Origin of the sequence: Kineothrix alysoides (assembly GCF_000732725.1) — a bacterium.
Taxonomy (GTDB): domain Bacteria; phylum Bacillota; class Clostridia; order Lachnospirales; family Lachnospiraceae; genus Kineothrix; species Kineothrix alysoides.
In genome coordinates, this window is sequence record NZ_JPNB01000001.1 from 173,015 (window position 1) to 1,095,760 (window position 922,746).

The following is a 922,746-nucleotide window of genomic DNA, read 5'->3' on the forward strand; positions in this document are numbered from 1 at the left end:
AGGAAGACCATATAAGCCAGAAGGAGCTTTCTGTCCGCTGTCATATGGATACTACCACGATGTCGAGAGCAATCGATAATCTGGAAAAGCTGGGGCTTTTGAATCGGGAAATCAACCCTGAGAGCAGACGATCCACTCTCATTTGCCTGACGGAAGAGGGAAGGGAAACGGCATGGAATATCAGGGCGGCTTTCGAGCGGTTAGAAGCCATAGTGAGCAAGGATATTCCCGGAGAGGATATGGAGATTTTTCACAGGGTTCTTTTGAAGGTTTGTGAGAATCTTGAGGAAAATTCATAAATGCCCCTCTTTTTTGGTCATAATATAGTTAGTGAGAAGAATTCCATTTTGTTCCACTTGCTGTTTCTTCAAGACGCTATAGCCCCTTTTTTCAAAAAAGGGCTTAGCGGTAATGGAAGCGTGAGTGCTGAAATTTTCTGCATTTGCAGATTGTTCAAGTTCATCGCAAATTGCCGAGGCGATTCCCTTTCCCTGATAATTCTTATGAACGTAGAGTCTGTCCAAGTATCCGGAACTATCTATATCTCCGAAGCCAACGATAATATCGTCTTCGATGGCGACAACGGCGCAATGCGCTTGAAAGGATGCATCCCACTTTTCCAAATCGATATTCCCGGTTGCCCAAGCATTCAGCTGTTCGTGTGTATAGTCCTTTGCGTTGACGCAATGGACAGTATTATAAAATAATTCAGAGATAGCCTTGCAATCTGTTGCCACATATTTTCTAATTATCATTTTTATATCCATGCCCCTTTCAAAGTCTGAAAACTTTATGCAGGTGTCCTTGCACACCATAAGCACAAAGCTCCGGTTGAAAGAATATAATTCTTTCAACCTTATACCCTGTGTCCGTTTTGGCGGACTTAAGATCAATAGTTGAAAGATATTTTCCCGATTTTTTATTTTTCCAGCGTTTCTGTAAATATAGCCAGAAGTATTTTATGCGGAACTTCCTGATGAAGATAAACTTGCAGCATTCCCTTTGGCGTGATTTTAAAACCCTCCAATTGAGGTATGTAACCGACAACGGCAGCAGCTTCCACATTAATATGGTCATTAAACATTCTTTTGTTTTGTCAAGTAGTCGATAACACACCCATACACATTTTTATATTGCTTTATAATAGCTGCAATTGATGACTGTTTACTAAAAATATAATATGACATACTGTTGACCATTTAATAATGTTATAATATTTCTAATAAAAAAGCGATATAAAATCTTTGGGAAATCTTCAGGGCGTGGAAGGAGCGTGGCATAAAAATGATAGAGATACCAGAAAGTCTAACGTTAGCAAAGCAACTAACCGATACGGTCAAAGGAAAGAAAATAACGGAGGTAGAAACCGAGCATACGAAGCATTCCTTTGCATGGTATACCGACGATCCGCAGGAGTATGCCGGAAAGCTTCAGGGAAAGACCGTAGGAGAAATCCATGGAATCGGAAGTATGGTGGAGATGGAAGCGGAGGACTATAGTTTTACGGTGGGAGACGGAACAAATATAAGATATTTTGAAAAGGGAGAAAAGCTTCCCGAAAGATATCAGATGAGGATAACCTTTGAGGATGAAAGCTCTCTCATATGTACAGTCCAGATGTATGGTGCGATGTTATTATTTCGGCCCGAGGAATACGATAATTTTTATTATCTCGTGGCGAAGGAAAAGCCCATGCCCGGAACAGAGGGCTTCGATTACCCATATTTCAAGTCGTTGAGAGAGGAGCTGAGCGGAAAGCTTTCCGCAAAGGCAATGCTCGCTACGCAGCAGAGGATTCCGGGACTTGGCAACGGCGTATTGCAGGACATCCTTCTGGAGGCAGGAATTCATCCGAAGCAGAAAATCGGCAGCCTGCGCGAAGAAGATTGGAAGCACTTATATTCCACAGTTACGAATGTTCTTCGGGAAATGACAGAAAAGGGCGGAAGAGATACTGAGAAAAATCTCTTCGGGCAGGTGGGAGGATACCGCACGAAGCTCAGCAAGAAGACACTTGGGGGCCCATGCCCTTATTGCGGCAATCCTATACAGAAGACGGCGTATCTGGGAGGTGCGGTATATTTTTGCCCCCAGTGCCAGCGCGCCTGATTTTGCCGGAGAATACGGAATATTATTTTCACATATTTTTCCCGCAGTTGTTGTACCGCGAGCTTGTATGATATATAACCTAAGGCCAGTACCGGTATTTTTGCCGGTGCGGCCTTTTTCTTCGCCGGAGGTAAATTCCTTTGTTTCAAGACCCGCAGGAAGTATAATGCTTCACCCCGGACTTCCATAGAAGAAGACAGGGAAGGAGGAATAAACACGCGGGAAGCGGCAGCAGGCTATAGTAGGTCTTACCCCTGTCCAATAAATTTAAAAGCGGATAGTATTGAATCAAAGAGTAAGGGATGATGAAAGTGCAAAATTGCAGAACCCTTTTTCCGTAAATATTCACCGGATACTTGCCGTATTCCCTCGCCCCATCCGTCAGCACATTCATAAATTCCAGGCCTTCCGTAGTAAAGAAGCATAGGGCGGCATAGATGAGGAAGATACCGGTAAAAACAGCCGTACCGCCAACCAGCATAAGGATCAAGGTGCCTATTTTCTGAACATCCCATGAAATGGTACTGTTTGCAATGCCGTAAGCGAACATGGCGATTGCCTGCAGTATTCTTCCGATGCGGGTGAATTCGAAGCGGCTGCCGAGAACCTGAAGGATTTCATTTCGAGGACGCACCATGACTCTGTCAAATTCACCTTTTTTAATCATCTCCGGGAACATATCGAAGCCTCTGGCAAAGGCTTCTGCCAGAGAGTACTCCATAAGGGTGATGCCAAAGCAAAGCAGGGCCTCGCTATAGGTGAAGCCTTCTACGCTTGAAAAGCGCCGGAACATAAAGTATATGCCGAGAAATACGTTGAAGGACACAAGGAACTGCCCGATGCAGGTGAGTAAAAAGGAAGTCTTATATTCCATAACGCTTTTAATATGTATGAGAAAATATTTGGCGTATAATTTCATTTTCATCGTCTCCTTTCAGCCGCCTTGCAGCGAGATGTGCTTCATTGCGAGGGAATTTAAAAGCTTTCCTATAAAAACAAGAATAAAAAGCCATAGGAACTGGAGCAGAATCGCCCTCCACATAGGAGCACCGATTAAATCCCCGCTGTAAATCCGAAGAGGCACGTTCTGCATGGAGGCGAAAGGAAGCAGCTCCAGTATGTTCCGAATACTTTCGGGAAAAAAGGGAAGCGGAATAATTGCCCCTGAGAAAAATTCTACCGTAGAAACAGCAGCGATGCGAACCCCGTCAGGCGATATTGTAAAAAAAGAAATCATATATACGAGCATGCAAAAAGCTACGGTTACCCCTACGCCCGTGAGCATGGTAAGCAAAAAGAGCATGAATGCAGGAATGTTTTCAGGAAGTATCATTCCATAAGGCGCAGGCAGAAAACCCGCAACAAGGAGTATGGGCATGCACCTTAAAACTGCTTTGGAAATTCTATTGGCGAGGCTTCTGGAAAACCACATATTGTATATATCGATAGGACGGCACAGCTCATAGGCGACATTGCCGTTTATAATGGAATCGAAGATTTCATTTTCCATGAGCCAAGCCATAAAAAGCGCGAGAAATGCCTGCTGCATCCAGATGTAGGCGGAGGTAGCCTGAAACGTCATCGGGAATGCATTAGGGTTCGCTTTATAGAAGGCGCGAAACATCAGAATTTCCATCCATCCCCACACGAACTGGGTAATGATTCCTGCGGCAGCGGCAGCTCGGTATTGAAGTCCCATGGAGAAGCGGAGGCGGAAAAAGGCGATATATTTTTTTATGCCGGCCTCCTTATATGTCGTAGGAGCGGTAAAAATCCGCCAGGGCCTCTTCAGTGCTTTCGAAATCCTTCCGGATATCGCTCAAAGTTCCGTCCAAGAGAATGCGCCCTTTGCCTATCAGAATGACTCTATTGGTCAACACTTCGATGTCCTGCATGTCGTGAGTTGTTAAAATGACAGTAGTGTTATTTTCTTTATTCAGTTGTAAAATAAACTCCCTGACAGCGAGTTTCGATACGGCGTCCAATCCGATGGTGGGTTCGTCCAGAAAAAGTATGCGGGGATTATGCAAAAGAGAGGCTGCAATCTCACAGCGCATCCTTTGACCTAAGGAAAGCTGTCTTGCAGGAGTTTTCAGCAGCTCCGAAAGGTTCAGCATGGAAGTGAGCCGTTCTAAATTATGGAGGTAGGATGCGGTATCTACCCTGTAGATTTCCTTCAGCAGCTCAAAAGAATCTGCAACGGGAACATCCCACCATAGTTGGGTGCGCTGACCGAATACGACACCGATGTCTTTCACATGCTCGATACGATTCTTCCACGGAATACGTCCATTGATTAGACAAGTACCGCTATCCGGTGTAAGGATACCGCTTAGAATTTTGATGGTTGAGCTTTTTCCGGCTCCGTTGGGGCCGATATAACCAACCATTTCTCCCTCTTCGATGGAAAAAGAGACATCATCCAATGCATGGACATATTCATAATCTCTGCGAAATAAAGCCTTGCATGCCGAATAAAATCCTGCATCACGTTTAGAGACCTTATAGGTCTTGCTTACATGTTCCAGTGTAATCATGTTTGCTTCCTCTTAGTAGTAATATAATTTACAGTTACTTATATCTTGCCAAGTCGGTTTATCATTTTGGATTTTGCCAAAAAGGCTGTGACAATTAACGAAATGGGCTCTAGTGTACCACAGACAGGGTTGCGCGTCAAGGCAGTATAATGATATAATTTCCAGTAATGGAGATCGTTACTGTTTACACAGTAGCTTAACACTTGCTGTTAAGCTGCGTAAGAACGTGATTCGAGAGATGATTTCTGCTTCGCAGAGCGAATTTAAATGCAGAAATCATGCGTTGCTGAGAACGGAGTGAACAGTAACGTCACATCTTACAGGCAAGGAGAAATGAAATGAAATACAAATATTTGCTATTCGATTTGGACGGAACCCTGACGGACCCAAAGGAGGGAATTACTACATCGGTACAATACGCGCTTAAGTCTTTTGGAATCGACGAGCCGGATTTGGACAAGCTGGAGCCTTTCATAGGTCCGCCTTTAAAGGACAGCTTCATAAAATATTACGGTCTTGATGAGGAGCAGGCAGAAACGGCGATTGTAAAGTATAGAGAATGGTTTTCTCCTACCGGAATCTTCCAGAATAAAATATATCCGGGCACAGAGGATATGCTGGCTGCGCTGAAAAATAAAGAAAAAGTGCTGGCAGTGGCTTCCAGCAAGCCAACCGTATTCGTGGAAAAGATTCTGAATCATTTCGAAATTCGCCAATACTTCGACGTCGTGGTAGGAAGTGAGCTAAACGGCGTCCGCGGAAGCAAGGAAGAAGTGGTAGAAGAGGCTCTTCGCCAGCTTTCTGCCAAATGTGCGGACGACAAGGATGCAGCGGCAGAGTCCGGAGAAGCAGAGACTGTACAACGGGAAATGGTGGCTGTAGCAGAAACCATATATATAGATAAAGAACATACCGCAATGATCGGCGACCGAGAATTCGATGTATTTGGAGGTAAGCAGCACGGCCTGACAACTGTGGGAGTGACCTTCGGCTATGCCGGAGAAGGTGAGCTGGAGGCAGCAGGAGCCGATTATATCGTGAACACAGTAGAAGAATTGAGGAGGCTTTTGATACAATGACACCCCAACCGGAATCTTCATTGAAAAAGACATGGAATATACTGATGCCCTTCGTGGTATATTTTATCGCCCACGATTTAGCGCAGGTACTGCTTGCGTTTCTTCTGAATATGAGCTTAGGCTTGGGAGGAAGCTACTCGGAATACATTTTCGCCCGCACGCAGACAGTAAACGCCGTCCTAAACGCACTTTCCCTGCTAATCGGTATGGCCTTCGTCTGGCCTATGGCTAAAACGGAATTCCGTTTTGCCAGACTGCGTCAAGAAGGGTTTCAGGCAACATGCCGGACATCCCTCGGGACAAATACGATAGCAGCCTACATTCTACTGGCAGTATTTGCGATAACGCTGGCGCTGGGAACCAACCTCTTACTAATGCTCACCGGAATTGCAGGGAAATCCCCATCCTATCAGGACGTAGCCGCCAGACAATTTGGAGTAGCCTTCGCCGCAGGCGTAATCATCTACGGCGTTCTATCCCCGCTTGCCGAGGAAATCGTATTCAGAGGTCTTATTTATAACCGAATGAAAAGGTACTTCAACCCCGTGCTGTCCATTATTATCTGCGGCATACTATTCGGTGGCTACCACGGCAATCTGGTACAAGGGATTTATGGCTGCATCCTTGGGATAGCAATTGCATTTTCCTATGAACTATTCCGAAGCTTTGCCGCCCCCGTCCTCTTCCATTCCTTAGCCAACTTAAGTGTATTCATTGTCGCTTACAGCAGCCAGGGTCTGGCAGGAATGATGACTGCGTTGAATTGTTCCATTTTTCTGATAATTTCCTTTGTGAGTCTCTTTTTTATGTGGAAACTAAAAAAAATTACCTAAAATTTTTCCAAGTTTCGAATTTTCCTAAAATAATGAATCCGGGAATACATAGAGATAAAATCCTAGTGTTTATCAAATGATTCCGGGATTTCCTGAAATAAACCCAAAGGAAAAAAGTGAGAAAATTTAATAAAAAATCTGACAATAATTAAGCAAACAATTAAATAGTCATATTATCAGACAATAGTAATGAAAATAATTATTTACAGCATAAAAAAATAGGTGTATAGTAATTGCATAGGTCGCAAAGAAGCGTAAAAGAGCTTTTTGCGTCCTTTTTTTGTTATAAACAAGCTGTGAACAAATATCTGTTATGCCCATCAAGGCCTATAGGTCATTGCAAAGCTTGCAACATGTGAAAGGAGAAAATATATGTTTGATGCGAAAATGTCCCTCCCGGAAGCACCTCTTTACCGTCCCGAATTCGAACACGATAACTGCGGTATCGGCGCCTGCGTAAATATCAAAGGCAAAAAAAGTCATGAAACAGTAGAAAATGCCCTTAAAATAGTAGAGAATCTGGAACACAGGGCCGGAAAAGATGCAGAAGGAAAGACCGGTGACGGTGTTGGAATCCTCACTCAGGTGCCCCATAAATTCATGGTAAAGGTGACCGCCCCTTTGGGAATTACACTTGGCGGAGAAAGAGAATACGGAGTAGGAATGTTCTTCTTCCCGCAGGAGGAAATGAAAAGAAACCAGGCCATGAAGATGTTCGAAATCATCGTGGAAAAAGAAGGCCTGACCTTCCTCGGCTGGAGGAAAGTGGAGACCATTCCTTCTGTGCTCGGGCATAAGGCTGTAGAATGCATGCCCTATATTATGCAGGGCTTTGTTAAAAAGCCGGCGAATGTAGAAAAAGGGCTCGATTTCGACCGTATGCTCTACATCGTGCGCCGCGTATTCGAGCAATCCGGCGACAATACCTATGTAGTATCCCTATCCAGCAGGACTCTCGTATATAAAGGAATGTTTTTGGTTGGACAGCTCCGTACCTTCTTTTCCGATTTACAGGATAAAGATTACGAATCAGCCATTGCTGTGGTACATTCCCGTTTTTCGACCAATACCAATCCAAGCTGGGAAAGAGCGCATCCTAACCGCTTTATCGTGCACAACGGTGAAATCAATACGATTCGCGGAAATGCGGATAAGATGCTGGCCAGGGAGGAGAACATGGAATCCGAGCACCTGAAAGGGCAGCTCCATAAAGTGCTTCCCGTAGTGAATGCTTCCGGCTCCGACTCCGCCATGCTGGATAACACTCTGGAATTCCTCGTTATGAGCGGTATGGATCTGCCCCTTGCGGTGATGATTACCATTCCTGAGCCTTGGGCGAATAATAAGACGATGAATCAGCATAAAAAGGACTTTTACCAATATTATGCCACCATGATGGAACCGTGGGACGGCCCGGCCTCCATTTTGTTCTCGGATGGGGATATTATGGGTGCTGTGCTTGACCGCAATGGTCTTCGTCCCTCCCGCTATATGATAACCGATGACGGACAGCTCATTCTTTCCTCCGAAGTAGGCGTACTGGATATCGACCCGACGAAAATCGTAGTGAAGGAAAGACTCCGTCCGGGCAAGATGCTTCTTGTGGATATGGTGAAGGGAGAGGTTATCGATGACGAGAAGCTAAAGGAAAAATATGCCTGTTCACAGCCCTATGGCGAATGGCTGGATAATAACCTCGTTACGCTGAAAAGCCTTCACATCCCCAATCAAAGGGTGCCGGAATTTACCGATGAAGAAAGACAGCGTATGCAGAAAGCATTCGGCTATGCCTACGAAGAGCTTAAAGCGAGCATTCTTCCCATGGCCAGAGACGGAGGAGAGGCCATTGCGGCAATGGGCGTTGATACGCCGCTGCCGGTATTAAGCAAGACTTATCATCCGCTGTTCCATTATTTCAAGCAGCTTTTTGCACAGGTAACCAATCCGCCTATCGATGCAATCAGAGAGGAGGTTGTCACCTCCACCACCGTATATATCGGAACAGAAGGAAATGTGCTGGAGGAGACTCCGAAGAACTGCAACGTGCTGCAGATCAACAACCCGATTCTTACGAATACGGATTTGATGAAAATAAAGAGTATGAAGGTGGAGGGCTTCAAGGTAGAAGAGGTGCCCATTACCTATTATAAGAATACAAGTCTGGAGCGGGCGATAGAGCGTCTTTTCGTAGAGGTGGACAGAGCTTACAGAGAGGGAGGAAATATTCTCATCCTTTCAGACCGCGGCGTAGATGAGAACCATGTGGCGATTCCGTCTCTGTTAGCGGTATCTGCTCTGAACCAGCATTTGGTCAAGACGAAAAAGAGAACAAGCGTAGCATTGATTCTGGAATCGGGAGAGCCGCGGGAGGTGCACCATTTTGCTACCTTATTAGGCTATGGCGCTTGCGCTATTAATCCGTATCTGGCCCAGGAATCCATTAAGGAGCTGATCGACAACAGGATGCTCGACAAGGATTACTATGCAGCAGTGGATGATTACAACAACGCCGTTTTACACGGAATCGTGAAAATCGCTTCCAAAATGGGTATCTCTACCATTCAATCCTACCAAGGCTCTCAGATATTCGAAGCTATCGGTATAAACTACGATGTTATCAATAAATATTTTACAAATACGGTATGCCGTGTGGGCGGAATCGCATTAAAAGATTTGGAAAAGCAAGTGGATGAACTTCATTCGGGAGCGTTTGACCCTTTAGATCTTCAAACCGATTTGACGCTGGATAGTTTGGGACATCATAAGATGAGAAGCGGAGCCGATGAGCACCTTTATAATCCGGCGACCATTCATCTGCTGCAGCAGTCAACGAGGTGCGGAGACTATGGTATGTTCAAGCAGTATACCCAGCTTGTGAACGATGAAAACTCCGTTAAAAACTTAAGAGGTCTTATGGACTTCAATTATCCGAAGCAGGGTATCTCTCTGGAGGAAGTTGAGAGTGTGGAGGAAATCGTCACCAGATTCAAGACGGGGGCAATGTCCTATGGTTCCATTTCCAGAGAAGCTCATGAGACGATGGCAATAGCCATGAACACGCTGAAGGGCAAATCCAATTCCGGCGAAGGCGGAGAGGACCTGGAGCGCCTGACTATAGGGCAGGACGGACTGAATCGCTGTTCCGCAATCAAGCAGGTGGCAAGCGGACGTTTCGGCGTGACCAGCCGTTATCTCGTCAGCGCCAAAGAGATACAGATCAAGATGGCGCAGGGAGCAAAACCCGGTGAAGGCGGTCATCTGCCCGGGGAAAAAATATATCCGTGGGTGGCTAAGACAAGGCACTCCACTCCCGGCGTAGGCCTGATTTCTCCTCCTCCCCACCATGATATTTATTCCATCGAGGATTTGGCGGAATTGATTTACGATTTGAAGAATTCCAATAAGGATGCAAGAATTTCTGTAAAGCTTGTTTCCGAGGCGGGAGTAGGGACGGTTGCCGCAGGCGTTGCCAAAGCGGGAGCACAAGTCATCCTCGTATCGGGCTATGACGGCGGTACCGGGGCGGCTCCTAGAAACTCCATTCACAATGCGGGACTTCCGTGGGAGTTAGGCCTTGCAGAAACTCATCAGACGCTTATAATGAACGGGCTGAGAGGAAAGGTGCGCATTGAGACGGACGGTAAGCTGATGAGCGGACGCGACGTGGCTATTGCGGCAATACTCGGCGCGGAGGAATTCGGCTTCGCTACGGCTCCTCTCGTAACTATGGGCTGCGTTATGATGAGAGTATGTAATCTGGATACTTGCCCGGTGGGTGTAGCGACGCAAAATCCGGAGCTTAGAAAGAACTTTAAGGGTAAGCCGGAATATGTTATGAATTTTATGAGATTTATCGCTACGGAGCTTCGGGAATATATGGCAAAGCTGGGCGTACGCACCATCGACGAACTGGTAGGGCGCACTGAATTGCTCAAGAGGAAGGAAAGCTTAACGAAGAGCCAGCAGCAGGTGGATTTGGCGCAGATTCTCGCTAATCCTTATGTAGGCAGTCAGGAGAAAATGACCTTCGACCCTAAGCAGGTATATGATTTCCATTTGGAGAAGACCTTGGATGAGAAGGTGCTGTTAAAGCAACTTTCCGGCGCGATTGCCAAGGGAACGAAACGAAGTGTGGAGGTCGATGTAAAAAATACGGATCGTGCGTTCGGAACGATTCTCGGATCAGAAATTACCAAGCAGCTTGGAGATAGTGTGGAAGAGGATACCTACCGCATTTTATGCAAGGGTACGGGAGGACAGAGTTTCGGAGCATTTATCCCGAAAGGCCTTACGCTGGAGCTGGTAGGTGACAGTAACGACTATTTTGCCAAGGGCCTGTCCGGCGGCAAGCTGATCGTTTATCCTCCGGCGGGAAGCAGCTTCAAGGCAGAGGATAATATCATTATAGGAAACGTTGCCTTATACGGTGCGACCAGCGGAAAAGTATTTATAAATGGTATGGCAGGAGAGCGTTTCTGTGTTCGTAACTCCGGAGCCAATGCGGTAGTAGAGGGCGTAGGCGACCACGGCTGTGAATATATGACGGGAGGACGCGTAGTGGTACTGGGACCTACGGGCAAGAACTTCGCGGCAGGAATGAGCGGCGGTATTGCGTATGTTCTGGATGAAAACAACGACCTGTACATCCGGTTGAATAAAGAGATGATTTCTTCTCACGAGCTGACTTCCAAATACGATGTACTGGAGCTTAAGGGAATGATAAAGGAGCATGTAGCTCTTACCAATTCGGCAAAAGGAAAGGAAATCCTCGATAACTTCAAGGATTATCTGCCGAAATTCAAGAAAATCATTCCTCATGACTATGAAAGAATGCTGACGACTATCGTGCAGATGGAAGAAAAGGGACTTAGTGCAGAGCAGGCACAAATAGAAGCATTCTACGTAAACAGTGCGAAGTAGGAAGGAAAGGAGGCCTATACGATGGGAAAACCAACAGGATTTATGGATTATAACAGGGAAGTTTCCAAGGAAACGGAACCCAAAAAGAGAATAAAGAATTTCGATGAATTTCATGAGCATCTGCCGAAGGAAAAGCAGAGAATTCAAGGAGCCAGGTGTATGGACTGCGGCGTGCCTTTTTGCCAGTCAGGTATGAACCTGGGCGGTATGACTTCCGGCTGTCCCCTTCACAACCTGATACCGGAATGGAATGACTTGGTATTTACGGGAAATTGGCAGCAGGCATACAACCGTTTGAAAAAGACGAATAGTTTTCCGGAATTTACCTCCAGAGTGTGCCCTGCACCATGCGAAGGTGCGTGTACCTGCGGACTGAATGGCAGTCCCGTGGCAATCAAGGAAAACGAATATGCCATTACAGAAAACGCATATGCTGAGGGCTATGCGTCCGCGAAGCCGCCTAAGGTGCGTACAGGAAAGCGCGTGGCGGTAGTAGGCAGCGGCCCGGCAGGGCTTGCGGCGGCAGACCAGTTGAATAAAAGAGGACATCAGGTAACCGTATTCGAACGCTCCGACCGGGTGGGAGGATTGCTCATGTACGGAATACCCAATATGAAATTGGATAAGAGCATCGTGGAGCGCAAAATAAAGATTATGGAAGAGGAAGGGGTCGTCTTCGTGACGGGAACGGATGTAGGCAAGGATTTATCCCCGGAAAGCCTGCAAAAGGACTTCCACAGAGTTGTTTTGGCCTGCGGCTCCTCCAATCCGAGGGATATTTCCGCTCCAGGCAGAGATGCACAGGGCATTTATTTCGCGGTGGATTTCCTGAAGGTGAATACAAAGAGCCTGCGGGATTCCAATTTGCAGGATGGAAACTACGTGAATACAAAGGATAAGCATGTGGTGATCATCGGAGGCGGCGATACGGGTAACGACTGCGTGGGTACATCTGTGCGCCATGGCTGTAAGTCCGTAACCCAGATAGAGATGATGCCCAAGGCGCCGGATGCGCGTACCGAGAATAACCCCTGGCCGGAATGGCCGAAGGTGTGCAAGACGGATTACGGTCAGGAAGAAGCGATAGCGGTATTCGGACACGATCCCCGCATCTATGAATCTACGGTAAAGGAATTCATCAAGGACAAAAACGGTCATTTGAAGAGCGTCAAAATCGTAAAGCTCGCCTGGGAAAAGGATGAAAAGACGGGCCGCATGAATATGAAAGAGGTTCCGGGGAGCGAGCGGACGCTTCCGGCGGACATAGTTCTTATTGCGGCAGGCTTTCTCGGAAGCCAGAAGTACGTGACGGAAGCCTTCAAGGTGGAAACCGATGAAAGGACCAACGTTAAGACCGTTCAAGGAGCATATGTGACGAATGTGAAGAACGTCTTTGCTGCCGGTGATATGCGCAGAGGCCAGTCATTAGTCGTATGGGCAATACGTGAAGGAATGGAGGCTGCCCGGGCAGTAGATGAAAGCCTGATGGGCTACAGCAATCTGAACGTGCAATAGGAATGAAAAAGAAACAGAAATAAAAGAGAAGCAGAAATGGAAAAACAGAAAAGAAATAATAATAAATGAAGAAATGGAAATATGAAATAAAATGAAGCAGTAAAAGAGGATATTTACCGGAAACTTAAGGTAAATATCCTCTTTGTTTAAGTTCCCATTGAAAAACCGGGATAAGTGCGATATACTGCTAATCGTGTACACAAATGATGGAATTATTTAAAGAAATCCACAAAAGCGGAAGGATATGAGCAAAGAAATGTCCGGTAAATTAATGCAGGATGAAAATAATATAAAAGTAACGGATATGGGAAAAAGTAATGCCATAACGGAGGGAGTAATCTGGAAACAGTTGCTCCTCTTCTTTTTCCCTATTTTATTCGGCACTTTTTTTCAGCAGTTATATAATGCGATAGACGCCATTATCGTAGGAAGATATGTGGGAAAGGAGGCGCTTTCTGCCGTGGGCGGAAGCACCAATACAGTGATTCAGCTAATCGTAGGCTTTTTTGTAGGTCTATCCAGCGGAGCCACCGTTATCATATCCCAATATTACGGAGCGAAGAGGCAGGAGATGGTGGGATATGCGGTACATACGGCAATTGCCTTCAGCGTGATTGCAGGTCTTGCTATGTCAGCAGCAGGTATCCTCACTGCACCGGCAGTATTAAAAGCTATGAATACACCGGAGGATGTGCTTGGGCCGTCAGTTACCTTCCTTCGGATTTATTACTTAGGGATGGTAGGGAATCTCGTTTATAATATAGGTGCGGGAATACTCAGGGCAGTAGGTGACGCCAAACGGCCTCTGTACTTTTTGATCGTGAGTTGTATGACAAACATCGTTCTCGACATGCTGTTTGTGGTAGGCCTCGGCATGGGAGTGGCAGGGGCGGCGTTAGCGACTATCATTTCCCAGGCGCTCAGTGCGGTACTTGTTATAATGCTGTTAGCAAGGACGAAGGATATGCACCGTCTGGTCCTTCGCGATATCCGTTTGGATAGAAGGATGTTAGCGAGAATTATTAAGATCGGATTTCCGGCAGGCATGCAGTCAATTATGTACAGTTCCTCCAACGTCATTATACAAGCCGGCATTAATTCCCTGGGAACGGATACTGTAGCGGCATGGACGGCCTATAGTAAGATAGACAGTATATTTTGGATGATCGTCAGCGCCTTCGGCATTTCGGTCACTACATTCGTGGGGCAGAACTATGGAGCGGGGAAGAAAGAACGGATGAAAAAAGGAGTACGGATATGTATGGCTATGACTTTTGCCGCTACCTTTTTGATTTCCTTTGTGCTATATTTCTGGGGAATATATTGCTATCGGCTGTTTACTACAGATACGGCGGTAATAAGGATAGGAGTGCAGATGCTGCGCTTTCTCGTGCCTGTGTACTTCACATATGTAGCCATCGAGATTCTCTCCGGTGCCCTGCGCGGCGTGGGCGATAGCTGGATTCCTATGATTATATGTCTGATAGGAATATGCTCGCTGCGCGTAATATGGCTTATGCTGGCGGTTCCGCTTCGAAAGAATATTTATACGATCATGTTCAGCTACCCGCTCACATGGGTAGTTACGACTATTCTGTTCGTCATATATTATTTGTTTTTCAGTAAAGTTAAAGGACGTCAAAAATAAAGTTCTATGGAAACACTTAAGGAATATTCATATTCAGCTTTAGGGCAAGCGACTTTACAATGCGTGTAGCAACCGGACAGACCTTTCCGTTTTCCAGAATGACCAGACAATTTTTAATATTTACTTCTTTCACGTGGGAAAGGTTAATAATGCACGATTTATGACATTGAAAAAATGATTCGTCCAAAAGCTTTACTATTTTCTTCAAGGAATAGAAAAGCTCGGTATATCCATTTCTCTTATAGATTCGAATCTTATGCGCTTCTACGGAAGTTTCAATGCAGTAAATATCGGGCAGCTTCATGGAAATGATACGTCCGTCGATTTTTAAGGCGATAGCCTTTTGAATAGTATTGGTAGGGAGCGTATATAGCTCCAGCGCTTTGAGAATACATTCGCGTATGCGGGAGGAAATATCCTTGCTGTCGCTTTTTATAATATAATCCATGGCTTCCACCTTGTATTTGAAAGAAAGATAGGAAAGCTCGCTGTGAACAGTGACGAACACGATAAAGCCCCGCGGATCATATTTCCTTATTTCTCTGGCAAGAGCGAAGCCGTCAATGGAAGTATTCAGATTAACGTCGAGAAAATATAAGGATGGAGTCTTATGCTCGGTCAAATAGGAGAGAAGCTGATAGGGTGAAGAAGTAGTGCAAACGATAGAAGCATCCATATCTTCAATCATGATTGTGTTGGATACCAATTTATTAAAATGCTGCAATTGATTTTCATCGTCATCACAAATGTATACTGGTAACATCATTCCCCCTCAGTAAAAGTTGATATTAATGATGTCATGATACGATATAATAATTGAATTTACTACTTCTTACAACAAATCTATGATAATATTTTCATATGGAAATAAGGTGAAAAAATAATCGTTTAAGAAATGGAATTGAGCGTTTATGAAAAATATGGTAATATAATATCGAAGTATGTTATAAATAGAATCACGAGATGAGACGAGGTGTATAGCATGGAACATATGCTTGCGAGTAAGATTACGGATTGGTGTTTGAAGCGCAATGAGATGTCGGAGACACAAGCCATAGCGGTTACCTATGGAATAGAATTAATCTTTAATTCTCTGTTCAAAATGATAGGGCTAATATTGATCGGACTCATTTTCGGTCGTGCATGGGATGTAATATTATCAATTGGATGTTTTTCTTTGTTGCGTTCTTGTGCGGGAGGAGTACATATGAAGTCGAGCCTTGGCTGCTTCTTATCCATGGCGCTCGTGAGTGTCCTTTCCTGTGTAGGCGCGGAGTATATCAGTTATCTGCCGGTTGGCGTAATGATAGCTTTAACATTAGGAATTATAGTAGTTAATAAATTGTATGCACCATTTTTTACTGAAAATAATCCGATTGAAGACGGTAAACTTATCAAAAAGAAAAATACAGGTGCAGTAATAATCTCTGTAATATTATTGGCAATCATATGGATTACGCCCATATGGAAGCTTAAAATGATATTGCTTATACCGGTAACACTGGAAACCTTAAGCATATTGCCGTGCTGGCACGGAACTAAAAAAGCGGCTCAGGACAAAGCTGAATAAAAGCCTGCACCGCAGCAAAAACTTGATAATAAAGCAAGCATATTATTACTTAGTGTCAAAGGGGAATTTTGAGAATTGTCTTAATGTGCTTGCTTTTATTATATCTAAATCAATCAACGCTTCTTTATGTACCAGTCTAAGTTCTGCGGAATTTTATATCTTTTTTTACCCTTACTATACCCATAATTAATTGCTTTAACAGGGCATGCATGAAGGCAGGACATACAAAATTCACATTTTTGTCCCCAAACCGGTTTTTGAGAGACCATGCGGATATTTTCCACAGGACACACCTTGCTGCATAATCCACAACCGGTGCAGGAACTGTCCAAGTTGGAAGAAAAAATATTGCCTCTTTGCCAAAGGACGCTTGTTTCTTTTTCATTTAATTTATATCCAAAACTATGCCATGGTCTTACAAAAAAAGGTTCAAAATTCCGATGTGCCTGTTTATCTATGATCATAGAGGAATATTTGTTCAATTTATCTGTCGCTTTATTAAATAATTTACTGATATTTTTTTCGTCAGGAAGCCGATTAACATCTGTTAATAAATTACTTTTGTTTATGAGTGCTATATTATTAGGCATCTTTATACGATAAGAGGCAGAAAGTTTCATATTTCGTGTATCTAATATTTTTTCAAGCTGAATAGTTGCAATCCCGTCATATCCCCCCATTGTATGGACTTCATATAAATAGGAAGTATTAATTAATACGCTGTTTAGAAATTTTTTGATGATATTTGGCAATCCCCAATAGTAAACCGGGAAAAAGATTCCAACACGGTCGGCGCTGAGTGCTCTTGAGTTATCATATTGGGCAATATTAATAAGCTGGCAATCTCCGATCCTGTCTGCCAGTGTTTTGGCGGCCCAATATGTATTTCCTGTACCACTGAAATAAAATATAATATTTTTCATACTTTTTATCCTTTTTAAATTTAGATTTGAATAAGGTTAATCATATCTGCAATCATTTTGTTGCGCTGTTTTTTTTCAAAGAAATTAAAAGAAGTATTTTCTTTGATAATATCAGCTTCAAGAAATGATAGTTGTATGGTGCTGGAAATCATATTTAAAATAATCATTATTTCGTCGTCATTTAAATTGCTGTTTATTGATTTTAAAATGGGAGAATAATATTCAATAGCCTGTTTTAAGGAATCCGCTTTTATACACCCTTCCAAACAAAATTTTATATACAATTTACTTATTTCTCCATGCCCGGCTAAAAAGTCTGCATATGATTGAAAAGACAGTACAATCATTTCTTTGGACTCGACGTTTTTCTTTAGGAAGCTTTTATTTTCTTCTCTAATACTATTCTCTATATATTGCTTTACCGCATCAACTAATAAGTCCTGTTTACTTTTGTAATGATAATTGATTAACCCGACTGCTACATTTGCTTTTTTGGCTATTTGGCTAATACTGATATTAGATGAGCCGGTTTCTTCGATTAACTCTATCACAGCATTTACCATATCGTTTTTTGTTCTTTCGGCTTTGTACATATATCATCCCCTCTTTCGAATTAAAATGTTATTTGATAATTGATGGTATTCTGAAATTGAATAGTATTCAATAATTGAATTTGATTCAATTATATCACTTGTATATTATCTGTCAACAAAGATACTATAAATTATTTTTAAACTTGAGTTTTAGATTCGGGTATATGATTACATATTGAGTACAGGTTTTATAGCGTTTCATTGGAAAAAATTGTATGCAAATACTATCGTCAGGATAATCTATACTTTTTTATTGCATAAATTTTTTTATAGTGATATATTTATAACATATAAGTTATAAATATATCACTATAGGAGAGTGCATTATGAAAGTGAAAATGAATACTAAACTAAGGCTTGTTATGGAAGTAATAACAGTGCTGTACTTATTTCTTAGCGCATTACTACAGAATTCAGATTTCAATATTCCGCTTTTACTGACTTTGATTTGGAGCGTGATATGGTTCCTAATCTTTTTACAAGGAAAAAGATTAGGTGGAATAAAGGATGAGCTGATAATTTCCATATTATCTAAAATAAATGGAATAGTGGTGTATTTCTTTATATTTGCGATTGGCACTTTGTGTGTTTTTCTTATAACACCGTATAATAGCTTTTTTATTTCAAAGGTTACGATCGGGATATATTTAATGCTTATACTTCTTATTGCAACTGTAGTCAGATTATTATTATTTATATATTATGATAAGAAGGGTATGTAAAAGGTGGCTATGTTAAATACAAAAATAAAAGAATACCGGGAAAAGAAATCAATGAGTCAAAATGAACTTGCCAAATTGGTTGGGGTAAGAAGAGAAACAATAGTCCATTTGGAAAACGGCAGATATAATCCTTCTTTAAAATTAGCAATGGATATAGCAAAAGTATTCGACACAACAGTTGAAGATTTGTTTGAATTTATTGGTTAAAATAATGAACTGGCGCTGTCATAGTGCAATCTATAACCATATCGGAGTATGGGACGGCGCTGCGGTTAGTGCGTGCATGGAAAAAGCGGTATAACAGTGAGATGTTATACCGCTTATCATTATTATTAAAATAAAAAATCTCAAACTGATTTTGAAGATTCCGATAGCTTTGCAATTTCTTAAAGCAACTGCAGTCCATTCTCCCTGGCAGCAGCCATCGTCTCGTCAGGCCAAAGCGAGCACTGAACCTCTCCAATATGTGCCTTGCGCAAAAAGAACATACAGATACGCGATTGTCCGATGCCGCCGCCAATCGTATAGGGAAGTTCTTCCTCAACGACTGCTTTTTGGAAAGGAAGTTTCACGCGTTCCGGACATCCTGCCTTTTCCAGCTGAGAAAGCAGAGCCTCTTTATCCACGCGAATTCCCATGGAAGATAGTTCCAGTGCGATATCGAGAACCGGATAATAAACAACAATATCTGCGTTTAAAGTCCAATCGTCGTAGTCAGGAGCACGCCCGTCGTGCCTTTCGCCGGATTCCAGCAAATCCCCGATCTGCATAATGCATACGGCTCCTTTGGCTTTAGAGATATAATATTCTCTCTCCTTCGGTGTGTTATCGGGGAACATGTTCTCCAGTTCCTGCGTTGTGATAAAGAAGATATCGTGGGGCAGTATCTCTTCTATATAATCGTATCTGATTGCCAGATACTTTTCCGTCTTGCGCAGTACTTTGTATACGGTACGGACTACCTCTTGCAAGGTTTCGATATTTCGTTCTTCTTTGGAAATAATTTTTTCCCAGTCCCATTGATCCACATAAATGGAATGAATATTATCGGTCTCTTCATCCCGACGGATAGCGCTCATGTCGGTATAAAGGCCTTCTCCGTGAGAAAAACCGTATTTTTGAAGCGCCGAACGTTTCCACTTGGCGAGGGAGTGAACGATTTCGGCTTCCGCATCACCCTGCTCCTTAATGCCGAAGGTAACGGGGCGTTCTACGCCGTTTAAGTTGTCGTTCAGACCTGATTCGGGGGTAACAAATAAGGGTGCAGATACGCGCAGCAGGTTCAAACGCTCGGCAAGAAGATTCTGAAAGAAATCCTTGACGGTTTTAATACCGATCTGGGTATCGTGCAAATTAAGTGCCGACTGGTAGTCTTTAGGAATAACCGGCTTGCTCATAAGTAATCATCCTCACTTTTTTCTTTATTATTAATCATCTTACATAATTATACACAACTAATATTTAACCGCGTTTTGGATGATAATGCAAGCGTTAAATACTGTGAAGCAATATTTTGTATATTAAATGTTACTGTTCACTCCGTTCTCAGCAACGCATGATTTCTGCAATGCAAAAATTTTGCATGTAAATTCGCCCTGTAAAGCAGAAATCATCTCTTAAATCACGTTCTTCTCCGAACCAATTCGATTGCTTCTTTGCCGGACATATGCTCGATATCCAGTTCTATCATGCAAAGCTGCGGGAGTGATTTGTCAATTTCCTGAAGGTGCCCTTGTGCCTGCTCGGGAGAATACCTTTTTGTCAATTTCTCGATAGCGCTTCTTTTCTGCGCTTCGTCCTCCAGGATTCTGGCTTTTCCGAAAGCGATGACGCTGCGAAAGTAAGTGGTATATTTCTCCGGTACCACACTGTCTTTATCGATAACACAGAAGGAGACCTTTTCATTTCTTACAATGGAATCTATCTTGTGCCCCGTTTTAGCACAGTGGAAAAAGATTCTGGAATCATCGTACACATAACTGAGCGGAACCGCATAAGGATACCCGTCGTCTCCGGATACAGCGAGAACGCCGGAGGTTCCCCGCTGCAGGACATTGATACATTCTTCTTCCGGTAGATTTTGTTTTTCTCGTCTCATTTCTCTAAACATATGACACCTCTTTCTTATTTTGTATTAATTATGAACATGCCGACAATGCAAATGGCGATTCCCGCCAATTTTTTCATGGAAAGGCCCTCTTTATAAAGAAGCCAGCCGACAAACAGCATAATAACTGATACACACATATTTGCAATCAGCGACCCCTTGCTGATTTCCCAGCCGTTTCGATACATCAGAAGATAGCCGCCCTCTACACCTAATACGGCGAGTCCCAGCAAGAAATTGGATAAATTCATCTTGCTCATTTCCATAATCAGGCTTTCTTTTTTCGTCAGAAAGAACAAAAGAATACTGGAAACAAGGGCCACTCCATAAGTAGCGATAAGGGCAAGGAACGGATTTACGTCGGAGGGCGTATTTTTGCTGAACGTATGATAGAAGACATTGGAAAGGATGACCAGTAAAATAGGCATAATATATAGATAATTCAAATTATTCATCGCCGCCCTCCAATTGCTTATACATCAGGACATGAAGGCAGTATTCGTCATAATAGGGTTCTCCTGACGTTACGTAGCCCTGTTTTTCGTAGAAGCCCGCCGCCCTTACCTGAGCCGACAGATATATTTTCCGGCCTCCGGCTAAGCGTATTTGTTCTTCGGCCTCCTCCAGAATATGCGCACCGATATTTTTTCCTCTGTATGCTTTGTCAACGGCAATACGGCCCATGGCATATGCCGATTTCTCCCTGTCAAAATAGTAGCGGCAGGTTGCTATTGGCGCTTCCCCCTCAAATAGGACGAGGTGGGTGGAAATGTCGTCGAGGTCGTCGAATTCATCGATAAATCCTTGCTCCTTTACGAATATGGATTCCCTCAGAAAGGAGGCTTCTTGTGGTAAATAGTTATAACTTTTTGTGATCATGATGAGATATGTTCCTTCATAATATAGTTGATTTATGCGTTACAAAAACAAAAAACATTCAAAAACAAACCTTCTGATGCGGGAAATGCACCATACCTACGGTTTGCCCCTGAATGCCTTATATGCTTTATCCGGTGACAAAGCATTAGCTTTTTCTGACAAGATTATACTAAAGTTAAATGGGAATGTCAATGAAACAGAAACAATAAAACGAAGGAGAAATATGTTTTTAATGGAAGAGGAGGTGGATTCACAAACGAAATATCTATAATATAGTTCTGGATTACCCCACAAAGCAGTTGCTGTTTATCTATATCTAAAAGACCCTGCAAATAAAGAGAATTCTTGTTACCCAGCCATTGCAAGAGAATTAAATATCTCAAGTAGCTTGCTTTTTGAAATTTTAAGGTAAACATAAAGAAATTACTGCGCAGATTAGGTGGGCTATGGTATAGCTCATCATAGCCTATACAAATAAGTAAACATTTTAACTGATTATGACAGAGGTAGGAAGTAAATTTTAAAATATTGTTGGAATTGAACCAATATGCTATATTATATTTAATTATTTAGAAAACATGGTGGGTATAATGGCATTATATCTGTACCCATAAAGTGAGTCTGTTATTTTAATAATTATAAACTGTATTTAAAAAGGTTAAGGGGAAAATTATGTCTATAAAAGCTAGAGTTATTATATTATCATCCATATTTGTTTTGTTATTAATTACAGCGATTGCGGCGGTGCTTCAGCTGTCAGAGAAGGGAAGAACTGTCGCGGAAAATGGAAGGATTGAGACGGAGAGCGGCAACGGGGATAATAATTCTGTAAAAGTATTAAATGTAACAAGCACTAACCAATTTTTAGTGGAGGATATGGAAGATTTACAGATAAACAAAGTATTTCAAATTGAAAACTATTATATTGACAGTAAGGCAGAGACGGGAAATTATTATTTTATAGATGAAAATAAGACTCTTTGGGGAGAGGGTAAAAATGAATATGGTCAGCTGGGGTATTGGAAGAAAGGCGAAGAAGATATATTTGAAAGAGAGCCTCATAAAATTGCGGAAAATGTCATTCATGTAGATCGGGGAGGATTTTATTTCACAATTTTTCTTACAGAAGAAGGTCATCTTTATGGAATGGGTGATAATCTAAATGGATTAATGGGCATGGATAATATAGAAGGGCGAGATTACTTCTTAAATCCGGGAAGTGTGGTGACAGAGAAGCCTGTTTTATTAATGGAGGATATTGTTTATGCAAGATGCGGAAACAGAAATATTGTTGCTTTGAAAAAAGATGGCAGTGTATGGTGGTGGGGAGAATTTCGTACAACTTCTTCCAAGAGTGGAAAAGAAGAGAAGAGTATTAGTTATTCCCAGCCGGTAAAAATGTTGGAAGGTGCACAGTATGTAACGTGTAGTTCTTTTTGTGCGGGAGCAATTAAAAAGGATGGAAGTTTATGGTTGTGGGGAAATAATACCTTTGGTTCTTGCGGCATAAATAGCGGTGAGGAAGATTTCATAAATGAACCTACTAAGGTAATGAATGAAGTAAAAATGGTTTGGTTTGATTCTATGGAGTTTAATTCTACCCAGACGCCAAGTATACATCAATATGGGGATAATCCTGAAAAATGCATATATCCATATGTTACTTTTGCCGAGAAAGAAGGCGGAGAGTTGGTTGCATGCGGATACGAGGTAAAAGGAAAAGGAAGCGTAGAAAGGACCTATACTTTATATGGTGATATTTTAAGGACAGGAGACGCGGTGAATGGGGAAGACTTTGAACCTGTAAAAGTGAGCTATTCAGAGGTATTCCAACCAATCAGCATTGCCCAAAAGGATAGGGACATACATCTGAAATTAAAAGGATGTCAGTATGGCTGGTTCCCGGAAGAACTTGGAGAATATTTGGATACCATAGGCATGAGATTTAAAGTAATAGATGGGGAATCGGAAGGAGAACAGGTATATTATTTTGTTACCTTAGATAATTATTTTACTTTTTATTTTAATCAAAGTAAGGAGCTTTACCGATTTAGTTCAACAGCTTATGGATCAAGAGATGGAAAAATACTCATTGGGATGAGGAAAGAAGAAGCTGAGAGGTATTTGGGAGAACCTATAGAAGAGGTGGTTAACGCTGATAATAATATATATTCAAATGTTATTTATCAGAAAGATGATGTTTGGTTTGAGATTGGATATGAATATGGGAGAATATTTTATATAAATGAAAGTAGAATAGAACCAGATATATGGTAGCTTTTAGGGAACGAATTATTCATTCGTTCCCTAATTTTTTTGTATTTAGTTTTTCTGCAAAGAGAAGTTTGATGCAAGCTACATATTGGCCGGATTGCTTTCACCGGCTGTAGCACCACGAGTATATACATAGTCTCCTGCATTTGGGCTCGTATAAGCAGAACCACTGGTAGAAACTACATTTAATGCCCGCCTCAGTTTAAAGCGATAGCAAGCAGCTCCAAGCGCAGACTCTGTAACAGATGTTCCAGACTTTGATTCGCTTTCACAGCTTGAGCGTCCGTAAACGGTATTATAAAGAAATGGAAGTAAATGTAACAACTTAGCAAAAGTGTCCTTCAATTTTTGGGGGACATTTTTTTATTATTATGAAGAAAAGCAATAATTCTCTTATATGGTAATATAATAAGACTATTTGAAAATAGCAGCAATATAAATTGAAGTACGATAACCCATGTGTTTTTTGAATATCGGATATAGTCGGTATTTAGAATATATCCAAGGATATAGCTTCCATTTGAAGTACTATATTCAATTTGTAGTTTATATAAGGAACTGTGTAGAATCAAACTATCTTCCTTAATGTAAATAGAAGAATCGTTTTGAGGATTTGAATTATTATTTATGAATTCTAAAAAGTTTTTAAAATCATCAGCAGGAATTATTAAATCAAAAGTAAATTCTCTGCTTACATTGCCATCTACTATTTTATGATTGTATCCTTTTATAGTAAGGGAAGAAAAATCAGAAAGTCCTATTAAATCTTTAAGGTCATCACTTTGTAATTTTGTTAGGTGGGCAGATCTAAGGAAAGATTTTTCATCAAATTTAAATGCTGCATAAATGTTAAAAATAAACAATGAGATAGTAAGTGTGGTGAGGAATATAAAGACCCTAAATAGTTTGCCCCTTTTTCTTATTTTCATTTTTAGGCTCTCTCCCATATTTACTATATTTCAAAAATTCACTCCATATTACCATGAATTTAGCTGAATAAGCAAATAGATAATACGATACAGAGGGTATAAATGTATTCTAAAATACATAGGGCATCCCCAACCTTCCCTACCAGTACCTAAAGCACTTTCTTCGGTACAACACTCATTAGCAGTTAAGGTTTCTGTGTGAACAGTTGTTCGATAAAACTATTGATAAACGCGAATGAATATGGTATCATAATACAAACGGGTGTTCGAGGGACGGTGACAAGATTTGATGAATTATAAGGTTTCAGAAGAGATGTGTGTAATGGAGAAGCTGGGAATCTTAACAGATGCAGCCAAATACGATGTGGCATGTACCTCCAGCGGTGTGGATAGGAAGGGCAGCGGAAGCGGCATGGGGAATACCGTTGCGGGAGGCATCTGCCATAGCTTCAGCGCGGACGGAAGATGTATCTCTTTATTGAAGATACTTTTTACAAATGAATGTATTTATGACTGCAAATATTGTATTAACAGAAAGTCCAACGATGTTGTCAGAACCTCATTTACGCCGGATGAGGTATGCGAGCTGACCATGGGATTTTATAAAAGAAATTATATTGAAGGACTTTTCTTAAGCTCTGGCATATTATATAATCCGGATTTTACCATGGAATTAATTTATCAGACCCTGTATAAGCTGCGCAGGGAACACCGGTTTCAGGGGTATATTCATGTGAAAGCGATTCCCGGCGCAGATCCGTTTCTGATTCAAAAGACGGGGCTGTTAGCCGATAGGATGAGCGTGAATCTGGAACTGCCGACGGCGGAGGGACTTAGCCGCCTCGCGCCTAATAAGCATAGGAAAAACATTTTAGCACCTATGCGCCAGATTCAAAATGGAATTGTATCCAGTAAGAACGAAATCGTTCTATATAAAAATGCACCCCGTTTTGTTCCGGCAGGACAATCCACCCAGCTTATCGTAGGTGCCACACCGGAAAATGACTATCAGCTAATGACTGTGGCAGAAAGCCTCTATGAGAAATTTGAATTAAAAAGAGTGTTTTATTCTGCCTTCGTGAATGTGAACGAGGATAAGGAACTGCCCGCTCTTCCCGGAGGGCCTCCGCTCCTTCGGGAACATAGGCTTTATCAGGCGGACTGGCTGCTTCGTTTTTATGGATTTAAAGCAGGAGAGCTTTTAAGCGAAGAAAGACCCAATTTCAATATTCTGCTGGATCCGAAGGCCGACTGGGCGCTGCGTCATCTGGAAATATTTCCGGTGGAAGTAAACAGGGCAGATTATCAATTGTTGCTTAGGATACCGGGAATAGGGGTGAAGAGCGCGCAGAGAATCGTAATGGCGAGGCGTAACGGTTTTCTTAGCTTTCTTGATTTGAAAAAGATAGGAGTGGTGCTTAAGCGGGCGCTCTATTTCATTACGTGCAATGGAAGAATGATGTATAACACGAAGATAGAAGAAGATTATATCACGAGAAATCTTCTTACGGTCAAAGAAAAGCTACCCTTTGACAAGGATGGAATTACCTATAAGCAGCTATCCTTATTTGATGATGTAGGTTTTACTATGCAGCCGGATATTATCGATACTCATAAAGCAGTGCTGGGGCAGATGTAACGGGGAGTGGAGGTGTGTGCGGTATGGAAGAGAAATATTTAATATGTGAGGATTCATTAGAGGGCATTTTTACGGGAATCTATAAAGCCTATTCCTTGAAGGCAGATCACAGCCATCTGCATATACAGATCGGGGAGGAGGAGAATCTGCGCTTATTTGCAGAATATATCCCTATAGAGCCCGATGCCGGAATGGCAGTAAAGGTATCCCGCACTATTCAGCGGGAGTTAGGCGAGGAGACGTATATGAATATATGCCGTGCGCTGGCTTCGGAGGACAAGCAGAAGGGAGAGGCTGTATACAAGACTGTGGTGTGCGGACTGCAAATGAAAAATGGCAGGCAGGTTATGGGCAATCTGGCGAATTCCTACGTGCATAAGGTGTTCGAACTGAGCCGGGGGACCAACAACGAGGTTCTTCATTTGATGGGATTTCTCCGATTCCAGGAGCTGGAAAACGGCATATTATTTTCCAGGATAGGGCCTAAGAACAATATAGTGACCTTTTTAGCTCCTCACTTCGCGGATAGGCTGCCTCTTACAAATTTTGTCATATACGATGAGAACAGGGGAATATTTGCTGTTCATCCCGCTTCAAAGGATTGGTATCTCGTTACGGATGCCGAAATCAGCCGGGAAGCGATGGAGAATTATTCGAAGGAAGAGCTGGAATATCAGGAACTGTTTACTTATTTCTGCCATAAAATAGCAATAAAAGAGAGAAGAAACCTGAATTTACAAAAAAGCATGCTTCCCTTAAGATTCCAAGAATATATGGTAGAATTTAGGAAATAATGATCAATATGCAGTTTAGTGAAGTAAAGAGATAAAAGATAAATTGTGCAACTTTATATATTTTGACGAATATTGCGGATTGGGAGTGGTCAATATGAAAAAAAATTTCAGCGGCTAATATTTCCATGAATCCAGTTTATAGAAATTTCACTTTACTTTTATAGTGGATAAGGTATAATACACAAGTAACTGCGAGAAAGATATTTTCATGAAAGGATTTTTCAAGGAAGGGTGATATTTATGATACATCGTAAAATAAGGTTGAGACCCGACGAAGTGAAAAAATTTGTGGCAGCGGCATCGAAATGTGACTTTGATATTGATATTGCTTATAATAGATACGTAGTTGACGCAAAATCCATCGTCGGAGTATTGGGATTGGACTTTAATCAGATTTTAACAGTTTCCTATTCAGGATACGATGATGATTTTGAGTCGTTTATGAGACATTTTGCCGTCGCATCCTGATTTCCGGGGCTCTAATCTTCTCTGGGAAACCGGAAATGGACGTTACTGTTCACACAGTAGCTTAACACTTGCTGGTAAGCTACGTAAGAACATGATTCAAGAGATGATTTTTGCTTCGCGGAGCGAATTGGCATGCAAAATTTTTGCATTGCAGAAATCATGAGTTGCTGAGAACGGAGTGAACAGTAACAAACGGACAATGGCAAATAATAAGGTAATGTTGTTTGACTCCCTATAAGAGATAGAGTAGACTATCTTTATGGGGAGTTTTTTATGTAACAGGAAAGTGCACCTGTTACATAAAAAATGGATGCGCAGCTACGCGCGCAGAACAAAAGCTGTGCTGCCGAAGGACTTGGCCGCTAGAGTATGCGAAGCACACTTTTGTTCTGTAATATCCTGAATAACTCGTTGGCAGGGAGTCTTGGAAATGGAACAGAAGGAAAAGGCAGAAATACATATATCCGTCCGCAACCTGGTGGAATTCGTGCTGCGGTCGGGAAATATTGATAATAGGAGGTCCACGGCGCCGGATCAGGCGATGCAGGAAGGCAGCCGGGTACACCGGATGATACAAAGGAGAATGGGTTCCGATTATCATGCGGAGGTAGTGCTGCGGCATCCGCATGAGATGGAGGAATATACGGTTGTCGTAGAGGGAAGGGCAGACGGGATCATAGACGGCACGGAAGCGACTCCGGTAACGGTGGATGAAATCAAAGGGACCTATCTGGAACTTAAAAAGATAAAGGAGGCCTTTACCGCCCATCTGGCGCAGGCCAAGTGCTATGCATATATTTATGCCGATAAGAACAAGCTGAAGGAAATTTGTGTCCGCATGACCTACTGTAATCTGGATACGGAGGAAATCAAATATTTTCATTCCAGTTATACCTTTGTGGAATTAAAGCGGTGGTTTGAGGATATCTTGATGCAGTATAAGAAATGGACTGACTTCGAGTTTCAATGGAAGCGAAGCAGGACGCAGTCCATCAAAGACCTTTCCTTTCCGTTTCCCTACCGAGAGGGGCAGAAGGAGCTGGTAACTTATGCCTATCAAAGCATTTACCACGGAAAAAAGCTTTTTATAGAGGCTCCTACGGGAGTCGGCAAGACGATTTCTACAGTTTTTCCTGCGATTAAGGCTATGGGTGAAGGATTAGGTGAGAGAATCTTTTATTTGACGGCGAAGACCATTACCAGAACCGTCGCCGACGGCACCTTCCAACTTTTGAGGGAAAAAGGACTTCAAATGAAGACGGTAATATTGACAGCTAAGGAAAAAATCTGCTTTATGGAGGAAACAGAATGCAATCCGGAATATTGTCCTTATGCAAAAGGGCATTATGACCGCATTAATAAAGCGATATACGATTTGTTGACCCATTCGGACAATTTTTCCAGAGAGGCGATTGAAGAGTATGCAAAGGCTCATCAGGTATGCCCTTTTGAGCTTTGTTTGGATATGAGTTTGTTTTCCGATGCCATTATCTGTGACTATAATTATGTGTTTGATCCACATGTGTATTTGAAACGCTTTTTTGCGGATGGGGTAAAGGGTGACTACATTTTTCTTATCGACGAGGCGCATAATCTGGTGGAGCGCGGCAGGGAAATGTACAGTGCAGTGCTTTGCAAAGAAGACTTTCTGAAATTAAAGAAGAGTGTAAAAGAGATTGACGGCAAAATGGAGCATCATCTCGAGAAATGCAACAAAGAGCTGTTGCTTTTGAAACGGGAGTGTACGAGTTATCGGATTGAAGAATATATCTCGCCCTTTGTCATGGCGTTACAGCGACTTAGCTCTGCGATGGAGACTTACTTGGAGGAGCAGGATGGCGGCCATGCGGTACATGAAAATGAAATAAGGGCAGAAATTCTAGACTTTTACTTTGCAGTATCCCATTTTCTCGATATTTATGAGAGGGTGGATGAGAATTATGTCGTTTACTCGGAGATGAGAGAGGACGGAAGCTTTATTTTAAAGCTTTTTTGTGTGAATCCGGCGGTGAATCTACGGGAATGTATGGCAAAGGGGAGAAGCACCATTTTATTTTCCGCAACTCTTCTTCCGATTCAGTATTATAAAGGGCTTTTAGGCGGCGATGGGGGAGATTATGAGGTATATGCCAAGTCGGTGTTTGACCCGGAGAAAAAGGCGCTTTTCATTGGAAGCGATGTGACCAGCAGATATACGAGGCGCACGGACATGGAATATTACAATATTGCCTCCTACCTTTATGAAATTGTGAAGAACCGTCATGGAAATTATATGGTCTTCTTTCCTTCACACGCTTTTTTGCAGAAGGTGTATGAGATATTTGAGCACTATTTTGCGGATAAAGGCAGTGTGGAATGTATTCTTCAGGAGGACCGTATGGACGAACGGGCGAGAGAGGACTTCCTGAGCCGCTTTGCGTGGAACGACGACTGCGATTTGGCCCAGATGATTCGTATGGACGTGGAGATAGAGGAGGAAAAAAGTCTGCTGGGCTTTTGCGTGCTGGGAGGGATATTCAGCGAAGGCATCGATTTGAAGAGAGACAGCCTGATCGGTGCTATTATTGTAGGCACGGGGCTGCCTTTGGTCTGCAACGAAAGGGAAATACTGAAGAACTATTTCGATGAAAAGGGAGGCGGCGGCTTCGATTATGCCTACCGCTATCCTGGCATGAACAAGGTATTGCAGGCGGCGGGAAGGGTAATAAGGACGGCGGAGGACGTAGGCTTGGTAGCGCTTTTGGACGACAGGTTTCTGAATCATTCCTATCAAAAAATGTTCCCGCGTGAATGGGAACATTTCGAAGTGGTTACGGTTGACGGGGTGGCAAAAAGGGTGGAACGTTTTTGGGATGGCTGGCTGTGAACACTCCGCTGCGCAGCATTTGGATTTCCTCCTTATAAGGAGGCAGCAGCTTAGACGGGTCTTTTTCCGAGGGAATATAAGGAGTCTCCAATATTTTGGGTATATCCGCAAAGGCAGAGTGATGGACGATGGAGTACAGTGCTTCGAAGCCGATATATCCATGCCCGATGTTGGTATGTCTGTCTTTGCCGGCGCCGCATGGATTCTTGCTGTCGTTGATATGCAGGACGGCGACCCTATCTTTTCCGATCAATCGATCCAGGCGATCCACACACTCGTCAAAGCCATGGACAATATCATAGCCTGCATCGTGCATATGACAGGTATCCAGACAAATCCCAAGTTTTTCATTGTGGATAACTTTATCGAAGATGGCAGCAAGCTCTTCGAAGCTTCTACCGATTTCAGAGCCCTTTCCTGCCATGGTCTCCAGGGCGATGGTACAGGGTGTGTCTTTATCTAATATCTCATTGAGGCCCTCCGCTATTTTGCGGATACCTGCATCTTGGCCCGCGCCCACATGAGCGCCGGGATGCAGCACAAGAACCTTGCTTTTCAATGCGGCAGTACGCCGTATATCCATCGAAAGGAAATCCAGGGCCAGCTTGAAGGTGTCGGTATTTATGCTGTTGCCAAGATTAATAATATATGGAGCATGGATGATAGAATCTGTGATGCCATGTTCCTTCATATACGAAAGACCTGCGTCTATGTTCAGTTCTTCTATTGCCTTGCGCTTCGTATTCTGGGGAGCGCCTGTAAATATCATAAAGGAGTTTGCTTCGTAAGAAGCAGCTTCTTTGGCGGAGCCGAGAAACATTTCCTTGCCCTTCATCCCTACATGTGAACCTATCTTTAACATATTTCCTCCTGTGTAAGCTTTAATAAAAAGAGCGTGCGAATGTCAGCCCTTTATTTGTTTTTTAGTAGTATAGCATCGAAGTCGAAAAAGGTAAAGTTAACATAACTTAAGAGCTGTTCAAGATTTATGTCGATGTCGAAAAATGAAAAATGAAATATTTTTTTGACAAATGACGTCAGAATTTAGAAGAAATGGAAGATGAGTCACAGATTATGACACGAACGTCACATGTGGATAACTCGGTGGAAATTGGGGATTTCTTTTCAAAATGTCTCAAAAAGCATTAGAAATCGTACAAGTTCTCCACATTTATATTTTTGCAAGAAGAACTTGAAAAATCAGAAAAAATACCAGTTTAGTCAAGAAGATTATGTGAAGCAAGAGAAAATATTGACCGAATTGGACATGCCGCAATTGTGGGTAAAGTGCTGATTGAACCCATAAAATATTATGTAAATCAATGCAGCGGGTAATGGAGGGGTTATGTTAAAATCGGGATATATATGCAAGGCTTTTCATGTTATAATATAGCAGTAATAAACAGATTATTCGACAAGGATTGGAGGACATAGAATGTGGGCTTATGAGAGTGTGTTTTATCAGATTTATCCGCTGGGTTTTTGCGGTGCACCATTTGAAAACGACGGCGTGCTCCGGTCTGGGATATTGAAGGCAATCGATTGGATTCCCCATATGAAGCGTCTGGGAACAAATGCAGTATATTTTTCGCCGGTATTCGAATCGGATACACATGGATATAATACGAGAGATTATAAACAGGTTGATTGCAGGCTGGGAACCAATGAAGACTTTAAACGGGTATGCAAAAGTCTGCATGAAAGCGGAATACGCGTGATACTGGATGGTGTATTCAACCATGTGGGAAGGGGATTCTATCAATTTCAAGATGTCATAAAGAACAGGGAGGCATCTCCGTATCTGAATTGGTTTCATATCGACTTGGGAGGAAACTCCAATTATAACGACGGACTTTGGTATGAAGGATGGGAAGGAAATTATGATTTGGTGAAGTTGAATCTAAGGAATGAGGAGGTCGTAAAACATCTTCTGGATTGTGTGGAATTCTGGATCGACGAGTTTGACATTGACGGGCTGAGGCTGGACGTAGCTTATTGTCTGGATCATGATTTCGTACGCAGGCTCAGGCGCTTTACGGAAAGTAAAAAGGAGGATTTTTTCCTTGTGGGCGAGATGCTGCATGGAGATTATAACCAGATGGTAAATGAGGACATGCTGCATTCGGCCACCAACTATGAATGTTATAAGGGACTTTATTCCAGCTTTAACAGCATGAATATGTTCGAAATCAATCATTCTCTGCTTCGTCAGTTCGGGCCGGAGAACTGGACGCTCTATAAGGGGAAACATCTGCTTTCTTTTGTGGATAACCACGATGTGACGCGAATCGCCAGTATCCTTACCAATGAAAAGCACCTCCCGCTGATTTACGCATTATGCTTTGGGATGCCCGGTATTCCTTGCGTATATTATGGAAGTGAATGGGGGGCAAAGGCACAGAAAAGCGAAGGTGACCCGGCGCTGCGGGCTTGCTTCGAAGCGCCTGCAGGCGGTGAACTGGTGGAGTATATCGGGAAACTCTCTGAAGCGAAGAAAAATTCCGAAGCATTGAATTACGGAGATTTCCGTTCTCTTTTGCTTACGAATAAGCAGTGCATATTTGAGAGAAAGTCGCAAAATGAAAGGGTGCTTGTGGCGATTAACGCCGACGGAGAAAGCTTCCGGGCACAATTTGACGCAGGCTGCCGTACGGCTTTTGATTTAATTAGTGGTGAGGAGCATGATGTTAACGGCGGAAGCGAGCTTCCTGCGTATAGTGCTTATTTTTGGAAGACAACATAATATACGTAAGCATCTGCAGAATGTAAGAGCACCTCAAATGTTAGACAAAACGACTAACATTTGGGGTGTATTTTAATTTGGGGCGCTTTTCTATAGGATAAGAATACTGGCATTTATTTTATTTTATCTTAAAGACATTAGTTATAAAAAAGGATATTGACATATCGGTTCATACTGTATATATTGTATATATACAGTATGAACAAGGGTGGAATGTTCAAGTGAAGAATGAAGACGTAGTGTGAAGTGTGAAATCGCAGTACGAAGAAAGAAGTGGCAGTACAAAGAAAGAAGCCGTAGTCCGAAGAAAGAAGCCGCAGCACGAAGGAAAGAAACCATAGCGTGAAGAATAAAACCGTAGAATAAAGTGTGGAACGAAAAGAGGTGAGAGAATTGGACATATTGATTAGTAATTCCGGTGGGCAGCCGATTTATGAGCAGATATGTACGCAGATTAAGAAGAATATCATAGCCGGAGAATTAAAGGAAGGTGACGCTCTTCCGTCCATACGATCTCTTGCCAAAGATTTACGTATCAGCGTAATCACTACGAAGAGAGCGTATGATGAACTGGAAAAGGAAGGATTTATTTATACGATAGCCTCCAAGGGGTGCTTTGTAGCGAAGAAAGACATGGAGTTTATAAGAGAAGAAAATTTAAAAAAGATAGAAGCGCATATGCGGGAAATTTCTGAGCTTGCGAGGTCGTCCGGATTAACGGGGAAAGACTTGGCGAAGATGTTTCAATTTCTGGAAGAAGAATAGCAAAGGAGTAAATTATGAATGCTTTGGAAATAACAAATTTAACGAAAGAGTACAAGGACTTTAAGCTGGATAATGTCAGCCTCAGGCTGCCGTCCGGTTGTATTATGGGACTTATCGGGGAGAATGGTGCGGGAAAAAGCACGATGATTAAGCTGATTATGAATGCGATAAATCGCGACGGCGGCGAGATAACCGTACTCGGTAAGGATAACCGGGCCGATTTCAAGGTGACGAAGGAGGATATCGGTATCGTGCTGGATGAAACAGGATTCCCGGAAATCATAACGGCAAAGCAATTGAACGCTATTATGAAAATGACCTATCAAAACTGGGAGGAAGAGACTTATTTTCATTATATCGAGCGTTTTTCTCTTCCCGGGAAAAAGCCTTTCAAGGACTATTCCAGAGGAATGAAGATGAAGCTGGCAATAGCGGCAGCGATGTCTCATCGTGCGAAGTTGCTGGTTCTGGATGAGGCCACCAGCGGGCTGGATCCCATTGTAAGGGATGAAATCCTAGATATTTTCCTTGAATTTACGAGAAAAGAAGAGAATTCCATTCTGATTTCCTCCCACATTGTCAGTGATCTGGAAAAGTTATGCGATTATATTGCTTTTCTCCATAAGGGTAAGCTTATATTCTGTGAGGAAAAAGACCGCCTTTTGGAAAACTACGCAATTCTGCACTGCAAAAAAACTGAACTGAATGGGTTGGAATGGTCGGCAATAAAAGGAAAAAGAGAAAACAGCTACGGAGTTGACGCACTGGTGGATCGTAAAAAGGTACCGAGGGGAATGAATATAGAAAATGCGTCAATTGAAGATATTATTTTATTTATGGTAAAAGGAGTGGATAAATAATGAAAGGATTGCTGTTAAAGGACTTTTATATGATATGGAAGCAGGCGAAGTTCATGCTTGCTCTTGTAATAATCTATATTCTCATTGGTGTAGTGAGCGACAGCTCATTTTGGACGGTATTCTCGGTAATATTTATGGCTATGCTGCCTATTACTGCATTAGGACTCGATGAGAGGAGCGGCTGGACCAGTTATGCATCGATGCTTCCCTTTTCCAAACATGATATTGTCGTAAGTAAATATGTATTCGGATTAATAGGAGTAGGGTTGTCAGTCCTATTGTATGCTGTTCTGACTATGTTGACTGGAATAGTCAGATATGGAAGCGTACAGATTGATTCTATTTTGCAGATGATTATGCCTTTATTTTCTGTTTCGTTCCTCTTTATATCAACCAATTTGCCGATTATGTTTAAGGTAGGAGTGGAAAAGGGCAGGATGTGGTATTTGCTGTCGCTGATGGTGATTATGGGAGGTTCCTCATTTATCATCAGCATTTTGGACGGTAACCCGGGTTTAGGTGCAATTTCGGGTTTTCTCAGCATAGATACACAGGCGAATCAGTTAATACAAAGCGCAAGCGTTCTTGGTGTCTGCACCATACTGTTGCTAGGCTCAATGAAGCTTTCGATCAATGTATTTGAAAAGAAAGATTTATAAGATTAATTCGGGAGTGTCTCGTCCAATCGCTTTCTGACTGCGGAGATTTCGCCGGCATCCGTTCGCCATATTTCATATTCACTCATGCCGGGAATGCCCATGGAAACGTGGGGATTGCGAAATCTCATTTCGCTTTCCACAATTCTTTTTCCTGACATATGAAAGGACGTGATGGAAGTTTCCTCAAGCAGAGTGCGGACAGCAGCTTCATCAATTCCTGCACCTGCTATAATGGAGATGGAGCCGTTCGCTTCTTTACTTAATTGTCTGAGTAAGTCAATGCCTTTCAGACAGGAGGATTGTTGGCCTGAGGTAAGGATGTTGTGAATGCCCAGCTCCTTCGCTTCTTCCATAGCCTTGAAAGGAGATTTACACATATCGAAGGCGCGGTGAAGGGTTATGCGCATAGCCCCGGCATGAGCTATCAGCTCCTTTAGTTCAGAAACTGCCAGTTCGCCGTCAGCGTTTAAGCATCCGATGACGATGCCGTCGGCGCCTGCGTCACGGAACATATCTATTTCCTTAATTATAATGTTCAATTCATGAAGGCTGTAAAGGAAATCCCCGAAACGAGGACGTATTAGGACATGGATAGGGATATCTACTGTTTCCCGAACTCGCTTAAATAGGGCGAGGGTGGGGGTGGTGCCGCCGATAATGAGATTGGAGCAAAGTTCCAGCCTGTCGGCTTTTCCTTTTTGCGCGTTAATGGAAGACTCAACGCTGTCTGTGCAGCATTCTAATAGGTATTTTTGTCTGAGGGGCATATGAACTCCTTCCCGATTTTCAAAATAAGATGGGTGATAAGAACAAAGGTGTGCTTCGTACATCCTTGTGCCCAAAACTTTGACAGCACAGCTTTTGTTCCGCGCGCGCAGCTGCGCATTGTTTGTCCGAAGGGCTTTTATGTAATAGGAGCACCTTCCTATTACATAAAAACAGATACAGCGAGCAGAAGTGCTTTACTGTATCTGTTTTGAAATTTTACATGTTTTCTTTGATACAGACATATTTTAGTCTTATACAGATGTACATGTTCTGGTTCTATACCGATTTATAGCGTTTATCGAACTTATCAGCACCGCATACATGGCGTTCACTGTCGCTTTCTGCAATAATATAGTCTCCTTCGCGGATGAAGATGACTCCCCGTCTGTTTTGAATAAAAGGGCAGACAATGGTACCGTCCGGCCTGGTAATTTGAATTAAGTTGTCAGGGCTGATCCAGCCATTTGTAATAACCTTGGTGTAGAGCTCGAAACCATCTTCCATACCTTTATTCAATTGGTATTGCTCTGCACTTACAATTAAGGATATTCGTTCATATTTTTTCATTGTTTAGCCTCCCTTATCTCATGTATACTCCCGTTCCTTATATTTATGAAAGAACCATAAATACGCTTTCCCTTATATATAGTTTAGCTTAATTTGAAAAAAAATACAATGCTTATTGACAACATAATATTATATGTTGTATAGTATGAATTAAGAAATGATAGTATATACCATATAATATTATATTCAACAATGGAATGAAGGAAGAATTTAAGAAACAGGAAGGAATAAAGGAGTGCAGAATCGGAAGGTTATGAGAAGAATATTTAGTATGATACGAAAGGAGTAGGTTAAATGGTATTTAATACAGGAGCGGCACTGCTTGACGCAATTGTACTGGCGGTTGTATCGGGCGATCCGGAGGGGACTTATGGATATAAGATAACCCAAGAGGTAAGGCAGGTCATAGAATTGTCAGAATCAACATTATATCCGGTACTAAGGCGGCTGCAGAAGGATGAGTGTTTGGAAGTATATGATATGGAATGTGCCGGAAGAAACAGACGGTATTATAAGGTCACGGAAAGAGGAAGGGCACAGCTTTCGTTGTACAAAAGCGAATGGAAGAAATATTCTCAAAAAATAAACGGAATGTTCGAGGGAGGAATCGTACATGAATAGATTGGAATTTATGCAGAAATTGGAATCGCTTCTTTCCGATATATCAGACGGAGAAAGGGAAGAGGCATTACAATACTATAATGACTACCTGAACGATGCAGGAGTAGAGAATGAACAGGAGGTACTTGAGTCCCTCGGTACACCTGAAAAAATAGCGAAGACGATTAAAGAAGGCTTAGGTGATAACGGAACAACCGGGGAATTTACAGAAACGGGATATAAAGATTATACGGCACAGCACGAAGAAAAAAATGAGGTAATAAAAAAGAAAGAAAAAAGCTCCCTTTCGGGCGGTATGATTGCGATAATCGCTATTTTATGTATCTTGGCTTCACCGCTGCTTGTTTCCATAGCGGGAGGTCTTCTGAGTGCCGGAGTGGGAATCTTTGTAGGTGTCCTGGGCTTTTTCTTCGGAATAGCGTTGGCAGGTATTCTGCTTTTCGTAACGGCTATCGTATTGCTCGTAATAGGAATCGGATGTTTATTCTATGCGCCGCTGGCAGGAGTTTGCCTGATCGGAGCGAGCTTGTTCGTCGGAGGCCTCTCTCTATTCTTCATCTGGCTTTCCGTTTGGATTTGCTTAAGGGCAATTCCGTGGCTTATGAGAGTAGTGTCGGACCTGTTCAGCAAGCTATTTAGAAAAAAGGGAGGTGAAAAGGCATGAAGAAATTTACGAAGATTTGTTTGATTACCGCATTGATTCTGATTTTGGTTGGGGGTACAATATGTGTAATAGGAGTTGTGAGCGGCGGCTGGAAGCAGGTGGATGAAATCGGAGGAAACAGCTCCTGGTCGAAGATGTTATACGGAGTATCACATGCCTATACCGGTAATTATTTCGATGATATAGAGGAATGGGCAGACGGCAAAGGGGACTGGATTTCCGATAGTACGGAGTATGAGAATTATGGTGATGGCTGGGACTTCGATATGGAAGGCTGGGGCTTTGATGATGCGCAGAACTGGGATTACGATGGAAAGGGAATTGCTGTAGGAAGTGATTACAGCCAAATCACTGTCGGTGAATCTGGTATAAAGACAATGTACATTTCGATTGGAGGGGCGGCGCTTTATATAAAGGAAGCGCAGGACGGGAATTTCGGAATCCAGAAAGAAGGCATGGGAATATATGAATATTATGAGGAGGACGGCGTGCTGCATCTGATAGGAAATTACAAGAACCGCGTAAATGATGGAGAGAAGGTCTATCTTTATATTCCGGAAGGCGCGCAGTTTGAGAAGGTGGCAATAGCGGAAGGCGCAGGTTTGGCAGACTTAGGAGAATTGGATGCGGATGAAATTGAATTGCAGATAGGTGCAGGGATGGCGACCTCGGATAAAATTAATTGCAGCAGCTTGAAGGTAGATATCGGTGCCGGAAAAGTGATTTTGGGCGGAGTGAAAGCGCAGGAACTGGATATGAATGTAGGAGTAGGGCATGCGTATTTGGAAGCTGATATCACGAAGGAAATAAATGTGGATTGCGGACTGGGTGCCGTAGAGTTGGTGCTTTCGGGTTCAGAGAAGGATTATAACTATAAAGCGAGCTGCGATGCAGGGAGTATTAATATAGGAGATAAGATATATGGTGCTCTGTCCAGCGATGCGTTTATAGATAACGACGCCGAGAAAGACTGTTCGCTGGAATGCGCTATGGGAAATATTAAAGTATCCTTTGAATAAGGAGATAAGCTGTTGTAAAGAAAAAAGAAATACTTTAAAATAAAAATAAGAAAAGGATGGTAATGATATGGATAACGATTATAAGAAGTTGACGAGGTCAAAGTTTAACAGGATGATTTCCGGTGTTTGCGGAGGACTTGGTAATTATTTGGGGATGGACCCTACGGTAGTGAGGCTGATCTGGTTGATTCTGAGCATAGCCAGCTTTGGAACGGGATTGATCATATATTTGGTCGCGGCTATTGTTATTCCGGAAGAAGATTAATCCTGCAATATTCGCAAGAAAACTAATATTTCGGTAATACAATAATATGGTTAAAGCCTTTTTAAGGGTATTCTCCGTGCAGGAGAATACCCTTAATGCTATTTACTGATAGTGAAGAACAGCCCTGACTTTTTAAGTGCCGGGCGCAGAGCCATATATACGGCAACGGATACGATGGAGGAGGTCACCGCATTGATAGAGGTTGCGGCGATGTTCCATGCGAGAGTGATTTCGGCAGCAGGCTTTCCCAGAATGAGCAGTTTGTAGTAATAGCCGATGAGAGGATCGAAGATTACATTGAAAAGGAGGCCGCTTACCGCTGCTAACACAGTCCACTTAAATACCTTTTTCGAATTGGTCTCGGTAGAAATCTTGCCGAATCTATGGGCAATGATGCCTGTTATAAAGCCGATGAAGAACTTGAGCAGGAAGGTCTTGGGAGCGTATACAACATAAATAGGGTCCATCAGGTCGCCGATCGTCATGCCGAGAGCACCGCCCAGGCCCCCGGATACCCCGCCGAGAAGCAAAGCGCCGATTACACATACGGCGTTGCCCAGATGGATTGAAGTGGCATCACCTCCGGGCAATGTGATTTTAATTTGTAAAAAGGTAAATACTACGTAGGATAAAGCTGCAATTAAACCGATAAATACAATTTTGTGAACCTTTTCATTTCTCATAATGGTTTCTCCTCCTATAATCTAGTTTCGCTATGTATTCATGTTTAAATCACATTATACTCAGAAATGGAGCTATAAAAAGTGCCATTTTAAAACTTTTTAACTAGGCCAGTTTGAAATTCCTTCGAGCTGCTTTTAGAACAAGAATCGATGTATATGAAAAAAAGAATGTGTGGTAGAATGGTATGGAAAGAAAAGAGTTTAGTGTGAAAAATAAATTTTTCACACGCAACTTTGTGCCTCGGCCCAAAGTTTGCAGGTTATGAGAAAGGCATGGTTATTAATATGAAATTAAACAAGGTTCATCATGTGGCAATTATTGTTTCCAATTATGAAAAATCAAAACATTTTTACGTGGATTTGTTGGGATTTGAGGTTATTCGTGAGAATTACAGACAAGAGCGCGGAGATTATAAGCTGGATTTAAAGTTAGGGGATATGGAGCTGGAGTTGTTTGGAATACCGGGAAGTCCCAAGAGGCCGAGTTACCCGGAGGCTTGCGGGCTGAGGCATCTGGCTTTTAAGGTAGAGAAAATTGAAGAGGTCATAAAAGAATTGAATGGACTTGGAATCGAAACGGAACCCGTCAGGACGGACACGTTTACGGGGAAAAAGATGACTTTTTTTGCTGACCCTGACGGACTGCCGTTAGAATTGCATGAATAGAGATAGAATCCCGTCCTTTATGCACAGAGTACAAAAGGAAGCAACTGGCAAAAAACAATAATAACGAGACGGGCAACCAGTTGATAAGTAATGTAAAAACAAAATATGCTTGTGTAACCGTTATTGGGATTCATTGTCAGACGCAAAATAAATGGTACAATAAACATCACAAATTAATTCTTCGTTTAGAGAATTAATAAAATGTATACCAGTGTTAATATCCGCTATGAATGGGGGGGGGTACTGATGATACAAATAAGCAAAGATATAAAGATAAAAGATGTAGCAAATGTCGTAAATGAAAAATCCCCGAGCTTTTCTGGTATTGTGAACCAGGAATGTAAGGGTACGTTATGGGTTGACAATATTGAAGAACCAAGAGTTGCAATTGCCGAGTCCTATGCAGTAGGAAGTTTTGCATTTCTTGGCACATATAAAACAAATGAAGACTTTTCAGATTTAAAAGATTTTTTGGAAAATGATTTATTTCATCACTTAAAGGAAAAGGGATATAAATGTTTTGAATTTTCTATTGAAAGTGAAAATATATACAAGAATATTTTAGAAATCTTTAAAAATAAATCAATCCAAACAGAAAAAGAATTCTCGTTCCGAGTCAATAAAATACCTGAAAAAAATCAGGATATTCCCAAAGGATATCAGCTAAGAAAAGTAGATGATATATTCTGGAATATGTTAACAGAAAATGAATTTGAAAATGAAGATTTATTAAAAGTTCGGTTGTTGGAATCATGGTACTCATTTGAAGAATTTAAGAATAAAAGTATTGCATATTGCATTATTTTAGATAGAAGAATCGTTGCTGTAATGGTTGGAACTGCATGTTTTAAAAATGTAATAGCAATAGATATTGAAACAGAAGAGAAGCATAGAAGAAAGGGGTTGGCTTATGCGATGGCGATAGAATTCATAAACGATTGCTTGAGAAATGGACTTATTCCACAATGGGATTGTGTTGAATCAAACCCCAATTCATACAATATGGCCGGAAAATTAGGATTTGAGAAAATAAATGAAAATACAGTCTATTGGTTCAATATTTAATGGAAAAGATTTATGATAAGCAACTTCTGATTCATTTCCTATTAGGAAAAAAGGTTAATATTTTCTGCAAAAATACTGAATAATACTTGACAAGACATGGATTATAAGATATATAATAAATAACAGTAATCATTACTATTATTGAGAAATATATCAAAATAATAATTAATTTAGGAGGTCAAAATTATGTCATTAATTGGAAAAGAAGTACAGCAATTTAAAGCGCAGGCTTATCAGAATGGAAAGTTCATTGAAGTTACAGAGGAAAATTTTAAAGGGAAATGGAGCATTGTTTGCTTTTATCCGGCAGATTTCACATTTGTGTGCCCGACTGAACTCGAAGATTTACAAAATAATTATGAGGAACTGAAGAATTTAGGGGCAGAAGTATATTCTGTTTCTACAGATACGCATTTTACGCATAAGGCATGGCATGACAGTTCAGAAGCTATTAAGAAGATAACTTATATTATGATTGGAGACCCTTCTCATGCATTATCACGTAATTTTGATGTTTTAATAGAGGCGGATGGACTTGCAGACCGCGGAACCTTTATTATTGATCCGGACGGCATTATTCAATCGGTGGAAATTAATGCAGGAAGTATCGGGCGTGATGCGGGTATTCTTATTGACAAGGTGAAAGCCGCTCAATATGTCAGAAAAAATCCGGGAGAAGTCTGCCCTGCAAAATGGAAAGAAGGCTCTGCTACGCTAAAACCAAGCCTGGATCTTGTAGGTAAAATTTAAGGAGAGATATTATGATACTAGATGCGGATATAAAAGAACAATTGGCAGAGTATCTTAAGCTTATGGAAAATGAGGTTCTGATTAAGGTAAGTCATGGAACGGACCAAGTTTCCAATGATATGGTGGATTTAGTAAATGAATTAGCTGCCATGTCATCCCAAATTAAGATAGAGCGTTCTGACTTGTCTAAAACGCCGAGCTTTAGTATCAATCGTGTTGGTGAAGAAACTGGAATAACCTTTGCGGGTATTCCTTTAGGTCATGAGTTCACATCTTTGGTGCTGGCACTTTTGCAGGTGAGTGGAAGAACCCCTAAAGTGGATGAGAAGATAATTGAACAGATTAAAGGAATTGTGGGCGAATATCATTTTGAGTCTTATATTAGTTTAAGCTGCCATAACTGCCCAGAGGTAGTGCAGGCTCTTAATGTAATGAGCGTGCTTAATCCGGGTATTACTCATACAATGATTGATGGTGGAGTGTTTAAAGATGAGGTAGAAAGCAAGAATATTATGGCGGTGCCTTCTGTTTATTTAAACGGAGAACCTTTTAGCACCGGGAGAATGGCGATAGAAGAAATACTTGCCAAACTGGGCAGCACTGCTGACATATCTGAATTCTATGACAGAGAACCATATGAAGTGTTGGTGATAGGCGGTGGTCCGGCGGGATCCAGTGCAGCCATCTATGCGGCAAGAAAAGGGATTCGAACCGGAATTGTTGCAGAGAGATTTGGAGGTCAGGTAAGAGATACCTTAGGTATAGAGAACTTTATAAGCATAAAGCATATTGAAGGCTCGAGGCTTTCTGATAATCTGGAAGCCCATGTAAAAGATTATAATGTAGATGTTATGATGCCGCAGCGTGCAAAAAGTTTAAAAAAGAAAGAATATGTAGAGGTTGAACTGGAAAACGGAGCAACTTTGAAAAGTAAAACAGTAATTCTTTCCACGGGTGCACGCTGGCGCAATGTCGGCGTACCGGGTGAAATTGAATATAAAAATAAGGGAGTTGCTTATTGCCCTCATTGTGACGGGCCTCTATTCAAAGGAAAGCGTGTTGTTGTCATTGGAGGCGGGAACTCCGGAATTGAAGCAGCCATTGATTTGGCAGGTATTGTAAATCATGTAACAGTTCTTGAGTTTATGCCGGAATTAAAAGCGGATGCGGTACTTCAAGAGCGCTTATATTCACTGCCTAATGTAACCGTCTATAAAAATGTTCAAACGAAAGAAATTATAGGAACCGATAAGGTAAATGGAATCACTTATATAGACAGGGGCACACAAGAAGAACATCACATTGAACTGCAGGGTGTGTTCGTTCAGATTGGATTGGTACCTAATACAGAGTGGCTGGGAGATAGTGTGGAGCGTAATCGTATTGGTGAAATCATAGTGGATAATCACAATGCTACTAGTATTCCGGGAGTATTTGCAGCGGGAGATTGTACCAACAGTCCATATAAACAGATAATTATATCTATGGGCTCCGGTGCTAATGCGGCGTTAGGTGCATTTGATTATTTGATTCGGAACTAGGGAATATTCTTTAATTAAAAAATAAAAGATAAATAAGAAGTAACTTTAAAGATTAGGACACCAAAAGTCCTAATCTTTTTATATTACAATAAATTCTTTCATCAAGGTGACAAAAGTCATCCCCAAAAAAGTGACTTCTTTCACTTTAGACCGTTTACTTGATTTGTTAATATACATAAGTAGAATAGGTGGACAGGAAACAAGGCGGAAAGAAGCAAAGAAAGAGAGGAAGCTTTATATATGGAGGAAACAGTATTAAAACTACAGGGATTAACAAAAAAATATGACAACAAACCGGTGGTAGACCATATTTCTATGGAAATAAAGAAAGGCGAAATTTTCGGACTTTTAGGACCTAACGGGGCCGGAAAAAGTACTACCATGAATATGATCTGTGCGCTGACCAAGCCTACGGCCGGTTCCGTCCGGATTTTTTCCAAAGAAATGAATACGGTCTTAAATACGCGGCAGATCAGAAGGCGTATCGGTTATATACCTCAGGATATTGCTATTCATGGAAATTTGAAGGCGTGGGAAAATGTAGAACTTTTCACATCGCTATACGGATTAAAAGGAAAAGAGTTAAAGGATGCGGTCGGTGAGGCTCTGGAATTCGTTGGCTTAAGCGAACACAGAAATGATTATGCCAAGAATTTCTCGGGTGGAATGAAAAGGAGGCTTAATATTGCTTGTGCACTTGGACATAATCCGGAGCTCTTGTTTTTTGACGAGCCTACGGTAGGAATTGACCCTCAGTCGAGAAATTTTATTTTAAAAAAGATAAAATACATTAACAGCCAAGGCGCAACCGTTATTTATACCAGCCACTACATGGAAGAAATTGAAGCAATCTGTACGAGGATCGCAATTATGGATAATGGAAAGATCATTGCGGTAGGCACGAAGGAAGAATTGGTTTCTCTTGTAACAGATGACTTATCGGCAAATATGTCTCTTGAGGAAGTGTTCCTTACGCTGACAGGGAAAAAACTAAGAGATTATGCGGAGGGGGATAAAGCGTGATGCCATGGGTTTTAATAAAAAATAATTTAAAATTGATGCTGAAGAATAAGTGGATTTTGTTTTTTATGACGGCACTGCCTCTTATGGTTATGGCATTACTGGCATCGGTTTTTGAAGATATGCTGGGAAAAGATACGGCCATTGAAAAAATAGCTGTCGGATATGCCATTCATATCGAAAATGAGGAAGAAGAGCAAAGCTTTCGGGAAGCTTTTGAAACTTTCGTAGAGGGCTGTGAAGAAAATGATATTTACCTGCAAGAATATGAAGCGACGGAATACAAAGACCTGTTGGAAAAGAAAGCAACGGATATATTTCTTCTTGTTACGGATAAAGAAATGATAATTTACGGTTCAGAAGATAAGAAGATAGAAACAATGGTACTAAACAGTGCGTTGGCTTCGTTTGACAAGATGATTCACAGCGTAAAGGTATTGAAAGAATATTTGACGGAGAATCCGGAAAAGGTACAAAATCTTAAGGAGACACAATTGCCGGATAAAGATTATATAAAGGCAGAAAGACTTGCTGTTAATCCGTTGCCTTCCGCTATGGACTATTACGGAATCATTGAAGTCGTTTATTTTGCATGGGCAGGTATGGTTTCTTTGTCGGTGGTCATTTCCAATGAAAGAAAAAATAAAATAGAAAACAGACTCCAGATCGCACCGGTATCAAAACTTTCTTTATATTTGGGGAAAGTAGTGCCCTGTGTGTTGGCAACAGCGGTAGAGCTTGGAATTACCATGGGATTATCCATAATGCTTTTTGGAGTGCATTGGGGGAAGATACCAGCTTCGCTCGGCATTCTTCTGCTTCTCTGCATAGCTTCCGGTACGGTAGGGGTGCTCTTGTTCTATCTCTTTAAAAGTGTGGTAGTAAGTATTGTGGCAGGCTATCTTGGCCTGATGACGATAGGATTTTTAGGAGGTACCTTTAATATGTATATGTATGCATATCCGGAACATGTGCAAAAGTTATCGGTACAATATTATGTTAATCGAACGCTTGTAGAGTACTCGACAATGGGAGACAGTGCATATGCTTCAGGCTGTATCACTTTTCTGACGGTAATCATTTTGATAAGTACGACGCTTGGCATGTTTGTTATGAATAAGAGAATGGAGGTTTAAGAAATGAGGGGATTTCATACGATGTTAAGAATAAATTTCAGGCTTTTATTCAGAAATGCAGGATACCTTTGCTTTCTTATCATACTTCCTATGACGGCGGTGGCGCTTTTGAATCTGAATGCGGCGACGACCACTGTATACGGAGACGATGCGCAGAAAATAGTTTATTTGAAAAATGAAGACGACAGGATAGAGGACATGACGAGCCTTAGACTGAATATAAAGGTATATGATCTTTCTGGTTCCAAATTGTCGTCGGACTTTCTTAATTCTTTACAAGGTATAGGATGCTATCAATTATATTGTTATAATTCTGAAGAAAGCAAAATGCCGGAAATAAAAGAAAAAGCAATAAAAGTGATGAACGAAAATACCATAGGGGCAGTTCTGGTAATTCCTTCGGATTTTGACCGCCTGATTTTAGATGGAGATTATGAGGACAGCGTATTTCTTTATTACGGCAATGAAGATGCGAGAGTGGATACATTGCAGAATTATATCAATCAATTTTTCCGCACCGCCAGTACTTTTTCGACAACAGCAGACGATGACAAAGAAGCTTTTGAAGAACTTTTGGCTCAGGCAAATAAAGAAGGGTTTCAGATAAGAACGGAAAGTGTAGGAAGCGGTACCAGCGTGGAATTAACCTCGGAACAATTAGGCTATATGTCCACGGTAAAATATAGTTGGGCGCTTGTCACTATGGCTTTTACGTTCAGTGGAGTTTTTGTCAGCAATATCGTTATTATGGAGCGGAATAACGGTGTATTCAAAAGAACAAAATTAAGCGGAATCGGTATGGCAAGCTATGGTCTGGTAAAATTTTTTTTAGCAATGGGAACAGTAATCATACAGATATTTGTAATGGGGGCAGGAATAAAACTTTTTGTCAAGACAGACTTTGGCATTAATATGGGACAGTATTTGCTGCTCACCTTTGGGTTGGCGCTTATTTTAAATACATTAAGTGTAGTAATCGGCATACTCGTTAATAATTTGCTGAATACCAGTTATATAGCATTTTTCTTGGCTACGTTTACTTTTACGCTTTCCGGGTTGTTTTTTACTGCTATGCCGGCGGATGGATGGCTTGCCAATGCGGCGCTCCTTACACCGCAGCGCTGGGGGATTAAAGCGGTGGAAACGCTGCTAACGGAAGGCAGTAATGCATTCGGCTCCTATGCTCTTGCCGTCATTGGTTTTCTTGCACTTATTTTATGCGGGGGATTTTTAGGGCTCAATCTAATTCAGAAAGAGGAACTATGATTTGACAGCCTGCAATTCTCATATATAATAAAATTAATTATATACAATAGTATAAAGTGGTGTTTTACAAATGACTAGAAATGATGGTGGGATATGGGAGACAGGATTCTGCTAAATTATTTTCCAATACTTAAATTTATATGTATGCTGGCGATTTCAGCGTATACTATTGTAAACGGACAGACCGATGACAGCCATCTAAGCAGTCAGGTCTGTCTAATTGCGCTTATTTTGCTCTCGGCTACAGCCTATGAATCCTTTATCAGATATAAGTGGCTGTGGCTTTTAGCGGAAGGGCTTCTGCTTTCGGTTACTTATCTCTATTTTAATCCTGAGTGTTTTTACCTTGCACCTTTTTTGGTATTGGATGCGGTGGTTTATTTAAACTTGAAATGGCCTCTTTTACTGTTTCCGATGATAGGATGCTTTTTCTCATATCATAATAGGCCTTTTTATTTTTTCTGCAGCCTGTTCGGTGCGGTCATTTATTTGCAGCATTATATTTTCCTTAAACAATATAGAGAGCGCATGGAATATTATGAGAAGGAAGAATATGAGCTGAAGGATACGATAGACAATCATGAAATAAAGCTGAAGGAAGAGCTTAGGGCAAACGGGCTTTATTATGAGAAGCTGATGCTGGAAGATAAAACACGGCTTGCACAAGTGCTGCATGATGAACTGGGACATAGCATTAACGGAAGCATTTATCAGCTGGAGGCATGCAAGGTGCTGCTTGATAAGGAAAAAGAAAAGTGTAATTCCATTATACAGAACGTGATAGATAGTCTTAGGATCAGCATGGAGGAAATCAGAATGATCCTAAGAAAGGAAAAGCCCAATAAAAAGCAGATGGCGATGGTGCAGCTTCACGCATTGAGCGAAGAATGCAAGGAAAGATACGGAATCGATATGGAGCTTTCCATACAGGGGGATGCGGGAAAGATATCGGATAAGCTATGGGAGATTATATTGGATAATACCTTTGAAGCGGTTACGAATGCCTTAAAGTATGCAAAATGCAGCCATATTAAGATTGAAATATGCGTGATGAATAAATTGGTAAGATGCAGTATATGCGATGACGGAAAAGGTTGCGACAAATTTGAAACGGGTATGGGAATGGAAGGTATGAAAAGGCGGACCAGAAGTGTCAACGGTACCATTGACTTTGAGATGACAAATGGGTTTACAGTAAAAATGCTGTTGCCTGCCGAAGAGCAGCAGGCATAAAATGACGTGAGGTATGGTATGGAGAAGATACGGGTAATCATTGCGGACGATTCTGATTTTGTCCGTGACGGCATGAATATTATTTTAGGCGTAGATGAGGAGTTTGAGGTGGCAGGATGTGCCGCCAACGGCAAAGAAGCGGTGGCCTTGGCAAGAAAAAGCAGGGCGGACGTCATTTTAATGGATATTCAGATGCCTGAAATGGATGGAATAGAGGCAACGGGTATCATTGTTAAGGAGAATCTGGGAAAGGTATTGATTTTGACGACCTTTGATGACGATGATCTGGTAGTCCGTGCCATTCAAAACGGTGCCAAGGGATATTTGATCAAAAACCATACGCCGGATAAATTAAAGCAGATGATAAAGTCGATAAACGCAGGCGTTAATGTGTTGGAAGAGACTGTGTTTGAGAAAATAGCGGAGAATAAAGAAATCCGTGGAGGACAAGGCTTTGAGGAGAAATTGTTTACGGAAAGAGAGCTGGAAGTAATAAAAGCCATAGCCGAAGGGCTGTCCAATAAGGAAATTGCGTCAAAGCTTTTTATCAGCGAAGGGACCGTCAAAAATTACATAACCACTATTCTGGAAAAAGGGAACCTGAAGCATAGGACACAGGTTGCCATATATTATCTGACAGGAAAAAAGTAATATTTGAAACTTAAAAATAGAGATATATACTTGGTTTCATATATTATTTGATTTATGATAATAAGTACGTATTAAAAACTTCAATTTACTTACGAAAGGGGTAAATTAATTATGAAAAAAGCAGATATGGTAATGAATCAATAATGTTCTATAGTTGCTTTATTCGATTATTGTATAAAAATACTACCATTCCACTTGTCCATATACTTTCGTAAAGGTGGTGGGTCGCGGAATACATAAGAGATTAGTATTATTGGTCAATAACTAAGTCTGAAGATTTATAGTGGCCATAATGTGATGTTAATGTAAATTCAGTACCCTTAATAAGTTTACTGATTTTTTGAATTGATTCTCGACTAAGCGCTTCGTCCATAGTAAAAGGATGAATATCCAATTTGTTGTTACTTATCTTACAGCTGTCTCCCAAAAATATATAATCATTATCTAATATATATATCATCGAGCCGGTTGTATGTCCCGGAGCTTTAACGCATCTTATTGTATGTTCACCGATTTTTATTTTTTGTTCATCCTTAAGCAAAATCAAGTCATCCAATCCTATGCCATCCGGCAATGAATTATTTTTGTTTCTTTCACGTTTTGTCTCGCCATTTACCATTTGTAATTCATCTTCTCCCATATATATGTTTGCGTCAGTAAACAAGCCCAAAGACGCTACATGGTCATGGTCAGAGTGAGTTAAAAATATATGTCTCACATCTGAAATATTTTCCTGCTGAATTATTTTCTCTACCGCCTTTATATCAGAACCGGCATCTATTAAGATATATCCGTCACTTGAATTGATAAAATACATGTTGCCGATTTTATTTTTGACAGCCAATATTTCTGAATCTTGAATCTTCCCTGTTTTTGAAGGTTTCATAAATAATACCGGATATTCATTAAACGGAATTATTGTTGCAGCCAGTAGGGCTAACGCAATAACAATTATCAAAATTATCATATTTTTCAATATTCTTCCTCCATACGATATTTTTTATTAGTATAGAACACTTTCAAAACTTAAAGTGTCACACTTGCGGCACTTATTTGTAAGCAGTATAATAGATGTTAACAGGAGCGTCAATACCTTAGGCGCAAGTGCTACACTAATCAAAAAGTGTGACACTACAATCTTATTAAGCTATTTCTTATTAAGCTATTTGTAGGAGGACTTTATATGAAAGAAACAAAAAATCCTATTGCGTTACAGTCAAAGAATTGGATTATAACATCACTGCTTGAACTTATGAAGAAATATAAGTACTCTGAAATAACTATAAAGGACATTACGAAGAAAGCTGATTTAGACCGACGTACATTTTATCGTCATTTTCAGTCTAAAGATGATGTGATTTGCGCATGTATTAAAACGATATGTGATGAATATATTGGCACACTACAAAGTGAAAAAAGTCCATCTGCATATACTACTGCAAAAATATATTTTACAATATGTCTGAAACATTTAGATTTTCTTATACTCATGAACAAGCATGGATTATCTGGATTTTTGTTTACAAAGTATAACGAATATATGCCTAGATTACAGGATAATGATGTCTCACCTGAGTTAAAATTAAATTACGGTGATCATATAACATATCTATATGCTTTTAATAATGGCGGGTTTTGGGCCCTAACATTAAAGTGGTTAGAAAATGGGGCAATTCAAAGTCCGGATGAAATGGCGGAAGTTATTTGTAAAATACTCCACGGCATGTTGAATTGTAACTTGACTGCGTAACGTTAGCTCAATTGTAAAAATTCTGGCATACTGTTTTTTTTAGGGCTTTTCCATTAAACTGCTTGTTGGGGAGTGCCTTCCCCCAACACTACGACTTCGGACTAACTTGGAATTGGATGGAAGAATTTATGCACTTGCAGGTTGCTAAAATGCACTTATAAGTTGGTAGATGTTAATTGATGGACTTATTATAATAATGTTTGACAATTACAGTATTATAATATTCCTATGGAGGTATATAATGAAAAAAATTATTTTAACATCAGCCGGCTTTGAAAACAAAAAAATCGAGCAAAAATTTCTTGATATGGTTAATAAGCCATCCAATAAAATAAGGGCAATATGGATACCGACCGCAGCTACTTATGATGCTGCAAAAGCTGTACTGCCAAAGTGCATGGACGATTTACTGAATGCGGGTATATCAGCTGAAAACATAAAGACCTATAATCTTGACTACGTAATGGAATATGAAGAATTGGCTGCTTTTGATACCGTTTATGTCTGTGGCGGCAATAGTAGATATCTTCTTGACAAAATGTATGAAGCAAATTTTGTAAGCCTGCTGGAGCGGTTCATCGATCAGGGGGGAATATATATTGGTGTAAGTGCCGGAAGTTGCATATGCGTGAACGGATTCGAAGATAACCTTGGATTTTTACCATGCACATTAAGTGTGCACTGCATAGAAGGCAATATATCCGGGGACATAGACATTAACCATACTTCACACATAAATCTAACAAATAGTCAAGCAATTATCATTGAAGAGGAAGAGCGCTATATTCTTGAATGATGGTATTTAATTTAAAAGCAAAATCGCTTTCAACTATTGATTTTGAGTCTGTCAAAGCGCAAATGGGGTATAAAAATGAAACTATCTGAAAAAATACAAATGTTAAGAAAGAAAAATGGGCATTCACAAGAATATATGGCAGAAATTTGTAATGTCAGCAGACAATGTATATCGAAATGGGAGGCGGATATAGCATTACCAAATGTTGATAAGCTTTTGATACTGAGTAAATTTTTTCGGGTTTCTATCGACGTTTTACTGAAAGATGATTTGACCATTGACGGCGCACAAGAGATTCACACATGTGGAAACAATGCTCTTCTTAATGAAAAAACAGGCTTATATGAAGGCGTCCTTATTAAGGAAAGTATAGAAAATGATTTGGTACTTGATTACCTTACGATCAACAAAGTAGAAATATGGAAGACTCAAGGAAATCCAAAATACTGGACGGCTATATATTTTACTTCGACAAACAGAGATTTTCCGAATTTGATATCAAAAGTAATGATTTCAGATGAGACAAAAGGCGGAAATTGGTTTGTTGATTTTAAGACGGGAAATATTAAATTTATTGTCTTCCGTAATAAGATTTTAAAATACACTATCGGGAATAGTATAGAAAAACAAGATGTTTGCGAAGAATGCAAGAAGATGGGTATTCCCTATGAGCAAATGCAATGGGCAGAATAAAAGGTGAAAATAGAGATATATACTTGATTTCATATATTATTTAATTTATAATAATTAAGTTAGTATTAAAAACTTCAATTTACTTTCGAAAGGGGTTGATTAAATTATGAAAAAAATAGATATGGTGATGAATCAATAATTTAATATTGAAGTATGCAGAAAGCTTTTGCTTTTTGCGTATAAGGAACCCTTTTGTAAACACTGTATAAACAGACTTGCCAATGGGCAAGTTTTTTTGTACCCAAAATTGGAGGAAAATCATTGAAAATGAAAGAAAATGGAACACAAATGCATGCTATTGTTTGTGAAGTTCAACGGGAATTATTCACGTTAATATGTGAACAGGGAGAGATTCACGCAAAATTACTGGGAACATTCTATAAAGAAAATAGCATGTTCCCAGTTATAGGGGATATGGTATTAATTTACTTTAATCAAAACGGAGATTCTATTATTGAAAAAGTCTATGAAAGAAAAAGCAAGTTTTCAAGAACAGATTTTTCAGGGCATGCGGCAAGTTATGTAAAAACAATAAAAGAGAAGGTGCTTGCGGCAAATTTTGACTATGTTTTTATAGTAGATTCACTCAATAAGAATTTTAATTTAAATCGTATTACAAGATTTGTAAGTGTAACATTGAAAAGTGGAGCAAAACCGGTAGTAATTTTAACAAAAGCGGATTTATGCAATAATGTGGATTATTATACAAAAAAGGTAAAAAGCATATCAGAAAAACTTGATATTTGCGTAATTAGCGCAATATCAGGAATCGGTATGAATCAGCTTGATTTTTATTTAAAGGGTGGCAATACAATTGTATTTCTTGGTTCATCAGGAGTCGGGAAGTCTACTCTTTTGAATGCAATTGCAGGTGAAGAACTGATGAAAGTCAGCAAGATACGTGAAAACGATTCAAAGGGACGCCATACCACCACCCACAGGCAATTGATAATGCTTCCATCAGGAGTCGCGATTGATTGACACACCGGGAATTAGAGAATTAGGCTTGTGGGATGCAAGAGAAGGAATTGATGATACATTTTCAGATATAACGGAACTTTTTGACAATTGTAAATATAGTAATTGCACACATACAACGGAACCTGGCTGTGCAGTAAAAAAAGCAATTGAAAATATGACAATTTCCAGTGAACGCTGGAAATTGTATTGTCAATTAAGAAATGAAAATGAATGGGGTAAAAACAAAGCTGTTAATATATGCAAACAAAAATTAAGAAATAAAATCAGCAGAACATAAAACAAGATAGTATTAATAATTTATGAGCCATAAAGCAATTATATTTTAGGAGGAATTTATGTTCAAATTAAATAATAATGATTTTAGTAAAATATTACCTTTAGTCAAATCTAAAAATGAAGTATCCGTACTTTCTGTTATAAAGGGTGCCATGCCAGGTGAAATATATGTAAATAGCATAGATGATCCGACAGTTGCATTGATAAAGACTTGTGAATGTAACTTAATTGCGGGTAATTCTAGTGATGTCAATTTTAATTCTGAAGTGTCTGTGGTAATAGATTTTTGGGACCAGTTGACACCTGATTCGAGTGAGTGGATAGATTTAATACCAACGATTCATAAAAATCCTTTCATTAGAAGATATAAAAGGAGGCACTATATATTATCTATTGATGATTTTAAGGAATGTGATCAACCTTTGGAAGATGGCTTTATAATTAAGAAAATTGACGTTGATTTCTTAAGGAAAACTTCTTACGAAAACTCAGAGAAACTGCTTGAATGGATTGCCGATTGGGGAGATGATGCAAGATTTGAAAAATATGGGGCAGGGTATTTTATACATAATGGAAATGTTATTGTAAGCTGGTCATTAAGTGATTGCAGCTTTGACAAAGAGATAACAATCGGAATTCATACAGATGAAAGATATAGAAAAAATGGATTCGGAAAAGCAGTTGTTTCTGCAGTCGTTAAGGATTGTTTTAATAAAGGTTACGAAAAAATAAATTGGCTTTGTGCAGATACTAATAAAGGGTCCATCGCTTTAGCTGAAAAATTAGGATTTAAATATAACAATAATTATTATGCTTTTTCGACATATCCTCCAATTGAGAATATACAAGATTTATCTGAAGCTGAATGGTTTGAATGGGGCGAATATTTGGAGAATGCCTCTAAAACAGAGGGCTGTTTGATATGGGATTCTCTGTATTGTTATATAAAATCGAATAACATTGAAAAAACTATTAGTATTATGACTACTATGGAACATAGTAAAATTAATGCGGATTATTCAAGGTTTAAAGATTATATTACTTATCTGCAAGGCTATGGTTTGTGTTCTAATTTCAGAAGCCAAGCTTGGCTGGATTTTCTAAAAAGAAATACTTAAGCCAAATATAGTATGTCTGATCGGTAAACTCGGGTATGTAATGGAGTACATAAAAGATGAATATACCGGAAAGTCCCTTTTTATCAACATTTTTTCGAAAGAATAGAATTCGAATTCCACCATAGCCGCTATGTATTTTTACCTTTTTCCCGGAGATACTATATAAAATGTCATTCTTGTTATTTGGGGTATCAATGAGCGGAACGCGAGGCGGTAGTTATATTTATGGATCGAAAAATTAGTTATGCAGAGTTAATCAGGCAGAAAAGAAATGAGACCTACGGATTCTTTTTTTACACACCGCTGTTTTTTCTTCTTTCCTTCGCAGGCTGGCTGTGGGAAGTATTGATTTATATGGGGATGGAGGGTGAGTTCGTCAACCGGGGCGTATTGTTCGGTCCATGGCTTCCAATCTACGGAACGGGAGGGATTATCCTTTCCTTTGTGCTGGGGAGGTATGAGTATAAGCCGGTGCGCGTATTTTTTATATCGATGCTTCTTTGCTCTGTATTGGAGTATCTGGCCAGTTGGATTCTGGAACGTACGTGGGGAATCCGCTGGTGGGATTACAGCAATGATTTTTTGAACATCAGCGGGCGAATCTGCTTATGGGGAAGCCTAATGTTCGGACTTTCAGGCTGGATGCTTATTTGCTATATCATTCCGTATATGCGGCTTTTATACCGGAAGATATGGAAAACGGAAAATGGCAGAAAGCTGCTGCAGCTCATATGCCTGGCGCTGATTCTTTTGTTTACGGCGGATGCGACGTTTGCGGCAGACTTTCCAAACATGGGCAAAAGTATTTCGTATGAAAGTCCGTCTTGACAAAACGGCTTTGGTTTACTATATTTAATATTAATAATAAGAAGCAGAATATAAAAAGGTAATGACAAAGAGGAGTACGCACAGCCCCTTAAAAGAGAGGACGGCCCACCGGCTGAAAGGTCGTCTGAAGAAAGGTATGCGGAAGGTAGCTTTGGAACCGGGAGGCCTAACCGTGCGCAGCGCCAAGTAAGTCTTCACGATTTATCCCCGTTACAGGATAGGACTCTGAGAATCATTTTCGGAATCCATGAGCGAAAAATAAAGGTGGTACCGCGTAATCTACGCCCTTTGTCGGTTGTTTGACCGGCGAAGGGCTTTTTATTATGTAATAGGGAATTCTGCCCTATGAGATGTTTCAATAATTGAGATGAGGAGAAGAGACATGAGCAAAGAATTGGCAAAGACCTATGATCCCAAGGGGATCGAAGACAAATTATATCAGAAGTGGCTGGATAAGAAATATTTCCACGCCGAAGTGGATAGGAGTAAGAAACCCTTTACCATCGTGATTCCGCCTCCGAACATTACGGGTCAGCTTCATATGGGGCATGCACTGGATAATACGATGCAGGATATTTTGATTCGTTTTAAGAGAATGCAGGGTTATAACGCACTTTGGCAGCCGGGAACAGATCATGCTTCCATTGCTACGGAGGTCAAGATTATCGAGAAGATGAAAGCGGAAGGCATCGATAAGAACGATCTGGGCCGCGAAGGCTTTTTAGAACGCGCGTGGGAGTGGAAGAAAGAATACGGCGGAAGAATTATCGGGCAGCTCAAGAAGCTGGGGTCCTCCTGCGACTGGGACAGAGAACGTTTTACTATGGATGAAGGCTGTAATAAAGCGGTTACCGAGGTGTTCTGCAAGCTGCATGAAAAGGGATGGATTTATAAAGGCAGCAGGATCATCAACTGGTGCCCGGTCTGTAATACGTCCATTTCGGATGCAGAGGTAGAATATGAAGAGCAGGATGGACATTTTTGGCATATTAAATATCCTATTATGGATGAATGCGGACAGCCCAGCGAGACAGAGTTTCTGGAGTTCGCAACAACTCGTCCTGAGACGATGTTGGGAGATACTGCGGTTGCAGTCAATCCGGAGGATGCAAGATATAAGCATTTAATAGGAAGAAAAGTTCTTCTCCCATTAATAAACAGAGAGATACCCATAGTAGGGGATTCCTATGTAGATGTGGAATTCGGTACTGGTGTTGTGAAAATAACGCCCGCTCATGACCCCAATGATTTCGAAGTAGGAAAAAGACACAGCCTGCCCGAAATCAATATTATGAATGACGATGCCACCATTAATGCAAACGGCGGAAAATTCGAAGGGCTGGACCGCTACGAGGCGAGAAAAGCAATTGTTGCCGAGCTGGACGAAATGGGACTGTTAGGAAAAGTGGAAGATTATTCCCATAACGTAGGGACACATGACAGATGCAAGACGACCATTGAACCCCTCATTAAAAAACAATGGTTCGTTAAAATGGATGAGCTTGTAAAGCCTGCAGTAGAAGCGGTAAAAACGGGAGAAATCAAGCTTGTTCCGGAGCGCATGGAGAAGACGTACTTTAACTGGACCGACAATATCCGTGACTGGTGCATCAGCCGCCAGCTATGGTGGGGCCACCGGATTCCCGCGTATTATTGTGATAAGTGCGGCGAGACGGTAGTTGCTAAGGCAGCTCCGGCTACTTGCCCGAAATGCGGCAGCCAGCATTTTACGCAGGACCCGGATACGTTAGATACGTGGTTTTCTTCCGCATTGTGGCCTTTTTCCACCTTGGGATGGCCGGAAAAGACGGAGGATCTGGATTATTTTTATCCGACGGATGTCCTTGTGACAGGATATGACATTATTTTTTTCTGGGTTATCCGCATGATATTCTCCGGCTATGAGCAGATGGGTGAAAAACCGTTTAATACGGTATTATTTCACGGACTTATCCGGGATTCGCAAGGGCGCAAGATGAGCAAGTCTCTCGGAAATGGAATAGACCCTCTCGAAATTATCGAGCAATATGGTGCAGACGCGCTCAGGCTGACTCTGGTTACAGGAAACGCGCCGGGCAACGATATGCGCTTTTACTATGAGAGAGTTGAGTCGAGCCGCAATTTTGCCAACAAGGTTTGGAACGCTTCCCGTTTCATTATGATGAATATGGAGGGAAAAAACGAAAGCCGGATTGCCGATGAAAGCGAAGCTTTATTTGAAAGTTTACAGCCGGTAGACAAGTGGATATTATCCAAGCTTAACCGCCTTATTAAGGAAGCGACCGACAACATGGAGAACTTCGAACTGGGAATAGCGGTGCAGAAGGTATACGACTTTATATGGGACGAATTCTGTGACTGGTATATCGAGATGGTTAAGCCCAGACTTTATAATTCCGACGATGAGGCCAGCCAGAATGCGGCGCTTTGGACCTTGAAGACAGTGCTTATTAACGCGCTCAAGCTGCTTCATCCTTATATGCCTTTTCTGACGGAAGAAATCTTCTGCTCTTTACAGACGAAGGAGGAGTCGATCATGATTTCTTCGTGGCCGGTATACAAGGAAGAATGGAGCTATACGAAGGAAGAGAAAGATATCGAGACGATAAAGGAAGCGGTACGCGGCATCCGGAATATAAGAACACAGATGAACGTAGCGCCCAGCCGGAAAGCGAAGGTATATGTGGTAAGCGAGAAGGAAGATATTCTCACCACATTTGAAGAAGGCAGATTATTCTTTTCCTCTCTGGCATATGCTTCTGAAACAATGCTCCAGAAGGATAAGCAGGGAATCGAGGATGATGCGGTTTCCGTAATGATACCGAATGCTGCTCTGTATATCCCCTTTGCGGAACTGGTAGATTTGGGACAGGAAATAGAGCGTCTGGAAAAAGAAGAAAAGCGCTTGCAGAGCGAGCTTAACCGCGTGAACGGCATGCTGAGCAATGAAAAATTTATTTCCAAGGCTCCGGCAGATAAAATTGCGGAGGAAAAGGAAAAGCTGGAAAAATATACGCAGATGCGGCAGCAGGTAGTATTGCGCCTGCAGCAGCTTCAGAAATAGGCAAAAAGGAGCAAAGAGTGAAGAACATTCATAATGAGTAAAGAACACTCATTGCGAGTAAACGACACTCAAGGTTATAAAGATGAGATCCTATCACGAAGCAGAGGAATATCTTTTAAATGTACCGAAGTTCACAATGTCAGCAGGGGGACCGTCATCCACATGGTTGACGCGAAAGAATACCCTTGAGGATACGGGCCGCTTTTTGGAGCTTCTGGGAAATCCCGGAAGCGGGAAAAAAGTAATTCATGTAGCAGGCACAAACGGAAAAGGTTCCGTTTGTGCTTACTTGTGTTCCATCCTTGGAGAAGCAGGATACCGCGTGGGAATGTTTTGCTCTCCGCACCTTGTGGAAATGAGGGAACGGTTTCGGATAAACGGAATCCCTGTGGAGGAGAATGTGTTTACGAAAGCCTTTGAAGCGGTGATGGATAAGATAGAGCGCATGAGAGAGGAGTTGGATAACCCCACATATCACCCGACGTTTTTCGAGTTTTTATTTCTTATGGGAATGCTTATATTTGAGGAAAAGGGCGTGGACTATATCGTGCTTGAGACCGGTCTGGGCGGCAGGCTGGATGCCACTAATACGATAAAAAGTCCGGTTCTTACGGTCATTACTGAAATAGGAATGGATCATACGGAATACCTGGGAGATACGGTAGGCAAAATAGCACAGGAGAAGGCGGGGATATTAAAACCATGCGCCCCGGTCGTATTTTGCGATAAAAGAAAGGAAGCTTCCGAGGTAATATTAAAAAGAGCGAAGATGCTCGGAATTCAAGCGTTTCCGGTAGCCGGCGGCGACTATATTAATGTTAATTTAACAAATAAAAGCATTGATTTTTCCTTTCATTCTCGTTATTATGATTATATTAGGCTCACAGTAACAACAAAAGCATTATATCAGGTGGAAAATGCCTCCATAGCGGCGAGGTGTATAGAGGTGCTCCAAGATCCCAAGGTTAGTCTGAAGCATTTGACGGAAGGAATTCGAAAGACCGTATGGGAAGGAAGAATGGAAGAAATAATGCCTGGTATTTTTTTGGAGGGCGCACATAACGAGGACGGAATCAGGGCCTTTGTTCAGTCGGTCTCAGCAGATTCATGCCAGGGAAAAAGGTACATGCTGTTTTCCACTGTTTCGGATAAGGACTATGAGTCGATGGTACGTATACTGGAAGAGAAACCATTGTTTGAGATGGCGGCGTTGACCAGACTGGACAGCGGGCGGGCGGCATCTACGGAGGTTTTACGCGCGGCGTTTGAGAGGTATGGCAGTGGAAGGTGTGAGGTGTTCGCCGGTTCAAGGGATGCGTTAGAATTTTTAATGGAGAGAAAAGAAGAGCGAGATTATATATATATTGTGGGCTCCCTTTATCTGGTCGGAGAGATAAAGGCGTTGCTAAGGAGGAGAACGGATGATTAATTTTGAGGAAGAATTGAAAAAGTTTCATCTAAGTCTGGAAGTGGAAGATGCAGAAGAGGCGATTTACAACCAGGATTTGACGGATATGGCAGACATCTTTGTGAAGATGATAAAAGATATAGAAGAGCATGAGACGACGGTACAGAGCAAGCCGAAGAATCACAATGCGATGTCTCGCATGGAAGAAGAATAGGGGGGGCGGCATGATCTGTTATAATTGTGGCTGCCGTTTATCTGAACATGATTTTTGCACCGGATGCGGGGCAGATGTGTCCATATATAAGAAAATTATGTATATATCCAATCGATTTTACAACGACGGGTTGGAGAAAGCAGGTGTGAGAGATCTTACCGGAGCGCTTACCAGCCTGCGCCAGAGCCTTAAGTTCAATAAGAACAACATTGAGGCGAGAAACCTGCTTGGTCTGGTTTATTTCGAAATGGGAGAAGTGGTGGCAGCGCTCAGCGAATGGGTAATCAGTAAAAATCTGCGTCCCAAGAAAAACATTGCGGACGATTATATCGACATGATACAGAGTAATCAGGCGAGGCTGGATTCCATCAATCAGACGATTAAAAAATATAATCAGGCACTTTTGTATTGCAATCAGGGAAGCTCGGATCTCGCAGTAATCCAATTAAAAAAGGTGCTTTCCTTAAATCCGAAACTCATAAGGGCCCATCAGCTCCTTGCGCTTTTATATATTAACGGTGAAGAGTGGGAAAAGGCGAGAAAAGAACTGAATAAATGTATTCAGATCGATACGAACAATACAACTACCATGCGCTATTTAAAGGAAGTAGAGAACATGCTCATTCCTGAAGAGGGCGTGAAGGCAGCTTCGAAAAAAAAGAGTCAGTCGAAGGATGCAGTAACATATCAAAGCGGCAATGAAACCATTATCCAGCCCTTAAACATGAAAGAGTCCAAAGGAGTTTCCACTTTCGTAAATATGGGGATAGGGATTGTGATAGGTATTGCGATAGCCTGCTTCCTTATTCTGCCGGCAAGGATTCAGGCAGCGAAGTCTACGATTAATGACGAACTGCGGGTGGTCAGCGAGCAGTTGGATGCGAAGACGGCGACCATCGACGAGATGGAGCAGCAGGTGAATAACTTGACGGAAGAAACGGCCAAGCTTCAGGAGGACCTGGATGGCTATGTGGGAACAGACGGCGCTTTGCAGGCAACGGATAAGCTCTTGCTCGCTTCCGGCGCTTACCTGAAGAATGCGGCGGACATAGTGACCGTTTCCGAATATCTGGATCAAATAGACTTAGAAAGTCTGGGAACCTCGGCTTCCGAATCCTTTACTGCTTTGTACGATACGTTGACCGGATTGATAGGACCGGAATTGGCGAAGACATATTTCGACGAAGGCTACAACGATTATCGCCAGGAGAAATACGCCAGTGCCATCCCTAAACTGGCAAAGGCTTACCAGTATGACCAGACAAACGGAGACGCGCTTTACTATCTTGCCAACTGTTACAGACGAAACGGCAATGTCGATAAAGCGAAAGAAGCCTATGCGAAGGTAATCGAGCTTTTCCCGGGTACGAAGAAGGCCAGTGAGTCAGGGACATATCTGGCGGAGATAAATAACGGGAATTAAAATATAGAATAAATAGAAACTTACCAAAGAGAACATAAGCGATTATGTTCTCTTTTTCTGCAATAGGGAAGTGTTCCTGTTATGAAAAAGTTCTTTGAGAAAACGAATAAATTCGACAAAAATGGACATGCTGTATTTTATGTATATACATAAAGGAAATATGTCATTTACAAAGAAAAGGAAGGAGAAGTGCATGGAAGAGAATTTTAAAGTGATTGATAATTATCTCATGGTAAGAATGCCTGAAGAAATTGATCATCACAAATCATCATACATAAGTGAAAATGCGGATCGGTTCATAATGCAGAATAGAGTGAGCAATGTAGTTTTTGATTTTGAAGATACGAGGTTTATGGACAGCTCCGGCATAGGAATTATCATGGGGCGTTATAAAAAGATTTCCTGCTTCGGCGGTAAGGTGTTTGCAGTCAATATGGATAACAGAATAAAACATCTTTTAATAATATCAGGTTTACATAAAATAGTGGAAATTATGGACTAGGAGGAACGGGATGAGAAATGAAATGACGATGGAATTTGATGCGATATCAGAAAACGAGGCTTTTGCGAGAATATCCGTAGCTGCCTTCATATCCTTTTTAAACCCTACATTGGAGGAGATGTCGGACGTAAAAACAGCGGTTTCGGAAGCGGTGACCAATGCGGTCATTCACGGTTATGACGGAATCGAGGGAGGTAAGGTCGTAATAAACTGCTTAATTGAAAAAGATGTATTACATATCGAGGTAATAGATAAAGGAAAAGGAATAGAGAATATTGAAAGAGCGATGGAGCCTCTGTTTACTACAAAGCCGGAGCTCAACCGCTCAGGTATGGGATTTCCTTTTATGGAAGCGTTCATGGATGATTTGGAAGTGATATCCGAGCCGGACAAAGGAACGATTGTGCAGATGAAAAAGAAAATCGGGTGTACCTCGTGGATAGAAGATGAGGAGTAGTCTATGGAGGAGGTTACAGTACTAATTGCCAGATCACAAGCCGGTGATAAAGAAGCGAGAGAAGTACTGATAGAAAAAAATCTGGGGCTGGTCCATCATATCGTGAAGCGTTTTCTCGGGAGAGGCTACGATGCAGAGGATTTGTTTCAAATAGGAAGCATCGGCCTTATGAAGGCCATCGATAAATTTGATTTATCTTTCGAGGTAAAGTTTTCCACCTATGCGGTTCCTATGATAAGCGGAGAAATCAAACGCTTTCTGCGGGATGACGGAATGGTCAAGGTAAGCAGGACGTTGAAGGAAAACGGGTGGAAAATCAAACAGACTGCCGAGAAAATATCATATGAGCAGGGAAGGGAAGCCACGCTGGAGGAAATCTCCAAACTCACGGAGCTGTCCATAGAAGATATTGTCATGGCTATGGAAGCAAATGTAGAAGTGGAATCCATATATAAATCTGTTTACCAGTCTGACGGAAATGAAATATTTCTGGTGGACAAGCTGCCGGAAAAAAGGGATGCTAACGAAAAACTGCTGAATCATATGTTGCTCGAGCAGCTTATGGGCGAGCTGGGCGAGGAAGAGAGGCAGTTAATTACCCTTAGATATTTCCAGGACAAGACGCAGGTGGAAGTAGCCAAAAAACTGGGTATCAGCCAGGTTCAGGTCAGCCGTATGGAAAAAAGAATATTGGTCCGTATGAGGGAAAGCCTTATATAGCGGCAGATGTGTAAAAGCGTAGTGGAAGTTTAGGTGGATGTTGCTGAGAACGGAGTGAACAGTAACAAATGGATGAAGCCGTAGGCTGAATAATAACATGCAGATATTGTGGTGTTATAGAGTATCGTATATACTACTATTTAGTAAAAAAGAAACGGAGGAAGGCACAAATGACTGCTTTTGATTATGTAGTAGTAAGTATTGAGGGGGATTATGCTAATTTAAAACGCACAGATGCGGAGGAAGATGAACTGAAGCTTGTGGCGAGAGCACTTCTGCCTGAGGCAATTGCGGAAGGTACAAGACTGCATTATGAATATATGGAATATACGATTGTAAAATAGTATGACCTCTTCGCATAATCTGCCATTTATTTGCAATAATAAGGGATAATGTCAATAAAGGAAGCAAGAAGCAAAGGAATAGCAGGTGAAGAAATGTCAGGAGAGACTCTTTATTTAAAAGCGGAACTTTGTACAGAGGTTACCGTAGATGATGTTTTTCTAAAAGATGTGGCTAAAGTATATTGTGCAGATCCTCATGTGACGGCGAAGGTAAAGGCGATCAAGATACACCGTTTCAGAGAAAAGGAGCAGACGCGCCAGGTGTTCAGCATTCTGAAGCTGATAGAAATGATACAGCAGGCTTGTCCGAACGTAAGCGTAGAGAATGTGGGAGAGATGGATGTGCTGGTAAAACGTGTGAATGTGAATAAGAATGAGGGTTTTATTGTCATTTTGAAAATTATTTTTGTGGCGGGCATCAGTTTTTTTGGCACAGCATTTACCATAATGGCGTTTCATAATGATATAGGCATTAACAAGGTATTTGGAAAAGTATATGAGCTCGTTATGGGGCAGGCAGCGGCGAACTATACGATTTTGGAGCTGGCCTATTCCATAGGGCTTGCTCTTGGTATCATCGTGTTCTTTAACCATATCGGAGGAAGAAGAATCACGAAAGACCCTACCCCCATCGAGGTAGAAATGCGTATTTATGAAAAGGACGTGAACAATGCGCTGATCGAAACTGCGGATAGGGAGGGGAAGACCATTGATGTTTCTTAAACAGCTTTTGCTGGGAATCATGGGGCTCAGCTTCGGCATGTTCGCCGCAGGAGGTGTATTCACCGTATTGATATCTGTTGGCCTGATTCCACGATTTGCGGGGAAAATGCATGTCAGCAGAAAAATCTTTTTATTCGAAGAAGCGGTTGTCCTTGGAACACTGACGGGAAATTTTTTCAGTATATTCGACAGATACGGCAGAATCGGGGATTTTATCATTAAAAATCATATCTTTGGAAAAGAGAACACGGAATCCATCTGGCACATGATAGGTACGGGAATCCTTATTATTTTTGGGCTGTTCGCCGGAATTTTCGTGGGATGCCTGGCTCTTGCGATTGCAGAAATGCTGAATTCCATTCCGATTTTTGCCAGAAGGATCGGTTTCCGGCACGGCCTCGGAGTAGTAGTGCTTGCCATGGCTCTGGGAAAGATAGCAGGAGGGCTTATCTATTTTATAAAGGCGGTATTTTTGTATGGGGGAACGTGAATTCTATCTAAGAATGCAGTCATTGAAAAATACTTAAGTATTACCAATTGCGTTTATGAATAAAATTGCTCAAAATCCGCATACTGGAAATATAATCGAAGCGAAATAGGCAAGAGGCAATTTTTTCAGAGAGGTTTGAGCATATGGAAGAACAGATAAAGCAGGAATATAAGGAATATGTCAAGGAGGTAACTCCTACCCACAATTTATGGTTGCAAATGATAAAGGCGTTTCTCGTGGGAGGAGTAATATGCATCATCGGGCAGTTCATTTTGAACTATTGTACGAATTCATTGGGACTGGATAAGGAAACGGCGGGAGGATGGTGTTCCCTTTTGCTGATATTAGTTAGTATTCTGCTTACGGGATTCAACATTTATCCGAACATCGTAAAATTCGGCGGTGCAGGGGCCCTTGTACCGATTACCGGATTTGCCAATTCCGTAGCTGCTCCTGCAATCGAGTTCAAGAAGGAAGGCCAGATATTTGGCGTCGGATGTAAAATATTTACGATAGCAGGTCCTGTAATTTTGTACGGAATATTTACAAGCTGGGTTTTGGGGTTGGGTTATTGGATATTGAAAGTAATGGGAGTAATTGCATGATAGCATGATCATTATAAAGAAGTGTGAAAAGAGAGGACGCCTAACCGTTAGGCGTCCTCAAATAAATTATCCCTGGTAATATTTTTCAGCCATTTCCCGCTCTTGTAATGCTTGATGACCCAGGGCCACTTCACGAATTCGTCGGTACAGAGCAGGAAATATACCCATAAGACGGGAAGCTTGAACACAAAGGCGGCCAAAAAGCCCAGAGGCACGGCATAACACCACATGTCGATGGTATCGCAGATAAATCCGAAACGGCTGTCGCCGCCTGCGCGGAAGACCCCGGCTATCAGGGTGGTGTTAACGGCGGCTCCCATTACATAGTAAGTATTGATAAGGAGCATGTATTTTAAATAGTGAAGTGCGGTTTCGGACAATGCGGCATACTTCAGGACGAAGGGAGCAGCCGCAAATATGAGAAGGCCGCCCGCAAGGCCGCTCAAAACGGTAAGCTTCATCAGCCTGCCGGCGTTAGCGCGGGCTTCTTCCAAACGGTTTTCCCCGATTTCATTTCCGAGTAATATACCGCCTGCGCTGGCAACGCCGAAACAGAGAACGGTGCCGAAGTTACGGATAATGCTGACAAAGGAATTAGCTGCAACCGCATCGGCGCCCATGTGCCCGATAATTACCGAGTACATGGAAAAAGCGACGCCCCATGACACGTCGTTGCCCAGGGCGGGCAGGGATAAGCGGATGAAATCCTTGAACAGAAGCTTATTGCGAATAAACATAAATCTCAGATTCAATTTAATATCTTTACTGAAATGCGATATGACGATACACGCTATCAGTTCCAGTACTCTGGAGATGGAAGTGGAAGCAGCAACACCTATAATGCCGAGCTTGGGCGCGCCGAACAGACCGAAGATCAACACGGCGTTCAAGAAAATGTCGAAGCTTATGGTCACGGCATTCAATACAGTTCCCACAACAACTCGTCCGATACTTCTTAAAATAGAAAGATATATTTCAATTAATCCCCAGCACAAATAACTGACGCTGATATAGCGCAGATAGTATGCCCCCAGTCCGATCAGCTCCGCATCGTCGGTAAATACGCGCATCATCAGGTGCGGGACCGAGAATGACATTACGGCGAATAATATGGAAATAGCAACCGAGAATCGAAGTGCGATTCCTTCTACCGCTTCGATGGCACGCATATCTCCTTTGCCGAAATACTGGGCACACAGCATGGTTGCCCCCGTACCCAGCCCGTAATAAACCATGAACAGAATGCTGGAATACTGCGCGGCAAGGGAGGCGGCAGCGATGGAGGACTGGCCCACATAATTGAGCATGACTACGTCCGCAGAGCTTACGGCTGCGCTTAAAAGATTTTGAATAACGATAGGAAGGACCAGTTTAAAGATTTTGTGATAAAATACGTTTTTACCTAAAGATTTCATAATGTTACGTTACTCCGTTTATTTTCGTGGTATTCCTTGCTATCTTACTATATAAAAGAGGTGTTTGTACATATTTAAATAAAATATGTATCACTTTTTATGTGCACGAATCGCTTGGCGTTATTCCAGATTTTGCAAAATAAATTTTATATTATCTTAAGGGTTTCCTATTGAGATTAAAAACATGTGGTGTTACAATAATAATGCTCTTAAAATACAGTGTGAATTTGAAAAAGTAAGGATTGAGAAAAATGGTAGTGTTTTCCGGGATGGAATTTCTGTTTCGCTTTTTGCCGATTTTCTTAGCCGTTTATTATATAACACCGCAGAAATACAGAAATACGGCCTTATTATTTGGAAGTATCGTATTTTATGCCGTAGGCGAGCCGTATTTCATCCTGCTCCTTTTGGCATTCGTATGGCTGAATTATATTTTGGCGAAAAAAATATGCTTTTACGAGACCGAGCATAGTGTTAAGAATAAGAAGAAGCTTCGTGAGAAGAAACTTCATAAGAGGATAGATAAGAAAAAGGGAAATAAATGGATGATTACAGCTCTACTGCTTGACGTAGGGCTGTTAGTTGTATTTAAAATTCTGGGTGCTTTTGCGGGGAACGAGGCTCTGCCCTTGGGACTCAGCTTCTATACCTTCAAGATGATTTCCTTCCAAATGGACATATACAGAAGAGATATTAAGGCGTTGCCGACCTTTAAACGCACAGCAGTTTATTTCATGATGTTTCCTCAGATTATATCAGGACCGATCATGCGTTATGACGAAGGGGATTTTACTCTGGAGAAGAGAACTTACTCCTGGGAGCGCATAGAGGAAGGGCTGCAGTATTTTGTATTAGGGCTTGGGACCAAGGTACTTTTGGCAGACCGTTTAGCAATTTTGGAAAAGGATATTCATACCATCGGCTATGAGAGTATATCCTCACCGCTTGCGTGGCTTGGAGCGGTTTCCTATTCCATGCAGCTATATTTTGATTTTTGGGGATATTCGCTCATGGCATCAGGGCTTTGCGTGATGCTGGGCTTTTCCTTCATCAAGAACTTCGATCACCCATATGCGTCGCGCAGCATCAGCGAATTCTGGCGGAGATGGCACATGACGCTGGGGAGCTTTTTCAGGGATTATGTATACATACCGCTTGGCGGCAGCAGGGAAGGAAAAGGCAATACCGTGAGAAACCTTCTGATCGTATGGCTGCTGACCGGACTTTGGCATGGAGGAAGCCTGAACTTCATTTTGTGGGGATCAGTACTGTTTGGGCTTATCGTTCTGGAGAAGTTATGGATTGGCAAGTGGCTGCAAAAATATCCGCTGGTTGGGAGATGCTATGTGCTCGTCCTGATTCCGATCACATGGATGCTGTTTGCGATAACCGACATCAGCCAGCTTGGGCTGTACTTAGGACGGATGTTTCCCGTTGCAGGGGGAGCGGGCGTTGCCGTCAATTCCTCCGATATTTTCAAATATCTGAAGATGTATGCCCCATATCTTACGGCGGGAGTTATATGGTGCATACCGGCAGCATACCGGTTTGTGGAAAAACATAGAAGGCATCCGGCAGTCATTGCAGGAATGGTCTGCATTTTCTGGTTATCCGTATATTTTACGGTAAGCATGGGTAACAATCCCTTTGCTTACTTGAAGTTTTAAGGGAATGGTGAGAGTATGAAGCGGATAAAAAAATGTCCGTTATTTCTTATCCTCGTAATAAGCAGTGTTCTTTTTACGTTGATAGGAATTATCGGAAAAAATTCCATATATAAGGACTATGAATATCATTTTGCAGATACGCCCTTTCTCGCCCTTACGCTGGAAGGAATCAGCAAAGGAGAATATCCGTGGGAGTCTTTCCGGTATGGTTCTGTAATAGAAGCAGTGTCGGGGGCGTTGAACTTGCCCATCGGAGGCGGGGAGGACGAGGCGCTGGAAACAGAGGCTCTTGTTGCCGAAGGGGATGCGGGAAGCTTATTTGAAGAAGCGATTCCGGCCGAAGATGCCGGGGAAGAGGCTGCGTCCGATGAAGAACGTGCGGATAGAACCTATGACTTTGTACAAGTGGGAGAGGAATATTTTGATGATGCGGTATTTATCGGGGATTCCAGAACCGTGGGCTTGTTCGAGTACGGCGGCATGGAGGAACGGTGCGATTTTTTTGCGAAGACGTCGCTTACGATATACGATGTGTTTACCGAGCCTATTGTAAAGGATGAGGAGACGGGAGATAAGATTACCATAGAAGCGGCATTGCAGAAGAAGCAATACGGAAAAGTATATCTTATGCTAGGCATCAACGAGCTGGGAACCGGCACGACGGAGACCTTTATGACGGAATATAAGAAGGTGGTGGGACGGCTCGAAGAGCTTCAGCCGGGTGCGATCATCTTTGCGGAAGGCATTATGCGCGTCGCCGGAACGAAAAACGAGACGGACCCGATATTCAATAATATGAATATCAATGAAAGAAACGAAGCGATAGAAGAAATTGCCGATAATAAGAAAATTTTCTATATTGATGTGAACGAGGTCGTATGCGATGCTCAGGGAAATCTGGAGAAAGACTATACTACGGACGAAATTCATTTGAAGGCGCAATATTACGAGAAATGGAAGCAATTTCTCCTGTCTAAGGGAATCATCAGAGAGGAAAAATGACAAGTTTCGAATATTAATTCTGGAATAGCAATTCTCGAATAATTTTCTTTTTTTTTCAAATAATACTATACATAACGAAAATAATCGTTACTGTTCGCACAGTAGCTTAACACTTGCTGTTAAGCTGCGTAAGAATGTGATTCAAGAGATGATTTCTGCTTCGCGCAGCTAATTTGAATGCAAAAATCATATGCTACCGAGAACGGAGTGAACAGTAATAAATAACCGGAAAGCGTGGGTATAGTATGAGTCAGGAAAAAAACGTTTGTTCCATGGGGAAGCAAAGTATAGAGCTGAAAACCCCGGTATATATAAGGGAAAGTGCCAGCATAGTAGGCACGAAAGAAGGACAGGGGCCTTTGGCGGAACTGTTTGATATGATAGGCGAGGACGATATGTTCGGCTGCGATTCGTGGGAAGAGGCAGAAAGCAGTTTGCAGAAGGATGCGGTATTTTTGGCGCTGAATAAGGCCGGAATGAAGAAGGAAGAGATAAGATATATCTTTGCCGGCGATTTACTGGGGCAGTCCATCGCCAGCAGTTTCGGGCTGGCTTCCTATGAGATACCGTTAATCGGAATGTACGGCGCGTGTTCTACCTGCGGTCTGACTCTGAGCATGGGAGCGATGGCAGTGTCCGGCGGATTTGCGGAGCATGTGCTCTGCGTAACTTCCAGTCATTTTGCCAGTGCGGAAAAGGAATTCCGTTTTCCTCTGGGGTATGGCAATCAAAGGCCGCTTTCGGCATCGTGGACGGTAACAGGAAGCGGAGCATTCCTGCTTAGCGGCGATAAAGGAACGAAGGCGAGGGCGAAAATTACCGGAATCACTACCGGTAAGATTATGGATTACGGCCTGAAAGATTCTCAGAATATGGGGGCCTGTATGGCTCCGGCGGCGTGCGATACCATTTACAATAACCTGAAGGATTTTGGAAGAAAGCCGTCCGACTACGATAAAATCATCACAGGAGATTTGGGAACGGTGGGGCAGCATGCGCTGCTTGATCTGCTGAACGAAAAGGATGTGGATATAGCCGGACAGCATATGGACTGCGGTATTGAAATATACGATGCCAAGGAGCAGGATACCCATGCGGGAGGAAGCGGCTGCGGATGCAGTGCGGTAACTCTGTCAGCCTATATTTTAAAAAAAATAGAAGAAGGCGTATGGAAGCGCGTATTGTTCGTCCCTACCGGCGCGCTGTTGTCTAAGACGAGTTTTAACGAAGGACAGACCGTACCGGGGATTGCCCATGGAGTGGTTATAGAGGCAATAGGTGAGGGCGAGGCATAAAAATAACTATTGAATATTATACCCATGGATTATATAATAGAGGATATGATTCATGGGAATTTTTTTGTGCATTTACTTAATCGATTAAGTAAATGCTGAAAGCATAAAATGGACGTTGATCGCATGGGAAATAATATTTATACCGGGGCGAATTATGAGAGATGGGGGAGAATATGAAAGATAGAAAGAGAATGTTTTTTACGGGAACGGTATGCCTGTTTATAGTGGTCTTTACGGGCTGTGGCCTGCTGCGGCAGGAAGAAGAGGTGAAAAATCAGATAACGATTCCCTCTTATGATGCCAGCGGTGCGAGTTTTGGGTATGTAAAGCGCGGCGATTTGGAAAATGCAGAGACCTTGTTCCTAAAACTGACGACTACGGAGGAGCACGAGCTTTACTTCGGCGTATCCGGCATCAGCATCGATAAGGTTTACATAAAAGAGGGAGACGGGGTAAGGTCAGGCCAGCTTTTGGCGGAGCTTCAAAGCGATGATATAAAGAATGAAATAGCTTCTTTGGAAGCGAAGAAGGAAACCATCGCCTTGGACATCCAGCATACCGAACAGCTTTTGGAGGAGACGAGGCAGAGGAAGGAATACATAGAAGAGAAGGAAGATGCGAGGCAGGAGTCAATAGGACGTTACCAATTGCAGCTTCAGCAGTTGGATAATGATATGCAGGAGACGGAGGGAGCGCGGAAAGAACAGGAAAGTAAGCTTAAAAAGTATCGGATTTATGCGGACATAGATGGTACAGTAGCGAGGGTTTCGAGCTATGGAGGAGGATTTTTATCGGATGAAAAGCAAGCCTTTCTGACCTTACAGTCGGCAGCCCGGCAGTTTTCCGGCAATACAAAAGCAGAGAACGATTTTGAAAGGGGGCAGAAGGTAATTCTTATATTGAATGAGGAGGAATATCCGGCCCAAATTCTTAGAGCAGAAAGGGCGGAGAGTGTTACCGAGGTAGATGTATGCCTTCAGGAGGGTTATTCGGTTCCCGAGGATTGTACATACGGAGAATTACTATGGAGTACAGGAGTGGTAAAGGACGCTTTATACGTTCCGAAGAATGCAATCGTGCCCGTGGGAGAGAAGAGTTATGTGTACAAAATGGGAGAGGACGGTTTTGCAAATCCTGTAGAAATACAGACCGGAACGGTCAATACGGACTATGTGCAAATAACAGCAGGGGTGGAGCAGGATGATACGGTAATGCTGTACGAATGAGCAAAAACCATATTTCAGAATCTTGGAATTTTATAATTAAATGGCGGAGGGTATAGATGTAATTATGGGGCTTATGGGATTTAAGGAGAAGAGTAGAGGGGTTTCTGGCAAGTATAGGAAGAAAGATAAAAAAGATATAACGGAGAGTGCGGCGAAAAATAAGCGGAAGATTTGCAAAAGTATATCTGTGTCGTCGGCAGCTTTATGTATCATCTTAAGTATGACAACAGTGTCATTTATAGGATGCGGGGAGCAGCAGCCGGTGCCGAAGCTTTTGGAGCCGGTGAAGGTGAGCCTTTCCGGCAGAATTGCGCAGCGGGAGAATATATGTGATATAAAGGCATATGCGGGGAGAGTAAAGCCTTATGCCGTAAGCTATGCTTTTCCCGATGCCTGTCTTGTGGAGGAGATACCGGTACGTCTTGGGGAATATGTGGAGGAGGGACAAGTGCTTGCCGTGATGAACTGCTCGGACGATGAAAGGCAGAGAGCGCAGATTGAGAGTGATGTTGCCTGGCTGGAGAAAGAGGACGAATGTCAGAGGAAGATGGACGAAACGGATATAACAGTCGCCCAGATGCAGCTTTCCATGGCGATATCCGAAAGCAAGGATACGAAGGAAGAGAAAAAGGCCATCGAGGATATGACAAAGGCGCTGGAAGCCGATAAAGAGGAAGCGGAGTATGAAAGCAGCTTAAGGCAGATAGCCATTGAAGAAAAGAGGGAGCAGCTGAGCCTTTATGCCCGGAAGACGGACAATGCCTGTTTAACGGCAAAGGAAAGCGGCTATGTAGTATATGTAAAGGAATTTTCTGCGGACAATGCTGCGGGAAGCGTGGAGTCAGAAGAAATTGTTGTCTTGATTTCCGATAAACAACAGGCTTACATATCGGCGGACATCGTGGATGCCAAGGTAAAGAAGGCGACAGAAATCTATGCGGAAATAGACGGGAAAAAATATGAGTTGGAATATCTTCCCTATTCGGATCAGGAAAGGCGAATAGCAATCAATGCGGGAATAAGCCTGGGAGCACGCTTCAGTACAACGGACGAGACAGCAATGGCAGAGCTGGTTGGAAAGAACGCGACGGTCTACCTTTTATCCAATCAGAAAGAGCAGGTAGTCTGCGTTGCGCCTGATTCCCTTTTCAGCGAAAACGGCGAGTATTTCATCTATGTACTGGAAAATGGACAGAAAATTAAGAGGAGCGTAACACCTGGCACCCATACGGTCAATGCGGTGGAGATAGAGGAAGGACTTATGGAGGGAGAAAACGTATATTATCCGATAAGCGATATGCCCGGCAATAAGCATACTATCGAAAAGGCAGAGGAAAGTACCTTTGAAATCGTGAAAAAATATGACCAGACCAATACGAGGCAGACTTCGTCCTTACGTGTCCTGGTAAAGCCTGAGAATGCGGTATTGCAAGAACTTAAGGTGAAAAACGGGATGGAGGTAGCAAAGGGTGATACGATAGCGATTCTGGCGGCAGGCGAAGGAGAAAGCAAGAGCGAGGCATATATGCAAGAGTTAGAGGAACTAAAAGCCTCATACGTCTTTCAGAGAACTCTGGATAATAAAGAAGCGGATAAAAGAGAGAAGCGCATAAGCGCCATGATAGAAAATAAAACGCAGAATACTTTTGAGTATAAGAAAACGGTGCAGGAGTTAAATAAAACAAAGCTTTCCATGGAGCTGGAGGACGCTCGTTACCAATATGAGACTGAGACGCTGAAACGCAATATCGAGAAAGCCGGAGAGCAATCGGGAATTATTGAGGTAACGGCAGAGGCGGCGGGAATCGTCACGGAAGTGACGGCCTCGCCCGAGGGATATTCCATTCCTAAGGATACCCTGCTTTGCAAGATAGCGGACCCCTCCTCTCTTTGTATCATGGTTTATACCGACGATAAAGAGGTAGTTCCCATGGATAGGGAGGTGACTGTGGATTTATATCAGACCGAGGAGGACTTGAAAGGGCGGGTAATCGGCTCTTATCAGGATGCGGCGAAGACAGTGTATAACGAAAAACGGGTGCTTCGCGAGAATAACCCTCAGATGACGAAGATTTCCTATATCTCACTGGAGGAAGGTATATCCTATGAAAGTGTAAGGTCCTTTGGTGTAAACGTGATCCTTTGGAGCGTGCCTGACGCGATTATCATAGATACCCGGGCAATTTATAACGAAAATGACAGAAGATATGTGTGGCTTATGGAAGAAGGTCAGATGAAGAAGCAGTACGTAACCATGGGCTACAACGAAGGTAATAGTGCCTGGATCATACAAGGATTGAGTGCAGGGCAGGAAATCATATTGGAGAATTAGGAGAAGGCGATGATTCGATTTGTATGGCAGAAATTAATACATAAAAAATGGTTGAATATGTGTACTTTTTTGGGGATTGTCTTATTGGTCAGCGTCGCTGCCGGAAACGTGCTCTATCAGGGAGCCGCGTGCAGCAAGCTGTTGCAGAACAAGTTCGATACCTACATCGGAGAGCATAACGCATATCCGGCCCTGGTAGAGGCTGCCTATCCTTTTGTCTATGCTGATAGGGAGGAGGAGGCGGTCGCTCAGGCTAAGAAGGTGTGCGAAACGGTAAGCGCGGCTATAGAGAACAAGCTTCCTGTTAAGGAAAATGAAAGAGTTATGCTATTTACTTCCGACAGCCTTTTAGGCATTCCTTCTTATCAGAGCAACGACTCTAAGCAAGACTACTTTTTCATCCCCAGCTATATGGAAAATATGGAGGAGCATACGGAGATATTAAGGGGTGAGCTTTTTGCCGAAGCTGCGGACGATGAGGGCATATATGAATGTATCGTAAATGAGAACATGGTCTTTAGCGACAATCTGTCTGTAGGGGAAGTGATTACCTTTCCGAAGACTCAGATGAAGGATGGAAAGGAGCTTAAAATCCGCATTGCAGGGATATTTAAGGAAAATGACAACCATGACAGTTATTGGGTAAGATTCCCTAACAGCTATGAAAACAATCTATTCCTTTCTCAGGCAGCCTTGGACGAAATCATGAGTGGCAGGGAGGCGGCCGCAATAAATATGAGCCTTACCTATGATGTGTTTCTCGATTACGAGAGTATGAGCTTTAAGCAGGCGAACAAAACGATAGCCGGCTTAGCGGATATAGCGGCTAAGCCTCCGGCAGTGAAGATGACGGTCAAGTCAGAACTGGGAGGGCTTCTTAGCAGCTATGTGGATGCACAGAATCAGGTAAAGGCAACGATGAGAACCTTACAGATACCGCTTCTTGTGCTGCTGATGGTCTTCCTGTATATGGTATCTTCCCATGTGTTTGAGATGGAGCAGAATGAAATCGCTATGCTAAAGAGCAGAGGCGTAGGCAACGGACAGATACTTGGCGTCTATTTCACGCAATCCTTCCTCCTCGCCATAGCAGGGGCGGTGTTCGGCATCCTGTTAGGCTGGGGCTTTGCCTCCCTTTTAGGAAGTGCTAATGCATTTATGGAATTTGTGGGAGGGCGGCGTTTGCGCATAGTGCCGGATATGGGACTTCCTGTCTCCGTACTGGCGGCGATTCTGGCAGCAATATTGTTCATGACACTGCCTGTACTCAGATATACGGCGCTCAGCGTGGTGGAAATAAAGCATAAGAAAAATGCAACGGAAAAGTCGCTCTGGGAAAGATATTATCTGGATGTGGCGCTGCTCGCCCTTTCCCTCTATATAAGATACAGCCTGCTGAAACAGCAGGAGTCTCTGGCACAGCAAATTATACGGGGAGAGAGCATGGACCCCGTTCTTTTCCTAAGCTCAGGGATCTTTATGCTGGGCTGCGGAATGGTCTTTCTCAGGCTGCTTAAGCTTGTGGTCAAGGCCGTGTACCACATCGGAAGAAGTCGGTGGAAGCCTGCAGTCTACGTATCTTTTCTGCAAATCATACGAACCGGTAAGAAGCAGAACTTCATTTCTGTTTTCCTCATACTCACCATAGCTATGGGAATCTTTTACGCGAATACGGCTCGTACCATGAATACCAGCATCGAGGAAAGGATTCGTTACGACACGGGAGCAGATATCGTAAGCAGTGAGCAGTGGAAGAATAATTTGCCCTTCGCAAAGAAGAATAAAAAGCTGGTAACCTATGAGGAACCGAATTTCCTCCGCTATGAGGAGTTGTCCGGGCAGGTGCAGGAGATGACCAAGGTCATTAGGGATACCGATGTGCGCATGTATTACGGCGATAAGGTATTCGAGAAGAATATGCTCATGGCGATTCACACGAAAGAGTTCGGGGAAACCGCCTGGATGAAGGAGAATGCTCTGGATAAGCATTGGTACTATTACCTGAACGATATTTCACAGGCAGCGGATGGCGTGCTGGTATCTTCTAATTTCCGCGATAAGATGGGAGCGCAGATTGGAGACAGCATCAAGTATACGCTATTCGACGAGCTGGGCAATGCAAGGGCTTTAGGCACCGCAACTATTTATGGTTTCGTGGATATATGGCCGGGATATTCCCCCTACCGGGAGGAAAGAACGGCGGATGGCAGTATCAGCTATACAGATAATTACTTAATTGTGGCCAATTACAGTCAGGTGGTAAGCATTTTTGGTGCCACGCCCTATGAGATGTGGGTTAAGACGGATAAGGGAACTGAGCTGATAAAGACTTTTGCTGAGGATAAAGGAATAGTGTTGACTAATGTAGTCGGCGTGAAGGACGAGCTGATACGGAGCAAAAATGACGCATCTGTTCAGGTGACCAACGGTCTGCTCACCATAAGCTTCCTCATCATACTGATTCTTTGTACCGTCGGCTTTTTAATTCACTGGATTCTGGTCATCAAGAAGCGAGAGCTAATGTTCGGAATATACCGTGCGATGGGGCTTTCCATGGGAGAAGTGAAATACATGCTCGTTCACGAGCAGATTTTTTCCTCTCTGACAGCGATAGCAGCAGGCGCCTTTGTAGGCTTCTTCGCCTCCTATCTCTATATTCCTCTGCTTATGATCGCTTATCTGCCTAAGAAGCATGCACTGGCTTTTGAGGTGGTGAGTGCTCCTCTCGATATGATAAGAATCGGCGGTGTACTTTCTGTTATGTTAACTATATGCTTCCTCATACTGGCGAAGGTAGTAGCCGGCATGAAGGTAGCTCAGGCGTTAAAACTCGGAGAAGATTAAGGGAAAGGCGGTAGGGAATGGAAGAAAAGAAAGTAATAATAAGCACTTCGGCGCTTACAAGAAAATTTCCTCTTGCCGGAGGCAGTGAGATTACGGTTCTTAACGGTATTGATGTCGAGATAGAGGAAGGAACGCTTACCATACTGAAAGGGCGTTCCGGCTCTGGAAAGACTACACTGGTCAATATTCTCAGTGCGCTGGATCTGCCTACGGAAGGCAAGGTGTTTTTTGACGGGAAGGAAATGAACGCCATGTCGGAGCATCAGAGGGAGGAACTTCGAAGATATCATATGGGTTATATTTTTCAAGCGGTTGCCCTTGTTCCCGTTATGAATGTATATGAGAATGTAGAGTTTTCCTTAAGGCTTGCGGGCTATGGGAAGGATAGAAAAGAACGCGTGGAGGAATGCCTTAAGAAAGTGGGGCTTGTGAAACGCATGTATCACATGCCCGAGGAGCTTTCCGGCGGTGAGCAGCAGAGGGTGGCGATAGCCCGGGCATTGGCTCATAAGCCCAAGGTGGTGTTTGCGGATGAGCCTACCGGGGCGCTGGATACAGATAATGGACTTTTGGTAGTAAAACTGTTTAAAGAGCTGGTGGAGCATGAGGGCGTAACGATCGTTATGACCACCCACGACCCCAGCCTGATGGAGCTTGGGGATGCGGTTTTCGAAATAGAGGATGGTGTGATTATTGGAAGAAATGATGATAGTTTGCGACGGATTGGTAAAAATATATAAGACGAACACGATAGAGGTCATGGCGTTGCAAGGACTTGACATGAACGTGGCAAAAGGCGAGCTGATGGCGGTGGTAGGCAACAGCGGCAGCGGGAAATCAACCTTTCTCAATATGGTCGGCGGCCTTATCAAGCCCTCGGCAGGGCAGCTTCTTGTGGATGGCAAGGATTTATTCCGCCTGAGCGAAAAACAGCTTGTGGAATACAAGAAAAATACGGTAGGATTCGTCTGGCAGAAGAATTCAAGAAATCTCTTCCCTTATCTGAGCGCAATCCGCAACGTGGAAGTGCCGATGCAGTTTTGCAGAGATAATAAAGCGATGAAAAGCGAGGCAAAGCGGCGGGAGAGAGCCTTGGAGCTTCTGGAGCTTGTAGGCATGTCCCATCGCAAGGACAGCCTTCTTCACCAATTATCGGGCGGTGAGCAGCAGAGGGTGGCTATTGCCATAGCCCTCGCCAACGGTCCAAAGCTTCTGTTAGCGGATGAGCCTACGGGAGCGGTGGATCAGAAAACCTCCCTGATGATTCAGGACATGTTCCGCATGCTGAACAGAGATTTGGGAGTAACTATTGTTATCGTTACCCACGATGTGAGTCTTGCCAAAAAGGTAGACCGGGTGGTCATGATAAGAGACGGGAAAATCAGCAGTGAGCGCGTCATGAAGCAAGGTTATTTAGACAGGATGAAACATTTGGACGTAAGCGAGCTGGAAGCGGAGAATATACAGGAGGAATTTGCGATACTCGACAGAGCAGGGAGAGTACAGCTTACCAAGGGCATACTGGAGCAGGCGGGAATCGAAGGAAATCGCGTGCGGATAGAGGTTCAGGACGGAAAAATTATAATTTCCGTTTAACATTTTTTCTGTGAACTCTTTGACTGTTTCAAACAATTCCATAACACGGTGTATTCAGCCCTCTGCAAACAATTTTCAGATATATTGCGGAATGTGATTAAGTCACGGAAGAAAGTTTTTTCTTATGCTACTATGTATTCATAAAAACAGCATTCTGCTTTGAAAGGGGTATGATTACTGATATGGAAAAGAAAAAATATGCAAAAACCGTAATTATAGGAGGTGTTGCCGGGGGCGCTACCGCGGCCGCACGCCTTAGAAGAATGGATGAACATATGGAAATCGTCATATTGGAGAGGGGGGAGTATATCTCCTACGCGAACTGCGGCCTCCCTTACTATATCGGCGATACGATAAAAGAGAGAGAGAATCTTCTGCTGCAGACGCCGGGATTGATGAAAAGGAGATTCAACATCGAGGTACGCGTACAAAATGAGGTAACGGCAATCCATAAGGAAGAAAAAACGGTAGAGGTAAAGAACTTAAAGACAGGAGAAAGCTATGAGGAAAGCTACGATGCTCTCATCATCGCTACCGGCTCTTCACCCCTTAAGCCCCCTATTCCGGGAATCGACGGGGCGAACATTTTTACTCTCTGGACCGTTCCTGATACGGATAGGATAAAGGAATATATAGATGTGAATAAACCGAAAAATGCAGCAGTCATCGGCGGCGGCTTTATCGGTTTGGAAATGGCGGAAAACCTTCATGCGGCAGGACTTAAGGTAAGCATCATCGAGATGCAGAATCAGGTCATGGCACCCATGGATTATGAAATGGCACAGCTTCTCCACGAGAATCTGGAGCTGAACGGAGTCGAACTGATACTGGGAGACGGCGTTTCTTCTTTCGAGAATAAAGGTGATGAGACGACAATTCATCTGACCAGCGGAAACGTGGTAGAAGCGGATATGGTAATTCTTTCTATCGGTATCCGTCCGAACAGCGCGCTTGCAAAAGAAGCAGGAATCATGTTAAATGCGAGAGGCGGAGTAATAACCGACGAATATATGAGGACTTCCGAGCCGGATATCTATGCGGTAGGAGATGTGATAGAAACGGAAAATCATACGTTGAAGGAAAGAACCATGGTGCCTTTGGCAGGACCGGCTAACAAGCAGGCGAGAGTACTGGCTGACGTGATGACAGGGACGGACAGAACCTATAAAGGAGTACAGGCGACTTCCGTTGCTAAAGTATTCGATTTGACGGCAGCAGCAGTAGGTGTTAACGAAAAGACATTGATTGGAAAAGGCCTGAAAAGGGAAAAGGACTATTATTCGATTCTGGTCGATCAGAAATCTCATGCCGGCTATTATCCCGGCGCAGTTATGTTAACTATGAAACTGCTCTTTGATAAAGAGGGAAAGATTCTGGGTTCACAGATTATCGGTGAGGATGGTGCAGATAAGAGAATCGACGTGCTGGCGACAGTTATGCGCCTGAATGGAACGGTATACGATTTGGCGGAATTGGAACTGGCATATGCGCCGCCCTATTCCTCGGCGAAGGACCCTGTGAATATGCTGGGCTTCGTGGCACAGAACGTGTTAGAAGGAAGGGTAAGCTTCATTTCATACGACGAGACGGACCGCATGCTGGCGGAGAAAATAGATGGTTTTACGGTCCTGGATGTAACGGAAGCGGTAGAGCGGGAGGTATTTTCCATCCCCGAATCCCACCATATTCCGCTGGGTCAGCTAAGAGAGCGCATGGAAGAACTCTCCAAGGATCAGTTGATTATCGTGTACTGTGCAATCGGCGTCCGCGCCTATAACGGAGCGAGGATATTGATGCAGAACGGTTTTTCTAATGTAAAGGTGCTTTCCGGAGGAATGACTTTCTACAAGTCCATGCATTACAAGGATAGAAACGAGAGTGCAGGAGGCGGGCAGCAGGAACTGAAGGCAGCACAGGAAAGCAAGGATGCCCCGGGAACGGAAGATATAATCGGAAAGGTAATTAAAAACGTGGATTGCTGCGGAATGCAGTGCCCGGGACCTATCATGAAGGTGAACGAAGCCCTTTGTGAAATGAAGCCCGGAGAAATCCTTCAAGTCTGCGCCACCGACATGGGATTTGTAAAAGATGTGGAGTCGTGGTGCCGCAGGACCGGCAATACGTTCCTTAAATCCGAGCCAAAAGAGAGCAAAACACTTAAGGAAAAAGGAAATGTGGTATTTATCAGAAAGGGTGCGGGGGAATGCAGGATAAAAGAAAACGCGCTCGCAGGCAGTGCAGCACAGGGAAAAACGATGGTAGTATTCAGCGGTGATCTGGATAAAGTGCTCGCCTCTTTTATCATCGCCAACGGAGCGGCGGCGATGGGACGTCCGGTTACGATGTTTTTCACCTTCTGGGGATTGAACGCCCTTCGCAAACCGGAAAAACAAAGCGTGAAAAAATCCTTCATCGAGAAGATGTTCGGAGCCATGATGCCTCGGGGCGTGAAGAAGCTTACGTTGTCCCGGATGAATATGGCAGGCATGGGAACGGCAATGATGAAGAAGGTAATGGCGGATAAGAATGTAGATTCTCTGGAAGAGCTGATGAAGCAAGCGATGGAAAACGGCGTGAAGCTGGTGGCATGTACCATGTCCATGGACGTAATGGGGATTACGAAGGAGGAGCTGATCGACGGCGTAGAGCTGGCAGGTGTGGCTTCCTATCTGGGAGATGCGGAAGAATCGAATGTGAATTTGTTTATTTAAATTTTGTTTGTCATAATTTTATTTGCTTAAATAAGGTTGAATTATAAAAAGAAAGGTTAAGGTAGAAAATATGAAAGAGATTAATTTGACGAAGGATAATTTTGATGCAGAAGTGTTAAGTTCCGATAAGCCTGTACTGGTAGATTTCTGGGCGCCGTGGTGCGGCCCCTGCCGTATGGTATTGCCTATCGTAGAGGAATTGGCAGAGGAACTTACCGACGTGAAGGTATGTAAGGTGAACGTAGATGAAGAGCAGGAGTTAGCAGCGCGTTTCCGCGTGATGACCATTCCTACGCTTATAGTATTTAAGGACGGCAATGCGGTAAATACCTCTATCGGAGCGAAATCCAAAGCTGAAATTTTAAAAATGTTGTAATTCTACAACAAAATATGATATTTCGGGATAAAATGTAATTCTCCAACAGTCCCTGGTAAATAGAATATCAGACGAGAGTCGTCAGTTTTTTACGGTCAGTGATAAGGATTTCGCCGCGGGAAAGCCGCACGAGTCCTTCGGATGAGAAGTATTTCAGCATCCGGCTGACCACTTCTCTTGCGCTTCCCATGTATTTTGCAATTTCCTCATGAGTCATTCTAAGGCTTAGCGTACCGGTCTTGGACGTTTCGTCCAGCAGGAAAAGAGCCAGCCTTTTATCAAAACTCATAAATAATATTTGCTGCATCGCCCACATGGCATCGGAGAAGCGTTCTGTCGCCTTCTTGTAGGCGAAGGCCTCCACATAAATATTCTCCTGCATAAGGGATAAAAAGGCGGCGGAATCTACCTGAAGGAGCTCACAGTCCGTTACGGCATCTATGGAGACGTCAAAGGTAATGCTTTGCAGGACGCAGGCGGCGGAAAGAATGCAGACACTGCCCGAGCGTATGCGGTATAAAGTAACCTCCCTTCCCTCCTCCGAGAGAATATAGACTCTGAGGGTACCGCTTTTGGGAAGCATTAGACCGACACAGTCAAGGTCTGCGGTATGTATGGAGCTGTCCTTCTGATAGCGGACAACGGAAGTATGATTTATGAAACTGTCCTTTTGCTTATCCGTCAGTTTATTCCAAAATGTTAAATGTTTTTCAAATAACAATATCTCGTTTTTATTAAGCATAGCGAACCGCCTTTCTCTGATCCGGTATACATTTGATATAGCGGTATCATATGATCGATATGACATATCAAATATATTTCTATCATATATTGTACACGGAAACGTGCCAATTCACAACAAATCAGTTGAAAAATCCGCAAAAGGCTAGTACAATTGTGTTACTGTTCACCCCGTTCACAGTAACGCATGATTTCTGCATGCAGATTCGCTACGCGAAGCAGAAATCATCTCTTGAATCACGTTCTTACGCAGCTTAACAGCAAGTGTTAAGCTACTGTGTGAACAGTAACGCAGAATTAACCGCGATAGCCGAGTTTGGCGAGAACCCGGTTCGCGGAAAGAGGAGATTTTTATGCGGGAAATGGAATTTAAGATGGAGCGTCAGGGGCTGCTTAAGGAGGGCGATTCCGTTACAGTGACGGAAGGAGTTCTTCCCAGCAACTATTATTATACGATAGACCCGGCGCTTGCTATGTCAGGTAACTATCCCTTCAATCAGCGGATGCTGGCAAGACAGGGCATGGTAACGCAGGTAATCGAGAACGACAGAGGCTTTTATGTGATGGCGCAGTTCGACGAGGGATAGCGTTATAGTGAATCGCGTTGCGGTAAATTATGTTGCAGTAAGTTACCGTAATGAGAAGCAGTGAAAGTAATAAAGGACTGAAATGCAATAAAAGGCAGTAAAAAATAAAAATAATAATATGTAACAGAATCAGGAGGAACGCATATGTTAAAAAAAGTATCTACAGATAAGGCACCGGCCGCGATAGGGCCCTATTCTCAAGGAATCATAGCAGGCGATATGCTGTTCGCATCGGGGCAGATTCCTATCGACCCGTCCACGGGCGATATCAAGGGAAGCGACATTATAGAACAAGCCGAACAGGTAATGAAAAATGTAGGAGCGATTCTTGCAGAGGCTAACACCGATTATACAAAGGTAGTAAAGACGACATGTTTCTTAGCAGATATGGCAGATTTTGCAGCTTTTAACGGCGTATATGAAAAGTATTTTACCGAGAAACCCGCACGTAGTTGTGTAGCGGTAAAACAACTTCCGAAAAATGTTCTCTGTGAGGTAGAGGTTATCGCATATCTTGGCTGATGCAGATGAAAGGCATATGGTTATAAGATGAATAATGTTATTTTGATCGGTATGCCGGGCTCAGGAAAGAGTACCATAGGTGTGGTACTCGCCAAGCGTCTGGGATACCGTTTTGTAGATTCCGACCTGGTCATTCAGGAGAGGACGGGAAAGCTCCTGCATCAGATTATAGAGGAAAAGGGAATTGACGGATTTATCCGCGTGGAAAATGAGGTGAATGAGTCCCTCGACATGGAGAAAACGGTCATTGCGACGGGAGGAAGTGCCGTTTACGGCAAGGAGGCCATGGTACACTTCAAAAGCATAGGAACGATAGTATACCTGAGGCTTTCCTGTGAATCGGTAGCCGATAGGCTGGGTGATTTGAACGAAAGAGGTGTTGCCGTTCGCCAAGGGCAGACGTTAGAGGATTTGTACGAGGAAAGAGTTCCCCTTTACCAGCGTTATGCAGATATCGTAATCGACTGTGAAGATAAAATGATAAAAGACATAGCAGCGGAGATAGAAGGTGCCTTGAAGAAATAAGAGACACAGCAAGGTCTATGAATAAAATATCGGGAGGACTGATCGGATAGGTTGGAAAGACAAGCTTTACAACTTTTAAAGTCAGTGTCTGCCGGATAGGACAGCGGAGTATTAACATGAAAAAAACAGCACTCACAAGCAGCCTGCTCTTATTTTTGGCAGCCTGCATCTGGGGCTTTGCTTTTGTGGCACAAAGCCTTGGCATGAATTATATGGGGCCTCTGATTTTTAACGGCACCCGGTTTTTTTTAGGGGGAATCGTACTTTTGCCCGTAGTATTTATGGGACAGAGAAAAAGAGGCGAGGAGAGAGGAAAGACACCTTTCTCATTTGCATTAAAGGGTGGCGTATGCTGCGGGCTGGTGCTTTGCGCAGCTTCCATATTTCAACAGATAGGAATTAAATATACAACAGTTGGGAAGGCTGGATTTATCACCACTTTGTATATCGTTATCGTGCCGGTTCTCGGCTTGTTCCTGCATAAAAAAGTGCGGGGAAGAGTTTGGATAGCCGCCGCAGTTGCGGTATGCGGACTTTATATGTTATGTGTGGGCGAGAACTTTTCGCTGGGAAGAGGGGATATATTTACTTTCATATGTTCAGTCCTGTTTTCTGTGCATATTTTGCTGATCGATCACTTTGCGCCGAAGATGGACGGGGTGGTATTGTCCTGTATTCAATTTTTCACGGCGGGAGCGATTTGTACTGTTATGGGCCTTATTCTGGAGCAGCCCTCGTGGGGGCAGCTTCTTGCAGGAATCTGGCCGCTTTTGTATGCGGGTGTCATGTCCTGCGGAGTAGCATATACCTTGCAGATCATGGCCCAGAAGAATGTGGAGCCTTCCATGGCTTCCCTCATACTGAGCATGGAGTCTTCGGTATCGCTGTTAGGCGGGTGGCTTATCCTTGGGCAGGCGTTGTCGCAAAAGGAGCTGTTTGGCTGTGCCCTCGTATTTTCAGCGGTGATCTTAGTACAGCTTCCGGAGAAGAGTCCGAAAGAAAGCGGAATATATAAAGAGGCGGTCTGATTTTCCTTATGCAGTATTGACCAAGCCTCGATGCCCCGTTACACCTGCGTTTGTTCAATGCCATCTAAGAAAAATTATTCTCGGAACTATGCACAGGTATTTAGAAAACGTTGTACTAGGAGGTAACCTCATGGATTGCGGTAAAGTGGGCAAATTGATTTACGATTTGCGAAGAGAAAAAGGAATGACACAGAAGCAATTGGCGGATGCCATGCACATCAGCGATAAGGCCATTTCGAAATGGGAACGAGGGATGGGCTGTCCGGACGTGTCTTTATTGCAGGAGTTATCGGGAATCCTGGAAGTTAACATTGAAAAAATTCTGCTGGGGGATTTGGAGCCTAACAGTGCTGAGGCAGGAAATATGAAAAAAGTTAAATTTTATGTATGTCCTACCTGCGCAAATATCATAACCTCCGCCGGAGAGGCGCAGATATCCTGCTGCGGACGAAAGCTGACAGCTCTCGTTCCTCAAAAGGCGCAGGGAGCGCATAGTCTGAATGTGGAGACTGTGGAGGAGGACTATTATATTACGTTCTCTCACGAAATGAGCAAGGAGCATTTTCTTAATTTTATAGCTTTTGTTACTTTGGACAAGATACTGCTCATAAGGCTGTATCCCGAGCAAAGCGGCGAAGTGCGTTTCCCCAAGCTCAGAGGCAGGGGAACATTATATTTTGGATGCAGCCGTCACGGTTTGTGGGAAGAAAAATTATAAAATATAGTCTTGACATGAGCAAAATTCAGTGATAGAATACAGAAAATTAAATAAATCCATGAAAACCGTTGAAGTGGAGATAAAAACAGATGTTGCCCTTACAGAGAGCCGGGATTGCTGAGAACCGGCAGAATGCAGTTTGTTAAATGGACCACGGAGGGCGCAGTCAAAGGCTACCAGCAGTACAGCCGAGTATTCAGCGACGTAAAGCACACGTTAGTTGCTGGGAATATGATAGTATTCCTTAAAGAGCAGGAGATTTCGGCATATATTAAAACTTTTAGAATAGATGCTTCTCCTGAATCAAGGTGGCACCGCGGATAGAGATTCTAATCCGCCCTTGACAATATTTTTATATTGTCAAGGGCGGTTTTTTTGTGTGATAGGAAAATGCTCCTAATTATATAAAAATGGATGCGCAGCACATTTTTGTTCCGTGCATAAGCGCAAATTCCCAAAACGTGTTACTCGTTGAAATGTGCAATAGCCCTGTTCATCAAAAAAGTAAAAGGAGGAACCCAATATGTACACACCAACCATGGAAGAAGCTAAGGCCTTTGCCAAAGATTACAAGATGGTCCCAATCAGCCGGGTCATTTATTCCGATTTCTGCACCCCGATAGAGGTGCTCAGAATATTGAAATCGGTAAGCTGCCACTGTTATATGTTAGAAAGTCTTGAGGATACGGATCAATGGGGAAGATACACCTTCTTAGGTTACGACCCCAAATTGGAAATCACCTGCACGGACAGGACAGTGCGGATCAGCACGGGCACGGAATTAGTTATAAAGGATGCGAATCCTGCCCAGTATATCAGGCAGATTATCGAGGAGAACAAAAGCCCGCGGATCAAAGAGCTTCCCACTTTTACCGGAGGACTGGTAGGATATTTTTCCTACGATTATATAAAATACAGCGAACCTTCCTTGAATCTCGATGCCAAGGACGAGGAAAACTTCAAGGACGTGGATCTTATGCTTTTCGATAAGGTGATCGCCTTCGATAATCTGAAGCAGAAAATGATCTTGATCGTCAATATGAAGACGGATTCTCATGAGGAAAACTATAAGAAAGCAATAAGAGAACTTAACGATATGGAGGCGCTTATTACCAAGGGAACTCCGGCACAGATACAGCCCCTTCGTATCAAATCCGAGTTTCGTCCGCTTTTTAAGGAGAAGGAATATTGCTGGATGGTAGAAAAAGCGAAGCACTATATCAGAGAAGGAGACATCTTTCAGGTGGTGCTGTCCAACCGGTTGGAGGCAGATGTGGAAGGAAGCCTCTTCGATACTTACCGGGTGCTTCGAACGACCAATCCTTCCCCCTATATGTTCTACTTCAGCAGCGACGATATCGAAATAGCAGGCGCTTCGCCGGAGACTTTGGTAAAGCTGGAGAACGGCAGCTTATACACCTTCCCCTTAGCCGGAACGAGACCCAGGGGGAAGACGGAGGAAGAAGATGAGTCGCTGGAAAAAGAACTGCTTGCGGACCCTAAGGAGCTTGCCGAACATAATATGCTGGTGGACTTGGGCAGAAACGATATCGGTAAGGTCAGCCGCTTCGGTTCGGTTCATGTGGAGGAATACATGTCCATCGAGAAATTCTCTCATGTTATGCATATCGGTTCTACGGTAAAGGGGGAAATCAGACAAGATAAAACACCCTTAGATGCGATAGGCGCGGTGCTCCCTGCAGGAACTCTTTCAGGAGCTCCCAAGATCAGGGCCTGCGAGATTATCAATGAGTTAGAGAATAACAAGAGGGGAATATACGGCGGAGCCATAGGATATATCGATTTCACAGGAAATATGGATACCTGCATCGCCATAAGGATTGCATTTAAGAAAAACGGAAAGGTATTCATCCGCTCGGGAGCAGGAATTGTGGCGGACAGCGTACCTGAAAAAGAATATCAGGAGTGCATCAACAAAGCGAAGGCGGTAATGAACGCCTTGGAAACGGCAGAAGGAGGAGTCTAAAATGATACTGCTAATCGACAATTACGATAGTTTTTCTTATAACTTATATCAGCTTATCGGCTCCATAGACCCCGGAATTAAGGTAATCCGTAACGACGAACTGACAATTCCCGAAATAGAGAAGCTGGATATCAGCCATATCGTTTTATCGCCCGGCCCGGGCAGACCGGCAGATGCGGGAATCTGTGAGAAGGTGATCGAGCATTTTGCAGGGAAGATCCCGATACTCGGCGTATGCCTCGGACATCAGGCGATATGCGAAGTTTACGGCGCACAGATATCCTATGCGAAGGAGCTTATGCATGGGAAACAGTCCCAGCTATCGGTGGAGAAGGACTGCAAGCTTTTTAAAGGGCTCCCTGAGATGATTAAAGCGGCAAGATACCATTCCCTCGCCGCAGTGGAAGAGACCATGCCGGAGGAGCTGCTCATAACGGCGAGAACCGAGGACGGAGAAATCATGGGAGTGAAACACAGAGATTTCGAAGTATACGGCGTGCAGTTCCATCCCGAGTCCATCCTTACGCCGAATGGTGAAACGATACTCCGTAACTTTTTAAAGATGTAAGCAAATCTTTAGCGAATAAGAAGCAAATAAGCATAAGACACGAATAACTATAAGCTCCGAATAATCATAAGACGCGAATAGCTATAAGCTCTGAATAATCATAAGACACAAATAACTATAAGACGCGAATAATCATAAGAATTGAATAAGCATAAGAACTGGCTCAGCATAGAAATCGAATGAGTATTAAAACTGAATAGAATAGCAAAAACGGAAGGGAGATAAGAAGATGATAAAGGAAGCGATTCAAAAGGTAGTAACTAAGCAGGACCTGAGCTATCAGGAGGCGGAAGCGGTAATGGATGAAATTATGAGCGGCAGTGCCTCTCAGATTCAGATGTCCGCATACCTGACAGCACTGTCATTAAAGGGAGAGAATATTGAGGAAATCACCGCTTCGGCAGCAGGCATGAGAAAGCACTGCATTCGCTTGCTTCACGATATGGAAGTATTGGAAATCGTAGGTACGGGGGGAGATAAATCCAATTCCTTCAACATATCCACCACCTCGGCAATCGTCGTATCGGCTATGGGAGTCCCTGTTGCCAAGCATGGCAACCGTGCAGCCAGCAGCAAATGCGGAGCGGCTGACGTGCTGGAGGCGTTAGGAGTGAACATCAATATCTCTCCGGAAAAGAGCAAGGAGCTTCTGGAGAAAATAGGAATCTGCTTTCTGTTCGCGCAGAACTATCATATAGCTATGAAATATGTGGCTCCGGTGAGAAAAGAACTGGGAATCCGCACTGTATTCAATATTCTTGGCCCTCTTTCCAATCCGGCGGGAGCTAATATGCAGCTTCTTGGTGTATACGATGAGGAACTGGTGGAGCCCATGGCGAAGGTGCTTGCCAATCTGGGAGTCAAGAACGCAATGGTGGTGTTCGGTCAGGACGGCCTTGATGAGATTTCCATGAGTTCCCCTACCACCGTGTGTGAAGTAAGAAACAACGAGTTCAAAAAATATACGCTGGAGCCGGAGCAGTTTGGTATGGTAAGATGTAAAAAGGAAGAATTGCTTGGAGGAACTCCCGAGGAAAATGCGCAGATTACGCTCTCGATTCTGAAAGGAGAAAAGGGACCCAAAAGGGATGCCGTAGTGCTTAATTCGGCTGCGGCGCTTTATGTGGCGGACTCCTCTCTTACCTTACAGGAGGCGGTTTGCAAAGTGCGGGAAGCGATAGACGATGGAAGTGCATTTAAGCAACTGGAACGTTTTATATCCTTATCTAATTCCTGATATCTGATTTGCGGCAGAAGGAATTACAGGAAGAGATAAAGAGAATATAGAAATCGATTCAAAAACTGGTTTTAGAAAAAGGAGTTCACAGTGTGAAAAATGAATTTTTCACACGCAAATTTGTCTCTGCGGCCCAAAGTTTGCAGGTTATGAGAAAGGCATGGTTATTATTATGATATTAGAGGAAATTGCGGCAAAGACCCGTGTGAGAGTGGAGGAGCAGAAAAAAAAGAGAGACATTTATTCATTGCGAAGGGACGCGGAGGCAATGGTCTCCGATATGGAAAAAAGAGGAGACTTTCCCTTTAAGAAGGCGCTATCTGCAGAAGGGATGTCCTTTATTTGTGAGGTGAAGAAGGCTTCTCCGTCGAAGGGTGTTATTGCTGAGGATTTTCCCTATCTGGATATCGCGAAGGAATATGAAGAGGCGGGAGCGGCGGCGATTTCTGTGCTGACAGAGCCCTGTTATTTCCTGGGCAGCGACAGCTATCTGGAGCAGATAGCATCGGCGGTGAAGATACCGGTGCTTAGAAAGGACTTTACGGTGGATGAGTATCAGATCTTCGAAGCGAAGCTGCTTGGTGCCTCCAGTGTTCTGCTGATTTGTACGCTTCTCGAGGAGAAGAGGTTAAAGGAATATCTGGAAATCGCGCATAATCTCGGATTGTCAGCCCTCGTGGAGGCACATACGGAGGCTGAGGTAGAAGCAGCGCTTCGCGCGGACGCCGGAATCATAGGGGTAAATAACCGGAATCTGAAAACCTTCGAGGTTGACATAACAACCAGCAATCGTCTGCGGAAACTTGTCCCCGAAGAAATCATCTTCGTATCGGAGAGCGGAATCAAGACGGCGCAGGATGTGGCAATACTTAAGCAGAATAAGACGGATGCTGTACTGATTGGAGAGACTTTTATGCGGAGTCCCGATAAGAAAAAGCAGCTTTCCATATTGCGGGGAGAAGAAATGTGAAATCGAAAATAAAGATATGCGGACTTACGAGGGAATGCGATATCGATTATGTGAATGAGGCTGGCCCCGAGTATCTCGGCTTTGTGTTTGCAGGCAGCAGGAGACAGATAGACGAAGCAGGGGCAGCACGCCTTAAGTCCAGAACAAAAAGCGGGATAGCCGCCGTGGGCGTATTCGTGAATGCACCCGCAGAGCAGGTGATCAGACTTATGGAGAACGGTATCATCGATATCGTACAGCTTCACGGGCAGGAAACGCCCTCCTATGTGGAAGAAATCAAGCGGCGGGCAAACGGCCCGGTCATCAAAGCAATTCGTGTTGGAGAAGAAGAATATCCTTCCGCCTTTTTCGAAGAATATGCCAATGCGGGAGCTGATTACTTCTTGTTCGATAGTGGTACGTCAGGGGGTGGCTATGGAGGAACAGGAGTGGTCTTTGATTGGAACCGGATTCCAAAGACACCGCTTCCATATTTTCTTGCAGGTGGATTGCATGCAAAGAATATAGGGACTGCTATTTCTCATGCACAGCCCTATGCGGTGGACATAAGCAGCGGCGTAGAGACAAACGGAGTAAAGGATAGAGATAAAATATTGGAAATCATAAGGAGAGTCAGAGATGTCTAAGGGAAGATTTGGCGTACACGGCGGACAATATGTACCGGAGACGCTTATGAATGAAGTGATTAAGTTAGAAGAAAGCTACGAGTTTTATAAAAACGATCCTGAATTTAATAGGGAACTCGACGATTTGCTTAAGAACTATGCGGGCCGCCCTTCCCTTCTGTATTATGCAGAGCGAATGACGAAGGATTTAGGGGGAGCTAAGATTTATTTAAAGAGAGAGGATTTGAATCATACCGGCTCTCACAAAATCAACAATGTATTAGGTCAGGTGCTCCTTGCGAAGAAAATGGGAAAAACGAGGGTCATCGCGGAAACCGGGGCAGGACAGCATGGCGTGGCTACAGCCACGGCAGCTGCGCTCCTGGGCATGGAATGCGAGATTTTCATGGGAAAAGAGGATACGGACAGGCAGGCGTTGAACGTATACCGCATGGAGCTTCTGGGCGCGAAGGTACATCCGGTCACAAGCGGAACGATGACGTTAAAGGATGCGGTAAACGAGACGATGCGGGAATGGACCAACAGAGTGAGCGATACCCACTACGTATTGGGCTCCGTTATGGGCCCCCATCCCTTTCCTACTATTGTCAGGGATTTTCAGAGCGTAATCAGCAAGGAAGCGAGAGAACAGATTCTGGAATACGAAGGAAAGCTGCCTGACGCTGTGGTTGCCTGTGTAGGCGGCGGAAGCAATGCCATGGGAATGTTTTATAATTTTATCGGAGATAAAGAAGTGGCACTGATAGGCTGCGAGGCGGCAGGACATGGGCTGAATACGCAGAAGCATGCGGCGACCATCGCCAAGGGAACGCTAGGCGTATTCCATGGGATGAAATCCTACTTCTGTCAGGACGAATATGGACAGATTGCGCCGGTTTATTCCATATCTGCCGGTTTGGATTATCCGGGAATCGGGCCGGAGCACGCCAATCTGCACGACAGCGAACGTGCGCAGTATGTTCCCGTTACGGATGATGAGGCGGTGGATGCATTTGAGTACCTGGCGAGGACGGAAGGCATTATATGCGCAATAGAGAGTGCCCATGCGGTTGCCCATGTAAGAAAGATAGCATCCACAATGAAGAAAGACGACGTGATTATTGTCTGTCTTTCCGGCAGAGGTGACAAAGACGTGGCGGCAATCGCCAGATATAAGGGGGTAAATATCCATGAATAATATTCGTATACAAGACGCTTTCGATCACGGGAAAGCCTTTATCGGTTTTTTGACCGGCGGTGATCCGTCCATAGAGAAAAGTGAAGAATTTATTATGAAGATGGTGGAAGCCGGATGCGATTTGATAGAAATCGGAATTCCTTTTTCCGACCCTATAGCGGAAGGGCCGGTAATCCAGGAGGCCAATATCCGGGCACTAACCGCAGGAACGACTACCGATAAGATATTTGAGCTGGCGAAGAATGTAAGGAAGAAGACAAAGGTACCCTTAGTGTTCCTTACCTATCTGAATCCTGTATATAAATACGGATATGAGAAATTCTGTGTAAAATGCGAAGATGCAGGGGTAAATGGACTGATTATTCCCGATATGCCTTATGAAGAAAAGGGTGAGCTTTTGAAAGTGGCCGGAGAGTACGGAGTAGATATCATCTCTCTCATCGCGCCTACCTCGGAAGAAAGGATAAAAATGATAGCGAAGGATGCGAAAGGCTTTATCTACGTAGTGTCTTCCATGGGAGTTACCGGGATGAGAAGCGAAATAAAAACGGATCTAGGAGCTATTTTGTCTTCCGTAAAAGAGGCATCGGATACGCCCGCTGCAGTCGGCTTTGGTGTCAGCACTCCCGAACAGGCGGAGAAAATAGCGAACATAGCGGACGGTGTTATCGTAGGAAGCGCCATAGTGAAGATCATAGGGAAATATGGCGAAGAAGCGGGGCAGCCTATTTTTGATTATGTAAAAAGTATGAAGGACGCCATCCGCTAAAACATCTTTGAAAAGTCAGTGCCTGGAAATGTAAGTATGTATAGTATGTAAGATAATTGCTGTCATTTGATTTATTGATACATAAGATTGGAGGGCTTTCTCCGCCGATATCTGCAATTATGTTACTATTGAAATCTAAGCAGATGATTTCATTTATTTTAATAAGAAGATTTCCTAATTTACATAGATAAAATGGCTTTCAGAGGATTTTTCATTATTTAATCAATAAAAAATAATCGAATTGCACATAATATTCCATAAATAATTTTAATAAAAGCCTATGTCCATATAGGACATTCCGGCGGTAAAGAAAGGTATGGTTATTTTATGGATTATGTCAATGCTTTTTGGGTGGGCGGACTTATATGCGCTTTGGTACAGATATTAATGGAAAAGACAAAGATGATGCCGGGGCGCATCATGGTGCTTCTCGTGTGTCTGGGAGCGGTCATCAGCGTATTTGGAATATATGAACCCTTTCAGGAATATGCGGGAGCGGGAGCTTCGGTGCCCCTTTTAGGATTTGGCAACGTATTGATGAAGGGAGTGAAGGAAGCGGTGGACAGCGCCGGCTTTATCGGCATATTTCAGGGAGGATTTAAGGCGGGAGCAGTAGGAACAAGCGCCGCTTTGATATTCGGCTATCTTGCGAGTCTTATATTCAATCCGAAGATGAAGAAATAAAACGCTGCTATTTCAGACTTCCATATTTCTGTGTATCAATTGCGGCTATGAAGTCGCAGGATGAATGGTGACAATGAATCAAATCTCTTCCCATAGAAGCTGGTTTTTTTCCATGAACTTTTGAAAAGCCTGATCCCAAAGCTGTTCCGGCGTTTTGTCCATAACGAAGGTATTCGTGGAGATTCCTGTCATCAAGGATGCCGTGTTCCCATCGTACTTTATCGTCAGAGTAAATGCCTTAAGCTGTTGCTCCCCGCCCTCGACAGCAGCGTCCGACATGATTTTCTTCATATGCTCGGGCAGAAGATGGAGTACAAATTTAAAGCTTAAGGGAGTGCGCTTTCCCTTTATGAGTTGAAGGCATATAGGGCGCATATCCTTCCATAAAGAGAAATCGTAAGGGCAGAGGGAGAAATCCTCCTGCTCTTCTTTCGTATAGAAATCCTTCTGGATGCGTCCGTCAATGCGAAACGTATTGTAGGTAACGATGGCGCCCTCCTCCAAGAGAAAATAATCGAAGCTTTCCGAGAGAAGGAGCTTATTCATGAAGTTTTTTAAGTCGTTGATTCGATAGGCTTTCATATCTTACCTCTTTTTAATGAAATTGTTTCTGTAATCACAAGCTATATTAATAATAGCATTACTGCTATTATAGTTGAAAACAAAAAGTTAATCTATATAATTATAAAAAAAGCAGAAAGTATCTTTACAAGAAAATGGTAAGCGTGTTATTATAAGTAGTAATCAATACTACGTGGAATGGTAATTGTTATACTGCATAGTGATTTGGCTTACAAATATATGCCTGCAGGGTATGCGGGCCGCGAAGAAAGGCATGGTTATTGATATGAGCTATAAAATCGTTGTGGACAGTTGTTGTGAACTGCCGGAAGAATACAAAAAGGATGCGAGATTCGAAATTGTTCCTCTCGGGCTTGAGGTAGGAGACTATCAGGTCATGGATGATGAGACTTTCAATCAAAAGGAATTCCTGGAAAAAGTTGCGGCATATCCCGGCTGCCCCAAATCCTCCTGTCCTTCCCCGGAAAGATACCGCGAGGCATATCATTGCGAGGCGCAGGACGTCTTCGTAGTTACCCTTTCCTCAAAGCTCAGCGGAAGTCATAATAGCGCAGTGCTGGGCAAGAATTTATATCATGAGAAATACGGAGATAAGAATATTTATATATGTGACTCCGAATCAGCGAGCTGCGGGGAGACACATATCGCATTAAAGGCCATGGAGTTAGAAGAAGCAGGCCTTTCCTTCGAGGAAATCGTGAAGGAGCTGGATGCGTTTAGGGATGCTATGCATACTTATTTTGTTCTCGATAATCTGGAAACACTTAGAAAAAATGGACGTCTTACAGGCGTGAAGGCTCTGGTAGCCTCGACCTTAAGCATAAAGCCCGTTATGGGCGCAATAGGGGGATCGATTGTTCAAAAGGGGCAGGCGATCGGTATTAAAAAGGCGCTTACCAAGCTGGCCGATATTCTGGCGAAGGAAGTTGTGAAGTCCGAAGAAAAGGTGCTTATGATCACACACTGCAATTGCCCTGAGCGAGCGGAGTTAATAAAGAGCATGATATTGGATAAGGTACGTGTCAAGGATGCTCTTGTGATGGACACCGCAGGCATCAGCAGCATGTATGCGAACGACGGAGGAATTATCGTCACCATTTGACAAGAAATGTTAATAGAGAAATTTTTTGACTGGGATGGCCCGGACAATGTTTTTATTAAAGGAATATGGACTCATCGAAAGTATGCGTTGCATTACATTTGATGAGTCCATTTTGTAGTAATTATTTTTAATTCAGCGGCAACCCGCTATTATTTTTGCCCTGCTATTTCTTTTATCGAAAAAGTGGGGTAGTATTAGGAAGGAGTTAGTATATGAAATTAAAGATAATAGGTTCCGGAGGCTGCGTCAGTATACCGAGACCGCTATGCCAGTGCAGTATATGTACGGAGGCAAGGAAAAAAGGCTTTCCTTATGCGAGATGCGGTTGCTCCTTGTATATAGAGGATGTTAATATATTGATTGATTCGCCGGAAGATATTGCGTATGCACTTAATAATGCTGATATAAAGAATATCGATTATATCCTTTACAGTCATATAGACCCTGATCATACCATGGGCATGCGGGTAATCGAACAATTGCGGCTGGACTGGCTGGCAAATTCGATTGGAACAAACTGTAAAAATCCGATAACCGTAGCTTCTCTGCCGCCGATTATCAAAGATTTAAAATGTCAGGGCACGAAATACGGTTCGGCATTGGATTATTATGAAAGTATGAATTTAATAAATATCCGGGCATTTTCGGATATTGATCTTGCTTCCCTGCATATAGACTTGGTACCGGTTGATGAATCCGCAAGGGTAACTGTTTTTGTTTTTACAGAGGGTTTACATAAAGTGATTTATGCTCCATGTGATGTAAAACCATTTCCTGAAAATGATATTTTTATGGATGCAGACTGCCTGATTATCGGAGACACAATTGTGGCCGATATATTAAAAGGAGGCTTTGTTCTCGGAAAAGATAATCCGCTCAGAGATGAGCTGTTTGTTATGGATGAAGTTATTGGATTAAAGAATAAGTATCATATTAAGAGAGTGATTATTACTCATCTGGAAGAGGATTGGGGAAAATCCTACGATGATTATAGAAATCTGCAAAAGCAATTGGATGGAATTGAATTTGCTTATGATGGTTTGGAGATTATTTTTTAGGGAGTCTTATCCTATATGTCAGAGGTGATTAATATAAATTATGATAAAATAAGTACCTGTTTAGAACAAGGATTGCAGATTAATATCAATGAGAATATTGCCGGAATGCTAAATAGTCAGGCATCTGTTGTTACCTTCCAGGCAAAAGAAGTAATTTTACATGAAGGCGAAAAGTCCTTGAATCTATATTATATTTTAAATGGAATTGTCAGGGGATATTATACTGACAATCAGGGAAATGATATTACGAAATGTTTTAGTTATGAAAATGGTTTTTTTTCATCAGAAGGTTTACGTACACGTGAATCATCCTCATTTTCGATTGAATGTTTAGAAATGTGTCAGTGTATTCGCCTTCCTTATTCTCTGATAGATGAGATAATACAAACGGACGATCATTTAAAGGAAATTTTTCATAGGTTATATATAATGGAAGTTGAAAAGTTAGAAAAGAGAGCAAAGAATCTTATCCTGATGAGTGCGGAAGAACGATATATTGACTTTTGCAGTCAATGTCCGGAACTTTTTAGAAGAATAGACTTACAGTATATTGCCTCCTATATTGGAATCAGGGCAGCTTCTTTAAGCAGGATACGGAAAGAAATGAAAAAATAAGTTACAAATTAACATAGGTGAATTACAGGCAGGCTTCTTTCTGCTATATTATCGGTAAAGAAAGGAGAACTGTTTAATGGAATATGTATTAATCACTGGAGGAACAAGCGGAATCGGTTATGAATTAGCTCGTTGCTTTGCCAATAACTGCTATGGAATAATAATTGCAGCATCGGATATGACAAGATTAGAAGATACAAAAGAGAAGTTAGAGAAAGAATTTGCTGCTCCGATACTAATATATCAGCAGGATTTGACAAGACTGGGAGCTGCTGCAAAGCTATACGAAAAGATAAAGAATGATAAATTAAAGATTTCCATACTGATAAATAATGCCGGCTTTGGTCTGGTTGGTGAAACGGCCGAAATTGATTTTCAGCAGGATGAAAATATGATGATATTAAATATGATTAGTCTGGTTGAACTTAGCAAATTATTTATATCTGATATGTATAAGCATGGGAATGGAAAAATATTAAATGTTGCTTCTACGGGTGCTTTTCAACCCGGCCCGTATACCAGCACTTATTTCGCCAGCAAAGCTTTTGTATTAAGTTACAGTCAGGCAATCCGCCATGAGGCGAAATGGAAAGGTGTTCAGGTCTGCACGTTATGTCCCGGAGCGACTAAGACCAACTTTTTTAATTATGAAGGAACGGCAACCCCTAAAAATGCGATGCCACCGGAAATTGTTGCAAAATATTCTTATCACTATTTGATGAAGAATAAAGATATCATGATTCCGGGTCTGATCAATAACATAATGAAATTATTTCCGGTAAAGTTAAAAAGCTGCTGGGTAGCAAGAATGAAGAGTGTAAAAAAAAGCGAATGACAAAAAGTCATTGACAATCAGTCAATCAAATAATATACTTATTATCGGAGGTGAAACATGAGGATTTCAAAGGAGCCAGAGGTTCGAAAACGTGAAATTGCAGATACTGCGATGAGACTATTTGCAGAAAAAGGATATGAAGCAACTTCGATAAAAGATATTGCCAAAGCAGTCAATGTTGTACCTGGTCTATGTTATAATTATTTTAAATCAAAATATGAATTATTTGAATATGCAATAACATTATATGCAAGCGAATGTACCGCTCCTTTAGTGGCAGTTTTAGAAAGGGATGAAGAATCTGTAGAGGCATATCTTGAGAAAATATTTGATATATTTATTAAGAATGACGGAAAAGAAAAGTACCATGATTTTTATCATAAAGACGGAAATCAATTGTTCCATAAACAGCTGGAAATAGTTATGAATGATAAATTTCATCCATATATGAAAAAATTTATCATTCGATTAAATGAGAGAGGTTTATTACATGTGGAAGATCCGGATACTGTTTCAAAATTTATCGTATACGGACAGGCCCCTATTATAAACGATGATTCTCTGATGCCGGAAGAAAAAGCAGAAAAGGTTATGTCAATGATTAAATTATTATTGGAATAATGAATACCCCAGAAAAATCTGGGGTAAAAATATGAAAAACGAATGAATAAGTATCAATGATTAACGGTCAATGACGAAGATTGACATGGAGGAGATTAGAAATGACAAATGCAGTATTAATAACAGGAGCAACAAGTGGTCTTGGTTTGGCATATGCAAGAGAGTATGCCAAGGAAGGATATAATCTTATTATTACCGGAAGAAGGAAAGAGAAGATTAAGGATAATGCAAACGATATAGAACATACATATCATGTTAAAGTTAAAGTATTAATTGTAGATTTAGCAAATCAGGAAGGATTGGATTATCTTCTCGATGAAATTAAGGATGATGAGATTGAGGTGCTGGTAAACAATGCAGGATTTGGACTAAAGCCGGTATTGGCAGAAACGGCAAGAGAAGAGATGGATAGAATTATGTTTCTGCAAATGAATGCAGTAGTTATTTTAACACAATGTATTCTTAAAAAAATGTTGATAAAAAATACCGGAACAATCATTAACATATCATCGGACGGTGCTTTTGCAGTAATGCCGCGAAATGTTTTGTATTCTTCAACAAAGCTATTTATTATTAATCTTACAGAAGGACTGCATATGGAACTGGAAAAGTCTAATATTAAGGTTCAGGTGGTATGCCCGGGTTTCATAGATACTGATTTTCATGAAAGTGCAGGAATGAATGTTATTAAGAAGAAAAAGGGATTCTTGAAATTTTCTTCACCGGAGGATATTGTCCGTATGGCGATAAAAGATTTGAAAAAAGGAAGAGTTGTATGTGTGCCTGGGATAGAAGCAAAGATAGTTCGCCTGATGGTTTATTTTCTTCCAAGAAAAATGTTTTATAAAATAGCAATTAATTTTACGAAAAAGAGAAATAAAAAAATGAATAGATAAATGCAACGTGGAATTGATATAAGGGCTGTCTTAGTGAATAGATGTGGTGTAATCCTGCAACTATTTATAGCTCTTCGGCGGATTGCCGGAGAGCTTTTTTAATGTCCATGGAATAAGAGGGAGAAGTACGGATTACCGTACCATCCGTAAGTGTGAGCTTGGTTAAGGTCACCTTTTTTAAATAGATAACATTCACCATGGAAGAGCGGGAAACGGCAGCATAATGAGTATAAGCGGCAAGCTGGGAATATAAGTTCGTAATAGAACTGAGAACACTTATGATGCTTCCATCCTTCAGATAGACGTGAACATATCTGCCATCTGCCTTTGCGTAGACGATATCATCCTCTTCCACATAGCGTGTAATCGTTTCACCACGCAGCTCTATGGTAGGCATGATTTGATTTTTCAGTGCGGACATTTGATCGATAGAAGCGGATAATTCTTCCTTTTTAATCGGCTTGTCCAAGAAAAAGATATTGCGCCTTTCCACTTCGGAGTAAGCGCAAAATAGTTCCCGATAATCGACGGAAGAGACGCACAGCACGATAGGTGCGGTTACGCCTGCATCGCGAAGCAAAAGTGCCAGCGCGGCACCGTTTGTCTCTCCGGAAGCCATATCTATATAAAAAGCATCATAGATCATCGGAGAACGCATAATTGCGGGAATGCTGCCGTAGGAGTCCACGTAGAGGACATTGTTATCCTTTGCCCGTTTATCGGCTTCCCGCTGTAATAGCCTTTCCATTTGCTTGCGATCGCCTACGTTGGCGTCACAGATCGCTATATGAAGTGTAAAGCTTTCCGTTTGCATGATGAGACCTCCCACTTACATAATCTTGATTTGAACCGGAGAATATAGAATCGCCAGAATAAGGATTATCTGCAAAAGCAGAATCGCAGGCATGCCGTAGACGAAATACCAGTGCCTTGTTTTATGGCGGAAAGCATACATGCCCAGTATACAGCCGATGCTTCCGCCGATAATTGCCATAATGAAAAGGGTAGATTCAGGAATTCTCCATGCTTGTTTCTTTGCCTTATATTTGTCTAGTCCCATGAGACATAAGCCTGTGATGTTCACAGCTGCAAAATATACGAGTAATAAGGTTATGACGTCCATGGGCGGAACTCCTCTCTGTAACCGTCTGTCGATGATTACAGACCGGTTTATTTGGTTTTGCTTGCTTCCTGCATCTTCATTGCGCGTACCTTGCAGGAAAGACCGAATAAATTGATAAAGCCCTCCGCATCGTGATGGTCATATAAATCGCCGGTAGTAAAGGATGCTATGCTTTCATTATAAAGAGAATAAGGGGAAGTTGTGCCGGCCTTGGTGATATTGCCCTTGTAAAGTTTCAGCTTTACTTCTCCGGTTACGTACTGCTGAGTGGATTCGATAAAAGCCTGCACCGCTTCGCGAAGAGGAGTGAACCATTTTCCTTCGTAAACGATCTGCGCCAGTTTATTACCCATATCCGTTTTCAATGCGTAGGTATCGCGGTCGAGGATAAGCTCCTCCAACTGCTGATGGGCTTCGTAGAGAATGGTACCGCCCGGGGTCTCGTAGACGCCGCGGGATTTCATGCCTACTACGCGGTTTTCAACGATATCAATAATGCCTATGCCGTGTTTCCCGCCCAGAACGTTGAGTTCGCGGATGATGTCCGACACCTTCATCTTCTTACCGTTTACGGAAACGGGGATGCCCTTTTCAAAGGTCAGGGTTACGTATTCGCCTTCATTGGGAGCTTTCTCCGGTGTAGTGCCAAGTACGAGAAGGTGCTCGAAGTTCGGCTCGTTAGCAGGATCTTCCAACTCCAGCCCCTCATGGCTGATGTGCCACAAATTACGGTCGCGGCTGTAAGAGGAATCGGCAGAAAAGGGAAGGTCGATGCCGTGTGCTTTGCAGTATTCGATTTCCGATTCGCGGGAATCCATCGTCCATTTATCGTTTCTCCAGGCAGCAATAATCTTCAGGTCGGGAGCGAGAGCCTTGATTCCGAGCTCGAAACGAATCTGATCGTTTCCCTTGCCGGTAGCGCCGTGGCAAATGGCAGTAGCGCCTTCTTTGCGGGCGATTTCTACCAGCCTCTTTGCAATAACGGGCCTTGCCATGGAGGTGCCGAGGAGATATTTATTCTCATATACCGCATGTGCCTGAACGCAGGGAACGATATATTCGTCACAGAATTCATCCGTAACATCTTCGATGTATAATTTTTCAGCGCCGCAGAACTTCGCCCTTTCTTCCAGGCCGTCCAATTCTTCGCCCTGACCGCAGTCAACGCATACACAGATAACTTCATAATCGAAATTTTCCTTTAACCAAGGAATAATGGCGGTAGTATCGAGTCCGCCGGAGTAAGCCAGGATAACCTTTTCTTTCATTATTATTGCCTCCAAATATGATTAAAATGTGAATAAAAACGATGCACAGTTGTGCGCGGAACAAAATTGCTATGCAAACAATATACAACATTATTTTCTGAAATGCAAGAGTGAATTTATGTATAAAAACACATACAAACCATAAAAATATGAATAAAATAAAAAAATGATTGAATATTATGCAAATAAGATGTATACTTATGCGAAAACAAAGATAAAAGTTGCTAGTGTGTCCGGCGAAATATAAAACAGTTGAGATTTCATAAGGGAAATAGTATTATTTACCTTATGTATAGTATAAACGAGTGGAGCGAGTAAAAGAAATTCATAAAAAACTTGTGTGAATTTGCCGGACGTATATTGAGAAGAAGAGGTGAGACGGATGAAAACGAAAATTTTTATCGACGGAAGCGAAGGAACTACCGGACTGAGAATACATGAGCGTTTTATGGGACGCGAGGATATTGAAATACTTTCCATTTCCCAGGAGCTTAGAAAGGATGAAGAGGAAAGAAGACGATTGATCAATTCCTCGGACATATCGATTCTTTGCCTTCCTGATGCGGCGGCCAGAGAATCCGTCAGCTTGATTGAAAATGAAAGTGTAAGGATCATCGATACTTCTACTGCACACAGGACGAAGGACGATTGGTCCTATGGCTTCCCGGAGCTATCCGCAAAGCATAGGCAGGCGGTGGAAAAGGGAAAACGAATAGCGGTGCCGGGCTGCCATGCTACGGGCTTCATTTCCTTATTGTATCCTATCGTTTCGGAAGGAATATTATCCTCAGAATATCCGATCAGCGGCTTTTCCATTACTGGTTACAGCGGAGGAGGTAAATCCATGATTGCCCAGTACGAGGATGAGAACAGGGCGGAGGAATTCGACTCGCCGAGGGAATATGCGCTTAGTCAGCAGCACAAGCATTTAAAAGAAGTGAAAAAAATAGCAGGACTTTCAAGAGAACCTCTGTTTTCTCCGATCGTTGCGGATTATTACAGCGGAATGGTTGTTTCCGTTCCGGTATATACGGAGTTTTTAAAGGGCTGTCATACGCCGGATAAGCTTCGGTTATTTTTTAATGATTATTATGCAGGACAGAAATTGATTCGCGTGATGCCTCAGTCGGCGGAGGAAGAAATAAAGGGAATGATGGCAGGCAACGGCTGCTCCGGCTGGGATGGTCTGAAGCTTTATGTGACGGGCAACGAGGAGCGGGCGGTGCTCACCGCACAGTTCGATAACCTGGGTAAAGGAGCGTCGGGTGCGGCGATACAATGCCTGAATATCATGCTGGGTTGTGAAGAAGAAAAAGGATTGAATTTGTGAGAGGTAAAAAGTTATGAGCGATAAGAACGAAATCGCCCCTGATATGACAATTTATAAAGGGAAGCCTTCCCCGGAAGGGCGGCTGCTTAGAGAGACAGCGGTTTACGAGCTTTTAGAGAAGCTGAACATTCCATATGAAAGGCTGGACCACGAGGCGGTGGCGACCATAGAGGCATGTCAGGGAGTCGATAAGATTTTGGATATAAAATTATGTAAAAACCTATTTTTATGCAATGCCCAGAGGACGAAATTCTATCTTCTGCTAATGCCCGGAGAAAAGAAATTCAGCACGAAGGAAGTATGCAGACAGATACAAAGCGCCAGATTATCCTTCGCCCCTGAGCAGTACATGGAAAAGTTTCTGAATATATCCCCCGGAGCGGTAAGTGTTATGGGGCTGATGAATGATAAGGATAACGAGGTGCGCTTGCTTATCGACAGAGAAGTTCTGGAATCGGAATATTTAGGCTGCCATCCGTGTGTGAATACCACCAGCCTGAAGCTTAAGCTGGCGGATGTCATATCCCGCTTCCTCCCATATACAGGGCACGATTATACGGTGGTCGAGCTGACTGACGATGAAAGCTAGGAGGAAAAGGGATGGTTCGGACAATGACAATAGAGGATTATGAGGAAGTGCATGCGCTTTGGATGAGTATCAAGGGGTTTTCCATACGCAGCATCGATGATTCCATGGAAAGTGTGGAACGCTTCCTTAAGAGAAATCCTGAAACCAGCGTAGTAGCGGTGGAGGACGGAAAAATCGTAGGCACTATTCTTTGCGGGCACGATGGGAGAAGGGGCTGCATGTACCATGTATGCGTACACGAATCCTACCGCAGAAGAAGCATCGGAGAATCTATGGTGGAGGCAGCGGTGAAGGCTCTTAAGGCGGAGCATATTAGTAAGGTATCGCTGATTGCCTTTACACAAAACAGCACGGGAAACGCTTTTTGGAGCCGTATCGGCTGGACGAAGCGCGAGGATTTGAATTATTATGATTTTGTTTTGGATGAAGAAAATACAGAATCTATTAACAAATAACAAGTGATCGGCAAATAAAGGATATGGACTTATGGCAATGCTTAAGGAAACATCCAAATTTGCAGGCACCGAAAACATGGAGGATTGAGATGGAGATTATTTCGGGAGGAGTAACTGCCGCAAAAGGATTCGAGGCAGCAGGCGCGGAAGCGAACGTTAAATATAAGAACAGGAAGGATATGGCACTCATATACAGCCAGATCCCTTGTAAGGCGGCGGGAGTGTTTACAAGCAACGTAGTAAAGGCAGCACCTGTCTTGTGGGATAAAAATGTAGTGACCACCTCGCCCTATGCGCAGGCAGTAATTATAAATTCTGGGATCGCCAACGCCTGCACCGGTGTAAAGGGCTACGAATACTGCAAGCAGACGGCACAATGCGCGGCAAAAGAACTGGGAATACCTGAGGACGCCGTGTTGGTGGCTTCCACCGGTGTTATCGGCAAGCAGCTTCCCATAGATAAGATAACGGACGGAGTGTGCAAGCTGGCACAAGGAAAGGAGCGCAGCGAGTGCGCAGGAACGATGGCGGCAGAAGCGATTATGACCACGGATACCGTTTCCAAACAGGCGGCCGTAACTATCGAAATTGACGGCGTGACTGTTACGGTAGGCGGTATGTGCAAGGGCTCCGGTATGATACATCCTGATATGTGTACGATGCTTGGCTTTGTGACTACTGACATTGCAATTTCCAAGGAGCTTTTGCAGGAGGCGCTAAGCGAGGATGTTCAGGATACCTTCAACATGATCTCGGTTGACGGAGATACCTCGACAAACGACACGTTGGTCGTGCTGGCTAACGGCATGGCGGGCAATCGGGAAATTGTGAGCAAGGATGAGAATTATTATAAATTCACACAAGCCCTTCATTATATCGACGAAACCCTGGCGAAAAAGATGGCAGGAGACGGAGAAGGCGCGACCGCATTATTCGAGACAAAGGTCATCCGCGCGGCATCGAAAAAGGACGCGAAAATACTTAGCAAGGCGGTAATTTGTTCCAGCCTGACAAAAGCCGCCATCTTCGGACACGACGCTAACTGGGGAAGAATACTCTGTGCACTGGGCTACTCAGGAGTGAACTTCGACCCGGAAAAAATCGAGCTTTTCTTCGAGGGCGATGACAAAAGGATGCAGATATATAAAGACGGGGCAGCGGTGGATTACAGCGAGGAAGAAGCTACGGCAATCCTTTCGGAGCCGGAAGTCAGAGTACTTGTAGATATGAAAATGGGCGATGCCGAAGCGACGGCATGGGGCTGCGACTTGACTTATGATTATGTAAAGATAAATGCGGACTACCGGTCTTAAGCGCGTATAAAAATGCGGCTCTCAGGCGATAGGACTGGAAGAAAAAGAGGGAAAAGCAGAGAGTGTGCAGAAGCGTAAGCGCGAAGTATCGGGCGAGCAGTAAGAATGAAAGCAAGGAAAAAGAGAAAATCAGGAGATGGAACAATGGATAAAGATATGACAGAGGTGTTAAAAAAAGCGGAGGTCTTAATAGAGGCTCTTCCCTACATACAGCGGTTTAACCGCAAGGTAATCGTAGTAAAATACGGCGGAAGCGCTATGAGCAATGAAGAGCTTCAAAGGAACGTAATCAAAGACGTTGCCCTGCTCAAGCTCGTAGGTTTCAAGCCGATTATCGTACACGGCGGAGGAAAGGAAATCAGCCGCTGGGTAGGAAAAGTAGGCAAAGAAGCAGAATTTGTAAACGGTCTTCGCGTTACCGACGAAGAGACCATGGAAATCGCAGAAATGGTACTATCCAAAGTAAATAAAAGCCTTGTAACAATGGTTCAGGAGTTAGGCGTAAAAGCAGTAGGCATCAGCGGTAAAGATGGCTGCCTCCTAAAAGTAGACCGCAAATATTCGGATGGCAAAGACATCGGCTTTGTAGGAGATGTCAAAGAAGTCAACCCCGATTTGTTGTACGATTTGCTGGAAAAAGACTTCCTTCCCATCGTAGCGCCTATCGGTCTGGACGATAATTTTCAGACTTACAATATCAATGCCGATGATGCAGCCTGCGCTATTGCCAAAGCGGTACACGCGGAGAAACTGGCTTTTCTTACCGATATTGAAGGAATATACAAAGACATCAATGATAAGGACTCCTTCCTCTCCCGTATGAAGGCATCCGAAGCGGATAAACTGATAGAAGAAGGCTTTATAGGCGGAGGTATGCTGCCCAAGCTGGCTAACTGTACCTCGGCAATAAGAAACGGAGTGAACAGAGTCCATATTTTAGATGGAAGAATACCGCACTGCCTGCTCCTCGAAATCTTTACCTATCACGGAGTAGGAACCGCAATCCTCCACGACGACGACCAGCTCAATGACGTACCGGTGTCGGAGTCATAATATTGTGTATTCCCAAAAACAGAAAGGAGCCTCCATTATGAACCAGTCAGGAATGAAAGAATATATTGAAGAAGCTGAGAAAGCGCTTCTTCATACATACAATAGATACCAAATCGTGCTCGATAAAGGCGAAGGTGTCCACCTCTACGATATCGAGGGAAAGAAATATCTCGATTTCGTTTCAGGAATCGCAGTGTTCGCTCTCGGATATTGCAACAAGGCTTATAACGACGCGCTGAAAGAACAAATCGACAAGCTCATCCATACTTCCAACTACTACTACAACGTGCCTGCAATTGAAGCTGCCAAAAAAATAAAGAAAGTCTCCGGAATGGACAGAGTATTCTTTACCAACAGCGGAACCGAAGCGGTGGAGGGAGCGATCAAGGCGGCCAGAAAATATGCTTATTTAAAGGACGGCACCACGGATCATGAAATAATCGCCATGGAGCATTCTTTTCATGGAAGGACAATGGGTGCGCTCTCCATAACCGGAACTCCGAAATACAGAGAACCTTTTCAGCCCATGATTGGAAATATAAAGTTTGCACAGATGAATGACTTTGAAAGTGTAAAAAATCTTGTAACTGATAAAACCTGCGCCGTTATATTCGAAACCATACAAGGTGAAGGCGGTATTTATCCCGCAGAGAAAGAATTCATGGAACAGATAAAGGCCCTTTGCGGGGAAAAGGATATCCTTCTGATTCTTGATGAGATTCAGTGCGGAATGGGACGTACCGGGGAGATGTTTGCCTGGCAGCGCTACGGCGTGAAGCCCGATATCATGATGACGGCGAAGGCATTAGGGGGCGGCGTTCCGGTAGGAGCATTCCTCATGACAGAGCGCGTGGCACAGCAATCTCTCACCAGCGGAGACCACGGAACTACCTACGGAGGAAATCCTCTGGCAGCAGCCGCAATTAATAAAGTGCTTGATTTATTTGAGGAGAGCCATATAATAGAAAATGTGAATTCGGTTGCGCCCTATTTGGAAAAGAAGCTGGATGAACTGATAGAAAAATATGATTTTATTAAGATGCGGCGCGGTGCCGGTTTCATGCAGGGGCTTGAATTTACGAGGCCGGTAGGGGAAACTATCCAAAAGGCGCTGGATAACGGTTTGATTTTGATAAATGCAGGAACGCACGTTATCCGCTTCGTACCGCCTCTTATTATAACGAAAGCGGACGTAGACAATATGATTGCGATATTGGAACGGAGCCTTTCATAAACGCGGAGGATTAGTATGAGTCTTAAAAAAAGACTTTTAGGAACAGCAGTGATTTTGTGTGCGGCGGCAGCCGTTGCAGTAATCGGTTTTTCAGGAAGAACGATCAGTCAGGAGAAAGAAGAAACGATTTTTGCCAAAAAAGAAGACACTATATATTTCTGGTATACGGATGAAGCGCTCACCGATTATTTACACAGCGCTGCGGTAGCCTACAATAAAGAACATGAGGTCCGGGTGATTCCGGTTCTTTCTTCCGGGCTGGAATATCTGGAGAATATAAATAAATCTTCCATTCAGGCAGAGAACGTGCCGGATTTGTATATTATCAGTAACGATTCCCTGGAGAAGGCATATCTTGCCGGCCTTGCTTCCCCTATAGACGAAGGGAAGTGGGAGGCCATTAAGGAAGGCTATCCCGATGCTGCCAGACTGGCGGTGACGTATAAAGGAGAGGTAATAGGCTACCCCTTCTATTTCGAAACGAGCGCGTTACTGTATAACAAGACTTATTTGGAGGATTTTGCTAAAGCGCAGATTGAGGCAGAAGCGGATGCGGCGCTGGGAGAAGAGACGATGGCTGAAATCCAGGCGAGTGAGCCGAAGGAAACGGATCAGGAAGCCGCCGGTGTATCCTTAGATGAGGGAGATATGCCCGATATCACAGATGGGAACACAGGCGAAGAGACCGTGGTAGATGCCGCTACGCAGGAAAAAATCGATGAGAGGATAAAGACGATTCTTCCAGCGACCATCGACGATATTTTGAACTTCGCTAATGAATACGACGCGCCGGAGCAGGTAGAAGCAGTCTTCAAATGGGACGTAACGGATATTTTCTATAATTATTTTTTTGCGGGAAATTATATGATCGTAGGCGGCGAGTCAGGAGACAGCACGGCGAACATGAATATTTACAATCAGGATGCTATCGATTGCCTGAAGGTATATCAGGATTTGAACCAGTTCTTTTCCATCGATACGAAGGAGATCAGCTATAAGGACATTATAGATGATTTCATCGCCGGCAAGATCGTATACACGGTGGCGACCACCGATGTTGTAGCCAAGCTGGAAGAGGCCAGGGAAAACGGAACCTTCGCTTACGATTACAGCATAGCTCCGGTGCCGGATATCAATAAAAACCTATTGACAAGATCTCTTTCGGTAACGAGCTGCGTGGTGGTGAACGGCTATTCCGATAAGCAGGATATTGCGAGCGATTTCGCGAAGTTCTTAACCTGTGAATATACCGATACGCTGTATGCGAGAACCGGGAAGGTAGCTTCCCGCTACGATGTGGATTACGGAAATATCAATCTTCAGGAATTCGTGAACGAATACGAGATTTCAGTTCCGATGCCCAAGATGATAGAAACAAGCAACTTCTGGGTGGAGTTAGAAATTGCCTTTGCACAAATATGGGACGGCGCAGATGTGAACGACAGGCTGCGAGAGCTGTCGGAGAAGATCATGACGCAGGTCACCGGTGAGCCTTATACGGAGACAGCCATAGAGGAAGCCGAGGAAGAGTCTGAACAAATCGAATATTTGGATGAAAACGCGCTCAGGCAGGAGGCTCAGGAGAGCGGCGAGAGTACAGGCAATACCGGCGATTGATTTAGGATTCCATTTTAGGTGTTCATTGAATATTTTTCCAATCATATGGGTAAGAATATCAGAGAAGAAGTTTTAAAAACTCTTTTGGTATACGGAGGACCCATATGATTGGATTTTTTATTGCACTTATTTCAGGCGCTTTGATGAGCATACAAGGTGTTTTTAACACGCAGGTTACAAAGGATTCGGGAATCTGGGTGGCCAACGCTTTTGTACAGCTTACGGCTCTCCTTGTCTGTCTGGGCGCATGGCTTCTTACGGACAGGTCATCCTTCGGCGCGCTGCTGAAGGTGGAACCGAAATATATGCTGTTGGGCGGAGCTATCGGAGCCTTCATCACCTATACGGTAATTAAGAGCATGGATATGCTCGGACCTGCGCGGGCGGTAATGCTAATCGTGGTGGCCCAGCTTCTTGTGGCATATGTGATAGAGCTCTTTGGCTGGTTCGGCGTGGATAAGCAGCCGTTTGAAATGCGCAAAGTGATAGGAATGCTCATAACAATTGTAGGAATTATTACTTTTAAATGGAAATAGGAAGAAAAGGCACTTGTAAATGCCGGATAATTATCTTACAATAAAACTACAGTCGCATAGAGGGGTCTTCCTCATACGGTTGAAAGCTTTACGAAAAGCTTTCAATATAGGAATATGAAAGGAAACTATGCGGATGAACAACAGAATAATAAATAGGATGAAAAGCGGTATCGCAGCCGGAGCTTGCAGAAGACTTCTTGTGCTTTTTCTTCTATCCCTTTGTCTGCTTACTGCCGGAGGCTGTGAAAGCAAGGAGGCGGTTCTCTTGGAAACGGAAGATCTCGTATACAATGAACCGGAACCGGCAAAAGAGGATGGGCAGGAAGAACGAGAGGCTGAGTCGGCAGCGAAGGAACAGATGGAGGAAGCCCATCTGTTTGTACATATATGCGGAGCGGTGCGAAATCCCGGGGTCTATGAGCTGGAACAGGGAAGTCGTATTTTTGAGGCAGTAGAGGCAGCAGGCGGATTCCGTGAGGACGCATGCGAGAATTATGTGAATATGGCACTGCAGTTGGAGGACGGCTGGAAAATCGTCATCCCGACGGTGGAGGAAAGCGAAGTCATGCTGGCGGCGGGCGACACATCAGAAGCTGCTTTTTCATACGGTTTGCCGGATGGTGCAGTCATTTCCGGTTCCGGGACGAAGGGAGCCGAAAGCGGGCTTGTCAATATCAATACTGCTTCCGGGGAGGAGCTTTGTTCTTTGCCCGGTATTGGAGAGAGCAGGGCGGACAGCATTATCGCATATAGGGAAAAAAGCGGCGGGTTTGCAAAGCCCGAGGATATTATGCAGGTGGAGGGAATCAAAGAGGGAATGTTCTCAAAACTGAAGGATAAGATTTGTGTCAAGTAAGCAGATATACTTTGGATAAATATTAAAAGGGGATAACGAGGTGTGAGATGAGCAAAAGGGTATTGGTAGTAGATGATGAAAAATTGATAGTAAAGGGTATACGGTTCAGTCTGGAACAGGACGGTATGGAAGTGGACTGCGCCTATGACGGCGAAGAGGCGCTTTCCTATGCCAGAAGTAAGAATTATGATATTATTCTTCTGGATATAATGCTTCCGAAGTTTACCGGCTTCGAGGTATGCCAGCAGATTAGGGAATTTTCCAATGTTCCCATTGTTATGCTGACCGCAAAAGGGGATGATATGGATAAAATTCTCGGACTGGAATACGGTGCGGACGATTATATTACCAAGCCCTTTAACATTCTGGAGGTAAAGGCAAGAATCCGTGCAATCATGCGTAGAACGGAGAGAAAGGAAAAGGCGGAGGAAGCAGCGAAGATCATAGAGAGCAAGGATGTAAAGCTTGACTGTGAAGGACGGCGGGTATACATTGCGGGAAAGGAAATCAATCTGACGGCGAAGGAATTCGAGGTACTGGAGCTCCTTATGCTGAATCCCAACAAGGTATACAGCAGAGAAGGCCTTCTGAAAATTGTATGGGGCGCGGATTATCCCGGGGATGTTCGTACGGTGGACGTTCACATCAGAAGACTGCGCGAGAAGATAGAAGTGAACCCGAGCGAGCCGAAATATGTGCATACAAAGTGGGGAGTAGGATACTATTATGCCTGACTTGACGGGGTCTTATCATGGAAATTAAGATAAAAAGTTTACTGCATCAATTGAAAATTCTTAAGAGTCTTAAGGCACGAATCTTTGTTATTGTTTTTTTGATAGGCATTATTCCGAGTTTTATTATACGTTTTGCCATATTAGAGAGCTATGAAGACCGTGCTGTCAGTTTGCGCACTTCGGATGTGCAGAACCAGCTAAAGATTATAGCTAATCATCTGATTACATACAACTATCTTAAGGACACCTCTTCAGAGGTAATAAGCGCGGAGTTAGAGCAGTTGTCCAACCTTTACGACGGGCGTGTAATCATTATCAATTCCAATTTGAAGGTAATAAAGGATACGTATGCGATCAGCGAAGGAAAGACGATCATTACCGAAGAGGTTATTAAATGCTTTAAAGAGGGTAAGGGCGTATCCAATTATGACAGGGAGAATGGCTACATTGAAATGACCACTCCTATCATAGAGACGTCTGGTGTTGCGCATGCGGAGGCTGGAGATTCCAAGACTTCCGATATTGTGAGCGGAGTGATGCTGACGGGTGTTTCCACGGACAGCATTATGACAACTATGGATATTTTGAATAGAAAAGCGTCGATTATGGGCATTCTCATGATGTTCATCATCTTTGTGATCGCTATGGTATTGGCCAATGTGCTGATAAAACCCTTTGACCGTGTAACAAAAGCAATCAGTGAGGTAAAAGAGGGCTTTACGGACGAACCCGTTTCCGTATCGGATTATCTGGAAACGGAGCATATCGTGGATGCCTTCAATCAGTTGATAAATCGGATGAAAGTGCTCGATACCTCCAGACAGGAATTCGTTTCCAACGTGTCGCACGAGCTGAAGACGCCCATCACTTCCATGAAGGTGCTGGCGGACTCGCTTTTGACGCAGGAGGAGGTGCCGGCGGAGCTGTATCGGGAATTTCTGGTAGACATTGCGGCTGAAATAGACAGAGAGGATAAGATCATTAACGATTTACTTGCTCTTGTGAAGATGGACAAAAAAGCGTCGTCCTTAAATATCAGCGTAGTGGATATTAATGCGCTGACGGAGATCATATTGAAGCGCCTCCGCCCTATCGCGAGAAAGCGCGATATCGAGGTGGTATTCGAAAGCAAGCGTCCGGTGGTGGCGGAAGTGGACGAAGTAAAGCTTACGCTCATCATTACTAATCTGGTGGAAAATGCTATTAAGTACAATAACGAGCAGGGTTGGGTAAAGGTAATACTGGATGCGGATTACCAGTTTTTTACGCTGGATATTATGGACTCGGGGATAGGAATACCGGAAGATTCCCTGGAGCATATTTATGAGCGGTTCTATCGTGCGGACAAGTCCCACTCGAGAGAAATCGGAGGAACCGGTCTCGGGCTTTCCATTGCGAGAAATGCGGTGCTTATGCATAGGGGCTCTATAAAAGTGTTCAGCGTAGAAGGGGAAGGAACAACTTTTACGGTGAAGCTCCCGTTGGGCTACATTTCAGCGTAGGAGGCGCATAAAACAAGATACGAAGTATGATGCCAAACACGGCGAGAACACTTGTTTCGCGTTTGCGGCAACTGTGAAGATAATGAGTGGAAAATGCTCAAAAAACAGTGATATAAGGAGAAGGTAATGAAGAAAAAGTTAATATTTGTGCTCATGATCTTCTGTTTATTTTTAACGGCGGCCTGCAGCGGAGAAGAGCAGGTGGATAAGAGCAGAATATATAAGATCTATGGTATAAATAAAAACGAAACAAAGATTTTTTTCAATGAATATGTAGCAGAGAATACGGAGGAGGAGGCGTTGATCGACGAGCTGCTGACACAGCTTGCAGCTACTCCTGAAAAACTGGAATACAAGGCTCCCTTAGCCGGTGAATTTAAGTTGTTAAGCTATTCTGTGGAGGAGGGCCAGCTCATCCTTAATTTTGACGAGCATTACAAGAATCAGCCGGTTACGACAGAGGTTCTGGTACGTGCGGCAATCGTCAGGACGATGACGCAGATAGAGGGAATCAGCCACGTTTCTTTTTATGTGAAAAATGATCCTTTGACGGACAGGGAAGGAAATGTGCTGGGGACGATGTCTGCGGATATGTTTGTGGATAATTCCGGAAGTGAGATCAACGCTTATGAAAAGGCGACACTTCGCCTTTATTTTGCGAACAAAGAAGGCAATAGGCTGATAGAGACGAACCGGAAGCTCATTTATAATACGAATATTTCCATGGAGAAGCTCATCGTCGAGCAGCTTATCGACGGTCCCAGCGAGCAGGTAAAGGGGGAGGTTTATCCGACCATCAATCCTGATACGAAAGTTATAAGCGTTACGGTAAAGGATGGAACATGTTATGTAAATCTAAGCGAGAATTTTTTAACTGTTGCAGGTAATGTGACCTCCGATGTAACCATATATTCTCTTGCCAATTCTCTTGTGGAACTGGCTAATGTGAATAAGGTGCAGATCGCGGTAGAGGGGGAGACGAATATTATGTTCCGGGAGAATACGAGTCTCGTTACCTCGTTCGAGAGGAATCTGGACATCGTTACGCCGGCGGAGTAGGTGAGCAGCTTATAGAAGGAGGAGGTTTATGCGAAGGCCTCTATGTCTGTTTTGCCTGACATTTGTGGTTGTGCTGGTTTGTTGTATGCGGTTTATACCGATGCCCGTCCCCGATTACGGAAGTCTGGATGGGCGGCAGCTTTTACTGGAGGGTCAGGTCTATCAAAAGGAGTACCGGGTATTTGAAGACGGTAATAGCGTCAAAAAGGTTCTTATTCTCTATCTCAAATCAATTCATATTCCGAGCAAGTCGGAGCATTCTATTAAAATTCCACAAAAAAGATTACACAATATTATATGTTATATGGAATCCGGGACGGAGCCTGCCATCGGAAGTACGGTACGAGTGGAAGGGACCGTACAGTGTTTTCGCGAGGCTTCCAATCCAGGAGAATTCGATGTGCGCGCTTACTACCGCATCATGAAGCTGGATTTTAAGCTGAACAAGGCGAGGTTAACAGCTCGCAGCCTGGAATATGACAAGCTGCGGGAGGGGTTGTATCTCATAAAAAAGAAGCTGGGAGTTTCACTGGATAACTGCTTTAATAAAGAGGATGCCTCCATTATGAAGGCGATGCTTTTGGGAGATACGGGCAATATGGATGAAGAAATAAAGGAGCTTTATAAGCGAAGCGGAATCATTCATATTCTGGCGATTTCCGGTGTTAAGACTTTAAACTTGGTATCCCCAGCCACCTCATAAAACCCCATGGATTGGGCATTCTTGCTAGTGTGTTTTGCTAAAATGCACATTCATAAAGAGTAAATATTGCGTGCATTTTAACCCATTGTCGCTTACAGATGTTCAGGGGGGGCAGAATCCAAGTAAATAAAATGGCAAAACTATACATCGTTCAGCAAAACTATGAACGATATAGCAAAACGTTAATTGTCTGGCGAGGGGATAGAATATATATTTTTGTTATAGAAACAAAGGGGGTAATCTGTTGATATCTTATGCTTTTGAAAGAAAATGCATCAGTGGAGATTAGGCAGCAAAATAGCGGCAGATTTGATTGTAAAAAATGGTAGTCTGTACTATAATAAAATGCATACATATCTTTAGGAGGTTGCTATGGGACTGATTGAAGAATTTCAGAGTAGCTCTCAGAATATTTTAGAAAAAAAAACTTAGACAAATTATAGCATGGTCTGGAAACGGCAATATTCTAGAAGATTCTACATACCAAGAGTTAAGGATGTTTTTTTCGGAGATTCCCACTGTTGTGTTAATAAAATATATAGATGAATGCCTAAGTAGCAGTGAGAAATTCGATGGCAATGGATACGTTTTACAGGATTTAATAAATGAGATTGGTAAACGATTAGGCTATTCGGTTATCCACGGAAGATTCAAAGGTAAGAAGGGGGAAAATGGATTTGATGGTTTATGGACTGCGCCAGATGGTTCATCAATCGTCATGGAATCCAAAACAACAGATATATATAGCATAAGCCTTGATACAATTGCCAATTATCGACAGCAATTAATTTAGGAAAGAAAAATAGATAAAGGAAATTCATCTGTACTTATTGTTGTTGGAAGATACGATAAGGGAGATTGGGTTAATTTAATTCGTGGTTCAAAATATGCATGGAATATGAGGGTGATTAGTGTAGAATCATTGCTGGCACTTCTTAATATCATGGAAGCCACAGAGTCTGTTGTTACGAAAAACCAAATTGTACAGCTGTTAAAACCACAAGAATTTACTCAATTAGATAGACTGGTTGAATTAATATTTCCACCAAAAGATTATGCTACTGTGGAGGAAAGAATAACAAATAAAGTATCAATAGTTGAAATTCCGCCATTACCAGATATGAACTTAAAGGTAGGCGCTTTCATAAAGACCGCCATGAGACAGTTGAGTGACAGTGGATATGTTTTTTCAAAGCAACAACTAGAAAAATTGACATCTAAAGAATGGAGTAAACAAACATTTAATACGAATTGGCCGTTCGTCCAGATATATAGTCCAAATGAGCATAATGGTATTACAGATGCAAACGGCAGGGTTCGTTATTGGACAGGTCTTTTTTCTTTTGGAGATGTTAAATTGTATGTTACAAAGGAATTATATTTAAAAGATCATAACAAAGAAAAATTTGTGGAATGGTATAAAACGTTAGAAGCCGCTCTGTGATGAGTGGCTTCTGTGTAATAAAATTGTGTAGGATAACATAATAAGAATATGATTTCCATCAAAATGGATTGGAAAGGCGGATGACATATGTTTACAAATGTAGCAATTAAAGAATTAAGTGCTGTGGAAGTAAATAACTGGACAAGTAATCAACACGAATTTCACGGGGTTGCAGCTTTAAAAAAATTATTTGGTTATAACCGTCAATATCTTGATGCGCAGTTTTTCTATTTATCCAATAATGGAACTGAAGTCAAAGAGAGTGGAGATCTGACTTGGTATGATGCAAGAGCAAATTCAATAGACCGCACAGAGTTTCGTTTATATTATACAGCAAATGGTGCAGTTCTTAGAGCACAGGCAGGACATACCTTAATTGTAGGATGCTGTAGTGATGGAAGTGTTAAAATTATAATTGTAAAAAAAGGGACGCAATTGATAAATTATATTATTAATTCTCTTGGGATGCCAATTGGGACTTCTTATAAATTTGTTAATGAAGCACAAGCGACGCAATTTGATGCTTTGTTATGATAAATAAGTTTTGAGGTGGTAAAGTGGATTGTTTAACAAAAGAACAACGCCATAAAAACATGTCGCATATAAAAAGTAAGGATACAAGAATTGAAGTTGTGTTGCGACATGCACTTTGGAAAAGTGGATATCGGTATAGAAAAAATTACAATGACTTACCTGGAAAACCCGACATTGCAATTACAAAGTACAAAATTGCAGTTTTCTGTGATAGTGAATTTTGGCATGGAAAGGATTGGGAAGTATTGAAATCACGTTTGAATAAAAGTAATAACTCGGAGTTTTGGATTACTAAAATAGCTCGTAACCGTGAAAGGGATGATGAAGTTAACAAAAAACTTTTATTTATGGGTTGGACAATCATTCGTTTCTGGGGACAGGACATTATAAAAAGTACAGAAGCATGTATTAAGGTTATTGATGAAACAGTGCATGATATTCTTTTTGGGACCGATGTATTTGATAGCGAAGATGATATTCTGACTGGAAAGGCGAAGGAGTGAAACGATGAAAGACTTAAATGAATTAGCATTAACATTGCAGCGTTCATACAAGGAAGAATTTGATTCAAAGGAGATTCTATTATCTGATTCCTTTAAAGAGACGTATGGAACTTTTTTGAGAAGTATATCGCAGGATATTGATTATACACAGCATACGGCAACAATTACCTCTGCAGGTAATTTGAAGATGTATATTCCGAATCAATGGTTTAGGGCAGCAGCGTTTATGGTCCCATATGTATCCGAAATAGTAGAATATAAAAAATTAGCTGAAAAGATTTTGTCAGAGAAGTTTGAATCGGTCAAAGATAAAAAGCAGTATTACTCTGACATGAAAAATACTAAAGACACTGATGCTATAGAAAGGCTGAGAAAATGGATTACTGACTATTGTGATATAAATGCTATTTCTGATGATGGGATTGTGGCAGAGCAATTAACTTCTTTTATATCAAATTATGAATGGTGGTTTGGTAGTAAAACTATTGATCGTGGAGATTATTACGTATCCCCAGTGTTAGCACTATTAGGTGTGGTGAATGCATCTCAGAGCTATATAGCAGATATTAGCTATAATTTAGCAACCCATGCGGAACTTGCAGTTGCTTCGGAAGAAATGTTAAAATCCGTTTCAGAAGAAGATGAAGAGGGAGAAATATTTGCTCCAGCTGAAATAATTAATAGTGAAGTTGAACGAAAAAAGGGTGGCATAAATGAGATTGTGTATGGTGCGCCTGGAACTGGAAAGAGTCGTTATCTGGCTGACAAATATAAATCGGCACCACTAACTCGCAGGGTAGTGTTTCATTCGGAATATTCATATTATGATTTTATCGGAGTGTATAAGCCCGTTCCTATTTATAAGAATTCAAATGATATTTTTAATACAATTGATGGACAAGTCTTTACACAGGGGGAACCATATATTGATTACCAATTTGTTCCAGGTCCATTTATCCGTGTGTTGGTTGAAGCTTGGCTGGATCCAGGCAGAATGCATACATTACTTATTGAAGAGATAAATAGAGCAGATGCGGCAGCCGTGTTTGGCGAGATATTCCAATTATTAGATAGAGATGTGGATGGAAACAGCGAGTATTCATTTGAGCCATCTAGGGATTTAAAAGAGTACTTGGCGTCAATAGTTGGCATGAAATTTTATATTGAGAAAGGAATTTCCATACCATCCAATATGAATATCGTAGCTACAATGAATAGTGCAGACCAAGGTGTAAAGCCGATGGATTCTGCTTTTAAGAGACGTTGGAATTTTCACTATGTTCGTATCAACATTAAAGGTGCTGTCCATGAAAATGCAAAAATCAGATATGCCGGAAGAGAATGTTACTGGGGTACATTAATCAGTATTATTAATCAAAAATTAGCCGGTGGTACGATACAATTAGAGGAAGATAAATTAATCGGACCGTACTTTATCAAGCCAGATGAGGTTGGAAAAAAACGTGCAATAGATAAACTTCTGTTGTATTTATGGGATGATGTGCTGAGACACTACAGGGATTCCTTTTTTAGCAATGAAATAAAAACATTTGCGAGCTTGTCAGAAAAGTTTGAAGAAGAAGATGTATTGGATATTATTCATCCTCCATTTGATATTGATATGCTCATTTCGGACAGTATTGAATTGAATGTAGAAGCGCAGATTGTAAATGAAGAGGAAGATGCAAACGAATAGGAGGTACAGGCATGGAGATGAGTCCTATTTGTCTGAGCGACTCTCAATTATACAGTCTATATATGTTTCCACAAATTGCAGAATATTTAAAGAATTATCCAGATATTTGCGTTGTTTATAACCACACTTTTCAATTTAAATTTACCGGAGTACTAATTATTAATAATCTTCCAGTTATTGTGTTTCCAAAGAATTACAAGATACAAGAATCCCTACAGATACAAATTGAGGAAGCAAGTATTTTGACAAGAACTTTGATTCGATATCGCAACGAACCAGTGCATGAGATCGAGGAGAATAGGTATTTGTTTGGAGATTCAGCAAATTGCAATGCACGAATAACAACTGCGATTCGGATCATTGAGGACTACAAAATGTATGGGTATCTTCACCGTAATCTTGAAACCTTTTCAACAACAAGAAAAGGAAAAGTCGAGTGGGCAAAAACGATTAATAAAACGATTCCAAGCATAAATCATGGACGCGTTGCCTATAGCAATCCTGTCATGAAAAGTAGCAGGGACGACAGCCGAAATACCATTTGTAGAATACACCGCTATATCGTTTCTGATGCAGTACAAATATGGGGGTGGTTAACTGGAATGCATATAGACTATGAAATGTCTGAAGCAACAATGCCGTGCCCTGCAGAAGATGGAATTTTTGTTTTGCAACAAGAATTAAGAAATGTATATGTACAAAGAGAGATTGGACTAATCAAAATGATGATTGCCTATCTTAGGGCAAAGGCAGGAGTGGAACAGAACTTCAATAAAGAGATTCTTGGAACACAATATTTTAGCTTTGTATGGGAGGCTATTTGTGGATATATGTTTTATAATAAATATCCAGTATTAAATTCTTTGGTCCCCCAGCCGGAATGGGAAAGTGATATTGTGGAAGGTAGAATATCACAAAGGCCAGATGTGTTTACTGTGCACAAGGATGTTCTCTATATTTTGGATGCAAAGTATTATAATTTCAATTCAAATCTTCCGGGATGGCACGATGTTGTTAAACAAATGTTTTATCGGCATACAGTAATGTTGAACTTAAAAACACCACATGGAAGACGAATGCTGCCAAAGAGTACAGAAGTTAAGAATGCATTTTTATTCCCAGGAAGCGAAAAAACATCTTTACAATATGTTGGGAAGGTTTTTGTTAAAGGAATTGATGATTTGGGGGAAGTCAAGGCTTTTGCGGTGAATCAACGTGATGCTATGAGAATCTATGCATACAGAAATGATGATGTTTATCGTAATGAAATTGTGAATCAACTTGCGACACAGTGCTAATTCACACATGAATCTATCTCAAAACCGCTTTACTTCAAGGGTGAAATGTGATAAAATCAGGACAAATTGACCTGAGATGGGGGACGAGATGAGTACAAACATATTAATAAAAGAAAAGAGAAACAAATTAGGCCTTACCCAGAAGGATTTTTCTGATGCACTAGGGATGGGAAGAAACGGAGAAAGAACCCTTAGAAGATGGGAAAATGGAGAGTCCTCTCCCTCAAATATTGAATTGAATCACGTGTTGAATTTTGCTTCTGAAGTTCCCTTTGAAAAGAAAAAAGATATGAGATTCAAGTTTATCGATTTGTTTGCGGGAATAGGTGGAATACGCATCCCTTTTCAGGAATTAGGAGGGGAATGTGTTTTTACATCAGAATGGGATAAGTTTTCTCAGAAAACTTACAGAATTAATTTTGGAGAAGAGCCATCGGGTGATATTACTAAAATCACTGATACTAAGGAACACATTGAGCAGATTCCGGATTTTGATGTATTATTGGCAGGATTTCCATGCCAACCATTTTCGCAGGCTGGATTAAAAAAAGGCTTTGCAGATACAAGAGGAACTTTATTCTTTGAGATTGAGAGAATCATAGAGAAAAAAAAGCCCAAAGCTTTTCTGCTAGAAAATGTTAAACAGCTGCGAGGTCACGATAAAGGAAGAACCTTAAAAGTGATTTTGCAGCACTTGGTAGCCCTTGGATATTTTGTGGATTATAGTGTGCTGAGAGCAGCTGATTATGGAGTACCACAGAACAGAGAGCGAATTTACATTGTTGGATTCGATAAAAAACAAATAGACATACCTAGCCATTATAGTTTTCCATATCCACAGCCGACGCATGAAATTACGAGGGTTGGCAGCATTTTGGAGACGAATGTCGACGAAAAGTACACTATTAGTGATAAACTGTGGGAAGGTCATTTGCGAAGAAAGAAAGAGCATCAGGAAAAGGGAAATGGCTTTGGTTTTTCGCTAGTGAATGCAGATTCCGAATATACGAATACAATTAGCGCGAGATATTATAAAGATGGAAGTGAAATACTGGTTGAACAGGAGGGATTGAACCCGAGAAAGTTGACACCAAGAGAATGTGCAAGATTACAGGGATTTCCAGAAGAATTTATTATTCCGGTGTCAGATACACAGGCATATAAACAGTTTGGTAATTCGGTGGCGATTCCTGTTATACGAGCTGTAGCAAAACAGGTAATTAGTGAAATGAATAGACTCAAGAAATAAGAGAAGTGGGACTGTTGTAAATGGTCCCACTTCCTTTTAGAGATTTTCGATTTTTAATAGAATATTATCAGTTTTGACTACCTTTTTTAAATCTTTAGAGAAATTAGCTATATCACGTAGAAAAGGTTTGTCATAAATGTTTTTCACATTAGTTACTGGATGTCCTTTTCCTGTTTTGCTCGAAAGCGCATCATATATATCATGAGGAATATAGATTGCCACAAACCCACGATGCTTATATTGACTTACACGGCTTGGATTCCATTCAGCAATGTCTTTAAACAGACCAAATCCAACAACTGGGGCAGCCATCTGTCCTGTACCACTTACAATTAATCTTTCCTTTGCATAATAGCTCTTTACCGATATGTACAAATTAAACGGTAAACCTGTAACAGCAAAATCTCCAAGCCACTTCCAGTTTTTTGGAAGCTGAGAGTAACGAGTTTCATCACAAACTGCTTTAATACCAATCTCGCAAATTTTTTCTGTTAGTGATCCAATTAAACTAACATCTTCCTTTAATCCAGCTGATGCAATTTCATCAGTAATGGAGTTACGAGCATTTAAAATATCATAAAGATGTTCATATTGCACTGAAGGTGGCGTGCTATCTTGTCCACTTCGAAGAAGCATTTCTTTAAATATTAAATCAGTTTGAGTAATTGATTTGTCGGTTTTGTTTTGAACACTCCTTAGTCTGTCTATAAATGGCATTTTTCATCCTCCGCAAATATATTCATATTATTATATCACGGAAAAAGAGATTTGAATATAGTGCTTAGAAAAGTAAATATTATTCCGAAATATTACAGCGAAAGAGGGAGTATCTGATTGACAAAACCTTATGTTCGGTTCATTTTTGAGGATGATGAAGAGAAAGCCAAACAGCAATTAACTGAAGAAATAAAGCAAGTTTTTAATAATATAAAAATTAAGCCGCCTTTGAGAACCATAGACATCAGCTAACTAATACGGTTGTTGTCGGAAATAATTTGTCGAATCTATTCTTTTGCTATTTTAATAATAAAAGAACTCCTTTTGGATTAGAATTGGTCTATCATAATTCTTTCTAAAAGGAGTTTTTTCTTTTAAGGCATGTACTTTTTAGTTCTTAATTGTGAGCTTGGCCCAGACTTTCGTAGCCGTCAATCACTCCAAATTGCCTAGTTGCATGAGCAGAGAAAAGCAGCACTGCATTGCCATACGAAACATTACCATAGAATAGGCAGCATTCTGAGTGTGAATGCTAGCAACCCACTTCTTAATAATATCTCTTTCTTCTTCTGATAAGGCGAGATTTTCAAATTGTATACAAAGCTCGGCTTCTGCTTTTGTGGCTTCCAGATAATCCTCATCATGCTTCAAATTTTGATACACATTATTATAATCACGTTCTTCAATATGGGTGTAGAGTAGGTGGAAGAAATCAGAATTCATCATTGATTCGCACCTCCTTTCTGACACCACATGTTACTGCAAAAATCAGAAATTATCCAGTCATAGAATCCACTAAAAAGCATAGCTGAATATATGGCATAGTAAACAAAATAGTATTTAGGGTAGCCTTCAATAAGACTGTGCTATTCGGAGGGGGAAAGGCTTTGAAAGATATCTATTTGCCCCTCCACATTTTCTTCCGGTTCAGAATCCAAAACACCTTCATCCAAGGTACCTTCCTGATTGAAAGTTCTTTTAGGAGCTTTATGTTTATAGAGGGTTTCCCATTTCAGGGGATAGTGCGATTTCTTATTATAAAAGATGAGTATTGCTTCAGCATAGCCTAGAGATCCAGCCCTGCGCTCTTTGGCAGTACGGCTGATTTCTTTGACGGACACACGCCCGAGTTTTTCCTTAAACACGCTATCTTTTATTGCGTCCCCATAAGCAAATATTAATCGTGCTACACCATTCATCATATTGGCACTAAGGGATTGCTGTGCCCCTTCCCATGTCCCAATACAAAGTCGTAGAACATGATCCAAGACGTGGAAGCCATATTTGTCATGAATGTTTTCCAGTGTTGAAACGGCACAAATGCCGTTGGGAGTAACGGTAGATGAAATGGTCATATCGTAGGATTCCACAAGGTCTTTTATAATCAGTTGTTTATCATTTTCGGCCTCTATATTTGCCATAAAAATTTCATATGGCAGCAGAGGTTTTACATATTTCATCTGATTGGCAAAGATATCTGCCTCATGGGAATATTCTAAATCGTCGTAAATCATGCACCACACGGGAGTCTCTCTTGAACCCGACACCAAAGAAATGATTTCTATAGTATGCTGACCGTTGAATACATAATTTACTCCGTCCCGACGGCTGACTTTTACGGGATTAATCTGATAAAGGTCAAAATGTGTAGCCGCCCGCTGTACATGATGCATTGAAAGATTTCTCTGATATTCCTGATTAGATACAAGGTTTTTTATTGGTATCTGTTCAAAGTGTACGTTAGGAACGTACTGTTGTAAATCGTCCATTACTTAGCCTCCTCAATTTGCTTTAATATAGATTTTATTGCTTCTTCTAAAATGAATAATTGTTTTGTTACTTTTGTTTTGGCAGAGGTAGAAATACTAGCAAAATCAGTAGTATCGCCAGAACGCTTTATGGAGCTTACCCAGGAAGGGATTGTCAGAGACAGGCTTGATATTTCTGCATCTGGGTCATATTTTGGAATTTTCTTTAAAGGAAGATTCACAGTCACTTTTATCCTTGGAACGGATACAGGTATTCGTTTCCATTGTAATTCGTGGCGGATTTCCGAATAGCCAATATGGTCCATTTTATTATTGGTAAAAATATCTCTAAGACACTTCAGATCTTCCTTTGGAAGTCTGGACAATTCCACGGTATTCTCATGAGAAACCTTGACTTTACCAGACAGAATCCTGGATGCAATGGCCGGTTCTCTTTGCTTTATGAAATCAACAGCAGATGCAAAGGCATCATATTTCATAACTGTTGCATGGGATATAGAAAAGTCTGAACCAATTATCCGGGCGGTTTCATGTTTATTGCATGCTATATTATTGCGAAAGACATAGGATGAATTCTGTGGCGAAGCATCTCGTTGGCGTATTTCTGATTCAGCTTGATATTTTTTCCCAATCAGATACTTCATCATTTCCATTACAAGGTCAGGACGTTTCAATTGCGTGGAGCAGATGTAGGAAATGGCATCCATTCGTTCTCTAAATTCCATCTGTTTTACATCAAAAGGGATATTCCATTTTTGACATACGCCATAACGTTTGTGACCGTCAATGATTAAACTATTCCATGTCAATAGGGGTTCATGACACCCATTATTAAAAATGTCCTCCTCTAGATTTGTATAATAGGCAGTATCACATGACTGAATAAGCTCCGAGAATTCGGTATCAATACGGAAGGTGAGTTGTTTTATATCAATCATTGGTGGGCACCTGTACAACTGCATTCAGTAATTCGTCAACTAAAACGCTATCCTTCATAGAAAATTGTGCAATTTTTGCAGTTTGGTTCAAAAATCCGTAGATTCGGTAGGAGCAGTCAGTCAGCCAATTGTTGTCAACACTTTTTAATGTCCGTATGAGGTTAGTACTGTAGAGTTCATAGCAGTTTCCTTCTGCAAGCTGATATTGTTTGATACGATGAGCAAGGTTATCTTCACGACAGCTTCTACGAATGGCTATCATTCGTGAAGAGGGGTTTACGAGTAACTGTATATATTCTGGGTCACCGAGCATATGTAATGTCATTTTATGAATGCGAATACGGTTCTTTTTTAAATCAATACAAAGGATTGGTTGTAAAGATGTCTGACTGTTCATGGGTTTTATTCTCCTCCTGTTCTTCGGGTGTTATTGGCTTTGGCTCTTTCCTTGGTTCTTGAATACCAAAGACGGTATATCCATCAAAGGTATTTATCTGCAGACTGCGTTGGTGCTCTTCCACAGGGATACCGAACTGGTTCTGCCATTCAGCAGGGTAGGTGGGCGTACGGGATGTTTTTAGTGGTTCTCCTTCTTTTGCTGTTTTCATGTATATTTCTGGAGTGGTTAAATCAAATATGAAGAGGAGTTCATCCCCGGATTGGATTAATTTGCCGAGCAGTTTATACTTGTAAGACGGATTCCAATTCATAAGAGATATTATTTTGGAAAAGAAAATACGGCAGGTTATTTGTTTAGGCCCACGTTTTTTACCATTGGTGATCCAACGGAAGGAATCCTTTTCATTTTCCGTACATGGCCGGATGCCAAGTTTCTTATCATCGGAATTAACCAATATCTGTACGAACTCAACATCTGGCAGCTTTCTGATACAGGCGGTATTGACGGATACCTTGTAGTTATGAAAGGCAAAGGATGGTTCAAACACGTGAGCAAAGAACTCGCCACGGACGACCTGATAACCTTCATAACTAAAGTCATTATCCTGTTGGATTTCCATATCTTTTGCAGAGGAAGGAGATATGGCAGTTTGTGAATTAATTTCTGATTCATTCATTGATAGTCTCCTTTATATCATTTATAATTTGGTGTATTTCCTGACCGACAATACTTATGTCAGTCACATTAATATCAGGACTTTTATACGGCTTACTTTCCATGGATGCCGACCATGTGGTATTCCCATAAAATTCAGCCAGTTCCTTTGCCTGTGCATGTGTGTAGAAATCCTTTCCAAATCCATTCATCCAGTTGGGTGGATAGGCCAGTATATTTTTCTTTACCCCTCTTGTGAACGGATTCATTCCGTTGTACAGAGAGCCATTAGAGTCTGTTTCTGAATTCCCGGTATTAAGCATATTATTGGGAATCAGAATCTCGGTCTCCTGAAGGTTAAAGATAAGTATGTTCTCGGATTCTTTTTGATGATGTACACCGATTACCCGATATTTGCATTCCTCCTTCCAATTCAAGAGTTCATACAATGTCGGAAGACAGGCAGCCCCCCTGATTGGAATGGGTACGATTGTATCATTATGAAGTCTACATGCCTGTACTCCGTTGCGGTTCTCTGTGCCACAGGAACGGACTGCAAACAATAACTTGTCCGGATGAATCAACATTTCTATACGCATATCTTTACCTATTTTACGAATGGCTTCCGTAGCTAAAATAAGAGTATCTCGTGAAAAGGTAACAGTGATTTTGTTCGAAGTATCAAAGAACTGTGCTCGAGCAATTTCATATCCCCTCAAGTCAAAATCTCCAGACTGTGCCTTGAATTCTACAGGAGCGGTCGGAAACTTTACGATCCCACCATCATATGCACTATACGAGGCATCCCTGTAATCATCCGGCTTAAAACCTGCCCATCGGGGATTGATGGAAACGAATCCTCTCAGCGGACCATTTGAAATCACATGGAGTTCCGGTAGAAATTTCTGATTGCCATACTTGGCATTATTAATCAGTCGCTGGACAGCAATGAAATCGTCGCGGGAAATGATGGATTCATGATGGTTTTTCATGAGATACTGATTTCTGTCCTGACGATTCTTCTTTGATTTATGATCCAGATAGTTAGGAGTCCATGTTTTTCTGGATAGGACATCGCCACAGTGTCGCTCATTCTGAAGAATCTGCAGTATGCTCCCGACTGCCCAGGAGGTATTTCCCTTTTTTGTCCGGCATCCAAGTTCTGTCAGGGTTTCTGCTATCTGCTTGCAGGTATAGCCATACAAATACATGAAGAAGATGAGCCGGACGACTTTTGCTTCTTCTTCATTGATGATGAGATTCCCATCTTCATCCTTGTCATAACCCAGAAGTGAAGGGGTAAGGAAGATACCTCGTTTAAAGCGCATTTCGATGGAAGCATTCATGATTTCACTTTTTGTATGGCTCTCTTCCTGTGCAAGTGTAGAAATAAATGATAGGCTCATCTCACTGTTGGGATTGAGGGTATATATGTTCTCTGTCTCAAAGAAAACACCGATTGGTGGCTGCATGGCAGCAAGCTGTCTGACATAGCCAATACAATCGAGAACATTACGGGCAAAACGAGACACGCTTTTCGTAACTACTAAATCAATCTTTCTAGCTCTGCAGTCATCAATCATTTTTATAAAAGCAGTCCGGTGCTGAAGGGAAGTGCCGGATATTCCTTCGTCTGCATAAATCCCGACTAAATTCCAATCCTCACGTTTGCTCACCATATCCATATAATGATTTTTTTGCAATTCATAGGAGGAAGTCTGCCTCGGGTCATCGGTGGATACTCTGGCATACACGGCTACCCGCTTTGCAGAAGTTGTATGATAAAAATCTTCTTTTGGTATGGCCGGTATCACGTCAAGGGCATCGGAATCCACGCCTTTATATCGTTCTCTGATTTTTGATTTTGGGTCTTTTGTATTTCCTAATTCTTTTTCATTTTCTATCATAATTTTCACCCTTTTCTGAAACATATGGGTTCATTATATTTTTTTCATAAACGAAAGAAAATAGACTACAGGGATATATGTAGACCTGTAGTCTATTTACAAGTGAATACAACTATGTTCTAATTTAATTTTTTTTGTGTCGATTTGGATTTTCATGAATTACGCAACCAATATTGCGCAGACTTATTTTGGTTGCGCTTATGATTTCAAAAATAAAGCGCCTTTCATATTTTGAGCAGTCTGCCATGAGCAAATCTATATCCGTCTGATACTCTGTTGGATTATAAAGCTGATTGCCATTAAGCAATTCATCGACAGTTACACCGAGAGAATCGGATATGCGTATGAGCGATTCCAGACTTGCTTGTTTGTAGGCAGTTTCGATATGGCTGATATAAGATATTGATAACTCCGTCATTTCCGCAAGCATTGCCTGTGTAATACGTTGTCCGCAGCGTATTTCCTTTATGCGTTTACCGATTAGTACAAAATTTACAGTCGTCATAATATTCACCTCCTTCCCGAATGATTGAAGGCGGGTGGAGATTTATCTCATTATGTATCGTCTGCCATACGGAATAGTTGTGATAATAAATTGCGTATGGTCTTGTAATATTACTTTGATTTCATTTTTACGATCGTTTGTTTCGATATCAGCTATGGGTAATACTTCTGTTTCATTCAAAATGTCAAAAAGTTTGTCTTTAAATTCATCATGTGTCATTATTTAATATCCTTTGTAAAAGTGGACTAATATCAGCCCCATTATATCATAAGTTTTTCGTAAACTAAATATAATTTAGGACTAATTTCAGTTCGGAATGGAAGGATATGTGATGGAGCAAAAAATCAAGCAGGATGACAAAATTCATATTGGAGAGAATGTCCGTGAGATTCGCCTACAAAGAGGCTATAAACAGACTGAAGTGGTGCGTCGAATGCAGTTAATTGGTGAAACCATGACTCGAGAAAGTTACGTTAAAATTGAACGGGGTATACAGCATATATCGGCATCTCAACTGAGGGCAATCAAAGAGGTCTTAAAAACAACATATGATGAACTGCTAAAGTAAAGGGGTATTTTGGCTGTTCGCAAGAAACACGCTTGATTAGGGGAAAGGGCGAGTGACATGAAAGAGTTTAGTTCGTTTGAGAAGTACGCAGGAGATTTACTTTACAATGAGATTTTCCAGAGATTGGATAGTTATATTTACGGCAACAAGGACAGACTGGATTTGGCCACATACGAGGTGCCTGCCCCAAGCTATGTTAAACTAGAGGATTTTGAAGTTATCAGTGCATGGTTTGATAATGCTCCGGGATACCAGTTGGTATTTGATCTTATCTGCTCCACAGAAGTGGAAGTAAGTGGACGTGGAAAATATGATTATGAGACAGATACGGCAACTCCCAGATTTGTGGTTTCGTGTATCGGAGTTTTGAAAGATGGATTACACGATGTCAGGATTACGAAGGTTGATACATATTGTGAAAAAAAGTTTGATTTACAAAAGAGACTTTCAAAGAATCTAGTCCCCTATGTCTTTGCTAAGAACCTGAATGAGATTGCTGAGGATTTTCTTGCAAGATATTGTCCGAAAGCATTACAAACACCAATGAAGCTTCCGCTTGATGAAATTATTAAGCATATGGGACTTAGGATGGTAGAAGCCAATATAACAAAAAACTGTGATATATTCGGACAAATCTATTTTTCGGATGCCGAAATCAATGTTTATGATAAAGAGAAAGATAAATATGTCCCAATGTCAATAAAAGCCGGGACAATTCTTGTTGACCCCGAAGTTTTCTTTATGAGAAATATCGGCTCTCTGAATAATACGATAATGCATGAGTGTGTGCATTGGGATAAACATAAAAAATATTTTGAACTGCAGAAACTGTTTCGGAACAAAGTAAGTTCAATCAGCTGTCATGTTGTGGAGGGAGTTCAACCGGAAGGAAAGCGTACCGATTTACAATGGATGGAATGGCAGGCCAATGCTCTGGCACCAAGAATACTAATGCCAGCTAAGATGACAAAAAAGAAAATTGAAGAGCTTCTTATACAGTATCACATGGAATACGGACGGTTAGGTGAGGCCGATATTATGGAAATGGTTATTATGGAGTTGTCGGATTTCTTTGGGGTATCCCTATTTGCCGCAAAACTCCGTGCCATAGACCTTGGATATGATCAGGCAGTTGGTGTGCTGAATTATTATGATTACAGATATCTTCCCAATTACTCATTTAAGCAGGGGGCATTGAAAAAAGCTCAGACATTTGTCATTAAGGTACAGGATGCCATATATGAAACTGCTTCAAATCCCGAATTTGCTGAAATGGTAGGGGATGGCACGTTTATTTATACAGGATGCATGTTCTGCATTAATCAGTCTAAATATATAGAGGAAGATGAAGATGGAAATGCCAGATTGACGGAGTATGCTAGAAACCATGTGGATGAATGTTGTATTAAATTTGATATAATAGAAAGAAAGAATAGCCGCTATGGAACGCAACATTACCGTGAGTGCTATTTATGTCGAGATATTATATCGGATTCTTTTACGGAAACTAAGTTTATAGATACTTCTGGAAATCAGGATGTAAAACAACGTGCCGAAGAATTAAAAAAACTGCGGGACATAACTGCAGAGATAAAAAGAATCCAAAAGGAGGTGCCACCTACTTTTGGAGCAGCGTTAATATATCACATGAGAAGAAGGGGCTATACTGTGGAGGCACTTTCTTCATCTTCCCTTATTGGACCAAAGACTATTCAAAACATGAGAAATCAAGATGATTATCCTTTTTCTCTTCCCGTAGTAGCAGCTTTGTGCATCGGAATGCATCTTCACCCCGTTTATAGTGAAGATTTACTTGGAAAGGCAGGAATCGGGTTGATAAAGTATAATGAAGAACATATCGTGTATAAGTATCTTTTGACTGAATACTATAAAGCTTCCATACACGAATGTAATGAGGTGTTGGCAGCGTATGATATGCCTGTCATGGGGACAGAGCGGTTAGTGGAAGCATAAATTAAAAATTTTTTCAAAGAACCGGAAACAAAACTTCCGGTTCTTTTTTTACGCAAAATGGGGTGTTATATGATTTGGCAAAAGTACCAGATCATTGAAACATCCCGTTTTTACGTTCAAGACCAGAAATTCTGCTTCCGGGAAATGAGTTTATTTCAGCAGTAGTATATAGCCATAAGTTAGCGCTGACTTAAATAAGACCCAGAAGAAAGGTTCAAAGATATGACTAAAAAAATTTATGTAATCAGTAAGTACCGTGGTAACACGGAAGAAAACATCCGAGTAGCAAAATTTGCAGGAGACATTATTATTGCCTGTGACAACATCCCGGTAATCCCACATCTGTATTTCCCCAATTTTTTGAATGACGATGTGCCGGAGGAAAGAGTCAAAGCCATTAATCTTGGTGTGGAACTCATGAAAGGGTGCGACCAGATATGGATTGTCGGAACGGAAATCTCAAATGGTATGGAATTTGAGATTGAAGCAACAAAGAAGTTAAGAATTCCGACCCGTCTGTATGATTTGAAGCTGGGACAGATTTATTACCGCAACTTATTGATTGATGATCGTGTGGATGACAGATACAGACAAATTGTCCGTGGTCTCAAATGTGAATAGGAGGAGAAGCCATGAAAAAGGAAGCATTAAGCAAAATTGCAGAAGGACACAAGCTGATTCAGGAAGGGTATCTCCTTCTGGCACAGGATAACAAGGGTATGACGTCTATTCCGAAAGCAGAGGAAGAACTGATGTCGGAAGGACCAGAGGTTACGGTCGAGGATGTCCGTGCTGTACTGGCGGTCAAAACCCGGGACGGCAAGACCCAGCAGGTCAAGGAACTCCTGAATCAAATGGGAGCGGACAAACTCTCCAGTGTTCCGAAGGACAAGCTGACAGAACTGAAGGCAAAGGCGGAGGTGCTATAGATGGGAGTTCATTCTCGTTTATCTCCCTCAGCGGCAAAGCAGATATTGAACTGCACTCCCTCGTTAACAACGGGGGAACGGTTCAAGGATGAGGAAAGCCCTTATGCAGCAGAAGGCAGTGCGGGGCATGCTCTAGCAGAGTATTTGGTAAAGCGATACTTGAAAATCCGTACCAGACGACCGACCTCCGATTATTACACGGAGGAACTGGTGGAGGCAGTGGAGGAGTATGTTGCTTATGTCATAGAGCAGATTGAAGAAGCAAAGAAAATGTGCAAATATCCAATTCTGACTGTGGAGCAAAGGGTAGACCTATCCATCTATGTGGAAGGATGCTTTGGAACAGCGGATATGGTCATTGTAACCGATACGAAAGTCCACATTATTGATCTGAAGCTGGGCAAGGGCGTGGAGGTATCTGCAGAGGGAAATTATCAGTTGATGATTTATGCTCTTGGGGTGGTGGCAACGGTAGAGATGCTCTTTGAGATTGAAACTGTGGAGTTGACGATTGTACAGCCCCGGTTATGTAATTTCAGTACGTGGGAAATGTCCGTAGCTGACCTGAAGCGGTGGGCAGAGGAAGAGTTCGTTCCAAAAGCAAAAATGGCACTCGCCGGAGAGGGAGAGTTTCATGCTGGGGACTGGTGCAGATTCTGTAAGGCACGATTCCAATGTAGGGAACGGGCGCAGGAGTACTTAAAAATAGCTCAAATGGAATTCAAAGACCCACCACTCCTTACAGATGAGGAAATGGCAGAGGTGCTACTTAAGACGGATGGTCTGAAAAAGTGGGTGGAGGAGGTTTACACCTATGCACAGAGCGAGGCTGCAAACAATCATAGGGAATGGCCGGGATTCAAACTGGTAGAAGGCAGGGCAAACCGTAAGTATACGGATGAAGAGAAAGTGGTAGAAGCCGCCAAATCAGCCGGATATACGGATGTTTTCAAACAGACACTCATCGGTATTACAGAGATGGAACGGCTGATGGGAAAGAAACAATTTAATGAAATTCTGGGAGGTTTGATATATAAGCCACAAGGCAAAGTTACCTTAGTCCCGGAATCTGATAAACGAGAACCTATAAACTTAGCAACGGCAAGTGATGACTTTGCCGAATGATTAGGAGGATTTAATTATGAGTACAACAAATAACAACGATGCAACAAAGGTAGTAATTCCATGCAGATTTTCTTATTTTAACGGTTGGGAGCCGCAGTCTATCAATGGGTCAGACCCTAAGTATTCCGTATCAGCAATCATTGATAAAAATGATACGGAGACCATTGCCAAGATTAAGGCAGCCATTGAAATTGCGAAAAAGGAGGCTCTTGCAAAATGGGGAGGTAAAATTCCTGCCAACTTGAAGCTTCCTCTTAGGGACGGAGACATTGACCGCCCAGAGAACCCAGAGTATGCCAACAGTTACTTCATCAACGCCAACAGTAAACAGGCACCTCAGATTGTGGATAAGCAGGTACAGCCAATTCTCGACCAGAGTGAAGTGTACAGCGGATGCTACGGTAGAATTTCCGTTACCTTCTATGGCTACAACAGTAACGGCAATCGTGGAATTGCAGCAGGATGGGGCAATTGTCAGTTCCTCAAAGCAGGAGAACCACTTGGTAGCAGAACAACCGCAGCAGCAGATTTTGATGCAGTTGATGGCGAAGATGATTTTCTCGGCTAATGAATAATATGAGAGGGCGGTTTTACAGCCGCCCTCTCATAAAACGGAAAGGATATATTATGGCAAAACAACTGGCAATAGATATAGAAACATATTCTGATGAAGACCTGATTTCAGGCGGAGTCTATCGGTATACGGATTCTGATAACTTTGAGATTCTGCTGTTTGCATATTCCATTGATGATGCCGAGGCACAGATTGTTGATCTTGCCTGTGGGGAAGTGATTCCACTTGTGATTGTAAAAATGCTGACTGATGATTCCGTGATAAAGACAGCTTTTAACGCTAATTTTGAACGTACTTGTTTATCAAAATATATGAGCATGAAGCTACAACCGGAAAGCTGGAGATGTACCGCAGTGCAGTCGGCAATGCTTGCCCTTCCTTTATCATTGGAGGCTGTCGGAACGGTCCTGGGACTGGATAAGCAGAAGATGTCTGAAGGAAAGGAACTGATTAAGTATTTCTGTTGTCCATGCAAAGCCACAAAAGTAAATGGCGGTCGGACAAGAAATCTCCCGGAGAATGCCCCGGACAAATGGGAGTTGTTTAAATCGTATTGTATAAGGGATGTGGACGTAGAAAGGCAGATACGAGCAAAACTGCAGAAATACCCTATATCTGATAGAGAGCAACAAATGTACTGTATGGATCAGAGGATAAATGACAGAGGAATTATGGTAGACAGAAATCTTGTGGAACATGCTATTACCTGTGACCTTCTGTATAAAGAAACGGCTACGAAAAGAGCCTATGAGCTTTCAGAACTGGATAATCCGAACAGTGTGTCTCAGTTAAAAGGATGGCTTCAATCGAGAGGTTTATCGGTGGATTCCCTTGCCAAGGATGCAGTCAGAGATTTGATAAAGGAGACGGACGGTGAGGTGGCAGAACTTCTTACGTTAAGGCTTCGGATGTCAAAGACATCGGTTAAGAAATATGAAGCCATAGACCGAGCGGTATGTCATGAAAACAGGGTACATGGATTGTTGCAGTTTTACGGAGCAAACAGGACCGGCAGATGGGCAGGACGCTTGGTTCAGATACACAACCTACCCCAGAATCATATCGAGGACTTGGAACTTGCGAGGTCTCTTGTGGAAACAGGACGATACGGAGATGTGGAACTTTTCTACGAAAGTACCCCAGAGGTATTGTCGGAGTTAATCAGGACAGCATTTATTGCAAAGCCGGGATGCAGATTTATCATATCGGATTTTAGTGCGATAGAAGCGAGGGTTCTTTCCTGGATGGCAGGAGAGTCATGGCGTATGGAGGTATTCACTACTCATGGGAAGATTTATGAGGCCTCCGCCTCTGCCATGTTCCATGTTCCGATTGAAGAGATTACAAAAACTTCTCCGCTAAGAGCCAAAGGAAAGATTGCAGAACTGGCACTCGGATATGGGGGTTCGGTAGGAGCGCTCACGGCAATGGGAGCGTTGGAGATGGGATTAAGCGAAGAGGAGTTGCAACCGCTAGTAAATGTTTGGAGAAGTGCCAATCCAAACATTGTTAAATTCTGGTGGCAAGTAGATGAGGCTGCAGTTACAGCAGTTAAGGAAAAGACAATAAAAAGAGTGGGAATGCTTACCTTTGAATATCAGGGCGGTATCCTGTTCGTTACACTTCCGTCAGGAAGAAAGCTGTCATACATCAAGCCTCGGATAGGAATTAATAAGTTCGGCAGAGAAGGGCTTACCTATGAGGGAATTGGGGAATCCAAGAAGTGGATGCGGATTGAAACGTATGGACCTAAGTTAGTAGAAAATGTAATTCAGGCCACAAGCAGGGATATCCTTGCGGAGGCAATGCTGAGGCTTGAAACCGCAGGATTTGACATTGTCTGCCATGTGCATGATGAGGTAGTACTGGAAGTGCCGGAGGGAACAGCATCGGTAGAAGAAATAAATGAAATTATGGCGGTTAATCTGGCATGGACTAAAGGACTGCCTCTAAAGGCGGACGGATTTGAAAGTCTATTTTATAAGAAAGAGTAGGGATGCTGATGTCTGGAAAAAACAAGGAAGGATATTCTGATCCGACAGCCACAGAGGCGTTGTGCAGAATCATGCAGGAAGAAAAACAAAGGTTGAAGGACATGTGCAACAGTTGTATGCACCGTTGGTATTGTGGTGCGGCATATAAAAAAGATACATGGTGTGGAAACCATACGGAAAGAGGGGGCAAGTTTATATGAAGCTATATGTATCGGTAGGAAACTCAAGAATGGATAAAAGATGGAATGGGTTGGAAATGGAGCTTAAGGATTTCGCTGACAGGCTTTCTCATACGAACCGTACTGCAGAAACCGTGGAGCAGTATAAAAAAATGACAAAGGCACAGCAGGACTCCATTAAGGACGTGGGAGGCTTTGTCCTTGGAAAACTAAAGGGTGGAAGACGTAAGAAAGATACGGTTGTATCCCGTTCAGCAATTACGTTGGATATGGATTACGGAACACCGGATATTATTGACGAACTGGAAATGCTCCATGATATGCATTGTATCGTTTACGCCACCCATAAGCATACTGCAGAGAATCCAAGGCTTCGAGTTATCCTGCCTCTTACAAGAGAGGTTACCCCGGATGAGTATGCTGCCGTAGCAAGGAAGATTGCTGATGCAATTGGGATAGAACTGTTTGATGATTCCACCTATGAGCCGAGCCGTCTCATGTATTGGCCGAGTACTTCCTCAGATGGAGAATTCATTTTCAAGGAAATTGAAGGTCAGGTTGTTAACCCTGATACGGTGCTGGCATCTTACACGGACTGGCATGATGCAAGTTCATGGCCGGTATCAACCAGACAGGAAACCATCGTAAATCGTACCATTTCCAAACAGTCTGATCCGCTTACGAAAGGAGGTATCATTGGAGCATTCAATCGGACATATTCGGTTACGGCAGCCATTGACAGGTTTATCCCGGATGTATATAGACCGAGCGCGATGACAGGCAGATATGATTATGTTCCGGCAGATTCCTCTGCAGGAGTCGTAATATACGAAGACCGCTTTGCATATAGCCATCACAGTACAGACCCCTGTTGCGGAAAGCTGATGAATGCATTTGATGTAGTACGTCTTCATAAATTCGGTGACCTTGATGCAAAGGCATCAGAGGATACAGATTCCGCAAAACTGCCTTCATTCAAAGCCATGCAGGAGTTTGCCTCCAAGCAGGAAGCTGTGAAGGAAACCCTGGTAAAGGAGAGGGAAAAGGCTGCCAAGTCGGATTTTGAAGATACGTCTAACGGTTGGCAGACAAAACTTGACATTGACCGTCAGGGAAAAATTAAGGATACTTTATCCAATATTGCGCTCGTTGTCAGATATGATAAGAATCTGAAGTCCATTGTATATAACCAGTTGAAGAACTGCGTGGATGTTGTGGGAGAACTTCCGTGGAAACAGGTTAAGAACGGATGGGGAGACACAGACCTCGCCTGTGCGAAGCTGTACTTTGAAAAGGTATACGGTCTGTGGTCTCCGTCAAAGTTCAAGGATGCCCTGCTTGCCGTTATTTCATCCGAGAGACTGTATCATCCCATCAAGGAATATTTTGAAACCCTTACATGGGATGGAGTGGAGCGGGTAGATACGTTGCTCATCAATTACCTGGGAGCAGAAGATACACCTTATGTCAGGGCAGTTACCAGAAAGACGATTGTTGCAGCTGTGGCAAGAGTGTTCGAACCGGGAATAAAGTTTGATTCCATACTTGTTCTGAATGGTCCGCAGGGTATCGGTAAGTCTACCTTTTTCTCCATCTTGGGAAGAGAATGGTATTCGGATTCCCTGTCTATCTCAGATATGAAGGATAAAACAGCAGCGGAAAAGTTGCAGGGGTATTGGATTCTGGAACTTGGAGAACTTGCCGGAATCAAAAAGGTTGATGTGGAAGTAGTAAAAGGCTTTGTTACCAGAACGGATGATAAGTTTCGTCAGTCATATGGTGTCAATGTAGAAAGCCATCCCAGAACCTGTATCATAGTCGGAAGCACTAACTCCGAGGGCGGATTCTTACGTGATGTCACGGGTAACCGAAGATTCTGGCCGGTTCATGTTAGCGGTAAAGGAAAGTATCATGCATGGGAACTTCGTGAGATTGACCAGATATGGGCAGAGGCAATCCATAAATATCATGAAGGTGAAGCACTGTATCTGACAGGCAAAGAAGCTGCAGAAGCATATGCTGCACAGCAGGATGCAATGGAGTCTGATGACCGAGAGGGTATCATCATAGATTATCTAAACCGATTGCTCCCTATCGACTGGGACAAGATGGACTTGTATCAGAGAAGGGCATTCCTTGGTGGCGGAGAGTTTGAAACAAGCGGATTAACAGGAGTTGTGGAGCGTGACCGTTGCTGTGTTATGGAGATATGGTGCGAGTGTTTCGGTAAAGAGCGACAGAATTTAAAGAAGATTGACTCCTATGAAATCGAGGGCATCATAAACAAAATAGGTGGATGGTCAAAGTACGAAGGGAGTAAATCTGGGAAGTCAAGGATACCCCAGTACGGGATTCAAAAGACTTTTTTCAGAGTTTCCGAGGAAACAGACGGAAACAAATAGACTGTTTCCCGATGTGTTTCATAAAGGGGTAAGCAACGGTAGTTGGAAACCATCGTAGCCCCTTGCCTTATAAGGGGTTGCGAGTTGTTGTTTCCTATGTTTCCTATTTTTACTATTGAGTATGTAGAAGTAATAGAAAACAGGCACGGATGTACGTGTATATACGCATATAGAGAGAATAGAGTTTTTAGGACAGGAAACAAAACAGAGAAACAAGGAGAAGTTATGCGAGAAAGTATTATAGAAAAGAAATTGGTGGATGAAGCAAAAAAACGTGGAGGTCTGGCTTTGAAGTTCACATCTCCCGGATTCGATGGAGTGCCTGACCGCATTGTTCTATTTCCGAAAGGGAAGATGGCATTTATTGAAATGAAGGCACTGGGCAAAACAATGCGTCCACTGCAGATAAAAGTAAAGGAACGATTGGCGCGGCTAGACTTTAGAGTCTACTGCATTGACAACAAAGAAATGATTGGAGGGATTTTGGATGAAATACAATCCTCATGATTATCAGTCCTATGCGACAGATTTTATTTTAAGCCATCCTGTATGTGCTTTGATGTTGGATATGGGTCTTGGCAAAACAATTATAACACTGACGGCTTTGTGGTTACTGGCTCTCGATTATTTTACGGTAGGAAAAATCCTTGTAATAGCACCAAAGCGTGTTGCTGAGGATACATGGAGTAGAGAGTTTACAAAGTGGGAGCATCTGTTCGGACTTACCATAGCAAAGGTGCTTGGTACAAAAAAACAGAGAGAAGAAGCACTTTCCATGAAAGCCAACATTTATATCATCAACAGAGAAAATGTAGTATGGCTTGTGGAGAATTATAAATGGAATTTTGACACCGTTGTGATTGACGAGTTGTCTTCTTTCAAATCCACAAAGGCTCAGAGATTTAAGGCTATGCGAAGGGTCAGAGGAAAGGTGACAAGAATTATCGGATTAACAGGCACACCTGCACCGAATGGCTTATTAGACCTGTGGCCGCAAATGAATCTGCTTGATATGGGTGAGAGACTTGGGAGATTTATCGGTGGCTACAGAGAACAGTTCTTTCTCCCGGATAAAAGGAACAGAGAGGTTATTTTTTCTTACAAGCTAAAGCCGGGAGCGGAAGACAAAATTTATGAACTGATTAATGATATCTGTATTTCCATGAAAGCTGTTGATTATCTTGATATGCCGGAATGCATTAGTAACAGAGTTCCCGTTACCTTAAATAAACAGGAGCAGGATTATTATGACACGATGGAACGAGACATGGTACTTTCACTGCCCGAGGATGAACTGGATGCAGTGAATGCGGCATCACTTACAGGGAAACTTCTTCAGATGGCAAACGGTGCTGTATATGATGAAAATCATAAGGTGGTACATATCCATGACAGGAAACTGGATGCGTTGGAAGACCTTATTGAATCAGCCAATGGAAAACCGATTCTTGTAGCATATTGGTATAAGCATGACAGAGAGAGAATTCTTGCAAGATTTGATGCAAGGGATATTGATACATCAAAAGATATATCGGATTGGAACGATGGCAAAATCCCTGTGGCACTGATTCATCCGGCATCAGCAGGGCATGGGCTTAACTTGCAGGATGGAGGATCAACAATCATTTGGTTTGGCCTTACCTGGTCGTTGGAACTGTATCAGCAGTTGAATGCAAGACTGTGGAGGCAAGGTCAGAAAAATACTGTAGTGATTGAGCATATCATAACAGCGCGAACGGTAGATGAAGATGTCATGAATGCATTGGAGAAAAAGGATATTAGCCAATCGGCACTGATGGATGCTGTGAAAGCAAGAATAGGAGGCAGGGATGAGAGCAGAAGAAGTATTTAGGGAATACCACAATATGAAAAAAGAACTGTCTGTTTTAGAGTTTCAGCTTCAACAGTTTAAAGGAGTCAATGAGGATGATCTGATAACTGCCATGTGCTTTTCACATCTGGAAGGTGATGAACGGGTACAGACAAGCAGTCTCTCCGACAAGACCGCAAAGGCGGCAATCAACTATAAAATGGTTGCAGAAAAGGAAAATGACGAGTGGTATGATTTCCTTTGGAGGAGATATCAGTATCTGAAAGAGGAGATAGATTTTTTTGAACATGGGGTACAGAATCTGGATGGGATTTTGGCTGATATTATGACAGATCTTCTGAAGGGAGATATGAGCTGGGATGATATTCAAAACCAGTATTGCATCAGCAGAATGATGATAACCAGATATAGAAAAAAAGCATTGGATAATCTGCAGAATTTATATAATCTGAGAGAACAACAGGTTGCAGATTACATTTTGGGATAGGAGGAGCTTATGTGTAGACGAGGAGAAATTTATAATATTGATTTTGGATACAGTGCCGATTCTCATAAGCAGAGTGGCATTCGGCCGGTGGTTATAGTCAGTAATAACAAGGCAAATATAAATGCGCCTGTGGTTACCATTGTTCCATTAACGGCAAGGGTGTGGAAGAAAAAGAATCTTCCCACTCATGTACAAATTCCTTCAGATAGGGAGACAGGACTTGTGAAACCGAGTATGGCTTTGGCAGAGCAGGTAGAAACACTGGATAAAAACCGACTTGGTGAAAAAGTAGGAGAAATCCGAGATGCTGATGTGATGAATCGACTGACAATTGCACTTCAGATACAGATTGGTGCGTATGAAGAATATAATTAATAACAAAGGCAGTGATGAAGGTCACTGCTTTTGTTGCGCTCGGCAATCAAATCAGGTAAAATCATATTTGAAAGAAATGGTTTCATGAAAAATTTGATTGAGTACTTGGGAAAGAGGTAATTCTTACTGATAATGAAGGAAACAAATACGGGAAAGATAAGAGTGTAATGACATGGCAGCTATGGATTATGATTACTTTGTAAAGCAGCTTAATTCAGGAATAAGCGTAGATGAGATTAGATTTGAGATTATAGGCGATACGGAGTACAACGACTGTTATATTGGTTACCAATCTCCCTATGAAAAGCCCTATTGGGCGGGATTGTGTGATATTAAGGATGGCTGTGAATTTCGTACGGCTAAAGAACTTGTAAATGCAAAAATCTATCGAGGGAAGTCAATAAAGGAATTGTGGGATAGGATAGAGCTTATTACGCTAGCAGGTGTATGTCTGGAAGATTGGTTGAAATATTTCCTCCATGCTGACTTGTCGTAAACAACTTACCCTATTTTACCGATTTGTATGTTACTAAGATGTTACTAACATGTGATTGAATCATCATTTTCTATGTGGTAGTATTAAGATGCATAAATGGAAGGAGGAACGAAAGACATTGTCTTTGGTTCTTTTTTTATGCCGTGGCAGTGCCTTTAGAATCCTTTCTCGCTGTCACGTTACATAGGATGGAGGATGATGTTATGCCAATGAAACCAAAACAACCATGTCGGCATCCGGGATGTCCGAACCTTACGGACAGACAGTACTGTGAAGGCCATAAAGATCTTCATCGAGGGGATAGGGACTGTAGCAGCAGACGGGGATACGACAGAAGGTGGCAAAAAGCAAGGAAACGATTCCTTGATGCACATCCATTATGCGTCATGTGTATGAAGCGGAATCCTCCAAGGTATGTTAAGGCAACTGTTGTTGACCACGTGATTCCGCATCGTGGAGATCCGATTCTTTTCTGGGATAAGAGGAACTGGCAACCTTTGTGTAAAACATGCCATGATAAAAAGACATGGAATGAGGATGCGAACCCTGAGTACAGATTTTAATTGTGTGAATGATGTTACACCAACTTTAAGCCTCGCGAAAATTACACGGACTGTTATAGAAGGAGGTGCAAGCACATGAAATTTGAATTCAGTAATGATGTTGTAAAGCTGATGGTTGATGACAGATATGTAACGTTAGCCGACAGCGAGGAAGAATTTAAACTTTGTATTCCCGTGGGGAATATCAAGAAGGCTGCGAAGTTCTTACTTGATTCCGTGGAAAGTACAAAAAAGATTGGTGCCAAGAAATAATCATGAGGTCCTGTGTAATATGCAGGACCTTTTGATTTTTCCCGGTAGTTACTATTCAGGGAGGCAGTCGTAGGGGCGGTCTGAATCTCGGCAACCCCACCGTCTGGAGACCGACGCCCCCTCAAACGTGAATTTTCGCATAATTCAACACGGGGGATAGGAAAGCGTGGGGATATTTTTCGCAGAACATAAATGAAACCAAGGCTTGCAAGGGATAAGGTTTCGTCAAAAAGTATATGAAAACCATAAATTTAAGGGATAAAAAAGCGCAAAAAGAGGTGCTTTTTTATCCTTTTTTTGTGCTGTCATTTTGAAAGGATGTGAGAGGACATGACAGAGTATCAGGCAAATCAGATACGGGAAATGAGAGAGCAGGGAATTGGGTATCGTTCCATTGGATTGACAATCGGTCTGTCCAGAGATGTGGTGCGCAATTTCTGCAAGACAAGAGGACTAGCCGGGTTTGGCTCGGTTCTAACAAAAAATATTCAGGAGCAGGTGATGCTTGGAAAAGCCTGTCTATATTGCGGAAAGGAAATATCACAACCAAAGACCGGACGACCAAAGAAGTTCTGCTCAGATTATTGCCGCCGAACATGGTGGAGAGGGCATCCCGAGAGAATACAGAAAAAGGACTCTGCTTTATATACGATGACTTGCACACGATGTGGCAGGTCATTTTTAAGTTATGGAAATAAAACAAGAAAGTACTGTAGCCATGAATGTTATATCAAGGCACGATTTTGGGAGGTAGAAGATGAAAACAGCGAAACTGCAAGTGCTTGCAATCAGTGATTTAAATCCTGCGGACTATAACCCGAGAAAGAAGCTGAAGTCGGGAGACAGGGAATATGAAAGTATTAAAAAATCCATTGAAGAGTTTGGCTTTGCCGATCCCGTGGTTGTGAATTCCGATATGACTATCATCGGTGGTCATCAGAGAATGACAGTGGCATCCGATCTTGGCTATACGGAAGTTCCATGTGCGATTGTTGATGTAGATAAAACGCAGGAGAAAGCATTAAACATTGCTCTGAATAAAATTACAGGTGAATGGAACAAGGAACTGTTGGCGGACTTGATTAAAGAATTACAGGAAGTCGATTTTGATATGGGCAAAACAGGATTCGAGCCACCTGAGATAGAGCAGCTGTTTAATTCCGTTCATGATAAGAAAGTCACGGAAAATGATTTTGATATGGATGCAGAGCTTGCCAAGCCAAATGTGGCAGAGGCAGGTGATGTATGGTTACTCGGAAAGCATCGTGTTATTTGTGGTGATTCCATATTGCCGGAGACATATGAAAGACTTATGGAAGGCAGTAAGGCAAATATGGTTCTGACTGATCCGCCTTACAATGTGAACGTAGAAGAGACTGCGGGAAAGATTAAGAATGACAACATGGCTGATGAAGATTTCTACAAATTTCTCTTTGCAGCTTTTGTGAATATGGAACAGTCAATGGAGGCAGATGCCTCCATTTATGTTTTTCATGCTGACACACAGGGACTGAATTTCCGTAAGGCATTTACAAATGCAGGATTTTATTTGTCAGGGTGCTGTATTTGGAAGAAGAATGCTTTGGTGCTTGGACGAAGCCCATATCAGTGGCAGCACGAACCATGTCTGTTTGGTTGGAAAAAGGATGGAAGGCATCAGTGGTATTCCGACAGGAAGCAGACAACTATTTGGGAGTATGACCGTCCGAAGTCGAGCAAGGAGCACCCGACCATGAAGCCGATTGCACTGATGGCATATCCAATTCAAAATTCCTGCATGAGTAACTGCATTGTACTGGATCCGTTCTTGGGAAGCGGTTCTACGCTAATTGCGTGTGAGCAGACTGGACGGATCTGTTACGGAATCGAGCTGGATGAGAAGTTCGTGGATGTCATTGTAAACAGATATATTGAGCAGAAAGGTTCTGCAGAAGACGTATTTGTCATCCGCAATAATATGAAAATTTCATATCAGAATATAGGGAAGGAAGTGGTTTATCATGAAACAGCTGACCTTTCTTGATTTATGTTCCGGTATTGGTGGATTCCGGCTTGGACTTGAAAGTGCCGGACATAAATGTATTGGCTATTGTGAATATGATAAATTTGCAAGAGCTTCTTATGAAGCCATGTATGATACAGAAGGAGAGTGGAAAGCAGATGATGTCACAAAACTTAAATCAGCAGATGTCCCTTATGCAGACATCTGGTGTTTCGGATTCCCATGCCAGGACATCTCCGTTGCCGGAAAGCAAAGGGGACTGGTCGGCAAAAGAAGTGGAATATATTTCAACATTATTGACCTTATCAAATGCAAAGAAGAGGATGATAAACCCACATACCTTCTTGTTGAGAACGTTAAGAACCTGCTATCAATTAATGCAGGGTTCGACTTTGCCACAGTTTTATCTGAAATGGACAAAGCGGGGTATGACTGTCGGTGGCAGGTGCTTAATTCAAAAGATTTCGGAGTCCCCCAGAACCGGGAGCGTGTGTTCATTATCGCAAATCTTAGAAGCAGAGGTAGACGAGAAATACTACCTCTCTGTGGAGAAAACGCAGCAACTCTTAACCAACTTATAGGTGGAATGCAGGGGTATCGTGTATATGGAACGGATGGAATCTCTGCAACTCTTTGTGGTGCGGCGGGAGGTGTCGGAGCAAAGACCGGGCTCTATTTGATGGGGAATTTAAACCCCAGCGGACATGGACAGGGCGGTAACGTTTATCATGAAGCCGGACTCGCACCGACCGTAACAGTCGATAAAGGATGTGGTACAAGAATCTTCATTGATCAGTGTAATCACGCTCCAAAACTAACTCAGACTGCACGATGTCTTACAGCAAGATATACTTCAGGGATAGTAAATCATTCAGCCATGAATTCTGCAGTTGTGGAAGTGCATCCTATGTTGACTCCGGACCGTTTGGAGAAACGTCAGAACGGAAGACGCATGAAAGAGGATGGAGAGCCAATGTTCACTTTGACCTCACAGGACAGACATGGTGTATTTATCTGCGAAAAAGTGCAGCAGGATGATGAGGTGGTTCTTCATGTGCGAAACAGCACCAAGCAGGGATTTGATGAAGCACATGTAGGTGATGGCATCAACCTTGCTTATCCTAGCAGCAAAACAAGGAGAGGAAGAGTCGGGAAAAAGTGTTCTCAGACTTTGGACTGCTCCGGACAGATGGGAACGCTTATGCGATGCGGTCGCATCAGAAGACTAACTCCGAGAGAGTGCTTTCGACTGCAGGGATTTACGGATGAGCGTTTTGATTTGGCATCGAAAGTAAATTCCGATGCACAACTTTATAAACAGGCAGGAAATGCAGTGACTGCAACGGTAGCTTTTGCAGTAGCGATGTCATTGCCGGAATCAAGAGAATAACTATAATGTGCTGGACTTTTCCTTCATTCAGAGTGATATATGTAGTACCACAAAAAATGAATGGAGGAATGGTCTATGAAAATTAAAACAACAGTAGCAAACAGGAAGGATGTTGTGAAAGCAATGGAAGAGATTATGGGTGAAAAAGCCAAGTATCTCGGTCCGCCGACTTTTGAATATCGGATTGGGGAATTTATGGTTGACCGAGAAGGGAATGTTGGGCATGAAGACGAACTTCAGACAAACGAAATAGAAAAGAAACTACTTGAGAGAGGTTTGGCAGAAGGGGAACAGCAGATGCTTGATATTGATATTCCGGTTGAGGGACACACAGCAGAAAGTTTGACTAACCTGATTTTCATGATTCACAGCAAACAGTATTTGATTGCAAAGTCTGTGGGGAGAGAAGTTCTGAAGATTCCGAATCATCTGGTGGAACGTCTGCAGACAGAAAAAACAGAAACCCTTGAGGATACGATTCAGATTATTAAGGAGGAAAGACCTACGGGTATTTCTTTTCTAGGAGAAAGAATTCGATTTGGAGGATTTCCCTTTGATACAGAGAAGACAGCCGCATTTTGCACACTTATGGCGATGATGGGGGCGGCTGCAAAAGAACAGCATCGGGTTCAGCCGACAGAGACAATCGAAGAAAATGAAAAATATTACATGCGGGTGTGGCTTGTCAGGCTTGGTCTTGGAGGAAAAGGTGGTAAGGAAGTCAGAAAGATTCTGCTTGAGAATCTGAAAGGACATACCGCATTTCGAACGGAAGCCGATAAAGAAAAATGGCTTGCCAGAAACGGTGGGACAAAAACAGAAGTGAATGGAGGGGATGCATAATATGGATAATATGAGATTCCCAAAGAGAGAGATAGTAGAGGGCATAAAGAAAGAATATCCTGAGGGATGCCGCATTATTTTGGAAAGCATGGATGACCCTTATGTAAAAATTCCTATAGGAACAAAAGGTACGGTATCAAGCGTGGATGATGTGGGAACAATTCATGTCCATTGGGATACCGGCCATCATCTTGGGATAGTTTATGGAGAAGACACCTGCAGGAAACTCCATATGGTTGAAATTATATGCTATGGAAAACGGGATAAATGGGATTCAAGGGAAGAAGCAGAGGCTTTCTTCCTAAAAGGAATTGCATCAAGCGAAGGAAGCGAGCGAAGCAGGTACACAGCCATTTATACCAAATTAAAAATGGGTATGGATGTATGCAGTGATGATGCATAGAAGTGAATGATTTTACAACCATGGAACATTTAGAATGCTCCTAATCAACAGGAGAGGGACAATACAGTACTGGCCTAAGGAGTTGGTGGTCATATTTATGGTTGTAAGGACAATTATAAAACGGAAATTTATGAATTCGTAGATAACTTGAATGAGGAAATTGACAAGATCCAATGCAGACTTTTCTTCCTTTGATAGCAGGAAGAATGATTTTCTGATGTAGTACCATGCGATGGGAATTAGCAAATATGAAGTAGTTGATTCGGAAAGTGACCTCTTAGGAGGTCTTTTTCTTTGTTGCAAAATGAGGAGGCGAGGACAATGGCGCAGAGAGGAAGAAAACCAAAACCAACGGCAATAAAGGTCTTGGAAGGAAATCCGGGAAAAAGAAATCTGAATACGAATGAGCCTCAACCCCTGAAAAGAGCACCGCGCTGTCCAAACTGGCTTGAGGAGGAAGCGAAGAAAGAATGGAAACGGATGTCAAAGCAGTTGGAACAGTTGGGCATTCTGACGGAAATTGATATGGCAGCCTTTGCAGGTTATTGTCAGGCTTATGCAAGATGGAAGGAAGCGGAGGAATTTATTACACAGCATGGAACCATCGTAAAAACCCCAAGCGGATATTGGCAACAGGTACCGCAGGTTTCCATTGCACAGACCTATCTTAAAATTATGCATAAATTCTGCGAGCAGTTTGGTCTTACTCCATCTGCCAGAAGTCGTATCGTATCTGGAGATGGAGAGGACAAGGCAAATGACGAGATGGAGCTGCTTTTGCTAAAAGGCGGTGGCAGGTGATGTTTGATAAACAAAAAGCAGATTATGCTGTGAATTTCATCAACTGCCTGAAGCATACCAAAGGAAAATGGAGAGGGGTACCATTTAATCTTCTTCCATGGCAGGATACGATAATTCGTGATGTATTCGGAACCGTGAAGGAGAATGGCTATCGTCAGTATAATACGGCATATGTTGAGATACCGAAGAAGAATGGGAAATCAGAATTGGCAGCTGCGGTGGCATTATATATGACCTGTGGTGACAATGAATGGGGAGCGGAAGTGTATGGCTGTGCTTCCGACCGCCAACAGGCATCTATTGTATTTGATGTTGCTGTGGATATGGTGGATCAGTGTCCGGCACTGAAGAAACGTATCAAACCCGTGATGTCAGTTAAAAGACTGGTATATAAGCCAACAAACAGCTTTTATCAGGTGTTGTCTTCCGAAGCATTTACAAAGCACGGTCTCAATGTTCATGCGGTAATCTTTGATGAGCTTCATGCCCAGCCAAACCGTGAATTGTTTGATGTTATGACAAAAGGCTCTGGCGATGCCAGAACACAGCCACTGTATTTTTTGATTACAACAGCCGGAACGGATAGAAACAGCATCTGTTATGAACAGCATCAAAAGGCAGAAGACATTATTTTGGGACGAAAGGTAGACCCAACCTACTATCCGGTTATTTTCGGAGCAAAGGAAGATGATGACTGGATGAGTGAGGAAATATGGTACAAATCCAATCCGTCACTGGGGCATACGATTGATATAGAAAAAGTAAGGAATGCATGTACAAGTGCAAAAGAGAATGCCGCAGAAGAAAATATCTTCAGACAGCTTCGCCTGAACCAGTGGGTGAAGCAGAGTACACGTTGGATGCAAATGAATAAGTGGGATACCTGCGCATTTCCAATTGATGAAAGTGAGTTGATTGGAAGGGATTGTTATGGAGGACTTGATTTGTCAGCTACTTCGGATATTACAGCCTTTGTGCTGGTATTTCCTCCGAGAGATGAGTCTGAGAAATATGTCATCCTGCCATTCTGTTGGATACCGGAAGACAATATAAAACTTCGGGTAAGACGAGATCACGTTCCCTATGATGTGTGGACGAAAGAGGGGTGTCTTCAGACGACTGAGGGAAACGTTATTCATTATGCTTTTATAGAGAATTTCATTGAGAAGCTGGGTGAAAAATATCATATTAAAGAGATAGCCTTTGACCGTTGGGGAGCAGTCCAGATGGTACAGAATCTTGAAGATATGGGATTCACGGTTGTTCCATTCGGACAGGGTTATAAAGATATGAGTCCTCCGACAAAAGAATTGATGAAGCTGACATTGGAGGAAAGAATAGCACATGGCGGTCATAAAGTCCTTCGATGGATGATGGATAATGTGTTTGTCAGACAAGACCCGGCAGGAAACATTAAAATGGATAAGGAAAAGAGCACGGAAAAAATAGATGCAGCAGTGGCAACCGTTATGGCTCTTGACCGTGCTATTCGTAATAAAGGGAATGGCAGTAGTGTATATGATGGCAGAGGGATTTTAGTGATATAGAGATTTTGAAGCGAAAACGGTATTTAAAGTATAGGAAGAATTTCTTGGGATTGCGTAGATTATTTAGAATGGTTAAGGGGTCTGCGTCCATTTAACTGGAAGTTGTCATGGCTTATGATACTATCAACAGCTTTTTGCAGATTCGGTGCGTGACCATGTCGGTGATAGTTTGTCCGGCCATGATGGCTGTGATAGATTACGCAGGATGAAAAGAAGGTATAATCCTGCTTCATAATATACCAATAGTGTCTTGTGTTTTTTGATTGTAGCGTGATACCAAATCCGCTGGCACTGACGATACGAAAATAACGCTGGTCAAGGTTTTTAATATCTTTCTCTGTAAACATATGGTTTTCCTTTGTTGGGTGATATTCGAGATAACGATAGATGGGTTATAGAGATTTACACAAAAATCATAACAGAATAAACAATGGATTTCAAGATAAAAATGCACTTCTTAGGAGGTGTGTTTTTGCATGTCAGGGAGGTGTCTATGATACTGATTAGCATATTAGGTTTCCTTTTGATTAGGGAAGCACTCAATCAGATGGAGGGATGAGCATGGGGATAAGGAGTTTGTTTGGTTTTTCAAGGACAAGGGATATGCCCACCAATACGGCAGGAAGCGGATATTCCTTCCTGTTCGGGAGAACAACGAGCGGTAAGCCTGTAAATGAAAGAACAGCCATGCAGACCACGGCAGTATATGCCTGTGTCAGAATTCTTTCTGAAACGCTTGCATCCTTGCCACTTCATGTGTATGCATATAAGGATAGCGGAGGCAAAGAGTTAGTTTACAGCCACCCGTTATACAACATTCTTCATGATGAGCCAAACCCGGAGATGACTTCATTCGTGTTCAGAGAAACGATGATGAGTCATCTTTTAATATGGGGAAATGCGTATGCACAGATTATCAGGAACGGCTCCGGGAGAGTGCTTGGACTGTATCCGCTATTGCCGGACAAAATGGACGTGGAGAGGGATGATAAGGGGAGGCTTTATTATATTTATGCCCGACAAAGTAATGAGAATCCAAACTTCAAGCGTCATGGGGATATCGTGTTGCAACAGGAGGATGTACTGCACATTCCGGGACTTGGGTTTGATGGACTGGTAGGGTACTCTCCCATCGCCATGGCAAAAAATGCGGTGGGGATCACACTTGCCTGTGAGGAATACGGTGCCAGTTTCTTTGCAAACGGGGCAAATCCAGGAGGGGTTTTGGAACATCCCGGAGTATTAAAAGACCCCAGTAAAGTGAGAGAATCTTGGAATGCGGTATATCAAGGGGCAAACAATGCCCATAAGGTGGCTGTATTGGAAGAAGGAATGAAATATCAGCAGATTGGAATACCGCCGGAAGAAGCACAGTTCTTAGAAACAAGGAAATTCCAGATTAACGAAATTGCAAGGCTGTACCGTATCCCACCCCATATGGTGGGTGATTTGGAGAAGAGCTCTTTCTCTAATATTGAGCAGCAGTCTTTAGAGTTCGTTAAATACACATTGGACCCTTGGGTTATCAGATGGGAGCAAAGCCTTCAGAAAGCACTGCTTCTATCCGGAGAGAAGGGAAAGTATTTCATCAAGTTAAATGTGGATGGACTTCTTCGTGGAGATTATGAATCCAGAATGAATGGATATGCAACAGGTAGACAGAACGGATGGCTTTCTTCCAATGATATCCGTGAAATGGAGGATATGAATCCCATCCCGGAGGAAGAGGGTGGCAATCAATATCTGATCAACGGAAATATGTGCAAATTAAAGGATGCGGGCCTGTTTGCCGGAAAGCAGAGTGAGAAGCAGGAAGAGCCACAACAACTAAACGGAAAGAGAGGAAAGCGATGAGACGAAAGTTTTGGAACTGGGTAAAGAATGAGGGCGAACTCGAAGAGAGGACGCTCTTTTTAAATGGTCAGATTTCCGATGAAACATGGTTCGGGGATGAGGTGACTCCCCAGTTGTTTAAGGAAGAACTGATTGCAGGGAAGGGCAATGTAACGGTGTGGATTAACAGTCCCGGTGGAGATGTATTTGCAGCTGCCCAGATTTACAACATGCTCCGTGATTATAAAGGTCATGTGACGGTTCGGATTGATGCACTTGCTGCATCGGCGGCATCCGTGATTGCAATGGCAGGAGAAACGGTGCTTGTGTCCCCTGTTGCCATGATGATGGTTCATAACCCTGCAACTATAGCAATGGGAAATACAATCGCTATGAAAAAGGCTATCGGTATGCTGTCAGAGGTGAAGGAGAGCATTTTGAATGCCTATGAGGAAAAGACAGGTCTTAACCGTGAAAAGCTGTCCCACATGATGGATGAAGAAACATGGTTCAATGCCAAAAAGGCTGTGGAGCTTGGCTTTGCAGATAGAATTCTGTTTGAAGAGGAACGGAAAGAAGAGAAGAACTCACAGAAAGAGCTGGCGCAGGATGAGGAAGAAGCGGAGAGATACAAAAGGGATGGGAAAAAGGCAATGAATATAATTCTTTCCCATGAGGAGGATGCCATGATGTATTCCCGGAAAGCAATGGATGCATCCATTCTATCCACGGTATCCGACAAGATGCCAAAAGATATGATACCCGTTAACCAGCTGGAAAAGAGACTGAGTCTCTTAACACATTAAGGAGGATTTGAATTATGAGTCAGGTATTAGAATTGAGAGAAAAGAGAGCAAAGGCATGGGGGGCTGCAAAGGCATTTCTTGATACAAAGAGAACAGATAAAGGTTTTGTTTCAGCAGAGGATGCAGCCACCTATGAAAAAATGGAGAATGATGTCATGAACCTCGGCAAGGAAATTGACAGGTTGGAAAGACAGGCAGTGATTGATGCGGAACTTGCCAAGGCAACCAGCATTCCAATTACCAACAAACCAAACGGCAGTGTGGATGGAGAAACCAAACAGGGAAGAGCATCGGATGCCTATAAGAGAGCGTTCTGGGACAGCATGAGAAAGAAGAATTTCTATGATGTACAGAACGCTCTTACTATTGGTACAGATTCTGAGGGTGGCTATCTTGTGCCGGACGAATATGAAAAGAAGCTTATGGAGGCACTTGAGGATGAGGTATTCTTTAGAAACCTTGCAACGGTTATCCATACTTCCGGCGGTGACCGTAAGATTCCGATTGTGACTTCCAAGGGAAGCGCACAGTGGATTGACGAGAACGGACAGTTCCCGGATTCTGATGATGCTTTTGGACAGACATCTATCGGAGCGTATAAACTTGCCACCATGATTAAGGTATCAGATGAACTTTTGAATGATTCCGTATTCAATGTAGAAACATATATTTCCAAGGAATTCGGAAGGCGTATTGGAACAAAGGAAGAAGAAGCCTTCTTTGTAGGAGATGGTACAGGAAAGCCGACCGGTCTTTTCCATGAAACAAATGGAGCTGATACTGGCGTGACAGCAGCTACAACGGCCATTACATTTGATGATGTGATGGACTTGTATTATAGCTTACGTGTACCATATCGAAACAAGGCTTCATGGCTTTTGAATGATTCCACAGTAAAGGCAATTAGGAAGCTAAAGGATGGAAATGGAAATTATATCTGGCAGCCATCTGTAAGAGAGGGAGAGCCGGACAGAATTTTGAACCGCCCATACAGAACTTCCATTTTTGTTCCTGAAATTGCAGCCGGAAACAGAGTCATGGCATTTGGTGATTATTCCTATTACTGGATTGCTGACCGCCAGGGTAGAAGTTTCAAGAGACTGAATGAGCTTTTTGCTACAACAGGACAAGTAGGTTTTCTTGCCTCTGAGCGTGTGGATGGAAAACTGATTCTTTCTGAAGCAATAAAGACACTTGATATCAAGGGTACAAAGACAGGGGCATAAAATTTTTCTGGGCATCGTAACGGGTGCCCAGAATTTTTAGGAGGTTCGTATGATAGTGACAATAGAAACCGCCAAATGTTATTTGCGTGTGGATTCTTCGGATGAGGATGAGATCATTCATAAAATTATATTGTCAGCGGAGAGCATTGTAATGGATGTGATGCGTATAGAAAAAGAGGATTTATCTGCACAATGCCCTGAAGTTTTAATAGCGGTGCTGTATGCGATGTCCTATCTGTATGAACATAGGGAAGTGGCGGATCATAAGGAACTGATATCCACCTTGCGAAGTCTTCTGTTTGGAGTACGCAGGGAGGTGTTCTGATGCATATTTCAGCTTTAAATGTCCGCATTGTTTTTCAAAGGAATGAAACACTGGTTGATACCATAGGAAATCATAGAAATTTATGGACGGATTACTTTTCCTGTTATGCAACGGTAAGCGGTCAAAGTGGGGATGAGACAGAGGAAGCTGGTCAGACGCTGGTGTCTGAAAAAGTCAGCTTTACGGTGCGATATTCCTCGGAAACTGCCACGATTGTTCCTGATGGATTTCGCATCCTACTTGCAGACAGAATTTATAACATCCTGTCTGTAGATAATATGGCTTTTAAGCATAACAGTCTAAAGTTTCGTGCAGAGCTTGTAAGGAGGTAGTCATGGGTAAGAACGTGTCGATAGATGATTTTCCGAGTATTGTAAAGCGAGAACTTGAGGAATATGCCAGTATGGCAGCCGAAGATGTAAAGAATGTAGTAACAGAGGTCAGTGAGCATACCAAGCAAGAAATACAGTCGAACGCTCCTGTTCTTACGGGAGCCTATAAGAAGAGTTGGAAGGTCACAAAGACAAAGGAAACGGCATCCTCTCTTGAAATGACGGTTCATTCCGACAGGCGATATCGCCTGACACACCTTCTTGAAAAAGGGCATGCGAAACGTGGAGGCGGCAGGACAAAAGCCATTCCCCATATTGCACCTGCGGAGGCAAATGCAGAAAAGGAGCTTCTTAGTGCGATTGAAAGGAGCCTTAAGTGATGACAAGGGAAAATGTGCCAACTATGTTGAAAGAGATGAGTCTCTCTTTTGCCTATGACCATTATGCAGAAGGGGAAGCTGTTAATCCTCCATTTCTTGTATACAGATATCCGAGAGCAGATAATTTTGCAGCAGACGGGGTGGCATATTTCAAACAGGATGTATTTCATTTGGAGTTGTATACAGATATCAAAGACCCGGAAATAGAAGCAAGAGTAGAAGCTGTGTTAGATAAGTATAACTTTTTCTATGAAAAGAGTGAAACTTGGATTTCAACAGAAAAAATGTATGAAGTCCTATATGAAATGGAGGTATAGAGATGGCTACAAAAAAGAATAAAGTAAAGTTTAATATCAGTAACGTGCATTATGCGTTGGTTATAGAGAATGCAGACGGTACGATTACGTGGGGAATACCCGTGGCACTTCCCGGTGCAGTATCCATTTCCCTTGATCCGCAGGGGGAACCGGAATCCTTTTATGCAGACGGCATTGAGTATTATGTCATTAATAATAATCAGGGCTACGATGGAGATTTGGAAGTTGCGATGATTCCAGAGGAATTCAGGACAGGGGTTCTTATGGAGATAACTGATTCCAATAATGTCCTTGTGGAGAATGCAAGCAGTGAGACAGGCAAATTTGCCCTGTTATTTGAGTTTGACGGTGATGTGAAGAAAATCCGTCACGTCATGTATAACTGCTCTGCATCCAGGCCATCCATAGCTGCAAAGACCAATGAAGACGGGAGAGAAGTACAGACGGAAACACTGACCGTTAAGGCAAGGCCGCTTGCCACCGGCTTTGTTAAGGCAAAGACCGGGGACAGTACCAAGGCCTCTGTTTATAACAATTGGTACAAATCCGTTTATCAGCCGAACACACCTGAGCCGGAAGAGCCGACGGAAGAACCAACATCATAATGGAGGGATAGGACATGGGTATGATGAAAGTAATTGAAATAGACGGACAGAAGGTGGCATTCAAAGCGAGTGCCGCCATTCCCCGTATTTACAGACTGAAATTCCAAAGAGATATCTACAAGGATTTAAAAGCCTTGGAGAAATCTATCGGCCAGTCGGATGAAAAGGAATCAAGTCTTGATATGTTCAGTTTAGAGATGTTTGAGAATATTGCATTCGTAATGGCAAAACATGCAGATGCATCCATCCCGGACAACCTGGAAGAGTGGCTAGATTCTTTTAATACCTTTTCCATCTATCAGATACTTCCACAGCTGATAGAACTATGGGGGCTGAATATTCAGACGGACGTTGCATCTAAAAAAAACTTCGTCCTTCCGAGCGGGAAATGACAACCCCGCTGTTTCTTCTAAGATGCACACAGTTAGGCTTATCGATGGCAGATTTAGAACTGCTGTCGATAGGTCTGATTAATGATATGTATGCGGAGAGTAGCAACGATGACTGTAATTATGCAACCCTTGCAACACAGGAGGACTTTGACAGGTTCTGATTGAGAAGCGTTCTATTGTTTGGTATAATTCAGGGGTAGTGAATGTTTTGTCTTTATTGGAGGCACTTATGGAAATAGAGATTATTGAAGGACATGACGGTTCATCCTACTTTTGGATAAAACCGGTAAGAATTGAAACAACAGAATCCATCAAGTGGGAAGATGTCAGGGAATATGATGAAGAAATATCAATTGAGGAAGGGGATGTTGAATGCTTCCTGGCATATTTCTTTTTAAAATACTATGATTCCAAACTGACCTATAATTACAGGAGAAATTTGGAATATGGAGATGAAGCAGAGAATAACCAATTCGAGTGGTATCTGGAACATAATTTCTACACGTATGAGACCATGAATAAGATGTTGGATGATATGAAAAAGACGGCCATTCTGTTGAGGGATCATTATGATGATACTTATCTGAATGAGATTAAATCCAAGTTTTCCATCTTCTATATGGTGGATGTGGATTCCGATGAATATGTGGAAGGAAAGAATACTTCTAAAACAATAGAGATGCATAGGGATGTTGTTATTGACTTTTATAATAGATTTATTGCAAGAATAAAGAAAATGATGGAAAATAATCCTGATTGTGATTTGCTTTCCATTATGGGACCATAGGGGTAATATTTTGTATGTGTGAAGAGACAGCATAGTGCCGCAGAGAAATGATTGGTTTAAAAGACAGAGCCTCATTTTAATGTTGATGATAGATTGAGTTTCTTTCGTGAACCGAATAATCAATATGATACAAAGGCAATCGTAATTAAAGATGATGACGGAGTAAAACTGGGATATGTACCGCAGATAATGTGATTTTTGCCAGACTTATGGATGCAGGAGAACAGTTATTTGGAAAGCCTGTGATCGAGGAATTAAAAGAAATGTGTCTGAGATTGGAAATAAAAGTTTTCTAGATGAATAGAACCCACTAGCACTTGCCGGAAATGGTAGGTGCTATTTTTATTACATGGGAGCGGACACGCTCCTTTTTTGTTGCAAAAACGGAGGTGACAGCATTGGCAAGTAAAAGAATACAGGGGATTACCGTAGAGATAGGTGGAGATACCAGTAAGCTAACGGCGGCACTTAAGGATGTGGACAGGTCATTGTCTACAACTCAGGGGAATCTCCGTGACGTGAACAGACTTCTCAAACTTGACCCGGGAAACACAGAACTTCTTGCTCAGAAGCATAAATTGCTTGCGGAGGCTATCAAAGAAACAAAGGAAAGATTGGCAACCCTAAAGACCGCAGCAGAACAGGCAAATCAGGCTCTTGCCAATGGAGAAATCACGCAGACACAGTATGATGCCCTCCAAAGAGAGATTATTGAAACAGAGGAGAAGTTAAAAGGCCTGGAATCACAGGCAGGAGCCTCTGCCGTTGCCTTGCAGAAAATAGCCAACGTAGGAACTACCTTTCAGAACATTGGAGGAAAAATAGAAGGGGTCGGTAAGTCATTACTTCCGCTGTCAACCGCTGTTGCAGGTATTGGAGTGGCAGGAATTAAAGTGGCATCTGACTTTGAAAAAGCCATGTCCGGGGTACAGGCCATAACCGGAGCAACGGGTTCTGATTTTGAAAAGCTGAGGGATACGGCTATCGATCTTGGCGCAAGTACTTCTTTCTCATCAGGGGAGGTGGCGGAAGCGATGACTGAGATGGCGAAAGCCGGATGGTCAACCACTCAGATTATTGATGGTATGGCAGGGGTATTGGATGCAACAGCGGCATCAGGAGAGAACCTTGGTTCAGTTGCAACCATTGTGGCTGATGCCATTACAGGATTCGGCCTTTCTGCAAAGGATTCGGCGACCGTAGCAGACCTTATGACACAGGCAGCAAATTCCGGCACCATCGGCATCACGGACTTGGGAGAGTCCTATAAATACATTGCACCAATGGCACAGTCAATGGGACTTTCCATTCAGGATGTTACGACCGCACTATCCGCCATGTCTATGGCAGGTATCAAAGGTTCACAGGCAGGTACTTCTTTACGAACAGTACTTGCAAACATGGCAAAGCCTTCAAAGACAGTAGCAGGTGCGATGAAGGAACTGGATATTTGTATCACAAACAGTGACGGTTCCTTTCAGTCCTTAAATGAGATTGTTACCATTATGCGTACCAAGTTTTCAGGACTGACGGATGACCAAAAAGCATATTACGCAACCGCACTGGCAGGTAAGGAAGGAATGTCAGGACTACTTTCCCTTTTGAATCTGACACAGGGTGAATATGATGCGTTGTCGACTTCCATGAATACCTGTAATGGAGTTGCTGGTCAGACAGCTTCCGTCATGCAGAATAACCTACAAAGCAAGGTGGAACAGCTTGGCGGAGCGTTAGAGTCATTAGCCATTAAGCTATCGGAGTATGTTATTCCGTTCCTTACAGATCTGGTTGTAAAGATTACGGCTGCAGTGGATGCTTTTACAAACTTAAGTCCTGGGGTTCAGAAAGCAGTGTTGGTGATTGGCGGTATGATAGCCGTGGCGGCTCCGCTTCTTATCATAATCGGTAAAGTCATATCAGCTGTGGGAACGATTATGACGATTGTTCCGGCAATCGGAACAGCCATTCATGCAGTAACGGCAGCATTTGGGGCATTGAATGCAGTCATGCTTGCCAATCCAATCGGTCTGATTATAGCCGCCATAGTAGCACTGATAGCTATCTTTGTTCTGCTATGGAATCACTGTGACGGCTTTCGTGAGTTTTGGATAAACCTGTGGGAGGAAATAAAGGAAACAGCCGTGGCAGTGTGGAATGCACTGAAAGATTTCTTTAAAGGAATCTGGGAGGCAATCGCTAATATTGCGAAGGGACTTTGGGAAGGACTGAAGTCCTTTTTTAGTGCCATCTGGGATGGAATCAAAGCCATATTCGAAACGGTTCTAAATGTAATTAAGGCCCTGATTACGGCAAGATTTGAATTTTATTTGATGATTATCACCACGACTCTTACTGTAATAAAGACTGTGGTAGAAACTGTATGGAATGCTATCAAAAATGTAATAGAAGTTGTTATGGCAGCCATTTCAAACTTTATCAGCTCGGCATGGGAAGGAATCAAAAATGTAGTATCCACTGTTCTTAATGCAATACGGTCAGTGATGGAAGGAACATGGAATGCCATCAAAAATGTAGTGACGAGTGCCATGGATGTCATCAAGAACGTAATTGAGTCTGTATGGAATGCCATTAAATCGGTAATTACAACGATTGTGGATTCCATAAAAGAAACGGTGACGACTACGTGGAATGCCATAAAGGATGCCGTAACAGTAGTCATGAATGCCATTAAGGATGTTACAGTCTCTATCTGGAATGCCATAAAGGACGCTATATCATCAGCTATTACAGCCATAAAGGATGTTGCAATTTCAGCATGGAATACCATCAAAGATGCAGTAGTGTCCATCATGAATGGAATTAAGGATACGATGATTTCAATTTGGAATGCCATTAGGGATGCTGTATCTTCCGTACTGGACGGTATTAAGAATGCCGTAAATTTGGTGTTTAATAGTATTGTATCCGGCATATCAAGTGCCATGTCAAATGTGTTTGGAGCAGTCCGGAATGGATTCAATAATGTAAAGGAACATATCCTTCATCTGGCTTCCGAGGCATGGGGGTGGGGCAAGGATATCATTATGGGAATCGTTGACGGTATCAAAAGTGCCATCGGTCATGTAAAAGATGCCGTCTGCAATGTGGCGGATACCATTAAGTCATTTCTTCACTTTTCCGTGCCGGATGAAGGTCCACTGACTGACTACGAATCATGGATGCCGGATTTCATGGGAGGTCTTGCAAAAGGCATATGTGACAGTAGAGGAATGATTCAAAAAGCAGTAAAGATGGTAACAGAGGATATGACGATTGTTCCATCCATTCAGGCAGTGAGCATGGAGAAGATGGGACTTGAAAATATAATGGAAAAAGTACCGGGAGCCATGCTCTATACAGGCGGTGTGAGTGAAAAAACAGAAGACAGCGCAGGAATCAACAGCCGACTGGATGCCATGAATCGGACACTATCAAGATATCTGCCGAAGATGGCTGATTCCAAGATAGTCCTTGATTCCGGAACTCTTGTAGGAGAACTGTCTGACGGACTGAACCGCCAGCTTGGAAAGGCATATCTATGATGAGAAAATTTAAGATTATGAATGGAGAAGGAAGATATTTTGACCTTAATTCAAAGGAATTCTTTTTCCATTCCATCGGGGGATTCGGGTATAAGGACAGTACCCAGTTTAAACAGATAGGAACGGATTTCATTCCACTTGAGGAAATCTTTTCTCAGGGAGAACTGAAAGGATTCATTTTCTTTGGAGGATTGAGAGCTTATCAGGAATACAGGGAGTTTACCAGATTTGTTAGGGCAACGCCCTTAACTCTTGTTTATCAGCCGGACGAAGAATACCGGGTTCCCGTAAGGCTTCTGGAAATAGAAAAAGGTGAACTCATGGATGGTGGAATCGGTCTGAACTGTGAAGTGTCTTTTATTGCAACAGGCCTATTTTATAAGGGTGTGGCTAAAAACAGTGACACTCTTTATATCGGTGGAAAGATATACCCTTATGTTTATTCGTATGCCTATGCCGACATTTCACAGAATACTCTGCTGATTGATTCAGACAGTTATGTGGACAGTCCGTGCAGAATCAGTATCTATGGTCCCTGTGTCAATCCTGTCTGGAAACATTACGTGGATAACGTACTTTATGAGACGGGAGCCTACAGCGGAACAATTCCAGATGGCAGAAAACTTGTAGTCGACACGACAACGATGCCGTACAGCATCACGGAGCGGGGAAGCGGAGATGAGATAGTAGCGGACAGGTACCAGATGTGTGATTTCACGACAGAGAGGTTTTTTCTGCTAAAGCATGGGTTGAACCGTATTTCAGTCGTACATGACGGATTGAATGCCGCCAATATGGTGGTGGAGGGAAAAATCAGCTATGAGACCGTATAACGTGGAAATTTTTACCCAGGGATTTGTAATGGTCGGTAATACCAATGTGAACGAAATGGCTTACAAAGAGGACTACCTTTCTTCTGATGAGAATTCCATAACCATAATAGCCATACCGGGTATACAGAAACAGGACTATATCCGCATCAGCAGAGGGAAGGAAGAATATGCAGGAGTAATTTCGGAAGTCACTTATGGAACGGCTTCCTCAAAGAAACTGCAACAGATATCCTTTAAGCCGTTGATGGAGTTATTGAATACGGATGTATTATTTGACACTACTTTACAGGGGGTGGGAACATTTGAATCTTTCATCTGTGACCGTATCCGAGAGATGTTTATTAACCATGAGGATTCTCTGCAGAATATCAAAGGGCTGACGGTAACAGCAGTGTCAGGGACTGTGGACTGGGGGCTTCACATTACTCCGTCCGATAAAGGCGGACATTACAATATCGTAAATTTATTAAGTTCCATCATCATTCCGGCTTTGACGAAGTATGGAATTTTAGTAAGAACGGAACTGGATGTACAGAATAAACAGGTCAATCTCAAAGTAGGGAAGATTGCAAGCGGAGTCATTATGATTGAAAGCGACCTTCCCAATATTATCAAAAAGAGTGTGACTATTAAAAGAGTGAACGCAGATGTGAACAAACTGGTGCTTCTGGATGCTAATGATTATGTGACTAAAAAGATTTACTACCTACATTCCGACCTTGGGTATGATACCAAGAATGAAGACAGAATCACCCCGGTAATCTGTGAGATGAAGTCACTGACCTATGAAGAAGGGAGCAGTTTTGACAGTGTTGCAATAAAGGCAGCTTATGATAAATTTGCAAACCTTGCCTATTCCAATCTGATAGAACTGACCATGATAAAGGGAGACAGCCTCATAAAGCCGGAAGAGATGGAATTCGGTCAGGTAGTAAACATCATTTCTGACGGAGTGAGCTACCGGAGCATTCTGACAGGCAGGGAGACAGGAAGTGAAACTAAATTGATATTTGGAACGGTAAGGCTTGACCTTACAAAGATTTTAAGGAGGAATGAGAATGGCCGCTAATATAGCTTTGAAAACATTTAAGGGTGGGAACGTTACACCACAGGATGATGCCATTATCCATGAGACATCCATTCCGGGAGCAGGTATTTTCAGAGGATGTGAAGTGTCCTATGCAAGAGGAAATGTGCTTCATATCTCGCAGGGGTTTGGTATGATTCGTGGAAGGTTCTTCGAGATGTATGAAACGGAAGTCCCAGTTAGGCTGGCTGATACAGGACAGACATTGAATGGGAGAATTTATCTTCATATGGATCTATCCAATGCGGATGAGCCAATTAAAATCATGACGGAAACAGCAGTCATCCTTTCCACTCTTATGGCTGACAATAACGTGAATTATAACAATTCATCCTATGATTTGGAACTGGCCAACTTCACGGTTTCATCAACGGAACTCACTGATTTGATCCAGGTATTCTCCCTGCTAAAGGGCGGGAGTGGAGGAGGTGGAGGAGTCAGTCTCGAAAGGTCAGTCAATTACAGCCTTGGAGATATGGTATCTAATGGCAGTGCTCCGGGATGGGCTACCCTGTACTGTACACAGGCGGGTACTACGGGAGTAGTCGAACCTATGGGGTATGTAAAGATTACGAAAGTCGGGGATAAGGTGTTGGACGGTACGGCAGTCTTTACTGCCCGAAACATAATAGGAGAGCTGGATGGATCATTATCGACATTGACCAAACTAGACAATCAGGTAGATGCTCTTACAAGACAGGTGGAGTCAGTACTCAGCAACTCTGGGAATCTGACGATAAAAATGACGGCATTGACTGATTATAGGGCACTTGCGGAGTATGATTCTAATGTCATTTATATGTGTTATGAGGATGCTAACACACAGAAGATTACCAGAATCTATCTGGGAGAGAATAAGATTTACTCCGATGGAGTGAAGGTGACGTATCAGATTGATACCGATTATGTCCTGTCACAGATAGTTGAGGATGGAGCAGATGCCGTTAAAACAGCACCGCCCGTGACACTGAACGGATATGAATTTATCGGTTGGAGACAAGACAACACGGCAGATGCAAAGGTATTAAAGGAACTGATTATTGCAACCGATGAACCTTTTTCCTTATATGCCGTGTTTATAAAGCAGGCTGAAGTATCGTTCTTTGCCAGTGGTGGCACGGGAGATATGGAGAATATCGAAACAGGAGTTCTTTATAATAATGGAAATGCATACGGAGAAAGTACCATACTGCCGGAGTGCAGCTTCAAGAAAACAGGCTATGCTTTTATCGGATGGACTTCCGATACCTTGACAGAACCTGTTCTTCCCGGAAGTACGGCTGATTTTTCAGAGGACGCTGTTCTTTATGCAAACTGGATTCAGGAGAAGTATGAGTTTGTATTTACGGGCAGTTATTTTGAATTTATTGTTCCGGCAAACGGGGTGTATAACCTTGATGTTTTTGGAGGTCAGGGAGGTTCTGTTGAATATCAGGAACAGACTGCGAAAGGTGGAAAAGGTGGGCATTCCAACGGATATGCATATCTGACAAAGGGAACTAAACTGTATATTGCAATTGGTGGTGGTGCTCCAAAAGTTGCGTCGGTTTCATATGGAAATTATGGATATAATGGAGGTTCATCAGGAAGTTCCTACGCAACAACGAATACTTCCTATCCTCAAAGTATAAATGGAGGAGGTGGCGGATGTACCCATATTGGGACAAAGGCCGGTGATTTGAAATCTGTCACGTATGCGAGCTTGGCAACGGTATTAATTGTTGCAGGAGGTGGAGGGGGTGCGTCCCTTCAATATGCCAAGGGAGTGAGCAATCATGGCGGAGCCGGAGGTGGAGAAAATGGAGAAAATGGTTCCGGCGGCGCACTTGCCGGAAGACAAACGTCCAATTCAGCAGCTACTACATCACTCTTTGGGTATGGAGAATCCACGAACTATTCCTACGGATATGCAGGAGGCGGCGGAGGTTTATATGGCGGTTCAGTGGGACAGGGTGGACAATCCGGGGCAGGAGGTTCTGGGTATATCGGAGGAGTTCCCAGCTTTTCAAGAAACAAAAAATATTATCCGGCAACCACGGAACAGGGAAAGAATGAAGGTAATGGAAAAGCCACGATTACCTATGTAGCATGCGTTTAAAGATTGTTAAGAACACCATAGGGGTGTTTTTTTATTGTCAAAAGGAGGACAAGAATATGTATTTTAAGGAAATGATCTGCAGGATGAATTATGTTTTTGCGGCAATCGGTCTTATGCTGGGGAGGTATTTAGGAGGTATGGACGGACTGCTGTATGCGCTGGTTGCCTTTGTGGTAGTAGACTATATTACCGGGGTACTGGTGGCAATCTACAAAAAAAAGTTAAGCAGTGCGGTGGGTTTTAAAGGAATTGCAAAGAAGATTATTATTTTCCTTCTTGTTGGTATTGCCCATGTCTTAGATTCTCAGGTCATGAACATGGGCTCAGCCATGAGGACTGCAGTTATCTTTTTCTATCTGTCAAATGAGGGAATTTCCATTTTAGAGAACGTAACCAAAATGGGACTTCCTGTTCCACAGAAACTGAAAGATGTCATGGCTCAGATTCAGGAGATCCGGAAGGGAGAAAAGTGATGACGGATGAACAGAAGAAATTTATAGAGCAGATTGGGAATGCCGCAGTGTCATATTACAAGACCTACGGCATTCTTCCGTCTTTGACCATTGCTCAGGCAATCCTCGAAAGTGCATGGGGAAAAAGCGGTCTGTCAAGAGACTGTTATAATTATTTTGGAATGAAGTGGACGAAAAACTGTGGCTGTGATTACAAGGAGTATTACACAAAAGAACAGAATGCAGATGGTTCTTATGTGACGATTACGGCAAAGTTCAGAAGATATGCCAACACCGAAGAGGGCATCAGGGGGTATTATCTGTTTCTTTCAGGCTATAAGCGGTACAGCAATCTGAAGGGGGTAACGGATTCTTCACTTGCCTGTGACCTCATCAGACAGGACGGGTGGGCAACGTCGCTTTCTTATGCCACAAATCTGAAGAACCTGATTAAGAACTACAATCTGACACAGTATGATGTAAAGGTAATCGGACAGGTTGTTGCTGTATCTAATGAGGTGTTCGCATATACCACAGGGAATTACAGAGTTACCGCATCCGCACTTCGTGTGCGAACCGGCCCCGGGACATCATTTGAACAGAAGAAGTTCGAAGAAATGACCGTAGTTGCACGGAATGTGAATAGGAAGAAAAAGACCACGGGTCTGGCATTTTATGTGAAAGATATTATTTTTACAGCACAGACCATTGAGAAAATATCACAAAAGGAATACTGGGCAAAGACACCGTCCGGATATGTCTGCCTGCAGAACGGTAACGGGGTATATGTGCAAAAGCGGTAATAAAATAGGCTGGGTGGAAATACTTCATCCGGCCTGTTTTTTGTTCTTTTAAGACCAATAATAAGAAGATGAAAGGTCGTTTTTCCACTTGCTATTATTGGTAAAAAGAGTGATATATGGTACTACCAAGGAAGAAAGGAGGAGGAAGGGTGCAGATAAAAATTATCGAAGGAAGCACGGTAAGAAAGGGAAAACAAAGAGTGTGTGCCTATTGCCGGGTATCCACAGATGCAGAAGAACAGGAAAATTCACTGGATAATCAGATAGCCTATTATAAAGGTTTCATACAGAGTAATCCTGATTATGAATACGCAGGAGTTTATAGTGACTTTGCCATATCGGGATATAAGGAAAAGCGTCCAGGCTTCCAACACCTCATGGAAGATGCAAGAAAAGGCAAGATGGACCTGATACTAACAAAGTCCGTATCCAGATTTGCAAGAAACACCGCCATCGTTCTAAAAGCGACAAGAGAGCTGAAAGAACTGAATGTCGGTGTTTTTTTTGAACTGCAAAATATTAATACCCTTTCTGGAGAAGGTGAGCTTATGCTTTCTATCATTGCGGCATTTGCACAGGCTGAAAGTGAAAGTGGAAGTATGGGAGCCAAGATGGTCTACAAACGAAAGTATGAAGCAGGAATTCCCGTGCAATATCTGGAGCGGTCTTTTGGATATACAAAGAATGAAGCTGGGAAGTTTGTGCCAGAATCGACGGAAGCAAAATGGGTCAAAAAGATTTATAAAATGGCAGCAGAGGGTTATACTGCAGCTGCCATTAAGCGTATTCTAAATCAGAATGGGGTGCTGACAGTTGGTGGAGTAAAATGGATTGATTCTACGGTATTTCGCCTGATTGAAAATGAAATTTACGAAGGCGACTATATTATGCAGAAAAGCTATGTGAATGAGGAACGCAAACAGGTCAAAAATCGCGGGGAAGTAAATGCGTGGTATATTACAGACGACCATCAGCCAATCGTCAGCAGGGAACTGTGGCAGAGGGCACAGGATGGCTTGAATCAAAAAAGGGAGTATCTTGCAACAGGTTCCATAGTGGAGGATTTTTCAGAAGAAAATTATCCCTATAGGAACAAAATATTCTGCGCAGAATGCGGACAGCCTTTGTATCACAGAATCTACAGCAATGGAAACAGACTATGTTGGGACTGCAGTGGAGTGAAACGGTATGGAAAAAAATACTGCAAGGGAATCAATGTACCTGATTCAGTAATCAGGGAATGGAACTTTGATGAGAATATTTTTATAAAAGTAGCGGATCGAAGCAAGGGCGTTAAGCAGTTTTCCTATACAAAGGAATCTTCATGGAGACGCAGAAATAAGCAAAAGGAGTATATTACAACAGCACCACCCTGTACACAAGACAACTATCCCTATATATCCAAAATCCATTGTGCCATATGTGGAAGTAAGCTGACAAGGCATATTCAGAAGGGAAATAAGGTCATTTGGATATGTGGCGGTTATAAGCGTAAAGGAAAAGCATTTTGCGAAGGAGTAAGAGTTCCCGATTCGGTAATCAGAAGGTTTGACATTACTACAGATGTTTATATATCAGAAAGGAAGGATAAGCATGGGAAAAAGCATTACGGTTATTCCGGCAAAAAGCCGGGCAGAAATACGGCAGGATGTCAGACAGACTAAAAAACTGAGGGTAGCAGCATATTGCAGAGTGTCTACGGATCAGGAAGATCAGATTCATAGCTTTGATGCACAGGTGGCTTATTATACAAAATATATTGAAACGCACGAAAAATATGAGATGGCGGGCATCTATGCGGATGAGGGCATTTCGGGAACCAATACGAAAAAAAGAGTGGAATTCAAGCGTATGATAGCGGACTGCGAGGCTGAAAAAATAGATATGGTTATTACAAAGTCCATCAGCCGATTTGCAAGGAATACGCAGGACTGTCTGATGTATTCGAGAAAACTGAAGAACTTAGGCATCGGTATACTCTTTGAAAAAGAGAATATCAACACAATGGATTCATCTGGTGAACTGCTCTTTACCATTTTAAGTTCTCTTGCACAGGACGAATCCAGAAATATTTCAGAAAATTGCAAATGGGGCATTCGAACAAAGTTTAAGAACGGGGAACTTCATCTTAATACATTTAAATTCCTTGGATATGACAAGGATGAAAATGGAAAGCTGGTCATTAATTCAGAGGAAGCAAAGACCATTCGGAGAATTTATAGAGAATTTTTATGGGGATTGAATCCGCAGGAAATAGCCAAAGAACTGGAAGATGACAATGTTTTGGGATGCCTGGGACAGACAAAATGGTATGCTTCAACAGTGCTTGGAATTCTAAAAAACGAAAAGCATATGGGAGATGCTTTACTTCAAAAGACTTACACCGCAGATTTCCTTACAAAGCGGCAAGTAAAGAACCAAGGCGAAATTACACAGGTTTATGTGAAGGACAGTCACAAGGGTATTATTGATAAAGAAACATGGAATGCGGTGCAGGAGGAACTGGAGCGGAGAAAAGTCTTTCGGGAAAAACATGGAGTTAAAAGTTATAACTATGGAGCGGAATGTAATCCATTCACAAATAAGTTATACTGCGATCTGTGTGGACATGTTTTTGGGAGACACACATGGAAAACAAGGGGAATTGCACAGTGGCAGTGTAGCAATCATCGCTCAGACGGTAAGCTGACTTGCAAAAATGAATTTGTGGATGTCAGAAATCTGGAACAAGGGTTTGTAAAGGCAATGAACAGGATAACAGCTAATCGTGAAAAGTATATGAAAAAATGGGAGAGGATGATAGAAGAAGGAACACCGCTTCAGAGAGTAAGGGCAAACCAGATGATTGAAATAACAGCAGAACCACCATTGGAGGCATATGTATCTGAACTTGCGCAGCTGACAGTCATAGAGGTCACAGTGTTTGGTGCGAAGGAGTTTGAATTTGAATTTATGGATGGAAGTAAAATTAAAATCTGATCCCCACTAAATTAATGAGTAGATATTATCGCTCTGAAATGGTATAATTTGGTATAGAACTTATACATTTTATCGAAAGGGGAAGAATTATGGCTAAATTTGTTATAAAGAAAGTGCAGGCGGGGTATACATTTCATTTGGTAGCAGGAAATGGAGAAACGATTGGAACCAGTGAAGCATATACTACAGAAGCAAATTGCAGAAACGGAATTGCAAGTGTAAAAAATAATGCAGGCAGTGCGGAGATTGAAGATCAAACTTTGAATGAAACAAAAAAGAATCCCAAATTTGAGATTTATAAAGATATGGCCTCAAAGTTCCGCTTTCGTTTGAAAGCATCAAATGGTGAAAAAATCTTAGCTTCGGAAGGGTATTCTAGTAAAGATGCTTGTAAAAATGGCATTAGCAGTGTTAAGTTAAATGCTTCCAACGCTTCAATAGAGATTGGATATTAATATTTGATGGCAACTCATATATTTATTTGAGTTGCCATTTCTAGGCTGAGTTTTTAGCAATCATATTGGGAAGGGTGTGTAATTTTGCAAAGAATATATGCCTATGATAAAATAAAAATTAGTTAATACTTTTATGTAAGTCTATGGGGGAATTATATGAAGGATTATGAGAAATGTGCTGATCATACAATAAAAAAGTTTGAATTAGTTAGTACCTATATCGAAGGATGGGCAAGAAAAATTCTTGGATATGGAGAATCAAAAGGTCTGGTATATATAGATTGTATGTGCAATCGAGGCAAGTATTATAGTGGAAAGAATGAACTGATTGAAGGGACTGCAATTCGTGTTGCAAAAAGTATTAACGAAATAAATAGTTATTTCAAAAAAGAGGCAATTCTGTATTTTAATGATTTAGATAATGAAAAAATCCAATGTTTGCAAACGGCTATAGAACAATTAGATCTAAATAATGTTACCATATTTTATAGTAATGAAGATGCAAATGATTTATTAAGAACATTTGCTGAAAAAGATTTTTTGAAACATAATACCTTAGTTTTTTATGACCCCTATGAAGCTGATATAGATTGGGTGGCATTAAGTCCATTTTTTAATATATGGGGGGAGGTTATTATTAATCACATGGTTTCTGATCCCATTAGAGGAGCAAAAACAGTAAAGAAGTCAGAAAAAATAGCCAAATACGAAAAAACGTATCATCATAGTATTGATGAAATTATTGCAGTAAGCGAGAAATCCAATAATAGAGAAGAATTAGAAAAGATGATAACGACAATCATTGATTCTTGTATATATTCGGGTAATAAAAAGTATTATATTGCTTCATTCCCATTTTATATTCAAACAAACCAGTTAATGTACAACTTGATTTTTTTTAGTTGGAATAAAAAAGGAACCATATTATTTAAGAAAATAGCGTGGGATACATTTGATGGACAATCAGCGGTTAAGCGCACAACTGCCTCAATAATGAAAGGACAGTATTGTCTTGATTTTGATACGGGAAATATAAAACAGGAATCAAAAAATGGTGTATACACCATTTATGATATTGCAAAATATGTTTATGATAAGTATCAAGGACGTGGTGAAGTTCAACTTAAAGAAATATATGCTCATTTAGAAAATCACCCTATATTTCCGTCAGATGGATATAAAATGCAGATAAGAAATGAACTTAAAGAAACATTTGGAGTAAAATTTACAAAAAATAGCGTTGTTCTTTAGACAGGGGATATTATGAATAAAACCAAAATACAGTGGACAGAAATGACATGGAATCCGGTAACGGGATGCACTAAATTATCAGATGGCTGTGAGAACTGTTATGCCGCTAGAATGGCAAAAAGATTAAAAGCCATGGGAAATCCAAGATATATTAATGAATTTGAAGTGACTGTACATAGAGACCTTTTTAATATGCCATTAACGGTTAGAAAACCTAGGATGATTTTCGTTAATTCAATGTCAGATTTGTTTCACAGTAGTGTTTCAGACAGGGATATTATAGAAATATTTAATACTATGAATGCAGCACAGTGGCACACATTTCAAGTGTTAACAAAGAGACCAGATAGATTACTAAGAATGGATCAAGCAGGACTGTTAAATTGGACACAGAATATATGGATGGGAACTACAGTAGAAAACGATAAGTATTTGGAGAGAATTAACTGTTTGAGACAAACAAATTCTGCAACTAAATTCCTTTCATGTGAGCCATTATTGGGAAGTTTAGCAACAATGAGTTTACAGAACATTGATTGGGTTATAGTTGGTGGCGAATCAGGTCCCAACTCTAGAGAAATTAAGAAAGAATGGGTAATCGAGATTAGAGACTTATGTAAAAAGGAAGGAGTACCTTTCTTTTTCAAACAATGGGGTGGAAGAAACAAGAAAAAAAGCGGAAGGGTTTTGGATGAGAAAACATATGATGAGTATCCATTATAGTTTTTTTGCAGAAAGGGTAAATTATGGCATCTGCATACCGAGAAAATTTAATAATCAAAGTAATTAATGAATCACACGCAAATGCATGGTCACAGGCTGTTAATGAATGGGAGATAACTGATTGTATAGAAGATGAAAGTTGTAGCCAAAGTTGTATTTGTGGTAAAGAAAATTTGCGCTACTTATATGAAATACATAATATGATAACCAACAACTACTTATATCCTATTGGTAGTTCATGTATAAAGAAATTTGAACGTGGAGATATGGTAGAAGAGACTTTAATTGCAGAGGATATGTTCAAACTACTACATGCAGTAGAGAATAATCACTTCATTGAATTGTCATCTGAACTATTTTCAAGAAAACTGTTAAGAGCCTTATATGATAGAGGCGCTTTTTTACCAACAAAACATAATAGTTATAATGAATTTAATGATTATAATTTTATGTTGGATATGTTTAATAAGAGGAGAATTAGTGAACTACAAGAAAAAAAGGCGAGAGCCATTATATTAAATTCCATTAAGCCATATTTGCAATCCGAAATAAGAAACAGAGTGAAACGATAAATAAGAAATACTGGCAAAACGGTCAACATAAAGAAATAAGTTAAAGGAGAGAAGATGGCAAAAAAGGTTTCTAATGAACAATTTTCAACATCGCAGTATGCAATATCAGACTATATTCATGATGCCGATGAACACTGGGGAAGTCATGAAGCAATAGTTAGAGTAATGAAAAATGGTGTGGTGGTATTTAAGCAAGAACTTAATGTTGTTACACTAATTGAAACAAACTACTCTTTTGTAGATATATTATGGCCAAAGAAATATGAGTCAATTTATTATGGTAAATATACAAACGAATATCAGGTTTTTGTTTATTTTTCAGGAATTCTCGAAATAAAGTGTACTGATAAGAAAAATGAAGAAATTGCGATTACCATAGATTGATGGTAAAAGAACGTAAAGAGTAGGTTGTTATTAATTAACTAAGGGGGGAGTCATGAAGTATAATATTATTAGGCCCATTGGAGCCGAAGGTGGATTTGGTCAGGTATTTGAGTGTGAAGATGAAAATAATAGAAAATTTGCAATAAAGAGTTTAAAGGATAATACGGAATTTGGGATTCAACGTTTTGAAAGAGAAGTTCGATTGCTAAGCCGACTAAATCATCCAAATGTTGTAAAACTAATTGCCAGTAACCTTGTTGCGGAAAAGAAATTCTATATTATGCCACTATATAAAGAAGGATTGTCATCGTTAATACCTCATATTTTTAATGATTATGGGAGACAATTGATAGTTATTAATTCTATACTAACAGGACTTCAATATTTACATTCAGAGGGTGTCATTCATAGAGATTTAAAGCCAGATAATATATTAGTAAATAGTAACTCTGATATTGTAATTACAGACTTTGGTCTTGGAATACAAATGAATTCGGCATCTTCAACGCTTACTAAAGCAACAGTTTTTGGAACATATAGATATTGTTCACCAGAACAGCAGATTAATAGTCATGATGTTGATTATCGAACTGATATATATGCAATGGGAAAAATAATCGAAGACATTGTAAGTAATTATGGAAATAGTAATAACATAAATCCAAGTATACGAATGATTATTGATAAATGTACCAAACAGAATAGAGAAGAACGATTTAGTAACATTGCTGAGTTACAAAAGTTTGTTAATGACGTATATAATCTACTAATGGGGAAAAGCGAATCTCAGCAGATAGATGACATGCTATTGAAAATAACAACAAATAGTGTGAGTCAGGAAGATATTTTTAAATTAGCTTTGAAACTTCAGGAACACACGGACAAGGAAAAAACAGAAACTTTTTTTTCTAATATTGACATGCAGTCTTATACAACTTTTGAAAATTCAAACTTGGTACTTGCACAAGGGCTTGTTAGAAGTATTTGTAAATACTGGAATCAAGGAGGTTGGCCGTTTAGTTATATAGATCTTATTACTGATTGTGGCTCAAAAATATTTCATATGTCAAGTGATATAGAGAATAAAGCGGAAGTTCTATTCTTAATAATGGATTTATCTATTTATTATAATAGATGGTATGCTATGGGGGTAGTAAAAAAATTATTTGCTGAAGTCTCAACGAATATTGCTTTACAAACTAACATAGCAATGAAATTAAGTTCGGAAAAGTTAGATATCCAGAGAATTTTTAGCGATGGCGAGTCACTTCCACCACTAATTTCCGGTGTTTATAGGTAGGTAATAATTAGAAACTACATTATAGTGATTTTAACATTCTATGAAAAGAAAGATACATATAAGAAGCAAAGTTACCCTATAAAAATGGAAGGGGTAGGGGGATATCCTAGTGGGGATATCTCCTTTATTTTTTTGGTAAAAGCTATATTGTTTTTATTATAAAGATTCAGACGGGCATGCATATTTCTATAATCGGGATGGGACTGTATAAACTGCTTATGAGCCTTAGGGTACCCAATAAATTAAACGTGTTTATATGCATAGGGGTGATCTGGTGCTATGGGATAATGACAGGAATGGGAGCGTCGGCGGTACGGGCTATCGTCATGTTCGGGTTGCATTTTGTCGCCCGCATGATAGGCCGGACTTATGACATGATGACCGCTCTTTCTCTGGCGGCTGTACTCCTTCTCATAGAACAACCCAGGTATGTGGAGCACAGCGGATTTTTATTTTCCTTTGGAGCGATTGCGGCGCTTTGCCTGCTTACGCCGGTGCTATGGGAGAAGGATAGGAAGCCGCGGGGGAGCGTCGGAAAGCTATGGAAAAGTGTCCATAGGATGCGGCAAGCGCTTGCTTCAGGCGCAGCGGTCGCGCTAGTGCAGCTTCCCATCCATCTTGTCTTTTATTATCAATTTCCGATCTGTTCTATTCTCATAAATCTTATTGTAATCCCCCTTTCAACAATTGTTATGTATAACGGAATGTTTTGCATGCTGACAGGAGGCTTTTTACCCGTTATTGCCCGGAAAGCAGCATATATCAATTCAGCTATTCTCTGGGTTTATGAAAAGTCCTGTATGCTGTGCGAAAAAGCTTCCTACGGAAATATCATAGCCGGGAAGCCGGAGCGCTGGCAGGTGGAGGTATATATTCTCATGCTTGTCATCTTATCTGCTGTGGGGAAAAAAATGTCCTCTTGGTGGAAGATACAGTGGATAATCGCAGCCCTCGCTTTGTTGATGTTTCGGCATGACGGCGCGCTTTCCATAACGGTCTTGGATGTTGGTCAGGGAGACGGCATATACATAAGGAGCGAGGCAGGAATGCACTATTTGATCGACGGCGGAAGTACATCGAAAAGTGATGTGGGGAATTACCAGTTACTTCCTTATTTGAAATCGCAGGGAGTGAAAAGACTGGAAGCGGTTTTTGTCACCCATGCAGACGGGGACCACTATAACGGGATAGAAACGCTTATGGAAGCCTCTGATAAAGGGGGAATAAGAATTTTGGATTTGATTCTGCCGGATATCGGAGAAAGTGCCAGGAGTGAAGCGTATGAGAAACTGATAAGGGAAGCGAAGGAACACCGCATCGATGTGAAGTATATGAGCAGAGGACAGTTTTTTGAAAACGGCGAAATGAGAGTTACCTGCCTTCATCCCTATGAAGATTATAATACGTTGGATGCGAATGAATATTCTCTCGTTTTATATCTGCGTTACAAAAACTTTCAGGCCCTCTTTACAGGCGATGTGGAGGGAGAAGGGGAAGAAGAGTTAAAGAGGTATATAGAAAAAAGCAGTATTTTGCAAGGCCCTATTTCTCTTCTCAAAGTGGCACACCACGGTTCGGGCAATTCAACGGGCGAAGACTTGCTTAAGCTTTTGGACCCGCAGCTTGCGTTAATTTCCTGTGCTGAAAAGAATAGCTACGGGCATCCCCATCCGGATTTGCTGGACCGTTTGGAAAATCAGGAATGTATAGTTTATATAACAAAGGATAAAGGCGCGATTACCGTACATACTGACGGAAGAAAGATAGCAGTCGAAACCTTCCGATGAGTTATCACCCATTATTTGCAGGGGAAGGCCAAATGTCCGATTTTCACATATATATTTATAATAATCCGAGGTCTGCCCACCTTTTTTGTACACCGGTATAGGCGCCCTTCTTACGAAGTATAAAGGGCTTAAGACCGATGGCGATTACTAATTTCTGTTTCAGGCTTTGTAAGGTATAGGGCTTTTTATGTGAAATATCATTATAAATCTTAAGAGCGTACTTTCTTGCGTTGTTATTTAATTTGGTATTTGCGGAATAATCGCTGTTGAACGGAACTTTTTCCGTTATTGTGCCGCTCAATATTGCACCTGAAAGGGTTACAAGGCTTTTAAGTATCTTCGATGTTTCGTACCCTCCATAATTCTCGTAGGTAGAAATGCACAGGGCGTATTTATTGACTGCCGGGTTTATTGCTACCGCTGAATTTTTAATGTATTTTTTAATACCATATCATCTGCTGGATTTTTTTAATGCTTCCGCATGAGTACGGCAGTTCTGCGGCAGGCAGTACTACGGAAGGTTTGACAGCGAAATAAAAGGTATTTATAATGAAGAAGTAAATACGACAGAAGGAGATATTATGCAGCGCATCAACGAAGATATTAAGACGGGACAATTGAAAAATATATATCTTTTATACGGAGAAGAGGCATATCTTCGCAAGCAGTATCGGGACAGACTTAAGAGCGCGCTGACGGATGAGGAAGATACGATGAATTATAATTATTTCGAAGGAAAAGATGTATCTCCTGGCGCAGTAATCGATTTGGCGGAAACCATGCCTTTTTTTGCAGACCGTCGCGTGATTATTATTGAAAACAGCGGACTTTTCAAACAGGGAGGCGAAGTCCTGGCGGAGTATTTGAATGAGCCTCCCGCAACGTCCTATTTTGTTTTTGTGGAGACAGAGGTAGACAAAAGGAGTAAACTCTTTAAAATGGTATCTGCGAAAAGCACCGCTGTTGAATTCCCCATTCAGAGCGAGGAGACGCTTCAAAAATGGGTGTTGGGTATGATAAAGAAAGAGGATAAGAAGATATCCGGTTCGGCGCTCCGTTATTTTATGGAAAAGACAGGAACGGATATGGAGAATATACGCAAAGAGTTAGAAAAGCTGATGTGTTATTGTATGGAAAAGGATGCGGTGACGGAGCAGGATATTGAGGATATATGTACGCATAGGGTGAGCAACCATATTTTTGATATGGTGAATGCTATTGCGGATAAGAAGCAGAAGGCAGCCCTGAATTTGTATTACGATTTGCTGGCGTTAAAGGAACCGCCGATGCGTATTCTTTTTTTGATTGCGAGGCAGTATAATATGCTTCTTCAAGTGAAAGAATTAAAAGTCAAGGGCTATGATAATAAAAGAATTGGGGAAAAGGTAGGACTTTTGCCTTTTATCGCTGGCAAATATGCGGCTCAGTCTTCCAAATTCAGCGGCGCGGATTTGAGGAGTGCGCTGGAGGCTTGTGTGGAGGCGGAGGAAGCGGTGAAGACGGGGGGAATGAATGATGTGATGAGCGTGGAGTTGTTGATTGTGAAGTATAGTGGGGTGGGGTGATTTTGTGTGTGGGGAGGGAGGTTGTGAGGGACTTTCTTCGGCAGCCTTTGGGTTCTCTTCCGACGCACGCGAACCCAAAGCTGCCGAAGAAAGTCCCCGCCAAGGTTACGGGATTACACAAAAAATCAGTAGAGAGCGGTGAAGCGGGAGGGTGGAGAAAGAGATGGGCTTGGAAGTAGAGGGGGAATCGAGTAAAAAATGGATTTTATTTTAAAAAATTATTTTGTTTGCTATTTTACATTCAAATATTGTGCACTTGCCCAAATTCACAGGTATTAAAAGTATGAAGTATTAGCATGAAGATATGGAGAATAAGAAAGGAAAGGGTAAAAAATGAGTAAGATTGATGAAGTCAGAGCGGAAATGGTAACGGCGATGAAGAATAAGGATAAGGATAGGAAGGAAACCTTGTCTATGCTGCTTGGAGCGCTTAAGAATAAGGCGATTGATAAGCGGGAGGATTTGACGGAGGCCGAGGAGTATGAGGTAATCAAGAAGGAGATTAAGCAGACGAAGGAGACGATGGAGCTTGCTCCGGAGGATAGGGGGGATATTAAGGAGCAGTGTAAAAAGAGGCTTGAGGTGCTTGGCGAGTTCGCTCCGGAGGAGATGAGTGAGGAAGCGATTCGGGGAGCAATAGGGGAAGTGCTGGCGTCTTTGGGAATCGAAAGTCCTTCTGCGAAGGATAAGGGCCGGGTGATGAAGGAGCTGATGCCGAAGGTGAAGGGGAAAGCGGATGGTGCCTTGGTGAATAGGATTGTCGCTGAGATTCTGGGGTAGAAGGTAATGGTTGCTGAGATTCTGAGTTAGAATGGAATTACTCTCTATGATGTATCCGTAAGTTCCTATGACATGGGACGGTATTACGGAGATAACCCGAACTGCAATAAGTGATAATGTAGAGAAGGAGATATTTTTGTATTTTTCGATGAAGAGGCGTGAAGCGCTGAGGCGTAGAACCGACACGGTCTTTTTTCAGATTTTATATAATATTATGTGTAGAAAAGTCTTTCTAAGGTGTTTTTTGACACCGGGGAAAGGCTTTTTACTTTTATGTAATAGAAAGTGCTCCTATTACATAAAAATGGATGCGCAGCTACGCGCGCGGAACAAAAGCTGTGCTGCTGAAGTACTTGGTGGCGGGAGTGTGCGAAGCACATTTTTGTTCTAACGTTCGGGAGTCAGAGTCCGTTTTATTGGACTTATAAAATGATATAATAAAAGAAAGGGAAGAGAAGACAAAAATATGTGCAAGCGAAAGGAATAGAAGGATATGAGAAAAGAGAAAAAGTGTGTAATTATTGAAAAGAAATGCTTAACAGTAACGTTATTATTTATAGCAGTTATTTTATTTTGTGTGAAAGGAACGGTGATGAGCCGGGAAAAGGATGGAGATTTGGCGGATAGACAGTATTATCGCGCAATAGAGAACGAATATATCGGAGAGATAAGGGAGGTGTTGGCGGAATACGGATATAAAAATTGTGGCATAACAATGACAAAGGTGACGGAGAAGGATATGCCAAATGAGTATACCGTTTTGATTCATCATAAAAGACTTCAGAGCTTGGATAAAACCGGGAGGGAGAGCATTAAGACGGAGCTTTCGGGCGTGGGATTTCCGGAGGAGGAGAGCCGGTTCTCCTATGTGTTTTTAGAGCTTGAAAATGATTAACCGAAAAAAGAGTGCGGGTTAAAGCGTAGAGAGTAAGGGTTAATGGTGGTAAAAGGACAGATTAGTAGCAGGAAAAGCATGACAAGTTGACGGCGGGGTATTATAATGATAGGAGCAGTGTTAAAATTTAAGGAAGAAGTGAGGATACATTATGCAGCATATACCCCAGCCACATGAGATTTACAGGCATTTTAAGGGAAATACCTATCAGATCATTACGATAGCAGAGCACTCGGAAACGGGAGAAATGCTTGTCATATATCAGGCTATGTATGGAAATTATAAGACTTATGCCAGATCTATGGATATGTTTCTGGAGAAGCTGGATAAGGAAAAATATCCTCAGGCAACGCAGGAATACCGGTTTGAAGTGGTGTCGATAGCGGCAAAAAAGCCGGAAATAGAACCTGCAGGAGAAGTGAAAAAGGCAGAAATAGAGTCTTTAAGAGAAGTAGTAAAAAAAGCAGAAATAGAGCGTTCAAAAGAAGTAGTGAAAAAAGCAGAAATAGAGCCTGCAAAGAAATTGGTAGAAGAACTGGCGATAGAACCGGAAGGGGTATTGACGAATGCAACGGCAATACAATCGACAGACGAAGAGGAAGAGCAAGCGCTGAATATTGATCCGCAAGTATTAAAATTCCTTGATGCGGACTCTTATGAGGAGCGGTTGAATATACTAACTGGCATTCATCACCGCATTACCGACGATATGATCAATGTCATGGCAATAGCTACGGATATAGAAGTGAAGCCCGGCGATATAGAGGAAAGGTATGTGGAGCTTAGAAATTGTCTCCTTAAGTTGGAGAAATTCGAATGCAACAGATTGCGCTAGGCATTTTTTGCATGTTGATTGCGAAGCGGTGGTTTAACAATGAGTAAAATACACTCATAAAGTAAAATACACTCATAGAGTAAAAGATATTTGTAGGAAAGATATGGTATTGAAATGAAGTATAGGAACATTACGGAGGGCAGTTTTTTGGAGCGTCCGAACCGTTTTATTGCCTATGTGGAGATAAACGGAAAAAAAGAAAAGGTTCATGTGAAAAATACGGGGAGATGCAGGGAGCTTTTGACTCCCGGCGCCACGGTCTATTTGGAAAAGAGTGACAATGGGGAGCGCGCCACCGCTTATGATCTGGTATCGGTAAAAAAGGGCGAGCGTATGATAAATATGGATTCGTCGGCACCCAATAAAGCGGTGCACGAATGGCTTCTGAAAAAGGAGCTTTTTCCAGGATTAAAAAATGTATATCCGGAAAAGGTCTATAGAAATTCCCGATTTGATTTCTATATAGAAACGGAGGAGGAAAAAATTTTCCTCGAGGTAAAAGGCGTGACGCTGGAAAAGGATAACGCGGTGTATTTTCCTGATGCCCCGTCGGAGCGTGCCGTGAAGCATGTGGGAGAGCTGGCGGAGGCAATAAAGGAAGGATATAGTGCGTATATTGTCTTGGTAGTCCAGATGAAGGAAGTGGATTTCTTTGCTCCGAATGTGGAAACCCATCCTGCCTTTGCACAGGCTCTTTTGGAAGCACGGGAGGCAGGTGTGAAGATTCTGGCCTATGACTGTGAGGTAACGCCGGACAGCATGGAACTTCGCGACCCGGTGCCGGTAGTATTGACTGAGTTGGACTTGATTGCGAAGCCGCTGCTTTCATGGTATGACAGGGGCAGGAGAATACTTCCGTGGAGAGAAAATCCTATGCCCTATTATGTCTGGCTTTCCGAAATCATGCTGCAGCAGACGCGGGTAGAGGCAGTGAAGCCGTATTTTGACAGATTTATCGGTCAGGTACCCGATGTGAAGAGCCTTGCCTGCTTGGAGGAAGAACGTTTGGTAAAGCTATGGGAGGGTCTGGGCTATTATAACCGGGTTCGTAATCTGCAGCGCGCTGCGAAGATAATTATGGAGAAATACGAAGGTATCATGCCGTCCGGGTATGAGAAGCTCATGGATCTTCCGGGAATCGGGAGTTATACGGCGGGCGCGATAGCTTCCATCGCTTATGGGAAGGCGGTGCCTGCGGTAGACGGCAACGTGTTGCGGGTACTTTCCAGACTGCGCATGGACGGAGAGGATATCCTTTCCCAGAAGACGAAGAGCAGGGTAGAAAAGGAGTTAGGTGCCGTAATACCCGAGGATAGGCCGGGCGACTTCAATCAAGCGCTGATGGAGCTTGGTGCTACAGTGTGCCTGCCAAACGGTGCGCCGAAGTGTATGGAGTGCCCTTGGAAAGGCTTTTGCAAGGCACATTTACAGGATAAAATCTTTGAATTTCCAAAAAAGAAATCGAAGAAGGAAAGGATCATAGAAGAAAAGACAGTGCTCGTCATCAAGGCTGAGGATAAGGCTGCTTTCGAAAAAAGACCGGAAAAGGGGTTGTTAGCTGGGATGTATGGTTTTCCTATGCTGGAAGGACATCGCTCGGAGGAAGAGGTGCTTTATTTCCTAAGGTCGAAAGGGCTTAGGGTTATCCGTATTCAGAGAATCGGAGAAGCAAAGCATATTTTTTCCCATAAGGAATGGCATATGATAGGCTATGCGATTAATATCGACGAGCTGGAAGCTCCGAAGGAGGGTGTAGCAAAAGCCGGCTGGATATTCGCCGATAAGGACGAGGCGAGAGAGCGCTATCCGATTCCTGCGGCCTATGCGTCTTACGCAAAATATCTGGATATTAAATTAGGCGTATGACGAGGAATGAAATCTGTTCTGTCTGTACAAAATAAGAACAGTATATTTTAATAGGCAGGCTTTTAGGATGAATATAGAAGGAATATGTTTCGTCGTTGGAATAGGGAGTATCCTGGCCGGGCTGCTGTTATTGGCAGCAATCGCGGCAGCAAAGAAGAAGATAGGGAATAATTTAAAAAAGGGCTTCTAAGGATGAAAAATCATAAAATCTATAAATTTTAATGGTTGGAGGAAGAAGATGAAGTTATTGACAATTGCAATACCCTGCTATAATTCGGAAGGGTATATGAGAAAATGTGTGGAATCTCTGCTTGTAGGCGGAGAGGATGTGGAAATCATCATAGTGGATGACGGTTCTAAGGACGGTACCGCAGCAATTGCAGATGAGTATGCAGGGAAATACCCGTCCATTGTACATGCGGTGCATAAGGAAAACGGAGGACATGGCTCAGCCGTGAACACGGGAATAGAAAATGCCTCCGGTTTGTTTTTCAAAGTGGTGGACAGTGACGACTGGGTAAAGGAAAGCGACTATATACAGATACTGGATACCCTGAGAGATTTGACAGGAGGAGAAAAGGTGCTGGATATGCTGATCAGCAACTTTGTCTATGAAAAAGAAGGTGAGAAAAGGAACAAGGTAATGCGTTATCATCACGCCTTGCCCCAGAACGAAATGTTTACATGGGACGACGTGAGATATTTCCGTAAGGGACAGTATATCCTCATGCACTCCGTTATCTTTCGGACGAAGCTTTTGAAAGACTGCGGGCTGAAGCTTCCGGAGCACACCTTTTATGTGGACAATCTGTATGTGTTCGAGCCCCTTCCTTTTGTAAAAAACATGTATTATCTGGACGTAAACTTCTACCGCTATTACATCGGGCGGGAGGGCCAGTCAGTAAACGAGACAATCATGATTTCCAGGATCGATCAGCAAATTAAGGTCAATAAAATCATGGTGGATTATATGGCGGAGAATAAGGCTAAAATCAAAGCAAACCGCAAAATGAAGAAATATATGTTCAACTATTTGGAAATCATAACGACTATTTCCTCCATACTACTTATCCGGGGAGGAAGCGAGGAACATCTCGAGAAAAAGAAGGAGCTTTGGGACTATATCAGGCAGAAGGACAGAATGCTTTATACGAAGCTTAGATACGGCATTCTCGGAAGCTCTATGAATCTGCCCGGAAAGGGCGGAAGAAAGATTTCGGTAGAAGGCTACCGCATTTGCCAGCGATTTTTCAAATTCAATTAATTAAAAAAACACCGTAGGTCTTAGTTGACCTGCGGTGCTGCTTTTTTACGGGCATGAGCTCTTTCCTTGTATGCCATGACAATATCATATTTGTATACAACGCCATACATGACAGCGGCCATGATGAAAGCGGTGACCACATCGAATAAGGAATGCTGTTTGAGGAACATGGTGGAAAGAATAATGGAAACACATGTAATTAACGAACCTCTGGTTACCCACTTTTTACCCGCCAGGCGGGGACTTTTTACAATGGCAAAATGAGCTCCAAGCGAATTATATACATGGATGCTGGGCCACAGGTTGGTAGCGGTATCCGTGCTGTACAGGTAAGTCGTCAAATGGGTAAAAATATTGTCTCTTGGCATGATGGCGGGACGTAAATGGTGTCCGTTGGGGAACAGTGTGGAAATAATGAGAAAAATGGTCATGCCGGTAATGAAGAATACGCAGGACTTGGCATAGTCCTCTTTGTTCTTGAAAAAGAAGTAAATGACTACTCCCGATACGTAAACAAACCATAAAAAGTACGGAATGACAAAAAATTCACAAAAAGGAATATAATCATCCAATGCCACATGAATGACACGGAAGTTTCTCTTAACGTGTTCCTCCAGATACATAAACCATGTCAGATAAATGACTCCATAAATCATGAGCGGTATCCCATGTTTATATTTTTCATAAAAAGTTTTCATTACGCACCTCATGCCCTCCCATGGCAGACTAAAAATCACATCATTAATTTTATTTTCTGTGAAATACAAGAGATAATGATACTGTCGGACTTCGCATATACTTCGCCGTCGGTATGTACCCAAAGCGGCATGGAGGCGGTAAGCCTTACCTTCGATGCCGTATAATGTTTTATTTGAGAAAATATGTAATGCTTTCCGAAAAATGCGGTAGGAAGAGCCAGCAACAAAACCGGTTTAGGCAGGTTTCCTACTACACATAAATCCAAAACTCCGTCAGCAGAATCTGCCGCCGGACAGAATTTAAAGCCTCCGCCCTCGTACTTGTGGATCATGAATGCAGTAAACAAAAAGCGGTCAAGGTGAATGGGTTCCTCTGCGTCGTCCAGATAGATGTCGCAGGAGACGGACCTTGCAGCAATCAATTGCTTTAAAGCAATAACGAGATAGGTAAGCTTTCCAAGCCCCAGCTTGTTTAATATATTTTTAAAACGGGAGGCCAGTGCTTCCTCACATACGGCAGCATCGAAGCCGATACCGCTGCTTACGGAAAAATACCGGGTGTCCGGTATCTCCTGTGCGTGAAGCCTGGAAGTTTCTCCCGGCGGATTATCATAGGTGAGCAGTCCAATGTCCATGGTGCGTGTAACCTTCCCTTCTATAATAGAGGAAAGAATCTCCAAAGGATCCTTCGGAAGCTGTAAATCTCTTGCCAAATCGTTGCTCGAACCGGTGGGGATATAGCCCAGCCATACACGATCGAAGTCGCTGATGCCCTGAAGCACTTCATTCATAGTGCCGTCACCACCAAGAATAATCAACTTGATAGGCTCTGCATCAGGATTATCGGCAAGAGGAGCGGTAAGCTTTGCAACGACCTGAGTAACATGCCCGATTCCCTTTGAAAAGACAACCTTATGTGATATTTCCTTTTCCTTGAAAATCTCTTCCAGTTCTGTCCACATCTGCCGTCCCCGTCCGGATTTGGAAGCGGGATTTACAATCACATAATACATAGCACGCCCTCATTTGCATCAAATATATACCGCTTTTTAATCAATCCTCATTTTATCAGTATTTTGTAAGGAAGTAAATAAGCCATTGGATATAATTTCTTAAATATTCCTTAATCTTAATGTGCCGTACTTAATCAGAAATAGGTAAGAAGTCGTTTCTTCAATTTGGGCTTTTGTAATATTGAATGAGAAGGTTACACGAAGTATATGCTTTATATCATGTCTTTAGTATTAATCAGGTCAAGTATCCTTTTGCACATAGTAGAACAAACGTGTGCAAAGTACACCTTCACACGTTAAAACAGCAAGGTTTTTCCTATAGTATAAAAAAGGAGGAAAAAAGGTAGCAATCGGGAGAACCCGGAATATATTTATAATAGTTAATAAGAAAAGGAAATGCTGATATGGCTATTAAGATATTTATTGATCAGGGACATAACCCCAGCGGGTATTTTAACAGCGGTGCGGAAGCAAACGGTTTGCAAGAATCAGAAATAAATTATCAGGTGGGGATTTATTTACGGAACCTGCTGAACAATGATCCAAGGTTTGAGGCACGTGTGTCCAGGCCGGAACCCAATACAGTACTAGGAACAAATAACACGACCAGCCTGGCAGAGAGAGTCCGCATGGCCAATGAGTGGCCGGCAGACTATTTTATCAGCATTCATTGCAATTATAGCCCCGATCCTGCTATCAATGGGACAGAAGTGTATATTTACCAATACGGTACGCAGGCTCAATGGCTGGCTGAACGGATCATGTATGGAATAAACCAGGTGACTGGAACGAGAAATAATGGAATCAGGGAAAACCCTTCCCTATATGTTTTGAGAAATGTAATTATGCCGGCAAACCTTGTCGAACTAGCATATTTGAGCAACCTTTCGGATGCGGAAAAATTACGTAATAACCCATACGGATTTGCCTATGGCATTTACTTAGGGCTGCTTCGGTACTTTGGCTTTGTCTGATGGATATTGGTGTGGAAGAATAGTTTCCCCTTTTACATGGAAAAGACGCTCGTCTTCGGATGGGTGTCTTTCTATTTATGTAATTAAGAAAGTGTCTCTATTATATAAACAATGGATGCGCAGCACACTTTTCTTCTTTGCCCGCAAAAAAGGCAGCGCATTGGGAATATTCCTTACGCTGCCTTTCTCTGGGTTATGATGAAACAACAGTTATTGTGTTGTGCCGTTTGTATAAAATTTTAGGAGTCAAATATGAGGATTATCTCAATACTATATTATTCCACCGGATAGATTTGGAAACTTGTTTATTTCCCTAAAGAGAAATGTGCGTTCCGATTGGCATTTTCTCTGTTTTTAACGCATTTTCAGACTTTAAACGTTAAAATTGTCACGGTAATAGGGGGGGATGAGAAAATATTAATAATTTTCATAGTAATCAAACCATTCTTGCGTTGTTCTGAAAACAGTATTGTAGGAATGTAAAGCCGGCGCAAAGATGCTGTACATTTTTAAATCCAAATTACCGATGTTTACTACATTATGCCACATACCGGCTGGAACGATTATTGAATAGCCCTCGGACGCGTAAGATTGAAGGTTAATGCAATTATAGCAGGAGCCCATGATGATCAATGCTTCACCCTTCTCGATATAAAAGAATTGATCAGAAGTATAATGGACATCCAGCCCGGTTTCCGTATCGACAGGCACGGACATAAGTGCGAATTGTATTTTTTTGCTGGTCCATCTTGTAGTATAAAAAAGAGTGTTATCTAAGACCTCTTGCCGAAGGTTGGTTATATAGGGAATGGAACCCTGATTTACATCATTTTGATTATCCGGAAGTCTTCCGGTATTGTTATCCATGCTGTTATGTTACTCCTTAAGGTTTCTTATAGTACTACTATATGTGTTTTGAGGTGTGAAGTGTAAAAGTCTGTCGAAAATCAATAAGTTTGAGAATATGATTTTTACAGTTTGGAATTTTTAATACATAAGAGAGGCGGGATGTGAATATTTGCCCTTTGTTAATAGCAGCTGAAACAGACTTATTCTGAAAGTCACATAAAGTATACAAAAAGGCTGTATATGCCTATAAATACGCAAGTATCTCTGAAATATTCCTTAATAGGATATTCTTTTTAAATGGTTTTCATTCTGAAAAAACTATGTTATACTTCAAGATGAACTTTAGCGGAATAAAGAGGACGGAGGAAAAGGATATGTATTCATTGGATGAAGTAAAGAAAATCGATCCGAAAATCGCGCAGGCGATCGTGGACGAGCAGAACAGACAGAATTCCCATATTGAGCTGATAGCATCGGAAAACTGGGTAAGCGAAGCGGTCATGGCAGCAATGGGGAGCCCGCTTACGAACAAATACGCGGAAGGGTATCCGGGGAAGAGATATTATGGCGGCTGCGATTGCGTGGACGTGGTAGAAAATCTTGCAATCGAAAGAGCCAAGGAATTATTCGGATGTGATTATGCGAACGTACAGCCTCATTCGGGAGCGCAGGCTAATCTTGCGGTTCAGTTCGCAATATGCGAACCGGGCGATACCATCATGGGAATGAACCTCGCTCACGGCGGACATTTAACACATGGAAGTCCGGTCAATATTTCCGGTAAATATTTCAATATCGTTCCTTACGGAGTTAATGACGAAGGCTTTATCGATTATGATAAATTGAGAGAGATTGCTTTGGAGACGAAGCCTAAGATGATTATCGCAGGAGCATCGGCATATGCGAGAGCCATCGATTTTAAGAAATTCAGGGAAGTAGCGGACGAGGTGGGAGCAGTGCTCATGGTGGATATGGCGCATATTGCAGGACTTGTAGCGGCAGGACTTCATCCGGATCCGATCCCATATGCGGATGTGGTAACGACAACGACCCATAAGACGCTCAGAGGCCCAAGAGGCGGTCTGATTCTGTGCAATCAGGAAGCCGCTGATAAGTATAACTTTAACAAAGCAATATTCCCCGGAATTCAGGGCGGCCCCCTTATGCATGTGATCGCAGCAAAAGCGGTATGTTTTAAAGAAGCACTTTCGGGAGACTTCAAGAAGTATCAGCAGCAAGTAGTGGATAATGCGCAGGCGCTTTGCAGCGGACTTCTTAACAGAGGTATTAAGATCGTATCCGGCGGTACGGATAACCATCTTATGTTGGTAGACCTTACGAACTTCGATTTGACCGGTAAAGAGGTTGAGAAGTTATTGGATGAGGCACATATTACTTCAAATAAGAATACGATTCCTAACGATCCGAAGTCTCCGTTTGTTACGAGCGGCATCAGACTCGGAACACCGGCAGTAACTTCACGCGGTATGAATACCGAAGATATGGATGCGATTGCGGAGGCCATTGCGCTGGTAATCAAGGGCGGAGAAGAGAAGATTCCGCAAGCAAGGGAAATTGTGCAGAAATTGACGGAGAAGTATCCGTTGGCTTAGTTTTTATTTTGTAAAGAGGGGGCATGTATCTTTTTTCACTGATACATGCCTTTGGCACGCTAAAAAAATATATATCAGTGAAAAACTATACGAAGGAGGAATGGGGAATGGGAAATAACGCAGGAAAATCATTAGTCTACACAAATGAAAATTGTATTGGGTGCAATAAGTGTATTTCTGTATGTCCGGTATTAACGGCAAATCATGCGGTGGAGGAAGACGGAAAGAGCAAGATTGTGGTGGATGGTAATGTGTGCATTAGCTGTGGAGCATGTTTCGATGCTTGCGAGCATGAGGCAAGAAGTTTTCAGGATGATACGGTACGCTTTTTCGAGGATTTGAAGAAAGGGGAGAAGATTTCGCTCTTACTGGCACCGGCTTTTCTGGCAAATTATCCGAAAGAATATGCTTCGGTATTGGGCGGTTTGAAAAAGTTAGGAGTAAATCATATTATCAGCGTAAGCTTCGGCGCGGATATTACCACATGGGGGTATATCAAATACATAACGGAGCATAATTTTACAGGAGGAATCTCCCAGCCATGCCCAGCAGTAGTCGGATATGTTGAGAAATATATACCCGAACTTATTCCTCAATTAGTTCCGATACATTCGCCGATGATGTGCAGTGCTATATATGCCAAAAAGTATATGAACATCTCCGATAAACTGGCGTTTATCAGTCCTTGTATCGCTAAGAAAAATGAAATAGAGGATCCGAATACTTATGGTCATATATCTTACAATGTGACGTTTGACCATCTTATGAAATACGTGAGAGAGAATCATATAACAGGTCCCGATGTTACGGATGAAATAGAATATGGTTTGGGTTCCGTGTATCCAATGCCCGGAGGTCTGAAAGAAAATGTCTACTGGTTCTGCGGAGAAGATGTTTTTGTACGTCAGATTGAAGGGGAAAAGCACATGTATAAGTTCCTTGAAAACTATAAGGAGCGGGTACGGAGTAACAAAGAATTGCCTTTTATGGTAGATGCTCTTAACTGCTCGAAAGGATGTGTATACGGAACGGCAATCGAAGAAGAAAAGGAAGCGTCGGAAGATAATTTATATATTCTGCAGGAAATAAAAGAAAAGAGCAAAAGAAAAAGAAGGAATCATCCTTTTGCTAAGGGACTGACAGAAAAACAGAGGCTGAAAAGGCTGAACAGTGCCTTTGCCAAATTAGATATCAATGATTTTGTAAGAAATTATAAGGACCGCTCCAAAGAAGTAATGATCAAAAAGCTGGATGAAAAAGAAGCCGATCAAATCTTCAGAAGCATGAATAAGCTGACCGCCCAGGATAGAGCGATCAACTGTTCCGCTTGCGGTTATAATACATGCCGGGATATGGTACAGGCTGTTTATAACGGCTGTAATACGAAAACAAGCTGTATTCACTTTATGAAAGATGAAGTAGAAAAGGATAAAGAGCGTGTAGAGAATCTTTCGGAAGAGATGCAGAAAAAGAATGAAATGATAGCGGTGAAGAACGAGCAGATTTCTGCTCTTATGGAAAGTCTTGTTTTTGATTTCGAACATTTGGATAAGTCTATCAGGGAAATGTCCGAGGGCAACAATAACAATGCGCAGGAAAGTACGGGCATTAACATGCTGATGATAGAAGTCGTGGAATTCAGCGAACAATTGAAAGAAGCGCTTGGCGCCATTGAAACCTTGGTGCAGGGGCTTCAGAAAAACAATGAGGAAATCACGAATGTTGCCGATGAAACAAACCTGTTATCTTTGAATGCGAGTATTGAGGCGGCAAGAGCGGGCAGCGCGGGAAGAGGTTTTGCCATTATCGCAGAGAATATCAAGAAGCTTGCGGATTCTTCTAAAGAGACGGCGAGTGACAGCGAGGAAAATCAGTTTAAAATCGGGGAAGCTGTTTTAAATCTGCAGAACAGAGCCGGACAGTTGATTGAAATTATCGACGGTGTAAATGCCAAGGTGACGAGTTTGGCAGCGGCAACGGAAGAAATTGCGGCAGCAACGGTAGAAGTAAGTGAAATTACGAATGTTCTAAAAAGAAAAATGGAAGAACTGGTTCAATAACCCAGTTCTTCCGCTATCAGATATACTTTAATGCGGCCTTTAATTCCGCTGCGGCGGGTGATGACGAGCTGGCTGCACATGCAGTCGTTGGAGAAGCAGTCCCCGCAATGTCCGGTTGCGTTGCAAGGCGTCTTTTTGTCGAGACGCTTCGCGTTAGCCGGAGCTGCAATATTACGTGTGCGCTTAACTCCGCCTTCCACGTCTGTGACCAGCTTGTTCATGCCTGCCAGAACGATTACGTTTTCCGGCCCGAAGGTTAAGAATGCCACGCGGTTACCGCGGCCGTCAATGTTTATTAATTCTCCTTGAAGGGTGATGGCATTGGTACTCATCAGATAATAATCGGCGAGCATCGTCTGCGCATATAACTTACGCTTTTCCTCATCGGGTACGGCGTCTCTGTCCAATAAAGAATAATTTTCTTTTTTTATCCGGTCCATGAGGCCGGATTCTTTTATTGTTTCACTTCCGCCCCAGGAAATTATGCTGTTTTCCGGAATGGAGGAAATGATTGCCTCTATGCAGGATGCAGAATCTTCAAAAAAATAACCCTCCATATTCCTTTTCTCTAAATTTTTGATAATGCTCTCCGCCGCCGATGCAAAGGCCGCCTGTTTGTGGGTCATATGTTTGCCTCCTTATTTATACAGATTGAGATATTCACGGTATTTATTATATTGCTGAAAAACTCCGGTCAGAAATCACGGTGTGGGAAAGCCTACGCCGAAGGCCGTACCGAGAGAAAGGCAGACAGACATAGGATGATTGGAATATCCCGCCGCCATTGCCGTCCCGTCATGGACCATTGTGAAATAATAATCCTTATTATATATTTCTTTCAGATAGCCGGAGAGATAATCCGCATAATTCGAAGAAATCAGACGCAACTTACCGTAACCGCCCCGGTTAGCGATGACACCATCCTTTACGTAATTGGCAATGCTTAGGATGATATGGGGATGAATGGTCAGCCCCAGCGTCTCTACTTCGAGGATGGTCTTCGCAATGGTTTCGAGAAAATGATTATTTAAAAGAACTGCTTCTTTTTTCTCCGTAATGGGGTCTTTGATATCCCATTCCACATGCTGTGACAAAGTCTTTTCTAAAATCACAACATCTTTGACCTGCCCATTTTCCACAGTAACATAGCAGCGCTTGATGAAGCTTTGCCCGTAGTCGAATATCAGGTTGACCTGTAACTGCGGTCCGCTTTCCAGATATGTCGCGCAGCCTCGTAATCCCGCATAGGTGGAATCTTTTCCGAGAATGATACGGTAGGGTGTTTTGTTAGAAAGGGCAAATACCTTTTCCATATAATATTTTAATTGCCCTCCTAAGGGCGGGCTGGCTAATCCGCCCACCAAGATAATCTGCTGCAGGCAACTCCAATAGTTCCAATGTTCGTCGGTCCAGTCCATGCGCGCTTTTCTGTTTTCGGCAGAGCCTTCCTTTAAACAAAGGAGAATGACGGCCAGACGCTCACCGAAGAGCTTCAGAATTCTGTGGGCCTCTGAGGAGACCGTAGGGCTGTCGCTCTCCAGACAAGTCTCCAAATAGAGCGGGAGTGATTTTTCCTCAAGTGAGGAAATGTCTATTTGTAATTTATCCGCGGAGTTCTTGATTTCGGTTATCAATAAATCAGTGGAAAAAATATCCTGCGCGCTTTTGCCGGAAAGACTCTGGCTTACGGAACAGTCCGGCATCTTGGCAATAAGTAGTTTGTTGACAGAGGCGTTCGGGGTAAGAATGCCTTCTATTAAAAAAGGGTTATGAATGGTGATTTCCTCCTTTAAAGATTTTTGCACTATAGTTATATTATACTCGATATGAGGGAGGCTGCAAGGAAAATAATGGAGGAGTGAGATAAAATGGCAGATTTTGACCGAATTATTGGAAATAAATGACTATAAAGCGGGCTGATGATTGTTAATTGATTAAAAATATTGATAAATATGTAACAATTTACCATAAAAGGAAGTAATATGAAAAAATATAAAACAATTTGATAAAATGTGTTGACAAATATGGACTTGTATCATATAATGTAGACATAACAAAAGAAATTTATATATAAAATACAAAAGAAAGAGAGGTATGGACCACCGAAAACGTTATTTTGAAAATACAAAAGAGTTGATTTACAAAAGAAGTAGTAGTCGAGTACATAAGAAAAAGTAACGCAGGACATAGGATGAGGTTATTGAAGTTATCTTCAATAAAGATTTATCGACCGTTACAGTACGGTAGTACGAAAGAAAAATGGAAAGAGTACGAAAGATAAAAAATGAAAAACTGGAGGTACAGACCATTGGATAGTATAGTTTAGGAGAGGGTATTGATCTTGACGATCGATATCCTCTTCTAAGTTATGCTTTGTTTTTGTCGAAAATGAAAAAATTATGGAAAAATCTGAACAAATGGGTTATGATAGCTATATATATCAAGTTGGAGTGGAATATGAGAGACAATAATAATGATTTTGATGAAAGAAGAGAATATAGGAAAAAGAGAAGAGTCCGCAATCAGGTGATATCTTATGTTTGCGTGATAATCTTTTTTGCTGCAGTGATTACGGGAGCAGCTATAGGGATTCGTACTCTTACCAAGAACATATCGGAAAAAAAGCAGGCGGAGGAACTGGCAGTTCAACTGGAGGAGATTTCCAATCAGGAGGAAGTCGCAGTAGCGCCGCCGGAGGCTGTTAAAGAAGAGCCGTCGGAAGAGGTGGACTGGCTGGAGGAAATGGTGGAGGCTTGTATCGCGGAGATGCCTTTGGAGGATAAGGTGGCAGGCTTGTTCATGATAACACCTGAAGCTCTTACCGGTGTGAGTCAGGCGATTAAAGCCGGCGATGGAACGAAGGATGCTTTGAATCAGTATGCTGTCGGCGGACTTATATATTTCAGCCAGAATATTAAGGATAAGGAGCAGCTGACACAGATGCTGTCGAATACGTCCAGTATGAGTAAATATCCCCTGTTTCTTGCGGTGGATGAAGAAGGCGGCTCGGTAAGCAGAGTGAGTGGGAGCAAGATAGAGGTTCCTGAGGTTTCGGATATGGCTGAGGTCGGAGCTTCGGGCGATACGAAGGAAGCGTATAATGCAGGTACGACAATTGCATCTTATCTTTATGAGCTGGGGTTCAATGTGGATTTTGCGCCTGTCGCGGATGTGGTGACGGATACGGGGAGCTCGGTAATCGGCAGTCGTTCGTTTGGCAGTGATCCTGCGACCGTGGGAAATATGGTAGCAGCTATGGTAGGAGGCCTTCAGGATACGGGGATAAGCTCTTGCCTGAAGCATTTTCCGGGAATCGGAGATACGACAGAGGATACCCATAAGGGAATGGCTTCTGCTGAAAAGAGTCTGGAGGATATGAAAGCGTCCGATTTCATTCCCTTTCAGTCGGGAATCGGGTCGGGAGCGCATTTTGTTATGGTCAGTCATGTGTCGGCGCCCAATTTAGTGGGAGATAATACTCCTTGTTCTCTGTCCGACAAGGTGATCACAGATGTTTTGCGCGGTGAATTGGGATATAACGGAATTGTCATAACGGACGCTATGAATATGGCGGCGGTTACGGAATATTACGCGTCTGACGAAGCTGCGGTCATGGCTATCAAAGCGGGAGCAGATATGATACTTATGCCGGAGGATTTTCAGGCGGCATATGATGGAGTGCTTGCGGCGGTAAAAGATGGAGTAATTGCGGAGGACCGCATCAATGAATCTCTCAAGAGAATCTATAGGGTTAAATACCGTGACAGAGTGGAACAGAGCGATGTTTCCGCAGATGAGTCAGCAGTGAGCGAGGGGGCAACGGGCGAAGGTGATGCTTCCGGTAGTGCGGGAGAAGAGCAGTTGGAGGAACAGCCGGCGGATGCGGGTGAATGACGAAGCCCCGGAAGAGAAATGGGAAAAGTTGAAAGATAGTCATTGATTCAAAATGGATAAGAGAAATTCATTGACAAAGAAATGAACTTATAGTATATTATTATTTGCCCGTCATTGATGGGCAGAAATGCGCGAGTGGCTCAGTTGGTGGAGCACGACCTTGCCAAGGTCGGGGTCGCGGGTTCGAGTCCCGTCTCGCGCTCTCTAGAAAAGCGTGGAAGTGTTGATAATTCAGCACTTCCACTTTTATGTGTGTCTAACATTGGGCAGACAGTTGTAGACAGCTTCTGCAATGCCGTACTCATGAGGTCATAGGAGGTCATAGGTTTTCTTCTCCAATTAATATTTTCTTTTAGTACCTAGTTTTATTTATAGGTATATGATATAATAAAATTCCGTTAATATTTTCCCTCTTTTCAGAATTGTGTACCCAATGATTTCATATATAACTATACATTTTTATATGTGATGATGTGAAATGATTTTAGCTATAATTAGAGACTATATTTTATCAAGAAAGGAGTTTTTTATGGAACGGCTGAAGGATTACGATAATCTATATCTATTGTATTGTAGGAGCAGGAATAAGGTTATAGCACCTTTTTTCTTCTTTCTGATACTTTTCGTTCTGGCATTTGCTACCTTTTTGGTGGATGGATTTCCCTTTGAACTGACGCTTGTTATGATGGGGATGATTTTCCCTGCAATTTTATTAGGTATTATATGGCCGATATTTAGCATCCGAATGAAGAAGTCTTTGAAGGCCTTTTCACCGCAACAGCTACATATAATCAATAATGAAATTCTTTCAAATACTATGTACGAGAAGCTGCTTGTTACCAGTCAGGCGGTAGTTAGTAATAAGTTAGGATTGGTTCTCGTTCCTATAGCGAATATAGTGTGGGTGTATACGGAAGTTGTTGTTGACAAGCTGGAGGATATTATCCCCCTATATAAGCAAACATCATTGATTATTGCATGCAGAGACCGGAAAAAATATATATTTAGAATAAAAAATAATGGAAAGGCTTTTCAATTTATTCAGGAAGAACTGTTGCGGCATCGGCAGGATATAGTGTTTGTCAATGAGCGTGGTATGGAAGAAATATATAAGAATGATATTAACCGTATGATTGCTTTTGGTCAGGAATGTGCCCGGGAGCGACAGAAGAAAATGCAGGAGAGCCAACTATGAATACATATTATTTGGATACGTTACCGGAGATCAAAAATAAGTACAAAGTGAATTTACAACCGGGGGAAAAGGTTGTATTTACTGCAAAACCGTATGGATTTGCTGCAGATACGGGGACACTTCTCGGTGACGATACCAGTCGTATCACCGTGACAAACCAAAGGATTCTTGCTGACAATACACTGGGTATCTGGGAGATAGACATCGTAGAAGATGTTGTGGATATGCGGAAAGAGAAAATTGGCAAATTCCTGGCGAAGCAGGAATTTATATTAGTTTCCATGAACAAGGAGCTGACTTTTGGTGTCGGCATACAAAAGCTAAATGGCTACCGGTTTCATTTCCGCAAGAAAGATATGGCGATGTTTGAGGGGATTATTGAGAAGATGGCCTAAAATCAATAAACTAATTCATCGGATAAGTTCAGAGCAAAAGAAAGGGCATTTTCGTCCTCTCCATGGAAGAAGGCTATCGTCTGCGAATAGAATCCATACGTATTCTCTTTCACATAATCCACCGGCGCCTTTAAGGGCCTCTTACGTTCCTACCCTATGAGCATCGAGAGGATTGGAGGCTTGATGATTCTGCAGGCAAAAGTGATGAGGAATTCATTAAGATCATAGAGACTATTTAGGCAAAGGTAAAAGAATTATTCAGATCGGACTTGTGAGAGTTTCATCAGTTCTAATTATTTTCTGTATTCTTTCTTCATAGTTTCCAGCATCGAATAAAATCTCCTATATTCCTCCATAACCTTATTACGGTTAGCAGCCTTCCGTCCTAGTCGGTCACAATACCCTAATAAGGCTATATCATTAATATCAACATTTGAAATCAACCCCTCTTTATCACTGAACGGAAGATCTTTTAAGATATAAAGCATATGCATGTGATATTTAACCAACAGACATACCTTTACAATGAAATCTTGTTCGGATGTAACCGCCTCCAGAAACTCTCTTGATAAGTCAGCTCCCACATTATCGTGATTGTAGGAAGTAATCTTTTCCCCTTTTATTCTGGTGGTATCCGGTTTTCCTATATCGTGTAACAAAGCTGCCCACATAAATGCCTTTGGATCACTGCTGTTTTCTTTCACTGCGGCAGCTTCATCCAATACCAGCATCGTATGATTCCAGACATTTCCCTCGGGATGGTGGGTTTTTGATTGCTCTGTGTCCTTTAATCTTCCTAACATGGAAAAAGGCCATTGCTTGAATCCCTCTGAATCATATAACTGGTTTAGATAATCAGAAGGTTTTTCGTTAGACATCAAGTGTTCTGTTATGGTATTAAATAATTCACTTCTCATTTCCATAATTGTTCGTCCTTATTTTAACACATTTTTCTATTAGTACATTCTTCTATAAAGGGAATAGATATAGTATTCTTGCTGTAAAGCAGTATATATTTATAAAAAATATAAAGAATGTTCCTGTCATTATAAGTAATGCCCCTGATGTCGTACATTTAATTATCAGTTTGAATTTTCTTTATATTGCAATTTGGCAAGTACTTTGGTAATTTTATTCTTCTTGATAGCGATGTTTGGCATAATGAATTATCTTAGGAAAAGGTCTGTCCGCGCAATTTGGAGTAACCAAAGAATATAATAAATATCAGTCTGAAATATATGGCTTGCCAACAGGAATTTCTCTTCCGGTATCTAGGGGCAGAGGAAAAAGCCTGAAAAGGTCAGTTTGTTAGGAATAGACTTCGTTCTCTTTTTGTGTTAGGATATGTCAAAAGATTCATGTTATATATTTTCTTGCATCTGGAGGTTGATCATAATGCCATTTGTAAAAGTGGAAATTATTAAAGGAAAATCAGCTGAATACAAAAAAATGCTGCTGCAAACGATTCATGAAGCACTCATGTTAACACTGGAGATTGAAGAGGATGATCGCTATCAGCGATTGTATGAGTTGGATTTTGAAAACTTTGAACGCAGGGCTGCAAAAACGGATAAATTTACACTGATTGAATTAAATCTGTTTCCCGGCAGAAGCAAAGAATTGAAAAGAAAACTAATTAAAGAGATTACAAGTTTATTAGGTGAGCGGCTTGAAATTCAGGCTGCTGATATTATTATAATAATGCATGAGCCCCCGCTTGATAATTGGGGATGTTATGGGGAGCAAGCCAGTGAATTAAGATTTAAGTATAAAAAAGAATAAATGCCAAGAAAACAAAGTCATCTATATTTACCTAACCGAAGGTTATTTATATTTTGTGCAGGAGATATAATATGGAATATAACAATATTGATAAGCTGTTTGTGGATTTTTTGGAGGATTATAATCAAGCCTTCTATGATAAAGACATAAACAAACTAAAAGAATTCTATGACTCAACTAATAATATCCTTATTTATTTTGATAATCATAAGAATAATGATACCTATTGTTTAGAGGAACATTTACACTTGATCTCTGATTTTTTTGAGAACGGAAAGGCAACGGAGTCTGGTGGAGTAGAACCGCTTATAATTGAGAATTTACACGTGTTTCATAAGATAGACTCGGCTTGCTTATGTTTCACAGCCAGATACAAAAGCTTCCCTGATCCCGCAATTAGAACTACTATGTATTTAGAGTGTATTTATAACGAATGGAAAGTAATGCATGTCCATTGTTCTTTTGAACCGGGAAAATAGCGTATTAGTGACTATGGATTTTGAGCATAACGAAGCTGATAAATTTTAGTTTGCTTGTCGCCCAAGTTATAGTCCGTAACTTATTATCTTGAAATTTTTGCACCATTACTACAAATGAAAAGACATAGCTTCTCTTCCAAGGGGGCTACGTCTTTCTTTATGCATTGAAGCGCGGTATTATAGCTTCAAAGTTTATTGCGCCGTACAGACAAACAGGAATTTCAAAAATATAAAAAAGTATACTGGAAGCCAAGAGGAATTAGATACGCTGTTTGATTAAAAATAAATAATGTTCCTATTTCCACAATAGCAGGGTGATATAAGTCTGGACTATGCGTTTGGTTCAGTATTTCTATCGCATATTGCTTCACCCGGCGTACCGGCATAAGTGAAAGGAGTCAAAATTATGAATGATAAAACTGTGGTATTAAATGCCAGCCTGGTAAATTATGATGGAAACGTTGATTACTCACAAATTGCATCTGAAGTGGTAATCTATGATGAAACGCCTGAACATAAAATTTTGGAGCGAGTTGACGGTTTTACGATTGTTGTAACGAAAGAAATGAAAGTCAGCGGTGAAATTATTAGAAAATTCCCTGATAGTGTAAAGATGATTTGTGAAGCCGGAACCGGATATAATAATATAGATTTGGATGCGGTACGTGAAAAGGGAATCATATTATGCAACATACCTGCGTATAGCAGTGAACGAGTGGCACATACAGCAATCCTTTTAATTTTGAATCTGGCAAGCTCCATGCAAAAACAGATACGTATGCTTTCCGAATGTAATCATGATAATTTCCATAAACACTTAATGGTAGATCATGTGGAATTGAACGGTAAAACACTGGGAGTTATCGGTTATGGAAATATTGCAAAAGAAATAATCAAAGTAGCGCAAGCACTGGGAATGAAAATTTTAGTGTCGGTCAGAACTCTCAGAGCAGATGTAGAGAACATCCATTTTACAACAACGGAAGAAGTTTTAATGCAAAGTGATTTTGTTTCTCTTAATTGTCCTTTAAACGAATCAACAAGACATATGATCAATGAAGAAACTTTAGCAATGATGAAATCGACAGCATATTTAATCAATACTGCACGGGGAGCATTGGTTGATGAGAATGCATTGATTTATGCATTGCAAAATAATGTAATTGCAGGCGCAGGATTAGATGTACAGGAAGTAGAGCCATTAGATGATGCAAGCCCATTGTATACAATGGATAATGTTATCATTACTCCGCACATGGGATGGCGGGGGTTAGAAACAAGACAACGTTTAGTTTCATTAATCCGGGATAATATCAGAGCCTTTTCCGAAGGGCAGCCTATTAACAGAGTAGATTAAAGCGTCAGCTTAAACGCATATCTTCTTGGTTGATATGAATTTAAAAGATAGTGCTTTCGAGTATTGTTATTTTAAGTAATTACGGATTAACAGAATTTCCATCTAATGGTAGAGTATAATAGCAAAAAGGCATGGCTTTCTGTTAAAAGAATGCTATGTTTTTTATGCAGCAAAATTGTTATGATTGATTTAAAGCGAATCACGCAGATAAACAGGAAGCCGTATTACAAATCAGTAGTATAGGGTTCAACATTAGAATCATGAGAATACCGCAGTAATTTTTATTATAAGAGCAGAGCGGGTCAAGCGGACAAACTGTAGCAGTAATATACTATCTATTATAAAGGAGGTGCATATCATGCATGCATGGGAAGCCATACAAAAATCATTGAATTTTATTGAATCAAATCTCGGTGAAGATATTGATATTGAGCAGCTTGCAAAAGAATCGGCGTTATCCCCTTTTTATTATCAAAGGTTATTCTCTCGTCTTGTTAAAAAACCGGTTCGGGAATACATGAAGCTGCGCCGATTAGCTTGCGCATGTGAGTCTCTTGCTGATAAACATCGCCGCATTTTAGATATTGCGCTGGATTGCGGCTTTGGGAGTCATGAAACATTTACAAGGGCATTCAAAGACGCCTACAAAATGACGCCGGAAGAATATCGCAAACAACCGGTAATGCTCAATCAGTTTGATAAGCCCGATTTATTGCTTAACTACACAATGATCGATGAAGGGGTTCCGCTTATCAGTGATGGACTTGTGCTGGAATTCAACCGCAAAAAGCTCCTGCAGCCAATTCTCTTTATGGGCGTGACGGGCATCATCCCCATTGAGGGGCAAATGCCGCTTGGCGAAGCTACAGGCGTAGATATGCCTGGTCAAGTATGGGAAAATTTTCACCAAGAAAAACAACTTATTCCCCGGATAGAGGGAGGGCATGAGTTGGGAGTTGCTTATCTTGGTGATGTACCTGAAGGCTATTTCACTTACTTTGCCGGTGCAGAAGTGGCGCAGGGAATAGACGATAGCCGCTTTGTCAAATGGGAGCTTCCTGCCAGAGAATATATTGTTTGTGGATTTGAAGCAGAAAATTTTGAACAACTCGTAACCGTAGCAATCAATAAAGCTGTAAAATATAGCGGGCTTTGGCTTGAAAAACATGGATTGACTATGGATGTTTATTCTCCTGAAATGTACTACGACAGTTCACCTGAAAGTAGTTACATGGAATTGTGGATGCCGGTATCAGAAAAATGCTGATAACGCGTAATTAATATTTGAAGTACTATATATATTACAAAGAATATGAAGCTATCAAATTTCAATTTGCAGATTAACCTATAAGAATTGGCGGCTAAAGGAAGAAATCTTTTTCGCCTGATTACTACAAAAAGGCATGGCTTTCCATTAAGGGGATGCTATGTTTTTTTATGCAGCAAAATATGTTATGATTGATTTAAAGCTAATCACGCAGATAAACAGGAGTTAGCCGGTTCGAATAACAATTGAAGAATTTCCGAATGGTACCAGATTTAGATTAAGAGGGATTATAGAATATGCTGTTAGTTGAAATAATTGTTTTATGTGTTCTGTTTTTTGGAATCTGCTATTTTAATACGGGTAATGATGAAAGAAATATCAAGAGCTATTATTCATATCCTGAAGAAGTACAGGAAATCGTAAAAAAGAATCCTGTGTTAAGGAACAAGATCAGGAGCGCGAAATCTATAGTGACATTCCTGTCAAATGTTGTAGTCTTTGGCATTGTAATATTTATATTTGGATTCTTTATTAAGCAACCATCTGTTTGGAATAACTTTATAAACTTATTGATTTTGGGGCAGTGCTTAAATGCGTTCGATTTTTTGATAATTGATATGATATGGTGGCGGAATTCTGCAAGAATAAGATTTACCGGCACAGAAAATATGGCGGAACTATATAGGAATCCCCAAAAACACTTTATCTCATTTTTAAAAGGTGTTTTGGTGTTTTTAATTGTTGCATTGATTGATGGAATGATATTATCACTTATGAACTAAACCCCAATTGGACAAAAGCTTTCCAAACAATGCGCAGCTACGCGTGCAGAACAAAAGCTGTGCTGCCGAAGTACTTGACTGGGAGAAGGGTGGTGAATAACTAATGAAGGGAACTTCACTGCCTATGATGATAGGGCTGTTTTTTCGTATACATCATCAAAGATTGTTTTCTAAATAATTTATCAGGTTAAAGTGATTTTTTATAATAGCAGATTTTTAAAAGCCAAGTCTCTCAACTTTTGCTATGCTCTGAGTAAGGAGGTTGAGATGATGAAACTGATTTATTTTTTTGACCATTATATTAAGCCTTTTTCTATGAAAGGTAAAAAATATGCCAATCCTGCCAATACAGGTATCATTGGAAATGGAATAAGTTGTATCAGAGAATATGACGTGAATTTCTGGTTTTACACAAAGGGAAACAAGTCGATTGTGTTTGATTCAGGACATTTGAATTTCAAACATATAGACAAGGAATTAGAAAAGATAGGCATAAATGGTAAAGATATAAAAAATGTCTTTCTTACTCACGCAGATGTTGACCACGCCGGAGGTGTTGATATAAACGGAGTAAATATTTTTCCTGATGCTATGGTCTATTTGGGCAGAAAAGAAGAATCCTATCTTAATAATACAACATACCGTTTTCAAAGATTACACATAAAAATAAATAACTGCGTAAAAATTAAAAATGGATATACACTTCTTGATGACATGCAGACAGTTATGGCTGGCGATATTAAAGTACAGGCAATCCATATCCCCGGGCATACATTGGGGCATCTCTGCTATATTGTTGATGATAAAATTCTCATAAGCGGAGACTGCCTTGCAATCAACCAAAACGGCGGATACAGTTTTTTTGAATTCTTTACACAGTACCCGGAAATGAATAAAAAATCCTTGCGCCGATTGAAAGAATTGATTTCACAGAAAAAGATTGAAATGGTATGTACCGGGCATAGTGGCTATTATACAGATTTGACATCTCTTTTTAGTCACATAGATGAATCGGCTAAATTCAGCAAAAGGTGTCCATTTGATAAAGATGCACCCTACAATTTATTCCAATGACATTCCTTTTAACTAAAATCTTTTTTCTGCTGTTATCGTAAGCAAAGATGACAAGTTTTCAATAAGAAGGCTTGTCAATTCTTCTTTTATTTATGCGAAGTTGAGGTACTTTACAAGAATCATGACAGCAGCCGGCAGTATTCTGCCAGATAACGGTTCTGTTTGGCAGATATAGTTTATAACCAGATACAGCAGAACCGGCAGAAAGTTCAGATAAAAAAGATGCATGTCTTTTCTATTTGATTTTTTAATATTACAATTAGTACAGATTATTTATATATTTTTTAGCGGGACAATAAGAGTACGAAAGGATTAATTATCAATGAACGATATTCGATATGCAAGGATATACTTAATGGGTACTATGGCCCAAATGATAATTATATGCTTGATTATTGCCATTTTGAGGACAAATGCAATTCAATATCCTAAAATATTGGAGATTATATTTCTAATAATAGGAGGATCATCTTCCGCACTATGGGGAATCATTATTTCTTTAAAAGCAAAAAGGGCAGAATCTCTTCATAGAATAATAAAAGACTTTTTTAAAATCAAACAGAGTGTACGACACTATGGAATAGTAGCGCTATTCATACTTATTATTTTTGGATTTCAGTTTTTTACAGGCAGCTTTTTGGACGGTACAAAGTGGTATTCGTTTTTTGTTTTTTTTATTGTGGCAATAGTTTTTGGAGGGATAGAAGAAATAGGCTGGAGATATACATTTCAACCTATCATTGAGCAAAAAGTAACTTTCGGGATTGCCAGTACTATTACATTTGTATCATGGTGCATATGGCACTATATGTATTTCTATTTGACCGATAGTTTACAAAGTATACAACATATTTCATTTATTATCGGATTATTGGGAAGCAGTTTTGGCTTGGGAGCAATCTATTATATTAGTAATAGTTTATGGCTATGTGTATTATACCATTGTCTTTTGAATGTATTTTCTCAAACAATGATGGTAAATGATTTAAAAATAGTAATTGTATGTAATGCGGTTTGTATAATACTTTCTATTGTTATGGTTAAGGGAAGAGGTGATAATAATGCGTGTTCAACTGCTAAAAGCTGATACCGATGATTGCTGTCAAATACATCAGATGCAAATAAAAGCGTTTGCATACTTGCTTGATAAATACCATGATTGTACTACAAATCCAGGTGCCGAACCTCTTGAAAGAGTTATACAAAAGATGGAGCAAACTTGTACCGACTATTATTTCATTCGGCTCGGCAGAGAAAATATCGGTGCAATTAGAATTGTAAGATTACATAACGGTGCACACAGAATCTCTCCAATGTTTATCTTGCCGGAATTTCAAGGTGAGGGGTATGCCCAACAAGTCATAAAGAATATTGAGTCTCTTTACCCGGACGCTTGCCGTTGGGAGTTGGATACTATAAAGCAAGAGCCGAAGCTATGTTATTTATATGAAAAAATGGGTTATGTAACAACGGGTAAAGAAGAGAACATACAGCCTGATATGACAATTATTTTTTATGAAAAACTAGTATGATATTTGTCAAAAGCAAAAAATCTTTTTCTGGCATTATTTAAAAGAGCATAGCGTTTTCAACAGGGGGATGTTATGTCCTTTTTATATCATAGGAAAGACCTTGCTGCTTTAATGCGTGAAGGTGTTACCCTTCAGGCCAACAATGCGCAGCTACGTGCGAGGAGCAAAACCTGTGCTGCCAAAGTATTCGGCCGCGAGAGTGTGCAAAGTATACTTTTGTTCTCTAGTAAAGCGTGGTATTATGGATTCAAGATTTATTCAGTCAGACAGATAAACAGGAAGTTGCAGTGCAGATTATTTATATTAGGAGGAATTAGCGTTATGGATGATGAACTGAAAATAAAAATGTACTCATTTACAGTGGATTGCAAAGAACCGCATAAATTAGCCCAATTTTATGCGGCGTTGCTCAAGTGGGAAGTAATGGTTATTGATGAAGATTGGGCATGTGTATACGCTCCAGGAACCAATCAGGGAACATATCCCGGTATATTGTTTCAACAAAACCCTGAGTATGAACCGCCTGTGTGGCCGGCAGAGCCTGAAGCTCAGCAGCAAATGGCACATATAGACTTCGCTGTTAATGATTTGGAAAAAGCAGTTCAATATGCGGTCCAATGCGGAGCAGCAATCGCAGAGGAACAATTTTCTAATAATTGGAGGGTTATGCTTGACCCCGCCGGACACCCTTTTTGCTTATGCCAAATGAGATCAATTATCGAGAGTGCTCATTTTGCGTTGTTATAAGAGAATAGTATAAGCATTATGTGAGGCTTAACAAATTCCTGTTTTTCTGTATCTAAAAAAATCACATGTGCCTTATTTTCTAACGTACTAATCGGCTTTTAAGCCTTGTTCATGTAAGAGTGGTTCCATTTGATTTCATGATAATTGTCCATTGGTACCGTGACAATAGAAATAAATTGCAGCCACACAATCCCCTGTTTGCTGAGTCTGCATTTCAGACTGTAGACAAAGGCTATTTTTTAATATAATATTATACACGTAAATATAAGCATGATATGTCATATCAATCAGAATTTTAGTGGAGGCTGATATGGAAGATAAGAAGCATCTGCCATTATATGGAATTGGACCGGCTTACGGAGTTACAATTATTATGCTGACTGTGATGGGGACTATTCTCTCTTCAAAAGGATTTTTCAGCAGCGGACAGTATGATTTTTTGAGGATACCATTGGCTATAATCGGTATTATTCTTATTGTTTACGGCGCTATCCTTTGGATAGCAGCGGTTGGGCTGGCTAAAATTGATGTAAATATCTCAGATAATTGTTTGGTTACGGCAGGAGTATACGCCTATGTTCGGAATCCAATTTATTCAGCATTTATGATTGCCTGTACAGGAGTACTCTTGTGTTTCAACAATCTATGGCTGTTAATCTTGCCAATGATATATTGGGCATTTATGACCGCCTTAATGAAGAATACGGAAGAAAAGTGGTTGAAGGACTTATATGGCCAGGAGTACATCGACTATTGCGAGCGCGTAAATCGATGCATACCGTGGTTTCATAGATAAATTATAAGGGTAGGAAATCTAACACACCATACGCCAGTTTCACTCATATTATTTCATTTGTCTCTTCATGAGATGTAATGGTAACAAAAAGAATATAAGCTTTACCATCTGGTATCGCTTTGCCCATTGTATTGGCGTCGGTGTTGCCTCAGGACCAGTAATTTTCGATACATAAAACCCTTCTAAAATTTAAAAAAATTTAAAAAAAGGCTGTACATATATAAACTGGTGTGCTATAATCATTTTAGAACGAAAGTTCAAATGTAAAATTCCCCTTTTACATGAGAAGGACATCCATCGCAAGGTGGGTGTCCTTTTTTCTATATACATATTTTCTCTTGTACAGGCATATAAAAGCATAGGACAAAGTACAAGCGGAGGCATGTTTATGTATGAGAATAAGTCGATTCGGGAGACCGGTCAAATACTGAAAAGTGATACGGAAAGAGGATTAGACGGCGCGGAAGCCGCAAGCAGGCTTTCGCAGTATGGGAAGAACAAGCTAAAGGAGAAAAAAGAAAAGACAAAAATAGCATTATTTTTGGAGCAGCTGAACGATCCGCTCATTTTTATTCTGTTCGTTGCAACAGCAGTTTCCATGCTCTTAGGGGAGATGGGAGATGCGGCAATTATCATTACGGTTATAGTCGTAAATGCTTTTGTGGGTGTAGTTCAGGAGGGTAAGGCGAGAAAAGCGATCGAGGCCCTGAAGAAGCTGACGAGCCCTCATGCCATCGTAAAGCGAAACGGGAAACAGAAGGAAATTGTAGCAGAAGACTTGGTGCCGGGGGATATTGTTTGTTTGGAAGCGGGCAGGCAGGTGCCGGCAGATCTTCGGTTGACGAAAACCATGAGCTTAAAAATTGAGGAGTCTGCCCTTACGGGAGAATCGGTGCCTGTGGATAAAGATGCCGGATATTTGGCGGGGGGTAAAACAAGCATAAACGAATGTAAGAATATGGCATTTATGTCAACCAATGTGACCTATGGACGGGGTGAAGGAATCGTGGTGGAGACCGGCATGGGCACGCAAATAGGACATATTGCTGATATGATCAGCGAGACGAAGGAGGAGATGACTCCTCTTCAGAAGCGTCTGGCAGATTTGGGCAAGGTACTCAGCGCGGTAGCAGTGTTTATCTGTGCGTTTTTGTTCCTCGTAGCGGTTTTGCAGAAAAGAGATGTGGGAGATATGCTGCTTACGGCTATTTCCCTGGCAGTGGCGGCTGTTCCCGAGGGGCTCCCGGCCATTGTGACCATCGTCCTCGCTCTCAGCGTATCCAGAATGGTAAAGGTAAATACAATTATCAGGCGGCTTCCTTCGGTGGAGACATTGGGAGCGGTAAATGTGGTTTGCTCCGATAAGACGGGAACCCTTACCCAGAATAAAATGGTAGTGAAGAAATGCTATGTGGATTCCAGGACATGGCCCTCCGACGCTTTGGACGAAAATAGATACCGAGAGCTGTTTCTGGGCTGTGCATTATGCAACGATGGGAATATTTCCGGAGGGGAAAGGATCGGTGATCCCACGGAGCTGGCCCTTCTCGACCTGGCCAAGCGGTATGGAATCACCAGAGAGGCTGCCGAGTCTTCCTATCCCAGAATAGATGAAAAAGCGTTTGATTCCAATAGAAAAATGATGACAACCCTGCATAGGGGCGTGGCAGGAAAGGTATCCTATACCAAGGGCAGCACCGAAGAAATATTAAAGCGCTGCAAGTATATGCAATCCCACGGCAAGAAGGTACCTATGACCGACTCAGGGAAACGGGATATTATGCAGGCGGTGGGACAGATGGCGGCAGAGGCCCTGCGCGTGCTGGCGGTAGCCATGCGGGAGGGTGCGCCGGATGCGGAGGAGAGAGAGCTCACCTTTATTGGCTTGGTAGGGATGATGGACCCGGCAAGACCGGAAGCGGCAGAGGCAGTGCAAGCTTTCAAGGAGGCAGGAGTAGATACGGTGATGATCACAGGTGATCATATCGATACTGCGTTCGCCATAGCGCGGGAACTGGGCATCGCTTTCCGCCGGGAAGAGTGCTTGAGCGGCAGTGAGCTGGAGCTTCTTACGGAAGAGGCGTTCGGGGAAAAGGCGGAGCACATCAAGGTTTATGCGCGGGTATCGCCTGAGCATAAAGTGAAAATAGTAGATGCCCTGAAGAAAAAGGGAAAAATTGTGGCAATGACCGGAGACGGCGTAAACGATGCCCCTTCCCTTAAATGTGCAGACATAGGAATTGCTATGGGAATGAATGGCACGGATGTGGCGAAAAATGCCTCGGATATGGTGCTGACTGACGATAACTTCGCAACGATCAGGAAGGCCATTGAAGAGGGAAGAGGAATCTATGAAAACATTCGCAAGGCGATTCTCTTTCTGCTTTCCTCTAATTTCGGAGAAATCATTACGATGCTTGCAGCGATTCTCGTAGGGCTTCCTTCTCCGCTAAAGGCCAGTCACATTCTCTGGATTAATCTGATTACGGACTCCCTTCCTGCGCTGGCACTGGGAGTGGATGAGAACGATGGAAAAGAGCTTATGAGGCAAAGGCCCAGAAAGAGCGAGGAAAATCTTTTTGCCAGGGGGGGGCTTGCCTGTACGCTTTGTTATGGAGTGGTCATAGCGACAATAAGCATTACGGCGTTTCTGCAGGTGCCATACGGAGAACTTCTAAGACAGGGACTCCCTGTCAGTCTTCCGAATATAGAATCGATGCTGAGGCTGCCTGAACTCTTAAATAAAGCACAGACCCATGCCTTTACCGTGCTTGGGATGAGCCAGCTATTTCACGCCATAGGCATGCGGGATGTGAATAAGTCGGTATTTCGTATGAATCACTTTTCCAATAGTTATATGATATTCGCCTGTGCGGTGGGAATTGGATTACAGGTTCTTGTAACGGAGATACCTTATTTCGTAGAACTGTTTGGAACGACAAGGCTGACACTGGCAGAATGGGGATGTTTGGCAGCATTGTCGTGTACGCCGCTTTTGGTACACGAGCTTCTGATTATAGGCGGAATTGCGGATCGTAAGCCGGTACCCGCGGCAGAGCCGGCCTTACGGGTTTGATTTATAGCAGGCAGTTATGCTATAATGTATTTCGGACATCAGGAGAAAGAATATGAATAACAGACAATATAAGACAAACGAATTGCTAAAGAGATTTATTCCTTATTTCAAACCCTACAGACAAACGCTTTTTATGGACTTATTCTGCGCGGCACTGACTACGGTGTGCGAGTTGGTGCTGCCGCTCATCATGAGGTATATTACTAACGAAGGATTGTATAATCTGGCCGCTCTGTCGGTGTGGACGATCGGCAGACTGGGACTTTTATATCTGGCTCTTCGCATCGTGGATTGCATCGCTGCCTACTATATGGCGAACATGGGCCATGTGATGGGTGCCAAAATAGAGACGGATATGCGCAAGGATGCCTACATTCATTTACAGAAGCTGTCGGATACCTACTATAATAATACGAAGGTCGGACAGATTATGGGCAGGATTACCAACGACCTGTTCGACGTGACAGAATTTGCCCATCACTGTCCGGAAGAGTTCTTCATTGCGGCGATTAAGACGATTACCTCTTTCATCATACTGGCGGGAATCAACGTGCCGCTGACGCTTATTATTTTCGTTTTCGTACCGATCATGATTGCAGTGTGTATGCCATTGAATTTCAGGATGAGGGGAGCCTTCAGCAAGCAAAGGAACCAAATCGGTGAGCTGAACGCGAGAATTGAAGACAGCTTGCTCGGTCAGCGGGTGGTGAAGGCTTTTACCGGTGAGGATGCGGAAAACGACAAGTTCGCCAAGGACAATGAGGACTTCCTCGATATCAAAAAGAATATGTACCGTTATATGGCGACCTTTCAGACGTCCACGAGGATGTTCGATGGAATCATGTACCTTGCGGTGGTGGTGGCCGGAGGTATCTTTCTGGTGAAAGGACTGATTGTGGCAGGCGATTTGGTGGCGTACATGCTGTACGTGACGACGATGATAGCGACCATAAGGCGTATTATTGAATTTGCGGAGCAGTTTCAGCGGGGTATGACCGGCATCGAACGGTTTCTGCAGATTATGGACGCGGATATCGAGATTTTTGACGAACCGGATGCGAAGGAAATGGTATTTACAGAGGGGAATGTGGTTTTTGAAAATGTGAGCTTCGAATATCCCGACGACCACAACATCATCTTCGAGAATTTGAACCTGCAAATAATAAAAGGAGAGAAGGTAGCGATCGTAGGGCCTTCAGGAGGGGGAAAGACTACACTTTGTAACTTGATTCCCCGTTTTTACGATGTGACAGGGGGCAGAATTACGATAGATGGAGAGGATGTCAAGAACTTTACGTTAAAGAGCCTGAGGAAAAATATAGGAATCGTGCAGCAGGATGTATATCTTTTTTCGGGAACAATATTTGAAAATATTGTATATGGAAAGCAGGGGGCCGGAAAAAAGGAAGTGATGGAGGCGGCGAAGAAGGCCGGTGCTCATGAATTCATCATGGAACTTAAGGACGGTTATGATACTTATGTGGGCGAACGGGGCGTGAAGCTCTCGGGAGGGCAGAAACAAAGAATCAGCATCGCCAGAGTATTTCTGAAAAATCCTCCGATCATCATTCTGGATGAGGCTACTTCGGCGTTAGATAATGAAAGTGAATTCGCTGTTGCACAGTCACTCTCCCGGCTTTCGGAAGGAAGAACCACTCTTACCATAGCTCATAGGCTTTCTAGTATACGTAATTCCGATAGGATACTTGTGCTGACAGAAGCGGGCATCGTGGAAGAGGGAAACCACGATACGTTGTTGGAAAATAAAGGAATTTATTATCAGTTCTATACGATGGCCAACGAATTGAAATAGTAAAACCTTACGTTTTAATGATAATTGAAAGTGTAAAGCATCGCGTGAAGCTCTTTAATTCTTGATATGGAGCGTCGATTTTTGTATAATAAAAACAGTTCAAGGCGCGCTGAACTAATACACTAAGAATAAAAATCCAATAAACAAGGAGACAAAAACCATGCTTCCTAGAAGAACATGTGTGATTGTGGGCGGTGCAAAGGGTGAAGGGAGCCTTCTTGCAGAAAAATATGCAGGCCAAGGGTATCTCATCGCTTTTATGGACATCGACAAAGAAGCAGGCCGTTCACTAAAAGAAAAAATTGAACATGGGTATGGAGGAAAGGTGTTTTTCTTCCATGGAGATGCAAACAGCGAGGAAGATTTAGAATTGTTTGCGGGTGCCGTCATCGGACAATACAAAAAGATAGACTGTCTGTACTATCGAAGAGATATTGCCGAGGGAGCGGACCAAATTGAAGAGTTGGTAGGCCACAATTTAAAAAAGGGAGGAACCATAGAGGCTTATCGCTGAGCAGTTATTAAGTCATAGATAAAAGGTATTAGGGGAATTGTGTCTGTAAGGCGGACAGAAAGGCGTTTTATATGAAGCTAACATTTATCGGGGCCGCTCATGAGGTGACGGGAAGCTGTCATCTTGTGGAGGTAAACGGAAAGTATATCTTGATCGATTGCGGAATGGAGCAGGGGATTCAGGTATACGAGAATGCGAAATTACCGATGGAGGAAGCACTGATCGATTACGTACTGCTGACACATGCCCATGTGGATCACTCGGGAATGCTCCCCGGGCTGTACGCAAAAGGCTTTAGAGGACAAGTACTGGCGACTGTGGCCACTACGGATTTATGCAATATTATGCTGCGCGACTGTGCACACATTCAGATGCACGAGGCGGAGTGGAAGAATCGCAAAGCGAAGAGGCATTCGGGAACGGAGCCTCATGAACCGATATATACGATGGCAGACGCTGATGGAATTATCAAACGGCTCGTACCATGTAACTATGACCAGATAATAGAATTGTGTGAAGGGGTCCGCATTCGTTTTACGGATGTGGGTCACCTTTTAGGCTCGGCAAGCATCGAAATATGGATGACCGAAAACGGAAGCACAAAAAAAATCGTATTTTCCGGTGATTTGGGAAATAAGAATCAGCCGCTGATCAAAGATCCGAAACGGACTGAGGAAGCGGATTACGTAGTAGTAGAATCCACCTACGGAGATAGGATACATTCCGAGACGAGGCCGGATTATGTGGCTGAGCTTGCACAGATTCTTCAAAGGACCTTCGATGCAGGCGGAAATGTAGTTATACCCTCCTTCGCGGTGGGAAGAACGCAGGAGATGCTCTATTTCCTGCGGCAGATAAAGGCGGAAAGGCGTTTAAAAGGATATCCGAACTTCCCGGTTTATGTGGATAGTCCGCTGGCAGTGGAAGCTACGGAAATTTTCCAGAAGAATGTGAGCAGTTGCTTCGATGAAGAAGCGATGGAGTTGTTCAATCAGGGAATCAACCCGATACGCTTTCCGGGCCTGCATCTGTCAATAACAAGTGACGAATCTAAGGCGATTAATTTCGACAGCACGCCGAAGGTCATTATATCGGCATCCGGCATGTGTGAGGCCGGAAGAATAAGGCATCATTTGAAGCACAATCTATGGCGGCCGGAGTGTACCATATTGTTCGTAGGATATCAGGCGAACGGAACGCTCGGAAGGACGTTGGTGGAAGGGGCTAATGAGGTGAGGCTTTTCGGAGAGACGATTGAGGTTCGCGCGAATATCAGCTTGCTAAAGGGTATCAGCGGACATGCGGATAAGGACGGGCTGATCGAATGGCTGCAAGGCTTTAAGAAAAAGCCGGAAAAGGTATTTGTTGTGCACGGAGAAAGCAGCGTTTGCGATGCTTTTGCCGAAGGTCTGGAAAGAGAATACGGAATTTCTTCCTATGCCCCTTACAGCGGCACATGTTTTGACCTCCTTACAGGTGAACTGATTTATGAAGCTTCACCGATACTTTTAGGTAAGAAGAAGGCGCACATCGTTTCTGACGTATTTACACGTCTTACGGCGGCAGGTACACGCCTGCTTGCCGTAATTAAAAAGAATGAGGGCGGCGCGAATAAGGATCTGGCACGCTTTGCGGACCAGATTAATTCGCTGTGCGATAAATGGGATAAATAGTGTATGGCGGTATGAAGGTATGGACCGCTATAAAGAAAAGACAAGGAGATAATTCGCGGATATGAGCCTGGCAGATAAAATATTTATTGATATGTGTAAGGATATATTGCAAAACGGAACGAGTACGGAAGGAGAAAAGGTCCGTCCCCGTTGGGAGGACGGAGCTCCGGCGTATACTGTGAAGAAATTCGGCGTGGTGAACCGCTATGATTTATCGAAGGAGTTTCCGATTCTGACCCTTCGCAGGACCGCATTAAAAAGCGCCACGGACGAATTGCTCTGGATTTGGCAGAAGAAGTCGAACAATGTAAAGGATCTGCACAGTCATATATGGGACGAGTGGGCAGATAAGGACGGATCGATAGGAAAGGCCTATGGATATCAGATGGGCGTGAAGCATCAATATAAGGAAGGGATGATGGATCAGATAGACAGAGTGATCTTTGATTTGAAGAATAATCCCTTCAGCCGCAGGATTATGACCAATATCTATGTGCATCAGGATTTGCATGAGATGAATCTGTATCCTTGTGCTTATAGTATGACCTTTAATGTGACGCAGAAAAAGGGAGCGGACAAGCTGACCTTGAATGCGATTCTCAATCAGCGCTCTCAGGATGTGCTGGCAGCGAATAACTGGAACGTAGTGCAGTATTCGGTGTTAGTTCATATGCTGGCACAGGCGTGTGATATGGAGGCAGGAGAACTTATTCATGTGATCGCGGACGCTCATATTTACGATAGGCATATACCGATTATCGAGGAGCTGATAAGCAGGCAGCCTTATGATGCGCCTGTTTTTACGCTTAACCCTGATGTTAAGGACTTTTATGAATTTACAAGAAACGACGTGAAATTAGAAAATTATGTGACGGGACCGCAGATAGAAAATATACCGATAGCGATCTAGTATATCATCCACAAATTAACTGGACCGATTACTTGCCTAAACTTCCGGCTGCAATATGTGAAAGTTTATCCAGCGTACTCAGTCCGGTTATTTGATGGATGATATACTGTACACTATAAATTGAATGATAAATGATGAAGAAGCAGATGGATACGGAGGATGAGCTGTGAATTTGATAGTTGCGGTAGACAGTAATTGGGCGATAGGCAATCAAAAGGAATTATTAATCAGGATTCCCAACGACCACAAGCACTTTCGCGAAGAAACGACGGGCAAGGTGGTGGTGTTAGGAAGGAAGACTCTGGATACCTTCCCGCAGGGAATGCCTTTAAAGAACCGGGTAAATATTATTTTATCTTCCAATCCTGACTACACGGTGAAGGATGCCGCAGTAGTACATAGCTTGGAGGAGCTTTTAGAGGAACTTAAGAAATACAGGAGCGAGGATATCTATATCATCGGGGGGGAAAGCATTTACCGCCAGATGCTTCCTTATTGTGATGTGGCGCATGTGACCAAAATAGAGCACAGCTATACGGCAGATGCTTATTTTCCCAATCTGGACGAGCTGCCGGAGTGGAAGATTACGGCGGATAGCGATGAGCAGACGTATTTCGACATTGCATATCAATTTATTAAATACGAAAAGGCTTCCGGAAAATAGTAAGCGAATTTAAATGCAGGAATCATGCGTTACTGAGGACGGAGTGAACAGTAACGAAAACAAATGCCGGCATGAATTATTGACTTTTACTTAAAAAAGTATAATAATGTATAGAAAATGAAAAAGAAACCGGCATTATAAGCTGAAGAGGAGAAGAACATGGAAAAGAAAAATCTGGACTGGGCAAACATTGGTTTTGGTTATATTGAGACAGATAAAAGATATGTCTCCAATTATAAGGACGGAGCATGGGATGCAGGCGTCCTGACAGAAGATTCCATGGTCACCATCAGCGAATGTGCAGGTGTGCTGCAGTATGCGCAGACGATATTTGAAGGAATGAAGGCATATACTACGGAGGACGGGCGTATTGTTACTTTCCGTCCCGATTTGAACGCTGCGCGCATGGAGGATTCGGCAAAGCGGCTGGAGATGCCTGTTTTCCCGCAGGAGCGTTTCGTTGACGCGGTAGTGCAGACTGTTGCAGCTAATAAAGCATACGTTCCTCCTTTTGGTTCAGGAGCGACATTATATTTGAGACCTTATATGTTTGGAAGCAACGCCGTAATCGGGGTAAAGCCGGCATGCGAGTATCAGTTCAGAGTGTTCGCCACTCCGGTAGGGCCGTATTTTAAAGGCGGTGTAAAGCCTTTGACTATCTGTGTCAGCGATTTTGACCGTGCGGCGCCGAATGGGACGGGACATATCAAGGCAGGGCTTAACTATGCGATGAGCCTTCATGCGATTGTATCCGCTCATAAGAACGGATTCGATGAAAATATGTATCTGGATGCGGCTACGAAGACGAAGGTGGAAGAGACCGGCGGCGCTAACTTCTTGTTCATTACGAAGGATAACAAGGTAGTAACGCCCAAATCTGACAGCATTCTTCCGTCTATTACAAGGCGTTCCCTCATGTATGTGGCAAAGGAATATCTGGGACTGGAAGTGGAAGAACGCGAGGTTTCTCTGGAGGAAGTGAAGGATTTTGCGGAGTGCGGGCTTTGCGGCACGGCAGCGGTTATTTCTCCGGTAGGAAAAATCGTGGATCATGGCAAGGAAATCTGCCTGTCCAGCGGCATGGGCGATATGGGACCAGTTACGAAGAAACTGTTTGATACCTTAACGGGAATCCAGATGGGTAAGATTGAAGCGCCTAAGGGATGGCTTGTGGAGATTGAATAAAGATTTTATACGGTGGTAACAACAGCAATAAAGTAACAGATATGGAAGTTGAGATTTGTGCTAAAGAATAAAATAGGTGTCTATGGGGGCTGTAGGATTAATGTGCAAACGTTAATATACGGCCCTTTTTTAATCGGGGGAAAGGATTTATTATAGTAAGGCATGAAAGTACTGCTTTTCCTATGACATAAATACGAGTGAAAAACATTCGTGTTGTCCTAATAATTTATTAAATATCGGGATTAAAAATGCAGGAAAGGGCAGAATGTGATATTCTTTATATGTAACAGAATTAAAAAAGCCGGCAGTAAAGCTATCAGAGAAGTCAAATAAATAATTCAAATAAGAATGTAAGATAGAATGCCGGACAAAAAGACGAGATAAGAAAAGGCAGGAAAGCAAAGTGCAAAAAATAAAACTATTACAGGAATACCCTTATTTATATGAGACCCATCTGCACACCTCACAAAGCAGTGCATGTGCGCGCAGTACCGGGGCAGAGATGGCGAAGGTCTGCAAGGAGGCAGGCTATACCGGAATTATTGTGACGGACCACAATTGGGGAGGCAATACTGCGGTATACCGGACGAAGCCATGGAGGGAATGGGTGAATGAATTTGTAAAGGGTTATGAGGATGCGAAGCTCATGGGTGATAAGATAGGTCTGGATGTCTTTTTCGGATACGAAGCAGGATTTCAGGGAACGGAATTTCTCATTTATGGGGTGGATAAGGATTTTATGTTAACTCATCCTGAACTGAGGCAGGCATCTGTGGAGGAGCAGTACATGCTGGTAAAGCAGGCAGGCGGTATGGTGATACACGCCCATCCGTTTCGGGAAGAATTCTATATTCCACAAATAAGGCTGTACCCTGATTATGTAGATGGGGTGGAGGGAATCAATGCCACTCACTCCAATAAAAAGAGCAAATCCCATTACGATCCGGCTTTCGATCAGAAGGCAATCGCTTACGCGAGAGAGAATCGCCTTCCGATGACCGCCGGTTCCGATATCCATATGACGGCGCTGCTGGGCGGCGGAGTTGCTTTTAAACGAAAGCTGGCAGATATTCACGACTTCATAAAGGCAGTATCGGAGGGAGAGGATTATTTGCTGACCAATGGTGACAAATGGTTTAAGAAGGATGGGGAGTTATATTTATGAGGTTTCTGCATACGGGCGATTTGCATCTTGGAAAAACGGTCAATGATTTTTCCATGATAGCGGACCAGAAGTATATTCTGGAGCAGATTACGGATATGGTAAAAAAAGAGGCTGCAGAGGCATTAGTGATTGCAGGAGATGTATATGACAGAGCAATTCCTCCGGCTGAAGCAGTGACGCTGTTAAATGATTTTCTTACGCAGATGGTGCAGCTTGGAGTTACGGTGCTTATGATAAGCGGCAATCACGATTCACCGGAACGTGTGAGCTTCGCGGAAGAAATATTGAAAGAAAAAGGGGTATATATAGCAGGAATATATAAAGACGGCTTAAAAAAGATTCCCTTCTTTGATGAATATGGGGAGGTAACCTTTGTTTTGTTACCCTTTATAAAGCCGGCTGTTATCGGCACCAGAACCAATGGGGAAGCGGTGGAGAAGCTGCTTGCGGCGGAGGAGAAAAAAGAGGGAACCCGCCGCGTGCTGGTCAGCCATTTCTTCGTTACCGACTGCGGCAGAGAGCCGGAGCTTTCCGACGGGGAGACGACGATACATGTCGGGGGACTGGATAATGTGGAGGCTTCGCTCTTTAACGGTTTTGACTATGTGGCGCTGGGGCATATACATAAGCCGCAGAGAATCGGCGAAAGACAGATTTATTATGCGGGGGCGCCGTTAGCCTATTCCTTTTCTGAGGCAGGGCGGCAGAAAACAGTGAATCTGGTAGAGATAAAAGGGGAGGGGGATATTACAGTAAAGCAGCTTCCTCTCACACCGCTGCATGAAATGCGTAAAATCAGGGGAAGAATGGAGGAACTGATGGCGGATGAGGTGGCGGAAGCGGCGGACCGGTTCGATTATATTCAGGCCCAGCTTGCCAATGAGGAGGAATTGATCGACCCGATTGGTACCTTGCGGAGCGTTTACCCGAATATCATGCAGATCGTGCTTATGAAAAACGAAAGCAGGGGAAATCCGGAATATGAAAGCAAGGCGGCGGAGAAACGCAAGAGCATTCCTGAGCTGTTTGCCGGATTTTATCAGATGGTGCGAAACGAAGAGCCGGATGAGGAACGCATGGAAATTATTCTGGAAACGGCAAAGGAGACGGAAGGAGAGCAGGAAATATGAAACCGGAGATTTTGATACTTTCCGGATGGGGACCGTATAGGGACAAGGTGGAGGTAGACTTTACCCGGTTGGAGGAGAGGGGACTTTTCCTTATTACGGGGGCTACCGGAGCGGGAAAGACCACTCTTTTCGATGCGATTACTTATGCTCTCTACGGGTACCTGAGCGGTGAGATGAGAGAAAAGAACAGCGTGCGCAGCGATTTCGCAGGTGCCGATACCGCCACCTTCGTGGAGCTTCTGATGCGGCATGGGGATAAAGAATACCGCATCTTGCGCAATCCTGAATACCTCCGCCCGAAGAGGAGACAGAGCGGCAGCGGAGAGCTTACCAAGGAAAAGGAAAACGCAGTGCTGTATATGCCGGACGGCAGCGTAATACAGGGAAGCAGCGAGGTGAACCGCAAGCTGCAGGAAATTCTCGTGCTGGACTATCGCCAGTACAAACAGATTTCTATGATAGCCCAAGGGGAGGTCGCCAGGCTTCTGTCGGCATCTCCTGCGGAAAAGACGAGAATTTTCAGAGAGATATTCTCTACTGCAGTATACGATAGATTTGCGGGAATCCTGCGCAGCCATTCCAATGAGCTGTACAAGCAGGTGATGGAATGCAGGCACCGCATGGAAGAGGATATTCATATGCTCTCCTCAAGTGAGACGGAAGATAATGAGGAACTTTCCGTTCTTTTATCGGGGGAAAGTTACCGTTATGATAAGATCATCGACTGCCTGGGAGAAGCACTTTCCGGGCATGAGGAGGCTTTTTCGCAGGCGAAGAAGGCATATTTGGCCGTGGAAAAGGAAATTACTGTTCTGATGGAAACGATAAGTCTTGGAGAGCAAATAAACGGTAAGCTTCTCAAACTGGAAAAGGAGAATGAAACGATCCGCGTCTTAAAGGAAAACCAGGATGAAATCGATAAAAAAACGATGGAACTGAAAAAAGCCAGGGCAGCGGCCGGGCTTAACGGAGATTATATTGGAAGTGAAAATGAAAAGAAGCTTCTAACGTCTCTGTTCCAAAAGGAGCAGGAGGGGAAAACGGAGCTGGAAAGGCTGACAAGCAGAACAGAGGAACTGCGCCCCCTTTATGATAAAAAGGATAGGATAACTGCGGCCTACGAAAGCAGGAATGTTTATGAAGGGAAAAAGAAGCTTCTGATAGAAATAACGGAGCAAAGGACGATAAAAGAGGAAGAGTTATGTAAGCTTCAAAAGGAATATCTGGAAAAGGAAACGGCGGCGGAAGGAAAAAAAGAAGCGTATGAAGCTGCAGATAAGATTTACAAGAGGGCAGCGGTTGGTATCGCGGCAAGGCTTTTGAAGGAAGGAGAGCCTTGTCCGGTCTGCGGTTCTTATGAGCATCCTCATATTGCAGAGATAACCGAGAATGTTCCTGATGAAGAAAAGCTGAAAGCTCTTAGAGATAACTATCAAAAGGCTAATCGCAGCCTTATGGAAATTCACGGAAAGACTTCTTCCTGTAAAGGAGAAGTTCAGGGGAGAATGGAGCAGGAAGAAGACGTAAAGAGACAGTTAAAGGAAGTCTCCACGGCGTTGGAAGGGATGGAGAAGGATGTTTTAGAAGTGGTGGATAAGATGTCTCATGCAGAATATGAGAAAATTGTTGTCCTATACCAAAGAATCCATGTGCAGATGGAAGAAAGGGCGGCAGCCTGCGGGAAGATAGCACAGGAAATCACCATCCAGAGAAAGCGGGCACAGGAAGCGCAAGACTCCTTTGAAGGAAAGTATAAAGCGTCGGGCTTTCCGGATTTTCAAAGCTTTAGGCAGAGCGTGAGAAGCAGTGCTCAAATAGAATTTCTGGAGAATGAAATCAACGATTATTATAGAAAAATAGAGGCTTCGGAGCACATGATCTCTCACCTGCAAGAAGAAACCAAGGGGGAAAAGCCAGCGGATATCGGGATACTTAAAGAGGTATTGAAAGAGAAACGGGAAGAAAGGCAGTCGGCGATTTCCTTGCAGAATAAATGGAATTACCGTTTGCAGGAGGTAAAAAAGATCAGGAAGTCCCTTCAGGAAAAACAGGAGCGCGTGCAGGGGTTGAACCGGGAATACGGAGCGGTAAAGGATCTGGATAATCTGGCATCAGGGAATAATCCGAAAAGACTTGTATTTGAGCAATATGTGCTGGCTGGATATTTCGAAGAAATCCTTCGGGCGGCAAATGTCAGGCTTTCCAAGATGACGGGCGGGCGTTTCGAGCTTTCCAGAGCGGAAGAAGTGAGCGACGGCAGGACGAAGGACAATCTGGAAATGCAGGTATTCGATTACTATACGGGGAAATGCCGTTCGGTAAAAACACTGTCCGGCGGGGAATCCTTCAAGGCATCCCTATCTCTTGCGCTGGGTATGAGCGATGTAATTCAAAGCTACAGCGGAGGAATTCGCGTAGAAACGCTCTTTATTGACGAAGGCTTCGGCTCTCTGGATGCGGAATCGTTGGAGCAGGCATGTCAGACACTCATGTCATTAGTGGAAAAGGATCGCTTAATAGGGATTATTTCCCATGTTCCCGAGCTGTCGGAGAAAATAGAAAAACAAATAGTGGTTACAAAAACAAATGTAGGCAGCAGCATAAAGGTTATGGTATAATATTTGCGGATATTTGGCATAACAGCGAACTGCGAATAATTGAGGAAGTATGAGGTATATCGAATGCAAAAAAACTATGATGTAATTATAATAGGCGCAGGCCCGGGAGGAATCTTCTGTGCATATGAGCTGGCGGATAAAAACAAGGATTTGAAGGTTCTGGTGGTGGAAAAGGGACGCTCTATCGAAAAGAGAAATTGTCCCAAGCGTGTGACCAGGCAGTGCGTAGGGTGTAAACCTTGCTCTATTACCACGGGCTTTGCAGGTGCGGGAGCATTTTCTGACGGAAAGCTGTCCTTATCTCCCGATGTGGGAGGCAATCTTCCTGCCATTTTAGGTTATGACGAGACGCTGAAGCTGATTGGAGAATCGGACAGCGTCTACTTGAAGTTCGGCGCAGATGAAAGCGTGTACGGTGTGGACAAGGAAAAAGAAATACGCGAAATAAGAAGAAAGGCCATCAATGCCAATTTGAAACTTATAGAATGCCCGATCCGTCACCTTGGCACGGAGGAAGGTTACAAGATTTATTCCAAGCTGCAGCATCATCTGGAGGAGGAAGGCGTTCATCTGATGTTTAATACGATGGTGGAGCAGATTCTCGTGGAGGAAGGCAAAGCGGTAGGAATCGTTACCGATAAAGGCGAATCCTATTATGCAGGAGAAATCGTTTCGGCTGTGGGCCGGGAGGGTGCGGACTGGTTCAAGGACAAATGCGATGAGATCGGCATTGAGACTACGCCCGGAACGGTGGATATCGGCGTTCGCGTGGAAGTACGCGACGAAGTGATGCAATTTTTGAACGAGAATCTGTATGAGGCGAAGCTCGTTTTATATACACCAACCTTCGATGACAAAGTGAGAACTTTCTGTACCAATCCTTCGGGAGAAGTTGCGACGGAATATTACGAGGGCGGACTTGCGGTTGTAAACGGACATGCATACAAATCCAAGGAGTATAAGACCAATAATACAAACTTTGCGATTCTCGTATCCAAGAATTTTACAAAGCCCTTCAAGACTCCTATCGAATATGGCAAGCAGATCTCGCAGTTGTCCAATATGCTTTGCGGCGGGAGAATTATGGTACAGACCTTCGGAGACTTCAAACGGGGCAGGAGGACTACGGAGGAGAGGCTTTGCAGAAACAACTTGATTCCTACGCTGAAGGATGCGGTGCCGGGAGATTTATCCCTGGTATTCCCTCACAGAATTATGGTGGATATTCAGGAGATGCTGGAGGCGTTAGATAAGGTGACTCCGGGAATTGCTTCGGATGAGACTCTGCTTTACGGCGTGGAAGTGAAATTCTATTCCAATAAGGTAGTGGTGGATAAGAACTTTGAAACAAGCGTGAAGGGACTTCGCGCGATTGGTGACGGAGCCGGTGTGACGCGCGGGTTACAGCAGGCCTCGGCCAACGGAATCAGCGTGGCGAGAAGTATATTGAAGGGGATGGAAAGATAAAGGTGTTTGGGTGTAATAAAAAATTATTAAAAAAAAGAAGCGGAATGAGTGGAGAATGCTCATGGAAGCGAGCAGCAGCCATCCTTATGATTGTGTGTTTTGCCGGACTGTTCAGTGCCTGCGGCAATAAGGATGAGAGCGGTACGAAATTCGTTCTGACTACCGGTTTTGGCAAGGATGAGATATTCCGCATAGAGACAATTTCCTGCAAGCTGCCTGAGATTATGGTGTACCTTACCAATTCCCAGAACCAGTATGAAGGAGTGTTCGGCTCCAGCATATGGGATGCGGATATCGAAGGAACGACCTTGGAGCAGAATGTGAAAGATACTGCTCTGGCGCGCATTGCTCAGATAAAAACAATGAATCTTCTGGCCAAGCAGCATGGTGTGGAGCTGTCCGAGCAGGAGATGGAACAAGTAACGGAGGCAGCCGGGATCTATTATAATTCTCTGAATGAGAAGGAGAAGGAATTGCTGGGAGTGACGGAAGAGACGATTACCACTCTGTACCGTGAATATGCGCTGGCGAATAAGGTTTACGGCTATATCATCAAGGACATCAACCCTGAAATCAGCGACGATGAAGCGAGGACGATTACGGTCCAGCACATTCTGATCAAAACCTATGCGCTGGATGGAACGGGAGCGAAAATTGAATATACGCAGACCGCCAGGGACGATGCTTACGAGAGGGCGCAGACAGTTTTAAAGCTTGCCCGGGAGGGCACTGATTTCGGAGAGCTGATCGAGAAATACAGCGAAGACAATAAAGGAACGTACTCCTTCGGTAAAGGAGATATGGAGAAAAGCTTCGAGGATGCGGCATTCAATCTGGAAACGGGAGAAATCAGCGGTATTGTGGAAACGGAATACGGATACCATATCATTAAATGTATAAGTACCTTCAATAGGGAAGAGACCGATGCGAATAAGGTGAAGATTGTGGAGGAGCGCAAGAAGGAGGTATTTGGCCAGGAATATGATACCTTTGTGGGCACGTTGACGAGGAATCTGAACGAAAGTCTTTGGAATAGCGTGACATTCATCCACGATCCGGAGGTGAAGACCTCTAGCTTTTTTGACATATACGGACAGTACTTTAAAGAATAAGTTTTAGTTTACAAAAATTTTAGAAATGCGCAAAACGGCTTGTATGCTGGATAAAACTTGTGTTATTAGCACTCATTTTTAATGAGTGCTAATTTTCTCTTGACTTTTTTTGGAGAGAGAATTAAAATTTCATTATGTGGCCGGGAAAGAGGTTTTTGCCGGTCAAAGTAGTTTAAAAATGAACAAAATCAGAAAGGAAAGTGACTTTTTATGGCAGCAAAACATGGTAGTTTATCAATCAATAGCGATAATATTTTCCCGATTATCAAGAAATGGCTGTATTCCGATCATGATATTTTTATGAGGGAACTTATTTCTAACGGATGTGATGCGATTACTAAGCTGAAGAAGTTGGAAATGATGGGAGAATGTACTTTGCCAAACGATTATAAGGCGAAGATACAAGTATTGGTGAATCCCGAAGAAAAGACTTTGAAATTTATCGATAACGGTATAGGAATGACGGCCGAAGAGGTGGAAGAATACATCAACCAGATCGCTTTTTCCGGTGCGACGGACTTTTTTGAAAAATATAAGGATAAGACCAACGAGGACCAGATCATCGGACATTTCGGTTTGGGCTTTTATTCTGCGTTCATGGTAGCGGACCAGGTGCATATCGATACTCTTTCTTATAAAGAGGGAGCAGCTCCCGTTCATTGGGAGTGCGACGGCGGCACGGAATTTGACATGGAAGAAGGAACGAGAACGGAAGTAGGTACGGAGATTACTTTGTTTATCAACGAAGACTGCCTCGAGTTCTGCAACGAATATAAGGCGAGAGAGATTATTAAGAAATACTGCGCCTTCATGCCTACAGAAATTTATTTATCAAAAGAAAACACGACGGAAACCCAGATTATCAAAGCGGATGAAAAGCTGGATACGGACACTGTATTGGAAGAGGTTGCCAAGGAAAAAGAAGAGGATGAGCAGAAGCTTAAAATAGCCAAAAGGCCGGAGCTTCTCAACGAGACGAATCCTCTTTGGGCGAGACATCCTAACGAGTGTACGAAAGAGGAATATCTGGAATTCTACCGCAAGGTGTTTCAGGATTACAAGGAGCCGCTGTTTTGGATACATCTGAATATGGATTATCCCTTTAATTTAAAGGGGATTCTCTATTTTCCCAAGATCAACACGGAATATGAATCCATCGAAGGTACCATTAAGCTATACAATAACCAAGTATTTATTGCTGATAATATCAAGGAGGTCATTCCGGAGTTTCTGCTTTTACTAAAGGGAGTGATCGATTCTCCCGACCTGCCGCTTAACGTCTCCAGAAGCGCGCTTCAAAACGACGGCTTTGTGAAGAAGATTTCCGACTACATTACGAAGAAGGTTGCGGATAAACTGGCCGGAATGTGCAAGACGGAGAAAGAGGAGTATGAAAAATACTGGGATGATATCAGTCCATTCATCAAATTCGGCTGCTTAAAGGATGACAAATTCTGCGAGAAGATGACAGATTACATTCTCTTTAAAGATTTGGACGGAAAGTACCTGACTCTGCCCGAGTGTCTGGAGGTCAACAGAATCGACACGGAGGATGCCGTAGATGAGAATGGAAATAAGGTGGAAGCTGAAGTTGTAGACGAAGATGGCAGCAAGGCGAAGACCGATATCTTAGATGAAGATGGAAATGTTGTGGATGAAAATGCCGGTGAAGAAGAGAAGAATGAAAAAGTAATCTACTATGTAACGGATGAAAAGCAGCAGAGCCAGTACATCAACATGTTTAAGAATGCCAAAATGGACGCTGTCATTTTGACTCATAATATTGACCAGCCCTTTATTTCCCAGTTGGAAGCGAAAAATGAAGGCATTAAGTTCCAGCGTATCGATGCGGATATCACAGATACGCTCAGGGCGAAGACCTCCAAAAAAGCGGAAAAGGAAATGGAAGAGCAGGCTGAAGAAATTGCAAAAATTATGAAGAAGGTCCTGAAAAAGGATGCTTTGACCGTGAAAATAGAAAAACTGAAAAACAAAAAGATTTCTTCCATGGTCACGATATCTGAGGAAAGCAGACGTATGCAGGATATGATGAAGATGTACTCCATGCCTGGAATGGACATGGGTATGTTCGGCAAAGAGGGGGAAACGCTGATTCTCAATGCGAGCCATCCTTTAGTGCAGTATGTTCTGGATAATAAAGAGGACGATAACGTAAAGATGATCTGCGAGCAGCTCTATGACTTGGCGATGATTCAGAACGCACCGCTCGAGCCGGAAGCGATGACTAAATTTATTGCGAGAAGTAACGACATCATGATGCTTCTTACGAAATAATTGAAGATAGTTTGATTTATTGATCGGGAAAAGCACCTGCGAGGACTTTTCCCGATTTTAATAGGGTGGGGAAAGAAAACTAAAATATTTCACAAGTGGCCGCTTTTTGGCATATAATGAGATAAATGAATAGATAGAGGTATTTCCATGCCTGTAAATATTATACATTCAGCGCAACAGGGGCCATTAGACAACACCTATGCCGGGGGTCTGAAAATAAGTGTGACCTCCACGCTGGGACCACTCCCCGTTCAGGGCGCTACGGTTTCGATTTCATATACTGGAATGAGCGATTCCATTATAGAAACTTTGGATACGGATGAGTCGGGACAAACCGAAGAAATAGATCTTCCGGCACCTCCGCTGGAATATAGTCTGGAGCCGGAAAGCAACCGCCCTTATTCCGAGTATGACATTCAAGTAAATGCACCCGGATATGAACCTATTTTGATAGCGGGAACACAGATATTACCGGATGTTTTGGCATTACAGCCAGTCGAGATGATTCCCAGAGACATCCCGGGAACGGAAGAGGAGATAGTAATTCCTTACCATACCTTGTACGGAGATTATCCGCCTAAAATACCGGAAGATGAAATTAAACCGATGGCCGAAACGGGAGAAATTGTACTTAGCAGAGTGGTAATTCCTGAGTTTGTGGTTGTACACGACGGCGTTCCCTCTGATGCTTCCGCCCCCAACTATTATGTCAGATATAAGGATTACATCAAGAACGTAGCTTCCTCGGAGATCTATGCCACATGGCCGGAGAGTTCGATTTACGCGAATATTTTATGTATTATGTCGGTGACTCTCAATAGGGTATATACTGAGTGGTATCGGAATCAGGGCTATAATTTTACGATTACGTCTTCCACTGCTTACGACCAAAAGTGGATGAAAGGAAGAAATATCTATGAAAATATCGATTATCTTGTAGATACAGTTTTTGCCAATTTCTTATCGCGGCCAGGGGTCAGGCAGCCGATCTTTACTTCCTTTTGTGATGGTAGTCGGGTGACCTGCAATGGACTTAGCCAGTGGGGATCGAAATTTTTAGGAGATGAAGGTTATACGGCGATAGAAATAATCCGTAATTATTTTGGAAATGATATGTATATCAATACGGCGGAAAGCGTCGCGGGCGTGCCGGCGTCGTGGCCGGGGTATAATTTGACAGTTGGTTCCAGCGGGGAGGCGTCGCTTCAGATTCAGCAGCAATTGAACCGCATAGGACAGAATTATCCTGCGATACCGAACGTAACGGCGGATGGAATTTATGGGCCGCAGACGGCAGAAGCAGTAAGGGTATTTCAGGGGATTTTCAACATTCCGCAGACGGGAATCGTGGATTATCCTACGTGGTATAAAATATCCAATATTTATGTGGGCGTAACTCGGATGGGAGAACCGGGGTAAACTATGAAGCGATGAGGTTTTTTGAATCTTAGGAATATTGTGAGTACTTCATAAGTTTGAAACCGGGATGGAAAAGGGAAAGGAGTAAGGACGAAAGAATGAAAAGGAGTAGAGGCAGTAAAAAGACGAAGATGTGTTGGAAGAGCTTGGATAAGGGGATCAGCCAGGCACTTGAGAACCGGCGGAAGGTAGGGGCAGCGAAGCAGAAGATTCGCCTGAAGGCGGTGAAGGAGAGGCAGAAGAAGGTGGAGAAGAGCATAGATAAGGCCGTTTTTGCGTTCTGCTCTGTGATTTGTCTCATTGCTGCCTGGATTGAGGTGAAGGAAAGAAGAAAATAATAGATTTTTAAGTTATGCAAAAAGAGAACGGCTGCTGTGCGCTGTAGTGCCGTTCTCTTTCCTTAAGGAAATTTCCATTCTTAGAGTGATTTTTCTTACAAGTTAATCCAAATTCAATTTTCTCCTCATCATATATTCCGTAAGGAAATATAAGAGCGTTCCTACGATGATTGAAATGATGCCCGAGCCGACAAGTATCAGCTTTATTAAAGTTCCGACAGCGGCCGGCGTCATAGTGTCGGCGGCATACGGATCGGAGATGATACCTAACAACGGGATATTCATCAGCATGGAGGAACTAAACTGTACGATGACATATTCCGCTACATACCAAATAACCGCGCCAGCCACTTTGTGCTTGGTAAACATCTGTCCGAGGGATACGGCAGAATACATCATCAGTATGGAGAAAAAGGTAGTAATGATCATTAGCAAAATAATGAATAGTACAAAGACGACTAAATTCCCAAAAACCTCTTCCATTACCGGCAAGACCTCTCTCTTTATTTCCTGCCATACATTTACAACCTCGTAGGTATTAATGTAATCCTTCATTGCTGCAATAAGGATGAAAAAAATACTGAAACATATAACGATTCCTGTAATAATGCTCCATATTACGCTGACGAACAGCTTGGAAAAAATAATATCCCTGGGAGATACCGGAAGGGTATTCGTAAGATAGCCTTCGTCCGTGTATACATTCTTATAAAAACGTATGGCGATGTACACAGCAACTGCGATGGAACCCGCCATTAGGGCCAAATAGTAAAACATGATGGCAACGACCATAAAGGTGTCCATGATTTCGAAGTCCAATTCCCAAAAGGGTGAAAGCAAGGAAACGGCTCCTATAAATGTTATGATAAGAAGAAAAACATTAATGGCCGCAGGAACCTTCCAGAAGGATTTCCATTCGTATTTAAATAATTTGCCTAACATGCAAACACCTCCCTGAAATAAGAGTCTATGGACCTGCCATATTGCTCTCTGATCTGATCTACCGGCAAATGAGAAAGAACCTGCCCTTCGCGGATAAAAATGACTTCATCCAGAATGTTCTCGATGTCGGAAATCAAATGGGTGGAGAGCAGTATGCTCGCATTCTCGCTATAATTGCTTATGATCGTCTTTAAAATATAATCTCTGGCAGCAGGATCCACACCTGCGATGGGTTCATCCAGAATATACAGATCCGCATTACGGCTCATGACAAGAATGAGCTGAACCTTTTCCTTGGTACCCTTGGATAAGGTCTTTAACCTTGCTTCAAAGGAAATGCCGAGCGATTGCAGCATGGTAAATGCCGTATTTCTGTTGAAGTCCTCATAAAAATCACAGAAGTAATCCACGATATCGCATACCCTCATACCGTCCTGAAGATAAGTTTTTTCCGGAAGATAGGCAACTCTCGCTTTGGTCTGGATTCCTGGAGCGAATCCGTTTATTGTTATGCTTCCTGCAGTGGGCGTCAAAAGGCCGTTCATCATCTTAATGAGAGTGCTCTTTCCGCTTCCGTTTGGTCCTAAAAGCCCGATGATTTTTCCTCGCGGTATCATGAGATTCATGTTGTTTACCGCCACCGTTCTGCCGTAACTTTTAGTTACTCCTCTGATTTCGGCTAAAAATTCCATATTTACTCCCCCTCTTTGGCTGTTTTTTCAATGAGATTCAAAATCTCTTTTTCCGAATAGCCCAGTTCCTTCATCATCTGAAAAAAGTTCTTAATACATTCTTCGGCCAAGTGTGCCTGCGTCTGATTGATCAATTCGATATCCTCCGTTACGGTGCGTCCGCTCGTTCTCTGTGTTACAATTAGACCGTTTCTTTCCAGTTCCGCGAAAGCTTTTTGCATTGTATTCGGATTGACGCTCGCTTCTGCGGCCAGTTCTCTGACACTCGGAAGCCGGTCGCCGGCTTTATAACGGCCTGAAATAATCTGCGTTTGTATTATTTCAACGAGTTGTGTGTAAATAGGTTTATCTGCATTTAATATCCACGCCATGTGATCCTTCCTTTCTTTCAATTTATTGGACAGTAGTTTGTCGGTAGTCGTTTGTACTACTGTATTACTTAATTAATACAATAGTATAAAAATATTATTTTGTCAACCTATAAATCACACTTAAATTGAATTTCTTCGCGCGGTTGCTAAAAGGGGTTTCTTAATGGTATAATTTAATAATGTAAATCTGGTGTGGGGTGAAATAATTTGAGGAAGGTAATGGGCGATTTATTAGAGGGCAGATTTGATTATGAGAAGCCGGAATGCAATCAGGAAACTTATGATAGCGGCATCTTAGACTTTTCATCCTTAAGTCTGGAGCTTTTCCTGAACAAAGGGGAGATGGAAGAGGGTTCCTTTATCATATCGGGGCCTGCAGATAAGCTTATGGAAGGGTACATATATTCCTCGGAGCTTAGAATGGAATCCTTAAGTAAGGAGTTTATCGGAGTAAAAGAAGAAATTGCATACCGGTTTCGTTCGGAGGGGATGAAGGAAGGGGATGTTCTTACCGGCCAGTTTTCCATCATATCCAATTACGGGGAGTACGAGCTTCCATACCGTATCGAAATTGTCTCCGGCACCGTGACTTCGAGCCTCGGTGACATCAAGAACATGTTTCATTTCGCCAATCTGGCTAAGGCGAACTGGGCGGAGGCGGTGAAACTTTTTTATTCCAAGGAATTCGAGCGTTTATTTACGGACGGTAACGACAGACAGTACTACGGAGCTTACAAGGGGCTTTCTGCGGTATACGGTAACGAGCAGAATGTAGAGGAATTTCTTCTCGAGATAAATAAGAAGCAGAAGGTGGAGTATATACTGAGCGAGACTGATATCTGCATCGAGGATCCCTATGATATTTCGGAGCACAGTCTTACGGTTACGCGAAATGGATGGGGACATACTTTTTTGAATATTGGGACAGAGGGGGATTTTCTTACCTTAGAGAAGGAAAAGATATCGGACGATGACTTTCTGGGGAATTCCTTTTGTCTAAACTATTATATAGACAGCGAAAAGCTGCATGCCGGGCGCAATTACGGCGCCATACATATCTTTAATTCCTGTGTCAGCCTGACGATACCCGTCTTAGCGGTTCGCAATATGGAGCATAAGCGGGCATTGGGAATCCGCAGGGAGAAGAGGAATCTCCTCTTGGTGCTGATGAAACATTATGACTCCTTCCGCATGAAAAAGATGAATGCACGGACATGGATGGCTGAGACGGAGAAGCTGGTGGAACGGCTTGCGGTGCTTGATGAGAAGGACATACAGATAAGGCTGTTCCGAGTACAGATTCTTATTACGCAGGAACGATTTAATGAAGCACAGTGGCAGTTAGAGCGAATCCAATCGGAGATTCGGGAAAACAGTTGTCCCCCGGAGATCTATTGCTATTACTTATATTTAACTACGCTGCACAATGGAGAGCCCTCCTATGTGGAGGAAGTATCGAGGAAGGTGGAGCGGATATACTATGACAATCCGAATAACTGGAGGATTGCATGGCTTATGCTGTATCTGTCGGAGGAATACGGCAAGAGTCCTTCCAGGCGCTGGCTGATGCTGGAGGAGCAGTACAGCAGAGGGGGAAGGAGCCCTGTTCTGTATGTCGAGGCATGGCATCTGTTAGAGCTTAATCCTACCCTCCTTTTGAAACTTGGCTCCTTTGAGATTCAGGTGTTGAGTTACGCTGCGAAAAGGGAACTTTTGACGCAGGACTTGATTTTGCAGGTGCGGTATTTGGCGCTGAAGCTGAAGTCCTATTCGGAAAGAGTTTACTATATATTAGCTTCCTGTTACGAGAAATTTCCGGATAAGGAGACACTGCAGGTCATTTGCACGTTGCTGATAAAGGGAAATAAGGCGGAGGGCCGCTATTTCAAATGGTATCGGCTGGGCGTAGAGGCGGAGCTTCGCATTACGAAACTCTATGAATATTATATGATGTCCCTGCCTGAAGATTATGACGGAACTCTTCCTAAGATTATTCTTATGTATTTTTCCTACCACAGTGAGCTGGATTATGAAAAGAACGCTTTTTTGTATTCCTATGTATATAAGAGAAGGGAAGAACAGCCGGAAGTATATTTAAATTACTGCGAACGCATTGAGCGGTTCGTTTTGGATCAGATACATAAGGGGCGGATGAATAAGAACCTGGCCTATTTATATAAGAATACGATATCGCCCCGAATGGTAAATGAAGAGGTGGCACAGAAGCTGGCCTATCTTATTTTCATGAACCACTTGACTATGGAAAACAAAGATATCAGACAAGCGATTGTAAGCTATTCCGTCAGCAGACAGGAATATAAATATCCGGTAGGCGGGGACGGAGCGTGGGTGCCTCTTTACGGCAGCGATTATAAGCTGCTTCTGGAGGATAAGGAGGGAAACCGGTATTGTGCCAGTGTACCCTTCCAGGTGGAAGCGATGATGCCGCCGGATAATCTGCTGCTTATAATCAGCCCTTATGTGACGGAGCATATGGGTCTTGCACTGCATATATGTGCAGGAGACAAGGCTTTTGTGGAGATTACGCAGGCAAATGAAAGGCGGTTTAGGTATATTGCTGCTAACGCTCATATGGCGGAACGCACCAAGAGCGAAGTAAGGCTTAAGCTGGTGCATTATTATTATGAGCAGGACTATATGCGGGAATTAGACGATTATCTGGAGGAGCTGCAGCCGGAGGTCATGGAGGAGAGGGAGAGAAATGAAATCCTTCGCCTTATGGTCATTCGGGGAATGTATGATAAAGCCTTTGAATGGGTAAAGCGTTTCGGTGCAGAGGGTATAGAGACAAAGACTCTCGTACGTCTGTGCAGCCGCCTGATATCACGGGACGGTTTTTTAGAGGATACGGCGCTGACCTATTGCGTTCATTATGCGTTTAAGAAGGGAAAGTATGACGGAAACCTGATTACCTATCTTGGTTATTTCTACAACGGACTGCTAAGGCAGCTGCGGGATATATGGAAAGCTGCGACGGCCTTTGACGCGGAGACCTATGAACTGTGTGAAAGAATTCTTGTGCAGATGCTGTTTGCCGGTTCCTTTGTGGGAGAGCGGATGGAAATCTTCAAAGCCTATGTATCAGGAGGCGCGAAGGCACAGGTGGAACATGCGGTTCTTTCCCAATGTGCTTTTGATTATTTTGTAAAGGACAAGCTGCCGGATGAGTTCATTTTTACAGATACCGTCAGGGTCTATGATAGAGGAGAGCGGCTTCATAAGGTATGTAAGCTGGCACTGTTGAAATATTATGCCGAGAATAGGCAGGATACCACGCCGAAGATAAACTCGGTAATTAAGAAGTTTTTATACGATATGCTGGATGAAAATATTTATTTTTATTTTTTTAAAGAGTATACGAAGGAAATCCCGATTATGAAGCAGTTTGCGGATAAGACGATGATTGAGTATAAGGTCAGGCCGGGAAGAAAAGCAGTTATCCATTTCATTGTGGAAAAAGGGGAGTTTACGGAAAAGGAATATAGAAAAGAAGAAATGCGGGATATGTACGGCGGTGTGTGCGTGAAAGCGTTCGTCCTATTCTTCGGAGAAAAGCTTCAATATTACATTACGGAAGAAGGGGACGGCAAAGAACAGCTTACAGAAAGCGCGTCCATCAGTAAGAGCGATATTTTGCAGGAGGAAGCGGAGGACAGATTCAGCATGATAAATGACATCGTAGTAGGGAAGACACTTCAAGACTACAATACGGTGGATTGTTTATTGGAAGAGTATTACGGGAAGGAGTATATGACCTCGCAGATATTTAAGCTGCGCTGATATGCGGGGATATAGGGGTTTTATAAGTTATGCTTTTGGAAAAAACAGAAGGAATTCTTAAAAAGAACAGCAGAAGAATCGCCATCGGCTATGACCTATGCGATTCCTATGCGCAGATTAGCTATTGTTTTCCCGACTCGGAGGAGCCCGAGACTCTTGCGGCGGTAACGGGAACGGAGCAATTCAATATTCCCTTGGTACTCTGCAAAAAAAATGGAGTAAACCAATGGTTTTATGGCAGGGAAGCTCTTAAGTTCGCTCAGGAAAAGGAGGGGGTATTGGTAAAAGACCTTCTAAGCCTGGCAAGAGAAGGGGAGTCTGTGGAAATTGATGGGGACAGCTTCGATTCGGTTGCCCTTCTCACCTTATTTATTAAGCGGAGCATGTCCGCCTTAGGGCTGGTGGCGCCGCCGGAATATCTGGAGGGAATCATGTTTACAGCAGACGACTTGGACAAACGGATGGTGGAAGTATTTTCTAAGGTAGCGGCGAACTTACACCTGAAAACGGACAAAATTTTCTTCCAGAGCCATGTGGAAAGCTTCTATTATTATACTATTTATCAGCCTAAGGAGTTGTGGACTTACGAGGCGTTGCTGTGCGACTATGACAACCGGCGGATGAAGGTGTACGCTCTTAACAGCAACAAGAAGACTACTCCAGTGGTAATGTACATTGATATCGAGCAGTACGAACAAATACGGCGGAAGGACCCGGAAGCATTAACTGAGATGGAGGAGGACGAGAAGCATCTATTGGACATGCAGTTTCTGGACATTGTGAAGGAAAAGTGCAAGGACAGAATCATATCCTGCGCCTACTTGATCGGGGACGGCTACAAGGAGGATTGGGCGTCGGAATCATTGAAATATCTTTGTATGGGAAGACGCGTGTTCAAAGGAAACAACCTTTACAGCAAGGGTGCCTGCTATGGGATATGCGAGAAGCTGACATGGAGCACAGAAGGGAAAAATTATGCTTTTCTCGGTTTGGATAAACTTAAGGCAAACATAGGAATGAAGGTGTTGCGAAGGGGATTGGATTCGTATTTTGCGGTTATGGATGCCGGAGTCAACTGGTTTGAAGCGGGGAAGGAATACGATGTGATATTGGAAGATGGCAGCGACATATCCATTATTCTCACGCCTCTTAACGGCAAGGAAGCACGAGAGATTCACATGACGCTGGAAGGGATTCCGGAGAGGCCAAAGCGAACGACAAGGCTTCGCATCACGATGGAAATGGCTTCGGAGAATCAAGTGAACGTAAGGGTGAAGGATATGGGCTTTGGAGAGCTTTTTCCTTCTTCCGGCGGAGAATGGGTAAAGACATTCGACATGGTGTAACTACAAAAGCGGGAGGAGAAGGACCTTGGGAAAAGTATTACTTTGTATAGGAAGATATGCGAAGTTGCCGTATTTTATGGAGAAAGCATACGTCAATGTCTATTCCGCAGAGGAGTTATGTTATTGTCTTATGCAGAACATTCATCTGATTGACAGAGAAATTATGGACGAGAATCTGGCGGACTGGCTGGCGAAGGAGTGCGGGGTGGAAGAACTGTCGGAACGTCTTTTGCACATGCTGAAAGAGGAATGCTCCATCGGCGATTTCATAGAGTGCATTCTGGACTTCGTAGGCTATGGTGAGAGAGAAGAAACTGAGAGGATAAAAGAAAATTTAAAAAGCGGAATCAGTCTTAGCATGTATGAGAAGAAAAAGATGAGAGCGGATTATTTTGCGCAAAACGGTAAATATATACTTGCGCTGAAAAGTTATGACATTTTGCTGGACGAGCTTCCGGAATCAGAAAGAGATTTGAAGGCCAAGGTATATCATAACAGAGGTACCGTTTACGCATTGTTCTTTCAATTCGCGGAGGCGGCAGAAAGCTTTAAACAGGCATATGAATGCGACGGCGCTGAGGAATCCCGCCTCGGATATCTGGCAGCCAACCGCATGAGGATGAACGAGACGGAATATGTGGATTTTATTGCAGGGCAGGAAGGGGATTATGGGCTGTCTTTGAAGGTGGAGGAGTTGTTTCAAGAGGCTAGGAGTCAGTTCGAGACTACCGAAAAAAGCAGAATGCTTTTTACCTTAAAGGTCTGTAAAGAGGAGAGAAATTCCATATCCTATTATGAAGAAATTGAGCGTATAACCGGTGAATTGAAGGAACAGTACAGAGAGAATGTTTCTGAATAGCGAAGGAGAAGTATGGGGCTGATTAAGAAGAACAAATTATTTCAGAAGGTTTCGGGCTGGAAGGCAAAAAGGGACGTAAGGCTGGAGGAATATGAAGACGCGAACTGGATGGAACTGGAATACGACAGAAAGTCGATTCAGGTTCATGACAGCGGACAGAGACAGGATTATATTAAGGCCTTTGCGGATCAGATAGCGGATGCGAAGTTGGAGCTTGAGAATCTGAACTTGGAATACAACACGGTTACTTCCTATTTAAAGGATATGGAGGAAATCGAAGCGCTTCCTGAGGAAGAAATGCGTGAGCTTAAGGCAAGCGCAGAGAAAATTGACAAACTGGAGAATGAGCGGGGCGTCTACCTTGGGAAAAAGAATCGTATGAGCGACGAGCGGTTTCATCAGGTGGAACGAATAGAGAAAGAAGCGCAGGAAGCCTGCCGTAAGCTTGCTTCGGCCGAGGAGGACCAAAACCGCATCAAACAGGATATGTTCCGGCTGGATGGAGAAAAGCATGCCTATTTATATAGAAAAGATGAACTGAGAAATATGATAGCGGATTCCAGAGGAATGGCAATTATCTGCGGCGCAGCCTTTGTCGTATGCTTCGCAGTGCTTCTCGTATTGCAGTATGGCATGGATATGGATACACAGCTGGGGTTTTTACTGACGGCAGGTATTGCAGCCCTTGTCATCACCCTTCTTTATCTGAGGCATACGGAAGCCATTAAGGAGCTTAAGAAAGTAGAGGCCGGCATTAACAGGATTATCCAGCTTCAAAACAGGGTAAAGATACGATATGTGAACAATACCAACCTTTTGGACTATCTTTATTTGAAATATCAGGTATCCAGTGCCAAGGAGATGAGTACCTTGTGGGAGAAATATAAGATAGAAAAGGAAGAACGTAAAAGCTACAGGCAGGCGGAGCTGGAGCTTGACGATTGCCAGCAGGAGTTGTTAAACATCTTAAAATGCTATCAGATTAAGGATCCCGCTATCTGGCTTCACCAGACAGCAGCGATTCTGGACAGCAAGGAAATGGTGGAAATACGGCATAGCCTCATTATACGGAGACAGTCGCTGCGCCGCCGTATAGACTATAATAAAGAGGTAATCATAGCCGGAGCCCAAAATGCGATAAAGGATATGGCTGATAGTTATCCTCAGTATGCGAGGGAAATTAAAGAGCTGACGGACAGATTTGGAGATATTTAGTTACTATTCAGCCTTACGGCCTTATAGCAGAGATATTTAACTTATGGAAATGTTTTGTCCTTGACAGTAAAAGCCGGGCATGATACTATGACAGCGTGCTGACAGTTTAGCAAGATGCAGTGTGACTATAGTGCAGTGCATTGGAAGAAACGTAAAGCACATTAGAAACTATCTATTGTTGTAAAAATGAGACGGATGAGGAGAACATAGTATGAAAAAGGCGATTGCACTATTATGCGCGGCAATGATGGCTGCGGGCGTGCTTACGGCATGCGGCGGAAGCGATTCGGGAAAGACTTTTACTGTAGGATTCGATGCGGAATTCCCCCCTTACGGTTATATGGATGAGAACGGTGAATACATAGGATTTGATTTGGACCTCGCAAAAGAGGTATGCGAGCGCAACGGATGGACCTTCGTAGCGCAGCCGATCGATTGGGATTCCAAGGATATGGAGTTATCCTCCGGTTCCATCGATTGTATTTGGAACGGATTTACGATTCAGGGACGTGAAGACGCTTATACATGGTCGGTACCCTATGTTGATAACAGCCAGGTGTTCGTAGTGGCGGCAGATTCCGGCATTACCTCTCAGGCTGACCTTGCCGGAAAGGTAGTAGGGGTACAAAAGGATTCCTCAGCCCTTGCAGCGCTGACCGGAGATGCTTCCGACTTAGCATCTACTTTTGAGGAACTTCAGCAGTATGGTGATTATAACGTTGCATTTATGGATCTGGAGCAGAATGCGATTGATGCTCTTGCCATCGATATCGGAGTAGCGAATTATCAGATCAGCTCCAGAGGCGACAGCTTCGTGATTCTGGGTGAGCAGCTCGCTTCCGAGCAGTATGGAATCGGATTTAAGCTGGGCAATGAGGAGCTTAGGGATAAGGTGCAGAAAACCTTGCTGGAAATGGCTGACGATGGAACTTTTATGAAAATTGCGGAAAAATACTCTGATTTCGGCTTGACAGAGAGCATTTGCATAGGAAAGTAACCGGTTAAAAAACCGCTGCAATATAATATATTCGGCAGCGGTTTTTTATGTAATAGAAAAGTGCTCCTATTACATAAAAGCCCTTCGGGCAAACAATGCGCAGCTACGCGCGGAACAAAAGTTGTGCGGCGGAAGTATTTGTTCGCGAGAGTGTGAGAAGCACACTTTTGTTCTTTTTATGGTATATTTATATATATGGCGGAAAATGGAGGCATTATATGAGCTTAGCAACGATTGTGTCACAACTTTTTAAGGGGATGGGAATAACGGTGGAAATCTTCTTTCTGACGCTGTTATTTTCTTTGCCGTTGGGGCTTGTCCTTTCTTTTGGCAGGATGTCCAAGAACGGAATATTGAAAAGTGTCAGTAAATTTTACATATCCGTTATGCGCGGAACCCCTTTGATGTTGCAATTGATTGTCGTATATTTCGCTCCATTTTACGTGTTCGGGCTAAAAATATCCTCCGGCTACCGCTTTATGGCGGTAATCATTGCCTTCGTACTCAACTATGCGGCTTATTTCGCGGAAATCTACCGCTCAGGTATCGAATCTATGCCTATAGGGCAATACGAAGCGGCGAAGGTACTGGGATATACGAGATCCCAGACGTTTTTCAAAATTATACTGCCTCAGGTAATGAAGCGGATATTGCCGCCGGTTACCAATGAAACGATTACGCTTGTGAAGGATACGTCTCTGGCGTTTGTACTTGCGGAAACAGAGATGTTTACCATCGCTAAGCAGATCGCGGCCAAGGAGACGAGTATCATGCCGTTGATGGCGGCGGGATTTTTCTATTATCTATTCAATTTAATTGTTGCCAGCTTCATGGAGTATTTGGAGAAGAAGCTGAACTATTACAGATAGGAAGGAGGGTGAAAGGAAATGAATCTGCTTGAAATCAACCATATGAAAAAGGGATTTGATGGTACGGGGGTGTTAGAGGATATTTCTTTGTCGGTGAAGGAGGGGGAAGTGGTATCCATTATCGGCCCTTCGGGTTCCGGAAAATCCACCTTGCTTCGCTGTGCGACCATGCTGGAGAAGATGGATGGCGGGGAGCTGAAATATATGGGTGAGGCTGCCGCATGGGAGGAAAGCGGAAAGTGTGTATATGCAGGGAAGCAGAAGCTTAAGGAGATACATAAGCATTTCGGCCTGGTATTCCAGAGTTTCAACCTCTTTCCTCATTACAGTGTTATGAAAAATATTACGGACGCGCCAATAAGCGTGGATAAAGTCTCCAAGAAGGAAGCGGAGGAGAGGGCTCTTAAATTGCTAAAGCAGCTTGGGCTTGAAGAGAAAAAAGATGCGTATCCCTATCAGCTTTCAGGAGGGCAGCAGCAGAGAGTTTCCATCGCACGCGCGTTGGCTCTGCAGCCTAAGATTCTGTTCTTCGACGAGCCAACCTCGGCGTTGGACCCGGAGCTTACCGGCGAAGTACTGAGAGTCATTAAGGAATTGGCAAAAGAGCATATGACGATGATTATCGTGACCCATGAGATGCAATTTGCCAAGGAACTGTCGGACCGCATTGTTTTCATGGAGCAGGGATTGATACAGCAGGAGGGAACTCCGGAGGAAATCTTTACTGCCCCCAACGAGCGCGTTAGGGAATTTATTGGAAAATTTACTGCATAATCCCCTTTTTTTCAGCACAATGGAAAAAATGATATGAGGGAAGACGGCGGTATTGATTTATAAAATTAACTGGTATATACTTCATAGTGATGATTTTGTATTTTGGTATACAATAATATTGTGTTTTTGTGCCTGATGGGGCAGAACGGAGGAAAAAATGAAGAAACTGGAACAGCTTTATGAAGGAAAAGCAAAAAAGGTGTTTGCAACGGATGATCCGGATATCGTAATCGTGGATTATAAAGACGATGCTACAGCCTTTAACGGTGAGAAAAAGGGAACGATTGCAGGAAAAGGCGTTATTAACAACAGAATGACGAACCACGTTTTCAAACTTCTGGAAAAGGAAGGCGTACCGACCCACCTTGTAGAAGAGCTGAGCGATCGGGAGACGGCCGTAAAGAAAGTAGAAATCGTTCCGCTGGAAGTAATTATCCGTAATGTGGCAGCAGGAAGCTTTTCCAAGAGACTGGGCGTTCCGGAAGGCACTCCGTTCAAAGAGCCTACCATCGAATTCAGCTATAAGAACGACGATCTCGGAGATCCGCTGATCAACAGCTATTTTGCAGTTGCTCTGGAACTGGCGACATGGGAGGAAATCGAAATTATCGAAAAATATGCATTCAAAGTAAACGAAGTACTGAAAGCATATTTTCTTCAAGCAGATATTAAATTGATAGATTTTAAAATAGAATTCGGCCGTTATCATGGAGAAATCATTCTTGCGGACGAAACATCTCCGGATACATGCAGACTTTGGGACGTTCACACGGACGAGAAGCTGGACAAGGATCGCTTCCGCAGGGATATGGGAAATGTAGAGGAAGCATACAACGAAGTCTTCAAACGTTTGGGGTTATAAAAAGATGCTGCAACGACGGATCGAAGGAGAGACAGGAGCAGATTTGGAAAATATTTCTGTAATGGGGGACCCGGATAAGCTAAGGGAAGAATGCGGCGTATTCGGTATATATGATTTTGCCGGAGGCGACGTGTCTTCTGCTGTTTATTACGGGCTTTTGGCGCTCCAGCACAGAGGGCAGGAGAGCTGTGGTATAGCGGTCAGCGATACCAAGGGACCGAAAGGCAAGGTGTTAAGCGCAAAGGAGATGGGACTGGTAAACGAATCCTTCACTCCCGAAATGCTGGAAAAGCTAAAAGGCGATATCGGTGTAGGACATGTGCGCTATTCCACTGCAGGAAGCAGCACGAGAGAGAACGCGCAGCCGTTAGTGCTTAACTACGTGAAGGGAACCTTAGGCTTAGCCCATAATGGTAACCTGATTAATGCACCCGAGCTTCGGCACGAGCTGGAGTATACCGGCGCTATTTTTCAGACCACTATCGATTCGGAGGTCATCGCGTATCATATTGCCAGAGAGCGTCTGAACACGAACACGGTAGAGGCGGCTGTCGGACGGGCCATGCAGAAGATCAAGGGAGCTTATTCTCTGGTAATCATGTCGCCGAGAAAGCTTATCGGAGCGAGAGATCCCTTCGGCTTTCGCCCTCTTTGTATCGGAAAGAGGGAGGACGCTTATGTATTGGCTTCCGAAACATGTGCGCTGGATACGATAGGAGCGCAGTACATCCGTGATGTGCTTCCGGGAGAGGTTGTCACGATTTCCCCTGAAAAAGGTATTGAATCCGATACCAGCCATTGCATAAGCGATAAAGAGCACAGCAGATGCGTTTTTGAATACATTTATTTCGCAAGACCGGACAGTTATATCGACGGAGTAAGCGTCTACAATTCCAGAATACTGGCGGGTAAATTCCTCGCCATGGATTCTCCGGTAGAGGCAGATCTCGTGGTAGGAGTGCCGGAGTCAGGAAACTGTGCGGCTTTGGGCTATTCCCTTCAGTCGGGTATTCCTTATGGGCAGGCGTTCGTTAAGAATTCCTACGTTGGACGTACCTTCATCAAACCCAAGCAGAAAAACAGGGAGACCAGCGTACAGGTCAAGCTGAATGCTTTGAAGGAAGCGGTTTCCGGAAAGAGGGTCATTATGATTGACGATTCCATTGTCCGCGGTACTACCTCCGACCGTATCGTGCGTATGCTCAGGGAGGCAGGAGCAAAAGAAGTGCATATGCGGGTAAGCTCGCCGCCCTTCTTATGGCCTTGTTACTTCGGAACGGATGTACCGGCAAGGGAGCAGTTGATTGCCTATAACCGTTCTATAGAAGAAATCTGCGAGGTGATAGGCGCCGATTCTCTGGCGTACTTAAAAGAAGAGAGATTGGAAGAAATGGTAAACGGCCTGGGCGTCTGCAAGGGCTGTTTCAGCGGAACATATCCGCTCGTTCCTCCCACGGAGGATATTAGAGGGGATTATGACATGTAAAATAAATGACCCGTGGAATTCGAGGAAGACTGCGAGTTTCACGGGTATTTTAGCGGAAAGAACAAATTGAAAAGTAAAAAGTGAAGAGAAAAAGGAGAAGCGGTATGAGCACAGATAGGTATCAAAGTCCTCTTTCAGAGCGTTATGCTAGCAAAGAGATGCAGTATATTTTTTCGCCTGATATGAAATTCAGGACATGGAGAAGGCTGTGGATTGCGCTGGCGGAGACGGAGAAGGAGCTTGGACTCAATATCTCTCAGGAACAGATCGACGAGCTGAAGACTCATGTGGAGGACATCAATTATGATGTTGCCAGGGAGAGGGAGAAAGAAGTGCGTCATGATGTCATGAGCCATGTGTATGCTTACGGCGTGCAGTGCCCCAAGGCGAAGGGAATCATTCACCTCGGCGCTACTTCATGCTACGTAGGGGATAATACGGATATTATCGTTATGACCCAGGCGCTTATGCTGGTAAAAAAGAAGCTGGTAAACGTGATGAAGGAGCTTTCGGATTTTGCGGACAAATATAAGGAGCAGCCAACCTTGGCGTTTACTCATTTTCAGCCTGCCCAGCCTACTACGGTAGGAAAGCGCGCAACGCTTTGGCTTCAGGAGTTCTGTCTGGATCTGGAAGATCTGGATCATGCACTTTCTCATATGAAGCTGTTGGGTTCTAAGGGAACTACCGGAACACAGGCTTCTTTTCTTGAGCTTTTTGACGGCGATCAGGAGAAAATCGATAGGATAGACCCGATGATTGCGAAGAAAATGGGATTTACGGAATGTTATCCTGTATCGGGGCAGACCTATTCCAGAAAAGTGGACACAAGAGTAGTCAACGTGCTGGCAGGCATTGCGGCAAGCGCTCACAAGATGTCTAACGATATTCGCCTGTTACAGCATTTGAAGGAAATAGAGGAGCCTTTCGAGAAGGGGCAAATCGGATCTTCTGCAATGGCATATAAGAGAAATCCCATGAGGAGCGAGAGAATAGCTTCTCTTGCAAGATATGTTATGGTGGATGCGCTGAATCCCGCCATTACCTCCGCGACCCAGTGGTTTGAAAGAACGCTGGACGATTCTGCCAATAAAAGACTTTCCGTTCCGGAAGGCTTTCTTGCGATAGACGGAATCCTCGATTTGTGTCTGAATGTGGTAGACGGCCTCGTAGTATACCCGAAGGTAATTGAGAAGAGACTGATGAGCGAGCTTCCTTTTATGGCCACGGAAAACATCATGATGGATGCGGTGAAAGCGGGAGGCGACAGGCAGGAACTGCATGAGAGAATCCGCACGCTTTCCATGGAAGCCGGAAAGAATGTGAAGGAAGAGGGCAAGGATAACAATTTGTTAGAGTTGATTGCGGCAGACCCGGCATTCAATATGACCCTTGGGGATTTGCAAAAGACTATGGACCCGACCAAATATGTGGGACGTTCCAGAGAGCAGGTGGAGGCGTTCCTTGTGTCTGTAATCGCACCTATTTTAGAAGAAAATAAAGAGCTGTTGGGTGTAACGGCAGAAATTAACGTATAAAGTATCGGGATGTATAGGCGTATTTTTAAGGCCGTAAGGTTTTAAGGATACGCTTTTTATACCGAAATATATGAGATAATAGGGAGAGTAGTTATGGGTGGATTTTTTGGAGTAGCATCGAAAAGTGATTGTATGTTCGATTTGTTTTTCGGAACGGACTATCACTCTCATCTGGGAACGAGGCGGGCCGGTATGGCGGTGTATGGGAAAAAAGGCTTTGACCGTTCGATTCATAATATTGAAAATGCGCCGTTTCGTACGAAATTTGATAAGGACGTGAATGAAATGAGCGGAAATATAGGTATCGGGTGTATTTCTGATTATGAGCCTCAGCCGCTGATCGTGCGTTCCCACCACGGGACCTATGCGATAGAGACGGTTGGAAAAATAAACAATATGGATGAAATCGTGGAGAAGATTTTCGCCACCGGGCATTCTCATTTCCTCGAAATGAGCGGAGGGGATATCAATGCGACGGAGCTGGTCGCGGCGGTAATCAACGAGAAGGATAATCTGGTGGACGGCATAAAGTATGCGCAGGAAATTATAGACGGCTCCATGACGATGCTGATTATGACCTCAAAGGGGATTTATGCCGCCAGAGACCGTTTGGGAAGAACTCCGGTTTCTATCGGAAGGAAGAAGGATGCTTACTGCATATCTTTTGAAAGCTTCGCCTATTTGAATCTGGGCTATACCGAGGAGAAGGAGTTAGGCCCCGGAGAAATTGTGATTATCACGCCGGAAGAAATGCATACTCTTGCAGCTCCGGGAACCGATATGAAGATATGTACCTTTTTATGGGTGTATTACGGGTACCCCTCCTCTTCCTATGAAGGATTCAGTGTAGAGGGGATGAGATATAACTGCGGTGCGCTGTTGGCCAAGCGCGATGATGTGAAGCCGGACATCGTAGCAGGAGTGCCGGATTCCGGGACCGCGCATGCCATCGGTTACTCCAACGAGTCAGGAATTCCCTTTTCCAGACCTTTCATTAAATATACCCCTACGTGGCCGCGCTCCTTTATGCCCACGATTCAGAGCCAGAGAAACTTAATTGCAAAGATGAAGCTGATTCCGGTGCACGATTTGATTCAGGATAAGAGCCTGCTCTTAATCGACGATTCCATTGTCCGCGGCACCCAGCTCAGGGAGACTACCGAATTTTTATATCAGAGCGGTGCCAAGGAGGTACATATCCGTCCGGCATGTCCGCCCCTTTTGTACGGCTGTAAATATTTGAATTTCTCCCGTTCCACTTCAGAAATGGACTTAATTACCAGACGGGTTATCAAGGACTTGGAGAGAGAGGGAAGATTTACACAACTAAGCGCCTATTCCAATCCGGAGACAGAGGAATATAAGGAGATGCTCGGGCGTATCAGTAAGGAACTGAATTTCACCTCCCTTCGCTATCATAGGCTGGATGATATGATAGAGGCGGTGGGCATCGATAGGTGTAAGCTGTGTACCTATTGCTGGGATGGAAAAGAATAAGGGGTAAAGCGAGTGAAAAAAGAAGTCTTTAACATGCTCGAAGCCCATATGCTATCTTGCATGAAGGACAGTGCACATGATAAAGCGCACATTTACCGCGTATTGTACGAGGCCTTGGATATCGCACAAACGCAACAGGATGTGGATTATGATGTTTTGATTGCCTCCTGCCTGCTGCACGATATCGGCAGACAGGAGCAATTTGAAGACCCGGCGCTGTGCCATGCGCGGGTAGGAGCAAAAAAGGCATACAGCTTTTTAGTGGAGCAGGGATTCTCCAAGGAATTTGCGGATAAGGTTTCCTCGTGTATTCTGACCCATCGATACCGAAAGGATAATCTCCCCCAAAGCATTGAGGCTAAGATTTTATTCGATGCCGATAAAGTGGATGTTACCGGTGCTATAGGCATTGCACGCACTCTTGTATACAAGGGGCAAGTATCGGAGCCGCTGTATTCTACGGGACCGGAGGGAGAAATTTTGGATGGAACTGACGATGCTTGTCCTTCTTTTTTTCAGGAATATAAGTATAAGCTGGAAAAATTGTATTCCGGTTTTCTGACGGAAAGAGGCGCTGAAATTGCGAGACAGAGGCAAGAGGCGGCTGTTGCTTTCTATGAGAGTATCCGGAGCGAAGTTAAGGGGTCTTGCCAAAAGGGCCTGGATTACCTGGACAGATACGTGGATGAATGAAGGCTGCAAATGAGTTTGCTTCGGGAAAATTGCTTTGAGGTAGTTGCTTTTGGGTAGTTGCTTTTGAATAGTTGCTTGAATAGTTGCTTTTGAGTAAATGCTTTGAGGTAGTTGTTTTTGAGTAAATGATTTGAGGTAATTGCTTTTGAGTAATTGTTTTTGGGTAGTTGTTTTGAAGCAATTACTTTTATGTAATTACTTTGAAAGAAGCTACTTTCTTACATAGCATCGGTCTTTATGATTTATTTTTTAAAACTCAATATAAGAACAGGTTATGTTACTCATAAATAATATTGATTTTATTTATGAGTAATTTTATTGTATAATTGTAAAGTATTCGGGAGGAGTAAATATTATGATGCCCCGGCATACTAGTGTATTGACTTGTTTCTAATGAGACTGGCAAAACTCTTAGTCGAAGGAGGAACGGGACCGCACATTTTATGGAACAAGGGAAAATTTAAGTTTGCAGGAGGAAATCGACTATGGTAAAGGCAGTTGTCGGCGCTAACTGGGGCGACGAAGGAAAAGGTAAAATTACAGATATGCTTGCACAGGAGGCGGATATTATCGTTCGTTTTCAAGGAGGAGCAAACGCAGGGCACACTATTGTGAACAACTACGGTAAGTTTGCGCTCCACACGCTGCCCTCGGGGGTATTCTACGACCATACGACCAGTGTGATCGGTAATGGAGTAGCCTTGAATATTCCGGTTCTTTTTAATGAAATCAAGTCTATTACGGATAGGGATGTGCCGATGCCCAAGATTCTGGTGTCGGACAGAGCCCAGATTGTAATGCCTTATCATATCTTGTTCGACCAATATGAGGAAGAACGGCTGGGTGGGAAATCCTTTGGTTCTACCAAGTCCGGTATTGCACCATTTTATTCTGATAAATATGCAAAAATAGGCTTTCAGGTAAGTGAGCTTTTTGATGATGAGCTGTTAAAGGAAAAAGTCGTGAGGATTGCGGAAGCAAAAAATGTGCTTTTGGAGCATCTGTATCATAAGCCTTTGCTCGATCCTGAGGAACTGCTCTTGACGCTTCACAGCTATAGGGAAATGGTGGAGCCATATGTCTGCGATGTATCCGCCTTTTTGGATCAGGCGATAAAGGAAGGTAAGACGATATTGCTTGAGGGTCAGCTTGGTACGTTAAAGGATACGGACCACGGCATTTATCCCATGGTGACATCTTCCTCTACTCTGGCTGCTTACGGCGCGATAGGGGCAGGAATTCCTCCTTATGAAATAAAAGAAATCATTACGGTATGCAAAGCATATTCTTCAGCAGTCGGAGCAGGTGCTTTCGTATCTGAAATTTTCGGAGAAGAGGCGAATGAACTCAGACTAAGAGGCGGCGATGGAGGAGAATTCGGTGCTACTACAGGACGTCCCCGCCGCATGGGGTGGTTTGACTGTGTCGCTTCCAAATACGGCTGCAGACTACAGGGAACTACCGACGTGGCATTCACGGTTCTGGACGTGCTGGGCTATCTGGATAAGATTCCTGTTTGCATAGGTTATGAAATCGACGGCGAAGTGACGACCCAGTTCCCCGTAACAGCGAAGCTGGAGAAGGCAAAGCCGGTACTTAAAACGCTGCCGGGCTGGAAATGCGAAACCCGCGGAATCAAGACCTATGAAGAGCTTCCGGAGAATTGCAGGAATTATATCGAGTTCATCGAGGAGCAAATCGGTTATCCGATTACGATGGTAAGTAACGGACCGGGAAGAAATGATATTATCTATAGAAAGAGTCTTTTACAAAGATAATAAAGTGCCGCATGACCGCAAAAAGTGGTCATGCGGCTTTTGGCTGAAGTGATCGTGGTATGTTCGCGGAGTCTTACAGGCGGGAAAAATAAATAGTCAAGCTGTTAGGGATATGGTACAATAAGGAAAACGAAACGGGCATGAAAGCGTAAGGGCAGAGGATGACGAATAATCTGGAATATTACAAGGTTTTTTACTACGCCGCGAAGCTGGGAAGTCTGACGATGGCGGCGGAGATGCTTTCCATATCCCAGCCGGCGGTAAGTCAGTCGCTGAAGCAGCTGGAGAGCCTTATCGGAGCGAAGCTCTTCGTCAGAGTCTCCAAGGGAGTAAAGCTGACGGCGGAAGGCGCACTTTTATATAGCTATGTGGCAAAGGGCTACGAGCAAATAGAGCTGGGGGAAAAGAAGGTAGCGCAGATGCTCAATCTGGAATTAGGGGAAATGCGCATCGGTGCCAGCGATATGACACTTCGTTTTTTCCTGCTTCCGTACCTGGAAAAATTTCATGAACAATATCCGGGAATTAAGGTCACGGTAACAAATGCCCCAACGCCTGAGACTTTGTATTATTTGCAGGAGGGGAAGATCGATTTCGGTGTGGTGAGTACCCCATTTGAGGCTGTATCCGGCATACAGGCAGTGCAGGTAAAGGAAATAGAGGATATTTTTATCGCAGGCCGCAAGTTCATCCAATATAAGAATAAAACGCTGGACTTGAAGGACCTGGAAACGCTGCCGATTATTTCGTTGGAAAAGAAGACGAGCACAAGAAGCTATATGGATAGTTTTCTCGAAAAAAACGGGGTAGTGATGAATCCGGAATTTGAACTGGCAACCAGTGATATGATCGTTCAGTTCACCCTGCGCAATCTGGGAGTCGGGAGTATTATGAAGGAGTTTGCAGCGGAGCATTTGGAATCGGGGAAGATATTTGCGCTTCGTTTTAATAAAATCATACCTAAGCGGCATTTTTGTGTCGTGACGGATACGGGGAATTTATTGTCCGCCGCCGCGAGAAATTTACTGCAAATGATATGCAGCGATAAAGAGGACAAATAAGAATAATTGCGAAAAGGCTTTAGGAGGAAATGACAGTGATAAATACAATTATTTTTGATATAGGTAATGTACTGACAGGATTTGAGTGGAAGGCATTTTTCCAAAAGTTCGGCTATTCGGAGGAAATACTGGACAGGATTTCAAAGGCTACAGTGGAGAGCGGAACATGGGCTGAATACGATAGAGGAGCTTTGTCGGATGAAGAGATTATGAATGCGTTCATCGCCAACGATCCTGGTATTGAAAGGGAGCTGAGGGAGTCGCTGGAAAATATTCAGGGAATGCTTATAAGATATGACTATGCGATTCCGTGGATAAAAGAGTTAAAAGGAAAGGGGTACCGGGTGTTGGTTTTATCTAATTTTGCCAGCCGCGCTGCCAGTGACTGCAAGGATGCCTTGGACTTCCTTGAATATGTGGATGGAGGAATCTTATCTTATAAGGAAAAATTTATTAAGCCTCAACCGGAAATCTATGAGTTGTTAATAGACAGATATCAATTGAATCCAACAGAGTGCGTGTTCTTGGACGATACGTTAGCCAATTTGACGGCTGCGGAGAAATTTGGCATTCATACAGTTCATTTTCAAAACAAGAAGCAGGCCGAGATGGAGCTGTCCAAACTGGGCGTTAAGTAGAAAAGTACACATGTTGTAATTCAGGGTTACTGTTCACACAGCAGCTTAACACTTGCTGTTAAGCTATGTAAGAACGTGATTCAAGAGATGATTTCTGCTTCGCAGAGCCAATTTACATGCAAAATTTTTGCATTGCAGAAATCATGCGTTGCTGAGAACGGAGTGAACAGTAACAATTCAGGAAAATGATGCACAGCTCACTTTTGTTTTATAATTTACAATGAATTCTGTGTACAATGGAAGTAAGATTTTGTACGAAAGATAACGTTTAATTGGAGGCTTATATGTTTAAATACTTAAAAGATAAACTAAGCAGGCACAAAAGCGATCCTTTTAAAAAAGAAGGTCTTAAGATATGTGCAATATACCTTGTAATCGGGCTTTTCTGGATTTATTTTTCCGATAGGATTGTCAATTACCTCTTTAAAGACGAACATGCCATTTTAAGAATAAATACCTATAAAGGGACGGCTTATGTGCTTTGCACGGCTCTGATTCTTTATTTTCTCATTTCGGACCTTCTGAGAAAGGTGGAGATAATGAAAAGAAAGCTGAACGAAAGCTATGACGAGCTGTCGGCTTCCAACGAAGAGCTGCAGTCCTATGTGGAGGAACTGACCGCTTCGGATGAGGAGCTGCGCACCCAGTACGATCAAATCGTGGAATACGGAGAAAAGCTTAGGGTAAGTGAGGAGAAATATAAATCTCTGATTACAGAAATGCAATTAGGATTGGCGCTTTACGCAGGAAATCCGGGAGATGATCTCTATCATTATAAAGTGGTGGATACAAACTACAGTCATGAAGTTTTAACGGGATTCAAACAGAAGGACATCTTAGGGAAATATTTCTATGAAATTCACGTAGACATGGAGCCGGAGAACGCTGCGAAGCTGATACATACCATTACCACCGGAGAGCCTACCCGCTACGAAAGACTTCAGAAAAAAACAAATTATTATTACGAAGTTATCGCTTATAGGCCTATGGATAATCAATTGGCAATTATTGTAAATGACATTACAAAGCGCAAGCAGGCGGAAGGACGGCTGAACTTCTTAAGCTATCATGACCAGCTTACTGGCCTATTCAACCGCAGATTTTTCGAGCAGGAATTGGTTGCTTTGGATAAGGATGAGAATTATCCTCTTATGATTACGATGATAGATATAAACGGACTAAAGCTGGTCAACGATTCCTTCGGGCATGCGACAGGTGACAAATATATTCAGATGGTGGCTAAGGTGCTCATTGAGGGTACGAGAGATCAGGACGTTGTGTGCAGACAGGCGGGTGACGAATTCATTATCTTCTCTCCGAAAACGGACGATGCACAAATGCAGAAGATTATTGAAGATATGAACGAGGCAGCCAGAAAAATGGATGTCAATTCTGTTCCTCTTTCGCTGTCCTTCGGTTACTGTGCGAAGAAAAGCAGCGATGAACCGCTGCCAGAGGTTATGAAAAGGGCAGAAAGATACATGTATAAGAAGAAGTTGTTAGAAAGCTCAAGCGTAAAGGGGAAGACTGTCTATACGATCATGACTACCCTGCATGAGAAGAATCCAAGAGAGGAGCAGCATTCCCGAAGAGTTTCCCAGCTTTGCGAGAAGATGGGCGTTGCGATGGGCCTTAGGGACGATGAGGTGAAGGAGCTTCGGACGGTGGGACTTTTACATGATATCGGCAAAGTAGCTATAGAAGAAGGAATCTTAAATAAGCCCGGAAAACTGGACGAAATGGAATGGGAAGAAATCAAGAAGCATCCAGAAATAGGTTACCGGATACTGAGTACGGTAAGCGATCTTTCGGAACTGAGCGAATATGTGCTTTCCCATCATGAAAGATGGGACGGAAAAGGCTATCCCAGGGGGCTGAAGGGCGAGGATATACCGCTTCAGTCGAGAATCATAGCAATTGCGGACGCATACGACGCGATGCGAAGCGAGAGAAGTTATCGCAAGGCGCTATCGAAAGAATATGCGGTCAGCGAGTTAGAAAAGGGAGCAGGAACTCAATTCAACGAGTCCTGTGTCAATGTTTTTATCGAACAAGTAGTGAAGGATGACGATATCTACGAGTGTGATTTGTGCAGCATATGATGAAGAGGAGTTTTTACTCCTCTTCATCCTTTAAAATATCCATGGAGGCGATGGTATGCTTGTCCTTGAACTTTCCGTAAAGCCATATGTAAATCCATAAGAGAATGGGCAGACCGATGGTCGCCACGAGGCAGGCTTGGAAAAGAGTGCCTGAGCCGGGGAAATCCAGCAGGGCAATTACAAAGGTAGCTACGTATAAAAGAACCAATAGGACTATGCAGATCCAAGCGGCAATCTGTTTCGATTTTTTCTTCATAGGAACTCCGTTTCTTATTTCATATTTTATACATAACATAGCACATTCCGCATGAAATGGAAATAATAAAAGTCCCCGAAAATGTATTTTTACATTTCCGGGGACTTTTTTAGGGGAGGATAAGTATTTTTTCTTATCTTGGGTAGTTATCAAAGGAGGGGGTTCCTTTGATAGTTTTATTATTGACGGCATTTTCGGCTTTATTCATAAAAAATAAAAAAAATTTACTTTTTTTAAAAAATATTATATACTATCAATAGTTTGGACATAGTTTTCTGTTTTTAACGGAATAGTTAACTCGGATTTGAAGAAAAATATATAATAAGCAGAAGGTGGTATTACAATGGCATTATTAAAACAGTGGCATGACATGGCCTATTCGGAAACAGCCAATAAAGGCGATTTACAAAGACTCTGGGCAGATTATTTTCAGAAAGAGAAAGAAATTTATACAAAGCTTCTGGAGAATCCCGAGGAAGTAGTAAAAGGTACCGTGAAGGAACTGGCTGAGAAGTTTGATGTTGATATTATGACGATGATAGGTTTTCTCGACGGAATCAACGAAAGTTTGAAGGTCGTGAACCCTATTGACGAGATGGAGGAGGACACGGAAGTTTCTCTCGATTTCGATAACGAGCTTCTTTATATGAATATGGTCGGTGCAGGTGCGGACTGGCTGTACGAGCTGGAAGAGTGGGAAGATATTTTCGATGAGGAAAAGAGAAAAGAGCTTTATAGAATACAGAAGGTTTCTACTACGATTGTAAAAGGCGCTAAGACATATCCTAACGATCCCTGCCCTTGCGGAAGCGGTAAGAAATATAAAAAATGCTGCGGCAAAAAATAAGAATGCTGCAGTAAAAATAAGTATGTCTCAGAAAAAATAAGAATATGCTTAAGCAAAAATAAGAATAAGTCTTTACAGATTAAAAAAAGTAGCATAGAATGATAATAAGCAATGAAATATGGATAATACAAGGAAGAGAAGAGTAAGGTGCGGGAACGTATCAGAGAGGGATACCTGCTTGCCAAGGCAAGCGGAGCTGGAAGTATTCCGACGGAAAGCATCCGAAGACCATCTCGGAGTGACCCCAATCAGGTCCGGCGGCACCGTTATCGCCGAATGAAGCGGCTTTGTTTTAAACAAGGCAAAAAGGGTGGAACCGCGTAAGACAGCTATACGTCCCTTACATCGTACATAGAGTGCGATGTAGGGGATTTTTTGTACGCCAAAATAAAAGGAGGAAAATGAAATGCAGGAAAGATGGAATGAGTTACAGCAGATTTTGGAAGAAATGACGATAATGAAGAAAAGGGAATACGCTTTGACCCTGACCGTTTGTGTTTTGGCCGGTCTGGTAATCGGAATGCTGATTTCACCGAAGAAAAGAGTGATGATCGGAAGCAATAATGGGAACAACACTGGAAACAATAATGTGAGCGGCTTAGATGCCGATGAGTTCTGCGACTGCGAAGATGATTGCTGCTGTGAGGAATAACTGAGGGCGGCGATAGGAAAGCAGTGAAGAAAGAATAAAGAAAACGAAATAAAAGAAGAGATGAAGAAATAAAAGAGATAGAAAAGCTGGAGAAGTAAAAGTAACAAAAGCAATAGAACAGATAAAGGAGTTGGAAATTAATGAAAATAACTTTAAAAGATGGGAGCAGTAAAGAATATGGTTCGCCGATGCGTGTTATCGATATTGCGGCGGACATCAGCGAGGGCCTTGGAAGAGCGGCATGTGCCGGAGAAATAGATGGTAAGGTTGTGGATTTACGTACTGTTGTGGAGCAGGACTGTGCGCTTAATATTTTGACTGCAAACGATAAAGAGGGGATAAGGGTAGTCAGACATACGGCTTCCCATGTGCTGGCGGAGGCGGTCAAGAGGCTATATACCGACGCGAAGCTGGCAATCGGGCCGAGCATCGACACCGGCTTCTATTATGATTTTGAGCATGAGCCATTTACAAGAGAGGACCTTGACAATCTGGAAGCAGAGATGAAGAAGATCATTAAGGAAGGGAACTCCTTGGAGAAGTTCACACTCTCCCGTGAAGAGGCGATAAAATTTATGGAAGAGAAGAGCGAGCCTTATAAGGTGGAGCTGATTCGTGACCTTCCTGAGGATGCGGTGATTTCTTTTTATAGTCAGGGCGATTTCGTGGATTTGTGTGCGGGGCCTCATCTCATGAGCACGAAGGGAATCAAGGCGTTTAAGCTTATTTCCTCCTCCGGCGCATATTGGAGAGGCAATTCCGATAATAAGATGCTCCAGAGAATTTACGGTACGGCTTTTAATAAGAAAGAAGAGCTTGCCGATTATTTGGAGTATTTGGAGAACATTAAGAAACGTGACCACAATAAATTGGGCCGCGAAATGGAGCTTTTTACTACGGTTGATGTAATCGGTCAGGGACTTCCGCTGCTGATGCCCAAGGGAACGAAGATGATTCAGACGATGCAGCGCTGGATTGAGGATGAAGAGGAAAAGCGCGGCTATATGAGAACGAAGACTCCTCTCATGGCAAAAAAAGATTTGTATGTGATTTCCGATCACTGGGATCATTACAAGGAAGGCATGTTCGTACTGGGAGATGAAAATGATGAGAATGCGGAAGTTTTCGCACTTCGCCCTATGACCTGCCCGTTCCAGTACTATGTATACAAGCAGAGCCAGAAATCCTACAGAGACCTTCCCTGCCGCTATGGTGAGACATCCACTCTTTTCCGTAATGAGGATTCGGGAGAGATGCACGGACTTACCAGAGTGCGCCAGTTCACTATTTCCGAGGGCCATTTGGTCGTGCGTCCGGATCAGGTGGAAGAGGAATTCAAGGGGTGTGTGGACCTGGCGAAATATTGTATGACGACTCTCGGTCTTCAGGACGACGTATCGTACCGTTTGTCCTTATGGGATCCGAACAATCAGGATCACTACCTTGGAAATGCAGAGCTTTGGGATGAGGTTCAGGATATGATGCGTACGATTTTGAATCACATCGGAATCGAGTATACGGAGGAAGAAGGAGAGGCGGCGTTCTACGGTCCTAAGCTGGATATTCAGGCGAAGAACGTATACGGCAAAGAGGATACGATGATTACGATCCAGCTCGATATGTTCCTTGCGGAGCGCTTTGATATGACCTTTGTGGATAAGGACGGTGAAAAGAAGAGACCTTATATTATTCACAGAACTTCCCTGGGATGCTACGAAAGAACGTTGGCATGGCTGATTGAAAAATATGAAGGAAAGTTTCCTACATGGCTCTGCCCGGAGCAGGTGCGTGTCCTTCCCATTTCCGAAAAATATGAAAAATATGCGCAGGAAGTAGAAGAAAAATTAAAGGAAAACGGCGTGCTCGCCACCATGGATAGCCGTTCTGAAAAAATTGGTTTTAAAATCCGCGAGGCGAGACTTGCAAAGCTTCCGTATATGCTTGTAGTCGGGCAGAAGGAAGAAGAGGATAAGACCGTTTCTGTAAGAAGCCGCTTTGCGGGTGATGAGGGAGTGAAGTCCCTGGAGGAGTTCGTGGAGCAGATTTGTAAGGAAATCAGAACAAAAGAAATAAGAAAAGAAGAAGTGCAGGAAGAAAGCAAATAGCCGTATATTTTCTATAAAAGAAAGCCATACTAACCATGGTAATATTTTTGTCTGATAGGAGGTTAGATGATGGCTCAGTTAGATTGTATAGTGGATAGTTGTGTTTATAACAAAAGCGAATGTTGCTGCAAGGGTGACATAATGGTAGGAGGAAAGCATGCGCATCACGAAGACGATACTTGCTGTGAAAGCTTTTCCGAGAAAAGAGGAGATTCCTATACCAGTGCGTTGGAGCATCCTTGCAAGACGATAAGCATAGACTGCGAGGCGTCTAAATGTGTGTATAACAGCAACTATAAATGCTTTGCCCAGCACGTGGATATTAAGGGCTGCGGCGCGTCCGATTGCAGGGAAACAGCCTGCGCTACTTTTAAGGAAAGATAGAATGTGGTAAAAAATCTCCGCAGAGAGAAAAGCTTCGCGGAGATTTTTTTTGCTGTAATTGTTACGGAATTGCGAATTTTATTACATTTTTTGTTTTTTCACTTGTATATAAGAAATATTTTCTCTATAATAGGAAAGTATAAAACGATTTTGTGGGAATTACAGGGGTTAGTATGAAGAATAAGAAAATAGCTGCTTTGGCAGCGGCAGGGACACTGACGATATTGGCAGTGTGCGGAACCTTCGCAGTGAAAACGGTTTTTGCAGCGGAGGAAAGAATATCGATATCCGGTTCGGAAGAGTCCAGGCAGACGATGCTTAAGGACGATACCGATACGGAAGCCTTAAAGGTATATAAAAAAGAAGTGTATAGTGAGGAAGGGTGCACGTTTCTCCTTCCGGAAGGATATGTTGCAAGTGATAGTATAGAAGGAATGTATATTTCGGAAAGAAGGCCGGTAGATTCTTCCAATATTTATTATTCCGTTTCCGAAGCGGCGGATGCAGAAACTCTGGGTGATGCTTTGGCTTCCGGCTCTTACAAGACAGAAGTGGAGAAACGCTTCAAGGAAGCTTACGGTGCGGAGGCGGTTATTGGAACTTACCAAATGCAGAAGCTTATGGTGGACGGATGTCCGGCATATAAGATCGAGCTTTCCTGTACCTTGGAGAATATGACGATGGAGCAGCTCATTTACATCATTGCAGCGGACAGAACATATACCATTACGTTTTCCCAGTCGCCGGACGATGAGAGGATGGAGGAATTCGCGCAGAGTGCCCAGACGATTCAGATGGTCTTTCAGGAAAACGAATAAAATTTAGCGCTTGACATACGAAAGAGTTAATGTTACACTATTTAAGCGTGTGAAGTACGCGGATAAAATCAAGCAGAGTATCCACTCTCACCCTATAGCGATCGGGCTCATAGGCGTTTATACTCCGAAATTTCCCGTCTGTGTGATATTTCACATAATGCGGGCAGCGAGGATGTACATTTGGTGGATAGTTATGCTATCCACTTTTTTATGCTTATTATTACGAGGAGGGCAAAACCATTAGCGATTTATTGATTAACGAACAGATTAGAGACAAGGAAGTACGTGTTATTGGCGAGAACGGGGAGCAGCTAGGAGTTATGACCGTAAAGGATGCTATGAAACTGGCTGAGGATGCGGAACTCGATTTGGTAAAGATTGCACCTACTGCAAAGCCACCTGTTTGTAAAATTGTTGATTATGGAAAGTTCAAATATGAACAAGCCAGAAAAGAAAAAGAAGCGAAAAAGAAGCAGAAGGTAATTGAAGTAAAAGAAATTCGTTTATCTCCGAACATTGATACCAATGATTTGAATACAAAGATAAGCGCAGCCAAGAAGTTCATAACTAAAGGTGATAAGGTAAAAATAACTCTTCGTTTCCGCGGACGCGAGATGGCTCATATGGCAAGCAGCAGGCATATTCTGGAGGATTTTGCTCAGACATTAGCAGATATTGCGGTTGTGGAGAAAGCTCCGAAAGTGGAAGGCAGAAGTATGACGATGTTTTTAACTGAAAAGCGTTAGTTCGTACAGTTAAAATATATAAAATTGATGGAGTATAGGAGGAATTGAATATGCCAAAAATGAAGACAAGCAGATCGGCTGCTAAACGTTTTAAATTAACAGGAACAGGTAAATTGAAGAGAAACAAAGCTTACAAACGCCATATCTTGACGAAAAAGTCCGCGAAGAGAAAGAGAAATCTCAGACATTCGGCTATTACAGATGCAACCAATGTTAAGAATATGAAGAAGATTTTACCTTATTTGTAATACCAATATTTTTTTGAGTCGTAAGGAGGACAATGAGACATGGCAAGAATTAAAGGCGGCGTGAATGCCAAGAAAAAACACAATAGAGTATTAAAGCTTGCAAAAGGTTACAGAGGAGCAAGATCAAAACAGTATAGAGTAGCTAAGCAGTCTGTTATGAGAGCTTTAACGAGCGCTTATTCAGGAAGAAAAGAAAGAAAGCGTCAGTTCAGACAGCTTTGGATCGCTCGTATCAATGCGGCAGCCAGAATGAACGGCTTATCTTACAGCAAATTTATGTATGGCTTAAAGCTTGCTGAAGTGGATATGAACAGAAAGATGCTGGCAGAGCTGGCAGTAAACGATGCAGAAGGCTTTGCAGCACTCGCAGAACTTGCAAAGAGCAAGATCGCGTAATAAACTTAAAGACATGATAAGTTCAATTGCTTAATGAAACGGTAATTGTATCATATAATGCGATTAAGATAAGAAATTTAGGCCCTGAGGATATGTTATCCTTAGGGTTTATTTTTATGTAATAGGAAAGAACACCTATTACATAAAGTATGGATGCGCAGCTACGCGCGAGGAACAAAAGCTGTGCTGCTAAAGCATTTGGTGGCAGGAATATATGAAGCACACTTTGTTCTATTAATGATTTACCAATAATTTGTAAAAATTGAGTAATTTCTGTTTATCAACAAGGTATATTCAGTGTATACTATAAAAGTAGCGGATAAATCATTGCAATCCGGTTACTGAAATTAGTATAAAGAACGAGGATGAAACGATGGATATATTAAAAGATTTAAAGCCCCAAAAGGTATTTTATTATTTCGAACAGATATGCCGTATTCCCCACGGATCAGGAAATATAGACAGATTGAGCGATTATCTGGCGGCTTTTGCAAAAGAGCGGAAATTAGTATGTATACAGGACGAGCTCAAAAACGTAATTATAATAAAGGAGGCAGCGCCCGGCTATGAGAAGGAAGCGCCGATTATTCTGCAGGGGCATATGGACATGGTAGCAGTGAAGAAGCCGGGAGCTGCTATCGATATGGAGAAGCAGGGACTGGAGCTTAAGTTGGACGGAGATTATGTCTATGCGGAAAATACCAGTCTGGGCGGCGATGACGGAATAGCGGTGGCCTATGCTCTGGCTATATTGGACGATGAAACGCTGAAGCATCCGAAGCTGGAAATCATCATTACGGTGGACGAAGAGGTAGGCATGGACGGAGCAAGAGGAATCGATGTGTCTATGCTGGAGGGAAAGCGGATGCTGAATATCGACTCGGAGGAGGAGGGAATCCTCTGGGCAGGCTGCGCGGGAGGCGCGCGAGTGGACTGGGAAGTGCCTGTCACCTGGGAGATGAAAAGCGGTAGCATATGCAAGGTGAGTATAAAAGGTCTGTCAGGAGGCCATTCGGGAGCAGAAATAGATAAAGAGAGGGGAAATGCCAACTGGCTGCTTGGGCGGCTCTTGGAGGAACTTCAGGATATCCGGGGCTTTTCTGTCGCACAGTTGGAAGGAGGTCTTGCCGACAATGCCATTCCAAGGGAGGCTTCGGCTACTGTGGTAGTGGATTGGGAAAAGGAAACAGAGCTCACAGACGTGATAAAGAGAGTGGAATCAGAGTTAAAGCAGGAGCTTCAGACGAAGGACACCGGAGTCTTTATCGAAGTGAAGGACCCGGCAAGCGGAAGCATCCGTTGTCTGACAGCGGAGTCTGTAAGAAAGGTTTCTTACCTGCTTTTTACCGCGCCGAATGGAGTGCAGGCCATGAGCGCGGATGTAAAAGGATTGGTGGAGACCTCTCTGAATATGGGAATTATTGAGCTTAGAGAGGAAGCGTTCAAGGCTCATTTTTCGGTAAGAAGCTCTTTGGAAAGTGCTAAGTGGGTATTGATCAGGCGGCTGAAACGTCTGGTGGAGACGGCAGGCGGAACACAAGGGGTTCAGGGAGATTATCCCGGCTGGGCATATCAGGTGGATTCTCCTTTTCGGGATATGGCGGCGCAGGTATACAGGGAAATGTTTGCAAGGGAGCCGGAAGTGAAGGCTATTCATGCGGGCTTGGAGTGTGGGCTGCTGTCGGCGAAGATTCCGGGGTTGGAATGCATATCCATAGGACCGGATATGAAGGATATTCATACTACGGAGGAACGTCTGAGTATTTCCTCTACGGAGAGAATGTGGAACTATGTGTTAGAGATATTAAAACAGAAATAAAGTTACCGGATAAAAACGAAAGAACAAAACGGGAGAAACGGAAGAACAAAATAGGAGAAGATTATGGATTTAAACAGAAAGAATGTGAAAAGTATAAGAGGCCTGATTATTTTCACGGCATTCATATGTCTTGCCGTATGGAGGATCGACGTTGTGTTACAAGGGATATTCTTTGTCATCGGTATTATAAAGCCTTTTCTATACGGCGGTGCAATTGCTTTCGTGCTGAATATACCCATGGGGGCGATAGAGAAAAGGTTATTTAGTAAAAATAAAAATATAAGAATTGAAAAAATGAAACGGCCTATCAGTATTGTGCTATCCTTTGTACTGGTAATTCTTTCCCTGGTTCTGGTGGGATTGATCGTAGTACCCCAAGTGACGAGGACCTTGATTGACTTGGGAAATAAGATTCCCCAGTTCCTCGTAGAGATGCAGGTACAGCTGGAGAAACTTTTTGCCGCACAGCCACAGCTTCTTTCTGTGCTTACAGAGCTGGAACCTGAACAGCTCAATTGGGATTCCATTATGAGCGGGACTATAGACTTTCTGAAAAATGGATTCGGAAGTATGCTGGCGTCTACCGTGACGGTGGCTTCTAATATTATCGGGGGAGTGGTAAATCTCTTTGTAGCCCTTATTTTCTCCTTTTATATCCTCGCTCAGAAAGAAAAGCTGGGAGACCAGATTCAACGTATCATGCAGGCTTATTTCAGCGAGAAGATATATAAGAAAATGATGAAGGTTTTTTCGTTGGCAGGAAGAACTTTCAGCAGCTTTATTACCGGACAGTGTACGGAGGCAATCATTCTTGGCTCCATGTTCGTGGTGTGTATGGTGATTTTCGGCTTTCCGTATGCGGTACTGGTGGGCGTACTTATAGCATTTACGGCATTGATACCGATTGTGGGAGCATTTATCGGGTGCTTTGTGGGAGCATTTCTCATCATGGTGGATGATCCGATAAAGGCGGTCTGGTTTCTCGTTCTGTTCATCATTTTACAGCAGGTAGAGGGAAATCTGATCTACCCCCATGTAGTGGGGAATTCAGTAGGATTACCTTCAATATGGGTGCTTATGGCCGTTACCTTGGGCGGCAGCCTGATGGGAGTAGCGGGTATGCTCATCTTTATTCCTATCGTTTCTACGGTATATTCACTGCTGCGCGAGGACGTTAATAAGAGGAACGAGCAAAAAATCATACAAAAGGCGGAAGTTGTTAAAAAATCAGAGGTTAAGAAAACGGAATCCAAAAAAAATAATAATTTGTAAAAATTATAGTTGATTTTATGACGTATAGCATATATAATAGTGATTGCGTCTCGGGGTGTGGCTCAGGTGGTAGAGCGCTACTTTAGGGAAGTAGAGGCCGCAAGTTCAAGTCTTGTCACTCCGATGCAAAAGCCTAGATTTTCTAGGCTTTTATTTTTTTGTTTTATATTTTCTATTGTCAGTTCTTAATTTTCATAGTGTTCGAACCACTTTTCCTTGGTTTCATAAACCGCGTTAGAGGAATACAAGGCCGGAGCAAAAACAGAAAACATCTTTAAATCGATCTGGCCGATGTTAATCACGTTATGCCACGTTCTGGCAGGGACTATTATGGCGTATCCTTCATATGCCTGTACCTGCATGGTAAGGCATTCTTGACAATTACCCATGACGACAAAGGCATTACCCCGTACGATATAAAATATCTTATCTGAGTTTTGATGCATATCTATCCCGATGTCAGAGCCCACAGGTACTGACATAAGTGGTATTTGCATATTTTTACTGGTCCACCTGGTAATAAAAAAGAGGTCATTAGCTATCGTATCCCGTCCCAAATCTGTCACATAGGAAGCAGTATCCTGTGTTAAGCTGCCAGAGTTTTGCCCTGTATAAATATCCATGTTATTATTCCTTGATATTTTCTATAGTATATATTATATGTATTTGCTGTATTTAGTGTTGCTATCTTTGAAACAGCTTTATTGAAGGGTTCCCGGCTTCAAGGAAGATGATTTAACAACAATTAATTGTATCCCATTGGAGAAATTGCATAAATATTATTGTTGTAAAAAACTAAAAATTGGCTAAAAAAGTTAACAAAATTGCATTGCATAGTTATTCGAAAAAGTGTATGATAAATAACGGAATAAATTGAATTTCTATTTGAAGTATTTAGTGGAAGGGAAGGAGAAATATGTGGTCAAGAAGTGAATTGAAGGGTAGAGCAAAATGGGTTTTAAAACAGTGTTATTGGAAAGCGGTGTTAGTCAGCCTTATATTGGCAGTAATAACGGGGGAGCTATTCGGTAACTCGGGGAGTAACAGAGAGATAAGCAAGACGATAAATGAAAATGGAGGAATGCCGTATTTAGCTTTTATTATTACTACGATTGTGGCAATTCTCATGGTCCTAGTTGTGATTGGAATTGTGATAGATATATTCTTTTTCGGTCCTTTGGAGGTAAATATAAGACGATTCTTTATTATTAGCAGGGTGGAACCGGCGGATTTAAATGAACTCGGTTTCAGTTTCAAAAATTCTTATATGAATGTGGTAAAAATACAGTTTTTGCGGGGATTGTTTAATTTCTTATGGTACCTTCTTTTGATAGTGCCCGGAATTATCAAGTTTTATGAGTATCGTATGATTCCTTATATTTTGGCGGAGAATCCGGAAATGGACAGCCAAGAAGTATTCAGACTCAGCCGTGATATGATGAACGGCGAGAAATGGAATACTTTTGTGCTGGATTTGTCCTTTATCGGATGGAGGATTCTGGGTGCGTTGACCTGCGGCTTACTTCTGGTATTTTACGTATGTCCGTATCAGAACCTGACTAATGTGGAATTATACGACGTGTTAAAGAACAAACTTTTCGGTTCTGCAAATGCGGAATAGAAGATAGGCCGGATAGGAAATAGGCATGATGGGAGACAGACCGGATAGAAATGCACGTGATGGGAGATAGACCGAATAAGAAATAGCCGGGATGAGAGATAGACAGAATACAACATAGACAGAATGAGAGATAGGCAGAACATAGATGGTTTAGGAAGTTACATAAAATTAAATGTAGTATATACGTAAGATAAACGGAGGAAGAAAAATGAAGCTCAGAACGCAAATTCTATTGTTGGTCAGCATACCGCTTTTGGCATTAGGAGCGATTACCTATGTGATAGGATCTCAGAGGATAACGGCTATAATGACGGATACAATAGAAAAAGGACTCATTTCGACAACAATAGCGGTAAGGGATACCATCAGCTCAGGAAGGGAAGGAGACTTTCGTCTGGATGAAAATGGGGATATGTGGAAAGGCGACAGCTTGAATATATCCCAGAGCGCAGAAGTCGTGGATGATATCAAGGAAGAAACAGGAATGGAAGTGACAATTTTCTTCGGAGATACGAGATATATGACCTCTGTGAAGGATGACAAGGGAGAGCGCGCCATAGGAACCAAGGCATCGGATAAGGTAATTGAGATTGTATTAACGGGTGGAAATGATTATTTTGCCCAGAGGGTGGATGTGGCAGGTGAAGAATTTTTTGCATATTATCTCCCTATATACAACGGCGATTCCAATACTCCGGTGGGAATGGTGTTCACCGGTATAAGTCAGGAAAAAGCAGAGGCCTCCATCAACAATATCCTCTATAGCTTATTGGGCATCATATTGATTTCGGTCGTTCTTTTCGTTGCTGTCGCATGGTTAATTTCCAATGGAATTATAAAAGGTGTGAAGGCCGGAGTCGGAGCCATCGAAGAGGTTGCAAACGGAAACCTGACCGTGAACATTGACACGAAGGCGATGAAGCGTAAGGACGAGGTGGGAGAAATGCTTACCGCGATAGCGAAGCTGAAGGAAGAGCTGGTGCGCTTAATCGGACAGATAGCCGATAAAAGCGGGCAGGTACATCGGGAGGCCGAGGTGCTGAGCAAGAAGGCAGAAAGCGCGTCGGAGATGATGGCACAGGTGGAGAAGGCTACTTCCGATATCGCGGCTGGCGCCGGTTCTCAAGCGGAGGAGACTCAGGAAGCTACGGAAAACATAGTGTTGATGGGCAGTATGGTGGAGGAAACGAACAGAGAGGTGGGCAGCCTCGCGGATAATTCCTCTCAGATAAAGGAGTCGGGAGACGCGGCTACGGATACGCTTCAGGAGCTGAATGACATTAACCATAAGGTTACGGAAGCTATTGGCATTATATATCAGCAGACGAATACGACTAACGAATCTGCAATGAAGATTAAGGAAGCTACCAGCCTGATTACATCCATTGCGGAAGAGACCAATCTATTATCCTTGAATGCGACGATAGAAGCGGCCAGAGCCGGGGAACAAGGCAGAGGCTTTGCAGTGGTTGCAGCTCAGATTCAGAAACTCGCCGAGCAGTCTGATGAGTCGGCAAGGCAGATTGAGACTATTATCAGCGATTTGATTCACGATTCTCAGGAAGCCGTGACGACGATGAATGAGATTAAGGAAATCATGAAGGAACAGAATATAAAGGTAACCCGCACAGATGATAACTTCGACGAAGTAAAGGCGGGTATTAGCCAATCAATGCTTAGCATCAAAGCAATTGCCGACCAGACGAAGAAACTGGATGAAGCGAGAGTAAAGGTGATCGACGGCGTGCAGAACCTGACTGCCATAGCGCAGGAAAATGCAGCATCTACGGAGGAAACCTCCGCTTCTGTTATGGAGGTGGGCTCAATCGTGGAGAACATCGCTGCCAGCGCAGGCGGGCTGGAAAAGATTGCGGATGAATTGAAGGAAAGCATTGGGACATTTAGGTTGTAAGAGAAATTAAGTAACAACTCGGACGTGATTAACGGACCGTGTGGTATATGCAGACACTCATTTTAGGGAAGGGAACCTGAAATGGGTGTTTTGTATGTGTGGGATATGTATTTGTGTATATGGGAATTTGTGTATATGGGAATTGGTGTATATGGGAATTGGTGTATATGGGAATTTGTGTATATGAGAATTTGTGTATATGAGAATTTGTGCATGCAGGAATTTGTATATATGGGAATTTGTATATATGGGAATTGGTGTATGAGGGAATTGGCGTATGCAGGAATTTGTGTATAAGGGAATTTGCGTATGTGGGAATTGGCGTATAAGGGAATTGGTGTATGCAGGTATTTGCGTATGGGAATTTGTGTATATGGGAATTGATGTATAAAAGAATTCGTGTATGCTGGTACCTACATATATGAAAGGTTGTGTATAGAATAATTGAGGATGAAGAGATTTATGTATATGTATTTCTATTTATGAGGCTGGAAGCAAATACTTTTAGGTGTAAATATAGGTTATAAAGTACAGGATGTTATATGATTAGGAGTGAGTTGTTTTTTATTGGTCGCTCGGTTATAATTTATTATGTAAAAGTTCGTGCAGCAGATGCGGAAAGTGGTGATTAAGGTGATTGACAAGGGGAAATTTCATGTTTTGAATTATGTGAAAAGAGAGGAATACCTAGGGAGCATGGAAGGAATGCGCTTTATGCTGAAAAAGAAGGGCGTGGGAGAAGAAACGAAATTAGAGACTATCATCTGGCCGGAGCCTTTGGGATATGCCAAAACGCCCGAAAGCAAGAAGCAGCATAAGGAGTTTGAGTTCAGCCAAGCAGGCTTGGAGGAAGCGATAGACTGGATGAATGAACAATATGAGCAGCAGAAAGAATTGTGGAATGTTATAAAGTAAAGCTTTTTATAGATAGGGGTCGGGTAATAACTTGGACAGGCTTTTGCGGAAAGGGTGAGTATGGAATTGAGAAAAGGAAAAGAAAATGGGTGTTGGACAAAGGGAGTACGTTCTCTTTGCATAGCGTCGGCATTTTTCATATTGCCGGTCTATGTGGTCGCTCGGTTATTGTTTAAGATAGCCGTTGTACGAGATAATGAAATCACATTTTTTAAACATCCGGCGGTAAGGTTTTTCATGGACGGCATCGGCGGTAAAATAGATGCCATCAAAAATAATAGGACTGAGGAGCAGCCGGAATCAGGCATGGGATTCAAATGCTTTCGACAGGAAATGGAAGCCGGGAAAGCATGGTTCCTTTCGCAAAAGAAGGAGAGAATTACGATAACGAGCTTTGATGGTCTAAAGTTGGCGGCATATTATCTGCCGGCAGAGGGAGATTCCGATAAGGTGATGATTCTGATGCATGGATATCGCAATAATGGATTAGGGGATTTCAGCGGTTTGGTGGAATTCTATCACGGTATGGGCTATCATCTTCTTGTGCCTCATCAAAGAAGTCATGGGGAAAGTGAAGGTAGTTATATTTGTTACGGCGTGAAGGAGCGGTATGATCTGAAGCAATGGGCGGAATATGTGGTTAGCCGTTTCGAAGGAAAATGCAGCGTCTTTTTCTCCGGTATCTCCATGGGCGGGGCTACGGTACTCATGGCAACAGATCTGGAGCTGCCGTCTCAGGTGAAAGCAATCATAGCAGATTGTGCGTTTACTTCGCCATGGGATACTTTTTCTCATGTGATGAAAATGGATTATCATCTACCGAAATTTCCTTTTTTATATGCAGCTGATTATGTATGCAGAAAGAGGGCGGGATTTCGTTTTAAAGAGTGCAGCACAATTTCGTGCATGAAAAAAAATAAAATTCCGGTATTGTTCATCCACGGCGGAAGAGACACCTTCGTGCCCACAGAGATGAGCTATAAAAATTACGAGGCCTGCGCTGCCCCAAAGGAAATACTAATTGTGGATCAGGCGGCTCACGGAACCAGCAACCTGGTGGAGCCGGAGGCTTACCGGAGTACGGTAATAGAATTTATGGAGAAATGGACCAATGGAAATTAAGGAACTGATACACTTTATAGGACTGCTGGAAAAGCTGAAATGCAATACGCGGCATTCGTGGACGACCAGCGGCAGAAAGGAAAGTGTGGCGGAGCACAGCTTTATGCTGACTGTTATGGCATACATGGTAAAGGATGCTTTTCCGGAAACAGATATAAATAAGGTAATTGTTATGTGTCTTTTGCATGATTTCGGCGAGGCTGTGACCGGAGATATTCCTGCTTTTGAAAAGACCAAGGGGGATGAAGACACGGAGGAGAAGGCGATTGATGGCCTGCTTAAAGAGCTGCCGGATAAGCAGAAAGCGGAAATGAGAGCCTTGTTTCAGGAGATGAAAGAGATGAAGACCCCTGAGGCGAAGTTATGCAAGGGGCTGGATAAAATGGAGGCGGTGCTGCAGCATAATGAGGCAGATATTAGTACGTGGCTGCCTTTAGAATACGATTTGCAGCTTAATTATGGGGAGAAAGAAGTGGCATTTTCTCCTTATCTTGTGGCTTTGAGGGAGCAGTTGAATGAGGATAGCAGGGAGAAGATTGTTAAGGAGAAAGGGGTAATGGAATAGGTAGTTGTAAAAGGGGAGTTTTGGGAGGCTTTTTAAGAATCGTGAGTTTTAGAAATGTCTATGAATATTGTTTGGTAAGGACTGTCAAGTAGGAGATACAAGGCAAAGAAAACTAAGCAGGAAATGTATGTGCGGAGTGTTGGATTAGAACATTAGGCAAGGAATATTAGACGAAGGAAGCTAGGCGAGGAATGCTAAGTAAAGGAAGCCAGGCGAGGAATGCTAAGTAAAGGAAGCCAGGCGAGGAATGCTAAGTAAAGGAAGCTAGGCGAGGAATGCTAAGTAAAGGAAGCTAAGTGAGGAATACTAAGTAAAGGAAGCTAAGAGGGGAATGTTAAGCAATGAATACGAAGTAAAGAGAGCTAAGCAAAGAATACGAAATAAAGAGAGCTAAGCAATGAATACCAAATAAAGAGAGCTAAGTAAAGAATATGAAGCAAAGAATACGAAGTAAAGAGTGCTAGGCAAGGAATACTAAGTAAGGAATACCGGGCAAGAAATATTAAGCAGGGAATGCGCAGGAGAAAAGGAAATGGATATTAAGTGCATTGCGTTGGATTTGGATAGGACGACTTTGGATGCGCGTGGGAGGTTATCTGAGGCGAATAGAGCGGCGTTGGAGCAGGCTATTGATAAGGGAATACATATTGTTGTGGCAAGCGGACGTTCCTTTTATACTTTGCCGGAGGAAATCAGGAGTTTTCCGGGAATTGAATATGCGGTGACGGGGAACGGTGCAGCGATGTATCATGTTCCTTCGGGAAGATGCCTTCATAAATATCTGATGGAGCCAGAGGATGTGCTTGCTATTATGAAGGAGACAGAAAGGGATGCCGTATCATATGAAGCCTTTATAGATGGAACGGCGTATGCGGGAAAGGAATATATTGAGAATCCGGAGGCCTTCGGTGCTTCTCCGCAAGCTGTAGAATATGTAAGAACGACGAGGCATTTGGAAGAGGATATTGTATCCTTTATAATGGAAAAGAAGGCAGAGTTGGACAGTATAGACATCATTGTTAACGATGAAAATCAAAAGCGGGATATATGGGAACGAGTGGAGAGACGAACGAATAAAGTTTACATAACTTCTTCGATTCGCCAGCTCATTGAAATCTCTCACCAGAATGCGGGGAAGCATTCCGGCATTGCTTATTTTATGGATTTGTTAGGATTAAGGCGCGAGGAGGTTGCAGCCTTCGGCGATGGAGATAACGATGTTGACATGCTTCTTCATGTGGGACATGCAATTGCTATGGAGAATGCTTCGAGGAGATGCAAAGAAGCAGCGGATTATGTGACGAGACGTCATGACGAGGATGGCGTGGCGTATGGAATGAGAGAAATACTGCGTGTGATTTGAAGGAAGTCAGAAATTAGGAAGAATAGGGAGACGAGGCGCTATGGATATAGGAAGTAAGAGGAATGAAGTCAGGGGAAGCGGAAAGAGAAATGAGGGACGTAGTAGTAATGGTGCTAAAGGGAAAAGTGTGCAGACAAAGAGTGGAAATAGGAGTGCAAACGTGAGCGGAAAAGGAGATAAGAGTAAATATAAGGAAAAAGGTAAGTTGGGGGATGAAAATAGGAACTGGGAAAAAAGAGGGAGAGATAATGGTGAGGGTTCGCGGGGAAATGAAGGGAAAGAAGGCAGAGCAGTAAATAGAAAAGCAAATGAAAAAGTGAATAGAAACGTAGATGGGGAGAGGGATAGACGAAGAAATGAAAGTGTAAATAGAGAGTGGGAAAAACGAAGCAGAGGTAACGGTGAGGGATTGCAGACAAGTGAAGGGAAAGCAGGCAGAAAAGGGAATGGAAGTACTGATAGGGCGTGGGAAAAGCGAGGGAGAGGTAATGGCGAGAGCTTGCGGACAGGTGAAGGGAAAGTAAGCAGGAAAGGCAATGCAAACGCTGATAGGGAGAGGAACGGGCGAAGAACTGAAAGCGTAAACGGAGAGTGGAAAGCACAAAAGAGAGGTACTAGTGATAGTTCGCAGATAAATGGTGTGAAAGGGAATGGTAGGGAGGATAGATCTAAAGATAATTGGAGGAAAGAAGGTACTAAAGGGGCCTCTGAAAAGGGTGGAAAGTTTAAGATGAAGAACAAAGACAGCCGATGCAAAGTGTCTGAAGAATGCGGCGGCTGCAAAATGATAAATGTGCCCTATTCCGAACAGCTCCTATGGAAGCAAAGGGAGACGGAAAAGCTTTTAAAGCCTTTTGTAAAGCTGGAAAGCATTATAGGGATGGAGGAGCCGGAGCACTATAGAAATAAGGTGAACGCAGCTTTTACACATGATAGAAAGGGCAAACCACTGTCAGGAGTATATAAAGAGGGAACGCATTATATCATTCCTGTCGAAGAATGTTTGCTTGAAAATAAAAAGGCTGATGAAATCATTGCTTCTATTAGAGAGCTTCTTCCTTCCTTTAAAATTAAGACGTATGATGAAGACACGGGCTACGGGCTTCTTCGTCATGTGATGGTGCGCGTGGGGTATACCAGTGGTCAGATTATGGTAGTGCTTGTGCTCGCTTCACCCATTCTGCCATCCAAGAACAATTTTGTGAAAGCCCTGCTCAATCTTCAGCCGGACATTACTACAATTGTCATAAACGTGAATGACAGGAAGACGAGCATGGTTCTGGGGGATAAGGAGCAGGTGATATATGGAAAGGGTTATATAGAGGATAGTCTAAATGGAAGATCTTTCAAGATTTCTCCCAAATCCTTTTATCAGGTCAATTCCGTGCAGACCCAGAAGCTCTATGGTAAGGCTATAGAATATGCCGGACTCATCGGAAAAGAGACGATACTCGATGCGTACTGCGGCATCGGTACCATCGGCATAATGGCAGCAGATAAAGCCAAGCAGGTAATTGGCGTAGAGTTAAATAAGGATGCCGTAAAGGACGCTATAATAAATGCCAAACAGAACAAAATATCCAACATCCAGTTTTATCAGAAGGATGCCGGTGAATTCATGGTGCAGCTTGCGGAGCAGGGGACGCAGATAGATACTGTATTCATGGACCCGCCTCGTGCAGGCAGTGACGAGGTATTCTTGAATTCATTGGCGGCGTTGAAACCTAAAAAAGTGGTGTATATTTCCTGTAATCCGGAAACGCTGGCTAGAGATTTGGAGTATTTGGTGAAGAAGGGGTATCGTGGAGTGACGGGAGTCGTGGTGGATATGTTTCCGTTTACGAATCATGTGGAGACGACGGTTCTGTTGCAAAGAAGAGATGCTGCCCCGGCACATTAAAGAACGGGTAGAACAAAAAGAAAATAGGGAATAAAGGGAAGACATTATAGTGCAATCATTTTAGGGTGATATAAGAATATCCCTTGGGCAGAGGGAGGAACATTATTTTTCTTCTACAAATGAAGAGTTAGGACAAGGATGTATTACTTCGAACCCTATTAGCTAATATATATTTAGAGAAAAGGTGGAAAGAGTATGGGGGATACTGAAATAATACTGCATTTGATTGAAAAAGGTGTAGAAAATGAATGGGTGGATTTCAAACAAGAATATTATTTAAAAGAGAAAAGGGCTGATTTAATTAAAGATATATGTGCGTTCGCCAATGGTGAAAGTATCGAAGATAAGTATATTATATTTGGTGTCAGTAATCAGGGATGTGAGATCTGTGGATTTTCAAGGGATTTAGAAGATGTTTCTGTTATAAACCAATTATTAGAAGAAAATGTAGAGCCTTTTATAAATATATCTATAGGTATGTTTAATTACAAGGGAAAAAATATTGGATATATTAAAATTCATGATAATAATAATAGACCATTGGTCCTATGTCAAGATTTAGTACAAGTTAAAATGATAAAATAATCCTCCTCTAACCTACCAGCTGTAAACCATCCTCGAGTGCCTTTTCATAAAGCTTTTCGAATTCATTGGGCGATATATAATCGCAATGACTATGGATTCGCTTTGTGTTGTAGAATGCTTCAATGTATTCAAATACTAACCGGTACGCTTGCTCATAATTACCGATTTTGAAGCGATTCAGCCATTCTCTTTTGATTAAGGAATGGAAGGATTCAATACAGGCGTTGTCCCAGGGAAATGCCTTTTTCGAATAGCTCCGCTGCATATTTGCAGTTGCTTTCCGATATTCGTTTGACACATACTGGCTTCCGCGATCGCTGTGCAGAATAAGCGGTTGTTCCGTGTTACGTCTGGCTTTTGCTTTGTTAATGGTATCAATAACGCATGCTACACCCATTGAATCAGATAAAGTCCATGCGACTATTTTTCTTGAAAATAAGTCCATAATGCTTGTCAGATATGTGAAGCCTTCTGTCGTCCAGATATATGTAATGTCACTGCACCACACTGCATTTGGACGCTCTGGGTTGAATTGCTCATTTAATATATTTTGAAGTTCATTGCTGAAATAGGAATCTTTGGTGGTAATTGTCCATGGTTTTACCCATTGAGCCCTGATTCCTAGCTGGGACATGTATTTGCCTACCGTGCGTTCAGAAATAATTTCGCCTTCTTGTTGCAACTTTTTTGCAATTTTCGGAGCGCCGTAGTTCTGTTTGGAATCATCGTAAATGTCCATGATCTTTACTTTAACAGCCTCTCTACGTTGCTGTGTATTAGAAGGCATACGGTTTTGCCATGCACGATATCCAGACCGTGAAACGCCAAGGATTTTCAGCATCCCGGAGACAGAAACCTGGCGATTAGCTTTCATGGCAGCGTCTGTCTTTTCGGAGACTTCAAGGTAAATGGCTTCTGTCATTTTCCCAGAATGCTGATGGCTTTTTTTAGTACGTCAAGAGCATCCTGAGTATCACGTAGTTCACGCTTGAGATGAGCGATTTCCTTCGCTTCATCAGAAGAATAATTTCCGGATCCACGGCTTTTAATGTCACCGGTTTCACGTAGTTCTTTTTGCCATCTGGAAAGAGTCTGCTGACTGATTCCCATATTTGTAGCACAACCGACAAGACCTAGTTCCTTGTGATCCTGATAATACTGAACTGCATCCAGCTTAAACTGCTTGTCAAAATGTTTCGGCATAATGAAATCCTCCTTAAGTACGATACCTCTATTGTATCATATTTTTCTATATAGGATTTTCTCATTTTGACTTGTACTATTTAGATTCTAGCACCACAGGTGTTATTAAGCGATAAATATTTATTTATTGGGTGTGTAAATAATAAGGTGGATTCTTCATTTGAAGCAGGGAATGTACAGATACAGTTTATCAATGAATCGGATATGACAATAGCATTTAAATGGGGATACGTAACTATAGAAAATCAATTTGCGAAAATTGATAGAATGATTTTTAATAAAGAGGGAATTCCACGGTTAGATGAAAAGCCATATGAATTGAAAGGAAAAACGCAGAAGTCAGAAAACTTTTTATTTGAATTTGGAAGCAGTGATTGCGTAACATTGAATTTTGATGAAGATGGGAATATGCGTTATCCAACAAAAGCAAAGGTGACTTTTATTGATCTCGAAGAGAATGAATATTCTTGTGCCTTTACAGACATTTCTTTGTTTGCAAAAGGTGATGTGCTTCATAAGGTAAAAAAAATTAGTTGTTTTAGAAGAAAGGATAGACAAACTTAATACGTTGTATTGTTCAAGATAATAAAAAAGTTATGTAAAATTTTAGATGAGGGAGATTTATACTTCTAGCTGGTTCAATCACTATACTGTTTAGGAAATAATAATTTCCCTAAATATCAGATTACATATGAGTTGATAAAGAGAGCCTTACCGAGGGAGGAGAAAATATTGGCTTTATTTCAACGGCATGGGTTGAGCGAGGCGTTTATCTGGCGAAAAAAAGAGTGATCAGAAAGATATATGTGTATCTAGGTAGCACACTCGAGGAATTGTGAAGTAATCGTTAAGCTTGAAAAGCAATAGAACGTAGTAATATCAATAGTTTAAGCCATTGAGTGTGTAGATGACATTCAATGGTTTTTTTGTTCATAGGAACATATCCAATGGATTTTTTGATTTTGTTGTGGTGAACTGGTGAGTATGATAATCCTGTTCTTGAAAGTACAAAAGATACCCTTGCATCTGTTCAAAATAAATTACCCTATGCTGTCACAGGAGGAACTGTTGCAAAGCTTATTTCTGAAAGAGTAAATAGTTTTAAAGATAGTATGGGGTTGACAGTCACTGACTACCAGACGAGTAGAATGGTATTTTGTTAAAACAAATCAGATAGAACAGTAAACAATCAAAATGTTAGATGGTTAAAAAACATTGATGGCACTCACACTATGATGGAATGTTACCAGAAAATTATTTTGTGAATATGGAATTGTAAGCAAAAAGGCGATTGCTACAGACCATTCATTTTCGGGAATCGGTTCTTATTGGCGTTTAGAAAAATCAAATAAAGAAGTATTTTACAAAATAATATAATTGTGATAAAATTATTTTAATAAATTTTAAGAGAGAAAAAAATGATATAGGCAATAGGAAGTTTTTTTCCTTTGAAGCAAAAGAAAAAGGTTTGCGATAATAATGAGTAGAATGTTTCCTGCACTAGCAGGAGTGATCCATGTGACAAAATAATTTTATAGGAAAGATCAAAGTGTTCCCCGCATATGCGGGGGTGTGAATAATCTCTATGAATTTTTTGTCTTTTTAACTGCTTCTAGTCAAAACCCAATTTAATTACTTTGGAGGAAAACCTATGCGTATAAAAACTAACCTATGGGGTAAGAAAAAAGAAAAAGACGGACAATACTACTGGCTCCCGCTTGAGCAGCATTTACTGGATACATCGAATGTCATGATCCAATTATGGAACCATTGGCTTAGCGAGGGACAAAGAAAATTTATTCTGCAGTCCATTTCTGATTCTGAAGAGAATGCTGGAGTAAACATCGTATCCTTTATAGGCTTAACGCATGATCTTGCCAAAGCCACACCCTGTTTTGCTTTGAGGCCGTCAGGGAACAACCAATCAGCAGATCTGGACAAAATACTGACAGAAAACCTGATAAGATCAGGATTTACCGGACTGGAAAATTGGAGCACAGAATTATCATCAAAATCCCCCCATGCCCTGGCAAGTCAGGTCTTACTGGATTCTTATGGTGTTGGCGAAGATATTGCATCAATTATCGGCGGACATCATGGAAAGCCGGTAGGCGATAAGAAGGAAATCAGTGTGCAGCTGGAGGCTTACACTGCGAACTACTATCAATATGACCATGACGGTGAATGCACTGAGAACTGGAAGAAGATGCAGCGTAAATTGTTTGAGTGGGCACTGGAGGAGGCCGGATATAAGAATGTTGATGCGCTTCCGAAGATTGAGCAGCCTGCACAGGTTCTTATACAAGGTCTTCTTATTATGGCTGACTGGATTGCCAGTAATGAGGAGTATTTTCCTTTGTTTCCGATAGATAAGGAGGAAGAGGAGTTTCAAGAAGAACGTTTGGAATATGGATGGGAGCGTTGGACCAAGACATATCCATGGATCGCTGAGTGCGTTGGTGGTGTTGAGGAGCAATACAACAAAAGATTTCAGTTTCACCCAAGAGAAATACAGCGGGCATTTTCTGAAGCCATTGATAAAACGCAAAACCCGGGAATTATTATACTGGAAGCGCCTATGGGTATTGGAAAAACAGAAGCCGCGTTATTGGGGGTTGAACAATTGGCGGAGAAAGGAAAGTGCTCCGGCATGTTTTTTGGCTTACCGACACAGGCGACCTCTGATGGCATTTTCCAAAGGATTGAGGAATGGATTGAAAAAATTGCCAGAGAAACGGGAGATGATAAATCTATTCAACTCGTGCACGGGAAAGCACAGTTTAACGAGACATTCCAGAACTTGAAAAATGCAGAGAATATTTATGCGGATGAGGGCAGTGTTGTTATCAATGAATGGTTTATGGGAAGAAAAACTGCCATATTAGATGATTTCGTTGTTGGAACTGTGGATCAGTTTTTATTGGCGGGATTAAAGCAGAAACATCTGGCGCTTAGACATTTGGGATTATCCAAGAAGGTCATCGTGATTGACGAAGTACATGCATACGATGCTTATATGGGAGAATTTCTATATCGGGTTGTCGAGTGGCTCGGTGCATACCAGGTACCGATAATCATCCTGTCTGCGACGCTGCCGGCATCGAGACGGACAAGATTAGTCGAAACTTATTGCAGGGGTATGGGGATGAAGAAGCGGAATATAAAGGCAGAATATACCGACTGGGAAGAAACAGAAGCCTATCCCTTGATTACATACACAGACGGTGACAGGGTCAGCCAGCTGCGGAATTTCCCGTTGGAAGACACAAAAGAAGTAAAAGTGGAATTGATTGGAGAAGATGATTTAGTAACAATCCTTCAAAGAACGCTTTCGAAGGGAGGGATTGCAGGGATTATTGTCAATACGGTGAAACGGGCGCAAGAACTTGCTGAGAAATTAGAGCACATATTTGGACGAGAAAATATCAGCGTACTGCACTCCGGCTTTCTGGCTCCCCACAGACGGGAAAAAGAAAAGCAGTTGCTAAATGAAATCGGGAAAAATGCCAAACGCCCCAAACTGAGAATTGTTATAGGAACACAAGTGCTAGAACAGTCGCTGGACATAGATTTTGATGTACTTTTTACAGATATTGCCCCCATGGATTTGTTGCTTCAGCGAATCGGACGGCTGCATAGGCATGCGGAAACGATAAGGCCGAAAGACCTGAAGGATCCTGTTGTGTATGTGATGGGCATACAGGGAATGGCGGAATTTGAGGAGGGGACGAGGACGATATATGGAGATTATTTGCTGACTCGCACACAATTAGTCCTTCCGGAAAAGCTGGTGCTTCCTGAGGATATATCCAGACTGGTTCAGAAAGTATATAAAGAAAATTCAAAGGAAGAATTAGATATCCCCGTATCAATAAGAGAAAAATATGAGGAAGTGAAAGAAAAAGACTGGTCAGAAAGAACGAAAAAGGAAAAAAATGCAGATGTCTTTCGCCTTGCGAAGCCGTATTACCCGGAGAGAGGCAGCCTGATTGGCTGGTTAAGGGACGGCATACAAAGTGATACGGAAGCGGCGGGACTGGCTAGAGTTCGGGATGGCTCTGATTCCATGGAGGTCATATTGGTCAAGAGAAAAGAAGACGGATTGTATCTATTGGATGATACCACAAATATCAGTGGCGATTTAACGCCCGCTCTTGCAAAGAAAATATCCCAACAGACGATTCGTCTTCCTCATATATTCAGCTTTCAAACGGATGATTTGATTCATGTATTAGAGGAACGTAATAAAGCTGAACTTTCTCACTGGCAAAGTGAACCTTGGTTAAAAGGAAGTCTGGGAATCATTCTTGATGAAGAGAATCGTGTCACTCTGATGGGATATAAGCTTCATTATGATCAACAATATGGATTGATGGTTGGAAAGGAGGAAGGATGAGTCAATTTAATTTATTGGATGAAAAATGGTTAATGGTTATGATCGGTGAGAAAGGAGAAACAGAAGAAGTATCATTAAAGGAATTGTTCGGGAATGCGCATCAGTATAAGCGGCTTGTCGGGGAAACACCCACACAGGATTTTGCAGTCTTACGGCTGCTGTTAGCCGTGTTAAATACGGTTTTTACCAGATTTACGGCAATGGGTGAGTGCTATGAAGGGGTGGCTGTGGATGCGGACACATTTCAAGTCAGGGAAGAAATCGATGAAGATGATATATTGGAATACAAAGAAGATTTATATATGACTTGGAAAGCTCTTTGGGAAAAAGGGGAATTTCCGGATATTGTGAATGATTATCTGGAAAAATATCGTCATCGTTTTTATTTACTCGATGAAAAATATCCTTTTTTTCAATTTCCGGAAATTGGAGAACCTGATTATCCCTATAGTGCAACGGATAATGGCATCAACAAATTAAATGGTAAGATTCTAGAGGGGGATCCGAGGAAACCCAGACTTTTTATGAGCCAGTATCAAACCGGATTACCGTATTCGGCTGCGGCCAGATGGCTGCTATATACCAACGGGTACGCACCTTCAAAGTCGGGAAATCCAGGCAAGAAGAAAAAGAGAGAATCTACAGGGGTTGCCTATTTAGGAAAGCTGGGCGGCATTTATGCCAGCGGAAAGAATCTCTTTGAAACCTTGTTACTGAACCTGAATCTTCCTGAGAATGCTTGTGTGCAAAAGCCAATATGGGAAGCGGAACCCAAAATCAATCAGTTCCAGGCAATACCGGATAATCTGGCCCAGCTCTTCACTTATCCCAGCAGGCAGCTGCTTTTAAAGGCGGATGAGGATCATAAGATTATTGAATACAGGCTGGATCTGGCTGTCAGCAATTTTGAATATGAGCCAAATTTAAAAATAGAACCGTTTACATTCTGGAGGTATGATACCAAGCTTGATGTCGGAAAATGGAAAGAAAAAGAGGGATTTGTGCCGAAACGTCATGATCCGGATAAGTATTTCTGGCAGGAGATGCAGACCTTTTCTTCCATTGAAGAAAAGAACTATAATCCGGGTATTATTGAGTGGCTTAGAAGACTGCAGGGAGATAAGCTTGTAACAGGTCTGATATCACTCAATGCAGTGGCGGAAAATTATATTCAAAAAGATGGTGTGGTAGACAGACAGGTATACGATCAGATTAATGAAAATATTGACTTATTGGACAAGCAGGAAAATGGCTGGCTGACCTGTATTGCAGAGGAGATAAAAAATACAGAGAAAGTCATTGGAAATACTGTGATTCGTTTTGCCAGGGATATTGATAAAATACGGAATTTACAAAATGGTGCCACGGAACAAAAAATAAAAACACAGATATTCTTTTCCATCGACCGCCGCTTTCGTGAGTGGCTAATCAGTATTTCACCGCAGGATGAGAAAAAAGAGCGCACACGGGAATGGAAGAACATACTGCGAGAAGAAATTGCTAAACAGGGAGGCGAATTAATACAGGAAGCAGGAAGCAGAGATTATCTTGGTTATTACACAGATAAAAACAAGAGCAAGCTGGAAAATATAGAAACGGCTTATATTAGGTTCAGAACAAATTTGAAAAGAGAATTGGGGGTGAGAGAATGAGCGAAAACTTATACAAAGTAACTGAAAGAATTCTTTGTAAACTGGGGGAGCGGCTGGAATTATCTGAGACAAGGGCTACTTTATCCCGTCTAAGAAATTCTATAGGCCGGGATATTTCAGAAACACTTGAAATTTGGCCGTTAGTGTTTGAAGAAGTACCGGTGGAATACTTAAGTAAAAACGGAATACCTACCCATGAGGAAAATGCAATAGTAGCCTCTTTGCAGTTGTATGCACTGCATCAGCAGGGAAAGAATAAATCTGTGCATGAATCTTCTTGTAATAGTATTGGAAAAGCCTTACATGAGATTAGGGGTATGGACAATACAACATTAGACAGGCGATTTAATTCACTGATTACTTCCGGTAATTTTAAAGAACTGACCACACATTTACGTCATCTCATCAGCATACTCAAACGAGAAGCGGATACAAAAATCGATTATGCTAAATTAGCAGGGGATTTCTATTGGTATCAGAGTTCGCCGGAATCTGCCAATCGCATGCGTATGTGTTGGGGACAAGATTATTATTTCTATCAAGTAAAAGAGAAAGAAGGAGAAAAAGATGCAGAATAATATTTATGTTGATTTACATGTGCTTCAGACTGTTCCGCCAAGTAATATTAACCGGGATGATACAGGCAGTCCCAAAACTGCCAGGTATGGAGGCGTTACACGGGCCCGGGTATCTTCTCAAAGCTGGAAAAAGGCTATGAGAAAATATTTCAAAGAGCATGAAGATAAAGAAACTCTGGGAATCAGAACAAAGAAAATTGTACATTCACTTGCAAAAGCTATTATGGAAAAGGAACCGTCAATGGATGAAAGCAGTGCGCTTAAGTTAGCGGAAGAGATTTTTAATAAAGCAAAAATATCTACAAAAGACCAGGAGGCTAAGGCACTTTTTTTCCTGGGTGGCAAACAACAGCAAATGCTTGCGTCTTATGGAGTGGAACACTTAGGCGATTTACAGGCGAAAGAGATTCAGAGTATCTTAAATGCAAATCAAAGTATTGATGTTGCTTTGTTCGGACGTATGGTCGCAGACGCGCCGGAATTGAACGTAGATGCAAGCTCACAAGTTGCCCATGCTATATCGACACATGAAATTGCGACAGAGTTTGATTTTTTCACAGCCGTTGATGATTTAACACCCGATGATCAGGCAGGCGCGGGTATGCTTGGAACGGTGGAATATAATTCTTCTACCTTATACAGGTATGCGAATGTGGCGGTGCATGAACTGAGTGTTCAGTTGGGAGACAATAAAGATGCGGTAATTGAGGCGTTAAAACTTTTTGTGAAATCATTTGTGCAGTCCTTACCATCAGGAAAGATCAATACATTTGCCAATCAGACGCTTCCTGATGCGTTAATCGTTTCTATTCGCTCGGATCGCCCGGTGAATCTGGTAAATGCCTTTGAAAATCCTGTTAAATCCCAGGGCGGATATGTAACCGGGTCTATTTCCAGGCTGAAAACAGAATTTGAAAAAATTGACCGTTTTGCGGAGGAACCTATTGCGACGTTTACAGTGGGTGATATAGAGGGACTGGGAGAAGGCAAGAAGAATTTAAATGAGCTTTTGGAGAAGGTTGGAGAAACTATAGATAGACTGCTATAGGTGAGGTTCATGATGAAAACAATTATATTAAAATTTTCGGGTCCGCTGCAATCTTGGGGAACTGGTTCTAATTTTGAAACCAGGGATACGGCAAGATATCCTACAAAAAGTGCAGTCATCGGGTTAATTGGCGGTGCCTTGGGGTATCGTCGGGATGAAACTGAAAAAATCCAAGAGCTCAATGAATTGTCTTTCGGAGTCCGTATTGAACAAAGGGGCACCTTGTTAAAGGATTATCATATTGCAAGGTCTGCAAATCAGACTTATGTGACAAATCGATATTACCTGCAAGACGCTGTTTTTCTGGCAATGCTTTCTCATGAAGATTCAAGTTGGATTGATACTGTGGCAAAAGCACTTGTTTCGCCTGTTTTTCCACTTTATATGGGACGGCGCAGTGTTCCGGTGGACAGTGAATTTTTTCAAGGAGTTGTAGAAAACGATTTATTATCTACCATTAAATCGTATCATTGGCAGGCGAGTGGGTGGTATCAGAAAAAGCTTTCACGAGAAAGTAAATTGAATAGGATTATGTTAGATGCTTATGTAGATGCCAGTTTATTAGATGATTCTTTACCGCCTATGTTTCAACGGGATAGAGTAGAGTCATTTGATTTGATGAATCGGAACCATAGTTTTAGGCCGGTAAAATCCATGCAAGTCGAAATTCAAACCGCAGAAATGGGCAAAGACACAGAACATGATGCTTTTCAAGGAATAGGAGGCGTATGATGTATTATATTTCGCGAGTGGAAATTGATACAGGAAACCGAAGAAAGATTTCGGAACTTACCCATTTAGGCGCATATCACAATTGGGTTGAGAAAAGCTTTCCCGAAGAATTTGCTACAGGGGAAAGAAGCCGTAAATTGTGGCGAGTCGATCAACTGAAGGGACGAAGCTATCTGTTGATTGTCAGCCAAGGTGAGCCGAATATGACACAATTGGAAGCATATGGAGTTCCTGGCACCGGACAATGTAAAACCTATGATGCATTTTTACAGGGCCTGACACATGGTCAGAAAATGTCATTTCGATTAACGGCCAATCCTGCAAGAGCGGCTAAGCAAGAGGCTCAAAGAGGAAAGGTTTGTCCACACACTACAGTTGAGAAGCAATTGGAATATCTGGAAGAACGAGCAGAGAGACTGGGATTTTCTTTGGTGGATTATGACTATCAGATTGTACAAAGAGACTTCCCGATATTGAGGAAAAAAGGCGGAAAAAGTATTAAATTAGCCAGGGCAATTTATGAAGGAAGTCTGATTATTGAAAATGATGAGATTTTTAGAAAAACCTTAACTGAGGGTGTGGGAAAAGAGAAAGCATATGGTTTTGGAATGATGACCGTAGTACCGTGAGGAAGATAGATGGATGAGATATCAGGAATTAAAAAACCGGAGTTACAGGCACTTCCGCGTGTGGGTGATAGAATAACATTTTTATATGTAGAACATGCAAAGGTTAACAGACAGGATGGCGCTATTACAGTGACGGACAGCCGGGGTATTATACGTATTCCGGCTGCAATCGTCGGAGTATTGCTGTTCGGACCGGGAACAGATGTTACACACCGGGCCATGGAGCTGATAGGAGATATGGGGACGAGTGTTGTGTGGACTGGAGAACGGGGCGTCAGGCATTATGCGCATGGCCGGGCTTTGTCTCACAATACCAAATTGCTGATAAAACAAGCAGAATTAGTCTCCAATGTCAGAACCAGGATATCAGTAGCACGGAAAATGTACCAAATGCGTTTTGAAAATGAAGATGTTTCAAATCTGACCATGCAGCAACTTCGGGGCCGGGAAGGTGCCAGAGTGAGAAGCATCTACAGGAAAGAATCAAAAGCAACAGGGGTTCCATGGACAGGCAGAGAGTATGATCCGAATGATTTTGCAGGCGGAAATCCAATTAATCAAGCTTTATCAGCGGCTCATACAGCGTTATATGGCTTGGTGTACAGTGTGATTGTAGCACTTGGATTATCACCTGGATTAGGATTTGTTCATACAGGACACGATTTATCTTTTGTTTACGACATTGCAGATTTATATAAGGCAGAGATTACAATACCAATTGCTTTTAAAATCGCATCAAAATCAGACGTGGAGAATATTGGAAGAGAAACGCGGCTGGCAGTACGTGATGCTTTTGTAGATGGCAAAATTATGGAGAAAATAACGAGGGATCTGTATAATATTATGGGGGAAGGAGAACAAGAGGTAATTGCTGATTTAATTAATCTCTGGGATGATAAAGAGGGTCTTGTGGAGCACGGTGTTTCGTACGAAGAATTTTCATAAAAGGGGGCTGTGGATATGCCTATGACGGTTGTTACATTGACAAATGTACCCAGTTCGTTAAGAGGAGATTTGACGAAATGGATGCAAGAAATATCTACAGGTGTTTATGTAGGAAATATAAATACACGAATCAGAGAAGAGTTATGGAAACGAATCATTGATAACATCAAACAGGGACAGGCAACAATGTCTTATGCTAAACGTAATGAAATAGGTTATGACTTCGTGGTTCATAATACAAAGAGAGAAGTGATTTATTACGATGGAATACCTCTGGTTTTTCTGCCAAAAGAATTAAGCGCTACGCCACTGCAGCAGTTGGGATTCAGCAATGCCGCTAAATATGAAAAAATAAAAAAGGCCAGACAACGCAGAAACGCTATAAGCGAAAATGAGAGTGAGAATTATGTGGTTGTCGATGTAGAAACAACAGGTATTAATTCAGAGAAAGATCAGATTATTGAGATAGCTGCAATAAAAATGGAAGGCAATGAGATGATTGTTTTTCAGGAATTGGTTAAAATTGAAAAAGGACTTCAAAGAGAAATATCTGAGCTAACGGGAATTACGGATGAAATGCTTGCTAATGACGGGAAGGATATAGATGTCGTGCTTGATGAATTCTTGGATTTTGTGGGAAAGTCAATTCTAGTAGGATATAATGTAAAATTTGATATCAGTTTTCTTAATGCTGGGTTAAAAAAGAATGGTAATGCAGTATTGACAAATAAAACGATATGTCTTTTACAAGAGGCGAAAAGGAAACAGAAACTGCTACGAGATTATAAGCTAAGTACTGTTTTAAAGAAATACAATATAAGTACAGAAGGTTTGCATCGAGCATATGTAGATGTCAAGGCAGAATATGAATTAGCGGTAAAACTAAATATTTTTTGATACTGTAAGATAGGTGAATGGCGAGAAATCAAGGATTTTTAAGTGTGTTCCCCGCGTAGGCGGGAGTGATCCCTGTCGCAATACTCTTCTTAAGTGTTTCCTGCGGTGTTCCCCGCGTAGGCGGGAGTGATCCTACACCCTATTACTTGCATGGATGTACCAAAATGTGTTCCCCGCGTAGGCGGGAGTGATCCCATCCATGAGCAGAGAAAAACTTTTAAGGGAAAGTGTTCCCCGCGTAGGCGGGAGTGATCCCAGTTGGATACTAACTCTAAAATGGTTATAGAGGTGTTCCCCGCGTAGGCGGGAGTGATCCCATGATCGCATTCGGTGTTTACTCGGACGTAGCGTGTTCCCCGCGTAGGCGGGAGTGATCCTGAAACAAATTTACCTGAAGAAGATGTATTGAAGTGTTCCCCGCGTAGGCGGGAGTGATCCCCAAGGCTTTACATGCTCGTTGTACCATTTATAGTGTTCCCCGCGTAGGCGGGAGTGATCCTACTGGCATTGCGGCTGATTGCATATTCCCTGAGTGTTCCCCGCGTAGGCGGGAGTGATCCTAATGCAGAACGGTTCATTAAGAGACTGGAAGGGTGTTCCCCGCGTAGGCGGGAGTGATCCTTTCCCATCATAGTTATTCAACGTGAAAACCATGTGTTCCCCGCGTAGGCGGGAGTGATCCCTGGAAACTGGCGCGAGTCTTGGCGCTCTCGGCGTGTTCCCCGCGTAGGCGGGAGTGATCCTGGAGAGTATCAACAATAACGCTACGCCGGAAGGTGTTCCCCGCGTAGGCGGGAGTGATCCTGCTAAAGCTTCAACTTTTGATGTAAGCTGTGCGTGTTCCCCGCGTAGGCGGGAGTGATCCTTGTTCCATCTGTCAAAACGTTCAGTCCGTGTGGTGTTCCCCGCGTAGGCGGGAGTGATCCTGAATGCAAGAATGAGCGATTTGGATGCCCTAGGTGTTCCCCGCGTAGGCGGGAGTGATCCTGCAGGAAACGCTTAAGAGGAGTATAGCAACGGGTGTTCCCCGCGTAGGCGGGAGTGATCCTGTCGGATATGCACTGCTGAAAGTACCATCCGCGTGTTCCCCGCGTAGGCGGGAGTGATCCTCCATGCTTGCTGGTAGTAATCAGCAATCTTGTGTGTTCCCCGCGTAGGCGGGAGTGATCCCGAAGCATTCCGCAAGCTCCCCACTGGAACAGCGTGTTCCCCGCGTAGGCGGGAGTGATCCTCGAAAAAGGAACAATGAAAGTAACAAAAGATGGTGTTCCCCGCGTAGGCGGGAGTGATCCTTGCATTTACAATCGTTGTTACCGTGGTCTTGAGTGTTCCCCGCGTAGGCGGGAGTGATCCTTTTAAAGGTGATCCGTGATGGATCTGAGAACGGTGTTCCCCGCGTAGGCGGGAGTGATCCTTGACGGTAGAGCAGTCAGAGAAGCAGCCATGAGTGTTCCCCGCGTAGGCGGGAGTGATCCTGTCCCGGCTCGACATCTTGCCCGATACAATACGTGTTCCCCGCGTAGGCGGGAGTGATCCTATCATGTACTTCTGTTTCACAATAATTATCTTGTGTTCCCCGCGTAGGCGGGAGTGATCCTCCGGACAACAATCGCATTCGCCTAATCCAGCAGTGTTCCCCGCGTAGGCGGGAGTGATCCTAAGTTGCCCCACCACCATTTCCAGCTTTATATGTGTTCCCCGCGTAGGCGGGAGTGATCCTTCATTTTTATAACAGTTCAAGTCCATTTTAATGTGTTCCCCGCGTAGGCGGGAGTGATCCCGGGTTTATGTGGCTTCGATCAGATATAGGCATGTGTTCCCCGCGTAGGCGGGAGTGATCCACAGGTATTGCAGACAGCCCCCAAACCAGCAAAGTGTTCCCCGCGTAGGCGGGAGTGATCCTAAAATCCGCCACAAGATTTCCATCTATGGTCCGTGTTCCCCGCGTAGGCGGGAGTGATCCCGCGCTCTTGCAGATATTCTCTGAGATAATGCAGTGTTCCCCGCGTAGGCGGGAGTGATCCTACCAGCCTTTTTATTTTTGTAGACATCCACAAGTGTTCCCCGCGTAGGCGGGAGTGATCCTCTCCGTTCTTTGCTTCCATGAAATCCATAGATGTGTTCCCCGCGTAGGCGGGAGTGATCCTAGTGGAAAAAGCTAAATGTAAATATTGTCAATGTGTTCCCCGCGTAGGCGGGAGTGATCCTATCACAAGAACTAATCAAAGGAGCAAGTATACGTGTTCCCCGCGTAGGCGGGAGTGATCCTCACCGGTGCCGCGCAGTTTCATATCCTCTTCAGTGTTCCCCGCGTAGGCGGGAGTGATCCTATAATGCAACAATCAGAAAATATACACATACAGTGTTCCCCGCGTAGGCGGGAGTGATCCTCTTAGGAGCAACATCATTCTTCCACCAGTCTGGTGTTCCCCGCGTAGGCGGGAGTGATCCTACCGAATGGGTATCTCAAACGGCACAATGTACGTGTTCCCCGCGTAGGCGGGAGTGATCCTGTGAAAGTTGTGTATGCCATAGTGACCGCCTTGTGTTCCCCGCGTAGGCGGGAGTGATCCTGCTGATAGTAGCAGTTGCAGGCTTAGTAGTCGGTGTTCCCCGCGTAGGCGGGAGTGATCCTTGTGGCCTATTTGTGTCACGGAGAGGAAAAGCGTGTTCCCCGCGTAGGCGGGAGTGATCCTAGATTATACGCAAATATATGCACAGTTCCATAGTGTTCCCCGCGTAGGCGGGAGTGATCCTCCAAGCAATCCAGAGGATATTCGCATGCATGGGTGTTCCCCGCGTAGGCGGGAGTGATCCTCCCCGTGGCGGCTTCCATTTCTTTCATCGTCTGTGTTCCCCGCGTAGGCGGGAGTGATCCTGGTGATTTTCTCACGCAACAACTTACCAATCAGTGCTCCCCGCGTAGGCGGGGATGATCCTATCCTCCGCGACCAGACGCCCAAGCACCGGGGGTAATCCTTAGGGGATAAGGTGGGGCCATATATCGGTACCGTGTTCCCCGCATGAGCGGGGGGTAACCTTAAGAAAAATGATATCTCTAATATCATTACACCAGAAAAGGCAAATGATATTGGCGGACCAATAGACGGGTAAATCCCCATAAAAGTTTACTATTTATTGCCACTTCTGATGGTATAGGTAAAAGCAGATGTTACTGGGGAAATGATTAATCCAATTACATCATTTCATTCGTTAATGCCTTAATTTAGATATCATGACGACAATGCTGTACAATATATTAATAATACTATTGTTGAATTGGAATTAGATAGCAAGTTAACTGCATTTAAAGAAAAATAAAATATAATAATATATCCTTATCACAGTATTTAATTATATATTATAATGTGATAACAGTATTATTTTGCAATATACATCAATACACTAGTTCATTGTAATATAGATATTGTGAATAAAGTGGAGGCTGAAGAAGAGAAAATAGATAAGGTAGTAAGCTCTATATTTAGATGTTTCTGGTGATTTCAAAGCGGTTTTTAATAAGGCACGGGCAGTTATTTATATGGCTGTCTTGCTGTATTATCACAAAAAATTGTATTTCGAGAAAAATGGGATTAGATGGAGTTATAAATTGTAAACATGATTTCTTTGTACTTCAATCGCAAGGTGCCAGACATTTCAATATGATAATATTAATCTAATCCTGAAGGGAGGTAGATTGATGAATGGGACTGGCAGAATGAACAATGCTGTAAACTATATGAATTAAACTTGGCGAATAAAATTCATATGAGAAATTAGCACAGATTGCATGTTGTTCGCAATACTATTTCTAAAGAATGTTTTCATTCATTACAGGTGTATCGTTATCTGAGTATATCAGACGTAGATGGTTGACAGCAGCAGCTTTTGAGCTGCAAACAAGTCTTTGCCAGTACATATATGTTGCTTTAGGGGAAACTGTGAATGCGAGAATTTCTTTTAGCTTGAAGTCTCCTTGGAGGCTATGGATGATTATTCATATCTACCATTATGAAGGAATGGAATTATCTGAATTTGCTATGTCCTGACACTTGCCATCAAAGAACCAAGAGGTCTTTATGGTATCATTTTTGTCTCCTCAACACATGTTGAGACAGTAGTATTGCTGTCAAGGGTGGCGAAATAGAGCGGATTGAAAAGGCTTGAAATAAAGGGTTCCATGGATTGGGATTTCTGCAGATTAATAAGAGCGGAAGTTTCGGTATTGGCTCTCTTATTTTTATTGCTTGAGTGAACATATCCATGACACAATAAATAGATAGAGTTGAGGAGACAGAAAGCTTATATATTTTACTTGGAAGTTTGAATACAAATTTTGCGGATTTTTATTAGACATGTATTTTGTCATTTCGTGACACGGGCTATTCTGTAAGCATGTGCATTGGAAAGAAGTGTGAGGTCACACAATATAGGTAACATTCTCCCCAATTTCTTGGTAAAGAGTTTCTCCTACAACTCAAGATTTCAAAGCAGGCTGATTGATGTAGTTATAACTCTTGCGGGCTTTAACAGCGTAAACGAAGCGTTCTTGCATTCTCGCTTCTCGCAATACCTCACGTCAATGACCAGAATATGATGGCTAAGCGACTTGTTTCTATGTATCTGGAAGTAACAGAGTGCATAAAGGAATTGTCTTCAGAAATAATGAAATTTAAAACGTAAACATTCATTATTGAGAGGAAAATCAGGAAAAATTGCACACAAATTTTCCAAAAGATAAAGACTTCTGCTAAGCTTGAACAGACAGTATGGAAACTTGAAAAATATATTGATGCTTGAAAGTAGAAAAATAGTAATGGAGTTAAAAAAATCTATGTATGTTATTTGGGACATTTGGAATCTGTACCAAGTACCGGATATGACATAAAAAATACAGTGACAAGGTACTCTCTGGATTTTGTGATGAAAATTTCGGACATATCTATCCAACATTTAAAATGATGCTGCAGGATGGGATGATTAAAATTGTTTTCAGGGAAAATAATGAAAAGAAAGTCCGATATGTAATAACATAAAAGGAAAAGCAGGAACTTGACATATGACTTTTAGAAGAGACTATGCTACAGCCAATACGTCTGAGTTTATACTAAAATTATTGTTTTCAGGCGCCAGCAGTAGAAAATGTAATCCGAATACTAGAGAATTATAAGGAACATCATTAAAAGAATAGACGAAGTATTTTGTAACGTAAAAGGATTTGGAACAAGGTATCCAGAAGATATCTAAGGAGTAAGCATGCTTTATCAAAGCGATGCTAAAAAACGGCATAATATACAGTGAGACTGTTATCCATTGGTGTAACGAAATAATAGAAGAAATGCAGCAATCCCAAGCTCATAAACACAAAAAAGAATATGGAGAATTGTATCTGGTAACAGTAGTAGCGTTATGCAACATATCAGTTATTTCATACGTCTAATCATAAACAAATTAAAGAAAGGAGATTTTATATGAATTTTGCTTTCATATTGATTTTAATATCCATAATAGCGATTATAATAACTTTCATATTAAATCTATTATTTAAGAAAACAAGATATGTGAAATATATACCGGGAATTGTATTATTTCCTTTTATAATATACAATTTTATTACCATGTATAGTGTAACGAGCGAGGGCTTTGAGTCATTAGGCAGATTTGTAATGGGAATCTTATTGCTGGCTGCATGCGCAAGTTCTCTTATTGCGTCAATCACTTTTGATATTATTCATAGGACTATCGGTCGAAAGAAGTAAAGTGATACATTTCTTCCGATTAATAATATGAGGAATTTTGCTTATTTTATAAATAAGGGGAGAATAGAAATGGGAAAATATGAAGTAGAGAGAAACTTTTTAAAATCTAATTTTTATAAATTGAAGAGTATTAAGACGGATAAAATGAAGGGATTGCCGCAGCCGGAAGGAATAAAGCGGTATAATCCCGATTCAAAAATAATCAGTTTACCTACCGTCAGTGCTGATATTCTAAAAAAACAGGACATTTTCCAATGTATTGAGGATAGGAGAAGTATTCGGCAATATAGTGAGGAAGCCATAAGTCTTGCAGAGTTATCATACCTTTTATGGGTAACACAGGGTATAACCGGAACAAATAAAGCGGGTTTGACTTTTCGGACAGTTCCCTGCAGCGGAGCAACACATACTTTCGAAACCTATCTATTCATAATGAATGTGGTTGGTTTAGAGAAAGGAATTTATAGATATTTACCAATGGAGCATGCGTTATTGTTCCTGTTTCCGCTGGAGGATATAGATAAGAAACTGGATGAAATTTCATTAGAACAGCCTTTTATTCCTCATTTTACAAAAAAATCTGCGATAACCTTTGCATGGAGTACGACACCTTACAGATCGGAATGGAAATTTGATGTGTCAGCGCATAAGAAAATATTAATCGACGTTGGACATATTTGCGAGAACCTTTATTTGGCCGGTGAATCTCTGGATATGGGCGTTTGTGCTATTGGCATATATGATCAGGATGCGGTTGATAATCTCTTGCAATTAGATGGGGATGAAGAGTTTATCATATACTTAGCAGCCGTTGGTAAAAAGAAAAGTAAACGGTGATGCTGACTTGGTGTTAATGTCAAAAAGCAAAGTTCCGAACTATGGCAAACCCACAATATCGTAACAATAAATGTTATAAAAATATAATGGAAGTGAAATATGATGATATTCGAAAAAATCAAACAAGAAATTATGGCTGACCCAATGAACGAATCCTATACCAAAATGGGAATTCCACCATTATTTAAAGCTTCTGTAGATGCTCGCATTGTCATAGTCGGACAAGCACCGGGACGTAAAGCAGAAGCAACTCAATTGTTCTGGAATGATTTAAGCGGTGACCGATTAAGAGAGTGGATGGGAGTATCCCGCGAGATATTTTATAATACGAATAGCATCGCTCATTTGCCTATGGATTTCTATTATCCGGGCAAAGCGAAAACCGGTGATGCCCCGCCTAGAAAAGGCTTTGCAGAAAAATGGCATCCATGGTTACTAGATGAGATGCCAAATGTTGAAATCGTAATTCTAATCGGCAGCTATGCACAGAAATATTATTTAAATAAAAGACGTGAGAAAAGTTTAACGGAAACCGTGAGAAATTTTCAAAAATATTTACCGGAATATTTTCCATTGGTTCATCCTTCTCCTTTAAATCTTGGCTGGCTGAAACAAAATCCATGGTTTGAAAATGATGTTTTACCTGTTCTAAAAGAAATAGTGGATAAGAACTTATAAGGAATCATTAATTAATTTGATGGCGAGTACCAATGACATCAATTCCATCAACTCGAGCCATGTGGAGAGTTTAATTCTAATGACCAATATTGATTTAAGGAGCAAGCAGGAATTTGACATATAATTATTTGGCATGAACTAAAGATAGACTTAATTTAAACCGCTGACATATTCCAATTTATCAGTGAAATAATGAGCATAAAGATGATTTGTGGCTTTAGGGGGAGTGAAGATTATGCAGTATAAGAGAAACCAGGTATCTAAATTGACAGGTATTCATATTGAAACCTTACGATATTATGAAAGCTTAGGTTTAATTCCATCACCCAAAAGAGACAGTAATGGTTATAAGCTATATACTGATGAAACAATAAAAATCCTTATTATGATCAAACAAGCCAAATCCTGCGGATTAACGCTTGAAGAAACCAAGCAGGCGCTGTCCCTCTTATCGGATATCGATAATATAGATTATAATATAATAGTTGAAATTATAAATCAAAAACCCAATGAACTGGATAAGAAAATAGAAGAGATAAACCGGTGCAAAAGCATATTAAACAAAATAAAAAATAATATTGACAATCACGTTGAATGTCCCTTGAAAAAATCTTTTTAAAACTCACTTGACAGTGTAGTATACTACAGGATTTATACTGAATCTAAGGATACCATTAATCAATAATTCTTTCAAAAAGAAATAAACAATCCGGGAGGTCAGTATGAATTTGTATGACACAATTCAAAACAGAATTTCTGTTAGAGAGTATCAAAACAAGAATTTTGACAGCATGACATTAGATAAAGTCAAGGCTTTGCTTTCACATATCAATCCACTATATAAAGATATAGAAGTAAGGCTTGAGCTGGTACATGAAGATGTAAAATCAGCAGGTATGGGTTTTATGAATGGATATATAAAAATTCAAGCCCCTTATTGTGTAGCAGCTATTTCAGAAAAAAGGGACGGTTACATGGAGAATATAGGTTTTATTCAGGAACAGGCAGTTCTTGAATTGACCGGCATGGGAATAGGCAGTTGTTGGCTTGGAACTTTTGATAACGAAGTGTTAAGACATCTTTTAAAGGTAAATGATAACGAGGTTATAACCAATGTCATTGCACTAGGCTATCCGGAAGAAAAAAGCTTCCGTAATGACGGCCTTAGAAAGCTTTTAGGAAGTAAGCGTAAAAAGGAGACAGAAATTGCTTTTTACAAAGAATGGGGAGAAGATGCAGCTATTTTTCTGGATAACAAACCCCTTTTAAGGAAAATACTGAAAGCTTCGATATTGGCACCATCGGGCGGAAACAAACAGCCTGTATGTTTAGTTTTTACCGAAGACTCGGTGCACTTCTTTGTAAAAAACAAAAAGGATAATATAGTGATAAACCCATGGGCTGCAATAGATGCAGGAATTTTCATTTCACACTTTTACTTTTGCTGCCTTGAAGAGAGTATTCACATAAATTTTTATAAAGATAGTTCAGAAGAGAAATTCAAAATCCCCTCTGATACGAGCTATATTATTTCGATGAAGTTAGATTATAAATATGATTAATAAACCCAACCGGCATCATGTCTGATAGGAATATTTAAATCCTTGGTTTAATAAAGATGGTGAGATAATATGGCTAAGAAATAAAAAAGATATTATACGTGATCTATATTATAAAATAGGATTGTAAAAAGTCATAAATTAAATATAATATGGTTAGAGCGTCAAAAGTCTTTTTTGCGCAAGCACAAATTTGTACAAAACACTACATGAATTTATTAAAAAATGATTCAGGATATAGCAAGAATCGGATTAAAAACGCTGATTTACTGTGTTTTATTCAGTGCTCAATATTGCTGATTTGTGCAAAATAATAAAAATAATGAACACTCTTTTAAAGATTATTTTTGACACTTGAATCATAATCTTGAATAATAATATAATAGAACAAGAAAACTTAGGAGGCCGACATGAAATACAATCCCTTTCTCAAGAAGACCCTTTCCATTTTGTTCTCATCCGTATTCCTATTTGCTCTCTGCGCTTGTGGACAAAGCAGTGTCAGCGCTCCGCCAACCACGGCTGCATCACCTGCACCAAATGTGACGGTTACGGAGAATCCTGCCCAACCTTCTGCTGAGAGTTCGCCACAGGCATCTGATGATATATCTTCTGCATATAATGATGCGCTTGCAGCATATAACAATTTCTTGGCAGGAAATATAAAAGCACAAGATTTAAATCATGAGATAAGTGATGGAGTCGTTAATATGAAAGATATTTCTTTAGAGCCGGATTTAAAAACTTATTACGCCTTATTTGATATGAACGGGGATGGAATACCGGAGCTTCATCTGCGTCCTATAGTGGGCGGCAGCTATGCTATTTTTACCTATCTCGATGGAGAAATTATTTTATGGCACGAAGGTTCTGATTATGAATCTCCACTAAACAACGGAGCGATTTTATACGAACGTGATGGTGCAGCACCAACTCACATAAATTATTATTATTTAGTTTTGGACTCCGATGGAAATGAGATTTCAAGAGTATATTTCGCAAAGTATCACAGCGTTGATGAAAGTGGTTTGAATGAAAGTGCTGATTATGATGTATTTATATTTGAAGATAAAGACGTTTCCGAAGAGGAATGGAATGCACTAGTCAATGAATATCTTTCGATACCATCTGACTTAATCATATGGAATGAAACATAAACACAATCCCCCGATTTTAATTAATCAGGGGACTTTTTTATCCATAAAGGTTTAGAAAATGCTGAATAAACAGATATAACAGATATTGTTATGGAAGTATTATGTAATTTAATGTAATATTATTTTTAGATTGGTAACCGGATATTTATCGAATATCTTAACTGCCGGCTATTAGCTGATGGGTAAGCGGCATTTAGTCAGGATAATGGGTTTGCAAATAGTTTGGAATATGTATTTGCAGAACTTACGGACGGAAGCTATGAGATGTTGGATAAACATATTGAAGAAGCATATTGCCGGTAACTGTTAAAAAGGAGGCTGATCATGCCTAAGTACATTCCCAAACCTACCGGAGAATACCGGGTGGGCATTTATAAAATGGATATGGTCGACAACAGCAGAAAAAACACATATCATATACCCTCCGGAAACCGAAAGCTTGCTATGTGGTTTTTCTATCCGGCGGATTCTGGGCTTACGGAGAAAATGCACTATGGTATAGAAGAAGACCTGAAGAAATTAAACATACCATGGGATGACAACTTTATAGAATGCTATGAAAACATAGAGCCGGTCAGGGGCAGTTTTCCTTGTATCATTTACAGTCACGGATATAATAGTAATTTATACATAAATACTGCATTTTGCGCGGATATGGCATCTCATGGTTATATAGTTGTCTCTATAAGCCATCCATACGAAGCGAGTACGATTTATTATCAGGACGGAAGCATAATTAATTTTCACGAACCTTTTGCAAAGATTGCAGAGAATCTTAGCATCGCGGAAAGTATAAGATATGCAGGGCTGAACCTTGACTTTATTTCGTCGTATAAGACTTTGGCAATGCGGCAGCAGCGTATTTTCAGGAATCATATAAGAGAAGCAAGAGACCATATTGCAGCATGGGCACAGGATAATAGCTTTGTGCTGGATAAATTAATAGAGCTGAACCAGGAAAGTGATTTTTTTCTAAGTAAACGATTTGACTTTGCTAAGGGAGTCGGTCTGGCAGGGCATTCTTTTGGAGGATGTGCTGCAGTGAACAGCTGTTATATCGATAAGAGATTTTGCTGTACATTAAATTTTGATGGTCAGGTTTTCGGCGCATGCAGTTTGCAGGATATAAAACGCCCATATATGAGAATAGGACAATCTTTATCAAAGTATGCGGCATTAACTCCGCTCGCTTATAGTTCGGCACCAGTTTATGATATATCCATTAAAAATGTGGCTCATATGGGTTACACAGATTTGATGTATTTGCCTCACAATAATAAAGGGATGGTCGGAAAATTACCAAATGATATTTTATTTAAAATAACTACACAGCTTTCGCATTTTTTCTTCAATAAATATCTGCGGGAAAGAGGGGATGTTGTTTTCCCTGAAATCAGCAGGAAATACGCTAAGCTTGAATCATTAAACTTATGTAAATAATGGAAGAGCTGATATGTTCTGACATCTGGAAGGCAGTTAAGTCTATAACTCCATTCTTTTGAGTCAAATTGGAAGCATAGCATTTGTATCTAAAAAGAATGATATCCGGAATATAACAAAAAGTATCAAGGGTCTGAAAAGAATGATTTTGGTGTCCAAAAAGAATGATATATGGAGTATAAACAGAAAGGATAAAGAGATGAAAACATTATATGTTACAGACTTAGACGGCACATTATTAAACACTCATGACTTTATAAATCCCTACAGCCTTGAAATAATTAATTCTCTGGTCGAACAAGGGATGCTTTTTACATATGCAACAGCGAGGTCTTTGGTTTCAGCATCGTCTGTTACAAAAGGGCTCTCTGTGAAAATACCGGTAATTGCTTATAATGGAGCTTTTATATTCGATGCTGAGACAGGTGAAATTATTGCATCAGAATTTTTCACAAAGGAAGAAACGGACCGGGTAACAGAGGTTTTAAAAAATTATGATATTAGTCCGCTGGTGTATTCCTTTGTGCAAAATGTTGAAAAGGTGTCTTGGGTGACAAGCAGTGAAAATGATGGAATCCGAAGATATTTAGAATTAAGAAAAGGAGACAAGCGTCTGCGTCCGCTTGATACGGGCAGTTCCTTATATGACGGGGATATGTTTTATTATACTTGCATAGGAGAAAAGGAACAATTGCAGCCTGTATACGAGATATTTTCGGACGATGACAGATATACTTGTACTTTGCAGCAGGAATTGTACCGTCCGGAATATTGGTGTGAGATTATGCCTAAGAAAGCGACTAAGGCGACAGCCATTCAGAAATTAAAGAAGCTATGGGATTGCGAGAGAGTGATTTCCTTTGGAGATGCGATCAATGATATTCCGATGTTTCGGATTTCAGATGAATGTTATGCAGTAGGAAACGCAGTAGATGAGTTGAAGAAGATAGCTACCGGAGTGATTGGAGGCAATGAGGAAGACGGTGTTGCAAAGTGGCTGAGAGAGCATGCCAAAATTTACGATACGATAAGGATAAATTAAGGAAAACAAACGGAAGACGAAAACAGGAAAGGATTCGTGCCTGTATGCACGATACCTTTTATATTTCCGCCCAGTGTTTTCCTGTAGAAATCCAGAGGTTCACTTTTGCGATTTCGCGCATGGATTCACCGGAAACCGCTGTCCTAACAATACGGAAGAATCAAAGCAATGAATTTACCTTCCCGGGGTACCGGCGAAAAAAAGCATTTGATTTCTGACCGTTTCAGCAAGAACGGGGGATACTCGTTCTAAGTGGGATAAGACAATGCGCTGTGTATTAGGCTGGGCATCCACAAGCCCCGATGCAATATTATTCGCCAGGTTATTTTTCTCCATATCGGAAAAGGATTCATACCTCTGAGTCGCTTGTGTGAAATTGTCCGGATTCGGGATTCCTTCACGCATAATTTCACCGGCGATATATCTGCCGTTTCCGCTGGATACCATAGATGCGGGAGACCAGTTCGGCTGTTTGTTGACGGGAATATTTCGATAATCAGGCCCCAGCCGATGACGTTGTGCATCCGAATAAATAAAGCTGCGCCCCTGTAATATCTTGTCATCTGAAAATTCCAGTCCGGGAACGAGATTTGCCGGATTAAGCGCCAATTTCTCTACCTGCTCGGCATAATTGTCGGGATTGCGGTTTAAAACCATCCGCCCAACGGGCAAAAGAGGATACATCGTTTCATCCCATACCTTGGTATCATCCAAAGGGTCGAAAGGAAGCAGCTTTGCATCTTCAGGATTCATGAGCTGTACACACAGTTCGTATTCTACGGTCTTCCCTTTTGCTATCCAGTCATATAGGTCACGGCCCGAAATGTTAGGGTCCTGGCATGCCAGCCACTGCGCTTCCTGCTGGTCAATGTATTTTTCCCCGGCTAAAGGGAACCAATGGTATTTCACATAGCGGCGGACACCCTGTGCGTTTTGCCAGACATAGGTGCTCACACCATACCCCTTGATATGGCGAAGACTCTTTACCGTTCCCAAATCTGAGAAAAACCACATCATCATATTCGTTGCCTCGGGATACTTGGCAAACAGGCTCCAAAGTCTCTCCGGATCAGGCAGATTATTCACCGGTGAGGGGGAAAGATGGCTGATGACATCCGGTACGTTAATGGCGTCCCGTATAAAAAAGACAGGGAGATGATTGCAGAGCAGGTCAACGATTCCTTCATCGGTATAAAATCTGGTGCTGAACCCGCGCACATTTCTTAAGGTGTCCGGCGTTCCCTGATTGCTCGCGGCGAGAGAGAAACGCACCGCTACCGGCACCCGTTGATTGGGCGCTTGCAAAAATCCGGCTTTGGTATATTCCCTCATTGAGTGAGTGGTGTAAAAATATCCGAAAGCGCCATAGCCTTTTGTATGGAGACGTCTTGGCAGTGTGGTGGAGAATACAAAGGTTTCCAAGGTCTCATGCAAAGCGGTATCCTGCACAAGCACAGGTCCCCGCACTCCAACTGTCTGGGAATGATAGACATCTGATTTCCCTGTTTGTGGAGATGTTGTGTTTGGGCAGGGGGGTGGGGAAGCCATCGGTTTACTGTTATTACAATTACATGGAAAAGATGATTGCGGTTGATTGCGATTCATTTGTTCGTTTTGCCTGCATGTGGTAGATCTAATATTTCCTTTCTCTGATTGAAAGTATTCGTTATTGTCCATTTTTGAGCCCTCCAAAGCGTGTCAAAAACACGAGGATAATATAATACAGTGTATTCATAGTTTCTAAAAAGAGTGTCATTGCATCTGCATGCTTTGACTTTCGTTATAATGGCGCATATAAAATAAAAGTAAATATGACAACTCAACGTTATCCTCCGGTATGCATTTATGGAACATACAGGGGGATATTTTGGTACAGAGTTCAGTTGAAGAAAGAGAATAGATTATAAAATTTTCATTTGGATGATAATATGCTATAATTTAGTAAAATTAGCATAAGAAATAGTCATATTAATTAAAAATATATTTAAAATATACAAATGGAGGGGACATGGAGATTAAATTCAAAGATCAATTATCCTTGGGGGTTGCATCGGCAGCAACTCAGATCGAGGGAGGCAACTGTGAACATAACTGGAATGATTGGTATGTAAAAGGAAATATCAAAGACCATTCCGATCCGGCCCGTGCAACCGACCATTATCATCTGTGGAAAGAAGATGCGGAGCTAATGGCTTTGATGAAGATTAAGCATTATCGGATGGGAATTGAGTGGGCGAGAATATGTCCAGAGGAAGGAGAAGCTGATGAGGAGGTAATTGCACATTATAGAGAGGAACTGCAATATTTAAAGGAACAAGGAATTACAGTTCTTCTTACAATACATCATTTCACCAATCCCATGTGGTTTGAGGGAAAAGGGGCCTTCACACAGAAAGAGAACATAAGATATTTCCTCGATTTTGTGAAGCTTGTTGTAAACGCATTCGGAGATCTTGTTGCTGAGTACATAACAATTAACGAACCTAATGTATATGCAACCAATTCTTATTACTTTGGGGAGTGGCCTCCCGGAGAAAAATCACTTTCGCGAGCGGTTTCAGTAATGTCAAATCTGGCAGTCTGCCATATTGAAGCCTACCGGATGATACATAGTATTCGTGAATCAATGGGGTATCAGGACACAAAGGTGAGCTTTGCCAATCATGTCCGCGTTTTTGATCCGCAGAATCCGGGAAATCCATGGCATTGTATTTGCGCTAAGCTATTGGATTGGTTTTTTCAAGGGGCTGTAACCGAAGCAATATCTACAGGCAATTTCAGATGGCCGTTAAAAAGATCAAGAGATATCTCCCATGGCGAATATCTGGATTTCATCGCAATTAATTACTATACACGGAGTACGGTATCGGGGTTTGGCGATGGGGTCAGGCAGGATGCACCGAAGAATGATCTTGGATGGGAGATTTATCCGGAAGGGCTTGTTCGTTGTACTGATCATATTTATCAGCTTTTAAAACGACCGATTTATATTACGGAGAATGGCACATGCGATAATCAGGATGCATTTCGATCAAAATATATCTATGAACATTTAAAAGTAATAAGAGAGTCTAACCTTCCGATAACAAGGTACTATCACTGGTGTTTTTGTGATAATTTTGAATGGGTGGAAGGAGAAAGTGCACGCTTTGGACTGATACATGTCAATTATGAGACCCAGAAAAGAACAATCAAAACCTCAGGCAGGTTTTATACCGGGATGATTGAAGAAAATGGTATATCGGAAGAATTATATAGGGAATATGTAGAACCGCTAAAATATCATTATTAATATAAATTAAATGAATGAAAATGGTATTAATAAATAGTAGGTAATTGCGAAACAAGTAAGTTGCGAGAACTTCATGCACAATAAATGAGAATTGTGAGGAAAGATTGTATGGAAGTTTTTTATGCTCTGGTTATGCAATACACGGTGCTGGCCAGGGAAGGAATCCTTTTCAGCAGAGGCTTCAAGGATTCCAATGTTTCAGCTTCGCAGCATAAAACGTAAAATCAAAAATTTAAAAAATCTTCCATACAATTCATTCTGAATTAAATTTTATAAATTGTACATGAAGTTATAAAAGTTATTGAGTTTCGCATTTGCTAATTAATAAAGATTAAAGGAGAATATGCTTTGATTACGATTGACGGAACAAGCTTTCGATTAGATACAGATTGTACAACCTATCTTATTAGCCAAACAAAGTACGGGCATTTGGAGCATATTTATTATGGAAATCTATTAGGCAAAGAGGATGGAGTGGATGTTCTGGCTCAAAAACGGTCCATTATGGTTGGCAGCAGTGTTCTTTACAACAGTGAGGATGATATATATAGTCTGGATGCTATGTGTTTAGAATGGTCGGACAATGGAAGGGGTGATTATCGCCATAGTCCAACGGAATTTAAAATGCCTGATGGCAGCTTTGTTACCGATTTCATCTATGAAAGTCATGAAGTACTGGCGGGCACTGTTGCAATGGAGACAATGCCTGCAGCCTATGGCGGCGATCAGACTCTGCTCATAGTATTAAAGGATAAGGCGTATCCGATTTTTATTGACTTATATTATACAGTATTTGAGCAAACCAATGTGATTAGCAGGAGAGCGGTTGTAAGGAATGAAGGAAATGTTCCTATCACAATCCGCCGTATCATGAGTATTTCTATGGACCTGCCGGATGAATGTTTTCAGATGTACACCTTGGATGGCGGCTGGATTAAGGAAGCAAGCTTGCATAAACGACCGGTTTCCTATGGAGTTACGGTAAATTCTTCCACAACAGGAGCGAGCAGTAATCGTCATAATCCTGCATTTTTATTGGCAGAAGCTGATGCAAATGAAGACTATGGAAGCGTATATGCCTTCAATATGATTTATAGCGGTAACCATTATAGCATAGTAGAAAAGAGTGAACGGGATTATGTTCGTGTATGTATGGGAATTAATCCTCATCTATTTGAATGGATACTATCTCCGGAGGAGAAGTTTGAAACACCGGAATGCGTGATGAGCTATAGCAGTCACGGATTCAACGGCACAAGCCATAATATGCATGATTTCATTAATGAGCATATCGTAAGAGGCGACTATAAGAAGAAGGAAAGACCGATTCTGATTAATAATTGGGAGGCACATTTTTTTGACTTCAATGAAGGAAAGCTATTGCGGCTCGCCAAGGATGCCAAAAAGCTGGGGATAGAACTATTCGTACTGGATGACGGCTGGTTTGGTGACCGCAATCATGATAAAGCAGGGCTTGGAGATTATAGAGTAAACCCTAAGAAATTACCGGACGGAATGAAGGCGTTTGCAGATAAAATAAGAGACATTGGGTTAGATTTTGGCCTTTGGTTTGAACCGGAGATGGTGAATGAGGACAGTGAGTTGTACAGGAGCCATCCGGAATATGCGATTAAACTGCCGAACCGTCATTCGGTTTTAGGAAGAAATCAGCTGGTGCTGGATCTATGTAAAAAAGAAGTTCGCGATTATATTGTAGAACAGGTCAGCAGCATTCTGGATGAAGCAAAAGTTTCTTATGTGAAATGGGATATGAACCGCCATATTGCGGAAACATTTTCTGAAGCCTTGAAAAACCAGGGGGAGTTCTATCACCGGTACATCCTGGGGCTATATGAGGTGTTGAACAGAATATTTGAGCCCAGACCCCATATTTTGCTGGAGAGCTGTTCCAGCGGCGGCAATAGGTTCGACTTGGGAATGCTTTGCTATAGTCCGCAAATTTGGGTCTCTGATGATACGGACCCTATTGAGCGGTTAAAAATTCAGACAGGTTTGTCCTATTTTTATCCGCAGTCCACTATGGGGGCTCATGTTTCTCAGGCTCCCCATCAGCAGACCTTGCGAGAGACATCCCTTGCAACCCGTTTCCACGTTGCATGCTTCGGATGCCTGGGGTATGAGCTGGACATAAAGTATCTGTCACCGGAGCAAAAAAAAGACATTGCAGAGCAAGTAGCATTTTATAAGCAGTACCGGAAGATTTTTCAATATGGAAGATTTTACAGGATTAAATCATATAAATCTAATAAGGTGATATGGGAAACGGTAAGCGAGGATAAGGAAACCGCGCTCACTGGCTTTTTTCAAACGTTAGCCACAGCAGCAGAAAGCAGCGACAAACTAAAGGTAATAGGATTGAAAAAAGGAATGTTTACCCTTCGGACAAGACCGCAAAAGCTTTATATCCAGCGTTTTGGAGGATTGATAAAACACGTTGCGCCTGTGGAGCTAAATCCCGATGGTGTAATTATGCGGGCAGTTAATCGCCATTATAGTCTGAGGGATTGCGTGGAAACCTACACCTGCTCTTCAGAGGCACTTGCAGCGGGAATACCGTTATGCGAGCAGTTTATCGGGACAGGTTATCATGAAAGTGTGCGAATGCTTGGTGATTTCGGGTCAAATATGTATATTATAGAAGCCGAAGACACGTTTCTATAATCAGATTGACGTCGCAAAAAGCGCTCCTTTTATCAGAAGTTTGAAAAGCAACTTCCGATAAGCTATATTACAGAGAAGGAAAATGAACAGCAGAAGTAGCATTTATATTCAACAAGTATGCATAGAAAAGAGGGTAACTATGACAGCAAAAACAAAAAGGAATCATAATCGTTATATGTTTGGCCTTGGAACTATTGGCAGAGATATGCTTTATACAATTGTAAGCATGTATCTTCTATTCTTCCTGACGGATATTTTGGACTTGCCGGATTCCACTATGTGGTGGATGACGGGAGCGATGACCGTACTTCGTATATTTGATGCGGTAAATGACCCTATTATGGGATTTTTAGTAGATAATACTCACTCACGATTCGGCAAATTTAAACCGTGGATTGTGATAGGAGGCATTCTCGGCGGTATTCTTACGGCGTTATTGTTCCATGATTTTGGACTAAAGGGAGCAGGATATGTAACAATGTTTGTAGTAATATATCTTCTCTGGGACTTAACCTATGGAGCCAATGATATCGCTTACTGGTCAATGCTTCCTTCTCTGACACTCGATCAAAAGGAACGTGAGAAAACCGGTTCTTTTGCCAGAATATGTGCAAATATCGGTTTATTTACAACCGTAGTTGCCATATTGCCTGTTACCAAAGCCTTGGGCGGAGATAAAAAAGCCTGGCAGATTACGGCAATCGCAATCGTCTTGATTACATGGGCATTTCTTATGTTTACAGTATTTGGAGTGAAAGAGGATAAGAATATTAAGGTTAAGCAAGAGTCCACTTCATTAAAGGAAATGTTCAAAATTTTATTCCAGAATGATCAGTTATTATTTACGGCTATATCAATGGCATTATTTATGATTGGTTATTGCACTACCACCGCTTTTGGAGTCTATTTCTTTAAATATGCTTTTAAAAATGAAGGAATGTACTCGGTGTTTGCTGCGATTCTCGGAGTCTCGCAGTTGGCAGCCTTATCTGTATTTCCCTTATTCTCAAAAAAGTACAGCAGAAAAACCTTATATGCTTCGGCAACTGTATTGGTAGTAGCCGGGTATGTTATATTCTTCCTTTCGCCAATGAATATGCTGTTTATCGGTGCAGCAGGCATCCTTCTTTTTACCGGCCAGGCTTTCATACAGTTGTTGATGCTGATGTTTCTGACAGATACGGTAGAGTACGGACAGTGGAAGCTGGGGCGCCGTAACGAAAGCATCACCTTCTCCGTACAGCCTTTTATAAATAAAATCGGGGGAGCAATTGCGAATGGTATTGTCGGTGTGACCTTGATTGTTTCCGGTATTAATGCGGCTGCGACACCGGAGGATGTTACGGATTCCGGACTGTTGATCATGAAGCTGGCAATGTTAATTTTACCGCTTATCTTCATTGTGACCGGTTACATAATTTATTATAAGAAGTTCAAGATTGATAAGCAGATGTATGATGAGATAATATCGGAATTGGCTGCGCGTGGTGAAATAAATAGAGAACAGGAGTGATGTTCTATGTTAACAAAAAAAAGTCGTATCAAAGATGTGTATGCAAATCCAATTGGACGGGACGTTATTGATCGGGTACTCTTACAAATGAATATAAGCAAAAAGGCAGTTACCAATCCGATTGTAGGTAATCTAAAGCTAAAGGTCTTGCCGAAGTTGCCGAAAAGCCAGCTGGATGAAGGTTTCTTGGATACTTTGCTTACTCTTTTAAACACGGAACAGGAAACAGCAAAGGACAATGAGGAGCAGATTTTAAAAGCTTGGTGGAAGGAAGCCGTATTTTATCAGATTTACCCCAGAAGCTTTAAGGATAGCAATGGAGACGGCATTGGTGATTTGCAGGGTATCATAAGTAAATTAGATTACTTAAAAGAGCTGGGGATTGATGCTGTTTGGCTTTCACCAATTTACGATTCTCCTAATGATGATAATGGGTATGATATAAGAGATTATCATAAAATTATGGCTGAATTTGGAACAATGGAGGACTTTGGCCGGTTATTGACCGAGGTTCATAACCGTGACATGAGGCTTATTATGGATCTTGTGGTGAACCATACCTCGGATGAACATGAGTGGTACCGGAAGGCCGTTCATGAACAGGATTCCAAGTATGGGGATTATTATATTTTTAAGGATCAGCCTAACAACTGGACATCATTTTTTAGCGGCAGTGCGTGGAACTATGTAGAAGAACGCGGGCAATATGCACTGCATTTATTCTCAAAGAAACAGATGGATCTCAATTGGGAAAATGAAAAACTGCGCCATGAAATCCATGATATGGTAATATGGTGGCTGGAAAAGGGTGTGGATGGATTCCGCCTGGATGTCATTAATTATATATCTAAGCGCAGCGGCTTACCGGATGGAAATGAAGGCATCGGCAAGCTTATGGGATATTATGGGGTAGAACATTATTTCTATGGACCTCGTCTCCATGAATATCTGCATGAAATGAAAGAAAAAGTATTTATCCCATATAATGCTTTTTCGGTTGGCGAAACTCCCGGAACAGGAATGGAAATGAGTAAGCTGTTGACTGCTGATTATCGAAATGAGCTGGACATGGTATTCTCCTTTGACCATCTGGAAACGCCGGGGCATACACGTTTTGATGACTATCAATATGACCTTAATTATATAAAAAGCTATATGATTAACTGGATGGAAAATTACGGGAATCATTGCCAGCCGTCGCTGTTTTATGAAAACCATGATAATCCGCGTATGATTTCTAAAATAAATCAAGACCCACAGTATCGGAATGTCTTAGGTAAGCTTTTGGCCGTAATACAGCTTACGCTACGAGGCACACCGTTTATTTACCAAGGGCAAGAGCTTGGGATGATCAATCAAGACTTCCGGTCTGCCTCGGACCTGCGTGATGTGGAGTCGCTGAATCTTTATGATGAGCTATGCGGCACCATGAAAAAAGAAGAGGCATTTGCGAAGATATTAGCCGGCTCCAGAGACCATTCCAGGACGCCGATGCAATGGAACGATCAGCAATATGCAGGCTTTTCTACCGGGAAGCCGTGGATTATGATGGATGAGGATTATAAGAATTGCAATGTGGAGGCACAGCTTCAAGACGAAGACTCTATCCTTCGTTTTTTTCAGAAATTGATTGCTTTGCGTAAGGAGCATAGAGTCATCTATTATGGAGATGTACTATTTACCAATCAAAAAGAAAAAGATCTATTCACCTATTATCGTAAGGATGAAACAGAAACTCTGTATATTGAGATAAATTTGAGTTCATCCGATAAGAAACGAACAAAATATCCCGAAGGGATTTGTCTGCTGTCGAATTATACAGGGGAATCATTGCCATTCCTGCGGCCATATGAGGCAAGTATATGGAAATATAATTAGTGAAAAAACCAAAGCAGAAATTAAAGAACCCTGCATAGCCAGGAAATTATTGAGTATGTAAGTTTTGAAGCGTTAAAGGATGACATGAAAGGAAAGGATATACACTTGAAAACGTATAATAAGCTGGTAAGAGACCGTATACCGGAAATAATCAATAAGGACGGAAAGAATGCGGTTTCTCATGTATTATCTGAGGAGGACTATATCGCTGAACTTGATAAAAAAATGATTGAAGAAGTAAATGAATATATAAAAGATAAGAATCTGGAAGAGATGGCAGATATATTGGAAGTTTTATATGCTATCTGTAAAGCTCGGGGTTATACCATTGAAGATTTAGACAACAAACGGAAAGAAAAGGCAGAAATACGAGGTGGTTTTCAAGAGAAGATATTTCTTGAGTATGTAGATGCGCATATTACCTCTAAGAAAAATTGAATGTCTGTAATTAATGTATTGAAAAATGGATTCTTATAAAATAGATTAATCGATAATATTTGCACAAAAGAAATAGTAAGGTATAATTAATCTTGTGGTATGATTTTTGTGTGAAAATAAACTAATGTATGAATTCGTTATAAGGCAGACGGCGGCAAACCGGAAAAATGAGCAAGAAAGGCAAAGAATTTTAAAGTTGCTGGATTGGGGAGATTAAAAATGTGGAAAAAAATTAAAAAAGCCTTGCTTCTAATATTTTGCTGTTTGATCATATTTTTTATACTTGCAGCAATATATCATTTTATCATGCTAAAAGTTGAAAAAATTAAAATAAAGAGCATTGGAACATCTGTTGCAGTTGACGGGTATAATATGAATGTTTACCTTGAAGGTAAAAAAACAAATACGGATGCTACTATTGTGCTGCTCTCCGGATCAGGCGTTGCTTCACCCATATATGATTATAAAATACTGTATTCTAAACTTACGGATGAATATCAAGTGGCAGTTGTTGAAAAATTTGGATATGGTTATTCAGACGTAAGCAGATTGCCAAGAGATGTCAAAACTTTAGTGGAGGAAGATAGAAAAGCCTTAAAAGGGGCTGGAATTGAGGCACCATATGTGCTAATGCCGCACTCTATGTCTGCATTGGAAGCTATCTACTGGGCGGATACTTATCCTGAAGAAGTAGAGAGAATTATCGGGCTTGATATGGCTGTTCCGGATTCTTATGTGAAAAGCAATATGGCAGGTATTACTTTTATGAAGACCATGACATACTTCGGAATGCATAGAATCCCAGTTTTCTGTTATGTAAATCAAGATGGTTTATCTGACGGCGAATATGAACAGAACAAATTATTAGTGTATAGGAATTCTTTAAATGCTGATGTATATGAAGAATGTAAAATGGTCTTAAATAATGCAAAAACTGTAGGGGAGTTACCTGTTCCGGATGTACCAATATTAATGTTTACAACTAATTTGGCTCAGGCATCCGGGTATGAAGGCTGGGTAAATGCTCAGGAAGATTTTGCTGAGCATGCGAAAGACTGTACACAGATTAAACTTGATTGCGGTCATAACTTGCATTATTACAAGTCGGATTATATCGTAGAAGAAATCAAGAAGTTTATGAAGGACTAGTGTCAAATTTGAAACACCTTTATTTTTTCTTGTAATTCTTCTATTTGTTTCCCCCTAATTCTTTTTGTTTGATTTCATCAAAATACATTTTAGTATCATATGCATGATCAGGACAAAATTCTGTACTATCTGATACATTTTCTCTTTCACATTCAGGACATTTGATAAGTGCCATTGAAATCATTAATTCCTTTCTTAAGCCTAATATACTAATAGTTATTCACTAATTGCAGTAACTATACCGTCTTCAAAATAAAGGTATCTATAATTTGAATAATACCATTGTTCTGTTGTTCCCCATTCATAAGTTGTTTTAGTTTTTTCTTAGGGTTTCCCCAATTTGATGGCAATACTTCATTAAAAACTTAATATTGATAGTTAGTAAAGACTAGTGTATCCTTAACTTAGCAAATCGGATTTTTGTGGAGAAATGATATTATGAGAATTTTAGTTATAAATGCTTGTCCACATAGAGGGAATACTTGGACATTAACAAAGTTTGTAGAAGAAGAAATGCTTAAATTTGACTCTACGGTAGAGTTTGACGAAATTTATTTGGAAGAGATTAGTATTCCTTTTTGTTGTGGTTGCAGTTTGTGCTTTCGTATAGGACATCATTTTTGTCCACATAATCAGTATATTCAACCTATTATGGATAAAATTTCTGAAAGTGACAGTTTTATCATTTCTGCATCTTGTTATCAGGGTGCAGTTCCTGCTATATGTAAAAATCTTACCGACCATTTAGCCTTTTTGATTCACAGACCAAGATATTTCAATAAAAAAGCTCTTGCAATTTCAACAACGGGAGGTGTATCGGCAGATAGTGTAACAAAGTCTATTGCCAACACTTTGCACGGATGGGGTATAAATCGTTGCTACCAATTGCCGATTGTAGCATTGAGTTGGAATGATTATCAACCAACAGAAAAGCATTTGAAATTAATAAGTAAAATTGCAAAAAAATTTTACAAAGATGTTAAATCTCAAAAAATGCATTCACCACATATTGGACCGCTTATACCTTTTAATTTATATAGGGCAATGTGTTATGATTACACACCTGATAAAGAATACCCAACACAGGATGGTGTTTTTTGGAAACAATATCAAGATATGACTTATGCAAAGGGCATTCCAATGCCGATACATAAAAGAGTTTTTGCAAATCTTGTATACTTAATAGGAAAAAAGCTATCTCCTAAGATGATCGTTACATATAAAAAATAGATATAGTTTATTTTAGTAAAATTCCAAGTTAATACAAAAAAGGTCAAAAAACTACTAACTATGAAATGCGGTTATATAGGGCAGACATTTTATGAGAATTCTCGCTCTGAAAGGGGCCGAATTCAAATGCCGTCTTTTTGACCATTTAAGGAAGTTAAGGCAGTAATACTGATGCAGTCCGATGCTTTCGAAAGCAAAAAGTAGGATTTAATCTGACAACGTTATGGATTGCATGCTAAAATTAGGGTCCATACCGAATATACATTAGAGAAAGATATCAGCTACGCCTCCATGAGCTCTGTAGTGATGAAAAGCCTTGCATGAACTGCTCCGCTTTGCTATAATGTCAAAAATATACCTACGCTACATTCAACTTACAAGACATATGATAAAAAGGATTTATGAGACCGATATGAGAAAAAATGAATCTTTTCCTCAAAAAGCAAACCCGCTGCTCGTTGCTCTGGCCGCTGCCATTATTCTGTTCGCCGTCTGCTTTTCTTTTATTTCGATGGTGCATAATAGTATAAAGCAGAGAGCGGTATTGGAAACAACTGACCGATATATGGTGTTTGAAAGTAAAGTCCAACGGCTGATTTATTCCAACGTTACGCTGCTTCAGGGCTACGAGGCTTATATTAAGCTGTATCCCGACTTGGACGCAGAGGCCTCCTACGATTATATGGATAAGCTTCTTTCAACAAACTCAGATTATATCCGCAATGTCGGCGTTCTAAAGGATACGACCATCATATGGAACTATCCGCAGGAGGACAATTCTGCGGCGATTGGGGTGGATTTAGCCGGGGTGAAAGAGCAGCAGGACCTTGTGCTGAAAGTAAAGAAAGAACTGAAACCTGTTTTACAGGGACCGGTGAATCTCGTGCAAGGCGGGTCCGGTTTCATCGTCAGGCTTCCGATTGTCAGGGAAGATACGGGATACTGGGGGCAAATTGCCATTGTGCTGAAGAGTGATAAAATATTGGAGGAGATTGAGTCCTACGCGAAAGAATCCGGGCTGGATATTGCAGTTTATAATCGTGAGAATAAACTCATTCCATTCCTGGGTTCGATAGATTCCGACACAAATTCTAAGCTCGAATTTGCCGTGGATCCGGAATTTATCGATTGGACCATTACGGTCAATTCGTCAAATGGATGGGGGGACAACTTATTGTGGTTTGCCCTGCTATTAGTTTTCTCCGTCTGTCTTTGCGCTTCCATGGGCCTTTTGATGTATAAATACATAAAATCCAATAATAAAATTGTTGTGATGTCAGTTTATGATTCTTTATCGGGTCTGTTCAACCGGCATTTTCTCAGTAAGTACCAAGCCACTGTTTTTGCGGCAGCAAAGCGAAAAGAAGGTAAATTAGGAATCCTGCTCCTCGATCTGGATCGTTTTAAAAAAATTAACGATACATATGGACATAGCGTGGGTGATCTGGTGCTTGTAGAGACAGCGCGCATATTAAAAGCAAGCGTCGGGAAAAACGAGACAGCTTTTCGCCTGGGTGGGGATGAATTCTTGTTAATATTGCCGGAAGTTGAGAATGCGGAACATCTTTTGCACGCAAGAGAAGAACTTCTCGATCGCTTTGAAAAGGAATTTAGTATCTCTGGCTATTCCATCAAAGTATCTCCCAGCATTGGTTATGCAATATTTCCGGAAGACGGCGATGACCTTGATGCGCTTTTTCATACGGCAGATAAGCTGATGTATCTGGAAAAGGCGAAAAGGCGATCAGACTGAATTGCGACTTTCTGAGCCATTACGGTATTTCATTTTAAGTATTTTATTTTAGAAATGGATGCGTGTTGTATCGGAATTTTAAATACTGCGTGGATATGGTAATGCAAAAATGGGATCATACAGAAAAGTGAACAGATTCATATTAAAATAGAAAAAATATTTCTACATATAGGAAGGTAATATATCATGGCAAATCGAAAGTTAATATTAAAGCAAGATGTTAGGGAAGCTCTGAATGCAGTAGGTGTCCGAAACGGTCAGACGCTTATGGTTCATACATCTTTAAACGGTCTGGGCTTTGTGTGCGGTGGCGCACAGGTTGTGATTGAAGCCTTGGAGGAGAGTGTGGGACCGGAGGGAACTATTATGATGCCTACCCAATCATGGAAGAATCTGGACCCGTCTGCCGGAGTTCACTGGGAGGAGCCGGAGGAATGGTGGCAGGCTATCAGGGATAACTGGCCCGCCTATAACAAAGATATTACCCCTACGAATACCATGGGAGCGGTAGCCGAGATGTTCCGCAAATGGCCCGGTGCACTGAGAAGCGCTCACCCGGCACGTTCCGTGGCGGCACTGGGACAGCATGCTGCTTATCTGACAGACAATCATGATTTATCTAATATTTTTGGCGAGGGTTCTCCTATCGGAAAATTGTATGAGCTGGATGCCAATGTTCTGCTTATCGGTGTCGGGTATGATAAGAATACATCGCTGCACTTGGCTGATGTTCGGGCAGAATATCCGGGCAAGCATTTTATTTCTGAAAGCAGTGCGATTTTGGAGAATGAGCAGCGAGTATGGAAGACCTATCAGACGCTGTATGTGGATGGAGAAGACTTTGAAAAAATCGGGGAGGACTTTGAAATGCAATACTCTGTACAAAAGTCTGTCCTGGGAAATGGAACCCTCCGGTTGATGCGCCAGCGGGATTTGGTGGACTTTGCGGTGGAATGGATTGAGAAAAACAGACGGTAAAGAGGTGCTGCACGTGGCAGGTATACAAACGCCATCGGCCATATGAGGCAAAACCGACCCCTGTTTTTGGATGTTTTCAGATTATGTGCGTGTAACGCTTTTTCTATTTGTATACAGACGAAATGCCCTGATAAATATCAGGGCATACTTCATTTTCCATTATACATTTTTTTTAATTGCAAGTCTACTATTTTTTTTCTTTTTTGTTAAGATAGTAAATATAAAAGTTACTATTCATACAGTAGCTTAACACTTGCTGTTAAGCTGCGTAGGAACGTGATTGAACAAAAGAGTATTTGTGTACTTCCGCAGCCAAATACATTAACAGCACAGCTTTTGTTCTGCGCGCGTAGCTGCGCATTTACATGTAAAATTTTCACATTGCAGAAATCATGCGTTGCTGAGAACGGAGTGGACAGTAACAATATAAAAGGAATGGGAAGAAGAATGGAGGACAAGCATGAGCCACAAAGGTCAGACAAAAAGATTACCGGGAGTTAGCCTGGAAGAAGAAACAAAAATGCTTTCAGATATTCTTGCTATTGCAGACGATAATTTGAACCGGACAAAAGCATTTGTTCAGAATTTGGCAGATGAATTGCATGAATTGAAGGAAGTATATGATGTGGAAGATAAAGAGGGGTTGGCACTGTGGTTTAATGCTGATGCCAGATTTCAGCAAGTTCGGCAGGAACTGCTTCGCATGGAACGAAGCAGGAAAAAGCCGTATTTTGGAAGAATCGATTTCAGCGATGCAAATCTGTTAAAACAGGAGTGCTATTATATTGGAAAGTCTGCGATCAGCAAAGAAGCTGCAGAGCTGATTGTCATTGACTGGAGAGCACCGATTGCATCGGTTTACTATGAAAAATCTCTTGGAGTATGTACTTACTCTGTAAAAGGAGAAGGAGCATTTGAGATAGAGCTTTCCAGAAAGCGTACCTATGAAATAGAAAATGATAGACTGAAGGACTTTTTCGATTCTGATGTAGTGGCAAATGACGAGCTGCTGACGAAATACCTTGCCAGAAATAAGCGGGCCGTTTTAAGCGAGATAATTGCTACGATTCAGCAGGAACAAAATGAAATTATCCGTAAGAAGCCGCAGCACAACGTTATTGTACAGGGCGGAGCCGGTTCCGGCAAAACAACCGTGGCGATGCACCGCATTTCCTATATTCTGTATAACTATGACTTGGAATTCAAACCGAAGGATTTCTATATTATTGGCAGCAACCGCATCCTCCTGAATTATATCACAGGTATTTTGCCTGATTTGGATGTTTACGGTGCTTCACAGATGACGATGGAGCAGCTTTTTATACGACTGCTGTATGAGGACTGGGACAAACAGAAGTTTACGGTGAAGAGCCTGAACAAGGGAGACAAACCTGCCTGTGTAAAAGGCAGCTTTTCCTGGTTCCATGATTTGGAAGATTTTTGCGGGAGATATGAGTGGAATTATATTCCGAGAGAGGATATCTTTACAGAAAAAAAACATCGCTTATTAATGAGCCGGGCCATGATTGAGAAGCTACTTAAGGAGTTTCATTTCTTATCACTTCCGGATAAACTGGACAAACTGACAGAACACCTTATGGCAAAAGCGGAAAATGAGATATATGGAAAATACCACACCTATCCGCTGGAAGAGCAGAAGGCACTTCTTCGTTATTATCAGACATATTTTGGAAAAAGGGAGTGGAAGGGTTCCATTTTTGAATTGTATGACAACTTTCTGCGTGAACAAAATGTGAAGAGAAATATGAGTTTGTCATTAGGAACGGAGCTTGATCTTTACGATTTGGCGGCACTTGCTTATTTGTATAAACGAATCAAGGAAACGGAGGTAATTCAGGAAGCCAGTCACGTTGTAATTGATGAGGCTCAGGACTTTGGGATGATGGTCTACGGAGCGTTAAAATATTGCCTTAGTAAATGTACCTATACCATTATGGGTGATGTGTCTCAGAACATCTACTTTGATTACGGGCTGACAGACTGGGAAGAATTGAGGAGTCTTATGCTTCCGGGAATGTTTGATTATTTCGGAATCCTAAAGAAGAGTTACCGTAATACGGTGGAAATCTCGAGTTTCGCAATCAATATCCTACAGCATGGAAACTTTCCGATATATCCGGTTGAGCCGATTATCCGCCACGGCAATGAAGTCCGGATTACAAAGTGTGAGGATGAAGAACAACTGGTTTCGGAGACTGCCGACACGATTTTGCAATGGCAGGAAAAGGAATATGAGACAATTGCAGTTATTTGCAGGGATGAAGAGGAAGCGGCCAAAGTATCGGAAAAATTGAGGAAAAGGGTGGAGCTTCGTGACTTTAATTCTGAAACAGAGGAGTTTGGAAGAGGCGTAATGGTTCTTCCGATAGAATATACCAAGGGATTGGAATTCGATGTTGTTCTCCTCTTCAACGCGGACGATAAGAACTATCCGGCTGAAGATGGTTTTGCGAAGCTGCTGTATGTCGCAGCTACCAGAGCACTTCATGAAATGGTGGTACTTTATTCAGGGAGGTTAACAGATTTAATCGCGGCTCCGGTATCGGAAGAGAAGAAGCAGAAATATCTTATGGAACAGCCAAAGCCGGTTATTCCGCTCATGCCCGAAGAACAGCCTAAGAGCAAAAAGGAAATGGAGTTGGAACTGGCATTGGATGGGCAGCGTGAGATGGAGCTGCGTAACCGGATCGGACCGAAGAGAATTGTAGTTCAGAATTCGGGGGCCGAGAAGATATCAGAGAAAACACAGGCGAAGTCCGGTATTAGAACGCCGATAAGAAAAATAGCCGCGAGTCAGAACATGAAAAGCAGAACGGAAAACTCTGAATTTGGCGGGATGCCGGATACTACCAGCCTAAGGCCATTAGGACATTCCAATTTAAATTTGTCTGTGCGCTGGCTGACCAGCAATAAAAGCTATGTTGAACTGACCAATTCCTACGGAGTGCTTCGGATCACGCCAATATCTGATGATACGGTTCGAGTCAGCTTTGCAAGGGAGCTATTTGATGATCTTGCGGATATTCCGGCAGAAATTGCGGCAACTTCCAGACCTGGCTGGAGTTTCAGAGAGACAAAGGACAGAGTGGAGTTGAGGACAGGAAAGCTGTATTTGTTCATTGATAAGAAAACAGGTGCGATTTCTTTTTATACGGCAAAAGAAGAGCTTCTTCTTGCCGAGAGCATTCGGCTTCCAAGGCAGATAGAGAAATTACCTAAAAATCAAACATGGACTTATTTTAACTGGTCCCCCAAAGAAATATTGAAGGCAAGGGGGCCGTCCGATAAGGAATGGCTTAACCTCAAGGATACCGCAAGATATATTTCTCTCGGTGCAAAATCTGAAAGACCGGCCTGTATTATTTCGAACAACGGATATCAAATACTGGTTCCGGCAGGCAGACGGACAATGTGCTGTACGTTATCGGTGTATGGTTCTTATTTACACACAGAGGGTGAGGAACAGATAGATTATTTTTTCCGGACTGCATTATAGGCGTATCGGATTCGAACGCTTATCGGTATAGATTGCACAAAGAGATTTTGTAAAGTCAGAAGTGTAATAGTCAGACTCTTGGATTGATGTTAAGATAAAGATTGATCCAAGAGAAGCAGCGATAAAAGGTAATGTATTAAAGGAATGAAAAGTCTAAAATATATCGTTATACCAAGGGACTGCCGGATAATTCGGTCATCGGAAATATCTGTATAAGGTATTGCGGGCTTCAGGTCGAATTGTACCGGAGATGAGGAAAAAAGATGTCCGCAGAAAACTTATGGAATTATACGAGGGTGAAGAGCCGGAGCAGAATATTACATTGACAAACAAATACTTCGGTGATAGAATTAAAATAATTCGAAGGAAGAAGTAAAAAAACGCAGAAAGGTGGATTGATATGAAGATTACAAAGGAGCAGTTTGAAACAGAGATTTTTCAGCATGTAGATCATATCAAGGAATTATTATCCACTAAGATGTGGCAAAATGTTCTTCTGGACTGTTCCAAGAATGAATTGTTTGTTCTGTGGCTGTTATTTCGCCAAGGGGAGGTGAATATGACACAGATTGCCGACTATGTTGAGATTCCGCTCAATACGGCAACCGGAATCATCAGCAGGATGGAAAAGCGTGGATTGGTCATTAGGGAGCGCAGTGAGCAGGATAAGCGCATTGTCACGGTTCGTATAGGAGAGGACGGTTTGAACCAGATACAGGCTGTATTGTCAGAATTCATGCATTATGCAGGGAAGATAGTGGATACATTTAGTTCTGAGGAGATGGATTTGTTCATCCGCATGCTTCATAAGTTGACAGATATCATGAGAGAGGAACGCAGAGAAGAGTCCGGAAAGCCAAAGATTAGGAAAATAATGATAGAATAGAGTCTTTTATATGAAAAACAGGAATGTATCGGGTACATTCCTTTTCTTAAAACAAATACTTCTTAATCGGAACTATTCGAGCGATGAAATATAATTAATACTATAAAAAACAATATAAAAAGATAGAAAGGAATTGGTGATTATGAAAAAACGGATTTATATTTTTACCGGAAAAGGCGGTGTAGGAAAGACAAGTGTGGCAGCAGCCCATGCGATGAAAAGCGCCGGAGATGGTCACAAGACGATTTTAATCAGTACGGATATGGCGCATAACCTGGGTGACCTTTTTGAAATTCAGCTGGGAAGGGAACCCAAATATATTACGGATAATCTGGATGCTTATGAAATTGACCCCGAGTATGTGATGGAACATGATTTTAGTGCTATTATGAAAAGCCTGAATGGATTTTTCCCGCAAGGGGAGGGGATAAGTCTTGCAGATTACGGAATGCTTCCCGGAATGGAAGAATTATTTGCCTTATTGAAGATTAATGAAATCTATCAGAACGGAGCGTATGAAAGAATTATCGTGGACTGTGCACCGACCGGAGAAACTCTAACTCTGCTTAAGTTTCCGGAGTTGCTTTCCTGGTATATGGAAAAACTGTTCCCGGTCGGAAAAGTAGCGGTCAAAGTATTATCTCCCATAGCAAAACAGTTATATAAAGTGGAACTGCCAAACCGCGCAGCGATGAACGATATAGAAAAAATCTACCTGAAGTTTTATGAATTACAGGAACTTTTGAAAAATAGGGAAACAACCAGTGTGAGATTAGTCGCACTATCGGAAAAAATGGTAGTGGAGGAGACAAAACGTAATTATATGTATATGAACCTTTATAATTACAATGTGGACGGTCTTTACATTAACCGTATTCTGCCGGACAATTTGGATAATCCGTTCTTTGATGAATGGCTGAAGATCCAGCGTAAATACAAGGAACAGCTTTATGAAAGCTTTGCCGCAGTACCGATATATGAAATCCCCTGGTATGACGAGGAAGTAAGAGGGATGAAAGCGGTTAACAGAATCTGCAGCGATGCACTCACGGGGGATGAAGTATTTGAAGTCAGGGAGATTACGCAAAGAGAAAGCTTCGAGCAGAACAGCAAAGGATATATGCTGAAGCTGTCGCTGCCATTCGTTGAAAAATCAGAGGTGGATTTATATCAGTCAGATAGTGAAGTGGTGATAAAAATCGGAAATTTTAAAAGAAGTATTCCTCTGCCCAATGTTCTCCGGACATATGTTGTTACATCGGCAAAGATGGAAAATGGGATACTGAACATTCAGTTTGAAAAAGGAGAGATGGATTATGAACAGTGATATGATGAATCGGATAAAAGAAGCCAAAATGTATCAAAAGAAAGCACTTTTTGCCCTGTTTCCGGAAAGCACGGCAGAACATATAGAAGCAATTGGCAAGGAATTGACCGCAATTGTTATGGAATGCGCAATTGATTTGATAAAGAGGAATGGTGAAAGCGGCAATACACAGGAGAACCAGAGCGAAGAGCATCGGAGTGAAGAAAAAGAATCCAAGGTAAAGAAGGTAAATATTGAATAAATGAATTTCATACGCAAATTTGTGCCTGCGGTCCAAAGCTTGCAGGTTATGAGAAAGGCATGGTTATTAATATGAGAGTAATATTATATACGGGAAAAGGCGGAGTCGGTAAGACCAGCGTTGCAGGGGCAAGTGCATTATTGCTGGCACAGACAGGGAAAAAAGTATTGGTTATGAGTACGGATATGGCGCACAGTTTGGGTGACAGTCTGGATGTAAAGCTCGGCAAGGAACCGAAAGCAGTCGCGGAAAATCTTGATGCCATGGAAATCGATGTCGTATATGAAAGTGAAAAAAGCTGGGGACACCTGAAAAACTATATGAAGCAGATGCTCACACTAAAGGGTGATGGAGGAATTGAAGTAGAGGAATTGCTCGTATTTCCCGGAATGGAAGAACTTTTTTCCATGTTCAAAATACTGGATTATTATGAACAGGGGCAATATGATGTCATTGTTGTAGATTGTGCACCGACCGGAGAGACGCTGTCTCTTTTAAAGTATCCTGAGATGCTTTCCGATTTTATGGCAAAGGTTCTTCCAATAAAAAGAAAAGGCGCAAAATATGCCGGTCCGGTAGTGGAAAAATTAATGAAAATGCCCATGCCTAAGGATAATGTCTTTGATGATATAGAATATATCATGGATAAGATGGATCGATTGCAAAAATTGATGCTGAATAAGGAGGCAGTCAGCCTTCGTATTGTGACAACACCGGAGAAGATAGTTATTCAGGAGGCAAAACGGAACTTTACCTGTCTTCACCTGTATAATTATAATGTAGACGCCATCATCGTAAACCGGATTTATCCAGAGGATGCGATGATGGGATATTTCAGCAAGTGGATAGTGATGCAAAAAGAAGGACTGGATGAAATCAGAGAAAGCTTTGCTGAAGTGCCTAAGTTCTATCTGGAGCTTCAAAAAGGAGAACTTCGCACGCTTCCGATTCTGGAGGAGGCGGGCAAAAAAATGTTTGCAGAGACTGATATAGCAGAAGTATTATTTTGCCGTGAGATTTTTAAGGTAATAAAAACACAAGATGGTACGGCATTAAAAATCTATCTTCCGTTTGCCGAAAAAAGTGAAATGGATTTAAGACAGAATGGCAATGAAATAATCTTATCTATTAAAAATCAAACAAGACGCTTTATTGTACCGCAGGAGTTTGGTAATAAGACCGTGAGCAGTGCTAAATTTGAGAATGGATACCTGATGATTCAATAAAGCGTGTTGCAATTTTGCAATAGGGGAAAGCTGCCGTGTTTGTATATAAGGGCTGTTATCGCTTAAGTTTTTATCATAAAGAAAGAGCCGATAACTTATGATTTACTCACATGTTATTGGCTCTGCGTCTTAGCGTCCGGCTCTTTGATAACTGATATATTTAATTCTTTTACTGAAATAATAGTTTCCTGTTTACATTTGGGACAATATAAAGGGAAATTTTCAAGGATTGTGTTTTCCCGTATTCTAAGCCTTGTTTTTTTAGAACAGACAGGACATAATATCCAATTTTCTTTAAGCATTATTAACTATTCACCTCCTTCTTTTTCTTATACTTAATGGTCAATCCCATAAAAAATGCGGCGGGTAAAGATACTGATCGCTATCATTAGTAATGCTGCCGAATAAAAAGGAAGATATGTGCCGCCTCCTATATGTTCAAAAACAAACCCATAAATGAATTGCCCCAAGGGACTTGTGCACATAACAATACACATAAAGCAGGAAACAACTTTTCCAATCAGATTGGATGGCGTTAACAGCTGCAAGTATGTCATCATCTGAATTTGAAATAATGTATGCAATGCCAGTAACAGACCTGAGCCAGCAAGCAAGATAAAGTAGATTGCCATAGATGTGTTCAGTGTCTGCAGAGCAAGTCCTTCAAAAAGGATACACAAAGAGCAGCCGATTAAGAGGGCCGGGCTTGCTTTTGCTTTTAGCTTTTTGGACAAGACGCCTGTGAGCAAGCCGCCCAGAACAGCACCGGATGCGATTACGCCCTGTGCGTAACCGTACAATCGGTTGGCGGTATCCGGAGCAAAGTTCAAATGTTGTGTAATTAAAACGGGAAGAGCTATCATTATCAATGAAGTCAGCAATAAATTGGAAGAACCGAATATAATAGATATTTTCCAGAGGAAAGGCTGCTCTCTGAACATAAATCTAAAGCTTTCCTTTAAATCACTAAGGCCGATATAAAATATATTTCCGGTTACTTTCTTTTTTTCAAACGGAATGCAAATAAAAATTTCCATTACCGCAGCCACGAAAAAGCAACCGATACTTGCATATAAAATAGGATTCAATCCGAAAACAGAAAATAGCAGACCTCCGATTACCGGTCCCGCCATGCTGGCCATGGAATTAATCATATCAACAATCGAATTGGCTTTCATGATATGTTCTGATTCTACTAAAGCAGGCACGCTTGCTTTAACGGCCGGCTGATATGCACCTTGTATTCCATATAGAATAATCATTGTGATTGCCATAAGCGGAACGATATCCATCGTACCGGACAATAAATAAAACAGAAAAATGAGGATTGCCGTACTAAAGTCCAAAGCTACCATAATGTTTCTTTTGTTGATACGATCAGCAATAATGCCGCCTACCGGAAATAATAAAATCATTGGGACGAAAGAGGCAGCCATAACGGTTCCAAACAGAGCAGAGGATCCTGTTTCATTCAGCAGGTAAAGCGGAAGGGCATACCTTAAGATCTGATTGCCGAATATGGAAATAATTTGACCTATCACAACGAGAATAAAGTCTTTTGATAATATTGTTTTTCTATGCATATGGTTGGTTCTCCTTTTCGTGGTTCTCTGTTTTCTTCTTTAGGAAATGCTGATGGTACTTCAGCATTTCATTCGCATTGTCCGGATTGTAATCCATGTGTTCTCCAAAGCCGTCCGGCATTATGCCGTCAAAGCGATACAACTTTTCAAGAAGTGTACACAATATTTCTAACTCTTCCGGAGTAAAGTTATAGAATATATGCGCTAAAAATTCATCGGTACGTTCGGAACACTTTCTGAAAGCTTGCTCTCCCTCCGGCGTAATTGTGATATCGACTGCGCGTTTATCCTGTTCGCTCGGTGCGATGGAGAGGTATTTCTTATTTTTCATAGCATCGACAATCTGTTTTGCGCTTTGCTTGGTTGTGCCCAGTTGCCGTGCGATATGATTGATTGTTGCTTTTCCGCCCGGTGCATGGATAATGGCCGGTATTGCCAGCATTTGACGAATAGTGATATTTTGCAAATGCTTGTCTCCCTGCATTTGTAATTTGTTCGTCACTGAGAATAATGTTACCAGAGTTCTTTGGGCGAAAAACAATTTTTTTGCGATATCCATATGATATGCCTCCTTCCATTTGGACATTATACTGTCTAAATGGAATCATAGTGTATTACGGTAATATTGTCAATATACTGTCCAGGATATTTTTAATTTTTTTATGCGAAAACCTTTAAACAGAAACGTTACGTATGCCTGGCTGGTAAATTGCTGCCGCAAGGTAAGCTGTTTGTGCTATTACAGCAGACATACCTGAAGTGACTATAAGTGATGATTGTCTTGAAGATATAAAAAGATGACTTATATTTTTGTCGTAAAACATGATATAATCAGTTAGACATAAATTACGCATAAAATAAACAGGAGGGCCTTATGTTAATTGATATCCATGCTCATGCGGCAGGCGATTACAGCACTGCAGATTCCATAAAAAATATGGCCGAAAAGTACGATATAGAGAAAATTGTTTTATGTACGAGTCCGAAGAATATTCAAAATCTTCAGAAGCCGCCGAGTATGCCACTTAAACAGAAGCCCGACAGCATATATATGATGAATCGGATGAACAGACTGGCGTATAACCACTTTTTCAAGGATAATGGTGATGGAAATCAATTTGTCCGTGAATTGAAGAATCAGCTTCCTGAACTGATCATCCAATTTCTCTGGGTAGACCCGCTTGATACCGGGTATATGGATAATCTTGAAAATCATATCCATACATATGAGCCAAAGGGAATTAAACTTCATCAGGCATGGAACTCTTTTAAAATTGACGGTACTGAATTTAAAAAGCTTGCAGATATTGCTACATCATATAATCTGCCGATATTCATTCATTTGTATTCCAAGAGAGAAGTCTTGAAACTATTGCGTTTTATAAAGGAAAACCAGAATGCCGTATTTATTATCGGACATTTGACCGGCGGCAATCTTTTCCGTGAAAGCGGTATAAATTTGAAAAATATTTATTTTGATACTTCAAGTTCTAATAGAATTCAGGGAAGTGATATTAAGGAGGCAATCGACGCTTTTGGGTATGAACATATCGTTTTCGGAACGGATACGCCTTATACAAGCTTTGACGAGCAGATATCCAGAATCGAACAGTTGAATCTGTCTGATAATGTAAAGGAGCATATTTATAGTCTAAATGCAAGAAATATTTTGGCTTTAGACTAATAGAAAGCCGACGCAGCCTGCCGGTAAAAGGGAATCTGCTTTATGCGGCAGTATTATTGGCTAATTAAGGTTTGGGGACAATGAAAATAATTAATATCGGCTTAAGCCGGTTATAATATTAGGGAGATAATTTGCTATTTTCGGAAGAAGTGAATTTAGAAGAAAAGAGAATGACAGCATTTCCCTGTATTATATGAAAAGAGCCTTTTGTCAAAGAATACCACATTATACCACAGGAAGAAGGCGGAACAGACACACATGAACATGCAGCTCCACTATGCTCAAGATGTCATGATCTTTTTGGCGATAACGCATCCAAGGGAAAAAATCTGATTCCTGTTGTTAAAAAATTTAAGGAGGAATGAAAATGTCCTATGTTGTTGATTTTAAAAATGTTTCTACGGTGGGTCTTGAGTCTTCAGCGGTAGGAGAGGCGCTTGCCGGTCTGCGTGCTAATGAAGCACGATACTATATGAACAAATATAAACACGAATTTACGGTTGTACCGGTAAGCGAGAGTCAGGAGACGCTTGATTATGTGAGTCGGATTTTAAAAAGAGAACGTGATATTGAATTTTCGGCAAAGCCTTTAGAAACATCATCTTTTCAAGTGGAAAACATAAAAATGGCCTTTGTTTTTTATGAGGATGGTCTGGCGGTCAATGTCATGTATACGGTGGATGACCCTAAGAAACGTGCCGTTGGTTTCAAACTTTCTGAAGGAATGGAGGTTCCGAAGGAGTTAGAAGGGAAGTTTAAGTTTGCCAGACAGAAATCGAAATTGGCCGGAACAATCCGCGGCTCATTTTTTGTAATTAAAGGGGAATATTAAAGTAAGTTAGCGATGTTATAAATGATACATTGCAGGAGCATAAGTGTGAAAAGAAATTCTAAGCTGATAAAATACATCATTTAAGAATTTCTGAAGTTTCAAGTGTGAAAAGAAATTCTAAGCTGATAAAATACATCACCCAAGAAATTCTAAAGTTTCACACAGAAGAAGCCTCTCTGAGTCTTCTTCATGGATTGTTTATGCCGCAGTACGGTATGTTTACAAGGTTGAAAGAGCTTCATACTTTCGACCGGAGATTTTGTGCTTAGGCTGTGCAAGCACACTTGCACAAAGTCTTCAGGCTTTGAAAGGAGTTGACAATAAAAATGACAAAAAACGAGATACTCGAAATCCTTCATAATTCAGGCAATGAAAAACGAAAACAGATGTATATAAAAAACGGTGCAGGTGAAAATACTTACGGCGTTTTACTGGGGGAATTACGGAAGCTGGCAAAACAATCAGGGAAAAATCATGAATTGGCATCAGAGCTTTGGCAAAGTGGAAACACGGATGCACGATGGCTTGCATGTATGCTGTTCGACGTGAAGAAACTGTCAACAGATGAAGCAAGGAGTATGGCTGCGGAATTAACGTATTCTGATATGATTGATAAATTCATTAGTGAAGTTGTCAGCAGCCATAAGGATGCAGATATTCTTGCTGAAGAATGGATGGACTCCGGCAAGGATAACTTAGGCAGGGCAGGGTGGAATCTGATCGTCCATAAAATATCTGCCGGTAAATTAACTGACCATGAGTTAGAGAAACTGCTTGCAACGATTGAAATTGAATTGCAAACTGCGTCCCCCGGGAAACAATGGGCAATGAATCACGCTATGTGTGAAATTGGGATACGTTATCCGCAATTTACAGAAAGATGCATCACACTAGGCGAAACGTTAGGAGTATATCGTGATTTGAAAGTTCCCAAAGGCTGTACTTCTGCTTATGCCCCGGACTGGATTGCAGCGGGTATAAGAAAGAAAAAGTAAAAACGCATTAACACGTTAATATATAAAACATCTTGCTTCCAAACATACGGTTTGTTATAATGTACATTATTTTAAAAGCATTCTTGTAGGTTAGGAATGCTTTTTATTATGCGATAGAAAAAAGCACACTTTTGTTCTATCTTGGGCGGGAAGTTATTTTAACATTAAAAAGGACAAATTTATGGAATGGATAAAGGAAGGATTAAGGCTTTTAATAAGTCGTTCTAACGAAGAACAAAAAGAATTCGAAAAGTACAACAGCATGCTTGTTCTAAACAGAATCCGCCTGATTTCTCTGGCTAATATTTTCCTGTCAATTTTTTGGGCGTATATGGACGTGACAATTATAAATAATGGTGCCGATAGGAGATATAGTGCAACCCTTATTGCTATGCATATTATTAGTGTGGTTGTTTCGGCTGTGTTCCTGATTTTCTACAAGTGGGTGTTTGTCAAGAGAAAGAGTACGAGTTACCGCATCATATACATTACTTCAAGGATATATGTATTTTTGTATATTCTTTTTGGGGCGGTTTCTTCCATCAACAGCCAAAGATATACCGGCAATATTTATTCTTATATGATACTGGCATTAATTGCGGCAATTGCCTTCACCCTAAAACCGTCTTTTATGCTTTTTGCATTCGCCATAAATCATATCATTTTTCTTATAGGTATCGGGATTCTTGGAAATGAAACGAGTCTGCTGCTTACAAAAGTGGTCAATTCCACAGTTTTGTCAGGAGCTGCATTTTTGCTTGGATTTATCTTTTACCGTCATAGGATGATGGAGTTTTTTTATAAAAAGAAGTTAATGGAAAACGAGGAGAACTTTAAAAAGCTTTTTTATGTAAACCCTTATCCGGTATTTATTACAAGGCTGAGGGATGGAAAAATTATAGAAGCAAATAAAAGAGCATGCAGCCTGATGGGAATTAAAGCAGAGAGTCAGGACAGTTTTAACGGAATTGACTGTTATATTACGGGTGATAGCAGACGGGAGCTTCAGGAAGAGTTGAAGAAAAATAGCAGTACTTTTAACCGGATTGTAGAGTATAACTTTAACGGCAAGAGGAAGTGGGTTACCGCGAATTATGAAATAATTGATTATCATGGCGAAAAGTCCATTTTAACAGGGATTATGGATATAACAGAAATCCGAAAAGCGGAGGAAGAATTGTCCCATTATGCTTCGACTGACTCTTTGACAGGAATTATGAACAGAAGAATAGGGTTTAAGAAACTGGAAGAGTTGTTAGAGGAAGCAAAAGAAGAATTTTTGGAATTTGTACTCTGTTTTTTGGATATCAATAATTTAAAGCTTGTAAATGATACCTATGGCCACAGCGAGGGTGACCGTTATATTCAAACCTTATGCGGGATGATTAAAAATAAACTGAAAGAAGAAGACATATTTTTCCGCATGGGTGGTGATGAGTTTATAATAGTATTTAAAAAGAAAAATAAAATTCAGGCTGAAAAAATCTGGGACGATATTATAAAACAGTTTAATGAAAGAAATCTTCAAGAAGAATTTTCTTATAATATTGCGGCAAGCCATGGATTATTTTATTTTTGTACGGGTATGGATATGGATGTAGAGCAGATAATTCAAGAGGCGGATAAACAGATGTATGCGGAAAAGCAATGGTTCAAGAAGATGGAAATTTCTTAAGTATTTTTTACCTTCCTTTTACCTCCTTTACACTTATGCTCCTTAACAATGTGATATTATGATATCAGTAGTGCAAAGGCGTTTTTCATTCGATTTGTAATATGGACATCTAAGAGGTAACAATGCTTAAGCCCGCAGCTTGAGCTTGAAAGCCGGGCGGTAACCCGTAAGGAAATTTTATGGCAGCTTATACACGTATGTTTTCGGGCTTGATATTGTCGGAGCAAAAGTTTTAACAATTTATGGTAAGCGGTAGAAGGAGAAGTGACTTATGAAGTTAAGCAGAGAAGAAAGAGCATGGATAATGGTCGATTGCGGCAATTCAGCATATTCCATGGCGGTTACAACTGCACTGCTGCCAATTATATTTGGCATGTTTGAAAATGTTAAAAGCAGTATGGATCTCGGATACTTTAATTCATTTGCGAGTATTCTGGTAGCCATTCTGAGCCCCATTTTAGGTACGATTGCCGATTACAAGGATAGGAAGAAACGTTTCTTTATATTCTTTACGTTTCTTGGTGTGTTTGCGACAGCCGGACTAGCATTTGTTTCTCCTTCAGGGGGACAATGGCGGATATTGATTCTCTTTTTTATTTTGTCAGCCATCGGGTTTGCAGGTTCCAATATCTTTTATGATGCATTTTTAGTGGATGTTGCGAGTAATGAAAGAATGGATAAGGTTTCGTCCCTTGGCTTTGCATTCGGATATATTTCCAGTATCGTTCCGTTTGGCATCAGTCTGGCATTGATATTCTTTATGGGAATGGATAAAGCGATCGGATATCAGCTCGGGTTTATTATTACGGCGCTTTGGTGGGGGCTTCTGACCATACCTATGCTAAGAGATGTGAAACAGAGACATTACATAGAACCGGAGCCTAAGCCGGTAGTTAACAGTTTTATGCGTTTGGCGGATACGTTTAAAAATATCAGGCAGCATAAAGTCGTAGTCATCTTCCTTCTTGCATATTTTTTCTATATCGATGGCGTGGATACAATTATTAAGATGGTGGTACCCTATGCTACTTCCATTTTAGGGGAGGGCGCGCTTGACACTTTCACTTTGCTCGGGATTCTGCTGATCATACAGGTGATTGCATTTCCCTGTGCGATTCTCTATGGTAATCTGGCAAAAAGGTTTTCAGCCAGGACGATGATTAGTGTCGGTATCATTACCTATATCATTTCTTGTGTTGCGGCATATTTTATATCTTCCTTATGGCATATTTTTATTCTGGGTGCCATGATCGGCTCTGCTCAGGGAGGGATTCAGGCACTCAGCAGGTCTTATTATGCAAAGATTATTCCTAAGAAAAAGTCGAATGAGTTCTTCGGATTTTATAATATATTCGGTAAATTTTCAGCTATTATAGGTCCTATGATAATGTCCCTGACAACAACGATTACCGGTAATGCAAGAGTGAGCATATTTGGGATTATTCCGCTGTTTATTATAGGATTTCTTATTTTTATTATGCTGCCAAAGGAACAGAAGTACAACTGCGAAATTATGGAGTGAAAAAGAAGATGGGTGCAGGGAAAGCAAAATATCTGGTGGTTATCTCCTATGATGCATTTTCGGAAGATAACTGGGAGAAGGCGAGCAGACTTCCGAATCTTTCTGAATTAATAAAAAACGGAGCGTGCAGCACAAAATTAAAAAGTGTTTATCCGACCCTTACTTATGTGGTACATACCACGATGGTAACGGGTGTCTATCCGGATAAGCATGGGATATATCATAATAACCCCTTCCAGCCATTTGTAGAGGAAAAGGAGCAGAGCTGGTTCTGGTTTAAGAAGGATGTCAAGGTACCTGCCATTTATGACGCTTTGAAAGAGAAGCGGATGAAATCGGCCGGAATCCTATGGCCTGTGACAGGCCGGGCTTCTATCCGTTATAATATACCGGAGATAAGAGCCATCAAAAAAGAAAATCAGGCCCTTAAGATTCTAAAAAATGGAAGTCCCCTCTTTAGCATAAGAATGGAGAAAAAATTCGGAACATTAAGACGGGGAATTGAACAACCTTATCTGGATAATTTTACAACGATGTGCGCAGTGGATACCATTAAAAGAAAAAAGCCTAATCTTCTTCTGGTACACTTGATTGACTTAGACGATGCAAAGCATGAATATGGCACGGATAGTCCGGAAATTGAGAGAGTACTTACTCGTATGGACAAGCGGCTTGGCGATATTATAGAGGCAGCAGAGAAAGCAGGAATCAAAGAGGACACGGTTTTTCTGGTCTTAGGTGATCATGGGCAGATCAATGTCAGATACAAGGTGAAATTGAATCAGTTATTGAAAGAAGAAGGGCTTATTTATGAAGAAAAAGGTGAGATGAAATGGAGAGCCTATATACAGAGTGCCGGCGGGGCGGCGTATCTGCATTTAAAGGAAAATGATGAAGAAGCAAGGCGGAAGGCCCTGAATATTCTTAACAAGGCCATAGCGGAGGAACGCTATGGAATAGAGCGGCTGTATACGAGAAAGGAGTTGGATGATCTACACGTAGCTTCTTTTGTGCCATACATGCTGGAAGCTAAGACGGGTTATTGCTTCGAAGACAGTCTGGATGGCGAAGTTGTCACCAATCTGGAAGAAAAAGGAATGAAGTATGCGACCCATGGGTATTTCCCTGACCGGGAAGGCTATCAATGCAACTTAGTGATATCGGGAGATTGTATAAAAAAAGGATATTCCTTAGGAGAAATCAGGATGGCGGATATAGCGCCTACTATGGCAAGTATTCTGGGAATTGATTTTCACGCTTGTGATGGCCGCCCGTTGAATGAGATTTTTGATCATTGCCTGGGGGTAATAGATTGTTAAAATGGACATAGCGATCGCCTGCACTTGTATTTTGCAAGCCTTTTACGGATCGCCGCGGGGGAATGATTGTTTTTTGACAAAAGATTAAGGCGTAGAACAGCTGTGATTTGACCACATTATTGATGGCATGAGAGTAAAAACTTTCATGCCTTTTTTTATAGAAAATATTTCTATTGCTGAAAAAAGAAGTAGACAATAGGAGGGATGAAGTGTATACTGAATAAAAACCAACCGGTCGGTTTTTATTGGAAAGGGGTGTGTGGTATGACAAAAAAATACAACTCACAGGCGACTATTGAAAACATATTGTCTGTTTCGGCAAAGCTATTTTTAGAAAGAGGATTTGATAAAACAAGTATGCAGAATATTGCTGAAACTGCCGGAATATCAAAAGGTGCAATTTATCATCATTTTCAGTCTAAAGACGAGATTATCAAAGCTGTTACTGATAAGCAGGCACAAGCCGTTGAGGCGGCAATGGATATCTGGTTAAGGGAGACTGACTCTTTCAACGGAAAGGAAAAACTACAAGCCATACTGGAAAAGAACCTTGACAGCCAAAATGCCCATTACTTAGATGATTTAATGAGTGCTCGCATGAAAAGTGCAGAATTTGTCTTAACCTATATGCAGGACTGTGTAAACAAGGATGCTTTCTTTATTTCTGAAATAATTAAACAAGGTGTAGCAGATGGTTCACTTATTACCGAATTTCCCGATGAATGTGCAGAAGTTTTTTTATTGTTAATGAACATATGGTGTGATCCTGCTGTATTTAACTGTGATAGTGAGAAATTATCGCAGCGTCTGGGGCTTTTACAACACATGATGAAGTCCATCGGAATAGATGTTCTAAGCGACAAGCTTCTCCAGGGAACATTGGAATTATTGCAAAAAATATACCTAAGGGAGAATAAAATCGGTGAATAAAAATTTAGTTGTAGAAACAGATAACCTTACAAAAACTTTTCTTGGGAAAGAGGTTATTAAAGGGTGTAATATGCATGTGGAAACAGGTATGATTTATGGATTTTTAGGGGCAAACGGAGCCGGAAAAACGACGGTTTTCAAAATGCTGTCGGGGCTGCTTACACCAACAATGGGCAAAGCGCGAATCTTAGGAATGGACATTATATCACAACGCGGCGGCATTTTGTCAGAGATCGGCACCATAATTGAAACACCTATATTTTATGAACATCTGTCAGCAACAGAAAATTTAGAAATACACCTTGCCTATATGGGTAAGGATAACAGCGATATAGTATCTGCTTTAGCAAAGGTTGGATTGAATGATACAGGTTCTCAGCCTGTTTCAACCTTTTCTTTGGGGATGAGACAGCGATTGGCTATTGCAAGGGCTATTATTCATAAGCCTAAACTATTAATTTTGGATGAACCTATTAACGGCCTTGACCCAATAGGAATAAGAGAAATGCGTGATTTCTTTATAGAACTCGTAAAAACACAGGGTGTAACTATATTAATTTCCAGTCACATTTTGTCGGAGATTGAGCACCTTGCGGATATCATTGGAGTAATCGTGAATGGGACAATAGTAAGTGAGGTTTCAATGACAAAAGTAAAGGCTGAATACCCCTCCGGTCTTGAAGCTTATTTCATGGATATAATGAACGGGAGGAGAGGACATGAGAACACTAATTAAATTAGAATTGAGAAGAAATAAAATCCAAACCTATGTAACTGCCAGCCTTATCATCACGATAACCATGTTGTGTTTTTTATATCTTTTCGCATATGCCCCTATGTTAGAACCGAACGATAAGGATATGGCAATCTTTTCGGGTTATGACAATCTTATTCCTTTGTTTGAAGCATTAAATATGGCGGTATTTTGCGTATTATCGGCTGTTATGTATTCAAAAATTATTATTGAGGACTATTCAGGCAAACGTCCGGTTTTACTGTTTTCATATCCGGTAAGCAGAAAAAAGATCATGCTGGCGAAGCTTAGTGTTGTATGTGTATTTACAACCCTTTCGATGTTCCTCAGTAACATTATTGTTTTTTTGATATTCGGCATAACTGAAAAATTTATACATCTCGTGAGTGGAAAATTTACGCTTTCTATTATGTTGCAAGTTGTTGAGACCACGTTGCTTATGTTATTAATTACCGCAGGTGCAGGTATTGCTGCCGCAGGAATAGGGTTCATTAAAAAATCCGTTCCGACTACCATCGTTTCAGCGGTGCTTATCGCTTCATTGTTGTGTAATGTTGTTGCTAACACAACTTGTAGCAGGATGGCTATGTATATATTCGCAATGGTAATGCTGTTTATTGGAATGGCATTCACAATAATTTTAATAAAAAGTGTAGATGCTATGGAGGTTGAATAAATGGAACGGACAATAGAAAGAGAAATAGATAATGGACTTGAAAGTATATCGTCGCAATTATATATTTTTAGTGTAGGGTTGGGTATTGCACTTGTAATTTTGGGAATTATTCTTTTTTTCACTAATAGAGTTTCGAAAGAAAAGAAGGGGATATCAAACAGCGGGCTGATTTGCTTTATAGTTGGTATTGTTGCTATTGTGAGTGGACTTGTGCAAATATAATCGGTGCTTAATACAAAGGTATAACACAATAAGCGGCTTTTGAGACTGCATTTCTTTACTATCTTACTGAAAAAGGTTAATATATTTTATGTCTTCTGCGTTTTATATACTAATATTATTATAATAAACAATTATATGGAGGTATATTTATGAATCATCTTTTTACACCCGTAAGAATAAAAAATATTACCGTAAAAAACAGAATTGCGGTTCCGCCAATGGTAGTTTTTACATGGGCGGATGATACAGGGCGTGCGACGCAGAAACATGTTGAGCATTACGAAGCCATAGCAAAAGGAGGTGCCGGACTCATTATCCAGGAAGCAACCTGCGTCAATAAAAACGGCCGCTTAGCGGATACACAGCTTGGCATTTGGGAAGATGGGCAGATGGAAGGACTCAAAAAGATAACGGAAGCGGTGCACCGCCATGAGACACCGATTCTGGTTCAAATACATCATGCAGGTGTTGTCGGCTTTGCAGAGAAAGTGGTTTGCCCAGGCGATTATGAATACATGGTAAAGGGACAGCTTAAAAAAGTCCATAAATTAACAATTGAAGAGTTACATGCAATACAACAGGATTTTGTTACAGCGGCAAGACGAGCGTCTCTGGCCGGATACGATGGGGTAGAGCTTCATGCATGCCATAGCTACCTCATTTCTCAGTTCCTAAATCGTGGAGTCAACCATCGTGATGATAGGTACGGACAGGAACCGGAGCTTTTTGCACTGGAAATCATCCGTGAGATCCGCCGGCAGACGCCACCGGATTTTATCATCGGCATAAGGCTGGGCGGGTTTGAACCGGCATTGGAAGATGGAATTGCATTTGCCCGCATATTTGAAGAAAGCGGAGTTGATTTTTTAGACGTTTCTTATGGATTTGTGCAGGAGACAACTCCTGTTGTACCAAAAGACTATCCATTTAAGGATATCATTTACGCCGCACAAAAGATGAAAGAAGCGGTTTCCATTCCGGTATTCGCGGTTAACGGCATCAATAATCCTGAACTGGCAGATAAAATTCTGGAGCAGACCAATGTTGATATGGTGGATATAGGACGTGGCACATTGGTGAATTATAACTGGGCAAATGATGCGAAAGAGGGCCGGGATGTTGGAACCTGCCTTTATTGTAAAACCTGCATGTGGCGTGTCGATCCGATGAAATGTCCCGGAAAACAGAAGCATCAGCGCAATCATCCTTCTATGAACGCCTTTTATGAAAATAATATGAAAAGCCCATTAAGCGGGAAAGTAGTAAAAAACTGATGACGGTCCCCTCTCTTATATGGAGTTGATGGTGGGTCATTAAAGTAAGTATCAAAGTACTTATCATAAAGAAGACATCAAATCCCATTCGAGTTGTCGTCAGGGTGTATCTAAGCTTTTGACCCAATACAATACATAAGCTTTCAAGCGGGAACTGAATGATTTCCATAGCCAGGATTGCGCCTAAACTAATAGAAGCTAAAATAAGACCCAGCATAAATGTCAACACTTTTAAAAAATATGATTGTATTATCAAATGATTAAAGATAAAGTAGACAAATAGATTAACAATATAGCCATTTGCTAGGGTTGCCGCGATTTGAATAATGTCGAGACGGTTTATGCAGGATTTTCTAAAAATAAGATAGAGAATAAAAAACATCATATTTAATAAGTTAAGTACGGTTCCGATCTCTAAATTAAATAATTCCGCCAAAGTCAAAGCAAAAGCATTAAGCATACTTTGACCGACTCCGGCCTTGATTTGCAGAGAAACGCCTAAGCCAAACATCAGAAATGTGAATACTGAGTATAAAAATTTTTTCATATTTTGTAAGAGCATTTTTCACCTCGTATAATGTATTTTCTGCTTTCTGAATAAATGTTACGATAAAAAAAGAGAATTCGATATGAGAAATATCATATATGGGAGAAAAAGAAGTGATTTTTGACAATGATATAACCTCGATTATATTTAAATATGGGACGAAAAGGACTTTTGCCAAAGATAGTAATATTTATAAAGTAAACAGCGGCATAACACGTTGCTATTTCCTTTTATCGGGCAGCGTTAAAATTTATATCGACCATAAAAACGGCAGGCGCTCAATCCTTGACCTTGTTGGAAGTAATGGCTGGCTGGGTGAGCTTTCCTTGTTCTGTAACGAATCGGATATAAAAGAAAATAAGGTTCTTCACGATGTCGAATGTTTGGAATTTGATATGGATGAATTACGAAAATTATGCGAAGAAAATGCAAAAGTTTCATTTTATTTTGCATCGTATATTGCAGAAAAATTATTAGCAAGAAGTTATAGAATGAGCGAGAGTCTGAATTATCCATTGGAAATCAGACTTGCTTCATTCATTCTTTTGCATCAGCAGAAGGGCGTATATAATATTCCCCACACCGATATTTCCGAATATATGAATGTCAGCTACCGCCATGTGCTGTACGTCATCAAGAAATTATGTGAGCAGGGAATACTTACAAAAGAAAAGGGAAAAGGATATATTATTTCTGATATGGAAAAACTGGAGCAGCTGCAGGATAAATAAAAGGACTGCAGGGAAGGCTATCAATGCAACTTGGTAATATCGGGAGATTGTATAAAAAAAGGATATTCTTTAGGAGACATCCGGATGACGGACATAGCGCCTACTATGGCGAGTATTCTGGGAGTTGATTTTCACACGTGTGATGGCCGTCCCTTGAATGAAATCTTTCATTCTTCCCTGAAGTAACAAATTATAAAAGTTGAACATGGCGGTTGCCGATAGGAATGTCGGCTGCCGCCATATAAATACAATTTTGAGGCCGCTAAGTATAAAACCACGCTTTTTGCAAATCATAATGGTATATAAAATTGTTATGTAAGGATGGTGAATTTATGGCTAAAGCGGGTATGAGAAGACCTGACCCAAGACAACCCCATGGAACAGAAAGCAACAAAAAAATGCAAATAACAAAGAACGAAGAGGAACCTGTTCCGGAGATTCAAGGTAAAGCAAAGGCAGGGCATAATAAGGCAAGTAATTTGCACGATAATAATCGAAGCAAATAAAAGCAAGCCGGATGGGTAAAGCCATGAAAGCATGACCATCGAGTTTGGGGAATGCTATTCATACTTTATCGGAAAATCCAGGGTCGAAAAATAATCCGCAGGCGATTCCGGCCGCCGTATCTGACGTACGGAGCCATCCTGGCAGAGCAGCAATTCGGCAGGCCGTAACTTGCCGTTAAAGTTATTTGCATGAGAATAGGAATAGGCTCCTGCGTCATGAAATATTAAAATATCTCCGGTTTCCACGTAAGGCAGACTTCTGTCTGTTGCAAAGCGATCTCTGTTTTCACATAAAGACCCCGTAATATCGTAAGTGTAATTACATGGTTCCTTTTCCTTGCCGGCAACGGTTATATGGTGATGATCGGTATATCTGGAAGGACTCATAAAGCTGTTGGTGGAAGCATCTAAGCCAAGGAAAGTTTTGCAGCTTTCTTTGATATGGAGAACCGAAGATACAAAATAACCATAAGGGCCGGTCATGAAAAGACCGAACTCGATATATAAGGGGAGAGGGGCCAGCCCGGCCGGTTTCAAAATATCCTCATAGGCTTTTTGGATGGCATGGCTCACGGCTTCAATATCCGCACCGGCGGCATTGTCTTTATAGGGGATTCCTAAGCCTCCGGCCAGATTAATAAATTCAAATTTTATACCGGTCTTTTGATAGATATCTACAACCTTTTCAAACAATGAACGGGCATTTTCTTCGAAATAATCTGTTTCGGTTCTGTGACAGCCAAACTGGCTGTGTAAACCGAAGCGTCTGATTCCTTTCTTTTTTAAATAAGCAATACCTTCTGTAAACTGTTCCTTTGAAAATCCGAACTTGTAATTATTGTAATCCAGTATTGTTTTGCCGCCGTATTCGATTACCCCGCCGGGATTTAAGCGAAAGCAGATAAGGTTTGAAATATTCCCATGCTTTTGCAGATAATCAATGTGGGAAAAATCATCCAGATTAACAATTGCTTCCAGACTGTTTGCTTTTTTGAATTCTGCGGCTGAAGTCACATTAGAGGTAAACATGATTTCTTCGCCATGAAACGAACAGGAATCGGCTAGAATTAATTCTGTTTCGGAAGAACAGTCCACGCCGCAGCCCTCTTCTTTGAATATTTGCAATAGGAAAGGATTTGGTGCGGATTTCACAGCAAAATACTCGCGGAAGCCTGCGTTCCAGGAAAAGGCTTTATATAGACGATGTATATTTTGGCGAATCGCTTCTTCGTCATAGAGATAAAAGGGTGTGGGATACTCGGTGATAAGGTCCTTTAAATCTTTGAAATCCAAGGGAAAAGTTTTCATGGTATATATTCTCCTTCTCTGCTCTGTGATATGATTATAGTAATCTTATCCGAGCCGGATAGAAAAAACAAGAATTTCAAAAGCCATCTGTACCGGTACAGATAACGCCCGAAAGGAGAGGGAAGCATGTACAAATATGCCCAAATAGCCGATTCCATCAAGGAGAGAATATACAGAGGTGACTTAAAGCCGGGTGAAAAGCTGCCTTCCATTCAAGCCTATGTCAGGGCATCCGGGTATAATCCGGATACCGTTCTAAAAGCTTACAAACTTTTGGAAGAAGAGCATCTGATATATTCAGCACCCAAAAGTGGTTTTTATGTAGTAAAATCCATGGGCAGGCTTTCAAACCCCAAGAATGAGATCGACCTGATTACGGTCAGGCCTCCGGATGCTATCAACCCTTATAAAGACTTTTATCATTGTATGGAAAAATCTATTTCCATTTATCAGAATAAGCTTATGGAATATGCCCCGCCTCAGGGAATGCAGGAATTAAGGGAGGCTTTGGCTAAGCACTTGATAAACTTCCATATCTTTACAAGGCAGCAGGATATTTTCATTACCAACGGTGCCCAGCAGGCATTATATATTCTGGCGGCCATGTCCTTTCCCGGGAACGGTACGAAAGTCATTGTGGAGCAGCCGACTTATGCGGTCATGCTTCAAGTACTCCGCTGCAATAAAATACCTGTCATAGGCATAAGAAGGACAAAGGATGGGATTGATTTAACGGAATTGGAAGCACTTTTTAAAGCAGGCGCTGTTAAGTTCTTCTATATTATGCCAAGATTCCAAAATCCGACAGGGTTTAGCTGCCATGAGAAACAGAAACAGGAAATCATAAGGCTGGCTGATCAGTATGGTGTATATATAGTGGAAGACGATTATCTGGCAGATTTAGAACTGGAGGAAAAGGCGGATTCCCTTTATGCAATGGGCGGGAAGGAACGGGTTATTTATATCCGCAGTTTTTCCAAAACTTTATTGCCGGGGCTGCGCCTTGGGATGGCAATTTTGCCGGAACCTTTGAAAAAGGAGTTTATGAATTATAAGCACAGCATGGATATAAATACTCCGGTCCTGACGCAAGGTGCCCTGGAAATATATTTGAAAAGCCGTATGTATAAATCACATGTGCTAAGAACGAAAAAGTTCTATAAGAATAAGATGGAAGTCTTAAGACGGGCATGCGAGCTCTTTTTTCCAAGTGATGTCAAATACCATATTCCCTCTACAGGTATTTATGCCTTTATAGAAACGGAGATAGGTGTTACGGAGAAGGTGGTGAACAGTCTGGCAAAATGCAATGTTAAGATAAATAGTATAAAAGACTGTTACATGGACGAATTTACCGCTTCAGAAGGACTGCGTCTGTGTGTATGCAACTGTGAGGATGAGGATTTAGTAAAAACGGTAAAATTGATGAGAGATGAAATAACAAAATATAAGTGATAAAAATGGAGACTACGAAACAACAAAGCCTTCACGGTTTGTAAGGAAAATGCAGCCGTGAAGGCAGGGAAACGTATCGGGGACCAATCTTTATAGTTTTGTAGAACTTCGTACAACCAGCTCTGTATGCAGGATTACTTGCTTATCCGGTACATGTGGGTTCAGTATTTTTTCGATTAGGAGTTCACAAGCTTGAAAGCCGATATCAAAACAGGGCTGTTCGATTGTCGTTAAGGGCGGATTGCACATCAAGGACAAGTCGATATTGTCGAAACCGATAATGGACAAGTCTTCAGGCACCTTTATACCCAGTTCGTTGGCAGCGCGGATTGCGCTGACTGCGAAATAGTCGGATGTACAAAACAAAGCATCCGGTCTGTTGGAAAGGCTTAAAATATGCCTTGCATGTGAAATCGCAGAATTGAAATTAATTGAAGAAATATGGGCAGTCCATTCGGGATTCATTTCCAGGCCGGCATTTTCTAAGGCCAGCCGATAACCCTTCTCGCGATGTCTCGCGTATTTGAATTTCATATTGCAATTTAAAAACCCGATTTTCCTGCATCCTATAGAAATTAAATAGTTCACCGCTTTCTGCGCAGCAGCCACGTCATCGATGCTCACATAAGATACGCCGTAAGTTTCGGAATATTCCGAGCACATTACAACAGGGCAGCGGAAGCTCAGCTCTTCCAATAACTTATTGTTGGGAGCGGAGGATAAAATGAGCATACCCGCCAAAGAATTATTTTTTAGAATGTTTAAATAATCATCACTTTCGGTATAATAATCTTTAGATTGCAGCAACAGTACATCATAGCCATTGTCGTGTGCTGCTTTTTGGACACCGTCAATGACAAGTGAATTAAAAGGGTTGTTAAAGTCAGGAACACACATGAGAATAACCCTGCTTTTTGAATTATTAAGGCTGGATGGAGCTTTGGGCTTAAATTGCAGTTCTTCCATTATAGAAATTACTTTTTCTCTGGTAGCTGGTTTTACAGTATCTTTATTGTTCAAAATTCTTGAGACAGTTGCAATGGAAACATTGGCTTTCTGTGCGATTTCTTCTATTGTTATTTTTGAATTTTGCGTCATAACAAATCCCCCATTTAAATTTTTATACTTTACTTAGTATAGCGAATAGGAAGTGAAATGTAAATAAAAATGTAAAAAATAATGTAAAAAATAATTCTTACATTACTTTAAAAAATGGAAAAGAAATAATATACAAAAATTTGAAAAGTTATTTATTTATAATTACTAAAAATTTTAAAAAACTAAATACACATTTGACAATTATAACAAAATAGAATATTATGAGAATGTAAATTTACAGAAATAAAATATTTTTACAGTAAAACGAGGTGTGCTATGAAATATGGAATAAGTTCGTATGTATGGGTTTCTCCTTTTTCCAGTTATACATTAGATCAATTGCAGCATGCGAAACATATGGGATTCGATATTTATGAAATCGGGGTCGAGAGTCCGGAAGTCATTGACATTGAATTGGTGAAGGAAGAAGCGGATAAGATAGGAATTGCGGTGCACATTTGCGGCGCCTTCGGCCAAAGACGAGACATAGGCTCTGATGTAAAAGAGTACAGAGAAGAAGGTATGCAGTATATAAAGACTCTGATCGATATGGCGGAGGTGACCGGTTCGCCTTATGTGGCAGGCCCTATGTATGCAGCAACGGGAAAGACCGGGGTAACAGGCGCCGGAGAACGTAAAAGGCAAAGAGAATATGTGCTTGAAAATATGAAATATATTGCAGAGTATGCCGCTTCCAAAAATGTAAAACTTGCACTTGAACCGTTAAACCGGTTTGAAACGGACTTTATGAATACGGTTTATCAGGGCCTTATGTTTATGGATGATTTGAAGCAGGACAATGTAGGATTTTTATTGGATACTTTTCATATGAACATTGAAGAAAAAGATATCCCTTCGGCAATACGGCTGGCAGGGAATAAGCTGTATGATTTTCATGCCTGTGCAAATGACAGAGGAACACCGGGAGAAGATCATTTCAACTGGCTGGAAATCAAAAAGGCGCTTGCAGATATTAATTATGATGGCTCTGTCGTAATTGAATCATTCACAACCGACATAAAAGAAATTGCAAGAGCAGTTTCTTTATGGAGACCGCTGGCCAAGGATCAGGATACTTTGGCGAGAGAAGGTCTGAAATTTTTAAAAAACACATTATAAGGAGAGAGAAGTATGAAAAAGAAAATGTACAAGAGAGTAGTGGCTTTACTGTGTGCATCCGTTATGGTCCTCAGTCTTACCGCATGTCAGAAGACTGAAAATACGGATAAGGCAGCGGATAACCAGCAGGCAGTAGAAACGAAAGAAGAAACGGGTAATAGTGAGCCTCAGACAGAAGAAAGCGGTGCAGGGGATAAGAAAGTATATGGTTATATTACGCCCGGCCCTGATACATGGTATCAGAGAAACGTAGAAGGTTTCCAGATGGGAGCAGAAAAAGCGGGTTATGACGTAGTGGTACTTAACTCGGATTACGATGCGAGCAAAGAAGTTGCCAATATCGACGCAATGATAAATCAGGGAGTTGATGGTGTTTGTATTTTCTCCTTTAATGAAAATGGAGCGAAAATTGCTGCAGAAAAATTTGCAGAGGCTGGAATTCCGGTAGTGGCTACAGACTCTTGTGCTACGGCGCTGGATGCGAAACAGGATATAGTTGCTGCAATTGATTTTGACTGGGTAGAAATGGGAAATAATTATGCGCAATGGATGGCAGATAATCATGCAGGTGAAAATTATGTTATTATTACCGGTAATTTCGAATCGGTACCTTGCCAGATGATAAATGAAGCAATGACTGCAAAATCCGAAGAATTGGGACAGAATGAGTGCATCGACATAAGAGAGGGCAAGTACGATCCCAGTGAAGCAGTAAATGTTGCACAGGATTTGATCGCTTCCGGCAAGGAATTCTCCATTATATATGTAATGAACGAAGATATGGCTGCGGCTGTTGTTCAAATGCTGGAAAACAATAATCTGCTGGATCAGTACACAGTAATCGCTCAGAACGGTTCTCCTGCCGGTCTTCCTCTTATTCAAAACGGTAAATTGAGCTATACGATTTCTTCTTCTCCCGGCTGGGAAGGGCTGGTATCTTTCCTTGTGCTGGACCAATATGTAACCGGCGGCAGCACAGCGGTGGAACAAGCAGTTATGCTGCCTATCATGCCTGTTGATCAAGAAAATATCGATGATGAATCGAAGGTAGTGCCATGGGAAGTCAATGATATTTATTGGGATTTGACCAATGAGTATTTCCCGGAATTAATGAAGTAATTAATGTGGTTAAGGAAAGGCAGTCATTGACTGCTTTTCCTTTATAAAGGAGATAAGATACATTGAAAAAAATACTCGAATTAAAGGGAATTAATAAATCATTTTCGGGCATACAGGTATTGCATGATGTCAGCTTGTCTTTATTGGCGGGAGAAGTGCTTTGCCTTGTAGGAGAAAACGGTGCCGGAAAGTCTACATTGATTAAAATTTTATCGGGTGCTGAGAAACCGGATAGTGGAGAAATCGTGTTATTTGATAAGCATTATGACAAGATGCAGCCGTCGGAGGCGATTAAGCTTGGAGTAGCAACGATTTATCAGGATGTGGATCTGGTAGATACGCTGACTGTTTCCGATAATATTTTTCAGGGTTCAGAAATTAAATTCGGAGGAATTTTCATTAACCGGAAGGAGCAGGAGAAGATTACGGGGCAACTGCTTGACCGCCTTAAGATTAGAATCAGCCCCGATACTCTGGTGGAAGATTTGTCTCCCGGACAGAAACAAAACTTACAGATTGCGAAAGCGCTGTATAAAGAAGCAAAAGTTATTATTATGGATGAGCCCACTGCGTCGCTGGGCGAAGAGGAAACGGCATCGTTGATGCAGCTTATCGGTCAATTGAAAAAGGACGGAATTGGAATTATTTATATTTCACATTATTTTGAGGAAATATATAGAGTGGGAGATCGTGCCCTCGTGCTGAAAGACGGGCATAGTATATGTGAACGCGTGCTAAAAGAAACAACACAGGAACAGCTGATAAAGGATATGGTCGGCAGAGATGCGTCAAACTTCTATCAAAAGGGGAATTTTGATAAGGGAGACAATGCCTTGGAGATAAAAAGTTACAGTGGGAACGGTCTGGTGAAAAATGTGAGCTTTTCGGTATCGAGAGGCGAAATATTCGGTTTAGGCGGTCTGGTGGGAGCAGGGCGGACTGAGTTAGTCAGAATGTTATTCGGTGCTGACAGACAGGAGTCGGGGAAGCTTTATCTGGATGGGAAGGAAATAACGCCTGCAAACCCTAAAAATGCAATTGAAAAAGGAATATGTTATGTTTCGGAAGACAGAAAAGGCGAAGGCCTTTTTTTGGAGCGTTCTGTAAAAGAAAATATTTCTATTACTAGAAATGAAAACAAGTTCTTTTTGAGCTTGAAAGAAGAATCAAAGCTTGTCGGGAATCAAATTGGACAATTGGATATTAAGGTTTTCAATCAACAACATGAGGTAGGAAAACTCAGCGGCGGAAATCAGCAAAAGGTAGTAATTTCCAGATGGATTTCCATGCAGGGGGATATATACATTTTTGATGAACCGTCCAAGGGCGTGGATGTAGGAGCCAGAGAGGAAATATACCGCCTTATGGAGGGACTGGCAAGGCAGGGTAAAATTATTATTATGGTCTCTTCTAATATGCCGGAGCTACTGTCTATGAGCGATCGGATCGGTGTAATGAAGGACGGAGAACTGACACATATTTTTAAGGCGGGAGAAGTGACTGAGGACAAGCTTTTAAAGGCCTATATGGGAGTAGAGGAAACGGGCGAACGGGAAAAGGAGACAGACAATGAATATAAAGATTAAACAAACATTACTCAGGTCGCAATGGCTGATTCTTTTAATGGTTATTTTACTGATTTCTGCAATAACGGCAATTATAAATCCCAGGTTTTTGATGGTGAACAATATTATGAATATCTTTGAGCAGATTGCTGTTTTGGGGCTGGTGGCAGCCGGGGCATCTATTATCATAATTTCGGGGAACTTTGATATTTCTGTAGGTGCCATTCTTGGACTCACTTGTTGTATTACGGCAATTTTAATCAACGAAGGAGTGAACGGAATTGCTGCGTCGGCAGCAGGTATCCTGGTGAGCATGCTGTGTACTTTATTAAACGGAATACTAGCAATACTGTTTAAGGCACCGTCCTTTATCATTTCATTGGCAACTACGAGTGTCTATACCGGTGCTGCACTTTTCATAACAAAAGGTGTGATTCGTACCGTATATGGAGAATTCGACTTTTTAAGCAAAACAAAGGTTTTAAGTATAATACCGTTGATATTTGTAATCAGTCTGATCGGTTATGTCATTGTACATATCATTTTAAAATATACACAAATCGGCAGAAGGCTGTTTGCCATTGGCTGTAATGAGAAATCCGCGTTTCTTGCGGGAATACGTGTTACTGGAAATAAATTGATATTTTTCGTGCTGAATGGTTTTTTCGTGGGTGTAGCTGCCGTTCTTTTGCTTTCAAGGGTCGGTTCAGCCCTCCCGTCATCGGGCGCGGGCATGGAACTGCAGGCTATGGGAGCAGTGGTAATAGGCGGGGTTCCCATCAGCGGCGGCAAAGGAAATATTATAGGTACATTTTTTGGCGTATTGCTTATGGGCTTAATATCCAATGTTCTTAATATTTTGGGAGTTAATCCGTATCTTCAAGAAATTGCTTCCGGAGCTATTATAATCATTGCTCTTGGTATCAGTGCGTTAAGGGTAAATTTACTGAATAAAAACTAAAGGAGGAAGGATAGATGTTTCATATTGGTATTATCGGATGCGGAAAAATTGCACAGGTCAGGCATATACCGGAATATATGGCGCAGGATGATGTAAAAATAGCGGGATTTTACGATGTCAGCCGGGAAAGAGCGGAGGCTTTGGCAAATGTGCATGGAGGAATGACATACTCTTCCTACGAAGAGATGCTGGAGAATCCTCAAATCGATGCGGTAAGCGTATGTGCTGCAAACAATGTTCATGCGGAGATTACGATAAAGGCACTGGAAGCGGGAAAGCACGTTCTTTGTGAGAAACCCATGGCAATGACTCTGGAGGAGTGCGAGGCGATGGTAGAGGCATCGGAGAAAACAGGAAAAATACTGATGATCGGACATAACCAGCGTCTTGCAAAGGCTCATGGAAAAGCAAAGGAGCTGATAGAAGCCGGGGCAATAGGAAAGCTGATCACCTTCCAGGCAATGTTTGTCCATAAAGGACCGGAGACATGGAGCATAGATGCGGGGAAAGATACATGGTTTTTCGATAAATCCAAGGCTGTCTTGGGAGCTATGGCCGATTTGGGAATACATAAAACGGATTTGATTCAATATTTGACAGGAGAAAAGGTGACAGAAGCCACAGCCGTTCTGACCACATTGGAAAAAACGGATGCATCCGGAAACAAAATAGGCGTAGATGACAATGCTTTTTGCATTTATAAGATGCAAAGCGGTATCGTTGGAACGATGACGGCCGGTTGGACCTGTTATGGAAATGAAAATAATTCCACGGTTATGTACGGAACAAAAGGAGTAATGAAGATATACAGCGATCCCGATTATTCGATTATATTGGAAATGAAAGACGGTGAGACAGTCAAATATTGTATAGATAAAATCCAAACAAACGATAACCAGACAACGTCAGGTGTTATAGACATGTTTGTAGATGCGTTAAGAACAGGAAAGGAACCGGAGCTGAACGGACAGACTGCACTGAATGCAATGGAAGCGGTTTTTGCCTGTGTAGAGAGTTCCAGGACAGGCAGAACTGTTCAAATAGAGAGATAAGAGATTATGATAGTGCTTTGAAAGGAGCAATAAATATGAAGTTAGGATTTGTAAGCGCGATTTTGGAAAAAGACAGCTTTGAGGAAATGATAGATACGGCGGCAGAGCTGGGGTTTTCCTGTGTGGAGGTTGCCTGCTGGCCCAGTGGCAAGGCGGAAAGGCGATATGCGGGAGTCAGCCATATAGACGTTAATTGTATGGAGGAAAGCTATATAGAACATATTAAGGAATATTGCAGGAATAAATCTGTTGAAATTTCTTCTTTGGCATTCTATCCTAATACGCTGGATGGTAATCCGGAAAAGAGAGAAGCAAATATTGCCCATCTGAAACAGGTCATTTTATTCAGCGCAAAGTTAGGCGTGAATATGGTAACTACTTTTATCGGCAGAGACCAGCATAAAACCGTGGAGGAAAATCTGAATATATTCGCGGATATATGGAAACCGATTATGGCATTTGCAGAAGAAAACAAGGTGAGAATCGCAATTGAAAATTGTCCCATGCTATTTGGTCCGGAGCAGTGGCCGGGTGGGCAGAATCTTGCTTCCACACCTGAGATTTGGAGAAAAATGTTCGAACTGATACCCAGCGATTATTTGGGAATCAATTACGATCCTTCTCATTTTGTTTGGCAGATGATTGATTATATTAAGCCTATTTATGAGTTTGCGGACAAGATATTTCATGTACATTATAAAGATATTAAGCTGTATAAGGATCGTTTGGAGAAAGTAGGAAGCATGGCATATCCGCTTGCCTATATGTCGCCGAAGATTCCGGGACTGGGCGATGTGGATTGGGGAAGATATGTCAGTGCGCTGTCCGATGTGGGATATGACGGGTATTCCTGTATAGAAGTCGAGGACAAGGCTTTTGAAGGAACGAGAGAAAATATCATAAAGAGTCTTAAGCTGAGCAAAAGATATATGGAACAGTATGTTATATAAGTCTTAATCAGATGTAAATATTATAAACTTTTATTTCATATATTTTTACTTGAAAATGGGCCGTTTCGGCTCATTTTTTATATAATGGGGAAATGCTCCTATTATATAAAGAACGGTTGCGCAGCATACTTTTATTTTATCTAAGGCATATTGCATCGAATGTTTGTTTGGTATATAATCATACATATATGAAAAGACCGGAAAGGGGTAATGGACATGGGAACTATTGATAAAAGTGATTTGTATTATGAAATTTACGGTGAAGGGCTTCCGTTCGTGATTCTGCATGGATGGGGGGTGGATCACAATATACTTTCTCACTGTATGGAATCTATGTTTGCTGAGTATCCTATGCCCATTCAGAGAATTTATATCGATTTACCGGGTATGGGCCGGTCGCCGGCAGATTCGCATATTCGTACGTCCGATCATGTACTGGATGCATTGGCGGCGCTTTTGGATGGATTGATACCCGGACAGCGTTTTCTTCTTATGGGTGAGTCGTATGGCGGCTATCTGGCCCGGGGAATGGTGAAGCAGAACGCATCCCGGATTGCAGGGTTAATACTGCTTTGCCCGCTCATGATTCCCGGGAATCGTCAGGGGAATGTGGAACCGCTGCGCGTGATGGAAAGGGACGAAGCCTTTTTGAGTACGCTCAGTGAGGAGGATAGGGCAAGTTTTGAATATTTAAACGTGATACTTACTGAAAGTGTCTGGAAGCGTTTCCGCGATGAGATATTGGAGGCACTGCGGCATCAGAACATTCATTTTCTTACTGAGGTGCTGGACGGAGCATTTTCCTTTGACGTGGATGAACTGGAAGAGCCTTTCGCAGCGCCGTGCCTGATACTCACAGGCAGACAGGATACCGAGGTTGGATGGCGCGATCAGTTCAAGCTCATGGATATTTATCCTAACGCCACGTTTGCGGCGCTCAACCGCGCGGGCCACAACCTGCAAATTGAGCAGCCGGAGCAGTTTCTGTCAATCATGCGCCATTGGCTGGGCGACAATAGAAAGTTATTTTACAAATAATTAGTATATCCATAGTTTGAAAATTTTTTTACGCAATAAAAACGCTATGGTACCATTGTCTGAAAAAGCAGTTGTCATAGAAAACAAGAATTTCTGCGATGGAGGGGCGATAATACATGGATGAAAATATCTCATGGTTTATGAATAAACAAGTTGAAAAAGCGATAAGTGGGTTAGAAAAACATAATATGAAAGGAATCTTCGTAAAAGATGAAAAGGAATTAATAGAAGTATTAAAAGAATTTATCCAAGAGGATTCTGTTGTTGGAGTAGGTGATTCCATTACTCTTTTGGAAACCGGAGTTTTAGATTTTCTGCGTGAAGGAAATTATATCTTTTTAGATAAATACAGAGACGGGATTACGAGTGAAGAGAAAAGGCAGATTTACATACAAAACTTTTCTGCAGACACGTTTCTTTGCAGTACAAATGCCTTGACAGAAGAGGGAGAACTTTACAATATCGACGGTAATGGGAGCAGGGTGGCACCGATGATATTTGGACCGAAGCAGGTTATAATAGTTGCCGGAATAAATAAACTGGTTAAAAATCTTGAGGAGGCTGAAAGAAGAGTCAGAAATTATGCTGCACCTATTGATGCGAAGCGATTAGGGAAAGATACCCCATGTACTAAGCTCGGTCATTGTGTAGATTGTAAAAGTCCTGACAGGATATGCAATGATTTTGTGACTATAACAGGACAGTTTGTTAAGGATAGGATAAAGGTAATTATTGTGGCGAAATCGCTGGGATTTTAATCTGTCTTTTTATAAGGAGAATATGACATGCCATTGTCATATTCTCTTTGCTATACTCTTTAAAAAGGAGGAACTGCTCATGAATAAAATGAATAATAATGAGGACAGATGCGAAGAATCTCATACTTTTCCGGTTTCAGATTCCTGGCATGTGATTGATGTGATTGATTATGGGTCGCAGAAGATAATAAACGGATTGCCGCAGTTTGGGTTTCATGATCATACCGGCGCCTGCTATATTGCAGAATATCACAGGAATTTTATAGGATTACTTGAGAATGGCGGTGCCGCATGGACGGCAGGAGAGGTAGAACCGGGACTTGCTCCCGTACACTTTAGCGTTTCACTGACACAGCCTAAATATATTTCAAGGGCATTTCAGCATAATACTCTGCTTGTTTCCGAAGATAGGTACATATATCAAATGGACTTATCCACGAACTGCTTCATAGCCCTTATTGATAAGGAGAAAGCCGGAATTGTCGACATAGGAAATGGTATATATGATCACAACGATGATATATGGGTAAACGATGTCAGAGGATTCCAGATTTTTCATTTTAGCTATGATGGTACGTTGATAGAAACGATAGGAAAAAAGGAGGCTGGTTTCCAAAAAGGGACGGTACCGTTTCATGAGGCTGGTTTCCACTGGATATATGATATGAGATTGGGGCATGATGGAAATCTTTATGTTCTTGATAGCAGGAACTATGCAGTGCGAAAGATCGACCCCAAGGCGGAAACAGTGACTACAATTTGCGGGGACGGGGTAGGAGGATATTGCGGCGACGGCGGCGATGCGAGGTACGCCCGCCTTGGAACGAATCCCGTGGAAGTATTCGATGGCCCCTGGTCCTTGTCGGTGGATGAGGATAATAACATAATCATCGGAGATACGTATAATCGGGCAGTCAGGGTGATTCAGTCCGGCACGAATATCATTACAACGATAGCAGACGACAGTGCCAAAACAGCCGACGGAAGAACGGCCGGATTTGAAAAAATATGCGGCATGGACTATTGGAACGGAATGCTGTATATTCCTGATTGGAGAGAGGAAACGCCAAACACCTTCATTATTTTGCAGAACAAAAGTAAGGCCTTTTCTGATTATAATTAGACAGGATAGTAGGAAATGGTGTAAATGTTGTATTTTTGTCAGTGCCTCATGATAAAAAGGCACTGACTTTTTTTGAACGAGTATTACTTTGAGAAAAGGGAATTATAATTATGAATGCTGGCACTGCGTCCTTCGTCCGTCAGCTTTGTTAAACCACCTGATAGCTTAATATAGCCCTCATGCTCTAGTAACTTGATAATTTTCGATGTGAACTCCTCAGTCCAGTGCAGATGTGCCGGTATGGTATCAACACCTGCTTTTGAGTCTTCTTCGGCACTGGACTCATGGTTAAACAGGTGGAAAAGAAGCATTGTTTTAGCAAATTCAATTTTCTGGGTCCTGCGTCTGAGCAATGAACCAATCAGTCCTCTGCGGGGAGCAAAAATAAAAACGGCCAGAAAAACCAATCCGGTCACCACTGCCATGCTGCCGGCGATGGAGACATCAAACAGTGTCGCGGCCTGATAGCCGAGGACTCCGTTGATGGCTCCGATCCCACCGCTTAAGATCAGCATATGTTTGAGATCATCCGTCAGCAAATATGCCGTTACGGGAGGTCCGATCATAAAGGCTACGACAAGCACCGAGCCCACCGCCTGAAATGCGCCGACGGTAGTTAAGGATACAAGTGTCATTAAGCCATAGTGCATCAAGGCCGGAGAGAAACCCAATACCGCGGCGAGCATGGGATCAAAGGTTGCTGCTTTTAATTCCTTAAAGAATATGATAATGGCGCTAAGGTTGATCAGCAACAGTGTTCCGGTTGTGTAGATTGCTTTCGCGCCAATATCTTTACCGCCGACGACCATGCGGTCGAAGGGGGCGAAGGCCAGCTCTCCCAAGAGCACCGAATCGGTATCCAGGTGAACGGAACCTGCGTAGCGGGTAATCAGGATGATAGCGATGGAAAAGAGCAGCGGAAAAACCACACCGATAGCGGCATCTTCTGCCAGGAGCCGGGTCCGGCTCAGCATTTCCGTCAGCCAGACGGTCATAACACCCATCAACGCCGCGCCCACGATCAGTAGCGGAGAGGAAAGGTCATAAGTGACAAAGAAAGCAAGCACTATTCCTAACAGTATTGTATGAGTTATGGAGTCAGACATCATAGACATTTTACGGAGTACCAGAAAAACTCCGGGAAGAGCACAGGCTACCGCCACAATGACAGCAATGATCTGAATTTCAATTTGAGGGGACATCCGGCTTACCTCCTTCCAGTTTATACAAAATTCTATTTCTTCTTCGCACATAGATCCGGTGCAGTATCCCTCTGCCCGGTGCAAACAGGACACTGATGACTACTATGGCGCTGATACAAATCACGATAGCCGGGCCGGTGGGCAGCTTGGGCACGAGAGAACTGGCGGCAGTACCGATAATGCCCGATACAGCGCCGAACAGCGCTGAAAGCATTACCATGATCCACAGTTTATTCGTCCACTGACGGGCAGCAACGGCAGGGGTGATTAGCATGGCGCTCATAAGGATAACACCTACAGCCTGTAAACCGATAATGATTGCAAGTACGATCATAAACGACAGCAGCAGATTCAGCCTTTTGGGTGAAAAGCCGAGACTCTGGGCGAAATCCGCATCAAAGGTAAAGAGTTTGAATTCCTTCCAGAACAGAAGTACCAATGCCAGCAATATCAGGCCGCAGATTACCATCAGGATGATATCCCGCTGCAAAAGTGTGGATGCCTGCCCGAAAATAAAACGTTTTAGTCCGGCTTGGTTGGAGTTGGGAATCTTCTGTACATAAGTAAGCATTACCAATCCCAATCCGAAAAAGACGGACATGACCAGAGCGAGGGCGCTGTCAAACTTCACACGGGTATATCGAACAATACTAACGATGAACAGCGTTGCCAGCAGGCCGGAAATAAGAGCGCCTAACAGCAAAATTTCCGTATTTTTACTTCCCAATAAAACAAAGGCCATGACTACACCGGGCAGAGCAGAATGCGATATCCCGTCTCCTAAAAGGCTCTGCTTTCTCAAGACTGCAAAGCTGCCCAACACTCCGCTGATCAGTCCCAAAAGAGCGGAACCCAGAGCGACGGTTTGAAAGGTATAGTCTGAAAACAAAGCAATTACACTGTTCATATCAGACCACACTCCTTAGAAGAGCGGCGGAATTGTGATAGGTTTTCCTCAGATTTTCTTCGTGGAATACCTCCTCCACAGGGCCGCTTGCAACTACGCGAAGGTTGATCAGGGTTACCCAGTCGAAATAATCCGGAACCGTTTGTAAGTCATGGTGGACAACCACTACGGTTTTGCCTTGCTCCTTCAACTCCTTTAGTAGGGCAACGATGGCCTTTTCCGTTTGAGCATCAACCCCCTTAAAAGGTTCATCCATAAAGTAGACCTCTGCCTCCTGAGCCAGAGCGCGGGCTAGGAATACGCGCTGCTGCTGACCGCCGGAGAGCTGGCTGATTTGTCTGGAAGCATAATCCTGCATGCCTACCTTCGACAATGTTTGTTTTGTCAGTTCTATATCTGATTTGCGGGGGCGGCGAATCCACCCCAGCTTGCCGTAGCATCCCATCAGAACCACATCCTGTACCGTAGCCGGGAAATCCCAGTCCACACTGCCGCTTTGCGGTACATAACCAATTTGATTTTTCAGGGTTCGTATACTGCCGCTTCCGTCAAGAAAGCGAACTGCTCCGGTAACCGGCTTCAAAAGTCCCAGCATAGCTTTTATCAAGGTCGTTTTACCTGCTCCGTTAGGGCCGATTACCGCCATCAATTTGCCCTTTGGGATCTTCAAGTCGATATCCCAAAGTACCGGCTTGGAGTCATAAGCTACGGTAAGGTCTTCTACCTCCACTGCAAAATTTTGTTGTTTTTTCATATTATTTCCTCCCATTATTTTAAAGCGTTTACAATCGTATCAATATTTGCTTTTACGGTCAGAATATAAGTTTCGGCTCCTGAATCAGCACCGCCCAGGGAATCAGAATACAGCTCTCCGCCTATGGCTACATCAAAGCCTTTTGCCTTTACTGCGGCTTGCAAGGCTTCAATGGTTTTGGGCGGTACGGAGGATTCCACAAAAATAGCCTTGATTTGTCTTTCTGCAATGAAATCTGCCAGGGCGCTCACATCGGACGTGCCCGCCTCTGCGTCGGTGCTGATTCCCTGCAGACCCCTTACTTCAAATCCGTATGCTTTGCCGAAATATTGAAATGCATCATGGGCGGTAACGAGCACTCGCTGTGATTCCGACAACTCCGTCACACGATTGCGGATGTATGTATCCGTTTCATCCAGCTCTTCCAAATAAGCTTCCAAATTGGCCTCGTAATCTGCTTTTCCCTTTGGGTCAGCCTGAGTCAGCCCATCCGTAACAGTTTTTGCCGCTTGCTTCCATAGGGAAACATCAAACCATATATGGGGATCGTGGACTGAACTGTCGTTTTCCCAGGCCAGAAGCATGGATTCATCCAATCCATTTTCAATACAAATGACAGTAGAGCCCTGAGTGGACAAATTTTCAAATATTTCACCCATCTTCCCTTCAAGATGCAAACCGTTATATAATACAACATCTGCTTTTTGCATTAGGGAAACATCTCCGGCACTGGCCTGATACAGGTGAGGATCGATGCCTGGTCCCATAAGACCATTGGCAGTGATGCGTTCGCCTCCGATTTCTATTGCTAAATCGGCCAGCATGGTAGTAGTAGCGACGACATTCAATTTATCCGTTGATGACTCCGCACTTTCTGCGGGAGCCGAGCAGCCCGCAAGTAATAGCGTCAAACTTAGAACTGCACCAAGAAGGCTTTTTATTTTTTTGTTCATGCGAATCCTCCTTAAACTCTTTTTGTGTGATTAATCCTCCGTCCGGTCTATATAGATTTGACAAGCGGCTTTATAACTAACCTGAACACGTTTTCCGTCCAAATCAAGGGTAAGCGGTCCTTCATATGCGGCAGCCTCAACAATGCGAACGGAGCTTCCTATGGTAATACCGGCCTCCTGTAAATAGTCCAGCAATTCCTTTTCCTCTGTTACACGCCGGATATGAGAGACGGTACCGACGGGAAGCAGATTCAAGGTCTGTAGAGGGTGGTGGTGGATCTGACCGTCAGAATGGGGAATCTCGCTGCCATGAGGGCAGTACGCAGGATAATTCAAAAAATTATCCAGCCGGGAAGTCAGTCGGGAAGGTGTAATGTGCTCCAGCAGCTCCGCATCTTCGTGAGCCTCACTCCATGAATAACCCAGATGACGCATTAGAAACACTTCCCAGAGACGGTGCCCGCGCACCAGTGAAATAGCAGCGCTCATTCCTTCCGCCGTCAGACAGGAACCCTTATAGGGTTCATAATGAATAAGCCCTTCCCGCTTCAGTTTCCCGAGCATCTCCGTAACGGAGGCAGGCGCAATCTGCAAGGCTTCGGCAATCTGCTTATTGTTCACTAATTCTTCCATTCCGCCAAGCTTATAGATGGTTTTTAAATAATCCTCTTTATTTGGTGTCATTTTATCTTCCTCCGTTTTAAACAAACAAGCCGTATGGATTTGGCTGCTAAGATGTTACAAATATATTTAGGTATACCTAAATTTAATTTAAATATATACCTAAAATATAAAAAATGCAAGTGATTTTTAAAAATGAATGGATTGACTGTAAGAATTGTTAGGGGCGGGAAATAACATTTCCCTTGACTAATTTATGATGATTAGTAAAAAGTGTTACGAATATGCTATAAAAAATAAAATATACAGAGAGTGATTATGAACTGGTTTCCGATTTATGAATATCATGTTATTTGCGTATGTCATCTGTGAAAATAAAAAAAGAGCAGGCGTAAGCCTGCTCGAAGGTTTGCGGTGCGACTTTATGACTCAGAAGAAGCAGCGGCGCTGTACTTTTCATATTGAGAGGTAAAATATTCGATCTTATGAGAAACCTTTAGTAAATGTCTTTGCATCTCTTCCAATTTTTCTTCTACACTTTTTTTATGCTCTTGCAGCATATCACATCTTTGTTTTAATGTGACTTCGCCCTCCATACTCAGCTTAACAAAATCTTTTATTTGTTTTATGGACATGCCGGTATTTTTAAGGCAGCAAATTAAACCGAGCCATTCCAAATCATCTTCCGAATAATGCCTGATTCCGCTTTCACTTCGTTTTACAAAGGGCAGTAAGCCTTCTCTCTCATAATAGCGCAGAACATGCGCTTTTAAATTTGTTTTTTCCGATACTTGCTTGATAGAATAGTCCATAAAAGTTATCCTCCCAATAATCACACTATTTTTTTGTTTGTTTAAGTGAAAAGGTAAAGTACAACACACAATTTACATTTTCATTTCACAAGTTTGTTTTCGTTTTCGTATTGACTTAAAGTTAACGTTAAGGTTTATAATTTTATCATACGTTATATTTAGCTGTTTTTCAATATAAATTTAGGGAGGTTCTGGAATGGAATCATTAAGAGATTGTTTTGAATTGCATAATGGAGTGAAAATCCCGTGTGTAGGTTTCGGTACATATCAGATAGCAAATGGAGAGTCTGCGGTATCTGCTGTGAGAAATGCCCTTGAATTAGGATATCGCCATATTGACACCGCGGCAGGGTATGGTAATGAGGAGAGCGTAGGCATTGCGGTAAGCCAAAGCGGTATCGATAGGGATGAGATTTTTATTACAAGTAAGCTGCAAAACCCGGAGCATGGTTATGAAAATACAATGAAAGCATTTGAACAAACTATGAAAAATCTGGATATGGATTATCTGGATTTATATTTGATCCATTGGCCCAATCCGGTTAAATTCAGAAACGAATGGCAGACAGCGAATGCAGGGACATGGAAGGCATTTGAGGAGTTGTATAAAGCCGGCCGTATACGTTCCATAGGAATCAGCAATTTTCATCCCCGTCATATGGATGAGCTTATGAAAACTGCAACGATTGTACCTATGGTAAATCAAATACGTCTTTGTCCGGGAGATACGCAAGATGAGGTAGTGAATTATTGCAAGGAACGCAATATCATATTGGAAGCATATAGCCCTCTCGGAACCGGACAGATTTTTGAAGTGCCTATGATGCAGGCTATTGCACAAAAATATGGGAAGACTATTGCACAGATAGGAATTCGGTGGAGTCTGCAGAAGGGATATTTACCTCTGCCTAAGGCAGTATCGAAATCCCACATAAGAGAGAATGCCGATATTTTTGACTTTGAACTTTCTGAACAGGATGTTCAGGCTATTTCAGATTTGAAGGGATGCTGCGGGTATTCTCAGAATCCGGACCTAACTACTTTTTAAAATATTTTGCAGGAAGGAATATATGTGATGTTGAATTTTGATTTACACATCCCTACGCGTATCTTATTCGGCAGGGATACACACAAGGAAATTGGTACTTTGTTGCAGCCCTATGCTAAGAAAGTGTTACTTCACTTTGGTGGAAGCAGTGTTAAAAAGAGCGGTGTGTATGATGCGGTAACTGCTTCTTTAAAAGAAAGTAATATGGAATTCATTGAACTTGGCGGTGTGGTTCCCAATCCCCGGGTATCCTTGGTCCGTGAAGGAATCGCCCTTTGCAGAAAAGAAGGAGTGGATTTGATTCTCGCTGTGGGAGGAGGCAGTGTCATTGACTCGGCCAAAGCCATTGCAATGGGTGCTTACTACGACGGTGATGTTTGGGAGCTCTATGAACAGCAAAATCCAATTACAAAAGCGCTGCCGGTTGCAACAATCCTGACAATCCCGGCGGCAGGCAGTGAGTCCAGTAACGGTACCGTAGTCACCAATGAAGAAAAACAAATGAAGCTCGGGTATGGAAGTATTCATCTGCGCCCTTTGCTCAGTGTCATGAATCCGGAATTGTTCTTTACATTACCCAAAAATCAAATAGCGAACGGCGTGGCAGATATGATGAGCCATATCTTTGAGCGCTACTTTACCAATACGGTACAAACCGATTTGACGGACGGATTATGTGAGACGACGCTGAAAACGATTATGAAAAATGCTATGCGGGTATTTTCGGATGCTCATGATTATGATGCATGGTGCCAGGTCGGGTTTGGAGGAACGATTGCTCATAATGATCTGTTGGGGCTTGGCCGTGAACAGGATTGGGCCTGCCACGGTATGGAGCATGAGCTCAGCGCTATCTATGATGTGGCTCATGGTGCAGGACTGGCGGTATTGACTCCGGCATGGATGCAGTATGTCTATAAGACGAATACTAATATGTTCGTACAGTTTGCGGTAAATGTAATGGGAGTGGAAGACAGCTACCGGGATCCGGATGCCATTGTAATGGAAGGTATCGCACGTCTGCGCGATTTCTATAAAAATATGGGGCTTCCGTCCACCCTTTCGGAGCTTGGTATTGACGAAAGTAAACTGGAAGTGATGGCAAAAAAAGCAACAGGAGATGCTTACGGCTCAGAGCAGCCCCTTGGCAACTTGAAGAAGTTATACTGGCAGGATGTGCTTGAAATTTATAAGCTCGCTAAATAAATATATAGGTAATTGCAAAACTGCCAGGCTGTGAAATGATATATAAAATTGGTCAAGGTTACGGGTTTCGCAATTGCCTGAAATATAATATAAAAGGAGAAAATTGATTATGAAAACTATTAAATTAGGACAATCGAATTTACAAGTGCCGGTGATTGCAGTCGGCTGTATGCGCATGAAAGATTTGAATAAAAAAGATGCTGAGCATTTGGTTCGGACAGCTTTAGAGAACGGTGCTAATTTTTTTGATCATGCGGATGTCTATGGCAGGGGAGCCAGCGAAGAAATATTTGCGGATGCCATTCATATGAACGATACCGTGCGCGAAAAGATTATTCTGCAATCCAAGTGTGGAATCAGGAAGGCGGAGAATACGTTTGATTTTTCCAAGGAGCATATATTAGCCTCTGTAGATGGAATCTTAAAACGCCTGAAAACCGATTATCTTGATGTTCTGCTCTTACATCGTCCGGATGCATTGGTCGAGCCGGAGGAGGTTGCCGAAGCATTTGACAAGCTCCATAGCAGCGGAAAAGTTAGAAACTTTGGTGTATCCAATCATAATCCCATGCAAGTACAGCTGCTTCAAAAATCGCTGAATCAGCCTATTGTAGCAAATCAGCTGCAGCTTAGCATCACCAATGCCACTATGATTTCGGCAGGCATCCACGTCAATATGCTGGACGATACGGCAGTTAACCGTGACGGAAGCATATTAGATTTCTGTCGTTTGAACGATATCACGATACAGCCGTGGTCGCCTTTTCAGTATGGATTCTTTGAAGGCGTTTTCCTGGATAATGAAAAGTTTCCGGAGCTGAATGCCAAGATTAATGAAATTGCAGCTAAATATGAAGTGACTAACACCACGATCGCATTGTCCTGGATACTTCGTCATCCTGCGCATATGCAGCCTGTAACAGGGACGATGAATCCCGAACGGTTAAAAGATTGTATAAAGGCAGCAGATATTTATTTGACCCGTGAGGAGTGGTATGAGATTTATCGTGCAGCGGGGAATATTTTGCCGTAAGCTTATTAATATATACGCTTTGGGTATATAGTTTCCTTATTATTTATCCCTCAATAGAAGGTTTAAGAAACCGGACTATTGGGGGATATTTTTTTGTCATAGGAAAGGACTTGCTGTTCTGAAGCATAAGACAAGGTTTGAGAAAACATGTTAAAAATACTAAGCCAAAATGATGGAAATGAGTTATAATAGTTTAATATGTTGAATGGGATATATGCAGCGGTATTATCTTTGATTGCTGGATTTTGCTGTTTGCGGTGGTGTATTTCTTTTCCGGCAGGTTCTCTGTCTGGAGATAGTCAGAAAATATTGAATAATGTGATTAGGTAACAAAAAGGAGTGTTAGAGATGCCAATTTATAAAGTTCTTGCGAAGAGTATACGGGAATTCAAAACGCCTTCTATTAAAGCGCCCGTATATGTTTCTTTCGAAGTGGTAATGGAGTGTATCATACCATTTATTATAGCAATGCTGGTAAATCAGATTAAAGCGGGGGGTGAATTCGGGGTAATTGCAAGATATGGCCTTGTATTGGTAATTATGGCCGCTTTATCCCTGACTTTCGGAACGCTTGCGGGAATGTCCTGTGCCACCGCCTCCAGCGGTTTTGCCCGCAATTTAAGAAAGGATTTATTTTATAGGATTCAGACGTATTCCTTTGAAAATATTGATAAGTTTTCTACGTCCTCTTTGGTAACAAGGATGACGACGGACGTATCCAACGTACAGAATGCCTACATGATGATTATCAGAACAGCGATACGCTGTCCTTTAATGCTTGTATTTTCGTTTGCCATGGCCTTTATTATGGGAGGGAAGATGGCGTTTATTTTCTTGTTTGTAACACCTTTGCTGGGAATAGGCTTGTATCTGGTCATCCGTAAAACTATACCTTTGTTCCGGAAGGTATTTCGCAAATACGATGCGCTGAACAATTCTATTCAGGAAAATGTAGCAGGGATGCGGGTGGTAAAGTCCTATGTCCGGGAGGATTATGAAAAAGAAAAATTCGAGAGAGCGGCGGAGGACGTTTGCGGGGATTTTACCAGAGCGGAAAAAATACTGGCCATCAACAGTCCTCTGATGCAGTTTTGTCTCTATACGGTTATGATATTTGTGCTGTATTTCGGCTCCTATACTATTATAACTTCGCGGGGGCTGGATCTGGATGTAGGACAGTTTTCTGCCCTGCTTACTTATAGTTTTCAGATTTTGAGCAGCTTGATGATGCTTTCTATGGTGTTCGTTATGATAACTATCGCCGGGGAATCGGCACATCGTATTGTGGAGGTATTAGACGAGGAGAGTACGATGAAAAGCCCGGAAGGGGGGCTGACTCTTGTAAAAGACGGAACTGTGGATTTTGAACATGTGAGCTTTAAATATTCTAAGGAAGCGGAGCGCATGGCCTTAGAGGGGATCGATCTGCATATAAAATCGGGAGAAACCATAGGAATTATTGGAGGAACCGGCGCTTCCAAGTCTTCTTTGATTCAGCTCATTTCCCGCCTTTACGATACGACCGAAGGCGTTGTGAAGGTAGGCGGTGCGGATGTAAGAGAGTACGACCTGGAAGCGCTTCGAAATCAAGTGGCGGTCGTATTGCAGAAAAACGTATTGTTTTCAGGAACGATAAAAGAAAACCTGCGCTGGGGAAATAAGGATGCTTCGGACGAGGAGCTGGAAGAGGTCTGCATGCTGGCACAGGCTGATGAATTTATATCTCGCTTCCCCGAGAAATATAACACCCGCATCGAACAGGGTGGAACTAATGTATCGGGAGGGCAGAAGCAGCGCCTATGTATTGCAAGAGCGCTGCTAAAGAAGCCCAAGATACTCATATTGGATGATTCCACCAGCGCGGTAGATACAAAGACAGATGCGTTGATTCGAAAAGCACTTAGGGAGTATATTCCCGAGACAACAAAAATTATTATCGCCCAAAGGACAGCATCTGTAGAGGATGCGGACCGCATTATCGTTATGGAGGGCGGTACAGTGCTCGCTATTGGTACCCATCAGGAATTGCTTGCAGGCAATGAAGTATACAGGGATGTCTATGTATCCCAGAATAAGGCAGGTGAGCAGAATGAAGAATAATAGAATTGTAAAAAAAGGCGTGCTGAAGCGTCTGATTAAAATAATGTTCGAGTTTTATCCGGTCATGCTGCCCATCGTAGTAGTATGCATTATTTTCAATGCAGTAATTTCTTCCATTCCATCTATATTCATGCAAAATATCATTGCCCTTGTGGAACGTTCCTGGCAAAATGGCGATTGGCAGTCGGTAGCAGGCCGGATTGGCGGTTTTGTGCTCCTGCTAACAGTCTGTTACATTCTTTCGTTGGCAGCATCTTTTGCCTATAATCGGATGATGGCGGTTATCACTCAGGGCTCTTTGAAAAAGCTGCGTGTGAAAATGTTCCGCGGAATGCAGGATCTCCCGATTCGTTATTTTGACTCAAATAATCACGGAGATATTATGAGTTACTATACAAACGACATCGATACCCTTCGTCAGATGATTTCACAAAGTATTCCCCAGCTAATGATGTCCGGCATTGTAGTTACGACTTTGTTTTGCATCATGATGTATTACAGCATTTGGATGACGTTTGTGGTTTTGCTTGGCGTAGTCATCATGTATCAGGTTACAAAAAAGGTGGGCGGAGGCTCCGCGAAATATTTCCTGCGCCAGCAGGTGGCGCTCGGTAGAGTAGAGGGCTTTGTGGAAGAAATAATGAACGGTCAGAAGGTCGTGAAAGTGTTCTGCCATGAGGAGGAAAGCAAGTCGGAATTTGACCGCATCAATGATTCGCTTTTTTCGGATGCGGAGCGGGCAAACAAATATGCCAATACACTGGGGCCGATACTGAATAATATCGGAAATATGCTTTATGTAGTAGTAGCTCTGACGGGAGGCTTTTTCCTACTTGCTAAGGTGCCTAATATGAGCTTTTCCGGATTAGCCTTCAGTATCAGCATTGTTGTTCCTTTCCTGAACATGACCAGACAGTTTGCGGGCAATATTAACCAAGTGTCTCAGCAAATTAACGCAGTTGTTATGGGATTGGCGGGAGCCTCCAGAGTTTTTGAGCTGATCGATGAGGAACCGGAGCCGGACGAGGGCAGCGTGACTTTGGTAAATGCCAGGGAAGTGGACGGAGAAATCGTAGAATGTGCTGAACGTACAAACATGTGGGCATGGAAATACCCCCACGGTGACGGCTCCGTTACGTATACGAAGCTGGCCGGAGATGTGAGAATGGAGGACGTAGACTTTGGCTATGTTCTGGACAAGACGATTCTTCACGACATTTCCTTGTATGCGGAGCCGGGGCAGAAGATTGCCTTTGTGGGTGCTACCGGCGCCGGAAAAACAACAATTACGAATTTGATTAATCGTTTTTATGATATAGCGGAGGGCGAGATTCATTACGACGGCATAAATATCAATAAGATAAAAAAAGCGGATCTTCGCCACTCCCTCGGTATCGTTTTACAGGATACCAATCTGTTTACAGGAACCGTTATGGAAAATATACGGTATGGCAAGCTGGATGCTTCGGACGAAGAATGCAGTGAGGCGGCGAAGCTGGCGGGAGCCCACGATTTCATTACCCGTCTGCCCCAAGGCTATGAAACACTTCTTTCCGGCAACGGAGCGAATTTGTCGCAGGGGCAGAGACAGTTGTTAGCTATTGCCAGAGCGGCCGTAGCGGATCCGCCGGCGATGATTCTGGACGAAGCAACGTCTTCTATTGATACCCGAACGGAGGCTATCGTTCAGCGGGGCATGGATGCTTTGATGAAGGGGCGTACTGTGTTTGTAATAGCGCACAGACTTTCTACGGTAAAAAATTCCGATGTGATCATGGTGCTGGATCAGGGGAGTATTGCTGAAAGAGGCAGTCATGAGCAGTTGATTGCGCAGAGAGGTAAATATTATCAGTTGTATACGGGAGCCTTTGAATTGGAATAGTGAAAGATAAATTAAGTTTAGGCACAGGAGGGATAAGAAATGCTGGAACGAAAAGAGGCAATTGTATTTTGCAGTAAACTTAAGAACGTGTACGAGGACTATCCCTTTCACGATCCCAATTGGACGGTAATGAGGCATAAGAAAAATAAGAAGGTATTTGCCTGGATATATGAAAAGGACGGGCATATATGGATTAATGTCAAGTGCAGCCCGGAGTGGAGAGACTTCTGGCGGGGAGCCTTTGAGGCCGTGCTGCCGGGCTATCATCTGAACAAAGAGCACTGGAATTCCATCATACTCAACGGAACGGTGCCCGATAAGGACATTCATCGGATGATTGAGGAAAGTTATGAGCTTACCCGTGGAAAAGGGTAGGAGGACATTTTTCAAATCATATGGTTTCGGTTCGTCCATTATTCACCCATCGGACCTTCAAAATATTGATTAAAAAAGAAGCGGAGATATATTCTATTTTGGAATATATCTCCGCTCCTTTTGAATTGCTCCCAACCTGATAAAATGGTACCTTTTCATTATAAAATCAATGTAATTATCAAAGAATTTAAGAAGTGAAGATACACGCAGGATTGTATTCCATAAAAATGAAAAGGATAAAAGAACATGAAAAAAGTAGAAGTAGAAGACTTGCGCTCCGCTCTGGAATTACTTCGTTCCATTCCCGGACAGTTAGTTGAGACAGACGTAGAAGTAGATCCCAACGCTGAATTATCGGGAGTATACCGCCATGTAGGCGCAGGCGGAACTGTAATGCGTCCGACCCAAGAAGGCCCCGCTATGGTATTTAACAGTATAAAAGGCCACGAAGGAGCCAAAATAGCCATCGGCGTGCTTTCCAGTCGTAAAAGAGTGGGATACCTGTTAGGCACTGAGCCTGAGAAGTTGGGATTTTTGCTAAAAGACAGCGTATCCCATCCAATCAAACCAATAGTAATTGAAAACAGCAAAGCGAAATGTCAGGAGATAGTGCATTATGCGGACGAGGAAGGCTTCGACATCCGCAGGCTGATTCCGGCTCCCACCAATACGCAGGATGACGCAGGCCCGTACATCACGCTGGGAATGTGTTACGCTTCCAATCCGGAGACCGGAGATTCCGACGTCACCATTCATAGAATGTGTTTGCAGTCCAAAGACGAAATATCCATATTCCTCCAACCGGGGGCCCGCCATATCGGATACTTCAGGGAGCTTGCGGAAAAAGAGGGGCGGCCGCTGCCCATCTCCATAAGCATTGGTGTCGATCCGGCAATCGAAATTGCTTCCTGCTTCGAGCCTCCCACCACTCCTTTGGGCTATGACGAGCTGCAGGCAGCAGGGGCACTGCGAAATAAGCCCGTGGAATTGGTACAATGTCTGACCATTGACGAAAGGGCGATAGCAAATGCGGAGTATATCATCGAAGGAGAGATACTTCCCTATGTAAGAGTAAGAGAGGATCAGAATTCCGGTACCGGAAAAGCCATGCCGGAATTCCCCGGCTACTGCGGGCCGGCAAATCCGAAACTTCCCGTCATCAAGGTGAAGGCGGTTACCACCCGTAGAGACCCTATTATGCAGACGTGTATCGGCCCCAGCGAGGAGCATGTTTCTATGGCGGGAATTCCTACGGAGGCAAGTATCCTTTCCATGGTGGAAAAAGCGATGCCGGGAAAATGCCTGAATGTTTACAACGCTTCTTTCGGCGGCGGCAAGTATGTGACAATTATGCAGTTTAAAAAGACGATGCCGTCGGACGAAGGACGTCAGCGTCAGGCTGCGCTATTGGCTTTTTCTTCATTTGCGGAATTAAAACATGTGATTTTGGTAGATGAAGACGTGGATATTTTTGATATAAACGATGTGATGTGGGCAATGACCACCAGATTTCAGGCGGATGTGGATTTAATTACGATTCCGGGCGTGCAGTGTCATCCCTTAGACCCCTCCAACGGACCGGAATACCATCCTGACATCCGCACAAGAGGAGTGGCATGCAAAGCGATTTTCGATTGCACTGTCCCTTTCGAGCAGAAAGACCGTTTTGAACGGGCAAAGTTTATGGAAGCGGACCCGAAGCATTGGCTGCCCGATATGTTCTGAATTCAAGCCTGCCCTTTTTTGGCGACGAAGTTCCAGAAGGTACGCGCGAAACCGGATAGCGGTCTATTCTTTATCTTGACCAGACCGATAGTGCTTCTGACCGACTCTTCCAGTGGAATGATGCGGATATTTTCATTCCGTGCATAGGTCACGGCGTGCCTCATCATAAGGGAAAGTCCTTGATTCTTAGCCACAAGCTCCAATATGTTTTCCATGCGCGTTCCGGTATATGTGACATTCGGCGTAAAGCCGCAGTTTTTGCAGGCTTGGAGACTTATATCGTAGAGCAGGGTATTCTTATTTAAGAGCATGAAGTTTTCTCCGGACAATTCGGATAGGGAGAGTTGTATGCGGTCTGAGAAGGGATGCTCCTTAGATACCACTGCAGCCATCTCATCCTCGAAAATAGGGATAGAGTCAAAGTTCTTATACAGTTTCTCAATCCTCATAAAGGCAAAATCGAACGCCTGCTCCTTAAGTCTTGTTAAGATGTCAATTCCTTCCATTTCCGATATCTCCAGCCTGATGTCGGGATAAGCGTTCTGGAAGTCGGCAATCAAACCGGTAATATTGTAGTGTGCCATCACCGGAATGCTGGCAATGGAGAGAACGCCGTTTGTCCAACCCGATCGGGCTGCCGCTGACTGGAGCAGATGCTTATAAACGGCCGCGATTTTCTCCGCGTCGGCCAATATCACTTCTCCTTCTTCGGTAAGCCGGATTTTACGGCGGCTTCGGTCGAAGAGCGAAAGTCCCAGCTCTTTTTCCAAGGAGATAACGTGCTTGGAAACGGATGACTGGGTGGTATATAGATTTTCAGCCGCCTCCGAAAAGCTTCCCGATTTGGCAACTTCAATAAAATAAAGAATATGATCGATATCCATGATGAATCCGTTTCCTTTGGGCGTATTTAAGTATTCCAATATGGAATGATTATAGGGTAACGGGAATTGTTTGTCAAATAGGTATATAGTATCATGAAAATAAAATGGGGAATTTATAATAGTAATGGATAAACTGCAGCAAGGAAATCGTATTGAGGGTAAAAAGCATGAGCTATCGAATTATTATTGCAGATGATGAACCAAAAATTATTCAGCTGATCCGCCAGTTGGGGCATTGGGAGGAATTGGGAATTGAAATTATAGCTGAGTGCCATGACGGCGAACAGGCGCTTCGCTGTATTTTGGAAAAACAGCCGGATTTCGTGCTGTCGGATATCAAGATGCCGGTGTTCGACGGCATTGAACTAATACAAAAAACGAGAGAGCACGATATGGATACATTGTTCGTCCTGCTTTCCGGATACCGCCATTTCGAGTATGCCCGCAGTGCCATCCAGCTAAACGTTATGGATTATTTGTTAAAGCCCATTGACGAAAAGCAGTTAAACGAGACACTGGACAAGGTATGCAGGCAGGTAGACCAGCTAAGGGGGCAGAAGGAAAGCCATCTGCGCCTTTCCCGCTTTGAAACGCAGAAGGGAGAAGAGCAACTTGCAGAGCTGTTCTGGCTGCTGATTGACAGGCAGCCGGAGGACGTGCGAGAGTTTGAAAAAATGACACCCCGGCAATGTAACGCTGCATATCATACGCAATTCGGTAGGGAATGCTATCAGGTGCTTTGTACCGTATCCAATCTGAGCGGAATGCTGGAGCAGAAGGATTCGCTTTTCAGCGAAAAGGTAACGGGCTTTATCCAAAGCTGTTTTAAGGATTTGGCGGTGTTCTATTACCATGCCACTTTTCAGGGACACATCATCCTTTTGAATTTCAATGAAAAGGATAAAAATGAAGTTAAGGAAGCCGTTTCGGTGCTTTATTATAACATTCAGGATTTGAGCGAGGCTTATGGCAATTTTCGCTTAAATATCGGTTGCAGCAGCATCAAATATTCCAACAGAGAACTGATAAAAGCCTTTCTGGAAGCCAATGCCACGGAATGGGGGAGGCTGATATTTTTGGGAAACAGCGTGATAGAATATGGACAGCTGGAGAAGCTGCCCAGCTTTACTCTTGCAGATTTGATATCGCCGGAAGAGGAAAGCCAGCTTTTGGACAGCCTGAAATATTTAAGAGAAGAGGAACTTAGCGATTTATTTGCCGAAGTATATAAGCGTGCCGGGAAAGTCAATAATGCCAATCCGGAAAGTATGAATCGGGCATTTTGGGGGATGTATTCGAAAATCATAAACAGTATATCTTTGGGAACAGAACAGGACCGGTTCCATGAACGATACTATTATGCTTATCTCGAAGGAAGGAACTTCCAGCAGGTAATGAAGAATTTATATGAGGTTCTGGAAAAGTTTGTAATAGAAGAGCAACAGAAGCTGAAGGAAAAGCTGGGAAAGCCCCTGGGAGAAGCTGTGAAATTCATAAAAAAGAACTATATGAACCAGATTTCGGCAGAGGATGCGGCAGAGGCAGGAAATATTTCCACTACATATTTAAGCCGTCTGTTCAAAAGCGAAATGAAAATAGGATTTACCGAATATTTGACGAAAATCCGCATGGAGGAATCCCAGAAGCTGCTGTCGGAGACGAATTACAGCATCAAGGAGATTGCCGTTATGGTAGGCTATACAGATGAAAAATATTATTCCAAGCTGTTTAAAAAAGGCATGGGAATAAAACCGACCGAATATCGCAGGCTGTACGGATAGAGAGGAGAATCCATGAAAAGAAGTATGGCGGTACAGTTTGTGATCATGACACTGAGCATATTGAGCGTGGTGCTGTTTCTGAACAGAGTCCCTTTTTTTTATATTTTATTTTGTTCGCTTTTGGAGGTAGTACTTCTTGTGTATAACGTATACGAGGCCTTTAAAACAAATCAGATGATGGAGTTTTTAGTCAGGGATAATAAACAGAAGATGAAAAAGCAGGTCTCCTGGGATGATGAGGAAGAAGAGAAGCTGAAAATTGTCCGGAGGAGAGTGGAGGTTTCGGCACTGCAAAGCCAGATCAATCCGCATTTTCTATATAATACGCTGGACAGCATACGCAGCAAAGCACTTTTGGACGGGCAGACGGAAATCGGCTCCATGACGGAGATTTTGTCCAAGTTTTTCCGCTACTGTATCAGTAACGATGACGGACTGGTAAAGATAAGGGAAGAGATCAATCATATCAAATCCTATTACTATATTCAGAAATATCGGTTTGAAGAGCGAATCCATATGGACTTTTCTGTGGAGGAGGAAGGGATTTACGATTTGTATATCCCTAAGATGACTCTTCAGCCCTTGGTTGAGAATGCGATGATCCACGGTTTGGAGAGGGTGGCGCAAAATGGAAGGATTCTGATCGAGATTATCAGTACGGAAAAGAAGGTAATCATTACGATTTCCGACAACGGAATAGGTATGGGTGCCGAGCAGCTGGAGAGGCTGAACCTTAGAATGAAGGGAGAGCTTATAGATGCTGGAATGCGCGGCAAAAGGCATAACGGAATAGCCCTTACAAACGTGAATTCCAGAATTAAAATTACCTTCGGGAGGGCCTATGGCATTCATTACCGTTCCATGGAGGGCAGCGGAACGGATGCGGTAATAACTATCCCCAGAATCGACGAATTCAAGCGGGTGCGATATGAGAAATTGTTGGATGACGATGCACTGGGCTTCTAGCCCTTTTAAGCGTCAGAGTAAGAAAGGGGCAGCTTATCTATGAGAGAATTGCTTCGAATCGCATATGGCACTCAGGATACGGATAAGAGCTACCGGCTCAGAGATTACAATATGGAAGTGTATGCGGGAGAGATTCTATATATTCAGGGATTGGCGGGGAGCGGCATCAAGGGTTTGCTGGAGCTGCTTCAGGGAGGCCGGCGGCTGACTGGCGGACAGATGTATATCGACGAGGAGCTGGTTACGGATTATGCCAAGGAGACGAAGGAAAAGTATGGGATATACACGATTACATCCGACGAGGATTTGGTTACGGACATGACGGTAGCCGAGAATCTGGAGGTGGTCAGATATCATCCACTGTCCATGAAGCTGTATAGAAAGAGGCGGACTGACGAAGCCGTAGCAAATTTTCTGCGGGAGGAGAAGATAGGAATTTCTCCCGATACGGTGTTGAACCGGTTGGACAGTGATACCCTTCCCAAGCTCAGCATGCTGAAAGCAAAAATGCACGGAGCGAGGCTTATCGTTCTGGACCTTATGGAGGACAACTACGGAGGCAGAAATGCGGAGGAAATACGCAGAATGATACAAAAGCTCAGGGAGGAAGGAACCTCCTTCCTACTTCTATCCGAGCGTTACTCCATGTTTGCGGAAATGGCAGACCGCATTCAGCTCATTCATCAGGGCAGAGATTTGATGGAATGGCACAGAATCGATGACGGGGTGCGCAATTATTTAAAGAGCGCTAAGATACATGGTTACGCGCCAAACGAGAAAGGCGGTTACGATTTTATAGGATTTTTTGACTATGAATGGAAAACAGAAATTTCGATTTGGGATTATTTAGAAAGATTTCAACGGGAGAACCCTTTATTATTCGATGAAATAATAGATGGATGCCTTCCTGAAAAGGGCAAAGGAACGAGAGATAAGACGGTAGTGATTCCGAGGGAGAGCTCGGAGCAGCTGGTAGGGAAGCTGAGCATCAGTGACAATATTATTCTGACAATTCCAGATAGAATCGGCAAAGGGCATTTAGGCTGTATTTCCCTAAAGCTGAAGAAGAGCATCACAGATGTGTTTTACCGCAAAATCGGTATTCCCGACAGCTTTGATCAGGTGAAGCAGCTAAGCCGTGTGCAGAGAAAAATATTGTCCGTATACCGGTATGAAATTGCAAGACCGAAGGTCATTTTGTTCGAAAATCCTTATTGGGGAATGGATGTAGAGGAGATCATGCAGTTTCGAAGCTATGTGGAAGATCTTTCCGAAAAGGGGATTAGGGTTATCTTTTTCTCCAAGGCGCTGGACGAATTGGAATATGACTGCGGCAGGATTTTTCTTAGGAAGGAAGGGGGATATTGGGAAGAACTGACGAGGGAGGGATAAAAATCTCCTCCTTTTTGCAGAAATTTCCACCCCGGATAAGAGAGGGCCTTTGCTACAATAACAGTGTCAGGAAACTATACATATTAAAGGAGGATATTCTTTATGAAAAAGAAGATTTTGGCAGCATTATTGACAACAACATTAGCTGTAACGGCCTTAGCAGGCTGCGGACAGAGCGCGACGGCCGAGGTCCCCGCAGCGGAGACAACACAGGCTCCTGCGCAGGAAGAAGCACAGGCCGCAGCAGAAGAAACGGCGGCGGATGCTGCTGCAGAGAGCGGGGCGGTAGCGTTAGCGGGCATGACCATCGGATATTGCATGCCGGATACTTCCGAAAGCTTTTTATCTTGGCTGTCCAACAGCGTAAAGGACCTTGCGGCAGCGGACGGAGTGACGGTTGACATCGCGGATGCGGCAGGAAGCGCTACGACGCAGATCAGCCAGATTGAAAACTTCGCGGCTTCAGGCACGGATCTCATTATCGTTATGGCGGTAGAGCCTACGGGAGTGACCGATGCTATTGAAAGAGCGCAGGCAGCAGGCTCCATGGTGATGGTGGCAGGCGGTGATACGGGAGCCTATGACGCGATTATGTTTACCGACCAGTATGAAGATGGAACGATGATGGCGGAAATGGGAGCGGCCTGGGTCGAGGCTACTTTCCCCGATGCGGAACCGGGAAGTATTGAAATCGCTCTTTTAGAGGACAGAAGCACGCCGGAAGCCAATAGCAGATGTGACGGTATGAATACGATTACAGATATCTGTGATAAGGTTACGATCGTGCAGACCGTAGGAAGCATTAAAACAAACGATGCTGCACAGGCGGCTATGGAAAATATCATGCAGACCAACCCAGAGATCAAGCTGGTGCTCAGCTATAACTCCGGCGGTGCAATGGGCGTTAACGAATTTGCTACCAGAGCTGGTTCTCCGGTAAAGGATGCCTCTCAGTTCGCAGTATTCGCCTCCGACCTCGATGAAGCTTCTATCGCAGCTATCGCTCAATCCGGCGATAACAGCTCCGTATTTCGCGGACTGATCAAGTTCGGTAGCGATGACCTTCCGGGAGATACTTATAACTTGGCGAAGAAAATACTGTTAAATGAGACATATGAGGTTGAAAATCCAGATCCGTTAACGAAGATTACCATCGATAACGTTGCAGACTATCAATAAATTATTACTTTATATCCATTTTAATAAAAGGAGGCTGTAGCGAATACGCCGCGGCCTCTTTTAGAAAAGAGGAATAATATGGAACCAATCCTTACACTTAAAAATATTACGAAATTGTACCCCGGCGTCAGGGCACTGGACGATTTTTCCATCGAATTCAAGCCGGGAGAGATACATGCGTTACTAGGAGAAAACGGTGCGGGTAAATCCACCCTGATAAAAGTAATCTCAGGGGCGATTGAGCCCACTGCCGGAGAAATTGTCTATAAAAATAAAACGTATAGCAGAATGACTCCTAAGATTTCCAGAGATAACGGGATCGAAGTCATTTATCAGGAATTTAATCTGGTGGATACGCTGTCTGCGGCTGAGAATATCTGCATGGGTGACAGGTTCGGCAGATTTGTGGACTTTAAGAAAATGGAAAAAATAGCTGCCGATATTTTTAAGCAGTTTAAGATAGATATCAATCCCAAAGCCTTGGTCGAGGGGATGACACCGGCACATAAGCAGATTGTGGAAATTTCAAAGGCGATTTCCAAAAAGTGTGAGCTGCTTATTATGGACGAGCCCAGCGCGCCTCTTACCGTAAAAGAAGTGGAGTGCATGTTCGACATCATAGAAGTGCTGAAGAAAAAGGGAATTACCATCATTTACATATCTCACCGCATGGATGAGATATTCCGTATTGCGGACAGAGTTACCGTGATGCGCGACGGGACCTTTGTAAAAACGTTATTAACAAAAGAGACCAATCGCGATGAGCTGATCAGCCTGATGGTCGGACGGGAGCTCAGCTCCGATTATCCGAAGCCGAAAAAGCATTATGACGAAGAGATTCTGCGTCTGGAGCATATTTACGGTAATGGAGACAGCAATATTTCTTTTTCCTTAAGAAAAGGGGAAATCCTGGGCCTTGCCGGTTTGGTGGGAGCGGGAAGGACGGAGCTTGCCAGACTGATTTACGGAGCAGATAGAATGGATTCGGGAAAAATCTATCTGGAAGGGAAGGAAATAAAAATCAAATCCACCTCCGATGCTATTCACTACGGAATTGGACTGATACCGGAGGATAGGAAGAATCAAGGCTGTTTTCTGGAGCAGAGCATAGAGTGGAATATTGCTTTTAATAATATTCGAAGATTTTCTAAGAGCGGAATCGTCAATCAGAAGCAAACAGAAGAGGCAGCGAAGAAATATGGGGAAGCGATGAGCATCAAAACGCCCTCTTACGTGCAGGATGTAAAGAACTTATCCGGCGGTAACCAGCAAAAGGTCGTTATTGCAAAGACTTTGGCGGCAAATTCCAGAATTATTATTTTCGACGAGCCGACTAGAGGAATAGACGTGGGAGCAAAGCAGGAAATCTATGAGCTGATGTGTGCCCTGGCAGACGAAGGAATCGGCATTATCATGATTTCTTCCGATATGGAGGAGCTGCTTGGAATGTCGCAGCGGATTATCGTGCTTGCAGAGGGAAAAAAGGCGGGCGAGCTTGAGAAAGAGGAATTCAGCCAGACTGCTGTTTTGAAATATGCATCGAGCTGTGGATGAAAATAAACAGATGCAAATAATAGAAAATGAAAAGTGTCTGCAAGGCGGACTGATAGGAGTTCAAATGAAAGAGAAAGTAATTAAAATATTAAAAAAATATACCATCATATTGGTACTGATTGGATTGATCTTATTTTTTTCCATTATCAATCCGGTATTCTTCTCCTTAACCAACTTTACGAATATTTTCGTACAGCAGTCCTACGTGATTATTGCGGCAATCGGCCTTGCGTTCGTCATGATAAGCGGCGGCATGGATTTGTCCGTAGGATATCAGATGTCTTTGGTCGGAGTCATTACGGCGGTAAGCATGATGTGGCTGAATCTTCCGGTTCTCTTTTCGGTATTAATAGGGCTTGCGATGGGAGTTCTTTTAGGCATAATCAATGGCGTGGCGGCAGTAAAGCTGAAGGTGCATCCTTTGATCATTACACTGGGTACGATGACAATTTTTCAAGGTACTTCTTATATTATTTCCAATTCCAACCCTATTTTCGGATTGCCCGACAGCTTCAAATTCTTAGGACAAGGCTATGTGGGGCCTATTCCCTTCAGCGTTATCGCAATGGTCATCGTCGCTTTTTTTGCCAGCTTCGTGCTGAATAAAACTTATTTCGGACGCTACGTATATGCACTTGGAAGCAATGAAGAGGCGGCACATCTTGCCGGTGTGAATACGAAAAAAATCAAAATATGCGTATTTATGATTTGTGGGTTCTTCGTAGCGCTTTCTGCCATCATTCTTGTCGGACGCGCAGGCTCTGCAACTTCCGCTACCGGCGTAGGTACGGAATTCACGTGCATGACAGCGGCAGTTTTGGGAGGAATCAGCTTCAAGGGCGGCAGCGGTAAGGTATGGGGCGTTATTACCGGCGTACTGATTCTCGGAGTTTTGTCCAGCGGCATGCAGATTATCGGACTGGGGACCTATCCGCAGTATATCGCGAAGGGCATCGTGCTTCTCGCGGCAGTTGGATTCGATAATTATCAGAAGAACACTAAAATCAAGAAAACCGAGAAAGCGGTGGAGGCGTAAGACAAACTATTCCATTAGTTATAGGTTGACGGGCAGGAGAAAGAGTGTGATATTTATATGAAAAGAAGAATCGTTATTGGTATGAGCGGCGCTTCCGGCGCTCCGCTTACCATAGAGCTATTGAAACAGCTTCAAAAATATAAGGAGAGTCTGGAGGTTCACCTGATTGTGACGAAAGGGGCGGAAATGACCCTTTCGCAAGAGACGGGGGCTACCTTGGATGAGCTTGGGCATCTGGCGACGGTAGTCCATGACAACCGCAATGTCGGTGCAGGCCCGGCCAGCGGAAGCTTTCAAACCATCGGCATGATCGTGATACCGTGCAGCGTAAAAACCTTGGCAGGAATTGTCAGCGGATATAGCGATAACCTTCTATTGCGTGCAGCAGACGTCACCTTGAAGGAGAGAAGAAGTCTCGTTCTGGTAGTGAGGGAATGCCCCCTCGGAACGATTCACCTGCGAAACATGCTGGAAGCGAGCAGGCTGGGTGCGGTGGTGATTCCTCCGGTATTGAGCTACTATAACCACCCTGAGACAGTAGAAGACTGCAATCGCCATGTCATAGGAAAAGTGCTGGACCAGTTCGGCTTAGAGGGTGAGGGCTACAAGCGTTGGGCAGGCATGGAAGACATGGGTGAGGAGAAAAGGAGCAAGGATATAAGCTTTAGAATCGTACATAACCTTATGGGCAGGGATATATCGGCGAAGGTGACCGTCCTTGCTCATGGGATGTCCGTGCTGCTGACGGGAGGAGAGGTGCCTCACGTGGGGGCTGTATCTCTTGCAGACGAAGCGGGGCAGATAAGAACCATCGGTCTGGATGGGCATAAAGAGCAAGTCGTAGGGGAACGCTGGGCCGGGGAATTGTACCGGATAAAAAAAGAACCTGTCAGCGTGACTGCGGGTATTCACTACGACAAGCTGACCAAAGAGCAGATAGAGTATGTGGTAAATGAGATGAATGAGATGCTGGAAGAGGTAAAAAGCATACTGCTGAAGCATCAGTCCGACCTCGGAGGGAGTTGCCTCGAACGAGATTATACAATGGAAAGGGGTGTCATTCAAATATGAAAAAATATAGTGATGAAACAGTAATGAAAATGATGGGACAAACGCAAAGCGTTTTTGTACACGGCGTATCGGTGGAGCTGAAGTGTGCGGAGGATGGGAATGGACCGGGAACCATTGACCCTAGAATACTTGAGCAGATGAAAGAACGGCGGTCCTCTGTGGCAGAAGAGGGTGAGCCGCCTATTGCAGTTATGCGTAAAAGGATGATTGGAACGAATTACAATCAGAATACATTTCCGATTTGTACAAAATATTTGGAAATAGATACCACCTGTGGAAAGGTTCCGGGGTGGATGTACTATCCGGTGAGAATGGAGGGAAAACGCCCTTGCTTTATGTACGTGCATGGAGGCGCATTTTTCGGCGGAAGCGTAATTACGGTAGAAAACGGCTGCCGGTTACTGGCGGAACGGTCGAATTCGATAGTATGCAACATCGATTACAGCCTTCCCCCCGAGACACCTTATCCGGTTCCGACGACCCAGATCTACGAGTCATTAAACTATTTGAGCAGTCATGCCTCTTTTTATCAAATCGATGAGAAGAATATCTTCATTGGAGGAGACAGTGCGGGCGGCAATATGTCGGCGGCAGTAACGCAGATGGATAGAGACAGAAATACGGGACTACTAAAGGGAGAGGTGCTGATTTATCCGAAATTGATATTCGCCAACGATTTGCTGGAGGGATATGAAAGAAATCTTAACGTATTCGAGCTGGTAGAAGAGGAACGGTCATACTTGGAGGAGTTAACAGGTATTGGTTCCGATGAATCCAATGAAAGAGATGCGGCCTTTTATGTGCAGGGACAGTATGATTTGAAAAACCCTTATATTAGTCCGATGCTTGGAAAAAAAGAAGGTCTCCCAAAGACGCTGATGATTCAGGCGGAATATGACGGTCTTCGTTTAGAGGGAGAATATTATGCAAAATTGCTGAAGGAATCAGGCGTACCGGTCAGAATGATTCGCTACTGTAATGTAAGTCACGGATTTGTAGATCAAATTGGGCTTCTCCCGCAGGCAGAAGCCGCAATCAATGAAATAGCAGCATTTATAAATGAATAACCGGGGTTTGTAACAGAAAGAGGAAGAGGAAACAAATGGTTACATTTAAAACAGAAAAAGTATCGCCTTATGTAACGAGAATTTTTGGAATCAATACAGAATTAATGTATTTGGTAGAAGGCGCGAAAAAAGCGGCACTGCTAGACACCGGAAGTGGCTTTGGGAGCTTAAAAAAGACGGTGGAACAATTGAGTCAAAAGCCCGTCATCGTGCTTTTGACTCATGGGCATACGGACCATGCTATGGGTGCGGGGGAATTTGACGAAGTGTATATGAATCATACTGACGATTATATTTTCGGACCACATGGGGATAAGGCTTTTCGATGGCAGGGTATGGAAATGTCACCTGACTTTTCGCTGCTAGATGAGGCGGATTATATCGAGACCGCCGATGCAGCAAGCTTTCATGACATGAAAGGCGGAGATTGCTTCGACTTGGGGGGCGTGCACATCGACATATTCGACTGCCCGGGGCATACCTCCGGCTCTGTGGTCATGCTGATTCGGGAAGAAAGGATGCTGCTGACAGGGGACGCCTGCAATTCTTTTACCTTCGCTTTTGAGGAGTATTCTCTGCCAATCGGAGAATATGAAGAGAACCTGAAAAAAATGAAGAGTGAGACTGACGGCAAGTATGAGCGCATTTTGCTGTCCCACGGAGACGGCAATGCTCCCATCGATATAATCGCGGGTGTGATTCAGGTGTGTGAAGATATTAAGTCTGGGAATGTGGATGACGTTCCCTTCGAGTTTAAGGGTACATCGGGTTATATAGCTAAAGAAATGAAGATTCCTGAAATGCTTCGAGCAGACGGAGGACATGGGAATATTGTGTATAATAAGGGGAAGATTTGAGGTTATTATTTTGAGGTAAATGCGTATACAGTTTTCTTTTCGTATGGATCCGGTATCAGAATAAAATCAATTTCAGAAAGCCCAAGAAAATCGGAGGCCATCATAGCCTCCGATAAATTATTTACAATCATAAGAAGAATCCTGCACTCCTTTTAGGAATTTCACATTTCCTTCCATCCAAAATCAGTTTATGAAACCATAGTATGATGTTATAATACTTAGAAAGTACAACGGCAATCGTATTTTGCCTGCAGCAAGAATTATCGGTGCTGCGAATACGGTAATCAACAAAGGGAGGAAGAAACCGGAAGATTTGCTGTAACTTTATACGGTAAGAATATATCGGGAGGACAGAGATTGAAAAAAGAATTTATTTTGATGGAGCAGGTGTCCTTCTCTTTTGGGCGACAGCAGGTTTTGAAGAAGGTCTGTCTCTCGCTGGAACAAGGTATTTCCTACGCTTTGATTGGGAAGTCGGGTTCCGGTAAAACGACAATACTGAATTTGATTGCCGGATTTTTAAAGCCTGACGAGGGAACTGTGAGCATTAACGGGACAAGGGTGTTAGGCCCAAGGAAGGAAACGGCATTTCTTTTTCAGGAGTTAGGGCTTTTTCCATGGCAGACGGTAGAGGAAGCGGTTGCTATGCCTCTCAAGCTGAGGGGCGGGAAGCAGGAGGCGAAGGAGGCTGTCTATCATCTGCTTGAGAAGCTGGGACTTGAAAAATACGGGAACAAGTATCCGCAGGAGTTGAGCGGAGGGGAGCAGCAGAGGGTAGCGCTTGCCAGGACCTTGATCGGAGGCCCTGATATTATCTTGATGGACGAGCCTACTTCCGCTTTGGATGCGGCAACCAAGGAGGAATTGCAGGGAGTGATCCGGGAGGAGCAGCAAAGGCGGGGGACGACGCTGTTTTTCGTAACCCACGATGTGGAGGAGGCAATGTGGCTGGGGCAGTATGTTCTCATCTTGAAAGAGGATGGCGAGGTGGAGCAAATAGAGAATCCCTATTATTTTAACAAGGATGCCAGAGAGCAGTTAGGATTTTATGAAGAATGCATCAAATTAAGACAGTTGTTAAAAATGGAGAAAGAAGGATAAAGAAAGCATATGGCTATTCGAACAAGGACCAAGAGGAGCGGGGGAATGTTTGTTAAGAATCAATGTTTAGGCTTTGTCAGCTTTCTTATTTTCTGGGAGATATGCCATCTGCTTTTAAATACTCATACAGTGCCATCTCCGTTGGAAACTCTTGCGTATATGCTGACAGTTCCGGGAAAGCTTGCACTTCATTGCGGTGCCAGCATGCTGAGGGTGCTGGCGGCAATTGGCATTTCGCTTATAATAGGAGTCCCGGCAGGTATGCTTCTGGGTGTAAATGAGACGTGCAAGAAACTATTGTCTCCTTTTTTATATTTTATTTATCCAATGCCGAAGATTGCATTTCTTCCGGTTTTTATGCTCTTATTCGGACTCGGCAATACTTCGAAGATAATTCTCATGATCTGGATTATCATATTTCAAATGATTTTATCGGTAAGGGATGGTGTAGAGCAGATTTTGCCGGTGCATTTTAAAGTGATGAACAGCTTTTGTGCTACGTCAGGACAAAGATACCGTTATCTGATTTTTCCGGCTATTCTTCCTCAGATTTTCTCGGGGCTGCGCATTAGCATTGGAATTACGCTGGCTTCTTTATTTTTTGCGGAAAATTATGCGGCCACATACGGCATCGGCTATTATATTTTAAGCGCATGGACGAAAATGAATTATGTGGAAATGTTCGGAGGGATTCTGGCAATCGGCTTTTTAGGAATCATATTATTCGATTTGTTAGATTCATTAGAACGTTTCAGCGCGCCGTGGCTAAAGAAAAATGCTGCGGAGCGCTGAGAGGATTTTTAATTATGGGAGAAAGGAAAAGTCGGTAAGCTCTTCATAAGTATAACTTTTACCAATCAGCTCCTTATTCCTGGTCCATTCGATGATATGATCGAATGGGTCTTTCGCAATGGGGCCTGCATAGGCGAAGGTTCCGCTTTGACTTGCGAGGTAACCGCTGATTGCTTCCGGGAACTGGTACTGAGCGAGCAGGTCACTGTATTTGGAAGCATCGGTTTCATTCATATAATCGATAGCAGCATTATAAGCGGAATAAAATGCTTTTATTGCCTCCGGCTTGCTTGCGATAGTATCCTCGGTAAACATAATGACACCGCCCTTTATACCGGCCTCTTTCGAGCTGCCTAGCAAATGAGCGCCCTGCGCGGCCAGCATTCCGGCCTGCGGCTCCGTGAATACGACTCCATCGATCTGATCAGACATCAAAGCCTCAGATCTGCCGGAGAAGGAAGGGATTTCTACGATTTCATATGAAAAGTTGTATTCAGCAGCAAACTCATCCATGATATATTCTAAAATAAAATTAGGAACGAGAGAAACTTTCTTTCCGCTTAATTGTTCCATGGATGTAATTCCGGAGTTGGGAGAAGAAAGTATTTTAAAGTCTTCGCTGATGTCCGAGGTGATTTTCATGGGAATGCCGTTATCTGCAAAAGCCGCGGCAGTCATGACATCACCGATGGCTGCATCGAGGGACTTGGCTTGAACCGCTGCATTACGGTCGTTAGGAGAGGAAAATGACTGCAAGGTCACTTTTAAACCGGCATCTTCGAAAAAGCCCATTTCCTGCGCCAGAATCAGGGGAATGGAAGATTCCGCAGGAAGGATGCCGACAGTTAACTCCTCACTTTCTTTTTCGATAGCCGCAGTATTATCAGCCGTATCTTTTCCGCAGGAAGCGAACAGAAAAAGTCCGGTCAACAATAAGGGCAGTGTAAATATTTTTTTCATAATAATATAAATCTCCTTTTCTGTATTTTCGTTATTTTTCACCCCAGAATTTCTTTAAATGCGGCCAGGTCCATAAAATACGGAACGACCATGCGATTCAAAAGGAGGGGATCTGTCTCTTGGGTATTTGGTCCATTGTTTGTAGTAAAGGCCAGAAGAAAGCCCTTTGACTTAAGCAGCGAAACGTTGCGATCCTCGAATAAACTGAAGGGATAGGCAAAGGTATCCTTTGCATTGACTATGGACTGAGCGTTACAGCGGTCCAAATCTTCGGAGAATTCTAAATCATCAGCCTCCATCATCCTGCCGACTGCGGCGCTTGACCTCGTATGGAATAAATCGGTATGGTTAGCGTATTCAAAGACGCCTGCCATCTCTTCCAGCTCATGTTGCGTCAGGCAAACGGATTTCTCGGGCATAAATGATATCTTTTCGCTGTTCAGCCAGCCTGTGACTACAAAGACAACACCATGAAACCCATATTTTTTCAAGAGCGGGTAAGCGTAACGGGCGATGGACTGATAGCAGTCATCGAAGGTCAATAATACGGACTTATCGGGTAACGTTGCTTTATCATAATAGTAATTCCTGACCTCCTCAAGCGTTAAGGTGTGATAGCCGTTTTCATACAGATATTCCATTTGCATCACGAAGTTTTCTAAAGTGATGAATAGCGGGGAGGGCAAATTATCTTCATAATCCTGCCTTACTTCAATAGGATGTGTCTGTTCGGGAGAGAACATAGTTCCCTCGCGGATCTCATGATATACAAGAGCCGTAAATGACATTGTGGTATACTCCAATCCGGTTTTGAATTTGTGAAAGCTTAAAACTAATCATAAAGTATAGCACAGAGAAAAATAAAATGATAGATTAAAATTTACTGATTAGAAGATTAGAAGATTAGAAGATTAGAAGATTAGGAGATTAGAAGATTAGAGCATTAGAAGATGTTACTACAAAGCCGAAGACTGGATAGTAACGAATCATTATAAGCCGTTAAAACATGAGCGTGCATGGGATTGATAGTATATTTAGAAAAAATAAATTTTATAGTGATGATTTGAAATTGACAAATAAAGGGGAAAGTTTTATAATTCAGTTAGTTTTAACTAACCAAAATTCGGTTTAAACAATTTGTATAATGCACTGTCCTTTTAAGATATAGGGCAGCAATAGATGATGAAGATAATTTAATGAGGTGGAATCATGAAAGAAAATGAAAAGAAAACCAACTATGGTAATTGGGTGCCGGACAATCTGATGCATAAAATGTGGATAGCAGCGGGCTTGATATTCCTGCTGTGGATTGTAAATTGGATTTTTTTAGGAAGTATGATATTTGCGGTAATTTTTGGATTCTTTTTCCTGCTTATGCTGGCAGTAAGTGTCTATATGCACAGATGCAAAGCTATTTTTGCTTTTGAAAAAGGCGGGCTTATGGGAGAAATACACGAATATCTTGTAAACCATCTTCCATATAACGGGGATGGAATTCTTCTCGATATCGGATGCGGTGCAGGCGCCTTAACGATACGCTGCGCGAAGCGTTTCCCGAAAGCTAAGCTTCAAGGGGTGGATTACTGGGGGAAGGAATGGAACTATGCGAATGAACAGTGCGAAAGTAATGCGGTGGTGGAAGGTGTTTCTGACAGAGTGTGTTTCGAGAAAGGAGACGCGGCGAATTTAAAATATCCGTCGGGAAGTTTTGATGCGGCAGTCAGTAACTTCGTGTTCCACGAGGTAAAGACACAGCCTGATAAACGCCTTGTAGTGAAAGAGGCGCTGCGTATCGTAAAGAAGGGCGGTGCCTTTGCATTCCAAGACCTCTTTGGTATGGAAGCTCTTTATGGAGACATGGAGGCGTTTGTAGAGGAACTGAAGGCAGAAGGAATCCGGGAGATTCATTATATTGCCGATATTGAGAGGCTTGACTTTGTCCCTAAGTTCGTGCAGGCACCGTGGATGCTGAAGGGGGTAGGAATCATATATGGAATCAAATAAGGGCATATGGAGATTATACGAGGTCATATTCGAATTCGATCTCATGTTGTAAGGGAATATCATTTTCTCCAATGAATGGAATTTCCGGTTTCAGCTTTCTGGAAATATCTAAAGCATTATGGTACAACCGTACCATGTCGAAGCCGCGTTTTTGATAAAACCGCATCGCATTAATATTGTCATTTGTTGTGATTGCGATAATTTTACTGCATTGATTTTGTCTTGCTACTGAAAGAATTTTCTTTATTAATTCAGTAGCAATTCCTCTGCCTTCAAGCAGACTATCCAAGGAGATTATCTCACAAAGATTGCCGCTTATTGTATACGTTAATAAAGCAATGATTTCTGAATTCTCATAAACTGCAATTCCGTCAACTTGTGTCATGTCAACAATATTTCCACGGATGATCATCTTTGTGGTCAGCCAGTGACTTGCAATAAATGAATTGATATCTGAACGATTTTCACTATTTATAAAAATATATTCCATACATTCCACCTTAAAACGTCTGTTCCCAATTAGCTTTGTTGTTTGCCCATGCTGAGTGGACTCCTCTGTCAAATTGCAGCTGGTTGAATAAATAGGCCGGAAAGCCTATGGAATAGCTATTAAGTATCAGCTTTTCCATTTGGTCAAAATATTCGTCAGTATAATATGCAAATTTATATTTCATATGAATTTCCCCTTATTCTGTAAGTGAAGCCCAAAAGTGTTATTTGTAAAATTTTATCACTGTTGTTATTCCTTAGTCAACTAATTCCGTCAGGCACCAACTCCGCCAGGAACAGTTTTCTTCGACGGGCAGGAGCTTCAGGAACTGCCGGAGCCGAGCGAATCATTTATCTGGAAGACGGGTTTATCAAAGAAGAACTGATTCTGGGAAAATACGACGAAGCAAGAAGGGAAGAAAGAGAAAAACGTGCGGCTGTCTTTATGAGAAAATGGTTAAAGGGAAATATTGACAAAAGTGATTTTCTGTAATAATGTTAGGTTATCATACAACTGACGGAAGTGGAATTAACCACATGAAGTATGACAATGATGTGCCGACCGTCTGGGCGAGTGCCCGGACTGACGGCACTTTTTTTGTGTAATTAGGAAAGCGCTCCTGTTGCACAAAAATAGATGCACAGCAAAGTGCACGGAACAAAAGCTGTGCTGCCAAAGTGCTTGGCTGCGAGAGTAGGTGAAGCACACTTTTGATTGGAGGATGTTCATATGAAAGAATGGAAATTACGCTACGGATTAAATCCGAATCAAGTTCCCGCTAAAGTATATACGGAGAAGGGAGAGCTGCCCTTCGAAGTACTAAACGGAAGCCCCGGATATATCAACTTTATGGATGCATTGAATGGCTGGCAGCTTGTCAGAGAGCTAAAAGCAGCTACCGGCTTGGCTTCGGCAGCTTCTTTCAAGCATGTCAGCCCTGCCGGAGCAGGAACGGCAACGCCTCTGCCGGATTCCCTTCTCCGGGCTTATCATTTAGGGGAACAGGAATTATCCCCGATGGCTATCGCTTACGTGCGGGCCAGAGGAACAGATAGGATGTCATCATACGGCGACTTTATCGCGCTGTCCGACGTCTGTGACATACAGACGGCTAGACTGATAAACAGAGAGGTTTCGGATGGTATCATCGCTCCGGCTTATACGGAGGAAGCCTTGGTATTGCTTAAAAACAAGAAAAAAGGGATGTACGTGATTTTGAAAATAGATGAAGAGTTTAAACCCGAAGGCACAGAGAAAAGGGAAATATTCGGCATTACATTCGAGCAGGAAAGAAACGCGGTAGAAATTACGCAAGAACTTTTAAGAAACATTCCAACAATAAGAAAGGAAATACCAGGAGAAGCCGTTCGTGATCTGTTAATTGCGTTGATAACACTTAAATTTACCCAGTCTAACTCTGTATGCTATGCGTTCGGCGGGCAAACGATCGGAGTAGGAGCGGGCCAGCAATCGAGAATTCACTGTGTCCGTCTGGCCGGTGATAAGGCGGATGTCTGGCATCTTAGGCAGCATCCCTACATATTGTCTTTGCCTTTTTATGAGAGAACAAAGCTCGTAGACCGTGATAATGCAATTGACCTTTTACTTAGTAAGGAACCGGAGGCCGTGACGGAGGGGGATAGCTGGAAACATCTTTTTACGGAGAAACCCAGGCTTCTTTCTTCCTGCGAAAGAAAGGAATGGTTACGGCAAATCAGTGGTATTTCGCTGGGCTCGGATGCCTTTTTCCCCTTCGGAGATAATATTGAAAGGGCCGTTAAAAGCGGCGTTTCCTATGTTGCGCAGGCAGGCGGTTCTATGCGGGATGATAATGTAATTGAGACTTGTAATAAATATGGGATTGCAATGGCTATGACCGGAGTAAGGTTGTTTCATCATTGATTTCACATACCGAATATTTTATGGATAAATTGTATGTTCAGCATATAAAGATTTATTGACAAGCACAGTAACCGCGAATACACTTATTAGGTGAACCGTGTTCAAGAGAGTGTCGTGGAAGGTGCTTAAAAAATCGGGTTATTAATGCAATGAGGTATAAATTGAATTAGGGGAGGAAGAGGGACGTGAAATATTTCGGAGAGGGATTAAGTGAGAAACATAAAGAACTTAGCAGAATTATTCGAAAGGAAGAGAAGCTTGAGCAGGCCAAAACGCTGTTTTTAGAGATTCATTCGAAGCTTAATTTGTCCGGAATGGAGAAGGCCGAAGAGCCAATTATTAATTCCGCGTCTGCCCAAACTTGTATGAGGGATAAGATTGAAAGAAAAGCGCTTTCAACGATTGATTTCCTTTCCGCCAAAGCGGACAGGGAGGATAAAAATGAGACAGATAATCTCCTGCGTGATCTAAGTAAAGAGGAATATGCCCTTATGCCTACGAACAAGGACGAGACGATTGCCTGGGTGCTATGGCATATCGCAAGAATTGAAGATTTGACCGTGAATATGCTTATAGCGGGCAAAAAACAGATATTCAATGAGGAATGGAAGAAAAGGCTGAATGTTTCCATCAGCGATACAGGAAATGCTATGTCCGATGACGAGATTATGGAACTTAGCCGAAATATTGATATTGATGAGCTGCTTCGCTACCGAAAAGAAGTTGCGAAAAGGACAAGAGAAGTCGTAATGGATTTGAAGGCTTCGGATATGAAAAGAAAAGTTTTGCCGGGTGCTTTGACAGACATTCAGGCAGTTGGCGGTGTGACTGAGCATCCGGATTCCATCTGGCTCTTGGACTATTGGGGAAAGAAGGATGTTGCCGGTATTCTGCTTATGCCCCCCACGCGTCATGTCATGCTCCATTTAAATGACTGCTGTAAATGGAAGGAGCATATCAGAAGTAAGAAGAAGATTTTTGCCGGCGATCAATTGGAGGAATAATATGGGAAAGAAAAAAAGGGAACATATTGTATTCGATCAGACGCTTAAGCCTAAAAAGAGCATTCCTTTTGCTGACGTAAATAAGAAGGGCGACGGGAAGCATAAAATAAGCAGGCAAAGGAGTGGTATGAGATGAGCAAATATAAATCTTTATGGGAATATGTACAAAAAAGTGGCAGTAAGTCATTTAAACTTACGTTTGATGAAATCCGGGATATTGCGGGAATACCGATAGACCATTCTTTTTTGAATTACAAAAAGGAACTGACGGAGTATGGGTATCAGGTAGGAAAAATATCTATGAAAGAGCAGACGGTTGTTTTTAATAAAACTGATTAAGAGGAAACAGATATGAATGCAGTCAATAAAACCCTATACATTCCTTTGTTCGGAAAAGCGGAGGTAAGTCGAAAAGGCATTATAATCAAAGATCCCAAGGCTGAAGAAATATGGAAACAGGAAGGCTTTGCGCTGCATGGAAAAGCGAAATCCAGGTGGCTGGCTTATTATATGGCTATGAGAGCGCGGGTATTTGATGAATGGACAAAGAATCAGCTTCAAAAATATCCGGAAGCAATCATTTTGCACATCGGATGCGGGATGGACAGCCGTGTTGAAAGGATTAATGCCTTCGAAAGGATTTGGTATGACATCGATTATCCTTCTGTGATACAGGAAAGAATGCAATATTTCACAGAATCCGATAATTACCGGATGCTGAGCGCCGATGCTTCCGACATAAAGTGGATAAACGGATTGGAAAAAGGGAAAGAAGCTATCGTAATCATGGAAGGTATAAGCATGTACCTTACGAATGAGGAGCTGGGTTCTTTGTTTCTGGCACTGCAAAGCCAATTCGCCAACGTACTTTTGCTTATGGATAGCTACACTGTTTTCGGGGCAAAAGCATCCAGGTTTAAAAATCCGGTAAATGATGTAGGTGCGAAAATCGTTTCGGGCATCGATTATCCGGAGGTTTTAGAGCAAAATGAGAGGATACATTTTGCCGGGGAGCTTGACATGACTCCGTCCGGGTTGGTTGATGAGTTAAGTGCTTTCGAACAAATATTTTTTAGGCTCATGTTCGCAGGGAAAGCAGCGAAAAGAATTTACCGTTTATATGAATATAAAATTATTAAATAGGAAAATAGGACGCGGGGAAGAGGCGGCATGTTAGAAATGGGGGAGGACAGTTATGTGGTATGGAATGGCATCTATGGAGGATATTGAGCAATTGAAGGCGGTGAGAATTGCCTACATAAACAGTGATCAAGGAGAAATCTCAGAAAAAGATTCAGCACTGATGATACATAATCTAACCATATATTTTGCAAAGCATTTACAAAAGGATTTAGTTGCTTTTGTAGCGAAGGAAGATGATCGAATCGTATCAACTGCATTCCTGCTCATCATTGAAAAGCCTTCCAATCCGCGTTTCATCAATGGGAAAATAGGGGAGGTGCTAAACGTGTACACAGAAGAAGCATACAGACGGCAGGGAGTTGCAAAGCAACTTATGAAAATGCTGATATCTTTTTCTAAGGAGAAGGAGCTCGACTACATAGAGCTTAAGGCGACAAGGGATGGCAGCCTTCTATATAAAAGTCTTGGTTTTACCGAGCAGATTTCACCCTATATACCTATGCGGTACTAGAAAAAGCAGATGATGCCTAAGATTCCAAGTTTGCTGATTCCAGGCTGCAGGATTTGAAAAAAGGAGAACATGGTTGTATGAGGTTAGACGGATTTGGAATCTTTGTGAAGGACATGGCGGTGATGGTGCGTTTTTACAAAGATGTGCTGAACTTTGAAATAAAGGAAAGTGAGAATACTTCGAATGTTTACCTTGAAAAAAACGGAACGCTCTTTCTGCTATATCGAAGAACTGATTTTGAGAAAATGACTAATAATCGTTTTCACTATGCGAAGAACATCAACGGTCATTATGAAATCGCGCTGAGCGTAGAAAATTATGCCGCGGTGGACAGAGCATTTGAAGAAGTTATTTCTAAGGGAGCGGTGCCTGTAATGAAGCCTACGACGGAGGAATGGGGGCAGCGTACCTGCTATGTTGCGGACCCGGAGGGGAACCTGATTGAAATAGGGTCGTTTACTGAGGGCGCTGACTGATAAAATATACAGTTTTGACGGGAAATATTATTGCGATGAACAGGCTCTGCGATTTAGGATATCAATCAGAGTTTTTGGATGAGGCAAAAATAAACAATACGGCAGAATTTGCCCATACCCTTATGAGAATACCCGTGTGACATAAAGAGTACAGAAATAAGGCAATACAAGATGCAAAATGAAAGGAAGTGATGAGATGAAAGAATTTGCAACAGCGGCTCTACCGTGGATAATTTTAGGGATTACAATTGCCGTTCTTGCGGTAAAAGTAAGTAAAAGAAAAAACGACGGAACGGAAGATGACGAAACGAAAGGCGACTGCACGTCTGAGGGGATGTGTCTGGGAATGTGCTTCGGTATGCTGTTTGGAACTATGGGAATGGTAAATTTGGGGCTTGGACTCAGTCTCGGGATGTTGATCGGCATGACAGCCGGAATGTTTGTGAAGAAATAGTATCAGGAGAATAAGTATTAGGAAGCGGTCAGTGACGGCGATTGCCATGTGGTCAGCGGCAGTTTTCTGCGCCAGCGGTGAAGCCAAGGTAAGCCAGACTGCGATGCAGGCCTGACATATTTTTCTAAATCGTATTCCAAAATTATGATTATTACTGTATAATAAGGGAATAAAAATCGGGAGGAGGATTTTGTATGAAATATTGTAGTAAATCATCGTTTGCAGCAAACCGGGAGGTTTGCGCAATAATCTAAAAAGCGAATCGCGTTGCGTTGACCTCCAAAGGAATTTCAGGCAAACTATTTGGAGGAGCAAATGAATCGTAAGAATAAAAAAATAGCATATACAGACGGTTATTATAAAAACCATGCTTGTGATAGTGTATTTACATGCAAAATATGCGGGTGGCTTGTTGTTCAGGAAGGAGCCGGAAGCAATCATAGGAACCATTGTCCTAATTGCCTTAACAGCCTGCATGTAGATGATGAGCCGGGTGACAGGGAATCTGACTGCGGCGGATATATGGAGCCAATCGGAGTATGGGTAAGGAAGAACGGCGAATGGGCGATTATCCATAGGTGCAAACAATGCGGGAAGCTTGTTTCGAATCGCATTGCTGCAGATGATAATCCTATGAAGCTTATGTCGATCGCCATGAAGCCTTTGACTTTTCCACCGTTCCCATTGGAAAAAATTGAAGAATTAACAAATCTGATGGGCGGAGAAGGCAGGATAAAGTAACCGTAAGAAGAAACGAAATACTCGCCGCTTTTACAGTGGCACTGCCAGGCAGGGAACTTGATTGAAGACAGGTTCCCTGCTGTTTTAATGTGTGAAAGTATTTCATTCTTATGATATAAACACGAATGGGAATGCCCTCAGGGTAAACAATATTCAGATACGGCTTTTATTCCAAACTTATTTATATATTTTTTATAAAAAATTATGACTCGGTTCTTGACAACATAAGCAACACACGTTATATTACAAATAGAACAGAATGATTTAGGCCTATAGTAAAAGGCCGGAGTGAATAGGTTGAAAAGATATTTTTTCAACATCCTGATTTATACGTGTGCTAAAGCACACAGATAGGAGTTACTATGAATATTTCAAAATTTACACAAAAGTCCATGCAGGCAGTAGAACGCTGCGAGCGGCTGGCATACGAATACGGCAATCAGGAGATAGAACAGGAGCATTTGCTTTACAGTCTTCTGACGATAGAAGACAGCTTGATTCTTAAATTGATCGAGAAGATGGAAATTAACAAAGACCATTTTCTGAACCGGGCGGAAGCGGCGGTTCAGAAGAGAGTGAAGGTTCAGGGCGGTCAGGTATATGTGGGCAAGGATTTAAATAAGGTGCTTATCAGCGCGGAGGATGAAGCGAAGCAGCTTGGAGATGAATATGTTTCCGTAGAGCATTTATTTCTTGCCATGATCAAGAATCCGAATAAGGAAATTAGAGAACTTTTCAGAGAATACGGAATTACGAGAGAGCGTTTTTTACAGGTGCTTTCTACCGTAAGGGGTAATCAAAGAGTTACATCGGATAATCCCGAAGCTACTTATGACACTCTGGAAAAGTATGGTCAGGATCTGGTGGAAAAAGCGAGGAACCAGAAGCTCGACCCCGTAATAGGAAGAGACAATGAAATCCGCAATATCATAAGAATTCTTTCCAGAAAGACGAAGAACAATCCGGTGCTTATCGGTGAGCCCGGCGTAGGAAAGACCGCGGTTGTAGAGGGCCTCGCACAACGTATCGTGAAAGGCGACGTGCCGCAGGGGTTAAAGGATAAGAAGATTTTTGCGCTGGATATGGGAGCCCTCGTCGCAGGAGCGAAGTACAGGGGAGAATTCGAAGAGCGTTTGAAGGCTGTCCTCGAGGACGTGAAGAACAGCGATGGTCAGATCATACTGTTCATCGACGAGCTGCATACCATCGTAGGAGCGGGGAAGACGGATGGAGCTCTGGACGCGGGCAACATGCTCAAGCCTATGCTTGCCAGAGGTGAACTGCATTGTATCGGCGCTACCACCTTGGATGAGTACAGACAGTATATCGAAAAAGATGCAGCGCTGGAGCGGAGATTCCAGCCGGTTATGGTGGAGGAACCTACAGTAGAGGATACGATTTCCATACTGCGCGGTCTGAAGGAAAGATACGAAGTGTTCCATGGCGTTAAAATAATGGATAATGCTCTCGTCAGTGCGGCTATTTTATCTCATCGCTATATTTCCGATCGTTTTCTTCCGGATAAGGCCATCGACCTTGTGGACGAAGCTTGTGCCATGATCAAGACGGAACTGGATTCCATGCCTGCAGAACTGGATGAACTGCGCCGGAAAATCATGCAGATGGAAATCGAGGAAACGGCTCTGAAAAAGGAAGAGGACAGGTTGAGCAGAGAGCGGCTTGCCGTCTTGCAGAAGGAGCTTGCCGAGTTAAAAGAGGAGTTTAACAACAGAAAGGCTCAGTGGGATAATGAAAAGGCTTCTGTGGATAAACTCTCCAAGCTCAGAGAGCAGATCGATGCCATCAACAATGAGATTCAGATAGCACAGAGGGATATGGACTTGGAGAAGGCGGCGGAGCTAAGCTATGGAAAGCTGCCTGCATTAAAGCAACAATTAGAAATCGAAGAAGAGAAAGTAAAACGCGAGGATTTGTCTTTGGTGCATGAAAGCGTCAGCGAGGAAGAAATTGCTAAAATAATTTCCAGATGGACGGGCATTCCGGTGGCGAAGCTGACGGAAAGTGAGAGAAACAAGACGCTGCATCTGGACGAAGAGCTGCACAAGCGTGTGATTGGGCAGGAGGAAGGTGTCACCAAGGTGACGGATGCGATTATACGCTCTAAAGCGGGGATTAAGGATCCGACAAAGCCTATCGGTTCCTTCTTGTTCCTGGGGCCTACCGGAGTGGGTAAGACAGAACTTGCCAAGGCTTTGGCAGCCTCGCTTTTCGATGATGAGAACAATATGGTCCGCATCGATATGAGCGAATATATGGAGAAGTTCTCCGTATCCAGATTAATCGGAGCGCCTCCTGGTTATGTTGGTTACGAGGAAGGCGGACAGTTGACGGAAGCGGTAAGAAGAAAGCCCTATTCGGTTGTTCTGTTTGATGAGATAGAAAAGGCGCATCCCGACGTATTCAATGTGCTGCTGCAGGTACTGGACGACGGACGCATTACCGACTCACAGGGACGCACCGTAGATTTTAAGAATACCATTCTCATCATGACTTCCAATATTGGTGCGGGATATTTGCTGGACGGCATCCGGGAGGATGGCACCATCGGAGAAGATGCGGAAAACATGGTAATGGGAGAGCTTCGTGCCCATTTCCGCCCGGAGTTCTTAAACAGACTGGATGAGACAATTTTATTCAAACCTCTGACGAAAGATAATATCGGCGGTATCATAGGATTGATTATGGAGGATCTGAACGAACGGCTGGCGGACAGAAATCTTAAGGTCGAGCTGTCGCCGGAGGCGGGACGTTACATCGTGGATAACGCTTATGATCCGGTGTACGGAGCAAGGCCGTTAAAGCGTTATATCCAAAAGTATGTAGAAACGCTGTCGGCAAAGCTGATTCTGGCAGATGCGGTAGGGGCGGATGACACGATAGAAATCGTTCTGGAAGATGGAGAGCTGAGAGCGAGAAGGAAATAATTTTCAGATAGAATAAAGGGTATCTCAAAATGATGTACCCCTCCTTGAAAGGCATAGTTTTATTTCTTAAACTGCCTGTTCTAAGGGAGGACAGCATTTGCGGGATACCCTTTTGTTCTTTAATAGGAAAATGTTCCTATTAAAGAAAGATAGATGCGCAGCTACGCGCGCGGAGCACACTTTCGTTCTATATCTTTTTTACGGGAATAGCCAGTTTTGCTCCTGTTTCGGGGAAGGCACCGTAGTTAAATTTCGGTATAGCGCCATTCTCATAGGAATATCCCAATTCAGTGGGATTATAGGTCTCATATGCTTTAAATACGCAGTCGATAGCAATTCCGAAATCTTTTTCATCTTCAAAAGGCTCCGACTTAAAATAAAGCATGATGCCGGAATCGATTTCGATGATTTCATATTTTTCCGGAATAGCAGTATTGTAGCTGAAAGGTACTTCTACTCCGGCAGCCGTAGAGGTAGTGCCTTCTTTTACTAAGAACTCCGGCAGCTCTACAATGGCGGCAGTGTCCGTTTTCTCAGGAATACTGTTCAGTATGCCCTCCCAATCGCAGCCATTCTCCTCACAGAAGGACCAATAATCATGAGCACTGGCAGAACGTAAAATAATTAACTTTCTTTTTGGTTTCTCAACCGGCGTAACCGTGCAAATCATAGTGTTTTTATCCATTTCCAATCTCTCCTTATGATTAAGATAGGCATGATATGAAGATACAGGATACTGGACGAACAAAGGGATAGCTCTTGGCGATTTTCGATATTCAGCGGGACCGATTTGAAAGCTTTTTTTAAATGCTCTGGTGTAGCCCTCATGTGTCTCATAATTGGTATCCAGCGCGATATCTACAATGCTGTCTTCGGTTTCCAGGAGCTTTTTTGTACTCGAAGTGAGCATTGTCCTTCTCACATATTCGTTCGGTGTCATATGCAGCAGTTCGCAAAAAAGTCGCTTGGCATGACGTTCTGAATATCCTATGTGTTCATACATTGCTTTCAGACTAAAATTTGATATGGCAATATTTTTCTTTATATAGTCCTGCATAGCCTGAACTATTTCAACTTTATTGTCTTGATTCATATCATTACCTTCATATATATTTTAGAAAAATTTGAGATTGTTTTCTTGACTTAAAAGGACAAAAGTACGTATGCGTTAAGATTGAGACTTATTGCCTCATTTTATTAACGGATTTCTGTATCACAATATTATAATTGGAACGTATATACGGAGGAGGTTAATCCCGTCTATGATCTTTTGTAAGAAATTATTGTGCATGCATATTTTTCATATGGATATAAAAAGTATATCATCGACTTAACGGCAAGTAAATCGTCCATATTTTTTAGCCTTTTGGACGGCCTGCGGTAATGTTACGGTTCATCCTTCGGCTGAACTGTAACGCAATAATTCCTACTCGGTTAATAGGATATTGACAAATGGACTATTCTTTTTTATTATATAATTCATAAAACATATTATTATAGTATGAAATGGAGAAAAGAGGACGCGCATGAGAATATCATCAAAGGGCCGCTACGCACTGGCTGCTGTGACGAATATGGCGCAGCGCTATGACAGCGGAGAATATGCAACGGTAATTAATATTTCAAAAGAACTCGGTATCTCAAAAATATATTTGGAACAAGTTTTTTCTCTCTTAAAGAGGGGAGGCGTGGTCACGTCCACGAAGGGGGCGCAGGGCGGCTATCTGCTTTCGCGCAAACCGGGTCAGATAACGGTATTCGAGGTATTGGCATCGGTGGAGGATTCCTTGTTCGAAAGGACGCAGGAAACCGTGGCAGAAAATGCCATGGATATTGAGAGTGCACTCAGAATCACGGTGTTTGACACATTGGATGAGGTGATAAGTGAAACCTCGCAGGGAATTACTCTCTTAGACCTTGTGAATGAAGCAGAAAAGCACAAAGGCGAACATGAGATTATGTTTTATATTTAAGGAGGTTTGTGTTTGTATAACTCAATCACATCCGCATAGATTTTCTGACTTTGGAAGGAGTATCGTTATGAGAATGACAATTGATAAGGAAAGACTCATTAAGGAATTTACCCGTCTGGTATCTATAGACAGTCCTTCTTTATTGGAAAGGGAGATGGGCGATTACCTGAAAAACAAGCTGGAGGAACTGGGCTTTACCGTAACGGAGGACGACGCAGGCAGTAAGCTGGGAGGAAACTGCGGTAATATATACGGTTTTTTGGAGGGCAGGGAAGAGTTAGAGCCGATTCTTTTCTGTGTCCACATGGATACGGTGGAGCCGTCCAGAGGCAAACAGGCAGTTTCAGGCGCTGACGGGATAATCCGAAGCAAGGGAGATACCGTGTTGGGAGCGGATGATTTTGCGGGAATTGCAGCAATTTTGGAAGCCTTGTACACGATAAAGGAGAAGCAGCTGGAGCATCGCCCTATCGAAGTGTTGTTTACGGTTGCTGAGGAAATATACTGCAAGGGTGCGAAGGTGTTCGATTACAGTAATATCAAATCCAAGGAGGTATACGTGCTCGACTTAACGGGAGACGTGGGCGCAGCCGCTTATCGGGCACCCTCGATTCTTTCTCTCAAGATAGAGGTTAACGGTAAAGCATCTCATGCGGGATTTGCACCCCATGAGGGCATTCATGCGATTCAGGCGGCGGCAGACGCCATTGCTAGGCTGAAGCTGGGGCATATAGACGATGTTACTACGCTCAATATAGGCGTGATACAAGGCGGACTTGCCACAAATATTGTGCCTGCGCTTTGCACGGTTGGCGGGGAGATACGCAGCTATTCCCATAAGAAGGCATTGAAAACGGCCCAGGAGGTAAAGCAAGAATTTGAGAAATCAGCAGAGGCTTTTCAGGCTGCGGTAAAGTTCGACGTGATTACTAATTGTCAAGCGTATGAAACGCCTAAGGAGCATCCTGTGGTTCGAAGATTCGAGGCGGCATGTGAGACTTTGAATATTCCGTTCTCTCTCCAGCAGACCTTCGGCGGCAGTGATAATAATGCGATGGCGGAGCATGGAATAACGGGAATCGTGCTCGCCTGCGCTATGAACCAGTGTCATTCCTGCGAAGAATACACGACGGAGGAGGAACTTGTAAGAATTGCAGAATTGACGAGAGTACTTATGACGAGTGAGGTGAATGAGGGATGAAGAATCCTTTGAACTACCAGATTACCGAATATGACTGCGGTCCGACTACCTTGATAAATGCTATGAGCTTTTTGTTCAGGCGGGAGCAGATTCCGCCCGATATTATCAAGCATATCATGCTTTTTTGTCTGGATGCTTATAACGAAAAGGGCGAGTTCGGGAAAAATGGAACCTCGCGCATGGCGATGATGTTCATAAGCGACTGGCTGAATCAGTTCGGAAAAGTGAAAAAGATTCCGGTCCAGAGCGAATATCTTACAGGAGAAAATGTCACTATCGGTGAAAACAGCAAAATCGTGTCGGCGCTGCAGCAGGGAGGCGCAGTGGTGGCCCGGGTGATGTACGGCAGCTGGCATTATGTGCTGCTGACGGGAATCGACGAAAAAAGGATATGCTTATTTGACCCTTATTATAGAAAAAAGCCGTTTAAGCAAGAGGAAATCGAACTGATTACGGATATGCCATATAGTTTTAACCGCCGGGTTCCATCCGGTATGATGAACGATGCAGGAAAGGGACCTTATGCCCTCGGACCGAAAGAAACCAGAGAGGCAGTCATTATTTTTAACAAAGAGACACAGAAGACGCCGGCAAGAACCATAGAATATTTCATATAACAAGGCAAAGTGGCAGCACTTAAGAGAGGGAAGAAAATGGTATTACTGATTATTGATACACAGAAGCTAATAACTAATAAAAGCCTATATGAATTCGGCACGTTCGTATCCGGCGTTAAGTCGCTGATAAAAAAGGCCAGGGAAAATGATGTCGAAGTAATATACGTGCGGCACGACGATGGCGATGGCGGAGAATTGGTAAAAGGAACGGAGGGCTTTGAAATTTACGAAGAATTCAAGCCGGAAGAAAACGAAAGAATATTCGATAAGAATGTAAACAGTGCATTTAAAGAAACCGGCTTGGAAGAATATCTAAAAGAAAAGGGCGAAAAGGAAATTATTATAGCGGGACTTCAAACGGATTATTGCATTGATGCATCTGTAAAATGTGGATTTGAGCATGGGTTCCACATTATAATACCGGCACATGCCAATACAACGGTAGATAATGAGTATATGACAGCAGAAAAAAGCTATGAATATTATAATGAATATATGTGGAATAACAGGTATGCGGAATGTATATCCTCGGAGGCGGCACTTGAAAGGATGAAAAGGCGATAGCAAGATGTACCATAAAATGGGCTGTCGCAGGAGCAATGACGTTAAATAAAAAAATAAACCAAAATTTTCAAAATAATATTAAAAACTTAAAAATTTTTATATAATAAACAAAAATGTTGTTCCGTAATTAATTATAAACGAAACTGCTCTCTGTCAAGTAAACGGTGAATAATGATAAACTCGGGATATGGTATCATAAACTAGACACTTAAATTAAGAAATTATGTGGAAATGGTATCATAAAGTATACACATAGTTGAGGGAATATTATGAAATGTGGTCTGCTTTATGGCAAGAAGGAGCTCTGATAAGGCATTTAAAATTGCTACAGCAAAACCGGCTCATGAAGATAGCATGTTCGTTTCAGGAATTTTGACGGACGTTCCTTTGATTAGAACTCATTATATCGCCAGGCAAATAAATAGCAAAAATACCGATAAAGTGCGTTTCCTGGGCATGGAACTGCACTTTATTCATGTTATGGACAAATCAAAAGGTTAACGTAAGAGAATCCGGAACTTCGTAAGGAACTAGGGCTATAAAAAAATTCCAGACCTTCCTCAAGAAAAAATACATAAAATCCTTTATATCTTTCCGGGTATATAACGCCCGTCCAATTTGAAGAATGAAGTTCATATTATCGACTTAACTTTGTGTATACAAAACTTTGAAAAGTCCAGACTTTCCCCCTATTCATGCGGGTATTTCACCCTATTTAACTATTGATTTTTCCATAATCTGACGGTATTCTATAAAAGTGTATATTTTTAAACGCTATAAATACATATTTATAGGAGATATTGTAGGTAAACTGTGTCACGCTGGATTGTGGAGTACGGATTCGGTACAAGTTTAAGGTGGCAATTGGTTTAAACTAAGGAGAAAAGGTATATGAGTCAGCATAAACCATACCGGAGATTTCTCACAATAGTGCTATCTGTTGTCATGGCACTGGGATCTATGCCCGCTTCGGCGGCAGCGGAGGAAATCCTTCCCGGTACAGGTGTTGAGATTATTTCATTTGGAGGATTGGAGAAGGCGGAGAGGGCGGTGCCACCAGGAACGGCTTTAGAGGATTTGGAGTTGCCGGAGAGTCTTACGGCAATGGTATGTCCTGCAATGGATACCAAGGATGGAGAGGAAGCACAGACAGCCGGGGCGATGGAAACGACCGTGCCGGTAACATGGGTTGCTTCACCGGTTTATGATAGTGAGAAAGCAGGAGTTTATATATTTATCGCTGGAATCGAAGGATTCGCGGTCAATGCCGAACTGCCGTCTATTACTGTGACGGTGGATGAAATAAATGAAGATAGTACCGCTCTTGATGAAGTGGAAGACAGCGCGGCAGCAGCGGAGGAAATCATCCCCCAGGCAAGTACTGAGCTGCAGCCCGTTGCAGTAATGGCGGATGAAATAAAAGGGAGTATTACAACCTTCGATGAACTGACCGACGATATTCGTTGGCAGAATACTATCGAGCCGTTTTTTCCGGCGACTCTTGCCGGTACGGTGGAGGGTAAAACGGTCCAAATTCCTATAACGTGGGAAGCCGATCACGAGTATGACACGGAATGTCCCCTTAAAGGGTTGTATGTGTTTACTGCGCAGCCCGCGGAAGGCTATACCCTAGGGAATGATGTAGAAGTGCCGCGAATCACAGTATATATCCCAATGACAACAGCGCATACGATGACGTTTTTTATGGCGGGCAGCCAAACGGCCGATACTTCGATTTCGATTACCAATGCAGACCAGCTTGCTGAAATCGCTACGCTGGTTAACTGTGGACGGCTGAAAAGTTTCTTGTTCAATGATGAAAGCGGTAAGGGTACACTGGCACTTCAAAATGATATAGATCTTTCGAATTATGGCAGGAATTGGAACGGCGGCAAAGGCTGGATGCCTATAGGATATGATCCGGGTAAGCCTTTTCAGGAAATTTTTGACGGAGGCGGATATAAAATTACCGGATTGTTTATCGAGACGACAGCCGGTAATCATTACTGCGGTACAGGATTATTTGGCTGTGTGGATGGCGGCACAGTGCAAAATCTTGGCATCATAGATATGAATATTACAGGGGGCGGCTACGCCGGAGGCGTAGCGGGATCAATTGCTTCCGGCAGCACGGTGCAGAACTGTTACGCTACCGGCAATGTCAGCAGTGAAGACTATGCGGGCGGCGTAACCGGTAGTGTTAACGGCAGCAGCACGGTACAGAACTGCTACTCTGCCGGCATTGTCAACGGTACAAGCTATGCGGGTGGTTTGGTCGGGATGACTGCAGGAAGCAGTACGGTACAGAACTGCTATGCCGCCGGTATCGTAAGCGGTTCAGACTATGTGGGTGGTGTGACAGGCTGGGCGGATGGTGCTGTATTGCAAAATTGTACGGGGCTGGGCAGCAGCGTTGCAGCATCTTCTGATATGAACATCGGGCGCATTACAGGGTTTCAAGGCAGCGGTACCTTCTCCGGCAATGCGGCTTTCAGCGGCATGATACTAGAGGTAAATGGCGCAAAGAAGACTGCTGTCGGTGATGCTGCCGGCAAGGATGGAGCGGACAAGAGCGCTGCAGAAATTAACGAAGAAAATTTTTGGACGGTTTCGTCCGGATTTACCGGAAACTGGGACACCTCGGTCTGGACAATTACAGCAGGCAGTTTACCCGGTCTTTTTGGCATGGCGGTGGACATGCCTATTCACATTGTGGACGGAGGGAATCCTAATTTTCCGGGGGCGGGCACGCAGGAAAATCCTTATCAGATTTCGAATGCTGCCCAACTGGCGAAGATGGCGGAATTGGTAAATGACCTGGGGACCAATCCAGTCTATGGGGGCGTGGGAATATATTATAAACTTACCGCAGATATTGATTTATCCGGCTATAATTCTGTCAATACCGCATTTAATGGCGGAAGGGGCTGGGTGCCTATAGGATATGGAGATTATAATACCTTTCAGGGAAACTTTGACGGAGACGGCCATAAGATTACCGGACTGTATATCAGGACAACAACAGGGAACCACTATGACAGTACAGGCTTGTTCGGTTCATTGTTCAAGGGCAAGGTGCGAAATATTGGTTTGGAAGGCGCAGATATAACCGGATATAACAATGTCGGAGGGATAGCGGGATATATCTATAATAACAGCCTGGTACAAAACTGTTATGCGATAGGAGCCGTTGCCGGCAATAACAATGTCGGCGGTGTTGTCGGTGTTGTCAGAGTTAACAGCAAGGTGCAAAGCAGTCATACAGTCGGAACGGTTACCGGCAATGAGCGTGTGGGCGGCTTAGCAGGTCTTGCTAAAGAAGCCGGTATCATGCAAAATTGCTATTCGGACGGTTTGGTTACCGGGGGGCAATGTGTGGGTGGAGTAGTAGGGTATATAGAAGCAGAAGGAAATGCGGAGAGCTGTTATGCCGCGGCTGCAGTGGAGGGGACACGCTGTATCGGTGGTGTAGCGGGCGCCGCTGATGGAAATGGGGCTAAGGTAAAAAACTGCTATAGCACCGGAGCGGTTAATGGAATAAATGACGAAACAGGCGGTGTGGCAGGCTATGTATATTATGGTACAGTGGAAAATTGTTTTGCCACAGGAACGGTTAACGGCAGTACTAAAGTCGGCGGTGTGGTTGGTGTTGTTAACCCTTACGGCACAGTTCGAAATTGTGCTGCTCTAAACTCCAGTATCAGCGGTAATTCCAAAGTCGGCCGGGTAGCCGGTGTTATTGCGGCAGCCGGTATTTCTTCCGACAATATAGCGTTCGGTGGCATGAAGGTCATGGAAAATAAAATTCCCAAGGCCGTTATTAATGATGCAAATGGAGTAGATGGTAAATCGAAGGACGCAGCAGATCTGAAAACATCGGCAGGCTTTCCTGAAGCTTTGAGATCCAATCCTTGGAGTTATGAGGAAGGAAAGTGTCCCGTCCTCTTGGATAGCGCCGGAAAAAATATCCTGCCTGAACAAAATACGGCGTTGCCTTATCACATTAGCGGACATTATTTTGCAGGCGGTGAAGGCACAAGTGAAAGGCCATATGAAATCGCCTCTGCCGCTCAGCTTGCAAAGCTTGCGGAGCTAGTAAATGCAGGCACATCTCCCTATGCGGAGACGGGAAAATATTATAAGCTTACCGCCAGTATTGATTTGTCCGATTACAGGAGCAGTGAGGGGTGGATACCAATTGGGGCTGGCGATACTGCTGCTTTTAAAGGGGTTTTTGATGGCGGCGGCAAGATAATTACAGGATTATATGCGAAACGGGCAGGAACATATACAGGCCTTTTTGGTTATGTAGAGGGCGGCACGGTGCGGAATCTGGGAATCGCAGGCGCCGGTGTCACCGGTGTTGCGGGTAGTACAGGCAACTATATCGGCGGCGTGGCAGGTATTGTCGATGGTAATGGAATGGTGGAAAGTTGTTATGTCACCGGTACTGTCAGCGGCGCGAGTAATGTTGGGGGCATAGCAGGGAGCCTTAACGACAGCAGCATCATACAAAACTGCTATACCACATGCAGGGTAGAGGCCATAGGAGACAATGCAGGCGGTGTAGCGGGAAATCTTGACGGTGGCGGTACCGTGCAAAACTGCTATGCAACCGGTACTGTCAACGGCGTAAGCGATATAGGCGGCGTAGCGGGAAGTATTGGCGGTAACAGTACGGTAAAAAATAGCGTTGGACTGAATTCCGGCGTCAGTGGTATAAACAATGTAGGACGTGTAGTGGGTTGTAATAATGGCAGCATGCTCTTAAATAACTATGCTTTCTCCGGCATGAGAAACGGCAGTGCTAAAACACTTTCCGACCTTGACGGAGAAGACGTGACTATTGCACAGATAAACACCGCAGCTTTCTGGACAAATGCAGGCAGCTGGAATATTTCAAGCTGGAATGACGCATCTATATGGGCGATTGCGGACAACAAGCTTCCGCTTCTTAAAAAGGTGGAAAATCCCCAGTCCGGCAGAGGGCTATATCTGACTGAGCGCGATATTTCCAAAGCTACTGTAACGATAAACGGTACTTACATCTATACCAGCAGTGAGATTACACCGGAGATTTCCGTTGTTTTTGACGGTGAAACGCTGAAAGAAGGTGTGGATTATACTATATCCCTCAAAGGAAACATCAATGCCGGAACTGCCGTGGCGACACTTAGCGGCCGGAACAACTTCAAGGGTACTAAGAATATAAATTTTACAATCGGCAAAAAAATGGTTGCAAAGGAAAACCTGGAATGCGACTTAACTGCGGTAGTATATAATGGTATGGAGCAGCCAGTTTCAGTTACCAGAAAAGATGGCCTGACCGGATTTGGCGATATTACAGTCAAATATGCCGATAAAATAACCGCCCCTGTAAATGCGGGGAAATATGCCGTAACGGTTGATATTTCAGAAGGATTAAATTATGAAGCAGTTGTCGGACTTTCGCTGGGGAATTATACTGTTGAGAAAAAGAAAGTCATAGTAAAAGCCGACGATAAAACTATAAAGGCAGGTAATCTATTGCCTGCGGCTACCTTAAGCTATAACGGTTTTATTGGAACGGACAGCGAAGACAATGCGCTTGCCGTAAAGGCCATGGCGGAGTATGATGCTGACGCATCTTCTGTGAAGGCAGGTACATTTCCGGTTAGATTCTCGGTAAATGCCGTTTTGAATGACACAGTTGGTGCGAATTATACGCTTGTTCATCAAAATGGTATATTAACGATAATGCCCGAAGAGATAATTCCTGAAAAAGAAGACGGACAACCCGTGAGTATCATAAGTACTGTGAGCGCCGCGAGTACTAAGGCGGAGAACCCGGCAAGAAGGCCGGAAACTCACGAAGTTATAGTAATTACCGACACCATGGTACTTGCAGCCATTGAGAAGGCACAGTTAGATGCTAAAATAAAGGGAAGCATTACAAAAAGTATGGAAGCACAGATTTTCTTAAAGGCTTCAGACACAGCAGGCTTTACTCTTGTTATAGAGCGCGCCGCACTGAGCCGGCTGGTAAGGGAAGGCAGACCATTTAAAATTTCCGGGCTTCCGGTTACTTTTCAATTTGATCTGCCGGCTTTAAAGGATGTCCAAAAGCAGAGTGGCGGCGACATTAGCATCTCTGTCAACCCGGCAGCTACAGAAGGGCTTCGCAGCACTTTTGATATCGAGATTACTTCGACCGAGAAAGGTAAGCCGGTGGTTATCAGCTCTTTGGGCAGTGGTTCCGTAATTATCGGTATTGTCGTAGGGCTTGGAAAAGAGGAATTTGGAGGTTGCCTTTACGGTGCAGCCGTAGGGGCAGATAAAAAAACCAGCCGTATCTCAAAATCCGTCTATGATGCGAATAGCGGCCGTGTGATATTTACTGCTAATCGTTTTCAGATTTATGGAATAGCTTATATGCCACTTGACGCAAAATTTATGGATATTTCTGACCATTGGGCAAAGGAATCCATCGATTATGCGGCAGGCAGAGGGCTGCTTGACGGAATCTCAGACACGAGGTTTTCTCCTGATTCGCCAATGACTCGCGAAATGCTGGCAGCAGCTCTTGGCAAGCTGTCCGGTGCGGATGTGAGTCGTTATAAGACCAGCAGCTTTACCGATGTGGCGGGAGATAAAGTGCATGCTGCATATGTCGAATGGGCATATAGAAAAGGTATTATGAAAGGAACCGGCAATAGAAGGTTTGCTCCTGAGCGTACCGTTACCCGTGAGGAAATGGCGGTAATTATGACAAACTTTGCCAGAGCTGCCGGCTATGTCCTGCCGGTGAAACGTGAAGCGGCTGCCTACGCAGACAATCTTAATATTGGTAATACCTGCAAAAAGGCGGTAAAAGCTGCGCAGCAGGCAGGCATTATGATGGGGGAAAGTGCAAACAGGTTCAATCCAAAATCTGGTGTTACCCGCGGAGAGTTTTCCGCAATATTATACCGTTATATCAAGCTGACAATCAGTCCGGACACCACTCAGGGATGGGCCTTGAATGATTCTGGACAGTATCTTTATTATAAGGATGGGAAAATCCTCACCGGTCGACAGGTGATCGATGGCGTGGAGTATAGCTTTGGAACCGATGGTACGCTTCTGAACGGGAATCTGCATTGACCGGATACGGACAGAAATTAAAAGCATTCGGAGGGACAAACGGTACCTTGACCTATGATCTAATAATATGAATAAAAAATAAATGTTAAAGCTTTGGTAAAAGATTTCGTGGATTTATAGTATAGTGCAAATAATTTGTAAGGTTACATGTCTTTATGGAAACTTTATGATTATATGGAGCGATAAACGGAAAAGAAGTGAATTTTATTACTGGCTTTTACAAAGGAGGAGCTATTGTGAAAATAGATGATTGATCTATTAGAGCAATAGCTTCCTTTTTCAAATAAACAGACCGAAATAAAGGTACATGAGAGGCATAAACACAAGTAAAACACACTAATTTTTTTTCCGATAAAGGATGCGCAGATGCGCGTGCGAAGTAAAAACTGTACGGCTGAAATATTTGGCTGCGAAAGTGTGCAAATCACACTTTTGTCTCTTGACGTTATTAATTATAGATCATATAATAATAAGCAGAACATTGTTCTGCTTATTATCTATCATGAACGGAAAGAAGGTAAATAAGATCAATGGCTAGAAAAAAGGTTTTATTTGGCGGAAAAAGAGAAGAAATTATTGAAATCGCTTTGCGCCTTTTCATGGAATATGGCTTTGAGCAGACCTCGATCAGAAGAATCATACAAGAAGCAGGTGGTGAGGTCGGCATGTTTTATCACTACTTTAAATCAAAGCAGGAGATATTCGACATTGCGGTGCAATATTATCTGGATAAGTATGTGGAGAGCTATAAGCAGATTGCCGAAGACCAAGATAAAAACATAATGGAGCAGTTGTCCGAGATGGCCGAACTGTTGAAGAAGGCGAGTATGGAATATGCAACACTTATGAGAGAGCAGAGTATGCACTGGACAGTGCAGCATGCGCTGCATGCCCGTACTTTAAAGTGCCTTGAGCCTTATATGGCAATGATTTTACAAAGAGGAATAGAGGAAGGCAGAGCAAGAAATGTGTTGGGATTGCATATCGATATTTTGACTGCCTGTGTTATTCATGGAATTGAAGGGATACTGCATGTACACGACGGAAAAGAGCTGAAGGAAGAAGATATGAAACAAATAGAGGAAGACGTATATAAATTTGTTGGGCATATGCTTCAAATATCTATGCAGAAAGCGGGTGAAACGGATGTCTAAAATTTTAATGATTAACCTGCCGTATTCAGGCCATACGAATCCGACATTGGGATTAGCGGCAGAACTTGTGAGACGGGGACACTTTGTAGGATATATTAATGCGCCGTCTTTCAGAGAAAAAATAGAAGCTACAGGAGCGATATTTATTCCCTATGATAACTATTCCAATGACCTGACGGACCAGCAGATAAAGACCCGTTGTTTTTTAGCTGCTTATAATACCGGTTTAAGGGTTGGGGAAGATTATGATTTGATTTTATATGAATTATTTTTTTATCTCGGCAAGACGCTTGCAGATACGTTGGGGAAACCATGTATCCGGCAATTTTCTATGTTTGCCTGGAATGAGCATGTGGTAAACACATTTATAAGAAAATCCCCGATGTGGTATGTATTAAGGCTGAAAGCAGTCAGAAAATTAATTACACGCAATTCTTCACATGGAATTAAAATAAAGTTCGATGAAATGATCAGCGAAATCAACCACAATATTCCTTCGTTAAATATTGTTTATACATCAAAAGAATTCCAGATTTTTGCAAATGAATTCGATGAAAGATTTCACTTTGTAGGACCTTCTATCGGAAAGAGAATCAGTGACATACATATTCCTTTTCATGAAATGAAGGATATTATAGTATATGTTTCTATGGGAACTGTGCTGGGGAAAAATAAGGATATATATCAAACTTGCATACGGGCTTTTCAGGGAGAAGACGTCAGTGTGATCATGTCTCTGGGGAAATATATTAAGCAGGAAAGCTTAGGCAGTATTCCTTCTAACTTCTATGTTTATGAAAGTGTTCCTCAATTGGAGGTATTGGAAAAGTCCTCTTTATTTATTACTCATGGAGGAATGAACAGTGTTAATGAAGCAATCTGTTTCGGTGTGCCGATGTTAGTTGCACCGATTGGCGGCGATCAGCCTACCATTGCCGACAGAGTAGAGGAACTGGGGATGGGACTGCGTATAAAAGGAAATAAAATTGGCCCGGATGGACTAAAGCGGCTTATAAACACAATAATAAAAGAAGAGAAATTCAGACAAAATGTTATGAAGCAAAGCATTTATATGAAGCAGGCCGGAGGCATTCATAAAGCGGCAGATCTTATTGAAGCGGAGATATCTGCCAGATTGCTTATTGAACAGGAACATTAATTGGACGGCGATGCATCATAAGAAAAGCAAAAAAATATTTGAATTCTATTATCCAAGATGGAAATATAACAGACAAATGGATAGAAAGAAGGATTGAGGAAAGCTATGAACTTACAGATTTTCGGAACCAATAAATGTTTTGATACGAAGAAGGCACAAAGATATTTCAAGGAGCGCGGTGTGAAGTTCCAGCTCATTGACTTAAAAGAAAAGGGTATGAGCAGAGGGGAATTCGTTAGTGTAAAGCAGGCGGTCGGCGGGCTGGAAGCTATGCTGAATGAAAATTGCAAGGATAAGGATACACTTGCTTTGATAAAATATATCGCAGAAGAAGACAAAGAAGCAAAAGTGCTGGAAAATCAGCAGGTGCTTTTAACACCCATCGTAAGAAATGGTAAAATGGCGACGGTAGGATATAAGCCTGAGGTGTGGAAGAACTGGGAATAGACCCGTTTACTCAGCCTATTCCCGCATTGTTCCAATCTGTACATTTTTCATCGGATTATTTTCTGACTTTGAGCTTTAATCTATATAGGCATCAATAGAAGCATGCTTTGCGGACAAAACTCTTTCTTTGCTATTTTTATATAAATAATTTTTAACTGCAAATAACAGTAATGCAAAGCAGCATGGGAATGCCATTCCCCAGAAATAGAATGTGTTGTTATAATCATATACATATCCTGAATAAACTGGACCAATCACAAGGCCAAAACCTTGCAAAGTCCCAATAATTCCGTAAATAAACCCTCTATTTCCTGTTTTATTTCCATACTCTACAAGCAGACTTTGCAAAGCAATATACATAGCCGATCCTGCCAAAAATTCAATAAAAATTATTCCTATAAATATATATGGATTAATAACAAATTTTAATATAATAAATGTTGTAACTTCAATAATGAGTGATATCAATACCAGCTTTTTACTTCCGATTTTATCGCATAATTTTCCCATAAATGGACCTGAAAAAGAAAAAACCAGGAAATTTAAGGATAATATAAAGGAAATATACGTTAATGGCATTTTTAAAATGGAATCCCCATAAATAGGAAAAATTGAAGTTAATGAAGAACAAATAAAATCTCCAAGCATTGCAAGGCATCCTATAACAATAAATTCAATTCCCAATATAGCTTTATATACATATTTTAGCTTTACATTTTCTTTTCTCTTTTGCTCCCTTATTATTTTGATTTCACTAATATTAATACTTAAAATAAACGCTCCGAATGCTGAAATTGTTGAAATAAAAAAAACTATTTTATAATCAGAAAATCCTGAAATTATAGTCCCGCCTACTAGTGGACCTATTGCACTGCCTAATGAGGAAAAAACACTATATGTTCCTATTTCTTTTCCTTTTTTTGATTCATTCACTAAAGCTCCTACAAAGGAGTAAATCAGAGGTGTTATAATTCCTATCACAAATCCTTCTAAGATATAAATAATAGCAATTATAAATGACTGCATAAAAAGTGTTTGCAAATAAAAAAGTACACTTAATCCAATTAAAGATAACATTAATAGTTTTTTATATCCAAAAAAATCTGCAATAATGCCCGCTGGTATTTGTAAAGCAGTACGCCCCAATCCATAAATTGAAAAAATATAAGAGATAGTGATTGTTCCAACTCCAAACATTCCGAAGTATGATGGCATAATTGGCGTCAACGATGTATAGCTTAAATTAAATAACATTCCGCAAATACAAATTATTAAAAAGGACTTATTTTCTGTAAATATATTTTTATTAAATGATTTCATTTCTATACCCCATATATGCTTTGCCGGCCTCAAAATCACTAGTTGAAAATGCTTTTCTTCCAACCTTCTCTTAACGTCCGTATAATAAGTATATCCATTTCAAGTCCTCAACAGGTTCCGATTCGTAAGCTATTGGAACATTATAACGTAACAATATGAGTTGTCCATTACTTCATCGAGTATATTTTTGCTCAAAAAAAAGCAGAAAATGCCGGCGATTATATGCTGCTTTTTCCGCATGATTATGACAAAATATTTATTCCTTTTCCACTGAAATATAATTATAAAATATTACAAGAAAACAGGAACATTTTTGTCATAAATGTTCCTGTTTTCTTCCTAAACGCTATGATTTGCACGGAAGCATTTTAGTCCTCTAATAAGTCTGGAAAACATATGAAGCTATTTTTAAACAAATCAAAAAGAGGAATACAGCAAGGTTCCCATGTCAGAAACAATTATAGGTACAGCTTCACAACCATATTCTCTTGCTTTGACTATAACTTTCATGAATCAAAAAATCCAATACATTCGTTTTCCGTCCTAAAATTAGGAAGCGCTATGTAATGAAAGAATAGGAAATATCTTAAAAAACATATTAAACATATATGAAATATTAAAAAGTGCCTAAACATAAACCTATTAATTGTCTCTAATTTAGATAAAATGACAAAATTATAAAAACCCTTCTATCTTTGATTGACAAATGAAAATTCAAAACATATAATACCAATAAGTTTAGTAGGAAACATTTGAAATTCCGGAAGGGAGAGAATAATTATGCAAAACAGAACAGTTGCAGTTAACAAAATCATACGTACCTCTATAGGAATGCAGTGTTGCTGTATTCCTTGTTGTGTTATGCAAAAATATAATTTCTCCGGGGGATAAAATGGTTGTATCATCTTGCGTATGCTATTAAGGCAGTCAGGATTATATGATCCTGACTGCCTTTTTATGTAATAGGAAAATGTTTCTATTACATAAAAAATGGATGCGCAGCTATGAACGCGGAACAAAGAAAGGAGTGTACGGTATGCTTGCCGTGTCGGCGGGCTAAGCGGTACAACAGATATAATATTATGGAGGACTACATTAAAATTAAAAATTTACATAAAACCTATCCTACACATGACGGACCGCTGGAGGTGTTGAGAGGGGTAGATCTTTCCATAAGGAAAGGGGAAATATTCGGGACGATTGGTTTCAGCGGAGCCGGAAAGTCCACGCTGGCCCGATGTATTAACCGGCTGGAAACGCCTGATAAGGGAGAGATTCTAATAGACGGCGTTGATATTTTAAAGCTGCCAAAACAGGAACTGCTCAAAGAACGGCGAAAAATCGGCATGATTTTTCAAACCTTTAATTTATTTGAGGCAAAGACGGTATATAAAAATATTTCATATCCGTTGGAAATCAGCGGCTTCCCTAAGGCGGAGATCAAACGGCGCGTTTTGGATACGGCAGAGCTTGTAGGATTATCCGATAAATTATCGGCCTATCCGGGAGGACTTTCGGGGGGCCAGAAGCAAAGGGTAGGAATCGCCAGAGCTTTGGTAAACGATCCTTACCTGCTGTTGAGCGATGAAGCAACATCAGCCCTTGATCCCCAGACCACGCTTCAGATATTAGAACTGTTAAAGGAAATCAACAAAGCGACAGGGATTACGATTCTGATGATTACACATGAGCTGGATGCCATCAAATATACGTGTGAGCGGATGGCGGTTCTTGAGGATGGACTTATTATAGAGTCGGGCTCGGTAAATGAAATATTCCATAATCCTCACAGCCGTACCGGGGAGCTTTTTGCAAAGGTATTCCTCGAATTTCAAAAAGCAGATAGCCTTATGAACGGTGAGGGAATATAACGAAGCCAGCAGAGAAAAACATTCGTAAAATAGAGAAGGAGTGGCAGCATGAGTTTATTGGATACGCCTCTTTGGGAGGTAATAAAAGGTTCCTTTGCGCCTGAGGTATGGGAACGCATAGCGCCCGCTATTTCTGAAACGCTTTATATGACAGCATTGTCTTCGATTATCATGCTTATTCTTGGATTACTTCTTGGGATTATGCTTACGGTAACAAATCCGAATGGGCTGGTGCCGATGGTAAGCCTTTATACCGGTTCGGGATGGCTGATCAACTGCCTGCGTTCCCTGCCGCAGATGATTATGATTATTTTAATGATACCAGTAGCCCGTCTGTTTTTTGGTAAATCTTATGGAACAAATGCCTGTATCATCGCCATTGCGGCGAGCTGCATACCGATGTATGCGCGTATAGTTGAAAGCAGTCTGCTGGAAATTGCCAAAGGCAAGGTGGAAGCTGCCAAATCCATCGGAAGCACAAATTTTCAAATTATCTTCCGAATACTGCTTCCGGAAACTGTTCCCTCCCTGATACGTGGATTTACGGTTGCGGTAATCGGAGTAATATCCATGACGGCTCTCGCGGGAATGTTTGGAGCGGGAGGTATAGGAGATATTGCGGTCAGGTTCGGTTATCAGCGCTTTCAGCACGATGTGCTGTTTGCGGCAGTGTACATTTTGATAATTCTTGTCCAGCTCGTACAGTTTATCGGAGATTTTACTTCGAGGAAGATACTCAGAAAGAGGAATCTGTTGTAAAAAAGGAAGCATTTATAACATGAAGCATTTATAGCATAAAAGATTTAAAACATGAAGCATCAAAATATGAAAGATTTAAAACATGAAGCATTAAATTATAAAGCTAAAAACGAGAAGTTAAAAACATGAAACCATAAAACAACAAATTATAAGAAGAGGAGAAATAACATGAGAAGATCTAACTTATTACCTTTAATGGCTGCAGCAATTCTTTCAATCGGAGTTTTTGCCGGCTGCGGAGCGAAAGCCGGCAATGCGGCGCAAGAGACGAAAGCTCCCGTTTCAGAGAGCACGGCGGACACGACCAGTTCAAAAAATACAGACGATTCAGAAAGCACAGACGGCAAAAATAACAGCGCCGAGGCAGAACAAAAGGAAACTGTAACAATTACGGGTATTGCAGATCTCGTACCTCATTCCGAGATTATCGAATATGTAACACCCAAACTTGCGGAGCAGGGTATTATCATTGAGCTCGTAGCTACATCCGCAGATGCTACGACCAATGAGAAAACGGCAAAGGGAGAGGTGGACTTTAACTATTTCCAGCACTATCCCTATTTGGAGGAGTGGAACACGACCAACGGTTTTGACTTAATCAATGCAGGTGATATCCATGTGGAGCCCATCACGGCATATTCGGATAAGTATACGAGTACAGAGGAAATTCCCGATAATGCGGTCGTTGCAATTCCTAACGACGGAACCAATGAATACCGCGCCCTGCGTATTTTGGAACAGAACGGTTTTATTAAGCTGAATGAGGAAACGGCTACCACATTGAGTGCTTCCCTGACTGATATCGAGGAATACATTCGTCCTCTGGAAATTGTTGAGCTCGATTCGGCCCAGATCATTCCGACCAAAGCGGACTACGACTTTTTCATTACCAATACCAATAAAGCTTTAGAGGCAAAGATAACTTCCACAAAGCTGTTCAGCGAAGGCAGTGATAGTCCATATGCGAACATTATTGCGGTTCGGGCGGAGGATAAGGATAATCCGGCAATCATAGCTCTTGTAAAAGAACTTCAGTCGGAAGATACGAGAAAATTCATCGAAGAAAAATATGAAGGAGCCGTAATACCTGCCAACCTCAGATAAGAAGGCGGTTAGCCGTTGCTATAAAGCCATGGGTCGAATAGTAACATTTAGATAGAATAAGGAGGTTTCACTTTGAAAAATTATGAATATATCGAATCTGCATTAATCCATGGCGGTATATATGGGGATGAACGCACAGGTGCGGTAAATACTCCGGTGTATCAGACATCGACCTATATGCAGGATGGATTGGGAAAAAACAGAGGATATGAATATTCTCGTACGGGAAATCCCACAAGAGAGGCGCTGGAATCGCTCATCGCGGAACTGGAGGGAGGAAAGGCAGGCTTTGCCTTTGCCTCCGGTATGGCCGCAACGACTGCGGTGCTCAGTCTTTTTCAGAGCGGCGATAAGATCGTGATATCGAGCAATGTATATGGAGGTACTTTTCGCGTATTGGATAAAGTATTTCAAAGGTTTGGATTTCAGTATGTCATTGCGGACACGACGGATTTGGAAGCATTTGAAGAAGCGCTCACGCCGGATGTGAAAGCCGTCTTAATTGAAAGTCCGGCAAATCCGCTTCTTACGGTAACGGATATCAGCGCCGTAGCGAAAATAGCAAAGAGTAAAGGTGCCTTGCTCATTGTAGACAATACGTTTATGACACCTTATCTTCAGCGCCCTTTGGAACATGGGGCAGATATCGTTCTCCATTCGGCTACAAAATATCTGGGAGGCCACAGCGATTTGATTGCAGGCTTGGCGGTAGTAAAGACGCAGGAGTTAGCAGAAAGGCTTCATTTCATACAAAATGCGACCGGAGGGGTACTGCAGCCCTTTGATTCTTTTCTCTTGATTCGCAGCATCAAGACCTTGAGTGTCAGAATGGACCGGCATGTGAGAAATGCCGTAGAGCTGGCGAAGCTGCTGCGGGAACATAAAGCTGTTAAGACAGTATATTATCCGGGGATTCCGGATTTTCAAGGGTATGAAATAAATAAAAGGCAGGCCAAGAGCGGCGGTGCCATGATATCTTTTGAGCTTCGTGAAGGTTATGATACTCACCGGTTTTTTGAAGAACTGAAGATTATTGCGCTGGCAGAAAGCCTGGGCGGAGTAGAATCCCTCGTATGCCATCCCGCAAGCATGACCCATGCCTCTATTCCGAGAGAAATCCGGGAAAAGGTAGGGATTACGGATGGCCTTATCCGGCTTTCCGTAGGCATTGAGAATGTAAAAGACCTTAGCAAGGATTTACAATCCGCAATAGAGAGGGCAAAGTTATGAGTTTATATCACTCCATGCAGGAATTAATCGGTAATACGCCCCTTGTCAGACTGAATTATCTTGGTTTTCCGGAAAAATTACAGATTTATGCGAAGCTGGAGCTTTATAATCCTGCCGGGAGTGTTAAGGACAGAATCGGAAAATATATGCTTGAAGATGCCAGAAATCGGAACGTATTAAGTCCTGGAGACACAATTATAGAAGCTACTGCAGGAAATACGGGAATAGGCATTGCATTTGCAGCCCTTAATCAAGGATATAAGCTGATTTTTACCGTCCCGGAGAAGTTTTCTCAGGAAAAGCAGACTTTGTTAAGAGCGCTTGGCGCAGAGATTATCAATACGCCGTTGGAGGAAGGAATGTCCGGAGCTATTAAGAAAGCGGAGGAGCTTCGTACGGCAATTCCGAATTCGGTAACGCTCGAACAGTTTAAAAATGGGAGCAATCCCTTGGCCCACTACGAAACAACCGGACCGGAAATATATAAGGACCTGAACGGAGACATCGATTACGTCGTTGCAGGAGCGGGAAGCGGCGGTACTTTTTCAGGAATACTGAAATATCTGAAGGAGAAAAACCCGGGTATAAAAGGTGTATTGGCCGATCCGATAGGCTCCACGATAGGGGGAGGAGAACACGCTGATTATGAAATCGAAGGGATAGGAAATGATTTTATCGCCGACACCATGGATATGAGCCTTGTGGATAAGGTAATTAAGGTAAACGACGCCGAAGCTTATGCGGAGGTAAAAAATATTGCCAAATATGAAGGAATTTTTGCAGGCTCGTCATCAGGGGCGGCACTGGCAGCAGTGAGGAAGCTGGCTAAGACCGTTCCTTCCGGCAAGATAGTAGTAGTTTTTCCGGACAGAGGAGACCGCTATTTCGGCAAACATATTTATGGCTAATAGGAAATTGCTTGTTCTGTCAATAAAGCAGGATTCGCGTAAAGGGAAAGGTATGGTCATTTTATGAAAAATAAATTTATTTTTGGATTTTTATCGATTGCAATCGGGCTTCTTATCGCATTAGGCCCCTTGACTATTTTTCCGGTTTGCGGGGTGCATGAACATTCCGAGGAAGTGATGAAATGCTTTTGGACCGCACGCGCAGAATTAGGAGTTGGTTTTTCGATTTCGATACTGGGCCTGCTCTCCATAATATCCGGCAATCCTAAGTTCCGCCTCGGATTAGCTGTCGCGATTTTATTAAATGGGATTCTGGCATTTTTGTTTCCTGCGGTTTTAATCGGCGTTTGCGGGAGTGCACGTATGAATTGCCGAGCGCTGACATTGCCTGCTTTATCCATTTTAAGCAGCCTTATTGTTATAGCGTCTATAATCCAGGCAGCTTACCTGCGTTATACCAATAAGGAAGGAACGGAAGAACATGGAAAGCAAACCGCTAACGACTAGAAGGCTGTCCGTATACAATTTGAGAAGTAATCCGTTTCGAACTGCCAGCCTTGTCTTTGTAGTATTGCTTCTCGCCTTTGCCACATTTGGAGGCTCCTTGTTGTCGCAGAGCTTAAAGAACGGTTTAGGAAGCCTAAAGGAGCGTCTTGGAGCTGATCTCGCCGTAGTTCCTCTCGATCATGAAGCGGATTACGAAGGAATTATTTTATCGGGCCAGCCGGAAAAGTTTTATTTCGACCAATCGATAGAACAGCAAATAGAGCAGGTTGAAGGAGTCAGCAAGGTTTCCTCCCAATTTTTTATATCTACGCTTGCGGCGGCATGCTGCTCCGTACCAGTTCAAGTAATAGGCTTTGACCCTGATACGGACTTTGTAATTCAGCCGTGGATTGCGAAAGTATATCACGAGGAAATTGGCGACGGGCAGATTATTGCAGGCAGCGATATCGTACTTAACGATACGGGAACCTTGAAATTCTTTGACGACACTTACAAAGTGGCAGCCCAGCTTGAAAGAACCTCCACCGGAATGGATTATTCTGTATATGCGAATATGAATACGATAAAGATGCTGGTCGCCGGAGCAAGAGAAGCGGGCATGAATCTGAGCGTGGATGTTTACGGTACGGACGTCGACCGTTCCGTATCCACAGTGTTGGTAAAAATAGAAAAAGGATATGACGCGGATACGGTCACCACAAATATACGGCGGCAGATTTCCGGAATAAGCATAGTGAAATCACAAAATGTCTTTGCTTCAACCGCAAATAACATGGATGTTCTGCTCGCTTTTATAAATACGATAACTCTCGTACTCTGGTTGTTAGCCATACTTGTTTTGGCGGTAATGTTTTCCGCGATGACAAACGGCAGGAAAAAAGAGCTTGCACTTTTACGGTCGGTGGGAGCCGCGAGAGGAAAGATATGTGGAATTGTTCTTACGGAATCTCTCCTCATAAGTATACTGGGAGGTACTTTGGGAACGGTGGCAGCTTCGCTTATTATTTTTCCGTTCAGTACATATACAAGGGAAAAATTAGGCCTCCCTTATTTACTTCCGAATGTGGCCGTAACACTGCGTTTATTGGGAATGAGTCTTCTTCTTTCTTTTGCATCAGGGCCCTTTGCAGCGACGTATTCGGCTGTAAAGGGAAGCAAAGCAGAAGCTTATATCTCCATAAGAGAAGGAGAGTGACCGGTATGGCGTTAGAAGTAAGGAGTCTTACGAAAGAGTATATAAGGGGCAGGGTTGCATTTCAGGCGGTAAATAATGTGAGTTTTGTCGTCCAGCCGGGAGATTTTGTTAATATTATAGGACGCTCCGGCAGCGGAAAAAGTACATTAGTAAATATGATAGCCTGTCTGTTAACCCCTACGAAAGGAAGCATTGAGATAGACGGACTTAACATTGTCTCCCTGAAGGATAAAGAGGCTTCCGCCTACAGAAATTCGAAAATAGGATACATATCCCAAGGGCAAAGCACTCTGGCAAGCCTTAATGTGCTGGATAATGTAAGAGTGCCGTTCCATCTGTCAAAAAGGGAGGGAACTTCTAAAGAAGCGGCATTTTCATTGCTGGAGCAAACAGGAATTTCGCATTTGGCAGCAGCTTTTCCAAAGCACCTCTCCGGCGGAGAGTTAAAGAGAGTTGCGATTGCGAGGGCATTGATTAATCATCCGGACTATGTGATTGCAGACGAACCTACCAGCGATTTGGATGTGCAGACAACGGCGGAAATTATGGAGTTGTTAAAAAATATTGCGGAAACGGGAACAGCGGTTATGATGATTACTCATGACATGGAGGCTTTGGGGTACGGGAGCCGTACCTTTGTTATGGATGCGGGAATTTTGACCGAGTGCGCAGGAAACCGGGTGTATATTTCGCATAAGCGGGGATAGGAGTTCCCGAATTGTCAAAATGAAAAAATCATGAAATAGGAGGATGCTATGGGAAACATAGATTTACAGATACCGGAGGTATCGATCAGGGAAATACGCCTGGGTTCCATTACGGGCTTTCAGGGGGGAGCGGAGGAACTGGTAAAAAGCTCCCGCTGCGGACTAAGGGATAAAAGCAGATCTTTTTCCCAGTGTCTTGGATGTTCCACATCGCAGGCAGCATGTATGGTTATTTTGGTTCAGGATGCGGCTGTTATCAGCCATGGTCCGGTAGGCTGCTCATCCTGCTTCCACGAGTTCGCATTTACCTATAGGGTGAATTCTCCCCTTCGCGGCATCGAAAATCCGACACAGCGCAAGGTTTTTTCCACCAATCTTCAGGAAACGGATACCGTTTATGGCGGGGGACAGAAATTAGCTAAGGGTATCCGGGAGGTTTATGAAAGAACGCACCCTAACGCTGTGTTTGTATTGACCACCTGCGCTGCAGGAATCATCGGCGACGACGTGGAAAGCGTGTGTAATGAGGCTGAGGAGGAGCTGGGTGTTCCTGTGGTAGCAATATTCTGTGAAGGCTTCCGTTCCAAGGTATGGACTACCGGCTTTGACGCCAGCTATCACGGCATTGCGAGAAAGCTTATAAAGCCTGCCAGAGAAAAGAGAGATGATATCGTGAATGTCATCAATTTCTGGGGCTCTGACATTTTTAAAGACTGGTTTGAAGCCTTCGGGGTAAAACCCCGGTATATCACTCCCTATTCCACTGTGGAAGACTTATCCAGAGCCTCCGAAGCCGCGGCGACCATTCAGATTTGTCCGACTTTAGGCTCCTATCTGGGAGCGGCGCTGGAGCAGGAATTCGGCGTACCGGAGATTAAGACGGCCCCGCCCTACGGCGTAGCCCAGACGGACCGCTGGTTCAGAGAGCTTGGGAAAATCCTTCATAAGGAGGAAGAAGCGGAACGGCTGATCGCCGCTAAGAAGGAGGAATACCTTCCTAAAATAGAAGAACTGCGGCAGAAGCTGAAAGGAAAATCAGCTTATGTGACGGCAGGAGCAGCCCATGGCCATGCGCTTTTGTCCTTGTTGGGCGAGCTGGGAATGAAGGCAAAGGGAGCTGCTATCTTCCACCATGACCCTCTTTATGACAGCGGCAGCGAGGAAGGCGATTTGCTGGCGCAGCGGGTAAAAGATTACGGGGATGTTCCCAATTTCAACATATGTAATAAGCAGGAATTCGAACTGGTAAATATGCTGAACCGCTTACAGCCGGATGTTTTGCTGGCAAGGCACGGAGGTATGACGCTTTGGGGAGCGAAGTTGGGAATTCCGTCACTGCTTATCGGAGATGAGCATTACAGCATGGGTTACGAAGGAATCGTGCGCTATGGAGAGCGCATCGTAGAAACTTTAGAAAATAGCGAATTTGTTAAGAATCTCAAAAATCATGCCATCAATCCCTATACGAAATGGTGGCTGCAGCAGGAACCGTATACTTTTTTAGAAGGAGGTAATGTGCAGTGAGCGGAATCATCGAACAGGAACGTTATACCTGCGCCATCGGCGCACTGCAAAGTGTGGTAGCTATTCCGAAAGCCGTGCCGATTCTTCATTCAGGTCCCGGCTGCGGCAATATGATTCAGGGGTTTTTCGAGCGCTCCACGGGTTATGCGGGAGGAAACACTTCTCCGTGTACAAATTTCAGCGAGAAAGAGGTTGTATTCGGTGGAATGGAACGCTTAAGGGAAATCGTATCCAATACGTATAAGGTGCTGGATACCGACTTGCAGGTGATTCTGACAGGATGTACCGCCGGTATCGTGGGCGACGATGTGGAGTCTCTGGCAGATGAATTCAGGGAGTTGGGAAAGCCTATCGTATCCGTGGAAACGGCAGGCTTCAAATGCAGTAATTTCGAGTCACACAGCCTTGTGGTGAACGCGATCCTCGACCAATACGTCAGCAAATTCGAGGATGAGAACCCGGTGCGCAGCGAAAAGAACACGGTAAATCTTTTTGCCTCTCTTCCCTACCAGGACCCTTTTTGGAAGGGGAATTTGAGAGAATATAAGAGGCTTTTGGAGGGAATCGGATTAAAAGTACATATTCTTTTCGGACCGCAGTCGGAGGGCGTGGAGGAATGGAAGAGGATTCCCAGAGCGAATTTCAACATTCTCGTGTCTCCCTGGTACGGACTTCCCATCGCAGAGCATTTGGAAAATATATATGAACAGCCTTTTACGCGCTTTCCGAACGTACCGATAGGAGCCAATGAAACGGAGCGTTTTCTGCGTCAGGTCATTAACTTTGCTAAAGGGCAGGGTACACAGATAGACGAGGAGGCGGCGGAGGAATTCATAAAGAAGGAGCGAGAGGCCTACTATGAGGAAATCGATAATCTTGCCACTTTCCTGCTGGAATTCCGCTATGGACTTCCGAACCATGTACATATTTTGCACGATGCAGGATATGTGGTGGGACTTTCCAAATTTTTGCTCCATGAGGTCGGTATTGTTCCAAAGGAGCAGTTTATTACGGATAATACGCCTGAAAAGTTCAAGGAACAGATAGTGACGGAACTTAGAAGTACTTCGGAGAAACGTGAGATTCCGCTCACCTTCGAACCGGATGCAGGTAAGGTTCAGGATGCGATACGCGCCCTAAGCCATCAGGGAAGAGGCTTGATCATAGGAAGCGGCTGGGATAAGGAGCTTGCGAGGGAAAAGGACTACGATTTTCTGTCTGCAGCAGTGCCTACGCCGTACCGGCTTGTGCTTACGACAAATTACGTAGGTTTCTCCGGCGGTCTCAGAGTTATTGAAGATATTTATGACAGGGTACTGTCGACATATCGGTAAAAGGGAAGAAGGTTGAATAAAAATGCGTATTCAGCTATTGATTTGAGTGCGCGTCGCAACGCGCAGATGGGTATAAAGATGAGAATTGCCTTTGCCAGCACTGACGGTACATGGGTGGATCAGCATTTCGGAAGCGCCCGCTATTTTCAGGTCTTTGACTTAAATGAGGAAGCATGTGAATTTGTAGAAGACCGCCGGACAGAAAGCTACTGCCGCGGCAATTGTGAGGGTGGTTTCGAGCATTTGCTGAAGGCGCTTAACGACTGCGATGCCATTTTCGTCGTGAAAATTGGTCAGGGAGCTGCTGCGTTTATGATTAGTCATGGAAAACGGGTATTTGAGGCATATGGTCCCGTGAAGGAAATTTTAGATAAGCTTTTAAAAGAAGGTTTGCTGGAGGAGAGGTGAGAATATGGCAAAGAGCTTCGATGAATTAGCTGCGGCGCATCCCTGTTTTGCGGTAGGCGCAAAAGTAAATAAAGGCAGAGTACACCTTCCGGTTTCTCCGGGGTGTAACATTCTTTGCCGTTTCTGCGACAGGAAGATTAATGATGTGGATGTCCGTCCGGGAGTGGCAGCAACGATCATTACCCCCGAAGAAGCCGTAGAGGTGGTGCGAAAGGCGGTAGAGCTATGTCCCGATATTACGGTGGCAGGAGTGGCAGGTCCCGGGGATACTTTGGCTACACCATATGCGCTTGAAACTTTCCGTCTGATTAAAAAAGAATTTCCCGACATTATCAAATGTATGAGTACCAACGGTCTTCTTTTGCCGGAATATCAGCAGGATATTATCGATGTAGGAATCGATTCCCTCACCGTTACGGTCAATGCGGTGGATCCGGCAATTCAGGCACAGATTTGCGGAGGAATCACATATAAAGGAAAAAGGTATGAAGGATTGGAGGCAGCCGAAATATTGATCCGCAATCAGCTTAGCGGCATTAAGGCCGTTTCGGATGCGGGAGTTACGGTAAAGGTGAATACGGTGCTCATACCGGAAATCAATGCTGACCACGTGGAAACGGTAGCTAAAACGGTTTCGGAAGCGGGTGCAAAAATTTACAATATCATTCCGCTCATTCCCCAGCACGAGTTGAATTGGTGTTCGGCTCCTGACTGTAGATTGCTTAGTGAGGTCAGAGGTCTTGCGGAGCAATATATCAATGTATTCCGCCATTGCCAAAGATGCCGCGCCGATGCGGCGGGCATACCCGGAGGGGAAGATTTCTCCAAGCTGATTTATATAAGGCCCGTTGTGCAGGAAAATACATTTTCTCACGGTTAAGAAATGATCATAGGATGCATTTCAGGAAAGGGGGTGGTGGCACATGGAATGTGAGTGTAGTATCCCGGACTGTTGCAGCACTTTAAAAAGAAAAGGAGAATTATTATGTCAGAGGAAACAAAAAAGGCGGCATACCGGTTTGACACCCAGAAGGTCAGAGCGGGATATGAGCCGAAGGATCACAAATATGCGGTATCGCCGCCTATTTACCAGACTGCATCTTATGACTTTCGAGATGTGGAGAATGCGAAGAACTTATTCAGCTTTAAAGAACAGGGATTCCTATATACCCGTGTAGGAAATCCTACGGTAGCAGTGTTAGAGGAGCGAGTGCGGGTGTTAGAAGGAGCTGCTGCAGCCATCGGCGTGGCCTCGGGGATGGCGGCTATCAGTTACACGCTGCTTAATCTTGCCGAGGGGGGCGGAAGAATACTGACTTCTCCTTTCCTATATGGAGGCAGCGCCGACAGCTTCAAGAAAATTTACCCCAAATTCGGTATTCACTTCGATATCGCCAAGAACCTGGAGCATCCGGAGAAGCTGGGAGAAGAAATATGGCCTGATACAAAGGCTATCTATATCGAGAGCATCAGTAATCCGAATACGGTATTGCTTGACCTTGATGCTATATCCAAGGTAGCGCACGAACACGGTATTCCGGTAGTGGTGGACAATACGGTGGCGACTCCGTATCTGTATCATCCTTTTGCACACGGCGCAGATATTGTCGTATACTCCGCTACCAAGGGCTTGAGCGGACATGGAAATCTCATTGCAGGCCTTATTCTGGAAAGCGGAACATTCGATTACAAAACGGAAAAGTTCCCGCAATTTTCTGAAAAGTATTATACCCTCAGAGACGAGAGCGGTACATACAGAAGCTTTCCGGAGGTATTTCCGGAAGCGCCCTTTACCGCCAGAATACGGTTTAATTATCTGAATTACTTCGGGGCGGCACTTTCTCCTTTCGATGCATATCTTTCCATCGTTGGTCTCGAAACACTCTCGGAGCGCCTCTCCAAGCAATCGGAGAACGCGCATAAGCTGGCATTATATTTATCCTCCAACGAAAAAGTAGAGTGGGTAAGGTATCCAGCGCTGGAAGAAAGTCCTTACCATCAGCTTTATAAGCGAGACTTTGAGAAGGGTGCAGGCGGACTTCTTTCCTTTGGTTTCAAAGGAAATGAGAAGCAGAAGGAAGCCTTTTTAAATGCGATAGAGCTGTTCCATTACCATGTGAACATCGGCGATGCCAGATCGCTGATCGTTAATTCCCCGCAGACCACCCATGGGGAACTTGATGATCAGGAAAAGGCGGCGGCCGACATACCGGAAAATCTGATTCGCATTTCCGCGGGGTTAGAGGATTCTGATGATTTGATTGCTGATTTGGAGCAGGCGTTCCAAAAAGCATTTTCCATAAACTAGTTGAGGAGGGAAAAGATATGACGATAGGAAAGAAAAGCAGTGCTGTTGTTTCACTTATTTTGGCCGGTGTGCTGGGACTTACCGCTTGCGGAGCGAAGGAGGCGGCGGTGACAGAAACGTCTGCATCTGCAGAAACGGCAAAGACGGAATACAAATATGGGAAGATAGATATTCCCGGCAAGGATGGAGCACTTTGCGGTGCACCGATCTATATTGCTTATGAAAAAGGATTTTTTGCGGAGGAGGGCTTTGATGTAAATCTGATTTCTGCCGATACCGAAACGCGAAAAATCGGGCTAAATAACGGAACAATTCCGATAGTAAACGGAGACTTCCAGTTCTTTCCCTCCATCGAGGAAGGGGTGAAGGTGAAGGTGGTCGACGGGCTTCATTACGGATGTATTAAATTCGTGGTTCCTAACGATTCTCCCATACAGACTGTGGAAGATTTCGCCGGAAAGAAAATCGGTGTTGACGAAATTGGAGGAACGCCCCATCAGGTTGCCAGCGTATGGCTGGAAAAAGCAGGAATTTCCGCAGATCCTCAGGATGGCGATGTGACCTTTCTGCCATTCTCCGACGGTAATCTGGAGTTGGAGGCGGTAAAGAGCGGAGAGATAGACGTAGCGGCTCTTTGGGATCCGCTGGGTTCCATCGCAGAGAAGAGCGGGGAATACAGGGTAGTGTTCGACCTTTCCACAGACCCTGCTTTTGCCGGAAAGTATTGCTGCTTCCTCTATGCATCTTCTAAGGTGCTCGAGGAGAACCCTGACGAAATCGCGGCACTGCTAAAAGCTTACAGGAAGGCGCAGGACTGGATTGCGAAGAATCCTAAGGAGGCGGTAGATATTATTTCGGATAAGAAATATTCAGCTATTGACGATAAGGAACTGGCACAGGAGCTTATCGTAAGCTATGCTTATCCCTCCACAGAGGACAGAGCGAATGGAACAGCCAAAATAGAAGAGGATGTAAAGTACTTTGTAACGGAACTTAAAAATATCGGATACTTAAAGACGGAGGATGCGGATGCATTTGCTGCGGAAATCTTTCAGAAGGTAGATGTGGATTAAGCGTTTATAAGCTTATTTTGGAGGAAAAAAGGTGAGTATATTAAAACAACGAGCGATACGATTGGCAAATAGCTCTTATGTTCAAAAGGATGCTTTGCCGTCACGGTTCAAACCGGGACGGCAGGGCGGGAACTATACACCTGCCATAGCATCATATATCGGTCTGTCTGCCATTTCACTTTCGGGATTTTTCATAGCGTTACTTGTGAATTTATTTTTTAGGCAGACGGCAGAAGCGGACATTAATACATATCCGCTTGGCTCTTCTATTTCCCTTACCGCTGATGAGGCGTATCGCTTCGTTCTGGCAGTACTGATACTCATCTATGGAGTGGCGGCAGTTTATTCTTTTTGGAGAGAGGAGCGCAGAAAGCAGTTCTTAAGCCGGGTGCCGTTCCGCTTTGTCATAGGCCTTGCATTATCATTATGGGATATTTTGGGAACGAAGCTTTTGCTTTTACCCCAGCCGTTCTTTCCCGGGCCATCGAGAATAATAGAATCCTTTCTGATGGAGGGAGACTATATTCTGCAAAATACGCTGTATTCTTTGCGGCTTTTTACCGTGGGATTCACGCTGGGCGTGGCTTTTGGCGTAGGAACGGGGATTCTGATCGGCTGGTTTCCGAAAATCTACTATTGGGTATACCCTGTCCTGAAAATTACCGGAGTCATTCCGGCGGTGGCATGGATGCCCTTTGCCTTGACACTTCTTCCTACACCTTTTTGGGCGGCAGCCTTTTTGATCGTTATATGTGCATGGTTTCCGGTGGCGTTTTTGACAGCGCAGGGCATTGCCAGCACACCTAAGATTAATTTTGAAGTGGCGCAGACCTTAGGGGCGAAGACACCGTATCTTGTCCTGCATGTGGCAATACCTCATGCGATGCCTCAGATTTTTACCGGCATATCCTCAGCTAACGGCTTTGCGTTTACAACGCTCGTTATGTCCGAGATGCTGGGGCAGCCGGGAGGGCTGGGCTATTATATCAACGCCTCTAAGGTTTGGTCGGCATATTACAAGGTGTTTGCGGCAATTATCGTTATGGCAGTTTTGTTTTCCGCCATCATGAAGGTAATCGGAGCAATACAAAGCCGCGTTTTGCGGTGGCAGAGGGGGCTGGTAAAATGAGCAGGGATATTCTTTTTGAAATTGAAGCGGTGGACCGTACCTATGTGGATGCCAATGACAACATGGTGGAAGCGCTTAAAAATATAAACCTTTCTATTAACAAGGGAGAGTTTATTTCCATCATCGGTCCTTCCGGCTGTGGCAAGACCACCCTTTTACGGCTTCTTGCAGGTCTGGATGTGCCGGAATCGGGGAAAATCCGGCTAAGCGGAGAAGAAATTGGAGGGCCCGACCCGACCCGGGGGTATGTGTTCCAGCAAAGCAGTCTGTTCCCCTGGTTGACGGTGGAAAAAAACATTGCCTCCGGCTTAATGGCGAGAGGGGTGTATAAGCAGAGAAAGGATGAAATTGCGGGGTACATAAAGCTGATCGGGCTTAACGGCTTTGAAAAGACCTACCCCCATCAGATTTCGGGAGGAATGGCACAGCGTGTGGCGATTGCCAGGGCGCTGATCAATCATCCGGTGGCGCTTCTTATGGATGAGCCGATGGGAGCCTTGGATGCCTTTACGAGGGCAGATTTGCAAGATAAGCTTTTGGAGCTTTGGCGGGAGAACGATACCACCATGATTTTGGTAACACACGATGTAGACGAGGCGCTTTATCTGAGTGACAGAGTTGTTATCATGTCGCCCAGACCCGGCAGGATAAGCGAAGTTTTGAATATTTCGCTGTCAAGACCAAGGCAGCGGAGCAGCGCGGATTTTACGGCGCTGAGAAACAGTATTCTCGAAAAGCTGCATCTGGTCAGTGAAATACAACAACCAGAATATACAATTTAAGGAGATTATGTCATGTCAGAAAAAAAGCAACTAAGACAGATTGCCATTTACGGCAAGGGTGGCATCGGAAAATCAACCACCACACAGAATTTGACGGCAGGTCTTGCGGAAAGCGGGAAGAACGTTATGGTAGTAGGCTGTGATCCGAAGGCCGATTCTACCAGACTGCTTCTGGGGGGACTTGCGCAGAAGACGGTGCTTGATACCTTGCGCACGAGTGGGGACGCTACGGAGCTTTCCAACATCATGCGCATAGGATTCCATGGAACAAAATGCGTGGAATCCGGCGGGCCTGAACCCGGAGTCGGATGTGCCGGCAGAGGAATCATTACATCCATAGGCTTATTGGAGAGGCTGGGTGCATATACGGACGATTTGGATTATGTTTTTTATGACGTTCTGGGAGATGTAGTATGCGGCGGCTTTGCGATGCCGATCAGAGAGGGAAAGGCAAAGGAGATTTACATCGTGGCCAGCGGCGAAATGATGGCACTCTATGCTGCCAACAATATTTCCAAGGGAATCGCAAAGTATGCGAGAACCGGCGGTGTACGCATCGGCGGAATCATCTGCAACAGCCGTAACGTGGATAGAGAGCTGGAGTTGCTTAAGGCTTTTGCCGAGGAGCTCGGTACTCAGCTCATATATTTTGTTCCCCGCGACAATGTGGTGCAGCGTGCGGAGATTCACCGGAAGACCGTAATCGAATATAGCCCTGAGGTAAAGCAGGCGCAGGAGTATCGCGCTCTTGCAAAGGCAATCGATGAAAATACGATGTTCACGATTCCCAAACCGATGTCTCAGGAGCGTTTGGAGGAGATTCTTATGGAGCACGGGCTTATGGATGCCATTGAAGATTATCATATTTAATTAATGAAGCGACTGTTCGCTGGCTGTTATATCATGTGCCTGCAAACAGTCGCTTTTTCTAAATCAGGAAATGATAAATCCAATTGACAAGTAGACAGGATTAGAATTAAACTGGTATACATAAAACAGTAAATAATGGCGGAGTCTGGCATTTTAGTAAGAAACAGGCTGAAGAAATAAAATCTTTGAACGTAAACTGTGCTTGAGAGGCGCGGGAAATCTTAAGGAAAGCCTCAGGACTTCAGAAGGTGTGAATGAAATGATACCGAACGATCCGGTAATGTTAGTTAGTTACGTGAATATGAAGCTGCGTGATTTTTATGAGGACTTGGACAGGCTGTGCGAGGACCTCGATATAGACAAATACGAGTTGGAAGAAAAGTTAAAATCCATAGAATATTATTATAGTAAGGAGAGAAACCAATTTGTCTGAACAGATAACGATTACAGTTCAAACAAAAAAAGCAGGAGAGGAAATGCATCTGCTTCATACGGTAGGGCGAACAGTACTGGAAACCTTGAGGGAAAGCGGAATCGAATTGCCTTCCCTTTGCAGCGGGATGGGAACCTGCGGCAGGTGTATGGTGAGGTTTATCGGTTATGCTCCTCTTCCCTCACAGACGGAAAGGGGCCGGATAGAGCCCGACAGGCTGCGGGAGGGGTATCGGCTCTCTTGTATGGCAAAGCCGGTGAAGAACTGTGTGATCCAGCTTCTTTTTAAAAGTGAGGAGAAGATTAAGGTGCTGACGGAAAGCACCGTGGGCAGCATGGAAGGTATGGGAAGAGAAGAGGACGGGGATTATTACGGGGGCTTGAAGCAGGGAAGTTCAGTTATCGCAGTGGATATAGGAACCACAACGATTGCTATGAGGCTGTTAGAGACTGTTTCCGGGCGGGTATGTGACACTTATACTTGCCTGAATCCTCAAAGGAGCTACGGCACGGACGTAGTGGAGCGGATTAGGGCCGGCAGTGACGGTAAAGCGCAGCAGCTTCAGGAGCTGGTAAGAGAAGCGATGAGGAAGGGAATGAATCAATTTTTCCAAAGCGCCGTCAATAATAAGTTATGTAAATCTAAACGAATGGCCATTGCCTGCAATACGACTATGGGGCATTTACTTATGGGATATTCAACGGATACCTTGGGCAAAAGTCCTTTTACACCAGTGAACATTGCTTTAACAATGTTTGATTTCGAAGGAGTTCCGGCGGCACTTCTGCCTGGAATCTCGGCCTTTGTGGGAGGGGATATCGTGGCGGGCTTATATGCCTGCGATCTTCATAAGGCGCAAAAAACGTGGATATTTCTGGACTTAGGAACAAACGCAGAGATGGCGATTGGAAACGGTGGGCGCATTCTATGTACTGCGGCAGCGGCAGGACCGGCATTTGAAGGAAAAGGCGAAGGGAATACGACGGGACCGGAGCGAATCGAAGCAATTTCCCATTTATTAAAGGAAGGTATCATCGATGAAACAGGGCTTCTTCAGGAGCCGTATTTCGAGTCCGGTATCGAAGTGAACGACATCTGCGTGACACAGAAGGATATCCGGGATATACAAATGGCAAAGGCGGCAGTGCGTGCAGGAATACATTTCCTGGAGGAAAAGTTTGCTGTTTCCATGCCGGAATACCGGCCGATAGAAAAGGTATATCTTGCGGGAGGCTTCGGCTTCTATATGGATAAAGAGGCGGCAGTGCGTGTAGGTTTGATTCCGCCGGAACTTGAGGATAAGTTAGAGGCAGCAGGAAATACGTCCCTCGCCGGAGCAGAGAAAGCGGCAAGGAAAATGTGTATGGATATCAAGGAAATGAGGGAGTTAGACGATATAATAGGGAATTGTGAAGTATTTAATCTCGCGGCTCAGGAGGATTTTGATAAAGTATATATAGAATATATGAATTTTGTTAGATTTTACAAATAGAAGGATAAGATGATATAATACGGTTACTATACAAATACTATTTCGATAAAACGCAAATTTTGCGGGGAGGCATACATGGCAAATATTTTTGGAAATACGGATAATGACAATTCGGCGGTGCTATGGGATTACTTATTCAATGTGGACGAGGGAAGAAAGAATCTTGGAGGGGAGATGCCGGTAATAGTTTATCGCATGCTGGAATATTCCATGAGAGATGTCCTTACATCCATGTACGGTAAGGAAAAAATGATAGAAATTATCAGAAGTGCAGGCGAGAAGACGGGCAGGGAGTTTTATTCCAGATGTCTGGACGGTTCTTTGCCGCTTAACGATTTTCTTGCTCAGGTACAGCAGAAATTGATAGATTTGAAAATCGGTATACTCCGCTTCGAAAAGTTCGATGAAGAGACAGGGCATGCGGTACTTACGGTAAGCGAAGATTTGGATTGTTCAGGATTTCCTTCGATTGGGGAGACCGTATGCAATTACGACGAAGGCTTTTTGGCAGGAATACTGAAGGCCTATACGAAGAAAGAATACATTGTGGTGGAAATCGATTGCTGGGGCACCGGCGAAAGGGTATGCCGCTTTGATGCAAAGGTGGTCCTCGATAAATAAAATTTTACTCAGAAGGGAAAAGGATGTCCATGGAGCAAAATGATACGGATGTTTTATTCGAATATTTAAGGAAAATATTGTTTGAGCGGAATACTCCCATGCTTTCAGCGCAAGAGGTATCTCCTGAGAGCGAGAAGCTTGTGAATGGAATGAATCTGTTTCATGACTGGCTGGAGGAAAATTTTAGATTTGCCAACGACATAGCGGAAGGGAACTTGAACGGAATAGAGCCCTCCAAGGATAATCCCCTTTGTGCTCCATTAAAAATGCTGCGTTCTAACCTTTCCCATCTGATGTGGCAGACGAAGCAGGTTGCAGACGGGGATTACAGCCAGCGGGTAGCAATGCTGGGAGAGTTTTCCACGGCCTTCAATACGATGACCATGCAACTCAAGCAGCGGGAAGCGGCATTGAAGGAGCACAATGCCCTTCTCTCACATATTACGGATAATATAGGAGAGTATGTCGCCGTTCTCGATGAGGAGACGAGGGAAAGCCTGTATGAGAATAAGGCTCTTGTAGATATGTCTATCGAGGAGCCGCGGCTTGCCGAGGACTTAAGATATAGCATCAGCAGATACGATATGGAAAGCAGCGGCCGTTCATGGGAGATAAGTCTGTTGTCTTCGGAGGAAGAAGGGCGCACCTTATATTATCATGTAGATTCGTTCTATATCGACTGGCAGGGAAAGAAAGCTATCGCCCATCTTCTTCGTGATGTTACGGAACAGAAGGAATGGGAGTCTTCTATCGAATATGCAGCGAACTCCGATGCACTTACCGGCCTTTTCAACAGACGCTATTGCATGGAAATGATGGAAAGGTATATCGAGAACAAAAGGGATTTCCTCGTTTGCTTTGTAGATTTGGACAAGCTAAAATATGTGAACGATACCTTTGGTCATTGCCACGGGGACGAATATATATTGACGATGGCAGCCGTTTTGAAGGAAACTGTAAGGAAGGATGATATTATCTGCAGAATCGGCGGCGATGAATTTGTTATACTTATGCCTAAATGTACGGAGAAGCACTCCAAGATGCGTATGAATCAGGCACGGAATCGCCTCTTGCGGTTAACCGAAGAGAAAAACTTGAAATATCCCATGAGCCTGAGCTACGGGGTAATAGCATGTGGTGAAAACAATACGCTCAGCGCGGAAGAGATTTTGGATGAGTCCGATAAAGAGATGTATTTATTCAAGCAGGCGCATCGAAGTGAGTGGAAGGCATAAAATAGATTCCTATTTTGCTGGTTTTTGACATATATATTATGAAGAAAACAATAGGAAGAGGCAGAACATTGCATTTTAAAGTTGGACTTAAAGAATGCGTTGTGGCGGGAGCTCTCGTTGCGGCGGCACTTTTGTTTATATATGTCAGAGATTATGGGAGCGGCGAGCAGACGGGCTCAGTAGCAGCTTTGAGTAATAAGATAACGGGACAGGTGAGGGACGAGGAGAAGGACAAGGGAAAGATTGCTTTGACTTTCGACGACGGCCCTCATCCTTATTATACGGAGCAGATATTGGATGGACTTAAGAAAAGAGGAATTAAGGCTACTTTTTTTGTGACCGGAATGAATGCGGAAAAATATCCGGAAATCATTAAGAGGATGTATGACGAAGGACATGTGATCGGAAATCATACCTTTTACCATACGCAGCTGACCAGCAAAAACCGAAAGGAATTCAAGGAAGAGCTGATACGTACCAACGCAGTCATCAGCGGAATCACAGGAGATGATGTGATCTACGTCCGCCCGCCTTATGGAAGCTGGGATAAAAAGTTCGAAACGGAGCTCAACATGTTTCCGGTATTGTGGACGATCGACCCGCTTGACTGGTGCTCCACCAATGTAGCTTGCATCACGGAAAATGTGGTGAAGAAGGCGGAGGAGAACGACATTATTTTGATGCATGATTATTATCCGTCTACAGTTACGGCAGCTTTTAACATCATAGATGAGCTTACCAAGGAGGGGTATAACTTTGTGACGGTGGATGAGATATTGTTTGATTAGGAGAGTTGTGCCATTTGAGATAAAAATTACAAAATAAGATTAATAGAATAGGATTATGGTATATTACCCCACGTAAGGTTGCCAATGTGGTACTTCTTCAAAAAGATGATTTGAGTTTAAAGAAGGTTATTTTAAAAGGAACAGTAATTAAATAAGACGGTGACTTGCCACAGTCTCATTTTTGAGCAAGATATCACATTTCTATTCGGATTTGTATAATTTTGCTATAAAATGTATTATTATGTTCTTTTTGTTTAAAGTTATTTACTGATAATGCAGGTTATGGTAAATTTTAAAAAAGATAAGCACTTATATACATTAATCGTCGGTTGGTCGCGTTATTAAATGTAAGGAATATAGCTCCGTCGTATCGTTTACAAAGGTAAACGGTATGGCGGAGCTATGTTTTGGGGATGCATGATGAATAACTATTATGTTTTGTTTGTTAAGACGGGATACGAGGAAAGTATTGTCAGGAGAGTAAAGGGAATGATAGATCCTAATATTCTTTTGCCTTTTATGCCCTATAAAGAAAAGATATTTTTATATAAAGGAAGTAGGATACTAAAATTGGAATTATGTTTTCCTGGTTATATTTTTATTGAAACAAAATTATCTCCTGAAATTTTCATTTTAGAAATTTCAACTATATTTAAACAAAATGGCTGGAAATTTAGCATAGTAAATTATGGTAGTAAAAACGATATAGTTATTCATAAAGAGGATAGAGAATTACTTCTGAAAATGCTTAATAATCAATTTTGCATAGAACAATCTAAAGGTTTCATTGTGGGAGATAAAATACGAGTAAAGACCGGAGCCTTAGTGGGAAGGGAAAGCTTAATTAGAAAAGTAAACCGACACAAGAGAGAAGCTTTGATAGAGTTGGATTTTATGGGAGGCAAAAGACAGATTATTGTAGCTCTGGAAATATTAGAAAAAGTTTAATTTACAAAGTTAACTAAAAAAGAAATTGATGGATTACAGTGCGAGAATGTAAGTAGAAATAGTTATAAAGGAGAAAAAGTGGAAGATATATTAGTATCAATCATAAACAAAGTAACAGAAAAGCACTATAATTCTATAAATTATAGTGATGGATTTAAAACTGATCTTGGTATAAGTTCATTGGAGTATTTTGAAATTGTAATTGATATAGAATTACAATACAACTTAACCTTGCCGGACGAATTGCTTTTATATGAAGAAAATATAACTTTTGGACAAATTATAGAAGGTTTAAAAGGACTACTACTATAATAATTTGAAAAGGAAGACTTAGAATGAAATATGAAATAGATAATATCTTTGAAGTTTTAGAAAAACAAAAAAATAATAAAAAAATTTCTTTTATCTATAAGGATGAGATAATAAAGTATAATGAATTATATATCAAAGCGATTAATATATCAGAATATATAAATTCTAAATCTGACATAATTACTATTTTTTTTGAAAACTCTATAGACTATATAGCTGCATTTTTTGCTGTTTTATATAGTGGAAAGATTGTATTACCAATAAATATAAATACTCATATTAACGAAATAGAGAATATTATTCGTAATACAGGTTCAGACTTAGTGTTAACAAACTCAGATTGTAAAAAGAAAATAGACAGTATTCAAATTGATATATTAGACATCGGCATATTAGATAGTAGTCATATGTGTGAGAAAGTATCCACCCCTCAAAATGAGATTGCAATTATTTTCCCGACCTCAGGAACAACAGGAATCCCTAAATATGTTCAAATTACTCATATAAATCTAATTTCAAACTTTTTAAGTGTTTTTAAGATATATAATCTTAAATCGCACGAAAAGGGACTGATGATGCTACCTTTTACAACGGCGTTTTGGTTATCTGTTGATCTTCTTCCCTCTATGTGGACAGGTATGTCAAACACCATTTATGATGGTGGTTTTAGCAGAAATAAATGCTTGTCATTGATTGAAAGGAATATGATAAATTATATTATTATGGTTCCCTCTTTATTCAGGATGATTTTAAAAGATGCTGCCCATGATAATAGTAGATTGGAGAGCCTTAAAAGAATAACATTGGGGGGTGAAAAAATTGCTGAAAAAGAGTTGTTAGAATTTATCAAGCAGTTTCCGAATATTGTTTTGATTCAGGGATATGGAATGACAGAAGCATCGCCGGTTATAACAACAACAACATATGATGATTATAATAAAAAAGTCGGTTCGGTTGGAAGACCGATTGATCAAGTGAAAATAAAAATCATCGACAGTGCGGGAAATGAATTACCAATTGGCAAAGAAGGAAGAATAACTGTCGCAGGTCCCAATGTTATGAAAGGATATTTAAATCAAAAAACGAGTATTATAAGCAATGGCTGGCTGGAAACAGGGGATATCGGATATTTGGACAAAGAAGAATATCTCTATATAACGGGAAGAGAAAAAAACATGATTATTGTAGGGGGGAGGAATGTTTTTTCGGAAGAAATAGAGAGTATTATAATGCAAAATGATATGGTTGATGATGTAAAAATATATGGAGAAATTAATCAAATTCATGGAGAAATTATTGTCGCTGAGGTTGTTTTTAAATGTTCTACAATGGATGAACAGGAAGCAATTGAAGAAATAAAGGAATACTGCAGGAAATTTTTAACAAATTATAAAATACCTAAAAAAATTATTATTAAAGAGATGATTGAAAAAACGATTACAAATAAAACAAAACGGTGAATCTAATTAAGCTAATTGGGGGAATAAGTGAATGGATAATATAAAAAATACAAATGAAGTTTTTGAATTTTTATTGAAAATTCCCAGGCTTAATTATAATTGCTTTCAAATGGCATTGGCCTATATATTACAGTTTTATCATCGAGAATATCAAGCTGTGTCGTTAGGTAATTGGGGATTTAAGTACAATCAGCGGATAGAATATACTGATTGTATCGGTAATGCAATTGATGAAGTATTTAGATATAAGATAAAAGATATTTTAATGCGTTACTACGGATCAGAACTTATAGGTTACGATCCTTCTGATGAGACAGCAGTAATTTATATGTTAAAGGAAGCGGGCTTGATATTAGTAAGAAGTGATTTATATTGGTGTCCTTGGAGTCTTGCATATTTGAAACATCACTTTAGCCATTACTATTTACTGGTGGGTTATGATAAAAAGAGTGAAGATTTCTATTGCTATGATCCATATTTAAACAATGGGAAAATAAATCAGGTGCCATTTGAAAAAATAAAGCCGGGTATTATTAGCTATGAGATGTTGTGCAGCACAAAGGGAAAAACAAAGAATGAAAACATAAAGGAAAACATTAAGAAGGATATCTATTCAGATATTACTAGTATACTAGACAAACAAGATCTAAATTCTCTTTATAATATTTATCAATTGGTAGATAGTATAAACTATAGATTTGAATTGGAAAAGGAAAATGCAGGTTTTCAAAAAGATTTTTTGGCAATTCCGATATTAAGCAAGATGAAGTTTATATATATAAGTAGATATGGGTATAGTGATTTACTGGAATATTACGGGAATAGCTTTAATAATAAAAAAATTATTGAAGCTGCTAATAATCTAACGGAGTGCGGAAGGCAGTGGAGAGTATGTCAGTCCTTACTTATGAAAGTATTTATACATAGTCACGATAAGGGGAAGGTAAAAGTGGTATCAAATTCAATTGCAAAAATTGCTGATAATGAAATTAGTATCGCAGAAGATTTGTTTAACTTGTAAATATTATTTGATAACAATATTTTCAAAAGAAAATAACAAGATAAAGCGAGTGTAATTTCATGATAGTAGAAAATAAAATTATTTTTCATAATTTATTTTATTATAAAAAAAGAAATACTGCTTTAGTCGTCTTTTTCAATCAGGCTAGAAAACATAGATGATTGCCTGTTCAAATACATAAATAGATTTCTCTTAAACAAATTTTATTATAGTTGGCACATTAGAAAATCTTAGTTCTTACCTACCGAATCATATTTATGGATTGATTACTTCTCGTATGACAGATTTTCAATTAAATAATTCTTGCAGAAAAAAATTATATTCTCTTTGGGAGAGACTTGATTGTGAGCCGCTATTTAACAAAGACAAATAGTATATTCGTTTGGAAAGTATCTTTATATAAAGGAAGGTTCAAATGAAAATGAATAAATATAACATCTACGAAATAATATCAAGCGTTTTAGGCGTTGATTTTGAATTTGTGAAAAGCATGGACGAAAATGAAGATTTAGTTTCTATGGGTATGGATTCAATTAAATTTATCAGCATTGTTGTCGCATTAGAAGAAGCCTTTGAGGTGGAATATCCTGATGAATGTCTTGTCATAACTCATTCCAACACATTAAATAAACTGGCAAGTAACGTATCAGAGGCTTTGGAGAAAAAAACGGAGGAACGGCAGAATGAATAGCTTACAAAATGCAGATTTACATATCGGTATAATTTGCTGTAAGGTGTATCTATAGGTTTTACAAGATGTGTCACTATATTATTTAAGCCTGCAAGGATTGAAGACTATATATACATTAGCAGAAAGTGATTATAAAGATGGAAAGAAGCAAAAAAAAAATACTACCAATAGCCACATCGCCAGTTATAGGATTTTTACATCATGCATATGATCTGGAAATACTGTTAACAAATAAGACATTCTTTTCGGTTTTTTACATGAATTACATTCATCTGAATTTTTTGAAGGATAATTTCTTTGATAGATACGCTCATTATTTGGATTTCTGTGGAGTTGACATAGATGGATATATTGAGACCCATGATTTTGAACAGAACGACCTCTGTGTAAGCGGTTCAAATATATGTGAACGTATCATAGGGCATATTGATAATGATTGGTATGTTGAAGTTGTAGTAGACGAATTCAGTATTCCAGATAGAGTATTTTATAAAAATCATCATTTTTTTCATGCGATGCAAATATTTGGCTATGGAGAAAATGAATTCTATGCTTCTGGATTTAGGGCAAATAATATTTATGGAAACCATACGGTTTTGTTTGAAGATTTTATGAACGCAATCATAAACGAAACGGGGTATAAAATAAAAAAAATAAAGGATATAGCCGTTGAACTGAATCCAATAGTGATAAGGACTAAATTGCAGGAATACCTAGATGCAGACGATTTGTCAATAAAATATCCTGAATATGCCATAAGAAATGGTGGGGCAGGAAAGGGACTGAAGTTCTATTGGGGTATGGATATATACAAAGGATTCTTTTTATACTTAGACTTACTTAATAAAGATAAGGCATATTTTGACATTAGACTTTGGCATATATTATGGGAACACAAGTCATGTATGTTAAAAAGGGTGATATACTTGACAGAGAAAGGCTATGCTGAATTAAAATACCAACAGAGTACCTACAATGAAATTGAAAGGTTAGCTTATATTATAAGAGGTAAAATGCTTAAATTTAAATTCTCTAAGAATAAAAAATTGCTTACAGATGTTAATGATATTTTACAAAGGGTGAGGGATATGGAAATGAAAGAAATAAAAGTAACTGTGAGTTTGTTGAGTAACTATAATTTTTGACGTACTTATATTAGGAGAAAGATAGATGCCTTTGTTTACGTTTATAATTCCTGCTTACAATGTGGAAGATTATATCGAAGAATGCGTTATGAGCATTTTGAAGCAAGATTTTAGTGATTTTGAAATTCTGATTGTGGATGATGGATCTACAGATAAATCGCAGGAAGTTTGCCGGAAAATGGCACGGCATGATAATAGAATTAAAATTTATACCCAAACAAACAAGGGGACATCAGAGGCTAGAAATATAGGAGTGATAAAAGCTAAAGGTGAATATATTATTTTTCTTGATGATGATGACTATTGGTTGGATAACATGTTGGCGGATTTAGCAAAGATGGTACTGCATCTTAAATGCGATGTGGTAGTATTTAATTATGAAATATTTGATTATTACTTGAATACCATAACTAAAGATAACTTACCCCTAAATATTTTTGGGAAAAATATAACTATGCATGGATTAGAGTATTTGGAAAGAATATTATGTGTAAAAAGGTTATATCCATGGTATCCGTGGTGCTATGCTATCAAAAGAAGACATTTAATTGATAATAAGCTTTTTTTTAAGCCGGGAATTCGGTTTGAAGATGTTGATTTGATGTTTCGGGTTCTTATAAACGCTAAAACAATAACTTGTTTTGATAAAGAAGTTTACCATTACCGCTTTAACCGTCAAGGAGCGGTAAGTGCAAGAAGCAATATAAATTTAAAGACAGAAAATGATAAGTTATTGGTTATAAAGAATAATATAGACTTTGTAAAGACATCTCAGATTAACAAAAAATTAAAAGTAATGCTTTGCGATAATTTCTCGTATTTATGGTTTATATCCCTTTCACTTCACTCACTATTTAAAAATGTTGATGAAAAACACACACATGAGAATTTATTAAAAAAATATATTTCTGTTAGTGTATATACAAAGAGCTTCTCGCTTCACCTAGTCCGCATTGCGGTGAAATTACTGGGTATAGAAAGAGCGGCTTTTCTATGTAGCAAAATTATAGGAATGAAATGATTGTCAAAAAGGGAAATAAGACTTTCGGGAGTTATCATCTCCTTATCGGTTGTCTTGAAAACTATCTGGCTTAATATGAACTTCCAATTAACATGAATAGATTTAATTTCATGGGGTAGGGAGACTGTCTTAAAGCTAGCCAGTGGAAGCAACTCCACCAGATTCGTATAGTATCGCTAAGAGGTATCCCCTGTAAAAGTGTATATATCAAGGGGCAACATTTTTTGTGAATCGGTCAACTGTTTTGTAATATTTTTAAGTTTTATTTCATAAAATAGCGGTCTCATCCGAACCGAAACCGCTACTCTTGATATAAATTTTTTTAATTAAGTGACATTGTTTTGTCATCAATTTCAAAATAATGAACAAGCGTATTAACAGCATCTGGAAGGGTTAAAATCTAAGAGTTAATTTTGACCATATAGTTGATGAAAAATATTATTAATAAAAGTCCTTTTAATATTAGAAAGTATCTGTGCTTTGTTTCCATGGAGATGATATATGGATTATAAAGAATTCTATAATAATAAAACAAATTGCTTTAGAAATGTTTCTTTGCCCGGCAAGAGAATACTGATACTATCGCCACATCCCGATGATGAAGTAATTGCATGTGGAGGTTCTATAATAAAATCATTAAAGGATAATGCAGTTTTTCATATTGTATACTTAACGAATGGTGAAAGGAAAATAACTGATAAAAATGATCCCTTTCAACGGAAGAAAGAAGCCCTAAAAGTATTGCAATATTTTAACGTTAATTCTTATGAATTCTTAAATTTAGTTGATCAAAATATTGAGATTAGTTCTGCGATAATAAATAGATTGACTAATATTATTGAAAATTTTAAACCAGACCTTATTTGCTTACCACACTTATTTGATATGCAATTAGATCATTTCATGACTAATATATTATTGTTTCATGCAATTAAAAACAAATTTACATTCCAATTTAACATATTAAAATATGAAGTTTGGACATTGCTGTCTCCTAATTTAGTAATAAATATTACGGACCAAATAGACAGTAAGAAAGAGGCAATGAGAATTTACGATTCTCAACTTTTACAATATGATTATATTAATCATATTGATATGTATGGAAGAGTCCATAACATGTCTAGAATTCTATGGGATGAAAATTTTGTATTATTAGAATATAAATTCAATATAAAGAACAAATTTAAAAATACAACACCTTGGACACATTCTGAGGCATTTATTACAATGAAATATAGTGATTTTATTAGTGAAATCGAAAATTTGAATGGGGTAATATAATGCAGATTTCTTGTGATTGCCATGAAATAAATATTGGTAATTTAGTTTTAGGAACCAATTTTAAAAAAGAAGTAATGGATTTGCGTAATGTAGAAAACATTCTAAGTACTTTTTTTCAAAATGGAGGAGTTTGTATTGATACGGCACGTAGTTATTGTGGAGGTGTAAGTGAAATTTTTATTGGAAGATGGCTTAAGAAAAATGCAATACGAGAAAATGTTATTATTTCAACGAAGGCCGGACATCCTGAGCAAGGAAACAAATTTCGTCTATCTAAAAAAGAAATTGAAATAGATTTACATTTAAGCTTAAAAGCATTGAAAACAGACTATATTGACCTCTTTTGGTTACATAGGGATGATCCCGATATTCCCGTAGGTGTTATTATAGATTATTTGAATCTTTTTGTTGCAGAGGGAAAAATAAAGTTTTTTGGTGCGTCAAATTGGAAATTTGATCGAATTCATGAAGCAAATGAATATGCCAGGAGAACCAATCAACAGGGTTTTTTATGCTCACAAATACAATGGTCCGTTGGTGTACCCATTCGTAGTATATATGATAATTATGGCATGAGATGTATGGATGCAGAAGATTATGATAAATATATGATAAGTGGATTACCAATTTTTGCATTTTCATCACAAGCAAAAGGTTATTTCTATTATATGGAAATCCAAAAAGAGTTTGGTTATCGACAAAAATGCTTTGATACTAAAGAAAATAGAGAAGTCTTTAGAAAACTTCGATATATTTCAGACAAATATGGCGTACCATTAACTTATCCAATTTTGAGCTTTATTCGCTCAAGCCCACTGAATGCAATACCGGTTATAGGATGTCGCACCGCTTCGGATTTGCTAGATAGTTTTTCAGCTATTAATTTTATACTAAAAAGTGAAGAATATCAATCGTTACTCAGTTTCTAAAGCATATTCAGTTTCTAAAGCATAATAGTGCTCGTTATGATTAATAAAGGGAAGTGTCTAAAACTTTAAATTTTAGGAGAAAAATAATATGTATAATGCAGCTCATAAATATCAAATTATTTGTGATAGAATAGATATTGGTAGCAATATGGATATTAAAAACCTGTTGTATAATCAAATCATTCTTATTACAGGAGGAGGCGGTTCAATTGGAAAAGAACTTTGCAAAAAAATCATTCAGTATAATCCAAAAAAAATTATTGTTTTTGATGTAAACGAGTTATCTTTATTTACTATGTCAAATGATTTTTCGGAAGAAATTGAGAAGGACATTATTACTTTGACATTGGGTTCTGTTTTAGATTATAAATTGATTGAGCATATTTTTCAAAAATATCAGCCCAATATTATTATACATGCTGCTGCTTATAAGCATGTACCAATAGCGGAAAAAAATCCTTCTGAAGCAATAAAATGTAATGTGCTTGGTACTCTAAATATGCTTAACGCAGCTATAGCATTTAGTATTAAGCATTTTATTTATTTGTCATCAGATAAAGCGGTTAACCCTAGCAGTGTTATGGGTGTAACTAAAAGAATTGGCGAAATATTGGTAAAATACTTCAATTCATTAACTTCAAGTTATTATACAATTGTTCGATTTGGAAATGTATTTCAAAGTAGCGGTAGTGTCTCGGAAATTTTTATTGAGCAATTGTTCGCAAAAAAGAAAATTACTATAACGCATCCGGACATGAAACGGTACTTTATGTCAATAAGCGATGCTGTGAGTTTAATACTTTCATCAGCCGTTTTATACAATGAGGGAGATCTTTTTTTGTGTGATATGAAGCAGTCTGTTAGAATAACAGACTTGGCAAAAGAAATAATAAAAATGCTTGGTATTGATTATCATGAAGTTGAAATACAATATACATCAGTTCGTGAGGGAGAAAGCTTATTTGAAGAACTTTGCTATTCGACTGAAATATTACGAAAATCCTCAATTGAAAACATTTATATCTGTGAGTCGCAAGAGGATTGTCACAATATTTTAGAGAGGGTATATGACCTTTTGCAACATTTATATGCAGAAGATCTATTAGATTATATTCGCAGAATCGTTCCACAGTATCAAATTGAAAAAAAACCAAATAGTAAGAAAAGAAATGAAGAGGCCGTTAATGAGTAAAAAATATAAACTTGGATGTAATTGGTCTCTAGCATTACGCAATTTGATAAAATCAAACTCTATAGATATTGATTATATAAAAGCCGGTGAGCAAAAAGACTTTAAAGAGAGAATGCATGAAATTCGTGATCTTCGTCCTATTTTGTTACACGGTGGAATTGGTTTTTCGCTTAGGACAGGTATGATAAGTTTGAGTCAGGTAGATTTTACCTATTTAAATAAACTAATTATGCAATGCGGTTCTCCACAATATGGTATTCATATTGCATTAACTCAAGATGAAAGTCGTGATATGTTCACAGATGAAAAAATATTTGCGAATATGACGTCGGTAATTAATGAATTTAAAAAAGCATTATCTGTACCTTTGCTGATTGAAAATACTCCAGATTGTCTAGTAGATCAGCGATTTTACAAATTTGTTCCTTACATTTTTCCAGACCAAATTAATAGATTATTGCATGATAATGATGTATCGTTACTTTTAGATATAACGCATGCAAAAATTACGGCAAGATTTCATGGATGGGATATCCATGGATATTTAGAGTCATTATTGTTAAACAGAGTGAAAGAGATTCATATTAATGGATGTGGAGCAGATAAAAAAGGAGTTCTTATGGATTCACATCAAGCAATGGAAGATGAAGATTTTGCATTATTGGATTGGGTTCTTTGCCGAACAAACCCCGAGATTATATCCCTTGAATATAATGGTTATGGAAATGAAAATGAAAGTACTATTGCTTCACAAATCAAGAAATTCTTTGATTTTTTTTGAAATAGAAATAATATGTAAAAATTAACAATAGAAAAAGTAATTTAATATTACTAAATGGAGGAAGTTATGGAACTAACTAACGATTTAGATATGTTAATTAAGCTGGCCATGGAATTACAATCAATCGCTCAAAATGGTTTAACATACACAAAAGATCATTACGATCAAGAACGGTTTGAAAGAGTGAGAGAAATATCTGCTCAGATCATGGCTATGAAAACTGGTTTTTCAATTGAAAAAGTTAAAGACTTATTTTGTAACGAAACAGGATATCAAACGCCCAAAATAGAAACGCGAGCAGCAATGTTTAGCGAAAGTAAAATATTACTTGTAAAAGAACAAGGGAAATGGGCTTTACCAGGTGGTTGGATTGATTACAATGAAACTATTGCCACAAGTACTAGAAGAGAAGTAAAGGAAGAAACAGGTTTAGATATTGAACCCTTGAGAATTATTGCCATACAAGATAGAAATAAACATAATTGGCCGAAATTTGCATACGGAATTTGTAAAGTTTTTATTCTATGCTCTATTGTAGGAGGTAGTTTTCAGCCGAACTTTGAGACTACAGAAAGTCAATTTTTTTTATTTGATGAATTGCCTATTTTAGATGAAGATAAGACTACCTATAGCCAAATTCAAATGTGCTTTGAAGCATTCTATAATGAAAAATGGGAAGTCATATTTGATTAAGAGGTGAAAATGACTAATAATGATTTGATCCAGCATATAAATTATTTAAAAGATAATAATATTTTTTATAGTAAATATTTTCAAGATCATGTCGATTGTAATACAATAGAAGAAATTTATTCAAATATGCCTGTAATTACAAAAAATATTATTGAAGATAATATAAGGGAGTACATTACAAAAGATTTTATGCCATATATGGACAGTAAAAGTTTAATAGATATTTTTCACGATGTGAAACACCTTTCTGGTAATTATGATCGGGAAATAATTGATAATGAAAAAAGATGGTTTCTTGAAAGTACTACTGGTTCAACAGGATATCCATTTACTGTATTGAAAACTTCAAGCGAAAAACTTTGGGAGTCAAAATATCTAATAGAGAAAAGAAAAACCATTGATTCAAATGCAAATATGAAAAATGGGTTTCTTCTTTTAGAACCAATAGATCCCATTTTAAAGAAGATAAGGTATAGATCTACACTCGAAATGGATATGCCACTAATTTTCAATCATTTAGTAGCTACGCGACCTAGGTGGATATTGTGCACTACATTAGTATTGCGAAAATTATATGAGTTCATTATAAACAATAATTTTGTTGATAAGGTCAGAGATTTAAGAATTTCATTTATTGAAACGACCAGTCAAAAATTATATGATTATGAGATAAAAGAAATTTCGGAATGCTTTAACTCAAGAATAATCAATCAGTATGGTTGTCGAGAGGTTTGGAATTTAGGCTATGATTGTTTGTATGGCAATATGCACACTAATAATCAGTATATTAAATTAGATTTAGTTGACAACAACGGCAACCTCATTGAAAAAAGTAATGCTTTAGGTGATGTTATTATTACAAGTAAATTGCATAAATCGTTTCCCTTTTTTAAATATTATCTGGGTGATGCGGCCACATTGAGTTATGAAAAATGTAAGTGCGGCAACGAAAGTCCTATTATTAATTTGTGTGGAGGAAGAGAAAAGGATAAACTAATCAATACTAAGTATTTTGGTACTGAAATATTCCGTAAAGTACTGAGGGGTATTCATTATAAATATAGTTACTATAATTTAACTAAAATAAAGATAATTCAAGATCAACCATATCATATTACAGTTTACTGTTTGGTAGATTATAACTATAGAAAAGAATTTAGAAAAACTTTTCTTGAAATAAGCTCATTCCAAATTGAAAATTTTGATTGTTTTCAAATTAGTTTTTTTTATACTTATCCATATTCAGATGAGAATGAAGGATTAAAACCGGAGATATTTACTAATATATTATAAGTGAATTACATATGCAAATTATGAAATTTTGTGTAGTGGCACTTAAGAGAGGCGGCAATGAAAGGTAACCTAAAGCTGATATGGCAGTTTGCAAGGAATTTTAAATCTTACTTTATACTTTTATATTTCTGTATCATTACCACGACCTTCATTGGTTCAGCATATCCCTATCTGTTTGGCAGACTGGTGGATGAAGTATTTTATGATAAAAATAGAAGCGTATTTATACAGATCGTGTTTTTATATGGTGGTTTGTTTCTTATAGGGCAGATTCTTCATTTTACGCTTAATATTACATGGGCGCATTTAATGACCAGATTTTTATTTACCGTAAGAAAGGCACTGTTTGATAAGACATTCAGCTTGAAAGCAAAGACATTATACGATATACAGACAGGGGATATTGTCAAGCGTATACGGGATGACACGGACGAGTTTATGCATTTTATTCATTGGAATGTATTGTATCTTAGCGCAGGGGTTATCAGTTTGTTGATTGCACTTGGGATGATATTTTATTTTAACGTGTATATAGGATTTGTGACAGTGACGGTTACTCCTCTAATGACATATCTGACCCGTCGGTTTGGTAATAAAGTAAAAGTGATATATACAAAAACACGGACAGAAGATGGAATACTGCAATCATGGCTTTATGAAATTCTTAAAGGAATGCGTGAGGTTGTAACACTCGCAGCCAGCAGTAGGATAATATTCCAGTTTGCGAAAAAGTACATAAGAATCATGCGTTATTCCATTGAAACAAACAGGATAGAAATCATATCGGAAAGGGTTGGAACAGGTGTTACGCTTGCGGCAAAGATGATTGTTTATATTTTGTGTGGCTATTTTATATGGCGTGAACAATTTTCGGTAGGTGCATTTGTTTCTATAGCTGCATATTTTGAAATTGTATCCGCCCAATTAACAGAAATTTCACAAAAATGGGTTGCGATACAAAACAATATGACAGGTGTTGAACGCGTCCGCTGGTTACTTGAACAGGAAAGTGAAGAACGCTATGAGACTCCCCTTATTGTTACCCACGGTGTCGTGGAGTTTAGACATGTTGATTTTGCGTACCAGCCAGGAATGGATGTTTTGCGTGATATAAATATAATTATAAATAATGGTGAAAAGGTTGCGCTGGTGGGGAAAAGTGGAGCGGGTAAAAGCACAATAGCTAATCTCATGCTGGCTTTTTTCCAACCGGATAATGGCGTTATCTATATTGACGGTCAGAACATTAACAACGTAAATTTGGAAAGTCTGCGCCGCCAAATAGGAATCGTTTGGCAAGATGCTTTATTATTTGATGGAACAATCCGGCAAAACCTTTTAATAGCCAGATCTGACGCATCAGAGGGTGAAATGGATGACGCATTACAAAAAGCAAATCTTTTAGGTTATATTAAATCCTTGCCACATGGCATTGATACAGTGGTCGGTAAAGGCAGTCAAGGGCTATCGGGTGGACAAAAGCAAAGATTGGCGATTGCACGTATTTTCTTAAAAAACCCCAAAATATTGATTTTCGATGAGGCTACAAGTTCATTGGATGCGGAGAATGAAGAAGTGGTCAAGGAGTCATGGAATGATCTGGCCGAAGGACGGACTGTGTTGATTATTGCTCACAGGCTTTCCACGATAAGTGATTCCGATCGCGTGGCAGTGCTTGCGGAAGGTCACTTGGCCGCTTGCGCTCATCATAGTCAACTTTTTGGTAATTGTGTGGAATATGATGAATTGTATGCCGCGCAATATAACAAGGAGGTAGTGTGAAGTCATATTCCTAGGTTTTAAACAAGTTAAAAAGAGCGACAGTATTACCGCCTTTAGAAAAGACTATGTAGAAATGGTATCAGGCTATCGCAGGAGGCGGAATGGTATGCCCTTCCCTTTCTAATCTTTTTCCCGGCACTCTCATTATTCTGAGGGGTAGCCCGGCCCAAGAGCATAGATGCTTAGCAGATTTAAAAACCGTCATATCAGCTCCATTTTCGGCGATGATGTAGCTGGCAGATTTTGTGGTAAAACCAGGGACATCAGAGGCAAGTTTTATTAGCTCAGTATAATAAGGCTGAGATAATCCGGAGATGCTCTCATCAAGTTTAGAAACAATGTGAGAGATATAATTCACATGTTCTCGGCAGAGTTTCATTTTTAAAGACTGGTCATTGGAAATCTCATAGCCTAAGATGGAAGCAATAACATCATCCGCTTTGTTCTTTGCACTGCGTAGTAAAAGAGATTTACAGTGTTCAGGATTGAAGGAGTCTGTGGAGAGAAGATAGTCAATATACTCGACGCAGAGCTGCCTAAAGAATCCGTAAGAACAGAAGCTAAAGAAATGTTAGAGATAGTAAGGGAGTTCTGAAGTCTCATTTTCTCGCTGGAACGGTCATTAACAAGTTTTGAACGATAGCGGAACAATCCACATGGCATCCTTATCATCAGTTTTCTGACCTTTGATTGCACGAATATATTTGGGGTTGGCAACTACCACATGAATATGTTCTTCAAGGACATTGAAGATAGGAATCCAATACTTGCCGGTTGAGTCCATGCAGACATCGGTGCAACGACTCCGTAGGAGCCAGTCGCGATAAGATTTAAGATTAGAATTAAAGGTGCTAAAGCGTTTCTTTTTGTAAGAAGTAACACCTTTAAAATCAGTAGTGGCAATACGGACGACAATGATTTTTTTGTGAACGTCCATACCGGCACAATTACGATGAACGATACGTAACATAAAAGCCTCCTTTCAAAAGAAGCAGGCATTGACTGGTTTCCCAGCATAATAAAACGCAAGGCTTTGCTAAAACAAAGATTAGCGACGTGTTTAAAACACACTGATTTGTGCTTGAAAAGGAAACCGGCACATGTTAGTGTGCGGACTTGAGACCGACCGGATGGAGGGTGAATATTCGACTCTCCCTCCCGTGTTCTGTAGTGTACCTGCTGGGGTAATTATACAAGAAAGGAATTTGCTGTAAAAGTCAGCAACACACTTCATTCGTATTTGTGTTGCCGCAAAGCGGCAAAATGTTAGTTAGTGTGAAAGAAAAGTAGGGGACAGCCAAAGTTGGCACTCTTTAACAAGCTGCCGTAAGGGCAACTTCTTAGATTGTTTGATAGTCTTTTCCTTCTGCTTTTCAACTAAGGTAACAGGCATATCAAGTTTGTAGAGATTGCTTGGATTCCATATTTCACCAGTAGAAAGCATCTGGTAGATAGCTGTGAGAATCTTCGGGCGATTGTAATAGTGGCTCTTTTTTTACCACAGCGTTTTGAGATGGATTCAAATTTTTTTGTAGTAAGGCGAAGTGCTGGATTTAACGGCTACATGGGCACATTGAACTTTCATAGTCATGCTCCTTTCGTAATAAAGTAAGAAGCCATTGACTGATCTGCCACACAATTAACCAAGGTGTTAAAATTCTTAGTGTACGGTCTTATAGAGCCACTTATTTGTGCTTGAATAGGCAGAACTTACACTGATTTATATGCTGTCTAAAACGAGAAAGAATTTACAACTCCTCCTCCCGTGCTTTGTAGCATAGCTTCTAAAGCAATTATTTTACGGAAGTTAAGGAAAGTGAATACTTTCGTCACTATTTGTACCGCCATAAAGCAGCGGAATGGAGATTAATATGAAGTCGAAAAAACGTCAGGCTGTGCGTCCAGTTATATATAAACGACTGATACCGTTGATGCCAAATAAACAGTATCTATCTGGACTGTTGGGCATAAAAGCAGGATTGCTTGTTACCGGTGCAATTACTCCTGTTTTTTATAAGCTGTTTGTTGATCAAGTGCTCATCAATAAAGAAATCATACTCATCTTCCCGGTGGTGACCGGTTATGTTGCTATGTTTGTCATCGATACAGGATTATTATTAGCACAGCGTGTAGTTACTAATAAATGTTTTCAACTTTTTTGTGCGCGTCTTCGCATAAATATATTGAAGATGTATGCGGCCATGCCTGCAAAAGAGTATGAGGCTTTCGACGTGGGAGATTTGAACACGAGGATGCAATCCGATATTAGCGCCTGTCAGGATTTCTTTGGTAATCAAATCGTTGGATATCTATATCATTGGGGTATTATGATTGTATATGGAGTAGTTCTTCTCTTTATCTCATGGCCATTAGCGCTATTCGGATTTGCTATGATACCGTTCTCTTTTCTGCTCACAAAAACCCTCAAGAAAAAAGGAGGAGAGATTTCAGAACAGTATCGTAATAGGTATGGTCAATATGAAGGGTTTGTTCATACATCATTACAGAGTTGGCGGGAAGTAAAAGCACTGAATAATGAAAGACAGGAGAGCGATAAGTTTTCGGCACATTGGGATGTGCTTTCGCCTCTATTTGTTAAACGACAGATATTTTGGTTTCTTAATCGAGGGGTTATAGCTTTTAAGGATTTGTTCATAACCCGCATGAATATCTATTTCCTCGGTGGATTGCTTATTTTGGGCGAGCATTTAAGTGTGGGCGGACTTCTTGTCTTTATGCTTTACTATGAAACTCTTTTTGCAAGCGTAAGTGCGATAATAGATTTCGATATATCTCTAGCAACCCAAAAACCATCTATTGACCGTGTATTAGAAATACTGAGACCGAGGAACGATAATGTTACTGCACGGACAAAAAAACTACAGGGCTTCCACGACATTTTTATATTAAAGAATGTTTCTTTTTCATATAATGAGATTATCAAAGTATTACATAACATCAATCTGTCTATAAAAGCTGGAGAACGCATTGCGGTGGTAGGAAAAAGCGGTAGCGGTAAAACTACGTTGGCAAAGCTGATCATGAATATATATGAACCAATAGACGGTGAAGTAACAGTAAATGGTATATTATTAAACACCCTTGAAAAGCAATCATTACATCGAATTATAGGAAATGTGGCGCAGGAGCCTTTTCTGTTTAATCTTACCATCCGCGATAATTTGTTAATGGTTGATAGTAAAGCTGATGACCGGAGGCTTGATGAGGCATGTCGAATGGCGCAGATTTATGATTTTATCCATTCGCTTCCTGATAAATATGATACTATAATTGGTGAACGCGGGATAAAGCTTTCGGTAGGGCAAAAACAACGGCTGGCTATTGCACGGGCTGGACTCGCCGACACTCCTTTTTTGATTTTTGATGAAGCCACAAGCGCTCTTGATTATGAAACCGAAGAATTGGTTCAAAAAGCGTTGGATGCTTATTCGCGCGGGAGGACAGTAATTTCGATTGCACATAGATTATCTGCTGTAAAATCCTGTAATCGAGTCATTGTATTGGATAATGGACATATTGTAGGTGATGATTCGCACGAGAATTTAAGTAAGGAGTGTGAGGTATATCAAACGTTATTTTTAAATCAGTAAAAAGACATGGTGATTGTTGTTTAACAACTTAATCTATCATAAACGAGTAAGTGGCTGTTTATTTTACAATAAATGAATATCCCTATTATGCGAGTGTGGAGTTTCATAATTTTTAATTTTATATTACGGAGGAGTTGCTTTATGGATACACTTTTTAAGATAGTTTTTGAAATTTCAGAAGAAAAAAATTATCAAATTACTGAGGAAACTGATTTAATAACCGATTATGGGTTTGATTCTTTAAAATTTATACTATTAATTTCTGAAATTGAAGAAAAGTATGAAATAGAGTTTGATATTGATGATATAGATATAGAGAAGCTTAGATCAATGAGCTTATTAACACAATTAGTAAATAAAAAAATTGGTGAAAAAGATAATGTATAGCATAACTTCTCATTTGAATTGCCTTCAATTTTGTTTATATAATATATGTAAAAAATATTATGTTGCTGATTATCTTATGTTTTGCAACAGCTGGTGTTTTTCACACGATAACACTAAGAATATATCCCAATCACTATCAATTCCTTTAAGGGATTATGAAAATGTATATTTAAAAGAATATCAAGGACTGTCTACAGAAATAATTTCTTTTGATTCTTCTAAAATGGAATCCGTTATACAATTAGTATCGAATAAAGATTCTGTGGAAATTGATGTAATTATTCATATTGATTCTTTTGAATGTCCGTGGCATAAAGGCTATCGGAAATTAAGTATACCACATTTTATTCAGGTTAAAGATATAAACTATAAACAAAAAAAAATCATATGTGATGATCCTTACTTTAATATGTTTCAAATAGAATTGCCATTTGAATATTTTCTATCAGGTTGTAAAACAATCCGTGTTCTTCGGCACAATCCTACTGATAGCAAAATTAGCTCTGATGTTATTTTGAATCATATCAAGGAAAGAACCAATATAAAGCAAATAACTGAAGATATTGTTTCTTTTGCCCAGAGATTATCAGAAGTAAAAACAACCTATGAATTATTTGATTATAGAGATGATGTTTTCTTTTGCTCTAACGTAAGAAATTTAAAATTTATTGCCGACAGTCGATATGGGTTAAGCTATTTATTTAATAACTTGAGTATGCTTAATGATGACAATAAAAAAAATTTGGTTAGTTTAGCAGATCAAATGAATATCTGTGGTTTATTATACGAAAAAATAAATAATTATTATATGAAATTATATTATAGAAATTCAGGTTTTCGGGTAAAACTTCAGTCAATACAAAATAAGTTTATTGAGATAGCTGATATTGAAAATATGATTTATAATCAATTAAGCCAGTTGGAGAAAAAACATGACTCTTCAAGCAATGTTATACAAATCATATCAAAACAACAATGATAAAGATGCAATCATTACTGACGAAAATTTGATAAGCTATAATGAACTTTTTAAAAAAGCTTATTTGATTAGTTCCTATATTTCGAAAGCTATGAATTTTAAAAAAAAAATTATTCCGCTATTATTTACTTCATCGGAATATTATATATACGGAATATTAGGAATATTGTATTCTAAGAATATTTTTATGCCTTTAGATATTACACATCCTATAGATAAATTACGAGATTGTCTTACATCATTAGAATGTGACTTTTTGATAGTTGACAAAAAAGTATCGCCTCATATTATTGATGCAATAAAAGAAATAAATATACAATTCATATTTATAGAAGATATACTCTCAAATAGGGAACCAGCATCTATAGTTTATAATCTTCAAGATTATAAAGAAGAGGATGATATATATATATATTTTACATCTGGTTCAACAGGTAAACCTAAAGCAATTTTAGGTGTGAACAGAAGTTTGCTTCATTTTGTTAAGTGGGAAATAAATGAGTTTAATGTAAACAATACGGATACATTTGCACAAATGACATCCCCTGCATTTGACCCATATTTAAGAGATGTTTTTACTCCTTTATGTTCTGGTGCTAAAATACAATTGGTAAATAGAAATATTATTTTAGTTCCAAGGCTGTTTGGTAAATTTTTGCATAACTCCCAAATTACTTATTTGCATACTACGCCTTCTATACTGAGAAGTTTAATGAATTTTACCTTTAATAAAGATTATTTTGAAAAACTAAGGTACATGTTAATTGCTGGCGAAGTATTGCCGCCGGATATTGTAAAAGCTTGGTATTCTAATTATGGCAATCATACAATATTAGTAAATCTATACGGCCCTACGGAAACTACGTTAGCAAAAGTATTTGCACGTATTCCAGATAATTTTTCAGATGAAATTGTTCCGGTAGGTAAACCAATCAACGATACTAATATTTATGTTATGAATGATGGTGCTGATACTTTTACTAAATATAACAAAGAGGATGTTGGGGAGATATATATTGAAACAGAGTATATGACACATGGATATTATAATGACAGTAATCATACATCTTTTAAAACTAATAATCAAAAAAAATGCTATGCAACTGGTGATTTGGGATATATAAAAGGAGGAAATTTATATTTAGTTGGCAGAAAAGATGAACAAAAAAAAATTGGCGGGGTTCGAGTAGATTTGAACGAAATTAAGAGTTTTATACTCAAATATAAAGAACATAAAATTGAAGATTGTATTGTTTTATATGAAAGTAATCTACTGATATCTTTTTATATTGCTTCTAATACAATAGATTTAAAGGATATAAGGAAATTTTTAGAAACTCGGTTATTGCCTATTCATATTCCACATAGATTTATAAAGGTTAATCAATTTCCAATGTCCATAAATGGAAAATTAGACAAGAAAAAGTTAATAGAGGAAATGCTATGATAAATTATATATAAGGATGCACCTACAACTACTAGCTTGGGGTTAATTTTGTTAATTATACTTTCAAATTCGAAATAATTTATATCTAAATTTTCATCCAGAGAAAAATAAAAAACTAACTGTTAAAAGTCAAGCCTAAAAGTGATTATTTTTGAATGAATTTTCCGAAAAAAAGCAGGAGCAAAACATCTCGGCTATGTAGGAAACATAGTGGAGAGTGTTGGCACAAATGGAAGTCTTGTTGTGGATTATGCTTATGGGCAGAACGTCTACAGTGACAACCAGTTCCTAAATGATTATCTGGAGAAGCAGCCTGTTTATGGTAAAATGGTAACGCTTGTAGCAGATGGAGCATACAGCGGGGAAGCAGACGTAAAAGCTGCAGCAGCGTATCAAATAAAGCTTGTTACAGCAAATTTCACCAGCAAGAAGCCGGCAGATATTTTTGCAGAGTTCCAATTCAGCGAAGATGGAACGGAATTACTGGAATGCATCGCTCAAAAACACCCGTATTATACGAGATATGACCCACCCAATAATCGTTGCGCCGCATATTTCAAAAGAGAAGACTGCGAGCGCTGCCCCTATGTGGAGCAATGCTGTCCCCGTATCCAGGGAAACCAGGCGATAAGGGCGCTTTCCTGGAAAGCCGTGAACCGGGCAAAAATGCTCCGTTACATGAAAACAGAAGAATTTCGTGAACTGGCCCATTTCCGAAACGGAGTTGAAGCAATTCCCACCCTGTTACGCAGAAGGTATGACGTTGACAAGATATCGGTGCATGGAGTAAAGCGAACCCGCCTGCATTTTGGGTTAAATATAGCGGCACTGAATTTCCAGAAGCTGTTGGACTATACAGACAGCTTAGAGTGGTATACGCCAAAAACAGAAGCAGCATAAATAAGACGAAAACACTTCCGGATTTATTCCTTCCTATCCAGTTTCTTTCTTCGCAAAAGTCAAATCGTGTTAAATTTTCAAGGTACAAACTAAAAATCAGGCTGTTTTAATATGCCTTTTGACACCCTAATCTTTATCAGAAAGAAATAAATGCTAATAGAAAAAATGAAGTTTGGAATTGCAAACCATATATTGATAAAGCATTAAACTCATATGATTTGACAAAAATTGAAGACGTACAAAATATTTTGGATATTGTTGACCAAGCTTTTAACGGAAGAATATTTCAAAAGTTTCTTGAAACTCTATTTGAAAAACTAGCAGAAGGTCATGCGGAAGGAAAAATAGTTGGATATACATATGTATATGAGAATTATAGAAATTATCTTCAAAAGGGATCTCTTTTCTAGGAAATTTACGCCTGTTTGATATATAATAACGATATAAAAGGAAGAAAGGGGTGTCCATTATGAAAGAAGTCCAGGGATACTACGATGGAAATACGGAACAGTGGAACAGGATATCCTGCCGATGATTGTCCGGTTTGTATGACATATGGTATACTTTTTAAAGTAATTCAAAAAATGTGTGATCTATTTGCATAGAAACTACATGGGGGAGAAGAACATGTTTTTATTTCAAAGGATTGAAGAAACCATGATGAGGTATACTGATGCCAGACATGCAGTAGGAGAATTTATTATTCAGGAGCAGGGAAATGCTTATAAGTATACCATAAGTGAAATTGCGGAACGTACCTACACATCAAAGGCGACAGTGGTCCGCTTTGCAAAGTCCATGGGGTATGACGGCTGGAAAGAGTTTATGAAGGACTATATTGCAGAGGTGCATTATCAGAGCCTGGTACTATGTCAAGAAAAAGTACAAGTTAAACGTGAACTTTTTTCATAGCCTTTAAAATTATCCAACTTTAATTCGATTTTCTTTAATTCCTGCCAAAACTTTTTTTCATATTTATCCGGTGAGAGATAGTCGCAATGACTATGTATTCTAACAGTATTATAGAATGTTTCTATATACTGAAATACAAGCCGGTAGGCATGGTCATAATCTAATATTTTAAAGCGGTTAATCCATTCTCTCTTTATCAGTGCATGAAAGGATTCTATGCAAGCATTATCCCATGGATATGCTTTCTTTGAGTAGCTACGTTGCATTTCTGCCGTTTCCTTGAAATAGTCACTACATACGTACTGAACGCCTCTGTCGCTGTGTATTACTAAAGGATTATCTATATTCCGAACCCTTTTTGCCTTCTTAAGGGCTTCTATTACCCACTTTGATTCCAGTGTATCACTTAATACCCAGGAAATAATTTTTCTGGAATATAAGTCCATAATACTTGTCAAATAAACAAAGCCTTCAAAAGTCCATATATAGGTAATATCCGAGCACCAAACAGCATCCGGTTGCTCTGGATTAAATTGTTCTTCTAATATATTTTTCAACTGGTCACTAAAGTCAGATACAGCTAAGAAAATTAAATACGCAATAAGAACATCGATATTAGTAATCTCTTTGTTTTCATTATCATTAACAGCTTTCGCATCAAATGCTCCAAGTGCTCAAATAAAAGAAGAATACTATCAGGAGTATCTAACCATCGCAAGTGAAATTAGCGAAGAGGTAGGAATCTCAATGAGAGTAATACCGGCCAAGGAATTTCAGGATGATCAATGAATAACACCAGAAGAGTTCCGCGCATCAATAAGTGGAAATTGAATCTGATCCTGCAATTCAAAGACTAATTGCGTTTTGTAAGGCAACAGCAGCGTATAATGATTATCGTGAAAATTCAAATATGATAGCACGGCCGACAGGTCCTATGTATGAACTCGATGGTAGGATTTATCCTGTATATAGTGACACGTACATACTCGACAATTTTACTCGTATAGGCATAGATATCTCGATTGATGAAGGACTAATAAACGCACGATTTAACATTGATACACATGGCAACCAATTATCTCATTACTGCAAAACGATTGGTGAAGGTGGGCCTTTTCTTTTGGTTCCTGCCACAGGTAGGTGGGCATCTGATTTTGATAAATCTCTCCAAGAACATTGGGGAGGAGCTTCAATTCGAAATTGTACCGTAAGTCGTGAAGAATCTAATGGTGATGAAGTGCATACTTACTTTACTATTATGGAGAATAAAATAACATTAAAATATAATAAGTGTGAATCATTATACATTAGTTGCATAGAAGACGTGCTAAGCAACTACATTTTTGATGCACGAATTGTTATGAATGGTTATAAGGGAATAATAAACGTGTGATATTGTTGACACAAAGAGTAAGTGTGGCAGTGGTATAGTATATTGACAAATTAGGGGGACAAAAATGGCTGAAAAATGGAAAGATAGGGATTTAGAATCAGGGCTTATCGTTTGGGGAAAAAATGGAGAAAATCAAAGTGATTTTTATGCGTGCTATGATGGAGATGGCAATGTACATTGTCATATGTATTATGACAAACGAACAGGAAGAAGAGAAGTTATTCATCGAGGCACATGTGCGGTTTGCCGTGACAAAAAAGGGTATCCTTTCGATAACAGAGACAAAAGATGATACTTATGTTCAAGTGAATGTACCGTAACTGTAAAAAGAATTTCATAGAGTGATCACTTTATAAGAGTCAATTCTATGAGACTTTTTTGCTTTATGGGGTGCATCCTTTTCTTATAACAGCTTTGGCCAATTCGCTCTAATGACATAAATTAATAAAAGCTACTATTAGAGAAATTTGATGGCGTTTTTAACAATTATGTCGTAAGTTGCTTGCATCCATTTTACATAGTAAATAATAGGCCAATTATTTCATATAAAATGGGTTCTAGGAATAAAAATATTGTACAAACCAAACCTGAAAATAAAAAATTTAGTCCTTACTTGACACCAGCCGACGACGGCCCTCATCCTTATTATACGGAGCAGATTTTAGATGGACTTAAGAAAAGAGGGATTAAGGCAACTTTTTTTGTTACCGGAATGAATGCGGAAAAATATCCGGAAATCATCAAGAGGATGTATGACGAAGGACATGTGATTGGAAATCATACCTTTTATCATACGCAGCTGACCAGCAAAAATCGAAAGGAATTCAAGGAAGAGCTGATACGTACCGACGCAGTCATCAGCGGAATCACAGGAGATGATGTGATCTACGTCCGCCCGCCTTATGGAAGCTGGGATAAAAAGTTCGAAACGGAGCTCAACATGTTCCCGGTACTGTGGACGATCGACCCGCTTGACTGGTGCTCCACTAATGTAGCTTGCATCACGGAGAAGGTGGTGAATAAGGCGGAGGAGAACGACATTATTTTGATGCATGATTATTACCCGTCTACAGTTACGGCAGCTTTTAACATCATAGACGAGCTGACGAAGGAGGGGTATAACTTTGTGACGGTGGATGAGATATTGTTTGATTAAGTGAACTGCACCAATTGAGATGAAAGTTACAAATTAAGATTAATAGGACGGATGAATAATAAATATCACATTCGTTTGAAATATGTATACTAAATGATTGAAAGTATAATAGAACATCATAATTCTGTTGTTAAAGTATATATTATACGATATCATTCCATAATTTTTATAATTATAGAGACATTTAAACAATTTAGTTAGTAAAAGAGCCCCCGTATTCAAAGGCTCTTACATAAATTTTATATTATATTAATCCGTTTTATCGCTACTTTTTTGTTAACCATATCCTCCCATGAACATATATACGTAAATTGGAAAACAACCTCCTCTTTCCATCTGTTATAGTCTCATAAATTAAGACATTTTTAGACTGGTTTGTGGAAAAAACCAGCTCATTTCGAAATACAATACAACATATTGTTGAATATCTCAATGTGTCGTTCTTCGTCCAGAATAATTCTATGTAAGATATCTACAATATTGGAATCCCGTATGGTATCAGCTTGGTATCTATATTTTTGAATAGCCGCTTCCTCTCCTTTGATGGAGTTAATGATGACTTCGGTGACCTCTCTTGGATAATGATTGTATGCCGGCGTCCAATAGGCTTTCTTACGGTTTTGTACACTCCATAAGCGCGGATCGGCTCCCATCTTATAGGCAAGTTCTGCAAACATATCTAAGTGGTGCATTTCCACAATACTGATTTCATGAAAACACATTGCAAAATCGGCGTAGATTGGATTAAGTATGACGCTGTTATAAAAGTAAAGGCTCACGGCGGTCATTTCCGAATTGCTACTGCCCACATTGCTCAACATAGCATACGCATATTCAGGATTATGGCATTCGGGCTGAATGGCGGGATACGGTAGATTGACGGAGATATTACAGGTAAAATCATTGTTCATAATAAAGGTCCTCCTATAGAAACTACATAGTAATATATACGTATATGAAGTAGAAAAAAGAATGCAAAAAAGGGCCATAGTTATACAAACAATTTGCGGCGCAACCTGTCTGTCAGGCATAACAACTGAATACGATGATAATTAAGCAAAAACCGGCACAAGAAACCGAAGAAGTGGAAATCAAAGGAAACGCTGGGCGCATGGTTTGATATTTACCAAATATCCACCTACTAAAACAACCTGGGTATCCTTGTTTATTGGAATATCCCAGTTCTGAACCAATTTCCCGAAGCGAAGCTTCTCCGGAAAGATATCTTTTGACAATAGTCAGTTTTTCTTCCGCTGAATATTTCCTACGTTTTGACATGAAAAATCCCCTAAGTAGATTTAGGTTATTTACCTTGTCTACTTAAGGGGAATCATATCAAATGGCCTGCGCTCTCTTTATTTATTTTATCCTATTATACAGATAAAGCGTATCTTATTTCTCTTTTTTTGGAATATTGTCTTTACCATAGTATGCCAAAAAGTAAAGCTCCTCTAATTCAGATACAAGAGGAAGTCTGGGGTTAGCTGTTGTACATTGGTCACCGAAGGCCAGATCTGCAAGTCCCGGGAGCTTGATGAGGAAATCTTTTTCATCGATTCCGTATTCCTTTAAGTTATTAGGAATTTCTAAATGTTTATTGAGATCTTCTACTTCTTTTGCCAGCATTTCTACGGCGTCAGCATTATTTTTCGGATTCCTTCCCAATTTTTTCATCAGTTCAAAAATCTTATCACCTACAATATAACTTTCATATTTCGGGAAGGATGTAACTTTAGTGGGGCAATCAACACCATTGTATCGTATTACATGGGGTAATAAAATTGCGTTTGCACAACCGTGAGGAATATGATACTCGCCGCCCAGCTTATGAGCCAGGGAATGGTTAATTCCAAGGAAAGCATTGGTAAATGCCATACCGGCAATAGTTGAAGCATTATGCATCTTCTCGCGTGCGACAGGACTCTGTGCACCCTTGTCATAAGACTCTCTTAAATACTTGAAGACTAAATCAATTGCATGAATTGCCAGTGCATCGGTATAATCGGATGCTACCACTGAGATATATGCCTCAATTGCATGAGTCAGCACATCCATGCCGGTCCAGGCGGTTGATTTCTTGGGAACGGTCATAACAAAGTCAGGGTCTATAATTGCAATATCAGGTGTCAACTCATAATCTGCCAGAGGATATTTCTTATTTTCTTGTTTATCCGAAATAACAGCAAAGGAGGTGACCTCCGAGCCTGTTCCGGAAGTAGTAGGAATTGCGACAAACTGTGCCTTTTTACCTAAGGTAGGGAATTTATAGGTACGTTTACGGATATCTAAAAACTTCAAGGACATATTCTTGAAATCTGCAGTCGGATCTTCATAGAATAACCACATGCCCTTAGCTGCATCAATAGCGGATCCGCCGCCCAGTGCAATAATTACGTCGGGCTTGAATTTATTCATTTCTTCTACGCCTTTCAGGATAGTATCAAGGCTTGGATCAGGCTCAACCTGGTCGAAAATCTCACTGTGTACATAATCAGGACGCTTTCTTAATTGATATAATACCTTGCTGACATAGCCTAATTGAGTCATAGATGGGTCGGTTACAATAAATGCTTTTGTGATGTTGGGCATTTTTGATAAATATGCGGTTGAACCGGACTCAAAATAAATTTTACTGGGTACCTTAAACCATTGCATATTATTCCTCCTCTTTGCTACACGCTTATAATTTACCAGATCGACAGCGGATACGTTATGGGTAGTAGAGTTACCGCCGTAAGAGCCGCAGCCTAAGGTAAGAGAGGGCATATTTGTATTATATAAATCACCGATCGCACCATGTGTGGAAGGTGAATTTACGAGGATACGGCCGGTTCTCATCCGAGCAGAGAAGGTCTTAATGACATCATCATCGTTGGAATGTATTACAGAGGAATGGCCCAGGCCGCCAAGCGCAATCATCTTCTCACAAAGCTGGAGACTCTTCTCCAGGTTCTGAGCCTTGATTACAGCGAGTACGGGGGAAAGCTTCTCTTTGGACAGAGGGTACTGCGGACCAACACCATCTAACTCCGTACATAAAATCTTAGCGTTTACAGGAATGCTAATTCCGGCCAGTGCTGCAATATCGAACGGTGACTTTCCGACAATGTCAGGATTAACGGCACCGGTTGCTGTATTAATTACCACGGGTTCCAGAAGTTTAATCTCTTCTTTTGTTGCGAAGTAGCAGCCATCCTTCTTCATCAGATCCACAACTTCAGCATATACGGGAGCCTCGATAATTACTGCCTGCTCGGAAGCACAGATCATACCGTGATCAAAGGATTTGGATAATATCAGGTCATTTACGGCACGCTTTAAATTTGCTGTTTTTTCGATAAAACAGGGAACATTTCCAGGCCCTACACCAAGGGCAGGCTTTCCGCATGAATAGGCCTGTTTAACCATTCCTGATCCGCCGGTAGCCAGAATCATAGATACATCGGGATGATTCATTAGTTCTCTGGTAGCCTCGATGGAAGGATATTCAATCCATTGTATACAGTTTTTCGGAGCACCGGCCTTGATAGCTGCCTCATATAAGGTTTTTGCGGCTTCCTTGGAGCATTGCTGGGAACTGGGATGGAAACCAAAAATAATCGGGTTTCTGGTCTTTATACAAGTTAAGCATTTGAACATGGTAGTGGAGGTGGGGTTTGTAACAGGGGTAACACCAGCAACGATACCTACCGGCTCAGCCACGATCATGTAATCTTCTTCTTCGTTATCTTCAATAATACCAACTGTTTTCTGATATTTGATGGAATGCCATACATATTCTGTTGCAAAAATATTTTTTGTAATCTTATCTTCGTAGATTCCCTTTCCGGTTTCTTCTACTGCCATTTTAGCAAGGACCTGTTGTTTTGCGAGTCCTGCAAGAGCCATCTCATGAACTATATTATCAACTGCCTCTTGATCTAGGGATAAGAAATCATTTAGTGCACCGAGTGCGTTTTTTACTAATTGATCAACATGCTCCTTGGGGGTGGGTTGCTGTAATTTATTAGACATAGATATCCTCCTTTTGATTGTTAAAAAATTAACATAATGGTTATGAGATGAATATAACAGAAAAAAATGTATTTGTAAATAGATTTGTTAAAAAAATAACAATTAAAAAATTATGAGTTTCCTTTTGATTTATATAATAACTTTTATAATATAAAAATATTTATGTTAAATGTAAAAATAATGGTACATGAAGTTCACGGCAGAACAAATGCTATGCGTAAGATTCAGAAAGGATACAATGATACCATCCGGTTGGCGTATTTATATAGTTTGTACGAGTGCAGCATCAACTCCAAAAGAGACCTTTCAGGATATCTTCCGGCAGTTTTATACTATTGTTATGCTAGAGTTTATTGGATTTTCAAGGGGAGATAGGGGTTTTTGCAAGTTATATAATTTCCCCCGCTATTTAATATTATATTTTAGATTAAAAAACGATAGGTTTAAAAACAATAAGAGCATGTAATCTTGTTTTTTGACAAAAACTGTGGTAAAAAGTAGATAACATCAAAAATCTGAGCTATAAGTTTATAAATTAAATGGGAATAAATCGAAATTATTCAACCAATAGAGAAGACATGGAGAAAATAAAAATCATGCTCACAATATACAATGTTTATATTGCAATCTTTTCGGGATGTTTGATTACTTTTTTGTTATCTCGTTTTTTAAAACCCAAGAAACAGACAATAACAGGCCTGCTTTTTTTCTTTTCTGTGTATGTTACACATGATTATTATTTGTCGGTATATGCGAATGGTTCTGAATACAAGTTAGTAGAATATATAGCTTACTATGTAGTAATATTGTTGGTTCTTATGATTTTTTTTGAAGGAAAGGGAATCAGCAATTTTATAACTGTATTTTCAATAGATTTTATCTTTCAGGTTACGGGAACAATCCTTGTTCTGGTTGTACTTTCTCCGATTACTTTCTTTGATGTTTATGAAATAGAAAGAATAACCGATACTCCAAATTTATTCAGCTTTCTTCTTGCTTTTGTTGTTTCTTTTATCTCATTTTTTCTGACGGGAATCATAGCAAAGAACCTATTTAAAAAGAATAACGGATTTACACGTTTTGTGTGTACGGGAATTACTTTGGTAAACTTTATCCCCGGATTTTTGAATTCCGGGAAAAGTGTATATTATGTGTTCCCGTTGTTTGTGATGATAATAGTTGGAAATATGACTTATCAAGAACTTAAGCTAAGAAAGAGTGAGAAAAGGGACAAATATTACTATGAACTAGAGGATGCCTTGCAGCTGGAACAAGAAGAACTTGCTAAAATAAGGCATGATGTTGCCAATCATATCACTGTTTTAAATTCTTCCAAGGACTCAGATTATGGTAACGAAGTACTGCGTGAAATAGATGAAAAGCTTATGAGCGGAATCTCGATTATAGACGTACTGATAAAGGAGAAACAGTTAATTTGTAATGAGAAAAACATTTTCTTTCATTATGAATTAGTCAATCTGTCTGAAAGCCGTATGGAAAGAGTGGATTGGATATGCTTGCTGGGGAATGCTCTGGATAATGCCATAGATGCCAGCGAGAAAGCCGGAGATGACAGAACTATAGAATTAAGCATGAAAAGAAAAGCATCTTACCTTGTAATATACATAGCTAATAGTAAGGATAAAGATGGAAAGCCTGAAAGTAACCATTTTATGACAACCAAGTTATCTGGACAAGGTCACGGATATGGAATCAGAATAATGAAAAAAACAGTAAGGAAGTACGGCGGACGTATCCGGTATGAGGACAAGGGGGACAGTATGCAGATGTATATTACCTTTCAGGCATGGGAGTAAGAAGGTTGAAAGAAAAGTACTTTCAATTATTGGTTTTGAGTCTGCTAAAGCGGAGAGGGGACATTTATGAAAAAGACAAAAGTACTGATATGTGATGATCAAGGAAAGGTTTTGACAGAGATTAGAACAATGCTGCGTAGAATATACGGAGATATGATAGAGATAGAAACCACTAGGATACCGGAACAACTTCTTGCGTGGTGGGAGGAGCATCCAGGCAGTGCGGCGGATATATTATTGATGGATATAGAGTATCCATACGCCGACAAAGACGGGATAGAAATAGCAAGGGAACTCCAGTTACGTTATCCAAGCCTAAAGGTTATATTTATAACAGGCCTGGTACGGTATGCGCAGGATATCTTTTATGCGATACCGAGCGGCTTTCTTGTAAAACCAATCGATGAGATGAAGATGAGGAATGTGATGGATAAACTTCTGGAGCAGATATCTTTATCGGAGGAAAATATTGTTGCTCTTAGGCGGCATGGCAATGTGGTGAAAATTGCGTCCGAATCTATACGTTATATAGAAAGTGATGGGCATAATATTGTCGTTTATACAAATGACTATGCTGAGAGCTTTCGCATGAAGTTATCTGATTGTAACAGCTTCCTGCCGGAGGAAAGATTCTGGAGAATCCATCAAAGCTACATTGTAAGTGCAAAGCACGTTAAAAAGATGACGAGTAAAGGGCTGGAGTTGTGGGATGGTATCCGGCTCCCGGTGGCAAGGAGTAAGTATAAAGATATCAGGAATAGATTGTTTAATACAATAGAGAGTCAAAAATAAGAAGGAATATAATACCAAATTTGAACAAAACACTGCCAATTTTGCCGGTTTTAAAAAGAATGGATGCATTAGAAAAGGTAGATTGATATAATCAGACGAAGAAAACTCTTACGGAAGATGTAAAAAAAAGTAATGGGTTGAAAAGCTATGCGATGAAATCAAGGAGGACGTTCTAATGAGAACAAGACAAGAAAAGAATTTGGTAAGCCGGATACTTGGACTGAGCATTGTGACGGCTCTTGCCCTCGGGTCAATCGGAATGCAGGTTAGGGCAGAAGAGGGAGAGAGTCCTTCGGAAATTAGTGGGCAGGAGATTGCAGGGCAGGAAACAAATGATTCCGCAACGGATATATTGGATTCCAGTGAAGCATTGGCAGCGGTGGCAACGTATACCAGTTTCTCGGAAGATAAGATTACAGGGGTGGTTACATTCGATCCAACGGTAACTTATTATGATATACAGGGAAATGAAGTGACCAGTGTTAATGCGGGAGATGAGGTGTATATGGAGATTTCTTATACAACGACTGGTATTCCCGCTGGAGTTCTTTATAGTACGACATATGAAGTTGGTTATTCTTCGGAAGTGGGTCGAACTGACTTAAGCTGGAAAGGAAATGATAGCGAACCTTTACCTTCATGGTATAAAGGAACTTCGGGAGGGTTATGGAAGCTGTGGATATCTCCTGGTATGCAGGCATCTCAAATTCATATGATTATAACTATGCATATACCTACTGAAGAATTTGCAGAAGGCTGGACGCCTCAATCAGAGCAGGAAGGCGGATTTTATTATAGGGAATTTAGTATTGATAAAGTAGTTGGATCGCTGACAATTAACGTAGGCACCGAAGGAGTAGAAGAACCCATAGGCCTTATCATAAATAACTCAAAGGTATTCTATTATGATGTGCAGGGGAATGCAATTACCAGTGCTAATCCGGGAGATGTAGTGTATGCAACTACTACTTGGGAGGTTGAGGGAGGAGCAAGAGGCTTGTTCATAAATTCTGCATTTGGCTCGACCACTAGCGGTAAAGAGGCTGTTTTGGAATACGTAGGTTATAGCCAGTACCCGGAATGGGTGTCGAATGATGTATTTGGTTTATGGAAAATAACTATATCAAAAGATATTAGTACTCCTAAGCTGGAATGTGCGGTACATGCGCGTCTGAGCGAAAAAAGTATTGATTTCACATGGCCGCCAGAGGGACAGCGTGGCTGGTGGACCGAGAATGACTTTGGGAAAGAGTTTTGGATAGATAATGAGGAAAAATTCTACCTCACTATCAACGGTGTAACTGGTAATGATAGTTCCCCTGTCTGGAAGCAAGAGATTATACAAGGCACAACTCCTTCAGAACCAATAACAGAAGGTGTTACCACCAATAGGGTACAAATCGCTGATGGAACAACTCTGGAATCAACCGTTGGCGGTGTCTATGCAGCGAACTCTGTGAATGGAATTGCTGTTACCACAGAATATGCGGCAGTAGCTTCTGCAGCAGGACTTTCTGCAGAGCAGATAGCGGCAGGAACGAATGTAAGATTCTATTTCTGTGATAGCTATAATAAAGCAGCGAAGGAAATGCTGCGCGGTGTTGCGGAATCATCAGGGAAACAGGTGGCAGCTTATCTTAATGCGGATTTGTACACCATCAGTAAAGCAGGCGCAGTAACAAGTGTAAGACAGACCTCTGACTCAGTAAATCTGGTGTTTGGTATACCGAATACATTTGTAGGAGAAGGCCATGCCTTTTCACTTATCTTAATTAAACCTAATGGTGAGACAGTAGTGCTAAATGATTTGGATAACGACCCGAGTACCATTACGGTAGAAACACAGTTTTTTGGAGCATATGTCCTTGTGTATTAAAGAATAGTAAATGGTTATTTTATGAGGTTGTGAGGGCGTAAATTTTCCTGTGTCTCAAATGACATCAAGTATCTGGAATTGAATTAGATATGTAAAATTCTTGTTAGTTATAGGTGAATTTTTGTGTCGAATTTATTTTCTTATTTTATAGTCTGTGCGGATAAAGAAATTTTATACATTTCTACATGAAAAGTAATCGATAATTGAAAAGCAACTTTTCGTGGACGCTGCCCACACCCGACCTCCGAAATAAAAATGGAAAATATGTTTATCTTGGAATATTCTGGTTAAACTATAATTATCGGTGAAATAAGATATATGTGGATCGGCAGGTAGCTTTGCGGGCAGCCTGCCGATTTTTTCTATTTACAGATATTCGCTAATCCGTTCACCATACAAGAGGAGAAGCTGACTTAAGACTAAGTCCCAGTTACGATAACGTTGCGTCCACTTCTTCTTTACATTCTGAGTCGCCAGGTACAACATTTTTTCCAAGGAAGTATCATTGGGAAAAACACTTTTTGTCTTGGTTACCTTACGAAACTGTCGATTTACTCCTTCTATGATATTTGTCGTATACATTATCCTGCGGATATCTTCGCTGAACTGAAAAAAGGGGCTTACAACATCCCAATTCTGTTCCCAACTTGCGATCGCATACGGATATTTTTTACCCCAGATTTCTTTCGCTCCTTCTAATTCAGAAAGGGCGGCTTCTTCGGTGGGTGCCTTGTATACTGCTTTAAAGTCAGACGCAAACTTCTTGATGTCTTTATAGGATACATATTTGAAGGAATTGCGCAGCATGTGGATGATACACCGTTGTACTTGTGCCTGCGGATAGGCCGCAGCGATTGCTTCTTTAAATCCGTTAAGTCCATCTACACAAAAGAAGAGCACTTCTTGGACACCACGATTCTTTAAATCATTTAACATACCCAGCCAGAACTTAGAGGATTCATTTGCCCCGATGTTGATGCTCAGGATGTCTTTGTTCCCATCTAAACTTACGCCTAGTACCACATAAGCTGCTCGATTCAGGATTCGTCCATCTTCACGGATTTTGTAATGGATCGCATCCATGAAGACGAAGGGATAGATTGGCTCCAAGGGACGGGACTGCCATTCTTTTACTTCGGGCAGAAGCTTATCCGTGATCTTGCTGACCATTTCGGCTGATACTTGAATTCCATACAAGTCTTCAATCTGATCATGGATATCGCGGGTGGTCATGCCTCTGGCATAGAGGGAGATGACTTTTTCCTCAATCCCCGAAATATCCCGTTGGTACTTAGGGACAATCTGGGGTTCGAATTCCCCATTTCTATCTCGGGGAATATCCAGTTGTACTTCTCCATACTGACTCTTTACGGTTTTGGGAGAATATCCATTGCGCTTGTTGTCCGAGTCCATATGCTCCTTATTATTTTTTTCATAGCCAATTGAAGCATTCATTTCCGATTCTAATAGTTCCTGCAGCATATCTTTAAAACTGTCCTTAAATAGGGCATAGATATCACTGGGACTATTAATGTCGTTATCAGCAATAATTTGTTGTAATTGGTCCTTTGCAATAGCCATATAAAAAGCTCCTTCCTGAAAAAGAATTATTTATCTAATTCTTTCCAGAGAGAAGCCATTTATTTCCAAAGACACAACTTATTTTACACTACCGAGGTTGTCGCCTTCACGATTAAAAAGATGAGGTGACAGCCTCTTTTGTAATCCTCGCTTAGAGCAATAATTATCCCTGATTCCTAATGTTGTTTAACATTTCTCCGGGTGTGATTCCATAGTACTTTTTAAATACCTTATAAAAATGCCCTAATTCTTTGTATCCGGTCATTTCGGCGATTTCTTTGATTGCAACATCCGTAAGTAAAAGTTCTTTTGCCTTTTTCATTCTCAGCCCGGTAATATAGCCGGAGAACCCGGCTCCGGTTTCTGATTTCAATACTTTACTCAGATATTCCTTACTGATATAAAAGTTTTCTGCGGTTTTTTCCAAGGATATATTTTCCGTATAGTTTGATTCTATGTATTTACATATTAGTTTTATATCGATTTTGTTCTTTTCTTTTTTCAGGTGTTCCATTTTCATAATAGCCTTGATGAACAGAGCTCTTATAGACTGTATCATTTCATGAAAGGAAAAATTGCTTGAAAAAACATAGGAACCGGCTTTTTCATCCATGATTTCATTGAAGGAATAGCCGCATTCCGAGATAAACTTTTGCAGCATATTATGGAAGTCAAAATGTATATAAATAGCAATATTTTTTGAGGGGCTGTCCCCTTCTGATCGTATAACTAAAGCTTCCAGTGTCTCAATTCTATTCTGTAACAAATCTAAATTATTAGCTTTTAAGGACTCATAGATAGAAGTCCTTAAATCGGTGTAGTCCGTAAACCAGCCGACATGTAAAACTCCTTGCAGGCTTAAGTCTTTTGTGCTGTCGGAGACTTGCTCCTGGTTTAATTCTTTGATGCAGCGCTCTAATTGGGCATTGAGTTCCTCTGGTTTAACCGGTTTTAATAAATAATCAATCGCCTGTAATTGTACAGCATTTCTGACGAATTGGAAATCGTCATAACCGCTAACAAATATTACTTTAGCATGACAGTCCCTTTTGCGTAATGTGTCAATCAGGGTCAAACCACTCATATTAGGCATTTTTACGTCAGATATGATAATATCCGGATTAAGGCTTACGACCAGTTCCAGGCCATATTCACCATCGGAAGCCTCCGCAATGATTTCAATTCCCAACTCGTCCCATTTGCCGATATAACGAAGGACATCCCGGGTCCAACTCTCATCGTCGATTAATATTGTCGTGTATTTTCCGTTTCGCATAATTCTTTCTTTCCCAGCAGTTTTGTTTTTATTGTTATCGTTGTGCCCTCATTTTGATTACTTTGAATTCTCAAACCATATTCAGGACCGGACATGATGCGGATTCTTGAATGAACATTGCTTAGTCCGATATGAGAAGAAGAGTTTAATGTTTCCTTATTGCCTGAATCTAATGAAGTGCGGATTATATCGAGTTGTGTGGAATCCATACCGAGACCGTTATCGGAAACAGTAATGATTAAGCTGTCTGATGCGATATCTTCATAAGCGTTAAGCTGTATTTTCCAATCCTCGTTTTTTTTATTAAGTCCATGCTCAAGACAATTTTCAACAAGAGGCTGCAGAATTAGTTTCGGTATATATGACTGCATTGCCCGTGGAGAGATTTCTGTCTCAAATTGAAGCCGATGGTCAAATCTGTTATTCTGTATTGAAATATAACTTTTTAAATAAGTAATTTCTTGTTCAAGCGTAACGGATTCCCGCTCGAAACTGATTGCATACCGCAGTATGTCACTTAATGCTGTTACAACGGGATATATATGCTCGCTCTTTCCTGACAGGGACATTCCTCCGATGACTTGCAATGTATTATATAAAAAATGAGGATTGATTTGTGCCTGCAAAGCTCTGAGCTGTGCGTTTCTTTTTTCTATTTCACGTTGGTATTCCTGAGTGACCAGTTCCTGATTACGGGTCATCATATTTTCAAAGCTTTCCTGAAGCAAGCCGATTTCATCATTTCGATTTATTGGAACATCCGCAGCAAAATTATGAATATCTGTTGTCTGCATTTTTTTGCTCAATGTAATGATAGGCTTACTGATTATTTCGGAAAATAAGACGGATAATAATGCCGCTGCAAGCAGAGAAAATATCATAATGATAAATGCGATTGTAACAGTATCTTTTAATTGATTCCTGATTAATTGATCAGGCACTATATAAAGCAGGTTTAATTTTCCCTTGTTAATTGATTCGTAAAAATAAAAATGATTGTTTTCAGCAAAAATACCGGAGGGCTCTTCTTTTATTCGCTGCATTATATCGATATAATTATTCTGAACTGATACATTTTGATAATTACCGAGTTCTGCGAGAATCAAATCCTCATCATTGAAAAGAATAGCGCTTTCACCTTCTTCGATATTCTTTTGTATGGTGTCTGTAAATGAATGTTTATTCAAACGGATAACCAATACTGCTATTTTTTTACCTGTAGTGAATTCATTAATTTGGTGCATTACAACGAAATCGGAACCGTCTCTTCTGACGACAATATTGGATTGTAAAGCAGTATCTCTTGAATTCCAGACTGTATCCATTTTATCCCATGTACCATTTTGGAAACTTTTTCGAGTTGCTATGTATCCGTCTCCGGTCAGATAATTATATATTTCAACGGAAATTATATTGGCATCGGTATTCAGCGCATCTTCAAAATTATTTCGAATATCAGGCAGAATACTGTCAATTGAATTGTTGCCGATCACCCAGGAAATAAGACCTTGTTTGATTTTCTTGTTGATTTCAAATGAATAGAACAAATCGGCATATCCGCCTAATTCCGTAGTTAGTTTATCGTTCATCCAATTCATGCCAAGGATTCTCGTTTGTATTAATTGATTTTGCATATTCTTTTGAGATATATTTAATGTAAAATAGGCCAGCAATAAAATAGGAATCATTGATATTAAGAGCATTGACCCCAAAATTCTTTTTTGAATGGATATTTTATGATTTAATATTTTAATGCGCTCTTTCTTCATGATATATACCTTCTCCGAGTTGGGATGTTTTAAGAAGTAAGCTCTTATCTCTGTTTTATATAGTGATTATTATATCCAAGCGAGTAAGAGATGTAAATAGATTTGCGTTTTATGGCAGGGTTTGATGTTAAAAATGCACAATATTAAAAATGTACAATAAGAGAGAACCGTTTATGACAATGAAATTTATCCAAAGAAATAATATAATTGCATTGTAACTTAGGCAAAGTGTTCAAAGTGAGAAGTTGTTTTAGAAGGAGGATTACTATAGTGAAAAAGAAATTAGTATCAATGATGTTGTTACTGGCCATGACGCTAACGGCATGCGGTAATGGCGGGGAAAATACTTCGGCTGACAGTAAAGCGGGCGAGGTGGAAGAAACGGCCTCTGTAGAAGAGGTTTCTTCAGAAACTGCTCCTGCTAAGGAGGTTGAGCTTAATATCATGATGAGCTTTCCTCAGTATATGGATCAATGGGAAGATTACTGCGACCAGTTTGAGGCGAAGATGCTGGCAGAAGAAAATGTTAAAGTTACTATAAATCTTGAGATGCCCAGCGCGGACCAATATGATAGTATTCTTCAGGCGAGGTTGACCGGCGATGATACACCGGACTTATTTACAATTCAGGCCAACAATATTCAAACATACGCAAATGCAGGATATTTAACAGATTTGACGAATGAAGAGAGCATTGCAAAAGTATATGATAATGTAAAAGAGACCGTTACAGTTGATGGGAAAGTAATGGGAGTTCCAATTGAAAGTACGGCATGGAGTGTTTTGTATAATAAGCAGATGTTTGAAGATGCCGGAATTACGCCGCCTGAAACGTTGGATGAGCTGAAAGCAGTTTGTGTGGCATTGCAGGAAAAGGGTTATACCCCTTTTATGTTAGCGTTTCAGGAACAGTGGGTTCCGCAGCTTATGACAGCGGTAACACTCGGCGGGAAAACGACAGGAGATATTCCTGACTGGTTGGAGCGCATGTATAAAGATGAAGCTTCCTACGAGGAGGTTAGAGAAATCTTTGATGTTATCAATTTGATCATGGAAAATGGTACCAAGCGTGCGATGGAAGAAGGGTCGGAAGTCGGAGCCGCAGATTTTGCCAATGGAGCCGCGGCAATGTTTGTTCAGGGAACTTGGTCGGCAAATACGATAATGACAACGAATCCCGATATGCAGCTAGGGGTATTTGCATTACCTGTCAACAATAATCCGGAATGTACCAGGATTAATCTCGCTACCTCTACGGTATTAGGAGTATATGCCAATGGTCTTGAAAAAGAAGTGGCCATAAAATTTGCAAATTATGTTTTAGACGATAACGATTCATCGGCATTGTTCCAGGCTTGTGGATTTAATCCGATCTCTTCCATTCATGCATTTGAAACGGCATCATGGGTACAGGATGCATATAAGTATGTGGAAGAGGGCCGTTCTTATCAGGATCTGGTGCTTCCATCTTCGGTAACAGATGAGCAAGGCAGGCTGCTTCAGGAATTGTATGTTGGAAGTGTGGACATTGATGGAATTATAGAGCGTCTTGACGGTGCATTTAAAGAAGCAAATGAACTTTCTAAATAAGAGTAAGAGTGTGTGATTTCTCAAGCGTGCGGAAACATCTCTGCACGCTTGAAATAACTTATTGGAAATACAGCACATGAAAAGAAGAGGTACTTTATATGCAAAGTAAAAGGAAACAAAATTTTAGTCTGATTATGTTTGCGTTGCCGGCCTTGGTCGTATATGCGGTATTCAAACTTTATCCGGCAGTTACCGGTATATTTTATTCAATGACAAATTGGAATGGGCTGAGTAAAGAATATGATTTTATTGGGTTGAAAAACTTTCGTGAGATGTTGTCGGATGATTATTTCTGGCAATCCGTGATATTTACGATTAAATATGTAGTAGTATTGCTGGTTATTGCAAATGTCATGGCTTTGGTGCTGGCGGTTACTGTTGAGTCGGTCAAAAAAGGAAAGGGATTTTTCAGGACAATTTTCTGCCTTCCTAATATGATAAGCATGATCATAGGCGGATACATGTGGCGATTTATTTTTTATAAAGTACTTTACTATATGGCAGATAATTGGGGATGGAAGTTCCTGGATCAGTCTTGGGTGGGAGATACCCGCTATGCGTTTCTGTCTATTATCATCGTTGCTTCATGGGGATGTGTCGGTTATCTGATGATTATATATATGGCAGGATTGCAGGGCGTACCAACTCATTTATTGGAAGCGGCTGAATTGGACGGAGCAAATGGATGGAAAAAGTTTTGGAATGTAACTTTTCCTCTAATACAGCCAGCGTTGACAGTTTGTTTGTTTTGGACGTTAAACTCATCCTTCCAGGTATTTGACGTTATTTATTCGTTGACGGGCGGAGGCCCCGGAAGGGCGACACAATCAGTTGCGGTTAATATTTATGAAGAGGCCTTCAGAGGAAATATAAGATATGGATATGCTACGGCAAAGTCAACCGTCCTGTTTTTAATTATCCTGATTATTACTGCGATTCAGCTAAAGACAACACAGAGTAAGGAGGAAGAATTATGAGAGGGAGCAGGAAACACTATCAGATATTTATCACGTTATTGTTAATCATAATAGGGTTATTCACAAGCTTTCCGCTGATATTGGCTTTCATTAATTCTTTCAAGTCAAATGGCGAGCTGCTCAGCAATGTGCTTTCGCTTCCGAGTAAATTATATTTTGATAATTATATAAGATCCCTGGAGAAGATGTCTTATTTCAGGAGCTTGGGAAATACGGTATTTCTCGCGGTCTTGGCTGTATTTTTTATGGCATTGTTTTCCTCGCTTGCCGGCTGGAAAATGTGCCGTACAAAAACACGTTTATCGAAATTTTTGTTTGCGATGTTTGTGTTTTCCATGCTTATTCCTTTTAGTTCCATTATGATTCCTTTGTATAAGGTAGTTTTAGCGCTGGGAATTAAGAATTCATTGATCGGCTTGGCATTGATATATGCAGGCTTGGGTGAAAGTATGGCAATTTTCATTTATTACGGATTTGTAAAAGGTATCCCTGTTGAAATGGAAGAAGCTGCGGCGATAGACGGATGTAATTCCATACAGACTTTTTTTCTGGTCGTATTTCCGATGCTGAAGGCAACAACTGCCACTGTTTGTATTACCAATATGCTGTGGGTATGGAATGATTTTCTTTTGCCCCTTATTATTATTTCTGATAATAAAAAGTACACGTTGCTGTTATCTACCAATACTTTATTCGGACAATACAGCAGCGATTGGACAGCTATTTTGAGTGCCTTGATATTAGCGGCATTGCCGGCAATCCTTCTTTATGTAATTTTCCAGAAGAATATCATGAAAGGTATTGCAGACGGAGCGGTAAAAGGATAAAGGTTACGAGTTTCGAGGTAGTTCGATAGAAGATGCAGATGAGAAGAGATTAATGTGAAAATTAAAATTTTCACAGCATAATTTATTATGCTTGCAAATCTTGTGCCTAATATGTGCCCGCACATATGGCCCAAAGTTTGCAGGTGTTGGAAAGGCTTGGTTATTAGAATGATAAATGGTTTTTTATATGCCAAAGGTAAAAAAATATTTAATGAGAACGGGGAAGAAATTCTCTTAAAAGGCTGGGGGCTCGGTAATTGGATGCTGCAGGAAGGATATATGTGGAGCATCGACAGTGAGCGCTTTGACAGACCGCGCCGTATAGAGCAGGTTGTGGAACAATTAACAGGAAAAAAATATGCAGATGCTTTCTGGGTAAAATTTCGGGAAAACTATATAACGAAATCAGATATTTTAAAAATGGCAGAGCTTGGATATAATTCTGTCCGCATACCGTTCATGTATCGGCTTTTTATGGAAGAGGGTCCGGGAATCCGTTATAAAAAAGAAGGATTTCGGTTGCTGGATAATTGTCTTTCATGGTGTGAGGAGGCGGGAATTTATGCCTTTTTGGACTTGCATGGCGCTCCGGGAGGTCAGACCGGTGCCAACATTGATGATAGTATAGACAATGTTCCCCGTCTTTTTATTGATTCGGACAGTTGGGATAAGGCAATCGATTTATGGAAAACGCTGGCAGAACGATATAAAGACAGAGCGGTAGTAGGCGGATATGATTTATTGAATGAGCCGATCGCACCACCAAATACAGGAAATGGTAATTTTGATTATTTATTTCCTCAATTGACATTATTTTATGAACATGCAATTGCTGAAATCCGTAAAATTGATCAAAAGCATATGGTAAGTATTGAAGGCGCTCATTGGGCTGCAGATTTAAGTATATTCACCAAAAAATTTGATGAGAACATGGTGTTACATTTTCACCGGTATGCGGAAATTCCTGATATCAAATGCTTAGAAAAATATATTGATAAATCGAATGAATTGGATGTGGCACTTTGGCTTGGTGAGTCCGGAGAAAATATAAATGAATGGTATGCCGCTATCTATCCGTTAGCAGAGTCCGCCGGTATTGGATACAATCTTTGGCCGTGGAAAAAAATGGATTGTACGAATTCTCCGTATTCTGTTAATAGGCCAAAGGATTATCAAAAAGTATTGGACTATATTGGAGGGGGAGTACATCCCGGATTTGAAGCTGCCCGGAGAATTTTCGATGAATATTTGGAGAACTGCAAATTGGATAATTGTGCAGAACATACAGAAGTGACTAATCATGTGCTGCGCCATGCGCCCTTTAGCATGCGGGCCAGTGACTTTGACGAATATCCCGGAAGCGGAACATCCTTTAGCGGATACAGCGCAGAGAATGCAGAAATCAGTTATAGAAGCGGCTGCGGGATGAAATTAGTGGAATTGGAAGCTGCTAAAGCGAAACGGTATGTGTTTGATTGTCAGTGGGATCGCTATGGGGTAATTCTAAGTGATAGCGAGTTTGTATGTTATACGGTTGAGTCGGGACAGGAAGTTTGTTTAAAGTTAAAATTTGCAAAAGGTTATTCGGGTGGAATGCTTGGAGTTGGCAGAACGGATGATAGCAGCTTGAAAGAATTCGAGGTAAAGCCGGAATGCACAAAGCTGGAAGTAAAGTTATCCGGTGGTTGTGGAGCTGTGAAGATTATATCTATGAAAGGTACGGTTTGTCTTGAAAAATTAGAATTTTTATCTGAATTTAATAGGGCGAAACAGGCGATATAAAAAACCAGATTAAGTTTTCCTCATGGCATTAAAAGGTGGAATAAACAGAACTAAAGCTGAAAGATCTTATTATTTATAAGACTTTCAGCTGTTTAGTCCTGCTTTGTAACTGTTAAAGGAATTCAGGACAAGCAGGCGGTCATCGTAAGATAAGAGCTGGTTTGAGTAAAAAGACGATTACAAAATACAATGTGCCCGGTATTCCCCCGGCGACATTCCCGCATATTTCCGAAATACCTTGGCAAAATAGTTCCCATTTGAAAATCCGGTTCTCAGCGCAATATCATGTATCAAATCCTCTGTATCCAACAAATCATTCATAGCAGCCTGGATTCGCAGGTTCGTCAGATAGCGGACCGGGGGAATCCCCTGCTCCGTTTTAAAGCTGCGTGTCAGATGCTCTTGTGAAATCCCCAGCTTCTGGGCTATTTCGTCTACACCTTCCAGGGTGCTGTATTCCTTCAACATAATTTGAAGCGCCAGATTCACCACGGAGTTTTGGACGCCGGCGGTAGAATGTTCCACCTCCCTCAGAAGACGGCATAAGAAGAGATACAAAAACTCCTGCCCTTCATATTTTTCCAACCGGTCTCCGCATATCAGCTTATGGTGCAGCTTTAAATATTGAGTGATCGGATGAGAGTTGGGGTCCAGAGAAAAGACGCAGCCACAGAGAGAGTCCAGCTTTTGAAAAAATGGAGCGGCAGTATTTCCATCGAAATGCAGATATAAAAACGTCCAAGGCTCAGCAGAGTCCTTGCCCAGATAATAGCGGGTCTTCTCCGGTATTCTTGTCAGAAATCCTACGCCTTCGGAAAGACAATATCTTTCTCCGTTTTTTTCAAACCATCCTTTTCCTGATAACGTATATTGAAATAAATATCCACGGTACGTGTCCCGTTTTTCATTCGAGAAATCATAGTCCTCACGGAAACGGGATTCAATGCCGCCGTCCATAATAATTAACGGCTGGTCGGCCATATCATCGGTATTCAGTAAACCAAAATGTCCAAAATTGTATTGCATCAAAAAAATACCCCTGCTTATCAAGAAACTATTCTTTTATAACCTATTACTTTCAACTATAATTGATTGGAAGAAGAAAATCAATAAGAATGAAAGAAGAATGACAAAATCAAAAAAATACCTGATTTGTTAAGGGCGGCGGTGTGAGAAATATATTTTTTATATCATAGGAAATACCTTGTTGTTTTAGCGTGTGAAGGTGCTGCCTCCTATGATATAAACACTCGTGTTACCCTTCGGGCCAACGATGCGCAGCTGCGTGCGCGGAACAAAAGCTGTGCTTACGTCCAAGTTTGCGGGTATTAAAAACATGGAGGAACAGTATGAATAAGAACAACTTTGCAGCACTTCCGCCGATGGGATGGAACAGTTATGATTACTATGATACGACGGTAAATGAAGAGCAGGTAAAAGCAAATGCAGATTATATGGCGGCCAACATGAAGGAATATGGATGGGAGTATATCGTAATCGATATTGAATGGTATTCCCATAAACCGGGCTCCATGAGAGATAAGTTCCAGTATATTCCGTTTGCAGGTGTAGAGATAGATGAATATGCCAGATTACAGCCTGACCCGGAGCGGTTTCCATCTTCGGCAGGAGGTACGGGCTTCAAACATCTGGCAGATTATATACATAGCCTGGGATTGAAATTTGGTATTCACATCATGCGCGGTATTCCCCGTACTGCTGCTCACGCACACAGTAAGGTACTTGGTACTGATTTGACCGCTGACATGGTGGCGAACCCGTCATCTATCTGCGGTTGGAATCCGGATATGTACGGTGTACGCAATATAGAAGCAGGACAGGCCTACTATGATTCACTGCTGGAGCTTTATGCGTCATGGGGAGTGGACTTTATCAAATGTGACGATATATGTAATACGAACATGTATGTGACGAATCAGTATTCTGCACGCCATGAGATCGAGATGCTTTCAAAAGCGATAGAACGCTGCGGACGCCAGGTCGTTCTGTCCTTATCCCCGGGGCCTGCCCTGATTGACAAGGCATGGCACTATGAGAAGCATGCAAACATGTGGCGCATTACAGATGATTTCTGGGATAACTGGGATTTGCTTAAGGATATGTTCCATAGATGTGAACTGTGGGAGAATCAAGTGTCTAAAGGCTGTTACCCGGACTGCGATATGCTGCCGCTTGGCTGGCTGGGAAAAGGTTTCGGAAAGGAACGCCGGACGGATTTTACCAAAGAGGAGCAGCGTACCATGATGACGCTCTGGTGTATCTTCGGTTCTCCGCTGATGCTCGGAGCGGAGATGACGAAAATGGATGACTGGACGCTTTCACTGCTTACGAACAAGGATATCCTCTCCATGCTTACGCCGGACTGCCGTCCGCATCAGCTTGCGCATGATGAAATGAAGGCGGTATGGACCGCATACAATGACCGGACAAAGGAACGGTTCATAGCACTGTTTAATCTGGCGGACGAGGAGATGGAGGTGTCCGTGGCTTTGAAGGATATTGACGAGACACTTCCGACAGGAGTTTCGCTGCTTGAATTGTGGACCCAAATAAGGACCAAGAGCAGTGATGGTAAGATTTCCTCCATTCTTCCGGCACACGGAAGCAGCGTATACAGGCTGGAATAATTGGGGGAAGCGGTTTTATAGTATATTTTAATATAAGGGATAAGGACTTAAATATTTCGACAGATGAAACGAGGAGGAAAAAGAGATGAAACTGGGTAAAGTGTCCGTAAGATGGCTGCTTTCCTTTTTAAAGAAGTACAGATGGCTTATGTTTTTGGGGCTTGCACTGACGACGGTAATTTCGGTTCTTGCAATTGTCAATCCCTACATAGCCGGCATGATCGTGGATGATGTTATTACGGGAGGGAATTATTCTCTGCTCCCGAAGCTTATTCTTGTTCTTTTGCTGGTGACTGCTGTGCGGGGTGTTTTAAGGTATTTTTATCAGGTGATTTTTGAGACATGCTCCCAGGGAGTCTTGTATGAGATGAGAGACAGGGTATACCGCAAGCTGCTGCAGGAGGACTTTGCCTTTTATAATAAGAAGAGAACCGGAGATTTGATGTCCAGACAGACCGGTGATATGGATGCAATCAGGCACTTCCTTGCATATGTCATTTATGCGGTCTATGAAAATGTGCTGCTGTTTGCGTTTGCTCTGGTTATGATTTTTACCGTAAATGTGAAGCTGGCTCTTTGTATGTTTGCTGTGCTTCCTTTTACCGCACTGACCACATACCTTCAGGCGAAGGAGGTCAGACCGGCTTTTCAGAGAAGCCGTAACTGTTTTTCCGCATTGAATTCCTTTGTGCAGGAAAATATCAGCGGTAACCGGGTGGTAAAGGCGTTTGCAAAAGAAGATTATGAAATCGGTAAGTTTAACAGACAGAATGATGAATTTCGTGCCGCACAGGTAAAGGCTTCCAAGATATGGATGGTCTATCTTCCTTTCTTCGAAATGCTGTCCAACGCGCTTACCATTATACTTATGCTGTATGGCGGCTATATGGTTATTAACGGTGAAATTACGCTGGGAAATATGGTGACGGTTAATGGATATCTCTGGATGCTGACCGTACCGCTGCGTATGGCTGGATGGTGGGTCAATGATATTCAGAATTTCCGCACCTCGTTGGAAAAAATATATGGCACCTATGTGGAGGAGCCGAACGTGAAGACTCCGGAAAACGGTACTATCCGCAAGCGTATGGAGGGAGCTGTGGAATTTAAGAATGTTTCCTACAGCGCCGATGATGAAGATATTGTAAACCATGTGAGCTTCAAGGCAGAGCCGGGACAGACCGTGGGGATTATCGGTCCTACCGGCGCGGGTAAATCCACGATTATGAACCTGCTGTGCCGGTTTTATGACACGACGGAAGGAGAAGTGCTGGTGGACGGCATCGATGTCCGGGAGCTGAATCTTTATGACCTGCGGGACAATATCGGAATGGCGATGCAGGATGTGTTCCTTTTCTCGGATACGATTGAGGGAAATATTGCCTATGCTAAACCGGACTGCCCGTTTGAGGATGTGAAGAAGGCGGCGATTATGGCAGATGCCAACCACTTTATTCAGCATTTGCCGGAAGGTTATGATACGGTAGTTGGTGAGCGGGGCGTGGGACTTTCAGGCGGACAGAAACAGAGAATCTCATTAGCAAGGGCTCTGCTTAAGGATCCGTCCATACTGATTCTCGACGATACCACCTCCGCGGTGGATATGGAGACCGAAAGCTACATACAGGAACAGCTTAATTCCGGAAAAATTAAATGTACGATATTCATTATTGCCTATCGGATTTCTTCCATAAAAGATGCAGATTTGATTCTGGTCATGGATGATGGAAGGATCATCGAAAGGGGAACCCATGAGCAGCTTTTGAAAAATCAGGGCTACTATGCGGAAACCTTCAAAAATCAGTATGGAGGATTCGGAACAGAAGAGGAGGTGGATAAGAATGGCACGAAATAAATACGATGTGGACGAAGTGCTGGAGGACCGATTCGATGTCAATCAACTAAAGCGTCTGGCCGGATATATCCGCCCTTATAGAAAACAGATGGCAGCAGTTATTTTCATGATGCTGACCGCCTCTGCGCTTGCCATGCTGATTCCACGGTTCCTCATGACAGTTATGGATGAATGCATTCCGCAGAAGGATATGAAGACAATAGGACTCTACAGCCTCTTCACCTTTTTGATTGCGCTGTATGTGTCGGTCAGCCTTCGGTTTAAAATAAAGATTACCAATGAAATCGGGCAGAATATTATACACAAACTGCGGTACGATATTTTTGCCCATTTACAGGAGCTGCCGTTTTCATATTATGATACGCGGCCTCATGGGAAGATTCAGGTTCGTGTGGTCAATTATGTGAATAGCTTAAGCGACCTGCTTTCCAATGGTATTATCAATACGATTACGGACTTATGTAATCTGGTATTCATTCTGTTTTTTATGCTGTGGATCAATGTACGGCTGACACTTATTTGCCTGTGCGGACTTCCGGTCCTGGTTCTGGTGGTGGTCTTAATTAAGAAGAAACAGCGGGTAGCCTGGCAGATTCAGAGCAACAAGCAGTCCAACTTAAACGCCTATCTGGCAGAGAGCATCAATGGAATCCGCGTGACCCAGTCTTTTACCAGAGAGAGCAGGAATACGGATATCTTCAATCAGCTGAGCAGAGGATATAGAGAGTCCTGGATGCGGGCGGTAAAGTTTAATTTCCTGATGGGGCCCAGCGTGGATATCATTTCCACGGTTACCACTGCTTTTATCTATGTGCTTGGAATACAGTGGATGCTTGGTGGGGACGGCGGAATTACGGTAGGTGTGCTGGTTGCCTTTACAGCTTATATCAGCCGTTTCTGGAATCCGATCAATACGCTCGCGAATTTTTATAACTCGCTTCTGACGGCGATTTCTTATCTGGAACGTATCTTTGAAACCATTGACGAAGAGGTGCAGGTCAAGGATGTGGAGGGAGCGATGGAGATGCCGCTCATTGAAGGAAAGATTCAGTTTAGGGACGTGGTCTTCGGGTATGAAGACGGGCAGATTATATTGGATCATATCGACTTCACAGCAAATCAGGGAGAGTCCTTCGCTATAGTAGGTCCTACCGGTGCAGGAAAGACGACGATTGTCAATCTGATCAGCCGTTTTTATAATGTAGGCTCCGGTGCGGTCTATATCGACGATGTGGATATTTCCAAGGTGACCATTCGTTCATTGAGGTCCCAGATGGGAATTATGATGCAGGACAGCTTTATTTTCTCCGGGAGCATTATGGACAACATCCGCTACGGTAATATGGAAGCCTCCGATGAAGATGTCATACGAGCTGCAAGAACCGTGTGTGCCCATGATTTTATTATGAAGATGGACAGCGGTTACCAGACGCAGGTAAATGAAAGAGGAAGCAGACTGTCTGCCGGACAGCGTCAGCTCATTTCGTTTGCCAGAGCGCTGTTGGCAGATCCTAAAATACTCATACTGGATGAAGCGACTTCCAGCATTGATACCGAGACGGAAATCGTGCTGCAAAGAGGACTGAAGGAGCTTTTAAAGGGCAGAACTTCGTTTATCATTGCTCACAGGCTTTCTACCATTCAGAATGCCGATTGCATCATGTATGTGGATCGGGGAAAGATATTGGAGCGGGGAACTCACGAGGAGCTTTTGGCTCTAAAAGGAGAATACAGCAATCTCTACTTATCTCAGTTCGACTTCTTAAAAAAATAATAAATATTATTGAAAGCAAAGGGTGACATACATCACAAATTTTCTTTTAGACAAGTGATGCACAGCTGCATGCACCAAGTAAAAGCTGTGCTGCCAGAGTATTTGGCCGCGAGAGTGTTCGAAGCACATCTTTGTTCGATTATTTAGGAGCTGTTTATTGCAGCTCCTATTTTAAATAACCAAAAGTCACATTGCGTATTTTCCTGATTTTTGCAAAATAAGCCGGATTCTATTGTGCTGGCTTAGAAGGATATGGTAATATTGAATTTACGACAGTTATTTTTATCCCTCATAAAAAAGTTTTCCTAAAAGGGGGCAGAAGGTTATGGATATATTTGAATATATGAGAAGTACAAATATGGAAAAAGAATCTCCGTTAGCGGCAAGGTTGAGGCCGAAGACCTTAGAGGAGGTGGTGGGGCAGCAGCATATCATTGGTAAGGACAAGCTGCTTTACCGGGCAATTAAGGCGGATAAGCTTAGCTCCATTATATTTTATGGACCTCCGGGAACTGGGAAAACCACGATTGCAAAGGTAATTGCCAATACGACCAGCGCGGAATTTACCCAGATCAATGCAACAATTGCCGGCAAGAAGGATATGGAAGCGGTAATAGGAAAAGCGAAGGATACCCAGGGAATGTATGGAAAGAGAACGATACTTTTCATAGACGAGATACACCGGTTCAATAAAGGACAGCAGGATTATCTTCTTCCCTTTGTAGAGGACGGAACCATTATTCTCATCGGAGCAACCACTGAAAACCCTTACTTCGAAGTAAATAGCGCATTGATTTCCCGTTCTATCATATTCGAGTTAAGGCCGTTAGAACGAGAGGCTATTCAGACGCTTATTAAGCGGGCGGTTTATGATGCGGACAGAGGAATGGGGGCCTACGACGCCATTATCGATGAAGATGCGGTAGATTTCCTTTCAGAGCTTTCAGGAGGCGACGCCAGACATGCGCTTAACGCGGTAGAATTGGGCGTTATGACTACACAGCGCGGCGAGGACGGCAAGATTCATTTGACCATGGAAGTTATGCAGGAATGTATACAACAAAGAGTGGTGCGGTATGACAAGACGGGCGATAACCATTACGATACGATTTCTGCATTTATTAAGAGTATGAGAGGTTCGGATCCCGATGCGGCTGTTTACTATCTCGCCCGAATGCTCTATGCGGGTGAAAGCGTGACCTTTATTGCCAGAAGGATTATGATCTGCGCCTCTGAGGATGTGGGAAATGCGGATCCGAATGCGCTTCAGGTGGCAGTCAGTGCAGCGCTTGCGGTAGAAAGGGTAGGGATGCCGGAAGCTCAGATTATACTGTCACAGGCAGTATCTTATGTAGCCAGTGCACCCAAAAGCAATGCGTCAGTCAATGCGGTTTTCGATGCGCTGCATGTAGTGGAGGAAACTGGAAATCTACCGATACCGGCCCATTTGCAGGATGCTCATTACAAAGGTGCTGCCAAATTAGGACATGGAACCGGCTATAAATATGCCCATGATTATCCAAACCATTATGTCAAGCAGCAGTATTTGCCGTATGAGCTTAATGGGAAGGAATTTTATAAGCCCTCCGGCAATGGATACGAGTTAAAGATAAAAGAGCATATGGCAAAAATAAAAAAAGAGGCTGAGTAAATGAATTTGAGAAAATGGGAGAATAAAGGAAAAATTAGAGGGAAAACAGATAATAAAGAAAAGGCAGATTGTAAAGAGAAGATAGAGAACGATGAGAAAATAGAAAAGTTAAATAACGAAGAAAAAATAGAGACCATAGGGAAATTAAGTAGCAAAGAGAAGTTGGAAAACGAAGAGAATAGAGAGATCACAGAGAAGTTAAATAGCGAAGAAAAGTTGGAAACCGAAGATCACATAGAGACCATAGAGAAGTTAAATAGCGAAGGGAAGACGGAAAGCGAAGAGAATATAAGGAAAATAGAGAACCTGGAGAAGTTAAACAATGAAGAGAAGTTAGATAACAAAGAGAAGTTAGATAACAAAGGGAAAGTAAGTAACAAAAAGCAGCCAGAAAGAAAAAAGAAAAATGCGTCTAAAACTTCATGGCTTATGATAAGTATTGCAGTAATTTGTGCTGCTGTATTAGTTGGCGGTGGATTTGCTGCTTACTCTTTTAACGAAAGACAGAAGGAAACGAAGGAAGCTGCGCTTTTAGTGATAGAGAAAGCGGAGGAAGAAAAGACGAAGGAAGCTGCAGAAAAAGAGAAGCAGAAGAAGGAGCAGGCAGGGAATATTTTCGAATCTGTCATAGAAGCCGGGCTTAATGTGTTCAATTCTATTAAAGAAAAGCCGGCCTCTGTAGAGATTAGGGAAGGGGAGTCGGAGGCGTTTTTGGAGGTGGAATCCTGCCTGATAGATAGTAAGACGAGCAAGATTTTTCTTAAGACCTCTTCGGATTCCATTCCGGTCAGCGACGACAAGTATTATTACTTGTTTGCAATACGCTCTTATGAAGACAGTATAGTGGAGGATAGTGTTCCTATCACGAAGGAATATAAGAATACAGAGGTGGAATTCCGGTTTCCCAGACATTTTACAGGAACGGAAAGCGGTGTGTTCCGCAAATTTGTGGTTGCCATAAAGAAGGAAGGGAAATATATTGCGGTAAGTCATCCCCAGTATATTACCAATCCGGAAGCGGTAGCAAAATATAAATCGAACGGAGAAAAGCCTTCTTCCAAAAAAGGGCTTCTAATCGACCCGAGCAAGCTTGTCACTTCGGAGCTGGACGAGCTTGGAGTGAAGCATGCGGCGTATAATATTCCCGTTTCCAGAATATTGGGAGAATCCACCAACGGCATTTATCCCACGATTTATTATTCCTATAACGGGAAAAGCTACGCTTTTAACGGCCAGGTAATGTCGGAATATGATTTGGTATTCAGCACACTGACCAATAAAGGAATCGAGATAAGCGCGATTATTTTAAATGACGTATCCGCTGCTTATCCTCAGATGATTCACCCCCTGGCCCGCTCAGGGATAGGAAGAGCACCTTATTATGCGTTCAATGGAACGGATGAAAGCGGTACGGAGTATTTGGCAGCAGTGGGGGCATTTCTTTCAGAACGTTATTCGGGAACTGCCAATGGGCGAGGGCTGGTTGCCAACTGGATTATAGGGAATGAGATCAATGCGAGAAAAGAATGGAACTATATGGAATACCTGGGACTTCAGGATTATGTGAAGGAATACGTCAAGGCCTATCGCGTATTTTACAATGCGATAAAAAGCATTAATGCAGCGTCTAATGTGTACATATCCTTGGACCAGCAGTGGGACAGAAATATAAGCAACAATACGAACTATGACACCAGAGATATTCTGGATGAATTCAACAGGCAGATAAAGGAAGAGGGAAACATCGACTGGGGACTTGCCATACACCCCTACAATGTTCCATTGACTGTCGTGAAGATATGGGTACCCTCCAAGTATGTTAAGGATTCACCGGATACATCCATGGTGACGATGGCAAATATCAATGTGGTAACCGATTATATGCAGCGGGAGGAATTTCTTACGAAGGATGGCAAGGTGCGCTCCGTTATATTGAGTGAATTGGGATATACATCCTTGCAGGGAGAGGAATTGCAGGCAGCAGCTATCGTATACGCCTATAAGATTGCAGAAGCCAATCCATATATCGATTCCATTCTTTTTTCCAGACAGACGGATGCGTTAGAAGAGATGGCGCAAGGGCTTTCCCTTGGTCTGAACCATGCGGGCGGCACGCACAAATACTCCTACAATGTATTTAAATACATGGACACCGAGAATGCGGATACTTACACGAATTTTGCAAAAAGTATCATCGGCATTTCCCAGTGGCCAATGCCTTAAAAGCCCAATGCCTCAAGAGTCCAATGCCTCAAGAGGCATGGAAAAAGACGGGGCTAAAATAGCTGTTGAATGAGGTATTGATAGATTTGTTGATTTTTCCGCTGCCAGTTGTCACAGATAGCTGCAGCGGATTCTTCTGTAGGAACGGACAAAGTTATGTCAACTAACTTTATCTTTTTCTCTTTTGCCACTAAATGCGCATCATAATCTCCGGTAGTGGATTTATAGTAATCGGCGAGAATGGAAACCTCGTTTCGAAGCTCCATCTCGTTATCCTTGAAAAAGGCATTGACTTCTTTTTTTATCGTATCACTGATACGATTTTCAAAAAAAGCAAGTGTATTCAAGCCCTCCTCCGTAATCAGCAAATGAGTTCTGTTGCGTATGGACTGGGCGGAAATAAGCCCTGCCTCGGTCAGCTCTGAAAGTGCTTGCTGCAGAGTTAGGAAATTCGTATATTCTTTTTCCAGAATAAAATCTCCTACCTGTGCGCTGGTAAGAGGGAAATTCACCCGGTCAAGCATATAAAGTATGATCAGTTTATAAAGTGTCAGGGGTTCCTGCGGCATGAGAAATACTTCCTTTCCAATATTTTCCCTGATAGGAGTTCTGAAGCTTCATCTGATGATGAAGAGCATTCAGGACTTTTTTCTTTTCAGTGCTCCATAAAGGAGCGAGGAGCAGTTCCTTCGGTCCGTCACCGGTTACCCGGTGTATGACGATATCCGGGGAAAGGTGCTCCATACAGCTTATAAGTATATGAAGATATTCTTCCATAGTCAAAGTCGAAAATAAGCCCTTTTCATAATCCACTGCCAAGTCGGTTTCCCGCAGCACGTGGAGAAGCTGAAGCTTTATTCCGAAAACCGGAAGACTACTTAAATATTCTACAGTTTCGAGCATCGTAGATTCACTTTCGCCGGGAAGTCCCAAGATGACGTGAACGATGACCGGAATGTGAAGGGAAGCCAGTTCATAAACCGCCTGGGAAAAGCGCTCCAGAGTATACCCTCGCCGGATATAGAGGGCAGTTTGTTCATGAATGGTCTGGAGTCCCAGCTCTATCCATATGAATTTGCCGGGATGGGCGGTTTTCAGCCTGTCAAGCAGCGTAAGAACCTCCGCCGGCAGACAGTCGGGGCGTGTAGCGATGGATATTCCGGCAACTTTAGGATTAGCTAACGCCTGTCCGAAGACTTGCTCCAGCCGTGAGACGGGGGCATAGGTACCGGTATAGGACTGAAAATATGCAATATACGGTCCGGCGGCCTCTATGGAGGAAAAGGGAACGGCAAAATCGCCGCTTCCTCCTTCGCTGCAAAAGATACAGCCTCTGGTATCCAGTGTACCGTCCCTGTTAGGGCAGGTAAATCCTGCACCGATGGCAATCTTACTCAGCTTCCGGCCGAGGGTGTTCTTAAAATAGGCATCCAAAGAATAATAGCGTTTGCCGTGCCATATTTCAGGAATGCTGATGTTAGGGGATGCCTGTTCTTTTTTGTTAGACATAGTATTACCCGTTTCGTGTTTTCTTGCCGCTCAACGGACGATATGGGATTTTACAGCTTCGGCAACGGCCTCGGCTACCTTGGGGTTGAAAGCCTCCGGCATAATGTTGTCTTCGCCCAGTTCGCTTTCCGGAACGAGATTGGCAATTGCATTTGCTGCTGCAAGCTTCATTTCCTCCGTAATCTGCGCAGCGCGGCCCTCTAAGGCTCCCTTGAAGATGCCCGGAAAGGCAACTACGTTGTTCACCTGATTAGGAAAGTCACTTCGTCCTGTACCAACGACTCTCGCGCCCGCTTCTTTTGCCAGATCGGGCATGATTTCCGGAACAGGATTTGCCATAGCGAAAAGAATGGAATCCTTATTCATGGAAGAAACCATTTCCTTGGTCACTATGCCGGGAGCGGATACACCCACAAAGATATCTGCGCCTTTCATGGCATCGGCGAGAGAACCGGTTTCGTTATTTGGGTTAGTAACCTCCGCCATTTTCTGCTGCATCCAGTTGAGACCTTCTGTCTTAACAGAGACAATACCTACCTTATCACACATGATGACATTGGAAAACCCGTAGGTAAGCAACAATTTCGTGATGGCTACGCCTGCACTGCCTGCGCCGTTTACGATAACCTTGCAGTCCTCCATTTTCTTTCCCGTTACCTTCAGAGCGTTGATGACACCGGCCAGAACGACGATTGCCGTACCGTGCTGATCGTCGTGAAATACGGGGATGTCCAGTATTTCTTTTAAACGTTCTTCAATTTCGAAGCAGCGGGGAGCACTGATGTCCTCCAGATTAATGCCGCCGAATCCGGGAGCGAGATAGGTAACGGCTTTGATGATTTCCTCCGTATCCTGTGTGTCAAGACAAATGGGTACGGCATTCACACCGCCGAATTCCTTGAAAAGTACTGCCTTTCCCTCCATAACCGGCATGGCGGCATAGGGGCCGATATTACCCAAGCCTAATACAGCACTTCCATCGGATACTACGGCAACTGTGTTAGCTTTCATCGTATAAGTATAGGCGGCTTCTTTGTCCTGTGCGATAACCTTGCAGGGCTCGGCAACGCCGGGAGTATAGGCGAGAGAAAGGTCCTCGCGGGATTTGAGGGGAGACTTGGAAACCGTCTCTAATTTTCCGTTCCATTGTTTATGAAGCTCTAATGCCTTTTCGTTCGTAGTCATGACTTATCCTCACTTTGATATTGTTGTATTTTCTATTTGAGTTAGGACGCAGCACGTACATATGCGCCACATACTGAAGTAATCATATAATATTTGACGGAAGTCTGCAAGGGTTTCCCGGTCTTCCATACCGCGAAGCCAAAGTTGCGTCTCTATGCAAAAAAGACTTTCTATTTTACAAAAGCTGTTGTATAATGTTAAAAATAGATGGCATTTGTAAGCAATTCGATTAACATATCAGCTTTATTCCCCCAAGATAAAAGACAATCAAAAAGCATAAAAATATGTAAAGAGAATAACCGGCTTTTTGCCGATAAATTGATGTATAATTGTAATGAGTGACAAGACGGAGGAGTATATGAGAGAAAAGTATGAATCGTTGGCGTTGGCAGACCTGAAGGAAATTGCCAAGGCTAGGAAGATTAAAGGCGTTTCTGCGATGAAAAAAGCAGACATTGTGGAAGCAATGCTTGCAGAGGATGAAAAAGAGAAAAATGGGGCTGTAGTTTCAGAAGAGAAGCCTGCAACCGCCCCCAAGAGAGTCATTATGAATAAGCCGGCATCCGAGAGGAATGGCGGCGAAACTTCTTCGGATATTAAGCAGGCAGGGAACAGACAGCAAGAGAATAGACAAACAGAAAGCAGACAGGCAGCAGATGGAGAGTCTGAAAGCAGGCCTGCAGAGGGCAGACAGACTGAGAATAAATTGCCGGAGGGCAGACAAGCAGAAAACAGAGTATCGGAAAATAAGCAGAACGAGAATAGATTTCAGGACAATAGGCAGGCGGTAAACGGAAGACCAGCGGAAAACAGGGCCTCATCGGATAACAGAATGTCTGAAAACAGGGCAGCAGCAGACAGCAGGCAGACTGGGGAGGTTAGAACGGCAGGCGACAGCAGGCAGACAGTAACCGGAAGAGGGGATGACGAGAAATATCCCTCCGATTTGGACAGCGGCATTATTGCTCATGGAATTTTGGAAGTTATGCCGGACGGCTACGGATTTATCCGCTGTGAGAATTATCTTCCGGGAGAAAATGACGTTTACGTTGCTCCCAGTCAGATCAGGCGCTTTAATTTAAAGACCGGGGACATTCTGGAAGGAAATACGAGAGTTAAGACGCAGAGTGAGAAGTTCAGCGCATTATTATATGTAAAAGGTGTCAACGGATATTCTCCGGATGTGGCGGCACGCAGATGTAACTTTGAAGACATGACGCCTATTTTTCCAGATGAGAGGATGCCTTTGGAGACACAGGGTGCATCTGTAGCAATGCGAATCATGGATTTGATGAGTCCGGTAGGCAAAGGGCAGAGAGGTATGATCGTATCGCCTCCGAAGGCGGGAAAGACAACCCTATTAAAAGAGGTTGCCAAATCCGTGAAAAGGAATTCTCCGGATGTGCATCTGATCATCCTTCTTATTGACGAACGTCCGGAAGAGGTAACGGATATAAAAGAAGCGATTGAAGGACCTAATGTAGAAGTTATCTATTCTACCTTCGACGAATTGCCGGAACACCATAAAAGAGTTTCAGAAATGGTAATCGAGCGCGCGAAGCGCTTGGTAGAGCATAAAAAGGATGTTATGATATTGCTCGATAGCATCACACGTTTGACAAGAGCATATAACCTTACCGTTCCTCCGAGTGGAAGAACGTTATCCGGCGGTCTCGATCCAGCAGCTTTACATATGCCGAAGCGATTTTTCGGTGCGGCGAGAAACATGAGGGGAGGCGGCAGTCTGACTATTCTGGCGACGGCCCTGGTGGAAACCGGAAGCAAAATGGACGATGTGGTATATGAAGAGTTCAAGGGCACCGGCAATATGGAAATGGTGCTTGACCGCAAACTGTCGGAGAGAAGGGTATTTCCGGCTATCGACATTCCGAAGTCGGGAACACGTAGAGAAGATTTGCTTTTGTCTTCGGAAGAGCAGGAGGCAATCAACATCATGCGTAAGGCACTTAACAGTCTGAAACCCGAGGAAGCTGTAGACAAGATTTTGGATATATTTGCGAAGACGAGAAATAATGCAGAGTTTGTACAGATGGTAAAAAAAATAAAATTTTTCTAATTAAGTGAATGATTTTGTGAATGATTTCAGGAAAAATACTTGCACTAGCAGATAAGCTGTGATACAATAATAAAGCTGTTTGGGTAAAACCGCAGCAAATGCTGAAAAAGCAAGTGGATGAGAACAAATCGAGTTTATTATAGAGAGGTGAAAGAGATGAAAGAAGGAATACATCCTAATTACTATCAGGCAACTGTAACTTGTAACTGCGGCAATACGTTTGTAACCGGTTCAACGAAATCAGAGATTCACGTTGAAGTCTGCTCTAAATGCCATTCGTTCTATACTGGCCAGCAGAAATCTGCAAGAGCTGATGGACGTATTGATAAGTTCAACAGAAAATACGGTGTTGAGAGTAAATAAGTTATCCGTAAATAGCTATGTATTGAAAAAGGTTGAGGTATCAATATCTCAACCTTATTTAAATACTTTAGTATGATATTTGAAGAGATGTGATTAAAGTATTTTATTGTATGCGTGAGGTGAAGCCATATGAAAAAAAGTAAATGCACTCATTATTCCGGTGTCGGCGGTCAGGCGGTACTGGAAGGCGTTATGATGAAAAATAAAGAGCAATATGCGGTTGCCGTACGAAAGCCGGACGGTGAAATCGACGTGGAAGTGGATGTTTATCAAGGAGTGCTCCATGGAAGCAAGCTGAAAGAGATTCCATTTATCCGAGGTGTGTTTAACTTTCTCGATTCTATGGTACTGGGAATGAAGACACTGAATCATTCCGTGGCATTTTATGAGGATGAGGACGCCAAGGAAACGGCGACGGATAAGGTGTTCCATAAGGTGTTCAAAGACAAAGCGGAAAGCATTATGTTGGGAATGGTTACTTTGCTTTCCATCGTGCTGGCGGTGGCCATTTTTATGGTGCTGCCCTATTATATCGCTTCCCTGTTCGAAGAGTATATAAGAAATACTTCCGTAATGGCAATTATTGAAGGCCTTGTGCGTATTCTTATATTTGTCGGATATATTGTGGCGATTACTATGATGAAGGATATTAAGAGGCTGTACCAATACCATGGTGCCGAGCACAAGTGCATTAACTGCATCGAAAAAGGGCGTCCTCTGACAGTCCATAACGCGATGCGAAGTTCCAGACTTCATAAAAGATGCGGTACGAGCTTTATGTTCTTCGTTATTTTCGTGAGTATTATCGTATTCTTTTTTATCAGGGCGGAAAGTCCCTTACTTCGAGTTGCGCTCCGTATTTTACTGATTCCCGTTATTGCAGGTATTTCCTATGAGCTTATCCGCCTTGCAGGAAGAAGTGATAACATCCTTGTGAAGATACTTTCTGCACCGGGCATGTGGCTGCAGCGTCTTACCACAAAAGAACCGGATGAATCCATGATAGAGGTTGCGATTGCGTCGGTGGAAGCGATTTTCGACTGGAAAGCATATTTAAAAGATACCTTTGGATATGAGGTGGACGATTCGTGGCTGGAGGACGGTCGGGAAAAAGATGACGATTCTGAAGACCCCGATATGAGCGGGCAGGAAGCATATTGATGAGCATACGCTTTATGGATAAAAGATAAGGTGGATTGTAAAGCGATGAAATATAAAGAATTGTATGATTTCGGAGCCTTGGCACTTATGGAAGCGGGAATTGCCGAGGCTTCTTTGGATGCCAGGCTTTTGCTCGAATTTATCTGCCATACGAATAGAAATGATTTGTTGGTACATGGCGATAAAGAAGTTCTCAAGGAAGAACAGGATATTTATGTAAACTATATTGAGCGCAGAAAGGCTCATGAACCGTTGCAGCATATTACCGGAGAGCAGGAATTTATGGGACTTGTCTTTGAAGTGAACGAAAATGTTCTCGTTCCAAGGCAGGATACGGAGGTGCTGGTAGAAGAAGCGATGCGCTGTCTTCATGACGGCATGAGTGTATTAGATATGTGCACCGGCTCCGGCTGTATTCTTTTGAGTCTTCTCAAGTATTCCAACGGGTGTAAAGGAGTAGGTGCTGATATTTCACCGGAAGCGGTTGCGACGGCAAAGAGAAATGCACAGAAATCGCAGATAGCAGAGGTAAGCTTCGTAGAAAGTGATTTGTTTGAAAGCGTGGAAGGCAGGTATGATATTATCGTATCGAACCCGCCTTATATTTCCACCGGAGAAATTTCTGATTTGATGGAGGAAGTAAAGGTATACGAACCGGTCTTGGCCTTGGACGGAGGCGAAGACGGACTTTTCTTTTATAGAAAAATTATCGAAGAGGCGCCGGAGTATTTAAACGGCGGCGGTTATCTTTTTTTTGAAATCGGATATGATCAGGCGGGGGCAGTAACAGATGAAATGAAGAAAGCGGGCTATAAGGAAGTTACGGCAGTAAAAGATTATGCCGGACTGGATAGGGTCGTGTATGGATACATGAGCTGAGAATACGTTACTGTTCACTCGGTTCTCAGCAACGATAATACTTCCTAATAAGGATATTAAGAGCGATAAAAAATTGTAAGGTGCCCGCGGAAGCGGTAGAAAGGTGTAAAAATGTTTGACAGGTTAGAAGACTTACTCATTCGGTTTGAAGAAATAATGGGAGAACTGGGCGAGCCGACCGTAACAAATAATCAGGAACGTTTTCGTGCTTTGATGAAAGAGCAGAGCGATTTGACACCCTTGGTGGAAGCATATAGAGAGTATAAGAAGAGCAGACAGGATATTGAAGACAGCTTGGCGATGCTTGAAGAGGAATCCGACGAAGACATGCGTGAAATGTTAAAGGAGGAGCTGAATGCATCCAAGAAACGCGTGGAGGAGCTGGAAGAAAGACTGAAGATTCTTCTTCTGCCTAAGGATCCTAACGATGATAAGAATGTTATTGTGGAAATAAGAGCAGGAGCCGGGGGAGATGAAGCAGCCTTGTTTGCCGCGCAGATGTACCGTTTATATGTTCATTATGCGGAAAGCCAGCGCTGGAAAGTGGAGACGATGAACGTGGATGAAATAGGGATCGGCGGTATGAAGGAAGTGAACTTCATGATTACCGGGAGCGGTGCTTATTCCAAGCTGAAATACGAAAGCGGGGTGCATCGCGTACAACGTGTTCCCGAGACGGAATCCGGCGGACGTATTCATACGTCTACGATAACAGTTGCAGTAATGCCGGAGGTAGAAGATGTGGACGTGGTAATCGATGATAAGGATATCCGTATCGATGTTATGCGTGCCTCAGGTAACGGTGGGCAGTGCGTCAACACTACGGACTCTGCCGTTCGTTTGACCCATTATCCGACTGGAATCGTCGTATACAGCCAGACGGAGAAGTCGCAGCTTCAGAACAAGGCGAAAGCCTTCGCCTTGCTGCGCGCAAAATTATACGATATCGAACAGCAGAAGCAGCATGATGCGGAAGCCGAGCTCAGAAGGAGTCAGATCGGCACCGGAGACCGTTCGGAGAAGATCAGGACCTATAATTTCCCGCAGGGGAGGGTCACAGATCATAGAATTAAGCTGACGCTGTATAAAATCGATGATATTATGAACGGCGATATCGTTGAATTGCTGGATAGCTTGATTGCGGCGGATCAAAGTATGAAGTTAGCTAAGCTGAATGAGAACTAAGGGAGACAGAACAAAAATTGTTGAATTATAAAGTATAAGTATTAAGATAAAAAATAAAATGCCCGATATTAGTTGTAATGGCTGATATGGGGCATTTTTTATGGAGTTGATTAGTAATAAGTATGCAGCGGATTATTAGCAATGTCTGAAAATGTTTTTATGAAATATAAAAGTGATATATATGGAATGTTGCTTGTAACGGTAGGACATGAATTAGGACATATTTATTATAGGGGCACTATAAGTTATGAAAAAAGATTAAGAAAGATTAAGAAAGATTAAGAAAGATGTATGTAGTTTATGGGTTGATTATATTAATATCAATGTTATCGTTGATATTAGTAAAGTACTCAAGTATATTTTTGCTTGTTTCATGCATGTTAATGACTTTGACTTATTTTTTGTTGATGTTATGTGTGATATTCGCTATTGGAAGCAAATAGCAGAGCTTAAAGCAGATAGATTAAGCAGTTATAAAGTGTGAGGGAGGCATACCATGAAGCTTGAATATAGAAAAATAAGCGATTTTGATAAAGGAATATTATATCGGTTGTTGGCAGATGCATATTCTTTTGATGATAGATGCGATAAGTGTTGGAGTAGTGATTGGAAAGAGTTTGACGATTTCTTTTTCGATAATTTAGAAATTGCTGATAAATATGGTTTCATTACAACTCTTAATGGTGATCCTATTGGGCACATTTCATGGGACCCGAGAAATATTCCTGAATATGTGACAATTGGACATAACTGTATTGCAACTGAACATAAAGGAAATGGTTACGGAAAAAGACAGCTTAAAGAAGCTATCGGCAGAATCAAAACATATAATGGACTTAAGAAAATAGTTGTGGAAACCAATAGTAATCTGGTAGCTCCGCGGAATTATGAGAGCGCAGGATTTAAGTTATATCAGACAAGAAAAAATGATAGTGAAACCGCTTTTTCCGGCGACTATCTTGGATATGAAATAGTTTTATAAAAAGAATTAATTGTTGAATGGATTAGATTATAAAAGGAATAAAAGCAAGTATGCTGGATAGAGATAAAATAGAGATTAGAGAATTAAAACTATCTGAAATAGAGGATGGCGTCCAACTGATTTGGGAAGTATTTCAAGAATTTGTTGCCCCTGATTATATGCAGGAGGGAATAGATGTTTTTTATGAGGAATTTGTTCAGGGAGAGTGGTTTAGAGCAAAATTTGCAAGCAGAAAAGAAATCATGTATGGGGCATTTATTGAAGATATACTGGTAGGAGTGTTGTGCTTATCTGAAAAAAACACAGTATCATGTGTGTTCATAGATGGAAACTATCATAGGATGGGAATTGGGAAAGAGTTATTTTATGCAATTATTGAAAAGCTGCATAACAAAGGCGTAAAGAGGATAACATTAAATGCCTCTCCATATGCTGTTCCATTTTATCATCATATAGGTTTTGTGGATATAGGTATACAAACTGAGTATAAAGGAATTGTATATACGCCGATGGAGCTATTACTTTGAAAATTATCTTAAAGTCTATTCTTTCGGTTTATGGAATTATTAAATAAAGTGTAAAGAGAACCTCTCTTCTTTTAAGATTTCTCCCCATGAAAGTAAACTATTGCACAAGTTTGTAAAAATATGGTACAATAATTTCGCAATAATCCGATAAATGAGTAAACGCATATAATCTGATTGAATTTGATTTTCAAGATTAAGGGGATTCATAAATGTAATTAGAAAAAGCGTGGCAAACAACCACGCGTTTTTTATGCAATAGAAAAATGCATCTATTATAGAAGCAATGGATGCGCAGCTACGCGCGCAGAACAAAAGCTTTGCTATCGAAGAGCTTGGTTGTGAGAGTGGACGAAGCACATATTACGGCGGCAACGGGACGGGCAAGAGTAAAGAGTAGTGTCGGCGGTATATAATTATCTGCTTTTTATTAGTTTCATGATTCAAAGAGAATTTGTTTATAAATAATTATGGAATGCAAGGTGGGTGCAGGAGGCGGCTATGAAATTAGGAGAGGTAGGTTTTTTAACAAATGATGTGGTCAGGCTGGCAGCCTTTTATAAGTTTTTATTAGAAATTGAAAATGGAAGCGACGACAGTGTACACCAGACTATCATTGCGGAAGAAACGATGCTGACTATTTATAACGACGGCTCTTCCAAAAACAACCAAAACCAGAATATTTGTATCGCATTTACGGTAGATGACGTGGATAAGGAATATGAAAGACTACTGAAAAAGGGTGTTAAGATAATAGATAAACCGGCAACTCGTCCTTGGGGAGCCAAAAATATGAGCTTTTCCGATCCCGATGGAAACACGGTGTATTTAAGAAGCTTTTCTGAGAATGTGAAAGAAGGATAGAAAATGAGGATATTGTTAACCGGCGCTAACGGCTTCCTGGCATCGAGGCTGTGTATAGCATTAAAAAAACATGAGGTTATGGGACTGACTCGCGGGCAGATGGATTTTACGGATTGTAATGAGGTTGAGAATAGAGTAAAAGAGCTTTGCCCGGATATTATAATCCATTGCGGAGCAGTATCTGATATAGGAGCCTGCGAAAAGGAACCTGAGCTGTCATATAAGGTAAACGTACTGGGAACAGAAAACATAGCTAAGGTATGCGGGAAATATGGAGTAAAACTGATTTTTTGCAGCTCGGATCAGGTTTATTTAGGACATGCAGGGACTAGCCCGCATTCAGAAGAAGAAAGTTTGTGTCCGCCACACGTCTACGGTAAGCAGAAGCTTGAGGCAGAGAGAAAATGTCTGGAGCTAAACGAAAATAGCGTAATCTTGCGGCTTAGCTGGATGTATGATAAGGAAATGAGGATAGATGCAGAGCATAGCAGCTTGGTGACCAATGTTCTGAAAGCGGTACGGGAGGGAGCGGAAATCAGATATCCGGTATTTGATTTCAGAAGTATTACCAATGTATGGGAGGTTGCTTATAATGTGGAAAAGGCATTCGACCTTTTTCCCGGAATTTATAATTTTGGAAGTGAAAATGACCTTTGTACCTGTGACGTGGTAAGGCATATTTTAGGGCTGAGAAATATTTCGGAAGCAAAGGCAGAAGAAGACAGAAAGTCGTTTGCGGATAATCCAAGAAATCTTCGGATGGATATAAGCAAGATACAAAACTGCGGAATTGACTTTTTGAGTACGGCGGCGGGCTTGAAAGAAGCATTGAAGGACATGAAGGAGCTAGAATAATAAGTGCAAGAAATGAAACAAGCTTAAATATAATAAGCCTATAACTTTTTAAGAATATAAGAAAAGGTTATAGGCTATTTGATACTCCGTCTGTGAAAAGCAACAATAGTTAGCATCAGCAATGGGAATGGTAACATGAAAAGTGGTGTCAATAAAATAATAAGGGCAGGAAGAGCAGATATCCGCATAGAAAGTCTTGTAATCCCCCATTTCTTGATATAAAATCAGAATATGAGTATAGTATGGAAACAAAGAAGAGGGAGTAAAAATGAGTGAAAAGAGAAAAGACCGAAGAATGGAACTTGAATCCACACTGATTATGAAGCGCCTGGATAAAGACGGCGGCGATAAGGAAGTCAAAATTGACGTGATAAATATATCCAAGTCCGGTGTAGGATTCCTATGTGAGGAAGAATTAGAGATAGGGGCAGTTTATGAAGGCTTTCTGAGAATATGGATGAAGGAGGTCATTCATACTTTTGTTGAAGTAGTTCGTATGGAACGAAGCGGCGATAGTATAAATTATGGCGGCTTGTTCATTGGAATGCCGGAAATGGAAAGTCATAGGATTGATGTTTACGATTTGGTAACTTCCGTGCAGGAGAGGATGAAAAACGAATCGGAAAATAATCCGGAGGATAAGAATTGAAATTGCATGAGATTACAATAGAAGAGGCATGCAGGGATGCTTATTGGAAGAAGCAGGAAGAATATTTAATAAGAGATATTTTCCCTAATGAATCGATTGGCAGCCCTATTACGCAGGAGGATAAGGAGTATTTTCTTTCAGAAAAATATAAGAGTGGGATGATTGCCTTATGTGATAGGACAATTGATCGGGCGCATATGATATTTTTCAATAAAGGAGAAATTCAAATCGGTTTTTGCTCCTATTGCGTATATGCTTCAGAAGATGGAAAGTGCTTTATCTTAGACTTTTGCATTTACCCGGAGTATAGGGGAATGGGATATGGAAAAGCCTGTTTTAAGCAACTTCAGAAGGAAGCACAAGGTGCGAAATATTATGAGCTGAATTTATCCGATGAAGAAAACCGGCGATTTTGGATGTCCTTAGGTTTTGAATACAACGGATATGACCAAGATGGAAGCATTTTATATATTTTAATGCAGAAAGGTTCGGAAGAGATTTTCTGTGAGGATTTAAAGGAAGAGGATTATTGGCAGATTCTAAAGCTGCATAATGGATATCTGGCTGAAAAAGAGGCAGCTTTTTTTAGTGATGAAGAGCAGGATGAGCTCATAAATAAAATAGAACGGGGCGAGCTTTATTTCTTTGTGGGAAAGTGTGCGACAAGAGCTGTGGGAATGTATTGTGCAGATACAAAAATATTGTTTGTTGAGCCTCTGTTCAGGAAAAGAGGAATTGAAAAGCGGCTGATGGATTTTTCGGCGGCATTCCTAAGCAGAGCGGAGGAGACGAAATGATGACAATAAGAAGAGCACAGGAAAAAGATGTAGAGGGGATTAAAAGACTTCTTTTGCAGGTAGCAGCGGTGCATCATCAAGGACGTCCTGATTTATTCAAGGGGGGCAGCAGGAAATATACGGACGGGGAGATTAAAGAGATTATTCTCGACGAAGGCAAGCCGATATTTGTGGCGGCCGATGAAGAGGGATATCTTATGGGTTATGCCTTTTGTGTATTCCAGCAGCACATAGGGAGCAATATCCTTACAGATGTAAAAACGCTGTACATCGATGACCTTTGTGTGGATGAAAATATCAGAGGCCGCCATGTGGGAAAGCATCTTTATGATGCGGTCATCGAATTCGCAAAAGAAAAAGGGTGCTATAACGTTACATTGAACGTATGGAGTTGCAATGAATCAGCAATGAGATTTTATGAAAAATGCGGTCTGAAGCCACAGAAAATTGGTATGGAGACCATACTTTAGAAAATATTACCGGAGCATACATAGATGAAAAGCATAATTACAGATGGCAGGGATGAAAGATTTATTTCCCTTTGTCGCAAGCTGGATGAATATTTGAATGATATTGTAGGCGGCAATGAGATGCGGGAGAAGTATGACCAGTACAATACTTTAGAGGATATTCACGACGTTGTACTTCTTTTGCGTGGAGAGACGGCAATAGCCTGCGGCAGCTTTAAAGAGTATTTGCCAGGGATTGTAGAGATAAAGAGGGTATTTGTTCGTAAAGAATATCGTCAAGCAGGTTGTGGAAGAAAGCTCATGGAGGATTTGGAGGCGCTGGCAAGGAAAAAGGGCTATTGCCAACTTATTCTAGAAACGGGGAAACCATTGGAAGGCGCTATGAAGCTATATAAAAGGCAAGGCTTCCATATCATCGATAATTATGGACAGTACGCTGATATGCCGGAGTCGATTTGTATGCAGAAAAGCCTTTAACGGGAATGTGAAGACGAGACAAATACCCCCGATGGACAGGTCATACACGCCTTTGTGCGATTTTGTCTCTTGTTGGGAACAAAATATAAAATAGAAAATTGAGTATGTATGTAATCGCTAAAGAAAGAAGGCGTTCAAATGAAACAGATAGAATACTGCGAGGAATTGACTCCTGAAGATTATAACAGACTGCGGGAAATAGTAGGTTGGAAAAGGCTGACAGAGAAGCAGGCGGTAAGGGGCCTTGCAAATACGACCTTTCTTATATCCGCATGGTCTGATGGGAAGGCAGTAGGTATGGGGAGAGCATTGTTTGATTACGGATATACGGTATATATCGGAGATGTGATTATAATGCCGGAATACCAAGGCTGTGGAATCGGCGCTCACATTGTCCAGGGCCTTATAAATAAAGTGAAGGAGGCAGCAGAAGAAGGCGGCGACCTTATGTTTTGCCTCGTTGCTGCGGAGGGGAAAGAAGAATTCTATGAACGGCTGGGCTTTCAAAGAAGGCCTTGCGAAGGACTTGGGGCAGGGATGTCTATGAGGGTAATAAAGCATGAATAAAATAGTGGATTAAAAATGGTAAATAGGGAAACAGCCCCAATTACGGTATTGTAATTGGGGCTGTTTTGAAGGATTATTCTCTTTTACAGAAAAAATTGTTGAACTCTTTGCGGTCAGTGATAAATAAAAATAAAGGTTAACAACGCAATAATAAAAAGTCCAAAATGCAATAAGTCAGCGATCGTAAAATTGTTGTTCATTATTCCACCTCCTATTTGAAATATGTAAATATAAAGAAGACGTTATGTGATTAATTACATTCCCATATTATTGAAGTTAGGAACGTGTGTGCATACATATATATATGCGTATATGCTGGGGGTGTGATAAAAGGGTATTATTTAATAAAATAATGAATATAATTACGGTGTCAGAAGATATTTCTGTGGGTTGAAAAAATAATATGGGTCTGTGAATCTTATAAACAGGAGAAGGGATTGGCATTTTCGCCAGTCCTTTTTATTAAGCAAAGCTGGATAATATTTCTATATGTTATTAAAGATGCGTTTTGGGGTTATTAAATAGTTCAGCATAAATATGGTGTATGGGATAATCACTTTTAGTATAAAATTTATAATATGTATAAAATATCAGCAATATTCTACAATATATTGTACAATCTTACCATTTATAATATAATATATATTGATAACTTAAATTCACTATTTCGATATATTATTAAGGGGAATGTGTATGATAGCACATATTAATGAAAAAAGTGGAAAAGAACAATCAGTACTGGAACATTTGGAAAATACGGCTAAAATTGCGGGAAGAATAGGCTCAGAGGTAAACTTGGAGAATCTTTCATATATTACGGGATTTATGCACGATTTAGGAAAATGGAGAAAAACGTTTGAAAACTATTTGAGAGATGCAATAGCTGGAAAGGCTGGTGCCTACCGGGGAAGTGTAAATCATAGTTCGGCCGGTGCTATTTATATATATAATCACTATTATAAAGGGAGCAGAGAGGAAAAGCTAACGGCACAGCTCATTTCTGTTGCGATTTTTTCCCATCATGGACTAATGGATTGCCTGACACCCGAAGGCGAGCCTACCTTTATGAAACGCATAGCGAGTATACAAGATTTAGAATATGAAGAGGTCATCAACAACTTGCGTGAAAATTTGTTTTGTGAAGAACATTTAGACGAATTATTTAGGGCAGCAGTAGAAGAGGTGAGGCAATTTCAGCGTAAAATAGAGAAACTAGCTAAGCAAATTACATCTTTGATAACGGACGAAAAAGAGAGGAGAAAAAAAGAAGTAACACTTATTACTTATTTTCATTCGGTTTTGGAAAGGATGCTTCTTTCTATATTAATCGAAGCAGATAGGTTGGATACTGCAATATTTTGTATGGAGAGATCCGAGTTCATATGCCAAGAAGAACGTAAGGATATTTGGACATCGCTTGTATATAATTTAGAAAGCTATTTGGAACAATATCAAAAATCTGACAAAATATCAATTCTTAGAACAAAAATATCGGAAGAATGTCTGCAATTTTCAAAACGGCCAGCAGGAATCTATAGGCTTTTTGTACCGACTGGTGGTGCGAAGACATTGAGCAGCCTTCGATATGCGGTTCATCATGCCAAGAAGTATAATAAAAAGAGAATCTTATATCTGGCTCCTTATTTGAGTATTTTAGAACAGAACGCTGAGGTTTTTCGGGAAGCACTGCATAGGGAAGAATTTATTTTAGAGCACCATTCTAATATAATAACCGATGCCAATGAAGAAACATGGGAAGTGGACAGACGTAAATTTTTGACGGAGAACTGGGAGTCACCTATTATTGTAACAACATTTGTCCAGTTCTTAAATACTTTATTCTCCGATAGCACACAGTCGGTTCGTCGCTTTCACAGTCTTGCCGACTCGGTAATTATTGTAGATGAAATACAGTCGATGCCGTTAAAGATTGTGAGTAACTTTAATCTGGCAATAAATTTTTTACATGATATGCTTAATGCGACAGTCATCCTTTGTTCCGCAACTCAGCCTGAACTTGAAGGCGTGGAATATCCCCTTTATTTTTCCTCTGAAAAAGATATTATAAAAGACTACACTTCCTTGTATCAAGAGTTCAAGAGAGTAGAAATCATAGAGAAAGAAGGACTGTTTGATATAGAAGGTTTAAAGCGATTTATTGTGGAGATTATTAAAAAACAAAACAGTCTCTTAGTGATATTGAATACTAAAATAATAGTTAAGAATGTTTACCAAGAGTTATTGCATTATTATGAAGAATGTAATGATGAGGTAAAAATCATACATCTTAGCAACAACATGTGTGCGGAACATAGATTAAGGAAGATTGAGGAACTTAAGGAGACGCTTGGGAAAGAAAAAATAATTTGCATAAGTACGAATTTAATTGAAGCTGGTGTGGATTTATCTTTTTCTTGCGTAATTCGCTCGTTTGCAGGGCTTGACAGTATTGCGCAAGCTGCGGGTAGATGTAACCGAAACGGAGAGATACCGGATGGGTTGGGGATTGTTTATCTAGTAAATATGAAAGATGAGAGCTTGGACATGCTGGAGCAGATAAGAATAGGTGCGGAATGTAGCAAGGGTATCGTGAAGGATTATCATATAGATTGTGAAGCATATGACAACAGTCTCCTTTCTCCTAAAGCCATGAAAATATTCTATCAAAGCTATTACCATGGCGAAGAACAAAAAAGCTTAATGAGGTATCCAATTAGAAAATTAAATACATCAATGATAGAGCTGCTTAGTCGTAATAAAGTGGGTATGGAGGCATATGTTGATAAATATGGAAGAGAGCAGCCTCTTGATATGCTGCTTTTTCAGTCATTCAAATCTGCGGGAAAAAGTCTCGAAATAATTGATCAAGAGACGATAAGCGTACTGGTTCCATATGAGGAGGGAGAAGGGATTATTGCAAGATTGAACGGTGAACCAGACTTAGAAGAAATTCCGTCTTTATTAAAACAGGCACAAAGGTATACTGTAAATTTATATTCTCATCAGATGAAGGAGTTGAATAAAAATGGTGCGCTTGCAAATCTTTTGGAGGGAAATATCATAGCGCTGAAAGGAGGATTTTATGATGAAAACATAGGGATTAGAGTGGACGGGAATATGCAGTTTTTGACGGTAGATTAAGGAGGTGTGAAATGGAAAGAGAAAACAGCATTGAATTTAAGGTATACGGGAAAAGAGCCTTATTTTCCGATCCGATAACAAGAACGGGCGGAGAGAAATTCTCGTATCAGGTTCCCACTTATCAGGCTTTGAAAGGAATTGCGGAAAGCATATACTGGAAGCCAACACTTATCTGGTATATAGATAAAGTAAGAATCATGAAAAGTATTCAGACAGAGTCGCAGGGAATGCGTCCTATTGAATACAGCGGAGGAAATACGCTGTCTATCTACACTTATTTAAAAGATGTGGAATATCATGTGAAGGCTCATTTTGAGTGGAATGAGGGCAGACAAGAACTTTCCGCGGACAGAAATGAAAATAAGCATTATTTTTGTGCGAAGCGTTTTTTGGAGAGAGGAGGAAGACGGGATATTTTCCTTGGAACAAGAGAATGCCAGGGTTATGTAGAACCTTGCAGGTTTGAAGAAGGGGGTGGAGCATATGATGATTTGGAGGAACTGGCACTTGGGCTGATGGCGCATGGAATCACTTATCCTGATGAGTCTTATGTAAATGATGGGATGATGAAAGTAAGGTTTTGGAAGCCGGTTATGCGTAACGGTGTCATAGAATTCTTAAGACCGGAAAACTGTGAAATGATAAGGGATATTAGAAAAATTGAAAAAAAATATTTTGGGCAGCATAACTTTTCGGGATTGAAAGAGTTCGAAAGTTGGAAAGATTTCTCAGAATGGCATGAATGTGATGAAGAAACAGGAAAGACAAAAGGCGGTGAGCATTCCAAAAAGGAGGTGAGATAAAGTGGGATGGATGCAGGAATTATGTAATACATATGAAAAGGCATCGGATTTTGTAGGAAAAGAGGATGATACGGGAACAATTTTGCTGCCGATTGCTCATTCTACGCAAAATGCTCAGATAGAGGTTACGATAGATGTAAAAGGGGAATTTTGTGATGCCAGAATCTTAGGTAAAGGAGAGGGTGTTACTATTATTCCGGTTACGGAAGATTCTGGAAGTCGTTCCAGCGGTATTACTCCTCATCCGCTTTTTGATAAACTTTGCTATATCGCGGGCGATTATACAGATTTCTGCGATGGGAAAACGCAAGAGTTTTTTGATGCCTATATTAAACAACTTGATGACTGGTATCTGTTCGGCTGCCACCCTTATATTGAAGCAGTATATCACTATCTGAAAATGAAGACCTTAATAGAAGACTTGGTAAAGACTGGTATCCTCGTTCTTAATGTGGAAAATAAAATTGATGACTCCGTTAAGGTGGGAAATGTGGCACAGTCTGAGGCCTTCGTTAGGTTTCGCATACGGACAGATCCAAAGGTGGGAAGCGGAATAGGAGAGATATGGAAGGAATCCGAAGTCTATGATGATTATATTAGATATTATTTAACTAAAATAACGAAAACCGATTTGGACTACATAACAGGTAAGCAAATACCCTGTTCGGACAAGCAGCCATCTAAAATTCGTAATAGCGCAGATAAGGCAAAATTGATATCGGCCAATGATACCAGCGGATTTACATACAGGGGAAGATTTACAGGACGTGAAGAAGCATTATCCTTAGGATATATTCCGTCACAAAAGGCTCATAATGCTTTGAAATGGCTAATTGAGCGGCAAGGATACCGGAGGAACGATAGGGCCATCGTAGTATGGAATCCGGAGATGAAAGAGGTGCCCAACTGGTGGGAAGATACTTACGGATATTTCAAGGAGGAGACAGAGACCGACTTTTCTGCTTCTTATGCGTATAAGGTACGTGAGGCTATTAAAGGGAAATACTGTGATTTGGACAATAAAAATGCAGATATCGTAGTGATGGTTATGGATGCAGCTACCCCGGGACGGCTTTCTATTACTTATTACCGAAAGATAATGGGCTCCACTTTTTTGCAGAAACTAATTGATTGGCATACCTCCTGTATTTGGTCGATGCGGTATCGCAGAGATAAAAACGGGAAACCGGTCGTGATGGCGCCTACAGTAGAGGATATTGTAAAGATTGCTTATGGACATGAGCAAAACGAAAAATTGTCAGTGGATGATAAGTTAAAGAATATTACAATAGAGCGCCTTTTTCCATGTATCATCGACGGAAAAAAAATTCCGGAGGATATTATGTGTGCGGCGGTAGAACGCGCAAATAATCCTCTCGCGTATAACACGAGAAATCGGAATAAGATAATGGATATCACATGTGCACTGTTAAACAAAAAATATGGAAAGGATAAGGGTGAAAATATAATGGCGTTAGACCGAAATAGTGAAGACATAGATTACCTTTATGGCCGGCTGCTGGCGGTTGCCCATAAGATGGAGTATGATACTTACACGGATGAAGAAAAGGGGAAACGGGATACAAATGCGGATAGATATAGGAACCGAATGGTACAAAATCCGAATAGAACATGGATGCTTATCTATGGGAGGCTGCTGGATAGCTACAGGAAAAAATTAAGTGTTAAAGCACAGACTTTTTATCAAAAAGAAATTCAGCAAATCTGTGATTTAATGAATCCTAAAGTTGTATCGGAAAAAGGACGATTAAATGAACAATATTTAATTGGTTATAATTGTGAGCTGAGCTATCTATATACAAGCCATAAAGACATAAATGAAGAAGAATGAAACCATAAATCTATAAAGTGATAGGACACACAATACATAATAGTAAATCAAGACATATTACATTAAGACAGACTATGTCATGATTATAGGAAAGGTTAGGTACATAATATGAATACTTTTACGAATAAAATAGATTTTGCAATGTTAATTACCGTAAATAGAGCTAATCCAAATGGAGATCCATTAAATGGAAACCGCCCGAGAGAAGATTATGATGGTCTGGGAGAAATTTCAGATGTATGTATTAAACGTAAAATAAGAAACCGACTTCAGGATATGGGAGAGGAAATATTTGTACAATCTGACGAGAGACGTAGCGATGAGTATAAAAGTTTGAGTGAGCGGGCAAAGAATTGTCAGGAACTTGCGGCGGCTCAAAAGAAAAAGGACAAGGAGGAATATGCGGCAGCAGCGTGTGGGAAGTGGATAGATGTAAGAAGCTTTGGACAGGTATTCGCGTTTAAGGATGAAAGTGTTTCTGTTGGAGTGAGAGGTCCGGTTTCTATTCATCCGGCGTTTAGCATCTCACCAATAGAAATTGTAGACACTCAAATTACCAAGAGCACCAATAGCGAACCGAGTAAAGATGGAAAGAAATCATCAGACACAATGGGAATGAAACATCGAATAGAATTCGGTTTATACATGGTGAAGGGAAGCATTAATCACCAGCTCGCAGAAAAAACAGGTTTTTCTGATGAGGATGCAGAGAAAATTAAGCAGGCGCTTCGGACATTGTTTATCAATGATAGTTCTTCCGCGCGTCCGGATGGAAGCATGGAGGTACATAGGCTGTATTGGTGGAAGCATAATTGTCAGATAGGGCAGTACTCATCTGCAAAGGTACATAGAACGCTGGATGTAAAAGAGGTGAATCCGGGAACGGCACCGAGAAGCATCGATAGTTATGAAATAACGCTTCATAATCTGGAGGGCTTGGAGCCTGAAATATATGAAGGATTATAGAGAAGAAGATTTTCTAATGCTTTCTGGCATTCAGCATTATGCTTTTTGTCCCAGACAGTGGGCTCTGATACATATAGAACAGCAGTGGAAAGAAAATTATTTTACTATTGACGGAAATATATTGCATGAGAACGCACATAATGGTGAAATGACAGAGAAAAGAAAGAATATTTTGATTACACGGGGAATGCCTGTATTTTCTCGCACGCTAGGTATTAGTGGGAATTGTGATGTAGTGGAATTTCATGCCGTTGAGGGCGGGATTACTTTGCAGAATTATGAAGGACGATATAACGTTGTACCGATTGAGTATAAAAGAGGAAAACCTAAGGAACACGATGCGGATGTCTTGCAATTATGCGCACAGGCAATTTGTTTGGAGGAGATGCTCGTGTGTGAAATAGAAAAGGGATACTTATACTATGGTGAAACGAGAAGGAGATTAGAAGTTTTATTCGACAAAGAAATTCGAAAGAGAGTAACAGACTCCTTTATGAAGATGCATGAATATTATGAACGCCGGCATACACCCAAGGCAAAGCCTACGAAAGCATGTCAGTCTTGCTCTCTATCAGAGATTTGCCTGCCTAAGCTTAGTAAAATCAGTTCTGTAAAAACCTATATGGAAAATAATTTGAAAGAAACATGAAAGGGATTTTCTATGAGAAAGTTGCTGAATATACTGTATATTACTACGCCGGATGCTTATCTTTCGCTGGATGGAGAAAATATAGTAGTGTTAAAGAATGACGAAACGAAGATACGGGTACCTCTGCATAATCTGGAGGGTATTATTACTTTTGGTTATGCAGGGGCAAGCCCTGCTTTAATGGGAAAATGTGCAGAAGAAAATATTGCCCTTACATTTCTTACGGCACAAGGAAGGTTTTTGGCGCGAGTAGTTGGTAAAACAAGGGGAAATGTAATTTTACGCAGAGAACAATATCGTATTGCGGATGAAGAACTAAAAGCATTGGGTATTGCAAAAAACTGTATTCTGGGAAAGGTGTACAATTGTAAACATGTAATTGATAGGGCAATTAGGGACCATGCGGCAAGGATCGACTGCGAAAAGTTAAAGTTAAGTTCCGAACAGATGGCATCGAGCTTGGATCTGATTAAAAATGTGAATAATCTAGATTCTTTGCGTGGATATGAAGGGGAAGCAGCCTCAAGATATTTTTCAATATTTAATGAGCTGATATTACAGCAAAAGGAAGCCTTCCTATTTAGTGGAAGAAATAAAAGACCTCCCCTAGATAATGTAAATGCACTGCTATCATTTGCCTATACTCTATTGACATATGACGTAGCTTCAGCCTTGGAAAGTGTCGGTTTAGATTCTTTTGTAGGATTTCTTCATACGGACCGTCCTGGAAGAGTTTCGCTCGCGTTGGACATGATGGAAGAATTACGTCCTTTTTATGCGGATCGTTTTGTGATTTCGCTGATTAATAAAAGGATTATAAATGAAAAAGGATTTGAAAAACAAGAAAATGGTGCAGTCTTTATGACGAACGAAACGAGGAAGGAAATACTTAGGTACTGGCAGGAGCGCAAGCAGGAAAAGATAAAACATCCATTCCTAAACGAAACAATAGAATGGGGACTTGTACCTTACGTACAAGCTATGTTGCTCGCTCGCTATATAAGAGGAGACTTGGACGGATACCCTCCGTTTATGTGGAAGTAGGTGAGAATGGTGCTTATACTGATAACATATGATGTGAATACGGAAACGGCAGAAGGACGAGCTAGATTGAGGAAAGTTGCCAAACAGTGTGTCAATTACGGACAGAGAGTACAAAATTCAGTATTTGAATGTATTATGGATTCTGGCAAATGTAGGGAAGTAAAGCATATTTTAGAGCAAATTATCGACGAAGATAAGGATAGCTTGAGATTCTATTATCTTGGCAATAATTATGCCAACAAAGTTGAACATATTGGAGCTAAAAAGTCTTTCGATATGGAAGGCCCTTTAATTGTTTAGCCGGGATAAATTTGTACTTCCTGTTTGTGCTATATTTATGCTGTGCGAATGTAAAGTGTACATGAATTTACTGAGAGATTCGCACTTGTTTTAATAAGGATTTTTGGAAAAGAAGTTTATTTGTTTATTGAAAAGTATTTGAATTTGTACAGGTAGTACAATATTTATATTTGTACATAGGTACAATATGTATACTTTTGCTGTCGAGGTCTTCAGGACCTCGTGGATTGAAATCTAATGGTAGCAGAATAATCTTTAAGGGAATGGAGTCGAGGTCTTCAGGACCTCGTGGATTGAAATCATGACGAACTGAAAGCAAAGGGGGAACATGAATGTCGAGGTCTTCAGGACCTCGTGGATTGAAATCTGGCCCTCAAGGTGTTGCTGGCGTAAATGGTCGTCGAGGTCTTCAGGACCTCGTGGATTGAAATTTCTTTCCAATTCCACCAGGATTAATATAGATTTGTCGAGGTCTTCAGGACCTCGTGGATTGAAATCATGATAACTGTAGGGCGTACACTTACGTTGGGAGTCGAGGTCTTCAGGACCTCGTGGATTGAAATCTCATTACATTTTTATCTCTTGTTAAAGATGCATGTCGAGGTCTTCAGGACCTCGTGGATTGAAATTAAAATAAAAATCGGTGTATCTCTTAATATTGCTGTCGAGGTCTTCAGGACCTCGTGGATTGAAATCCTTGCCGTTATATGTATGTAAAAGGCTGCATTGCCGAGGTCTTCAGGACCTCGTGGATTGAAATTTGCATTCATACCGGCTATCTGCGCTACCCACTGCACGTCGAGGTCTTCAGGACCTCGTGGATTGAAATCGTTGTATCAGTGTCAAGAGTAAACGCTTTGCCGGGTCGAGGTCTTCAGGACCTCGTGGATTGAAATTAATATCTTATTTCTTAGAGCTTTTTTACCACCAGTCGAGGTCTTCAGGACCTCGTGGATTGAAATGACATGACCTGCAAGACCTTAGGGGCATAGGCCATGTCGAGGTCTTCAGGACCTCGTGGATTGAAATAGTATGGACAATAAAACACCGACCAAAGTGCACACGTCGAGGTCTTCAGGACCTCGTGGATTGAAATCTTCGTGTCATAGGTGGAGGAACCGTAGTAGCACGTCGAGGTCTTCAGGACCTCGTGGATTGAAATTCGTTGACATGGTAACCGCAGGTGTAAGCCCTTGTCGAGGTTCAGGGCCTCGTGGATTGAAATAACAAGGCGTTTGAGGAAGTAAAGCCTTTGTATGCCGAGGTTCCCGGACTGCGCGGACTGAAATCTGCACTAATTCGAGCTAGTCTGGATTGCCGGTAGTCTTGGTCTATGAGATTTTATGGATTGTAATACATAAGGATTGAGGAAACCAAGCAGTGAAGGTATAATAAAGAGGTAGATTATTAAATAATTGGAATTGCCCTTAAGATATTTTTCCCAAATAACAGATTGGTAGAACTATAAATGAATTTTTCTAATTCATTTTTCATTATTTCAACTTAATCGTGTTGATGTTACAATAGCGTATATCATTTGTTGGATAATACTGGTGAAAAACATTAGTAGTTTTTTCTAAAGACATAACCGTTATAAAACATCTAATAGCAAAACGGGAGACGAATAAAATGACAAAACAAAAGACAAAACAAATACTGGAAGCTTTGGACAAAGAGTATGGAGTGACCAAGGAGGGCTTTGTTCATGAAACAGACTGGCAGCTATTAATCGCGATTATGCTGAGTGCCCAAAGTACAGATAAGCAGGTGGACGAGGCGCTTCCGGATTTGTGGAATACCTTTCCCGATATGAAGAAGATTGTGGATGCACCGGTTGAAGAAATTGAGAATTCGATAAAGAGTGTCGGATTATATAAGGTAAAAGCAAAAAATATGAAAAAGTGCTGTGAGCAATTACTGCAGCAGCATGCCGGGAAAGTTCCGGTAACGATTGAGGAACTTACGGCCTTGACAGGGGTCGGAAGGAAGACTGCGACCTTATTTTTGGCGGATGCTTATGAAATACCGGGTGTAACGGTAGACACACATGTGTTTCGCATTTCCAAGAGAATAGGCTGGGCCAAAGGAAAAAATCCGGTGCAGGTCGAGCAGGAATTGATGAAGGCTTTGCCGAAAGAGCACTGGAACCGTATTAATTTTCAACTCATATATCATGGAAGAAGTATCTGCACAGCGCGAAAAAGTCATTGTAACAACTGCATCTTAGAAAAGTGGTGTGAAAAGAACCTTTAAAGAAACAAGGGAACTGTTTTAAAAAATTCAGGATTATGTTCATAGAAGCATAATCCTGAATTTTTTATGTAATAAGAAAGTGTTCCTATTACATAAAAATGGATGCATAACTACACGCACGGAATAAAAGCTTTGCTGTCGAAGTGCCTGACTGTGTAAGTGAATGAAGTACATTTTTGTTCTTTAAAATAGGAAAGAGCTCCTATTATAGAAAGATAGATGCGCAGCTATGTATGCGGAATAAAAGCTGTGCAGTTGATGTATTGTGCTGCGAGAGAGTGCGAAGTATACTTTTGTTCTATTAAGAGACTACTGCAAAATAAATGAAAATCAGCGATGCGAACTGCTTCCCGTAAAATGAGAAAAAGTAAAAATTCTTGTAATAATTTCATTTTTTTTCGAAAAATTATTTTACATAAAACTTACATACAAATTACCAAAGCATGATATTTGGTATTTTTTTTGTGTGTTATGCTCGTATTACAGACATGAGGAAAGGCTTACATATGCTGGAGATGACCTCAGAAGCCATTTTGAAAGTAGAAATGGCCAAGGCTGTAAAAAATATATAAAGAGGAGAATGAAAAAATGAAGAACAGGACAATGAAGACTTTAGCCCTCATCGGAGCGGCGATATTGACAGTAGGTGCTCTTACAGCTTGCGGCAGTCAGACAGTAGAGTCCACAGTACCGGAAACAGATGTACAGACAGAAGCGGCACCGGCGGAGGAAACACAGGCAGCTCCTGCAGATGAGGCAGCCCCGGCGGAAGAAACAGAAGATTTGAGCGGTACGATTTCCATGTCAGGAAGTACCTCCATGGAGAAACTTGCAAATGCGGTAGCTGAAAGTTTTATGGCGAAATACCCCGGAGTAACGGTAACACCTGAATTTACTGGTTCTTCCGCAGGCATCGAAGCGGTAACAGCAGGCAGCGTAGATATTGGAAATTCCTCCAGAGCACTGAAAGACAGTGAAAAAGAAGCAGGTGTAGTTGAAAATATTGTTGCAATTGATGGTATCGCAGTAGTAGTTGACCCTGCAAATACGGTAGCAGGACTTACTAAAGATCAATTGATCAGCATCTACAAAGGAGAAACAAGAAATTGGAGTGAAGTAGGCGGAGCCAATGCACCTATTGTAGTTGTTGGACGTGAAGCCGGTTCCGGAACAAGAGGAGCTTTCGAAGAACTTCTTGAAATTGAGGATGCTTGCGCATATGCGAGCGAGTTGGACAGCACGGGAGCTGTAATGGCAAAAGTAGCATCGACCCCGGGAGCGATAGGTTATGTATCCCTGGATGTATTGGATGATACAGTAATCGCCCTTTCACTGGACGATGTAGCAGCTACGCCGGAAAACATCAAAGCAGGCAGTTATTTATTGAGCAGACCCTTTGTAATGGCTACGAAAGGTGAGATTTCAGAACAGAATGATCTGGTGCAGGCATTATTCGGATTTTTAGCTTCCGACGAAGGTAAAGAAGTAATTACCGGCGCGGGCCTCATATTACCGGACTAATAAATGGCAAAAGATAAAAAGTGATTTGTATAATGGGTACGGGGTTTTCCTCGTACCCACAATCCGGTAAAAGAAACAGGAATGCAGCATGCCGGAAAGTCGTATGAAATAGGGAGAAGATATGAGCAATCAGAAATCCTTCACAATTATAGGAAATAATGCAAACAAATCTAGAGTGGAAAAAACAGCGCAAATTATTTTTACTATTTGCGCTTTTATGGCAGTATTGGCCGTAGTGTCTATTACTGCTTATATGATTTTTAACGGAACGCCTGCGCTGTTTAAGGTAGGACTTACGAATATTTTATTCGGAACAGTGTGGAAGCCTACGGCAGCAGAAGCCTCCTTCGGCATTTTATATATTATCCTCACTTCCATAGTGGGTACGGCTCTGGCTGTTTTTATAGGAGTTCCCATCGGGGTTTTTACGTCTATTTTTCTGGCAGAAATCGCGCCTAAGAAATTGGCGGCTCTGGTAAAGCCTGCGGTGGAGCTGCTGGCGGGTATTCCTTCGGTAATATACGGACTTCTGGGTCTGATGATCTTGAATCCTATTATGTATAAATTGGAGTTGAAAATATTTGAAGGTTCCGATACCCACCAGTTTACCGGAGGCGCTAATCTGGTATCGGCAGTAATTGTTCTGGCGATTATGATTCTTCCTACTGTCATTAACATAAGCGAATCAGCGATTAAATCGGTGCCTGACTATCTGAAAGCAGCGTCGCTTGCGGTAGGAGCTTCTCAAATACAGACAATATTCAAGGTGATTTTGCCTGCAGCGAAATCAGGAATTATTACTGCCATTGTGCTCGGCGTGGGCCGCGCAATCGGCGAAGCGATGGCTATAAGTCTCGTGTCGGGAAGCTCGGTAAATATACCTCTTCCGTTCAACTCGGTACGTTTTCTTACCACAGCAATCGTAAGTGAGATGGGATATGCGGCAGATGTACACAGGCAGGTATTATTTACGATAGGCTTAGTGCTGTTTGTCTTTATCATGCTGATCAATGTAACCCTGACGAGAATCTTGAAAAAGGGAGAGAAAAACAATGAATAGCCTTACGATAAAAAGAAAGAGAATTTCAGATACGATTCTGCGCATACTAATTTATATTTCTGCTTTTTTTTCTGTGCTGCTTTTAATAGGAATCATCGGCTATGTATTTTTTAAAGGGATAAGAACGGTCAATTGGAGCTTTTTGACGTCCGTGACCAGCAGTCTGAAAGGAACTGTGGGCATAGCGGGAAATATTGTAAATACTTTATATATTATTGCGATTACTCTGCTTATGGCAACACCGCTTGGAATTGGCTCCGCCATATATCTGAACGAATATGCAAAGCCGGGACGCCTGGTAAGAGCCATAGAATTTACGACAGAAACCCTTTCCGGAATCCCTTCCATTATATTTGGCCTGTTCGGTATGGTGTTTTTCGGAAATGCGTTAGGCCTGGGCTATTCCGTTTTGACGGGAGCGCTTACGCTTACGCTGATGATACTACCCTTGATTACGAGAAATACGCAGGAAGCGTTAAAGACAGTTCCGGACAGCTACAGAAGCGGTGCGCTTGCTATGGGCGCAGCCAAATGGTATATGATAAGAACGATTTTACTGCCCTCCGCAATGCCTGGGATTATTACTGGTATCATTCTGGCAATCGGAAGAATCGTGGGAGAATCCGCAGCGCTCCTTTTTACGGCGGGAAGCGGCTACTTGCTGCCGAAGGCGGGTATGGGACTGATCGATAAGGTCATGCAATCGGGAGGTACCCTTACGATCCAGTTGTATTTAAGCATGTCCAAAGCCCAATACGACGTGGCGTTCGGAATTGCGGCAGTACTTTTGATCATTGTGTTAGGCATTAATTTCCTGACCAAATATCTGGCGAAGAAATTCGATGTGAATACCGCTCGATGAGTGCAATGTGCCGGTGAACGGAGCTTACCGGTAAACGCGGTGCACTGCGGGCGTAAGATAAGATTTTTGAAAGGATAAAAGGAAGAAATTATGGAGAAAAGTATGGAAAACAGCAAAATCAGCACGAGGAAGCTGAATTTATATTATGGTGATAACCACGCTTTGAAGGATGTAGATATGGATATCAAAGCGAATGCGATAACAGCCTTTATCGGTCCGTCAGGCTGCGGCAAATCCACATTTTTAAAGAGCCTCAACAGAATGAATGATTTGATAGACAGCGTGCGCATCGAAGGAACAGTGTCTTTGGACGGAGAAAATATTTACGATCCCAAGGTAGATACGACGCTGCTTCGTAAAAAAATCGGCATGGTATTCCAGCAGCCCAATCCGTTCCCGATGAGCATTTATGATAATATTGCTTATGGGCCAAGGGTACATGGAATTAAGAGTAAAACTAAATTGGACGAAATTGTTGAAAACAGCCTGCGGGGAGCCGCAATTTTTGATGAAGTAAAGGATCGTTTAAAAAAGTCGGCACTGGGTTTGTCCGGCGGGCAGCAGCAGAGGCTATGTATTGCGAGGGCATTAGCTGTAGAGCCGGAGGTGCTTTTAATGGATGAGCCGACCTCCGCGCTGGATCCTATTTCCACGCTGAAGGTGGAAGAACTGATGGAAGAGCTTAAGAAGAAATATACGGTGGTGGTAGTGACTCACAATATGCAGCAGGCGGCCAGAGTATCCGATTATACTGCGTTTTTTCTTGTGGGAGAAGTGGTGGAATTCGCTACCACGGACAATATTTTTTCAAGGCCTTCGGATAAGAGGACAGAAGACTATATTACCGGCAGATTTGGTTGATGATAAAGAAAGAGAAGAGAGGATAAACAATATGTCACCTAGAACAGTATTTGAGCATGAGTTAAAGGAATTAAAAGATAATGTAACGACCATGGGCCTTCGTGTAGAGGAGACCTATGCGGAGCTGTTTCTTGCCCTGGAGTGCAGGAATGAGGAGGAAATATATAGAATTTTAAAAAGTGACCGTGTGGTAAACGAGATGGAAAGAAATATCGAATCCAGATGTTTGTCCCTTATTGCGAAGCAGCAGCCGGTGGCGAGAGACCTTAGGACGATTACGGCGAGTCTTAAAGTGGTTACGGATATCGAAAGGGTAGGGGATCATGTCTCCGACATCGCGGAGTTGCTGATTCGGCTGAATATGAATCCGCTTTCTTCCTATTCGGGGCATTTGGAGCCTATGGTAAAAGCGGCGAAGGAAATGATTCGGGCAGCGATAGAGGCCTTTGTGAGCAGAAATGAAGAAGCAGCCAAGGATGTCATTGAGAGTGATGACATCGTGGATGACCTTTTTAATAAAGTAAAACAGGATTTGATAGAATATTTGAAGAAAGAGACAAAAAATGCGGACGAATGTATCGATGTGCTCATGATTGCTAAATATTTGGAAAAAATCGGTGACCATGCGGTAAATATCGCTGAGTGGGAACTATTTCAGGAAACGGGAGAAATAGGGGATACGAGGCTGTTATAAGGCACATGCTTCTTTTAGAGTTAAAATTGAGTTGAAGTTCGCCTTCCATACCGCGAAAACAACATTGCATCTCTATGCAATGCTGCGAGGGCTGCAAGCACAAAAATAAGGTTTTGTAGCATTTTGTGTGCATACATGTTGCGGTTTAGCCAAAGTCTGAACTGTAGTTACTGTTCATGCAGTAGCTTAACACTTGCTGTTAAGCTACGTAAGAATATGATTCAAGAGATGATTTCTGCTTCGCGTAGCGAATCTGCATGCAGAAATCATGCGTTACTGTGAACGGAGTGAACAGTAACGAACTGTAATAAATTTGATATAGATTTTACATAAAGGGGTTTTTAATTTCACGCCGGTATTGTAAAATGAGTATAATGATGAAACAGATGGGGCAGGTGATTGAGATGGCGCTTATTTATGTGGTGGAAGATGATAAGAACATAAGGGAAATCGAAGTGTTTGCGCTGAGAAATACGGGATACGAGATTAAAGATTTCGAATGCGCGAAGGAATTTTATCAGGAAATGGAAGAAAAAAAACCGGATATTATTTTGCTCGATATTATGCTGCCCGATGAGGACGGTCTGGATATCGTAAGAAAGCTGCGTTCCGGTATAGAGACGAAGGATATTCCCATCATTCTCGTTACGGCCAAGACTTCCGAGATAGACAAGGTAAAGGGGCTAGATATCGGCGCAGATGACTATATGGCGAAGCCCTTCGGAGTGATGGAGCTCATATCCAGGGTAAAAGCCCTGCTTAGGAGAAGCAATAAGAATGAGGAAAAAATTCTGTACATCGGAAAAGTCTGCCTAGACGAGGAGAAGCATATGGTAACCGCCGACGGTATTCCTTGCGAGCTGACTTATAAGGAGTATGAGCTGTTAAAGCTCTTGATGAATAATGCGGGCATCGTCACGCCCAGAGATCTGATTCTGGAAAAAATATGGGGAACGGATTTCGAGGGAGAATCCAGAACACTGGATATGCACATCAAGACACTGCGCCAGAAATTAAAGGAAGCCGGGAGCATGATAAAGACCGTTCGTAACGTAGGCTATATGTTTACGACGTAAGCTCATCAAATGCTTATGGGTATAGAATATGAAGAAAAAAATTAATTTTCAATTGATACTGATTGCGATGATCGCTGTTTTTTCTACGATGGCCTTGGTGGCCGCTATCTGTTACGACCTATTCAAAAAGCAGATCATGGAAGACTTAAAGACCTATGCTCATCTATTGGAGGATACTGATGCTTTGTCCGATCTTATGGAGAAAAAATATGATTCCAAGAAGGATAAGGTAAGGATTACCGTGGTGGATGAGAACGGCGATGTATTGTATGAAAGCGATGCGGATGCAGAAAAAATGGACAACCATGCGAACCGGCCGGAAATCATACAGACCTTTGCCGAGGGAGAAGGACAGGCTGTGAGGAGATCCTCTACTATGGGGAAGAGCACCTTTTATTATGCCATTCGGATAGAGGATGGTAACGTAATCCGCGTGGCGAAGGAAGCGGACAGTATATGGAGTATTTTTGCCGGAGCTCTGCCGGCTATTATTGCAATGATGGTGCTTATTATCCTTTTTTGTGTGGCAGTCGCTCATGTGCTGACGAAAATATTGATCGAACCGATAGAAAAGGTCGCCAGGAACGTAGAGCATTTGGATGCATTGGAAACCTATGAGGAACTGGCGCCGTTTGTGGCTACAATAAAAAATCAGCACGAGAATATTTTAAAAAATGCCGGAATGAGGCAGGAGTTTACCGCGAATGTTTCCCATGAGTTAAAGACTCCGCTCACTTCCATTTTAGGATATTCGGAGCTGATTGAAAGCGGCATGGCATCGGATCAGGATGTGGTGAGATTTGCCAGAAAGATTCATCACAATTCCAACCGGCTGCTGACGCTGATCAACGATGTGATTCGCTTATCTGAGCTGGACGTAGTGGACAGAGAGGAGCCTTTTGAGATGCTGAACCTGTCTGAAATTGCGCGGACTTGTGTCAATATGCTTCAAATCAATGCGGAGAACCACGAGGTAATCCTGCTGTTTCGAGGTATTACCTGCATGGTCCGTTCCGAGAAGCAGATGCTTGAGGAGCTGGTATATAATCTATGCGACAACGCTATCCGTTATAACAATAAGGGTGGAAGAGTTATGGTTACGGTGGAGCCTATAGACGGGAAGGCGGTGCTCACTGTTGCAGACACGGGAATCGGAATTCCTAAAGAACATCAGGAAAGGATTTTCGAGCGCTTTTACAGGGTAGATAAGAGCCGCTCCAAATCTACCGGAGGCACGGGACTGGGACTTGCCATAGTAAAACATATCGTAGCGAAGAACGAAGCAGAAATGAAGTTGGAAAGCGAAGTGGGAAAGGGAACGAGAATATCAGTTGCTTTTGCATGTGCGGAAAATGAAAAAGTTTAATAAAAATGCGTTTGCCGGGTTGTAAGGACTGCGGCGGAACGCATTTTTTTTTATGTTTTTACTAATGAGGCGGCAGGTTTGCCGATATGCGGTCCTTAAGGAAAAATAGAGCCAGCACGTTGGGGAGGACCATCATAGCATTTATGAGGTCGGTGCATTCCCATACGACGTTTAGCGGTATGACGGCACCTATGTAAATCATAACGATATAGAGGAGCTTGTATAAGGAAATGCTTTTTGTACCCCAAAGAAACTCCATTGCTTTTTCCCCGAAATATGACCAGCCGATTAAGGTAGTGATGGCAAAAGCTGCGAGGGATAGGGAGAGAAAGGTATTTCCTCCTACGGGAAGATAGGAGAACGCAGCATCAGCAAGCCCTGCTTCGTTCACTCCAATAAGTGATTCCGGGTGTTTCAGCATGTTGGCGATGATGACGAGGCCGGTGAGCAGGCACATGACTACTGTATCCCAGAAGACGGCAGTCATAGATACATACGCTTGTCTGGAAGGGTTTTCCGAGGCGGAGGAAGCCGCGGCGATGGCGGAAGTTCCTATGCCAGCTTCGTTTGTAAACAATCCTCTTGCGATTCCATATCTGGCGGCATGTTTTAAGGAATATCCGGCGACGCCTCCCAAAACTGCATTTGGCATGAGGGCATGCTCCAAGATTACGAGGATAGCATCCCATAGAGCGTCTTTATTCAGGAACAGCAAGACAAAGCAGCTTCCTATGTAAAGAAAACCGAGAGCAGGAACGAGCTTCATACATATGTTTCCGATGGAACGAATGCCTCCCAGAATGACCAGGCCTACGAGGAAAGCGGCAGCGATTCCTACAATGTGAGGGGAAAGTCCCCATGTGGAGGAGGTAGTCTGGGTCAGGGAGTTGGCTTGTGTGGTGCAGCCGACACCGAAAGCAGCGCATATCGTACACAATGCGTAAAACTTTGCCAAATGCTTATTATGTAAACCGTTTTTTAGAACATACATCGGACCGCCGATATAGATTTGCTGCGCATCTTTTTCCCGAAAGAGCATACTCAGATAGCATTCGGCATAAGAAGTAGCCATGCCGAGAATACCCGTCAGCCAACACCAGAAGACAGCTCCGGGGCCGCCTAAGGCCACCGCGGTGGAAACGCCGATGATGTTGCCGGTGCCGAGTGTGGCGGCAAGGGTAGTTGCGAGAGCGCCGAAAGAGGAAAGGTTGCGGGAAGGCTTGGAAGCATCGCCGGTTTCGGGGGAAATGGAGAGGCGGAGCGCTTTTCCTATGTGGCGCTGAGGGATGCGAAGCTTCAGCGTGAAGAATAAATGTGTTCCCATTAAAAGGAACAAAAGAGGATAGCTCCATAAAAAGTTGTTAATGGTGGATATGATTTTCACGCGGGGATACCTTGTGTTACTATTCACTCCGTTCTCAGTAACATATAATTTCTGCATTTAAATTCGCTGCGCGAAGCAGAAATCATCTCTTGCATCACGTTCTTACGCAGCTTAACAGCAAGTGTTAATCCGCTGTGTGAACAGTAACTACCTTGTTTCTATACTTAATTCTAATATATAAGAGTGGCTTGTAATATATGTTCCCTTTTGATATTATGGTAAGATAGTGATAAGATAAAGGTTTTTGTTGAAGGAACAACAGGAGATAAATAAATGGGTATAATAAGCAGCCAGAATGTAATTACGATTATTCGGAAGACACTGAGCATTTTGAATACCAATATCATGACTCATGGTGAAATCGTAGGCTACATCTTATATAAAATGCTTGAATATGAGCAGGAATATACCGAGCAGGAGATGCTCGAATATACGATGCTTGGGATGCTTCACGATATAGGGCTGTACAGAGTAGACGGTCTGGATAATGTGGCAGATTTCGAACTGAAAAACACATGGTCTCATTCCATATACGGTTTTCTGTTTTTGAAATATCTTTCTCCTATGGAGGAAGGGGCGGAGGTCGTGCTTTATCATCACTTGGATTACGAGCGCTACGGACTGATAAAGATGAAGTACGAGCATGTGACGGCGTGCTTAGCGCTGGCGGACAAAATGGACAGCTTTATGCGTCGGGAAAAGACGGAGATGGAGGCAGATTATTTTACGAGATATCGGGATATCAAGTTTTCGGGGAAGGCCTTGGACATATTTCTGGAGGCAGAAAAGAAGTTTTCGATTACCTCTAAATTAGTCAGCGGAGAATATCTTGGAGAGTTAAACGAGCTGCTGTCTCACTGTGTAAGGCCGGAGAACTATAAAAAGGGCCTTTTGGAAATGCTTGTGTATACCATAGATTTCAGAAGCGAATATACCGTACTGCATACGATGGCAACGGTAAATTTCGCAGGACAGTTAGGAAATCTGATGGGCGTTGGGACGATGGAACTCGAGCAGATGTATTATGGAGCATTGCTGCATGATTTGGGCAAGATAGCGATACCTATTGATATTCTTGAATCTCCGGGAAAGCTTTCGGAAGAAGATATGCGCGTTATGAAGGCACACGTCAGAATTACGGAGATGATTCTTTCTGGGCTGGTGGGACCGGAGGTGCTGGAAATAGCGGCGAGACATCATGAAAAGCTGGACGGCTCAGGGTATCACAGAGGATTTACCGAAAAGGATTTGACCCTGCCTCAAAAGATAGTTGTGGTTGCTGATATGCTCAGCGCTTTATACGGGCAAAGAAGTTATAAAGACTCCTTTGAGAGCAGTACCATCAAGAAGATATTGAGCGATGAAGCGAATAATTACAAAATCAGTAAACCGGTGGTAGATTGTCTTATAAAAAATTACGATAAAATTATTAAGGATTTTGAAGAGCAAAAGGATGAGACCATAGGCCTCTATTTGAAAATAAAAGAGCAGCATGAGGAAATTTGGAAAAAATTTGAAGGAATTATGCAGTAGCAGGAGGATATCATGCAGATCATTGTTGTAGGATGCGGCAATGTGGGAGCCACATTAGCGGAGCAGCTAAGCAGAGAAGGACATAATATTACAGTCATCGATATGAAGAGTGATGTGGTACATAACGTGAGCAGCAATTTCGATGTTATGGGAATCGTAGGTAACGGAGCCGGTTATTCCATACAGAAAAATGCCGGAATCGATGAAGCGGATCTGCTCATTGCGGTCACCGGGTCCGACGAGCTCAATTTATTGTGCTGTCTGATCGCGAAGAAGGCAGGTGACTGTCATACCATAGCGCGGGTGCGAAATCCCGTTTACAGCAGAGAAATAAACTTTATTAAAGAAGAATTGGGGCTGTCCATGATCATCAATCCGGAGGATGCGGCAGCGCTTGAAATAGCGAGGGTGCTTAAGTTCCCTTCGGCCATCAAGATTGATACTTTTGCAAAGGGAAGAATCGAGCTGGTAAAATATAAAATAGAAGAGGGCTCGTCGCTATGCGACCAGTCCTTAAAAAGTATATCCGCACAGATGAAATGCGGAGTGCTCATATGTGTGGTGGAAAGGGGAGACGAAGTATTTATTCCTGCCGGAGATTTCATTCTTCGGGCGAAGGACGAAATCTCCGTAGTGGGCTCGGTGAAGAATTCAGTTCTGTTTTTCAAGAAACTGAAGGTGCCTACCACTCGGGCCAAGGACGCATTTATCGTTGGCGGAGGAGAAACGGCATATTATTTGGCATGCCAGCTCCTTTCTATCGGTATCGATGTTAAAATTGTGGAAAAGGACAAGAAAAGATGCAGCGAGCTGAGCGAGCTTCTGCCGCAGGCGACGCTGATTTTAGGAGACGGCACGGATAGGAACTTATTAATGGAGGAGGGGCTGCCGCAGGCGGAGGCTTTTGTGGCACTTACCAATTTCGATGAGGAAAATATTATGCTTTCTCTTTTCGCTAAGAGCATATCCAAGGCGAAACTGATTACCAGAGTACACCGCATAGCATATGATGAGATCATAGAAGAGCTGGACCTGGGAAGCGTTATTTATCCCAAGTATCTTACGGCAGAGATGATCATTAAATATGTAAGAGCGATGCAGAATTCCATCGGAAGCAATATTGAAACACTATATCGGATGAGTAACGATAAGGTGGAGATTTTAGAGTTTTTAGTGAGAGAGGAATGCCCGGTAGTAGGAATTCCTTTGGTGGAGCTTAACCTAAAACCGAATATACTGCTGTGCAGTATTAATCATAAGGGAAATATCATTACGCCCAGCGGACAGAGCCGGATCGGTGTAGGGGATACTGTAGTGCTGGCTACAACGATAACCGGTTTGCAGGATATAAAGGATATTTTGGTATGAATGTTATAGAGTACGATTCGAGGATTAAAAATATTCTGTATTTCAGGAATACTTTTAGGCAGGGGAAGGTAAAATGAATTATTCGATGATACGTTATATACTATGCAGGGTTTTGGAGTTCGAGGCATTATTCATGTCTTTGCCTTGTCTGGTAGGTATAGTATACCGTGAAAAAAGCGCTGTTTCTTTTGGGGCTGTTATGTTGGTCTGCTTTGCGGTCAGTTTGATAGGAAGGCGGTTTAAACCGAAGAATAAAGTGTTTTATGCGAAGGAAGGCTTCGTGACCGTATCCCTGAGCTGGATTGTATTGAGTCTTGTAAGTGCTCTGCCCTTTTATCTAAGCGGGGAGATCACTTCTTATACGGATGCCTTGTTCGAAACGGTTTCGGGTTTAACGACTACAGGGGCAACCATTCTTACGGATGTGGAGGTTTTATCGAGAAGCGCTCAGTTTTGGCGGTGCTTTACCCACTGGATAGGAGGGATGGGTGTCCTGGTATTGATTTTGGCAGTTCTGCCCTTGTCCGGAAGCTATAATATGCACCTTCTCAGAGCAGAAAGTCCGGGTCCACGCGTAGGCAAGCTGGTGCCTCGGGTAAAGACTACGGCTATGATACTTTATGGCATTTATATGGGTATTACGCTTACGGGAACGATTTCTTTAATGTTAGCCGGGTTATCCGTTTATGATGCGATTACACTGTCTTTTTCCGCGGTGGGAACAGGAGGTTTCGGACTCCTTAATTCCAGTGTGGGAAGCTATTCGGTAGCGGTACAGTTGGTGCTTACGGTACTGATGTTTATCTGCGGCATCAATTTTCAGGTGTTTTATCTATTACTCATTAAGAAACCGAAGGAAGCGTTTGCCAGCGAAGAGCTCCGATATTATTTCGGCATTGTATTTCTATCCGCGGTGCTGATTACTTTGAATACGAGAAGCCTTTTTGATAATGCTTTTGATGGTTTCCATCATGCGCTGCTTCAGGTAACATCGGTAATAACCACAACGGGTTTCACGTCCAGGGATTATAACATGTGGCCGGAATTTTCCAAGACGATTTTATTTATACTTTCGATGTTGGGAGCCTGTGCGGGAAGTACCAGCGGTGGATTTAAAATATCACGTTTTATTATTACTGTTCGCTCCATTAAGAATGAGGTTTCTTATGTGATACATCCCAGAAGCTTTAAAAAGATCCATATGGATGGACATGTGGTAGAGAGCAGTGTGACGAAATCAGTTCTGGTATATGCGATGATTTATATATTTATTTTCTTAGGGTCATTTCTGGTACTGTCATTGAATAATTTTGATTTTACAACGAATATTACGGCAGTGGCAGCGACCTTTAATAATGTAGGTGCCGGTTTTGGTATGGTAGGGCCTTCGGGGAATTATTCGGCATTTTCGGTACTGTCTAAATTTGTGCTTATGTTTGATATGCTGGTAGGAAGGTTAGAGCTTTTACCGATTCTTATACTTTTGGCACCGGGAACATGGAAGAAGTAAGGAAAGATGAAAAAGATAGGGGAAGGCGAAAAAGATAAGGGAAGACGAAAGCGATAAAGGAAGACAAAAAAGATAAGGAAAGACGGAAAAGATAAGGAAAGACGAAAAAGATAGGGGAAGGCGAAAAAGATAAGGGAAGACGAAAAAGATAAGGAAAGACAAAAAGATAAGGAAAGATAAAATAAAAAAATGAAATAAAAAGTAAAAATGAAATAAAAAGGAAAAATAAGTAAATAAGGAAAGATGAGGACAGATAGGAGCGATACAATAGATGATGGTGAAAGAGGACATAAGGATAAAGAAGGTTATATTACATATTTTGGATTCAACGATTGGGATGCCTGTATTATCGGATGAGGAGATTGAATTTGGTTCGGAGTTCGCGGATTTCCTGAAAGAGCATATAGCGAAGATATCTTCGGGGGATGATGGGAAGACTTCTCAGTTCTATAAGGAAGAATCGGAAGTTTATAAGATGCTGGAGCAGTATTCGGATGATTTTTTTGTAGAGATAAGTAAGGATGCAGCGGAGTTGTTGTATAGTATTATGAACAGTAACATAGATATTCCACCGGCGGATCTCATTGTCGTGAGGTTTAAATACGGGGAGGATGAGTATTTGGCGTTTTTGAAGATGAACTATAAATCGCTTTATACCCATCGGACTCTGGCATCGGAGGAAGGGGGAAATACGAATGAGGTCATGAGGCATAAGTCTATATTGCCCTCGGAGTCCCAAAGGCTGAGCGAAGCAGCGATTATTTGTCTGACGGATTTGTCGGTGCAGGTGATAGAGAGAAAGTACGAGGTGAACGGAGAAAAGACGAATTATTTTTCTTATTTATTTCTTAAATGCAGCAGTCATATGTCCCATAAGTCGAAGCTGTCCATTGTAACGAAGGCGGTGGAATCGGTGCAAAAGGAGGCTTACGACGAGCTGGATCAGTATGAGGCGCATATGAAGGCGAAAAGCATCATACAGGAAGAACTGCAGGAAAACGGCGGTTTTGTGGTAGAGGTGCTTGCGGATAAAATATTTGAGGAAAAACCGGAGTTAAAAGTCGCATTTCAGGATAAAATGGAAAAGTACGACTTGGTAAAGGAAGAAATATTGCCGCAAAGCGAGGCAACGACAAGAAAATACCAGAAGCAGCATTTATATACGGATACCGGAATCGAAATAAAGATTCCGATGGAGCAGTATAAGAATCCCGGAAGCGTGGAGTTCATTACGAATCCGGATGGCACGGTATCGGTGCTTATTAAGAATATCGGACACTTGGAGGCGCGTTTTTAGAGGAGATGCGGCATGGGAACGATTATTGATTATTTGAAAGAATATGGAGACTATACGTTTGCAAAAAGGCCAATGAATGAAGTGGACAGCTTGGTGCTGTGCCAGTTCAGTTATTTGAAATTCGACGGTATTGTGCCGGATGTTTTGGAAGATAAGCCGTTTGTCACAATAGAATATCTGAATCGTCATCAGGAAAAGGAGAAGCTTTTCGCAGATGAAAGATATAAAGAGGAGAATACGGCACTGTTTGCCGGAATGCTGGGTAGTGCCCGTTATGGTTCTCTCAAGATGAATTATTATGTAAACTTAATTGAGCCGGAACGGGAGACGCAGTTTTCGGCAGTTACTTATCTTTTGGAAGATAAGACGGTGTATCTTGCGTATCGGGGAACAGATGAGACAATCGTCGGTTGGAAAGAGGATTTCAATCTGGCTTTTTCCGAGCCGGTGCCGGGGCAGCGCTATAGCGTGGAATATATGAAGACAGTGGCCCGGAAATTTTCTAAGGAGTTCTATGTGGGAGGACATTCTAAAGGGGGAAATTTTGCTGTATTTGCTTCGATGAATTGCGGCCCGGAGATACAAAAAAGAATCGTTAAGATATTCAGCCACGATGGCCCGGGCTTTCGCCCGGAAATAAGGGAGCGTGGACAATACGAAAAAATAGCGGACAGAGTAGTGAGAATACTTCCCCATTCGTCGATTGTAGGGATGTTATTTGGTGCCCATGAGGACGGCTATATCGTGGTTGAAAGCAAGACCTTCGGCCTGCTGCAGCACGATCCCTATACGTGGCTTATAAAGGACGATGCTTTTGTAAAGGCAAAGGATATATATAAAAGCAGAAGATTCATGGATGACGCCTTGAATGATTGGATTTTATCTTTGGATGAGGAACACATCCATTCTTTTGTGGACACGCTGTATGATGTGGTATCCGCTTCTGAAGCGGCAACATTAATCGATTTTACTGCGGACTGGAAAAAGAGTATGCTGGCGGTAGTAGGGGCAGTAAAGGGACTGGATGCTGAGACGGCAGGGATGATGAAAAAAATCATTGTGTCCTTATTCGAAGTTGCCGGAGCAAAGGCAAAGGAGGAGCTTCAGGAGCGGTCAGAGAAACGCCGGAGAAGAAAGGAAATTCAAGCTCCGGCGGTATCACATAAAGATAAAAAGTAAGAAAACAGCAATCGCCCGTCTACGGTACCGCCGGGAGCGGAGCTGTCGAAAAGCCGCTCCGGATGCCATTGGACACCGATGATTGGGAGCGAATCGTGAACGATTCCTTCGATAATGTTATCATCCGAAGTCTGGATAACGGTCAGATTGTGTCCTACCTTGCCGATGCCCTGATGATGAGCGCTGTTCACGTTGAAACGTCTTCCGTATAATGAGAAAAGAGGAGAATCGGGAAGGGAGGCTGAAGAATGAACTTTGTCTCCGTTGTCCCACGCATGATGGGGGGCTTGTTTAAGATCCTGAATAATCGTGCCGTTAAAATAAACGTTGATAATCTGGATGCCCTTGCAAATTCCGAGTACTGGATATTCCCGTTTTACGAAGGAGTCCAGCGCCTGGAGCTGTATGATATCCAGTTCGGTGTCCATATTCCTGGAACCCTGATTTTTTTGTCCGAAAAAGGCAGGAGTAATATCCCCTCCGCCCGGAAGAAGAAGTGCGTCGAAATCTGACAAATCGGCCAAATCCATTGTAGTTAGACAGGAGACTCCCATGGAGGTCAGAGCCTTTTCATAATTAACGGTATCCTTTGCTCTTCCTGCTATTACTACCTTCAAATCGCTGCGGTAGGGCAATATATTGTCTTGATACATAATAAAATCCTCTTGGGAGAAAATCTCTTTTGTTAATTTAAATGTATGTGAAGGATAAGAAAAGTATACAAAAAATGTCGTAATGATAGCTGAGAAGGAAACCGGATTTTATCAATTGGGCAATATTCTGAGGAACATAATCCAGAGAAAACCCGGAAGACATATTGGGAACGATAATTACACCCGAACAACTTGAGCCGTCCTTATAGTTAATCGTCATGTTTGTCATTCCTGTTCGCCAGAAAAAGTCCTTTATTTCTCCGTATATTGAATGATTTAAATAAATTTTTACATAATCCGCATTCTCTGGACAATTTATAGTATCATTTGTACTGTATAGTTCTGAACTAATTAGTTCTAGTTTTCTTTTAACTACATTATCTCGTCTTTCCAATAAACAAAATCCTTCTTGTGTTATAACCGTATGGTATCTATCCTCGATTGCCTTCCATGTCAGCTGAATTAGATGCTAAGCTCGCCATTGGCAGAGCAGAAAAGAACCGTAAATTGTTCTTATTATGGTTCTTCTAGTGTAAGAAAAATCGGTTTATTTAATCTCGCTGTGTCTACCGCGTTGTGGGGACTTGCCAGCAAGAAAATCGGCAAGCAGTTTCATTGCAATAACTGTGGGGCTGACTTTTAACATATGAAATCATTACCGATGTTTTGATTCTATATTATTTATTTTACTAATATTTTAGATATAAATAAATAATTTTTTATACCACGAATCTACGCTAACTAAAGATATTCAAAAAAACAAAAAAAGCTGTGGCCGCAGAAAACCACAGCTTTTATTTTTATTCCTTGTGAATTACAAGTTTACTATGAAATAGAATCCTTGATCAGCATTTCATTATCATTTTACATATCAATACTTAATATAGTATAATTATCGTTTCTGACATACTTGTGCTTGAACTTATTAATTTTACCATCTTCATCATATCCAAAGTTTCTTTCATCAATAATTTCGGAGTTAAAATGATCAACTTTAACTACGATTAATTTTAAATATGGTTTATAAACGATGTTCATATGCATACCCCTTCTTTCTATATGTAGTTGATAAGTTCCAATTGCGCAAAAATCAAAACTTATAAAGCTCTATATAAAAAGTATAACAAAAGATGAGTCCCATTGTACGGACTCTGATTTTTAAAAAATAAATAAAAAATAAAGTTATAAATTACCATTTCTTATCATAAAACACTCAAATGGTGTGAGTGCCAAACATGCGGCAAAGATAAAGGATAAGTCTCTATATAATAATTTTACTGTGCCGTTCATATCCCCACACAAGCATATGATAAAATCCAGCGTCATAAATCTTCCCAACCTTCGCCTCGTCGATGGATGTTTTCAGCTTACGGTAAATAAACTGTTTTACGGCGGGCTTTTTAGCATAACATCGTCGATGAGTGCAGCAGTTCCTTAAATAAACTATATACGAAATAACCCTCCATCATGAACAGGCGGATCTACGAGACGATAGGAGAATAATTCAAAGAAAGGGCCTCCCTTACTTTTTCCTCTTTTTGTTCTTTCTTGGCTACGACCAGTATCAGCTCTTTTATATGAGGGTTCCGGTTTTTGCCGCGCAGTCTTAATATCTGGTCGAAGAGAAGAGAGTATCCCTGGGCAATCAGATATTCATTTTCTATTTCCGCCTCTCTGGTAATCTGTACATTATAATTTTGTTTTACAATTTCTTTGATAGGTATCTTAATGAGTGTATATTGTGTTTTATCTATGACTGATTACCTTCTTTCATAATTCCAAGCACCGAATTCTATAAAACTGATGAGATATTCATATTTTTTAATAGTGGCTGAGAAAAAGCCTTCCTGATATGTTTTTAGGATATAATCTGCTACGTCCCTGTTTATACTGTCCGATTCCATCCGGTAAACCTCATCGCCGGCAACACTATGGTATTGTCCAATGCTATTCTGAGATATTTCGAATGTGAAATCATAGATGTTCGGTTTATCGGTATCCGTTTTTAATATGTTGGCCCTAACTGTATAGTCTTCATTTACCGGCACCGAAATGGCGAAGCCTTGTTTTATATATTTCATAAGCTGTGGTTCCTTTCCTTATTAGTGAAGTTGGAATAATTAATTTTTTTTCTGCATTCATCATTAAATATTAAAACATTGACTGTCTCCCGGATTGCCAGGCCCGCCGGACGGCTCTGATTGAAATCACGGGGACTTATCTCTCCTGCGTAGGCGTGGTGGAATTCTTCCCGGGTCGGTATACGCAGCATGTTACGTTGTAATTTCGTCATTTATTATTTTGATAATCCTCCTTTTCATTTATTTTTTATAATAGGAAAGTGCTGCTATTATATAAAAATGGATGCGCAGCAACGCGCCAGGCAAAAGCTGTGCTGCTGGGGCGTTTGGCTGTGAGAGTGTGTGAAGTACACTTTTGCTGTATGAAATTGTCAAGGAGCGTTTGTTTTTACGCTAAAAGTGGAAAGTATAAAGTTACAAATTGTTAAAGTCATCCTTTATCAGCCACGATAGAAGATGGGCTCCATATGGGAGCAGTGGGTTACCATATACAGATATTAGCACTCGAACATTTGTTTGTCAAGGAATAAATAAATTATGTTAGAGGGGATAAAAAATGGCAGTTTATAATGAATTTTAAAATAATAATAGCAAGATACGATTCTTATTTGGATACGTAATTCGGGGCATTGTCAGCTTATTATTACTAATTTAACATAATGAAAATATTCCTTGACATGACTGTCATAACTATAGTATATTTACTCCATATAAGAAAAGAGGTAAACGGTATGCTAAAGCAATATACCCCTGAAGAATATAAGAAAATGGTTCTGGAGTTCATCCGGACCAATAAAACGGCCGCGCAGGCGTTAAACAAGGAAATAGTATGGGACTCGGATATATTCGGTATGTCCAGAGAAGAACTGGTGGATTTCGTTATTTATAAAATCTGCGGGAATCCGAAATCCATCAAATATGTTTTAAATCAAAAAAATAAATTGAGTTTATTTTTGGATTGGTGCGTCGGTAAAGGGTATATAAGCAGCAATCATCTAAGGGATGAGGAATTCGATGATGAGGCTTTTATTTTTAAAACAATTGAGGCTATGGATATTACAGTCTTTTACGATGATACGGTAGAACGCCTGATAGACAGCATGAGGCTTAATAAAATATTTTACGAGCTGCTGATCAGGGGATTTTATGAAGGCATAAGAACGATCGATGATTTCATAAGGCTTAAATACAGCGATGTGGACTTTGATAATCTCACAATATGCACGGGCGGAATATGTAAGCAGATGTCTCATAGATTTTTCGAATTGCTAAGGCAGTATAAAAGCTGTTACGCATGGGAAGTGTGCTGGACGAGAAAGGAATTTATCGGTAATGATAATAAAATAAGTGTTCAATATATGAGCCAATATAAAGATTATATTATTAAGATAAAGGAGATTGACGGCCTGACCGATGAACTGTACAAATCCAGAATGGCAGCAATTGTCGGTAAGTATTTCATTCGCATTTCTCAATATGCGGGTTATAGCGTATCTGCGGATATGCTCTATATTTCGGGTTTTGTTAATTATATAAAAGGGATATGCGACAGAGAAAATAAACCGGTTGAGTATTACATTAAGTTATTTTATGTGAGGCTGAACCAAAGAGGGTTTACGAGAATTAAGGATTTATCGGATGAATATGGATTTTCAGCGGGAAATACCGCTCCTCTGGAAATAAGAAGAAAGTGTCTGCCATATATAGTGAGAGGAAAATACTATCGTTAAAAACGGATAGTATTTTTTTTACAACGAACAATGTGCGGATGTGCGATACTAAGCTAAGATATCATGATGTATTGTTTTTTGAATGCATACACAATTGAAATATTCTCATATATGTTCTGAGCATTGATAGTTGACATTAACTCTGAAATGTAATAATATGAGAAAAAGAACAAACGTTCGAATGGAGGGGACATGGAGACAGATGATTTTTTAGATGAACTCGATGAATATATCGGACAAACCCTGGCTGTGAAAATCCTGCCAAAGATGACCAATTTTGAGATGAAATCCCGTAAGGCGATATTACGTAAGATGCTGCATAAACGAGACGGCAATCGGCTGTTGTTATATGCCAGAGGGGCCTCCGGTGCCGAGGAGATTGATTTATATGCTATTGACAGAATCGACAAACAGCAGTATGGAAGCAGGCTGTTGAATACATACACGATAAGCTACGAGCTGATATTCGGAGAATACAGCATATTCCTGACAATAAAAGAATGAGCCTCAAGCAGTACTGGCAATACCTCGGCTCATTCTCGAACAATTTGTAACTTAAAGGCCGATAGGCCAAGAAGTTTGATACATACGTGAAGTATGCGTTCTCATTATATAGTGTAATATTTTAATCTGTCAAACTTTAAGAATAATTGGAAAAGATTTACTGTAAAAAGGAAAAAGGGTATTGAATGTTATGGCAAAAGTAATGGTAAAAACGGCAGTCGAGGGAAATATAGATAAATTTGACGCATTTAGAGCATTATGTGAAGAACTTGGGCTTAACATGCTGACGGGAAACAAACTGAATGAATATGTGGTAGAGGCAGGGACTTTATATAAATATATAGATTCGGGATATGAAGGAAAATATGAAGGCAGCGAGAAGGAGAAGGAGCTGGTAAGCAGTGACTATAGAATGGTGACCTTATTTGAGAGCCTGCTCATTGTAAAAAGTTTAATATAATTCAGTGGCCTATTGTCCATGATTGGCTCATTATAGGAGGATGTCATATTTTAAATGACTTAAAAGATTCTTTAAAATGATACTTTGAAATATTAATTTATGATGCTTTAAAATATTAATTTAACTGTTGACAGAATGCCAAAAAACATATAAAATAATCTTTGCGTGCAGGAATGGCGGAATTGGCAGACGCGCACGGTTCAGGTCCGTGTGATAGCAATATCATGAGGGTTCAAGTCCCTTTTCCTGCACTTATCGCTTTTATGAAGCTTCGGTTTTCATAAAGGCGATTTTTTTGTAACAGGAAAGTGATTCACTTACATAAAAATGGGTGCGCAGCACAGCTTTTGTTCTTTGTATTTTTTCATTGAAGTGCAGCCTATTCATATATCGCTTAGCTGCATGTCGCTTTTCTGTAATAAGAGCCTTTTACTGATTACTAATTACAAAAAAACGGATCGGCTGTATCTTGCCGACCCGTTTGTATTATGTACTTGAATATTTAATTTTATAGCAAGCTGTCAAGTAAATTACCTACCGAATAATTACTGCTGTAAGAGCCGGCATAATTATAAGTATTTGCTTTCAGAGCCTCGCGGCTTGCCGCATAGTCGATATAGGAAGCCTGAGTTGAAATGCTGTAAGCGAACGAAGGTGAATTGTTGAAAACAGACTTTAAAGCAGAAATATCAGCCGATTTCAAAGCCTCTTTATCAAGCGTGAGTTTATTATCGCTTCCTACCGTAATTCCAACCTTTTCCAACGTCTTAGAATATAAACTCGAGATATTCGTCATGTTGGATGCCGCTTTTGAAACCGAAGAAGAATCCGATTTCGATACCGAGTTGATAAGCGAATTATAGTTGGTAACGAAAGTTGATACCGCTTTATATATAGCCTCCGTATCATACTGCTTCGTGGTAGTAGTGGTACCGTCATCATTTTTTACAGTTACATCTTTTTCTTTAAATAAAGAATCCTTTCCTTTGTTAATTAAAACATCGGCAGAATCTTTCAGCTTGTCGGCAGAACTTTCGATGGCAGCCAGAGTCTTAGCGGAGTCGGCGGCCAGGGAAATAGAAAGCTTCGAGGAATTGCTTGTTGAGGTACTCGAAGAATCGCTGCCTACCTTATCGTAGTATGCTTTTAAAAGCTTTCCATAGCTTCCGTTCTTAATACCGGCATAGTCAGATAAATAGTTCAGATTACCGAGACTAGAGCTTGAACGGGAAGATGATAAATTGGAAAACAAATAAGAAACATCAGTTCTTGCATTAATATTCATATAATCACTCCTTTGATAATTACAGAGGCATCCGTGCCTTCTTTTTGCTTTTGTAAGATAGTTAAATAGGGTATAATATCCCTATGATTGCTTATATTATAGCAGGGAATGATATGGAATTCAATGGTAAAAGTGGATATACTGTGATATCCTGCCGTTTTTAGTTTTTAAATTTTTTATATTGTGGTATACTCGAGCATATGAACGTGAAAAAAGGTTATTGACTTAGAAGGAGAATTGTTGCGATGAAAAACTTTTTTAATGAATTCAAAGCATTTATTTCGAAAGGAAACGTCATGAATCTGGCTGTCGGCGTAATTATTGGAGCTGCGTTTCAAGGAGTGGTAACCTCCCTGACAGACAATATCCTTTCACCGATTATCGGTCTTTTTGCCGGACAGAACTTTGACTTGCTGAAGCTGGAGGTTTTCGGTGTAACGATTGCATATGGCGCCTTTTTGACCAGCCTTGTAAATTTCATTATAATGGCGTTTGTCATATTTTTGATTGTCAAACTGATGAACAAGCTCTTAGCAGCAGGCAAGAAGCCGGAGGAGCAGGCGCAAGCTCCAGCAACGAAGAAATGTCCGTATTGCTACAGTGATATTCATACGGAAGCAACCCGTTGTCCTTCGTGTACTTCCCAGCTGGGACAATAGAGGTATAGAACTTTTCTCATACTAATGTGATAAGGATATTATAAAAAGGGCATTTTATACGTACCGGAGGATTTGGTGTAATACTGAAAGAATAATTTTTATAAAATTGTTAAAAATATATTGACTTTTTTCTTTCAAAATGATACTATCCTACTTGCGGCGTGAGTGATTGCGCTATGCGGAAGTGTCGGAATTGGCAGACGAGCAAGACTAAGGATCTTGTGATGGTTACATCGTGAGGGTTCAAGTCCCTTCTTCCGCAGTATAATATTTGTCGAAAGAAGTCAATTGCGGATGCAGTGGACTTCTTTGTTTTTATGTAATTAGGAAAAGACATTTGTTACAGCGACAATGGCTGCACAGCTACGCGCGCCAAGCAAAAGCTGTGCGGCCGAAGTGTTTGGCTGCAAGAATATACGGAGCGCACTTTTGTTCTATAGTGGAATACGGATATATATCATAGGTTCATTCCGCCTTGATTTTATAAAGTATGGGAATTCATTAACCAAATAAGAAGGGTAGCATTTTTCGATAGCGACTTGACTGCCGGCGGTAAAATGTTAAGTAATTATACTAAGAAAGGGGTTGTATGATTATTTTTAAATTATCTAACAGCTTAAAACGTAAGATAGTCAACTTGGCTATTATTCTTATTATAATGTCGGGAATAGGGAACATAATATTTTCACTGCCTCATAAATTTAAGGTACTGGATTTTATCGGGCAGCATTATGCTTTTTTCAGACCGGAAACTATGTTGCTTCACCGGACAGTGTCTACAGCAGTTGGGTTTATTCTGATCTTTCTGAGCTACAGGCTGTATAAAAGAATGAGAATGGCTTGGATTATTATAGTAAGCGTATTGCCGGTATCAGTGCTTCTACATATTTTAACATTTCATGACTATATCAATGCATTTACATTATCGGAAGTTTTCGTCATATTGGTTTTAGTTGTCTCACATAAGGACTTTAACAGGGTATCAAATCCTATAAATTTAAAGTGGGGATTTATAATTGCATCCATTTCGTTATTTATGGTGTTATTGAATACAGCATTGGGACTGCTGATTATGGAAACCCATTATACAAATATTGACGACTTTATGGATTCGGTAATACGCTCATTTCAACTGTTTTTTTATATGGACGTTTCCGTTATTGAACCCAAAACGAGAGCAGCCAGGCTTTTTGGACAATCGGCCATTGCACTCAACTGGATCAGCCTTATATCAGCGCTGTTTCTTATTTTAAAACCGTTGGTCTATCAACCGATTGTTTCCTTGCGGGATAGGGAAAAAGTAAGGAATTATCTAAGCTTATATGGGGATAATCCAACATCCTACGTAGCAATAGAGGAAGATAAAAAATATTACTTTGGAAGTAATGTGGAGGGAGCAATCGTATATGTTGCCGCCGCAGGGGTTGCGGTTTGTGTTGGAGATCCCGTATGCAGGCAAGAGGATGCAGTTATCCTTTTAAGTGAATTTATTTCATTTTGCAGGCAAAACGAGTTGGATATCTGCTTCTGCCAAACTACGGAGAATATGTTAAGCATATACAAGGATATGAGGTTTGGTATTACCAAATATGGAGAAGAGGCCATGTTTGAACTTGAGTCCTATAATATCTCCGGAAGTAAAGCAGCAAAGGTGCGGCAGGCTATTAATAATGCCAATAGATTGGGAATCGAGGTTTTTGAATATAAACCGCGCGAAAAGAGAAACAAGCAATTAGAAGAACAAATCATGGATGTTTCACAAGAATGGCTGGCGTTCAAGAAGAGCGGGGAATTATCTTTTCTGCTTGGCAGTATAGCGCTGGATAACCCTATGGATAGAAGATATTTTGTTGCGGTGGATTCTCAAAATATAGTGCAGGGATTCATTGTTTTTGTGCCCTTTGCAGGGGGAGAAGGTTATTATTCCGATGTCACCCGCAGAAGAAAAGAGGCTCCAATTGGTGTAATGGAAAAAATTGTTATATGTGCATTTCGGGCAATGAAGAATGAGGGAGTAAAATGGGGAAGCCTTGGTCTTGCACCATTGGCCAATGTCAGAGAAGGTGAGGAGTGTAAACCGATTACCAGCCTTGTATTAGAATTGATTTATGAGCATTTAAATAATTTTTATGGTTTTAAAACGCTGCACCAGTATAAGAGAAAATACGGACCAACAGCATGGGAACCACGGTATTTAGCATATTATCCTAGTGTTTTCACACCTAAGATAGCGTATTCCATTATTAAAGTGCAAAATCCCAAAGGGGTAAAAGACTATATTTTACAGCAGATTAAACTGCTGTATCAAAATAGAAAAGTATAAGATAAATTATACGACATATCTACTCAAAAACAGAAGGAACGGGAATGTTTTCATAAAAAGGAAGAGCAAATGATAACAGAGTTTCTGATATAAAAGGGGTGATAAGAAAGGGTTATATGGATATTTGGGAAAAGTTATATTTAAGGGCAAGAGAAGAATATCATCCGGAGGATGTATCTCCATTCGTGTATGCGCATCATGTGGTATGTGCTTTGGAAAGTGAAAATGGAGATATTTATACGGGATTTTGTATTGAAAGCTGTAGTGGTGTTATGAACTTATGTGCCGAAAGAGTAGCTGTTCTTAATATGTATGTGAACAGTGGGCAAACTGTAATTAAGAGAATGATAGCATTTTGCGATGAACCTCCGATTGGTGAAGGCAGCGGTATGCCTTGCGGAGCATGCAGGGAGTTTCTCATGCAATTGTCTTTAAAAAACAAAGACATGGAGATTATGGTCGATTATGCTAAAAGAGAAGTCATTACATTAGAAGAATTGCTGCCAAAATGGTGGGGGATGGAACGATACAAGGAGGAAAGAAATGCTGGAATTTAAATATGATACGCAGTTATTGCTTGAGGGAAAAGATCTTGATGAAGATATCATTACTGATTATTTTACAAACAATTTTAATGGGGATTGTCTTTTAGCAGTGGGAGATGAAGAACTCATTAAGATACATTTCCATACGAATGAGCCTTGGGAGGTATTGGAGTACTGTTCTTCCTTAGGAGAAATCTATGATATTGTCGTTGAGGATATGGATAGACAGTCAAGAGGATTGCATGGGTAATATCCTCCGGTTTCATGAAGTGAGCGTAAAAAAATGCATGGAAGAAACTTGGGATTAGTAGAAAGAAGGTGTAAAAATGCCGGAAGGAATTATTATTTTCGGACCAGCCGGTTCAGGCAAAACGACCTTGGGAAGAATGGTTGCCAAAGAGCTTGATTTTCCATATTTTGATATAGATGATTATATTTGGAGAAAAGATACGGACAGACCATTTACTGTTATGTACACTCGTGAGGAAAAAATCAACAGGTTGATGACAGATATATCCAAAGGAAAATATTTCGTTATGGCGGGTTCGATGGATAGCTTTCATACACCTTTTGATGCGCTATTTCGCTTGGCGGTACATATCACAGATTCTGCGGAAACAAGACTTGACCGCATTCATAAACGAGAATATGAAAGTTTTGGAGACAGAATTATGGAAGGTGGAGATATGTATGAAGAACACCAGCGTTTTCTTGACAATTCAGCAAGGTATGATTCGGACGGTTCTCCATGTATGAAGACACATAAAGAATGGGCTGATACACTGCATTGTAAAGTAATTCGCCTTAACGGTGAGGAGGAGTTAAATAAAAGTGCAGAAATAATAGTCAAGGAGTTTTTTTCCAATACTAAAATGTTGGCGGCAGAGGTAAAATAAAAAATGATAGAAGACAAATTCCCGCAAAAGCTTGATAGAAAAATAATATATGAAAGCGATTGGGTGTCCTTATATTCTGATAAGGTACAGATGCCTGATGGACATATTATAGGCACTTATCATAATATACATTACCCTAATGAAGCCGTATGTGTCGTGATTTGCAATGAAAATGATGAAATACTTATGATTCAATCCAAAAGATACATTACCAACAGGCTTGAATGGGAAATACCCGCAGGAGGTATTGAAAAGGAGGAAACGCCGGAAGAGGCTGCAAAACGCGAATGTCTGGAAGAAACTGGTTGTGAAATTAAAGATTTAACTTATTTATGTTGTCATAATCCAAGTAACGGCACTTCCGATTTACTTTTGCATGTTTTTGTCGCAAAGGTAAAAAATGAAACAGGAGATTTTGATGAAAATGAAGTAAGAAGTAAGCGGTGGATAAAGAAAGATGAAGTTATTGATTTGCTGAAAAATAATGAAACACATTGTGGAGTGTCAATGCTTGCATTATTATATGCTATTCAGTTTTATTTATAAAAAAATACAAAAAGATATCTATGATTATGAAGGAGACAAAGAAAATGGCAAGGAAGAATGATCGATTTGAAAAAATATATTCTCAAGGAGCATTAACAAAAACTGAAATCTGGGTGGATAAGGAAACCGGTGTAAATTATATGTTTCATGAGGACGGCTATGCCGGAGGGTTAACGCCTTTGCTGGACCGTGACGGGAAGCCGATCGTTACGTCTATTCTGAATAGTTAGACTCCGTTATAGAGGGCTATAAAATCAGGATTTTTATGGAGGAATTAAGGTTGAGCTACGAAAAACTTGAAAAAAATATAATTGACATAATAAAAGAAGAGCAAGCTAAATTGGGATACCGGAAGGAAACGGTGAGGCTGTACTATCCGCTGCGTTCCTTGAATCATTTTTTTGATGATGAATATGGCATTCGGCAAATGAAAGAGTTACTGCAGGTCTTTTGTCAACAGGTGAGGGATAAATTAGGAGATATTCAAGTCACAAACGAAAAAGACAGATTTTGCTTCGCCATTCCTGAAAAGGGAGTTGAATACATCCATGATAATATGGATAAGAACGAATTTATCAAGGAACTGGTGGAAACGGTACAAAAGCATGGATGTACGATAGAAGATATCTTAAACATATTTTGCAGCTATTCCCAAGATATTCATTTTGAAAAAGTGGATAACGGCGAATTCAATTATCTTATTTACTTCAAAGACCAGCATCCCGACAGTTATTATTATTGCTTTACCGTGGAAGAAGGCCATATCATATATCATCGATTCCTGCAGGAAGACTATGAGGACTTTGGTTTTTAGGCAGTGGCCTGCCCGTGAAGAACGAGTTAAAGAATTCGGACGGCTGTCAGGCCGTATTCTAAAACAGGAATAAGAAAATAAGGATATGAAGGAGTTGCAGAATGTGCGAATGCATGGTATGTAAGAGAATCGAGTTGATTTTGCAGGGAAATAATCCTTACTTTGTGAGGGAGCTTCAAACGGGATACGTGGTTATCGGTGATTATCAAAGATTTAAGGGCTATACGCTTTTCCTATGCAAGGAACATGTGACAGAGCTGCATTTCTTAGAGCAGAATTTCAGGTATACATTCTTACAGGAAATGTCATTGGTTGCAGAAGCTGTATATAACGCTTTTCATCCCGATAAGCTCAACTATGAATTGTTAGGCACAGGAAATGCAGTTCACATGCATTGGCACTTTTTTCCCAGAAGAGCCTCAGACACGCCGGTAGCGGGGCCGGTATGGAAGCTTAGTAAGGCGGAAATGTATGCAGAAGAGTATCTTCCGGGCGAGCAGGAATTATCCGTGCTGAAAGAGAAACTGGAGGATGAATTGATTAAGCTGTTGGAGAAGCGGTAAAATAATTAAGCTGTTTTAGTTTATTGCTATCACAATTGAATCCTGCCTCATATCATGTAGCAGAGGTGTTTTTATGAATTCTTGTGAACTGGTTACTTTTATTACTGCTACCGCCTGCGCCATAAGCAATTGCTGCGACAAGGATGAAATCGCAATGTTATCGGCTATTTTTTCTCAACTGGGCGATACTTTGGCCACCATGCTTACACACGATGAAATATGTAATAAGGAAGAGTGACCTGCCCTATCGAGAGCACTCCAAGCTTTCTTGCAGCCCGGATTTTGTCGAAAGTCCTTTTTTGCCTTTTCTCCCATCCTATGATAAAATATAATAAATTGACAGTCATGCTGGAGGCGGGCGGTCGGGGAAGAGAGTATGCGTGCGGACGATGCTCTAAGAAGGGGATTGGAGTGGAGTATGAAAAAGAAGAGATGGATGACACTGGCAATGCTGTTTGTGGGCGTGACATTTACGGCGTGCGGCAATTCTGAGAATTCTGAAGAAGCTGCCCCGGAGGTAATGCAGGCGGAGGACTTCTCTGCTGTGGCGTCAGAGGAGATAGGGGCCGAAGGCGGAATGGGCAGTATCGTGGATGAGCTCATAAGCCTCAGAGAAGATACTCAGACAAAAGAGCAGGCTGCGAACGAAGAAACGCAGCGAACCATAGACGGGACGAAACAGCAGAACGAAGTGCAAAGCGGAGAAACTGAGCGCGGCAGCAAAGCGGCGGATTTACAAAATACAGGCGAATATGGAGATGATGTGACCGATTTACAGAATTTGCAGGAGTTGGTAATTTATTACAGCAACAGCAAGGCAGACGGTCTGGAATCGGAGACGGTACTCGTGGAAGAAGTGACGGCTAATGCGATTATCGGCTATCTGGCGGGGCATAATATCGTTTCTATAGATACAAATGTAAATGACTTCCGGGTAGAGGAGGAAAACAGTCTTATTTACCTGGACCTTTCGAAAGCCTTCGGAGAATATTTAAAGACTATGGGAAGCAGCGGAGAGGCCGTGATTATGGCGGCGCTTACGGATACTTTCTTACAGGCATATGAAGCGGAAGCGCTTCAAATTACAGTGGAGGGAAAAACCATAGAAACCAACCATGCGGTATACGATGAGCCATTGACTTTTACAGAGCCAAAGTTCGATTTCGAATAGGGTGTTTAAGCAGGTATCATGGACATAAAAGAAAGACAGAAGGACGAGGAGATAACAGATGGCAGAAATTACGGAAAGGGAACAGTTGATTTTCGATATTGCACAGATTGAATGGGATATGTTTCAGCATGTTTATAATACCGGAGGAAGGGCTTCCTGTCAGGAGGATCCGGATACGTTTTTCCGTATGAGAATGAGCCAGTGGATGGTTTATACTGACGAAATACTTAAGAGCTATATGGAGGATTTAAAGGTGGCCTGTGAAGAAGGCAGGAACCTTCTGTTTGAAAAATATGCGAGGATGATGGAAGTTACATATCCGGAGGAATATGAGAGGGTAAAAGAATATATACCGATGGCCTCCGAACGCAAAAAAGAGCTGGTGGAGGAGCTGGTGGCTATCCATCTGGAGTGGGATAATGAGATGATTTCCCATTATCCGAATCTGAGGGAAAACGGAAGGGTGGCCAAAACACAGGAGGATTCTCCTGCTAACGGTTCCTCCATGGAAAGTTATTTCAGAGGGGAGCTTCTGACCTATTCGGAGAAAACGGTAAGTTTGTTACTGGCACAGACCAAAGAAGTCCATGAAAAAGGTGAAAATCTGGAGAAGCAGATCATTGAGAACGAAACGAAATTCTATGGCTATAAGAGCATCGAGGAAGCAGAAGAAAGGCACGGACTAAAAGTGCAGCCGCCTTCTGACCTCATCGCGCAGCCGCCTTTTGGATAAAAGAGTAATAAGTGCGATGACAATAATGCTGCATGCGGTCAGAACTACGGCAGACCATGACAATCCCATTGGTTTTAGCAGGAACTTGTCGATGAGAAGCTCGATACCCACGCATAGAATAGCGATTTCTGCGAAAAAGTATAACGTCGTAGTAATAAAAGAAATAGGAAAGGTACGAAGCAGGAACGTGAATATTTCAACTAACAGTGTTACTAACGCTGTAATCGGCAAAGCGAGCAGCCAGAACCATTCGGCAGAGGGGGTAAGATAGGTAATCATGTACAAATATCCTCCGACAGCAATCCCGTCAAACAACAGCGACAGATAAATGGGCAGCTTCGTGTATATGACAGCCGGAACGGCCAACACGAAAAGAATAATACATATACCGATGATTAACAGCGACCACATACTGTTAGTAAAGACCAACAGGTTGAGCAGCGCACAGCTTACGGCAGCAGCGCCGAGAACTACCGACAAAAGAATTCCCAAATCCTTTCTTTTTACGACCTCTACTTGCCCTTTTTCATGGGGGTAAGAGGACGGACGTTCCATTTTCTTCAGCTCGCTCGGGTTGATGACCGGTGTATGGCAGAGCGGGCATTTTTGCAGGTCCGCATCCAATTCCACACCGCAATTTACACAATATGACATATAGGTTACCTCCTATCGGTTGCTTTCTATTTTAACATGAATTCCGTCCTGTACAAGCTTGCGGAAAAAGTACCGCTCCACATCCGCCTCGATGATGCTGCTGGCAAAGTTGATGGTAAGGGTGTCCTCGAAGCTGGAAATGGCGCAGTTGGTACGTGAGGAAAAGGGCTGCCCCATATAAATATCAAATCGCTCGATATGCTGCTTCATATCCTCCGGTACCTTTAACGCCCCCATGTTGGTAAGCCCTGCGGAGGAATTCTTATCCTGAATCTTCGTATAAAAAAAGCGGACGGTAAAATCTTTGATAAAAAGAGGGATGACGCGTATTACCGGATTCCGCTGAGTTGCCGCATTCGTGGTAATCTCTCCTCTTAAAAATTTTTCATTGATATAATAGCGCATGTAATTATGCACATGGACTACTATTTCCTCGAAGGTATATTCTCCAAGCCTCGGATCGATGGAGGGATATATCATGGTTATGAAATTGCGCAGTGTCTTGGAAGGAAAAAAGCGCCTTAGATTGACTGGCATGGCGATTTTTACCGGACGCAGCTTCAGGTGCAATTCCTCCGCCTGCTTTTGCAGCAAAGAGTATAAAAGTACAGAATTCAAATATTCTGTAATCGTAGCATGATATTTGGAGGCGACGTTCATGACCTCCTTTACGGACATAATGCCGTCGACAATATTGAGCGTGTAAAAGGGCTCCTTTGTACCGCGTACCCGGTAAGTCTTTTCCCCGGGGCGGGGCGGGCGCACTTTCGCATTGGCATAACGCATGTATGCATCCTCCAGCTCTTCGGGATCAGGTTCCCCATCCACATCCAGAACGAAGCCGCCGCAGGAAATCTCGTGCCCTAACAGGCGCAGGTAAACCGCGGTAATCGTCTGAAGTACGCACATGCCGCCGCTGCCGTCGCCTAAGCTGTGATGTGCTTCCAGCGCAATCCGGCATTCGTGATAATAGATTCGGATCAAATAGCGATTATTGGCTTTGAAGGGCATGGGCATGCAGGGATTTTTGATGTCGGGCTGAACGAAGGGACCGGGTCTGTTATTGGGTTCTAAGTAACGCCAGAACAAGCCCTTTCGGATAGCTACTTTATATGTGGGAAAGCGTTTCAGCGCAATATCCACCGCCTGCTGTAAAACATCGGGGCGTATAGTCTCCTTCAGCACCACGGAAAGCCGGTAAACGGAAGAGAAATCCTTACGCTGAAGAGTGGGATATACGATGGCGGACAGATCCAGTTTATACCAGGTCCGTTTCTCGCTTTTTTTATGCGGTGTTGTCTTGTCCTTGCGTGCGGTCATAAATATCCCCCGAAATAGAAAGATTAAAGATTCTTACTGTAATGTATAGAGTATACCACAAAATGCAAATTATGTGATAGAATTGACTTAAAAATAATAGATTATGCTTATTATTTATAGGAAAGGTGCGGCGATTCATATGGCAAAGTCGGATAAAAGAAATCAAAATTTGATGAACCTTATCAAACGAGTTCATAGCGTGGTGGAAAATGCGGATATTGAGAAGTACAGGCAGTCTCAGGATTATTTTGGTGCTCTTTTGGGAAACAGCAAGGAAACTACTGTGAAGGCAGTTCGTATCGGTGAGATGTACGGGGAATGGATTGCTGTAAACAGAGCTCATATGAAAAAGCATGTAATACTATACTGCCATGGCGGGGGTTATTCCACGGGCAGCAGTCAGTATGCCAGAACCTTGACGACAAAGCTGGCTGTGTCAACTTCGATGGACGTGTTCAGTTTCGACTACAGGCTGGCGCCGGAGCACCCTTATCCCGCGGCATTGGAGGATGCCGTGGCGGCATGGGACTATCTTATGCTCTTAGGTTACGGGGCACGGGATGTGGTGATAGCGGGAGATTCTGCAGGAGGGAATCTGGCTCTCGCTCTTACTCTTAAGTTGAAAGAGGGAGAAAGGCTTCTTCCCAGAGGACTTGTGCTGATGTCCCCCTGGACAGATTTGACCTCCTCAGGGAAGTCCTACGGGAACAAAAAAGAGGTGGACCCCGTATTGAATGAAGAGTATATCGGGCAGATGATACAAAACTATGCCTCCGGGCAGGATTTGGAAAATCCTTTGATTTCACCGGTTTTTGGAGATTTTGAAGGCTTTCCCTCGACTTATATACAAGTGGGCGATAATGAGATGCTGCTAAATGATGCCACTCTGCTTCATAAGAAGATGGCAAAAGCCAATGTTTCCGTGAAAATCGATATATTCAAAGGAATGTGGCATGTGTTCCAGATGTCGCCCTTTAAGACGGCATATGAAGCCATGGATAAAAATGCGGAATTCATTTATGATGTATGCCGCTAAATCGTGCGATAAAAAAATAACTGTAAAATGAAGAAAAAATAAAGGAATATCTAAACGGGCCGAGAATATTTAATACAGTGATTGATTTTTGTATGTGGCAGCGAAAGGTAAAGGTAAAAGCTGAGTGATCATGTTGATTCGAGAGAAAATGGAGCAGTGGGAAAAAGAATATTTAAGCCCCTATGCGTCCCTTAGCATGAATTCCAGAGGCAGGCTGAGGGAGGAAGAGCAGTGCGACATCCGCCCGGTCTATCAGCGGGATAGAGACAGAATACTGCACAGCAAGGCATTCAGGCGTCTGAAGGATAAGACGCAGGTCTTTTTGACGCCGGAAGGCGATCATTACAGGACGAGGCTGACACATACACTGGAGGTATCTCAGAATGCCCGTACCATTGCCAAAGCCCTTCGGATGAACGAGGATTTGGCGGAAGCCATTGCCTTAGGACATGATTTGGGCCATACACCCTTCGGACATGCGGGAGAGCGGGCTCTTGACAGAGTGTGCCCGTACGGCTTTTGCCACAGCGAACAAAGCGTTCGCACGGTAGACTGCTTGGAGAAGGATGGACAGGGGCTTAATCTGACGGAAGAAGTCAGAGACGGCATCCGTAACCATCAGACAAAGGGAATGCCCTTTACATTAGAAGGAAAAATTGTCCGATTTTCGGATAAGATCGCATATATTCATCACGATATGGACGACGCCATTCGCGGTGGGATTTTGAAAGAATCCGATGTTCCGGAGGAAATCGGAGAGGTAATCGGAAAGACTACGGGGGAACGTTTGGACCATTTCATTCACGATTTGGTAACCACCAGCTATGACAGAGACGATATTATGATGTCGCCTCCCGTTGCCGAGGCTATGAAAAAGCTGAGGGAATTCATGTTCGACCGGGTGTATAAGAACAACGAAGCCAAGAGCGAAGAGAAGAAAGCAGAAATGCTGATGGAGTCGCTTTATGAATATTATCTTCGCCATATGGAGCTTCTTCCGAAGCATCTTACCGCGCGGATAGAGGAGTATGGAGAACCGGCTCAGATTATCGTATGCGATTTCATCGGAGCGATGACGGACCGCTTCGCCATTGCCAAGTATGAAGAACTGTTCATACCGAAATCGTGGCATTATTGAGCGTGAGGCGGCGTATAACTATTTGATATATTACAGATTAAAGAAGGGAAATGAGAGTGTACTATCCTGATGAGTTAGTTGAAGAAGTACGGTTGAAAAACGATATAGTAGATGTGATTTCCGGTTATGTGCGTTTGCAGAAAAAAGGGAGCAGCCATTTCGGCCTATGTCCCTTTCATAATGAAAAGTCCCCCTCCTTTTCCGTTTCGGGAAGCAAGCAGATGTATTATTGCTTCGGCTGCGGGGCGGGCGGAAATGTATTTACTTTTATTATGGAATATGAGAACTTTACCTTTCCTGAAGCAATCAAGCTGCTGGCGGACAGGGTAAAGGTGGATTTGCCTGAGATAGAATATTCGGAAGAGGTAAAGAAAAAGGAAGGCAAAAGAAATAAGCTGTTAGAAGTGAATAAAGAAGCGGCGAAATACTTTTATTATCAGCTCCGTTCCCAAAAGGGCAGCATAGGTTATCGCTATTTGGCGGACAGGCAGCTTAGCGACGAGACGATGAAGAAGTTCGGATTGGGATTCGCTAACGTATCCAGCAACGATCTGGTACAATACCTGCGCTCCAAGGGCTACCGGGACGAGCTCATACAGGAGGCTGGGCTTGCAAGCTTCGATGAGAAATATGGAATTCACGATAAGTTCTGGAATCGGGTCATTTTCCCTATTCAGGACATCAATCACAGGGTAGTAGGCTTCGGCGGACGCGTGATGGGCGATGCCAAGCCGAAATACTTAAATTCGCCGGAGACAATGATTTTTGATAAAAGCCGCAATTTATACGGACTGAATTTTGCGAGAACCTCGCGGCAAAGCAACATTATTCTATGCGAAGGCTATATGGACGTCATTGCTATGCATCAAGCCGGATTTACGCAGGCTGTGGCATCTCTCGGAACAGCATTTACCGCAGGGCAGGCGAATCTTCTGCGCCGTTATACGGAGGAAGTGCTGCTCGCTTATGACAGCGACGGAGCGGGAGTGAACGCAGGGCTTCGGGCTATATCCATATTGAAAGAAGTGGATTTAAGCGGTAAGGTACTCAATCTGGAGCCTTATAAGGACCCGGACGAATTCATTCAAAACCTGGGAACGGAGGCATTTCGCCAGAGGATGGACGAGGCGGAGAACAGCTTTTTCTTCGAACTTCGTATCATGGAAAAGGAATACAACCTGAAAGACCCGGAATCCAAGACCAAATTTCATAGGGAAATCGCGAAGAAGTTATGTGGCTTTCCTGAGGAGGTGGAACGGGAGAACTACATAGAAGCGGTAGCGGATAAATATAACGTAGGTTTTGACAATCTGAGGAAGCTGGTAACCACCTATGCGGCGCAGACGGGGCTGGTAAGTCCGATTGTTCGTCCCAAGTCAGGAATCGCAGAGAAGAAAAATACACCGGAAGAGAACATGAAGAAGTCGCAAAGGTTACTTATTACCTGGATTGCGGAGGAACCGGAGGTATTTCCTAAAATTGTGAAATATATATCCCCCGAGGATTTTACGGAAGAACTGTACCGGAAGGTGGCGGACAGGCTGTTCGAGGGCTTGGAGCAGGGAAAGCTGAACCCGGCTCATATCATCAGTCTTTTTACGGACGAAGAGGACCAGCGGGAGGTAGCGGCGCTTTTCAACACCAAGTTGGAGGAGCTGGAGACGAAACAGGAGCGGGAAAAGGCTTTCCACGATATCGTTTATACGGTAAAAAAGAACAGCTATGAATATTATTCCGGCAGGCTGGGGGCTGATATAAGTACGTTAAAGCAGGTAATTGCGGGAAAAAAAGCGTTGGAAGAACTTAGCAAAACGCATATTTCTTTAGATTAAAGATAATACTATGACTACATGAGGAAGGATGGAACCTAAAATGGATGAAAACACACAAGCAAAGTTTGAGGAGCATTTGAGGGAGCTCTTAAGCGCTGCTAAAAAGAAAAAGAATGTACTGGAGTATCAGGAGATTAACGATTTCTTCGCCGACATGGCGCTGGAAGAGGAACATTTCGATAAGATAATGGAAACTCTGGAACAGAATAACGTAGATGTACTTCGTATTACGGAGGAGGACGATGTGGATGACGAGGAAATTATCCTCACGGAGGAGGATGAGGTCGATGTGGAGAGTATCGATCTTACCGTTCCGGATGGCATCAGCATCGAAGACCCCGTCAGAATGTATCTGAAGGAAATTGGTAAGGTTCCCCTTCTGAGCGCAGAGGAGGAAATCGAACTGGCAAAGAAGATGGAGATGGGCGATGATGAGGCGAAAAAGCGCCTTGCGGAGGCGAATCTTCGTCTCGTTGTCAGCATAGCCAAGAGGTATGTAGGCCGCGGTATGCTCTTTCTCGATTTGATTCAGGAGGGCAATCTTGGTCTTATTAAGGCTGTGGAAAAGTTTGATTATAGAAAAGGATATAAGTTTTCTACCTATGCTACATGGTGGATTCGTCAGGCGATTACAAGAGCCATCGCAGATCAGGCGAGAACGATCCGTATTCCTGTTCATATGGTGGAGACGATCAATAAGCTGATTCGTGTCAGCAGACAGCTCCTTCAGGAACTGGGCAGGGAGCCTTCCCCTGAAGAAATAGCGGAAGAAATGAATATGCCGGTGGACAGGGTAAGAGAGATTCTCAAGATTTCCCAGGAACCGGTTTCTTTGGAAACCCCTATCGGAGAAGAAGAAGACAGTCATCTGGGTGACTTCATTCAGGACGATAACGTGCCGGTACCTGCTGATGCGGCGGCCTTTACCCTATTAAAGGAGCAGCTTGTAGAGGTGCTTGGTACCTTGACGGAAAGGGAGCAGAAAGTGCTTCGCCTTCGCTTCGGTCTGGATGACGGACGGGCCAGAACGCTGGAGGAGGTTGGAAAGGAATTCAATGTTACCAGAGAGCGGATCAGACAGATAGAAGCGAAGGCGCTCCGTAAGCTTCGCCATCCAAGCAGAAGCCGTAAGCTGAAAGATTACTTGGATTAATCGGATAAAAACATGAATCTTAATGAAAACTTAGATATTAGCTCCTGGTCCAAGGAAATCGTGCTGTCGGACAGAATGCTCTGCGTAGCCGGTATGGTGACGAAGGGGAATGTTGTGTGCGACGTAGGCTGCGACCATGGATTCGTCTCCATATATCTGGTAAGAAATGGAATCAGCCCGAGGGCATTGGCCATGGATGTGGGAGAAGGACCTTTAAAAGCTGCAAAAGAGCATGTGGAAGAGTATGCTTTGACAGACTACATAGAAACCAGACTGTCCGACGGAGTGACGGCCTTGCGCCGGGAAGAAGCTGACACCTTGATTTGTGCGGGAATGGGCGGCAAATTGATAAAGCGTATTCTGGAAGAAGGAAAGGACAAGATACGCTTTATGCAGGAAGTTATTTTGCAGCCCCAGTCCGAGATACGCGGTATGAGAGAATATTTGCGAAAGCAAGGCTATGATATAACAGATGAGGACATGATTTTTGAGGATGGTAAATACTATCCGGTTATCAAAGCGCGTCCCGGAGCAGGACAGGGCGAAGATGCAGCTTTACAGACGGTAAGCAGGCAGGTGCCGGATAAATATGGTCCCATCCTTTTAGAGAAAAAGAATCCGGTGCTTCATGGATTTCTTATGAAAGAACGGGTGTTATGCGAGGAAATTCTTGGCGGCCTTAAAAAAGCAGCCGGTGGGAATGAACAGCAGAGCAGCAGGCGGAATATGAGGCAAAAAGAAATAGAATGCAGAATAAAGGATATCGATTCGGCACTTTCTTATTTTGATAAATAGTATGAATACTGGTATATGTGCCAGCATGAATGCCGGAGCCGGAAGCCGTATGCGGGAAGTACCCGGGAAAGGTGGCTGTATATGAGATGTGACAAAATCATAGAAAGTCTGGAACGGCTTTCGCCCTCTTCCTTTGCGGAAAGCTGGGATAACGTCGGGCTCCTTGCAGGGAGAACGGACAAGGAAGTGAGCAGGCTGTGTATTGCGCTGGACGCTACCGATGAGGTAATAGATGAGGCGGTGCGCGCAGGAGCGGATATGCTTCTGACTCACCATCCGCTTATATTCTCCCCTATGAAAAAGGTTACGGCGGAGGATTTCATCGGGCGCAGGGTGATAAAGCTGCTTCAGAATGATATTAGCTATTACGCCATGCACACAAATTTCGACGTAATGGGAATGGCGGATGCGGCAGCGGATGAGCTTGGGCTTAAGGACAGGCAAGTGCTTGACATTACCTATGAGGATGAAATAGCAAAAGAGGGGCTGGGCAGGTATGGAAGGCTTATTCAGATTATGACGCTGGAGGAGTGCGCCTCCTTTGTGAAAGAAACCTTTGAGCTTGAAAATGTAAAAATATATGGAGAATCGGATACGCCTATCGAATGGGCGGCAGTTTCACCAGGCTCCGGCAAAACCATGATAAAGCCGGCGGTATCGGCGGGAGTGGAGGTGCTCATCACCGGAGATATCGAGCACCATGAGGGGCTGGATGCGATGGCACAGGGACTTTCGATTATCGATGCCGGACATTTTGGCTTGGAGAAGATATTTATTCCATATATGAAGGAATATATTAGAAGAGAGCTGCCGCAGCTTACCGTATTTGCTGCGAAGGAAAAGAATCCGTTTTGGATATTATAGGCAGCAGGATTTTGGAGGACAGCATGTTTACAGTTACAATAGATGGCGAGAAGAGGCAATATGAAGAGGGTACCACGTACGAGGAAATTGCAAAGGAGTATCAGAACCGGTATTCGCAGAGAATCGGTCTTATAACCGCCAATGGAAAGATAAGGGAATTGATCAAGGAAGTGAAGAAGGACTGCGAGCTGAATTTCATTACGCTAGGCGATCCGGTGGGGCATAAAACCTACGTCCGTACGGCAATCATGCTACTGATCAAGGCGCTTAGAGACGTTGCGGGGGAAACTGCTATTAGGAAATTCAAAGTGGAATTTGCTATCGGTCCCGGCTATTATTGCAGCATAGACAGCGATTTCAAGATAGAGCCGGAGTTTATTCGCAGGCTGAACGAGAGAATGCGAAAGCTGGCAGAAGCGGACATACCGATTACGAAGAAGTCTTATCCGATTAACGAGGCTATGGAAATTTTCCGTGGACAAAATATGAAGGATAAGGAAAAGCTGTTCCGATACCGAAGAAGCTCCTATGTGAACGTATATTGCCTGGATGGCTATTACGATTATTATTACGGTTATATGCTTCCCAGCACCGGATATGTAAAATATTTCGAGGTGCTTTCCTTCGAGGAAGGCTTGATGCTCCTTCTTCCGGAACAGCAGGTGCCGGATAAGCTCCCGTTGATGGAACCCAGAGAAAAGTTGTTCGAGACCTTGAAAAAATCGGATGAATGGGGTAATATGGTGGGAGTTGACACCGTAGGAGACTTAAACGACCAGATTTGTATGGGGAATATCAACGATTTAATACTTGTTCAGGAGGCGCTTCAAGAGCGGAGCATCGGGGAAATAGCCAAGGATATTGTGGCGCGCGGAGGTGTAAAGTTTGTGATGATCGCGGGGCCTTCCTCCTCAGGGAAGACTACCTTTTCACATAGATTGTCTATTCAGCTTCGGACATATGGCTTGTCACCGCATCCCATTGGCCTGGACGATTATTTTGTCAACCGGGATAAGACTCCCAGAGATGAGAATGGAGATTATAATTTCGAATGTCTGGAAGCGATAGATGTGGAGCAGTTCAATGAGGACATGACAAGGCTGCTTAAAGGAGAGACGGTGGAACTTCCAAGCTTCAATTTCAAGTCGGGGCTGCGGGAATATCACGGAAACTATAAGAAACTGGGGCCTGAGGATGTCCTTGTGATTGAAGGAATCCATGGTCTGAATGGAGATACGTCTTATTCTCTGCCGAATGAAAGCAAGTATAAGATTTACATCAGCGCCCTGACGAGTATCAATATCGACGAGCATAATAGGATTCCCACCACGGATGGCAGGCTTCTGCGGCGTATGGTGAGAGATGCACGGACGAGAGGGGCTTCGGCAAAGCGCACGATGGAGATGTGGAACTCCGTCAGAAAGGGCGAAGAGAAATATATTTTTCCTTTTCAGGAAAGTGCGGATGCCATGTTTAATTCTGCGTTGATTTACGAGCTGGCGATTTTGAAGCAGTATGCGGAGCCGCTTTTATTTGGAATAGAAAAGGGTGAGCCCGAATATTATGAAGCGAAGAGACTTTTAAAATTTTTAGAATATTTTATCGGTGTGAGCAGTGAAAACCTTCCTAAGAATTCCATTTGCCGCGAATTCGTAGGGGGAAGCTGTTTCCATGTTTAATACATGGAATTTATATAAGTTAAGTAATGCTAAGTAGAATAAATGATCGCGGCTGCAATTCCGAAAGGAAGCAGGTGAGGAAAGTCCGGGCTTCATAGGGCAGGATGCCGGATAACGTCCGGTGGAGGTGACTCCAAGGATAGTGCAACAGAAATGAACCGCCCCGTCATGCGGGGTAAGGGTGGAAGGGCAGTGTAAGAGACTACCGTTCGTCTGGTAACAGGCGGAGCCATGTAAACCCCATCCGAAGCAAGACCGAATAGAAAGCGATAGGCCGGCCCGGCCTGCTTTCAGGTGGGTCGCTAGAAATTGCCGGCGACGGCAATTCAAGATAGATGATCATTCACGACATAACCCGGCTTATCGTTCTGCTTAGTATGAAAATAAATAAAAATGTAACTGTTCAGTACCTTGGCGGTTGCATAAGATTAAATAAAAATCTCTCCATAACGGGGGGATTTTTATGAATATGACTGCGAAACGGCAGTAAAAAGCCGCTTGCCCGATGAATAAAAGAAGGTTGATCGATGAAGTATGTTTGTACATATCTTAGGAAGCAATGCTTTTTGAAGCATAGAAATAAAGGGCATGGAAAATGGTGCAGCATAAATTTTATGTTCATAAATCTTATGTTCATAAATCTTATGTTCATAAGCATTATGTGTATGTGTCTTGCAGTGTTTTGCCCGGGCGATTTTCTGACGGCTCATGCGGCTGGAGAGAAACTTCGCCGTCCGCTCATCCAGACTACCACCTTTCAGGATCAGTATGAAGGAATGGTGTGTTATGGCGGAACGGTTCTGCATGCCTTAGAGGCGGCGGATGTGACTTTGGCCTATGAAAATGTGAAGGCAGGAATTGTTCAAATAAATACAGGAAATTTATATGGCAGCGGAGTGATTTGGGAGATGGACGAGAAGGAAATCGTTATCATATCCAATAAGCATCTTTTGGAGGACTGGGGAGAGGACGGCAGTATTACGTTCTGGAACGGCAGGACTTGCGGCGGAAAATTGCTTAAGATTTCGCAGAAGTACGACTTGGGTTTTCTTAAGGTGGAGGTGAAAGATATTAGCTACGAGGAACTCATTTCATTAAAAGAGGTAAAAAGAGAAGATAAGCCATACCGCAGGCTGAAAGCCGGGGATACCATTTTTACAGTAGGTTCAGCGGACGGAACGGGAGCAAATATGTATGAGGCGACGGTAGCTTCTCCTTCTTGGTACATAGAGGAATTTGATTCTTATATGCTATATGGTTTCGGCTTTGCCAAGCCGGGAATGTCAGGAGGAGGAACATTCGACGCATACGGTAATTTTGTGGGAATGCTAAGCGGAGGAACAGGTGGAGATGAAACAGCCAGCCTTCCTATTACATCAATTTTGGAGGAATATGGGGAATGAAGAGAATAGTAGCGGCATTGGCGACAAGCGTGACTATCGCTGTCCTTGCGGGCTGTCAGGTGCAGTCGCCGGAGGCTGGAGATGCACAGCAGGAGACAGAGAGTGTCCGGCCGCAGGTGAAGGATAATCAACAGCCGCAGTCAGAAGGCCAGCAGCCGCAAGGCGAGGATGGGCAGCAGGCAGAAAAAGAGCAAAGTAACTCCATGGAAGGACAGGCCATAGACAATGGTTCCGAAGAATGGGCTACCTATACCGGATATGTGGAGGGTTTTTCGGAGAGAGATTTGGATGGGGACGGATTAACGGACAAGCTGTATCGTACCTATGAGGAAAACAAGACGGAAGATGAGGCGCCGTATGTAGCCAGCTATGAATTGCATTTTGGGAACGGGGAGAAGCTGCTCCTTAATAGAAGCGGAGATGATTACTTTTTCAATGTAATGGTGGATAGCATGGATTTGACGGGAGATGGTCAGAATGAGATTATCGTTGTGGATACTCATGAGGGCAGTACCAATCCGGCAGGGGCGAGAGAGCTGGCTGTCTATACCCGTAAGGAGGACGGTTATTACAGAATGAAGCTTCCCGGACAAAAATCGGAGGAAAAGGCAAGCAAAAGCAGAAGAACGGACGATTATGTGAACACGATAGGCATTGCTGTCAATATGACCTATCGAAAGGATAACACGCTGTTGTGCGAGAATGCGGAGTACGGGTATCGGGAGGAAGTGCCCGTCAGTTCCTCATATATGTCGGATAGAGGGGTGGCTGTTTATTATGAAGAGCTTGACGGAACGGTTTGGTCTTCGAGCATTTATCGTTATCAACCGGTTATAAGAGATGGAAGGGTATCGCTCCTGGTTAACCAGCAGGTAGGCTATAAGGGCCTTCCCGGAGATATTTCTTATCTTCTTACATGGGATGAAAAGGGAGATTATAATGTCTCAGATATTTCTTTTGAACTATCCGATTATGATTTCAGACAGCACGAGCGCTATGATGCCGAAGAAGAATTCAAGAATTTGAATTTGGATGGAGACGGAATCGCTGACAGTGCCCGGATGTATGAGTCAAAAAGCGCCAAAGCGTATGTGGAAGTCCGGTTCGGAGATGGAAAAATGCTGGAAATTCGCCAGACCGAAGAACTTAAGTTCAGCCATAACTTCAAGATTATGGCGGTGGATAGCGATTCGGACGGAGAGAAGGAAATATTCCTTCTTCTCAATACCGGCAAACAGGGCGGCGATGGAGAATATACTTTGGTTGCTTACGATAAACAGGGTGAGGACTATGTGGAAGTCCAGATGCCGGAGGCCTTTCTCTATACGGTAACAGGAGACGGAGAAAAGGTAGTGCTTTCTTGTGAGGAGCTCGGATATGAAGAGGAGTTGTTTGGGCAGGAATGCGGTGAGGAAGTGAAGGCGTTATGGGAAGAGAAGAGGAAGCAGGCCTTTGGAACCACGCAAGCAGACGGGTTCTGTGACTTTTCGTTCTATAGACCGTATAACGGAACCGAGGAGTATGAGGACTCTTCCGGCGTCAGAATTCAGTTAAAACAATATCTTTATGGCGACGGTCATTCGGATTTATTAGCATATGCAATAACTGATCTCGTTTATGAGGACGGCCAATATGTGGTATGCGGCAGTGAAGCGACATATCCGGTTTATGGGGAACTGGCCGGGGAATAAAGCAGGAAATGAAATGAGAGGATGAGGATGGAGGAGTTTACGGTAAAAGAGCAAAAAACTTCATATGTGGTAGGCGGCTTCATTATCTGCAGTGCCATCTTCCTGTTAGTTACGGAAATTTTATTCCATACAGAGACCATACCGATGTGGATATATCTGATGATTTTAGCGGTTTTTTTATCCGGTGTCCTCTTATGTATGGAGGGGAGGAATCGGAGGCTGGAGGTAAAGGGGGAAAGGTTATTTTATGTGAATCTTCTTCGGAGAAGAAAAGAATTTAACCTTCGGGATATCGGCTTTGCAAATGCAGCATGGGATGTGAAGAGAGGGCAGGATTATCTGCGTCTTTATGATAAAAGCGGCAAAAAGATATGCGGGCTGGCTTTCCGAATGAAAAACGCATATTCCTTTTTTGTTTATTTATATGATAACGGAATCACTATCGATACGACGAAGGACACGGGGGTTGCGCTCGCGGAAGTAATCGCGCAGCAGCAGGTGGAAATAGGCGACATTGCGAAGCTGACGGAGAAAATATATGGGGAAATAACCCTCCAGCTTAAAGAGTGGCTGGAAAAAAACCGGAAACTGGATGCACAGTTTCAATATGGCTTTGCTGAATACGCAAGTGCAGGTATAGAAAAAGGGAAGATTCCGCTCGGTTATTCTTGTGTACTGGAAATTTATGTGAAAAAGGAAGGGAGTTTTGTCAAGGATAGGAAAGGTAAGCTTGTTTCTATGGATTTCCCCGTTATTTATATGCGCAGATCCGGAGCTGTATCGGATAAATATAAGCTGTGTTATAATAAGGACTATAGCAGGAAGGTTGCGGAGGCCTTGGAAATTCTGGCACAATATCTGCCCCGGCGTAAATTTATGCTGTCGGAGTCAGGGATTTCTCACAATTTGAAAAATATAGTGGAAAAATGACATAAAAAGAAATAAAATAGTGAAAGGGAGAATAGATAAAAATAAAGAGAAAAAAGCGATAGCTTGGAGGATAAATTATGGATACGAAAATACTTACAGGAATATTGATTCCTTTTTTAGGGACGTCGCTCGGTGCCGCCTGCGTCTTCTTGCTAAAAAAGGAAATGAATGCGGTAGTGCAAAAGACTATGTTAGGTTTTGCGGCAGGAGTCATGGTAGCCGCATCCGTATGGTCACTGCTGATTCCGGCGATGGACATGTCGGGAGAAATGGGAAAGCTGGCATTTATACCGGCAGCCGCCGGCTTCTTGGTAGGAATCCTATTTTTGCTTGGGCTGGATAGGGTCATACCACATCTTCATTTGGACGCAGAAGAACAGGAAGGACCTAAGAGCAGCTTCAAAAAATCCACTATGCTCATGCTGGCAGTGACGATTCATAACATACCGGAGGGCGCATCGGTAGGTATCGTGCTGGCGGGTGCATTAAACGGCGACAGTATGATTACAATGGCGGGGGCGATTGCCCTTTCTATAGGTATTGCAATTCAGAACTTTCCGGAGGGTGCAATTATTTCCCTTCCGCTCAAGGAAGAGGTGGGAAAGAAAAAGGCTTTTGCCATGGGAGTACTTTCAGGAGTTGTAGAACCTATTGCCGCAGTGTTCACACTGCTTCTGGCGACCTATATCACTCCCTTCATCCCCTATACACTGGCATTTGCAGCAGGGGCAATGATTTATGTAGTCGTGGAGGAACTGATTCCCGAATCGGCGGAGGGAGAGCATTCCAATATGGGAACTATCGGTTTCGCGATTGGGTTTGTGATTATGATGGTATTGGATGTTGCATTAGGGTAAAGTGAGACACGAAAGAAGTAAAGACGAATGAAGCAGAAGATGGAAGCGGTAACACATGAAAGAAAGTTAAAATACGAAAGGCGGGAGTGAATATGTATGAGATGAAAGACGAGTATTTGACGGGGATTGAGCAAATTGACAATGAGCATAAGGTGCTGTTCGAGATTGCGGAGGAAATTTACCAGTTATGTGTAAATAATTTTGTGCCGGATAAGTATGACCACATTACAAGCCTCATTCAGCGGTTGAAGGATTACGCTGCGATGCACTTTAAAAATGAGGAAGCCTATATGGAGAGCATTCAGTATAAGAGAATGTTCACACAGAAGATTCAGCATGACAATTTCATCCGCAAACTGGACACGATGGATTTGGAAATAGTGGATGAGAATCAGGCGAAGACGATAGAGGATTTGCTGAAGTTTGTCACAGATTGGATGATAGAGCACATAATGGAGACGGATAAGAGAATTGCTGAATAAAGCGGCAGGATAAAGAAATTGAATGAAGAGACAGAATAAAGAAGTTGAATAATGAAGCCGAATAAAAAAAGGAAACCTTGCCGATACGTATAGTATCAGTAAGGTTTTCTTAATTACTTTATATCATAGGGGCAAACGATGCGCAGCAGCGCGCGCCAAGCAAAAGCTGTGCTGCCGAAAAGCTTGGCTGCGAGAGTGCGCGAAGCACACTTTTGTTCAGCCGTCTGCATTTAAAATAGTGCAAGAATAGCCTCTTGGAATCCGAGAAGTGAGCCTTGTACCATTTCCTTGCTGCCGCCGCCTTTGGCATCCAGACTTTGTTTCAGCTTTTCATTTACGGTACGGACATCCTCATATTTGGAGGCGATGATATAGCGGTAGCCGTTTTCATCATTTCCCACGAATACACCGCAGATGCCGGAGCATTTCTCTGCCAGCATGTTTACATATTTTCTATGGGCAGGGGAATCCATGGATTCTTCGAACAGACAGCAGTTCTTCGTCCCTTCGGCAATTTGAGAGACTTTAAGTTGTATCAGTGACTCCTGTAATCCGAGAATTTCTCCCCTCAATGAAAAGTTCTCTTCCTTCAAACGCTCCACTGCCGGGGCGATAAGTTCCGGTTTGGCGGATAAAAGTGCAGAAACGGCGTAAACCTGTTCCTGTTTCTGCTTAAAATCTTCGAGGGCACGGTTTCCACAAAGAATGCTGATGCGAATGCCGCCCCTGTGTCTTATGGCATCCACGATTTTAATTATGCCGATTTCCCCAGTTCTTTTCACATGAGGCGCACAGCAGGCGCAGATGTCGTAGCCTGGAATGGTTACAATGCGCACTGCCTCATTCAATTCGATTTTGCTGCGGTAATTTAAGTCTTCCAGTACTTGTGCAGGGGGGTATTCGGCAAGTACTTCGATATTGCGATATATAGCTTCATTGGCCAGGTTTTCTATCTCTCTAAGCTGTTCCTCTTCCAGGAAGCCGTTGAAATCGAGGGTAACAGCCTGGGAACCGAGATGGAAGCCCACATTGTCGTAGCCAAAATGAGAATGAATCAAGCCAGACATAATATGTTCTCCTGAATGTTGCTGCATATTGGAATAGCGGGATTCCCAATGGATTTGCCCGGTTACGGTTTCGCCGATGGAGATGGGAGCATTCGTTATATGTGTTATAATGCCGTTCTCTATCTTCACATGAGATACAGGCACCTCGTTCAGAGTACCCGTATCGGAGCTCTGGCCGCCTTCTTCAGGGAAGAAAAGAGTCTGATCCAATATGATTTCATAGAGGGGAGAGGAAACCTCTTCTCCTTCTTTGGATGGCGTGACGGGGCAGCAAGAGATTACTGCGGCGGTAAAATCAGTCGTATAGGCGTCGATATCATAAAGCTTTTGTGTTTTTTCCATAATAAAAATAACCACACTTTCTTGATAAAATTTATCGGATATAGGTATACTTAAAATATCATACCTCGTATTTTAAAAGAGCGCAACTTGAAAAAGGGCTGCAAGCGACGACGTGCAGCAGTAGAAAGCCGGTCCGAAGAACTTGACATTAATAGAAAATTAGAGCAAAATACAAGGATAGCAAATAGGAAGGAGAACAATTGCTGACATGACGAAAATTGATATAATATCTGGCTTTTTGGGCGCCGGTAAAACGACATTGATAAAAAAATTATTGAAGGAGGCTTTGGCAGATACAAAGGTCGTACTGATTGAGAACGAATTCGGTGAAATCGGAATTGACGGCGGCTTTTTGAAGGAAGCAGGAATTGAAATCAAGGAAATGAATTCCGGTTGTATCTGCTGCTCTTTGGTTGGAGATTTCGGTACTTCACTGAAAGAAGTATTAACGACCTATTCGCCGGAGCGTATATTGATAGAGCCTTCGGGAGTGGGCAAGCTGTCCGATGTAATGAAGGCTGTTCAGGATGTGACGGATGAAAGCGAGATAACACTTAACAGCGCCGTAGCGGTAGTGGATGCCTCGAAATGCAAAATGTATATAAAGAACTTCGGAGAGTTCTTCGTCAATCAGATAGAAAATGCAGGAACGATTGTTTTGAGCCGTACGGGTAAAATCAGTGCCGAAAAGCTGGAAACAGCGGTGAGCATGATCCGGGAATATAACGAAAAGGCGATAATCGTTACGACTCCATGGGAGGAGTTGGACGGCAAAGCTATTTTGGAGACGATAGAGGGTGCAAAGGATCTGGAAGCTGAGCTGATGGAAGAAGTGGGAAAGGCACACGAGCATCATCATGAGCACGGCGAGGATTGCACCTGCGGCTGTCACGGACATCATCATGATCATGAATGTGACGGAGAGCATCATCATGGACACGACCACGATGGAGAGCATCATCATGATCATGAATGTGACGGAGAGCATCATCATGGACACGACCATGATGGAGAGCATCATGATGATCATGGCCACGAGGAAGACCACCATCATCATGACCACGACGGGGAATGTCATCATCACGAGCATGACTACGACGGAGAACATCATCACCACGAGCATGACCACGATCAAGAACACCATCACCACGATGACCACCATGAGCACGCCGGTCATCATCACGCGGATGAGGTATTTACGAGCTGGGGAATGGAGACGGCTTCGACGTATACCGTGGAGGACATCGATGCACTTCTTAAGGAATTGGAGAACGAGGAAGAATACGGAATCGTGCTTAGGGCAAAGGGCATGGTACCTGCCGGAGACGGAACGTGGGTTTATTTCGATTATGTGCCTGAGGAAAGAGATATACGTGCCGGACGTCCTGATGTAACGGGTAAGATTTGCGTAATCGGCGCACAGCTTAAGGAAGAGAAGCTGAAAAAGCTTTTTCATAAGTAAAAGATAGACGGATAGAGAGGAAGCATATGAAACCGGTTTATATAATCAATGGATTTTTGGAGAGCGGGAAGACGGAGTTCATTACCTATACGATGGAGCAGCCTTATTTTCAAGTAAAGGGGAGAACACTCCTGATTCTGTGCGAAGAAGGAGAAAACGAATATGATGTAAATTTGCTCAAGATGAGCAGGACCGACCTCGAGTGGATAGAAAACGAAGAGGATTTCAATCCTTCACGGTTGCTTGAACTGGAGAAACGGTACAAGCCGGAGCGCATCATTATCGAATATAACGGAATGTGGAATTATAAAAATATGAAGTTGCCGTGGCACTGGAGTATAGAACAGCAGGTAACGACTATCGATGCATCTACGTTTCCCATGTATTTCAACAATATGAAGTCCTTGCTGGCGGAAATGATAAGAAAGTCAGAGCTGATTATTTTTAACCGCTGCGACGACGTGGAGGATTTAAACAGCTATAAGAGAAACATTAAGGCAATTAATCAGAAGGCGGAAATTGTCTTCGAGGATTCTAACGGTGAAGTCGATGAAATCATGGAGGATGACCTTCCCTACGATTTGAAAGCAGAGATCATCAGCCTGGACGATGCGGGTTATGGAATCTGGTATCTGGATTCTTTGGATCATTTGGAACGCTATATCGAAAAAAAGGTACAGTTTACAGCTATGGTGCTGAAACCCGAGAGCTTTCCCAAAGGATATTTCGTGCCGGGGAGAATGGCGATGACCTGCTGTGCAGATGACATGGCTTTTTTAGGTTTTGCCTGCTCTTACGATAAGTCGGATAAGCTTACGGATAAGCAATGGGTCAAGGTGACTGCAGTAGTAAAAAAAGAGTATTTTGCCGATTATAACGGAGAGGGACCGGTGTTGGCTGCGCTGAGCGTGGAACATACGAAGGCACCGAAAGAAGAAGTGATAAGCTTTGTATAACGACGATAAAGAATTGCAGCAATTGAAAAAGCGGATAGCGGAGCTGGCGAGAAAGTCTTATGAACATAACATATATACTTACATAGGATTTTTGAGCATGGCGGAGCAGGATGTGTTCTATAGCATGGAACAGGAGATAAAGGGAATCTCATATAAAGTATTCGGCGGAAGCGAAGATTGTGAGCGGCAGATGCTCCGGTTCGGGAGCGCAGAAAGCTTAGGATATGAGGAGCAGTTCCCCATTATCTGTCTTGCGGTTAAGCCCCTCATTGAGAAATTTGCGGACGAGCTAAGTCATAGGGATTTTCTTGGGGCGCTCATGAATCTGGGAATCGATAGAAGTACTGTAGGCGACATATTTCTCCAAGGGAAAAATGCATATATATTCTGTACAGATAAAATTGCACCCTTCATCATAGAAAATCTGGATAAAGTAAAGCATACCAACGTAAGATGTGTAGTGGAGGATGCTGCCGTATGCTTTCCGGCAAAAGAGCCGGAGATGATAAAGTTTACGGTTTCTTCGGAGCGTGCTGATGCTGTGTCATCGAGGGTATATCAGATGTCCAGAAACCAGAGCCTTTTGCTTTTTAGGGAAAAGCGGATATACATAAACGGCAGGGTAAATGAGAACAACAGCTACCTGCTAAAAAGAGGAGACATTGTTTCCGTGCGTGGTTACGGAAGGTTTATTTACTATGGCTGTGAATATGAAACGAAAAAAGGAAAGCTAAGCGTGCTGGCTGGAATTTATAAATAAGAAAAGGCGCGGGGAGCTGATTTTTATGAATAAGGAGGGTCTATGTATTCCTATACGATGGCACAATGGTTATTTTTCTTTTATTTTTACTGTTTTTTCGGATGGTGTTTTGAATCGACATTTGTTTCTTTGAAAAAACGCAGCTTTGTTAACCGTGGCTTTATGCGGGGGCCTTTTCTTCCGCTGTATGGAAGCGGCGCAATTATGATGCTGGTAGTATCTATGCCCTTTCAGCACAATATTCTGCTGACGTATGCAGCAGGATGTATCGGAGCTACGGTGTTGGAATACATAACGGGCGTAGTTATGGAGGGGTTGTTCAAAGTGAGGTATTGGGATTACTCCAATCAGAAGTTCAATTTTAAAGGGTATATATGCCTGACCTCCACTCTCGCATGGGGCGGTCTGACCATATTGATGACAAGAATCGTACATAAGCCCATCGAGCAATTGGTGTGGGACATTCCTCATAATATCCTTATGACAGTCGTATTCATTCTCACGATTTATATCGTGGCGGATTTTACATTATCCTTTAAGGCGGCAATCGATCTGCGCGATATTCTTGTGAAGCTGGAAGCGGCGAAGGAGGAACTTGAGCGTGTACAGCGTCGTCTGGACGTAATTATTGCCGTATCTAACGAAGGCCGGGAGGCGAAGAAGCAGGAGAGGGGCGAGAGAGTGGATGAACTGCTCTCTGGTATAGAAGAACGACTGACGGGATTAAAGGAAAAGATTCAAAGCGGTGTTTCGGTATATCCTGAAAGTATGCGGGAAGAAATTCTGGATTTGTGGACGAAATACAAGATAAATCTGGAGAAGAGCAGCCAGCTTAGGAATCTTATTGACATCTATAAGCGCCGGCTGATCAAGGGTAATCCTGGCATGGTTTCCGCTAAATTTAAGCATGCTCTTCAAGAAATAAAAGATGTTGTATACGATAGATTGAAGAAATAAAAAAAATAATTTCTTAGTGACTTCCGCCTTAAATGATAATAGGGCGGAAGTTTTTTATGTAATAGGAAAGCGCTCCTATTACATAAAAGATAGATGCGCAGCTAAGTGCAAAGTATTTTCTTCCTATGATGTAAAAATCCAGGCATATGATGCGCAGCTATGCGCGCTGAACAAAAAAATCATATAAAAGATTGACAAAATATGTTTCTAGTACTAAAGTAACAGAAATATAGTGCCGATATATATTATAAATAGGACTATAGTACTATTTTTGTCCCGTGAAACATGCACCTAGAAGGGAGGCAAGCTCATGAGTTATGAAACATGGATGGTACAATCGGTTGTTATTGTTCCGAAACTGAGAGATTATAAAACCGGTAGATCTGTAAAGGAAAGTAAAAAGGAAAAAAGGGAGACTGCCGGTAAAAAGGATTTTGAATCGATTCTTAGACAAATGATGAAATGACATAAGGAGAATTAGAAATTATGGAAGAGAGTTTAAATGAAGGACCTGATGCCGGGCTCCCCTTGCAATACATTATAGAAAACTTGCCGGAAGCCTTTTACATCATCGATGTTGAGGGTGTGATTCTTTATGCCAACCTGAAGGGCCTTGAGTTATGTGGAATTAAGCCTGAGGATATTGGAAAACAGAATTTTTTTTCCTATTGGGTTGAAGAGAATAAGCGTATCCTTTGGTTTGACAGCGTTATGAAGGGAGGGCGAAGCGACGGTTTCGAAATGCAGCTTAAGAATCCGTCCGGGAAGGAGATATGGGCGGTCGCAAGCAGTATTACGACACAATATCAAGGTCAGGTCTGCATCCTAGCAACGGTAAGCAATATAACGGAGAAAAAGCGGTTAGAGGCAGCACTTAAACGTAATGAAGAGAAATGCAGCTTGCTTACGGAATTTACGGCCGATGTGGTATGGGTATATAACCTTCGGTCAGGGAGTTTTACGTATCTTAGTCCTTCCTATTTCGAATTGACAGGATTTACCGTAGAGGAGGGCTTGGCCAATGGGCTTTCCGCACACGTAATGCCGGAGTCATATGCAGTATCGCAGGAATTTCTCGAGAAAAATCAAGACGATTTTTTGGAGAATCCTTCTGCTCAGAAGCACTACCTTATGGAAGTACGCCTTCAGCGTAAAGATGGAGATGGAGTATGGGTAGAGGTATCTATTAAATACAGATACAATGAAGACGGCGAGATAGAGACAATAGGAGTCAGCCGTAACATTGAAGAGCGTAAGCAGGCAGAAAATGATATACGTTACTTAAGCTATCATGATCAATTGACGGGGCTTTTTAATAGAAGATTTTACGAAGAAGAGCTGGAGAAAGAAAAATTTCAAGAAAATCTTCCTTTTGCTCTGCTTCTTTGCGATATAAATGGCTTAAAGCTGACGAACGACGCCTTTGGGCATATGGTGGGAGATGATTTACTTAAGCGCTTTGCCGGTATATTGGCAGAGAAGCTGCGTTCCGGCGATGTAGCAGCGCGCATTGGCGGAGATGAATTCGTGCTTCTTCTTCCTAAGACTGATCAAGAAGCTGCGGAGAAACTGGCGGCGCGTATTCGAGCGGGAATAGAGCAGTCCAATGCAGAAAATCCCGATTTACCAATGCTGTCTGTGTCCTTCGGATGGGCAGTGAAGAAAAATGCAGAAGAGAAGTTCGAGATGACCTTTTTGCAGGCAGAAGAGAGGATGTACAGTCAGAAGCTGAGAGAAGGTGTTTCAAGGAAAAATGAAATGGTTCAGCTCGTATTGCAGAAGCTGTTTGCAAGAAATCAGAGGGAGTTTGCTCATTCCGAAAATGTGGGACGACTGAGTATGGCTATTGGAGCGGCAATGGGGCTTCAAATTACCGCATTAGAGGAACTGCGGACTCTTGGGCGCCTGCATGATATCGGTAAGGTAGGAATTTCGGAAAATATTTTGAATAAGCAAGGAAAACTGAGCGAAGGAGACCGGATGGAGATCAGAAGGCATCCGGAAATCGGCTATCAGATACTCCGTTCTGCCGACAAATACGCTTCTATCGCTGAGGCAGTGCTTTCCCATCATGAATGGTACGATGGAAGCGGTTATCCCAGGAAGCTGAAAGGTCAGGAGATTCTGCTTGGCGCAAGAATTATAGCGGTAACGGAGGCTTATGATAAGTTGATAAATGGAGACAACTTCTGTAAGCCCGTAAGCAGACAGGCTGCGGCAAGCGAGCTTTTGGCCGGTGCCGGGACAAAGTTTGACCCGGAAATCGTAGAGCTGTTTCTTTCTGAGGTCATAGAACCTATGGCTACCGCTTGACTTTACAGGCGCTTTTCATGCTAAGCGCCTTTTTTGTAGGCTTCACGTTCCTTGTGACTTGGTAGGTATTCATACAAGTGGCTCTTTAAGAGTTCCATGTTGCGTTTGTGCCTTTTGAACAATGCAAGAAATTTATTATAAAACCAGAAGGAATATACCAAAACGTTATTTATTCTGCCGATTTTCTGTTTGGTAGTGAACATATATCTTTCGCCGCCCGAAGAAATCGCTATGTCGGAGCAAAGGGCATGAATGAAATCCGTTTCGTTTTTTATTACGGCTTCGATCATCGTGTAGCCGAAGCCAACGCTTTCCTCCCTGTGCGAGTCACTGCCGCCGATTCCCGGCTTTTCAAACCGCTTGGCCAGTTCTCTTGCGGCCATGTTGGATTGCGGAGATTCACAGGCATTATAGGTTTCGATAAAGTCGAAGCGGGTAATCAGGCTGCGGGATTTCTTGCCGCGCCTTGTATTCATCAGGCTCAGGTATTTCTCACCGCAGGGATGTGCGGGGCCTAGAATTCCGCCGAAATGATGAACGATATCGATCAACAAATTGACGGGAAGTCCGCGAAGTTCTAAAAGCGGCAGATGAACGTCCGTAGGCATAATAATAATGATATGTCCGGCATCGATGGTATCGTATTCGATACCCTTTAGAACGACGAAATCAGGGAATTCGCTGTTCAAATTATATTTTTTATAATAACGATATGCTTTGTAGGAGTTGTGATCCGTAATGAGCATACCTTGATAACCTTTTTCCTGAAGCAGGCAAATCGCGTCTCGTATGGCAATTTTACCATCCAAAGAACCTTCCTTCGTATGGCAGTGCATGTCGAATTTCAAAAATATACCATCCTTTCGTATGTTCGTGCAAAATAAATTTCACACTGTCGTTGATAAAGTCCCAATATTCACATTGTACCCTAAATGGACAGGAAGTAAATATATTTCTCAATTTTTTTTGTTTATGTCTGTTTATAGTGATGGGAATTTGCTTTTGCGGTATAGAGATTTCCTTTTTATTGATTTTGAACATTATCATGTATGGGGAAATGTGCGGTGCAAAGTTCTTTATACAAAGGTAGAAGACCAGGTTCTAACGATTTGAAGTGATAGAAAATTTAGACTTGACAATCATAAAAATTTGGATTAATGTAAATAAAAGAGAAATAAACGACAAACCTATGAGAAAGAGTAGTAGGTATCAGGAACTATTGCAGAGAGCCGTCGGTGGTGGAAGGCGGTATAGGGAATCTTACTGAATGGACTTTCGAGGCTGGGCTGAACTTATAGTAGGTACCGGCGGGATTCGGACCCGTTATCCATCCGACGTGTATGACAGTACATGAATAAAGTGGTCGATGCCTATGGCATGTCAATTTGAGTGGTACCGCGATAATAAGGCTTATATTAAGTTTACTTATGTTAAGTTTATTACCGTCTCAAGCAATTAGCTTGAGGCGGTTTTTTTGTGCACTCGCTTTGTGAAGAAACTTTTTCTTCGGCGGGATACACCTGACATGCTGCAGTGAGGCACTTTTGGATGGAATATGGAGAGTGTAGTTTTTCTTGTAAACGGAGGCATAATAAGAAAAGGAGAGTGGAGATTATGAAAAAGAAATTATTAGCAGTACTTTTAACGGCGGTAACTATGACGGCAATGCTGACGGCTTGTGGAGAAAAGGCTTCGGATGGATATACCATCGGCATTTCCCAATTTGCTGAACACGGTTCCCTGGATAACTGTAAGGAAGGTTTTCTCGCCGGACTTGCGGAAGAGGGAATTAAAGAAGGTGAGAACCTGAAGGTGCTTTTTGATAATGCGCAGTCTGATACGGGAACGGCCAGTACGATTGCGGATAACTACGTATCGCAGAAGGTGGATATGATTTGTACCATCGCCACGCCCAGCGCCATGAGTGCGTACAATTCCTGCCTGAATACGGATATTCCGGTTATCTATACGGCAGTATCCGATCCGGTGGAAGCAGGACTTGCAGGGGCAGACGGTACACCTGCCGGGAATGTGACCGGTACCTCCGACGCACTGGCAGTATCCGAGCAGCTTGAGATGATTCGCAAGGTTTTGCCTGAGGCGACGAAAATAGGTATTATTTATACGACCAGTGAAGTGAACTCCGTCAGCGCTATTGAAGAATATAAGAAATATGCAGGCGATTACGGATTTGAAATTATAGAGACGGGAATCAATACCATTGCCGATGTGGGTATGGCGGCAGCGGATATCGTAACAAAGGTTGACTGTATTACGAATTTGACGGATAATACAGTAGTATCCGCATTACAGACAGTAATTGCGGAAGCAAACAATGCCGGAATCCCGGTATTCGGTTCCGAGGTGGAACAGGTCAAGGCGGGCTGTGTGGCTTCCATGGGTCTGGAATATTATGAGCTTGGCAAGCAGACCGGTAAAATGGCAGCTAAGGTATTAAAAGGTGAAGCAAAGGCTTCTGAAATGAATTTTGAAGTTATCTCGCAGCCCAGCTTATATGTGAATACGGCAGCAGCAGAAAAAATAAACCTTGCATTGGACGATACGTTCGTAAGCAGTGCATATGAAAAGTTCGACGAAATAATTGTAGAATAAGAAATTACCGGAGGAATTACAGTGACTTTATTACTCAGTGTGTTGGAACAAGGTATGATATATGCCATTATGGCTCTGGGGGTATATATAACCTACAAAATATTGGATTTCCCGGATTTGACGGTAGATGGAAGCTTTCCTATGGGAGCGGCAATTACCTGCATGCTGATTTCTTCCGGAATGAATCCTCTTGCAGCGCTGCCCATAACGTTTGCGGCGGGAGCGCTGGTAGGTATATGTACGGGACTCATCCATGTCAAGCTGAAGGTGCGGGACCTTTTGTCGGGCATTATCATGATGACTGCTCTTTATACGGTAAATTTGAGAATTGCCGGAAGGGCTAATCTGCCTATTTACAACATGGCTACGATTTTTGATAACGGCTTTATCAATGCCGTTTTTCCGGAAGGTATGTCGGCGTATAAGACAGTAATCATTATTTTCCTTATTACTATGATTACTAAATATTTGCTCGATGGTTATATGAGTACAAAGTCAGGCTTCCTCCTTCGTGCGGTAGGCGACAACGACGTTATCGTAACCTCTCTGGGAGTGGATAAGGGGCTGGTGAAGATAGTCGGGCTCGCCATCGCTAACGGCTTGGTCGCTCTAAGCGGATGCATATTCGCCCAACAGCAGAGATATTTCGATATTTCTATGGGAACGGGCACGGTAGTCATCGGACTTGCCAGCGTTATCATAGGAACAAGTCTTTTTAAGAAGGTGACGTTCTTCAAAATAACCTCCAGTGTGGTAATCGGTTCTCTTCTATACAAAGGCTGCGTGGCGCTGGCTATCAGAATGGGACTTCCTTCTACGGATCTCAAGCTGATTACCGCGGTGCTGTTCCTTATCATATTAGTAATAGGAATGGAAAGAAAGAAGACGGGAGGCAGACATGTTAGAGCTAATTAATATTAATAAAAATTATAATGCCGGTTCTATTAATGAACTTTGTCTCTTTCAGGATTTTTGTCTTAAGATAGATGAAGGAGACTTTGTGGCTGTGGTAGGCAGCAACGGTTCCGGCAAAACCTCTATGTTAAATATTATCTGCGGCAGCATCGACATCGACAGCGGCAGAATAGAGGTAAACGGAGAGGATATGTCGGGAAAAAGGGACTTTTTCAGGCACCGCAAAATCGGGCGCGTGTATCAGGACCCGTCCAAAGGAACCTGTCCCAGTATGAATATTTTGGAAAATATGTCCATTGCTGATAACAAGGGGAAGAAATACGGTCTGGGGCGCGGCGTGAACAAGGCGAGAACAGATTATTATAAAGAGCAGCTTAAATCTTTGAATCTGGGCCTTGAGGATAAGCTGTATACACAGGTAGGCTCTTTGTCCGGCGGGCAGAGGCAGGCATTGGCTTTACTTATGTCAACCATGTCTCCTATTGAGTTTTTAATATTGGATGAGCATACAGCTGCGCTGGATCCCAAGACCGCGGAAATCATCATGGAACTGACAGATAAAATAGTCAGGGAGAAAAAGGTGACCACCATCATGGTCACCCATAATCTACGCTATGCGGTAGAATATGGGGATAGACTTTTGATGATGCACGAGGGCAATGTGATTCTGGATAAGGCAGGCGAAGAGAAGAAGGGGCTGCAAACGGAAGAAATAATGAGCGTCTTTAATAAAATTAGCGTGGAATGCGGGAATTAATGATAAAAGACAGCGCCTTTTGATATTCTCCGATTACCTTTTTTCAATACTAATGACTCTCTGTACCAAATCTTTGTAAAATGCTTCCTCGTGTGAAACGAGCAGGACCGTACCTGAAAATTCAGATAAAGCAGCTTTAAGCGCCTCCTTTGCCTGAATATCAAGATGGTTGGTTGGTTCGTCCATGATCAGGAAATTACACGGAGCCAGTGCAAGAAGGCACATTTTTACTTTCGCTTGTTCACCGCCGCTTAAGGTGGCGATAGGCTGCATCGCATGCTTGCTGGAAATTCCGCATCGGGCAAGATGTTTTCGTACCTCCTTAACGACTAAGCTGCTATAGGTATCTGACACGATTTGCATCGGTGTTCTCGTCTCATCCGGCCATATTAAATCCTGCTCAAAATATCCAATGGTCACCTGCTCGGAGAAGCTATAGCGGCCCTGCATTGCCGGAAGCTGACCGACCAAGGTCTTAAGTAAGGTTGATTTACCGATTCCGTTAAATCCGGTTATCGCTATTTTTGCTCCTCCGGTCACGCTAAAGTTGATGGCGGATAAAATCGGGTAGTGGTAACCTACCGATAAATTCTTTGCCGACAGATGTTCGGCATTAGTTGAGGGCAATTCCATGAAGTGAAAGTGCGGTGTGATTTCCTTTTGCTCCAGCGCTTCCATTTTATTCATACGTTCTAGCTGTGTTCTGCGGCCTCTGGCCATTTTCGATTTTCTCCCTGCAATGTTCTTTTGAATGAATTCTTCCGTCTTTTTGATTTCCTTTTGCTGAGCGGTATATTGTTTGATGTAATCTTCCCTCAAAAGCGTCTTTTTTTTCAAGAATTCCGAATAGGTACCATAGTATTTTGATAATGCATTATTATCGATATCGCATATACGGTTGGCGATTTTATCAAGGAAAGCATAGTCGTGAGATACGACCATAAAAGCATTTTCCAGGGAAGAAAGGTAATCTGCGAGCCATTCAACATGCTCCTTGTCCAGGAAATTGGTTGGTTCATCGAGAAGAAGGACATCTGGTTTTTCCAAAAGCAGCTTCGCAAGAATTACTTTTGCTTGCTGTCCGCCGCTCATTTGCTCAATGGGACGACTCAGTCCTATAGTGAGAAGTCCTAGTCCTGATGCCACTTGATCAATCTTGGTATCAATGGAATAAAAGCCGTGGATTTCAAGTTGTTCCTGCTTTTTAGCCGCAAGGCTTAAGCATTCCATATTGCCGCAAGCCGCTTTTTCGTACAGCATCGACATTTCTTCCTCTATTGTATAGAACCTTGAAAAGGCTGACTTTAAAAAGTCTTTCACCGTGGTGAGTCCATTTATTTTAGCATATTGATCCAGATAGCCCATAGATATATTAGGGTGCCGGATAATTCGACCGGCATCAGGGATAACCTGCTCAGTGCAGATCTTGATCAGGGTACTTTTTCCTGCACCGTTTTGTCCCACGATGCCGAGGTGTTCCCCTTTGTTTAGTGATAAATTAGCATTTTTATAAAGAGAATTGTCTCCGAATGAATGGGTTAATCCTTCGATTTCTAATAAGCTCATGTTGATTATAGTCCTTTCTGTTTCTGTAAAAGTTATAGTATAGGTGTACGGTAAAATTAAAAATGCAGAAGACAACAATACACGAGTGTATTCGCCTTCTGCATTTCCTGGCCTGAAATAGCCGGAATAAAAACAACGAGCAACATGTCTTACGATTGCTCTTGTATTCAAACAAAAGGCTACGGACAAAAACATTGTCCATAGCCTTATTTACGCTTAAATGATATACGGGAAACAAGAAATAAACATACTCGCGGCAGCTTCCTGCGGCGCTGGTATGCGTATTGACTGTTTCCCGATGAAATCCTATCGCGTTATTTTATCGCTATACTCTGCACAATGTTTCACCGGTATGGATTGTACAGAGCGCAGCTTCCTTGTAAGCTGATTGGTTATATAATAGTTCATGATGATGCTCCTTTTCGGGCATTGCCCTTGGCACTTATAATACTTCATCAAAAGTCATCTGTCAATCTTTAGACGGTAACTATAAGCTCTAAGGGCTCACTCCTGTCAGACAATATAATCAGTAGGAGGAAGACAGGGAATGGCATAATCATTGTCCGTCAATAGAAAGCCACCGTTAGATTTTCATATATGAATAAAAATTTAGAGTTTCACAATGGTATATAATTTATTATAATGAAGCTGGAGGTAATGACAATGAATATTTTAGTTATCGGCGGAACTCGGTTTATGGGAAAGCATCTGGTAAATGGACTGCTAAGGCAGGGCCATATGGTAACGATTGCCACAAGAGGCATCGCACAAGACAATTTTGCAGATTCGGTAAAAAGGCTGACCATCGACAGAATGAATGAGGACAGCTTACAAGAAGGTCTTAAAAATACTTATTTTGATGTGATATATGATAGTTTGGCCTACAGCTCTAACGATATAAGGCGTCTTCTCGATATTGTTACCTGCAATAAGTATATTATGATTTCAACTACAGCCGTTTACGAGAAGTATATGAATGCAGTGGAAGAAGCCTTCGATCCGCTGGGAAAAAAGCTGATCTGGTGCGATAGAGCGGATTTCCCTTATGATGAGATAAAAAGGCAGGCAGAATGTGCTTTGTTTCAAGAATACGCACATATTCATTCCGTCGCGGTAAGATTTCCGTTTGTAATCGGGTCAGATGATTATACCGGAAGGCTGCAATTTTATATAGAGCATATAATAAAGCAAAAGCCCATGAATGTGGATAATTTTCACAAACAAATGTCCTTTGTGCGCTCTCAGGAGGCCGGAAGTTTCCTGGCTTATCTTGCAGTCAATGATTATTCGGGATCAATTAACGGCGCAAGCGAAGGAACGATATCTATCAGGGATATTGCCGATTATGTGGAAAGCAGAACCGGCAAAAAGGTAATATTATCTTCGTACGGAGAAGACGCTCCATATAATGGTGTGGATGAAAATAGTATCAATACGGACAAAGCAGGCAGCTTAGGATTTGCTTTTTCACCGCTAAAAGCATGGATTTATGATTTAATTGACGGATATATAGAAGAAGCTGCAGTGTAAGATATTTGGCAAAGAATTATATATCCGCATAGTATTTTCATTTATGCAACGATCAGAATATCCCAATAACGTTTCTATTTAGTACGGTATATATGTCCGTATGCTTTTCGATCATCACCGGAAAAAGAGAGTTTAAATCATTATTAAACTGAAAATATGAAAGAATATAAAGCAAAAAAGCGGGAATTATAGGAATAGAGAAGGTGTCATGAGACCTTTGCAAAACTATAAGGAAAGCGGAGGAGAAAGCAGTTAGCTTTCGGTGCAGAGTATGAAAAGTTTTCGATATAAAATAACGGATTATCAGGAGATGTTCGAGAGTCCGGCGGGACAGCTTGTGAGAAAGGCTTTAACATATGCGTCGGCAATTTCTGTCAGTGTGAACGACAGATTCGGAAATGCGAAAAGAATCCTTAGCGTGATGGCGCTTGGGCTTGCCGCGGGAGATGAGGTCCTGGTAGAGGCGGAGGGACCGGATGAGGCTAGAGCAGTAGTGGATTTGGCAGAATTTTTCAAGAATAATTTATAGGAGAAGCCCCTTTTATGAATCGAAGGATTCGTATTTCAGGGCTTCCTCTTTTTATAATAGGAAAAGGTAGCCCTATTATAGAAAAGATAGAGGAGCAGCAATGCGCGCGGAACAAAAGCTGTGCAGTCAAAGTATTCGGCTGCAGGAGTGTGCGAGCACACTTTTGTTCACATAGCAAGAGTTTGCGAAGCATGCTGCCCGCTATCCGTGGGCTATTTTGCAGTATCTTCGTATTTTTCTTCACAGTATTTGCAGCGGTAAACTTCTTTTTTCTCATCCGCAAGTACGAAGACATGAGGAAGCCCCTGTTCGATGGAGGTGATACATCTTGGGTTCTTGCATTTGATAACGTTTTTGATTTCCTTAGGGAGCACCAGCTCCTTTTTGTCTACGATTTCACCGTCTTTGATTACGTTTACCGTAATGCAGTGATCAATAAAGGCGAGAACATCCAAGTCCAGCGTATCGATATCGCATTCCACCTTGAGAATGTCCTTTTTTCCCATCTTGTTGCTTTTCGCATTTTTTATGATGGCCACGGTGCAGTCCAGCTTATCCAGTTGAAGATGATGATATAAGGAAAGACTCTTGCCTGCCTCGATATGGTCGAGAACAAAGCCTTCCTCAATTTTTCCTACATTTAACATGAAATTTTCCTCCCTTCCTACCCTATACTTGAATTTCTAACAATGTGAGTATGAGTGCCATCCGGACGTACACACCGTATTGCACCTGCTTGAAATATGCGGCGCGGGGATCGTCGTCGATTTCCACAGAAATTTCATTGACGCGGGGAAGCGGATGGAGCACGAGCATATCGCTTTTGGCCAGATCCATTTTTGGTTTATCCAATATGTAGAAGTCTTTTAATCTTACGTAATCCTCTTCGTTGAAGAATCGCTCTTTTTGTACACGGGTCATGTATAGGAAATCCAGGCTCGGCATGATTTCCTCCAGACGAATGACCTCTTCATAAGGGATGTTCTTTTCCTTCAGCATATCGGTGAGATAATCGGGAACCTTCAGTTCCTCCGGTGATATAAAGATGAAATGGATATCAGGATAGCGCATCAAGGCGTGGATAAGAGAATGAACGGTCCGCCCGAATTTCAAATCTCCGCACAAACCGACAGTAAAGTTCTCAATCTTTCCTTTTAAAGAGCGGATGGTGAGTAAATCGGTAAGTGTCTGGGTCGGATGCTGATGACCGCCGTCTCCGGCGTTGATGACCGGAATGGAGGATTTGCTGGCAGCGACCATTGGAGCACCCTCCTTTGGGTGACGCATAGCGCAGATGTCCGCAAAGCAGGAAATGACGCGTATCGTATCGGAAACGCTTTCTCCCTTGGATGCGGAAGAGGAGCCGGCATCGGAAAAGCCGATAACACTTCCTCCCAAATTCAGCATTGCAGATTCAAAACTAAGCCTCGTTCGGGTGCTCGGTTCGTAGAAGCAGGTGGCGAGCTTTTTTCCGTCACATGCGTGAGCATATTTAGCCATGTTGTGCTCGATATCATTTGCGAGGTCGAAGAGCTTATCAAGTTCTTCGGCAGTAAAGTCGAGGGGGCCCATTAAATGTCTCATAGTGTTATCCTTCCTTTCCGTGTAATTGGGTGTTTGTAAAAATAATAGCCGTACATACAAAATCGAAGAGAAATAATTCTCTTCGACTTAAAATTTAACTATGAACGATATAGATGAAACGAATAGGAAAAAAAATAAATGGCTAAGCGGCATCTGGGAAAATCTGAAACATTCGTTATGCGCTATTACTGCCATGGGATACCTCCTTAACTCGTTCATGAAAAATATGTGCTCTAAAATTTATTCTATGATACCACAATGGTTCTTCTCTTTCAATGTAAAAACTTATAAAAATTTATTAAATCTATGAAAAGGCTTTGCATTATGATTAGCTATCTTATATAATAAATAAAGTGTGAAATAATGAGGAAAGGAATGGTCATTATTATGGAATATGTAGAACGAAAAAGGCTTTTGTTTTTTGGACTTCCATGGACATTTACGAAATATACGGTGGGAGAAGAATATATTGTGGTCAACAGCGGCTTGTTTAGGACTTATGAGAATGACTGTTACATGTATAAGGTTCAAGACGTTGAGCTTCAGGCCACTTTATTAGAAAGAATATTCAGACTGGGAACCGTTGTGTGTTTTACCGGAGATACGACCCATCCTAAGTTGCAGCTCATACATATCAGACATGCGAAGGAAATCAAGGACTACATTCTGAAGACTTCTGAGGAAGCGAGAAGAAAAAGAAGAACCCTCAACACGCTTGATATAAGCTCAGGGCTAAGTGGTGATGAGGACATTTTATAAAAATGCGGCGGTATGGATGAATTTTCATACCGCCTTTTAAAGGTATTTTGAAAGGTTAGAAGAGATATGGAACTGGATATGACGAAGGGAAGCCCTTCCAAGCTAATTGTTAAATTTATTATCCCGCTTATTATAGGAAATATTTTTCAACAATTATATACCATGGTGGATACGATTATCGTAGGCCGCTTTCTTGGCGTACAGGCGTTGGCGGCAGTAGGCGCTACCGGAACGATTACATTTTTGATTTTTGGTTTTATGCAGGGACTTACTACGGGCTTTACCGTACTTACCGCCCAGCGTTTCGGTGCAGGGGATATTGAGGGATTGAAAAAGAGTGTGGGCAATGCTGTTTTTTTATCCGTAATAGTTACCGTTATCATGACGATTGTAAGCATTGCGGGTATGGACAAGCTTCTGAGCATTATGAATACGCCGGAGGATATCTTCGAGATGTCCAAGACCTTTGTTGTAATTATGTGTATAGGTATGATGTGCACCGTTTTTTATAACCTGCTTGCCAGCTTTTTAAGGGCGGTAGGAAACAGCAAGGTGCCGCTTTATTTTTTGATGATCGCTGCGGTGCTCAATGTAGTCTTAGATTTATTCCTGATTGTCGTTATCCCTCTGGGGGTAGCCGGGGCTGCTATTGCTACCGTTATTTCGCAGGGCGTGTCGGGAGTTCTCTGCCTGATTTACATTAGGAAGAAGGTACCGATACTATGTATTGGCAAGGAGCATTGGAAGGTGGATTATATATGCTGTGCCAATCAGCTTAGCATCGGTCTGCCCATGGCACTTCAATTTTCCATCACGGCAATAGGAACAATGATGGTGCAGGCGGCGCTGAACCTGTTCGGCTCCACCGTGGTGGCGGCCTATACGGCGGCATCTAAGGTAGAGCAGTTCGTAACACAGCCGTTTGTTGCTATAGGAATGACAATGGCGACTTACTGTGCACAGAATAGGGGAATCAATGATTTTGCCCGAATCCGACGGGGCGTCAGAATTGCCAATGTGATGTCGGCAATATATGGAATCGCAATTTATGCTGTGATAATGCAGATACTTCCATATGCGATCGGTCTGTTCGTGAGCGGCGATATTACGGAGGTACTGGGATATGCAAGAACCTATGTGACGATTTGCGGCTTCTTCTTCATTCCTCTTGGCATGATATTCATTTTCCGAAATGCTCTGCAGGCCAGCGGATATTCTGTGGTACCGATGCTCGGAGGTGCCGTGGAACTGATCTGCCGTGCCACTCTGGCCTTTATCGCTGCGCATTATCAAAGTTATGTAGGCGTTTGCTTCGGAAATGCCAGCGCGTGGCTGATGACAGGTATTTTCTTAGCGATTGCATATATTTTTGTAATGAGGAATGCACAGAGGCGTAACGATGCGAGGGTCATCCGGCAGAACTCATAGTTCGTCACTTTCCTTTATAAGGCGCTCGAAAAGAAGACCTGCGAATATCCAGCAGGGAATATAGTCCAAGCGGACGATTTTCTTGATATTCCATTTGGAGCGGCAGTAATCCCAAGGGCATATTTCTTTTCGCATCAAAAGCGAACCGGTGATGAACTCGCCGAGAAAAATAAGGAAAGCATAGACGATTCCCCGGATGAGAAAATGTCTCTTTTTCACGATTTTGCATACCGGAGCGAGGAAGGATGCCATGCCGTATATGGGAAACATCCAGATAGAAGTATTTCCCGTCAGTTTAAATTCTCTGCGCCGAAAGGAATTCAGCGCCGTAAAGGTAATTTCGAGGCACCAGCCAAGGATGCCACAGTGGATAAAGTTATGGATTAGTTTTTTCATGAGGATAATTATTTCCAAATAAAAAAATATTATTCTTTGCGTATTTTACAGACAGGAAAGGTGCGAGTATGAACTATAAGGAAGCCATGGAATATATGGAAGAAGTAAATCAATACGGGAGTGTACTCGGTCTCGACAATATGAGGGAGCTTTGCAGGCGGTTAGGAAATCCGCAGAATGATCTGCGCTTTATCCATATTGCAGGTACTAACGGAAAGGGTTCTGTTCTTGCATATCTTTCCACGGTTTTTAAAGCGGCAGGATATAAGACGGGAAGATACATATCGCCTGTTATTTTTGGATATAGGGAACGGATACAGGTCAATGGACGTCCGATTACGAAACAGGCATTGTGTGAATGTCTGGAAGAAATCAAGCGGATGATTGACGAAATCGTGGCGGAAGGTTTGCCGCATCCAACGCCTTTTGAAATTGAGACGGCTATGGCCTTTTTATATTTTAAGAAAATGAAATGCGACATTGTAATATTAGAAACAGGGATGGGTGGCTTATCGGACGCGACCAATATCATTTCAAACACCGTGGCGGCTGTGTTCGCATCGATCAGCATGGACCATATGCAGTATCTTGGAAAAACACAGGAAGAGATTGCAGAGAATAAGGCCGGAATTATAAAAAACAGTTGTTATGTAATTAGTATGGTTCAGAAACCGGAGGTTTTATCTATTTTAAGGAAACGGGCAGAGGATAAAAACAGCCCTTTTTTTGCAGTAGAAGAAGAAAAAATCACGCGGATCAAATATGGTGTGGAAAAGCAGCGGTTTTCTTATGAGGGTTACAAGGATTTGGAAATCGGACTGGCGGGGCAGCATCAGATTATGAATGCGGCGCTTGCGGTAAAGACGATAGAAGTTCTGGGGCAGGCAGGCTATCCTGTTAAGGAAAAAGCACTCAGGACGGGACTTGCGGATACGGTGTGGCGCGGGCGCTTCAGTGTGATAGGAAGAAAACCGTTATTCATTGCTGACGGTGCCCATAACGAGGATGCGGCAAAGAAGCTGGCCCAGTCCATCCGTTTCTATTTTGCAAATAGAAGAATTATTTATATAATGGGGATGCTGAGGGATAAAGAATACGAGAAGATAATTGGAGAGACATATGAACTTGCGCAAGATATCATTACGATAACGGCACCGGGAAATCCAAGGGCCATGCAGTCATATGATCTGGCAAAAGAAGTGCAGAAGTTTCATCCGAGAGTGACCGCTTCCGACAGTTTGGAAGAGGCGGTGGAACTTAGCTATCTGCTTGCGGATAAAGACAGTGTCATTATTGCATTCGGTTCTCTGTCTTATCTGGGCGATTTGATCAAGATTGTGGAGAATAGGGATTGAGTTATAGCCGGAATAGGGCCAAGTCTTTAACTTTATGTGAATGAAGTGAAGGTTTGGTCTTATTTTTTAGCTAAAAATGGAAAAAATGAGATTGACATCAGACGGTATGATAGATATAGTGTATATATAGATATAGACAGTTTATATACAGTTGATTGCTTAATTCGCAGTTTGGTGAGCCGATTCGTCTGTCGGGGGAGGTCATATGGAAGATTTATTGAAGGTGGAGCATTTGAATAAGAGAGTCGGTGAATTCTGTCTGAAAGATATCAGTTTTTCTTTAAAGCCGGGATACATCATGGGATTGCTCGGTGTAAACGGCGCCGGCAAGACAACATTGATTCATACCATACTAAATCTATATAAGAAAGACGGCGGAGGAGTTTATGTCGATGATATGGAAATGGAAGAAGAGGAACGTGCGGTAAAAGATAAAATCGGCTTTGTTCTGGATGAGAATATGTTTGAAGAAAGTATGAGCGTTATCCGCAATGCGAAGGGATTCGGGAAGCTTTATTCCAAGTTTGATGAGGAGCTTTTCCGTATTTTCTGTAAGAATTTCGGGATACCTTTAAATAAGACGGTGGGCAGTTTGTCGACAGGAATGAAGGTACGGTTTCAGCTCGCTTTTGCTCTTTCCCATGATGCGGTGCTGTTCATTATGGATGAGCCGGCAGCAGGGCTTGACCCGCTGTTTCGCAAAGAACTTATGAGGTATATGCAGGAAATCGTGGAGGATGGGACGAGAAGTGTTCTGTTTTCCACGCATATTACGGAAGATTTGGAAAAAATGAGCGACTATATTGTGCTCATGAGAGACGGAGCGGTGTTTTTGAGCATGCCGACCGTGGACTTGAAAGAGCGCTATCGTATAGTTTACGGTACGAAAGAGCAGATTGAGACACTTCCTTTTTTCCGTGTTATTTATAAGGAATATGGGGAGTACGGAAGCTATGCTTTTTTAGAAAGTACGGAAGGGGAAGATTATGGAGAATATGAAGTAAAGGAACCTCTTTTGGAGGATATTATGTATTGTCTGGAAAAAGGAGGATATTCCTATGTTTAGTATTATGATGACGGATATGTGGGTAACGGTAAAAAAGCGGCTGACAACTTGGATGTTATATATGATCATTGGCTTTGGGAGTGTCAGAATTCTGGAAAATATTGTTATGAATCCTCAAATTGCGGAAGCATTATCTGCGGTAAAAGCAGTGCAGATGAAACGCATCTTGATAAGTTTGCTTCTGCTGATTATTCTTTATCAGTTCGCACAAGAAATAACATTGCGGATTTGCCGGGGAATGTTTGTATGCGGGGCAGGGAAAAAGGAAAGGATGAGATATTTAATTGAGCAATTTTTTATAAAGTTATTATTTTCTTTCCTATTTTTGATGGTGGTTCTTTTTATCACAACACGGGATATTTTCATTACCGGTAACGAGGGGGCAAAAGCCGTACAGATAATCTTATGGTTTTTTACCATATGGAATATAAATCTTAAGGTCGGAATTGGAATAAAGGGAGCGAGAAAACTGGATGAAAAAGGTTATGCCGTTTATTCTAAGGCTGAGATAGCAGTAAATATATATTGGTTCTGTTTTATCCTTATTCAGAACATTGTGTTCTATACATGTTCCTTACTTAATTTTTTCCCGGGAAAGCCATGGACGACAGGTATTCTTGTTATGATGCTCATTTCCAACGGATATTTCGGAGTAAGGTATTTTAAACCAATATTGATGGAAGCAATGTCTTATGAAAATGTCTACAGGCAGGAACCGGAAAAAGAATATGTGCAGTATGACATTTAAAATGCAACAGAGGGCCGGCGGACCTTTGGCAGGAGTGGAAAAATATGAATATTAGGATAAGAACAGATAATAATTTGCCGATATATGAACAGATTGTAGGCGATATAAAGAAGGCAATTATTAATAGTGAAATTCTCCCGGGAGATATGCTGCCGTCTATCCGGTCTTTGGCAAGGGGATTAGAGGTCAGTATCATAACGACGAAGAGAGCCTATGAAGAACTGGAAAAAGAGGGGCTGATTTATTCGGAGACAGGAAAAGGCTTTTATGTAAAAAAGCCGGATACAAAGAAACTGCGGGAAGAGCAGCTGCGGGAAATGGAAGGCAGGCTGGAGGAGTGGATACAGGAAGGAAAAAAACTGAACCTGACCATGGAAGAGATGCAGGATATGATTAAGGAATTATACTGAAACAGGAAAGGAAGGGGAGTAAATGGCAGCGGTTCTGGAGTGTGTGGGAGTGGAAAAACAATATAAGGACTTTGCGTTAAAGCCTGTGAATTTTGTGCTTGAGGCCGGATATCTTACCGGACTCATAGGTATCAACGGAGCCGGAAAAACAACGTTGCTCAATATTCTTTCAGGCCTTGACAGGAAATTTAGCGGAGATGTGATAATTGGCGGCATCAGCCTAAAAAGAAATCCGTCTGCTGTAAAACAGAGAGTGTCTCTGGTGTCCGAGAGGATAACCTTTTTTCTGGATAAAACACCTCTTGAAAACGGGCAGATCCTTGGAAAATACTTCGATAATTGGAGTATGGAAGAGTTTTATGTATGGATGGACCGGTTGGAAATTCCCAAGGGCAAGCAGATATACCAGTTTTCTAAAGGGATGAAAATGAAATTTCAGTTATGTTTTGCTATGGCACACCGTACGGAATTCATATTAATGGATGAGCCGACGGCAGGATTTGATCCTGTATTCCGCAGAGATTTCTTAAGGATTCTTCAGGATATCATGGAAAAAGGAACAGGAATCCTGATGTCTACGCATATTACCGGAGATTTGGATAACATTGCGGATTATATCCTTCTTCTTGACCATGGTGAGCTGAAGATAAACGATACGAGAGAGGCGCTGGAGGATAAGGTGAAGAGGGAAATAATCCAGGGCTATATGGAAAAGAGACTTCATATCGGAGAACTGCTTAAAAGAAATGGAGACCGAAAAAATGACATATTATAAAGATGAAAAGAAACGTATCGGAGTTACTTATAAGCTGTTGGTTTTTGGTATAGTGTTTATAAATTTAGTAAATTTAATGTCTTTCACGGTGTCTTCGAAAATAAATATATATGGAAGTTCGTGGTCTGAGGGAACCGGAGCTATTCCTTTTTTCAGCAATGATTTGTTAGGCGGCATGGTAATTATTTTCCTGTATATGAATCACAAGCTTTTTTGGATCAATGAACAGGGAGAAAAGGCTTTTCTTCCGAAAAAATATGAGATTACGCCTCTTACTCTAAAAGAAATATATGGGGCGAAAATAAGAATTATGGTAAATGCTGTGATAGTTTATATGATTTGTTCCGTAGGATGTTATTATTTTGTATTATTAGGCAATCGCTATCCGGTTATGGATTTTGGAAAAAATATCATTGAAATTGCGGAGGCGGCTTTGGCAGTGGCAGTCTTTGCACTATTTTTTCTGCTTTATGATTTTATCACATATTTAGGGATTGAAAGGGCGTCATAGAAACGAAGAACCGGAAAAGAGTGAAACGGTTCTTCTAAAATGAATTTGTTTGTGGTAAAATACGAATGCGCAGCTATGCGCGCGGAACAAAAGCTGTGCTGTCGAAGTACTTGGCTGCGAGAGTGTGTGAAGCACATTTTTGTTCCGGTAAAGCATAAAAAATAAAAAAATCTGTCAATAACTTGACACGATTAGGAGCGATACAAATGGTAAATAGGAAAAAAATTGAAGAGGGTGTCAGATTGCTTTTGGAAGGGATTGGCGAGGATGTGACGCGGGAAGGAATTGCCGATACACCGGACCGGATAGCGAGGATGTATGAGGAGATATTCGGCGGCATGGAAGAGAATGCGGCAGAACATCTGACAAAAACCTTTACAGCAGAAAATAATGAAATGGTAATAGAAAAAGATATTGTATTCTATTCCACTTGCGAGCACCATATGATGCCCTTTTATGGAAAGGCACATGTGGCATATATTCCTGACGGAAAAGTGACAGGAATTTCCAAATTGGCACGGACAGTTGAGGTATATGCAAAACGTCTGCAGATACAGGAGCAGATGACCGCGCAGATAGCGGATGCAATTATGGAATATCTGAACCCTCAGGGGGTAATGGTCATGATAGAGGCGGAGCATATGTGCATGACGATGCGCGGCGTAAAAAAACCGGGCAGCAAGACAGTAACCTTTGTAACGCGAGGGGCTTTTGAGGAGAATGAAAGATTGCAGAATATCTTTTTTCAGATGATAAAACAATAGAATGGGATTATGTAAACTGATATAAGAACGAGAGCCTTAAAATGATGGAAAATGAAAGAATAGACAGAATTAACAAAATATTGGAACACGATTTCTATAAAGAGAACGTTCGCTTAAATGAGGAAGCGGAAATCGAAAGAGAGTTCTGCCGCCATGATATGGCTCATTTTCTCGATGTGGCGAGAATTGCTGAGATATTGAATCTGAGGGAAGGGCAGCAGGTGGAGAAAGACTGGATATATGCTGCTGCGCTGCTTCATGATATAGGAAGACATGTTCAATATAAGGATGGGACGCCTCACGAAGAGGCAAGTGCTGCGTTGGCGGCTCCTATCCTCGCAGATTGCGGCTTTGATGATAAAGAAACAAGTGTTATTTTAAATGCGATTGAAAGTCATAGAAAGGTACAATCGTCTTCGGAGCCGGGATTGGACGGGTTGCTGTACCGTGCGGACAAGCTGAGCAGAAGTTGCTTTGCCTGCAAGGCCGAGAAGAAATGTAACTGGAAGAATGATAAGAAAAATATGCGTTTGGTATGGTAAAGGGAGGGCAAAAGATGGAAGACAAAATAAAAGGCTTTAGAAAATTCAGAATAGGAAACAGGGATTTTGAAGTAAATAAACATACCTATGTAATGGGAATCCTTAACGTAACGCCGGATTCCTTTTCTGATGGCGGAAAATTTAATGAAATCGATAAAGCCTTAAAGCATGTGGAGGAAATGATTTCGGAGGGGGCGGATATCATAGATATCGGCGGCGAATCGACCAGGCCCGGTCATATACAGCTTTCCGATGAAGAAGAAATTGAACGGGCAGTCCCGGTAGTGGAAGCGGTAAAGAGCCGATTCGATATTCCGGTATCGTTAGACACCTATAAAAGCAAAGTCGCGTTTGCCGGGATAAAAGCGGGAGCTGATCTGATCAATGATATATGGGGACTGAAATATGATAAGGATATGGCGAAAGTAATAGCAGAGAGCGGACTTCCCTGCTGTCTGATGCACAACCGGAAAGAACCGGATTATAACGACTATATGCAGGATGTAGCTGCCGATTTGGCAGAGACGATTCACATTGCCAATAAAGCCGGTATTGCTGACGAGAAAATCATTCTCGATCCGGGAGTGGGCTTCGGCAAAACCTACGAGAATAATCTGGAGATTATTCATTGTCTGGAAGAATTAAAAGTATTTGATTATCCGATACTTCTTGGAACGAGCAGAAAGTCGGTAATAGGGCTGACTTTGAATCTCCCGGCGGACCAAAGAGTGGAAGGAACACTTGTTACTACGGTATTTGCGGTTATCAAAGGCTGTACCTTTGTCAGGGTACATGATATCAAAGAGAATGTAAGAGCTATCCGTATGGCAGAAGCGATCCTTCACAGCGGTATTTAGAAAGAAGAGGAGATAGTTTTGAAAGGAGCATGGGAATAATAATGGAAAATAAATATTCGGATGAAATTAAAATAGAAAATCTCGAAGTATTTGCCCATCACGGGGTATATCCGGAAGAGACGCAAAATGGACAGAACTTTTACATAAATGCAGCCTTATATATAGAAACGAGAAAAGCGGGTCAGAAGGATGACTTGTTGCTATCGGTAAATTATGGCGAAGTATGCCATTTTATGAACGATTACATGAAAAGTCATACATATAAACTGATAGAATCCGTGGCGGAAAATATGGCACAAGAGGTCCTTCTTTCCTTTCCGCTCATAAGAGAAATAAAATTGGAGGTCCGCAAACCGTATGCTCCCGTAGGCTTACCTTTCGAATCCGTATCGGTAAAGATCAGAAGAGGATGGCATACCATTTACCTTGCCTTGGGTTCCAGCATGGGAAAGAGGGAAGAATATATAGAAGGTGCAATAGCGTCCATGAGAGAGGAACCCAAAATCCGTGTGAAAAGAGTATCGGATATAATCCGGACAGCGCCCTACGGAGGAACCGCAAAGGAAGAATTCTTAAACGGAGCACTGGAAGCGGAGACCTTATTTACGCCTGAAGAGTTGCTTGATTACCTTCATACTTTAGAAGAAAATGCGGGAAGGGAGAGAACGGTCCATTGGGGAGACCGTACTTTAGATTTGGATATTATCTTTTATGATGATATTGTTATGTCAACCGATAAGATTACCATACCGCATAAAGATATGCAGAATCGTGATTTCGTTCTTGTTCCGCTGGCTCAGATAGATCCTTATATCTGGCATCCCTTGCGGCATAAGACCGTAAGTGCTCTGTTAAAGGAGCTGCAAAAATAAAAGCAATTGTCCTAGTCGTTTTCAGACAGTGCGGCTTCCATGGCGCTGTCGAAGGTAGTCACGTTGATACCTCCGGCAGTAGGAGTCTTATAAACCGGAACCTCGGAGCCGAAGGCAGAAAAATATACATAGTTAGAAGTGATATTAATATTTTTATAAACGCCCTCTGCGACGATTTCCACGTTGCTCCCGTCCGTCTGCATCCGTTTCAGTGCAGGTTCGCTCCGGGAGCTTTTTTGGTAATAGATGATGCCGTCATATATGTTGAAAAAGTCGATGCGGTCCTCGGTCAGAACCTCCTCGGTCTTTGCCGAAAGGGAGTAACGGCAAAGTCTGTAATCGTGGGAAACATCCATATAATAAACGTAGCCTTCTTCATGGACGGGATTCCATACATTACCGTCCCAGACAACGGAAATGGAATCATTCTCCGTATTTAATGCATACAAATAATGATTGACCTTTGTTCCGTTAAAATAAATGAGACCCTCTTCACAACATGCAGGATTGATGTTATAATCTGCAATTCTGACATCCTCCGATTTATCTATTTTTATCTTATAAAGCTCGGTGCCGTTTTTATTATTGTTGTCGAAGCTCTGATAATATAGGTAATTTCCGCAAAGTTGTAATGTAATGGCGTAATTACGTTTCAGGCATTGGGTGTCCTGTCCATTAAGCTTGCTTCTATAAATGCCGTGAAAGTGCATGTAGCTAAGCTTCTCGTCCTCCGCCACGCTATCCATATAATAATAAAGATAATGTGAATCTGCGTTGATGGAAGTAGCCTTTGACGGGGTGAGCCTCTTTAGCCGTGTTTCTTCCGGCGTCATGGAATACAGACGTCCTTCATCGTAAGGATTGGAGAAATAAACAACTCCATCCGCCTCGCAAAAAAGGCCCCCGTTATTCAAATTGCCCGCGGTATTGCCGGTCACGCTGCCTTCGTTGAATTCCACTCTCTGGGATAGGAGTGTAAAGCCAAGGACGGTCAGGAAGATAAAGCATATGGCTGCTACAGCTATCATAGTTCCTCTCTTCGATTTCATAAGTGTTTATAATACTCCTTTCGGGATTTTTCTCACGTTTCGCAATTATTTACTGAAATTATAGCCGTTAATTTACTTGCTATCAAGTAGGATTTGTTATAAGATAAAATTTGATAAATTATGAGTAATTCCGTAGGCTCAAATGAGCGTAAACTGCGGTAAAGCATAAGTAAAATGTAGGTAAAAAGTAAGATATGAAAGGAACCGGCAGTATGGATTTGACGAAATTAAGAGAACAAATAGACGCTATTGATGGACAAATCGTAGAGCTGTATGAACAGAGAATGGAGATATCCAGACAAGTAGCGGAATATAAAATCGAGACGGGCAAAAAAGTTTTCGATAAGGAACGCGAGGCGCAGAAGATTCGCAGCGTGAAGTCCATGACTCACAATGAATTCAACAGTCATGGGGTCGAGGAGCTGTTCGAGCAGATTATGTCCATGAGCCGCAAGCTGCAATACCAGATGCTGACGGAAAAAGGAAGCATAGGAAGGCTGCCGTTTATCGGGATGGACCGTTTGAGTCTGGAAGATGCGAGAGTGGTATTCCCCGGTGCTGAAGGAGCCTATACGCAGGCGGCTATGAAGCAGTATTTCGGAAAAGACGTCAATAATTTCCATGTAGAAACTTTTAGAGATGCCATGATAGCCATCGATGAAGGCAGCGCGGACTATGCAGTGCTTCCCATCGAGAATTCCACCGCAGGTATCGTAAGTGAGATTTACGATATGCTTGTGGAATTCGAGAACTATATCGTAGGCGAACAGATTATAAAGATCGAGCACTGCCTGATGGCAGCTCCGGGAACGAAGCTTGAAGACATTAAGACCGTTTATTCCCATCCGCAGTCACTGATGCAAAGCTCCAAATATCTTCAGGAGCATGCGGCCTGGAAGCAGATCAGCATGAACAATAACGCCTTTGCGGCGAAAAAGGTGTCTGAAGATAAGGATAACACACAGGCGGCTATCGCCAGTGCTTATGCTGCGGAGACATATGGACTTGAGATATTGGAAAAGGGAATCAACCACTCCAGCACGAATTCAACCCGTTTTATTATCGTGACCAATCAGAAAATATTCTTAAAAGACGCCAAGAAGGTAAGCATTTGTTTCGAGGTGCCTCACGAAAGCGGCTCCCTCTATCATATGCTGTCACATTTCATTTATAATAATCTCAACATGAATAAAATAGAAAGCCGTCCCACCCCCGACCGTAATTGGGAATACAGGTTTTTTATCGATTTTGACGGCAACCTTGCGGACAGCGCGGTGAAGAATGCTTTAAGGGGCCTTAGGGATGAGGCGAGAAATATGAAAATTTTAGGAAACTATTAGAGGTAGGATGACAATGCGGGAAAACGAACTGATTGTATACAAAGGCTTCGGTGATGAAGCCCTGCTTTATGATATGGCATGGCTGATGAGCCATTATAACGATGATTTTTTCAATATAGAGGACAAAAGGTCTCTTTTGTATGACTGTATGCACCGTCTCATCGACTTGGCGGGGCATCATGGATTTTATGGAAATCTATGGCATTGCTATCTGACCAACCTTCTTGTGAACAACGAAAACAGCTACAGCAAGGCATGTGAAATAAGAGGAGAGGTAGGAGGAACCATTAATCAGGCTGCTCTCCATGACATCGTGATATTTAAGGAGTTTTATGACTTCGACTTTTCCGGTATGATGGAGCTTCTGGGAGTGGAGGCCTTTTCTCTCATTCTTTCTTACGACGGCTGCGAGCAGGAAAGCAAGGTATATAACGAACGAATTTGCAAAAGTATCTGCACTCTTGCGGTGAAATTCACACAGAACGATTCTCCAGAGGAAATGAAGGCAACCCTTACGGAATTCTATAAGGAATATGGAGTAGGAAAGTTCGGTTTACATAAATCATTCCGCGTATTTCATGACGAGGACGGGGTCTCTATCGTTCCGATATTGAACATCGCCCATGTATATTTGGACGATTTGATCGGCTATGAGCTTCCCAAGCAGAAGCTGATAGAGAATACGGAGGCCTTCGTGGAAGGAAGAAAGGCCAATAACTGCCTGTTGTTCGGCGATGCAGGCACCGGTAAATCCTCCAGCATTAAGGCGATTGCCAACGAATATTACGACAGAGGGCTACGCGTTATTGAGGTGTATAAGCATCAGTTTCAGGATTTGAACGATGTGATCGCTCGGATTAAAAATCGCAATTATAAGTTCATTATTTACATGGATGATCTAAGCTTCGAAGAATTTGAAATCGAATACAAATACCTGAAAGCGGTAATAGAAGGCGGACTGGAGAAGAAACCCGATAATGTGCTCATATACGCCACCTCCAACAGAAGGCATTTGATAAAGGAGACCTTTGCTGATAAGGAGGGGCGCAGGGATCAGCTCCACGCCAGCGATACGGTTCAGGAAAAGCTGTCTCTCGTTTACCGGTTCGGAGTGACGATTTTCTTCTGCTCGCCGGATAAAAAAGAATTTCAGGAAATTGTAAGGCGGCTGGCGAGTCGTTATAAAATTACGATGCCGGAAGAGGAGCTTTTATTGGAAGCGAACAAATGGGAGCTTTCCCACGGCGGGCTTTCAGGACGTACTGCCCAGCAGTTTATCGACTACCTGCTCGGGAAGCGTGAAAAGAAATTTTAAGCCGGCACAGTATTTCTATGTTACATGCCAAAAGATAAAAAGGGAGGATGGCTTTCGATATGAAAACATTTGCGGCAATAGACGTAGGTTCCTTTGAGTTATCCATGAAAATATTTGAAATATCGGCAAAAGACGGAATGAAAGAGGTCGATCATATCAGACATCGTATCGATTTAGGAACGGGGACATATGCCGTAGGAAAAATGGCGAACGATAAAGTGGATGAATTGTGCCATTATCTGAATGAATATACGAAAATCATGAAATCCTACAAAGTGTCGGAGTATAAGGCATATGGTACCAGCGCGATAAGGGAGTCGGAAAATGCGATTATCGTTCTCGACCAGATCCGTCAGCGGACAGGCATCGATATTGAGGTGCTGAGCAATTCGGAGCAGCGCTTTTTGGATTATAAATCCATCGCCTTTATGGGAGAGGATTTCAACAAGTTCATTGAAAAGGGAACGGTCATCGCGGACATCGGAGGCGGCAGCATCCAGATTTCCCTTTTCGATAAGGACGCGCTTGTGGCGACTCAGAATCTTCGTCTGGGCGTGCTTCGCCTAAGGGATTATATGAACCAGTTAGGGGCAGGAAGAGGACAGTACGAGGCGCTGATAGAGGAACTTGTAAACGCTCAGCTTTCAGTCTTTAAAAAGCTGTATTTAAAGGAGCGCGAAATCAATAACATCATTATCGTGGACGATTATATTTCCACGTTAGTACAAAAAAGGCTCTTTTCGGAAAGAGTGAGCGGATACGTGAATGCGAAGAATTTCGAGCAATTTCTCGAGGTATTCCGGGAAAAAACGGTGCAGGAGCTGACAAAGCTCTTCGATATGCCGGAGGAGAATATTACACTGCTTTATATTTCCAGTATTTTACTGAAAAGAATGATAGAGGTAATGAATGCGGAGCTGCTCTGGGCTCCCGGAGTGACGTTGTGCGACGGTATCGCTTATGAATATGCGCAGAACAATAAAATCGTCCTGCCGGAGCACGATTTTGAACAGGACATCATCGCCTGCGCGCGAAATATCAGCAAGAGATATATGGGAAGCAGAAAACGGGGAGAAACCCTGGAAAAAATAGCGCTCACCGTATTCGACAGCATGAAGAAGGTGCATGGACTTGAAAAGAGAGACCGGTTGCTGCTTAGAATTGCTACGCTTTTGCATGATTGCGGAAAATATATAAGTATGGTGAACCTGGGAGAGTGTTCCTACAGCATCATCATGGCGACGGAAATTATAGGCCTTTCCCATGAGGAACGGGAAATTGTGGCAAATGTGGTGAAATATAATCATTCGGAGTTCGTATATTATACGGAAATGGGGAAAGAATCAGAGCTTAGCAGAGAGATCTACTTAAAAATGGCCAAGCTGACCGCCATACTCCGGGTAGCCAATGGTTTAGACCGAAGCCATAAGCAGAAGTTTAAGGACGTTAAGGCGGTTCTCAAGGACGACGTACTGACGATTACGGTGGACACCAACGATGATATCACGCTGGAGAAAGGAATGTTCAGCGGCGGAGCTGAGTTTTTCGAGGAGGTATACAGCGTCAGACCGATGATCAAGCAAAGAAGAAGCTTATAAGAATAAACAAGCGGAGGAATTTATGAACGGCAGGGAAAGTGAAAAGAAAAAGGCTGCGGATTATAATAACTACATGAACCGGGAAATGAGTTGGATACTTTTTAATAAACGAGTGCTCAGCGAAGCCAGAGACAAGCAGAATCCACTTTTTGAGAGGCTGAAATTTTTGAGCATTACGGCCTCTAATTTGGACGAATTTTTTATGGTACGGGTCGCTTCTTTAAAGGATATGGTAAATGCGGGTTATACCAAGCCCGACCTTTCGGGAATGACGCCGGCAGAGCAGCTTCAAAGGCTGAACGAGGCTACCCATGAGCTGGTAAACCTTCAATATTCTACATATAAGCGTTCGCTGGTGCCCCTCCTATTGCAAAATGGTCTTCGCATTATAGAGCATCATGAAGACATGACGGTAAAGGAGGCGGAATATGCGGATAAGTATTTTATGGAAAACGTATATCCGGTTCTTACCCCTATGGCGGTGGATTCTTCCAGACCCTTTCCTTTGATTCGCAATAAGTCCTTGAATCTTGGAGCCCTGGTAAGAAAAAAAGATGGGGAAGAGGAGTTGGAATTCGCTACGGTTCAGGTGCCTAGCGTGCTTCCCAGGATTGTGCCCCTGAAAGTAGAGGATGAAAAGGAAAAAACGGTGATTCTCTTAGAAGAAATCATCGAAAGAAATATAGAAAGGCTGTTTTTGAATTATAATATCGTCTGCGTTTACCCTTTTCGCATCATGCGAAATGCTGATTTGAGCATAGAGGAGGATGAGGCGGAGGATTTACTGAAGGAAATAGAGAAGCAGCTTAAAAAAAGGCAGTGGGGACAAGCCATTCGTCTGGAAGTGGAAAGCGGCATCGACAAGCGCCTCCTGCGTTTGATCGGCAATGAACTTTCCATTATGGAGGAAGACATTTACCAGATAGATGGTCCTTTGGATTTAACGTTTCTTATGAAGATGTATGGTCTTGATGGTTTCGACCATCTGAAGGAGTCCGGTTATGAGCAGCCCCAACCGGTGCCGGAGCTTCCGGCGGAGTGTGACATTTTTGAAAAGATACGGGAAGGCGATATTCTGTTGCATCATCCGTATCAGACATTTGCTCCGGTAGTGAATTTTATAAGGCAGGCGGCGAGGGACCCTGAGGTGCTTGCCATTAAGCAGACGCTTTACCGTGTCAGCGGCAATTCGCCGATTATTGCGGCGTTAGCCCAGGCGGCGGAGAATGGAAAGCAGGTGTCTGTGCTGGTAGAACTGAAAGCGCGTTTTGACGAGGAAAATAACATTGTCTGGGCGAAGATGCTGGAAAAAGCGGGGTGTCATGTCATCTATGGTCTCGTTGGCTTGAAAACCCACAGCAAGATAACCCTTGTGGTAAGGCAGGAAGAGGACGGCATCCAAAGGTATGTACATCTTGGAACGGGCAATTACAACGATGCTACGGCAAAGCTCTATACGGATATCGGCATGTTCACCTGCAGTGAGGAAATCGGACAGGATGCTACCGCTGTATTCAATATGCTGTCAGGCTACTCGGAGCCGCGCACCTGGAAAAAGCTGTCGTTAGCGCCCCTTTGGCTGAAGGACAGATTTCTGTATCTCATAAGCAGAGAAGCGAAATATGCGAGAGAGGGACGGCCTGCCCGCATTATTGCAAAGATGAATTCCTTGTGCGATAAGGATATTATAGAGGCTCTGTATGAGGCTAATGCAGCGGGAGTGCAGATAGAACTCATTATCCGCGGCATTTGCAGCCTTAAGGTTGGAATTCCGGGGGTAAGCGACCATATTAGCGTGCGCTCCATCATAGGAAATTTCTTGGAACACAGCAGGATATTTTACTTTGAAAACGGCGGCAATAAAGAGATTTATTGCGGCAGTGCGGATTGGATGCCCCGCAATCTGGAACGCAGGGTGGAGATTCTTTTTCCCGTGGAGCGTCATGAACTGAAGGAGAAATTAGTGCATATTCTGGAGGGCGAGCTTATGGACACGGTAAAAGCGCATATATTACAACCCGACGGAAGTTATGAAAAGGTAGATAAAAGAGGAAAGGCGATTTATAATTCCCAGAAGGAATTCGCCCTGGAGGCTCTTGCCCGGGCGCAGGAAGAAAAAACAGCGGCGGACGACCGCGTATTTATACCGGAGACTCACCATGAATAAAATAATATTAGCATCGGCATCGCCGAGAAGAAAAGAGCTGTTAAAGCAAATCGGCATGGAATATGAAGTGATTCCGAGCGAAAGGGAAGAAAAAACGACGAAGAGCCTGCCCTGTGAAATTGTTCAGGAGTTGTCTTATCAGAAGGCAGAGGAGGTATGCAGCCTGCTTACAAAACGGGGCGAGGCAGGATTCGCGGTTATTGGAGCAGATACGGTGGTATCCTTTATGGATACAGTAATGGGAAAGCCAAAGAGCAGGGAAGAAGCTTGTGAAATGCTCGGCAGACTTCAGGGTAACGTACATCAGGTGTATACCGGTGTGACTATTTGCGTCAAGGAAAAAGATGAGCCGGCCGTATTTCATACCTTTTATGAGAAGACGGATGTCTCCATGTATGCAATGAATTCAGAAGAGATTGGCTCCTACGTGGAAAGCGGTGAGCCCATGGATAAGGCGGGCTCCTATGCGATTCAGGGAGGATGCGCAGCATATATCCAAAGTATCTGCGGAGACTATAACAACGTAGTGGGACTGCCCATAGGCAGGCTTTATCAAGAGATGAAAACAAGAAATTTATTGTAAAGGTAAGGTTTAACAATGATAAAATTAATTGCGTCGGATATTGATGGAACTTTAATCAAAGACTCCACACCGGATTTATATCCCGAAATAGTGAGGACTATAAAGGCTTTGATTGGGCAGGGAATCATTTTTTGTGCAGCAAGCGGCAGGCAATATCAGAGCATCAAGAATGTATTTCGTTCCATCGATGAAGATATTGTATTTATCGCTGAAAATGGCGCACAGATCCGTTATCAGGGAAAGGATATCAGCATAACGCCCATGAACAGGCAATATGCGGAGGAAATCATAAAACAGCTGAGGGAATATGACAGAAGCTGTGACATCATCGTATCCACGCCAAATGGTTCTTTGTTGGAAAGCAGGAATAAAGAGTTCATAGATTTGATAACCTATGGATATCGTAATGAGTTTACGCTTGTTCGAGACGTTCTCGAGGAGGATGCCCAGATTATTAAAGTCTCTATTTATCAGAAGGAGAGCATCAGGGAACTGGGGGAAGGCGTGTTGATTCCCCGCTGGCAGGATAAAGTGAAAGCTTGTATGGCGGGAGATGAGTGGGTAGATTTCATGGATGCCTCGGTGGACAAGGGGCATGCTCTGGCCTTTGTTCAAGAATACTTTCAGATAAAAAAGGAAGAAACAATGGCCTTTGGTGATAATCATAACGACATCGGAATGATGCGGGCGGCGGGAGAAAGCTACGCGGTGGAGACTGCCAGAACAGAGGTGAAAAAGGCGGCAAAATACATCTGTCCTTCTTATTTGGAAAAAGGTGTATATCATGTGGTAAAAGGCTTGATAAATGAGCAATGACAGTATATAGTAATGGTAATAAATAATATGTTGTGTCTGCGACCAGAAGATTGCAGGCCGTGAAGAAAGGAATGATTATTTAGATGCATGAATATGATGATGCTGTACTAGCATGCTTTCTAAAGAGGCAAAAGCAGTTATTTCCCGAGAATGTAGCGGAGACTCCCGAAGAAGCGGAAGCGTTTCTGGAGGATTGTATGGCGGTAGTAGTAAATTCCGTGCAGGAGGTATGGGAATATTTTGACGAAGAAGGTGTCGATATGGAAGGCGCAGATGAAGAGGAAATCCTGAGTGCGCAGGAAGTGTTTGATATCGGAGACGGAAGATATTTGATTGTGGAGGGGTAATACCCCTCCATTTTTTTCTATTAGGGTTAGGGGGTGTGACTTCAAGGTTGTGAGGCACACTTTGGGTTTACGTAAGGTAGTTAAGGTAGGTAGGACAAGAGGATGGGGGCTAGTCCGTCTTGATTATTGTCGGTGGCTGTGATGATATCGGCTGCTTTTTTTACGTCTTCTTTTGCATTCAGCATGGCGATGCCTACGCCGGCAGCCTGGATCATGGAAATGTCGTTGGATGCATCTCCGGCTGCGAGGGTGTTTTCTATGGGGATGTCCAGCAGCTCGCATAGCTTTGCGACTGCGACCTCCTTACCGGAGGAAGCAGGAAAGATTTCCAGGTATTTGTCATTAGAGTAAAGAAGATTCAGCTCTCCTTCCGTAAAAGGAAGTAACGACTGACGGAAACGTTCCAGCTTTTCTTTATCGTGAATCTCGATAGCGAGGCATTTGCACGGCTCTTTATCGAGGGGGGACATAATGTCCTCGCTGATGATAACGGGAGTGTGGATGGATCTTTGATATACATGCAGTTCGTCGTTGTCCGCAGGGCTGATGATATGGGTGTCCGTGTAGGTCTGGCAGTGGATTCCCTGCTCCTTCGCCGTCTTTGCCACCAGAGTGACCTGCTCCATGGAAAGACTGATGCGGGAAACTATTTTCTGCGTTTCACAATCGTAGATTTCTCCTCCGTTACATCCGATGAGATACATGCCGGAAAAGGAAAGGCCGAGAGATTCCTTTACCTCTTTTACGCTGTCAATGGCCCTGCCGGAAGAAAGAGCCAGCTTGTTGCCGGCAGCAGTCCATTTGTTCAGAGCCTCCAGCGTAGCAGGAGTTATTTTTTTCTCCTTTGTCAGTAAAGTACCGTCTAAATCCACAAAAAATATCTTCGGTTTGTTATTGTCCATTTTGTCTGTTTTGTTCATTTGATCTGTCAATTCGTACTCCATTCTTTTTTTCTTCTTTAGGTTAATCAGTATCTCTTCAGGAATCACCAGCTTTCCGTATCCCGTAGCCAGCTCCAGAGAAGGCTTGGTGGAGCCGTGGAAGTCGGAGCCGCCGCTGATGCATAAATCGTACTTATCGGCGAGCTTTCGTATCTTCCATTCCTCGGAATGGCTATAGGTGCTGTAAACGGCTTCAATGCCCATGAGTCCTGCTGCTTTCAGCTTGCGGGTCAAAGTGTCCAGTCTGGTGTCACTCATGTGGTAAAGGATGGGGTGGGCCAGAATGGGGATGCCGTCCGCTTGTAAAATAAATTGTACGGCCTGCTTTGGTGTTATTTTTTCTCTGGGGACAAAATATTTGGTACGGTCACCTACATAACGGTCAAAGGCTTCGTTCATGCTTTTTACATAACCGTGCTCCAATAAATATTTTGCGTAATGTCCTCTGGTAATGACTGAACCGGGAAAAGCCTCCAGCAGTTTTTCGTAGGAAATATCGATGCCTGCACCATTGAGGTTTTCACACATTTTTTGGTTTCGGGAAAGGCGTGAATCTATGAAGGACTTGATTTGTTCCTTGAAAGATGGGGATTCATAATCGATATACAGTCCCAGAATGTGAATATCCTTTCCCTCGTATTCGGTAGACAGCTCGATACCGGGAATAACCTCCAAAGAGTTTTCTTTTGGCAGCTTTTTTGCCTCCGCCATCGCTTCCGCGAGGCCGTCCGTAGTATCGTGGTCGGTCAGGGCAAAGGCGGACAGGCCTTTATTGACAGCGAGATGCACGAGCTCGGCGGGAGAGAAGCTCCCGTCCGATTTATTGGAATGTACGTGTAAATCTACGATATTCATGAAAAATCTCCTTATAGTTATGAGGGAAAACAACGAAAAACTGCTTCGCGAATTACCCTTATGTCAAAACAAAGGAGCTGAATTTCCAGCCCCTTTTCCAAACCGAAAATAAATTCCGGCTTTAATTATCATCCTCTTCGTTCTTATTCGTATATACGGTACGCTTTCTCGCCATTTCATCGCTGGCAAGATATTCGTCGTAGGTAGTGATTTTGTCGATGAGCTGTCCGCCCGGAAGGATTTCCATAATGCGGTTAGCCGTGGTCTGTACGAATTGGTGGTCGTGGCAGGCGAACAATTCCACACCCGGGAATTTAATAAGTCCGTTGTTGAGTGCAGTGATGGATTCCATGTCCAAATGGTTGGTAGGTTCATCTAAAATGAGGCAGTTAGATCCGCTGATCATCATTTTGGAGAGAAGGCACCTTACCTTTTCACCTCCGGAAAGAATCTTCACTTTCTTTACGCCGTCGTCTCCGGCAAAGAGCATACGGCCTAAAAAGCCGCGCACATAGGTTACGTCTTTTACAGGAGAGTAGCCGGTCAGCCAGTCTACAATGGTGTAATCGTTGTCGAATTCCTTCGTGCTGTCTTTGGGAAAGTACGCCTGAGAGGTGGTGACGCCCCAACGGTAAGAACCTTCATCTGGCTCCAGCTCCCCGGTAAGAATCTGGAACAACGTCGTCTTCGCAAGCTCATTGCTGCCCACAAATGCTATTTTATCGTTATGTCCTACGATAAAGGAAATGTTGTCGAGTATTTTTTCACCGTCGATGGTCTTGGAAAGTCCCTCTACCATCAGTACTTCGTTGCCGATTTCGCGGTCGGGGCGGAAGTCTACATAAGGATATTTTCTGCTGGAGGGCTTGATGTCATCCAGCTCAATTTTTTCCAGGGCGCGCTTTCTGCTGGTAGCCTGTTTGGATTTTGAAGCGTTTGCGGAGAAACGGGAGATAAAGTCCTGAAGCTCTTTGATTTTCTCTTCCTTTTTCTTATTGGCTTCCTTCATCTGCTTGACGAGGAGCTGGCTGGATTCGTACCAGAAATCGTAGTTGCCGGCATAGAGCTGAATCTTGCCGTAGTCGATGTCTGCTGTATGTGTACATACCTTATTCAGGAAATAGCGGTCATGGGATACGACGATAACCGTATTTTCAAAGTCGATCAGGAAGTCCTCTAACCATGCGATAGCATCCAGATCCAAATGGTTGGTAGGCTCGTCGAGAAGGAGGATGTCCGGACTGCCGAACAGAGCTTTTGCAAGAAGTATCTTTACTTTTTCACTTCCGTTCAGGCTTCCCATAACGGAGTAGTGAAGGCTCGTATCGATACCGAGACCGTTTAAGAGCATAGCGGCACTTGATTCAGCCTCCCAGCCGTCCATCTCGGCGAATTCCGCTTCCAGCTCGCTGGCGCGGATACCGTCTTCATCGGAAAAATCTTCCTTTGCATAAATAGCGTCTTTTTCTTTCATAATCTGATAGAGACGCTCGTTACCCATGATGACAACATCCATAACGGTATATTCGTCATATTTGAAATGGTCCTGCTCCAGCACCGACAATCTCTGGCCGGGAGTGATGGCGATATCCCCGTTAGTAGTGTCCAGTTTGCCGGATAATATTTTGAGGAAGGTGGATTTGCCGGAGCCGTTGGCTCCTATCAATCCGTAACAGTTTCCTTCGGTAAACTTAATATTAACGTCTTCAAATAACGCCTTTTTTCCAATCCGTAACGTTACGTTGTTTGCACTTATCATTGTTATAAGCCTTTCTGAAAATTAATTTTATCAATAGAGATGATTTCTGCTTCGCAGAGCGTATTAACATGCAAAATATTTGTATTGCAGAAATCATGCGTTGCTGAGAACAGAGTGAACAATAACGATTATCTCATCCTTTCTTATTGTACAGAAAATCAAAGATTTTGCAAGGGTTTCTTAGGATTGCGGTATATTTCCGGCGTATTTCACATAAATTTGACATGGATTTATGGATAACTGCATGTTATGATAGGAATAGCATGTAGAAAGGCATAGAAAGAGGGAGGAATTTCACATCATGAAATTAAATTATAGGAGAACGGTTCTGATCGGACTGGCGTTTCTGTCCATATCCGGATTCTGGCAGATATACGACAGCATTATTCCGCTGATGCTCCAGAATACATTTCATCTGGGTGAGACATTGACGGGTACACTGATGGCTATGGATAACGTGCTGGCCATCTTTTTACTGCCGCTGTTCGGACTGCTTTCCGACAAGGCGGATACGAGAATAGGAAAAAGGATGCCGTTCATCGTGGGCGGAACCTTGCTGGCGGTAACCTTTCTTATGGTACTTCCTGCGGCGGACAACGAAGAAAACCTGATCTTATTTCTTGTGATTATGTTTGCGTTGTTGCTTTCCATGGGATTGTATCGTTCTCCTGCGATAGCGCTTATGCCGGATTTGACGCCGAATCGTTTGCGGAGCAAGGCGAATGCGATCATCAATCTGATGGGGGCTGTAGGCGGTGTCTATGCGCTGCTTATGATAAAGTTTCTGGTAGGCTCCGGTAAACGCCCGGATTATTTCCCACTGTTTGCCAGTGTAGGCGGACTCATGCTCGTCGCGGTCGCCATACTGTTTCTCACCGTTAGGGAGAAGAAGGTTGCGGCTTTGGTGGAAGCGGAGGTAAAGGCTTATGAGGCCGCAAGCGGAGAGATTATCGATGCGGCGGTGAAGGAGTCGGAAGAGGATGTTGTGAAGGAAGCTATGCCCAGAGATGTCAAGCGAAGCATGATTTTTCTGCTGGCTTCGATTTTTCTATGGTTTGCAGCCTATAATGCGGTGACCACCGCGTTTTCCAGATACACGGGAGTGGTGTGGAACATGGAAGGAGGCGGCTTTGCGGACTGTCTGATGGTAGCGACGGTGGCGGCCATACTCAGCTACATTCCCATCGGCAGCATTGCAAGCAGGATAGGACGTAAGAAGACGATAATGGGGGGCATCGTTCTGATGAGTGCCTGCTATTTCGCAGCGATATTCGCGGGCTCCTATCATTCTGCGATCAATATAGCCTTTGCCCTTATCGGTATAGGCTGGGCGGCCATCAATGTGAACTCCTATCCTATGATCGTTGAGATGAGTAAGGGGAGTGACATCGGCAAGTTCACGGGAACCTACTATACCTTTTCTATGGCTGCGCAAATATTTACTCCGATTCTGTCAGGCTTCTTATTGGAGCGCATATCTTATAGGACGTTGTTTCCATATGCGTTTTTATTTTCTGTGGCGGCCCTTCTTACGATGACGCAGGTGCGCCATGGAGATTCCAAGCCGGAGAAAAAGAAGGCGGCATTGGAGAACTTCGATTTAGACGATTAAATTTTAAATGATACGAAGGACAGAAAAATGACAGTGATAATCAGCATTATAATAATTTTAGCAGTACTATATTTATTGGCTATTATGCCTCGCATGGTGCATAAGCCTGATAAGACTCCTTTTATGGGAGTCTTATACGCGCATAGAGGGCTGCATGATAACGAAGGAGATGCCCCTGAAAATTCATTGAAGGCATTAAAAAAGGCGATAGACAGAGGCTTTGGGGTAGAACTTGACGTGCAGCTTACCAAAGATAGGATACCTGTCGTATTTCATGATTTCACGCTTAAGAGAGTATGCGGTGCGGAGGGGAAGGTTTCGGATTATACGTACGAAGAGCTTTTGCAGTTCCATCTTTGTCGTTCTGAGGAGAAGATACCGAGGTTTGAAGATTTTCTGAAGCTGGCGGGCGGAAAAGTTCCGTTGATCGTGGAACTTAAAATTGAATGGACAGATATTTCTGTCTGCGAGCTGGCGGACGGACTGCTGAAGGAATATAAAGGTGCCTATTGCATAGAATCCTTTAATCCTCTTGGGCTTATCTGGTATAGGAAGCACCGTAAGGAGGTTATGCGGGGACAGCTTTCGGATGTATTTAAGAAGGAAGAAGGGCTGAAGGGGCCGCTGTACTTTTCTTTGGAGCATTTACTGCTAAACTGTGTAACGAAACCGGACTTTATTGCATATAATCATAAATACCATAGAATGCCGTCCAGACAGATATGCAGAAGGCTGTACAGGAATCTTGCGGTGGCTTGGACAATAAAGACACAGCAACAGCTCGATATGAGAAAGAAAGACTTCGATTTATTTATTTTCGATAGCTTTGTTCCTAAAAAATAAGGATGAAATGAAAGAGGATGCAAAGTTTCCGGATGTTGGGCGGAGGAGAAAAAATGGCGGCGCGAGGGAAGAGGTAAAAGATGACGCCGGAGAGGGAAAAGAAGAGGCAGAGGAGGGGAATGACGCGGGAAAGCAGACAATAAATATTACCTTTGAAGAGAAAACAGAGGAATATACCGCGAAAGATAAGACGCTACTCCTTACGATCAAGGAGACCATACCTACGGTGGATATTGCCGGAAACAAAGAGGCTTCACAGGCGATCAACGAGTATATCAGAAGCTTTAATTTGCATGGAATGTCCGTAGAGGATGCAAAGAAATGGGCGGAGGAAGATTATATAACGAGAGGCAAGGACAACTGGTACGGTTATGGTATGGAAACGGTCTTTTCCTTAAACAGGGCCGATGAAACGGTTATCAGCTTTCTGGTGAGTGCCTCATCCTATATGGGAGGAGCTCATCCCAATACGCTGGAGGCAGCGCTGAACTTCGATCCTAAGACGGGAAAACGGCTGACGCTTGCCGATGTAACTACGGATGAAAAGACGGCGGTTAAGGAAATCGTGAATGCTATTCTCCAACAGACGAAGCAGGAGAAATATTCCGGTATGTTTTTTGAAGGATATGAAAGCAGTGTTGGAGATTTGTTAACGGAGGATACTTGGTATCTGGGAAAAGACGGTTTTCATATCATTGGGAATGAGTATATTATTTCGCCTCATGCGGCGGGGATTTTGAATTTTATGATTCCTTATGCGGAGGCCGGCTTTCTGAAGGAGAAGTACAGAGTCTCTTGAAATGGGGAGTCATTAAGCTGTGAGAAATTTTCTTCGGCAGTTTTGGGTTCTGTTAGAGGATTGCAAAAGATTATGGAGAATGATTCAATATACGTAATGGATAGGGGGATTGGATGGAGCGAAGTACAGATATTAGAAACAGGGCTTTTCATTATATTAGTATAATGACGTTTTTTCTTTCAATCATGTGTGTGGTTGGGAATGCGATAACGAAGTATCCGATGAGCGCTAATTATAAATGGTTTTATTTGCTGCTTGTTTCGGCTTTGTCTATTTTAGGGAGTAAGAGTGTTTATGAGTCTTATTTGCAATTATTTCTCAGTCTGAATATTATTCTGGTAATTCTGCCTATTGGGTGGCTGAACGGCGGGAGAGGGAACAGCAGTGCTACTGCGTATTTGTTCCTGATTATGATAGGTATTATTCTTCTTTATGAGAACAGGCTTAGAAAGATACTCTTGGTTATTTTGGGACTGACGGTAGCGGTTTTGTTTTATATTGAGTATCGGTTTCCTGAGATATTGAAGATTTACGATTATGATATGCTGTTTAAGGATAGGCTTATACAGATTCCGATAACTTTGGTTGGGGGTTTTCTTATCCTTACCCTATATTCCGATACATATATTAGGGAGAGGGAGAAGCTCAATGAGTATAGTATACAGCTTCGGGAAGCGAATGAGAAACTGGAGTATCTGGCGAGCAAGGATGTTCTTACCAATATTAGCAATAGGCGTATTTTCGATATAAAGCTGGAAGGGATTATAGACACCAGAGAGCATTTCTCAAAAGAAATCTATATCGTGCTGTTCGATGTGGACTTGTTCAAGGAAATAAATGATAGTTACGGGCACAGCACAGGGGATAGGGTGTTAAGCGAGATTGCCAAGGGCCTAAATCCGCTGTTGAATAAAGAATCCCTGCTTTCCAGGTGGGGAGGAGATGAATTTTCCATCATTTATTATGGCTCTGAGGAAGGTGTGCTCAGTACGATCGATAAACTGAATAAAATATTGAAGAGAATAAGGCTGGGAAATGATAAGGAAGTAACGGTAAGCATAGGAATAACCAAGATGCAGGAAACAGATACTATGAGCAAGGTGTTCAAAAGAGTGGATAAAGGACTGTATAAATCGAAATCAGAGGGTAGGAACAGGTATTCTATCATATAGTTGTTGCTTATTGCTTTTGGAAGGCCTTGGGAGAAATTCCATAGGTCTTTTTAAAGATTCTGCAGAAATATCCTACATTATCGAAGCCGGTGCTCAAAGCGACGGCGGTAACCGTGCTCTTAGTCGTTGACAGCGCTTCTCTCGCCCGATTTAAACGGTATTCGATCAAGTAATTGACGGGAGTCGTCTGTACGCCGAAATGGAAACAGCGAAGTGCCTCACTTTTGCTTATATTGGCAGAAGAGGCAATATCTTCGAGGGATATCTTTCTGGAATATTCTTCGGATATGAATTGCAGCATTATTTGTAAACGGGGCTGTATGAAAATATTTCCTTCTGAGCTTTTCTGGGACAAAGAGCTTTGTATCTGGACAAATAATCCGGACCACATGGAACAGATAAGTGTTTGTAAGGTCAGCTCCCTCATCAGCGCATTTGCCTGCGCTTCTTCATAAATACGGCGCAGTGTATTCAAAATATCCGCCTGCCATGCAACATCGGACTTTAATAAGACGTAAGAGCAGCTGGAGGATATGACGGGATATACATATTTCTTATATATGAGCGATGAACCGGGAGCGATGAACTCGGGGTTGAACAAAATATTAGGCATGTGTCCGGTGGCGGGTGATTCGAAACGATGGATAATTCCGCTGTTTATAAACATACCGTCGCCGGCATGGATGCGGATACGCTCATTTCCGATCAGGCAGTCAATAGGGCCCTGTTCTACAAAAAATATCTCAATTTCGTTGTGCCAGTGCCACTCCACATATTGCTTATTGAATTTCTTAATATCGTCAAAGTAATATTCGAATTGAAAGTCTGCGCTTCCATGAGTTCTCGTTTCCCGTAAGGTATCGTCCGTGATGATTTCTGTGACCTGCATAACGTATGCTCCCTTTTCTTTTGAGGTTTCTTTTGCATCTTTTAAGACATCTTTTATATTGTTTGGAGATATTGTATCATAAATTGAAGAAATAATGCAAACAATGAAGATGAAGGCTGTGATATAATGCAAAAACGTGTGACGGACATGAGATAAAACCAAGAGAGAACGAGGACCGGCTTTATGAAAAACGGCTATAAGAAAACGATTAACGCCTGCTTCATCGCATATGTAGTGCAGGCGATTGTAAATAATTTTGTTCCGCTGCTATTTCTGACCTTTCAAAACAGCTACGAAATACCCCTTGCAAAAATCACCATGCTCATCACCATCAATTTCGGAATCCAGCTTCTGGTGGACATGCTATCCGTGGGATTTGTGGATAAAATCGGCTATCGGGCATCTATGTTACTCGCCCATATCTTTGTGGCTGTCGGTTTGGTGTCCCTTACTGTATTGCCGGGGTTATTTTCGGATCCGTTTGTCGGGCTGCTCATGGCAGTAATTATTTATGCGATAGGCGGCGGAATTCTTGAAGTGCTTGTAAGTCCGGTGATGGAGGCCTGCCCCACGGATAATAAAGAAAAGGCTATGAGTTTGCTGCATTCCTTCTATTGCTGGGGGCATGTGGGAGTAGTTTTGATTTCCACCATATTCTTCCGGGCGTTCGGCATTTCTAACTGGAAGCTGTTAGCGTTGGTATGGGCGATTATTCCGATTATAAATGCTGTGATATTTGCGAAGGCTCCTATCGCCTCACTCATTGAGGAAGGTGAAACAGGGCTGACGATAAAAGAGCTGTTTTCCAAGAAAATATTCTGGGTTCTTATGCTTATGATGGTATGCGCAGGAGCCAGTGAGCAGGCGGTTAGTCAGTGGGCATCCACTTTTGCGGAAAACGGTTTGGGAGTGAGCAAGACGGTGGGAGATTTGGCGGGGCCGATGTCTTTTGCCGCGATGATGGGTATATCGAGAGTATTTTATGGAAAATACGGTGAAAAGATTAATCTGGATCGTTTTATGAGTTACAGCGTTCTGTTGTGTGCGGCCTCCTATTTGTGCATATCGCTCATACCCGTTCCGGCGCTGGGACTGGTAGGCTGTGCCCTGTGCGGACTTTCGGTGGGAATTCTCTGGCCGGGTACGTTCAGCAAAGCGGCAGCGGCCATACGGGGCGGCGGCACGGCGATGTTCGCGATGCTGGCGCTGGCAGGCGATTTGGGCTGTTCAGGCGGTCCTACGGTGGTAGGAATGGTTTCCAGCTATTTCGGTGACAATTTGAAAATCGGCATTTTGGCAGCGATTGTATTCCCTATTCTGTTACTTTTTGGAATTGCGTGGAGCAGGAAATTGAAAGAAGCATAAAACAAGCATAAAATAAGCGTTTGCTTTTCTTTTATCATTTGGTATAATTATGTCATTTCAAAATACAGAATTTAATTTATATCTTTTAACTAATTAGCGGTGTGAGGTAAGGAATAGCGATGATCACAATCAAAGAAATGGCTCAAATGCTCGATATCAGTACTACTACCGTATCAAATGTAATACATGGAAAAACGGGGGAAGTTTCTTCTGCTACGATAGAAAAGGTAAGGCGGCTGATAGAAGAATATGATTATGTTCCGAATATTAATGCCAGAAATCTCGCGAGAAACGAATCGGGAATTATTGGACTGGCAATGAAGACGAATCGGGATAAATATGAAAATTTCATTAAAGATCCGTTTGCAGGAGAACTGACAGGAGCTGTTGAGAGCTGTGTCAGGGCAAAGGGATATTTTATTATGCTGTATATATCAGATGATATTTCCGAGATAATAAATTCAGTTGCCAGTTGGAATGTGGATGGGCTGATATTGTTCGGGATTGCCAAAGAGGATGGGATACTGCTGAAAAAGAGAGTTAAAAAACCTATGGTTTTTGTGGACTGTTATATCGAAGATTCCATATTTGAATATGTAAATGTGGGGATTGAAGACAGAAAAGGATGCTATGAAATTACAAAGCATTTAATTTCCAAAGGCCATAAAAAAATTGCATATCTTGCGGATAACTGTGAGGGCGGTGACTATGAACGTTTTAAAGGCTTTAAGGATGCGATAACGGAGGCCGGAATTTCCTACGATGAAGAGGATTTTATTATGCTTCGGCCAAACGGTGCGGATTTATCTTTGCTTCTGGCTGATGTGCACCGTAGGGTCAAGTCTTATACCGCTTTTGTATGTGCGTCCGATTATTACGCGGTACACATAATAAATTATCTGAAAGATCATGGAGTCAGTATACCTGAGGACATATCTATCGTTGGATTTGACGACAATGAGTACAGCAGAATGGTAAGGCCGGCATTAACGACAGTTCATCAGGATATTTCCCAAAAAGGTGGCATTGCCGTAGAAAAGCTGTTTCAAATGATCCATGAAGAGGATTATGGAGAAAATTATACGCGGCTTCCGGTATATGTAGTGGAACGGGATTCTGTAAAAGAGGTTTGATAATTAATTGATAAAGAATACACATATTATTGAAGCCATTTTGTTTGCTCCAGGGAGGAGAGGCACATGAACTTTCATGAATTTGGAAATAAGGACTATCCGCATATTATGTTAATTCATGGAGGCGGGAACGCATGGTGGAACTATTTACGGCAAGCACGAGCTCTGTCCGACCGCTACCATGTGATTCTCCCCACGCTGGACGGACATGGGGAGGAGTATGCCACTAACTATATTTCTACTGAGGATACGGCAGATAAGTTGATGGTATATATAGAAGAAAAATGTGACGGCCGGCTTTTTGCCTTGTGCGGTGTATCGCTTGGCGGGCAAATTGTAATGGAACTTTTATCCCGAAAGCCTGATCTGACTCAAAAGGCAATTATAGACGGGAGTATCTGCTATCCCAACCCCGTCATGGCGCGTTTATGTATTGCCGCGATCCGTTCTTGCGGAGGGCTTCTATTCAGTAAGAAAGCCTGCAGCTTTCAACTTGCCGTTATGCCTAAGATGGTGCCGGAAAAGATGTTATACCCGGAGGAAATCAAAACATATTATATGCAGGATATGCCAATGATCAGAAAAGAAACCCTCTATACCGTGTACCGTACCTATATGATGCAATACATGCTCAAGGATAGCGTCAGAGAAAGTACCGCGCAGGTAATGTACTGGTATGGCGAAAAGGAAATGAAGTGCGTCAAAAAATCCGCGCGGATGTTCAAGTCATATATGCCATCTTGTGAAATTTATGAAGCCAAAGGTTATAACCATGGCTATTTGGCTCTTTATTTACCGGACGAATGGCTTGAGATTGCCGAAGCGTTCTTTCGGCGGAAAGCTCTTGATTGATGAACTAAATATATTTGTTATCGATGAGACAGAAGCTAAGATGCAGAGCTGATAACTTGTGAGAATTTATGATCACAGTTATCGGCTTTTTTTGTTATCGGGGGAAAGCCCTTGTTATAGTGAAGAGTGGAGGTGTTGTCTTTCCCATGATATAAACATGGGTGAAAGCACCTGAGTTGTCTTTTGAAGAAAAGATGTGCAGCTATACACGGAATAAAAGTTGTGCTGCCGAAGCACATTACTAGTTATTTTACACCGTCAACTTATGCGCATAAGTTGACACATTTATAAAAAATAAACTAAAATTCAAAAAAATGTGAAATATATATATTATATTTAAAAATAAACCGAAAAAATATGGAAAAATGCTTGCGAAAAACCATGTTAGATGGTAATATACATATTACAAACAACTTATGCGCATAAGTAACAAATGTTTGGTGCGAAAAATGGAAGTTAGTGTAATAATAGACAAGGGAAGGGAAAAATATGAAAAGTAAATTGTTAGTTATGATATTGGCGGGAACGATGGCATTCACAACATTGACAGGATGCGGAAGTGGTACACAGACAGCGGGAGAGTCTTCCGCAGGCGCGGAAGTACAGACAAACAAGGCGGAGGCTGGAACAGAGGAGGTGTCAGCTTCAGGCGAGGCAATAAGAATCGTAAATGGAAAGATTGAGATTGATGAGCCGTTAAAAGCCTTTGCAAAAGCATATCAGGAGAAAACGGGTCAGGAAGTGGTCATTGAATCGTTAGGAGGAGGCGTCGATATCAATGGAACCTTGAAAGGATATTTGGCAGCAGGAAATATGCCTGATATCTTTGTGTTCGGCGGCGAAGGAGATTATCAGACATGGAAAGAGTATATGACAGACTTAAGCGGTGAAGAGTGGGCATCACAGACTGATTTCGGTTTTAAGTCGGAGGATGGAAAGGTTGTTGGATTTCCATATGCGGTAGAAGGATACGGAATTACATATAATAAAAATGTCTTGGAAGCAGCAGGAATCGATCCGGCTTCCTTAGTAACTTATGATGCTTATAAAAATGCATTTGAAACGATAGACAGTAAAAAAGAGGAACTGGGATTGACTGCAGTATGTTCGGTTGCCGCAGAATCCGGACAGATGTATTGGTCCACGGGAAATCATCTTTTTGGATATTATTTGTCAGCCGGTTTGGAAAGAGGAGATGACAAGTATATTGATATGCTGAAAGAAGGAAGCATCGATAATGACAGATTAGGACAATTTGCGGACTTTATAGGAATGCTTTTTGACTATTCGGATCAGAGCACTCTTGTATCAGGAACCTATGATGATCAACTTGCATTGTGGGCACAAGGCAAAACTGCTTTTATCACTCAGGGAAACTGGATCGATCCGTCGCTTCCGGATTATAATGTTGAATTTGATTGCGGTATAGCACCTTTGGCATTTTCCAAGGAAGAAATATCAGGAGTGCTTGCGGATTGTCCTTCGTGGTGGTCTGTATATAACAACGGGAAAAACACAGATGCTTGTAAAGCTTTTTTGAATGAACTGGCGACATCAGAAGAAGGACAAAAATGTCTTGTGATTGACTGCGGCATGATTTCACCTTATGAAACTTGTACGGTAACTCCTACAACGCCGCTTGCAGTCAGCTTAAAAACATATGTGGATGCCGGCAACACCTATTCATGGGGCTGGACCAAGATGCCGGAGGGAATCGCAATGAACTCCACAGGGGCAGTTTTTGAATTATATGCAAAGGATGAAATTGATAAAGATACTTTTGTAGCGATGATGGGAACTGCAATCGCAGATTATGTGAAATAAAATGGAATAGGGCGGCTTTAAGGCCGCCTTATTTAGCAATAGGAACAAAAGCTGTGCTGCCAAAGTATTTGGTCACGAGGGTATGCGAAGCACACTTTTGTTCTTTATATATGTTTTCGAGGAAGAAATGAAGGAGAATGATACATGGAGCAAAATGTAAGAAGAGTGATATCCATTTTATTTGTACTGTTCGGAGTGTTCAGTGTTATCTATGCTTTATATCTGGATATTTTCGATAAAGATGCCGGCGGCAGAGGAATATTATTGATAGGCGGAATCTTTATAATAATTTTGGGAACGTATTTATTGCCAAGCAAAAAACATACGACAATTATCAATGTTTTATTTTTATTGCCCTTGCTGGCGGCTTTTGCAATTACAGTAATCATCCCTTTTATTTGCGGGATATTTTATTCTTTCACAAACTGGAATGGAATCAAATTCACGGAATTTGTCGGATTGGCAAATTATATAGAAATGTTCAGTTCTCCGGACTATCTATATTCTTTGCTGATTACATTCATTTTTACCATACTAAATATGCTTTCAGTAAATTTGGCAGCTTTCGCGTTAGCGCTTTTATGCACATCAAAGGTGAGAGGAAGAAACTTTTACAGAGCGGCGTTTTTTCTTCCGAATCTAATTGGCGGAATCGTTCTGGGATATGTATGGCAATTTATTTTTAATAAGGTATTTACTTCGTTCATCGCAGGCAGCCTTTCCATGCTTACAGACCCCAATCTGGCGCTTGCGGCTATATTAATAGTCAGTACATGGCAATATGCAGGTTATATTATGATGATTTATGTCACAGGTCTGCAGGGAGTTCCCAAGGATATTATAGAGGCTTCGGGTGTGGATGGAGCGAGCGGTTTCAAGTCTTTAATAAAGATAAAGGTACCAATGATAGCCAATACGTTTACTGTCTGTATTTTCCTGACATTGGTAAATTCCTTTAAGCAATTTGATTTGAACTTTGCGATTACCAACGGTGCGCCGAGCAGGATACTGGGAATGAAAGCGATTGCTTCAACAGAATTCCTTGCTTTGAATATCTATAATACGGCCATTGCAAAAAATCAATATGCACAAGGGCAAACAAAAGCAGTTGTATTTTTTATCATATTGGCAATTGTATCATTGACCCAAGTGTCGATTGGTAAAAAGAAGGAGGTGGAACTGTGATGAATAGCAAAAGAATAAACAGATATATTGCAGAATTGGCATCTATGGTATTGGCACTCATAGTTTTATCTCCGTTCGTTTTAGTAATATTCAATTCCGCCAAAAAGAGCGCTGATATTGTTATCAGCCCTGTAGCGCCTCCGTTAAATTGGGGGCAGATGCTGATTAATATGCAAAATGTTATTAACAATCAGAATTTCAGTTATTGGAAATCTTTTGCGAGCTCACTATTTATTACGGTTGTTACCCTCGTTTTACTGACCGTTTTTTCCTGTATGGCGGCATGGGTGCTTGTACGTAATAAAACGAAGTGGTCCGGGATTATTTTCATGATTTTTGTCGCTGCGATGGTCATTCCCTTCCAGGTCGTTATGCTCCCCCTTTTATCAACGTTTAGGGAGATTTCTTCTTTTACGGGAATTAAGCTGTTAAGCAGCTATGTTGGAATTATTTTCGCTTATTTAGGGTTTGGCGGATCGATGTCGGTATTTATTCTTCACGGGTTCATTAAGGGGATTCCGAAGGAGCTGGAAGAAGCTGCGTGGATAGATGGGTGCAGTCCGGAGGGTACTTTTTTCAGAGTTGTATTCCCTCTTTTAAAACCGGTACAGATGACGATATTGATATTGAATGGAATCTGGATATGGAACGATTACCTGTTGCCGTCGCTGATGCTTGGGTTGAACGGCAGGATCAAGACTTTGCCGGTTGCGGTAAGCAGCTTTGTGGGCTCTTATGTAAAGCAATGGGATTTGATTCTGACGGCCGCATTTTTGGCGATGATACCAATTATCATTTTGTTTTTATTTGCACAGAGGCAAATTATTCAAGGTATGGTTGAAGGTGCAATAAAATAATAGAGAAAAGGAAAAAAGATATGGAAAAGAAATGGTGGAAAGAAGCAGTTGTATATCAAATTTATCCGAGAAGTTTTATGGATAGCAATGGGGACGGAGTTGGAGATTTAGCCGGAATAACTGAGAAGCTGGATTATTTGAAGTTATTGGGAATTGATGTTATCTGGCTTTCGCCGATTTATAAATCTCCCAACGATGATAATGGTTATGATATCAGCGATTATAGGGGTATTATGGAAGAGTTCGGCAGCATGGAGGACTTTGACAGGCTGCTGTCGGAGGCTCATAACAGAGATATCAGGATTATTATGGACTTAGTTGTAAATCACACCTCAGACGAGCATCAGTGGTTTGTGGAAAGTAAGAAGAGCAAGGACAATCCGTATAGAGATTATTACATATGGAGGGAAGGGAAAGCAGAAGGGTTAAGACCCAATAACTGGGGGGCCTGTTTCGGTGGCCCGGCATGGGAATATGACGAAGAGACCAGGATGTATTACCTTCATTTATTCTCTCCTAAGCAGCCGGATTTGAACTGGGAAAATCAAAAGGTCAGGGATGAAGTGTTCGAAATGATGGATTGGTGGTGCCAAAAGGGGATCGATGGATTCCGGATGGATGTCATCAGTATGATTTCCAAGGATCAAAGCTTTCCGGATGGAAAACTGAACGGAGGTGTATATGGCGATTTTGGACCTTATGCAATTCATGGTCCGAAGGTTCATGATTACTTAAAAGAGATGAATGAAAGAGTGCTTTCCAAGTATGATTTAATGACGGTAGGAGAGACTGCCGGAGTCACGGTGGAAGAGGCCAAAAAATATGCAGGAGAGAATGAAAAGGAATTAAACATGGTTTTTCATTTTGAACATGTGGAAGGCGATGGAGAAATCGGAAAGTGGACAGATAAGAAACAGGAGCTGTTGCCTATCAAAAAAATCTTTTCTAAGTGGCAGACTGCGCTTGCAGATTGTGCTTGGAATAGTTTGTATTGGGATAATCATGACCAGCCGAGAGCTGTTTCCAGATTTGGAAACGATAGCAGCCAGTATAGAGAATTATCGGCGAAAATGCTCGCGACATGTTTGCATATGATGAAAGGAACTCCTTATATTTATCAGGGAGAGGAGTTGGGAATGACGAATTTTCCTTTTCAGGAGATGTCCCAGTTCAGAGATATCGAGAGTATAAATTCGTATAAAGAGCTGGTGGACGGAGGCGTGGTAGGCCATGATAAAATGATGAGTTATTTAAGATGCAAGAGCAGGGACAATGCCAGAACTCCAATGCAGTGGAACCGAAATATTCATGCCGGATTTACGACGGGAACTCCTTGGATAGAGGTAAATCCCAACTATGACCAGATCAATGCAGAGAATGAAGTTGCAAATAGCAATTCAGTATTTCATTATTATAAAAAATTGATAGAGCTTAGAAAAGAGTACGATATTATCGTGTATGGAAGCTTTGAGCTCATTATGGACGATGATCCGGAAATCTTTGCGTATATAAGAAGGCTGGGAAATAAAAAGTTGCTTACATTATGCAATTTTTCAGATGAGGAGCTGGAAGTTCGCATTCCGGAAGAATTTTGTGGTGAAAAGGCAGAGCTCTTGATACATAATTATTGTACTTCGAAGGGAGAGTGCGAAAATAAGCTCCTTCCATATGAAGCACTCGTGTTACTGTTCACACAGTAGCTTAACACTTGCTGTTAAGCTGCGTAAGAACGTGATGCAAGAGATGATTTCTGCTTCGCGGAGCGAATTGAAATGCAGAAATCATGCGTTACTGTGGACGGAGTGAACAGTAACGTACTCGTATATTATTTATACAAATAAATTGGCTTGCGTTCTTATGGCAGTAACTGTTATGATATAGCTATGAACAGATGAGAAGCTGGAGGGGAACGACAATGTCCGACAACAAAAAATATACGATTAAATATGCGGCTGTCCAAGGATTTTATTGGGCAGCTTTTTGCTCTTTATTAGGATTTACTGTGATTTTTCTATTGGATAGGGGGTACACCAATTCAGAAATAGGAATTATTATTGCCTTATCCAACGTGGCGGCTGTGTTTTTGCAGCCAATGATCGCGAGTCTTGCGGATAAATATGAAAGAATAACACTGAAAGGAATCATATGGGTAGGGGCGGCGACTATCATATTGACGTCGGGAGGGCTCACTATTATTGGCGGGGCGTCCTTTCTGGTGTCCGCCTTTATTACGCTTTCGCTCGTTGGCGTCATGGTAATCCAGCCCTTTGTAAATACTATGTCCGTGCAGCTGGAGGAAAGAGGAATCTTTATAAATTTCGGGGTGTGCAGGGCTTGCGGCTCTTTTTGCTATGCAACGGTATCCACTGTGATGGGAGTTTTGCTGAAATATAATCCTACCGCCTTGATTCCTTTTTCGGCAGCGATTCTTACGCTGGGTCTGTTTGGCAGCGTGGGTATTCTGGCAGGACGCAAAGGAGAATGGAAAGCGGGCAAATTAAATAAGAAAAAAGATACGCAGGAAAAGAAAGCGCAGGGATTGGCGTCCTTTCTGGTATCCCATAAGAAATTCTTTGTTTTCCTGATTGGAGTTACATTTATTTTTTATTATCATGTACTTAGCTGTAATTTCTTATTTCAGATTATTGAGAATGTAGGCGGTGACAGCGCAAATATGGGAGTGGCGAGCTCTATTTCCGCGGTGGTGGAGCTTCCGGCCATGATATTTTTCATAAAACTGGTACAGAAGGTAAACTGCAAGACCCTGCTTCGGATTTCCGGCATCTTTTTCGCTGTGAAAAGTATCCTGTTTTTTCTTGCGGGGTCAGTCGGCATGATTTATGTGGCTCAGTTATTTCAAGCGGGGGGCTATGCGCTGTTCATTCCGGCCTCCGTTTATTACGTGAGCAAGCTGCTCGACAGGGCGGATATGGTGAAGGGACAATCTCTCGTGACGACAGCAATTACACTCGGCGGAGTGTTTGCCAGCGTGGTTGGAGGAAAGATGCTGGATGATTATGGTGCGGGAATGACGCTTTTTGTGGGAGCCGTGGTAGCGGTAATCGGAGTAGTCAGCATGAGTGTATCGGTGGAGGAAGTCTAAGGTTTTTGGCTGAGAGAGTTTTCAAAGGAATGTTAATAATTTATCGATATGAACCGATATACATACATATAGAAACAAATGGGAGTGGATTATACAGCGCGTATAGGGGGATGAAATGAAAGCGACGGGATTAGACGGAACCACACGCTTGGGCATCGGTGTGGAAAATGGCAGGAATAGCAAGGATGAGAAGAAAAAGGAGCAGGGAAATAAAAGCGTTATTTTTGCAGGAGATATAGAAGGCATGATGTCTGACAGGGTGGAAAGCAGGCGGACTCAGGCGAGAAAACAGGCGACGAAGATTATCATGGATCAGTTCGAAAGCGACGAGAAAGTGAGCGAAAGCTTAAATGAGATCCGAGGTAAGATCGCAGAGATGAATGAGCAGAGAAATGAACTTAACCAGCGCAAAAACAACGCGTTGAAGCGGCAGGACAAGCTAAAGGAAACTTACGGCATCGAGGACGAAAGTCAGGAACAGCAGGATCTGGAGCTGCTTCGTAAGGCTCGCACTGCGTATAGAAATAAAGATTTGGGAAATTTGAGCGAAGAGGAGCTTGAGCAGGTTGCCAATATGGACGCGTTGACGGAATATCAAAGAAAATCGCTGGCATTAGATGATGTGACAGAAAACTGCGATTCTCTGATAGATATTATGGATAAGGCAATCGCGGGCTGCGTCAGCGCGCTTACTGATGCCAAATTGTCTGTACTGGAGCAAAAAGGTATGGTCGATGCGATGAAGGGGGCAGATAGTATCATTAAAGCGGCTTCCGATGCGATTGTCGGCATGATTATGGAACAGTCCAAAGAGCATATCGACGAAGAGATGGATGAGTTGGCAGAGGCCGCCGGGGAAGCGGCGAAGAAGAAGGATGAACAGAAAGAAAAGCTGGAAGAAATAAAGAGCGAGAAGCAGGAGCAGGAAGAGTTCATAGAGAAGATGAACACCAACGTGGCGAATCGGGATGAATTACAGCGGAAGCTGGATAAGATTATGAAAGATATGGAGCTTTTGGAAGAGGACTTGAAAGGGCTCGTTGTGAACGGACAGCTATAGACGGTTGAAAGGAGGAGGTAGTATATCGATGTTAATGAGCATAAATTTAGATAACGCCAAAAGGATGATCGAACAGACGCTTCCGGCAGATATACAGGATGCAAAGGCAGCTTTCGGGCAGCAGGTTCTGAACTATGTCTATTGTGCAGAAGCGGGAGAAAGCGAAGAGGATAAAGCGAAATATGAGGCAAGAATATATGCGAAGCTTCGGGCGGGGAAGGAACTGACCTCTGCGGAGCTGAACTATCTGGCGAAGAATAATCCGATTTTGTATGCCAAGGCGCTGCGGGCACATCTTATGCGAAAAGCGCTGGAGAACAGGCTTCAGTCTTGCCGCTCCAAGCAGGAGGCGGAGACGGTTTATCAGGCGGCAGTAAGCAGCTTAAGCGATAAAGATCCGGATAAAGAGATGATAGTTGCCGCGCTCACGGATGCTTATAAGGAATTCAAGAAAAGTGATGAATACAAAAGGCTTCCGGAAAAGACAGAAGGAGAAGGCGGCAGTAAAGCGGTACAAGGAGAGGTCCGCTATGTTTTCAGTGTGGACGGATATCAGGAAACTTATAAAACGGACGCTGCGGATATATCTTTTTCTGCAGCCAGGTAGAACGAGACCTTAGGCAAAGGGAGGCGCATATACCATGGAGTATGATACAGTTTCTTTTGAAAAGAGAATAAAAGAAAACATTAAGAAGTATACGGTTCAAAGTTTATTTACTATGGATTCTCTTACGGAATATTTCGGTACGATTGCTAAAGAATATGGAGTAGAGGTGCTGCTGACAGACCGGCATGGTGAGAATGCTCTGGAGATAGGAGATTTTTCAAGATTTACTCCCGATGTTATAAATGCTCCCGGTATAGAACTGCAAATCTGCGGATATACGGTAGGATATTGGTATGTCAGGTATGATAAAGTTGCTAAGGAGAGACAGGCGAACGCAGCGAAACTGTTGGATACAGCGTTTTCCCTTTTAACCGGACTGGGGACTGAAACCTATATGGGCAGAGAAGCTCGTTCCTACATAGAGAGGCTGGATAAGAAGCCTGAGAAAGAACGCTATCAGGGCGGATGCAGCATGAAGGAGGACGTTCTGACGGGAGTGTGCAGCAAGGCATATATGGAGAGCAGAATGAATGTGCTGGATCGTTCGGAGGTCGTGCCGGTTGCCATTGCACTTATAAATATCAATGACTGGAAGTTTGTATACGATAAATTCGGAGTGGAAAAGAGCGACAGCCTTATACAGCTTGTGGCTTCTATCGTCATGAATGAAGCGAAGGCAGAGTACATTATCGGAAGGATCGAGGGTGATGTCTTTCTCGTGCTGATTCCTATGGCAGAGGAAAACGAGGCGGAAGATTATTGCCGGCGGGTTCAGAGGGCATGCTTGGCTTATGAGGGCGATACTGTGCTGGCACCGTCCGTTGCGGTGGGAGTCGTTAATAAGACGAATGTGGAGGAACATATTCAGGATATGATTTCCGACGCGGAATATGAAATGCTTCAGAACAAGATGGAAATTAAGAGTTCGGCGGGATATCGGGAGAGATTGGAAAGAGGATTATAGACGGTCGTGAGGGAAGCGGCGGGGATGGAAATGTCCCTGCTTTTCTCTGCAAAAGTTTTGTGAAGTGAAGGAAAGGAGACATACAGTAGAATGACAGTCAAAGGAGAGTGCCGGGGAAAAGCCGAAGGCAGGAAGTATATGATGGTATGTTGAAATATAAGAATCAAAATGGGAAGACTATGACTTAGGGTATAAATATGACTTTATGATGGCATAATTTGGTTGGAGACTGCATTGGAAAAGGGAAGGTTGAAAGGAAAGAGCTTTTAACTATTGATTTTGGGCCTGCAATAGCGGACAAGGGGGAAAAATTAAATTATAAAATAATTATAAAATAGTTAATATATGTAAAAAGTGAGAAAACGAGAGATAATAAGAGAAAAAGCGAGAGAAACGAAAGTATAGAGCGTTTGGGTTCTGTGATTACAGTTGCAAATATGTGCATATAAATCTAATATATGGATTAGTGATTAGCACTCGATAGTTGGGAGTGCTAGTAATTCATAAAATACAGAATGAAATTTGATATAAGGAGGCTTTAAAATGAAATTAGTACCATTGGGTGACAGAGTAATATTGAAACAATTGATTGCAGAAGAAACAACCAAATCGGGTATTGTTCTTCCCGGACAGAATAAGGAGAAGCCGCAGCAGGCGGAAGTAGTTGCGGTGGGTCCCGGTGGGATGATCGATGGCAAGGAAGTTAAGATGGAAGTAAAGGTCGGCGATAATGTTATTTATTCCAAATATGCGGGAACAGATGTCAAGATCGAAGAGGAAGAATTTATCATTGTAAAGCAGAGTGATATTTTAGCAGTTATCCAGTAAAATATAAGGACAAATATTCAGGAGGTTTTGAAAATCATGGCAAAAGAATTGAAAAATGGCGCAGAAGCCCGCGCAGCTTTAGAAGTCGGCGTTAATAAGCTGGCAAATACGGTAAGAGTAACTTTAGGACCGAAAGGAAGGAACGTAGTTCTTGATAAATCCTTTGGAGCGCCCCTCATCACAAACGACGGTGTTACGATTGCGAAGGAAATTGAGCTGGAAGACGCTTTCGAAAATATGGGAGCACAGCTCGTAAAGGAAGTTGCGACGAAGACGAACGATGTAGCAGGCGATGGTACTACCACGGCGACAGTACTGGCTCAGGCTATGGTGAACGAAGGAATTAAGAACCTTGCAGCAGGGGCAAACCCGATTATCCTGAGAAAAGGTATGAAGAAGGCTACGGAATGCGCAGTAGAAGCTATTGCGAAAATGAGCTCCAAGGTAAACGGAAAAGAGCAGTTTGCCAGAGTAGCGGCAGTTTCCTCAGGCGATGAGGAAGTGGGCCAGATGGTAGCGGACGCTATGGAGAAGGTATCCGGCGACGGAGTTATCACTATAGAAGAATCCAAGACGATGCTGACAGAGCTTGATCTGGTAGAGGGCATGCAGTTCGACAGAGGATATATTTCCGCATACATGGCGACGGATATGGATAAAATGGAAGCTGTTCTGGATGATCCTTACATTCTCATTACAGATAAAAAGCTTTCCAGTATTCAGGAAATCCTGCCTTTGTTAGAGCAGGTAGTACAGTCCGGCGCGAAGTTACTTATTGTTGCAGAGGATGTAGAAGGCGAAGCGCTTACGACTTTGATCGTAAACAAACTGCGTGGTACCTTCAATGTAGTTGCGGTAAAGGCACCGGGCTATGGTGACAGAAGAAAAGCGATGCTTGAGGATATCGCAATCCTTACAGGCGGCCAGGTAATCAGCGAGGAGCTGGGCTTAGATTTAAAAGAAACGACGATGGCTCAGTTGGGTCGCGCGAAATCTGTTAAGGTACAGAAGGAAAATACGGTAATTGTTGACGGAGAAGGCGATAAAGAAGCGATTCATGCAAGAATTGCCCAGATTAAAAATCAGATTGAAGAAACGACTTCGGACTTTGACAAAGAAAAGTTACAGGAACGTCTGGCAAAATTGGCGGGCGGCGTAGCGGTTATCCGCGTAGGCGCGGCTACGGAAACAGAAATGAAGGAAGCGAAGCTGCGCATGGAGGATGCTCTTAATGCCACGAGAGCGGCTGCAGAGGAAGGAATCATCGCAGGCGGCGGTTCCGCATACATTCATGCTTCCAAGGAAGTTGAAAAGCTTGCAGAGACTTTGGACGGTGACGAGAAGACGGGCGCTAAGATCGTTTTGAAGGCTTTGGATTCTCCTTTATTCCATATCGCTGCAAACGCAGGCCTTGAAGGATCTGTAATTATCAATAACGTGAGAGAGGCTAAGGTAGGTATAGGATTTGACGCCTTGAAGGAAAAATATGTGGATATGGTTGCCGAAGGCATCCTCGATCCGGCAAAGGTAACGAGAAGTGCCCTTCAGAACGCTACCAGCGTAGCATCCACACTCCTTACTACGGAATCCGTTGTAGCTAACATCAAGGAAGATGCTCCCGCTATGCCGGCAGGTGGAATGGGCGGAATGATGTAATTTAGTCTGTAGAAACCGACATCAATATATAGTAAAATCAGGAAAAGTGCACGATGTAGCATTAGCTGATTTTAAGTATGAGGCTGCAATACCCAAAGGGTTGCAGCCTCAGTCTATTAAACAAAAATTGACGTAAAATGTTTATTATTCAGCCGTCCCGGTATTATTCGATAGTCATACTCCGATTTTTTTGATATAATCGGTACATATTTTTAAATGGCAGGAAGGCGAAATGGGAATAATAATAAAGAAGAGGCGGAAAGTACGTAAGAACGTGATTCAAGAGATGTGGACTTAGAAGCAGTGCATATCGATTGACTTAATAAAAAATTAATAATATAATGAGATTCGACAGAAAAACGGGACGCTGAAAGGAATGGGTGAAGAGTGAAAAATAAATTTTCACTTCCCCGGATTTGTATGCGTGCCAAAGCACGCGGATAGGAGGCAAATATGAAATTTACATTTGCGCATAATAATTTTAACGTAATCGATTTGGAAAAGTCCGTAAATTTTTATAAAGAAGCATTAGGGCTTGAGGAGATAAGAAGAAAGAAGGCGTCTGACGGCAGTTTTGAGCTTGTTTTTATGGGTGATGGGACTACGGGACACCAGTTGGAGCTGACATGGCTTCGCGATTGGGAAAAGGATAACTATAATTTGGGAGATAATGAATTTCATCTTGCCTTCGTAACGGACGATATAGATGACGCTCATAAAAAACATGACGAAATGGGATGCATCTGCTTCGAAAATAAGGCGATGGGAATTTATTTCATCAACGACCCGGACAATTACTGGATCGAGATTGTTCCGGCGAAATAAAACGGATATAAAAATTTTAAATAACGAAAGCGGAAATGGAGACGTAAACGATGAAACAATTGGAAGAATATGTACGGAGTATCCCGGATTTTCCGGAGGAAGGCATTATTTTCAGAGATGTGACGAGTGTTCTGCAAGATGCGGACGGACTGCAGCTTGCGGTAGATACCATGCAGGATAAGGTAAAGGATTTGGAATTTGACGTGGTAGTAGGACCGGAATCGAGAGGATTTATTTTCGGAACACCCATCGCATATAATTTGAAAAAGCCGTTTGTGTTGATTCGGAAAAAGGGAAAGCTTCCTTGTGAAACGGTGTCTATCGATTACGAATTGGAGTATGGAACCGCAACGATAGAGATGCACAAGGATTCTATTAAACCGGGGCAGAAAATTCTGATTGTGGATGACTTGATCGCCACGGGCGGAACGACTGAGGCTATGATACGTCTCATCGAGTCATTAGGTGGGGAAGTGGTAGGAATCGTCGTTATGATCGAGCTGGCAGGATTAAAGGGCCGGGAAAGATTAAAGGATTACAGATTGGAATCCGCGATTTGTTACGAGGGAAAATAGGGGCTGTTTTTAAAGGTATTGGGTGAAATTGGATATAATTCAATAAGAATATGGCCGGTGATGAATATGACAGAAGAAAAGAAACAGATGACAACCGATATGAGCGAGATGGTCTTCGATGACGGAAGGATTGAAGCCATTCAGGAATTCCAAAGTCCTGAGCAGTTGTTCCAGGACCTTATTTTCCGTGTGCGCAAATATCACCCTTCAGATGATATATCGTTGATTGAGAAAGCTTACAAGGTAGCCTATGATGCCCACAAGGATCAGGTCAGAAAGTCAGGCGAGCCATATATCATTCACCCTTTATGCGTAGCGATTATATTGGCGGATCTGGAGCTGGATAAAGAGACCATTGCCGCAGGGCTGATGCACGATGTGGTAGAAGATACCATTATGACGGAAGAGGAAATAGAGCGGGAGTTCGGCTCGGACGTAGTACTTTTGGTGGACGGCGTTACGAAGCTGCAGCAATTGCAGCTTACGGGAGATAACGAAGGAAAGACGCCGGATAAGCTGGAGATTCAGGCGGAAAACCTCCGAAAGATGTTCCTCGCCATGGCGAAGGACATTAGAGTCATTTTGATCAAGCTTGCGGATAGGCTGCACAATATGCGTACTCTGAATCATATGCCTCCTGAGAAGCAGCAGCGAATCGCAAGAGAAACACTGGATATTTATGCGCCTATTGCGCAGAGACTCGGTATTTCCAAGATAAAGGTGGAGCTGGATGATTTATCTTTGAAATATCTGGAGCCGGAAGTTTATTACGATTTAGTTGATAAGATAGCTATCCGGAGAAGTGAGAGGGAAGCGTATATTCAGGGCATTGTAAATGAAGTTGAGCAACATATAGAAAATACCGATATCAAGGCGCAGGTTGACGGCCGTATCAAACATTTTTTCAGCATTTACAAGAAAATGAAGAATCAGGATAAGACTATCGATCAAATTTACGATTTGTTCGCAGTCAGGATTATCGTGGACACAGTCAAGGATTGTTATGCGGCTCTCGGCGTTATCCACGAGATGTATAAGCCGATTCCGGGGCGCTTCAAGGACTATATCGCTATGCCCAAGGCCAATATGTACCAGTCTCTTCATACGACGCTGATCGGTGCCAATGGGCAGCCCTTCGAGATTCAGATACGTACCTATGAAATGCACAAGGCGGCGGAGTTTGGTATTGCCGCCCATTGGAAATATAAAGAGTCCTCCGACGGAAAGAAAGTGGAGGAGAGAGAAGAAGAAAAGCTCGTATGGCTCAGACAGATTCTCGAGTGGCAGAGGGATATGTCCGACAATATGGAGTTTATGAATCTGCTCAAGAGCGATTTGGACCTGTTCTCGGACAGTGTTTATTGCTTTACGCCTACAGGAGATGTCAAAAATCTTCCGGCTGGTTCTACGCCTATCGATTTTGCCTACAGCATTCACAGCGCGGTAGGAAACAAGATGATCGGTGCGAGAGTGAACGGCAAGCTGGTCACCATAGATTATGAAATTAAAAACGGTGACCGGATTGAGATTCTTACCTCCCAGAACTCTAAGGGTCCCAGCCGCGACTGGTTGAACGTCGTTAAGAGTACGCAGGCGAAGAGTAAGATCAATCAATGGTTCAAGAACGAACTTAAGGAAGATAATATCGTAAAAGGCAAGGAGCTTTTGGCTGCCTACTGCAAGGCAAAAGCGATTAATACCATAGACATTATGAAGCCGGAATATATGAATGCTATTATGAAAAAGTATGGCTTCAAGGATTGGGATTCCGTCTATGCGGCAGTAGGGCACGGTGGTTTGAAGGAAGGCCAGATCATCAACAAGATGCAGGAGCTTTATGACAAGGCGCATAAAAAGGCGCTGACGGATGAAGAAGTGCTTGCTTCCGTTGCCGAAGGTAATTACCAGAAAAAAACGCAGGCCAAATCGGGGAGCGGTATTGTAGTAAAAGGGATTCACGACGTGGCGGTGCGTTTTTCCAAATGCTGTAGTCCGGTTCCGGGAGATGAAATCGTTGGTTTCGTTACTCGTGGAAGAGGTGTGTCTATTCACCGGACCGATTGCGTCAATGTCATCAATATGCCGGAGATGGAACGTGTGCGGCTCATTGATGCGGAGTGGCAGCAGTCCACAGAGGAGATTACCGGCGAGAAATATTTTTCGGAAATCAGGATATTCGCCAATAACAGAAGCGGTCTGATTGCGGATATATCCCGTGCGCTTACGGAGAAGAACGTGGATATTTTATCTATGAATACGAGAACGAACAAGCAGGGTCTGGCGACCTTGTCTACCTCCTTCGAAATAGGAAGCAGGGAAGAGCTTAACCGCATCATCGATAAAATAAGAAGCGTGGAAAGTGTTATCGACATCGAAAGGACTACCGGCTGACCCGCGAGAGGAGAAGGATTAACGGAATGGCGAATTTGAAAATAGGACGTATGGTGCTCGGCATCTGTCAGACTAATTGTTATTTTGTATACAGGGAGGGATGCGTCGATGTGATATTCATCGATCCTGCGGATTCGGGAGATTATATTTATGAATCCTTGAAGGAAAAAGGCTTTCAGGTAAAGGGAATCCTCTTGACACATGGACATTTTGACCACATCTGGGGAAGCGAAAGGCTGCGGGAATTAAGTGGGGCGAAAATATATGCCTATAAGGAAGAAAAGGCTCTGTGTGAGGACTCTGTAAAGAACGTATCCGAACAGGCGGGGCGGGCTTATACGGTAGTGCCGGACGAATATTTGGAGGATGGAGCACGGATAACTATAGCCGGAATGACCTGCCGTCTTATCGCAACTCCCGGGCACACGATAGGAGGCTGCTGTTATTATTTCGAGGAGGACAGAATGCTTATAAGCGGCGATACGCTCTTCCAGGAATCGGTAGGGAGAACGGATCTGCCTACGGGAAGTATGAGCACGCTTACAAGGTCTATTAAAGAAAGGCTGTACGTGCTGCCCGATGAGGTTAAAGTATACCCGGGGCATGGGGAACCTACGGAAATTGGATGGGAGAAGAAATATAATGCTTTTTGCCAATGAAAGAAATCGATAGAATAAGAAATGTTGAAAAAGCTTGGAACGTTTAGGAAAATGTTCCGGGCTTTTTTATATTATTTTGATATTGACAATAGTGTGTGATATACACTATAATATGATACACAGGAGGAGAAAGTAATGGGAGAACTGAATGAAATATTATCATCGCTGATTTTGGAGCTTAGAAGGGGTACAATAGTGCTCAGTGTCATTAGTCAGCTGAATGAGCCGCAGTACGGCTATACCCTCGTCAAAAGTATGGAAGAAAAAGGCGTAAGCATAGACACGAACACTTTATATCCGCTGCTGAGAAGATTGGAAAAGCAGGAGCTCCTTGTAAGTGAATGGGAGACTGACGGAAGTAAGCCGAGGAAATATTATAAGAGAACTGAGTTAGGCGATGTGGTATATGAGAGGCTAACAGCGCAGTGGAGGGAAATGACGGAGAGCATGAACCGTTTATTGGAGCAGGAAACCATTTAGGAGCAGGAGACGAAATAAATCCGAGGGAAAGGATGATAGGAATATGATGAAAGAAAAGTTATCTAATGAATTGACGGAAAAGTATTTATACGATGTAGTGCGGCGCCTGCCGGAGAAGCAAAGGAAGGATATCGAGCAGGAGCTTAGAACGTTAATCGAGGATATGATAGAGGAACGGGAAGGCAGCGGAGAAGTAAGTCGCGAGGAATGTGAAAGAGCGGTACTTACAGAACTCGGCGATCCGGCAAAGATGGCAAGAAGCTATCGCGGAGACAAAGAAGGGCTGATCAGCGGGGAATATTACGACAGATATTGCTACATTTTAAAAATCGTCCTTCTATGTGCCGGCGCGGCAATTCTTTTTTCGGATATTATCTCTGCGGTTGTCCACGTAGTGAATAACGAAACATTCGATGCTATCTCTGCGATAGGTTACGAAGTAAATGAGCAGCTATTGAGCGGTAGTATGTGGTGGGAGGTATTCGATATAGGAATCACGCTTCCGTCTGCTCTTTTACAAATATTTGGCGTTATAACGCTGATTTTTGCCCTTATGCAAAGATATCATGTGAAGCTCGATTTGTCTGAGGAAGAGTGGTCCGTGGAAAAGCTCCCTCAGATTCCGTATAAAAAGGCAATGATAAGCAGGGGCGAGAGTGCGGTAGGAATCGTCTTCGGAGTGCTGGTAATTATCCTATTCGCTTATAGGCCACAGCTTATGGGAGCATGGATAAGACAAGGAGATGAGATGGTATCGATTCCGATTTTCAATTTATCTATATGGGGGAAGGTGCTTCCGTTTTTTATTATCAGTGTTATGGCAGGCATCATCAGCGACTTTGTGAAGCTCGTGGCAGGGCGGTATAACTATAGAGTGATGGTGACGACTATTGTGATGGATATTGTAGGCTTTATTATGACATTTATATTCATGAAGGTACTGCCTATATGGAACAAAGATTTTATGCAGGCATTGCAGCGGGAAACCGGAATTGCCTTTTCCTCAAAGGGAGATTTGCTGACTTATTATAATACAGATATCTTTATTAACGGAATTGTAATAGTAATTCTCTTTTTCTTTCTGCTGGACATAGCAACTACGGTTTATTATACTGTAAGATATGGAAATAAGGATTGAGTTATAATTTTATTCAGATAGATAGCTTTCTCTGGATGTGATAAATTTAATCCGGCAATAACATGGAATGTCAGGAGAGGGTATGATGTCATCAAAAATACAGATTTCTTGCGAAATGGAGATTACATTAAAAGTAATAGGCGGTAAATGGAAGCCTTTGATTCTTCATTATCTTATGGAGGAAGGTCCGAAGCGATATAATGAAATTCTTCGTTTTTTGCTGGATGCTCATAAAAAAACGCTCACAACGCAATTGAGAGAATTAGAAGAGGCGGGAGTGATCCAAAGGAAAGTATACCCAACGACACCGGTGCAGGTTGAGTATGCGATCACGAAACACGGGGAAACGCTATACCCTATTTTGGAAGCCATGTGCGACTGGGGCAGTAGCAATATCGGAGATAAATATGAATTGACACATGCTCAATGTGGATGTGATAAATGATATAAGGGAACCTCAAGGTGCCCTGGGGGGAAAAATGTGCCTTCTTGTATTATCTGATTAAGAGTCCTATACTGTAAGCAAATAATAGAAAGAAGGGTTTTTTATGGATAATTTTACTTTTTATGCTCCAACATACTTTGCATTTGGGAAAGAAACAGAGAATGAAGCAGGCAAGTATGTGAAGCGCTTCGGAGGAAGCAGGGTACTGATTCATTATGGAGGAGGTTCTGTGATTCGCTCCGGACTGTTAGATAGGGTGAAACGGTCACTGGAGGCGGAACAATTGGCATATGTCGAGTTGGGAGGAGTGAAGCCGAACCCCAGAAGTGGATTGGTTTATAAAGGAATTGACCTTTGCAGAAAAGAAAACATTGATTTTATTTTGGCTGTAGGCGGAGGCAGTGCCATCGATTCAGCCAAGGCAATCGCAGCGGGTGCGTTGTATAGTGGGGATTTCTGGGACTATTATGAAGGTAAAGCAGTAGAGGAGGCTCTGGCTATTGGCACGATCATAACGATATCCGCAGCAGGAAGCGAAGGTTCAGCAGACTCTGTCGTTACGAAAGAGGAAGGAATGTTTAAACGGGCAACGACTGGAGAGGCACTGCGCCCTAAGTTTACAATTATGAACCCTTCATTGACTCAGACGCTTCCCGCTTATCAGACTGCATGTGGGATTACCGATATTATTGCTCATTTATATGAACGTTATTTGACCAATACGAAAGAAGTTGAAGTGACTGACCGGATGATAGAGGCTTTGATGCTGACAATGATTCATGAAGGGCCCAAAGTGATGGAAGATCCGGATAATTATGAAGCAAGAGCAAATATTATGTGGGCAGGAATGATGGCTCATAATAATTCTTGTGGAGTGGGGCGTACACAGGATTGGACCAGCCATGACATAGAGCACGAGTTATCCGCGCTGTATGACTGTGCGCATGGAGCAGGTCTTGCGGTGGTTATGCCTGCTGTATTTAGCTATAATATGAAACATAATGTCATGCGTTTTGCACAAGCAGCGGTTCGCGTCTGGGGATGCCAGATGGATTTTGAGCAACCGGAAAAAACCGCTCTGGCCGGAATTGAAGCATTGCGCCAATTTCTGATTTCTATCGGAATGCCAAAGAACTTTCATGAACTTGGAGCCAAAAAAGAGGATATTGAAAAATTGGCACATACAGCTTGTTATGGGGATGTAAATACAGGAACTTTAGGCGGATTTGTAACACTGAATCAAAAAGATGTGGAAAATATTTATAGGCTTATGGTTTAAAGGAGATGGTTATGGAAGAGGGAAAATACATCAAGATAAAAGAAAATATTGAAAAACAAGAAAAAATACTGCGGTTTGATCATTTTTCAAATAGTGATGCCTGGGAATTAGGAAAATTTTTCGTTGAGAGAATTGCTCAAAAGCAGATTGATTTAGCTGTTGCAATTCGAAGGTTAAACGGCAATATTATTTTTCAGTATGCGACAGAAAATACAAATCTGAATAATCAGAATTGGATGCAGAGAAAATTCAACACAGTTCTTCTCATGAATTGCAGCTCATTAAATGTATGGGCAACATCTTATATAATGGAGGAGCAAGTGGAAACACATGGGTTAAGTACAAAAGACTATGCCTTTTGCGGAGGAGGTTTTCCAATCCGGCTAAAATCGGGTGAAATAGTGGCTGTACTTACTGTCTCGAATTTACCGCATGAACAAGACCATCAATTTATCGTGGAAGCTATAAGTGAATGGTTGGCGGTTGAGAACGTTCCTTCTTTTGAAGAAAGTGTATTTTCATAATTCGTAAAAGCGATTTTGAGATTAGAAAAAATCAAATTTACCAGTTAAAAAGCAAATAGCCGAAACTGTCAATATAAAGGTATTGTCAGATTTCGTTATAGGCAGGATAGAATAGGACTAAGTCTTTCACTTCATGAAAATGAAGTGAAGATTTGGTCCTATTTTAATTTTATCCGATAATAAAATGGAAGCGGAAGAAATCCTCAATTGTAAATCGAGATGCAACCCATCTCAATTCAACTAAGAATTAATTAAGTAAAATATTATTTATACACCAGGAGGTTGCATCCTGGCTTACAAAAGATTGGCTAATAACCAGTCTTTTTGTTTGCACTTTTATTTTGTTACATATATCCTATGATAGTTGGCGGCAGATTGGAGGATATATGTCTAAATTTTTTACATATGAAGAAAGACTTGATCTGCAAAAGTTTCTAAAGGAAAGTCTTTCATTTAAAGAAATAAGCCGCAGATTGGATAAGAATCCAACAACCATATCACGTGAGGTACGTAAGTATAGTTCTGAAATTGCCACTGGTTATCCCGGCTATCCATTCAACTTGTGTAAAAACAGATTTAACTGTCGTAAGAAAGGCCTGTGTGGTAAGGACTGCACTCGTAAATCCGCACAGTATTGTAAACTATGTCAGTCCTGCAATCCGAATTGTGATGAGTATGTTGAGGAAGTCTGTACTGCCAGATTTAGAGTTCCGTATGTCTGCAATGGTTGTGACACCATAAGAAAATGTACATTGCTAAAAAATATATATGATGCAGAACACGCTCATATTAAATCCCATGAAACGATTACCCAGTCACGAAGCGGGCTATGCGTATCAGAGGAAGAAATCAGCAGGTTGAATAAAATCATCTCACCATTAATTCAGAATGGACAGTCTGTAAATCAGGTTTACATCAATCATGAAGATGAGCTTATGTGTAGTGAAAAAACAATCTATAACTACATTGATGCATGTATGTTTGATGTAAGAAATATTGATCTTCCAAGAAAAGTTAAGTTTCGTGAAAGATATAAAAAGCCTGAGTTCAAAGTTGATAAAGGATGCCGTATTGGTCGTAATTATGAAGCCTTTACTGCGTATATGGAGAAGAATCCAGATACACCTGTTGTACAAATGGATTCTGTTATTGGTAGCAAAGGTGGTAAATGCCTTCTTACGATTCATTTTGTTGAATGTAGTTTAATGCTTGCATTTGTTAGAGATGCTAATACTTCCAAATCTGTAACTGATATTTTTAATGGTTTGGATATACTTTTAGGAAAAGAAGAATTCAGTCAACTTTTTCAAGTAATCCTAACAGACAATGGAAGTGAGTTCTCTAATCCAAAGGCAATTGAGTATCGTGAAACAACACCATTATGGCGAACCAAAGTATATTATTGTGATGCTGGAAGTCCCTATCAAAAAGGTTCCTGCGAAGTAAACCATGAATTAATAAGAAGAGTCCTTTCAAAAGGAACAGGCTTTGATCAGCTTACACAGGAAGAAGTGAATTTAATGATGAATCACATTAATTCTTACAAAAGAAAAAAGCTGAATAATCGTAGCCCATACGAAACATTCAGCTTTTATCATGGAGAAGAGGTTTTGGAAAAACTTGGATGCAAACCGGTAGCAGCCGGAGACATCATGTTAAAACCTGCACTTCTCAAAAAATAATTATTAACGTGCCGCCAACCAATCATCTGACTAAGGAATGAAGGGGTGGATTCTCCGATTACAAAAAAATCGAGAGGGAGTCGACCTCCCTTTGGCATGCCTGTAATTATCATAATACAGCAGAAAAAGCTGAAAATCAAACTGCATTTGGATTACAAATATGGCTTCTCAATTACAAAACTCTATATTTCACTTACAAAAGTGGCTTTTCGTTTACAAAACTTTACTTCTCAAATACAAAAACTGCGTTTTGAATTACAAAGTGGCATCTCGCCTTACAATTCACTGAAGCGGAAGAAATGAAGGTTTAATGAAGGAAATAATTGTGTATTTTTGCCATACTTTGTATACTTTTTAATCTAATATTGAAAAAAATTCCATATAAATTTAATATTATTTATTGGAAAAAGTAAATGTATTTAAGTATGGCATTGCGGTGCGAATATGTTTTACGTGAAAGAGGAACATTTAACAATCTTAATTTTCAATTTTGAATTACAGGGGGATTGCCTCATGGAGTAACTGGCTTACTGTGAAAAATCATTGTATACCTATTGTGAAATGAAATGATAGGAAGAAATATCAACTGGTTTTTTGCAAATCTGATAGATAACGAGGATAGTCAAAACGCTGGATTGGCAATAGAAGGCGGAGGAGAAGCAAAGCAAAATGAGAGCCTATTATTAATGAACAAACAGATAGAAGAAATGTGTAGATTTAGCTTGGGATAATTATAGAAAGGTTTATGCAAAGGGAGAAAGGTCACGATATGAGAGCGCGCAGGAAAATAGAAAAAGGGCAAGGCAGATATTCAGTATGGGAGAATTTGCGGTATGTGATTGCAGGAATTGTGAAATGGCAGCCGTTAGTCATACCTTGTACAATCATTCATGCATTGACACAAGGATTGAGTGTCTATGTATGGCTGTATGCTATAAAATGCATTATTGAGATATTCGAACAATCAGTGAAAGCGGGGGCAGAAGTACAAAAAGTACTATGTCTGGTGGCTATTGCAGCAACCACTGAGCTTGTGATGCTGGTCGCTTCTAACCTTTGCGACAAACAGGCAGAGGGAAGGATGCATGACGTGGAATACCATTTTGCTCTTTTTTGGACCACGAAGGTATGGACAATGCCCTTTTGCATGCATGAAGACCCGGAAGTACAGAAAAATATTTTTAAGGCCAGAAGGGCTATCAACAGCAACGGCAATGGTGTTGCGGGACTGCATTACTGGTCAAACCAATTGCTGCCCAATTTGGTTCGGGCAGTTATGGCACTGGTCCTTTTAGCGATGATCAATCCGTTTATCGTCATTTTGATATTAAGCTTGACTTTCCTCCGATTTGCTCTTATTAACAAGGCTTCCATTTTTGAAAAAGAAGAGTGCGAAAATAAGGTGGCCAAAGAACAGATGGCGAGCTGGACATACAGAGAAGAGACGGCGGATTTCGCATACGGGAAGGATATCCGTCTTTTTCAAATGCAAAAACCGTTATATCAACTGCTCCGAAAAGAGAGCAGCTTTTTAAATCAAAAGCATATACTGGCGCAAAATAAATATGCGAGATACTATGTCATAGGAGATATCCTTGGATTTTTAGAGGAGGGGATTACTTATGGTTTTCTCATTTACAAAGTTCTTTTCGGCGGATTAACGGTAGCTGATTTTACCTTGTATCTGGGAAGTGTACATAACGCATCGACTGCCTTGAATGAGATATTTACCAAATTCATCATCATATGCAGCGAAAGCCGCCATGTGAATGATTACCGCGATTTTTTGGAGAGCAATATCGAACAAGACAGCGAGAATATAAAAAGCAGTTTCCAAAAAGATTATCTTGCCTGTGAAGACGCCTTTAAAGAAACGAATGCGGACTTCAAATGGGAAAAGGATGCTGATTATGAATTTGTTTTTGATCATGTTTCTTTTCAATATCCCGGGGCGGATAGTTATGCGCTGAAGGATTTATCCATTTGTTTAAAATCCGGAGAAAAGCTGGCGATTGTGGGGCTGAACGGAGCTGGGAAGTCCACCTTTGTCAAGCTCCTGTGCAGATTATATGAGCCTACACAAGGGCACATTTATTTAAACGGCATAGATATTTCGGAATATGATTTAAACGATTATTGGGAGTTACTTTCACCGGTCTTTCAGGAAGATGAAAGCTTTGCGTTTCCCATCGCCCAGAATGTATCCATGCAAACTGCCCGTACACAAAACCGCGATAAGATCGCAGAATCCCTGCATGATGCAGATCTGGCAGGTAAGCTTCGGGAATTGCCGTTTGGCATAGATACTTATTTGTATAAAAATCTGAGTGATGACGGAATCGATCTTTCCGGCGGGCAGAAGCAGAAGCTGATGCTGGCGAGGGCTTTATATAAAGCGGCACCGGTTATCGTACTGGACGAACCGACGGCCGCACTGGATGCGATTGCAGAAAGCAAGTCATATGAGAACTTCAATCATATGGCCGGCGGAAGAACTACCGTCTATATTTCTCATAGGTTATCGAGTACTAAGTTTTGCGACCGGATTGCCATGTTCGAAGCGGGCGGGCTGATAGAATACGGAACCCACGAAGAACTGATGCAAAAGGGCGGAAAGTACGCCGGACTTTTTGCAGTGCAGGCGCAGTATTATGCGGATGAGGAGGAAACCTGTTATGCTTAAGACATTAAAATATTTTTACGGCACGGCATGGCGTGAAAGACCTTTCTACCTGCTATTTCTTCTCGCCAGTATCCTGTTGAATGCGGGACAGCCGTTTATTAATCTGATCCTGTCAAAATATTTGTTAGAGGAACTGGTGGGCGACAGAAACACGGAAATATTGCTATGGATTGTAGCGGGTATCGTAATAGGAAATCTTCTCTTCCTAAGTCTGATCCATGTGGCACGAACCAATCTCGCAAAATATGACGATTGGTTTGAACGCTATTTTTATGACAGGCTCAGCCTCAAGTCCATGACGATGGATTATCCTCTTACGGAGAATCCGGAAACACTGAATCAAAGGAGAAAAGCGGATGAGGGAATGGCATGGTATTCCGGCGGAATGAAGGGGCTTAGCGAAAGTATTCAGTTACTTTTCTCCTATGCACTCATCCTGGCAGGTGTTGTTTCCATTGTAGCGGTGATGAGTCCGGTACTTCTTATCGTCGCGTCATTTGCGGTAATAGGCGGGACCTTTACGGTATGGCAGACCGGCAAGATTCAAAAAATCGAGTTTGAAAAATTTCCAAAGGTAAACAGAGCTTTCGGTTATGCGACAAGGAATATCTTGGAAGTTAAATTTGCAAAAAGTATCCGCCTATATCACGGAGCACCAATGATGCGCGAGCAGTTTGTAAATACCACAAAGAAATGTTCCGATATTTTTTATTATACGGCAAACAGCATCGGAAGATGGAACTGTGTGGGAAGCTTTGTCAATTTTTTAAAAGGCCTATGTATTTACGGATATTTAAGCTATAAGCTCCTTACCGGCACTATCGGTATCGGAGATTTCACCTTGTTAGCCGGTGCTTCCAATAGCTTGAAGGATAGTTTACAGGGACTGCTGAATCAGCTTCAGGAAGTACATAGAAAATTAAACTTTATGCGTGAATATGTAAAATTTATAGATACGGAGGATACGCATAGGTTAGGAACGCAGACGATTTCGGAGAAAACGCTTCCTGTCATTGAATTTCGCAATGTTTCTTTCCGGTATCCATCCATGCAAGGATATGTACTGAAGGATATTAATATTACAATTTCCCAAGGGCAGCATTTGTCCGTAGTTGGCCTGAACGGGGCGGGGAAAACGACCTTTATCAAGCTCCTGTGCCGCTTATATGATGTGGATGAGGGAGAGATCCTGCTAAACGGTGTGAACATTAAAAACTTTGACTACGATGCATACATAAAAGAGCTTGCCGTCGTTTTTCAGGATTTTAAAATGTTCGCCTTATCCATACGGGAAAATATAAAACTCGGAGATTGGGAAAAAGAAGTACGGGAACAGGATATGGAAAATATTTGTGTGTTGAGCGGACTTGCACAAAAAGTAGAAGCTCTTCCCAAAGGTATGGATACGCAGATATATAAATATTTCGATAAGGAAGGCATCGAGCCTTCGGGCGGAGAAATGCAAAAACTGGCTATTGCAAGGGCACTTTACAAGGATGCTCCGATCGTTATTCTGGATGAGCCTACCGCAGCGCTGGACCCGGTTGCAGAATATGATATTTACAGACAATTCGATACATTAATAGGAGGTAAGACAGCGATTTATATTTCGCACAGACTGTCCTCCTGCAAATTCTGTGATAAGATAGCCGTATTTGCGGATAATACGATCAAGGAATATGGAACACATGAAGAGTTAGCGAAAATGCCTGATGGAATTTATGCAGAAATGTTTAAGGCGCAGGCGCGGTATTATGCATAAAACGTAGTTTGAAAGTATCCTTAGATGGCATGAAAACTATGCATGTTTGACCTCGGGTTAGCTAATCTGAAGCATCGGGGGAAACGTGCCGTACGTGCTGTCTTAAGACAATAAAATCTCTGGCTGGCCTAAATCGGCATAATATAGTACGGCGATATCTCCTTTGATATCGCTGTTTTGCTATGTTTTCCCTTGAATACGTCTCGTTTGTGTAATACTGCCGAACTGTTCACCATAAATGGTAACAACAATGGTTGCTGTAATTGTTAAAACATCTATTCTGTCGATACCGTATGCTTTGCATATTCTCGTAATGCTGTCTTCCGCACGGTTAACGTCCGCTCTGCTGTTTTGTGCAATATAACTAATTTCCTTTTAAATTATTTAGATAATAGATACATTGCTTTTTGATAGAAAATAAATTAAGATATATTTACAATATATTAAAAAACGTATATTCATATGAAAGAGATAATAGGTGAGTGATTTGATACATAAAGCGCTGATGCAAAAAGGTGGTATCGTAGCACAACAACTTGCTCAGGAATTTATCGGTATGGAAATAGGACAGCGTGTTCCTACCATAGAAGATTTTATAAATAAGTATAATGTTCCGCGAGGTACTGTTCAACAGGCTTTATTAAAATTAAAAGAGTTTGGTGCCATTGAGTTGGAAGCAAAAGGTCATTTGGGAAGCTTTTTGATCGACATGGATTATACTAAATTGATGGAAATCTGCAGCTTGGAAAATTTAGTGGGGGTCATGCCGCTTCCATATTCAAAAAGATATGAAGGACTGGCTACAGGAATATATACAACACTGAACCAATATAACGTAGTATCGGTGAACCTGGCTTTCATGGGAGGGTCCGACAGACGGATACAAGCTTTGCTTGACGGCAGATATGACTTTGCAGTAATGAGTTTGGCTACGGCAAAGCATTATGTAAATGATGGCTATAATATTGAAATAGTTTATAATTTAGGTATGCATACATATGTAAACGCCCATACTTTGATCATGAGAAAAGATTTTAATACAGTTCCGAAAAGAATAGGCGTGGACAGAACTTCTTTCGACCAGTTGAGTATGACTACAAAATATTTTAAAAATATGTCAATTGAAATTGTTCCGCTCCAATATTCACGTATCATTGAAAATATCAAAAAGAAAAATATTGATGCGGCAATCTGGAGTTTGGAAGAAAAGATTATAAGTGATGATGAGTTGCAATATAAAATCATCAATGACGAGGAACAAAAAGGAGATAATACGAAGGCGACGATCATTATTAAAAAAGAAGATGTTACCGTATGTAATTTTTTTAAACGATTTTTTGATATAGAAAAAGTACAGCAAATACAAAATGATGTTCTGATGAATGTTATTCTACCTAACTATTGATATAGTTAGGTAATTATTTCAAACCAATATACAAAAAAGAGTATATTGGTAATAAGAAAGGTTAATATCATGGATATTATGGAAAGAATAAATATAATGAAAGATTATGACTTGATAGATCAAATTATTTATAATGATTTGGCCGCAATCATAGATGTATTTAAAGAATCCGGTATTTTACTGAATGAAGAAAATGCAGGAATAATGATTACCCATATAGCTTCAGCATTTATACGCAATAAAACAAAAGAAAAAATAGAATCGCTCGATAGGGAAATTATCAAAGATATGCAAAATGATCCAATGTTTGACGAAGCATGCAGAATTTTTTGTATGATAAAATCAAGAATCCAAAATCACTTTAATGAAATAGAAAGAGAATTTGCACTGGTTCATATTTGTACTGTTTTAAATAATATGTAGTAAAGGAGTATGTCTGTAAAATGAAAATTGCAATTGGCGGAATGAAAAAGAATGAAATGGAAAATGAGGTAAAAAAAGCAGCACCGGAAATTGATACCATAATAACCACAGACATTATGGCCGTACAAATGTTAAAAAACGGCAGTGTCGATTATTATTTCGGAGCTTGTGAAAGCGGAGGAGGAGCTGCTATTGCCATACTTATAGGTATGCTCGGTTATTCGAAGTGCTGTACCGTAGCAAAGAACGGACAAACGGCAAAAAAAGAAGATATAGAAAAATTTATCGCAGAGGGCAAAGTGGCGTTCGGTATGGCACATAATACGATTGAAAATACAATACCGATACTGATAGATGCATTAAAGCAGAAAACCTAGGGTATGTAAGCATATCTGTATGACTCATTGGGAGGCAAAAATGAATTTTTTTGAAATATCTATGGTAATGATCCTTTGTGGGGTTACGGCGTTGATTTCTCATATGGGAATGGCTGTATTTCAGGATGGTCTGCGGCCTATCGTTCCTGAATGTACAGAGGGCAGAATGAAACGAAAGGAACTAAAATCTATTGCATTTGGATTAAGCGTGGGATTCATTGGTTCCGTCGGCTTGGTACATACTCTCGCTACAGGTCTTTTAAATCCCTGGCTGCTATTTTTAGCCACTGATATATTGGGTATAATGGCACGCAGGAAGTGGACAGCTTTTTTGTATGGCGGCATATGGGGGGCAGTATGTTCTATAGGCATCGTGTTGTTATTTGAAACTATTTCATCTTTACCTGTAGATATCATTGGTTCCTTAGATGTTTTATCGAAACTTTCTTTTATAGGATTCAGCCTATTTCCGATAGTGGCGGTATATGGACAGCATGGTGCAAGGAAAGGAATGTTCAGTACAGCGGTCATAGGAATGGCAGGCTTGCTGTCGAAAATTGCCTTAAACATAGATCCATTGATCATTATAACGGTAACAGGAATTTGTTTACTATATATATATTCCTTTACTAAAGATATAAAAGAAAAGACAAATAGAAATATACAATATTATGATGAATTTACGGATAACTATAAAAAGTTAAAAAAAAATGCAGTCTGGTTAATGCTATGTGGCGGTATTATTTCTGCAGTTGCGGGCATGGGAATATTTGGGGGATCCGAAGTTTCTATTTATATCCTTGCACAGCAGGATAAAACAGCCCGTATATTTGCATCGACAGCGGAATTAATACGAAGTCTCGGTTTTATACCCCTTATCACTACAGCGGCTGTCACTACGGGAGTATACGGTGTGGCCGGATTTACACTCTGCTATAGCATAGGATATTTAATTCCACATCCGGCAGCGGCAGGTGTGGCAGGAGCGCTGGTGATCTTATTGGAATTGCTGTCGTTAAAAGGCATTGACCGATTTTTTACAAAATTTCCTTCTGTCCGGGAAACATCGGATCATATACGCAGCTCTATGATGACAGTCATGGAATTCACATTATTGATCGGATCCATGATGGCTGTATTTAAAATGGGCGGGTATTTAGGATTTATACTTGGTGCAGGATTTTATTTTATAAATGAAGCTACCGGGAAAAAAGTTATGAAGATTGCAATAGGTCCCCTGTCGGTAATTGCTGCCGGTATAGTTCTGAATATACTTAAATTTACACAATTGATATAAAAGTAGGTGATGTTATGATACAAACGGTTTTAGGAGATATTTTGCCCGGAGAATTGGGTGTTACAATGTGCCACGAACATATATCAATGGATCTAAGCCATGTAAGACAAGACAAGGATTCTGTTTTTAGGGACAGAGAGTTAATTTTGGCAGAGTTAACAAAGCTTAAAGATTTTGGCGGCAAGTCTGTTGTTGAAGTGACAAGTGCCGATATGGGCAGAAAAATTGATGATCTGGTGTATTATTCCACGCAGCTTGGAATCAATATTATAGCGTCTACCGGTGCATATTTAAAACCCTATCATAATGAGTGGATTTTAAATAGCCCTATAGATGAAATAGCGCGGTATTTTATAAAGGAAATAACGACGGGTGTTGAAGATACAAATATAAAAGCGGGTATTATAGCCGAAATTGCAACCAGCGGTGAAGTAATATATGAAAGTGAAAAAAAAGTATTTTATGCTGCGGGCCTGGCAAGTGCAGCTACAGGCTGTGCGGTCAGTACCCATTGTGATATGGGAGCCAACGGGATAAGCCAGATCGATATGTTGATAAAGGCAGAAGCTGATCCAAAGAAAATAATACTTGGCCATATAGATTTAGCGGAGGATATAGAATATCAGGTGGAACTATTGGAACGTGGTGTAAATATAGCTTACGATACCATTGGTAAAGTCACTTATTTACCTGATACAATACGCGCCCGGAATCTGGTAAAACTTATTGATCAGGGCTATGAGGACCGGCTGCTTTTATCGCAAGACGTCAGCAGAATTTCCTATATGACAGCATATGGCGGAAAAGGATATACGGCGGTGCTTGGCTGCTTTGTGGACATGCTGGAAGAGATGGGGGTATCACAGGAGAGATTGTGCAAGCTGCTGATAGAGAATCCCGCAAGAATACTAAATATAGAAAAGGAATGAAAAGATGTTTTTAGATGACCTGGAGTTAAGAAATCCCAAATTAATAGAATATTCCTTTAAGATGCATCAAAGCGGCAAGATAAATCCCAATACATACATACTCGATCTAGATACTATTCTCAATAACAGCAAGGAATTGATTACAGAGGCTAAAAAATATGATATAGAGCCTTATTTTATGTCAAAACAACTTGGGAGAAATCCTTTGGTTTGTAAAAAACTTATGGGCCTGGGGTTTAAAGGTGCGGTGGTAGTAGATTTTCAAGAAGCTAAAATAATGATTGATAATAATATACCGATTGCACATATCGGGAATCTAGTACAAATTCCCGACGGGATGCTTAAAAAAGTAATAAGTTACGGTGTAGGGATGATTACCATATTCTCATTGGAAAAGGCTCGCAAAATAGATGAAATAGCAAGGCAGCTAGGCATCACTCAAAATATATGCTTAAAATTTTATAATAAAAAGGATTTTCTGTATGATGGACAAAAATCCGGATTTTTGCTGGAGGATCTGGAATATGTCTTAGCAGAAATACTGAAATTAAAAAATTTGAAGATAGACAGCTTGACTGCATTTCCCTGTTATTTATATGAGCAGAAATCGGATAAGGTTTTACCTACGGCTAATCTTAAAACAATGCAGTCAGCTCAAAAAAGAATACATAAACTATTCAATTTTGAGCCCAGGTTAAATGTTCCATCCTGTAATCAGGCCAATCTTATGTATCAGGTTTCGCTGCAGGGAGGCAGCAGCGTGGAACCCGGCAGTTCATTGATGGGAATGACTCCTGATAATGTAAATCATACATCCAGAGAAATAGCAGCCATGGTTTACGTGACTGAAGTTTCCCATAATTTTCAGGAGCATGCATTTTGCTATGGAGGAGGAAGCTATTTCAGAGGAAAAATTGATAAAGCATTGGTAGGAACAGATAAAGATGCTTCAAGGAAAATCAGTGTAATAAAGCCCGCCCCCCAAAATATCGATTACCATATAGAACTATCCGAACAAAGTGAAGTTGGTAAAACGGTGCTAATGGCATTTAGAACACAAGTATTTGTTACTCGCAGTGAAGTTGCTGTTATATCGGGATTACAGCAGGATAAGCCGAAGATAGAAGGATTTTATACCTCCGGCGGTCAGTTTATATCGGAGAAATCATGGGCAGATTTATAATAATAGTTTTGGATGGTTTTGGAATAGGTCAGACAGACGATGTTTTAGAAGTAAGACCAAGTGATAACGGCGCCAACACACTAAAAAGTATTTTGAGTAAATTTCCTGATTTAAAGCTAAGGAATCTCGAAAAGTTGGGACTGATGAATGCATACGGAGAATCCTCCGAATGTATGCATATGCAAAAAGATGTTACTTATGGTAAAGCCTCTTTAATGCATTATGGAGCGGATACATTTTTCGGACATCAGGAAATTATGGGAACTTTGCCTCAAAAACCTTTTGCTGAGCCATTCGGGAATAAAATAAACATAATAAAAGATAAGTTGATCCACAGCGGCTATATGGTTGAAACAATCCGTGTGAATAAACAGTCTTATCTGATGATCAACGATTGTGTTACTGCGGCTGATAATATGGAGTGCGATTCAGGACAGGCGTTTAATGTAACAGCCAGTTTGGATTATATATCTTTTGATGAAGTGGTAAAAATCGGTAAATTAGTAAGAAGCATTGCTACGGTTCCAAGAGTGATCGCTTTCGGCGGCAGGGATATCACAAAGCGGCAGCTAATGGAGAGTGCAGTTGAAAAAGGCTGTTTCGTAGGAATAGACGCGCCTAAGAGCGGCGTTTACGATAATGATTACCATTGTATCCATCTTGGTTATGGCGTGGATCCGAAGCTCCAGATCCAAACTATTTTATCCGATGCACATATACCGGTATTTATGGTAGGAAAAGCTGCAGATGTTATTCAAAATAAAAAGGGCACATCGATTTCGCTTGTACCTACCGACCAAGTATTAGAACAAACATTAAATATAGTAAAGCAGAACAAAAATATGTTTGTATGCGCCAATGTTCAGGAGACAGACTTAAGCGGTCATTCACAAGATGTACAAAGGTACAAAGAAGTACTTTTAATGGCTGATAAAGGGATTGGTGAAATAAGGAATAATTTGGAAAAAGAAGATGTTATGATCGTTATGGCTGATCACGGAAATGACCCTCTGATAGGACATTCAAAGCATACAAGGGAAAAAGTACCGCTGCTCATATATTCTCCCAACAAAACAGGCTTTATTGGTGAAAGAAAATCGCTGTCAGATGTAGCGGCAACGGCGGCAAAGTATTTTAAGGTTCCAAGCCCTCAAAACGGTAAAGCAATTTTAGATATTTTTTAAAAGCAGTAGTGTGAAAATGTATTTTTAACATACAGATTTGTGCCCGCAGTTCAAACTTTGCAGGCGATGAGAAAGGATTTTTATGAGTAATATTAATTTATTGAATTATATAACTAAATATGAAGCGGCAGCAGGTTACTTCGATTATAAACAAATTTCCATGCCTCAATATACTGAATTTAATATATTAAATCTAATAAAAATCATTTTTCCGGAGGGTATAGAAGAAAGTAATGCTCATACCGTTGATTTTGAGCAAACAGATCATATTGTTCCTCAGGGATATCGGCTGAGTATCAAGCCAAAAAGTATAAAGGTGACTTATAATACTCTTTCCGGTGCAGCTTATTCACTGATTACATTAAAGCATCTTGCAATGCAGGCAGAAAATAAGATTCCCTGCGGTGAATATATTGATGAGCCGACGTTCCCGGTTCGGGGTGTCCTTTATGATATCAGCCGCGATAAGGTACCTAAGTTAGAAACATTGTTAAGGCTGACAGATATCATATTCGAACTGAAATACAACCAGCTTCAGCTATATGTGGAAGGACTTACTTTTGAATATGAATGTTTTAAGAACTATCTGACAGAGCAGGGCTATCTGACAAAACAGGAAATTCTGACTTTACAGGAATATTGTAAGCAAAGATTTATTGATTTGGTACCGAATCAAAATACACTAGGTCATATGGCACCGTGGCTTGCAATAGATGATTTTTCTCCACTTAGCAAAAATCCCGAGGGCGAACTTGCTTTTGGCGTATTGCAGCCGTCGGCAACGTTAGATCCAGGGAAGCCGGAAAGCAGACAATTTATAAAAGCCATAACGGAAGAGATGTTAAGTGTATTTAACAGTGATAATTATAATGTAAATCTGGATGAAGCATTCGGTATCCAAACAGGGGAGGAATACAGCAACTGGGTTGCTTACATGGAATCACTTTGTAAGATTTATGACAAAAATATGCTTATGTGGAGCGATATGTTAAACACATATCCGGAAATCAAATCAGTGCTCCCCCGTAATGCAGTATTACTTGACTGGGGATATGAAGCTGATTATCCGTTTGATATGGAATGTAAAATACTTGCAAAAGAAGGATATAAATTTTATGTATGTCCGGGGACTTCCGCTTGGCGTTCGATTTCAGGCAGGACAGATAATATGATCAAAAATACGGACAATGCAATTGTATCTGCCATCCGGTACGGTGCCGAGGGAATCATCGCTGCCGAGTGGGGAGATTGTGGACACTGGCAGACATATCCGATCGCGATTACAGGTATTGCCTATATAGGCCTTTGTGCGTGGAGCGGCAAGCCTCTTAACAGATCTGTTTTAACCGGCTACCTGAACGATCAGGTTTATGGCGACGAGTCAAAGCAAATAGGAGACCTATTGTATGATCTGGGCAACCTTTACCTCGATGACGAACTTATGCTGTTAAACGGAACCTTTGCTTATCATTATTATTGTATGGGGATTGCGTCGAAGGAGCAAAAACAAAGTTATATAAAAGCCTTGCTCGATTGGATGATACCTTATGCGGAACGCTTTGAGCAAGAAGGTGAAAAAGAAATAGTGAAATACTTAAAAGCTCCGTTAAAGGAGAATTACAGTAAACAGCTTCAATTTATTGAAAATCAAAAATCAAAAATACAAAAGCTTCACTTAAATTGTGGGGATAAGAAAACAATAATTTTCGAATTGTATTTAACCGCCGCTATGCTTGAATTCTCTCTTGCAATAGCGATATATATCGAAAATCCGGATAAATCTATGTTAATGGAGATGAAGCCGGCTTTGGAGGAGATCATAGTAAAATTCAGAAAAAACTGGTTTGAACGCAACAAGAGCGGCGGACTGGAAAAAAGCATGCAGAATTTATTTGAAATAAAAAATCAGATTGAGAATGCTTTAAGTAGTTTATGACCCTGTTAATATTGCAATAGCAATATAAATAAAAAATCATAGGAGGTTATCATGAAGAATTCAAAAAGTTTTATGGCTGTCATTTTATGTATGCTCATAGTCTTATCAGGCTGCGGAGCCCAAAATGGCACAGCGGCACCGGTAAACGATGTAGAGAGCAGCACACAGGAGGAAAGTGCAAAAAAGGAAATCACACTTAAAACAGTAAGTATGTTTGGTGCAACAGACCCCGCATTGGAAGTTTATAACCAAACAGTGGAACAATTTAAAAAGGATAATTCAAATATTAAAATAGTTGATGAATCTTCAGCATCTAATGAAGAGTGGAAGTCAAGAATAAAAGCCGACTTTGCAGTGGGTAATGAGCCGGATGTTATTTTATACTTTACGGATGCAAACAGCTATGAGTTAATAGAAAAAGGCAGTTTTGTGGATATCGAAACGATACGTAAAGACTATCCGGATTTTGTAGACCATATTTTCCCTCATACTTTTACAAACGCACCGGACGGAAAGCAATATGCCGTTCCCACACGCGGTTTCTATGAAGCATTGTTCTGCAACAAAGATCTTTTTGATCAATATAATCTGGAACTGCCGACAAGCTGGGATAAGCTTTTGACAGCGGTAGAAACATTTAATCAGAATGGTATCGTTCCTTTTGCAGTGAGCTTTTCCGATGTACCGCATTATATGATAGAGCATTTGGTCTTGGCCGCAGGCGGAATCGATGACCATAAGGCAGTACCGGCTTCACCGGATGAAATACCTGATAGCTGGATCACGGGTATGGAGCAGCTTAGGGTTCTGAATGATATGGGTGCATTTCCTGTAGACGTGAATGCTACTACTTATCCGTTGGTAGGAGAGATGTTTTATGGAAAACAGGCTGCTATGACAATTGACGGTTCCTGGTTCATGGGCGGTATTGAGGATAAGGAAAATGTTGTTGTTATGCCCTTCCCCTCAATGGTTAAGGAAAACAGTGAAGAAATAATAGCAGGGTTTACGAGCGGATGGTATATAACGAAAAAAGCATGGGATGACCCGGATAAACGCCAAGCATGTGTAGATTTCGTCGAAATGGTTTCTTCTCCTGAATTTTTGGCTAAGATCACTACAGTTGCACCATGTGAAATCCCTGTACCGTCAGATATGACCGTACTTGACCAGTCCGGATTCGATACTTTTGTAAATGCAGGAGAAAAAACAGATCTTCCGATTGATTCCCGCATTGCAGGAGAGGCTTGGAATGCTTGGGTAACCTCCATCGGAAGCATTGCTGAAGGTGAAAAACAAGCGAAAGAAGTATTGACGGAAGTGATTGATATTTTCAATAAAAAATAATGACTTATAAAAGGAGTTTCAGGACCGATTACTCGCAAACTCCTTTGCGAAAGGAGTAAAAGCGGACATATGATGTATAAAAAGAATAGCCATTTGATTTGGTTATTGGGACCTGCTTTGATTGTTATGGTAGTTTTCCTATACTATCCATTTGTTATGAACATAATAAACAGTTTATATGATGTAAACGGTCTTGGAGCTTCAAGAGAAATCTTTATCGGTTTTGAAAATTATCGTAAACTAGCTGCAGACAAGGAAATGTTTACGTCTGTTAAAAACACGGGTATCATGATGGTATGTACAGTTGTGTTTCAGGTAGGTATTGGCTTGGCACTCGCTGTATGCGTAGATGCTGTCAGAAGAGGAAAAGAATTTTTTAAAACAGTATTTTTCTTCCCGATAGTCATATCGGCTACAGCAATCGGTTTATTATTCAATTTGTTTTATGCTTATTACGGAGGTATGTTCAACCAAATACTTACTGCTCTGAACAAAGCCCCTATCAACTGGAAGTCCGATTCATTGGCGTTACTGATGATCATATTGCCTATCGTATGGAGTTATGCAGGATTTTATTTTGTACTGATATTTACAGGTATAAGTAATATCCCGTCGGATATTTTTGAATCCGCGTTGCTCGACGGTGCGGTAGGATGGAAAAAGTTCAGGTATATAACATTTCCATTGTTAAAAGGTGTGATAGGAACCTGCGTTACACTTGCTGTAACAGGATCGTTAAAGGTATTCGATTTAGCATGGGTTATAGCGCCAAGAGGAGCACCGAAAGGATCCACCCATTTTATGGGCACTTATATGTATGAGACAACCTTTATTGAAGAAAACATAGATTATGGTGCTTCTATCGCATTGATTATTGTAATCATAGGTGTAGTGGTATCACAAATCGCAAACAGACTATTTAGGGATAAGGAGATGAAGAATGGAAATTCCAGGTAAAACCTTGGCGGCTGCCAAAAAAAGTATAATATACATCATACTTTCCATATGGGCCTTTACAACAATATTTCCATTTGTATGGCTGATAATTAACTCATTGAAGCCGTCGAGAGAGATATTGTCATCTTCCTTTACGTTGCCGGCGGCTCCGAACTTCGATAACTACATTAATGCCTTTAACAAACAGAATATTTTGGTAGCCTATGCAAACAGCTTAATTATATCGGGTGTTACAATGATAATGGTCCTATTGTTTGCAAGTCTGGTAGCTTACGGTCTGACGCGTTTTGAATTTAAGGGTAAAAAAATAGTAATATCGCTTATAATCGGCAGCCTGATGTTCCCCGCATTTGCCACTATCATACCTGTATTTCGAATGGTAGTTCAAATGCACTTGGTCAATAAGCACTTTGGAGTGATCATTCCTCAGGTAGCCTCCAATTTATCCTTTGCGGTTATTGTGTTAATGGGATTTATGCGGGATTTGCCGATAGAAGTAGAGGAATCTGCATTTATTGACGGGGCCGGAGTATCCAAAATATTTTTTTCAATGATATTACCGCTTAGCAGGCCGGCGCTTGCGTCAGTCGCAATATTTGTATTTCTGTGGTCCTATAACGATTTGTTTACACAAATGATAGTATTGCGTAACAGAAATATGTTTCCGGTATGTGCCCTGCTGAATGAGATCAGTTCAAGGTACGGTACGGATTTTGGCTTAATGGCCGCCAGTGTGGTACTGGTCGTAATACCAATCTTGATAGTATATATATTTATGCAGAAAAATATCATCAAAGGCCTTACGTCCGGTGCTATAAAAGGGTAATCAAAAGCCGTTCACATTTACGTGAACGGCTTTTAAAATACTCTTTTGTGCATGTTTGAATATAATGAGAAAAGGGAGCAAAAAGAAATTATTTGAACAGTATTATTAAAAAGAATTTCAATATTCCTTAAGCCGATACATAATAAAGATATGTTAAAATGTACAACCTTTCAAAAGCAGATAATGATTCTCGATATAGATTCCATAAATGTTCCACTTATACTATCCATAGAAGGAAGAAACGGAAACCTGGATTTAAGGAAGGATTGGCATAATACATGGGAATATGCGTTTATATGCCACAGTATATGAAAGAAAGTATAATGCCGATGCTGGAAGGAGAAAAGACTTCCAATGATTTTGAAAGCATTCGAGGAGCAGGCCACCTAAGTACTATTAAAGGCAAAACGGTTCTTCTAAAATGGGCATGATTGTGGTAATATATGAATGACGGTAGAAAATGGCGGATTTCGAGGTACTGGAATTTGCCATTATTTGCATTAGAATATAAATAATTAACAATTTTTTATATTGCAAGATTATATATGAGGTAATATGCAATGATACGGCGAAGGAAGTGATTGTGCTTTGCGAACAGAAAGTTTAAACGGCGCATTGCTTATTGTGAGTAAATGGGATATAGAAAAGCATATTTTATTACACATAATTTTATGGAGCCTCTTATTGTCAGAGATGAGTATGCCGCAATAAAGGTTCCTTTATTTGGTATAGAGAGCACCCGGCAGTTAAATCAGGCATTGGAGAAGAAGTACTCGAAATCAAAATAGCTCAATTTGAATGTTGAAAAATATCAGACTCTCAAAAGGATTAAAGGCAGCAAAGTGGGCTTTTGCCAAAACATTTACATTAGCAGATATGATTATGCGTGAACTTGTTAAAAAAGAAGAAATAAATAAAGCTAGAAAAATTTTGTCGGAACCTGACATGATTAAAATGAGGAGAATTATAATAGATGTTTACAGTATGGATAAATAAAGCACAGTTTGAATACGATATACATTCCCTGGTGAAGGCGTTTTACCCGGAGGAAGAGGTAAAGGTACTCTGCGAAGAGGAAGAGATGAGTGACCATAGGATAGCCATTGAATTCGGTGAGACCTCAATCGAGATGACTCTTAAGGCGCAGAATGAGACACAAGCCAAGGAGAGCGTAAGCGAAATATCCCATGCTTCAGATGCGGATAGGCAGACGGTCAAGAATCTGCTAAAGCAGCTTATTTATAACGGTCTGTCTAAGCAACTTGAAAAAAGTCTCCCTTGGGGTACGCTGACGGGAATACGTCCCACTAAGATTCCGATGACGATGCTTGAGGAGGGAAAGGGCGAAGCGGAAATTATGAGCTTCATGCAAGATACTTATTTCATCAGCGAAGAAAAAGGTACTCTGAGCATCGATATCGCGAAACGGGAAAGGGAGCTTCTTTCCAGCCTTCATTATAAGGACGGCTATAGCCTGTACATTGGAATCCCCTTTTGCCCGACGACCTGCCTATACTGTTCTTTCACCTCCTATCCCATCTGCACGTGGAAAAAGCGTGTGGACGACTATTTGGAAGCGCTGGAAAAGGAGATGGCTTTTACGGCGGCGGCATTGTCCGATAAGGTGCTGGATACTGTTTATATCGGTGGAGGAACGCCCACCACGCTGGAGCCGGAGGAGCTTGAGCGGCTGCTTTGTTCCCTCGAACGCTTTTTTGATTTAAGCCGCCTGCAGGAATTTACTGTGGAAGCGGGCCGGGCGGACAGTATAACGAGGGAAAAACTAAAGGTGTTAAAAAAGCATAATATTACGCGGATATCAGTAAATCCCCAGACGATGAAGGAAGAAACGCTGAAATTGATCGGCAGGCACCACAGTGTAGATCAGGTGAAGGAGGCGTTTGCGACGGCGAGGGAGGAAGGCTTTGATAACATCAATATGGACATTATTCTTGGTCTTCCCGAAGAGACGATAGAAGATGTAATCAATACGATGGAGGAAATAAAAAAGCTGCGCCCCGATAGCCTGACGGTACATTCCCTCGCTATTAAGAGAGCTTCCAGAATGAGCGGCTGGATCGAGGAAAAGGGACTTTCGACTCTTCGGAATACGGATGAGACGATGGAAGTAGCAGCACAGGCGGCGCGGGCTATGGGCATGGAGCCGTATTATTTGTACAGACAGAAAAATATGTCCGGCAACCTTGAGAACGTAGGCTATGCGGGGTCCGGAAAATATGGAATTTATAATATTCTCATCATGGAGGAAATGCAGACGATCGCAGCACTCGGTGCGGGAAGCATATCAAAAGCGGTACTTGAGGACGGGCGGATCGAGCGGATGGATAATGTGAAGGATGTGGCCTTATATATAGAGAGAATCGACGAGATGATTGAGCGGAAGAGGAAGCTGTTTGAAATGATATAGGCTAAGGAAGTAGAAAACCGGAGTTTTTTATATTGAAAAACCGCTTGAAACAGTGTAAAATCGACTAAGTGATAAATGAAGGAATTGGTTACTGTTCACACAGTAGCTTAACACTTGTTGTTAAGCTACGTAAGAACGTGATGCAAGAGATGGTTTCTGCTTCGCGAAGCGAATTTAAATGCAGAAATCATGCGTTGCTGAGAACGGAGTGAACAGTAACAGGAATTGAATTGTGAATAGGAGCGTAAATTATGGCACTGAGTAAGAAGCCGGTTACCGGTATGAAGGATATTATGCCTGCGGAAATGCAGCTTCGGGATTATGTGATCGGCGTGATCAAGGAAACCTATGGAAAGTTCGGTTTTTCCTCTATTGAGACTCCCTGCGTAGAGAACATTGCAAATCTAAGCAGCAAGCAGGGCGGAGAGAATGAGAAGCTGATTTTCAAGATTCTGAAACGAGGGGAAAAGCTGAATCTGGAGGAAGCAAAGAGTGAGGAAGATTTGGTGGATGGAGGTCTTCGTTATGATTTGACGGTTCCGTTAGTTCGGTATTATTCCAACCATGCCAATGAGCTGCCTTCGCCCTTTAAAGCTCTTCAGATGGGAAATGTATGGAGGGCTGACAGACCTCAGAAGGGGCGATACAGACAGTTTATGCAGTGCGATATAGATATATTGGGAGAGCCTTCCAACCTTGCGGAAATTGAGCTTATATTGGCCACCACCACGACATTAGGACGGCTGGGCTTTAAGAACTTTCAGATTCGGATCAATGAAAGACGGATTTTGAAGGCGATGGCGGCTTACAGCGGTTTTGCCGAGGAGGCTTACGATACGGTATTTATTATTTTGGATAAGATGGACAAGATCGGGCTTGCGGGAGTTGCCGGCGAATTGAAGGAAAGCGGCTTTGCCGAGGAATGCATAGAAAAGTATCTGGAGCTGTTCGAAGGAATGGAAGCAGCGCAGGACGGCCTTTCTTATTTGGCCGAGAGGCTTAGGGGAGTGCTGGAGCCGGAAGTAGAGCAGAGCCTTCAGGAAATTATAGCAAGCGTAAAGGCGACAAAGGCGTCTGAATTCGAAATCGTATTCGACCCGACCCTCGTCAGAGGAATGTCTTACTATACGGGAACCATTTTCGAAGTCGCAATGCCGGAATTCGGCGGAAGCTGCGGAGGCGGCGGGCGCTACGACAAGATGGTAGGCAAATTTACGGGGAACGATGTTCCCGCCTGCGGATTTTCCATAGGCTTCGAGCGCATCATATTAATCATGCAGGAAAAGGGCTTCCAGATTCCTAATGAGAGCAGGAAAATCGCTTATCTTATAGAAAAGGGCGTAGAAGCAGATGCACTGTGTGAAATCATTGCGAAAGCACAGGAAGAACGCCAAAAGGGAATGCAAGTGCTGGTTGCGCGCATGAACAAGAACAAGAAATTCCAGAAAGACCAGTTGAATGCGGAAGGATATATGGAGTTCGAAGAATTCTACAAGAATCCTATAAAGAAGTAAAAATAGAAATTATGAGAAGAGTGCTTTGTCAAAGACAGATTGTGAGGAAATGATAAAATGGCAGAATCGATGAAAGGCTTAAAGAGGACACACCGCTGCGGCGAGTTGTCAGGAGCGAACGTAGGAGAAACGGTAACAGTCATGGGCTGGGTACAAAAGCAGAGGAACAAAGGTGGCATTATTTTTGTAGATTTAAGAGATCGTTCCGGTCTGCTCCAGATTATTTTCGAGGAGAGTGACTGCGGCGCAGATAGCTTTGCGAAGGCGGAGAAGATGAGAAGCGAATTCGTAATAGCTATCGTCGGTAAGGTAGAGAAAAGGGCGGGCGCGGTAAACGAGAATCTGGCCACAGGCGATATAGAGATACGCGCGAAGGAAACCCGCATTTTATCAGAAGCGGAGACACCGCCTTTCCCCATCGAGGCGGATTCCAAGACGAAGGAAGATCTTCGCTTGAAATACCGTTATTTGGATTTAAGAAGGCCTGATCTACAGGGAAATCTAATTTTAAGAAGCAATATTACCGCATCTATCCGCAGATTTTTGACGGAGGAAGGTTTTTTGGAAATCGAGACGCCGATACTTGGAAAGTCTACGCCGGAGGGGGCAAGGGATTACCTGGTGCCCAGCCGCGTGCATCCGGGAACTTTTTACGGACTGCCTCAGTCGCCCCAGCTTTTCAAGCAGCTTTTGATGTGCTCCGGTTACGACCGCTATTTCCAGATAGCGAAATGTTTCCGCGATGAGGATCTTCGTGCCGACAGACAGCCGGAGTTCACACAGGTGGACATGGAGCTGTCCTTTGTGGATGTGGAGGACGTAATCGATGTTAATGAAAGACTGATCAAAGAAGTGTGCAAGGATGCCATCGGGTTGGAGGTAAGCCTTCCGCTTCCGCGCATCAAATGGATAGACGCTATGAATCGTTACGGTTCAGATAAACCGGATACCCGTTTCGGAATGGAGCTTACGGATGTATCCGCAGTCGTTTCGGGCAGCGGGTTTAGCGTGTTCACTTCAGCTTTGGAAAACGGCGGCTCCGTAAGGGGTATTAATGCCAAGGGTCAGGGATCTATGCCCCGTAAGAAAATCGATGCTTTGGTAGACTTTGCCAAAGGCTACGGTGCGAAGGGGCTGGCTTATCTTTGTATAGAAGAGGATGGAAGCTACAAATCCTCCTTTGCTAAATTTATGACAGAAGCGCAGCTTGCAGATCTGGTAAAAGCTATGGATGGAGAAAAGGGCGACCTGCTCTTATTTGCAGCGGACAAGACAAATATCGTATGGAGCGTTCTGGGTGCCTTGCGTTTGGAGCTAGGCAAGCAGATGGGATTGATTGACGATAACCGGTTCAACTTCTTGTGGGTAACCGAGTTTCCTCTTCTCGAGTGGAATGAGGAGAATAACCGCTTTGTGGCGATGCATCATCCGTTCACCATGCCTATGGATGAGGACCTTCAATATATGGACAGCGACCCGGGAAGGATACGCGCTAAGGCATATGACATCGTATTAAACGGTGTAGAGCTGGGCGGCGGTTCGGTTAGAATTTTCCAAAGTGATGTGCAGGAGAAGATGTTCGAAGTGCTGGGCTTTGAGAAAGAGGATGCCTATAACCGTTTTGGTTTCCTGTTAAATGCCTTCAAATATGGAGTGCCTCCCCATGCAGGGCTGGCTTATGGTTTGGATCGTCTCGTTATGCTTTTGGTGAACGCGGACAGCATCCGGGATGTTATGGCATTCCCGAAGGTTAAAGATGCCTCCTGCCTTCTGACAAATGCACCGGACGTGGTGGACGGGGTACAGCTTGAGGAGCTCGGAATTGCTTTGAATTTAAAGGAAGAAGCTACAGAGTAGTAAATCGGAGAAGAAATTGAACAGATTATATATTGCAGACATTGCGGCATTGTCCGATGAAGCCGTTTACTTCACTTATTTTCAAAAAATAGATGCGGTAAGGCAGGAGAAGGTGCGGCAGTGCAGAAATGAAACGGATAGAAAAAGAAGTCTCCTTGCCGGGTATTTGCTTCAGGCGGGAGTCGCAGACATACAAGTGCAGGAAAGCGGTTTGCAGGCGGATGCAATACCGCTTTCTTTCGCATATTCCTTCGGAGAAAATGGGAAGCCGTATTTTAATAATTATCCCGATATATATTTCAGCCTTTCTCATTCGGGAGATTATGTGATATGCGCCATATCAGAGGAGGAGGTAGGTGCAGATATTCAAGAACACCGGAAAGTGAAATCCGGCATCGCGGCCCGCTTCTTTTCCGGGGAGGATAAGAAGACGCTTGAACAGGCGGGAGCAGCAGGAGGAATGAACTCCGTGGAAGTGTTTTTTCGGATGTGGTCAATAAAGGAAGCGCATATGAAATTGACGGGAAAGGGAATGCAGCAGGGTATGGATACTTCTGTCATACACTTTGCAGAAGAGCGGAATGCAGAGAGAGAATATGCAAGCGGCAGAGTTGTTTGCAAGGGACAAGAAAAAGATATCGCATATTTCCATATATGTGATAAAATGGAAAAGTATAGTATTGCAGTGTGCAGTTATTCGGAAATAGCCGATATAACTATAAAAGAAATAATGTTGGCCGAGTTGTGATAAGGGAGATAAGGCCGAAAGGGCATGGCATAAGATGAAGGGAATAACTAAGTTAGAGGTGGCCTCGGGGAGAGAATACAATGAGAGCATGGTGCGGATGGATTACAACACCGCTCAATTAGCCGGCAATGTCAGGTATGGAAAGTACTTTATTTTTTATCAGGGAGTCAGAGAATGGTTGTATGTGTATTACCAGGACATCGTATGGGCCTACCATAAGATGGAAGATGCCCCGGGAAGGCTTCGCCGTGAACGGGTCGGAGAAGAGACGCACAGCATCATGCTCGTAACGAAGGATAAGAAAAGAATAGGAATAGCAGTCGGAAGCGATGAGGATGTCGTGGAAGGGCTTGGCGTGATCCGGAAGAACAATGCCTTCGTAGACATCGGTTTCTCGAAAGAAAAAGAGGGTGAATATTTATGATTGAAAGAAGCAGTGGCTTGAATCATTCTTATCAGACACAAACTCATGAACATATGGTGACGGATTGCATCCACGAGGAAGAAAGTTCGTTAGAGAAAAACGGTGGCGCAGCAAATATAAACGGTAAGGAAACGAATCATGAGCAGAGCGTAAAGTCGCAGACACAGGAAGCCTTTTCCTTTCGGAATATAATCACGAACGGATGGAAGAGCGTAGTTTCCAAGGCAGTGCGATTCTGGAACGATTCGGGGGAAGAAGGAGAAGCTGATAGGAAGGATGTTTCTGCGGCTGCAGCACAAAAAAGCACTTTTCTTTCCGGTGAAGAAGCGATATTGTCGAACCATGGAGAAAAGGAAGGAAGCAGCAGACAGGAAGAATCAATTCTTGCTACGTCTGTCATTAAAAATGACGGTCCCAAAAATGAAGAAACGGATTTTGAAGAGGAAAATGCGAGAAAGGTAAGCGAGATAGAGGGTGCCGTCAGCGGCGGTCTGAAAAAAGAGCAGGGAAATTTGCGAAGATTTCTTCAGAAATTCGAAGAAACTGTCTTGAACGCGACGGGTTTGTGGAAAAAACCCCAAAATGTGAAAAGTGCAACCCAGCTTAACGTAAGTCCTAAGGGTGAAAATCATAATTACCTAATGGACTCTTACAACAAATCAGGAGAATACAGCACGCTTGCCAAAGATAAAAGCCCGGAAGGAAGTTTTAAGGCAAGGGTATAGAGAAGAACAGGGGATTGTTTATCCTGTTACATAAAAACAGAGGGTATTTTATATAATTGTGCTTTGGCACAAATATATGAAATACCCTTTTTAAGAAAATAATTATTATGTGCTTTATCCTTGTGTGTTTAATGTATCTATAATACCGTCGGCAATAGCCTGAGCAATTTCCTGAAAGCGGCTGTCGAAAAGGGCGTTGTCCTGCTCGTTATTGATGAACCCGACTTCTACCAATAAAGAGGGCATCTGTGTCTGATTTAAAACAATCAGATTCGTGCGTTCATTGACTCCGTGGTTAACGAAGCCGAGAGCCTCAAGATTTTCATTAATGTTTGCTGCCATTTCCGCCGCAGGTCCGTAAAGACTGTATACCAAGGTCTCGATTCCGGTGTACTGATTAGGGTATACACTGGAATTGCGATGGATGGATACGAAAAAATCAGCCCCTGCCTGATTTGCTTCGGCGGCCTTTTGGGCTGGACTTTCGTATATATCGGTGGTTCTTGTATAGACTACATTTATGCCTGCGTTTTCAAGCAACTGGCCAATCGCCAGAGTGAGGCGGAGTGTATCGTCTTTCTCCTGCCTTCCATTATAAACTGCGCCGGGATTGGCGCCGCCATGTCCAGCGTCTAAAACAACTGTATATGCCATATAATCACCATAAATTTACTTAATTTTACTATATGCGAACAGGTGAATATCGGTACAGCAAGTTGCAACTTATACGAGGGTCAAAAAGGCAGATGCGGCAAAGCTGCTATGGATTGCAGGAAGTGCAGGGCTGATAGCCTGCGTTTAAGATCTTCGCACGGGAGGTAGTCATTTCGGAAAGATCCTCTGGCTTTATCTCCTGAACATAAGGACAGTCTGCCGTATGGAAAAGGTTTGCACCCATATCCATGACGTAAACACGCTCTATGTTGTCTTCTTCAGAAGTTGTCTCTGCTCCGGCAGCAACTTCTTGTACGGTAACGGAAGCGTCTTCAGAAGGAGCAGAAGCATCCCCGGAAGGAATATCCTGCGCAGGAGCTGCGGTCTCTTGCCCGGTTGTGGCTAAGGAATCAGAACTTTCACTTGGCAGCTCTACGACATTGCCGTTTTCATCGTATACCAGACGGGATTTATCATCTTCAATGCCTTCTGCTACATGGGTGGAACCGGGGGTAAAACGTCTGCCGCTGTATTCCGCAAACAATATGATGCCGACGAGTACGACGGCACCTGTTAAAACAAGGGCAAGCAGTGCGTAAATAATTTTCTTAACTATTTTCATATGTATTTTATCCTTAGGTTTTATAGTAGTATCTCATTTTCTATTCTACCATATGTAGGGAGAGTTTTTCAATCGGTAAAAATGATTTTCAAGGGATTCCTAATCGATAAAAAGGAGGTTCTTTACAAATTTGTATTAGTATTTTATAATCGGGGGGATTGCGGTAGATTTTCTTACGGCAATTGAAAATAGAGAAGCGAAGGAGGAATAAAAAATGTTAGAAAAGAAAAAGTGGGATACCGTTGTTTTCGATTTAGACGGTACGCTATTGAATACATTGGAGGACTTGAAGGAAAGTGTGAATTTCGCTTTAAATGAAGCGGGGATGCCTCTTCGCAGTATGGAAGAAATCAGACGTTTTGTTGGAAATGGCGTGATGAGGTTAATGGAGCTTTCAGTACCGGAAGGAAGGGAGAATCCGAAGTTCGAGAGGGTGTTCGAGACTTTTAAAGAGCATTATTCCTTGCACTGCAACGATAAGACGGGGCTTTATGACCATGTGGAGGAACTGCTTGGGGAATTAAAACGCGGGGGTTATAAGATGGCAATTGTCTCCAATAAGTATTATGATGCGGTACAGGAGCTGAAAGAGCAGTATTTCGCAGAGTATATTCATGTGGCGATTGGGGAGAAGGAAAATATTAATAGGAAGCCGGCTCCTGACACGGTAATAGAAGCGTTGAAAATGCTTGGGAGCACCAGGGAAACCGCTGTGTACGTAGGGGATTCTGAGGTGGATATCGCTACGGCGAAAAACGCTTTCATGGATTGCATTTCGGTTACGTGGGGATTTCGGACGAAGGAAGAACAGCAAAAGGCCGGCGGCAAGTTGTTTGTCGACGACCCTTTGGAAATATTGGATTTATTGCAGGATTAGGAATCAGAATCACGGTTTTCTCTTAAGTCCTCTTCGATATCGCTTACCCGATATTCGGCAGAGGGCTCTTTTTCTGTCGATTCCAGTTCCGGGAGGGATGTTTTTACCGGCAGTGTCATCAGTACTTTTTTAATACGGTTCTGTCCGATTCCTTTTACCTGTAAGGTAATGCCGGAGGAGATAACGATGGTCTCTTCGTCTGAAGGGAGCCTGTCTAGGGATTCGATGATCAGGCCGCCGATGGAATCGTAATCCTCAGACTCCAGATTGGTTTCCAGGGCGGCGTTAATGTCGTCTAACTTCATTCCGCCTTCTACGAGATAGGTGTTGTCATCGATTGTCTGAATCAGTTCCTCCTCGTCGCCGTCGTATTCATCTCTGATCTCGCCGACGATTTCTTCTAATAAATCTTCCATTGTTATCATGCCTGCGGTGGCGCCGTATTCGTTCATGATAAATGCCACGTTGGCAGCAATTTCCCGCATTTCTATCATTAAATCAGAAGTTTTCTTATATTCGTAGGTGTAGTAGGCTTCTCTGAGAATATCCTTTACATGAAAATGTTCCTTATCTGTCAGGAGGATGAAGTCCTTGATATTAATGAGGCCTATGATATTGTCCTTGTATTCTTCGTAGACGGGAAGTCTGGTATACATGGATTCCTTGAATATATTCAGCACCTCGTCGTATTTCATGTTTAAGTCTACACTGACCATGTCGATGCGAGGAATCATTACATCTTTCGCCATCGTTTCGATAAAATCGAAGACGTTATAAATAATTTCCCGCTCTTCCGATTCGATCACGCCCTCTTCGTGGCTTGCATCCACATAGGTCTTGAACTCGTCCTCCGTCATAAATTCCCCTTTTTGGCGGATGTCCGTATGAAAAAGCCTGGAAATGCCAAGGGTTGTTTTGCCTAAGATATATGCGATAGGAGTAAACAGGTACATAAAAAACAGGACCGGTCTCGAGCAAAGCAATGAAATTTTCTCGGGATGGATGATAGCTGTGCTTTGAGGGATAATTTCTCCGACGAGCAGAAGCGCAAGAATCAGAAGGCCGGTGGCAATAGCCGTCATGTAGCTTCCGTAGGATGTAAAAGTGAGAATCGCGACAAAAGAAGACGCAGTCAGGTTGACAATATATTTTCCGGTAAGAATGGTGTTTGACATTTTTACGTGATTGTTCAAAATTTTTAAAACGATGGAGGCATTAGGGCTGCCTTCGTCGGACAGAGCTTTTATGCGCACTTTATTTACTGAGGAAAGTGCGGTTCCCGCAGAAGAGAAAAAGGCTGATAACCCGACTGAAATAATAATAATGGTAAGTTGTATGACACCAGAGGTATCCAAAATATAATCACTCCTTATGTGGTAACTTATGTGGAATTTATTTCCACGTACTTATTTGAAATATTACAATATAGCATAACGTGTGTCAAGTCGGAATAACTTATAATAGCCTTATTCATTACTATTCAGCCTTCGGTTTCATAGCAATAAATACTGCACAGAAATACTGCTGTGCAATATTTCGCGCCTGCCTCCTCTGTGTTTTCTGTGACCTTCGCTCACAAAAAACACCTTGCGATATTGATGGCTGAATAGTAACCATTATTCCATAGGAAAAGAGAGAGGAAGCGAAGAAAAAAGAGGAAAGGGGATTTGTATGAGAAATATAGGGTTGCGAAGAGGAAAAAGCACATATGCGAAGGAGGATGGAGGGGTTAGTTTACATAATATATTTTTGCTGAAATGCCTTCTATTTTCTTATGTTTTAACGGCCGGACTTTTACTTTTGCTCGCTTTGATACTATACCGGTTCAGCCTTCAGGAGAAGGTGGTCAATATTTGCATCATTTTAGTTTACATAGCGGTAACCTTTTTGGCAGGATTCATAGCCGGGAAACGGATGGGGAGCAGGAAATTTTTGTGGGGACTTTTGATGGGAGTGCTGTATTTTGCTGTGCTTGCGCTGGTCTCATTAATCGTGAATCATAGCCTGCAGGATGTGGGTTCCAACGCCTTAACGGTATTTCTTTTATGCGGGGGCAGCGGGATGTTAGGCGGGATGATCAGCTAGAAAAAAAATGCTTTTCCTTATGAATAATTTATGCTATACTACAAGAAGTTTATGAAACGTAAGGAGGCTTTGTTATGAAACATATTAGGACATTAAGCACGAGAGACTATAAAGAATCCATGAAAAAAGGCGGATGCGGAGAGTGTCAGACATCTTGCCAGTCAGCTTGTAAGACATCTTGCACCGTTGGTAATCAGAGTTGCGAGAAGGTGAAATAAGCTAAGGGATTACGGTTTTTGTAAGCAGCGATGTAAATCGCTGCTTATTATACGTTTTGTATGAAAAGCGGATAGAAGCAGTTGGAACTAAGAAAGGAAATAACGAAGTGATACATCAGTATAAGAACAATGGATACAACATCGTGCTGGATGTGAACAGTGGAGCAGTGCATGTGGTAGACGACATTGTTTATGATTTAATGAAGATAGTGGAGAAATTGCTGGAAGAAGGAGTGCCGGAGGATGTGAATGCTCTTACAAGGGCAGCTTTAAATGAGGAGATTCTTCCTTATGAAGAAGAGGAGATGAAAGAGGCTCTGGAGGAGATTCTGGCTTTGACGGCGGAAGGGATTTTGTATGCGCCGGATATCTACGAAAAATATATCGGAGATTTTAAGAACCGGGAGACGGTAGTGAAGGCGCTTTGCCTGCACATAGCTCATGATTGTAATCTCGCCTGCAAGTATTGCTTTGCGGAAGAAGGAGAGTATCATGGAAGACGGGCGCTTATGAGCTTTGAGACGGGGAAGAAGGCCCTTGATTTTCTGGTGGCTAATTCAGGGAACCGCATCAATCTGGAGGTGGATTTCTTTGGAGGAGAGCCTCTCATGAACTGGCAGGTGGTGAAGGATCTGGTAACTTACGGACGAAGTCTGGAGGAAGCAAATCATAAGAAATTCCGTTTTACCCTTACGACCAACGGCGTCTTATTAAATGACGAGGTCATGGAACTCGTCAATAAGGAAATGAGCAATGTAGTGCTCAGTATCGACGGAAGAAAGAGTACGAACGATAAGATGCGCCCCCACAGAGGCGGACAAGGCAGCTATGAGGAGATCGTTCCTAAGTTTAAGAAGCTCGCTCAGAGCAGGGAACAGATGAACTACTACGTGAGAGGTACTTTTACAAGAAACAATCAGGACTTTTCTGAAGATGTGGCCCATCTTGCGGACCTGGGCTTTGAGCAGATATCGGTGGAGCCGGTGGTGGCGAAGCCGGACGAGGATTATGCACTTCGGGAAGAGGATCTGGACAGGCTGTTTGCCGAATATGACAAGCTCGCACTGGATCTGCTGGAGAGAAGAAGGGCGGGAAAGCCGGTTAATTTCTTTCACTTTATGGTGGATCTGGAAGGCGGACCGTGTGTGGCGAAGCGTTTGTCCGGCTGCGGTTCCGGTACGGAATATCTGGCGGTGACCCCATGGGGAGATTTGTATCCCTGTCATCAATTCGTGGGGCAGGAAGAATTTTTGATGGGAAATGTGGATGAAGGTGTTGTCCGCACCGATATTAAAGAGGAATTTAAGACCTGCAACGTTTACTCAAAGGATAAGTGTAAGGAGTGTTTTGCCAAGTTCTATTGCAGCGGAGGCTGTGCGGCGAATTCTTACAATTTTAAAGGCGACATAAATGACGTCTACGATTTGGGCTGCGAACTGCAAAGAAAGCGCATAGAATGTGCTATTATGATAAAAGCAGCATTGGCTGAGTAAAAAGGAGATAATAAGAAGATGAAAAAGAGAAAAGCGGTCATTATTTTACTTGTAATGGTTTTGGTGCTTGCCGGACTTACCTTTACGGCTGTGGAAGGCATAGGAACCGAAAAGGCCGGAGCAGCCTCAGGCATTAAGCTCGGTCTGGACCTTGCGGGAGGTGTGAGCATAACTTATCAGGTAGTAGGAGATGAAACACCTACGGATGAGGATATGGCGGATACCGTCTACAAGTTACAGAAGCGCGTGGAGACCTACAGCACGGAGGCACAGGTGTATAAGGAAGGTGCGGATAGAATCAACATTGAGATTCCGGGCGTTTCCGATGAACATGCCATCTTAGAGGAGCTTGGCAAGCCTGGTTCCCTCGTATTTATGAATTCTGCCAACGAAGAAGTTCTGTCCGGTACCGATATCGCGAATGCGGAGGCAGGAAGCCAGCAGGACAGCATGGGAAACAGCCAATTCGTCGTACAGCTCACTATGACGAGTGAAGGAAAGGAAAAATTCGCTGCGGCAACGAAGGCGGCTTATCCCACCCACGATATTATCTATATCATCTATGATGATGCGGTTATCAGCAGCCCGGCCGTACAAGCTGAGATTACGGACGGACAAGCGGTCATTACAGGCATGTCTTCTTATGAAGAGGCTGAGAGTCTGGCTTCGACCATCCGCATCGGTGGGTTGAAGCTGCAGTTAGAGGAACTTCGCTCCAATGTAGTAGGCGCACAGTTAGGTTCGGAGGCTATCAGCACGAGTTTAAAGGCAGGCGCTGTCGGCTTTGTTATGGTAGTCGTGTTTATGGTAGTCGTATATTATGTGATGGGTGCGGCAGCCAGTCTTGCGCTTGCGGTTTATACGGCACTTATCGTAGTACTTTTGAATGCTTTTGAAATTACTTTGACTCTGCCGGGTATTGCAGGTATTATTCTATCTATCGGTATGGCGGTGGATGCCAACGTTATTATTTTCGCCAGAATCAGAGAAGAGCTGGCTACCGGCAAGACGATTCCGACTTCTATTAAAATCGGTTTTGAAAGGGCGATGCCTGCGATTATCGATAGTAATATTACCACTCTTATTGCGGCCATTGTTCTGGGACTAAAGGGCTCGGGTACCGTAAAGGGCTTTGCACAGACCTTGGCGTTAGGTATCGTTTTGTCCATGTTTACCGCTCTTTTTGTTACGAAGCTGATCATGAACGCATGCTATGCGGTAGGGCTTAAGAACGTGAAGCTGTACGGCGTGGGAAAAGAGATAAAGACCATAGATTTCATATCCAAGAAAGTGGTTTTCTTCGCTATTTCCATAGCGATTATCGTAGGCGGCTTTGTTGTAATGGGTGTTAACCATACGACGAAGGGAAGCGCATTTAACTATAGCCTTGAGTTTGTGGGCGGAACGTCCACGAACGTTACTTTCAACGAAGACTTGTCTATTGCGGATATCGACAGCAAGGTCGTTCCTCTGATCGAGGATATTACCGGTGATGGTGACGTACAGACTCAGAAGGTCGCGGATACCAATCAGGTTATCTTTAAGACGAGAACTCTGGCTTCAGAGGAACGGCAGGCCATCAAGGATTCTATAGTAGAAAACTTCTCGGTGGATGAAAGTACGATTACATCTGAGACGATCAGCTCGGCAATCAGTAATGAGATGCAGTCAGACGCTGTGGTTGCACTGGTGATATCGATGATATGTATCCTCGTTTATATTTGGTTCAGGTTCAAGGATATCCGTTTCGGTGCAAGTTCCGTACTAGCGCTGTTAAACGATGCGCTGGTGGTGGTCGTGTTCTACGCGGCAGCAAGAATATCCGTAGGAGGAACCTTCATAGCCTGCGTGCTCACTATTATTGGCTTCTCCATCAACTCGACCATCGTTATCTTCGACCGCATCAGGGAAAACCTGGCCTTGGCGGGAAGGAATGTGGATTTGAAGGAGTTAGTTAACAGGAGTATTACGCAGACGTTATCCAGAAGTATTTTTACGACATTAACCGTATTTTTGATGATACTGGCTCTGTACGCCTTTGGCGTAACGAGTATCAAGGAGTTCGCACTCCCGCTTATGGTAGGTACCGTATGCGGAGCTTATTCCTCCATCTGCCTCTCGGGAGCGATGTGGTATATATTCCGTACCAAAATAGTGAAAAAAGCAAAAGCAAAATAATCCGGCAAAACGGATACTTATGGCGGTATGACTGTTGGGTTGTACCGCCTTTTTAAGTATTGGAAACGCTGCCGGCTGCGAAGGAGCAGTTTTATGGCACAGTGGTTCATATCGGCGAAAAAGGCCGATTTTAATAAAATAGCGGAAAAATATAATATCGACCCGGTATTGGCGAGGATCATACGAAACAGAGATATTACCGAGGAAGAAGAGATAAGAAAGTATCTAAAGGGCGGCAGACAGGACATGTATGCGCCGGATCTTTTTAAGGATATAGATAAGGCAGTAGCATTGCTTTGTGACAAAATAAAGGAGGGGGTGAGAATCCGCGTGATCGGAGATTATGATGCGGACGGGATATGCTCCTCCTATATTCTTCTTCGGGGGATATCCGCCTGCGGCGGAAACGTGGATACGGTAATCCCTCATAGGATAAAGGACGGCTACGGTCTGAACGATTCCTTGATTGAAGAAGCACATAACGATGGTATTGATACAATTATTACGTGCGATAACGGTATTGCAGCAGCTTCACAGGTGAGCTATGCCAGGGAGCTGGGGATGAGAGTGATCATTACCGACCACCATGAGATTCCTTATGAAGAGGAGGATGGAAGGCGGGTTTACATCCTTCCGGAAGCGGATGCGGTAGTGAATCCTAAGCAGGAGGAGTGTAATTACCCGTATAAGAATGTGTGCGGAGGCGTTGTAGCATACAAGGTGGTACAGGCCTTATTTTCTTTTCTCCATCCGAAAGATGAGATGGAAATCATGGAGGAGCTTTTGGAAATCGCCGCTTTTGCGACCGTCTGCGATGTGATGGAGCTTAGAGATGAGAACCGTATTATTGTAAAATGCGGACTTCAAAATATGCAGCATACAAGGAACCAAGGGTTAAAGGCATTAATGGAGGTATGCGGGCTGGAGGGTAAACCGTTATCAGCCTATCATATAGGTTTCGTCCTGGGGCCTTGCATCAATGCCACGGGACGGCTGGATACCGCCAAGAGGGCACTCTCTCTGCTTAGCAGCAGGAGCCGTTCGGAAGCGGTAAAAATCGCTGCCGAACTGAAGGATTTAAACGATAGCCGGAAGGAAATGACCTTAAAAGGAACGGAAGAAGCAGTAGAATGTATTGAGAAGACCGACTGGAAGAAGGATAAGGTCCTTGTCGTCTATCTTCCGGAATGTCATGAAAGCCTTGCAGGAATCATAGCGGGACGTCTGAGGGAGCAGTACGGAAGGCCCGTCTTCGTGCTCACCAAAGGCGAGGATGGCGTGAAGGGCTCTGGGCGTTCCATCGAGGGGTATCATATGTATGAGGAGATGGTGGCCTGCAAGGAATACTTTACGAAATACGGCGGACATAAAATGGCCGCGGGGCTTTCCATGGAGGAAGAAAATGTGGAAAGATTCCGAAGAAAAATAAACGAAGCCTGCCGTTTGACCGAGGAGGATTTCGAGGAGAAGGTGCATATCGATGCGGCGATGCCGTTTTCTTATCTCACTAAGGAACGCATCGGAGAACTGGGGCTTTTGGAACCTTTCGGAGTAGGAAACAGTAAGCCGGTTTTTGCGCAGAAGAATGTACATATTATAAATGCAAGGATAATGGGAAAGAATCAGAATGTAGGCAAATACAACATACGCGATGAAGAAGGCGGTTCCTATGAGATGGTATACTTCGGAGACTTGGATAAGTTTCATGAGTTTCTATCTGCGCAGGCAGGGAAAGAGAACGTAGTGAGGATGCTTGAGGGCGGAAGAGGGGATATTCCCATAAGCATTACCTATTACCCATCCATCAACAGCTATGCAGGCAGGGAAAGCATCCAGATTGTTCTGCAAAACTACAAATAAGGAAAATTAAGAAAGAGGAAGACTATGATTTTAACGGTAACATTGAATCCGGCAGTGGACAAGACATATACGACAGACTCTCTGATTCTCGGGCAGGTGAACCGTATCGCGACGGCACAGAATATTGCAGGGGGAAAAGGCGTTAACGTGGCGAAGATATTGAGGCAGTGCGAATATCCTGCTATGACGTGCGGGCTGTTGGGTGGTTATACGGGACTGTTTATCGAAGATTATATGAAAAGCATAGGAGCAGACTGCCGCTTTACCAAGGTGGCAGGAGAGACGAGGAGCAACATAAACGTTCTTGCCGGGGATGGTTATGTGACAGAGCTTTTGGAGCCGGGGCCGGAGGTATCCGATGAAGAATTGGAACTATTCGTAAAGGTCTATGAAGAGGCAATAAAGGAATGCGAGCTGGTCGTGCTCTCAGGTAGCGTAGCCAGAGGAATACGCACTGATATATATAAAAGGCTGATTAAAATTGGAAATGAAAATAAAAAGATCTGTATACTGGATACAAGCGGAGAAGCACTTCGCTTCGGCATAGAGTCTTGCCCTTACATGATAAAGCCTAATCAGAAGGAACTGGAATATCTGGTAGGGCATAAACTAACAGATATAGAGGATATTGCAGATGCGGCAAGAGAACTGTGCGAAGAAGGGATCGCGAAGGTAGTGGTCTCTATGGGAGGGAAAGGGCTGTTATCTGTCTCTAAGGAGGGTGTACTATGGGCTAAGGCACCTTCGGTGAAGGCGCTGAACACAGTAGGATGCGGCGATAGCGTGGTGGCTTCCTATGCAATGTCCATATTGGAAGGTGAGGATGACTTTTCTTCTTTAAAGAGGGCGGCAGCAACGGCAGCATCCAGCGCGGCTACGTTCCAAAGCGGAGAGATTGCGTTGGGACTTTCGAAAGAACTGCTCGCTAAGGTGCAGATTGAGAAGAAAGATTGAAGGAATGATAAAGAACCGGTGAACGCAAAAAAGTCCGGGGTTACCGGACCTTTTCGCATTTTCTTATGAGGGGGGGAGATAGTGAGTTTTTCAACTATCTTGATTAATACTATAAGGCTTATATGTGAAGAAAGTGTGTTCAAATTATTTAAAAAAGATAAATTAAATATAAACCTTTCTGAAAGTGTTTTAATTAAGAGGAAGACTTAAGGGCAGAAGTTGAAAAAAGTGAATATCCATGCTATTCTTTTAAAAGAAAAGAGGGAAAATGAAGATGGAACTGAGAAAATTGCTGGAAAAGCTGGAATACGAATGTCGGATGGGGAAGATGGAGGGAAGCGTTGATGCGTTAGTTTACGACTCCCGTAAAGTGACACAAGGGTGCTTGTTCGTCTGCATTTCAGGAGCCAAGGCAGACGGCCATGACTTTGCAAAAGAGGCTGCCGAGAAGGGGGCCAGGGTTCTTGTTGTGGAAAAGGACGTGGAAGTTCCGAAGGAGTTGGGAACTACCATAATTAAAGTGGCGGATACCCGTTATGCTTTGGCATTTTTATCGGCAGCTTGGTTCGGCAATCCCGCGCAGCAGATGAAAGTCATCGGAATTACCGGAACGAAGGGCAAGACCACTACCTCATATCTGGTGAAAGCCATCTTGGAGAATGCGGGGTACAAGGTAGGGCTTATCGGGACCATCGAGGTGATTATCGGCACGAAGAGACTGCATTCACTCAATACTACGCCGGAATCCTACCTGATACAGGAATATTTCAGGCAAATGGCGGATGATGGCTGTGATGTTGTCGTTATGGAGGCCTCTTCTCAAGGATTTAAGCTTCATAGAACGCAGGGCTTTATTTTTGACCTAGGGATATTTACCAATTTAGAGCCGGACCATATCGGCCAGGATGAACATGCGGATTTTGAAGAATATTTGGAATGTAAGGCTCTCCTTTTCAGGCAATGCCGCGTGGGCATTGTGAATAGGGATGATTCTCACTGGAGGGAAGTGACGAAGAATCATACCTGCATGATAGAAACTTACGGTTTCGATGAAGAAGCAGATTTGAGCGCGCAGAACTTATCGCTCATTAAGAGACCGGGAGAGCTGGGGATACTCTTCGATGTGAAGGGGCTTATGGACTTTACGGTGGAAGTAATCAACCCCGGAAGGTTCAGCGCATACAACGCACTTACGGCGATTGCTGTTTGCAGGCATTTCGGCGTAGAGGCAGAGGCGATAAGAAAAGCCTTCATGGAAGCGAGGGTAAAGGGCAGAATAGAGATGGTCAAGGTATCTGACGAATTTACGCTGATTATAGACTATGCACATAATGCGATGAGTCTGGAGAGTCTGTTGAGCACCTTGAAGGAATATGAACCCAACAGGCTGGTATGCCTGTTCGGCTGCGGCGGTAATCGTTCGAAGATGCGCCGGTATGAAATGGGAGAAGTGAGCGGAAGGCTGGCGGATTTGACGATTATCACTTCGGATAATCCCAGATTTGAAAAGCCTCAGGACATCATAAATGATATTAAGATAGGAATCGAAAGAACCGATGGGAAATACGTGGAAGTCTGCGATAGGAAAGAGGCGATTGCATATGCGATCGACCATGGAGAGCCGGGAGATATTATAGTTCTCGCGGGCAAGGGACACGAGGATTATCAGGAGATAGAAGGGATAAAATATCCGATGGACGAGAGGGACCTTATTCGGGATATCCTGAAGGAGCGCGGATGGAAGGAAAATATGCAAACATCATAATCGACATATCCCATGAGAAAGTAGACCGCCCTTTCCAGTATGTAATTCCGCCCGAACTAAGAAGCGGACTTGAGGTAGGGACCTGCGTAGCGGTGCCCTTTGGTGCGGGAAACCATTTGAGAAAAGGATATGTTATTGAAATAACGGATAGGGCAGAATTTGCGCCGGAGAAGCTAAAGAGCATAGCCTATGCGGAGGAAAAAGATGTAACGGCGCAGGATAATTATATCCGTCTGGCGGCATGGATGAAGGAGCAGTACGGCTCCACAATGATTGCAGCCTTAAAGACTGTGCTCCCTGCAAAGCAGAAGATAAAGAAGGTAGAAAAGAAAGTTTGTGAACTACTTCTTACAAAGGAGAATGCAAAAGCCTTTCTGGAGGAGTGCAGAGCAAAGAAGCAAGTGGCGAAGGCGAGAGTATTAGATGAACTGATAAAGGAAAGCGAGATTCCGGTGCCAATTCTTACCGGAAAGCTTCATGTTTCCATGAAAACCTTAGAGAGTTTGGAAAAGCAGGGTGCTCTTCGGATAACAATAGAGAGCAGCTACCGCAATCCCGTAGAGTTCATGGCGAATAAGGAAGATGTCCGAAATGAGAGTTATGGAACAAAAAAGGAGTTGAGCGAGGAGCAGCGCTTCGTATGCGGGGACATCATGTCCTCCTATGACGCAGGAATAAGAACCACCTGTCTCATTCATGGGATTACGGGGAGCGGCAAGACGGAGGTCTATCTTAAGCTGATCGAAGAGATTGTAAGAAGAGGAAAACAAGCTATTGTCCTGATTCCTGAAATAGCGCTGACCTATCAGACGGTACTGCGTTTTTATAAATGTTTTGGCAGCAGAGTATCGGTGATGAATTCTACCTTATCCAAGGGTGAAAAATATGATCAGTGCGAAAGGGCAAAGAAGAAGGAAATTGATGTAATCATCGGACCCAGGTCCGCGCTCTTTACCCCCTTTCCTGATCTGGGACTGATTATCATAGATGAAGAACATGAGAGTACATATAAAAGCGAAGTCATGCCGAAATATCATGCGAGGGAGACCGCAATAAAAATCGCATCCATGCACGGGGCTTTCGTGGTACTGGGTTCCGCAACTCCCTCTTTGGAATCCTATAATAGAGCAAAAAAAGGAGAATATAAGCTGTACGAGCTTAAGAAAAGGCAGGCAGGAGGAGAACTGCCTACTGTTTATACTGTGGATTTAAGGGAAGAATTAAAGGGAGGAAACCGCTCCATTTTCAGCAGAAGGCTTCACGGTCTCATAGGAGGGCGTTTAGAGGCGGGAGAGCAGACCATTCTCTTCCTGAACCGGAGGGGCTATGCGGGATTTATCTCCTGTCGTGCCTGCGGACATGTAATGAAATGTCCTCATTGTGACGTTTCTTTGTCGGAGCATAGAAATGGGAAGCTTGTTTGCCACTACTGCGGACATGAGGAGCCGTCAGTGAAGCTCTGCCCCTCCTGCGGTTCCAAATATATCCTGGGATTTCGGGCGGGAACCCAGCAGATAGAGGAAGTACTTCATAGGGAATTTCCGGCAGCGCGGGTGCTTCGGATGGATGCGGATACCACCCGTACGAAGGACAGCTATGAAGAAATTCTGAGCGGCTTCGCGAACGGGGAAGCAGATATTCTGGTAGGCACGCAGATGATCGTAAAAGGACACGATTTTCCGGACGTGACCTTAGTGGGAATTCTGGCGGCAGATTTATCTCTGCATGTGAACGATTACCGGGCGGGTGAGCGTACCTTCCAATTGCTGACGCAGGCGGCAGGGCGGGCCGGAAGAAGTGGCAAGCCGGGAGAAGTAGTCATCCAGACGTATGATCCGGAGCACTATAGCATCGTACATGCGGCAAGTCAGGACTACCAATCCTTTTATGAGGAGGAGATGTTTTACAGAGATATTCTTCACTATCCGCCTGCATCCCATATGATGGCAGTACTCATCGCTTCATCGGGAGAAGAGACCGGACTTGAACTTGCGAAAGTGATAGGGGAGCTGGTAAGGGAAAAGAGGAAGGCGGCTGACGACGGCACAAATGTTATCGGTCCGGCGCCGGCATCCGTAGGAAGGGTCAACGATATCTACCGCTATATGCTCTATATTAAAAATGCGGAATATTATAAATTGGTGGAAATAAAGAATATGCTGGAAACTTATATCGGAGAGCGTAAAAAAAGGGAGGAACTGAAGACGGAGACGGTTCAGTTCGACTTCGATCCGATGAGTTCCTATTAGAATAAGAAAGGATGAAGTAACAATGGCAATCAGAAACATAAGAGAAATCGGAGATGACGTATTAACAAAAAAGTGCAAAGAGGTAAAGGAAATGACGCCCCGCATAAGGGAGCTGATCGACGATATGTTAGATACAATGTATGAAGCTTACGGCGTGGGGCTTGCAGCACCTCAGGTCGGTATATTAAAAAGGATCGTCGTAATTGATGTGACGGGAGAGGACCCTTATGTGCTTATCAATCCGCGAATCGTAGAAATAAGCGGTGAGCAGACGGGCAGTGAAGCATGTCTCAGCGTTCCGGGCAAGACGGGAACGGTCACGAGGCCAAATTATGTGAAGGCGATGGCCTTAAATGAGAATATGGAGCCTTATGAAATCGAGGGAACAGAGCTTTTGGCACGTGCTATCTGCCATGAACTGGACCACCTGGACGGACAGCTCTATGTGGATAAGGTAGAGGGAGAGCTGATGGACGCTTCCGACCTGGATTGGGAGGATGAGGAATGAGAATAGTTTTTATGGGAACTCCTGATTATGCTGTGGGAGCCTTGGAAGCCATCGTGGAGGCAGGATATCAGGTCGCTGCAGTGGTGACACAGCCGGATAAGCCCAAGGGAAGAGGGAAAGATAAGCATGCTCCGGAAGTGCAGATGCCGCCGGTGAAGCAATGCGCGCTAAAATACGGCATTCCCGTTTTTCAGCCGGTGAAAGTAAAAGCTCCCGAAGCGGTAGAGGAGCTTAGGCGGTACGAGGCGGATATTTTCGTGGTAGCCGCATTCGGACAGATTTTGTCGGAGGAAATATTGAATATGCCAAGGCTTGGCAGTATTAATATTCACGCATCCCTTCTGCCCAAATACCGGGGAGCCGCACCGATTCAAGGGGCAATTCTAAACGGAGAAAGCGAGACCGGCATTACGATCATGCAGATGGACAAGGGGATAGATACCGGAGATATGCTTATGAAATGTACGGTTCCCATCTCCGAAAAAGATACCGGGGAATCCTTGCACGATAAGCTGTGCGAAGCGGGAGCAAAGCTCATTACAGAAGCTCTTCCTCTTATAGAAAATGGAAAGCTGATTCCGGAGAAGCAGAATGAGGAAGAAGCTACGTATGTGACGGTACTTAAGAAGTCCCAAGGACATATTGACTGGACGAAGGAGGCTTCGGTTATTGACAGACTCATCAGAGGACTGAATCCGTGGCCAAGTGCGTATACTTATTATGACAACAAGACTTTGAAAATATGGGAAGCGGAGCCCAAAGAGCAGGAAGAGAAAGCGGTGCAGGCAGGTACGGTGACGAAGGTAGAAAAGGATGCATTTTACGTGAAGGCCGGAAACGGGGAATTAAAGGTAACGCAGGTGCAGCTCGAAGGGAAAAAAAGGATGAGTGTAAAGGACTTTCTGCTCGGATATGCATTGAAGCCTGGGACGATTCTCGGCAGATAAGAAAGGTGGAGGTTGCTTCACCTAATGAAGTTTCTTCGTCTGATGAAGCGAACTTCATTATAATGAATACGGAGGTTAATGCTTATGTATGGATATTACGGATATTATATGGACCCAACTTATATTTTGGTGCTGATTGGAGCGATTCTGTGTATCGCGGCCAGCAGTAGGCTGAACAGCACTTATAACAAGTATGAAAAGATACGGAGCAAGAGCGGAATGACCGGAGCGGAAGCGGCTGCAAGAATCCTTAGCTATTCAGGGATTCACGATGTGAGAATCGAGCGCGTATCAGGGAATCTTACCGATCATTATGACCCTAAGAATAAGGTTCTCAGACTGTCGGACCGCACTTATGGCTCCGCCTCCATTGCGGCGTTAGGAGTGGCAGCGCACGAATGCGGACATGCCGTGCAGCATCAGGAGGAATATATGCCGATACGTTTTCGCAATGCGCTTGCCCCGATTGCGAATATCAGTTCTACGCTGAGCATTCCGCTCATTCTTCTGGGCGTGATACTTGGAATGTATTCCAGCCTCGTTCAGGTGGGAATATGGGTGTTTGCCATAGCGATATTGTTTCAGATCGTTACCCTTCCCGTGGAATATAATGCCTCTTCCAGAGCGCTTGTGATGCTTCAGGATTATGGAATCACCGGAGGAGAGGAAACAGCCAGCTGTAAAAAGGTCTTAAGCGCGGCAGCACTCACCTACGTGGCAGGCGTGGCCTCCTCGCTGTTACAGCTTCTTCGGCTTCTGCTTCTGTTCGGAAACAGAAGAAGCGATGACTGATTACCGGAAGGACAATTTTTATGAATATAAGAGAACTGATTCTGGATATGCTGTTAGAGTTAGAAAAAGAAAAAACCTACAGCCATATTTTAATGAGAAATGTGCTGGATAAATACGATTATCTGACGGCGCAGGAAAAAGCGTTTATAAAAAGAGTGACGGAGGGAACGCTTGAGAGACGGATACAGATAGATTATATCCTGGACAGCTATTCCAAGGTTCCCGTAAAAAAAATGAAGCCACTCATTCGAAACCTTCTTCGCATGAGCGTATATCAAATATTGTTCATGGATGGGATACCCGACTCCGCCGTCTGCAACGAAGCGGTAAAGTTAGCGAACAAGCGGAAATTCCAGTCGTTAAAGGGATTTATCAATGGCGTGCTTCGAAATATTGCGAGGCAGAAGTCTGAAATATCCTATCCTGATAAGGAGAAGAACCCGAAGGAATATTTGTCGATATGGTATTCCATGCCGGAATTTCTTATATCCATGTGGATGGAAGACTATGGCATAGAACAGACGGAAAACATGCTTCAGGCCATGCTCGCCGTCCGCCCCGTAACGGTTCGTTTAAAGGAAACCATGAGCGGTGAGGAGAAGGAGACTCTTTTAAAGAGAATCGAAGAGGCGGGAATAAGAATAAGAAAGCATCCTTATCTGCCCTATGCCTATGAGCTTGAGCGTTTGGAGGGGGTAAGGAGTATCCCGGGCTTTGAGGAAGGGCTTCTTACTGTGCAGGATGTAAGCTCCATGCTATGTGTGGAGGATGCGGGCATAAAAGAAGGAGATTTTATCCTCGATGTGTGCGCCGCTCCGGGAGGAAAGGCTACCCATGCGGCAGTGAAGCTAAAAGGCAGCGGAAAAGTTCTGGCCAGAGATCTGACGGAGGATAAGACGGCGCTTATCGAAGAGAACATACAGCGCCAAAGTCTTCTTAATATAACGGCAGAGGCTTATGACGCTTCGGTTTATGATGAGACACTGCACGAAAAGGCGGATGTGGTCTTGGCGGATTTGCCTTGCTCCGGACTCGGCATTGTAGGAAAAAAACGAGATATTAAATATAATATAACGACAGAAGCACTGGAGGGACTTCCTCTGTTGCAGAAAAAAATACTGAGTACCGTATGGCAGTATGTAAAGCCGGGTGGTGTACTTATTTATAGCACATGTACGATTCACAAGGAAGAAAATGAAAGGGTGGCGGAATGGTTTGCCCAAAATCACCCTTTTGAGCTTATCGATTCCAAGCAGCTTTTGCCGGGACTTCATGAGACGGACGGATTCTTTATTGCGAGATTCAAACGGCATGTATGAAAGGTTTTGAAGAGGCAGGATATGAAGAAAGATATAAAATCGATGACGCTTTCCGAGCTGAAAGAGGATATGGCAGGCATGGGGGAGAAATCCTTCCGCGCCGGACAGATTTATGAATGGGTGCACGTAAAGCTTGTTAGAAGCTTTGACGATATGACGAATATTTCCGGGGAACTGAAGGAAAAGTGTAAGGAAAACTATGATTTTACCGATTTAAAAGAAGTGATGGTGCAGGAATCCAAGGTTGACGGCACGAAGAAATTTCTCTTTGAGCTGTGGGATGGAAATATGGTAGAGAGTGTATGGATGAAATACAAGCACGGAAACTCCGTCTGTATTTCCTCCCAGGTGGGCTGCCGGATGGGCTGTACCTTCTGTGCCTCCACTTTAGACGGTCTCGAACGGTCCCTTACGTCTTCGGAGATGTTAGACCAGATTTATGCCATAACACGGCTGACGGGTGAGAAGGTCTCGAACGTAGTAGTGATGGGAACAGGAGAACCCATGGATAATTACGACAACGTGCTGCGCTTTATAAGGTTGCTTACAGACGAGAGTGGCTTAAATATCAGCCAGAGAAATATTACAGTTTCTACTTGCGGCATCGTGCCGGGGATGCGCAGGCTGGCGGAGGAAAAGCTGCAGATTACACTGGCGCTCTCCCTTCATGCAACGACTGACGAGAAGCGAAGAAGGCTTATGCCCATCGCAAACCGTTACAGCCTGGATGAACTGATAGAGGCCTGTGCATACTATTTTGAGAAGACCGGAAGGAGAATTACCTTTGAATACAGCCTTGTAGGAGGCATAAACGATACGAATGAGGACGCGAGGGAGTTAATAACGCTCATAAGACACTTGAACTGCCATGTCAATCTCATTCCGGTAAATCCCATAAAAGAGAGGGATTATGTGTCCAGCACCCATGAGAAAGCGGTGGCATTTAAAAATAAACTTGAAAAAAACGGAATAAATGTTACTATAAGAAGGGAAATGGGCAGAGATATTGACGGAGCCTGCGGGCAGCTTCGCCGGAAGGTCATCCATCAATAGATACAGGAGGTTTTAAAGTGTTAAAGACGTTTTCCGTTACGGATATTGGAAAAAAGAGAAAATTGAATCAGGATTATGTATTTGTATCCGACACTCCAGTAGGAAATCTCCCGAATATATTTATCGTTGCGGACGGAATGGGCGGACATAATGCAGGGGACTACGCTTCTAAATATACGGTAGAAACCATGCGGGAAGAAATAGAGCGTTCTTTTGAGAAAAGCCCGGTAAAAATATTAGGCAAAGCCATAGAGGCGGCCAATGAGCTTATCAGAAAAAAGGCTGAGGAAGAGGAAGCTTTTGCCGGAATGGGAACTACCGTAGTAGCCGCTACGTGCTTAAACGGCAAATATTTGGAGGTTGCCAACGTAGGGGACAGCAGGCTTTATGTAGTGAGTGACAGAAAAATTGAACAGATTACAAGGGATCATTCCTTGGTAGAGGAGATGGTCCGAATGGGGGGCATCGACAGAGAATCAGCGAGAAGCCACCCGGATAAAAATATAATCACCAGAGCGATTGGTGCCAAGGATACGGTAGATGTGGACTTTTTTAACGTAGAGCTCACACCCGGCGATATTGTGTTGATGTGTTCTGACGGATTGACCAATATGCTGGAGGACGGAGAAATCCGCATGATTTTGGGCTCGCCAAAAAGCGTAGAGGAAAAAGCGGAGGAATTGGTTATGGCGGCCAATAATAACGGCGGCAAGGATAATATTGCGGTAATTATTATCGAACCGTTTGCAGACGAGGTGGAAAATGATTAAAATTGGAATGATAATCGGTGACCGGTATGAAGTGCTGGAGAAGATTGGGACCGGCGGAATGTCGGATGTATACAAGGCAAAAGACCATAAGCTGAACAGGAATGTAGCAATAAAAGTACTAAAGCAGGAATTTTCCGAAAATGCGAATTTTGTTTCCAAATTTCGGGTGGAGGCACAGGCAGCAGCCGGACTCATGCACCCTAATATCGTGAATGTATACGATGTAGGCGAGGAAAACGGTATTTATTACATCGTTATGGAACTTGTGGAAGGCATTACATTAAAGCAGTACATCGAAAAGAAGGCGCGCCTCTCTGTGAAGGAGGCTGTTAGTATTGCCATTCAGGTTTCCATGGGAATAGAAGCCGCACATAAAAACCATATTATCCATAGGGATATCAAGCCTCAGAATATTATTATTTCCAAAGAAGGCAAGGTAAAAGTAACGGATTTCGGCATTGCCAAAGCGGCGACAAGCAATACGATTACATCCAATGTCATGGGATCGGTTCACTATACCTCACCGGAGCAGGCCAGAGGAGGATACAGCGATGAGAAGAGCGATATTTACTCTCTGGGTATCACCATGTTCGAAATGCTTACCGGCAGGGTACCCTTTAACGGGGAGACTACGGTAGCAATAGCTATCAAACATATACAAGAACCTCTGCCTTCTCCCAGAGAATATGTTTCTGAGATACCGGTCAGCGTGGAGCAGATCGTATTTAAATGCTGCCAGAAAAGTCCGGATCGAAGATACCAGTCCATGGGAAATCTGATAGCAGACTTAAAACAGTCGCTGATCAATCCGGATGAGGACTTCGTTAAAATCGTGAATCCCAATGAGGAAGCATCCACGAGGATGATTACCGATAAGGATATGGTACAGATTAAAAAGCAGTCCGACAGAAGAGATTCCATGGAAGAGGAACTTCGTCTTAAAAAGAAAAAGAATGTCCGTCCAATCTATGAGGAAGAAGACGAGGACGAGGAGGAAGAAGACGAGGATATCGATGATATGGAGGAAGAAGATGAGGATGAGGAAGAGGGGGAATACGATTCCAAAATGGAACGCATTACCACCATGCTTGCCATCGTTGCCGCTCTTCTCATTGGATTTATCGTACTGTTCTTAGTTGGAAAGACGCTGGGAATCCTGCCCTTTAATTCCAAGGGAGAGGAGACGCAGGAGGAATCCGGTAAAGTAGAGATGCCTAAGGTAGTAGGGCGCCAGATTGAGGAAGTAAAGGCGGAGCTTTTAGGCTTGGGCTTAACGCCGCAAATTACCTATAAAGAAAATTCCGAATACGATGAAGGACTGGTATTGGAATGTAACGTCGGCATCGGACAGATGGTGGATTCGAGTACAGAAATTATTCTCACGGTCAATTCCGGAACGAGCGGTATAGAAGTGCCGAATATCGTGGGGAAATCCACGGCAGAAGCGGTGGCCAATCTGGAAGGAAAAGGCTTTACTGTAAGCAAGACGGAGAGCTATGACGCGCAGGTGGCGAAAGGAAGTGTCATTTCCCAGACTCCTGAGGGCGGAACGAAAGCGCCCAGCGGCTCTGCAGTTACCATACGCATCAGCCAAGGCCCGGAGGATAACAAGATTAGAGTGCCTAATCTGGTTGGAGTATCGGAAATGGATGCTATGGCGACGCTGACAGAGGCGGGCTTAAAGGTAGGAAGCGTGTCCGAGGTAAATAATGATGATGCCTCCTTGACGGGACTCGTATGTTATCAGAGCTATTCCGTAGGCTCATATGTGGACAGTGGAACAGCTATCGATCTAAAAGTGAGTCTCGGACCGAAGACGGCATCTTACAGCTACAGCGGAAGTATTCAGGCACCTACGGCGGCGGAAGATCCTGAATATAGAGACGGTCTGAGCGTTACGGTTACAGTGGATACGGCTGACGGAATCCAGCTTTTAAATACGAATACGACATCCTTCCCGATTTCGGTCAACTATACGGGAATCAAATCAGGAACGGGTACGATTACCTTTACGTATACGGTCACGACCGACGCGCAGACGGTAACGAATCCCGATACGGGAGAGGTGACCACCACAGAAGGGGTATCCACTCAAAAGACGCTAATGAGAGAAATTCAATTTACACCGGAATCTTAACCTAAGGAAAGAAGAGTATGCATAGTATACAAGGAAAAATTATTAAGGGCATTGCCGGATTTTATTATGTGTATGTGCAGGATGAGGCGGACACAAGAGGCAAAATATACGAGTGCAAGGCGAAGGGAGTATTCCGTAAGGATAATATAAAGCCGTTAGTTGGCGATGATGTGCTCATGGACGTTTTGGACGAAGCGGAACAGTTAGGTAATATCGCGCAGATATTACCTCGTCGTAACGAGCTGATACGGCCTGCGGTGGCGAATATCGATCAGGCGCTGGTAATTTTTGCGATTGTGAAGCCGGAGCCTAATTTCAATCTTTTGGACCGGTTTCTCATTATGATGGAGAAGCAAGGGCTTAACAGCGTTATTTGTTTTAATAAGCAGGATATTGCTACAAAAAAAGAAAAACAGGAGCTGCGGCGGGCTTATGAGAGCTGCGGCTATCGAGTGCTGTTTGCCAGCGCCAGAAAAAGACAAGGTCTGAAAGAGCTTAAATGTCTGCTTGAGGGCAAGACGACGGCGATGGCAGGTCCCAGCGGTGTGGGCAAGTCTTCTATCATAAACAGGCTGAATCCAAAAGCGAATATGGAAATCGGAGATATTAGCAGGAAGATAGAACGAGGAAAGCATACGACCAGACACTCGGAAATTATTGCTCTGCATAGAAATACGTATATCATGGATACTCCGGGATTTACGTCGCTGCAGCTGTTCGATATGGAGAAGGAGGAGCTGAAAGACTACTATCCGGAATTCGAAAAATATGAAGAAGGCTGCAGATTTGCCGGCTGCGTGCATATCAATGAGCCGGATTGTAAGGTGAAGGAAGCATTGGAAGAAGGCAGGATAAGTTCTGTCAGATACCATAATTATAAAATGTTGTATGAAGAACTGCGGGAACAAAAGAGATACTGAGAAACTTCAAAAGGAGATAAAGGAAAGATGAAACTAGGAATCGTGGGTCTTCCCAATGTGGGAAAGAGTACCTTATTTAATTCGTTGACAAAGGCGGGAGCGGAGTCCGCAAACTACCCTTTTTGTACAATCGATCCGAATATCGGCATTGTGTCGGTGCCGGATGAAAGGCTGAAATTATTAGGAGATATGTATAAGTCCAAGAAGGTTACCCCTGCTGTTATTGAGTTCGTGGATATTGCAGGCCTGGTAAAGGGGGCCTCCAAAGGAGAGGGACTGGGCAATCAGTTCTTAAGCAACATCAGGGAAGTGGATGCTGTCGTACATGTAGTAAGGTGCTTTGAGGATTCCAACGTAGTCCATGTGGATGGAAACGTCAATCCTTTAAGGGATATTGAAACCATAAATTTAGAGCTGATTTTCTCAGATATGGAGATTCTGGACAGAAGAATGGCGAAAGCGGGTAAGGGCGCGAGAATGGATAAGACACTTGCCAAGGAAGCTTCGCTCTTAGAAAAAATCAAAGCCCACTTGGAAGAGGGCAAGCCGGCCGGCAGCTTCGAGACAGAAGATGAAGACGAACTGAATCTGCTTGCTTCTTATAATCTTCTTACCTATAAGCCGGTCATCTTCGCAGCCAATGTGTCGGAAGAGGATTTGGCAAATGATGGAGCAGATAATCAGGGAGTTTTGGAGGTAAGGGAATTCGCAGCGAAAAACGGCAGTGAGGTATTCGTGATCTGTGCTCAGATAGAGCAGGAAATTGCGGAGCTGGACGAGGACGAAAAGGTTATGTTCTTAGAAGATCTGGGACTTAAGGAATCAGGGCTTGAAAAGTTGATCAAAGCCAGCTACCATATTCTGGGCCTGCACAGCTTCTTAACGTCAGGTGAAGACGAGACAAGGGCATGGACCATTAAGATCGGAACGAAAGCGCCTCAGGCCGCGGGAAAGATTCATACAGATTTCGAAAGAGGCTTCATTAAGGCCGAGGTGGTAAATTATAAAGACCTGTTAGAACAAGGTTCGCTTTCTGCCGCAAGGGAAAAAGGGCTTGTAGGAATGGAAGGCAAGGAGTATGTAGTAAAGGATGGAGATGTAATTTTATTCCGTTTTAATGTATAATTTTTCTTTTATAAAATAAAAACTATATCTGGTATTGGGAACGTTTGTTCACACAATATGTTGAAAATGCCGAAAAAATGCACTTTTTAGGGAACTAAAAAGTGCATTTTTTATTAAAAAATCTTAAAAGTAGCTTGTCAAATATTAATAATTAGTATAAAATCAGATTAAAAGTGGTAAGAAGTGGTGTGAAGTGGTAGAAAGTGGCAGCACAACACACTAGAAGGTGGCAGACCGCTTTTGAAATGACATTGGCAGGTGAGCGTTATGTTTATGGGAGAATACAACCATACAATCGATGCAAAAAACCGGCTGATCATTCCTTCAAAATTCCGTGAAACTCTCGGTGAAGAGTTTGTTGTTACGAAGGGGTTGGATGGCTGTTTATTTGTGTACGATAACAAGGAATGGACTGTATTCGAAGAGAAGCTTAGAGGACTCCCGTTAACGAACAAGGATGCGCGAACCTTTGTCCGTTTCTTTCTTGCCGGAGCAGCCAGTGTGGAGGTGGACAAGCAGGGAAGAATATTGGTCCCGTCAGTACTTAAAGATTTTGCAGGTATTAATAAAGATGTCGTTCTTATCGGAGTAGCCAGCAGAATTGAAATATGGAGCAAGGAAAGATGGGAAGGCGAATCCGCTTACGAGGATATGGAAAGCATTGCCGAGCATATGGCACAGCTAGGGCTGGGCATATAGAAATCAGGAGGAAAAAGAATGGAATTTAAGCATGCCTCCGTTTTATTACAGGAAACAATCGATAACTTGAATATAAAAGGTACAGGAATTTATGTTGATGGCACGCTGGGCGGCGGCGGACATTCCTTTGAAATAGCGGGAAGGCTTACGCAGGGCGGCAGGCTTATCGGAATCGATCAGGACGAGGCGGCCATTAAGGCAGCAGAAGAGAGACTTTCCCCCTATAGGGACAAAGTCACTATCATAAGGAGTAATTACCGGAATGCACCTCAAGTACTGAAGGAAATGGGAATAGAAGGTGTAGACGGTATACTGTTGGATTTAGGAGTTTCCTCTTATCAATTGGACGAGCTGGAGAGAGGATTTTCCTATAAGTATGATACGAAACTGGATATGAGAATGGACACGAGACAATCCGTCAGCGCCAGAGATATTGTAGGCGGATATTCGGAGACTGAGTTGTTTCGCATTATAAGAGATTATGGCGAGGACAAATTCGCGAAGAATATAGCGAAGCATATCGTGAGGGCCAGACAGGACAAGCCCATAGAGACTACCGGGGAACTGAACGAGATTATAAAGGCAGCGATTCCCGCGAAGATGAGACAGACGGGGGGCATCCCTCCAAGAAGACCTTCCAGGCAATTAGAATTGCCTGCAATAGAGAACTAGAGGTTTTAGAGGAGTCGATAGATGCATTTATCCAGCTCCTGAAGCCGGAAGGGCGGCTTTGTATTATAACCTTTCACTCATTGGAGGATAGAATCGTAAAGTCTTATTTCAGAAGAAATGAGAATCCATGCACATGCCCGCCGGATTTCCCGGTGTGCGTATGCGGGAATAAATCGAAAGGAAAGGTAATTACTAGGAAGCCGATATTGCCCGGGGAGGATGAATTGGCGGAAAATAAGCGCTCGAAAAGCGCGAAGCTTCGTGTATTCGAGAGAAGCCAGACTCTCAAATAAGAGAAGATGGACTTTAATAATAGGAAGGTACCGGACAGTTACAAGTAAATTAATTAAGAGGGTAAGGGTAGGATGCTATGGCACAGTATAAGGGCAGAGTGCGCAGTGCAGGTACAAGACAGCAAGTGCATACACAACAGGGAAGAAATGCTTATGTACAAGGCAGCACGGTAAGAAAACCGGATGAAAAAATATACGCGCCGAGAGAGCCGAAGAAGCAGATAAGCAATACCGCGAGAAAGAACCGCGAGAAAGCATATCATATGAGCTTTGGTTATGTGCTCTTTTTAGCATGTGCAGTCGTAGCGGCAGGCTTTATTTTGACGGGCTATATAGGACTGCAGGCAGAGCTTACGAACAGTATTAAAAATGTTTCCAGGCTGGAAAGGGAATTGAATAATTTAAAACTCGACAACGATGAGGAATACAGCAGAATCACGAGCAGCATCGATATGGAGGAAGTGAAGCGGATTGCCATTCAGGAGTTGGGCATGAAATATGCGGAGGAAGGGCAGATCGTAACATTTTCCGGAGAGGCAAGCGATTATGTAAAGCAGGTCGCAGATATTCCGGAGTAAGGCAGGGATTGGATTGAGTAGAGATAAACGAGGAAGAACGAACAGATTTACAACCGGAATGCAGAAAAAGCTGGCAGTGCTATTTGTTTTAGTATTGCTGGCTTTTGTAGGGTTGAGCGCCAGACTCGTGGTAATCAATAAGGAGAACGGCGAGAAATATAAGAAACAGGTGTTGTCGCAGCAGGAATATGACAGTAAGACGATACCCTTCAGGCGCGGAGATATACTGGATAGCAAGGGGACGAAACTAGCGGTCAGTGAAAAAGTCTACAATGTTATTTTGGATGCGAAAATTATGCTGGATGATGAGAAGGCAGTGGAGCCCACCATTGCGGCGGTACAGTCTGAGCTTGGAATCGACGGTTCTGTCATCAGGGAACGCCTCGCTTCACATCCCGAATCTTCCTATTATGTATTGAAGAAGCAGATGACTTATGAAGAAATCAGCGGCTTTAAGGCATTGGAGGTGGATAAGGAACAGGGCACAAATATAAAGGGAATCTGGTTTGAGGAAGAATATAAGAGAAAATATCCGAACAATACGCTGGCGAGCGATGCGATAGGCTTTACGACCAGCGACAATCAGGGACTCTATGGTCTGGAGCAATATTATAATGATGTGCTCAGCGGAACGCCTGGACGGGAATACGGCTATTTGAACGGGGATGCTGCATTGGAGAGAACGACGATTGCAGCGGTGGACGGCAATTCCATTGTAACTACCATAGATGCCAATATCCAGAGCATCGTGGAAAAGTATTTGAAAGAATTTGATGACCAATATAAAAACAACCACCTGGAGCGAAATGGAAGTAACAATACGGGCTGTATTATTATGGATGTAAATACCGGAGAAATCCTCGCCATGGCGAGCTATCCGGTGTTCGATTTAAATAATACGAAGAATTCCGAGGATTTGATAGGAATGCCCATGGTGGATGAGTTGGGGAATAAGACCGGAGAATATATTACAGCCGAAAACCTTGCGGCCATGGAAGGGACGGAACAACTGGATCAGAATTTTAACGCGCTTTGGAGAAATTTCTGCATCAATGATACGTATGAGCCGGGTTCCGTAGCCAAGCCCTTCACGGTGGCAGCGGGAATCGATTCGGGGAGTATTACCGGCAACGAGACATATACGTGCAATGGGTTTCTGGAAGTAGGAGACTATAAGATAAAATGCCATAATATATACGGAGACGGCCCTCTCACCGTGGCGCAGGGGGTGGAGCGCTCTTGTAACGTTGTTATGATGTATGTGAATATGGCTACCGGAAAAGATACCTATATCGATTATCAGCATATATTTAATTTCGGACTGAAGACGAATATTGATTTGGCGGGAGAATCCAGAACTGCCAGCCTCGTATATGATAAAAATTCCTTAGGACCTACAGAATTGGCTACCAACTCCTTCGGACAAGGTTTTAACGTAACTATGATACAGATGATTGCAGGCTTTTGCTCCTTGATCAACGGAGGCAATTATTATGAGCCCCATATGGTAAGTAAGATTGTCAGCCCCAGCGGAGCTACGGTGCAGAATATCGAACCGAGAATCTTGAAGCAGACGGTTTCAGAGTCCACCTCCGAAATTATTAAAGAAGATTGCAACCTTGTCGTATCGGGAGAGAACGGCACCGGTAAAACGGCGCGTCCGGCAGGATATATGATCGGCGGAAAGACGGGAACTGCGGAGACGCTGCCCCGTGGTAATAACGAATATGTCGTATCCTTTATGGGATACGCGCCTGCGAATGACCCGCAGATTGCAATTTATGTAGTAGTAGACAGACCTAATGTGACCTATCAGGACGATGCGAAGTATGCCACAAGAATTGTAAGAAAGATTCTTACGGAGGTGCTTCCTTATAAGGGAATCTTTATGACTGAGGAACTGTCGGACGATGAACGTGCCGAATTAGAAGCGCTTCAAATAGAAATAACCACGCCCGTAGCACCTGAGACGACAGACGAAGACTCTCAGACAGCAGATGGTGCACAAGGGGATGCATCGGGCGGGACATCAGGAGCAGAAGACGGCACGGGCAAAGCGCAGGCTCAGAATGGTGAGGAAGGGAATGATTATACGGAAGTATGGAAGACCTTTCCTATCGATCCGCAAACGGGATATGCCATAGATCCGGAAACGGGAGAACTGGTTGATCCGGAAACGGGACACAGCGTGACAGGCGAGAATTCAACGCCTGCCGGAAGGACGGGGGCCAATGGTACAAGCGGCTCGGGCAGTTCTCAGGACGACGGCAATCCCTTCTAAACATACCGAAGAATACGAAAAGTAGAATAACCTCATAAAAGGAATAATAGATTGTAGTAACACCTTTTTATGAGGTTACTGATACATATGTTATCGAAGAACAAAACGTATATACGCAAAAAGATAGTGGTCACTTTTTTCGCATGTGTTCTGGCGTTTCTGCTCCTTGGAGGGCGGCTCGTATATCTTATGGTATTTCAATCGGAATATTACATGGAGCAGGCAAAGAATCTGCATGAAAGGGAGCGGAATATTAAGGCGGCCAGAGGACGGATCATAGAGGCTACGGGAACAGTGTTAGCGGATAACCGTACGGTATGTACAATATCCGTTATCCATAACCAGATCACCCAGCCGGAGACTGTAGTTTCGGTACTATCCAAGGAGCTTGGCCTCTCGGAAGAATATGTCACAAAGAGAGTGAAGAAATATTCCTCTATCGAAAAAATCAAAAGTAATGTTGATAAGGAGACCGGTGACAGGATAAGAGAGTACGATTTGGATGGGGTAAAGGTGGATGAGGACTATAAAAGATATTATCCTTACGATTCACTTGCTTCCAAGGTACTGGGATTTACCGGCGGAGACAATCAGGGAATCATCGGTCTGGAAGTCATATATGAAGAATATTTAAAAGGAAAAGAGGGAACCATTCTTACGGTGACAGACGCCAAAGGCGTGGAGATTGCCGAGGCGGGCGAAGAAAGAGTGGAGCCGATAAACGGAAACGACTTGTACGTAAGTTTGGATGTGAACATTCAAAGCTATGCGACACAGCTGGCTTATCAGGCCATGGAGACCAAGCAGGCGGACAGCGTATCCATTCTTGTCATGAATCCTCAGAACGGGGAAATCATGGCGATGGTAAACGTGCCGGAATTCAACTTAAACGACCCCTATACCTTGCCGGAGGGAGGTTTGGAGCCGGCAAACGAGAAAGAGAAGCAAAATGCGCTGAATCAGATGTGGAGAAACGGATGTATCAACGATACCTATGAGCCGGGTTCCACCTTCAAAATAGTAACGGCTGCTGCGGGGCTGGAATCCAAGGCGGTAAGTGTTAGCGATCAGTTCAGCTGCCCCGGTTTTATCGTGGTGGAGGACAGAAAAATAAGGTGTCACAAAGTGGGAGGGCACGGGGCGGAAGATTTTGTGCATGGCATTATGAACTCCTGTAATCCGGTATTTGTCACCGTAGGGCTCAGAATAGGTGTTGACCGGTATTATGATTACTTTAAAAAATTTGGGCTGCTGACAAAAACCGGAGTGGATTTACCGGGAGAAGCGGCCACCATCATGCATAAGAAAGAGAACATAGGAGAAGTGGAGCTTGCGACGATATCCTTCGGGCAGTCGTTCCAGATTACACCGATACAGCTTGCGACAACTGCTTCCGCGATTATAAACGGGGGAAACAGAGTAACGCCTCATTTTGGAGTAAAAGTGGTGGATGCGCAGGGAGAAACGATAGATACTTTGAAATATCCGGTAAAGCAGAATATCGTCTCTGCCGAGACATCGGAAACCATGCGGTATTTGTTAGAGCAGGTGGTGGAAAACGGAAGCGGTAAAAACGGCTATGTGGAAGGGTACCGGGTGGGCGGAAAAACGGCCACCAGCCAGACGCTTCCAAGGGGAAGCGGGAAGTATATTTCCTCCTTCCTGGGCTTTGCGCCTGCCGATGACCCGCAGGTGTTAGCTGTGGCGATTATTAATAATCCGCAGGGTATGTATTATGGAGGCCAGATAGCGGCGCCTATCGTACGGCAGCTTTTTGAAAATATTCTTCCTTATTTGGAAAGAATGGATTATAATGACAAAGGATGACTCGAGGAAAGGATTGGAAGTAAAATGAATCATACGGTTATTATATCTGTTGTAATATCTTTTATAATAAGTGTGGTATTAGGACCTTTTATTATACCTTTTTTAAAAAAACTAAAAGCAGGGCAGACAGTCAGGGACGATGGTCCCCAGACACACCTTAAAAAATCAGGAACCCCTACTATGGGGGGAATCCTTATCTTAATCAGTATTGTTGCGACTTCCATGATTTACATGAATGACTATCCGAAGATCATGCCTATTCTTTTTTCTACCTTGGGCTTCGGACTGATTGGTTTTCTGGACGATTACATCAAGGTCGTTTTAAAACGCTCCATGGGACTGCGGGCGTGGCAGAAAATGTTGGGACAGCTATTGGTAACGGGAATATTTGCCTACTATCTGACGCATAACGCGGGCATTTCTTTAGCGATGCGGATACCATTCGTGCAGGGTAAATTTTTGGATATGGGCATATTGAATATGCCAATTTTGTTCTTTATCGTGATAGCAACAGTGAACGGTGCAAATTTTACGGACGGTCTGGACGGTCTGGCAAGCAGCGTTACGGTGATGATAGCAACCTTTTTCACGGTGGTAGCGGTAGGTACTGCCAGCGGTGTGGAGCCGATTACCTGTGCGGTAGTGGGAGCACTTTTAGGCTTCCTCCTATTTAATGTATATCCGGCAAGTGTGTTTATGGGAGATACGGGTTCACTTGCGCTTGGCGGCTTTGTGGCAGCAACGGCGTATATGCTGCAAATGCCCTTGTTCATACCTATCGTGGCGCTCATTTATGCAGTAGAGGTGGCTTCCGTCATCATTCAGGTGGGTTATTTCAAGATGAGCGGAGGAAAGCGTTTCTTTAAGATGGCGCCCATTCATCATCATTTTGAGTTATGCGGATGGTCGGAGACGAGAGTCGTTGCGGTATTTTCTATCTTGACCGCCATGCTTTGCTTAATCGCATTTATGGGCATATAAAGACTGTCGGGAAAAGAGGAAATGTTTCATGGATTTACATGGTAAGAAAGTATTGGTAATAGGAACGGGAATCAGCGGAATCGGGGCAGTGAAGCTTCTTGACTTTGCAGGAGCGGCACCGGTCTTATACGATGAAAATAAAAAGTTGGAGGAAGCGGTGATACGAAACAAGCTTCCTGAGGGAATAAATGCAGAGATAGTAATTGGCAGCCTGCCGAAGGAACTGGAGGAAGAAATTGTCTTGGTGGTACCAAGCCCCGGCGTCCCTGCGGATACGGCTTTCATAGAAGGCTTTCGGGAAAGAGGGATTCCAGTATGGGGAGAAATAGAATTGGCCTATACCTATGCTAAGGGAAAGTTGATTGCAATTACGGGAACCAATGGCAAGACCACTACCACATCTTTGGTAGGCCAGATTATGGAAGAATATTACGAATCTGTTTACATCGTTGGAAATATTGGCAATCCCTATACAGAAATAGCTTCGGAGACAAAAGAGGACACCATAACAGTAGCGGAAATCAGCAGTTTCCAGCTGGAGACCACACATACCTTCAAGCCTCAGGTATCAGCCATACTCAATGTTACGCCGGACCACTTGGATAGACATTATACGATGGAAAATTATGCGGCGGTAAAGGAAAGAATCGCCGGGAACCAGACGAAGGACGATGTATGCGTATTGAATTATGAAAATGAATATACCAAAAATTTTGGCAGCGTATGTCCGGCTCAGGTCATCTTTTTTTCCTCTGCGAGGAAGCTGGAAAGAGGAATTTATCTGGAAGGAGAAGATATATATATAGCAGGTATCGGCGATGCGCAGGATGACAGAAGGAAGATTATGACTGTGCACGATATGAATCTGGTAGGGTTGTGCAATGTGGAAAACGTAATGGCAGCCATTGCCATCGCATTGAGCATACAGGTACCTCTCGAAAATATTTTAAGTACGGTAAAGCACTTTAAGGCGGTAGCGCATAGAATAGAGTTCGTTGCCACGAAAAATGGGGTGGACTATTACAATGATTCCAAGGGCACCAATCCGGACGCTGCAATTCAGGGAATCAGAGCAATGTCTAAACCTACCGTATTGATTGGCGGCGGTTACGATAAGCATAGCGAATATGACGAATGGATCGAAGCCTTCGACGGAAAGGTAAAGTGTTTTGTACTGATCGGGCAGACAGCGGATAAGATAGAGAAGTGTGCCGTAAAACATGGTATAGGAAACATTATCCGTGCGAATAGCTTTGACGAGGCGCTGAAGGTATGCACGAGAGAAGCAGAAGCAGGAGATGCGGTGTTATTGTCTCCGGCATGCGCCAGTTGGGGAATGTTCTCCAATTATGAGGTGCGTGGAAATATGTTCAAGGATTATGTGAACAGTCTTTAAAGAGTTGCGGTTCAGCCTGAGCTGTTATTTTAAAGACCTTTATAAATAAGAGAAGGAAGGAGTAGGACATTTCGTGGCGGAAAGAAGAGTAGGAAGACAACGGAAAAAGCAATCGGAAAACTTTTTTGATTACAGCCTGTTATTTATTGTGCTGTTTTTGCTCGGGTTCGGGTTGATTATGATTTATTCGACCAGCTCCTATGAGTCAAATCTTCAGTTCGGCGACTCCACCTTTTATCTTAAAAAACAGGTAATAGCCACTGTGATAGGGCTTGCGGCAATGATAGTGGTAGCAAATATTCCTTATCACTTTTGGGAGCGATTCGCGACTCTCGGTTACATAGGCTCCGGCGTAATGATACCGCTCGTATTAGTTCCAGGCATTCAGTATTCGGCAAACGGAGCGACGAGATGGATTCGAATAGGCGGCTTTACATTACAGCCTGCCGAAGTGGCGAAGCTGGGCATGATTTTATTTCTGGCCAGTCTCGTCTGCCGTATGGGAAGAGGGATAAGAACGACGAAGGGATTTTTTACAGTGCTCGCCGTGCCGCTGCCAATTTGCTTGATGATTTGGCAGATTACTAACAATCTGAGTTCCGCCATCATTGTATTCGGAATTGCGGCGCTCATGCTGTTCGTGGCAAGCCCCGAATATAAGAAATTTATATTGCTTGGCCTTGGCGGTGTCGCGGCTGTTGCGGTGCTCATATTTGCCGTAGTAAATGCAGCCTCCTCCGACGGCTTGAACTTCCGTGGAGAGCGTATACTGGCATGGCTGGACCCGGAGGCATACGCCAGCGGGAAAGGCTTTCAGACATTGCAAGCGCTTTACGCCATTGGTTCGGGAGGAATTCTCGGGAAAGGACTGGGGCAAAGTATGCAGAAGCTCGGTTTTCTTCCGGAGGCCCAAAATGATATGATTTTTTCGATTATCTGCGAGGAATTGGGGCTTTTTGGAGCGATAGCTATTATTATTATGTTTCTGCTTTTAATATGGAGATTCATGGTGATTGCCAATAATGCGCCGGATTTGTTCGGAGCCCTTCTTGTAGTAGGTGTTCTCGGGCATATTGCGATTCAGGTTATTTTAAATATTGCGGTTGTAACTAACACGATTCCCAGTACGGGTATATCGCTGCCGTTTATCAGTTACGGCGGTTCCTCCGTATTATTTTTAATGATAGAAATAGGTTTGGTCCTTAGCGTTGCGAAGGGAATTCGTCTGAAAGATTTGTAAGAAGGACATGGGCATAGGTGCGAAGGGGAAGTACAAGATACGTTTTTGAGGAAGTACCATATATATAGAATAGGTCATATTCATAAAATCTGATTTAGAAGGTGAATCATTGGATTCTATTCATATGTATGGTGGAAATTTTTTACGTGGTGAGGTAAAGATACAAGGCTCTAAAAATGCCGTGCTTCCAATTATGGCGGCTGCACTTTTAATAAAAGGCACTTGTGTGATAAAAAACTGTCCGCGGATTGCGGACGTATATCTGATGCAGAATCTGCTTCAGGAATTGGGCTGTTTGGTAACATGGTCTGAGAATACGGTAACGATAGATGCTTCGAATGTCATTGACAGCGCGATGTCGGGGGAATCCGTAAGCAGCATGCGCTCCTCCGTAATGCTTTTAGGAGCTATGCTGGGAAGAATCGGTGAAGTGTTCATGGCCTATCCCGGCGGATGTGTCATCGGCAAGCGGCCTATCGACCTGCATCTTTCTGCGCTTAAGGAAATGGGCGTGGAAATAATGGAGCAGGAGCATTTCTTTACGGCAAAGGTAGGCAGGCTGAAAGCTATGGACTACACGCTTCCTTTTCCCAGTGTGGGTGCCACGGAGAACATTATATTAGCGGCGGTTCTGGCAGAAGGAACGACAACGATACGGGGTGCGGCGAAGGAACCGGAGATAACGGCACTATGCGAATTTTTAAGAGCTGCGGGGGCCGATATAGAGGGAGCCGGGGAGCAGACGGTAGTCATAAAGGGAGTGAAGGAGCTTAGAGAGACGAGGTATACGGTACCGGGTGACCGCATTGTAGCGGGTACTTATCTTATTGGAGCACTGGCTGCCGGCGGAAGCATTTTTTTGGAAAAGGCTCCGTCAGAACATATGAAAGCCTTGTTGAAACCTGCCGCGCAGATGGGCGGCACTATCACAATCAACAAGGGCGGTGTGGGAATTGATGTGATTCGAAGGCTGGAAGCGATACCATACCTTAAAACTGAGGTGTACGACGGATTTCCTACCGATTTGCAGTCGCCCATAATGGCGGCAATGGCAGTGGCGCACGGAGACAGTGTGCTTGAGGAGACCATATTTGAAAACCGGTTCCGTATCGTGGATGAGCTCAGGAAAATGGGGGCGGACATTCGGACGGAGAAAAACAAAGCTTACATAAGCGGAATAGAGCGGCTCAAAGGGGCCGTTGTGGAAGCGGAAGAACTGCGGGGCGGAGCGGCGCTTGTAGTAGCCGGCCTCGAAGCCGAAGGGGAGACTGTTATAAAAAACAGACATTTTATCGAAAGAGGTTATGAGGATATTTGCAGGGACCTTAGAAATCTGGGGGCAGATATAAACATCAGGTAAAATAAATGAGTCAAAATAAGGATAAGGGAAAAAAACAGAATAGGGATAAAAAGATACTGTCCGGCAGCGGTGGGAAAAGTGCAGCTAAGCCGGGCGCCAGTTCGAATGGCGGCAGTTTGAAAGGCAGTGCTTCGAAGACGGGCGATACAAAGAACAGCAAAACGAAGGCTGGCGTCTCGAAGGGCAGTAAGCCGAAGAACAGCAGTTCAAAGACTGGAAGCGTAAAGACCGGGAGTTCGAAGAAAAGCGGTGCGAAAAGCGGCAGTAATTTGAAAGCCGATTATCCGAAAAGCATCAGCAGTAAAAAAGTTGACTCGAGCAGGGTTCTGATGGAAAGTTACTCTTCGAGAAAACCGCGCAATACGAACCTGCGCCTCGTTAAAAATGGAGATTTGCCGGTGGAAACGCCGGCAAAGAGGTACGAGAGAGACGATGACTGGCTGGCACAGCATAAAAGTCTGGTAATTATAGGAATATCCATATTTGTGATGGCAGCATTGCTGTTTGCAGGATATTATTATATTACTACCACTTATACAGTAACTACCGTGTATGTGGATGGTAATGTACATTATACCAACGAAGAAGTAATGGACATGGTAATGAAGGGAAGATACGGAAATAATTCACTGTATCTGGCTATGAGATATAAGGATAAGGGGGTAGGGGGAGTTCCTTTTGTGGAGAAGATGGATGTAAATATTCTGTCGCCGAATACGATTAGAATTAATGTGTACGAAAAAGCGTTTGCCGGATATGTGGAATATCTCGGGCAGTATATGTATTTTGATAAAGACGGGATTGTGGCGGAAAGCTCGCAAGTAAGGACCGCGGGGGTACCGCAGGTGACAGGGCTGAGCTTTGACTATGTCATACTCAATGAGCCGCTTCCGGTGGAAAACGATGCGATATTCAAACAAATACTGAGTATTACTCAACTTCTTGAAAAGTACAGTCTGACGGCCGATAAGATATATTTCGATACTTCTTACAATATTACATTGTTTTTCGGAGGGGTAAAGGTCACTTTAGGTACGGGAGAGGATATGGATGAGAAAATAATGAAGCTACAGTATATCCTGCCGGAGCTGGAAGGTAAGAAGGGAATACTTCCGATGGAAAATTATACAGAGGACACGAAAAACATAACTTTTGATCCTGACGAGAAGAATTAACAATTACAGTTTTGCTGATAGGCCGAATTGTAACGTTTAAAAGCAAAAAAAACGAAAAATGGGTTGCTAATTTAGAAAAATAATTATATGATAACATGTAGGAGTTTAATTGGGAATGATGAAGGAGGAACCACCTTGCTTGAGATTAAGACAAACGATGCTGAGGCTGCAGCGAAGATTATAGTAGTAGGAGTCGGCGGTGCGGGCAATAATGCTGTAAATAGAATGATTGATGAGAATATTGACGGAGTGGAATTCATAGGAATTAACACGGACAAGCAGGCTTTGCAGTTATGCAAGGCTCCTAAGCTTCTGCAAATCGGTGAGAAGCTTACGAAGGGTCTCGGTGCGGGAGCGAAGCCGGAGATTGGTGAGAAGGCGGCGCAGGAGAGTGAAGAAGAAGTGACTGCGGCGATTAAAGGAGCCGATATGGTATTCGTTACGTGCGGTATGGGAGGCGGAACTGGAACCGGTGCTGCGCCCGTTGTAGCTAAGATTGCGAAGGATATGGGTATTCTTACTGTCGGCGTCGTAACGAAGCCCTTCCGTTTTGAAGCGAAGGCACGTATGGTAAACGCGCTGAACGGTATTGAGAGAATTAAGGATAATGTGGACACGCTTATCGTTATTCCGAATGATAAATTATTAGAAATTGTTGACAGAAGGACAACCATGCCGGATGCCCTTAAGAAGGCGGATGAAGTATTGCAGCAGGCAGTACAGGGAATTACCGATCTCATTAACGTTCCTGCAGTTATCAATCTTGATTTTGCGGACGTGCAGACTGTTATGAAGGAGAAAGGAATAGCTCATATCGGTATCGGATATGGAAAGGGAGACGACAAGGCCAGCGAGGCTGTCAAGATGGCGGTGGAAAGCCCGCTGCTCGAGACAACGATTTCCGGTGCGACCCATGTTATCATCAATGTTTCCGGCGATATTACCCTTGCGGATGCTTCTGATGCGGCAAGTTATGTACAGGAGCTGGCAGGAGAAGAAGTGAACATTATCTTCGGTGCGATGTATGATGCGAATAAGGGAGATTCCTGCACGATTACCGTTATTGCTACAGGCCTCGAGGATGTTGGAGCAAAGACGGCTGCTTTTAGTACATATAAGCCGGGATATATTACGCCTTCCTCTTTACAAGGTAAAAGCGTTCACAGCGCGGGAACGATGGCTACCGGAAGCTTGAATCCGGGAGGGAGCATCGTGCCTAATATCACTCCGTCAGCAACTCCTTTAAAGACGATTTCCGGGATTAATAAGCCGGGTGACATCAGAAGTTCGGTGGAAGAAAAGACTCTTAAGATTCCTGATTTTCTTCAGAGAAAATAGGAAGTGTTTATTTTTAAAATTACCAGATTAGAATGCTGATTTGGACAAGTTGTTACAACTGGATAATGAATGAGAATGCGGCGGCCTTGAATCTTTATGATTACAAGGCCGTTTTTTCTGTAATAGGAAAGTGCAGTGGAAAGTGTCGTTATATGCGGTAAATAGCATGGATTATCAGCGCCCTTTTGACAAAAAAACCGGACAATACTTTATATAATGTTTAAGTCGGAGGGGACAAAGAAGGTTGAACAGTAACCACGGAAACTCCCTCAAATGGTAATGACGGAGGTGACTGCAAAGGGCTAAGAGATATGTATGTTTATGAAATAAATATTGATAGCTTGTTTCTTATAAGCTTTGTTATGAACCTTTATTTTTATATGCTTGCCGCCAAAACCTTGAAGCGTACTGCCACGCGCATTCGGGTAGGTTGTGTAAGTTTTGCGGGAGCCGGTTTGTTTTGTCTGCTTTTGCTGATGCCGGGGATACCTGCATTCATAAAAAGGTTTATAGGGCCATTTGCGATCAATATGATAATGACCGCAGTTATCTTTAAGACAAAGCAGGTAAATGAAATACTGCGTTGTACCGGATATATGCTCGTGTACGCTTTTTTGTTCGGAGGGCTTATGAAGTATCTGTTCTCCGGCATTCCATTCTTACATAAAAGGCAGGAAAGCATCTGGTGCATATTGGGAATCGGGCTGCTCGGTTATGAAGCGGGGGCTTGGTGGATTGCTCAGATGAAAAAAAGAAAAGCAGATCATATTTATGCGGTAAGACTATTGGGGTATGGAGATGAGGTTGTAGTAAAGGCCCTTTCCGATACCGGAAACAGCTTAAAGGAGCCGGTCAGCGGCAAGCCTGTCTCTATCATAGAGGAGAAGGTTCTTAAGCAGCTTGACGCAGTAATGGTACCGGAGAAATTTAAGTTGATACCATATCACAGTGTAGGGAAAGAGAACGGTATGTTGGAGGGATATGAAATACCGGAAATAATTGTGGAAGGTGAAAAGGGGAATATACGATGGCAGAAAGTGATTGTGGGTATCAGCAGGACGAAAATATCCGCAAACGGAAAATATCAAATGATATTGCATCCGGATTTATGCGACGAGGCGCCCGGAAAAGCGGGGCAGCATTGGTTAATCAGAAGACTAGGAGGAAAATAAATGGTTTTTAAAGTGGCAATACCAGGGAAGGTTCAGTTCAAAATCATCAGGCGGGAACCTAATTTTTTCATGACAAAGCAAGGGGATATTCACTATATAGGAGGAACGGAGGTGCTGCCTCCGCCGTTGGAAGCCCAGAAGGAAAATGAAATTATCAGCGACCTTGGAACGGAATATGAGGACGAGGCGAAGTCTATTCTCATAGAACACAATTTAAGGTTGGTAGTATATATCGCGAAGAAATTCGATAATACCGGAGTCGGAGTGGAGGATTTGATTTCCATAGGGACGATAGGGCTGATAAAATCCATTAATACATTTAACCCGGAAAAGAACATCAAACTGGCAACCTATGCTTCCAGATGTATCGAGAACGAAATCTTAATGTATCTGAGAAGAAATAATAAGACGAAGTTAGAGGTGTCCATTGACGAACCGTTGAATGTGGACTGGGACGGGAACGAGCTTCTCTTGTCCGACATTTTAGGAACGGATGAAGATGTGATATACCGGGACATTGAGAATGAAGTGGAAAGAAAGCTTTTGCTGAAAGCTATAAATAAATTATCGGACAGAGAAAAAACAATTATTAATCTCAGGTTCGGACTAGGAACGCCGGACGGCCAGGAAATGACGCAGAAGGAGGTGGCTACGCTATTAGGGATATCACAATCGTACATATCAAGGCTGGAGAAAAAGATTATGAAGCGTTTGAAAAAGGAGCTGATAAGGGAAGAGTAGTGCAGCGTAAGTAAAAGGGGTTTATATAGGGAGGTGTTGAGAAGAAGTTGCCGAAAACGGGATGATTCTTAACACCTCCTCATTAATATGAGATATTTGTAACTTTTGGACATTACCTTATCAATGTCCGATGTCTACAATGATGATGTCGGGACCGATTTTTTTGATATCCTTGAAGCAGATTATGAATTCGGGTTCGTTGTTAAACCAAGAGCAGAGCCTATTGTTGTTGGATACGATAATTTTACAGATTTGCCCGGAACATTCTTCAAATTCTAAATCGATAACTCTTCCAAGACATTTGCAGTCCTTGAGATTGATGACTTGTTTACATTTTAGTTCGGAAAAGAGCATATGGACACATCCTATCAATACTTACCATAATATATGCGGCATATGAGAAATGATTCCGTTACTGTTCACTTCGTTCTCAGCAACGTTTGATTTCTGCATGAAGTACTTCTATTTTTGCTTAAATATTTCAGCGGATATTTATGTTTTAATGTTTAAGCAGACGATGTATAATTTCACCTCTTTTTGTGAATCATTTTATATATAAGATTCACAGTCAGGAAGGCCGCGTCGCGTGCTTGTCTGAATCAATCATAAATGCAGGAGGCGTAAAAATGATACAAGGAAAAGTGGAAATATGCGGAGTGAATACGTCGAAGCTGCCTCTTCTCAAAAGTGCGGAAAAAGAAGCTTTATTTTCCAGAATTGAAGAAGGCGATAAAGAGGCGAGAGAGCAGTATATCGAAGGGAATCTGCGTCTGGTGTTAAGCGTAATCAAAAGATTTTCTTCCAGCAATGAAAATGTGGATGATTTATTTCAAATCGGCTGCATCGGGCTGATTAAGGCAATTGATAACTTTGATTCTTCTTTGAACGTAAAGTTTTCCACCTATGCGGTTCCTATGATCATAGGCGAAATAAGGCGCTTCCTTAGGGATAACAATTCGATAAGAGTCAGCCGTTCTTTGAAGGATACGGCCTATAAGGCAATTTACGCGAAGGAGAATCTGACCAAGAGAAATCTAAAAGAGCCGACCATCAACGAAATCGCCACAGAAATCGGAGTATCAAAGGAGGATATCGTTTATGCCTTGGATGCCATACAAAATCCGATGAGCTTATACGATCCGATTTTTACCGATGGAGGAGATACGCTCTACGTGATGGATCAGATCAGCGATAAAAAGAATAAAGAAGAGACTTGGGTCGAGCATCTCTCTTTAAGTGAAGCGATGAAAAGGCTGGGTGAAAGGGAGAACGAAATAATCAGCCTGCGCTTTTTCGCAGGAAAGACACAGATGGAGGTGGCGGATATGATAGGTATCTCGCAAGCACAAGTGTCGAGACTGGAAAAAAATGCGTTGCGTATTATGAAAAATTATTTGACGGCATAGGCATACAGCCTTCGCGAAATTGCATAGAGACGCAATTTCGACTTCGCGGTATAGAAGGCTGAATAGTAACAGCGGTTGGACTATTGACAAGAAAGAATGGGATTTGCTATACTAACTACTAGTTGGATGGCAGAAGCCTCCGTTTGCGCAGAAGTGCAGGATTGTTGAAGAAATTATAATAAATTTATTTAAGGAAACAAGTACCAGGAAGGTATGGGCGTTGGGAAGAACGCCGTCTTTTTGGTACTTGTTTGATTTATGGAAGGAGATTGAAAATGAGAAAATCAAAAACTTATAAGGTGGTGTGGTCGGGACTGTTTATTGCGCTGGGAGTGGTACTTCCGTTCCTGACGGGACAGATTCAAAGTGTAGGAAGTATGCTGCTTCCCATGCATTTACCGGTGCTTCTTTGCGGCTTTATCTGCGGAGCTCCGTATGGATTGGCGGTAGGGTTTATCGTGCCGATTCTTAAAAGCGTACTGTTTGGAATGCCGCCCATGTTTCCGGTAGCGGTTTCTATGGCGTTTGAGCTGGCTGTTTATGGATTTGTGACGGGATTTTTATATAACAGGCTGCCTAAGAAGAACAGTATGATTTACATAACTTTAATTGCAGCAATGATTATTGGACGTATTGTCGCGGGGGCGGTAAATGTGGTATTATATGGTATAGAGGGAAACGGCTATTCCATTCAAATGTTTATGACGGGAATGTTCGTCAATGCGATACCGGGCATTATTTTACAGCTCGTTCTGATTCCCTTGCTTATTATCATATTCAGGAAATCGAAGGTTATGGAGTAATATGTCAATATTAAAGGATGCAAAAGAGGCAATACTAAAAATCAAGACTGAAAATCCAAACGGGACAATTCTCGTAGCGATAGATGGAAAAAGCGGCAGCGGGAAGAGTACCCTCGCTGCCAGACTTCATGAGGAACTCGGCGGAAATATATTCCATATGGATGATTTTTTCCTGCGGCCACAGCAGAGAACAGAGGCACGGCTTGCAGAGGTAGGCGGGAATGTGGATTATGAGCGTTTCGGCAAGATCCTTTGGGAGGTACGCCGAGGAGAAACGGTTATATACAGAGCTTTTAATTGTAAAAAGCAAATTATAGGAAATGGAATAATCATAGGACCCCAGAAGTTAAATATCATAGAGGGCGCCTATAGTATGCATCCATTTTTCGGACGGGTTTATGATTTGAAGATTGCCTTAGACATAGAAAAAGAGGAGCAGAGAAGACGCATCCTGCAAAGAAACGGCGAAAAGATGTTGAAGCGTTTTGAAGAGGAATGGATTCCGAAAGAAAATGCGTATTTGGAGAAATTTAAAATATACGAGAGAAGCCATTTGGTATTTCATACGGATAAGAATGAAGAGGGGGTGTCAATTTGACACTCCCTCTTCATTGACGTTACAGCCGCTGTCGCAATGCTGCCGTTAAATATGACTGGACTTTGTAAAGTCTTTAATGTTGGTTTGACAGAAGACGGACTTCATATCACTATTTTCCCCTTTTACAAGAAGCATTATAAATCGACGAATATATTGCTGTAAAGTGTAATTTATCGCGTAAATCATTTAAAAAGCAGGGTGTGGCGGTCTTTTTATTTCTTGAAGGCCTATCGGCTTTCTATAGTATAAGGTCTGTTTCAAGGGTTACAGGAATCGAAAAAGTAGAAAATGGAAGAGAATAAACTTCAAATTCTCATACATTTTTCCCCAGTAATATGATATAAGTTAATTAGATTATAATATAGCGGACGGAGGCATAACACATATGGGGAATGTAATAAATGCGGCTACAAAGTTCTGGCAATCGGAGGAAACTTTAAAGAAGATGACGGAGCGCGGCTTAGGTCGGAAGGTCGGGCAGTTTAGCGCGGAGAAGCTGTCGGGCGGCTTTTGCAGTGCTGTTTATCTGATTCATGCGGACGAAGAAACTGTGGTATTAAAAATTGCATCGGAGGAATCCGTGGCGATGATGCGGCACGAGTGCGACTATGTTCCGATAGAAGCAAAGCTGCTGAAAATATTGAATGACAAGCTGGACATCCCGATGCCAAAGCTTCTCTTTTATGACGATAGCAGAGAAATCTGTCAGGTGCCTTATTTCTTTATGAGCTTTCTCGAGGGACAGCCTTTGGCAGGAATGAATGATATCGAACCGAAGGAATTGGGTGGGATCAAGAAGCAAGTTGGCGTGATAACGAGAAAGATTTGTTCGATACCGGCCCCCCGCTTTGGAATTCCGGCTATGCCGGAAACCTATACCGATAAGAACGGCGACTTTATTTATAACCTATTCGATATGCTGCTTAAAGATGCGGAGGATAAGCACATGGAAATCCCGAAAATCACAAGCGATGAGCTGCGAAACAAGATTAGGGATATGAAAGCGGTGCTGGACGGTGCGGACGCGCCTTGCTACGTACATACGGATACTTGGGACGGGAATGTGATGGTAAAGGAGGGCAAGCTGTCCGGGCTTGTGGATTACGCGGCAATTTTATATGGAGATCCCCTTATGAGCCATGATTTTCACGATTTCGTTCCGGAGCCGAGACGGGAGTTTCTGGAAGGGTATGGAAAAACTGAATTTACGGAGAATGAAAAGAAACGCATTCAGGTATATCGCATCTGGCAGCGCCTTGGTATGGTCGTGGAGAGGGGATTCCGGGAATACGAGGAAAAGGACACATACGGCTGGGTTTTGGGAGAATTTGAAAAAGAGCTGGAGAAAATATAATAACTGTTACCGGGATTGGTTTCGAAAATTGTTTTAGTTGACATAAAACGATATTTCGAATATACTGATAATAATAGTACGAAATAGGAGGGTTTATCCATGAAATGTCCTTTTTGCGGTCACGAGAATACGCGAGTTATAGATTCAAGGCCGGCGGAAGATAATAATTCTATAAGACGCCGCCGCGTATGCGACGAGTGCGACAAACGCTTTACCACCTATGAGAAGATAGAGACGATTCCGCTTATTATTATTAAGAAGGATAATAACAGAGAGACCTATGACCGTTCGAAGATAGAAGCGGGCGTGCTGCGTGCATGTCATAAGCGTCCGGTCAGCGCCAATGAAATTACGGGGTTGGTAGAGGAAGTGGAGACAGAGGTTTTCAACATGGAGGAAAAAGAGATACCCAGTCAGGTCATCGGAGAGCTCGTTATGAACAAGCTGAAGGATTTGGATGCGGTAGCTTATGTAAGATTTGCTTCCGTTTATAGAGAATTTAAGGACATTAACACATTCATGGATGAGCTTAAAAAAGTTTTGGATAAATAAAACGGTAAAAAGTTTATATATTAGGTATAATCTGGGATTGCTCGTAAGTGCAGAGTAATCCTTTTTTAATTTAGGAAAGAACGGAGCACATGTCCGCCCTCGATTGTACTGCATTTTGTACTTGCATTTTGAAAAAAAATTTTATACAATAAAACGACAATTAAATATAGACGAAGAAAAGGAAGGAATTGAAACACATGAAAAGAAGAGGAATAACGAAACTTTTTTTGGTGTTTGTGTTGACAACACTGACTATTGCACTGAGCGCGTGCTCGGGCGATAAGACAGGCGAGAATTCTTCTAAGATTACCGTCGGAATACCTCAGGATATAGAGGACAGTCTTGACCCTCATAAAGCAGTGGCGGCAGGAACGAAAGAGGTATTTTTCAACATGTTTGAAGGTCTGGTTAAGCCGGACGCAAACGGTAATTTAGTTCCCGCGGTAGCCAGTGCGTACAAAGTCTCTGAAGACGGTAAGGTTTACACATTTACATTGAGAAAAGGAATCAAATTTCACGATGGAAGTCTGGTTACGGTAGAGGATATCAAGTATTCGATTGATAAATGCGCCGATACCAGTAACGGAGAACCACTGATAGCGGCGTTTTCTAATATAGAAAGCGTAAATATCATCGATGATGAAACGGTAGAAATCGTGTTAGAGGAATCAAATACAGAGTTTGATGCGGACTTAGCCAGTGTGACGGCGGCGATTATACCGGAATCCAATCAGGAGCCGGATACGAACCCCATTGGAACGGGGCCATACAAATACGTTTCCCGCTCCCCGCAGGAGAATTTCGTAATGGAGAAATTCGATGATTACTGGGGAGAAGGCGCGCATATTAAAGACGTAGTTTTAAAGGTGTGTGCAAATGCCGATTCCTTTGTTATGGATTTGGAAGGCGGATCGGTTGATATGATTGCCAGAGTGACTGCAACGCAGGCGGCGGAATTGTCGGATAAGTTCGAGGTATTAGAGGGTGAGATGAATCTGGTACAGGCGCTGTATTTGAACAATGCGGAGGGGCCGTTTTCCGATGTGCGTGTAAGGCAGGCTCTTTGCTATGCGATCGACCCTCAGGAGATTATGGATTTCGTATCGGGCGGCAAGGGAACGGAGATAGGAAGCAGTATGTTCCCTACCTTTGAAAAGTACTATATAGAGGAATTAAACGATACGTATTCCAAGGATACGGAGAAAGCGAAGGCTCTTCTTGCAGAAGCAGGATATCCGGACGGATTTTCTTTTACCATTACGGTGCCCTCTAACTATCAACAGCATATCGATACGGCACAGGTGCTCGTAGAGGAATTCAAGGCGATCGGAGTAACGGCACAGATTCAATTGATAGAATGGGATAGCTGGCTTAGCGATGTTTATACAGGAAGAAATTATGAGTCAACAGTAATCGGTGTGGATGCTTCCAGCTTGACGGCAAGAGCGCTGTTAGGACGATTCGAATCAACGGCTTCCAATAACTTTATCAATTTCAGCAGTACGGCATATGACACGGCGTTACAGAATGCGATTTCCAGTACTGACGACGGACAGAAGACTGAATACTACAAGGAATGTGAGAGGATACTGTCAGAAGAGGCAGCGAATGTCTATATTCAGGATTTACCGGAATTCGTGGCAATCAACAAAAAATACGGGGGTTATCAATTCTATCCGCTGTATGTGCAGGACTTTTCCAAGCTTTATATAGTAGAAGAATAAAAGTACAAGCTTAACTTTTTTAGGCAGGAGGACAAGAGGATGAAATATATCGGAAAAAAGGTCATTATGATGGCAGCTACCTTGCTTACCGTTTCATTCCTTGTTTTTCTGTCTTTTTTTGTGATGTCGGGAGACCCTGTTACTTCCATGCTGGGTACGCAGGCTACGCCGGAAAAGGTGGAAGCGCTGCGGGAGGAGATGGGCTTGAACGATTCATTTTTTACCCAGTATTTCAGATGGGCAGGTTCGTTCTTAAAAGGAGATATGGGAACCTCCTACAGCTACCGAATGCCGGTGGAATCAATGATTGTGGATAAGATTCCTGTTACGCTTGCTTTGACTGGAATCGCTTTTCTTTTGATGCTCGTTCTGGCCGTGCCTTTGGGAATATATACGGCCAAGCATGAAGGCGGTATTGCGGATAGATCCATTTATGTTATAAATCAGATTATAATGGCGATTCCGCCTTTTTTTGCAGGAATACTGATTACCTTTTTATTCGGACGGATTTTCCGGCTGTTTACTCCGGGAGGTTACGTGTCCTATAAAGAAAATTTCGGACAATTTATCGGTTATATGTTTTTCCCTGCTTTAGCGATAGCTCTGCCGAAAACAGCGATGGCGGTAAAGCTGCTCCGAAGCTCGGTAATCGGCGAAGTGAAAAAGGACTACGTCAGGACGGCTTTTAGCAGGGGGAACAGAAGCAATCAGGTATTTTATAATCATATATTGAAAAATGCGGTTATTCCGGTGGTTACCTTTTGGGGAATGGCGCTTGCCGATATGGTGGCCGGCAGTATCATTATCGAGCAGGTGTTCAGTATACCCGGATTAGGAAGAATTCTTCTGACTTCTATTTCCAACAGGGATTATCCGGTGGTGGAGGCGATTATTATTTGTATTGCCTTTATCGTCGTTTTCATAAATCTGGTAGTGGACATTATATATCAGTTGGTCGATCCGCGCATATCGACGCAGGAGCAGGAATGAGTATGAAAAAAAAGAAGAACTACAATTTAATAGCCGGAGGTATCCTTACCGGAACGATGCTTCTTCTTATTATGATAGGTATTTTTTATACCCCTTACGATCCGAATGCCATGGATCCGGCAGCGAAGTTCGCCGGCGTTTCTCTCGCCCATCCCATGGGCTGTGATAACTTCGGAAGGGATGTATTCAGCCGTGTGCTTCAAGGAAGCAGGACAACCCTGTTCGTGGCCTTATGTACAGTAACTATCGGCACTGTTTTCGGCATTGCTTTAGGAGCAGTTACCGGGTATTATGGGGGGATTTTGGACGAGATTCTTATGAGAATCAACGATGCTGTTTTCGCATTTCCAAGCCTTCTTCTGGCTCTTGTCTTTATCAGCATTTTAGGACCGGGCAGGAACAATGTCATCGCTGCGCTTGGAATTGCTTTTGTGCCCAGCTTTGCCCGTATTGTGCGGGGAGAATTTTTAAAATACCGGAATATGGATTATGTAAAAAGTGCCAAGCTGCAGGGAGCGGGAGACTGGCGCATCATGTTCGTGCATATACTTCCTAATGCCATGCCGGTACTGCTTTCCGCGATTATCATAGGATTCAATAATGCGGTGCTGGCGGAAGCCGGAATGAGCTATCTTGGAATCGGCGTGCAGCCTCCTGAGGCGAGCCTGGGACGCATGCTGTCGGAAGCGCAGTCTTATCTGTTTACGGCACCGGCATACGCGATATTTCCGGGGGCCGTAATTATATGGATGGTGCTCGGCTTCAGTCTTCTCAGCGAAGGAATCGGAGCCGAGAGTGAAAAATAAATATTCACTCCCCCTGATTTGTATGCGTGTGAAAACACGCAGATAGGAGTCAAGAATGATGGATAAAAAATCGCCCTTACTCGAAGTGATAGGTTTGAATATTGAGTTTCACGACCATCTCGTGCCGGAAACGGTTGTATATGATTTCGATTTGACATTAAATGAAGGAGAAATCGTCGGCATTGTAGGGGAGTCCGGTTCCGGCAAATCCATGACAGCGCTTGCGATTGCCGGACTTTTAAGCCGCCACGATATGGAAAAAAAGGGGCAGATTCTCTACGAAGGGATGGATTTGCTCTCTTGTCCGCGCGCACAGCTTCGTAAGCTTCAGGGCAAAGAAATCGGCATGGTCTTTCAAGAACCCATGACTTCCTTGAATCCTGTGAAGAAAATCGGATGGCAGGTGGAGGAAAGCCTGCGCCTTCACACCCAGATACCGAAGGAGGAACGCAAGGAAACTGCTCTTTCGCTTCTAAAAAGCGTAGAGCTTACGGAGGCGGAAAAGGTATATAAGATGTATCCCCATGAGCTGTCGGGAGGCATGCGGCAAAGAGCAATGCTGGCCGCGGCTATTATATGTGAGCCTAAACTATTGATTGCGGACGAACCGACTACTGCGTTGGATGTGACGATACAGGCACAGATTGTGAAACTGTTAAAAAAGATCAATGAACAGAAGAAAACGGCGATTCTCTTTATTTCCCACGACTTAAGCCTGGTGAGCAGACTGTGTGAAAGGGTAATTGTAATGCAAGGCGGTTATATTGTGGAGACCGGAAGTTCAGAGGAAATCTTTGAGAATCCCAAGGAAGAATATACGAAAAAGCTGATAGCGGCGATTCCGAAATGTGTAAGAAAATAGGGGGAATGGGAATGGAAAATAAGAATATTCAAAATAAACCTATTTTTGCTGTCAGCGATTTAAGTGTATCATATAAAAAACATGTACCGGTGCTTGACCATGTTTCCTTTGAAATAGAACGAGGAGAGATTCTTGGACTGGTGGGAGAGAGCGGTTGCGGGAAGTCAACATTAGCCAAGGCAATCCTTAATATGATCAAGCATGAAAGCGGAGAGATAACCTACGATGTTTCCAAGAACAACAAAGGCATCCGTCCGCAGATGGTTTTCCAAGACCCTTACAGCTCCTTGAATCCAGTGAAAAAGGTAGGATGGATATTGGAGGAGCCTCTTAAGCTAAGGGGAGGTCTTACCAAAGCGAAGCGTCTGGAAAAAGTAAGAGAGATGCTGGACAGGGTAGGGCTTGACGATGTTTTTGCGGATCGGTATCCGCGGCAGCTTTCCGGCGGGCAAAGACAGAGGGTCGCTTTGGCAGGTGCTCTGATGCTGGAGCCGGAGCTATTGATTGCCGATGAACCGGTATCGGCGCTGGACGTGACGATTCAGGCCCAGATTATAGAACTTTTGCTGAAACTCCACAGGGATATGAATCTGTCCGTTTTATTTATATCCCATGACCTGCGAGTGGTCTATCAGATGTGCGATAGGGTGATGATTATGAAAAAGGGCGAAATCGTGGAAATGGGAAAGGTGCAGGAGGTATATTTTTCACCGAAACACGAGTACACGCAGACGCTTTTAGAGGCGGCGGGAATCAGCGAGGATAAAAGCCTGACCGATTGAGCTGATACCAGTCGGAAACAGCATTTTCCGGCTTGGCCTTTAGCAGCAACAGAATTTCTCTTGCAAATTCCAAAGCAGCGGAGCCGTTGGCGGTAATAATGCCGGCATCACATATGGCACCTAGGGAATTTTTTTTCTTATCGCATAGTCTGCGACGGGCAGTACTTTATTGTTTTAAAATAAAAAAAAGCTCACATTTTGGAAACTATTTTACGAAACAGAAATAAATTATAAGTATAAGAAGCAGAGATTTTTTCCTTATGTTTTCCTCTTCTGGCAATAAATAGATGTTGTAAAATATGAAAATAAATAGTACAATAGTACTAGGATATACTAAAGAAAATACAAATTATATCCGATATAAATAATAAGCAAAGGAGTAATTTATGTAAAGAAGAAAGGTGGTGAGAGTTATGAGGATGATAGAAGTAATAGGAATGCCGAAATCTCATGATTCCTTGCAGGCACAGCCGAAGCGAATTATTGAAGAAGCGCAAATACAGCCGATGCCGGAGAAGCAGCCGGATTCCTCTGACTACTCTCTGAAAGAAGTAAAGAAGACCTTTACTGATATAAATAACATTTCACTTACTTTTAATAAAGAAGAATCCTATGATTACATAGGAAGCGAGAGCAGCCTTGCTAAGTTGGATATTCAGCAGGCGATTTCTGATATGCGAAGAGATAAGATTTTTGAGGAATATCAGTATTTTGTGGGTGGAAAGCCGGATTTGGAGTATGACGGTGATATCGACGGAACTGTGATTATAAAAAAATAAAGAGTGTGAGGATGTTCCAAGCGGGGCATCCTTCTTTTTTGCTTGCTTAGCGAGAGTTACTTTGTTAAGATATATTTATTAAAAAATGAAGAGGAAGGCCGAAAGGCTATGGCTAAAAGGACGGAATGAATATGCTCAAGAGGTTTTATCCCGATGAATATGCAGATTCTACTTATGAAATCGATTTTAATAAGCTATACGAGGAAGGGTATCGGGGGGTAATCTTCGATATCGATAATACGCTGGTCCCCCATGGGGCGCCTGCGGATGAAAGAAGTAAGGATTTTATCGGGCGGCTGAAGGCACTGGGATATCACATCATATTGTTATCCAATAACAAGGAGCCCAGGGTAAAAGGCTTTAACGACGCGGTGGGCACAGAATACATTTATAAAGCAGGCAAGCCCTCGGTAGGAAACTATCTGAAGGCTATGGAGCGGATGAGCACCACGAAGGAAAATACGCTGTTCGTGGGTGATCAGATTTTTACGGACGTATGGGGAGCGAATCGGGCCGGAATCAGGACATATTTAGTAAAGCCCATTCATCCCAAGGAAGAGATACAAATCGTTCTAAAAAGATATTTGGAGAAAATCGTGCTGTTCTTTTATTTGAGGAATTCCAGGAAGAAAGAAAAACCCAGGGAGAGGAGCAAAAAATGAGGCAGATAGACGGATATACGAGGACCTGCGGTCTGATTGGGAATCCGGTGGAGCATACTATGTCTCCAATGATTCACAACACTTTGGCGGAAAGAGAAGGAAGGAATCTGGCATATATGCCCTTCCATGTGGAGAACGGAAACGTGAAGGCGGCAATAGAAGGAGCGTATGCACTGAATATATTAGGGTTGAACGTGACGGTTCCTTATAAGAGTGAGGTTATGAAATACCTTGCGGAGACGGATGAGACGGCGCAGAGGATCGGTGCGGTAAATACGTTAGTACGGACGGCGGCGGGATATAAGGGGTATAATACCGACATGCCGGGTTTATATAGGGCGATGTGCAGTGAGGGAATCCGGCTGAAGGACGAGCACGTTATACTTTTAGGTGCGGGCGGCGCAGCGCGGGCGGTGGCGTTTATGTGTGTCTTGGAGGGAGCAAAAAAGGTATATATTTTAAATCGCACATTAGATAAAGCGAATCAGATAGCATCGGAGGTAAATCGCCTTCTCGAAACTGACTGCGTCACAGCCATGGAGATGCGGGATTACGCCAGTCTGCCGCGAGAAAGAAAATATCTTGCCATACAAGCGACCAGCGTAGGACTATATCCTAACGTAGAGGATGTGGTAATACAGGACAAGGATTTTTTCGAAATGCTTCACACCGGCTTCGATTTGATATATAGGCCTGCGAACACAAAGTTTATGTCGCTTGTAAAGGAAGCGGGCGGACAGGCCTTCCATGGCCTTAAGATGCTGCTGTATCAAGGTGTAATAGCATATGAGCTATGGAATGATATATCGGTAACGGAAGAAGATGCGCTTATCGTATACGAGAAGATGAAAGCTGCGATGGGAATTGGAGAAGCATGAACAATATAATTTTAATCGGTTTTATGGGCTGCGGAAAAACAAGTGTAGGAATTCGGCTGTCATATTTGCTAAAGCAGGCGATGACGGATACGGATAGGATGATCGAGAAGCTGAGCAGTATGACGGTTTCAGAGATTTTTGATAAATATGGGGAAGAAGAGTTTCGAAGTTTGGAAACGGACTGTCTGAGGAAACTTTTGCAGGAGCCGGATAACCAGATCATTTCGGTGGGCGGCGGCCTTCCCATGAGGAGTGAAAACAGGGAGCTGTTAAAGCAGCTTGGCAAAGTAGTTTATTTAAGAGTGACTGCGCCTACCGTTTGCGAAAGGCTGTCGGAAGATATGAGCAGGCCCCTTTTACAAGGCAGTAACCCGGAGGAGAAAATAAGGGAGCTTTTAGAAAAGCGGTCGCCGATATATGAAAGCGCTGCGGATATGGTCATCGATGTGGACGGGAAAGACTTTGATGAAATACTGGATGAAATCGTGAAGAAAATGGAGGAAATAAAGGAATGAATCTGCTTGTTATCAACGGACCTAATATCAATTTTCTCGGAATCAGGGAAAAGAGCGTTTACGGAGCGCAGGATTACGATTATCTTTTGGGGCTGATTGCCGGGAAAGGGGAAGCAACGGGCTGTAAGATAGAGGTCTTTCAAAGCAATCACGAGGGAGCAATCATAGATAGGATTCAGGATTCCTACTTCGACCAGACGGAGGCCATCGTCATTAATCCCGGAGCATATACTCATTACAGCTATGCGATCAGAGATGCCCTCGCCAGTATAACAGTACCTAAGGTGGAGATACATATTTCCGATATAACGAAGCGGGAGGAATTCAGAAAGGTGTCCGTAACGGCTCCGGTCTGCGATAAACAAATATATGGTCATGGGCTGGAAGGGTATTTGGAAGCAATCGATTATTGTCTGTCTGTTGTTAGCAAAGAAAACCCTTAGAATAGGTATTAGGGTTCGAATGAAAGTTTAGAAAAAATAGTTGAAATATGTGAGCTTTTAGTATAAACTGTTATAGAATTATAACGTGAAAATTTTAGGAGGAATATTTTATGATTTCTGCAGGTGATTTCAGAAATGGTATTACTATTGAATTAGATAATAATATTTACCAGATTATTGAGTTCCAGCACGTAAAACCGGGTAAAGGGGCAGCGTTCGTAAGAACCAAACTTAAAAACGTTAAGAACGGCGGTGTAATTGAGAAAACATTCAGACCCACCGAGAAATGCCCGCAAGCACGTATTGATAGAAAAGATATGCAGTACTTATATTCAGACGGTGATTTATTCCATTTTATGGATGTAGAGAGTTATGAGCAGATCGGACTCGATGAGGCCTCGGTAGGCGATTCTCTGAAATTCGTAAAGGAGAATGTGATGGTTAAAGTATGTTCCCATAACGGAAATGTATTCGCTATCGAGCCGCCGCTGTTCGTAGAACTGGAGATTACGGATACAGAACCAGGATTCAAGGGAGACACGGCAACAGGAGCTACAAAGCCTGCTGTTGTGGAGACGGGAGCAACCGTTTATGTTCCTTTATTCGTGGATCAGAACGACGTAATCAAAATCGATACAAGAACGGGAGAATATCTCTCCAGAGCATAATCTGTATCAACTATCATTTAAGCTTATAGGACAATGGAAATATGAATTTTTCCGTTGTCTTTTTTTATTATTCAAATCATAAAAGTTGGCATCTTATACTTTTTTCGATGCCAAGCAAATCTTCGGCGGAAAATCCGCACAGTCATGGTACGTCGTTACCGCAAATCACAAACTAAAAAACAACAAATTAGAAAGAAAGAGGATTTTACATGAAAATCATGGAATTTTGCGAGAAGGTAAAGGGTGAATTAGAGCTTTGTTTTGGAGGAGAGGTAACCGTTGAGGTAAACCAGATCACGAAGAATAACGGAGTAATATTAAATAGCGTAGTAATAGCTAAGAAGGGAAGAAACATATCCCCTAATATTTATCTCGATGAATTTTTCGAAGAATACGAGCGGGGAAAAACCTTGCAGGATATTATTGAAGAAATAAGACGGATTTATAGGGAAAGCAGCTTTAAGAAAAGTTTGGACATGGAATTTTTTTTGGATTATGGAAAGCTGAAGGGAAAAGTAGCATATAAAGTAATAGGGTATGAAAAAAATAAAGAGATATTGAAAGAGATCCCTCACTTTCTTTTCCTCGATATGGCCGTGGTATTTTATTGCAGTGTCGATGAAAAAGAGCTAAGCAAAGCTACTATTTTAATCTATAACAATCACCTCAAGCTGTGGGGCATTACGAAGGAAATGTTGTATGAGGATGCGAAAGAAAATACGAGGCGACTGCTTCCGGCCAGAGTGCTGCCTATCGAGAAGATGATGCAGGAAATTTTTTCACAGGATCTGAAGAAGGAATTTGTTACAGGAATCGGAGAAGACGGCTTTATGCCCGATGAAGAATGGTTCGATAATGCAGCTTCGCAATTGCTATCTACGGTGACGGATTGCGGAAGCTGTGGACAAATGTTCGTTATGGGAAATGAGAACAAGCTGTTTGGAGCCGCAACGCTGCTGTATGAGAATGCTTTGCGTAGATTTTCCAATGCAGTTTGTAAAGACTTATTCATTCTTCCAAGTTCTATTCATGAAATCATATTAATACCCGACGACGGAAATCAGGAACCGATACAGCTTTGGAGAATGGTCTGCGATATCAACGAAACGCAGGTGGATCCTGAGGATGTGCTGACGGATGCGGTATATCTCTATTCCAGAAAGGAGAACAAAATTACAAAGCTATTCTAGGGCATCCAAATAGTAATCCAAATTTTCCCTATTGGGCATGTTCACAAAAAGTACACTAGACAATAAGAAATTGTTATGATATTATATCAGAGTGATGTAACAAATTTGTAATATATTATAACTTTATAAGTACCAATTTCTTATGCACTCGTAGTCTAATGGATAGAACGGAGGCCTCCGACGCCTTTAATGCAGGTTCGATTCCTGCCGGGTGCATTTACATCACTCTGAGTAATAAAAGAAGGGAAGTAAGGACAGAAAGGACAGTTTTATTTTATGAGTAGGCATAGAAAATCATCTATGAACAACAGCATAAAAGATAGATTGGATGATATAAAGGATTGGATATCCGACCATGCGAAAATAGTAATGCCGGTCATCCTCGTAGTTTGTGTGCTATTTACGGTTCTCATCGCGGTCAATGCGAATAAAAAAGCGGCTGCCGAAGAAGAAGCGCAGATGGCGGAGAGCACAGAGGTAGCGGATACTGCAGCACTTTTGACAGAGGATGTGGAAACTGTACCGGAGCTTCCTCTTGAGGAAAATGCATATCCGGCAGTAAACGCGCTTGTGAGCAGCTATTATTCTGCTTTGGCGGAGGGAGATTTGGATACGGTTTCCTCCATCAATGCGTTTGTGGACGATACGGAAAAAATAAGAATCCAGGAAATGAGCAAATATATCGACTCCTATCCGCAGCTCGATGTGTACACGAAAGCAGGGCCGGTAGAAGGTTCCTATCTGGTATATGTATATTCCAAAGTGAAGTTTACCGAATATGACGAAATGGTACCCGGGATGCAGGCGTTTTATGTATGCACGGATGAGAACGGGAACTGCTATATTAACGAAGGCGAAGATAATTCCGTTGTAACAAACTATATCAGAGATATTTCTCTTCAGGACGATGTGGTTGATTTGAACAATAAGGTTGCAGTAGAATACAATGAGCTTTTGGAAAGTGACGAGGAATTGAACGCATTTCTCGTAGATTTGGCACAGAGGATCGATGTTTCTGTAGGTGAAGCGCTTGCAAAAGCAGAGGCTTCTCAGGTGCAGGAAGAAACTGCGGCTGAGGAAAATACCGAGACAACGGAAGCTGCGGGGGCAGAGACAGCACAAGTTGCCGAAGAAGCTCCGGTGAACGTGACAAAGACGGTGCGCGCAACGGATGTAGTCAATGTTCGAAGCTCCGACAGCGAGACAGCCGATAAGGTGGGTAAGGCGCAGATTGGCGATGAATTTACCTTGCTGGAGGAAAAAGGAAACGGCTGGAGCAAGATTACTTTCGATGGAAAAGATGCTTTCATTAAGACAGAATATCTGGAGCCCGTAGAAAAAGCTGCGGCAGCATCCGAAACAGAGCAGACAAGTCAAGATACAGCGCAAGCTGAAACAAATACAGTAACACAGACTACCGGTGACGGCACTACAGTAACTGTAAAAGAAAATGTCAACATCAGAAAGACTGCCAGTGAGACCGGTGAGAAATTAGGACTCGTATATGTCGGCGAGAAGCTGGAGCTGGTGATGAAACAGGCGGACGGCTGGACGAAAGTAAAATATAAGGGACAGACTGCGTATGTCAAATCCGATTATGTGGAATAATTTACAAGCGTGAAAGACTGAGCAGCAACATTTCTGTGCATTAACTCTTGCTATGAAGCTGCGAGCTGAACAGTAATAAATCTTTGATCGAGAGGAGAGAATGGTGCAGGATATGAATTTAAACAATAAGATAAACGTGGCAATTCTGGGAGCCGGAGGCATCGGCGCAACGATGGCACAGACTTTGAATAAGATGAAGACCGCAAGATGTTATGCGGTAGGTTCCAGAAATAAGGATAAGGCGGCAGAATTTGCTAAAAAATACGGATGTAAGAAATCCTATGGCTCTTACGAGGAACTGGTTGCGGACAAAAAGGTGGATTTGGTCTATATTGCGACGCCCCATTCGGAGCATTATGAACATGCAAGGCTATGTATAGAAAACGGAAAAGCAGTGCTCTGTGAAAAAGCTTTCACAGCCAATGCTGCACAGGCAGAGGAATTAATCGCCTTGGCAAAAGAAAAAAATGTGCTTATAACAGAGGCAATATGGACCCGTTACATGCCTATGCTTCAAACGATAAAGGAAGTACTAAACAGCGGAGTGATTGGTGTTCCTACGATGCTGACTGCGAACCTTGGCTATGTAATTAACGGTGTATCCCGCCTGACGGACCCTGCACTTGCAGGAGGTGCGCTTCTCGACGTAGGAGTGTATACGATTAATTTCGCTTCGATGATATTCGGGACAGAAGTAAAGAAATTGTCATCTGTATGTACCTATACGAAGAGTGGCGTGGATGAGCAGAACAGCATAACGATGGTATTCGAGGACGGAAAGATGGCTGTGTTGAACAGTTCTATGCTTTCGTTAAGCGACAGAAAAGGAATCATATACGGAACCAAGGGCTTTGCGGTAATCGAGAATATCAACAATTTCGAGAGTATGACAGTGTATGACAGCAGCTATAATAAAGTAGAGAAATATAACCGTCCGAAGCAGATTTCAGGCTATGAATACGAAGTGGAAGCTTGCGCGAAGGCTCTGCAGAACGGAGAGATAGAATGTCCCCAGATGCCGCATGCGGAAACGATTCGCGTCATGAGGCTGATGGATAGTCTCAGATATGAGTGGGGAATCAAATATCCCTTTGAATAAAATATAAAAAAGAGCGCATACTCTTAATCAGAGGAATTGAGGTGTAAGTATAGAAAGCTATACTTACACCTTTTCTGTTTAGTTTTTTACTGAAAAATATTCTGATGGAAATAGGTAGGGCCGGCGAGGCTGGAAAGGAAGAGTGTGCGATGAAAAAAGACGATGTGGAAATTTTGCGCGGAGTGCAGAAGAATACGGAAATGGCAATGAAAGCAATCAATACGATAAGTGAAAAAGTTTTGGACGATAGTCTGGCGGTACAATTATCCAAGCAGGCTTTAAAATATTCTGAAATCCATAATAAGGCGTTGGATAAGATTCTGGAGGCAAAATCGGAGCCGTATCGCACGAATAATGTGAGCCAGATGATGCTGGTAGGAGGCATTCATTCCAACACGATGTTCGATACGAGCACGAGCCATATCGCAGAAGTGATGATTCAGGGAAGTAACCGGGGAATAACAGATATGTGCAAGCATTTGAACCACCATGAGCATGCGGAGGATACTTCACTGGAAATCGCGAAGGAATTAATGGATTTTGAGGAAAAGAATATTGAACGGCTGAAGAAATATTTATGATTGTATACACGTATTATTGTACAATGTGTATAAAAAAACGGTCAAAAATGGCCTAAAACTTTTACAGTTTAATACCCTAAAGTGTCTTGTGAAATTGTTATCAGCATTATATAATAATACGTGGACAAAGGCGTCTTGGCACAAAAGATTGTTCTTTTGTGCTTTTTTTCTGTAATTAGGAAAATACTTCTATTACAGAAACCATGAATGCGCAGCTACGCGCGCGAAACAAAAGCTGTGCTGCCAAAGTATTTGGCTGCGAGAGTATATATGAGCACACTTTTGTTCACATAGAGCAATTCGCTATACAATCAAACTAAAGGAGGACACGTAGATGTCATATGTTGATGAGGTATTTGACTTGGTAGTTGCAAAGAATCCGGCGCAGCCGGAATTCATTCAGGCGGTAAAAGAGGTTATGGAGTCCCTTCGTGTGGTAATTGAAGCAAATGAAGAAGTGTACAAAAAGAACGCTTTATTGGAAAGACTGGTTACACCGGAAAGAATCATTATGTTCCGCATTCCCTGGGTGGATGATAAGGGACAGGTTCAGGTGAACAACGGCTTCCGCGTACAGTTCAACAGCGCTATCGGACCTTACAAGGGCGGCTTGAGATTTCATCCGTCTGTTAACCTTGGCATTATCAAATTCTTAGGTTTTGAGCAGATTTTTAAAAACTCTCTTACCGGACTTCCTATCGGCGGCGGTAAAGGCGGCTCCGATTTCGATCCTAAGGGCAAATCAGACAGAGAGGTCATGGCTTTCTGCCAGAGCTTTATGACAGAGCTTTACAGACATATTGGCGCGGATACCGACGTACCGGCAGGAGATATCGGCGTAGGTGCAAGAGAAATTGGCTTTATGTACGGACAGTATAAGAGAATCCGCAACATCTACGAAGGAGTTCTTACGGGAAAAGGCCTTACATATGGCGGTTCCCTCGCAAGAACCCAGGCTACAGGTTACGGTCTGCTGTATTTGGTAGAAGAAATGTTAAAATGTAACGGCAAGGATATCTCGGGTAAGACGGTTGCGGTTTCTGGCGCAGGAAATGTGGCTATTTATGCTATTGAAAAAGCGCAGCAGCTCGGTGCAAAGCCGGTTACCTGCTCTGACTCTACAGGTTGGATTTATGACTCCGAAGGAATAGACTTGGATTTATTAAAAGAAATAAAAGAAGTGAAACGTGCAAGACTGACGGATTATGCAGCAGCCAGATCCAGCGCACAGTATCATGAAGGAAACGGCGTTTGGAGCGTAAAATGCGATATCGCACTTCCCTGTGCAACACAGAATGAGCTCAACCTCGATGATGCGAAGGCTCTCGTAGCTAACGGATGTTTCGCAGTTGCAGAAGGCGCAAATATGCCTACCACCCTGGAAGCTACCGATTACTTTCTGGAGAATAAAGTTCTGTTCTGCCCCGGCAAAGCATCCAACGCAGGCGGCGTAGCTACCTCCGCATTAGAGATGAGCCAGAATAGTGAAAGACTTAGCTGGACTTTTGAAGAAGTTGACAGCAGGTTAAAACGCATTATGGTAGATATTTTCCACAACCTTGATACGGCTTCCAAGAAATATAATATGGAAGGAAATTATGTGGCAGGAGCTAATATAGCAGGTTTCCTTAAGGTTGCAGAAGCTATGAGCGCGCAGGGAATTGTTTAAGGGATTTTTTAGAAAAGATGCATAAAAATGAAAATGGCGTGGTGGCTGTAAATGGCTTAACCACGCTATTTGTTTAGAAAATTTGCAGGATTATATGATAAAAATTTGCCTAAAAATTTATGCGTAATATAGTCTAAAAGTTATAGAAATATAAGATTATTTATAACAGAAAGATGTGATATGATTTCTCTAGAGAGTAATCGTGTACAAGGTGGTAGCCTCCCGAACTTGAAAAGAGAAGGGAGGTGGTGCGGATGAATACATACGAATCTATCAGCCTATTGTTTTTAGGCGGTTCGTTTCTGATTGCACTGCTTGCCTATATAGATAGGAACAACAAGCGAAAATAAATAAGCCACTCTTGTCTTAGCCGGACGAGTGACTTATTTTTATCATTTATTGAGGCTAACCACTTTGTGGGCGGCTGCTCTCTTTTTATATCTTTATTATAGTATGTGATACGGAAAGTTGCAAGAGGTAAAATGTGCGTTAAAGGAAGATAGTAATAGCTAAGGTAGTAATCCGCCAATGGATTTTGTATTTTTGCGGTTACTGTTCACACAGTGGCTTAACACTTGTTGTTAAGCTACGTAAGAACGTGATTCAAGAGGTGATTTCTGTTTCGCAGAGCGAATTTACATGCAAAAATTTTGCATTACAGAAATCATGTGTTGCTGAGAACGGAGTGAACAGTAACTTATTGCGAATATGGTTTATTTCTTTTATAGTTTAGGTATTTACTATTGCACGCATGCTGTGATAATATATTAAACGTGAAAAGAATTAAAAAAAACATATAATGCTGAACGAAGAAGTTTGGATAAGGCGTATTGCCTTGCCCAAGCTTTTTTTATTAAAATCGGAAAAGTCCGCATCGCGCACTTTACCTAATTTAAACCAAAAAGGAGAAGAAGCCATGATGAGCAAAAGAAGCATGTACAGACAACTTGAGAAGGATTGCGAGGCAATTAGGAAGCAAACGAACCGGCTTGCCAAAGGGAACTTGGATATCGATAAAATCGAGGCGGGAGAGGAGCATCTTCAAAAGGTAAGTGATGATATCAATGATATTGCAATCGTACTGGATGAATACATAGCGGAAATATCGGGAGTTCTTTCTCACCTGTCGGTAGGCGATTTACTCGTTCAGATATCGGATACCGCTAAATTTTACGGAGATTTTATTCCGATAAAAACAGCGCTTACTAAAATAACGGTATCATTGTCCGAAACGTTTATTAAGATTAATGATATAATGAATCAGATTAACAAGATAGGGGAGCAGGCTAACCATACCACCGTGCTTTTGGCAGAAAATGAAACGCATATAGCGGAGGAAATGAATATGGTAACGGTAAAAGCCGACAGCGTATATGAGGAGACGGAGAGAAATTACGATAGTGTGAACAAAATATGCGCAGGTATGACGGAGCTGATGGCGCACGCGAAAGAAGGATATGCTGACGCGGTGCAAATGGTAGATGCTATGGAGCAGGTAAATATAGCCTCGGGCAATATTTCCAAGGTGGCGGATATGATTCATTCCATTTCTTCTCAGACGAAGCTCCTATCCCTGAATGCGTCTATCGAAGCGGCGCGGGCCGGCGAACACGGAAGAGGCTTCGCGGTGGTAGCGCAGGAGATAGGGGAATTGGCGCAACAAACTACGAAGGCGGTGGAGCAGACGGGGGATTTGATAGAGGAGAGCGTGTCTAAGGTAGGGGAATGTCAGACGGTAGTAAACCTGACGGCAGACCGCTTTGCGCAAATGAAGGATTCTCTTGGCGAAATAAACGAGGACAGTCTGGAGATTGCAAGGAATACGGCAAAACAAAAGGAAAATATAAAGGGAATGGTAGATACTATTGCGGGAATATCCTCAACCATTCAAAACAATGCTGCGCTGGCTCAGGAAAATGCAGGGACAAATGCTTGCCTTTATGAGGAAACTGCAAAGCTGAAAGAAGTTTTGGACACCTTTATTATAGACCCCGCCAAAAGAGTTGTTTTGAAAAAAAGCCTGGTTGATAACGAGGCAGGAGCCTTTATGAAGAAAGCTTTGAGGGCGTTAAAGGATTGTACGGAAAATAAAATAGATGAAACACTAAAGGACTGCTTAAAGGAAGAAGCTCATGTTGAATGTGCCTATGTAATTGGCAGCGACGGAAGGCAGATAAGCCATACGGTAATGGGCCATCTGGTGGAAGTAGGAAGGACAGGAGCTTTTAAACCGGCAGAGCCCGGAGACGACCATAAGGCGAAGCGGTATTTCAATCAGGCGGATAGACAAAGGGATGAACTGTGTGTGTCTCATGAATACATATCAAGCGCTACGGGGAATTTATGTTCCACTTATTCCAAAGCATATGAATCGGACTTCGGAATGATTTATGTATTATGTGTGGATATGAAATATATGTGATAATCTGGCATCAGAATGCAGCGAAAGTAAAAATTAATAGCAAAGAGTATAAGGTTGTTAGATATAGCGAAGATGTGGTACAATAAATAAGGCAAATTAAGGTGCGGAATTCATTTCAGACAGAGGTGAATTCCTTTCTGCTCGTTGCCCGAAGTATATGAGTGATAAGTATAAAAGAGGCTGGCTGGTGAAAAAATGGCGGAAAAGAATATGGAACGTTTAAATAAATATTTGGCGGCATGCGGCGTATGCTCCAGACGGGATGCAGATAAGCTGATTGGAGAAGGGCGAGTAACGGTAAATGGGAAAGCAGCCGTTATTGGCAGTATGGTATGCGGTTCGGATACGATAACAGTAAACGGAAAAACAATAGGCGAGAAGAATAAAAAAGTAGTTTTGGCCTATTATAAGCAAGTAGGGGTTACTTGTACGCAGCGTGATAAATATGCGGAGAAGAAGATCAGCGACCAGCTGAAATTTCCGGTTCGGCTGACTTATGCGGGCAGGCTGGACAAGGATTCCGAGGGGCTGATCATCATGACGAACGACGGAATGCTGATCGATGCTATGATGCGTGGAGCCAACCGTCATGAAAAAGAATATGTGGTAAGGGTAGATAAGGAAATATCGCAGGAGTTTTTGGAAGCGATGGCGAGAGGCGTTCGTTTGGAAGAGCTAAGCATTACAACAAGGCCGTGCGAAGTTAAGAAGATTGGAAAGTACACTTTTAATATAACTCTGACCCAAGGAGTCAACAGACAAATCCGGAGGATGTCGAAAACCTTGGGCTATGAGGTGAAGGAGATAAAAAGAACACGTGTTATGAATATTGAGCTTGCAAGCTTAAAGCCTGGAGAGTACCGCCGGCTTCAGGGAGAGGAATTGCAGCAGTTATATCAAGCATGCGGGATGTAGTTCACAATAATTGGAAATTAGTATTTGAAAGTATAGGAGTAGAATGATAATATAGTAAGAAACAGATTGAGGGAAAAGTTGCCGGACATGACTAAAAAAGACGATAAAACAAAAAGGATAAGGGAATTAACGGAATTACTCAACCGGGCTTCTAAGGCGTATTATGCGGAAGATACGGAATTCATGAGCAATTTTGAATACGATAAATTGTATGACGAACTGGTCCGGTTAGAGGAAGAAACGGGAACGGTTCTGGCAAACAGCCCCACGATACAGGTAGGTTATGCGGCTGTGGATGAGCTGCCCAAGGAGCGCCATGAAAGACAGATGTTATCTTTGGGAAAGACGAAGAGCAGAGAAGATCTTCAGGACTGGTTGCAGGAACAAACTGCATTATTGTCGTGGAAATTAGACGGATTAACCGTTGTTTTGACATATTTTGACGGAAAACTTGCAAAAGCGGTTACCAGAGGAAACGGGGAGGTGGGAGAAGTCGTTACGAATAATGCGAAGACCTTCCGCAATCTGCCGATATCCATTCCTTATAAAGGAGAATTGATCCTTCGTGGTGAGGCTGTAATAACATATTCCGATTTCGACAAAATAAATGCAGGTATAGAAGAGGATGCAGCAAAATATAAAAATCCCAGAAATCTTTGCAGCGGCTCCGTAAGGCAGTTGAATAATGAGATTACTGCAAAAAGGAATGTGATTTTTTTTGCGTTTGCCCTTGTGAAAGCGGATGACGTGGATTTTCATAATTCCAGGGAGGAGCAGTTTTTATTTTTGCAGGAACAGGGTTTTCAGACAGTCGAGTTTAAAAAAGTAGACAGGGATACCCTTATCTCCACTCTTGAAGATTTTGAAAAGAAGATTGAGAACTACGATGTGCCGTCGGATGGATTGGTTATCGTTTATGATAATATCGCTTACGGGCAATCGCTGGGGACCACTGCCAAATTCCCCAGGGATTCCATTGCCTTTAAATGGGAAGATGAAGTAAGGGAAACGGTGCTGAAGGAAATCGAATGGAGTCCAAGCAGAACCGGTCTCATTAATCCCGTAGCTATCTTCGAACCGGTAGAACTGGAGGGAACTACCGTGAGCCGTGCGTCGGTGCATAATATAAGCATTCTGCGCGGATTGAAGCTGGGAATCGGAGATCGTATTACTGTATATAAGGCCAATATGATTATCCCGCAGATTGCAGAGAATCTGACAGAAAGCGATAACGTGGAGCCTCCGAAGGAATGTCCGGCCTGTGGAGGAGATACAGAGGTCAGGAAAGTAAATGAGGTACAGTCGCTATATTGCATTAACCCATTTTGCAGTGCGAAGAAAATAAAGGCCTTTACCTTATTTGTAAGCAGGGATGCCATGAACATCGAAGGTCTTTCGGAGGCCACTTTGGAGAAATTCATCGCCAAAGGATATATTCATGAATATGCGGATATCTTCCATCTAGAGAAATATAAGGATGAAATCGTTGAGATGGAGGGATTCGGTGAAAAATCATATACAAACCTGATAAAAAGTATCGAAATCTCAAGAAAGACGACTTTGCCCCGGTTGATTTACAGCCTTGGAATCGCCAACATAGGGCTGGCGAATGCGAAGATGATATGCAGGTATTACCGCTATGATCTTAAGGCTATGATGGAGGCAGATACGGAGGATTTAAGCGGAGTAGACGGAATCGGCGGGGTAATAGCCGCAGCCTTTTATCAGTATTTCAGAGAAGAAAACAACAAAGCGAATCTGGAGAATCTTTTAAAGGAGATAGAAATCGAAGTGGAAGCGCTGGAAGCTGGCAGCGAGACGTTGGCCGACAAGGTATTTGTCATTACCGGAAGCCTTAATATTTATTCCAGCCGCAACGATTTGAAAGAAGTGATCGAGAAAAAGGGCGGAAAAGTTACCGGGAGCGTGACATCGAAAACCGATTGTCTGATCAACAACGATATTGCTTCTTCATCATCGAAAAATAAGAAGGCTAAGGAGCTGCAAGTGCCGATTCTTACAGAGGAACAATTTATAGAACAGTTTTTAGGAGGAGAAAATCATGCCAATTAAGACACAGAATGATTTGCCTGCAAAAGGGATACTGGAAAATGAAAATATATTCGTAGTGGATGAAAACAGAGCGCTTCATCAGGATATTCGTCCACTGCAAATCTGTATTTTGAATCTGATGCCCGTCAAACAGGATACGGAGCTTCAATTGCTAAGAGCGCTGTCGAACAGTCCTCTTCAAGTGGATGTGACCTTTATGAAAATGAACGGCCATCGCTCTCTCAATACCTCTATGAATCATCTGAATAAGTTTTATAATACCTTTGATGAGCTGAAGGAAAACAAGTACGACGGTTTGATTATTACAGGGGCGCCGGTGGAGCAGATTGCTTTTGAAGAGGTGGATTATTGGGATGAACTATGCGAAATCATGGAGTGGTCCAAGAACAATGTGACCTCCACCTTACATATCTGCTGGGGAGCACAGGCAGGGCTGTACTATCATTACGGACTGTGCAAGGAGCTCCTTCCGGAAAAGCTTTTCGGCATATACGAGCATAAGATAATGAACCGGAAGATTCCCCTCGTAAGGGGATTTGATGATAATTTTCTCGTTCCCCACAGCCGCCATACGACGGTCTCCACTCATGAGGTCCATGCATGCAAAGAATTGATGGTATTGGCAGAATCACAGGAAGCAGGAGTGACGCTCTGCATGGCAGGGGAAGGAAAGCAGATATTCATCATGGGACACCCGGAGTACGACCGCATGACGCTCCATAACGAATATGTGCGCGATAAAGAAAAGGGGCTTCCGATAGATATTCCGTACAATTATTACCCGAATAACGACCCGGAGGAAAGACCTAATCTCCAGTGGAGAGCGCATTGCAACTGTTTGTATGTGAACTGGCTGAATTATTATGTATATCAGGTAACGCCATACGAGTTGTAAGAAGTGTTAGGAAATGCCTAGATTTCATGCGGTTTTGAGGGATTAGGAAGTGCTTTTTCTTATCGTAAAATATCGTATGTTTTGGGGCGAAATTGGAGTCAAAAGGTGTCAAAATTGGAGTCAAAAACGGGTGAAAAAGGTGTCAGAAATTCTAACTGATGGGATGGTGTCACTTGAGTTTAGAATGACAAATGGTGTCAGGTCTTTTGACTGTAATGTGTAAAAATTAAATGAATTGTAACAATGAAATGATTGTGGAAGATAATCTGTGATATGGGAATCGGTACATGTAATGTATGTGAAAGCAGTGTGTTTTGAAATTGTCGGTTAAGGGCAATTTTGGCATGCTGCTTTTTGATTTTTTTTTTATCTGTAGATGGAGGAGTGGGAATTTGATTATATTATTTTGACTTAGTTGTCATAGGAAAGAGTAATTAAAATGAATGGAATATATGCAAGGTATAACGAACAGAAAAATTATGTTGATGTGACGGTATATGAAGCTGGATATGTATTAGGGCTAGATTGTGGGAAATGGGAAGATGGAATTAAGACCACAATGAATTCACAAGGGAGGCTGGATGCATTGGCAATTGATGATCCACTGGAATATGTTAGGCTGGCACTGGATGAGGAAATGCAGGTGTGGGTGGATGCTATGGATGATGATAGTTTGTGGTAATTAGGAGAAGATGAAATTGATTTTGGCTTAATATTTTCCCCATGGAATTTCCATGGGGAAATGAACTTTTGCTAGGGAATTTCCAATGAAAACCATCAATCCATAGGGAATTTCCGAGGGTACAATAATCTGAGGATTTTAAGATCAATTTTTTACACATTATGCCCATGGGGAAATATGAGGGGGAAATGAGCTTTCCATGGGGAATTTCCAAATGATAAGTACCGATTTATGGGGAATTTCCATGGGAAACATAAAATATCAGGGGTTTTAGGGGGAGAGCCCCTAACTAGAGGCATTTGGGGCGGAGACGTCTCCAATGCGTATCTAGCCATGTAGGTGGGGAGTGTATTGTTTGCAAGGCAAGGAGACATGGATGAGAAAATGACGGGTAAAGTAAATTTAATTAGTACTGATAAATGATTTAGGCACAATGATAAGGTGCTTTAATTGGAACAAATTTGGGTGTATGTATTAAGCAAAGCCCTTGGGGGTCTGTTGCTAGATACGCATAAGAGACGGCTCCGGTCTTTTATGAATCTAGTTAGGGGAAAATCCCCTAAACCCCTAAAAATATTGAAGTGATAGCACTTCTTACTATCATTTTAGGAAAGTGAGTGCACAAAATACTATCACAGGGAAATTATGATAGCACTTTTTGCTATCACTTTTTATATGGATTTTTATAAGATTTATTTCTAAAGAAAAGTGAGTGCATTTTTTACTATCACTTTTGTTTGGTGAGTGCACTTTTTACTATCTTTGATCCATTTTGATAGCACTTTTTGCCATCACTTTATAATTAATATATTTAAATGTACCCATATAGGTGGATGCTATATTTGTGCTAAATTTATCCGCAAATAAGTAATTTTGCGGATAAATTGTTTTGACAAGATAAAATATTTTGGATATAATAATTGATATGAATTTATCCGCAATTATAAAAAAGTTTTCTCAAATTAAGAGAGGGTGCTTGAATGGATATTCAAACAGCAAAACAAATTTTTAATGCCCATAATGGCATTATGAAATCGAAAGAAATTATTGAAAATAAAATATATAATCGTTTTCTGAAAAAACTGATCGATGAAGGATATGTAGAGAAGATTAAATTCGGTTTTTACCAATGGCAGGATGAACGTGCTTATAGTGAAGCAACTGTTATAACCAGGCTTTTTCCTGATGCAGTCATTTGTATGGAAAGTGCATTACAATATTATGGCTATACTGATCGTACTCCATCAGCATGGTGTCTAGCAGTTGATAAGCATTCCACAAAATCAAGATTCAATATTGATTATCCAAGTGTAAAACCACATTACATTCCAGAGGAACAAATGACTCTCGGAGTGGAAGTGGTAAAGATTGAAGATACAGAACTGAAAATTTTTAATAGAGAACGTGTAATTTGTGACTGTCTTAGACAAGAAAACAAGATGGATGTTGAAGTCTTCAATAAGGCAATCCAAGCATATATAAAAGACCCTAAGAAAAATGTTCCTCGTCTGATGGAATATGCAAAGATACTGCGAACAGAGAATAAGGTTCGTAAGATGATAGGAGTATGGCTATGAAAGATATAGCAGCGTCAATTTTGGCGCGCTTGAAAAATCAAGCAAAGGAAACAGGATTAAGCTATCAAATGTGTTTGCAGCTATTTTGCCAAGAGGAATTTTTAAGACGGTTATCCTTGTCACAATACAGCAGTAATTTTATTTTAAAGGGAGGATTGTTCATTTATACACTTACTGAATTTCAAAGTAGGGCAACACAGGATATAGATTTTCTTATGCGTCAACTTTCAAATGATATCAGTAAAGTGCAAAGTATTATGGAAGAAATAAGCCTTGTTCCTACAGCGAATGACTATATTACAATAGAGGTATTAAATGCCGACACAATAACACCAGATAAGGAATATCAGGGAGTATCCGTTAAGTTCATTGGAAGGATTAAGCAAGTAAAAATACCGTTCTCAATTGATATAGGGATGGATGATGTAATTGTGCCAAAAGCAGTTAAGAGAATGATTAAAACAAGATTATCAGATTTTGAAGCACCAGAAGTCTATACATATTCACTGGAAAGTACCATAGCTGAAAAATTTGATGCCATCCTAAAACGTATGGAAGCCACGAGTCGGATGAAAGATTTTTTTGACATTTACTATTTATCCAGTATGTTTGATTTTGATGGACGTAAATTACAGGAAGCTATCTGGCAGACTATACAGCATAGGGGAACACCTTATGAATCTAATACTTTTGATCGAATTGCGGCTTTTGGAGTAAATACATTTTTATCAGCACAATGGACACGGTTTCAACCATCTATACGGGTGCAGTTACCAGGATTTGAAGTTATCCTACAACGAATAAAAGAGTTTCTTCAACCGGTATTTGAAGCATCCATTCAGGAAAGAGAATTCTTTGGAGAGTGGTATGCAGAAGAGAAAAAATGGCAGGAACAGATATGAAGATAAGTAGTAAACGAATGACACAATATGTGAGGGAGGTAAAGATGAACTCTAATTTTGAATTCTTACAAGATAAATTTCCAATTCTATATCAAATTGGCGCTTTAGCTGAAAAATATCTATATTCGGATGCTAATTCATGCCTAATTAAGTTAGGAATGATGGGCGAAACTATTGTAAATATGATGTTAAAACTAGATGGGATAGATCCACCAGATGTTGAGAATACACATGCTAATCGTATACGTGTTCTTAAAAAAGAAGGATTAATACCTAAGAATATTGATGACATCCTTTACGCACTTAGAGTAACTAGAAATGATGCAATACACCAAAATTTCGAAGATGTTGAAAAGTGTAAAACACTAATCGAAATGGCATATACACTTTCTGTCTGGTTTATGCAGACTTATGGAGAATGGGATTTTAATTCCGTCGCTTTTGTTCTTCCATCAGAAGAAAGTGATAACTATCATTCAATCATCAAAGAAAAAGAACAGCTAATACAGGAATTGACGCATAAAATTGAATCTATTCCGGCACAAAGTGTTAGTAGCAATGCGAGAAGACAGCAGGCAAATAAGGCAGCCTCTTTTATTAACCTTTCAGAAAGAGAAACTAGATATATTATTGATGAACAACTTCGTCAAGTTGGATGGGAAGCTGATACTGATAATCTCAAATACTCAAAAGGAACACGGCCACAAAAAGGTAAAAATATTGCAATTGCCGAGTGGCCGACTGATTCAAAAATCAGTTCGAGAGGTTACGCAGATTATGCCCTGTTTGTAGGAGAAAAAATAGTGGCTATTATTGAAGCAAAAAAGGCAATAGTTGATATTCCTTCAGTATTGGATGTACAAGCCAAAGACTATGCACAATGTGTGAGAGAAGAACATACTCCATATATTGTTTCTAAATGGCATATTTATCAAGTACCATTTGTTTTTGCTACTAATGGTCGAAAATATTTGGAACAATATAAGGAAAAATCAGGAATATGGTTCCTTGATTTGCGAGATGAAAGTAATATTGCTAAGCCTTTACGTGGGTGGGTGAGTCCGCAAGGTATTTTGGAATGGCTTGAAAAGGACATAGAAGCAGCAAATAATAATCTTCAGAATACATCGAAAGATTTATTGACAGACAAAGAAGGTCTAAATTTAAGAGACTATCAAGTAGAGGCAATAAGCGCTGTTGAAGATGCTATTATGAAAGAGGCAAAAACTGCATTACTTTCTATGGCAACAGGTACAGGAAAAACACGTACTATTCTTGGAATGATTTACCGATTTTTAAAATCTGGTCGTTTTAGAAGAATATTATTTTTAGTAGATCGTACAGCTTTAGGAGAACAGGCACAAGATGTTTTCAAAGAGGTAAAACTTGAAGATGTAATGACTCTCGATGAAATCTACAATATTAAGAACTTGGACGATAAAGACATCGACCCTGAAACAAAAATACAGATTGCTACTGTTCAAAGTCTTGTAAAACGAATTATGTATAATACGGGGGAAACAATGCCTGCCGTTTCTGACTATGATTTAATTATAGTAGATGAGGCTCATAGAGGCTATATATTAGATAAGGAAGCCGGAGAAGATGAGCTCTTATATCGCAACCAAGATGACTTTGTGAGCAAATATCGTACAGTGATTGAATATTTCGATGCTGTAAAGGTAGCATTAACGGCAACTCCAGCATTACACACAAGTGAGATTTTTGGAAAGCCCGTTTATGAATATAGCTACCGTAGAGCAGTTGTAGAAGGATATTTAAATGACCATGACGCACCACATAATTTGACAACCAAGCTAAGTGAAGACGGTATAGTATATGAAAAAGGTGATATTGTTCCTGTTTATGATCCTGCTACCGGCGAAATTACGAATAGTGCGGAGCTTGTAGATGAACTAAAATTCGATGTAGAGCAGTTTAATAAACGTGTTATTACGCCTAATTTTAATCGAACGGTTTTAGAAGAAATAGCAAATGATATAAACCCAACGGGAATGGGTAAGACCCTTATTTATGCTGTGGATGATAATCATGCTGATATGATTGTAAACATTTTGCGTGAAATTTATGAGCCCTTTGGTATTAGCAACAATGCCATAATGAAGATAACAGGTAAATCAGGTGATAAAAAACGCGTAATGGAGCTTATTCGTACTTATAAGAATGAACAATATCCCAATATTGCAGTTACAGTTGATCTACTAACAACCGGTATTGATGTGCCTGAAATTACAACACTTGTATTTATGCGTCGCGTAAAATCCCGTATTCTATATGAGCAAATGCTGGGTCGTGCTACACGTCTGTGCGATAAAATAGGCAAAACTCATTTTGAAATTTATGATCCCGTTGGTGTGTACGAATCCCTACAGGATGTCAGTACAATGAAACCTGTTGTTGCAAATGCAAATGCTACGTTTGTGGATCTGATTAAAGGATTAGAAACTCTTGATACCGATGCTAAAGTTCAAAATCAAATAGACATGATTGTAGCGAAAATTCGAAGGAAACAAAAACGAATGACGGAAAGAGAAAAAGAACAGTTTGAGCATTTATCAGGTGGTAAAAATCCATTGGAGTTTATAGCGCACATAAACAGTCTGTCAACAAATGAAAGTAAAAACGTATTACTAAATAAACAAGAACTCTTTTATATGTTGAATGAAGGTGGCATAGATGCGCGACGCGCTGTAGTTGTTTCAGATAAAGAGGATAAGTTATTAACTCATACCAGAGGCTATGGAAGGGGACAAAAGCCGCAGGATTATTTAGAGGAATTCAAAGCATTTATTATAGAAAATGCTGAAAAAATAGAAGCACTTAAGCTAGTATGTACTCGTCCTGCTGAGCTTACAAGAGCAGCATTAAAGTCCTTAAGATTAGAGCTTGATAGTAAAGGTTTTACAGAGACACAGCTTAATAGTGCATGGAAGGAAACAACAAACCAAGATATTGCCGCTGATATTATCAGTTTTATCCGATCACAGGCAGTAGGTTCAGATCTTTTAGGCCATGAAGAGCGCATACAAAAGGCAGTGACGAAATTAAAGTTAGCTCATAATTTTTCCAAAATGGAATTAGATTGGCTGGAACGTATTGAAAAATTTCTGCTTACAGAAACCGTGTTAAACGAAGAAACATTTAATCTGGGTGCATTCCATGATTTTGGTGGGTATACCCGTATTGATAAGCTATTTAAAAATAAATTAAAAGATTACATCACAGAGTTAAATCAATATCTCTATGATGATGGAGGCAAAGTAGCATAATGAGCAATCAAGAAATAGTACAAAAACTATGGAATCTTTGTAATGTACTTCGTGATGATGGTATAACTTATCACCAGTATGTTACAGAGCTAACCTACATTTTATTTCTAAAAATGATGCAGGAAACGGCGCAGGAACAAGATATTGCTAAGAATATTACAGGTTTGGAAGAACTAAAAGAAAAACAAAATAAAGGTGAAAAGCTGACAAAAGAAGAACAAGGTGCACTTGCAGAAAAAGAAATCGTTGTAGATTATTCATGGGAAACTCTTGTTTCAAAGGATGGAATTGAATTAAAGAAATACTACAATACCATGCTCCGTTTGCTTGGCGAACACTGTACAGGACATATTCGAGATATTTATCGTGAGGCAAGAAGTAATATTGATGAGCCAAAAAATCTTGAGAAGATTATCAAGAATATTGACAGTCTCGACTGGTACAGTGTAGACAAAGATGGTTTTGGGGATCTTTATGAAGGGTTGCTGGAAAAAAATGCAAATGAAAAGAAATCAGGTGCAGGGCAATATTTCACCCCTCGTGTGTTAATCGATATTATGGTAAAACTAACAAAGCCAGAAGTGGGTGAACTATGCAATGACCCTGCTTGTGGTACATTTGGATTTATGATAGCAGCTGACCGCTATGTGAAAGAGCATAATGACATGTTCGCTTTATCTGATATACAATATAGTTTTCAAAAGCATAACGCATTTACTGGTTGTGAGCTTGTTGCAGATACGCACCGCCTCGCTATGATGAATGCAATGATCCATGGCATAGATAGTGATATTAAGCTTGCAGATACACTATCCAATCAAGGAAAGAGTATGCATGGTTTTGACTTGGTACTGACAAATCCACCTTTTGGCACTAAGCAAGGAGGCGAACGCACTACACGTGATGATCTTACCTACCCAACATCAAACAAGCAGTTAAACTTTTTACAACATATTTATCGTAGCTTAAAGCAAGATGGTAAAGCCCGTGCAGCAGTTGTATTGCCTGATAATGTACTTTTTGCAGATGGTGACGGTGCAAAAATCCGTGAAGATTTAATGAATAAATGCAACTTGCATACTATTTTACGATTACCTACAGGGATTTTTTATGCGCAGGGAGTAAAAACAAATGTCCTGTTTTTTACTCGTGGGAAAACCAATGAAGATAATACGAAAGAAGTATGGTTTTATGACATGCGTACCAATATGCCTTCTTTTGGCAAGACAACACCACTGAAAGAAGAGCATTTTGCTAATTTTATTAAAGCTTATGAAGCGATAAATAGAACTACAGTGAAAGACGAACGTTTATCTGTATTTATGCGTGAAGAAATAGCAAATAAAAATAACAGCCTTGATTTAGGCTTAATTCGTGATGACAGTATTTTGGATTACGAGGATTTACAAGATCCTATTGAAAGTGGGGAAGAAGTAATTGCACAGCTCGAAGAAGCAGTTGACTTAATTATGAGCGTAGTGAAAGAACTGAAAAGTTTAGGTGGTGAATTCTGATGGCAAAGAAAAAAGAGAGTCTTACTTTAGACGAAGGATTAGATAAAGCACTTGTGGCAGATTGGGAACAACCTTATCAAGTGCCAAATAATTGGCTCTGGATAAGGTTAGGTGAATTACTTACAGAGGTAAAGAATGGAACAACGATTAAGCAAGATAAAGCTTTAGAGGGATTTAATGTAACTCGAATTGAATCATTACAACAACAAACAATAGATTTTAATAGACTTGGTGTAATTGTGGATGACTCGAAAATAAAAGATTCTGATTGGTATAAAAAAGGTGATATAGCATTAAGCCATATTAACAGTGCAGAACATGTTGGAAAGACCGCATTTATAACAGAAGATATGTTGCCTTTAGTTCATGGTATGAATCTTCTTCGCTTGAGATTTAATAATCTGTTTGATCCAAAATTATTTCAACTATTTTCTCAATCATTTCAATATAAACAATCTGTGATTGAACGTATAAATATGGCAGTTAATCAAGTCAGTATAAATCAGAAACAGTTATGTACCATAGAAGTACCACTGCCACCACTTGATGAACAGCAACGTATTGTTGGCCGTATTCAAAGTCTGTTTTTTAAACTTGACGAAGCAAAAGAAAAGGCACAAGTTGCACTTGACAGTTTTGAAAAACGAAAAACAACTATTTTACACATGGCATTCACAGGTGAACTTACTAAAAAATGGCGAAAAGATAACAATATTGATTTGGATAGTTGGGAAAAAACTAAATTAGGTAAAGCTTGTCAAGTTAACCCTAAGAGAGTGGATATCAAAAAAATGGATGACACTACAATAGTAACCTTTGTACCAATGCCATCTGTTTCTGAAATACTTGGAGAAATTACAGAGCCAATTAGTGAAAGATTACAAAAGGTAAAAAAAGGATATACAAATTTTTGTACAGATGATGTTTTATTTGCCAAAATAACACCATGTATGGAAAATGGTAAATCAGCTGTAGTCGGAAATTTAGAAAATAATTTAGGGTTTGGTTCGACTGAATTTCATGTACTTAGGAGTAATGAAAATACATTTAACAGATATATTTATCATTTAGTAAGATGGAAGAAATTTAGAGATGAAGCGAAAACAGTTATGACTGGTGCAGTTGGTCAACAACGTGTTCCAAAATCGTTTATGGAAGAATACTCCTTATATCTTCCGTCTTTACCAGAACAAACCGAAATTGTCCGTATTCTTGACAGCATTTTTGAAAATGAACAACAAGCAAAAGAGCTTACTTGCGTCATAGAAAAAATAGACCTAATAAAAAAAGCGATTCTTGCCAGAGCTTTCCGTGGTGAACTTGGCACAAATAATCCAGAGGAAGAAAGTGCATTGCAGCATCTTAAGGAAATGTTGTCTAAAGAAAATATAGAAGAACAAAAGCCTAATAAAAAACAGATTACTATTCCAAATAGCATTTCAAAGCAATTTAAGACGGACTTAGAGGAACAGATTTATAGGGTTATATTAGAAAATCAGAATTCCACTTTAAATCAAATTTTATCATGTATTTCTTCATCAAAACATCTTGATGCTATGGAAGTAATTACGATTTTATATGAAAAAGGGCTGATAAACAAAAAAGAAGATCTTTATTCTGCTAAATAAGGTGGTATTATAATGCAAATTCAATATTTAAAAATCAATGGTTTTAAAGCACTAAAGGACTTTGAAATTCACTTTAATGCTCGTGAAACAGGGGATAGTTTGGTTGTACTAATCGGAGAAAATGGTGCTGGAAAATCTACGGTATTGGAGGTTATCCTAAGGATTTTTGGAGCATTTTATTCTGGCAAAGTATCAAATGAATATCGTTTTGACTTTGAAATTATATATATTCATGCAGCAAAACGAGTAAACATGGTATGCATTAGTAAAAATTATGAAGTAAAAGTGTTAGAAAATAGCCAAGTTATTTTTGATGAATCGGGTTCCCTAAATGTAATTAAGAAAAAATTAAAAAATGAACAGCTAAGAATTGTTCCTTTGCGTATAGTGACATTTTATTCCGGAGTGAATAATAAGTTTTCATCTATTGTGGACACTTTAGAAAAATCATATGCTAAATCATGGCGTGAAGATGTAATTAATCATCTTAAATTTATTTATTCAGAACGCCCAGTAGAGAATGAAAGAGGTCATTCTTCTTATTCAAGGTATGATAAGAGATTTATTCACTGCAAGGATGATTTAGTTCCAATATATTTAATATCATTATTATGCGGAATAGATAGTTCATGTAAGAATTTCTTAAAAGATGAGCTTATAATAAGTGAAAACCTTAAAATCAAAATAGAATTGAATGTGAAAAAGTGGAAAAATCTTGCAGATGATAGTTCTGAGAGACACTTAAAAAAGGTTCTTAGTGTTATATCTTTTGTTATGGATAATTTTGAAAACAAAGAAAAATTTATGGATGATTTTTATCACAACACATCAAAAACTTCGCTTAATGACAAATTTTTAATATCAATAGATGATACTAGTTTATTTAATGCACCTCAAAGTCTAATATATAATTTTTTGGAAAGGATATCAGCATTATTTGATGCAAAAGTTAAGGTTACAATCAACGGTGTCGATATTATGGATTTTAGCGAAGGACAATTACAATTAATTAAAATATTTGGCATGTTAAGCATTTGTAAAAATGAAGAGTGTTTAGTACTTCTAGATGAGCCAGATGCACATATGAATCCTAAGTGGAAATATTACATTAGGGATTATGTTCAAAAGGCTGTATCAGGAGCTGTAAACACACAAATTATACTTGCTACACATGACCCACTCGTTATTAATGGCATGCCAAAAGAAGATATAAAAATTTTTGGTAAAAATAATGAATCAAATATCCAAGTTTTTGATCCGAATAATGACACGATGGGAATGGGTATAGATGGACTTTTGCAAAGTGAATATTATAGGCTTAAAACTTCATACGACCAAAAAACTTCTGATAAATATCAAGAAAGACAGCGCCTATACATCAAGCTTATCAATAAAGAGATAACCGATGAAGAGAAAATCAAGCTAAAAACACTGACAAAAGAAATCGGAGCACTTCCTGTTTCTAATAACACGATTGACTTTCTGTATGATGATTTTATGAGTGTGTTCAGACAGAGTGAATTTTACAATAAAGAGTATCTTGAATTTGATCAGATAGAAGAACGTCGACGAAAAATTAAAGAAATTATATCTACTTTATATGAGGAAATACGATGAGATATATTAACTTAGAGAAACTTTTAGAGCAACGCGACAAATGGGGAGAGGGCGCAGAACTTTGGAAGAATGCAATATTGAAAGAAGACTTCAAAAATTATTTTTATTCTAAATGTTGGTACACAGAAGTTAGTTTTGCTGGTTTCGATATTGATATTGACCATTTTAGACCTAAATCGGCAATAAAACAGTATAAGGACTATTATTATAATAGTGAATTAAGTGATTGTGGATATTATTGGTTAAAAAATGATGTATTAAATTATCGTGCAAGTTGTACTTTTTCGAATCGGGCACGAGGAGATGGTGGAAAAAGAGAATGGTTTCCTCTTAAAAATGAAAGTCCTTTATTAACTGAGAGTGGACAAGAAGTTGAGATACCTTTCCTATTAGATCCTTGTGATAGAGAAGATGTGGAGTTAATATCCTTTATGGGAAATGAAATTGAATGTACATCTACGGACCAATTTAATGAGGAAAGAGTTAAGGTAAGTAGCGAATTATATAATTTAGTACATACTGATATTAAATCAAAACGTATTAAAGTGTGGAATGAAGTAGAAAAAACATTGGTAGAATATGAGGCGACAGATATTTCAGAGGGAGTATGCCTAAGAAGATTAGGCGAAATGGTTAATAGAAATGCTGAATTTTCTGCGTGTGCAATTTCGGCAGTAAAATCGTTAGCACCAGATGAAATAAAAAATAAACTTGATTTAGAGCTGTAGATTTGAATAAAAAATGAATTTGGTGAGGGTGTAATGTGAAAAAAGAGAAGGAAATATTAACACCAGAATTAATCATTGATGGAAAATATAGTTCAGTAGAAAAGAGTAATTCTGATGTGATTCAAAAACTTGAATGGGGTGAACATACTGATGTTTTATATTCGTTTTGTAATATAATAGCGTTGGGGCTTTATATTCAGGAGAAAAATAAATATGAAATAGGAAATGATAAGCGCATACGACTGCGCGGTAATAGAAAGTGGCTAGCTACGCATAAGAATCTTCAAGAACTTAAGTTGTACAACGATAAGGCAATTAAGGTTTTAATAGATTCTCAAATAATTAAGGAATTTGCCAAAATATATAACACAATTGGTAATGTTATTCCTATATGGCCAGGTGGTAATGAATTTAAAGGTAGATGCTTTATAAATGGTGCATATTGCTATGATATACCGGATATATTTTTTTGTGAATTCTACGAAATGGAAAAGGTGTATCTTAAAAATATACTAAAAAAAGAAATCACGGATGTAGCGTTGAGTCGATTTGGTGTTATTGCAGATACAAATTCACCAAATAAAATAAAAAGTATCTTTGAAATCTTTGAATATAAATCTCTTGATGATTATTTGGCTTTTGTGAACAATATTGTCAAAGAAATCAACACAAGAAATGATGAAATAAAAAAAATATTGAAAAATATTACAAATTCCAAGTGACATAAGTGAATTGTGTAAAAAAATGATGACTATTTATTGTAGATGATTGGAACTTGGACTGATATGTTCACCAACTCCCCACATGTGGGAGTGGTGGTATTTTCAAACATAAGAAGTGGAATATTACGGGAGGTGGTTTGATGAAGAGTAGTAATTATATGGAATTATTAAAGTGTAATAATATGAAATTACTTGAAATTATGAAACGTATTGAGATGTCACAAACGGTGTTTAAATATAGAAGATTTGACAATGCATCGACTGACGGAGATAAAAAAAAGATTTGGCAAGAATCAATGGATGGTGTTATTTTTTTTCAAAGCCAGCATTTTTTAATCAAAACGATATAAATGATTGTTGCGTAACATACGATACAGATATTCTATTAGATGATATTGCAAGACTTAATGGTTGTAATGATGTTGAAAGAACAAGAAATTTTTTGAAAGACAATCACGCTGATTTAGTTTCACAAGTTGAAAATCATAAAAATGAAATTCGTAATAATATAAGAATTGGTTGCTTTACATCGACTTCACCCAATGAATTAGAGATGTGGAGTAATCCATATTTTAGAGATGATCATAAAGGATTTTGTATGGAGTATAAAGTGTCAGAAGAAATGTTTTTTCCAGATCCAATGGTTTTTTTAAAAATAAACTATTGTGATGAAAAATTTGACTTTACAGATGTGATGATGAATTTGAATAGATATTGTCATAGTAATCATGAATCCTATTTGTACAAGGTGGTTTGTAATGGACAAAAGTTTACCTTGTTTAAGCCAGTGTCATATCAGAATGAGAACGAATGGAGAGTCATCGTTACTAAAAATCGATGGAAGTCGTATTTTGATATAAATCATAGTGATAAAAAAGACTTTCGAAAATCGATTAAGGCTATATATCTTGGAGCAGAAAGTATTGAAGAACCTGGATATATGGAGTATAAAAAATATGCAGAAGAAAGTTGTAGAGAGAATGATATAGCTTTATATCAAATGAAGTATACCGAACATGGGTTAGCTAAAGAGGAATTGATATAATATAGGTCGGGTATGTTTCGGAAAATATTTAGTAAATCTGATTCAACAACCTTAATAGATAATGAACTAAGCCCCATAACATGGGGCTATTTTTCTGCCCTAAAATTTAAAAAGGAGGTCACCATGAACCAACAATCCGAAAAAGCCCTACTCAACCTAGAAGAGTTCTGCTCATACTTAGGTATAGGCAAAACCAAAGCAAGAGAATTATTGAAAGACCCATCAAGCACATTTACCTTTAAGATTGGCAACCGTTATTACGCCAACAAGAAGCTATTAGACAAATGGCTTGACCGGAATAGCGGGAATTAGCCTATGAACATGACAAATAATAAAAAATCAAATAATTCAATCCAACCAGCCTGTTTTATAGTATAATAAGTCCATACATTGCTATGTATTTACGATTCCTATAACGCAGGTTGTTTTCGTTTATGAAAGGAGCCTGTATATGGGAAAAGATTTAAATGGCAAGGAACTGGGCACAGGAATTATGCAGAGAAAAGATGGAAGATACGTTGGTCGGTTTACCAATCGATTTGGACAACGACAGGAAGTAAAAAGCCGTGATCTAAAGGAATTGAAGACGTTATTAAACACAGCAATTTATGAAGATACCAATCATATGAATCTGTGTAAAACGTCAATTACCTTAGATAAATGGTTCAAGACATGGATGGAGCACTACAAGGAAAATACCATTTGTGCCAACACCAAACGACGTTATATGGAAATCTATCGGATGCACATTTCACCAGTTCTAGGAAAAATGAAACTGCTGGACATTACACAATTACAGATTTTGCAGCTCTTGAAAAAGATGGATGCAAAAGGATTACAGTTTGAGAGCCGGAATAAAGTGCGGATTCTGTTACAGGATATGTTTGACAAAGCTATGATTAACGACATGCTTTATAAGAATCCAGCAAAAGGAATTAAACTAGGCGCACATGATAAGAAAGAACCAAGGGTACTAACACCAGAAGAACAGGCAAGTTTTTTCGAGTGTTCCAAGGGAACGTTTTATGATAATCTTTTTGTGGTTGCCGTATCTACAGGACTAAGACCTGGCGAGGTATGTGCGTTAACCCTAAAGGATGTTGATTTTAAAGATTCTCTTATCCGTGTAAACAAAACCCTCGTCTATCAGACTTTTGAAGGGGATGAAAAGAAGACCTTTCATTTTGATGATCCTAAGACCAAATCAAGTAAAAGAGAAATTCCAATGAATCAACAATGTGCATTGGCACTAAAAAAGCAGCTCATGCAGCGAAATGTTGTTATGGGCAGAACCACGGCCAAGCCTATTGTAGGATTTGAGGAACTTATCTTTACCACCAAATTTGGAACACCAATTAATACCCAGACTTATTCTGATGCCATTAAGGCAGTCCTAGAAAACGTAAACTTATGTAGGGACGAGCTGGAGAAAATTGAATATTTCAGTCCCCATTGTTTCCGACATACCTTTGCTACCAGATGCTTTGAGGCAGGCATCAAACCAAAGACAGTACAGCAGTATTTGGGACATGTCACCTTACAGATGACCATGGACTTATATACGCATGTGCTAAAGGAACATTCACAGGAAGAAATGATAAAACTGGAAAAGGTTTTAGATAATACACTGGATGTTTCAGATGCTACTATCCATGAACGATTTGAAAAATTCCAAGAGTCAGATAAAGAGAAAGATAATATCGTTTATCTAAGTTCAGTTGGTACCTGAGAGAGCCAATAACTCTCTCAAAATTCTCCAGGTGCCAAAATTGGAGTTAAATTCAAAGAGATTGGTGTTGCTACCCAACATACCTAGATTCTACAAGCCCTCACAAATCCAAATGAACACACGTTTGCACGTCTTATTATGTATATCAGGTTACGCCGTATGATTTGTAGGAAATGCCGTTTATATATATGATTTAGTGGGGGAAGGGGACTTATAAGTACTTTTTCTTAGCGTAGAGTGTTGCAGTTTAGTGTGGCTTAATTAAAAATCGGGGTACAAAAGTCATACTTAGTTAATTACATTCAATACATCCAAATAAGCATATGCTGACTGAAATGGTTAGTATATATGCTTATTTTAGTGCCTGAATTATCATGCAGGTTATACCACCTTATGGCATTATAAAACATCACTTTCATCTGTCATACAAAAAATATCAAAAAAGATTCCTGTGCTTATCGCATAGATTGATGGAGGTTTTTTAAAGTCGGAAAAGTAGAGATGACCGTACTAGTTATGCGTATGGTTTCTTTTATTATGTATTATATCTAAGAACCAAAGGCAACCAGTAGAAGGCAAGGCTTCGCCATATGTAAGGTTAGGTTGACAATAAAAAATTAATATGCTAGTATTCGATTGTAAGGTTAACATGACATGTCGGGAGGTGAACAAATATAATGAAAAATAAAGTTCGACAATTACGAGAGGCGTTAGGTATGACACAAGAACAGTTGGGTGAAAAAGTCGGAACATCAAGACAGGCTATCAACGCAATTGAAACAGAAAAAAATGAGCCTTCCATATGGCTTGCGTATGATATCGCCCAAGTTTTCAATGAACCGATTGAAAGCGTTTTTATATTTGAAGAAAGCGAGCGAAAATCCCGTGCAGATATAAGCAGGAGGTATGCATATGGCACTCAGAGAGATTAGAACGTTTGATGATCAATTTTTACATAAGATAAGCAAACCTGTGGATAAGGTTGATGACCATATTAGGGAAATCCTTAATGATATGGCAGAGACAATGTATAATACACAAAATGGAGGCGGCTTAGCCGCGTGTCAAGTTGGAATATTGCGCCGCTTAGTTGTTGCTGATATGGGACAAGGTTTATTAAAGTTGGTGAATCCTCAAATTGTTGAATCCGAAGGAGATCAACTTGTTATTGAGGGTTGCTTGAGCTATCCTGGTATATGGGGTAAAGTACTGAGGCCAAAAAGAGTATTGCTCAAGGCGCTTGACGAAAACGGGAAAGCTATTACTATTGAGGCTTATGACGAACTTGCAAAGTGTCTTTGTCATGAAACCGACCATTTGGATGGATTATTATTTAAGGATAAAATAATTGAGTATGTGGATATCGAATAGCGTTCAGGGGTAATAAGATGGAAAATATAGATTAGTGTAATGTATCGAACTATGCGAAAAATGTTAATAAGCGCAAGCCGCACAGTGCGGCGGGAGAGGCGGATTATGTACCGAGAGATTTAATCTTCTCTCGGTTTGTTTCCGGGGGATTCAGTCCCCGGAAATGGTTCTGCCGGATAACCGTTGTTTTGCAGATCGGTTGTTAAAGAACCTGGTTTCTTAAAATGTTGTTTGGATGGTGTGGCCTCCCAAGTGCCGGAGGGTACGGTAGAGATGGGTTTATCTTTATCGGTTGCTTTCATATGAGTGACCTCCTGTTTTCTGATTAGTATGTGCAGGGAAAAGAATAATCATAAGAAAAAAGAAAATTATTTATCCGATGCAGGAAAAGAATATAAAAGCTATTTTTTAAACTTCTTGCTTATCAGTTAGAACGTACCATTATTTCTCTCTATATTGAAATAAATTTGTCTGAAGGAAAAATTGTATATGTATAGGTAACTACTAATATTAATTTTGGATTAGTAGTTTTTTTATGCATTCAGAAATTCCATTTTTATAAAACGGTTTGACGAACTTAAAGCTCAGGAAAATTAAGAATATCCCCTATACAGTATTATCATCAGTAGTCCGTACAACTATATCCTCCATAACTACACCAATCTGCATTATAATATTTAAATATAATAAGGTTGACATGTCAACTAATTTAATTTAAAATCTAGCTATTCTCAATATGTAATAAAAAGACATAGAGGAGAGCAAAATGATAAGGAACGAAAAGAAACCTTCTTTTTCCGGAAAGGAGACAATATGCAGAAAGCAAGAATTCCCATTACGAAACTAACGGGAGGTATATACCGTAATACTCTGGAATATACCAACGAAGTTTTTAAGAAATATTCGCTGGGCAGCGGCACCTATCCTTATTTGATGATTCTATATAATAAAGAAGGAATCAGCCAAAATCAAATCAGTAAAGAGCTGGCAGTAGATAAAGCCCTATCCGCAAGAGTTATAAAAAAGCTAATTGATTTAGATTATATAAGAAAAGAAACCAATACGAAAGATTCCAGAGCTTACTGTCTTTATTTAACGGACAAAGCAAAAGCCATTATTCCAGCCATGAAAGAAGAATTGGGTATATGGAATGAAATTATGACACAGAACCTTACGGAAGAAGAAAAGGATAATATTACAGATATTCTAAGCAAGGTCTTGGGGAATATAAAAAAATACAGATTAGAAAATGAGGAAAGTGACTAAATGAATCAGGCAGACGATAAATTTTATAAGAAAAGAAATATTATTTTATTTAATATTGCATTAATGACCTTTATGGGAACTTTAGACGGAAGTATTGTTAACGTTGCATTACCTACCATGGCAAAAAAATTATATATAAGTACGGAAGCTATTTCCTGGGTAGTTTCTATTTATCTGCTGGTAATTGCAGGTACCATATTAGTTTTCGGCAGATTGGGTGATATTATAGGAAAAACCAAGATTTTTAACTTTGGTATTATAATATTTACCATGGGCTCCCTTATCTGCGGTATTGCAGGCTCTTTTCCTTTTCTGCTCTTTGCAAGAGTTGTACAGGCTATCGGTGCTGCCGGTACCATGTCTGCTAGCCAGGGTATTATAACACAGGTATTCCCTCCTCAGGAAAGAGGAAGGGCTCTGGGGATTAACGGTACTTTTGTGGCCCTTGGTTCTTTGGCAGGCCCACCCATAGGAGGTTTCATCGTAGGGTCTTTGGAGTGGAATTACATCTTTTTAATTAATGTTCCTATCGGTATCATTGTATATCTCCTTTCGTTCCGCTTGCTTCCTAAATCAACCGAAAATTCGGATGAAAAACTGGATGTTAAAGGTGCATTGCTTTTTGCCATTGCAATCGTATCCTTATTCGGCTCCCTGCTAATAGGTGAAGATTATGGTTATAGACATCCATATATCATTGGCGGATTTATTTTATTTGTGTTATCCTTTGTTACATTTATTATTGTTGAAAATAGGACGGAGGCACCTCTTTTACAGCTGAAGCTGTTTCAGAATAAGCTATTTTCTCTCAGCATATTCTGTGGATTTATATCTTTTATCGCCATCAACAGTTTAACAATTATCCAACCCTTTTATCTTCAAAATACACTAAAGTTTTCACCCAGTTTTACCGGACTGATTATGATGGTATTTCCGGTGGTGCTGGCTGTAGTGGCTCCTTTAAGCGGAGCATTATCTGATAAAATCGGTTCGGAAATTTTAACCTTTATAGGATTATCGATAAACAGTGTCGGTTTAATTTTAATGTCCACCTTAACAGAACACACCAGTTTATATACCATGATTATTTATATTGTTATTATGTCCATTGGAAACGGCTTGTTTCAGTCACCTAATAATTCCCTGATTTTATCTAATGCTCCAAAGAATATGCTGGGTATTGTAGGCAGTGTAAATGCACTCGTTAGAAATCTTGGAATGATTACCGGTATTGCCATGGCTATTCTTATTCTCTACGGCAGAATGAGCAATATAATCGGTTATGATGTTTCAACTTATATTGAAGGAAGGGACGATGCATTTATCTATGGTATGAAAGGTGCTTATATGACAGCCGCAAGTGTTTGTGCGGTTGGTGCTATTTTAACGGCTATTCGCTTAAGTAAAAGGAAAAGCAATATATCATGACTGAAATAGTTGATGAATATTCTTATCTTAGCACCTTAAATTATCAAACAAGAAATTCATATAAAGTGATAAAAACTGGATACGAGATATACAGAGCGTTACAAGGGTATCCTGTTAGAATGATATATGACAAATACTTTTATAAAAGTACGTTATAAAGGAAGTGTTCCTCCATTATATTCACAATGTGCTTCTGAGAGTAGAAATAAAGCAGTATTAATTGCAGGGCATATCGGATAGTAAGACATCTGGTATGCCTTATTTTTATTTCTATATTTCATTATTCCTGTTATAAAATAATGGTAATGATTTCCTATATAAGATATAATAAGATAAAATTTTCATGAAGACCGGTTTTTAAAAATCCATAAGTGTATTAGTGGAATAAACTCAGAAACTGGAGGAGATTACGATGATAAAAAGAGAGGAACAAAAAAAGACAATGCAAAGAGCAATCTATCTTGTGCTTGTTCTCGGCATATCTTATTTGCTATTTGTTATCGCTTTGTTTGTGAATGATAATAGTAATAATCCAATATATGAAATTCTCCAAAAGGGATTTACGGCGTTTCCTGTGCTTGCGGCAATCATCGCGCGCGGACTTACGAGAGATAAAACTCCTTGGCGAATTTCCATAAAAGTTTGGAAGCAGCCAAAGCTGTGGGTATTTTGTGCATTTATACCGAGTATTCTCATTGTGTTGGGAGCCGTATCTTATTTTATGCTGTTTCCAAATGATTACAGTGGTGGATTTCATTATGGCAGCCTGCTTGCACTGACGGGAGCAGAAGTAAACGGTATAATGAAAATTAATAATCCTGTTGTGTTTTGGATGATCTCAGTCCTGATTTCCGCTGTTTTTATTCCCATTCAGCTTCTGGAACTCGGCGAAGAAATCGGTTGGCGCGCATACCTCCTGCCAAAGCAGATAGAGCGTTATGGTATGCGCAAGGCGGTGCTGTTAAATGGCGTTCTCTGGGGTATCGCCCATTTGCCGTTAATTTACTTCGGCTTTAACTATAGTTCAGATAACCCTGGTGCACCTTGGAGCAATATGGCGATGATGCTATTGACTTGTGTAATCTTGGGGGTTATTCTTTCCTATGTGATGATTATCAGCGGAAATGTAATGTACCCTGCCATCATTCATGGTGCTGTTAATGTAATCGGTGAAGTACCGGTATATCTTACGATTTCTCAAAAAAGTGGATTGCTTGGCCCTAATCCAACAGGACTGGTTGGTATGATGGGGCTGATTCTCTGTGCTATCGTTCTGTTTGTCTGCCTTGGAAAAGCAGATAATAAGCTGACAATAGAAGGCAAAGGGTTTACTTGCCTGGAAAGCTGAGTATTTCCATAGGGATTTTTAAAATTTAGTTAATAGAAAATATGTATATTTTTCCAAACCTGTCCATATATTATACAATAATTGAATTTATTATTGGAGGTAGAGTATGGCAGGGAGACCGAAAAAACCGCTGGAAGATAGAATTGCGGAAAAAGAAGCATTAATATCAAGTTTACAGACAAGAATCAAATCCGAGCAAAGCGAGTTAGAAGCTTTGTATAATGAAAAGAAGCTGAAGGATTTGGAAAGCTTGAGTGACCTACTTAATACGTCGGGCTTGAACGCCGACGAAATAACGGAGGCGATTGAATCCTACATATCCCAGAAAAAGTAAGTCTGATAGATGTGCAATGTGATATACACTTGGCACATCACATAAAAATGAGCGAAAGCAGTACATCTGCCTTCGCTTATTTTAATATCTACTTGACAAATCGTGGGACTATGTTTTAATCTTAAAGCCGACTAAGAACATAGTAATAATATAGAAAGTAGATAAATAGAATGTTAAACCAATTTTCGAGAACACAATTATTATTGGGCGAAGAGGCGATGAACAGACTGCAAAACGCCCGGGTTGCCATATTCGGCATCGGGGGAGTCGGAGGCTTTGCTGTGGAGGCCTTAGTTCGAAGCGGCATAAAAAGCTTCGATTTAATTGACGATGACAAGGTTTGTCTTACCAACTTAAACAGACAGCTTATCGCAACTTATAAGACGATAGGAAAATATAAAGTGGATGTGATGAAAGAACGTATATTGGAGATCAATCCTAAGGCAGAGGTAAATGTACACAAGTGTTTTTACCTTCCGGAGAATGCCGGTGATTTTGACTTCACGTCTTATTCTTATGTAATTGACGCAGTGGATACCGTGACGGCCAAGCTAGACCTTGTGGTACGTGCTAATGAGTCGGGAGTTCCGATCATAAGCTGTATGGGAGCAGGGAACAAGCTGGATGCGACGAAATTCGAGGTGGATGACATCTATCATACCTCTATGTGCCCCCTCGCCAAGGTAATGAGGCGGGAACTGAAAAAAAGAGGAATCGGACGGCTGAAGGTAGTCTATTCCAAGGAAAAGCCCACAAGGCCGATAGAGGATATGGCGATCAGCTGCAGGACTCAATGTATCTGCCCTCCGGGAGCGGCACATAAATGCACGGAAAGACGGGATATTCCGGGAAGCGTAGCTTTCGTGCCCTCAGTGGCCGGATTGATTCTTGCCGGAGAAGTCATAAAGGATATATGCGGGATGGAAGCGTAGGTAGAAGGGCGTTATTATTCGTATGAAAAATAAGTTTTTCATACGTGGCTTTGAGCTTGCAGTCCGAAGTCTGCAGGCATTGGAAGGACATGATTATTAATATGGGACAAGGAATAGATATCACAATCGCGCAGTTGGAAGAACTGGGAAAACAGGATTACATGCTGGTTGATGTCAGGGATGAAATATCCTTCGGACACGGATATATACCCGGAGCGGTAAATATCGGTATGAGCCGGATAGAACAGGGAGATTATGAGCTGCCGAAGGATAAAAAGATTATATTATACTGCGGAAAAGGAATTATCAGCGCAGACGCAGCAGGACTTTTGAATGCGCGCGGCTTTGAAGCATATAACCTGCGAAGCGGCTACGGTGCATGGCTTCTGTCCTCTTTAGAAAAAGAAGCGGACAGAGAAGGTGCGGAGGAAGCCAGATGTGAAGAAATTGAAAAAAGCATTAAAAAGAAATTCCACAAAGCACTTTTTTCCAGATTCGCCAAGGCAATAAACACCTATGAGCTGGTAAAGGAGGGGGATAAAATCGCCGTATGTATATCCGGCGGCAAAGACTCCATGCTCATGGCTAAGCTGTTTCAGGAGCTGAAACGGCATAATAAATTTCCTTTCGAGCTGGTATTTCTTGTAATGGACCCGGGCTACAACGAGACAAACCGTAAAGTGATTGAGAATAACGCCAGATTGTTAAAGGTTCCTATTACTGTCTTTGAAACGAATATTTTTGAATCCGTCTATGAAGTGGAGAAATCTCCCTGCTATCTCTGCGCGAGAATGCGCAGAGGCTATTTGTACAGCAAGGCAAAGGAGCTTGGCTGCAACAAAATCGCTTTGGGGCATCATTACGACGATGTCATCGAGACGATATTGATGGGAATGCTATACGGCGGACAGATACAGACTATGATGCCGAAGCTCCACAGCACTAACTTCGAAGGCATGGAGCTGATACGCCCGATGTATCTCATTCGCGAGGATGACATTAAGCACTGGAGAGATTATAATAATCTGCACTTTATTCAATGCGCCTGCCGCTTCACAGACAATTGCACTACCTGCCGGAGTGACGGGAGTATGGGCTCAAAGCGGATGGAAATCAAGGAGCTGATTAAGCAGCTTAAGAAAGTGAATCCATATGTAGAGGGTAATATTTTTAAAAGCATGGAAAATGTAAACCTAAGCACAATCGTTGCATATAAGGAAAACGGTATTGTACACAATTTCTTGGATAATTATGATAAAGTAGAGGAATAGCGCACTTATTGAAGAACCGATACTGCCTCATGCCGTAAACTACGAAAAGAATTTGGCGCAGCACGCTATAGATTTTAACTATAGCGTGCTGTAATTTTTATCTATTAGCGCAAAAGAAGATTATTTGATATTATTTTCACAACGACAATGAGACAAACATATATGTATACTATGCTATGGGCGATGAGGTGTGTCATGATGAAAGTAGTGCATCAAAAAGACAGTATAAGTAATCAGGAATGGAATAAAATCAAGGAATATATTGAGGCGATTTCCTATGGTTCTGTAACAGTTGTAGTGCAGGATGGAAAGATTATTCAGATTGAGAAGAATGAGAAAGTAAGATTAAAATAGGGACTATATAGATGAAAAGGACAGTAGAGGCTGACCGGAAAACCGGAGGCTTCAAAGCAGACATATGTACTGCTTTGAAGCCTCCGGTTTTTTGCAAATCAGGTGTCGTAGCCAAATGGAAAGGCAAGAGTCTGCAAAACTTTTACATGCTGGTTCGAGTCCAGCGGGCACCTCTTCGCTTTATAAAAAAGAAAGTGACGCTGAGAGGAGATTAAAATGCTGGAAATTAAGGATGTACATAAAAAATTTGGAAACAATGAAGTGCTTAAGGGAGTATCTATTACCGTGGAAAAGGGTGATGTAGTAGTCATTTTAGGACCAAGCGGCTCCGGTAAGACGACCCTGCTCCGGAGTATTAATTTTTTGGAGCGGGCGGATAAAGGCACTTTGCACTTTGATGAGGTGTCTTTGGATTTGAAACACGCTTCCCACAAGGAAGTGCAGAAAGTTAGAAAAAAGACAGCATTTGTTTTTCAGAACTATAATCTCTTTTCCAATAAAACAGCTTTAGAAAATGTAACAGAAGGTCTGATCATTGGGCGGAAAGTGCCGAAGAAGGAAGCGGAGGAAAGCGGAAGACGGGCATTGGATAAGGTAGGTCTTTCCGATAGATACCATTATTATCCAAGCCAGCTTTCCGGAGGGCAGCAGCAGAGAGTTGGAATTGCAAGGGCGGTGGCAGTGAATCCGGATATCATTTTGTTCGATGAACCGACCTCCGCGTTAGACCCGGAGCTGATCGGGGAAGTTCTGAATGTTATGAAGGAACTGGCAAAAGAAGGAACGACCATGGTAGTGGTAACCCATGAAATGCATTTTGCAGAGGAGGTAGCAAATAAAGTCATATTCATGGATGACGGAAAAGTGCTGGAGGAAGGAACACCGCAGGATATTTTTTCCCATCCAAAGGAGGAAAGAACAAAGCAGTTTTTACACCGGATACTGCCGGATTTTGATTACGTCATATAAAAATGAAAAGAGAGGAAATGGAAAAAATGAGTATCAATTTATCAAATTCACAGGTAAATATTCGCGACAGCCGCCTGGGCTCTATTACATCCTATCATGGAGATGCCCAGACTCTGATAGACCAATCCAAAGATAGGGCGCTCCACTTTAGAAACCGTTCCTACAGCCAGTGCAGCGACTGCTCTCAAGGATGTGCGGAGACACTGGTGTACCATATCCGTGGGGCGGCAGTGGTGACCCACGCACCGATTGGCTGCAATGCAGGTGTTTCCGGACAGAATTACACAGCACGGGCAGTATCTGTGGCAAGAGGTCAGGAAATACACAATGTACATATGATCAGCACCAATATTCAGGAAAAAGACACCGTTTATGGCGGACTGGAAAAACTGCGCGAGACAATTCAGGAGGCTTATGATCGTTTTTCTCCATCGGCTATATTTGTCACCTCCTCCTGCGCGTCCGGCATCGTAGGCGATGATATTGAAAGTGTTACTTGCGAGATGGAGAATGAATTGGGAATTCCTGTGATTCCGGTGTTCTGTGAAGGTTTCAAATCCAGAGTATGGACTACAGGTTTTGATGCAGCCTATCACAGTATCTTGAGAAAACTGGTAAAACCGCCTCAAAAGAAGCAGAAGGATCTTGTTAATATTTTTAACTTTCAGGGCGGCGATACCTTTAGCTCTCTGTTAAAGAAAATGAACCTGAGAAGTAATTATCTGGTACCCCTTGCTACAGTAGAACAGCTGGCAGAAATGTCAGAGGCGGCCGTCTCCGTCCATATGTGTGAAACCTTGGGTACCTATATTTCCGCCGCATTGGAGGAGCAGTATGGTGTACCTGAGGTAAAGGCACCGGCACCCTTTGGAGTAGAATGGACAGATAAGTGGATTCGTGCTATTGCCAAAGAAACCGGCAGGGAAAAACTTGCCGAGAAGGTGATTGCACAGGAGCATGAAAGAATTGCGCCGCAGCTTCAGGAAATCAGAGAAAAACTGAAAGGCAAGAAGGTTTATGTCTTTGCGGGTGATTCCTTTGCCCATAGTCTGGCAAATCTGGCAATCGATGTAGGTCTGGAGCTGGTGGGCATCACGACATTGCATCATGACCAAAAGGTGGATAACACAAACAGTGAAGAGCTGATCACATTGGATAACCTGATCAAAAGCAGAGGAAATATAACCGAGTTTTCGGTATGTAATAAACAACCCTATGAGGTAATAAAGATTTTGAAGCGCCTGCGTCCTGACGTGATGATTGTGCGTCACCAGGGATTGACGGTTCTGAGTGCCAAGTTGGGGATTCCGGCTATCAACGAAGGCGATGCTAATGCCAGCGTAGGCTATGACGGTGTGATTAAGTTTGGTAACCGCGTTTATGATGCACTCCGTACAATTAAATTTGAAAAGAATATTGCAGCGCATGTGAAGTTCCCTTACAGCAAATGGTGGCTGGAAGAGGAACCGGATCCATTCTATTTTGAAAAGGAGGAAGAAAAATAATGAGTACAATTATTGAGCAGCCCCGATATTCCTGTGCACTTTCTGCGCTACAGACTGTTCTTGCAATACCCAGAGCACTGCCCATTGTACATGCTGGACCGGGTTGTGCCTCCAAAGCTTTTGGAGCGGTAGCAGGAGCAGCAGGTTATCAGGGCGAAGGCTTTGGCGGCGGTGCGGCGGTGACCTGTACAAACACCGGAGAAGAGGATGTGGTTTTCGGCGGTGAAAATAAACTTAGGAAAACGATTGAAGGAGCGCTTAAGGTGCTGGACGGCGATTTGTTTGTCGTAGTATCAGGCTGTACATCAGACATTGTGGGTGACGACTCCATTCATGTGGCAGAGGAATACCGCAAGAAGGGCTATCCGATTGTAGGCACGGAGACGGCTGGCTTTAAGGGAAATAATTATTATGGACATGAAATAGTGGAACGAGCAATTATCGAAGAATTCGTGGGGGATGTGGAACCGCAGGTGAGAAAAGGGCTTGTTAATGTCTTTTCGGTAGTTCCCTATCAGGACCCGTTCTGGCGGGGAGATCTGCAGGAAATCAAAGGACTGCTAAAGGGTATCGGTCTGGAAGTGAATATTCTGTATGGCTATGAATCGAAGGGAGTAAGCGAATGGAAGGACATTCCGAATGCACAGTTTAATCTGGTGCTGTCCCCATGGATGGGAGTGGATATCGGAGAGCTGCTCAAGAAAAAATATGAAACTCCTTATCTGCATTATCAGGTTTTGCCTGTAGGCGCTCAGGAAACAAGCCAGTTCTTGCGAACCGTGGGTGAATTTGCAGGACTTCCCAAGGAACAGGTAGAAACAGTAATCACAAAAGAGGAAGATGTGTTTTACCAATATCTGATTTCAATTACAGATTTTATCGCGGATTTGCGCAATAATCTTCCGCATGAGTTCTATACGGTGGCAGACAGTGCTTATGCTCTTGGTACAAGCAAGTTTCTGGTAGAGGAACTAGGATTTATCCCAAGAGGAGTTTACATTATTGACGATGCTCAGGGCAAAAATGCCAAGCTGATTGAGAAGGCAGTGGATGGGCTTGGAAAGGAGTTTCAGGGCTTAGTCAGAATAGAAGCGGACGGCGGACATATTGAAAAGGATATCCGTTCTAAAATCAATAGTGGAAAGAAATCCCTGCTGCTTGGCAGCACATGGGAAAAAAATCTTGCTGCGGAGACGGCAAGTGAACATTTGTTTTTAAGTATTCCAATCAATGACGGAGTGGTTGTCAATAGAACCTACCTCGGTTATAAGGGCGGGTTAAGGCTGCTCGAAGACATCTATGACGGAATATTCAAAAATGGCAATATTGCCAGAACAACACTGACCACACTTGGCTAAGGAAAGCTGACTTAAAGTGTGCGATTGCGCTAAGGCGCGGGAAAGGAGAACATTATGAGGAAATATGGAGTATTAGGATTAGGAATTGTGCTGGCGTTAGGAGCCGGCACTCTGGCAGGTTGCGGAAACGCTGCAGCAGCGCAGACATCACAGGCAGCCGGCACATCTGCGGAGCAGGCAGTACAGACAGCAGACACTGCCGCAGATGCGGAGCAGCAATCGGAGACAGCAGAAAACACAGAAGTGCGGACAATCAAAATCGCACATACGGAAAACGGAGTTCCCTACGGCTATGTGGATGATGACGGAAAGTCTACCGGTTATGATGTAGAGGTACTGCGCCTGGCGGATGAATTGATTCCGGAGTATGCATTTGAATTTATAGGGACAGGCTCCTCCACAGATGCCTGGGTTGGCGCGCAGGAAGGAAAGTACCAGATTGCCATTACTAACAGCTTTTATACGCAGGAGCGTGCGAAGAACTATATCATTCCGGAGCACTGGTTGGGAGCCTGCCTTGGAGGCATTATTGTCCGAAAGGAAAACGCAGATGTAGACAGCTTTGAGAAAGCTTCCGAGCAGGGGTTTAAGCATGTGCCGATCAAGGCAGGAGATGGATGGCAGTTCGTTCTGGAGGATTACAATGCCAAACACCCGGATAAACAGGTGGAATTTGAATTGACAGACAACGAAGACTGGTCAGTAGGAATCCCATATGTGGCAGAAGGCAGGTATGATTTGTTCGGAACCATTAAGACTTTGTGGACCCGTGCAGTGGAAGCAGAGGACGGTGCTTATCATGATTTGTATGACGATCTGGTATTTAATGAGTTCCTCGGTATAAAGACTTATACGTTAATTAATAAAAATGAGGCGGACCTTGCAGAGAAGATCAACGATGCACTGATTGAACTGGAGAAAGAAGGTAAATTGTCCGAGGTTTCCATACAGTTTTATGGTGAGGACCTTACACAGTACATAGAAGATTAGTGAGCTGGGAGACTTCGGGTACTTCCACATTAAGGAGTGAGAACTATGCTTCGATTTAATACTGAAATTTTTTGGGAATCATTTCCCCAGCTTTTACGGTATTTGCCGATTACCTTTGAAATGATTTTTTTATCGCTGCTTTTAGGCGTCATATTGAGCCTGGCACTGGTGGTTATGAAGCTGGGTAAAAGAAAGGCCTTGAGAAAATTTTCGAATGGATACACTACGGTCATACGCTGTACGCCAAGTATTGTATTACTCTTTTTGGTATATTATGGACTGCCCAAAGTCGTTGCCCGGTTTGGCGTGAATATTGACGAATGGAATAAACTTTTTTTCGTAGTTCTCACTTATGCACTGATGAGCGCAGGAGGCTTGTCTGAGGTAATGCGCTCTTCCTATGAAGCTATTCCAAGAGGACAGACGGAAGCAGCATTAAGCGCTGGTTTAACAAGACTTCAGACCCTACGGCGGATTGTGTTACCACAAGCTTTTGTAGTAGCGCTTCCCAATTTAGGCAACACGGTAATTTCCATCCTGAAAAACGGGGCATTGGCTTATACCATTGGGTTTGCAGATATGATGGGAAAGGCTACCCGCATCATTGCCAAGCGTTATACCACTTATGCATTGGAGACTTATGTTGCTTTGGCAATCATATATTGGGTGATATGTATTCTGATTGAACAAATTATTAAATTTGGGGAACAAAGATTGGAAAAACGAAAGATTAAGGCGGCAAAGGAGGGAATCGGATGAACTGGACTTTTCTTTATCAGACACTTATTCTGGTGCTTCATGGAATACCGATGACTCTGTTTCTAACGGAAGTCTCCCTGCTTTTTTCGGTGCCGCTTGCTTTTGGCATTGCCCTTGTAAGAAAAAATAATGTAGCTGTTCTTGACAAGATATGTGCTGCATATGTTTCCTTTATCCGCGGAACACCAGTTATTCTGCAGATTTATGTAATATATAATATTGTACCAAGTATTTTGGCGGTACTGTTTGAAATGTGGGGCATAGACTATCCGGTTTACGAGATAAATCCGGTAATTTACGCCATTATCATCTTTTCCCTAAGTACATCGGCAACAATGTCGGAGGTAATCCGTTCTGCTCTTGCGACGGTGGACAAAGGACAGTATGAAGCTGCGGTAACCATAGGATTAAGCGGCAGGCAGGCATATTTCAGAATTGTTTTTCCGCAGGCGCTGGTGGCTGCAGTTCCCAACCTGTGTACTCTGGTAGTGAATCTAATCAAATCTACCTCGCTGGCATTTGCAATGACTGTACAGGATATAACAGCCATTGCCAAAATCGAGGCTGCTTCCGGTTATAATTACATAGAGGCATATCTTGATATTTTTATTGTGTATCTGGTATTGTGCTCTGCAGTCGAGCAAATTTTCAAACTGGTGGAGTGCAGGCTGAAACGATATAAATCAGCAACCATTTAAGGAGAAAGGTAAAAGATAGTATTATGCGAGAAAAAACGAATTTTGTGCATGGATATAGTGGTGTTTCTAAGGATACAGGGGCAATCAGTTTTCCTATTTATCAGGGAGTTACCTTTGCGCATCCGGCATTGGGGGAGAATACAAGGGGGTTCGCCTATGCAAGGGCGGACAGTCCGACCCGACAGGAATTTGAGAGAAGCCTTGCCTTGTTAGAACATGGGGTGCGTGCATGGGCGTTCTCCAGCGGGATGGCAGCTATTTCTGTGTTTATTAAGCTGTTTGATGTGGGAGATCATCTGATTGTATCGGAGGACCTGTACGGAGGCACCTATCGGCTGTTTACGGAGGTTTATGAAAAATACGGTCTTACTTTTGACTATGTGGATACCAGTAGCCCGGAGAAAGTAAATGCGGCAATCAAACCGAACACGAAGGGAATCTTTATAGAAACACCCTCCAATCCGCTGATGCATGTCACGGATATAAAGGCGGTGGCTGAGCGGATGAAGGAAATCGGAGCGGTAGTAGCGGTGGACAATACTTTTTTGTCTCCCTATTTTCAAAAGCCGCTTGATCTGGGGGCAGATTTTGTTATTCATAGTGCTACAAAATATATTGGAGGGCACAATGATGTGCTTGCAGGAGCCCTGATAGTAAAGGATGAAAAATGGATAGAGCCGATTTTCACGATGGCGATGTCAGAGGGCGGCACTTTGGGTCCAAGTGACAGTTGGCTTCTCTTAAGAAGTTTAAAGACACTGACAGTTCGTATGGAAAGGCAGCAGGAAAACGCCATCAGGATTGTAGAATATATGAAAAAACATCCGAAGATAAAAAGGGTGTTTTACGTAGGAGATGAGAACCATCCGGACCGGGAAGTTACACTGAAACAGACCACAGGTTTTGGCGGGATGATTTCGTTTGCCCTAAAGAACGGGGAGAAGGTACCAGAGATTCTGAAGCGGTTTCAGGTTATCACTTTTGCGGAAAGTCTTGGCGGTGTGGAAAGCCTGATCACTTATCCGATGATCCAGACTCATGGAGCAATTCCAAAAGAAATGCGGGAGCGGCTTGGGGTCAATGATAAGCTTTTGCGACTGTCGGTAGGAATCGAGGATGTGGACGATTTGATTGAGGATTTAGAACAGGCGTTATCTATTTAGCGGAAGGAGATAATGGATGGCATACAGGATTGCGGTAACCTCCTCGGACGGGAGCCATGTAGATGAGCATTTTGGACAGGCTGAAGACTTTTGGGTCTATGAGGTGGAGGAGGAGACAGGAATTACCAGCTTGGTTGAAAGACGGAAGATAAAGCGTAGCTATCGGAATCGGATGTGCAAAGAAGAAGTTTCTGACTGCGGTGGCTGCTGCGGAAGGGACGACGGCTATGTGTCCTATGTGGCGGAGCAGTTGCAGGATTGCATTTTTTTGCTTACCGGGCACATTGGCAAGAAGCCATATAAAACACTGGAAAGAAAAGGAATCGCAAGTCTGGAAACGCCCTATGGATTGGAGGAAGCAGTTGCCAAATTGAATATTTATTATAGAAGATGTTATAGGAAAAATAGGAAAGTATAGAAAAAGCTTAATTTCGGCGCATGAAAGGAGATGCAGACTGTGGCAAAGATTTTTTATCCAGATTTTTTTAATGATGTATTTGGTCCCATTATGCAGCCCGGTTCCAGCGGTTCATTTGCCGGAACCAGCCGCGTGGGCAGGATAGCGGGGAGTCTTTTGAGGGATGAGGTCAGGAGTGTGGAGTTTTGTTTTAACAAAAGCGAAGAAGGAAGATTTAAACAACTGGGAAACATGATGGATGACAGAGGCTTTCTGGGGGGTGTAATGGGTTTTCCTACCGATGATGTCCGCCTTTTCGATGCTCATAAAATAGCCAGAGAAAAAGGGATTTCCTATCGTTTTGTGCTGGGGGACAGAGATAACGGACATAAAGGAAGCGTGACGATTACAGTGTCTGGAAAAAAGGAAGAAACAGCCAGCCTTATTGGTGCCTCTGTAGGGGGAGGCATGACTCGCATTTATGAAATAAACGGCTTTGCGCTTTCGTGGCAATCAGATACCTACGGTGTACTCATCGAAGCGATACGGAAGGAAGGAATCACAGAACAGCTTCAGCGGTTTGAACTGGTGTGGAAGCAGACGCATGTGGAGACCACTTTACTTACGTCCGCCGATGGAAGAGACGCATATTTTATTGAGTTATCCGAAGCGCCTTCCAAGGAGGAGCTGGACAGTATCTTTAAGGGACAAAAGGTAATATTGCTTCCGGCTGTGTTGCCGGTAGTGACAAAAAGGAATAAAAAGCCGCAGTTGTTTAGCACAGTGGAGGAATGGAGAGAGGTGGCAAAGGAAAGAAAGATTTCCTTTGTACAGGCGGCAATTGAATACGAGAAAGCATCTTCCGGCTGGAAGGATGAAGAAATTTGGGACTTCTTTGAAAAGATAGCTGATATTTTAAACAAGCAGATACATTCATTGGAGACCATAGGTTATGAAAATGCTTTAGACACACCGCTTCTGCCGGTTTATGGTAAACAGTGGAAAAAGTATCTGGACAGAGGAAACCCACTCAGCGATCCGCTGACCAGACATATTCTGACACATGCCTATGCGGTCAATGCCAAATTGCCCGGAGTGCTGATCGTGCCGGGACCTATGGGAACAGGCGGAGGCTACCTGTTTTCGGCATTGGACGCCTTACGTGAGGAGCGGGGATTTTCCCATGAGAAATTAGTGGAATCGCTAGTAGTGGCCGCTGCTCTTGGGGCCATTGCCTATACTCACACCAATGCCAGCGGTGAGGTGGGGTGTGTGGGAGAGTCAGGAGTATGCTGCGCTATGGCTTCCGGTGCGGCTGCCTGGCTTGCCGGAGGTGATGGGGAGATGGTGGAGCATGCAGCCTCCATGGCACTTCAGGCCAATATGGGCTTGTGCTGTGACCCCATACCAGGTGGTCTGGAATTCCCCTGTATCACCCGTACCTTGCGGGCAGCCGTGACAGCGCCCATGTATGCGGAAATGGCACTGACGGGAATCGATCCTTTGATTCCATACCACGAATGTCTGCAGGCGATTGAGCTGCAATTTAGAAGAGTACCAAAGAAGTTTCTATGTGGAAATGAGTGTGGCTGCAACACAACGCCAACAGCAGATAAGTGCCGCGCCTTTCTTACAAGTCAGATGCAGGGCAATCTGCAGTATCACCGGGAATGATAGCTGACCATGATGCCAAATCGGCGGAAGCATGAAAAACGTAAAGCTAAATATAATTGTTGCGTATAAAGAAAACGATGTTGTTCACAAATTTATGAAAATATATGGTAATATAGATGCATAATATTTCTATTGACGAACCGATACCGCACTGGGAAAGGAGCAGCTTCATGTCGCAAACGACGAAACGGGCTCTGGAAGCATCACTTAAAAATCTGCTTTTGAAGAAGCCTTTGGATAGAATTACGATTAACGACATTGCCGAGGACTGCGGCATCAACCGCATGACCTTTTACTATCATTTTAAGGATATTTACGACCTTGTGGAGTGGTCCTGCGTGGAAGACGCGACTAAGGCTCTGGAAGGTAAGAGGACCTACGATACTTGGCAGCAGGGCTTTTTGCAGATTTTTGAGGCTGTTTTAGCGAACAAGCCGTTTATTATGAATGTCTATCACTCTGTCAGCAGAGAGCAGGTGGAAATTTATTTATATAAGCTGACCTATGATTTGATGATTGATGTTGTGGAAGAGAAGGCGGATGGGATGACTGTCCGGGATGAGGATAAGAAATTTATCGCCGATTTCTATAAATTTGCATTTGTCGGTCTCATGTTAGATTGGATCAAAAAAGATATGCGGGAGAACCCGCAGACTATCATCGACCGCCTGGCGATTCTCGTGCATGGAAATATTTCTAATGCTCTGGAAAGCTACCGTACGGATAAAAACACATCAAATTCCAAAAAATGATAAAACTTTTTACAAGTTCTCCCTCTGTGATAAAAATCTTATCACGGAGGGATTTCTGTTTATTGTGAGATTGAAAAAGAATTGTTAGCATATAACTATCAAAAGGAAATAAATTATACAGGAGGTTATGATTATGTATTATTCAAGCGGTAATTATGAAGCGTTCGCCCGCCCTTTAAAGCCGGAGGGAGTTGACGGAAAATCGGCGTATATAGTCGGCAGCGGTCTTGCAGCCCTTGCAGCGGCCTGCTTTCTTGTCAGGGACGGACAGATGGCGGGAAAGCATGTCCATGTTCTGGAAAAAGACCCTATTCCCGGAGGAGCCTGTGACGGCTATCAGTATGAAAATGTTGGTTACGTTATGCGAGGCGGACGCGAGATGGACAACCATTTCGAGTGCATGTGGGATTTGTTCCGCTCCGTTCCATCCATTGAAACGGAAGGTGTTTCCGTACTCGATGAATACTACTGGCTGAATAAGGAGGACCCTAACTATTCTCTTTGCCGGGCTACGTTAAACCGCGGAGAGGATGCCAATACGGAAGGGAAATTCGATATCTCGGATAAAGGTGCCATGGAGATTATGAAGCTGTTTTTCACAGCCAATGAAGAACTTCAGGACAAGCGTATTACCGATGTGTTTGACAGCGAGGTGCTGGATTCTAATTTCTGGATGTATTGGCGTACCATGTTCGCTTTCGAAAACTGGCACAGCGCTTTGGAGATGAAGCTCTATATTCAGCGCTTTATCCATCATATCGGCGGTCTGCCCGACTTCAAGGCGCTGCGTTTCACCAAGTACAATCAGTATGAATCCATGATTCTTCCTATGATAAAATATCTGGAAGGCTTTGGCGTACAGTTTCACTACGGTGTCAAGGTAGTAAATGTGAAATTTGACTGTGCCGGGGGCAAAAAACAAGCTACGAGCATAGAACTGATCAGAGACGGTAAGGAAGAGAATATAGACCTTACTGAAAATGACCTCGTATTCATCACTAACGGCGGCTGTGTGGAGAACTCGACTATCGGTGACCAGAATACGCCGGCAGACTATCAGACAGCAATCAAAGCCGGCGGCGGCTGGGATATGTGGCGTAAGATCGCGGCTCAGGACAAGTCCTTCGGCCGTCCGGATAAATTCTGCTATGATCCGGAACAGACCAACTGGATGAGTGCTACTGTCAACACCCTCGACCAGCGTATAGTTCCTTACATTCAGAATATTTGTAAGAGGGACCCATTCTCCGGCAAAGTGGTTACAGGAGGAATTGTCACCGTAAAGGATTCCTCATGGCTTTTGAGCTGGACCATCAACCGTCAGCCGCAGTTTCGCAATCAGCCTAAGGATCAGCTCCTTGTCTGGGTATACGGTTTATTTTCCGATAAACCCGGCGATTATGTGAAGAAACCCATGCGGGATTGCACCGGCAAAGAAATATGCATGGAGTGGCTGTACCATATCGGCGTACCGGAAAAAGAAATTGAAGATATGGCTGAAAACGGTGCAAATACCGTACCTTGTATGATGCCGTATATCACTGCGTTCTTCATGCCCCGCGCATACGGAGACCGTCCGGACGTAGTGCCGCAGGGCGCCGTTAACTTCGCTTTCCTCGGCCAGTTTGCGGAGACGAAGCGGGATACCATCTTTACTACCGAGTATTCCATCCGTACCGGTATGGAGGCGGTTTATACTTTGCTGAATATCGACCGGGGCGTACCCGAGGTATGGGGAAGCGTATACGATGTACGGGATTTGTTAAATGCTACCGTTCAGCTTCGCGACGGTAAGAAAGCTACCGATATGAAGCTGGGATTCGTGGAAAAGATAGTGGTTAAAGAAGCACTGAAAAAAATAGCAGGTACAGATATTGAAAAGTTATTGAATGAATATCATGTGATTTGATAAAGATGAAAAACAGCGGTTTTGATTTTATTTTTCAAAAGCGCTGTTGTTTTCTTTTTTGGCGGACTTATCTTTACTATCCCTCATACAATATGGTTTTGACTTTTTCTTGGAATGCCGCTCAATACACAGCGTACAATTAGAATGCCTTTTGCATTTGGTTTTTGGACACGGACAATTATCATTTTCATTATTTATCATCTTGAGTCCTCTTTACTATGAAACAGTACGCCGCTGTCAATTCCCAAGATATTAGCCGTAATTTCAGGCAGTAACTTGAGAGTCTGCGGTATGCTATTGGCAGGGGCCTCTGCACCTGAACTTAATGCACCTAATGCCCCGTTTATGATAAAGCTTGCGTAAAAATGCGAATTATCCAAAGAAAACAAGTTTTCTTCCATTCCTATTTTCAAGACTTCTTCTAAATAAGGAGTTATAGCGGTGGTCATTCTTTTTGTCAGCTTATAAATCATAACGTCGTTCGACGGATGAAAAAATGTTTCCATTCCCAATGTCTTACCTGACATTTGCTTAATCAAGTTCATTATTTCCGAAAACTTGTCAGCAAAAGTAGTATTAGTATTGTCCAGTATCCTAATGATAGCTTTTTCGTAATCACCTGCCCATTTTTCAACAAGTGTTTCTAACAGTAACTCTTTACTTTCAAAAAATTGATAAAATGTACCCTTTGCACCTTTTACGGCATTCATTATGTCACTTATGGAAGTTTCATCATATCCATTGGTAATGAAAAAATGCTGGGCTGCATTTATAATTTCTTGCGTCCACTGTTCAGGGGATTTTTTTATAGGACGAGCCATAGGATTCACCTCATAATAATTATTGACTTGAAGTCATTAATAATTTTACTACTTGGATTGAGCGATGTCAATAAATTAATGACCGAAGTTCAATAATATTTATAATAGGAAAGTGCGTCTATTACATTAAAAATAAATGCGATATTAAAAATTTTTTCTTCTCCATAACTTCTACAAATTTGTTTTATATACTCATGCCATAAGATTAAAAGGAGGACGCCAAATGAAATCGGGTGTAAAATCCAAAACATTGCGAATCGGCGGCATGACTTGTGTCAGCTGTCAAAATAAAATTGAAAAAAAACTGCGGAATACCGCAGGCATACAGTCCGCTGCGGTAAGCTATAACGCAGGGACTGCCCACGTCACATACGATACGGACATTATTTCTTTAAAAGATATTATTTCTGTTATTGAACGGCTGGATTATGAGGTGCTGACGGAAAATGATAAGGGGGTATCGGGAAACAGCCGAACAGTAGGGCTGCTTCTCATAATTTTCTCTCTCTATATTATCATACAGCAGTTTGGCCTTTTGAATTTGCTCGTTCCAAGTCAGCTTGCGGAAACGAATATGGGATATGGGATGCTTTTTGTTATAGGCCTGATCACATCGGTACACTGTGTGGCCATGTGCGGCGGCATTAATCTGTCGCAGTGCATTCCGGTAAGGCCTCTGGAAGAGGAAAGCAGCCGTTTTGCTTTTCTCAGACCGACATTCTTATATAATTTCGGACGTGTGATTTCTTATACCGTAGTAGGCTTTATCGTTGGAGCACTGGGCTCAGTATTTACTTTTTCCGATACGATGCAGGGAGCTTTGAAACTGGCGGCGGGAGTTTTCATGGTAATTATGGGAATCAACATGCTGGGAATATTTCCATGGCTTCGCAGATTGAATCCCAGGATGCCCAAGGTATTCGCCAGAAAAATCAATGCAAAAAAGGGAAAAAGCAAAAGTCCTCTTATCGTAGGTCTCTTAAATGGATTAATGCCCTGCGGCCCCTTGCAGGCCATGCAGATTTATGCCCTTTCCACCGGAAACGCTTTTGCGGGGGCGATGTCCATGTTTTTGTTCAGCATGGGAACCGTACCCTTGATGTTCGGGCTTGGCGCGGCAGGAACGGCACTTGGCAAAAAGTTCACAAATAAGATAATGACTGCCGGAGCGGTGCTGGTGGTAGTACTGGGCTTATCCATGTTTTCACAAGGAGTAAATCTGGCGGGAATATACCAGCCCTTATCCTTTGCAAAAGAAGGCGGCAACGGGCAGGCAGATATTGTAGGCGAGAAAACAGAGGATGGAGTGCAGGTAGTAAACAGCACGCTTTCCTCCGGCAGATATCCCGATATTACCGTTCAGGCAGGGATGCCTGTAAAATGGGTCATCGATGCGCCCCAGGGCAGTATCAACGGATGTAACAACGAAATGATCATTCGGGAATACGGTATCAAGCACAAATTTACAGACGGTGAAAACATCGTAGAATTTACCCCTACGGAGACGGGAACCTTCCAATATACTTGCTGGATGGGTATGATCCGCGGTTCCATTACCGTAGTGGAAGGCGGGGAAGATACCTCTTCGGGGCCTATCGCTTTTGATACCACTCCGGCTGCCCCTGAACCGATACCTTCCGACTATGTGATTCCGGTAGAAGATATTGCCATAGCAGAACCCATAACGGATGAATCAGGCAACAATATACAGCAAATAAACGTAACGCTGACGGACGACGGTTTCCAGCCGGCAGTTGCGGTCATTCAGGCAGGTGTGAATGTATTATGGAACATCGATAACCAGTCCACGAATATGCAGGGCTTGGATGAAATAATTGTGCCTGCATATTATGCGCAGCTCTCCCTGGCGAAGGGTGAGAACCCTTTATACTTTGCACCCTCGGCAGATTTCGAGTTCTATGACGGAAGCAATCAGTTTTTCGGATATATAAAGGTGGTAGACAGCTTGGATAATATTGATTTGGACGCGGTAAAAGCGGAGATTTCCTCTCATGAGACGCTTGTATATCCGCAGGAATATTTTACGCAGCAAGCAGGTGCATCTTGCTGTCAGTGAGATTATGCAGAAAGGAGCTAATAGCATGGATTTCTTATTGAGTCACTGGCACTGTATTTTGCCGGCAGCAGCAATTTTAATCGGGGTGCTTCTCGTAGGACGTAATAAAAAGCGGGACGAAGACTAGTGTGATGTCCCATTCATAATTAGTCAAACAGTACTGCCTGTTTAACTAAAAATGGATGAGACAGCACACTGGACAACTTTAAAATAACAAAATAAAGGTCAAAAGGAGAAAAGAAAATGTTTTCATTTAGTGAGAAAATAGCTATGAAGTCTAACGGAAAAAGTAATGAAATAAGCGGAGGGAAAAAAGAAAAGAAATTCAGGAGAGGTGCGTCATGTATAGTTTTGATACTTTTACCCACACTTTTATTGGCGGCTTGCGGGCAGAAAGATAATGCGGTTTCTGAAACGGAAACCGCAAAAGTGCAGCAGCCTATAGAAGAAGGTACTTCGAATGATGTGAAAACCGAAGCATCGACAGGAGAGGACCTGATCATTCCCGTTTCGGATATTACAGAGGAAGCTTCTTTTTATCCGGTTACAGTGGATGGAATCGATATGGAGGTCATAGCAGTCAAGGCATCTGATGGAAGCATCCGCACCGCTTTTAATACTTGTCAGGTATGCTACGATTCCGGCAGAGGCTATTACAAGCAGGATGGCGACAAACTGGTATGTCAAAACTGCGGTAATCAGTTCCCGATGGATCGCGTGGAAGTAGAAGCCGGAGGATGCAACCCGTGGCCGATTTTCGATGAAAACAAAACGGTGACGGATGACGCCATTACCATACCTTACAGCTTTTTACAGGAATCCGAGCAAATATTCTCCAATTGGAAATAAGCATGATATTTTACTGATTTTACGAAGGATTATTATTCAAGATGCATGGAACAATTTATTTCCATGCCATTGTTTTTAAGATAATCGGAGCCCCAGCCATACATGGCTGATAAAATAGGGTGAATGCTCATCCCCAGCTCAGTCAGGGAATATTCCACCTTGGGAGGTACCACCGGATATACCGTGCGACATATTAAATTGTCCTCTTCCAATTCCCGAAGCTGCTGGGTGAGCATTTTAGGGGTAGCCTGCGGAATAAACTTGCGCAGCTCTCCGAAACGAAGCGTGGAATCGATCAAATGCCATAGGATAAGTGCTTTGTATTTACCTCCGATCATTTTAAGGGTAGTTTCTACAGGGCAATTATAAAGCATAACGCATTCCTCCTTTATTATTCGAATTGAAAATAGGCGATTGTGTAATTCATAACATTCCAAATGATATCCAAAACTTTTATTACTTAGATAATCATATCTTAGAAGATTCATAACTCGAAAGTTTCGTAACTGTCTATAGCCTATATTGACGTAACAATTATTTGGACTATAATACAACGCCGGTGGTCAAAGGTCAAGTGCCGGGAAGTGGAAAAAACACTATAGTACCTTTTTAGGTACTATTATACAATAAAGTGCGTAGTTGCAAAAAGAATTATTTACGCTAAAATGAAATTATGACAAAAGCAATTACAAAAAATGATCTTGCAAGAGCATAATAGTTGCTGATTCCGCAATGGCCGGAATTCTAAAATATGCAGATATGGAATGGAAAGGAGATAAATACAAGATGGAAAGTCGAGTATTAGATATACATGGCATGACCTGCGCAGCTTGTGCCCAAAGAATTGAAAAAACTGTCCGCAAGCTGGATGGCATCGAACAGGCGAATGTGAATCTTGCCAGTGAAAAGCTGTTCGTAGAATATGACAGCGCCCTGATTGAACTGGATGCTATTAAGGACAGAGTAACTAAAATAGGCTATGAGGTGGTAGAAAAAGCCGCCAGCCAGAACGTAACGATTCCAATCGGAGGAATGTCCTGCGCGGCCTGCGCAAAGAGAGTGGAAAAGGCAGTTGGAAAGCTGGAGGGTATAGAAAACGTATCGGTAAACTATGCCACCGAAAAAGCTTCAGTGTCTTATTTTCCCCAGCAGGTACGGCTTTCTGCCATCCGTGAAGCCATCGAGAAAGCCGGGTATCAGGCTCTGGAAGCGAATAAGGCGGATGCAGCCGACGAGGACAGAATACGAAAGAAGAAGGAAATACGCACTCTTTGGACGAAATTCATCGTGTCTGCGGTATTTTCCCTTCCGCTGTTATATATAGCGATGGCCCCCATGATTCAGTTCGTGCGCCTTCCGTTTCCCTCAGGGTTAAACCCCATGCAGTTTCCTCTTATTTATGCGATGCTGCAAATCATACTGGTGGCTCCGGTTATCGGCGTAGGCTACAGATTTTATACGATAGGATTTAAAGCCCTCTGGCAGAGAAGTCCGAATATGGATTCCCTTATCGCGGTAGGAACCACATCAGCAGTCATTTACAGCGCTTATAATGTATTTCAGATTGCAAAAGGAAACTTTCATGCGGTAGAATCTCTATACTTCGAGACGGCAGGAGTTATCATAACCCTGATTCTTCTTGGAAAATCGCTGGAGGCAGTTTCCAAGGGACGTACCGGAGAGGCCATCAAAAAGCTGATGGGGCTGGCTCCCAAAACGGCAATCATTATTCATAATGGAGAAGAAAAGGAAATACCGATCGATGAAGTGGAAGTGGGGGATATCATTGTTGTAAAGCCCGGTGCAAAGATACCTGTTGACGGAACGGTAATCGAAGGAAATACCGCAATCGATGAATCAATGCTTACCGGCGAGAGTATGCCGGTGGATAAAAAGGCGAATGACGAAGTCTATGCCGCATCTATTAACACGACCGGAACCATACGTTTCCGTGCGGAAAAAGTCGGAAGCAATACGGTTCTTTCACAGATTATCAAGCTGGTGGAGGATGCGCAGGGCTCAAAGGCTCCCATCGCTCAGATGGCGGATATCGTATCCGGATATTTCGTACCGGTAGTCTGCCTTATTGCCCTTCTGGCAGGAGCAGCATGGTTCTTCGGAACGGGCGGAGATGTGAAGTTCGCGCTGACCATTTTTATTTCGGTGCTGGTAATTGCCTGCCCTTGTGCGCTTGGTCTCGCAACACCGACGGCCATTATGGTCGGTACGGGAAAGGGTGCGGAGAACGGCATTTTGATCAAAGGCGGCGAAGCGTTGGAAATCGCTCATAAAATTAATACTATTGTATTCGATAAGACGGGTACGATTACGGAAGGAAAGCCCACAGTTACGGATGTATTGGCGACTGGGGGAACGAAAGAAGAGCAGCTGCTTCAAATCGCGGCTTCGGCGGAAAAAAGCTCCGAACATCCCCTCGGGCAAGCGATTGTGGCTAGGGCAGAAGCGAAAGGATACGACATCCTCAAGGTGGATAGCTTTACCTCCATTACGGGACGCGGCATTGAAGCACTGATAAGCGGTCAGACCGTTTTGGCAGGCAATCGTAAGCTGATGGAGGAAAGAAATATCGGTTTAAAGGATTTCGAATCGGCTTCCGACCGGCTGGCGGAGGAAGGTAAGACTCCTATGTATATAGCGCTTGACGGCGAGTTGGCAGGCATTATAGCCGTGGCGGACGTAGTAAAGCAAAGCAGCAGGGCTGCTATCGACAGCCTTCACAAAATGGGCATCGAAGTAGCGATGATTACCGGTGATAATAAGAGAACGGCCGCAGCCATCGCCCGTCAGGTAGGTATTGACCGCGTGCTTGCGGAAGTGCTTCCTCAGGATAAGGCAAGCGAGGTGAAGAAGCTTCAGGAAATAGGCCGGAAGGTAGCGATGGTAGGCGACGGCATTAACGATGCGCCGGCGCTGGCTCAGGCGGATATCGGTATCGCAATCGGCTCCGGCACGGATGTGGCGATGGAAAGCGCCGACATCGTGCTCATGCGCTCCGACCTTATGGATGTTCCTACGGCAATTCATTTGAGTAAAAAGACAATTTTAAATATAAAAGAAAATCTTTTCTGGGCTTTCGGCTACAACGTAATCGGTATTCCGGTTGCTGCCGGCTTGCTCTATTTGTTCGGCGGTCCGCTTCTCAACCCGATTTTCGCGGCGGCAGCCATGAGCTTAAGCTCGGTTTCCGTGCTGACTAATGCCCTGCGGTTAAAGAGATTCAAGCCCGTTACGGCGAAAGGAGAGGTGAACTGATATGAAGAAAAATATAAAAGCTATTATTGCGACAGCGGTTGCCGTTCTGGCTGTAGTCTCCTTCCTCCTCGTCCTTGTCACTACGGCAGGCGGCAGCCTGGATGTGATCGGAAGGGGCTCTGGAACTTCTTTTGCGGAGGTTTTGCAAAAGATACCGGAGCGTGTTAAAATTGATGAAGCGAACAGCGGATATAGTCTGGATGCTCCGGATGATACGGTACGCTTTATATGGAGCGGAGATTACAGTCAAAGCCCTTACTACGACGCGATGCTGGAATTCGATATACAGCCGTTTCTCGATGCAGGTCTGGATGCAGGAAAACTGCCGGACAATTACACCTTATCCGGAGATAAACTGTTAGCCGGTACGAAGTTAGGGACAGAGACATTTAAGGAAGGGGCTGCAGTTACTCCCCTTGCTGCCTATGAGAGGATCGTAGAGGAGCATAGAGACAAGATAAACTATCATTCCGCCATGGATCACTTCGGCGTGAAGCTGGATGGAGGAAATATGTTCGAATGGGCGAAGGATATGGGTACAAATTCTGTAACAGGCGATGTACAGGATAAGGATATCGTATTCGTACTTGATCCCCAGCCTTTGATAGAGGCAGGCGTTTCTCCGGAAAAAGTGCAAGGCTGGGCATATGCTACGGTAAAGGTCGAGGAAAATGGAAAGATGGTAGAAGTGTATAAGTTTTTAAAACCCTTTGATTTAGGTGAATAAAATATTGAAAATAAATGAAACAAGAAACAAACAAAAAAACTAAAGGAAACTGACAGGAGGATTTTCAAAATGGAAAAAGTGATTTTAAATGTGGATGGTATGTCCTGCGAACATTGCGTAAAGGCTGTTACCGGCGCGGTAGGAGCTTTGTCGGGTGTGTCCGGTGTGGATGTGGATTTGAAGGGTAAGACGGTAGCGGTAGAGTTCGATCCTTCCAAGGTATCCGTAGATGAAATTAAAGCAGAAATCGAAGACCAAGGCTACGACGTAGTCGCATAATCAAATAATTCGAGGAATGGAGCTGCTATGCCGGGCGTGAGCAAAAATATATTGGTTGTGGACGATGAACCTAAAATACTCGAGGTAATTTCTGCGCTTTTGGAGAACAAGGGCTTTCATGTCTTTCCCGCTGAGAACGGCGGGAAAGCTCTCGAGATATTCGATAGGGAGAATATTACGCTTGTAGTTTTGGATTTGATGCTGCCTGATATTTCAGGCGAGGAGGTCTGTAAGGCGATACGGAGGAAGTCGAGAGTACCTATACTGATGCTTACTGCCAGGGCGGAAGAAAATGATTTGCTGTATGGCTTGGAAATCGGTGCAGACGATTATATTACCAAGCCTTTCAGCCTGAAAGAATTATATGCGCGCATGGAGGCCATTTTGCGGAGAACGCAGAATGACCTTATGCCGTTAAATGTGAGGAATTCGTTTCATGACGGCGATTTCATCGTGGACTTTGAAAAAAATATTTTTCAGAAGTCGGGACATGCAGTCAGCCTGACACCCAATGAAATCAAAATATTGTCGGCGCTCATCAAATATCCCGGAAAAGTATTCACCAGAGAAGAACTCATAGGAATCGCGTTAGGCAGCGAATTCGAGGGCTATGACAGGGCTATCGACAGCCACGTTAAAAACCTGCGCCAGAAGATTGAGGATGACCCTAAGAAGCCGGTATATGTCCTGACCGTCCACGGGCTGGGCTACAAATTTGGAGGCGATTAGAATGATGCGGAGCTTAAGGACCCAGCTGTCTTTATCCATACTGCTGATTGTGCTTGTTACAGTAGCGCTCAGCAGTGTATTTTCCAATTGGTTTATCAATCAGGAGTTCGAGGACTACATCGCCAGGCAGGAGCAGGTACGGAGCGAGAATATCGTAAGTGATCTCGGTGCCCAGTACAATGGGCTCACTCGCAGTTGGAATCAGGACTTCTTACATACCATTGGTATGTATGCTTTATATGAAAGCTATATTATAAAAATTTACGATGCAGACGGAAATTTGCTCTGGGATGCGGAAAACCATGACATGTCCAAATGCTGGCAGGTCATGGATGAGATTTCTGCACGAATGGAGAAACTGAAAAAGGATGGAGGCTTTGTGTCCCATACCTATGATATCGAACAGGGTGGGCAGAAGGTGGGCTCTGTTTCCATTACCTATTACGGGCCCTTCTTTTTTAGTGAAAATGACTTCCTCTTTATCAATACGTTAAATATCGTCCTGCTTATAATCGGTGCCTTGGCGGGATTTTTTTCTATTGTGGTGGGAAGTCTGATGGCTCGCCGGATAGCGAGGCCTGTGACAAAGACAGCTTATATCGCCAAGGAGATTTCGGAAGGAAACTACGATATCCGTTTCGAAAGCGAGACGAATACCAGAGAGCTTAACGATTTGGTAACCGCCGTCAATCAGCTTGCAGACGCGTTAAACGAACAGGAGAATCTGCGAAAAAGATTAACTACGGATATCGCTCATGAGCTTCGTACTCCACTTACTGCAGTAGGTTCCCATCTGGAAGCAATGCTGGAAGGCGTATGGGAGCCTACACCGGAACGGCTTTCCAGTTGTCATGAGGAGATACTTCGCCTTGGAAATCTGGTGGCGGATCTGGGGCGTCTGGCCAAGGTGGAAGGAGATAACCTGAAGCTGAAAAAGGAGCAGGCGGACCTGTTGGAAATCGCTAAGGCAGCCTTCGAAACGCTGGAAGCGGAAGGGGCGAAGAAGAAACTTGTCATGTCTGTAGGAGGAGAATCCGCGGTGGTTCTGGCAGATAGAAGCAGAATGCTTCAAGTGACGATAAACCTCTTATCCAATGCCATAAAATATACGCCGGAGGGCGGCAGCATTTCTGTCGAAGTGTCAGACGCTTCGGGAGAAGGGCATATTCGGGTGAAAGATAACGGTATTGGAATCCCGCAGGAGGAGTTGCCCCTCGTTTTTGAGCGTTTTTACCGGACAGATAAATCCCGCAGCCGTAAGACGGGCGGCGCAGGAATAGGGCTGACCATTGCCAAATCTATCGTTACGGCTCATGGAGGCACGATCAATGTAAGCAGTAAGGTAAATGAGGGAAGCTGCTTTACGGTAACCATACCGAAAGAATAAGAAGCCGCACATTTAAGACTAGAACTCAAAGCTTTTGCAGAAAATAGTGAAAAAGTCTAAAATAAGGAGAATGAATTGTGAAAACAATAATCCCCAACCTATTCATCGAAAATACTATGGAGAACCTGAATTATTATCAGGGCATTTTTGGAGGCGAAATTAAAAATACCGTTCCTTCCCATGAAAATCCTGAAAGATTGATGCACGCAGAACTCTATATCAATGAAAATTGCGTTCTGTTTTTTGGCGACAGGGAAAAATCGGACAAGCCTAACGATACCATTCATGTTTATGTTAAATTGGAAACTGACGAGGAAATACAGAAGATATATGATAATCTAAAGACTACCAGTACGGTAGGCTATGAACTTCAAAAGACCTTTTGGGGCAGTCTGCACGCTATGCTTACCGATAAGAACGGAATTATATGGGACTTGGACAAATAATTATAAAAAAGCAATATCATACGGCAAATAAAAAAGCCATGATATGATATATATTTTCATATGTATTTCCCGATTAAAACGACGGCTTTGATTTTTTTACTTCAAAGCCGCCGTTTCATTTTCTTATAAATTATGTTGAAAAAAAGGAAAGTAAAGGTAATTTTTTTCCATAAAATTATAAGATATTTAATTTATAAAAAGTGTTGACAATATATAAAATCGATAATATACTAAACCTATAGACTTGATAGGAATTGATTTTGGCCGTGTGACACCGCGGAAAGAGCCGAAAGATGGAAAGCAGGTACGAGCATATATATGCTTCTTTTTTTGCGCCGAAACGAGAGGGAGAAGGAGAAAGACAGATGGATTTGGAATTTATGAGAACGCATTTGCCGCTTTATACCGAGGCGGCATGGCTGACCTTGAGAATAGCTGCCATGGGAATCCTGCTGGCATTTTTGATCGGGCTGGTTACAAGCATAACAAAATACTTGAAGATACCGGTACTGACACAGATAGCAAATGTTTATATAGAACTATCGAGAAATACTCCGCTTTTGATACAGTTGTTTTTTCTATATTTTGGCCTTCCCAAACTGGGAGTAGTACTTAGCTCAGAAAGCTGTGGGATTATCGGACTGGCGTTTTTAGGAGGCAGCTACATGTCGGAGGCGTTTCGTTCAGGACTGGATAATGTGGCGCAGATACAGACGCAGTCGGGACTAAGCCTGGGCTTTACAAACAGCCAAATATTCCGGCATATCATACTACCGCAGGCAGTGTCCACTTCTGTACCTCTGTTTTGTGCAAATGTCATTTTTTTGATAAAAGAAACTTCGGTGTTCAGCGCGGTAGCGCTGGCGGATTTAATGTTTGTAGCAAAGGATTTGATCGGTATTTATTACAAGACGGATGAAGCGTTGTTCATGCTGGTATCAGCTTATCTGGTAATTCTGCTTCCGATATCTGTTATTGCATCATTCATAGAAAGGAGAGTACGCTATGCAGGATTTGGGGATACAAGTGCTGTTTCAGGGTAGGAATTTTATAAGGCTGTGGGAAGGCCTATGGGTAACCCTTCGCATAGCGGTAATCTCTATGGCGTTTTCCGTTTTGCTTGGCTTCTTTTTAGGAATGGTCATGACGATGCACAATAGGGCGGTGCGATGTATTACGAGGCTTTATCTGGAAACTGTCAGAATTTTACCTCAGTTGGTTCTGCTCTTCCTCGTATATTTCGGTGCAGCGAAACATTTAGGAATCAATATGTCCGGTGAGACAGCAGCCATTATTGTGTTCACCTTTTGGGGAACTGCGGAAATGGGGGATTTGGTGAGAGGCGCTCTTATCGCTACGCCGAGGCATCAATACGAAAGTGCAGGCGGCTTGGGGATGAATACGCTGCAGACCTATTTTTATGTAATCATCCCGCAAACGATAAGGAGATTGCTGCCTCCTGCCGTGAACCTTCTTACAAGAATGATAAAGACAACATCATTGGTGGTGCTCATAGGCGTGGTTGAGGTAGTAAAGGTGGGAAAGCAGATCATAGATGCATCGAGGTATCAGACGCCCACCGCCGCGCTTTGGATATACGGAGTGATATTCATCATGTATTTTATCGTTTGTTATCCGTTTTCGAGGCTGTCGCTATGGCTGGAAAAGAAATACGAAATCTAGGATAATACCATAAATCATCTTAAGAATTTCAGAGAGGCAAAATGAAAAAATGAATGAAGTTTTACAAGTAAAGCATTTAACGAAATCGTATGAAAAAGACGAACCGGTTTTGAAAGATATCAATTTCAATCTGCAAAAGGGAGAGGTGGTAGTCATTGTAGGCCCTTCAGGATGCGGTAAGAGCACCTTTTTAAGATGCCTGAACCTGCTGGAGCCCATCGATGAGGGAAGCATCGTTCTAGGCGGTGAGACTATCGGAAGAAAGGATAAGAACGTTCATCAGCACAGACAGAAAATAGGCATGGTATTTCAAAGCTATGAATTGTTTCCTCATCTTAGTATTATAAATAACATTCTGCTGGCGCCGGTAAAGGTACAGAAGAGAGACCGGAAGGAAGCGGAGAGGGAGGCATTAGCCTTGTTAGAACGGGTGGGGCTGTCCGATAAAAAAGATGCTTTCCCGAGGCAGCTGTCCGGAGGGCAGAAGCAAAGAGTAGCCATAGTGCGTGCCCTTATCATGAATCCGGAGGTATTGCTTCTGGATGAAATAACGGCAGCGCTGGACCCGGAAATGGTCCGCGAGGTGCTTCAGGTAGTGTTGAAGCTGGCACAGGAGGGGATGACGATGGCAATCGTAACCCATGAAATGGAATTTGCGAAAGCGGTGGCGGACAGGGTCATGTTTATGGATCAGGGCGTTATCGTAGAGGAGAATACGGCAAAGGAATTCTTCGCCTATCCGAAGACGGAAAGAGCAAAACAGTTTCTAAATACGTTTCATTATGAAGCGTTAGAAATATAAACAAAATGAAGGAGAGAGCAGTGTGAAAAATGAATTTTTCACGCGCAAACAAGGAGGATTATTATGAAAAAGAAATTATTAGGAGTCATCTTGACAGCAGGTTTATTAGCAGGAGTACTGGCGGGCTGTGGCCAGACGAAGGAGGCAGCTTCCACGGCTGCACCGGCGACGGAAGAAACAGCACCGGCAGCAGAAAGTGCCGCAGAGCCGGCAGAATCGCAAGACGCTTCAGCTTCGGCGCAGGCGAGAAGCTTAGAGGACATCAAAGCGGACGGAAAGCTGGTAATCGGTGTGTTCAGCGATAAAAACCCCTTTGGCTACGTAGATGCCAACGGTGATGTACAGGGGTATGATGTGTATTTTGCAAAGCGTCTCGCTTTGGATTTATTCGGCAGTGAGGATGCGGTAGAATTCGTATATGTAGAAGCAGCCAGCCGGGTGGAGTATTTGAAATCTGCTAAGGTAGATATTATCTTAGCTAACTTTACCGTAACGGACGAAAGAAGCGAGCAGGTAGATTTCGCATTACCTTATATGAAAGTAGCCTTGGGTGTGGTTTCTCCGGAGAGCAATCTGATAACGGATGTGGAGCAGTTAAAGGAAAAGACACTTATCGTAGTAAAAGGAACTACGGCAGAAACTTATTTCCAGGAGAATTATCCGGAGATCAATCTTTTGAAATTTGACGAATATCAGGAAGCGTATGACGCTCTGGCAGACGGAAGGGGAGATGCCTTCTCCACGGATAATACGGAGGTATTGGCTTGGGCTTTGCAGAACAAAGGCTTCGCAGTAGGCATTGAATCCATCGGAAATTTGGATACGATCGCTCCGGCGGTACAGAAGGGCAATACCGAGCTTCTTAACTGGATTAATGAAGAAATCGAGAGCTTGGCGGCAGAGCAGTTCTTCCATAAGGATTTCGAAGAGACCTTGAAGCCGGTATATGGAGACAGCGTGGATGCGGACAGCTTGGTAGTAGAGGGCGGAATTGTAGATTAGTGAAGTATGTTCATAAAAAAATAGGACCGAAAGGTCCTATTTTTCTAGGTTTTTTTGTGCGGTGGAAAGCATCAGTTTTATTCTGTTCAACTGGTTTACCTCGCTTGCACCGGGATCATAATCGATAGCAACGATGTTCGAGAGCGGATATTGCTTCCGAAGCTCCTTTATCACGCCCTTTCCTACCACATGGTTAGGAAGGCAGCCGAAAGGCTGGGTACATACGATATTGTTAACGCCTCCGTGTATCAGTTCCACCATTTCCCCGGTTAAGAACCAGCCCTCGCCGGTTTGATTGCCGATGGATACGATAGACTTCGCGTAATTCACGATCTTGTATATGCTTACCGGAGGATGGAAATGTTTGCTCTTTTCAAACGCTCTCCTTGCAGAAGCGCGCAGGAATTCGATGCCGTCGATGCCCAGCTTGGAGACAAAGGCTGTTTTCTTGCTCATGCCAAGCTCCTCCGCTTTATATATCTGATTGTAGAAGCAGTAGAGCATAAAGTCGATCAAATCGGGAACCACAGCTTCCGCGCCTTCGGACTCCAAAAGCTCCACCAGATGATTGTTGGCGGCGGGAGCAAATTTTACGAGGATTTCGCCTACAATGCCGACCTTCGGCTTCACTTCTTCCGTAATGGGAATCGCATCGAAGTCCTTCACGATCAAGCGGCACATTTTTCTGAATTTAAAATAATTCATATGTTTTGCAGATACGAAATCCTGACACTGTTTAAGCCATTTCTCATGCACTTTCTCCACTGAGCCGACTTCTTTTTCATAAGGACGCATACGGTAAACACAGCGCATGAAAATATCCCCGAAAATGGCTCCGTAAGCGGCGCGCATAAGCAAATCTGCGTTCAAGTCAAAGCCCGGATTGGTTTCTATCCCTGCCATATTGAGAGATATAACGGGAATCTGAGGCATTCCGGCCTTTTCGAAAGCCCTTCGTATAAAACCTACGTAGTTGGTAGCGCGGCATCCGCCTCCGGTTTGTGACATGATGACAGCTACTTTATTTAAGTCATATTTCCCGGATAGGAGGGCATCCATAATCTGTCCAACGACCATCAGTGACGGATAGCAGGCGTCGTTATTTACATATTTAAGCCCTACGTCCACGGCATGCTTGTTGTCATTGGACAATACCTCGAAGTTATAACCGCAGGATCGGAAGGCCGGTTCCAATATTTCGAAATGAATAGGTGACATCTGGGGGCAGAGAATCGTATATTCCTCGCGCATTTCCTCCGTAAACGGAACCTTATGGATGGCAGATGAGCGAATTTCCCGCTCTTGATTCTTGCTGTCCCTCACGCGAATAGCAGAGAGGAGAGAACGGATACGGATTCTTGCCGCACCGAGGTTGTTTACCTCGTCGATTTTTAAACAGGTATAAATTTTACCTGAACCGGAAAGAATATCGCTCACCTGATCGGTGGTAACGGCGTCCAGACCGCAGCCGAAGGAATTCAGCTGAATCAGGTCTAAATCCTCCCTTGTTTTCACGTAGCTTGCCGCAGCATACAGCCTTGAATGATACATCCACTGATCGGATACAATAAGGGGACGCTCAGGGCTCGCTAAATGGGAAACGGAATCTTCTGTCAGAACAGCAACGCCATAGGAGGTAATAAGTTCGGGAATGCCGTGGTTGATTTCAGGGTCGATATGGTAAGGACGTCCGGCAAGGACGATGCCATGCCTGCCGTTTTCTTCCAGATACTTTATAGTTTCTTCACCCTTTTTCATCATATCGAGCCTTGCCTGATCCATTTCCTTCCATCCGGCATCCACTGCGTCGATAATCTCTCCTGCAGGAATTTCCGTAAATTCCTTGATTAAAGCCTCCGATATGGTTTTTACATCGCGGAAGGACATGAAGGGATTTCGCAAGACGGCTTCGCCGTGTCCGATTTCCTCCATATTATTTTTTATATTCTCCGAATAGGAGGTCACGATAGGACAGTTATAGTGATTATTGGCCTCTTCGAATTCATTGCGCTCATAAAAAAGAGCCGGGTAGAAGATGAAATCTACACCCTTGTGAATGAGCCAGCTCACATGGCCGTGGGCAAGTTTAGCCGGATAGCACTCAGATTCGCTCGGAATGGATTCAATGCCAAGCGAATAAATGTTGTGGTTGGAAAGAGGAGAGAGAACCACCTGATAACCCAGCTTCGTAAAGAACGTATGCCAGAAGGGATAATTCTCGTACATGTTGAGAACCCTTGGAATGCCTACCCGTCCCCTTTTCGCCTCGTCGGTAGGAAGGGGTTCGTAGCCGAATATTCTTTTTAATTTATATTCGAAGAGGTTGGGGATACCATCCTCATTCTTAGTCTTTCCAAGTCCGCGTTCGCAGCGATTGCCGGAAATATATTGTCTTCCGCCGCTGAATTTATTAATGGTCAGGCGGCAGTTGTTCGTACAGCCCTTGCATTTCGCCATGCTTGTTTCGAATTGGAGAGCTCCTATCTGTTCGATAGAAAGCATGGAAGTATCATAGTCCTTGGAATAACGTTCGCGGGCGATGAGAGCTGCGCCGAAAGCGCCCATGATGCCTGCGATGTCGGGACGAATTGCCTTGCAGTCCGCAATTTTCTCGAAACCGCGGAGGATTGCATCGTTATAAAAGGTACCGCCCTGCACTACGATGTGCTTGCCCAGCTCCGAAGCGTCTGCGACCTTTATTACCTTGAAGAGTGCATTTTTAATAACGGAATATGCAAGTCCCGCAGAGATGTCGGACACCTTGGCGCCTTCCTTCTGTGCCTGCTTTACCTTGGAGTTCATAAATACGGTACAACGGGTTCCGAGGTCGATAGGATGCTCCGCGAACAAAGCAGCCTGAGCGAAATCCTCTACACTGTAGTTCAATGATTTTGCGAAGGTCTCTATAAAAGAACCGCAGCCCGCAGAACATGCTTCATTAAGCTGTACGCTGTCTACGGTCTGATTTTTGATTTTGATGCACTTCATGTCCTGACCGCCGATGTCGAGAATGCAATCCACGGAAGGGTCGAAAAAGGCAGCGGCATAATAGTGTGCCACCGTCTCCACTTCACCGTCATCCAATAAGAATGCAGCTTTCATCAGCGCTTCTCCGTATCCGGTAGAACAGGAACGCACGATGTTTACGTCCTCGGGCAGCAGCGCATAAATCTCCTTGATGGAGCGGATTGCCGTCTTCAAAGGGCTTCCGTCGTTACTGCTGTAGAAGGAATATAAGAGAGAACCGTCTTCCGCTACGAGAGCCGCTTTGGTAGTAGTGCTTCCGGCATCGATGCCGAGGAAACAATTTCCATGATAGGATGCCAGATCCGAGGTGGCCACATGATGTACGGAATGTCTGTTCTTGAATTCCATATAAGATGCTTCGTTTTCAAAAAGGGGTTCCATACGTTCCACTTCGAAGTCCATTTTTATGTCGGAGGAAAGCTTTAAGACCATCTCCTCCATGGAGTAAAACACCTCTTCCTTTGCGTGCAAGGCGGAACCGATGGCGGCAAAAAGGTGAGAATGTTCTGGATTTACAATATGCTCCTCATCCAGTTTCAGAGTACGGATAAATGCCTCCTTCAGCTCGGATAAAAAGTAAAGAGGACCTCCCAGGAAAGCCACATGTCCTCTGATCGGCTTGCCGCAGGCAAGACCGGAAATCGTCTGGTTGACAACCGCTTGGAAGATAGAAGCGGAAAGGTCTTCTTTGGTGGCACCTTCGTTGATGAGAGGCTGAATGTCCGATTTGGCAAATACACCGCATCTTGCCGCGATGGTATATAGGGAATGATACTCCTTGGCATATTCGTTAAGGCCCGAGGCATCCGTCTGTAATAAGGAAGCCATCTGGTCGATGAAGGAGCCAGTACCTCCGGCACAGATGCCGTTCATACGCTGCTCCACATTTCCCCCCTCGAAATATATGATCTTCGCATCCTCTCCGCCCAGTTCTATCGCCACGTCGGTCTGAGGAGCCAGCTCCTGCAGCGTGGTGGAGACAGCAATGACCTCCTGCACAAAGGGAACCTTCAGATGATTGGCCAAGGTAAGTCCTCCTGAGCCGGTAATCATTGGATGCAGCTCGATATTTCCAAGCTGATCGTATGCCTTTTGCAATAGGCTTGATAACGTTTCACGGATGTTTGCAAAATGCCTTTCGTAATCTGAAAACAATATTTCATGGGCATCGTTTAAAATGGCTATTTTTACAGTGGTTGAACCGATATCAATTCCCAAAGTATAGCGTAATTCACTCATAGTATCCGCCCTTTCCTTTTTGATATTTAGACATGCTAAACCCTGAGCTTTCCTAATTTATAATATATAACGGATAGTCCTCAGACATGCCCAATCATTATACGACACGTAACTACAAAAAGCAATGTTGGTGCCGGAATATTTTCATTATATTTTTTAAAACAATTTGTAAAAAAATAGGATTAGAAAGTTAAATTTTTATTATATCTCGTGAAACCTGCGTGAGTTTATTTACTTTTACAGATGGGAATGTTAGAATATAATCGCATGTTTTTAGGCATAGAATGGAGGAATACGGAAAAAATGAGTAATTTTGAAAGAAAGTTCGGCAAGTATGCAATTAAGAACATTTCGCTGATGCTGATCATGTGCTACGCGGTAGGGTATTTGATCAATTTGATAAACCCTTTGTTTTTATCTTATCTGACCTTAAACCCATATGCGATTCTGCATGGACAGATTTGGAGAATCCTCACATGGATCATTGTGCCGCCGGATACTTCCAATTTGTTTTTTGTGTTAATTATGCTTTACTTTTATTATTCCATCGGGACGACCCTGGAGAGATCCTGGGGAACATACAGATATAACGTCTATTTGCTTTCCGGAATGCTCTTTACGGTAATCGGAAGCTTTCTTCTGATGGCCTATTGCTATATATTTAACGGAGATATTATGGCGGCTTACGGAGCGAAGGATTTCTTCAGTGCAGTATCCTTCTATTTCAGCACATATTATGTAAATATGTCTATTTTCCTTGCGTTTGCAGCGACCTTTCCCGAGGCCCAGGTGCTTCTCATGTTCATCATTCCGGTTCGTATCAAGTGGCTGGGAATAATATACGCGGTAATGCTGGGGGCACAGTTTCTTACGGGAAGCGTTTACAGCAGATTTGCGATGGGAGCGTCCCTGCTTAACTTCGTAGTATTCTGGTTCACATCGAAAAACCATATCCACATGTCGCCAAAGCAGGTAAAACGCCGTCAAGAATTCAAAAAAGAAGTGAAAAGAAGTACGGGGGTGACCAAGCATAAATGCGCGATTTGCGGCAGAACAGAAGTGGATAGTCCCCAGTTGGAATTCCGTTTCTGCTCTAAATGCGACGGCAATTATGAATACTGTCAGGAGCATTTATTCACTCATGAACATGTGAAGCTATATTAAGCAGCAGGAATATGAAAGGAGCATGGCTATAAAAATGAATAAGGAGATTTTGTTCGCAAATGCTTTGGAGGAATTGAAGAGGACCGCAAAAGAGCAGGGAAACTGCATAGCGCAGGAGCAGATAGCGGCTGCTTTTAAGGAAATGGAACTATCCGAAGAGCAGATGGAGCTTGTCACCGATTATTTGAAAAAGCAAAGAATAGGTATAGGAGAGCCGGTGGATGCCGAGGAATACCTGACGAAGGAGGAAGCTGATTATCTGGAAACTTATCTGGAGGAGCTTAAAAACCTTGAGCAGGTAACGGCAGGAGAGAAGGAGGCAATTACCTTGTCTGCCATGGCAGGAGATGCTCAGGCTCAGGCCCGGCTTACGGAGCTTTACCTCCCCGAGGTGGTGGAAATCGCCAAGCTGTACGGCGGACAAGGTGCCTATCTGGAGGATTTGATCGGAGAAGGCAACCTGGCCTTAGCGGTGGGAGTAGGAATGCTGGGGTGTCTGGAGCATGCTCATGAGGTACAGGGAATGCTGGGTAAGATGATTATGGACGCCATGGAGGAGCATATCGCAGGAAGCCTTCAGGAAAAGCAGACGGATAAATATGTATTAGATAAGGTAAATGTAGTGGCAGATCAGGCCAGAGAACTTGCGCAGGTACTGCAAAGAAATGTGACGGTGGCTGAGCTTTTGCAGGAGGGCAAGCTGTCAGAGGAGATTATTCTGGAAGCGATCCGCATGAGCGGAGATAATATCGAATATATTGAAAAGCAGTAAAATAGGCGGCCTTTAGACAATAAACCGCTCTCTGTCTACTTGGCAGAGAGCGGTTGTTACTGTTCACATAGTAGCTTAACACTTGCTGTTAAGCTACAAGCGGTTTATATTACAAATAAGTTTTGTTTTGCATATGTTTTTCTATTTTGCTAAAAATGATAGAGTATGATATGATAAAATTGCTGTTAATCCATTGAAAATGGAGAAAAAACGAGAAAAGAAGTGGACGGAAAAGGAGAACGACGGTTAGTATGAGAGGTATAGAAGAGCTGAAACAAAATATAAAGGATTTGGAAGGCTATGAAATTATAGAGGCGAGAGAAGTGGGGGATTTGAATTCCCAGGGAGCACTTCTTCGCCATAAGAAGACGGGAGCGAGAATTACCGTATTGTTAAATGAGGACGATAATAAAGTTTTTTATATTGGTTTTCGGACCCCGCCGGCGGACAGCACCGGTGTGGCGCATATTGTGGAACATACTGTGCTTTGCGGTTCCAGAAATTTTCCGGCAAAGGACCCGTTTATAGAATTGGTGAAGGGTTCTTTGAATACATTTTTAAATGCGATGACCTATCCCGATAAGACCGTTTATCCTGTAGCGAGCTGCAACGATAAGGATTTTCAGAATTTAATGCACATTTATCTGGATGCAGTATTTTACCCCAATATTTACAAGGAGGAGAAGATATTCAGACAGGAAGGCTGGCACTACGAGCTGGAAAGTGCGGAGGATGAGCTGACCCTTAACGGAGTGGTTTACAACGAGATGAAAGGGGCCTTTTCCTCTCCGGACGATGTTCTGGACAGAGAGGTTCTTAATTCCCTTTACCCGGATACGCCTTACGGCACCGAATCGGGAGGAGATCCGGACGTGATTCCTGCTCTTACCTATGAGGATTTTCTGGATTTCCACAGAAAGTATTATCATCCATCCAACAGCTATATTTATTTATACGGGGATATGGATATGGAGCAGAAGCTGCGCTTTATCGACGAGGAATATTTATCCCGCTTCGAGGCGCTCAGCATAGACTCTCAGATCAAGCTTCAGGAGGCATTTGAAGCGCCGAGGGAAATATATAAGGAATATTCGATTATGGAAGATGAGTCTGAGAAAGAAAATACTTACCTGACCTACAATACCGTAATCGGCGACAATTTGGACAGAAAGCTGTACATCGCCTTTCAAGTGCTGGATTATGCTCTTTGTTCCGCACCGGGTGCGCCCTTGAAGCAGGCGCTGACGGATAAAGGAATCGGCAAGGAAATATACAGCACCTACGATAACGGAATCATGCAGCCCTTCTTTTCCGTAGTAGCTAAGAATACGGACCTTTCCCGTAAGGAAGAGTTCGTGCGTACCATCGAAGAGGTGCTGGCGGTACAGGCAGAAAGCGGAATCGATAAAAAGGCGCTGGCAGCAGGCCTTAATTATTTCGAGTTCAAATACAGGGAATCGGACTTCGGCTCTTATCCGAAGGGACTCATTCTGGGACTGCAGGCGCTTGACAGCTGGCTTTACGACGAGGAAAAGCCATTGATTCATGTGGAAGCGAACGATACCTTTGCGGCACTCAAAAAGGAAATAGAAACGGGATATTTCGAGGGACTGGTTAAAAAATATCTCCTTAATAACACCCATAAGACGGTAGTGGTACTCTCCCCTCAGAAGGGACTGACCTCGAAGAAAGAGGCAGCCTTGCAAAAGGAGCTTCAGGAATATAAGGAAGCTTTAAGTGATCAGGCTATGGAGAGAATCATAGAGGAAACGAAAGCGCTGGAGCGCTATCAGGAGGAGCCCAGCTCCAAGGAGGATTTGGAGAAGATACCGCTTTTGACGAGAGAGGATATGAAAAAGGAAGCGGAGGACTTTGTCAATGAGGAGCGGTATTCGGACGATACCTTGATTTTGTTTCACAATATATTTACAAACGGCATCGGCTATCTGCGGTTCGTCTTCGACATCGGAAACGTGCCGGAAGAACTGTTTCCCTATATCGGTATACTGAAGCAGGTGTTGGGCATGGTGGATACGCAAAATTACAGCTATAGTGATTTATACCACGAGACGAATATAAAGACCGGCGGTATTGATATGGTGGTGAATACTTATTCCAATGCGCTGAATCTGGATGATTACAGTATAAAGTTCGAAATCAAAGCAAAGGTGCTGTATGAAAATTTGCAGGAAGCCTTTAGGCTGGCAGAAGAAATTGCGCGGCATTCCAAGTTCGACGATACGAAGCGTTTATATGAGATCATTGCGGAGGTACAGTCCAGGATGCAGGCGACCATGACCTCCTCGGGACATTCCCTGGCGGCTATACGGGCATTGTCTTATATCTCCGGCACAGCGGCAGTGGCAGAACAGATAAGTGGAATACCGCAGTATCGTTTGCTGGAGAAGCTGGAATCGCAGTTTGAAGAAGAAAAGACCGATTTAATAGAGAAATTAAAACAGCTTACGGAATATATCTTCCGCCCTGAAAACCTCATGGTGGATTACACTGCAACTGAAAAGGAATATCCGGGAATTGAAACCATGGTGAGAGCATTTAAAAAGGATTTATATACTTCTCCCGTGGAGAAAAAGAAATTTGAGCCGAGACTTGTAAGAAAGAACGAAGGTTACCTTACTTCCTCGCAGATACAGTTCGTATGCCGTGCCGGCAATTTCATCCACGAAGGACTTCCCTATACCGGAGCGCTTAAGGTGCTTAAGGTGATGATGGGTTACGATTACCTCTGGAACAGAGTGCGGGTAAAGGGCGGTGCCTACGGCTGCATGTGCAATTTCGGCAAATCGGGAGACAGCTATTTCGTATCCTATAGAGACCCCAATTTGGAGAAGACAGTTGAGGTATACGAGAATGCTGCGGAATATATCAGTACCTTCGAAGCGGATGAAAGGACGATTACGCAGTTCATCATCGGAGCTGTCAGTGACCTGGATGTGCCCATGACGCCGGCTACCAAAGGGGTTTATTCCATGGGAGGCTATCTGACAAAACTGTCCTTCGACAGAGTGCAGCAAGAGCGGGATGAGTTACTTGCCACGACGGCAGAAACCATAAGAGGATTGTCGGAATATATCAGAGCCTTTATGAAAGAGGACTGCCTATGTGTGGTGGGAAATGAGGAAAAGCTGAAAGAAAACGAAGCGATGTTCATGAATATCGAACCTCTTTTTCATTAATGGAGCATATATCATGTAATAGTGGATATATTTTAATGGTCAATTTTATACCTGAGATGTGCAGTGTTTTTGAATTTGTATATCCGGATTAAAATTGGCAGGTATGGAAAGAATGGGGGATTAGTAGGAGTTATTATGGAAAAATTATGGATGAGGAACTGGAAATATAAGCTGCGGATAGCAATAGCGGGTATAACGGTGCTTGGCTTTGCAGGTTGTGGAAGTGTAAACACTTCCAAGACGGACAGCGCGGTGGCCCCCCAGGAAGCAAGTACTGCTGCTTATGAAGGATATGCTTCCAACGACGTATATGTGCAGGAATATACGATGGCAAGCGAGGAGTCTGCACCTGCAGAGGCAGGGGGGACTTCGGAAGAGGTTTCTGTGGCCTCCAATCGTAAATTGATTAAGACCGTGAGCATGGACGTAGAGACAGAGGTCTTTGACGAGCTCCTTCCCAAGGTGGAAAGCAAGGTGTCGGAGCTTGGCGGCTATATGGAGAATCTGAACGTTTATAATGGAAGCAGTAGGTATGGGCAAAACAACAGATCCGCCAGCCTTACGATTCGAATCCCCGGAGGGAAGCTTTATAATTTCGTGACGGCGGTATCGGATATATCTAACGTAACAAGCCGCTCGGAGAACACGCAAGACATCACACTGCAGTATGTGGACACGGAGAGCCATAAAGAGGCCTTGGAGGTAGAGCAGGAGAGGCTGTTAGAACTGCTTGAAAAGGCGGAAAGCATGGAGGATATCATAGCCATTGAATCCCGGCTGTCAGAAGTGCGCTACCAGCTTCAGAGCATGGAATCCCAGCTTCGCACCTACGATAATCTGGTGGATTATTCCACTGTATACCTAACGATCAGCGAGGTGGAGGTGCTGACCCCGTCCCTTCAAGTATCCGCATGGGAAAGAATATCCGTGGGATTTATAAGCTCCATGAACAGCGTGGGAAATGGAATTAAAAATTTCTTTATCTACTTGATTATCTGGCTGCCTTATATTGTCGTATGGGCGATAGTTATTATACTGGCGGTGCTGCTTATCAAGCATTTCTTTAAGAGAAAGTATAATAAAAGCAGCAGATCATTTCTTCGCAGATATAAGCAAAAGAAAGAAGATACGGCAGAAAAGAACGAGCCAAATAAAGCGGAAAAGATAGAAGAGGATAGAAACGATAAAGAAGAAGGCAAGAGTTAAAATAAAGCTGGGTTCAGAGACGGACGCAAAGCAAAAGTAGAAAGAAAAGCAGAAGCAGAAATAAAAGTAAAAGCGGAAGTGAAACAAAAGCAAAAGCGAGGAATAAAATGTGAGCGATAATTACAAATCAGGGTTTGTTACTTTAATAGGCAGACCGAACGTAGGAAAATCAACTTTGATGAACCATTTGATCGGGCAGAAAATAGCGATTACCAGCAATAAGCCCCAGACCACGAGAAACAGAATACAGACGGTTTACACCTCTGAGGAAGGTCAGATAGTCTTCGTGGATACGCCGGGAATCCATAAGGCGAAGAATAGGCTGGGAGACTATATGGTGCGTGTGGCGGAGCGGACTATGTCCGAGGTGGATGTTATTCTCTGGCTGGTAGAGCCTACTTCTTATATCGGGGCGGGAGAACAGCATATCATCGAGCAGCTTAAAAAGGTCAACACTCCGGTCATACTCGTTATTAACAAAACGGATACGGTGAAGAAGCCTGAAATATTAAATTATATTGATATTTATCGAAAAGAGCTGGAATTCGCGGAAATTGTACCTGTATCGGCGCTAAAGGGCGACAATACGGATGTGCTCATAAGCTGTATCATGAAATATCTGCCCTATGGTCCGGCATTCTATGATGAGGACACAATAACCGACCAGCCCGAGCGTCAGATCGTAGCGGAGCTAATAAGAGAAAAAGCACTCAGGTGCCTGGAGGATGAGATACCACATGGAATTGCGGTATCCATAGAAAGCATTAAATATCGGAGGAGCAATAAGGAATCCATTGCAGATATTGAGGCCACAATCATTTGCGAAAGGGAATCTCACAAAGGAATCGTCATAGGTAAGCAAGGCGCCATGCTTAAGAAAATAGGCAGCCAGGCGAGGCCGGAAATCGAAGATATGCTGGAATGCCGTGTGAATCTGCAGCTTTGGGTAAAGGTAAAAAAAGATTGGCGGGACAGTGATTTCCTTATAAAAAATTTTGGCTACAATCCAAAAGAATCCGAATAGGAAATCCAAAAAAAGCGAACCCTAATATTAATACTGAAAGTGTTACTAAAGTATAACTTTTTAGTATCATTACGTTAGGGGGCACAAGATGAAAGAACGAAACTACTGGCAACAATTTTTTAGTACAGGAAAAATTGAGGATTACTTAAGCTTTAAGAATACGCAGGAGGAAACGACGGCGTCCGGGTCGCTCGGAGGTCATATAGCGGACGGCAGTGCGGCCATAGGAGATAATCCATATGCAGGAATTTGTGAAACTAACAGGAATGGTTTTGAAGACGGTGCCTATCGGGGAATACGATAGGCGCGTCGTTATTTTGACGAAAGAGAGGGGAAAGGTGTCGGCCTTCGCCAAAGGGGCGAGAAAGCCTAACAGCAGGCTGGTGGCCGCAGCTTCCCCCTTTTCCTTCGGAGAGTTCAAGATGTATGAGGGCCGTTCTTCTTATAATATCGTGGAGGCGGACATATCCAATTATTTTGAAAAGCTCAGGGAAGATTTTGAAGCGGCATGCTATGGAATGTATTTTTTGGAAATCATGGATTACTACACAAGAGAGAACAACGATGAGAAGGAAATGCTGAAGCTTTTATATCAGTCTCTCAGGGCTTTGCAGCTTCCATCTCTGGATAAGAATCTGGTGCGTTGCGTATTCGAAATAAAGGCGCTTGTTTTAAACGGAGAATATCCGGGAATACCTAATAATAGGGGTAATTTTACGGAATCCACCGTTTATGCGATGAGCTACATAGAACACAGCCCGGTGGAGAAGCTATATACTTTTACGGTAACCGATAAGGTACTTAAGGAGCTTAGGGCGATTGCGGACATTTATAAGAAGGAATATATGGATAGGGAATTCAAAAGCCTGACCATATTAAAGGACTTGACCACATAAATTGTCTATGAAATGCTTTGACGTAATTTATATATTGAAAAACAAACTTAAGTCAGCTATAATATTGTGAATGTAAATGTAATAAGGAAAGAAAAGGACATGAAGGAAAGTGTCCGGTGTCGGAGGACGGAAATGATGCGTAAAATAGGAGCAGTAGCGGGAGTTATTTTTACGGGGCTCTCTTTATGGGGATGCGGTGGAAGCGATATAGACAACAAGGCACAGGCGGCAGCCTCATCCAATACGGTGATGGAAGTCCTAAAAGACGGCAGCATAGTGGAGACGATAACGGAGGATTTCACTGCCGATTATTATAATGAGGATGATTTAAGAAGCATGATTCTTTCGGAGGTCGCGGAGTATAACCGGGATTCTGAGAAGGACATATCCGTGGATAAATTCGAAAATAAGGACGGAATTATTACGGTGGCAATCAAATATCCGTCTGCGGAAGCATATACGGACTACAATTCCAGCCAGTTCGACAGCAGGCGGCTATTTGTCGGAACGGTGAAGGAAGCCTATGACGAGGGTCATTCGTTGGACGTAACCTTAACAAGTGCGGATAATGACGAGGAAAGCATAGGAAAGGAAGATCTTCTAGGAATGGGAGAAAATCACATATTGATTTCCGAGGTGCCGTTTCGCGTGGAGACCTTTGGGAAAATCTTATATTTTGACGATAATGTAGTTTCCTTAGGCAAGAATGAGGCGGCGATGCAGACGGATGAAAACGGGGAAAGTTTAGGAAAGTATTATATAGTTTTTAAATAAAAAACGTCCGTAAAAACGGGCAGGAGGGTGTAATCATGGAAAAAACAATGGAGAAAATAGTAGCACTGGCGAAAGCGAGAGGATTTGTATATCCCGGCTCCGAGATTTATGGCGGGCTTGCCAATACATGGGACTATGGTAACCTTGGTGTGGAACTGAAGAACAACGTAAAGCGTGCGTGGTGGCAGAAATTCATTATGGAGAACCAGTACAATGTAGGCGTAGACTGCGCAATACTTATGAATCCTCAGACTTGGGTGGCTTCGGGACACTTGGGGGGGTTTTCAGATCCCTTGATGGACTGTAAGGAATGTCATGAACGCTTCCGCGCAGATAAGATTATCGAGGATTATGCGGCAGAATATAATGCTACTCTGGATGGTTCAGTAGACGGTTGGTCACAAGAGAAGATGAAGCAGTTTATCGAAGATAACAATGTACCCTGCCCTACCTGCGGCAAACATAATTTCACTGATATCCGCCAGTTCAACCTGATGTTCAAGACCTTTCAGGGAGTGACCGAGGATGCGAAGAACACCGTTTACTTAAGACCGGAAACCGCACAGGGCATTTTCGTGAACTTTAAGAATGTACAAAGAACCTCCAGAAAGAAGATTCCTTTCGGTATCGGGCAAGTGGGAAAATCTTTCCGTAATGAAATCACTCCGGGCAATTTTACCTTCCGCACGAGAGAGTTTGAGCAGATGGAGCTGGAATTTTTCTGTGAACCGGATACCGATCTGGAGTGGTTCGCTTACTGGAAGCAGTTCTGCATCGACTGGCTGAAGACGCTGGGCATGAAGGATGAAGAGATGCGTGTCAGAGACCACGATAAGGAAGAGCTTTCATTCTATTCCAAAGCGACTACGGATATCGAATTCTTATTCCCCTTCGGCTGGGGTGAATTGTGGGGAATCGCAGACAGGACCGATTATGACCTTACTCAGCATCAGAACATCTCCGGTCAGGATTTGACATATTTTGATGACCAGAAGAACATAAGATACGTACCCTATGTTATCGAGCCGTCTCTCGGCGCGGACCGCGTAGTTTTGGCTTTCCTCTGCGCAGCTTATGATGAAGAGGAAATCGGTGAAGGCGATGTGCGCACCGTACTTCATTTTCATCCGGCGTTGGCTCCGGTTAAGATCGGAGTGCTTCCCTTGTCCAAAAAATTGAACGAAGGCGCGGAAAAGATATTCATGGAACTGTCCAGGAAATATAACTGTGAGTTCGACGACAGAGGTAATATCGGTAAGAGATACCGCAGACAGGATGAAATCGGAACTCCGTTCTGTATTACTTACGATTTTGAATCAGAGACGGACAATTGTGTCACCGTACGTTTCCGCGATTCCATGGATCAGGAACGCGTAGCCATTTCTGACCTCGACGCATATTTTGCCGATAAATTTACCTTTTAGGAACGAAAGAAAGGATTATGGAAATGAAACAGTATGGAGTGAACGAACTTAGAAAGATGTTTCTTGAATTTTTTGAAGGGAAAGAACATCTGGCGATGAAGAGCTTTTCGCTGGTGCCCCATAACGACAACAGTTTGCTGCTGATCAATTCCGGTATGGCTCCTTTAAAACCGTATTTTACGGGACAGGAGATCCCTCCGAGGAAAAGAGTAACTACCTGTCAGAAATGTATCCGTACCGGCGATATTGAAAATATAGGAAAAACTGCCCGCCACGGCACCTTTTTCGAGATGCTGGGCAACTTCTCTTTTGGTGACTACTTCAAGCATGAAGCCATTGCCTGGAGCTGGGAGTTTTTGACTGAGGTAGTTGGCCTGGAAGCGGATAGATTATATCCTTCGGTATATTTGGAGGATGATGAAGCCTTCGATATATGGAATAAAGAAATCGGAATCCCGGCGGAGCGCATTTACCGCTTTGGCAAGGAAGATAACTTCTGGGAACACGGTTCAGGACCATGCGGTCCCTGCTCGGAGATATATTATGACCGCGGAGAAAAATATGGCTGTGGAAAGCCCGATTGTAAGGTGGGCTGCGAGTGCGACCGCTATATCGAAGTGTGGAATAATGTGTTTACCCAGTTCGAAAGTGATGGCAAGGGCAACTATGCGGAACTTGAACAGAAGAATATCGATACGGGAATGGGACTGGAAAGACTGGCGACAGTCGTGCAGGATGTGGACTCTATTTTCGATGTAGATACCATTCAGGCGCTTAGCAGAAAGGTATGCGAGATTTCCGGTAAAGAATATAAGAAGAAATATGAGTGGGACGTATCCATCCGTATCGTTACCGACCATATCCGTTCCGCGGCTTTTATGATTTCTGACGGTATTATGCCAACCAACGAGGGACGGGGCTATGTGCTTAGGCGAATTATCCGCCGCGCAGCAAGACATGGACGGCTTTTGGGAGTGGAAGGACAGTTCCTTGCGGACTTGAGCAAAACGGTAATCGAAGGAAGCAAGGACGGTTATCCGGAATTGGAAGAAAAGAAGGATTTTATTTTTAACGTGCTCACGCAGGAGGAAACGAAGTTTAACAAGACCATCGATCAGGGACTTGTCATTCTCGGTGAGATGGAGGCTTCCATGGAAAAGGACGGCGTAAAGGAGCTGGCCGGCGGAGATGCATTTAAACTTTATGATACTTATGGTTTCCCTCTTGATCTGACAAAGGAAATCTTAGAAGAAAAAGGTTTTACAGTAGATGAAAAGAGCTTTGCGGAGGCGATGCAGGAGCAGAAGGTAAAAGCCCGTTCTGCGCGCAAGGCTACGAACTATATGGGAGCCGATGTTACGGTATATGAGTCCATAGACCCTGCGGTTACGACTCAGTTCGTAGGCTATGACAGACTGGTGCACGATTCCAAGATTATTGTGCTTACCACGGAGACGGAGCTGGCAGAGGCGCTGACGGACGGTGAGATGGGAACGATCTTCGTAGAAGAGACTCCTTTTTATGCGACCATGGGCGGCCAGAGCGCAGATATCGGAGTAATCTATGCCGGGGATTCTCAATTTGAAGTGGTGGATACGGTGAAGCTGCTTGGTGGTAAGGTAGGACATATAGGCAAGGTGAAAAAGGGCATGTTCAAGGTAGGAGATAAAGTGACCTTATCGGTGGACGAGCAAAGAAGAGCGGATACATGCAAGAACCACAGCGCCACCCATTTGCTCCAGAAGGCTCTGCGAACGGTGTTGGGCACTCATGTAGAGCAGGCTGGTTCTTTCGTGGATGGAGACAGACTCCGCTTCGATTTCAGCCATTTTTCAGCTATGACGGAAGAAGAAATCGCTAAGGTAGAGCAGATTGTAAATGAGAAAATCGAACAGTCGCTGCCTGTATTCACGAGTATCATGACGATAGAAGAAGCCAAAAAGGGCGGAGCGATGGCTTTGTTCGGTGAGAAATACGGAGAAACGGTACGTGTTGTTAAGATGGGGGATTTTTCCACTGAATTGTGCGGCGGTACCCATGTGGCCAATACGGGAGCGATATCTGCTTTTAAAATCATATCCGAAAGCGGCGTAGCGGCAGGCGTAAGAAGAATCGAAGCGCTGACGGGAGCCGGTGTGTTCCATTATTATGCGGAGTTGGAAAAGACTTTGGAAGAGGCTGCGAAGGCGGTAAAAGCTACTCCTGCTTCCCTTGTAGAAAAACTTGAGCATCTGATGGCGGAGATAAAGGCACTGCAAAGCGAAAATGAGTCCTTGAAGAGCAAAGCTGCCAAGGAAGCGCTTGGCGATGTTATGGACCAAGTAAAGGAAATAAAGGGCGTGAAGCTTCTGGCTGCCAAGGTATCCGGAGTGGATATGAACGGCTTGCGTGACCTCGGCGACCAACTGAAGGAGAAGCTTAAGGAAGGTGTTGTCGTTCTCTTATCCGAGGAAGCGGGCAAGGTGAATATGATAGCTATGGCGACAGAAGGTGCAGTGGCAAAGGGAGCACATGCGGGCAATCTGATAAAAGGAATCGCGGCTCTCGTTGGCGGCGGGGGCGGCGGACGTCCGAACATGGCTCAGGCAGGCGGCAAGAATCCGCAAGGCATAGATGCTGCGATTACAGAATCCGAGAAAGTGCTGGAGACACAGATAATTTAAAAAGTATAGACAAAAAGAAAGTAAAGGGGCGGCATGTTAGAAGGGAAAAACGTTGTTTTGGCAGTAAGTGGAAGTATTGCGGCATATAAAATTGCCAATTTGGCAAGTATGCTGAAAAAACTAAATGCTAATATCACTGTTCTGATGACGCAGAATGCAACAAACTTTATCCATCCTGTTACTTTTGAGACTTTAACCGGAAACAAGTGTCTCATCGATACCTTCGACAGGAATTTTCAATATAATGTAGAGCATGTTTCCCTTGCCAAAAGCGCAGACATTGTGCTTGTGGCACCGGCTTCCGCCAATGTTATCGGCAAGCTGGCACATGGAATTGCCGATGATATGCTAACGACCACGGTCATGGCCTGTTCTTGCAAAAAAATCGTAGCCCCGGCTATGAATTCTTATATGTATGAGAATCCCGTTGTTCAGGACAACATAAAATTGTTAAGAAACTACGGTATCGAAGTGATTGAACCAGACAGCGGCTATCTGGCATGCGGAGATACCGGTGTGGGCAAGATGCCTTCGGAGCAAGTGCTGTTAGAACATATTCTGCGTGAAGCAGCGTTTGAAAAAGATCTGACAGGCAGAAAGGTGCTGGTAACAGCGGGCCCTACCCGGGAACCAATTGATCCGGTAAGGTTTTTGACGAATCGTTCCACAGGGAAAATGGGTTATGCGATAGCGAAGCACTGTATGCAAAGAGGCGCAGAGGTCACCCTGATTACAGGAAAAACTGAGATAACAAAGCCTTTTTTTGTAAAGGTAATAGAAGTAGAAACGGCTGCAGATATGTTTGAAGCGGTAAAAGACTGCTATGAGGAGCAGGATATTATTATAAAAGCGGCCGCGGTGGCAGATTATCGTCCTGCATTTGTATCGGAGCAAAAAGTAAAAAAGAAGGATTATGAAATGACGATTCCATTGGAAAGAACAGAGGATATTCTGCAATTTCTCGGGAATAATCGGAAGCAAAATCAATTTTTATGCGGGTTTTCCATGGAAACAGAAAATTTATTGGAAAATTCCAAAGCTAAATTGCGAAACAAGCATATAGATATGATAGTAGCGAATAATCTAAAAGAGGATGGTGCAGGATTTGGTGTGGATACCAACATAGCCACATTGATTATGGCGGACAAAGTCATAGAACTGCCGATTATGAGTAAAGATGAAGTCGCAAAACAAATTATAGATACAATACAAATAATGCTAAACGTAAATAATTTGGAAAATGTCAACATAAAACGCTAAAATAAATTAGTTTTGTCACTATGCACAAAAATACACCGATAATAGATGGCTGTTTTTGTGCATAGTGTATTTTGGACGTACTTTTACAAGCGTTCCCTTCGGGAAGAGGGGCGCGCCTATTGGTTTCTATATTCAGTTACCGCGATTATGGGATTGCTAAAGATTTTCTATATTCATTGACACTAAGTCCACCAAACATTTTACGCGGATAGTTATTAATCCAGTCTTCAATATACTGTATCTTGTCCACACTATAATCGGCAATATCTGCTCCCTTTGGTATATGCCGCCGTATCAGCTTATTGGCATTCTCATTACTTCCCCGTTCACTACTACAAAAGGGATGGCAGAAGTAGACGGAAGTACGCGGCTTTACTCCATATAAGGAACGCTCTATTTCATTATGTGCAGAAAATTCTACCCCATTATCACAGGTAATAGTCTTAAATGTGGAACGAAAACGCCGTGTACCGTATTCCCTTTCTATTCGGTCTAGTGCCTTTACAACACTCTTTGCGGTACGGTCACGAATCGGCTTTACAATCTCCTTACGGAGCATTCTTTCCGTAAGGACAAGTAAACATGCCTTGCTCTTTCCCTTGCCGCTATAGACCGTGTCCATTTCCCAATGACCGTATATTTCACGTTCATTTACTTCCTTTGGGCGTTCTTCAATTTTCTTTGCACCAGTCATATGATAACAATGACGTATTTTCTTTTCCGTTCTTTTTGTCTTTTGATATGGCAAATCCTTTGCACTGATAGACCAAAAAAGACGCGAGTGAATATAACTATACAAAGTAGCCGTACATATGTCAGTCTTAAAGTTACCACTTTTACGGACAGTGACAAGGGCGGCATAAGGAGAATATTTCTCCTCTTTTATGAGCCGTTCCACCTCATGCATAAAAGCATAGTCATTACCGACCTTCAAATCAATTCCTTTGTTATGTCCCCGTTCCTCTTGAATGCGTTGACTCACATCCGCACAATATACCGATTTTTCAAGCCACGTCTGACCGTCACGCATTAAGACCGTTCCCCGTTTGATTTCCCGATAGACCGTTGTATAATGCTTTCCAATCCTTTGTGCGATTTCCTTCGGATTCTTTCCGTCCTTTAACATGGTTTCAATGATGTAACGCTCATGCTCTTTAATGTATGCACTCATTTTTTCCCCTTTGAAAAAGTTCGAACGTTCGAACTTTTAAAATGATAACGTTAGTGTACCTAATAAAGAGTAACAAATCAAAAAACACCCTATCAAATGGGGCACAGCTTTGCAGTGTGCTTTGACAGAGTGTTTTTTATTTGTTTGGGCGTTACTGGTAACAGTAGGCCGTGTTTAGTTTGACACGTTATAGGTCTTTATAGGTGGATAGTTATTTCCGCGTAAACATGACCTATGAACATAATGCATGTGCTTTTTATTTTTGCCGATTGCTTCATGAGGTTGATTGTCTATATAGCGATAGCAGACAATACACATTTTCCCGTTGCCGTTTTGCCATTGTTCCATAACTCTACCCCTTCTATATTAATCTCTTAATTCATAATATGTCACCCGTTGATGTGCTTCAGGTATATCTATGGTTTTACAATAAGTGATACGGTCAGCGTAAATCTGCTGAAATTCTTCTTCATCTTCAATACAAAACTCCGGCTCTACAATCTCTATATTCTGTGATGTATAATACCGCTTTTTATTCTTAAGATGGCTAACCGTTTGTTTCGTGATATACTTTGTGATGTAAGATGATACCCTTTCTGTGTCCTCAACCCGTGTCGCGGTGGTAAAACCCAATGTCCAATCCTTTATATTAAAGATAGGCTTACCGCTCTTACGGTCATTATGTCCGCTATAGGCGAAGCACAGACCGCCACAATCTGACAATAGACCGTGGAAGTGGTAATGTTTCCCGTCCGCATGTAATTCGGGCACAATTAGATATTTCATATTTGGACACTTTCCACGTTTTCGAAAGTTATTTAAATATTGAGTTAATTTCTTGACTATCTCGTCATAGTCGGATGAATCCGTTTTCTGACGGTCAAATGTAAGCGTGATAAACCATTCCCAACGATTACTGCGCGCTATCTGATAGATTCTATTTTTCGTATTTTTTAATGATACGGAAAGGCAGTGCTTTTCTTCCTTTTCCGTTCTTTCCCTTTTTTGATATGTCTTTTTGAAGTTTTCGTTTTTTAATTCGCCGTTGTGAATAGTCTGCTTATAAAACGTTACATGTTGGCCTGCGGGGTAGTCAAAAACCCTACAGTTGTAATCCATATCAATTTTCCCTTTTTAATTTTAGTTGCAATATGTACTATAACTTATTGCTATTGTCAAGTAGGCGGCAGTTGGCAAAAGGGGCAATCCCGAAATAACCGTTGCTGTGCTTCTTTCTCCTTTGCTTGTTTTTCCTCCCGCATAGAATCACAGACTATCTTTATATTATGATTCATCACCGCATAGGCATTTTGGCGGGAGAATCCACCCGTAATAAGCGATTCCAGTGTATCAAAAGGAAGTTCCCCAAACCGCCTTAAGTAAGAAATATCAACACTTCCCATACAACAAGACCTTTTCATTTTATTTGTCATAAGACCATCCTTTCCAAGTTCGAACGTCCGAACTATTAGAAACCGCGAAGGTATCGGGCGGGGCCCCTCAGTCCCCTTCCCTCAACCCTTCGCAGTTTCAAACATTTTGTACGTATCATACATGTTAAAATACTTTTTCTTGCCGATAAAAAATTCCGCCCCAAGTCGTTCCTTCATTGGATACCACATTTTGACGGAAACGAAGAGAGAGCCACCAGAAAGCAAACCGAGTACCTTTCCCGCCGCGCCGTAATTATTTACTTTGCGGTGTATCAATTCATATTCGATAAGAGAGCGGATTTGTCTATCTATCATGCGGTCAAACTGACTAATTAAGATAATATCAAAGCCTAATTTCCGATGTTGTGTAAAAAAAGTAAGCCATTCACTACGCCCCGACATTTGCCATTCGCGACTATTAAACATGATTTGACATTCATCAATTACAAGAAGAAATTTCCCCTCGGGCAATGGCTTGCCTTTATAATAATGATTACGGAAATCACGAGAAAACTTTTCTAGTCTTTTAGGCGTTAATCGGTCATTATCTATCGATAGATATTTACCTTTATGTCTGCCCTTGATAAGATTAGTGTTAAATGTAAAATTGCCGATAACAACACCGTTATAATTCTTTACACGGTAATACAATTTTTCCGCAAGGTGTAAACTTTTTCCACTTCCGGGGGTGCCACTATATAATGTAATCATAAGATACCCCCTATTCGATAGCCTTTAACCATCGCAAGATAATGCCGTAAAAATACCAGAGGAAAATAGATACTAACCACGCCCCGCCGATAGCGAGAAAATTCTTTACGGGTATGAACCAATTTAAATAACCAAGATATGGAAGGCTCGCCAGTGAATCAATATATCTTGAAAAAGGCGAAACGGGCATGACCATATACACCGCATCTAAAAGGGCATTTGTAATTTCTTTCATAAATGCAATCATAATATCACCATTTGATTACCTTTCCCGTAATAAGAGCAAGCCCCAAAATAAATAAAATCGTCTCACAAGTGCGAAATATCTTTGCAAGAGATTCAAATTCGGCCATATCTATTACAAATGTATAATTGATGTGAAATGTATCTGCCCGAATAGGGAGTTCCCAACGGGGAGCAACGGGGGTAGCTTCTAACACCCGAAACAAGTCGATTATGTCAAACGGAATACAAAAAGGAAATATTCCGCTCCAATCCTTTGTCATTTTGTCAGTTCCTATTCCTTCATTATCGGGAATAGGTGTGGGTTCAATTTCAGGTTTTGGTGTGGGTACTGTTGGAGTGTCTGGGTTCGGAGTGGGATTGACCACTTCTTTTATAATTTTTTCTACCACTTTCACGTGTTCATCTGGTGTGGGATATTCGGGAATAGGTTGCGGGTTCGGGTTTGGGTTTGTGCTAGGATCAGTAACAACACCATAAGAGGGCAATAATTCCTCTTGAAATCTTGCTAATATATCCGCGAGTGCATCCGCGCTGATACTAGGCGGTATAATAAGACCAGTGCTCGAATCCGATGTGATAAGAGGGAGAAGCATATTTTTTATTTGAGGTACAATATCTGGATAATTAATTGGCTCTTTTCTGGGATTAATAGCAGAACTCGTATCATTGGTACGAAAATTCAAATATTTGCTCATAGCTTCCATATCAGAAAAAACAGGCATATTCGTTGAATAAGAAGCAACAGGGTTAATTTCACTAAAATAATGACTCGGTATAGTAATACCACCAGCATATGGAACATATGACCATACTAAAGGCATAGACCATTTATTCACACCAGAAGAGCCACTTTTAGTATCCAAAACCCCCTGATAAAAACGTAAAGGATAACTATCGTTTGCATTATAATAAACGGCATATCTATAAAGAGTACTGCTAAGAGATGACTTAAGCGCATATGAATTAATAAAATAATATCTCGCATGAGTATAGTTCATACCATCATCTACAGACATATTCAAAAGGATATCGCCAGTTGAGGATGTATCATATTCACCATTCCACCCATATTCGGGCGATGGAACAGAAAACAATTCTTGTGATATTTTACTATCTCCGTCTTCATAAGTTTTATGGACGAATCCAGCAACAGCCGCCACAACACTTGCACCGATAGTATATTTATCTGTTTTTAACCACTTTTTCCAACCGTTTTTATCTTTCGGGTCTTCTGGTGGTTCTTCACCCGAGGGCTTAGGAGAGAATGTCACTATATCACCGTCACGAATAGCACGTATAATGTGCTTAGTAGATATTTGTCCATCATCTACCTCAGGAACCTCCGACCCCCCAACGTAATCCATAAATTTATCGAATGTATCTTGTTGGGATTCATAACTATCATAGATTCCATACGCACCAGCCGCAACAAAAGCTGTCATTAAAAGATTCCACAAAACAGCACCCGTTTCAATAACAGCGGGAACAGCAACAACAGCGGCTTTCGCTTCTATAGGTTTAAATAATACCGACATAATACTTGTGGTAAGTATGACAGATGCTAAAAATACAATAAATCCACGCTTTATAGGCTTCATAAAACACCCCTTTCATAATCTATTTATTTATGGTAAAATACCCCTTAAAAGGGGGTATTTGAAAATGGACAATAATTTAATATGTGACTATATGGACGGTGTCATAATTGAAAAAACAAATGATAATAAATTACGATGTATTTTTACTGATAAAATACTAGAAAATTACGAAATACAATCAGCAGAACTATTCGAAACTGATAAACCTAAAATACAAGATTTCTATGAACTTGTATTAAAAAGAGCCAAAGAAGATTTACAATTCAAATGTAAAAAGCATATAGTAACAGAGTTACAAAGTAGTAATGAAAATTCTTTAGTTTTACTTATCTATGACGATATAGAAATTGATTAAAAAATAGGTTGCCGATACTGTTTATAAGTAACGGCAACCGTTTTTATAATCTTAAGCTTTGCCCGTGAGCTTTTTGAACAGCTTCACGCCGAAAATAACTACCATTACCGCACCAACGATTCCGAGTGCGATAGGAAGTACCAACGTTAATACAGACATAATACCACTTCCAATATCAGTAAGTGATGCTACTAAAGCAGTTTGTACAGCTTCCATAAGATACCCCTTTCCAAGTTCGAACGTTCGAACTTTTATTTTTTTATTTATATCAATGCGCATTTGATAACAGTTTAAATAGCCTTGTCAAAAAGGCTAAGGATGCCACGAATGGCAATACCTATAATAATAGGGATAAATCCCAACCCGATACCGATAACGATACCAAGGCTTAAGATTTTGCCAATTTCTTCAATTCCCATGTGATACCCCCTAACGCTTTAGATAGCTAGAGATTATTAAGGCACAAACAATGCCGAATAACATAGCGCCTACCGTTACATATATATAAAATCGGTTTGAATTTACTTCATCGGCCTGCAATGCATATTCGCGATTATGTTCTATATTATCGCTTATGATGGAGTTACCGGAAACGGTAACACTTTCTAAGTCGGTTATCTTATCTACTGATTTTGTAAGGCTTTCAGATACCGCATTTATATTTTCAAGTACCGATTCCCTATAGAGGACAGTAGATTCTGTTTGCATGTTCCTTTCCTCTAGGGATTCCATATTCTCAAGAATCGAATTAAGACCGATAACACATAAGTCGATAGATTGATTAATTCTCTGCAAAAGAGTACTACTATCAAGCTGATATTGTTCAATGTTATTCACCCTTTCTTCTAAGTCATGAATATTACCACCAGTTTCCTGTAACCAAAGTTCTATCGCGTTCAATCTATTATCGTCTGTAGGTTGCTCGTTATTTTCCGAGATATCATTATCTATAGAATGTTCTGAATATTTCGTACTATCATTATCCAAAGAGGATTCAAGACCTTCCGCGCTGTTATCAGATACATTTTGCATGTCAGTTTCCAAATATTCCCCCGTTTCACTTGCATGAACAGCAAGGGAGAATAGGGGAGAAACAAAGAGAATCATGCAAACGACAGCTACGGAACGAAAGGTTATGTTTTTCATTTTCTTCATATAATCCACCTTTCTAAATGGGAATGTTACCAAAAACATAGCGAAGCCACGTTATTAAATTTCGCAATAGAAACGCCATTTCCGCGAAGGAAGACCACTGGCTTATGTAGGCTTTGAAAATAGTTTGAGTTAATCAACCGCAAGCGGTTAGCGGGTTCCTACGTCACCCACGTGAGTAAATCATTCTTCATGAAGATATCAAGAGTATAAAATCATGAAAATTAGAAACGAAAGAAGAAACGCTGAAATATGTAAATAAATAATTTCCATATATTATTACTCCTTTAAGGGAAAAGCAAGCCGCCACAAATGCGATGAAATGCAACGGCTTGCGGGGGAAAGCTACTTTTTGTCAGGTGTTTTCAAATCAGAATTGGAAACCGATTCTTTTTCGTTTGAAAGCAGTACACCGCTAACAGACAAAGATTTGTATTGGTCATTATAAGAAAATTGCAGGCCGTAAGGCTTCATAGGGTCTACGGATTCAAAGACTTCTTTACTACAAGAAATTGTTCCGGCTTCTGAATCTTGTAAAATAGCAAGATTGTAATAAGTATTTCCGTTAGTGCCCACACGGCTATTCTTTGCTAAAATCATAACTCCACAATTTAAAGATAATTTCATTTTAATTTCCTCATTCTTTCTAGTTCGGACGTTCGAACTTTTTGATATATGTGTTTGATAGGTTGCATATAATAAAAGCGTGGGAAAGGAACTGAAATCCGTTGTATACCGCCTTTTTACTACGAAGAAACCACGCTTTATCAACTTCTATTTGTGCCAGTAGATAAGTAGGTGGTCAGCCTCCACTGGCTATTTACCCAGCTGACGGGTGAGCTCATAAATTTTAAAATCCGGTTTACCAAGTATAAGCTACTTCAATCTTATATTCCTTACCCGCTTTCTTTGCGGCGGTAAAATTGCGGCTTATCATGTTTTCCAGAGAATCGCGGTGTTTCAGATAATCATCAAGACTTTTAAATGTAATCATGACAGTGCGATTAATTTCTTTCGATTCAACATCAACCGTATTATCATCAGAGGAAGAATCAGAAGAACTATTGTTGTGACGGCCTTCGGACTGTTCCGTCTCCCCTTTTTTAACCTTTTTCATTTCACGAACCGACATATCGGAGTTGATTTTCTCAAGGTCTTTTTCATCCATGCCGAGCATGACAATAAGCTGACTGGATTTATAGGTCTTATATTCATCGGCGATAGGCTCACTTATGTGGCCATCAATGCGCTTTCCGAATCGCTCTACTACATTAATAAAGTTGTTTGCCGTACCACGGGCAATTCCAAACTCAGCCTTCGCAAAGGAATAAACGTCTTTGTAACCAAGAGCCTTAAAAGCTCCGTTTTCATTAATCCAATAGAGGTTAAAAGCGATTTTGGAAAAACTGCCTTCGATTTTATTCATTTCGGAACGAATGATTTTTACGTGACTGTTAAGTTCTGTTATCATTTCCTTACTGTAAACATCAGCCGGAGGATTCATTGTTGAATTATTGTCAACAATTGCAACTGTAGTTTCCATTTTTTTCTTTGCCATAATATTTTTACCTTTCCTTTCCCGCGAGTTCGAACGTTCGAACTTTTTCCCCTGCACTTTTTTGTGCGATTTCTTATTACTCTTTTATTATAGAATTTTCAAAACGTAAATAATTTTTAAAAATAGGTTGACTGCTCCAAAAAATGTGATATAATCATTATTGTGCATAACGATATGCAAGCATATCTGTGCGTAAATAGAATAAACCCAATCAGTCGTGTTGCTAGGAAGGGACTGAAGGGAGGTCGGGTGTAGGAATGTCAAACGTAATCGTAAAAGAAAACGAGACTTTGGATAGCGCTTTACGTCGCTTTAAAAGAAGCTGTGCGAAAGCTGGAATTCAGCAGGAAATTCGTAAGAGAGAGCATTACGAAAAGCCAAGCGTAAAACGCAAGAAGAAATCTGAAGCAGCAAGAAAACGTAAATATAATTAATTGTGTGAGCGACAAGTCCTTGGTTTTTAATCAAGGACTTTGTTATGTAATAAGAAAATGCTCCTATTACATAAAAAATGGATGCGCAGCTACGCGTAACAAAAGCTGCGTTGCCAAACATTGACTGCGAGAGTGGACGAAGTACACTTTTGCTAAATTATGATATGTTTCATAGCGGGGAATTCGATATGTGGACAAGAGAAATACTAGGAACGGATATTTATCATCTTGTTTTGGCATTCGTCATCTACAGCATGCTTGGCTGGCTGGTAGAATCCATTTATATGTCATTGTGCAACAAGAAGTTGACGAACAGAGGGTTTGCAAAAAGTCCTTTTTGTCCGATTTACGGCTTTGGCGCAGTGATAGGATATGCTATACTCCATCCGTTAAACGGTCATTTTTTTGAATTGTATTTGGCGGGAGCCGTAATGGCGACGGTTTTCGAGTTTTTGGTTGGAAAGCTCATGCTTAAGCTGTTCGGAGAAGTCTGGTGGGATTATAACCATAAACCATATAATTATAAAGGTATCGTATGTCTGGAAAGTACGGCTGCCTGGGGCTTGTATGCGGTGTTCATCATCACTTTCCTGCATTCAAAAGTGATTGGTTTTATCGACGGCCTGAGTTTTTCCATGGGAAGCCGCGTATGCGGAGTGATACTTGCTGTCGTCACTGTGGATTATATTGTTCAGTTGACCCGTGCATTTCGCATCGATATACGCGGGCAAAGGGACAGATGGGTGGATAAATATCAGAACTTTAAAGCGAGATGGTATTAAAAAGCGGTTCTAAACGGAATCGCTTTTTTATATTTATAGTAGTAGAACACCTGACAGGAGTGTGTATTGTGAAGAAATTGGTGAAAGCTGCTATTTGCTACGGGTTCAGTATCTGCTTGTTTTTCTCCTCCATACTTTACGCGAGGGCGGTGCCGGAGGTGTCCGCGCCTTCTTACATATTGATAGAAGCTTCTACGGGGCAGATCATCTGCGAACAGGAGGCGGATGCGGAAAGGAGCCCTGCCAGCATAACAAAGATTATGACGCTGTTGGTTATTTTTGATCATCTCAAGTCGGGAAGAATACACTTGGACGATCAGATTATGACCAGCGCGTATGCCAAATCCATGGGCGGTTCCCAAGTGTTCCTGGAAGAGGGAGAGGTACAGACCTTAGAGACCCTGATAAAGTGCATTGCTGTAGCGTCGGGAAACGATGCCTGTGTGGCGGTGGCAGAATACATTGCGGGAAGCGAGTCCGAATTCGTTAAGCTGATGAACCAGAGGGCGGAGGAACTCCGTATGGATCATACGCATTTTGAGGATTGCTGCGGGCTTTCCGATTCGGATACCCATTATACCTCAGCCAGAGATGTGGCGACTATGTCGAAGGAGCTTATAACCAAGTATCCCGAGGTGCTGGATTATACACAGATTTGGATGGAGGATATTTCTCATGTGACGAGGCAGGGGACCTCCGTTTTTACGTTGTCCAGCACTAACAAGCTTTTAAAGCAGTACGAGTGGGCTACGGGACTGAAAACCGGTTCCACGAACAAGGCGAAATACTGTCTTTCGGCAACAGCCAATAAGGACGGCATCGAATTGATTGCGGTAGTTATGGCGGCTCCGGATAATAAGATAAGATTTCAGGATGCGATGTCGCTGCTTAACTACGGCTATAGTGTGAGCAACATTTATGTGGATGAGAACAAAGATACCCTGCCTGCACAGATTATTAAAGGCGGCGTAGATGATACCGTAAACTTAAGTTATGCCGGAGAGTTCAGATATCTGGATACCAAGGGCAATAACCTGACAGAAATCGAAAAGACCATCAGCCTTCCGGCTCAGATAGAAGCTCCGATAACGGAAGGGCAGGCAATCGGTGAAGCGGTTTACCAGCTGGGCGGACAGAGGATAGGAAGCATATCCATCGTTGCGGCCAAGGCGGTGGATAAAGCGGGATATAAAGACTATGTGATAAAGACGATTCGTTATTTCCTTTTATAAATCAAAAAAATGTGGTACACTAAGGAATAACTGGTATAAAAATACCGGCAAAAGGCTTGATAGACGGAGGAATGAGATGCCGGAGATGGGATCAACGATCATACGCGTGCTTGAAATAGCGCTTCTCATGGCGTTTGTCATATCGATTATTTATGACAGCACTCGTTTTGTGAAGAGAGAATATGTGATATGTTCAGAGAAGGTTTTAAAAAAGAGTAGAATCGTTCTGTTGTCGGATCTGCATAATAAATGTTTCGGGCATAAGAATGAAGATTTGATAAAGGCGGTAGAGGAGGCTTCCCCGGATTTTATTCTGGTTGCAGGAGATATGGTGACAGCTGCTGAGAAGAAGACAAAGTACGAGGAAATAGTGGAGTTTTTGGGTTGTCTGGCATCGAAATATCCCGTTTTTTATGCAAACGGAAATCATGAATACCGGATTAAGACATATAAAGAGGCTTACGATGATTTGTATGAGGAATACAAGGAGAAGCTGATCAAATGCGGCATCCGCCTTTTGGAAAACGACAAAGTCTATCTTTCTGATATCAATGTGGAAATCTGTGGTTTGGAGATAGAAAAAAAATATTATAAGAGGTTCCGGCAAACTCCTATGGAGGAAGGCTATATTGATCGCCTTTTCGGAAAAAATACAGATGGGGCTTTTAGACTTCTGATCGCCCATAACCCGGATTATTTTAAAGAGTATGTAAAATGGGGAGCGGACCTTACTGTGGCGGGACATGTGCATGGCGGAGTGATGAGGCTTCCGTGGCTCGGAGGGGTAATTTCTCCGATGGTCCGTTTTTTCCCTAAATATGACGGTGGTTTGTTCATGGAAGATGATTCCGTGATGGTGGTGAGCAGGGGACTTGGAATGCACACGATTCCCGTTAGGATATTCAATCCGGGAGAGCTTATCGTTATTGATTTGTGTGGAAAATAGGCATGCGGTATCAGATGATTATACTTGAAATTATTGGAATTTCTATGTAGAATAATAAATACGGTTTTTGAACGGACAAGATTTATAAAGTTGGGGTGGAATATGGCAATTCCGGTTAAGCTGCAAGTATTTGAAGGTCCTCTGGATCTGCTTTTGCATTTAATTGATAAGAATAAGGTGGACATATACGATATACCGATTGTGGAGATAACAGCGCAGTATTTGGATTATATCAAGAATATGGAAACCGAAGATATGAACGTAATGAGCGAATTCCTCGTTATGGCGGCAACGTTGATTGACATTAAGTGCAGGATGCTCCTGCCTAAGGAAATCAACGAGGAAGGCGAGGAGGAGGACCCCCGTGAGGAGTTGGTCCAGAAGCTGTTGGAGTATAAGATGTATAAATATATGTCCTTCGAATTGAAGGACAGACAGATGGACGCCCAGCGTGCGCTTTACAGACAGCAGCATCTGCCCAGGGAAGTGGCGGATTACAGACAGCCGGTGGACTATGAGTCCCTGCTTGCGGATGTCAATTTGAATAAGCTGCACGAAATTTTTCAGTTTATGATCAAGCGGCAGGAGGACAAGATCGATCCTGTCAGAAGTACCTTTGGGAAAATTGAAAAAGATGAAATCGATATGGATATGAAGACAGCATATGTGATAGAATACGTGAAAAGCCATAAGCGCTTCGGATTCAGACAGCTTTTGGAGAAGCAGAAGAGCAAGATGGAAATCATAGTGACCTTTCTTGTCATACTGGAAATGATGAAGATAGGGCAGATCGACATCGAGCAGCAGGATATATGTGACGACATTATTATTACGTCCAAGCTGTTGGCAGAGGCCATATAATACATAAAAGCGGATATAGTGTTATGCGATATAAGGGAAATTGTGAAAGATAGGGATGAACATTGGAGAGACAGAGTGCGGAAGCGATTATAGAAGCCATTCTTTTTACGATGGGAGATTCAGTGGAGATAGCGAGGCTCGCCGAGACCATAGAAGAGGATGTTAAGACGACGAAAGAGATTCTGGCAGGAATGAAGGAAGGATATGAGAAGGATAACAGGGGAATAACGCTCATAGAGCTGGAGGACTCCATTCAGCTTTGTACAAAGCCCGATATGTATGAATATCTTATAAAGATAGCTAAGACACCGAGGAGGTTCATACTTACGGACACTCTCCTTGAGACTTTATCGATCATTGCCTATAAGCAGCCGGTGACCAGACTGGAAATTGAGAAAATCAGAGGCGTGAGCTGTGACCATGCGGTGAACCGTCTCGTGGAATTCAATCTGGTGACGGAGGTTGGAAGGCTGGACGCGCCGGGAAGACCGCTTTTATTCGGTACCACGGAGGAATTTTTGAGAAGCTTTGGAGTGAAATCCCTGGGAGAGCTTCCGGAGCTGAATTCAGTGCAGATGGAGGAGTTCAAGCAGCAGGCGGAGGCGGAAGTACAGCTTCAACTGGATATTTAAGTGCGTTTCTATTTTGCCCTCCGGCGGCATATATTTAGACGATGAAGGTTTATCGGGAAATCATATGAAGAAAGTGGAGAGGAAATATAAACGGTTTGTTTATCTTGTGATAGCGGCGCTTTATCTGACCGCAGCGGTATTAGCGTGTGGAAGCCATGCCCTCGCAAAAGAAGGAAACGAAGAAGAAAATAGTACAAACATAAAGCTATACGCCCGTTCGGCAGTCCTTATGGATGCAGATTCCGGGCGTGTTTTATTTGGCAAGAATGAGGATGAGGCTATGCCGATGGCAAGCACAACAAAAATAATGACATGTATCATCGCCCTTGAAAACGGCAATCCTGAAGATATCGTTACGGTATCCGGATATGCGGCGGCTCAGCCCAAGGTCCATTTAGGCATGCGTGCCGAGCAGCATTTCAGGCTGGAAGATTTATTATATTCCCTGATGCTGGAATCGCATAACGATTCGGCAGTAGCCATCGCAGAGTATATCGGAGGAAGCGTGGAGGGCTTTGCCGGGATCATGAATAAAAAGGCGAGGGACATAGGTTGTGAGAATACCTTTTTTATTACGCCCAACGGATTAGACGCCACGTCGATGGATGAGGCAGGAGAGGCGAAGGTTCATTCTACCACGGCCAGTGATCTGGCACGCATTATGAAGTACTGCATCGGAGAGTCTGAAATGAGTGAGGAATTTCTGCGGATAACGAGGACGCAGAGCTATTCCTTTTCCGATGCGGAAGGAAAGAGAAGCTATTCCTGTACAAATCACAACGCCTTTCTGTCTATGATGGATGGTGCTCTTTCAGGAAAGACCGGATTTACCAACAATGCGGGCTACTGCTATGTAGGAGCGCTGAAAAAGGACAACAAGACCTTTATCGTAGCTCTTTTGGCTTGTGGCTGGCCGAATAACAAGAGCTATAAATGGAGCGATACAAAAAAGTTGATGGCCTATGGATTAGAAAACTATGAATACCGCAACGTATATGAACCGGTGACGTTCGCCCCTCTTTGGGTGGAAGGTGGGGTCCCGGAAAACGGCAAGCCCTATGGGAAAGCATATACGGAGTTAGAAATAAAGGGGGACGATACGAAGGAGTTGAACCTTCTTCTCAGGGCGGATGAAGAGGTAGAAGTGAAGCGGACTTTACCGGAGGAATTGAAAGCGCCTGTGGCAGAAGGAATAAGGGTGGGAGAAGTAAGTTATTACCTCAGTGAGGAGCTAATAAAGGAATATCCGATCGTAGTAAAATCCGGGGTTCTCTCCATGGATTTTCCGTGGATACTGCGATATATATTGACTTTATATGCAATATAAAATTGTGTTACTGTTAACTTCGTTCACAGTAACACATGATTTCTGCATTTAAATTCGCTGCGCGAAGCAGAAATCATCTCTTGCATCACGTTCTTACGCAGTTTAACAGCAAGTGTTAAACTACTGTGTAAACAGTTACAAAATTACTGGAAAATTTGCTAAATTTTCAAAATTATTCTAGGATAAAAATTCTTTTTGTGTTATACTACTACAGTATGATTATAGGGAAGGAATTCCCTGCTAAATTGTTTTTTTTTATTTAATATAAAATGGAGGACTGAAAAGATGAGTACTACTTCACAAGCGAGTCAAAGAATCAAAACTTTACTCGATGAAAACAGTTTCGTTGAAATAGGAGCACTTGTAATGGCAAGAGCGACAGATTTCAATTTGAAACAGACAGAAACTCCTTCTGACGGTGTGATTACCGGTTACGGAGTAATTGACAGCAATCTTGTGTATGTCTACAGTCAGGATGTTTCCGTGTTGAACGGAACAGTTGGCGAGATGCATGCGAAGAAAATTGCGAACCTCTATGATCTGGCAATGAAGACGGGTGCGCCTGTTATCGGTTTGATTAATTCTGCCGGACTTAGATTGCAGGAGGCTACGGATGCTTTAAACGGTTTCGGAGAGATTTACATGAAGCAGGTGAACGCATCGGGAGTAATTCCTCAGATTACAGCTATTTTTGGAACTTGCGGCGGCGGACTCGCACTGATTCCCACGCTGACTGATTTCACTTTTATGGAGGAGAAGAGCGGAAAATTATTCGTGAATGCTCCTAATGCAATCGACGACAATGAAATTTCTAAATGTGACACTTCTTCCGCAGTATTCCAGAGCAAAGAGGCCGGCATCGTGGACGTGGTTTCGGACGAAACGAGCGTTCTTGCACAGATCAGAGAACTTGTTTCTATTCTTCCAGCGAGTAATGAAGACAACATGTCTTTCGACGAGTGCATGGACGATTTGAACAGAACATGTGAAGAACTTGTAAACTGTGCTGGTGATACTTCTATCGCTCTTTCCCAGATTTCAGATAATGGTATTTTCTTCGAGACGAAGAGAAATTATGCAAAGGATATGGTTACCGGTTTCATCAAATTGAACGGAGCGACCGTAGGCGCTGTTGCCAACCGTACAGAGGTTTTTGATGCAGAAGGAAAGTCGGTAGAGAGCTTCGATGCGGTATTGTCTGCAAAGGGTTGTGATAAAGCGGCAGACTTCGTTAATTTCTGTGATGCCTTCGATATTCCGGTACTGACTCTTACGAATGTAAAGGGCTTTGCTTCCAGCAAATGCGAAGAGAAGAAGATTGCAAAAGCAGCAGCGCGTCTTACATACGCGTTTGCAAATGCAACGGTACCTAAAGTGAACGTTATAACGAAGAAGGCTTTTGGAAGCGCATATGTTGCAATGAACTCCAAGGCTCTTGGCGCAGACATCACGATGGCTTGGCCGGATGCTGAAATCGGAACGATGGATGCGAAGCTGGCGGCAAAGATTATCTGTGATGGACAAGGTTCCGAGGCAATTGATGCTTGTGCACAGGAATATGCGAAGCTTCAGACCAGCGCAGCAGGCGCGGCGGCCAGAGGATATGTGGATCAGATCGTCGAACCTTCCGAGACGAGAAAATATATAATCGGCGCTTTCGAAATGTTATATACAAAACATGAAGATCGTCCGGCTAAAAAACATGGTACAGTTTAGAAAGGATACTTAATATGAAAAAATGGTTATTAGTATTAGGTATGATTACCTGCATCTTCGGCGTGAATCTATCGGCTGAGGCGGCGGAGACTACAGCAGCGGTTCCTGAGGTGTCAGAAGAAGAGGTTGCGGCATACGGGGATCAGCTCGTGGAGTCCATCGCTACGGTCTGTGCTCAGAATATGCAGTCCCAGTATGCATCGAACGCAGTAATTGCTGCGGCTCTCGACAGCTGGACGGTTGCGCTTGAGGATATGGGTAGTTATGTAAAGATATTGGAACATACGGCAGAGCTTACGGCTGACGGCGCCGTTGCGAATGTTAAGGTAGAAGGTACGAAGAGCGATGCGATGGTAAAAATCGTCATGGACGAAACGTATAATCTCGTCAGCATTACTACGACTCCTATCAGCCCCGTGGGTGAATGGGCCAAGACCGGTACGATTGTTGTATTAGTCGTTCTTGGAGCAGCATTCGTAGTATTTCTGATCGTTGGTTTTGCCAAATCTCGTTCCGGATTCGTTCCGAAGATCAAGGCTGCGTTCACGGACCAGCCGGAAGCAGGCAGACAGCCGGATAACGCGATCGCTCAGATCGTAAGTAAAGAAGAATACTTCGATGACCGCGAACTGGTGGCGGCTATCGCGGCAGCGATTGCAGCTTCATCGGGAGCTTCTTCTACAGATGGCTTCGTCGTTAGATCCATCAGGAAAAGAAGGGTATATTAAACAAAAATTTAATTTTTATTGTGAGCTTATTATATAAGTAGGAGGAAGATTGAAATGAAGAATTATACCATTACCGTTAATGGAAACGTATATGATGTAGTAGTAGAAGAAGGGAGGACTGCAGGAGCGTATGCTGCTCCCAGAGCAGCAGCGCCTGTAGCGGCACCCGCACCTGTAGCAGCAGCGGCTCCGGCACCTGTAGCGGCAGCACCGGCACCCGCAGCGGCTCCGGCACCTGCAGCAGCACCCTCTGGCACAGCTGGAAGCGTAAGAATCGAAGCCGGCGCGGCTGGTAAGGTTTGCGGCGTTGAAGCGAAGGTTGGACAGGCAGTTAAGGCTGGCGATCCGGTAGTTATTATTGAAGCGATGAAAATGGAAATTCCGGTTATTGCACCTCAGGATGGCGTTGTTGCCAGCATCGATGCAGCGGTAGGCTCACCTGTAGAAGCGGGAACCTTACTTGCAACCTTGAATTAATTGCAGGAATCCGAAGTAAGACAGCTAAAATAATAGGAGGAATAGAAAATGTCAGAACAGGTTAAAAAACCGATTGGAATTGTGGAAACCGTTCTTCGTGATGCACATCAGTCCTTAATTGCGACGAGAATGCCTACCGAAATGATGCTTCCAATCATCGATACAATGGATAAAGTAGGCTATCACGCAGTGGAATGCTGGGGCGGCGCTACTTTTGATGCTTCTCTTCGTTTCCTGAAGGAAGATCCGTGGGAAAGACTGAGAAAATTAAAAGACGGATTTAAAAATACGAAGCTGCAGATGCTGTTTCGCGGACAGAATATTTTGGGATACCGCCCTTATGCGGATGACGTAGTTGATTATTTCGTAGAGAAATCTATCGCAAACGGTATCGATATCATAAGAATATTTGACTGCTTCAACGACCTTAGGAACCTTCAGGAAGCAGTTAGCGCTACCAGTAAGGTAAAGGCAAGAGAAGGCAGAGGACATGCACAGGTTGCTTTGTCCTATACGTTGGGCGATGCCTATACGCTGGATTATTGGGTAGACATGGCAAAAAAGGTTGAGGAAATGGGAGCAGATTCCATTTGTATCAAGGATATGGCAGGCCTCTTGCTTCCTTACGAAGCTACGAAGATGATTTCTGCGATGAAGGGAGCTACTTCTCTTCCGATAGAGCTGCATACGCATTATACCTCTGGTGTAGCCAGCATGACATATATGAAAGCAATAGAAGCGGGAGCAGACATCATTGACTGCGCAATCTCTCCGATGGCTATGGGTACTTCACAGCCTGCAACTGAGGTTATGGTTGAGACCTTCAAGGGAACTCCTTACGATACGGGTTATGACCAGAACGTTCTTGCAGAGATTGCTGATTATTTCAGACCTCACAGAGATGAGTGGCTGGCAAGCGGCCTTCTCAATCCGAAGGTTATGGGCGTTGATATCAAGACCTTATTATATCAGGTACCGGGCGGTATGTTATCCAACATGGTCAGCCAGTTGAAAGAGCAGAACGCGGAAGATAAGTACTATGATGTGCTCAGAGAGATTCCTGAGGTTCGTAAAGACCTCGGAGAGCCGCCTCTTGTTACTCCTTCTTCCCAGATCGTTGGTACGCAGGCTGTATTTAACGTACTTATGGGAGAACGTTACAAGATGGCTACGAAAGAGACGAAAGCGGTACTTCGCGGTGAATACGGCCAGACTGTAAAACCGATGAATCAGGCCGTAATCGATAAGGTTATTCCGGGCGAAGAAAGAATTACCTGCCGTCCTGCCGATTTGATTGAGAACGAGCTGGATAAACTCGAAGCGGAAATGAAGGAATGGAAACAGCAGGATGAAGACGTATTATCTTATGCGCTCTTCCCTCAGGTTGCCGTTGACTTCTTCAAATACCGTCAGGCTCAGCAGGAAAAGGTCGATATGACTCAGGCTGACACAAAGAACGCAGCTTATCCTGTATAATAATGAAAAGCAAAGAAGGGATTGCCGTTTTACGGCAGTCCCTTTTGAGTTACTGTTCACTCCGTTCTCAGTAACACATGATTTCTGCATTTAAATTCGCTCCGCGAAGCGGAAATCATCTCCTGCATCACGTTCTTACGCATCTTAACAGCAAGTGTTAAGATGCTGTGTGAGCAGTAACTCTTTTGATTTTCCTTTTAGCACACTTTTGTTCACTTCATTGACAGAGAAAGCAATCCATAGTAAAATAATAACGGTTGTTATTCACAAATGGAGGATGCGTTATGGCAAGAAAAGAAACAATTGTACAAAGTGATATTTTGCAGGCGGCATTTGAAATGGTCAAAGAAGAAGGCTACGAGAACGTGACTGCGAGGAAACTGGCAGCGAAGGCAGGATGCTCGACACAGCCGATTTTTCGTATTTACCGCAATATGGAAGAGCTTATGGAAGAGTTATTTGCCATGGCGGTGGACTATTTCGAGACCTACTATGAAAGCTTTCCGAAATATAACGATATTCCTTTTGTGGATTTGGGACTTACCTACATACGTTTTGCCGAAGAGAATAAGAATATCTTCCGTCTGCTTTTTTTGTCGGAACAAAGGCACGGAAGAAGCCTTTATGATTTGCTGAACGGGAAAAAGGGCGCGGTTGTGAGAGAAATCAATTATGCGAAAGAGTATGGCTGCATGTCTCCGGAGGAAATGTTCACCAAGATGTGGATATTCATTCATGGGGCGGCTTGTATGGCACTGACGGGGGATTACGATTTGCCGGAAAGTGAGACGGTAAATCTGCTGGAGGATTCTTTTCGGTCCTTTTTGAAATAAATATGTATAGTGATATGATTTTAAACAATTATATTAATAATAATTTATATAGAAGAAAGAAGTCAGAATGTAAAGGGAAAGAATAAATGGAGAAGCAAACAGGCGGCAAAAATGACAGCAGCATAAGCATAATATCGAGAATGGAAGAAGGCTATGGGAAAATGAGCAAGAGCCATAAGGCTATTGCTGCTTTTATTACCGACCACTATGAGCAGGCGGTGTTCATGACGGCGGCGAAGCTTGGAGAGACGGTAGGTGTCAGCGAATCTACTGTAGTACGATTTGCTTCGGGCATCGGCTATGACGGATATCCGGAATTCCAGAAGGAACTGGAGGACTGGGTTAAGGACAAGCTGAATACGGTACAGAAAATCGGAGCGAAGTATGGGAAGAGCACTCAGTCGGAAATACTGACTTCCGTATTGCGCGCCGACATAGAGAAAATTCAGGATACCATAGAGCATTTGGAAGGAGCTTCCTTCGAAATGGCGGTGGATACCATTTTAGAGGCCGAGACGATATATGTGCTTGGAATGCGAAGCTGCGAACCGTTAGCCAGCTTTCTTCATTTTTATTTAAATATGATAAGAGGCAACGTAGTCCTTTTAAGCAGCACCAGCGTCAGCGAGATTTTTGAGCAGATGATCCGGATCGGGGAGAGGGATGCGATTGTGGGGATCAGCTTTCCAAGGTATTCCATGAGAACTTTAAAGGCTATGGAATTTGCCAACGACAGAAATGCAAAAGTAATTGCCATTACAGACAGTGTGCATTCCCCCATGAATTTATATTCCTCCTGCAATCTGTTCGCAAGAAGCGACATGGTTTCTATCGTAGATTCCCTGGTAGCGCCCTTAAGCGTTATTAATGCGCTGGTGGTAGCTCTCTGCCTGAAGCGTCCGAAGGATGTGAAGAGTAATCTGGAGCAGTTGGAACAAGCTTGGAATAATTACCAGGTATACCTAAATGATGAGATTAACTTTATCGATGAGGAGCCTATGTTAAATAATCCTCTTACGAAGGAATAAAGTGATGACCGGAGAAAAAGCTATGAGCAGGATAATCGTAATAGGCGGAGGCGCTGCCGGTATGATGGCAGCCGTCGCGGCCGCGGAAAAAGGAAATCAGGTGCTTCTTTTTGAAAAAAATGAGAAGCTTGGAAAAAAGGTATATATAACGGGAAAAGGCAGATGTAACCTGACCAATGCCTGTGACATGGAAAGTTTATTCGGCAATGTAGTGACTAACGGGAAATTTTTATACAGCGCTTTTTATGGTTTCGATAATCAGGCAGCAATTCGTTTCTTCGAGGGAGCAGGCTGTAGGACGAAGATAGAGAGGGGAGAGAGGGTATTTCCCGTCTCAGACCATTCTTCGGATGTGATTGCCGCTTTGCACAGACAGTTGAATCGGTTAGGTGTGGATATAAGGCTGAACACTTCTGTTAAGACGTTAGTGACCAGGGAAGAGCGGGTAATCGGAGTAGTGACGCAGGACGGTGAGACGGAGCTTGCGGAAGCCGTTATCGTGTCTACGGGCGGGTTGTCCTATCCGGTCACGGGTTCTACGGGAGACGGCCATCGGATGGCGGAGGAAAAGGGACATTCCATAAAGCCCTGCTATCCGTCCTTAGTGCCGCTTGTAATAAAGGAAGACTGGTGTAAAGAACTTCAGGGGCTTTCATTAAAAAATGTAACGGTGGCCTTATGCCAGAACGGGAAAAAGGTATTCTATGAGGGTTTCGGAGAGATGCTTTTTACTCATTTCGGCGTGAGCGGGCCGCTGATCCTTAGTGCCAGCAGTTATTATACGGGGAGAAAAAGCAAAGAAAATACGTCCCTATATCTGGATTTAAAACCGGCGCTTAGCGCAGAGCAGTTGGATAAGCGGGTGCTTAGGGATTTTGAGGAGAACAAGAATAAACAGTTTAAGAATTCCCTTGCCGCATTATTTCCGGCGAAACTGATTCCGGTTATCATACGCTTGTCAGGAATCGACGGAGAAAAGAAGATTCATGAAATAACGAAAGAAGAAAGACTGCGTTTTGTTCATTTGATAAAACATATAGATATGACGGTAACTGGGACCCGGGAGTTTCAGGAGGCGATTATCACAAAGGGAGGTATCTCAGTGAAGGAAGTGAATCCTTCAACCATGGAATCCAAGTTGGTAAAGGGCTTATATTTTGCGGGAGAGATTCTGGATGTGGACGCGTTGACGGGAGGATTCAATTTACAAGTTGCCTGGTCTACGGGGTATCTGGCGGGAAGCAGCGCGGCAAATACCTGAAATAGGAATAGGAGGATGATTACGATGGGCTGCAGCATAGCGATAGATGGTCCTGCGGGAGCGGGAAAGAGTACGATAGCGAAGATGGTTGCCAAAAGAAAAGGATTCATCTATATAGATACGGGTGCGATGTACCGGGCGATGGCGCTTTATCTTCTTAGGAGCGGAATCGGAGCAGGGGAGCAGGAGAAAATAAGTGAAAAGTGCAAGGAAGCCGATATTACTATCCGGCATGAGAACGGAGAGCAGGTCGTCCTTTTAAACGGAGAAAACGTAAGCAGTCTGATCCGCACGGAGGAAGTGGGGAATATGGCTTCTGCAAGCAGTGTCAATAAGGATGTGAGAGAAAAGCTGGTGGAGCTCCAGCACAGGCTTGCGGACAGTGCGGATGTGGTAATGGATGGAAGGGATATCGGTACTTGCGTTCTGCCGGGAGCTGACGTAAAGGTGTACCTGACGGCGGACAGTTCGGTGCGCGCCAAGAGGCGTTTTGTGGAACTGTCGGCAAAGGGAGAGCACTGTGATTTGTCAAAGATAGAAAGAGATATTGTGGAGAGGGATGAGCGTGATATGAGCAGGGAGATTTCACCCCTGCGTCAGGCCGCGGATGCGGTGCTTGTGGATTCTTCGTCCATGACAATAGAGGAAGTGGCGGAGGTTATTTTAGAGTTGTGTGAAATGTGAAAAATTTTACACGTGAAAGGAAAAAGGCTGAAAAGATGGAAGTAATTATGGCTAAGAGCGCCGGCTTCTGCTTCGGTGTGAAGCGGGCGGTGGAAAGTGTTTATGAACAAATAGAAAAAGGCAAAAAGATATACACCTTCGGGCCTATCATTCATAATGAAGAGGTCGTAAAGGACCTGGAAGAAAAAGGTGTTCAGGTAATTAAGGATATGGAAGAACTTGGAACGATAACGGAGGGGACCGTTATCATACGCTCTCACGGAGTTTCCAAGGAGGTCTATGAGCTCATCGATAAGCAGGGGTTGGAATGTGTGGACGCTACCTGTCCCTTCGTAAAGCGGATACATAGAATCGTGGAAAAGGAAAGCGGTGAGGGAAAGCAAATCATTATCATAGGAAATCCAGGGCATCCCGAAGTGGAAGGAATCATGGGCTGGGCGGTAACTGAGACTATCGTCATGGAGTCTGAGAAAGAAGTGGAAGATTTCGTAAATGATAAAAATAATGGTGTATTGAAAAACGAAGAAATATGTATTGTTTCTCAAACGACATTTAACTACAACAAATTTAAAGATTTAGTTGAAATTTTCTCAAAAAGAGGTTACAATGTTAATGTTGTTAACACTATATGTAATGCAACAGAAGAACGGCAGACTGAGGCAAAACAGATTGCATCTCAGGTTCAAACCATGATTGTAATAGGGGGGACTCACAGCTCTAATACAAGAAAACTGTATGAAATTTGCAAAAAGGAATGTGAGAACACTTATTTTATACAGACACTGGATGACTTGCATTTAGAACTACCTAAAGCTGCTTCACCGGTCGGTATTACTGCCGGGGCATCGACCCCAAATAATATAATTGAGGAGGTTCAAAATTATGTCAGAATTAACTTTTGAACAAATGTTAGAGGAATCGTTTAAGACAATACATTCAGGAGAGGTAGTAGAAGGTACAGTCATTGATGTAAAGCCTGAAGAGATTATTCTCAATATTGGTTATAAATCAGATGGTATTTTAACGAGATATGAGTACACCAACGAACCCAATGTGGATTTGACAACAATCGCTAAGCAGGGCGATAAGATGGAAGTTAAGATACTCAAAGTAAATGACGGCGAGGGACAAGTTCTTTTAACCTATAAGAGACTTGCTGCTGACAGAGGCAATAAGAGAATCGAAGAAGCGTTTAATAACAAGGAAGTACTCACCGCAAAGGTTGCTCAGGTTTTAGATGGCGGTTTGAGCGTAGTAGTGGAAGAAGTAAGAATCTTTATTCCGGCAAGCCTTGTATCGGATGTCTATGAAAAAGATTTGTCCAAATATGCAGGTCAGGAAATTCAGTTTGTTATCAGCGAATACAATCCTAAGAGAAGAAGATATATCGGAGACCGCAAGCAGTTAATCGCTGCTGAAAAAGCGGAATTGCAGAAGAAGCTTTTCGAGACGATCAAAGAAGGCGACGTAGTGGAAGGCACGGTAAAGAATGTGACCGATTTCGGTGCATTTATCGACTTGGGCGGCGCTGACGGACTCCTCCATATTTCCGAAATGTCATGGGGCAGAGTGGAGAATCCGAAGAAGGTATTTAAAGTTGGCGATGTTGTAAAAGTATTGATTAAAGAAATTTCCGGAAATAAGATTGCATTAAGCCTTAAGTTTGACGACGCGAACCCTTGGAAGGCAGCTGCTGAAAAATATGCGGTAGGCAATGTGGTAACCGGAAGAGTAGCTAGAATGACTGATTTCGGAGCATTTATTGAATTGGAGCCCGGTGTGGATGCACTGCTTCACGTATCTCAGATTTCCAAGGATCATATCGAAAAACCTGCTGATGTTCTTAAGGTAGGCGAAGAGGTAACTGCTAAGGTGGTTGACTTCAATGATGGAGATAAGAAAATCAGCCTGAGCGTTAAGGCGATGTTCGCTCCCGAACCGAAGGAAGAAGAGGAAGCGTCCGATGAGGATGTAGTATCCGTGAACATCGAGGCAGTGATTGCCAGCGAACAGGAAGAGGCTTCCGAGGAATAAAAGAATAAATTACGGTAGGTAAGGCTATGGCTTATGACTATGAATGGTTCAAAACGGCAGTTTATAATTTAACCAAAATTGATTTAAGCTCTTATAAAGAGAAGCAGATGAAGCGCCGTATCGATACGTTGATAGCCAAAAATAATGTGGTCGGATATGATAAGTATATTGCATATATCAAAGAGAATCGTGTCAAGTTCGAAGAATTTGTTAACTATCTTACGATTAATGTATCCGAATTCTATCGCAATCCCGACCAATGGCAGGTCTTAGAAAAGGAGATTATTCCTGAACTGGTAACTAAGTTCGGCAAGAATCTGAAGATATGGAGCGCGGCGTGTTCTACTGGAGATGAACCCTATTCCCTCGTAATGGCACTGTCCAGACATATTCCGTTAGAACAGATAAAAGTGTATGCGACGGACTTGGACAAGCAGGTTATCGCCAAAGCGAAGTTAGGCTTGTATTCGGACAAGAGCATATCAAACGTGCCGGAGGATTTGAAGAAGAAATATTTTACGAAGATTGGCTTATCTTATCAAATATCGGAGGATATTAAGAAGCGTGTGGAATTCGGTGAGCATAATTTACTGAAGGATTCTTATCGCGACGGGTGGCACATGATTATTTGCCGCAACGTTCTGATATATTTTACGGAGGAAGCGAAGGACGAGGTATTCGTTAAGTTCCAGAAGGCGTTGGCGAATAAGGGAATTTTATTTATTGGCAGTACAGAGCAAATCATCAATTATAAAGACATGGGATACGGCAGAAGGAATTCTTTCTTTTACGAAAAACCATAAAGATAAAACGTACTGTTCGCACAGTAGCTTGACACTTGCTGTTAAGCTACGTAAGAACGTGATGCAAGAGATGGTTTCTGCTTCGCGGAGCGAATTTTAATGCAAAATGTTTGCATTGCAGAAATCATGCGTTACTGAGAACGGAGTGAACAGTAACGATAAAACTACTGAATTAACAGGAAGGTATTGTTAATTCAGTAGTTTTTTATGTAAGCAGGAAAGTGCGCCGATTACAAAACCAATAGATGAGCAGCACACTTTTATTCATTTTAGTATGATTGTTCAATCATATTAAGTATGTGGGCGGCATATTTTGCAAATAGTGGACGCTCCTTTTTCATTTCCTCAGTCAGTTCGAAAAATGTTTCCTTATCTTTATAATCTCTCTTGAAGAAAGGCTCGAACAAAATATCCCACTGGGGCAGATACGAGGACAGTTTGCGGGTATAGCAGGTTGCCGCGGAGGCCTGTATCCGGTGGTCCTTGTCTACGAAGGAAGCTACTGACTTATGGATAGCAGTATCCTCTTCCGGAAGGTAATAATAGCTCTTATAATTGGAATAGTAATACTTCATCTCCTCCTCATAGAGCGGGATGCGAAGGGTACCTTCCAATCCCTCGCCCCTGAAATAGCAGCCGTTAGAGGTGCCGGAAAGAGAACTGGGAAGAGGGGACGGCAGGATCAGCTTCATAAGGATCTCCTGATGCTGTTTGCCGTTTATATCGCGGTAATAATTCGCCTGTACTTTTTTGGGTATCAAGGGCGAATGAAAGAGGTCGTAATAGGAAAGAATCGGGAGGATCCGAAGCATACCCTTCATGTCGTCGGCATTGTGAAGGGTAAGGGCCTGCAAGGCGTAATCGGTAGGGTTCTTTACATAAGTATGGTACACACTGATCAATTCTCCGCCGTCGAAGGTGTCTTCTCTGGCGATGCCAAGATATTGCTCCAACGTCTTTAATTTACAGTTGGGCAGCTTTAAAAAGCCTTTATAAGGAGAAACCCTTCTATAGATATCGATACCTTCGAAACGATTGAAATGATAAGGCAAATGATGCTGTTTACATTTTTGCAGCAGATAGGGAAGATCAAAATTATTTCCGTTAAAGTGGATTAAATGGGTGTAGCTGCCGGCATATTGGAAAAAGGCGGACAGAATATCAGCTTCTTCCTCGTAAGTATTAGCGAACCATTGTTTGACATACCAGCTTCCAGCTTCATAGTAGGCGGCTCCTATTAGGTAAAGAGAGGAGCTTTTTGCTGTGAATCCGGTGGTTTCTATATCTATGAAAAGTATTTTTTCAAGGGGAGCAATTTTTTCGAGGGGATAGTTAAAAGTATCAAAATGAATGGTTTGACGTAAAATTCTCATATGGCTCCTTTCGTCCAAAACGGACAGATTACTAATAAATTATTGTTACAGTTCAGCCCTCGGCTAAACTGCAACATATATGCACACAAAATGCGATAAAACTGCATTTTGACGCTTACAGCCCTCGCAAAATTGCATAGAGACGCAATTTTGGCATCGCGGTATTGAAGGCTGAACTGTTACAAATTCTTCATATCTTCCTTTGGTTATAATAACATGTTTTTGCAAAATGCAGTAGCATTTTTTGTAGAAAAATAGTATATTGATAAGTGCCGGGGCTGTCGTTTGAGGAGGCAGTCCTGCGAATCCAAGAGAAAGAAGGGTGACAAATGGCGAAATTAACATTTGCGGGCGGTATACATCCCTACGACGGTAAAGACATGTCCAAGGATAAACCGATGAAAGCAGTACTGCCTAAGGGAGATTTGGTATATCCTTTATCCCAGCATATCGGGGTGCCGGCGGTGCCTATCGTTAAAAAAGGCGATAGAGTGCTTGCGGGACAGAAAATCGCGGAGGCTTCCGGTTATGTGTCCGCTCCTGTTTATGCGACGGTTTCAGGTACAGTCAAGGTGATTGAGCCTAGACGGGTAGTGACCGGAGACAGCATAATGAGCATTATAGTAGAAAATGATGAAAAGTATGAAGAGATGGAATATTTGGCGATCGATTCCTATCAGGAGTTGACGAAGGAAGAAATCGTTGGACGAATAAAGGAAGCAGGCGTAGTTGGTATGGGAGGTGCGGGCTTTCCCACCTTCATAAAGCTTTCGCCCGGGGAGCCGGAAAAAATAGATTATATCATTGCTAATTGTGCGGAGTGTGAGCCCTATCTTACTTCCGATTACCGGAGGATGATAGAGGAACCGGAAAAAATCGTAGAAGGGCTTAAAATCATATTGAGCCTGTTCGATAATGCGCGGGCGATTCTGGCGGTAGAGGATAACAAGCCGGACTGCATCGAACTATTGAAAAAGCTGACCAAAAATGAAAAGCGTATTAGTGTAAAGGCCTTAAAGACGAAATATCCGCAGGGAGCGGAACGGCAGATTATTTATGCGACTACCGGAAGGAGCATTAATTCAAAGATGCTTCCGTCGGACGCAGGTTGTATCGTGGATAACGTGGATACTATCGTTGCGGTTTACCATGCAGTCATGAGGGGAATGCCTCTGATGCAAAGGATAGTGACGGTAACGGGAGATGCTGTTTCAGATCCGCGCAATTTCCTTGTGCGGATAGGGACGAGCTACAGGGAGCTGGTTGACGAGGCAGGAGGTTTTAAGAAGCTGCCGGCTAAAATTGTCTCCGGAGGGCCTATGATGGGCTTTAGTATTTTCGATTTGGATGTACCGACTACCAAAACGGCATCGGCGCTTCTTTGTATGACTCAGGACGAGGTCTCTCAGATGCAGCAGGGGGCGTGTATTAACTGCGGAAAATGCGTGGAGGTATGTCCGGGCAGGATTGTGCCCAAAATGTTGTCGGATTACGCGGAGCATTACAACGAAGAAGCATTCCTTAAGCATCAGGGAATGGAGTGCTGTGAATGCGGCTGCTGCAGTTACGTATGTCCGGCGAGAAAGCCGCTGACCCAGACGATAAAGTCCATGCGGAAAATACAGCTTGCTAAAAAGTCAGGAAAAGCAAATGAGGAAAAGAAGAAGCAGGAGGTAGGATAAGTGAGTGAGTTGATGAAGGTGTCCTCCAATCCCCATGTGAGGTCCAAGGTAACCACGAGCAGCATTATGCTCGCTGTTGTCATAGCGCTGCTTCCCGCCGCGGGCTTCGGTATCTATAATTTTGGAATAGACGCACTGATTTTAATAGGGGTGACGGTGGCAGCTGCCGTTCTTACGGAATATACATACGAAAAGCTGATGAATAAACCGGTGACGATTGGAGACTATTCGGCGGTAGTTACCGGACTTTTGCTGGCGCTTAACCTTCCGTCTTCTGCTCCCTGGTGGATTGGCGCAGTCGGCGGTATATTCGCTATTTTAGTAGTAAAGATGCTGTTTGGCGGTTTGGGGCAGAACTTTATGAACCCGGCGCTGGCGGCGAGATGTTTTTTGCTCATTTCCTTTACCCCCATCATGAATAACTTCGAGGTGGATGCTTACAGCGGAGCAACCCCTCTTTCTCTTATAAGAAACGGGGAAAACGTAAATATTCTGGATATGATTATAGGCAGGACGGCGGGAACCATAGGAGAAACCTCCATGATAGCTATTGTGGCGGGCGCCTGCTTTTTAATTTTGCTGGGTATTATCGATTTAAAGGTACCGGGCAGCTATATCATAAGCTTTATTATATTCCTATGCCTGTTCGGCGGTCATGGAGCAGATCCGGTCTATATCAGTGCGCAGCTTGCAGGCGGCGGCTTGATGCTGGGTGCATTTTTCATGGCGACAGACTATGTGACTCGCCCTATTACGAAGAAGGGGCAGTATGTCTATGGAATTATTCTGGGCGTGCTGACGGGTATATTCCGTTTGTTCGGACCGTCGGCGGAGGGCGTCTCCTATGCGATTATTATAGGAAACCTTTTAGTCCCTCTGATTGAAAAAATGACTTTCCCTAAGGCGTTTGGTACAAAAGGAGGGAAAGTGCATGAATGATTATATAAAAGGAATGTTGAAGGACACTTTTATACTCTTTATCATTACGTTGGCGGCAGGCCTTATTCTGGGCGTGGTGTATCAGGTGACGAAGGAACCGATTGCGGCACAGAAGGAGAAGGTGAGGCAGGAGGCTTGCAAAGAGGTCTTTTCGGAGGCGGAAACCTTTGAGACCGTCCAGACGGCGCAGGCGGAGGATGGCTGGGTGCTTCAAAAGGGTGAATTGGGCTTTGAAGCAGTAGACATCGATGAAGTTATGAAGGCTTCGGATGCAGAGCATAATATGTTAGGTTATGTTATTACGGTAACCGATCACGAGGGCTATAGCGGGGATATTCAGTTCATGCTGGGCATTCGGAGTGATGGCACCTTAAATGGAATCTCCATTTTGTCCATATCGGAGACAGCGGGGCTGGGTATGCGTGCGGAAGAAGTACTAAAGCCTCAATTTGAGGGCAAAAAGGTGGAAGTCTTCGAATATACGAAAACGGAAGCCCGGGGAGAGAATCAAATCGATGCAATCAGCGGAGCTACGATTACAACAAATGCAGTTACGAATGGTGTAAATGCCGGGCTTAATTATTTCCGTACCGTTCTGAAGGATATTCCTGTCAAAGATAGGAACAGCATGGAAGGAGGAAGCGGCAATGAATAGTGTAAATGAAAGGCTTTTCAACGGGCTGGTAAAAGAAAATCCTACTTTCGTGCTTATGCTTGGAATGTGTCCGACCCTGGCGGTAACGACTTCCGCGATTAATGGTTTGGGCATGGGACTGACAACAATGGCAGTGCTGGCGCTCAGCAATATGTTTATTTCGCTGCTTAGGAATATCATTCCGGATAAGGTGAGAATTCCGGCGTTTATCGTTGTGATAGCATCCTTCGTTACGATGATGGAGCTTCTTTTGGAGGGTTTCCTTCCGTCGTTATACGATGCGCTCGGAATATACATACCACTCATTGTAGTTAACTGCATTATTTTGGGAAGGGCTGAGGCTTATGCCTCGAAGAACCCTGTTATCCCTTCTTTTTTTGACGGCGTGGGAATGGGACTGGGATTTTCTTTTGCCCTCACTTGTATCGGTGCAGTGAGGGAAATAATAGGAGCGGGGGAAATATTCGGATATCATATTATGCCGGAGGCTTACGTACCGTGTACTATTTTCATCATGGCTCCCGGCGCGTTCTTCGTCCTGGCAGCTCTTACGGCTATTCAGAATAAGATTAAGATAAACGGCGCAAAAAAGGGAAGAGATGTGTCTAACATTCAGTCGGGCTGCAGCGAGGACTGTATGGACTGTGACAGTGCGGGTTGCAGCCACCGGTTTTATGACACCTCCAAGCGTACTGATAAGAAAGAAATAGGAGAAATAGAAATTACTGAAATAACGGATGACACAGTGGGAAAGGGGGATGAAGCGAATGATTATTGATATAAATATCAAGGAGTTACTCATTATTCTGGTAGGCTCTTCCCTTGTGAGCAATGTTGTCCTCAGCCAGTTTTTAGGCTTATGCCCGTTTTTAGGAGTTTCGAAGAAGACGGATACGGCTGCGGGAATGGGAATATCGGTTATTTTTGTCATAACGCTGGCCTCCGCTGTATCGGGAGTGATTTATAAGTATGTTCTTCAGGCGCTTAATATTACGTATTTGCAGACTATCGTATTCATCCTCGTTATAGCGGCGCTTGTTCAGTTTGTGGAGATGTTCCTTAAGAAATTCATGCCCTCCCTTTACCAGTCACTCGGCGTATATTTGCCGCTGATTACGACAAATTGTGCGGTGCTTGGCATCGCTCTCGTGAACGTTCAGAAGAAATACGATATTCTTACCGGCATTGTCAACGGATTTGCAACCTCGGTAGGATTTACGATTGCAATTCTGATATTGGCAGGCATACGCGAGAAGATGGAATATAATGATATACCGGAATCCTTTAAAGGAATGCCTATCGTGCTTATAACGGCAGGGCTTATGGCAATTGCTTTTTGCGGATTTTCAGGCTTGTTGTAGGAGGTATGCGGGATGAGTACAGTCAGTGTTGTAATCGCCATGGCGATCGTGGGAGGAAGCGGGCTTTTTATCGGTCTGTTTCTAGGAATTGCAGCGATTAAGTTCAGGGTAAATGTGGATGAAAGAGAAGAGGCGGTGCTGGCAGCACTGCCCGGAAATAACTGCGGAGGCTGTGGTTTTCCCGGCTGTTCCGGCCTGGCTTTAGCCATTGTCAAAGGAGAGGCTGCGGTAGATGCCTGTCCGGTAGGCGGAGAGGCAGTAGGCAAGGTTATCGCCGGAATCATGGGAGTGGAAGCTCAGGAGACGGTAAGAAAGGCGGCTTTTGTAAAATGTCAGGGAGACCTTGATAAAACTGCGATGGATTACGAATATTTTGGAGCGCAGGACTGCCGAATGCTGACTTTTGTGCCAAACGGCGGCCCTAAATCATGTAACTATGGCTGCCTTGGAGGCGGAAGCTGCGTTAAGGTTTGCCCTTTTGATGCGATTCATGTAGTGAATGGAGTAGCGGTGGTGGATAGGGAAGCATGCATGGCTTGCGGGAAATGCGTGGAGGTATGTCCGAAGTCTTTGATCGAGCTGATACCCTACGACGCTAAATATGTGGTGGCTTGTAATTCCAAGGACAAGGGTCAGGATACCTCCAGGAAATGTATGGTGGGTTGTATCGGCTGCCAGCTCTGCAAGAAAAACTGCCCTTCGGAAGCGGTGGATGTGGTAGATTTTAACGCTGCTATCGATTACGAAAAATGTACCGAATGCGGCATCTGCATGGAGAAGTGTCCGAAAAAGACTATTTTGAGAAGAGCATAGAAAGGGTATAGGAAAAAGCGCATATACTTGCGCACTGCCCTATTTCATGTTAAATTATTAGTGAAGAGAATAACGGAAGATATCAATGATACTTATATCAATGATATTTATATTAATGATATAAAATCATGGAAAAGAAGTGATGCGATGAGATTACCGGGAGAAAATGACGATATAGGGGCGAAGCTCTCTGCAAAATATGTGATAATAGGCGTTAGCCTGAGTGCACTGCTGATTCTTGGGGTCGTATTTTTTGCGAAGCAGGGACAGACATCTTTGACGAAGCCTACGGCTGGGACGGCTAAAGATACGGCAGTTATGGCGGTAGAGCACTCAGATACAAGTGTGACGGAGGACAGCGCGCAGTCCGCCTCAGAGAAACAGCCGGATTTTGCAGTGAACGGCAGCGCCAGCAGGATGAAGAACATCGAGAGGCTGTATGCGGAGAATAAGCTGACGGCTTCGGATTTGGATTTTTGGGATATGTATCCGAAAAATGAACCGGAATTTGTAAGCGGTTCGAAAGAAGAGACATCCGAAGCGGAGGATTCCAAGAATTCGCAGACGGAGAACGATAAATATTCCCAATATGACGAAGAGCAGCAGGAGCTGCCCGAAAATGATGGAAAGCATACGCTGATCACATATGCCAATGGCTCAGAAGAATGGGTGCTGATCAATCCCTATCTGGAGAAGAACACCTACGATTTCACGAATCTTAAGATGAAATCTGACAAGATGGCTTACTATCAGGAAGGAAAGAGCGTTTCTTATCTGGGAGCGGATGTGTCCAAGTATAACGAAGAGGTGGATTTCGCCAGCTTAAAGGAAGCGGGAATCGACTTTGTTATGATACGTCTGGGAGCCAGAGGCTATGGCAGCGGTCAGATCGTGCTGGATGAAAAATTCGCGGATAATATCGCAAAGGCTTCGGAAGCGGGGCTGGACATCGGCGTTTACTTTTTCTCACAGGCCATTACGTCGGATGAGGCGATAGAAGAAGCGAACTTCGTCATACAAAATCTGCAGAATCTACAGAACCTGAACAATTATAAGATAACTTACCCTATTGCCTTCGATATGGAATATGTGAAGAATGATAAGGCAAGAATAGAAGCGTTGTCCAGAGACCAGAAGACTACGATAACGAAGGCCTTTTTGGACACTATAAAAAATTCGGGTTATAAACCGATGATTTATGGAACGAAGGAATGGCTGATCAAGCAGGTCGACCTGACAAAGCTGACCGGTTATGATATCTGGCTGTCCCAGCAGGAGGATGTGCCGGATTATCCGTATCAGTTCCAGATGTGGCAGTATACGTTGGAGGGTAAGGTGAACGGAGCGATAGGCGACATCGATTTGAACATCAGTTTTATCGATTATTCGGAGAAATAGGTTATGGCTCCGCAGGAGAAAGTTCGGATAGCTTTGAAGAAATTTTAAGCTTTGAATATATATCGGCATAGGCAGCAGGAGAAAGCCCTTCGATGTAGTTAAGGGAATAATTGCGGTCTATGCCGTTTCTTTTTAAGACGTCTACGGCCTTGTTATAGGCGATAGCAGCTTCTTCCTCCGTATGGTAGATGCCTACCACGTAATTGCTTTTTATGTGGATACGCACCTTGTATTTCATGCCCTTTGCAGAGGGAATATGGGTGATTCCATGAAAACGGTTGCGGATCTCAATATTTTCATAACGAAAATCGGTAGGATCCCCGTTTATAAACCGGTAATCTTTATCGGCCACTGCGTAATTTTTTATACCGTAGCGGTTGAGGATATTAACTTGCATCCCGTAGTCGGCAACGAAAAGATGGCTTCCTCTCCTCATGATTTTACGGGAGGAATAATAAAATAAATCATCGATATCGAATTTGAGAATATAGGTGGGAGAATAATAGTATAAAAAATATTTCTTCCGCATGTAGATAGGGGTAGAAAAATAAAGTCCGTTATCCCGGAAATTCAGAAGACAGACCCATTTTTCAAATGCTAAAAGGGAATCCGGAGAATAGTCATCCACGGTTACAGAGCCTGATTTGATGAGAAGCTGCGCCTCTTTATAGGCGAGGTGAGCCGTTGCTTCCAAGTCATAGCTTCCGAGACTTATATGCTTTTCTCTAAAAGTGATAGAAGCGCGGTAATAGATGGAGTTGTTTTTTTTCTTTGCGGCATATACGCCGGGCAGTTTTTTTCCCATGGCACCCCTCGGTTTATAGTATAAAAAGCATTATTTTCTCATAATTTGTCATAATTTTATCCTAAGTATAACATTTTAGAAAAAAGAATACAAATTTAGAAATATTTTCAGCACTCTTTGTATAAAATATTAAAGAACTGTTACATTTGTGTGACAAGAATAAAAGTCATGAACTTAAGCAACCGAAGATTCATGAAAATAAAAAGAGGAATTGAAAATATGAAGACGTACAAAAAGAATATGACCATATTGTTGCTATGTAATGTGATTCTCGCTGTAACTTGGTTTAATGTGAAGGAATTGCAGATTAACAGAATTGCGGCAACACCGGCATTTCAAATCCGCTTTATGGAAGATCAGGCGTGCCTGGATGCGGCCACCTTTATCCGCATGGTGACGAGAGCGTCGTCAGGACAGAGAGTAGTAGACTATAATGTCATCGAGAGAAAAGCAAAATATACGCTGTCCAAGGAGGATTATGAGGTACTTTTAAAAATCGTGGAGGCAGAAGCAGGATGTGAGGACGTTACAGGTAAGATGCTGGTTGCCGGAGTGGTAATGAACAGGGTGGAAAGCGGCAAATTCCCTGATACTGTGAAAGGCGTCGTATTCCAGAGAGAAAACGGGGTCGCCCAGTTTTCACCTATTGCGGACGGAAGATATGATAAGGTGACCGTTAGCGAGGAAACAAAGGAAGCGGTGGAAAAGGTGCTGTATGGAGAGGACATTACGAAGGGGGCACTTTATTTTGCGTCGAGGAAGTATGCGGACCCTGAGAAAATGAAATGGTTCGATAACAGCCTTACTTTGTTATTCTCTTATGGTGGACATGAATTTTTCTCATGACTTCTCATGACATGGCGTTGCACGGATATGAAATATATGTTATACTTATTAACCGATAACAGCGTCTCGCGCAAGGGACTCTAAGATAAAAAGAGCTGAGAGGTGGCACAATGGAAGTATTATATAACAGCACGAGAAATAACGGCATACAGGTAAAGGCATCGGAGGCTATTTTAAAGGGTATATCGGAGGATGGGGGCTTATTTGTTCCTGATCATATACCGGCACTTGATAAGAGTTTGAAGGAACTGGCAGGTATGACCTATCAGGAAGTGGCCTATGAGGTCATGAAGCTATATCTGACGGATTTTACGGAGGAGGAGCTGAAGAACTGCATCGGACATGCATATGATTCGAAATTTGATGCGGAAGCTATCGCCCCGTTAGTGAGCGCGGATAAGGCTTATTATCTCGAACTGTTTCATGGAGCTACTATTGCTTTTAAGGATATGGCATTGTCCATCCTGCCCCATTTAATGACCACAGCAGCGAAAAAGAATAATGTAAAAAATGAAATTGTCATTCTCACAGCGACTTCGGGAGATACGGGTAAAGCGGCGCTTGAAGGGTTTGCAGACGTGGAAGGTACGAAGATTATCGTATTTTACCCTAAAAACGGCGTAAGCCCAATCCAAGAGAAACAAATGGTGACGCAGAAGGGCGATAATACATACGTGGTTGGTATTCATGGGAATTTCGATGACGCTCAGACCGGAGTGAAGCGTATCTTTGCGGATAAAGAGCTTGCAAAGAGAATGGACGGGCAGGGCTGTCAGTTTTCCTCCGCCAACTCCATCAATATAGGCCGTCTTGTTCCCCAGATCGTGTATTACGTATATGCTTACGCGACACTTCTTGCAGAAGAGAAGATAGCAGAGGGCGAGAAGATTAATGTAGTGGTTCCTACCGGCAATTTCGGCAATATTCTTGCGGCGTTTTATGCCAAGAATATGGGACTTCCCATCGACAAGCTGATTTGTGCCTCCAATGACAACAAGGTTCTTTATGATTTCTTCAAGACCGGTGTATATGATAGAAACAGAGAATTCGTTTTGACCAGTTCTCCTTCGATGGATATTCTTATTTCCAGTAATTTGGAGCGGTTGATATATCAAATAGCAGAAAATGACGGAGACAAGACCGCACAGCTTATGAAGGCTTTAAGCGGGGACGGCAAATATGAGATTACGGACCCGATGAGAGCACTTCTGGCAGACTTCTACGGAAATTATGCTTCGGAGCAGGAGACCGCGGATACCATCAAGGCTTTGTACGAGAAGACAGGCTATGTCATCGACACGCATACTGCGGTTGCAGCCTGTGTATATGGAAAATATAAGGAGGAGACCGGGGACGAGACTTCTGCGGTTATTGCGTCTACGGCAAGTCCCTTCAAGTTTACGAGAAGCGTAATGAATGCAATCGATGAGAAATATGATAGAATGTCGGATTTCGAGCTGGTGGATGAGCTGTCTGCACTGGCGAATGTAGCAGTGCCCGAGGCCATTGAGGAAATAAAATCCGCGCCGGTGGTCCATGATTATGTCTGCGATAAAGAAGAGATGCAAAAAACGGTGGAAGAGTTCTTAAAGCTTAAATAAGGAGCGAAATACTATGGATACATCGAATATGTTTGACCTATTAATTATTATCAGCGGGATATACCTGATTTATTCTGCCATTACCATGAAGACGACAGGAAACATATCGGGCGGAGCACTGGTCAGCAAAGACGTGGATGTAAATAAGATCCGCGATAAAGAAGGCTTTATTAATTATATGTTTCCCAAAGCGCTGTTCATGGGAATCCTTACATGTGCAATCGGCCTGATGGGCATTATAACTACCAGGTACGGTGGTCCCGGCTATATATCTCTGATAGCTTTTGGCGGCTTCATTATCGTGTTGATTTTATTTGCGGTAGCTTCCAACAGGGCGAAGAAGATGTTCATAGACGGAGTCGATACGAAAAAGAAATAAAAAGAGGATAATATCAACAGGCAGCATGCCTTGTATGAATCCTTATGTTAAACAAAAAACCAGCAGACTAAAAATCTGTTGGTTTTATATTTGCAATGTTTATGATGATTTCTTCCTGTCTGAAACATCCGTATAGCTGCGGTCTTCGCCGATAGCCTTGTAAGCAGGGCGGATAATCTTCCCGTTATTGGCAAGCTCCTCCATGCGGTGGGCACACCAGCCCGAAATGCGTGCGATAGCAAATATCGGTGTATATAACTCCAAAGGAAGTCCCAGCATGTGATAAACGAAGCCGGAATAGAAATCTACATTGATGCTGACACCCTTGTAAATCTGTCTTTCCTTCGTGATGACTTCCGGTGCCAGTTTCTCCACGAGGGAGTAAAGGGCGAATTCCTTCTGCAGCCCTTTTTCTTCGGAAAGTTTTTCCACGAAAGATTTGAAGATGACGGCGCGGGGGTCCGATTTGGAATAAACAGCGTGGCCTACACCGTAAATTAAGCCGGCATGGTCGAAGGCATCCTTGTGAAGCAGCCTGGCAAGATAAGCAGCCACTTGCTCCTCATCCTCCCAGTCGGAGATTTCTTTTTTCATATCCTCAAACATCTGTACAACTTTTATATTGGCTCCGCCGTGGCGGGGACCTTTTAAGGAACCGATAGCTGCCGCAATAACGGAATAAGTATCTGTCAGCGAGGAAGTAACCACATGGGTGGTAAAGGTAGAATTGTTTCCTCCGCCGTGTTCCATATGTAATACGAGGGCGATGTCCAGTATCCGCGCTTCTAACGGAGTGTAGGAGCTATCCGGCCTCAAAATATGCAGTATATTTTCAGCGGTAGATAATTCCGGCCTGGATGAATGGATATACAGACTTTTGCCGTCATGATAGTGACTGTATGCCTGATAGCCGTAAATGGACAGCAGAGGGAACAGGCTGATAAGCTGCAGGCTCTGTCTGAGCACATTTGGAAGTGTAGTGTCGTCGGCTCTGTCGTCATAGGAATATAGCGTTAGAACGCTTCTCGCTAAGGTGTTCATCATATCCTTGCTGGGTGCCTTCATGATAATATCGCGGACGAAGCTTGTAGGCAGGCTTCTGTAATAGGAAAGCAGATTGGTAAAATCTTCCAGTTCCTTTTTTGCAGGCAATTTATCGAACAATAAAAGATAAGTTGTCTCTTCAAAACCGAAGCGGTTGTCTTTGGTAAATCCGGCCACGAGGTCTTTCACATTATAGCCGCGGTAAAACAGGTCTCCGTGAATCGGAACCTGGACACCGTCTACCATTTTGTTGGCACGCACGTCGGAAATCCGTGTGAGTCCGGCAAGTACCCCTTTTCCGTTTAAGTCGCGAAGTCCTCTTTTTACGTCGTATTTCGTAAAAAGTTCGGTCTCGATAATATCGGCTTTTTCGCTTAGCTTTGCCAACTGTACGATTTCCGGTGTAACTTCGGAATAAACATTGTGATCCATAAGATAGTCCTCCTTTCGCTGATACTCATTGCCCCCGCAAAGAGGGGCTGGAATTATAAACTGTCAACAGGTCAATAATATCATAAAAATACTTATAAAAATAGATAAAATGAAATGTTTTGTTAAAAATTTTATAAAATTCTATCTATTAACAGTATATTGAGAAACTGAAAAACAGATGCATCTTTCTTTTTTTTTCATTTCATATTAGAATAGAATTTATAAAAGAAAATGGAGGAAAACTTTATGACGAACGAAGAAATTCTGCGACATATAGATCATACGCAGCTAAAGGCATTTGCAACATGGAAGGATATCGAGACCTTATGTGAGGAGGCGCTGGAATACAAGACTGCGTCCGTATGCGTTCCCCCTTCTTACGTAAAACGCATTCGCGACGCATATGGAGAAAAAATCAATATCTGCACGGTCATCGGCTTTCCTTTAGGTTATAGCGTAACAGCGGCAAAAGTGACAGAAGCCAGTGAGGCAATAAAGGACGGTGCACGCGAAATCGATATGGTGGTAAATATCAGCGATGTGAAAAACGGTCTGTTCGATAAGGTGGAGGAGGAAATCCGCACGATAAAGATGGCTTGTGGCGGGCACATTCTTAAAGTAATCATCGAGACCTGCTATTTGACAGAGGAGGAGAAAATTGCACTTTGCAAGGCAGTGACGGCAGCAGGTGCAGATTACATCAAGACTTCAACCGGTTTCGGAACGGGTGGCGCGACGCTTGCAGATGTGAGATTGTTCAAGGACCATATCGGAGCAGATGTAAAAATTAAGGCTGCGGGCGGAGTGAAGACGAGAGAGGATTTGGAAACATTCCTGGAGGAGGGCTGTGAGCGCATCGGAACATCCTCTGCAGTAGGGATATTGAATGACGGAAAGGCAGAGAGCTATTGATGATTCAGGACAGACTTACAAGACTGCGGGACCGTATGAGTGAGAAGGGAATCGATTTTTATATGATTCCTACCTCGGATTTTCATGGTTCCGAGTACGTGGATGATTATTTTAAGGTGAGAGAATACTTTTCCGGCTTTACGGGCTCTAACGGCACTCTTGTAGTAGGGCACAATATGGCGGGGCTATGGACGGACGGAAGATATTTCATTCAGGCTGAAAACGAGCTTGAAGGAAGCGGAATCGAGCTGTTTCGAATGATGGAAGAGGGCGTACCCGATATTCCTGATTTCCTGGGGGAAAATATGAAGAGCGGACAGACTCTGGGCTTCGACGGGCGGACGGTGAGCTGCAAAGAAGGAAAAGAGCTGGAGCAGAAACTTAAAAGTATGGATATCCGTATCTTTTATGAGGAGGATATGGCGGGAGATTTGTGGAAGGAGAGGCCCCTTCTTCCTAATCACCAGGTCATAGTCCTTCCGGAAGAAATAAGCGGGCAGAGCATGGAGGAGAAGCTTCTTGCAGTCAGGGAAAAGATGAAAGCATCGGGAGCATTATATTTTACGCTGAGCAAGCTGGACGATTTGATGTGGCTGATGAATATAAGAGGAAACGATGTGGCCTGCAACCCGGTGGCGCTCTCCTATAGCTTTCTTACGCCTGAGGAGTTGTATCTTTTCATACAGCCTCAGGAGGTGACGAAGGAGTTCACAGAATATGCCTTAAAAAACCATATTATCATTAAAGATTATAAAAATATTGCAGAATTCCTTAACGGTTATGATTATAAAGGGAAGGTGCTTCTGGATAAAGGGAATATCAATTATGCTTTATATAAGATTTTGTCGGACAAAGCGGAATGTGTCTTCGAAAGCAATCCTACGGAAGCTTTAAAGGCAGTAAAAAACAAGACCGAGCTTTCCCGGATGGAAGAGGTATATCTTAAAGATAGTGCTGCCGTTATAAAATTTATTTGCTGGCTTAAGAAAAACGTGGGAAAAGAGAAGATTACGGAGCTTACGGCCGCGGAGCATTTAGACGGACTGCGAAGAGAAATCCAAGGTTTTCTGGATTTGTCTTTTCCGACTATCAGCGCTTATAAAGAAAACGCCGCTATGATGCATTACGAGGCACTTCCTGAGAGCGCGAAGGAAATAAAGGCGGAAGGAATGCTGCTGGTGGATTCCGGAGGGCAGTATATGGGCGGAACCACGGACGTGACGAGAACCATCGCTTTAGGGGAGATCAATCCGGAGATAAAAAAGCACTTTACTAAGGTTGCCGTAGGCATGTTACAGCTTACGCAGGCCCGATTTCTCTACGGCTGTACGGGAAGAAATCTGGACATATTGGCGAGACAGCCGTTATGGGACATCGGAATCGATTATAAATGCGGAACGGGACATGGAATTGGCTATATTCTCAATGTACATGAAGGCCCTCAGAGCATTCGCTGGCGTTTTGCCAAAGGAGCTGCAGAAGCAATTATCGAGGAAGGAATGGTTATTTCCAACGAGCCGGGCGTTTATATCGAAGGCAGCCATGGAATACGCACGGAAAATGTCATTGTGGCTAAGAAGGGCGAAAAGAATGCGGACGGTCAGTTCATGTTTTTTGATACGCTCACCTTCGTGCCTATCGATAAAGAGGCCATTGATACGACCTGCATGCAGCCAATAGATGTGGAAAGACTGAACCGGTATCATGAGCAGGTTTACCTCCGGACAGAAGGCCTTTTGACGGCACAGGAGAGGGAATGGCTAAAGGAAGCTACAAGTCCCTTGAGAATATAGATAAAGCGTTTTTTTCTTAAAATTCCTTATTTTTCCATAAGTCTAGAAAGGGAATTAGGAAATTAACAGTTGTATTTTATATGTAGGTTGGATATAATAATAGTATCCTGAAATGTTCGATAACTCTTGTTATTTTGAACCTACAGATACTTTAAACGGGATTCCTACATCGCCTTATCGCTGTCAAGCCCCCACTCGAAAGAGGATTGGAGGGGAAGGCAAAAGTAAGGTTGCGGTCACCCACCTAGCTTTGCTAGGAGTCAAAGTACAAGAACCGGCATTTTGGGGATTTATGTAGTATGCTACGAAGGAAAAAAGCAGCCGTATTGGCTGCTTTTTTCCAATAAAAAATTATGATTTACGAGACGGCGTATTCCGGCGTCACCGTGTAAAAATAGAAGACCGGGAGATTTTTAATGAATAAAAATGTAAGAATGTTTTTGAAAGTATTGTTTTGCGTTATCGGCTTGTTTATCATCATCTACATATTGGCTGTAAGCGTCCGCATGGGGAGGATAAAACAGCCGGAAGGAGAATACATAAGACTTCAGGACGCTCTGCTCCTTAGCGAGGCGCTGGAAGTGGGGGACGGGGCAGAAGCGGCCTTTTCAGCACTTAAGGGTGAGCTTTCTGCGGATTCGGAAGCGGTTTTAAGCTACGAACAATTTTTAATCCTGTTTTCCGCAATCGTGCCGCAGGACGCTGCATCTGCGTATGAGAAGGAATATGAAGAGAAGTATAGGGAAGGCTTCTTTTTTTTGAAGGACGACTGGTATCGCCTCTACGACAGCCTGCTTACCTATTATGATATGAGAGAGAGAATTGTTTTTGATAGTGTGACCATACTGGGGACGGGGCAGGAGGTACGGGACGAGAAAGGAAATTCGCTTGCAGAAAAGGAAATGCTTACGGAGAAAGGGAAGTTTTCTTATGCCTCAGATTCGTTTACCGAGTATAAATATCAGGCAATCAAGGCCTATAAGAAGGATGAAGTATTCCTTACGGTCTATCAGGTAGTGAGCCGTGGATATAGTTTACATAATGTATGGATTGTAGAAGCGCAGGACAGCATCTTAAGCGTTTTCGTGCAAGGATACGAAATAGAACTCCCATACGGGAAGGCTGAGCAAGCGCAGAGGGAGCAGATTGCCGATATGGAATTTGCGGACGGAAGCTTGCAGTCAGTGAAAATTAAGAATGAAAAGATAAATGGAAAGTTATTAAGCTTCGGAGATGGCAGCATTGAAATTGAAGGCTATGGAAAATATCCTTATGAGGAAGGGCTGAAGGTTTATAAGCTGTACGGAATGTTGAGTGAGTGCGGGCAGGAGGATCTGCGGATTGGTTATAACTTTACGGATTTCGTTTTGGAGGACGGAGTGATTTGCGCCGGACTCATCACCAGGGATGAAGCTATGGAAAATATCCGTGTGCTCATAAAAAATACGAACTTTGGCAGTGTTTATCATGAAAAGCTGGAGCTTACGGCAGATACGGATTTCGTGGTAAGCTACGGCAATTATGACGATTTGAAGAGAGAAGAGCATAAGGCGGGAGAAAAAATTGTCATCGGCGGGGACAGCGAATACTTTACAGGAGAAAGGGTTTATATAGAGCCTACGGCACTGACCGGAAGAATCCAGCTATTGTCCGTGGATCGTGCGCAGGGAACTCCTGCCTATCGAGGCAAGCTGGAGATATCTCATACGCAGGATGGCTTGGTAGTTGTGAATGAAGTCCTGCTAGAGGAGTATTTGTATTCCGTGGTTCCAAGCGAGATGCCGGCTTCCTATCCGTTAGAGGCGCTGAAGGCGCAGGCGATATGCGCCAGAACTTATGCCTACAGGCACATGTCCCATTCGGGAGTCGCCCAGTTCGGAGCGCATGTGGATGACAGCGCCGGATATCAAGTTTATAATAACATTGCGGAAAATGCTCAGACTACCAAGGCGGTAAAGGAGACGACAGGAGAACTATTGTTTTACGGCGAAGAGCTGTGCGGTTCTTATTATTATTCCACCTCCTGCGGTTTCGGTTCGGACAGCAATATATGGAAATCGGACTCCGGGGAGGATACTTCCTATCTCGTGGCCAAGCGGATAGGAGAAGACGGGGACGAATATAGCGGAGAAGAAATGACAAAGGAGGAAGTATTCGATTCTTTCATCGGTCAATCTTTCGATTCCGATTATGAAAGAGAGGAAGCTTGGTACCGGTGGAGCTATAAGGTGGAACATGCGGACTCTGAGAAAATTCTTGCTTCAATTCAAAAGCGCTATGAAGCAAATGAAAAACTCGTCCTGACCAAGGAAAAGGATGGAAGCTTTACGAGCGAGCCCGTAAAGAAGCTGGGAGAAATAAAAAATATCTATATTGAAAAAAGAAACAGCGGCGGCGCGGCGGATGAGCTCATCGTAGAGGGGACAAAAAAAACTTATAAAATTATATCGGAACACAATATAAGATATGTATTGAGCGATGGCGAGAGCATGGTGGTCAGGCAGGACGGAAGTGAAGTAGCGTCACCCTCTCTGCTTCCCAGTGCCTACATGACAATTATGACTAGTAAAGAAGAGGGTGTTGTGGTAGGATATACCTTAGCCGGAGGCGGATACGGGCACGGCGTAGGAATGTCACAGAACGGCGCGAAAGCTATGGCGGCCAAAGGCTTTGATGCGCAGGGCATTCTGTCGTTTTTCTATCAGACCTGCGAAATAAAAAATGCATATTAACAGGTGAAAGTGAGGAGGAGAAGTGTTTAAAAGAATCCTTTATATCTTCAATGATTTCAATAGACAGACGAACAGAAAAAATATCAGCGCTTTTGCGGCAAGTACGGCATTTTTTCTTTTTTTATCGTTAATCCCCATGTTGATTTTACTTTGCTCTATCATTCCGTATACGACCATTACGGAGGCGAATCTCATGACCTTTATGACAGATATGACACCGGATATGGTAGATTCTCTCGTGGTATCGATCATAGAAGATGTGTATGCCAAATCGGCGGGAGTCATTTCCATCGCGGCAATTGCCACACTCTGGTCGGCAGCTAAGGGAATGCTGGCCCTTATTCGGGGCTTGAATGAGATTAACGATGTAGATGAGGACAGAAATTATGTAGTGCTTCGGGCAATCGCCGCTTTCTATACGATACTTATGCTCTTAGTCCTGATTTTGTCTTTGGTAGTAATGGTATTTGGCAACTCTTTGGTAAACGGCGTAATCAGAAATGTGCCGGAGACAAAAAAGATATTCGACTTTTTGATGCATTTCCGATTGCTGTTTTCTTTTGCTATTATGATCTTAGGATTTACCATGATTTATGCCTATATACCGAATAAGAAATTGAAATTCACACTGCAGATACCCGGGGCCGTTTTCTCTGCAGTCGTTTGGAACTCGTTTTCGTGGGTTTTTTCCATCTATGTGGGAGGGGTGAATGATTTCAGTACCTATGGCAATCTGGCGACCATTGTCGTTATCATGCTTTGGTTGTATATGTGCATATATATCATTATGATAGGTGCCTATATCAACAGATATTTTGGGCCTGCTTATAAATTTCTATTCAGTCCGCGGTCTCATAGCAGCAATTGATGCATAGAAATAAGGCAAGGCAGCGTTACTGTTCACTCCGTTCTCAGTAACGCATGATTTCTGCATTTAAATTCGCTCTGCGAAGCAGAAGTCATCTCTTGAATCACGTTCTTACGTAGCTTACCAGCAAGTGTTAAGCTACTGTATGAAAAGTAACAAGGCAGCATTTAGCACATATGTGTGAAAAAGAAGAGGCTTGACATTTTTAAAAAGATTCTCTACAATGGGAATCAGTTAGTATGTTATAAGATAAATATATAACAAGAAATGCTATGAAGGCGTTAGTAGAGTTACATTTTCTGTCAGAGAGAGGAAGTCACCGGCTGAAAGCTTCCCCCAGTTCAAATGTCGCTTGAGATTCCCGCCGGAGCATCCTGCATGAAAACATATCGCTTAGCTGTTTTATATTTTTGAAAAGCGTAAATTAGTGTAGGACGTAGGTCACACGTTACGTGAGAAGAGAGTCTGTTATCTAACAGGAATTCGGGTGGTACCGCGGAATAAATTTCGTCCCTGACATTATGAGAGTAGTGTCAGGGATTTTTTGATGTAATAGGAAAGTAATTCGATTCCCTGACAGCTAAAAGAAAGGAAAAGCAATGAAAGAAAGATTAGATCAGATCAAAGCAGAAGCCATCAGACAGATAGAAGCCAGCGATGCGCTTGAAAAATTGAATGAGATTCGTGTAAACTACTTGGGGAAAAAAGGAGAACTCACGGCAGTCTTGAAAAGTATGAAGGATGTCGCACCGGAAGACAGGCCCAAGGTGGGACAGTTCGTCAACGAGACGAGAGAAGAGATAGAAAAAGTATTGGAAGAATGCAGAGTGAAAATGGAACGTGCCCTGCGGGAATCCAAAATGAAAGCAGAGGTCATCGACGTGACTCTTCCTGCCGGGAAGAATACTATGGGGCATCGTCATCCCAATACGATAGCGTTGGAGGAAGTGGAAAGAATCTTCGTAGGCATGGGATATGAGGTTGTGGAAGGACCGGAAATTGAAAAGGATTACTATAATTTCGAGGCGCTGAACATCCCTGAAGGACATCCGGCGAAGGATGAGCAGGATACCTTCTATATCACCGGAGATATTCTCCTAAGATCACAGACTTCCCCTACTCAGGTACATGAGATGGAAAAAGGACATCTGCCTATTCGTATGCTGGCTCCGGGAAGAGTGTTCCGCTCCGATGAAGTGGATGCTACCCATTCTCCGTCCTTTCACCAGATTGAAGGCTTGGTCATCGATAAGAATATTACGTTCGCTGATTTGAAGGGAACTCTTGCAGTGTTTGCAAAGGAGTTGTTCGGAGAGAGCACCGAAGTAAAATTCAGACCTCATCATTTCCAATTTACGGAACCCAGCGCGGAAATGGATGTTTCCTGCTATAAATGCGGCGGCAGAGGCTGCCGGTTCTGCAAAGGCTCCGGCTGGATTGAAATATTGGGCTGCGGGATGGTACATCCTCATGTGCTGCAGATGAGCGGTATCGACCCCGAGAAATATACCGGCTTTGCTTTCGGCATAGGCTTGGAGCGTATTGCACTTTTGAAATATGAAATTGATGACATGCGTCTGCTTTATGAGAACGATATTCGTTTCCTGAAACAATTTTAACGATTGCTTTTTAAAAAATAGAAAAAAGGCGGCATACGTGTGTAGAATGAAGGAGAATAGAAGATGAACACAGCATTATCATGGATCAAAGCATATGTACCGGAACTGGAATGTACCGATCAGGAATATTGCGATGCGATGACACTGTCGGGAACGAAGGTGGAAGGCTATGAAAGATTGGATAAGAATCTGGAGAAAATAGTAGTAGGTCAAATTGAAAAGATAGAGAGGCATCCTGATGCGGATAAACTGATCGTATGTCAGGTAAACGTAGGGAGAGAAGTGATACAGATCGTTACGGGCGCTCCTAATGTCAAAGAAGGAGATAAAGTACCGGTTGTATTAGACGGAGGAAAAGTGGCGGGAGGGCATGACGGCGGTCCGCTTCCTGAAAACGGGATTGAAATCAAGGCAGGCAAGCTTCGCGGCGTTCCCTCTTACGGTATGATGTGTTCTATCGAAGAGCTGGGAACTACGAGGGAAATGTATCCGGAGGCACCCGAACACGGTATTTATATTTTCGGAAACGATGTGGAGGTAGGTTCCGATGCAGTGGAGGCTTTGGGCCTAAGGGACACTGTATTTGAATACGAGATTACTTCCAATCGCGTGGACTGCTATAGTGTACTGGGCATCGCGCGCGAGGCGGCGGCAACTTTTAGAAAGCCTTTTGTCTTTCCGGCAGTCGAAGTGAAGGAAAATGGCGAAAGTGTGGAGAGCTATATTTCTGTGGATGTAAAGGACCCGGATCTGTGCTCCAGATATATTGCGAGAGTATGTACCAATATTAAAATAGGACCTTCTCCTAAATGGATGCAGAGACGTCTGGCGGCCAGCGGTATCCGTCCGATCAACAATTTGGTTGACATAACTAACTACGTAATGGAGGAATATGGACAGCCGATGCACGCCTTCGATTTGGATACGATAGCGGGTCATAAAATCATAGTTCGCCGTGCGAAGGACGGAGATGAGTTCCAGACCTTGGACGGCCAGATGAGAAGGCTGGACAAAGAAATGCTTATGATATGCGACGCCGAAAAGGAAATCGGCATTGCAGGAATCATGGGCGGCGAGAATTCTAAGATTACGGATGAGGTAAAGACCGTTTTGTTCGAGGCAGCAACCTTCAACGGCACGAATATCCGTAAATCAGCTAAGAGAATCGGGCTTCGCACCGATGCTTCCGGCAAGTTCGAAAAGGGTTTGGACCCTCATAATGCGGAGGCAGCAATCAATAGAGCCTGCCAATTAATACAAGAGCTGGGCTGCGGAGAAGTAGTAAGCGGAATGATAGACGTTTGCGTTCCGATGAAAGAAGACGTTCAGATACACTTCGATCCGGAGAAGATCAATAAACTTTTAGGAACTGATATTTCAAAAGAAGAAATGCTTCGCATCTTCGAGATGCTGGAGCTTAAATATGAGAAAGAAACGAATATGCTGGTAGTGCCGTCCTTCCGTCAGGATATTGAGTGTGCAGCGGATGTGGCGGAGGAAGTAGCTAGATTCTACGGATACGATAAGATACCGGTATCGCTTCCAAGCGGCGAAGCGACGACGGGAAAACTTCCTTTCAAACTGCGAATCGAGCAGAAAGCGAGAGATATTGCACAGTTTTGTGGATTCTCTCAGGGAATGTGCTATTCCTTCGAAAGCCCGAAGGTATTCGATAAATTGCTGCTTCCTCTGAACAGCGATTTGAGGAAAGCGATTACTATAGCGAATCCATTGGGAGAAGATTTCTCCATTATGAGGACGATTTCCCTTAATGGAATGCTAACGAGCCTTTCTACGAATTACAATAGAAGAAATAAAGATGTAAGGTTGTATGAGCTTGGAAATATTTATATTCCCAAGGCGCTGCCGCTTACGGAGCTGCCTGATGAGAGAATGCAGTTTACGTTTGGTATGTACGGTGAGGGAGATTTCTTCACGATGAAGGGTGTCATAGAGGAGTTCTTTGACAGTATCGGTCTGAGAAAGAAGCCTTCTTACGACCCGGAGGCGGGAAAGCCCTTCCTTCATCCGGGACGTCAAGCGGGAATTGTATATGAGGGCACATTGGTAGGCTATCTGGGTGAGGTACATCCTGAGGTATGTGATAACTACGATATAGGAACGAAGGTGTATATCGCTGTTCTGGATATGCCGCAGATAGAGCCTTTTGCTACCTTTGACAGAAAATATGAGGGTATTGCGAAGTATCCTGCGGTATCCCGCGATATTAGTATGGTGGTACCGAAGAATATTCTCGTGGGCCAGATAGAAACAATGATCGAACAGCGCGGAGGAAATCTTCTGGAGGCTTATAATCTGTTCGATATTTATGAAGGAGCGCAGATCGAAGAGGGCTATAAGTCAGTAGCTTATTCTATTACGTTCAGGGCGAAGGATAGAACGCTGGAGGAGAATGATGTTGCTTCAGCTATGAAGAAGATATTGAACGGACTGGAGAGCATGGGAATAGAGCTGCGCCAGTAGAAGCGAAAAAAAGAAAGGAGAGGCCGTATATGCGGCCGGGATCAGTTATGGAGAATAAGAATATTTGGGGGATATATAGTGCAGAGCAGCTTACGGAGCTAGAGGAGCATGCAAAGGAATATATGGACTTTTTGGATAATGGGAAGACGGAGAGAGAGTGCATCGATACTATTGTCAACAGGATTGAGAAGGACGGGTATCAGGAGCTGCAATCTCTGATTAAGAAGAACAATGTGCTGAAGGAAGGCGATAAGGTTTATTCCGTTTGGATGAATAAGTCTATCGTTATGTTTCAAATAGGAAAAAAACCGATGGCCGAGGGAATGAATATCCTTGGGGCACATTTGGACTCTCCAAGGCTCGATATTAAGCAGAATCCAGTATATGAGGACGGAGGATTCGCTTACCTGGATACGCATTATTATGGCGGGGTGAAGAAGTATCAGTGGGTGACGATTCCGCTTTCCATTCACGGTGTGGTAATTAAGAAGGATGGAACGACGGTTGAGATCAATGTGGGAGAAAATGAGGATGATCCGGTATTTTTTGTGTCGGACCTGCTCATTCATCTTGCGGCGGAACAGCTTGAAAAGAAGGCATCCAAGGTTATTGAAGGAGAGGCTTTGGATATTATTGTGGGTAATAAACCTCTTGTAATAGAGAAAAAAGGGGAAAAAGGGGAAAAGAATAAAGGGAAGGACGGTAAGGATGCAGTGAAGAAAGGTATCCTTGCTATTTTGAAAGAAAACTATGATATAGAGGAAGAGGATTTTATCTCTGCGGAGCTGGAGGTCGTTCCTGCCGGAAAGGCGAGGGAAGCAGGCTTTGATAGAAGCATGATTCTGGCCTATGGGCAGGATGACAGGATTTGCGCATTCTCTTCTTTGAAGGCTATGCTTGAGGTAAAGGAGACAGAAAGGACTGCCTGCTGTATTTTAGTGGATAAGGAAGAGATAGGCAGCGTGGGAGCAACGGGCATGCAGTCTAAGTTCTTCGAAAATGCGGTTGCGGAAGTGATGAATCTGGCAGGAGATTACAGTGAGCTTAAGGTGAGAAGATGTCTGGCTTCTTCCTGCATGTTGTCCTCTGATGTGAGCAGTGCCTTTGACCCGGCTTTTGCTTCCTGTTTCGATAAGAAGAATGTGGCGTATCTGGGAAATGGAATGGTATTCAATAAGTTTACCGGTTCTCGGGGAAAGTCCGGCTCCAACGATGCGAATGCGGAATATATGGGACACATCAGAGCGATTTTCGACAAGGAAAAGATACATTTCCAGACGGCAGAGCTGGGGAAAGTGGATGTTGGCGGCGGCGGAACTATCGCTTATATCCTCGCTTTGTACGGCATGAATGTTATTGACAGCGGGGTGGCTGTAATGAATATGCACGCGCCCTGGGAGGCTACCAGCAAGGCGGATGTATATGAAGCGAAACGGGGATATGTAGCATTTTTGAATAATGCGTCCTTGTAAACGAGACAAGTGGATATAAAAGAAAGATATGTGAAGCGTTATGGAAGAATTTAAAAAGTCTGATTTTTATTTTGAGTTGCCTGAAGAGCTTATTGCACAGGATCCGCTCGAGGATCGTTCCGGTTCCAGACTTCTCATGCTGAATAAGGATACGGGAGAGATGATGCACCGGATTTTCCGGGATATTATTGATTATTTGGAGCCGGGAGATTGCCTTGTGCTAAACGATACAAAGGTAATTCCGGCCAGGCTGCTGGGAACGAAGGCGGATACCGGAGCGGCAACCGAAGTACTGCTTTTAAAGAGGCGGGAAAACGATATATGGGAAGCGTTAGTCAAGCCCGGCAAGAAGGCGAGGCCAGGAAGCGTTATTAGCTTTGGTGATGGTATTTTGACGGGAGAAGTCTTAGACGTGGTGGATGAGGGCAACCGGTTGATTCGGTTTCGTTACGAAGGTATCTTCGAAGAAGTGTTAGACCGGCTGGGAGAGATGCCCCTGCCTCCCTATATCACTCATAAGCTTCAGGACAAGAATCGTTATCAGACCGTATATGCCAAATATGAAGGCTCGGCGGCTGCACCTACGGCAGGTCTTCATTTTACAAAGGAGCTGCTTGGTAAAATAGAAGAGAAGGGTGTGAAAATCGCCTATGTAACCTTACATGTAGGCTTGGGAACGTTTCGCCCGGTAAAGGCGGATAATATATTGGAGCACCATATGCACTCGGAATATTATCAGGTAACGAAGGAAGCAGCAGATACGATAAACGATACGAAGCGGGGCGGGAAACGGGTTATTTGTATCGGAACTACCAGTTGCCGTACGGTGGAAAGCGCTGCGGATGAAAACGGTGTACTGCATGAGGGCTGCGGCAATACAGAGATATTTATTTATCCGGGATACCGCTTTAAAATATTGGACGGCCTGATCACCAACTTCCATTTGCCGGAGTCTACATTGGTCATGCTCGTATCGGCGCTTGCCGGAAAAGAGCATGTACTGGCGGCATATGAGGAAGCAATAAGGGAAAAGTACCGTTTTTTCAGCTTTGGAGATGCAATGTTCATCACAGATGTTACTGTTCACTCCGTTCTCAGTAACGTATAATTTCTGCATTTAAATTCGCTTCGCGAAGCAGAAATCATCTCTTGTATCACGTTCTTACGTAGCTTAACAGCAAGTGTTAAGCTACTGTGTGAACTGTAACTCACAGATTCCTTTACAAAATAAATATAATGTTATATAATTCAGCTATGTATTCAGATATAGTTTAGGCGTAATATAACTATATTGTTTTCTTACGAAAGGGGAAATGTGCCAGAGATACAGGTGCAGAAAGACAGAAGACATGGGTGTTGAAAAACTGAGAAAATGCAGACGTATGGATTTGAATTCGAAGCTCGTTGTGAAGAGGATAGACGACGGCGAGAATGAGATGGTCACTATTAATATTTTCGATATTTCCAAGTCAGGAATGGGGTTTCATTGTACGAAAGAGTTGGAAATGGACTCTGTCTATGAATCGCATATCATGATTTGGACGAGGGAAGTGATACATGTTCTTCTTAGAATTGTCCGGGTGGAGAAGAAGGAAGAAAGATACGAGTACGGTGCAATATTTATGGGACTTTCCGAGGTCGACGCATTTAGAATCGAAGTATGGGATGCGATGGAACAGGCATCAGGCGAGTGCTGAAAAATGAAACAAAGCAAATAATTGAATAATATGAATAATAAGTTAACCTTAAGTCAAGAAAAATAAAGGGGCTGTTGCAAAATAACTGAGTTTTAGTTATAGAGCGGCAGCCTCATTCTATGTCAATTGGAAGCGGACAGAAAATCCTTGTTTCTGGATTTTTTTGGATTCCTGTTTCGTTTAGTTTGTGCGGACAGTCTTTACAATTCTCATATTCGTATACCGTCACATCGGTTCCTTATCATAAGCCATGTTTTTCCGTTTACTGATACGAAGTGATTGTTATGCCTGTCATACAATAACTGAGATCAAGAAATCTTCGGAATAACTCATAGTATCGCTTAGGGCCGGACGTATGCTTTCCATGCTCATGCACAAAGAAACCCCTTGCTTCTGGCAGTATCTATTTAAAAATCAAAGATGTTTTATGAATAAGCATAGGTCAGGATTTTGAACATGACCTTTGGGTCCGCTGTTGGATTTCTGTCTTTGGCAGAGTAAAGGTAATAGGTAACATTACAGATAATCCGGAACTAATTGATTGGTAATTTAAAACTTATCGTTCGGGCTAACTCCCCATTGCCAGGAGTGGTTTGGGTTTTTTATCATATTCTAAAAATGGTCAGTTAGCACTTGTATAAAAAAGTGGACATTTTGATTGACGTTTATTCCGGTTTAAGCCTTCCTGAATATAATAAATTAGGCACCAAATTGTGCCAAAACATTTAAAGGAGGAAGTTTTATGAATTACGAAGAATTTCAAGGAATAAACAAATACCATTGTGGCAACACCCCTGAAAGTTTATCAAATAGATGCTCCAACCGAGATAAAGTAAATTGTGGACCATGTACCCCCTCTATTCCAAGACCGTGTCAATGCCGTTGTTGTGTAGGACCAATCGGCCCCGAGGGGCCTACAGGCCCTACTGGAGCAACCGGAGCTACAGGCCCTCAGGGTTCCATTGGCCCTACTGGAGCCACAGGTCTGCAGGGCCCGACTGGAGCAACTGGAGCTATAGGCCCTCAGGGTTCCATCGGCCCTACTGGATCCACCGGTCTGCAGGGCCCGACTGGAGCAACTGGAGCCACAGGAACTACAGGCCCTCAAGGTTCCACAGGCCCGACTGGAGCCACAGGTCCTCAAGGTTCCACAGGCCCGACTGGAGCCACAGGTCTGCAGGGCCTGACTGGAGCAACCGGAGCTACAGGCCCTCAGGGTTCCATTGGCCCTACTGGAGCCACAGGTCTGCAGGGCCCGACTGGAGCAACTGGAGCCACAGGAACTACAGGCCCTCAAGGTTCCACAGGCCCTACTGGAGCCACAGGTCTGCAGGGTCTGACTGGAGCAACCGGAGCTATAGGCCCTCAGGGTTCCATCGGCCCGACTGGAGCCACAGGTCTGCAGGGCCCGACTGGAGCAACTGGAGCCACAGGAACTACAGGCCCTCAAGGTTCCACAGGCCCTACTGGAGCCACAGGTCTGCAGGGCCCGACTGGAGCAACTGGAGCCACAGGAACTACAGGCCCTCAAGGTTCCACAGGCCCTACTGGAGCCACAGGTCCGCAGGGTTCCACTGGCGCAACTGGAGCTACCGGTCTGCAGGGAGCAACTGGAGCAACCGGAGTTACAGGCCCTCAGGGTTCCACAGGCCCTACTGGAGTCACCGGGGCTACAGGCCCTCAAGGTTCCACAGGCCCGACTGGAGCCACAGGTCTGCAGGGAGCAACTGGAGCAACCGGAGCTACAGGCCCTCAAGGTTCCACAGGCCCTACTGGAGCCACTGGTCTGCAGGGAGCAACCGGAGCTACAGGCCCTCAGGGTTCCACAGGCCCTACTGGAGCCACCGGTCTGCAGGGTCCTACTGGAGCCACAGGCCTGCAGGGCCCGACTGGAGCAACTGGAGCAACCGGAGCTACTGGAGCCACAGGTCCGCAGGGTTCCACTGGCGCAACTGGAGCTACCGGCGATATAGGCCCGACAGGCCCGACCGGTACCGCTGGATTATCCGAATATGCCTATATTTTTAATCTGGATGCCCAAGTAGTTGCTTTAGAAGCAGATATATTATTTAGTACCAATGGGATTATCGTAGGTACTATTGCACATGCGCCTGGAACATCTACCATTCAACTTGGCAGTGCTGGTGACTACGCAGTTTGGTTTTACGCGGCAGGCGTTGAGCCGAATCAATTTACTGTGTTCCAAAATGGAGCTCCCGTTGTCGGGGCAGTATATGGCTCAGGGGCCGGTACTCAAGCGAATCCGGGTATGGTCATTATTACTGCCGCCGCGTTTGATGTTTTAACGATACGGAATCACACTAGCGCTGCTGCGGTTACGCTACAAACTTTAGCAGGAGGAACGCAAATAAATGCTAATGCTTCAGTATTAATTCAAAAAATAAGTTCTTAGGAATATATGATCTTTCAGATAGTGCATCACCAAAGCAGTTGAGTTAAGCTATTGTAAGATGGTTTTGGTTAAATTATATCTGAGATTAGAAGTTAGCCGGGTACCGGTTGGTGCTGCGGGATAGCCGTGAAATAGATGCGGACGATTGGAGAGGCCGGTAAAAGTAAAATGCAGCAAAAGGAGAAAACACCTATAGAGCAACATAAACAAAAAATGGAAAAGCTAAGGAAACTGTAAAAGATTTAATAATCATGGATATCGTAGATTTGGTAAAGCGTTATGGTCACTAATTTAAAGCTTGCAAATAATTGTCAAGCTTTAATTGATTAAAAATTTTTTAAAAGGGAGTAACATTTAATAAACAGTACACAAATGATGAAATGGAATGACTCTTTGAGTGTTCGTCATCACTTCATCAAGCAGGTTTGCCATTTGAACACGGGCTTTTACTTTTGTAGAAATACAAGGATTGTACTGTCTGAAAAAAACCATATTATTTTTAAATAATATATTACTTTTGTAAAATATCAAAAATATAAAGATAAAAAAGAATAATATTTTAATTTAATATATAATTAGTTAAAGTACTTACAAAAAGTCATAAAATTTGTTATAATACTAAATATAGAATAAACAATAATTGATTACTGGGTAAACGGAAGGGATATAGTTCACTCTAATTGACTGAGTGTAATGATTCCTTTTTTATTTATATTAATATTGATGTATGGTGTTATGATACTGAAAAAGCAATTAAGGGAGATAGAAGAAATGAATCGAATGAGATTACAGCATGGAAATTATTTAAATTAGTTTAATAACAATCAGATAAGAATATAGGAGTGACTAAATGTTTAAAATTGGTGATTATGTAGTAGTCAACGCAAATTATGGATTATGTAAAATCGAAGATATTGCATGTTTAGATATTTCTATGGCTATCAAGGGTGAGCTTTATTACCTTATGATTCCATTGGAAGAAATAGATGCAAAATTATATATTCCTGTGAATGGAACTAAACATAAAATTCGCAAAGTGATTAACGAAGAGGAAGCGTGGGAAATAATCGGTGAAGTTCCTGAAATAGAAGAAATGCTGATTGATAGTAGTAGATTGTGCGAAAAGAAATATAAAGAAGCCATCCAAAGTTGTGAACCTAGAATATTAATCAGTATTATTAAAAGCATGTATTATAGGAGGAGAAAAAGGGATGCACAAGGAAAGAAAAATACTGTTATAGATGAACGTTACTTTAAGATTGCAGAGAATAAGCTATATGAAGAGCTGGCCTTTGCTTTAGGAAAAAATAAAAATGAAATGCAGAAATTAATTATGAATAGGATTAAAAAAAACAAATAATTTTATTAATAACATACTTTTTAGCATTGATAAATTTTAAGATATAATATTTATTAATAAGAAAAAGGGGCATGTTGCAAAATTACTCAATTGTTTTGCAACAGCCCCTTTTTAAATTAGTAAATTTCTAACTGGAAACATTTCTGATTTTTAATATACCTGTTAATCGAGGGTAAAATTATTTACCATTTCTTTCAGCTTGTCCGATTGTGCCAGCGTTGTTTCCACCATATGATAAGTGTCTGCCGTAAGAGCTGCTGTCTGCGCGTTATTGGTAGCGACTACGCTGACGCCCTGGGTGGTTTCGTTGATAGCGATATTGATCTGATGAATGGAATCGGCTATCTTTATCATCATATTATTCAAATCATCGATGGACAAATCGATATCTGACATCGTTCGGTTAATAAATCCGGCATCCTGTGAATACTGTTCACTGACGGTAACGAAGCTTTGATAGTCCGCAAGTACCGTCCGGTTCAGGAAATCCAAGGTTGCCGTCAAGCTGGAAGTCATCTTGTCGATTGCAGTATTGACTTCGGCCACTATAGCTGTGATGTTGGTAACTGTCTTGGAGGACTGGTCCGCGAGTTTCCCGATTTCACTGGCTACAACAGAGAAGCCTCTGCCTGCTTCGCCTGCCCTTGCTGCTTCAATGGAAGCATTTAAAGAGAGGAGACTGGTCTGACTGGAAATTTCCATGATTGTTTTAGTCATTTCGTTGATTTTTGAAACGGATTTGGAACTGTCGATGGCGGACTGTGTATCCGCTTTTACCGTTTCATACATTGCCTTTGTTTTTTCGGTGGCTGCGAGAGTACTTTCGCGAAGGGCGATAGCACGTTTCATGATCTCATCCGAAAAACCTACTCCCTGCGTCGCCTTTTCATTGATGGAAGCGGTATTCCCGCCCATTGCCTGAATCTGCCTGCTGATGGATTCCGTATTCTCCGCAGTGGATTCCATGCTGGAAGAAAGCTGTTCCGCTGCGCTGGAGGTAGTGCTGGCGTTATCGTTCATCGTATTTGCTATATCTAACAGCCTCGATGAATTCGTATTGATTATGTCTGAAGTGGAAGAAATATCGTGCATCATGCTGCTGAAAGCCTGGCGCATCTTAGATACGGCGCGTCCCATAGAGCCCGTCTCATCCTTCTTTTTCAAAAGATAATGATAGGAGTCGTCCTGAGAAATATCGAGGTCTGCCGTCTTGCGGACGATCTTGGTGATGACCTTGATGGGAGTCGTAATCGTAGTGGCAAATATGTATCCCAGCACCGACATGATGATAACGATGATAATGCTGATATTTACCGAGCTTTGACGCATCTCATCGATAGGAGCGAGCACAGAGTCCTGATGAACGGCAATACAAAGAATCCAGTGATTGAGATTGGAAATGTTGTAAGCGATATACTGCCCCGTAGAGTTGTCGGTTACTACCTTGGCCTCGGGAATCGTTCCTTTTCCTATGTCGGCTACAAGCTGGCTGATCAAAGGCGTATCCGCACGCTTGCCGATAAGCTCCTTGTCAGGATGGTAAATATAAGTCCCGTTGGTATCCAGCAGATAAGCGTAGCTTGTATCGGAATTGAACACTCTGATATCGGATAGGGTATCCGAGAGAAGAGATGCTTTCACAGTGGTAAACATCACTCCGGATTGAGTATCCTCGTCGATATGGCTGGCTTGGGGCACTCCGATGGAAATAAGAGGTTCTCCCGTAGCGTCATCTAAGAAGACGTTGCTTTGCGCAGGTTTACGATTTTCCATTATGTAATTGATAAATACCTCGCCTGAATAATCGGTGCCTTCCTTATCAGTATCGGTGCTCCCCAAGAGAGACAAGGTCTCCGCATCTACGAAATTGATGCTTTCATGAGTTGGATTCTGGGTCATGTACTTGTTCAAAGCGGCATGGACTTCTTTGTAATACCTTTTGCCGTGATTGGTGTTGTACACATAGAAATTTTCCGAACCGTTCAGGTAAGTGAGCGTAGAATTATATTTTTCGATGGACTGCTCGATATAATTATTCTGTGCTTCTACGATTTCCAGCAAGGTAGCTTCCGTGTAGCTCGTTAAAGTATCCTTTGAAAGGTTACTGAGATAATTGTAGTTAACCGAAACGGATAAAAGGATAAAAATAACGAGAACAAAAGTTATTTTTGTTCTGATGGAGAGAAAAAAATCTTGTTTTCTTTTTTTGCCTTCCGGCGGTTTTGGTTGGACATTCCTTTCTTTTTTTGCTTTCGTATTAAGTTTCATTTTTGTAGTACCCCCTGTTCTTAAAGCATGATCAAGTTGTTCTACACCTATTATTATGATAATTGTAGCATTCTTTGTCGGAAAATACAATTAGCCTAAGCAAAATGAGCAAGTTGTACATGAAAACTAAAAAATAGTGGTAAAGTTGAACAAAAGTGTGCTTCGTGCACTCTCGCGGCCCAATATTTTGACAGCACAGCTTTTGTTCCGCGCTCAGCTGCGCATCTATCTTTCTTTAATAGAAGGTTTTCCTATTAAAGAACAAAGCCATGGCGATTCTTTATCCATATAGATTCCGTAAATCTGAGTAAAAGGACGGGTAACTGATGGATACTATGTCGCTGTTTAGGATCTCAGTTTCTCCTTCGGCAACGAGCGAAGCAATGGCAAAACTCATTGCAATGCGGTGATCTGCATGAGGGTCAATGATACTGCCCGTCAAGGGACGGCCTCCCTCGATGATCATACCGTCCTCGGTGCCTGTTATGCAGCAGCCCATGGAAGAGAGATATTCTACCATGACATCAATACGATTGGACTCTTTTACCTTGAGCTCGGCGGCGTCCTTTATCACGGTGGTACCTTGAGCGGCAGCAGCCATGACGGCGATAACGGGAAGCTCGTCGATTAATGTGGGAATAATATCCCCCTCAATGGTGATGCCATGCAGCCTGCTGTAGGTAACGTGAAGGTCAGCAGTGGGCTCGCCTACGTGGTTGACATTCAGAAGCTCGATATTTCCGCCCATAGCTTTCGCCACCTTCAGGATACCGTCACGGGTTGGATTAATGCCCACATTTTTAATGAGAATATCGGAGCCGGGAACGACAAGGCCGGCAGCGATGAAATAAGCGGCGGAGGAAATGTCGCCGGGAACGTTGATTTTTGCACCCTTTAAAGAAGGGCGGGGTTCGATGAAGGCGGTAGTGCCCTTCGTCCATACCTTTGCACCGAAGGTGCCCAGCATGATTTCCGAATGATTCCGGCTGATCACAGGTTCCGTCACTTCGGTGACTGTATCGGCGTAAAGTCCGGCCAGAAGGATCGCGGATTTTACCTGCGCAGAGGCCACTTTAGAACGGTAGTGGATACCGTGCAGCTTTTTGCCTGTAATCCGAAGGGGGGCGCAGTCGTTGCCGTTTAAGCTCACGATATCCGCTCCCATCATGGTCAAGGGTTCCATGATTCGTCTCATCGGACGGCTTTTTATGGAATCGTCTCCGGTCAGCACGCTTTCGAATGGCTGTGCGGCGAGAATGCCGGAGATAAGGCGGGTAGTAGTGCCGCTGTTACCTGCATCCAGGATAGAAGAGGGGGCAGACAGCCCATCCAGCCCCTTTCCGTGTATTGTAATTTTCTCAGGTCCGTTTTTAATTTCGATGCCGAGGCGGCGGAAGCAGTCAATGGTGGAAAGGCAATCCGCCCCTTGCAGGAAGTTGGTGACTTCCGTGGTACCCAGAGCGAGAGAACCGAACATAACCGCTCTATGGGAAATGGACTTATCGCCGGGTACAGAAAGCTCTCCTTTTAGTTCCTTTGTCTTATGAAATTTCATGGATGGAATCCTCCTTACTTTTTTTCATAGATAACATAACCGCGGCTTTTTAATATTTCGCGGGCGGTTTGAATGGCAGCTTCTTCGTAGAATTCAATACGAAGGGCTCCCTCTTCCAGCTCTCTGTTATGCACGATGCCAATATTCTTGATGCTGATATTATTGAGAGCGAGCATGGTGGCGATGGAAGCCAAAGCGCCTGCTTCATCGGCGATATCTATGGTGAGGGAATAGGATTTCTTAATGGGACCGCTGGAAGTCTCAATGAAGGAATCACGGTATATACGGGCCTCGTCGAAGAAGCGGTAAAGAAACTGTGCATCCTTTTTGTAAAGCTGTTCTTTGATCCGTATGAGGGCCTCTACATAATCTTCCAGTAAAGATGCGATATTTCCCGTGTTGGTCAGGCAGATTTGCTGCCACATATCGGGAGAGGACGAAGCGATTCTTGTGATGTCCTTGAAGCCCCCTGCAGCTATCATTTTCATGATTCCATCTTTTGAGTCAGAATCTTTGACAAGATTTACCAACGAGGAAGCGATGATATGAGGAAGGTGGCTGACAGCCGCCGTTACGTAATCGTGCTGTTCGTCGTTTAGAACGAGGGGAATGGCCCCCATCGCAGTGACGAGCTGCCTGAAATCCTCTACTCTTTTCTCAGAAACGCAAGGGGGGGGAGTAAGGATATAGTAAGCGTTCTCCAAGAGGATGGCTTTGGAATTGATATAGCCAAAGCGCTCACTTCCAGCCATGGGATGCCCGCCGATAAACTGGCCGGAAAGTCCGGCTTCCTCGATATGGCGATGAATATCTCCCTTTACGCTGCCCACATCTGTAAGAGTGCAGGAGGGTGTAAGGAATTGTTTTAAGACTTTTAGGTTCTCATCGTTTTTGGAAACCGGCGCACATAAAAAGATATAGTCACAGGCTGAAAAAGAGGCATCGATAGAGGATGAGATGCGGTCCGCGATTCCTTCCTCCATTGCAAGAGCCAGAGTACTGCCGTTTATATCATATGCGATTATAGAGATCTCAGGGCATGCTGCTTTCAGCGCTTTGGCGATGGAACCGCCGATAAGCCCCAGACCGATAAAACCCAAGGTCAGTTGTTTCATAGAATTATCCCCGTAAATTCCCGTCCCACTAAATCACAGAGCGGTTTGAGCTCCTTTGTCAGCTTGTCGAACTTTTCGAAGGTCAGGGACTGCGGACCGTCCGAAAGCGCGCAGGCAGGGTTGTCATGTACCTCTATCATCAGCCCGTCCGCGCCGCAGGCAACCGCCGCTTTTGCCATGGGCGGCACATATTTGTAAGCGCCCGTGGAATGGGAGGGATCTGCGATAACCGGAAGGTGAGTTCTTTCTTTTAAAACGGGGACAGCGCTTAAGTCCAAGGTGTTCCTCGTGGCAGTTTCAAAGGTGCGGATACCTCTTTCGCATAGTACCACGTTTGGATTACCCTCGGCGATAATATATTCGGCAGCGTTCAACCATTCATCGATGGTAGCGCACAGTCCTCTTTTAAGTAAGACGGGAAGACCGGAACGCCCTGCCTCCTTAAGCAGGATAAAATTCTGCATATTTCTTGCGCCAATCTGAATCATATCTACGTATTTAACGGCAGCTTCTATCGCTTCGTTGCTCACCACTTCGCAGATAGTGGAGAGGCCGGTTTCTTTCTTAGCCGTCTGCATATAACGAAGACCCTCTTCCTCCAGCCCTTGGAAGGAATAGGGAGAGGTTCTTGGTTTGTAGGCGCCTCCGCGCAGAATCGTAGCGCCGGACTTTTTCACCGCCCGGGCGATACACATAAGCTGTTCCTCTGTTTCCACGGCGCAGGGACCTGCCATAATGGTCATGTTGTCCGGGCCGATCAGAGTATTTCCAACCTTTACGACGGAGGGATCGGGATGGAACTTCCTGTTAGCCAGCTTGTAGCTTTCCGTAACCGGCACGATGCGGTCCACATCTTTGAAGCTGATTAGGTTTTCCGTAGGAAGTTTCGTCTTATCGCCGACAATACCGATGATGGTAACCTCCTCTCCTTTTGAGAGATGAGTTTGCAAGCCATTATTTTCGATATAAGAAACGACCGACTCGATACTTTTTAGCGCGGCATTCGGTTTCATTACAATAATCATATTTTTTTCCTCTTTCTTTTTTATTTTTATATTAATATCTGTGTGACTTTTGCATATACTTTTACTGTGTGTTTCCCATGTGGATACATACGGCAATTCACATTGATAATATAACACTTCAACGTATGAAAGTCAACGCGGCGGCCTGAGATATTGAGGTGTAATTTTGCTGCGTTTTGGAATAAAACAAAAAACATGTGCAGAATGTTTAAATTGACTTGTAAAATTTATGAGCTTTTAGTAAAATATACACATGGGAGTAAAAGGGCAATGTATGACTCAAATTACGGCCTAGAAAAAATGCCCAAAAACTGCGAAAATTGGAGGAATTTATATGAATGTTTACACAACTGACAAGATTAGAAACGTAGTATTGCTCGGACACGGGGGAAGCGGCAAGACAAGTCTGGTTGAATCGATGGCATATTTATCTGGTATTACCTCGAGAATGGGCAAGGTAACCGATGGCAATACAGTAAGCGATTTCGGAAAAGAAGAGCAGAAAAGACAAATATCTATTTCCTCTTCGGTAGTTCCTATCGAATGGGAAGGGATTAAGATAAATATATTAGATACGCCGGGATTTTTTGATTTTGTAGGAGAAGTGGAGGAAGCAGTCAGCGCGGCAGATGCAGCCATTATCGTAGTATCGGGCAAGGCCGGAGTGGAAGTCGGAGCGGAAAAAGCATGGGAGCTGTGCGATAAATATAAGCTGCCCCGTTTTATTTTCGTAACGGATATGGATGTGGACAATGCCTCCTTCCGTCAGGTCGTAGAGGATATGACGAATACATATGGCAAGAAGATGGCGCCTTTTCATCTGCCCATTCGTGAAAATGAGAAATTCGTAGGTTATGTCAACGTTATTACTGAGACCGGTTACCGCTGGCAGGGGAAGGACGTTGTGGAATGCGAGGTACCGGAATACAGCAAGGCGAATCTCCAGCTTTACAGAGATACGTTGTTAGAAGCGGTGGCGGAGACCAGCGAAGAGTTCATGGAGAGATATTTCGGCGGAGATACCTTTTCGGAGGCGGAAATAAGGGCGGCCCTTCGTACGAATGTCATTGACGGAACAATTGTTCCCATGACCATGGGTTCCAGCATTTTATGTCAGGGAATCTACACGCTGCTGGACGACATCGTGAAATATATGCCCAGCCCGGAGAATAAGGAAATTGCCGGAATTAATTTGAAGACTAACGAGATTTTCCAAGCGAACTATGATTTCTCGAAAGCGAAATCCGCATATATTTTTAAGACCATCGTGGACCCGTTTATCGGGAAGTATTCCCTGGTGAAGATATGCTCGGGCGTATTTAAGACCGATGATCTCATATACAACTGCGATAAGGACGTAGAGGAGAAGGTGGGCAAGCTCTATGTTCTTCAGGGAAGTAAACCTTTAGAGGTAAACGAGCTCCATGCAGGGGATATCGGTGCAATAGCCAAGCTCACTGCAGCCAGAACAGGAAATACGCTCTCCACCAAGGCAACCACTATCAAATATGGAAAAGCGGAGATTTCCGTTCCTTACACATATATGAGATATCATGCGAAAAATAAAGGTGATATCGATAAGATTTCCCAGTCTTTGCAGAAGATGATGCATGAGGATCAGACGCTTAAGGTAATGAACGACGCGGAGAACAGACAGATGCTTCTCTACGGAATGGGAGACCTGCATCTTGAGGTAGTTATCAGCAGACTGCAGAACGAATACAAGGTAGAGATAGAGCTGACACAGCCTAAGGTAGCCTTCCGTGAGACAATAAAGAAGACCTCAGACGTAGAATATAAATATAAAAAGCAGTCCGGCGGACACGGTCAGTACGGCCATGTTAAAATGAGATTTGCTCCTTCCGGAGATTTACAGACTCCTTATGAGTTCGCGCAGGAAGTTGTAGGCGGTGCTGTGCCGAAGAACTTTTTCCCTGCGGTAGAAAAGGGCTTACAGGAATCTGTCCTGAAAGGACCGCTTGCGGCGTACCCGGTAGTAGGAGTGAAGGGCATTCTGTACGATGGCTCCTATCATCCGGTGGATTCTTCGGAAATGGCGTTTAAGATGGCTACCATTCAGGCGTTCAAGAAGGGTTTTATGGAAGCAGGCCCTATTTTGTTAGAGCCTATCGCGTCCTTGAAAGTAACAGTTCCCGACGCTTATACCGGTGATGTTATGGGCGATCTCAACAAGAGGCGGGGGCGTGTGCTCGGTATGAATCCGGTAGGAGGCAAGCAGGTAATCGAATCGGATATCCCTATGACGGGATTATTCGGATACTGTACGGACCTGCGTTCCATGACCGGAGGAAGAGGTACCTTCGCTTATGAATTCTCCAGATATGAGCAGGCACCCAGCGATGTGCAGGAGAAAGAGGTTGCAGCAAGAGCCGCCAAGGTAGCGGAAGGCAGCGAAGAATAAAGCATGAAAAAGGGTTGATAATAGAAAACGGGATGTCGTAATGCGCGAAGCATACGGCATCCTGTTTTGCATCGGCTTAATGAAAGGTAATCTGCAGTTACTGTTAACACAGTAGCTTAACACTTGCTGTTAAACTGCGTAAGAATGTGATTCAAGAGATGATTTCTGCTTCGCGTAGCGAATCTGCATGCAGAAATCATGTGTTACTGCAAACGGAGTGAACAGTAACAATCTGCAACAGAATAAAAGAGAAAAGGGTTGCAAACCTTGACATAGTAAGGGAAAAAGTATAAAATTATCGGTGTTTTATAAAATAATGTACTTAAAATATGTTTTGCGCCTTCTGGCGTAAAATTTTTAAAAAATGTGAGGAAGAGAAGATGGCACAACCGTATAACCACAGAGAGATTGAAGAAAAATGGCGCAAGGAATGGGAAAATAAGCCCGTGAACGTTAACGATGGAAAAAAGCCTAAATATTACTGCCTGGATATGTTCCCGTATCCGTCTGGAAACGGACTTCACGTAGGGCATTGGAGAGGATATGTGATTTCTGACGTATGGAGTCGTTATAAGATGTTGAACGGCGGACACTATATCATTCATCCCATGGGTTGGGACGCTTTCGGTCTTCCGGCGGAGAATTATGCGATTAAGATGGGTGTGCATCCTGCGAAGTCCACAGCACAGAACGTGGCGAATATCAAGAAACAGATCAATCAGATAGCGGCGCTCTATGATTGGGATATGGAGGTCAATACGACGGATCCTGATTTTTATAAGTGGACGCAATGGATATTTGTGAAGATGTTCAAGGAAGGGCTGGCCTATCAGAAAGAGATGCCGATTAACTGGTGTCCTTCCTGCAAGACCGGACTCGCTAACGAAGAAGTAGTAAACGGACAGTGTGAGCGCTGTGGTTCGGAAGTGACCAAGAAGAATCTGAATCAGTGGATGCTGCGCATTACCAAATATGCGGACCGTCTCCTTGAGGATCTGGATAAACTGGATTGGCCGGAGAAGGTTAAGAAGATGCAGTCCGAATGGATCGGGCGTTCTTACGGGGCGGAAGTGGATTTCAAGGTAGATGGAAGCGAGGAAGCGATTACCGTCTATACCACAAGGCCGGATACCCTTTACGGGGCGACATTCATGGTACTGGCACCGGAACACAAGCTGGCAGCAGGTCTGGCAACTCCGGATACGAAGGCGGCTGTGGATAAGTATATTCAGGATGCTGCTAATAAATCCAATGTGGACAGACTTCAGGACAAAGAAAAGACGGGTGTATTTACGGGCTCCTATGCCGTGAATCCGTTAAACGGCGCCAAGACTCCGATTTGGCTCTCAGATTATGTGCTGGCAGACTACGGAACGGGAGCTATCATGTGCGTACCCGCTCACGATGACCGTGATTTTGAATTTGCTACCAAGTTCAATATTCCGATTGTTCAGGTTATTGCCAAGGACGGAAAAGAAATAGAAAATATGGCCGAGGCGTATACCGAGGCGGTGGGAACGATGATCAATTCCGGCGAATGGAACGGCATGGAGTCTGCCGTTTTAAAGAAGGAAGCTCCGATTATGATCGAGGAGCTTGGCTTTGGTCATAAGACGACGAATTATAAGCTCCGCGACTGGGTATTCTCACGTCAGCGTTATTGGGGGGAACCGATTCCGATCGTGCATTGCCCTAAGTGCGGCTGTGTGCCTGTGCCGGAGGAGGAATTGCCGCTGCTTCTGCCGGAGGTGGAGTCTTACCAGCCGACAGGAACCGGCGAATCACCGCTTGCGGGCATTGATGAATGGGTAAATACCACATGTCCTGCCTGTGGTGCGCCTGCCAAGAGAGAGACGAACACCATGCCCCAGTGGGCAGGATCTTCATGGTATTTCCTGCGTTACGTGGACAGCAAGAACGATAATCAGCTGGTGAGCAGAGAAAAGGCTGACAAATTCCTTCCGGTAGATATGTATATAGGAGGCGTGGAGCATGCGGTACTTCATTTGCTTTATTCCAGATTTTATACGAAGTTCCTGTGCGATATCGGGGTTGTCGACTTCGACGAACCCTTTACCAAGCTGTTCAATCAGGGAATGATTACCGGAAAGAACGGTATTAAGATGAGTAAATCCAAAGGAAATGTAGTGTCACCCGACAATCTGGTGAATGACTATGGCTGCGATTCCTTAAGATTATATGAGCTTTTCGTAGGGCCGCCGGAATTGGATTCGGAGTGGGACGACAGAGGAATCGACGGAGTGTATCGCTTTATTACGCGCTTCTGGAATCTCGTAACGGAAAATAAGGATAAGAATGTGGAAGCGACCAAGGAGATGCTGAAGGTTCGCAACAAGATGATTGCCGATATCTCACAGCGCTTGGAGAATTTCAGCTTGAATACGGTAGTATCCGGCTTTATGGAATACAACAACAAGATGATCGATATGGCCAGAAACGGGGGAATCGACAAGGATACGCTAAAGACAGCCGTTATCCTGCTATCTCCCTTTGCACCTCATATCGGCGAGGAGCTGTGGCGTCAGTTAGGCGAGGCAGATTCCGTATTCCATGCGGTATGGCCTGTGGCAGATGAAAGCGCGATGGTAGATGATGAAAAGGAAATTGCCGTACAGATGAACGGCAAGACGAAGATTGTCATTAAGATGCCCGTGGATATTACGAAGGAAGCGGCGATTGCCGCGGGTAAGGAAGCGCTGGGAACGAAGCTTGCGGGGGAAATCGTAAAAGAAATTTATGTTCCCGGGAAAATTGTCAATATCGTAGTAAAGCCATAAAGCAATAAATCAGGAAAAGTACGCGCAGTTGCGTATCGTTTGCCCGGAGGGATTTTTAGATTATTGGAAGGAAAAACATTCACATGTTAAGTCAGCAAAGTTTTTCCTATGATATAAGAAAACAGCGTATGCAGGGAATAAAGCCTGCATACGCTGTTTCTAATGTTTTCTCTTTAAAGCCATGAGTTTACTTATCTTCTCAGCTTCCTCAGGGGAGGAGTATTTGCGAAGAGTGGCGGCAATTACGGCGATTTCTTCATCGTCGAATAAAATATTATTCATCCTTCCCTTTTGCGATACAGACATAAGAAATGGGATTAACTGTTCGCGGGACAGGTTCCGGCTCTCGAAGACGAGGGTTTGTAAAAATTGCAGTTTATCCCTGTCGATGCCGGCAACGAGGGGATCATCCATCCATTCGTTCTGATTCATAGTTGTTACCTCCAAACATTTCAAACATCGCCTTCTGCTCGGGAGAAAGCATGTTCATGAGCATGTCGGCCATATTCATAGTCGAGTGATTATTCGCGGAATAACCGTCGGGATCCGGGGTGGGCTGCGGGGGCGCTCCAAAAGGGAAACCGCCCTCGAAGCTTTCCGGAAACAGTTCTTTCATCGCTTCGAAGGTGCTGAACATTTCCTTATACATATCCATCGAACGGAAAAGACCTGCGATTTGTTCTACCTTTTGTTTTTCTTCCTGTGTACAATAGGGAAGAATCTCGGAGCATATTTTACTGATATTGAATTCTTCTTTCTTAATCGCGCAGCTGCGCAGTTCATAAGAATGTGACTGATAATAAGAAAGGGTATGCTGCAGCTCAAGAAACTTTATATAAATTGCTAATTGTTTCTGTAGCGGGCTGTCGAAATAAGGGATAATAATTTTTAACATCTGAATATGATTGCTTGTAGATAGGACATCGAAAGATGTTATTTTGTCTTGCTTTTTTTCTTCCATAAAATCCCTTACCCCTTTGTTATCATAAAATCTTATGTACATAAAAGTGAAAATATACGTATTTCCATGCGTATAATAGCATTGCTGCATGGTAGGACTGATAGATAGCAGTATTGCTATAACAATATTGTACACATCGGTACCGCAGAGGGTAAGTCCTCATCGGACAAGAGAAAATAGGCTCAGGAGAGCCTATCTTCAAGATGTGTAGTTGAAATCAGAAAAGCTCTAACTTTGCATTTTTCATCTGATTCCGTAGGGGCTTTAGCAGAAGGAATTCCCTCCGCAGCAGCTAAGGATAAGCAGGATAAATATGATGCTGTCGCAGCCACCGTTAGAATTTCCGCCTAAGATGCCGCCGCCACAGCCGCCGCCGCAGCCACTATTGTTGTTTCCGCCGCATACGCAGAGCAAAAGAATTATCCAAAGTATAGAATTACATCCGGAGTTGCTATCGCTTACTCCGCCACAGCCACATCCTGTTGCTGTTAAATCACTCATAAATTTTGCCTCCAAAAAAATTTTATTTATGGTTTATACTATGATGGATAGCATGTTTTTGTTTCCTGAATTATTAAAAAGAAATATAGAAATTTTTTTAAAAAAATAGTACTATAAATCGACAAAATACTTGAATTAATTGCGTGGTATTAGTAATATGTTAGTATATGTTATTTTATAATTCGGGGAATATATAGCATAACAGATAATTGATACAAAGGAGACAGGCAAATGGCAGCGGAAAGGCAGACAGTTTCGGGCAGGCAATTCCGTACGAAAGCAGATTATGAAGCCGCACTCAGGGATAAGAAGAAAATAGACATCATTAGATCTAAGACAGATTTGAAAAATCCAAAGGAAGTATTCGCCTTATATGAACAGATGCGGGGCGGAATCTACCGGTTCGAGACGACAGTAGGCAACGACTTCGATGATGAAATATATGAACTGGTAGAGCATTACAAAAAGCAGGTAAACAATGGAAAGGGGAAAAATAAAAAGAAAAGAAATAAAAGCCATAAAGCGATTAAAGGTGGTAAGAAGATTTCTCTGGAAGACTTCGATGAGGATATGCGCCGGGAAATAGAAGCCCAGCTGAAGGTGGCAGAGAAGCGCAGGAAGTTAACAGTGATGTTATGTTCTCTGTGTGCTTTAGCCTGTTTTGGATATTTCTTCGTATATTATTTCTTTGCGGAGAGGACCAGCGCGGATTATGAGCAGTTAGCAGCGCTTAAGGACAGTCAGGTACTTGCCGATTTAGGAGAAAGGGTAATTGTAGTCCGGGGGGAACAGGAGGAAATAGAACTTCCGGATGTGCTCGATAAATATAAAACTTTACATAATAAGAATAAAAAGCTAATCGGATGGCTAAAAATTGACGATACAATAATAGATTATCCTGTAATGCAGACATCCAATAACGAATATTATCTTACGTATAATTTTAATCAGGAATACGATAAGAATGGCAGCATTTTCATGGATTATCAGTGCAAGGCGTTTCCGCGCTCCCAGAATCTGATATTGTATGGGCATCACATGAAGTCCGGCAAGATGTTCGGTGACTTGGAAAAATATGTGAAAGAGTCTTACTATAAAGAGCATAGTGTGATACAATTTGATACGATATATGAAAAAGGCACCTATCAGGTTATGTATGTGTTCAGGGCAAAGGTCTTAAAGGAGAACGATGTTTCTTTTAAATATTATCAGTTCATAAATGCGAATTCAGCGGAAGAATTCAATTCTTATATGAAAGAGATGGCACAGATGTCTCTGTACGATACCGGGGTAACAGCCGAGTACGGTGACGATTTACTGACGCTGTCAACCTGTGACAACTCACAGACGGACGGTAGGTTCGCGGTGGTTGCCAAGAGGATTCAATAAAATCGTTTTACGGCGGAGGAGAGTAGCGATGGCTAAGGGTAAAGATACAAAGAAGAAGAACTTAAAATTACGGAGGCAGCTTAGGAAGACGCTGGGATGTCTGTTTATGGTTTCGGCGATTATTGTGACGACGATTCCGGTCCAGCCGGTGGAGGCTGAGAGTATACTGGCTTTAGGGAAGTGGATTGTAACGACTGATGCAAATACCAATATTCCTAAAGTTCTTCCCGGTGAAAAGATATATCAGACGGGGGATAGCAATTTCCGGTTTGCCTATGTTGGTTCGACCAATGATAAATATGCGGTTATAGTTGGGTATAATAAAGAACAAACTTTAAATGGCGGTAATCTTACGATTCCCAATGAAGTGGATGCATATGTAAAATATTCTGATACCGAAGGAACGTCAAGGGGATATGCGGCGGCAGCGAAGGACGGAACACCTCTATTTTATGCCAGTGCCACACATAAAGAAACAATTTATATAGATGAGGAGCAATCGGATGGGCATGGTGGAACTGTAATCGTAAAGGTAGAAGCCGGCTCAAAGACGGTAATCGATGCATGGAGTCCTTGTTACTATGAGACCTATTCCGTTTGGCATAACGCAGTAGATAACACGGATGTACAGCTATATTACCAGGTTATCGAAGATGGTAAAGAGAAGTATGTAGAAATAGACCCCACACGTGACCGTATCCGCTCTGCTAAGGTAAAGTATATAGGAAGCCAGACTGCGGTGTATGACACTACCGATGGCTATAAGATAGCAGCTGATGGCAGCGCAAGTACTGAGACAGATAGTGTTTTCGGCGGTAAGAAATTAACGGCATCGAACATTATTAATCTTACAATTGGACCGGATTTGCTGGGTATAGGAAGATATGCATTCTACAATTGTAATAATATCAAAAGTATTACCTTTGGAAATGGTTTAAATACGATAGAGCAATATGCGTTTGCTGATTGCGGCAGTTTGAATTTTGTTACTATGCCGATAGAAGCCAATATTACAATGCTTGGTGATCATGCATTTTACAATTGCGGCAGGCTTCAAAGCTTTGATGTGCCGAGTACCACACAGGCGATTGGAGATTCTTGCTTTGAAAATTGTAACAGTATGACTAAGATTAATTTAGTTCCTTCGGATAAGATGATCGCATCGAATTTAAGAGCAATAGGATATGATGCGTTTAAAAATTGCACCTCTTTGACTGAATTGGTATTGCCGGAAAAATTTTCAGGAGAATGGGAAGGTGCGAGCAACAAAAATAAGTTTCACTTGTCGACAGTAAAGGGATGTACAAGTCTCACAAGAATTATGACATATAGTGAAGAATTAGAATTTGTGTCAGATACCGATATTTATACCTTTGCTGATTTTAAAAATGAAGTAGGCAAGAAGTTTTATCTTGAGGCTCCAGGCTATAAAAGCGGAACCAATAATCAGACAAAAACTCCTACGCATATAATCGCCAATACAGAGCACATAGCATTTAAATACCTCGGCGTAGACAAATATGAAATTGTTGAGGTGGAGAAGGATGTTAGCAATGTTTATACGGATATTATTTATGCGATTAACCAATACGGAGAGCTGATAACCTTTGAAGTCAAAGACAAAAAAAAGGTGCCGAGCATTACGATGCCGGAACAAATCGGTCCATATGGTATTACGGCGATACAAGACGGAAGCTTCAGCGATAATTGCTGGATTCAGAAAGTTACAATTCCTGCATCTGTGCTTGATATTCGTAAAGGAGCATTCAGAGGGTGTCATAATTTAAGAGATGTAATTTTTACAAATGCTAAAAATGTACAGATGATTGAAGACGGAGCGTTTGCGACACAAACAATTAGGACAACTGCACCTGCACATCTCGCGGGCGACGAGGGAATAAATAATGGTTTCTGTGGCGATAATACCTTCTTAAATACCAGCAAGACGATTCCGGCGCCGTATTTGAGTTTCTCAGGTGATATTGTAAATGATTCCGGAGTGAATACCCAGCCATTTAAATATGCTATGAAGGCATCGAATTTTATTAATGTTACGACACAGCCTGATACATATATTACTTATTTCAGCGGCTGGCCTACAAACTTAACGGTGCAATATAACTTTGTATCAGGGCAGGCGGAATTGATTGGCTATCCGACGAAAGCTGACTTGGTTGCATCTTATGAAAAGGGCGAGGTAGGGGCGAAAGAAGACATGTTTCCGTACTTGACCGCTGATAGAAAGGCCGCAGCGAGCGGTGCCTTGGCTGCATATAATGGTTGGGATAAGGTGGCAGGTTCGTCCACCCAGCCGACAAGCGAACAGCTTGCAATTGTTAATGCAGTTTATAACATGATTATTCCCAGTGGTGTGACTGCTATTAAGACAGGGCTCTTTTCCGGAAGAGACGCTAATAACAACGTGTTAAGTGAGTATACGTATAAGGATGCCTCTGATAATATAATTATAATAAAGAATGACGAGGTAAAATCCATTACTCTGATGAGTATCGATAAGGTAGAGTCGTATGCGTTCTCTAATTTGACCAGTTTGGAAACTTTTAACATGAACGGCGGAACTGCTATCGGCAGTTATGCATTTGATAATTGTGACAAGTTAACTTCGGTATCTATAGGACCGAGCGTGATGACTATGGGAATCAGGCCCTTTAAGTCTTGTGCCTTATTGAAGAATGTGTCGATACCAAGCAGCGATTATTTGTCCAGCAATAATGCAATTATTTATGGAAAGACAAATGGGGTTAATACAAAGATAATCGAATGCCTGGAGACGAGAGGTGATAAGAGCGGAAGCACCACGATTGGGCCGGATGAGCTTTCTGGAATTACAAGTATTGAAAAAGAAGCGTTTATGAACTGTGATGGTATTGGTGCGGTAGATTTATCCAAATCTACGGTAAAAACTATTCCGGAAAGGTGCTTTGCTGATTATGAATCGGATCCGGATAATCCGACTCAGGGAACCAGGGATAATCGATTAGGAAGCGTTATTCTTCCGGCAGGAGCTACGAATATATCCGCGGGAGCATTCTGGAACAGCAATGTATATAGCGTCAGGATTCCGTCAACCGTTAGCTATATAGAACCTAACGCATTCTCTTATACGAAAGGTACGGTGGGTGAGTCTGCTCAGCCATGGAATGACAGTACGAAACAGCCTCTTTTTGATGATTCAGAACATAGCCAGATTACATTTATCTGTTTGAATGAGTCTCCCGCTGCTATTTATGCGGAAAAATATACTTATATCAATACGGAAGAATCCAGCGATTTAAAGGCTAGATATACTGTTTATTTCTTTGATGCGGTAGATCCTCTTAATCCTAAGCCTATTGAAGAACAGTTAGTAATTTCCGGAGATGATGCGACACTGCCTACTCCTCCGACGCATACCGGATATACGTTTTCACAATGGTATCCGTCAGATGCATATAAGGCTGTTTCGAGAGATATAGAAATCAGCGCTTTGTATACGAAATCGGATGCGACGACCTATACCGTAAGATTCTTCAATTATAACAAAGAATTGATGAACGATTATACACAGCAGGTAGTGGAAGGCAAGGATGCGGTGCCGCCTGCCGCAGACAAGATGGTGGTAGAAGGAAAGGTATTTACCGGTTGGGACAGATCCTATTCCAATATTACATCAGCAGTGGATATTTATGCTACTTACGTAGATAAAATAGCGGGAACCTATACGGTAACGTTCTGGGCAGATATGGAAATGACAACCATGGTAGGTAAGCCTCAGCAGGTGGCATCCGGAGATAGTGCGATAGAACCGGCACATCCCACTAAGACGGGATATACCTTCAGCGGATGGTATCCGGCAACGGCATGGCAGAAAGTGACGAAGGATCTGGATGTTGTTGCGATGTTTACGTCCGGCAGCGGTACTGATGATAATGGCAATAATAATGGTAATAATGGTAATAACAATAACGGCAATAATAGTGGAGGCAATAACAGCGGAGGCAATAACAGCGGAGGAAGTAGTAGCAACAATTCCGTTTCCGGTAACAGTACGAAATATACAGTTACGGTTAGCGGAGGAAGCGGAAGTGGCGACTATACGCCGGGTACCATTGTTAATATCAACGCATATGCGACTGCGGACGGTCAGGTGTTCGATAAGTGGACGAGCTCTTCGGCAGGAGTAGGATTTGTAAATGCGAGTGCGATATCCACATCATTTACTATGCCGGCAAACAATGTGGCAATTACAGCGAACCAAAAAGCAGGAAAAGCTTCCTCTTCTTCTGTATCGGGCAATGCAAGAAACACGCTTCGCAATTCGACGACAGGTGTCGATGTGACAAAGAGCGGTATCTCTAATACGGATTTGGTGTCGGCAAATGTGAACGGCTCTTCAGACAATTATGTGATTAGAATAACGGAGGATGCGCAGGCGACAGCGGCTGTTATAGCGGCTTTGGAAGCGAAGTATGGGGATCTCAGCAACATTGCTTACTGGCCGATGGACATCAGTTTGTACGATGAGACGGGACAGACTAAGATAACGGATATAAGCGGAGTAACGGTAGATATTACGTTACCGCTGCCGGATGAACTGATTCAGTACGCCGGTAACAACAAGGCTGCAAGCGTAGTAAATTCCCAACTGGAAGAGTTGGGAGCGAAGTTCACAACGATTGACGGAGTACCTTGTATTCAGTTTACGGCAACACATTTCTCGCCGTACACGATTTATGTAGATAAAGCGAACCTTACGGAAGGACTGGTCGATGCGACGCCTAAGACCGGAGATCCGATTCATCCTAAGTGGTTCCTTGCAATAGGACTTGCATGCGTTTCTGTTATTTTGTTTGCGAAGAAGGATAAAATACAGCCAAAGGTAAAAACGGCTTAATCGCAGGGGGGCCTATGAATAAAAAAAGTAAGATTCTTTTAGGAGTGTTGCTCTTTGTTGCAATAGCAGCACTCCGGCTTCCAATGTCTCAGGTGGAAGCGGAATCATCATCTGCTTCTGATTTCCAGATGAAGGGCGATACACTGGTAAAGTATACGGGTACGGCCAGCGCGGCGTCCATTCCGGTATCAGTGAAGCACATTGGAAAAGAGGCTTTTTCAGGACATGCAGAGCTCAAGAAGGTCGAAATTCCGGGATATGTGGAAAGCATTGATTATAATGCGTTCAGCGGATGCAGTTCGCTAGAAAATGTTGTTATACCCGATACGGTTACGGCAATCGGTAACGGGGCATTCAGTGGATGCAGCAGCCTGAAAATAGTAACAATAGGAAAGAAATTGGATACCCTCGGCAATGGAGTATTTGCGGATTGTGCGGCTCTTAGTGAGATTAAGCTGAGTAAGAATAATACGGATTTTGTTTATGATTCCGGTGTGATTTACAGTAAAGATAAGACGATCGTGTACGCCATGATTCCGGGATATGCTCAGGGAGCATATAAGATGCCTTCCACGGTGAAGGAAATTAAGAGTAATGCCTTTTGGGGATGTATGAACCTCGAAAAAGTAGAAATAGGAAGCAATGTTAAGAAGATACCGGATTATGCCTTTGCAAATTGTCAGAAGCTGGGAAAGGTTCTGTTTCCGTATTCTGTGACTACGATAGGCATTGGGGCTTTTTCAGATTGCATTAACTTGGGAAGCATCGAAATACCGCTATCTGTTTCTTCGATACATGAGACGGCCTTCGAAGGTTGTCCGAAGCTTGTCATTATTGCGCCGGAGGGTTCTTATGCGGCGGAATATGAATCGAAGCGTGATAAATCCCAAGTGGCTCAAAGCGAATATCAGGAGGTGACAAAGGCCTCAGGAGAGAGCGGGAGTGAAGGCGGGCAGGGCGGAACGGATAATGCGGATGCGGATACCGGGACTACACTGGGACAAAGCAGGATTGTGGGTGGTAACGCAGTAGTGTTCATAGACAACAGTCGTTCCAAGGTGTTGTCCGGGAATGTGCAGACGGAAGATAAACAGGGCAGTACTGCATCCTCGGAGGTAATGGGAGGCGGGCAGACTGCAGGGGCCTATTCTAAGTATACGATTGTAAACGACAAGAAAATTGCAGCTCAGGCATATTATGGAAATACGGCATTGACCGAATATGAGATACCCGAGACGGTAGAGGAAATAGGAGATTTCGCTTTTGCAAGAACGGGACTCACCATTGTTACGATACCGGACGGTGTGATAACCATCGGATACGGAGCATTTTACCATGCGGATGACCTGGCTTCGGTATCCATTCCGGATACGGTAACGACGATAGAGCCTTCCGCCTTCGATAAGACAAAGTGGATGGAGAATTGTCTGGTCAACAGAAGAAATCCATTTACAGTAGTAGGAGACGGCATTTTAATCGCTTATGGAGGTGTCGGTGATAAAGTGGAGGTGCCGGAGGGCGTAAAGCAGATAGGAGCGGAAGTATTTAAAGGACATACCGAGATAACTGTGGTTACCCTGCCCAGTACCTGTACTGTTGTGGGAGAGGACGCTTTTGCCGGATGCAATAAGCTGACCAGCATATCCGGCGGTGATAACTTAAAGGAAATAAAGGATAGGGCATTTTCAGGATGTCCGATCAGTACCATAAAGATTCCTTCTTCTGTGGAGAAAATAGGTTTAAAGGCTTATGACATAACTGGCACGACAAAAGAGGGCGGAAGCAAAGTTGCTGTTTTCCTGGGCAAGAGTATACCAGGTGTATCTTATGAGAAGACGGCTACCAGATTGATAAACGAAGAGGACAGAGGTTCTGTGCTGAAGGGGGTAAACGTTGCGATTGTAAACGACAGCGTAACACCTGAGAACGTGAGGGGCACCGCTTTGGATTATGATACAGGCGGATTCAGGGGACTCGTCTGCAGTGTGGAACAGGCAGCGGAAGACGGCAAGCAAGGACGGTTAAGGCTTAAATTTATCGTGATGCGCGAAGAGGATGTAAACGATAATACGATTCCCAGTCAGGTAACGGTATATGGTAAGAGCTATAAGATATCCAACCCGAGAGAAGTCGTAGAGTACGTCTCCGGCAGCAAAGCGGAGGTTTTGGGACAAGGAATGGTATCGGTAGAGGTAGATAGTGCCACCTTATCCGGAACATTGGCTGCAACAGCGCAGTTGTCGGGAATCAATGAAAATTACGTTTTAAAAATCAGTGATAATGCCGGCGCAGGAAGCACCATAAGCGCGGCATATAAAAAAGCGGTGCCGGGCGGCAAAATCGTGAGCCTGCAAGTCTATGATTTCACCTTGTACGATGCAAAGACGATGATTCCCATCAGTAAGGCGGGAAAACAGCAAATGACGGTGACCATACCCAAGCCCATGGGAGTGGCGCAGGATGCTCTTCAGATTGCATGTCTGGATGAGGATGGACAGTTAGAAAAGATAGACTTCCATTTGGTAACGGTAGACGGGGTGTCCTGCATACAGTTTAACGTGCAGAGATTTACTACATACGCATTTTTTAATTAAAAAAAGTACCAAGACGGCGGGGCCTGGAAAATCGGTGAGGACTTGCTGCTTGGTACTTTTTTATGTAATAGGAAAGTGTTCCTATTACATAAAAATGGATGCACAGCTACGCGCGCGGAACAAAAGTTGTGCTGGCGAAGTATTTAATCACGAAAGTATGTGAAGCACACTTTTGTTTATATAATAGGAAAGTGCACCTATTACATAAAAATGGATGCGCAGCTACGCACGCGGAACAAAAGCTGTGCTGGCGAAGTTATTTAATCACGAAAGTATGTGAAGCACACTTTTGTTTATATAATAGGAAAGTGCACCTATTACATAAAAATGGATGCGCAGCTACGCGCGCGGAACAAAAGCTGTGCTGGCAAAGTTATTTAATCACGAAAGTATGTGAAGCACACTTTTGTTCCCATCTGACAAAAAGTAACGAATAACGACTCCCGGCATAAATTAATTAAAAAGCCGGGAGCGTTTTATGTTTAGAGTCAGACAACAGGTGGGCTGTACGGATGAGCTCGTAGCATCCTGCAATATTGGAAGAAATGGTGAAGTAGATGATATAAGGGTGGCGGTGCTTGATACCGGAGTAGGCAGCCATCCGGATTTAGACGGCAGAGTAGAGGCTTTTTATGATTTTCTTCATGGGGGAAGGGCTGCTTATGATGATAGCGGTCACGGGACCCACGTTATCGGTTGTATCGGAGGAAGCGGAAAAGCTTCCGGAGGAATGTATAAAGGAATTGCCCCTTATTGCCGCCTGATCGTAGGAAAAGTATTAGATGAGAACGGTGATGGCAATATAGATAATATGAGGAAAGGAATAGAGTGGGTACTGGATAACAGGGAAAGATATAAAATAAGAGTGCTTAACATTTCCATCGGAATAGGGCATATCGATGATAAAAGCAGGATGAATGAACTGATCCGCACGGTAGATGCAGCTTGGGACAGCGGAATCGTGGTGGTCTGTGCCGCAGGGAATATGGGACCGGAGCCGATGACGATATCCCCCCTTGGCGCCAGCAAAAAGGTAATAACGGTGGGATGCCACGAAGGAGGGTTCTTCAGCGGGAAGAGCTCGTTATGCGAGGATTACTCGGGCAGAGGACCGTCACCCTATGCGGTAAAAAAACCGGATGTGGTTGCTCCCGGCACGGATATCATCTCCTGCAACGTAGCCTGCCGTTCTACGTTCCGGGGATATAAGAACTCTTATACGAAGAAAAGCGGGACCTCCATGGCCACACCTATCGTTTCGGGGGCGGCGGCCTTGCTTTTGCAGAAGTATCCATACCTTACCAACGAGCAGGTAAAAAGGAAAATTAATTACAGCGCTACCGATCTACATGAACCGTGGACGAAGCAGGGGTGGGGAATGGTAAATATAGGAAGAATGCTCTCACTTTAATACAATTTATATATTGACATGAATAGTATGATTGTATACAATAATACCTAGCGTTTCAAAGAGGAGGCGCCTTGCCGCATGTCAGGGCAGAATGGAGGTACTATGAGAGAAAATAACAGCACATTTGAGAACCGTCCGGTGACGATGAATGAAAAAAATAATCTTCTTGAAATCGAGGAGCATATGTACATTTTGGATGACGTGGAAAAACCCAATGTCTTCCGCAATATGTTCCCCTATTCGGAAATCCCCAAGATTCCTTTCAATGACAGAATCGTACCGCATAATATGCCGAAGGAAATATGGATTACGGATACGACGTTCCGCGACGGACAGCAATCCAGAGCGCCTTATACAACGGAGCAGATTGTGACCATTTATGACTATCTCCACAGGCTCGGAGGTCCTAATGGATTAATCCGTGCCAGTGAATTTTTCCTATATAGCAAGAAGGACAGAGATGCTGTTTACAAATGTATGGAGCTGGGCTATCAATTTCCTGAGGTAACGAGCTGGATACGCGCGAGCAAGGAAGACTTTAAGCTGGTAAAGGAAATTGGAATGAAGGAGACGGGCATTCTTGTAAGCTGCTCCGACTATCACATTTTCTTAAAGCTTAAGATGACGAGAAGGCAGGCAATGGAGCATTACTTAAGCGTTATCCGCGAGTGCTTGGAGGAGGGAATCAGCCCCAGATGCCATTTGGAAGATATAACGAGAGCCGATATTTATGGATTTGTAGTGCCGTTTTGCGTGGAATTGATGAAATTAATGGAGGAATACAATATTCCTATTAAAATACGGGCTTGCGATACGATGGGATATGGTGTAAACTATGCGGGGGCAGTAATTCCCAGGAGCGTGCAGGGAATCATCTATGCGATTCATACGCATGCAGGCGTTCCTCATGCACTGATTGAATGGCATGGGCATAATGATTTTTATAAAGCGGTAGCTAATTCTACCACTGCATGGCTGTACGGCTGTGCAGGTATAAATACATCGCTGTTCGGTATCGGAGAACGTACAGGCAACACTCCGTTAGAGGCGATGGTATTCGAATATGCACAGTTGAAGGGTACCTTAGACGGTATGGATACGACCGTTATCACGGAGCTGGCAGATTATTTCGAGAAGGAAATCGGATACGAGATACCTCCCAGAACGCCGTTTGTCGGTAAGAATTTCAACGTTACCAGAGCAGGAATCCATGCGGACGGTTTACTGAAAAATGAAGAAATATACAATATATTTGATACGGAGAAGTTTTTAAACAGGCCGGTACTTTGTTCAGTAAGCGATACCTCCGGTCTGGCAGGAATCGCTCACTGGATGAATACGTATTTCAAACTTCACGGCGATAAGCAGGTAGATAAGAACTCTATGCTTGTGCAGGAAGTGAAGAAGTGGGTGGATGAAGAATATGCCGGCGGACGGATTACGGTCCTTACGGACGAGGAGTTGATCGAGCAGATCAATGCGGCATGTGAAAAACTGAACCTTACAATCGGCTGATGAATTGTTTATAAGCTACGGGAAAGGCATGGTTAGAGAATGGCGAATTATGATGTAAAGCAGGAGGTCACTGACAAATATTCCTTGAGGGGACGGGTATTCAATAAAATACGGGAAGATATATTGGACGGAAAATATAGAGACCATGAGGAACTGAAGGAAATTGCCATCGGTGAAGAATTGGGCGTAAGCAGGACTCCGGTCAGGGAGGCGTTCCGCCAGCTGGAGCTGGAGGGACTGATTCAGATCGTACCGAACAAGGGCGCTTATGTAACCGGAATTACCGCTAAGGATGTTCAGGATATCTATATGATTCGCTCTCTTTTAGAGGGGCTTTGCGCCAAATGGGCAACGGAAAATATTACCAGGGAACAGCTCGAGGAGATGGAGGAGAATGTATATCTGGCTGATTTTCATGCATCCAAGGGACATCTGGATCAGATGGCGGATTTAGACAACCGCTTTCATCATATTTTATATGAGGCATGCAACAGCAAGCAGTTGGAGCGCCTGCTCGTTGACTTTCACGAATATGTGCTGAGGGTCAGGAAAAAGACGCTGACTAACGGAGGAAGAGGAAAGACTTCCAATGACGAACACAGGAGCATTATGGAAGCCATTAAGGAGAATGATAAGGACAAAGCGCAAGAGCTTGCGAATGAACATATCATCAATGCTTATGACAATATGGTAAAGAACGGACTGTACAATATCTATGGTACGAACGAAAATTGACTGTACAAAAATGCCGGCAGATAGTAAGATAATAGGCGGAAAGATTAGTGTACCGTCCCGTTCATAATCAGCTAAACAATACTGTTTAGCTAAAGGTGAACGAGACAGCACACCAGATATAAGGAGTGTAGGAATGGACAAGATTAAAATGGTAACTCCCCTTGTAGAAATGGACGGGGACGAGATGACGAGAATTCTCTGGCAGATTATTAAAGAGGAGCTTTTGCTTCCCTTTATCGATTTGAAGACAGAGTACTACGACCTTGGTTTGGAACACCGCAATGAAACAGATGATCAGGTAACGACAGATTCTGCGGAAGCTACGAAGAAGTATGGGGTGGCGGTAAAATGTGCAACGATTACGCCCAATGCGGCGCGGATGACGGAATATCATCTGAAGGAAATGTGGAAAAGTCCTAACGGGACGATTCGTTCCATTTTGGATGGTACGGTATTCCGTGCACCTATTGTAGTGAAAGGTATTGAGCCCTGTGTAAAGAACTGGGAAGAACCGATTACTATAGCACGTCATGCGTACGGCGATATTTATAAAAATGTTGAAATGAAGATACCGGGGGCAGGTAAGGCGGAATTAGTTTTTACGGCTGCAGATGGAACGGTAACGAGGGAAGTAATCCATGAATTTAAAGGCGAAGGTATTTTGCAGGGCGTACATAATACGGATGCTTCCATAGAAAGCTTTGCGAAAGCGTGCTTTAACTATGCGCTGGATACGAAGCAGGATCTTTGGTTTGGAGCGAAGGATACGATTTCAAAAAAGTATGACCATAATTTCAAGGATATTTTTCAGGAAATATATGAAAAGGAATATAAAGAGAAATTTGAAGCGGCAGGAATTGAATATTTCTACAGCTTAATCGATGATATCGTAGCCCGCGTTATGAAGGCGAAAGGCGGCTTTATATGGGCGTGCAAGAACTATGATGGGGATGTGATGAGCGATATGGTATCCTCCGCCTTCGGTTCTCTCGCTATGATGACCTCCGTGCTCGTATCTCCTACCGGAGTATACGAATATGAAGCGGCTCACGGTACGGTGCAAAGGCATTATTACAAGCACTTGAAAGGGGAAGAGACCTCTACCAATTCTGTGGCGACTATTTTCGCATGGACGGGAGCTCTCAGGAAAAGAGGAGAGCTGGACGGAACTCAGGAACTGGTATCCTTCGCAGATAAACTGGAAAGAGCGACGCTGTCTACCATTGAAGAAGGTAAGATGACAAAGGACCTTGCACTGATTACGACGCTTAAGGGTGTAACTGTGTTAAATAGCGAAGACTTTATTAAAGCGGTTCGGAAGACATACGAAACGATATAAGCGTAAAAAGAATAATATAAAGCCGGTATGCCTCATTACGATGTAAAGCATACCGGCTTTTTTCTGTAATAGGAACACTTTCCTATTGCAGAAAAAATGGATGAGCAGCTATGCGCGTCAAGCAAAAGATGGGAGGTCTATCCAATCAATCCTCGGATTCAAGCTCCTCCCAGCGGTTCATCAGGTCTTCGATTTCCTTAGCAATGCTTTCCTTTTCCGTGGAAAGCTCCTGAAGCTTGGCTACGTTCGTACAAACATCGGGCAGAACCATAAGCCCGTCGATTTCGGCGTCACGATTTTCCAATGTTTCTATTTTGTTCTCTATTCGTTTCAGTTCGCTTTCTTTTTTTCGCTGCTTTGCCTGCTGTTCCTTTTGCTCTTTCCAATCCTGCTTGGAGATAGAATCGCTCTCCGGGGAGGAAGGCACGGAGATAGAGTACAAGGATGCAAGCTGAGGTTTTTTCTCCAAATAGTAGTCGTAATTTCCCAGATAGTTGATGAGTGAGCCGTTTGTCAGTTCCAGAATGCGGGAAGCAGTTCTGTTGATGAAATAACGGTCATGGGATACGTAGAGAACCGTACCCGTATAGTTATTTATGGCATCCTCTAAAATTTCCTTGGAGGCAATGTCCAGATGGTTGGTAGGCTCGTCGAGGATGAGAAAATTGGATTCCGAAAGCATTAATTTAGCTAAAGAAACCCGTCCTCTTTCGCCGCCGCTCAAATCGGAGATACGCTTGAATACATCATCGCCGGTGAAAAGAAAGGCGGCCAGGGTGTTTCGTATTTCCGTATTGTTCAAGGTTGGATAATCATCGGAAATCTCTTCAAAAAGGGTCTTGTCCTGATGCAGCACGTTGTGCTCCTGATCGTAATAGCCGATGTGAACGTTGCTGCCGGTTTTTAAGGTGCCTGAATCGGCAGGGAGCAGGCCGTTGATGATTTTCAGGATAGTGGTTTTCCCTGTGCCGTTGTCGCCGATGATAGCCATATGCTCTCCGCGCTTTATATCGAAACCGATGTTGCGAAAGAGAGAGAGAGAGCCGAAGGCTTTGGAGAGGTTCTCTCCGCAGAGAACGTCGTTGCCGCTTATATATTTAGGCTCCAGGCGGATGTTCATATCGGTAGAAGCTTCCGTGGGTTTTTCCAAAACCTCGATTTTATCTAACATCTTTTCGCGGCTTTCGGCGCGTTTGATGGATTTTTCACGGTTGAAGGACTTTAGTTTCTGGATGACCTCCTCCTGGTGTCTGATTTCCTGCTGCTGGTTCATGTAAGCTTTCAGGGCAGCCGTACGAATCTGTTCCTTTTTCACGGCATAGTCGCTGTAATTGCCGGAAAATACGGATGCCTTTGTCTGGTCGATTTCAATGATCTTATTTGAAATGCGGTCGAGAAAATAGCGGTCGTGGGATACGATGATGACCGCACCTTTGTAGTTCAGCAGATAAGTTTCCAGCCATGTAATAGAGGACATGTCCAGGTGGTTGGTGGGCTCATCGAGCATGATCAAATCCGGCTTCAATAAAAGAAGCTTACCTAAAGCAACACGCGTCTTCTGCCCTCCGGAGAGGGTGGATACGGATTTGGTAAAGTCACTTTCTGCAAAACCCAGGCCTTTTAATACTCCGGTAAGCTCGCTGCGGTATGCGTAGCCGCCGCCCTGCTCGAATTGATGGGTGAGCAGAGAATAAGATTCCATCAGCTTTTCCAGATCTTTTCCGGAGGAAGCCTTCATTTGAAGTTCCGTCTGGCGAAGCTGGGCTTCAATAAGAATCAGTTCCTTTTTGACGGACAAAAGCTCGTCATAAATGGTGTTGCCGCTGTCTACGGATTGATGCTGGGAGAGATAGCCGAAAGTTTTATCCTTGGAAAAAGCGACAACGCCCTCATCGGCTGACATTTCCCCGACAATGATTCTAAGGAGCGTGGTTTTTCCCGCGCCGTTGATTCCGACGATTGCCGCCTTATCATAGTCTTCTATGTGAAAGGATATATTTTTTAATATGCTTTTTTCATTGAATGCTTTGCTTATATTTTGACAAGATAATATCATGCTTATTCTCCTCATACAAAAACTGCCTGATAGAAACGGCAGAACATATTTATTACTGTCCACACAGTAGCTTAACACTTGCTGTTAAACTACGTAAGAACGTGGTTCAAGAGATGATTTCTGCTTCGCGAAGCGAATTTAAATGCAGAAATCATGCGTTACTGCGAACGGAGTGAACAGTAACATTTATTTTACATAGGATAAAAGACTCTGTCAATTCATTGACATTATTTTAACAGTTTTATATAATAAGAGATAACTATCGAATAGGGGGAAGTGTCGTGGAAGAAAAAGAAATTTCTCAAGCGGTAATAGGCCGTCTACCCAGATATTTCAGATATCTGAGCGAACTTAAGTATGCGGGAATCGAAAGAGTTTCCTCACAGGAGCTAAGCGATATCATGAAGGTGACCGCTTCGCAGATCAGACAGGATTTTAATAATTTCGGTGGATTTGGACAGCAGGGATACGGATATAACGTTGAATTTCTCCATAATGAAATCGGGAAAATATTAGGATTAGATAGAACACACCATCTGATTATCATCGGAGCAGGTAATCTTGGACAAGCACTTGCTAATTATGTGAACTTCGAGCGCAGAGGTTTTTTGTTCCGTGGACTTTTCGACAACAATTCCGAACTTCACGGGAAGAAGATATGGGGTATCGAGGTGCAGCCCATGGAGAATATGGAAGTGTTCGTCAAAGAAAACAATATCGATATAGCGGTTCTTACCATACCGAAGACAGAAGCTGTTACGGTGGCGGAGCAGCTTGTGGAGTATGGCATTAAGGGTATCTGGAATTTTGCCCATGTGGATTTGAATGTACCGGAGAATATTCAGGTAGAAAATGTCCATTTGTCGGACAGTCTGATGAAGCTGTCTTATAACATCAGCCGGTTTGAATCGGATAATACGAAATAGGGGTGAAGGGTATGTCGCGTTCAGAGGAAGTATACAAGGCGGCGTTGGCCGGAAAAGAAATTCCGCTTTTAACGTTGGATAATAAATGGCATCAGCTTTTCACACAGGCGCAGACTGAAATTTCAGGGGAGATCAAGCGCAATGAGGAGAAGCTGAACGAGCTGGTCAAGAGGCAGGGCAAGCTGAATACGGAGTCTAAGGACATCAGACGGCTGAAGAAGAAGCTGATGGGCGAGATCATGGAGATGGCAGAATCTTTAGGGGACAATCCCGATGTAAAGACGGAGAAAAAATTGGATGAGAACAGGCGCCTTATCAATGATTGTAACGAGAAGCTCGAGGCTTATCAGGAGGAACTGCGCCTTTTGCCCGAAGAAATAAACAGTGTGAATTATAAGCTTATGCTGGATACCATGGACGTTTGTTATACGAGAATCGCACAGAATACGAAAGAAATCGAAACAATTAATGAATGGATAAAAAATATCCGCATGGAGATTAAAAAGAATCTTGTACACAAAGAGGAAAGCGAAAAAGCGAATTTCGACTTATATTCTTATATGCATGATATCTTTGGCGCGGAAGTAATCGAGATCTTTGATATGAAATATAATCCGGAAGAAAGAAAAAGGGCTCAGGAGGAACGGGCGGCAAAGAAGGAAGCTGTTCCTCCTAAGACCATTATAGTAGACAAGGGAGAATAAGCGGTAAATGGGAATGCGTCAGAACGATTGTTTTTGGCGCATTTATGCTTAGGCGGACAGGCATATCCGCATAAGACCTCTGGATTTGAAAAGGAGCATGAACGTAAATATGGAAAAAAAGTATTTTGTAACCTCTGCAGAAATGAAAAAATACGATAAAACTACGATAGAGCATTTTGAAGTGCCTTCTTTGGTGCTTATGGAGCGTGCCGCACTGGAGACAGCGGAAGAAATCGAAAAAAGATTCAAGAAGGGAAGCAGAGTACTGGTGATTTCGGGCACGGGAAATAATGGCGGTGACGGCATCGCAGTTGGACGGATTCTCATGCAGCGGGGCTATGAGGTGGATTTTGTCCTCATAGGCGAACAGGCAAAGTGCAGCAAAGAGACAAGGCGGCAACTGGATATCATTGCAAAATATGAATGTCCTATGAAAAGCAAAATTGAAAGTATGGAATATGATATAATTATAGATGCGCTGTTTGGAATCGGATTGTCGAGAAACGTAGAAGGAATATATAAAAACTGTATTGAGACGATGAATGATATATGTGGCTTCATCGTCTCTGTAGATATTCCATCCGGGATAAATGCCGATACGGGCGAAGTGATGAATGCAGCGGTAAAGGCGGATATCACCGTTACCTTCGCCTATGAAAAGCTAGGTCATATCCTATATCCGGGCTGCGAATACTGCGGTGAAGTGCTTTGTAAAGATATCGGGATTACGGATGAGAGCTTTTTGGGGGAAGAGCCCTTGGTATATTCCTATGCCGACCGTTATAAAGAGCAGGCTGCAGCGCTTATGCCGGCAAGAAACCGGGGAGGAAATAAGGGAACCTTCGGCAAGGTATTGGTGGTTGCAGGAAGCAGGAATATGAGCGGTGCCTGCGAGTTATGTGCAAGAAGCGCATATCGGATCGGTGCAGGCATGGTAAAGATTGTTACTCCGGAGGAAAACCGGGAAATCATACAGAAAAACCTGCCGGAGGCGCTGCTTTCTACTTATTCAGATGCGGAGAAGCCAGAGGCATGGGAGGTGTTTTCACAAGACTTAAAAGAAAGCATGAAATGGGCGGACTGTATCGTGATTGGGCCGGGAATCGGCAAGAGCGGCACAGCTCACCGCCTGTTTGAATACACAGTGAAAGAATCTGCGAAGGACCTTGTTATCGATGCGGACGGACTGAATCTTCTGGCAGAATCTGAAGAACTGCAGGAGAGTTTGCGTACCGCGGCATTAAGGGAAGGCAGGCAGATTATTATAACTCCTCATGTGGCAGAATTTGCAAGGCTGTACGGCTGCAAGCCAGAGGAGGTAAAGAAGGATATTATAAGCAAGACCAAGAAACTGGCCGACCGATTATGCGGTACCGTGGTATGCAAGGATGCAAGAACGGCAGTGGCTCATTATGAGGAAAGGTGCGTTTACTTAAATGTTACGGGCAATGACGGCATGGCCACTGCAGGTTCCGGGGATGTGTTAGCAGGTATTATCGCCGGGCTTTTAGCGCAGGGAGGAAAGGGAAGAGAGGCGGCCTTGACGGGAGTATTTCTCCATGGAAGGCTGGGCGATCTGGCGGCGGAGAAGACAGGGCGGTACGCGGTGATGGCGGGCGATCTGACGGAGCAGTTAAAGTACATTTTGAGTGATGAAGGGAAACGAAGATGATAGAAAAGTACAGCAGAGTTTATGCGTCGGTTGACTTGGACGCCATACATTCCAACATGGATCACATGAAGGCGAATATTGAGCCTGAGACGAAAATAATAAGTGTCATCAAAGCAGACGGATACGGCCACGGGGCTGTGCCGATCGCGCGAGAGTTAGAATCGCTTGATTATATCTTTGGATTTGCTACAGCGACGGTGGAAGAGGCTTTCATACTGCGCCACAGCGGGATTACCAAGCCGATTTTAATATTGGGATATGCGTTTCCTTATTGCTATGAGGAAATGATAAGAGAGAAAATTACCCCGACGGTATTTCGCAATGATACGCTGGAGGAGCTTTCCCTCTGCGCTTTGAAAATGAGGAAAGAGGCGGAGAAGGACGGCATAATGCCTGATAATATTCGCGTTAAGATCCATATCAAGGTGGATACCGGAATGTCCAGAATCGGAGTATCGCCTGATGAGGAGGGGCTTGAATTGGTGAAAAAGGCGCTTTCTATGCCGGAGATCGAGGTGGAAGGAATCTTTACACATTTCGCCAGAGCAGATGAGGCCGATAAAACAGCGGCAAAGCAGCAGATGAACACATTCAAGACTTTCATAGAAAAAACGAAAATGGAGACCGGATATGAAATACCGGTATGCCACTGTTCCAACAGTGCGGGGATTATTGGACTAAGGGAAGCAAATATGAATGTGGTCCGTGCCGGAGTGACCACGTACGGATTATGGCCGTCCGGCGAGGTGGAGCGGGATATCGTCCGCCTGATGCCGGCAATGGAGCTTAAGAGCCATATCGTATATATTAAGGAATTGAAGGCCGGAGCGGCGATAAGCTACGGCGGTACTTTCGTAACGAAGAGGATGACAAAGGCTGCAACGATACCGGTAGGTTATGGGGACGGTTATCCGAGAGGACTGTCCAATAAAGGATATGTTTTGGTGCGTGGACAGAAGGCACCGATTATCGGACGCATCTGCATGGATCAATTTATGGTGGATGTAACGGATATTCCGGAAGTGATAGAAGGCGATGAAGTAACATTGATAGGAAGAGATGGCGGAGAGAGTATCACGATGGAGCTTTTAGGGGAGCTGTCCGGCAGATTTAATTATGAACTCGCCTGCTTGATCGGCAAAAGAGTACCGAGAATTTATTTGAAAGAGGGAAAGGTCGTATTAACGAGGGATTATTTTCTCGATTTTGAGTAATAATTGAATACCTTCGGATAAACTGGCAATAATGTAACCTATAAAAGGTTTGCCATATATAAGTTTAAATGAAGGGTGAGAACTATGAAACGTGGAGACATATATTACGCGGACTTGCGGCCTGTGATTGGTTCAGAACAGGGCGGAGTGAGACCGGTACTTATTATACAGAACGATATAGGGAATAAGTATAGCCCCACCGTAATCTGTGCGGCGATTACATCGAAGATGAACAAGGCGAAGCTGCCCACACATATTGAGTTGAACGCAGAGAAATGCGATATGATGAAAGATTCGGTCATCTTGTTGGAACAGCTAAGGACGATAGACAAGAAAAGACTGAAAGACAGGGTATGCCACCTGGACGGCGAAATTATGAATAAAGTGAACGAAGGACTTCTTATCAGCCTCGATTTGAATACATAAGAAAGGGCTTAAACTTGACGATAAGAAAGTAAAATGATATAGTTTAGTGTGATATTTTATGAAGTACAAAAGGAGATGGAAAAGTATGGATGATGCTGGGCCTACTGCCAGTATAATTATTTTTGTCGTATTACTATTGATCGATGTGTTTTTTTATGGATTCGGTTCGGCAATTCACTGCCTGAATATAAAGGACGTGGAAAAAAGGGCGAAAGAGGAAAAAAATCAAAGATCCAAACGCCTTTATTCCATTATGGGAGATTCTGCGAAGTATGTGAGCACGGTGCAGTTAGTTTCCATTTTGATACACATCCTCATGGGCGGGCTCTTTCTAAGAATATGGATGCGAGGCATCCGCCAGTTTATGGATGGCTACCTGGGAACGGAAGCGACGGGGGTCCATTTGTTGGGGGCGGAAGCAATAAGTGTGATATCGCTTATTTTAACGACGGCGGCTTTGATTTACATATTGCTGACCTTCGGCGTGCTGCTTCCTAAAAGGCTGGGAGCAAGATATTCAGAGAAGTGGGCATATTTATGCATCAATCCGGTATACTACGCGACCAAAGCGCTATCTCCCTTTACAGGGTTGGCAGCGGTAACAGCCGGCGGTATCCTGCGTTTGTTCGGGATGAAAGAGGATAAAGACGTAAGCGATGTGACGGAAGAAGAAATCATATCTATGGTGAATGAAGGTCACGAACAAGGCGTTCTTCAAGCAGCGGAAGCGGAAATGATCACGAATATTTTCGAATTTGGCGATAAAGAAGCACAAGATATTATGACGCACAGAAAAAACATTGTTGCGGTAGAGGGAACCATGTCCTTAAAAGAAGCGATAAGCTTTATGATGGACTCCCATAACAGCAGGTTTCCTGTATATGAGGAAAACATTGACCATATTATTGGAATCGTGCATATGCGGGATGCGATGAGACTGCATAATTCCCGGGCAAAGGCGAATCTTCCGATCAAGGAAATCGATGGGCTTTTGCGGGCACCGGTATTCATTCCGGGGACCAAAAATATAGACGGGCTGTTTCAGATGATGCAGTCCACAAAGACACAGATGGTCATTATTGTGGATGAGTATGGGCAGACGTCGGGACTGTTGGCGATGGAGGATATTTTGGAGGAAATCGTCGGAAACATTATGGATGAATATGATGAGGACGAAGAATATATAGAAGAGACGGACAATGAAGATGAGTATATCATTGGCGGGCAGACTCCCTTAGAGGAGTTGGAGGAGCGGTTTGACATTTCCTTCGAGGAAGAGGAATTCGATACGCTCAACGGCTTTATTATTTCAAAGCTGGACAAGATTCCCGAGGAGGGCGAAGAGTTTGCTATCGACGTTGGAGGATATAATTTTAAAATATTGTCCGTGGAAAGCAAGATGATCTTAAGCGTTCTGGTAAGGAAAATCAAGGAGCCGGAACCGGAAGCTGTGTCTGAAGAAGATGAAAAGGAAAAAAAGGAGAAAAGTTAAATGTCAGGACATTCAAAATTCGCGAATATAAAGCATAAGAAGGAAAGGAACGACGCAGCTAAGGGAAAGATTTTTACCATTCTGGGAAGAGAAATTGCAGTATCGGTAAAGGAGGGAGGCCCGGATCCGTCGAACAACTTTAAGCTGTCGCAGGTAATCGCAAAGGCGAAGGCGAATAATATGCCTAATGATACGATTGACAGAGGAATTAAAAAGGCGGCGGGAGATGTAGGAAATGTAAACTATAAATATGTTACCTACGAGGGTTATGGCCCTAACGGCATTGCGATTATCGTAGATGCTCTTACCGACAACCAGAACCGCACAGCAGCTAATATAAGAAATGCTTTTACAAAAGGGCAGGGAAGTATTGGAACGCCGGGATGCGTATCGTTTATGTTCGACCAAAAGGGACAGATCATTATCGATAAAGAGGAATGCGAGATGGAAGCGGACGACCTCATGATGATTGCTCTCGATGCGGGAGCGGAGGACTTCTCCGAAGAGGAGGATAGCTACGAGATTCTGACGGACCCGGACAGCTTCGATGCGGTGAACAAGGCGCTTGCACAAGCAGGAGTTGACATGGTATCCGCGGAGGTAACCATGATACCTCAAAACTATGTGGAGCTTACGGATGAAACCGCGCTTAAAAATCTTCAGAAGACCTTGGATCTTCTCGATGAAGACGATGATGTACAGGCAGTTTATCACAACTGGAACGAATAGTTTCTACAAAGAGGATAGAAAAATATGAAAGAAACGCTGAAAAATATAGCACCACTTTTTGAAGAGATGGAAGTCCAGATTCGTGGATTTAAAAAAGATACATACAAAGATTTGCTGAACGCATATCTGGAGAAGAACCATGACTTTTTTGAGGAACTGAATCAAATGCTCGTTTCTGAAGAGGAGGAAGACGCCATAGGAGAATTTGCGGACTTTCTCGTTTCCTATGTGGCAGGTGTGTTGGAGGAAGAGAAGAATAAGGTGAAAAGAAGTAATCAGCAGTTGAACTTCAACATGTTCATGGCGATATATTTCATGCCTGCCGTTCTGGAGGGCAAGCAGGTGAAGGCACCGATTCTTACGGATACGATATGTGAAAGATGGGCAGTCAGGTTCAAAGGAAACAATATAAAAACTGCGGATGCAGCAAGCATTCAATCGGGATTTAAGAGCAAGCTGTGCTATGTGACTACGGCTGTATGCAGAAGCCTGAACAAGCCGGAGGATTGCTATGAGTTGAATCTTTTAAGGGACTACAGGGATAATTATCTTGCATTGACCGAAAATGGAGGGGCGTTAGTAAACAGATATTATGATATTGCGCCCACCATCGTAAAGAGGATCGATAAATCGGACCATGCGGAGGAAAAGTATCGTTATATATGGGAGAGATATTTGAAAGCGTGTATTGCCTATATCGAAACGGGCGAGAAGGAACAGTGCGGCAGAGAATATATAAAAATGATGGAAGAATTGCAGGAGCAATATATAATAACGGCGAAAGATAAGAAATAGACATGCCGTACGGGAGGGTATAAAATGAGCGGCGGATACGCAAAGGAAACGATATGTATTCAATCGGGCTGGAAGCCTAAGAACGGGGAGCCCAGAGTACTGCCGATTTATCAGAGCACTACATATAAATACGAGAGCTCCGAGCAGATGGGAAGACTGTTCGATTTGGAGGAAAGCGGCTTTTTTTATTCCAGGCTGCAGAATCCCACCAATGAGTTCGTAGCACAGAAAATCTGCGAGCTGGAAGGCGGTGTAGCGGCTATGCTGACGTCCTCCGGTCAGGCGGCGAGCTATTATGCGGTATTTAATATATGCGAGGCCGGTTCTCACGTGGTGCTTTCTTCCACGGTATATGGAGGAACGTTCAATCTTTTGACTGTTACTATGAAAAAGATGGGCATCGAGTGCACCGTGGTAGACCCCGATGCTTCGGAAGAGGAGTTAAATAAGGCATTTAAGGAGAATACGAGATGCGTGCTGGCAGAAACGATTGCCAATCCGGCGCTGGTCGTTTTGGATATAGAAAAATTCGCCCGTTTAGCGCACTCTCATCAAGTTCCTTTGATTATAGACAATACCTTTGCCACGCCCATTAACTGTACCCCGTTTCAGTGGGGAGCGGATATCGTGATTCATTCCACGACTAAATATATGGATGGTCATGCTATGTGTTTGGGTGGAGCGATTGTGGATTCCGGCAATTTTGACTGGAGTAAGTATCCTGACAAATACCCCGGACTCTGTCAGCCGGATGAATCTTATCATGGCATTACCTATACGGAGAAATTCGGCAAGCTGGCATATATTACGAAGGCGACTTCACAGCTCATGCGCGACCTGGGCTCTGCGCAGTCTCCACAAAATGCTTTTTTGCTGAATATAGGGCTGGAAACTCTGCATCTTAGAATTCCCAGGCATTGTGAGAATGCCCAGAAGGTGGCTGAGTATCTGGAAAAGCATGAAAAGATAGCTTGGGTAAATTATCCGGGACTTAAGGGAAATAAATATTATGAGCTGGCACAAAAATACATGCCGAAGGGAACTTGCGGAGTTATCGCCTTCGGGCCAAAGGGAGGACGCAGCGCGGCTTCCGGAATGATGGATTACCTGAAACTGGCGGCCATCGTGACGCATGTGGCAGATGCCAGAACATGTGTGCTGCATCCGGCCAGTCATACTCACAGGCAGATGTCGGATGCTCAGCTTGTGGAAGCGGGAGTCGCTCCCGATTTGATTCGTTTCTCGGTAGGAATTGAAAATGTTGATGATATTATAGCGGATTTGGAGCAGGCACTTAGGAAAATATAAGGAATACCTTTTTGACGGAAAGTATAAGATGGTATAAACCGTAAGGAAACGAAAGAACATGAAGATGAAGAAAACATGGTTTAGTTATCTGTTATGGTTGCTTTATATGGCAATAACAGGTATCTTGCTCGCGACCTGCATAATTACCATAAGCATCTATACGTGGGAGCTGAGCAATTATTTTGCGGCGGCGTGCGTGTGCCTGTTTTTTGCCGGTGTTGCGGGATTGTGGCTTGCCGGTTCAAAAATCGCGGCATATGCGGCCGATAGAATACCGAAGGATAAGCATTTTGCAAATATGTGGGAATGCTTTGTTGCCATGTGCATATTTGCCGGAGCTGTTTTATATCGTATTTATTATTTGCTGCATGCCGGTGAGGCGGTGGAGCGGAATCTGTTTTATGAAATGGCACAAGTGACGGATGGAGGAGGGATTCCCAATATCACTCACGGAGCCTCATATGTATATACGGCGCTTTTGTCCGCTGTATTTTCTTTTATGGGAAATAAAGCGGAAGCGGGAGTGGGATTACAGTTCGTCTTGCAGTTGCTTTCGATGCTCTTTCTTTATTTTGGAATTCGTCTGTTGTCAGGCAGGGTAACTGCTCTTTGTGCGACAGCTTTTATGGCGGTTTCTCCGGCATTTGTGACGAATATGTTCAGCCTTACTCCACAGGGGTTATATCTGCTTTTATATGCGGCTGGGCTTTGGATGACGGGTTTATATTTGCGCGGACTGGTAAAGGGCGGTTATAGAAGGGCGGGAAGTTATTTCTCTTTCTTGCTGCTGGGAATTTACATAGGAATGATATCCTATTTGGATATTTTGGGAATTACGCTTTTCTTTTTTGCCGGTATGTGCTTTGTGGCGGTAAAAGGAAGCGGAAGGGGTTCGAAGGAAAGCAAAAATATCGGTGTTGGAATACAGTTTATCGTGATCCTTATTGCAGCATTGCTTACGGCAGCGGGGATTATAAAGCTGGATGCAGTATATTCGGGACAGAGTTTCGAGGATATAGCCGCCGTATGGGCCTTGCAGTATAGCGATAACATCCACCCCCACTATTCCATTCCGGGACCGGATGTGCAGCCCGTTGTCAGTCTGGTCGTATGTTTTATCGCGGCTCTTGGTGCAGTAGGATTCTTGATGCGGAGATATCAGAAAATGGATGCCTGGGTACTGTTTCTTGCTGCGCTTACTGCTATAAGCTTTTCAGGAATCGGACGGATGGATTACGGAATTTTTGCAGCCGTTATATGGGGGACGTTGGCAGGACTGGGACTTTGCTCTATGGGAGCAGAGGCAGAAGAAAAAGCTGAGATTTCTCCGGCGGCAGAAAAGCTGCGGATTAATGAAATAGAGGTCGAAGAGATACAGGTGGACAATGCGCCGGAAAGCGATACACAAGCAGAAATTGTGCGAGTGGAAGATATACAGAAAAGTGATGTGCAATCAAAGGCAGCGCTGGAAGAAACTGTGCAGAAAGATGATATGCCGTTGGAAACTGTGCCAATAGAAGTTGTGCAAAAAGATGATATGCGCACAGAAGCTATACCGTCAAAAGGAATTGAGCAATCAACGATAGACGGCAACCTGGTGAGAATAGAAAGCATAAATATAGATAAGGAAGCGTTAAGCGAGGAAAGGGGAGGAAAAGAAGAGATTAAGAAAGAAATAAAATTTATAGAAAACCCTCTCCCCCTTCCGAAAAAGCATGTAAAGAAGGATATGGATTACGCCATAGAGGTATTGTCCGAACAGATGGATTACGATATTTCCCCTAAGGAAAACGATGATTTCGATATTTGATTAATAACTTTTCCTGATTTTCAGACCGCTTTGCGGCTTTGGCAGATGCCGGAGCGAAAGCGGTCTTATTTATCTTATAGGAAAATACGTCCTATAAGATAAAAGCCCTTCGGGCAGGATGCGCAGCTGCGCGCGCGGAACAAAAGCTGTGCTATCGAAGAGTCTGGTCACAAGAGTATGTGAAGAACACTTTTGTTGTTACTGTTCACTCCGTTCTCAGCAACGCATGATTTCTGCATTTAAATTCGCTCCGTGAAGCAGAAATCATCCCTTGAATCACTTTCTTACGCAGCTTAACAGTAAATGTTAAGCTACTGTGTTACAGTAACCGTTTGTTCTATGTATAAAAAAATGAATTCCATGCAAACTAAGGACAGAAATTGTAAAACTGGAGGCAACTATGGGAAATCAAAAGTCAAAGGATATCGAAAAGGAAGAAAAGGATGTGGACAAAAAAGCGGAGGGCGAAAAGCACCGCGATGAAAGAATCGAAAGAACCGGCCAGATTACGCTGGATAAAAACGATAAGAAGCATAAAATTCATCTGATTACCATTATTGGAGAAATAGAAGGGCATGAAAATCTAAACGGCAGCTCCAAGACGACCAAGTATGAGCATATTTTACCGGAACTGGCAGCGATCGAGGACAGTAATGAAATCGATGGAGTATTAGTTTTGCTCAATACGATGGGAGGAGACGTGGAGGCTGGGCTTGCCATAGCGGAGATGATAGCCTCTTTAAGCAAGCCAAGCGTATCTCTCGTTCTGGGAGGAAGTCATTCCATCGGCGTGCCGATTTCAGTGAGCACCAATTATTCCTACATTGTTCCTACGGGAACGATGGTCATTCATCCGGTAAGGATGAATGGAATGGTCATTGGCGTGCCCCAGACTTTCGATTATTTCAAACAAATCCAAAACCGTATCACCGGATTCGTATGCAGCCATTGCAAGATCAGTAAATCCAGGTTCGAAGAGCTGATGATGGAGACCGGAGTGCTGACAAAGGATGTAGGAACGATTCTCGTCGGGCAGGAGGCAGTGAATGAAGGAATCATTAACGAGGTAGGCGGAGTAAAGGAAGCCATGGAGCATTTACACAGCATTATAGATAAAGAAAAAAGTAAAAATACCGGTAAGGCCGAGAATAAAAAAAGAAATGTATGAGGATGACAACTTTCATTTTAGATGCTATACTATATAAGTTCAGTAAATTACGCAGACTTAGGGGGCATATAGTATGGCATCCGGACAAGGAAATAGAAAGGGAACGGCTAAGAAAAGTTATTCCCGCAATACGTCTTCGGGAAAACGAAAGACGACGAATTCAAAATCCTCCAGACAAAGTGAACCTATGGACAGCGCAATCAAAAATGAAGTAATACTGATAGGTGTGTTTGCGCTGGCAGTCTTTTTGTTCTTGTGTAATTTCGGTATTGTCGGTGTATTCGGAGACTCAATCAGCAGTATGCTGTTCGGTCTCTTCGGGCTGACAGCTTACATAGCGCCGGTGGTATTGTTCCTTACAGTTGCCTTCGGCATCTCCAATCGGGGAAATAGGATTGCAACGAGGAAATTAGTAGCGGCAGTACTTCTTTTTCTCTTAGTCGGTATGTCCTGCGATTTATTCGCCGGAGCATGGACGCAGGATTCGCTTTATAACGTAAAGGAAATATATGAAAGATGCAGTGAAAGTAAGAATGGCGGAGGCGTAATAGCCGGAACGCTTACCTTCCTTAGCTATCATTTTTTGTCCATGGTGGGTACCGTGCTTATGATTATCGTGCTGGCAGTGATTTGTCTGGTAATACTCACGGAGAAATCGCTGGTGGGCAGTGTACGAAGCAGCGGACAGAGAGTCTATGAGAGGACAAAGGAAGATGCTTACGTAAGAAAAGAGCGGGTTCAGGAGAAACGGGCCAAGCAGGAGCAGTTGCGCAGGACGAAGGAAGAGGAACGCAGGCTTCGGGCGCAGGAGAGCGAGGACGAGAAGATTCTTCGCATGGATAAAAAGGTTACCGGTGTTATGCTGGATACAGCGCTTATGTCCAAGGAAGAGGAAAAGGAAAGCGCGCCCAGCGACGATATTCATGAAATTACATGGACGGATTTCGACACGAACGATATAAAAGAGGTGGATGTGACCGTAAAAAATTCAGGAGAAAACGTTCACGCCATCGATTTCGACAAAATACATATTACTTCGGCACAGCAAATGGATATGTTCGAGGAGGAAGAGGATGAGGAAGAAATACATCAGGAGCAGGTAAGGGCTTCGTCCGATGTAATAGACCCTCTTCGAGCTGCCGACTCAGTGAAAAAGAACGATATATCTCAGAACATGGAGAACATGATAAAGGCTCAGGAAAAGGGCGGCACGAAAAAGTATGTCTTTCCGCCGCTTAGGCTTCTGCAAAAAGGTGCGGCCAAAGGAACTGCGGATTCCGCTGCTCAATTGAAGGAGACGGCAATGCACTTGCAGCAGACTTTGGCTACCTTCGGCGTAAAGGTTACGATTACCGATATCAGTCAGGGACCGGCGGTAACCAGATATGAGATGCAGCCGGAGCAGGGCGTTAAGGTAAGCAGGATCGTAGGGCTTTCGGATGATATCAAGCTGAATCTGGCGGCTACGGACATTCGAATTGAGGCACCGATTCCAGGAAAAGCAGCGGTGGGAATAGAAGTGCCCAACAAAGAAAATTCGGCGGTATCCCTCAGAGATTTGCTGGAATCGAAGGAGTTCAAGGAATTCCCTTCCAAGCTGGCATTTGCGGTAGGTAAGGATATCGGCGGCAAGACGGTGGTTGCGGACATCGCTAGGATGCCCCATATGCTTATTGCAGGGGCTACCGGTTCCGGCAAGTCGGTCTGCATCAATACGCTTATTATGAGTATTTTATATAAAGCCCATCCTGATGAGGTCAAACTCATCATGGTGGATCCCAAGGTCGTGGAGCTTAGCGTTTATAACGGGATTCCCCACCTGCTCATTCCGGTGGTGACCGATCCGAAGAAAGCGGCGGCGGCACTTCATTGGGGTGTTGCGGAAATGACCGAAAGATATAAGCAGTTTGCAGATTACAATGTACGCGATCTAAAGGGCTTCAACAAAGCCGCAGAGGAAAGAAGGGCAAAAGGAGAGGCGGATGTTCCGGCTCCCATGCCTCAGATTGTGATTATTGTAGACGAGCTTGCGGACCTTATGATGGTAGCTCCCGGAGAAGTGGAGGAATCTATCTGTCGTTTGGCGCAGCTAGCCAGAGCGGCCGGCATCCATTTGATCATAGCGACGCAGCGGCCCTCTGTAGATGTTATTACAGGTCTTATCAAAGCGAATATGCCAAGCCGCGTGGCCTTTGCGGTATCCAGCGGCGTGGATTCCCGTACTATTTTGGATATGAACGGTGCGGAGAAGCTGTTAGGAAAGGGCGATATGCTCTTTTACCCTCAGGGCTACCCCAAGCCGGCGAGAATACAAGGCGCCTTTGTCTCGGACAAGGAGGTGTCGGATGTGGTGGATTACTTGAAGAATCAGGCGATTGGCAATATTTACAGCGAAGATGTGGAAGAGAAGATACAGAATATGGGTACGGCAAGTCAAGGCTCTGCCGGTGCGGGAGAAGATGGCACAGGCAGCAGCAGAGATCAGTATTTTGTGGAGGCAGGAAAATTTATTATAGACAAGGATAAGGCCTCTATCGGAATGCTGCAAAGAGTTTTTAAAGTAGGGTTTAACCGGGCGGCACGCATTATGGACCAGTTGTGCGATGCAGGTGTGGTAGGTGAAGAAGAAGGCACCAAGCCGAGGAAAGTATTAATGAGTATGGAAGAGTTTGAGCAGCTCATCGAGGAAGAAATATAGGGCAGGGCTCGTAAAGAAAGGACAGGTCATCGGGATGAAAACTGATATTCAAATAGCACAGGAGGCCGTTATGAAGCCTATCGCCGAGGTGGCGGCAGGATTGCATATCGATGCGGAGGAATTGGAGCTATACGGAAAATATAAAGCGAAGATTTCCGACGAATACTTGGAAAAGATAAAGGTGAATCCGGACGGGAAGCTCATATTGGTAACGGCAATCAATCCTACGCCTGCAGGCGAGGGGAAGACGACTACCAGCGTAGGATTAGGTCAGGCCTTCGGAAAGCTGGGTGAAAAGGCGATCATCGCCCTCAGGGAGCCGTCTTTGGGTCCCTGCTTCGGAGTAAAAGGAGGTGCCGCAGGCGGCGGTTATGCACAGGTCGTTCCTATGGAGGATTTAAACCTGCACTTTACGGGAGATTTCCATGCCATAACTTCTGCTAACAACCTTTTGGCAGCGATGCTGGATAATCATATTCAGCAGGGGAACGAGCTGGGCATCGACACGAGACAAGTGGTCTGGAAAAGATGTCTGGACATGAATGACAGAGTTCTTAGGAATATAGTAGTGGGTCTTGGAAACAAAGCGGATGGAACGGTGAGAGAAGATCATTTCGTTATTACGGTAGCTTCAGAAATCATGGCGGTACTCTGCCTTGCGTCCGATATGGAGGATTTGAAGGCGAGACTTGGGAGAATGGTGGTTGCCTATAACTTTTCGGGAGAGCCGGTAACGGCGGGGGCTTTGCAAGCCACGGGAGCGATGGCAGCTTTGCTTAAGGATGCATTAAAGCCCAATCTCATTCAGACGTTAGAGCATACGCCTGCGCTGATTCATGGAGGTCCCTTTGCCAATATCGCCCACGGTTGCAATTCGGTAAAGGCAACGAGAGCAGCTCTTAAGATGGCGGATTATGTCATCACGGAAGCGGGTTTCGGCGCGGATTTAGGAGCTGAGAAGTTTTTCGACATAAAGTGCCGGATGGCGGGGTTAAAGCCGGATGCGGTCGTGCTTGTTGCGACGGTCCGTGCGCTCAAATACAACGGCGGAGTTGCCAAGGTGAATCTGAGCGGAGAGAATCTGGCCGCCTTGGAAAAAGGCATCGTTAATTTGGAAAAGCATATTGAGAATTTGCAAAAATACGGAGTGCCCGTAGTGGTGACATTGAATTCCTTTATTACGGATACTCAGGCGGAGACTTCTTATGTGAAGAGGTTTTGCGAAGAGCGGAACTGCGAATTTGCCATTTCCGAAGTATGGGAAAAGGGCGGAGAAGGCGGCATTGCTCTTGCAAAAAAGGTAATAGAGACACTGTGTACGAAGGAAAGTCATTTTAAGGTGCTGTATGAGGACGAGTTGCCCCTTGCAGGGAAAATCGAAGCTGTAGCGAAAGAGATTTACGGTGCGAAGGACGTAAGCTATTCTCCGGCAGCGCTAAAACAGTTGGAAAAGCTGGAACAGCTAGGCTTCGGAATGCTTCCGGTATGTATGGCGAAGACCCAGTATTCCTTATCGGACGACCCGGTTCTTCTTGGCAGGCCGGAAGGTTTCACTCTCAATGTGCGTGAGGCTTATGTATCGGCAGGAGCCGGTTTTGTGGTAGTTCTTACCGGAGCGGTAATGACTATGCCGGGACTTCCGGCGTCTCCTGCAGCTTGTCGCATTGATGTAACAGAGGATGGAATGATTACCGGATTGTTCTAAATTAAGCGTTTGGAATTTGGGAAAAAAGAAAGGCAAAGATGCATATGACACAGATAATCGATGGAAAAGCAATTTCGGCACAGATAAAGGATGAATTAAAAACAAAAGTAGCGGCGATGAAGGCGGAAGGAACACAGGTAACTCTGGCAGTAATTCAGGTGGGCGATGACCCTGCCTCCAGTGTCTATGTAGGAAATAAGAAAAAAGCCTGCGAATACATAGGGATCAAATCTCTGGCTTACGAATTGCCGGAGGAGACCCCGGAAAAGGAACTTCTTTCCCTTATAGAAGAGCTGAACAAAAAAGTGGATGTAAACGGCATTCTCGTACAGCTTCCATTGCCGGAGCATATCGATGAGGATAAGGTGATTGCGACCATCAGCCCTGAAAAGGATGTGGACGGCTTTCATCCTCAGAGTGTGGGCGCTTTATGTATCGGACAGCCCGGCTTTGTGTCCTGTACACCGGCGGGAATCATTCAGCTTCTCAAACGCTCGGGAATCGAAATCTCAGGAAAGGAATGCGTGGTAATCGGAAGAAGCAATATTGTGGGGAAGCCCATGGCGCTTTTGATGCTTCGAGAAAATGCTACGGTAACGGTAGCTCATTCCAGAACGAAAGATTTAAAAGAGGTGGCTAAGCGCGCCGATATCTTAATCGTAGCGATTGGAAAGCCGAAGATGATAACGAAGGAATATGTAAAAGAAGGAGCCGTAGTAATCGACGTAGGCATCCACCGCGATGAAAACAAGAAACTGTGCGGGGATGTGGACTATGAAGATGTTGCGGCAGTTTGCAGCTGGGTTACGCCTGTTCCGGGAGGAGTGGGACCTATGACGATCGCAATGCTGATGAATAACTGTGTGGAGTCTGTGGGACTAGAGGCGAGGTAGAAAGGTATTTGCTTATGAAATGTCCAAAATGCGGATATGAGCTGGCAGAGGGTTATTTGTATTGCGATAATTGCGGAGAAGAAATCAGGATTGTTCCGGATTTTGAACCCGAAATTGAGCAAGAAATGAATGAGACTTTATCCACGCTTTTTGTCGAACTGGCAAAAGAAGAAATGCCCAATATACCAACGGATGAGGATGAGATAACGGAAAGCGAAAAGAAAGCGTTGTTAGGCGAACCACAAAATAAGCCGGGACGCGGACGAAAGATAGGTGTTTTACTGACAGCAGTCATTATCGCTCTGATATTGTGTGCCGCAGGATATTCCTTGTATCGTAATTATTCGGTTCCTTATCAGTTGGCAAAGGCGAAGGAATATGCAGCGCAGGGAAAATATACGCAGGCAATCGGATATCTGGAGAAGGTACACGATTTGGAGGCGGATAATGTGGATGTCATGTTTTTGATGGCAGATTACTACTATATTCAGGAAAAATATGATTTTGCGGTATATACGCTGCAGCAGATCATAGAAGCAGCGGATGTATACAAGGAAGTGGACTTGGAAGACGCTTATGACAAGATCATATCCATTTACAAAACGCAGGAGAATTATCAGGCAATTAACGAATTGTTGCTTTCCTGCCCCGATGAAAATATCGTCAACACGTTTCAGCGATACATTGCTAAGCCGCCGGAATTCAGTTATGTGGAGGGGAATTATGAGGAGGTCATTCCGCTTAAGTTAAGCGCGAACACCTCCGGGAAGATTTATTATACCTTAGACGGCAGCGAGCCGGATGCAGATAGCGACGTATATACGGCCCCGATTTTTCTGGAGACCGGAAATTATACGGTAAAGGCTTATTTTGTCAACGATTACGGAATTAAGAGCGATGTGGTGGATAACACCTATCGGATTGATTTAGTGGAGCCTGCGGCACCGGAGGTTTCGGTTTACAGCGGGGATTATTATGAGCCTTATATGATTGAAGTGAGCGCAGCCGAGGACTGCCGCATCTATTACACTACGGACAGCACAGACCCTACGGAGGACAGCCTGTTGTATACGTCGGCAATTCCTATGCCCCTTGGCAAATCAGTATATAAGTTCATTGCGCTAAGTCCGGAAGGAGTGGCAAGTGATGTTATTATGCGCACGTATAAGCTGACGTTGAATACGGAAATATCCACCGATATTGCAATTATGAATGTGGTGCACGCGCTGATGCGTGCGGACGTGCTCTTGGATGAGCAGGGAAGCCTGCGCGGAATGAGCGGACATAACGCATACAAGTTCAGTGCGGTATCGAGAATTGACGGCGGAGACTATTATGTTATTTGTGAATATTACGAAGATGCTCCGGGAATGCAGACGAAAACCGACAGAATCTACGGAGTGAATATTCAGGACGGAAGTGTTTTCCGTATTACCTATGATGACACTGGGAAAATTATACTAATACCTTTGGAATAAAAAAGTTGCACTTTGTGAGTTTTTCCAGTATCATTAATAAGATGGCTTTCATACAGTAAAGTGCTATACAGGAGGGATAAGATGTACAAGATTTTAGAAGCAAGAGAGCTGACGACCAATATTTATCTCATGGAAGTTGAGGCGAGACGTGTTGCGAAAAGATGTCAGCCGGGACAATTTGTTATTGTCAGAATGGATGCAGAAGGGGAAAGAATACCGCTTACGATTTGCGATTACAACAGAGAAAAAGGAACAGTCACCATTGTTTTCCAGACTGTGGGAGCAGGCACTAAAAAAATGGGAGAATTGAAAGCTGGCGACAGTCTTCATGATTTTGTGGGGCCGTTAGGATGTCCCTCCGAGCTCGTTGACGAGCCGGTAGAGGAGTTGAAGGAAAAGAGCATATTGTTCGTTGCCGGGGGCGTGGGAACTGCGCCGGTTTATCCTCAGGTGAAATGGCTGCAGAAACGCGGAGTGAATGCAGATGTCATTGTGGGCGCAAAGACGAAGGATTTGATTATTTTAGAAGAAGAGATGGAAGCGGTTGCCGGAAATCTCTACATAACGACGGACGATGGATCTTACGGAAGAAGCGGCATGGTTACGCAGACGATCAAAGATCTGGTGGAGGAAGGAAAACATTACGACGTATGTATTGCAATCGGGCCGATGATCATGATGAAGTTCGTGTGCAAGATGACGGAGGAATTAGGCATTCCTACGGTTGTGAGTTTGAACCCTATTATGGTGGATGGCACGGGAATGTGCGGTGCATGCCGTGTGACGGTAGGCGGAGAAGTGAAGTTCGCCTGCGTGGATGGACCGGAATTCGACGGACATAAGGTGGATTTCGATCAGGCGATGAAGCGCCAGCAGCTATACCAGACGATGGAGGGCAGAGCTCTGCTGAAGGAGCAGGAGGGAACTACTCATCACGGCGGATGCGGTAACTGTACCGACAACAATTAGCAGCAGGCACGTAAGTAGGATTGCGAATAGAGAAATGGAACGGAGGATATTATGGACGTATTGAAGAAGGTTCCTGTCCGTGAACAGGATGCAAAGGTGCGCGCGACCAACTTTGAGGAAGTGTGCTTTGGATATAACGAGGAAGAAGCGAGAGAAGAAGCGGAGAGATGCATTAACTGCAAGAATGCGAGATGTATCGTAGGATGCCCCGTATCGATTAATATTCCCGCTTTTATTGAGAAAGTAAAGGAAGGGGATGTGGAAGCAGCATACCACATCATCAATGAGTCGTCGTCTCTTCCGGCTGTATGCGGCCGCGTATGTCCGCAGGAGAGCCAGTGTGAAGGCGTATGTATCAGAGGAATTAAGGGTGAGCCCGTATCCATCGGTAAGCTGGAGCGTTTTGTTGCGGACTGGGCTTGTGAAAAAGACGTAAAGCCGGAAGGTGCAAAGGAGAAGAATGGCAAAAGGGTAGCAGTTGTCGGTTCAGGTCCGGCAGGACTTACCTGCGCGGGAGACTTGGCGAAGTTAGGCTATGACGTAACTATCTTCGAGGCGTTGCATGAGGCGGGCGGCGTGCTCGTATACGGAATTCCTGAATTCCGTCTGCCTAAGGAAAAGGTAGTAGCGAAGGAAATCGAGAACGTAAGATCTCTCGGCGTAAAAATTGAGACTAATGTAGTGGTAGGAAAAGCTGTTACCATAGACGAGCTTATGGATGAAGAGGGATTCGATGCAGTATTTATCGGTTCCGGTGCAGGCCTTCCCAAGTTCATGGGTATTCCGGGTGAGCAGGCTAACGGAGTATTCTCCGCGAACGAATATCTGACGAGAAGCAATTTGATGAAAGCGTTCCAGGAGGGCTCTACCACACCTATTATGAAGGGTAATAAGGTTGCAGTCGTAGGCGGCGGAAACGTGGCCATGGATGCAGCGAGAACGGCGCTCAGACTGGGAGCCGAGGTACATGTAGTATACAGAAGAAGCGAAGAGGAGCTTCCTGCCAGAGTGGAGGAAGTACATCACGCGAAAGAGGAAGGAATCATTTTCGACCTTCTGACCAATCCCGTAGAAATCCTTACCAATGAAAAGGGTTGGGTAAGCGGCATTAAATGTGTGAAGATGGAGCTGGGTGCGCCTGACGAGTCCGGCAGAAGAAGGCCGGTTGTGAAACCCGATTCTGAATTTGTTATTGAGGTGGACACGGTAATCATGTCCCTTGGAACCTCTCCCAATCCTCTTATTTCCTCCACAACAGAAGGTTTGGAGACGAACAAGTGGAAATGTATCATTGCGGATGAGAATTCCGGCAAGACTACAAAGGAAGGCGTGTACGCAGGCGGAGATGCTGTAACCGGAGCCGCTACCGTTATTCTGGCGATGGGAGCGGGCAAGGCAGCAGCAAAAGGAATTGATGAATATTTAACAAATAAATAACTGCATGTAAGATTAGATACAATAGTGCAGTAAGGTATAAAAAGTTCCCCGGACAGTAAAGAGTGCTGTCTGGGGATTTTTATCGTACCGGCATTAGCCAAACAGGGAAAGTAAAATACCGGCAGCCACCGCTGACCCAATTACTCCGGAAACATTAGGGCCGATTGCATGCATCAGAAGGAAATTGCCGGGATTGGCTTTTTGTCCTTCTATCTGGGAAATGCGAGCAGCCATTGGAACTGCCGAAACACCCGCTGACCCAATCAGTGGATTGATCTTACCCTTCGTTAGTAAGCACATGAGCTTGCCGATCAGAAGGCCTCCCACGGTACTGAATACAAAGGCGATTAAGCCAAGTGCGATGATTCCCAAAGTTCCTGCTTTTAAAAACTCGCTGCCCGTGGCAGTTGCTCCTACAGTAAGGCCTAGAAAAATAGTCACAATATTGATTAATGTATTTTGAGCCGTATCGGAAAGCCTGTCTACCACCCCGGACTCTTTAAAGAGATTTCCCAGCATGAGCATGCCTATGAGCGGAGCAACCGAGGGTAATAGCAGAATGCAAAGAACGGATACTAAAATAGGAAAACATACTTTTTCCAGTTTAGATACTTTTCTAAGCTGTTCCATTTTGATAACGCGCTCCTTTTCTGTAGTAAGAAGCCTCATAAGAGGAGGTTGGATAATAGGAATCAATGCCATGTAGGAATAGGCCGCAACAGCAATGGGGGCCAAGAGATGAGGCGCTAATCTTGTCGTAAGATAAATTGCAGTAGGTCCGTCCGCACCTCCGATAATGCCGATAGATGCAGCTTCTGCAGGAGTAAATCCCAGAAGCCCCGCAGTTACGAAAGCGATTGCAATGCCGAACTGTGCGCCTGCGCCCATAAGCATACTGCTCGGTCTGGCAATCAATGGACCAAAATCTGTCATTGCCCCTATTCCTAAAAAAATTAAAGACGGATAGATTCCCATTTTGACTCCCTGATATAAATAGTAAAGAAGTCCCGCAGTTTCTCCGGTCCCGGAGCCATCGCTCATAAGTCCGGTCAAAGGCAGATTGGCTAACATCATCCCGAATGCGATGGGAAGCAGCAGAAGCGGCTCAAATTTTTTGGCAATGGCAAGATAGATTAATACAAATGATATGAGCAGCATAACGACTGACTGCCAAGTGAGCGACATAAAGCCGGAATTGTTCCATAAATTAATAAGTGAATCTGTAAACATAATCTCCTCCTAAATTAAAATTGATAGTGGTGTTTTACTAAGGGGAAGCGTTCTTCACCTTTCTGAAGTATTTACACTGTGTGTGGAGTTCTCAATTTTTCTGACAATAAAAGAAAACAACCATATCATGCCCCATAGTGCGAAAAGTACAGCAAATACAAGCACCATGCAGAATAATGCAGTCAATACACTTTGAATAAAAGACATAAATTCACCTCCTTGACATAATAAAAAGGCAGAGAGCTATAGAAAGCTCTCCACCCAATAAGCTTGAAATCTTGAACAGTTTATTTAACTGCCAACCGGATTCTACTCTTTATATTTTTTGACCAAATTGATGTTAACATAGGCGGTAGGAACTGTCAACTCTTTTAGCTATCTTTTATGGTACCGGTCTTTTATCTATTTTATGTACCTGCTGGAATAATATTCTGTAAAACAGGTATCATTCCTATACATAAATCCTTATAAAGATCTCAATAGACTATTAAAAAATGGGGGCTCTGATTTATACAGAAATGTATTTTATCATATAGAAATTACCTGGATAATTTTGGTGATATTCACTATTGTAATAAACGAACACATGTTCTATATTGCTGCTACCACATGTGAGAAACTATTAATCAATTATTCAGGAGGAAAAATCATGGAAACTTTCAGCAGCGTATATGCTCCCTTCATTGGAGCAAACGGAAATTGGTATGTTAATAATGAAGATACTGGCGTAAAAGCTCAGGGACCGAAAGGTCCCCAGGGATCCGTGGGAGTAAGTGGCGCACAGGGATTAATTGGCCCTACCGGCGAAACTGGAGACAGAGGCCCGCAGGGTATTCAGGGACCAGTAGGCGCAACTGGTGCGCAGGGACCCAAAGGAGATAAGGGAGATAAAGGCGATACCGGTGCGCAGGGATCTAAAGGTGAAACGCCGGAACTTGTAGCAAATTTGCAGGAAACCGTTAAAGGGAAAGCTCTCGATGCAACAATGGGAAAGGCATTAGATAGTAAAATATCTGATATCGATTCAAAATTAGTCTATTCCATTACCGAATATGATCCCACATATATAACAATTTCTCAAAATACTATTGTTAAAAACGGACTCAAGGAGCATATGTTCCAATGCGTTATTGACACTCCGATTTTGGTACCTGATGGTACCAAGCTTTTTTCGGTTGATGCGTCTCTTTCTGGATTTTTGCAGATAACTCAACCACACACTGGCAAGGTGTTTCCGGTAAGAGTCACAGCCGGAATTGCCAAAGCCTGGGGAAGAATAGAGGCTGGAAACTATTGCTTATTAACGGGGGTATTGGTTTAAATAATAATTAGTAATTATCTTTAAATAGAACCAAAGAGCCGGTAGGGAGCAATCTTTACCGGCTCTTAATGTAAGACAAATATAAATGAAATTTTATTTAAAGGCTCTGGTTTGTGATTTATGTCATGATTCAGAGCCTTTTTATTGGAATAAATCTATATACTTATTATATTAAAATTGATATAATTAAAAAATAGTAATAGGAGGGTTTTCGGGGAAAGGAGACTTAAATGAAAACATATAAAAGTGCTAATGAAATTGCGGAAGCTACAAAAAGGCGAGAATCTTGTTTTATTGTAGAGGGAGATGTTGCAAACAAATTAATTAGAATTAAAGCAACTGGTCCAGTAGCATGGGTTCTTTGTGCAGGCTCTCTTACAATTGCGATAGGATTAATTATTTCAACACCTGCCGCAACCGTTGCTACGGCTCCGGCAGGAGGTGTAGGAGGTGTAATATCATTTACTGGAGCGGGCGGTGCAGCGGCAGTGGCGGCTACAAGTGGTTTAGGAACTGCAACGATTGCCGCTATTAGTTTAGGTGTTGCTGGCGGTGGTGTGGGTGTTCTTACTGCAATAAGGGATAAATATAAAGTAGAAAAAATTGGTAAAGACAAAATTAAGATGACACTTAAAAATTAACGGTTTTGGCATTATCCCAATTATGTACATATTAAACTTCATAATTAGTAATATCAGCAAATGCACGGAAGATTTCCGTGCATTGAGTTTTTAAAATATCTGATATTTTGTATAAGATGTGCAGTAATTACAGTAAGTGTGTAGTGAAATGACAAGGGATTGCGAGGAGCATCAGATTCTTTACAATAGTGATTTAATATTTACTACACCATTCAGTCCGGTAATTGCTAAGTAAATCAAAATTTAAAATCCTACGATGCCCGCGAAAATACTATGCCAATATCGGAATCTGCTATGGATAACTTAAAAACAGTGGGAGATTATACGGTTTATTTAACGTCTGTCAATTCAGACAGCATTTTTGTTTCTGGCGCTTTACTCCATTTAACAGTGCGGGCGGTAAAATATACTAATGGTAATCTTGGATATGTACAGCGAGTAGTTACTGTATACGGAGGAACGCATAACATAGTTAGGACCAATTACTTAAACACCTGGTCGGCTTGGCGGTAACTAATTAGTTATAATAATTTTATAAGATAGAGGCAGGGAGCTAAAGAGCCGGATAGAGAATAATCTTTACCGGCTCTTAATTTAAAGAAGGCAAGAACGCCAAATAGTTAAAAGTATTATAAGGCATCCTTTTTGCAGTATAATATGTAAAAAGCTTTATATAGATGCGGATAATAAGGAAAAAAGATGAAGTATGTGTAAATGAGCAGAATGAAATTGTTTGACACTGCAGAATTTATCTGAAGGCTGTACACAGAAAATCATGAACATCTTTTATACGAAAATCTTATAGATTTGCTTTTTTCTTAAAGACATGTTATACTGATAAAAATCAAATATAAAAGAACCGTCTTTGAGAAGGGCTTTTGGTATTACGCTTATTGCGTACTATGAAAAGCTCTTTTTTTATAAGACACCAATTTTTTTTCAACAGGAGGAGTTAAAATGAATACTATTTTGGCGCAGAAGCGCGACCAGGCAGCAAAGGCTAAACAACTAAGACGTTCGGGAATTGTACCGTGCGTCATCTGTGGCGCAAGTTTGAAGGAATCGCTCTCCGTCCAGATTGATCAGAGTACGGCCAGACAACTCCAGCGAACCAAGCGCAACGGAAGTAAGGTAAATATTCAGGTAGACGGAAAAACCTATCCGACACTAATTAAGGATTTGGAATATAACGGTATGAATAATGAAATTCTCCATATTAGCTTCCAAGTGTTGGATGCCCGAAAAAAGTTCAACAGCGTTGCTGATATTGTGCTTTTAAACAAGGAAAAAGTGGCCGGAATTTTGGAGCAGATGCAGATGCAGATTCCTCACGCCGCCGAGCCGGAATATCTGCTCGATACCGTTACAGTTAATCTTGAAAATATGCCGATTGGGACAACACTTACAATCGGTGATATCCCGGAATTTCAAAGTGATAAAATCGAACTACAGGCCGATGCGGGTAGTATTGTTCTTCGCATCAGCGATAAAAAACGTGTCGAGGAGAAGACGGAGCAATAATTTTTTTCGGCGGAATGTAGATGGATAATGTTCATTGAGAGAGAAAAAATGATGGACGCAGCATATTAAGTTAATATTATCTTGAATAACCACTAACCTATAAATGGCTAGTGGTTATTTTATATAAATTCTGACTAAACGGTAATAAATATGATATGGTATAGATTTATTCCGGAAGTTATACAACACATACAAAAATCCTCAAATCCGGATAAATACTTATAAGATTCTTAATAAACTATTAAACATTTATTGCTTTTCATTCATTATTACTGTGGTATAATTGCATTGTAGTATTAGGAAATAAAAACCAAAAGTAAATGGAGGCTAAGACGATAAAATGGTACATCATATTGTATTTTGGAATTTGAATGAAGAATTATCCGAGAAGGAAAGAAAAGAGGCGGCAAAAACTGTTAAAAAACAGTTAGAGGGTGTAAAATCTGAGGTGTCGGGCGTTCTTTCCCTGGAAGTGGTAATCGATGAGCTGCCTTCCAGTAATAGGGATATAGCGTTGTTTTCTGCTTTTGAATCGGTGGAGGCCTTGAATGCTTACCAGAATCATCCGGCGCATGCGAAGGCGGCTTCTTATGTGGGAAGCGTTACATACAATAGATCATGTTTTGATTATGAAGAGAGATAAGAGAGGTTAATTGTGAAAGATAGCAGCAATAAAGCGAAGTTAATAACAATAGGAATTGCCGCAGTGCTCATCGTTATCATCTGCGGCATCAGCCTTCTTGTACACGAGATCGACAGACAGGAAAGGTTGGACACAAGCAGTAAACTACAGACGGATATTATGGAATATGCAAACAGCACGCAGGATAAGAATGCGCAGGATATCGGTGGTTCTGAGGTGAAGGAGACGCAGAAGGAAAACGTTACGGGCAACGAAGACGTGTCCGAGGAGCCGGCTGTAGTGGTAGAAGAGGACAAGAATCTCCCGAAGGAAAGTATTATAGACGAGGAGCAGACTGCCGGCGGAGAGGGTGAGAAGACGACCGCAAAGTGGCAGAAGGAGGTCTCCGAGAATTTATCCACGGTAGAAATTGATATGTCCAGACAGATGTCCGAAATGAAGGGATATTGGGAGGACGGAAATATGAAGGCCGTTGAGGACTTGGCCTATCTCCCCAGATACAGAGCCGCATCACAGAAGCTTACCGGTTCCGTCAAGTACTATTATTTCGGAGATACGGATGAAAATAACCGTCCAAACGGCAAAGGGCTTGCATTATATGCGGATAATCAGTATTATTATGGTGAGTGGAAAAACGGCGTCAGAAGTGGGAGTGGCATGTGGATCAAATATTATGTGTACGACCAGAATGTGAAAGCGAAGGACAGTTTGTATTTGCAGCATAGTTATTCGGGAAACTGGGGCAACGACCTGCCCAATGGAGACGGTGCTGAGCATTACGATTTCATCAAGGAAAACATGGAGGTGAACGTGGGCTACAACTCGAATTTTATCGGCAATTTTAAGGATGGTCTTTATGACGGGGAAATTTATATCACCAATTATTATAAAGACAATAATACCAAAGAGTGGAGCGGTACGGCGAAGAACGGCGTATGGCAGTCCTTGGGGCAGAAAGATAAGAAAGGGCAGTATCCGGTAATCGTTGAATTGACAAATAAAGACAATTATCAATGGATGACCGAAAAGGAGAACGTGAATCAAGGGGTAAACGGATTGATATCCGCGGCGAAGCAATAATTTGCCGGATAAAAAAAGAGTGCAGGAGGGGTAACAATGCCTTGGTGTCCGAAATGTAAAAACGAATATAGAGAAGGCGTAACGGTATGCGCCGATTGTGGGGTAGAACTTAACGAGACGTTAGAAGGAAGTGTGGACGAGCCTCTCACTTTTGGTGAGCAGGAACAGATGGAGAGGCTGAAAGAATTTCTGCATTTCAATCAGATAAAGTCTGCATATACCTCCTTTGATCTGAAGGACGAGGTGTACGAGCTGTTCGTAAGCCGCGAGGAGCGGCGTAAAGCGGCGCTCGCAGTGGATGTATTTTTTAAAGAGGAAAAAGAGAAAGCGGAAGACGGAGCGTCTTCCGTGGACAGCGACGCGGTGCCGCTTTCCATGACCGGTCCGGGTAAAGGCGCTTACCAAAATAGTGCAAAAAAGGCGGAGGAGAACCGTTCCTCCGCGTATTTGCTGTTGATTATAGGAAGCATTGGGCTGATAGCTATTATTTTGATTTTTGCGGGGATTATTCCGGTATCTATCAATATCATGAACCGGTATATGATTTGCGGCGTGATGGGTGTTTTATTTGTGCTGTTTGTGGTTATGGGAGTCGTATCCATGAAGTCTTCGAAGATATTGGCTCAGAAGGCAGAATCGGAGAACAACCTGACCAGCGAAATTACGAAATGGTGCTCGGATAATCTGACTGCGGAAAGTGTGGATGCAGGACTTTTTGAGGACGTGGAGGAGGAAAGTGAGGAAAGCCGATATTTCAAACGCGTGGAGAAGATGAAGAAGCAGATTTCCCATCAGTTCATGAACTTGGACGAAGGTTTTTTGGATTCCTTTACCGACGATTATTATCAGAATATTTTCGAATAGGATTCCGATGATTTATGAAAATAACGATTATAGCAGTAGGGAAAGTAAAAGAGAAATATTACCGGGATGCGTTCAGTGAATATGCGAAACGGCTTGGCAAATACTGTCGTTTTGAAGTGATAGAGGTAGAGGACGAGAAGACGCCGGACAAGGCGGGCGAAGCCATGGAAGAGCAGATTAAAGAGAAGGAAGCCGAACGCATTATGAAATACATAAAGGATGATGCATATGTCATTACTTTGGAGATTCATGGGAACAAATTGGACTCGGAGGCCTTTGCAGATAAGCTGAATAGGCTTGCTGTCTATGGAAAAAGTCATATACAATTTGTTATCGGCGGCTCTCTCGGACTGCATAAGAAGGTATCCGGCCGCGCGGATGAGAAGCTCAGCTTTTCGAATATGACTTTTCCTCATCAGCTTATGCGCGTGATATTGGCGGAGCAGATATATAGGGCTTATCGCATTATATGCGGGGAGCCCTACCATAAATAGAAATTTTATCTGGTACGAAAAAGGAGAAGTTGGAAAGTTATGAGAATGTATGATTTGATCATGAAGAAAAGAAACGGTGGAAAGCTGGCCAAAGAGGAGATCGAATATATGGTGAGCGGTTTTACCGGCGGACAGATTCCCGATTATCAGATGTCCGCAATGATGATGGCGATTTACTTTATGGGCATGGATAAAGAAGAAACTTTGCACCTTACGATGGCAATGGCCAACAGCGGTGATATGCTGGACTTGTCACAAATCGATGGAATCAAGGTGGACAAGCACAGCACGGGAGGTGTTGGAGATAAGACCTCTCTTGCTTTAACTCCCATGGTTGCAGCCTGCGGCATAAGGGTGGCGAAAATGAGCGGACGGGGGTTGGGACATACCGGAGGAACTATCGACAAGCTGGAGAGCTTTGAAGGGTTTTCCACGGGTATTTCAGAGCGTCAGTTTATCGATAACGTAAATAAAATAGGCATCGCTATTATGGGGCAGACTGCGGATTTGGCGCCTGCGGATAAAAAACTGTACGGTCTTCGGGATGTAACGGCTACGGTGGACAACATGTCCTTGATTGCCAGCTCCATTATGAGCAAAAAGCTGGCCTCCGGCGCGGATGCTATCGTACTGGATGTGAAGACGGGAAGCGGCGCATTTATGAAGGAGGAGGAGGATGCCTTCTCTTTGGCGAAGGAAATGGTAGAACTCGGTAAGAATGCGGGCAGAAAGGCGGTAGCGGTAGTATCCGATATGGACCAGCCGCTTGGATATGCGGTAGGAAATTCCCTGGAGGTAAAGGAGGCAATCGATACACTGAAAGGAAACGGCCCAGCCGATTTTCTGGAGCTGTGCCTGACGCTTGGCTCTTATATGGTAGAGCTTGGCGGTCTTGCGGCGGATGAAAAGGAAGCGAGAAAGATGCTTGAGCAGACGATTGCAGACGGTTCGGCTTTGAAGAAGCTTGCGCAGTTTATCGAGGCGCAGGGCGGAGATTCGAAAGCGGTATACGATACTGATTTGCTTCCCAAGGCAGAATTTATAGAGGAAATTGCCTCTCCCAAAGAAGGATATATTGAAAAAATAGTATGCGATGAAATCGGCATTTGTTCTCTTCTCTTAGGTGGTGGCAGAGAGACAAAGGAAAGTGATATCGATTTGTCGGTAGGACTTGTGCTTGAGAAAAAAGTAGGGGATTATGTGAAAGCGGGCGAGCCTCTTGCAATTATTCATGGAAATAACAAGGATAAAATGAAAGCGGCGAAGGAACGTTTTATAGGCGCTTATTCCTTCTCCGACAGTCCGGTAGAGAAGCAGCCGTTCATTAAAGGAATTATTAGATAAAGCGGAACATATATTATTCCATGATGAGAAACCATAAACAGAGCGGAAAACAAAAATTGGAAAGAAAAAAAGAAGTAATTGTGGAGTCTCTCAAGCTTCCGAAGGATTCTGTGCTCGGAGCCTCCATAGTAACGATAACGGGGAACACGGATGCCTTTGTGGAAAACTACAGAGGCATCTTGGAGTATTCCGAGGAATTGATTTTATTGCAGGGCAAGACTTGCCAGATCAGCATTATAGGCAAGAGGATGTCCATCGATTATTATACCAACGAAGATATGAAGATAAGCGGATATATCGAGTGTATCCGTTACCATAATTCCTACTGATGATGGAGCCGTACTGCGGCAATATAAAAGAATGAGGGAGTTATCGCGCATATGCTTCAGTTGATACAATATTTAAAAGGATATGTCTGTATTAAGGTATGGGGATATTCCCCGGAGCGGTTCATGAATTTGTGCAGCAATCACGATATATTTCTATGGAATATCGTAAACCATGGAGAGTATTACACGATGTGCATTACCGTAAGCGGATTTCGCATGTTGAAATCTATCGTTAAAAAAACGGGAACGAGGGTAGCCATACAAAAGCGTTGTGGACTACCTTTTTTTGTGCCGAAAATGAAGAAAAGAAAGATATTCTTATTTGGACTTTTGGGGAGCATTGCTTTTTGGATATGGATGTCTACCTTCATTTGGGCGGTGGATCTGAACGGGAATCATACTATTACCGACGATGTATTCTTTGATTTCCTGAAAGTGAATAACGTATACGTAGGCATGAAGCGTAAAAATGTAGATATAGAAGAGCTGGAGAAGAAAATCAGGCAGGACTTCGGCATCGTCACGTGGACATCTGCTAAAATAGAGGGCACGAGGCTGGAGATACAGATAAAAGAAAATGACGTGGATATGAAAGTGAAAAATGAGGAGGCGGACAATAATCAGTTCGGTTCGGATTTGGTGGCGGAGAACGATGGTGTCATCGTCAGCATGGTGACGAGAAAGGGAATTCCCAAGGTGGCGGTGCAAGCCGAAATTAAAGCCGGAGATATTCTTGTTTCCGGCAGTGTGCCGGTATATAACGAGGACGCTACCATTAAGAAATATCAGTATTATAATGCAGATGCAGATATTTTTATTCAAAGAACGCTGGAGGAGAAAGAGGAGCTTCCGCTTACTTATGATCAGAAAAATTATACAGGTGAAGTCAAAAAGGAATATTTTCTTTCCGTACTTACAAAGGATATGGTATTTCGAATAGGAAAGGTGAAATATGTAAAATATGATAAGGTAACGGATAAAAAACAGGTAAAGTTGCTGGAAAATTTTTATCTGCCCCTCTATTACGGAAGCAGCATAAATCGAGAGTATGAAATAGAAAAGAATATTTATGAAAAAGAAGAGATAAAAAGTATATTTTCTGAAAAATTAGAGAAATTTATAGGAAGTTTAGAGGAAAAAGGGGTTCAAATAATCGAAAAAAATGTTACAATAAGTAAGAAAAACAAAAAGTGGCAGATGGATATGAACTTTCAGGTTGTAGAGAAGACGGGAAAGAGCGTTCCTATCGTGCCGGAAGCGGCCCCGCCGCAGGATGAAACGTCCGGAGGCGAGACGTTAAATGAGGTTTCAGAATAGGTAGGAAGAGCAGAGGACTTGTGCATGGAACATTATGAGAGCCGGATGGAAGTACCGGCGGAGCATATGCGTAATATATTCGGAAATTATGATAATTATATTAAGAAGATAGAAAATGATTTTCATGTAACGATTATAGACAGAGACGGAATCGTAAAGGTTTCCGGCGGTGAGAGAGACGTAAGGAAAGCGGAGAGTATCGTAAAGCAGCTAATAGAATTATCGAAGAGAGGAAATATAATCCAAGAGCAGAATGTGGATTATGCGATAACGATGGGAATGGAAGACAAAGAAGATGTACTGATAGAAATGGATAACGACTGCATATGCCACACGGTGAGCGGAAAGCCTATCAAACCGAAGACTCTTGGGCAGAAGCAATATGTGGATGCTATCCGCAATAATATGATTGTATTCGGTCTTGGCCCTGCCGGAACGGGTAAGACCTATCTGGCTATGGCTATGGCGATTACAGCCTTTAAGAACGAAGAGGTGAGCCGTATCATATTGACCCGTCCGGCTATAGAGGCGGGCGAGAAGCTGGGCTTTCTTCCGGGAGATTTGCAGAGTAAGGTGGATCCTTATTTAAGGCCCCTTTATGATGCTCTGTACCAGATCATGGGAGCGGAGAGCTTTGCGAAGAATATGGAAAAGGGGCTGATAGAGGTGGCACCTCTCGCTTACATGAGAGGACGAACATTGGACAACGCCTATATTATTTTGGACGAGGCGCAGAATACTACGCCGGCCCAGATGAAGATGTTCATGACGAGAATCGGTTTTGGCTCCAAGGTAATCGTAACGGGAGATGCTTCTCAGAAGGACTTAGCACCGGGAGATAAATCAGGACTCGACGTGGCGGTAAAGGTGCTTTCCAAAATAAATGACATCGCTTTCTGCAACTTAACGAGCAAGGACGTGGTAAGACATCCTCTGGTACAGAAGATTGTAAAGGCATATGAGGATTTCGAAAGGGTAGCGGAGCGAAGTAAGGCAAAAGACGGCGGCATGCGTGAGAAACGGGGAAATAGGAACAGCGGGTATGGAAGAAAATAAAAAATCAAAGGGGTTTGTTCTTATATTCTTTTTAGTAGGAATCGTAACGGCAGCGGCCGGATATCTTTACGGTAAAGAATATTTAGAGGTGGTCCGCAACGTGATTTTATCGCTGCTGGGGATGGGAACTATTTTATATTTACTGGAATACGAAGGGCAGTCGAAGGGGCTTGACTATGATAATGCAGAGCATAAGGAACGCTTCTTTTTGATATTTTTCATATCCTTGCTTTGTGCCGTGGTGTTTCCTTTTATTCCGGCAGCAGGCTGGCCCTATCTGGCGATTTTTATCGTGCTTTCCCTATTCAGCAATTCCCTCGTTGGACTCGTAGCAGGGGCGCTGCTTTTAATGATTACTCTCATGTATGGAAACGGAACGGGAATCGCCGACTTCTTTATCTATTTTATTGTGGGAGCGGCAGGGATCATTCTTTTCAGACAGTTAGATGAGACTTACAAAGTAGGGGCGCGAGTGTTTTTGTCTCTGCTTACCTTGTTTGTGGCGCTGAGTGCAGGTTATGTGCTTTTGGTAAACGAGATTTTTTCTGTGCAGTTGTTTTTGATACCGGTCATAAACTTTTTCATGAACCTGCTTCTCATTATGGTAATCTTAAAATATTTCAGTTTTGCTGTAATACATAAATACAGAGAGCGGTATATGGATTTGAATGATCAGGAGTTTCCCTTGCTCGTTTCTTTGAAGGAGAAGAACATGGGGGAGTATTTTCACGCGGTACATACGGCGTATCTGTGCGATCAGGCGGCGAAGCAGCTGGGGCTGGATGAAGTTCTTTTGAAGGCGGGAGGATATTATCATCGCATCGGAGTGCTGAAAGGGGAAAATACATGGGAAAATATAGAAGATGTCAGCAAAGAATATAAGTTTCCTCCGAAGCTCGTAAGGCTGCTTCGGGAATATAACCATAAAGAGGAAGTATTTGTATCTAAGGAAGCCGTGGTACTGAAGCTTTCGGATACAGTAATTTCGGTGGTGGAGAGCATGTTTAGGAAGGATGCTAACGTTATTCTCAACTATCCGCTTTTGATGGATGCCATATTCCGAAAGAAGATAGAAAGCGGTGTGCTGGATGAAAGCGAAATTACCATGCAGGAAATAAGCAGGATAAAAAAGGTGTTTTTGGAGGAAAAATTATATTATGACTTCTTACGTTGAAAATGAGACGGATGTGATCTTTGCTTTCCCGGTGGAAGAGACGGTGAATCGGGTAATGGAAGCGGTATTAGACAGCGAGGGGTGTCCCTATGAGGCTTCCGTAAGTGTGCTTCTTACCGATGACGAAGGGATTCGCATGTTTAATAAGGAATATAGGGATATGGACAAGGCCACAGACGTGCTCTCTTTTCCGAACGTGTCTTATGAGGAGCCGTCTATGTTCGAGGGGCTGGAGGATGTGGCGGCGGACTGCTTCGACCCGGACAGCGGTGAGCTGGTCCTGGGGGATATTATTATCTCTGTGGACAAGGTAAGGTCGCAGGCGGAAAGCTATGGTCACAGTGAACTTCGGGAGTTTGCTTTTTTGGTTGCACACAGCATGTTCCATCTGTGCGGATATGACCATATGGAGGAAGAAGAGGCTGCCGTTATGGAAGAGAAGCAGAAGACGATACTGGATATTCTTAACATTACGAGAGACTAAAAACGAGAGACTAGAAAACCGGATTTATGAAAGAAAAAAGATAAGGGAACGGCGGATATGAAATATTTACCGAAACGGAAAAGCGGCGAAAGAAAAAGCGGCGAAAGAAAAAATGGAGAGATGAAAAGCAAAGAGCGGAAGAAAAGGCAGGAGTGGATAACGACGATAGGGTTGGTTTCCTACTTGATTGGATTGCTCATGCGTATACCGCTCGGCCGTATAATAGGAGATAAGGGAGTCGGTTTTTTTGCAGCCGGAATGGAGATATTTATTATAAGCATCATAATATTGTCTTACGGCTTGTCGAAATCGGTGGCTATCTTAATTAAGTACAGGGTCAAAAGAGAAATGTATAAGAGCGCAAGAAGGGTGTTTCGAAGTGCTTTGTTCCTGGCGGTCATATCCGGTGCGGTGGCGGCCTGCGGAATCTTCTTTTTTTCCGAAGGAATCGCACAGGTGGCCGTGCTTGAGGATATGAGTTATTTGGCGATTGCGGCTGCAGCGCCTGCCGTATTCCTGTCAGCGGTCATGGGCGTACTGAAGGGATATTTCCAAGGAATAGGCACGATGATGCCTACCATACATTCCAAGCTGCTTGAGAAGGTTATTATGTTCGCTTCCAGTCTGATTTTGGGAGCTGTACTTTATACCTATGGACTTAAGGTAGCTGCGTTGCTTAAAAGTGAGGAATATGCATCGGCCTACGGGGCGTTTGGAGCTTCTCTGGGAATTGGGATAGCCTGCTTGTTCGCTGCGCTGCATCTGCTCTTTATCTATGCGATTTATGCGGGCAGCTTTAAACAGCAGATAGGAAAGGATGGAGGAAAATACGCAGAATCGGGAGCAGAGGTATTGATTATGCTCATTACGACCTCTCTGCCTTATACCATATGCGCACTGCTTTATAGCATGAACTATCTTGTGGATCAAAGGCTGTTTAACTATGCAATGAACGTAAAAGGACAAGGTTCTCTCAGGGTCCTGAACTGGGGCATATACTATGGTAAATACAGCGTAGTGATAGGAAGCGCCGCAATATTATGTACGCTTTCGGTAATCGGGGCGATTCCGAGAATTGCCCAGCTTTTTGACAGGCAGGATTACCGGGCAGTACAGGAGGAAATGGGAAAAAGCATTCATCAGCTGGCGGTGATATCCATTCCTTGCGCCGTTCTTATAGCGGTGCTGGCGGAGCCTATCGCAGAGCTCCTTTTTACGGGAGAGACGAAGACGGCGATCAGGCTGATTCAGGCGGGAACTGCGGTAGTCGTTTTGTTTTCCTTCACTTACTTTCTGGCCGGAATATTACAGCGTATACGAAAGATTCAAATCGTCATTTTGGGAGGACTTGCTGCGTTTATTTTGCATTTGGCAGTAACTATATTGCTGCTTGGAAATACAGGGCTGGGAATAACAGCGGTGGTATGCGGCAATATCGTATTTTACTTAACCGCATGCGGCGTGTGCTTCTTCGGTGTGATAAGGTATATGAAATATTCGCAGGAATGGATTCGTACTTTTGCAATAACGCTCATTGCAGCAGGTATCTCAGGACTTATCGGAATGCTGCTTAACAAAGCGCTGCTGTCCTTCGCGGGAGCTGCAGTTACACTGATTATTTGTGCAGTGGCCTGCTTCGTCGCCTATAATGTCCTGCTTATTGTGCTAAGAGGCGTGCGTCAGGAAGAACTTAGCGGGATGCCCGGAGGAAAGCTGATAGTAACTATAGCGGTAAGGCTGCATTTGATGTGATGAATTGTTACTGTTCACACAGTAGCTTAACACTTGCTGTTAAGCTGCGTAAGAACGTGATGCAAGAGATGATTTCTGCTTCGCAAAGCGAATTTAAATGCAGAAATCATGCGTTACTGAGAACGGAGTGAACAGTAACAATGAATTGAGCGGGATAAAGGAATAAGATTTAAAATTTTGGCTGATACTGTTTACAAAGGAGAAGTGTGAAATGAAATTTGTAAAACGTATCAGTCTTTTTTTTATCATACCCATGGGAATGTTTACCTTCGGGTTTTATTCGCATATGAAATTGGAAGAGACTTTTTATCCTAAGAAATTCGAGGCAGAACTGGTAAAGCAAAAAAGTATTGAGGTTCAGGAGCAGCCGCAGGTGATACCTACCGCAGTGGAAGAGGAACAGATTATATGTGCTGATACTCAGTATGTCATAGAAGAGGTAGATTTAAAAAAGGATACTTCTGTGGAAACGAAATGGAAGGTGCCGGAGAAATACATCGGGATGGACAGAGATCGTTTTGTGAAAGAAATGGAGCTATACCAGCAGTCCCCTTCTCTAACGGATCAGGAACTGGGTTTTGTGAGCGTGGAAGTGGTCTCCTTTTCCAAGGCGAGGGTGGTTATCCGTAAAAATTATATATACAAGGAAGTGAGCACCAGTTTTTATCTGGTAAATGAGAAAAATTTCGTGGTAGTTTACTGCGACGATTTGCGTACGGTTTACATGAATACCAACATTTCACTGGATTCCCTGCCGGATGATTTGAAGCAGGAAATCATAAAGAAGAGATACGTAGCCACGGAGGAGGAGCTGTATAATTTCCTTGAGTCCTATTCCAGTTGAAAATAAAACAGATAATTTATAACCGGTAATTTGCGGTGTAAGATCTATGGAGCATAGATTTTACGCCGTTTATATATTATATTATTCTTTAAAAGAGGCGGAAACCCTTTCACGGATATAATAGGAACTGATTATGGGTATATACATAAGATATATGAGGCTTAAAATCATCTATATGAAATGATAATCAATCAATTAAAGGTGGGTTTGTATGCTGAATATAACTTTTGAAATAATTGCTGAACTGATGGTGCTGCTTATGGCACTGTCTATTGATGCCTTTATAGCCAGCTTCGCTTATGGAGTATCGGCAATCAAGATACCTTGGAGTTCCATATTGATTTTGGCAGGGGTGTCCAGCCTTGTTCTGGCCTTGTCCGCGTCACTCGGACTTTTATTAAAGAACTTTATTCCGGATGAATACATAAAGCTGCTGTGCTTTATCCTGCTGTTAATTCCCGGAATTATAAAACTATTTGACAGCTTTATAAAGTCGTTGATACGACGCAAGAACGGAGTAAACAGCCAGCTCAATTTCAAGCTCTTGAATCTTCATTTTATGTTAAGGGTATATGCGGATCCGGATGTCGCGGATGTAGACAGCTCAAAAATTCTGACTGCAAAAGAAGCCGTTTCTTTGTCGTTGGCATTGTCCCTGGATAGTCTGGCGGTAGGAATCGGTGCATCAATGGCAACTTTTAATTTTTGGCTTGCGATTCCTGTTTCTTTCCTGTTCGGTATATTTGCAGTAACCGTTGGAAGCTGTCTTGGAAATAAAACGCAGGCAGTAGTGAAAACTGATTTGAGTTGGATCAGCGGTGTAATGCTAATTGGGCTTGCAATAATGAAGCTATTTTAATTACCGTGATATTTCTGATACTTTACAATAAGTTGCCAGGACGAAAGGAATCCGGGCAACTTTGGCCCCAACCGGAAATGAGATTGTTAAGCTCAGAAAATTGATGTATAATAGGAATACGGAAAAATGACCTAAGAGGTATGATAAGGTGAAGAAGATAGCGATAATCGGAGGAGGAGCTTCCGGGATGATGGCTGCCATAACGGCGGCGCAGTGCGGAGCTCAGGTGACGATTTTTGAAAAGAATGAGCGGATAGGTAAGAAAATACTTGCTACGGGAAATGGGAAATGCAATTATTCCAATAGGGATTTTTGTATAGAGTATTATTACGGAACGTACCGTGACATGCTGCCACAGCTTTTTGAGCAGTTCTCCGTTACGGATGCGGTCTCATTTTTTCAAGAGGCGGGGATGCTTAGCAAAGAAAGGAACGGCTATTTGTATCCGCTGTCAGAGCAAGCTTCCACGGTATTGGACATCCTCAGGCTTAAGCTTAAACGGCTGGGCGTCAGGACGGAAGTTTCCACAGAGGTAAAAAGCCTGCAAAGAAGCGGCAAAGATGGAATGTTCGTCATAGAGACGGAAGGAAAAACGGAAAAGTTCCATTCGGCAGTTCTGGCTTGCGGGGGCTGTGCGGCTCCAAAGACAGGTTCGGACGGAAGCGGTTATCGCTTGGCGGCAGGGATGGGGCATCATCTGATAAATACAGTGCCGGCATTGGTACAGCTTAAGTGCAAGGAGGATTTGTTTAAGATGGTGGCGGGAGTCCGGTGCGACGCTTCATTGAAGCTGGATTCTGAGACCTCTCCCATTCAGGAGGAGAGAGGCGAAGTGCAGTTTACAGACTATGGAATCTCAGGTATTCCGGTTTTCCAGTTAAGCCGGACTGCGGCATATATGCTGAAGGAGAAAAAGGAAGTTCCCGTTTATATAGACTTCTTTCCCGATTGCAAAGATGAGGAATATGAAGAGCTCTGCCGGATGAGGATTGATGATAGCGAAGGAAAGAGTGCGGAAGAGTTTCTGCTCGGCATGGCAAATAAAAAGATAAATATGGCGATGCTTAAACTTAAGGGAATAAAGCCGTCGGAGGAGTCTGACCGGATAGGGAAAGAGGCATTGAGGGAGCTGATCTATTCCTATAGAAGGCTGTGTGTACATGTGATAAGCACCAACTCTTTTGAGAACGCGCAAGTAAGTGCAGGAGGGGTGGATATGCGGGAAATTACACCGCAAATGGAATCCGCCTTCGTCCCAGGGCTGTACTTTGCCGGTGAGCTTCTGGATGTGGATGGAAGGTGCGGAGGCTATAACCTGCAATGGGCATGGACCAGCGGATATATCGCGGGTAAAAATGCAGCGGACAAGGGGTATAAAGATGATTCGTATTAACCAATTAAAGCTCTCCCCCGGACACACGGAAGGTGAGCTTAGGGATAAAATAAAAAGGACATTGAGGCTGCCCGAAGGAGAGAGCTTTCATTATGAAATTGTAAGGCAATCTATCGATGCGCGGAAAAAGCCGGACATCTATTACAGTTATACGGTAGATGTAGGACTGCAAGGGGAGCAGGCGGCAGTTAAGAGGAGTAGGAGCAAGCAGGTAAGTATTATAGTTCCGGTTCAGTACCGATTCCCGCGGTGCGGGCAGAGGAAGCTGCAGCATCGCCCCATCGTTATAGGAACAGGCCCGGCAGGATTGTTCTGCGGCTGTATGCTGGCCCGGCACGGATATAGTCCGATTTTGCTGGAGCGAGGCAAGGATGTGGACTCCCGAAAAGAAGAGGTGGATAGATTTTGGGAAGGCGGCAGCCTGAATCCGGAATGCAATGTGCAGTTCGGAGAAGGAGGCGCAGGAACCTTTTCGGATGGAAAACTGAATACCTTGGTAAAGGACAAGGAAGGCCTGAATAAGGAGGTTCTTTCTATTTTTGTGGAAGCAGGTGCGCAGGAATCGATTCTGTATGACGGAAAGCCTCATATCGGAACAGATATTCTGATGAATGTGGTCAAAAATATGCGCAAGGAGATTATAGATAATGGCGGAGAGGTGCGGTTCGATACGAAGGTATCGGATATTGTCGTGCGGGATGATGGTATCCGTGCGGTCATTGCAGAGTGTGAAGGGGAAGTCCTGAAGTTGGAGGCGGAGGTTGTAGTGTTTGCCATAGGCCACAGTGCCAGAGATACCTTCGATATGTTGTATAGAAGGCAGGTTCCTATGGAGGCGAAGTCCTTCGCGGTAGGAATGAGGGTGGAGCATCCTCAGAAAATGATTGATGTTTCCCAGTACGGGGAAGGGGAGCATAAGCTGCCTCCCGCATCTTATAAGCTGACAGCGCAGACAGAGGAAGGAAGAGGCGTGTATTCCTTCTGTATGTGTCCCGGAGGATATGTGGTAAATGCCGCCTCGGAAGAGGGACGGCTGGCGGTAAACGGAATGAGCTACAGTGAAAGAAACGGCAAAAATGCCAACAGTGCGATTATCGTCTCTGTTACTCCGAAGGATTATGGAAGCGAACATCCTCTGGCTGGGATAGCCTTTCAGCGAGGGTTGGAGGAAAGGGCCTTTGTATCAGGACAGGGGAAGATTCCTGTAGAGTATTACGGTAATTTCAAGGCCCATACGAAGAAGGAAGAAAAGCCTTCTGCAATTGGCGGCGGATATTTGCCTCAAATAAAAGGTCAGTGGAAATTTGCTGACGTACACGACATTATGCCGGAGTCATTAAACCGGGCGTTTGTGGAGGGGATGGAGCAATTTGAGCGTGTCATTCCCGGCTATGCGCAGGATAGCGTACTGCTGTCAGGCATCGAGAGCCGTACTTCTTCTCCGGTGCGGATTATCAGGGGAGGAAATGGACAATCGATGATAAACGGTCTTTATCCGTGCGGAGAAGGCGCCGGCTATGCAGGCGGTATCATGTCGGCGGCCATGGACGGAATAAAGATTGCAGAGCACATCGCAAGGGAATATATGCCCATTGAAGAAGAAAAGAAATATGAATAATTTAAGGATAGACGGAGGAAATAAAGGTCCCATGGAGACAAGGAAAGTGAAAGAAACAAAGGACGGTGCAGATGTAAAGCGCTTTAGGGAAAGACTTAAGGATAAGAAGAAGATCGTAGTGAAGATAGGTTCCTCCTCCTTACAGCATTCGGAAACGGGAGATTTGGACTATACCAAGCTGGACGTTCTCGTAAGGGAACTCTGCGATATGCGCAACAGAGGAAAAGATGTAGTTCTGGTGACTTCCGGTGCCATTGCGGTAGGAAAAAAAGCAGTGAATATCAAGGATATAAAGCATGAGGAAGAGGACAATCCGATTGCGGTAAAGCAGGCGTGTGCGGCGGTAGGTCAGGCGAGGCTTATGATGACATATCAGAAAATATTTGCGGAATATAATCAGGTGGCAGCGCAGATACTTATGACAAAGAATACGATAGTAGATAATTTGAATCGTTACAATGCGCACAATACCTTTTCCGAGCTGTTCAAATTAGGAGTTATCCCTATTGTGAACGAAAACGATACGGTAGCCACATATGAAATCGAAATCGGCGATAACGATACGTTGTCGGCTATCGTAGCAGCCTTGGTGGATGCGGATCTTTTGATACTTCTTTCCGATATCGACGGATTATATACCGACGATCCGAGGCAGAATAAGAATGCGCAGTTTATTGAGGTGGTGGAGGAGCTTACCGACGAGCTGATGGATATGGGAAAGGCTTCTACGGGAAGCAGTGTTGGAACGGGCGGAATGAATACGAAGCTGATTGCGGCAAAGATTGCCACTAGCTCCAACATCGATATGATTATTGCTAATAGCAAGGATATTAAGGTGCTGCACCGTATTTTGGACGGGAAAAATATAGGAACTTTATTTGTCGGCAATAAAGAGACCTATTTCGATTTGCCGGAATTTGTAGCTAATATGCACAACAATTGATGAAGTACGAAATGAAAGGTTAACATAACATGGAAAGCATAGATAAAAAAATTGCCCGAATCAATGAATTGTATCGTAAGGCACAGGCGGAGGGACTGACTGAGGAAGAAAAAGGGGAACAGGCAAGTCTCCGCAGCGAATATATAGCCAATGTAAGGGCCAACCTTCGCGGACAGTTGAATAATATCAATATTCAGGAGAAGGATGGTTCCATTACCAGTCTGGGAGAAAAACATGGAAACAAAAAGACACATTAGAAAAAGTGTGCTTAAGCTAAGAGATGAGCTGCCACAGAGCGTTAGACAGACTATGAGCCGCCGGATTATAGGAAGGCTTATGGATACCGATGCTTATAAAGAGGCGGGAGCGATTCTATCTTATGTGAACTTTAAAAGTGAAGTGGAGACGGAAGAACTGATTGCAGAAGCGCTGAAAAGCGGAAAAAGAGTTTACTGTCCCAGAATAGATGAAGAAAATATGGATTTTTACCGTATCACGTGTATGGAAGAGTTGTCGGAAGGTTATAAAGGAATACGAGAACCTATGCCGGAGGGGAACAGGCTCTTAAGCGGCAGGGATATCAGCATACAGAAATGCTTGATGATTATGCCGGGAAGTGTCTTCGACAAAGAGAGGAACCGGATTGGGTATGGGAAGGGATATTATGACAGGTATCTGGAGCGGTATCCTCAGCTTCCAACCATAGCAATATGTTTCGAGTGCCAGATTGTGGAGCATGTTCCGGCAGAGGTATATGACAGAAAGCCTGCCATGATACTGACGGAGGAAGCGTTTTACACATAAAACAAAAGCTGTGTTGCTGAAGTATATGGCTGCGAGAGTGTGTAAGCACATTTTTGTTCAAAAAAATGCTGCAAAGAATGAACCTTTGCAGCCAATTTTATTTATATTTCGTCTGAGTATTTCCAAGATAGGAAAGATATTTGACAACTTCCTGACGGTTTGTCTTATTCAGCTTTTCCAAATTGTTAATGACTTCTTTTAAGGAAATATCATGTACATATTTGGAATTTAAATCATAGGAGCCGACGTAGCCGGGTTCCACGCCGAGGATATAATCGGCGCTGACTTTATAGAGCTTAGCCAGATTGACGACATGCCGGGAGGGAAGCTCACGCTTATCGAGTTCATAATAAGAATAAGCCTGCTGGGATATTCCCAGATAATCAGCTACCTGCCTTTGTTTAAGATGATTGTTTTCTCTTAAGCTCTTTATCATAACACTTACGTCTGCCATATGAATACCCCTACTTCACTTTGTTGTGGAAATAATAGCATACGACATAAAATAGTATGTGGAATAACCACGAATTTATGTTTTGAAATATAATTCAACAACAAGATGTTGTAAAAAATAAATTTAAGAGATTTTATTTGCAGAAATCATGCGTTGCTGAGAACGGAGTGAACTGTAACGATAAAAACATGGCATCTGAAAATCATGGTTGAAATAAATGAAATTTTACTATATAATTAATAAAATTTCAGACAATGGAGAACCGAAAGGGAGGGCTTATAAATGACGGATTTAGAAAGCATGGGACAAAGAGCGGCGGCGGCGAAATTCGAGCTGCAAAGGCTCTCGGCGGAAAAGAAAAATGAAGCGCTTAAAAAGGCGGCAGAGGAATTGGTCGCCGATACGAAGCACATTTTAGAGGAAAATGGAAGAGATATTAAAAACGGCGAGAAAAATGGAATGCACCCCGGCATGATAGACAGACTTCGCCTGACTGAGGATAGAATAAAAGGGATGGCGGAGGGACTGCATCAGATTATCGCGTTGGATGACCCCGTAGGAGAAGTGTTAGAAGCCTTCACCCGCCCCAATGGACTGCATATTCATAAGTGCAGAGTTCCCCTTGGCGTAATCGGTATTATATATGAATCGAGGCCTAACGTGACGGCAGATGCCTTCGGACTTTGCTTCAAGGCAGGCAACGCGGTTATCCTAAAAGGAGGAAGCGATGCCGTTTTCTCGAATATAGCGATAACGGCTGCCATAAGGGGAGCACTTAGTGCCTGCGGTATATGTGAGGATGCCATTCAGCTCATTGAGAGCACGGACAGAGAAGTGACTGCACAGTTCATGAAGCTGAACCGTTATGTGGATGTACTCATCCCCAGAGGCAGTTCAGGGCTGATTCAAAGTGTTATTGCCAACAGCACGATACCCGTAATTGAAACGGGAACGGGAAACTGTCATATCTTTGTGGATGAAACAGCGGATATTGAAAAGGCACTTCCCATCATTATTAATGCGAAGACTCAGCGTATCGGCGTATGCAATGCTTGTGAATCGCTGCTCGTGCATAAAGCGGTGAAGGAAAAATTCCTTCCTATGTTAGCGAAGGCACTTAAGGAGCACTCGGTGGAAATGCGGGCCGATGAGGAGATAAGGGAAATCATCACGGATGCACTTCCTGCTACGGATGAGGATTACGGCACGGAGTATTTGGACTACATCATTTCCATGAAGACGGTATCTTCTGTGGATGAAGCGATTGCTCATATTAATAAGTATGGAACAAAGCATTCCGATGCGATTCTTACTCAAAATAAAGAGAACGCAGATAAATTTTTACGGGAAGTGGATGCAGCCTGCGTTTATGTGAATGCCTCCACGCGGTTCAGCGACGGCTTTGAATTCGGCTTCGGGGCAGAAATAGGAATCAGCAATCAGAAGCTTCATGCAAGAGGTCCTATGGGACTTAAGGAGCTTACCTCCTATAAATACACAATTGAAGGCGACTGGCAGGTACGCCCTTAAGCATTTGGCTCGTAAAGGATTGTAAAAGTATAAAAAGCTTTGAAGTAAGGCGGCAGGCACCCATGTGTCTGCCGTTTGTGCAGCTACGCGCACCTTCCCCCTGCTTGTCAATCTTGTTTTGGGCGAACTTCCTTAAATCAGCCCGTCCATCCGTGCAATCTTTATCGCCGCTACCTTTCCGCTTGCTTCGAGTTTTTGGTATATATTAGCCAAGTGAGTTTTAACGGTACCCAAAGATACACTTAAACGCTCCGCAACTTCTTCTCTTTTCAGGCCTTCCGCGGTAAGGGAAAGCACCTCTGTTTCCCGTTTGGACAGTTTGACCTTATCCGGCTGACTGGCTTTCAGGCCCTCCAGATACTGTTCGCTGTAGGAAACCACCTTTTGAAGATACTCATTTCTCGAATCCTTGTTTGCCATTATTCTCAGCATGTCCATGATGTAGGACGCATTTTCCGCAAAGGGCAAGAGGATATCATCAGCCTGGGCTTTTACCAGAGCCTGTTCCAATTCAGCCACTCCTTTATCCAGCCCATACAGGTGGTATTTTGCCACAGCCTTAAAAATATGGTTATGGATAAAGCCCAGCTGATTGCTGAACAGCGAAAACTGTTCCTGCAAATCTTCCGTGAGAACTTCAAGAGCCATATAATTTCCGGAAAGCATCACGGCCTTGCCGTGAATAATATAATTAAAAGCAATCCCATGATATAAGAGATCAGCAGCTGCCATATTCCCTGCCTGTAACCAGAAAGGGATCTTCTCACGCTGCCCAATGCAGGCATACGCATAACCCTTGCAGAGATCAACCGTCGTATTATAGATGGAATTATTGAGGGGGGCAATATCTTCTTCCAGCTGCTTTAGCATGTCAATCGCTTCCGAGACTTTACCTTGCAGCAGGTAAAGTCTGATTAATGAAAATTTGGCACAGATAATAATACTGGTCTGTTCCTTTGTCTGGGCTTTATAGATGGCTTTGAAGCTGTTCAGCTCGGCAGCCTTCCAGTCGCCGGTTTCCAGTGCATACTCTGCCGGAATCAAATATTCGGAGCCTGTGCCACTGCCTCCAGTAAATACTGCATATGCCGTAAACCTTTCCACGGCAAGCTGCGAGATTTGCAGGAAGGCTCCCTGATCTCTGAAATAAACATAAAGCAGATGGGGTGACCCCATGGTAAATTCGTTTTCCCTGCTCATGATGTAGGACTGCTGACCGTTCAGAAGCCTCAGGATTTCGGCATTGTGTTCGCTGGAGGAATTAATTACATTGAAGGAAGTAAAACGCTTGAAGATCAATATTTCTGCAATAATGTGGTTTCTATCATCCTCATCGATATTTTCCATATCCTCGTAGGCTTTTTTCAGGTCGTCCAGTTGTCTTGTGCAGTCTGCAATGGTTGCACCGTCGCCTTTTACTATGGAAAGCAGAAGGTGCTGTAGATAGGCGAGAGGATACTGATAGAGCAGCTCATAGGAGGCAGCCCGGAACATTTCAAAAGAGCCTTCAAAGCTGGTAAGCTCATTGCGGATATTTTTGGGATTATTCAGATGGGCAAGTATTCTCTCTGTGTCTCCTGCTTTGTTAAAATAACCATAGGCAGCAATAAAATTGTTGCCGGAAAGTTCCCATTCACCGAGACGGGAATATAAACCACGAAGATCTTCCTCTTTAAATTTAAATTGTCGCTTCGTCCGAAGAAAATCAAGAAGTACGTTGTGAATTTTATAGGTCTGTGTGGACTGGTCATAATAAACAAAGGCATTTTCCTTGCGGAGTTTTTTTAGGATTTCCAAAGCCCTTTCTTCTCCGGTCACAAAAAGTGCCTGCTTTGCCGTGAAAATATCGAGTAAGGAGAGCTTTAACAGGAAGCTCCTGATAGATTCCTCATAGGTGTTAAACAGCACCTTCTCCACAAGCTCGTCTATGGAATCGTTCATCCCCACCGGGACACCGTTTTCAGAGGCAAGCAGTATCATATAAATCAGGGAAATCCAGCCATCCGTATAATCACTTATTTTTTGTATCTCCGTCTCAGACATATTGCCGGTCATCATACGGCAATAGGCGTGAACCTCATCCTTGGAAAATTTTAATTGCTGCTGTGAAATAATATAGCAAAGTCCCTTGGAAAGCAGCTCCTGAAAATCAATATGGGTGGTATCTCTGGTAATGATCACAATATGTAGATTGTCCATCTGTTCTGCAATAATTCGCATGAGGAACCTGTTGATACTGAGGTCTGGCGAGAGGTGGAAATCATCAATCACCAGAACCGTTTTTGCCGGAAAGATAACACTATTCAATAGGGTGACTACCTTTTCTGTCTGCGGAATGTCCGCAGGGAATCCCAGAGCCTTTAATTTGGTTGATACTGTTTCATCCAGCCTGTTTAATTGAGCTGTGAAATTATTCCAAAATGGAGGAGTGGATTCACCTGTGTTTAAGAAGGCAATCCAAAGTGGGTTATTCTTCTCCGCTTTAAGAAAACTCCTGACAGCGGTGGTTTTTCCGAAGCCCATAGGTGCTTCTATGACAGTCAGGGGATAATCATATATCCGGGATAGAATTTTACCCAGGGGCTTTCTTTTTAATAGTTCCGCTTTCTTCATACAGTAATCCCTTTACATTGAAGCCTTCTAAACCATTTATTTACGAGTTTCATGTTTCATTATTATATAAAAAAACAAAAAAAAATACAACGATAATATATAAAATCCGCCGAACGGCAGATACCGAAAAATAAAATAGCTTTTATAATTTGACTTGTATACCTATTTCAACCGGGAACAAACCATAAGGGAGGAATTTAAAATAAGCAAGATTATAAAAGTGACACCCAATGACAACTATACGCTTTTAATTGAATTTGAGTATGGTAATCAGGTGTTGTTTAATATGGAGCGTATGGTAAAGACATTACCCTATTGTGCTTTAAGCAATCTGGAACTCTTTAGGGAAGTTCGGATGGAGGAGAAAGCGATTTATTGGGATACAGATAAGCCCACTCTGATTCCGCTCCGGTTTACGGTGGACAATATCCTTTTTACTATCAGAGACTATACAGACTGAACAGTAAAGCGTAAATGCAATGGGAATTTTAGAAAATAAGAAAAAATATTTTATATCATTACTAGTAGGTTTCAAACTCTAAAAGAGTGGTTTTAGTTTTCCTAAGGGTTTGAGCCTTACAAAAAAGATTGGTGGCCAAGTGATTTAAAGTAATCAATTGGTCAAAGCCTTCCAATGAATTAGGAATATGTAAGTAATCGGTGTAAATAAGGCCATCAGAATCAATACAACAAATAAACATAGAACTGTGGTTAGAGCCTTTAGGAAACAGTTGGCCAAAGCTGCTATAGGAGAAAGCACTAATCCACAACGTCTAAATAAACTATAGTGAATTAAAAATCAAATGGAAACTTAGATTTACTACGTTTTCATTATACAAGGAGACCAATAATGAAAATACCTTTTAAACGAAGTTGTAAAAAAACTATACAGGTGCTGCTGGTAACGGCTACTTTAGTGGTGGTATTCCTACAGGCTTTCTATTTACCGGTAAATGCGGAGAATACTATAATTGATATAAGTAGCTATTGGGGTAAAGAAACCACACATAATATTTCGAATGAAGGCACTATAGATTTAACTGCTTTCCCGTCAACAGAGGCAGGCAAGTTGACTTTTAATATCACAGGAAGCACAGCCAGGGTTACTATTCTGGGCGGAGGAAGAACCTATACAAATCTTTGTATAATGATAGGAGAAGGCGCTTATGTTACATTAAATAATGTTTCAATAGATAATACGAATTTCGAAAATACTTCACCGGTTATTGTAAATGATAATAATGCGGATAATCGGCTTATGTTTAGTGGTGAAAACACACTTACCGGAGGTGCGGCTAGACCTGGTATAACTGTTCTTAACTCAGGTGGTATTATTAATAATATTACTATTGACAAATCAAATCCGGGTTTGCCAGACAAAAGCTGCATATTAAATGTAAATGGAGGTACTGGTGCTGCAGGTATTGGGGGAATGCAGAACCGTGATTGCGGAAGCATTACAATAAAGGGAGGCACGATTAACGCTACTAGTAATGAAAACTCTGTGTGTAGTGGTGCAGGCATAGGTGGTGGTGCTAAAGGTAATGGTGGTAAAGTCACAATCAGTGGTGGTATAGTGACTGCAAGAGGTGCGAAAGGCGGTGCAGGTATAGGCGGAGGGGCCAACCCAGATAACTGGACGACCAACGGAGGAGCAGGTGGGGAGATTACTATTACTGGAGGAGTAGTACGAGCATACGGCAGTGGAGTTGAGATTGGTAAATACGGAGGAGGAACTATTTCTGGCGGAGGTGCAGGTATTGGCGGAGGTGCTGGCTATAATTATGGAGGAGTGGGTGGAAAAGTAATAATTAGCGGAGGCACGGTAACAGCAATCGGGGCAGGAGGAGGCGCTGGTATTGGAGGGGGACGTATAGCGAGTGGTGGTGATGTAAATATTAGTGGAGGAATTGTGTATGCAGAAAGTAGCGATGGGGGTGCAGGAATAGGAGGAGGCGGGTCTGGTTCTGGGTTTTTGAACAAGACTGGCGGGAATGGTGGCTTAGTAACTATTACAGGAGGCACCGTTGAAGCAGTAGCTTATGGCTCTGGCTGTGATATAGGTAACGGAAATTACGGCGAAGGTGCCAAGATATATTTTTCAGGTGGTTCAATTAGATCAGATGTATTCAATTGTGCACCAGTAGTAAGCATTACCGACACTAGATCTGTTGATCGGAATGTGGTCACAATTCCGAATATCAGTTCTGCAACAGCGGTAAGCTATACTGTTGATGGCGGGGAAACCAAATACGCTTCAACTGACAGCTTGGGAAGGCTGTACCTATGGCTGCCTGGGGAAAATGATGAAAAGGTATACGATCTATCAGTTACCATTTTAGCGGACCCATCAAAAACTTATAGCTTAAAAACAGACCCTATAGTTTATAAATGGGGAAAACCAGAAATATATACTATTACAGACAACCGGACAATTGATCTGGCTAACTTTTTCTCAAAACCTGATGCAAGTAATCTGACGATTGCGGCAAGCGGAAGTACAGCCGAAGTAAAAATAGTCGGTGACGCTAATATTACATACAAAAATCTTCGAATTACTATTGATAAAGGCGCACATGTCACTTTATATAATGTAAATATAGATAACAGTACCTGCAGCGTCGAGTACTCACCGGTAGAAGCAGGTGACAGCAATACAGGGAATACACTGTACATAATGCAGATGAATAAACTGACCGGAAGTAAAAACATGCCGGGAGTATTTGTTGCTGAAGGTACAAACCTGAATATTTTTAGATCTAGCGATCCGATGACAGGTACTGCAAGATTATATGCAAACGGAGGTGCGGATGCTGCTGGTATTGGCGGTAAAAATGGCGGCGGTGCTGGCTCAATTTCCTTTAATAACGGATCAGTTACAGCCGTAGGTAACGGGGGAGGTTCGGGTATTGGCGGTGGTAACAATGGTATTGGCGGTACGGTGTCAGTAGTAAATGCGATAATAACTGCACAAAAAGGCTCAAATGCAACATATGATATCGGCGGCGGTCAAGGTGTAGCAGGCGGTAAAACCTATATCGGCAGCGGTGTTATTTTTGCTTCGAATATTTCGAATGTTCCCGAAGTCAGTACAAGCGACAGTACACAGCTTGGGAAAAAGAGCTTGAAACTTGGGGATACTTCGACAAATACTAATTCCATGATAATTAATAACCAATACAACTGCGGTAATATCAAAACTGATTCTTATGGTTATCTGAATTTGTATTTTACAAAGGGTACTCATTCTGTATTCTGTTACGATGTATCAAAATTATTTATTACATCTGATAGTAGTTCAGACTACCTGACTGTTACCAGATTGGAAGGTTTTTCAAATACTGGATATTCAGCTGACAGCTCAGGTGATATTAATATAAGTGAAAGCGGCAGCTATTTGATATCCGGCAACACAACTACATTCAAAAGCAGCATTAAGGTTGCTCCGGATATTAATGTAGATATTACACTTGATAATGTAAAACTCAGTTCAAATACTTCAGGCTTGAGTCTTGATTCAAATACAACAGTTAACCTTACTATAAAAGGTATGAATACACTGTCAGGCGGAGCGAGTTTCCCAGGTATAACTGTTCCCGAAACTTCAACACTTAATATAGAGGGAACAGATACGGACTCATTAACTGTAGATGGCAATGGAAGTGCCGGTATTTATAATGGTGGTATTGTAAATATAGAAGGCGGAAAAATAACTGCAAACGGGGGAGCATCAGGTGCAGGTATCGGCGGAAGTAAAAACGATGCAGGCGGAAATATTACAATATCCGGCGGAATCGTAACCGTAACTGGCGGAAATGGTGCTGCGGGAATAGGTGGTGGTGAAAATGGTGCAGGCGGAACTGCAACAATAACTGGTGGCATGATTAAAGCTGTTAAAGGTACAGATGCACCATATGACATAGGGAGCGGTAAAGGTACTGGACTTGCAAGCGGAACAAACACCTTCATAGGTGGCTCCATAAATGTGGTCAGCGTTTCCTCTGTGCCAACAGATGGAACGGAGCCTGTATATTTAACTACTGTGGATGTCATCGATAATAATGGGCTGAGTCTTTTAGATACTACGGTTTCTTTTACCATGCCTAATGGTGTTAAATTTGACACTGCCACTGACAGTGAAGGCAAGCTCTATCCTTGGCTTCCAATGGGCGATAATATAACCGTCACTATTACCAGTGGTGGAAAAAATTATACAGCAACTGGTGATGTCACAATTGCTGGCCCTAACAAAATGACAACAGCGCCCACAGTAACCAGTGTAACAGTAACACCGGCGACCGCCACTGTCCAGAAAGGGGAAACGCAGACTTTCAACGCAACGATTACAGGGATAAATAACCCGGCACAGACTGTGACATGGGATATCCAAGGTAACACAAGCATAAACACGGGCATCGACAATACAGGGAAGCTTACAGTTGCAACTGGTGAAACAGCAAGCACTCTGACAGTCACAGCTATCTCCACAGCAGACAATACCAAATCAGGTACTTCAACTGTTACCGTAACCGCATCCGATACTTCTCCAACGGTAACAAACGTTAAAATTACACCTGCTACCATTTCGGTGCAAAAAGGGAGTTCGTATACCTTTGCCGCAGTTGTAGAAGGAACCAATGATCCGTCACAGAGCGTAAAATGGGAGATAACAGGTAAGAACAGCGCTGATACAACCATAAATAATACAACCGGCGTATTGTCCGTTGCGTCTGACGAAAACTCGGACACACTGACGGTAACTGCCACATCGGATGCCGATACTTCAATATCGGGCACCGCAACCGTTACCGTGACGAACGTACCGGCGACGGTAACCAGTGTTACCATTGCGCCGAAGCCGGTTTCTGCAACGACAGACAGTGCTATCAGCTTTAGTGCAACAATCGTAGGGATAAATAATCCATCTCAGGCGGTAGAGTGGAGCGTATCAGGGAATAACAGCTCCGGTACAACCATAAGTAATATGGGCGTACTGACCATCGCAGCGGATGAGACAGCAACGGCACTGGCTGTCACGGCGGTATCCGACATTGATAACAGCAAGTTTGATACGGTGACAGTGGACATAACGACCATATCGCCGCCGGCAGCGACGGTGTCTGATGTAACCATAACCCCGGATAATGTTACGATTACAAAAGGAACTACCTTTAGCTTTAGTGCTTCTGTTACGGGAACAAATAGCCCGTCACAGACCGTAACCTGGGCTGTGTATGGGAATAGTAGTTCGAGCACCATCATCAATGATTCCGGTGCGCTTGCGGTAGCGGCAGACGAAACGGCAGCCACACTGACGGTAACGGCCACCTCCGCAGCGGACAATGCAGTATCTGATACGGCTACGGTAACCGTTGCAGCCGTATTGTCTCCAACCGTGGATTCGGTTACAGTCAGCCCATCGACAGCGACCATAATTAAGGGTAATACACAATCCTTTACAGCAACGGTGACCGGGAGTAATGATCCTGCGCAGACGGTAGAGTGGAGTGTGTCTGAAAATAACAGTTCCAGTACCACCATAAGCAGCAGCGGCTTGCTTACCGTGGGCTCGGATGAGACGGCAGCGGTCCTGACCGTGAAAGCTTTATCCACCGTTGACAGTACCTGTTTTGATAAAGCAACGGTTGTGGTAACAACGACACCGACTCCGGTAGCCACCGTGTCTACTGTAACAATTACACCAACTTCGGCTACTGTGTCAAAGGGCAGCACCTATACCTTCGGCGCGGTTGTAGCGGGAACAAACAATCCATCTCAATCAGTAAGCTGGAGCGTGTCCGGTAATAATAATGCAGGAACCATCATCAATAGCTCCGGTGTGCTTACGGTAGAGGCAAACGAGACGGCAACCACGCTGACAGTTACAGCTACCTCCGTGGCAGATGATTCAAAATCCAGCGCAGTTACGGTAACAGTATCTGATACAGCATCAACCGATCCGACCGTGGATGCCGTAGCGGTCAATCCGCTGACAGCCAATGTAGTCAAAGGCGGCACAGAAGCCTTCAGCGCGGTGGTTTCGGGCAGCAATAGTCCCGCTCAGACAGTAACCTGGAGTGTGTATGACAACACGAGCTCAGGCACGACCATAAACAGCAGTGGCTTGCTTACCGTGGGCTCGGATGAGACGGCAGCAACACTGACAATAAAAGCTGAGTCCACTGTGGACACCTCTAAATCCAGTACGGCAACGGTTACGGTAACAGATGCCTCGACACCGGCACCCACTGTAACGGTTGTAACAGTGATTGCCAGCAGCAGCAGCGTCCTGCCCGGAGCAACACTGAACTTTACGGCAACGGTGGCGGGAACGAACAGTCCTTCTCAGGAAGTGACATGGGCAGTAAGCGGCAACAACACTGCCAACACGAAAATCACCAGTGCCGGGGTACTCACTGTTAGCTCCGATGAGACAGCAACATCTCTTACCATCACAGCCACCTCGATCCTCGATAATATAAAGTCGGGTACGGCAACCGTCACGGTAACACCTCTGGTAACCGTATCATCGGTTACCGTGTCTCCGTCAAGCGGCAGCGTACAGACCGGAGGAACAAAGACCTTTACGGCAACGGTTACAGGTACGAATAATCCGTCCCAGGAAGTGACCTGGAGCGTGAGCGGGAATAACGGTGTCGGAACCACCATTAGCAGCAGCGGTGTACTTACCATTGCTTCAAGTGAGACGGCAAGTACACTGACGGTCAAGGCTGCCTCAATCCTTGACAGCAGTAAATACGGTACCGCTGCCGTCACGGTTACGCAAGCCAATACTACCACTCCAACCACCGGAGGCACCGGTGGCGGCGGTTCTTCTGCCAGTCCTTCCACGGATAAAACACCTACGGTACGGGTGAAGAAAAAGCCGGATCAGCCGGTTAGTGCAGGAATCAGTGTCACTGCAACAGTGGATAAGACTGGACTTGCGACGGTAACAGTTCCTGAAAACTCCATCACAAGTGCCATTACAAAGGCAAAGGCCGAGGCAAAGACACAGGACAAAACAGAAAATGGCATAGGAATAGCTGTTAATGTCAAGCTGCCTGGCACGGCAAAATCAACATGCATTGTATTGACACAGTCAACCTTGAAAACGCTGATTGACGCCGAAGTAAAATTACTCGAAATAAACGGGGCACCTGCATATCTGTCATTTAACTTGGAAGCCCTCAAAGAAATTCAGAAACAAAGCAGCGGAGACGTAACCCTCAGCCTTACTCCCGTAACTTGCCTTACCGGTAATGCAAAGACACTGATCGGAAGCAGAGCTGTATACAATATCTCCATCAGCTATAGAAAGGATGGAAAGACCGTAAGTATCACCTCGCTGCATAGCGGCAGTGTTACCATCTCCATCCCTTACACACCAGGAAAGAAAGAGACGGTAGGCTATCTGTTCGGAGTTTATGTGGACGGAAACGGCAAGACAACACGCATTCAAAACTCAACCTATGACGTGAACAGCAAGAGCATTATTTTTGACAGTAACCATTTTTCCATCTATGGCGTAGGTTATACCGCTCCAAGTGAAAAATTCACGGATGTATCCGCCCATTGGGCGAAGGAATTCATTGACTATGTAGTTGGCAGAGGACTCCTTTCCGGTACGTCTACCACTACTTTCTCACCGAATACGTCTATGAGCCGCGGAATGCTCGTTACAGTGCTCGGAAAAATGGCCGGTGTAAATGTAAGCAGCTATCAGACCTTCAGCTTTACCGATGTGGATGCGGAAGAATACTATGCGCCATACATTGAATGGGCATGTAAGAACGGTGTTATAAGCGGCGTTGGCAACAGCAAATTTGCTCCGGATCGTGCGGTTACCCGTGAAGAAATCGCATTGATACTCAGCAATTACGCAAAAGCCACCGGCTATACCCTCCCTGTTACCCGTGAAGCAGTTGTCTATGCAGATGCGAACAGTATCAGCAGCACCTTCAAGGAAGCAGTACAGGCCATGCAGCAGGCCGGCATCATGATGGGCGGAAACGATAACAAATTTAATCCCAATGCAAATGCGACCCGTGCCGAGGTTTCGGCAATGCTGACCCGGTACGTCAAACTGACCATTAACCCGGATACTTCACAGGGCTGGGCTTTAAATGATGCAGGGCAGCGTATGTATTATCAGGATGGCAAAGCCCTGACCGGCTGGCAGGATATCGGCAGCGGAGATAAGAAAAAGCACTATTTCTTTACCTCGGATGGTATTATGATATCCGGCAAGTGGCTCAAGATCGCAGACAAATGGTATTATTTCTACAAAGACGGTTCTCTTGCGGTCAGCACGAAAGTTGACGGTTACGAAGTAGATGCAAACGGTGTAAGAAAAAACAAGTAACAACAAACAAAAGTACGGAAGAATATATCAGAGACAAGAAATGTGGGACATATCAATTAACAGAATAGGGACAATGGTCAACCCATTGAAAGATGGTGGGGACGCAAAGCCGTAGGATCTAAGACGTTCTTAAACGTTATTGATAACCTGGTTGCCGATAGTCATACAAAAGCGGATTCAATTTTGAATCCGCTTTTTCTTTTGCGCGCCAAGCAAAAGCTGTGCTGCCAAAGTATTTGTTTGTGAGAGTGTGCGAAGCACACTTTTGTTCTATAATAAAAAAATGTGATATAGGTATTGACTCTTACATAGTGTTATACTTTATTATAAATTTGAGCTCAGGAATTCACATATGTGAAAGGAGAAATAAATGATAAAAATTGGAGATTTTTCAAAATTGTCGAGAATCAGCATACGTATGCTCAGGCATTACGATGAAATCGGGCTGCTGGTACCGGCCTCCATAGATGCTTTTACGGGATATAGGTATTATAGTGAGGCGCAGCTTCCATTAGCCGAGCGAATCCATGTGTTAAAAAATATGGGATTCGGTCTTGCCGTCATTCAAGAAATCTTGGAAAAATTTGATGATGCGCAGGAAATGGAGAAATTCTTACAGGTAAAGCGAAGAGAGCTGGAGGAAGAGGAGAACGCTACGAAGCAGCGGATTATACTTCTCGACAATGCGATAAATTGGTTGAGAAAGGATGGTAATTTTATGGATTACACAGTATCGTTAAAAATATTGCCTGAAAGATATGTGGCTAGCATACGTCAGGTTATACCCAGCTATGGCAGCGAAGGAATGCTTTGGGGAATACTCGGACAGGAGGGTGGTCCTCAGAATATTCAGCCGGATAATCCGTGCTATAGCCTGGCAATCTTTCACGATGAGGGCTATAAAGAGAAAGATGTGGATGTAGAGATTCAGTTTTCTGTAGTAGGAAAATATAAAGACACGGAGCATGTAAAGTTCAAGACAGTGGCCCCGATTCAGATAGCTTCTGCGACGTATAAGGGAAGCTATGAGCAGATTACCAGGGTGAATGAAGCGGTCGCTCATTGGGTTATGGGAAACGGATATGATTTCGACGGAGCGTCTTTTTGCATTTATCATGTGAGTCCGCACGATGCGGCAACAGAGGATGATCTGGTTACGGAAGTATGCTATCCGGTAAAAAAGAAATAGTCATATATATTTAAGGACAACAAAAGCGGGTTCAGTTTTGAATCCGCTTTTGTTCCATTAATAAATCATATATCAGTTCGATTTTACTTCTTTCCACAGATCGTTATAAAGAGCATCGCCGTCGTCTCCCAAATACTGGAAGGTTTCCAGATTGGAATACTGTGATAAATCAGGGAATGCGATGGCAGAGTTTTTAATTTCTTCATCCTCAATCAGCGCTCTTGCAGCATCGTTGGGAGTAGAATAGGTAATATATTCAAAGTTTTTCAGGGCAATATCCGGACGGCACATGAAATCGATGAATTTTTCCGCATTTTCTTTGTTCTGAGAATTCTTTGTCACCACCCAGGAGTCGATCCATATGTTAGTTCCTTCCTTAGGAATCACGTATTCCAAATCGGGATTCTCTCGCTGTGTGAAAATAGCTTCGCCGGAGTAGATAACTCCGATAGCCGCTTCGCCTCCGATCATCTTGTCACGTACCTGATCGATGACATATGCCTGAACGAGGGGCTTTTGTTCTATTAAGGAATTCTTTGCCACATCCAGCTCGGCAGCGTCCGTGGAATTCATGGAGTAGCCGTTTAATTTAAGAGCCACCATAAATGCGTCGCGGACGGAATCCTGCATTAAAATATTGTCCTTATACTTTTCGTTCCATAATATGCTCCAGCTGTCCACCGGTTCATCTACCATGGTCTTATTGTAAAGAATTCCTACGGTTCCCCAGCAATAGGGAACGGAATATTTGTTCTCCGGATCGAACTGCTTTGCCTGATCCCAATACTGTTCGCCGATGTTGGCTTTCGCGTTAGGCATATTATTGAAATTTAACTCGGCCAGCAAATCATTTTGGATCATCTTTTGAATCATATAATCAGAAGGGCAGATAACATCGTATTCGGAAGCACCTGCTTCGATTTTCGGATACATGA

The 922,746-nt window shown here is 42.5% G+C and carries 843 protein-coding genes, 6 tRNA genes, 2 other RNA genes, 6 pseudogenes, 2 CRISPR repeat arrays, 2 riboswitches and 3 other annotated features (2 of these 864 only partly in view); of the genes and pseudogenes, 722 read left to right on the forward strand and 135 right to left on the reverse strand.

All coding sequences use genetic code 11. The features are described from left to right. On the forward strand, positions 1–299 hold the 3' portion of the coding sequence (locus CC90_RS0100740; protein ID WP_031388930.1) for a MarR family winged helix-turn-helix transcriptional regulator. The gene continues 130 nt to the left of window position 1, outside the view; 299 of the gene's 429 nt are visible here — the last part of the coding sequence; its start codon lies beyond the left edge, outside the window; its stop codon occupies positions 297–299. Here CC90_RS0100740 and CC90_RS0100745 read toward each other — a convergent pair. Continuing rightward, positions 294–755, reverse strand: a complete 462-nt coding sequence (locus CC90_RS0100745) for a GNAT family N-acetyltransferase (protein WP_031388931.1) — start codon at positions 753–755, stop codon at positions 294–296. The genes CC90_RS0100740 and CC90_RS0100745 overlap by 6 nt on opposite strands. Positions 756–1,284: 529 nt before the next feature. On the opposite strand from CC90_RS0100745, the gene CC90_RS0100755 reads away from it, so the two are divergent. Beyond that, the gene (locus tag CC90_RS0100755; protein WP_031388932.1) at positions 1,285–2,109 is read left to right on the forward strand and encodes a formamidopyrimidine-DNA glycosylase; all 825 of its coding nucleotides are present in this window, start codon (positions 1,285–1,287) and stop codon (positions 2,107–2,109) included. A 145-nt stretch (positions 2,110–2,254) separates the two neighbouring features. Here CC90_RS0100755 and CC90_RS0100760 read toward each other — a convergent pair whose 3' ends face one another. From CC90_RS0100760 to CC90_RS0100770, 3 genes are read right to left on the reverse strand one after another with little or no spacing between them, the layout of a single operon-like run. After that, on the reverse strand, positions 2,255–3,028 hold the full coding sequence (locus tag CC90_RS0100760; RefSeq protein WP_031388933.1) for an ABC transporter permease: 774 nt from the start codon (positions 3,026–3,028) through the stop codon (positions 2,255–2,257). A 15-nt stretch (positions 3,029–3,043) separates the two neighbouring features. Beyond that, complete coding sequence (locus CC90_RS0100765; RefSeq protein ID WP_031388934.1) at positions 3,044–3,847, reverse strand: ABC transporter permease; 804 nt, start codon at positions 3,845–3,847, stop codon at positions 3,044–3,046. A gap of 10 nt (positions 3,848–3,857) precedes the next feature. Continuing rightward, complete coding sequence (locus tag CC90_RS0100770; protein WP_031388935.1) at positions 3,858–4,646, reverse strand: ABC transporter ATP-binding protein; 789 nt, start codon at positions 4,644–4,646, stop codon at positions 3,858–3,860. Between the two features lie 338 nt (positions 4,647–4,984). Between CC90_RS0100770 and CC90_RS0100775 the strand changes: the two genes are divergently transcribed. The 5 genes from CC90_RS0100775 (at position 4,985) to CC90_RS0100795 (ending at position 14,641) form a co-directional block, all read left to right on the forward strand. After that, positions 4,985–5,725 (forward strand): HAD hydrolase-like protein, encoded by a 741-nt coding sequence (locus CC90_RS0100775; protein WP_031388936.1) that lies wholly within the window; start codon positions 4,985–4,987, stop codon positions 5,723–5,725. Continuing rightward, positions 5,722–6,558 carry a CPBP family intramembrane glutamic endopeptidase gene (locus CC90_RS0100780; protein WP_031388937.1) on the forward strand — a complete coding sequence of 279 codons (837 nt, stop codon included), beginning with the start codon at positions 5,722–5,724 and terminating at the stop codon, positions 6,556–6,558. The genes CC90_RS0100775 and CC90_RS0100780 overlap by 4 nt, the downstream gene beginning before the upstream one ends. Positions 6,559–6,930: 372 nt before the next feature. Further along, positions 6,931–11,478: a glutamate synthase large subunit gene (gene gltB / locus CC90_RS0100785; protein WP_031388938.1), complete on the forward strand. Its 4,548-nt coding sequence runs from the start codon at positions 6,931–6,933 to the stop codon at positions 11,476–11,478. 21 nt (positions 11,479–11,499) lie between these two features. Beyond that, entirely contained in the window at positions 11,500–12,993 is a 1,494-nt protein-coding gene (locus tag CC90_RS0100790) for a glutamate synthase subunit beta (protein WP_031388939.1), read from the forward strand. A 271-nt stretch (positions 12,994–13,264) separates the two neighbouring features. Further along, positions 13,265–14,641, forward strand: coding sequence for an MATE family efflux transporter (locus tag CC90_RS0100795; RefSeq protein WP_408606089.1), 1,377 nt, complete (start codon positions 13,265–13,267; stop codon positions 14,639–14,641). Between the two features lie 16 nt (positions 14,642–14,657). On the opposite strand, the gene CC90_RS0100800 is transcribed toward CC90_RS0100795, so the two are convergent. Next, positions 14,658–15,407 (reverse strand): LytR/AlgR family response regulator transcription factor, encoded by a 750-nt coding sequence (locus tag CC90_RS0100800; RefSeq protein WP_081905828.1) that lies wholly within the window; start codon positions 15,405–15,407, stop codon positions 14,658–14,660. A gap of 216 nt (positions 15,408–15,623) precedes the next feature. Here CC90_RS0100800 and CC90_RS0100805 point away from each other — a divergent pair, with 216 nt between their 5' ends. After that, on the forward strand, positions 15,624–16,211 hold the full coding sequence (locus tag CC90_RS0100805; protein ID WP_031388942.1) for an accessory gene regulator ArgB-like protein: 588 nt from the start codon (positions 15,624–15,626) through the stop codon (positions 16,209–16,211). Between the two features lie 113 nt (positions 16,212–16,324). Here CC90_RS0100805 and CC90_RS0100810 read toward each other — a convergent pair whose 3' ends face one another. Both CC90_RS0100810 and CC90_RS0100815 read right to left on the reverse strand, forming a co-directional pair. Beyond that, entirely contained in the window at positions 16,325–17,134 is an 810-nt protein-coding gene (locus CC90_RS0100810; protein WP_031388943.1) for an EFR1 family ferrodoxin, read from the reverse strand. A 20-nt stretch (positions 17,135–17,154) separates the two neighbouring features. Next, positions 17,155–17,727, reverse strand: coding sequence for a TetR/AcrR family transcriptional regulator (locus tag CC90_RS0100815; RefSeq protein WP_031388944.1), 573 nt, complete (start codon positions 17,725–17,727; stop codon positions 17,155–17,157). Positions 17,728–18,053: 326 nt separating this feature from the next. On the opposite strand from CC90_RS0100815, the gene CC90_RS0100820 reads away from it, so the two are divergent. Next, complete coding sequence (locus CC90_RS0100820) at positions 18,054–18,449, forward strand: hypothetical protein (RefSeq protein WP_031388945.1); 396 nt, start codon at positions 18,054–18,056, stop codon at positions 18,447–18,449. A gap of 9 nt (positions 18,450–18,458) precedes the next feature. Beyond that, the gene (locus CC90_RS0100825) at positions 18,459–18,656 is read left to right on the forward strand and encodes a helix-turn-helix transcriptional regulator (protein ID WP_031388946.1); all 198 of its coding nucleotides are present in this window, start codon (positions 18,459–18,461) and stop codon (positions 18,654–18,656) included. Between the two features lie 179 nt (positions 18,657–18,835). On the opposite strand, the gene asnA is transcribed toward CC90_RS0100825, so the two are convergent. From asnA to CC90_RS0100845, 4 genes are all read right to left on the reverse strand, one after another. Next, entirely contained in the window at positions 18,836–19,846 is a 1,011-nt protein-coding gene (gene asnA, locus CC90_RS0100830) for an aspartate--ammonia ligase (RefSeq protein ID WP_031388947.1), read from the reverse strand. Positions 19,847–20,070: 224 nt separating this feature from the next. Further along, positions 20,071–20,559 carry a pyridoxamine 5'-phosphate oxidase family protein gene (locus CC90_RS0100835; RefSeq protein ID WP_031388948.1) on the reverse strand — a complete coding sequence of 163 codons (489 nt, stop codon included), beginning with the start codon at positions 20,557–20,559 and terminating at the stop codon, positions 20,071–20,073. 14 nt (positions 20,560–20,573) lie between these two features. After that, positions 20,574–21,011 carry an EamA family transporter gene (locus CC90_RS0100840; RefSeq protein WP_242843219.1) on the reverse strand — a complete coding sequence of 146 codons (438 nt, stop codon included), beginning with the start codon at positions 21,009–21,011 and terminating at the stop codon, positions 20,574–20,576. Next, complete coding sequence (locus CC90_RS0100845) at positions 21,004–21,435, reverse strand: GNAT family N-acetyltransferase (RefSeq protein ID WP_031388950.1); 432 nt, start codon at positions 21,433–21,435, stop codon at positions 21,004–21,006. Before CC90_RS0100845 ends, CC90_RS0100840 begins: the two co-directional genes overlap by 8 nt. Before the next feature lie 876 nt (positions 21,436–22,311). On the opposite strand from CC90_RS0100845, the gene CC90_RS22830 reads away from it, so the two are divergent. Beyond that, positions 22,312–23,712 carry an RCC1 domain-containing protein gene (locus CC90_RS22830; protein ID WP_132038489.1) on the forward strand — a complete coding sequence of 467 codons (1,401 nt, stop codon included), beginning with the start codon at positions 22,312–22,314 and terminating at the stop codon, positions 23,710–23,712. Between the two features lie 338 nt (positions 23,713–24,050). Here the strand turns inward: CC90_RS22830 and CC90_RS0100860 are convergent, their stop codons facing one another. After that, positions 24,051–24,638 (reverse strand): hypothetical protein, encoded by a 588-nt coding sequence (locus tag CC90_RS0100860; protein WP_031388953.1) that lies wholly within the window; start codon positions 24,636–24,638, stop codon positions 24,051–24,053. A gap of 289 nt (positions 24,639–24,927) precedes the next feature. Between CC90_RS0100860 and CC90_RS0100865 the strand changes: the two genes are divergently transcribed. The 4 genes from CC90_RS0100865 (at position 24,928) to CC90_RS0100880 (ending at position 30,405) form a co-directional block, all read left to right on the forward strand. Beyond that, entirely contained in the window at positions 24,928–26,277 is a 1,350-nt protein-coding gene (locus tag CC90_RS0100865; protein WP_031388954.1) for a putative DNA modification/repair radical SAM protein, read from the forward strand. A gap of 23 nt (positions 26,278–26,300) precedes the next feature. Then, positions 26,301–27,071, forward strand: a complete 771-nt coding sequence (locus CC90_RS0100870) for a TIGR03915 family putative DNA repair protein (protein ID WP_031388955.1) — start codon at positions 26,301–26,303, stop codon at positions 27,069–27,071. A 240-nt stretch (positions 27,072–27,311) separates the two neighbouring features. Then, the gene (locus CC90_RS0100875) at positions 27,312–27,539 is read left to right on the forward strand and encodes an HPr family phosphocarrier protein (protein ID WP_031388956.1); all 228 of its coding nucleotides are present in this window, start codon (positions 27,312–27,314) and stop codon (positions 27,537–27,539) included. Positions 27,540–27,969: 430 nt separating this feature from the next. Further along, positions 27,970–30,405: an ATP-dependent DNA helicase gene (locus CC90_RS0100880; protein ID WP_031388957.1), complete on the forward strand. Its 2,436-nt coding sequence runs from the start codon at positions 27,970–27,972 to the stop codon at positions 30,403–30,405. Here the strand turns inward: CC90_RS0100880 and CC90_RS0100885 are convergent. Then, positions 30,350–31,267, reverse strand: coding sequence for a deoxyribonuclease IV (locus tag CC90_RS0100885; protein ID WP_035315078.1), 918 nt, complete (start codon positions 31,265–31,267; stop codon positions 30,350–30,352). The two genes, CC90_RS0100880 and CC90_RS0100885, sit on opposite strands and share 56 nt — an antisense overlap. A gap of 573 nt (positions 31,268–31,840) precedes the next feature. Here CC90_RS0100885 and CC90_RS0100890 point away from each other — a divergent pair. From CC90_RS0100890 to CC90_RS0100905, 4 genes are all read left to right on the forward strand, one after another. Then, complete coding sequence (locus tag CC90_RS0100890; RefSeq protein ID WP_031388959.1) at positions 31,841–33,148, forward strand: alpha-amylase family glycosyl hydrolase; 1,308 nt, start codon at positions 31,841–31,843, stop codon at positions 33,146–33,148. A gap of 393 nt (positions 33,149–33,541) precedes the next feature. After that, positions 33,542–33,913, forward strand: coding sequence for a GntR family transcriptional regulator (locus tag CC90_RS0100895; RefSeq protein ID WP_031388960.1), 372 nt, complete (start codon positions 33,542–33,544; stop codon positions 33,911–33,913). A gap of 14 nt (positions 33,914–33,927) precedes the next feature. Then, on the forward strand, positions 33,928–34,773 hold the full coding sequence (locus CC90_RS0100900) for an ABC transporter ATP-binding protein (protein WP_031388961.1): 846 nt from the start codon (positions 33,928–33,930) through the stop codon (positions 34,771–34,773). After that, positions 34,773–35,432 carry an ABC-2 transporter permease gene (locus CC90_RS0100905; RefSeq protein ID WP_031388962.1) on the forward strand — a complete coding sequence of 220 codons (660 nt, stop codon included), beginning with the start codon at positions 34,773–34,775 and terminating at the stop codon, positions 35,430–35,432. The genes CC90_RS0100900 and CC90_RS0100905 overlap by 1 nt, the downstream gene beginning before the upstream one ends. A gap of 2 nt (positions 35,433–35,434) precedes the next feature. On the opposite strand, the gene CC90_RS0100910 is transcribed toward CC90_RS0100905, so the two are convergent. Both CC90_RS0100910 and CC90_RS0100920 read right to left on the reverse strand, forming a co-directional pair. Then, entirely contained in the window at positions 35,435–36,199 is a 765-nt protein-coding gene (locus CC90_RS0100910; RefSeq protein ID WP_031388963.1) for a copper homeostasis protein CutC, read from the reverse strand. A gap of 277 nt (positions 36,200–36,476) precedes the next feature. Beyond that, a complete protein-coding gene (locus CC90_RS0100920) occupies positions 36,477–36,767 on the reverse strand; it encodes a hypothetical protein (protein ID WP_031388965.1) in 291 nt (96 codons plus the stop codon). Positions 36,768–37,061: 294 nt separating this feature from the next. On the opposite strand from CC90_RS0100920, the gene CC90_RS0100925 reads away from it, so the two are divergent. From CC90_RS0100925 to CC90_RS0100940, 4 genes are all read left to right on the forward strand, one after another. Further along, on the forward strand, positions 37,062–37,388 hold the full coding sequence (locus CC90_RS0100925; RefSeq protein ID WP_031388966.1) for a PadR family transcriptional regulator: 327 nt from the start codon (positions 37,062–37,064) through the stop codon (positions 37,386–37,388). Further along, entirely contained in the window at positions 37,381–38,052 is a 672-nt protein-coding gene (locus CC90_RS22835) for a DUF1700 domain-containing protein (RefSeq protein ID WP_051869220.1), read from the forward strand. The genes CC90_RS0100925 and CC90_RS22835 overlap by 8 nt, the downstream gene beginning before the upstream one ends. Next, positions 38,049–39,071, forward strand: coding sequence for a DUF4097 family beta strand repeat-containing protein (locus tag CC90_RS0100935; protein ID WP_031388968.1), 1,023 nt, complete (start codon positions 38,049–38,051; stop codon positions 39,069–39,071). Before CC90_RS22835 ends, CC90_RS0100935 begins: the two co-directional genes overlap by 4 nt. Positions 39,072–39,138: 67 nt before the next feature. Beyond that, the gene (locus CC90_RS0100940) at positions 39,139–39,336 is read left to right on the forward strand and encodes a PspC domain-containing protein (protein WP_031388969.1); all 198 of its coding nucleotides are present in this window, start codon (positions 39,139–39,141) and stop codon (positions 39,334–39,336) included. A 98-nt stretch (positions 39,337–39,434) separates the two neighbouring features. Here the strand turns inward: CC90_RS0100940 and CC90_RS0100945 are convergent, their stop codons facing one another. Continuing rightward, positions 39,435–40,019, reverse strand: a complete 585-nt coding sequence (locus CC90_RS0100945) for an ECF transporter S component (RefSeq protein WP_031388970.1) — start codon at positions 40,017–40,019, stop codon at positions 39,435–39,437. A gap of 285 nt (positions 40,020–40,304) precedes the next feature. On the opposite strand from CC90_RS0100945, the gene gloA2 reads away from it, so the two are divergent. The 9 genes from gloA2 (at position 40,305) to CC90_RS0100990 (ending at position 49,347) form a co-directional block, all read left to right on the forward strand. Next, complete coding sequence (gene gloA2, locus CC90_RS0100950; protein ID WP_031388971.1) at positions 40,305–40,685, forward strand: SMU1112c/YaeR family gloxylase I-like metalloprotein; 381 nt, start codon at positions 40,305–40,307, stop codon at positions 40,683–40,685. 246 nt (positions 40,686–40,931) lie between these two features. Continuing rightward, positions 40,932–41,750 carry a GNAT family N-acetyltransferase gene (locus CC90_RS22840; RefSeq protein ID WP_157837517.1) on the forward strand — a complete coding sequence of 273 codons (819 nt, stop codon included), beginning with the start codon at positions 40,932–40,934 and terminating at the stop codon, positions 41,748–41,750. Positions 41,751–41,936: 186 nt separating this feature from the next. After that, positions 41,937–42,500 carry an alkyl hydroperoxide reductase subunit C gene (gene ahpC, locus CC90_RS0100960; RefSeq protein WP_031388973.1) on the forward strand — a complete coding sequence of 188 codons (564 nt, stop codon included), beginning with the start codon at positions 41,937–41,939 and terminating at the stop codon, positions 42,498–42,500. A gap of 11 nt (positions 42,501–42,511) precedes the next feature. Continuing rightward, positions 42,512–44,041 carry an alkyl hydroperoxide reductase subunit F gene (gene ahpF, locus CC90_RS0100965; protein ID WP_031388974.1) on the forward strand — a complete coding sequence of 510 codons (1,530 nt, stop codon included), beginning with the start codon at positions 42,512–42,514 and terminating at the stop codon, positions 44,039–44,041. Positions 44,042–44,281: 240 nt separating this feature from the next. Continuing rightward, on the forward strand, positions 44,282–45,064 hold the full coding sequence (locus CC90_RS0100970; RefSeq protein WP_031388975.1) for an ABC transporter ATP-binding protein: 783 nt from the start codon (positions 44,282–44,284) through the stop codon (positions 45,062–45,064). Further along, the gene (locus tag CC90_RS0100975; protein ID WP_031388976.1) at positions 45,064–46,197 is read left to right on the forward strand and encodes an ABC transporter permease; all 1,134 of its coding nucleotides are present in this window, start codon (positions 45,064–45,066) and stop codon (positions 46,195–46,197) included. The genes CC90_RS0100970 and CC90_RS0100975 overlap by 1 nt, the downstream gene beginning before the upstream one ends. A 21-nt stretch (positions 46,198–46,218) precedes the next feature. Continuing rightward, positions 46,219–47,463 carry an ABC transporter permease gene (locus tag CC90_RS0100980; RefSeq protein WP_157837518.1) on the forward strand — a complete coding sequence of 415 codons (1,245 nt, stop codon included), beginning with the start codon at positions 46,219–46,221 and terminating at the stop codon, positions 47,461–47,463. Positions 47,464–47,556: 93 nt separating this feature from the next. Further along, on the forward strand, positions 47,557–48,696 hold the full coding sequence (locus CC90_RS0100985) for a sensor histidine kinase (RefSeq protein ID WP_031388978.1): 1,140 nt from the start codon (positions 47,557–47,559) through the stop codon (positions 48,694–48,696). 18 nt (positions 48,697–48,714) lie between these two features. Further along, on the forward strand, positions 48,715–49,347 hold the full coding sequence (locus tag CC90_RS0100990) for a response regulator (RefSeq protein ID WP_031388979.1): 633 nt from the start codon (positions 48,715–48,717) through the stop codon (positions 49,345–49,347). Between the two features lie 250 nt (positions 49,348–49,597). Here CC90_RS0100990 and CC90_RS0100995 read toward each other — a convergent pair whose 3' ends face one another. Further along, a complete protein-coding gene (locus CC90_RS0100995; protein WP_242843277.1) occupies positions 49,598–50,314 on the reverse strand; it encodes an MBL fold metallo-hydrolase in 717 nt (238 codons plus the stop codon). A 216-nt stretch (positions 50,315–50,530) separates the two neighbouring features. Here CC90_RS0100995 and CC90_RS0101000 point away from each other — a divergent pair, with 216 nt between their 5' ends. From CC90_RS0101000 to CC90_RS0101085, 18 genes are all read left to right on the forward strand, one after another. Then, positions 50,531–51,097, forward strand: coding sequence for a TetR/AcrR family transcriptional regulator (locus tag CC90_RS0101000; protein WP_031388981.1), 567 nt, complete (start codon positions 50,531–50,533; stop codon positions 51,095–51,097). Positions 51,098–51,338: 241 nt separating this feature from the next. Beyond that, complete coding sequence (locus tag CC90_RS0101005) at positions 51,339–51,893, forward strand: Type 1 glutamine amidotransferase-like domain-containing protein (protein ID WP_031388982.1); 555 nt, start codon at positions 51,339–51,341, stop codon at positions 51,891–51,893. Positions 51,894–51,968: 75 nt separating this feature from the next. Next, positions 51,969–52,586: a helix-turn-helix domain-containing protein gene (locus CC90_RS0101015; protein WP_031388983.1), complete on the forward strand. Its 618-nt coding sequence runs from the start codon at positions 51,969–51,971 to the stop codon at positions 52,584–52,586. Positions 52,587–52,853: 267 nt separating this feature from the next. Then, complete coding sequence (gene rsgA / locus CC90_RS22020; RefSeq protein WP_051869221.1) at positions 52,854–53,567, forward strand: GTPase RsgA; 714 nt, start codon at positions 52,854–52,856, stop codon at positions 53,565–53,567. Next, positions 53,560–53,844: a ribosome small subunit-dependent GTPase A gene (locus CC90_RS22845; protein WP_051869222.1), complete on the forward strand. Its 285-nt coding sequence runs from the start codon at positions 53,560–53,562 to the stop codon at positions 53,842–53,844. The genes rsgA (CC90_RS22020) and CC90_RS22845 overlap by 8 nt, the downstream gene beginning before the upstream one ends. Positions 53,845–53,902: 58 nt before the next feature. Further along, positions 53,903–54,961 (forward strand): GNAT family N-acetyltransferase, encoded by a 1,059-nt coding sequence (locus CC90_RS0101025; RefSeq protein ID WP_031388984.1) that lies wholly within the window; start codon positions 53,903–53,905, stop codon positions 54,959–54,961. A 225-nt stretch (positions 54,962–55,186) separates the two neighbouring features. Next, positions 55,187–55,789 carry a putative ABC transporter permease gene (locus tag CC90_RS0101030; protein WP_051869223.1) on the forward strand — a complete coding sequence of 201 codons (603 nt, stop codon included), beginning with the start codon at positions 55,187–55,189 and terminating at the stop codon, positions 55,787–55,789. Between the two features lie 382 nt (positions 55,790–56,171). Further along, the gene (locus CC90_RS0101035) at positions 56,172–58,853 is read left to right on the forward strand and encodes a valine--tRNA ligase (RefSeq protein WP_031388986.1); all 2,682 of its coding nucleotides are present in this window, start codon (positions 56,172–56,174) and stop codon (positions 58,851–58,853) included. Positions 58,854–58,935: 82 nt separating this feature from the next. After that, positions 58,936–60,282: a bifunctional folylpolyglutamate synthase/dihydrofolate synthase gene (locus tag CC90_RS0101040; protein WP_035315084.1), complete on the forward strand. Its 1,347-nt coding sequence runs from the start codon at positions 58,936–58,938 to the stop codon at positions 60,280–60,282. Then, on the forward strand, positions 60,275–60,475 hold the full coding sequence (locus tag CC90_RS22025) for a hypothetical protein (protein WP_035315086.1): 201 nt from the start codon (positions 60,275–60,277) through the stop codon (positions 60,473–60,475). The genes CC90_RS0101040 and CC90_RS22025 overlap by 8 nt, the downstream gene beginning before the upstream one ends. Positions 60,476–60,485: 10 nt before the next feature. After that, positions 60,486–61,898, forward strand: a complete 1,413-nt coding sequence (locus CC90_RS0101050) for a tetratricopeptide repeat protein (protein WP_031388988.1) — start codon at positions 60,486–60,488, stop codon at positions 61,896–61,898. A 193-nt stretch (positions 61,899–62,091) separates the two neighbouring features. After that, positions 62,092–62,400, forward strand: coding sequence for an STAS domain-containing protein (locus CC90_RS0101055; protein WP_031388989.1), 309 nt, complete (start codon positions 62,092–62,094; stop codon positions 62,398–62,400). A 10-nt stretch (positions 62,401–62,410) separates the two neighbouring features. After that, positions 62,411–62,857, forward strand: a complete 447-nt coding sequence (gene spoIIAB / locus CC90_RS0101060) for an anti-sigma F factor (RefSeq protein WP_031388990.1) — start codon at positions 62,411–62,413, stop codon at positions 62,855–62,857. 3 nt (positions 62,858–62,860) lie between these two features. Further along, positions 62,861–63,577, forward strand: coding sequence for a SigF/SigG family RNA polymerase sporulation sigma factor (locus tag CC90_RS0101065; protein WP_031388991.1), 717 nt, complete (start codon positions 62,861–62,863; stop codon positions 63,575–63,577). Between the two features lie 170 nt (positions 63,578–63,747). After that, entirely contained in the window at positions 63,748–63,921 is a 174-nt protein-coding gene (locus CC90_RS0101070) for a hypothetical protein (protein ID WP_031388992.1), read from the forward strand. A 48-nt stretch (positions 63,922–63,969) separates the two neighbouring features. Further along, entirely contained in the window at positions 63,970–64,644 is a 675-nt protein-coding gene (locus tag CC90_RS0101075) for a stage V sporulation protein AA (protein WP_081905830.1), read from the forward strand. Further along, complete coding sequence (locus tag CC90_RS0101080) at positions 64,634–65,134, forward strand: stage V sporulation protein AB (protein WP_031388994.1); 501 nt, start codon at positions 64,634–64,636, stop codon at positions 65,132–65,134. Before CC90_RS0101075 ends, CC90_RS0101080 begins: the two co-directional genes overlap by 11 nt. 143 nt (positions 65,135–65,277) lie before the next feature. Further along, on the forward strand, positions 65,278–65,739 hold the full coding sequence (locus CC90_RS0101085; protein ID WP_031388995.1) for a SpoVA/SpoVAEb family sporulation membrane protein: 462 nt from the start codon (positions 65,278–65,280) through the stop codon (positions 65,737–65,739). A 47-nt stretch (positions 65,740–65,786) separates the two neighbouring features. Here CC90_RS0101085 and CC90_RS0101090 read toward each other — a convergent pair whose 3' ends face one another. Next, complete coding sequence (locus CC90_RS0101090) at positions 65,787–67,154, reverse strand: MATE family efflux transporter (protein ID WP_031388996.1); 1,368 nt, start codon at positions 67,152–67,154, stop codon at positions 65,787–65,789. A gap of 251 nt (positions 67,155–67,405) precedes the next feature. Here CC90_RS0101090 and CC90_RS0101095 point away from each other — a divergent pair, with 251 nt between their 5' ends. The 10 genes from CC90_RS0101095 to trxA all read left to right on the forward strand — a co-directional run bounded on the left by CC90_RS0101095 (position 67,406) and on the right by trxA (position 82,203). Continuing rightward, positions 67,406–68,821 carry an MBOAT family O-acyltransferase gene (locus tag CC90_RS0101095; protein WP_031388997.1) on the forward strand — a complete coding sequence of 472 codons (1,416 nt, stop codon included), beginning with the start codon at positions 67,406–67,408 and terminating at the stop codon, positions 68,819–68,821. 15 nt (positions 68,822–68,836) lie between these two features. Beyond that, positions 68,837–69,823: a GDSL-type esterase/lipase family protein gene (locus CC90_RS0101100; RefSeq protein ID WP_031388998.1), complete on the forward strand. Its 987-nt coding sequence runs from the start codon at positions 68,837–68,839 to the stop codon at positions 69,821–69,823. Positions 69,824–70,068: 245 nt separating this feature from the next. Then, the gene (locus tag CC90_RS0101105) at positions 70,069–71,118 is read left to right on the forward strand and encodes a stage V sporulation protein AD (protein WP_031388999.1); all 1,050 of its coding nucleotides are present in this window, start codon (positions 70,069–70,071) and stop codon (positions 71,116–71,118) included. Between the two features lie 173 nt (positions 71,119–71,291). Then, positions 71,292–72,344: an efflux RND transporter periplasmic adaptor subunit gene (locus CC90_RS0101110; protein ID WP_031389000.1), complete on the forward strand. Its 1,053-nt coding sequence runs from the start codon at positions 71,292–71,294 to the stop codon at positions 72,342–72,344. Between the two features lie 40 nt (positions 72,345–72,384). Continuing rightward, positions 72,385–74,676, forward strand: a complete 2,292-nt coding sequence (locus tag CC90_RS0101115) for an efflux RND transporter periplasmic adaptor subunit (protein ID WP_031389001.1) — start codon at positions 72,385–72,387, stop codon at positions 74,674–74,676. Positions 74,677–74,685: 9 nt separating this feature from the next. Beyond that, the gene (locus CC90_RS0101120) at positions 74,686–77,520 is read left to right on the forward strand and encodes an ABC transporter permease (RefSeq protein ID WP_031389002.1); all 2,835 of its coding nucleotides are present in this window, start codon (positions 74,686–74,688) and stop codon (positions 77,518–77,520) included. 17 nt (positions 77,521–77,537) lie between these two features. Beyond that, complete coding sequence (locus tag CC90_RS0101125) at positions 77,538–78,260, forward strand: ABC transporter ATP-binding protein (RefSeq protein ID WP_051869224.1); 723 nt, start codon at positions 77,538–77,540, stop codon at positions 78,258–78,260. Then, the gene (locus tag CC90_RS0101130) at positions 78,223–79,116 is read left to right on the forward strand and encodes an ABC transporter ATP-binding protein (RefSeq protein WP_242843278.1); all 894 of its coding nucleotides are present in this window, start codon (positions 78,223–78,225) and stop codon (positions 79,114–79,116) included. Before CC90_RS0101125 ends, CC90_RS0101130 begins: the two co-directional genes overlap by 38 nt. Before the next feature lie 182 nt (positions 79,117–79,298). Continuing rightward, positions 79,299–81,827 carry a DsrE/DsrF/DrsH-like family protein gene (locus CC90_RS0101135; RefSeq protein ID WP_031389005.1) on the forward strand — a complete coding sequence of 843 codons (2,529 nt, stop codon included), beginning with the start codon at positions 79,299–79,301 and terminating at the stop codon, positions 81,825–81,827. A 70-nt stretch (positions 81,828–81,897) separates the two neighbouring features. After that, a complete protein-coding gene (gene trxA / locus CC90_RS0101140; protein ID WP_031389006.1) occupies positions 81,898–82,203 on the forward strand; it encodes a thioredoxin in 306 nt (101 codons plus the stop codon). A 67-nt stretch (positions 82,204–82,270) separates the two neighbouring features. Here trxA and CC90_RS0101145 read toward each other — a convergent pair whose 3' ends face one another. After that, complete coding sequence (locus CC90_RS0101145; RefSeq protein ID WP_031389007.1) at positions 82,271–82,945, reverse strand: Crp/Fnr family transcriptional regulator; 675 nt, start codon at positions 82,943–82,945, stop codon at positions 82,271–82,273. Positions 82,946–83,297: 352 nt separating this feature from the next. On the opposite strand from CC90_RS0101145, the gene CC90_RS0101150 reads away from it, so the two are divergent. From CC90_RS0101150 to CC90_RS0101215, 13 genes are all read left to right on the forward strand, one after another. Further along, on the forward strand, positions 83,298–83,531 hold the full coding sequence (locus CC90_RS0101150; RefSeq protein WP_031389008.1) for a hypothetical protein: 234 nt from the start codon (positions 83,298–83,300) through the stop codon (positions 83,529–83,531). 144 nt (positions 83,532–83,675) lie between these two features. Beyond that, entirely contained in the window at positions 83,676–84,053 is a 378-nt protein-coding gene (locus CC90_RS0101155; protein WP_031389009.1) for a RidA family protein, read from the forward strand. A 27-nt stretch (positions 84,054–84,080) separates the two neighbouring features. Next, positions 84,081–84,578, forward strand: coding sequence for a shikimate kinase (locus CC90_RS0101160; RefSeq protein WP_031389010.1), 498 nt, complete (start codon positions 84,081–84,083; stop codon positions 84,576–84,578). Positions 84,579–84,694: 116 nt separating this feature from the next. Further along, positions 84,695–85,606 (forward strand): DMT family transporter, encoded by a 912-nt coding sequence (locus CC90_RS0101165; RefSeq protein WP_031389011.1) that lies wholly within the window; start codon positions 84,695–84,697, stop codon positions 85,604–85,606. 130 nt (positions 85,607–85,736) lie between these two features. Next, the gene (locus CC90_RS0101170; protein ID WP_031389012.1) at positions 85,737–86,324 is read left to right on the forward strand and encodes a helix-turn-helix domain-containing protein; all 588 of its coding nucleotides are present in this window, start codon (positions 85,737–85,739) and stop codon (positions 86,322–86,324) included. 523 nt (positions 86,325–86,847) lie between these two features. After that, a complete protein-coding gene (gene trpE, locus CC90_RS0101180) occupies positions 86,848–88,311 on the forward strand; it encodes an anthranilate synthase component I (RefSeq protein ID WP_031389014.1) in 1,464 nt (487 codons plus the stop codon). 1 nt (position 88,312) lies between these two features. After that, entirely contained in the window at positions 88,313–88,879 is a 567-nt protein-coding gene (locus tag CC90_RS0101185; RefSeq protein WP_031389015.1) for an anthranilate synthase component II, read from the forward strand. Between the two features lie 229 nt (positions 88,880–89,108). Then, a complete protein-coding gene (trpD, locus tag CC90_RS0101190) occupies positions 89,109–90,116 on the forward strand; it encodes an anthranilate phosphoribosyltransferase (RefSeq protein WP_031389016.1) in 1,008 nt (335 codons plus the stop codon). Between the two features lie 172 nt (positions 90,117–90,288). After that, positions 90,289–91,086 (forward strand): indole-3-glycerol phosphate synthase TrpC, encoded by a 798-nt coding sequence (trpC, locus tag CC90_RS0101195; RefSeq protein WP_031389017.1) that lies wholly within the window; start codon positions 90,289–90,291, stop codon positions 91,084–91,086. Then, positions 91,083–91,712: a phosphoribosylanthranilate isomerase gene (locus tag CC90_RS0101200; protein ID WP_031389018.1), complete on the forward strand. Its 630-nt coding sequence runs from the start codon at positions 91,083–91,085 to the stop codon at positions 91,710–91,712. Before trpC ends, CC90_RS0101200 begins: the two co-directional genes overlap by 4 nt. Beyond that, positions 91,705–92,889, forward strand: coding sequence for a tryptophan synthase subunit beta (gene trpB / locus CC90_RS0101205; RefSeq protein WP_031389019.1), 1,185 nt, complete (start codon positions 91,705–91,707; stop codon positions 92,887–92,889). Before CC90_RS0101200 ends, trpB begins: the two co-directional genes overlap by 8 nt. Continuing rightward, positions 92,882–93,658: a tryptophan synthase subunit alpha gene (gene trpA / locus CC90_RS0101210; protein WP_031389020.1), complete on the forward strand. Its 777-nt coding sequence runs from the start codon at positions 92,882–92,884 to the stop codon at positions 93,656–93,658. Before trpB ends, trpA begins: the two co-directional genes overlap by 8 nt. Before the next feature lie 327 nt (positions 93,659–93,985). Next, positions 93,986–94,342, forward strand: a complete 357-nt coding sequence (locus CC90_RS0101215) for a SpoVA/SpoVAEb family sporulation membrane protein (protein ID WP_031389021.1) — start codon at positions 93,986–93,988, stop codon at positions 94,340–94,342. A 78-nt stretch (positions 94,343–94,420) separates the two neighbouring features. On the opposite strand, the gene CC90_RS0101220 is transcribed toward CC90_RS0101215, so the two are convergent. After that, positions 94,421–94,924, reverse strand: a complete 504-nt coding sequence (locus CC90_RS0101220; protein ID WP_031389022.1) for a DUF5721 family protein — start codon at positions 94,922–94,924, stop codon at positions 94,421–94,423. 265 nt (positions 94,925–95,189) lie between these two features. Between CC90_RS0101220 and CC90_RS0101225 the strand changes: the two genes are divergently transcribed. From CC90_RS0101225 to CC90_RS0101250, 6 genes are all read left to right on the forward strand, one after another. Beyond that, positions 95,190–96,026, forward strand: coding sequence for a DegV family protein (locus CC90_RS0101225; protein WP_031389023.1), 837 nt, complete (start codon positions 95,190–95,192; stop codon positions 96,024–96,026). A 212-nt stretch (positions 96,027–96,238) separates the two neighbouring features. Beyond that, entirely contained in the window at positions 96,239–97,084 is an 846-nt protein-coding gene (locus CC90_RS0101230; RefSeq protein ID WP_031389024.1) for an MBL fold metallo-hydrolase, read from the forward strand. A 15-nt stretch (positions 97,085–97,099) separates the two neighbouring features. After that, a complete protein-coding gene (locus tag CC90_RS0101235; RefSeq protein ID WP_035315090.1) occupies positions 97,100–97,699 on the forward strand; it encodes a Crp/Fnr family transcriptional regulator in 600 nt (199 codons plus the stop codon). A gap of 76 nt (positions 97,700–97,775) precedes the next feature. Continuing rightward, positions 97,776–98,534, forward strand: coding sequence for an SDR family NAD(P)-dependent oxidoreductase (locus CC90_RS0101240; protein ID WP_031389026.1), 759 nt, complete (start codon positions 97,776–97,778; stop codon positions 98,532–98,534). A gap of 57 nt (positions 98,535–98,591) precedes the next feature. After that, positions 98,592–99,155, forward strand: coding sequence for a TetR/AcrR family transcriptional regulator (locus tag CC90_RS0101245; RefSeq protein WP_031389027.1), 564 nt, complete (start codon positions 98,592–98,594; stop codon positions 99,153–99,155). 101 nt (positions 99,156–99,256) lie between these two features. After that, positions 99,257–100,051: an SDR family NAD(P)-dependent oxidoreductase gene (locus tag CC90_RS0101250; protein WP_031389028.1), complete on the forward strand. Its 795-nt coding sequence runs from the start codon at positions 99,257–99,259 to the stop codon at positions 100,049–100,051. A gap of 64 nt (positions 100,052–100,115) precedes the next feature. Here CC90_RS0101250 and CC90_RS0101255 read toward each other — a convergent pair whose 3' ends face one another. Genes CC90_RS0101255 through CC90_RS0101265 form a run of 3 tightly spaced genes read right to left on the reverse strand, consistent with a single transcriptional unit; the run spans position 100,116 to position 102,442 of the window. After that, the gene (locus CC90_RS0101255; protein ID WP_031389029.1) at positions 100,116–100,865 is read right to left on the reverse strand and encodes a LytR/AlgR family response regulator transcription factor; all 750 of its coding nucleotides are present in this window, start codon (positions 100,863–100,865) and stop codon (positions 100,116–100,118) included. A 15-nt stretch (positions 100,866–100,880) separates the two neighbouring features. Continuing rightward, the gene (locus CC90_RS0101260; RefSeq protein WP_031389030.1) at positions 100,881–101,174 is read right to left on the reverse strand and encodes a DUF1294 domain-containing protein; all 294 of its coding nucleotides are present in this window, start codon (positions 101,172–101,174) and stop codon (positions 100,881–100,883) included. 47 nt (positions 101,175–101,221) lie between these two features. Beyond that, positions 101,222–102,442, reverse strand: a complete 1,221-nt coding sequence (locus CC90_RS0101265; RefSeq protein ID WP_031389031.1) for an argininosuccinate synthase — start codon at positions 102,440–102,442, stop codon at positions 101,222–101,224. Positions 102,443–102,824: 382 nt separating this feature from the next. Here CC90_RS0101265 and argC point away from each other — a divergent pair, with 382 nt between their 5' ends. The 20 genes from argC to dcm (CC90_RS0101365) all read left to right on the forward strand — a co-directional run bounded on the left by argC (position 102,825) and on the right by dcm (CC90_RS0101365) (position 122,147). Continuing rightward, positions 102,825–103,772 carry an N-acetyl-gamma-glutamyl-phosphate reductase gene (gene argC / locus CC90_RS0101270; protein ID WP_031389032.1) on the forward strand — a complete coding sequence of 316 codons (948 nt, stop codon included), beginning with the start codon at positions 102,825–102,827 and terminating at the stop codon, positions 103,770–103,772. 13 nt (positions 103,773–103,785) lie between these two features. After that, a complete protein-coding gene (locus tag CC90_RS0101275) occupies positions 103,786–104,361 on the forward strand; it encodes a prolyl-tRNA synthetase associated domain-containing protein (RefSeq protein WP_031389033.1) in 576 nt (191 codons plus the stop codon). Between the two features lie 11 nt (positions 104,362–104,372). Then, complete coding sequence (locus CC90_RS0101280) at positions 104,373–104,816, forward strand: GNAT family N-acetyltransferase (protein ID WP_031389034.1); 444 nt, start codon at positions 104,373–104,375, stop codon at positions 104,814–104,816. Positions 104,817–104,905: 89 nt separating this feature from the next. After that, positions 104,906–106,129 carry a bifunctional glutamate N-acetyltransferase/amino-acid acetyltransferase ArgJ gene (argJ, locus tag CC90_RS0101285; protein WP_031389035.1) on the forward strand — a complete coding sequence of 408 codons (1,224 nt, stop codon included), beginning with the start codon at positions 104,906–104,908 and terminating at the stop codon, positions 106,127–106,129. A gap of 144 nt (positions 106,130–106,273) precedes the next feature. After that, the gene (argB, locus tag CC90_RS0101290) at positions 106,274–107,182 is read left to right on the forward strand and encodes an acetylglutamate kinase (RefSeq protein ID WP_031389036.1); all 909 of its coding nucleotides are present in this window, start codon (positions 106,274–106,276) and stop codon (positions 107,180–107,182) included. A 37-nt stretch (positions 107,183–107,219) separates the two neighbouring features. After that, positions 107,220–108,416 (forward strand): aspartate aminotransferase family protein, encoded by a 1,197-nt coding sequence (locus CC90_RS0101295; protein WP_031389037.1) that lies wholly within the window; start codon positions 107,220–107,222, stop codon positions 108,414–108,416. A 15-nt stretch (positions 108,417–108,431) separates the two neighbouring features. Beyond that, a complete protein-coding gene (locus CC90_RS0101300) occupies positions 108,432–110,033 on the forward strand; it encodes a sugar ABC transporter substrate-binding protein (RefSeq protein ID WP_035315093.1) in 1,602 nt (533 codons plus the stop codon). Between the two features lie 104 nt (positions 110,034–110,137). Further along, complete coding sequence (locus CC90_RS0101310; protein WP_031389039.1) at positions 110,138–110,569, forward strand: DMT family transporter; 432 nt, start codon at positions 110,138–110,140, stop codon at positions 110,567–110,569. A 133-nt stretch (positions 110,570–110,702) separates the two neighbouring features. Next, a complete protein-coding gene (locus CC90_RS22030; RefSeq protein WP_051869225.1) occupies positions 110,703–111,425 on the forward strand; it encodes a helix-hairpin-helix domain-containing protein in 723 nt (240 codons plus the stop codon). Positions 111,426–111,472: 47 nt separating this feature from the next. Then, complete coding sequence (locus tag CC90_RS0101320) at positions 111,473–112,159, forward strand: response regulator transcription factor (protein ID WP_031389041.1); 687 nt, start codon at positions 111,473–111,475, stop codon at positions 112,157–112,159. A 17-nt stretch (positions 112,160–112,176) separates the two neighbouring features. After that, positions 112,177–113,661, forward strand: a complete 1,485-nt coding sequence (locus CC90_RS0101325) for a sensor histidine kinase (protein WP_031389042.1) — start codon at positions 112,177–112,179, stop codon at positions 113,659–113,661. Positions 113,662–113,787: 126 nt separating this feature from the next. Continuing rightward, entirely contained in the window at positions 113,788–114,720 is a 933-nt protein-coding gene (locus CC90_RS0101330) for a GerMN domain-containing protein (RefSeq protein ID WP_031389043.1), read from the forward strand. A gap of 28 nt (positions 114,721–114,748) precedes the next feature. Continuing rightward, positions 114,749–115,423, forward strand: coding sequence for a ComEC/Rec2 family competence protein (locus CC90_RS0101335; RefSeq protein ID WP_031389044.1), 675 nt, complete (start codon positions 114,749–114,751; stop codon positions 115,421–115,423). Between the two features lie 523 nt (positions 115,424–115,946). Then, complete coding sequence (locus CC90_RS22850; protein ID WP_132038491.1) at positions 115,947–116,216, forward strand: hypothetical protein; 270 nt, start codon at positions 115,947–115,949, stop codon at positions 116,214–116,216. Between the two features lie 111 nt (positions 116,217–116,327). Next, a complete protein-coding gene (locus CC90_RS22855) occupies positions 116,328–116,867 on the forward strand; it encodes a hypothetical protein (RefSeq protein WP_051869227.1) in 540 nt (179 codons plus the stop codon). Between the two features lie 87 nt (positions 116,868–116,954). Continuing rightward, positions 116,955–117,401, forward strand: a complete 447-nt coding sequence (locus tag CC90_RS0101345) for a hypothetical protein (protein WP_051869228.1) — start codon at positions 116,955–116,957, stop codon at positions 117,399–117,401. Positions 117,402–117,424: 23 nt separating this feature from the next. After that, on the forward strand, positions 117,425–117,904 hold the full coding sequence (locus CC90_RS0101350; RefSeq protein WP_035315094.1) for a very short patch repair endonuclease: 480 nt from the start codon (positions 117,425–117,427) through the stop codon (positions 117,902–117,904). 4 nt (positions 117,905–117,908) lie between these two features. Continuing rightward, positions 117,909–119,600, forward strand: coding sequence for an AAA family ATPase (locus CC90_RS22860; RefSeq protein ID WP_051869229.1), 1,692 nt, complete (start codon positions 117,909–117,911; stop codon positions 119,598–119,600). An 11-nt stretch (positions 119,601–119,611) separates the two neighbouring features. After that, a complete protein-coding gene (locus tag CC90_RS0101360) occupies positions 119,612–120,898 on the forward strand; it encodes an LlaJI family restriction endonuclease (RefSeq protein WP_031389048.1) in 1,287 nt (428 codons plus the stop codon). Between the two features lie 88 nt (positions 120,899–120,986). After that, positions 120,987–122,147, forward strand: coding sequence for a DNA (cytosine-5-)-methyltransferase (gene dcm / locus CC90_RS0101365; RefSeq protein ID WP_031389049.1), 1,161 nt, complete (start codon positions 120,987–120,989; stop codon positions 122,145–122,147). 36 nt (positions 122,148–122,183) lie between these two features. On the opposite strand, the gene CC90_RS0101370 is transcribed toward dcm (CC90_RS0101365), so the two are convergent. The 9 genes from CC90_RS0101370 to CC90_RS24135 form a co-directional block, all read right to left on the reverse strand. Then, a complete protein-coding gene (locus tag CC90_RS0101370; RefSeq protein WP_031389050.1) occupies positions 122,184–122,864 on the reverse strand; it encodes a hypothetical protein in 681 nt (226 codons plus the stop codon). Between the two features lie 435 nt (positions 122,865–123,299). Further along, on the reverse strand, positions 123,300–123,590 hold the full coding sequence (locus tag CC90_RS0101380; RefSeq protein ID WP_031389051.1) for a hypothetical protein: 291 nt from the start codon (positions 123,588–123,590) through the stop codon (positions 123,300–123,302). Positions 123,591–123,730: 140 nt separating this feature from the next. Further along, complete coding sequence (locus CC90_RS0101385; protein ID WP_031389052.1) at positions 123,731–124,633, reverse strand: DUF6551 family protein; 903 nt, start codon at positions 124,631–124,633, stop codon at positions 123,731–123,733. Next, the gene (locus CC90_RS0101390; RefSeq protein ID WP_031389053.1) at positions 124,633–125,571 is read right to left on the reverse strand and encodes a ParB N-terminal domain-containing protein; all 939 of its coding nucleotides are present in this window, start codon (positions 125,569–125,571) and stop codon (positions 124,633–124,635) included. Before CC90_RS0101390 ends, CC90_RS0101385 begins: the two co-directional genes overlap by 1 nt. Then, a complete protein-coding gene (locus CC90_RS0101395; RefSeq protein WP_242843220.1) occupies positions 125,564–125,968 on the reverse strand; it encodes a hypothetical protein in 405 nt (134 codons plus the stop codon). The genes CC90_RS0101390 and CC90_RS0101395 overlap by 8 nt, the downstream gene beginning before the upstream one ends. Continuing rightward, positions 125,928–126,647, reverse strand: a complete 720-nt coding sequence (locus CC90_RS0101400) for a hypothetical protein (protein ID WP_031389055.1) — start codon at positions 126,645–126,647, stop codon at positions 125,928–125,930. The genes CC90_RS0101395 and CC90_RS0101400 overlap by 41 nt, the downstream gene beginning before the upstream one ends. Further along, complete coding sequence (locus CC90_RS0101405) at positions 126,640–128,532, reverse strand: recombinase family protein (protein ID WP_031389056.1); 1,893 nt, start codon at positions 128,530–128,532, stop codon at positions 126,640–126,642. The genes CC90_RS0101400 and CC90_RS0101405 overlap by 8 nt, the downstream gene beginning before the upstream one ends. A gap of 124 nt (positions 128,533–128,656) precedes the next feature. Further along, positions 128,657–129,037 carry a helix-turn-helix domain-containing protein gene (locus CC90_RS0101410; RefSeq protein WP_031389057.1) on the reverse strand — a complete coding sequence of 127 codons (381 nt, stop codon included), beginning with the start codon at positions 129,035–129,037 and terminating at the stop codon, positions 128,657–128,659. Positions 129,038–129,079: 42 nt separating this feature from the next. Beyond that, positions 129,080–129,256, reverse strand: coding sequence for a hypothetical protein (locus CC90_RS24135; protein ID WP_157837519.1), 177 nt, complete (start codon positions 129,254–129,256; stop codon positions 129,080–129,082). Positions 129,257–129,368: 112 nt separating this feature from the next. Here CC90_RS24135 and CC90_RS0101420 point away from each other — a divergent pair, with 112 nt between their 5' ends. The 49 genes and pseudogenes from CC90_RS0101420 (at position 129,369) to CC90_RS0101670 (ending at position 175,041) form a co-directional block, all read left to right on the forward strand. Next, positions 129,369–129,605, forward strand: a complete 237-nt coding sequence (locus CC90_RS0101420) for a helix-turn-helix domain-containing protein (RefSeq protein WP_031389058.1) — start codon at positions 129,369–129,371, stop codon at positions 129,603–129,605. A 57-nt stretch (positions 129,606–129,662) separates the two neighbouring features. Then, positions 129,663–131,579 carry an ImmA/IrrE family metallo-endopeptidase gene (locus CC90_RS0101425; protein WP_051869230.1) on the forward strand — a complete coding sequence of 639 codons (1,917 nt, stop codon included), beginning with the start codon at positions 129,663–129,665 and terminating at the stop codon, positions 131,577–131,579. Between the two features lie 222 nt (positions 131,580–131,801). Next, the gene (locus CC90_RS0101430; RefSeq protein ID WP_031389060.1) at positions 131,802–132,200 is read left to right on the forward strand and encodes a DUF7768 domain-containing protein; all 399 of its coding nucleotides are present in this window, start codon (positions 131,802–131,804) and stop codon (positions 132,198–132,200) included. Between the two features lie 11 nt (positions 132,201–132,211). Next, positions 132,212–132,508, forward strand: coding sequence for a hypothetical protein (locus CC90_RS0101435; protein WP_031389061.1), 297 nt, complete (start codon positions 132,212–132,214; stop codon positions 132,506–132,508). Further along, positions 132,509–133,633: a DUF2800 domain-containing protein gene (locus CC90_RS0101440; RefSeq protein ID WP_031389062.1), complete on the forward strand. Its 1,125-nt coding sequence runs from the start codon at positions 132,509–132,511 to the stop codon at positions 133,631–133,633. A 16-nt stretch (positions 133,634–133,649) separates the two neighbouring features. Then, complete coding sequence (locus CC90_RS0101445; protein ID WP_031389063.1) at positions 133,650–134,201, forward strand: DUF2815 family protein; 552 nt, start codon at positions 133,650–133,652, stop codon at positions 134,199–134,201. A gap of 59 nt (positions 134,202–134,260) precedes the next feature. Continuing rightward, on the forward strand, positions 134,261–136,201 hold the full coding sequence (locus CC90_RS0101450; RefSeq protein WP_031389064.1) for a DNA polymerase: 1,941 nt from the start codon (positions 134,261–134,263) through the stop codon (positions 136,199–136,201). 8 nt (positions 136,202–136,209) lie between these two features. Then, positions 136,210–136,401, forward strand: coding sequence for a hypothetical protein (locus CC90_RS0101455; protein ID WP_132038492.1), 192 nt, complete (start codon positions 136,210–136,212; stop codon positions 136,399–136,401). Next, entirely contained in the window at positions 136,398–138,782 is a 2,385-nt protein-coding gene (locus tag CC90_RS0101460; protein WP_031389066.1) for a virulence-associated E family protein, read from the forward strand. Before CC90_RS0101455 ends, CC90_RS0101460 begins: the two co-directional genes overlap by 4 nt. A gap of 225 nt (positions 138,783–139,007) precedes the next feature. After that, positions 139,008–139,289 carry a VRR-NUC domain-containing protein gene (locus CC90_RS0101465; protein WP_031389067.1) on the forward strand — a complete coding sequence of 94 codons (282 nt, stop codon included), beginning with the start codon at positions 139,008–139,010 and terminating at the stop codon, positions 139,287–139,289. Continuing rightward, positions 139,270–140,634, forward strand: a complete 1,365-nt coding sequence (locus tag CC90_RS0101470) for a DEAD/DEAH box helicase (RefSeq protein ID WP_031389068.1) — start codon at positions 139,270–139,272, stop codon at positions 140,632–140,634. The genes CC90_RS0101465 and CC90_RS0101470 overlap by 20 nt, the downstream gene beginning before the upstream one ends. Continuing rightward, entirely contained in the window at positions 140,612–141,100 is a 489-nt protein-coding gene (locus CC90_RS0101475) for a hypothetical protein (protein WP_031389069.1), read from the forward strand. Before CC90_RS0101470 ends, CC90_RS0101475 begins: the two co-directional genes overlap by 23 nt. A 9-nt stretch (positions 141,101–141,109) precedes the next feature. Beyond that, entirely contained in the window at positions 141,110–141,475 is a 366-nt protein-coding gene (locus tag CC90_RS0101480; protein ID WP_031389070.1) for a type II toxin-antitoxin system PemK/MazF family toxin, read from the forward strand. Positions 141,476–141,647: 172 nt separating this feature from the next. Beyond that, positions 141,648–141,971, forward strand: a complete 324-nt coding sequence (locus CC90_RS0101485) for a hypothetical protein (protein WP_051869231.1) — start codon at positions 141,648–141,650, stop codon at positions 141,969–141,971. 392 nt (positions 141,972–142,363) lie between these two features. Further along, positions 142,364–142,534, forward strand: a complete 171-nt coding sequence (locus tag CC90_RS25360) for an HNH endonuclease signature motif containing protein (protein ID WP_456297628.1) — start codon at positions 142,364–142,366, stop codon at positions 142,532–142,534. A gap of 75 nt (positions 142,535–142,609) precedes the next feature. Next, positions 142,610–142,786, forward strand: coding sequence for a hypothetical protein (locus CC90_RS24140; RefSeq protein ID WP_157837520.1), 177 nt, complete (start codon positions 142,610–142,612; stop codon positions 142,784–142,786). A gap of 330 nt (positions 142,787–143,116) precedes the next feature. After that, entirely contained in the window at positions 143,117–143,581 is a 465-nt protein-coding gene (locus CC90_RS0101500) for a hypothetical protein (RefSeq protein ID WP_031389073.1), read from the forward strand. Further along, positions 143,544–144,809 carry a site-specific DNA-methyltransferase gene (locus CC90_RS0101505; protein ID WP_031389074.1) on the forward strand — a complete coding sequence of 422 codons (1,266 nt, stop codon included), beginning with the start codon at positions 143,544–143,546 and terminating at the stop codon, positions 144,807–144,809. The genes CC90_RS0101500 and CC90_RS0101505 overlap by 38 nt, the downstream gene beginning before the upstream one ends. Next, positions 144,787–146,178 carry a DNA (cytosine-5-)-methyltransferase gene (gene dcm / locus CC90_RS0101510; RefSeq protein WP_031389075.1) on the forward strand — a complete coding sequence of 464 codons (1,392 nt, stop codon included), beginning with the start codon at positions 144,787–144,789 and terminating at the stop codon, positions 146,176–146,178. Before CC90_RS0101505 ends, dcm (CC90_RS0101510) begins: the two co-directional genes overlap by 23 nt. A 75-nt stretch (positions 146,179–146,253) precedes the next feature. Further along, positions 146,254–147,021, forward strand: coding sequence for a hypothetical protein (locus CC90_RS0101515; RefSeq protein WP_051869232.1), 768 nt, complete (start codon positions 146,254–146,256; stop codon positions 147,019–147,021). Position 147,022: 1 nt separating this feature from the next. Next, positions 147,023–147,424, forward strand: a complete 402-nt coding sequence (locus CC90_RS25235) for a DUF4314 domain-containing protein (protein WP_242843221.1) — start codon at positions 147,023–147,025, stop codon at positions 147,422–147,424. A 321-nt stretch (positions 147,425–147,745) separates the two neighbouring features. Beyond that, positions 147,746–148,225, forward strand: a complete 480-nt coding sequence (locus CC90_RS0101525) for a phage terminase small subunit P27 family (protein ID WP_031389078.1) — start codon at positions 147,746–147,748, stop codon at positions 148,223–148,225. Next, on the forward strand, positions 148,225–149,772 hold the full coding sequence (locus CC90_RS0101530) for a terminase large subunit (RefSeq protein WP_031389079.1): 1,548 nt from the start codon (positions 148,225–148,227) through the stop codon (positions 149,770–149,772). The genes CC90_RS0101525 and CC90_RS0101530 overlap by 1 nt, the downstream gene beginning before the upstream one ends. A gap of 561 nt (positions 149,773–150,333) precedes the next feature. Then, a complete protein-coding gene (locus tag CC90_RS0101545; protein WP_031389080.1) occupies positions 150,334–151,626 on the forward strand; it encodes a phage portal protein in 1,293 nt (430 codons plus the stop codon). Further along, positions 151,623–152,411, forward strand: a complete 789-nt coding sequence (locus CC90_RS0101550; RefSeq protein WP_031389081.1) for a head maturation protease, ClpP-related — start codon at positions 151,623–151,625, stop codon at positions 152,409–152,411. The genes CC90_RS0101545 and CC90_RS0101550 overlap by 4 nt, the downstream gene beginning before the upstream one ends. 14 nt (positions 152,412–152,425) lie before the next feature. Further along, a complete protein-coding gene (locus tag CC90_RS0101555) occupies positions 152,426–153,637 on the forward strand; it encodes a phage major capsid protein (protein ID WP_031389082.1) in 1,212 nt (403 codons plus the stop codon). Positions 153,638–153,686: 49 nt separating this feature from the next. Continuing rightward, positions 153,687–153,962, forward strand: a complete 276-nt coding sequence (locus CC90_RS0101560; RefSeq protein ID WP_031389083.1) for a head-tail connector protein — start codon at positions 153,687–153,689, stop codon at positions 153,960–153,962. Then, positions 153,962–154,294, forward strand: a complete 333-nt coding sequence (locus CC90_RS0101565; RefSeq protein WP_031389084.1) for a phage head closure protein — start codon at positions 153,962–153,964, stop codon at positions 154,292–154,294. The genes CC90_RS0101560 and CC90_RS0101565 overlap by 1 nt, the downstream gene beginning before the upstream one ends. Before the next feature lie 2 nt (positions 154,295–154,296). Continuing rightward, positions 154,297–154,674: an HK97 gp10 family phage protein gene (locus CC90_RS0101570; RefSeq protein WP_031389085.1), complete on the forward strand. Its 378-nt coding sequence runs from the start codon at positions 154,297–154,299 to the stop codon at positions 154,672–154,674. Continuing rightward, on the forward strand, positions 154,674–154,991 hold the full coding sequence (locus CC90_RS0101575; protein WP_031389086.1) for a hypothetical protein: 318 nt from the start codon (positions 154,674–154,676) through the stop codon (positions 154,989–154,991). Before CC90_RS0101570 ends, CC90_RS0101575 begins: the two co-directional genes overlap by 1 nt. Positions 154,992–154,993: 2 nt before the next feature. After that, positions 154,994–155,596: a major tail protein gene (locus CC90_RS0101580; RefSeq protein WP_031389087.1), complete on the forward strand. Its 603-nt coding sequence runs from the start codon at positions 154,994–154,996 to the stop codon at positions 155,594–155,596. Between the two features lie 14 nt (positions 155,597–155,610). Continuing rightward, the gene (locus CC90_RS0101585; protein ID WP_031389088.1) at positions 155,611–155,988 is read left to right on the forward strand and encodes a hypothetical protein; all 378 of its coding nucleotides are present in this window, start codon (positions 155,611–155,613) and stop codon (positions 155,986–155,988) included. 229 nt (positions 155,989–156,217) lie between these two features. Then, positions 156,218–156,775, forward strand: coding sequence for a hypothetical protein (locus tag CC90_RS0101590; protein ID WP_031389089.1), 558 nt, complete (start codon positions 156,218–156,220; stop codon positions 156,773–156,775). Between the two features lie 90 nt (positions 156,776–156,865). Beyond that, positions 156,866–156,970 (forward strand): annotated as a pseudogene (locus CC90_RS25240) (HIRAN domain-containing protein); the annotation flags it as partial. A 203-nt stretch (positions 156,971–157,173) separates the two neighbouring features. Then, entirely contained in the window at positions 157,174–160,317 is a 3,144-nt protein-coding gene (locus CC90_RS0101600) for a phage tail tape measure protein (RefSeq protein ID WP_035315356.1), read from the forward strand. Further along, positions 160,314–161,150, forward strand: coding sequence for a phage distal tail protein domain-containing protein (locus CC90_RS0101605; RefSeq protein ID WP_031389091.1), 837 nt, complete (start codon positions 160,314–160,316; stop codon positions 161,148–161,150). Before CC90_RS0101600 ends, CC90_RS0101605 begins: the two co-directional genes overlap by 4 nt. Beyond that, positions 161,137–162,219 (forward strand): hypothetical protein, encoded by a 1,083-nt coding sequence (locus CC90_RS0101610; RefSeq protein ID WP_031389092.1) that lies wholly within the window; start codon positions 161,137–161,139, stop codon positions 162,217–162,219. Before CC90_RS0101605 ends, CC90_RS0101610 begins: the two co-directional genes overlap by 14 nt. Next, positions 162,209–164,335, forward strand: coding sequence for a glycine-rich protein (locus tag CC90_RS0101615; RefSeq protein WP_031389093.1), 2,127 nt, complete (start codon positions 162,209–162,211; stop codon positions 164,333–164,335). Before CC90_RS0101610 ends, CC90_RS0101615 begins: the two co-directional genes overlap by 11 nt. A gap of 56 nt (positions 164,336–164,391) precedes the next feature. Further along, a complete protein-coding gene (locus tag CC90_RS0101620; protein WP_242843222.1) occupies positions 164,392–164,808 on the forward strand; it encodes a phage holin family protein in 417 nt (138 codons plus the stop codon). Further along, a complete protein-coding gene (locus tag CC90_RS22040; protein ID WP_035315096.1) occupies positions 164,808–165,590 on the forward strand; it encodes a glycoside hydrolase family 73 protein in 783 nt (260 codons plus the stop codon). The genes CC90_RS0101620 and CC90_RS22040 overlap by 1 nt, the downstream gene beginning before the upstream one ends. Positions 165,591–165,739: 149 nt before the next feature. Then, on the forward strand, positions 165,740–167,254 hold the full coding sequence (locus CC90_RS22045) for a recombinase family protein (protein ID WP_157837521.1): 1,515 nt from the start codon (positions 165,740–165,742) through the stop codon (positions 167,252–167,254). Continuing rightward, positions 167,184–168,569, forward strand: coding sequence for a recombinase family protein (locus CC90_RS0101635; RefSeq protein WP_031389096.1), 1,386 nt, complete (start codon positions 167,184–167,186; stop codon positions 168,567–168,569). Before CC90_RS22045 ends, CC90_RS0101635 begins: the two co-directional genes overlap by 71 nt. Before the next feature lie 89 nt (positions 168,570–168,658). Further along, the gene (locus CC90_RS0101640; protein WP_031389097.1) at positions 168,659–169,024 is read left to right on the forward strand and encodes a YegP family protein; all 366 of its coding nucleotides are present in this window, start codon (positions 168,659–168,661) and stop codon (positions 169,022–169,024) included. Between the two features lie 156 nt (positions 169,025–169,180). Continuing rightward, positions 169,181–170,275 carry a three-Cys-motif partner protein TcmP gene (gene tcmP, locus CC90_RS0101645; protein ID WP_031389098.1) on the forward strand — a complete coding sequence of 365 codons (1,095 nt, stop codon included), beginning with the start codon at positions 169,181–169,183 and terminating at the stop codon, positions 170,273–170,275. A 12-nt stretch (positions 170,276–170,287) separates the two neighbouring features. Next, on the forward strand, positions 170,288–170,998 hold the full coding sequence (locus CC90_RS0101650; protein ID WP_031389099.1) for a DUF5131 family protein: 711 nt from the start codon (positions 170,288–170,290) through the stop codon (positions 170,996–170,998). 23 nt (positions 170,999–171,021) lie between these two features. Further along, complete coding sequence (locus CC90_RS0101655) at positions 171,022–171,570, forward strand: hypothetical protein (protein WP_031389100.1); 549 nt, start codon at positions 171,022–171,024, stop codon at positions 171,568–171,570. A 54-nt stretch (positions 171,571–171,624) separates the two neighbouring features. Continuing rightward, positions 171,625–171,954 carry a hypothetical protein gene (locus CC90_RS0101660; RefSeq protein ID WP_031389101.1) on the forward strand — a complete coding sequence of 110 codons (330 nt, stop codon included), beginning with the start codon at positions 171,625–171,627 and terminating at the stop codon, positions 171,952–171,954. A 52-nt stretch (positions 171,955–172,006) separates the two neighbouring features. Further along, positions 172,007–173,254, forward strand: coding sequence for a serine/threonine-protein kinase (locus CC90_RS0101665; protein ID WP_031389102.1), 1,248 nt, complete (start codon positions 172,007–172,009; stop codon positions 173,252–173,254). Between the two features lie 164 nt (positions 173,255–173,418). After that, entirely contained in the window at positions 173,419–175,041 is a 1,623-nt protein-coding gene (locus CC90_RS0101670) for a DNA internalization-related competence protein ComEC/Rec2 (protein WP_278245470.1), read from the forward strand. Between the two features lie 55 nt (positions 175,042–175,096). On the opposite strand, the gene CC90_RS0101675 is transcribed toward CC90_RS0101670, so the two are convergent. Next, positions 175,097–175,342, reverse strand: a complete 246-nt coding sequence (locus CC90_RS0101675; RefSeq protein ID WP_031389104.1) for a hypothetical protein — start codon at positions 175,340–175,342, stop codon at positions 175,097–175,099. 280 nt (positions 175,343–175,622) lie between these two features. Between CC90_RS0101675 and holA the strand changes: the two genes are divergently transcribed. The 7 genes from holA to CC90_RS0101715 all read left to right on the forward strand — a co-directional run bounded on the left by holA (position 175,623) and on the right by CC90_RS0101715 (position 182,246). Continuing rightward, a complete protein-coding gene (holA, locus tag CC90_RS0101680) occupies positions 175,623–176,606 on the forward strand; it encodes a DNA polymerase III subunit delta (RefSeq protein ID WP_031389105.1) in 984 nt (327 codons plus the stop codon). A 333-nt stretch (positions 176,607–176,939) separates the two neighbouring features. Then, positions 176,940–177,386 (forward strand): GatB/YqeY domain-containing protein, encoded by a 447-nt coding sequence (locus tag CC90_RS0101690; RefSeq protein ID WP_031389106.1) that lies wholly within the window; start codon positions 176,940–176,942, stop codon positions 177,384–177,386. Between the two features lie 493 nt (positions 177,387–177,879). Further along, positions 177,880–178,281, forward strand: coding sequence for a hypothetical protein (locus CC90_RS0101695; RefSeq protein ID WP_031389107.1), 402 nt, complete (start codon positions 177,880–177,882; stop codon positions 178,279–178,281). 151 nt (positions 178,282–178,432) lie between these two features. Further along, the gene (locus CC90_RS24490; RefSeq protein ID WP_035315097.1) at positions 178,433–179,116 is read left to right on the forward strand and encodes a DUF1653 domain-containing protein; all 684 of its coding nucleotides are present in this window, start codon (positions 178,433–178,435) and stop codon (positions 179,114–179,116) included. A gap of 114 nt (positions 179,117–179,230) precedes the next feature. Further along, complete coding sequence (gene mutY, locus CC90_RS0101705; protein WP_031389109.1) at positions 179,231–180,982, forward strand: A/G-specific adenine glycosylase; 1,752 nt, start codon at positions 179,231–179,233, stop codon at positions 180,980–180,982. Between the two features lie 67 nt (positions 180,983–181,049). Then, positions 181,050–181,172 carry a hypothetical protein gene (locus CC90_RS24780; protein WP_278245441.1) on the forward strand — a complete coding sequence of 41 codons (123 nt, stop codon included), beginning with the start codon at positions 181,050–181,052 and terminating at the stop codon, positions 181,170–181,172. A 48-nt stretch (positions 181,173–181,220) separates the two neighbouring features. After that, entirely contained in the window at positions 181,221–182,246 is a 1,026-nt protein-coding gene (locus CC90_RS0101715) for a glycosyltransferase family 2 protein (protein WP_031389110.1), read from the forward strand. Between the two features lie 20 nt (positions 182,247–182,266). Here the strand turns inward: CC90_RS0101715 and CC90_RS0101720 are convergent, their stop codons facing one another. Next, on the reverse strand, positions 182,267–182,944 hold the full coding sequence (locus CC90_RS0101720; protein WP_031389111.1) for a phosphatase PAP2 family protein: 678 nt from the start codon (positions 182,942–182,944) through the stop codon (positions 182,267–182,269). A 35-nt stretch (positions 182,945–182,979) separates the two neighbouring features. Then, the gene (locus CC90_RS0101725) at positions 182,980–183,957 is read right to left on the reverse strand and encodes a diacylglycerol/lipid kinase family protein (protein ID WP_031389112.1); all 978 of its coding nucleotides are present in this window, start codon (positions 183,955–183,957) and stop codon (positions 182,980–182,982) included. A 404-nt stretch (positions 183,958–184,361) separates the two neighbouring features. Between CC90_RS0101725 and CC90_RS0101730 the strand changes: the two genes are divergently transcribed. Further along, the gene (locus tag CC90_RS0101730) at positions 184,362–184,931 is read left to right on the forward strand and encodes an N-acetylmuramoyl-L-alanine amidase family protein (protein WP_031389113.1); all 570 of its coding nucleotides are present in this window, start codon (positions 184,362–184,364) and stop codon (positions 184,929–184,931) included. A 417-nt stretch (positions 184,932–185,348) separates the two neighbouring features. Here the strand turns inward: CC90_RS0101730 and CC90_RS22055 are convergent, their stop codons facing one another. Beyond that, entirely contained in the window at positions 185,349–185,798 is a 450-nt protein-coding gene (locus CC90_RS22055) for a cupin domain-containing protein (protein ID WP_051869233.1), read from the reverse strand. 356 nt (positions 185,799–186,154) lie between these two features. Here CC90_RS22055 and CC90_RS0101740 point away from each other — a divergent pair, with 356 nt between their 5' ends. Both CC90_RS0101740 and CC90_RS0101745 read left to right on the forward strand, forming a co-directional pair. After that, the gene (locus CC90_RS0101740; protein WP_031389115.1) at positions 186,155–187,393 is read left to right on the forward strand and encodes a serine hydroxymethyltransferase; all 1,239 of its coding nucleotides are present in this window, start codon (positions 186,155–186,157) and stop codon (positions 187,391–187,393) included. Between the two features lie 107 nt (positions 187,394–187,500). Further along, on the forward strand, positions 187,501–189,453 hold the full coding sequence (locus CC90_RS0101745) for a [Fe-Fe] hydrogenase large subunit C-terminal domain-containing protein (protein ID WP_031389116.1): 1,953 nt from the start codon (positions 187,501–187,503) through the stop codon (positions 189,451–189,453). On the opposite strand, the gene CC90_RS0101750 is transcribed toward CC90_RS0101745, so the two are convergent. Then, positions 189,447–190,079 (reverse strand): lactate utilization protein, encoded by a 633-nt coding sequence (locus CC90_RS0101750; protein WP_031389117.1) that lies wholly within the window; start codon positions 190,077–190,079, stop codon positions 189,447–189,449. The two genes, CC90_RS0101745 and CC90_RS0101750, sit on opposite strands and share 7 nt — an antisense overlap. 75 nt (positions 190,080–190,154) lie before the next feature. Next, positions 190,155–191,258 carry a hypothetical protein gene (locus CC90_RS0101755; RefSeq protein WP_051869234.1) on the reverse strand — a complete coding sequence of 368 codons (1,104 nt, stop codon included), beginning with the start codon at positions 191,256–191,258 and terminating at the stop codon, positions 190,155–190,157. Positions 191,259–191,910: 652 nt separating this feature from the next. Here CC90_RS0101755 and CC90_RS0101760 point away from each other — a divergent pair. The 4 genes from CC90_RS0101760 to CC90_RS0101775 all read left to right on the forward strand — a co-directional run bounded on the left by CC90_RS0101760 (position 191,911) and on the right by CC90_RS0101775 (position 194,937). Then, positions 191,911–193,347, forward strand: a complete 1,437-nt coding sequence (locus CC90_RS0101760) for a glycoside hydrolase family 3 protein (RefSeq protein WP_035315098.1) — start codon at positions 191,911–191,913, stop codon at positions 193,345–193,347. Between the two features lie 129 nt (positions 193,348–193,476). Beyond that, positions 193,477–193,549 (forward strand) — tRNA-Gly (locus CC90_RS0101765). 327 nt (positions 193,550–193,876) lie between these two features. Further along, the gene (locus tag CC90_RS0101770; RefSeq protein ID WP_031389120.1) at positions 193,877–194,542 is read left to right on the forward strand and encodes a hypothetical protein; all 666 of its coding nucleotides are present in this window, start codon (positions 193,877–193,879) and stop codon (positions 194,540–194,542) included. After that, the gene (locus CC90_RS0101775) at positions 194,539–194,937 is read left to right on the forward strand and encodes a hypothetical protein (RefSeq protein ID WP_031389121.1); all 399 of its coding nucleotides are present in this window, start codon (positions 194,539–194,541) and stop codon (positions 194,935–194,937) included. Before CC90_RS0101770 ends, CC90_RS0101775 begins: the two co-directional genes overlap by 4 nt. 293 nt (positions 194,938–195,230) lie before the next feature. Here CC90_RS0101775 and CC90_RS0101785 read toward each other — a convergent pair whose 3' ends face one another. After that, a complete protein-coding gene (locus CC90_RS0101785; RefSeq protein WP_035315100.1) occupies positions 195,231–195,860 on the reverse strand; it encodes an HDIG domain-containing metalloprotein in 630 nt (209 codons plus the stop codon). A gap of 472 nt (positions 195,861–196,332) precedes the next feature. Between CC90_RS0101785 and CC90_RS0101790 the strand changes: the two genes are divergently transcribed. From CC90_RS0101790 to CC90_RS0101910, 25 genes are all read left to right on the forward strand, one after another. Beyond that, positions 196,333–196,719 carry a tautomerase family protein gene (locus tag CC90_RS0101790; protein WP_031389123.1) on the forward strand — a complete coding sequence of 129 codons (387 nt, stop codon included), beginning with the start codon at positions 196,333–196,335 and terminating at the stop codon, positions 196,717–196,719. Between the two features lie 71 nt (positions 196,720–196,790). After that, the gene (locus CC90_RS0101795) at positions 196,791–197,198 is read left to right on the forward strand and encodes a hypothetical protein (RefSeq protein WP_031389124.1); all 408 of its coding nucleotides are present in this window, start codon (positions 196,791–196,793) and stop codon (positions 197,196–197,198) included. 406 nt (positions 197,199–197,604) lie between these two features. Then, positions 197,605–198,555 carry a 2-hydroxyacid dehydrogenase gene (locus tag CC90_RS0101800; protein ID WP_031389125.1) on the forward strand — a complete coding sequence of 317 codons (951 nt, stop codon included), beginning with the start codon at positions 197,605–197,607 and terminating at the stop codon, positions 198,553–198,555. Between the two features lie 358 nt (positions 198,556–198,913). Next, positions 198,914–199,822, forward strand: coding sequence for an AraC family transcriptional regulator (locus tag CC90_RS0101805; RefSeq protein WP_031389126.1), 909 nt, complete (start codon positions 198,914–198,916; stop codon positions 199,820–199,822). 296 nt (positions 199,823–200,118) lie between these two features. Then, complete coding sequence (locus CC90_RS0101810) at positions 200,119–200,604, forward strand: hypothetical protein (protein WP_031389127.1); 486 nt, start codon at positions 200,119–200,121, stop codon at positions 200,602–200,604. A 315-nt stretch (positions 200,605–200,919) separates the two neighbouring features. Next, positions 200,920–201,678, forward strand: a complete 759-nt coding sequence (locus tag CC90_RS0101815) for an MBL fold metallo-hydrolase (protein WP_242843223.1) — start codon at positions 200,920–200,922, stop codon at positions 201,676–201,678. Positions 201,679–202,000: 322 nt separating this feature from the next. Beyond that, positions 202,001–202,765 (forward strand): CPBP family intramembrane glutamic endopeptidase, encoded by a 765-nt coding sequence (locus tag CC90_RS0101820; protein WP_035315102.1) that lies wholly within the window; start codon positions 202,001–202,003, stop codon positions 202,763–202,765. Further along, positions 202,740–203,210, forward strand: coding sequence for a GNAT family N-acetyltransferase (locus tag CC90_RS0101825; protein WP_031389130.1), 471 nt, complete (start codon positions 202,740–202,742; stop codon positions 203,208–203,210). Before CC90_RS0101820 ends, CC90_RS0101825 begins: the two co-directional genes overlap by 26 nt. Before the next feature lie 321 nt (positions 203,211–203,531). Beyond that, positions 203,532–203,957 carry a VOC family protein gene (locus CC90_RS0101830; RefSeq protein ID WP_031389131.1) on the forward strand — a complete coding sequence of 142 codons (426 nt, stop codon included), beginning with the start codon at positions 203,532–203,534 and terminating at the stop codon, positions 203,955–203,957. Positions 203,958–204,267: 310 nt separating this feature from the next. Next, the gene (locus tag CC90_RS0101835) at positions 204,268–204,753 is read left to right on the forward strand and encodes a methyltransferase family protein (protein WP_031389132.1); all 486 of its coding nucleotides are present in this window, start codon (positions 204,268–204,270) and stop codon (positions 204,751–204,753) included. Between the two features lie 388 nt (positions 204,754–205,141). Beyond that, positions 205,142–207,829 carry a cation-translocating P-type ATPase gene (locus CC90_RS0101840; RefSeq protein WP_051869236.1) on the forward strand — a complete coding sequence of 896 codons (2,688 nt, stop codon included), beginning with the start codon at positions 205,142–205,144 and terminating at the stop codon, positions 207,827–207,829. A 52-nt stretch (positions 207,830–207,881) separates the two neighbouring features. After that, positions 207,882–209,642, forward strand: a complete 1,761-nt coding sequence (locus tag CC90_RS0101845; RefSeq protein WP_031389134.1) for an ABC transporter ATP-binding protein — start codon at positions 207,882–207,884, stop codon at positions 209,640–209,642. A gap of 160 nt (positions 209,643–209,802) precedes the next feature. After that, entirely contained in the window at positions 209,803–210,156 is a 354-nt protein-coding gene (locus CC90_RS0101850; RefSeq protein ID WP_031389135.1) for an SDR family NAD(P)-dependent oxidoreductase, read from the forward strand. Between the two features lie 71 nt (positions 210,157–210,227). Continuing rightward, positions 210,228–211,829 carry an MBL fold metallo-hydrolase RNA specificity domain-containing protein gene (locus tag CC90_RS0101855; protein ID WP_031389136.1) on the forward strand — a complete coding sequence of 534 codons (1,602 nt, stop codon included), beginning with the start codon at positions 210,228–210,230 and terminating at the stop codon, positions 211,827–211,829. 61 nt (positions 211,830–211,890) lie between these two features. Next, on the forward strand, positions 211,891–212,739 hold the full coding sequence (gene thyA, locus CC90_RS0101860; RefSeq protein WP_031389137.1) for a thymidylate synthase: 849 nt from the start codon (positions 211,891–211,893) through the stop codon (positions 212,737–212,739). 166 nt (positions 212,740–212,905) lie between these two features. Beyond that, positions 212,906–213,403 carry a dihydrofolate reductase gene (locus CC90_RS0101865; RefSeq protein ID WP_031389138.1) on the forward strand — a complete coding sequence of 166 codons (498 nt, stop codon included), beginning with the start codon at positions 212,906–212,908 and terminating at the stop codon, positions 213,401–213,403. A gap of 159 nt (positions 213,404–213,562) precedes the next feature. Continuing rightward, positions 213,563–214,588, forward strand: a complete 1,026-nt coding sequence (locus tag CC90_RS0101870; RefSeq protein ID WP_031389139.1) for a branched-chain amino acid aminotransferase — start codon at positions 213,563–213,565, stop codon at positions 214,586–214,588. 403 nt (positions 214,589–214,991) lie between these two features. Next, positions 214,992–215,753, forward strand: coding sequence for a PHP-associated domain-containing protein (locus CC90_RS0101875; protein ID WP_242843224.1), 762 nt, complete (start codon positions 214,992–214,994; stop codon positions 215,751–215,753). Beyond that, entirely contained in the window at positions 215,750–216,883 is a 1,134-nt protein-coding gene (locus tag CC90_RS0101880; RefSeq protein ID WP_031389141.1) for an exonuclease SbcCD subunit D, read from the forward strand. The genes CC90_RS0101875 and CC90_RS0101880 overlap by 4 nt, the downstream gene beginning before the upstream one ends. Beyond that, on the forward strand, positions 216,880–219,501 hold the full coding sequence (locus CC90_RS0101885) for an AAA family ATPase (RefSeq protein WP_031389142.1): 2,622 nt from the start codon (positions 216,880–216,882) through the stop codon (positions 219,499–219,501). The genes CC90_RS0101880 and CC90_RS0101885 overlap by 4 nt, the downstream gene beginning before the upstream one ends. Positions 219,502–219,564: 63 nt before the next feature. After that, positions 219,565–220,968 (forward strand): NAD(P)/FAD-dependent oxidoreductase, encoded by a 1,404-nt coding sequence (locus tag CC90_RS0101890; RefSeq protein ID WP_031389143.1) that lies wholly within the window; start codon positions 219,565–219,567, stop codon positions 220,966–220,968. Between the two features lie 44 nt (positions 220,969–221,012). Continuing rightward, positions 221,013–222,080, forward strand: coding sequence for a peptidylprolyl isomerase (locus tag CC90_RS0101895; protein ID WP_031389144.1), 1,068 nt, complete (start codon positions 221,013–221,015; stop codon positions 222,078–222,080). 210 nt (positions 222,081–222,290) lie between these two features. Then, positions 222,291–224,375, forward strand: a complete 2,085-nt coding sequence (htpG, locus tag CC90_RS0101900; RefSeq protein ID WP_031389145.1) for a molecular chaperone HtpG — start codon at positions 222,291–222,293, stop codon at positions 224,373–224,375. Positions 224,376–224,522: 147 nt separating this feature from the next. Beyond that, positions 224,523–225,794, forward strand: coding sequence for a peptidoglycan-binding protein (locus tag CC90_RS0101905; protein ID WP_031389146.1), 1,272 nt, complete (start codon positions 224,523–224,525; stop codon positions 225,792–225,794). A 98-nt stretch (positions 225,795–225,892) separates the two neighbouring features. Continuing rightward, positions 225,893–226,132: a hypothetical protein gene (locus CC90_RS0101910; protein WP_031389147.1), complete on the forward strand. Its 240-nt coding sequence runs from the start codon at positions 225,893–225,895 to the stop codon at positions 226,130–226,132. 102 nt (positions 226,133–226,234) lie between these two features. Here CC90_RS0101910 and CC90_RS0101915 read toward each other — a convergent pair whose 3' ends face one another. From CC90_RS0101915 to CC90_RS0101925, 3 genes are read right to left on the reverse strand one after another with little or no spacing between them, the layout of a single operon-like run. Further along, positions 226,235–227,074 carry a hypothetical protein gene (locus CC90_RS0101915; protein WP_031389148.1) on the reverse strand — a complete coding sequence of 280 codons (840 nt, stop codon included), beginning with the start codon at positions 227,072–227,074 and terminating at the stop codon, positions 226,235–226,237. Further along, positions 227,068–227,766 (reverse strand): ABC transporter ATP-binding protein, encoded by a 699-nt coding sequence (locus CC90_RS0101920; protein ID WP_031389149.1) that lies wholly within the window; start codon positions 227,764–227,766, stop codon positions 227,068–227,070. The genes CC90_RS0101915 and CC90_RS0101920 overlap by 7 nt, the downstream gene beginning before the upstream one ends. A 2-nt stretch (positions 227,767–227,768) precedes the next feature. Then, positions 227,769–228,137, reverse strand: a complete 369-nt coding sequence (locus tag CC90_RS0101925) for a GntR family transcriptional regulator (RefSeq protein ID WP_031389150.1) — start codon at positions 228,135–228,137, stop codon at positions 227,769–227,771. A gap of 219 nt (positions 228,138–228,356) precedes the next feature. Between CC90_RS0101925 and CC90_RS0101930 the strand changes: the two genes are divergently transcribed. From CC90_RS0101930 to CC90_RS0102005, 16 genes are all read left to right on the forward strand, one after another. Continuing rightward, entirely contained in the window at positions 228,357–231,938 is a 3,582-nt protein-coding gene (locus CC90_RS0101930; RefSeq protein ID WP_031389151.1) for a DUF5717 family protein, read from the forward strand. A 29-nt stretch (positions 231,939–231,967) separates the two neighbouring features. Then, positions 231,968–233,284 carry a DUF5716 family protein gene (locus tag CC90_RS0101935; protein ID WP_031389152.1) on the forward strand — a complete coding sequence of 439 codons (1,317 nt, stop codon included), beginning with the start codon at positions 231,968–231,970 and terminating at the stop codon, positions 233,282–233,284. Between the two features lie 25 nt (positions 233,285–233,309). Then, positions 233,310–234,143 (forward strand): tetratricopeptide repeat protein, encoded by an 834-nt coding sequence (locus tag CC90_RS0101940; RefSeq protein WP_031389153.1) that lies wholly within the window; start codon positions 233,310–233,312, stop codon positions 234,141–234,143. 12 nt (positions 234,144–234,155) lie between these two features. Further along, on the forward strand, positions 234,156–235,358 hold the full coding sequence (locus CC90_RS0101945; RefSeq protein ID WP_031389154.1) for an AAA family ATPase: 1,203 nt from the start codon (positions 234,156–234,158) through the stop codon (positions 235,356–235,358). A 211-nt stretch (positions 235,359–235,569) separates the two neighbouring features. Further along, complete coding sequence (locus tag CC90_RS0101950) at positions 235,570–236,355, forward strand: amino acid ABC transporter substrate-binding protein (protein WP_031389155.1); 786 nt, start codon at positions 235,570–235,572, stop codon at positions 236,353–236,355. Positions 236,356–236,573: 218 nt separating this feature from the next. After that, on the forward strand, positions 236,574–237,224 hold the full coding sequence (locus tag CC90_RS0101955) for an amino acid ABC transporter permease (protein WP_031389156.1): 651 nt from the start codon (positions 236,574–236,576) through the stop codon (positions 237,222–237,224). A gap of 18 nt (positions 237,225–237,242) precedes the next feature. Next, a complete protein-coding gene (locus CC90_RS0101960; protein ID WP_031389157.1) occupies positions 237,243–237,998 on the forward strand; it encodes an amino acid ABC transporter ATP-binding protein in 756 nt (251 codons plus the stop codon). A gap of 157 nt (positions 237,999–238,155) precedes the next feature. Beyond that, positions 238,156–238,860, forward strand: coding sequence for a phosphoribosylaminoimidazolesuccinocarboxamide synthase (gene purC, locus CC90_RS0101965; RefSeq protein WP_031389158.1), 705 nt, complete (start codon positions 238,156–238,158; stop codon positions 238,858–238,860). Between the two features lie 61 nt (positions 238,861–238,921). Continuing rightward, complete coding sequence (purF, locus tag CC90_RS0101970; protein ID WP_031389159.1) at positions 238,922–240,346, forward strand: amidophosphoribosyltransferase; 1,425 nt, start codon at positions 238,922–238,924, stop codon at positions 240,344–240,346. Positions 240,347–240,450: 104 nt separating this feature from the next. Then, positions 240,451–241,884, forward strand: a complete 1,434-nt coding sequence (gene purB, locus CC90_RS0101975; protein ID WP_031389160.1) for an adenylosuccinate lyase — start codon at positions 240,451–240,453, stop codon at positions 241,882–241,884. 93 nt (positions 241,885–241,977) lie between these two features. After that, a complete protein-coding gene (locus tag CC90_RS0101980) occupies positions 241,978–243,381 on the forward strand; it encodes an amidophosphoribosyltransferase (protein WP_031389161.1) in 1,404 nt (467 codons plus the stop codon). Positions 243,382–243,393: 12 nt separating this feature from the next. Beyond that, positions 243,394–244,074, forward strand: a complete 681-nt coding sequence (locus tag CC90_RS0101985) for an HD domain-containing protein (protein ID WP_108702604.1) — start codon at positions 243,394–243,396, stop codon at positions 244,072–244,074. A 485-nt stretch (positions 244,075–244,559) separates the two neighbouring features. Further along, a complete protein-coding gene (locus CC90_RS0101990) occupies positions 244,560–245,852 on the forward strand; it encodes an adenylosuccinate synthase (protein WP_031389163.1) in 1,293 nt (430 codons plus the stop codon). A 161-nt stretch (positions 245,853–246,013) separates the two neighbouring features. Further along, positions 246,014–246,913, forward strand: a complete 900-nt coding sequence (locus CC90_RS0101995; RefSeq protein WP_031389164.1) for a LysR family transcriptional regulator — start codon at positions 246,014–246,016, stop codon at positions 246,911–246,913. A 29-nt stretch (positions 246,914–246,942) separates the two neighbouring features. Then, complete coding sequence (locus CC90_RS0102000) at positions 246,943–247,551, forward strand: HAD family hydrolase (RefSeq protein WP_242843225.1); 609 nt, start codon at positions 246,943–246,945, stop codon at positions 247,549–247,551. Positions 247,552–247,835: 284 nt separating this feature from the next. Then, a complete protein-coding gene (locus CC90_RS0102005; protein WP_031389166.1) occupies positions 247,836–249,653 on the forward strand; it encodes an HD domain-containing phosphohydrolase in 1,818 nt (605 codons plus the stop codon). A 13-nt stretch (positions 249,654–249,666) separates the two neighbouring features. On the opposite strand, the gene CC90_RS0102010 is transcribed toward CC90_RS0102005, so the two are convergent. Then, the gene (locus tag CC90_RS0102010; RefSeq protein WP_051869414.1) at positions 249,667–249,909 is read right to left on the reverse strand and encodes a hypothetical protein; all 243 of its coding nucleotides are present in this window, start codon (positions 249,907–249,909) and stop codon (positions 249,667–249,669) included. Positions 249,910–250,252: 343 nt separating this feature from the next. On the opposite strand from CC90_RS0102010, the gene CC90_RS0102020 reads away from it, so the two are divergent. The 11 genes from CC90_RS0102020 (at position 250,253) to CC90_RS0102075 (ending at position 259,320) form a co-directional block, all read left to right on the forward strand. Then, positions 250,253–250,756 carry an SEC-C metal-binding domain-containing protein gene (locus CC90_RS0102020; protein WP_031389168.1) on the forward strand — a complete coding sequence of 168 codons (504 nt, stop codon included), beginning with the start codon at positions 250,253–250,255 and terminating at the stop codon, positions 250,754–250,756. Positions 250,757–251,162: 406 nt separating this feature from the next. Next, positions 251,163–251,408: a hypothetical protein gene (locus CC90_RS0102025; RefSeq protein ID WP_031389169.1), complete on the forward strand. Its 246-nt coding sequence runs from the start codon at positions 251,163–251,165 to the stop codon at positions 251,406–251,408. A 140-nt stretch (positions 251,409–251,548) separates the two neighbouring features. Continuing rightward, positions 251,549–253,513, forward strand: coding sequence for a threonine--tRNA ligase (gene thrS / locus CC90_RS0102030; protein ID WP_031389170.1), 1,965 nt, complete (start codon positions 251,549–251,551; stop codon positions 253,511–253,513). 66 nt (positions 253,514–253,579) lie between these two features. Beyond that, the gene (locus CC90_RS0102035) at positions 253,580–253,897 is read left to right on the forward strand and encodes a DUF1540 domain-containing protein (protein WP_242843226.1); all 318 of its coding nucleotides are present in this window, start codon (positions 253,580–253,582) and stop codon (positions 253,895–253,897) included. Positions 253,898–254,070: 173 nt separating this feature from the next. Continuing rightward, a complete protein-coding gene (locus CC90_RS0102045) occupies positions 254,071–254,715 on the forward strand; it encodes a hypothetical protein (protein ID WP_031389172.1) in 645 nt (214 codons plus the stop codon). A 251-nt stretch (positions 254,716–254,966) separates the two neighbouring features. After that, positions 254,967–255,461, forward strand: a complete 495-nt coding sequence (gene infC / locus CC90_RS0102050) for a translation initiation factor IF-3 (RefSeq protein ID WP_031389173.1) — start codon at positions 254,967–254,969, stop codon at positions 255,459–255,461. Between the two features lie 50 nt (positions 255,462–255,511). Beyond that, positions 255,512–255,709, forward strand: a complete 198-nt coding sequence (gene rpmI, locus CC90_RS0102055) for a 50S ribosomal protein L35 (RefSeq protein ID WP_031389174.1) — start codon at positions 255,512–255,514, stop codon at positions 255,707–255,709. A 39-nt stretch (positions 255,710–255,748) separates the two neighbouring features. Next, positions 255,749–256,105: a 50S ribosomal protein L20 gene (gene rplT / locus CC90_RS0102060; protein ID WP_031389175.1), complete on the forward strand. Its 357-nt coding sequence runs from the start codon at positions 255,749–255,751 to the stop codon at positions 256,103–256,105. Positions 256,106–256,478: 373 nt separating this feature from the next. Beyond that, positions 256,479–257,924, forward strand: a complete 1,446-nt coding sequence (locus tag CC90_RS0102065; protein WP_031389176.1) for an aminoacyl-histidine dipeptidase — start codon at positions 256,479–256,481, stop codon at positions 257,922–257,924. Between the two features lie 63 nt (positions 257,925–257,987). Next, complete coding sequence (locus tag CC90_RS0102070; protein ID WP_031389177.1) at positions 257,988–259,196, forward strand: AI-2E family transporter; 1,209 nt, start codon at positions 257,988–257,990, stop codon at positions 259,194–259,196. Between the two features lie 51 nt (positions 259,197–259,247). Further along, positions 259,248–259,320 (forward strand) — tRNA-Pro (locus tag CC90_RS0102075). A gap of 61 nt (positions 259,321–259,381) precedes the next feature. On the opposite strand, the gene CC90_RS0102080 is transcribed toward CC90_RS0102075, so the two are convergent. Beyond that, positions 259,382–259,819, reverse strand: coding sequence for a cupin domain-containing protein (locus tag CC90_RS0102080; RefSeq protein ID WP_051869237.1), 438 nt, complete (start codon positions 259,817–259,819; stop codon positions 259,382–259,384). A gap of 293 nt (positions 259,820–260,112) precedes the next feature. On the opposite strand from CC90_RS0102080, the gene CC90_RS0102085 reads away from it, so the two are divergent. From CC90_RS0102085 to CC90_RS0102130, 8 genes are all read left to right on the forward strand, one after another. Then, positions 260,113–260,817, forward strand: coding sequence for a DUF975 family protein (locus CC90_RS0102085; protein ID WP_031389179.1), 705 nt, complete (start codon positions 260,113–260,115; stop codon positions 260,815–260,817). A 208-nt stretch (positions 260,818–261,025) separates the two neighbouring features. Beyond that, a complete protein-coding gene (locus CC90_RS22865; RefSeq protein ID WP_051869238.1) occupies positions 261,026–262,729 on the forward strand; it encodes a methyl-accepting chemotaxis protein in 1,704 nt (567 codons plus the stop codon). A 714-nt stretch (positions 262,730–263,443) separates the two neighbouring features. Further along, positions 263,444–263,644, forward strand: coding sequence for a hypothetical protein (locus CC90_RS0102105; RefSeq protein WP_242843227.1), 201 nt, complete (start codon positions 263,444–263,446; stop codon positions 263,642–263,644). Between the two features lie 60 nt (positions 263,645–263,704). Further along, positions 263,705–264,766 (forward strand): alpha/beta hydrolase, encoded by a 1,062-nt coding sequence (locus CC90_RS0102110; RefSeq protein ID WP_051869239.1) that lies wholly within the window; start codon positions 263,705–263,707, stop codon positions 264,764–264,766. Then, positions 264,756–265,331, forward strand: a complete 576-nt coding sequence (locus CC90_RS0102115) for an HD domain-containing protein (RefSeq protein WP_031389184.1) — start codon at positions 264,756–264,758, stop codon at positions 265,329–265,331. Before CC90_RS0102110 ends, CC90_RS0102115 begins: the two co-directional genes overlap by 11 nt. Positions 265,332–265,863: 532 nt before the next feature. Further along, entirely contained in the window at positions 265,864–266,694 is an 831-nt protein-coding gene (locus CC90_RS0102120; protein WP_031389185.1) for a Cof-type HAD-IIB family hydrolase, read from the forward strand. 40 nt (positions 266,695–266,734) lie between these two features. After that, positions 266,735–268,594: a 23S rRNA (uracil(1939)-C(5))-methyltransferase RlmD gene (gene rlmD, locus CC90_RS22060; RefSeq protein ID WP_081905839.1), complete on the forward strand. Its 1,860-nt coding sequence runs from the start codon at positions 266,735–266,737 to the stop codon at positions 268,592–268,594. A 195-nt stretch (positions 268,595–268,789) separates the two neighbouring features. Next, positions 268,790–269,179 (forward strand): AlbA family DNA-binding domain-containing protein, encoded by a 390-nt coding sequence (locus CC90_RS0102130; RefSeq protein ID WP_051869240.1) that lies wholly within the window; start codon positions 268,790–268,792, stop codon positions 269,177–269,179. 7 nt (positions 269,180–269,186) lie between these two features. On the opposite strand, the gene CC90_RS0102135 is transcribed toward CC90_RS0102130, so the two are convergent. Both CC90_RS0102135 and CC90_RS0102140 read right to left on the reverse strand, forming a co-directional pair. Next, positions 269,187–270,101: an IS3 family transposase gene (locus tag CC90_RS0102135; RefSeq protein WP_031389188.1), complete on the reverse strand. Its 915-nt coding sequence runs from the start codon at positions 270,099–270,101 to the stop codon at positions 269,187–269,189. After that, positions 270,098–270,382: a transposase gene (locus CC90_RS0102140; RefSeq protein ID WP_031389189.1), complete on the reverse strand. Its 285-nt coding sequence runs from the start codon at positions 270,380–270,382 to the stop codon at positions 270,098–270,100. The genes CC90_RS0102135 and CC90_RS0102140 overlap by 4 nt, the downstream gene beginning before the upstream one ends. Positions 270,383–270,529: 147 nt before the next feature. On the opposite strand from CC90_RS0102140, the gene CC90_RS0102145 reads away from it, so the two are divergent. From CC90_RS0102145 to CC90_RS0102230, 17 genes and pseudogenes are all read left to right on the forward strand, one after another. Beyond that, positions 270,530–270,946, forward strand: a complete 417-nt coding sequence (locus CC90_RS0102145) for a hypothetical protein (RefSeq protein ID WP_031389190.1) — start codon at positions 270,530–270,532, stop codon at positions 270,944–270,946. A 443-nt stretch (positions 270,947–271,389) separates the two neighbouring features. Next, a pseudogene (gene rhuM / locus CC90_RS25245) lies at positions 271,390–271,545 on the forward strand (RhuM family protein); the annotation flags it as partial. Positions 271,546–272,033: 488 nt separating this feature from the next. Further along, on the forward strand, positions 272,034–274,778 hold the full coding sequence (locus CC90_RS0102150) for a CRISPR-associated helicase/endonuclease Cas3 (protein WP_031389191.1): 2,745 nt from the start codon (positions 272,034–272,036) through the stop codon (positions 274,776–274,778). Beyond that, positions 274,775–276,430, forward strand: a complete 1,656-nt coding sequence (locus CC90_RS0102155) for a type I-E CRISPR-associated protein Cse1/CasA (RefSeq protein ID WP_031389192.1) — start codon at positions 274,775–274,777, stop codon at positions 276,428–276,430. Before CC90_RS0102150 ends, CC90_RS0102155 begins: the two co-directional genes overlap by 4 nt. Beyond that, a complete protein-coding gene (gene casB / locus CC90_RS0102160; RefSeq protein ID WP_031389193.1) occupies positions 276,427–277,008 on the forward strand; it encodes a type I-E CRISPR-associated protein Cse2/CasB in 582 nt (193 codons plus the stop codon). Before CC90_RS0102155 ends, casB begins: the two co-directional genes overlap by 4 nt. Next, positions 276,998–278,056 (forward strand): type I-E CRISPR-associated protein Cas7/Cse4/CasC, encoded by a 1,059-nt coding sequence (gene cas7e, locus CC90_RS0102165; RefSeq protein ID WP_031389194.1) that lies wholly within the window; start codon positions 276,998–277,000, stop codon positions 278,054–278,056. Before casB ends, cas7e begins: the two co-directional genes overlap by 11 nt. 9 nt (positions 278,057–278,065) lie before the next feature. After that, entirely contained in the window at positions 278,066–278,788 is a 723-nt protein-coding gene (gene cas5e, locus CC90_RS0102170) for a type I-E CRISPR-associated protein Cas5/CasD (RefSeq protein WP_051869241.1), read from the forward strand. Next, positions 278,785–279,417, forward strand: a complete 633-nt coding sequence (gene cas6e / locus CC90_RS0102175) for a type I-E CRISPR-associated protein Cas6/Cse3/CasE (RefSeq protein ID WP_031389196.1) — start codon at positions 278,785–278,787, stop codon at positions 279,415–279,417. Before cas5e ends, cas6e begins: the two co-directional genes overlap by 4 nt. A 9-nt stretch (positions 279,418–279,426) precedes the next feature. Further along, the gene (cas1e, locus tag CC90_RS0102180) at positions 279,427–280,362 is read left to right on the forward strand and encodes a type I-E CRISPR-associated endonuclease Cas1e (RefSeq protein WP_031389197.1); all 936 of its coding nucleotides are present in this window, start codon (positions 279,427–279,429) and stop codon (positions 280,360–280,362) included. A 15-nt stretch (positions 280,363–280,377) separates the two neighbouring features. After that, positions 280,378–281,259, forward strand: a complete 882-nt coding sequence (cas2e, locus tag CC90_RS0102185) for a type I-E CRISPR-associated endoribonuclease Cas2e (protein ID WP_031389198.1) — start codon at positions 280,378–280,380, stop codon at positions 281,257–281,259. A gap of 44 nt (positions 281,260–281,303) precedes the next feature. Then, positions 281,304–284,199: a CRISPR direct-repeat array (repeat unit 29 nt; unit sequence GTGTTCCCCGCGTAGGCGGGAGTGATCCT). Positions 284,200–287,087: 2,888 nt separating this feature from the next. Then, on the forward strand, positions 287,088–287,855 hold the full coding sequence (locus CC90_RS0102195) for a SagB/ThcOx family dehydrogenase (protein ID WP_031389200.1): 768 nt from the start codon (positions 287,088–287,090) through the stop codon (positions 287,853–287,855). Positions 287,856–287,954: 99 nt separating this feature from the next. After that, positions 287,955–288,533 (forward strand): uracil-DNA glycosylase family protein, encoded by a 579-nt coding sequence (locus CC90_RS0102200; protein ID WP_031389201.1) that lies wholly within the window; start codon positions 287,955–287,957, stop codon positions 288,531–288,533. Between the two features lie 235 nt (positions 288,534–288,768). Further along, positions 288,769–289,152, forward strand: a complete 384-nt coding sequence (locus tag CC90_RS0102205; RefSeq protein WP_051869242.1) for a MerR family DNA-binding transcriptional regulator — start codon at positions 288,769–288,771, stop codon at positions 289,150–289,152. Positions 289,153–289,255: 103 nt separating this feature from the next. After that, positions 289,256–290,095, forward strand: a complete 840-nt coding sequence (locus CC90_RS0102210; RefSeq protein WP_031389203.1) for a nitroreductase family protein — start codon at positions 289,256–289,258, stop codon at positions 290,093–290,095. A 407-nt stretch (positions 290,096–290,502) separates the two neighbouring features. Next, a complete protein-coding gene (locus CC90_RS0102215; protein WP_031389204.1) occupies positions 290,503–291,249 on the forward strand; it encodes a hypothetical protein in 747 nt (248 codons plus the stop codon). 324 nt (positions 291,250–291,573) lie between these two features. Beyond that, on the forward strand, positions 291,574–292,689 hold the full coding sequence (locus tag CC90_RS0102225; RefSeq protein ID WP_031389205.1) for an alpha/beta hydrolase: 1,116 nt from the start codon (positions 291,574–291,576) through the stop codon (positions 292,687–292,689). Between the two features lie 199 nt (positions 292,690–292,888). Continuing rightward, positions 292,889–293,731, forward strand: a complete 843-nt coding sequence (locus CC90_RS0102230; protein ID WP_031389206.1) for a Cof-type HAD-IIB family hydrolase — start codon at positions 292,889–292,891, stop codon at positions 293,729–293,731. A 174-nt stretch (positions 293,732–293,905) separates the two neighbouring features. Here CC90_RS0102230 and CC90_RS0102235 read toward each other — a convergent pair whose 3' ends face one another. Continuing rightward, positions 293,906–295,408, reverse strand: a complete 1,503-nt coding sequence (locus CC90_RS0102235; protein ID WP_330373167.1) for a catalase — start codon at positions 295,406–295,408, stop codon at positions 293,906–293,908. Positions 295,409–295,739: 331 nt separating this feature from the next. Between CC90_RS0102235 and CC90_RS0102240 the strand changes: the two genes are divergently transcribed. The 6 genes from CC90_RS0102240 (at position 295,740) to CC90_RS0102275 (ending at position 304,683) form a co-directional block, all read left to right on the forward strand. Further along, positions 295,740–297,023: a glycoside hydrolase family 1 protein gene (locus CC90_RS0102240; RefSeq protein ID WP_031389208.1), complete on the forward strand. Its 1,284-nt coding sequence runs from the start codon at positions 295,740–295,742 to the stop codon at positions 297,021–297,023. A 348-nt stretch (positions 297,024–297,371) separates the two neighbouring features. Beyond that, positions 297,372–299,705: an alpha-galactosidase gene (locus CC90_RS0102250; RefSeq protein ID WP_031389209.1), complete on the forward strand. Its 2,334-nt coding sequence runs from the start codon at positions 297,372–297,374 to the stop codon at positions 299,703–299,705. A gap of 139 nt (positions 299,706–299,844) precedes the next feature. Then, positions 299,845–301,218, forward strand: a complete 1,374-nt coding sequence (locus tag CC90_RS0102255; RefSeq protein WP_031389210.1) for a glycoside-pentoside-hexuronide (GPH):cation symporter — start codon at positions 299,845–299,847, stop codon at positions 301,216–301,218. A gap of 6 nt (positions 301,219–301,224) precedes the next feature. Beyond that, complete coding sequence (locus tag CC90_RS0102260) at positions 301,225–303,096, forward strand: alpha-glucosidase (RefSeq protein ID WP_051869243.1); 1,872 nt, start codon at positions 301,225–301,227, stop codon at positions 303,094–303,096. A 105-nt stretch (positions 303,097–303,201) separates the two neighbouring features. Beyond that, a complete protein-coding gene (locus tag CC90_RS0102265) occupies positions 303,202–303,534 on the forward strand; it encodes a nucleoside triphosphate pyrophosphohydrolase (RefSeq protein WP_031389212.1) in 333 nt (110 codons plus the stop codon). Positions 303,535–303,753: 219 nt separating this feature from the next. Further along, a complete protein-coding gene (locus tag CC90_RS0102275; protein WP_031389213.1) occupies positions 303,754–304,683 on the forward strand; it encodes an alpha/beta fold hydrolase in 930 nt (309 codons plus the stop codon). A gap of 40 nt (positions 304,684–304,723) precedes the next feature. Here the strand turns inward: CC90_RS0102275 and CC90_RS24785 are convergent, their stop codons facing one another. Further along, positions 304,724–304,858, reverse strand: coding sequence for a hypothetical protein (locus CC90_RS24785; RefSeq protein WP_278245442.1), 135 nt, complete (start codon positions 304,856–304,858; stop codon positions 304,724–304,726). A 263-nt stretch (positions 304,859–305,121) separates the two neighbouring features. On the opposite strand from CC90_RS24785, the gene CC90_RS0102285 reads away from it, so the two are divergent. From CC90_RS0102285 to CC90_RS0102320, 8 genes are all read left to right on the forward strand, one after another. Further along, positions 305,122–305,913, forward strand: a complete 792-nt coding sequence (locus CC90_RS0102285) for a flavodoxin family protein (protein WP_031389214.1) — start codon at positions 305,122–305,124, stop codon at positions 305,911–305,913. A 412-nt stretch (positions 305,914–306,325) separates the two neighbouring features. Next, positions 306,326–307,666 carry a diguanylate cyclase domain-containing protein gene (locus CC90_RS0102290; protein ID WP_031389215.1) on the forward strand — a complete coding sequence of 447 codons (1,341 nt, stop codon included), beginning with the start codon at positions 306,326–306,328 and terminating at the stop codon, positions 307,664–307,666. 186 nt (positions 307,667–307,852) lie between these two features. Then, positions 307,853–308,644, forward strand: a complete 792-nt coding sequence (locus CC90_RS0102295) for an aminoglycoside N(3)-acetyltransferase (protein WP_031389216.1) — start codon at positions 307,853–307,855, stop codon at positions 308,642–308,644. Positions 308,645–309,104: 460 nt separating this feature from the next. Then, the gene (locus CC90_RS0102300; protein WP_035315112.1) at positions 309,105–312,161 is read left to right on the forward strand and encodes a 3'-5' exonuclease; all 3,057 of its coding nucleotides are present in this window, start codon (positions 309,105–309,107) and stop codon (positions 312,159–312,161) included. A gap of 400 nt (positions 312,162–312,561) precedes the next feature. Then, positions 312,562–313,047: a MarR family winged helix-turn-helix transcriptional regulator gene (locus CC90_RS0102305; protein ID WP_031389218.1), complete on the forward strand. Its 486-nt coding sequence runs from the start codon at positions 312,562–312,564 to the stop codon at positions 313,045–313,047. A gap of 142 nt (positions 313,048–313,189) precedes the next feature. Further along, positions 313,190–314,374 carry an ArsA family ATPase gene (locus CC90_RS0102310; protein WP_031389219.1) on the forward strand — a complete coding sequence of 395 codons (1,185 nt, stop codon included), beginning with the start codon at positions 313,190–313,192 and terminating at the stop codon, positions 314,372–314,374. After that, entirely contained in the window at positions 314,364–314,615 is a 252-nt protein-coding gene (locus CC90_RS0102315; protein ID WP_031389220.1) for a hypothetical protein, read from the forward strand. Before CC90_RS0102310 ends, CC90_RS0102315 begins: the two co-directional genes overlap by 11 nt. Positions 314,616–314,674: 59 nt before the next feature. Next, a complete protein-coding gene (locus CC90_RS0102320; RefSeq protein WP_330373168.1) occupies positions 314,675–315,841 on the forward strand; it encodes an ArsA family ATPase in 1,167 nt (388 codons plus the stop codon). Positions 315,842–315,954: 113 nt separating this feature from the next. Here CC90_RS0102320 and CC90_RS0102325 read toward each other — a convergent pair whose 3' ends face one another. Genes CC90_RS0102325 through CC90_RS0102335 form a run of 3 tightly spaced genes read right to left on the reverse strand, consistent with a single transcriptional unit; the run spans position 315,955 to position 317,983 of the window. Next, complete coding sequence (locus tag CC90_RS0102325) at positions 315,955–316,143, reverse strand: cysteine-rich KTR domain-containing protein (RefSeq protein WP_031389222.1); 189 nt, start codon at positions 316,141–316,143, stop codon at positions 315,955–315,957. Between the two features lie 33 nt (positions 316,144–316,176). Then, positions 316,177–317,424: an MFS transporter gene (locus CC90_RS0102330; RefSeq protein ID WP_031389223.1), complete on the reverse strand. Its 1,248-nt coding sequence runs from the start codon at positions 317,422–317,424 to the stop codon at positions 316,177–316,179. Continuing rightward, positions 317,417–317,983: a MarR family winged helix-turn-helix transcriptional regulator gene (locus tag CC90_RS0102335; RefSeq protein WP_031389224.1), complete on the reverse strand. Its 567-nt coding sequence runs from the start codon at positions 317,981–317,983 to the stop codon at positions 317,417–317,419. The genes CC90_RS0102330 and CC90_RS0102335 overlap by 8 nt, the downstream gene beginning before the upstream one ends. Before the next feature lie 315 nt (positions 317,984–318,298). Here CC90_RS0102335 and CC90_RS0102340 point away from each other — a divergent pair, with 315 nt between their 5' ends. From CC90_RS0102340 to CC90_RS0102390, 12 genes are all read left to right on the forward strand, one after another. After that, the gene (locus tag CC90_RS0102340) at positions 318,299–319,108 is read left to right on the forward strand and encodes an amidohydrolase family protein (RefSeq protein ID WP_031389225.1); all 810 of its coding nucleotides are present in this window, start codon (positions 318,299–318,301) and stop codon (positions 319,106–319,108) included. Between the two features lie 227 nt (positions 319,109–319,335). After that, on the forward strand, positions 319,336–319,473 hold the full coding sequence (locus CC90_RS25250) for a hypothetical protein (protein ID WP_242843280.1): 138 nt from the start codon (positions 319,336–319,338) through the stop codon (positions 319,471–319,473). A gap of 2 nt (positions 319,474–319,475) precedes the next feature. After that, a complete protein-coding gene (locus tag CC90_RS0102345; RefSeq protein ID WP_031389226.1) occupies positions 319,476–319,940 on the forward strand; it encodes a hypothetical protein in 465 nt (154 codons plus the stop codon). Between the two features lie 326 nt (positions 319,941–320,266). Then, positions 320,267–320,935 (forward strand): DNA alkylation repair protein, encoded by a 669-nt coding sequence (locus CC90_RS0102350; RefSeq protein WP_031389227.1) that lies wholly within the window; start codon positions 320,267–320,269, stop codon positions 320,933–320,935. A gap of 181 nt (positions 320,936–321,116) precedes the next feature. Continuing rightward, positions 321,117–322,610, forward strand: coding sequence for a sensor domain-containing diguanylate cyclase (locus CC90_RS0102355; RefSeq protein WP_031389228.1), 1,494 nt, complete (start codon positions 321,117–321,119; stop codon positions 322,608–322,610). Positions 322,611–322,881: 271 nt separating this feature from the next. After that, complete coding sequence (locus CC90_RS0102360; protein ID WP_031389229.1) at positions 322,882–324,132, forward strand: MFS transporter; 1,251 nt, start codon at positions 322,882–322,884, stop codon at positions 324,130–324,132. Between the two features lie 8 nt (positions 324,133–324,140). Then, positions 324,141–325,451, forward strand: a complete 1,311-nt coding sequence (locus CC90_RS0102365; protein ID WP_031389230.1) for an alkaline phosphatase family protein — start codon at positions 324,141–324,143, stop codon at positions 325,449–325,451. Between the two features lie 264 nt (positions 325,452–325,715). Beyond that, a complete protein-coding gene (locus tag CC90_RS0102370) occupies positions 325,716–326,381 on the forward strand; it encodes a TetR/AcrR family transcriptional regulator (protein WP_031389231.1) in 666 nt (221 codons plus the stop codon). Beyond that, on the forward strand, positions 326,374–327,117 hold the full coding sequence (locus CC90_RS0102375; RefSeq protein ID WP_031389232.1) for an ABC transporter ATP-binding protein: 744 nt from the start codon (positions 326,374–326,376) through the stop codon (positions 327,115–327,117). The genes CC90_RS0102370 and CC90_RS0102375 overlap by 8 nt, the downstream gene beginning before the upstream one ends. Beyond that, positions 327,101–327,811, forward strand: a complete 711-nt coding sequence (locus tag CC90_RS0102380; RefSeq protein WP_031389233.1) for an ABC transporter permease — start codon at positions 327,101–327,103, stop codon at positions 327,809–327,811. The genes CC90_RS0102375 and CC90_RS0102380 overlap by 17 nt, the downstream gene beginning before the upstream one ends. Next, the gene (locus CC90_RS0102385; protein WP_031389234.1) at positions 327,812–328,033 is read left to right on the forward strand and encodes a hypothetical protein; all 222 of its coding nucleotides are present in this window, start codon (positions 327,812–327,814) and stop codon (positions 328,031–328,033) included. It begins immediately after the preceding gene. A 149-nt stretch (positions 328,034–328,182) separates the two neighbouring features. Continuing rightward, complete coding sequence (locus CC90_RS0102390) at positions 328,183–329,307, forward strand: oxidoreductase (protein ID WP_081905842.1); 1,125 nt, start codon at positions 328,183–328,185, stop codon at positions 329,305–329,307. On the opposite strand, the gene CC90_RS23535 is transcribed toward CC90_RS0102390, so the two are convergent. Further along, positions 329,243–329,869 carry a YczE/YyaS/YitT family protein gene (locus CC90_RS23535; protein WP_081905843.1) on the reverse strand — a complete coding sequence of 209 codons (627 nt, stop codon included), beginning with the start codon at positions 329,867–329,869 and terminating at the stop codon, positions 329,243–329,245. The genes CC90_RS0102390 and CC90_RS23535 overlap by 65 nt on opposite strands. 83 nt (positions 329,870–329,952) lie before the next feature. Here CC90_RS23535 and CC90_RS0102395 point away from each other — a divergent pair, with 83 nt between their 5' ends. Beyond that, positions 329,953–330,585 (forward strand): cyclic nucleotide-binding domain-containing protein, encoded by a 633-nt coding sequence (locus CC90_RS0102395; protein WP_330373169.1) that lies wholly within the window; start codon positions 329,953–329,955, stop codon positions 330,583–330,585. 332 nt (positions 330,586–330,917) lie between these two features. Further along, the gene (locus CC90_RS24330; protein WP_165919322.1) at positions 330,918–331,091 is read left to right on the forward strand and encodes a hypothetical protein; all 174 of its coding nucleotides are present in this window, start codon (positions 330,918–330,920) and stop codon (positions 331,089–331,091) included. A gap of 54 nt (positions 331,092–331,145) precedes the next feature. Here the strand turns inward: CC90_RS24330 and CC90_RS0102410 are convergent, their stop codons facing one another. Beyond that, positions 331,146–332,399 carry a diaminopimelate decarboxylase family protein gene (locus CC90_RS0102410; RefSeq protein ID WP_031389237.1) on the reverse strand — a complete coding sequence of 418 codons (1,254 nt, stop codon included), beginning with the start codon at positions 332,397–332,399 and terminating at the stop codon, positions 331,146–331,148. 126 nt (positions 332,400–332,525) lie between these two features. Between CC90_RS0102410 and CC90_RS0102415 the strand changes: the two genes are divergently transcribed. Continuing rightward, positions 332,526–333,854 (forward strand): aminotransferase-like domain-containing protein, encoded by a 1,329-nt coding sequence (locus CC90_RS0102415; RefSeq protein ID WP_031389238.1) that lies wholly within the window; start codon positions 332,526–332,528, stop codon positions 333,852–333,854. A 90-nt stretch (positions 333,855–333,944) separates the two neighbouring features. On the opposite strand, the gene CC90_RS0102420 is transcribed toward CC90_RS0102415, so the two are convergent. Next, a complete protein-coding gene (locus CC90_RS0102420) occupies positions 333,945–334,952 on the reverse strand; it encodes a LacI family DNA-binding transcriptional regulator (RefSeq protein ID WP_031389239.1) in 1,008 nt (335 codons plus the stop codon). A 276-nt stretch (positions 334,953–335,228) separates the two neighbouring features. Between CC90_RS0102420 and CC90_RS0102425 the strand changes: the two genes are divergently transcribed. The 9 genes from CC90_RS0102425 to CC90_RS0102465 all read left to right on the forward strand — a co-directional run bounded on the left by CC90_RS0102425 (position 335,229) and on the right by CC90_RS0102465 (position 344,637). Beyond that, positions 335,229–336,071: a sugar phosphate isomerase/epimerase family protein gene (locus CC90_RS0102425; RefSeq protein WP_031389240.1), complete on the forward strand. Its 843-nt coding sequence runs from the start codon at positions 335,229–335,231 to the stop codon at positions 336,069–336,071. 12 nt (positions 336,072–336,083) lie between these two features. Next, entirely contained in the window at positions 336,084–337,190 is a 1,107-nt protein-coding gene (locus tag CC90_RS0102430) for a sugar ABC transporter substrate-binding protein (protein ID WP_242843229.1), read from the forward strand. Positions 337,191–337,252: 62 nt separating this feature from the next. Beyond that, on the forward strand, positions 337,253–338,776 hold the full coding sequence (locus tag CC90_RS0102435) for a sugar ABC transporter ATP-binding protein (RefSeq protein WP_051869244.1): 1,524 nt from the start codon (positions 337,253–337,255) through the stop codon (positions 338,774–338,776). Continuing rightward, the gene (locus tag CC90_RS0102440; RefSeq protein WP_031389243.1) at positions 338,760–339,716 is read left to right on the forward strand and encodes an ABC transporter permease; all 957 of its coding nucleotides are present in this window, start codon (positions 338,760–338,762) and stop codon (positions 339,714–339,716) included. The genes CC90_RS0102435 and CC90_RS0102440 overlap by 17 nt, the downstream gene beginning before the upstream one ends. 14 nt (positions 339,717–339,730) lie before the next feature. After that, on the forward strand, positions 339,731–340,768 hold the full coding sequence (locus tag CC90_RS0102445) for a Gfo/Idh/MocA family protein (RefSeq protein WP_031389244.1): 1,038 nt from the start codon (positions 339,731–339,733) through the stop codon (positions 340,766–340,768). 35 nt (positions 340,769–340,803) lie between these two features. Then, positions 340,804–341,718 (forward strand): sugar phosphate isomerase/epimerase family protein, encoded by a 915-nt coding sequence (locus CC90_RS0102450; protein WP_031389245.1) that lies wholly within the window; start codon positions 340,804–340,806, stop codon positions 341,716–341,718. Positions 341,719–341,934: 216 nt separating this feature from the next. Continuing rightward, positions 341,935–342,756: an alpha/beta fold hydrolase gene (locus tag CC90_RS0102455; RefSeq protein ID WP_051869245.1), complete on the forward strand. Its 822-nt coding sequence runs from the start codon at positions 341,935–341,937 to the stop codon at positions 342,754–342,756. Between the two features lie 116 nt (positions 342,757–342,872). Continuing rightward, positions 342,873–343,514, forward strand: coding sequence for a lactate utilization protein (locus CC90_RS0102460; protein WP_031389247.1), 642 nt, complete (start codon positions 342,873–342,875; stop codon positions 343,512–343,514). Positions 343,515–343,593: 79 nt separating this feature from the next. Further along, a complete protein-coding gene (locus CC90_RS0102465) occupies positions 343,594–344,637 on the forward strand; it encodes an NHL repeat-containing protein (protein WP_031389248.1) in 1,044 nt (347 codons plus the stop codon). Between the two features lie 83 nt (positions 344,638–344,720). Here the strand turns inward: CC90_RS0102465 and CC90_RS0102470 are convergent, their stop codons facing one another. From CC90_RS0102470 to CC90_RS0102495, 6 genes are all read right to left on the reverse strand, one after another. Then, positions 344,721–345,932: a metal ABC transporter permease gene (locus tag CC90_RS0102470; protein ID WP_330373170.1), complete on the reverse strand. Its 1,212-nt coding sequence runs from the start codon at positions 345,930–345,932 to the stop codon at positions 344,721–344,723. After that, positions 345,823–346,746, reverse strand: coding sequence for a metal ABC transporter permease (locus tag CC90_RS0102475; RefSeq protein WP_031389250.1), 924 nt, complete (start codon positions 346,744–346,746; stop codon positions 345,823–345,825). The genes CC90_RS0102470 and CC90_RS0102475 overlap by 110 nt, the downstream gene beginning before the upstream one ends. Before the next feature lies 1 nt (position 346,747). Then, positions 346,748–347,500 (reverse strand): metal ABC transporter ATP-binding protein, encoded by a 753-nt coding sequence (locus tag CC90_RS0102480; RefSeq protein ID WP_031389251.1) that lies wholly within the window; start codon positions 347,498–347,500, stop codon positions 346,748–346,750. 14 nt (positions 347,501–347,514) lie between these two features. Beyond that, positions 347,515–348,453 (reverse strand): metal ABC transporter solute-binding protein, Zn/Mn family, encoded by a 939-nt coding sequence (locus tag CC90_RS0102485; RefSeq protein WP_031389252.1) that lies wholly within the window; start codon positions 348,451–348,453, stop codon positions 347,515–347,517. Between the two features lie 30 nt (positions 348,454–348,483). After that, positions 348,484–349,137 (reverse strand): metal-dependent transcriptional regulator, encoded by a 654-nt coding sequence (locus CC90_RS0102490; protein ID WP_031389253.1) that lies wholly within the window; start codon positions 349,135–349,137, stop codon positions 348,484–348,486. A 359-nt stretch (positions 349,138–349,496) separates the two neighbouring features. After that, positions 349,497–349,886 (reverse strand): MerR family transcriptional regulator, encoded by a 390-nt coding sequence (locus CC90_RS0102495; RefSeq protein ID WP_031389254.1) that lies wholly within the window; start codon positions 349,884–349,886, stop codon positions 349,497–349,499. Between the two features lie 196 nt (positions 349,887–350,082). Between CC90_RS0102495 and CC90_RS0102500 the strand changes: the two genes are divergently transcribed. From CC90_RS0102500 to CC90_RS0102530, 7 genes are all read left to right on the forward strand, one after another. Next, positions 350,083–350,934 carry an aldo/keto reductase gene (locus CC90_RS0102500; protein ID WP_031389255.1) on the forward strand — a complete coding sequence of 284 codons (852 nt, stop codon included), beginning with the start codon at positions 350,083–350,085 and terminating at the stop codon, positions 350,932–350,934. Between the two features lie 27 nt (positions 350,935–350,961). Next, on the forward strand, positions 350,962–352,140 hold the full coding sequence (locus CC90_RS0102505) for an iron-containing alcohol dehydrogenase (RefSeq protein WP_031389256.1): 1,179 nt from the start codon (positions 350,962–350,964) through the stop codon (positions 352,138–352,140). Positions 352,141–352,249: 109 nt separating this feature from the next. Beyond that, positions 352,250–353,173: an aldo/keto reductase gene (locus tag CC90_RS0102510; RefSeq protein ID WP_031389257.1), complete on the forward strand. Its 924-nt coding sequence runs from the start codon at positions 352,250–352,252 to the stop codon at positions 353,171–353,173. Positions 353,174–353,521: 348 nt separating this feature from the next. Then, positions 353,522–355,273 (forward strand): ABC transporter ATP-binding protein, encoded by a 1,752-nt coding sequence (locus CC90_RS0102515; RefSeq protein WP_330373171.1) that lies wholly within the window; start codon positions 353,522–353,524, stop codon positions 355,271–355,273. After that, on the forward strand, positions 355,263–357,155 hold the full coding sequence (locus CC90_RS0102520; RefSeq protein ID WP_031389259.1) for an ABC transporter ATP-binding protein: 1,893 nt from the start codon (positions 355,263–355,265) through the stop codon (positions 357,153–357,155). Before CC90_RS0102515 ends, CC90_RS0102520 begins: the two co-directional genes overlap by 11 nt. A gap of 39 nt (positions 357,156–357,194) precedes the next feature. After that, positions 357,195–357,530 carry an MmcQ/YjbR family DNA-binding protein gene (locus CC90_RS0102525; RefSeq protein WP_031389260.1) on the forward strand — a complete coding sequence of 112 codons (336 nt, stop codon included), beginning with the start codon at positions 357,195–357,197 and terminating at the stop codon, positions 357,528–357,530. A gap of 246 nt (positions 357,531–357,776) precedes the next feature. Continuing rightward, the gene (locus CC90_RS0102530) at positions 357,777–359,255 is read left to right on the forward strand and encodes a UbiD family decarboxylase (protein WP_031389261.1); all 1,479 of its coding nucleotides are present in this window, start codon (positions 357,777–357,779) and stop codon (positions 359,253–359,255) included. 2 nt (positions 359,256–359,257) lie between these two features. Here CC90_RS0102530 and CC90_RS0102535 read toward each other — a convergent pair whose 3' ends face one another. Further along, entirely contained in the window at positions 359,258–360,139 is an 882-nt protein-coding gene (locus CC90_RS0102535; protein ID WP_031389262.1) for a LysR family transcriptional regulator, read from the reverse strand. Positions 360,140–360,306: 167 nt separating this feature from the next. On the opposite strand from CC90_RS0102535, the gene CC90_RS0102540 reads away from it, so the two are divergent. The 9 genes from CC90_RS0102540 (at position 360,307) to CC90_RS0102580 (ending at position 371,042) form a co-directional block, all read left to right on the forward strand. After that, positions 360,307–361,920: a response regulator transcription factor gene (locus tag CC90_RS0102540; RefSeq protein WP_031389263.1), complete on the forward strand. Its 1,614-nt coding sequence runs from the start codon at positions 360,307–360,309 to the stop codon at positions 361,918–361,920. A 12-nt stretch (positions 361,921–361,932) separates the two neighbouring features. After that, positions 361,933–362,886, forward strand: coding sequence for a sensor histidine kinase (locus tag CC90_RS0102545; protein WP_051869246.1), 954 nt, complete (start codon positions 361,933–361,935; stop codon positions 362,884–362,886). A 39-nt stretch (positions 362,887–362,925) separates the two neighbouring features. Next, positions 362,926–364,278 (forward strand): ATP-binding cassette domain-containing protein, encoded by a 1,353-nt coding sequence (locus tag CC90_RS0102550; RefSeq protein WP_031389265.1) that lies wholly within the window; start codon positions 362,926–362,928, stop codon positions 364,276–364,278. A gap of 102 nt (positions 364,279–364,380) precedes the next feature. Further along, a complete protein-coding gene (locus tag CC90_RS0102555) occupies positions 364,381–365,457 on the forward strand; it encodes a sugar ABC transporter substrate-binding protein (RefSeq protein ID WP_031389266.1) in 1,077 nt (358 codons plus the stop codon). A 78-nt stretch (positions 365,458–365,535) separates the two neighbouring features. After that, positions 365,536–367,011 (forward strand): sugar ABC transporter ATP-binding protein, encoded by a 1,476-nt coding sequence (locus CC90_RS0102560; RefSeq protein ID WP_031389267.1) that lies wholly within the window; start codon positions 365,536–365,538, stop codon positions 367,009–367,011. Between the two features lie 64 nt (positions 367,012–367,075). After that, complete coding sequence (locus CC90_RS0102565) at positions 367,076–368,047, forward strand: ABC transporter permease (protein ID WP_031389268.1); 972 nt, start codon at positions 367,076–367,078, stop codon at positions 368,045–368,047. Between the two features lie 57 nt (positions 368,048–368,104). Beyond that, positions 368,105–369,118 (forward strand): UbiX family flavin prenyltransferase, encoded by a 1,014-nt coding sequence (locus tag CC90_RS24950; RefSeq protein ID WP_081905845.1) that lies wholly within the window; start codon positions 368,105–368,107, stop codon positions 369,116–369,118. Continuing rightward, positions 369,115–370,185 carry an alpha/beta hydrolase gene (locus CC90_RS0102575; RefSeq protein ID WP_031389270.1) on the forward strand — a complete coding sequence of 357 codons (1,071 nt, stop codon included), beginning with the start codon at positions 369,115–369,117 and terminating at the stop codon, positions 370,183–370,185. Before CC90_RS24950 ends, CC90_RS0102575 begins: the two co-directional genes overlap by 4 nt. Positions 370,186–370,220: 35 nt before the next feature. Continuing rightward, a complete protein-coding gene (locus CC90_RS0102580) occupies positions 370,221–371,042 on the forward strand; it encodes an MBL fold metallo-hydrolase (protein ID WP_031389271.1) in 822 nt (273 codons plus the stop codon). Between the two features lie 5 nt (positions 371,043–371,047). Here the strand turns inward: CC90_RS0102580 and CC90_RS24790 are convergent, their stop codons facing one another. Next, positions 371,048–371,173, reverse strand: coding sequence for a hypothetical protein (locus tag CC90_RS24790; protein WP_278245443.1), 126 nt, complete (start codon positions 371,171–371,173; stop codon positions 371,048–371,050). A 247-nt stretch (positions 371,174–371,420) separates the two neighbouring features. Between CC90_RS24790 and CC90_RS0102590 the strand changes: the two genes are divergently transcribed. Both CC90_RS0102590 and CC90_RS0102595 read left to right on the forward strand, forming a co-directional pair. Then, positions 371,421–372,143 carry an ABC transporter ATP-binding protein gene (locus CC90_RS0102590; RefSeq protein WP_031389272.1) on the forward strand — a complete coding sequence of 241 codons (723 nt, stop codon included), beginning with the start codon at positions 371,421–371,423 and terminating at the stop codon, positions 372,141–372,143. 45 nt (positions 372,144–372,188) lie between these two features. Next, positions 372,189–372,935, forward strand: a complete 747-nt coding sequence (locus tag CC90_RS0102595) for an ABC transporter permease (protein ID WP_031389273.1) — start codon at positions 372,189–372,191, stop codon at positions 372,933–372,935. A 12-nt stretch (positions 372,936–372,947) separates the two neighbouring features. On the opposite strand, the gene CC90_RS0102600 is transcribed toward CC90_RS0102595, so the two are convergent. Together CC90_RS0102600 and CC90_RS0102605 are read right to left on the reverse strand one after the other, a co-directional pair. Next, positions 372,948–373,895 carry an ABC transporter substrate-binding protein gene (locus CC90_RS0102600; RefSeq protein WP_031389274.1) on the reverse strand — a complete coding sequence of 316 codons (948 nt, stop codon included), beginning with the start codon at positions 373,893–373,895 and terminating at the stop codon, positions 372,948–372,950. 38 nt (positions 373,896–373,933) lie between these two features. Next, positions 373,934–374,683 (reverse strand): polysaccharide deacetylase family protein, encoded by a 750-nt coding sequence (locus tag CC90_RS0102605; protein WP_031389275.1) that lies wholly within the window; start codon positions 374,681–374,683, stop codon positions 373,934–373,936. A 421-nt stretch (positions 374,684–375,104) separates the two neighbouring features. On the opposite strand from CC90_RS0102605, the gene CC90_RS0102610 reads away from it, so the two are divergent. Beyond that, entirely contained in the window at positions 375,105–375,899 is a 795-nt protein-coding gene (locus tag CC90_RS0102610) for a class I SAM-dependent methyltransferase (RefSeq protein ID WP_031389276.1), read from the forward strand. A gap of 13 nt (positions 375,900–375,912) precedes the next feature. On the opposite strand, the gene CC90_RS0102615 is transcribed toward CC90_RS0102610, so the two are convergent. Together CC90_RS0102615 and CC90_RS24145 are read right to left on the reverse strand one after the other, a co-directional pair. Next, complete coding sequence (locus tag CC90_RS0102615; protein WP_031389277.1) at positions 375,913–376,389, reverse strand: GNAT family N-acetyltransferase; 477 nt, start codon at positions 376,387–376,389, stop codon at positions 375,913–375,915. Positions 376,390–376,399: 10 nt separating this feature from the next. Then, complete coding sequence (locus tag CC90_RS24145) at positions 376,400–376,573, reverse strand: hypothetical protein (protein ID WP_157837522.1); 174 nt, start codon at positions 376,571–376,573, stop codon at positions 376,400–376,402. A gap of 62 nt (positions 376,574–376,635) precedes the next feature. On the opposite strand from CC90_RS24145, the gene CC90_RS0102625 reads away from it, so the two are divergent. From CC90_RS0102625 to clpB, 11 genes are all read left to right on the forward strand, one after another. Then, positions 376,636–376,881 (forward strand): hypothetical protein, encoded by a 246-nt coding sequence (locus CC90_RS0102625; RefSeq protein ID WP_031389278.1) that lies wholly within the window; start codon positions 376,636–376,638, stop codon positions 376,879–376,881. 7 nt (positions 376,882–376,888) lie between these two features. After that, a riboswitch (ZMP/ZTP riboswitch) is annotated at positions 376,889–376,967 on the forward strand. Positions 376,968–377,118: 151 nt separating this feature from the next. Beyond that, positions 377,119–378,291, forward strand: coding sequence for a phosphoribosylaminoimidazolecarboxamide formyltransferase (locus tag CC90_RS0102630; RefSeq protein WP_031389279.1), 1,173 nt, complete (start codon positions 377,119–377,121; stop codon positions 378,289–378,291). Positions 378,292–378,476: 185 nt separating this feature from the next. Next, positions 378,477–379,295, forward strand: coding sequence for a DinB family protein (locus CC90_RS0102635; RefSeq protein WP_031389280.1), 819 nt, complete (start codon positions 378,477–378,479; stop codon positions 379,293–379,295). 1 nt (position 379,296) lies between these two features. Then, positions 379,297–379,431 carry a hypothetical protein gene (locus tag CC90_RS24795; RefSeq protein WP_278245444.1) on the forward strand — a complete coding sequence of 45 codons (135 nt, stop codon included), beginning with the start codon at positions 379,297–379,299 and terminating at the stop codon, positions 379,429–379,431. After that, positions 379,428–379,634 carry a hypothetical protein gene (locus tag CC90_RS0102645; protein ID WP_031389281.1) on the forward strand — a complete coding sequence of 69 codons (207 nt, stop codon included), beginning with the start codon at positions 379,428–379,430 and terminating at the stop codon, positions 379,632–379,634. The genes CC90_RS24795 and CC90_RS0102645 overlap by 4 nt, the downstream gene beginning before the upstream one ends. Before the next feature lie 12 nt (positions 379,635–379,646). Further along, on the forward strand, positions 379,647–380,438 hold the full coding sequence (locus CC90_RS0102650) for a class I SAM-dependent methyltransferase (RefSeq protein ID WP_031389282.1): 792 nt from the start codon (positions 379,647–379,649) through the stop codon (positions 380,436–380,438). A 52-nt stretch (positions 380,439–380,490) separates the two neighbouring features. Continuing rightward, positions 380,491–380,949 (forward strand): GNAT family N-acetyltransferase, encoded by a 459-nt coding sequence (locus CC90_RS0102655; RefSeq protein ID WP_031389283.1) that lies wholly within the window; start codon positions 380,491–380,493, stop codon positions 380,947–380,949. A 77-nt stretch (positions 380,950–381,026) separates the two neighbouring features. Beyond that, positions 381,027–381,425: a VOC family protein gene (locus tag CC90_RS0102660; protein WP_031389284.1), complete on the forward strand. Its 399-nt coding sequence runs from the start codon at positions 381,027–381,029 to the stop codon at positions 381,423–381,425. A gap of 196 nt (positions 381,426–381,621) precedes the next feature. Continuing rightward, on the forward strand, positions 381,622–381,879 hold the full coding sequence (locus tag CC90_RS0102665) for a hypothetical protein (protein WP_031389285.1): 258 nt from the start codon (positions 381,622–381,624) through the stop codon (positions 381,877–381,879). A gap of 315 nt (positions 381,880–382,194) precedes the next feature. Next, positions 382,195–382,620 carry an RNHCP domain-containing protein gene (locus tag CC90_RS0102675; RefSeq protein ID WP_031389286.1) on the forward strand — a complete coding sequence of 142 codons (426 nt, stop codon included), beginning with the start codon at positions 382,195–382,197 and terminating at the stop codon, positions 382,618–382,620. Positions 382,621–382,982: 362 nt separating this feature from the next. After that, entirely contained in the window at positions 382,983–385,565 is a 2,583-nt protein-coding gene (clpB, locus tag CC90_RS0102680) for an ATP-dependent chaperone ClpB (RefSeq protein WP_031389287.1), read from the forward strand. A gap of 187 nt (positions 385,566–385,752) precedes the next feature. Here the strand turns inward: clpB and CC90_RS0102685 are convergent, their stop codons facing one another. After that, a complete protein-coding gene (locus CC90_RS0102685) occupies positions 385,753–386,658 on the reverse strand; it encodes a helix-turn-helix transcriptional regulator (RefSeq protein WP_031389288.1) in 906 nt (301 codons plus the stop codon). Positions 386,659–387,091: 433 nt separating this feature from the next. Between CC90_RS0102685 and CC90_RS0102690 the strand changes: the two genes are divergently transcribed. The 9 genes from CC90_RS0102690 to CC90_RS0102735 all read left to right on the forward strand — a co-directional run bounded on the left by CC90_RS0102690 (position 387,092) and on the right by CC90_RS0102735 (position 399,802). Further along, positions 387,092–387,538, forward strand: a complete 447-nt coding sequence (locus CC90_RS0102690; protein WP_031389289.1) for an RrF2 family transcriptional regulator — start codon at positions 387,092–387,094, stop codon at positions 387,536–387,538. Positions 387,539–387,605: 67 nt separating this feature from the next. Then, on the forward strand, positions 387,606–388,739 hold the full coding sequence (locus CC90_RS0102695) for a M20/M25/M40 family metallo-hydrolase (RefSeq protein ID WP_242843231.1): 1,134 nt from the start codon (positions 387,606–387,608) through the stop codon (positions 388,737–388,739). Continuing rightward, entirely contained in the window at positions 388,736–389,356 is a 621-nt protein-coding gene (locus tag CC90_RS0102700) for a peptidase C39 (RefSeq protein ID WP_031389291.1), read from the forward strand. Before CC90_RS0102695 ends, CC90_RS0102700 begins: the two co-directional genes overlap by 4 nt. A 36-nt stretch (positions 389,357–389,392) precedes the next feature. Further along, positions 389,393–389,920, forward strand: coding sequence for a cysteine hydrolase family protein (locus CC90_RS0102705; protein ID WP_031389292.1), 528 nt, complete (start codon positions 389,393–389,395; stop codon positions 389,918–389,920). A 288-nt stretch (positions 389,921–390,208) separates the two neighbouring features. Next, positions 390,209–390,421 carry a hypothetical protein gene (locus CC90_RS0102710; RefSeq protein ID WP_031389293.1) on the forward strand — a complete coding sequence of 71 codons (213 nt, stop codon included), beginning with the start codon at positions 390,209–390,211 and terminating at the stop codon, positions 390,419–390,421. A gap of 390 nt (positions 390,422–390,811) precedes the next feature. Continuing rightward, positions 390,812–397,042 (forward strand): S-layer homology domain-containing protein, encoded by a 6,231-nt coding sequence (locus CC90_RS0102715; RefSeq protein ID WP_081905846.1) that lies wholly within the window; start codon positions 390,812–390,814, stop codon positions 397,040–397,042. Between the two features lie 530 nt (positions 397,043–397,572). Further along, positions 397,573–398,196, forward strand: a complete 624-nt coding sequence (locus CC90_RS0102725; protein ID WP_031389295.1) for a TetR/AcrR family transcriptional regulator — start codon at positions 397,573–397,575, stop codon at positions 398,194–398,196. Beyond that, on the forward strand, positions 398,189–399,355 hold the full coding sequence (locus CC90_RS0102730; RefSeq protein WP_031389296.1) for a macrolide family glycosyltransferase: 1,167 nt from the start codon (positions 398,189–398,191) through the stop codon (positions 399,353–399,355). Before CC90_RS0102725 ends, CC90_RS0102730 begins: the two co-directional genes overlap by 8 nt. Before the next feature lie 105 nt (positions 399,356–399,460). Beyond that, positions 399,461–399,802, forward strand: a complete 342-nt coding sequence (locus tag CC90_RS0102735; protein ID WP_031389297.1) for an arsenate reductase family protein — start codon at positions 399,461–399,463, stop codon at positions 399,800–399,802. A 75-nt stretch (positions 399,803–399,877) separates the two neighbouring features. Here CC90_RS0102735 and CC90_RS0102740 read toward each other — a convergent pair whose 3' ends face one another. After that, a complete protein-coding gene (locus tag CC90_RS0102740; protein ID WP_132038550.1) occupies positions 399,878–401,122 on the reverse strand; it encodes an MFS transporter in 1,245 nt (414 codons plus the stop codon). A 1,004-nt stretch (positions 401,123–402,126) separates the two neighbouring features. On the opposite strand from CC90_RS0102740, the gene CC90_RS0102750 reads away from it, so the two are divergent. The 36 genes from CC90_RS0102750 (at position 402,127) to CC90_RS0102925 (ending at position 437,952) form a co-directional block, all read left to right on the forward strand. Continuing rightward, the gene (locus CC90_RS0102750) at positions 402,127–402,993 is read left to right on the forward strand and encodes a methionine ABC transporter ATP-binding protein (RefSeq protein WP_330373172.1); all 867 of its coding nucleotides are present in this window, start codon (positions 402,127–402,129) and stop codon (positions 402,991–402,993) included. 48 nt (positions 402,994–403,041) lie between these two features. After that, the gene (locus CC90_RS0102755) at positions 403,042–403,752 is read left to right on the forward strand and encodes a methionine ABC transporter permease (protein WP_031389300.1); all 711 of its coding nucleotides are present in this window, start codon (positions 403,042–403,044) and stop codon (positions 403,750–403,752) included. Positions 403,753–403,920: 168 nt separating this feature from the next. Beyond that, the gene (locus CC90_RS0102760) at positions 403,921–404,856 is read left to right on the forward strand and encodes a MetQ/NlpA family ABC transporter substrate-binding protein (RefSeq protein ID WP_031389301.1); all 936 of its coding nucleotides are present in this window, start codon (positions 403,921–403,923) and stop codon (positions 404,854–404,856) included. A 72-nt stretch (positions 404,857–404,928) separates the two neighbouring features. Beyond that, a complete protein-coding gene (locus tag CC90_RS0102765; RefSeq protein ID WP_031389302.1) occupies positions 404,929–406,086 on the forward strand; it encodes a trans-sulfuration enzyme family protein in 1,158 nt (385 codons plus the stop codon). After that, positions 406,083–406,994, forward strand: a complete 912-nt coding sequence (locus CC90_RS0102770) for a PLP-dependent cysteine synthase family protein (protein WP_031389303.1) — start codon at positions 406,083–406,085, stop codon at positions 406,992–406,994. Before CC90_RS0102765 ends, CC90_RS0102770 begins: the two co-directional genes overlap by 4 nt. Positions 406,995–407,057: 63 nt before the next feature. Next, on the forward strand, positions 407,058–407,501 hold the full coding sequence (locus CC90_RS0102775) for a DUF4418 family protein (protein WP_051869248.1): 444 nt from the start codon (positions 407,058–407,060) through the stop codon (positions 407,499–407,501). Continuing rightward, a complete protein-coding gene (locus tag CC90_RS0102780; protein ID WP_031389305.1) occupies positions 407,476–408,696 on the forward strand; it encodes an ABC transporter permease in 1,221 nt (406 codons plus the stop codon). Before CC90_RS0102775 ends, CC90_RS0102780 begins: the two co-directional genes overlap by 26 nt. 5 nt (positions 408,697–408,701) lie before the next feature. After that, positions 408,702–409,403, forward strand: coding sequence for an ABC transporter ATP-binding protein (locus tag CC90_RS0102785; RefSeq protein WP_031389306.1), 702 nt, complete (start codon positions 408,702–408,704; stop codon positions 409,401–409,403). Positions 409,404–409,451: 48 nt separating this feature from the next. Then, complete coding sequence (locus tag CC90_RS0102790; protein ID WP_031389307.1) at positions 409,452–410,927, forward strand: nitrogenase component 1; 1,476 nt, start codon at positions 409,452–409,454, stop codon at positions 410,925–410,927. Next, positions 410,924–412,261, forward strand: coding sequence for a nitrogenase component 1 (locus CC90_RS0102795; RefSeq protein WP_031389308.1), 1,338 nt, complete (start codon positions 410,924–410,926; stop codon positions 412,259–412,261). Before CC90_RS0102790 ends, CC90_RS0102795 begins: the two co-directional genes overlap by 4 nt. A 12-nt stretch (positions 412,262–412,273) precedes the next feature. Continuing rightward, positions 412,274–412,669, forward strand: a complete 396-nt coding sequence (locus CC90_RS0102800; protein WP_242843232.1) for a NifB/NifX family molybdenum-iron cluster-binding protein — start codon at positions 412,274–412,276, stop codon at positions 412,667–412,669. Positions 412,670–412,673: 4 nt separating this feature from the next. Then, positions 412,674–413,549: a radical SAM protein gene (locus tag CC90_RS0102805; protein ID WP_031389310.1), complete on the forward strand. Its 876-nt coding sequence runs from the start codon at positions 412,674–412,676 to the stop codon at positions 413,547–413,549. Between the two features lie 105 nt (positions 413,550–413,654). Further along, positions 413,655–414,977 carry an O-acetylhomoserine aminocarboxypropyltransferase/cysteine synthase family protein gene (locus CC90_RS0102810; protein ID WP_031389311.1) on the forward strand — a complete coding sequence of 441 codons (1,323 nt, stop codon included), beginning with the start codon at positions 413,655–413,657 and terminating at the stop codon, positions 414,975–414,977. 17 nt (positions 414,978–414,994) lie between these two features. Beyond that, positions 414,995–416,050, forward strand: coding sequence for an ABC transporter substrate-binding protein (locus CC90_RS0102815; protein WP_031389312.1), 1,056 nt, complete (start codon positions 414,995–414,997; stop codon positions 416,048–416,050). A 31-nt stretch (positions 416,051–416,081) separates the two neighbouring features. Beyond that, positions 416,082–417,179: an ABC transporter permease gene (locus CC90_RS0102820; RefSeq protein ID WP_330373173.1), complete on the forward strand. Its 1,098-nt coding sequence runs from the start codon at positions 416,082–416,084 to the stop codon at positions 417,177–417,179. Further along, positions 417,176–417,961 carry an ABC transporter ATP-binding protein gene (locus CC90_RS0102825; RefSeq protein WP_031389314.1) on the forward strand — a complete coding sequence of 262 codons (786 nt, stop codon included), beginning with the start codon at positions 417,176–417,178 and terminating at the stop codon, positions 417,959–417,961. The genes CC90_RS0102820 and CC90_RS0102825 overlap by 4 nt, the downstream gene beginning before the upstream one ends. 12 nt (positions 417,962–417,973) lie before the next feature. Next, positions 417,974–418,831, forward strand: coding sequence for a nitrogenase iron protein (nifH, locus tag CC90_RS0102830; RefSeq protein WP_031389315.1), 858 nt, complete (start codon positions 417,974–417,976; stop codon positions 418,829–418,831). 259 nt (positions 418,832–419,090) lie between these two features. Beyond that, a complete protein-coding gene (locus CC90_RS0102835; protein WP_031389316.1) occupies positions 419,091–419,264 on the forward strand; it encodes a DUF4250 domain-containing protein in 174 nt (57 codons plus the stop codon). After that, positions 419,257–420,756: an ASKHA domain-containing protein gene (locus tag CC90_RS0102840; RefSeq protein ID WP_031389317.1), complete on the forward strand. Its 1,500-nt coding sequence runs from the start codon at positions 419,257–419,259 to the stop codon at positions 420,754–420,756. Before CC90_RS0102835 ends, CC90_RS0102840 begins: the two co-directional genes overlap by 8 nt. 75 nt (positions 420,757–420,831) lie before the next feature. Beyond that, positions 420,832–421,377: a V4R domain-containing protein gene (locus CC90_RS0102845; RefSeq protein ID WP_051869250.1), complete on the forward strand. Its 546-nt coding sequence runs from the start codon at positions 420,832–420,834 to the stop codon at positions 421,375–421,377. Positions 421,378–421,406: 29 nt separating this feature from the next. Next, positions 421,407–422,612, forward strand: a complete 1,206-nt coding sequence (locus CC90_RS22870) for a sensor domain-containing diguanylate cyclase (RefSeq protein ID WP_157837523.1) — start codon at positions 421,407–421,409, stop codon at positions 422,610–422,612. A 68-nt stretch (positions 422,613–422,680) separates the two neighbouring features. Further along, positions 422,681–423,400: a polysaccharide deacetylase family protein gene (locus CC90_RS22065; protein ID WP_242843233.1), complete on the forward strand. Its 720-nt coding sequence runs from the start codon at positions 422,681–422,683 to the stop codon at positions 423,398–423,400. Between the two features lie 420 nt (positions 423,401–423,820). Beyond that, positions 423,821–424,348 (forward strand): antiterminator LoaP, encoded by a 528-nt coding sequence (gene loaP / locus CC90_RS0102860; RefSeq protein WP_051869252.1) that lies wholly within the window; start codon positions 423,821–423,823, stop codon positions 424,346–424,348. Between the two features lie 78 nt (positions 424,349–424,426). Continuing rightward, positions 424,427–424,660, forward strand: a complete 234-nt coding sequence (locus tag CC90_RS0102865) for an acyl carrier protein (RefSeq protein ID WP_031389322.1) — start codon at positions 424,427–424,429, stop codon at positions 424,658–424,660. 23 nt (positions 424,661–424,683) lie between these two features. Further along, entirely contained in the window at positions 424,684–426,120 is a 1,437-nt protein-coding gene (locus tag CC90_RS0102870) for a class I adenylate-forming enzyme family protein (RefSeq protein ID WP_031389323.1), read from the forward strand. 31 nt (positions 426,121–426,151) lie between these two features. Then, the gene (locus CC90_RS0102875; protein WP_031389324.1) at positions 426,152–427,141 is read left to right on the forward strand and encodes a C39 family peptidase; all 990 of its coding nucleotides are present in this window, start codon (positions 426,152–426,154) and stop codon (positions 427,139–427,141) included. A 415-nt stretch (positions 427,142–427,556) separates the two neighbouring features. After that, positions 427,557–427,832: an acyl carrier protein gene (locus CC90_RS0102880; protein ID WP_031389325.1), complete on the forward strand. Its 276-nt coding sequence runs from the start codon at positions 427,557–427,559 to the stop codon at positions 427,830–427,832. A 137-nt stretch (positions 427,833–427,969) separates the two neighbouring features. Then, positions 427,970–428,977, forward strand: coding sequence for a hypothetical protein (locus CC90_RS0102885; protein WP_031389326.1), 1,008 nt, complete (start codon positions 427,970–427,972; stop codon positions 428,975–428,977). A gap of 25 nt (positions 428,978–429,002) precedes the next feature. After that, complete coding sequence (locus tag CC90_RS22875; RefSeq protein WP_031389327.1) at positions 429,003–429,998, forward strand: glycosyltransferase family 2 protein; 996 nt, start codon at positions 429,003–429,005, stop codon at positions 429,996–429,998. Positions 429,999–430,499: 501 nt separating this feature from the next. Beyond that, the gene (locus tag CC90_RS0102895; protein WP_031389328.1) at positions 430,500–431,282 is read left to right on the forward strand and encodes a PIG-L deacetylase family protein; all 783 of its coding nucleotides are present in this window, start codon (positions 430,500–430,502) and stop codon (positions 431,280–431,282) included. Further along, positions 431,282–432,211: an aldo/keto reductase gene (locus tag CC90_RS0102900; protein WP_051869253.1), complete on the forward strand. Its 930-nt coding sequence runs from the start codon at positions 431,282–431,284 to the stop codon at positions 432,209–432,211. Before CC90_RS0102895 ends, CC90_RS0102900 begins: the two co-directional genes overlap by 1 nt. An 88-nt stretch (positions 432,212–432,299) precedes the next feature. After that, positions 432,300–433,403 carry an SDR family NAD(P)-dependent oxidoreductase gene (locus tag CC90_RS0102905; protein WP_051869254.1) on the forward strand — a complete coding sequence of 368 codons (1,104 nt, stop codon included), beginning with the start codon at positions 432,300–432,302 and terminating at the stop codon, positions 433,401–433,403. Next, the gene (locus CC90_RS0102910) at positions 433,396–434,184 is read left to right on the forward strand and encodes a multinuclear nonheme iron-dependent oxidase (protein WP_031389331.1); all 789 of its coding nucleotides are present in this window, start codon (positions 433,396–433,398) and stop codon (positions 434,182–434,184) included. The genes CC90_RS0102905 and CC90_RS0102910 overlap by 8 nt, the downstream gene beginning before the upstream one ends. Positions 434,185–434,250: 66 nt before the next feature. Next, positions 434,251–434,877 carry an NUDIX hydrolase gene (locus tag CC90_RS0102915; RefSeq protein WP_031389332.1) on the forward strand — a complete coding sequence of 209 codons (627 nt, stop codon included), beginning with the start codon at positions 434,251–434,253 and terminating at the stop codon, positions 434,875–434,877. Positions 434,878–434,886: 9 nt separating this feature from the next. Beyond that, a complete protein-coding gene (locus CC90_RS0102920; protein ID WP_031389333.1) occupies positions 434,887–436,170 on the forward strand; it encodes a phenylacetate--CoA ligase family protein in 1,284 nt (427 codons plus the stop codon). A gap of 57 nt (positions 436,171–436,227) precedes the next feature. Further along, complete coding sequence (locus CC90_RS0102925; RefSeq protein WP_031389334.1) at positions 436,228–437,952, forward strand: ABC transporter ATP-binding protein; 1,725 nt, start codon at positions 436,228–436,230, stop codon at positions 437,950–437,952. A gap of 79 nt (positions 437,953–438,031) precedes the next feature. Here the strand turns inward: CC90_RS0102925 and CC90_RS25100 are convergent, their stop codons facing one another. From CC90_RS25100 to CC90_RS25255, 3 genes and pseudogenes are all read right to left on the reverse strand, one after another. Then, complete coding sequence (locus CC90_RS25100) at positions 438,032–438,331, reverse strand: transposase (protein ID WP_051869255.1); 300 nt, start codon at positions 438,329–438,331, stop codon at positions 438,032–438,034. Between the two features lie 243 nt (positions 438,332–438,574). Further along, positions 438,575–438,922, reverse strand: coding sequence for an IS110 family transposase (locus CC90_RS22885; protein WP_051869256.1), 348 nt, complete (start codon positions 438,920–438,922; stop codon positions 438,575–438,577). Between the two features lie 300 nt (positions 438,923–439,222). Then, a pseudogene (locus CC90_RS25255) lies at positions 439,223–439,531 on the reverse strand (hypothetical protein); the annotation flags it as partial. Between the two features lie 292 nt (positions 439,532–439,823). On the opposite strand from CC90_RS25255, the gene CC90_RS22890 reads away from it, so the two are divergent. From CC90_RS22890 to CC90_RS0102965, 6 genes are all read left to right on the forward strand, one after another. Next, a complete protein-coding gene (locus tag CC90_RS22890) occupies positions 439,824–441,563 on the forward strand; it encodes an ABC transporter ATP-binding protein (RefSeq protein ID WP_051869257.1) in 1,740 nt (579 codons plus the stop codon). Between the two features lie 141 nt (positions 441,564–441,704). Next, positions 441,705–441,950 (forward strand): acyl carrier protein, encoded by a 246-nt coding sequence (locus CC90_RS0102940; RefSeq protein ID WP_031389336.1) that lies wholly within the window; start codon positions 441,705–441,707, stop codon positions 441,948–441,950. Beyond that, positions 441,943–442,929, forward strand: a complete 987-nt coding sequence (locus CC90_RS0102945; protein WP_031389337.1) for a hypothetical protein — start codon at positions 441,943–441,945, stop codon at positions 442,927–442,929. Before CC90_RS0102940 ends, CC90_RS0102945 begins: the two co-directional genes overlap by 8 nt. Then, on the forward strand, positions 442,883–444,376 hold the full coding sequence (locus tag CC90_RS0102950) for an AMP-binding protein (RefSeq protein ID WP_031389338.1): 1,494 nt from the start codon (positions 442,883–442,885) through the stop codon (positions 444,374–444,376). The genes CC90_RS0102945 and CC90_RS0102950 overlap by 47 nt, the downstream gene beginning before the upstream one ends. 243 nt (positions 444,377–444,619) lie before the next feature. Next, entirely contained in the window at positions 444,620–445,276 is a 657-nt protein-coding gene (locus CC90_RS0102955) for a transposase (protein WP_198528771.1), read from the forward strand. A 627-nt stretch (positions 445,277–445,903) separates the two neighbouring features. Beyond that, on the forward strand, positions 445,904–446,188 hold the full coding sequence (locus CC90_RS0102965) for a MurR/RpiR family transcriptional regulator (RefSeq protein WP_031389341.1): 285 nt from the start codon (positions 445,904–445,906) through the stop codon (positions 446,186–446,188). On the opposite strand, the gene CC90_RS0102970 is transcribed toward CC90_RS0102965, so the two are convergent. Further along, positions 446,149–446,745 carry an IS3 family transposase gene (locus CC90_RS0102970; RefSeq protein ID WP_242843234.1) on the reverse strand — a complete coding sequence of 199 codons (597 nt, stop codon included), beginning with the start codon at positions 446,743–446,745 and terminating at the stop codon, positions 446,149–446,151. The two genes, CC90_RS0102965 and CC90_RS0102970, sit on opposite strands and share 40 nt — an antisense overlap. Before the next feature lie 263 nt (positions 446,746–447,008). On the opposite strand from CC90_RS0102970, the gene CC90_RS0102975 reads away from it, so the two are divergent. From CC90_RS0102975 to CC90_RS0102985, 3 genes are all read left to right on the forward strand, one after another. Further along, entirely contained in the window at positions 447,009–447,581 is a 573-nt protein-coding gene (locus CC90_RS0102975) for a hypothetical protein (RefSeq protein WP_031389343.1), read from the forward strand. Between the two features lie 122 nt (positions 447,582–447,703). Continuing rightward, the gene (locus CC90_RS0102980) at positions 447,704–447,901 is read left to right on the forward strand and encodes a hypothetical protein (protein ID WP_031389344.1); all 198 of its coding nucleotides are present in this window, start codon (positions 447,704–447,706) and stop codon (positions 447,899–447,901) included. 293 nt (positions 447,902–448,194) lie between these two features. Further along, a complete protein-coding gene (locus CC90_RS0102985; protein WP_242843235.1) occupies positions 448,195–448,737 on the forward strand; it encodes a polysaccharide deacetylase family protein in 543 nt (180 codons plus the stop codon). Positions 448,738–449,129: 392 nt separating this feature from the next. On the opposite strand, the gene CC90_RS0102990 is transcribed toward CC90_RS0102985, so the two are convergent. From CC90_RS0102990 to adhE, 3 genes are all read right to left on the reverse strand, one after another. Continuing rightward, on the reverse strand, positions 449,130–449,648 hold the full coding sequence (locus tag CC90_RS0102990) for a ferritin-like domain-containing protein (RefSeq protein ID WP_031389346.1): 519 nt from the start codon (positions 449,646–449,648) through the stop codon (positions 449,130–449,132). A gap of 112 nt (positions 449,649–449,760) precedes the next feature. Then, positions 449,761–450,015 (reverse strand): transposase, encoded by a 255-nt coding sequence (locus CC90_RS23550; protein ID WP_081905851.1) that lies wholly within the window; start codon positions 450,013–450,015, stop codon positions 449,761–449,763. Positions 450,016–450,129: 114 nt separating this feature from the next. Then, positions 450,130–452,751: a bifunctional acetaldehyde-CoA/alcohol dehydrogenase gene (gene adhE, locus CC90_RS0102995; protein ID WP_031389347.1), complete on the reverse strand. Its 2,622-nt coding sequence runs from the start codon at positions 452,749–452,751 to the stop codon at positions 450,130–450,132. Between the two features lie 578 nt (positions 452,752–453,329). Between adhE and CC90_RS0103000 the strand changes: the two genes are divergently transcribed. The 3 genes from CC90_RS0103000 to CC90_RS0103010 all read left to right on the forward strand — a co-directional run bounded on the left by CC90_RS0103000 (position 453,330) and on the right by CC90_RS0103010 (position 457,236). After that, positions 453,330–454,568, forward strand: a complete 1,239-nt coding sequence (locus tag CC90_RS0103000; RefSeq protein ID WP_031389348.1) for a sensor histidine kinase — start codon at positions 453,330–453,332, stop codon at positions 454,566–454,568. A gap of 66 nt (positions 454,569–454,634) precedes the next feature. Continuing rightward, the gene (locus CC90_RS0103005) at positions 454,635–455,360 is read left to right on the forward strand and encodes a LytR/AlgR family response regulator transcription factor (protein ID WP_031389349.1); all 726 of its coding nucleotides are present in this window, start codon (positions 454,635–454,637) and stop codon (positions 455,358–455,360) included. Positions 455,361–455,535: 175 nt separating this feature from the next. Then, positions 455,536–457,236: a hypothetical protein gene (locus tag CC90_RS0103010; protein WP_031389350.1), complete on the forward strand. Its 1,701-nt coding sequence runs from the start codon at positions 455,536–455,538 to the stop codon at positions 457,234–457,236. 366 nt (positions 457,237–457,602) lie between these two features. Here the strand turns inward: CC90_RS0103010 and CC90_RS0103015 are convergent, their stop codons facing one another. The 3 genes from CC90_RS0103015 to CC90_RS0103025 form a co-directional block, all read right to left on the reverse strand. Further along, a complete protein-coding gene (locus tag CC90_RS0103015) occupies positions 457,603–458,817 on the reverse strand; it encodes an IS256 family transposase (protein WP_031389351.1) in 1,215 nt (404 codons plus the stop codon). A 163-nt stretch (positions 458,818–458,980) separates the two neighbouring features. Beyond that, positions 458,981–460,093 carry a response regulator transcription factor gene (locus CC90_RS0103020; RefSeq protein WP_031389352.1) on the reverse strand — a complete coding sequence of 371 codons (1,113 nt, stop codon included), beginning with the start codon at positions 460,091–460,093 and terminating at the stop codon, positions 458,981–458,983. Then, positions 460,063–461,691, reverse strand: a complete 1,629-nt coding sequence (locus tag CC90_RS0103025; protein WP_165919323.1) for a sensor histidine kinase — start codon at positions 461,689–461,691, stop codon at positions 460,063–460,065. Before CC90_RS0103025 ends, CC90_RS0103020 begins: the two co-directional genes overlap by 31 nt. 441 nt (positions 461,692–462,132) lie before the next feature. On the opposite strand from CC90_RS0103025, the gene CC90_RS0103030 reads away from it, so the two are divergent. From CC90_RS0103030 to CC90_RS0103045, 4 genes are all read left to right on the forward strand, one after another. Further along, positions 462,133–463,452 (forward strand): ABC transporter substrate-binding protein, encoded by a 1,320-nt coding sequence (locus tag CC90_RS0103030; RefSeq protein ID WP_051869260.1) that lies wholly within the window; start codon positions 462,133–462,135, stop codon positions 463,450–463,452. 98 nt (positions 463,453–463,550) lie between these two features. Next, complete coding sequence (locus CC90_RS0103035; RefSeq protein WP_031389355.1) at positions 463,551–464,429, forward strand: carbohydrate ABC transporter permease; 879 nt, start codon at positions 463,551–463,553, stop codon at positions 464,427–464,429. After that, complete coding sequence (locus CC90_RS0103040; RefSeq protein WP_031389356.1) at positions 464,426–465,256, forward strand: carbohydrate ABC transporter permease; 831 nt, start codon at positions 464,426–464,428, stop codon at positions 465,254–465,256. Before CC90_RS0103035 ends, CC90_RS0103040 begins: the two co-directional genes overlap by 4 nt. A 156-nt stretch (positions 465,257–465,412) precedes the next feature. Continuing rightward, positions 465,413–467,038, forward strand: coding sequence for a glycoside hydrolase family 5 protein (locus CC90_RS0103045; RefSeq protein ID WP_242843236.1), 1,626 nt, complete (start codon positions 465,413–465,415; stop codon positions 467,036–467,038). Positions 467,039–467,215: 177 nt separating this feature from the next. On the opposite strand, the gene CC90_RS0103050 is transcribed toward CC90_RS0103045, so the two are convergent. Then, complete coding sequence (locus CC90_RS0103050; protein ID WP_031389358.1) at positions 467,216–468,064, reverse strand: AraC family transcriptional regulator; 849 nt, start codon at positions 468,062–468,064, stop codon at positions 467,216–467,218. A gap of 323 nt (positions 468,065–468,387) precedes the next feature. Here CC90_RS0103050 and CC90_RS0103055 point away from each other — a divergent pair, with 323 nt between their 5' ends. From CC90_RS0103055 to CC90_RS22895, 5 genes are all read left to right on the forward strand, one after another. Continuing rightward, entirely contained in the window at positions 468,388–469,686 is a 1,299-nt protein-coding gene (locus CC90_RS0103055; RefSeq protein WP_031389359.1) for a glycoside hydrolase family 27 protein, read from the forward strand. 85 nt (positions 469,687–469,771) lie between these two features. Continuing rightward, positions 469,772–471,541 carry an ABC transporter ATP-binding protein gene (locus CC90_RS0103060; protein WP_031389360.1) on the forward strand — a complete coding sequence of 590 codons (1,770 nt, stop codon included), beginning with the start codon at positions 469,772–469,774 and terminating at the stop codon, positions 471,539–471,541. Beyond that, positions 471,528–473,315 (forward strand): ABC transporter ATP-binding protein, encoded by a 1,788-nt coding sequence (locus tag CC90_RS0103065; protein WP_031389361.1) that lies wholly within the window; start codon positions 471,528–471,530, stop codon positions 473,313–473,315. Before CC90_RS0103060 ends, CC90_RS0103065 begins: the two co-directional genes overlap by 14 nt. Positions 473,316–473,640: 325 nt before the next feature. After that, a complete protein-coding gene (locus CC90_RS0103070) occupies positions 473,641–474,966 on the forward strand; it encodes a replication-associated recombination protein A (protein WP_031389362.1) in 1,326 nt (441 codons plus the stop codon). Beyond that, entirely contained in the window at positions 474,967–477,189 is a 2,223-nt protein-coding gene (locus CC90_RS22895) for a DUF5722 domain-containing protein (protein WP_051869262.1), read from the forward strand. A gap of 53 nt (positions 477,190–477,242) precedes the next feature. Here the strand turns inward: CC90_RS22895 and CC90_RS0103080 are convergent, their stop codons facing one another. Genes CC90_RS0103080 through CC90_RS0103090 form a run of 3 tightly spaced genes read right to left on the reverse strand, consistent with a single transcriptional unit; the run spans position 477,243 to position 479,883 of the window. Beyond that, a complete protein-coding gene (locus CC90_RS0103080) occupies positions 477,243–477,758 on the reverse strand; it encodes a DUF4364 family protein (RefSeq protein WP_031389364.1) in 516 nt (171 codons plus the stop codon). Next, positions 477,730–478,698, reverse strand: a complete 969-nt coding sequence (locus CC90_RS0103085; RefSeq protein ID WP_051869263.1) for a TIGR01212 family radical SAM protein — start codon at positions 478,696–478,698, stop codon at positions 477,730–477,732. Before CC90_RS0103085 ends, CC90_RS0103080 begins: the two co-directional genes overlap by 29 nt. Before the next feature lie 30 nt (positions 478,699–478,728). Beyond that, positions 478,729–479,883: an NAD(P)-dependent malic enzyme gene (locus tag CC90_RS0103090; protein ID WP_031389366.1), complete on the reverse strand. Its 1,155-nt coding sequence runs from the start codon at positions 479,881–479,883 to the stop codon at positions 478,729–478,731. Between the two features lie 358 nt (positions 479,884–480,241). On the opposite strand from CC90_RS0103090, the gene rho reads away from it, so the two are divergent. The 30 genes from rho (at position 480,242) to CC90_RS0103240 (ending at position 510,181) form a co-directional block, all read left to right on the forward strand. Beyond that, positions 480,242–481,960 carry a transcription termination factor Rho gene (gene rho / locus CC90_RS0103095; protein ID WP_031389367.1) on the forward strand — a complete coding sequence of 573 codons (1,719 nt, stop codon included), beginning with the start codon at positions 480,242–480,244 and terminating at the stop codon, positions 481,958–481,960. A 156-nt stretch (positions 481,961–482,116) separates the two neighbouring features. After that, complete coding sequence (gene rpmE, locus CC90_RS23555; RefSeq protein ID WP_081905853.1) at positions 482,117–482,323, forward strand: 50S ribosomal protein L31; 207 nt, start codon at positions 482,117–482,119, stop codon at positions 482,321–482,323. Between the two features lie 129 nt (positions 482,324–482,452). After that, entirely contained in the window at positions 482,453–483,484 is a 1,032-nt protein-coding gene (locus CC90_RS0103100; protein ID WP_031389368.1) for a DUF1385 domain-containing protein, read from the forward strand. A 45-nt stretch (positions 483,485–483,529) separates the two neighbouring features. After that, a complete protein-coding gene (gene prmC, locus CC90_RS0103105; protein WP_031389369.1) occupies positions 483,530–484,363 on the forward strand; it encodes a peptide chain release factor N(5)-glutamine methyltransferase in 834 nt (277 codons plus the stop codon). 111 nt (positions 484,364–484,474) lie between these two features. After that, the gene (prfA, locus tag CC90_RS0103110; RefSeq protein WP_031389370.1) at positions 484,475–485,548 is read left to right on the forward strand and encodes a peptide chain release factor 1; all 1,074 of its coding nucleotides are present in this window, start codon (positions 484,475–484,477) and stop codon (positions 485,546–485,548) included. Positions 485,549–486,044: 496 nt separating this feature from the next. Beyond that, on the forward strand, positions 486,045–486,530 hold the full coding sequence (locus CC90_RS0103120) for a GNAT family N-acetyltransferase (protein WP_031389371.1): 486 nt from the start codon (positions 486,045–486,047) through the stop codon (positions 486,528–486,530). 50 nt (positions 486,531–486,580) lie between these two features. Then, positions 486,581–487,057 carry a GNAT family N-acetyltransferase gene (locus CC90_RS0103125; protein WP_051869264.1) on the forward strand — a complete coding sequence of 159 codons (477 nt, stop codon included), beginning with the start codon at positions 486,581–486,583 and terminating at the stop codon, positions 487,055–487,057. A gap of 287 nt (positions 487,058–487,344) precedes the next feature. Beyond that, positions 487,345–487,470 carry a hypothetical protein gene (locus CC90_RS24800; protein ID WP_278245448.1) on the forward strand — a complete coding sequence of 42 codons (126 nt, stop codon included), beginning with the start codon at positions 487,345–487,347 and terminating at the stop codon, positions 487,468–487,470. An 85-nt stretch (positions 487,471–487,555) separates the two neighbouring features. Then, the gene (locus CC90_RS0103130; RefSeq protein WP_031389373.1) at positions 487,556–487,918 is read left to right on the forward strand and encodes a VOC family protein; all 363 of its coding nucleotides are present in this window, start codon (positions 487,556–487,558) and stop codon (positions 487,916–487,918) included. 3 nt (positions 487,919–487,921) lie between these two features. Then, positions 487,922–488,773, forward strand: a complete 852-nt coding sequence (locus CC90_RS0103135; protein WP_031389374.1) for an SDR family oxidoreductase — start codon at positions 487,922–487,924, stop codon at positions 488,771–488,773. A 268-nt stretch (positions 488,774–489,041) separates the two neighbouring features. After that, the gene (locus CC90_RS0103140) at positions 489,042–489,422 is read left to right on the forward strand and encodes a PilZ domain-containing protein (RefSeq protein ID WP_051869265.1); all 381 of its coding nucleotides are present in this window, start codon (positions 489,042–489,044) and stop codon (positions 489,420–489,422) included. Further along, positions 489,419–490,219, forward strand: coding sequence for a GNAT family N-acetyltransferase (locus tag CC90_RS22900; protein ID WP_051869266.1), 801 nt, complete (start codon positions 489,419–489,421; stop codon positions 490,217–490,219). Before CC90_RS0103140 ends, CC90_RS22900 begins: the two co-directional genes overlap by 4 nt. Further along, entirely contained in the window at positions 490,216–490,689 is a 474-nt protein-coding gene (locus tag CC90_RS0103150; RefSeq protein WP_330373174.1) for a GNAT family N-acetyltransferase, read from the forward strand. Before CC90_RS22900 ends, CC90_RS0103150 begins: the two co-directional genes overlap by 4 nt. A gap of 24 nt (positions 490,690–490,713) precedes the next feature. Further along, the gene (locus CC90_RS0103155; RefSeq protein WP_031389378.1) at positions 490,714–491,166 is read left to right on the forward strand and encodes a GNAT family N-acetyltransferase; all 453 of its coding nucleotides are present in this window, start codon (positions 490,714–490,716) and stop codon (positions 491,164–491,166) included. Between the two features lie 138 nt (positions 491,167–491,304). Next, positions 491,305–491,733, forward strand: coding sequence for a GNAT family N-acetyltransferase (locus CC90_RS0103160; protein ID WP_031389379.1), 429 nt, complete (start codon positions 491,305–491,307; stop codon positions 491,731–491,733). 693 nt (positions 491,734–492,426) lie between these two features. After that, positions 492,427–494,874, forward strand: a complete 2,448-nt coding sequence (locus CC90_RS0103170) for a CRISPR-associated helicase/endonuclease Cas3 (RefSeq protein ID WP_031389380.1) — start codon at positions 492,427–492,429, stop codon at positions 494,872–494,874. Between the two features lie 11 nt (positions 494,875–494,885). Continuing rightward, a complete protein-coding gene (gene cas5c, locus CC90_RS0103175) occupies positions 494,886–495,677 on the forward strand; it encodes a type I-C CRISPR-associated protein Cas5c (RefSeq protein ID WP_081905855.1) in 792 nt (263 codons plus the stop codon). Positions 495,678–495,687: 10 nt separating this feature from the next. Then, positions 495,688–497,529: a type I-C CRISPR-associated protein Cas8c/Csd1 gene (cas8c, locus tag CC90_RS0103180; protein ID WP_242843283.1), complete on the forward strand. Its 1,842-nt coding sequence runs from the start codon at positions 495,688–495,690 to the stop codon at positions 497,527–497,529. A 108-nt stretch (positions 497,530–497,637) separates the two neighbouring features. Beyond that, positions 497,638–498,495: a type I-C CRISPR-associated protein Cas7/Csd2 gene (gene cas7c, locus CC90_RS0103185; RefSeq protein ID WP_031389383.1), complete on the forward strand. Its 858-nt coding sequence runs from the start codon at positions 497,638–497,640 to the stop codon at positions 498,493–498,495. Beyond that, complete coding sequence (cas4, locus tag CC90_RS0103190) at positions 498,482–499,144, forward strand: CRISPR-associated protein Cas4 (protein ID WP_031389384.1); 663 nt, start codon at positions 498,482–498,484, stop codon at positions 499,142–499,144. Before cas7c ends, cas4 begins: the two co-directional genes overlap by 14 nt. Positions 499,145–499,156: 12 nt before the next feature. Beyond that, complete coding sequence (cas1c, locus tag CC90_RS0103195) at positions 499,157–500,188, forward strand: type I-C CRISPR-associated endonuclease Cas1c (protein WP_031389385.1); 1,032 nt, start codon at positions 499,157–499,159, stop codon at positions 500,186–500,188. 9 nt (positions 500,189–500,197) lie between these two features. After that, a complete protein-coding gene (gene cas2, locus CC90_RS0103200) occupies positions 500,198–500,488 on the forward strand; it encodes a CRISPR-associated endonuclease Cas2 (RefSeq protein ID WP_031389386.1) in 291 nt (96 codons plus the stop codon). 202 nt (positions 500,489–500,690) lie between these two features. Beyond that, positions 500,691–501,650: direct repeats of the CRISPR family, unit length 32 nt; unit sequence GTCGAGGTCTTCAGGACCTCGTGGATTGAAAT. A gap of 467 nt (positions 501,651–502,117) precedes the next feature. Beyond that, positions 502,118–502,741, forward strand: a complete 624-nt coding sequence (nth, locus tag CC90_RS0103205) for an endonuclease III (RefSeq protein ID WP_031389387.1) — start codon at positions 502,118–502,120, stop codon at positions 502,739–502,741. A 588-nt stretch (positions 502,742–503,329) separates the two neighbouring features. Beyond that, positions 503,330–504,262: a phosphate ABC transporter substrate-binding protein gene (locus CC90_RS0103210; protein WP_031389388.1), complete on the forward strand. Its 933-nt coding sequence runs from the start codon at positions 503,330–503,332 to the stop codon at positions 504,260–504,262. A 121-nt stretch (positions 504,263–504,383) separates the two neighbouring features. After that, positions 504,384–505,322 (forward strand): phosphate ABC transporter permease subunit PstC, encoded by a 939-nt coding sequence (gene pstC / locus CC90_RS0103215; protein ID WP_031389389.1) that lies wholly within the window; start codon positions 504,384–504,386, stop codon positions 505,320–505,322. After that, positions 505,315–506,184 (forward strand): phosphate ABC transporter permease PstA, encoded by an 870-nt coding sequence (gene pstA, locus CC90_RS0103220; protein WP_031389390.1) that lies wholly within the window; start codon positions 505,315–505,317, stop codon positions 506,182–506,184. The genes pstC and pstA overlap by 8 nt, the downstream gene beginning before the upstream one ends. A 102-nt stretch (positions 506,185–506,286) precedes the next feature. Further along, a complete protein-coding gene (pstB, locus tag CC90_RS0103225) occupies positions 506,287–507,045 on the forward strand; it encodes a phosphate ABC transporter ATP-binding protein PstB (RefSeq protein ID WP_031389391.1) in 759 nt (252 codons plus the stop codon). Positions 507,046–507,076: 31 nt separating this feature from the next. After that, positions 507,077–507,739: a phosphate signaling complex protein PhoU gene (gene phoU / locus CC90_RS0103230; protein ID WP_031389392.1), complete on the forward strand. Its 663-nt coding sequence runs from the start codon at positions 507,077–507,079 to the stop codon at positions 507,737–507,739. Between the two features lie 404 nt (positions 507,740–508,143). Beyond that, entirely contained in the window at positions 508,144–508,815 is a 672-nt protein-coding gene (locus CC90_RS0103235; protein ID WP_031389393.1) for a response regulator transcription factor, read from the forward strand. A 28-nt stretch (positions 508,816–508,843) separates the two neighbouring features. Further along, complete coding sequence (locus CC90_RS0103240) at positions 508,844–510,181, forward strand: sensor histidine kinase (RefSeq protein ID WP_031389394.1); 1,338 nt, start codon at positions 508,844–508,846, stop codon at positions 510,179–510,181. A gap of 61 nt (positions 510,182–510,242) precedes the next feature. Here the strand turns inward: CC90_RS0103240 and CC90_RS0103245 are convergent, their stop codons facing one another. Continuing rightward, positions 510,243–511,622, reverse strand: coding sequence for an alanine/glycine:cation symporter family protein (locus tag CC90_RS0103245; protein WP_242843237.1), 1,380 nt, complete (start codon positions 511,620–511,622; stop codon positions 510,243–510,245). Positions 511,623–511,838: 216 nt separating this feature from the next. Between CC90_RS0103245 and CC90_RS0103250 the strand changes: the two genes are divergently transcribed. The 5 genes from CC90_RS0103250 (at position 511,839) to CC90_RS0103275 (ending at position 518,452) form a co-directional block, all read left to right on the forward strand. Continuing rightward, positions 511,839–513,098, forward strand: a complete 1,260-nt coding sequence (locus CC90_RS0103250; RefSeq protein ID WP_031389396.1) for an HD-GYP domain-containing protein — start codon at positions 511,839–511,841, stop codon at positions 513,096–513,098. Between the two features lie 12 nt (positions 513,099–513,110). Continuing rightward, positions 513,111–514,466, forward strand: a complete 1,356-nt coding sequence (gene trkA / locus CC90_RS0103255; RefSeq protein WP_031389397.1) for a Trk system potassium transporter TrkA — start codon at positions 513,111–513,113, stop codon at positions 514,464–514,466. 73 nt (positions 514,467–514,539) lie between these two features. Further along, complete coding sequence (locus CC90_RS0103265) at positions 514,540–515,976, forward strand: TrkH family potassium uptake protein (protein WP_031389398.1); 1,437 nt, start codon at positions 514,540–514,542, stop codon at positions 515,974–515,976. Positions 515,977–516,247: 271 nt separating this feature from the next. Continuing rightward, the gene (locus CC90_RS0103270) at positions 516,248–517,273 is read left to right on the forward strand and encodes a nucleoid-associated protein (protein WP_330373178.1); all 1,026 of its coding nucleotides are present in this window, start codon (positions 516,248–516,250) and stop codon (positions 517,271–517,273) included. A 12-nt stretch (positions 517,274–517,285) separates the two neighbouring features. After that, a complete protein-coding gene (locus CC90_RS0103275; protein ID WP_051869267.1) occupies positions 517,286–518,452 on the forward strand; it encodes an Mbeg1-like protein in 1,167 nt (388 codons plus the stop codon). On the opposite strand, the gene CC90_RS0103280 is transcribed toward CC90_RS0103275, so the two are convergent. The 4 genes from CC90_RS0103280 to CC90_RS0103300 form a co-directional block, all read right to left on the reverse strand. Further along, positions 518,416–519,105: a gamma-glutamyl-gamma-aminobutyrate hydrolase family protein gene (locus CC90_RS0103280; protein WP_051869268.1), complete on the reverse strand. Its 690-nt coding sequence runs from the start codon at positions 519,103–519,105 to the stop codon at positions 518,416–518,418. The genes CC90_RS0103275 and CC90_RS0103280 overlap by 37 nt on opposite strands. Before the next feature lie 864 nt (positions 519,106–519,969). Continuing rightward, positions 519,970–520,143, reverse strand: coding sequence for a hypothetical protein (locus CC90_RS24155; RefSeq protein WP_157837526.1), 174 nt, complete (start codon positions 520,141–520,143; stop codon positions 519,970–519,972). Positions 520,144–520,865: 722 nt separating this feature from the next. Next, positions 520,866–521,186 carry a hypothetical protein gene (locus CC90_RS0103295; protein ID WP_031389403.1) on the reverse strand — a complete coding sequence of 107 codons (321 nt, stop codon included), beginning with the start codon at positions 521,184–521,186 and terminating at the stop codon, positions 520,866–520,868. Beyond that, entirely contained in the window at positions 521,183–521,398 is a 216-nt protein-coding gene (locus tag CC90_RS0103300; protein ID WP_031389404.1) for a hypothetical protein, read from the reverse strand. The genes CC90_RS0103295 and CC90_RS0103300 overlap by 4 nt, the downstream gene beginning before the upstream one ends. A gap of 519 nt (positions 521,399–521,917) precedes the next feature. Between CC90_RS0103300 and CC90_RS0103305 the strand changes: the two genes are divergently transcribed. The 4 genes from CC90_RS0103305 (at position 521,918) to CC90_RS0103320 (ending at position 524,131) form a co-directional block, all read left to right on the forward strand. After that, entirely contained in the window at positions 521,918–522,916 is a 999-nt protein-coding gene (locus tag CC90_RS0103305; RefSeq protein ID WP_031389405.1) for a hypothetical protein, read from the forward strand. Positions 522,917–523,108: 192 nt separating this feature from the next. Continuing rightward, a complete protein-coding gene (locus tag CC90_RS0103310) occupies positions 523,109–523,420 on the forward strand; it encodes a hypothetical protein (RefSeq protein WP_031389406.1) in 312 nt (103 codons plus the stop codon). Positions 523,421–523,610: 190 nt separating this feature from the next. Then, positions 523,611–523,880, forward strand: a complete 270-nt coding sequence (locus CC90_RS0103315; protein ID WP_132038553.1) for a hypothetical protein — start codon at positions 523,611–523,613, stop codon at positions 523,878–523,880. A 167-nt stretch (positions 523,881–524,047) separates the two neighbouring features. Continuing rightward, a tRNA-Leu gene (locus CC90_RS0103320) sits at positions 524,048–524,131 on the forward strand. A gap of 257 nt (positions 524,132–524,388) precedes the next feature. On the opposite strand, the gene CC90_RS0103325 is transcribed toward CC90_RS0103320, so the two are convergent. Then, entirely contained in the window at positions 524,389–525,165 is a 777-nt protein-coding gene (locus tag CC90_RS0103325; protein ID WP_031389408.1) for a hypothetical protein, read from the reverse strand. Positions 525,166–525,410: 245 nt separating this feature from the next. Here CC90_RS0103325 and mscL point away from each other — a divergent pair, with 245 nt between their 5' ends. From mscL to CC90_RS0103390, 13 genes are all read left to right on the forward strand, one after another. Continuing rightward, positions 525,411–525,824: a large conductance mechanosensitive channel protein MscL gene (mscL, locus tag CC90_RS0103330; protein WP_031389409.1), complete on the forward strand. Its 414-nt coding sequence runs from the start codon at positions 525,411–525,413 to the stop codon at positions 525,822–525,824. 178 nt (positions 525,825–526,002) lie between these two features. Beyond that, a tRNA-Leu gene (locus CC90_RS0103335) sits at positions 526,003–526,086 on the forward strand. Positions 526,087–526,413: 327 nt separating this feature from the next. Continuing rightward, positions 526,414–528,147: a bifunctional lysylphosphatidylglycerol flippase/synthetase MprF gene (locus tag CC90_RS0103340; protein ID WP_051869269.1), complete on the forward strand. Its 1,734-nt coding sequence runs from the start codon at positions 526,414–526,416 to the stop codon at positions 528,145–528,147. A gap of 116 nt (positions 528,148–528,263) precedes the next feature. After that, on the forward strand, positions 528,264–528,704 hold the full coding sequence (locus CC90_RS0103345) for a cytidine deaminase family protein (protein WP_031389411.1): 441 nt from the start codon (positions 528,264–528,266) through the stop codon (positions 528,702–528,704). Beyond that, a complete protein-coding gene (locus CC90_RS0103350; protein ID WP_031389412.1) occupies positions 528,691–528,942 on the forward strand; it encodes a hypothetical protein in 252 nt (83 codons plus the stop codon). Before CC90_RS0103345 ends, CC90_RS0103350 begins: the two co-directional genes overlap by 14 nt. Before the next feature lie 76 nt (positions 528,943–529,018). After that, the gene (locus tag CC90_RS0103355) at positions 529,019–529,588 is read left to right on the forward strand and encodes an AAA family ATPase (RefSeq protein WP_031389413.1); all 570 of its coding nucleotides are present in this window, start codon (positions 529,019–529,021) and stop codon (positions 529,586–529,588) included. 3 nt (positions 529,589–529,591) lie between these two features. Next, positions 529,592–530,134, forward strand: coding sequence for an NUDIX hydrolase (locus tag CC90_RS0103360; protein WP_031389414.1), 543 nt, complete (start codon positions 529,592–529,594; stop codon positions 530,132–530,134). A 44-nt stretch (positions 530,135–530,178) separates the two neighbouring features. Further along, the gene (locus CC90_RS0103365) at positions 530,179–530,364 is read left to right on the forward strand and encodes a DUF6440 family protein (RefSeq protein ID WP_031389415.1); all 186 of its coding nucleotides are present in this window, start codon (positions 530,179–530,181) and stop codon (positions 530,362–530,364) included. Positions 530,365–530,414: 50 nt separating this feature from the next. Then, positions 530,415–530,948 (forward strand): DUF3877 family protein, encoded by a 534-nt coding sequence (locus CC90_RS0103370; protein WP_031389416.1) that lies wholly within the window; start codon positions 530,415–530,417, stop codon positions 530,946–530,948. 101 nt (positions 530,949–531,049) lie between these two features. After that, entirely contained in the window at positions 531,050–531,511 is a 462-nt protein-coding gene (locus tag CC90_RS0103375) for an HIT family protein (RefSeq protein ID WP_031389417.1), read from the forward strand. A gap of 73 nt (positions 531,512–531,584) precedes the next feature. Further along, the gene (locus tag CC90_RS24335; RefSeq protein WP_165919324.1) at positions 531,585–531,749 is read left to right on the forward strand and encodes a DUF6774 domain-containing protein; all 165 of its coding nucleotides are present in this window, start codon (positions 531,585–531,587) and stop codon (positions 531,747–531,749) included. 180 nt (positions 531,750–531,929) lie between these two features. Next, positions 531,930–532,682, forward strand: coding sequence for a GerMN domain-containing protein (locus tag CC90_RS22905; RefSeq protein WP_157837527.1), 753 nt, complete (start codon positions 531,930–531,932; stop codon positions 532,680–532,682). Positions 532,683–532,740: 58 nt separating this feature from the next. Beyond that, positions 532,741–533,415, forward strand: a complete 675-nt coding sequence (locus CC90_RS0103390) for a DUF4125 family protein (protein ID WP_051869271.1) — start codon at positions 532,741–532,743, stop codon at positions 533,413–533,415. Here CC90_RS0103390 and CC90_RS0103395 read toward each other — a convergent pair. Both CC90_RS0103395 and CC90_RS0103400 read right to left on the reverse strand, forming a co-directional pair. Beyond that, positions 533,365–534,069, reverse strand: coding sequence for a DUF6320 domain-containing protein (locus CC90_RS0103395; RefSeq protein WP_031389420.1), 705 nt, complete (start codon positions 534,067–534,069; stop codon positions 533,365–533,367). The two genes, CC90_RS0103390 and CC90_RS0103395, sit on opposite strands and share 51 nt — an antisense overlap. 12 nt (positions 534,070–534,081) lie before the next feature. Continuing rightward, positions 534,082–535,389, reverse strand: coding sequence for a condensation domain-containing protein (locus CC90_RS0103400; RefSeq protein WP_031389421.1), 1,308 nt, complete (start codon positions 535,387–535,389; stop codon positions 534,082–534,084). A 139-nt stretch (positions 535,390–535,528) separates the two neighbouring features. On the opposite strand from CC90_RS0103400, the gene CC90_RS0103405 reads away from it, so the two are divergent. The 13 genes from CC90_RS0103405 (at position 535,529) to CC90_RS0103465 (ending at position 549,249) form a co-directional block, all read left to right on the forward strand. Then, positions 535,529–536,425 (forward strand): alpha/beta hydrolase, encoded by an 897-nt coding sequence (locus CC90_RS0103405; protein ID WP_031389422.1) that lies wholly within the window; start codon positions 535,529–535,531, stop codon positions 536,423–536,425. A 130-nt stretch (positions 536,426–536,555) separates the two neighbouring features. After that, a complete protein-coding gene (locus CC90_RS0103410) occupies positions 536,556–537,563 on the forward strand; it encodes a deoxyguanosinetriphosphate triphosphohydrolase (protein WP_031389423.1) in 1,008 nt (335 codons plus the stop codon). A 56-nt stretch (positions 537,564–537,619) separates the two neighbouring features. Next, a complete protein-coding gene (dnaG, locus tag CC90_RS0103415) occupies positions 537,620–539,395 on the forward strand; it encodes a DNA primase (RefSeq protein WP_031389424.1) in 1,776 nt (591 codons plus the stop codon). A 40-nt stretch (positions 539,396–539,435) separates the two neighbouring features. Then, entirely contained in the window at positions 539,436–540,548 is a 1,113-nt protein-coding gene (gene rpoD, locus CC90_RS0103420; RefSeq protein WP_031389425.1) for an RNA polymerase sigma factor RpoD, read from the forward strand. Between the two features lie 12 nt (positions 540,549–540,560). After that, positions 540,561–541,343 carry a tRNA (adenine(22)-N(1))-methyltransferase gene (locus CC90_RS0103425; protein ID WP_051869272.1) on the forward strand — a complete coding sequence of 261 codons (783 nt, stop codon included), beginning with the start codon at positions 540,561–540,563 and terminating at the stop codon, positions 541,341–541,343. Between the two features lie 81 nt (positions 541,344–541,424). Further along, complete coding sequence (locus CC90_RS0103435; RefSeq protein ID WP_031389427.1) at positions 541,425–542,207, forward strand: Nif3-like dinuclear metal center hexameric protein; 783 nt, start codon at positions 541,425–541,427, stop codon at positions 542,205–542,207. 23 nt (positions 542,208–542,230) lie between these two features. Continuing rightward, the gene (locus tag CC90_RS0103440; protein ID WP_031389428.1) at positions 542,231–543,886 is read left to right on the forward strand and encodes a nucleoside kinase; all 1,656 of its coding nucleotides are present in this window, start codon (positions 542,231–542,233) and stop codon (positions 543,884–543,886) included. A 30-nt stretch (positions 543,887–543,916) separates the two neighbouring features. Beyond that, an RNA gene (gene rnpB, locus CC90_RS23115) (RNase P RNA component class A) lies at positions 543,917–544,265 on the forward strand. A gap of 148 nt (positions 544,266–544,413) precedes the next feature. Beyond that, complete coding sequence (locus tag CC90_RS0103445; protein WP_031389429.1) at positions 544,414–545,289, forward strand: S1 family peptidase; 876 nt, start codon at positions 544,414–544,416, stop codon at positions 545,287–545,289. After that, positions 545,286–546,980 (forward strand): hypothetical protein, encoded by a 1,695-nt coding sequence (locus CC90_RS0103450; protein WP_031389430.1) that lies wholly within the window; start codon positions 545,286–545,288, stop codon positions 546,978–546,980. Before CC90_RS0103445 ends, CC90_RS0103450 begins: the two co-directional genes overlap by 4 nt. Before the next feature lie 27 nt (positions 546,981–547,007). Continuing rightward, complete coding sequence (locus CC90_RS0103455; RefSeq protein ID WP_031389431.1) at positions 547,008–547,910, forward strand: hypothetical protein; 903 nt, start codon at positions 547,008–547,010, stop codon at positions 547,908–547,910. A 77-nt stretch (positions 547,911–547,987) separates the two neighbouring features. Further along, the gene (locus CC90_RS0103460) at positions 547,988–548,767 is read left to right on the forward strand and encodes a ZIP family metal transporter (RefSeq protein ID WP_031389432.1); all 780 of its coding nucleotides are present in this window, start codon (positions 547,988–547,990) and stop codon (positions 548,765–548,767) included. 92 nt (positions 548,768–548,859) lie between these two features. Beyond that, positions 548,860–549,249, forward strand: a complete 390-nt coding sequence (locus CC90_RS0103465) for a bacteriohemerythrin (RefSeq protein ID WP_031389433.1) — start codon at positions 548,860–548,862, stop codon at positions 549,247–549,249. A 230-nt stretch (positions 549,250–549,479) separates the two neighbouring features. Here CC90_RS0103465 and CC90_RS0103475 read toward each other — a convergent pair whose 3' ends face one another. Continuing rightward, on the reverse strand, positions 549,480–550,658 hold the full coding sequence (locus tag CC90_RS0103475) for a serine-tRNA(Ala) deacylase AlaX (RefSeq protein ID WP_031389434.1): 1,179 nt from the start codon (positions 550,656–550,658) through the stop codon (positions 549,480–549,482). Positions 550,659–550,866: 208 nt separating this feature from the next. Between CC90_RS0103475 and CC90_RS0103480 the strand changes: the two genes are divergently transcribed. From CC90_RS0103480 to CC90_RS22910, 6 genes are all read left to right on the forward strand, one after another. Continuing rightward, on the forward strand, positions 550,867–552,120 hold the full coding sequence (locus CC90_RS0103480) for a CobW family GTP-binding protein (RefSeq protein ID WP_031389435.1): 1,254 nt from the start codon (positions 550,867–550,869) through the stop codon (positions 552,118–552,120). A gap of 26 nt (positions 552,121–552,146) precedes the next feature. Continuing rightward, positions 552,147–553,076 (forward strand): TIGR03943 family putative permease subunit, encoded by a 930-nt coding sequence (locus CC90_RS0103485; protein WP_031389436.1) that lies wholly within the window; start codon positions 552,147–552,149, stop codon positions 553,074–553,076. Next, positions 553,069–553,836 (forward strand): YlmH/Sll1252 family protein, encoded by a 768-nt coding sequence (locus CC90_RS0103490; RefSeq protein WP_035315128.1) that lies wholly within the window; start codon positions 553,069–553,071, stop codon positions 553,834–553,836. Before CC90_RS0103485 ends, CC90_RS0103490 begins: the two co-directional genes overlap by 8 nt. 42 nt (positions 553,837–553,878) lie before the next feature. Further along, positions 553,879–554,793: a putative ABC transporter permease gene (locus CC90_RS0103495; protein ID WP_031389438.1), complete on the forward strand. Its 915-nt coding sequence runs from the start codon at positions 553,879–553,881 to the stop codon at positions 554,791–554,793. A gap of 310 nt (positions 554,794–555,103) precedes the next feature. Next, entirely contained in the window at positions 555,104–555,259 is a 156-nt protein-coding gene (locus tag CC90_RS24160; protein WP_157837529.1) for a hypothetical protein, read from the forward strand. Between the two features lie 20 nt (positions 555,260–555,279). Continuing rightward, the gene (locus CC90_RS22910) at positions 555,280–557,106 is read left to right on the forward strand and encodes a diguanylate cyclase (RefSeq protein ID WP_051869273.1); all 1,827 of its coding nucleotides are present in this window, start codon (positions 555,280–555,282) and stop codon (positions 557,104–557,106) included. A gap of 20 nt (positions 557,107–557,126) precedes the next feature. Here the strand turns inward: CC90_RS22910 and CC90_RS0103515 are convergent, their stop codons facing one another. Beyond that, the gene (locus CC90_RS0103515) at positions 557,127–557,954 is read right to left on the reverse strand and encodes a PHP-associated domain-containing protein (protein ID WP_051869274.1); all 828 of its coding nucleotides are present in this window, start codon (positions 557,952–557,954) and stop codon (positions 557,127–557,129) included. A gap of 332 nt (positions 557,955–558,286) precedes the next feature. After that, positions 558,287–558,522, forward strand: a binding site (T-box leader). A gap of 198 nt (positions 558,523–558,720) precedes the next feature. Between CC90_RS0103515 and CC90_RS0103520 the strand changes: the two genes are divergently transcribed. The 3 genes from CC90_RS0103520 to CC90_RS0103530 are packed head-to-tail and all read left to right on the forward strand — an operon-like array spanning position 558,721 to position 561,391. Then, complete coding sequence (locus CC90_RS0103520) at positions 558,721–559,719, forward strand: ABC transporter substrate-binding protein (RefSeq protein WP_031389441.1); 999 nt, start codon at positions 558,721–558,723, stop codon at positions 559,717–559,719. A 21-nt stretch (positions 559,720–559,740) separates the two neighbouring features. Continuing rightward, entirely contained in the window at positions 559,741–560,634 is an 894-nt protein-coding gene (locus tag CC90_RS0103525; protein ID WP_031389442.1) for an ABC transporter permease, read from the forward strand. After that, positions 560,618–561,391, forward strand: a complete 774-nt coding sequence (locus tag CC90_RS0103530) for an ABC transporter ATP-binding protein (protein WP_031389443.1) — start codon at positions 560,618–560,620, stop codon at positions 561,389–561,391. Before CC90_RS0103525 ends, CC90_RS0103530 begins: the two co-directional genes overlap by 17 nt. 33 nt (positions 561,392–561,424) lie before the next feature. Here the strand turns inward: CC90_RS0103530 and CC90_RS0103535 are convergent, their stop codons facing one another. Further along, positions 561,425–562,957 carry an ABC-F family ATP-binding cassette domain-containing protein gene (locus tag CC90_RS0103535; protein WP_031389444.1) on the reverse strand — a complete coding sequence of 511 codons (1,533 nt, stop codon included), beginning with the start codon at positions 562,955–562,957 and terminating at the stop codon, positions 561,425–561,427. Positions 562,958–563,620: 663 nt separating this feature from the next. Here CC90_RS0103535 and CC90_RS0103540 point away from each other — a divergent pair. Further along, entirely contained in the window at positions 563,621–564,487 is an 867-nt protein-coding gene (locus CC90_RS0103540; protein WP_035315130.1) for an NAD-dependent epimerase/dehydratase family protein, read from the forward strand. 271 nt (positions 564,488–564,758) lie between these two features. Then, complete coding sequence (locus CC90_RS0103545) at positions 564,759–565,016, forward strand: HPr family phosphocarrier protein (RefSeq protein ID WP_031389446.1); 258 nt, start codon at positions 564,759–564,761, stop codon at positions 565,014–565,016. A 212-nt stretch (positions 565,017–565,228) separates the two neighbouring features. On the opposite strand, the gene CC90_RS0103550 is transcribed toward CC90_RS0103545, so the two are convergent. Beyond that, entirely contained in the window at positions 565,229–565,663 is a 435-nt protein-coding gene (locus tag CC90_RS0103550) for an aspartate carbamoyltransferase regulatory subunit (RefSeq protein WP_031389447.1), read from the reverse strand. A 22-nt stretch (positions 565,664–565,685) separates the two neighbouring features. Continuing rightward, positions 565,686–566,600, reverse strand: coding sequence for an aspartate carbamoyltransferase (gene pyrB, locus CC90_RS0103555; protein WP_031389448.1), 915 nt, complete (start codon positions 566,598–566,600; stop codon positions 565,686–565,688). Positions 566,601–566,975: 375 nt separating this feature from the next. Here pyrB and CC90_RS0103560 point away from each other — a divergent pair, with 375 nt between their 5' ends. Together CC90_RS0103560 and CC90_RS0103565 are read left to right on the forward strand one after the other, a co-directional pair. Next, positions 566,976–567,359, forward strand: a complete 384-nt coding sequence (locus CC90_RS0103560) for a PH domain-containing protein (RefSeq protein ID WP_242843238.1) — start codon at positions 566,976–566,978, stop codon at positions 567,357–567,359. A gap of 66 nt (positions 567,360–567,425) precedes the next feature. Next, complete coding sequence (locus CC90_RS0103565) at positions 567,426–568,787, forward strand: MATE family efflux transporter (protein ID WP_031389450.1); 1,362 nt, start codon at positions 567,426–567,428, stop codon at positions 568,785–568,787. Here the strand turns inward: CC90_RS0103565 and CC90_RS0103570 are convergent. Continuing rightward, positions 568,782–569,183, reverse strand: a complete 402-nt coding sequence (locus CC90_RS0103570; RefSeq protein ID WP_031389451.1) for a putative ABC transporter permease — start codon at positions 569,181–569,183, stop codon at positions 568,782–568,784. The two genes, CC90_RS0103565 and CC90_RS0103570, sit on opposite strands and share 6 nt — an antisense overlap. Before the next feature lie 68 nt (positions 569,184–569,251). Here CC90_RS0103570 and CC90_RS0103575 point away from each other — a divergent pair, with 68 nt between their 5' ends. From CC90_RS0103575 to folK, 10 genes are all read left to right on the forward strand, one after another. Beyond that, positions 569,252–570,538, forward strand: coding sequence for a bifunctional folylpolyglutamate synthase/dihydrofolate synthase (locus CC90_RS0103575; protein WP_031389452.1), 1,287 nt, complete (start codon positions 569,252–569,254; stop codon positions 570,536–570,538). A gap of 205 nt (positions 570,539–570,743) precedes the next feature. Continuing rightward, positions 570,744–571,604 (forward strand): ABC transporter ATP-binding protein, encoded by an 861-nt coding sequence (locus tag CC90_RS0103580; RefSeq protein ID WP_031389453.1) that lies wholly within the window; start codon positions 570,744–570,746, stop codon positions 571,602–571,604. Then, the gene (locus CC90_RS0103585; protein ID WP_031389454.1) at positions 571,597–572,352 is read left to right on the forward strand and encodes a hypothetical protein; all 756 of its coding nucleotides are present in this window, start codon (positions 571,597–571,599) and stop codon (positions 572,350–572,352) included. The genes CC90_RS0103580 and CC90_RS0103585 overlap by 8 nt, the downstream gene beginning before the upstream one ends. A 44-nt stretch (positions 572,353–572,396) precedes the next feature. Beyond that, entirely contained in the window at positions 572,397–572,762 is a 366-nt protein-coding gene (locus tag CC90_RS0103590; RefSeq protein ID WP_031389455.1) for a GntR family transcriptional regulator, read from the forward strand. 22 nt (positions 572,763–572,784) lie between these two features. After that, positions 572,785–573,537 (forward strand): ABC transporter ATP-binding protein, encoded by a 753-nt coding sequence (locus CC90_RS0103595; protein WP_051869275.1) that lies wholly within the window; start codon positions 572,785–572,787, stop codon positions 573,535–573,537. Further along, positions 573,524–574,048, forward strand: a complete 525-nt coding sequence (locus tag CC90_RS0103600; protein WP_031389457.1) for a hypothetical protein — start codon at positions 573,524–573,526, stop codon at positions 574,046–574,048. Before CC90_RS0103595 ends, CC90_RS0103600 begins: the two co-directional genes overlap by 14 nt. Positions 574,049–574,254: 206 nt before the next feature. After that, complete coding sequence (folE, locus tag CC90_RS0103605; protein ID WP_031389458.1) at positions 574,255–574,812, forward strand: GTP cyclohydrolase I FolE; 558 nt, start codon at positions 574,255–574,257, stop codon at positions 574,810–574,812. Between the two features lie 41 nt (positions 574,813–574,853). Continuing rightward, positions 574,854–575,354 carry an HD domain-containing protein gene (locus CC90_RS0103610; RefSeq protein ID WP_330373181.1) on the forward strand — a complete coding sequence of 167 codons (501 nt, stop codon included), beginning with the start codon at positions 574,854–574,856 and terminating at the stop codon, positions 575,352–575,354. Positions 575,355–575,368: 14 nt separating this feature from the next. After that, positions 575,369–576,211, forward strand: a complete 843-nt coding sequence (gene folP, locus CC90_RS0103615) for a dihydropteroate synthase (protein ID WP_031389460.1) — start codon at positions 575,369–575,371, stop codon at positions 576,209–576,211. Positions 576,212–576,252: 41 nt separating this feature from the next. Then, the gene (gene folK, locus CC90_RS0103620; protein ID WP_031389461.1) at positions 576,253–577,083 is read left to right on the forward strand and encodes a 2-amino-4-hydroxy-6-hydroxymethyldihydropteridine diphosphokinase; all 831 of its coding nucleotides are present in this window, start codon (positions 576,253–576,255) and stop codon (positions 577,081–577,083) included. 11 nt (positions 577,084–577,094) lie between these two features. Here folK and CC90_RS0103625 read toward each other — a convergent pair whose 3' ends face one another. Continuing rightward, positions 577,095–578,132 carry a DUF5050 domain-containing protein gene (locus tag CC90_RS0103625; RefSeq protein ID WP_031389462.1) on the reverse strand — a complete coding sequence of 346 codons (1,038 nt, stop codon included), beginning with the start codon at positions 578,130–578,132 and terminating at the stop codon, positions 577,095–577,097. Positions 578,133–578,344: 212 nt separating this feature from the next. On the opposite strand from CC90_RS0103625, the gene pheA reads away from it, so the two are divergent. The 7 genes from pheA to CC90_RS0103660 all read left to right on the forward strand — a co-directional run bounded on the left by pheA (position 578,345) and on the right by CC90_RS0103660 (position 586,298). Beyond that, positions 578,345–579,472, forward strand: a complete 1,128-nt coding sequence (gene pheA, locus CC90_RS0103630; protein WP_031389463.1) for a prephenate dehydratase — start codon at positions 578,345–578,347, stop codon at positions 579,470–579,472. Positions 579,473–579,485: 13 nt separating this feature from the next. After that, positions 579,486–580,787, forward strand: a complete 1,302-nt coding sequence (locus CC90_RS0103635; RefSeq protein ID WP_031389464.1) for an ATP-binding protein — start codon at positions 579,486–579,488, stop codon at positions 580,785–580,787. Between the two features lie 59 nt (positions 580,788–580,846). Further along, the gene (locus CC90_RS0103640) at positions 580,847–582,385 is read left to right on the forward strand and encodes a Ppx/GppA phosphatase family protein (RefSeq protein WP_031389465.1); all 1,539 of its coding nucleotides are present in this window, start codon (positions 580,847–580,849) and stop codon (positions 582,383–582,385) included. A gap of 22 nt (positions 582,386–582,407) precedes the next feature. Further along, positions 582,408–584,552, forward strand: a complete 2,145-nt coding sequence (locus tag CC90_RS0103645; RefSeq protein ID WP_031389466.1) for an RNA degradosome polyphosphate kinase — start codon at positions 582,408–582,410, stop codon at positions 584,550–584,552. Further along, positions 584,545–585,135 (forward strand): Maf family protein, encoded by a 591-nt coding sequence (locus CC90_RS0103650; protein ID WP_031389467.1) that lies wholly within the window; start codon positions 584,545–584,547, stop codon positions 585,133–585,135. Before CC90_RS0103645 ends, CC90_RS0103650 begins: the two co-directional genes overlap by 8 nt. Before the next feature lie 15 nt (positions 585,136–585,150). Then, on the forward strand, positions 585,151–585,951 hold the full coding sequence (locus tag CC90_RS0103655; protein WP_031389468.1) for an HAD family hydrolase: 801 nt from the start codon (positions 585,151–585,153) through the stop codon (positions 585,949–585,951). An 83-nt stretch (positions 585,952–586,034) separates the two neighbouring features. After that, the gene (locus CC90_RS0103660; RefSeq protein WP_031389469.1) at positions 586,035–586,298 is read left to right on the forward strand and encodes a hypothetical protein; all 264 of its coding nucleotides are present in this window, start codon (positions 586,035–586,037) and stop codon (positions 586,296–586,298) included. An 80-nt stretch (positions 586,299–586,378) separates the two neighbouring features. Here CC90_RS0103660 and CC90_RS24955 read toward each other — a convergent pair whose 3' ends face one another. Next, positions 586,379–588,094, reverse strand: a complete 1,716-nt coding sequence (locus tag CC90_RS24955) for a Cof-type HAD-IIB family hydrolase (RefSeq protein ID WP_081905857.1) — start codon at positions 588,092–588,094, stop codon at positions 586,379–586,381. A gap of 121 nt (positions 588,095–588,215) precedes the next feature. Continuing rightward, positions 588,216–589,853, reverse strand: a complete 1,638-nt coding sequence (locus CC90_RS0103670; protein ID WP_031389471.1) for an ABC-F family ATP-binding cassette domain-containing protein — start codon at positions 589,851–589,853, stop codon at positions 588,216–588,218. 301 nt (positions 589,854–590,154) lie between these two features. Between CC90_RS0103670 and CC90_RS0103675 the strand changes: the two genes are divergently transcribed. From CC90_RS0103675 to CC90_RS0103690, 4 genes are all read left to right on the forward strand, one after another. Continuing rightward, positions 590,155–591,465 (forward strand): MFS transporter, encoded by a 1,311-nt coding sequence (locus CC90_RS0103675; protein WP_031389472.1) that lies wholly within the window; start codon positions 590,155–590,157, stop codon positions 591,463–591,465. 27 nt (positions 591,466–591,492) lie between these two features. After that, entirely contained in the window at positions 591,493–592,308 is an 816-nt protein-coding gene (locus tag CC90_RS0103680; protein ID WP_031389473.1) for a glycerophosphodiester phosphodiesterase family protein, read from the forward strand. Positions 592,309–592,315: 7 nt separating this feature from the next. Then, positions 592,316–593,107, forward strand: coding sequence for a DUF3298 and DUF4163 domain-containing protein (locus CC90_RS0103685; RefSeq protein ID WP_031389474.1), 792 nt, complete (start codon positions 592,316–592,318; stop codon positions 593,105–593,107). Between the two features lie 113 nt (positions 593,108–593,220). Beyond that, a complete protein-coding gene (locus CC90_RS0103690; protein ID WP_031389475.1) occupies positions 593,221–594,279 on the forward strand; it encodes a GGDEF domain-containing protein in 1,059 nt (352 codons plus the stop codon). 7 nt (positions 594,280–594,286) lie between these two features. On the opposite strand, the gene CC90_RS0103695 is transcribed toward CC90_RS0103690, so the two are convergent. Beyond that, positions 594,287–595,168, reverse strand: a complete 882-nt coding sequence (locus tag CC90_RS0103695) for a helix-turn-helix transcriptional regulator (protein WP_031389476.1) — start codon at positions 595,166–595,168, stop codon at positions 594,287–594,289. 183 nt (positions 595,169–595,351) lie between these two features. On the opposite strand from CC90_RS0103695, the gene CC90_RS0103700 reads away from it, so the two are divergent. The 25 genes from CC90_RS0103700 to CC90_RS0103840 all read left to right on the forward strand — a co-directional run bounded on the left by CC90_RS0103700 (position 595,352) and on the right by CC90_RS0103840 (position 625,045). After that, on the forward strand, positions 595,352–596,533 hold the full coding sequence (locus CC90_RS0103700; RefSeq protein ID WP_031389477.1) for an MFS transporter: 1,182 nt from the start codon (positions 595,352–595,354) through the stop codon (positions 596,531–596,533). Positions 596,534–596,652: 119 nt separating this feature from the next. After that, on the forward strand, positions 596,653–597,666 hold the full coding sequence (locus CC90_RS0103705) for a LacI family DNA-binding transcriptional regulator (RefSeq protein WP_031389478.1): 1,014 nt from the start codon (positions 596,653–596,655) through the stop codon (positions 597,664–597,666). A gap of 66 nt (positions 597,667–597,732) precedes the next feature. Beyond that, entirely contained in the window at positions 597,733–598,518 is a 786-nt protein-coding gene (locus CC90_RS0103710; RefSeq protein WP_031389479.1) for an alpha/beta hydrolase, read from the forward strand. 489 nt (positions 598,519–599,007) lie between these two features. After that, positions 599,008–600,342, forward strand: coding sequence for an ABC transporter substrate-binding protein (locus CC90_RS0103715; RefSeq protein ID WP_031389480.1), 1,335 nt, complete (start codon positions 599,008–599,010; stop codon positions 600,340–600,342). A gap of 144 nt (positions 600,343–600,486) precedes the next feature. Beyond that, entirely contained in the window at positions 600,487–601,527 is a 1,041-nt protein-coding gene (locus CC90_RS0103720; protein WP_031389481.1) for a carbohydrate ABC transporter permease, read from the forward strand. Positions 601,528–601,571: 44 nt separating this feature from the next. Next, on the forward strand, positions 601,572–602,384 hold the full coding sequence (locus CC90_RS0103725) for a carbohydrate ABC transporter permease (RefSeq protein WP_408606090.1): 813 nt from the start codon (positions 601,572–601,574) through the stop codon (positions 602,382–602,384). A 20-nt stretch (positions 602,385–602,404) separates the two neighbouring features. Continuing rightward, the gene (locus tag CC90_RS0103730; RefSeq protein ID WP_031389483.1) at positions 602,405–604,084 is read left to right on the forward strand and encodes a glycoside hydrolase family 13 protein; all 1,680 of its coding nucleotides are present in this window, start codon (positions 602,405–602,407) and stop codon (positions 604,082–604,084) included. A gap of 215 nt (positions 604,085–604,299) precedes the next feature. After that, the gene (locus tag CC90_RS0103735; protein WP_031389484.1) at positions 604,300–605,487 is read left to right on the forward strand and encodes an MFS transporter; all 1,188 of its coding nucleotides are present in this window, start codon (positions 604,300–604,302) and stop codon (positions 605,485–605,487) included. 115 nt (positions 605,488–605,602) lie between these two features. Beyond that, on the forward strand, positions 605,603–606,547 hold the full coding sequence (locus tag CC90_RS0103740) for a hypothetical protein (protein WP_031389485.1): 945 nt from the start codon (positions 605,603–605,605) through the stop codon (positions 606,545–606,547). A gap of 28 nt (positions 606,548–606,575) precedes the next feature. After that, the gene (locus CC90_RS22915) at positions 606,576–607,154 is read left to right on the forward strand and encodes a hypothetical protein (protein ID WP_051869276.1); all 579 of its coding nucleotides are present in this window, start codon (positions 606,576–606,578) and stop codon (positions 607,152–607,154) included. Between the two features lie 34 nt (positions 607,155–607,188). Further along, entirely contained in the window at positions 607,189–608,118 is a 930-nt protein-coding gene (locus CC90_RS0103750) for a diguanylate cyclase domain-containing protein (protein ID WP_031389487.1), read from the forward strand. Positions 608,119–608,661: 543 nt separating this feature from the next. After that, positions 608,662–608,946, forward strand: a complete 285-nt coding sequence (locus CC90_RS0103760) for a co-chaperone GroES (RefSeq protein ID WP_031389488.1) — start codon at positions 608,662–608,664, stop codon at positions 608,944–608,946. A gap of 36 nt (positions 608,947–608,982) precedes the next feature. After that, positions 608,983–610,602, forward strand: coding sequence for a chaperonin GroEL (gene groL, locus CC90_RS0103765; protein WP_031389489.1), 1,620 nt, complete (start codon positions 608,983–608,985; stop codon positions 610,600–610,602). 453 nt (positions 610,603–611,055) lie between these two features. Continuing rightward, positions 611,056–611,427: a VOC family protein gene (locus CC90_RS0103770; RefSeq protein ID WP_031389490.1), complete on the forward strand. Its 372-nt coding sequence runs from the start codon at positions 611,056–611,058 to the stop codon at positions 611,425–611,427. A 50-nt stretch (positions 611,428–611,477) separates the two neighbouring features. Continuing rightward, positions 611,478–612,002, forward strand: coding sequence for an adenine phosphoribosyltransferase (locus CC90_RS0103775; protein WP_031389491.1), 525 nt, complete (start codon positions 611,478–611,480; stop codon positions 612,000–612,002). 66 nt (positions 612,003–612,068) lie between these two features. After that, positions 612,069–614,393 carry a RelA/SpoT family protein gene (locus CC90_RS0103780; protein WP_031389492.1) on the forward strand — a complete coding sequence of 775 codons (2,325 nt, stop codon included), beginning with the start codon at positions 612,069–612,071 and terminating at the stop codon, positions 614,391–614,393. Positions 614,394–614,419: 26 nt separating this feature from the next. Beyond that, positions 614,420–615,052 (forward strand): MBL fold metallo-hydrolase, encoded by a 633-nt coding sequence (locus CC90_RS0103785; RefSeq protein WP_031389493.1) that lies wholly within the window; start codon positions 614,420–614,422, stop codon positions 615,050–615,052. A 135-nt stretch (positions 615,053–615,187) separates the two neighbouring features. Further along, on the forward strand, positions 615,188–615,532 hold the full coding sequence (locus CC90_RS0103790; protein WP_031389494.1) for a PadR family transcriptional regulator: 345 nt from the start codon (positions 615,188–615,190) through the stop codon (positions 615,530–615,532). A gap of 43 nt (positions 615,533–615,575) precedes the next feature. Then, positions 615,576–616,670 carry an HAAS signaling domain-containing protein gene (locus tag CC90_RS0103795; protein ID WP_031389495.1) on the forward strand — a complete coding sequence of 365 codons (1,095 nt, stop codon included), beginning with the start codon at positions 615,576–615,578 and terminating at the stop codon, positions 616,668–616,670. Between the two features lie 82 nt (positions 616,671–616,752). Further along, positions 616,753–617,115 carry a winged helix-turn-helix transcriptional regulator gene (locus tag CC90_RS0103800; RefSeq protein WP_031389496.1) on the forward strand — a complete coding sequence of 121 codons (363 nt, stop codon included), beginning with the start codon at positions 616,753–616,755 and terminating at the stop codon, positions 617,113–617,115. Positions 617,116–617,218: 103 nt separating this feature from the next. Then, positions 617,219–618,394 carry an iron-containing alcohol dehydrogenase gene (locus tag CC90_RS0103805; RefSeq protein ID WP_031389497.1) on the forward strand — a complete coding sequence of 392 codons (1,176 nt, stop codon included), beginning with the start codon at positions 617,219–617,221 and terminating at the stop codon, positions 618,392–618,394. Between the two features lie 11 nt (positions 618,395–618,405). After that, positions 618,406–618,918, forward strand: coding sequence for a heme-degrading domain-containing protein (locus CC90_RS0103810; protein WP_031389498.1), 513 nt, complete (start codon positions 618,406–618,408; stop codon positions 618,916–618,918). A 386-nt stretch (positions 618,919–619,304) separates the two neighbouring features. After that, positions 619,305–620,600 carry an IS30 family transposase gene (locus tag CC90_RS0103815; protein WP_031389499.1) on the forward strand — a complete coding sequence of 432 codons (1,296 nt, stop codon included), beginning with the start codon at positions 619,305–619,307 and terminating at the stop codon, positions 620,598–620,600. Positions 620,601–621,369: 769 nt separating this feature from the next. Beyond that, complete coding sequence (locus CC90_RS23565; protein WP_157837530.1) at positions 621,370–623,283, forward strand: ABC transporter ATP-binding protein; 1,914 nt, start codon at positions 621,370–621,372, stop codon at positions 623,281–623,283. Next, positions 623,276–625,045, forward strand: a complete 1,770-nt coding sequence (locus CC90_RS0103840) for an ABC transporter ATP-binding protein (RefSeq protein WP_157837531.1) — start codon at positions 623,276–623,278, stop codon at positions 625,043–625,045. Before CC90_RS23565 ends, CC90_RS0103840 begins: the two co-directional genes overlap by 8 nt. Before the next feature lie 180 nt (positions 625,046–625,225). Here the strand turns inward: CC90_RS0103840 and CC90_RS25260 are convergent, their stop codons facing one another. Further along, on the reverse strand, positions 625,226–625,414 hold the full coding sequence (locus tag CC90_RS25260) for a threonine/serine exporter family protein (protein WP_081905958.1): 189 nt from the start codon (positions 625,412–625,414) through the stop codon (positions 625,226–625,228). 109 nt (positions 625,415–625,523) lie between these two features. Here CC90_RS25260 and yhfZ point away from each other — a divergent pair, with 109 nt between their 5' ends. The 18 genes from yhfZ (at position 625,524) to CC90_RS0103940 (ending at position 644,605) form a co-directional block, all read left to right on the forward strand. Continuing rightward, positions 625,524–626,450 (forward strand): GntR family transcriptional regulator YhfZ, encoded by a 927-nt coding sequence (yhfZ, locus tag CC90_RS0103845; protein ID WP_051869277.1) that lies wholly within the window; start codon positions 625,524–625,526, stop codon positions 626,448–626,450. Positions 626,451–626,519: 69 nt separating this feature from the next. Continuing rightward, the gene (locus CC90_RS0103850) at positions 626,520–626,873 is read left to right on the forward strand and encodes a hypothetical protein (protein ID WP_031389504.1); all 354 of its coding nucleotides are present in this window, start codon (positions 626,520–626,522) and stop codon (positions 626,871–626,873) included. Between the two features lie 20 nt (positions 626,874–626,893). Beyond that, positions 626,894–627,250: a DUF2620 family protein gene (locus tag CC90_RS0103855; RefSeq protein ID WP_031389505.1), complete on the forward strand. Its 357-nt coding sequence runs from the start codon at positions 626,894–626,896 to the stop codon at positions 627,248–627,250. A gap of 40 nt (positions 627,251–627,290) precedes the next feature. Beyond that, positions 627,291–628,547 (forward strand): YhfT family protein, encoded by a 1,257-nt coding sequence (locus CC90_RS0103860; protein ID WP_031389506.1) that lies wholly within the window; start codon positions 627,291–627,293, stop codon positions 628,545–628,547. 14 nt (positions 628,548–628,561) lie between these two features. Next, positions 628,562–629,476: a phosphotriesterase family protein gene (locus tag CC90_RS0103865; RefSeq protein ID WP_031389507.1), complete on the forward strand. Its 915-nt coding sequence runs from the start codon at positions 628,562–628,564 to the stop codon at positions 629,474–629,476. A 4-nt stretch (positions 629,477–629,480) separates the two neighbouring features. Next, complete coding sequence (locus tag CC90_RS0103870; RefSeq protein WP_031389508.1) at positions 629,481–630,659, forward strand: alanine racemase; 1,179 nt, start codon at positions 629,481–629,483, stop codon at positions 630,657–630,659. Continuing rightward, complete coding sequence (locus CC90_RS0103875) at positions 630,644–631,843, forward strand: phosphopentomutase (RefSeq protein WP_031389509.1); 1,200 nt, start codon at positions 630,644–630,646, stop codon at positions 631,841–631,843. Before CC90_RS0103870 ends, CC90_RS0103875 begins: the two co-directional genes overlap by 16 nt. A gap of 82 nt (positions 631,844–631,925) precedes the next feature. Further along, on the forward strand, positions 631,926–633,779 hold the full coding sequence (locus tag CC90_RS0103880) for a family 20 glycosylhydrolase (protein ID WP_031389510.1): 1,854 nt from the start codon (positions 631,926–631,928) through the stop codon (positions 633,777–633,779). A 51-nt stretch (positions 633,780–633,830) separates the two neighbouring features. After that, a complete protein-coding gene (locus tag CC90_RS0103885) occupies positions 633,831–635,126 on the forward strand; it encodes an ABC transporter substrate-binding protein (RefSeq protein WP_031389511.1) in 1,296 nt (431 codons plus the stop codon). A gap of 69 nt (positions 635,127–635,195) precedes the next feature. Then, on the forward strand, positions 635,196–636,083 hold the full coding sequence (locus CC90_RS0103890) for a carbohydrate ABC transporter permease (protein ID WP_051869278.1): 888 nt from the start codon (positions 635,196–635,198) through the stop codon (positions 636,081–636,083). After that, the gene (locus tag CC90_RS0103895; RefSeq protein ID WP_031389513.1) at positions 636,067–636,909 is read left to right on the forward strand and encodes a carbohydrate ABC transporter permease; all 843 of its coding nucleotides are present in this window, start codon (positions 636,067–636,069) and stop codon (positions 636,907–636,909) included. Before CC90_RS0103890 ends, CC90_RS0103895 begins: the two co-directional genes overlap by 17 nt. A 798-nt stretch (positions 636,910–637,707) precedes the next feature. Then, a complete protein-coding gene (locus tag CC90_RS0103910; RefSeq protein WP_031389514.1) occupies positions 637,708–637,905 on the forward strand; it encodes a hypothetical protein in 198 nt (65 codons plus the stop codon). Further along, positions 637,883–639,337: a coproporphyrinogen dehydrogenase HemZ gene (gene hemZ, locus CC90_RS0103915; protein WP_031389515.1), complete on the forward strand. Its 1,455-nt coding sequence runs from the start codon at positions 637,883–637,885 to the stop codon at positions 639,335–639,337. Before CC90_RS0103910 ends, hemZ begins: the two co-directional genes overlap by 23 nt. A 251-nt stretch (positions 639,338–639,588) precedes the next feature. After that, on the forward strand, positions 639,589–640,851 hold the full coding sequence (gene hisS / locus CC90_RS0103920) for a histidine--tRNA ligase (RefSeq protein WP_031389516.1): 1,263 nt from the start codon (positions 639,589–639,591) through the stop codon (positions 640,849–640,851). A gap of 57 nt (positions 640,852–640,908) precedes the next feature. Further along, complete coding sequence (gene aspS / locus CC90_RS0103925; protein WP_031389517.1) at positions 640,909–642,708, forward strand: aspartate--tRNA ligase; 1,800 nt, start codon at positions 640,909–640,911, stop codon at positions 642,706–642,708. Positions 642,709–642,724: 16 nt separating this feature from the next. Further along, positions 642,725–643,456, forward strand: coding sequence for a 4'-phosphopantetheinyl transferase family protein (locus CC90_RS0103930; RefSeq protein WP_031389518.1), 732 nt, complete (start codon positions 642,725–642,727; stop codon positions 643,454–643,456). Between the two features lie 34 nt (positions 643,457–643,490). Next, positions 643,491–643,880, forward strand: a complete 390-nt coding sequence (locus tag CC90_RS0103935) for a DUF6709 family protein (RefSeq protein ID WP_031389519.1) — start codon at positions 643,491–643,493, stop codon at positions 643,878–643,880. Next, entirely contained in the window at positions 643,877–644,605 is a 729-nt protein-coding gene (locus CC90_RS0103940; RefSeq protein ID WP_031389520.1) for a hypothetical protein, read from the forward strand. The genes CC90_RS0103935 and CC90_RS0103940 overlap by 4 nt, the downstream gene beginning before the upstream one ends. Before the next feature lie 123 nt (positions 644,606–644,728). Here CC90_RS0103940 and CC90_RS0103945 read toward each other — a convergent pair. Next, a pseudogene (locus CC90_RS0103945) lies at positions 644,729–645,259 on the reverse strand (N-acetylmuramoyl-L-alanine amidase family protein); the annotation flags it as partial. A gap of 106 nt (positions 645,260–645,365) precedes the next feature. Then, on the reverse strand, positions 645,366–645,881 hold the full coding sequence (locus tag CC90_RS0103950) for a hypothetical protein (protein WP_031389522.1): 516 nt from the start codon (positions 645,879–645,881) through the stop codon (positions 645,366–645,368). A 214-nt stretch (positions 645,882–646,095) separates the two neighbouring features. Between CC90_RS0103950 and CC90_RS0103955 the strand changes: the two genes are divergently transcribed. After that, complete coding sequence (locus tag CC90_RS0103955) at positions 646,096–646,758, forward strand: HAD family hydrolase (protein WP_031389523.1); 663 nt, start codon at positions 646,096–646,098, stop codon at positions 646,756–646,758. Here the strand turns inward: CC90_RS0103955 and CC90_RS0103960 are convergent. Further along, positions 646,755–648,113 carry a hemolysin family protein gene (locus tag CC90_RS0103960; protein ID WP_035315139.1) on the reverse strand — a complete coding sequence of 453 codons (1,359 nt, stop codon included), beginning with the start codon at positions 648,111–648,113 and terminating at the stop codon, positions 646,755–646,757. The genes CC90_RS0103955 and CC90_RS0103960 overlap by 4 nt on opposite strands. Before the next feature lie 316 nt (positions 648,114–648,429). Between CC90_RS0103960 and CC90_RS0103965 the strand changes: the two genes are divergently transcribed. The 30 genes and pseudogenes from CC90_RS0103965 to sigE all read left to right on the forward strand — a co-directional run bounded on the left by CC90_RS0103965 (position 648,430) and on the right by sigE (position 684,884). Further along, complete coding sequence (locus CC90_RS0103965) at positions 648,430–648,843, forward strand: TIGR04086 family membrane protein (RefSeq protein ID WP_051869279.1); 414 nt, start codon at positions 648,430–648,432, stop codon at positions 648,841–648,843. Between the two features lie 74 nt (positions 648,844–648,917). After that, a complete protein-coding gene (gene scfA / locus CC90_RS23575; RefSeq protein WP_081905861.1) occupies positions 648,918–649,061 on the forward strand; it encodes a six-cysteine ranthipeptide SCIFF in 144 nt (47 codons plus the stop codon). A gap of 107 nt (positions 649,062–649,168) precedes the next feature. After that, positions 649,169–650,554 (forward strand): thioether cross-link-forming SCIFF peptide maturase, encoded by a 1,386-nt coding sequence (gene scfB, locus CC90_RS0103970; RefSeq protein ID WP_081905862.1) that lies wholly within the window; start codon positions 649,169–649,171, stop codon positions 650,552–650,554. Between the two features lie 18 nt (positions 650,555–650,572). Next, on the forward strand, positions 650,573–652,732 hold the full coding sequence (locus CC90_RS0103975; protein ID WP_031389527.1) for a protein translocase subunit SecDF: 2,160 nt from the start codon (positions 650,573–650,575) through the stop codon (positions 652,730–652,732). A 93-nt stretch (positions 652,733–652,825) separates the two neighbouring features. Beyond that, positions 652,826–654,592: a single-stranded-DNA-specific exonuclease RecJ gene (gene recJ / locus CC90_RS0103980; RefSeq protein WP_031389528.1), complete on the forward strand. Its 1,767-nt coding sequence runs from the start codon at positions 652,826–652,828 to the stop codon at positions 654,590–654,592. A 24-nt stretch (positions 654,593–654,616) separates the two neighbouring features. Then, positions 654,617–655,546, forward strand: coding sequence for a 1-phosphofructokinase (gene pfkB / locus CC90_RS0103985; protein ID WP_031389529.1), 930 nt, complete (start codon positions 654,617–654,619; stop codon positions 655,544–655,546). A gap of 274 nt (positions 655,547–655,820) precedes the next feature. Then, complete coding sequence (locus CC90_RS0103990) at positions 655,821–657,311, forward strand: UDP-N-acetylmuramoyl-L-alanyl-D-glutamate--2,6-diaminopimelate ligase (RefSeq protein ID WP_031389530.1); 1,491 nt, start codon at positions 655,821–655,823, stop codon at positions 657,309–657,311. Beyond that, entirely contained in the window at positions 657,284–659,560 is a 2,277-nt protein-coding gene (priA, locus tag CC90_RS0103995) for a replication restart helicase PriA (RefSeq protein ID WP_031389531.1), read from the forward strand. Before CC90_RS0103990 ends, priA begins: the two co-directional genes overlap by 28 nt. Positions 659,561–659,582: 22 nt before the next feature. Then, positions 659,583–660,068, forward strand: coding sequence for a peptide deformylase (gene def / locus CC90_RS0104000; RefSeq protein WP_031389532.1), 486 nt, complete (start codon positions 659,583–659,585; stop codon positions 660,066–660,068). Further along, positions 660,065–661,015, forward strand: a complete 951-nt coding sequence (gene fmt / locus CC90_RS0104005; protein ID WP_031389533.1) for a methionyl-tRNA formyltransferase — start codon at positions 660,065–660,067, stop codon at positions 661,013–661,015. The genes def (CC90_RS0104000) and fmt overlap by 4 nt, the downstream gene beginning before the upstream one ends. Positions 661,016–661,099: 84 nt before the next feature. After that, entirely contained in the window at positions 661,100–661,807 is a 708-nt protein-coding gene (locus CC90_RS0104010) for a zinc metallopeptidase (protein ID WP_031389534.1), read from the forward strand. Between the two features lie 20 nt (positions 661,808–661,827). Continuing rightward, the gene (gene rsmB / locus CC90_RS0104015; protein WP_031389535.1) at positions 661,828–663,126 is read left to right on the forward strand and encodes a 16S rRNA (cytosine(967)-C(5))-methyltransferase RsmB; all 1,299 of its coding nucleotides are present in this window, start codon (positions 661,828–661,830) and stop codon (positions 663,124–663,126) included. A 21-nt stretch (positions 663,127–663,147) separates the two neighbouring features. Then, a complete protein-coding gene (gene rlmN, locus CC90_RS0104020) occupies positions 663,148–664,179 on the forward strand; it encodes a 23S rRNA (adenine(2503)-C(2))-methyltransferase RlmN (protein ID WP_031389536.1) in 1,032 nt (343 codons plus the stop codon). Between the two features lie 17 nt (positions 664,180–664,196). After that, positions 664,197–664,949, forward strand: coding sequence for a Stp1/IreP family PP2C-type Ser/Thr phosphatase (locus CC90_RS0104025; protein WP_031389537.1), 753 nt, complete (start codon positions 664,197–664,199; stop codon positions 664,947–664,949). Then, complete coding sequence (pknB, locus tag CC90_RS0104030) at positions 664,942–667,086, forward strand: Stk1 family PASTA domain-containing Ser/Thr kinase (RefSeq protein ID WP_031389538.1); 2,145 nt, start codon at positions 664,942–664,944, stop codon at positions 667,084–667,086. Before CC90_RS0104025 ends, pknB begins: the two co-directional genes overlap by 8 nt. A 26-nt stretch (positions 667,087–667,112) precedes the next feature. Beyond that, a complete protein-coding gene (gene rsgA / locus CC90_RS0104035) occupies positions 667,113–668,006 on the forward strand; it encodes a ribosome small subunit-dependent GTPase A (RefSeq protein ID WP_031389539.1) in 894 nt (297 codons plus the stop codon). Positions 668,007–668,033: 27 nt separating this feature from the next. After that, complete coding sequence (gene ychF, locus CC90_RS0104040) at positions 668,034–669,131, forward strand: redox-regulated ATPase YchF (RefSeq protein ID WP_031389540.1); 1,098 nt, start codon at positions 668,034–668,036, stop codon at positions 669,129–669,131. A 267-nt stretch (positions 669,132–669,398) separates the two neighbouring features. After that, positions 669,399–669,830 carry a division/cell wall cluster transcriptional repressor MraZ gene (mraZ, locus tag CC90_RS0104045; RefSeq protein WP_031389541.1) on the forward strand — a complete coding sequence of 144 codons (432 nt, stop codon included), beginning with the start codon at positions 669,399–669,401 and terminating at the stop codon, positions 669,828–669,830. Positions 669,831–669,848: 18 nt separating this feature from the next. Further along, a pseudogene (rsmH, locus tag CC90_RS22080) lies at positions 669,849–670,795 on the forward strand (16S rRNA (cytosine(1402)-N(4))-methyltransferase RsmH). A gap of 77 nt (positions 670,796–670,872) precedes the next feature. After that, positions 670,873–671,373 carry an FtsB/FtsL family cell division protein gene (locus tag CC90_RS0104055; protein WP_031389542.1) on the forward strand — a complete coding sequence of 167 codons (501 nt, stop codon included), beginning with the start codon at positions 670,873–670,875 and terminating at the stop codon, positions 671,371–671,373. A gap of 13 nt (positions 671,374–671,386) precedes the next feature. Beyond that, positions 671,387–673,654, forward strand: a complete 2,268-nt coding sequence (locus CC90_RS0104060; RefSeq protein ID WP_242843239.1) for a penicillin-binding transpeptidase domain-containing protein — start codon at positions 671,387–671,389, stop codon at positions 673,652–673,654. A gap of 87 nt (positions 673,655–673,741) precedes the next feature. Continuing rightward, positions 673,742–675,481, forward strand: a complete 1,740-nt coding sequence (locus tag CC90_RS0104065) for a peptidoglycan D,D-transpeptidase FtsI family protein (RefSeq protein WP_031389544.1) — start codon at positions 673,742–673,744, stop codon at positions 675,479–675,481. Between the two features lie 24 nt (positions 675,482–675,505). Then, positions 675,506–676,462, forward strand: a complete 957-nt coding sequence (mraY, locus tag CC90_RS0104070) for a phospho-N-acetylmuramoyl-pentapeptide-transferase (RefSeq protein WP_031389545.1) — start codon at positions 675,506–675,508, stop codon at positions 676,460–676,462. A 28-nt stretch (positions 676,463–676,490) separates the two neighbouring features. Next, positions 676,491–677,858 carry a UDP-N-acetylmuramoyl-L-alanine--D-glutamate ligase gene (gene murD, locus CC90_RS0104075; RefSeq protein WP_031389546.1) on the forward strand — a complete coding sequence of 456 codons (1,368 nt, stop codon included), beginning with the start codon at positions 676,491–676,493 and terminating at the stop codon, positions 677,856–677,858. 73 nt (positions 677,859–677,931) lie between these two features. Then, positions 677,932–679,098: an FtsW/RodA/SpoVE family cell cycle protein gene (locus CC90_RS0104080; protein WP_031389547.1), complete on the forward strand. Its 1,167-nt coding sequence runs from the start codon at positions 677,932–677,934 to the stop codon at positions 679,096–679,098. A 109-nt stretch (positions 679,099–679,207) separates the two neighbouring features. Then, on the forward strand, positions 679,208–680,458 hold the full coding sequence (gene murA / locus CC90_RS0104085) for a UDP-N-acetylglucosamine 1-carboxyvinyltransferase (protein WP_198528772.1): 1,251 nt from the start codon (positions 679,208–679,210) through the stop codon (positions 680,456–680,458). A gap of 5 nt (positions 680,459–680,463) precedes the next feature. Next, positions 680,464–681,633, forward strand: a complete 1,170-nt coding sequence (locus tag CC90_RS0104090) for a cell division protein FtsQ/DivIB (protein ID WP_108702607.1) — start codon at positions 680,464–680,466, stop codon at positions 681,631–681,633. A 135-nt stretch (positions 681,634–681,768) separates the two neighbouring features. After that, the gene (gene ftsZ / locus CC90_RS0104095; RefSeq protein ID WP_031389550.1) at positions 681,769–682,971 is read left to right on the forward strand and encodes a cell division protein FtsZ; all 1,203 of its coding nucleotides are present in this window, start codon (positions 681,769–681,771) and stop codon (positions 682,969–682,971) included. A gap of 311 nt (positions 682,972–683,282) precedes the next feature. Further along, complete coding sequence (locus CC90_RS0104100) at positions 683,283–684,143, forward strand: sigma-E processing peptidase SpoIIGA (RefSeq protein WP_031389551.1); 861 nt, start codon at positions 683,283–683,285, stop codon at positions 684,141–684,143. Further along, entirely contained in the window at positions 684,144–684,884 is a 741-nt protein-coding gene (gene sigE / locus CC90_RS0104105) for an RNA polymerase sporulation sigma factor SigE (protein ID WP_031389552.1), read from the forward strand. A gap of 120 nt (positions 684,885–685,004) precedes the next feature. Here the strand turns inward: sigE and CC90_RS0104110 are convergent, their stop codons facing one another. Then, positions 685,005–685,238 carry a PRC-barrel domain-containing protein gene (locus CC90_RS0104110; RefSeq protein ID WP_031389553.1) on the reverse strand — a complete coding sequence of 78 codons (234 nt, stop codon included), beginning with the start codon at positions 685,236–685,238 and terminating at the stop codon, positions 685,005–685,007. A gap of 272 nt (positions 685,239–685,510) precedes the next feature. Between CC90_RS0104110 and sigG the strand changes: the two genes are divergently transcribed. The 42 genes from sigG to def (CC90_RS0104315) all read left to right on the forward strand — a co-directional run bounded on the left by sigG (position 685,511) and on the right by def (CC90_RS0104315) (position 727,963). Next, positions 685,511–686,290 (forward strand): RNA polymerase sporulation sigma factor SigG, encoded by a 780-nt coding sequence (sigG, locus tag CC90_RS0104115; RefSeq protein ID WP_031389554.1) that lies wholly within the window; start codon positions 685,511–685,513, stop codon positions 686,288–686,290. 275 nt (positions 686,291–686,565) lie between these two features. Beyond that, the gene (locus tag CC90_RS0104120; protein ID WP_031389555.1) at positions 686,566–687,093 is read left to right on the forward strand and encodes an ECF transporter S component; all 528 of its coding nucleotides are present in this window, start codon (positions 686,566–686,568) and stop codon (positions 687,091–687,093) included. 1 nt (position 687,094) lies between these two features. Further along, positions 687,095–687,691, forward strand: a complete 597-nt coding sequence (locus CC90_RS0104125; RefSeq protein WP_051869280.1) for a uridine kinase family protein — start codon at positions 687,095–687,097, stop codon at positions 687,689–687,691. 385 nt (positions 687,692–688,076) lie between these two features. Next, on the forward strand, positions 688,077–689,045 hold the full coding sequence (locus CC90_RS0104130; protein WP_031389557.1) for a phosphotransferase family protein: 969 nt from the start codon (positions 688,077–688,079) through the stop codon (positions 689,043–689,045). A gap of 99 nt (positions 689,046–689,144) precedes the next feature. Next, positions 689,145–689,597, forward strand: a complete 453-nt coding sequence (gene nrdR / locus CC90_RS0104135) for a transcriptional regulator NrdR (protein ID WP_031389558.1) — start codon at positions 689,145–689,147, stop codon at positions 689,595–689,597. A 197-nt stretch (positions 689,598–689,794) separates the two neighbouring features. Continuing rightward, positions 689,795–691,321, forward strand: a complete 1,527-nt coding sequence (locus tag CC90_RS0104140) for an ABC transporter substrate-binding protein (protein WP_031389559.1) — start codon at positions 689,795–689,797, stop codon at positions 691,319–691,321. Between the two features lie 39 nt (positions 691,322–691,360). Then, the gene (locus CC90_RS0104145; protein WP_031389560.1) at positions 691,361–692,311 is read left to right on the forward strand and encodes an ABC transporter permease; all 951 of its coding nucleotides are present in this window, start codon (positions 691,361–691,363) and stop codon (positions 692,309–692,311) included. 2 nt (positions 692,312–692,313) lie between these two features. Continuing rightward, positions 692,314–693,117: an ABC transporter permease gene (locus CC90_RS0104150; RefSeq protein ID WP_031389561.1), complete on the forward strand. Its 804-nt coding sequence runs from the start codon at positions 692,314–692,316 to the stop codon at positions 693,115–693,117. Positions 693,118–693,172: 55 nt separating this feature from the next. After that, positions 693,173–693,979 (forward strand): ABC transporter ATP-binding protein, encoded by an 807-nt coding sequence (locus CC90_RS0104155; protein WP_051869281.1) that lies wholly within the window; start codon positions 693,173–693,175, stop codon positions 693,977–693,979. 11 nt (positions 693,980–693,990) lie between these two features. Beyond that, positions 693,991–694,761 (forward strand): ABC transporter ATP-binding protein, encoded by a 771-nt coding sequence (locus CC90_RS0104160; RefSeq protein WP_031389563.1) that lies wholly within the window; start codon positions 693,991–693,993, stop codon positions 694,759–694,761. 413 nt (positions 694,762–695,174) lie between these two features. Next, positions 695,175–695,540 carry a hypothetical protein gene (locus CC90_RS0104165; RefSeq protein WP_031389564.1) on the forward strand — a complete coding sequence of 122 codons (366 nt, stop codon included), beginning with the start codon at positions 695,175–695,177 and terminating at the stop codon, positions 695,538–695,540. Positions 695,541–695,671: 131 nt separating this feature from the next. After that, entirely contained in the window at positions 695,672–696,202 is a 531-nt protein-coding gene (locus tag CC90_RS0104170; RefSeq protein WP_031389565.1) for a YqeG family HAD IIIA-type phosphatase, read from the forward strand. After that, positions 696,199–697,080 carry a shikimate dehydrogenase gene (gene aroE / locus CC90_RS24530; protein WP_031389566.1) on the forward strand — a complete coding sequence of 294 codons (882 nt, stop codon included), beginning with the start codon at positions 696,199–696,201 and terminating at the stop codon, positions 697,078–697,080. Before CC90_RS0104170 ends, aroE begins: the two co-directional genes overlap by 4 nt. Next, complete coding sequence (locus CC90_RS24535) at positions 697,077–697,595, forward strand: shikimate kinase (protein WP_031389567.1); 519 nt, start codon at positions 697,077–697,079, stop codon at positions 697,593–697,595. The genes aroE and CC90_RS24535 overlap by 4 nt, the downstream gene beginning before the upstream one ends. Beyond that, complete coding sequence (aroQ, locus tag CC90_RS0104185; RefSeq protein ID WP_031389568.1) at positions 697,592–698,038, forward strand: type II 3-dehydroquinate dehydratase; 447 nt, start codon at positions 697,592–697,594, stop codon at positions 698,036–698,038. The genes CC90_RS24535 and aroQ overlap by 4 nt, the downstream gene beginning before the upstream one ends. Before the next feature lie 110 nt (positions 698,039–698,148). Continuing rightward, positions 698,149–698,706, forward strand: coding sequence for an elongation factor P (gene efp / locus CC90_RS0104190; RefSeq protein WP_031389569.1), 558 nt, complete (start codon positions 698,149–698,151; stop codon positions 698,704–698,706). A gap of 209 nt (positions 698,707–698,915) precedes the next feature. Further along, the gene (locus CC90_RS0104195; RefSeq protein WP_031389570.1) at positions 698,916–699,896 is read left to right on the forward strand and encodes a DUF5688 family protein; all 981 of its coding nucleotides are present in this window, start codon (positions 698,916–698,918) and stop codon (positions 699,894–699,896) included. 144 nt (positions 699,897–700,040) lie between these two features. Further along, a tRNA-Arg gene (locus CC90_RS0104200) sits at positions 700,041–700,112 on the forward strand. Positions 700,113–700,172: 60 nt separating this feature from the next. Then, positions 700,173–701,504, forward strand: a complete 1,332-nt coding sequence (locus tag CC90_RS0104205; RefSeq protein WP_081905864.1) for an SH3 domain-containing protein — start codon at positions 700,173–700,175, stop codon at positions 701,502–701,504. 130 nt (positions 701,505–701,634) lie between these two features. Continuing rightward, positions 701,635–702,603: a Gfo/Idh/MocA family protein gene (locus CC90_RS0104210; protein WP_031389572.1), complete on the forward strand. Its 969-nt coding sequence runs from the start codon at positions 701,635–701,637 to the stop codon at positions 702,601–702,603. Between the two features lie 149 nt (positions 702,604–702,752). Next, the gene (locus tag CC90_RS0104215; RefSeq protein WP_031389573.1) at positions 702,753–703,184 is read left to right on the forward strand and encodes a hypothetical protein; all 432 of its coding nucleotides are present in this window, start codon (positions 702,753–702,755) and stop codon (positions 703,182–703,184) included. Positions 703,185–703,518: 334 nt separating this feature from the next. Next, positions 703,519–704,853, forward strand: coding sequence for an NADP-specific glutamate dehydrogenase (gene gdhA, locus CC90_RS0104220; protein ID WP_031389574.1), 1,335 nt, complete (start codon positions 703,519–703,521; stop codon positions 704,851–704,853). A gap of 254 nt (positions 704,854–705,107) precedes the next feature. Continuing rightward, the gene (locus tag CC90_RS24540) at positions 705,108–705,203 is read left to right on the forward strand and encodes a putative holin-like toxin (RefSeq protein WP_242843240.1); all 96 of its coding nucleotides are present in this window, start codon (positions 705,108–705,110) and stop codon (positions 705,201–705,203) included. A gap of 566 nt (positions 705,204–705,769) precedes the next feature. Continuing rightward, positions 705,770–707,275, forward strand: coding sequence for a methyl-accepting chemotaxis protein (locus CC90_RS0104225; RefSeq protein ID WP_031389575.1), 1,506 nt, complete (start codon positions 705,770–705,772; stop codon positions 707,273–707,275). Between the two features lie 210 nt (positions 707,276–707,485). Beyond that, complete coding sequence (locus tag CC90_RS0104230) at positions 707,486–708,190, forward strand: pseudouridine synthase (RefSeq protein ID WP_031389576.1); 705 nt, start codon at positions 707,486–707,488, stop codon at positions 708,188–708,190. Between the two features lie 87 nt (positions 708,191–708,277). After that, entirely contained in the window at positions 708,278–710,263 is a 1,986-nt protein-coding gene (ligA, locus tag CC90_RS0104235; RefSeq protein ID WP_031389577.1) for an NAD-dependent DNA ligase LigA, read from the forward strand. Then, complete coding sequence (metA, locus tag CC90_RS0104240) at positions 710,253–711,158, forward strand: homoserine O-acetyltransferase MetA (protein ID WP_031389578.1); 906 nt, start codon at positions 710,253–710,255, stop codon at positions 711,156–711,158. The genes ligA and metA overlap by 11 nt, the downstream gene beginning before the upstream one ends. 439 nt (positions 711,159–711,597) lie before the next feature. Then, positions 711,598–711,840 carry a DUF6061 family protein gene (locus tag CC90_RS0104245; protein ID WP_031389579.1) on the forward strand — a complete coding sequence of 81 codons (243 nt, stop codon included), beginning with the start codon at positions 711,598–711,600 and terminating at the stop codon, positions 711,838–711,840. A gap of 980 nt (positions 711,841–712,820) precedes the next feature. Beyond that, positions 712,821–713,417 (forward strand): type IV toxin-antitoxin system AbiEi family antitoxin domain-containing protein, encoded by a 597-nt coding sequence (locus CC90_RS0104250; protein ID WP_031389580.1) that lies wholly within the window; start codon positions 712,821–712,823, stop codon positions 713,415–713,417. After that, positions 713,414–714,319: a nucleotidyl transferase AbiEii/AbiGii toxin family protein gene (locus CC90_RS0104255; RefSeq protein ID WP_031389581.1), complete on the forward strand. Its 906-nt coding sequence runs from the start codon at positions 713,414–713,416 to the stop codon at positions 714,317–714,319. Before CC90_RS0104250 ends, CC90_RS0104255 begins: the two co-directional genes overlap by 4 nt. After that, a complete protein-coding gene (gene hsdR, locus CC90_RS0104260; protein WP_330373184.1) occupies positions 714,301–717,609 on the forward strand; it encodes a type I restriction-modification system endonuclease in 3,309 nt (1,102 codons plus the stop codon). Before CC90_RS0104255 ends, hsdR begins: the two co-directional genes overlap by 19 nt. Beyond that, complete coding sequence (locus CC90_RS0104265) at positions 717,609–719,123, forward strand: class I SAM-dependent DNA methyltransferase (protein ID WP_031389583.1); 1,515 nt, start codon at positions 717,609–717,611, stop codon at positions 719,121–719,123. The genes hsdR and CC90_RS0104265 overlap by 1 nt, the downstream gene beginning before the upstream one ends. Then, positions 719,123–720,751 carry a restriction endonuclease subunit S gene (locus CC90_RS0104270; RefSeq protein WP_081905866.1) on the forward strand — a complete coding sequence of 543 codons (1,629 nt, stop codon included), beginning with the start codon at positions 719,123–719,125 and terminating at the stop codon, positions 720,749–720,751. The genes CC90_RS0104265 and CC90_RS0104270 overlap by 1 nt, the downstream gene beginning before the upstream one ends. 12 nt (positions 720,752–720,763) lie before the next feature. Next, positions 720,764–722,368: an AAA family ATPase gene (locus CC90_RS0104275; RefSeq protein WP_031389585.1), complete on the forward strand. Its 1,605-nt coding sequence runs from the start codon at positions 720,764–720,766 to the stop codon at positions 722,366–722,368. Then, complete coding sequence (locus tag CC90_RS0104280; protein ID WP_031389586.1) at positions 722,365–723,096, forward strand: hypothetical protein; 732 nt, start codon at positions 722,365–722,367, stop codon at positions 723,094–723,096. Before CC90_RS0104275 ends, CC90_RS0104280 begins: the two co-directional genes overlap by 4 nt. A gap of 35 nt (positions 723,097–723,131) precedes the next feature. Further along, positions 723,132–723,818, forward strand: a complete 687-nt coding sequence (locus CC90_RS0104285; RefSeq protein WP_031389587.1) for a hypothetical protein — start codon at positions 723,132–723,134, stop codon at positions 723,816–723,818. Between the two features lie 140 nt (positions 723,819–723,958). Next, positions 723,959–724,168, forward strand: coding sequence for a hypothetical protein (locus tag CC90_RS0104290; RefSeq protein ID WP_031389588.1), 210 nt, complete (start codon positions 723,959–723,961; stop codon positions 724,166–724,168). After that, positions 724,102–724,863: a DUF2971 domain-containing protein gene (locus tag CC90_RS0104295; protein WP_132038499.1), complete on the forward strand. Its 762-nt coding sequence runs from the start codon at positions 724,102–724,104 to the stop codon at positions 724,861–724,863. Before CC90_RS0104290 ends, CC90_RS0104295 begins: the two co-directional genes overlap by 67 nt. Positions 724,864–724,986: 123 nt before the next feature. Further along, positions 724,987–725,175: a helix-turn-helix domain-containing protein gene (locus tag CC90_RS0104300; RefSeq protein WP_031389590.1), complete on the forward strand. Its 189-nt coding sequence runs from the start codon at positions 724,987–724,989 to the stop codon at positions 725,173–725,175. A gap of 139 nt (positions 725,176–725,314) precedes the next feature. Beyond that, positions 725,315–726,592 carry a tyrosine-type recombinase/integrase gene (locus CC90_RS0104305; RefSeq protein WP_031389591.1) on the forward strand — a complete coding sequence of 426 codons (1,278 nt, stop codon included), beginning with the start codon at positions 725,315–725,317 and terminating at the stop codon, positions 726,590–726,592. Between the two features lie 677 nt (positions 726,593–727,269). Beyond that, positions 727,270–727,524, forward strand: a complete 255-nt coding sequence (locus CC90_RS0104310) for a helix-turn-helix transcriptional regulator (RefSeq protein WP_031389592.1) — start codon at positions 727,270–727,272, stop codon at positions 727,522–727,524. Further along, entirely contained in the window at positions 727,505–727,963 is a 459-nt protein-coding gene (gene def, locus CC90_RS0104315) for a peptide deformylase (protein ID WP_031389593.1), read from the forward strand. Before CC90_RS0104310 ends, def (CC90_RS0104315) begins: the two co-directional genes overlap by 20 nt. Positions 727,964–728,082: 119 nt before the next feature. Here the strand turns inward: def (CC90_RS0104315) and CC90_RS0104320 are convergent, their stop codons facing one another. Further along, positions 728,083–728,265 (reverse strand): hypothetical protein, encoded by a 183-nt coding sequence (locus CC90_RS0104320; RefSeq protein WP_031389594.1) that lies wholly within the window; start codon positions 728,263–728,265, stop codon positions 728,083–728,085. Between the two features lie 511 nt (positions 728,266–728,776). Here CC90_RS0104320 and CC90_RS0104330 point away from each other — a divergent pair. From CC90_RS0104330 to CC90_RS0104425, 19 genes are all read left to right on the forward strand, one after another. Next, entirely contained in the window at positions 728,777–729,229 is a 453-nt protein-coding gene (locus CC90_RS0104330) for a MarR family winged helix-turn-helix transcriptional regulator (protein WP_035315145.1), read from the forward strand. After that, positions 729,230–730,657 carry an MFS transporter gene (locus CC90_RS0104335; RefSeq protein ID WP_031389596.1) on the forward strand — a complete coding sequence of 476 codons (1,428 nt, stop codon included), beginning with the start codon at positions 729,230–729,232 and terminating at the stop codon, positions 730,655–730,657. Positions 730,658–731,069: 412 nt separating this feature from the next. Then, positions 731,070–732,005 (forward strand): CPBP family intramembrane glutamic endopeptidase, encoded by a 936-nt coding sequence (locus CC90_RS0104340; protein WP_031389597.1) that lies wholly within the window; start codon positions 731,070–731,072, stop codon positions 732,003–732,005. 106 nt (positions 732,006–732,111) lie between these two features. Then, positions 732,112–732,339: a hypothetical protein gene (locus tag CC90_RS0104345; RefSeq protein WP_031389598.1), complete on the forward strand. Its 228-nt coding sequence runs from the start codon at positions 732,112–732,114 to the stop codon at positions 732,337–732,339. Positions 732,340–732,509: 170 nt separating this feature from the next. Continuing rightward, on the forward strand, positions 732,510–733,271 hold the full coding sequence (locus CC90_RS0104350; RefSeq protein ID WP_031389599.1) for a tRNA threonylcarbamoyladenosine dehydratase: 762 nt from the start codon (positions 732,510–732,512) through the stop codon (positions 733,269–733,271). 101 nt (positions 733,272–733,372) lie between these two features. After that, positions 733,373–734,542 carry an ATP-binding protein gene (locus CC90_RS0104355; RefSeq protein ID WP_031389600.1) on the forward strand — a complete coding sequence of 390 codons (1,170 nt, stop codon included), beginning with the start codon at positions 733,373–733,375 and terminating at the stop codon, positions 734,540–734,542. A 195-nt stretch (positions 734,543–734,737) separates the two neighbouring features. Further along, positions 734,738–734,896, forward strand: coding sequence for a YezD family protein (locus tag CC90_RS23585; protein WP_081905867.1), 159 nt, complete (start codon positions 734,738–734,740; stop codon positions 734,894–734,896). 101 nt (positions 734,897–734,997) lie between these two features. Further along, a tRNA-Cys gene (locus tag CC90_RS0104365) sits at positions 734,998–735,069 on the forward strand. A 43-nt stretch (positions 735,070–735,112) separates the two neighbouring features. Then, on the forward strand, positions 735,113–735,865 hold the full coding sequence (locus CC90_RS0104370; protein ID WP_031389601.1) for an amino acid ABC transporter ATP-binding protein: 753 nt from the start codon (positions 735,113–735,115) through the stop codon (positions 735,863–735,865). A 26-nt stretch (positions 735,866–735,891) separates the two neighbouring features. After that, positions 735,892–737,370, forward strand: a complete 1,479-nt coding sequence (locus tag CC90_RS0104375) for a nitrogenase component 1 (RefSeq protein ID WP_031389602.1) — start codon at positions 735,892–735,894, stop codon at positions 737,368–737,370. Beyond that, positions 737,370–738,728, forward strand: a complete 1,359-nt coding sequence (locus CC90_RS0104380) for a nitrogenase component 1 (RefSeq protein ID WP_031389603.1) — start codon at positions 737,370–737,372, stop codon at positions 738,726–738,728. The genes CC90_RS0104375 and CC90_RS0104380 overlap by 1 nt, the downstream gene beginning before the upstream one ends. A gap of 54 nt (positions 738,729–738,782) precedes the next feature. Beyond that, entirely contained in the window at positions 738,783–739,718 is a 936-nt protein-coding gene (locus tag CC90_RS0104385; protein WP_051869282.1) for a transporter substrate-binding domain-containing protein, read from the forward strand. A gap of 45 nt (positions 739,719–739,763) precedes the next feature. Next, the gene (locus CC90_RS0104390) at positions 739,764–740,477 is read left to right on the forward strand and encodes an amino acid ABC transporter permease (RefSeq protein WP_031389605.1); all 714 of its coding nucleotides are present in this window, start codon (positions 739,764–739,766) and stop codon (positions 740,475–740,477) included. After that, a complete protein-coding gene (locus tag CC90_RS0104395; protein WP_031389606.1) occupies positions 740,474–741,175 on the forward strand; it encodes an amino acid ABC transporter permease in 702 nt (233 codons plus the stop codon). The genes CC90_RS0104390 and CC90_RS0104395 overlap by 4 nt, the downstream gene beginning before the upstream one ends. Positions 741,176–741,198: 23 nt before the next feature. Further along, complete coding sequence (locus CC90_RS0104400) at positions 741,199–742,338, forward strand: trans-sulfuration enzyme family protein (RefSeq protein WP_031389607.1); 1,140 nt, start codon at positions 741,199–741,201, stop codon at positions 742,336–742,338. Positions 742,339–742,354: 16 nt separating this feature from the next. Then, positions 742,355–742,756 carry a NifB/NifX family molybdenum-iron cluster-binding protein gene (locus CC90_RS0104405; RefSeq protein WP_031389608.1) on the forward strand — a complete coding sequence of 134 codons (402 nt, stop codon included), beginning with the start codon at positions 742,355–742,357 and terminating at the stop codon, positions 742,754–742,756. Between the two features lie 39 nt (positions 742,757–742,795). Then, a complete protein-coding gene (locus CC90_RS0104410) occupies positions 742,796–744,409 on the forward strand; it encodes an L-serine ammonia-lyase, iron-sulfur-dependent, subunit alpha (RefSeq protein ID WP_031389609.1) in 1,614 nt (537 codons plus the stop codon). 170 nt (positions 744,410–744,579) lie between these two features. Next, complete coding sequence (locus tag CC90_RS0104420; protein ID WP_031389610.1) at positions 744,580–745,161, forward strand: TetR/AcrR family transcriptional regulator; 582 nt, start codon at positions 744,580–744,582, stop codon at positions 745,159–745,161. A gap of 133 nt (positions 745,162–745,294) precedes the next feature. Further along, entirely contained in the window at positions 745,295–747,070 is a 1,776-nt protein-coding gene (locus tag CC90_RS0104425) for an oleate hydratase (RefSeq protein ID WP_031389611.1), read from the forward strand. Positions 747,071–747,267: 197 nt separating this feature from the next. On the opposite strand, the gene CC90_RS0104435 is transcribed toward CC90_RS0104425, so the two are convergent. Continuing rightward, positions 747,268–747,891: a TetR/AcrR family transcriptional regulator gene (locus tag CC90_RS0104435; RefSeq protein WP_031389612.1), complete on the reverse strand. Its 624-nt coding sequence runs from the start codon at positions 747,889–747,891 to the stop codon at positions 747,268–747,270. 223 nt (positions 747,892–748,114) lie between these two features. On the opposite strand from CC90_RS0104435, the gene CC90_RS0104440 reads away from it, so the two are divergent. Together CC90_RS0104440 and CC90_RS22085 are read left to right on the forward strand one after the other, a co-directional pair. After that, the gene (locus CC90_RS0104440) at positions 748,115–749,968 is read left to right on the forward strand and encodes an urease accessory protein UreH domain-containing protein (RefSeq protein WP_031389613.1); all 1,854 of its coding nucleotides are present in this window, start codon (positions 748,115–748,117) and stop codon (positions 749,966–749,968) included. Positions 749,969–750,211: 243 nt separating this feature from the next. Continuing rightward, positions 750,212–750,817 (forward strand): DUF2318 domain-containing protein, encoded by a 606-nt coding sequence (locus CC90_RS22085; RefSeq protein WP_242843241.1) that lies wholly within the window; start codon positions 750,212–750,214, stop codon positions 750,815–750,817. Positions 750,818–750,849: 32 nt separating this feature from the next. Here CC90_RS22085 and CC90_RS0104455 read toward each other — a convergent pair whose 3' ends face one another. Next, positions 750,850–751,191: a winged helix-turn-helix transcriptional regulator gene (locus CC90_RS0104455; protein ID WP_031389615.1), complete on the reverse strand. Its 342-nt coding sequence runs from the start codon at positions 751,189–751,191 to the stop codon at positions 750,850–750,852. 412 nt (positions 751,192–751,603) lie between these two features. Between CC90_RS0104455 and CC90_RS0104460 the strand changes: the two genes are divergently transcribed. From CC90_RS0104460 to CC90_RS0104505, 10 genes are all read left to right on the forward strand, one after another. Further along, positions 751,604–754,090, forward strand: a complete 2,487-nt coding sequence (locus CC90_RS0104460; RefSeq protein ID WP_031389616.1) for a heavy metal translocating P-type ATPase — start codon at positions 751,604–751,606, stop codon at positions 754,088–754,090. A 1-nt stretch (position 754,091) separates the two neighbouring features. Further along, on the forward strand, positions 754,092–754,817 hold the full coding sequence (locus CC90_RS0104465) for a hypothetical protein (RefSeq protein ID WP_031389617.1): 726 nt from the start codon (positions 754,092–754,094) through the stop codon (positions 754,815–754,817). Positions 754,818–754,886: 69 nt separating this feature from the next. Next, positions 754,887–755,096: a copper chaperone CopZ gene (gene copZ, locus CC90_RS0104470; protein ID WP_031389618.1), complete on the forward strand. Its 210-nt coding sequence runs from the start codon at positions 754,887–754,889 to the stop codon at positions 755,094–755,096. 27 nt (positions 755,097–755,123) lie between these two features. Then, positions 755,124–755,825: a response regulator transcription factor gene (locus CC90_RS0104475; protein ID WP_031389619.1), complete on the forward strand. Its 702-nt coding sequence runs from the start codon at positions 755,124–755,126 to the stop codon at positions 755,823–755,825. Between the two features lies 1 nt (position 755,826). Continuing rightward, positions 755,827–757,212 (forward strand): sensor histidine kinase, encoded by a 1,386-nt coding sequence (locus CC90_RS0104480; protein WP_031389620.1) that lies wholly within the window; start codon positions 755,827–755,829, stop codon positions 757,210–757,212. 77 nt (positions 757,213–757,289) lie between these two features. Then, the gene (locus CC90_RS0104485) at positions 757,290–757,658 is read left to right on the forward strand and encodes a VOC family protein (RefSeq protein ID WP_031389621.1); all 369 of its coding nucleotides are present in this window, start codon (positions 757,290–757,292) and stop codon (positions 757,656–757,658) included. A gap of 365 nt (positions 757,659–758,023) precedes the next feature. Next, positions 758,024–758,701, forward strand: a complete 678-nt coding sequence (locus CC90_RS0104490; RefSeq protein ID WP_031389622.1) for an amino acid ABC transporter permease — start codon at positions 758,024–758,026, stop codon at positions 758,699–758,701. After that, positions 758,664–759,341, forward strand: a complete 678-nt coding sequence (locus tag CC90_RS0104495; protein WP_031389623.1) for an amino acid ABC transporter permease — start codon at positions 758,664–758,666, stop codon at positions 759,339–759,341. The genes CC90_RS0104490 and CC90_RS0104495 overlap by 38 nt, the downstream gene beginning before the upstream one ends. Before the next feature lie 25 nt (positions 759,342–759,366). Beyond that, positions 759,367–760,143 carry an amino acid ABC transporter ATP-binding protein gene (locus tag CC90_RS0104500; RefSeq protein WP_278245472.1) on the forward strand — a complete coding sequence of 259 codons (777 nt, stop codon included), beginning with the start codon at positions 759,367–759,369 and terminating at the stop codon, positions 760,141–760,143. Between the two features lie 63 nt (positions 760,144–760,206). Further along, complete coding sequence (locus CC90_RS0104505) at positions 760,207–761,145, forward strand: cysteine ABC transporter substrate-binding protein (RefSeq protein WP_031389625.1); 939 nt, start codon at positions 760,207–760,209, stop codon at positions 761,143–761,145. A gap of 36 nt (positions 761,146–761,181) precedes the next feature. Here CC90_RS0104505 and CC90_RS0104510 read toward each other — a convergent pair whose 3' ends face one another. Next, complete coding sequence (locus CC90_RS0104510) at positions 761,182–765,411, reverse strand: 2-hydroxyacyl-CoA dehydratase (protein ID WP_031389626.1); 4,230 nt, start codon at positions 765,409–765,411, stop codon at positions 761,182–761,184. Positions 765,412–765,714: 303 nt separating this feature from the next. Here CC90_RS0104510 and CC90_RS0104515 point away from each other — a divergent pair, with 303 nt between their 5' ends. The 11 genes from CC90_RS0104515 (at position 765,715) to coaBC (ending at position 779,791) form a co-directional block, all read left to right on the forward strand. Beyond that, entirely contained in the window at positions 765,715–766,575 is an 861-nt protein-coding gene (locus tag CC90_RS0104515; RefSeq protein ID WP_031389627.1) for a rhomboid family protein, read from the forward strand. Positions 766,576–766,609: 34 nt separating this feature from the next. Beyond that, the gene (locus CC90_RS0104520; RefSeq protein ID WP_031389628.1) at positions 766,610–767,347 is read left to right on the forward strand and encodes an RNA polymerase sigma factor region1.1 domain-containing protein; all 738 of its coding nucleotides are present in this window, start codon (positions 766,610–766,612) and stop codon (positions 767,345–767,347) included. A gap of 251 nt (positions 767,348–767,598) precedes the next feature. Next, positions 767,599–770,544 (forward strand): insulinase family protein, encoded by a 2,946-nt coding sequence (locus CC90_RS0104525; protein ID WP_031389629.1) that lies wholly within the window; start codon positions 767,599–767,601, stop codon positions 770,542–770,544. Between the two features lie 135 nt (positions 770,545–770,679). Further along, positions 770,680–771,750: a DUF4349 domain-containing protein gene (locus tag CC90_RS22090; protein ID WP_035315150.1), complete on the forward strand. Its 1,071-nt coding sequence runs from the start codon at positions 770,680–770,682 to the stop codon at positions 771,748–771,750. A 109-nt stretch (positions 771,751–771,859) separates the two neighbouring features. Then, positions 771,860–772,774 (forward strand): GTPase Era, encoded by a 915-nt coding sequence (gene era / locus CC90_RS0104535; RefSeq protein WP_031389631.1) that lies wholly within the window; start codon positions 771,860–771,862, stop codon positions 772,772–772,774. Positions 772,775–772,862: 88 nt separating this feature from the next. Continuing rightward, positions 772,863–773,078, forward strand: coding sequence for a hypothetical protein (locus tag CC90_RS24165; RefSeq protein WP_132038498.1), 216 nt, complete (start codon positions 772,863–772,865; stop codon positions 773,076–773,078). Then, on the forward strand, positions 773,014–773,670 hold the full coding sequence (gene recO / locus CC90_RS0104540; RefSeq protein ID WP_031389632.1) for a DNA repair protein RecO: 657 nt from the start codon (positions 773,014–773,016) through the stop codon (positions 773,668–773,670). Before CC90_RS24165 ends, recO begins: the two co-directional genes overlap by 65 nt. A gap of 132 nt (positions 773,671–773,802) precedes the next feature. Then, entirely contained in the window at positions 773,803–774,444 is a 642-nt protein-coding gene (locus tag CC90_RS0104545; RefSeq protein WP_031389633.1) for a hypothetical protein, read from the forward strand. A gap of 35 nt (positions 774,445–774,479) precedes the next feature. Beyond that, entirely contained in the window at positions 774,480–775,868 is a 1,389-nt protein-coding gene (locus CC90_RS0104550) for a glycine--tRNA ligase (RefSeq protein ID WP_031389634.1), read from the forward strand. Between the two features lie 23 nt (positions 775,869–775,891). Further along, positions 775,892–778,531, forward strand: a complete 2,640-nt coding sequence (gene alaS / locus CC90_RS0104555) for an alanine--tRNA ligase (RefSeq protein WP_031389635.1) — start codon at positions 775,892–775,894, stop codon at positions 778,529–778,531. 33 nt (positions 778,532–778,564) lie between these two features. Then, the gene (gene coaBC / locus CC90_RS0104560) at positions 778,565–779,791 is read left to right on the forward strand and encodes a bifunctional phosphopantothenoylcysteine decarboxylase/phosphopantothenate--cysteine ligase CoaBC (RefSeq protein ID WP_035315152.1); all 1,227 of its coding nucleotides are present in this window, start codon (positions 778,565–778,567) and stop codon (positions 779,789–779,791) included. Positions 779,792–779,936: 145 nt separating this feature from the next. Here the strand turns inward: coaBC and CC90_RS0104565 are convergent, their stop codons facing one another. The 6 genes from CC90_RS0104565 to CC90_RS0104590 all read right to left on the reverse strand — a co-directional run bounded on the left by CC90_RS0104565 (position 779,937) and on the right by CC90_RS0104590 (position 784,950). Further along, positions 779,937–780,962: an IS30 family transposase gene (locus CC90_RS0104565; protein WP_031389637.1), complete on the reverse strand. Its 1,026-nt coding sequence runs from the start codon at positions 780,960–780,962 to the stop codon at positions 779,937–779,939. 366 nt (positions 780,963–781,328) lie between these two features. Then, a complete protein-coding gene (locus CC90_RS0104570; protein ID WP_051869283.1) occupies positions 781,329–782,081 on the reverse strand; it encodes a rolling circle replication-associated protein in 753 nt (250 codons plus the stop codon). 56 nt (positions 782,082–782,137) lie between these two features. Continuing rightward, entirely contained in the window at positions 782,138–782,395 is a 258-nt protein-coding gene (locus CC90_RS0104575) for a hypothetical protein (RefSeq protein WP_031389639.1), read from the reverse strand. 81 nt (positions 782,396–782,476) lie between these two features. Continuing rightward, positions 782,477–783,106 (reverse strand): zonular occludens toxin domain-containing protein, encoded by a 630-nt coding sequence (locus tag CC90_RS0104580; protein ID WP_035315154.1) that lies wholly within the window; start codon positions 783,104–783,106, stop codon positions 782,477–782,479. Positions 783,107–783,116: 10 nt separating this feature from the next. Continuing rightward, positions 783,117–783,353, reverse strand: a complete 237-nt coding sequence (locus CC90_RS0104585; RefSeq protein ID WP_031389641.1) for a hypothetical protein — start codon at positions 783,351–783,353, stop codon at positions 783,117–783,119. A gap of 4 nt (positions 783,354–783,357) precedes the next feature. Beyond that, the gene (locus CC90_RS0104590) at positions 783,358–784,950 is read right to left on the reverse strand and encodes a hypothetical protein (protein WP_031389642.1); all 1,593 of its coding nucleotides are present in this window, start codon (positions 784,948–784,950) and stop codon (positions 783,358–783,360) included. 64 nt (positions 784,951–785,014) lie between these two features. Here CC90_RS0104590 and CC90_RS0104595 point away from each other — a divergent pair, with 64 nt between their 5' ends. Then, positions 785,015–785,305: an adaptor protein MecA gene (locus tag CC90_RS0104595; protein WP_031389643.1), complete on the forward strand. Its 291-nt coding sequence runs from the start codon at positions 785,015–785,017 to the stop codon at positions 785,303–785,305. A 290-nt stretch (positions 785,306–785,595) separates the two neighbouring features. Here the strand turns inward: CC90_RS0104595 and CC90_RS24810 are convergent, their stop codons facing one another. The 4 genes from CC90_RS24810 to CC90_RS0104620 all read right to left on the reverse strand — a co-directional run bounded on the left by CC90_RS24810 (position 785,596) and on the right by CC90_RS0104620 (position 788,015). After that, positions 785,596–785,724 (reverse strand): hypothetical protein, encoded by a 129-nt coding sequence (locus tag CC90_RS24810; RefSeq protein ID WP_278245456.1) that lies wholly within the window; start codon positions 785,722–785,724, stop codon positions 785,596–785,598. Positions 785,725–785,734: 10 nt separating this feature from the next. Next, positions 785,735–786,460: a hypothetical protein gene (locus tag CC90_RS0104610; protein WP_031389644.1), complete on the reverse strand. Its 726-nt coding sequence runs from the start codon at positions 786,458–786,460 to the stop codon at positions 785,735–785,737. A gap of 342 nt (positions 786,461–786,802) precedes the next feature. Further along, entirely contained in the window at positions 786,803–787,084 is a 282-nt protein-coding gene (locus CC90_RS0104615) for a hypothetical protein (protein ID WP_031389645.1), read from the reverse strand. A gap of 235 nt (positions 787,085–787,319) precedes the next feature. Then, positions 787,320–788,015 carry a hypothetical protein gene (locus CC90_RS0104620; protein ID WP_031389646.1) on the reverse strand — a complete coding sequence of 232 codons (696 nt, stop codon included), beginning with the start codon at positions 788,013–788,015 and terminating at the stop codon, positions 787,320–787,322. Positions 788,016–788,272: 257 nt separating this feature from the next. On the opposite strand from CC90_RS0104620, the gene rpsU reads away from it, so the two are divergent. From rpsU to CC90_RS0104715, 18 genes are all read left to right on the forward strand, one after another. Further along, positions 788,273–788,449, forward strand: coding sequence for a 30S ribosomal protein S21 (gene rpsU / locus CC90_RS0104625; RefSeq protein ID WP_016290398.1), 177 nt, complete (start codon positions 788,273–788,275; stop codon positions 788,447–788,449). A 188-nt stretch (positions 788,450–788,637) separates the two neighbouring features. Beyond that, positions 788,638–789,231: a putative ABC transporter permease gene (locus CC90_RS0104630; RefSeq protein ID WP_031389647.1), complete on the forward strand. Its 594-nt coding sequence runs from the start codon at positions 788,638–788,640 to the stop codon at positions 789,229–789,231. A 68-nt stretch (positions 789,232–789,299) separates the two neighbouring features. After that, complete coding sequence (locus tag CC90_RS0104635; RefSeq protein ID WP_031389648.1) at positions 789,300–790,463, forward strand: D-alanyl-D-alanine carboxypeptidase family protein; 1,164 nt, start codon at positions 789,300–789,302, stop codon at positions 790,461–790,463. Positions 790,464–790,539: 76 nt separating this feature from the next. Further along, complete coding sequence (locus CC90_RS0104640; RefSeq protein ID WP_242843242.1) at positions 790,540–791,409, forward strand: metallophosphoesterase; 870 nt, start codon at positions 790,540–790,542, stop codon at positions 791,407–791,409. A gap of 102 nt (positions 791,410–791,511) precedes the next feature. Next, a complete protein-coding gene (locus tag CC90_RS0104645) occupies positions 791,512–792,270 on the forward strand; it encodes a segregation and condensation protein A (protein WP_031389650.1) in 759 nt (252 codons plus the stop codon). Between the two features lie 62 nt (positions 792,271–792,332). Then, complete coding sequence (gene scpB / locus CC90_RS0104650) at positions 792,333–792,902, forward strand: SMC-Scp complex subunit ScpB (protein ID WP_031389651.1); 570 nt, start codon at positions 792,333–792,335, stop codon at positions 792,900–792,902. Positions 792,903–792,966: 64 nt separating this feature from the next. Next, positions 792,967–794,229: a D-alanyl-D-alanine carboxypeptidase family protein gene (locus CC90_RS0104655; protein WP_035315432.1), complete on the forward strand. Its 1,263-nt coding sequence runs from the start codon at positions 792,967–792,969 to the stop codon at positions 794,227–794,229. Between the two features lie 285 nt (positions 794,230–794,514). Further along, positions 794,515–795,945, forward strand: coding sequence for an acyl-CoA carboxylase subunit beta (locus tag CC90_RS0104660; RefSeq protein WP_031389653.1), 1,431 nt, complete (start codon positions 794,515–794,517; stop codon positions 795,943–795,945). 14 nt (positions 795,946–795,959) lie between these two features. Continuing rightward, the gene (locus tag CC90_RS22920) at positions 795,960–796,673 is read left to right on the forward strand and encodes an OadG family transporter subunit (RefSeq protein ID WP_031389654.1); all 714 of its coding nucleotides are present in this window, start codon (positions 795,960–795,962) and stop codon (positions 796,671–796,673) included. 54 nt (positions 796,674–796,727) lie between these two features. After that, positions 796,728–797,150 (forward strand): acetyl-CoA carboxylase biotin carboxyl carrier protein subunit, encoded by a 423-nt coding sequence (locus CC90_RS0104670; protein ID WP_031389655.1) that lies wholly within the window; start codon positions 796,728–796,730, stop codon positions 797,148–797,150. A 48-nt stretch (positions 797,151–797,198) separates the two neighbouring features. Then, positions 797,199–798,626 carry an oxaloacetate decarboxylase subunit alpha gene (locus tag CC90_RS0104675; RefSeq protein ID WP_031389656.1) on the forward strand — a complete coding sequence of 476 codons (1,428 nt, stop codon included), beginning with the start codon at positions 797,199–797,201 and terminating at the stop codon, positions 798,624–798,626. Between the two features lie 284 nt (positions 798,627–798,910). After that, the gene (locus CC90_RS0104680; RefSeq protein ID WP_031389657.1) at positions 798,911–799,459 is read left to right on the forward strand and encodes a TetR/AcrR family transcriptional regulator; all 549 of its coding nucleotides are present in this window, start codon (positions 798,911–798,913) and stop codon (positions 799,457–799,459) included. Between the two features lie 86 nt (positions 799,460–799,545). Beyond that, the gene (locus tag CC90_RS0104690; RefSeq protein WP_031389658.1) at positions 799,546–800,487 is read left to right on the forward strand and encodes a MurR/RpiR family transcriptional regulator; all 942 of its coding nucleotides are present in this window, start codon (positions 799,546–799,548) and stop codon (positions 800,485–800,487) included. A gap of 22 nt (positions 800,488–800,509) precedes the next feature. Next, positions 800,510–801,748, forward strand: a complete 1,239-nt coding sequence (locus tag CC90_RS0104695; protein ID WP_031389659.1) for a BaiN/RdsA family NAD(P)/FAD-dependent oxidoreductase — start codon at positions 800,510–800,512, stop codon at positions 801,746–801,748. 24 nt (positions 801,749–801,772) lie between these two features. Further along, positions 801,773–802,432, forward strand: a complete 660-nt coding sequence (gene cmk, locus CC90_RS0104700; RefSeq protein ID WP_031389660.1) for a (d)CMP kinase — start codon at positions 801,773–801,775, stop codon at positions 802,430–802,432. Positions 802,433–802,467: 35 nt separating this feature from the next. Next, positions 802,468–803,334 (forward strand): 4-hydroxy-3-methylbut-2-enyl diphosphate reductase, encoded by an 867-nt coding sequence (gene ispH / locus CC90_RS0104705; RefSeq protein ID WP_031389661.1) that lies wholly within the window; start codon positions 802,468–802,470, stop codon positions 803,332–803,334. Continuing rightward, positions 803,315–804,466: a 30S ribosomal protein S1 gene (gene rpsA / locus CC90_RS0104710; RefSeq protein WP_031389662.1), complete on the forward strand. Its 1,152-nt coding sequence runs from the start codon at positions 803,315–803,317 to the stop codon at positions 804,464–804,466. Before ispH ends, rpsA begins: the two co-directional genes overlap by 20 nt. Positions 804,467–804,492: 26 nt before the next feature. Beyond that, a complete protein-coding gene (locus CC90_RS0104715; protein WP_031389663.1) occupies positions 804,493–805,269 on the forward strand; it encodes a CheR family methyltransferase in 777 nt (258 codons plus the stop codon). A gap of 269 nt (positions 805,270–805,538) precedes the next feature. Here CC90_RS0104715 and CC90_RS0104720 read toward each other — a convergent pair whose 3' ends face one another. Then, a complete protein-coding gene (locus CC90_RS0104720) occupies positions 805,539–806,642 on the reverse strand; it encodes a ribonuclease H-like domain-containing protein (RefSeq protein ID WP_031389664.1) in 1,104 nt (367 codons plus the stop codon). A 329-nt stretch (positions 806,643–806,971) separates the two neighbouring features. On the opposite strand from CC90_RS0104720, the gene rsxC reads away from it, so the two are divergent. The 7 genes from rsxC to CC90_RS22925 all read left to right on the forward strand — a co-directional run bounded on the left by rsxC (position 806,972) and on the right by CC90_RS22925 (position 813,490). Then, positions 806,972–808,324, forward strand: a complete 1,353-nt coding sequence (gene rsxC / locus CC90_RS0104725) for an electron transport complex subunit RsxC (protein ID WP_031389665.1) — start codon at positions 806,972–806,974, stop codon at positions 808,322–808,324. Beyond that, positions 808,325–809,263, forward strand: coding sequence for an RnfABCDGE type electron transport complex subunit D (locus tag CC90_RS0104730; RefSeq protein WP_031389666.1), 939 nt, complete (start codon positions 808,325–808,327; stop codon positions 809,261–809,263). Further along, positions 809,256–809,918 (forward strand): RnfABCDGE type electron transport complex subunit G, encoded by a 663-nt coding sequence (locus CC90_RS0104735; RefSeq protein ID WP_035315160.1) that lies wholly within the window; start codon positions 809,256–809,258, stop codon positions 809,916–809,918. Before CC90_RS0104730 ends, CC90_RS0104735 begins: the two co-directional genes overlap by 8 nt. Continuing rightward, on the forward strand, positions 809,911–810,696 hold the full coding sequence (gene rsxE, locus CC90_RS0104740) for an electron transport complex subunit RsxE (RefSeq protein ID WP_081905870.1): 786 nt from the start codon (positions 809,911–809,913) through the stop codon (positions 810,694–810,696). The genes CC90_RS0104735 and rsxE overlap by 8 nt, the downstream gene beginning before the upstream one ends. Before the next feature lie 7 nt (positions 810,697–810,703). After that, positions 810,704–811,279 (forward strand): electron transport complex subunit RsxA, encoded by a 576-nt coding sequence (gene rsxA, locus CC90_RS0104745; protein ID WP_031389669.1) that lies wholly within the window; start codon positions 810,704–810,706, stop codon positions 811,277–811,279. 12 nt (positions 811,280–811,291) lie between these two features. After that, positions 811,292–812,092, forward strand: coding sequence for an RnfABCDGE type electron transport complex subunit B (locus tag CC90_RS0104750; RefSeq protein WP_031389670.1), 801 nt, complete (start codon positions 811,292–811,294; stop codon positions 812,090–812,092). Positions 812,093–812,239: 147 nt separating this feature from the next. Next, positions 812,240–813,490: a glycoside hydrolase family 25 protein gene (locus CC90_RS22925; protein WP_132038497.1), complete on the forward strand. Its 1,251-nt coding sequence runs from the start codon at positions 812,240–812,242 to the stop codon at positions 813,488–813,490. Between the two features lies 1 nt (position 813,491). On the opposite strand, the gene CC90_RS0104760 is transcribed toward CC90_RS22925, so the two are convergent. Beyond that, positions 813,492–814,295, reverse strand: a complete 804-nt coding sequence (locus CC90_RS0104760) for a hypothetical protein (RefSeq protein ID WP_031389672.1) — start codon at positions 814,293–814,295, stop codon at positions 813,492–813,494. A 219-nt stretch (positions 814,296–814,514) separates the two neighbouring features. Between CC90_RS0104760 and CC90_RS0104765 the strand changes: the two genes are divergently transcribed. The 3 genes from CC90_RS0104765 to CC90_RS0104775 all read left to right on the forward strand — a co-directional run bounded on the left by CC90_RS0104765 (position 814,515) and on the right by CC90_RS0104775 (position 817,121). After that, positions 814,515–815,141: a cell wall hydrolase gene (locus CC90_RS0104765; protein ID WP_031389673.1), complete on the forward strand. Its 627-nt coding sequence runs from the start codon at positions 814,515–814,517 to the stop codon at positions 815,139–815,141. A gap of 110 nt (positions 815,142–815,251) precedes the next feature. Next, positions 815,252–816,742, forward strand: coding sequence for a threonine synthase (gene thrC / locus CC90_RS0104770; RefSeq protein ID WP_031389674.1), 1,491 nt, complete (start codon positions 815,252–815,254; stop codon positions 816,740–816,742). A gap of 13 nt (positions 816,743–816,755) precedes the next feature. After that, positions 816,756–817,121, forward strand: a complete 366-nt coding sequence (locus CC90_RS0104775; protein WP_031389675.1) for a hypothetical protein — start codon at positions 816,756–816,758, stop codon at positions 817,119–817,121. A gap of 99 nt (positions 817,122–817,220) precedes the next feature. Here CC90_RS0104775 and CC90_RS0104780 read toward each other — a convergent pair whose 3' ends face one another. Continuing rightward, positions 817,221–818,597, reverse strand: a complete 1,377-nt coding sequence (locus tag CC90_RS0104780) for a citrate/2-methylcitrate synthase (RefSeq protein WP_031389676.1) — start codon at positions 818,595–818,597, stop codon at positions 817,221–817,223. 246 nt (positions 818,598–818,843) lie between these two features. On the opposite strand from CC90_RS0104780, the gene deoC reads away from it, so the two are divergent. The 12 genes from deoC to CC90_RS0104840 all read left to right on the forward strand — a co-directional run bounded on the left by deoC (position 818,844) and on the right by CC90_RS0104840 (position 835,947). Beyond that, entirely contained in the window at positions 818,844–819,509 is a 666-nt protein-coding gene (deoC, locus tag CC90_RS0104785; protein ID WP_031389677.1) for a deoxyribose-phosphate aldolase, read from the forward strand. Further along, positions 819,509–821,302, forward strand: coding sequence for an aminopeptidase P family protein (locus tag CC90_RS0104790; protein ID WP_035315162.1), 1,794 nt, complete (start codon positions 819,509–819,511; stop codon positions 821,300–821,302). Before deoC ends, CC90_RS0104790 begins: the two co-directional genes overlap by 1 nt. Before the next feature lie 101 nt (positions 821,303–821,403). Further along, positions 821,404–821,595, forward strand: a non-coding RNA gene (gene ssrS, locus CC90_RS23590) — 6S RNA. 123 nt (positions 821,596–821,718) lie between these two features. Then, the gene (locus CC90_RS0104795) at positions 821,719–824,034 is read left to right on the forward strand and encodes a SpoIID/LytB domain-containing protein (protein ID WP_031389679.1); all 2,316 of its coding nucleotides are present in this window, start codon (positions 821,719–821,721) and stop codon (positions 824,032–824,034) included. Between the two features lie 22 nt (positions 824,035–824,056). Then, positions 824,057–824,902, forward strand: a complete 846-nt coding sequence (locus tag CC90_RS0104800; RefSeq protein WP_031389680.1) for a YihY/virulence factor BrkB family protein — start codon at positions 824,057–824,059, stop codon at positions 824,900–824,902. 263 nt (positions 824,903–825,165) lie between these two features. Next, positions 825,166–825,420, forward strand: a binding site (T-box leader). 81 nt (positions 825,421–825,501) lie between these two features. Then, complete coding sequence (pheS, locus tag CC90_RS0104805; protein ID WP_031389681.1) at positions 825,502–826,521, forward strand: phenylalanine--tRNA ligase subunit alpha; 1,020 nt, start codon at positions 825,502–825,504, stop codon at positions 826,519–826,521. 63 nt (positions 826,522–826,584) lie between these two features. Beyond that, the gene (gene pheT, locus CC90_RS0104810) at positions 826,585–829,005 is read left to right on the forward strand and encodes a phenylalanine--tRNA ligase subunit beta (protein ID WP_031389682.1); all 2,421 of its coding nucleotides are present in this window, start codon (positions 826,585–826,587) and stop codon (positions 829,003–829,005) included. Between the two features lie 47 nt (positions 829,006–829,052). Further along, entirely contained in the window at positions 829,053–830,477 is a 1,425-nt protein-coding gene (locus CC90_RS0104815; protein ID WP_031389683.1) for an aminopeptidase, read from the forward strand. Positions 830,478–830,517: 40 nt separating this feature from the next. After that, entirely contained in the window at positions 830,518–831,585 is a 1,068-nt protein-coding gene (gene queA, locus CC90_RS0104820) for a tRNA preQ1(34) S-adenosylmethionine ribosyltransferase-isomerase QueA (protein ID WP_035315167.1), read from the forward strand. A gap of 241 nt (positions 831,586–831,826) precedes the next feature. After that, entirely contained in the window at positions 831,827–832,174 is a 348-nt protein-coding gene (locus CC90_RS0104825) for a PilZ domain-containing protein (protein WP_031389685.1), read from the forward strand. A gap of 742 nt (positions 832,175–832,916) precedes the next feature. After that, complete coding sequence (locus CC90_RS0104830) at positions 832,917–834,587, forward strand: collagen-like protein (RefSeq protein ID WP_081905871.1); 1,671 nt, start codon at positions 832,917–832,919, stop codon at positions 834,585–834,587. An 850-nt stretch (positions 834,588–835,437) separates the two neighbouring features. Continuing rightward, positions 835,438–835,947: a CarD family transcriptional regulator gene (locus CC90_RS0104840; RefSeq protein ID WP_031389687.1), complete on the forward strand. Its 510-nt coding sequence runs from the start codon at positions 835,438–835,440 to the stop codon at positions 835,945–835,947. 162 nt (positions 835,948–836,109) lie between these two features. Here CC90_RS0104840 and CC90_RS0104845 read toward each other — a convergent pair whose 3' ends face one another. The 4 genes from CC90_RS0104845 to aroF all read right to left on the reverse strand — a co-directional run bounded on the left by CC90_RS0104845 (position 836,110) and on the right by aroF (position 841,910). Continuing rightward, positions 836,110–838,215 (reverse strand): methyl-accepting chemotaxis protein, encoded by a 2,106-nt coding sequence (locus CC90_RS0104845; protein WP_031389688.1) that lies wholly within the window; start codon positions 838,213–838,215, stop codon positions 836,110–836,112. 280 nt (positions 838,216–838,495) lie between these two features. Next, positions 838,496–839,770: a 3-phosphoshikimate 1-carboxyvinyltransferase gene (gene aroA, locus CC90_RS0104850; RefSeq protein WP_031389689.1), complete on the reverse strand. Its 1,275-nt coding sequence runs from the start codon at positions 839,768–839,770 to the stop codon at positions 838,496–838,498. A gap of 14 nt (positions 839,771–839,784) precedes the next feature. Further along, positions 839,785–840,885 carry a prephenate dehydrogenase gene (locus CC90_RS0104855; RefSeq protein WP_031389690.1) on the reverse strand — a complete coding sequence of 367 codons (1,101 nt, stop codon included), beginning with the start codon at positions 840,883–840,885 and terminating at the stop codon, positions 839,785–839,787. Continuing rightward, the gene (aroF, locus tag CC90_RS0104860; RefSeq protein ID WP_031389691.1) at positions 840,882–841,910 is read right to left on the reverse strand and encodes a 3-deoxy-7-phosphoheptulonate synthase; all 1,029 of its coding nucleotides are present in this window, start codon (positions 841,908–841,910) and stop codon (positions 840,882–840,884) included. The genes CC90_RS0104855 and aroF overlap by 4 nt, the downstream gene beginning before the upstream one ends. A 334-nt stretch (positions 841,911–842,244) precedes the next feature. Between aroF and CC90_RS0104865 the strand changes: the two genes are divergently transcribed. After that, positions 842,245–844,332: an elongation factor G gene (locus CC90_RS0104865; protein WP_031389692.1), complete on the forward strand. Its 2,088-nt coding sequence runs from the start codon at positions 842,245–842,247 to the stop codon at positions 844,330–844,332. Positions 844,333–844,712: 380 nt separating this feature from the next. Next, on the forward strand, positions 844,713–847,130 hold the full coding sequence (leuS, locus tag CC90_RS0104870; protein WP_031389693.1) for a leucine--tRNA ligase: 2,418 nt from the start codon (positions 844,713–844,715) through the stop codon (positions 847,128–847,130). A gap of 159 nt (positions 847,131–847,289) precedes the next feature. Here the strand turns inward: leuS and CC90_RS0104875 are convergent, their stop codons facing one another. From CC90_RS0104875 to CC90_RS0104885, 3 genes are all read right to left on the reverse strand, one after another. After that, on the reverse strand, positions 847,290–847,562 hold the full coding sequence (locus CC90_RS0104875; RefSeq protein ID WP_031389694.1) for a hypothetical protein: 273 nt from the start codon (positions 847,560–847,562) through the stop codon (positions 847,290–847,292). Further along, positions 847,537–848,091 carry a hypothetical protein gene (locus tag CC90_RS0104880; RefSeq protein ID WP_132038495.1) on the reverse strand — a complete coding sequence of 185 codons (555 nt, stop codon included), beginning with the start codon at positions 848,089–848,091 and terminating at the stop codon, positions 847,537–847,539. The genes CC90_RS0104875 and CC90_RS0104880 overlap by 26 nt, the downstream gene beginning before the upstream one ends. Before the next feature lie 264 nt (positions 848,092–848,355). Continuing rightward, positions 848,356–848,592, reverse strand: coding sequence for a hypothetical protein (locus tag CC90_RS0104885; RefSeq protein WP_031389696.1), 237 nt, complete (start codon positions 848,590–848,592; stop codon positions 848,356–848,358). Between the two features lie 231 nt (positions 848,593–848,823). Here CC90_RS0104885 and srtB point away from each other — a divergent pair, with 231 nt between their 5' ends. From srtB to CC90_RS0104920, 7 genes are all read left to right on the forward strand, one after another. Further along, positions 848,824–849,981 (forward strand): class B sortase, encoded by a 1,158-nt coding sequence (srtB, locus tag CC90_RS0104890; RefSeq protein ID WP_051869286.1) that lies wholly within the window; start codon positions 848,824–848,826, stop codon positions 849,979–849,981. A 28-nt stretch (positions 849,982–850,009) separates the two neighbouring features. Further along, positions 850,010–854,875, forward strand: a complete 4,866-nt coding sequence (locus CC90_RS0104895; protein ID WP_031389698.1) for a leucine-rich repeat protein — start codon at positions 850,010–850,012, stop codon at positions 854,873–854,875. 14 nt (positions 854,876–854,889) lie between these two features. Beyond that, complete coding sequence (locus tag CC90_RS0104900; protein ID WP_031389699.1) at positions 854,890–857,469, forward strand: leucine-rich repeat domain-containing protein; 2,580 nt, start codon at positions 854,890–854,892, stop codon at positions 857,467–857,469. A 478-nt stretch (positions 857,470–857,947) separates the two neighbouring features. Then, a complete protein-coding gene (locus tag CC90_RS0104905) occupies positions 857,948–858,880 on the forward strand; it encodes a S8 family peptidase (protein WP_031389700.1) in 933 nt (310 codons plus the stop codon). A gap of 78 nt (positions 858,881–858,958) precedes the next feature. Next, the gene (locus tag CC90_RS0104910) at positions 858,959–860,395 is read left to right on the forward strand and encodes a beta/alpha barrel domain-containing protein (RefSeq protein ID WP_242843243.1); all 1,437 of its coding nucleotides are present in this window, start codon (positions 858,959–858,961) and stop codon (positions 860,393–860,395) included. Positions 860,396–860,434: 39 nt separating this feature from the next. Next, positions 860,435–861,130: a GntR family transcriptional regulator gene (locus CC90_RS0104915; protein WP_031389702.1), complete on the forward strand. Its 696-nt coding sequence runs from the start codon at positions 860,435–860,437 to the stop codon at positions 861,128–861,130. Positions 861,131–861,263: 133 nt separating this feature from the next. After that, entirely contained in the window at positions 861,264–862,469 is a 1,206-nt protein-coding gene (locus CC90_RS0104920) for an NADP-dependent isocitrate dehydrogenase (RefSeq protein WP_031389703.1), read from the forward strand. 145 nt (positions 862,470–862,614) lie between these two features. Here the strand turns inward: CC90_RS0104920 and CC90_RS0104925 are convergent, their stop codons facing one another. After that, a complete protein-coding gene (locus tag CC90_RS0104925) occupies positions 862,615–864,525 on the reverse strand; it encodes an ABC-F family ATP-binding cassette domain-containing protein (RefSeq protein ID WP_031389704.1) in 1,911 nt (636 codons plus the stop codon). 281 nt (positions 864,526–864,806) lie between these two features. Between CC90_RS0104925 and CC90_RS0104930 the strand changes: the two genes are divergently transcribed. From CC90_RS0104930 to gltA, 17 genes are all read left to right on the forward strand, one after another. Then, the gene (locus CC90_RS0104930; RefSeq protein WP_031389705.1) at positions 864,807–865,451 is read left to right on the forward strand and encodes a redox-sensing transcriptional repressor Rex; all 645 of its coding nucleotides are present in this window, start codon (positions 864,807–864,809) and stop codon (positions 865,449–865,451) included. A gap of 11 nt (positions 865,452–865,462) precedes the next feature. Continuing rightward, positions 865,463–866,155 (forward strand): hypothetical protein, encoded by a 693-nt coding sequence (locus CC90_RS0104935; RefSeq protein ID WP_051869287.1) that lies wholly within the window; start codon positions 865,463–865,465, stop codon positions 866,153–866,155. 109 nt (positions 866,156–866,264) lie between these two features. Continuing rightward, on the forward strand, positions 866,265–867,827 hold the full coding sequence (locus CC90_RS0104940; protein WP_031389707.1) for a bifunctional ADP-dependent NAD(P)H-hydrate dehydratase/NAD(P)H-hydrate epimerase: 1,563 nt from the start codon (positions 866,265–866,267) through the stop codon (positions 867,825–867,827). Beyond that, a complete protein-coding gene (alr, locus tag CC90_RS0104945; RefSeq protein ID WP_031389708.1) occupies positions 867,827–869,041 on the forward strand; it encodes an alanine racemase in 1,215 nt (404 codons plus the stop codon). Before CC90_RS0104940 ends, alr begins: the two co-directional genes overlap by 1 nt. Positions 869,042–869,125: 84 nt before the next feature. Then, entirely contained in the window at positions 869,126–869,467 is a 342-nt protein-coding gene (locus CC90_RS0104950) for a type II toxin-antitoxin system PemK/MazF family toxin (protein ID WP_031389709.1), read from the forward strand. A gap of 85 nt (positions 869,468–869,552) precedes the next feature. Further along, positions 869,553–870,959, forward strand: coding sequence for a hemolysin family protein (locus CC90_RS0104955; protein WP_031389710.1), 1,407 nt, complete (start codon positions 869,553–869,555; stop codon positions 870,957–870,959). Beyond that, positions 870,960–871,688: a YebC/PmpR family DNA-binding transcriptional regulator gene (locus CC90_RS0104960; protein WP_031389711.1), complete on the forward strand. Its 729-nt coding sequence runs from the start codon at positions 870,960–870,962 to the stop codon at positions 871,686–871,688. A gap of 24 nt (positions 871,689–871,712) precedes the next feature. Continuing rightward, a complete protein-coding gene (locus tag CC90_RS0104965; RefSeq protein WP_031389712.1) occupies positions 871,713–872,483 on the forward strand; it encodes a CFI-box-CTERM domain-containing protein in 771 nt (256 codons plus the stop codon). A gap of 24 nt (positions 872,484–872,507) precedes the next feature. Next, positions 872,508–873,791 carry an O-acetylhomoserine aminocarboxypropyltransferase/cysteine synthase family protein gene (locus CC90_RS0104970; RefSeq protein ID WP_031389713.1) on the forward strand — a complete coding sequence of 428 codons (1,284 nt, stop codon included), beginning with the start codon at positions 872,508–872,510 and terminating at the stop codon, positions 873,789–873,791. Between the two features lie 58 nt (positions 873,792–873,849). Next, positions 873,850–875,601: a glycosyltransferase family protein gene (locus CC90_RS0104975; protein ID WP_031389714.1), complete on the forward strand. Its 1,752-nt coding sequence runs from the start codon at positions 873,850–873,852 to the stop codon at positions 875,599–875,601. A gap of 400 nt (positions 875,602–876,001) precedes the next feature. Continuing rightward, positions 876,002–876,769, forward strand: coding sequence for a ClpP family protease (locus CC90_RS0104980; protein WP_051869289.1), 768 nt, complete (start codon positions 876,002–876,004; stop codon positions 876,767–876,769). A 73-nt stretch (positions 876,770–876,842) separates the two neighbouring features. Continuing rightward, positions 876,843–879,467, forward strand: a complete 2,625-nt coding sequence (locus tag CC90_RS0104985) for a DNA translocase FtsK (RefSeq protein ID WP_031389716.1) — start codon at positions 876,843–876,845, stop codon at positions 879,465–879,467. 34 nt (positions 879,468–879,501) lie between these two features. Beyond that, positions 879,502–881,172, forward strand: coding sequence for a formate--tetrahydrofolate ligase (locus CC90_RS0104990; RefSeq protein WP_031389717.1), 1,671 nt, complete (start codon positions 879,502–879,504; stop codon positions 881,170–881,172). A 44-nt stretch (positions 881,173–881,216) separates the two neighbouring features. Continuing rightward, a complete protein-coding gene (folD, locus tag CC90_RS0104995) occupies positions 881,217–882,065 on the forward strand; it encodes a bifunctional methylenetetrahydrofolate dehydrogenase/methenyltetrahydrofolate cyclohydrolase FolD (protein WP_031389718.1) in 849 nt (282 codons plus the stop codon). A gap of 14 nt (positions 882,066–882,079) precedes the next feature. Continuing rightward, positions 882,080–883,543 carry a chitobiase/beta-hexosaminidase C-terminal domain-containing protein gene (locus CC90_RS0105000; protein WP_031389719.1) on the forward strand — a complete coding sequence of 488 codons (1,464 nt, stop codon included), beginning with the start codon at positions 882,080–882,082 and terminating at the stop codon, positions 883,541–883,543. An 81-nt stretch (positions 883,544–883,624) separates the two neighbouring features. After that, positions 883,625–884,512: a sulfide/dihydroorotate dehydrogenase-like FAD/NAD-binding protein gene (locus CC90_RS0105005; protein WP_031389720.1), complete on the forward strand. Its 888-nt coding sequence runs from the start codon at positions 883,625–883,627 to the stop codon at positions 884,510–884,512. Positions 884,513–884,560: 48 nt separating this feature from the next. Then, a complete protein-coding gene (gene gltA / locus CC90_RS0105010; RefSeq protein ID WP_035315171.1) occupies positions 884,561–885,949 on the forward strand; it encodes an NADPH-dependent glutamate synthase in 1,389 nt (462 codons plus the stop codon). A gap of 93 nt (positions 885,950–886,042) precedes the next feature. Here the strand turns inward: gltA and CC90_RS0105015 are convergent, their stop codons facing one another. Beyond that, positions 886,043–887,182: a sodium ion-translocating decarboxylase subunit beta gene (locus tag CC90_RS0105015; RefSeq protein WP_408606091.1), complete on the reverse strand. Its 1,140-nt coding sequence runs from the start codon at positions 887,180–887,182 to the stop codon at positions 886,043–886,045. 51 nt (positions 887,183–887,233) lie between these two features. Next, complete coding sequence (locus CC90_RS25265) at positions 887,234–887,386, reverse strand: OadG family protein (RefSeq protein ID WP_081905872.1); 153 nt, start codon at positions 887,384–887,386, stop codon at positions 887,234–887,236. A 44-nt stretch (positions 887,387–887,430) separates the two neighbouring features. Then, positions 887,431–887,483 (reverse strand) — a sequence feature (sodium ion sensor (DUF1646 type); this cis-regulatory element may regulate processes involved in with the transportation of sodium ions). A 345-nt stretch (positions 887,484–887,828) separates the two neighbouring features. Here CC90_RS25265 and CC90_RS24815 point away from each other — a divergent pair. The 21 genes from CC90_RS24815 to CC90_RS0105125 all read left to right on the forward strand — a co-directional run bounded on the left by CC90_RS24815 (position 887,829) and on the right by CC90_RS0105125 (position 907,660). Continuing rightward, positions 887,829–888,500 (forward strand): collagen-like protein, encoded by a 672-nt coding sequence (locus CC90_RS24815; protein ID WP_031389723.1) that lies wholly within the window; start codon positions 887,829–887,831, stop codon positions 888,498–888,500. A gap of 230 nt (positions 888,501–888,730) precedes the next feature. Beyond that, positions 888,731–889,141, forward strand: a complete 411-nt coding sequence (locus tag CC90_RS0105030) for a hypothetical protein (protein WP_031389724.1) — start codon at positions 888,731–888,733, stop codon at positions 889,139–889,141. A 957-nt stretch (positions 889,142–890,098) separates the two neighbouring features. After that, positions 890,099–890,662 carry a 5S rRNA E-loop-binding protein gene (locus CC90_RS0105035; RefSeq protein ID WP_031389725.1) on the forward strand — a complete coding sequence of 188 codons (564 nt, stop codon included), beginning with the start codon at positions 890,099–890,101 and terminating at the stop codon, positions 890,660–890,662. Between the two features lie 340 nt (positions 890,663–891,002). Continuing rightward, the gene (locus CC90_RS0105040; protein WP_031389726.1) at positions 891,003–891,305 is read left to right on the forward strand and encodes a Dabb family protein; all 303 of its coding nucleotides are present in this window, start codon (positions 891,003–891,005) and stop codon (positions 891,303–891,305) included. 12 nt (positions 891,306–891,317) lie between these two features. Next, positions 891,318–892,385 (forward strand): MORN repeat-containing protein, encoded by a 1,068-nt coding sequence (locus CC90_RS0105045; RefSeq protein ID WP_031389727.1) that lies wholly within the window; start codon positions 891,318–891,320, stop codon positions 892,383–892,385. 36 nt (positions 892,386–892,421) lie between these two features. Further along, positions 892,422–893,249 carry a hypothetical protein gene (locus tag CC90_RS0105050; RefSeq protein ID WP_031389728.1) on the forward strand — a complete coding sequence of 276 codons (828 nt, stop codon included), beginning with the start codon at positions 892,422–892,424 and terminating at the stop codon, positions 893,247–893,249. Between the two features lie 14 nt (positions 893,250–893,263). Continuing rightward, on the forward strand, positions 893,264–893,743 hold the full coding sequence (gene rlmH, locus CC90_RS0105055) for a 23S rRNA (pseudouridine(1915)-N(3))-methyltransferase RlmH (protein ID WP_031389729.1): 480 nt from the start codon (positions 893,264–893,266) through the stop codon (positions 893,741–893,743). Between the two features lie 39 nt (positions 893,744–893,782). Further along, entirely contained in the window at positions 893,783–895,087 is a 1,305-nt protein-coding gene (locus CC90_RS0105060; RefSeq protein WP_031389730.1) for a pyrimidine-nucleoside phosphorylase, read from the forward strand. Positions 895,088–895,143: 56 nt separating this feature from the next. Beyond that, a complete protein-coding gene (locus CC90_RS0105065; protein ID WP_035315448.1) occupies positions 895,144–895,416 on the forward strand; it encodes a YabP/YqfC family sporulation protein in 273 nt (90 codons plus the stop codon). 51 nt (positions 895,417–895,467) lie between these two features. Further along, complete coding sequence (locus tag CC90_RS0105070) at positions 895,468–896,733, forward strand: sporulation protein YqfD (protein WP_081905873.1); 1,266 nt, start codon at positions 895,468–895,470, stop codon at positions 896,731–896,733. A gap of 24 nt (positions 896,734–896,757) precedes the next feature. Further along, positions 896,758–897,789 carry a PhoH family protein gene (locus CC90_RS0105075; protein WP_031389733.1) on the forward strand — a complete coding sequence of 344 codons (1,032 nt, stop codon included), beginning with the start codon at positions 896,758–896,760 and terminating at the stop codon, positions 897,787–897,789. Further along, positions 897,776–898,963, forward strand: a complete 1,188-nt coding sequence (locus CC90_RS0105080; RefSeq protein WP_031389734.1) for a hypothetical protein — start codon at positions 897,776–897,778, stop codon at positions 898,961–898,963. Before CC90_RS0105075 ends, CC90_RS0105080 begins: the two co-directional genes overlap by 14 nt. Then, positions 898,947–899,447, forward strand: coding sequence for an rRNA maturation RNase YbeY (gene ybeY, locus CC90_RS0105085; protein ID WP_031389735.1), 501 nt, complete (start codon positions 898,947–898,949; stop codon positions 899,445–899,447). The genes CC90_RS0105080 and ybeY overlap by 17 nt, the downstream gene beginning before the upstream one ends. A gap of 57 nt (positions 899,448–899,504) precedes the next feature. Further along, the gene (locus CC90_RS0105090; protein WP_031389736.1) at positions 899,505–901,199 is read left to right on the forward strand and encodes an oligosaccharide flippase family protein; all 1,695 of its coding nucleotides are present in this window, start codon (positions 899,505–899,507) and stop codon (positions 901,197–901,199) included. A 211-nt stretch (positions 901,200–901,410) separates the two neighbouring features. After that, positions 901,411–902,043, forward strand: coding sequence for a hypothetical protein (locus CC90_RS22100; protein ID WP_035315174.1), 633 nt, complete (start codon positions 901,411–901,413; stop codon positions 902,041–902,043). Positions 902,044–902,254: 211 nt separating this feature from the next. Then, a complete protein-coding gene (gene ytaF / locus CC90_RS0105100) occupies positions 902,255–902,902 on the forward strand; it encodes a sporulation membrane protein YtaF (protein WP_051869290.1) in 648 nt (215 codons plus the stop codon). Positions 902,903–903,050: 148 nt separating this feature from the next. Further along, on the forward strand, positions 903,051–904,295 hold the full coding sequence (locus CC90_RS0105105) for a BaiN/RdsA family NAD(P)/FAD-dependent oxidoreductase (protein ID WP_031389739.1): 1,245 nt from the start codon (positions 903,051–903,053) through the stop codon (positions 904,293–904,295). Next, positions 904,282–905,913 (forward strand): NAD(P)/FAD-dependent oxidoreductase, encoded by a 1,632-nt coding sequence (locus CC90_RS0105110; protein ID WP_031389740.1) that lies wholly within the window; start codon positions 904,282–904,284, stop codon positions 905,911–905,913. The genes CC90_RS0105105 and CC90_RS0105110 overlap by 14 nt, the downstream gene beginning before the upstream one ends. 31 nt (positions 905,914–905,944) lie before the next feature. Further along, positions 905,945–906,856, forward strand: a complete 912-nt coding sequence (gene proB / locus CC90_RS0105115) for a glutamate 5-kinase (protein ID WP_051869427.1) — start codon at positions 905,945–905,947, stop codon at positions 906,854–906,856. Between the two features lie 29 nt (positions 906,857–906,885). After that, positions 906,886–907,113: a DUF896 domain-containing protein gene (locus tag CC90_RS0105120; RefSeq protein ID WP_031389742.1), complete on the forward strand. Its 228-nt coding sequence runs from the start codon at positions 906,886–906,888 to the stop codon at positions 907,111–907,113. Beyond that, positions 907,091–907,660 carry a 5-formyltetrahydrofolate cyclo-ligase gene (locus tag CC90_RS0105125; protein ID WP_031389743.1) on the forward strand — a complete coding sequence of 190 codons (570 nt, stop codon included), beginning with the start codon at positions 907,091–907,093 and terminating at the stop codon, positions 907,658–907,660. Before CC90_RS0105120 ends, CC90_RS0105125 begins: the two co-directional genes overlap by 23 nt. A 97-nt stretch (positions 907,661–907,757) precedes the next feature. On the opposite strand, the gene CC90_RS23600 is transcribed toward CC90_RS0105125, so the two are convergent. Continuing rightward, positions 907,758–908,114: a helix-turn-helix domain-containing protein gene (locus CC90_RS23600; protein WP_081905875.1), complete on the reverse strand. Its 357-nt coding sequence runs from the start codon at positions 908,112–908,114 to the stop codon at positions 907,758–907,760. Positions 908,115–908,396: 282 nt separating this feature from the next. Between CC90_RS23600 and CC90_RS0105135 the strand changes: the two genes are divergently transcribed. Beyond that, positions 908,397–909,644 (forward strand): glutamate-5-semialdehyde dehydrogenase, encoded by a 1,248-nt coding sequence (locus CC90_RS0105135; RefSeq protein WP_031389745.1) that lies wholly within the window; start codon positions 908,397–908,399, stop codon positions 909,642–909,644. A 132-nt stretch (positions 909,645–909,776) separates the two neighbouring features. Here the strand turns inward: CC90_RS0105135 and CC90_RS0105140 are convergent, their stop codons facing one another. Further along, positions 909,777–912,257 carry a LuxR C-terminal-related transcriptional regulator gene (locus CC90_RS0105140; protein ID WP_031389746.1) on the reverse strand — a complete coding sequence of 827 codons (2,481 nt, stop codon included), beginning with the start codon at positions 912,255–912,257 and terminating at the stop codon, positions 909,777–909,779. Positions 912,258–912,543: 286 nt separating this feature from the next. Here CC90_RS0105140 and CC90_RS0105145 point away from each other — a divergent pair, with 286 nt between their 5' ends. The 3 genes from CC90_RS0105145 (at position 912,544) to CC90_RS0105155 (ending at position 921,811) form a co-directional block, all read left to right on the forward strand. Beyond that, the gene (locus CC90_RS0105145; protein ID WP_330373191.1) at positions 912,544–912,717 is read left to right on the forward strand and encodes a hypothetical protein; all 174 of its coding nucleotides are present in this window, start codon (positions 912,544–912,546) and stop codon (positions 912,715–912,717) included. Between the two features lie 390 nt (positions 912,718–913,107). After that, positions 913,108–920,622, forward strand: coding sequence for an S-layer homology domain-containing protein (locus CC90_RS22105; RefSeq protein WP_035315177.1), 7,515 nt, complete (start codon positions 913,108–913,110; stop codon positions 920,620–920,622). A 65-nt stretch (positions 920,623–920,687) separates the two neighbouring features. Next, positions 920,688–920,781, forward strand: a riboswitch (cyclic di-GMP riboswitch). 211 nt (positions 920,782–920,992) lie between these two features. Beyond that, positions 920,993–921,811: a MerR family transcriptional regulator gene (locus tag CC90_RS0105155; RefSeq protein ID WP_031389748.1), complete on the forward strand. Its 819-nt coding sequence runs from the start codon at positions 920,993–920,995 to the stop codon at positions 921,809–921,811. A gap of 72 nt (positions 921,812–921,883) precedes the next feature. Here CC90_RS0105155 and CC90_RS25105 read toward each other — a convergent pair. Further along, positions 921,884–922,746: pseudogene (locus CC90_RS25105) on the reverse strand (extracellular solute-binding protein); it runs 1,037 nt beyond the window's last position.

Excerpts from the sequence above, each read along its gene's own strand:
- CC90_RS0100745 (WP_031388931.1), bottom strand. The coding sequence starts at position 755 with ATGATAATTAGAAAATATGTGGCAACAGATTGCAAGGCTATCTCTGAA.
- CC90_RS0100755 (WP_031388932.1), top strand. The coding sequence starts at position 1,285 with ATGATAGAGATACCAGAAAGTCTAACGTTAGCAAAGCAACTAACCGAT.
- CC90_RS0100760 (WP_031388933.1), bottom strand. The coding sequence starts at position 3,028 with ATGAAATTATACGCCAAATATTTTCTCATACATATTAAAAGCGTTATG.
- CC90_RS0100770 (WP_031388935.1), bottom strand. The coding sequence starts at position 4,646 with ATGATTACACTGGAACATGTAAGCAAGACCTATAAGGTCTCTAAACGT.
- CC90_RS0100775 (WP_031388936.1), top strand. The coding sequence starts at position 4,985 with ATGAAATACAAATATTTGCTATTCGATTTGGACGGAACCCTGACGGAC.
- CC90_RS0100780 (WP_031388937.1), top strand. The coding sequence starts at position 5,722 with ATGACACCCCAACCGGAATCTTCATTGAAAAAGACATGGAATATACTG.
- gltB (WP_031388938.1), top strand. The coding sequence starts at position 6,931 with ATGTTTGATGCGAAAATGTCCCTCCCGGAAGCACCTCTTTACCGTCCC.
- CC90_RS0100790 (WP_031388939.1), top strand. The coding sequence starts at position 11,500 with ATGGGAAAACCAACAGGATTTATGGATTATAACAGGGAAGTTTCCAAG.
- CC90_RS0100795 (WP_408606089.1), top strand. The coding sequence starts at position 13,265 with ATGCAGGATGAAAATAATATAAAAGTAACGGATATGGGAAAAAGTAAT.
- CC90_RS0100800 (WP_081905828.1), bottom strand. The coding sequence starts at position 15,407 with ATGATGTTACCAGTATACATTTGTGATGACGATGAAAATCAATTGCAG.
- CC90_RS0100805 (WP_031388942.1), top strand. The coding sequence starts at position 15,624 with ATGGAACATATGCTTGCGAGTAAGATTACGGATTGGTGTTTGAAGCGC.
- CC90_RS0100810 (WP_031388943.1), bottom strand. The coding sequence starts at position 17,134 with ATGAAAAATATTATATTTTATTTCAGTGGTACAGGAAATACATATTGG.
- CC90_RS0100815 (WP_031388944.1), bottom strand. The coding sequence starts at position 17,727 with ATGTACAAAGCCGAAAGAACAAAAAACGATATGGTAAATGCTGTGATA.
- CC90_RS0100820 (WP_031388945.1), top strand. The coding sequence starts at position 18,054 with ATGAAAGTGAAAATGAATACTAAACTAAGGCTTGTTATGGAAGTAATA.
- CC90_RS0100825 (WP_031388946.1), top strand. The coding sequence starts at position 18,459 with ATGTTAAATACAAAAATAAAAGAATACCGGGAAAAGAAATCAATGAGT.
- asnA (WP_031388947.1), bottom strand. The coding sequence starts at position 19,846 with ATGAGCAAGCCGGTTATTCCTAAAGACTACCAGTCGGCACTTAATTTG.
- CC90_RS0100835 (WP_031388948.1), bottom strand. The coding sequence starts at position 20,559 with ATGTTTAGAGAAATGAGACGAGAAAAACAAAATCTACCGGAAGAAGAA.
- CC90_RS0100840 (WP_242843219.1), bottom strand. The coding sequence starts at position 21,011 with ATGAATAATTTGAATTATCTATATATTATGCCTATTTTACTGGTCATC.
- CC90_RS0100845 (WP_031388950.1), bottom strand. The coding sequence starts at position 21,435 with ATGATCACAAAAAGTTATAACTATTTACCACAAGAAGCCTCCTTTCTG.
- CC90_RS22830 (WP_132038489.1), top strand. The coding sequence starts at position 22,312 with ATGGAAGATTTACAGATAAACAAAGTATTTCAAATTGAAAACTATTAT.
- CC90_RS0100860 (WP_031388953.1), bottom strand. The coding sequence starts at position 24,638 with ATGAAAATAAGAAAAAGGGGCAAACTATTTAGGGTCTTTATATTCCTC.
- CC90_RS0100865 (WP_031388954.1), top strand. The coding sequence starts at position 24,928 with ATGAATTATAAGGTTTCAGAAGAGATGTGTGTAATGGAGAAGCTGGGA.
- CC90_RS0100870 (WP_031388955.1), top strand. The coding sequence starts at position 26,301 with ATGGAAGAGAAATATTTAATATGTGAGGATTCATTAGAGGGCATTTTT.
- CC90_RS0100875 (WP_031388956.1), top strand. The coding sequence starts at position 27,312 with ATGATACATCGTAAAATAAGGTTGAGACCCGACGAAGTGAAAAAATTT.
- CC90_RS0100880 (WP_031388957.1), top strand. The coding sequence starts at position 27,970 with ATGGAACAGAAGGAAAAGGCAGAAATACATATATCCGTCCGCAACCTG.
- CC90_RS0100885 (WP_035315078.1), bottom strand. The coding sequence starts at position 31,267 with ATGTTAAAGATAGGTTCACATGTAGGGATGAAGGGCAAGGAAATGTTT.
- CC90_RS0100890 (WP_031388959.1), top strand. The coding sequence starts at position 31,841 with ATGTGGGCTTATGAGAGTGTGTTTTATCAGATTTATCCGCTGGGTTTT.
- CC90_RS0100900 (WP_031388961.1), top strand. The coding sequence starts at position 33,928 with ATGAATGCTTTGGAAATAACAAATTTAACGAAAGAGTACAAGGACTTT.
- CC90_RS0100905 (WP_031388962.1), top strand. The coding sequence starts at position 34,773 with ATGAAAGGATTGCTGTTAAAGGACTTTTATATGATATGGAAGCAGGCG.
- CC90_RS0100910 (WP_031388963.1), bottom strand. The coding sequence starts at position 36,199 with ATGCCCCTCAGACAAAAATACCTATTAGAATGCTGCACAGACAGCGTT.
- CC90_RS0100920 (WP_031388965.1), bottom strand. The coding sequence starts at position 36,767 with ATGAAAAAATATGAACGAATATCCTTAATTGTAAGTGCAGAGCAATAC.
- CC90_RS0100925 (WP_031388966.1), top strand. The coding sequence starts at position 37,062 with ATGGTATTTAATACAGGAGCGGCACTGCTTGACGCAATTGTACTGGCG.
- CC90_RS22835 (WP_051869220.1), top strand. The coding sequence starts at position 37,381 with ATGAATAGATTGGAATTTATGCAGAAATTGGAATCGCTTCTTTCCGAT.
- CC90_RS0100935 (WP_031388968.1), top strand. The coding sequence starts at position 38,049 with ATGAAGAAATTTACGAAGATTTGTTTGATTACCGCATTGATTCTGATT.
- CC90_RS0100940 (WP_031388969.1), top strand. The coding sequence starts at position 39,139 with ATGGATAACGATTATAAGAAGTTGACGAGGTCAAAGTTTAACAGGATG.
- CC90_RS0100945 (WP_031388970.1), bottom strand. The coding sequence starts at position 40,019 with ATGAGAAATGAAAAGGTTCACAAAATTGTATTTATCGGTTTAATTGCA.
- gloA2 (WP_031388971.1), top strand. The coding sequence starts at position 40,305 with ATGAAATTAAACAAGGTTCATCATGTGGCAATTATTGTTTCCAATTAT.
- CC90_RS22840 (WP_157837517.1), top strand. The coding sequence starts at position 40,932 with ATGATACAAATAAGCAAAGATATAAAGATAAAAGATGTAGCAAATGTC.
- ahpC (WP_031388973.1), top strand. The coding sequence starts at position 41,937 with ATGTCATTAATTGGAAAAGAAGTACAGCAATTTAAAGCGCAGGCTTAT.
- ahpF (WP_031388974.1), top strand. The coding sequence starts at position 42,512 with ATGATACTAGATGCGGATATAAAAGAACAATTGGCAGAGTATCTTAAG.
- CC90_RS0100970 (WP_031388975.1), top strand. The coding sequence starts at position 44,282 with ATGGAGGAAACAGTATTAAAACTACAGGGATTAACAAAAAAATATGAC.
- CC90_RS0100975 (WP_031388976.1), top strand. The coding sequence starts at position 45,064 with ATGCCATGGGTTTTAATAAAAAATAATTTAAAATTGATGCTGAAGAAT.
- CC90_RS0100980 (WP_157837518.1), top strand. The coding sequence starts at position 46,219 with ATGTTAAGAATAAATTTCAGGCTTTTATTCAGAAATGCAGGATACCTT.
- CC90_RS0100985 (WP_031388978.1), top strand. The coding sequence starts at position 47,557 with ATGGGAGACAGGATTCTGCTAAATTATTTTCCAATACTTAAATTTATA.
- CC90_RS0100990 (WP_031388979.1), top strand. The coding sequence starts at position 48,715 with ATGGAGAAGATACGGGTAATCATTGCGGACGATTCTGATTTTGTCCGT.
- CC90_RS0100995 (WP_242843277.1), bottom strand. The coding sequence starts at position 50,314 with ATGATAATTTTGATAATTGTTATTGCGTTAGCCCTACTGGCTGCAACA.
- CC90_RS0101000 (WP_031388981.1), top strand. The coding sequence starts at position 50,531 with ATGAAAGAAACAAAAAATCCTATTGCGTTACAGTCAAAGAATTGGATT.
- CC90_RS0101005 (WP_031388982.1), top strand. The coding sequence starts at position 51,339 with ATGAAAAAAATTATTTTAACATCAGCCGGCTTTGAAAACAAAAAAATC.
- CC90_RS0101015 (WP_031388983.1), top strand. The coding sequence starts at position 51,969 with ATGAAACTATCTGAAAAAATACAAATGTTAAGAAAGAAAAATGGGCAT.
- rsgA (WP_051869221.1), top strand. The coding sequence starts at position 52,854 with ATGAAAGAAAATGGAACACAAATGCATGCTATTGTTTGTGAAGTTCAA.
- CC90_RS0101025 (WP_031388984.1), top strand. The coding sequence starts at position 53,903 with ATGTTCAAATTAAATAATAATGATTTTAGTAAAATATTACCTTTAGTC.
- CC90_RS0101030 (WP_051869223.1), top strand. The coding sequence starts at position 55,187 with ATGGATCGAAAAATTAGTTATGCAGAGTTAATCAGGCAGAAAAGAAAT.
- CC90_RS0101035 (WP_031388986.1), top strand. The coding sequence starts at position 56,172 with ATGAGCAAAGAATTGGCAAAGACCTATGATCCCAAGGGGATCGAAGAC.
- CC90_RS0101040 (WP_035315084.1), top strand. The coding sequence starts at position 58,936 with ATGAGATCCTATCACGAAGCAGAGGAATATCTTTTAAATGTACCGAAG.
- CC90_RS22025 (WP_035315086.1), top strand. The coding sequence starts at position 60,275 with ATGATTAATTTTGAGGAAGAATTGAAAAAGTTTCATCTAAGTCTGGAA.
- CC90_RS0101050 (WP_031388988.1), top strand. The coding sequence starts at position 60,486 with ATGATCTGTTATAATTGTGGCTGCCGTTTATCTGAACATGATTTTTGC.
- CC90_RS0101055 (WP_031388989.1), top strand. The coding sequence starts at position 62,092 with ATGGAAGAGAATTTTAAAGTGATTGATAATTATCTCATGGTAAGAATG.
- spoIIAB (WP_031388990.1), top strand. The coding sequence starts at position 62,411 with ATGAGAAATGAAATGACGATGGAATTTGATGCGATATCAGAAAACGAG.
- CC90_RS0101065 (WP_031388991.1), top strand. The coding sequence starts at position 62,861 with ATGGAGGAGGTTACAGTACTAATTGCCAGATCACAAGCCGGTGATAAA.
- CC90_RS0101070 (WP_031388992.1), top strand. The coding sequence starts at position 63,748 with ATGACTGCTTTTGATTATGTAGTAGTAAGTATTGAGGGGGATTATGCT.
- CC90_RS0101075 (WP_081905830.1), top strand. The coding sequence starts at position 63,970 with ATGTCAATAAAGGAAGCAAGAAGCAAAGGAATAGCAGGTGAAGAAATG.
- CC90_RS0101080 (WP_031388994.1), top strand. The coding sequence starts at position 64,634 with ATGTTTCTTAAACAGCTTTTGCTGGGAATCATGGGGCTCAGCTTCGGC.
- CC90_RS0101085 (WP_031388995.1), top strand. The coding sequence starts at position 65,278 with ATGGAAGAACAGATAAAGCAGGAATATAAGGAATATGTCAAGGAGGTA.
- CC90_RS0101090 (WP_031388996.1), bottom strand. The coding sequence starts at position 67,154 with ATGAAATCTTTAGGTAAAAACGTATTTTATCACAAAATCTTTAAACTG.
- CC90_RS0101095 (WP_031388997.1), top strand. The coding sequence starts at position 67,406 with ATGGTAGTGTTTTCCGGGATGGAATTTCTGTTTCGCTTTTTGCCGATT.
- CC90_RS0101100 (WP_031388998.1), top strand. The coding sequence starts at position 68,837 with ATGAAGCGGATAAAAAAATGTCCGTTATTTCTTATCCTCGTAATAAGC.
- CC90_RS0101105 (WP_031388999.1), top strand. The coding sequence starts at position 70,069 with ATGAGTCAGGAAAAAAACGTTTGTTCCATGGGGAAGCAAAGTATAGAG.
- CC90_RS0101110 (WP_031389000.1), top strand. The coding sequence starts at position 71,292 with ATGAAAGATAGAAAGAGAATGTTTTTTACGGGAACGGTATGCCTGTTT.
- CC90_RS0101115 (WP_031389001.1), top strand. The coding sequence starts at position 72,385 with ATGGCGGAGGGTATAGATGTAATTATGGGGCTTATGGGATTTAAGGAG.
- CC90_RS0101120 (WP_031389002.1), top strand. The coding sequence starts at position 74,686 with ATGATTCGATTTGTATGGCAGAAATTAATACATAAAAAATGGTTGAAT.
- CC90_RS0101125 (WP_051869224.1), top strand. The coding sequence starts at position 77,538 with ATGGAAGAAAAGAAAGTAATAATAAGCACTTCGGCGCTTACAAGAAAA.
- CC90_RS0101130 (WP_242843278.1), top strand. The coding sequence starts at position 78,223 with ATGATGATAGTTTGCGACGGATTGGTAAAAATATATAAGACGAACACG.
- CC90_RS0101135 (WP_031389005.1), top strand. The coding sequence starts at position 79,299 with ATGGAAAAGAAAAAATATGCAAAAACCGTAATTATAGGAGGTGTTGCC.
- trxA (WP_031389006.1), top strand. The coding sequence starts at position 81,898 with ATGAAAGAGATTAATTTGACGAAGGATAATTTTGATGCAGAAGTGTTA.
- CC90_RS0101145 (WP_031389007.1), bottom strand. The coding sequence starts at position 82,945 with ATGCTTAATAAAAACGAGATATTGTTATTTGAAAAACATTTAACATTT.
- CC90_RS0101150 (WP_031389008.1), top strand. The coding sequence starts at position 83,298 with ATGCGGGAAATGGAATTTAAGATGGAGCGTCAGGGGCTGCTTAAGGAG.
- CC90_RS0101155 (WP_031389009.1), top strand. The coding sequence starts at position 83,676 with ATGTTAAAAAAAGTATCTACAGATAAGGCACCGGCCGCGATAGGGCCC.
- CC90_RS0101160 (WP_031389010.1), top strand. The coding sequence starts at position 84,081 with ATGAATAATGTTATTTTGATCGGTATGCCGGGCTCAGGAAAGAGTACC.
- CC90_RS0101165 (WP_031389011.1), top strand. The coding sequence starts at position 84,695 with ATGAAAAAAACAGCACTCACAAGCAGCCTGCTCTTATTTTTGGCAGCC.
- CC90_RS0101170 (WP_031389012.1), top strand. The coding sequence starts at position 85,737 with ATGGATTGCGGTAAAGTGGGCAAATTGATTTACGATTTGCGAAGAGAA.
- trpE (WP_031389014.1), top strand. The coding sequence starts at position 86,848 with ATGTACACACCAACCATGGAAGAAGCTAAGGCCTTTGCCAAAGATTAC.
- CC90_RS0101185 (WP_031389015.1), top strand. The coding sequence starts at position 88,313 with ATGATACTGCTAATCGACAATTACGATAGTTTTTCTTATAACTTATAT.
- trpD (WP_031389016.1), top strand. The coding sequence starts at position 89,109 with ATGATAAAGGAAGCGATTCAAAAGGTAGTAACTAAGCAGGACCTGAGC.
- trpC (WP_031389017.1), top strand. The coding sequence starts at position 90,289 with ATGATATTAGAGGAAATTGCGGCAAAGACCCGTGTGAGAGTGGAGGAG.
- trpB (WP_031389019.1), top strand. The coding sequence starts at position 91,705 with ATGTCTAAGGGAAGATTTGGCGTACACGGCGGACAATATGTACCGGAG.
- trpA (WP_031389020.1), top strand. The coding sequence starts at position 92,882 with ATGAATAATATTCGTATACAAGACGCTTTCGATCACGGGAAAGCCTTT.
- CC90_RS0101215 (WP_031389021.1), top strand. The coding sequence starts at position 93,986 with ATGGATTATGTCAATGCTTTTTGGGTGGGCGGACTTATATGCGCTTTG.
- CC90_RS0101220 (WP_031389022.1), bottom strand. The coding sequence starts at position 94,924 with ATGAAAGCCTATCGAATCAACGACTTAAAAAACTTCATGAATAAGCTC.
- CC90_RS0101225 (WP_031389023.1), top strand. The coding sequence starts at position 95,190 with ATGAGCTATAAAATCGTTGTGGACAGTTGTTGTGAACTGCCGGAAGAA.
- CC90_RS0101230 (WP_031389024.1), top strand. The coding sequence starts at position 96,239 with ATGAAATTAAAGATAATAGGTTCCGGAGGCTGCGTCAGTATACCGAGA.
- CC90_RS0101235 (WP_035315090.1), top strand. The coding sequence starts at position 97,100 with ATGTCAGAGGTGATTAATATAAATTATGATAAAATAAGTACCTGTTTA.
- CC90_RS0101240 (WP_031389026.1), top strand. The coding sequence starts at position 97,776 with ATGGAATATGTATTAATCACTGGAGGAACAAGCGGAATCGGTTATGAA.
- CC90_RS0101245 (WP_031389027.1), top strand. The coding sequence starts at position 98,592 with ATGAGGATTTCAAAGGAGCCAGAGGTTCGAAAACGTGAAATTGCAGAT.
- CC90_RS0101250 (WP_031389028.1), top strand. The coding sequence starts at position 99,257 with ATGACAAATGCAGTATTAATAACAGGAGCAACAAGTGGTCTTGGTTTG.
- CC90_RS0101255 (WP_031389029.1), bottom strand. The coding sequence starts at position 100,865 with ATGCAAACGGAAAGCTTTACACTTCATATAGCGATCTGTGACGCCAAC.
- CC90_RS0101260 (WP_031389030.1), bottom strand. The coding sequence starts at position 101,174 with ATGGACGTCATAACCTTATTACTCGTATATTTTGCAGCTGTGAACATC.
- CC90_RS0101265 (WP_031389031.1), bottom strand. The coding sequence starts at position 102,442 with ATGAAAGAAAAGGTTATCCTGGCTTACTCCGGCGGACTCGATACTACC.
- argC (WP_031389032.1), top strand. The coding sequence starts at position 102,825 with ATGAAAACGAAAATTTTTATCGACGGAAGCGAAGGAACTACCGGACTG.
- CC90_RS0101275 (WP_031389033.1), top strand. The coding sequence starts at position 103,786 with ATGAGCGATAAGAACGAAATCGCCCCTGATATGACAATTTATAAAGGG.
- CC90_RS0101280 (WP_031389034.1), top strand. The coding sequence starts at position 104,373 with ATGGTTCGGACAATGACAATAGAGGATTATGAGGAAGTGCATGCGCTT.
- argJ (WP_031389035.1), top strand. The coding sequence starts at position 104,906 with ATGGAGATTATTTCGGGAGGAGTAACTGCCGCAAAAGGATTCGAGGCA.
- argB (WP_031389036.1), top strand. The coding sequence starts at position 106,274 with ATGGATAAAGATATGACAGAGGTGTTAAAAAAAGCGGAGGTCTTAATA.
- CC90_RS0101295 (WP_031389037.1), top strand. The coding sequence starts at position 107,220 with ATGAACCAGTCAGGAATGAAAGAATATATTGAAGAAGCTGAGAAAGCG.
- CC90_RS0101300 (WP_035315093.1), top strand. The coding sequence starts at position 108,432 with ATGAGTCTTAAAAAAAGACTTTTAGGAACAGCAGTGATTTTGTGTGCG.
- CC90_RS0101310 (WP_031389039.1), top strand. The coding sequence starts at position 110,138 with ATGATTGGATTTTTTATTGCACTTATTTCAGGCGCTTTGATGAGCATA.
- CC90_RS22030 (WP_051869225.1), top strand. The coding sequence starts at position 110,703 with ATGAACAACAGAATAATAAATAGGATGAAAAGCGGTATCGCAGCCGGA.
- CC90_RS0101320 (WP_031389041.1), top strand. The coding sequence starts at position 111,473 with ATGAGCAAAAGGGTATTGGTAGTAGATGATGAAAAATTGATAGTAAAG.
- CC90_RS0101325 (WP_031389042.1), top strand. The coding sequence starts at position 112,177 with ATGGAAATTAAGATAAAAAGTTTACTGCATCAATTGAAAATTCTTAAG.
- CC90_RS0101330 (WP_031389043.1), top strand. The coding sequence starts at position 113,788 with ATGAAGAAAAAGTTAATATTTGTGCTCATGATCTTCTGTTTATTTTTA.
- CC90_RS0101335 (WP_031389044.1), top strand. The coding sequence starts at position 114,749 with ATGCGAAGGCCTCTATGTCTGTTTTGCCTGACATTTGTGGTTGTGCTG.
- CC90_RS0101345 (WP_051869228.1), top strand. The coding sequence starts at position 116,955 with ATGTTTACAAATGTAGCAATTAAAGAATTAAGTGCTGTGGAAGTAAAT.
- CC90_RS22860 (WP_051869229.1), top strand. The coding sequence starts at position 117,909 with ATGAAAGACTTAAATGAATTAGCATTAACATTGCAGCGTTCATACAAG.
- CC90_RS0101360 (WP_031389048.1), top strand. The coding sequence starts at position 119,612 with ATGGAGATGAGTCCTATTTGTCTGAGCGACTCTCAATTATACAGTCTA.
- dcm (WP_031389049.1), top strand. The coding sequence starts at position 120,987 with ATGAGTACAAACATATTAATAAAAGAAAAGAGAAACAAATTAGGCCTT.
- CC90_RS0101370 (WP_031389050.1), bottom strand. The coding sequence starts at position 122,864 with ATGCCATTTATAGACAGACTAAGGAGTGTTCAAAACAAAACCGACAAA.
- CC90_RS0101380 (WP_031389051.1), bottom strand. The coding sequence starts at position 123,590 with ATGATGAATTCTGATTTCTTCCACCTACTCTACACCCATATTGAAGAA.
- CC90_RS0101385 (WP_031389052.1), bottom strand. The coding sequence starts at position 124,633 with ATGGACGATTTACAACAGTACGTTCCTAACGTACACTTTGAACAGATA.
- CC90_RS0101390 (WP_031389053.1), bottom strand. The coding sequence starts at position 125,571 with ATGATTGATATAAAACAACTCACCTTCCGTATTGATACCGAATTCTCG.
- CC90_RS0101395 (WP_242843220.1), bottom strand. The coding sequence starts at position 125,968 with ATGAACAGTCAGACATCTTTACAACCAATCCTTTGTATTGATTTAAAA.
- CC90_RS0101400 (WP_031389055.1), bottom strand. The coding sequence starts at position 126,647 with ATGAATGAATCAGAAATTAATTCACAAACTGCCATATCTCCTTCCTCT.
- CC90_RS0101405 (WP_031389056.1), bottom strand. The coding sequence starts at position 128,532 with ATGATAGAAAATGAAAAAGAATTAGGAAATACAAAAGACCCAAAATCA.
- CC90_RS0101410 (WP_031389057.1), bottom strand. The coding sequence starts at position 129,037 with ATGACGACTGTAAATTTTGTACTAATCGGTAAACGCATAAAGGAAATA.
- CC90_RS24135 (WP_157837519.1), bottom strand. The coding sequence starts at position 129,256 with ATGACACATGATGAATTTAAAGACAAACTTTTTGACATTTTGAATGAA.
- CC90_RS0101420 (WP_031389058.1), top strand. The coding sequence starts at position 129,369 with ATGGAGCAAAAAATCAAGCAGGATGACAAAATTCATATTGGAGAGAAT.
- CC90_RS0101425 (WP_051869230.1), top strand. The coding sequence starts at position 129,663 with ATGAAAGAGTTTAGTTCGTTTGAGAAGTACGCAGGAGATTTACTTTAC.
- CC90_RS0101430 (WP_031389060.1), top strand. The coding sequence starts at position 131,802 with ATGACTAAAAAAATTTATGTAATCAGTAAGTACCGTGGTAACACGGAA.
- CC90_RS0101435 (WP_031389061.1), top strand. The coding sequence starts at position 132,212 with ATGAAAAAGGAAGCATTAAGCAAAATTGCAGAAGGACACAAGCTGATT.
- CC90_RS0101440 (WP_031389062.1), top strand. The coding sequence starts at position 132,509 with ATGGGAGTTCATTCTCGTTTATCTCCCTCAGCGGCAAAGCAGATATTG.
- CC90_RS0101445 (WP_031389063.1), top strand. The coding sequence starts at position 133,650 with ATGAGTACAACAAATAACAACGATGCAACAAAGGTAGTAATTCCATGC.
- CC90_RS0101450 (WP_031389064.1), top strand. The coding sequence starts at position 134,261 with ATGGCAAAACAACTGGCAATAGATATAGAAACATATTCTGATGAAGAC.
- CC90_RS0101455 (WP_132038492.1), top strand. The coding sequence starts at position 136,210 with ATGTCTGGAAAAAACAAGGAAGGATATTCTGATCCGACAGCCACAGAG.
- CC90_RS0101460 (WP_031389066.1), top strand. The coding sequence starts at position 136,398 with ATGAAGCTATATGTATCGGTAGGAAACTCAAGAATGGATAAAAGATGG.
- CC90_RS0101465 (WP_031389067.1), top strand. The coding sequence starts at position 139,008 with ATGCGAGAAAGTATTATAGAAAAGAAATTGGTGGATGAAGCAAAAAAA.
- CC90_RS0101470 (WP_031389068.1), top strand. The coding sequence starts at position 139,270 with ATGAAATACAATCCTCATGATTATCAGTCCTATGCGACAGATTTTATT.
- CC90_RS0101475 (WP_031389069.1), top strand. The coding sequence starts at position 140,612 with ATGAGAGCAGAAGAAGTATTTAGGGAATACCACAATATGAAAAAAGAA.
- CC90_RS0101480 (WP_031389070.1), top strand. The coding sequence starts at position 141,110 with ATGTGTAGACGAGGAGAAATTTATAATATTGATTTTGGATACAGTGCC.
- CC90_RS0101485 (WP_051869231.1), top strand. The coding sequence starts at position 141,648 with ATGGCAGCTATGGATTATGATTACTTTGTAAAGCAGCTTAATTCAGGA.
- CC90_RS25360 (WP_456297628.1), top strand. The coding sequence starts at position 142,364 with ATGAAGCGGAATCCTCCAAGGTATGTTAAGGCAACTGTTGTTGACCAC.
- CC90_RS24140 (WP_157837520.1), top strand. The coding sequence starts at position 142,610 with ATGAAATTTGAATTCAGTAATGATGTTGTAAAGCTGATGGTTGATGAC.
- CC90_RS0101500 (WP_031389073.1), top strand. The coding sequence starts at position 143,117 with ATGACAGAGTATCAGGCAAATCAGATACGGGAAATGAGAGAGCAGGGA.
- CC90_RS0101505 (WP_031389074.1), top strand. The coding sequence starts at position 143,544 with ATGAAAACAGCGAAACTGCAAGTGCTTGCAATCAGTGATTTAAATCCT.
- dcm (WP_031389075.1), top strand. The coding sequence starts at position 144,787 with ATGAAACAGCTGACCTTTCTTGATTTATGTTCCGGTATTGGTGGATTC.
- CC90_RS0101515 (WP_051869232.1), top strand. The coding sequence starts at position 146,254 with ATGAAAATTAAAACAACAGTAGCAAACAGGAAGGATGTTGTGAAAGCA.
- CC90_RS25235 (WP_242843221.1), top strand. The coding sequence starts at position 147,023 with ATGGATAATATGAGATTCCCAAAGAGAGAGATAGTAGAGGGCATAAAG.
- CC90_RS0101525 (WP_031389078.1), top strand. The coding sequence starts at position 147,746 with ATGGCGCAGAGAGGAAGAAAACCAAAACCAACGGCAATAAAGGTCTTG.
- CC90_RS0101530 (WP_031389079.1), top strand. The coding sequence starts at position 148,225 with ATGTTTGATAAACAAAAAGCAGATTATGCTGTGAATTTCATCAACTGC.
- CC90_RS0101545 (WP_031389080.1), top strand. The coding sequence starts at position 150,334 with ATGGGGATAAGGAGTTTGTTTGGTTTTTCAAGGACAAGGGATATGCCC.
- CC90_RS0101550 (WP_031389081.1), top strand. The coding sequence starts at position 151,623 with ATGAGACGAAAGTTTTGGAACTGGGTAAAGAATGAGGGCGAACTCGAA.
- CC90_RS0101555 (WP_031389082.1), top strand. The coding sequence starts at position 152,426 with ATGAGTCAGGTATTAGAATTGAGAGAAAAGAGAGCAAAGGCATGGGGG.
- CC90_RS0101560 (WP_031389083.1), top strand. The coding sequence starts at position 153,687 with ATGATAGTGACAATAGAAACCGCCAAATGTTATTTGCGTGTGGATTCT.
- CC90_RS0101565 (WP_031389084.1), top strand. The coding sequence starts at position 153,962 with ATGCATATTTCAGCTTTAAATGTCCGCATTGTTTTTCAAAGGAATGAA.
- CC90_RS0101570 (WP_031389085.1), top strand. The coding sequence starts at position 154,297 with ATGGGTAAGAACGTGTCGATAGATGATTTTCCGAGTATTGTAAAGCGA.
- CC90_RS0101575 (WP_031389086.1), top strand. The coding sequence starts at position 154,674 with ATGACAAGGGAAAATGTGCCAACTATGTTGAAAGAGATGAGTCTCTCT.
- CC90_RS0101580 (WP_031389087.1), top strand. The coding sequence starts at position 154,994 with ATGGCTACAAAAAAGAATAAAGTAAAGTTTAATATCAGTAACGTGCAT.
- CC90_RS0101585 (WP_031389088.1), top strand. The coding sequence starts at position 155,611 with ATGGGTATGATGAAAGTAATTGAAATAGACGGACAGAAGGTGGCATTC.
- CC90_RS0101590 (WP_031389089.1), top strand. The coding sequence starts at position 156,218 with ATGGAAATAGAGATTATTGAAGGACATGACGGTTCATCCTACTTTTGG.
- CC90_RS0101605 (WP_031389091.1), top strand. The coding sequence starts at position 160,314 with ATGATGAGAAAATTTAAGATTATGAATGGAGAAGGAAGATATTTTGAC.
- CC90_RS0101610 (WP_031389092.1), top strand. The coding sequence starts at position 161,137 with ATGAGACCGTATAACGTGGAAATTTTTACCCAGGGATTTGTAATGGTC.
- CC90_RS0101615 (WP_031389093.1), top strand. The coding sequence starts at position 162,209 with ATGGCCGCTAATATAGCTTTGAAAACATTTAAGGGTGGGAACGTTACA.
- CC90_RS0101620 (WP_242843222.1), top strand. The coding sequence starts at position 164,392 with ATGTATTTTAAGGAAATGATCTGCAGGATGAATTATGTTTTTGCGGCA.
- CC90_RS22040 (WP_035315096.1), top strand. The coding sequence starts at position 164,808 with ATGACGGATGAACAGAAGAAATTTATAGAGCAGATTGGGAATGCCGCA.
- CC90_RS0101635 (WP_031389096.1), top strand. The coding sequence starts at position 167,184 with ATGGGAAAAAGCATTACGGTTATTCCGGCAAAAAGCCGGGCAGAAATA.
- CC90_RS0101640 (WP_031389097.1), top strand. The coding sequence starts at position 168,659 with ATGGCTAAATTTGTTATAAAGAAAGTGCAGGCGGGGTATACATTTCAT.
- tcmP (WP_031389098.1), top strand. The coding sequence starts at position 169,181 with ATGAAGGATTATGAGAAATGTGCTGATCATACAATAAAAAAGTTTGAA.
- CC90_RS0101650 (WP_031389099.1), top strand. The coding sequence starts at position 170,288 with ATGAATAAAACCAAAATACAGTGGACAGAAATGACATGGAATCCGGTA.
- CC90_RS0101655 (WP_031389100.1), top strand. The coding sequence starts at position 171,022 with ATGGCATCTGCATACCGAGAAAATTTAATAATCAAAGTAATTAATGAA.
- CC90_RS0101660 (WP_031389101.1), top strand. The coding sequence starts at position 171,625 with ATGGCAAAAAAGGTTTCTAATGAACAATTTTCAACATCGCAGTATGCA.
- CC90_RS0101665 (WP_031389102.1), top strand. The coding sequence starts at position 172,007 with ATGAAGTATAATATTATTAGGCCCATTGGAGCCGAAGGTGGATTTGGT.
- holA (WP_031389105.1), top strand. The coding sequence starts at position 175,623 with ATGCAGCGCATCAACGAAGATATTAAGACGGGACAATTGAAAAATATA.
- CC90_RS0101690 (WP_031389106.1), top strand. The coding sequence starts at position 176,940 with ATGAGTAAGATTGATGAAGTCAGAGCGGAAATGGTAACGGCGATGAAG.
- CC90_RS0101695 (WP_031389107.1), top strand. The coding sequence starts at position 177,880 with ATGAGAAAAGAGAAAAAGTGTGTAATTATTGAAAAGAAATGCTTAACA.
- CC90_RS24490 (WP_035315097.1), top strand. The coding sequence starts at position 178,433 with ATGCAGCATATACCCCAGCCACATGAGATTTACAGGCATTTTAAGGGA.
- mutY (WP_031389109.1), top strand. The coding sequence starts at position 179,231 with ATGAAGTATAGGAACATTACGGAGGGCAGTTTTTTGGAGCGTCCGAAC.
- CC90_RS24780 (WP_278245441.1), top strand. The coding sequence starts at position 181,050 with ATGAATATAGAAGGAATATGTTTCGTCGTTGGAATAGGGAGTATCCTG.
- CC90_RS0101715 (WP_031389110.1), top strand. The coding sequence starts at position 181,221 with ATGAAGTTATTGACAATTGCAATACCCTGCTATAATTCGGAAGGGTAT.
- CC90_RS0101720 (WP_031389111.1), bottom strand. The coding sequence starts at position 182,944 with ATGAAAACTTTTTATGAAAAATATAAACATGGGATACCGCTCATGATT.
- CC90_RS0101725 (WP_031389112.1), bottom strand. The coding sequence starts at position 183,957 with ATGTATTATGTGATTGTAAATCCCGCTTCCAAATCCGGACGGGGACGG.
- CC90_RS0101730 (WP_031389113.1), top strand. The coding sequence starts at position 184,362 with ATGGCTATTAAGATATTTATTGATCAGGGACATAACCCCAGCGGGTAT.
- CC90_RS22055 (WP_051869233.1), bottom strand. The coding sequence starts at position 185,798 with ATGGATAACAATACCGGAAGACTTCCGGATAATCAAAATGATGTAAAT.
- CC90_RS0101740 (WP_031389115.1), top strand. The coding sequence starts at position 186,155 with ATGTATTCATTGGATGAAGTAAAGAAAATCGATCCGAAAATCGCGCAG.
- CC90_RS0101745 (WP_031389116.1), top strand. The coding sequence starts at position 187,501 with ATGGGAAATAACGCAGGAAAATCATTAGTCTACACAAATGAAAATTGT.
- CC90_RS0101750 (WP_031389117.1), bottom strand. The coding sequence starts at position 190,079 with ATGACCCACAAACAGGCGGCCTTTGCATCGGCGGCGGAGAGCATTATC.
- CC90_RS0101760 (WP_035315098.1), top strand. The coding sequence starts at position 191,911 with ATGAGAGACAATAATAATGATTTTGATGAAAGAAGAGAATATAGGAAA.
- CC90_RS0101770 (WP_031389120.1), top strand. The coding sequence starts at position 193,877 with ATGGAACGGCTGAAGGATTACGATAATCTATATCTATTGTATTGTAGG.
- CC90_RS0101775 (WP_031389121.1), top strand. The coding sequence starts at position 194,539 with ATGAATACATATTATTTGGATACGTTACCGGAGATCAAAAATAAGTAC.
- CC90_RS0101785 (WP_035315100.1), bottom strand. The coding sequence starts at position 195,860 with ATGGAAATGAGAAGTGAATTATTTAATACCATAACAGAACACTTGATG.
- CC90_RS0101790 (WP_031389123.1), top strand. The coding sequence starts at position 196,333 with ATGCCATTTGTAAAAGTGGAAATTATTAAAGGAAAATCAGCTGAATAC.
- CC90_RS0101795 (WP_031389124.1), top strand. The coding sequence starts at position 196,791 with ATGGAATATAACAATATTGATAAGCTGTTTGTGGATTTTTTGGAGGAT.
- CC90_RS0101800 (WP_031389125.1), top strand. The coding sequence starts at position 197,605 with ATGAATGATAAAACTGTGGTATTAAATGCCAGCCTGGTAAATTATGAT.
- CC90_RS0101805 (WP_031389126.1), top strand. The coding sequence starts at position 198,914 with ATGCATGCATGGGAAGCCATACAAAAATCATTGAATTTTATTGAATCA.
- CC90_RS0101810 (WP_031389127.1), top strand. The coding sequence starts at position 200,119 with ATGCTGTTAGTTGAAATAATTGTTTTATGTGTTCTGTTTTTTGGAATC.
- CC90_RS0101815 (WP_242843223.1), top strand. The coding sequence starts at position 200,920 with ATGAAAGGTAAAAAATATGCCAATCCTGCCAATACAGGTATCATTGGA.
- CC90_RS0101820 (WP_035315102.1), top strand. The coding sequence starts at position 202,001 with ATGAACGATATTCGATATGCAAGGATATACTTAATGGGTACTATGGCC.
- CC90_RS0101825 (WP_031389130.1), top strand. The coding sequence starts at position 202,740 with ATGCGTGTTCAACTGCTAAAAGCTGATACCGATGATTGCTGTCAAATA.
- CC90_RS0101830 (WP_031389131.1), top strand. The coding sequence starts at position 203,532 with ATGGATGATGAACTGAAAATAAAAATGTACTCATTTACAGTGGATTGC.
- CC90_RS0101835 (WP_031389132.1), top strand. The coding sequence starts at position 204,268 with ATGGAAGATAAGAAGCATCTGCCATTATATGGAATTGGACCGGCTTAC.
- CC90_RS0101840 (WP_051869236.1), top strand. The coding sequence starts at position 205,142 with ATGTATGAGAATAAGTCGATTCGGGAGACCGGTCAAATACTGAAAAGT.
- CC90_RS0101845 (WP_031389134.1), top strand. The coding sequence starts at position 207,882 with ATGAATAACAGACAATATAAGACAAACGAATTGCTAAAGAGATTTATT.
- CC90_RS0101850 (WP_031389135.1), top strand. The coding sequence starts at position 209,803 with ATGCTTCCTAGAAGAACATGTGTGATTGTGGGCGGTGCAAAGGGTGAA.
- CC90_RS0101855 (WP_031389136.1), top strand. The coding sequence starts at position 210,228 with ATGAAGCTAACATTTATCGGGGCCGCTCATGAGGTGACGGGAAGCTGT.
- thyA (WP_031389137.1), top strand. The coding sequence starts at position 211,891 with ATGAGCCTGGCAGATAAAATATTTATTGATATGTGTAAGGATATATTG.
- CC90_RS0101870 (WP_031389139.1), top strand. The coding sequence starts at position 213,563 with ATGGAAAAGAAAAATCTGGACTGGGCAAACATTGGTTTTGGTTATATT.
- CC90_RS0101880 (WP_031389141.1), top strand. The coding sequence starts at position 215,750 with ATGAGGTTTCTGCATACGGGCGATTTGCATCTTGGAAAAACGGTCAAT.
- CC90_RS0101885 (WP_031389142.1), top strand. The coding sequence starts at position 216,880 with ATGAAACCGGAGATTTTGATACTTTCCGGATGGGGACCGTATAGGGAC.
- CC90_RS0101890 (WP_031389143.1), top strand. The coding sequence starts at position 219,565 with ATGCAAAAAAACTATGATGTAATTATAATAGGCGCAGGCCCGGGAGGA.
- CC90_RS0101895 (WP_031389144.1), top strand. The coding sequence starts at position 221,013 with ATGAGTGGAGAATGCTCATGGAAGCGAGCAGCAGCCATCCTTATGATT.
- htpG (WP_031389145.1), top strand. The coding sequence starts at position 222,291 with ATGGCAGCAAAACATGGTAGTTTATCAATCAATAGCGATAATATTTTC.
- CC90_RS0101905 (WP_031389146.1), top strand. The coding sequence starts at position 224,523 with ATGCCTGTAAATATTATACATTCAGCGCAACAGGGGCCATTAGACAAC.
- CC90_RS0101910 (WP_031389147.1), top strand. The coding sequence starts at position 225,893 with ATGAAAAGGAGTAGAGGCAGTAAAAAGACGAAGATGTGTTGGAAGAGC.
- CC90_RS0101915 (WP_031389148.1), bottom strand. The coding sequence starts at position 227,074 with ATGTTAGGCAAATTATTTAAATACGAATGGAAATCCTTCTGGAAGGTT.
- CC90_RS0101920 (WP_031389149.1), bottom strand. The coding sequence starts at position 227,766 with ATGGAATTTTTAGCCGAAATCAGAGGAGTAACTAAAAGTTACGGCAGA.
- CC90_RS0101925 (WP_031389150.1), bottom strand. The coding sequence starts at position 228,137 with ATGGCGTGGATATTAAATGCAGATAAACCTATTTACACACAACTCGTT.
- CC90_RS0101930 (WP_031389151.1), top strand. The coding sequence starts at position 228,357 with ATGGGCGATTTATTAGAGGGCAGATTTGATTATGAGAAGCCGGAATGC.
- CC90_RS0101935 (WP_031389152.1), top strand. The coding sequence starts at position 231,968 with ATGCTTTTGGAAAAAACAGAAGGAATTCTTAAAAAGAACAGCAGAAGA.
- CC90_RS0101945 (WP_031389154.1), top strand. The coding sequence starts at position 234,156 with ATGGGGCTGATTAAGAAGAACAAATTATTTCAGAAGGTTTCGGGCTGG.
- CC90_RS0101950 (WP_031389155.1), top strand. The coding sequence starts at position 235,570 with ATGAAAAAGGCGATTGCACTATTATGCGCGGCAATGATGGCTGCGGGC.
- CC90_RS0101955 (WP_031389156.1), top strand. The coding sequence starts at position 236,574 with ATGAGCTTAGCAACGATTGTGTCACAACTTTTTAAGGGGATGGGAATA.
- CC90_RS0101960 (WP_031389157.1), top strand. The coding sequence starts at position 237,243 with ATGAATCTGCTTGAAATCAACCATATGAAAAAGGGATTTGATGGTACG.
- purC (WP_031389158.1), top strand. The coding sequence starts at position 238,156 with ATGAAGAAACTGGAACAGCTTTATGAAGGAAAAGCAAAAAAGGTGTTT.
- purF (WP_031389159.1), top strand. The coding sequence starts at position 238,922 with ATGGGGGACCCGGATAAGCTAAGGGAAGAATGCGGCGTATTCGGTATA.
- purB (WP_031389160.1), top strand. The coding sequence starts at position 240,451 with ATGAGCACAGATAGGTATCAAAGTCCTCTTTCAGAGCGTTATGCTAGC.
- CC90_RS0101980 (WP_031389161.1), top strand. The coding sequence starts at position 241,978 with ATGGGTGGATTTTTTGGAGTAGCATCGAAAAGTGATTGTATGTTCGAT.
- CC90_RS0101990 (WP_031389163.1), top strand. The coding sequence starts at position 244,560 with ATGGTAAAGGCAGTTGTCGGCGCTAACTGGGGCGACGAAGGAAAAGGT.
- CC90_RS0101995 (WP_031389164.1), top strand. The coding sequence starts at position 246,014 with ATGACGAATAATCTGGAATATTACAAGGTTTTTTACTACGCCGCGAAG.
- CC90_RS0102000 (WP_242843225.1), top strand. The coding sequence starts at position 246,943 with ATGACAGTGATAAATACAATTATTTTTGATATAGGTAATGTACTGACA.
- CC90_RS0102005 (WP_031389166.1), top strand. The coding sequence starts at position 247,836 with ATGTTTAAATACTTAAAAGATAAACTAAGCAGGCACAAAAGCGATCCT.
- CC90_RS0102010 (WP_051869414.1), bottom strand. The coding sequence starts at position 249,909 with ATGAAGAAAAAATCGAAACAGATTGCCGCTTGGATCTGCATAGTCCTA.
- CC90_RS0102020 (WP_031389168.1), top strand. The coding sequence starts at position 250,253 with ATGGCATTATTAAAACAGTGGCATGACATGGCCTATTCGGAAACAGCC.
- CC90_RS0102025 (WP_031389169.1), top strand. The coding sequence starts at position 251,163 with ATGCAGGAAAGATGGAATGAGTTACAGCAGATTTTGGAAGAAATGACG.
- thrS (WP_031389170.1), top strand. The coding sequence starts at position 251,549 with ATGAAAATAACTTTAAAAGATGGGAGCAGTAAAGAATATGGTTCGCCG.
- CC90_RS0102035 (WP_242843226.1), top strand. The coding sequence starts at position 253,580 with ATGATGGCTCAGTTAGATTGTATAGTGGATAGTTGTGTTTATAACAAA.
- CC90_RS0102045 (WP_031389172.1), top strand. The coding sequence starts at position 254,071 with ATGAAGAATAAGAAAATAGCTGCTTTGGCAGCGGCAGGGACACTGACG.
- rpmI (WP_031389174.1), top strand. The coding sequence starts at position 255,512 with ATGCCAAAAATGAAGACAAGCAGATCGGCTGCTAAACGTTTTAAATTA.
- rplT (WP_031389175.1), top strand. The coding sequence starts at position 255,749 with ATGGCAAGAATTAAAGGCGGCGTGAATGCCAAGAAAAAACACAATAGA.
- CC90_RS0102065 (WP_031389176.1), top strand. The coding sequence starts at position 256,479 with ATGGATATATTAAAAGATTTAAAGCCCCAAAAGGTATTTTATTATTTC.
- CC90_RS0102070 (WP_031389177.1), top strand. The coding sequence starts at position 257,988 with ATGGATTTAAACAGAAAGAATGTGAAAAGTATAAGAGGCCTGATTATT.
- CC90_RS0102080 (WP_051869237.1), bottom strand. The coding sequence starts at position 259,819 with ATGGATATTTATACAGGGCAAAACTCTGGCAGCTTAACACAGGATACT.
- CC90_RS0102085 (WP_031389179.1), top strand. The coding sequence starts at position 260,113 with ATGTGGTCAAGAAGTGAATTGAAGGGTAGAGCAAAATGGGTTTTAAAA.
- CC90_RS22865 (WP_051869238.1), top strand. The coding sequence starts at position 261,026 with ATGAAGCTCAGAACGCAAATTCTATTGTTGGTCAGCATACCGCTTTTG.
- CC90_RS0102105 (WP_242843227.1), top strand. The coding sequence starts at position 263,444 with ATGCTGAAAAAGAAGGGCGTGGGAGAAGAAACGAAATTAGAGACTATC.
- CC90_RS0102110 (WP_051869239.1), top strand. The coding sequence starts at position 263,705 with ATGGAATTGAGAAAAGGAAAAGAAAATGGGTGTTGGACAAAGGGAGTA.
- CC90_RS0102115 (WP_031389184.1), top strand. The coding sequence starts at position 264,756 with ATGGAAATTAAGGAACTGATACACTTTATAGGACTGCTGGAAAAGCTG.
- CC90_RS0102120 (WP_031389185.1), top strand. The coding sequence starts at position 265,864 with ATGGATATTAAGTGCATTGCGTTGGATTTGGATAGGACGACTTTGGAT.
- rlmD (WP_081905839.1), top strand. The coding sequence starts at position 266,735 with ATGGATATAGGAAGTAAGAGGAATGAAGTCAGGGGAAGCGGAAAGAGA.
- CC90_RS0102130 (WP_051869240.1), top strand. The coding sequence starts at position 268,790 with ATGGGGGATACTGAAATAATACTGCATTTGATTGAAAAAGGTGTAGAA.
- CC90_RS0102135 (WP_031389188.1), bottom strand. The coding sequence starts at position 270,101 with ATGACAGAAGCCATTTACCTTGAAGTCTCCGAAAAGACAGACGCTGCC.
- CC90_RS0102140 (WP_031389189.1), bottom strand. The coding sequence starts at position 270,382 with ATGCCGAAACATTTTGACAAGCAGTTTAAGCTGGATGCAGTTCAGTAT.
- CC90_RS0102150 (WP_031389191.1), top strand. The coding sequence starts at position 272,034 with ATGCGTATAAAAACTAACCTATGGGGTAAGAAAAAAGAAAAAGACGGA.
- CC90_RS0102155 (WP_031389192.1), top strand. The coding sequence starts at position 274,775 with ATGAGTCAATTTAATTTATTGGATGAAAAATGGTTAATGGTTATGATC.
- casB (WP_031389193.1), top strand. The coding sequence starts at position 276,427 with ATGAGCGAAAACTTATACAAAGTAACTGAAAGAATTCTTTGTAAACTG.
- cas7e (WP_031389194.1), top strand. The coding sequence starts at position 276,998 with ATGCAGAATAATATTTATGTTGATTTACATGTGCTTCAGACTGTTCCG.
- cas5e (WP_051869241.1), top strand. The coding sequence starts at position 278,066 with ATGATGAAAACAATTATATTAAAATTTTCGGGTCCGCTGCAATCTTGG.
- cas6e (WP_031389196.1), top strand. The coding sequence starts at position 278,785 with ATGATGTATTATATTTCGCGAGTGGAAATTGATACAGGAAACCGAAGA.
- cas1e (WP_031389197.1), top strand. The coding sequence starts at position 279,427 with ATGGATGAGATATCAGGAATTAAAAAACCGGAGTTACAGGCACTTCCG.
- cas2e (WP_031389198.1), top strand. The coding sequence starts at position 280,378 with ATGCCTATGACGGTTGTTACATTGACAAATGTACCCAGTTCGTTAAGA.
- CC90_RS0102195 (WP_031389200.1), top strand. The coding sequence starts at position 287,088 with ATGGGAAAATATGAAGTAGAGAGAAACTTTTTAAAATCTAATTTTTAT.
- CC90_RS0102200 (WP_031389201.1), top strand. The coding sequence starts at position 287,955 with ATGATGATATTCGAAAAAATCAAACAAGAAATTATGGCTGACCCAATG.
- CC90_RS0102205 (WP_051869242.1), top strand. The coding sequence starts at position 288,769 with ATGCAGTATAAGAGAAACCAGGTATCTAAATTGACAGGTATTCATATT.
- CC90_RS0102210 (WP_031389203.1), top strand. The coding sequence starts at position 289,256 with ATGAATTTGTATGACACAATTCAAAACAGAATTTCTGTTAGAGAGTAT.
- CC90_RS0102215 (WP_031389204.1), top strand. The coding sequence starts at position 290,503 with ATGAAATACAATCCCTTTCTCAAGAAGACCCTTTCCATTTTGTTCTCA.
- CC90_RS0102225 (WP_031389205.1), top strand. The coding sequence starts at position 291,574 with ATGCCTAAGTACATTCCCAAACCTACCGGAGAATACCGGGTGGGCATT.
- CC90_RS0102230 (WP_031389206.1), top strand. The coding sequence starts at position 292,889 with ATGAAAACATTATATGTTACAGACTTAGACGGCACATTATTAAACACT.
- CC90_RS0102235 (WP_330373167.1), bottom strand. The coding sequence starts at position 295,408 with ATGGACAATAACGAATACTTTCAATCAGAGAAAGGAAATATTAGATCT.
- CC90_RS0102240 (WP_031389208.1), top strand. The coding sequence starts at position 295,740 with ATGGAGATTAAATTCAAAGATCAATTATCCTTGGGGGTTGCATCGGCA.
- CC90_RS0102255 (WP_031389210.1), top strand. The coding sequence starts at position 299,845 with ATGACAGCAAAAACAAAAAGGAATCATAATCGTTATATGTTTGGCCTT.
- CC90_RS0102260 (WP_051869243.1), top strand. The coding sequence starts at position 301,225 with ATGTTAACAAAAAAAAGTCGTATCAAAGATGTGTATGCAAATCCAATT.
- CC90_RS0102275 (WP_031389213.1), top strand. The coding sequence starts at position 303,754 with ATGTGGAAAAAAATTAAAAAAGCCTTGCTTCTAATATTTTGCTGTTTG.
- CC90_RS24785 (WP_278245442.1), bottom strand. The coding sequence starts at position 304,858 with ATGGCACTTATCAAATGTCCTGAATGTGAAAGAGAAAATGTATCAGAT.
- CC90_RS0102285 (WP_031389214.1), top strand. The coding sequence starts at position 305,122 with ATGAGAATTTTAGTTATAAATGCTTGTCCACATAGAGGGAATACTTGG.
- CC90_RS0102290 (WP_031389215.1), top strand. The coding sequence starts at position 306,326 with ATGAGAAAAAATGAATCTTTTCCTCAAAAAGCAAACCCGCTGCTCGTT.
- CC90_RS0102295 (WP_031389216.1), top strand. The coding sequence starts at position 307,853 with ATGGCAAATCGAAAGTTAATATTAAAGCAAGATGTTAGGGAAGCTCTG.
- CC90_RS0102300 (WP_035315112.1), top strand. The coding sequence starts at position 309,105 with ATGAGCCACAAAGGTCAGACAAAAAGATTACCGGGAGTTAGCCTGGAA.
- CC90_RS0102305 (WP_031389218.1), top strand. The coding sequence starts at position 312,562 with ATGAAGATTACAAAGGAGCAGTTTGAAACAGAGATTTTTCAGCATGTA.
- CC90_RS0102310 (WP_031389219.1), top strand. The coding sequence starts at position 313,190 with ATGAAAAAACGGATTTATATTTTTACCGGAAAAGGCGGTGTAGGAAAG.
- CC90_RS0102315 (WP_031389220.1), top strand. The coding sequence starts at position 314,364 with ATGAACAGTGATATGATGAATCGGATAAAAGAAGCCAAAATGTATCAA.
- CC90_RS0102320 (WP_330373168.1), top strand. The coding sequence starts at position 314,675 with ATGGTTATTAATATGAGAGTAATATTATATACGGGAAAAGGCGGAGTC.
- CC90_RS0102325 (WP_031389222.1), bottom strand. The coding sequence starts at position 316,143 with ATGCTTAAAGAAAATTGGATATTATGTCCTGTCTGTTCTAAAAAAACA.
- CC90_RS0102330 (WP_031389223.1), bottom strand. The coding sequence starts at position 317,424 with ATGCATAGAAAAACAATATTATCAAAAGACTTTATTCTCGTTGTGATA.
- CC90_RS0102335 (WP_031389224.1), bottom strand. The coding sequence starts at position 317,983 with ATGGATATCGCAAAAAAATTGTTTTTCGCCCAAAGAACTCTGGTAACA.
- CC90_RS0102340 (WP_031389225.1), top strand. The coding sequence starts at position 318,299 with ATGTTAATTGATATCCATGCTCATGCGGCAGGCGATTACAGCACTGCA.
- CC90_RS0102345 (WP_031389226.1), top strand. The coding sequence starts at position 319,476 with ATGTCCTATGTTGTTGATTTTAAAAATGTTTCTACGGTGGGTCTTGAG.
- CC90_RS0102350 (WP_031389227.1), top strand. The coding sequence starts at position 320,267 with ATGACAAAAAACGAGATACTCGAAATCCTTCATAATTCAGGCAATGAA.
- CC90_RS0102355 (WP_031389228.1), top strand. The coding sequence starts at position 321,117 with ATGGAATGGATAAAGGAAGGATTAAGGCTTTTAATAAGTCGTTCTAAC.
- CC90_RS0102360 (WP_031389229.1), top strand. The coding sequence starts at position 322,882 with ATGAAGTTAAGCAGAGAAGAAAGAGCATGGATAATGGTCGATTGCGGC.
- CC90_RS0102365 (WP_031389230.1), top strand. The coding sequence starts at position 324,141 with ATGGGTGCAGGGAAAGCAAAATATCTGGTGGTTATCTCCTATGATGCA.
- CC90_RS0102370 (WP_031389231.1), top strand. The coding sequence starts at position 325,716 with ATGACAAAAAAATACAACTCACAGGCGACTATTGAAAACATATTGTCT.
- CC90_RS0102380 (WP_031389233.1), top strand. The coding sequence starts at position 327,101 with ATGAGAACACTAATTAAATTAGAATTGAGAAGAAATAAAATCCAAACC.
- CC90_RS0102385 (WP_031389234.1), top strand. The coding sequence starts at position 327,812 with ATGGAACGGACAATAGAAAGAGAAATAGATAATGGACTTGAAAGTATA.
- CC90_RS0102390 (WP_081905842.1), top strand. The coding sequence starts at position 328,183 with ATGAATCATCTTTTTACACCCGTAAGAATAAAAAATATTACCGTAAAA.
- CC90_RS23535 (WP_081905843.1), bottom strand. The coding sequence starts at position 329,869 with ATGCTCTTACAAAATATGAAAAAATTTTTATACTCAGTATTCACATTT.
- CC90_RS0102395 (WP_330373169.1), top strand. The coding sequence starts at position 329,953 with ATGGGAGAAAAAGAAGTGATTTTTGACAATGATATAACCTCGATTATA.
- CC90_RS24330 (WP_165919322.1), top strand. The coding sequence starts at position 330,918 with ATGGCTAAAGCGGGTATGAGAAGACCTGACCCAAGACAACCCCATGGA.
- CC90_RS0102410 (WP_031389237.1), bottom strand. The coding sequence starts at position 332,399 with ATGAAAACTTTTCCCTTGGATTTCAAAGATTTAAAGGACCTTATCACC.
- CC90_RS0102415 (WP_031389238.1), top strand. The coding sequence starts at position 332,526 with ATGTACAAATATGCCCAAATAGCCGATTCCATCAAGGAGAGAATATAC.
- CC90_RS0102420 (WP_031389239.1), bottom strand. The coding sequence starts at position 334,952 with ATGACGCAAAATTCAAAAATAACAATAGAAGAAATCGCACAGAAAGCC.
- CC90_RS0102425 (WP_031389240.1), top strand. The coding sequence starts at position 335,229 with ATGAAATATGGAATAAGTTCGTATGTATGGGTTTCTCCTTTTTCCAGT.
- CC90_RS0102430 (WP_242843229.1), top strand. The coding sequence starts at position 336,084 with ATGAAAAAGAAAATGTACAAGAGAGTAGTGGCTTTACTGTGTGCATCC.
- CC90_RS0102440 (WP_031389243.1), top strand. The coding sequence starts at position 338,760 with ATGAATATAAAGATTAAACAAACATTACTCAGGTCGCAATGGCTGATT.
- CC90_RS0102445 (WP_031389244.1), top strand. The coding sequence starts at position 339,731 with ATGTTTCATATTGGTATTATCGGATGCGGAAAAATTGCACAGGTCAGG.
- CC90_RS0102450 (WP_031389245.1), top strand. The coding sequence starts at position 340,804 with ATGAAGTTAGGATTTGTAAGCGCGATTTTGGAAAAAGACAGCTTTGAG.
- CC90_RS0102455 (WP_051869245.1), top strand. The coding sequence starts at position 341,935 with ATGGGAACTATTGATAAAAGTGATTTGTATTATGAAATTTACGGTGAA.
- CC90_RS0102460 (WP_031389247.1), top strand. The coding sequence starts at position 342,873 with ATGGATGAAAATATCTCATGGTTTATGAATAAACAAGTTGAAAAAGCG.
- CC90_RS0102465 (WP_031389248.1), top strand. The coding sequence starts at position 343,594 with ATGAATAAAATGAATAATAATGAGGACAGATGCGAAGAATCTCATACT.
- CC90_RS0102475 (WP_031389250.1), bottom strand. The coding sequence starts at position 346,746 with ATGAACAGTGTAATTGCTTTGTTTTCAGACTATACCTTTCAAACCGTC.
- CC90_RS0102480 (WP_031389251.1), bottom strand. The coding sequence starts at position 347,500 with ATGAAAAAACAACAAAATTTTGCAGTGGAGGTAGAAGACCTTACCGTA.
- CC90_RS0102485 (WP_031389252.1), bottom strand. The coding sequence starts at position 348,453 with ATGAACAAAAAAATAAAAAGCCTTCTTGGTGCAGTTCTAAGTTTGACG.
- CC90_RS0102490 (WP_031389253.1), bottom strand. The coding sequence starts at position 349,137 with ATGACACCAAATAAAGAGGATTATTTAAAAACCATCTATAAGCTTGGC.
- CC90_RS0102495 (WP_031389254.1), bottom strand. The coding sequence starts at position 349,886 with ATGGACTATTCTATCAAGCAAGTATCGGAAAAAACAAATTTAAAAGCG.
- CC90_RS0102500 (WP_031389255.1), top strand. The coding sequence starts at position 350,083 with ATGGAATCATTAAGAGATTGTTTTGAATTGCATAATGGAGTGAAAATC.
- CC90_RS0102505 (WP_031389256.1), top strand. The coding sequence starts at position 350,962 with ATGTTGAATTTTGATTTACACATCCCTACGCGTATCTTATTCGGCAGG.
- CC90_RS0102510 (WP_031389257.1), top strand. The coding sequence starts at position 352,250 with ATGAAAACTATTAAATTAGGACAATCGAATTTACAAGTGCCGGTGATT.
- CC90_RS0102515 (WP_330373171.1), top strand. The coding sequence starts at position 353,522 with ATGCCAATTTATAAAGTTCTTGCGAAGAGTATACGGGAATTCAAAACG.
- CC90_RS0102520 (WP_031389259.1), top strand. The coding sequence starts at position 355,263 with ATGAAGAATAATAGAATTGTAAAAAAAGGCGTGCTGAAGCGTCTGATT.
- CC90_RS0102525 (WP_031389260.1), top strand. The coding sequence starts at position 357,195 with ATGCTGGAACGAAAAGAGGCAATTGTATTTTGCAGTAAACTTAAGAAC.
- CC90_RS0102530 (WP_031389261.1), top strand. The coding sequence starts at position 357,777 with ATGAAAAAAGTAGAAGTAGAAGACTTGCGCTCCGCTCTGGAATTACTT.
- CC90_RS0102535 (WP_031389262.1), bottom strand. The coding sequence starts at position 360,139 with ATGGATATCGATCATATTCTTTATTTTATTGAAGTTGCCAAATCGGGA.
- CC90_RS0102540 (WP_031389263.1), top strand. The coding sequence starts at position 360,307 with ATGAGCTATCGAATTATTATTGCAGATGATGAACCAAAAATTATTCAG.
- CC90_RS0102545 (WP_051869246.1), top strand. The coding sequence starts at position 361,933 with ATGAAAAGAAGTATGGCGGTACAGTTTGTGATCATGACACTGAGCATA.
- CC90_RS0102550 (WP_031389265.1), top strand. The coding sequence starts at position 362,926 with ATGAGAGAATTGCTTCGAATCGCATATGGCACTCAGGATACGGATAAG.
- CC90_RS0102555 (WP_031389266.1), top strand. The coding sequence starts at position 364,381 with ATGAAAAAGAAGATTTTGGCAGCATTATTGACAACAACATTAGCTGTA.
- CC90_RS0102560 (WP_031389267.1), top strand. The coding sequence starts at position 365,536 with ATGGAACCAATCCTTACACTTAAAAATATTACGAAATTGTACCCCGGC.
- CC90_RS0102565 (WP_031389268.1), top strand. The coding sequence starts at position 367,076 with ATGAAAGAGAAAGTAATTAAAATATTAAAAAAATATACCATCATATTG.
- CC90_RS24950 (WP_081905845.1), top strand. The coding sequence starts at position 368,105 with ATGAAAAGAAGAATCGTTATTGGTATGAGCGGCGCTTCCGGCGCTCCG.
- CC90_RS0102575 (WP_031389270.1), top strand. The coding sequence starts at position 369,115 with ATGAAAAAATATAGTGATGAAACAGTAATGAAAATGATGGGACAAACG.
- CC90_RS0102580 (WP_031389271.1), top strand. The coding sequence starts at position 370,221 with ATGGTTACATTTAAAACAGAAAAAGTATCGCCTTATGTAACGAGAATT.
- CC90_RS24790 (WP_278245443.1), bottom strand. The coding sequence starts at position 371,173 with ATGATTGTAAATAATTTATCGGAGGCTATGATGGCCTCCGATTTTCTT.
- CC90_RS0102590 (WP_031389272.1), top strand. The coding sequence starts at position 371,421 with ATGGAGCAGGTGTCCTTCTCTTTTGGGCGACAGCAGGTTTTGAAGAAG.
- CC90_RS0102595 (WP_031389273.1), top strand. The coding sequence starts at position 372,189 with ATGTTTGTTAAGAATCAATGTTTAGGCTTTGTCAGCTTTCTTATTTTC.
- CC90_RS0102600 (WP_031389274.1), bottom strand. The coding sequence starts at position 373,895 with ATGAAAAAAATATTTACACTGCCCTTATTGTTGACCGGACTTTTTCTG.
- CC90_RS0102605 (WP_031389275.1), bottom strand. The coding sequence starts at position 374,683 with ATGTCATTTACGGCTCTTGTATATCATGAGATCCGCGAGGGAACTATG.
- CC90_RS0102610 (WP_031389276.1), top strand. The coding sequence starts at position 375,105 with ATGAAAGAAAATGAAAAGAAAACCAACTATGGTAATTGGGTGCCGGAC.
- CC90_RS0102615 (WP_031389277.1), bottom strand. The coding sequence starts at position 376,389 with ATGGAATATATTTTTATAAATAGTGAAAATCGTTCAGATATCAATTCA.
- CC90_RS24145 (WP_157837522.1), bottom strand. The coding sequence starts at position 376,573 with ATGAAATATAAATTTGCATATTATACTGACGAATATTTTGACCAAATG.
- CC90_RS0102630 (WP_031389279.1), top strand. The coding sequence starts at position 377,119 with ATGAAAGAATGGAAATTACGCTACGGATTAAATCCGAATCAAGTTCCC.
- CC90_RS24795 (WP_278245444.1), top strand. The coding sequence starts at position 379,297 with ATGGGAAAGAAAAAAAGGGAACATATTGTATTCGATCAGACGCTTAAG.
- CC90_RS0102645 (WP_031389281.1), top strand. The coding sequence starts at position 379,428 with ATGAGCAAATATAAATCTTTATGGGAATATGTACAAAAAAGTGGCAGT.
- CC90_RS0102650 (WP_031389282.1), top strand. The coding sequence starts at position 379,647 with ATGAATGCAGTCAATAAAACCCTATACATTCCTTTGTTCGGAAAAGCG.
- CC90_RS0102655 (WP_031389283.1), top strand. The coding sequence starts at position 380,491 with ATGTGGTATGGAATGGCATCTATGGAGGATATTGAGCAATTGAAGGCG.
- CC90_RS0102660 (WP_031389284.1), top strand. The coding sequence starts at position 381,027 with ATGAGGTTAGACGGATTTGGAATCTTTGTGAAGGACATGGCGGTGATG.
- CC90_RS0102665 (WP_031389285.1), top strand. The coding sequence starts at position 381,622 with ATGAAAGAATTTGCAACAGCGGCTCTACCGTGGATAATTTTAGGGATT.
- CC90_RS0102675 (WP_031389286.1), top strand. The coding sequence starts at position 382,195 with ATGAATCGTAAGAATAAAAAAATAGCATATACAGACGGTTATTATAAA.
- clpB (WP_031389287.1), top strand. The coding sequence starts at position 382,983 with ATGAATATTTCAAAATTTACACAAAAGTCCATGCAGGCAGTAGAACGC.
- CC90_RS0102685 (WP_031389288.1), bottom strand. The coding sequence starts at position 386,658 with ATGAATCAAGACAATAAAGTTGAAATAGTTCAGGCTATGCAGGACTAT.
- CC90_RS0102690 (WP_031389289.1), top strand. The coding sequence starts at position 387,092 with ATGAGAATATCATCAAAGGGCCGCTACGCACTGGCTGCTGTGACGAAT.
- CC90_RS0102695 (WP_242843231.1), top strand. The coding sequence starts at position 387,606 with ATGAGAATGACAATTGATAAGGAAAGACTCATTAAGGAATTTACCCGT.
- CC90_RS0102700 (WP_031389291.1), top strand. The coding sequence starts at position 388,736 with ATGAAGAATCCTTTGAACTACCAGATTACCGAATATGACTGCGGTCCG.
- CC90_RS0102705 (WP_031389292.1), top strand. The coding sequence starts at position 389,393 with ATGGTATTACTGATTATTGATACACAGAAGCTAATAACTAATAAAAGC.
- CC90_RS0102710 (WP_031389293.1), top strand. The coding sequence starts at position 390,209 with ATGGCAAGAAGGAGCTCTGATAAGGCATTTAAAATTGCTACAGCAAAA.
- CC90_RS0102715 (WP_081905846.1), top strand. The coding sequence starts at position 390,812 with ATGAGTCAGCATAAACCATACCGGAGATTTCTCACAATAGTGCTATCT.
- CC90_RS0102725 (WP_031389295.1), top strand. The coding sequence starts at position 397,573 with ATGGCTAGAAAAAAGGTTTTATTTGGCGGAAAAAGAGAAGAAATTATT.
- CC90_RS0102730 (WP_031389296.1), top strand. The coding sequence starts at position 398,189 with ATGTCTAAAATTTTAATGATTAACCTGCCGTATTCAGGCCATACGAAT.
- CC90_RS0102735 (WP_031389297.1), top strand. The coding sequence starts at position 399,461 with ATGAACTTACAGATTTTCGGAACCAATAAATGTTTTGATACGAAGAAG.
- CC90_RS0102740 (WP_132038550.1), bottom strand. The coding sequence starts at position 401,122 with ATGAAATCATTTAATAAAAATATATTTACAGAAAATAAGTCCTTTTTA.
- CC90_RS0102750 (WP_330373172.1), top strand. The coding sequence starts at position 402,127 with ATGAACGCGGAACAAAGAAAGGAGTGTACGGTATGCTTGCCGTGTCGG.
- CC90_RS0102755 (WP_031389300.1), top strand. The coding sequence starts at position 403,042 with ATGAGTTTATTGGATACGCCTCTTTGGGAGGTAATAAAAGGTTCCTTT.
- CC90_RS0102760 (WP_031389301.1), top strand. The coding sequence starts at position 403,921 with ATGAGAAGATCTAACTTATTACCTTTAATGGCTGCAGCAATTCTTTCA.
- CC90_RS0102770 (WP_031389303.1), top strand. The coding sequence starts at position 406,083 with ATGAGTTTATATCACTCCATGCAGGAATTAATCGGTAATACGCCCCTT.
- CC90_RS0102775 (WP_051869248.1), top strand. The coding sequence starts at position 407,058 with ATGAAAAATAAATTTATTTTTGGATTTTTATCGATTGCAATCGGGCTT.
- CC90_RS0102780 (WP_031389305.1), top strand. The coding sequence starts at position 407,476 with ATGGAAAGCAAACCGCTAACGACTAGAAGGCTGTCCGTATACAATTTG.
- CC90_RS0102785 (WP_031389306.1), top strand. The coding sequence starts at position 408,702 with ATGGCGTTAGAAGTAAGGAGTCTTACGAAAGAGTATATAAGGGGCAGG.
- CC90_RS0102790 (WP_031389307.1), top strand. The coding sequence starts at position 409,452 with ATGGGAAACATAGATTTACAGATACCGGAGGTATCGATCAGGGAAATA.
- CC90_RS0102805 (WP_031389310.1), top strand. The coding sequence starts at position 412,674 with ATGGCAAAGAGCTTCGATGAATTAGCTGCGGCGCATCCCTGTTTTGCG.
- CC90_RS0102810 (WP_031389311.1), top strand. The coding sequence starts at position 413,655 with ATGTCAGAGGAAACAAAAAAGGCGGCATACCGGTTTGACACCCAGAAG.
- CC90_RS0102815 (WP_031389312.1), top strand. The coding sequence starts at position 414,995 with ATGACGATAGGAAAGAAAAGCAGTGCTGTTGTTTCACTTATTTTGGCC.
- CC90_RS0102825 (WP_031389314.1), top strand. The coding sequence starts at position 417,176 with ATGAGCAGGGATATTCTTTTTGAAATTGAAGCGGTGGACCGTACCTAT.
- nifH (WP_031389315.1), top strand. The coding sequence starts at position 417,974 with ATGTCAGAAAAAAAGCAACTAAGACAGATTGCCATTTACGGCAAGGGT.
- CC90_RS0102835 (WP_031389316.1), top strand. The coding sequence starts at position 419,091 with ATGATACCGAACGATCCGGTAATGTTAGTTAGTTACGTGAATATGAAG.
- CC90_RS0102845 (WP_051869250.1), top strand. The coding sequence starts at position 420,832 with ATGGCAAATATTTTTGGAAATACGGATAATGACAATTCGGCGGTGCTA.
- CC90_RS22870 (WP_157837523.1), top strand. The coding sequence starts at position 421,407 with ATGGAGCAAAATGATACGGATGTTTTATTCGAATATTTAAGGAAAATA.
- loaP (WP_051869252.1), top strand. The coding sequence starts at position 423,821 with ATGAATAACTATTATGTTTTGTTTGTTAAGACGGGATACGAGGAAAGT.
- CC90_RS0102870 (WP_031389323.1), top strand. The coding sequence starts at position 424,684 with ATGAAATATGAAATAGATAATATCTTTGAAGTTTTAGAAAAACAAAAA.
- CC90_RS0102875 (WP_031389324.1), top strand. The coding sequence starts at position 426,152 with ATGGATAATATAAAAAATACAAATGAAGTTTTTGAATTTTTATTGAAA.
- CC90_RS0102880 (WP_031389325.1), top strand. The coding sequence starts at position 427,557 with ATGAAAATGAATAAATATAACATCTACGAAATAATATCAAGCGTTTTA.
- CC90_RS0102885 (WP_031389326.1), top strand. The coding sequence starts at position 427,970 with ATGGAAAGAAGCAAAAAAAAAATACTACCAATAGCCACATCGCCAGTT.
- CC90_RS22875 (WP_031389327.1), top strand. The coding sequence starts at position 429,003 with ATGCCTTTGTTTACGTTTATAATTCCTGCTTACAATGTGGAAGATTAT.
- CC90_RS0102895 (WP_031389328.1), top strand. The coding sequence starts at position 430,500 with ATGGATTATAAAGAATTCTATAATAATAAAACAAATTGCTTTAGAAAT.
- CC90_RS0102900 (WP_051869253.1), top strand. The coding sequence starts at position 431,282 with ATGCAGATTTCTTGTGATTGCCATGAAATAAATATTGGTAATTTAGTT.
- CC90_RS0102905 (WP_051869254.1), top strand. The coding sequence starts at position 432,300 with ATGTATAATGCAGCTCATAAATATCAAATTATTTGTGATAGAATAGAT.
- CC90_RS0102910 (WP_031389331.1), top strand. The coding sequence starts at position 433,396 with ATGAGTAAAAAATATAAACTTGGATGTAATTGGTCTCTAGCATTACGC.
- CC90_RS0102915 (WP_031389332.1), top strand. The coding sequence starts at position 434,251 with ATGGAACTAACTAACGATTTAGATATGTTAATTAAGCTGGCCATGGAA.
- CC90_RS0102920 (WP_031389333.1), top strand. The coding sequence starts at position 434,887 with ATGACTAATAATGATTTGATCCAGCATATAAATTATTTAAAAGATAAT.
- CC90_RS0102925 (WP_031389334.1), top strand. The coding sequence starts at position 436,228 with ATGAAAGGTAACCTAAAGCTGATATGGCAGTTTGCAAGGAATTTTAAA.
- CC90_RS25100 (WP_051869255.1), bottom strand. The coding sequence starts at position 438,331 with ATGAAACTCTGCCGAGAACATGTGAATTATATCTCTCACATTGTTTCT.
- CC90_RS22885 (WP_051869256.1), bottom strand. The coding sequence starts at position 438,922 with ATGTTACGTATCGTTCATCGTAATTGTGCCGGTATGGACGTTCACAAA.
- CC90_RS22890 (WP_051869257.1), top strand. The coding sequence starts at position 439,824 with ATGAAGTCGAAAAAACGTCAGGCTGTGCGTCCAGTTATATATAAACGA.
- CC90_RS0102940 (WP_031389336.1), top strand. The coding sequence starts at position 441,705 with ATGGATACACTTTTTAAGATAGTTTTTGAAATTTCAGAAGAAAAAAAT.
- CC90_RS0102945 (WP_031389337.1), top strand. The coding sequence starts at position 441,943 with ATGTATAGCATAACTTCTCATTTGAATTGCCTTCAATTTTGTTTATAT.
- CC90_RS0102950 (WP_031389338.1), top strand. The coding sequence starts at position 442,883 with ATGACTCTTCAAGCAATGTTATACAAATCATATCAAAACAACAATGAT.
- CC90_RS0102965 (WP_031389341.1), top strand. The coding sequence starts at position 445,904 with ATGTTTTTATTTCAAAGGATTGAAGAAACCATGATGAGGTATACTGAT.
- CC90_RS0102980 (WP_031389344.1), top strand. The coding sequence starts at position 447,704 with ATGGAGAAAATCAAAGTGATTTTTATGCGTGCTATGATGGAGATGGCA.
- CC90_RS0102990 (WP_031389346.1), bottom strand. The coding sequence starts at position 449,648 with ATGAACAATGATTTTACCTGTAATATCTCCGTCAATCTACCGTATCCC.
- CC90_RS23550 (WP_081905851.1), bottom strand. The coding sequence starts at position 450,015 with ATGTCAAAACGTAGGAAATATTCAGCGGAAGAAAAACTGACTATTGTC.
- adhE (WP_031389347.1), bottom strand. The coding sequence starts at position 452,751 with ATGTCTAATAAATTACAGCAACCCACCCCCAAGGAGCATGTTGATCAA.
- CC90_RS0103000 (WP_031389348.1), top strand. The coding sequence starts at position 453,330 with ATGGAGAAAATAAAAATCATGCTCACAATATACAATGTTTATATTGCA.
- CC90_RS0103005 (WP_031389349.1), top strand. The coding sequence starts at position 454,635 with ATGAAAAAGACAAAAGTACTGATATGTGATGATCAAGGAAAGGTTTTG.
- CC90_RS0103010 (WP_031389350.1), top strand. The coding sequence starts at position 455,536 with ATGAGAACAAGACAAGAAAAGAATTTGGTAAGCCGGATACTTGGACTG.
- CC90_RS0103015 (WP_031389351.1), bottom strand. The coding sequence starts at position 458,817 with ATGGCTATTGCAAAGGACCAATTACAACAAATTATTGCTGATAACGAC.
- CC90_RS0103020 (WP_031389352.1), bottom strand. The coding sequence starts at position 460,093 with ATGCGAAACGGAAAATACACGACAATATTAATCGACGATGAGAGTTGG.
- CC90_RS0103025 (WP_165919323.1), bottom strand. The coding sequence starts at position 461,691 with ATGAATTGGATGAACGATAAACTAACTACGGAATTAGGCGGATATGCC.
- CC90_RS0103035 (WP_031389355.1), top strand. The coding sequence starts at position 463,551 with ATGCAAAGTAAAAGGAAACAAAATTTTAGTCTGATTATGTTTGCGTTG.
- CC90_RS0103040 (WP_031389356.1), top strand. The coding sequence starts at position 464,426 with ATGAGAGGGAGCAGGAAACACTATCAGATATTTATCACGTTATTGTTA.
- CC90_RS0103050 (WP_031389358.1), bottom strand. The coding sequence starts at position 468,064 with ATGCAATACAATTTTGGACATTTTGGTTTACTGAATACCGATGATATG.
- CC90_RS0103055 (WP_031389359.1), top strand. The coding sequence starts at position 468,388 with ATGAATAAGAACAACTTTGCAGCACTTCCGCCGATGGGATGGAACAGT.
- CC90_RS0103060 (WP_031389360.1), top strand. The coding sequence starts at position 469,772 with ATGAAACTGGGTAAAGTGTCCGTAAGATGGCTGCTTTCCTTTTTAAAG.
- CC90_RS0103065 (WP_031389361.1), top strand. The coding sequence starts at position 471,528 with ATGGCACGAAATAAATACGATGTGGACGAAGTGCTGGAGGACCGATTC.
- CC90_RS0103070 (WP_031389362.1), top strand. The coding sequence starts at position 473,641 with ATGGATATATTTGAATATATGAGAAGTACAAATATGGAAAAAGAATCT.
- CC90_RS22895 (WP_051869262.1), top strand. The coding sequence starts at position 474,967 with ATGAATTTGAGAAAATGGGAGAATAAAGGAAAAATTAGAGGGAAAACA.
- CC90_RS0103080 (WP_031389364.1), bottom strand. The coding sequence starts at position 477,758 with ATGCCGCAGGAACCCCTGACACTTTATAAACTGATCATACTTTATATG.
- CC90_RS0103085 (WP_051869263.1), bottom strand. The coding sequence starts at position 478,698 with ATGTCTAACAAAAAAGAACAGGCATCCCCTAACATCAGCATTCCTGAA.
- CC90_RS0103090 (WP_031389366.1), bottom strand. The coding sequence starts at position 479,883 with ATGACTACGAACGAAAAGGCATTAGAGCTTCATAAACAATGGAACGGA.
- rho (WP_031389367.1), top strand. The coding sequence starts at position 480,242 with ATGAGAGAAAAGTATGAATCGTTGGCGTTGGCAGACCTGAAGGAAATT.
- rpmE (WP_081905853.1), top strand. The coding sequence starts at position 482,117 with ATGAAAGAAGGAATACATCCTAATTACTATCAGGCAACTGTAACTTGT.
- CC90_RS0103100 (WP_031389368.1), top strand. The coding sequence starts at position 482,453 with ATGAAAAAAAGTAAATGCACTCATTATTCCGGTGTCGGCGGTCAGGCG.
- prmC (WP_031389369.1), top strand. The coding sequence starts at position 483,530 with ATGAAATATAAAGAATTGTATGATTTCGGAGCCTTGGCACTTATGGAA.
- prfA (WP_031389370.1), top strand. The coding sequence starts at position 484,475 with ATGTTTGACAGGTTAGAAGACTTACTCATTCGGTTTGAAGAAATAATG.
- CC90_RS0103120 (WP_031389371.1), top strand. The coding sequence starts at position 486,045 with ATGAAGCTTGAATATAGAAAAATAAGCGATTTTGATAAAGGAATATTA.
- CC90_RS0103125 (WP_051869264.1), top strand. The coding sequence starts at position 486,581 with ATGCTGGATAGAGATAAAATAGAGATTAGAGAATTAAAACTATCTGAA.
- CC90_RS24800 (WP_278245448.1), top strand. The coding sequence starts at position 487,345 with ATGCGCAGCTACGCGCGCAGAACAAAAGCTTTGCTATCGAAGAGCTTG.
- CC90_RS0103130 (WP_031389373.1), top strand. The coding sequence starts at position 487,556 with ATGAAATTAGGAGAGGTAGGTTTTTTAACAAATGATGTGGTCAGGCTG.
- CC90_RS0103135 (WP_031389374.1), top strand. The coding sequence starts at position 487,922 with ATGAGGATATTGTTAACCGGCGCTAACGGCTTCCTGGCATCGAGGCTG.
- CC90_RS0103140 (WP_051869265.1), top strand. The coding sequence starts at position 489,042 with ATGAGTGAAAAGAGAAAAGACCGAAGAATGGAACTTGAATCCACACTG.
- CC90_RS0103150 (WP_330373174.1), top strand. The coding sequence starts at position 490,216 with ATGATGACAATAAGAAGAGCACAGGAAAAAGATGTAGAGGGGATTAAA.
- CC90_RS0103155 (WP_031389378.1), top strand. The coding sequence starts at position 490,714 with ATGAAAAGCATAATTACAGATGGCAGGGATGAAAGATTTATTTCCCTT.
- CC90_RS0103160 (WP_031389379.1), top strand. The coding sequence starts at position 491,305 with ATGAAACAGATAGAATACTGCGAGGAATTGACTCCTGAAGATTATAAC.
- CC90_RS0103170 (WP_031389380.1), top strand. The coding sequence starts at position 492,427 with ATGATAGCACATATTAATGAAAAAAGTGGAAAAGAACAATCAGTACTG.
- cas5c (WP_081905855.1), top strand. The coding sequence starts at position 494,886 with ATGGAAAGAGAAAACAGCATTGAATTTAAGGTATACGGGAAAAGAGCC.
- cas8c (WP_242843283.1), top strand. The coding sequence starts at position 495,688 with ATGCAGGAATTATGTAATACATATGAAAAGGCATCGGATTTTGTAGGA.
- cas7c (WP_031389383.1), top strand. The coding sequence starts at position 497,638 with ATGAATACTTTTACGAATAAAATAGATTTTGCAATGTTAATTACCGTA.
- cas4 (WP_031389384.1), top strand. The coding sequence starts at position 498,482 with ATGAAGGATTATAGAGAAGAAGATTTTCTAATGCTTTCTGGCATTCAG.
- cas1c (WP_031389385.1), top strand. The coding sequence starts at position 499,157 with ATGAGAAAGTTGCTGAATATACTGTATATTACTACGCCGGATGCTTAT.
- nth (WP_031389387.1), top strand. The coding sequence starts at position 502,118 with ATGACAAAACAAAAGACAAAACAAATACTGGAAGCTTTGGACAAAGAG.
- CC90_RS0103210 (WP_031389388.1), top strand. The coding sequence starts at position 503,330 with ATGAAGAACAGGACAATGAAGACTTTAGCCCTCATCGGAGCGGCGATA.
- pstC (WP_031389389.1), top strand. The coding sequence starts at position 504,384 with ATGAGCAATCAGAAATCCTTCACAATTATAGGAAATAATGCAAACAAA.
- pstA (WP_031389390.1), top strand. The coding sequence starts at position 505,315 with ATGAATAGCCTTACGATAAAAAGAAAGAGAATTTCAGATACGATTCTG.
- pstB (WP_031389391.1), top strand. The coding sequence starts at position 506,287 with ATGGAAAACAGCAAAATCAGCACGAGGAAGCTGAATTTATATTATGGT.
- phoU (WP_031389392.1), top strand. The coding sequence starts at position 507,077 with ATGTCACCTAGAACAGTATTTGAGCATGAGTTAAAGGAATTAAAAGAT.
- CC90_RS0103235 (WP_031389393.1), top strand. The coding sequence starts at position 508,144 with ATGGCGCTTATTTATGTGGTGGAAGATGATAAGAACATAAGGGAAATC.
- CC90_RS0103240 (WP_031389394.1), top strand. The coding sequence starts at position 508,844 with ATGAAGAAAAAAATTAATTTTCAATTGATACTGATTGCGATGATCGCT.
- CC90_RS0103245 (WP_242843237.1), bottom strand. The coding sequence starts at position 511,622 with ATGCAGAAATTATATGTTACTGAGAACGGAGTGAATAGTAACACAAGG.
- CC90_RS0103250 (WP_031389396.1), top strand. The coding sequence starts at position 511,839 with ATGGGTATAATAAGCAGCCAGAATGTAATTACGATTATTCGGAAGACA.
- trkA (WP_031389397.1), top strand. The coding sequence starts at position 513,111 with ATGCAGATCATTGTTGTAGGATGCGGCAATGTGGGAGCCACATTAGCG.
- CC90_RS0103265 (WP_031389398.1), top strand. The coding sequence starts at position 514,540 with ATGAATTATTCGATGATACGTTATATACTATGCAGGGTTTTGGAGTTC.
- CC90_RS0103270 (WP_330373178.1), top strand. The coding sequence starts at position 516,248 with ATGATGGTGAAAGAGGACATAAGGATAAAGAAGGTTATATTACATATT.
- CC90_RS0103275 (WP_051869267.1), top strand. The coding sequence starts at position 517,286 with ATGGGAACGATTATTGATTATTTGAAAGAATATGGAGACTATACGTTT.
- CC90_RS0103280 (WP_051869268.1), bottom strand. The coding sequence starts at position 519,105 with ATGTATCAAGACAATATATTGCCCTACCGCAGCGATTTGAAGGTAGTA.
- CC90_RS24155 (WP_157837526.1), bottom strand. The coding sequence starts at position 520,143 with ATGAACATCGTTTATAAACCATATTTAAAATTAATCGTAGTTAAAGTT.
- CC90_RS0103295 (WP_031389403.1), bottom strand. The coding sequence starts at position 521,186 with ATGAAATATATAAAACAAGGCTTCGCCATTTCGGTGCCGGTAAATGAA.
- CC90_RS0103300 (WP_031389404.1), bottom strand. The coding sequence starts at position 521,398 with ATGACGAAATTACAACGTAACATGCTGCGTATACCGACCCGGGAAGAA.
- CC90_RS0103305 (WP_031389405.1), top strand. The coding sequence starts at position 521,918 with ATGCTAAAGCAATATACCCCTGAAGAATATAAGAAAATGGTTCTGGAG.
- CC90_RS0103310 (WP_031389406.1), top strand. The coding sequence starts at position 523,109 with ATGGAGACAGATGATTTTTTAGATGAACTCGATGAATATATCGGACAA.
- CC90_RS0103315 (WP_132038553.1), top strand. The coding sequence starts at position 523,611 with ATGGCAAAAGTAATGGTAAAAACGGCAGTCGAGGGAAATATAGATAAA.
- CC90_RS0103325 (WP_031389408.1), bottom strand. The coding sequence starts at position 525,165 with ATGAATATTAATGCAAGAACTGATGTTTCTTATTTGTTTTCCAATTTA.
- mscL (WP_031389409.1), top strand. The coding sequence starts at position 525,411 with ATGAAAAACTTTTTTAATGAATTCAAAGCATTTATTTCGAAAGGAAAC.
- CC90_RS0103340 (WP_051869269.1), top strand. The coding sequence starts at position 526,414 with ATGATTATTTTTAAATTATCTAACAGCTTAAAACGTAAGATAGTCAAC.
- CC90_RS0103345 (WP_031389411.1), top strand. The coding sequence starts at position 528,264 with ATGGATATTTGGGAAAAGTTATATTTAAGGGCAAGAGAAGAATATCAT.
- CC90_RS0103350 (WP_031389412.1), top strand. The coding sequence starts at position 528,691 with ATGCTGGAATTTAAATATGATACGCAGTTATTGCTTGAGGGAAAAGAT.
- CC90_RS0103355 (WP_031389413.1), top strand. The coding sequence starts at position 529,019 with ATGCCGGAAGGAATTATTATTTTCGGACCAGCCGGTTCAGGCAAAACG.
- CC90_RS0103360 (WP_031389414.1), top strand. The coding sequence starts at position 529,592 with ATGATAGAAGACAAATTCCCGCAAAAGCTTGATAGAAAAATAATATAT.
- CC90_RS0103365 (WP_031389415.1), top strand. The coding sequence starts at position 530,179 with ATGGCAAGGAAGAATGATCGATTTGAAAAAATATATTCTCAAGGAGCA.
- CC90_RS0103375 (WP_031389417.1), top strand. The coding sequence starts at position 531,050 with ATGTGCGAATGCATGGTATGTAAGAGAATCGAGTTGATTTTGCAGGGA.
- CC90_RS24335 (WP_165919324.1), top strand. The coding sequence starts at position 531,585 with ATGAATTCTTGTGAACTGGTTACTTTTATTACTGCTACCGCCTGCGCC.
- CC90_RS22905 (WP_157837527.1), top strand. The coding sequence starts at position 531,930 with ATGAAAAAGAAGAGATGGATGACACTGGCAATGCTGTTTGTGGGCGTG.
- CC90_RS0103390 (WP_051869271.1), top strand. The coding sequence starts at position 532,741 with ATGGCAGAAATTACGGAAAGGGAACAGTTGATTTTCGATATTGCACAG.
- CC90_RS0103395 (WP_031389420.1), bottom strand. The coding sequence starts at position 534,069 with ATGTCATATTGTGTAAATTGCGGTGTGGAATTGGATGCGGACCTGCAA.
- CC90_RS0103400 (WP_031389421.1), bottom strand. The coding sequence starts at position 535,389 with ATGACCGCACGCAAGGACAAGACAACACCGCATAAAAAAAGCGAGAAA.
- CC90_RS0103405 (WP_031389422.1), top strand. The coding sequence starts at position 535,529 with ATGGCAAAGTCGGATAAAAGAAATCAAAATTTGATGAACCTTATCAAA.
- CC90_RS0103410 (WP_031389423.1), top strand. The coding sequence starts at position 536,556 with ATGTTGATTCGAGAGAAAATGGAGCAGTGGGAAAAAGAATATTTAAGC.
- rpoD (WP_031389425.1), top strand. The coding sequence starts at position 539,436 with ATGGATGAAAACACACAAGCAAAGTTTGAGGAGCATTTGAGGGAGCTC.
- CC90_RS0103425 (WP_051869272.1), top strand. The coding sequence starts at position 540,561 with ATGAATCTTAATGAAAACTTAGATATTAGCTCCTGGTCCAAGGAAATC.
- CC90_RS0103435 (WP_031389427.1), top strand. The coding sequence starts at position 541,425 with ATGAGATGTGACAAAATCATAGAAAGTCTGGAACGGCTTTCGCCCTCT.
- CC90_RS0103440 (WP_031389428.1), top strand. The coding sequence starts at position 542,231 with ATGTTTACAGTTACAATAGATGGCGAGAAGAGGCAATATGAAGAGGGT.
- CC90_RS0103445 (WP_031389429.1), top strand. The coding sequence starts at position 544,414 with ATGAAGTATGTTTGTACATATCTTAGGAAGCAATGCTTTTTGAAGCAT.
- CC90_RS0103450 (WP_031389430.1), top strand. The coding sequence starts at position 545,286 with ATGAAGAGAATAGTAGCGGCATTGGCGACAAGCGTGACTATCGCTGTC.
- CC90_RS0103455 (WP_031389431.1), top strand. The coding sequence starts at position 547,008 with ATGGAGGAGTTTACGGTAAAAGAGCAAAAAACTTCATATGTGGTAGGC.
- CC90_RS0103460 (WP_031389432.1), top strand. The coding sequence starts at position 547,988 with ATGGATACGAAAATACTTACAGGAATATTGATTCCTTTTTTAGGGACG.
- CC90_RS0103465 (WP_031389433.1), top strand. The coding sequence starts at position 548,860 with ATGTATGAGATGAAAGACGAGTATTTGACGGGGATTGAGCAAATTGAC.
- CC90_RS0103475 (WP_031389434.1), bottom strand. The coding sequence starts at position 550,658 with ATGGAAAAAACACAAAAGCTTTATGATATCGACGCCTATACGACTGAT.
- CC90_RS0103480 (WP_031389435.1), top strand. The coding sequence starts at position 550,867 with ATGACGAAAATTGATATAATATCTGGCTTTTTGGGCGCCGGTAAAACG.
- CC90_RS0103485 (WP_031389436.1), top strand. The coding sequence starts at position 552,147 with ATGAAACCGGTTTATATAATCAATGGATTTTTGGAGAGCGGGAAGACG.
- CC90_RS0103495 (WP_031389438.1), top strand. The coding sequence starts at position 553,879 with ATGTATTCCTATACGATGGCACAATGGTTATTTTTCTTTTATTTTTAC.
- CC90_RS24160 (WP_157837529.1), top strand. The coding sequence starts at position 555,104 with ATGAGTTATGAAACATGGATGGTACAATCGGTTGTTATTGTTCCGAAA.
- CC90_RS22910 (WP_051869273.1), top strand. The coding sequence starts at position 555,280 with ATGGAAGAGAGTTTAAATGAAGGACCTGATGCCGGGCTCCCCTTGCAA.
- CC90_RS0103520 (WP_031389441.1), top strand. The coding sequence starts at position 558,721 with ATGAAAAAGAAATTATTAGCAGTACTTTTAACGGCGGTAACTATGACG.
- CC90_RS0103530 (WP_031389443.1), top strand. The coding sequence starts at position 560,618 with ATGTTAGAGCTAATTAATATTAATAAAAATTATAATGCCGGTTCTATT.
- CC90_RS0103535 (WP_031389444.1), bottom strand. The coding sequence starts at position 562,957 with ATGAGCTTATTAGAAATCGAAGGATTAACCCATTCATTCGGAGACAAT.
- CC90_RS0103540 (WP_035315130.1), top strand. The coding sequence starts at position 563,621 with ATGAATATTTTAGTTATCGGCGGAACTCGGTTTATGGGAAAGCATCTG.
- CC90_RS0103545 (WP_031389446.1), top strand. The coding sequence starts at position 564,759 with ATGAAAAGTTTTCGATATAAAATAACGGATTATCAGGAGATGTTCGAG.
- CC90_RS0103550 (WP_031389447.1), bottom strand. The coding sequence starts at position 565,663 with ATGTTAAATGTAGGAAAAATTGAGGAAGGCTTTGTTCTCGACCATATC.
- pyrB (WP_031389448.1), bottom strand. The coding sequence starts at position 566,600 with ATGAGACATTTAATGGGCCCCCTCGACTTTACTGCCGAAGAACTTGAT.
- CC90_RS0103560 (WP_242843238.1), top strand. The coding sequence starts at position 566,976 with ATGGTCATTATTATGGAATATGTAGAACGAAAAAGGCTTTTGTTTTTT.
- CC90_RS0103565 (WP_031389450.1), top strand. The coding sequence starts at position 567,426 with ATGGAACTGGATATGACGAAGGGAAGCCCTTCCAAGCTAATTGTTAAA.
- CC90_RS0103570 (WP_031389451.1), bottom strand. The coding sequence starts at position 569,183 with ATGAAAAAACTAATCCATAACTTTATCCACTGTGGCATCCTTGGCTGG.
- CC90_RS0103575 (WP_031389452.1), top strand. The coding sequence starts at position 569,252 with ATGAACTATAAGGAAGCCATGGAATATATGGAAGAAGTAAATCAATAC.
- CC90_RS0103580 (WP_031389453.1), top strand. The coding sequence starts at position 570,744 with ATGGAAGATTTATTGAAGGTGGAGCATTTGAATAAGAGAGTCGGTGAA.
- CC90_RS0103585 (WP_031389454.1), top strand. The coding sequence starts at position 571,597 with ATGTTTAGTATTATGATGACGGATATGTGGGTAACGGTAAAAAAGCGG.
- CC90_RS0103590 (WP_031389455.1), top strand. The coding sequence starts at position 572,397 with ATGAATATTAGGATAAGAACAGATAATAATTTGCCGATATATGAACAG.
- CC90_RS0103595 (WP_051869275.1), top strand. The coding sequence starts at position 572,785 with ATGGCAGCGGTTCTGGAGTGTGTGGGAGTGGAAAAACAATATAAGGAC.
- CC90_RS0103600 (WP_031389457.1), top strand. The coding sequence starts at position 573,524 with ATGACATATTATAAAGATGAAAAGAAACGTATCGGAGTTACTTATAAG.
- folE (WP_031389458.1), top strand. The coding sequence starts at position 574,255 with ATGGTAAATAGGAAAAAAATTGAAGAGGGTGTCAGATTGCTTTTGGAA.
- CC90_RS0103610 (WP_330373181.1), top strand. The coding sequence starts at position 574,854 with ATGATGGAAAATGAAAGAATAGACAGAATTAACAAAATATTGGAACAC.
- folP (WP_031389460.1), top strand. The coding sequence starts at position 575,369 with ATGGAAGACAAAATAAAAGGCTTTAGAAAATTCAGAATAGGAAACAGG.
- folK (WP_031389461.1), top strand. The coding sequence starts at position 576,253 with ATGGAAAATAAATATTCGGATGAAATTAAAATAGAAAATCTCGAAGTA.
- CC90_RS0103625 (WP_031389462.1), bottom strand. The coding sequence starts at position 578,132 with ATGAAATCGAAGAGAGGAACTATGATAGCTGTAGCAGCCATATGCTTT.
- pheA (WP_031389463.1), top strand. The coding sequence starts at position 578,345 with ATGGATTTGACGAAATTAAGAGAACAAATAGACGCTATTGATGGACAA.
- CC90_RS0103635 (WP_031389464.1), top strand. The coding sequence starts at position 579,486 with ATGCGGGAAAACGAACTGATTGTATACAAAGGCTTCGGTGATGAAGCC.
- CC90_RS0103640 (WP_031389465.1), top strand. The coding sequence starts at position 580,847 with ATGAAAACATTTGCGGCAATAGACGTAGGTTCCTTTGAGTTATCCATG.
- CC90_RS0103645 (WP_031389466.1), top strand. The coding sequence starts at position 582,408 with ATGAACGGCAGGGAAAGTGAAAAGAAAAAGGCTGCGGATTATAATAAC.
- CC90_RS0103650 (WP_031389467.1), top strand. The coding sequence starts at position 584,545 with ATGAATAAAATAATATTAGCATCGGCATCGCCGAGAAGAAAAGAGCTG.
- CC90_RS0103655 (WP_031389468.1), top strand. The coding sequence starts at position 585,151 with ATGATAAAATTAATTGCGTCGGATATTGATGGAACTTTAATCAAAGAC.
- CC90_RS0103660 (WP_031389469.1), top strand. The coding sequence starts at position 586,035 with ATGCATGAATATGATGATGCTGTACTAGCATGCTTTCTAAAGAGGCAA.
- CC90_RS24955 (WP_081905857.1), bottom strand. The coding sequence starts at position 588,094 with ATGAATATCGTAGATTTACACGTACATTCCAATAAATCGGACGGGAGC.
- CC90_RS0103670 (WP_031389471.1), bottom strand. The coding sequence starts at position 589,853 with ATGATAAGTGCAAACAACGTAACGTTACGGATTGGAAAAAAGGCGTTA.
- CC90_RS0103675 (WP_031389472.1), top strand. The coding sequence starts at position 590,155 with ATGAAATTAAATTATAGGAGAACGGTTCTGATCGGACTGGCGTTTCTG.
- CC90_RS0103680 (WP_031389473.1), top strand. The coding sequence starts at position 591,493 with ATGACAGTGATAATCAGCATTATAATAATTTTAGCAGTACTATATTTA.
- CC90_RS0103685 (WP_031389474.1), top strand. The coding sequence starts at position 592,316 with ATGAAAGAGGATGCAAAGTTTCCGGATGTTGGGCGGAGGAGAAAAAAT.
- CC90_RS0103690 (WP_031389475.1), top strand. The coding sequence starts at position 593,221 with ATGGAGCGAAGTACAGATATTAGAAACAGGGCTTTTCATTATATTAGT.
- CC90_RS0103695 (WP_031389476.1), bottom strand. The coding sequence starts at position 595,168 with ATGCAGGTCACAGAAATCATCACGGACGATACCTTACGGGAAACGAGA.
- CC90_RS0103700 (WP_031389477.1), top strand. The coding sequence starts at position 595,352 with ATGAAAAACGGCTATAAGAAAACGATTAACGCCTGCTTCATCGCATAT.
- CC90_RS0103705 (WP_031389478.1), top strand. The coding sequence starts at position 596,653 with ATGATCACAATCAAAGAAATGGCTCAAATGCTCGATATCAGTACTACT.
- CC90_RS0103710 (WP_031389479.1), top strand. The coding sequence starts at position 597,733 with ATGAACTTTCATGAATTTGGAAATAAGGACTATCCGCATATTATGTTA.
- CC90_RS0103715 (WP_031389480.1), top strand. The coding sequence starts at position 599,008 with ATGAAAAGTAAATTGTTAGTTATGATATTGGCGGGAACGATGGCATTC.
- CC90_RS0103720 (WP_031389481.1), top strand. The coding sequence starts at position 600,487 with ATGGAGCAAAATGTAAGAAGAGTGATATCCATTTTATTTGTACTGTTC.
- CC90_RS0103725 (WP_408606090.1), top strand. The coding sequence starts at position 601,572 with ATGGTATTGGCACTCATAGTTTTATCTCCGTTCGTTTTAGTAATATTC.
- CC90_RS0103730 (WP_031389483.1), top strand. The coding sequence starts at position 602,405 with ATGGAAAAGAAATGGTGGAAAGAAGCAGTTGTATATCAAATTTATCCG.
- CC90_RS0103735 (WP_031389484.1), top strand. The coding sequence starts at position 604,300 with ATGTCCGACAACAAAAAATATACGATTAAATATGCGGCTGTCCAAGGA.
- CC90_RS0103740 (WP_031389485.1), top strand. The coding sequence starts at position 605,603 with ATGAAAGCGACGGGATTAGACGGAACCACACGCTTGGGCATCGGTGTG.
- CC90_RS22915 (WP_051869276.1), top strand. The coding sequence starts at position 606,576 with ATGTTAATGAGCATAAATTTAGATAACGCCAAAAGGATGATCGAACAG.
- CC90_RS0103750 (WP_031389487.1), top strand. The coding sequence starts at position 607,189 with ATGGAGTATGATACAGTTTCTTTTGAAAAGAGAATAAAAGAAAACATT.
- CC90_RS0103760 (WP_031389488.1), top strand. The coding sequence starts at position 608,662 with ATGAAATTAGTACCATTGGGTGACAGAGTAATATTGAAACAATTGATT.
- groL (WP_031389489.1), top strand. The coding sequence starts at position 608,983 with ATGGCAAAAGAATTGAAAAATGGCGCAGAAGCCCGCGCAGCTTTAGAA.
- CC90_RS0103770 (WP_031389490.1), top strand. The coding sequence starts at position 611,056 with ATGAAATTTACATTTGCGCATAATAATTTTAACGTAATCGATTTGGAA.
- CC90_RS0103775 (WP_031389491.1), top strand. The coding sequence starts at position 611,478 with ATGAAACAATTGGAAGAATATGTACGGAGTATCCCGGATTTTCCGGAG.
- CC90_RS0103780 (WP_031389492.1), top strand. The coding sequence starts at position 612,069 with ATGACAGAAGAAAAGAAACAGATGACAACCGATATGAGCGAGATGGTC.
- CC90_RS0103785 (WP_031389493.1), top strand. The coding sequence starts at position 614,420 with ATGGCGAATTTGAAAATAGGACGTATGGTGCTCGGCATCTGTCAGACT.
- CC90_RS0103790 (WP_031389494.1), top strand. The coding sequence starts at position 615,188 with ATGGGAGAACTGAATGAAATATTATCATCGCTGATTTTGGAGCTTAGA.
- CC90_RS0103795 (WP_031389495.1), top strand. The coding sequence starts at position 615,576 with ATGATGAAAGAAAAGTTATCTAATGAATTGACGGAAAAGTATTTATAC.
- CC90_RS0103800 (WP_031389496.1), top strand. The coding sequence starts at position 616,753 with ATGATGTCATCAAAAATACAGATTTCTTGCGAAATGGAGATTACATTA.
- CC90_RS0103805 (WP_031389497.1), top strand. The coding sequence starts at position 617,219 with ATGGATAATTTTACTTTTTATGCTCCAACATACTTTGCATTTGGGAAA.
- CC90_RS0103810 (WP_031389498.1), top strand. The coding sequence starts at position 618,406 with ATGGAAGAGGGAAAATACATCAAGATAAAAGAAAATATTGAAAAACAA.
- CC90_RS0103815 (WP_031389499.1), top strand. The coding sequence starts at position 619,305 with ATGTCTAAATTTTTTACATATGAAGAAAGACTTGATCTGCAAAAGTTT.
- CC90_RS23565 (WP_157837530.1), top strand. The coding sequence starts at position 621,370 with ATGAGAGCGCGCAGGAAAATAGAAAAAGGGCAAGGCAGATATTCAGTA.
- CC90_RS0103840 (WP_157837531.1), top strand. The coding sequence starts at position 623,276 with ATGCTTAAGACATTAAAATATTTTTACGGCACGGCATGGCGTGAAAGA.
- CC90_RS0103850 (WP_031389504.1), top strand. The coding sequence starts at position 626,520 with ATGGATATTATGGAAAGAATAAATATAATGAAAGATTATGACTTGATA.
- CC90_RS0103855 (WP_031389505.1), top strand. The coding sequence starts at position 626,894 with ATGAAAATTGCAATTGGCGGAATGAAAAAGAATGAAATGGAAAATGAG.
- CC90_RS0103860 (WP_031389506.1), top strand. The coding sequence starts at position 627,291 with ATGAATTTTTTTGAAATATCTATGGTAATGATCCTTTGTGGGGTTACG.
- CC90_RS0103865 (WP_031389507.1), top strand. The coding sequence starts at position 628,562 with ATGATACAAACGGTTTTAGGAGATATTTTGCCCGGAGAATTGGGTGTT.
- CC90_RS0103870 (WP_031389508.1), top strand. The coding sequence starts at position 629,481 with ATGTTTTTAGATGACCTGGAGTTAAGAAATCCCAAATTAATAGAATAT.
- CC90_RS0103875 (WP_031389509.1), top strand. The coding sequence starts at position 630,644 with ATGGGCAGATTTATAATAATAGTTTTGGATGGTTTTGGAATAGGTCAG.
- CC90_RS0103880 (WP_031389510.1), top strand. The coding sequence starts at position 631,926 with ATGAGTAATATTAATTTATTGAATTATATAACTAAATATGAAGCGGCA.
- CC90_RS0103885 (WP_031389511.1), top strand. The coding sequence starts at position 633,831 with ATGAAGAATTCAAAAAGTTTTATGGCTGTCATTTTATGTATGCTCATA.
- CC90_RS0103890 (WP_051869278.1), top strand. The coding sequence starts at position 635,196 with ATGATGTATAAAAAGAATAGCCATTTGATTTGGTTATTGGGACCTGCT.
- CC90_RS0103895 (WP_031389513.1), top strand. The coding sequence starts at position 636,067 with ATGGAAATTCCAGGTAAAACCTTGGCGGCTGCCAAAAAAAGTATAATA.
- CC90_RS0103910 (WP_031389514.1), top strand. The coding sequence starts at position 637,708 with ATGTTGAAAAATATCAGACTCTCAAAAGGATTAAAGGCAGCAAAGTGG.
- hemZ (WP_031389515.1), top strand. The coding sequence starts at position 637,883 with ATGTTTACAGTATGGATAAATAAAGCACAGTTTGAATACGATATACAT.
- hisS (WP_031389516.1), top strand. The coding sequence starts at position 639,589 with ATGGCACTGAGTAAGAAGCCGGTTACCGGTATGAAGGATATTATGCCT.
- aspS (WP_031389517.1), top strand. The coding sequence starts at position 640,909 with ATGGCAGAATCGATGAAAGGCTTAAAGAGGACACACCGCTGCGGCGAG.
- CC90_RS0103935 (WP_031389519.1), top strand. The coding sequence starts at position 643,491 with ATGAAGGGAATAACTAAGTTAGAGGTGGCCTCGGGGAGAGAATACAAT.
- CC90_RS0103940 (WP_031389520.1), top strand. The coding sequence starts at position 643,877 with ATGATTGAAAGAAGCAGTGGCTTGAATCATTCTTATCAGACACAAACT.
- CC90_RS0103950 (WP_031389522.1), bottom strand. The coding sequence starts at position 645,881 with ATGAAAATAGTTAAGAAAATTATTTACGCACTGCTTGCCCTTGTTTTA.
- CC90_RS0103955 (WP_031389523.1), top strand. The coding sequence starts at position 646,096 with ATGTTAGAAAAGAAAAAGTGGGATACCGTTGTTTTCGATTTAGACGGT.
- CC90_RS0103965 (WP_051869279.1), top strand. The coding sequence starts at position 648,430 with ATGAGAAATATAGGGTTGCGAAGAGGAAAAAGCACATATGCGAAGGAG.
- scfA (WP_081905861.1), top strand. The coding sequence starts at position 648,918 with ATGAAACATATTAGGACATTAAGCACGAGAGACTATAAAGAATCCATG.
- CC90_RS0103975 (WP_031389527.1), top strand. The coding sequence starts at position 650,573 with ATGAAAAAGAGAAAAGCGGTCATTATTTTACTTGTAATGGTTTTGGTG.
- recJ (WP_031389528.1), top strand. The coding sequence starts at position 652,826 with ATGGCACAGTGGTTCATATCGGCGAAAAAGGCCGATTTTAATAAAATA.
- pfkB (WP_031389529.1), top strand. The coding sequence starts at position 654,617 with ATGATTTTAACGGTAACATTGAATCCGGCAGTGGACAAGACATATACG.
- CC90_RS0103990 (WP_031389530.1), top strand. The coding sequence starts at position 655,821 with ATGGAACTGAGAAAATTGCTGGAAAAGCTGGAATACGAATGTCGGATG.
- priA (WP_031389531.1), top strand. The coding sequence starts at position 657,284 with ATGGAAGGAAAATATGCAAACATCATAATCGACATATCCCATGAGAAA.
- def (WP_031389532.1), top strand. The coding sequence starts at position 659,583 with ATGGCAATCAGAAACATAAGAGAAATCGGAGATGACGTATTAACAAAA.
- fmt (WP_031389533.1), top strand. The coding sequence starts at position 660,065 with ATGAGAATAGTTTTTATGGGAACTCCTGATTATGCTGTGGGAGCCTTG.
- CC90_RS0104010 (WP_031389534.1), top strand. The coding sequence starts at position 661,100 with ATGTATGGATATTACGGATATTATATGGACCCAACTTATATTTTGGTG.
- rsmB (WP_031389535.1), top strand. The coding sequence starts at position 661,828 with ATGAATATAAGAGAACTGATTCTGGATATGCTGTTAGAGTTAGAAAAA.
- rlmN (WP_031389536.1), top strand. The coding sequence starts at position 663,148 with ATGAAGAAAGATATAAAATCGATGACGCTTTCCGAGCTGAAAGAGGAT.
- pknB (WP_031389538.1), top strand. The coding sequence starts at position 664,942 with ATGATTAAAATTGGAATGATAATCGGTGACCGGTATGAAGTGCTGGAG.
- ychF (WP_031389540.1), top strand. The coding sequence starts at position 668,034 with ATGAAACTAGGAATCGTGGGTCTTCCCAATGTGGGAAAGAGTACCTTA.
- mraZ (WP_031389541.1), top strand. The coding sequence starts at position 669,399 with ATGTTTATGGGAGAATACAACCATACAATCGATGCAAAAAACCGGCTG.
- CC90_RS0104055 (WP_031389542.1), top strand. The coding sequence starts at position 670,873 with ATGGCACAGTATAAGGGCAGAGTGCGCAGTGCAGGTACAAGACAGCAA.
- CC90_RS0104065 (WP_031389544.1), top strand. The coding sequence starts at position 673,742 with ATGTTATCGAAGAACAAAACGTATATACGCAAAAAGATAGTGGTCACT.
- mraY (WP_031389545.1), top strand. The coding sequence starts at position 675,506 with ATGAATCATACGGTTATTATATCTGTTGTAATATCTTTTATAATAAGT.
- murD (WP_031389546.1), top strand. The coding sequence starts at position 676,491 with ATGGATTTACATGGTAAGAAAGTATTGGTAATAGGAACGGGAATCAGC.
- CC90_RS0104090 (WP_108702607.1), top strand. The coding sequence starts at position 680,464 with ATGAGTCAAAATAAGGATAAGGGAAAAAAACAGAATAGGGATAAAAAG.
- CC90_RS0104100 (WP_031389551.1), top strand. The coding sequence starts at position 683,283 with ATGTATGTTTATGAAATAAATATTGATAGCTTGTTTCTTATAAGCTTT.
- sigE (WP_031389552.1), top strand. The coding sequence starts at position 684,144 with ATGGTTTTTAAAGTGGCAATACCAGGGAAGGTTCAGTTCAAAATCATC.
- CC90_RS0104110 (WP_031389553.1), bottom strand. The coding sequence starts at position 685,238 with ATGCTCTTTTCCGAACTAAAATGTAAACAAGTCATCAATCTCAAGGAC.
- sigG (WP_031389554.1), top strand. The coding sequence starts at position 685,511 with ATGATACAAGGAAAAGTGGAAATATGCGGAGTGAATACGTCGAAGCTG.
- CC90_RS0104120 (WP_031389555.1), top strand. The coding sequence starts at position 686,566 with ATGAGAAAATCAAAAACTTATAAGGTGGTGTGGTCGGGACTGTTTATT.
- CC90_RS0104125 (WP_051869280.1), top strand. The coding sequence starts at position 687,095 with ATGTCAATATTAAAGGATGCAAAAGAGGCAATACTAAAAATCAAGACT.
- CC90_RS0104130 (WP_031389557.1), top strand. The coding sequence starts at position 688,077 with ATGGGGAATGTAATAAATGCGGCTACAAAGTTCTGGCAATCGGAGGAA.
- nrdR (WP_031389558.1), top strand. The coding sequence starts at position 689,145 with ATGAAATGTCCTTTTTGCGGTCACGAGAATACGCGAGTTATAGATTCA.
- CC90_RS0104140 (WP_031389559.1), top strand. The coding sequence starts at position 689,795 with ATGAAAAGAAGAGGAATAACGAAACTTTTTTTGGTGTTTGTGTTGACA.
- CC90_RS0104145 (WP_031389560.1), top strand. The coding sequence starts at position 691,361 with ATGAAATATATCGGAAAAAAGGTCATTATGATGGCAGCTACCTTGCTT.
- CC90_RS0104150 (WP_031389561.1), top strand. The coding sequence starts at position 692,314 with ATGAAAAAAAAGAAGAACTACAATTTAATAGCCGGAGGTATCCTTACC.
- CC90_RS0104155 (WP_051869281.1), top strand. The coding sequence starts at position 693,173 with ATGATGGATAAAAAATCGCCCTTACTCGAAGTGATAGGTTTGAATATT.
- CC90_RS0104160 (WP_031389563.1), top strand. The coding sequence starts at position 693,991 with ATGGAAAATAAGAATATTCAAAATAAACCTATTTTTGCTGTCAGCGAT.
- CC90_RS0104165 (WP_031389564.1), top strand. The coding sequence starts at position 695,175 with ATGAGGATGATAGAAGTAATAGGAATGCCGAAATCTCATGATTCCTTG.
- CC90_RS0104170 (WP_031389565.1), top strand. The coding sequence starts at position 695,672 with ATGCTCAAGAGGTTTTATCCCGATGAATATGCAGATTCTACTTATGAA.
- aroE (WP_031389566.1), top strand. The coding sequence starts at position 696,199 with ATGAGGCAGATAGACGGATATACGAGGACCTGCGGTCTGATTGGGAAT.
- CC90_RS24535 (WP_031389567.1), top strand. The coding sequence starts at position 697,077 with ATGAACAATATAATTTTAATCGGTTTTATGGGCTGCGGAAAAACAAGT.
- aroQ (WP_031389568.1), top strand. The coding sequence starts at position 697,592 with ATGAATCTGCTTGTTATCAACGGACCTAATATCAATTTTCTCGGAATC.
- efp (WP_031389569.1), top strand. The coding sequence starts at position 698,149 with ATGATTTCTGCAGGTGATTTCAGAAATGGTATTACTATTGAATTAGAT.
- CC90_RS0104195 (WP_031389570.1), top strand. The coding sequence starts at position 698,916 with ATGAAAATCATGGAATTTTGCGAGAAGGTAAAGGGTGAATTAGAGCTT.
- CC90_RS0104205 (WP_081905864.1), top strand. The coding sequence starts at position 700,173 with ATGAGTAGGCATAGAAAATCATCTATGAACAACAGCATAAAAGATAGA.
- CC90_RS0104215 (WP_031389573.1), top strand. The coding sequence starts at position 702,753 with ATGAAAAAAGACGATGTGGAAATTTTGCGCGGAGTGCAGAAGAATACG.
- gdhA (WP_031389574.1), top strand. The coding sequence starts at position 703,519 with ATGTCATATGTTGATGAGGTATTTGACTTGGTAGTTGCAAAGAATCCG.
- CC90_RS24540 (WP_242843240.1), top strand. The coding sequence starts at position 705,108 with ATGAATACATACGAATCTATCAGCCTATTGTTTTTAGGCGGTTCGTTT.
- CC90_RS0104225 (WP_031389575.1), top strand. The coding sequence starts at position 705,770 with ATGATGAGCAAAAGAAGCATGTACAGACAACTTGAGAAGGATTGCGAG.
- CC90_RS0104230 (WP_031389576.1), top strand. The coding sequence starts at position 707,486 with ATGGAACGTTTAAATAAATATTTGGCGGCATGCGGCGTATGCTCCAGA.
- ligA (WP_031389577.1), top strand. The coding sequence starts at position 708,278 with ATGACTAAAAAAGACGATAAAACAAAAAGGATAAGGGAATTAACGGAA.
- metA (WP_031389578.1), top strand. The coding sequence starts at position 710,253 with ATGCCAATTAAGACACAGAATGATTTGCCTGCAAAAGGGATACTGGAA.
- CC90_RS0104245 (WP_031389579.1), top strand. The coding sequence starts at position 711,598 with ATGAATGGAATATATGCAAGGTATAACGAACAGAAAAATTATGTTGAT.
- CC90_RS0104250 (WP_031389580.1), top strand. The coding sequence starts at position 712,821 with ATGGATATTCAAACAGCAAAACAAATTTTTAATGCCCATAATGGCATT.
- CC90_RS0104255 (WP_031389581.1), top strand. The coding sequence starts at position 713,414 with ATGAAAGATATAGCAGCGTCAATTTTGGCGCGCTTGAAAAATCAAGCA.
- hsdR (WP_330373184.1), top strand. The coding sequence starts at position 714,301 with ATGGCAGGAACAGATATGAAGATAAGTAGTAAACGAATGACACAATAT.
- CC90_RS0104265 (WP_031389583.1), top strand. The coding sequence starts at position 717,609 with ATGAGCAATCAAGAAATAGTACAAAAACTATGGAATCTTTGTAATGTA.
- CC90_RS0104270 (WP_081905866.1), top strand. The coding sequence starts at position 719,123 with ATGGCAAAGAAAAAAGAGAGTCTTACTTTAGACGAAGGATTAGATAAA.
- CC90_RS0104275 (WP_031389585.1), top strand. The coding sequence starts at position 720,764 with ATGCAAATTCAATATTTAAAAATCAATGGTTTTAAAGCACTAAAGGAC.
- CC90_RS0104280 (WP_031389586.1), top strand. The coding sequence starts at position 722,365 with ATGAGATATATTAACTTAGAGAAACTTTTAGAGCAACGCGACAAATGG.
- CC90_RS0104290 (WP_031389588.1), top strand. The coding sequence starts at position 723,959 with ATGAAGAGTAGTAATTATATGGAATTATTAAAGTGTAATAATATGAAA.
- CC90_RS0104300 (WP_031389590.1), top strand. The coding sequence starts at position 724,987 with ATGAACCAACAATCCGAAAAAGCCCTACTCAACCTAGAAGAGTTCTGC.
- CC90_RS0104305 (WP_031389591.1), top strand. The coding sequence starts at position 725,315 with ATGGGAAAAGATTTAAATGGCAAGGAACTGGGCACAGGAATTATGCAG.
- CC90_RS0104310 (WP_031389592.1), top strand. The coding sequence starts at position 727,270 with ATGAAAAATAAAGTTCGACAATTACGAGAGGCGTTAGGTATGACACAA.
- def (WP_031389593.1), top strand. The coding sequence starts at position 727,505 with ATGGCACTCAGAGAGATTAGAACGTTTGATGATCAATTTTTACATAAG.
- CC90_RS0104320 (WP_031389594.1), bottom strand. The coding sequence starts at position 728,265 with ATGAAAGCAACCGATAAAGATAAACCCATCTCTACCGTACCCTCCGGC.
- CC90_RS0104330 (WP_035315145.1), top strand. The coding sequence starts at position 728,777 with ATGCAGAAAGCAAGAATTCCCATTACGAAACTAACGGGAGGTATATAC.
- CC90_RS0104335 (WP_031389596.1), top strand. The coding sequence starts at position 729,230 with ATGAATCAGGCAGACGATAAATTTTATAAGAAAAGAAATATTATTTTA.
- CC90_RS0104340 (WP_031389597.1), top strand. The coding sequence starts at position 731,070 with ATGATAAAAAGAGAGGAACAAAAAAAGACAATGCAAAGAGCAATCTAT.
- CC90_RS0104345 (WP_031389598.1), top strand. The coding sequence starts at position 732,112 with ATGGCAGGGAGACCGAAAAAACCGCTGGAAGATAGAATTGCGGAAAAA.
- CC90_RS0104350 (WP_031389599.1), top strand. The coding sequence starts at position 732,510 with ATGTTAAACCAATTTTCGAGAACACAATTATTATTGGGCGAAGAGGCG.
- CC90_RS0104355 (WP_031389600.1), top strand. The coding sequence starts at position 733,373 with ATGGGACAAGGAATAGATATCACAATCGCGCAGTTGGAAGAACTGGGA.
- CC90_RS23585 (WP_081905867.1), top strand. The coding sequence starts at position 734,738 with ATGATGAAAGTAGTGCATCAAAAAGACAGTATAAGTAATCAGGAATGG.
- CC90_RS0104370 (WP_031389601.1), top strand. The coding sequence starts at position 735,113 with ATGCTGGAAATTAAGGATGTACATAAAAAATTTGGAAACAATGAAGTG.
- CC90_RS0104375 (WP_031389602.1), top strand. The coding sequence starts at position 735,892 with ATGAGTATCAATTTATCAAATTCACAGGTAAATATTCGCGACAGCCGC.
- CC90_RS0104380 (WP_031389603.1), top strand. The coding sequence starts at position 737,370 with ATGAGTACAATTATTGAGCAGCCCCGATATTCCTGTGCACTTTCTGCG.
- CC90_RS0104385 (WP_051869282.1), top strand. The coding sequence starts at position 738,783 with ATGAGGAAATATGGAGTATTAGGATTAGGAATTGTGCTGGCGTTAGGA.
- CC90_RS0104390 (WP_031389605.1), top strand. The coding sequence starts at position 739,764 with ATGCTTCGATTTAATACTGAAATTTTTTGGGAATCATTTCCCCAGCTT.
- CC90_RS0104395 (WP_031389606.1), top strand. The coding sequence starts at position 740,474 with ATGAACTGGACTTTTCTTTATCAGACACTTATTCTGGTGCTTCATGGA.
- CC90_RS0104400 (WP_031389607.1), top strand. The coding sequence starts at position 741,199 with ATGCGAGAAAAAACGAATTTTGTGCATGGATATAGTGGTGTTTCTAAG.
- CC90_RS0104405 (WP_031389608.1), top strand. The coding sequence starts at position 742,355 with ATGGCATACAGGATTGCGGTAACCTCCTCGGACGGGAGCCATGTAGAT.
- CC90_RS0104420 (WP_031389610.1), top strand. The coding sequence starts at position 744,580 with ATGTCGCAAACGACGAAACGGGCTCTGGAAGCATCACTTAAAAATCTG.
- CC90_RS0104425 (WP_031389611.1), top strand. The coding sequence starts at position 745,295 with ATGTATTATTCAAGCGGTAATTATGAAGCGTTCGCCCGCCCTTTAAAG.
- CC90_RS0104435 (WP_031389612.1), bottom strand. The coding sequence starts at position 747,891 with ATGGCTCGTCCTATAAAAAAATCCCCTGAACAGTGGACGCAAGAAATT.
- CC90_RS0104440 (WP_031389613.1), top strand. The coding sequence starts at position 748,115 with ATGAAATCGGGTGTAAAATCCAAAACATTGCGAATCGGCGGCATGACT.
- CC90_RS22085 (WP_242843241.1), top strand. The coding sequence starts at position 750,212 with ATGTTTTCATTTAGTGAGAAAATAGCTATGAAGTCTAACGGAAAAAGT.
- CC90_RS0104455 (WP_031389615.1), bottom strand. The coding sequence starts at position 751,191 with ATGCTTTATAATTGCCCTGTAGAAACTACCCTTAAAATGATCGGAGGT.
- CC90_RS0104460 (WP_031389616.1), top strand. The coding sequence starts at position 751,604 with ATGGAAAGTCGAGTATTAGATATACATGGCATGACCTGCGCAGCTTGT.
- CC90_RS0104465 (WP_031389617.1), top strand. The coding sequence starts at position 754,092 with ATGAAGAAAAATATAAAAGCTATTATTGCGACAGCGGTTGCCGTTCTG.
- copZ (WP_031389618.1), top strand. The coding sequence starts at position 754,887 with ATGGAAAAAGTGATTTTAAATGTGGATGGTATGTCCTGCGAACATTGC.
- CC90_RS0104475 (WP_031389619.1), top strand. The coding sequence starts at position 755,124 with ATGCCGGGCGTGAGCAAAAATATATTGGTTGTGGACGATGAACCTAAA.
- CC90_RS0104480 (WP_031389620.1), top strand. The coding sequence starts at position 755,827 with ATGATGCGGAGCTTAAGGACCCAGCTGTCTTTATCCATACTGCTGATT.
- CC90_RS0104490 (WP_031389622.1), top strand. The coding sequence starts at position 758,024 with ATGGATTTGGAATTTATGAGAACGCATTTGCCGCTTTATACCGAGGCG.
- CC90_RS0104495 (WP_031389623.1), top strand. The coding sequence starts at position 758,664 with ATGCAGGATTTGGGGATACAAGTGCTGTTTCAGGGTAGGAATTTTATA.
- CC90_RS0104505 (WP_031389625.1), top strand. The coding sequence starts at position 760,207 with ATGAAAAAGAAATTATTAGGAGTCATCTTGACAGCAGGTTTATTAGCA.
- CC90_RS0104510 (WP_031389626.1), bottom strand. The coding sequence starts at position 765,411 with ATGAGTGAATTACGCTATACTTTGGGAATTGATATCGGTTCAACCACT.
- CC90_RS0104515 (WP_031389627.1), top strand. The coding sequence starts at position 765,715 with ATGAGTAATTTTGAAAGAAAGTTCGGCAAGTATGCAATTAAGAACATT.
- CC90_RS0104520 (WP_031389628.1), top strand. The coding sequence starts at position 766,610 with ATGAATAAGGAGATTTTGTTCGCAAATGCTTTGGAGGAATTGAAGAGG.
- CC90_RS0104525 (WP_031389629.1), top strand. The coding sequence starts at position 767,599 with ATGAGAGGTATAGAAGAGCTGAAACAAAATATAAAGGATTTGGAAGGC.
- CC90_RS22090 (WP_035315150.1), top strand. The coding sequence starts at position 770,680 with ATGGAAAAATTATGGATGAGGAACTGGAAATATAAGCTGCGGATAGCA.
- CC90_RS24165 (WP_132038498.1), top strand. The coding sequence starts at position 772,863 with ATGAAAGAACGAAACTACTGGCAACAATTTTTTAGTACAGGAAAAATT.
- recO (WP_031389632.1), top strand. The coding sequence starts at position 773,014 with ATGCAGGAATTTGTGAAACTAACAGGAATGGTTTTGAAGACGGTGCCT.
- CC90_RS0104545 (WP_031389633.1), top strand. The coding sequence starts at position 773,803 with ATGATGCGTAAAATAGGAGCAGTAGCGGGAGTTATTTTTACGGGGCTC.
- CC90_RS0104550 (WP_031389634.1), top strand. The coding sequence starts at position 774,480 with ATGGAAAAAACAATGGAGAAAATAGTAGCACTGGCGAAAGCGAGAGGA.
- alaS (WP_031389635.1), top strand. The coding sequence starts at position 775,892 with ATGAAACAGTATGGAGTGAACGAACTTAGAAAGATGTTTCTTGAATTT.
- coaBC (WP_035315152.1), top strand. The coding sequence starts at position 778,565 with ATGTTAGAAGGGAAAAACGTTGTTTTGGCAGTAAGTGGAAGTATTGCG.
- CC90_RS0104565 (WP_031389637.1), bottom strand. The coding sequence starts at position 780,962 with ATGAGTGCATACATTAAAGAGCATGAGCGTTACATCATTGAAACCATG.
- CC90_RS0104570 (WP_051869283.1), bottom strand. The coding sequence starts at position 782,081 with ATGGATTACAACTGTAGGGTTTTTGACTACCCCGCAGGCCAACATGTA.
- CC90_RS0104575 (WP_031389639.1), bottom strand. The coding sequence starts at position 782,395 with ATGACAAATAAAATGAAAAGGTCTTGTTGTATGGGAAGTGTTGATATT.
- CC90_RS0104580 (WP_035315154.1), bottom strand. The coding sequence starts at position 783,106 with ATGATTACATTATATAGTGGCACCCCCGGAAGTGGAAAAAGTTTACAC.
- CC90_RS0104585 (WP_031389641.1), bottom strand. The coding sequence starts at position 783,353 with ATGATTGCATTTATGAAAGAAATTACAAATGCCCTTTTAGATGCGGTG.
- CC90_RS0104590 (WP_031389642.1), bottom strand. The coding sequence starts at position 784,950 with ATGAAGCCTATAAAGCGTGGATTTATTGTATTTTTAGCATCTGTCATA.
- CC90_RS0104595 (WP_031389643.1), top strand. The coding sequence starts at position 785,015 with ATGGACAATAATTTAATATGTGACTATATGGACGGTGTCATAATTGAA.
- CC90_RS24810 (WP_278245456.1), bottom strand. The coding sequence starts at position 785,724 with ATGGGAATTGAAGAAATTGGCAAAATCTTAAGCCTTGGTATCGTTATC.
- CC90_RS0104610 (WP_031389644.1), bottom strand. The coding sequence starts at position 786,460 with ATGAAGAAAATGAAAAACATAACCTTTCGTTCCGTAGCTGTCGTTTGC.
- CC90_RS0104615 (WP_031389645.1), bottom strand. The coding sequence starts at position 787,084 with ATGAAATTATCTTTAAATTGTGGAGTTATGATTTTAGCAAAGAATAGC.
- CC90_RS0104620 (WP_031389646.1), bottom strand. The coding sequence starts at position 788,015 with ATGGCAAAGAAAAAAATGGAAACTACAGTTGCAATTGTTGACAATAAT.
- rpsU (WP_016290398.1), top strand. The coding sequence starts at position 788,273 with ATGTCAAACGTAATCGTAAAAGAAAACGAGACTTTGGATAGCGCTTTA.
- CC90_RS0104630 (WP_031389647.1), top strand. The coding sequence starts at position 788,638 with ATGTGGACAAGAGAAATACTAGGAACGGATATTTATCATCTTGTTTTG.
- CC90_RS0104640 (WP_242843242.1), top strand. The coding sequence starts at position 790,540 with ATGCCGGAGATGGGATCAACGATCATACGCGTGCTTGAAATAGCGCTT.
- CC90_RS0104645 (WP_031389650.1), top strand. The coding sequence starts at position 791,512 with ATGGCAATTCCGGTTAAGCTGCAAGTATTTGAAGGTCCTCTGGATCTG.
- CC90_RS0104655 (WP_035315432.1), top strand. The coding sequence starts at position 792,967 with ATGAAGAAAGTGGAGAGGAAATATAAACGGTTTGTTTATCTTGTGATA.
- CC90_RS0104660 (WP_031389653.1), top strand. The coding sequence starts at position 794,515 with ATGAGTACTACTTCACAAGCGAGTCAAAGAATCAAAACTTTACTCGAT.
- CC90_RS22920 (WP_031389654.1), top strand. The coding sequence starts at position 795,960 with ATGAAAAAATGGTTATTAGTATTAGGTATGATTACCTGCATCTTCGGC.
- CC90_RS0104670 (WP_031389655.1), top strand. The coding sequence starts at position 796,728 with ATGAAGAATTATACCATTACCGTTAATGGAAACGTATATGATGTAGTA.
- CC90_RS0104675 (WP_031389656.1), top strand. The coding sequence starts at position 797,199 with ATGTCAGAACAGGTTAAAAAACCGATTGGAATTGTGGAAACCGTTCTT.
- CC90_RS0104680 (WP_031389657.1), top strand. The coding sequence starts at position 798,911 with ATGGCAAGAAAAGAAACAATTGTACAAAGTGATATTTTGCAGGCGGCA.
- CC90_RS0104690 (WP_031389658.1), top strand. The coding sequence starts at position 799,546 with ATGGAGAAGCAAACAGGCGGCAAAAATGACAGCAGCATAAGCATAATA.
- CC90_RS0104695 (WP_031389659.1), top strand. The coding sequence starts at position 800,510 with ATGAGCAGGATAATCGTAATAGGCGGAGGCGCTGCCGGTATGATGGCA.
- cmk (WP_031389660.1), top strand. The coding sequence starts at position 801,773 with ATGGGCTGCAGCATAGCGATAGATGGTCCTGCGGGAGCGGGAAAGAGT.
- ispH (WP_031389661.1), top strand. The coding sequence starts at position 802,468 with ATGGAAGTAATTATGGCTAAGAGCGCCGGCTTCTGCTTCGGTGTGAAG.
- rpsA (WP_031389662.1), top strand. The coding sequence starts at position 803,315 with ATGTCAGAATTAACTTTTGAACAAATGTTAGAGGAATCGTTTAAGACA.
- CC90_RS0104715 (WP_031389663.1), top strand. The coding sequence starts at position 804,493 with ATGGCTTATGACTATGAATGGTTCAAAACGGCAGTTTATAATTTAACC.
- CC90_RS0104720 (WP_031389664.1), bottom strand. The coding sequence starts at position 806,642 with ATGAGAATTTTACGTCAAACCATTCATTTTGATACTTTTAACTATCCC.
- rsxC (WP_031389665.1), top strand. The coding sequence starts at position 806,972 with ATGGCGAAATTAACATTTGCGGGCGGTATACATCCCTACGACGGTAAA.
- CC90_RS0104735 (WP_035315160.1), top strand. The coding sequence starts at position 809,256 with ATGAATGATTATATAAAAGGAATGTTGAAGGACACTTTTATACTCTTT.
- rsxE (WP_081905870.1), top strand. The coding sequence starts at position 809,911 with ATGAATAGTGTAAATGAAAGGCTTTTCAACGGGCTGGTAAAAGAAAAT.
- CC90_RS0104750 (WP_031389670.1), top strand. The coding sequence starts at position 811,292 with ATGAGTACAGTCAGTGTTGTAATCGCCATGGCGATCGTGGGAGGAAGC.
- CC90_RS22925 (WP_132038497.1), top strand. The coding sequence starts at position 812,240 with ATGAGATTACCGGGAGAAAATGACGATATAGGGGCGAAGCTCTCTGCA.
- CC90_RS0104760 (WP_031389672.1), bottom strand. The coding sequence starts at position 814,295 with ATGGGAAAAAAACTGCCCGGCGTATATGCCGCAAAGAAAAAAAACAAC.
- CC90_RS0104765 (WP_031389673.1), top strand. The coding sequence starts at position 814,515 with ATGAAGACGTACAAAAAGAATATGACCATATTGTTGCTATGTAATGTG.
- thrC (WP_031389674.1), top strand. The coding sequence starts at position 815,252 with ATGGAAGTATTATATAACAGCACGAGAAATAACGGCATACAGGTAAAG.
- CC90_RS0104775 (WP_031389675.1), top strand. The coding sequence starts at position 816,756 with ATGGATACATCGAATATGTTTGACCTATTAATTATTATCAGCGGGATA.
- CC90_RS0104780 (WP_031389676.1), bottom strand. The coding sequence starts at position 818,597 with ATGGATCACAATGTTTATTCCGAAGTTACACCGGAAATCGTACAGTTG.
- deoC (WP_031389677.1), top strand. The coding sequence starts at position 818,844 with ATGACGAACGAAGAAATTCTGCGACATATAGATCATACGCAGCTAAAG.
- CC90_RS0104790 (WP_035315162.1), top strand. The coding sequence starts at position 819,509 with ATGATTCAGGACAGACTTACAAGACTGCGGGACCGTATGAGTGAGAAG.
- CC90_RS0104795 (WP_031389679.1), top strand. The coding sequence starts at position 821,719 with ATGAATAAAAATGTAAGAATGTTTTTGAAAGTATTGTTTTGCGTTATC.
- pheS (WP_031389681.1), top strand. The coding sequence starts at position 825,502 with ATGAAAGAAAGATTAGATCAGATCAAAGCAGAAGCCATCAGACAGATA.
- pheT (WP_031389682.1), top strand. The coding sequence starts at position 826,585 with ATGAACACAGCATTATCATGGATCAAAGCATATGTACCGGAACTGGAA.
- CC90_RS0104815 (WP_031389683.1), top strand. The coding sequence starts at position 829,053 with ATGGAGAATAAGAATATTTGGGGGATATATAGTGCAGAGCAGCTTACG.
- queA (WP_035315167.1), top strand. The coding sequence starts at position 830,518 with ATGGAAGAATTTAAAAAGTCTGATTTTTATTTTGAGTTGCCTGAAGAG.
- CC90_RS0104825 (WP_031389685.1), top strand. The coding sequence starts at position 831,827 with ATGGGTGTTGAAAAACTGAGAAAATGCAGACGTATGGATTTGAATTCG.
- CC90_RS0104830 (WP_081905871.1), top strand. The coding sequence starts at position 832,917 with ATGAATTACGAAGAATTTCAAGGAATAAACAAATACCATTGTGGCAAC.
- CC90_RS0104840 (WP_031389687.1), top strand. The coding sequence starts at position 835,438 with ATGTTTAAAATTGGTGATTATGTAGTAGTCAACGCAAATTATGGATTA.
- CC90_RS0104845 (WP_031389688.1), bottom strand. The coding sequence starts at position 838,215 with ATGAAACTTAATACGAAAGCAAAAAAAGAAAGGAATGTCCAACCAAAA.
- aroA (WP_031389689.1), bottom strand. The coding sequence starts at position 839,770 with ATGAAATTTCATAAGACAAAGGAACTAAAAGGAGAGCTTTCTGTACCC.
- CC90_RS0104855 (WP_031389690.1), bottom strand. The coding sequence starts at position 840,885 with ATGAAACAACTGACCTTGGGTTTTATCGGTCTGGGGCTTATCGGCGGT.
- aroF (WP_031389691.1), bottom strand. The coding sequence starts at position 841,910 with ATGATTATTGTAATGAAACCGAATGCCGCGCTAAAAAGTATCGAGTCG.
- CC90_RS0104865 (WP_031389692.1), top strand. The coding sequence starts at position 842,245 with ATGAATGTTTACACAACTGACAAGATTAGAAACGTAGTATTGCTCGGA.
- leuS (WP_031389693.1), top strand. The coding sequence starts at position 844,713 with ATGGCACAACCGTATAACCACAGAGAGATTGAAGAAAAATGGCGCAAG.
- CC90_RS0104875 (WP_031389694.1), bottom strand. The coding sequence starts at position 847,562 with ATGAATCAGAACGAATGGATGGATGATCCCCTCGTTGCCGGCATCGAC.
- CC90_RS0104880 (WP_132038495.1), bottom strand. The coding sequence starts at position 848,091 with ATGGAAGAAAAAAAGCAAGACAAAATAACATCTTTCGATGTCCTATCT.
- CC90_RS0104885 (WP_031389696.1), bottom strand. The coding sequence starts at position 848,592 with ATGAGTGATTTAACAGCAACAGGATGTGGCTGTGGCGGAGTAAGCGAT.
- srtB (WP_051869286.1), top strand. The coding sequence starts at position 848,824 with ATGGCAGCGGAAAGGCAGACAGTTTCGGGCAGGCAATTCCGTACGAAA.
- CC90_RS0104895 (WP_031389698.1), top strand. The coding sequence starts at position 850,010 with ATGGCTAAGGGTAAAGATACAAAGAAGAAGAACTTAAAATTACGGAGG.
- CC90_RS0104900 (WP_031389699.1), top strand. The coding sequence starts at position 854,890 with ATGAATAAAAAAAGTAAGATTCTTTTAGGAGTGTTGCTCTTTGTTGCA.
- CC90_RS0104905 (WP_031389700.1), top strand. The coding sequence starts at position 857,948 with ATGTTTAGAGTCAGACAACAGGTGGGCTGTACGGATGAGCTCGTAGCA.
- CC90_RS0104910 (WP_242843243.1), top strand. The coding sequence starts at position 858,959 with ATGTCAGGGCAGAATGGAGGTACTATGAGAGAAAATAACAGCACATTT.
- CC90_RS0104915 (WP_031389702.1), top strand. The coding sequence starts at position 860,435 with ATGGCGAATTATGATGTAAAGCAGGAGGTCACTGACAAATATTCCTTG.
- CC90_RS0104920 (WP_031389703.1), top strand. The coding sequence starts at position 861,264 with ATGGACAAGATTAAAATGGTAACTCCCCTTGTAGAAATGGACGGGGAC.
- CC90_RS0104925 (WP_031389704.1), bottom strand. The coding sequence starts at position 864,525 with ATGATATTATCTTGTCAAAATATAAGCAAAGCATTCAATGAAAAAAGC.
- CC90_RS0104935 (WP_051869287.1), top strand. The coding sequence starts at position 865,463 with ATGTCGCGTTCAGAGGAAGTATACAAGGCGGCGTTGGCCGGAAAAGAA.
- CC90_RS0104940 (WP_031389707.1), top strand. The coding sequence starts at position 866,265 with ATGGAAAAAAAGTATTTTGTAACCTCTGCAGAAATGAAAAAATACGAT.
- CC90_RS0104950 (WP_031389709.1), top strand. The coding sequence starts at position 869,126 with ATGAAACGTGGAGACATATATTACGCGGACTTGCGGCCTGTGATTGGT.
- CC90_RS0104955 (WP_031389710.1), top strand. The coding sequence starts at position 869,553 with ATGGATGATGCTGGGCCTACTGCCAGTATAATTATTTTTGTCGTATTA.
- CC90_RS0104960 (WP_031389711.1), top strand. The coding sequence starts at position 870,960 with ATGTCAGGACATTCAAAATTCGCGAATATAAAGCATAAGAAGGAAAGG.
- CC90_RS0104965 (WP_031389712.1), top strand. The coding sequence starts at position 871,713 with ATGAAAGAAACGCTGAAAAATATAGCACCACTTTTTGAAGAGATGGAA.
- CC90_RS0104970 (WP_031389713.1), top strand. The coding sequence starts at position 872,508 with ATGAGCGGCGGATACGCAAAGGAAACGATATGTATTCAATCGGGCTGG.
- CC90_RS0104975 (WP_031389714.1), top strand. The coding sequence starts at position 873,850 with ATGAAGATGAAGAAAACATGGTTTAGTTATCTGTTATGGTTGCTTTAT.
- CC90_RS0104980 (WP_051869289.1), top strand. The coding sequence starts at position 876,002 with ATGGGAAATCAAAAGTCAAAGGATATCGAAAAGGAAGAAAAGGATGTG.
- CC90_RS0104985 (WP_031389716.1), top strand. The coding sequence starts at position 876,843 with ATGGCATCCGGACAAGGAAATAGAAAGGGAACGGCTAAGAAAAGTTAT.
- CC90_RS0104990 (WP_031389717.1), top strand. The coding sequence starts at position 879,502 with ATGAAAACTGATATTCAAATAGCACAGGAGGCCGTTATGAAGCCTATC.
- folD (WP_031389718.1), top strand. The coding sequence starts at position 881,217 with ATGACACAGATAATCGATGGAAAAGCAATTTCGGCACAGATAAAGGAT.
- CC90_RS0105000 (WP_031389719.1), top strand. The coding sequence starts at position 882,080 with ATGAAATGTCCAAAATGCGGATATGAGCTGGCAGAGGGTTATTTGTAT.
- CC90_RS0105005 (WP_031389720.1), top strand. The coding sequence starts at position 883,625 with ATGTACAAGATTTTAGAAGCAAGAGAGCTGACGACCAATATTTATCTC.
- CC90_RS25265 (WP_081905872.1), bottom strand. The coding sequence starts at position 887,386 with ATGTCTTTTATTCAAAGTGTATTGACTGCATTATTCTGCATGGTGCTT.
- CC90_RS24815 (WP_031389723.1), top strand. The coding sequence starts at position 887,829 with ATGGAAACTTTCAGCAGCGTATATGCTCCCTTCATTGGAGCAAACGGA.
- CC90_RS0105030 (WP_031389724.1), top strand. The coding sequence starts at position 888,731 with ATGAAAACATATAAAAGTGCTAATGAAATTGCGGAAGCTACAAAAAGG.
- CC90_RS0105035 (WP_031389725.1), top strand. The coding sequence starts at position 890,099 with ATGAATACTATTTTGGCGCAGAAGCGCGACCAGGCAGCAAAGGCTAAA.
- CC90_RS0105040 (WP_031389726.1), top strand. The coding sequence starts at position 891,003 with ATGGTACATCATATTGTATTTTGGAATTTGAATGAAGAATTATCCGAG.
- CC90_RS0105050 (WP_031389728.1), top strand. The coding sequence starts at position 892,422 with ATGCCTTGGTGTCCGAAATGTAAAAACGAATATAGAGAAGGCGTAACG.
- rlmH (WP_031389729.1), top strand. The coding sequence starts at position 893,264 with ATGAAAATAACGATTATAGCAGTAGGGAAAGTAAAAGAGAAATATTAC.
- CC90_RS0105060 (WP_031389730.1), top strand. The coding sequence starts at position 893,783 with ATGAGAATGTATGATTTGATCATGAAGAAAAGAAACGGTGGAAAGCTG.
- CC90_RS0105070 (WP_081905873.1), top strand. The coding sequence starts at position 895,468 with ATGCTTCAGTTGATACAATATTTAAAAGGATATGTCTGTATTAAGGTA.
- CC90_RS0105075 (WP_031389733.1), top strand. The coding sequence starts at position 896,758 with ATGGAACATTATGAGAGCCGGATGGAAGTACCGGCGGAGCATATGCGT.
- CC90_RS0105080 (WP_031389734.1), top strand. The coding sequence starts at position 897,776 with ATGGAAGAAAATAAAAAATCAAAGGGGTTTGTTCTTATATTCTTTTTA.
- ybeY (WP_031389735.1), top strand. The coding sequence starts at position 898,947 with ATGACTTCTTACGTTGAAAATGAGACGGATGTGATCTTTGCTTTCCCG.
- CC90_RS0105090 (WP_031389736.1), top strand. The coding sequence starts at position 899,505 with ATGAAATATTTACCGAAACGGAAAAGCGGCGAAAGAAAAAGCGGCGAA.
- CC90_RS22100 (WP_035315174.1), top strand. The coding sequence starts at position 901,411 with ATGAAATTTGTAAAACGTATCAGTCTTTTTTTTATCATACCCATGGGA.
- ytaF (WP_051869290.1), top strand. The coding sequence starts at position 902,255 with ATGCTGAATATAACTTTTGAAATAATTGCTGAACTGATGGTGCTGCTT.
- CC90_RS0105110 (WP_031389740.1), top strand. The coding sequence starts at position 904,282 with ATGATTCGTATTAACCAATTAAAGCTCTCCCCCGGACACACGGAAGGT.
- proB (WP_051869427.1), top strand. The coding sequence starts at position 905,945 with ATGGAGACAAGGAAAGTGAAAGAAACAAAGGACGGTGCAGATGTAAAG.
- CC90_RS0105120 (WP_031389742.1), top strand. The coding sequence starts at position 906,886 with ATGGAAAGCATAGATAAAAAAATTGCCCGAATCAATGAATTGTATCGT.
- CC90_RS0105125 (WP_031389743.1), top strand. The coding sequence starts at position 907,091 with ATGGAAACAAAAAGACACATTAGAAAAAGTGTGCTTAAGCTAAGAGAT.
- CC90_RS23600 (WP_081905875.1), bottom strand. The coding sequence starts at position 908,114 with ATGGCAGACGTAAGTGTTATGATAAAGAGCTTAAGAGAAAACAATCAT.
- CC90_RS0105135 (WP_031389745.1), top strand. The coding sequence starts at position 908,397 with ATGACGGATTTAGAAAGCATGGGACAAAGAGCGGCGGCGGCGAAATTC.
- CC90_RS0105140 (WP_031389746.1), bottom strand. The coding sequence starts at position 912,257 with ATGAAGAAAGCGGAACTATTAAAAAGAAAGCCCCTGGGTAAAATTCTA.
- CC90_RS0105145 (WP_330373191.1), top strand. The coding sequence starts at position 912,544 with ATGGAGCGTATGGTAAAGACATTACCCTATTGTGCTTTAAGCAATCTG.
- CC90_RS22105 (WP_035315177.1), top strand. The coding sequence starts at position 913,108 with ATGAAAATACCTTTTAAACGAAGTTGTAAAAAAACTATACAGGTGCTG.
- CC90_RS0105155 (WP_031389748.1), top strand. The coding sequence starts at position 920,993 with ATGATAAAAATTGGAGATTTTTCAAAATTGTCGAGAATCAGCATACGT.